Here is a 907,485-nt window from a genome sequence, read left to right on the forward strand (position 1 = left end):
AAGGCGCCGCCGCTCAGCGGCGTGTGGCCCAGCAGCGGCAGCAGCAGGACGGCGAGCGCCAGCCCGAGGGCGATCAGCGCCAGGGTGCGGCGCAGTCGTTTGGCGGCGGCCTGGCCGGCGATAAAATTCCCGACGAGGCCGGCGATGCCGTAGGCGAACAGCAGCGGCCCCACCCAGCGGCTCTCGATGCCGGAGACCGTCTGCAGCAGCGGACGGACAAAGGTGTAAGCCATAAAGTGACCGGCGACCAGCAGAAACGTCAGCAGCAGCCCGGTCAGCAGCTGGCGATTCGCGCGTTGCGCGGTGAACGACCGCCAGCCGATCGCCTGCGTGACCGGCAGCGGCGGCAGCACGCATACCAGCAGGAGCAGGGCCAGCGCCGCCAGAACGGCGACCGCCAGAAACGCCATGCGCCAGCCCAGCGCTTCGCCGAGGAATACCCCGAGCGGCACCCCGAACACCGAGGCCGCCGCTACGCCGCCGAAGATGATGGACAGCGCCAATCCGACGGAGGCCGGCGGCACCAGGCGTTCCGCCAGCCCGCCGGCGATGGCCCAGATACCGCCGATGCAAAAACCCAGCAGGATGCGCGCAGCGAACAGCAGGGCCAGGGAGGTGGCGGCGGCGGCCAGCAGGTTAGCGGCGATCAGCAGCAGCAGAAAGCCCGCCAGCAGGTTGCGGCGGTCCGTGCGCCGGGCGCCCAGCACCACCAGCGGGGCGAACAGCGCGGCGAACAGGGCCGGCAGGGAAATCAGCAGCCCGGAGCGGCCGATCGATGCGTTCAGGGTGCTGACGATCGGGGTCAGCAGCCCGACGGGCAGCATTTCTGCGGTGACGACGGTAAAGGTGGACAGGCCGACCGCGAAGGTCGCCAGCCACGCTTTTGCGCCGCCGTCGGCGTGTAAGGCACTCATAATGACTCTCCCAACAGATGAAGAACCTCAGTGTATCCGCGCCAAAATGGCTGATAAACTGGCCTGAATGCGCAACATTGGGGACAAAGCGTGGCTAATTTACCGTCTATGCCGTTGGATAACCTGACCGACCTGCTGGTATTCATTCGCGTCGCCGACGCCTGCAGCTTCACGCTGGCGGCCGAGAGACTGGGCATCTCCCGATCGGCGGCGGGCAAATGCGTGAACCGATTGGAGGCGCGATTGGCGACCCGGCTGCTGCAACGCACCACGCGCAGCGTCAGCCTGACCGAAGACGGCGCGGTGTTTTACGAATATGCGCAGCGCATCCTGTCGCAGGCCGAAGAGGCGGAAACGGCGCTCAATACGCGGCGGCAAACCCCGCGCGGGCGGCTGCGGCTGGATGTGCCGGTCTCGTTGGGGCGGTTGCATATTTTGCCGATTCTGCGGGAATTTTTGGCGCAGTGGCCGGAGGTGGACGCCGACGTCAGCTTCTCCGACGATTACAGCGATTTGGTGCGCGACGGTATCGATGTGGCGATCCGCGTCGGCGGCAGCGACGACAGTCGGCTGGTGCGGCGGGTGCTCGCGCCGCACCGCCTGATCACCTGCGCGGCGCCGGACTATCTGGCGCGCTACGGCACGCCTGCGACACCGGAGGCGCTGGGCGATCACGAGACGCTGGTCTTCAGCCACCAGGGATTGCCGGCGCCCTGGCGCTATCGGGTTAACGGCCAACTGCACGAACAGCCGGTGCGCGGCCGGATGCGTTTCAACAACGTCGAGGCATTGCGGGATGCAGCCGTCGCCGGGGCCGGTCTGTGTCAGGTAGGGGCGTTTCTGGTCGGTGAACAGATGGCGGCCGGCACGCTGGTGCCGGTGCTGGAACGCTATTGTCGCCCGGGGCCGCCGATCTGCGCCGTCTATCCCAGCCGACGCCATCTCTCCCCCAAAGTGAAACTGTTTCTGGCGGCGATCGAACGGCGCTGGCAGGGCAAGGCGATTTGGGAAACCGTTTAGCGCAGGCGGTTCACGCCGCTTTCAAGGCCAGCGTTCGCCGCATTAGGCGATAGCCGCCGGCCGCCACCAGCAGTACGACCAGGCCGGCCGTGAGCGTGACGCCAAAGCCGGCCGTTATCCCCGCAGCGTCGATCGCCAGGCCCGCCAGGGCTGCGCCGAACGCCACGCCTATCCCCAGACCGGTGACCATCCAGGTCAATCCCTCCGTCAGCCTGGCGGGGGGCACGATGTTTTCAACCAGCCCCATGGCAATGATCATGGTCGGCGCGAAAAACAGTCCGGCGACAAACATCGCCGCCGCCAGCGTCAAGACATTGTGCACCCACAGCAGCGGCAGGGTAGTGAATGCGGTGGCGAACGCCGCGTATAAGAACAGGCGGGGCAAGGGGACGGGGATCTTCATTGCGCCGAAAATCAGCCCGGCGAGGCAGGAGCCAAACGCGTAAACCGACAGCACGATGCTGGCGGCGGCCGGCTGGCCTTGCTGCTCGGCGAAGGCCACGCTGATGACGTCCACGGTGCCGACAATGGTGCCCAGGGCGATCAGCGCCAGCACCAGAATTTGCATTGACGGCATAGCCAGAATGGCGCGCTGCCGCTCGCTGTTGCGGGTGTAAACCGGGGGCTGTGTGCTTTTTTGCAAGGCGAATGCCGTGACGCCCGCCACCAGAAGCAGCGCGGCCACCAGAGGGCCGGCTTCTGGGAAAAGTGAAACGCTGAGCCCCACGGCGATCGGCGGGCCGATGATAAAGGCGACTTCGTCCAACACCGACTCGAATGAAAATGCCGTGTGCAGCTGCGGCGTGCCGCGATAAATTTCGCTCCAGCGAGCTCTGACCATCGCGGAGATGCTGGGCATGCCGCCCGCGAGCGCGGCGAAGACGAACAGCGCCCAATCCGGTGCCTGGTAGCGAGTGCAAATCAGCAGCAGCAAGAGGGCGATCGCGCTGGTCCCGGTGGCATACGGCAGCACTCGGCGTTGGCCGAAGCGATCCGCTGCGCGCGCGATCTGCGGCGCGAGCAGCGCCATGGAAAAGGCGAACGTCGCCGCCACCGCGCCCGCTAACCAATAGGAGCCGCGTACCTGCGAGAGCATGGTAATGATGCCGATGCCGGTCATCGAGACCGGCAGGCGCGCGATTAGCCCGGCAGAGGAAAACGCCTTGCTGCCCGGGGCGGTGAACAGTTTGAAATAAGGATTTGCCATAAAATGGGCTCCGGAATGTTGCGGCTCGGTATTCGCTCAATGTCCATCATTGACATACGCCACGTATGTTACGTTAATTGACATACATGGCGTATGTCAATTATAACGTCATCAATAACGAGGCGGGAGTGAACCCATGGCACGTAAAGCGCGTACCGAAATGATTGAAGAAACCCGACAAAAGCTGGTGGCGGCGGCCCGTCTGCAATTCGGCAACGTGGGGTATGCCGAAACGGTGATGGATGATCTCACCGCCCAGGCCGGCCTGACGCGCGGCGCGCTCTATCACCATTTTGGCGATAAAAAGGGGCTGTTCCTGGCGGTGGTGCAGGCGATAGACGCGGAGATGGATGCGCATCTGGCTGAGATAACCGCGAGTACTGCGGATGACTGGGAGGCTTTTGCGGCGCGTTGCCGCAGTTATCTGATCATGATGACGGAGCCGCAAGCGCAACGCATTCTGTTGCGTGATTCACCTTCGGTGCTGGGAGCTGAATATCTGCGGGCCAGCAAGCTGGCGTGCATCAGCTGGATGACGGGCGCATTGGAGGTATTGATGGCGCAGCGGCGTATCGCTATCGCCGAGCCGGAAGCGCTGGCGCATTTAATCAACGGCGGCCTGATGGATGCCGCGCTGTGGGTCGCCCATCATCCGGAAAAAGACGTGGGGCTGGAACAAGCCTTGGCCAGTTTGAACCTGTTGCTGAACGGGCTGCGTTCCACCGCCGTATAGCCGTATAAGTGTTGATGTCAGCCGCCGCGCCGTTACCACGGCGGCTTAAGAGTGAACGGCAGCGGGCTCGACGTTTTGCGCCAGCTGAATATTGTTGCGGCCGCTGTGCTTCGCCAGATAGAGCGCGGCGTCGGCCGCGCCTATCGCCGATTCGATGTCCAGTTTTTCCAACGCGGAGATGCCGGCGCTGAGCGTCAGCGTGTCGCTGTGCTGCGGACTGGCGCCGTGCGGGATGTTCAGCTCCGCCACCCGCTGGCGCACCCGTTCGGCCAGTTGCGCCGCGTAGCCTTCGTGCACGTTGGTCAGCAGCACCAAAAATTCTTCCCCGCCGTAACGCACCACGATGTCGCGCGAACGCACCGCATCGCGGATGGCGACCGCCACCTGCACCAACGCCCGATCGCCCATGGCGTGGCCGTAGCTGTCGTTATAGACCTTGAAGTGGTCGATATCCAGCAACAGCACGTAATGGTGGCCGGTTTGCGGTTCCAGCAGCATCGTGATCTTATTCTCCAGCCCACGCCGGTTATAAAGGCCGGTCAGAGGATCGATCATGCTCAAATTATTGAATTTATCTCGCTCGTTATACAGGTTGGCCACCAGCGCGTGAGTAAAGATTTCACTGCGTTTCAACATCAGGTGGTGGATGGAGAAAGCGATAATAGGTAATAGCGTGGTGAATAATATCCGCAGGGTATTATGCATGCCGTCTAAAGCCAGGATCACCATTGCGGAAGGCACGGCGTGTAAACAAAAGGCGGTAAAGTTGTCCGTCAGGGAAATAGCGCTGATAAAAAAGATGCTAAACAAACTAATTAATAAAAAATCTTGGTTATTCGGTAGGCAATATTGACTTTTAACGTAAATATGTGCGGCCCAGAGCAGGCCGAGCACGCCGGCGAACAGGTTGAGTTTGCACAAGTATTTGCGTGGCGTTTGCAGGGACAATAGCGCGGCTACCAGACAAAATAGCGGTATACATAATAAAGGTAGGGTAAATGCGGGCGTATCCCTAAAAGGGAACAATAATGTAAATACGGAAGAGGCGGCATTCATTATCAGAAAAAGAAATAATGCCAGGCGCTGCTTGCTGTTCAGTAATTCCTGATAAGAACGGGCGTTCATACGGAGGTCACTCTTTGCAAAGTCGTTCTGTCGAATAATTAAGGTTGAGAAGCATTCCTTTGGCGCGAATATCCACTTGAATTGCATGGTTGAGGATTGTGATTATTATCATGCAAACAGGACTAGGAATTTTCTTATGTCAAATTATCATTTTTTCATGCTGGTGTCATCTGGGTTTGGTCAGCGCAGTGAAAATGATGCGGCGGCCAAAAAAGTGTTATATGATATTGGTTATCATTATCACTTGAAGGGGGTTGTCATGCTCACCGCCATGATTGCCGCGTGCGGGCTGTGGGGCGTCAGTTGGTGCCTCGGGGATCGCCTGGCCAGCGCCTGGGGCGTTTTGCTGCCTTGTGCGCTGATGCCGCTGCTGGCCTTGATCGACCTGGATATGGTGCAGTTGCGCACCCTGATCGTGATAGCGATGTTGGCCACGCTGGTCATGTTGTTCAACAGCCGGCTGCGCCACTATCTGCTGCTGCCTTCCTGTATGGCGCTGGCGGGCGGCCTGGCGGCTGTCAGCCTGAACTTCAGCTTCGGGTGAAACGCCGGAAACGGCAAAACCACGCTTAAGCGTGTGATTCATCAATGCGTTGGGATTTTTTCGAGGATACTGCCGGGGAGATCATCAATTGGTGCGAAGAGAGGGACTTGAACCCTCACGTCCGTAAGGACACTAACACCTGAAGCTAGCGCGTCTACCAATTCCGCCACCTTCGCACAGTCGATGTTGTTGCTTTGATTTATATTACGTCGCCAGCGTGGTGCGAAGAGAGGGACTTGAACCCTCACGTCCGTAAGAACACTAACACCTGAAGCTAGCGCGTCTACCAATTCCGCCACCTTCGCATCGATGCTGAGTGCAATATAAATCATGTGGTTATTTGGTGCGAAGAGAGGGACTTGAACCCTCACGTCCGTAAGGACACTAACACCTGAAGCTAGCGCGTCTACCAATTCCGCCACCTTCGCGTACCAGAAACATTACCGGAGTAACGTTACCACGGAGGCGAATTCTAGAGATTTTGGCGGACACGTCAACAGTTATTTCCCCGCTTTGCGGGCGTTTGCTGGAAAAACAGCCATATCGCCGCTTTTCTGCTGGTCAAACAGCCAAATCAGCCAATCAATCAACACTCTGACCCGCGGCGCCAGGAAACGGCCGGGCGGATACATGATGTAAATCGGCATCGGCGGAGGCGGCGTTTCCGCCAGCACTTCCACCAGTTCGCCCTGTTCCAGCCAAGGGGCAAGCGAATAGCGCGCCGCCTGTATCAATCCCATGCCGGCGCGCGCGCCGGCGATATAGGCGTCGGCGCCGCTGACGCTCAGCCGGGCGGGCAGTTCGCGCAGTTCCAGCTTGCCGCCGCGGCAAAACTCCAGCGGGTAATCGCGGTTGCTGGCCAGCGAAAAATACCCCACCGCGCGGTGCGGCGTCAGGCTATCGATGTCGAGCGGCGTACCGTGGGCCTGTAGGTAAGCGGGAGAAGCGCAGGTGACCTGCGGCAACTGGGCGATGCGCCGCGCCACCAGGCTGTCGTCTTCGGTTTCCCAGGCGCGCAGCACGCAGTCCACGCCTTCGCGCAGCAGATCGACGTGGGTGTCGTTGGCGCCCAGCGCCAGCGTGATGTCGGGATAGCGCCGGTAGAAGTCGTCCAGCGCCGGAATGACGACCTCGCGCGCCAGCGAATGGGGCATATCGATGCGCACTTTGCCGGACGGCTGCAGCTTATGGTGGCTGAACAGCGTGTCCGCCTCCTCCAGCGCGCCCAGCAACTGCACGCAGCGTTGATAGTAGAGACTGCCTTCGCTGGTCACCTGCACCTGGCGGGTGGTGCGGATCAGCAGGCGCACGCCCAGCCGCTGTTCCAGCCGTTTCAGCGCGTTGCTGACCGTGGCGCGCGGCAGCTGCAGGCGTTCGGCCGCCCGGCTGAAGCTGCCCAGTTCGACGATGCGGGTAAAAATGCGCATGGCTTGAACCTGATCCATTACCACTCCGTATTGTTGGTGATTTTTGAACAGTGATGTGCAATCTGCATTATTTATCTTTGTCGCGTAAACAACCAGACTTTGCTGCGTTATCCATTCACCGCATGAGGGCAGCACAATGCAACAACGTAAACTCGGTTCCCACGGTCCCGTCGTCTCCACCCTGGGGTTGGGATGCATGGGCATGAGCGACTTCTACTCCACCGGCGCCGATCGGCAGGAAGCCATCGCCACGCTGCACCGGGCGCTGGAGCTGGGCGTCACGCTGCTCGACACCGCCGACATGTATGGCCCGCACACCAACGAAGAGCTGGTGGGGGAAGCGATCAAAGGCAAGCGGCAACAGGTGTTCCTGGCCACCAAGTTCGGCATTCTGCGCGATCCGGCGGATCCTTCGGCGCGCGGCGTCAGCAGCCGGCCCGAGTATATCCGGCGCTCCGTCGAGGGCAGCCTGCGGCGCTTGGGCGTGGAGGAGATCGATCTTTATTATCAGCACCGGGTCGATCCGCAGGTGCCGATCGAGGACGTCGTGGGCACGATGGCGGATCTGATCCGCGAAGGCAAGATCCGCCACATCGGCCTGAGCGAGGCGTCGGTCGCCACGCTGGAGCGGGCGCACAAGGTGCATCCGATCACCGCGCTGCAGACCGAATATTCGCTGTGGACGCGCGACGCCGAGCAGGGCGTGCTGGCGGCCTGCGAGCGCCTGGGCATCGGCTTTGTGCCCTACAGCCCGTTAGGGCGCGGTTTCCTCACCGGCGCTATCCAGCGGCCGGAGGATCTGGCCGAGGACGATTTCCGCCGCAGCAACCCGCGCTTCCAGGGGGAAAACTTCAGTCGCAATCTGGCGCTGGTGGAGAAGGTGAGCGAGCTGGCGGCGCAGAAGGGCGTTAAACCTTCGCAGCTGGCGCTGGCCTGGGTGTTGGCGCAGGGGGAACACATCGTGCCGATCCCCGGCACCAAACGCCGTCGTTACCTGGAAGAGAACGTCGCGGCGGCGGAGATAACGCTGAGCGCGGCTGAGCTGGCGGCGATTGAAGCGGTGTTCCCGCTGAGCGCGGCGGCCGGCGATCGCTACGGCGCGGAGTCGATGACCTACATCAACGGTTAAAAAAAAGCGCGGCCTGCAGGCTGCGCTCTGTCGTTTTCCGCCAACGGCGAATTATTTCTTCTTCGGTGCGCGCGGCGGACGGCCGACGGTCGCCTGGTACACCTTGAAGCGGCCGTTCTGCGCCAGCACTTCGTGGCTGCCGAAGGTGGCGTCCAGAATGTCCGGGTATGGCAGGAAGGCGTTGGCGACAATGCGCAGTTGGCCGCCGATCGGCAGGTGCTTCACCGCGCCGCGGATCAGGGTTTCGGCGGCGGTCAGGCTGGTCTGCAGCCCGTCGTGGAACGGCGGGTTGGAGATGATCATGTCGAAACGGCCGGTGATGTCGGAGTAAACGTTGCTGACGATCACTTCCCCTTCGATGCCGTTGGCGGCCAGCGTCGCGCGGCTGGATTCCACCGCGGCGGCGTTGACGTCGCTGAGGGTCAATTTGACTTTCGGCGACAGCTTGGACATTACCGAGGCCATGACGCCGGCGCCGCAGCCGATGTCCAGCACCTTGCCTTTCATGTGTTTTTCCAGCGTCGACAGCAGCAGCGAGCTGCCGACGTCCAGACCGTCGCGGCTGAACACGCCCGGCAGCGTTTTCACTTCCAGATCGTGCAGCTGATAGCTGTCCCACCAGTCGTTCAGGTCGAACTCGGTCTGCGCGTCCAGGCGGCCGTGATACAGGCCGCAGCGGCGCGCGCTGTCGATTTTCACCAGCGTGACGTGGCCTTCCAGCGTTGGCTCGGCGCTGCGCACGCCGCTGCGGTTTTCACCGACCACGAACACGTCCGCGCCCACCGGCAGCAGCGCCAGGATGTTGCACAGCTGGAATTGCGCTTCCTGCTTGCTCTTCGGCCAGTAGTAAACCAGCGTGTCGCAGTCGGCGACGAAAGCGGGATCGACGGTCAAACCGAACTGCACGTTATCGCCCATCGTCCGGTTCAGTAACTGCCAGTGATGGTATTGCTGAGTGTGGACGCGCACGTCCGCGGCCTCGAATTGGGCCGGCAGGCTGTCCTGCAGGTCGCCGGCAAACAGCACGCGGCGTTCGATAAATTCATCACTGTGGCGCAGCATGACTTCACTGGCGGGGGTTAATGCAGACATCAGATATTGGCTCCTGGAAATGAGACCGGGGATTATAGAGCTTTGTGGCGATATGTTCGACGGGTTTGTTGGCGCGGGCTGCGCGGGTTTGTTAGCATAGCGCGGCGCATGGCAGGCATGGCGCACCACAACGGGTAGGAATCGGCATGGCATCAAAACGCGACTGGCTGTTACAACAACTGGGTATTACGCAGTGGACATTGCGCCGCCCGGGCGTGTTGCAGGGCGAAGTGGCGGTCAGTCTGCCGCCCGAGACGCGCCTGCTGGTGGTGGCGCAGACGCTGCCGGCGCCCGACGATCCGCTGTTTTGCGACGTGCTGCGCAGCCTGGGGCTGACGCCGGCGCAAACCTACAGCCTGACGCCGGAACAGGTGGCGATGCTGCCTGAAGAGACCGCATGCAACAGTTGGCGGCTGGGCGTGACGGAACCGCTCGCGGTCGCCGGCGCGCAGCTACACAGCCCGGCGCTGGCCGAGCTTTCCCAAGACGCGGGGGCCAAACGCGCCCTCTGGCAGCAGATTTGTCATCATGAACACGATTTCTACCCTGACGGCGGCCGACCTGGCCACGGCCTTCAACATTGAGCAAGCCAGCCACGCTTTCCCCTGGACGGAAACCACCTTTGCCAGCAATCAGGGCGATCGCTACCTTAACCTGAAGCTGAGCGCCGATGGGGAGATGGCGGGGTTCGCCATCACGCAGATCGTGCTGGACGAAGCCACGCTGTTCAACATCGCCATTCATCCGCAGCACCAGCGCCGGGGCTTTGGCCGCCTGCTGCTCAACGCGTTGATCGAACAGCTGGAGAGCCGCGGCGTGGTTACGCTGTGGCTGGAAGTCCGTGCCTCCAACCAGGCGGCGATCGCGCTGTATGAAGATCTCGGTTTCAACGAAGTCACCGTGCGTCGTAATTATTACCCGAGCGCCCACGGCCGCGAAGACGCGATCGTGATGGCGTTGCCGCTGGGGTAATCAGCCCGGCCGGAAAAAGCATTGATTGTCACCGGTTGGCAAATCGGCGAAAATGCCCGGCTGTTATCTTTTATTCACCGCTTTGCCCGGCGCCGCGATCGGCGCGTTCTGATGATGTCGCAGGGCGGACTAACCGTAGAACCTGAAAACCATGTCTCCTAGTGAATTTGCCCGCGAAGTCTCCAAAAGAAGAACTTTCGCCATCATCTCGCACCCCGATGCCGGTAAAACCACCATTACCGAAAAAGTGCTGCTGTTCGGACAGGCGATCCAGACCGCCGGTACGGTAAAAGGCCGCGGCTCCAGCCAGCACGCCAAATCCGACTGGATGGAAATGGAAAAGCAGCGTGGGATCTCGATCACCACCTCGGTGATGCAGTTCCCGTATCGCGACAGCCTGGTCAACCTGCTGGATACCCCGGGGCACGAGGACTTCTCCGAAGATACGTATCGCACCCTGACCGCCGTGGACTGCTGTCTGATGGTGATCGACGCCGCCAAGGGCGTTGAGGATCGCACCCGCAAGCTGATGGAAGTCACCCGTCTGCGCGACACGCCGATCCTGACCTTCATGAACAAGCTGGACCGCGACATCCGCGATCCGATGGAAGTGATGGACGAAGTCGAGCGCGAACTGAAAATCGCCTGTTCGCCTATCACCTGGCCGATCGGCTGCGGCAAGCTGTTTAAAGGCGTTTACCACCTGTACAAGGATGAAACCTACCTGTACCAGACCGGTAAAGGCCACACCATTCAGGAAGTGCGCATCGTCAAAGGCCTGAACAACCCGGAGCTGGATGTCGCCGTAGGCGAAGATCTGGCGGCGCAGCTGCGCGATGAGCTGGAGCTGGTGCAGGGCGCTTCCCACGAGTTCGATCAGGCGGCGTTCCTGAGCGGCGAGCTGACCCCGGTGTTCTTCGGTACCGCACTCGGCAACTTCGGCGTGGATCATATGCTGGACGGCCTGGTGGCCTGGGCGCCGGCGCCGATGCCGCGCAAAACCGACACCCGTGAAGTGACGGCGGCGGAAGAGAAATTCACCGGCTTTGTGTTCAAGATCCAGGCCAACATGGATCCGAAGCACCGCGACCGCGTGGCCTTTATGCGCGTGGTGTCCGGCCGTTACGAGAAGGGCATGAAGCTGCGTCAGGTGCGCACCGGCAAAGACGTGGTGATCTCCGACGCGCTGACCTTTATGGCCGGCGACCGTTCGCACGTGGAAGAAGCCTATCCGGGCGACATCATCGGTCTGCACAACCATGGCACCATCCAGATCGGCGATACCTTCACTCAGGGTGAAGACATGAAGTTCACCGGCATCCCGAACTTCGCGCCTGAACTGTTCCGCCGCATTCGCCTGCGCGATCCGCTGAAGCAGAAACAGCTGCTGAAGGGGCTGGTGCAGCTGTCGGAAGAGGGCGCGGTGCAGGTGTTCCGCCCGATCGCCAACAACGATTTGATCGTCGGCGCGGTCGGCGTGCTGCAGTTCGACGTGGTGGTGGCGCGTTTGAAGAGCGAGTACAACGTGGAAGCGCTGTATGAGTCGGTCAACGTGTCGACGGCGCGCTGGGTCGAGTGCGACGACGTGAAGAAGTTCGAAGAGTTCAAGCGCAAGAACGAGATCAACCTGGCGTTGGACGGTGGGGACAACCTGTCCTACATCGCGCCGACCATGGTGAACCTCAACCTGACGCAGGAACGCTATCCTGACGTGACCTTCCGCAAGACCCGCGAACACTGATACATCGGCAGGGCGCCCGGTGCGCCCTGCCAATTCCCCGTATTCTCACTCCGCTAATTAATAAATCTTCCTCATATTTTATCCTGCGAATCGATGTAGCCCAGGCGAGATGCGATTGGCCTGCGTTTTCCGCCGCATGGTCTATCTTTAACGAGATGTCCGCACATTGCTTGAGAGTAAATCACTGTAATACGCTGATTGTTTGGTGAGTTATTCTGATGTGTTGCCGATAGGAGACAGTCTGTTTCCTTAAATATCAATGAGATGACTGTTTTACCGTTTCGTGACACTTAGTCTGTCGTCAATAGGCGACAGTTTTTTGATTAAAAATCCGACTCAACGCTTTTTTTGTTTGATTTTTAAGGCGTTTATGGAGTTGGCACGGCGGTTGCAATATTCCTGTCGTGAACGCTTAATCGTATAGCGATGATGAAGTATTTACCGAGAGTCCGCGTGAAGGCGGCTGAAGGGTTCCGGCGCTCTGGCGCTGGGGCCCCCAACAAAAGGAAGAGATCGATGAAAAAGACCAAATTTGCACACTCGCTGATGGCTGTTGTTTTGGGTTCTGCTTTGGTGAGCGGCACTGCGCTGGCCGAAGACAGTCTGCTCAACAAGGCGTCTAACGCCGCGGACAGTGCCGGTGCCAAAATCGATAGCTCCATGAAAAAAGTTGACGGTTACATGGATGACAGCGCGATAACGGCTAAAGTTAAAAGTGCATTGGTGGACGATAAGAGCATCAAAAGCACTGACATTTCGGTGAAAACCGAAAAAGGCACCGTGATCCTGAGCGGGTTTGTCGGCAGCCAGGCGCAGGCAGAGCATGCGGTTGCGGTTGCAGGCAAGGTGGAAGGCGTCAAAACCGTCAGCGACAAGCTGCACGTGAAAGATGAAGCCAACCAGTCGATCAAATCGTATGCCGGCGACACCGCCACCACCAGCGAGCTGAAAGCCAAGCTGCTGGCCGATGACATCGTGCCGTCGCGCAACGTGAAAGTGGAAACCACCGATGGCGTGGTGCAGCTTTCCGGTGAAGTGAAAACGCAGGCGCAGTCTGAGCGTGCCGAAAGCATCGCCAAGGCTATCGACGGCGTGAAAAGCGTGAAAAACGACCTGGTGGTCAAGCAGTAATCCCGCCAGGCGCCCGTAACAAGTAACAACAAGCCGCATCTGTCGGGCCGTCAAGGCGGCCCGACGTGTACCACCAAAAAAAGAAACTGATTTGCCGTCGATGTCCCGTTGTCGGGGCGGTAGACGGCAGCGAATTTTTTCACAATGGTAAGGAGAAGCTTATGTTTCGTTGGGGCATTATCTTTTTAGTCATCGCGCTTATCGCTGCGGCACTGGGGTTCGGTTCGCTGGCGGGCACCGCCGCCTGGGCCGCCAAAGTCGTGTTCGTTGTCGGCATCATCCTGTTCCTGGTCAGTCTGTTCACCGGCCGTCGGCGCCCTTAGCCGGCCGGCATTTTCCTGCAAACTGTAACAAAGCTTAATTCCTTTTCTCACGTCGGGGAGGGCCGGCCATGAACAGCGACATCATCGTCGGGCGCTGGAAACAGCTGAAAGGTCAGGTATGGCAGGCTTGGGCCGAATGGTCCGGCAGCGATGGTGCCTGGTTGGCTGGCAGCAATGATTTCCTCGTCGGCGTGCTGCAAGAGGATTACGGAAGAGAGCGAGACGCGGTATCCTCGGAGAAAACGTCTCACTGAGGATGCCAAGTTGGGATACAGAATACCCATCACGCTCGGCAATATAGAACCGCTGGCGTCTAAACCTTTTCGACCAGGAAAAATGGCGTTGGTCTGCGAAGGCGGCGGCCAGCGCGGCATTTTCACCGCCGGCGTGCTGGACGAGTTTCAGCGCGCGGGCTTTAACCCTTTCGATCTGCTGATCGGCACATCGGCCGGCGCTCAGAATCTGTCTGCCTATATCTGCGGGCAGATGGGCTACGCGCGCCGGGTGATCACCCGTTACACCACTTCGGCACAGTTCTTCAATCCGCTGCGCTTCGTGCGCGGCGGGCATCTGATCGATCTCGATTGGCTGGTTGATACGGCGGCGGCGCAGATGCCGCTGGCGATGGACGTGGCGGAACAGCATTTTACCGACGGGCGCGAATTCCTGCTGTGCGCCTGCCGCAGCGACGATTTCGAGCCGACCTATCTGCCGGCGCAGCGCGAACGCTGGCTGCCGGCCATCAAGGCGTCCAGCGCCATTCCCGGCTTCTACCGTCAGGGCGTGGAGTTGGACGGCGTCAGCTATCAGGACGGCGGCATCAGCGATGCGATCCCGGTGGAAGAGGCCTATCGCCGCGGCGCCGACACCATCGTGGTGATCCGCACCGTGCCTTCGCAAATGTACTACACCCCACAGTGGATGAAGCGCATGGAGCATTGGCTGAGCGACAGCAGCCTGCAGCAGATGGTGCGCATCCTGCAGCATCACGAGCAAAGCTATCACCGCATCCAGCGCTTTATCGAAAAGCCGCCGGGCAAGCTGCGCATCTTCGAGATCTTCCCGCCGAAGCCGCTGGCCAGCAATGCGCTGGGCAGCCGATTGGGGGCGCTCAATCAGGATTATCACCTGGGGCGCCGCTGCGGCCGCTACTTCCTGGCCACCGTCGGCCAGTGGATGGCGCAGCAGGAGCCCGACGGCATGAAGGTGCGAAAAGCGTTGTCGCGCCGCCTGATCCAGCCGGAGAACGTCAGAATGCCTTCGCCGATCGTGACCGACATCGCCATGCCCACCGAGCGGGCGGCGCAGCCGGAGGCCGCGGTGGCGGCGCCGAAAATCATCCTGCCGGGCGATCTGCCGCCGGGTGAAGGGGGCGCGCTGTGAGTTACGCCTTTACCGACACCCACTGCCATTTCGATTTCCCGCCCTTTACCGGGCATGAGGCCGAGAGCCTGGCGCGGGCGGCAAGCGCCGGCGTAAAGCGCATCATCGTCCCGACGGTCACCGCCGATCGCTTCGCGCGGGTGTTGCGGCTGGCGCAGGAGCATGCGCCGTTGTTCGCCGCACTGGGGCTGCACCCGCTGTATATCGCGCAGCATCATGAGCCGCAGTTGGAACAGTTGGCGGCGCTGCTGGCCGAACGGCCGCACAAGCTGGTGGCGGTGGGGGAGATCGGGCTCGATCTGTATATGGATAACCCACAGTTCGAGCGGCAGCAAAGCGTGCTGCTGGCCCAACTGAAGCTGGCGAAACAGCATGACCTGCCGGTGATCCTGCATTCGCGCCGCACCCACGACCAGCTGGCCGCCGCGCTGCGGCGCATGCAGCTGCCGCGCCGCGGCGTGGTGCACGGCTTTGCCGGCAGCTTGTCGCAGGCGCAGGCGTTTATCCGCCTCGGCTATTACATCGGCGTGGGCGGCACCATCACCTATGAGCGGGCGCAGAAAACGCGCGCCGTGATGGCGCAACTGCCGCTTGAGGCGCTGCTGCTGGAGACCGATGCGCCGGACATGCCGCTGGCCGGCTATCAGGGGCAGCCGAACCGCCCCGAGCGCGCCGCCGAGGTGTTTCACGCGCTGTGCGAACTGCGGCCGGAACCGTCCGACGTGATAGCCGCCCACCTGCAACGCAATACCCAAGCGCTGTTCGCCATGCCGAATTGAGGTCTGCATAACGTGACTTGTGTCACGTTATAAGATTTTCATTTGCGTCTCGTTGTATACATTTGTGACATAAATCGGTGCGAGGGTGACCTCGCTCAGTATAATCCCCCCCGAAACTCTCCAATAGCAGACCTCTCTTCATGAGCAGGGATGTATTTTATTTTTTGCAACAGGGAAACTTTGCATGCAACTCATCATGAGTCTGGTCGGGATGGCGGTGCTGATCGCCATTGCGGTGCTGCTCTCCAGCAACCGTCGGGCCATCAAACTGCGCACCGTGGTGTGGGCGTTCATCATTCAGGTCGGTATCGGCGCGCTGGTGCTGTACGTGCCGCTGGGCCGCAGCATCCTCGGCAGTATGTCTAACGGCGTGGCAAACGTTATCGCTTACGGCAATCAGGGCATTTCGTTCATCTTCGGCGGGCTGGTGTCCGACAAGATGTTCGAGGTGTTCGGCGGCGGCGGCTTCGTGTTCGCGCTGCGCGTCCTGCCGGTGATCGTGTTCTTCTCCTCGCTGATTGCGGTGCTGTACTACCTCGGCATCATGCAGTTGGTGATCCGCGTGCTGGGCGGCGGCCTGCACAAGCTGCTGGGCACCTCGCGCACCGAATCGCTGTCGGCGACCGCCAACATTTTCGTCGGCCAGACCGAAGCGCCGCTGGTGGTGCGTCCGTATATCGCCACCATGAGCCAGTCAGAACTGTTCGCCGTGATGTGCGGCGGCCTGGCTTCGGTGGCCGGTTCGGTGCTGGCGGGATACGCGCAGATGGGCGTGCCGCTGGAATACCTGATCGCCGCGTCCTTCATGGCCGCGCCGGGCGGGCTGCTGTTCGCCAAGCTGATGGTGCCTGAAACCGAGCAGACCCACGATAAAGACGATGCGATGAAACTGATCGCCGAAGAGGATCGTCCTGCCAACGTGATCGATGCGGCGGCTTCCGGCGCGGCTTCCGGCATGCAGCTGGCGCTGAACGTCGGCGCGATGCTGCTGGCGTTTATCGCGCTGATCGCCTTGCTCAACGGCATTCTCGGCGGCATCGGCGGCTGGTTCGATTACCCGCAGCTGTCGCTCGAGCTGATCCTCGGCTGGGTGTTCTCGCCGATCGCCTTCCTGATTGGCGTGCCGTGGAGTGAAGCGATGACCGCCGGTTCGTTTATCGGCCAGAAGATCATCGTCAACGAGTTTGTCGCCTATATGAACTTCGGCGCCTATCTGCGCCCGGACGATGTGGTGGCGGCGGAAGGCCTGCAGGTGCTGTCAACGCACACCAAGGCGATCATCTCCTTTGCGCTGTGCGGTTTCGCCAACCTCTCCTCGGTGGCGATCCTGCTGGGCGGTTTGGGCAGCATGGCGCCCAACCGCCGCCATGACATCGCGCGTTTCGGTCTGAAGGCCGTGGCGGCGGGCACGCTGTCCAACCTGATGAGTGCCACCATCGCCGGCTTCTTCCTGGCGCTGTAAGCCCTCGCTGAGCCCGCGTCGGCGCGACCGATCGCGGGACTCCGCCTATACTCTAAGCAACGCGGGTGCTTGCCGCATCCGCGATCTTCAGCCGCTTCTTTAGCGAATTTGTGAACGATATCGCGTTATTTTGTGATGTTCTTCACATATAATTCCGGTCTGTTACAGTGCTATTTCATATAGTGTGACGATGAACGCGAATCGCCCCCGGCATTCGTGTTCAAATAGCTATTACTGGCCGGCCGCAAGGCGGGTGGCCATGTGCGGTGAGAAGGATCTCAGTTGCCGCCGCGGGAACGCCGTTCCCCTGCGCTATCTTCATGGAACCAAGTCCGCTCGCCAACACCCAGGTACTCAGTTGGAGAGTTTTATGACCGAATTAACCGCAGCAGCGCAACGTGCGCTGAACTTGATGGATTTAACCACGCTGAACGATGATGACACCGACGAGAAAGTGATCGCCCTCTGTCGTCAGGCCAACAGCCCGGCCGGCCACACGGCGGCCATCTGCATCTACCCGCGTTTTATCCCGGTGGCGCGTAAGGCGCTGCGCGAGCAAGGCACGCCGGACATCCGTATCGCCACCGTGACCAACTTCCCGCATGGCAACGACGATATCGACATCGCGCTGGCGGAAACCCGCGCGGCCATCGCCTATGGGGCGGATGAAGTGGACGTGGTGTTCCCTTACCGCGCGCTGATCGCCGGCAACGAACAGGTCGGTTTCGAGCTGGTGAAACAGTGCAAACAGGCTTGCCAGGCGGCCAACGTGCTGCTGAAAGTGATCATCGAAACCGGTGAGCTGAAGCAGGCCGATCTGATCCGCAAGGCGTCCGAGATCGCCATCAAGGCCGGCGCCGACTTTATCAAGACCTCCACCGGCAAGGTGCCGGTCAACGCCACCCTGGAGAGCGCCGAGCTGATGATGTCAGTGATCCGCGATATGGGCGTGGCGAAGACGGTGGGCTTCAAGCCGGCCGGCGGCGTGCGCACCGCGGAAGACGCGCTGCATTATCTGCAACTTGCCGATCGTATTCTGGGCGAAGGGTGGGCCGACGCGCGGCATTTCCGCTTTGGCGCTTCCAGCCTGCTGGCCAGCTTGCTGGCCGCGCTGGGCCACCAAACCCAGACCGCCGGCGGCGGCTACTGATCGATATCGTTGGCGGGCGCCAGGCGCGCCCGTCTGCACCGACTCTCGGCGACACAGGGGGATGCCTTGTTCCTGGCTCAAGAAATTATTCGTAAAAAACGCGACGGCCAGCCGTTAAGCGAAGCGGAAATCCGCTTTTTCATCAACGGCATTCGCGACAATGTGGTGTCGGAAGGGCAGATCGCCGCGCTGGCGATGACCATTTATTTCCATGACATGAGCATGCCGGAGCGCGTGGCGCTCACCATGGCGATGCGCGATTCCGGCACCGTGCTGGACTGGAAGAGTTTGGCGCTGAACGGCCCGATCGTCGACAAGCACTCGACCGGCGGCGTGGGCGACGTGACTTCGCTGATGCTGGGCCCGATGGTGGCGGCCTGCGGCGGCTATGTGCCGATGATCTCCGGCCGCGGCCTGGGGCATACCGGCGGCACGCTGGACAAACTGGAAGCCATTCCGGGCTTCAATATTTTCCCGGACGATAACGCCTTCCGCAAAATCATTCAGGACGTCGGCGTGGCGATCATCGGCCAGACCAGCTCGCTGGCGCCGGCGGACAAGCGTTTTTACGCCACCCGCGATATCACCGCCACCGTGGATTCTATCCCGCTGATCACCGCCTCCATTCTGGCCAAGAAGCTGGCGGAAGGGTTGGATGCGCTGGTGATGGACGTGAAGGTCGGCTCCGGCGCCTTTATGCCGACCTATGCCCTGTCGCAAGATTTGGCGCAGGCGATCGTCGGCGTGGCCAACGGCGCGGGCTGCAAGACCACCGCGCTGCTGACCGACATGAATCAGGTGCTGGCTTCCAGCGCCGGCAACGCGGTGGAAGTGCGCGAAGCGGTGCGCTTCCTGACCGGCGAATACCGCAACCCGCGCCTGCTGGAAGTGACGCTGGCGCTGAGCGTAGAGATGCTGTTGTCCGGCGGCCTGGCGCAAGATGAGGCCGACGCGCGCGCCAAGCTGCAGGCGGTGCTGGATAACGGCAAGGCGGCGGAGGTGTTTGGCCGCATGGTGGCGGCGCAGCAGGGTCCGATAGACTTCGTCGAACGCTACGATAGCTATCTGCCGGCGGCAACGCTGAGCAAGCCGGTGTATGCTGAAAAGCCGGGCATCATCAGCGCCATGGATACCCGTGCGCTGGGCATGGCGGTGGTGTCGTTGGGCGGCGGCCGCCGTCGGGCGAGCGACGCCATCGATTACAGCGTCGGCCTGACCGAGATGGCGCGCCTGGGCGATACGGCGGATTCCCAGCAGCCGCTGGCGATGATCCACGCCAACGATGAAGAGAGCTGGCAGCAGGCGGCCGATGCGGTGCGCAGCGCAATGACGCTGAGCGATAAGGCGCCGGAAGCGACGCCGGTGGTGTATAAGCGCATCACTCAAGCGTGATGACCCTCGTCTTTCAAGCCGTAGCGTTGTTGGCTGCACGCGTGCACCCCAGTCACTTACTTGAGTAAGCTCCTGGGATACACGCGCTAGCCGCCTAGCTACAACTTGAAATCCATTGGGTATAAATTTAGAGAATAAGGGCGATTGCAGTTTTGCGGTCGCAATAGCGTGAGAACACGCAGGAGAGCACAGATGAAACGCACATTTATTATGGTATTGGACTCCTTCGGCATCGGCGCCAGCGAAGACGCCGAACGTTTTGGCGATCAGGGTTCCGACACCCTGGGCCACATCGCCGAGGTTTGCGCGCGCGGTGAGGCCAACGTTGGCCGTCAGGGCCCGCTGACGCTGCCTAACCTGAGCCGTCTGGGCCTCGGCAAAGCGGCGGAAGAGTCGACCGGCAACTTCCCGCAGGGGCTGGATCGCAACGCCGACATCATCGGCGCCTACGGCTACGCCAGCGAGCTCTCTTCCGGTAAAGACACGCCGTCTGGCCACTGGGAAATCGCCGGCGTGCCGGTGCTGTTCGACTGGGGCTACTTCAAGGACGAGCACAACAGCTTCCCGCAGGCGCTGCTGGATAAGCTGGTGGAGCGCGCCAATCTGCCGGGCTACCTGGGCAACTGCCACTCATCCGGCACCGTGATCCTCGATCAGTTGGGTGAAGAGCATATGAAAACCGGCAAGCCGATTTTCTACACCTCCGCCGACTCGGTATTCCAGATCGCCTGTCACGAAGAGACCTTCGGCCTGGAGCGCCTGTATGAGCTGTGCGAAATCGCGCGTGAAGAGCTGACCGAAGGCGGTTACAACATCGGTCGCGTGATCGCGCGTCCGTTCGTCGGCGACAAGCCGGGCCACTTCCAGCGCACCGGCAATCGCCACGATCTGGCGGTAGAGCCGCCGGCGCCGACCGTGCTGAAAAAGCTGGTGGACGAGAAGGGCGGCGAAGTGGTGTCGATCGGTAAAATCGCCGACATCTATGCCAACGTCGGCATCACCAAGAAGGTGAAGGCGACCGGCATCGACGCGCTGTTCGACGCGACCCTGATCGAAATGGAAAAGGCCGGCGACAACACCATCGTGTTCACCAACTTCGTGGACTTCGACTCCTCCTACGGTCACCGTCGCGACGTGGCGGGCTACGCCGCCGCGCTGGAGCTGTTCGACCGCCGCCTGCCGGAACTGCTGAAGCTGGTGAAAGACGAAGACATCATCATCTTCACCGCCGACCACGGCTGCGATCCGACCTGGAGCGGCACCGACCACACCCGCGAGCACATCCCGGTGCTGGTTTACGGCCCGAAAGTGAAACCGGGTTCGCTGGGCCACCGCGAGACCTTCGCCGACATCGGCCAGACCGTCGCCAATTACTTTGGCCTGTCGCCGATGGATTACGGTAAGACCCTGTTCTAAGCCCTGTCTTTCAAGCCGCAGCGTTGTTAGCTTCACGCGTGAACCCCAGCCGCTTACTCAAGTAAGCGACTGGGGATTCACCCGCCAGCTGCCTGGTTGCAACTCGAAATTCAAGGCTTGGACGTTTGACGTTTTTATTAAATAAGATTTCTAAAGGAAGAAAATTATGGCTACGCCGCACATTAATGCTGAGATGGGTGACTTCGCTGACGTAGTACTGATGCCGGGCGACCCGCTTCGCGCAAAATACATCGCCGAAACCTTCCTGGAAGGCGCGGTGGAAGTGAACAACGTGCGCGGCATGTTGGGCTTCACCGGCACCTACAAAGGCCGCCGCATCTCCGTAATGGGCCACGGCATGGGCATTCCGTCCTGCTCCATCTACGCGCGCGAGCTGATCGCCGAATTCGGCGTGAAGAAGATCATTCGCGTGGGGTCCTGCGGCGCGGTGCGTGACGATATCAAACTGCGCGACGTGGTGATCGGCATGGGCGCGTGCACCGACTCCAAGGTGAACCGTCTGCGCTTCAAGGACAACGACTACGCGGCGATCGCCGACTTCGACATGGTGCGCAACGCGGTCGACGCGGCGGCGGCGCAGGGCATCCCGGCGCGCGTGGGCAACATCTTCTCCGCCGATCTGTTCTACACCCCGGATCCGGATATGTTCCAGGTGATGAAGAAGTACGGGATCCTGGGCGTGGAAATGGAAGCGGCCGGCATCTACGGCGTGGCGGCGGAGCTGTACGAAGAGTTCGGCTGTAAGGCGCTGACCATCTGCACCGTGTCCGACCACATCCTGCGTCACGAAGCGACCACGGCGGCGGAACGCCAGACCACCTTTAACGAAATGATCGTTATCGCGCTGGAATCCGTGCTGCTGGGCGACAAAGCGTAATACCGCGGCGGGCGTCGTCATGGCGCCCGCCCGTCAATCTATTCACTCCGCACGGCCGTTTTTGGCTAACGCTTTACCTTTCAATTGGATGTGGATCCCGTTGTTACGGACAATCTATTCAGCGAAAGGACAAGAAAACGGCACGAACGCATTCAACGCCTGGCCTGAATTACCCCTGCTTAGGCGCTTCCTGTTTTTTCTCCGGCGCATCGTCTTCCACCGTATTGCCTTCTTCCAGTGGTGTGTTGGCGGTCAACAGGTAGGGCGACTGCTGCCAGCGGCTGCGGCGGTGTTGCAGCAGGGTACGCGCCAGAATGATGCCGATCGCCAGCGCCAGCAGGATCATCAGGCGCAGCAGGTTGGTGGTGTTGTCCACCTGTTTGGATTCGGTCGCCAGCACGTGGGTGTCGAGGGTGATGCGGATAAAGCCGATCGGGCCGTCTTTGCCCTGAATGGATTCGACCAACTGGTGGTTGAAGTAGCTGCCGGCGCGTTTGCCGTCGAGCGACAGGCGATCGCGTATACTTATCTGTTCCCCGGCGTGGGAGACCAGCGTGCCGTCCAACTGATACACGCTGACGTCGAGAATGCGGCTGTGATCGGTGAGCTGCTTGAGGATGGCGTCGATGCGCGGATTGTTGCCGTCGTCGTCCAGCAGCGGCGCCAGGCTGTAGGCGACCTGTTTGGTCAGCGTTTGCGCCAGCTCTTCCACCTGCTCGGATCGCGCCATTTGGTGACTCAGGCTAAAATAAGAGGCGCCCTGCATCAGCAGCACCAGCAAAGCCAGGCAAATCAGGATAATAGCGGTGCGGTGCAGGCGAAATTTCAGTTTAGCGCGAGCCATGCAGGTTCCTTGGGCATCGGGGACACTTTATGTTGCCAGAACCGCTGGCGATAGGATAGCTTGATGCGTCGTTTTATCATGCAGCGTTTTTGTCCATTCAGGAGTCAATGATGTCAAACAGTCTGACCTATTGCGATCTTCCGGCGGAGATCTCTCAATGGCCGGGTCTTCCCCTTTCGCTCAGCGGCGACGAAGTGATGCCGCTGGACTACCGGGCGGGCAATACCGGGTGGCTGTTATATGGCAGGGCGCTGGACAAGGCGCGCATTACCCAATTCCAACGCAAGCTGGGCGCGGCGATGGTGATCGTCACCGCCTGGGGCGTGGACGACTATCAGGTGGTGCGGCTGGCGGGCACCTTGACGCCGCGCGCCAAGCTGCTGGCGGCGGAGAGCGGGCTGGATGTGGCGCCGCTCGGCAAAATCCCGCACCTGCGCACGCCGGGGCTGCTGGTGATGGACATGGATTCAACGGCGATCGAGATCGAGTGCATCGATGAGATCGCCAAGCTGGCGGGCGTCGGGGAGCAGGTGGCGGAAGTGACCGAACGCGCGATGCGCGGCGAGCTGGACTTTACCGCCAGCCTGCGCCAGCGCGTCGGTACGCTGAAAGGGGCCGACGCCAACATCCTTAAGCAGGTGCGCGACGAGCTGCCGCTGATGCCGGGGCTGACCAGCCTGGTGGGCAAGCTGCAGGCGATGGGCTGGCATGTGGCGATCGCCTCCGGCGGCTTCACCTACTACGCCGAATACCTGCGCAACCGGCTGCGGCTGGTGGCGGCGGCGGCCAACGAGCTGGAGATCCGCGACGGCAAGCTGACCGGCGAAGTGCTGGGGCCGGTGGTGGACGCGCAGTTCAAAGCCGATACGCTGCTGCGGCTGGCGGAGAAGCTGGAGATCCCGCTGGCGCAAACCGTGGCCATCGGCGACGGCGCCAACGATTTGAAAATGATGCAGGCGGCGGGGCTGGGCATCGCCTACCACGCCAAACCGAAAGTGTATGAAAAAGCGCAGGTGGCGATCCGGCATGCGGATTTGATGGGCGTGCTGTGTATTCTCACCGGCAGCCTGAAACACGAAGTGCGATAACGAAAGATTGAGGTAAGACGTGGCAAAAGCGGCAAAACGGGCATTTGTGTGCAATGAGTGCGGGGCGGACTATCCGCGTTGGCAGGGGCAGTGCAGCGCCTGCCATGCCTGGAACACCATCACGGAAGTGCGTTTGGCCGCGTCGCCCGCTGCGGCGCGCAACGATCGCCTCAGCGGCTATGCCGGCGACGCCGGCGTCAGCAAAGTGCAGAAGCTGTCGGAAATCAGCCTTGAGGCGCTGCCGCGCTTCACCACCGGCTTTCTCGAGTTCGATCGCGTGCTGGGCGGCGGCGTGGTGCCCGGCAGCGCCATTCTGATCGGCGGCAACCCCGGCGCCGGCAAGAGCACCCTGTTGCTGCAGGTGCTGTGCAAACTGTCCGAACAGATGAAAACCCTGTACGTCACCGGCGAGGAATCGCTGCAGCAGGTGGCGATGCGCGCCCACCGTCTGGGGCTGCCGACCGGCGGCCTGAACATGCTGTCGGAAACCAGCATCGAGCAGATCTGCCTGATCGCCGAGCAGGAACAGCCGAAGCTGATGGTGATCGACTCGATTCAGGTGATGCACATGGCGGACATTCAGTCTTCGCCGGGCAGCGTGGCGCAGGTGCGGGAAACCGCCGCCTACCTGACGCGCTTCGCCAAGACGCGCGGCGTGGCGATCGTGATGGTCGGCCACGTCACCAAAGACGGCTCGCTGGCCGGGCCGAAAGTGCTGGAACACTGCATCGACTGTTCGGTGCTGCTGGACGGCGACGCCGATTCCCGCTTCCGCACCCTGCGCAGCCACAAGAACCGCTTCGGCGCGGTCAACGAGCTGGGGGTGTTCGCCATGACCGAACAGGGGCTGCGCGAAGTGAGCAACCCTTCGGCTATCTTCCTCAGCCGCGGCGACGAAGTTACCTCCGGCAGTTCTGTGATGGTGGTGTGGGAAGGCACCCGGCCGCTGCTGGTGGAGATCCAGGCGCTGGTGGATCATTCGATGATGTCCAACCCGCGCCGCGTGGCGGTGGGCCTGGAGCAGAACCGGTTGGCGATCCTGCTGGCGGTGCTGCACCGGCACGGCGGGCTGCAGATGTCGGATCAGGACGTGTTCGTCAACGTGGTCGGCGGGGTGAAGGTCAGCGAGACCAGCGCCGATCTGGCGCTGCTGATGTCGCTGGTCTCAAGCCTGCGCGATCGGCCGTTGCCGAACGATTTGGTGGTGTTCGGCGAAGTGGGGCTGGCGGGGGAGATCCGTCCGGTGCCGAGCGGCCAGGAGCGGATCGCCGAAGCGGCCAAGCACGGTTTCAAACGCGCCATCGTGCCGCACGGCAATATGCCGAAAAAGCCGCCGGCCAATATGCAGGTGTTCGGGGTCAAGAAGCTGGCGGACGCGCTGGACGTGCTGGAAGGGTTTTATTAATGTCGCCGACGGCGAGAAAGATATGCTATTTTGTTTAGCATACTAAACGGAGGTGGCCATGCCGCAATTTGATTACCTGAAGACGTCCATCAAGCAAAAGGGCTGCACGTTGCAGCAGGTGGCGGATGCCAGCGGCATGACCAAAGGCTATCTCAGCCAGCTGTTGAACGACAAGATCAAAAGCCCGAGCGCGCAAAAGCTCGAGGCGCTGCACCGTTTTCTCGGGCTGGAGTTCCCGCGCAAAGAAGTCAAAGTCGGCGTGGTGTTTGGTAAATTTTACCCGCTGCATACCGGCCACATCTATCTGATCCAGCGCGCCTGCAGCCAGGTGGATGAGCTGCACGTTATCTTGTGCCACGACGAGCCGCGCGACCGTGAGCTGTTCGAGAACAGTTCGATGTCGCAACAGCCGACGGTCAGCGATCGCCTGCGCTGGCTGCTGCAGACCTTCAAGTACCAGAAAAACATCCATATCCACTCGTTCGACGAGCAGGGCATCGAACCGTACCCGCACGGCTGGAACGTGTGGAGCGACGGCATGAAGGCCTTTATGGAACAGAAAGGCATCGTGCCGAGCTTCATCTATTCCAGCGAAGCGCAGGATGCACCGCGCTACCGCGAGCATCTGGGCATCGAAACCATTTTGGTCGATCCCGAACGGTCGTTCATGAACATCAGCGGCAATCAGATCCGTCAGGATCCGTTCCGTTATTGGGATTACATCCCGACCGAGGTGAAACCGTTCTTCGTGCGCACCGTGGCGATCCTCGGCGGCGAGTCGAGCGGCAAATCGACGCTGGTCAACAAGCTGGCCAACATCTTCAACACCACCAGCGCCTGGGAATATGGCCGCGATTACGTGTTCTCGCACCTGGGCGGCGACGAGATGGCGTTGCAGTACTCCGACTACGACAAAATTGCCCTCGGGCAGGCGCAATACGTAGATTTCGCGGTCAAGTACGCCAACAAGGTGGCGTTTATCGATACCGATTTCGTCACCACCCAGGCGTTTTGCAAAAAGTACGAAGGGCGTGAGCATCCCTTCGTGCAGGCGCTGATCGACGAATACCGCTTCGATCTGGTGATCCTGCTGGAAAACAACACGCCGTGGGTGGCGGACGGCCTGCGCAGTCTTGGCAGCACCGCCGATCGCCTGGCGTTCCAGCGCCTGCTGGAGGAGATGCTGCGCGCCAACAACATCGAGTACGTGCACGTTGAGTCCAGCGATTACGAAGAGCGCTTCCTGCGCTGTGTCGAGCTGGTGCAACAGCTGCTGGCGGCGGACGCCGGTCGGCTGGCGAATGCGCCCGCCCAGCGCCACGCCGCAGGCTGAGAAAAATTAGCGTAATGTGCGATCGCGCGGCAGAAACGGCCGCACGGACGCACATTTAAAGGCCTGTTTAAACATGGTTCATTCGGTAGCGACTACGTTAAGGTTTTCTTTACAATAACGCTCAGAAGAAGACATGTCTTATCGCTTACTCGCTCTCTGGTTGATCTGCTATGCCGCAGCCTGGACGCTGCTGACCGTTCATCTCGATCCTACCCTGCCTTACGACGCCGTCGAGGCGCTCAATTGGGGCCTCAACGGCGAGTGGGGCTCACCGAAAAATCCTTGGTTGGTCGGTGCGGCGATGCAGCCGGCGATCTGGCTGTCGTGGCTGCCGCTGAACGTTTACTGGTACGGCGGGCACTTCATCGCCATCGCCATCGGCATGTTGGGCGTCTGGCTGCTGGCGCGACGCCTGAGCGGCAGCACTTCGCTGGCCTGGATGGCGCTGCTGACGCTCAACCTGTCCGGCATCATCAATTTCGACATCATTCCCTACAACGACAACTACCTGTTGGTGATGCTGTGGCCGTGGATGGCGCTGTTCTTCCACATGGCGATTTCCCGTTCGGCCAACTGGTGGCCGGCCTTCGCGTTGGCCGCCGGTCTGGCGATGATGGCGAAGTATTCGACCTTCGCCTTCGTCTATTTCGCGGCGCTGTCGACGCTGTTCGTGCCGCAGATCCGTCGCTGCTATCGCCAACCGCAGTTCTATCTGGCGGTGGCGATCTGGCTGGCGCTGGTGTTGCCGAACGTATTCTGGCTGTGGAACCACGACTTCGCCGCCTTTAAGTGGGTGGATTCGCAGATCAAGATGCAGCTCAATCTCGACATGCTGCAGTCGCTGCTGCTGGTGTTCTATCCGTCGCTGGTGCTGTGGTGGATCCTACGCCGCAGCGGGGCGGTGCTGGCCTGGCCGAAAGCGTTGCCGATGCGGGTGCTGCTGTGGATCTACCTGCTGCCGCTCGGCATCATCACCTTTTGGTTCTCCTTCAACGTCGGCGGCCGCTTGACCGAGTGGCTGCAGCCGTTCTTCATGCTGGCACCCGCGCTGCTGGTCGGCTGCGTGCGTCAGCCGCCGGTGCGTTCGCTGCGGGCGGCGACTATTGGGCTGATGTGCGCGGCGCTGGCGGTCTATCTGGGGTATGCCGCGGTGATGCTGGGCAACGTGCGCAATGCCGGTCAGAAAATGGTGGGCATCAAGGCGTTCAGCGCCGGAGTGGAGCAGCTGTGGCAGGAGCGGTATGGCGTCAGTCTGCGTTATGTCGGCGGCGAATACCTGTCGCAGTGGATGACGGTGTATGCCGGTTCCCGGCCGCAGACCATTACGCGCTGGTCCAATCATACGCGGCCGAACATCTACAACGTCAACATCAGCTATCCGCAGATTGCGCAGCATGGCGTCGCCTTGTTCGGTCGGTTGGGTGAAGACTGCGCGCACAGCGACTTCGGCGGCGAACTGGCCCACTGGCCGAAGATGCGCCTCGACTGGCAGCAGACGCTGACGTTCCGCGCCGATCCGCAGAGCGACGAGCAGGTGCTGTGCGTCGGCTTCGTTCGCCCGCAGTAACGGCGGCGCAGAACGCCGCCGCGATGCGAACTCAGTAAGCGATAACCAGCTTGCCTTGCATATGGCCGCCGAGCAGCTGTTGGTGCGCGGCGGTCAGCGTGTCTACCGACAGCCCGTGCAGGGTTTCGCTCAGCGTGGTGCTCAGCTTGCCGTCGTCCAGCAGTTGCGCCACCTGCTGCAGGATCCGGCCTTGCTGCGCGATGTCCGGGGTGGTGAACATGCTGCGGGTGAACATGAATTCCCAGTGCAGCGCGGCGCTTTTCAGCTTCAGCGCGTTTTGATCCAACGGCTGCGCGTTCTCGACGATGGTGCAGATATGGCCGAGCGGCGCGATCAGTTCGGCCATCGCCGGCCAGTGGCCGTCGGTATCGTTCAGACAGAGGATGTAATCCACCTGCTCGATGCCGTGTTGCGCCAGGTTGCCCTTCAAATCGCGGTAGTCCACCACCAGGTCGGCGCCCCGCTCGCGGCACCAGGCGGCGGATTCCGGCCTGGACGCGGTGGCGATCACTTTCACCTTGCTGCGCAGCGCGGCCAGCGGAATGGCCAGCGAGCCGACCCCGCCGGCGCCGCCGATGATCAGCAGCGTCTTGTGCTCGGGTGCATCCTGAATGTTCAGGTGCTCGAACAGCGCCTCCCAGGCGGTGAGGGCGGTGAGCGGCATGGCGGCGGACTCCGCCCAGTTCAGGCTGCGCGGTTTGTGCGCGGCGATGCGAGAGTCGATCAGTTGGTGGCTGCTGTTGCTGCCGGGCCGGGTGATGTCGCCGGCGTACCACACTTCATCGCCGGGCTTGAAGCCGCTGACGCCGCTGCCCACGTCCAGCACGACGCCGCTGGCGTCCCAGCCGAGGACGCGCGGCTGCTGCAGGCCGCTTTTCTGCAGACCGGCGTGTACTTTGGTATCCACCGGGTTGACCGAGGCCGCTTTCACTTCCACCAGCAGATCGTACTGGCCGGGCACCGGCATCTCCGGTGAGATTTCGATGAAACCGGCGGGGTTCTGCGGGTCTACGGCAATGGCTTTTATCGACATGATTGTGCTCCTTTCAAATGATGTCCCCAGTGTAGACCCGCAGCAGTGGGGTGATAAGATGGACAATATCTAACTGAGTGTTCGTCAGAGGTGAACAATGGAGTTCAAACAGCTGCAGGACATGGCGCTGTTCGCGCTGGTGGCGGAGTGCGGCAGTTTCACCGCCGCCGCGCAGCGTGTCGGGTTGCCGAAGTCCAGCGTCAGTCAGCGCATCAGCCAGCTCGAACAGACGCTGGGGCTGCGTTTGCTCAACCGCACCACGCGCCAGCTGAACCTGACCTTCGCCGGCGAGCGCTATCTGGAACACTGCCAGGCGATGATGTCCGCCGCCGAGCGGGCCGATCTGGCGCTGCAGCGGCTGCGCGACAACCCGAGCGGCCGCCTGCGCATCTCGACGCCGGCCGGGTTGGGGGCAACCCTGGTGGCGCGGCTGGCGGCGGATTTTCAGCGCCAGTACCCGGACGTATCGCTGGAGGTGTCGGTATCCGACGCCATGGTGGATCTGGTGCAGGAAGGCTTCGACGCCGCGCTGCGCACCGGCAAGCCGCAGGATTCTTCGCTGATCGGCCGCCGCCTCGGGTATGCGCCGCGCTATCTGCTGGCTGCGCCGTCCTATCTGGCGCAGCACTCGCCGATCGAGCACCCGCAGCAGCTGCAGCAGCATCGCTGCATTGCCCACCGCGCCTGGACGGCCTGGAACCTGCGCTGCGGCGACGATTATTACCGCTGGCAGCTGCCGCTGGCGCACACCACCGACAATCTGCTGTATGCGCGCGAATGCGCTATCGCCGGCGCGGGGATCACGCTGCTGCCGGCGTTTCTCAGCCGCGAGGTGGTGGCGCAGAAGCTGTTGGTGGAGGTGTTGCCGGCCTGGCGCGCAGAAGGGAATGAACTGTATCTGGTCTACCCGAGCCGCAAGCTGAATTCCCCGGCGCTGGCCTGTTTCATCGATGTGGTATTGCAGCACCCGGCGTTTGACGACTACGCGCGCGAGCTGACGCGGGAGTAGGCCTGGCAGATGACGCCGACGCCTAATTTCTGTCGCCATCGTCCTAAAACCTTTGGCTGGAGCATGGCGCGGGCTATGCTCATGAAAGGGGCTTAGGGGGAGAGGGTATGGATCCGTTATCGGAAGTGCTTGCGCCATTGAACAGCCAGAATGCGTTTTTCGGCGGCCTGAAGGCCGGCGGCGACTGGGCCGTTCATTTTCCTGCGCCGCAGAGCGGGAAATTCAACGCGGTGGTGCGCGGCGGCTGTTGGCTGGCGGCGGAAGGGTTGGCCGAACCGCTGCGGCTGGCGGCCGGCGACTGCTTGCTGCTGACCCGCAGCCTGCCGGTCACTGTCGGCAGCGATCTGTCGCTGCCGGCGCTCGATGCTGACGTACTTTATCTGCAGGCGAAAAATGGTGTGGCGAGCTGCGGCGAGGCGGAGGATTGCCTGTTTATCGGCGGGAGTTTTACCTTCGGTGAGGAAGTGGAGCGGTTGTTGGGGAGTTTACCGGCGTTGATGGTGATCCGAGGCGGCACCGAAGAGGCCGCCGTGTTGCAATGGGCGTTGCAGCGGCTGGCGGACGAGCTGTTAAAGCCTTCGCCGGGTAGCGCGCTGATGACGCATCACCTGGGGCAAATCATGTTGACCCAGGCGCTGCGGATTTACCTGACGGGGGAGGAGGGCGCGGCCTCCGGCTGGCTGCCCGCCTTGTTCGATCCGCGCATCGGCGCCGCGATGCAGGCAGTACACGCCGATCCAGCCCGTCGCTGGACGGTGGCGTCATTGGCCGATGCGGCGAGCGTTTCCCGTTCGACGTTGGCGCTGCGCTTCAAGCAGAAGGCGGGAATGGCGCCGCTTGAGTATGTGTCGCGTTGGCGCATGTTGCTGGCTGCGCGGGCGCTGCGTACCGGTGTTGAACCGGTATCCATCATCGCGCAACGTTTGGGGTACGATTCCGACAGCGCGTTCAGCCATGCTTTCAAGCGCGTGATGGCGTGCTCACCGCGCGATTATCGCCGGGCGCGGGCATAAAAAAGGCGCCGCATGCGGCGCCTTGGGGATTACTTGGCGATCTTTTTGTACTTGATGCGGTGCGGCTCGAGCGCATCGGCGCCCAGCGTACGCTTCTTGTACTCTTCGTACTCGGTGAAGTTGCCTTCGAAGAATTCCACCTTGCCCTCGTCCTGGTAGTCCAGAATGTGGGTGGCGATACGGTCGAGGAACCAACGGTCGTGCGAGATCACCATGGCGCAGCCAGGGAATTCCAGCAGGGCGTTTTCCAGCGCGCGCAGGGTTTCGATATCCAGGTCGTTGGTCGGTTCATCGAGCAGCAGCACGTTGCCGCCAACCTGCAGCAGCTTGGCCAGGTGCAGACGGCCACGCTCACCGCCGGACAGCTCGCCCACGCGTTTACCCTGATCGACGCCCTTGAAGTTGAAGCGGCCGACATAGGCGCGGCTCGGCATCTCGGTGTTGCCGATGCGCATGATGTCCTGCCCGCCGGAGACCTCTTCCCACACGGTTTTCGAACCGTCCATGCTGTCGCGGAACTGATCGACGGACGCCAGCTTGACGGTATCGCCCAGCACGATGCTGCCGGAATCAGGCTGCTCCTGACCGGACATCATGCGGAACAGCGTGGATTTACCCGCGCCGTTCGGGCCGATGATGCCGACGATCGCCCCTTTCGGCACCGAGAACGACAGGTCGTCGATCAGCAGGCGGTCGCCGTAAGACTTGCGCAGGTTGCTGACTTCGACCACTTTATCGCCCAGGCGCGCGCCAGGTGGAATGAACAGTTCGTTGGTTTCGTTACGTTTTTGGTATTCGGTGTTGTTCAGCTCTTCAAAGCGGGCCAGACGGGCCTTGCCTTTGGACTGGCGGCCTTTGGCGCCCTGGCGCACCCACTCCAGCTCTTTCTCGATCGACTTGCGACGAGCGGCTTCGGCGGACGCTTCCTGCGCCAGACGCGCGTCTTTCTGCTCCAGCCAGGACGAGTAGTTGCCTTCCCACGGAATGCCTTCGCCGCGGTCCAGTTCGAGGATCCAGCCGGCCACGTTATCCAGGAAGTAGCGGTCGTGGGTGATCGCCACGACGGTGCCTTCGAAGTCGTGCAGGAAGCGTTCCAGCCAGGCCACGGACTCGGCGTCCAGGTGGTTGGTCGGTTCGTCCAGCAGCAGCATGTCCGGCTTTTCGAGCAGCAGGCGGCACAGCGCGACGCGGCGGCGTTCACCCCCGGACAGATGGGCGATTTTGGCGTCCCAGTCCGGCAGGCGCAGCGCATCGGCAGCGCGTTCCAGCTGCGCGTTGAGGTTGTGACCGTCGTGCGCCTGAATGATCTCTTCCAGGCGGCCCTGTTCGGCGGCCAGCTTGTCGAAGTCTGCGCCTTCTTCCGCGTACAGCGCGTACACTTCGTCCAGGCGTTTTAGCGCGCCGACCACTTCCGCCAGCGCTTCTTCCACCGACTCACGCACGGTGTGTTCGAGGTTAAGTTGCGGCTCCTGCGGCAGATAACCGATCTTGATGCCCGGCTGCGGGCGCGCTTCCCCTTCGATATCGGTATCGATGCCGGCCATAATGCGCAGCAGGGTGGACTTACCGGCGCCGTTCAGGCCCAGTACGCCGATTTTTGCCCCAGGGAAGAAGCTCAGGGAGATGTTTTTCAAAATATGACGCTTCGGCGGTACCACTTTGCCGACGCGGTGCATGGTATAGACGTATTGAGCCACGTTGCTCTAAGCCTCTCTATATCAGTATTTATAGGATGTCTGGCGGCATGAGTGTAGCCCGTTTCGATCTTGGATCCCAGACATCGCTCAGCGATCGCTAAGTATAACCGTTTATGCGCCGATAAAGGCGCATATTGGTGGCTTATGGCGTGACGACGATCGCGACGCGGCGGTTTTCCGCGCGGCCGCTGGAGGTGCGGTTGTCGGCGACGGGATCGCGCTTGCCCATGCCGCGGGTTTCGATGTTGGCGCGCGGAATACCGACGCTGGCCAGCAGGTCGGCGACCGCATCGGCGCGGCGCAGGGAGAGCTGATCGTTATAGCTGTCTTCGCCGTAGTTGTCGGTATGGCCGTCCAGACGGAACTTGGTGATGCCGACGCTCAGCAGCGCGCGGCCCATCTTCTGCACCGTCTCGGTGCTTTCCGGGTTCAGCTTGCCGATGTTGTTGCCGAACAGCACTTTATCCGACAGGCCGAATTCCCAACCGTTGTCGGTCAGTTTGAAGCCCTGCGATTGCAGCAGCGCAACCTGCTCGGGCGTCAGGCCTTGCGGCTTGCTCTGGCAACCGGCGAGCGCCAGCAGGGCGACGAACGCCATCGTCAGCAGTGAAAAACGACCTTTAAACAGTTGCTGTATCATAGTCAAAATCCCTAGTTCAAGTGTTATAGCCGGGGCTCTTATTTATGTATAGCCAGCCGCCAGCCTCCGTTATAACGATGCTTTGCCTGATACATCGCATCGTCAGCTTCGTGCAAAAGACCCTGAGGCGTCGACGCGTGATCAGGGTACAGCGCAATGCCGATACTCAGAGAGGTAATGATCGTCTCGTCGTTCGGTAAAATAACCGGTTGCGTCATGCAATCGATGATGTTGTCGGCGATCTGCAAGACATCTTCCGTGCTGTGCACCGGCGCCAGCAGCACGGCGAATTCATCTCCTCCCAGGCGTGCGACCAGATCGGATTCGCGCAGCTGCGCGCGAATGCGTCCGGCAATGGTGGTCAGCACCGCATCGCCCGCGGCATGACCGTAACTGTCGTTCACTTCCTTGAAGCGATCGCCGTCGATAAACAGCACCGCCAATTTCGCCGGCGGCGCGATATCGCCCAGGGCGCGGCTCAGCCGGCCTTCGAAGAAGGCGCGGTTCGGCAAGCCGGTCAGGCTGTCGTGCGTCGCCCGGTGGGCCAGCGAGTCGTTTTCCTGCTTCAGATGGGCCTGCCAGGCCTCCAGTTCATCGAGCAAGCCATTGAAATCATTGCTGAGCTCATGCAGCTCGGCGATCGGCGCCGAGGGCACCCGCAGGCCGAAGGTGCGATCTCGCCGCACCGCATGCGCCACGTTGGCGATGTCGTCCAACGAACTGACGATGCCGACCAGCATGCGGCGCGACAACACCAGGGCGCACAGGGTACTGAGCACCATGCAGGCGATCATGCCGACCAGCCCGCGCAACAGGAAACGCAATAGGCTGCCGCCGTTGCCGCTCAGCCAGACCTGGCCGACCTGTTTGCCCTCGTGGGAGATAGGCAGGATGACCGGCTCGGGCAGTGCCCAGTGGGCGATAACCTGCTCCATGCCGTGCAGCGGGCCATCTTTGGGACGATGCCAACTGACCAGCACGTCACCGGCGTTGTTCAGAATTTTGGCCTCCGACACCTCTTCTTTGGCGGCGATCAGCACCATCGCCTCGCGAATGTAGGGGCGATCGCCAAACACGACTGCCGCTTCAACCGTATAGCTGATGGAGCGCGCGATCAGGTGCAGGTTGTGGTTGGCATAGGCGCGCAGCGCGAACAGCGCCACCAGCGTCAGAAAGATGCCGGCGGTGCCGACGGCGATCAACGCCAGCCCAAGATGCACCCGCTGCAGCACCCGGCCCAACGTCGGGCGCGCATTGCCGGAACGGTTTCTACGCAATAGCCTCATAGCGGCGGCGCCTGTTTGCGCGCCAGCTGCAGCACGTTGGGGTGAACGCGCACGCCGCTGCGCGCCAGGGCGTCCAGGTTGACCTTGAAGCCGGCCTGGTCGCCGTTGATCTGCAGGCAAAATGCGCTGCCGGCGGAGCATTCGCTATCGTTCTCGCTGATGCTGAGAATGGAGTTGCCGGAAATGCGCTGCATGAAATTTTGTCTCTGCGCGGCGTTGATGTTCCCTAAATAGATGACATCGCAGCCGGTACTCAGCGTCGGGCTGTCGAACGGCACGCGTTCGGTTTTAATCGGACGCGGCGCGCTGAGCAGGATCGGATCGAACAGCCCCTCGGCATACTGGGTGGGTGCGGTCACGCACAACCGGATCGGATTGGGTTCACGTGACCAGCGGGCGTAGCTGATGATGCCTACCACCACGGTCGTCACGGCGTGCGTGCGCTGTTGATAGGGATCATTGGCGGCGCGCGCAGGCCCGGGCAACGTCAGCAGCGCCAACAAAACGATCAGCAACAGGCGGCCGATATTCAGGCGTGCGGCAAGGAAGCCCGGCACGGGGCTTTTTGCGCAACGCATCGTTATCGCGGTATTACTCGCCATCTTCACCCGCCATTCCGGCCTGATCCACCGCCCGCAGGCCGTGGCCCGACAAGTAAAAATCCGGCCCGCTTGAAGGGACAATCGTTTTGCTGAAAGCTGTCAGTCGCACTGCCTAATGAACACTATCTACCCATAATTGGCGCGGATTGTATTATAAGATGTCTTCGTTGGGCGCTTTATGTGCTGTTTTCTCGGAATTATCCTACTTATTTTTGATAGTATAAAAATGCCCTCTCGGGTTTGCCACCGCTTTTCTGCAAAGTTGGCGCGTTTGGCCAGCTGTCAGGCGATTTGCGCAACGTCGGCGTTATCTCTTAAATGCAATAATGTGATAACTAATAATTAGAAAGTATTTTACTTTTCCAATAAATGCCGTTGCGGCTAATAAAAATCCGGCCGGCGATAATATCCCGCCGCCCTGATTTGTCAGCCAAAGTAAACGTTTTTTACCTGGCTCCGATCATGGCGATACACTTCTTCTTCTACAGTATTGAATGGATGAGCGATTGCGCTGTCTATGGTAGATATCTGCGTCCGGGCCGTGCGCCCGGTTTTATTTTGTTCTGCGGCGCCGTGGCGCGGCGGTCACCGGGGAGCTGGGCGGCTCCCGCGGCACAATCAGTGAGGAAAGAGCGAGGATGGTCAAGGTGGACAAGCGACGGCTGTTGGCGATGGGGCTGTGCCTGACGGCGTTTTCGGGCGCGGCGCTGGCGGATTCTCTGGATGCGCAACGTCAGCGCTACCAGCAGATCAAGCAGGCGTGGGACGGCAATCAGATGGACGTGGTGGCGCAGCTGATGCCGACGCTGCGCGATTACCCGCTTTATCCTTATCTGGAATACCGCGAGCTGACTCAGGATCTGAGTCAGGCGGGGTTCTCCGAAGTGAACGACTTTATCAAACGCAACCCGACGCTGCCGCCGGCGAAATCGCTGGCGCCTCGCTTCGTCAATGAACTGGCGCGGCGCGAAGATTGGCGCACCCTGCTGGCCTTCAGCCCGCAGCCGCCCAAACCGGTGGCGGCGCGCTGCAACTATTACTACGCCAAATGGGCCACCGGCGACCAGCAGGCGGCCTGGAGCGGCGCCGACGAGCTGTGGCTGAACGGCAAAACGCTGCCGGGCGCCTGCGATCGGCTGTTCAGCGTCTGGCGCGGCGCAGGCAAGCAGACGCCGCTCGATATTCTGGCGCGCATGAAGCTGGCGCTGAAAGAGGGCAACAGCTCGCTGGTCAGCAACCTCTACAGCCAACTGCCGGCCGACTATCAAACCATGGGCAACGCTCTGGTGCGCTTGCAAAACGATCCGACCACCGTGGAAGCCTTCGCCCGCAGCGTAGGGCCGACCGACTTTACCCGTGCCGCCACCGGCATCGCCTTTGAGCGCCTGGCGCGGCAGGATGTGGAAAACGCGCGGGCGATGATCCCGACGCTCGCGCGGCTGCAGAAAATGAGCGACGAGGAGCGGCTGGGGCTGGAAGAGGCGGTGGCCTGGCGCCTGATGGGCAGCGACGCCACCCTGGAACAGGCGCAGTGGCGCGATCAGGTGATTCTGCGCAGCCGTTCGCCTTCGCTGCTGGAGCGTCGGGTGCGCATGGCGCTGGGCAACGGCGATCGGCAGGGCGTCGCGACCTGGCTGGCTCGCTTGCCGGAAGAGTCGCGCAACAAGGATGAGTGGCGCTACTGGCGCGCCAGTCAGCTGATGGACGAAGGCAAACGCGCCGAAGGCGAGGAGATGTTGCGCAATCTGATGACCGAACGCGGCTTCTATCCGATGGTGGCGGCGCAGAAGCTGAACGCAACCTATCCGGTGATGGTGGCGGTGGCGGCCAAGCCGCGCGCGTCGCTGACCGACGGGCCGGAAGTGGCCCGAGTGCGCGAGCTGATGTACTGGAATATGGACAACCTGGCCCGCAGCGAGTGGGGTTCCTATGTCGCCAGCCGCAGCCGGCCTGAACAAGAGGCGCTGGCGCGTTACGCCTTTGAGCAAAAATGGGCCGATCTGAGCGTGCAGGCGACCATCGTCGGCAAGCTGTGGGATCATCTGGAAGAGCGTTTCCCGGTCGCCTGGCCGCAGGAGTTCCGCCGCGCCACCGATGACAAGGGGATCACCAGCAGCTATGCGATGGCGATCGCGCGTCAGGAGAGCGCCTGGAATCCGAAGGCGCAGTCGCCGGTCGGCGCCTCCGGCCTGATGCAGGTCATGCCGCGCACCGCGCAGCATACGGTGCAGATGTACAACATTCCCGGCTATGTCGGGCCGAGCCAATTGTTCGATCCGCAGACCAACATCACCATCGGCACCAGCTATCTGGAATCGGTCTATCAGCAGTTCGGCCGCAACCGCATTCTGTCGAGCGCCGCTTATAACGCCGGCCCGTCGCGAGTGAACACCTGGCTGGGCAACAGCGCGGGGCGGATCGATCCGGTAGCGTTCATCGAAAGCATTCCGTTCTCGGAAACCCGCGGCTACGTCAAGAACGTGCTGGCTTACGATGCGTTTTACCGCTATCTGACGCACCGGCCGGCCAAGGTGCTGACCGACGCCGAGTGGCAGAGACGTTATTGATTTTGACGGCCCTATGGTATGCTGCTGTACTAGTTAAATAGTATGGTGGCTGCCATGACGCAATTATCGTTAAACGACCCCGCTCTTTCAGAACAAGGCAATGAGGATTGGCTGCGCTTCGTCGCGCTGCTGCAGAATTCGTTTGCGCACGAACTGCATCAACCGCTGTTGCAATTGATGCTGACGCCGGACGAGCGCACCGCGCTGGGCACCCGGGTGCGGATCATTCAGGAATTGATGCGCGGCGAGATGAGCCAGCGCGAGCTGAAAAATGAACTGGGCGCGGGGATCGCCACCATCACCCGCGGTTCTAACAGCCTGAAAGCGGCTTCACCCGCGCTGAAACAGTGGCTTGAGCAGCAGTTGCTGCACGACGCGCCCTAGCAGACTCTGCGTTATTGCTGATAGATGGCGTTGTGGAACGGCACCAGCGCCAGCAGCAGCGCCTGATGATAAACGCTGGTGCGGCTCAGCCGGCCGTCGGTGAAGACGCCGATGGCGCCGCCCTGGCGCTTCACCTCGGCGTTGCCGGTGATCGTCGCCATTTCGCTGCCCAATTCGCGGCCTTCGCGAATACCTTGTAAGATGACTTCCGGCAGCATCAGGCTCGCCGAGCGGGATTCGCCGCGGATGGACGGGTTCTCGATGGTCATCCAGGCGAAGGTCATATTCTCTTCAATCCCGGCTTCCACGCCGACCCAAAAATCGGCCTCGGGCCTGACCTGGCGCGCTTCCATCACGCGTTGACGCGCACCGGTGCGCGTTTCGTGATTGCCTATCGGCTGCAGCGAAACGCCGCTGGCGACGTCGACGGGTTCAATGCGGTATTGGCCTGCGCCGAAGACGTCATCGAAGGCCAATTGAATAGCCTTGATCTTTGCCGGGTTGGTAGTTGCAGCGACAACATGGTACATAACGGGTTTGATATCCTTCTGGCCGATACGCCGGGCAGCGGCAAAAGCGCCGCCGGGCCGGGGATAAACGCAAATTTCACGCAGTATAACGGAAAACAAAAATGTTACAGGTATACCTCGTTCGCCACGGTGAAACGGAATGGAATGCGGCTCGCCGCATCCAGGGTCAGTCCGACAGCCCGTTAACCGCCATGGGGGAACACCAGGCCCGTCTGGTCGCCAGGCGCGTCAGCAAAGAAGGCATTACGCATATCATTACCAGCGACCTGGGGCGCACGCGCCGCACCGCGCAGATCATCGCCGAAGCCTGTGGCTGCGAAGTGATTGGCGATCCGCGTTTGCGTGAGCTGCACATGGGGGTTCTGGAAGAACGCCTGATCGACAGTTTGACGCCGCAGGAAGAACAGTGGCGCAAACAGATGGTCGATGGTACTCCTGACGGCCGTATCCCTCAAGGCGAATCCATGGAGGAGCTGGGCGAGCGCATGCGCGCCGCGCTGGAGAGCTGCCTGATGCTGCCGGAGGGCAGCAAGCCGCTGCTCGTCAGCCATGGCATCGCGTTGGGGTGTTTGATCAGTACGGTGCTCGGGCTGCCGGCCTATGCGGAACGCCGCCTGCGCTTGCGCAACTGCTCACTGTCGCGCGTCGATCACCAGCAGAGCCCGTGGCTGGCTTCCGGCTGGATCGTCGAAACGGCGGGCGATGTCACGCATCTGGACATGCCCGCGTTGGACGAACTGCAGCGTTAACGTCGAATCGGGATCAGGTAATCGCACTTGATCTCGGTAGGCGCCTGATGCGGACGGCGCTCGCCTTTCGGGTAGAAGCGCTCGATGTCGTGCCCTTTGCGGCGCGTCAGTTTGAGCTCCGGCAGGCAAGTGCCGTAGACCGTCAGGATAAAGTCCTGCAGGCCTCCGATGGGCCCTTCATAGCTGAACATTGCAAATTCGCCGCCCGGCAGCACCAGCGGTTGAACTTCCTGCACTTTATCAGGCACCTGATCCGGCTCCAGCGCCGTGGTGTACAGCACTTCCTGTTCGTCGTCCTTCTCCTGGCTCGGACGCGAGTGGTGCAACCCGTATAGCACCGGCGGCAAGGTTTCGACTTCGCCGAGGAACTGGCGCCAGAACTGCGAGCGCAGCTCGGTGCGCACGGTGGTGATCTGTTCCAGCGTGCAGGAGTAGCTTTGGGTCAGGCCGACCAGATGCTTATCCGGCAACGAGAGGAACTCGGGCTGCGGCAGAGTGAAGGCCCCCAGACGGATCGGCGGGCAGATGCCGAACGCGTTCCAGTCTTCGGCGCGGCGGTACAGCGCCGGCGTTTGCGCAAACTGTTTCTTGAAGGCGCGCGTGAAGGTCTGCTGCGAGTCGAAGCGATATTGCAGAGCGATATCCAAAATCGGCCGGCTGGTCAGGCGCAGCGCGACGGCGGCCTTGGACAGCCTTCTTGCCCGGATGTAAGCACCGATGGCATTACCGGTAATATCTTTGAACATCCGTTGCAGGTGCCATTTGGAGTAGCCGGCCTTGGCCGCCACGTTATCCAGCGACAAGGGTTGGTCCAAATGGCTTTCCAGCCAGCTAAGCAGATCACGAATGATACCGGCTTGATCCATAGATCTTCCTCGTAAAGCTTGGGGGTAGGAACCCGAACTGTTGATTCGTCACGCTGGTGCTGCGCTATCAGACCGATCCATGAGCCATTATGCGTTGCACTCTTTGCCTCTGCTGCGCATGCCGCGCCAGAGTTGGATTGGGGTACACCGTAGTGGGCGCAAAGAAATAACGACGCCGCATCATAGCAATTTTTTTCCTCCGCGACTCTCAAAGATTTTTGTCACGCTCTGTGCTAAAACGGACGGTGCGGACCCGTAAAAACCCGATTCCGTGAGCTTAGACATAAATAATGGTGATCGCCGAGCCCATTTTCGCGGCAAGGTTATATCGGAGTTAAGTAAATGAAAAAAAGCTGGATATTTTTATTCGGTTTGGTTTGCGCAACCGTGGGAAGCGCACAGGCGGAGCAAGTGGGTTCCGTTGATACGGTGTTTAAATTGTTAGGGCCGGACCACAAAATCGTGGTCGAAGCGTTCGACGATCCGGATGTTAAAAATGTAACTTGTTATATCAGCCGCGCCAAAACCGGCGGCATCAAAGGCGGGCTGGGCCTGGCGGAAGATACCGCCGACGCGGCCATTTCCTGCCAGCAGGTCGGGCCTATCGAGCTGAGCGACAAGATCAAAAACGGCAAGGCGGAAGGCGATGTGGTGTTCCAGAAACGCACGTCGCTGGTGTTCAAGAAGCTGCAGGTGGTGCGCTTCTACGACGCCAAACGCAATTCGCTGATCTACCTGAGCTACTCCGACAAGGTGATCGACGGCTCGCCGAAGAATGCGCTGAGCGCGGTGCCGATCATGCCGTGGGCTGAGGCAAAATAAAAAAACGGGGTTCAGCATGCTGAACCCCGTTTTCATGACGGCAGGCTGGAATTACTCTTCCAGATCGCCGCAGAAGCGGTAGCCTTCGCCGTGGATGGTGGCGATGATTTCCGGCGTGTCCGGCGTCGATTCGAAGTGCTTGCGAATGCGACGGATGGTGACGTCCACGGTGCGGTCATGCGGCTTCAGCTCGCGGCCGGTCATCTTCTTCAGCAGTTCGCCGCGGGACTGGATCTTGCCCGGGTTTTCGCAGAAGTGCAGCATGGCGCGGAATTCGCTGCGCGGCAGCTTGTACTGTTCGCCGGCCGGGCTGATCAAAGAGCGGCTGTTGATGTCCAGCTCCCACCCGTTGAACTTGTAGCTCTCGACCAGGCGGCGCTCTTCGCCGAGGCTGCCCAGATTCATGGTGCGCGACAGCAGGTTGCGCGCGCGGATGGTCAGCTCACGCGGGTTGAACGGTTTGGTGATGTAATCGTCGGCGCCGATTTCCAGGCCGAGGATCTTATCCACCTCGTTATCGCGGCCGGTCAGGAACATCAAGGCGACGCTGGCCTGTTCACGCAGTTCGCGCGCCAACAGCAGGCCGTTTTTGCCTGGCAGATTGATGTCCATGATGACCAGATTGATATCATTTTCAGACAGGATATTGTGCATCTCTGCACCATCATTGGCTTCATGAACAATGTAGCCTTCCGCCTCGAAAATGCTCTTCAGGGTGTTACGAGTGACTAACTCGTCTTCGACAATCAGAATGTGCGGGGTCTGCATATTTGCTACCTAAAATTGCCAACAAAATAGAAAATAGGAAGTACAGAAGTCTCTGTTTTCTTAGAGGAGGGCAGAGATAGCGCCACGTTCCCTCTCAGCAAATGACTAAAGTACGTAAACTCGTTCTTGATGCACTTTCCATCTCATGTCAACAAGATCGCTAGCCTGGTGGGGATGCCGTTCCCTACAACCCCTTGGGTGCCAAAACGGCGCATATCCTAACCCCATTAACAGCAATATAACAGCGCGTGCCGAATTCATCACCCAACAAAACTACGCTTTGTTGACATATATCAAATTCAATTGTAGCACGTTAACAGATTTGTGAAAAACACTTACAGAAATGCCAGTTTAAGTCACAGAACCTCAAATTCTGTGAACGATTCAGCATTATCCGGCCTGATAGGATACAATTATTCGCTTATTGATCATCGCGTTGTTTTAACTCATTGATAAATAAATGCAGTAAAACATAAGCATGAATAATGACTATTACGACAGGTTTATTAGCTCAACGAGCCGTTTAATCTTGTTTGTTGCTATTAACGCGTTTATTGTTACGCAATTGTAAATACATGCGGGCGCTGCGCTATCGTCAAAAATGCAGGCCCGCCTTCGGTGGAAGAGTGATGCAGCTTCATATTGTTCTAGTGGCTCCGGCGCGGCCGGAAAACGTCGGCGCGGCGGCGCGCGCGATGAAAACCATGGGTTTCGCTTCGTTGCGCATCGTCGACAGCGAGGCGCATCTGCAGCCGGCGGCGCGCTGGGTGGCACATGGGGCCGGCGAGATCCTCGACGGCGTGCAAACGTTCGCCACGCTGGAACAGGCGCTGGCGGATGTGGATTTTACCGTCGCCACCACCGCCCGCAGTCGCGCGCGTTTTCACTACTACTGCACGCCGCCTGAGCTGCTGGAACAGCTGAGTGAGCGTAAGCAGTGGGTCGGCCAGGCCGCGCTGGTATTCGGCCGCGAGGATTCCGGCCTGACCAACGAAGAGCTGGCGCTGGCGGATTTGCTGACCGGCGTGCCGATGCAGGCGGACTATCCGTCGCTCAACCTGGGTCAGGCGGTGATGGTGTACTGCTACCAGTTGGCGAGCCTGATGGGCGTCAACGCCGCGCCGCAGGAGGCTGCGGCGCCTGAAGGGCAACTCAGGGCGTTGCGCCGCCGCGCCGATGCTTTGTTGGATGCCCTGGAGGTCGGCGATGACCAAAAATTGCGCGACTGGCTGCACCAGCGCCTCGGTGCGTTGCCGCAGCGAGATACGGCGATGCTGCATACGCTGCTGCACGACATCGAAAAAAAACTCGCCAAGTGATAGCGGCTCCAGCAGGCGGTTACTCAGTGTGATCCACTATTAAACCGGCTTTAGGTTGTTTTTTTGTTCTGTCATTTTGCTTTTCACCTGTTGCATCGCGCATTACCGCCGCTGAACGGAAAATAAGCAAAAAAAAGAAATCGTTTGACTTGGGATAGCGATTGCTTTAACCAATAGAGGGGACAGAGTATTTCATGAGACAGACAGACAACATGCGCAATATCAGCCTGACTACCACAATTATTACCACCACCGATACCACAGGTAACGGGGCGGGCTGACGCGCACAGGAAACACAGAAAAAAGCCCGCACCTAATCAGTGCGGGCTTTTTTTTCGGCTTAAATTCGGAGAGATCACAAATGCGAGTGCTGAAATTTGGCGGAACCTCGGTAGCGAATGCGGAACGTTTTCTGCGCGTCGCCGACATCATGGAGAGTAACGCGCGTCAGGGACAGGTAGCCACGGTCTTGTCCGCCCCCGCAAAGATCACCAACCATCTGGTGGCGATGATCGACAAAACGGTGGCGGGCCAGGACATTCTGCCGAATATGAGCGACGCCGAGCGGATCTTTGCCGACCTGCTGAGCGGGCTGGCGCAGGCGCTGCCGGGCTTTGAATACGATCGTTTGAAAGGCGTGGTCGATCAGGAATTCGCGCAGCTCAAACAGGTGCTGCATGGCGTCTCGCTGCTGGGGCAGTGCCCGGACAGCGTGAACGCGGCGATCATCTGCCGTGGCGAAAAGCTCTCCATCGCCATCATGGAAGGGGTGTTCCGCGCCAAAGGCTATCCGGTCACGGTGATTAACCCGGTGGAGAAACTGCTGGCGCAGGGCCACTACCTGGAGTCCACCGTGGACATCGCCGAGTCTACGCTGCGCATCGCCGCCGCGGCGATCCCGGCCGATCACATCGTGCTGATGGCCGGTTTCACCGCCGGTAACGACAAGGGCGAGCTGGTGGTGCTGGGCCGCAACGGCTCCGACTATTCCGCCGCGGTGCTGGCCGCCTGCCTGCGCGCTGACTGTTGCGAGATCTGGACCGACGTCGACGGCGTTTATACCTGCGATCCGCGCACCGTGCCGGACGCCAGGTTACTGAAATCGATGTCGTACCAGGAAGCGATGGAGCTTTCCTATTTCGGCGCCAAAGTGTTACACCCCCGCACCATCACTCCGATTGCCCAGTTCCAAATCCCTTGCCTGATTAAAAACACCTCCAACCCGCAGGCCCCCGGCACGCTGATCGGCAAAGACAGCACCGATGCCGATATGCCGGTGAAGGGCATCACCAACCTGAACAACATGGCGATGATCAACGTCTCCGGCCCGGGCATGAAAGGCATGGTCGGCATGGCCGCACGGGTGTTCGCCGTGATGTCGCGCGCCGGCATTTCGGTGGTGCTGATCACCCAATCCTCTTCCGAATACAGCATCAGCTTCTGCGTGCCGCAGGGTGAACTGCAGCGCGCTCGTCGCGCGCTGGAAGAGGAGTTCTATCTGGAGCTGAAAGACGGCGTGCTGGATCCGCTGGACGTGATGGAACGCCTGGCGATCATCTCGGTGGTCGGCGACGGCATGCGCACCCTGCGCGGCATTTCGGCACGCTTCTTCTCCGCGCTGGCGCGCGCCAACATCAATATCGTCGCCATCGCCCAAGGGTCTTCGGAGCGTTCCATTTCGGTGGTGGTCAGCAATGATTCCGCCACCACCGGCGTGCGCGTCAGCCACCAGATGCTGTTCAACACCGATCAGGTGATCGAAGTGTTCGTCATCGGCGTCGGCGGCGTTGGCGGGGCGTTGATCGAGCAGATCTATCGTCAGCAGCCGTGGCTGAAGCAAAAACATATCGATCTGCGGGTGTGCGGCATCGCCAACTCGCGCGTGATGCTGACCAACGTGCACGGCATCGCGCTCGACAGCTGGCGCGACGCGCTGGCCGGCGCGCAGGAGCCGTTCAATCTCGGCCGTCTGATCCGGCTGGTGAAGGAATATCACCTGCTGAACCCGGTGATCGTCGACTGTACCTCCAGTCAGGCGGTGGCCGATCAGTACGTGGACTTCCTGGCGGACGGTTTCCACGTGGTGACGCCGAACAAAAAGGCCAACACCTCGTCGATGAACTATTATCAGCAGCTGCGCGCGGCCGCCGCCGGTTCGCACCGCAAGTTCCTGTACGACACCAACGTCGGCGCCGGTCTGCCGGTGATTGAGAACCTGCAAAACCTGCTGAACGCCGGCGATGAACTGGTGCGTTTCTCCGGCATCCTGTCCGGCTCGCTGTCCTTTATCTTCGGCAAGCTGGACGAAGGGCTGTCGCTGTCGGCGGCGACCCTGCAGGCTCGGGCCAACGGCTACACCGAGCCGGATCCCCGCGACGATCTGTCCGGGATGGACGTGGCGCGCAAGCTGCTGATCCTGGCGCGCGAGGCCGGTTATAAACTGGAACTGAGCGATATCGAGGTCGAGCCGGTGCTGCCGCCATCCTTCGACGCGTCGGGCGACGTGGACACCTTCCTGGCGCGGTTGCCGGAGCTGGATAAAGAGTTCGCGCGCAACGTGGCCAACGCCGCCGAGCAAGGCAAGGTGCTGCGCTATGTCGGCCTGATCGACGAAGGGCGCTGCAAGGTGCGCATTGAGGCGGTGGACGGCAACGATCCGTTGTATAAAGTGAAGAACGGCGAGAACGCGCTGGCCTTCTACAGCCGCTACTATCAGCCGTTGCCGCTGGTGCTGCGCGGCTACGGCGCCGGTAACGATGTGACCGCAGCGGGCGTATTCGCCGATCTGCTGCGCACACTGTCATGGAAGTTGGGAGTTTAATATGGTTAAGGTGTATGCACCGGCCTCGATCGGCAACGTCAGCGTCGGTTTCGACGTGCTGGGCGCGGCGGTTTCGCCGATCGACGGCACGCTGCTGGGCGACTGCGTCAGCGTCGAAGCCGCCGAGACGTTCAGTTTGCAGAATGCCGGGCGCTTCGTCAGCAAGCTGCCGGCCGAGCCGAAAGAGAACATCGTTTATCAATGCTGGGAGCGCTTCTGCCAGGAGATCGGCCGCGAAGTGCCGGTGGCGATGCGTTTGGAAAAGAACATGCCGATCGGATCGGGGCTGGGTTCCAGCGCCTGTTCGGTGGTCGCCGGGCTGATGGCGATGAACGAATTCTGCGATCGCCCGTTGGATAAGACGACGCTGCTCGGCCTGATGGGCGAGCTGGAAGGGCGCATTTCCGGCAGCGTGCATTACGACAACGTGGCGCCTTGCTATCTGGGCGGCCTGCAGCTGATGCTGGAAGAAGAAGGCATTATCAGCCAGGAGGTGCCGTGCTTTGACGATTGGCTGTGGGTTATGGCCTATCCGGGCATCAAAGTGTCCACCGCCGAAGCGCGCGCCATTTTACCCGCGCAATACCGTCGTCAGGATTGCATCAGCCATGGCCGCTATCTGGCCGGCTTTATTCACGCCTGCCATACCCGGCAGCCGCAGCTGGCCGCCAAATTGATGCAGGACGTGATCGCCGAACCGTACCGCACCCGGCTGCTGCCGGGCTTCGCCGAAGCGCGCAAGGCGGCGCAGGAGATCGGCGCGTTGGCCTGCGGCATCTCCGGCTCTGGCCCGACGCTGTTCGCCGTCTGCAATGACGGCGCCACCGCGCAACGCATGGCCGCCTGGCTGCAACAACACTATCTGCAAAACGACGAAGGTTTTGTTCATATTTGCCGTCTGGATACCGCAGGCGCTCGACTACTGGGATAACGCATGAAACTGTACAACCTTAAGGATCACAACGAGCAGGTCAGCTTCGCGCAGGCGATCAAACAAGGCCTGGGCAAGCAACAGGGGCTGTTCTTCCCGCTGGATCTGCCGGAGTTCGAACTGACCGAAATCGACCACCTGCTGGAGCAGGATTTTGTCACCCGCAGCAGCCGCATTTTGTCGGCCTTTATCGGCGAAGAGGTGCCGGAAACGGCGCTGAAGAAACGCGTGCAGGCCGCCTTTGAGTTCCCGGCGCCGGTGGCGAAAGTGACCGATGACGTCTCCTGCCTGGAGCTGTTCCACGGCCCGACGCTGGCGTTCAAAGACTTCGGCGGCCGCTTTATGGCGCAGATGCTGGCGGAAGTGGCCGGCGAGCAGCCGGTGACCATTCTGACCGCCACCTCCGGCGACACCGGCGCCGCCGTGGCGCACGCCTTCTACGGCCTGAAAAACGTGCGGGTGGTGATCCTGTATCCGCAGGGCAAAATCAGCCCGCTGCAGGAAAAGCTGTTCTGTACCCTGGGCGGCAACATTCACACCGTGGCGATCGACGGTGACTTCGATGCTTGTCAGGCGCTGGTGAAGCAGGCGTTCGACGATCAGGAATTGAAAGACGCGCTGCACCTGAACTCGGCCAACTCGATTAACATCAGCCGTTTGCTGGCGCAGATTTGCTACTACTTCGAAGCGGTGGCGCAGCTGCCGCAGGAAGCGCGCAATCAACTGGTGATTTCGGTGCCGAGCGGCAACTTCGGCGATCTGACCGCCGGGCTGCTGGCCAAATCGCTGGGCCTGCCGGTGAAGCGCTTCATCGCCGCCACCAACGCCAACGACACCGTGCCGCGCTTCCTGACCAGCGGCCAGTGGCAGCCGCACGCTACGGTCGCGACGCTGTCCAACGCCATGGACGTCAGCCAGCCGAACAACTGGCCGCGCGTGGAAGAGCTGTTCCGTCGCAAGGTCTGGCAGTTGAAGGAGCTGGGTCACGCGGCGGTCAGCGACGAGACCACCAAAGACACGATGCGTGAGCTGGCCGAGCTGGGCTATATCTCCGAACCGCACGCGGCCATCGCCTACCGTGCGCTGCGTGACCAATTGCAGGAAGGGGAGTTCGGCCTGTTCCTCGGCACCGCGCATCCGGCCAAGTTTAAAGAGAGTGTGGAAGCGATACTCGGCCAGGAACTGCCGTTGCCGAAAGCGCTGGCGCTGCGGGCTGAGCTGCCGCTGCTGTCGCACACGCTGCCGGCCAACTTCGGCGAGCTGCGCAAGTTCCTGATGGGGCTGCCGGCCTGAAGTTCGGCAGGGTAAAATGCGAAAAGCCGTCTTGCGACGGCTTTTTTTATGCCTGCTCCGGGCGTTTGAACACCAGTTCATTGCCTTGCGAGGCGGCTTCGTCGAAGGCGTAGCCTTCCAGGTTGAAGTCCGCCAACTGCTCGCTGCGCGTCAGGCGGTTTTTGATGATAAAGCGGCTCATCAACCCGCGCGCTTTCTTGGCGTAGAAGCTGATGACCTTGAACTTGCCGTTCTTCTCGTCGAGGAACACCGGTTTGATCAGCGAACCGTGCAGCTTGGCCGGCTTCACGGCTTTGAAATACTCGTCTGACGCCAGGTTGACCACCACGTCGTCGCCCTGTTGCTCCAGCGCTTCGTTGAGCTTTTTGGTGATCTGATCGCCCCAGAAGCTGTACAGATCTTTGCCCTTCGGGTTTTCCAGCTTGATGCCCATCTCCAGCCGGTACGGCATCATCAGATCGAGCGGGCGCAGTACGCCATACAGGCCGGACAGCATGCGCAGATGCTGCTGGGTGAAGTCGAAATCGGCTTCGTTGAAGTCCTGCGCCTGCAGGCCGGTATATACGTCGCCCTTGAACGCCAGCAGCGCCTGACGGGCGTTGTCCGGGGTAAATGTCGGTTGCCATTCGCTAAAGCGCGCGGCGTTCAGCCCGGCCAGCTTGTCGCTGATGCTCATCAGGCTGGCGATTTGCGCCGGCGTCAGCTCGCGGCAAATGTTGATAAGCTGCTTAGACTTGTTCAGCAGTTCGGGCTGCGTGAAGCGTTTTGTCGCCAGCGGGCTGTCGTAATCGAGCGTTTTTGCAGGTGAAATAATAACGAGCATGGCCAGATCCTGTTTATCCAAGTGCGCATACTGTAGCAAAAAGCGCGGGAAAAAGGGGCTATCGGTCCAATAGGCGGGGCGCGCATCGCACGCGCCCCGGAATACTCAGCGCGGCGGCTGCTTGTCGTCCCACACGCCCGGCTCCAGCTGTGATTTCAGCTCCGGGTAACGGTTGGCGTCGAAGGTCGGCAGCTTGCCCAGGCGGCGCTGGCGATGGTAGTCGTCGGCCAGCTTCAGCGCGACCCGCGACAGCAGCAAGATAGCTGTCAGGTTGGTGATCGCCATCAGCGCCATGGAGGTATCCGCCATTTTCCACACCAGCGGCAGCTCCGCCAGCGCGCCGAACATCACCATGCCCAGCGCCACGCAGCGGAAAATCAACAGGCCGCCTGGGTGGTTGTGCTCGAGGAACACCAGATTGCTCTCGGCATAGGCGTAGTTGGCGATGATCGACGTAAAGGCGAAGAAGAAGATGGCGATGGCGACGAACGGAGTCCCCCAACTGCCGACGGCGGTCGACAGCGCGCGCTGGGTCAGATCGATGCCGCTGATGCTGTCAGTCGGCTGATCGAGAATGCCGGAAGAGAGGATGATCGCCGCGGTGGCGCTGCAGATGACGATGGTGTCGATAAATACCCCGAGCATCTGCACGTAGCCCTGTGAAGCGGGATGCGGCGGATAAGGCGAGGCGGACGCCGCCGCGTTGGGCGCCGATCCCATGCCGGCTTCATTGGAGAACAGGCCGCGCTGCACGCCCTGGGTCATCGCCTGGGAGATACCGTAACCGACGGCGCCGGCCGCGGCTTCCTGCAGGCCGAAGGCGCTTTTGAAGATCAGCGTCAGGATCGCCGGCATGTGCTCGATGTTATGGCCAATCACCCAGAGAGCCAGCAGCAGGTAGGCGCCGGCCATCAGCGGCACCACCAGCTCGGCCACTTTGGCGATGGAGCGGATGCCGCCGAAGATCACCACGCCGCTCAGCAGCACCAGGCCAATACCGACGTGCAGCGGCTGTAAATGGAAGGCGACGGCGGAGGCCTGCGCGATGGAGTTGGCCTGTACGGCGTTGAACACCAGGCCGAAAGCGATGATCAGGAAAATGGAGAACAGCACGCCCATCCAGCGCATGCCGAGTCCCTTTTCCATGTAATAGGCCGGGCCGCCGCGGTAGTTACCGTTGTCGTCTTTGGTTTTGTAGAGCTGAGCCAGCGAGCTTTCCACAAATGACGTGGCCATGCCGATAAACGCCACCACCCACATCCAGAAGATGGCGCCGGGGCCGCCGGCGGTCAGGGCGATGGCGACGCCGGTCAGGTTGCCGGTGCCGACGCGCGCCGCCAGCGTGGTGCACAGCGCCTGGAAAGAGGAGATGCCGGCGCTGTCGCTTTTATTGCTGTTTTTCAACACCGAGAACATGTGGCTGAAGTGGCGGAGCTGGATAAAACGGGTGCGCAGCGTGAAGTAAATGCCGGTGCCGAGCAGCAGATAAATCAGCACCGACCCCCACAAAATGTTGTTTATAAAATTCATCAGGTCCGTCAAGGGATCCCTCCTCCTTATCGAAATGTCATGCGCACCTGGCAGCATCCACCGCAGGTGAGAAATATTGGCCTATTTTTTACAAGAGCTTAGCTGGAATCGGTCCGGCGTCAGGCGATTAAGATTTTTCGCAGATTGGCGGACGAATTGCATCAATTTTTTCGAATTTAACATAATTTATTCGGGCGATAGCACGTTATTGCCTTTCCATCCGCTCGGTAATGGCGAAAGATATCGGCGTAAACGGTTGCTCGCCCAAGGATAAAACAGATGCTTGCGCGCCGCGGTTTTCCAGCCTTGCGCCGGGCTTGGCGCATGTTATTATCAGGGCAGGGCATGGTTGAACAATGCCAAAAGTTCATGCACAAACGATGAGATAATGCCAACATGACCGACAAATTAACTTCCCTGCGCCAGCTGACTACAGTGGTTGCAGATACGGGTGATATCGCGGCAATGAAGCTGTATCAACCGCAGGACGCCACAACCAACCCTTCGCTGATCCTCAATGCAGCCCAAATTCCTGAATACCGCAAACTGATTGACGAAGCCATCGCCTGGGCGCGCGGCCAGAGCAGCGATCGCGAGCAGCAGATCGCCGACGCCGCCGACAAGCTGGCGGTCAACATCGGTCTGGAGATCCTCAAACTGGTTCCGGGCCGCATCTCCACCGAGGTTGACGCGCGTCTGTCTTACGACACCGTCGCCAGCGTGGCCAAGGCCAAGCGCCTGATCAAGCTGTACAACGAAGCCGGCATCAGCAACGATCGCATTCTGATCAAACTGGCCTCGACCTGGCAGGGCATCCGCGCGGCGGAGCAGCTGGAGAAAGAAGGCATCAACTGTAACCTGACGCTGCTGTTCTCCTTCGCTCAGGCTCGCGCCTGCGCCGAAGCCGGCGTTTACCTGATTTCGCCGTTCGTCGGCCGTATCCTCGATTGGTACAAAGCCAACGGCGACAAGAAAGAGTTCGCACCGCACGAAGATCCGGGCGTGATCTCCGTGACCGAGATTTACCAGTACTACAAACAACACGGTTACAACACCGTGGTGATGGGCGCCAGCTTCCGCAACGTCGGCGAAATCATCGAGCTGGCCGGCTGCGACCGCCTGACCATCGCCCCTGCGCTGCTGAAAGAGCTGGCGGAGAGCGAAGGCGCGCTGGAGCGCAAACTGTCTTACACCGGTGAAGTGAAGGCGCGTCCTGCCGCACTGACCGAACCTGAGTTCTACTGGCAGCACAACCAGGATCCGATGGCGGTCGAGAAACTGACCGACGGCATCCGCAAGTTCGCCGTAGACCAGGGCAAACTGGAAAAAATGATCGCCGACCTGCTGTAATTCCCGCAGATCGCGCAGTAAAAAGGTGGCTCAGGCCACCTTTTTTTATGCCCGACGCTCCCGCCGGCGGGGGAAGCCCTTATACTCTCGGCAATGACAACAGAACGGGAGACGAACCCGTTCGGACCCCATCAGGCTGTAGAGGTTACGCATGGATATTTTACGTATTGGTTTGGTTTCCGTTTCTGACCGCGCTTCCGGCGGCGTTTACCAGGATAAAGGCATTCCGGCGCTGGAGGAGTGGCTGGCCGGTGCGCTGGCGACGCCGTTCAAGCTGGAAACCCGGCTGATCCCCGATGAGCAGACGCAAATTGAACAAACGCTGTGTGAGCTGGTGGACGAAATGGGCTGCCATCTGGTGCTGACCACCGGCGGCACCGGGCCGGCGCGTCGCGACGTCACCCCCGACGCCACGCTGGCGATCGCCGATCGCGTGATGCCCGGTTTCGGCGAGCAAATGCGTCAGATCAGCCTACACTATGTGCCAACGGCAATTCTTTCTCGCCAGGTGGGGGCGATCCGCAAGCAGGCGCTGATCATCAATCTGCCCGGCCAGCCAAAGTCGATCAAGGAAACGCTGGAAGGGGTGAAGGACGAGCAGGGCAATGCGGTGGTGCACGGCATCTTCGCCAGCGTGCCTTATTGCATTCAGCTGCTCGACGGGCCTTATGTCGAAACGCATGCCGCAGTGGTAGCAGCATTTCGGCCAAAGAGCGCGCGTCGCGAGATAAACCTCTAAATTTCAGCAATCTGCGAGATCGGCTTCAGCCCGTTTGGTGTGAAAATAATTTGCCGCTATAGTAAGGATTCTTTTACAGAAAGCCTGCGGCTTTTATTTTTACAGCCTTTACCGACGGTGCCCTATGCCTCACGACACTAATCGCCGGCTGAACCGGCAAGACTACAAAACGCTGACGTTGGCCGCGTTGGGCGGCGCGTTGGAGTTTTACGACTTCATTATCTTCGTATTCTTCGCCGCCGTGGTCGGCGACCTGTTCTTCCCGGCGGACATGCCGGAATGGCTGCGGCTGGTGCAAACCTTCGGCATTTTCGCCGCCGGCTATCTGGCCCGCCCGCTGGGCGGCATCGTGATGGCGCACTTCGGCGATCTGGTCGGCCGCAAAAAGATGTTTACCCTGAGCATTCTGCTGATGGCGTTGCCGACGCTGGCGATGGGCCTGCTGCCGACCTACGCCAGCATCGGCATCGCCGCGCCGCTGTTGCTGCTGCTGATGCGCGTGCTGCAGGGGGCGGCGATCGGCGGTGAGGTGCCGGGCGCCTGGGTCTTCGTCGCCGAACACGTGCCGCGCCGGCGCATCGGTTTCGCCTGCGGCACGCTGACCGCCGGGCTGACGGTGGGCATCCTGCTGGGATCGGTGGTGGCGACGGTGATCAACACCACGCTTAGCCCGCAGAGCATTGCCGGCGGCGGCTGGCGCATTCCATTCCTGCTGGGCGGCATGTTCGGCCTGGTGGCGATGTACCTGCGCCGCTGGCTGCAGGAAACGCCGATCTTCATCGAGATGCAGGCGCGCAAAGCGCTGGCCGAGGAGCTGCCGCTGAAATCGGTGGTGCTCAACCACAAACGGGAAGTGGCGGTGTCGATGCTGCTGACCTGGCTGCTCTCCGCCGGTATCGTGGTGGTGATCCTGATGACCCCGACCTATCTGCAAAAACAGTTCGGCATTGCGCCGGCCCTGACGCTGCAGGCCAACAGCATCGCCACCATCATGCTGATCGCCGGCTGCATCGTCGCCGGTTTGTCGGCCGATCGCTTCGGCGCCAGCAAAACGCTGGTGGTCGGCAGTTTGCTGCTGGCCGGCTGCAGCTGGCTGTTCTATCAGACGGTGGGCGTGCGCCCGGAAATGCTGTTCGCCTGCTATGCGTTGGTGGGTTTCAGCGTAGGCGTGGTGGGGGCTGTGCCGTACGTGATGGTGCGGGCTTTCCCGGCGGAAGTGCGGTTTACCGGCATCTCGTTCTCATATAACGTCTCGTACGCTATTTTTGGCGGTTTAACCCCTATTTTTGTGACGCTGATCATGAAATTAACCCCGTTAGCGCCCGCTTACTATGTGCTGGCGCTGTCGCTTATCGGGCTGCTGCTCGGTGTCTACCTGCATCGCGACCTGAACAGCGAAGCCGGCGAGCGGCGAGCCGGTTCCTACAGCTAAAAAAAAGCCCTGCATTGCAGGGCTTTTTCGTCAGGGGCGGGCGATTACGCCGTGACCGGCGATGCCGCGACGCGGGCCGAGGCCGGTTCGCCAATCGGCAGCACGGTGCGGCCGTATTGCTCGTTGAGCACTTCGGCCATCGCCAGGTAGATGGCGCTGGCGCCGCAGATGATGCCCTCATAACCGGCGAAGGTCAGCAGCGCGTGGTTGCCGGTGATGTTGCCGACGGCCAGCAGGGCGAACAGCAGCGTCAGGCTGGCGAACACGAACTGCAGCACGCGGTTGGCGCCGAGGGTGCCGAAGAACATGAACAGGGTGAAGACGCCCCACAGCGCCAGGTAGATGCCCAACACGTGCGCCTCGGTGGCTTCCGCCAGGCCCAAACGCGGCAGCAGCAGCAGGCCGACCAGGCTCAGCCAGAAGCTGCCGTAGGCGGTGAATGCGGTCATGCCGAAGGTGTTGCCCTTCTTGTACTCCAGCAGACCGGCCAGGATCTGGGCCAGGCCACCGAAGAAAATCCCCATGCTGATGATGGCGGAGTTCAGTGGGAAAAAGCCCGCGTTGTGCAGGTTCAGCAAGACGGTGGTCATCCCGAAGCCCATCAGGCCGAGAGGGCCGGGATTCGCCAACTTGTTGGTGTGCATAAGTCCTCTGCGATAACAGAAAATTAACGGAAACAGCGAAGTAAAATCATAAATGGTCTGAATGGCCAAAAAATCGAAGTTTTCCATCAGAGCGCGCGCATCATAATGATCCCCGCAGCCGGAAACAATGATCTGAATGACGATAAAAAAAGAAATTTTTTTGCCTTGCCCCTTGATGCCGAGCTGGATGGCCCCATCTTATTTGCAACCGCAGCTGCTAACCGCGGGTCGCACTGAGATATCGGGCAGTTGAAAAGCAAAAAATCGCCCGCATATAGGTTAGCAACCTGACTGACTTATGAATTTTTTAGTGGAGACGTTTAGATGGGCAAAATTATTGGTATCGACCTGGGTACTACCAACTCTTGCGTAGCAATTATGGATGGTGCCAAGGCACGCGTGCTGGAAAACGCCGAGGGCGACCGCACCACTCCTTCTATTATCGCATATACCCAGGACGGTGAAACTCTGGTTGGCCAGCCGGCTAAGCGTCAGGCAGTGACCAACCCTGAAAACACCCTGTTCGCCATCAAGCGCCTGATCGGCCGCCGCTTCCAGGATGAAGAAGCGCAGCGCGACAAAGCGATCATGCCTTACAAAATCATCGAAGCCGACAACGGCGACGCCTGGCTGGAAGTGAAAGGCCAGAAAATGGCTCCGCCGCAGATCTCTGCGGAAGTGCTGAAGAAAATGAAGAAAACGGCGGAAGATTACCTGGGCGAACCGGTAACTGAAGCGGTTATCACCGTACCGGCTTACTTCAACGACGCCCAGCGTCAGGCGACTAAAGACGCCGGCCGCATCGCGGGTCTGGAAGTCAAGCGCATCATCAACGAACCGACCGCGGCGGCTCTGGCCTACGGCCTGGACAAAGAAGTCGGCAACCGCACCATCGCGGTTTATGACCTGGGCGGCGGTACTTTCGATATCTCCATCATCGAAATCGACGACGTTGACGGCGAAAAAACCTTCGAAGTGCTGGCGACCAACGGTGACACCCACCTGGGCGGCGAAGATTTCGACAGCCGTCTGATCAACTACCTGGTGGAAGAGTTCAAGAAAGATCAGGGCATCGATCTGCGCAACGATCCGCTGGCGATGCAGCGTCTGAAAGAAGCCGCCGAGAAAGCGAAGATTGAACTGTCTTCCGCTCAGCAGACCGACGTTAACCTGCCGTACATCACTGCAGATGCGACCGGTCCAAAACACATGAACATCAAAGTGACTCGCGCCAAACTCGAGTCGCTGGTTGAAGATTTGGTGGCGCGCTCCATCGAGCCGCTGAAAGTGGCGCTGAAAGACGCAGGCCTGTCGGTTTCCGACATCCAGGACGTGATCCTGGTGGGCGGCCAGACCCGTATGCCAATGGTGCAGAAGAAAGTCGCAGACTTCTTCGGCAAAGAGCCGCGTAAAGACGTGAACCCGGACGAAGCGGTTGCCGTGGGCGCTGCGGTACAGGGCGGCGTGTTGGCCGGTGATGTGAAAGACGTTCTGCTGCTGGACGTTACCCCGCTGTCGCTGGGTATCGAAACCATGGGCAGCGTGATGACGCCGCTGATCACCAAAAACACCACGATCCCGACCAAGCACAGCCAGGTGTTCTCTACTGCGGAAGACAACCAGTCTGCGGTCACCATCCACGTGCTGCAGGGGGAGCGTAAGCGCGCCAGCGATAACAAATCTCTGGGCCAGTTCAACCTGGACGGCATCCAGGCGGCACCGCGCGGCATGGCGCAGATCGAAGTCACCTTCGACATCGATGCCGACGGCATTCTGCACGTGTCAGCCAAAGACAAGAACACCGGTCGTGAGCAGAAGATCACCATCAAGGCGTCTTCTGGCCTGAACGAGGACGAAATCCAGAAAATGGTGCGCGACGCCGAGCTGAACGCTGAAGCTGACCGCAAGTTCGAAGAGCTGGTACAGACTCGCAACCAGGCGGATCACCTGATCCACGGCACGCGCAAACAGCTGGAAGAAGCGGGCGACAAACTGCCGGCGGAAGACAAAACGGCGATCGAAGCGGCGCTGAAAGATCTGGAAGCGGCGGTGAAAGGCGAAGACAAAGCCGAGATCGAAGCGAAGACCCAGGCGTTGGTGCAGGTTTCCGGCAAGCTGCTGGAAATGGCTCAGGCGCAGCAGGCTCAGCAGGGTGCTGACGCCGGCGCGGACAACGCGGCGCAGAAAGAAGACGACGTGGTTGACGCCGAGTTCGAAGAAGTTAAAGACAAAAAATAATCGCCCTTAAGCGGGCACGGGGCGGCCGAGATGCCGCTCCCGGAAACCAGCACGGGCGTCGAGGCAACTCTGCGCCCGTGCACGCATGTTAAGGGTAAGCGAAAGAATGGCGAAGAAAGACTATTACGAGATTCTCGGCGTCAGCAAGACGGCGGATGAACGTGAGATCAAAAAGGCGTACAAACGCCTGGCGATGAAATACCATCCTGACCGCAACCAGGAGCAAGACGCCGAAACCAAGTTTAAAGAAGTTAAAGAAGCTTACGAAGTCCTGACCGACGACCAGAAACGCGCGGCTTACGATCAGTACGGGCACGCGGCCTTTGAACAGGGCGGCATGGGCGGCGGCGGCTTTGGCGGCGGCGCCGACTTCAGCGATATCTTTGGCGACGTGTTTGGCGACATCTTCGGCGGAGGCCGCCGTCAGCGCGCCAGCCGCGGTTCCGATCTGCGCTATAACATGGAGCTGACCCTCGAGGAAGCGGTACGTGGCGTCACCAAAGAGATCCGCATCCCGACGCTGGAAGAGTGCGACGTCTGCCACGGCAGCGGCGCCAAGCCGGGCAGTTCGCCGGTCACCTGCCCAACCTGTCATGGTCAGGGCCAGGTGCAGATGCGTCAGGGCTTCTTCACCGTGCAGCAGGCGTGTCCGCATTGCCATGGCCGCGGTCAGATCATCAAAGATCCGTGCAACAAATGCCATGGCCACGGCCGGGTAGAAAAATCCAAAACGCTGTCGGTGAAAATTCCGGCCGGCGTGGATACCGGCGATCGCATCCGCCTGGCGGGTGAAGGCGAAGCCGGCGAGCACGGCGCACCGGCGGGCGATCTGTACGTTCAGGTGCAGGTGAAGGCGCACCCGATCTTCGAGCGTGAAGGCAACAACCTGTACTGCGAAGTGCCGATCAACTTTGCCATGGCGGCGCTGGGCGGCGAGATTGAAGTGCCGACGCTGGATGGCCGGGTGAAACTGAAGGTGCCTTCGGAGACCCAAACCGGCAAGCTGTTCCGCATGCGCGGCAAGGGCGTGAAATCGGTGCGCGGCGGCAGCCAGGGCGACCTGCTGTGCCGCGTGGTGGTGGAAACCCCGGTCAATCTGAACGACAAGCAGAAGCAGCTGTTGCGTGAGCTGGAAGAGAGCCTGGGCGGCCCGTCCGGCGACAAGAACAGCCCGCGTTCGAAGAGCTTCTTCGACGGGGTGAAAAAGTTCTTTGACGATCTGACTCGCTAACCTTCTGTTTCTGTTAGCTTATGCGCGAACCCCGGGCTTCTGTCCCGGGGTTTTTATTTGCGCGCCAAACCGCTAATCCCTTATATAAATGTGACTTATTCGTGCTTTTAATCGGTTTTTTCGAGCTGTTTAGCATTTATAAACTTATTTTTTCGAACTAAAACGCCCTCTATACTCACTTCATGACTGTGCTTCGCAGGGCGCTACGCCTTGCTCAGATTTGGAGAGACGTATTGTGACCAACATCATTCGTCAATTTTTACGTCAGGAAGCCGCGGGCGGCATCATCCTGATCGCGGCGGCGATCGTCGCTTTGATCATGGCCAACAGCCCGGCGCAGGGGATCTACCAGGCATTCCTTAACCTGCCGGTGATGGTGAAGGTAGCTTCGCTGGAGATCGCCAAGCCGCTGCTGCTGTGGATCAACGACGGGCTGATGGCCATCTTCTTCCTGGTGGTGGGGCTCGAGGTCAAGCGCGAGCTGATGCAAGGCTCGCTGTCCGGGCGTGACAAGGCGGTGTTTCCGGCGATCGCCGCACTGGGCGGCATGCTGGCGCCGGCGCTGATTTACCTGTTGTTCAACGGCGCGGATGAAGTTACCCGCCAGGGTTGGGCGATCCCGGCCGCGACCGATATCGCCTTCGCGCTGGGCGTCATGGCCTTGCTGGGCAACCGCGTGCCGACCAGCCTGAAAGTGTTCCTGTTGGCGCTGGCGATCATCGACGACCTGGGCGTGATCATCATCATCGCGCTGTTCTACACCCACGAAGTGTCGATGATAGCGCTGGGCGTGGCGGCCGCGGCGACGGTGCTGCTGGCGGTGATGAACTGGCGCGGCGTGGGCAAAACCTCGTTGTATATGATGGTCGGCCTGGTGTTGTGGGTGGCGATCCTCAAGTCCGGGGTGCACGCGACGCTGGCCGGGGTGATCGTCGGCTTTATGATCCCGCTGAACGTCAAGAAGGGGCCATCGCCGTCGGAAACGCTGGAGCATGAGCTGCACCCGTGGGTCGCGTTTATGATCCTGCCGCTGTTCGCTTTCGCCAACGCCGGGGTCTCTCTGCAGGGCGTATCGCTGGAAGGATTGACGTCGCTGCTGCCGGTTGGGATTGCGGCCGGTCTGTTTATCGGCAAGCCGCTGGGGATTTTCCTCTTCAGCCTGCTGGCGGTGAAAATGGGCATCGCCCGCTTGCCTGAAGGGATCGGCTTCAAACAGGTGTTTGCCGTTTCGGTGCTCTGTGGTATTGGTTTCACCATGTCGATTTTCATCGCCTCGCTGGCGTTCGGCGAGGCCGATGCGGCGCTCAGCACCTATTCCCGTCTGGGGATCCTGTTGGGCTCCACCGCCGCGGCGGTGGCGGGGTACGGATTACTGCGTCTGGCGTTGCCGCGCGTGCGTTAATCCTGCCGGTGCCCGGCAGGGGCGCACAATAAAATGGCTGGTCGGAGCTGTGCGGTATAAAATATGTGCAGCTTCGGCCGTTCTTCGTTGGGACTAATGGGGCTATACGTTGTCTGAAGCAGGGAAAGGAAGTTTGTCGCTCGTCACGGCACACCGTTTGCCGCTGCGAAACGTTGTTAAGGAGAGCCGCTCGTGAGGATGTCGCATATCAACTTTAATCACCTTTACTATTTCTGGCAGGTCTGCAAGGCCGGTTCCGTGGTCGGCGCCGCTGAAGCGTTGTTTCTGACGCCGCAGACCATCACCGGCCAGATCAAGGCGCTGGAAGAGCGGTTGGACGGCAAGCTGTTCAAACGCCAGGGGCGCGGGTTGGTGCCTTCGGAGCTGGGGCAGCTGGTGTTCCGCTATGCCGACAAGATGTTCATGCTCAGCCAGGAAATGCTGGATATCGTCAACTACCGCAAAGAGTCGAACCTGCTGTTCGACGTCGGCGTGGCGGATGCGCTGTCGAAGCGGCTGGTCAGCCAGGTATTGGAAACGGCGGTGGTGGTGGACAACGAGCAGATCCACCTGCGTTGTTTTGAATCGACGCACGAGATGCTGCTGGAGCAGCTCAGCCAGCACAAGCTGGATATGATCCTGTCGGATTGCCCGGTGGACTCCAGCCAGCAGGAAGGGCTGTTCTCGCTGAAGCTGGGCGAGTGCGGCATCAGCTTCTTCTGCCGCCAGCCGGCGCCGGAGTTGCCGTTCCCGGCCTGCCTGGAGCAACGTAAGTTGCTGATCCCCGGCCGCCGCTCGATGCTGGGGCGCAAGCTGCTTAACTGGTTCAATACGCAGGGCATTCAGGTGGAGATCCTGGGCGAGTTCGACGATGCGGCGCTGATGAAGGCCTTCGGCATGTACCACAACGCGATTTTCGTGGCGCCGACGCTGTATGCGCAGGATACCTACAACGATGACAACGTGGTGGAGATTGGGCGCATCGACAGCGTGCAGGAGGAGTATTACATTATTTTCGCCGAGCGCATGATCCAGCATCCGGCGGTGCAGCGGGTGTGCAACAAAGACTTCTCGGCGCTGTTTTCCTGCTAGCGGTTCACTGAACGCAGGGCGTAAAAAAACCGGCCTGAGCCGGTTTTTTTATCAAGCAGATAACGAAATGCTTATTGCATTGCGTTGATGCGTGCAGTCAGGTTTGACTTATGACGCGCTGCTTTGTTTTTGTGGATCAGGCCTTTAGCTGCCTGACGGTCCACCAGTGGCTGCATTACCAGGAATGCATTTTGTGCTGCTTCTTTGTCGCCAGCTGCGATAGCTGCGTCTACCTTCTTGATGAAGGTACGCACCATTGAGCGACGGCTTGCGTTATGCTTGCGGCGTTTCTCAGACTGTACGGCGCGTTTCTTAGCTGATTTGATATTAGCCAAGGTCCAACTCCCAAATATATTCTATTGAGGACAATTCAAAGGCCGAGGAATATGCCCTTTTAGCCTTCGTTTGTCAATGGATTTGTGCAAATAAGCGCCGTTTGTACAGGCGGCACTCGCTACGTTGTGATGGCGCAGGATTTTACCAGCTTCGCTCTTGGGAATACAGTGTTTCGCGAGAAAATTCGCCAATGATTTGCCGCGGCGGGCGCAAGCCGTTGGCCGCGGTCGAGAATCGGCCCGGCGGCGCGGGATAAACTGCGGTGAAGCCGTTTCACGCGCAGATTATCTCCGGTATGGTATGTCTATTACATAAAGGCACCAATCGCGGGTTAACCTTACCGGCTGTACAAGGTATAATCCGCCGATTTCCACTGTTTTGAGCCAGCTATGGAGCTAATTCGCGGCATTCACAATATCCGGGCGCGCCACCATGGTTGCGTGCTCACCATCGGCAACTTTGACGGCGTACACCGCGGTCATCAGGCGCTGCTGGAGCAGTTGAAGCAACAAGGGCAACGCCTCGGGCTGCCGGTGATGGTCATGATCTTTGAGCCGCAGCCGCTGGAGATGTTCGCCGCAGACAAGGCGCCGGCCCGTTTGACGCGCTTGCGCGATAAGGCCAACTATCTGGCGCAGGCGGGCGTTGATTACCTGCTGTGCGTCAAGTTCGATCCGCGTTTTGCCGCCAACACCGCGCAGGCGTTCGTCGCCGAGCTGCTGGTGGAGAAGCTCGGCGTCAAATTCCTGATGGTGGGGGATGATTTTCGCTTTGGCGCCGGGCGTCAGGGCGATTTTCCGCTATTGCAGCAGGCCGGAAAAGAGTACGGTTTCGACGTGGTCAGCACCCCGACCTTCCGCGAAGGCGACCGGCGCATCAGCAGTACGGCGATCCGCACTGCGCTGAGCGAGGACGATCTGCCGCTGGCGGAGACCCTGTTGGGCCACCCGTACAGCATCTCCGGGCGCGTGGTGCACGGCGATGAGCTGGGCCGCACCATCGGCTTCCCGACCGCCAACCTGCCGCTCAAGCGCCTGGTGGCGCCGGTGAAAGGGGTGTATGCGGTGGAGGTGTACGGCCTGGGGCCGCAGCCGCTGCCGGGCGTGGCCAACATCGGCACGCGCCCGACCGTCGCCGGCGTGCGCCAGCAGCTGGAAGTGCATCTGCTGGATGTCACAATGGATCTTTACGGGCGCCATATTGAGGTGGTGCTCCGCGCAAAATTGCGCAACGAACAACGGTTTGCTTCGCTCGATGCCCTGAAGCAGCAAATCGCCAATGATGTGGTGACGGCCCGGAAGTTCTTCGGGTTAAAAACACTGGTTTAATCGTTTACCCTAAACAATTCGAGTTGCATCGCGGCGGCAACCGCGCGAACCCCGATGAGCTTGCACAGGCAAGTGATTCGGGTGAGAAAGGGCGGCCGACAAAGATGCAGCTTGAAGTGTGACGGGTAAATAGCCGAAAACGGAAACGAGAATCTCATGAGTGACTACAAGAATACCCTGAACTTGCCGGAAACAGGGTTCCCGATGCGCGGCGATCTCGCCAAGCGCGAGCCTGGCATGCTGCAACGTTGGTATGAACAGGATCTGTACGGGATTATTCGTACTGCCAAAAAGGGCAAAAAAACCTTCATTTTGCATGACGGCCCTCCGTATGCGAACGGCAGCATTCACATTGGTCACTCGGTTAACAAGATTCTCAAAGACATTATCATCAAGTCGAAAGGGATGGCCGGCTTCGACTCGCCTTATGTGCCGGGTTGGGATTGCCACGGCCTGCCTATCGAACTGAAGGTTGAGCAGCTGTACGGCAAACCGGGCGAGAAGCTGACGGCGGCCGAGTTCCGCCAGAAGTGCCGCGAATACGCGGCCGAGCAGGTTGAAGGCCAGAAGAAGGACTTCATCCGCCTGGGCGTGCTGGGCGACTGGGATCGTCCATACCTGACCATGGACTTCAAAACCGAAGCCAACATCATCCGCGCGCTGGGCAAGATCATCAGCAACGGCCACCTGCTGAAAGGCGCCAAGCCGGTTCACTGGTGCACCGACTGCGGCTCGTCGCTGGCGGAAGCGGAAGTGGAGTATTACGACAAGACTTCGCCGTCGATCGACGTGTCCTTCCATGCGGCCGACGCGGCTGCCGTGGCGGCCAAGTTCGGCGTGAGCCACTTCAACGGCGCCATCTCGCTGGTTATCTGGACCACCACGCCGTGGACCTTGCCGGCCAACCGCGCGATCTCGCTGCACCCGGACTTCACCTATCAACTGGTGCAGGTTGACGGCCAGTGCCTGATCCTGGCGGCCGAACTGGTGGAAAGCGTGATGAAACGCGCCGGCATCACCGAGTGGACGGTGCTGGGCAGCTGCAAAGGCGCCGATCTGGAGCTGCTGCGCTTCAAACACCCGTTCATGGACTTCGACGTGCCGGCAATCCTCGGCGAGCATGTGACCCTGGACGCCGGTACCGGTGCGGTACACACAGCGCCGGGTCACGGCCCGGATGACTTCGTGATCGGCCAGAAATACGGCCTGGAAGTGGCCAACCCGGTAGGGCCGAACGGCTGCTACCTGACCGGCACCTACCCGCTGCTGGACGGCAAGTTCGTCTTCAAGGCCAACGATCTGATCGTCGATCTGCTGCGCGAGAAAGGCGCGCTGCTGCACGTCGAGAAGTTCCTGCACAGCTATCCGTGCTGCTGGCGCCACAAGACGCCAATCATCTTCCGCGCCACGCCGCAATGGTTCATCAGCATGGATCAGAAAGGCCTGCGTCAGCAGTCGCTGGAAGAGATTAAGGGCGTGCAGTGGATCCCGGATTGGGGCCAGGCGCGCATCGAAATGATGGTGGCCAACCGCCCGGACTGGTGCATCTCGCGTCAGCGCACCTGGGGCGTGCCGATGTCGCTGTTCGTGCACAAAGAGACCGAGCAGCTGCACCCGCGTACCGTTGAGCTGATGGAAGAAGTGGCCAAGCGCGTCGAGCAAGACGGCATTCAGGCCTGGTGGGATCTGGACGCGGCCGACATCCTCGGCGCGGAAGCCGCCGACTACGTGAAAGTGCCGGATACGCTGGACGTGTGGTTCGATTCCGGTTCTACCCACGCCTCCGTTGTCGACGTGCGTCCTGAATTCAACGGCCACGGCGCCGACATGTATCTGGAAGGCTCCGACCAACACCGTGGCTGGTTCATGTCATCGCTGATGATTTCCACCGCGATGAAGGGCAAGGCGCCGTACAAGGAAGTGCTGACCCACGGCTTCACCGTCGACGGCCAGGGCCGCAAGATGTCCAAGTCGATCGGCAACACCGTCAGCCCGCAGGACGTGATGAACAAGCTGGGCGGCGACATTCTGCGTCTGTGGGTGGCGTCGACCGATTACACCGGCGAGATCGCGGTGTCCGACGAGATCCTCAAGCGTTCCGCCGACTCTTACCGCCGCATCCGCAACACCGCGCGCTTCCTGCTGGCCAACCTGAACGGGTTCGAGCCAAGCACCGATTGCGTGGCGCCGGAAGACATGGTGGTGCTGGATCGCTGGGCGGTCGGCCGCGCGCTGGCGGCGCAGCAGGATATCGAGCAGGCTTATGCCAACTATGATTTCCACGAAGTGGTGCAGCGCCTGATGCAGTTCTGTTCGGTCGAGATGGGCTCCTTCTACCTGGATATCATCAAGGATCGTCAGTACACCGCCAAGAGCGACAGCGTCGCCCGCCGCAGCTGCCAGACCGCGCTGTATCACATCGTCGAAGCGCTGGTGCGCTGGATGGCGCCGATCATGTCGTTCACCGCAGACGAGATCTGGGGCTTCATGCCGGGCAAACGCGCGCAGTACGTGTTCACCGAAGAGTGGTACGACGGCCTGTTCGGGCTGGCGGAAGGCGAGCCGATGAACGACGCTTTCTGGGCTGAGCTGCTGAAAGTGCGCGGCGAAGTGAACAAGGTGCTGGAGCAGGCGCGTGCGGACAAACGCCTCGGCGGTTCGCTGGAAGCGGCGGTGACGCTGTATGCCGACAGCGAGTTGGCGGCGCGTCTGAACAGCCTGCAGGATGAGCTGCGCTTTGTGCTGCTGACCTCTGCGGCAAGCGTTGCGCCATTGGCGGAGGCGCCGGCCGACGCGCAGGCCTCCGAGCTGCTGAAAGGGCTGAAGATCGCCTTCAGCACGGCGCCAGGTGAGAAGTGCCCGCGCTGCTGGCATTACACCACCGATATCGGCCTGGTAGCGGAGCATGCAGACATCTGCGGCCGCTGTGTGAGCAACGTCGCCGGTGACGGCGAGAAGCGTAACTTTGCCTGAGAACTTGCGCCTGATGAGTAAACCAATTTGTTCGACCGGCCTGCGTTGGCTGTGGGTTGTAGTGGCGGTGCTGGCGCTGGATTTCGGCAGCAAACAGTGGATCCTCGCTAACTTTACGCTGGGCCAGTCCCAGCCGTTGATCCCGTCGTTCAACCTGTTTTACGCGCGCAACTACGGCGCCGCGTTCAGCTTCCTGGCCGATCATGGCGGTTGGCAACGCTGGTTCTTCGCCGGCATCGCCATCGCCATCGTCGCGGTGCTGCTGGTGATGATGTACCGCAGCGCGGCGCAGCAGAAGCTGAACAACATCGCCTACGCCTTTATCATCGGCGGGGCGTTGGGCAACCTGTTCGATCGCCTGTGGCACGGTTTCGTGGTCGATTTCATCGACTTTTACGTCGGTGACTGGCACTACCCGACCTTCAATCTGGCGGACAGCTTTATCTGCGTGGGCGCGGCGATGATCGTGCTGGAAGGTTTCCTGTCGCCAGCGAACAAAGGCGCAAAGAGCAAAGGTGAGTAATATGACGGCTCAGGTTATCAGTGACAGTGCGGTGCTGGTTCACTTTACGCTGAAACTGGAAGACGGTTCGACCGCCGAATCCACCCGCAGCAGCGGCAAACCGGCGCTGTTCCGCCTGGGTGACGGCAGCCTGTCGGCGCCGCTGGAAGAGCAGCTGCTCGGCCTGCGCGCGGGCGACAAGCGCGCCTTTACCCTGCAGCCGGAAGCGGCGTTCGGCGCGGAGAACCCGGATCTGGTCCAGTTCTTCTCGCGCCGCGACTTCGCGGAAACCGGCGTGCCGGACGTGGGCACCATCATGCTGTTTACCGCGATTGACGGCAGCGAAATGCCGGGCGTGGTTCGCGCGGTGGCGGAAGATTCGATCACCGTCGATTTCAACCATCCGCTGGCGGGCCATCCGGTGACCTTCGACATCGAAGTGCTGGAGATCGATCCGCAGCAGGAGGAGACGCATGCAAATATTGCTGGCTAACCCGCGCGGCTTCTGCGCCGGGGTTGATCGTGCGATCAGCATCGTGGAACGCGCGCTGGAGCTGTATGGCGCGCCGATCTACGTACGGCATGAAGTGGTGCACAACCGCTACGTGGTCGACAGCCTGCGTGAGCGTGGCGCCGTGTTTATCGAAGAGATCGCCGAAGTGCCGGACGGCTCTATCCTGATCTTCTCGGCGCACGGCGTGTCTCAAGCCGTGCGCGCCGAAGCCAAGGCGCGCGATCTGACCATGCTGTTCGACGCCACCTGTCCGCTGGTGACCAAGGTGCATATGGAAGTGGCGCGCGCCAGCCGCCGCGGCACCGAAGCGATTCTGATCGGCCATGCCGGGCACCCGGAGGTGGAAGGCACCATGGGCCAGTACAGCAACCCGCAGGGCGGCATGTACCTGGTCGAATCGCCGGAAGACGTGTGGAAGCTGCAGGTGAAAGACGAAAATAACCTGTGCTTCATGACGCAGACCACGCTGTCGGTTGATGATACCTCGGACGTGATCGATGCGCTGCGTCAGCGCTTCCCGAGCATTATCGGTCCGCGCAAGGATGACATTTGCTACGCCACCACCAACCGTCAGGAAGCGGTGCGTAACCTGGCCGGCGATGCGGACGTGGTGCTGGTGGTGGGGTCGAAGAACTCTTCCAACTCTAACCGTCTGGCCGAACTGGCGCAGCGCGTGGGCAAACCGGCTTATCTGATCGATTCGGCGGCGGATATTCAGGAAAGTTGGCTGAGCGAAGCGCGCAACATCGGCGTCACCGCCGGCGCTTCGGCGCCGGACGTGCTGGTGCAGGAGGTGATCTCTCGCCTGAAAGCGCTGGGCGGCGTCGACGTGCATGAAATCAGCGGGCGTGAAGAGAACATCGTGTTCGAAGTGCCGAAAGAGCTGCGCGTGGACGTCCGGCAGATTGACTGAGGGGCGTGAGCGAATGACAACGGGGAGCTTAGGCTTCCCGTTTTTTTTGGAATGCCAACGGCATTAAAAATAAAATGCTGAGCATATTCAAATTTTCTGCTAACTAAAGCCAAATTTATTCTGAGTATTTGAAATAGCGGTGGCGTCATTAATTATATAGGCTGAATGAAGTCATTAAATAGAATATCATTAGGCTGCAATCTAAATAGGGCCTGGTGTCGTCAACGTGATTACAATAATTACAATAGTGGTCTTGCAGATGTTTCTTATTTTATTCTTGTCGAATCTGTTCTAGGTCGTTTAATCCTTTCTCCTTTAAATAGAGCTTCATATGCTCCAGCAATCGCCGGACTTTTAATGGCTGGATCTCCCGTCGCGGCATAATGGCATAGCAATTAATTTCCGGTAATCGCCAGTCGGGCAATATTTCAATCAGCTCGCCGCTGCGCAACTCTCGCTCGACGTTGGCGAAGAAATTGCGAATGATGCCTTTGCCGGTCAGCGCCAGCTCCTTCATCGCCATGCCGCTGTTGGTGAACAGTCGCCCGGTCATGCGCATGCGGTGCTCGCCGCCGTCGCGATGGATCAGGCGAACAAACTGCGGATTGCCGAGCGGCGTAAAGGTGACCCAGTGATGTTGCGTCAGCGCCTGCGGCGAATCCGGCACCCCGTAGTTCGCCAGGTAGGCCGGGGAGGCGCACAGCACTTCGCGGCAGCGCGCCAGCCGCGTGGAGACGTAGCTGGAGTCAGCCAGCGCGCCGCCGCGTATCGCCAGATCGATGCGTTGCGCGATGAGGTCTATTCTCTCATCGTGGATTTCCAACCGCAGCGTGATGCGCGGGTGTTCGTCGAGGAAGCTCTGCAGCGCCGGCACCAGATAATGGGTGGCGAATTCGGTCGAGGTGGCGACGCGCAGTTCACCAACCAGCTCGCCGCGCAGCGCGGCGATCCGCTGTTGCCCGCGCTCGGCGGCGTGGATCATCAGCAGACAATCTTCATAAAAGCACAATCCGGCTTCGGTCAGGCTCAATGAGCGCGTCGATCGCAACAGTAATTGAATACCCAGATGTTCCTCCAGCTGGCGAATATGCTGGCTGACGGCCGATGTCGTCATGCCCAATTCTTTTGCCGCCATGCTGAATGCGCCACAATCGACCACTTTTGAGAAAATGGCCATGCGTTTTAAAATATTGCTCATAGTTTGTTAAGCACAACTTAACCTAGATTGTGAGTTATACGGGCTAATAATATAGCACCATCTTTCCTATATTGCCTGAAGCATATAAACGCCGGGCTGATTATTATTTTGCATGCGCTTTATCTCTTTTTGATAAATCTTATTGCGCTTGCCAATAATACACCCGCGCCACATCGCAACAGGAGCTCATTGTGGATAGCGCACAGAAAAAAGAAGAGATAGCATTAAAAATCCTACGTGAATTATTGCAATATCGACGTCGCCTCATCGCCGACGATGCTTCTCTGGCTGAAGAGGAGCGGCAGGTCACTCAGGTGCAATTGCCACGCATTCGGGCATTCATTGAAAACGACCAGCGCATCGAATTCGTGTTGCCGGCTTTTCCGACCAAGTCACCCAACGCCAATAAAGTGATAGGCGCGGTGCCGGACATGGCGGAGCGGCTGTCGCTGATCTTCCTCAACTCGCTGTGCCAGCGCATTCAACTCTATTACCCGCCGGGCGCGCATATCGTTATCTGTTCCGACGGCCACGTGTTCGGCGATCTGATCCGCGTCAGCGACGAAGCGATCAACCATTATCAACGTGAGATTGAAAGCCTGCTGCATGAAGTGGGCGCAACCCACCTGAGCGTGTTCAACCTTGGCGATGTCAAAGGCCTGGCGGAGCATACCGATGACTACGATCTGCTGCGCCGGCTGTTGGTGGACGGTTATGCCGAATCGGAAGAGGCGATCAAGCGCCAGCTGATGCAGGACGAGCAGGGATTAATGCTGTATCGCGCCATCACGCGCTTCTTGTATGAAGACAGCCTCCTGCCGGGCTACAGCGGTTCCAACGCCGCGCTGCAAAAAGACGCCAAACGGCGCGCCTGCGGCGTTATCCAGCGCAGCTGGGCCTGGGGCAACCTGCTGGCCCAGCATTTCCCGGCGGCGATCCGCCTGTCGATTCACCCGCAGCCGGCCGACAGCCTGAAGATAGGCATCCACATGATGCCGACCAAAGACGACTGGCTGACGCCGTGGCATGGCGTGGCGGCCAACGTGAACGGCCAGTTCGTGCTGATGAAGCGTAAAGACGCGCAGAGCCTGGACGGCGAGTTGGTTGAGATCCGCGGCACGCCGAGCCATTACCTGATCGAACAACCGCAGATGGCCTGAGGCCGCTGCATGCTTTTGCGCCCGAAATCCTGACGGGCGCCTTTTTGACGGCACGTTGCCGTGTGAGCAGCACATTCGATGCAAGGAGAATCACCATGAACAACCAACCACTTAATTGCCACATTCAACCGAACACCCCGTTCGGCGCGATCCTGACGCCGCAGCATCCGGGGCAAAAGGTCAGCGAGCTGCCGGTGGCGGCGCTGCGAGCGCTGGCGCAGGAGCACCACTTGCTGGTGCTGCGCGGATTCGACTCCGGTTTCAGCGAGCCGGAAGTCCTGACTCGCTATGCCGAACAGTGGGGCGAGATCATGATGTGGCCGTTCGGTGCGGTGCTGGACGTGAAGGAACATCCGGACGCCAAGGATCATATCTTCGACAGCAGCTACGTCCCGCTGCATTGGGATGGCATGTATAAGCCGACCATCCCCGAGTTCCAGTTATTCCACTGCGTGGCGGCGCCGTCGCCGGACGAAGGCGGATGTACCACCTTCGTCGACACCACGCGCTTGCTGGCCAATGCGGACGAAGCGTTGCTGGAGCAGTGGTTGTCGGTGTCTATCACCTACCGCATCAAGCAGGTGGTGCATTACGGCGGCGAAGTCTGTTCGCCGCTGGTGGTGCAGCACCCGAACGGCAGAGGATTGATCATGCGCTACAATGAACCGCCGACGGAGGGAAAAAAATTCCTCAACCAGCACGCGCTGGAATATCACGGCGTGCCGGCGCAGCAGCAGGAACAGTTCCACCGTACTCTGCAGCAGCACCTGTACGATCCGCGTCACTATTATGCCCACCAGTGGCAACAGGGTGACGTGGTGGTCGCGGACAACTTCTCGCTGCTGCACGGCCGCGAGGGCTTTACCGCCCGTTCCGCGCGTCATTTGCAGCGCGTGCATATTCAAAGCAATCCGGTGTGCGCCAATCTGGCGCTGAAGCCGGCCAACGCAGAAGCTTAAAAGGAGCATTATGGCAAGGATACTGATGGCGGCGGTCGCCACTCCGGGGCACGTCTACCCGATGTTAGCCATCGCTCGCCACCTGATCGCCCAAGGGCATCAGGTGCGGGTGATGACCGGCGCGCTGTTCCGCGAACGCGCCGAAGCGGCTGGGGCGAGCTTCGTGCCGTTCGACGCGCAGGTGGACTTCGACTATCGCCACCTGGAGGCGCATTTCCCCGAGCGCGCCGCGCTGCCGCCGGGCAATGCGCAGATGGCGCTGGCGCTGAAAGATTTCTTCGCCGCGCCGATCCCACTGTTGGATCGTCAGCTGCGTGCGGCCATCGCCGCCGAAAAGACCGATCTGCTGATGGTGGAGAACTGCTTCTACGGCGTGCTGCCGCTGCTGCAGTCCGCCGAACGGCCGCCGGTCTTCGGGATCGGCGTCACGCCGCTGTCGTATTCTTCGCGCGACGCCATTTTCTATGGCCCGCGCATCCCGCCGGCGCTGCTGCCGCGGGCGCTGACCCGCGAGCAATTGGTGGATGAAGCGACGCGGGTGTTGCTTGATGAGGTGCAGCAAAGCTTTGATACCGCGTTGGTGCAAGCGGGCGGGCGGCCGCTGAATCGCCCGTTTACCGATACGCTGATCGGCGGCTGCGAGCGTTTCCTGCAGTTGGCCACCACGGCGCTGGAATATGAGCGCGACGACCTGCCGAGCGGCGTGCGCTTCGTCGGGCCGCTGCGCAGCGGTGGTCAACCGGCCGCGGAAGAGGCGCTGTGGGAGGAGGACGATCGTCGGCCGCTGGTGATCGTGTCTCAGGGCACGCTGGCCAATGTCGATCTGCATCAGCTGATCGTGCCGACGCTGCAAGCGCTGGCGCATCTGCCGGTGCGGGTGTTGGCCACCACCGGCGGGCGGGCGACGGAAGGCCTGATGGACGCGCTGCCGGGCAACGCCCGAGTGCGGGCGTTCATCTCCTTCGAACACTGGTTGCCGCAGGCGGCGCTGCTGATCACCAACGGCGGTTACGGCTCGATCAACTATGCGCTGGACAGCGGCGTGCCGCTGATTGTCGCCGGCACCGGTGAGGACAAGCTGGAGGCGGCCGCGCGCGTGGTGGCCGCCGGTTGCGGCATCAGCCTGCATACCAGCACGCCAAGCGCGGAACAAATACTGGCGGCAGCGACGCGCATTCTGCAACAGCCGATCTATCGCCGGCGCGCGGCGCTGGTGCAGGAGGACTATGCTCGCCACGATGCGCTGACGGCGATAGCCAACGAAGTGGCCGCCATTACCGCTTGACCCCGCCGCACTCCGTTCCTCAGGCGCCGTTTTCGGCGCCTTTTTTCTGCATTTTTTTGCAATGAAAACTGCATGATTATGTACAATCGTCGCAGGCCGCCAAATCGGTTGAATGTTAATCTCACGACAGCGCCGCTGATGAAAGAAGCGCAATATCATAATTTTCTAATTATGAAATGAATCCTCTGGCGGCGCCGCAGCGGGGCAGTTACCCTGAATCGATAGGTTAATGGGATACGCGTTACATCAAGAAGAGAGCAAGCATGAAAGATTCACAAATCCGCATTGCGATTGCGGGCGCCGGCGGCCGGATGGGCCGTCAATTGATCCAGGCGGTGCAGCAGGCGGAAGGCGTGGTGTTGGGGGCGGCGCTGTCGCGCCCGGGATCGAGCCTGGTCGGCGTTGATGCCGGCGAGCTGGCGGGCATCGGCGCGCTGGGCGTCAAGGTGAGTGACAGTCTGGATAAAGTGGCGAGCGAGTTCGATATTTTGATCGACTTCACCCGTCCTGAAAGCACCCTGGGTTACCTGGAATTTTGCGTGGCGCACCATAAGGCGATGGTGATCGGCACCACCGGCTTCGATGACGCCGGCAAACAGGCGATCCGCGATGCGGCGCAGCATATCGGCATCGTGTTCGCCGCTAACTTCAGCGTCGGCGTCAATCTGGTGCTGAAACTGCTGGAGAAGGCCGCGCAGGTCATGGGCGACTATACCGATATCGAAATCGTTGAGGCGCACCACCGGCACAAAGTGGATGCGCCGTCGGGCACGGCGTTGGCCATGGGCGAAGCGATCGCCGGCGCGCTGGGGCGCGATCTGAAAAGCTGCGCGGTCTATGCGCGCGAAGGCCATACCGGCGAGCGCGATCCGAAGAGCATCGGCTTCGCCACCATTCGCGCCGGCGACATCGTCGGCGAGCACACCGCGATGTTCGCCGACATCGGCGAGCGGGTGGAAATCACCCACAAGGCCTCCAGCCGCATGACTTTCGCCAGCGGCGCGGTGCGCGCGGCTTCCTGGCTTCAGAGTCGGGATAAAGGTCTATTTGATATGCGTGACGTGCTGAGTTTGGACCGGATATAACTAAACTGAATACCATCGTGATGTGGTTGTGTTGATCATAATGCTATGATAATAGGGCAATAATTTTATTGTCCTTTTTTTTAACATGATAAATATCGTTTTGATGTTGTTTCCTTGTCAAGGCTGGTATTTGTTTATGTTTACCTTGCTAATTATCTGCTTTTTTTCCACCGTCGGCTTTTTTAGCGTCTTTTTTGGTCCATTCCGACGCCGTTTTCCGTCATTCCTCCCCGCAACCGTTTTCCAGCCCCGGTTTTCTGTGTTTTTATGGCAGCTCAAGCCGCTTGGGCATCGAGAACTGCAAAAATAAAACAAAAAATGGCGGTTTGGGTAGACAAGCGGAACACTCATCATTAAAATGCGCCCAATTTGCCAAAAATTGGCCTCGCGGACGGTTTTTGCATTGATTTAGATCGCGATATCTGAATTAATATGCAAATATTGTGATTGATTATTCCTCGGAGGGTGTTTTGATAAAGTCAGCGCTATTGGTTCTGGAAGACGGAACCCAATTCCACGGTCGGGCCATCGGGGCAGAGGGAACGGCAGTGGGGGAAGTGGTCTTCAATACGTCGATGACCGGTTATCAAGAAATCCTCACTGATCCTTCCTATTCCCGCCAGATCGTTACTCTTACTTATCCTCATATCGGCAATGTCGGCACCAATGCTTCCGACGAAGAATCCTCCGCAGTACACGCCCAAGGCCTCGTCATTCGTGACCTCCCGCTGATCGCCAGCAACTACCGCAGTGAAGAAAGCCTGTCCGACTACCTCAAGCGTCACAACATCGTGGCGATCGCCGATATCGATACCCGTAAGTTGACTCGCCTGCTGCGCGAAAAAGGCGCCCAGAACGGCTGCATCGTCGCCGCCGATTCGCCGGATGCCGCGCTGGCTCTGGCCAAGGCGCAAGGCTTCCCGGGGTTGAAGGGCATGGATTTGGCGAAAGAGGTCACCACTCAAGAGGCCTACAGCTGGCAGCAAGGCAGCTGGACGCTTGAAGGCGACCTGCCGGAAGCCAAAACCACCGCGGAACTGCCGTTCCACGTGGTGGCTTACGACTACGGCGCCAAGCGCAACATCCTGCGCATGCTGGTGGATCGCGGCTGCCGCCTGACCGTGGTGCCGGCGCAGACCCCGGCCGACGAGGTGCTGAAAATGAATCCGGACGGCATCTTCCTGTCCAACGGCCCGGGCGACCCGGAGCCGTGCGACTACGCCATCGCCGCCATCAAGCAGTTCCTGGAAACCGACATTCCGGTGTTCGGCATCTGTCTGGGTCACCAGCTGCTGGCGCTGGCCAGCGGGGCGAAAACCATGAAGATGAAGCTCGGCCACCACGGCGGCAACCACCCGGTGAAGGATCTGGACAACAACACGGTGATGATCACCGCGCAGAACCACGGCTTCGCCGTCGATGAAAACGACCTGCCGGCGAATCTGCGCGTGACGCACAAATCGCTGTTCGACCACACGGTGCAGGGCATTCACCGCACCGACAAGGCGGCGTTCAGCTTCCAGGGGCACCCGGAAGCCAGCCCAGGCCCGCACGACGCCGCGCCGCTGTTCGATCACTTTATCGAACTGATTGAGACTTACCGTTCTAACGCCAAATAATCAGGAGCAGTAAAAAATGCCAAAACGTACAGACATAAAAAGCATCCTGATCCTCGGCGCTGGCCCGATTGTTATCGGCCAGGCGTGTGAGTTCGACTACTCGGGCGCCCAGGCGTGTAAAGCGCTGCGCGAAGAGGGCTACCGCGTCATTCTGGTCAACTCAAACCCGGCGACCATCATGACCGACCCGGAAATGGCCGATGCGACCTACATTGAGCCTATCCACTGGGAAGTGGTGCGCAAGATCATCGAAAAAGAGCGTCCGGATGCGGTTCTGCCGACCATGGGCGGCCAGACGGCGCTGAACTGCGCGCTGGAGCTGGAGCGTCAGGGCGTGCTGGCCGAGTTCGGCGTCACCATGATCGGCGCAACTGCCGATGCCATCGACAAGGCCGAAGACCGCCGCCGTTTCGACGTGGCGATGAAGAAAATCGGTTTGGATACCGCGCGTTCCGGCATCGCGCACACCATGGAAGAAGCGCTGGCGGTAGCCGCTGACGTCGGCTTCCCGTGCATCATCCGTCCTTCCTTTACCATGGGCGGCACCGGCGGCGGCATCGCCTACAACCGCGAAGAGTTCGAAGAGATCTGCGAACGCGGTCTGGACCTGTCGCCGACCAACGAGCTGCTGATCGACGAATCGCTGATCGGTTGGAAAGAGTACGAGATGGAAGTGGTGCGTGATAAGAACGACAACTGCATCATCGTTTGCTCCATCGAAAACTTCGACGCCATGGGCATCCACACCGGCGACTCGATCACCGTTGCGCCGGCCCAGACCCTGACCGATAAGGAATACCAAATCATGCGCAACGCCTCGATGGCGGTGCTGCGTGAGATCGGTGTTGAAACCGGCGGCTCCAACGTGCAGTTCTCGGTTAACCCGAAAACCGGCCGCCTGATCGTCATCGAGATGAACCCGCGCGTGTCGCGCTCTTCGGCGCTGGCGTCGAAAGCCACCGGCTTCCCGATCGCCAAGATCGCCGCCAAACTGGCGGTGGGCTATACCCTCGATGAGCTGATGAACGACATCACCGGCGGCCGCACCCCGGCGTCGTTCGAGCCGTCCATCGACTACGTCGTGACCAAGATCCCGCGCTTCAACTTCGAGAAGTTCGCTGGCGCCAACGATCGCCTGACTACCCAGATGAAGTCGGTCGGCGAAGTGATGGCCATCGGCCGCACTCAGCAGGAGTCGCTGCAGAAAGCGCTGCGCGGTCTGGAAGTGGGCGCCACCGGCTTCGATCCGAAAGTGAGCTTGGACGATCCGGAAGCGCTGACCAAAATCCGCCGCGAGCTGAAAGACGCCGGTTCCGACCGCATCTGGTACATCGCCGACGCCTTCCGCGCCGGTCTGTCGGTCGACGGCGTCTTCAACCTGACCAACGTCGATCGCTGGTTCCTGGTGCAGATTGAAGAGCTGGTGCGCCTGGAAGAGCAGGTAGCCGAAGCGGGCATCAACGGCCTGGACAAAGACTTCCTGCGCACGTTGAAGCGCAAGGGCTTCGCCGATGCGCGTCTGGCCAAGCTGGCCGGCGTCGCCGAGAGCGAAATTCGCAAGCTGCGCCACAGCCACGGCCTGCACCCGGTGTACAAGCGCGTGGATACCTGCGCGGCGGAATTCGCTACCGATACCGCCTACATGTACTCCACCTATGAAGAAGAGTGCGAGTCCAACCCGACCAACGACCGGCCGAAAGTGATGGTGCTGGGCGGCGGGCCGAACCGTATCGGCCAGGGCATCGAGTTCGACTACTGCTGCGTGCACGCTTCGCTGGCGCTGCGTGAAGACGGCTACGAGACCATCATGGTCAACTGCAACCCGGAAACCGTCTCCACCGACTACGACACCTCGGACCGCCTGTACTTTGAGCCGGTGACCCTGGAAGACGTGCTGGAAATCGTGCGCATCGAGAAACCGAAAGGCGTTATCGTGCAGTACGGCGGCCAGACCCCGCTGAAGCTGGCGCGTGAGCTGGAAGCCGCAGGCGTGCCGATCATCGGCACCAGCCCGGACGCCATCGACCGTGCCGAAGACCGCGAACGCTTCCAGCAGGCGGTCAACCGCCTGGGCCTGAAGCAGCCGGCCAACGCCACCGTCACCGCCATCGAGCAGGCGGTCGAGAAGGCGGCGGGCATCGGTTATCCGCTGGTAGTGCGTCCTTCCTACGTGCTGGGCGGCCGGGCGATGGAAATCGTCTATGACGAAACCGACCTGCGCCGCTACTTCCAGACCGCGGTCAGCGTGTCCAACGATGCGCCGGTGTTGCTGGACCGCTTCCTGGACGATGCGGTGGAAGTGGATGTCGATGCTATCTGCGACGGCGAGCGCGTGCTGATTGGCGGCATCATGGAGCACATCGAGCAGGCGGGCGTGCACTCCGGCGACTCCGCGTGTTCGCTGCCGGCGTACACCCTGAGCCAGGAAATTCAGGACGTGATGCGTCGCCAGGTGGAGAAACTGGCGTTCGAGCTGCAGGTGCGCGGCCTGATGAACGTGCAGTTCGCGGTGAAGGATAACGAAGTTTACCTGATTGAAGTCAACCCGCGCGCCGCGCGTACCGTGCCGTTCGTCTCCAAAGCGACCGGCGTGCCGCTGGCCAAAGTGGCCGCGCGCGTGATGGCGGGCAAAACGCTGGTTGAACAGGGCGTGACCGAAGAGATCATCCCGCCGTACTACTCGGTGAAAGAAGTGGTGCTGCCGTTCAACAAATTCCCGGGCGTCGACCCGATTTTGGGGCCGGAAATGCGCTCTACCGGGGAAGTGATGGGCGTGGGCCGCACCTTCGCGGAAGCTTTCTCCAAAGCGATGCTGGGCAGCAACTCGGGCATGAAGAAACAGGGCCGCGCGCTGCTGTCGGTGCGCGAAGGCGACAAGGCTCGCGTGGTCGATTTGGCCGCCAGCCTGCTGAAGCAGGGCTTTGAGCTGGACGCGACCCACGGCACCGCGGTGGTGCTGGGCGAGGCGGGCATCAACCCGCGCCTGGTCAACAAGGTGCACGAAGGGCGTCCGCACATTCAGGACCGTATCAAGAACGGCGAGTACACCTACATCGTCAACACCACGGCAGGCCGTCAGGCGATTGAGGACTCCAAGCTGATTCGCCGCAGCGCCCTGCAGTACAAGGTGCACTACGACACCACGCTGAACGGCGGCTTCGCCACCGCGATGGCGCTGAAAGCGGATCCGACCGAGCAGGTTACATCGGTGCAGGAAATGCACGCGCGTATTGGTAAGTAACCGCGCGAGAACGCTACGCCAGGGCGCTGCAGATGCAGCGCCCTTTTTTATTCAGTGAATTTGTAGGCTGGCGTTAAAAATTTCCGCTATCAATCAGTGGGCAAACTGTCACTCTGTGTGATTGGTATATGCTTGGTGTATTGGCAAGGAACGAAGGAACGACGATAACAATGATTCTGATAATTTATGCTCACCCGTATCCCCGGCATTCGCATGCCAATCACCGCCTGCTGCAGGCGGTGAGGGATCTTCCCGAGGTGGAGGTGCGCTCGCTGTATGAGCTGTACCCCGATTTCAATATCGATATCAACGCCGAGCAACAGGCGCTGGAGCGCGCCGACATGGTGGTGCTGCAGCATCCGATGCAGTGGTACAGCTTCCCGCCGCTGTTGAAGCTGTGGATCGACAAAGTGCTGGAGCACGGCTGGGCCTATGGCCACGACGGCAACGCGCTGGTGGGCAAAGACTGCCTGTGGGCGGTGACCAGCGGCGGTGACGAGCACCATTTCGAACTGGGCGATTTTCCCAACTTCGCCGCGCTGGCGCAGCCGCTGCAGGCCACGGCGATTTATTGCGGCATGAACTGGCAGCCGTACTTCGCCCTGCACAACACCTTTACCTGCAACGAACCGGCGCTGATCGCCGCCGGCGAAGCCTACCGGCAGCGGTTGGTCGACTACCTGATGGAACATGCTGAAGCGGAAACCCGGGAGGCCAGCCATGGATAACCACCACATGATGATCGAGGGGCTGATCTATCTCGGTTCCGCCGCGCTGTTCGTGCCGATTGCGGTGCGTCTGGGGCTGGGTTCGGTGCTCGGTTACCTGATCGCCGGCTGCATTATCGGCCCCTGGGGGCTGAAGCTGGTGTCGGATGCCGAGTCTATCCTGACCTTCGCCGAGATCGGCGTGGTACTGATGCTGTTTATCATCGGCCTGGAGCTGGATCCCAAGCGGCTGTGGACGCTGCGCGCCTCGGTGTTCGGCGGCGGCAGCATTCAGATGGTGGGCTGCGGCCTGGCGCTGAGCGCCTTCTGCTACTTCCTCGGCCTCAACTGGAAGGTGGCGCTGCTGATCGGTTTGACGCTGGCGCTCTCATCCACCGCCATCGCCATGCAGGCGATGAGCGAACGCAATTTGACGCCGTCGCCGATCGGCCGCAGCGCGTTTGCGGTGTTGCTGTTCCAGGATATCGCGGCGATCCCGCTGGTGGCGATGATTCCGCTGCTGGCCAGCAGCGGCGCCACCACGACGCTGGGCGCTTTCGTACTGTCGGCGGCCAAAGTGGTGGGCGCGTTGACGATGGTGGTGCTGCTTGGCCGCTACGTCACCCGCCCGCTGCTGCACTTCGTCGCCCGTTCGGGCATGCGCGAGGTGTTCAGCGCCGTGGCGCTATTCCTGGTGTTCGGCTTTGGCATCCTGCTGGAGATGGCCGGGTTGTCGATGGCGATGGGGGCGTTCCTCGCCGGGGTGCTGTTGGCGAGCTCGGAATACCGCCACGCGCTGGAGAGCGATATTCAGCCGTTCAAAGGGTTGCTGCTGGGGCTGTTTTTCATCGGCGTCGGCATGTCGATCGACTTCGGCACGCTGTTCCATCATCCGTTGCTGATCGCCTCGTTGCTGCTGGGCTTTATGCTGATCAAGGCGGCGTTGCTGTGGCTGATCGGCCCGCTGCTCGGGGTGCCGAAGCGCCAGCGCGGCCTGTTCGCCATTCTGCTGGGGCAGGGCAGTGAGTTCGCCTTCGTGATCTTCAGCGCCGCGCAGCTGGCCGGCGTCTTGCCGGTTGAATGGGCCAAGTCGCTGACGCTGGCGGTGGCGCTGTCGATGGCGGCCACCCCGCTGCTGTTGGTGATCGCCGCGCAGCTGGAGAAAAATGCGCCGAAAGAGGATCGCCCGGCTGATGTCATTGATGACGAGAACGCCAGCGTGATCATCGCCGGCTTCGGCCGTTTCGGCCAGATCGCCGGTCGTTTACTGTTGGCCAACGGCGTGCACACCGTGGTACTGGATCACGATCCGGACCATATCGAAACGCTGCGTAAATTCGACACCAAGGTGTTCTACGGCGACGCCACGCGCGCCGATCTGCTGGAGGCGGCCGGCGCCGCTCACGCCAAGGTGCTGATCAACGCCATCGACGATGTGGAGGACAGCCTGGCATTAACCGAGCTGGCCAGGCAGCACTTCCCGCATCTGAAAGTGGTGGCGCGGGCGCGCGACGTCGATCATTGGTATCAGTTGCGGCAGTTGGGGGTGGAAAAACCGGAGCGCGAAACCTTCGAAAGCTCGCTGCGCGTCGGCCGTGAAACGCTGGAGCTGCTGGGGCTGGACGCCTATGAGGCGCGCGAGAAAGCGGACACTTTCCGTCGCTATAACCTGAAGATGCTGGAAGATACGCTGGATAATTACCAGGATACTGAATTCCGTATCGCCAGCCTGCAGCGGGCCAAGGAGATGCTCAGCGCGGCCATCGAGCAGGATCAGAATCGGCTGGCGCGGGTGCAGCAGACCGGCTGGCGCGGCAGTATCGACGGCAAGGCGCCGGAAGACGAAGTGGTGGAAGCCAAAGGATAAGGGGAGGGGCGCCGTGATGGCGCCCCTTTTTTGCTTAGCTCAGCGCGACCTTGATGCCTAAGGCGATCAACATGCCGCCCAGCAATTTGTCGACGATCTTCTGCGTCTTTTCCAGCCCGCGGCGCACCGGCCCGCTCTGGATCAAAAACACCAGCAGCGGCCACCAGATGACCGACAGGCCGAGAATAATCCCCGCGTACCACAGCTTGTCACCCAGACCGGAATCGATCTGCAACACCTGGGTGAAGACCGCCAGGAAGAACAGGGTGGCTTTCGGGTTCAGCAGGTTGCACAGGTAGCCTTGCGCAAAGGCGCTCTTCAGGCTGACCTGTAGCTGCGGCAGATTGCTGACGTTCATTTTGCCGCCGCCGCGCGACAGCAGCGCCTGGATGCCGATCCACACCAGATAGACCGCCCCGGCGTATTTCAGCAGGTTGAACAGCCACGGCGTGGTGGTGATCACCACCGCCAGCCCGGCGACGCAGTAGGACATGTGGGTGGCGACGCCGCAGATCACGCCGAAGGCGGTCATCATGGCGGCCAGACGCGGGTAGCGGGCGGCGTTTTTGATCACCAGGAAAAAATCCGGGCCGGGGAAAGCATGCCGAGGGCGGCAATGCCGGCGACAAACAGTGAAGTTTCAAGCATGGGAGGCGTCTCGCGCAAAAGGCAGCATGTTGGCGATAATAACGCCGCTTCCTCTGATGCGCATCAACCCAATGAGGTATTGTTAGGCTCTATGATAATAATTCATCTATCGCCAGCGACGGAGCACCATGCAGCAGACTACCGCCACAGACAGGCCGGAACCGCACCGGCAACAGCGTGAAATCACCCGCTTGTGCATTCAATGCGCGCTGCTGCTGTTGCAGCACGGCGCCGAGAGCACGGTGGTGGAGCAGTTGTCCACCCGCCTGGGGTTGGCGCTGGGGATGGATAGCGTGGAAAGTTCAATCTCCGCCAATGCGGTGGTGTTGACCACCCTCAGCCACGGCGCCTGCCTGACCACGACCCGCAAGAATGTCGATCGCGGCATCAATATGCAGGTGGTGACGGAAGTGCAGCATATCGTGATCCTCGCCGAGCATCACCTGGCGGATACGCACGACGTGGCGCGGCGCTTCGAAAAGATCCGGCCGCTGCGCTATCCGCGCTGGCTGGTGGTGCTGATGGTGGGGTTGTCCTGCGGGTGTTTCAGCATGCTCAACGGCGGCGGCGGCGACGCCTTCCTGGTGACCTTTATCGCCAGCGGCGCGGCGATGCTGGTGCGCCAGATCCTCACCGCCCGCCATATGAATCCGCTGATCAATTTTTGCCTGACGGCGTTTGTCGCGACGTCGATATCCGGGCTGCTGCTGCGCCTGCCGGTGTTTAAAGAGACTTCGAGCGTGGCGATGGCCGCCAGCGTGCTGCTGCTGGTGCCGGGCTTCCCGCTGATCAACGCGGTGGCCGACATGTTCAAGGGGCACGTCAACACCGGGCTGGCGCGCTGGGCGATGGCCAGCCTGTTGACGCTGGCGACCTGTATCGGCGTGGTGATGGCGATGTCGCTGTGGGATCTACGGGGGTGGTCATGAGTCTGCTGTGGGCATTGTTGCAGGAGATGCTGTTGGCGGCGGTGCCGGCGCTGGGCTTCGCCATGGTGTTCAACGTGCCGCTGCGCGCGCTGCGCTATTGCGCGTTGCTCGGGGCAATCGGGCGCGGCTCGCGCATGCTGATGATGCACGTGGGCATGAACATCGAGTGGGCTTCGCTGCTGGCGGCGATCCTGATCGGCATCATCGGTATCTATTGGTCGCGCTGGCTGTTGGCGCATCCGAAGGTGTTCACCGTGGCGGCGGTGATCCCGATGTTCCCCGGCATTTCCGCCTATACCGCGATGATAACTGTGGTGGAGATCTCGCATCTGGGCTACAGCGAGGCTTTGATGGAGACCATGATCACCAACTTCCTCAAGGCCAGTTTCATCGTCGGCGCGTTGTCGATCGGCCTGTCGTTACCGGGTCTGTGGTTGTACCGCAAACGCCCCGGCGTGTGAAATTCCCCGGCAAAAGCACGTTGGTTATTAGATATGCTGATAAGAGCTATCTTATATATTCATCTTGCTTGATTAGCCTATCGACGGCACTCAGGCCTTTACGTATAGTGTCACCAATTTTGCTGCCTACACAGGGTTAAACAATGATTATCAGCCTGATCGCTGCCTTGGCGGCGGATCGCGTTATTGGCATGGAAAACGCCATGCCGTGGCACCTGCCGGCGGACCTTGCGTGGTTTAAACGCAACACGTTGAATAAGCCGGTTATTATGGGCCGCAAGACCTTCGAGTCCATCGGCCGCCCGCTGCCGGGCCGTCACAATATCGTTTTGAGCAGCCGCCCGGGCAATGCCGCCGGGGTGACCTGGGTGACCTCGCTGGATGAGGCGCTGGCCGCCGCGGGTGAGGTGGAAGAAGTGATGGTGATCGGCGGTGGGCGCATCTATACCCAGTTGCTGCCGCGCGCCGATCGCCTGTACCTGACACACATCGACGCCGAAGTCGGCGGCGATACTCACTTCCCGGATTACGAGCCGGACGAGTGGGAAACCACGTTCAGCGAATTCCACGACGCCGACGATCTGAACTCGCACAGCTACTGCTTCGAAATCCTGCAGCGCCGCTGATCTCAGCGCGTTAGCCAGTCATCCCCGGGGGCGCAAGCAATTGCGCCCCCGGTCTTTTTGCGCCGGTCATTCGTAACCTTTCCGTCACATTACCTGATTAGTATGAAGCCCAACTCCGAGCGCCACGGCAACTCTGGTGAATCTTGACCGCGGCGCCATAACTAAAAAGGTAACCACGTTATGACCAAGCAAATTGAGCAATTAGACGCCGACCGCCTGATCGATCCCACTCGCCGCAAGCTGCTGCTTGGCAGCGCCGGCGCCGTCGGCCTGGCCGGTTTTCTCGGCGGCGGCATCTGGTCGGTCTCCACCGAGGCGTTAGCCGAGGATCTGCCGCCGAACACGCTGCTGGGCTTCCGGGGCATCGCCGCGTCTACCGCCGATGAAGTGGCGATAGCGCCGGGCTACCGCGCCGAGGTACTGATCTCCTGGGGCGAGCCGCTGGTGGACGGCGCGCCGGCCTTCGATCCGCAGGGCAACAACAGCGCCGCCGATCAGGAAAAACAGTTTGGCGACAACAACGATGGCATGAGCTTCTTCCCTATCGATGACAATCACGGCGTGATGGCCATCAATAACGAATACGTTAACGAGCAGTACCTGTTCGCCCACGGCGGCGCCAAGGCCACCAGCCTGGAAGAGGTGCGCAAATCGCAGGCGGCGCACGGCGTCTCCATTGTCGCGGTCAAGCGGGTCGGCGACGGCCAGCGCTGGGAGGTGGAGCGCCCGTCGCGCTATAACCGCCGCATCACCGCCAACAGCGAGATGCAATTCAGCGGCCCGGCCGCCGGACATCCGCTGTTGCAGACCGCCGCCGATCCGAGCGGCCGCAAGGTGCTGGGCACCTTCGGCAACTGCGCCAACGGCAAGACGCCGTGGGGCACCTACCTGACCTGCGAGGAAAACTTCGACACCTATTTCGGCACCCGTCAGGCCGATTATCGCACCACGCCGGAACAGAAGCGCTACACGCTGAAGGTCAGCGAACCGGAACGCAACTGGCCGGACTATGATGAGCGTTTTGATGTGGCGAAGAATCCCAACGAATTCAACCGCCACGGCTGGATTGTCGAGATCGATCCGTTGAATCCGACCTCGACGCCCATCAAGCACACCGCGCTCGGCCGTTTCAAACATGAAAACGCGGCGGTGACCGTGGCCAAAGACGGCCGTCTGGTGGTGTATATGGGCGACGACGAGCGCGGCGAACATATCTATAAGTACGTCTCCAAAGGCGTGGTCGACGCCGCCAATCCGGCCAACAATCGTACGCTGCTGGATGAGGGGACGCTGTACGTGGCGCAGTTCGACGGCGATGAAGCCGGCACGCCGCTGAAGGGCAAAGGGCGCTGGATTGCGCTTGAGTTCGGCAAGAACGGCCTGACGCCGGAGAACGGTTTCCGCGATGAGGCCGAAGTGCTGATCTTCGCCCGCAAGGCGGCGCAGCAGGTCGGCGCCACCAAAATGGATCGCCCGGAGTGGATCGCGGTGAACCCGCATGACGGGCGCGCGTACTGCACGCTGACCAACAACAGCAAGCGCGGCGAGGAAGGGATGCCGTTGAACGCCGCCAACCCGCGACCGAACAATATCTACGGCCAAATCATTCGCTGGGACGAGGGCGGCGACGCCACCGCCGACGTCTTCGCCTGGGACATCTATGCGCTGTGCGGCAACCCGATTGCCCACCCCGAAGGCGTCAACCGCGGCACGCCGAACATCACGGCGGAAAACACCTTCAACAGCCCGGACGGGCTGGGCTTCGATCGCGCCGGCCGTCTGTGGATCCTCACCGACGGCAAGTACAGCAACAAGGGCGATTACGTCGGGCAGGGCAACAACCAGATGCTGGTGGGCGATCCGGTCAGCGGCGAGATCCGCCGTTTCATGGTGGGGCCGAAGTCCTGCGAACTGACCGGCATCACCTTCACCCCGGACTACAAGACGATGTTCGTCAACGTACAGCATCCCGGAGAAGAAGGCGATTCGCACTTCCCGAACAACAGCCCGCGCCCGCGTTCATCGGTGTTGATGATCACGCGTGAAGATGGCGGAGTGATTGGGGCGTAAGGCGGCAATACAGAACAAAGGCGGCCACCGGGCCGCCTTTATCGTTTCAGGATGCGGCTAATCTGCCGGCGTGGTCAGGCGCTTCGCCGCGATTGGCGGGCTGCGTGAAGTAACGGCGGTCTTCCCAGCGCAGCATCGTCAGATCGCCGCCCCAGCAGCAGCCGGTATCCAGCCCGATCACGCCCTCCGGCGTACCCTTGCCTTCCAGCGAGGCCCAGTGGCCGAAGATGATGGTGTATTCCGGGTCCACCAGGCGCGGCAGCTCGAACCACGGCTTCAGCGGCGCCGGCGCGCTGCCCGGCGCATCTTTGCAGATCATGTCAAGCTGACCGTTGGGGAAGCAGTAGCGCATGCGCGTCAGCGCATTGGTGCTGAAACGCAGACGCGCCAGGCCGCTCAGCTCCGGCGCCCAGTTGTTCGGCATGTCGCCGTACATGGCGTCGAGGAACAGCGGATAGCTGTCGCTGCTCAATACCGCCTCCACTTCGCGCGCGCACATTTTCGCGGTGTCGATGTCCCACTGCGGGGTGATGCCGGCGTGGGCCATCACCAGTTTTTGCTCATCATCCACCTGCAGCACCGGTTGGCGGCGCAGCCAGTTGATCAGCTCGTCGGCGTCCGGCGCTTCCAGCAGCGGCGTGATGCGATCTTTGGGTTTGTTGCGGCTGATGCCGGCGTAAACCGCCAGCAGGTGCAGATCGTGGTTGCCCAGCACCATGCGCACCGCCGGGCCGAGCGAGCGCACATAGCGCAGCACGTCCAGCGAGGCGGGGCCGCGCGCCACCAGATCGCCGGTCAGCCACAGTTGATCGCGCTCGGGATCGAACGCAACCTGAGCCAGCAGCGACTTCAGTTCATCGAAACAGCCGTGAACGTCGCCGATAAGGTATGTCGACATAATTAATGGATCAGCGTTGGAATGGCTAAGCGGAACACGGGAATAGCGGTGCGGAACGGCTGACCCTGATGGTCAACCATTTCGTAATGGCCTTCCATGGTGCCCAGCGGCGTTTCCAGAATGGCGCCGCTGGTGTACTGAAACTCTCCACCGGGCGGAATGACGGGCTGTTCGCCGATCACGCCTTCGCCCTGGACTTCGGTTTGGCGGCCGTTGCTGTTGGTGATCAGCCAGTAACGGCCCAGCAGTTGCACGTTGGTCCGCCCCAGATTGCGGATGGTAATGGTATAGGCGAAGACGTAACGCTCTTCTTCAGGGATCGACTGTGATTCCACATAGATGCTCTGAACCTGAATACACACGCGGGGCGAATCAATCATGACAACAACTCCTTATTGCTGCGGCGCCGGATTGGCTGACAGCCAGTTCGCCAGCTTGCAGTACTGCGCCACAGAAATATTCTCTGCTCTGAGCGAAGGATCGACGCCCAGCTCCGTCAGCTGCTCCGGCGTGAACAGATCGCCCAGGCTATTGCGGATGGTTTTCCGCCGCTGGTTGAACGCCTGCGTGGTGATGCGGCTCAGCATGCGCACGTCGCCCACCGGGTTCGGCAGCTCGGTGTGCGGGACCAGGCGCACCACGGCGGAATCGACCTTCGGCGGCGGCGCGAACGCGGTCGGCGGCACTTCCAGCACCGGGATGACGTTGCAGTAGTACTGCGCCATCACGGTCAAACGCCCGTAGGCCTTGCTGTTCGGGCCGGCCACCAGACGGTTGACCACCTCTTTCTGCAACATAAAGTGCATGTCGCGGATTGCCTGAGTATAGCTGAAAAGGTGGAACATCAGCGGCGTCGAAATATTGTACGGCAGGTTACCAAATACGCGCAGCGGTTGGCCAGCCTCCTCGGCCAGTTCGGCGAAATTCACCGTCATGGCGTCCTGCTGGCGGATGGTCAGCTTGTCTTTCAGCTGCGGGTGATTCTCCAGCCGAGTGGCCAGATCGCGGTCCAGTTCGATCACCGTCATGCGGTCCATGCGCGCGCCGACCGGTTCGGTCAAGGCGCCGAGGCCGGGGCCGATCTCGACCACCGCTTCGCCCGGCTGCGGGTGAATGGCGGAGACAATGCTATCGATGACAAACTGATCGGTTAAAAAGTTTTGTCCAAAGCGTTTGCGGGCAAAGTGCCCTTGGTGGACTCTGTTATTCATTACAATTAATTATCATTTTAATGGCGAGATTCAGGGCCGTTTGGAAACTGCCGACATCGGCGGTGCCGGTGCCGGCCAGTTCCAGAGCGGTACCGTGGTCGACCGAGGTGCGTATGAAAGGCAAACCGAGGGTGATATTCACCGCGCGGCCGAACCCTTGGTATTTTAGCACCGGCAGCCCCTGATCGTGATACATCGCCAGCACCGCATCGGCATCTTGCAGATATTTGGGCTGGAACAGGGTGTCCGCCGGCAGCGGGCCGACAAGATGGATACCGTCAGCGCGCAGCGCGTCGAGCGCCGGGATGATGGTGTCTATCTCTTCGCGCCCCATATGGCCGCCTTCCCCGGCGTGGGGATTCAGACCGCAGACGTAAATGTGCGGCTGGGCGATGCCAAATTTGGTTTTCAGATCGTGGTCGAGGATGCGAATGACTTCGAACAGGCTCTGCTGCGTGATGGCGCCCGGCACCGCCAGCAGCGGCAGGTGGGTGGTCGCCAGCGCCACGCGCAGCTCTTCGGTCGCGAGCATCATCACCACGCGATCGCAGCGGCTGCGATCGGCAAAGAATTCGGTATGGCCGATAAACGGCACGCCGGCGTCGTTGATCACGCCCTTGTTCACCGGGCCGGTGATCAAGGCGGCAAACTCGCCGTTCAGGCAGCCGTCACAGGCGCGCGCCAGGGTTTCCACCACGTAGGCACTGTTGCCGACGTTCAGTTCACCGGCGGTGACCGGCTGAGCGAGCGACACCGGCAGCACGGTCAGTGTGCCGGCGCGTTGCGCCTCGGCCGGCTGCTGCGGCTGGTAGTCGCGCAGCGTCAGCGGCAGGCCCAAACATTGGGCGCGTTCAAGCAACAGGGCCGGATCGGCGCACACCACCAGCTCAACAGGCCAATCCTGTTGCGCCAGGGCGGCTACCAAATCCGGCCCCACCCCGGCGGGTTCGCCGGGGGTAATGACGACGCGTTTATTGCTGCGCATCGCTGCCATCGAGGATCTTCACGTAAGCCTGGGCGCGCTGTTCCTGCATCCAGGTCTGCGCCTCTTCGGCGAACTTACGGTTGAACAGCATGCGGTAAGCGCGATCTTTCTGCGCGGCGTCTGTCTTATCCACCTGACGGGTATCCAGCAGCTGAATCAGGTGCCAACCGAAGGAAGAGTGCACCGGCGCGCTGATCTCACCTTTGCTCAGCTTGAGCAACGCATCGCGGAAGGCGGGATCGTAGATGTCCGGAGAAGCCCAGCCCAGATCGCCGCCCTGCATCGCAGAACCCGGATCTTGCGACAGCTGTTTGGCTTCGTCGGCAAACTTGGCGCGACCGCTCTTGATCGCTTCCGCCACGGATTGCAGTTTGGCGCGCGCCTGGTCGTCGGTCAGCACCACCGAAGGTTTCAGCAGGATGTGACGGGCATGCACTTCGGTGACCGACACCGACTGGCTGGCGCCGCGGATGTCGTTGACTTTCAGGATATGGAAGCCGACACCGGAACGGATTGGGCCGACGACGTCGCCTTTCTTGGCGCTGACCAGGCGTTCAGCGAACAGGGTCGGGATCTCTTGCAGCTTGCCCCAGCCCATGTTGCCGCCTTTCAGCGCTTGAGAGTCGGCGGAGTAAGTGATCGCCAGCTTGCCGAAGTCGGCGCCGCTGTTGATCTCGCCCACCAGGCGTTTGGCCAGCTCTTCGGCTTTGTCGACCTGCTGCTGCGACGGGTTCTCCGGCAGCGGGATCAGGATGTGGCTGATGTTCATTTCGGTGTCGCTGCCGTTCTGCGCGCCCACCTGTTTGGCCAGCGCGTCCACTTCCTGCGGCAGGATGGTGACGCGGCGGCGCACTTCGTTGTTGCGCACTTCGGAGATCAGCATCTCTTTGCGGATCTGCGCGCGGTAGGTGTTGTAGTTCAGCCCTTCGTACGACAGGCGGCTGCGCAGCTGATCGACGCTCATGCGGTTCTGCGCGGCGATGTTGGCGATCGCTTTGTCCAGATCGGCGTCGGAGACGGTGATGCCCATTTTCTTGGCCATCTGCAGCTGGATGTTATCCATGATCAGACGTTCGATGATCTGATGGCGCAGCGTCTTGTCGTCCGGCAGTTGCTGACCGGCCTGCTGGGCGTTGAGCTTCACCGACTGCAACAGTCCGTTGACGTCGCTTTCGAGTACCACGCCGTTATCCACGACGGCGGCGACTTTATCCACTTCTTGGGGTGCTGCGAACGCGGCATTGGCGCAAACCACCAATCCGAGAATAAGCGTTCTCCAGTTCTTCATACATTTCCCATTATGTAATCCGCAAATGCGGGTGAAAGTTCTCGTTTTCAAAGTGTTGCAAAGCGTCAGAATGCGCGCTGATACGGCAGAATGCCGGAGCGCAGCATTTCTGCGGAGCCGAGACTATGATCGCTGCTCAGGCCGCGCAGTTCGACGTTGAACGAAACTCTGTTGTCGTAAACGCTGGTATTGTTGCTGTTGTTCCAGTCGGTGATCTTGCGCTCATAGCCCAGCGTCACCGCCCAGCAGCAGGTGTTGTACTTCAGCCCCACCAGCTGATCGGCGGATTGTTTGGCGCGGGTGTCGTAGTAGTACGCCCCGACCACCGCCCAACGATCGGCGATCGGCCAACTGCCGGTGATGCCCACCTGCGAGATGCCGTCCTGGAAGGCCGGAACCGTTTTGGTGTTCAACGCCGTCTGGATATATTCCGGCGTGGCGTAACGGTAGTTCAGCTGCACTACGCGCTCGGCATCCTGGCGGTATTCCACCACGCCGTTGCCCAGCGAGACGCTGTTCAGGCGGGTGTCGTACTGCAGGCCGCCGCGCAGGCCCCAACGATCGTCGATTTTCCAATAGGTATCGCCGGCCCAGGCCACGCTGCCGGTATCGTCGTTGTTGTCGTACCCGGTTACCCGATCGCCGGTGCGCGAACGGCTGAAGTAGTAGATTTGACCCACGGAAGCGTTAAAACGTTCAACCAGCGCGTCATCATAAATGCGCGTGGTCAAACCGGTAGACACGCGGTTCTGCGAAGCGATGCGATCCAGGCCGCTGTAGGTGCGATCGCGGAACAGGCCGGAGTAGTCGGTCTGCAGCAGCGTGGTGTCGTAGGTGTAGATGTTGCTCTGGTCGCGGTACGGCACGTACAGGTACTGCACGCGCGGCTCCAGCGTCTGGGTGGCGCCTTCGGCCCAGATCATCGGCCGCTCGAACACCAGCTTGCCGTCGACCTTGAACTGCGGCAGTACGCGGTTGACCGAATCATCGAGCTCCGGCGCGGCAGCGTTTTTGCGGCTCTGGTAGTTGGCGGCGAAACCGTCAGGAATATTCTGCTGGTAATGGGTCGCCATCACCTTGGCTTCGGTGTTCAGGCTGGCCCAGCCGTTGGTGAGCGGCAGACTCAGCGTCGGCTCCATATGCAGACGGGTGGCGTCAGGGCTGTATGGGTTAACGCTGGTGAACTTGGCCGCCTGGCCGTAAATATGGAAATCGAACGGGCCGAGATCGTTCTTGTAGTAATTCAGATCCAACTGCGGCTGGACTTTATACGAGTCCGACTGTGAGCGATCGGTATCGTCGTAAATCTGGAACTGCTTGGAGCTCAGCGTGGCGTTCCAGTTTTCGTTGGCGTAGCCGAGGCTGAATTTCTGCGTGGCGTAGCCGTCGGTGGTGGAGCCGTATTTGGAGTCCAGATCGGTGAAGTACTTGGAATCGCTGACCTTGGTGTAATCGACGTTGAAGCGCCACACCTGATCCATAACGCCGTTGTGGTTCCAGTAGAACAGCCAGCGTTTGTTGTCGTCATGATCTTTGCCGTATTCCTTGTCGTCCGGCAACCAGTCGAACTCCATCAGGCCGAGGCCCGGCTGCACCAGATAACGGAACTCGGTCTGCCACTGCAGGCCGCGCTTGGACATATAGTGCGGGGTAATGGTGGCGTCGTAGTTCGGCGCGATGTTCCAGTAATACGGCAACATGAACTCGAAGCCGTTGTTGCTGCCGTACTTGGCGTTCGGGATCAGGAAGCCGGAACGGCGCTTGTCGCCGACCGGCAGCTGCAGGTACGGGCTGTAGAACACCGGCACGCCGCCGATGCGGAAGCGGGCGTTCCATATTTCCGCCACCTGCTCTTCGCGATCGTGGATCACTTCGGAACCGACCACGCTCCAGCTGTCGTCGCCTGGCAGACAGGAGGTAAAGGTGCCGTTTTCCAGGATGGTGTAACGGTTGGCGCCGCGCATTTTCATCTTGTCGGCGTCGCCGCGCCCCTGACGGCCTACCATCTGGTAGTCGCCTTCATAGACGTCGGTATCTTTGGTATTCAGGTTAGACCAGGCCTTTGGGCCTTTCAGTTTGATCTGATTGTCGCTGTAGTGCACGTCGCCGGTGGCGGTGACGGTACGCACCGGTTCCGTCTGGCCGGGGTTTTGCGTCTGATTCAGCTCAACTTCTTTGGCGGTCAGGGTGCTGTTGCCCTGCTCGATATGCACGTTGCCGCTGAACAGGGCGCTTTTCGGGTAGTCGGCGCGCGAGTCATCGGCATTGATGGTCACCGGCTGGCTGTTCGGATCGCCGCTGACCAAAGGCTTGTCGTAAACAGGAACGCCAAGCATGCATTGCTCGGCCAGATCAGCCAGCGCATGCTGACTGTAGAGTGCCGTCCAAATCATCGTGGCCAGCAGTGTTGGGAAACTTTTTTTCATACGCGGTTTTGGTGTTCCGTCATCAGAGGCGTCGTGTCCGGCAAACGGTCAGAGACTATATTACTCATCTGCGTTGCGCTAGTGCTAAATCCAGCCGTTTACTTGCGTCGTCGTTAGGCGCAAAGATAAATGACAGGTATGATAATCCAAATTCTAGGAAAAATCGCCTGCGCCCTTTCCTGAAACGGAGGAGAGCGGGCGGCTTTCGGCATGATAATTGAGGAGTATATGCAGTATTGGGGAAAACTGCTCGGCGTCATCGTCGCCATCTGGTCTGGCGCGGGATTCTGGGGTGTAGTTCTGGGGCTGATTATCGGTCATATGATCGATACGGCGCGCAGCAACAAGCGCAGCCGGGGGTTTTTCACCGACCAGCAAACGCGGCAAACGCTGTTTTTCCGCACCACTTTTCAGGTTATGGGCCACCTGACCAAATCCAAAGGGCGTGTCACCGAGGCGGATATCCAGATCGCCAGTCTGTTCATGGATCGCCTGCAGCTGCACGGCGAAGCCCGCACTGCGGCGCAGCAGGCGTTCCGCGAGGGCAAACAGAGCCAGTTCCCGCTGCGTGAGACGCTGCAGCAGTTCCGCAGCATCTGTTTCGGCCGCTTCGATCTGATTCGGATGTTTCTGGAAATTCAGATTCAGGCGGCGTTCGCCGACGGCTCGCTGCACCCGAACGAACGTCAGGTGCTGTATGTCATCGCCGAAGAGCTGGGCATTTCGCGCGCGCAGTTCGATCAGTTCCTCAGCATGATGGAGGGCGGGCGTCAGTTCGGCGGTGGTCAGCAGGGCGGGTATTCGCAGGGCGGCTATCAGCAGGCTCAGCGCGGCCCGACGCTCGACGATGCGTGCAAGGTGCTCGGCGTGCGCAGCAGCGACGATGCCGCCACCATCAAACGCGCCTACCGCAAGCTGATGAGCGAACACCATCCGGATAAGCTGGTGGCGAAAGGCTTGCCGCCGGAGATGATGGAAATGGCCAAGCAGAAAGCGCAGGAGATCCAGGCGGCGTACGACCTGATCAAACGCGAGAAAGGTTTTAAATAAGCGATGAAAGCGGGCCCGGCATGCCGGGCCCGTTTAATATGTGGTTCAGAAATCCGGCTCGGCGCGAAAGTGCATCGGCGTCTGGAAGGCGGGGTGGGTGATGCGCAGCTCTTGCGCATGCAGCTGCAGCCGCGGCGCCATCGCTTTGGCCTCCGGTGGGGCGTAGAAACCGTCACCGAGGATCGGGTGTCCCAGCGCCAGCATGTGCACCCGCAGCTGATGCGAGCGGCCGGTGATCGGCGTCAGCTTCACGCGGGTGCTGCCGTCGGCGTCGCGCGACAGCACCAGATATTCCGTCTGCGCCGCTTTGCCGGTGTCAAAACACACCTTTTGCAGCGGCCGGTTCGGCCAGTCGCAGATCAGCGGCAAATCCACCAACCCTTCGTCATGCGCCATATGCCCCCAAACGCGGGCGATATAGGATTTCTTCGGTTCGCGTTCGCGGAACTGACGCTTCAGCTCACGCTCGGCGGCCTTGTTGAGCGCCACCACGATCACCCCGCTGGTGGCCATATCCAGCCGGTGCACCGATTCGGCGGCCGGATGATCGGCCTGAATGCGGGTCATCAGGCTGTCTTTGTTTTCCGGCGCGCGGCCGGGCACCGACAGCAAGCCGCTGGGCTTGTTGACCACCATGATGTGTTCATCCTGATACAGGATGTGCAGCGGGTCCTGCGGGGGATTGTAGGGTTCCATCTTGGCTCCGCGAAAAGGGCCGAACGGGGAGGCAACCACCTCCCCGCGTCGCGCCGGTTACTGGTGGGTGACCACCACCAGACGAATGGCGTCGAGACGCCAGCCGGCTTCATTGAGGTTGGCCAGCACCTGACGGCGGTTGAACTCCAGCGTCTCGACTTCGTCGTCGCGGATGTTCGGGTTGACCGCCTTCAGCGCTTCCAGACGCGCCAGCTCGGCGCTCAGCTTGTCGTCCGCCTCTTGCTTCGCCTGTTCGATAAGCGTGCGAGCCTGCGCTTCCACTAGGCTTTCCGCCTGCTGCAGCATGGCGTGCACGTCTTGCTGCACGGCGTTGACCAGCTTGCTGGAAGTGTGGCGGTTGACCGCGTTCAACTGGCGGTTGAAGCTTTCGAACTCGACCTGCGCCGCCAGGTTGGTGCCCTTGCGGTCCATCAGCATGCGGATCGGCGTCGGCGGCAGGAAGCGGGTCAGCTGCAGATGCTTCGGCGCCTGGGCTTCCACCACGTACACCAGCTCAACCAGCAAGGTGCCGACCGGCAACGCTTTGTTTTTCAACAGGGACACCGCACAACTGCCGGTATCGCCGGACAGGATAAGATCCAGACCGTTGCGGATGATCGGGTGTTCCCAGCTGACGAACTGCGCGTCTTCGCGCGACAGTGCCTGATCGCGATCGAAGGTGACGGTGCAGCCGTCCTGCGGCAGGCCCGGGAAGTCCGGCACCAGCATATGGTCGGACGGCGTGAGCACGATCAGGTTGTCGCTGCGATCTTCCTGATTGATGCCGACGATGTCGAACAGGTTGAGCGCGAAGCCCACCAGGTTAACGTCGTTATCTTGCTCGGCGATGGCGGCGGCCAGCGCCTGGGCTTTGTCGCCGCCGTTGGAGTGCATCTCCAGCAGGCGGTCGCGGCCTTGTTCCAGCTGCGCTTTCAACTGGTCATGTTGTTGGCGGCAGGCGTGGATGAATTCGTCCAGGCCCTCCTGCTCGGTCGGCGCGGCCAGATAGCCGATCAACTGCTCGTAGCAGCTGTCGTAGATGGTGCGGCCGGTCGGGCAGGTGTGTTCGAAGGCGTCGAGCCCTTCGTGGAACCAGCGGCCCAGCACCGCCTGTGCGGTGTGCTCCAGGTAAGGCACCATGATTTGGATATCGTGCATCTGGCCGATACGGTCCAGACGGCCGATGCGCTGTTCCAGCAGATCCGGATTGAACGGCAGATCGAACATCACCAGTTGGCTGGCGAACTGGAAGTTGCGGCCTTCGGAACCGATCTCGGAACACAGCAGCACCTGCGCGCCTTCCTCTTCGGAGGCGAAGTAGGCGGCGGCGCGGTCGCGCTCGATGATCGACAGCCCTTCGTGGAACACCGCGGCGCGGATCGCTTCACGCTCGCGCAGCACCTGCTCCAGCTGCAGCGCGGTATCGGCTTTGGCGCAGATCACCAGCACTTTTTCGTTGCGGTTGGCCAGCAGGTAATCCAGCAACCATTCGACGCGCGGGTCGAAGTTCCACCAAGTGGCGTTTTCGCCTTCGAATTCCTGGTAGATCTGCTCCGGATATAGCATGTCGCGCGCGCGCGCTTCGACGGATTTCTTGGCGCCCATGATGCCGGACACTTTGATCGCGGTCTGATACTGGGTCGGCAACGGCAGCTTGATCTGGTGCAGGTTGCGGTGCGGGAAGCCCTTCACGCCGTTGCGGGTGTTGCGGAACAGCACGCGGCTGGTGCCGTGGCGATCCATCAGCATGGCCACCAGCTCCTGGCGCGCCTGCTCGGCGTTGTCGCCTTCGCTGTTGGCCGCTTTGAGCAGCGGTTCGATGTCCTGCTCGTCGATCAGCTCGCCCAGCAGGTTCAGCTTGTCGTCGGCCAGGCGTTCACCGCTCAGCAATAGGGTGACGGCGTCGGCCACCGGACGGTATTTATGCTGTTCGGCGACGAACTCGCCGTAGTCGTGGAAACGGTTCGGATCGAGCAGGCGCAGGCGCGCAAAGTGGCTCTGTTGGCCCAGCTGTTCCGGGGTGGCGGTCAGCAGCAGCACGCCGGGGATATGCTCGGCCAGCTGTTCGATCACCTGATATTCGCGGCTCGGCGCTTCTTCGCTCCAGGCCAGGTGGTGCGCTTCATCGACCACCAGCAGATCCCACTGGGCGTCCGCCAGCTCTTCCAGGCGCTGCTTGTTGCGGCGCACGAAGTCCAGCGAGCAGATCACCAGCTGTTCGGTCTCGAACGGGTTGCTGCTGTCGAGCTTGGCTTCGGCGTAGCGGCTGTCGTCGAACAGCGAGAAGTAGAGGTTGAAGCGGCGCATCATCTCCACCAGCCACTGGTGCTGCAGCGTTTCCGGCACCACGATCAGCACGCGCTCGGCGCGGCCCGCCAGCAGTTGCTGGTGGATGATCATGCCGGCTTCGATGGTTTTGCCGAGGCCGACTTCGTCCGCCAGCAGAACGCGCGGCGCATGGCGCTGGCCGACTTCATGAGCGATGTGCAGCTGGTGCGGGATCAGGCTGGCGCGCATGCCGCGCAGGCCGGCGAACGGCAGGCGATACTGCTCGCTCTGGTATTTGCGGGCGCGAAAACGCAGCGCGAAACGATCCATGCGGTCGATTTGGCCGGCGAACAGGCGATCCTGCGGCTTGCTGAAGGTCAGTTTGCTGTCCAGCAGCACTTCGCGCATCGCCACGCCGCTTTCCTGGGTGTCCAGGCGGGTGCCGATATAGGTCAACAGACCGTTTTCCTCTTTCACCTCTTCCACCTGCAGCTGCCATCCCTCGTGGCTGCTGACGGTATCGCCCGGGTTGAACATCACGCGGGTGATCGGCGAATCGTTTCTGGCATAGAGGCGGTTTTCACCGGTGGCGGGGAAAAGCAGGGTAATCATGCGCGCATCCAGCGCCACGACGGTGCCCAGTCCTAATTCGCTTTCCGTGTCGCTGATCCAGCGTTGACCAAGAGTAAAAGGCATATATTGTCGGCTCGATTCTTTGTAAGTAAGTCTTGTTACCGGGCGGGAAGGGCCGCGGCACCTGTACTGAACATCGGTTAATCCCGGTTTGTTTTAAATTTGACGGGCAATAGCCGTTCACGCCATGCAGACGTCGCGAGACGGCAGGGCTAAGCGTGGTTCAGTTTTGGGAAGGGCGCTATGGTAATGGAAGGCGGCGCGTTCGTCACCTGCAAAACCGGATGATTTTTCTTAACCTGGCGCAATCTCAAAACAGCCCCATCTGCCCGGTGACCAGCGTGGTGAAGTCGTCGTGCAAGAAAGGGAGTATAGCGTCTGCCACCGGTTGCAGCTGACGTTCGAGGTAGTGCTGATAATCGATGGGCGAATGGCGGGTTTCCAGCGGTTCCGGCCCGGCGACGGTCATCACGTAGCTGATCCAGCCGCCGTTCTGATACTGCAGCGGCCGCCCCTGACTGCGGTTGTAGTCGTCGGCGATGCGCGCGGCGCGGGCGTGCGGCGGCACGTTGCGCTGATAGTCGTCGAGCTTTCTGCGCAGCCGTTTGCGGTACACCAATTGATCGTCGAAGTCGCCGTTCAGAGTTTTGCCGACGTAGTCGCGCACATAGTCCTGGTAGGGCTGTTGTTTGAAGATGCGCTGATAGAGCTGCTGCTGGAACTGCTGCGCCAGCGGCGTCCAGTCGGTGCGCACCGTTTCCAGGCCTTTGTACACCATCTCTTCCTGGCCGTCGGCGCGCGCGATCAGACCGGCGTAGCGTTTCTTGCTGCCCTGCTCGGCGCCGCGAATGGTCGGCATCAGGAAGCGGGAATAGTGGGTTTCGAACTCCAGCTCCAACGCGTTCTCCAGCCCGAACTGCTGCTGCAGATGCTGTTGCCACCAGGCGTTGACCCGTTGCACCAGCGCCCGGCCGATCTGCGCCGCCTGTTGCTCGTCATGCGGCTGTTTCAGCCAGACGAAGGTGGAGTCGGTGTCGCCGTAAATCACCTGATAGCCTTCGGCTTCGATCAGCTCGCGGGTTTGGCGCATGATCTCGTGGCCGCGCAGGGTGATCGACGACGCCAGCCGCGGATCGAAGAAGCGGCAGCCGCTCGATCCCAGCACGCCATACAGCGCGTTCATGATGATCTTCAGCGCCTGTGACAGGGGCTTGTTGTGCTGGCGTTTTGCGGCCTCGCGCCCTTGCCAGATCTGCTCGACGATCGCCGGCAGGCAGTGTTTGCTGCGCGAGAAGCGGGCGTTGCGAAAGCCGGGCACCGAGTTGGCGTCGTTTGGGTGGCGCATGCCTTCCACCAACCCGACCGGATCGATCAGGAAGGTGCGGATGATCGACGGGTACAGGCTTTTATAGTCCAGTACCAACACTGAATCGTACAGGCCGGGCCGGGAATCCATCACGAAGCCGCCGGGGCTGTGCTCTTCCGGCTGTTCGCCGAGGTTGGGGGCGACAAAGCCCAGGCGATGCATGCGCGGCATATAGAGGTGGCTGAAGGCCGCCACCGATCCGCCGCTGCGATCGGCCGCCAGCCCGGTGACGGTGGCGCGCTCCAGCAGGAAGTTGAGCAGATCGGCCTTGGCGAAGATGCGCGTCACCAGTTCACAGTCCTTCAGGTTGTAGCGGGCCAGCGCCGGCTTGTCTTCGGCGAAGCGCCGGTCGATCTCCGCCATGCGTTGATAAGGATTGTCGATCGCCTTGCCTTCGCCCAGCAGTTCCTGCGAAACGTACTCCAGGCTGAAGGAGGGAAAGTTCCAGGTGGCGGATTTCAGCGCCTCGATGCCGTCGATGATCAGGCGGCCGGCGGCGGCGGCGAAAAAGTGATTCTGCTTGAAGCCATTCTCGCGCCATTCCAGCAGGTTGCCGCCGCGCCCCAGCCGCAGCGGGATTTGGTAGCGTTCGGCGTGCTTTTGCAGCACCCGCAGATCGAACTGTACCAGGTTCCAGCCGATGATGGCGTCGGGATCGTGACGCTCCAGCCACGCGTTCAGCCGTTCCAGCAACTGAGGGCGGCTGGCGCAGTATTCCAGATCGAAATCCAGCGGCTCATCGCCGCCGTTGGCCGGCCCCAGCATGTAGACCTGCCGCTGGCCGCAGCCTTCCAGCGCGATGGAGTAAAGCTCGCCGTGGGCGGTGGTTTCGATATCCAGCGACACCAGTTTTAGCGTTGGGCGGTACTCCGGCGCCGGCTTCATCTGGCCGCTGAGCAACGGCCCATTGCCGTCGCCCTGGCCGTTGAACCATACCGGCGCGGTAATGAAGCGTTCCATCAGGTAGCGCTCGGGCGGGCGAATGTCGGCTTCATAGACCGCAACGCCGCCTTCCCGCAGCAGTTTTTCCAGCTTGATGAGCTGACGGTGCTGGCGGCAGTACAGCCCCAGCATCGGGCGGTGATGAAAATCCGTCAGCGCCAGCGGTTTCAGTTCGACTTGCCGCTCTTCGCGCAGCAGCAGTTCCGCGCGCTGCCTTTGTTCGGCGGGGATAAACGCCACCGAGGTTTGCGGCGGCAGACGCAGCTGGCGCGGGCCCGCGTCGGTCGCCAGCCAAAATTCGACCTCGGTGCCGGCGGGCGTGTCGCGCCAGTGGCGAGTGAGCAGGAACCCCTGTTGCAGTGCTGTCATAACCCCTTCGTTTTTCGCCGGGCGGCGTGTGCGACGTTCAGCGTGATGTCGGTTTTGGCGCTAATATAGATAAATTACAGTATGGGTTTTTATACAGTTATTGTCCATTGCCGCGCGGCGTTGCCAAATACGCATACAATTCATCGATTGACTCACCAGCGGCGGCGCTGGAAAATCCTCGGCCCCGTTTGGCACGAATAATCCACAGAGGTGTAATGGAAGCCTATTTACAAGATTTGATCACCCAGTCACTGGCTTTCACTCTGATGGTCGTTCTGCTGGTCGCTTTTCTGGAGTCGTTGGCGCTGGTGGGGCTGCTGTTGCCCGGCACGGTGATGATGGCTAGCATCGGCGCGCTGATCGGCAGCGGCAAGGTGGATTTTTACTACGCCTGGGCGGCGGGCATCGTCGGCTGCCTGCTCGGCGATTGGATCTCCTATTTCGTCGGTCGCGCCTTTAAGGGGCCTTTGCACCGCTGGTCGTTCCTGAAGAAGAACAAAGCGCTGCTCGACAAAACCGAACATGCCTTGCACCAGCACAGCATGGCGACCATTTTGATCGGCCGCTTCGTTGGCCCGACGCGCCCGCTGGTACCGATGGTGGCCGGCATGCTCGATTTGCCGCCGTACAAGTTTGCGTTGCCGAACATCATCGGTTGCCTGACCTGGCCGCCGGTCTATTTCTTCCCCGGCATTCTGGCGGGGGTGGCGATCGATATCCCCGCCGACGCCAACAGCGCGACGTTCAAGTGGCTGTTGCTCGCGGCGGCGCTGCTGGTCTGGCTGGCGGTGTGGCTGAGCTGGCGCTGGTGGCGCGAGGGCAAGCGCAGCGCCGATCGGCTGAGCCGTTGGCTGACGCCGCTGCGGCTGCGCGTGGTGTGCGGATTGAGTTGGCTGGCGGCGTTGGCGGTCGGCTATTTGCTGAGCCAACAGCCGCTGATGCCGGTGTACCGGCATCTGTTGTGGCAGGTGCTGTCCGGGCAATGATTGCGGGGGCATTAGCCCCCGTTCGCCTTACTGGAAGAACGCTTCCAGCTGTTCAAATACCCGCACGTCTTCGCTGTGGCGCTTCACCCGCAGCACGTCTTCCAGCTTTTCCACCTGGCTTATCATTTGTTCCAGCCGCTGATCGTCGGCGACCAATAGCCAAATGCGGCTCTGTTGGCCGTCTTTCAACGGCAGACACAGAATGCCTTCGACGTTGAACGCGCGGCGGGCGAACAGCCCGCAAACGTGCGACATCACGCCGGGATGGTTGCGCACCGCCAGCTCCAGGATCACCTGTGGTTTATCTTGTGGTTGCAGCATGGCTTATTCTCCAATCATGTCGATGTTGGCGGCGCCCGGCGGCACCATCGGGAACACTTTTTCGTTGATATCGATCAGCGCGTGGATCAGGCAGGGACCCGGGCGCTGGATCGCCTCAGCCAGTGCCGCCTGAGGATCTTCCGCGGCGTTCAGATCGCAGGTATCCAGCCCGAATCCGGCGGCGATTTTCAGGAAGTCGGTACGCTTCGGATAGGCGGCGGCGAAGATGCGCTGTTGGTAGAACAGGGTTTGCTGTTGGTGCACCAGCCCCAGCGCCTGGTTGTTCATCAAAATGATTTTCACGTCCAGATCGTGCTCGACCGCGGTGGCCATTTCCTGAATGTTCATCATCAGGCTGCCGTCGCCGGAGAAGCACAGCACTTTACGTTCGGGCTCCGCCAACGCCGCGCCGATCGCCGCCGGCAGACCGAAGCCCATGGTGCCCAGGCCGCCCGACGTCAGCCACTGGCGCGGCCGGCTCAGCGGATAGGCCTGCGCTACCCACATCTGATGCTGACCCACGTCGGTGGTGATGATGGCGCTGTCGTCCACGCAGCGCGCGGCGGCCAGCACCAGGCCGTAATGGCTCAGCGGATCGTCGGCGTTCGGCATGTTGAACGGGAATTCGCGCTTCAGATCGTTGACGGTGTTCAGCCACGCGCTGCGCGGCTGCGTGTCGATCTGCGGCAGCAGCTGTTGCAGCACCTGGCCGACGTCGGCATGGATCGCCACGTTGGCCTGTTTGACCTTGCCCAGCTCGGCGCGGTCGATATCCACGTGAATGATGGCGGCGTTAGGGCAGAACTGCTCGGTTTTGCCGATCGCCCGATCGTCGAAGCGCGCGCCCAGCACGATCAGCAGATCGGCCTCCTGCAGAATGAAGTTGGTGCTGCGCGCGGCGTGCATGCCCAGCATGCCCAGCGACAGCGGGTGTTCCACCGGCATCGCGCCCAGCGCCATCAGCGTCATGGTGGTGGGCAGACCGGCGCGCTCGGCCAGCTCCAGCGCCTGCCGGTGAGCGTCGGCGCAGATGATGCCGCCGCCCAGGTAGAGGATGGGGCGTTTCGCCTGATTGATCATCGCGGCGGCCTGCGAAACCAGCGCCGGATCGAAGCTCGGGGCGGCGTCCGGCACGGCGATTGGCGGCAACTCTTCCAGGGTGATGGTGGCGGTCTGCACGTCTTTCGGCACATCGATCCAGACCGGGCCGGGGCGGCCGGACTCGGCGATGCGGAACGCGTCGCCAATCACCTGCGGCAGCTCGCGGATATCGCGCACCAGATGGTTGTGCTTGGTGATCGGGATGGAAATGCCGTAGGTGTCCACTTCCTGGAAGGCGTCGGTGCCGATCATCGAGGAAGGCACCTGCCCGGTGATGCACACCAGCGGAATGGAGTCGAGCTTGGCGTCGGCGATGGCGGTGACCAGGTTGGTGGCGCCCGGCCCGCTGGAGGCGATGCACACCGCCGCTTTGCCGTTGGCGCGCGCCATGCCTTGCGCCATAAAGCCCGCGCCCTGTTCGTGGCGCGCCAGCACGTGGTGAATGCGGGTGCTTTGGCTCAGCGCGTCATACAGCGGCAGCGCGGCGCCGCCGGGAATGCCGGCGACGGTGGTGATGCCCTGACGCTCCAGCAGATGAACGATCAATTGTGCGCCGGTGAAACTGGTGCCCGGTTGAGGCGTGCCCGAAGTTGCCATGTTCCTGTCCTTTCTCAAGGCCGGTGAGCTTTTCTGGGCAGGGTGCTAAAACAAGAAACCCCGCCCGGTTTGCGCCGGCGGGGTTTTGGAATCGATGCGTTGATTCGGACCCTACGGCGCATTGCCGACGACCACCACCACACGCACGACGACCACCGCGGCTGGTAGCGCGGTAACTAGTAGGGTCGAAGTCAGCGAGGATGCGATCACAGGGAACCTTATCATCAGTAAAAAAAGTCAGGTTTTTATAAAAACACAGGCGCAAAATTCGCACAACAGGTTTATTGGCGCAGCATAAAAAACGCGCGTCAGATCACGCTTTACCCGAAATGCCCAGCACGCGCGCTTCGGGGGCGCTGCCGTCCAGCAGGGCCTGCGTCGGGCCGTCGTAGTAGATGCGGCCGTCGACCACCAACAGCGTGCGCGGCGCGATGCGCGCGGCGTCGTCGAGGTTGTGCGACACCATCAGCAGCGTCAGGTCGCGCTGTTCGCACACCGTCTGCAGCAGTTGCAGCATCTCGTTGCGCAGCGCCGGGTCGAGCGCCGAGAAGGGTTCGTCGAGCAGCAGGATCGGCCGCCGGCGAATCAAACAGCGCGCCAGCGCGGCGCGCTGACGCTGACCGCCGGAAAGCTGCGACGGCAGGCGATCCAGGTGTTCTTCCAGGCCGACCTGACGGGCGATGTGTTCTCGCTGTTGACGTTGCTGCGCAGTCAAGCGCAGACCGGGATCCAACCCCAACCCGATGTTCTGCGCCACCGTCAGGTGAGCGAACAGGTTGTTTTCCTGAAACAGCATCGACACCGGCCGTTTGGCCGGCGGCGTGGCGGTGTGGTCTTCGCCGTTCAGCAGCAGCCGGCCGCTGGCCGCCGGCAGAAAACCGGCGATCAGGCTCAGCAGGGTGCTTTTACCGGCGCCGCTGGGGCCGAGCACCGCGACGCGCTCGCCCGGCTGGATGCGCAGATCAAAGCGCATCGGCAGGTGTTCATACAGATAGGTCAGTTTTTCAAGCGTCAGCATGGCGGCCCGGTAAGCGTTCAATCAGGGTAAACAGCAGGAAGCACAGCAGCAGCAACAGCAGCGCGGTCACCGCTCCGTCTTGGCTGCGGTAGGCGCCAATCTGCTGATACAGGTAAAAAGGCAGGGTACGGAAATGCTCGTTGCCAAACAAGGCGACCACGCCGAAATCGCCGATCGACAGCACGCAGGCGAAGGCCAGCGCCTGCGCCAGCGGGCGGCGCAGGGCGCGCAGTTCAATCAGCCGCAGCCGTCGCCAGCCGCGGATATCCAGCGACAGGCACAGCGGGTTGTAACGTTCGGCGAGGTCGCGCATCGGGTTCTCCAACACCTTCAGCGCATAGGGCACCGCCATCAGCGCATTGGTGAGGATCACCAGCGCATAGGGCGACTGTGGCAACCCGATCGTATCGTTCAGCAGCAGGAAGAACCCGGTGGCCAGCACGATGCCCGGCATCGCCAGGATCACCATGCCGCTCAGCTCCAGCGCTTGGCCGCCGCGCAGCTGCTGCCGCAGTTTCAGCTCGCGGCTGCTCCACAGCAGCATCATCGTGAGCGCCACGCACAGCGCTCCGGCGCCAAGGGCGATGCGCAGCGACGTGAACAGCGCCTGCCACAGCACCGGCTGGCGCAGCACGCTGATGATAGCCTGATTGGCGCCGTCGGCGATCACCGCCAGCAGAGGCGGCAGCAGCAGCAACAGCGCGGCGGCGATCAGCAGAAAATCGCTGATGCGCCGCCACAGGCTGTCTTCCGGGTTGCGCCAGCGCTGGGCGTGGGTATGCCCTACCGGCAATGCCTGGCTCAGGCGTTGGCTGATCAGCACCAGCCCCAGACAACAGCCCAGTTGGATCAGCGCCAGCAGGGCGGCGCGGCCCAGATCGTAGTCGTAACTCAACGCCTGGTAGATCGCCAGCTCGATGGTGGTGGCCTGAGGCCCGCCGCCCAGTGACAGCACGGTGGCGAAGCTGGCGAAGCACAGCATGAAGATCAGCGCGCCGCTCGGCAGGATTTGGCGGCGCAGCGCCGGCCATTCGACGAAGCGGAACTGCTGCCAGCCGTTCATGCCCAGCTGGGCGGCCAGCTGGCGCTGTTCCACCGGAATATTCTCCAGCGACTGCAGCAACAGGCGGGTAGCCAGCGGCAGGTTAAAGAACAGGTGCGCCAGCAGAATGCCCTGCAGCCCGTAGGGCGAGAAATCATACTCGACGCCCAGCCAGCCGCACAGCGTCGCCAGCCAGCCCTGGCGCCCATAGACGCTGAGCAGGCCGAACACCGCCACCAGCACCGGCAGCACCAGCGTCATGGCGCACAGTCGCAGCAGCAACTGCCGGCCGGGGAAACGACGCCGGTAGAGCGCGCGCGCCAGCAGAATGGCGGGCAGCACCGAAATCAGCGCCGACAGCAGCGCCTGCAGGAAAGTGAAGCGCACCACGTGCCACAGGTAGCTGTCCTGCCACAGGCCGCGCCAGTCGCTGTCCGGCGCGTGACGCCACAGCGAGCCCATCGCCAGCGCGGCGACCAGCAAGATCATGCCGGCGGCCAGCAGCCCCGGCCAGAGCCCGCGGGGGATCAGCGGCTGACGGCGGTTTGCCATGCCCGGATCCAGCCGCCGCGTTGTGTGGCCACCTCTTCGGCGCTGTATTGCAGCGCGGTATGCGGCACGTTCATCTGTTCAAAGCCGACGGGCAGCGGGGTATTGATCACCGGGTACATCCAGTTGCCGGTCGGGATGGTGTTCTGGAACGCCGGCGTCACCATGAACTGCATGAAACGCTCCGCCAGCTCAGGCTGTTTGGCGGCCTTCAGTTTGCCGGCCACTTCCACCTGCAGGTAGTGGCCTTCGCTGAACGTGGCGGCGGCGTAGCGGTCTTTTTTCTCGGCGATCAGATGATAGGCGGGGGAGGTGGTGTAGCTGAGCACCAGATCGCCTTCGCCTTTCAGGAACAGGCCGTAGGCTTCGCTCCAGCCTTTGGTGACGGTCACGGTCTTTTTCGCCAACTGCTGCCAGGCGGCCGGCGCCTTGTCGCCATACACTTTTTGCATCCACAGCAGCAGGCCGAGGCCCGGCGTGCTGGTGCGCGGATCTTCGTAGATCACCTTCCAGTCACGATCGCTGCTGACCAGCTCCTGCAGGCTTTTCGGCGGGTTCTTCAGTTTTTCCTTGTCGTAGACGAAGGCGAAATACCCGTAGTCGTAAGGCATGAAGGTCGCGTCATGCCAGCCGCCCGGCACCGTCAGTTTGGCGGTGTCCACGCCGCTCGGCGCGAACAGGCCGGTTTGCTGCGCCGCCTGCAGCAGGTTGTTGTCCAGCCCCAGCACCACGTCGGCGGCGCTGTTCTTGCCTTCCATGCGCAGGCGGTTCAGCAGTGAGACGCCGTCTTCCAGCGCCACGAACTTCAGCTCACAGTCGCACTCGGCTTCGAAGGCTTTTTTCACCGCCGGGCCTGGGCCCCAGTCGGCGGCGAAGGAATCGTAGGTGTAAACCGTCAGCGTCGGCTTGGCGAACACCGGCGCGGCGCACAGCAGCAATAAGCAGGGCAGATATTTTTTGACCACGTTGCACTCCTGAAAAATAAGGGGGCAAGGGCATCTGAGGGGGCGAGGCGGCGTCGCCGGTTCGCTGGGCTCAAATCCCTCCGCCGGTATTGACCGGATCAGGTTCGACGGGTGTGCTCTCAGCGGAAAATCGGGCTTATCACGCGGCCCGACTCTCCGCACCCCGTTGAGACGGCGCTATTGTAAAGATTAACCGACCCGGGCGAAAGGCGCTTATGCCTCCGGCGGGGCAAACCAGGCTGACTTGAAGTCGAACCAGCCGAGGGTGTTCATTCGCACGCCGCGCATGCTGCGCTGGCCGTGCAACTGCAGCCAGTGGTGGAACAGCGGATGCAGTTGGTGATTGCTGACCAGGCGCTGGCAGAACTCTGCCAGCGGCAGACGGTTGGCGCGCCACAGCGCCGCATCCTGCGCCAGGTCCTCGCTCATGCAATGCTGCATCAGCGGCAGCTCGTACAGCGTGGCGAACAGCGAAAACTCCAGCGGTAGATAGAAGTTGGCGCTGCCGAGCCACAGATCGCTGCGCGCGTCGCCCTGGTGCCAGGTCGCGTAATCCACGCTTTGCACGATCAGGCGGATGCCGTGCTGCGCCAGCAGCGGCTCGATCGCCTGGCGGATGGCGTGGAACTCCGAATGCTCATTGAAGTGAGTCAGCGTCAGTTCGGTCAGCCCCGCCGGTTTGGGCTGCTGCGCCAGCGCGCGGTTGTGGTGCCAGCGCGGCAGCAGGCCGTACGCCGGCGACCAATAGCGCTGGTAGAGCGGCCCGGCGTGGCTCAGCAGCGAAATGGGGTTGATCAATTCGCACAGCCAGCTGCGCATGGCGGGATCGGCCGCCAAGGGAGAGCGCTGATCGAACAGCAGGAAGTAGCAGCCTTCTTCCAGCCGGCTTTCCAGCTCGCTGTTGCCGGTTTCATCGCCCTGCAGCTGTACGCCGGAGTGCACCAGTTCTTCGGAGAACTCCGGCAGCACCCAGATGTTGACCTCATCGATCAGCGCCCGGTAGCCGAAATAGTCGTCGAAGGCGTGGATCTTCATCTGGCTGGGAAGGTTGCGCACCACGCGGTAGGGGCCGGTGCCGATCGGATGGCGGGTGAAGTCCGGCAGATCGCGCCATTCGCGCGGCAGGATCATGGCGTGCACGCTGCCCAGCAGCCAGGGCAGCCAGTGGTCGGGGCTGTGCAGATGCACGTCGACAACGAACGGCGTCGGCGAGGTGACGCTTTCGATATGCGAGAACAGCGGTTGTGAGGTCAGACGCGAAAGCGAGCTGATGACGTCCGCCATCTCCAGCTCGCGGCCATGATGAAAATGGATCGCCGGGCGCAGGTAAAACCGCCAGTGCAGCGGCGTCAGCGCCTGCCAATGGTGGGACAGATCGGATTCGAGTTCCCCGTTTTCCTCATTTATGCGCGTCAGGCCGTTGAAGATCTGACGCGCCAAATGGGTCTCGGAACGCCGCAGCGCCGAGCCGGGCAGCAGGTTGTACAACTGCCGATAGTAGAGCACCCGCAGGATATGTTTCCCCTGACGGAAGCTGCGCCCCAGCTGCGACAGCAGCATTTGGCGCACCACGTTTTTGTCGCCCACCAGCTGCACCAACTGATCGATGCGATCCTGCTCCAGCAGCTCCTCGGCCCGCTGTTGCTGCAGCGCCAGGCCGGTGTAATGAAAGGTTAGCCGCGAACGCTTGCCGCGTCCCGACTCCGCCTGCCAGGTGAGCCAGCCCTCCCGCTGCATGGCGCTCAACAGGGAGCGCACGTGGCGCCGCGAGCAGCTCAGCGCCTCCGCCAGTGCCTGCAGCGTGGTGTCGGTGGTTTCACCGTGGCAGCGTTGCCACAGACGGATGAACTGCTGCTGCAATCTGGACGTGGACATAAAAGAGGAACACTCCTGTCTCAACTCGTCAATTTTTCTTTCCCTATATTACGCCGATAATTTTCATCGATGAAAGGGGAGGGCGCAATCATGAAAGCTTTCTTATCCAAATCGTTCTATCAGCGCTATTTCAGCGCGGTGCGTCGGCAGCACGCCGACTGGCTGAGCGTGGTGCCCGAGCAGGCGCGGCTGGCAATATTGGCGCACCTGACGCAATGGGATATCAAAGAGATGAGCGACAAGCAGTATCGCGAGCACCTGTAAGGCGCTGCGGCATAAAAGTTTCTGAGTAATGGTGCTGTTTCACCAGCCAGTGGGTCGCCCCACTGGTTTTTTTATTTGCGGTTAGGGCGATGGACTTGCATTTTCCTCGCCGTGACCTAAGGTTTTTGCTTCTGCTTTGGGATCAGGGAAGAGGATATGGAACGCCTGAGACGGTTATCACTGCGCATCAACCCCATCTTTGCCGCCTTCCTGCTGATCGCTTTTCTCTCCGGCATCGCCGGCGCGTTGCTGACGCCGACGCTCAGCCTGTTTCTGACCACCGAAGTTAAGGTGCGGCCGCTGTGGGTCGGGTTGTTTTACACCGCCAACGCGGTGGCCGGCATCGTCGTCAGCTTCCTGCTGGCCAAACGTTCCGACACCCGCGGCGATCGGCGCAGGCTGATCCTGCTGTGCTGCCTGATGGCGGTCGGCAACTGCCTGCTGTTCGCTTTCAACCGCGACTACCTGACGCTGATCACCGCCGGGGTGTTGATGTCCGCCGTTGCCAACACCGCCATGCCGCAGATCTTCGCGCTGGCGCGGGAATACGCCGACAGCGAGGCGCGTGAAGTGGTGATGTTCAGTTCGGTGATGCGCGCCCAGCTTTCGCTGGCGTGGGTGATAGGCCCGCCGCTGTCGTTTGCGCTGGCGCTGAATTACGGCTTTACCGTGATGTTCCTGATCGCCGCCGCCACCTTCGCCATCTGCGTGCTGCTGGTCGGGTTCATGCTGCCTTCGGTGCCGCGCGCGGCGGACGGCGACGGGCTGCGGGACGGCGCATCCGCGCCGATTGCGCCCGCCAGCGCCTGGCGCAATCGCGACGTGCGTCTGCTGTTTATCGCCTCGATGCTGATGTGGACCTGCAACACCATGTATATCATCGACATGCCGCTGTATATTACCGCCGATCTCGGCCTGCCTGAGGGGCTGGCCGGGGTGCTGATGGGCACCGCCGCCGGGCTGGAGATCCCGGCGATGCTGCTGGCCGGTTACTACGTCAAACGTTTCGGCAAGCGCAACATGATGCTGCTGGCGGTGGCGGCGGGCGTGCTGTTTTACCTCGGGCTGACGGTGCTGGCGACCAAGCCGACCCTGATCGCGTTGCAACTGCTCAACGCGGTGTTTATCGGCATCGTCGCCGGTATCGGCATGCTCTATTTTCAAGATTTGATGCCGGGCCGACCGGGAGCCGCCACCACGCTGTTCACCAACAGCATCTCGACCGGGGTGATCCTGGCCGGGGTGCTGCAGGGCGCGCTGGTGGAGAACCTCGGTCATGGCTCGGTGTATTGGATGGCGGCGCTGCTGGCGCTGGCGGCGCTCTGGATGAGCGCCAAAGTGCGTGAAGTGTGAGGTCAAACGACGGCATTCTTGATGCAAGTCATTGAGAAGGCTGAAGCGGACGCCCAAGCTGAAGGCATATGGAGCGCGATCGTTGCGTCCACGCCCGTCTCGCTATTGAGATGCCGCCTTGTTGTTTAGAACAGTGGGAACGTTATGGATAAACTCACACCGCTCAAACCGCTTCCTTCCCTGTGCGCCCTTGCCGCCACGCTGATCATCTGGTTCCTCATTCCCGTGCCGGAGGGCGTTGCGCCCAACGCCTGGCAGCTGCTGGCGCTGTTTATCGGCACTATCATCGCCATCATCGGCAAGGCGATGCCGATCGGCGCAGTCTCGGTGATTGCCATCGCCCTGGTGGCGGTGACCGGCGTCACCAATCCCGGCAAGCCGGGCGCCGCGCTGGACGACGCGCTCAGCGGTTTTTCCAACCAGCTGATCTGGCTGATCGGCTTTTCTATCATGATCTCCCTCAGCCTGAACAAAACCGGGCTGGGCGCGCGCATCGGTTACTACTTTATCTCGCTGTTCGGTAAAAAAACGCTCGGCATCGCCTATGCATTGACGTTGGCGGAAACCACCCTGGCGCCGGTGACGCCGAGCAACACCGCGCGCGGCGGCGGCATCATTCACCCGATCATGAAATCGATCGCCGACAGCTTTGGTTCCAAACCCGAGCTCAATACCTCCGGCAAGATCGGCCGCTATCTGTCGCTGGTGAACTACAACATTAACCCGGTCACCTCGGCGATGTTTATCACCGCCACGGCGCCTAACCCGCTGATTGTCAGCCTGATCGCCAAAGGCACCCACGGCAGCTTCGAACTGTCCTGGTCGATGTGGGCGATTGCCGCCCTGGTGCCGGGGCTGTGTTCGCTGATCGTGATGCCGCTGGTCATTTATCTGCTGTACCCGCCGGAGGTGAAAAGCACCCCGGACGCGCCGCGTTTTGCCTGCGAAAAGCTGCAGGCGCTGGGGCCGGTGACGCTGCCGGAGAAAATTACTCTCGCGGTGTTCGCGCTGCTGTTGGTACTGTGGGCCGGCATTCCGGCGATGATTTTCGGCCCGGCGCTGGCGGTCAATCCTACCACCGCGGCGCTGATCGGCCTGGCGGTGCTGCTGGCTACCGGGGTGCTGAGCTGGGAGGATGTGCTGAAGCATAAAGGGGCCTGGGATACCGTCGTGTGGTTCTCGGCGCTGGTGATGATGGCCAGTTTCCTCGGCAAGCTGGGGCTGATCGGCTGGCTGTCGCAGACCGTCGGCAACGGCATCGACCATATGGGCATGAGTTGGGTGGGCGGCACGATCTTGCTGACCATCATTTATCTGTATTCTCACTATTTCTTCGCCAGCACCACTGCGCACGTAACGGCGATGTTCGCCGCCTTCTTCGCTGCCGGTATCGCGCTCGGCGCGCCGCCGGCGCTGCTGGGCCTGATCCTGGCGTTCTCTTCTTCGCTGATGATGTCGCTGACGCATTACGGGACCGGCACCGCGCCGATCATCTTTGGCTCCGGCTATGTGACGTTGGGGGAGTGGTGGAAAGCGGGATGGGTGATGAGCGTGGTTAACCTACTGATCTGGATAGTGATCGGCGGCGCATGGTGGAAGCTGCTGGGCTACTGGTGAGGAAAAAATTCACCCGCCGGGCGGCGGGTGAAGGGGATTAATTCAGAAACGCCGGTTGCTGCGCTTCGTAGCGGGAGATGTCCGCTTCATGCTGCAGCGTCAGGCCGATGCTGTCCAGCCCGTTGATCATGCAGTGGCGGCGGAAGCTGTCTATTTCGAACGGATAGCTTTTGCCACCGGCGTTGACCGTCTGGTTCTCCAGATCCACCACGAACTCCGTACCCTCGTTGGCGTCAACCAGTTTGAACAGCTCATCCACCTGCTGCTCGCTCAGCGTGACCGGCAACAGCTGGTTGTTAAACGAGTTGCCGTAGAAGATATCGGCGAAGCTCGGCGCGATCACCACTTTGAAACCGTAGTCGGTCAGCGCCCAAGGGGCGTGTTCGCGCGAGGAGCCGCAGCCGAAGTTCTCCCGCGCCAACAGGATGCTGGCGCCTTTATAGCGCGGTTTGTTCAGCACGAACTCCGGGTTGGGTTGCTGGCCGGCATCGTCGAGGAAGCGCCAGTCGTTGAACAGGTGCTGGCCGAAACCGGTACGGGTCACCTTCTGTAAAAACTGCTTGGGAATAATGGCGTCGGTGTCGACGTTGGCCGCATCCAAAGGCACCACTAAGCCGGTATGTTGAGTAAATTTAGCCACGTTAGCCCCTTAGTGAATATCACGGATGTCAGCGAAGTGACCGGCGACGGCGGCCGCGGCGGCCATTGCCGGGCTGACCAGGTGGGTGCGCCCACCGCGGCCCTGGCGCCCTTCGAAGTTACGGTTGCTGGTGGACGCGCAGCGCTCGCCCGGATTCAGACGGTCGTTGTTCATCGCCAGGCACATCGAGCAACCAGGCAAGCGCCATTCGAAACCGGCTTCAATAAAGATTTTGTCCAACCCTTCGGCTTCCGCCTGGGCCTTCACCGGGCCGGAGCCCGGCACCACGATGGCCTGCACGCCGTTGGCGACCTTGCGCCCCTTGGCGATCGCCGCCGCCGCGCGCAGATCTTCGATGCGCGAGTTGGTGCAGGAACCGATGAACACTTTGTCGATCGGCACTTCGGTCAATTTGATGCCCGGCTTCAAATCCATGTAGGCCAGCGCTTTCTCGGCGGAGGCGCGCTCAACCGGATCGTTAAACGATTCCGGCGCCGGGATCGCCTGATTGACGGCGATCACCTGGCCAGGGTTGGTGCCCCAGGTGACTTGCGGCGCGATCTCTTCGGCGCGCAGCGTCACCACGGTATCGAACTGGGCGTCGGCGTCGGACTTCAGCGTGCGCCAGTAAGCGACCGCCTGCTCCCAGTTTTCACCGGTCGGCGCGAACTGACGCCCCTTCAGGTAGGCGAAGGTGGTGTCGTCCGGCGCGACCAACCCGGCTTTGGCGCCCATTTCGATCGCCATGTTGCACAGGGTCATGCGGCCTTCCATGCTCAATGCCTCGATCGCCTTGCCGCAGAACTCCACCACGTGGCCGGTGCCACCGGCGCTGCCGGTTTTGCCGATTACCGCCAGCACGATGTCTTTGGCGGTAATGCCCTCGGCGGCATCGCCGGTGACCTCAATCTTCATGGTTTTGGCCCGGCCCTGCTTCAGGGTCTGGGTCGCCAGCACGTGCTCCACTTCGGAGGTGCCGATGCCGAACGCCAGCGAGCCGAAGGCGCCGTGGGTCGCGGTGTGTGAATCGCCGCAGACGATGGTCATGCCCGGCAGCGTCATGCCTTGCTCCGGCCCGATCACGTGCACGATGCCCTGGAACGGGTGGTTCAGGTCATACAGCGAAACGCCGAATTCCGCGCAGTTCTTGATCAGCTCCTGCATCTGGATGCGCGCCATCTCACCGCTGGCGTTGATGTCTTTGGTCTGGGTCGACACGTTGTGATCCATGGTGGCGAAGGTTTTGCCGGGCTGGCGCACCTTCCGGCCCATGGCGCGCAGGCCGTCGAACGCCTGCGGCGACGTGACTTCGTGCACCAGGTGACGGTCGATATACAGCAGCGGCGTCTCGTTCGGCGCTTCGTGCACCACGTGGGCATCATACAATTTCTGGTATAAGGTCTTGGCCATGTTATGCCCCCTGAGCTACAAAGCGAGCGATGATGTCGCCCATTTCATCGGTGCTGACGGCTTTGCCGTCACCGGCCAGATCGGCGGTGCGGTAGCCCTGTTCCAACGCCTGGTTGATGGCGCGCTCTACGGCGTCGGCCGCTTCATCGGCGCCCAGGCTATAACGCAGCAGCAGGGTGGCGGACAGGATCTGCGCAATCGGGTTGGCGATGCCTTTGCCGGCGATATCCGGCGCGGAACCGCCCGCAGGTTCGTACAGGCCGAAGCCTTGCTCGTTCAGGCTGGCGGACGGCAGCATGCCCATCGAGCCGGTGATCATCGCGCACTCGTCGGACAGGATGTCGCCGAACAGGTTGGAACACAGCAGCACGTCGAACTGGGACGGATCCTTGATCAGCTGCATGGTGGCGTTGTCGATATACATGTGCGACAGCGACACGTCCGGGTAATCCTTGGCGACCTGATTGACCACTTCACGCCACAAGATGGAGCTTTGCAGCACGTTGGCCTTGTCGATCGACGTCACCTTGTGGCGGCGCTTGCGGGCGGATTCGAAGGCGATGCGCGCGATGCGTTCAATCTCGAAACGGTGATACACCTCGGTGTCGAAGGCGCGCTCCTGCATGCCCTGGCCTTCGCGGCCCTTCGGCTGGCCGAAATAGATGCCGCCGGTCAGTTCGCGCACGCACAGAATGTCGAAGCCGCGGGCGGCGATATCGGCGCGCAGCGGGCAGAACGCCTCCAACCCTTGATACAGGCGGGCCGGGCGCAGGTTGCTGAACAGTTTGAAGTGCTTGCGCAGTGGCAACAGCGCGCCGCGTTCCGGCTGCTCGGCCGGCGGCAGGTGTTCCCATTTCGGGCCGCCCACCGAACCGAACAGGATGGCGTCGGCCTGCTCGCAGCCGGCGACGGTCGCCGCCGGCAACGGGCTGCCGTGGCGATCGATGGCGATGCCGCCGACGTCGTACTCGGCGGTGGTGATGCGAATGTCAAAGCGTTGACGCACCGCGTCCAACACTTTGCGCGCCTGAGCCATTACTTCCGGGCCGATACCGTCTCCGGGCAAGACGGCAATGTGATAAGTCTTCGTCATGTTCACACCGTTTCCTGATTATTTTGATGTTTGTTTTGCTGCAGACGCTGTTTTTCTTTTTCTACCTGCTGTGAGCGCCAAATATTGTTCAACACGTGCACCATCGCCTTGGCGGAGGATTCGACGATGTCGGTCGCCAGACCCACGCCATGGAAACGACGGCCGTTATAAGAGACGACGATATCCACCTGGCCCAGCGCATCGCGCCCATGGCCTTTGGCGGTCAACTGGTACTTCACCAGTTCGATCGGGTAATCGGTGATGCGATTGATCGCCTGATAGACCGCATCGACCGGGCCGTTGCCGGTGGCGGCTTCGGCTTTCTCTTCGCCGCCGCAGATCAGTTTCACCGAGGCGGTGGCCATGATGCTGCTGCCGGACTGCACGCTGAAGTAACCCAGGCTGAAGTGTTCCGGTTCTTCCTGTTGTTTGTTGATGAAGGCCAGCGCCTCCAGGTCATAGTCGAACACCTGACCTTTTTTGTCGGCCAGCTTCAGGAAGGCGGCGTACAGGGTATCCAGGTTGTAGTCCTGCTCCTGGTAGCCCATCTCTTCCATGCGGTGTTTCACCGCCGCGCGGCCGGAGCGGGAAGTCAGGTTCAACTGCACGTCTTTCAGGCCGATCGACTGCGGGGTCATGATTTCGTAGTTTTCGCGGTTCTTCAGCACGCCGTCCTGGTGAATGCCGGAGGAGTGGGCGAAGGCGTTGGCGCCGACGATCGCCTTGTTGGCCGGGATCGGCATGTTGCACAGCTGGCTGACGATCTGGCTGGTGCGGAAGATTTCCTGATGATTGATGTTGGTGTGCACGTTCATGATGTCCTGGCGCACCTTAATCGCCATGATCACCTCTTCCAGCGAACAGTTGCCGGCGCGCTCACCGATGCCGTTCAGGGTGCCTTCCACCTGACGGGCGCCGGCCTGGACCGCGGCAATGGAGTTGCCGACTGCCATGCCCAAATCGTCGTGGCAGTGTACGGAAATGATGGCTTTGTCGATGTTCGGCACGCGGTCATACAAGGTGGTGATGATGCCGCCGAACTGGTTTGGCGTGGTGTAGCCGACGGTGTCCGGAATATTGATGGTGGTGGCGCCGGCGTTGATGGCGGCTTCGACCACGCGGCACAGGTTGTCGATCGGCGTGCGGCCGGCGTCTTCGCAGGAGAATTCCACGTCGTCGGTATAGTTGCGGGCGCGTTTGACCGAGCGTACTGCCATTTCCAACACTTCGTCGAACGAGCGCTTCAGCTTCGATTCGATGTGCAGGGTGGAGGTGGCCAGGAACACGTGGATACGGAACGCTTCAGCGACGCGCAACGCTTCGGCGGCCACGTCGATGTCTTTGTCCACGCAGCGGGCCAGGCCGCAGACGCGACTGTTCTTGATCTGGCGAGCGATGGTTTGCACCGATTCGAAATCGCCCGGCGAAGAGACCGGGAAGCCGACTTCCATCACGTCAACGCCCATTCTTTCCAGCGCCAGCGCAATCTGAATCTTCTCTTTTACGCTCAGGCTGGCCTGCAATGCCTGTTCGCCATCACGCAGCGTGGTATCGAAAATAATGACTTGTTGGCTCATCGGTGCATTCCTTATCGTGTTGATTTCACGCTAAGCGGGCAAAAAAAAACCCGCGCAGTAGCGCGGGTTTCTTATGGGTGATCGGCTGAGTCAGCTCCGAACTTCGTCCACAGGCATACCGCGCAAACAAGATGCGTTGAGTAGTAGGCCTAGTAGACGGTGAGTACGGATCATAATGGTTCAGCTTCTCTTAAATTGGGTGTCTGCCTAATTTGATACGTGATTGGCCTGGCGATGTCAACACCTGATTGAATGCGGGGACAATGCACCGGCTATGCGTCCAAACAGAGGATCATTCGGTAAAAAGGCGGCGCCATAGAGAAAAAATGGGAGCAGTTTGCGCGCTGCTTAGCATAAACGAATCGAATATATACTGCGCTAATTGCTTCTGGATTTTGTTGGGTTAAGATTTGTGATGAAAAAATAAGGAGGATTAATCACGGGAGGAAACAAAATAATATTTTTAATACGAATGATTTAAATTGAATTCATATGATTAATTGATTGTTTTAGTCATAATATAACAAAATAATGCGATTTTACACAAAGCGATTGATGTTTTTAGATGGTTTGATTGCTTATGATGTGTTTTTATAGTTTGTCTCATACAATGGGGTTACGTTGTTTAATTGTATTAATCATTGTTAATACCTAATTATTAGTACCACCCAGGTGGCATTCTTCCTGCTGACGGTAGAAGTGACTGATATGCATTCCATATACGACTTAAATCGTGTCGATAACACGAGGTTTTTTATCGGCTGATGACGGTAATGGCAGGATTTGTCGTGCAAAGATAAGACAATGCGGCGTTTCATTGTTTGTCGAGCATAAGGATTAGATTATCTACACAGGATTTAGTGGAGTGAAATATGGCTGAATATGATTCAGAAATCGCCATGGTCAAAGAGCCGGCGGACATCCATTTGCGCAGCGTCGATCTTAATTTGCTGACGGTGTTTGACGCCGTGATGCAAATGCAAAATATTACGCGAGCCGCTAATTCGTTAGGGATGTCGCAGCCGGCGGTGAGCAACGCGGTAGCGCGTCTGAAGGTGATGTTCAACGACGAGCTGTTCGTGCGCTGCGGGCGCGGGATCCAGCCCACCATGCGGGCCAGGCAGCTGTTCGGGCCGGTGCGGCAAGCGCTGCAGCTGGTGCAAAATGAGTTGCCGGGATCTGAGTTTGAGCCGCTGACCAGCACGCGAGCGTTCTCCCTGTCGCTGTGCAGCCCGCTCGATTTGCGTCTGGGCGCCGGGATAATCAATCACGTCAAACAGATAGCGCCGCAGCTTAACCTGCAAATAAAGTCATACATTAACAATAATATTGAACATCAATTACGTTATCAGGACGTCGAATTTGTCATCGGCTACAGCCGTTTCGAGTCGGCGGAGTTTCGCAGCCTGGCGATGTTCGACGACGAATTAGTGCTGGCGGTTGCGCAGGCGCACCCGCGAATAGGGGAGGAGGTGACGCCGGAACACATGTTGGCCGAACAGCACGCGGCGGTTTCCCTGGAAAGTTTTGGATCGTTCAGTAAACCTTTCTATTTAGAGGAGCCGATGCTGCGCGCCGTGACACAACAGTGCACGGACCTCTACAGCGTGTTGAATATGGTGTCGCAAACGGAAATGGTGGCGATTGCGCCCGCCTGGTTGGTGCGGCAACAGACGGAGGCGTTGAAAATAAAGGCGGTTCCTTTGTGCGCCAATCACAATAAAGCGACCTGCTATCTTTCCTGGCATGAATCCTCCGAACGGGATAAAGGGCACCAGTGGATGAAGTCCGTCCTGATTGAGGCGGGTAACCCAAAGTAAAGCGATAAAAAATGGGGATATATAAAGATAATATTCAACTGAGCGTTTTTTTCTCATGATAAAAACTAAGAACTATCTGGGTTTTTATTAAGATGTTTCTTGGTTTTGCGGCGATTAAATAACTTATTTTCAGGGTGAGTTGGTTCGTTTACCAAAAATAATTAATATAAATTAATATTCTGATTTTTACTTTACGACTGGTATTTTTAACTAACTCGATGCGGCGGCCCGGATGGGCCGCGTTTTATTGCCGCCAGCAAACCTTTTCCTTCCCGTTCTGTCCAACCCATGAAAGCGCGAAAGCCGGCCTGAGTTTTGGCTCACACTTCTACGCTGAAATCGCTTTTCCCCCTGCCTGAGAGTAGGTAGACTGCGCGGAAAAAAGTAAACACGTGTAAGCTGAGATGAGGGCCGTAAGGCGTCGTTCAGGCTTAACTGTATGATTCATTTCAGGCTTAGAGCACTATGATCACTAATCTGCTGCAATACCATTTGATCCATCGTATACAGCATCAAATCACCCACCGAGCCGATCGCACAGCTTTTCGCCAATGGTCGCCCAACGGCGAGTTTCAACTGACCTGGGAAGAGGCCGCCGTTCGCATCGATCGCATTGCCGCCGGGCTGTTGGCCCTGGGGGCCGAAGTGCAAGAGCGCATCGGCATTTTCGCCAATAACGGCATGGCCTGGTCGCTGGCCGATCTCGCGATTCTCCACCTGCGCGGCGTCAGCGTGCCGCTCTATTCCACCAATACGCCGGCGCAGGCGGCCTTCGTCATCAACGACGCCGACATTCGCATACTGTTCGTCGGCGAACAGGCGCAGTTGGACGCGGCCATCGCGCTGCGCGGCGTTTGCCCACAGCTGCGCCATATTATCGTGTTTGACCAAGATGCCGACCTGCGCGGCTGCGAGATAGCGCGACACCTGAGCGCCTTCGAGCATGCCGCCGATCCGACGGCTTTTATCGCTCAACGTCGGCAGCGCATTGAAGAGTGCGACCTGCAGGACCTCTTCACCCTGATCTATACCTCGGGCACCACCGGCGAGCCCAAAGGGGTGATGCTGGATTACCGCAACCTGGCGGCGCAGCTCTACCTGCATGATGAGAGACTGACGGTCGGCGAAGAGGATGTGTCGCTCAGTTTCCTGCCGCTGTCGCATGTGTTCGAGCGTGCCTGGAGCTTCTTTGTCATGCATTCCGGCGCGCAGAACGTCTTCCTGCCGAACACTGACTGGGTACGGGAAGCGATGGGGCAGGTCCGCCCGACGCTGATGTGCGCGGTACCGCGTTTCTACGAGAAGATTTTCAGCGCGGTGCATGAAAAAGTGGCGCGCGCGCCTTGGCTGCGCCGCGCGCTGTTCCACTGGGCGATCGTCTGCGGGGAGCGCAAGTTCCTTCAGGAGCGGGCCGGCAAACCGTTGGGTAAACTGTTCGAACTCTCTCATCGCTGGGCCGACAAGCTGGTATTGAGCAAGCTGCGCGGCATCCTCGGCGGCCGGGTGCGCTTCCTGCCGGCGGCGGGCGCCAAGCTGGATGACAATGTGATCCTGTTTTTCCAGGCGATGGGCGTCAATATCAAGTACGGCTATGGCATGACCGAAACCTGTGCGACCGTGTCCTGCTGGGAAGAAGGGCATTTCCGCTTCGGCTCTATCGGCAAACCGCTGCCGGAGGTCGAGGTGCGCATCGGTGAAGAAAATGAAATCCAGGTGCGCGGGCCGATCGTGATGCGCGGCTATTTCAACAAACCGTTGGAAACCGCCGCGACCTTTACCGCAGACGGCTGGCTGAAAACCGGCGATGCCGGGGCGATCGATGAAGAGGGCAATCTGTTCATCACCGAGCGCCTTAAGGATTTGATGAAAACCTCCGGCGGCAAATACATCGCGCCGCAGATGCTGGAAGGCACGCTGGCGCAGGACCGCTTTATCGAGCAGGTGGCGATCATCGCCGATGCGCGCAAGTTCGTTTCCGCGCTGATCGTGCCGTGCTTTGAGTCGCTGGAAGAGTACGCGAAGTCAGTCAACCTGAAGTATCAGGATCGCCTGGAGCTGCTGCGCAACGGTGAAATCCTCGAGATGTTCGAAAAGCGTCTGCGCGAGATGCAAAAGGAGCTGGCGCGCTTCGAGCAGGTGAAGAAGTTCACGCTGCTGCCGGCGGCCTTTTCCATGGAGCTGGGGGAGCTGACGCCAACGCTGAAGCTGCGCCGCAAAGTGATCCTGCAGCGCTATCAGCGTGAAATCGACTCCATGTACCAGGAACAGGGCTGAGGCCGCCGGCGGACCGCGCGTTCGGCGAAAAAAACGGCATATTCTTCGCCTGATTTAGTTCTGTAATTTCCCCTCTGTTCGAAACAATGCCTAGCCTGACGCCCCTGGGGCTAGCGCATTGTTTTTATAAAGTCGCGATCTCCAGCCGCTTGGCAATAACCCCGCCGCCGTTAAGCCATTTTGCCGTTTGCCTGCCCCATATTCTGACGTTATGTTAATTCGATAGCGACAACCCATAAAAATTTAGGGGCATTGCCCCGCAGCAGGCGCTACGTTCCGGCGCCAGAGAAGAATAAGCAAGCCTGGAGGCAAACCCATGGAGATGTTGTCAGGAGCCGAGATGGTCGTCCGATCGTTGATCGATCAGGGCGTTAAACATGTATTCGGCTACCCCGGCGGGGCGGTGCTCGATATCTACGACGCCCTGCATACGGTTGGAGGGATCGATCATATTCTGGTGCGCCACGAGCAAGGTGCGGTGCACATGGCCGACGGTTACGCGCGCGCCACCGGCGAAGTGGGCGTGGTGCTGGTGACCTCCGGCCCCGGCGCCACCAACGCCATTACCGGTATCGCTACCGCTTATATGGACTCGATCCCGATGGTCGTCCTGTCGGGGCAGGTGCCCAGCTCGCTGATCGGCTACGACGCCTTCCAGGAGTGCGATATGGTGGGGATTTCTCGGCCGGTGGTGAAACACAGCTTCCTGGTGAAACGCACCGAAGACATCCCGGCGGTGTTGAAGAAGGCCTTTTACCTGGCCTCCAGCGGCCGCCCCGGCCCGGTGGTGATCGATCTGCCGAAAGACATCGTCGGCCCGGCGGTGCGGATGCCTTATGCCTATCCGCAGGACGTGAGCATGCGTTCTTACAACCCGACGGTGCAGGGCCACCGCGGGCAAATCAAACGCGCGCTGCAAACCATTCTGGCGGCCAAAAAGCCGGTGATGTACGTCGGCGGCGGCGCGATCAACGCCGGCTGCGAAGCCGAACTGTTGGCGTTGGCGGAGCAGTTGAACCTGCCGGTGACCAGCAGCCTGATGGGGTTGGGGGCCTTCCCCGGCACTCATCGCCAGAGCGTTGGCATGCTCGGCATGCACGGCACCTATGAAGCCAATAAAACCATGCACCATGCCGACGTGATCTTCGCCGTCGGCGTGCGTTTCGACGATCGTACGACCAACAATCTGGCCAAATACTGTCCGGATGCCACCGTGCTGCACATCGATATCGATCCGACCTCGATCTCCAAAACGGTGGACGCCGATATCCCGATCGTCGGCGATGCCAAGCAGGTGCTGGTGCAGATGCTGGAGCTGCTGGCGCAGGACGAGAAAGCGCAGGATCACGATGCGCTGCGCGATTGGTGGCAGTCTATCGAGCAGTGGCGCGCCCGCGACTGCCTGGGCTACGACAAAAACAGCGGCACCATCAAGCCGCAGGCGGTGATCGAAACTCTGCATCGCCTGACCAAGGGCGACGCCTATGTCACCTCGGACGTCGGCCAACATCAGATGTTCGCCGCACTCTATTATCCGTTCGACAAACCGCGCCGTTGGATCAACTCCGGCGGCCTCGGCACCATGGGCTTCGGCCTGCCGGCGGCATTGGGCGTCAAACTGGCGCTGCCGGAGGAAACCGTGGTGTGCGTGACCGGCGACGGCAGTATTCAGATGAATATTCAGGAGCTGTCCACCGCGCTGCAATATAACCTGCCGGTGGTGGTGGTGAACCTCAACAACCGCTATCTGGGCATGGTCAAGCAGTGGCAGGACATGATTTATTCCGGCCGTCATTCGCAGTCTTACATGGATTCACTGCCGGACTTCGTCAAGCTGGCCGAGGCTTACGGCCATGTCGGCATCGCCATCCGCACGCCGGATGAGCTGGAAAGCAAGCTGGCGCAGGCGCTGGCGGAAAAAGAGCGGCTGGTGTTCGTCGACGTGACCGTCGATGAAACCGAACATGTCTACCCGATGCAGATCCGCGGCGGAAGCATGGACGAAATGTGGCTTAGCAAAACGGAGAGGACCTGATCATGCGCCGTATTTTATCTGTCTTGCTGGAAAACGAATCCGGCGCCCTGTCGCGCGTGGTGGGGTTGTTCTCCCAGCGCGGTTACAACATCGAGAGCCTGACGGTGGCGCCGACCGACGATCCGACGCTGTCGCGCATGACTATCCAGACCGTCGGCGACGAGAAAGTGCTGGAGCAGATTGAGAAGCAGTTGCACAAGCTGGTGGACGTGTTGCGCGTCAGCGAGCTGGTGCAGGGCGCTCACGTTGAACGCGAGATCATGCTGGTGAAGCTGCAGGCCAGCGGCTACGGCCGTGAAGAGGTGAAACGCTGCGCCGATATTTTCCGTGGCCAGATCGTCGATGTGACGGCGACGCTGTATACGGTGCAGCTGGCCGGCACCAGCGACAAGCTGGACGCCTTCCTGAGCGCGGTGCGTGAAGTGGCGGAGATTGTGGAAGTGGCGCGTTCCGGCGTGGTCGGCGTGTCGCGCGGCGACAAAATCATGCGCTGAGCGCGGTCTGGCGGCGAATAATCGGGGGCGCGGCGTGGCTGCGCCCTTTGTTTTTCGGCCTTTTTTGCCCGATTGCCGGCACCTTTCGGCAAAAGCGGTTGCTAGGTAGTGTTTTCTGCTGTTAGATCGCAGAGGCTGGATTGAATAACCGCACGGGATGCCATGGTTAATCCGAGCACAGCCTTCACTTCTATTTTCAGCGTCATTAAGGGGTTAATGTGAAACTGGATGAAATCGCGCGTCTCGCGGGCGTTTCGCGCACGACGGCCAGTTATGTCATCAACGGCAAGGCGAAGCAGTATCGTGTCAGCGATAAAACCGTCGAGAAAGTGATGGCCGTGGTCAGGGAGCATAACTATCACCCGAATGCCGTCGCGGCGGGGCTGCGCGCCGGGCGTACCCGTTCTATCGGCCTGGTGATCCCGGATCTGGAAAATACCAGCTATACCCGCATCGCCAACTACCTGGAGCGCCAGGCGCGCCAGCGTGGCTACCAATTGCTGATCGCCTGTTCCGAAGATCAGCCGGACAACGAAATGCGCTGCATTGAGCACCTGCTGCAGCGTCAGGTGGACGCCATCATCGTCTCCACCGCCTTGCCGCCGGAGCATCCTTTCTATCAACGCTGGGCCAACGATCCGCTGCCGATCATCGCGCTGGACCGCGCGCTGGATCGCGAGCATTTCATCAGCGTTGTGGGCGCCGATCAGGAAGACGCTTTTGCGTTGGCGCAGGAGCTGCGCACCTTCCCGGCGGAGTCGGTGCTGTACCTGGGCGCCTTGCCGGAGCTTTCGGTCAGCTTCCTGCGTGAGCAGGGCTTCCGCCAGGCCTGGCAAGAGGATCCCCGCCACGTCGATTACCTGTACGCCAACAGCTACGAACGCGAAGCCGCCGGTGCGCTGTTTGCCGAATGGTTGAAAACGCACCCGATGCCGCAGGCGCTGTTTACCACGTCGTTCTCTTTATTGCAGGGCGTGATGGACGTGACGCTGAAGCAACGCGGCCGCTTGCCGACCGATCTGGCGATCGCCACCTTCGGCGATCATGAACTGTTGGATTTCCTTGAGTGCCCGGTATTGGCGGTAGCGCAGCGCCATCGCGACGTGGCCGAGCGCGTGCTGGAACTGGTGCTGGCCAGCCTGGACGAACCGCGTAAACCCAAGCCGGGGCTGACGCGCATTCGCCGCAATCTGTTCCGCCGCGGCAGTCTGAGCCGCAAGTAGTTTGCCTGACAGGGGCCCGCGTTGGCGGGCTCCTTTAGACGTAACCTGCCACCCGAAACAGCCGCCGGCAGTATTCCAGGAAGTAACCATACACCACGCCCATCGCCATGGAGACCAGCGCATTGCTGGTTACCGCCGCCAGCATTTGTTGGCCGTCGGCGCCCACGCTCCATAAAATTGCAGCATAAACCGGCGACTGGAAGCTGACATAGGCCAGCAGATCGGCGAGATTGCGCAGTAGGAACTGGCCGTGCGGGCAACGGCGCGCCGTGCGGATAAACAGATCGCGATAGCGGCCATAAGGCCAGGCGATCAGAATGTTGACCGGGATCGACAACAGGCGTGAAGAGAGGGATTGCTGGAAGCTCATGCCGGAGATTAACACTTCAATCGCCATACCGGCGATAAAGCAGTACACCACCAGTGCAAACGTATCGGCAGCGGCGCTGCGCCAGCGTGCGGCGGGCGAAAGCATGTATCTCTCCTTTTGTGTTAATGTGCTGTTAATTTTATAATTTGTGGTTGTTAATTCTGGTTTTTTGCTTTTTATATAGTTTACTGATCTGGTTTGTGTTTTTTAACTAGGTTTATATTTTTATTTTTAACATTTGTTCGGTTTTTGTCCCGCAGGGCCGGGGCGCAGGAAGGGATGGAGAGATTAAAATCGGTGTTTTTAAATAAACCTATTAAAAACATGCTGTTGCGATTTTTTGTGTCCGCGGGGGGATTTTTCCGGCAAAAATTGTGGAAATAAGGTGTAAGAAAATGAAACCATAATTGTAAACAGGTGTTTTGGGAATAATCTTACCAAATTGATTTAAATCGAAATTACTTCTGCTCGTAATATCCGAGCCATTTATTTTCGCCGTGCTCTCATCATGGCGGTGCAAATTGAAGTAAAATAGCGCGCAGTTTCACGGTGAATAACGATTGAGCGTTATTAACTCAAGGAGTTATAGCCTTATTCTGCGGTCGACTCGTCAGGCGCCGAGCCTTGGCGCGCGCGGGGCGGCAGCGGTTACAGCCCTGAGATTGCCGAGCTGAAAAATGAGACATGGCTTGCAGAAGGAAGTAATGAGTTAATTAATCGCCAGTTCGTCAGGTTTTTAATCAGATTCTTTCCGCCTAGAAAATTCTCTCCGTTTATCATGGTGTTAATTTTTAATCGTCGAATAATCAGAGTTTCTTTCGCGAGTCAGCTCCCAAAATGACCAGAGAAATATTGCCAAAGCGCTGGCGCTCTGGCTTGACAAGGTTTTCATACCCTCCGTAAACTCCATTGTGTGGGAATTTGTGGGGTAAAGTGGTGAAAACGGTCACTAAGGGGTAGCTCAGGAATGTTCCGTGGAGCGACGATGGTCAACCTCGACAGCAAAGGGCGGCTCGCCGTACCTACCCGATATCGGGAATTGCTCAACGAGGAATCGCAAGGCCAAATGGTCTGTACCATTGACCTCCATCAGCCCTGCCTGCTGCTTTATCCTTTGCCCGAATGGGAAATTATTGAACAAAAATTATCACGTCTGTCGAGCATGAATCCCGCCGAGCGCCGCGTTCAGCGCCTGCTGTTGGGACATGCCAGTGAGTGTCAGATGGATAGTGCCGGTCGTTTGCTGTTAGCCAGTACGCTGCGGCAACACGCCGGGCTCACGAAAGAAGTGATGCTGGTCGGTCAGTTCAACAAGTTTGAACTGTGGGATGAACAGACCTGGTATCAACAAGTCAAGGATGATATTGACGCTGAACAGTCGACTCAGGAACCGTTGTCTGAGCGGCTACAGGACTTGTCGCTATAAGCATGTTGGAAAACTATAAACACACCACCGTCCTGCTGGACGAAGCCGTCAACGGCCTCAATATCCGCAGCAACGGCATATATATCGACGGTACTTTTGGTCGCGGTGGCCATTCTCGTCTGATTCTGTCCCAACTGGGGCCGGAAGGGCGCTTGCTGGCAATTGACCGTGACCCTCAGGCGATTGCAGCCGCCAAATCTATTGAAGATCCTCGTTTTACCATCGTACACGGCCCATTTTCCGAGTTATCGCACTATGTGCGGGAGCGCGAGCTGGTGGGCAAGATCGACGGCGTTCTGCTCGATCTGGGCGTTTCCTCGCCGCAGCTTGACGACGCGGAGCGCGGGTTCTCCTTTATGCGCGACGGTCCGCTGGACATGCGCATGGATCCGTCCACCGGCCTGTCTGCCGCAGAGTGGCTGATGAAGGCCGAAGCGGACGACATCGCCTGGGTGCTGAAAACCTTCGGCGAAGAGCGTTTCGCCAAGCGCATCGCGCGCGCCATCGTCGAAAGAAACCGCGTGGAGCCGATGACGCGCACCAAAGAGCTGGCGGATCTGATCGCCGATGCCAGCCCGTTCCGTGAAAAGCACAAGCATCCGGCGACGCGCAGCTTCCAGGCGATCCGCATTTATATCAACAGCGAGCTGGAAGAGATCGAGCGTGCGCTCGACGGCGCGCTGGAAGTGCTGGCCCCGCAGGGCCGTTTGTCGATCATCAGCTTCCATTCGCTGGAAGACCGCATCGTCAAACGCTTTATGCGACACCACAGCCGCGGCGCCCAGGTGCCGGCGGGCATTCCGTTGACCGAGGAGCAACTGCGCGGCATGGGCGGGCGAACGCTGAAAGCGCTGGGCAAAATGATGCCGTCGGAAGCGGAAGTGGCGGACAACCCGCGTGCGCGCAGCTCGGTGCTGCGCATTGCTGAGAGGATGCCCGCGTGATTGGCAACGAACGTCACGGCCTGGTCGGGGTGATTGGCGGCGATCTGCTGCGCAACGCCAAGATCCCCATGATTTTACTGATTGCGTCACTGGTCTCCGCGATTTTCGTGGTGACCACCGCGCACCGCACCCGCCTGCTGACCGCCGAACGCGAGCAGCTGGTTCTGGAGCGCGATGCGCTGGATATCGAGTGGCGCAACCTGATTTTAGAAGAGAACGCCCTCGGCGATCACAGCCGGGTTGAACGTATCGCGACAGAAAAACTGCAGATGCAACACGTTGATCCATCTCAGGAAAATATCATCGTTAAACAATGAATGGTTTAACCGGAATAATGACACGGAGTAGAAAGGAAACGCATGAAAGCAGCGCGCCCCGGTAAGTTGAGACGCCAGGAAGATCAGGCCAGCTTTGTCAGCTGGCGTTTTGCGTTGCTGTGCGGCTGCATTTTGCTGGCGATGGTTGGCCTGATGCTGCGCGTCGCGTACCTGCAGGTCATCAACCCCGATCGTCTGGTGAAAGAAGGCGACATGCGTTCGCTGCGCGTGCAGGAAGTGCCGACCGCGCGCGGCATGATCAGCGATCGCGCCGGCCGTCCGTTGGCGGTCAGCGTGCCGGTGAATGCGGTGTGGGCCGATCCGAAAGAGCTGAACGAACGCGGCGGCATCACGCTGGACAGCCGTTGGAAAGCGCTTTCCGATGCGCTCAACATCCCGCTGGACCAGCTTTCCAACCGCATCAACGCCAACCCGAAAGGGCGCTTCGTTTATCTGGCGCGCCAGGTTAACCCGGCGATCGGCGACTACATCCACAAACTCAAGCTGCCGGGGATCTACCTGCGGCAGGAGTCGCGCCGTTACTACCCGGCGGGGCAGGTGACGTCGCACATCATCGGCGTGACCAACATCGACGGGCAAGGCATCGAAGGCGTCGAGAAGAGCTTCGATCGCTGGCTGACCGGGCAACCGGGCGAGAGAACGGTGCGCAAGGACCGCTTCGGCCGAGTGATTGAAGATATCTCCTCCGTCGATAGCCAGGCGGCGCATAACCTGGTGCTGAGCGTCGATGAGCGCCTGCAGGCGCTGGTGTATCGCGAGCTGAACAACGCCGTGGCGTTCAACAAGGCCGAATCGGGCACTGCGGTGCTGATCGACGTGAACACCGGCGAAGTGCTGGCGATGGCCAACAGCCCGTCTTACAACCCGAACAACATGGCCGGTACGCCGAAAGAAACCATGCGTAACCGCGCTATCACCGATATTTTTGAACCCGGTTCAACCGTGAAGCCAATGGTGGTGATGACCGCGCTGCAAAACGGCGTGGTGAGAGAAAACAGCGTGCTGAACACCATCCCGTACCGCATTCAGGGCCACGAGATCAAAGACGTGGCGCGGTACTCGGAGCTGTCATTGACCGGGATCTTGCAGAAGTCGAGTAACGTCGGTGTTTCAAAGCTGGCGTTAGCGATGCCGTCCTCAGCGTTAGTAGATACTTACTCTCGTTTTGGGCTGGGAAAAGCGACCAATTTGGGGCTGGTCGGAGAAAGCAGTGGCATATACCCAAAAAAACAACGGTGGTCTGACATAGAGAGGGCCACCTTCTCTTTCGGCTACGGGCTGATGGTAACTCCGTTACAGTTGGCGCGAGTCTATGCAACGATCGGCAGTCTGGGCGTGTATCGCCCATTGTCGATCACCAAGGTTGACCCTCCGGTCGCCGGCGAACGCGTTTTCCCTGAACCTCTGGTGCGCACCGTGGTGCACATGATGGAAAGCGTGGCCTTGCCGGGCGGCGGCGGCGTGAAAGCCGCCATCAAGGGATACCGTATCGCCATCAAAACCGGTACCGCGAAAAAAGTGGGCCCGGACGGCAAATACGTCAACCGATACATCGCTTATACCGCCGGCGTCGCGCCGGCAAGTAACCCCCGTTTTGCCCTGGTGGTCGTCATCAACGACCCGCAGGGTGGGAAATACTATGGTGGCGCAATCTCCGCGCCGGTGTTCGGCGCCATCATGGGCGGCGTATTGCGGACCATGAACGTCGAGCCTGACGCGTTGCCCACCGGTGACAAAAGCGAATTAGTGATTAACAAGAAAGAGGGTTCAGGTGGCAGATCGTAATTTGCGCGACTTACTCGCCCCATGGGTGCCGACGGCGCCCGGGCGCGCGCTGCGGGAAATGACATTAGACAGCCGTGTGGCGGCTGCCGGGGATCTGTTTGTCGCCGTGGTCGGCCATCAAACGGATGGACGCCGCTATATTCCGCAGGCCATCGCGCAGGGCGTCGCCGCCGTGATCGCCGAAGCTGACGGTCAGGCCGAAGACGGCGCCATCGTTGAGATGCACGGCGTGCCGGTGATCTACCTGAGTCAACTGAACCAGCGCCTTTCCGCGCTGGCCGGGCGTTTTTACCATCAGCCGGGCGAGCGTCTGCGCCTGGTCGGCGTGACCGGCACCAACGGCAAAACCACCACCACGCAGTTGTTGGCGCAGTGGAGCCAACTGCTGGGCGAAACCAGCGCGGTGATGGGCACCGTCGGCAACGGTCTGCTGGGCCAGGTCTGCCCGACCGAGAATACCACCGGTTCTGCGGTGGATGTTCAACACGTATTAAACGACTTGGCGGAACAGGGCGCGACCTTCGCCGCGATGGAAGTCTCATCCCACGGTTTGGTGCAACACCGGGTGGCGGCGCTGCCGTTCGCTGCCGCGGTCTTCACCAACCTGAGCCGCGATCACCTGGATTACCACGGTGACATGGCCAATTACGAAGCGGCCAAATGGTCGCTGTTCGCCGCCCACAATGTGGGGCAGGCGATCATCAACGCCGACGATGAAGTCGGCCAGCGCTGGCTGAGCAAGCTGCCGGATGCGGTGGCGGTGACGATGCAGGACAACCTGCAGCCGGGCTGCCACGGCCGCTGGCTGAAAACCACGGCGGTCGATTATCACGACAACGGCGCCACGGTTCGGTTCAGCTCCAGCTGGGGCGACGGCGAGATCGAAAGCCGCCTGATGGGCGCTTTCAACGTCAGCAATCTGCTGTTGGCATTGGCGACGCTGCTGTCGCTGGGCTACCCGCTGGAGGCGCTGGTGGAAACCGGCAACCGTCTGCAGCCGGTCTGCGGCCGCATGGAAGTGTTTAACGCGCCGGGCAAACCGACGGTCGTGGTGGATTACGCCCACACGCCGGATGCGCTGGAGAAAGCGCTGGAAGCGGCGCGCCTGCACTGCCAGGGGCAGCTGTGGTGCGTCTTCGGCTGCGGCGGCGATCGCGACAAGGGCAAGCGTCCGCTGATGGGCGGCATCGCCGAGCAGTTCGCCGATCGCGTGGTGATCACCGATGACAACCCGCGTACCGAAGAGCCGCGCGCGATTATCAACGATATCCTGACCGGATTACTGGATGCCGGGCAGGCGCTGGTGATCCACGGCCGCGCCGAAGCGGTGACCAGCGCCATCATGCAGGCGCAGGAGCAGGATGTGGTGTTGGTGGCGGGCAAAGGCCACGAAGATTATCAGCTGGTGGGCAACCGCCGCCTGGATTACTCCGACCGCACGACGGTCGCCCGACTGCTGGGGGTGCTGGCATGATCCCTGTCTCTCTTCAGACACTGGCTGAGGTATTGAGCGCTGAACCGATCGGCGCCGATTGCCAAATTGTCGAGGTGACGACAGACACCCGCAAGGTGACCGCCGGTTGCCTGTTTGTGGCGCTGAAAGGCGAGCGTTTCGACGCTCACGACTTTGCGGCGGATGCCGTAGCCGCAGGCGCCGGGGCGTTGCTGGTCAGTAAGCGCTTATTGGTGGACGTGCCGCAGCTGGTGGTGAAAGACACCCGTCTGGCGCTGGGGCAGCTTGGCGCCTGGGTGCGTCAGCAGGTGCCGGCGCGCGTGGTGGCGCTGACCGGCTCCTCGGGCAAGACATCGGTGAAAGAAATGACCGCCGCCATTCTGCGTGAATGCGGCGAAGTGCTGTATACCGCCGGCAACTTCAATAACGACATCGGCGTGCCGTTGACGCTGTTGCGTCTGGAGCCGCAGCATGATTTTGCCGTGATAGAGCTGGGCGCTAACCACATTGGCGAAATTGCTTACACCACCGCATTGACGCGTCCGCAGACCGCTTTGGTGAACAACCTGGCGGCGGCGCACCTGGAAGGCTTCGGCTCGCTGGCCGGCGTCGCCCAGGCGAAAGGTGAAATCTTTACCGGCCTGCCGGCCGACGGCGTGGCGATCATCAACGCCGATAACAACGACTGGCCGCACTGGCAGAGCATGCTGGGCGGCAAAACCGTCTGGCGCTTCTCGCCGCAGGCGGCCGAAGGCGTGGACTTCTTCGCGGACGACGTGCGGGTGAACGGCGCAGGCACGCAGTTTACGCTGCACAGCCCGTTCGGCACCGCCGAGATCGCGCTGCCGCTGCCGGGGCGCCACAACGTGGCCAACGCGTTGGCGGCCACGGCGCTGGCGATGTCGGTGGGCGCCACCCTCGAAGCGGTGCGTCAGGGGTTGAAACAATTGCAGGCGGTGCCGGGGCGTTTGTTCCCGGTGGCGCTGGCCGAAGGCAAGCTGCTGCTGGACGACAGCTACAACGCCAACGTCGGGTCGATGACTGCGGCGGCGCAGGTGCTGGCGGAGATGCCGGGCTACCGCGTGATGGTGGTCGGCGATATGGCCGAGCTGGGCGCAGAAGCGGAAGAGTGCCACCGTCAGGTGGGTGAAGCCGCCCGCCAGGCCGGGGTCGATAAAGTGATCAGCGTCGGCGGGTTGAGCCGCGTGCTGAGCGAGGCTTCCGGCAACGGCGAACATTATCAGGACAAGACAGCAGTGATCGCGCGCGTGGCGGAATTACTGTCGGAACATGCGGTCATCACCGTGTTAATCAAAGGTTCACGTAGTGCCGCAATGGAGCAGGTAGTACGCGCGTTACAGGAGAAAGCACCATGTTAGTTTGGCTGGCCGAGCATTTGGTCAAGTATTACTCAGGCTTCAACGTCTTTTCTTATCTGACGTTCCGAGCCATTGTCAGCCTGCTGACCGCGCTGTTCCTGTCGCTGTGGATGGGCCCGCGGGTGATCAAGCGTCTGCAAGAAATGTCCTTCGGCCAGGTGGTGCGTAACGACGGCCCCGAGTCGCACTTCAGCAAGCGCGGCACGCCGACCATGGGCGGCATCATGATCCTGACCTCCATCACCATTTCGGTGCTGATGTGGGCCTACCCGTCCAACCCGTATGTCTGGTGCGTGCTGTTTGTGCTGGTGGGTTACGGCATCGTCGGTTTCGTCGACGACTACCGCAAGGTGGTGCGTAAGGACACCAAAGGGCTGATCGCCCGCTGGAAGTATTTCTGGCAGTCGGTGATTGCGCTGATTGTCGCATTCGCCATGTACGCCGTAGGAAAAGACACGCCAGCCACCGAGCTGGTTGTGCCGTTCTTTAAGGACGTGATGCCGCAGTTGGGCTTGCTGTACATCCTGCTGGCCTATTTCGTCATCGTCGGCACCAGCAACGCGGTCAATCTGACCGACGGTCTGGACGGCCTGGCGATTATGCCGACGGTATTCGTGGCGGCCGGTTTCGCGCTGGTGGCCTGGGCGACCGGTAACATGAACTTCGCCAACTACCTGCATATTCCGTATCTGCGTCATGCCGGTGAGTTGGTGATCGTCTGCACCGCCATCGTCGGCGCCGGCCTCGGCTTCCTGTGGTTCAACACCTACCCGGCTCAGGTGTTTATGGGCGACGTCGGTTCGCTGGCGCTGGGCGGCGCGCTGGGCACCATCGCGGTGCTGCTGCGCCAGGAGTTTTTGTTGGTGATCATGGGCGGCGTGTTCGTGGTAGAGACGCTGTCGGTGATCCTGCAGGTGGGATCGTTCAAGCTGCGCGGACAACGCATTTTCCGCATGGCGCCGATTCACCACCACTATGAATTGAAAGGCTGGCCGGAGCCGCGCGTGATCGTGCGCTTCTGGATCATTTCGCTGATGCTGGTGCTGATTGGCCTGGCAACGCTGAAGGTGCGTTAATCATGGCAGACTATCAGGGTAGAAAAGTCGTCATCATCGGGTTGGGCCTCACCGGCCTGTCCTGTGTCGATTTCTTCATGGCGCGCGGCGTGACGCCGCGCGTGATGGATACCCGTATCGCGCCGCCAGGGTTGGACAAACTGCCTGAAAGCGTGGAGCGCCATCTGGGCGATCTGAACCAGGACTGGCTGCTGGCGGCGGATCTCATCGTCGCCAGCCCGGGCGTCGCGCTGGCGACCCCGGCATTGAGCGCCGCGGCTGACGCCGGCGTGGAAATCGTCGGCGACGTCGAACTGTTCTGCCGCGAGGCGCAGGCGCCGATCGTGGCGATTACCGGCTCCAACGGCAAGAGCACCGTCACCACCCTGGTGGGCGAGATGGCGAAAGCCGCCGGTTGGGCGGTGGGCGTGGGCGGCAATATCGGCCTGCCGGCGCTGAGCCTGTTGCGCCAGGAATGTCAGCTTTACGTGCTGGAGCTGTCCAGCTTCCAGCTGGAAACGACGTATAGCCTGCGGGCGGCGGCGGCGACCATCCTGAACGTGACCGAAGATCATATGGACCGCTATCCGTTTGGCCTGCAGCAGTATCGCGGCGCCAAGCTGCGCGTGTATGAAAACGCCGCGGTGTGCGTGGTGAACGCGGACGATGCGCTGACCATGCCGGTGCGCGGCGCCGACGAACGTTGCGTCAGCTTCGGGGCGGACGTGGGCGACTATCACCTGAACCGTCAGCAGGGCGAAACCTGGCTGCGGGTGCGCGGTGAGAAGGTGCTGAACACGCGCGAGATGAAGCTGACCGGCCGCCACAACTACACCAACGCCCTGGCGGCGCTGGCGTTGGCGGATGCGGTCAATATCCCGCGAGCCTCCAGCCTGAAGGCGTTGACCACCTTCACCGGCCTGGCGCACCGCTTCCAGCTGGCCTGGGAGAACAACGGCGTGCGTTGGATCAACGATTCCAAAGCCACCAACGTCGGCAGCACCGAAGCGGCACTGAACGGCCTGCAGGTGGACGGCACGCTGCATCTGCTGCTGGGCGGCGACGGCAAGTCCGCCGATTTCTCGCCGCTGGCGCGCTATCTGCAGGGCGACAACGTGCGGCTGTATTGCTTTGGCCGCGACGGTGCCCAGCTGGCGCAGCTGCGGCCGGAAGTGGCGACGCTGACCGAGACCATGGAGCAGGCGATGCGCACCATCGCCGGCCGCGTACAGCCCGGCGATATGGTGCTGTTGTCGCCGGCCTGCGCCAGTCTCGATCAGTTCCGTAATTTTGAAGTGCGCGGCGATGAGTTCGCCCGCCTGGCGCAGGAGCTTGGCGGATGAAACTACGCTTGCCGAACTTCGGGCTGACAGAACGGCTGAAAGACTGGGTGACCGGCGCGCGCGACAACGACGCGGTCAACATGGTGCTGTACGATCGCACCCTGCTGTGGCTGACCTTCGGGTTGGCGATCATCGGCTTCGTGATGGTGACCTCGGCGTCGATGCCGATCGGCCAACGCCTGGCGGACGATCCGTTCTTGTTCGCCAAACGCGATGCGCTGTACCTCGGCCTGGCGTTCGGCCTGTCGCTGGTGACGCTGCGCATCCCGATGGAAGTTTGGCAGCGCTACAGCAACGTGATGCTGCTGATGTCGATCGTGATGCTGCTGATCGTCCTGGTGGTGGGGAGCTCGGTGAACGGGGCCTCGCGCTGGATCGCGCTCGGCCCGCTGCGTATTCAGCCAGCGGAGCTGTCCAAGCTATCGCTGTTCTGCTACCTGGCGAGCTATCTGGTGCGCAAGGTGGAAGAGGTGCGCAGCAACTTCTGGGGCTTCTGTAAGCCGATGGGCGTCATGGTGGTGCTGGCGGTGCTGCTGCTGGCGCAGCCGGATCTCGGCACCGTGGTGGTGCTGTTCATCACCACGCTGGCGATGCTGTTCCTGGCCGGCGCGAAAATGTGGCAGTTCCTGGCGATCATCGGCTCCGGCGTGTTCGCCGTGGTGCTGCTGATTATCGCGGAACCGTACCGTATGCGCCGCGTGACCTCGTTCTGGAACCCGTGGGCCGACCCGTTCGGCAGCGGCTACCAGTTGACCCAGTCGCTGATGGCGTTCGGCCGCGGCGAGTTCTGGGGGCAGGGGCTCGGCAACTCGGTGCAGAAACTGGAGTATTTGCCGGAAGCGCACACCGACTTCATCTTCTCCATTTTGGGTGAAGAACTGGGCTATATCGGTGTGGTTTTAGCCCTGTTAATGGTATTCTTCGTCGCTTTTCGCGCGATGTCCATCGGGCGCCGTGCGCTGGAGATCGACCAACGCTTCTCCGGCTTCCTGGCCTGCGCGATCGGCGTGTGGTTCAGCTTCCAGGCGCTGGTTAACGTCGGCGCCGCCGCGGGCATGCTGCCGACCAAAGGTCTGACGCTGCCGCTGATCAGTTACGGCGGCTCGAGCTTGCTGATTATGTCGACGGCGATTGTGCTGTTGCTGCGAATTGATTATGAAACGCGCCTGACCAAGGCTCAGGCGTTTGTGAAGAGGTAAGGGATGAGCGGGAAACCTAAGCGTTTAATGGTGATGGCAGGCGGTACCGGCGGGCACGTGTTCCCGGGGCTGGCGGTCGCGCATCATCTGATGGCGCAGGGCTGGCAGGTGCGCTGGCTCGGAACCGCAGACCGAATGGAAGCCGATCTGGTGCCGAAGCACGGGATCGAGATTGATTTTATCCGCATCTCCGGCCTGCGCGGCAAGGGCCTGAAGGCCCAGTTGACGGCGCCGCTGCGGATCTGGCAGGCGGTGCGGCAGGCGAAAGCCATCATGCGCAGTTATCAGCCGGATGTGGTGCTGGGGATGGGCGGTTACGTTTCCGGCCCCGGCGGCCTGGCGGCCTGGCAGTGCGGCATCCCGGTGGTGCTGCACGAGCAGAACGGCATCGCCGGCTTGACCAACCGCTGGCTGGCGCGCATCGCCGCCAAAGTGATGCAGGCCTTCCCCGGCGCGTTCCCGAACGCCGAGGTGGTGGGCAACCCGGTGCGCACCGACGTGTTGGCGCTGCCGTTGCCGGCGGAGCGGTTGCAAGGGCGCGAAGGCCCGATCCGCGTGCTGGTGATTGGCGGAAGTCAGGGCGCCCGCGTGCTGAATCAGACAGTTCCTGAAGTCGCGGCGCGTTTGGGCGATAGAATTACGCTCTGGCATCAGGTTGGCAAGGGCGCGCTGGAAACGGTGCTGCGCGACTACGAGAGGGTAGGGCAGACGCAGCACAAGGTGACCGAGTTCATCGACGACATGGCCGCCGCCTATGCCTGGGCCGACGTGGTGGTCTGCCGCTCCGGCGCGTTGACCGTCAGCGAAATCGCGGCGGCGGGGCTGCCGGCGATCTTCGTGCCGTTCATGCACAAGGATCGTCAACAGTACTGGAACGCACGCCCGCTGGAAGAAGCCGGCGCGGCGAAGATTATCGAACAGCCGCAGTTCAACGCCGATGTGGTGGCCGAACTGCTGGCGAGCTGGGATCGCAAGACGCTGCTGGCCATGGCCGAGAAAGCGCGCGCGGTCGCCATTCCGGACGCCACCGAGCGCGTGGCGGCAGAGCTGGTGCGGCTCGCCAAGTAACGAGTGCAGGGGTTCGGCGCGCCGAACCTGAATAAAAGCAATGTGATGTAGGGCCGGGGTACCGGATCCGGATTAGAGAGAGTGATGAATACACAACAACTGGCGAAACTACGTACTATCGTGCCCGAGATGCGTCGCGTCCGGCACATTCACTTTGTCGGCATCGGTGGCGCCGGCATGGGTGGTATCGCCGAAGTGTTGGCAAACGAAGGGTATCAGATCAGCGGCTCCGACCTGGCGCCGAATCCGGTGACCCAGCAGTTGAGCGCGCTCGGGGCGACGATTTATTTCAATCACCGTCCGGAAAACGTGCTGGATGCGAGCGTGGTGGTGGTGTCTACCGCCATCTCCGCCGACAACCCGGAGATCGTCGCCGCCCGTGAAGCGCGCATCCCGGTGATCCGCCGCGCTGAAATGCTGGCGGAGCTGATGCGTTTTCGCCACGGCATCGCTATCGCCGGCACGCACGGCAAAACCACCACCACGGCGATGGTCTCGAGCATTTACGCCGAAGCCCGCCTGGACCCGACCTTCGTTAACGGCGGGCTGGTGAAGGCGGCGGGCACCCACGCACGACTGGGGTCCAGCCGTTATCTGATCGCGGAAGCGGATGAGAGCGATGCGTCGTTCCTGCATCTGCAGCCGATGGTGGCCGTGGTCACCAACATCGAAGCCGACCATATGGACACCTACCAGGGCGACTTCGAGAACCTGAAGCAGACGTTTATCAATTTCTTGCACAACCTGCCGTTCTACGGTCGCGCGGTGATGTGCATCGACGATCCGGTGGTGCGTGAGCTGCTGCCGCGCGTGGGTCGCCATATCACCACCTACGGCTTCAGTGAAGATGCCGACGTGCGCATCGAAGACTACCGGCAGATTGGGCCGCAGGGGCACTTTACCCTGAGCCGTCAGGACAAACCGTTGCTGACGGTGACGCTGAACGCGCCGGGCCGCCACAATGCGTTGAACGCAGCGGCGGCGGTGGCGGTAGCGACCGAAGAAGGCATCGACGACGAAGATATCCTGCGCGCGCTGGCGGGCTTCCAGGGCACCGGGCGCCGCTTCGATTTCCTCGGCGAGTTTCCGCTGGAGCCGGTCAACGGCAAAGCGGGCAGCGCGATGCTGGTGGACGATTACGGCCACCATCCGACCGAAGTGGATGCCACGCTGAAGGCGGCGCGCGCCGGTTGGCCGGACAAGCGTCTGGTGATGATCTTCCAGCCGCACCGCTACACGCGCACCCGCGATCTGTACGACGATTTCGCCAACGTGCTGTCGCAGGTGGATGTGCTGCTGATGCTCGACGTGTACGCCGCCGGCGAAGCGCCGATCCCGGGCGCGGACAGCCGCTCGCTGTGCCGCACCATCCGCAGCCGCGGCAAGTTGGATCCGATCCTGGTTTCCGATGCCGATACCGTGCCGGAAACCCTGGCGCAGCTGCTGCAGGATGAAGACCTGGTGCTGGTGCAAGGCGCCGGCAACGTGGGCAAAATCGCCCGTAAACTGGCCGAGCTGAAGCTGCAGCCGCCGAAGAAAGAGGAGGAGCACCATGGCTGATAAAGTTGCAGTTCTGCTGGGCGGCACCTCCGCTGAACGTGACGTTTCTCTGCAGTCCGGCGCCGCGGTGCTGGCCGGGTTGCGCGAAGCCGGTATCGATGCGCACGGCGTCGATACCCGCGATTTCCCGGTGACCCAGCTGAAAGAGCAGGGGTTCACCAAAGTGTTTATCGCGCTGCACGGCCGCGGCGGCGAGGACGGCACCCTGCAGGGGCTGCTGGAGTTCCTCGAGTTGCCTTATACCGGCAGCGGCGTGATGGCCTCGGCGCTGACCATGGACAAATGGCGCACCAAGATGGTGTGGCAGTCGATGGGCTTGCCGGTGGCGCCTTACGTGGCGCTGAATCGCCTGCTGTATCTCGGCGCCGAAAAAGCGGCGCTGCTGGCGCGCGTGGCGGATCTCGGTCTGCCGGTGATCGTCAAGCCGAGCCGTGAAGGCTCCAGCGTCGGCATGAGCAAGGTCACCGAAAGCGCGGCGTTGGCAGCGGCGTTGGAAGAAGCCTTCCGCCATGACGACGATGTGCTGGTGGAGAAGTGGTTGAGCGGCCCGGAATACACCGTGGCGATGCTGGGCGATCAAGTGTTGCCGTCGATCCGTATCCAGCCGGCCGGCGTGTTTTACGACTATCAGGCCAAGTACATTTCGGACGACACGCAGTACTTCTGCCCGAGCGGTTTGAGCGCCGAGCAGGAAGCCGAGATGGCGGCGTTGGCGCTGCGCGCCTACCGCGGTCTGGACTGCAGCGGCTGGGGCCGCGTCGATGTGATGCAAGACAGCGATGGCAGCTTCTATCTGCTTGAGGTGAACACCTCTCCGGGCATGACCAGTCATAGCCTGGTGCCGATGGCGGCGCGCCAGTTTGGATTAAGCTTCTCGCAGCTAGTGGCGAGAATTTTGGAGTTGGCCGACTGATATGTCGCAAGCTGCCCTGAATGCGCGCGATCGCGAGGTGGATAACGGCCCGCGCCGCAGCAATGGAACCCAGTTGGCGGGAATGATTTTCCTGCTGATGGTGTTGGGAACGGTCGTGTGGAGCGGTTGGGCGGTGCTTGGCTGGATGAAAGACGCCAGTCGCCTGCCGCTCTCAAGGCTGGTGGTGACCGGCGAACGCCATTACACCACCAACGATGATATTCGTCAGGCGATCCTGGCGCTGGGCGCGCCCGGCACCTTTATGACGCAGGATGTGGACGTCATCCAGCAGCAGATCGAACGTCTGCCGTGGATCAAGCAGGCCAGCGTGCGCAAACAATGGCCGGATGAGCTGAAGATCCATCTGGTGGAGTATGTCCCGGTGGCGCGCTGGAACGATTTGCACATGGTGGACGCCGAGGGCAAAGCGTTCAGCGTGCCGGCGGAGCGGGCGGGCAAGCAGAAGTTGCCGCTGCTCTATGGGCCGGAAGGGAGCGAGCAGGATGTGCTGGAAGGCTATCGGGCGATGAGCGCCACGTTGGCGGCCAGCAAATATACGCTGAAAATGGCGGCGATGACCGCGCGCCATTCCTGGCAGCTGGCGCTGGACAACGATGTCCGGCTTGAGCTGGGGCGCGATGACCGCAACGGGCGTTTGCAGCGGTTTATCGAGCTTTACCCGGTATTGCAGCAGCAGGGCCAGGCGGAGAGCAAGCGTGTCAGCTATGTCGATCTGCGCTACGAGTCCGGCGCTTCGGTAGGGTGGGCTCCGGTGTTGGTCGATCCGCAGGCGCTTGGCGGTCAGCAAAACAGTAATCAGCAACAGAATCAGGCACAGGCAAAACAACAATGATCAAGTCGACGGACAGAAAACTGGTAGTTGGACTGGAGATCGGTACTGCAAAAGTCTCCGCGTTGGTAGGGGAAGTTCTGCCCGATGGCATGGTCAACATTATCGGGGTGGGCAGCTGCCCGTCTCGCGGCATGGATAAGGGCGGCGTAAACGACCTGGAGTCGGTGGTGAAGTGCGTACAGCGCGCCATCGATCAGGCCGAGCTGATGGCGGACTGCCAGATCTCGTCGGTGTACCTGGCGCTGTCGGGCAAACACATCAGCTGCCAGAACGAAATCGGCATGGTGCCTATCTCGGAAGAGGAAGTGACGCAGGACGACGTGGAGAACGTGGTGCACACCGCCAAATCGGTGCGCGTGCGTGACGAACACCGCATCCTGCACGTGATTCCTCAGGAATACGCCATCGATTATCAGGAAGGCATCAAAAACCCGGTTGGGCTGTCCGGCGTGCGCATGCAGGCCAAGGTGCATCTGATTACCTGCCATAACGATATGGCGAAGAACATCGTCAAGGCCGTGGAACGTTGCGGCCTGAAAGTTGACCAACTTATTTTCGCCGGTCTGGCCGCGAGCTACGCGGTGCTGACCGAAGATGAACGCGAACTCGGCGTTTGCGTGGTGGATATCGGCGGCGGCACCATGGATATGGCGGTGTACACCGGCGGTGCGCTGCGCCACACCAAAGTGATCCCTTACGCCGGGAACGTGGTCACCAGCGATATCGCTTACGCCTTCGGCACGCCGCCGACCGACGCGGAAGCGATTAAAGTTCGACACGGTTGTGCGCTTGGGTCGATTGTTAGCAAGGATGAGAATGTAGAGGTGCCTAGCGTCGGGGGACGTCCTCCGCGCAGTCTGCAAAGACAGACGCTGGCTGAAGTCATTGAGCCACGCTACACCGAACTGTTGAATCTGGTTAACGATGAAATTTTGCAATTGCAGGAGCAACTGCGTCAGCAAGGGGTGAAGCATCATCTGGCGGCCGGTATCGTGCTGACCGGTGGCGCCGCCCAGATTGATGGCCTGGCAGCCTGTGCGCAACGGGTGTTCCACACCCAGGTACGCATCGGCCAACCCTTGAACATCACGGGTCTGACGGATTATGCGCAGGAGCCTTACTACTCGACGGCGGTAGGTCTGCTGCACTATGGAAAAGAGTCTCACCTGAGCGGTGAGACAGAAGTAGAAAAACGCGCCTCGGTGGGCAATTGGTTTAAACGCATCAATAGCTGGCTGAGAAAAGAGTTTTAATGTTTCAACAAAGAGATCATGCTGAGTAATCTTTTTATGATCTCGCAGCGACAGGCACAAAACGGAGAGAAACTATGTTTGAACCAATGGAACTAACCAATGACGCGGTGATTAAAGTCATCGGCGTCGGCGGCGGCGGTGGCAACGCCGTTGAACACATGGTGCGCGAGCGCATCGAAGGTGTTGAATTCTTCGCTGTGAACACGGACGCCCAGGCGCTCCGCAAAACGGCGGTTGGCCAAACCATCCAGATTGGTAGCGGTATTACCAAAGGTCTGGGTGCGGGCGCGAACCCGGAAGTGGGTCGCAATTCAGCGGAAGAAGACCGCGAAGCCCTGCGCGCAGCGCTGGACGGCGCAGACATGGTCTTCATCGCAGCCGGCATGGGCGGCGGCACCGGTACCGGTGCGGCGCCAGTGGTGGCTGAAGTGGCTAAAGATTTGGGTATTCTGACCGTGGCCGTGGTGACCAAGCCTTTCAACTTCGAAGGCAAAAAGCGCATGGCATTCGCGGAGCAGGGTATCGCTGAACTGTCCAAACACGTGGACTCACTGATCACCATCCCGAACGACAAGCTGTTGAAAGTTCTGGGTCGCGGCATCTCCCTGCTGGACGCGTTCGGCGCGGCCAACGACGTGCTGAAAGGCGCGGTGCAGGGTATCGCCGAGCTGATCACCCGTCCGGGCCTGATGAACGTCGACTTCGCCGACGTGCGCACCGTGATGTCCGAAATGGGCTACGCGATGATGGGTTCTGGCGTGGCTTGCGGTGAAGACCGCGCCGAAGAAGCGGCCGAAATGGCGATCTCCAGCCCACTGCTGGAAGACATCGACCTGTCCGGCGCGCGCGGCGTACTGGTCAACATCACCGCCGGCTTCGACCTGCGTCTGGATGAGTTCGAAACCGTGGGTAACACCATCCGTGCGTTCGCTTCCGACAACGCCACCGTGGTTATCGGTACCTCGCTGGATCCGGAAATGAACGACGAACTGCGCGTAACCGTGGTTGCAACCGGTATCGGTATGGACAAGCGTCCTGAAATCACCCTGGTGACCAATAAGCAGGCCAGCCAGCCGGTGATGGATCACCGTTATCAGCAGCACGGCATGTCGCCTCTGCCGCAGGAAGTGAAACCTGCCGCGAAGGTGGTCAACGACCAAGCTGCGCAGCCGAATAAAGAGCCCGACTATCTTGATATTCCAGCCTTCCTGCGTAAACAGGCAGACTAAGAATATCCTGAGAATTTGGAATCTCCGCTCTTTGTGCTAAACTGTCCCGCCAGCCATGCTGTATGCTTGGCTGGTAGGATGGATAACATTGCGAGATAAAACGATGATCAAACAAAGGACATTAAAACGTATTGTTCAGGCGACTGGCGTCGGTTTGCATACCGGCAAGAAAGTCACGCTGACAATGCGCCCAGCGCCGGCTAATACCGGGGTCATCTATCGTCGCACTGACTTGAATCCACCGGTTGATTTTCCGGCTGATGCAAAATCCGTGCGTGATACCATGCTCTGTACTTGCCTGGTGAATGAGCATGACGTGCGTATTTCGACCGTTGAGCATCTTAACGCCGCGCTGGCTGGGCTGGGCATCGACAACATCGTCATCGAAGTCGACGCCGCTGAAATCCCAATCATGGACGGCAGCGCCAGTCCGTTCGTGTTCTTGCTGCTGGATGCCGGCATCGAAGAACTGAACTCGGCGAAGAAATTCCTGCGTCTGAAAGAGACCGTACGCGTTGAAGATGGCGACAAGTGGGCCGAGCTGTCCCCGCATAACGGGTTCCGCCTGGACTTCACCATCGACTTCAACCACCCGGCCATCGACGCCAGCTCTCAGCGCTATCGTCTTGATTTCTCGGCTGAGTCGTTCGTGCGTCAAATCAGCCGCGCGCGCACCTTCGGGTTCATGCGTGATATCGAATACCTGCAGTCCCGCGGCCTGGCCCTGGGCGGCAGCTTCGACTGCGCCATCGTGGTAGACGACTACCGCGTGCTGAACGAAGACGGTCTGCGTTTCGAAGACGAATTCGTACGTCACAAAATGCTGGACGCCATCGGCGACCTGTTCATGTGCGGCCACAACATCATTGGCGCGTTCACCGCGTTCAAGTCTGGCCACGCGCTGAACAACAAACTGCTGCAGGCCGTGCTGGCCAAGCAGGAAGCGTGGGAATACGTGACCTTCCAGGACGAAGCCGAAATGCCATTGGCATTCAAGGCACCGTCTACCGTATTGGCGTAAGGTCTGCATTCCTCGCCTGCGAATAACGGCAGGCGCATCCCCTCAGAGCCTGAGAATTCAGGCTCACGATGGTGTGGTGCCGGCTGTCCGGTATTTTGCAGTCCGTGTCGCTGATTACTTATCACGACTGGTTGTGTTGGTACCCTCTCCGGCCAATGCAGCCAGCCGTTCCAATATCTTGCGCAGTTTCTCCGGGCTACGGCTCGCCAATCCCCTCAGCTCTTCCGCACTCTCCAGACTCAAATGCCGCATCGGCACGGGTTTTTCCGGCGCTTTTTCGGCGTTTTGCACCTGGTTGCTGCCTTTCGCCATCAAGGCCGGATTAATCCTGATGTCGATCGACGACAATGATGGTAGAATTTGCGCTCGTAGTGCAGACAGCAAAGCGGGTTGTTCGTAGCGCAAGCGCATCATCCAACTGGCATTTGCCGTTTCGAGCACTAAAATACCCTGTCGGAAATTCGCGACGCGGCACCAGGGATGCAGGGGTGCGGGCAACAGGCCCTTCACTGCACGGTTAAGCTTGAGCAGCGCCACCGCGCGTTGCTGGACGTTATGCAGCGGCCCTTTGCTGCCGGCAGACGCGTCGTCGAACAGGACATCTAATAATTGTGGACGGCTATCGCGCATAATGGGCTCCGGCGGATTATAAACTCGTGATCGGTATTCTAAATCGTTGGCGACAATTTGGCAGACGTTATTTCTGGCCCCATCTCCTGTTAGGGATGGTTGCGGCCACGCTTGGCGCGCCTTCCAATTTGTCCGGCGCACCCGATCAGGCCGCATTGCCGAGCACATCGTCCAGCCTTAACCGGCAAAATTCGGCCAACGGCACCTTCAACAGCCTGGCCCTGCTGCAGGACGCGCATCGCCGTCCTACCTTCAGCGTAGATTATTGGCAGCAACATGCGCTGCGCACCGTCATTCGTCACCTCTCTTTCGCGCTGGCGCCGCAGGCGGTTTATGCGCGGGTGCAGGAGAGCGAAGCCGAAGCGGAACCCCCTTTGCAGGTAGCGCAACTGGCGCTGCTTTCTACTCTCAACGCGCTGCTGACGCACGAGCCGAAGCCGCCGACCATCATTCGCCACACCCACCTTGAGGTGTTGCCAACGCTGGCGCGGCACCAGACCGGCCTGTGGGTGGCGCAGGTGCAGGGCATTCGCGCCGGGCCCGTCGCCCTCGTCTGATCTCGCCCTTTGGGCACAAAAACCATAAATAATAGCAAGTTGACTGCCGTGTTCGGCGGTCATGACAGAGATATCAAACATCATGTTAGTGAAATTATTAACCAAAGTTTTTGGCAGCCGTAACGATCGTACCCTGCGCCGCATGCGCAAAGTGGTTGAGCAGATCAACCGCATGGAACCGGACATGGAAAAGCTGTCCGATGACGAGTTGAAAGCGAAAACCAACGAATTCCGCGCGCGCCTGGAGAAGGGCGAATCGCTGGAAAGCCTGATCCCGGAAGCCTTCGCCGTGGTGCGTGAGGCGAGCAAGCGCGTGTTCGGCATGCGTCACTTCGACGTGCAGCTGCTGGGCGGCATGGTACTGAACGACCGCTGCATCGCCGAGATGCGCACCGGTGAAGGTAAAACCCTGACCGCGACGCTGCCGGCCTACCTGAACGCCCTGAGCGGCCGCGGCGTACACGTCGTGACCGTCAACGACTATCTGGCGCAGCGCGACGCCGAAAACAACCGTCCGCTGTTCGAGTTCCTCGGTCTGAGCATCGGCATCAACCTGCCGGGCATGCCGGCGCCGGCCAAGCGCGAAGCTTACGCCGCCGACATCACCTACGGCACCAACAACGAGTACGGCTTCGACTACCTGCGCGACAACATGGCGTTCAGCCCGGAAGAGCGCGTGCAGCGCAAACTGCACTATGCGCTGGTGGATGAGGTGGACTCCATCCTGATCGATGAAGCGCGTACGCCGCTGATCATCTCCGGCCCGGCAGAAGACAGCTCCGAGATGTACATCAAGGTCAACAAGCTGATCCCTAAACTGATCCGCCAGGAAAAAGAAGACTCCGACACCTTCAAAGGTGAAGGGCACTTCTCGGTGGACGAGAAGGCGCGTCAGGTCCACCTGACTGAACGCGGTCTGATCCTGATTGAAGAGATGCTGGTGGAAGCCGGCATCATGGATGAAGGCGAATCGCTGTACTCGCCGACCAACATCATGCTGATGCACCACGTTACCGCCGCGTTGCGTGCCCACGTGCTGTTCACCCGCGACGTGGACTACATCGTGAAAGACGGCGAAGTGATCATCGTCGATGAGCACACCGGCCGTACCATGCAGGGCCGCCGCTGGTCCGACGGTTTGCACCAGGCGGTGGAAGCCAAAGAAGGCGTGGAGATCCAGAACGAGAACCAGACGCTGGCTTCGATCACCTTCCAGAACTACTTCCGTCTGTACGAGAAGCTGGCCGGGATGACCGGTACCGCCGATACCGAAGCCTTCGAATTCAGCTCGATCTACAAGCTGGACACCATCGTGGTGCCAACCAACCGTCCGATGATCCGTAAGGACATGCCGGATCTGGTGTACATGACCGAGAAAGAGAAGATCGGCGCCATCATTGAAGACATCCGCGAGCGTACCGCCAAAGGCCAGCCGGTGCTGGTGGGTACCATCTCAATCGAGAAATCCGAAGTGGTTTCCCATGAACTGACCAAAGCGGGCATCGAGCACAAGGTGCTGAACGCCAAATTCCACGCCATGGAAGCGGACATCGTCGCCCAGGCCGGCCAAAGCGGCGCGGTGACCATCGCCACCAACATGGCGGGCCGTGGTACCGACATCGTGCTGGGCGGCAGCTGGCAGGCCGAAGTGGCGCTGCTGGAAGAACCGACCGAAGAGCAGATCGAAGCCATCAAAGCCGCCTGGAAAGTGCGCCACGACGCGGTGCTGGCGGCTGGCGGCCTGCATATCATCGGCACCGAGCGCCATGAATCGCGCCGTATCGATAACCAGCTGCGCGGCCGTTCCGGTCGTCAGGGCGACGCCGGTTCATCCCGCTTCTACCTGTCGATGGAAGATGCCCTGATGCGTATCTTCGCCTCGGATCGCGTGTCCGGCATGATGCGTAAACTGGGCATGAAAGAAGGCGAAGCGATTGAGCATCCGTGGGTGACCAAGGCGATTGCCAACGCCCAGCGCAAGGTCGAGAGCCGCAACTTCGACATCCGTAAGCAGCTGCTGGAATACGACGACGTCGCCAACGATCAGCGCCGCGCCATCTACAGCCAGCGTAACGAATTGCTGGACGTGTCCGACGTGAGCGAAACCATCGCCAGCATCCGCGAGGACGTGTTCAAGAGCACCATCGACAACTACATCACGCCGCAGTCGCTGGAAGAAGAGTGGGACATTCAGGGGTTGGAAGAGCGCCTGAAGAACGACTTCGATCTGGAGATGCCGATCGCACAATGGCTGGACAAAGAGCCGGAGCTGCACGAAGAGACGCTGCGCGAACGCATTCTGGAGAACGCCAAAGAGCAGTACCAGCGTAAGGAAGAAGTGGTCGGCAGCGAAATGATGCGCAACTTCGAGAAGGGCGTGATGCTGCAGACGCTGGATTCCCTGTGGAAAGAGCACCTGGCGGCGATGGACTACCTGCGTCAGGGTATCCACCTGCGCGGCTATGCGCAGAAGGATCCGAAGCAGGAGTACAAGCGCGAATCCTTCAACATGTTCGCCACCATGCTGGAATCGCTGAAATATGAAGTGATCAGCGTGCTGAGCAAGGTGCAGGTGCGGATGCCGGAAGAGGTGGAAGCGCTGGAACAGCAGCGCCGTGAAGAGGCCGAGCGCCTGGCGCAGCACCAACAGCTGAGCCACCACGACGAGAACGCGTTGGTGACCGAAGATCCGAACGCGCCGGCGACCGCCGAGCGTAAAGTGGGCCGCAACGATCCTTGCCCATGCGGCTCCGGCAAGAAATACAAGCAGTGCCACGGTCGTCTGCAGTAATGCCGGCTGCGGTTAACCGATAACACCCAGGGGTTCAGCTTGCTGAGCCCCTGTTTTTTGGCACCCATCAGGAGGGTGAGATGAAACATTTGAATATCGCCGTGGGCATCATCCGCAATGCTCAACGGGAGATCTTTATTACCCGCCGCGCCGCCGACGCGCACATGGCCGGATTTTGGGAGTTTCCCGGCGGCAAGATCGAACCGGGTGAGACGCCGGAACAGGCGCTGAACCGCGAGCTGCGTGAAGAGACCGGTATCGAAGCCGAGCGGGCCGAACTGCTGGAGGTGGTGGAACATCGCTTCAGCGATCGCATCGTGACGCTGAATTTTTATCTGGTGGAGCATTGGGCGGGCGAGCCGTTTGGCCGTGAGGGGCAGCCGATGCGCTGGGTAAAACAGGCGGAGCTGCGTGAAGACGAGTTCCCGGAAGCCAACGCCGGCATTATCCAACTGCTGGTGGCGCAGGCTGGCGCCGCGCAATAACACTATCGGCCTGGCGTGCGCCAGGCCTTCAATCGGCGATTAGCGGTCGTCGAGTTCGCTCCAGTCCTCACTTTCCGACAGATCGCTGTTGCTCGGAATGCGCTTCTCTTCATCGGCCCACTCGCCAAGATCGATCAGCTGGCAGCGCTTGCTGCAAAACGGCCGGAACGGGCTGACTTCGCCCCAAACCACGCCGGTGCCACAGGTTGGGCATTTCACTACGGTCGTCATAACGGTTCCTTACGCCTTCTGGCGGTGCTGAGAAGGCTTGCTTTCATGAGTTCAACAACAGGCCAGTTCGAACGTCAGGCGTTCAGGCACCATGCCATGTTCGCTGTCCAACGGCAGGAAACGAATGGCATAACGCGTCTTGTGGCCGGAAATTTGCGGATAAAGCTGCGGCGCCAGATGGAGGCGCAGGCGCAGCAGGTCCGCCCCTTCGGCGTTGTCCTGGAAAAAGCCGTTCAGACTGATTTGATTGCGGAACGGCCCCGACTGACGGATCAGATCCAGCACCATGATCAGCGCCTGGTTCAGCGGATCCAGCGACTGCAGCCAGGCGGCGACGTCGGCATCGCGATCCTGCTGCGGCGCATGCATCCACATGTGCAGGGTCGGCAAATCGAAGCTGCAGCAGCCGCCGGGAATGTTCAGACGCTGGCGCACCAGGCCGATCAGCCGGTCTTCACGCAGTGCCTGACCGAGGCGCGGTGCCGCCATCAGCGCCGATGAACGCGACTTCAACTGGCCGCGCAACTGCTCGATCAGCGCCATATCCACGCCCGGCACATCGGCCCAGGCCAACAGTTTTTGCTGCTGACGCTCCAGCTCTTTGAGCAGTTCGGTGCGTACCTCGCCGCGCTCCAGTACGTCAAGCAAATCGGAGACGGTGCGGAAAAAGGTAAGGGCGATGGCGGTTTCGCTCAGGGCGCGCTGGCCGTGCAGCTGTTGCAGTAAAAACTCGATGCGCAGCCAGGTACGCATTTTTTCGTTCAGCGGGTGTTCAAAGAGAACGGTTGGGGAAACATCACTCATGCAGTTTAATCCTGTTGGGGCGCTGTTGCCGCCAGTTCAAGGTAGCGACGATGCAGTGCGGCGACCCGTGGCTCTATCCCCTGAGCGGCGCCGCTGTTGTCAATAATGTCATCCGCCACGGCGAGGCGCTGCTGGCGCGTGGCCTGGGCGGCGAGAATGCTCTGCGCTTGCTCGCGGCTGATGCCGTCGCGCGCGATGGTGCGAGCCAACTGGGTTTCGGTGTCGACGTCGATCACCAGCACCCGATCGGCGCGATCCTGCAGGCCGTTTTCCACCAGCAGCGGCACGACCCACAGCGCGTACGGGCTGGCCGCCTGCGCCAGTTGGCGTTGGGTCTCGCGGTGTATCAGCGGATGCAGCAGTTGGTTCAGCCAGGTTTTATCATCGGGGCGGCTGAAGATGCGCTGACGCAGCGCAGCGCGGTTGAGCGCGCCGTCCGGCAGCAACATTTCATTACCAAATCGCTCGGCGATCGCGGCCAGAGCAGGGGTGCCCGGCTCAACGACCTGACGGGCGATCACGTCGGCATCGACAATGGCTGCGCCGTGGCGCGCAAAGGCGTTCGCAACGGTCGTTTTGCCGCTGCCTATGCCCCCGGTCAACGCAACAATGTAGGCCATGGTGTTAGGTGCATCCGATGTTCATAAAAAAATAATAGACGAATCATAAAGCGATCGCGCAGAAGTGCAAGTCGGCAGGCGGCGCTTGCGCCTCGGCCCCGTTTGGGCGGCGAGAAAAAGCGCAGCGGCACGGCAGAAATGAGCGGGCAATCACACTGCGATTATGCAGGTAAATTTGTCGGATTGTAGCGTAAATAAAGGCGAATTCGCAGTCTTGTTCGGCGATTATTAGCGCGTATTATAACGTCACTGGAACTGGCATTAATCTCGCCGTCATCTTTCCGCGCCACGGGAAAGCGGTCGGGCAGAGGTTCGAATATCCTCCTTGCGATCCGTCGCCATTAACCAGGAAATCATAAGTCATGCGTATTGAAGAAGATTTGAAGTTAGGCTTTAAAGACGTGTTGATCCGCCCTAAGCGTTCCACGTTGAAAAGCCGTTCCGAGGTTGAACTGGAACGTCAGTTTACCTTCAAGCATTCAGGTTGCAGCTGGTCCGGCGTGCCGATTATCGCCGCCAACATGGACACGGTGGGCACCTTCCGCATGGCTGAGGCCCTGGCTTCTTTCGACGTTCTCACCGCCGTACACAAACATTACAGCGTCGAGCAATGGGCTGACTTCGTGCAGCGCATGCCGGAATCGGTGCTGCGCCACGTGATGGTGTCCACCGGCACCTCAGAAGCCGACTTCGCCAAAATGCAGCAGATCCTGGCCCTGTCTCCGGCGCTGAAATTCATCTGTATCGACGTGGCCAACGGCTACTCTGAACACTTCGTCGCCTTCCTGCAGAAAGCGCGCGAAGCCTGCCCGAATCACGTCATCTGCGCCGGCAACGTAGTGACCGGCGAGATGGTGGAAGAGTTGATCCTCTCCGGCGCCGACATCGTTAAAGTCGGCATCGGGCCGGGATCGGTATGCACCACCCGCGTGAAGACCGGCGTGGGCTATCCGCAGCTGTCGGCGGTGATCGAATGCGCCGATGCGGCCCACGGGCTGGGCGGCCAAATCGTCAGCGACGGCGGCTGCTCGGTGCCGGGCGATGTCGCCAAAGCCTTCGGCGGCGGTGCGGACTTCGTGATGCTGGGCGGTATGCTGGCCGGCCACGACGAGTGCGAAGGCACCGTGGTGGAAGAGAACGGCGAGAAATTCATGCTGTTCTACGGCATGAGCTCCGAGTCAGCGATGAAGCGCCACGTCGGCGGCGTGGCGGAGTATCGCGCGGCCGAAGGCAAAACCGTCAAGCTGCCGCTGCGAGGCGAGGTGGAGTTCACCGTGCGCGATATCCTCGGCGGCCTGCGTTCCGCCTGCACCTACGTCGGCGCCGAGCGTTTGAAAGAGCTGACCAAGCGCACCACCTTTATCCGTGTGGCGGAGCAGGAAAACCGCGTCTTCGGCAGCAAATAAGCCGCACCTTGCATTCGGGCGCAGCGCACCGCGGCGCCCGCTATCCTTTTTCCCTTATCCCAATACGCTGCCCAGTTGAAAGATAGGCAGATACATGGCGATCACCAAAGCGCCGACAATCCCACCTACCACCAGCATCAGCAGCGGCTCCAGCGTTTGCGCCAGCGTATCGGCCAGCTCGTGCGTTTGCCGTTCATACCACTGCGCCAATTTATCCAGCAAGGCGTCCAGTGAACCGGACTCTTCGCCCACCCGCACCAGCTGCCGGCACAGCGGCGGAAACAGCGGTTGCAGGCCCAGGGCATGATGAAAGGCTTCGCCTTCGGCGATCTGCCGTTGCATCTGCTCCAGCGCCTGTTTGTACAGCAGATGGTCAGCCGCCAACGCCGCCGCGTTCAACCCTTCCATCAGCGTCAGCCCGGCGCGTTGGGTCATGGTCAGGATGCGAAATGTTTGGCTCAGCGCGCCGCCGCTCACCAGCCGGGCGATCAGCGGCAGGCGCAGCAAGAGTGCCTGTTCACGTCTGCGCCACGGCGGGCGCGGGTGCAGCCAGCGGCCATAGCCGAACAGCGACGCGCCCAGCAGCAGCGCCAGATAGGGGCCGGTGGCGATCAACTGCGCAGACAACGCCAGCAACCCTTGGGTAAACCAGGGCAGCGGCGCATCGAACGATTGATAAACCTTAGCGAATTCCGGCAGCACCATCACCAGCATCAACACGCTGACCATCAGCGCCACCGCGCAGATGAAGAGGGGATAACGCAGCGCTTTGGTCACCTTGCGGCGCAGCAGCAACTGGGCCTCCTGTTGTTGCGCCAGCTGCAGGCAGCAGCGATCGAGGTTGCCGGTCAGTTCACCTATGGCGATCAGCTGGCGATAGATCAGGGGAAAAATCCCCGGTTGTTCGGCGAGGGTTTCGGAAAGCGGTTGCCCTTCGCGCACCTGGTCGGCCAGCTGGCGCAGCAGGCAGCGCCAGGCTGCCGAAGGATGCTCTGCTGCCAGCAACTGCAGCGCATTGACCAGCGGCAACCCCGCCTGCAGCAGAGTGGCGAGCTGGCGGGTGAAGTGGATTAACGGTTCTCCACGCCATTGGCCGGGCGTAACGCGTTTGCCGTGCCCGATTCGGCACGGTTGCAGGCCTTGTTCGATCAGCAACCGGCTCACCTGCCGTTTTTCCTCGCTCATCAGTTCGCCGCGGCGTAAGGCGCCCTGTGCGTCGAAAGCCTGCCAAAGAAACAGCCGGCGCGCTTTCATGGCGCGGCTATGCCAGGCTGGACGACGTCGATCACGCGATACAGTTCTTCCAGCGAGGTCGTGCCTTCGGCGGCCAGCGCCAGGCCCGCTTGCAGCAGCGAAAGCTGCCCCTGTTCGCGGGCGATATCCGCCAGCAGACTGGGAGCGGCGTTCGCCAGCAATGCCGCCTGTATTTCCGGCGTAATGGCCAACAGTTCATACACGCCGATGCGCCCATAGTAACCGCCGAAGCAATGCTCGCAGCCATCGGCGCGCCAGACAGTGAGCGGTTCCGGCCAGATCGCGCTGGGAAAATGCGTCGGCTGGCTGTGCGGATAGCGGCAGTGGCGGCACAGTCTGCGCACCAACCGCTGCGCGACGATCAGCTTCAGACAGCCGGCGAGCAGGTAGCCGGGGATCCCCATGTGCATCAGCCGCGTCAGGGTTTCGCCGGTGGAGTTGGTATGCAGCGTCGACAGCACCAGGTGGCCGGTTTGCGCGGCCTTGACCGCGATCTCGGCGGTTTCCGCATCGCGGATCTCGCCGACCATGATGACGTCCGGATCCTGGCGCAGCAGGGCGCGCAGCACCCGGGCGAAGCTCAGCTCGGTTTTGGCGTTGATCTGGGTCTGATTAACGCCGAACAGCGGGATCTCGACCGGATCCTCGACGCTGCACAGGTTGCTCTGCGCATCGTTCAACTGGCGCAGACCGCTGTACAGCGTCACCGTTTTGCCGCTGCCGGTCGGGCCGGTCACCAGGATCAACCCTTGCGGGCAGGCCAGCGCCGTCGCGTAGCGCGCCAGATCCGCCCGGCTCATGCCTAACTGCTCCAGCGGCAGTTCTTGTTGCTCGCCCTGCTGAACGCGCAGCACCACCTTTTCGCCGTGTAGCGTCGGCAGAGTGGCGATACGCATGGCATAGCGCGCGCTGTCCAGCGTCAGGCTGAGCTGCCCGTCCTGAGGCTGACGGCGCTCGGCGATATCCAGCTGGCCGAGGATCTTCAGCCGGGCGATGAGGCGCGCGGTCAGTTGCGGCGGCGGTGAGGCGAGGGTTTGCAGCACGCCGTCGATACGCAGACGAATGCGAAAATGCTGCCGAAAGGGCTCGAAGTGGATGTCCGAGGCGCGGCGCTGGATGGCCAGGCGCAGCGTCTGGTTGATGAATTGCACCACCGGCGCATCGCCGTCGTCGGGGTAGGCGATGTCGGTTGTGTCCTCTTCGGCCGCCAGCGGCGCCGAGAGCGGTTCGTGGCGCTGGTTAAGCGCCAGCTCCAACCTGGCCGCCGGCCATTGTTCCAGATGGATGCGTTTGCCGGTGGCGAAACGCAGCGCCGCCAGCAGCCCCTGCGGCGCTTCTTCGCTGAGCGCGACCGTCAGGGTGGTCGGGTCCTCGCTCAACGCCAGCGCCTGATAGCGCCGACACAGGGTGTGAACCTCTTCGCTGATTTGCGCGTTCATCGCCGTTACTCCGCCGCGTCGTCGAAGCGGAAGACTTCCCGGCACACCTCAACCAGCGTCGCGTTTTCGCTGCTGCACAGCCGGGTCCAGCGGGTCAGCCCATCGGCGTTCGACTTGGGGGTTAACGCCACCGCCAGCCCCTGCAGCGTTTGGGTGCCGGTCAGCGTGATTACGCCTTTAACGACTTTCACCCCGCTGACGTAACGCGACGCGCCGCCGCTGGGAATGCCTTTGCTGCCGGCTTCACAGCCGGCGGGCGCGCCTTCATCCAGCACGCACAACTCGACCGCCAGCTTATATGGCGCCATGGTTTGCAGCATGTCGGTCATCGCCGCTTTCTGGATGTAGCGCTGGTAGGCGGGAATGCCGATGGCGCTGAGGATGGCGATGATGGCGATCACCACCATCAGTTCGATCAGGCTAAAGCCGCGTTGCGTTTCCATGCGTTGTTTCCTCCATAAGGGTGTGGAAAACAACGGTAGCGGTTTGCGTGGGGGAACGGCGAGCGGGTTTTACGCGTTTCTCGGCGTGCTTCCATCAGTATTGATGTCGTTTGCAGCGGAGGGAAAAACGGTGCGAGGGGCTTCGCAAATCTGCGGTAACGCCCCCGGCGGCGGCCGGGAGCGAGGGGATCATTTGAAGCGCATCGACAGATCGAGCGCGGTCACATGTTTGGTCAGCGCGCCGACCGAAATGTAATCCACGCCGGTCTCGGCGAAGGTGCGCAGCGTCTCGCTGGTGACGTTGCCGGACACCTCCAGCTGGGCGCGGCCCTGGGTTTGGGCGACCGCCTGACGCATCATCTCGACGCTGAAGTTGTCCAGCATGATGATGTCGGCGCCGGCGTCCAGCGCCTGCTGCAGCTCATCGAGCGACTCGACTTCCACTTCCACCGGCACGTCGGCGTGCAGCCAGAAGGCTTTTTCCACCGCGTTTTTGATCGAGCCGGAGGCGATGATGTGGTTTTCCTTGATCAGGAAGGCATCGGACAGCCCCAGCCGGTGGTTGCTGCCGCCCCCGCACAGCACGGCGTATTTCAGCGCGGTGCGCAGGCCGGGCAAGGTCTTGCGGGTATCGAGCAGGCGAGTCTGGGTGCCTTCCAGCAGAGCCACGTAGCGGCTGACCTCGGTCGCCACGCCGGAGAGCATCTGCACGAAGTTCAGCGCGGTGCGCTCGCCGGTCAACAGAACCCGCGCAGGGCCGCGCAGCCGGCAAAGCGGTTGGTTCGGTATCAGACGGTCGCCGTCTGCCACCAGCCACTCCACCTGCACCTGGTTGCCCAACTGAATAAAGACTTCGTTCAGCCAGCGGCGGCCGCAGAACACGCCGGCTTCGCGGGTAATGACGGTGGCTTCGGCCTGCTTGTCCGCCGGTAACAATTGCGCGGTAATATCGCGCCCGGCGTCAACTTCACCTCCCAGGTCTTCGCGCAGCGCCTGGGCGACGGAATAGGGAATATCACTTTCAATACGTTCAAGAAGCTCGGTGCGGCGACGGTCGGCACTGTAGCGGCGTGTCGGCATGGAAAACTCCGAAATGGACGGTTAGTTCGTAGGGGAACATGCTACTCTGTTGCAGGAATAAGTACCACCGCAGAGAGGTGTCTGATGCAGTTGGAAAATGGCTGGATTGTCGGGGTGACGCGAGTGGTTTCGCCGCACTGCGATCGGCGCCCGGATGACGAGCCGCCCTCGCTGCTGGTCATCCATAACATCAGCCTGCCGCCCGGCGAATTCGGTGGCCCCTATATCGACCAGCTGTTCACCGGCACGCTCGATCCCGCGCAGCACCCTTATTTCGCCGAGATCCATCAGCTGCGAGTGTCTGCGCACTGTCTGATCCGCCGCGACGGGGAGATCGTGCAGTATGTGCCCTTCGACCAGCGCGCGTGGCACGCGGGCGTTTCTCTGTATCAGGGGCGCGAACGGTGCAACGATTTCTCCATCGGCATCGAGCTGGAAGGCACCGACCAGTTAGCCTACACCGAGGCGCAATATCGCACGCTGCAGGCGGTCACCGCGCTGCTGGCCGAACATTATCCGCCGTTGGCGGCGCATATCGCCGGGCATTGCGATATCGCCCCCGGCCGCAAAACCGATCCCGGGCCGGCGTTCGATTGGGATCGCTATCTGGCATCTCTGGAACAACGCGGCGCGCCCGCCGACGCTATGCTTGAGACAAGAAAAAGGGAGAGGAATCGCTAATGACGCTGTTTACGCTGTTGCTGGTTTTGGCCTGGGAGCGCCTGTTCAAGCTGGGGGAACACTGGCAGCTGGATCATCGCCTCGAAGTGGTATTTCAGCGGCTGCATCGGGTTTCGCTGGCGCAGACGCTGGCGATGACCGCCGCCTGGATGGTGATCGTCTGGGGCGTTCTGTGGTTGTCGCACGGGTTATTCTTCGGCGTGGTGACGCTGCTGCTGTGGATCGTCATCGATCTGCTGTGCGTCGGCGCCGGCATCAAGCGCAAACACTATCGCGCCTACCTGAAAGCGGCGCGGCAGGGGGATACCCATGCCAGCGATCAGATGGCGGAAGAGCTGGCGTTGATCCACGGTTTGCCGGTGGACTGCAGTGAAGAGCTGCGTCTGCGCGAGCTGCAAAACGCGCTGCTGTGGATCAACTTCCGTTATTACCTGGCGCCGCTGTTCTGGTTCGTGGTCTTTGGGCCGTACGGGCCGATCGCGCTGGCGGGATATGCCTTCCTGCGCGCCTATCAAACCTGGCTGGCGCGCCACAATACGCCGCTGGAGCGTTCGCAGTCGGGCATCGATCATCTGCTGAACTGGCTGGACTGGATCCCGGTGCGTTTGGCCGGGGTGGCCTATGCGTTGTTCGGCCACGGCGAGCGCGCGTTGCCGGCCTGGTTCGCCTCACTCGGCGATCGGCATTCGTCGTCGTATCAGGTGTTGACGCGGCTGGCGCAGTTCTCGCTGGCGCGCGATCCGCATATGGACCCGGTGCAAACGCCGCGGGCGGCGGTGACGCTGGCGCGCAAGGTGACGATGATCATCGTGGTGGTGGTGGCGCTGTTGACCATTTACGGCACGCTGCTGTAAACCGCCGTGAAAAACAAAACGGGCGCCTCGGCGCCCGTTTCTTTTTGGCCATCCGGCCGGGATTACAGCTTGGCGAAGCAGCGACGCGCGGCGTCGATGGTGCGCTGGATGTCTTCCTTGCTGTGCGCCACGGACATGAAACCCGCTTCGAAGGCGGACGGCGCGAGATACACCCCCTCTTCCAGCATCAGGTGGAAGAAGCGCTTGAAGCGTTCCACGTCGCACTGCATCACGTCCTGGTAGCAGGTGACCGCCGGCGCGTCGGTGAAGAACAGGCCGAACATGCCGCCGACGTTGTTGACCACCAACGGAATATTCTCTTCCTGCGCCGCGTGCAGCAGGCCAGCGGCCAGCATCTCGGTCAGTTCGGTCAGCGTCTGATGCACGCCGACCTGCGACACTTCGGTCAGGCAAGCGTAGCCCGCCGCCATGGCGATCGGGTTGCCGGACAGGGTGCCCGCCTGGTAGACCGGGCCGGTCGGCGCCAGCGCGTCCATCACCTCGCGACGGCCGCCGAAGGCGCCCACCGGCATGCCGCCGCCGATGATTTTGCCGAGGCAGGTCAGATCCGGCTCGACGCCGTAATAGGATTGTGCGCCGGCCAGCGCGACGCGGAAGCCGGTCATCACTTCGTCGATGATCAAGAGCGCGCCGTACTTGTCGCACAGGGCGCGCAGGCCCGGCAGGAATTCCGGCAGCGGCGGCACGCAGTTCATGTTGCCGGCGACCGGCTCGACGATGATACAGGCGATCTCGGACGGGTACTGTTCGAAGGCGGCGCGCACCGAATCCAGATCGTTATAGGTGCAGGTCAGGGTGTGTTTGGCGAAGTCGGCCGGCACGCCCGGTGAGTTCGGCTGGCCGAGGGTCAGCGCGCCGGAGCCGGCTTTCACCAGCAGGCAGTCGGCGTGGCCGTGGTAGCAGCCTTCGAACTTGATGATTTTATCGCGGTTGGTGTAGCCGCGCGCCAGGCGGATAGCGCTCATGGTGGCTTCGGTGCCCGAGTTCACCATGCGCACCATATCCATCGTCGGCACCAGTTCGGTGACCAGCTGCGCCATTTTGACTTCCATCTCGGTCGGCGCGCCGAAGCTCAGGCCGCGCTGCGCCGCTTCAATCACCGCGTCGCGGATCGCCGGGTGGTTATGCCCCAGCACCATCGGCCCCCAGGAACCGACATAGTCGATATAGGCCTTGCCGTCGGCATCGAACAGGTAAGCCCCGTCTGCGCGCTCGATAAACAGCGGCACACCGCCCACGCCGGTGAATGCACGCACCGGAGAGTTTACCCCGCCGGGGATCAACTGTTGCGCCTGGGCGTACAGACTTTCGGACTTGCTGTGTAGGCTCATAAATCGGCTCCTGGATTCTCTTTTGAATGATTTGACCGCGCTATTCTAGAGGAGAGCGCCGCGTTATGAAACGATCACAGTCAGATACCATTAACGGCAGCGCCCGCCGCCGGGTTGGGGTAGAATTATCGCCCTGCCTATTTGTATTACAAATTACCTGACGAATCACTCGCGATGACAGAATCACAATCACAGCCAGTCGGGACGTTGAGCCCGCGTCTTAGCCGCAGCGATGCGGTGCGCCAGTTTATCCGCCGCGATAAAACGCCGGTGGCGATCCTGTTGATGGCCGCGCTGGTGGGGACGCTGGCCGGTTTGCTCGGCGTGGCCTTCGATAAAGCGGTGGAGTGGGTGCAGCAGCAGCGGCTGGCTTCGCTGGCGCAGGTCGCCGACTTCTGGATCCTGGTGTGGCCGCTGGCGTTTATCTTGTCCGCCGCGCTGGCGGCGCTGGGTTATTACCTGGTGCGGCGCTTTGCGCCTGAGGCTGGCGGTTCGGGCATTCCGGAGATCGAAGGCGCGCTGGAGGAGCTGCGGCCGGTGCGCTGGTGGCGCGTGATACCGGTGAAATTCATCGGCGGCATGGGAACGCTGGGGGCGGGCATGGTGCTGGGGCGCGAAGGGCCTACGGTACAGATGGGCGGCAACGTCGGGCGCATGGTATTGGACGTGCTGCGCATTCGCGGCGCCGAGGCGCGCCATTCGCTGCTGGCGACCGGGGCCGCCGCCGGGCTGTCCGCCGCGTTCAACGCGCCGCTGGCCGGCATTCTGTTTATCATCGAAGAGATGCGGCCGCAGTTTCGCTACAACCTGATCTCGATTAAAGCAGTGTTTATCGGCGTTATCATGTCGAGCGTGGTGTTCCAGCTGTTCAACGGCCAAGGCTCGGTGATCGCGGTCGGCAAACTCGCCTCGGCGCCCATCAACACCTTGTGGCTCTATCTGGTGCTGGGGGCGATATTCGGCGCGGTGGGCGTGGGATTCAACGCGCTTATCTTCCGCACCCAGGACATGTTCGCGCGCCTGCACGGCGGCCGAATGCGCAATGTGCTGCTGATGGGCGGGCTGCTCGGCGGCGTGTGCGGCATTCTGGGGCTGATTCAGCCAGAGGCGGCGGGCGGCGGCTTTGGGCTGATCCCGATCGCCGCGGCGGGCAATTACAGCGTCGGCATGTTGATGTTTATCTTCATTACCCGCATCTTCACCACGCTGCTGTGCTTCGGTTCCGGCGCGCCGGGCGGTATCTTTGCGCCGATGCTGGCGCTGGGCACGCTGTTCGGCACCGCCTTCGGGCTGGCGGGGGCGCATCTTTTCCCGCAATACGGCATCGAGGCGGGCACTTTCGCCATCGCCGGTATGGGGGCGCTGTTCGCCGCCACCGTGCGCGCCCCGCTGACCGGCATCGTGCTGGTGCTGGAAATGACCGACAACTACCAGCTGATTTTACCGATGATCATCACCTGCCTCGGTGCTACGGTGGTGGCGCAACTGCTCGGCGGCAAGCCGCTGTATTCGTCGATCCTGGCGCGCACCCTGCAACGGCAGGAGGCGCAGTTGGCGCGGGAAGCGGCGGAGAAAACAAGTAAAGAAAATACAACAAATGCGGTGAATACTTGAACGCAACACTCAGGTATCGGATAATCGTTAATATTAATCAGGCAGCCCTGGTCGCGATCTGATGCTGAACAATGTTGGGAGTAAAGAGTATGAGTGATGAAACGGCACTGCCCCTGCAATTTACCGAGGCAGCAGCAAACAAGGTCAAGTACCTGATTGCTGACGAAGAAAATCCGAACCTGAAGTTGCGGGTTTACATTACCGGCGGCGGCTGCAGCGGATTCCAGTACGGTTTCACTTTTGACGACAAGGTCAACGATGGTGACATGACCATCGAGAAGCAGGGCGTGGCGCTGGTGGTCGATCCGATGAGCCTGCAGTATCTGGTTGGCGGTTCGGTGGACTACACCGAAGGGCTGGAAGGATCGCGCTTCGTGGTGACCAACCCTAATGCCAAAACCACCTGCGGTTGCGGTTCGTCGTTCAGCATCTGAGTTTGCCTGTCAGAATATCAACCCGCTTGCTTTCCAGCCGGCGGGTTTTTTTATGCCTACCACTCCACGAGGATCACTGCCACGCCGTTCTCCTGGGCCGGTGGGTTGTGGATGATATTCGGCTGTGCCGTCGCGTGGCTGCATTCGTCCCGCAGGGCGGCGGCTCAGCGTTCGAGAATAAAGGCGGGCAGCTTGAGGTGCCAGCGGATGGCCGCCAGCCGAATGGCCAGCGTGATGACCATGCCCAGCATCATGGCTTGTTGCAGCGGCATGTTGAAGGTGTAAAACGCCGTGGCGTGCGCGATGCCACCGATGATGCAGGCAGTGGCGTAAATTTCGGTGCGCAGGATCATCGGGATCTCGCGCGCCAGCACGTCGCGGATAATGCCGCCGCCGACGCCGGTGATCACCCCCATGCAGATCGCCACCAGCGGGCCGGTACCGGCCGCGAAAGCCTTGTTGACGCCGATGCCGACGAACACCGCCAGCCCGACGGCGTCGAGCACCGGCAGCACCCATTTCGGCAGGCGGCGCGGCTGGCGCACCAGCAGCAGCGTCAATACGCAGGTGATCATCGCCACCACCAGATCGGTGGGATCCTTGACCCAGAACACCGGGCCGTTGGCCAGCGCCATATCGCGGATGGTGCCGCCGCCGACCGCGGTAACCACGCCCAACACCAACACGCCGAACGGATCCATGCGCAGTTTGCCGGCCAGCAGTACGCCGGAGACGGCGAACACCGCCGTACCGAGAATATCCAACCAGAACACCAGCATCAGCGGATCTCCGCCAGCTGGCGGCACAGTTGCTGCGCCGCCAACAGCAGCCGCGGCCCGCCGCGATTGAACCAGTCTTCGTTCAGCGCGATCACCGGCACCTGCAGCTGCGGCGCCCAGAAGGCTTTCACATTGGCGGCCTCTTTCGCGCCGCCGGTGATGACGATGGCCTGGGGTTGGCGCGCCAGCACCTGCTCGCGGCTGATCTGCGGCCAAGGCGTGCGGCTGTCGGCGAAGACGTTCTGCGCGCCGCACAGCGCCAACACCTGGCTCTGCAGCGTGGCGCCGGAGCTGGTGAACAGCGGCTGGGTGCCGAACTGCAGCAACACGCGTCGCGGAGGATTATCGGCGTACTGTTGCCTGAGAGCGGCGAACTGGCGGCGAAGGCCGGCGGCCGCCTGATGCGCCTGGTCCGGGTGCGGGCTGTATTGCGCCAGCTTATCCAGCAAGCCGGCGATCCCTTCGAGATTATCGGCGTCCGCATAGAAGATCGGGATGCCGAATGCGGCGAGCTGATCCAGCATGCGCTGCGGATTGCCGCCGCGCCAGGCGAGGATCAGATCCGGCTTGAGCGCCAGCACCCGCTCCAGGTTGATGCCCTGCCAGGAGGCCACCTGCTCCAGCCTGGCGGCCTGCGGCGGATAATCGGAATAGGCGCTCGCCGCCACCAGCACCTCGCCCATGCCGGCGGCATAGGCGAGTTCGGTGGCGTTGGGCGCCAGGCTGATCACTCGCTGGGCGGCCCCGGCCGGCAGGGCCAGCCAGAACGCCAGCAGCCAGAGCGCCGAGGTGAAGCGCAGCCTCACATCAACCGCGCTTGGCCAGGGTTTGCAGCATGGCGTTGACCATCAGCGTAGATTGCTCGGCCGCTACCACCAGGAACTCGTCAAAGCTCATGTGCGACTCGCTGTCGGCGACGTCGGAAATGGCGCGCACCACCACGAACGGCGTGCCGAACAGATGGCAGACGTGGGCGATCGCCGCGGCTTCCATTTCCACGGCGGCGACGCGCGGGAAGGTGGCGCGGATGCGCGCCAGCGGCTCGGCGCCGTTGATGAAGGCGTCACCGCTGCAGATCAGGCCGCGCACCGCGTGCAGATCCAGCTGTTTGATGCAGCTTTCCGCCAGCGCGATCAGTGCGTCGTCGGCGACGAACGCCGCCGGGCAGCCGGCCATCTGGCCCGGCTCGTAGCCGAAGGCGGTGACGTCGGCGTCGTGGTAGCGCACTTCTTCCGACACCACGATGTCGCCCACGCGCAGCGTGCTGGCCAGGCCGCCGGCGGAGCCGGTATTGATCACCACGTCCGGGCTGCAGTGCTCCAGCAGCAGGGTGGTGCCCATGGCTGCGGAGACTTTGCCGATGCCGGATTTCAGCAGGGCCACTTCAACGCCGCCGATCTGGCCGGTGTAGATTTCGCAGCCCGCGCGCTGGATGGTTTGACGGTTTTCGATTTGATCGCGCAGCAGGGTGACTTCCTGCTCCATTGCGCCGATGATGCCTACTTTCATAAATAACACTCGCTGATTGGCCGTGAGAATTGCGGCATAGTCTATCATGGCTGTGTATCAGAGATAATGCGTTGCATCCGCCGCCGGGAATTGTTATCACGGGGGCAGGGCGCAACGGCGGAGAAACAGATGTCCGGGATCGACTTCAAGCAAAAAATCAGCTTCCAACGGCCTTTCAGCAAACCGATCGAGGCCGAGGAAGAGTACGACATCGTGCGGCAGTTCGAGAGCGATCGCGGGCGCATCGTCAACTCGGCCGCCATTCGCCGTTTGCAGCAAAAAACCCAGGTGTTTCCGCTGGAGCGCAACGCGGCGGTGCGCAGCCGCCTGACGCACTCGATGGAGGTGCAGCAGGTCGGGCGCCATATCGCCAAAGAGATCCTCAACCGCTTCAAACAGGCGGGTAAGATCGATGAATTCGGCCTGACCCGGCTACTCGATCCGTTTGAGAGCATCGTGGAAATGGCCTGTCTGATGCACGATATCGGCAATCCGCCGTTCGGTCACTTCGGCGAGTCGGCGATCAACGACTGGTTCGCCCAGCGGCTCGATCCTGCCAGCTGCGGCAGCGAGCCGGGCAGTCACGATCGCTGCCAGGTCGCGTCGCTGCGGCTGCATGAAGGGGAGAGCGATCTGAACCGGCTGCGCAGCCGGATCCGTCAGGATCTCAGCCATTTCGAGGGCAACGCCCAGGCGATCCGCATGGTGTACAGCCTGCTGAAACTCAATCTGACCTACGCGCAGGTCGGCTGCATTTTGAAATACACCCGCCCGGCTTATTGGGCGGGCGACATCCCCGCCAGCCACAGCTATTTGATGAAAAAGCCCGGCTATTATCTGGCGGAAGAAGCCTTTGTCGATCGGCTGCGGCGCGAGCTGCACATGGGCGAGTTCGATCGTTTTCCGCTGACCTACATCATGGAGGCCGCCGACGATATCTCGTACTGCGTGGCCGATCTGGAAGACGCGGTGGAGAAGAGCATTTTCACCGTCGAGCAGCTGTATCAGCACCTGATTCAGGAGTGGGGCGAGGTGGCGCCGGGCGATCTGTTCGACAAGACCGTCGCCAGCGCGTTTCGCAAGATCGACCGCGGCGGCGCGCGGCGCAGCGCGGAAGATCAGTTCTTCATGTATCTGCGGGTGTTTACCGTGGCGCGGCTGGTGCCGCACGCGGCGCAGCGCTTTATCGACAATCTTGACGCGGTTTATCAGGGCAGTTTCAATCAGGCGCTGCTGGAAGATTCCAGCCCGGCCTATCAGCTACTGAAAATATTTAAAAATGTGGCGTTCAAGCACGTGTTCAACCACCCGGAGGTCGAGCAGCTCGAGCTGCAAGGCTACCGGGTGATCAGCGGCCTGCTGGACATTTACAGCCCGCTGCTGGCGATGTCGCTGGCGGACTTCAGCCGGTTGGTGCGCGAGGACAGCCATCGCGCTTACCCGATCGAAACGCGCCTGTTCCACAAGCTGTCCACCAAGCATCGGCTGGCTTATGTGGAAGCGGTAGAAGGGCTGCAGCATTTATCGCCGGAGCAGCAAACCATTCGGGAATATTATTTCCGCGCGCGTTTATTGCAGGACTATATCAGCGGAATGACCGACCTTTATGCCTATGATGAATATCGTCGATTAATGGCGGCGGAATAATTAAGCGGAGGAATAATTATCAGCAATTCCAACCGGTTGGCTGTCTCGAGTTTTGTAAAGACGAACAATATTTGTTTACTATTGCCAATCATCTGTGCCGGAACTTCGGGCTATTAATTAACTCTGAATAAGCACGCAAGACAGCCATTCTTTTTTGAACGACTTTATAAGAGACACACAGATGAAAAAAACCGCATTAGTTCTGAGCGCACTGGCATTCAGCATCGGTATGGCGATGGGCCCGGTTACGGCCAGCGCCGCTGAAACCGCGTCTTCCAGCACCCAGCAGTTGCCGAGCCTGGCGCCGATGCTGGAGAAGGTGATGCCTTCCGTCGTGAGCATTAACGTTGAGGGCAGCACCACGGTCAATACGCCGCGCATGCCGCAACAGTTCCAACAGTTCTTCGGTGAAGATTCGCCGTTCTGCCAGGACGGTTCACCGTTCCAGGGCTCGCCGATGTGTCAGGGCGCTGAACAGCCCGGACCGGATGGCCAGCAGCCGCAGGGCACGCAGCAGAAATTCCAGGCGCTGGGCGCTGGGGTGGTTATCGATGCCGCCAAGGGCTATGTGGTGACCAACAATCACGTGGTGGACAACGCCAACAAGATCCAGGTGCAGCTGAGCGACGGCCGCCGTTTCGACGCCAAAGTGATCGGCAAGGATCCGCGTTCCGACATCGCCCTGATCCAGCTGAAAGACTTCAAGAACCTGACGGCGATCAAGATGGCGGACTCCGATCAGCTGCGCGTCGGCGATTACACCGTGGCGATCGGCAACCCGTACGGGCTGGGTGAAACCGCCACCTCGGGCATCGTGTCCGCCCTGGGGCGCAGCGGCCTGAACATCGAAAACTACGAAAACTTTATCCAGACCGATGCGGCAATCAACCGCGGCAACTCCGGCGGCGCGCTGGTTAACCTGAACGGCGAGCTGATCGGCATCAACACCGCGATCCTGGCGCCGGACGGCGGCAACATCGGCATCGGCTTCGCCATTCCGAGCAATATGGTGAAAAACCTGACGGCGCAAATGGTCGAGTATGGCCAGGTGAAACGCGGCGAGCTGGGCATCATGGGCACCGAGCTGAACTCTGAGCTGGCCAAGGCGATGAAGGTCGACGCGCAGCGCGGCGCCTTCGTCAGCCAGGTAATGCCGAAATCTTCCGCCGCGAAGGCGGGCATCAAGGCCGGTGACGTGATCGTCACTATGAACGGCAAGGCCATCTCCAGCTTCGCCTCGTTCCGGGCAGAGATCGGCACGTTGCCGGTCGGCAGCAAGATGTCGCTGGGCATTATTCGCGACGGCAAGCCGATAACGATTGACGTCACGCTGGAGCAAAGCGCGCAGACCCAGGTGGCCTCGGGCAATATCTACACCGGCATTGAAGGCGCCGAGCTGAGCAATACCCAGGTCGGCAACGTGAAAGGCGTCAAGGTCGACAGCGTGAAAGCCGGCAGCGCCGCCGCACGCATCGGCCTGAAAAAGGGCGACGTGATCCTGGGCGTGAACCAACAGCCGATCCAGAACCTGGGCGAGCTGCGTAAAATCCTCGACAGCAAACCGTCGGTGCTGGCGTTGAATATTCAGCGCGGCGATAGCCAGCTGTACCTGCTGGCGCAGTGATAAACGTCAGGCGCTAAAAGCAACAAAGGCACGCTACGGCGTGCCTTTTTGCATTATGGCAATGGCATGAGGATTCAGGCCGGTTGCGCCAGATGCGCGCGCGCCGCGTGGATCACCAGTTCAATCTCATCCAACAGCTCCAGCCACTCCGGCTCCAGCTCGTCGTTGGTGATGCCCTGGCGCAGCTGCCGCTCGAGGTAGAAACACAGCTGCTTGAGGCGCGGCACGCCGCTGTAGCTGCAACTGCCGTGCAGCTTATGGACCAGGTCGAGGATCTCGTCGTCGTGTTGCCCCTCGAGCAGCGCCTGCACCCGTTCGCGCACCTGCGGCAGGAAATCGAGCAGCATTTGCAGCAGATCGCGCGCCAGATCCGGTTTATTGGCCGCCTGGCGTAGCGCCAGCGGCCAGTCGAGCGACAGCGGGGCATCGTCGGCGACGGCGCTTTCCACGTCGCCGCTGTGGTAGCGCGACAGCACGCGGGTCAGCATTTTCTCGTCGATCGGCTTGGCCAGGTAGTCGTCCATCCCCGCCTGCAGCAGATGCTCGCGTTCGCCGCTGGCGGCATGGGCAGTGACGGCGACGATCGGCGTGGAGTTGTGGTGCGGCAGTTGGCGGATCAGTTCGCTGGCGTGAATGCCGTCCATCTTCGGCATTTGAATGTCCATCAGGATCAGATCCAGCACGTTGTTGCGCGCCAGCGCCAGCGCTTCCTCACCGCTCTCGCACAGCAGCGTTTTTTCCACCTGTTCGCCCAGCAGCGTGCCGATCAGCTTCAGGTTGGCCGGGTTGTCGTCGACCGCCATCACCGTCAGCGGCAGACGTTTGCGCTCAGGCGGGGCGGCGAGCCGATCGGGCGTTTCCATTCTCAGCAGCGGGAACAGACGCGTGCTGGTGATAGGCTTGATCAGGCAGCCGAGCGCGCCTTGTTGCTTAAGCAGCTCGGCGTCGATCTGCGCCTGGCACGGCAGCGCCAGAATGACCCGATCGGCCAGCTTCAGCGAGGCCAACAATTTGTCCTGATGCTGCGCCATGTTGTCGCGGAACGGGATCGGCACGCCGGCCAGCAGGAAATCGTAATGGCCTGACGGCAGTTGGCCCAGCGTCGGCGAGTGGGTGATCACCAGCTGCGTGACGCTGAGCATGTTGAGCGTCGCCTGTGCCGCCGTCGGGTTAGACTCGATGTAGGCGAGCGTTTTGCCGTTCAGATCCGGCAGGTTCGGCGCCAGCGACAGCATGCCCTCGTTCAGATCCAGCGTGATGTGGAACCAGAAGGTCGAGCCGCGATTCAGCTGGCTGTGGAAGCAGATGTCGCCGCCCATCTCCTTCACCAGCTTTTGCGTGATCACCAACCCCAGCCCGGTGCCGCCGTGGCGGCGGGAGATGCTGGCGTCCGCCTGACGGAACGCCTGGAACAGCTGCGACTGCTGGCGTTCGGAGATGCCGATGCCGGTGTCGTGGATCTGCACTTCCACTTCCACCCGGCGCTCCAGCTGTTTGCGCAGCTCGACGCGAATATCGATATTGCCGGTTTCGGTGAACTTGATGGCGTTGCCCAGCAGGTTGGTGATGATTTGCTGCAGGCGCAGCGAGTCGCCGATCACCTGCTCCGGCACGTCGTTGTGCACATCCAGCGTCAGCTCCAACCCTTTGTCATGTGCGCTGGGGGCCAGCAGCACCACCACTTCGTCCAGCGTTTCGCGCAGGGCGAACGGAATATGCTCCAGCACCAGTTTGCCGGCCTCCAGCTTGGAGAAGTCCAGCACGTCATTGATGATGGTCAGCAGGTTGTTGGCCGAGCGCTCGATGGTCTGCAAATAGTCGGTTTGGGTCGCGCTCAGATCGGTTTTCAGCATCTGGCGGGTAAAACCGATCACGCCGTTGAGCGGGGTACGCAGCTCGTGCGACATGTTGGCCAGGAATTCGGACTTGATGCGCGCCGCCTCCTGCGCGCGTTTTTTCGCCAGATCCAGTTCGACGTTCTGGATCTCCATCTGCTCCAGCGTTTCACGCAGGTCAGACGTGGCTTGATCGATGTTCTGTTGCATCTCTTCGTGATAGGCGGTGAGCGACATCGCCATCGAGTTGATGCCGTTCTTCAGCATGTGCAGCTCGCCGAGCATGTAGCCCTCCACGCGGCTGTCGAGCTGGCCGCGGCGGATGCGATCGACGGTGTTCACCATGTTGCGGATCGGACCGGTCACGTCGCGCATCAGGCGGTAAGCGAACAGGATGGCGATGCACATGCACAGCAGCAGCAGCAGGGTGGAGACGAACACCTCTTTATACTGCTGCAGCCGCACCGACTGCAGATCCAGCTCGATCGCCACATAGCCCAGGTTGTTGTCGGGGTGGCTGCCGCCGTCGGCGGTTTCATCCGGATACTGATTTTCCGACAGGATCGGCGTGCGCAGGATCAGCGAATCGCCGCGCCGGGTGAGCATCAGTTCGGTGGGCAACGGCACGCCTTTCGGCAACTGCAGCTGGGCGAAGTTGTGGTGATAATTGGAGGTGACGAACAGGTTGTTCTGCGCATCGAACACGGTGATCGACCGCACGATGTCCGAATGGCGGCGGTGCAGCAGGCTGACCAGTTGCCTGACCGATTCGCGGCTGCGGAACGTCATGCCGTACTCGCTGGCTACCGCCAGCGGCTCGATGATGCTGGCGCCGGCGTCGACCAATTGCTCCTGCAGCTCGTTATAGCGGTGCACCACGAAGAAGGTGCTGAGCAGCAAACCAATCAGCAAGGTCGGGGCCAGAATCAGGATCATCATGCGCGCACGCAGGCTGTATTTGGTCATGGGATTCCAATGTGGGAGAATTGACAGCTGACACTAGCTTAATGAACCAGCACACAATCGACAAATATGGCGCAATTCTACTCTCCCAAACGCCGCGTGACGACCCGGCAGAGCTCACAAATCTTCACCGTGACGGTGAGCGATCTCGATCCTTTCGGCCAGGGCGTGGCGCGCCACGACGGCAAAGCGGTGTTCGTGCCGGGCGTATTGCCGGGCGAGCAGGCGGAAATCCAGCTGACCGAAGACAAGCGCCAGTTCGCCAAAGGCAAGCTCAAGCGCCTGCTGAGCCGCAGCCCGCAGCGGGTGGAGCCGCGCTGCCCGCATTTCGGCGTGTGCGGCGGCTGCCAGCAGCAACATGCGGATGAGGCGCTGCAACAGCAGAGCAAGGCGGCGGCGCTGGTGCGCATGATCGCCCGCGAAACCGGGGTGACCCCGCAACAGGAACCGGTGATCGCCGGCCCGGAATACGGCTATCGCCGCCGCGCCCGCCTGAGCCTGGCGTGGCAGCCGAAGCTGCAGCGCCTGATGATGGGGTTTCGACAGGCGGCCTCCAGCGAGCTGGTGGCGGTGGAGCACTGCCCGGTGCTGCGCCCGGAGCTGGAACAGCTGCTGGCGCCGGTGCGCGCCTGCCTGAGCGGGCTGCAGGCGGTGCGGCGGCTGGGGCATGTGGAGCTGGTGCTGGCGGATAACGGCCCGCTGCTGGTGCTGCGCCATCTCGATGCCCTGAAAGAGGCGGATCGCCAGGCGCTGTTGGCGTTTGGCGAGCGGGAAAAGGTCGCCGTTTATCTGGCGCCGGACAGCGATCGGGTGGAAAAACTGTGCGGTGAAACGCCGTATTATCAGGTTGACGGGCTACGCTTAGACTTCAGTCCGCGCGACTTTATTCAGGTCAATGACGCCGTAAACCAACAAATGGTGGCGCAGGCCCTTGAATGGCTCGACATTCAACCCAATGATCGGGTGCTGGACCTGTTCTGCGGCATGGGGAATTTCACCCTGCCGCTGGCGCGCCGCGCCGCTGCGGTGGTGGGCATCGAAGGTGTTGCCACGCTGATAGCGAATGGGCAATATAATGCACATAAGAATAAGCTGAATAATGCGTCGTTCTTCCATGAGAATCTGGAGGACGACGTTGAGCGGCAACCTTGGGCAGCACAAGGGTTTGATAAGGTGATGCTGGATCCCGCCCGCGCCGGTGCGGCCGGGGTGATGTCACACATTGTAAAACTGGCGCCGGCGCGGGTGGTGTATGTTTCCTGTAACCCCACCACGCTGGCTCGCGACAGCAAAGTGCTGTTGAACGCCGGTTATCGTCTTGCGCGCGTGCGGATGTTGGATATGTTTCCGCACACGGGGCATCTTGAATCAATGGCGCTGTTTATCAACGAGCGCGCGCCAGAGGTCGCTGCAAAGTAGGGAGAAGTTATGGTTGCGGTAAGAAGTGCACATCTGAATACGGCGGGTGAGTTCGCTCTCGATGAGTGGATCGCCGGCTTGGGGCTACCCAACCCGCAGTCATGTGAGCGATTGGCCGCAACCTGGTGTTATTGTGAGCAGCAGACCCAAAACCATCCCGACGCCTCGCTGCTGTTGTGGCGCGGCCTGGAGATGGTGGAAATCCTCTCGACGCTGAGCATGGACAACGACAGCATGCGCGCCGCGCTGCTGTTCCCGCTGGTGGATGCCGGCATCGTGCAGGAAGAGGTCCTGACGGAAACGTTCGGCAAGGGCATCGTCGCCCTGGTGCATGGCGTGCGGGACATGGACGCCATTCGCCAACTGAAAGCCACCCAAAACGATTCGATGGCCTCCGAACAGGTCGATAACGTGCGCCGCATGCTGCTGGCGATGGTGGAGGATTTCCGCTGCGTCGTCATCAAGCTGGCGGAGCGCATCGCTCACCTGCGCGAGGTGAAAGACGCGCCGGAAGACGAACGCGTGCTGGCGGCGAAAGAATGTTCCAACATCTATGCGCCGTTGGCTAACCGGCTCGGCATCGGCCAACTGAAGTGGGAGCTGGAGGATTTCTGCTTCCGCTACCTGCACCCGGAAGAATACAAGCGCATCGCCAAGCTGCTGCATGAGCGCCGCATCGATCGCGAACAGTTCATCGACGATTTCGTCGCCGGGCTGCGCGCCGAGATGGCCAAAGAAGGCATTCGGGTGGAGATCTACGGCCGGCCGAAACACATCTACAGCATCTGGCGCAAGATGCAGAAAAAGCACCTGGCGTTCGACGAACTGTTCGACGTGCGCGCGGTGCGCATCGTGGCGGAGCGTCTGCAGGATTGCTATGCGGCATTGGGCATCGTGCATACCCACTTCCGCCATCTGCCGGATGAGTTCGACGACTACGTCGCCAACCCCAAACCCAACGGCTACCAGTCGATCCACACCGTGGTGCTGGGGCCGCGCGGCAAAACCGTCGAGATTCAGATCCGCACCCGGCAAATGCACGAAGACGCCGAACTGGGGGTGGCCGCGCACTGGAAGTACAAAGAGGGCGCGGGGGTTACCGTGCGCTCCGGCTATGAAGAACGCATCGCCTGGCTGCGTAAGCTGATCGCCTGGCAGGAAGAGATGGCGGACTCCGGCGAGATGCTCGACGAAGTGCGCAGTCAGGTGTTCGACGATCGGGTCTATGTCTTTACCCCGAAAGGCGACGTGGTCGATCTGCCGGCCGGCTCCACGCCGCTCGATTTCGCCTACCACATTCACAGCGACGTTGGTCACCGCTGCATCGGCGCCAAGATCGGCGGCCGCATCGTGCCGTTTACCTATCAGCTGAAGATGGGCGATCAGATTGAGATCATCACCCAGAAACAGCCGAACCCGAGCCGCGACTGGCTGAACCCGAACCTGGGCTACGTGACCACCAGCCGCGGGCGCTCGAAGATCCACAACTGGTTCCGCAAGCAGGATCGCGACAAGAACATTCTTGCCGGCCGCCAGATGCTGGACAACGAGCTGGAACACCTCGGCATCAGTCTGAAAGAGGCCGAGAAGCTGCTGATCCCGCGCTACAACATGAACTCGCTGGATGAGGTGCTGGCGGCGATCGGCGGCGGGGACATTCGCCTGAACCAGATGGTGAATTACCTGCAGGGCAAGTTCAACAAGCCGAGCGCCGAAGAGCAGGATCGCGAGGCGCTGCGCCAGCTGGTGCAGCAGAAAGCGCCGCCGCCGGCCCGCAACAAGGATAACGGCCGCGTGGTGGTGGAGGGCGTGGGCAACCTGATGCACCACATCGCCCGCTGCTGCCAACCGATCCCGGGCGACGACATCGTCGGCTTTATCACCCAGGGGCGCGGCATCTCGATCCACCGTGCGGACTGCGATCAGCTGGCCGATTTGCAATCGCATGCGCCGGAGCGCATCGTCGATGCGGTGTGGGGCGAAAGCTACTCCAGCGGTTATTCGCTGGTGGTGCGCGTGATGGCCAACGATCGCAGCGGGCTGCTGCGCGATATCACCACCATTCTGGCCAACGAAAAGGTCAACGTGCTGGGCGTCGCCAGCCGCAGCGATACCAAGAAGCAGTTGGCCACCATCGATATGGACATCGAAATTTATAACCAGCAGGTGCTGGGCCGGGTGCTGGCGAAGCTGAACCAGCTGCCGGACGTGATAGACGCCAAGCGTCTGCACGGCAACTAACTCCTGCGCCTTTCGGGCCGCATCCGAGGTCGATGCGGCCCGAACTCCATCAGTTCCGGCGGACATGTCCGTGCGCCCCCATTTTCTCAGAGATTTTTTATGACCCAATCCACTCCGCTGCAGCGCCTGCTGAACATCATGAAAACGCTGCGCGACCCTCAGAACGGTTGCTCATGGGACCGTAAGCAAACCTTCGCCACCATCGCGCCCTACACGCTGGAAGAGACTTACGAAGTGCTGGACGCCATCGAACGGCGGGACTACGCCGATCTGCGCGACGAACTGGGCGACTTGCTGTTCCAGGTGGTGTTCTACGCTCAGATGGGGCAGGAACAGGGGCTGTTCGATTTTGATGAGGTGTGCACCGCCATCAGCGACAAGCTGGAGCGCCGTCATCCGCACATCTTCGGCGACGCCGAGGGCGGAGACAGCGAAGCCGTGGCGGCGCGCTGGGAGCAGCTCAAGGCCGGCGAGCGCGCCGAAAAAGCGTTGCACTCGGTGCTGGACGACATTCCGCAGGCGTTGCCGGCGTTGATGAAGGCGCACAAGATCCAAAAACGCTGCGCCTCGGTCGGCTTCGACTGGAACACGCTGGGCCCGGTGCTGGACAAAGTGTATGAAGAGATCGACGAAGTGATGCACGAAGCCCGCCAGGCGGTGGTCGATGAGAGCAAGCTGGAAGAGGAGATCGGCGATCTGCTGTTCGCCACGGTGAACCTCTCGCGCCATTTGGGCCACAAGGCCGAGAACGCATTGCAGGCGGCCAACCGCAAGTTCGAACGCCGCTTCCGCGAGGTGGAGGCGATCGTCAAGCAACGCGGGCTACGCTTGGAAGACGCCACGCTGGAGCAGATGGAAGATGCCTGGCAGCAGGTGAAGAAATCTGAAATCTGATGCGCTTCCGGCGTTCATGGCGCCGGGGTGAACATGAAGGACGTTCCGCGCAGACAAAGGAAGGTGGCGTCATGATCAAGAGGCTAATGCTTTTAGCATGTTTTTTCCCCGGTTTCAGCATGGCGTCTCCTCCTGCTGATGTTGGGCGGCTGCGGTATGATGAACGCAGGCTGCCATTAGTCGATGTGCAGATCGATAACCGGTTACACACGCTCATGCTGGATACCGGCAGCTCAGAAGGGATACACCTTTATCAACACGATCTGGAGCGTCTGGTCGAGCAACCGAGTCTGAAGGCGGTGCGGCTGGCGCCTCGGCGGTTGAGAGATCTCTCTGGCGGTGAAAATCAGGTGTCTGCCTGGCGGATTAGTCGGCTGTTCATTGGCAATATCCCGTTTAACGACGTCGAAGCGGTGAGTTTTAAGCCCTGGGGACTCAGCCTGGGAAACGAGCTGCCGGTAAGTGAAGTGATGGGGCTTGGGTTGTTCCGCGATCGAAAGGTGCTGATGGATTTCGAAAACGACCGCTTGCAAATGTTGACTCATCTGCCTTCAGACATTGCAATATGGGCTTCATATCCATTCGAACAGACCGATGAGGGGCTGAGCGTGACGGCCTTCGTTGGCAATAAACCGTTGCGCCTGATTGTTGATACCGGCGCCAGCCATTCTCTTTTGTTTGCCGCAGGCCTGCCGGCTGGCCTCTTGTTTTCCGGCTGTCGTTCCATTGAGCCTGAGGCCGAGAACCTGGATTGCCGAGTGACCAGATTCACCTTGACCGATCGCCGGGGCCGGCATCACAACGATTTGGCCATCGTTACCGAAGGCCCAACGTCTGAGGCGCTGGGTTTTGATGGTCTGCTGGGGATGGGCTTTATGCGGGGTCATCGTGTGATTATTGATATGCCTGAACGCAGGCTCTACATCAGTCGTTAACCCGATGCGCCTCGATCCCAGGCTAATCGGGTTTAGGGAAGCTGAACCGCCGCTACAATGTTGATCGACGACAAGGTTCACTCGAGCTGAAACGGTTAAGCTTACGGTCAGGTCACAGGCGCAGGGCTGCCGTCGGCAGCAAAAGGCCAACAAACTGAAATCTAAGGTGTTTTATCGTTCGAGAGGGGCGGTAAAAAGAAATTTTCTCCGCTAACTCTTTGTATTTCCTGGAGGGTTTTGGGCGCGCCGGCGGAGTAAACCCTGATGAACACGGGAGGGCGGCCGAGATGATGGACAGCAAAACGATCGTTTGTAGGTCAGGAGAGGTTCGGGTATACTACTTTCCCGTCCTGGTTCTTCCATCGTCTTTAAACCTAAACTCTCAGGTTCAGCATGACAACTAATTATATTTTTGTGACCGGCGGGGTCGTATCCTCTCTGGGTAAAGGCATTGCCGCAGCCTCTCTGGCGGCTATTCTTGAAGCCCGTGGCCTCAACGTTACCATCATGAAACTGGACCCGTACATCAACGTGGATCCGGGCACCATGAGCCCGATTCAGCATGGGGAAGTTTTCGTCACCGAAGACGGCGCAGAAACCGATCTGGATTTGGGTCACTACGAGCGCTTCATCCGCACCAAAATGTCGCGTCGCAACAACTTCACCACCGGCCGCATCTACTCCGACGTGCTGCGTAAAGAACGCCGCGGCGACTATCTGGGCGCGACCGTGCAGGTCATTCCGCACATCACCAACGCGATCAAAGAACGCATCATCGAAGGCGGCGAAGGCCACGATGTGGTGCTGGTGGAAATCGGCGGCACCGTCGGCGATATCGAATCGCTGCCGTTCCTCGAAGCCATCCGTCAGATGGCGGTGGAAGTGGGCCGCGAGCACACCCTGTACATGCACCTGACGCTGGTGCCGTACATGGCGGCGGCGGGCGAAGTGAAAACCAAGCCGACCCAGCATTCCGTAAAAGAGCTGCTTTCCATCGGTATTCAGCCTGATGTGCTGATTTGCCGTTCCGACCGCGCGGTTCCTGCTAACGAACGCGCGAAAATCGCGCTTTTCTGCAACGTGCCGGAAAAAGCGGTTATCTCTCTGAAAGACGTTGATTCTATTTATAAAATCCCAGGCCTATTGAAATCTCAGGGGCTGGACGATTATATTTGTAAACGATTCAGCCTGAACGCGCCGGAAGCCAACCTGGCCGAATGGGAACAGGTGATCTACGAAGAAGCCAATCCGGGCGGCGAAGTGACCATCGGTATGGTCGGCAAATACGTTGAGTTGCCGGACGCCTACAAGTCGGTGATCGAAGCGCTGAAGCACGGCGGGCTGAAAAACCGTCTGACCGTGAACATCAAGCTGATCGACTCGCAGGACGTGGAAACCCGCGGCGTGGAAGTGCTGAAAGGGCTGGACGCGATCCTGATCCCGGGCGGCTTCGGCTACCGCGGCGTGGAAGGCAAAGTGATGACCGCACGCTATGCGCGCGAGAACAACATTCCTTACCTGGGCATTTGCCTGGGCATGCAGGTGGCGTTGATGGAGTTCGCTCGCAACGTGGCGGGGATGGAGAACGCCAACTCCACCGAGTTTATGCCAGACTGTAAGTACCCGGTGGTGGCGTTGATCACCGAATGGCGCGATGAAGACGGCAACGTCGAAGTGCGCAGCGAAGAAAGCGATTTGGGCGGCACGATGCGCGTAGGTGGCCAACAGTGCAACCTGAGCGACAACAGCCTGGTGCGTCAGCTGTACGGCGAACCGACCATTGTCGAGCGTCATCGTCACCGTTACGAAGTTAACAACATGCTGTTGAAGCAGATCGAAGCCGCAGGGCTGCGTGTCGCCGGTCGTTCCGCCGACAACAAGCTGGTCGAGATCATTGAACTGCCGAATCACCCGTGGTTTGTGGCCTGTCAATTCCACCCGGAATTTACATCGACGCCGCGTGATGGGCATCCGCTGTTCGCCGGCTTCGTGAAAGCCGCAGGCGAGCATCAGAAGCGCCAGGTGAAATAAAATATTTGGTAGGCGGCGCGCGGTGAGAACCGCGCGCTGTTTGTCTGGAGTTTTAGTTTAACTTGTACTGAGGAAAACCTAATGTCCAAAATCGTTAAAGTCATCGGTCGTGAAATCATCGACTCCCGCGGTAACCCGACTGTTGAAGCCGAAGTTCATCTGGAAGGCGGTTTCGTCGGCCTGGCTGCTGCGCCGTCAGGTGCTTCTACCGGTTCCCGCGAAGCGCTGGAACTGCGTGACGGTGACAAGTCTCGTTTCCTGGGTAAAGGCGTACTGAAAGCCGTTGCTGCAGTAAACGGTCCGATTGCTCAGGCAGTACTGGGTAAAGATGCCAAAGACCAGGCGAACATCGACAAGATCATGATCGAGCTGGACGGCACCGAAAACAAATCCAACTTCGGCGCCAACGCCATTCTGGCGGTTTCCCTGGCAGCAGCGAAAGCGGCCGCAGCCTCTAAAGGCATGCCGCTGTACGAGCACATCGCTGAACTGAACGGCACCCCAGGCAAATTCTCCATGCCACTGCCGATGATGAACATCATCAACGGCGGCGAGCACGCTGACAACAACGTCGACATTCAGGAATTCATGATTCAGCCGGTTGGCGCGAAGACCCTGAAAGAAGCGGTGCGCATCGGTTCCGAAGTGTTCCACCACCTGGCGAAAGTTCTGAAAGCCAAAGGCATGAACACCGCCGTGGGCGACGAAGGCGGCTACGCGCCAAACCTGGGTTCCAACGCCGAAGCGCTGGCGGTTATCGCTGAAGCGGTAAAAGCGGCGGGCTACGAGCTGGGCAAAGACGTCACTCTGGCGATGGACTGCGCGGCTTCCGAATTCTACAAAGACGGTAAATACGTGCTGGCCGGCGAAGGCAACAAAGCCTTCACTTCCGAAGAGTTCACTCACTTCCTGGAAGAGCTGACCAAACAGTACCCAATCGTGTCTATCGAAGACGGCCTGGATGAATCCGACTGGGCGGGCTTCGCTTACCAGACCAAAGTGCTGGGCGACAAAATTCAGCTGGTGGGCGACGACCTGTTCGTGACCAACACCAAGATCCTGAAAGAAGGCATCGAGAAAGGCATCGCTAACTCCATCCTGATCAAGTTCAACCAGATCGGTTCTCTGACCGAAACGCTGGCGGCTATCAAGATGGCGAAAGACGCCGGCTACACTGCGGTGATCTCTCACCGTTCCGGTGAAACCGAAGACGCAACCATCGCCGACCTGGCGGTAGGGACTGCAGCTGGCCAGATCAAAACCGGTTCCATGAGCCGTTCTGACCGCGTTGCCAAGTACAACCAACTGATCCGCATCGAAGAAGCGCTGGGTGACCGTGCGCCGTTCAACGGCCTGAAAGAAGTTAAAGGCCAGTAAGTTCGACCGATTCGGTTGCTAAATAAAAACCCGCCGCGGCGGGTTTTTTTATGGCTGACGTCCCGATGTTAAGCCTGCTTTATTTATTAACAATCGCTGCGTTTACCCTAATAAATTTATTGTGCAGTTTTCTTGCCGGTTTTTATATTCCGTTTTTATTTGCTTTATAATTATTCGTTACTAGACTGCCAATAAGGCGGCGTTATTTTTTTCTTGCCGTTAAATATCGCCATCATCGTAATGCGTTCTTTCATACTGCCGGGGTTCGGCTGGGGGAGGGCCAGATGCGACAGCGAGTCGTCATTGTCGGCGGTGGAACCGGCGGCACCATGCTAGCCAATCTGCTGGCCGTGAAATTGCACAGGGAAATTCTCAATAATAAAGTTGAGTTATTAATGATTTCGGATTCGCCGCTGCATTATTACAAGCCGGCGTTTATGTATGTTGCATTCAATAATTTTTTCAAGCAGGAGCTCACGCGTTCACAGCGGAGTTTATTGCGGCCGGAAATACAGTTTGTCGTCGATAAAGCGGAATCTTTTGATTTAAAACAGCGGTATATCATTACGCAAAGCGGCAAGCATTATCCGTATGACTTCCTGGTTTTCGCCACCGGCTGCGTGCCCTGGCCGGAGCGCATCGAAGGGTTGGCGCAGGCGGGCGATCATTTCTACCAGTATCAGGCCGCGCGGCGGTTGGCGCATAAGCTGGCGACGATCGAGAAAGGCCGCATTTTCATCACCGTGTCCTTCCCTGAAACGCCTAATGTGCCCCATCAGTGCGGCATCGCGCCGATTGAAACCACCCTGATGCTGGACGACTACCTGCGGCGGCGCGGCGTGCGCAAGGCGGTGGAGATCGTTTATACCTACCCAACCATTTCTCAACTGCTGCGCAACTGTCTGTTTTTACAGCGCCCGACCGGCGAAGCGCTACCCGCTATTTTTGCCGCGCGCGACATTCGCCACCAGCGTGGGTTTACCCTCAGCCGGGTGGACGCTCAGCGCAACATCGCCTATTCCGCCGAGGGGGAAGAACAGCCGTTCGACATTCTGATGGCGACGCCGCCCATCCGTGCAGTGGAGGCGGTGCGCAATACCGGGTTGAGCGAGAGCCAAAACGGCGAAGGCTGGCTGCCGACCGATCATCAAACGCTGCAGGTCTACGGCCAGCAGGGGGTGTATGTCATAGGCGATACCGTGGATTTGCCGGTCAGCAAGGCCGGCGGCTCTTGCCATAATCAGGCGCCGGTCATTGCCGACAACATCGTGGCGGAAATGCGGCTGGGCCAAACCGTGAGCCATTATGACGGCAAGGTGCAGGCGGTCGCGCAAATGGGGCTGAATGCCGGCATGCCGCTGGTGTACGACTACCGTCACGACGTGCTGCCGACGCCCGCCACCAAGGCGGGCGGCATGCTGCGCAACGGGTTCAACCGCGGCCTTTACTGGGCCACGGTAAGGGGGCTGATATGACGGAAAGCACGGTGCACGCGGCTGACCTGCAATCATTGGCGGCGTTGCTCGAGAAACTGCAGCCGCTGCTGGCGGGCGGCCGTTTGGATAACGTGGTCGATCTGTTGTCGCTGCTGTCGGACGCGGTGGACATCGCCGACAACGCGCTGGTGGAGAAACTGGCCGGCGTCTTTGAAGGTTTGGTGACCATCGGTTGGGAAGGCGGAACGGCGCTGCAGATGGCGCACAGCGAGCTGCAATTGAATCCTCCGCCGGCCAGTTTTCGCGCGCTGTACGCCTTGCTGAAGCAGCCGGATACCCTGCTGGGGTTGACGCTGCTGCTGCGTACTTTACAAATCATCGGCCAGCGCACGCGAGACAGCGCATTGCCGCCGGCCCTTTCGGATGAATCAAAAAATTAAGCTTCACCCACTCAGGTAAGGAGTTGTGTTATGTCCGCTACAGCAGTTGGCCACGACTTTGCCACCCGGGCTATTCATTACGGCTACGATCCGCAGCGGTATCAGGGGGCACTGTCTCCGCCGGTGTTTATGAGCTCTACGTTTGCTTTTCCCACTGCGGAATACGGCGGCGCCTGCTTTGCCGGCACCGAGCCGGGGTACTTTTACTCGCGCATCGCCAATCCGACGTTAAACCTGCTCGAGCAACGCATCGCCAACCTGGAGGAGGGGGAGGCGGCGGTGGCGTTCGCTTCCGGCATGGGGGCGATCACCGCCTGTTGCTGGACGCTGCTCAGACCGGGCGATGAGCTGATTGTCGACGAAACCGTGTATGGTTGCACCTTCAGCTACTTTCATCATGGCCTGGCGCACTTTGGCGTCAAGATAACCCACGTTGATCTGACCCGGCCGGAGCGGCTGGCGGCGGCCATTGGACCGCGTACCCGCCTGGTGTATTGCGAAACGCCGGCCAATCCCAATATGCGTTTGATCGATATCGCCGCCGTGGCGGAGATTGCCCATCGGCATCAGGCGCTGTTGCTGGTGGACAACACCTATTGCACGCCCTATCTGCAGCGGCCTTTGGCGCTAGGCGCCGATATCGTGGTGCACTCGGCGGCCAAGTACCTCGGCGGACACGGCGATCTCCTGGCCGGAATAGCGGTGACGCGTCAGGCGTTGGCCGAAGCGATCCGTCTGGAGGGGCTAAAGGACATGACCGGGGCGGTACTGTCGGCGCAGGATGCCGCGCTGGTGCTGCGCGGGATGAAAACCCTGCCGCTGCGCATGGATCGTCATTGCGATAACGCGCAGCGCCTGGCGGAGATGTTGGCGGAGCATCCGGCGGTCGAGCGGGTATATTACCCCGGCCTGGCGAACTTCCCGCAGCATGCGTTGGCGCAGCGGCAAATGGCGCGCCCCGGCGGCATGCTGGCGTTTGAGCTACGGGGCGGCTTGCGTGCGGGCATTCGTTTCCTCAACGCGCTGCAGCTCATCTTGCGCGCGGTCAGCCTGGGCGATTGCGAAAGCCTGGCGCAGCACCCGGCCAGCATGACGCACTCGGCCTACACGCCGGAAGAGCGAAAACGGCACCACATCAGCGAGGGGCTGGTGCGGTTGTCCGCCGGGCTGGAGGCGTTTGACGATCTGCAGGCGGATATCCTGCAGGCGTTGGCGCAGGCGCAATAAAAAACCCGCCGCAGCGGGTTTTAGCAGAAGCGAGCGTTACATCTGTTGCGTCGCCGCGGTCACCGGCGAACCGCCGCCTTTCTTGCGCACCCACAGCCAGTAAGCCACGGTGAGTAAAGCGATCCACACCAGCCCGACGTACAGCGCGATGCGGCTCTCTTCGAAATAGCCGAGCAGGCCGATGACGAACGCCATAAAGGCGGTCGCCAATGCCGGCGCCACCGGCCACCACGGCACCGGGAAGCTCAACTGGCGCGTTTCTTCCGGCGACAGCGTGCGGCGCATGACGATCTGCGACAGCAGGATCATCAGCCACACCCAGACGGTGGCGAAGGTGGCGATCGAAGCGATGATCATGAAGACCTTCTCCGGGATCAGGTAGTTGAGCACCACCGCCAACAGCAGGGCGACCGACATCACCAGCACCGTCATCCACGGCACGCCGCTGGCGGTCAGTTTGGTGAAGCTGCGCGGCGCCTGGCCGTCCTGCGCCATGCCGTACATCATGCGGCCGGCGCCGAAGATATCGCTGTTGATGGCCGAAATGGCGGCGGTGATCACTACCACGTTCAGCACGTTGGCGGCGGAGCTGATGCCGAGGTTGCTGAAGATCTCAACGAACGGGCTGCCGTTCTGGCCGATGCTGTTCCACGGATAGATCGCCATCAGCACCGTCAGCGTCAGCACGTAAAACAGCAGGATGCGCACCGGCACGGCGTTGATCGCCTTCGGCAGCACTTTGGCGGGGTCTTTCGCCTCGCTGGCGGTAATGCCGATGATCTCGATGCCGCCGAAGGCGAACATCACCACCGCCAATGACGCGACCACGCCGCCGATGCCGTTAGGCATAAAGCCGCCGTGTTGCCACAGGTTGCTGATGCCGGTGGCGTGCTGGGTTTGCCCGAAACCGAACAGCATCACCGCTGCACCGCCGACGATCATCGCCACGATGGCGGCGACCTTGACCAGCGACAGCCAGAACTCCAGCTCGCCGAAGACCTTGACGCTGCACAGGTTGAGCGCGCCGATAAACAGGATGATGCTGAGCACCCAAACCCACTGAGCGACGTCCGGGAACCACAGCCCCATATAGATGCCGAAGGCGGTGACGTCCGCCAGGGCGACGATCACCATTTCGAAGGTGTAGGTCCAGCCGGTGAGGAACCCGGCCAGCGGGCCGAGATAGTGGCTGGCGTAGTGGCCGAACGAGCCGGAAACCGGCTGATGCACCGCCATTTCACCCAGCGCGCGCATCACCATGAATACCGCCGCGCCGCCCACCAGATAGGCCAGCAGCACCGCCGGGCCAGCCAGTTGGATGGCGCCGGCGGAGCCGTAGAACAGGCCGGTGCCGATCGCCGAGCCGAGAGCCATGAAACGGATATGCCGCGCGTTTAGTCCGCGTCTGAGTTGTGTCGTTTCGTTACGCATGTTGTTTCCCGTTAAGTGTTTGCCGAACAGGCACGCGCTGCCCGCACCGGGTGGAACGCACCCGGCGTGGCAGAACAAACTGCGTGATTCAGTGTGTGATGATTATGCCTGGCTAGGCAGCAGCGCCGCAGGCAGCAGCGATGTCAGGTGACCGGCCGCCAAGAGTTGGCTGGCGGCTTCAATGTCGGGGGCGAAGAAACGATCCTTGTCGTAGAAACTGACATGCTCGCGCAGCAGACGGCGCGCCTGCTCCAGACCTTCCGAGGTCTTCAGGCCGTTGCGGAAATCCAGGCCCTGGCAGGCGGCCAGCCATTCGACCGCCAGAATGCCGCGCACGTTGTCCGCCATGCTCCACAGACGGCGACCGGCGGCCGGCGCCATGGAGACGTGGTCTTCCTGGTTGGCGGAGGTCGGGATGCTGTCGACGCTCGACGGATGCGCCAGCGCTTTGTTTTCGCTGGCCAGCGCCGCGGCGGTGACCTGAGCGATCATGAAGCCGGAGTTCACGCCGCCGTTTTCCACCAGGAACGGCGGCAGTTGCGACATGTGTTTGTCCATCATCAGCGAGATGCGGCGTTCGGACAGCGAACCGATTTCGGCAAACGCCAGCGCCAGGTTATCGGCGGCCATCGCTACCGGTTCGGCGTGGAAGTTGCCGCCGGACAGCACGTCGCCCTGTTCGGCGAACACCAGCGGGTTATCGGAGACGGCGTTGGCTTCGATTTCCAGCACCTCGGCGGCCTGGCGGATCTGCGTCAGGCAGGCGCCCATTACCTGCGGCTGGCAGCGCAGGGAGTAAGGATCCTGCACTTTTTCGCAGTTGCGGTGCGAGTCGGAGACTTCGCTGCGCGCGCCGAGCAGGTGGCGGTAGGCGAGGGCGGCGTCGATCTGGCCGCGCTGGCCGCGCACCTCATGGATACGCGCATCGAACGGGCTGCGGGAGCCCAGCGCCGCTTCCACCGTCAGGCTGCCCGCCACGGTCGCGGCGGCGAACAGGTCTTCCGCGTCGAACAGGCCGCGCAGCGCGAAGGCGGCGGAGACCTGAGTGCCGTTCAGCAGCGCCAGGCCCTCTTTCGCCGCCAGCGTCAGCGGTTTCAGACCGGCCTTGGCCAGCGCTTCGGTCGCCGGCAGCCATTGGCCCTGATGACGCGCCTGGCCTTCGCCCAGCAGCACCAGGCTCATGTGCGCCAGCGGCGCCAGGTCGCCGGAGGCGCCGACCGAGCCCTTCAGCGGGATATGCGGATAAACTTCGGCGTTGACCAGCGCGATCAGCGCCTGGATGACTTCCAGACGAATGCCGGAGAAGCCGCGCGACAGGCTGTTGATTTTCAGCACCATGATCAGGCGCACCAGATTGTCGTCGGTGGGCTCGCCCACGCCGGCGGCGTGTGACAGCACGATCGAACGCTGCAGGTTTTCCAAATCGTCGCGGGCGATGCGGGTCGAAGCCAGCAGGCCAAACCCGGTGTTGATGCCGTAAGTGGTGCGGTTTTCTTCAACGATGCGTTCCACGCAGGCCACGCTCTGCTGGATAGGGCCGTAGGCGTTGTCGTCCAGCGTCAGCGTCACCGGGTGTTGATACACGTCGCGTAGCTGGGCCAGCGTCAGTTTGCCAGGGCGAATAGTCAGCGCTTTCATGCTTTTTCTCCTTGGGTCGCGGCAACCATCGGCAGGTTCAGGCCTTGCTCGCGGGCGCAGTCGATAGCGATATCGTAACCGGCGTCGGCGTGACGCATGACCCCGGTAGCCGGGTCATTGTGCAGGACGCGGGCGATGCGCTCGGCGGCTTCGTCGGTGCCGTCGCAGACGATAACCATGCCGGAGTGTTGGGAGAAGCCCATGCCGACGCCGCCGCCGTGGTGCAGGGAAACCCAGGTGGCGCCGCTGGCGGTATTCAGCAGCGCGTTCAGCAGCGGCCAGTCGGAAACGGCATCGGAGCCGTCTTTCATCGCTTCGGTTTCACGGTTCGGGCTGGAAACGGAGCCGGAATCCAGGTGGTCGCGGCCGATGACGATCGGAGCGGACAGTTCGCCGCGGCGCACCATCTCGTTGAACGCCAGGCCCAGCTTGGCGCGCTGGCCGAGGCCAACCCAGCAGATGCGCGCCGGCAGGCCCTGGAAGCTGATGCGCTCGCGCGCCATGTCCAGCCAGCGGTGCAGGTGCTCGTCATCCGGGATCAGCTCTTTCACCATGGCGTCGGTTTTGTAGATGTCCTGCGGATCGCCGGACAGCGCCGCCCAGCGGAACGGCCCGATGCCGCGGCAGAACAGCGGACGGATGTAGGCCGGCACGAAGCCCGGGAAGTCGAAGGCGTTGTCGACGCCGGTTTCTTTCGCCATCTGGCGAATGTTGTTGCCGTAGTCGAAGGTCGGCACGCCCATCTGCTGGAACGCCAGCATGGCTTTGACGTGATCGGCCATCGATTGCTTGGCGGCGGCGACCACTTTGGCCGGCTCGGTTTGCGCGCGCTGGCGATACTCTTCCCAGCTCCAGCCCTTCGGCAGGTAGCCGTTCAGCGGATCGTGGGCGCTGGTCTGGTCGGTGACCATGTCCGGGCGCACGCCGCGGCGCACCAGCTCAGGCAGGATTTCCGCCGCGTTGCCGCACAGAGCGATGGAGATGGCTTTGCCTTCTGAGGTGTATTTCTTGATGCGGGCCAGCGCGTCGTCCAGATCTTTGGCCTGCTCATCGACGTAGCGGGTTTTCAGACGGAAATCGATGCGGCTCTGCTGACATTCGATGTTCAGCGAGCAGGCGCCCGCCAGCGTCGCGGCCAGCGGCTGCGCGCCGCCCATGCCGCCCAGACCGGCGGTCAGCACCCAGCGCCCCTGCAGGCTGCCGTCGTAGTGCTGGCGGCCCGCTTCGACGAAGGTTTCATAGGTGCCCTGAACGATGCCCTGGCTGCCGATGTAGATCCAGCTGCCGGCGGTCATCTGGCCGTACATCGCCAGGCCTTTGGCGTCCAGCTCGTTGAAGTGTTCCCAGGTTGCCCAGTGCGGCACCAGGTTGGAGTTGGCGATCAGCACGCGCGGCGCGTTGCTGTGGGTTTTGAAGACGCCGACCGGTTTGCCGGACTGCACCAGCAGGGTTTCGTCTTCTTCCAGCGTTTTCAGGGTTTCGACGATCTTGTCGTAGCAATCCCAGTCGCGCGCGGCGCGGCCGATGCCGCCGTACACCACCAGCTCGTGTGGGTTCTCCGCAACTTCAGGATCGAGGTTGTTCATCAGCATGCGTAACGGCGCTTCGGTCAGCCAGCTTTTTGCGTTTAATTGTGTGCCGCGTGGCGCGCGTACATCGACATTGCGAACTTTGTTATTTGTAGTCACAGCAGTTTCCTCAAACAGTATCGGTGCAGATTCCATGCCGCGGTGGGGATGAGTACCACGGCATAACAATGCGTAGGGCTTATTAACATATACTTGTATGTACAAGCATATGCAACACTGACCAGTTGCCGCTGAAAAGTGGCATAAGAAAAAGTTATTTTCTTTTTATATCAGGTTGATATGCGATTTTTTATCGCCGGTCTCAGGTACGGAAAGCCGGAGAAAAGTGAGCTGTTCGGCAAAAATGAATTAAAGTTGACTCATTTTTGGGCGGCTAGTCACAATATTTTTACAGTCTGATTACAGTTGACGGCGGAGGATAAAAAAGCCCTATCACCGCAGGAAGAAAGCCCGCCTTGGGCGGGCTTGCAAGGGTCAGGCGGCCGGCTGCAGCGTCGGTTTGCGGCTCATCTTGCACACCGTGGCGATGGCGGCGATCAGCGCCGGCACGCACAGGAACATCAGGATGCTCTGCACTTCCCACTGCATAGCCAGCAGTTGGGCACCCATCATGGTGCCGGCGACGCCGCCGAAGCGGCCGATGCCCTGCATCCAGGCGATGCCGGTGGCGCGGCTGTGGGTCGGGTAGAAGGTCGCCGCCAGCGTTTGCAGCCCGGACTGCGCGCCGTTCATGGTGACGCCCATCAGGAAGATGAAGGCGCCCAGCAGCACGATCTGTTTATCCTCGGTGGCCATCGCCACGATCAGCAGGGCGGTGACGACAAAGCCGCTCGAGACCACTTTGTGCGCATTCCAGCGGTCCATCAACCAGCCGGCCACCAGGATGCCCAGCGTGCCGCCGAAGGTGAACAGCGAGGTGAGCATCGCCGATTGCTCCAACTGATAGCCCAATCCCTGCATCAGGATTGGCATCCAGCTCAGCAACACGTAGTAGATCACCAGCCCCATAAAGTATGTCAGCCACAGCATCAGCGTGCCGAGCAGGTAAGGGCGGCTGAACAGCAGGCCGACGCTGGTCTTGGTCTGCGCCAGCTTCTCTTCGTACAGATAAAAACGCGTCACGCCGTCGAGGCTCCGGCTAACGAAGCGCTGCGCGATGCGCTTGATCTTCGCCGCATCCTGGCCGCGGTTAACCATATATTTAACCGACTCCGGCAGCAGCAGGATCAGCAGGACAGTCAATACCAGCGGCGCGATGGCGCCGAGCAGCAGCACGCTGTGCCAGCCGTAGTTCGGGATCAGCCACGATGAAATGGCGCCGCCGCCGGCCGCGCCCAGCGGAAAACCGCAGTACATGGTGTTGATCGCCAGCGAACGGCAGCGCTGCGGCGCGTATTCGGAGATCAAGGTAATGGCGTTGGGCATCGCCGCCCCCAGCCCGAGACCGGTGAGGAAGCGCCACAGCGTAAGGCTGTTGAGCGAACCGGCGTAGGCGGTGGCCAGGCTCGACAGGCCGAAGAACAGGCAGGAAAACACCAGCACGCGCTTGCGGCCGATGCGGTCGGAGATCGGCCCGGCGATCAGCGCGCCGAGCGACAGCCCCAGCAGCGCAGCGCTCAGCACCGGCCCCAGATCCTGCTTCACGATGCCCCAGTCTTTGGCGACCGAGGGGGCGATATAGCCCATGGCGGCGGTATCGAAACCGTCGATGGCGAGGATCAGAAATCCGAGAATGATCAGTGTCCAGTGAAACAGCGAAAACTTGCTGTCGTCGATGGCCTGTTGAATGTTTAACTCGCTGGTGGAATGAGTCATGGCACCCTCTAAACGCAGATGTAGTCGTGATGGATGGAACGTGGCCGAAACTGGCGCTCGGCTTGTGTTTGCTTGTATATACATCTGCGCGTCGGCGCTTTATGTCAAATATAATTATCTTATTTGTTAACTGTGTGTTGTTTTCTGTGGAGCAGGTTGCACCGCCGATGAAAGGCCAAAGACCGGTTAACAAATTAAATGAACGCCATTGGCGGTGAGATATGCTGACGGCGGCGCGGAGGATAAAATTTAATACAATTTTGGCCGTTTGGTCGCCGGGCCGGAATCTGCGATAATCGCTTTTTACTTTTCCAGATTGAGAAACCGATGCAGTACCCGATCAACGAGATGTTCCAAACCTTGCAGGGCGAAGGCTTTTTCACCGGCGTTCCGGCCATTTTCATCCGCCTGCAGGGCTGCCCGGTAGGGTGCAGCTGGTGCGACACCAAACATACCTGGGAAAAGGAAGCCCATCGGGAAGTCGACCTGCAACGGATCCTGGTCAAAACAGAAGAGAGCGACGCCTGGGGCAATGCCGGCGCCGAGCAGCTGTTGGCGGTGATGCGCCAACAAGGTTACACCGCGCGCCATGTGGTGATCACCGGCGGTGAACCCTGCATCTACGATCTGGCGCCGTTGACCGAGCTGTTCGAACAGCACGGCTACCGTTGCCAGATTGAAACCAGCGGCACCCACGAAATTCGCTGCTCCGCCAACACCTGGGTGACGGTTTCGCCCAAGGTGAATATGCGCGGCGGCATGAAGGTGCTGGATCAGGCGCTGCGGCGCGCCGACGAGGTGAAGCATCCGGTGGCGCGCGAGCGCGATATCGAGGCGCTGGATGCGCTGCTGGCGACGCTGCAGGACGATAAGGCGCGCATTATCGCGCTGCAGCCGATCAGCCAGAAAGAAGAGGCGACCCGCCTGTGCATCGAAACCTGCATTGCGCGCAATTGGCGGCTGTCGATGCAGACCCACAAATATCTGAATATCGCCTGAGTTTTTTATTGGCCGCAGGCCTTCGAACGGGACGGGAGTTACGGTGAAAATTGTATCGCGTGCATTCGAGGCGGTGACGGAAGCGGAATTGCGGTCGATTCGCTCGCTGTTGTCCGACGCTTTCCCCGAGATAACCGACGGATTTTATCGGCGGCAGGTGCCGGCTTGCCTGGTGACCGCCACGGAAGGCGAGGCGATCGTCGGCCAACTGGCGGTGCATGAGCGGCCGGTGTTGATTGACGGTGAGGCCGAGGTGATCGGCATCATCGGGCTGGTGGCCGTGGCACACACGCATCGGCGCCGCGGCGTGGCCGCAAACATGCTGGTGAAGGCGCATGACTATTTGCGCAGTAAAGGGATCGCGTATTCCATACTGTTTGCGGTAAGCGAAAAGTACTATACCGGCGCCGGCTATCGGGCGATGGAAAACGAGACGGCGTTCATTGAGGATGGCGAGAGCAAAACGTTTGTCTATCGCGGGGGAATGGCGCTGAGCCTGTCGGAAAGGCCCTGGACGGCGCGGCGCTTGGATCTGCAAGGCGAGGTAGTGTGAGGGTATCTGCACATACCCTCACGGCATCAACCTTTATATACGCATCCCGCTGTACAGGTCTCTTTCACCATCACCGCAGTCAGTTCCGGTAACTGGGGCTTGAGCTGCTGCCAAATCCAGGCGGCGAGCACTTCGCTGGTGGGATTTTCCAATCCTGGAATATCGTTCAGATAATGGTGATCCAGCCGCTCCCAGATCGGGGAAAACACAGCCTTGAGCTCGGCGAAATCCATCACCCAACCGGTGTGGGGATCCACTTCACCGGTCACTTCCAGACGCACCATAAACGAATGCCCATGCAGACGGCCGCATTTGTGGCCCTCCGGCACATGCGGCAAACGGTGTGCGGCTTCAAACTGAAAATCTTTAAACAGCGTGGTTGCCATTATTACGGCCTCATTGACTCAAAAACCGCCGCATAGTACCGGAAAGCGCGTCTGCTTGCCATTTATACCGTTATGGTCTACCGCCACGGCAAACGCATCCGGTTAACACTTTTTTTGTTTGGTGTCTGCGGCACCTATCGGCTGGGGTTATGAGCCGAAATGTTGAACGGTGAAAAAATGATGAAAAAAAGTGCTTTATTTTCATCTGGATAAAAAACTTTGTTTAACGGTTTAAGCGTTATCCCTTACCAGAAAAACAGCTTAGTCATTTTGGTTATGATTTATTGCTATCCCTTATTTAATCGTTGCTATTCTGCTCGGTAACCTTACAAACTCTCTTGATCTTTTCCGCACACCCGACGCAGCGAAGAGACAGCGACTGACACTGGCGCGCGCCTGGCAGGAAAGGCGCTAAGTATAGGAAATAAGTACAGCAATGACGACTCAGGCTCCTCCAACATCTTTGCTCCCGCTGACGCCCGAACAGCTGGCACGCCTGCAGGCGACGATCGGCGACTATTCGCCGACGCAGCTGGCGTGGCTGTCCGGTTATTTTTGGGGCATGGTCAATCAACAGCCAGGAGCCGTGGCCATTGCGCCCGCCGCCCCTGCCGCCGCCGGCATCACCATCATTTCCGCTTCGCAGACCGGCAATGCGCGCCGCCTGGCGGAGCAGCTGCGCGACGATTTGCTGGCCGCCAATCTGAACGCCACGCTGATCAGCGCCGGCGACTACAAATTCAAACAGATAGCGCAAGAGCGCCTGCTGGTGATCGTCGCCTCCACGCAAGGGGAAGGCGAGCCGGCGGAAGAAGCGGTGGCGCTGCATAAATACCTGTTCTCGAAAAAGGCGCCGAAGCTGAGTGACACCGCGTTTGCGGTGTTCGGGCTGGGCGACACCTCTTATGAGAATTTCTGTCAGTCCGGTAAAGATTTCGACGCCAAGTTGGCCGAACTGGGCGCCGAGCGCCTGGTGGAGCGCGTGGATGCCGACGTGGAGTATCAGGAACTGGCCGCCGCCTGGCGCAAACAGGTGGTGTCGGTGCTGAAGGCGCGCGCGCCGGCGGAAAGCGCCGCGCCGGGCGCGTTGGCCAGCGGCGCGGTCGACCTGATCGACAGCAGCCCGTACAGCAAGGAACAACCGCTCACCGCCCAACTGGCGGTCAAGCAGAAAATTACCGGCCGCGCGTCCGATAAAGACGTGCGCCATATCGAGATCGATTTGGGCGATTCGGGCCTGCGCTACCAGCCTGGCGATGCGCTCGGCGTATGGTTCGACAACGATCCGGCGCTGGTGGACGAATTGGTGCAGCTATTGTGGCTGAAAGGCGACGAACCGGTCGAGGTGGAAGGGCAAACCCTGCCGCTGGCGCAGGCGCTGCGCAGCCATTTCGAACTGACGCAGAACACCACGCCGATCGTCGATAAATACGCCGCGCTGTCGCGCGACGAAAAGCTGATCGGTCTGTTGGTGGATAAAGCCGCGCTGCAGCAGTATGCGCACAACACGCCGATCGTCGACATGGTGCGCCAGGCGCCGGCGGATCTGAGCGCCGAACAGCTGGTCGGGCTGCTGCGTCCGCTGACGCCGCGCCTGTACTCCATCGCCTCTTCACAGGCGGAAAATGAGAACGAAGTGCACATCACCGTGGGCGTCGTGCGTTACGACATCGACGGGCGCGCTCGCAGCGGCGGCGCCTCCGGTTTCCTGGCGGACCGCCTGGAGGAGGACGGCGACGTGCGGGTGTTTATCGAGCACAACGACAACTTCCGTCTGCCGGCCAACCCGGAAACGCCGGTGATCATGATCGGCCCGGGCACCGGCATCGCGCCGTTCCGCGCCTTTATGCAGCAGCGCGACGCTGACGGCGCCGGTGGCAAAAACTGGCTGTTCTTCGGCAACCCGCACTTTACCGAAGATTTCCTGTACCAGGTTGAATGGCAGCGCTACGTGAAAGACGGCCTGCTCACCCGCATCGATCTGGCCTGGTCCCGCGACCAGCAACATAAAATATACGTACAAGACAAACTGCGCGAACAGGGCGCGGAAGTGTGGCGCTGGATTCAGGAAGGCGCGCACATTTACGTCTGCGGCGATGCCAATCGCATGGCGAAAGACGTGGAACACACATTACTGGAACTGGTGGCCGAGCACGGTGGCATGGATACCGAGCAGGCGGATGAATTTTTAAGTGAGCTGCGCCTTGAGCGCCGTTATCAGCGAGATGTTTACTGATGAGTGATAAACACCCCGGGCCTTTGGTAGTCGAAGGCAAACTGGCCGATGCGGAGCGCATGAAGAAGGAGAGTAACTTCCTGCGCGGCACCATCGCCGAAGATTTGAACGACGGCCTGACCGGCGGCTTCAACGGCGACAACTTCCTGCTGATCCGTTTTCACGGCATGTACCAGCAGGATGATCGTGACATTCGCGCCGAACGCGCCGAGCAGAAGCTGGAGCCGCGCCACGCCATGATGCTGCGTTGCCGCCTGCCGGGCGGCGTCATCAGCCCGCAGCAGTGGCTGGGCATCGACAAGTTCGCGCAGGAGAGCACGCTGTACGGCAGCATTCGCATCACCAACCGCCAGACGTTCCAGTTTCACGGCATCCTGAAAGGCAACGTCAAACCGGTGCACCAGTTGCTGAATCGCCTGGGGCTGGACGCGCTGGCGACCGCCAACGACGTGAACCGCAACGTGCTGTGCACCTCCAACCCGGTGGAGTCCGAGCTGCATCAGGAAGCCTACGAGTGGGCGAAGAAGATCTCTGAACACCTGCTGCCGCGCACCCGCGCCTACGCAGAGGTGTGGCTGGATCAGGAAAAGGTGGCCACCACCGACGAAGAGCCGATTCTGGGGCCGACCTACCTGCCGCGCAAATTCAAAACCACGGTGGTGATCCCGCCGCAGAATGACGTCGATCTGCACGCCAACGACATGAACTTCGTGGCGATCGCCGAAAACGGCAAGCTGGTGGGCTTCAACCTGCTGGTGGGCGGCGGGCTGTCCATTGAGCACGGCAACAAGAAAACCTACGCGCGGCAGGCCAGCGAGTTCGGCTACATTCCGCTCGAGCATACGCTGGCGGTGGCGGAAGCGGTGGTCACCACGCAGCGCGACTGGGGCAACCGCACCGACCGCAAGAACGCCAAGACCAAATACACGCTGGAGCGCGTTGGCGTGGACGTTTTCCGCGCCGAAGTGGAAAAGCGCGCCGGCATCACCTTCGCGCCGATCCGTCCGTATGAATTCACCGGCCGCGGCGATCGCATCGGTTGGGTGAAGGGCATCGACGATCAGTGGCATCTGACGCTGTTTATCGAGAACGGCCGCCTGCTGGACTATCCGGGGCGCCCGCTGAAGACCGGCATGGCGGAGATCGCCAAGATCCATAAAGGCGACTTCCGTCTGACGGCGAACCAAAACGTGATCATCGCCGGCGTGCCGGAAAGCGAGAAGGCCAAGATCGACGCCTTGGCGCGCGATCATGGCCTGATCGACGACCAGATCAGCGAGCAACGCAAGAACTCGATGGCCTGTGTGTCGTTCCCGACCTGCCCGCTGGCGATGGCGGAGGCCGAGCGCTTCCTGCCGCAGTTCGTCACCAAGGTTGAGGAGATCATGCATCGGCACGGGATGGGCGACGAGCATATCGTGCTGCGCATCACCGGCTGCCCGAACGGCTGCGGCCGCGCGCTGCTGGCGGAGCTGGGGCTGGTGGGCAAGGCGGTCGGCCGCTATAACCTGCATTTGGGCGGCAACCGCGAAGGCACGCGCATTCCGCGCATGTACCGCGAAAACATCAACGAAGACGAGATCCTGAGCGAGACCGACCTGCTGGTGGGGCGCTGGGCGAAGGAGCGCAACGCCGGCGAAGGCTTCGGCGACTTCACCGTTCGCGCGGGCATCGTCAAACCGGTGCTGGATCCGGCGCGAGATTTCTGGGAGTGAGGCCGGGCGGCCCCTGGGCAGAGGGGCCGCACAGGTAATTTCAAGTATCAGGAGAGACAACATGGCTGAATTCGATCTGGCGGCGCTGAACGCGTTGCCCAAATCCGGGCAGGCGCTGGCATTGGCGGTGGTCAACGGCCAGCTGGAGAGCCTCAGCGCCGAACAGCGCGTCGAATGGGCGCTGGAGCATCTGCCCGGCGAGTTCGTACTCTCATCCAGTTTCGGCATTCAGGCGGCGGTATGTCTGCACCTGGTGACGCGCATCCGGCCGGATATCCCGGTGATCCTGACCGACACCGGTTACCTGTTCCCGGAAACCTACCGCTTTATCGATCAACTGACCGACCAGCTGAAGCTGAATCTGCAGGTGTTCCGCGCCGAACAGTCTCCCGCCTGGCAAGAGGCGCGCTACGGCAAACTGTGGGAGCAGGGCGTGGAAGGCATTGAAAAGTATAACCAGATCAATAAGGTCGAGCCGATGAACCGCGCGCTGGAGACGCTGGGCGCGCAGAGCTGGTTCGCCGGCCTGCGGCGCGAACAGTCCGGCAGCCGCGCCAATCTGCCGGTGCTGGCGGTGCAGCGTGGGGTGTTCAAGATCCTGCCGATCATCGACTGGGACAACCGCAAGATTTACCAGTATTTGACCGAACACGGGCTGAGCTACCACCCGTTGTGGGAGCAGGGCTACCTGTCGGTAGGCGATACCCACACCACCCAAAAGTGGGAGCCGGGCATGAGCGAGGAAGAGACGCGCTTCTTTGGCCTGAAGCGCGAGTGCGGTCTGCACGAAGGCTAAACGACGCGAATGACATCACAGGGCTCAGCAATGCTGGGCCCTGTTTTTTTACGGGCTACTTTTTCTTCTGCGCTTTCGGCGGGTGCGCCTGCGCCAGCTCTTTGATCAAGGGCAGCAGGATCTGCACGCTGTCGCGGCTGCGTTTGTCGATCCGCCCCGGCAGGTAGCGATCCAGATACTGCAGGTTGTCGTACTGCGGGCGGTGCCAGGTGATGCCCTGCGGGAAGTGCGGGCTGACGGCACGCTGCTGGTAACCGTCCTTGTCGCCCAGCGACCAGTTGGTGGCCTCCACTGACAATACCGGGATGCCTGCGGCGTCGAACACCTCTTGATCGGAACAGCAGCCGGTGCCTTGCGGATGCTGCGTATTGCCTGGGTTGGTGGCGGCGGCGATGCCGTAGCGGTGGGCGATATCCAGTGCGCGATCGCGGGAGCGCTTCGCCATCTGCGGCGGCGTGTTGCGCCCGGCGTTGAAGTACAGACGATCGCCGGTGATCAGGCTGTCGAGGTTGATCACCAGCACGGTGTTGCTTTTCTCTTCCGCGCTCATGCGCTGCAGGTAGTTCTGCGCGCCCAGCGAACCGATCTCTTCAGCGCTGGTGGCGACGAAGCGCAGGCCGTAGGCGGTGGGGATATCCTTCAGGCGTTCCGCCAGCTCCAGCATTACGCCGATGCCGGAGGCGTTGTCGTCGACGCCCTGCAGCGTCAGGCCGCCGAGATTGTTATCCAGATCCTCGTCGCTCTGCGGCGTATAGGTGTCGAAGTGGGCGACGATCACGACCTGTTTCGGGCTGCTGCCGTTGCGGGCGGCGATCACCGAGCTGGCGGTGACGTTATTCCAGTTCTTCTTGCCGTCTTTGCTGGTGTAGAGATAGCGCGTATTGACGCTGCGAATGTCGCTTTGGTAACCCATCTTGCCGAACTGCTGCTTGAGATAGTCGGCGGTGAGCAATTCTGCCGGGCTGCCCGCCATGCGGCCGGGGAAGTAAGTGGCGATGTGGCGGGTCTGTTCGGCGGCGAAACGGCCCATTGGCGCGTCTTTTACGGGCTGTGCGGCACAAACGCTGAAGACGCCGCCGAGTGCGAGGGCCAGCAGGCTGGTCTTCAGGTAAAAACGGGAAAACATACCGAAAAATCCTTCTTTGCTATCGGCGCTGCCGATCATTTTTCTTCGGCGCCCAGTATGAGACGACGGGCGGCATTACACAATTTCCCTGTCTCTTAATTTTCGCGCGAACGCGCAAATCGCCGTCGCGATGAGCATGGTTTGCCTCCTGCGCTGCGGCCTATATTCCATAAAGGAACTAATCATTCCTTTTCGTCATTTCAGAGGCTAAATCTCAGCCCGTATAGTCACACTATCTTTCTGTTATATGAAAAGGCTGTTGTGGACTATCTACCAATATTCGCCGACCTGAAACAACGTCCGGTGCTGGTCGTTGGCGGTGGGGACGTGGCGGCGCGCAAAGTCTCCCTGCTTCAGCGCGCCGGGGCTGAAATACGGATAGTTGCGCAGTCGCTCTCACCGGAACTGGAACAACAACGTCAGCAAGGGCGGGTGCTCTGGCTGGGGAAAACCTTTGATCCGCAGCAGCTGGACGACGTGTTTCTGGCGATCGCCGCCACGGACGACAATGCGCTGAACGCCGCGGTGTTCGCCGAGGCGGATAAACGCCGGGTGCTGGCCAACGTGGTGGACGATCAGCCGCGCTGTTCGTTCATCTTCCCGTCGATCATCGATCGCTCGCCGCTGGTGGTCGCCGTATCGTCCAGCGGCCAGGCGCCGGTGCTGGCGCGGTTGCTGCGCGAAAAGCTGGAGGCGTTGCTGCCCGCCAGTTTGGGGCAGATGGCGCAGGTGGCGGGCCGCTGGCGCGGCCAGGTCAAACAGCGGTTGGCTTCGATCGGCGAACGTCGCCGTTTCTGGGAAAACACCTTCGGCGGCCGTTTCGCCACGCTGGTGGCCAACGGCCAGACGGCGCAGGCGGAACGCCAGCTGGAGCAGGATTTACACCGCTTCGCCGCAGGCGATGAGGGCGCCCAGGGCGAGATAGCGCTGGTGGGCGCCGGGCCGGGCGACGTGGGGCTGTTGACCCTGCGCGGGCTGCAGGTGATGCAGCAGGCGGACGTGGTGCTGTATGACCATCTGGTCAGCGGCGAAATCCTCGATCTGGTGCGCCGCGACGCCGAGCGCATCTGCGTGGGCAAGCGCGCCGGCGCGCACTCGGTGATCCAGGAAGAGACCAATAGGCTGCTGGTGGAACTGGCGCAGCAGGGCAAGCGCGTGGTGCGCCTCAAGGGGGGCGATCCGTTCATCTTCGGCCGCGGCGGCGAAGAGCTGCAGGTGGCCGCCGCCGCCGGCATTCCGTTCCAGGTGGTGCCGGGCGTCACGGCCGCCGCGGGGGCGACCGCCTACGCCGGCATTCCGCTGACGCACCGCGACCACGCGCAGAGCGTGACCTTTATCACCGGCCACTGCCGCCCCGACGGCGATGGCCTGGACTGGGCCGATCTGGCGCGGGCGCGGCAGACGCTGGCTATCTACATGGGCACCATGAAGGCGGCGGACATCAGCCAGCGCCTGATCGCCCACGGTCGCGACGCCGCGACGCCGGTGGCGGTGATCAGCCGCGGCACGCGCGCCGATCAGCAGGTGCAGATCGGCACGCTGGAACAACTGGAATATCTGGCCCAACGGGCGCCGTTGCCGGCGCTGCTGGTGATCGGCGAAGTGGTGGAACTGCACCACCAAATCGCCTGGTTCGGGCATCAATCGCAGACGGAAGGGGCCGCGCGCCCGGCCGTCGTGAATTTGGCATAGGCAAGGCTTTTAAGGACCTGTTATGGACGAAAAACGACTCACTCATTTGCGGCAATTGGAGGCGGAGAGTATCCATATCATCCGTGAAGTCGCCGCTGAATTCGCCAACCCGGTGATGCTGTATTCCATCGGCAAAGACTCTTCCGTGATGCTGCACCTGGCGCGTAAGGCGTTCTTCCCCGGCACGCTGCCATTCCCGCTGCTGCACGTCGATACCGGCTGGAAATTCCGCGAAATGTACGAATTCCGCGATCGCACCGCGAAGGAGTACGGCTTCGAGCTGCTGGTGCATAAAAACCCGGAAGGGGTGGCGATGGGCATCAACCCGTTCGTGCACGGCAGCGCCAAGCATACCGACATCATGAAAACCGAGGGCCTGAAGCAGGCGTTGAACAAGTACGGTTTCGACGCCGCCTTCGGCGGTGCGCGGCGCGACGAGGAGAAATCGCGCGCCAAAGAGCGCATCTATTCGTTCCGCGATCGCTTCCACCGCTGGGATCCGAAAAACCAGCGGCCGGAGCTGTGGCACAACTACAACGGCCAGATCAACAAAGGGGAGAGCATCCGCGTCTTCCCGCTGTCGAACTGGACCGAGCTGGATATCTGGCAGTATATCTTCCTGGAAAACATCGACATCGTGCCGCTGTATCTGGCGAAACCGCGCCCGGTGGTGGAGCGCGACGGCATGCTGATGATGGTGGACGACGATCGCATCGATCTGCAGCCGGGTGAAGTGATCAGCCAGCGCATGGTGCGTTTCCGCACCCTGGGGTGCTGGCCGCTGACCGGCGCGGTGGACTCGCAGGCGCAAACCCTGCCGGAGATCATCGAAGAAATGCTGGTCTCCACCACCAGTGAACGCCAGGGGCGGATGATCGATCGCGATCAGTCTGGCTCGATGGAGCTGAAAAAGCGTCAAGGGTATTTCTAAGGAGCCGCCGGATGAATAACGCAATTGCACAACAAATCGCTGACCAGGGCGGCGTCGAGTCTTATCTGCACGCGCAGCAGCACAAGAGCCTGCTGCGCTTTCTGACCTGCGGCAGCGTCGACGACGGCAAAAGCACCCTGATCGGTCGCCTGCTGCACGATACCCGCCAGATCTACGAGGATCAGCTATCGACGCTGCACAGCGACAGCAAACGCATCGGCACCCAGGGCGAGAAGCTCGATCTGGCGCTGCTGGTGGACGGTCTGCAGGCCGAGCGCGAGCAGGGCATCACCATCGATGTGGCCTATCGCTACTTCTCGACCGAAAAACGCAAGTTTATCATCGCCGATACCCCGGGGCATGAGCAGTACACCCGCAACATGGCCACCGGTGCCTCTACCTGCGATCTGGCGATCCTGCTGATCGACGCGCGTAAAGGGGTGCTGGATCAGACTCGCCGCCACAGCTTTATCGCTACCTTGCTGGGCATTCGCCATCTGGTGGTCGCGGTAAACAAAATGGATCTGGTGGACTATCAGGAAGCGGTGTTCGAGCAGTTCAAACAGGATTACCTGACCTTCGCCCAGCAGCTGCCAGGCGATCTGGACATCAAGTTCGTGCCGCTGTCGGCGTTGGACGGCGACAACGTGGCGAGCGAAAGCGCCCATATGCCGTGGTACAGCGGCCCGACGCTGCTGGAAGTGCTGGAGAGCGTTGACGTGGTCAGCGAGCGAGAAAACCAGGCGCTGCGCTTCCCGGTGCAGTACGTCAACCGCCCGAACCTCGATTTTCGCGGCTATGCCGGCACGCTGTCCGCCGGCGTGGTGCGGGTGGGGCAACGCATCAAAGTGCTGCCTTCCGGCGTGGAGTCCAGCGTGGCGCGCATCGTGACCTTCGACGGCGATCTGCCAGAGGCAGTGCCGGGCGAAGCGATTACGCTGGTGCTGAAGGATGAAGTGGACATCAGCCGGGGCGATCTGCTGGTCGACGCCGGCGAAAGTCTGCAGGCGGCGCAGAGCGCGCTGGTAGACGTGGTATGGATGGCCGAGCAGCCGCTGGTGCCGGGCCAGAGCTACGACATCAAGATCGCCGGTAAAAAGACCCGCGCGCGCGTGGAGAGCATCCGTCATCAGGTGGAGATCAATACGCTGGCGCAGCATCCGGCCGACACGTTGCCGCTCAACGGCATCGGATTGGTGGAGCTGACCTTCGACGAACCGCTGGTGCTGGACAGCTACCAGAGCAATCACGACACCGGCGGGCTGATCTTCATCGATCGCATGAGCAACGTCACGGTGGGTGCCGGGCTGGTGCGTGAAACGCTGCAGGCCGCATCGGCGGCGCGCGGCGAATTCAGCGCCTTCGAGCTGGAGCTGAATGCGCTGGTGCGCAAGCACTTCCCGCACTGGGGCGCGCGCGATCTGCTCGGTGGCCGATAAGGTGGCCGCTGAACTGAGGGCGACCGGGCCGGACGATGAGAACGTGGTTTGGCATCCGCACGCGGTGACGCGCGCGGATCGCGAAGCGCGCAACGGCCATCGCGGCGCGGTGCTGTGGTTTACCGGGCTGTCCGGTTCGGGCAAATCCACCGTCGCCGGCGCGCTGGAGCAGGCGCTGCATGGGCTCGGCGTCAGCACCTACCTGCTGGACGGCGATAATGTGCGCCACGGCCTGTGCCGCGATCTCGGCTTCTCCGACGAGGATCGGCGCGAGAACATTCGCCGGGTGGGGGAAGTGGCCAAGCTGATGGTGGACGCCGGGCTGGTGGTGCTGACCGCATTCATTTCGCCGCACCGCGCCGAACGGCAGATGGTGCGTGAGATGCTCGGCGACGATCGCTTTATCGAGGTGTTTGTCGATACGCCGTTGGCGATCTGCGAGGCGCGCGATCCGAAGGGATTGTATAAGAAAGCGCGCGCCGGCGAGCTGCGCAATTTCACCGGTATCGACGCGGTTTACGAGGCGCCGCAGCAGCCGGAAATCCACCTTGATGGCCAACAATTGGTAACAAATTTGATTGCGCAATTGTTAGACGTGTTGCGTGGTCAGGCTATTATCAAACCCTGAATTCAAAAAAAGCGTGTGGCGTTTTTCGCCATGCGCTTTTTACTCTAAGCCGCCGCAGAGCGAGCCGAATAACCAGGGATCACTATGCAAAATGTCACGCCTATCTTGATCGACTCCAAGCAGTCAAAACAGGAGAAAGAGGAGCCTTCTTATTCTTTCCTGGGCGGCGTCAGCGGCTTTGTTTTCTACTGGCTGGCGTTCGCGTTGCCGTTTTTGGTTTACGGTTCCAATACGCTGTTTTTCCTGCTTTATACCTGGCCATTCTTCCTGGCGCTAATGCCGCTGTCGGTGCTGATCGGCATCACTCTCAGCATGCTGCTGCGCGGCCGTTTGATCTTGACGCTGCTGCTGACCGGCGCCGTTGTGCTGTGCCTGTTCTGGCTGGTGTTCAGCTTCCTGACCGGGTGGTGAGAGAGTGGGCGCCGAGGCCGGCGCCCGCAGGATTGCAAAGCCGTGCCGAAGGTTACAAAACTTTGCTCAAAAATGCCTGAGTGCGCGGATTGGACGGGTGACTGAAGATCTGCTGCGGCTGCCCCTCTTCCTGAATGATCCCCTGATCGATAAACAGTACCCGGTCGGCCACCTCGCGGGCAAAGCCCATCTCATGCGTGACGACCACCATGGTCATGCCCTCATGGGCCAGCGATTTCATCACCGCCAACACTTCGCCCACCAGCTCCGGATCGAGCGCTGAGGTCGGTTCGTCGAACAGCATGATTTTCGGCTCCATCGCCAGCGCGCGGGCGATCGCTACCCGCTGCTGCTGGCCGCCGGACAGGCTGTTGGGATAGGTGTCGATTTTGTCGAGCAGGCCGACCTTGCGCAGCAGCTGTTCCGCTTGCGCGATGGCTTCGGCGCGCGGCAGTTTTTTCACGCTGACCGGCGCCATGATGATGTTTTCCAACACCGTCATGTGCGGGAACAGGTTAAAGCGCTGGAACACCATGCCCACGCTTTCACGCATCTTGTTCAGGTCGGTTTTCTGATCGTGGACGGCGAAGCCATTCACCTCTATCTCGCCGCCGGAGAGCGTTTCCAGCGCGTTGATGCAGCGCAGGAAGGTGCTTTTACCGGAGCCGGAGGGGCCGATGACGCACACCACTTCGTTGGCGGCGATCCGGCAGGAAATGCCGCGCAGCACGTGGCTTTCACCGAACTGTTTTTGCAGGTTATGTACGCGAATCACTTTTACCGAACCTCTTTTCCATGTGTTGCACCAGCAGCGATAGCAGGAAGGTGATGACCCAATAGACCAGCGAAATGGTCAGGTAGGGCTCCCAATAGGTGGCGTAGGCGCCGGAGACGGTGCGGGCGGCATAGGCCAGATCCGCCAGGCCGATGGCGGAGGCCAGCGACGAATCCTTGACGATGGCGATGGCGTTGTTGCCCAGCGGCGGCAGCATGCGCCGGAAGGCTTGCGGCAAGATAACCTGTCGCATGGTCTTGCCGTAGCTCATGCCCAACGAGCGGGATGCTTCCATCTGGCCGCGGTCGATCGATTGGATCCCGGCGCGGAAGATCTCCGACACATAGGCGCCGGCGTTGAGTGTGATCGCCACCACGCAGGAGAGAAAGGCGCCGTAGTCGGCGCGCAGCGCGCGGGCGAAGTCGACGCTCATCAGGCCGCTGGTGACCAGCAGGCCGTCGCGCGGGTTGATGAACAGCGGCACCAGCGCAAAGTGCACCACCATGATCTGCACGAACAGCGGGGTGCCGCGAAAGGCGCTGATGTAGATACGTACCGGCCACTGAACGCCGTAATGCAGGATGGGTTTCCAGATGCCGTGCGGCGCCTGCGCCAAGCGCCCCAGACCGAGGATCAATCCCCAGGTGGTGCCCAGCAGCACGCAGATAATGGTGCATTTGATGGTCATCCAGGCGCCTTCCATAAACAGCGGCGCGTATTCCTGGATGATCTCCCAGCGGAAGTTCAAAGGGTATTCCTTCTTGGTATGCTGAAACGGTGGCGCGCCGACGGCCTTGCGGGCGCCGGCGGCAGGGCATTATTCCGCCGGCAGCGTCGGTACGTTGCTGTCGAACCAGGCTTGGTAGATCTTGGCGTAGGTGCCGTCGGCGATGATTTTCTTCAGGCCGGCGTTGATTTTGTTGCGCAGCTCATCGTTGCCTTTGGCGACGGCGATGCCGAAATACTGACGTTCGAACTTGGCGTCGGGCACCAGCTTGAAGGCTTTCTCAGGGTGGGTTTTGATATAGAACTTGGCCACGCCGACGTCGCCGACCGCCGCGCCGATGCCGTCTTCATACAGCTCTTGCAGCATCAGCGGGGTATTGTCGAAGCGTTTGATGGCGGTGCTGTTTTTGCCCAGCGCGTCGGACACCACGATGTCGCCGGTGCTGGAGTTCACCACGCCGACCTTCAGCGCTTTCAACGCGGCAATGGAGTCTACCTTCGAGTCTTGCGGCACCACGATGGCCTGCTCTGCCGGGAAGTAAGGCGCAGAGAAATCAACCATTTGTTTGCGTTTATCGGTGATGGTGATGCCGGAGATGATGATATCGCGATCGCCGGAATTCAGCGTGGCGAAGATCCCTTCCCACGGCGTATTGATCAGTTTTATCTGGAAACCTTCGGCCTTGGCTACCGCTTTGATAATGTCGATGTCGAAACCTTCCAGCTGTTTTTGGCTGTTTTCAAACTCGAACGGCCGATAGGTGCCGCCGGAGCCGACGACGTAGGTAGGTTCAGCCGCCAGCGCGGCGGTGGAGAAGGTGGCGGCCAGGCAGGCGCCGATCAGAACTAAACGTTTTAACATCGCGATCCCCGATAATGAATGGTTATATATTGGAATTATTTATGCACTATGAGTGCATAAAAATAAGCTTCAATGAATGAAAGTGCAACCACTGCATGAGGATTATTCTTTCTATGGTGTTAAATATTCACTTCTTGCTTTGCCTTGGCGTAAGCGACGGGTCAGGATGCGATGGTGCAGTGATTCTTGCTGCATAATGGAGGTGGGGCAGCGTGTGTCTCATTGGAAAACGCGGCGCGCGCGCCGGACTAAAGCGGCTTTTTTTGCCGCTTTCGCAGTGGAATTAGGCGATAAACACGGGAATCCTTCATCCGTATTCTGAATTTGGCGTTGAAATGCCGCTCTCAGTGTGGAGTCCAACGAGAAGTTGTGGGATGATTGGTCGGTTTTTCAGGGGGCGGAGATGGGAAAACTTACGCTGCTATTGCTGGCATTGCTCGGTTGGTTACAGTATTCACTGTGGCTGGGCAAAAATGGTATTCACGATTACGTGCGGGTCAATGAAGACGTTGCGGTCCAACAGGGCAACAACGCGAAGTTGAAAGCGCGTAACGATCAGCTGTTTGCCGAAATCGATGATTTGAACGGCGGTCAGGAAGCGATCGAAGAGCGAGCGCGTAATGAGCTGGGCATGATCAAGCCCGGTGAGACTTTCTATCGTCTGGTTCCTGACCAATCCAGACGCAACGCGGCGTCTTCCTCGCAAAATAACGCACAAAAATAACGCATGAATCACTCCGCAGGCACCTTTCCCTCGGTGATTGCCGTCCTGCCCGCTGCCGGTATCGGCAGCCGCATGCAGGCGGAATGCCCGAAGCAATATTTAACCATCGGCCGGCACAGCATCGTCGAACACGCTATCCATGCCCTGTTGCGCCACCCGCGCATTGAACGGGTGATCGTGGCTATCGGCCCGGAAGATCGTCAGTTCGAACGGCTGCCCATCGCTCAGGATCCGCGGGTGACCGTCACCGAGGGCGGCAAACAGCGCGCCGATTCGGTGATGGCCGGGCTGAAGCTCGCGGGTGATGCGGACTGGGTGCTGGTACACGACGCTGCGCGCCCCTGTCTGCACGCCGACGATCTCGAGCGCCTGTTGGCGATCACCGCACACAGCAAGGTGGGCGGCATTCTCGCTGCGCCGGTGCGCGACACCATGAAGCGCGCCGAACCCGGCCGCGACACCATCGCCCACACCGTTGAACGGCAGGATCTGTGGCATGCGCTGACGCCGCAGCTGTTTCCGCTGCCGCTGCTCAAGCAGTGCCTGCAGCGCGCGCTGGATGAAGGCGCAAACGTCACCGACGAAGCCTCGGCGCTGGAGCATTGCGGTTATCATCCGCTGCTGATCGCTGGCCGGGCGGATAACATTAAAGTAACGCGGCCGGAGGATTTGGCGCTGGCGGCGTTCTATTTGACTCAGTTGGACAATTAAGGAGCGCACCATGCGTATCGGTCACGGTTTTGACGTACATAAATTCGGCGGCGAAGGCCCGTTGGTGATCGGCGGTGTTCGCATCCCTTACGACAAAGGCTTGTTGGCCCACTCCGACGGCGACGTTGCGCTGCACGCCGCGACCGACGCCTTGCTGGGCGCGGCGGCGCTGGGCGATATCGGCAAGCTGTTCCCCGATACCGATCCGGCCTTCAAGGGCGCGGACAGCCGCGAGCTGCTGCGCGAAGCCTGGAAGCGCATCCGCGCCAAAGGGTACCGCCTCGGCAACCTCGACATCACGATTATTGCCCAGGCGCCGAAAATGGCGCCGCACATCCCGCAGATGCGCGTCTTCCTGGCGGAAGATCTGCAGTGCCATATGGATGACGTCAACGTGAAGGCCACGACCACCGAGCAGCTCGGCTTCACCGGGCGCGGCGAGGGCATCGCCTGCGAAGCGGTCGCCTTGCTGATCAAGGAATAACCGCATGGATATGGCGAATCTGACCTGGCTGCATGGCCAGCCGCAGAGCACCGGGGTGTTGAAAGCCAATCCGGAAGACTTCGTGGTGGTGGAAGACCTGGGCTTTGCGCCGGACGGCGAAGGCGAGCATGTGCTGGTGAACATCCGTAAAAACGGCTGCAATACCCAGTTCGTGGCCGACTATCTGGCGCGCTTCGCCGGTATTCACGCCCGTTCCGTCAGCTATGCGGGCTTGAAGGATCGCCACGCGGTGACCGAACAGTGGTTCTGCCTGCATATGCCGGGCAAAGACACGCCGGATTTCTCACAGTTTGCGCTGGAAGGCTGCGAGGTGCTCTCGTTCGCCCGCCACCTGCGCAAAATGCGCATCGGCAATCTGAAGGGCAACCACTTTACGCTGGTGCTGCGCCAGATTTCCGATCGTCAGGACGTTGAGCGCCGCCTGCAGGCTATCGCCGCGCAGGGCGTGCCAAACTATTTCGGCAGCCAACGCTTCGGCCGCGGCGGCAACAATCTGGTGATGGCGCGCCGCTGGGCGAACGACGAAATCCGCGTTAAAGAGCGCAGCAAGCGCAGCTTCTACCTTTCCGCCAGCCGCAGTGCGCTGTTCAATCTGATAGCCGGCCGGCGCCTGGCCGACGGCCTGCAGTGCACCGTGCTGGAAGGGGATGCCCTGCAGTTGAGCGGCCGCGGTAGCTGGTTCGTCGCCAAAGCCGATGAGCTGGAGACGTTGCAACAGCGGCTGGATGCCGGCGAGCTGGCGATCACGGCCTCCTTGCCGGGCGACGGAGAGCCAGGCACCGCCGGCCAAGCCTTGGCTTTTGAACAACAATGCTTGGCGGAACAACCGGAATTGCTTACGCTTTTAAAGCGCGAGCGTGTCGAACCCGCTCGCCGGGCCCTGCTGTTGCAGCCGCAAAATTTGCAGTGGAACTGGTGGGATGACGTTACCGTGGAACTGCGCTTCTGGCTGCCGGCAGGCAGCTTTGCTACCAGCGTGGTTCGCGAAATCATGCAGCAGGATAACAGTGATGCGGATATTGCTGAGTAACGATGACGGCGTCAGCGCCCCAGGCATTCAGGTGCTGGCGGCGGCGCTGCGGGAGTTTGCCGAGGTGCAGGTCGTGGCGCCGGATCGTAACCGCAGCGGTTCTTCCAATGCCCTGACGCTGGAGTCGCCGCTGCGCACGCAGACGCTGGCCAACGGCGATATCGCGGTGCTGCAGGGGACGCCGACCGACTGCGTTTATCTTGGCGTCAACGCATTGATGCGCCCTGCGCCGGATATCGTGGTCTCCGGCATTAACGCCGGACCGAATTTAGGCGATGACGTCATCTATTCCGGCACCGTCGCGGCGGCGATGGAGGGCCGGCACCTGGGGCTGCCCGCGCTGGCGGTGTCGCTGAACGGTCACCAACACTACGCGACCGCAGCGGCCATTACCTGCCGCATCTTGCGTGCGCTGCAGCGTGAACCGTTACGCACCGGAAAAATCCTGAATATCAACGTGCCGGATTTGCCGCTGGCGGAGATCAAAGGCCTGCGCGTCACTCGCTGTGGCAGCCGCCATCCCGCCGATAAGGTCTTCTGCCAGCAGGATCCGCGTGGACAAAATCTCTACTGGATCGGGCCGCCTGGTGATAAATTTGATGTCGGGCCGGATACCGACTTTGCGGCGGTGGAACAAGGCTATGTGGCGATCACGCCGCTACAGGTGGATCTGACCGCCTACGCGGCGCAGGAAGTCGTGAAAACATGGTTAACCAAGGCAGAGGTTAGCGGGGAATGGTGAACAAGCGTATGCAAACATTGCTGACGCAGCTGCGTCAGCAAGGGATCCGGGACGAAAAGCTGCTGCGAGCGATCGAAGCGGTGCCGCGCGAGCGTTTTGTCGACGAAGCGCTGGATCATAAAGCCTACGAAAACACTGCATTACCGATCGGTTCCGGCCAGACTATTTCTCAGCCTTATATGGTGGCGCGGATGACCGAGCTGCTGAATCTGAAGCCTACTTCACGGGTGCTTGAGATCGGCACCGGTTCCGGTTATCAAACCGCCATCCTGGCGCATCTGGTGCAACACGTTTGTTCCGTCGAGCGCATCAAGGGGCTGCAGTGGCAGGCCAAGCGCCGCCTGAAGCAGCTCGACCTTCATAATGTTTCCACTCGCCACGGCGACGGCTGGCAGGGCTGGGCGTCGCGCGGCCCGTTCGATGCGATCATCGTCACTGCCGCGCCGCCGGAGATCCCGCAGGCGCTGGTTGAGCAGTTGGACGACGGCGGCATTTTGGTGTTGCCGGTGGGCGAGCAGGCCCAAACCCTCAAACGCATTCAGCGCCATGGCAACGATTTCGTGGTCGACGCGGTAGAGGCGGTGCGCTTTGTGCCGCTGGTGAAAGGCGAATTGGCCTAGCGATTGTCTGATTTTTCGACCGTCTGAAAAATCTGTTGCACTTTCATCACGTGCGGATAAGGTTTTCTCGTTCCAATCAGGCTAATTTTCACTAGAATTGGCCTTTCTACGTAGTTGTCTTATGGTGCGGTGACGCCAATGTGGTTAGCATTGGCGCGCGTTTTGATGCTCCGGCGGGAGATGACCTGGCGTTCAGGGATCGGCCGGCGGCGCCTTTACATCGCAGAAACTGGGAAGTGGCAAAAGCTCGGCTACGATGTAAAGGGTATTTTGGATATATCACTGATATTGCTGTCATGGGGGAAGCATGAGCACGGGAAGCCCAATGATTACGTTACGCCGGGTTGCGGTGTGTACGATGGTAAGTTTGTGGTTGGCGGGTTGTACAAACACGGCCTCGACGTCAGCCCCTATCAGCAGCGTGGGCGGCGGCGGCGCCGTTCCATCCGGCAATAATAATGGCGGAGCGCAGCAGGCCAGCCCAGAGGGCCGCATTGTCTATAACCGCAGTTATAACGCTATCCCTAAAGGGAGCTACAGCGGCGGCGACACCTATACGGTCAAGCGCGGTGATACGCTGTTTTACATCGCCTGGATCACCGGCAACGATTTCCGCGACCTGGCGCAGCGCAACAATATTCCCGAGCCTTACAGCCTGAATGTTGGCCAAACCATTCAACTTGGTAATGGTTCTGCCAATGGCGGCGGCGGTATGCTGGCGACGACTGACGCGACCAAAGGCGGTGTTCCGAAGCCACCTTCCAGCACCCAGATCCAGACGGCAACGGTTGATTCTCAATCAACTAACGCGTATTCTGAAAACTCGGGTAAACAGAATGTAGGTAAGATGTTACCTGCAGCGGGCGCCGCAGCGGTTGGGACCGCGACTGCGCCTGTTACCGCACCGGAAGCCGCTCCACCAGTGAGCAGCACCGTCAGCAACAGCGCTCCGGTCAGTACCTGGAGATGGCCGACTGACGGCAAGATTATTGATAACTTTTCCTCATCAGAAGGTGGGAATAAGGGCGTCGATATCGCCGGTTCCCGTGGGCAGCCTATCTTCGCTACCGCCGATGGTCGCGTAGTGTATGCAGGCAACGCTTTACGGGGTTACGGTAATCTAATCATCATCAAACATAATGATGATTACCTGAGCGCCTACGCTCATAACGACACAATGCTGGTCCGGGAACAACAAGAAGTGAAGGCGGGTCAAAAAATAGCCACCATGGGTAGCTCCGGTACCAGTTCAGTACGTTTGCATTTTGAAATTCGTTACAAGGGGAAATCCGTAAACCCGCTGCGTTATCTTCCGCAGCGATAGATTGGGCAGAATACGCTGAGATTCTGCTCGCGGTATCACGGGTAGGAGCAGCATATGAGCCAAAATACGCTGAAAGTTAACGAGTTACATGATGATGCGGATTTCGACGAGAATGGAGCTGAGGCTGAGTCGTTTGATGAAAAAGCGCTGGTAGAAGAAGAGGCCAGCGAGAACGATTTAGCGGAAGAAGAGCTGTTGTCTCAAGGCGTTACGCAACGCGTATTGGATGCGACGCAGCTCTATCTGGGTGAGATCGGTTATTCACCTCTGTTGACCGCAGAGGAAGAGGTCTATTTTGCGCGGCGTGCTCTGCGCGGTGACGTGCCGTCCCGCCGTCGCATGATTGAAAGCAACCTGCGGCTGGTGGTGAAAATCGCCCGCCGCTACAGCAACCGCGGTCTGGCGCTGCTGGATCTGATCGAAGAGGGTAACCTCGGTCTGATCCGCGCGGTGGAAAAATTCGACCCGGAACGCGGTTTCCGTTTCTCCACTTACGCAACCTGGTGGATCCGTCAGACGATTGAACGGGCGATCATGAACCAAACCCGCACCATTCGTTTGCCTATCCATATCGTCAAAGAACTGAATGTTTATCTGCGCACCGCGCGCGAGCTTTCCCATAAACTGGATCATGAACCGAGCGCTGAAGAGATTGCCGAGCAACTCGACAAGCCGGTGGATGACGTCAGCCGCATGCTGCGCCTGAATGAGCGCATCACCTCGGTGGATACGCCGCTGGGCGGGGATTCGGAGAAAGCGCTGCTGGACATTCTGGCCGACGAGAAGGACAACGGGCCTGAAGACACCACGCAAGACGACGATATGAAGCAAAGCATCGTCAAATGGCTGTTCGAACTGAACGCCAAACAGCGTGAAGTGTTGGCGCGTCGTTTCGGCCTGCTGGGCTATGAAGCGGCGACGCTGGAAGACGTGGGCCGGGAGATTGGCCTGACGCGTGAACGCGTCCGTCAGATTCAGGTTGAAGGTCTGCGTCGCCTGCGTGAGATTCTGCAGATGCAGGGCCTGAGCATTGAGGCGCTGTTCCGCGAATAACGCCGGTTGTTGAACCGCATCAAATAAAAACGGTGAGCATGATGCTCACCGTTTTTTATGCCCGCGTTTGGCGTCTGACTACACCATATTTTTCAGCCGGTAGATCCATTCCAGCGCCTGGCGCGGCGACAGGGAATCCGGATCCAGCGCCTCCAGGGCTTCTACCGCCGGCGAAGTCTCTTCCTGCAACAGCGTCATCTGGGTGGCATCAACGCTGCCCGACGCGGTGTGGCTGGAGATGGATTCCAGCTCGCGCAGCTTTTGGCGGGCGCGCTTGATGACGTCGCGCGGCACGCCGGCCAGCGCGGCGACCGCCAGGCCATAGCTTTTGCTGGCTGCACCGTCCTGCACGCTGTGCATAAAAGCGATGGTGTCGCCGTGCTCAAGCGCGTCCAGATGCACGTTGACCACGCCTTCCATTTTTTCCGGCAGCGTCGTCAGCTCGAAGTAGTGGGTGGCGAACAGCGTCATCGCTTTGATGCGGTTGGCCAGGTTCTCGGCGCAGGCCCAGGCCAGCGACAGGCCGTCGTAGGTGGAGGTGCCACGGCCGATTTCATCCATCAACACCAGGCTGTGCTCGGTGGCGTTGTGAAGAATATTGGCGGTTTCGGTCATCTCCACCATGAAGGTGGAACGGCCGGAAGCCAGATCGTCCGCCGCGCCGACGCGGGTGAAGATGCGATCCACCGGGCCGATGGTGGCTTTGGCAGCCGGAACGTAGCTGCCGATGTGCGCCATCAGCACAATCAGCGCCGTTTGCCGCATATAGGTACTTTTACCGCCCATGTTCGGGCCGGTGATGATCAGCATGCGGCGCTGTGGCGACAGGGAGAGCGGGTTGGAGATAAACGGTTCGCTCAGCACCTGTTCCACCACCGGGTGGCGGCCTTCGGTAATGCGGATCCCCGGCTGGTCGCTCATGACCGGGCAGGCGTAGTTCAGGGTGTCGGCGCGCTCGGCCAGGTTGGCCAGCACGTCCAGCTCGGCCAGCGCGGCGGCGCTTTGCTGCAGTTCCGCCAGGTGCGGCAGCAGCAGATCGAACAGCTCGTCGTACAGGTTTTTCTCGATCGCCAGCGCTTTGCCCTTGGAGGTGAGTACCTTGTCTTCGTACTCTTTCAATTCCGGGATGATGTAGCGCTCGGCGTTTTTCAGCGTCTGGCGACGTACATAGTGGATCGGCACCAGGTGGCTCTGGCCGCGGCTCACCTGAATGTAGTAGCCGTGTACGCCGTTGAAGCCGACTTTGAGCGTATCCAGCCCCAGCTTTTCACGCTCGCGGATCTCCAGCCGATCGAGGTAGTCGCTGGCGCCGTCGGCCAGCGCGCGCCACTCGTCCAGCTCGCTGTTGTAACCGGGGGCGATCACGCCGCCGTCGCGCACCAGCACCGGCGGCGATTCAACGATCGCGCGTTCCAGCAGTTCGCGCAGCTCGTCGAACTGGCCTACCTGAGATAGCAGTTGCTGCACATGCGGCGTATCCACATCTTGCAGCACCGCGCGGATGTCCGGCAGTTGCTGGAAAGCATGACGCATGCGGGCCAGATCGCGTGGCCGCGCGGTGCGCAGCGCCAGGCGCGCCAAAATTCGCTCCTGATCGCCCACCTGGCGCAGCGAAGGCTGCAGATCGGCGAACCGTTCCTGCAATGCGCCGATCGCCTGCTGGCGGGCGGTCAGCACCTTGATGTCTCGGGTCGGCATGTGCAGCCAGCGTTTCAGCATGCGGCTGCCCATCGGCGTGACTGTGCGATCGAGGATCGCCGCCAGCGTGTTGTCGCTGCCGCCGGACAGGCTCTGCGTCAGCTCCAGGTTGCGGCGGGTGGCGGCGTCCATGATGATGCCGTCCTGCTGACGCTCCATGGTGATGCCGCGAATGTGCGGTAGCGAAGTGCGCTGGGTATCTTTCACGTACTGCAACAGACAGCCGGCAGCGCGCAGCGCCTGATGCGCCTGCTCGACGCCGAAGCCGGTCAAATCGCGGGTGCCGAACTGCAGGTTGAGTTGTTGGCGTGCGGTCTCCAGTTCGAATTCCCACAGCGGACGGCGGCGCAGGCCGTGGCGCTGCTCGATCAGCGCCATTTGTTCGAAGGCTTCCGGGTAGAGCAGCTCGGCCGGATTGGTGCGCTGCAGCTCGGCGGCCATGGTCTCTAGATCCTGCGGCTCGGCGACGCGGAAGCGGCCGGAGCTCACGTCCAGCGTGGCGTAACCGAAGCCGCGCGCATCCTGCCAGATCGCCGCCAGCAGGTTGTCCTGGCGCTCTTGCAGCAGCGCTTCGTCGGTGATGGTGCCGGGGGTGACGATGCGTACCACTTTGCGCTCGACCGGCCCTTTACTGGTGGCCGGATCGCCGATCTGTTCACAGATGGCGACGGATTCGCCGAGTTGAACCAGCTTGGCCAGGTAGTTCTCCACCGCGTGGTGCGGCACGCCGGCCATCGGGATCGGCTCGCCCGCCGAGGCGCCGCGTTTGGTCAGCGAGATATCCAGCAGTTGGGAAGCGCGCTTGGCGTCGTCGTAAAACAGCTCGTAGAAGTCGCCCATGCGGTAGAACAGCAGGATTTCAGGATGCTGGGCCTTGAGGCGCAGGTACTGCTGCATCATCGGCGTGTGCGAATCGAGTTTATCGGTGCTATTCATGCGATTATTTTTCCAATCCATTGAATGTAAAGGGAACTGTGATTTTCATTGTCGTCATTCGCTATCACATTGTTTCAGCAGGCGTCGCCCCACTCAGCGTTTGGCGGGCGGCGCAAATCAAATCATCAAAACGCCAAACGGCGCACTCAAACCTGAGGTTTGCACAGACGCTTATACTAGCCCAGCGGGCAATCGGCTGTCACAGGTAAAAATGGGAAGCGCTGCGCAAGGCGGGTTTGTAACGCGGTGAGATTGTTGTTCGCCTGCGGGCAACAACGCAAGTGGCCGCCCGGAGTGGTGGTGAAGCTATTGCTCGGGAGTGAGAGGCAAGGGAATGAAGTCCTGTACATTCCTTGATATAATGTCTTCAGCAAATTTGCGAACAGAGGTTGTCATGAGTAACAGCAAAAAAGTGCAGGTGGGTTATGCTAAGCCGTCCCGTACGGACATTGCGCGTTCCGTGGCGACATCAACGGCGGTTGAAACAGGTCAACCCTCAGCCAGAGTTGAAGCTTCTTTAGAAGAAGCGCGTAAAAAATTTGCTCATTTACGCCTTGCCTAATACCTTCTTAGTGCTTGACTGACCCAGTGTTTCATCGGTTCGTAGTTCATGTTCATACCTGAGTGAATCGCTGAGATATATTGGGCTCTGTTTTGTTCCCAGCTTTGATAATCCAACGGTTTATGCCCGCCCTGAACCGCCATCACATCGGCCAACAGCCGTGACAAACGGCCATTCCCTTCTCTGAAGGGATGTATGAGTATCAGTTCAACATGGATTATTGCAATCGCTTCTATCAGCTGTTCTTCGCTCATGGCTGAGCAAGGTGTGTAACGAGCCAGGTATTCCACCTCGAAATCGTCCAGTAGTTTGGGCAATCGCGTCGAAGGGGCAAACATAAAGCCCCCTTTGCTGATATTGACAGTTCTTGCTTGTCCAGCCCATGCATAGATATTGCCTAACCAGCGGCGATGCCAGCCCTTGATCATCTCGACGGTGATTTTCCCTAACGGAAAATGCTGTTCGAAAACGGAATGGTAGAGCTGTTCCAGCAATACCAATTCGGCATCGTCGAGTTCATTGCTATCGGCAATACCCAGCTTGTTGGCTAGAACTTGCTCGCCGGATTCTTTCTCATATTAGCCTTCGCTGCTGGAAACATGGTATCGGCTCATGCTTACGCTCGGTAAATGAGGCGGGAGATAAGGCAAGTATAATCAGCGATACGCGGCGGAACAATTTAATTAAAATCAGGTTGTTAAGTTAGGATTAATCATAAGTATGATTAATGGCATCGAAGTAAATAGTTTCAATTTATTGGATGTTAACGATACAACGCGAGTGGCCGCCCGCTGAGGCGGCGTAGAGGTTATTGCGCGGCGGTGAGAGGCAAGGGCAGTTGATAGATGCGGAAGCTGTCGGGCACTTCGGTTTCATGGCCGGGCAGCAGGCGGTGGCGGATGCGCGACTCGCTGACGAAGGCGCAGCCTTGTGGGGTGATAGTCAGGTTGACCGGCGACTCCATGCCTTCGCGCAAAACCTCAATCCGATGCATGCCGGTCGCTTTTGGCAACGCGATCCGCAGGATCCGCCCTTGGCCGCTCTGGATCCCGTTCTCCAGCACGATCAATGCGCCGTCCGGCGCCAATCCCATTCCGTCCGGGTTTTCAATCAGGCGCGGCAGCTGCATTTCCGTCAGCTGCGGCTTTGGATCGTGATAGCTGAGAGTGTAAAGCTTACCGGTGCCGAAATTGGCGACAGCCATCAGCCGATCGTCGAGCAGCACGATCCCGGCCGCGCCCAGCCCGCTCGGAGCCGCCAACCGCGCATCCTGAAACAGCGTACTAAATGCCGCTTCGCCCGGCCGCAAGCGCAGGATGCCGCCGCCTCGGGTTTCTGTCACGTACACCGTACCGTCTGTGCCGAGCACGATATCGTTGCCCATTTCCCCCGTCGGCAGCGCCAGGCTGAGGTTGAGCGTGCCATCGGCGACGTTCAGCGCATAGATGCGGTTGGCGCGCGATTTGCCGCCGGAAAGGAAGTCCGGCGAATTGCCCCACAGCAACCCGCGCCGTTCGTCCAGCCGCAGCGCGTTTGAGGCGAACACCGTGTCAGCGCCAGGGAAAAAGGTTTCCCACGCTTTACCCGGCCGCTTGCGCAGCACGTTGCCGCTGGTGATCAGGCCGACATACAGCGTGCCGTCCGCCGCGCGGGCGATGCCGTTGGGATAAAGCGCGCCGAGCGGCAGCGTCATGCTGCTTTCGGCGCAGTGGGTATTGGCGGCGGCCTGCGCCGGAGTGGTCAGGGGGAGTGCGGCGGCGAGGGTGAACAACGCTGCTCGCGCGGTAAGCACATATGACATGTCTTCTCTCCTGGAATGACGGAAAAGGGGCTACCAGCGATCGGGGCGGGCAGCGTGCGCCATCGGCGCCTCCAGCGCGGCCACGTCTTGCGGCGATAAGCTGAGATTAAGCGCCGCCAGCGCATCCTGCAGATGGTGCGGCTTGGACATGCCCACCAGCGGCGACGCCACGCCGGGTTTGGCCAGCAGCCAGGCCAGCGCGATCTGCGCCGGTGGAACGCCGCGCGCGGCCGCCACCTCCGCTACCGCCGCGACGGTGCGTTCCACTTCGTTTCTGCCGCCGTACCAACGGGGCGCCTGTTCGTCGGTGGCGGCGCGCAGCGTGCCGGCGTTGCCGGAACCGGCCAGCACGCCGCGGGCCAGCGGCGACCAGGGCGTCAGGCTGAGCCCCTCCTCCAGACACAGCGGGATCAGCTCCTCTTCATCTTCACGCGTCACCAGGTTGTATTGGCTTTGCAGCGAAATAAACGGCGCCAGGCGGTGCTGACGCTGAAAGGCCAGCATTTTCATCAGGCGCCAGGCGTGCAGCGAGGAGGCGCCGAGATAGCGGATCTTGCCCGCCCGTACCAGGCCGTCGAGGGTGTCGGCGGTTTCTTCGATCGGCGTTTCGGTGTCGAAGCGGTGCAGCACAAACAGATCGAGGTAATCCGTCCCCAACCGCTGCAAAGAGGCGTCGACGCTGTGCAGCAGGTGCTTGCGCGACAGCCCTCGGCTGTTCGGCTGCGCGTCCATCGGAAAGTAGGCCTTGGTGGCGATCACCACGTCTTCGCGGCGGGCGAACGCCTTCAGGGCGCGGCCGAGAATGCGCTCGCTTTCTCCGCCGGAGTAAATGTTGGCGGTATCGAAAAAATTGATGCCCGCTTCCAGCGCTTCGCGGATAAAGGGGCGCGCTTCATCTTCCTTCAGCACCCAGGGGCGCCAGGCCGGATCGCCATAGGTCATGCAGCCCAGGCAGAGACGAGACACTTTCAGGCCGCTGTCGCCAAGCCGAACGTAGTTCATGGCATCGTCTCCTCAGCGCATGCCGGCGATGGTGTAACCGCCGTCCACCAGCAGGCTTTGGCCGGTGATGAAGCGGGCCTCGTCCGTCGCCAACCACAGCGCCACATCGCCGATGTCTTCCGATTCGCCCAAGCGGCCGGCGGGCGTATGGGCGATAAAGGGCGCGAACGCCGCGCTGTCGGCTACGCTGCCGCGCGCCATCGGCGTGTCGATGATGCCGGGGTTGATGTTGTTGACGCGGATGCCCTGGCCGCTGTATTCGAGCGCCACCGCGCGGATCATCGCATCGAGCGCCCCTTTGCTGGCGGAGTAGCTGGATGAGCCGGCCAGCGCGCCGTGGGTCAGCCAGGAGGAGGTGTTGATGATCACGCCGCCCGACCGCTGAGCCAGGAAGGTTTCAATCTCGTATTTCATCGCCAGCCAGACGCCTCTGAGGTTAATGGCAATCACCCGGTCAAAATCCTCGCTGCTCTGTTCGGCGATGGGGGCGAAGTTGCCGATGATGCCGGCGTTGTTGAAAGCGACGTCGAGCCGGCCGTAGTGGGCGGTCACCGCGGCGAGTAGCCGGCGGATATCGTCTTCTTGGGAGACGTCGGTCACGATGGGCAGGGCATCGCCGCCAGCCAGCGCGATATCGCGCGCCGTGGCTTCGATCTCCGCCGCGCGCCGGCCGGCCAGCGCCACGTTGGCGCCTTCGCGGGCATAGGCCAGCGCGGCGGCGCGGCCGATGCCGGTGCCGCCGCCGCTCACCAGTACGACTTTGCCCGCCAGACGGCGCGGCGTTTCATGGGTTGGAGCTGTAGCATTAATCATCGCATCGATACCTGGTAATGGGTTCGATCGCAATGCTATGTTGTTAGATGACGGATAACTATCCGCTAAAAATTCATCTCACTATTAGATAATTTATATCAATAGCATGAAGAAACCCGAACTGTCCGGCCTGGCGGCCTTCGTGGCTATCGCCAGTGAACGCAGCTTCCGCCGCGCCGCCGCCCGATTGGGCGTGACGCCGCCGACGCTGACCCACACCCTGCGCGAACTTGAAGCGCAGGTGGGCATTCGCCTGCTGAACCGCACCACCCGCAACGTCTCGCCGACGGAGGCCGGAGAGCATCTGCTGGCGCAGTTGGTACCGGCTTTTACCGACATCGACGCCGCGCTGGAGAGCCTGAATGCGTTTCGCGAAGGGCCACGCGGCCTGGTGCGTATCAACGCGCCGCGTTCGGCGATCGATCTCGCCATCGTGCCGCATCTGGGACGGCTGGCCAGCGAATACCCCGGCATTACGCTGGAAGTGGTGGCGGACGAGGGGTTCGCCAACATCGTCGAGCAGGGCTTTGACGCCGGCATCCGGCTCGGCGAGGATCTGCACAACGATATGCGCGCGGTGCGCCTGACGCCGGATCTGCGTTTTGCCATCGTCGCCACGCCGGATTACTTTCAACGGCACGGTGAACCGACGCACCCGCAGGATTTACTGCAGCATCGCTGCATCGGTTGGCGCAAAGCTTCTTCAGGCGAGCGCTACAAATGGGCTTTTCAGCAGGGGGAGCAGCGATTTTCCGTGGCGGTCAACAGCCCGTTGATACTCGATGACGGCAGGATGATGGTGCAGGCGGCGCTGGCGAACGTCGGCATCGCTTTCGCCATCGAGCAGGAGGTGGAAGAATATCTGGCGAGCGGGCGGCTGCGGCGGGTGCTGGCCGATTGGTGCGCGCCGTTTCCCGGTTTTTACCTCTATTACCCCAACCGCAGAAACCATTCCGTGGCGTTGGCCACGGTGATTGAGTTGCTGCGTCTGCCCACGTAATCCTCTTCACCTGCCATCGCGTTCGGATGGCAGCAGGCGAATCAAGCTTGAACTATTTTTATTCCCTCGCCGTTTGTTCAGACGCAAATAAACCCTTAAATTCCCAGCGAGTTTATAACTTGCTGTTTATAATTGCTATTTGATTATTTATTACGAATATTCTGAGTTTTTATCGGTTATTTGAGAGCCCGGTCACACTATTTTTTTGTGCGAAATGTGAAGAGGGTCAATCCATCAGGTCAATGAGAGACGGTTCTGTCTCCTTCTGGCTTACCGATCCGTTTTTCATGCTCCGTATACTGTCTGTAACCAGGGCAACGTGACGGAAATTTTCATAAGGAATGTGCGTGAAGCAATCGTGATTGCATCTGGCATACAAATAACACCGGGTTTTTTTGATTATCTGAGGTGCTTGGTATGGAAAAGAAAAAAATCTATCTGTTTTGTTCTGCCGGTATGTCCACTTCCCTGTTGGTATCAAAAATGAAGGCGCAGGCCGAAAAATATGAAGTGCCGGTGATCATCGCCGCCTATCCGGAAGCGCTGGCCGCGGAGAAGGGGGTTGAAGCGGATCTGATCCTGCTGGGGCCGCAGATCGCCTACACCCTGCCGGAAGTGCAGAAACAGTTGCCCAATAAACCTGTTGAAGTCATCGATCCGCTGCTGTACGGCAAGGTCGATGGGCTGGGCGTGCTGAAGGCCGCGGTGGCCGCCATCAAGAAAGCCAATCAATAACAGGAGGCCGCCGTGAATACCCTCATTGCCTCGCTCGAGAAGGTTATCCTGCCTTTCGCCGTAAAAATCGGTAAGCAGCCCCACGTCAACGCCATCAAAAACGGCTTTATCCGCCTGATGCCGCTGACCTTGACCGGGGCGATGTTCGTGTTGATCAACAACGTGTTCCTGAGCTTTGGCGAGGGATCGTTCTTCTATTCGCTGGGCGTGCGATTGGACGCCTCCACCATCGAGACGCTCAATAGCCTGAAGAGTATTGGCGGCAGCGTTTACAACGGTACGTTGGGGATCATGTCCCTGATGACGCCGTTCTTTATCAGCATGGCGCTGGCCGAAGAGCGCAAAGTCGATCCCCTGGCCTCGGCGTTGCTGGCGGTGGCGGCCTTCATGACCGTCACGCCGTTCAACGTCGGCGAGGCCTATGCGGTGGGCGCCAATTGGCTGGGCGGCGCCAACATCATTTCCGGTATGGTGATCGGGCTGGCGGTGGCTGAGATGTTTGCCTTCATCGTGCGGCGCAACTGGGTGATCAGCCTGCCGGACAGCGTGCCGGCTTCGGTGTCGCGCTCCTTCTCGGCGCTGATCCCCGGCTTCATCATCCTCTCCATCATGGGGCTGGTGGCGTTCGCGCTGGCGCACTGGGGCACTAACTTCCACCAGATCATCATGGACGGCATTTCGGCGCCGCTGGCCAAGATGGGCAGCGTGGTGGGCTGGGTATACGTGCTTTTCTCTTCGCTGCTGTGGTTCTTTGGGGTACACGGTTCCATGGCGCTGGCGGCGCTGGACAGCGGCATCATGACGCCTTTCGCGCTGGAAAACGTGGAGCTGTACAATAAATACGGTTCGGTCGAGGCGGCGGTGGCCGCCGGCAAAGAGTTCCACATGTGGGCGAAACCGTTCGTCGACTCTTATATTTACCTCGGCGGCACCGGTTCGACGCTGGGCCTGATCATCGCCATCTTCATCGCCTCGCGCCGCGAAGATTACCGCCAGGTCGCCAAACTGGCGACGCCATCCGGCATTTTCCAGATCAACGAACCTATCCTATTCGGTTTGCCGGTGATCATGAACCCGGTGATGTTTATTCCGTTCATCCTGGTGCAGCCGGTGCTGACCCTCATCACCTCGCTGGCTTACTACTCCGGGCTGATCCCGCCGATCACCAACATCGCGCCCTGGACCATGCCGGTCGGCCTGGGAGCGTTCTTCAACACCAACGGCAGCATCATGGCCCTGTTGCTGAGCTTGTTCAACCTGGCGGTCGCCACCGTGATTTATCTGCCGTTCGTGGCGATTTCCAACAAGGCGCAAAGCCAGATCGACGCGGCGACGGAAAGCGAAGAAGACATCGCCAAGGCGCTGAAATTCTAACTGTGGAACGGGGCGGCGCGGCCGCCCCGCGAGGGACGCGAGTATGGAATATCAATTTGCCGACGGGTTCTGGTGGGGCAGCGCCACCTCCGCGCCGCAGTCTGAAGGGGCGGCTGCGCGGGACGGCAAGAGCCGCAACATCTTCGACTATTGGTACGAGATCGCGCCCGAGCGCTTTCACGATCGGGTGGGGCCGGCCGAGGCCTCGACCTTTTATGACCATTTCCGCACCGATATCGGGCTGCTCAAAACGCTGGGCCACAATACCTTCAGAACCTCGATCTCGTGGTCACGGCTGATCCCGGACGGCGACGGCGAGGTGAACCCGCAGGCGGCGGCATTCTACAACGCGATGATCGACGAGCTGTTGGCGCAGGGCATCACCCCGTTTATCAATCTCTACCACTTCGATATGCCGCTGTGCATGCAGCAGCGCGGCGGCTGGGAAAGCCGGGCGGTGATCGACGCCTATGCGCGTTACGCCGACATCTGCTTCGGCCTGTTTGGCGATCGGGTCACCCACTGGTTCACCTTCAACGAGCCGATCGTGCCGGTAGAGGCCGGTTACCTGAATGACTTGCATTACCCTTGCGTGGTGGACTTCAAACGGGCGGTCACCGTGGCGTATCACAGCGTGCTGGCGCACGCCATGGCGGTGCAACGTTTCAGAGCGCGGGGGCTGCCGGGGAGCATCGGCATCATTTTGAACCTGAGCCCAACCTATCCGCGCTCCGACGCGCCGGAGGATCTACAGGCGGCACACGACGCCGATCTGCTGCTCAATCGCAGCTTTCTCGACCCGGTCGCCAAAGGGCGCTATCCGGCGGCGTTGCTGCATCTGTTGGCGCAGCATGGGCTGATGCCTTACTGCGAACCGCAGGACGCGCAGCTGATCGAAGGCGGCGTGGTCGATATCCTCGGCGTCAACTACTACCAGCCGCGCAGGGTACAGGCGAAAGCAGGGCGCCGCGCCGGGGAGCCGATCGCGCTGCCGGAGGACTTGTTCAGTTACTATGCAATGCCGGGTCGCAAAATCAATCCGCATCGCGGCTGGGAGATCTATGAAAAGGGGCTGTACGACATTCTGATGGATCTGAAAGAGAACTACGGCAATCTGCCTTGTTATATTTCCGAAAACGGCATGGGCGTTGAGGGCGAAGAGGCGTTTATCGGCGCCGATGGGCGGGTGGAGGACGATTACCGCATCGAGTTTATTCGCGATCACCTGAAGTGGCTGCACCGCGCGCTGGCGGAAGGCTCGCAGTGCAAGGGCTATCATCTGTGGACCTTTATCGACTGCTGGTCCTGGCTGAACGCCTACAAGAATCGTTATGGGCTGGTGCGGCTGGATCGGGCGGAGCAGCGGCGCACCATCAAAAAAAGCGGCTACTGGTTTGCCGAGGCGGCCAGACGCAACGGATTTGACTAACGGGAGGCCGGCGCCGTGTCCGATAACCGAATTTCGCTGAGTGCGAACGACGTGAAGCTGATTCGCGAGCAGGATTTCTTTAACTGCAAAGACTTTCACCTGTTCATCTACAACAAGGTGGAAAGCGCCACCGGGCTGCATCAGCACGACTATTACGAATTCACCATCGTGCTGAGCGGCAAATGCTATCAGGAGATCAACGGCAAGCGGGTGCTGCTGGAACGCGGGGATTTCGTTTTTATCCCCATCGGCTCTTACCACCAGAGCTTTTACGAGTTCGGCGCGACGAAAATCTTCAACGTGGCGGTCAGCAAAGCGTTCTTTGAAGAGCACTATTTGCAGCAACTGCCGCGCTGCTTTGTCGCCTCGCAGGCCTACAGCCTGAGAAGCGAGTTTTTGGCCTATATCGAATCGGTGGTGAGTTCGCCGCAGTTTCGCGAGGACGATTTCGCCGAATTTCTCGAAACGCTGACCTTCTACGTGATCAGCCGTATTCGTCACTATAAAGAAGACAATGACGGCGGCGATGATATCCCGCAGTGGCTGAAGAACACCCTCGCCGGCATGCATGACAAGGCGATGTTCGGCGAGCGGGCGTTGGCGAACATGGTGGCGCTGTCGGGGAAAACTCAGGAGTACCTGACCCGGGCGATGCGGCGCTACTACCAGAAGACGCCGATGCAGGTGATCAACGAGATCCGCATCAACTTCGCCAAGACGCAGCTGGAGGTCACCAACTATTCGGTTTCCGATATCGCCTTTGATTCCGGCTATGGCGACGTCAGTCTGTTCATTAAAAACTTCAAGCGGCTCACCGACGTGACCCCGGGCAACTACCGAAAAAAGTGTTACGGCCCTCTTTAGGGCCGCTCCCGATCAGTATCAACGCCGATATGCCGATGAGCTTCAGGGCGCCGGTCGGTTAATCATTTGATTTATATCTTAGCGAAGGGGAATGCCGCACCGGTCGGTCGGCCCTCCCTTGCCAAAAATTCATCCCGCGGGAGCCACAATGGAAAAACTACTGATCGTGAATGCCGACGATTTCGGTCTGAGCAAAGGGCAGAACTATGGCGTTATCGAGGCGTATCAGCATGGCGTCGTTTCCTCCACCACGGCGATGGTGAACGGCGGCGGCGCGGAGCATGCTGCAGCGCTCAGCCGACAATATCCCGGATTGCCGATCGGGCTGCACTTCGTTTTGACCCATGGCAGGCCGCTGGGCGCCATGCCTGCGCTGGTCAACGAGCGCGGCGAACTGGGTAAATGGCTGTGGCGCCGCGCCGAGGCCGGCGAGCTGCAGTTGGACGAGATTCAGGAAGAGCTGCAGCGCCAGTTCGCGCGGTTCGTGACGCTGTTCGGCAGGCCGCCGACGCACATTGACAGCCACCACCATGTGCATATGCAGCCGCAGATTTACCCGCTGGTGGAGGCGTTCGCGCTGGCGCATGATCTGCCGCTGCGCATCGATCGCGAAGAGGCGAAGCGGCGCGACATTGCGTTGCAGACTCCCTGCAGCACCGACGCGTTTGACGCGGGATTCTACGGTGAAATGATTTCCGAAGCCTTGTTCTTGCAGCGGTTGGCGCGCGCCGACGAGCAGGGCGCCGAGTCATTGGAAATGATGTGCCACCCGGCCTTCCTCGACGCGACGATCCTGCAGAGCCAATATTGCCATCCGCGCCTCGCCGAGCTGGATGTGTTGACCGCGCCGACGCTGAAAGCGGCGATCGCCGAACGCGGTTTTCTGCTGGGCTCTTTCCGGGATCTGTAACGCAGCCATTTACAGCATGGCGTGCGCCTTTTTCAGACCGGTGTCTTCTTCCGGATCCGCCCCCTGAGCTGAGGGTTCCGCTTCCTGTTCTTCGGGCTGCGGCTCCTCGACATCGGGCGCCGCTTCCGGCGGCGGCATGGTGTCGTGAATGATCTGCTCATCGAAGGTTGGATTGAGCGCCGGTGACAGCGGCGAGCTGGCGAGGCTGTCCGGCAGTGCAATATGCGGCACCGGCGCGTCCTGCGCCAGCTGCGGTTCCTCTGCTTTGGCCGTCCGGCTCAGGGCTGCCAGCAGCACGCCGCACAGGGCGAAGAAGGCGTACAGAATATTGCCGCCAAGCGGCTCGATCAGCGCGCCGACCGCCAACGGCCCGATGCTGGCGCCGACGCCGAACGCCATCAGCAGACAGGCGGCCAGCGAGACGCGGCGCTCCGGCTCGATCAGATCGTTGGCCAGCGCCACCGCCAGCGGGTAGAGCGTAAACTGCAGCATGCTGACGACGAATCCTACCGCCAGCAGCAGCGGAAAATCGATGTGCGGCAGCAGCGCCAGCGGCAGCGCCGCCACGATCAGCAGAATGGCGTTGAGGCGCATCAGCAAGGGGCGGTTATAGCGATCCGACAGCCAACTGAGCGGGAATTGCGCCACCAGCCCGGCGAAGATGGAGAGCGCCATGAACAGGCCGGTTTGCTGAGTGGTTAAGGACTGCAGGCTGGCGTAGACCGGCGCCAGCCCGTAAAACGAGCCCACGACCATGCCGATCACCAGCGTGGTGGCCAGCACCTTGGGAATGGCGCCGACAAAATAACGCAGTTCCATCGGCGCCGGCGACATGTGGCGCGCATTGGTGCGGGTAGTCAGAGCGATCGGCACCAGACAGAGCGCGAAGCACAGCGCGATCACCAGCAGCGTGGCGATGCCCAGATTGCTTTGCAGCATCAGCACGATCTGGCCCAGCGACATGCCGAGATAGGTCGCCGCCATATAGAAGCCGAACACCATGCCGCGCTGGTTGGATTCCGCCTGGTCGTTCAACCAGCTCTCCAGCACCATGTACTGACACATCATGCATAGGCCGATCACCAGGCGCAGCGCGACCCAGGCGGGAATGAACTCCGTCAGGCCGTGGCCCAGCACCGCGGCGGTGATGATGCCGGCGCAGGCCACGTAGGCGCGGATATGCCCGACGCGGGCGATGAGAAAGTGGCCGACCTTGCCGCCGATCACCAGCCCGATGTAGTTGGCGGCGATGATGGCGCCGATCAGCGCGCTGCTGACGTGAATGGAGGTCAGCCGCAGCGAGACGTAGGTAGTGAGCAGGCCTGAGCCCAACAGCAGCAGCAGGGTGGTGGTGTACAACGGCAAAAATACGCCCAACGTTTTTTTCACTCTATCATCCTAATCTCTTCTGGTGCGCCCTGAGGCCGCCGCCGCAGCGTGCCGCCTCCGTGATGTTCCTTGTGCTGGTGCGCCGCCGCTCGATGGGGCGCTTCTTTTGATACTAGCAGCTTGGCCGGGCGCTTAAAACCGCACCTCCTGCGAGGCGCTGCGCATTTCTGCGCGCCAGCCGCCGCGCCGCCTTGATAAATGTTACTATCGGGCGCATATACCTGAATTCGCGAGGGAGGGGTTATGAGTCAAAACCAACTGCGCCGGCTCAGCGTGCTGGCAGGGGAAAAACTGAAGGCGCAGGGCCGCTGGATCACCTGCGCGGAATCCTGCACCGGCGGCGGCATCGCCAAGGCCATTACCGATGTCGCGGGCAGCTCCGCCTATTTCGATCGCGGATTCGTGACCTACAGCAATGCGGCGAAGCATGACCTGTTGGGGGTGAGCGAAGCGACGTTGGCGGCGCATGGCGCGGTCAGCGAAGAGGTGGTGCGCGAGATGGCCATAGGGGCGCTGCGGGCGGCGCAGGCCGATCTGGCGCTGTCGGTGAGCGGCATCGCCGGCCCGGACGGCGGCAGCGCGGAAAAGCCGGTCGGCACCGTGTGGTTCGGCTTCGCCAGCAGCGATGGCCGGGGGCTGTCGCGCAAGATGCAATTCGAGGGCGACCGCGATGCGGTGCGGCTGCAGGCGACGATTTTCGCGCTGCAAACCGCCATCGACGAATTTTTGTAAATTAGGCTTGATACTGTATGACCATACAGTATAATTAGTGACATTTCCTGCACAACATACATTCAGTGGCAGTGTGGGGTAACACCGGCATTGCGAAACGAAGGAGCAAAAATGGCTATTGATGAGAACAAGCAAAAGGCGTTAGCTGCGGCACTGGGCCAGATTGAGAAACAGTTCGGCAAAGGCTCCATCATGCGCCTGGGTGAAGACCGCTCCATGGACGTGGAAACCATCTCCACCGGCTCACTGTCACTCGATATCGCTCTGGGCGCCGGCGGCCTGCCGATGGGCCGCATCGTCGAAATCTACGGCCCGGAATCGTCCGGTAAAACCACCCTGACGCTGCAGGTGATCGCCGCCGCGCAGCGCGAAGGCAAAACCTGTGCGTTCATCGATGCCGAGCACGCGCTGGATCCTATCTATGCGAAGAAGCTGGGCGTCGATATCGACAACCTGCTGTGCTCTCAGCCGGACACCGGCGAGCAGGCTCTGGAAATCTGTGATGCGCTGACCCGCTCCGGCGCGGTTGACGTCATCATCGTCGATTCCGTGGCGGCGTTGACGCCGAAGGCGGAAATCGAAGGTGAAATCGGCGATTCGCACATGGGGTTGGCGGCGCGCATGATGAGCCAGGCGATGCGTAAGCTGGCCGGCAACCTGAAAAATGCCAATACCCTGCTGATCTTCATCAACCAGATCCGTATGAAAATTGGTGTGATGTTCGGCAACCCGGAAACCACTACCGGTGGTAACGCTCTGAAGTTCTATGCTTCGGTGCGTCTGGATATCCGTCGTATCGGTGCCATCAAAGAGGGCGACGAAGTGGTGGGCAGCGAAACCCGCGTGAAAGTGGTGAAGAACAAAATCGCTGCGCCGTTCAAACAGGCTGAGTTCCAAATCATGTACGGCGAAGGCATCAACAGCCGTGGCGAGCTGGTCGATCTGGGCGTGAAGCACAAGATGATCGAAAAAGCCGGCGCCTGGTACAGCTATAACGGCGAGAAGATCGGTCAGGGCAAGGCGAACGCCTGTAACTTCCTGAAAGAAAACCCGGCTATCGCCGCCGAGCTGGATAAGAAACTGCGCGACCTGCTGCTGCACAGCGGCGGTGAGCTGGTGGCTGCCTCCGGTGACGACTTCGAAGATGACGAAGCGGAAACCAGCGAGCAGTTTTAATCGCTGAAGATGTGCGCCGCCGTTTATGTGGCGCACATCCCCTGAATTCAGGCTTGAATGATGAATGACTTGCTAAGCCGCGCCATGCGCCTGCTGTCGCAACGCGATCATAGTGAAGCTGAACTGCGCCGCAAACTTGCGGCGCAGCCGTTTGTGGCGAAAGCCCGGTTTGGCGGCAAGGGGCCGCATGCGCCGACATCGCCGCCGCCGGTAGCCGAAGAGCCGGTAGATCCCGCGCTGATCGATCAGGTTATCGTCTACTGTTACCAGCACAACTGGCTGGACGATAAGCGTTTCGCTCACAGCTACATCGGCAGCCGCAGCCGCAAAGGTTATGGCGCGCAGCGCATCCGCAGCGAACTGATGCAAAAGGGCGTGGATAAAGCGCTGGTGCAGGACGCGTTGGCGGAATGCGATATCGACTGGTGCGAACAGGCGAAACAGGTGGCGCAGCGAAAATTTGGCGATGCGTTGCCAACCGACTGGAAAGAGAAAGCCAAAGTGCAGCGTTATCTGCTCTATCGCGGCTTCTTCCAAGAAGAAATTCAGTCAATTTACCGTGATTTTGCGCAATGAGTGCACACGGGGTTTTACTTCCCTCTGAAGAAAATTTATCTTATCCCCACTTTTTGTTCGTGAGCTGGTTGTCATCGTCGGGATGACGCGCCACCGGCTCACGTGTCGTTATTCTAGCCTTTCCAGGAAAATTATGAGCAAGAGCACCGCTGAGATCCGTCAAGCGTTTCTCGATTTCTTTCATAGTAAGGGTCATCAGGTTGTAGCAAGCAGCTCCCTGGTGCCTAACAATGATCCGACATTGCTGTTTACCAATGCCGGCATGAACCAATTTAAGGATGTTTTCCTGGGGCTCGACAAACGCGCCTATTCCCGCGCCACCACCTCGCAGCGCTGCGTGCGCGCAGGCGGCAAGCATAACGACCTGGAAAACGTCGGTTATACCGCTCGTCACCACACCTTCTTTGAAATGCTGGGCAACTTCAGCTTCGGCGATTACTTCAAGCACGACGCTATCAGCTACGCGTGGGAACTGCTGACCGGTGAAAACTGGTTCAACCTGCCGAAAGAGAGACTGTGGGTCACCGTGTATGAAACCGATGACGAAGCATTCGACATCTGGCAGAAGCAAATCGGCGTACCGGCCGAGCGCATTATCCGCATCGGCGATAACAAGGGCGCGCCTTTCGCTTCAGATAACTTCTGGCAGATGGGTGATACCGGCCCATGCGGCCCGTGCACCGAGATTTTCTACGATCACGGCGATCACATCTGGGGCGGCCCTCCGGGCAGCCCGGAAGAAGACGGCGACCGCTATATCGAGATCTGGAACATCGTTTTCATGCAGTTCAACCGTCAGTCCGACGGCACCATGCTGCCGCTGCCGAAACCTTCGGTGGATACCGGTATGGGTCTGGAGCGTATTGCGGCGGTGTTGCAGCATGTGAACTCCAACTATGAGATCGACCTGTTCCGCACCCTGATCGCCGCCGTGGCGAAAGTGACCGGCGCGACCGATCTGGATAACAAATCCCTGCGCGTTATCGCCGACCACATTCGTTCCTGTGCCTTCCTGGTGTCGGACGGCGTGATCCCGTCTAACGAAAACCGCGGCTACGTGCTGCGCCGCATCATTCGTCGCGCGATCCGCCATGGCAACATGCTGGGCGCGAAAGACACCTTCTTCTACAAGCTGGTGGCGCCGCTGATCGAAGTGATGGGCCCGGCGGCCGACGAGCTGAAACGCCAGCAATCGCTGGTGGAGCAGGTGCTGAAAACCGAAGAAGAACAGTTTGCCCGCACGCTGGAGCGTGGCCTGGCGCTGTTGGACGAAGAGCTGGCCAAGCTGCAGGGCGATACCCTGGACGGCGAGACCGCTTTCCGTCTGTACGATACCTACGGCTTCCCGGTGGATCTGACCGCAGACGTCTGCCGCGAGCGCGGTCTGAAAGTCGACGAAGCGGGCTTTGAAGAAGCGATGGAAGCGCAGCGCCGCCGCGCGCGCGAATCCAGCGGTTTCGGCGCCGACTACAACAGCCTGATCCGCGTGGACGGCAGCAGCCAGTTCAGCGGCTATGATCATGACGAGCAGCAGGCGACGGTGATCGCGCTGTTCCGTGACGGCCAGCCGGTCGAGCAGATCAACGCCGGCGAAGAGGCGGTGGTGGTGCTGGACGAGACGCCGTTCTACGGTGAATCCGGCGGCCAGGTCGGCGATAAAGGGGTGCTGAAAGCCGCCGGCGCCGAGTTTGTGGTCAACGACACCCAGAAATACGGTCAGGCTATCGGCCATCAAGGCAAGCTGGCGCAAGGTTCGCTGAAGCTGAACGATCGCGTGGACGCGCAGATCGACACTGAGCGCCGCAACAGCATCCGTCTGAACCACTCCGCGACCCACCTGCTACACGCCGCGCTGCGCCAAACGTTGGGCGAGCACGTTGCGCAGAAAGGCTCTCTGGTTAACGACAAATACCTGCGCTTCGACTTCTCGCATTTTGAAGCGATGAAGCCGGAACAAATTCGCGCGGTGGAAGATCTGGTTAACCAGCAGGTGCGTCGTAACCTGCCGGTGCAGACCGAGCTGATGGCGTTGGAAGACGCGAAAGAGAAGGGCGCAATGGCGCTGTTCGGTGAGAAGTACGACGACAACGTGCGCGTGCTGACCATGGGCGACTTCTCCACCGAGCTGTGCGGCGGCACCCACGCCAGCCGCACCGGTGATATCGGCCTGTTCCGCATTCTGAGCGAATCGGGCACTGCGGCGGGCATCCGCCGTATTGAAGCGGTGACCGGCGCTGGCGCTATCGCTACGCTGCATCAGCAAAGCGATTTGTTGCAAGACGTTGCTCAGTTGGTGAAGGGCGACAGCAACAACCTGACCGATAAAGTGCGCTCGGTGCTTGATCGCACGCGCGTGCTGGAAAAAGAACTGCAGCAACTGAAAGATCAGCAGGCGGCGCAGGAAAGCGCGTCGCTGTCCAGCCAGGCGAAAGTGGTTAACGGCGTGAAGCTGTTGGTCAGCCAGTTGGACAATGTCGAAGCCAAAATGCTGCGCACCATGGTGGATGACCTGAAAAATCAATTGGGTTCGGCCATTATCGTGTTGGCGACGACGGCTGATGACAAAGTCAGCCTGGTCGCGGGCGTGACCAAGGATCTGACTGACCGCGTGAAAGCCGGCGAGTTGATCGGCAACGTGGCGCAGCAGGTCGGCGGCAAGGGCGGTGGTCGCCCTGATATGGCGATGGCGGGGGGGACGGATATCAACGCCCTGCCAGCGGCGTTAAACAGCGTAGAAGCCTGGGTGGCCTCAAAGCTGTGAACATAAATAAATAGCACGGACAAACGCCATAATACTTTGTTGATTATGGCGTTTTCATACTGTGCTAACACAATTTAGTTACAATTGCGGGAACAAAGTTTTTCTGGTCGGCTAAACTTACCATTATCTGAGGTGGGACCAAGTCTGCTTACACTTATTGTGGATTGCGCGGCTTACGTTTTCACCACATATGATGGATAATGACGGGGAAACTGAGAGACCCGACTCTTTTAATCTTTCAAGGAGCAAAGAATGTTAATTCTGACTCGTCGAGTTGGTGAAACCCTCATGATTGGCGATGAGGTTACGGTCACTGTGCTAGGGGTAAAAGGCAACCAGGTGCGTATTGGTGTGAACGCCCCCAAAGAGGTTTCAGTTCACCGTGAAGAAATCTATCAGCGCATTCAGGCAGAGAAGTCTCAGCAGACGACTTACTGATTCCGAAGCAGCGTCTCGTTGGCCAGACGAGACGCTACTGCATCGTTTTACCCACTTCTTTCGTTCTCCCCTCTCTTTTTCGTGATCATTTTCCCGGTTAGTTTCCTGCTTTATTGCTGCAGACGTTGCGGTTGCCTGTTGATAAAACGCCCTTTTTGCCGTGAAATCGCCCATGTTGGGTGCGAATTGTGCAAACGCGCATGAGTTGGGAAAAATTGTTTGACTTAAAAGTCGGAGAAAGTAATATGTGCGCCACGCAGTGCCGATGAGCTTCTCCAAAGCAAGTTAGGCACAATTCGAAAGAAGCGTATGGTGAGGTGGCCGAGAGGCTGAAGGCGCTCCCCTGCTAAGGGAGTATGCGGTCAAAAGCTGCATCCGGGGTTCGAATCCCCGCCTCACCGCCATTTGCATCCGTAGCTCAGCTGGATAGAGTACTCGGCTACGAACCGAGCGGTCGGAGGTTCGAATCCTCCCGGATGCACCATATTTTGCAGTATGGTGGGGTAGTAACAACGTACCATACGGTATCAAAAAAGAATTCCTGTGCATCCGTAGCTCAGCTGGATAGAGTACTCGGCTACGAACCGAGCGGTCGGAGGTTCGAATCCTCCCGGATGCACCATTCTTAATCTCACTCGTCGCGAAGAGAAATCTTCAAGCGGGTGGAAGAAAAGAAAGTGTTACCAGGGAGGATAACGTTGCTTAAGCAACGACCCGCAGGGTGAGGCGCTAGCGCCGAATCATCCTCCCGGATGCACCATTCTTCAAGTCTGGTTTTATTAGCAAAGCCGGCACGCGGTAAAAATAGTAATGCATCCGTAGCTCAGCTGGATAGAGTACTCGGCTACGAACCGAGCGGTCGGAGGTTCGAATCCTCCCGGATGCACCATCTAAGAGAAGCCCGCCTTAGCGGGTTTTTGCTTTTCTGTTATTCGTGAAACAGGCAAGCGGCAAAAACAGTTATGCATCCGTAGCTCAGCTGGATAGAGTACTCGGCTACGAACCGAGCGGTCGGAGGTTCGAATCCTCCCGGATGCACCATGTTTAACCTCCCGTATCGCGAAGAGAAATCGTCATGCGGGTGGTAAAAAGAAAGTGTCCTTGGGGAGGATAACGTTGCTTTAGCAACGGCCCGCAGGGTGAGGCGTTGGCGCCGAATCATCCTCCCGGATGCACCATCTAAGAGAAACCCGCTTTGGCGGGTTTTTCGCTTTTCAGCATTTAGCCATTCTCTCTTCACCCCTTTCCTTCTTTGCATCCGGTCGATCACAGCACATTCCGCTATGACGCAGTCAGCGACAACCCAACGGCTTTACGCTAAAGTAGTTTTCTTTCCTCAACGATCATGGAGTAACGATGTACGACCGCTACCAGGGTCTTATTTTCGACATGGACGGCACGATTCTGGACACTGAGCCAACGCACCGTAAAGCGTGGCGCGAAGTGCTGTCCCGTTATGGCATGACGTTTGATGAAGCGGCCATGGTGGCGCTGAGCGGTTCACCGACCTGGCGCATCGCTCAGGCGATTATCGCCAGCCATCAGGCCGATCTCGATCCCCATCACCTGGCGGCGGAGAAAACGCGCGCGGTGGAAGCGATGCTGCTGGATAGCGTGCGTCCATTGCCATTGATCGAGGTGGTGAAGTCCTATCACGGCCGCCGTCCGATGGCGGTCGGCACCGGCAGCGAGCACCGCATGGCGGAAATGCTGCTGCGTCATCTCGGCCTGTTCAACTGCTTCGACGCGATCGTCGGTGCGGACGACGTACAGCGCCATAAACCGGAGCCGGATACCTTCTTGCGCTGTGCCGAACTGATCGGCGTGCCGCCGGAAAAATGCGTGGTGTTTGAAGACGCCGAGTTTGGCATTCAGGCGGCGAAAAATGCCGGCATGGCTGTGGTAGACGTTCGTACGCTGTGAGTAGTACGCTAGCCGTAATATCGTTATTTGGCAGCAGCTTCCTCAGTGCGACGCTGCTGCCGGGAAATTCAGAAATCGTTCTGGTCGCCTTGCTGACCCAGAGTCGCGTCTCGCCGGAGTTGCTGGTGCTGGCCGCGACCCTGGGCAACACTCTTGGCGGGTTGACCAATGTCATTATCGGGCGCCTGTTACCGGCGTTGAAACCACAGCGGGGGCTGGCAACGGCGCTCGGGTGGCTGCAACGCTTTGGCCCGGCTGCGCTGTTGCTCAGCTGGGTGCCGGTGGTGGGCGATTTGTTGTGCGTGTTGGCAGGTTGGCTGCGCATGCCCTGGGGCTCTGTCGCGCTGTTTCTGTGTATCGGAAAGGCGCTGCGTTACATCGTTTTGGCTATGATAACGGTACAGGGCATCGCCTGGTGGCAGTAACCAAGTGAATATAACTCAATATTCTCTCGGATGCGGATTCAGTATGCTTACGAGTTATTGTTTTTAGAAGCGGGAGGTCAATTTGATCCCGGACGTATCACAGGCGCTTTCTTGGTTGGAAGCCCATCCCCAGGCATTAAAAGGCATTCGTCGCGGCATCGAGCGTGAAACGCTGCGAGTCACGCCGAACGGCACCTTGGCGACCACCGGGCATCCGGAAAAGCTGGGGGCGGCATTGACGCACCATTGGATCACCACGGATTTCGCCGAGGCGCTGTTAGAGTTCATTACGCCGGTTGATGACAATATCGATCACTTGCTGACGTTCCTGCGCGATATTCATCGCTACGTGGCGCGCAACATTGGCGATGAGCGCATGTGGCCGCTCAGCATGCCGTGCTTTATCGAAGCCGAGCAGGACATCGAGCTGGCGCAGTTCGGTTCGTCGAACATTGGCCGCATGAAGACGCTGTACCGTGAAGGGCTGAAGAATCGCTATGGCGCGCTGATGCAGACCATTTCCGGCGTGCACTACAACTTTTCGCTGCCGCTGGAATTTTGGCAGGCCTGGGCCGGCGTGCAGGACGCAGAAAGCGGTAAAGAGCAGATCTCGGCCGGTTATTTCCGCCTGATCCGCAACTATTACCGTTTCGGCTGGGTGATCCCGTATCTGTTCGGCGCATCGCCGGCCATTTGTTCTTCGTTCCTCAAAGGGCGCGAGACCAATCTGCCGTTCGAGCGCACCGAGCAGGGGATGTGCTACCTGCCGTACGCCACTTCGCTGCGCCTGAGCGACTTGGGTTATACCAATAAATCGCAGAGTAATCTGGGCATCACCTTCAACGATCTGCACAGCTATGTGGCCGGTTTGAAGCGGGCGATCGCCACGCCTTCCGAAGAGTTCGCCAAGCTGGGCGTGAAAGAGGGCGATCGCTACCTGCAGCTGAACAGCAACGTTCTGCAAATCGAGAACGAGCTGTATGCGCCGATCCGGCCAAAGCGCGTGACCCAAAGCGGCGAAACGCCGTCGGACGCGCTGCTGCGCGGCGGTATCGAATACATTGAAGTGCGTTCGCTGGACATCAACCCATTCTCGCCGATCGGCGTGGATGCGGTGCAGGCGCGTTTCCTGGATCTGTTCCTGGTGTGGTGCGCGCTGGCAGATGCGCCGGAGATGAGCAGCGATGAGCTGCTGTGCACGCGCAAGAACTGGAACCGGGTGATCCTCGAAGGGCGCAAGCCGGGCCAGACCATCGGCATCGGCTGTGGCGCCAGCCATGAGCCGCTGGAGAAAGTCGGCAAGGCGCTGTTCGCCGATCTGCGCCGGGTGGCGGAAGTGCTGGACGGCGAAGCCGGCGATCGTCAATACCAGCAGGTGTGCGATGAGCTGGTCGCCGCGTTTGACGATCCCGAGTTGACCTTCTCCGCGCGCATTCTCAAGGCCATGAAGGCGGAAGGCACCGGGCGCGTCGGTTTGCAGCTGGCGGAGCAGTATCGCCAGACATTGCTGGAAGAACCGTTGGAAATCCTGAACGAAGCCGAGCTGGATAAAGAGCGAGAAGCCTCGTGGCAGCGTCAACGCGACATAGAAGCCAATGATACGCTAAGCTTTGAAGCGTTCCTGAAGCAAAACGGCGGAAGCTGAAAAAGAAAAAGGCCACATCAATGTGGCCAAATATGCATCTCTGATGACAGGGATGATGATAACAAATGCGCGTCTTTCACATACTCAGACTCGCAGGGTTGGAAAAGGTTTCCCGGTTAGGAAAAAAAGTTTCGAAATAAATGCTCTTTTACGAGGAGGTAGCGAAATGCCATTGCTGGATAGCTTTACCGTCGATCATACCCGTATGGCAGCTCCGGCTGTCCGCGTTGCAAAAACCATGAAAACGCCTCATGGCGATACCATCACGGTGTTTGATCTGCGCTTTTGCCGCCCGAACCTGGAAGTGATGCCCGAGCGCGGCATTCACACGCTGGAGCACTTGTTCGCCGGCTTTATGCGTGACCACCTGAACGGCCAGGGCGTGGAAATTATCGACATCTCCCCGATGGGCTGTCGCACCGGTTTCTACATGAGCCTGATCGGCGTGCCGGAAGAGCAGCGCGTTGCCGATGCCTGGAAAGCGGCGATGGCCGACGTGCTGAAAGTGACCGACCAGCGCAAGATCCCTGAGCTTAACGAGTACCAGTGCGGCACCTACCATATGCACTCGCTGGAAGAAGCGCAGGAAATCGCCAAGCACATTCTGGATCACGGCGTGGTGGTGAACCACAACGACGAGCTGGCGCTGCCGAAAGAGAAGCTGCAGGAACTGCATATCTAGTCGTGCGTGGCCCGCAAAATAAAAAAAGACGCGATTTCGCGTCTTTTTTACGTTCTGGCCGAGGGATAATTAATGATGGCCGACGCTGGACTGCAGCGAGGTGATCGGCGTGACCCGCACCTGTTTAATCATGTTGCCCTGCACGTCGAGGATGTCGATATCGTAATGACCGATGCGCACCCGGGTGCCGATTTCGGGGATCTCTTCCAGCTCTTCCAGCAGCATGCCGTTGACGGTGCGAGCCTCGTTGGCCGGCAATGTCCAGTTGAAGGCCTTGTTCAGCTCGCGCACGTTGGCGGTGCCGTCGATCAAGACCGAACCGTCGCTCTGCGGCGTGACTTCTTCCGCCAGCGTGGGTGACATCGAGGTGGTGAAGTCGCCCACGATCTCCTCGAGGATGTCTTCCACCGTGACCAGGCCCTGAATGTCGCCGTACTCGTCGACCACGATGCCGACCTTCTCTTTGTTGCGCTGGAATTTCACCAACTGCACGTTGAGCGGCGTGCCTTCCGGAACGAAATAGATCTCATCGGCGGCGCGCAGCAGGTTCTCTTTGTTGAACTCTTTTTTCTCGGTCATCAGGCGGTAGGCTTCGCGCACGCGCAGCATGCCGATCGCATCGTCCAGCGAGCTGCGATACAGCACGATGCGGCCGTGCGGCGAGTGGGTCAGCTGGCGCATGATCGACTTCCAGTCGTCGTTGACGTCGATGCCGACGATCTCGGTGCGCGGCACCATGATGTCGTTGACCGTCACCTTTTCCAGATCCAGCACCGAGATCAGCATGTCCTGATTGCGGCGGGAGATCTGCGACTGGGATTCGCGCACGATGGTGCGCAGCTCATCCTTGCTGACGGCGTCGCTGATGCGCACGTTGGTGCGAATGCCGAACAGGCGCAAGGTCAGGCTGGTGATGCCGTTGAGCAGCCAGACCAGCGGGAACATCACCTTTTGCAACGGGGCCAGCAGGACGCTGCTGGGGAAGGCGATGCGTTCCGGATAGAGTGCGGCGAAGGTCTTCGGCAGCACTTCGGCGAACAGCAGCACGGCGAAAGTCAGTATGCCGGTCGCAATCGCCACGCCGAGATCGCCATACAGCCGCATGCCGACGATGGTCGCCAGCGCCGAAGCGAGGATGTTGACCAGGTTGTTGCCGATCAGCACCAGGCCGATCAGCCGATCCGGTTTTTGCAGCAGCTTCTCGACCCGACGCGCCGAGCGGTTGCCCTGTTTGGACAGGTGACGCAGGCGATAACGGTTGAGCGTCATCATGCCGGTTTCGGAGGCGGAGAAGTAAGCGGAGACCACGATCATGATCACCAGGATAATGATGAGGGTCCCCGTCGACACATGCTCCAATGCAGTATTCCTTATAGAGAGGGAGAATTGAGCCAGGCTGGCCTAGCGCACCATCACCTGCTGAATCAGACGGCTGCCGAAGTAGGCGAGCGTCAGCAGGAAGGCGCCGGCGAAGCTGAACCAGACGACGCGGCGGCCGCGCCAGCCCTCATGGTAGTGGCCCCACAACAGCACGATATACACGAACCAGGCCATGATCGACAGCACGGCTTTATGCACGTTCTCTTTGCTGAACAGATTATCCATGTACAGCAGGCCGGTGCACAGGGTGAGCGTCAGCAGCACCACGCCGATCTGGGTGATATGGAACATCTTGCGCTCAATGCTCATCAGCGGCGGCATGTCGGCGCTGAAGGTCAGCTTCTTGTTTTTCAACAGGTAGTCGAGCCAGGCGAGCTGCAAGGCATAGAGCGCGGCGATGATCAGGGTGGCGTAAGAGAACAGCGCCAGGCCGATATGCACCATCAGTTCCGGGCTGGCCTCCAGGTGAGTGATGAACTCGCCGGGCATAAAGCTGGCGAAGGCCAGGTTGATCATCGCGAAGCTGTAGACGATTGGCAGCAGGAACCAGCCGCGATCGCGCGAAGCGACGAAGGTCATCACCGAGCAGATGATCAGGCTGACGATGGAACCAATGTTCAGCAGGCTGAGATTCTGCCCGGCGCTGACGTCAAAGATGCGCTGCTGCAGCGCGATGGCGTGGCAAATCAGCGCCACCACCGCCGAGACGAGGGCAAGCCGACGGTATGCGCTATTCTTCCGCAACAAACTGGGAATGATCAGTCCAAGGCTGAGCAGGTAGGCCATCAAAGCCACAATGGAGAAAACTGGCATAGCGTTTAATTTTGCTTCGGCGTGGTTAATTGGAGTGTCAGTATAACGTTGCGCGCGTTTCACTCCAACCTATCTCCAACGCTGAGGCAGAGATCCTGCTCGCTTCGTGTTATCATCGGCGCAATTGTGTCGCCGGAGCGGCCTGTCATTACACGTTGAGCATGAGACGATGTTTGAAAATTTAACCGATCGATTGTCGCGCACGTTGCGCAATATCAGCGGCCGCGGGCGGCTGACCGAAGAAAATATCAAGGAAACCCTGCGTGAAGTGCGTATGGCATTGCTGGAAGCGGACGTTGCGCTGCCGGTGGTGCGCGACTTCATCAACCGCGTCAAAGAGAGCGCGGTTGGCCATGAAGTCAACAAGAGCCTGACGCCGGGGCAGGAATTCGTCAAGATCGTCAAGGGCGAGCTGATCGCCGCGATGGGCGAAGTCAACACCGAGCTGAATCTGGCGGCTCAGCCGCCGGCGGTGGTGCTGATGGCGGGCCTGCAGGGCGCCGGTAAAACCACCAGCGTCGGTAAGCTCGGCAAGTTCCTGAAAGAAAAACAGAAGAAGAAAGTGTTGGTGGTTTCCGCGGACGTTTATCGCCCGGCGGCGATCAAACAGCTGGAAACGCTGGCGGAAGGTGTCGGCATCGATTTCTTCCCGTCCGACGTCAAAGAAAAACCGATCGACATCGTCAACCGCGCGTTGCAGCAGGCCAAGCTGAAGTTCTATGACGTACTGATCGTCGATACCGCCGGCCGTCTGCACGTTGACGAAGCGATGATGGACGAGATCAAACAGGTGCACGCGGCCATCAAGCCGGTGGAAACCCTGTTCGTGGTCGACGCCATGACCGGCCAGGACGCCGCCAATACCGCCAAGGCGTTTAACGAAGCGCTGCCGCTGACCGGCGTGGTGCTGACCAAGGTCGACGGCGATGCGCGCGGCGGTGCGGCGTTGTCCATCCGCCACATCACCGGCAAGCCGATCAAGTTCCTCGGCGTCGGCGAGAGGACCGAAGCGCTGGAGCCGTTCTATCCGGATCGCGTGGCGTCACGCATCCTGGGCATGGGCGACGTGCTGTCGCTGATCGAAGATATCGAAAGCAAGGTCGACCGCGAGCAGGCGGAGAAACTGGCCAACAAGCTGAAGAAGGGCGACGGTTTCGATCTGACCGACTTCCTGGAGCAGCTCAAGCAGATGCGCAACATGGGCGGCATGGCCAATATGCTGAGCAAGCTGCCGGGCGCGGGCCAGCTGCCGGATAACGTCAAGTCGCAGATGGACGACAAAGTGTTGGTGCGCATGGAGGCGATCATCAACTCGATGACGCTGAAAGAGCGCGCCAAACCGGAAATCATCAAGGGCTCGCGCAAGCGCCGCATCGCGATGGGGGCCGGCATGCAGGTGCAGGACGTCAACCGCTTGCTGAAGCAGTTCGACGAAATGCAGCGTATGATGAAGAAGATGAAGAAAGGCGGTATGGCGAAGATGATGCGCGGCATGAAAGGTATGATGCCGCCGGGCTTCCCAGGCCGATGACGGGCCTCCGCACGCCGAGTGCGGGCGCTTTCAGCATTCGCCGTTCGCGGTGAAAACCGCCCGAAATTTGACAGGCTGCAAAAGTTGTCCCCTGCGATCGACGCTTTAGATTGCTTTTTGCGCCAAAATGAGTAAAATTTTCGGGCTTTTTATATTGCAACCGGGCCCCGTCCCTCAATGGGGCCCGGCTGTTTTATTAACTAAAGAGGATGTTATGGTAACAATTCGTTTGGCACGTGGCGGCGCTAAAAAGCGTCCGTTCTATCAAGTAGTAGTGACCGACAGCCGCAACGCTCGTGATGGTCGTTTCATCGAGCGCGTAGGCTTCTTCAACCCGATCGCTTCCGGTCAGGCTGAAGCACTGCGTCTGGACCTGGACCGCATCGAGCACTGGGTTGGTCTGGGTGCAACCGTTTCTGATCGCGTTCACGCGCTGATCAAAGACGCTAAGAAAGCAGCTTAATCTGTCGCGGTGGTGGCAATGAGCAAGCAACTCAAACCGGTAGCGCCTAAGCAGCCGATTGTACTCGGTAAAATGGGGTCCGCTTACGGCATTCGTGGTTGGCTCAGAGTGTTTTCATCCACCGAGAACGCCGAAAGCATTTTTGACTATCAGCCGTGGTTTATCCAGCAGGCGGGTCAGTGGCAGCATATCGAGTTGGAAGACTGGAAGCGCCACAGTCAGGATCTGATCATCAAAGTCAAAGGCATTGACGATCGGGACGCGGCGAATCTGCTGACCAATCGCGAGATTATGGTGGATTCTGAGCAACTTCCTCCGCTGGAGGGTGACGATTACTACTGGAAAGACCTGATGGGCTGCCAGGTAGTCACCACCGCCGGCTACGAGCTGGGTAAAGTCATCGATATGATGGAAACCGGCTCGAACGATGTGATGGTTGTGAAAGCGAACCTGAAAGATGCGTTCGGCATGAAGGAGCGGTTGATTCCGTTTCTTCATGGGCAGGTTATCAAGAAAGTCGATCTCACTGCCCGCGTGATTGAGGCAGATTGGGATCCTGGTTTTTGACCCCCGGATCAAACGGTCGAAGCAAGTGGAATAACGGTAAGGGGATTGGCTTGTGTTCATCGGTATTGTAAGCCTGTTTCCTGAGATGTTCCGCGCTATCACCGATTACGGGGTGACTGGCCGGGCAGTAAAAAATGGCCTGCTGAGCGTGCAGTGTTGGAGTCCACGCGACTTCACCTACGACCGGCATCGTACCGTGGACGATCGCCCTTACGGCGGCGGCCCGGGAATGCTGATGATGGTGCAACCTTTACGGGAAGCCATTCATGCGGCGAAAGCAGCGGCAGGCGAGGGAGCAAAGGTGATTTATCTGTCACCTCAGGGGCGCAAGCTGGATCAAACCGGCGTGTGCGAACTGGCGGCCAATCAGAAGATGATTCTGGTGTGCGGCCGTTACGAAGGGATAGACGAGCGCGTAATCCAAACCGAAATTGACGAAGAATGGTCAATCGGCGATTACGTTCTCAGCGGCGGGGAACTGCCGGCGATGACCCTGATTGATTCAGTCGCCCGTTTCATACCGGGTGTGCTGGGCCATCAGGCCTCAGCGGAGGAAGACTCTTTCGCCGACGGATTGCTGGACTGCCCGCACTATACCCGCCCCGAGGTGTTGGAAGGAATGGAAGTACCGCCGGTTCTGCTGTCGGGCAACCATGCCGAGATACGTCGCTGGCGCTTAAAGCAGTCGCTGGGCCGAACCTGGCTTAGAAGACCTGAACTTCTAGAAAGCCTAGCTCTGACTGACGAGCAAGCGGTGTTGCTGGCTGAGTTCCAACGGGAATATCAGACCAGGCAACAGGACTATGAAGGAAACGTCTGACATCAGACGGGACCGATATATCAGTTTACCTAGGGTAAGAGACATATTATGAGCAACATTATTAAGCAACTTGAACAAGAGCAGATGAAACAAGACGTACCTGCATTCCGTCCGGGTGATTCCGTGGAAGTGAAGGTATGGGTCGTTGAAGGTAGCAAAAAACGTCTGCAGGCATTCGAGGGCGTGGTTATCGCTATCCGTAACCGCGGTCTGCACTCTGCATTCACTGTTCGTAAGATTTCCAACGGCGAAGGTGTTGAGCGCGTATTCCAGACTCACTCCCCAGTAATCGACAGCATTACTGTTAAACGTCGTGGTGCCGTTCGTAAAGCTAAACTGTACTACCTGCGTGAACGTACTGGTAAGGCTGCTCGTATCAAAGAGCGTCTGAACCGCGTTAACTAACGCTGCATCCAAAAGTTAATAGTTATCAGGGGTTGGCCTATGCCAACCCCTTTTTTTATCTTAAAACCTCGACAGGTTGCATTTGCGAGATTTCGTCTGCGCACCGCCAACATAATAAAGCCTGCATAAGCAGGCTTTTTGCATTACAGCGCTGCGGCGCTGTGCTTCTGCTGACTCTCCGGCGGGTGAGGCTGCGCCGGGATAATGTCATCGCCAGGTTTGACGATCACCCGCGCGACGGATTCGTGCGTGGCGAACGTGCAGCTGCAATTGATGTTGCGGCATTGATGGTAACGCTCTTTGGTCGACTCGCTCAGATAGCGGCTGGAGCGAGTGTGGGCCACGTGACCGCATAATGGACAGTGCATCATAAGAACCCCCTTGAACAAAATTAAGTGAAATTGTTGTGGCATCACCACTTAGGCGAGCGAGCCCGTCATGATGAGGCAATACCTTGCAAGCACAGTGCGCGTTCCATGGCGCGTCGCTGTTCCAGCCCCTTGTTTTTCTTTCCATTTACATAAACCCAGCGTGGCAACTGATCGCAGGCCTGCTGCCACTGACCCTGCTGCAGCAGCGCGACCAGCGTGGAATGGCAGGCGGCGCTGATACCCACGTTGAAGGCGAAGGCGATCACCGCATCATAGGTTTCTTGCGAGAGCGTTTGCGGTAGACAGGCGGCCATGCCGCGCTCGGTGCGGCGAACATCGTCTACCAAATCCGCAGCGGCTTTCCGTTCATCTATCGCCTTGCCAGGGATGACGCCGGCGGTGTGCCCAATGCCCTGTGTCCATACCCCGGCGTTGCACTGGTAAGGAGATAGTCGACAACCTTCGAGATCGGCGATCAGCCTGAGGCCGGTTGCTGAGGTTTGCAGCTCGCCGAACGACGGCAACAACACGGCGATGGCTAAAACGGCGGCGACGCTGCAGCGTTTAACGATTGCACTCATCGAAAATTTTCCTCCGTGATGCCGCATTGCGCTCAATAGCCTTCAAGATCTGCAGGCTTTTACGTCGGTAATACCAGTTCACCAGGAAAGTGCCGATGCCTACTGCGGCGCCGACTAAAAAGGCAATGTCCTGCGGAGACAGTTTGCCCAGCCAGGCGAGGAACAGCGCCATGGCATAGGTGATGAATGAGGTGATTTTCTCCATAGCTTATGCTCGCTTCGTTTACAGAACCTCGGGATCCGAAGGCATCGATGCTTGGCAGCTCGCTATCGATATCCGTCATGCTCCTAGCCTGTATAATAATTACTGTATATGCATACAGTATTAAGCTATTTGCTAAAGTCGTCAATGGGTGGGGTGAATATTTTTAGCAGATTGTGCAAAAGGTGACTGCGCGCATAAAAAAAGCCCATCGATGATGGGCTTCGAGAAATAATGGGCGGGCAGGTTACAGGCCGTAGACCAGCGTGACCGAGGTTGTCGTGTCGGTGTTCTTCGGCGCGGAGGCCGGTGGCTTGCTGTTGTAGGTCACGGTGTAAGCTACGCGCAGTGAAAAGCGATCGTTGATCGCCACGTTCAACGCGCTTTCCGAGTTCAGCGTGGTTTCTTCGTTCGCCAGTGCGGAGACGCCCTGAATGAACTTGGTGTTGTCGGTGAGCTGATAGGAATAGTTGGCCGCGCCATAGGCCAGTCCTTTGGTCGAGCGGCCGCCGCCATGGTATTCGTCATGGCGCACGCCGGGACCGAATTCCACCCGCAGGTCGCTGAGCGGCCCGTTGAGGATTTGACGGCCATAGCCGCTGGTCAGCGTGGAGCGTGAGTCGTAACCGTTAAAACGGTCGCTCAGCCAGCTGGCCTGGCCGAACAGGTAGTTGCGATCGGTCAGGTTATAGCGCGTACGGCCGCCGGCCTGATACTTTTCGGACGAGCGCACGTTGGAAGAGGTGGTGTTGTTGGCCGCCCCCCACAGGCTGTACGCCGCGTCGGTGTTGAACCAGGTCATGTTGGTGTTGGCCAACAGAGTGGAACTCTGCGAGTTGCCGGACTGGGCGTTGTAGCCCGCCTGCACGTTGCCTTCGAACGGTTTCTTGGCGGTGGCCGGATCGTCCATCGCGGTGAAAAGCGTATTGTCGGCAAGGGCTGAAACACTGGTGAAAGTCGTTAAGCAGCAAATATACAGCGGAAAAGCGCGACGAGCGCGGGAAGAGAGCATCTTGGATCCAGTTGTTAAGGGTGATTATTGTTGATGACGGTCACATTATATCGGTTCATTTCGGCGACAAAAATAGCCGCCATTAGCTTAAGTTTTTAATTTTTATCCCTCATTTATTCGCTTTTCTTCTACTTAAATTCATCGCTTTCGACGGCATTTCGTGCTGATCCTGCTTCGCCCGCCCGCCGGTGCCGAGATGGGCCGTGCATCCTCGCTGTAAAATTTAATGTACAAATACGTTTACACTCATTGGCTTTGTTAGGCATGAGGGGTTATAGCGTGGTGATGGGTTTATTATTTGTTTAATTGGTTGTATTTGTTGTACTTAAACCAATTTTTGCAACCCTGACTCAAAGGTGGTTTAAGCAAGATAATGACGGTAATCTTTTATTTACGGAAAATGGATTGAAAACTTTACATATCGTGATAGGGTAGACCCCTGAAACGCTCAATGTTCCATTTCAACGCATAACGCCAAACGACAGGAATAGCATCATGCAAAAAGACGCGCTCAATAACGTACACATCAGTGCAGAACAGGTTCTCATCACGCCGGAGGAGCTGAAGAACCAGTTCCCGCTCAGCGCCGACGACGAAAATGAAATCGCCACTGCGCGTAACATCATCGCCAACATTTTGCAGGGGCGCGATCATCGCCTGTTGGTGGTGTGTGGGCCTTGTTCGATCCACGATCCGGATGCGGCGCTGGACTACGCCCGTCGTTTGAAAACCCTGGCGGCTGACTTGAGCGATCAGCTGTATATCGTTATGCGCGTCTACTTTGAAAAACCCAGAACCACTGTCGGCTGGAAAGGTTTGATCAACGATCCGTACATGGACGGTTCGTTTGACGTTGAAGCAGGCTTGCATATCGCGCGTCGCCTGTTGCTGGATCTGGTGGGCATGGGCTTGCCGTTGGCTACCGAAGCGTTGGATCCGAACAGCCCGCAGTACCTGGGCGATTTGTTCAGCTGGTCGGCGATCGGCGCGCGTACCACCGAATCTCAGACCCACCGAGAAATGGCATCCGGCCTGTCGATGCCGGTCGGGTTCAAAAACGGCACCGACGGCAGCCTGGGCACCGCCATCAACGCCATGCGCGCCGCTGCCATGCCGCATCGCTTCGTCGGCATTAACCAGGCAGGCCAGGTTTGCCTGCTGCAGACTCAGGGCAACCCGGATGGGCACGTGATCCTGCGCGGCGGCAAAACTCCGAACTACAGCGCTGAGCACGTTGCGGCCTGTGAAAAACAGATGCTTGAGGCGGGACTCCACCCGTCCTTGATGATAGATTGCAGCCATGGCAACTCGAATAAAGACTATCGCCGTCAGCCGGCGGTTGCCGAGTCCGTGGTGGAGCAGATCAAGGCGGGTAACCGCTCAATCACCGGCATTATGCTGGAGAGCCATCTGCATGAGGGCAATCAGTCTTCCGAACAGCCGCGTGCAGACATGCGTTACGGTGTGTCCGTCACCGACGCCTGCATCAACTGGGAGAGTACGGAAACCCTGTTGCGCCATATGCATCAGGAACTCGGCGCTGCGCTGACGGCCCGCACGGGAGAAAAGTAAGTTATGGTGGCAGAACTGACCGCGCTGCGCGATCAAATCGATGAGGTGGATAAAGCGCTGCTGGATCTGCTGGCGAAACGCCTGCATCTGGTAGCGGAAGTGGGCGAAGTCAAAAGCCGTCATGGCCTGCCGGTTTACGTACCGGAGCGCGAAGCCGCGATGCTGGCCTCGCGCCGCCGGGAGGCGGAAAATCTCGGCGTGCCGCCGGATCTGATCGAAGATGTGTTGCGCCGCGTGATGCGCGAGTCATACGTCAGCGAGAACGATAAGGGCTTTAAAACCCTGTGCCCGCAGCTGCGGCCGATCGTCATTATCGGCGGCAACGGTCAAATGGGCAGGTTGTTCAATCGCTTGCTGACGTTGTCGGGTTATCAGGTCAGGGTGTTGGATCAGGAAGATTGGCCGCAGGCGGAGCAGCTGTTGGCGGATGCCGGCATGGTGATCGTCAGCGTGCCGATCCACGTGACCGAGCAGGTGATAAGCCGCCTGCCGACGCTGCCTGCCGATTGTATTCTGGTGGATCTGGCGTCGGTGAAGAACCGGCCTTTGCACGCGATGTTGGCGGCGCACAGCGGCCCGGTGGTCGGTCTGCATCCGATGTTCGGCCCGGACGTGGGCAGCGTGGCCAAGCAGGTGGTGGTCTACTGCGACGGCCGCCAGCCGGAGGCGTATCAGTGGCTGCTTGAACAGTTGCAGGTGTGGGGGGCGCGGCTGCATCGCATCAGCGCGGCCGAGCACGATCAGAATATGGCGTTTATTCAGGCGCTGCGGCACTTCGCTACCTTCGCCTACGGGCTGCACCTGGCGGAAGAGAACGTGCAACTGGAGCAGCTGCTGGCGCTCTCTTCGCCAATCTACCGGTTGGAGCTGGCGATGGTTGGCCGCCTGTTCGCACAGGATCCGCAGCTGTACGCCGATATCATTATGTCGTCGGAAGAAAATGTGGCGCTGATTAAGCGTTACTACCAGCGCTTCGGCGAGGCGATAAAGCTGTTGGAGCATGGTGACAAACAGGCGTTTATCGAGAGCTTCCGCAAGGTAGAGCATTGGTTCGGCGATTACGCCCAGCGCTTCCTGGTGGAGAGCCGTACGTTGTTGCGGCAGGCTAACGACAGCCGGCAGTAAAACGCGGGCAGTAAACATAAAGGGTTCGGCTTGGCCGAACCCTTTTTTACGGTTTCAGGATGGGTTGACCGGCACCACGGTGTCGCTTGGGTAACAGCCCAGCACCTTCAGCGAGCGGGTGATCGGCGCCAGATCGCGCAGCGCTTTTTGCATCGCCTCGGCGCGCAGGTTGGCCTGCACATCGATATAGAACATCTCCTCCCACGGATTGCCGTTGATCGGACGTGATTCCAGCTTGGTCATGATGATGCCGTTATCGCGCAATACCAGCAGCGCTTCGACCAGCGCGCCGGATTGTTGGCCGGTCGCCATGATCAGCGTGGTTTTTGCCGGCACCTGTTCGGAGACATCGATCGCTTTGCGCGCCAGCACGATGAAGCGAGTGATGTTTTGCTGCTGGTTGGCGAGATTGTGTTCCAGCACCTGCAGCCCGTACAGCGCGCCGCCGGCCTCGCTGCCCAGTGCAGCCACCTTCGGTGAATTCAGCTTGGCGACTTTCTCCATCGCGGCCGCCGTGCTTTCGGTGTATTCGATTTTCCAGTGCGGGAAGCGGTTAAGGAACTGGCTGCACTGTTGGAACGGCTGCGGATGGCTGTAGACGGTTTCTATCTGGCTCAGATCGCTGTCGCCGGCGATCAGAACGCAGTGGTTGATAGGGTTAGTCAGTTCGCCGACGATCGACAGGCTGGTGTGTTGCAGCAGATCGTAGACCTCGTTTATCGAACCGGAGCTGGTGTTCTCGATCGGCAAAATCGCGTAGTCCGCCTGGCCGGTTTCCACCTGGGCGAAAATATCCTGAAACTTCTGGCAGCCGCATTCGATCAGCCGATCGAAGTGGCGGGCAGCGTATTGGCGCGCCGCCAGATGTGAATAAGAGCCTTTCGGGCCGAGGAAAGCGATGCGGGCGGAATGCTGGCTGACGGGGTTGAGCTGGTGCTGCAACAGCGCCTGCTGGGTCAGAACGGAGTCTTCAATGATCAGTTGGAACAGGCGGGTGACGTAGAAACCGTCCAGGTCGTAAGGCTTGGCGGCGGCGATCAGCGCATCCAGCAGATCGCGTTCGCGCTCTTTGTCACGGATCGGGCGGTGAGAGTGCAGCTTGGTCTTGCCGACTTCGATCGCCAGCTCACGGCGTTCCGCCAGCAAGGCCAACAGTTTCAAGTCCAGTGCGCTGATGCGCTCGCGCAGCACCAATAACGGGTTGTCAGTCATAATCAGCTTCCGCCTTCAGTTCTTATTCGATGTAAAACAGCCATAAAAAAAGCCCCCTGTTTCCAGGAGGCCTTGTTGTTCGTCTTCGCATTCTTTCTCACACGACGAAACGCCTCCCAGTCAGGGGAAGGTAAAAAAGAATGCGAAGAAAAACGGTGTGCGTGGCATGGTCTACCTAAGGTTAATGCGAACAGGTTTTAAAGTAACCGCTGGCTTTTACCCCGTCAACAAAAATACCCGACAAAAAACGCGCCCTCGGGCGCGTTTGATGCGGCAATCGCTGTCGGACGGTTATTCCTGCTCTTGCGTGACTTCCGGCACGATGTCTTTCACGCTGGCATTGCAGCGGCGCGCTTCGCCTTTGTGCTGCACCTTGTTCAACTGGCGCTCCAGTTTGGCGATCAGCTCGTTAACGGCGGTATACATGTCATCATGTTTGGCGCTGGCGACCAGCGGGCCGTTAGGCGTGGTAATGGTAGCGTCGGCGACAAACCCTTGCGGCTCTTTGGATAAGACGATATGCGGGTTAATCAGCTGGGTCTGCCATTTTTCCAGTTTGGTGAGACGGTCTTCGACGTGATTGCGGATTGCGGGAGTGATATCCATTTGTTTGCTGGTAATGTTCAATGTCATATAACTTACCTCTCTGTCTTTCCGTCTTGGTGAATCCAGCATACCCCGCTTTTTGTTTAAATGCGTGATGTAAATCACGATTTTTTGTCACTTTTTGCAAAGTTAGTTCAATCTGTGATTCAGCATCTGAATTGGCTATCTAATGCTTGAGAGTTGCCGCCGGATGGCGCATTATCGATGAGTTGACCGGTGAGGAGCGCTAGCTAACACCGTGTTTTTACTTGTGTATTTTTCCAGTAAAAACCAGGTCGACGCCAATGAAAACGGCAGCCTTGGCTGCCGTTTGGTTTTTCTGCCGGTGCCGACGCGCGCTTATTGCGGGTTGGCGGCGATCACTTTGGCCACTTTGTCAGCCTGGCCGTTCAGCTGCAGCTGCTTGTAGGCATTTTCCATCAGCGGCAACACGTCATGCGTCGCTTTGGTATCCGGGAATTCACGCAACATCTGCTCGGCGCGATTAACGACCGCGACGTAAGCACCACGTTTAGTGTAGTATTCCGCCACCGAAAGCTCATACTTGGCCAAACGATCTTTCAGATACACCAAACGCTTGTTGGCGTCGGTCGCGTATTGGCTGTTCGGGTATTGCTGAATCAACTGGCTGAAGTCGCGGAACGCAGCGCGAGCGTGCTGAGGATCGCGGTCCGAACGGTCAACCCCGAAGAAGCCCTGCAGCGCGCTGTCATCAAGCGCCATGTCGGTCAGGCCGCGCATGTACATCACGTAATCGATGTTCGGGTGCGTCGGATTCAGGCGCATGAAGCGATCGATGGATGCCTGAGCCATTGGCAAGTCGGCAGCCTTATAATAGGCGTAAATCAAATCCAGCTGGACCTGCTGGGAATACGGCCCGAAAGGATAGCGGTTATCTAACGCTTCGAGTTGCGTAATCGCGCCCTTGAAGTTACCGTCCTGCAGTTTTTGCTGCGCGGTAGCATAGATTTCCGAAGGCGGGTTGTCGGGAACCGCATCCTTGGATGTGGAGCAACCTGCCAGCGCCAGGCTCAACGTGGCTGCCGCCACCAGATATTTCATACGCGTCATGACGTTTTGATTATCCTCAGGGTGTTATTCCGGGAGACTGTCCGTTAAGCTCCCGACAAAGACCAGGTACAATAGCACATTATATTAAACGGCATCGCCGTGAAAACCCAACGTTAACGAAGAAGCTGCATATGGCACAACAAGTACAACTCACCGCAACGGTGGCCGAATCTCAACTCGGACAACGTTTAGATCAGGCTTTGGCCGAATTGTTCCCTGATTATTCACGATCTCGCATAAAAGAGTGGATCCTGGGCGATCGGGTGAAGGTCAATGGCAAAACGTCAAACAAACCGAAAGAGAAGGTGCTGGGCGGAGAGACAGTCGCCATCGATGCACAGATAGAAGAAGAAGCGCGTTGGGAGCCGCAGGACATCGCGCTGGATATCGTCTATGAAGACAGCGATATCCTGGTGATCAACAAGCCGCGCGATTTGGTGGTGCACCCTGGCGCCGGTAACCCGGACGGCACGGTGCTCAATGCGCTGCTGCATCACTACCCGGAAATCGCCGACGTGCCGCGTGCCGGCATCGTGCACCGTCTGGATAAAGACACCACCGGCCTGATGGTGGTGGCGAAAACCGTGCCGGCGCAAACCCGGCTGGTGGAGGCGCTGCAGGCGCGCGAAATCACCCGTGAATACGAAGCGGTGGCTATCGGCACCATGACGGCAGGCGGTACGGTAGAAGAACCCATCGCGCGCCATTCCACCAAGCGCACTCACATGGCGGTGCACCCGATGGGTAAGCCGGCGGTGACGCACTATCGCATTATGGAGCACTTCCGCGCGCACACTCGTCTGCGCCTGCGCCTGGAAACCGGCCGTACTCACCAGATCCGCGTGCACATGGCTTACATTAGCCATCCGCTGGTGGGCGATCCGCTGTACGGCGGCCGTCCGCGTCCGCCGAAAGGCGCTTCGGAGGCCTTCATCAACACGCTGCGCGGCTTTGACCGCCAGGCGCTGCACGCTACCATGCTGCGTTTGTATCACCCGATCAGCGGCATCCAGATGGAGTGGCATGCGCCGCTGCCGCAGGACATGGTTGATCTGATCAACGCGCTGAAGGCGGACACCGAAGAATTCAAAGATCAGATGGACTGGTAATGCGCTCGCTCATTCTGCCCGACTGGCCGTTGCCTCCCGGCGTTAAAGCTTGCAGCACCACGCGCGATGGTGGCGTCAGCTTGCCACCTTATGACTCGCTGAACCTCGGCGTTCACGTGGGTGACGAGGCGCAAGCGGTGAAGCGCAATCGGGAACGGTTGGTTACCGCCGCCGGCTTGCCGCAGATGCCGGTATGGCTCGAGCAGGTGCACGGCACCCGCGTGGTGACGTTGACGGGACAAGCGCCCGCCGATCTGCGGGCGGATGCGGTGTACAGTAACGTGCCGGGTCAGGTGTGCGCAGTGATGACGGCGGATTGTCTGCCGGTGCTGTTCTGCTCGCAGCAAGGCGACGAAGTGGCAGCCGCTCACGCCGGTTGGCGTGGGCTATGCCACGGCGTGCTGGAGCAAACCGTGGCGGCGTTCAGCGCCGCACCGGGCCAAATCAGCGCCTGGCTGGGGCCGGCGATCGGCCCGCAGCAGTTCGAGGTCGGGCCGGAGGTGCGCGCCGCTTTCATGGCGGAAGACGCTGAGGCCGCAGCGGCATTTACCCCGCATGGCGATAAGTTTTTGGCTAATATCTACTTGCTGGCTCGCCAACGCTTGTTGCGTGCGGGCGTTCAGGCCATTTATGGCGGCGACCGCTGTACGGTTAACGAAATGAGCCATTTTTTCTCCTATCGACGCGATGGAATAACCGGACGTCTGGCAAGTTTAATCTGGCTGATATAACCTATTGAATTAGGACGATCCAACGACGCATGGCGTTGTACCGAAAATTTAGCGTCGAGATAACCTTGAAAATTTGAGGGATGACCTCATTTAATCTCCAGTAGCAATTTCGACCCATCTTGGAGGTGTTATGCGTCTGGATCGTCTTACCAACAAATTCCAGCTTGCCCTCGCCGATGCCCAGTCACTAGCCCTTGGGCACGACAACCAGTTTATTGAACCGCTACATCTGATGAGCGCCCTGCTCAGTCAGGAAGGGGGCACGGTTCGTCCACTATTAACTTCCGCAGGTATCGATGCCGGGCGTGTGCGCACCGAGATCGAAAAGGCGCTGTCCCGTTTACCGCAGGTAGAAGGCACCGGTGGCGACGTTCAACCGTCCCACGAGTTGGTGCGCGTTCTGAACCTGTGCGACAAGCTGGCGCAAAAGCGTGCGGACAAATTCATTTCTTCCGAGCTGTTTGTGCTTGCGGTGCTGGAAGACCGCGGCTCGTTGACCGACTTGTTGAAAGCGGCCGGCGCGACGGCCGACAAAATCAGCAAAGCCATTGAACAAATGAGAGGCGGTGACAGCGTGGAAGACCAAGGCGCCGAAGACCAACGGCAGGCATTGAAGAAATACACTATCGATCTGACCGAACGTGCTGAGCAGGGCAAACTTGACCCGGTGATCGGTCGTGACGAAGAGATCCGTCGCACCATTCAGGTGCTGCAACGCCGTACCAAAAACAACCCGGTGTTGATCGGCGAGCCTGGCGTAGGTAAAACCGCCATCGTCGAAGGCCTGGCGCAGCGCATCATTAACGGCGAAGTGCCGGAAGGACTGAAGCACAAGCGCGTATTGTCCCTCGATATGGGCGCCTTGATCGCCGGCGCCAAATATCGCGGCGAGTTTGAAGAGCGTCTGAAAGGCGTGCTCAACGATCTGGCCAAGCAGGAAGGCAGCGTTATCCTGTTTATCGACGAACTGCACACTATGGTCGGCGCCGGTAAGGCGGATGGCGCGATGGACGCAGGCAACATGCTGAAGCCGGCGCTGGCGCGCGGCGAGCTGCACTGCGTCGGTGCCACCACGCTGGATGAATACCGTCAATATATAGAGAAGGATGCGGCGCTCGAACGTCGTTTCCAGAAAGTGTATGTGGCTGAGCCGAGCGTGGAAGACACCATTGCTATTCTGCGCGGCCTGAAAGAGCGTTACGAACTGCACCACCACGTGCAGATAACCGACCCGGCCATTGTGGCGGCGGCAACGCTTTCGCACCGCTATATCGCCGATCGTCAATTGCCGGACAAGGCTATTGACCTTATCGATGAAGCGGCGTCCAGCATTCGCATGCAGATGGACTCCAAGCCGGAGTCGCTCGACAGGCTTGAGCGTCGCATCATCCAATTGAAACTGGAACAGCAGGCGCTGAATAAAGAGTCTGACGACGCCAGCAAGAAACGCCTGGACATGCTGAGCGATGAGCTGGGGCAGAAAGAGCGCGAATACTCGGAGCTGGAAGAAGAGTGGAAAGCGGAAAAAGCGTCGCTCTCCGGCACCCAGAATATCAAGGCTGAACTCGAGCAGGCCAAAATCACCCTGGAGCAGGCGCGTCGCGTCGGCGATCTGGGGCGGATGTCGGAACTGCAGTACGGCAAAATCCCTGAGCTGGAAAAACAGCTCGCCGCCGCCACGCAGGCCGAAGGCAAGAGCATGAAGCTGCTGCGCAACCGGGTGACCGATGCGGAGATTGCCGAAGTGCTGGCGCGTGCGACCGGGATCCCGGTCGCAAGAATGCTGGAAGGCGAGCGCGACAAGCTGCTGCGCCTGGAACAAGAACTGCATTCGCGAGTGATTGGCCAGGACGAAGCGGTCAGCGCAGTCTCCAATGCGATACGCCGCAGCCGTGCGGGGCTGTCCGATCCTAACCGACCGATCGGTTCGTTCCTGTTCCTCGGTCCGACCGGGGTAGGGAAAACCGAGCTTTGCAAGGCGCTGGCTTCGTTCCTGTTCGACAGCGACGACGCCATGGTGCGTATCGATATGTCCGAGTTTATGGAGAAACACTCCGTTTCGCGTCTGGTCGGCGCGCCTCCGGGCTATGTCGGTTATGAAGAAGGCGGCTACCTGACGGAAGCCGTACGTCGCCGGCCTTATTCGGTGATTCTGCTGGATGAAGTCGAGAAAGCGCACCCGGACGTGTTCAATATTCTGTTGCAGGTGTTGGATGACGGCCGCCTGACCGATGGTCAAGGCCGCACCGTCGATTTCCGTAATACCGTGGTGATCATGACGTCCAACCTGGGTTCAGATCTGATCCAGGAACATTTCGGTCAGATGAACTACGCGCAGATGAAAGAGTCGGTGATGGAGATGGTGAGTCACCACTTCCGTCCAGAGTTCATCAACCGTATCGACGAAGTGGTGGTGTTCCACCCGTTGGGCGAGAAACACATCGCCGCGATCGCCAAGATTCAGTTGTCGCGTCTGTACAAGCGTTTGGAAGAGCGCGGTTACGAAGTGACCATGACCGAACCGGCTCTGGCGCTGTTAAGCAAAACCGGCTACGACCCTGTATATGGCGCGCGCCCGTTGAAACGCGCTATTCAGCAGGAAATCGAGAACCCGCTGGCGCAACAAATCCTGTCCGGCAAGCTGATACCTGGCAAGCTGGTGACGTTGGATGTGGAAAACGACCATATTGTTGCCCGCCAATAACGGCGATTAAGGATAATAAAGATGAAAGGGAGCGGGGGACCGCTCCCTTTTCTTTATCTTCATCTTCGTTTGTCCCTATTTACAGGGGTTGCCGCTATTACTGCCCTAAAACCGGTATTTTTTGACTAATAAATATCCTAAAAAGTCGTTTTTGGTGATTATTTGAACGCTTGAAAAGTTTTTTGCATTTAGGGGTTGCGGCCTGCCGAGAACTCCCTATAATGCGCCTCCACTGACCGGGAACAACGACTGACAAGCCGCCGGGTCAGCGAGAGGAAAGCGAAATAAACGCTTGACTCTCCGGGTGAAAAGCGTAATATACGCCACCTCGAGTTAGCAAGCGAAAGCGCCTAACTCACTGCTCTTTAACAATTTATCAGACAATCTGTGTGGGCACTCCACAAGACGATATCCAGCATCTTCGGATGCAAAAAAATATCAAGTCTTGAAGAGTGACTAACTGAAGTAAAATTCATGCAGTAAATCTTTGAGCACCGCTTCTCGAGTGGAAGCACATCAAGCTTTTAATTGAAGAGTTTGATCATGGCTCAGATTGAACGCTGGCGGCAGGCTTAACACATGCAAGTCGAGCGGTAGCACAGGGGAGCTTGCTCCCCGGGTGACGAGCGGCGGACGGGTGAGTAATGTCTGGGAAACTGCCTGATGGAGGGGGATAACTACTGGAAACGGTAGCTAATACCGCATAACGTCGCAAGACCAAAGAGGGGGACCTTCGGGCCTCTTGCCATCAGATGTGCCCAGATGGGATTAGCTAGTAGGTGGGGTAATGGCTCACCTAGGCGACGATCCCTAGCTGGTCTGAGAGGATGACCAGCCACACTGGAACTGAGACACGGTCCAGACTCCTACGGGAGGCAGCAGTGGGGAATATTGCACAATGGGCGCAAGCCTGATGCAGCCATGCCGCGTGTGTGAAGAAGGCCTTCGGGTTGTAAAGCACTTTCAGCGAGGAGGAAGGTGGTGAGCTTAATACGCTCATCAATTGACGTTACTCGCAGAAGAAGCACCGGCTAACTCCGTGCCAGCAGCCGCGGTAATACGGAGGGTGCAAGCGTTAATCGGAATTACTGGGCGTAAAGCGCACGCAGGCGGTTTGTTAAGTCAGATGTGAAATCCCCGGGCTCAACCTGGGAACTGCATTTGAAACTGGCAAGCTAGAGTCTCGTAGAGGGGGGTAGAATTCCAGGTGTAGCGGTGAAATGCGTAGAGATCTGGAGGAATACCGGTGGCGAAGGCGGCCCCCTGGACGAAGACTGACGCTCAGGTGCGAAAGCGTGGGGAGCAAACAGGATTAGATACCCTGGTAGTCCACGCTGTAAACGATGTCGATTTGGAGGTTGTGCCCTTGAGGCGTGGCTTCCGGAGCTAACGCGTTAAATCGACCGCCTGGGGAGTACGGCCGCAAGGTTAAAACTCAAATGAATTGACGGGGGCCCGCACAAGCGGTGGAGCATGTGGTTTAATTCGATGCAACGCGAAGAACCTTACCTACTCTTGACATCCAGAGAACTTAGCAGAGATGCTTTGGTGCCTTCGGGAACTCTGAGACAGGTGCTGCATGGCTGTCGTCAGCTCGTGTTGTGAAATGTTGGGTTAAGTCCCGCAACGAGCGCAACCCTTATCCTTTGTTGCCAGCGGTTCGGCCGGGAACTCAAAGGAGACTGCCAGTGATAAACTGGAGGAAGGTGGGGATGACGTCAAGTCATCATGGCCCTTACGAGTAGGGCTACACACGTGCTACAATGGCGTATACAAAGAGAAGCGACCTCGCGAGAGCAAGCGGACCTCATAAAGTACGTCGTAGTCCGGATTGGAGTCTGCAACTCGACTCCATGAAGTCGGAATCGCTAGTAATCGTAGATCAGAATGCTACGGTGAATACGTTCCCGGGCCTTGTACACACCGCCCGTCACACCATGGGAGTGGGTTGCAAAAGAAGTAGGTAGCTTAACCTTCGGGAGGGCGCTTACCACTTTGTGATTCATGACTGGGGTGAAGTCGTAACAAGGTAACCGTAGGGGAACCTGCGGTTGGATCACCTCCTTACCTAAAGATATTGCTTCGAGTGGCGTGCTCACACAGATTGTCTGATGAAAAAGTAACGAGCAAAAGCGTCATAAAAGTACGGTGTCGTGTCCCCTTCGTCTAGAGGCCTAGGACACCGCCCTTTCACGGCGGTAACAGGGGTTCGAATCCCCTAGGGGACGCCAAGCTTCCGACCCACCCGGTGAAAGCGGCGGTCTCAAGTATCTGACGATACACCATATCTTAAAGATGACTTCCGAGTCATGTTTAAGATATTGCTCTTTAACAATCTGGAACAAGCTGAAAATTGAAACATGACGGCTGAAATTTATCCCTCCGTAGATGTACTGGGATAAAGAGTAACCTGTCATAGAGTCTCTCAAATGTTTGCAGCGCGAACGATGGAAACATCTTCGGGTTGTGAGGTTAAGTGACTAAGCGTACACGGTGGATGCCTAGGCAGTCAGAGGCGATGAAGGGCGTGCTAATCTGCGAAAAGCGTCGGTAAGGTGATATGAACCGTTACAACCGGCGATACCCGAATGGGGAAACCCAGTGTGTTTCGACACACTATCATGTCATGAATACATAGTGGCATGAGGCGAACCGGGGGAACTGAAACATCTAAGTACCCCGAGGAAAAGAAATCAACCGAGATTCCCCCAGTAGCGGCGAGCGAACGGGGAGGAGCCCAGAACCTGAATCGGCTTGTGTGTTAGTGGAAGCGTCTGGAAAGTCGCGCAGCAAAGGGTGATAGCCCCGTACACTAAAATGCACAGGTCGTGAGTTCGATGAGTAGGGCGGGACACGTGACATCCTGTCTGAATATGGGGGGACCATCCTCCAAGGCTAAATACTCCTGACTGACCGATAGTGAACCAGTACCGTGAGGGAAAGGCGAAAAGAACCCCGGCGAGGGGAGTGAAATAGAACCTGAAACCGTGTACGTACAAGCAGTGGGAGCACCTTCGTGGTGTGACTGCGTACCTTTTGTATAATGGGTCAGCGACTTATATTTTGTAGCAAGGTTAACCGTATAGGGGAGCCGTAGGGAAACCGAGTCTTAACTGGGCGATTAGTTGCAAGGTATAGACCCGAAACCCGGTGATCTAGCCATGGGCAGGTTGAAGGTTGGGTAACACTAACTGGAGGACCGAACCGACTAATGTTGAAAAATTAGCGGATGACTTGTGGCTGGGGGTGAAAGGCCAATCAAACCGGGAGATAGCTGGTTCTCCCCGAAAGCTATTTAGGTAGCGCCTCGTGAACTCATCTTCGGGGGTAGAGCACTGTTTCGGCTAGGGGGCCATCCCGGCTTACCAAACCGATGCAAACTCCGAATACCGAAGAATGTTATCACGGGAGACACACGGCGGGTGCTAACGTCCGTCGTGAAGAGGGAAACAACCCAGACCGCCAGCTAAGGTCCCAAAGTCATGGTTAAGTGGGAAACGATGTGGGAAGGCATAGACAGCCAGGATGTTGGCTTAGAAGCAGCCATCATTTAAAGAAAGCGTAATAGCTCACTGGTCGAGTCGGCCTGCGCGGAAGATGTAACGGGGCTAAACCATGCACCGAAGCTGCGGCAGCGACGCTTAGGCGTTGTTGGGTAGGGGAGCGTTCTGTAAGCCGTTGAAGGTGGCCTGTGAGGGTTGCTGGAGGTATCAGAAGTGCGAATGCTGACATAAGTAACGATAAAGCGGGTGAAAAGCCCGCTCGCCGGAAGACCAAGGGTTCCTGTCCAACGTTAATCGGGGCAGGGTGAGTCGACCCCTAAGGCGAGGCTGAAAAGCGTAGTCGATGGGAAACAGGTTAATATTCCTGTACTTGGTGTTACTGCGAAGGGGGGACGGAGAAGGCTAGGCTGGCCGGGCGACGGTTGTCCCGGTTTAAGCGTGTAGGGGGTGTGACCTGGTAAATCCGGTTGCATATCAACCCTGAGGCGTGATGACGATGCACTACGGTGCAGAAGTAGTTGATGCCCTGCTTCCAGGAAAATCCTCTAAGCTCCAGGTAACATTAAATCGTACCCCAAACCGACACAGGTGGTCAGGTAGAGAATACCAAGGCGCTTGAGAGAACTCGGGTGAAGGAACTAGGCAAAATGGTGCCGTAACTTCGGGAGAAGGCACGCTGGCATGTAGGTGAAGTCCCTTGCGGATGGAGCTGAAGCCAGTCGAAGATACCAGCTGGCTGCAACTGTTTAATAAAAACACAGCACTGTGCAAACACGAAAGTGGACGTATACGGTGTGACGCCTGCCCGGTGCTGGAAGGTTAATTGATGGGGTCAGCCGCAAGGCGAAGCTCTTGATCGAAGCCCCAGTAAACGGCGGCCGTAACTATAACGGTCCTAAGGTAGCGAAATTCCTTGTCGGGTAAGTTCCGACCTGCACGAATGGCGTAATGATGGCCAGGCTGTCTCCACCCGAGACTCAGTGAAATTGAACTCGCTGTGAAGATGCAGTGTACCCGCGGCAAGACGGAAAGACCCCGTGAACCTTTACTATAGCTTGACACTGAACATTGAGCCTTGATGTGTAGGATAGGTGGGAGGCTTTGAAGCGTGGACGCCAGTCTGCGTGGAGCCATCCTTGAAATACCACCCTTTAATGTTTGATGTTCTAACTCGGCCCCGTGATCCGGGGTGAGGACAGTGTCTGGTGGGTAGTTTGACTGGGGCGGTCTCCTCCCAAAGAGTAACGGAGGAGCACGAAGGTTAGCTAATCACGGTCGGACATCGTGAGGTTAGTGCAAAGGCATAAGCTAGCTTGACTGCGAGAGTGACGGCTCGAGCAGGTACGAAAGTAGGTCTTAGTGATCCGGTGGTTCTGAATGGAAGGGCCATCGCTCAACGGATAAAAGGTACTCCGGGGATAACAGGCTGATACCGCCCAAGAGTTCATATCGACGGCGGTGTTTGGCACCTCGATGTCGGCTCATCACATCCTGGGGCTGAAGTAGGTCCCAAGGGTATGGCTGTTCGCCATTTAAAGTGGTACGCGAGCTGGGTTTAGAACGTCGTGAGACAGTTCGGTCCCTATCTGCCGTGGGCGTTGGAAGATTGAGAGGGGTTGCTCCTAGTACGAGAGGACCGGAGTGAACGCACCACTGGTGTTCGGGTTGTCATGCCAATGGCATTGCCCGGTAGCTAAGTGCGGAAAAGATAAGCGCTGAAAGCATCTAAGCGCGAAACTTGCCTCAAGATGAGTCTTCCCTGGGCCTTCAAGGCCCCTGAAGGAACGTTTAAGACTAAGACGTTGATAGGCTGGGTGTGTAAGTGCAGCGATGCATTGAGCTAACCAGTACTAATGATCCGTGAGGCTTAACCTTACAACACCGAAGGTGTTTTTAGAGAGATTTTCAGCGACGTTCCAAGATTGGTTCTGATGGCTTCATGGAAGTGAGGCGGTTGGAATGAAACAGAATTTGCCTGGCGGCAATAGCGCGGTGGTCCCACCTGACCCCATGCCGAACTCAGAAGTGAAACGCCGTAGCGCCGATGGTAGTGTGGGGTCTCCCCATGCGAGAGTAGGACACTGCCAGGCATCAAATAAACGTTATCAGTGTGACGACTGGTAATGCGCAAGTCGCAGAGCGCGATATTGCCGGTATCGAAAGATACAACGTAAAAGAATCGGTGGAGCGGTAGTTCAGTTGGTTAGAATACCTGCCTGTCACGCAGGGGGTCGCGGGTTCGAGCCCCGTCCGTTCCGCCACTTAATTGATAAGCCCTGAGTCTCTGACTCAGGGCTTTTTCATATCTATATTTTGCGCTTTCAAGGCCGGAATTGTCCTTCCTTACAGCCTTATCTCCCGATATTGTTGCCTTTAGATCAAAAGTCTTATGCCGAACCAGGCGTTTTTGATCAATAAAAAAGTTGCCATAATCTTCCTCATACCACATTTACCCGTTAATGAGAGAAAACATTATGAGCATCCCTGCATTTGGTTTAGGTACTTTCCGCCTTCAGGATCAGGTTGTTATCGATTCTGTCAGCACCGCACTTGAGCTGGGCTACCGTACTATCGATACCGCACAGATCTATGAAAACGAAGCGGCTGTTGGCCAGGCTATCGCTGCCAGCGGCGTGAAACGTGAAGATCTGTTCATCACCACCAAGATTTGGATCGCGAACCTGGCGAAAGGCGCGCTGATCCCAAGCCTGCAAGAAAGCCTGAAAAAACTGCAAACGTCCTACGTTGATCTGACGCTGATCCACTGGCCGTCACCCCACGACGAAGTGCCGGTTGCCGAATTTATGGCTGAGCTGCTGGAAGCGAAAAAGCTGGGGCTGACCCGTCAAATTGGCGTATCTAACTTCACCATCGATTTGATGCAGCAAGCGATTGACGCGATTGGCGCCGATGAAATCGCCACCAACCAAATCGAGCTGTCACCGTTCTTGCAGAACCGCAAGGTGGTCGAATTTGCACAGCAGCACGGCATCGCCATCACCTCTTACATGACGTTGGCCTACGGCAAAGCGCTGCAGGATGAAACGATCAAAAGCATCGCTGCTCGTCACAATGCGACCCCAGCACAGGTGGTTCTGGCTTGGGCATTGAAGCTGGGTTATGCGGTGATCCCTTCCTCGACCAAGCGTGAAAATCTGGCGAGCAACCTATTGGCACAGCAACTGACGCTGACCGACGAAGATATGGCGCAGATCGCCGCACTGGAGTGCAACGGCCGTCTGGTTAGTCCGGAAGGCCTGGCGCCAAACTGGGATTAATCATTCCTCGCAGTAGTCAGCATAAGGCGTCCATCGGGGCGCCTTTTTTATCGTTTCAGGTATTCACTCACAAAATCAATAAAGCTGCGCAGACGGTTGCTGACGGCGCTGTCGCTGTAGTAAACCGCGTTGATCGGCATGGCGACCGGCAGTGTCGCTTCCACCAGAATCGGGACCAAATCTCCACGTTTGATATCTTCGTCGCTCATAAAGTCGGACAGGCAGGCGATACCGTTGCCATGCAGACAGAGATGGCGCTGGGTTTCTCCACTATTGGTGGTCAAACCGGGGGTGATTTCCAACTGGCTGCCATCTGAACAAGCCAGTGGCCAGCGGTTCAAGCTGGGCAGGTCGTTGAAACCGATACAGCAGTGATGTGCAAGATCTTCTACCGTTAGCGGCGTGCCGTGCTGAGCCAGATAAGCGGGGGAGGCGAGCACATGTCGGTAGCTGGTCATCAGTTTGCGTGCTTTCAGCGTAGAATCGGTCAGCTCGCCTACGCGGATCGCGATATCTACTTTTCGCTCGATCAGATTGATAAAGTTTTCCGAAGACACCAGCGATAACGACATTTCTGGATAACGTTCGCGGAACTCGGCCACTAAAGGCGTCAGCATATGCAGCACCACCGGCGTTGCCGCATCGACGCGCAGCAGGCCTTGCGGGCGCTGGCGGCTTTCCATCAGCGCATTTTCCGCCGCGGCCATGTCGTTCAGTACCTTCTGCACCTGGCGAAAGTAATTCTCTCCTTCCTGAGTCAGGCTGATTTGGCGCGTGGTGCGGTTGAGCAACGTTACGCCCAGTTTGCTTTCCAGTTTTTTCACCGTTCGGCTGACTACGGAGTTCGCTTGTTCCAGGCGTTCGGCCGCCCGGCTGAAGCTGCCGCTTTCTACGACGGTGACAAAGGTGATCAACTCGTCAGAGTTTGCTTTCATTTTTGCTCCGATAGCAAAGTTAATTTGAAATTTTGAGCATTTTTATCATTTAAGCATAGGCCGATAATAGCCGTCATCAACTTGAATGCTATTTCGGAGTAAAAAATGCCACTCGCATTACTTGCCTTAACCATCAGCGCTTTTGCTATCGGCACGACCGAGTTCGTGATTGTCGGGTTGATCCCGACTATCGCGGAGCAGCTTGGGGTGACCGTACCGTCCGCTGGATTGCTGGTGACTATCTATGCCCTCGGCGTGGCCATTGGCGCGCCGGTGCTGACGGCCCTGACCAGCCGCATACCGCGCAAACTGCTGCTGGTTGGCCTGATGGTGCTGTTCACTCTCGGCAACCTGCTGGCCTGGCAGTCACCCAGCTATGAATCGCTGGTAGTGGCTCGGTTGTTGACCGGCCTGGCTCACGGCGTGTTCTTCTCTATCGGTTCCACTATCGCCACTAGCCTGGTGGCGAAAGAGAAGGCGGCCTCCGCCATCGCCATCATGTTTGGTGGCCTGACGGTGGCGTTGGTGACCGGCGTACCGCTGGGGACGTTCATCGGCCAGCAGTTTGGCTGGCGTGAGACCTTCCTGGCCGTTTCTCTGATTGGCGCTGTCGCTACGCTGGCCAGCGTTATTCTGGTACCGAGCAATATCAAGAACCAGGGCAGCGCCGGCGTGCGGGAACAGCTGAAAGTGCTGACTCATCCTCGTCTGCTGCTGATTTACGCGATTACCGCATTGGGGTACGGCGGGGTCTTCACGACCTTTACCTTCCTTGCGCCGATGATGCAGGAACTGGCCGGCTTCTCTGCTCCGACCGTGAGCTGGATACTGTTGGCTTATGGCGTCGCGGTGGCTGTGGGTAACATCTGGGGAGGCAAGCTGGCCGATCGTCATGGGGCGGTGCGTGCGTTGAGCTTTATCTTTGCCGCGCTGGCCGTTTTGTTGCTGGTGTTCCAGTTTACCGCCAGCCACAGTATTGCCGCGTTGCTGACGGTGATTGTGATGGGCGTGTTCGCTTTCGGCAACGTGCCGGGGCTACAGGTGTATGTGGTGCAGAAAGCCGCGCAATACACGCCAAATGCGGTGGATGTGGCGTCCGGTCTCAACATCGCGGCGTTCAACATCGGCATTGCGCTCGGCTCGGTGATTGGCGGCCAGACCGTTGCCTCACTGGGGCTGGCGCAGACCCCCTGGATTGGCGCGTTGATCGTGGTGGTTGCATTGTTGCTGGTTAGCTTCAGTGGTCGCCTGGATAAAAAGTCTCAGCTGCAAACGGCTTAATACGTAAAACCCTTGCTGCCTGGCCCGCATTTTGCGGGCCTTTTCGCATTTTTCACCTATTACCCCTCACCTTTACACAGCTATACCGTCAGAAGATTGAAATCGCTGCAGGCGGCCCCTATAACTGAAAAGGTGATGCCCGCAAAAGCCATGCCCTCTATGCAGGGTAGGCGTATAATCAATTCATCGTTGGCGAGTGTTCATCGCCAGTTTTCATGTTAATGGGTAATAGGCGAATCGCGTGCCGAAACGAACTTATGCAATGAGGTATGTTGCAGGTCAGCCAGTTGAGCGAATCTTTCCTGGTGCCGTTAACCAGCCGTTGCCGCCAGGGGCGGCGCTGCCGACGACCGGCGCCCTGCGCGTCATGGTATGGAATATTTTCAAACAGCAGCGAGCCGACTGGCTTTCGGTGCTGAAAAACCATGGTAAAGACGCGCAGCTGGTATTATTGCAAGAGGCGCAAACCACGCCAGAGTTGGTGAGCTACGCTACCGCCAACTATCTGGCGGCCGATCAGGTGCCGGCCTTTGTGCTGCCGCAGCACCCTTCCGGCGTGATGACGCTGGCTGCCGCTCATCCTGTTTACTGTTGCCCGCTGCGCGAGCGGGAGCCGCTGCTGCGGCTTTCCAAGTCGGCCCTGATCACCGTTTATCCGCTATACAACGGCGAGCTGTTGATGGTGGTGAACATCCATGCGGTGAACTTTAGCCTGGGCGTCGACGTCTACAGCAAGCAGTTGGGGCCGATAGGCGAACAGATCGCCAGTCACCGGGGGCCGGTGATTATGGCGGGGGATTTCAACGCCTGGAGCCGCAAGCGCATCAATGCGCTGTATGACTTTGCCGGAGAGATGGCGCTGCGCGAGGTGAGTTTCACCGACGACCATCGCCGCAAGGCCTTCGGTCGTCCACTGGATTTCGTATTTTACCGCAATCTGGGAGTGGTGGAGGCGTCGGTGCTGGTGACCAGCGCGTCGGATCACAACCCGCTGTTGGTGGAGTTTCATCCGGAGAAAGACTCGCCGGTATGGTGAATCGCAGCTAATAAAAAAGCACCCCGAAGGGTGCTTTTTTTGTGCCGAACATTTAAGTATCCGGCGTCATCTTGTTGCCGACAAACAGGGTCAGCTTCAGACCTGGCTGCAGGTTGCCTTTGGCGAGCGTTGAATTCCAACGCATCACGTCGTTAATATCGACGCCGTGACGACGTGCGATACTGGCGAGCGAATCACCTTTACGAACCTGGTAGGTGATACTGCTGTTACTGCCAGTATTGCTGGCCACTTGCAGGGTTTGCCCAACTTTTAAGGCGCTCTTGGCGCGTAAGTTGTTCCAACTCTGCAAATCGCTGGTCTTAACGTTCAGCCGCTTGGCTATGGCCGATAAGGTGTCGCCGGAGCGCACTTTATACGAACTGCCACCGGACAAACCGCTGTTCTTCGCCAACTGCGTCGTTGGCTGAGTCACGGCGATCTGGCCATCGGCCAGCGAGTCTTTCAGCTGATCGGCATGCCCTTTGGGAACCATGATGTAATGGGGCCCGTTGGGTGCCGTAACGCCTTTTTTGTAGCCTGGGTTATACGCTTTCATCTTGGTGACTGAAAGCCCAGCCATCTCAGCCGCCTGAGTCAGCTGGATCTGCTGCCCGACATCGATACGAGCCAGCGCACGGGTTTCATCCGTTTTCGGGAGTTTCACGCCGTACTTCTTGCTGTTCTTGATGATGTCGCTCAGCGCCAGCATTTTCGGGACATAGATTGACGTTTCACGCGGAAGCGACAATGCCCAGAAATTGGTTGGCTTACCCTGGCGTTTGTTTGCCTTCACCGCTTGCATCACGCGGCCTTCACCACTGTTATAGGCGGCTACGGTCAGTAACCAGTCGCCGTTAAACATGCGGTTCAAGCGCTGCATCATGTTAAGCGCAGCGGTTGTCGAGGCGACGACATCGCGTCGACCGTCATACCACTGATTGTTTTTCAAACCATAATTGCGACCCGTTTGCGGCACGATTTGCCATAGCCCTGCGGCGTTGGCACTTGACGTGGCGTGTGGGTCAAAAGCGCTCTCCACTATGGGTAGCAGTACCAGTTCCATCGGCATATTACGTTTCTTAATCTGCCCGACTATCCAGTACATGTACGGCTCTGCCCGTAATGTTACATCGTGGAGATAGCTCTTACTTTTTAAGTACTTTCTTTTCTGATCACGGATCCGGGAATTTTCCGGAACCTCCATCTTCAGCTCGTCGCTAATGAAGTTCCACAGGTCCTGTTGCGCGGCGGGACTGTTGTTATCCAACCACCGCGCCGAGCTCGCTCGGCCATTACCTGTGTACTCTCCTGCTTCACCATCTTGACCAGCCGAAGACAAACTCTGTGCATGCTGTTCTGGCGCCGGTGCGTCCTGCCTGGACGACTGGCAACCCACTAGCAAGACCGAGGCGAGAAATATCGCTTTAGCCTTCATGTGTGTGTCAATGTAGTTGCTTAAAAGACGAGCAATAATACTTTGCTTCGCCAAATAACACAACTAAAAGCTTAGAAGTTATCTTTCCGCAGGCGTAATTCGGAAAAAACTGAATGAAGGCTTTCCGGTGGTGAATTAAAGCCTAATTTCTTTTGTAAATCAGCGTCATGGCAACGTAAAAACAGGTTAATTTTGCGCTCTAATTGCAACGTGGTCGGCACGCTAGCTTGGCCTTTTGCCCTTAACGCTTCAACATGTTGTTGATATGTTTCAATCTCTCGATCTTCCGGCAAAATAGCCCGCGCAAACTTAAGATTTGAAAGAGTATATTCATGCGCGCAGCAAATTAAGGTGTTATCGGGAAGTTGCGCGAGTTGTTGAAATGAGTCGTACATTTGTTTTGCGGTGCCTTCAAACAGCCTGCCGCAGCCGGCGGAGAAAATGGTGTCGCCGCAGAACAGATAAGGGGCACTATAGAATGCCACATGGCCCAGCGTATGGCCGGGAACGGCGATAGTCCTGTATTGGCGGCCATCGATATCAAAGGTATCGCCGTCATGGACGATGTGGTTGGCGCCTTTGCCAGCGGTTTCCTGCGGCCCGTAGACCGCCAGGCCCGGGTATTGTGCGACAATCTGCGCCACGCCACCGACGTGATCGTGGTGGTGGTGGGTCAGCAGGATCGCCGACGGCGCCAGCTGCAGGCGCTGCAGCGCCTCGAGCACCGGCCGCGCTTCACCCGGATCGACGATAATGCAGCGCCCCTGCCGGTCATCCAATAACCAAATGTAATTGTCCTGGAAGGCGGGAATGCTGATAAGATTCATGGTGTACCTCTCGTTGGCAACGGCTTGAAAGAAGATAATAAATCATGAAACCAGCCCATACTCTACAAAAGCTCACCGGCCCGCAGTCCTGGGCTGAGCTGCCGTGGGGGGAGTACTATCGTGAAGCGCTCGAGCGGCAGTTGCAACCCTGGTGGCCCAAGCTGTTCGGCTTCCATCTGCTGAAGATGGGCATGCTCAGCGCCGAGTTGGCCACGGATAAATGCGCAATCTCCCACCAGGTCAACGTAGGGCTGGAGGGGGAAGGGCTGCAGGTGATCGCCGACGCCTATCAACTGCCGTTCGCCGCCAAATCGGTGGATGCCTGCCTGTTGGCGCATACGCTGTCCTACGCGGACGATCCGCATCGGATGCTGCGTGAGGTGGATAGGGTGTTGATCGACGACGGCTGGCTGGTTGTCAGCAGCTTCAATCCGTTCAGCCTGCTGGGATTGGGCAAGCTGGTGCCCGGATTGCGTCATCGTCAGCCCTATGTCAGCCGCATGTTTACCCAGATGCGGTTGTTGGATTGGCTCAGCCTGCTGAATTACGAGGTGTTGCACCAGGCGCGTTTTCACGTGCTGCCGTGGCACCGCAAGGGCGGCAAGTTTTTATGCACCCATTTGCCGGCGCTGGGCTGCATGAGCGTGATTGTGGCGCGCAAGCGCACCTTGCCGCTGACGCCCACGCCGATGAAACTGGGGGCGAGAAAGCCGTCTCTCAGCCGCGCGGTGGGCGCGACCAAGAGTTATCGCAAGCTGCCTTAGGCTTCCGGTTGGTAGCCGACGTCATCCTGCGTCGGTTTACCCGCCGCCTCGCGCGCCAGCTCGTCGCAGCGTTCGTTCTCCGGGTGGCCGGCGTGGCCCTTGACCCATTCCCATTTAACGGTGTGTCGCTGAATGGCCTGATCCAGCCGCTGCCACAGATCGACATTCTTGACCGGTTTTTTGTCGGCGGTTTTCCAACCGCGTTTCTTCCAGTTATGGATCCAGCTGGTAATGCCCTGGCGCACGTACTGGCTGTCGGTGCTGAGCGTCACGGCGCAAGGCACCGTCAGCGCTTCCAGCGCCACGATCGCCGCCATCATTTCCATGCGGTTATTGGTGGTCAGACGAAATCCTTCGCTGAAGGTTTTTTCCGTCTGCTTATAGCGCAGTATCGCGCCGTAGCCACCGGGGCCAGGGTTGCCAAGGCAGGAGCCGTCGGTGAAAATTTCTACCTGTTTGAGCATCTCTGGTAGACTCTTCCTATCAGTTTTATAAAAGCCAAGTCTGACATAAACGAGCGCTGTGAGCACTGCAATATGATCTCTACAACCACCAGACAGATTGTCCTCGATACCGAAACCACCGGTATGAACAAGCTTGGGGTGCACTACGAAGGGCACCGCATTATCGAAATCGGTGCGGTGGAAGTGATTAACCGCCGCCTGACCGGGCGCAACTTCCACGTATACATCAAGCCGGATCGGCTGGTGGATCCGGAAGCGTACGGCGTACACGGCATCAGCGACGACTTCCTGGCCGACAAACCGACCTTCGATCAGGTTGCCGACGAATTCCTCGACTTTATCCGCGGCGGCGAGCTGGTGATCCATAACGCGGCGTTCGATATCGGCTTTATGGATCACGAATTCCGCATGCTGCAGCAGGGGATCCCGAAGACCGAGACCTTCTGCACCATCACCGACAGCCTGATGATGGCGCGCCGCCTGTTCCCGGGCAAGCGCAACAACCTCGATGCCTTGTGCAGCCGCTATGAGATAGACAACAGCAAGCGTACGCTGCACGGCGCATTGCTCGATGCCGAGATCCTGGCGGAAGTCTATCTGGCGATGACCGGCGGTCAGACTTCGATAGCGTTCCAAATGGAAGGCGACACCCAGCAAAACGATGCCGCGCAAGAAATACAGCGTATCGTCCGCCCGGCTACGGCGATGAAAGTGGTCTACGCCAGCGACGAAGAAATAAAGGCGCACGAGGCGCGTCTGGATCTGGTGGCGAAGAAGGGCGGCAGCTGCCTGTGGCGTGGGGCGCCGGCGGAATAACGGCGTTTTTGCACGAAAAAAACGCACCGGGCGACCCTTCGTTGAAAAACTGTGCAAACGGTTCATTTGCGGAGAAAAAGGCGTTGACGGAACCGAGAGGCGTCCGTAATATGCGCCTCGTTCCCCCGCAAGAGGGAATGGCGCGGAGCGGTAGTTCAGTTGGTTAGAATACCTGCCTGTCACGCAGGGGGTCGCGGGTTCGAGCCCCGTCCGTTCCGCCACTATTCAGAAGCCCTGAGTTAGCGATAACTCAGGGCTTCGTCGTTTCCGCTCTCGGCAAAACGGTGCGGCCCAGGGAACGGGGCCGGCAGACCGGCCCCTTATCCTCAGAACAACACCGAGTAATTCAAACCGAAGGTGCGTCCGCGGCCTTTATAGCTGTACAGCTCAGGCGAGCCGTAGGTCGGGCTGTACAGGATCGGCGCGCGTTGGCCCCAAACGGTGGTGTACTCCTTGTCCAACAGGTTTTCCACGCTGAAGCTGACTTTCCCCACCGGCAGGGCATAGCTGCCGAGGAAGTCGAGGGTGTTGTAGCCATCTATTTTGCGGCCTTGGGTGGAGTTGGCCTTGGTGTAATCGCCGTCGTCCGACACGTCGAAGGTTTGCTGCGACTGCAAGCGCAGATTCCAGTCGCCCGGCGCCCAGCCGACGTAAGCGGTGACTTTCGATGGGCTGGCGGTATCGACCACCAGCTTCTTCCATTCGCCGTTGACCTTGGTTTCAGAACGGATGAAGTTGAAGTTGGTGCCGGCGCTCCAGTCGCTGTCTTCGAAGAAGTAGTCCACCGCACCTTCCAGCCCATAGATGCGCCGCTTGTCCGCATTGACGTTAATGGTCATGTCGGTTTTGTTGATGGCGATGCTCTTGTCGGACAACGAGTAGTAGGCGGCGATTTGCGTGCGCAGGTTATCGCCGGTATAGCGCCAGCCCAGCTCGTAGGCGTTGACCTTGATGCCTTCCAGCTTGGAATCGCCGACGTTGACGCTCTTCAGCAACTGGTAATGGCCGCCGTTCAACGCGTAGGTGCCGTTGCCGTAATACTTGCCCGGATCCGGGATCTCGAAGCCCTGAGAGAAGTTGAACCAGGTTTGCTGACGCTCGGTCAAGTGCGCCAACAGACCGGCGTTGAACAGCGCATTGTTGTAGTCGGTTTTCCCTCCCGGGATGGCGTCGGCGGAGGCGGCGGCGCCGGTGGCGATCGCCTGCTGCTGGTTATAGCCGACGAAGTCGTCGATCTTGTTTTCGGTGTACTGGTAACGCACGCCGCCGCTCAGGGTGAAGATGGGATTGATGTCGTAACTGGCCTGCAGGAACGACGCCAGGTTGCTGGTGGTATAGCTCGGGTAGCGGCCGGTGCCGTAAGCGTTCTCCAGCGTCATGCCGCCGGACTGTTGGGCCTTCGCCAGGTTGAAGAACTGCTGGTTGGCGTTGAAGCTTTCATGCTCGGCGTCGATGCCGTAAGTCAGCGTCAGCGCGTCGACAGGTTTGCTATTTAACGTCAGTTTGCCGCCGTAAAAATCGGTTTTTTGCTGCGAAGCGCCAATGCTGCTGACGTAATAGTTCGGCGCTTTGCCCGCCAGCGTTGGGAAGGGGTAGAAGGTCAACGTTTCGTCGCGGTAGTAGACCTGCGCCACCAGATCCTGGCCGAGGAAATCGGTGTTGGAATATTGCAGGTTGATCAGGTGGCGCTCGGTGCCGGGGATGCGATCGGAGTTTAAGTTACCGCTGTTGTACGCCTTGGCGTTGCCGGTCACCGCCGCGAAGTTTTCCCCCAGAAACAGGCCGTGATCGCCGTCGGACTGGCTTTTGTAGTATTGGGTGGTCAGCTGCAGCTGTTGATGATCGTCGATGTTGAGGGTGCCGGTGCCCATCACATCGAGGCGATTGGAATACTGCAGGCCGGTTTGAGTATTGTCGATCAGCACCTCGTTGCCTTTGCCGTCGTACCAGCCGCCGTAACGCTGGTAAGAAACGGACAGCCGCCCCGAGGCGTTGTCGTTGCCGCCGCTGACCGCCGCCGCCACGTTCTCGTCGTGATCGTTATGGCCGCCGAAACCGGTTTTGCCGCCGACCTGCAATTCGACCTGCTGCTCTTTCTGTCCTTTCTTGGTCACGATATTGATCAGGCCGCCGGTGCTGCCGCCGCCGTACAGTGCGGTCGCGCCGGAAATCACCTCAATATGGTCGATATTGAACGGGTCGATCGAATCCAACTGGCGGCTGTCGCTGCGCGACGAGTTCAGGCGTACGCCGTCGATCATCACCATCATCGAACGGCCGCGCATATTCATGCCGTAGTTGGTGCGGCCCTGACCGCTGACGTCCATGCCGGGGATCAGCTGCGCCAACATGTCCTTGATCTCTTTGCCGCCCTGGACCTGCTGTTCGATCTCCTGACTTTCGATCACCCATGTCGTCTGCGCCATTTCCGCCGCGCTGCGGTGCGAACGGCTGGCGGAGACGACCACCTGCTCTTCGCTGCCGTTTTTCTGATCTTCTGCCCAGGCCGCCGGCGCAAGCAACGCCAGCAGACATGGGTTTAATACCCAAAGAGGTTTGCGTTTCATCGTTATTTCCCAGGTGATATTGTCGTTACGTTGTTTTTTGAGAATGCTTCTTTTATCAATAACGTTTCTTGTTATCAATAAAATCATGATATGATTTTTTGCGATGCATTAACGTAATTAATTAGTTTTATTAACATTTATCCGCTGCGCGATCGCGCGGCCACGCCGCCAACACGGCAGCCGATCGGTCATACGTCAAAGCGACAGCCGTTGCCGGAGAGTCGAGAACATGTCCGCCAGCTACAGAATTTTTGATATCACCCTGAAAAGCAAAACGCTGATTTCGCCCTCGCTGCTGCGCTGCGTGTTTGAAGGTGCGGATGTTCATCGCATGAAGCTGGAAGCGCCTGACCAGCGCATCAAACTGCTGTTCCCGGCGGCGGACGGCAAGATCACGCCGTTGGCCAACGGCCCGGACTGGTACGGCGATTACATGGCGCTCCCCAAAGAACAGCGTCCGGTAATGCGCACCTATACGCTGCGTGCGCTGCGCCGCGAGCAGAATCAGATGGACGTCGAGTTCGTGCTGCATGGCGTGAACGGCCCGGCTTCAGCCTGGGCGACCCATGCCGAACCCGGAGACACGATTCAAACAGTCGCCCCCAACGGTGACTTCGACGGCGACAGCGGCGGTTACGAATGGGCGCCGCCGGCGCAGTTGCAACAGGCGTTGCTGATCGCCGATGAGACGGCGGTGCCGGCGGCGATGGCGATTCTGGAACAGCTGGCGCAGCAGGCCAATCCGCCGCGGGTGCAGGCGTTTTTCGAGGTGCCGGTGGCGGCGGATTGCCTGGATTTGGCGCATTTCCCGTTCGCCGACGTTTATTGGCTGCCGCGCGACGTCGGCCGCCAGCTGGCGCACGGCACGCTGCTGGTGGAAGCGGTGCGCCAGCGGGTGGATATCCCCGCATCGGCCTGTGCGCAAGCGCAGTCCCTGGCGGAAAGCAGCCTGAGCGATGAGGTGTTGTGGGAGCGGGCGGCAGGCAGCAATGCTTTCTATGCCTGGGTGGCGGCCGAGTCTTCCGCGGTGAAAACGCTGCGGCGTTACCTGATTGGCGAACGCGATCTGGATCGCTCCACCGTTAACTTCATGGCCTATTGGTGCTGAGTCGGCCGCCGCCGTGCGCCTTCATCATGGGCTCTACCGCCTGGAGGCCTAAGGCGCGTCGAGCAGGCTGACGTGCGCCGCTACGATGCGCCAGCCACAGGGCAGCTTGACCCAGGTTTGCATTTGCCGCCCCCTGCGGTTGCTGCCCGGCCGATGAAATTCCGTGCTGGCCACCGCCATATCTTCACCAAAAGTCGTGATTTGGGTGTTTTCCAACAGCCGCTCCAGTCCGTTGGCCGGGCGCCGTTGACGAAAATCGCGGATCTCGTCGATACCGTAGAGGCTTTCTGTGGCGCCATAGCGCACCGTGCGCGCGTCGTGCCAGAACAACTCGTCCAGCACATCGATGTCATTGCTGATTAACGCCTGCTCATAGCGGTAAAAGGCGGCGTTGACCTCCGCCAGCACCGCCGGCCGATCGATATGTTCACTGTTCATTGATTACTCCTGTTTGCAGACGCAAGTGGCGATGCCGGCGCATTCCAGCGCATAGGCGGCGCGCAGCGCCAAATCTTCGCGCCACGGCGGGGCGATCAGTTGCAGGCCGATCGGCAGACCGGATGCGCTTTTCAAAGGAACTGTCACGACCGGCAGGCCAAGAAAGGAAATCGGCTGCGTCAGCATGCCCATACTGGCGCGGATCGGCAGATCGACGCCGTTGATGCGCATCGTTTCCTGGCCGATCGGCGTGGCGCTGCATGGCGTCGCCGGGGCGATCAAAATGTCCCAGTGCTTGAACAGCGGCGCGGCTTGCCGGCGAAACGCGTGACGAAAGCGCTGTGCCTGCAAATACCAGGTGGCGGGGAGCATGGCGCCGGCCAGCAGTCGTTCTCGCGACAGTGGCTCGAAGCGTTCGGGTTGGCTGCGCAACTGCGGCAGATAGCGATGGCCGCCCTCTGAGGCGCTGAGGATAAAGGCCGCCGATCGGGCCAGCTCGGCCTGCGGCAGCTCGACTTCGGCGCTGGCTGCCAGCGCTTGCGCCACCTGGTTGACTGCGGCTTTGGCGTCATCATTGCACCATTGCAGGAAATAGCCGCCTAACACGGCGCAGCGCAGGTTTTGGCTGCCCTGTGCCAGCAACGCTTCGGTGCGGGAAATCGGCCGATCGCTCTGGAACGGATCCTCGGCGTCGATGCCCTGCATCGCGTCATACACCGTCGCGAGATCGTGCACCCGGCGGGCGAACGGGCCGATGTGATCCAGGCTGTCGACAAACGGCTGGCTGCCGCTGCGCGAAAGACGGCCGAAGGTCGGTTTCAGACCATAAATGCCGCACAGTGAGGCGGGCACGCGTATTGAGCCATTGGTGTCGCTGCCGAGCGAAAAGGTCACCAGGCCGGCCGCCACCGCTGCGGCCGAGCCGCCCGAAGAGCCGCCGGCGATGCGCCCGAGGTCATGCGGGTTTCGGGTGGCGCCGTAATGGCTGTTCTCGGTGGTGAAACCGTAGGCATAGGCGTCCATGTTCAACATGCCGCAAAGCAACGCGCCTTGATCCGCCAGCCGGGAGACGCCCCAGGCGTCGCGGTCGGCCGGTGGCCGATCGCTGAACAGGCGGGCGCCGGCCAGCGTGGTTTCACCGGCGACGTCGAACAGATTTTTTACCGCATAGGGAATGCCGGCCAAAGCGGGCAGCGTTTGCCCAAGCGCGCGCGAACGGTCAAGGCGATCGGCTTCTTTTTGCATGCGTTCCCGGGTGATGTGCGTAAAGGCGTTCAGCGCGGGATTCTGACGGTCGATGTGATCGAGCGTATGCCGGACGATCTCGCGCGCCGAGAGCGCGCCGCGTTCAAGGGCCGTACGGATCTCGGCGAGCGACAGGGCGCTTAAGGGATTCATGGGCGATATACCCCCGCGATTTCCTGGCGCGGATCCAGCGGGAAGGCCATCAGCGGTTCGGCCAGCGCGGCGATGCGTTCGATCTGTTTCAACAGTTCCCGGCGGCGGACATCGTCCAGTTCCACGGCCAGCACGGTTTCCATCTGGTGGATATAGGCCGCCCAATCGGCGGCGTGTTGATTGTTCATAAACGATCCCGATAAATAAGAGAGTCAGAAGCCGGCGGCGCTGCCGTTGCTTCGCGGATCGAAAGCGCCTTCGAACATGCCGTTGGTGTGGCGTACGACGGCGCCGGCATGGCCGACCGTTTCGCTGAACGCCGGCAGCAGTTCAACGGCGTGGCCGCGCTGTCGCAGATAGTCGAGGGTCGCCGCGTTAAAGCGCCCCTCAAGCTTCAACGAGTCCGAACTTTCGCCCCAGGTTCTCCCCAGCAGCCAGCGCGGCGCGCTGATCGCCTGCTGCAGCGGCAGCCCTTGCACCACGTGCCGCACGAACAACGCCGCTTGAGTCTGCGGCTGGCCGTCACCGCCCATTGAGCCGTAGATCAGCGTGCGTCCGTCATACAGCCGGGCGGCGGCCGGGTTCAGCGTATGGAACGGCTGCTTGCCCGGCGCCAGCGCCAGCAGATGATCGGCGTCCAGGCTGAAAGAGGCGCCGCGGTTTTGCCACAGGACGCCGCTGTTCGGCAGTACCACGCCGCTGCCGAATTCGTGGTAGATGCTCTGAATGAAGGAGACCGCCAGCCCGCTGCTGTCCATCACCCCCATCCAGACCGTATCGCCGGGTCCTTTGCCCTGGCCCCAGTCGGCCGCTTTTTGGCCGTCGATGCGCCCGGCCAGCCTATCCAAATGGTCGGCCGCCAGCAGCGCCTGCGGATCCTGCGTCATGTGGCGCGGATCGGTGATGAAACGGTCGCGCAGATCGAACGCCAGCTTGGTGGCCTCGACCACGGCGTGTACCACGGCGCCTTCGCTCTGTCCGACCAGCGGCAGACGGTCGGTCAGCCCGAGGATGGCAAGCGACACCAGCCCTTGGGTCGGGGGAGCCAGATTGAATATTTCACCTTTTTGGTGTTCCAGGCGCAGCGGAGGACGGCGGCATGGCCGATAACTCGCCAGATCATGAGCGGTGAGCGGCATGCCCAACATCGCCATGTCCGCCGCCATGCTCTCAGCCAGCGGCCCGCGATAAAAACTGTCGAGCCCGTCCTCACTCAGTGCGATCAGCGTATCGGCCAGCTGCGGTTGGCAGAATCGTTGGCCGGCAAGCGGGATCTTTCCCTGCGGCAGGTAAATGCGGGCGAAGGGGGCGAACTCCTCCAGCTCGTGGCGTTTGCTGCGCGTCGCCGCCTCTTGGGAGGCGGTGACCGGAATGCCGTCGGCGGCGTAGCGTATGGCGTCGGCGAGCAACCGCGACAGCGGCAGCGGCGTTTCGCCCAGTTCGGCCGAATAGGCCAACGCCTCCTGCCAGCCGCCGACGGTGCCGGCCACGGTCAACGCCGCTTTTGGGCCGCGCTGCGGGATGCGGCTTTCTCCGGCGTACAGCGCCGGCGTCGCCAGCGAGCCGGCGGCGCCGCTGGCGTCGATGGTCAGCGGCTCGCCCTGCGGCGGCACGATCAGCCAGAAACCGTCACCGCCGATGCCGTTCATGTGCGGATAGACCACGGCGATGGTCGCGGCGGCGGCCACCATCGCCTCAATGGCGTTGCCGCCTTCGCGCAGCACCGCCAGCGCGCTTTCGCTGGCGAGATGGTGTGGCGTGACCGCCATGCCCTGTGGCGCGGTATTGCTGTTAATCATGTTTCTGCCCTTGTCTGAGGTGAGCGTTCGGGTAACAGAAGCAAGAGGCGTTCCACTTTTAATCAGGAGGATTAATTGCTTGTCAGAGAGGGGCCGGGGCGTGCTATGTTCCGGTGAAACAAAAGTTACAGCGAGAGTGATGATGCAGCCCTTCGATGAACGCCTGCGCAACGAATATCCGCAATTGGCGCCGCAGGAACAGCGCGTCGCCGACTTTATCCTCGATCATTTCGATGACCTGATCAGTTACAACAGTGCCGAGCTGGCGCGCTTGAGCGGGGTTTCTAAAGCCACGGTCAGCAGGTTGTTCAAGCGGTTGGGGTATCGCAGCTACAAGGACATGCGCGCTGAGCTGCGCACCCTGCGCCAGAGCGGCATGCCGGTGACCGACGAGAGGCATGCGGTGCAGGGCAATACGCTGCTGGCGCGGCATTACAAGCAGGAAATGGCTAACCTCTCGCACTGGGTGAGCCATCTCGATGTGGAGCAATTCGGCGCGGTGATCGCCGCGCTGGCGCGGGCGCGGCGGGTCGCGCTGCTGGGATTTCGCAACAGCTATCCGATAGCCATGCATCTGCGTCAGCAGCTGATGCAGGTGCGGGAGCGGGTGCTGCTGATGCCGCAGCCCGGCCAGACGCTGGCGGAGGAGCTGGTCGAGCTCGCGCCGCAGGATATGGCGGTGGTGGTGGCGTTTCGGCGCCGGCCGCGTCAGCTCAAGGCGATACTGACGCAGCTGCAAACTCGCCGGGTGCCGACGCTGTTGATCTGTGAACCGCAGGCGCAGTCGCTGATCCCGCTGGCGGACTGGCATTTGGCCGCTTCGCTGGACAGCGTCTCCGCCTTCGACAGCTATTCAGCCGCCATGAGCTTATGTAACCTGCTCAGTAACGCCCTGCTGCATGAGATGTTGGAGCAGGGGCGATCGCGTATTCATCATATTGCCGGTCTGTATCAGGATTTGGACGAACTGGAACCGCGCTAACCGGCGCTTTTTTGGTGCTGATGCACATTTTTAGTGCATCTCTGGCCTGCCTGCTTTCCCTTTCTCCGTCGCCGGCCCGCTGAGGCCGGCAGGTTTTTTCTCGTTAATCAGCGCCAGTTAAGGCATGGGTTCGACGTATCTTCGATTGGCACATTAGTTGCAGAGTCTGCGGTGTAAGAATCTTTTGTTTCATCTTTTCACCATCGGGGATACGCTATGAACATCAAAAAAACGCTGTGGACGGTTTTCACTGGGATCGCCTTGCTGGCGCAGGCCGCGCCGACCATGGCGGATCAATTGCAAGAGATCCGGCAGCGCGGCGTCCTGCGCGTGGCGGTGCCGCAGGATTTCCCGCCATTCGGCTCGGTGGGCACCGATCTGCAGCCCCAGGGTTATGACATCGATATGGCGCGTTATCTGGCCGATAAGATGAAACTTAAGTTGCAGTTGGTGCCGGTCACCAGCGCCAACCGGGTGCCTTATCTGCAGACCAATAAAGTGGATCTGGTGATCTCCAGCCTGGGCAAAAATCCGGAGCGTGAAAAGACCATCGCTTTCAGCCGCGCCTATGCGCCGTTCTTCCTGGGGGTCTTTGGTCCTACAGACGGCGCGTTGGCGGACATGGCGCAGCTCGATGGCAAGACCGTCGGCGTCACGCGCGGTGCGGTGGAGGATATGGTTCTGAGCGACGGCGCGCCTAAAGGGGCGCAGATCAAGCGTTATGAGGATAACAACACGACGCTGTCGGCCTATCTCTCCGGGCAGGTGCAGTACATCGCCACCGGTAACATGGTGGTGAGCGCCCTGGCGCGCCAGAATCCGGGCAAGGCGCCGGCCGCCAAGTTCATGTTGAAAGATTCGCCGTGTTTCGTGGGGTTGCGCCAGGGAGAACCGGCCTTGAAAGCGGCGGTGGATGCGCTGATTGGACAGGCGCTGGCGGACAAGACGCTGAATGGCCTGTCGGAGAAATGGTTGAAGGCGCCGCTGCCCGATGGTTTTGGCGCATAACGGGAGCGGCGGATGACCTATCAGCTGAATTTCTCCGCGCTCTGGCTCTACATGCCTGAGCTGTTGGCGGGGTTACTGACGACGATGGCGCTGACGGCGCTGGCGACGTTGATGGGGGTTGCGCTGGGCATTTGCGGCGCGGCGATCCGCAGCGGCCGGGCCGGCGCGCTGAGCCGCCTCTGGGGCGTTTACGTCGAAGTGGTGCGCAACACGCCGTTCGTTGTGCAGTTGTTCTTCATCGTGTTCGGCCTGCCGAGCCTGGGCTGGAAACTGACGGCCGGGCAGGCGGCGCTGCTGGCGATGGTGATCAACCTTGGCGCCTACAGCACCGAAATTATTCGTGCCGGCATTCAGGTCACTCCGAAGGGGCAGTGGGAAGCGGGGCGCGTGTTGGGGTTCAGCCGCAGCCAGACCTTTTTACGCATCGTACTGCCGCCGTCGCTGCAGCGTATTTATCCGGCGTTGGTGAGCCAGTGCATCATCGTGATGCTGGGATCCTCGGTGGTGTCGCAGGTCTCGTTCGAAGAGCTGACCTTCGCCGCCAACCTGATCCAGTCGCGCACCTTCCTCAGCTTTGAAGTCTATCTGGTGACGGCGCTGCTTTATCTGTTGTTGTCGCTGTTGATGCGTCAACTGTTGCTGGCCGCCGGGCGGCGTTTTTTAGGGAGCCGGAACTGATGCTGACGTTTACCGATTGGGACATCGTGCGCAATCTGCTGTTGGCGGCTCGCTGGACGCTGCTGCTGTCGTTGACGGCGTTCTTCGGCGGCACGCTGGTGGCGCTGCCGCTGGTGTTGATGCGCCTGAGCAAGCGCCGCTGGGCAATGCGTTTTGTCCGCGTTTACGCTGAACTGTTTCAGGGCACGCCGCTGCTGATGCAGCTGTTTTTGGCGTTTTTCGGTCTGGCGCTGTTTGGCGTCGACGTCAGCCCATGGACCGCGGCCGCGCTGGCGCTGACGCTATTCACCAGCGCTTTTCTGGTGGATATCTGGTCCGGCAGCATCGGCGCCTTGCCGAAAGGTCAGTGGGAGGCAGCCCGTTGTCTCGGGCTGAGTTTCACGCAGACGCTGATGCGCGTCATCACGCCGCAGGCGGTGCGTATCGCCATTGCGCCGACCGTCGGTTTCTCGGTTCAGGTGATCAAGGGCACCGCCTTGGCGTCGATCATTGGCTTCGTCGAGCTGACCAAGGCCGGCACCATGCTGAACAATGTGACTTATCAGCCCTTCAAGGTGTTTGGTCTGGTCGCATTGGGCTATTTCCTGATGTGCTATCCCTTGTCGCGTTACAGCCATTATCTGGAGAAGAAATGCCATGCCGATCATCACCATTAATCAGGTTCAAAAATATTACGGTCAGAATCATGTGTTGAAGGGCGTGGATCTGGATATCGACATGGGGCAGGTGGTGTCGATCATCGGCCGCAGCGGGTCTGGTAAAAGCACGCTATTGCGCTGCATCAACGGGCTGGAAGGGTATCAGGAAGGGAGCATCAAACTGGGCGGCATGACCATCACCGATCGCGATTCGCAGGCGCGTGAAATCAGCCGCTCGATTGGCATGGTGTTTCAGAACTTCAACCTGTTCCCGCATATGACGGCGCTGGAAAACGTGATGCTGGCGCCGCGCCGGGTGCTGAAAAAAAGCGCTGCCGAGTGCCGCGAGTTGGCCGAACAGATGCTGAACAAGGTGGGATTGGGTGAGCGCATGCATTACGCGCCGGCCAACCTTTCCGGCGGGCAACAGCAGCGGGTGGCGATCGCCCGGGCGCTGGCGATGAAACCGAAGGTGTTGCTGTGCGATGAGATCACCTCGGCGCTGGATCCCGAGCTGGTGGGTGAAGTCCTGAAGGTGCTGGAACAGTTAGCGCGAGAGGGCATGACGCTGATTCTGGTCACTCATGAAATGAGCTTCGCCCGCGAGGTGGGCGACCGGGTGGTATTCATGCACCAGGGCAAGGTGTGGGAGCAGGGAAATAGCCGCACGCTGTTCGCCAATCCGCAAACGCAGGAATTGAAACAGTTTATCGCTTCTGTGCGCGGGTTGTCAGAAGCCTGATTTCGGCAAATAAAATGACAAGTTATTAAGCTGGTAAGGAAATAACATGCTAACTACTCCGCAGTTCGAACAGATTAACCCGCCGGCGCGCCTGTTGATGGGGCCGGGGCCGATCAACGCCGATCCGCGCGTGCTGCGCGCCATGTCGAGCCAACTGATCGGCCAGTACGATCCGGCAATGACCGGTTACATGAATCAGGTCATGGCGCTGTATCGCGCGCTGTTCCGCACCGAAAACCGCTGGACGATGCTGGTGGACGGCACCTCGCGCGCCGGCATCGAGGCGCTGCTGGTTTCCGCCATTCGTCCGGGCGATAAGGTGCTGGTGCCGGTATTCGGCCGCTTCGGACATCTGCTGTGCGAAATTGCCCGCCGTTGTCGCGCCGAGGTACACACGATCGACGCGCCGTGGGGCGAGGTGTTCAGCGCCGATCGCATCGAAGACGCGATTAAGCGGGTGCGCCCGCGCCTGCTGCTGACGGTGCAGGGCGACACGTCCACCACCATGCTGCAGCCGCTGCATGAGCTGGGTGATATCTGCCGCCGCCACGGCGTGCTGTTCTATACCGATGCGACGGCGTCTTTTGGCGGCAACCCGCTGGAGACCGACGCCTGGGGGCTGGATGCGGTCTCCGCTGGGCTGCAGAAGTGCCTGGGCGGCCCTTCAGGCAGTTCGCCGATCACCCTCAGCCCGCAGTTTGAAGAGATCGTACGCCGTCGCAAATGCGTGGAGGAGGGGATCCGCACCGCCGAACATGCCGACGGCGACGACGAGATGATCTATTCCAACTATTTCGACCTCGGCATGATCATGGATTATTGGGGGCCGGAACGCCTGAATCACCATACCGAAGCCACCAGCATGTTGTTCGCGGCGCGAGAATGCGCGCGGGTGATCCTCGAGGAAGGGCTGGATCAGGCCATTGCCCGCCACCGGCTGCACGGCGCGGCGATGCTGGCGGGCATCCAAGGCATGGGGCTGGCGGTGTTCGGCGATCTCGAGCACCGCATGAATAACGTGCTCGGCGTGATGATCCCGCCGCAGGTGCACGGCGAGCAGGTGCGGCAGATGATGCTGAACGATTTCGCTATCGAAATCGGCACCTCGTTCGGCCCGCTGCAGGGCAAGATCTGGCGCATCGGCACCATGGGCTACAACGCGCGCAAAGATTGCGTGCTGCAAACGCTGGCGGCGCTGGAGGCGGTGTTGAACCGGTTGGGCTTCGCCACGCAACAGGGGGAGGCCCTCCAGGCGGCCTGGAACCTGTACGATGCAGGACGGCCAGAATGACGCCGCTGGAGGCGCAGCAGGCCGCCGCGCGGGTGATGGCGCGCTGTGACGAGCTGGCGGCGATCAGCGCGGAGCCCGGTAAACTGACGCGTCTTTATCTGTCTGTGGAACATCGGCGCGCCAACGTTCTGGTGGGAGAATGGATGCGCGAGAGCGGCATGCGGGTGTGGCAAGACAGCGTCGGCAATATCTGTGGCCGTTATGAAGGGCTAACGCCCGGCGCCCCCGCGCTGCTGCTCGGTTCGCATCTGGACACGGTGCGCAACGCCGGGCGTTATGACGGCATGCTCGGCGTGCTCACGGCGCTGGAAACGGTGGCGCAATACCATCGCCAGGGGCGCCGTTTGCCGCTGGCGCTGGAGGTGATCGGCTTTGCCGACGAAGAGGGCGCTCGCTTCGGCGTGACGTTGCTGGGCAGCCGCGGCTTGACCGGCCAATGGCCGCAGGAATGGCTGGCGCAGACTGACGCGGACGGGGTGAGCATCGCGCAGGCCATGCGCGACTTTGGGCTGGAGCCGACGGCGATCGCGCAGGCGCGCCGCGCGCCGCAGGAAATCCGCGCTTATCTGGAATTGCATATCGAACAGGGCCCATGTCTGGAGGCGGCCGACCTGGCGCTGGGGGTGGTGACGGCGATCAACGGCGCGCGTCGGCTTAACTGCGTCTTTAGCGGGGAGGCGGGCCATGCCGGTACGGTGCCGATGGGGCAGCGCAAAGACGCGCTGGCGGCCGCGGCGGAATGGATAACGGCGGTTGAAACGTTGACCCTCACCGCCGATCCGCATCTGGTGGCCACCGTCGGCTGCATCGAGAGCCTGCCGGGCGCGGCCAACGTGATCCCGGGCGAAGTGCGATTGACGCTCGACGTGCGCGGCCCGCAGGATGCGCCGCTGGCGGCGCTGTTGGCGACGTTGCTGGCGCAGGCGCAGACGATCTGTGCACGCCGCGGAGCGCGCTTCGCCAGCGAGGAGTTTTACCGCATTGACGCCACCGCCTGCGATGGCGATCTGCAGCGCCGCTGGCAGGCGGCCGTCGAGCAGGTACAGGGGCAGAGTCTGGCGCTGCCGAGCGGCGCCGGTCATGACGCCATCGCCGTGGCGGCGCAATGGCCGGTCGGCATGCTGTTCGTGCGTTGCGCCGGCGGCGTCAGCCATCATCCGGCTGAAGCGGTGCGGCAGGCTGACGTAGCGCTGGCGATCCAGGCCTATTGCCTGACGATCGCCGGCTGGGATCGCGTTTAATCAGTCAAGACGCAGAAAGCTGTCGGCATCGCGCCAGGCCGGGAAGGCGCTGCGGTAACTCTGCAGGGTTTCCAGCGACAGCTCGGCGTCCAGCCGCGCGGCTGCGCCGGGCTCGGCATCTGCCAGGATCTCGCCCTGCGGGCTGATGATCAGGCTGTCTCCGCTGTAGTTCAGGCCGTTCGGATCGTCGCCCACCCGGTTGCAGCCCGCCACATACACCTGATTTTCAATTGCCCGCGCCGCCAGCAGCGTTTGCCAATGGCGGCTGCGCGGCGCCGGCCAGTTGGCGACGTACAGCGCCAGATCGTAATCCTGCTGATAGCGCGCCCAGACCGGGAAACGCAGGTCGTAGCAGATCTGCGGCAGGATGCGCCAGCCGCGCCATTCGACGATTTCGCGCCGGTTGCCGGCCTGATAGTGCAGGTGTTCGCCGGCCATGCGGAACAGATGGCGTTTATCATAGGCATGCACCTGGCCGCCCGGCTCCACCAGCAGGAAGCGATTGACCGCGCCTTCGGCGGTTTTCAGCGCCACGCTGCCGCCGATCAACGCGTGGCTTTTCACCGCCCAACCGTGCAGCCAGTCGATCACCTGCTGTTCGGGCAGGGCGCTCTCGCCGGCATCCATGGCAAAACCGGTGGTGAACATTTCCGGCAAGACGATGAGATCGCGCCCGACGATCGGCGCCAGCAACGCGTCGAAGGCGGCCAGGTTAGCGAGGCCGTCGCGCCAGACCAGAGGTTGCTGCAACAGGGTAATTTTTAAAGTCGACATAACCGCTCCGCAGCTGCATCCAGCGTGGCGTCCTGTTTAGCGAAGCACAGCCGGATCAATTTATGGGGGAAAGGATCGGCACAGAAGACCGACAGCGGAATGGCCGCCACGCCCACGTGCTCGGTTAACCAATGGCAGAACGCCACATCGTCCAGATCGGAGATGGCGCTGTAGTCCGCCAGCAAGAAGTATGTACCGGCGCAGGGTAAAATTTCCAGTCGGCTGCTCGCCAGCGCTTGCACGAAGCGGTCGCGCTTGGCGCGGTAGAATGCCGGCAGCTGTCGCCAGTGCTCCGGCTCGGCGCGCAGGCTATCCGCCAGCGCCAGCTGCGCCGGGGTGTTGACCGAAAAGGTCAGGTATTGATGCACCTTGCGCACCTCGGAGCTCAGCGCGGCGGGCGCCACGCAGTAACCCACTTTCCAGCCGGTCATGTGGAAGGTTTTGCCGAAAGAGGACACCGCGATCGCCCGTTGGCGCAATTGTGGGTGGGCCAATACGCTGGCGTGCCCGCCTTTGGCGAAGCAGATGTGTTCGTAGACCTCGTCGCTGAGCACGTAGATCTCGCGTTCGGCGATGGCGTGCCACAGCTGCTGCATGTCTTCCGCCTGCCAGGCGGTGGCGGACGGGTTGTGCGGCGTATTGACGATCACCAGACGGGTGCGCGGCGACAGCGCGGCGGCGAACCGGTGCCAATCCACGGCAAATGCGGGCGGCTGCAGGGCGAGGCGTTTGAGTACGCCGCCGGCCAGCGTCACCGCCGGCGCGTAGCTGTCGTAGCTCGGATCGAAACAGACCACCTCATCGCCGGGGCGCACCAGCGCGGTGATGGCGGCGAACAGCGCTTCGGTGGCACCGGCGGTGACGGTCACTTCGCTGCCGGCATCCGGCTGCCAGCCATACAGCTCGGCGGTTTTGTCGGCGATGGCTTCGCGCAGCGCCGCCACGCCGGTCATTGGCGCATATTGGTTGGCGCCCTGGGCGACGTGCCAGGCCAGGCGTGCTTTCAGATAGTCCGGCCCGTCAAAATCAGGGAAGCCCTGCGACAGGTTGATCGCCTGATGCTGCTGCGCCAGCGCGCTCATTTGGGTGAAGATGGTGGTGCCCAGGGCAGGCAGTTTACTGTCGGGAATCAATGCGGAAGTGCTCATAGCAGGTGAATACTCCAGGCGCTTATATTGCCGTCAATATAACACGATGCTAGTATTTGGCAATCAAGACGCTTAGATGGCTAAATGCGAAAAAGTGCTTAGCCTGTCGCGCAGCCGGCTAAGCCTCACCTGCTGACCGCTATACCGAACGGGAAACGATAACAATGACGGAGAATCCGCAACTTAACGCATTACTGGCGGCCTGCCACTGGATTGGTGACAAAGGCTGGTGTCCGGCGACCGGCGGCAACATGTCGCTGCGCCTCGACGAACGCCAGTGCCTGATCACCGAGTCCGGCAAAGACAAAGGCAGTCTGAGCGCCGCCGATTTTCTGCGGGTGGATATCGCTGACAATCACGTGCCGAGCGGCCGTACGCCGTCGGCGGAAACCGGGCTGCATACGCTGCTCTATCGTTTGTACCCGCACCTTGGCGCGGTGTTGCATACCCATTCCGTCAACGCCACCGTGTTGTCGCGGGTGGAACGCGGCGATGCGTTGGTGCTGCAGGGGTACGAAATGCAAAAGTCGCTCGCCGGTCAGCGCAGCCATCTGGACAGCGTGGCGATCCCTATTTTCGATAACGATCAGGACATTCCCCGGCTGGCGTCGCGCGTCGCGGCCTATGCCGAGGTCACGCCGCTGCAGTACGGTTTTCTGGTGCGCGGCCACGGTCTCTATTGCTGGGGAAGTCAGGTGGCGGAAGCCCGCCGCCATCTCGAAGGGCTGGAATTCCTGTTCCAGTGTGAACTGCAACGTCGCTTGCTGGAGGCGAAATGATCCGCGCTATCGTGACCGATATTGAAGGCACCACCAGCGATATTCGCTTCGTGCATCAGGTGCTGTTTCCCTATGCCCGCGAGCGGCTGGCGGATTTTGTACGCCGTCACGCCACGGAGAGCGAAGTCGCCGCGCCGTTGGCGGCGCTGCGCGCTGAAATTGACCAGCCGCAGGCGGATCTCGACGCGCTGATCGCCGCGCTGTATCGCTTTATGGATGAAGATCGCAAATCCACCGCGCTCAAGGCGCTGCAGGGCATCATCTGGCGCAGCGGCTATCGCGAGGGCGACTTCCGCGGACATCTTTATCCGGAGGTCGCCGGGCAGTTGGCCGCCTGGCAGCGCCAGGGGCTGAAGCTTTACGTTTATTCCTCCGGTTCGGTGGAGGCGCAGAAGCTGCTGTTCGGCCACAGCGACGCCGGCGATCTGCAGCCGCTGTTCAGCGGCTATTTCGACACCCGCGTCGGCGCCAAGCGTGAAACCGCGTCGTACCGCAACATCGCGCAGGCTATCGGCATCGCGCCCGACGAACTGCTGTTCCTGTCCGATATTCACCAGGAGCTGGACGCCGCGCAGGCCGCCGGCTGGCATACCTGCCAGCTGATCCGCGATGAGGCGGACGCACAGAGCCGGCATCCGCAGGTCAGCCGTTTTGATCACATCGATTTAGGGGAGTTTGTCTCATGAGTGGATCTGACCATTTTCAGTGATACAGCACCGCAGCAGCCGCTGTGGCAGAGCCGCGACGCGCAGGAAATCCAGCGCCAGCTGGCGCAGATCGGCGTGCGCTTTGAGCGTTGGCAGGCGGATCGCGAGTTGGGCGACAACCCGCAGCCGGAGGCGGTGATCGCCGCCTACCAGCATGAGATCGACCGGCTGGTGGCGGAAAAGGGCTACCAGAGTTGGGACGTGATCAGCATGCGGCCGGACCACGAGCAGCGTCAGGCGCTGCGCGAAAAATTCCTGTCCGAACATACGCACGGCGAGGATGAAGTGCGCTTTTTCGTTGAAGGGGCGGGGCTGTTTTGCCTGCATCTGGACGGCAAGATCTTCCAGATCCTGTGCGAAAAGAACGATCTGATCTCGGTGCCGGCCAACACCCGTCACTGGTTCGATATGGGCTCGGCGCCGCACTTTACCGCGATCCGGGTATTTGACAACCCGGAAGGCTGGGTGGCGCATTTCACCGGCGACACGATCGCCGATGCCTATCCGCGTCTGGACTGATCGTCAACCGGCGGGCGTTAACCCAGCGCCCGCTGGAAAATCCCCGCTTCAACCTGCTGCGGCGTGATCACGCCGCTGTCGAACACCCACCCGCTGATAAGCTTGGCCGGCGTGACGTCGAACGCCGGATTGCAGACCGGCGCATCGGCCGGCGCCCACTGGCAGGCGCCGAAGCTGCCTGAAACGCCGGTGACTTCGGCCGCCGCGCGTTGCTCGATCGGGATGGCGGCGCCGTCCGGACAGTGCGGATCGTGGGTGGTATGCGGGGCAGCCACGTAGAATGGAATGCCATGGTAGTGCGCCAGCACCGCCAGGCTGTAGGTGCCAATCTTGTTGGCGACGTCGCCGTTGGCGGCGATGCGATCCGCGCCGACCCACACCGCATCGACCTGGCCCTGCGCCATCAGGCTGGCGGCCATCGAATCGCAGATCAGGCGATAGGGAATGCCCAGCTCGCCCAGTTCCCAGGCGGTCAGACGGCCGCCCTGCAGCAACGGCCGGGTTTCATCAACCCATACCTGTTGCACTTTGCCCTGCTGGTGGGCGCGCAGCAGCACGCCGATGGCGGTGCCGACGCCGGCGGTGGCCAACCCGCCGGTATTGCAGTGGGTCAGCAGGCGGCTGCCGGGCTTGACCAGCCCAGCGCCGTGATCGGCGATGCGATCGCACAGCCGGCGATCTTCCTCCACCAGCCGCAGCGCTTCGTTCACCATCGCCGGCGCCCAGTCCGGCTCCGCCAGCGCCAGCTTCATGCGATCCAGATTGTTCATCAGGTTAACCGCCGTCGGGCGGGCGGCGCGTAGCGTGTGCAGCGCCTGTTCCAGCTCGGCGCGTGGCACACCGCGTTCCGCCAGCAGCGCCAACAGCAGGCTGGCGGACAGCCCGATCAGCGGCGCGCCGCGCACCCGCAGGCTGTGAATGTGCCCGACCAATTCCTCCACGCTGTCGCAGGCGCGCCACCGCTTTTCCTGCGGCAGGGCTTGCTGATCGAGGATCCAAAGGCGGTTGTCCCGCAGGGTCAAACTGGTGGTGTTAAGCGCTTGCATCGGCGGTTAATTCCTTGTTGCGAGGTTATTGCATCTGAAACGCTATTCTGCCAACATGACTTCCAGATGTATAGACGTCCAAATGCTTTTACGTCTAAATAAACAGAATCGCTGGGGGCAGCGAGAGAGAACAGAGGGGTTGGGGAATGTCGCTTTATCGTACGTTTACGGCTGCCGATGCCGTTGAATACGCCCGCCAATACGGGCAGGTGGCCGATCCGCAGGCGCTGGTCAGCGCCGACGAGATCGGCGACGGCAACCTGAACCTGGTGTTCAAGATCCGCGATCGCGAAGGCGTGAGCCGGGTGATCGTCAAACAGGCGTTGCCGTACGTGCGCTGCGTGGGCGAATCCTGGCCGCTGACGCTGGATCGGGCGCGCATCGAAGCGGAAACGCTGTTGATCCACGGCGGTTTCTGCCCGCGACATACGGTAAAAGTCCTGCACCACGATCCCGAGTTGGCGGTGATGGTGCAAGAAGATCTCTCCGATCATCGCATCTGGCGCAGCGAACTGGTGCAGGGGAACTATCATCCGCTGGCGGCCGGTCAGCTGGCGGAATACCTGGCGCAGACGCTGTTCCACACCTCCGATTTTTATCAGTCGGCGCAGCAGAAAAAAGCGGAAGTCAGCCGCTTCACCAACCCCGAGCTGTGCCAGATCACCGAAGATCTGTTCTTTACCGATCCCTATATCGACCATGAGCGCAATCAGTTCGAGGCGGCGCTGTTGCCGCAGGTGCAGGCGCTGCGTGAGGATGCGCCGCTGAAGCTGGCGGTCGCCGGCCTGAAACACCGCTTTCTCAGCAAGGCGGAGGCGTTGTTGCACGGGGATATCCACAGCGGTTCAATTTTCGTGGCGGAAGGGCGATTGAAAGCGATCGACGCTGAATTCGGTTTCTACGGCCCGATCGGTTTCGATGTCGGCACTGCGTTAGGCAATCTGCTGCTCAACTATTGCGGCCAGCCTGGGCTGTTCGGGCCGCGCGACGCCGCCGCCGGGCGCGAGCAGCGTCTGCAGGATGTGCGGGAGCTGTGGCTGATCTTTGCCGATCGTTTCCTGGCGCTGTGCCATCAGCAAAGCCGCGATGTGGCGCTGGCGACGCCGGGTTACGCCGAGCAGTTCCTGCAGCAGGTCTGGACTGATGCGGTAGGGTACTGCGGCACCGAGCTGATTCGGCGCACTATCGGCCTGGCGCACGTCGCCGATCTGGACAGCATCGCCGACGCCGACATGCGCCTCGACTGTCAGCGTCATGCGCTGGGTTTGGGGCGCACGCTGATCGTCAATGCGCCGCAAATCGAGCATATCGACGCGCTGTTGGCGCGCATTCGTCAGCAAGGCTGAAGAGCCCGACAGTAATGAGGCAAACCCGGCTGCGGCCGGGTTTTTTTTAATAACTTATTGGCATCAGTAACAGAATAGATAAATTGTTTTTAACTAAAAAGGTATTTTCACTCGCGTCTTATTTGTAAATTTAATTATATTTTCTGACCGTTGGTTACATGTCTTTAATATTAATGCCATCCATAAGGACAGTGCTTATTTATCTGGCTTTCATGACGGTAATTAAAATAAAAAAACGCCATCCGTTCTTTTTTTGATCGTTTTATTGTGGGAGTGGGAAGATGAAAAAAGACTTTTTATCGATAAAAACTATCACGTCGCCGTTACTTTTTTAGGGAATGGGATAGCTCATGCTCGGGTTTGAATAAAGCAGCGGGTTGATTATCTCAATATTACCCCCTAGATTATTCAAGTGTCGGACAATCGTAAATAAATAACGCAAGGTTATTAACTATAAGTAACCTTTGGCCTCACTTTGTCTGATTATTTCTATCGAGATCGGAGTGCTCCATGCAATTAACGCCAAGAGAAATCGAAAAGCTGATGGTCTATACCCTGGCTGACGTCGCATTAAAACGAAAATCCAGAGGGATAAAGCTTAATTATCCCGAGGCGGTGGCCATTATTACCACCGCGGCGCTGGAGGGCGCCCGCGAGGGAAAAACGCTGGAAGAAGTCATGAACGACACGCGGCAGGTTTTGAGCCGCGATGACGTCATGGACGGCGTGGCGGACTTGATCCCGCATGTGCAGGTCGAGGCGATATTCAGCGACGGCAGCCGCCTGGTGACGGTGCACGATCCTATTCAATAAGCGCCGATGGCCTTCCTGAATCCCATGGACGAATCTTATCAGCACAGGTATTCCGATGAAAAAGCATGACAAAGAAAAGCACGTGCCGCCAGGCGGCTATATCCTGTCCGAAAGTCCCATCACCTTCAATGAAGATCGCGAGACGGTTATTTTAACGGTGCGCAATACCGGCGACAGGCCTATTCAGGTCGGCTCACACTTTCATTTCTTCGAAGCCAACAAAGCGCTGCAGTTCGATCGCGCCGCCGCCTTTGGCAAACGGTTAAATATCACCGCCACGACGGCGATCCGTTTTGAACCCGGCGATGAAATCGAGGTAGCGCTTATTGCCATCGGCGGCAAGCAAACGGTTTATGGTTTTAATAATCTGGTGGACGGTTGGGCGGGCGACAGCCCGGTAGCCGCCGGTGAAAGAGTAAAGAAAACTATAGATGTAAAGCGAGCTATTGAGCTGGGTTATAAAAACCGCGATCAGGCGCCCATCAAGACGGACGAGGAATAAAGCATGCCAACGATCTCCAGGCAGGAATATGCCGGGCTGTTCGGCCCGACCACCGGCGATAAAATTCGCTTGGGCGATACGCAACTGTTTATTGAAATAGAAAAAGATCTGCGCGGTTACGGTGAGGAATCGGTCTACGGCGGCGGTAAGTCGCTGCGCGACGGCATGGGCGCCGATAACCGATTAACCAGCGACAATGTGTTGGATCTGGTCATTACCAATGTGACCATTCTGGACGCCCGGCAAGGGGTGATCAAGGCGGACGTCGGCATTAAAAACGGCCTGATCGCCGGCATTGGCAAAAGCGGCAACCCGGCGATGATGAACGGCGTCACGCCCGGCATGGTGGTGGGGGTCAGCACCGACGCCATCTCGGGCGAACACCTGATCCTGACCGCCGCCGGCATCGATACGCACATTCATTTCATTTCGCCGCAGCAGGCCGCACATGCGCTCTCCAACGGCGTGACGACCTTCTTCGGCGGCGGCGTCGGGCCGACCGACGGTTCCAACGGCACCACGGTGACCGCCGGGCCTTGGCATATCCACCGCATGCTGCGCGGCTTTGAGAGCATGCCGGTCAACGTGGGGATGCTCGGCAAGGGGCACGCTTCGCACGCTGCGCCGCTGGTCGAACAGATCGCCGCCGGCGTGGCCGGGTTGAAGGTGCATGAGGACTGGGGCGCCACCAACTCCGCGCTGCGCCACGCGCTGCGGGTGGCCGACGACATGGATATTCAGGTGGCGGTGCATACCGACAGCCTGAATGAGGGCGGCTACGTCGAGGACACCATCGACGCCTTCGAAGGGCGCACTATCCACACCTTCCACACCGAAGGCGCCGGCGGCGGGCACTCGCCGGATATCATCAAGGTTGCCGCGCAGATGAACGTCTTGCCGAGCTCCACCAACCCCACGCTGCCGTTCGGCATCAACAGTCAGGCCGAACTGTTCGACATGATCATGGTGTGCCACAACCTCAACCCCAATGTGCCGGCCGACGTGGCGTTTTCCGAAAGCCGGGTGCGGCCGGAAACCATCGCCGCGGAAAACGTGCTGCACGACATGGGCGTGCTGTCGATGTTTTCCAGCGACTCCCAGGCGATGGGGCGGGTTGGCGAAAACTGGCTGCGGGTGATGCAGACGGCGCACGCGATGAAAGCCGCGCGCGGCAAGCTGCCGGAAGATGCGGCGGAACACGATAACTTCCGCGTGCTGCGCTACGTGGCGAAGATCACCATCAACCCGGCGATCGCGCAGGGCATCAGCCACGTGCTGGGTTCGGTCGAGGTCGGCAAGATGGCCGATCTGGTGTTGTGGGAGCCGCGCTTCTTCGGCGCCAAGCCGAAGCTGGTGATCAAGGGCGGGATGATTAACTGGGCGGTGATGGGCGATCCCAACGCGTCGTTGCCGACGCCGCAGCCCACGTTCTACCGACCGATGTTCGGCACCATGGGCAAATCGCTGCAGGAAACCTGCGTCACCTTCGTCTCCGGCGCGGCGTTGCACGACGGCATCAAAGAGAAACTGGGGCTGGAGCGGCAGGTGATGGCAGTGCATAACTGCCGCGCGATCTCCAAGCAGGACATGGTGCGCAATGCGGAAACGCCGCACATCGAGGTGGACCCCGAAACCTTCGCCGTCAAGGTCAACGGCGAACACGCCACGGTGAAACCGATCGCCACCGCCGTGCTTAATCAACGCTACTTCTTCAGCTAGGAACCGCCGCTCATGATCGTGATTGAAAAGATACTCGGCAATATCAAACGGGATGCCGACTGGCGTGAGCGCTTGCAACACGCCTCGCTGGACGTGCTGGCGCTTTCGCAGTGGGAGGCGCAGAAAAGCCGGTGCCGCAAAACCACCCGCGATGGTCAGGATCTCGGCATTTCCCTCGATCGTCACCAGGTGCTGGCCGACGGCGATGTGCTGCTTTGGGACGAAGCGAACCGCAGCGCGGTGGTGGTGCAGATGAACCTGCGCGATGTGATGGTAATCCATCTTGAGTCGCTGCTGGCGACCGATATAGCGACGGTGCTGAAGACCGCGTTCGAACTGGGGCATGCCCTGGGCAATCAGCACTGGAAATCGGTCATCAAAGGGAATCGCATCTTTATTCCGCTGACGGTGGCGACCAAGGTGATGGATTCGGTGATGAAAACCCACGGCTTTCATGCGCTGCCTTATTCGTTCGTGAAGGGCGAAAGCATTTTGCCGCATCTGACCCAGCCCGAAGCGCGCCTGCTGTTCGGCGGCGCGGAGGATTCCGCCACCCATGTGCATGTTGACAGCCCATTCCTCGGTCAGCATGTGATCAAATTGAAATGAACGCCGTTCAGCTGATTCGCATCCTGCAGTTTGCCGACTCGGTGCTGCCGGTGGGGGCGTTTGCCTTTTCCAATGGCGTCGAGTCGGCGATCCAGGCCGGCATCGTGCGCGATGTCGACACGCTGAAATCGTTCACCCGCACCGCTTTGCAACAGGCGGCGGGCGGCGACGGCCGGGCGGTCGCGGCGGCCTGCCGGGCGCTGCAGGGGGGCGATCGCGAGGCGGTTATCGGGCACGACTGGGCGCTGTTCAACCGCAAGCTGAATGAAGAAGGCCGCAGCATGGTGGTGAGGATGGGAAAGAAGCTGGCGGAAATGACGGCGGCCATCTGTGATGAGCCCCAGGTGGTCTGGTGGCTTGAGCAGATCAAAACCGGCCGCGCCGCCGGCACCTATCCGGTGACGCAGGCGGTAGTGATGACGGCGCTGGGCGCGGGGCCGCGCGAGGTGGCGGTGATGCATCAGTACGGCGTGGCGATGACCATTCTCAGCGCCGCCATGCGCCTGATGCGCGTCACCCATATCGACACCCAACGCATCCTGTTTCAACTCAACCGGGACATCGACGTTTTTTGTGACGAAGCCGAACGCGGCGGCGTTGAACAAATGGCCTCTTACGCGCCGGTGACCGACGTCCTGGCCGCGCTGCACGTCGGCGCATTTACCCGACTGTTCAGCAACTAATGATAAAGGAACGAGCAGAGTGAAGAAAATTACCCGCATTGGCATCGGCGGCCCGGTAGGCTCGGGCAAGACCGCGATTATCGAAGTCATTACGCCGCGTCTGATCGAACGGGGCATCAGCCCGTTAATCATCACCAACGACATCGTCACTACCGAAGACGCCAAACAGGTCAAGCGCACGCTCAAGGGGATCCTCGACGAGGAGAAAATTCTGGGCGTGGAAACCGGCGCCTGCCCGCATACCGCGGTGCGCGAGGATCCGAGCATGAATATCGCCGCGGTGGAGGAGATGGAGGCCCGTTTCCCGGACAGCGACGTGGTGATGATCGAGAGCGGCGGCGATAACCTGACGTTGACCTTCAGCCCGGCGCTGGCGGACTTTTACATCTACGTTATCGACGTCGCCGAAGGGGAAAAGATCCCGCGCAAAAACGGCCCGGGCCTGGTGCAGGCCGACATCCTGGTGATCAACAAAATCGATTTGGCGCCGTACGTCGGCGCCAGCCTGGCGGTGATGGAGCACGATACGCGCGTGGTGCGCGGCGAGCGGCCTTATATCCTCACCAACTGCAAAACCGGCGAAGGCATCGACGAACTGGTGGATATGATCATGCGTGATTTCCTGTTCACCCACGCGCCGTCGGCGGCGGTATGACGGCCGTCAGCGAAGCGGCGAGGCGCGTGGCGCAACTCGGCGCCGACGCGCCGGAGTTGGCCGCCTACCAGGACGAACCGCCGCAGATGGCCAGCGGCGGCGTGGGCAAAACCGGCTATCTGCGGCTGGGGTTCGCGCTGAACGGGCATCGCAGCGTGCTGCGGCAAATGGAGCGGCGCGTGCCGTTTCTGGTGCAGCGGGCGCTGTATTGGGACGAGGCGCTGCCGCAGATGCCGTGCGTATTCGTCATCTCCACCTCGGGCTGCATCTTGCAGGGCGATCGCCTGACGCTCGAGGTGCAGGTCGCCCCCCGGGCCTGCGGGCATGTCACCACTCAATCGGCGACCAAGATCCACGCCATGGAAAATAACTACGCGGCGCAGATGCAGACGCTGACGCTCGAAGAGGGCAGCTATCTGGAGATGATGCCCGATCCGGTGATCCCTCACTGCGGCTCGCGCTTCATTACCGATACCCGCATTACGCTGCACCCCACGGCGACGCTGCTCTATGGCGAGATCCTGATGTCGGGACGCAAACACCATCAGGCGGATCGCGGTTTCAGATTCGACGTTTACTCTTCGCGCATTAGCGCCTGTCGCCCCGAGGGCAACACGCTGTTTGTCGAGCGCTATGTGCTGGAACCGCATAAACACCCGCTGAATGGGGTCGGCGTGATGGGGCCGTTCGATGTGTTCGGCAATGTGATCCTGCTGACGCCGCCCGAGCATCATCAGCGGATCCTCGATCGCATCGCGCCCCGCTATGACGAGGCTGAGGGGATCGCCAGCGGCGTCAGCCGGTTGCCCAATGAGTGCGGGCTGATCTTTAAGGCTTTGGGCAAAGAGGCGCGCCAGGTGAAGGCGGCGATTCGCGCTTTCTGGCGCATCGCCCGGGAGGAAATCCTGGGCGTGACGCTGCCCGAGCCTTTTATCTGGCGCTAGTCTGCAGCGGGAAGCGGTCATGACCACAAAGTGGAGTTGGGCGGCGTTGTGCGCCCGCAGCCGAATAGCGGCGGTGACGGATGCGGTGCTGCGCGGCTGTTCGCAGGTGATGTTTCAAAATAACCCGTTGACCGGATTATTGTTTTTCATCGCCATTTTCGTGGGCGCCTGGGAAGAGGGGCTGCCGCAGGTGGCCTTCGGCTGCCTGCTGGGCACGGTGGCGGCGACGCTCAGCGCGGCGTGGTTGGTGGACGATCGCACAGCGTTGCGCACCGGTCTCTATGGCTACAACGGCTGCCTGGTCGGCGCCGCGCTGCCGACCTTTTTGCTGCCCTCAGTCTGGCTGTGGATCGGCGTGATCTTCAGCAGCGCGATCTCGGTGATCGTCACCGTCGGCCTCAATCGGCTGCTGCGTACCTGGAAGATCGCGGCGCTGACCGCGCCTTTCGTGCTGACCACCTGGACGGTGCTGCTGGCCAGCTACCCGTTCAGCCATCTGCGGCATGTGCGGTTGCCGCCGGCGGCCATCCCGGCCGACGGCGCGGTGTTCAACCCGCATCCCGACCTGGCGGAGGTGTTGAGCGGTGCGTTGCACGGCGTCTCCCAGGTCTTTTTGTGCAGCAGCGTGAGCGGCGGCGTGCTGCTGTTGCTCGGGCTGGCGGTTTCGTCGCCGCGCGCGATGGCGCTGGGCTTCTTCGGCGCCTTGCTGGCGGTGATCACCGCGCTGGCGATTGGCGCCGATCCGCAGGCGGTCTTCGCCGGGCTGTATGCTTTCAGTGCGGTGCTGACGGCGGTGGCGCTGGGTTCCGTCTTCAACCCGCCCGGCCGGCGGGTGCTTATCTATACGCTGCTCGGCGTGATTTTCACGGTGCTGGTGCAGGGGGCTTTCAATACCTTGCTGGCTCCGCTGGGGATGCCGTCGCTGACCATGCCGTTCGTGATCGCGTCCTGGCTGTTTTTGAGCGCCAATCCGGCGGTGATCGCGGCGCGGCGCTAATCCATTGATTTCAACATAACGAGAAAACGGGAGTGTGGGTATGGCGGTAATTTCCGAAGGATTGCATGGCGCAGCCCGGCGGCGGGCGGTATCCCTGCTGCTGGGGCTGGTGGCGGTCAACGTCGTTGTCTGGCTGCTGGCGCTGGCGGTGTTCAAAGACAATGCGGCGCTGATGGGCACCGCCTTGCTGGCCTACAGTTTTGGTCTGCGCCATGCGGTGGATGCCGATCACATCGCCGCGATCGACAACGTGACCCGCAAGCTGATGCAACAGGGCAAAACGCCGGTGGCGGTCGGCACCTTCTTCTCGCTCGGCCACTCGACCATCGTGGTGCTGGCCTCGGCCGCCATTGCCGCCACGGCGATGATGTTCAGCCGACAGATGGGCTGGTTTCACGAAACCGGCGGTTTGATCGGCACGCTGGTGTCCGCGCTGTTTCTGCTGACGGTGGCCTTTATCAACCTGCTGGTGCTGATCTCCGTGTGGCGCGCTTTCCGGCAGGTGAAGGCGGGCGAGCTGCCTGCGCATCAATCGCTGGATCTGTTGATGAGCGGCGGCGGTGCGCTGGCGCGCTGCTTCCGCCCGCTGTTCAGGCTGGTGAATCAGAGCTGGCACATGTACCTGGTGGGCTTCTTGTTTGGCCTGGGCTTCGACACCGCCACCGAGGTCGGGTTGTTGGGGATTTCGGCTGCCGGCGCCGGCCACGGCATGAACCTGTGGAGCATCATGCTGTTCCCGGCGCTGTTCGCCGCCGGCATGGCGCTGATCGACTCCATCGACAACTTCGTGATGATTGGCGCTTACGGCTGGGCGTTCTCCAAACCGATCCGCAAACTGTACTACAACATGACCATCACGGCGGCGTCGGTGATCATCGCGGTGTTTATCGGCGGCATCGAAGCGCTCGGACTTATCGCCGACAAGCTGGCGCTGTCCGGCCCGCTGTGGGACGCCGTGGCGCGGCTCAACGATCATCTGGGGGAGATGGGCTATTGGGTGATCGCCGTGTTCATTTTCTGCTGGCTGGTGTCGGTGGTGAATTACCGCCTGCGCGGTTATGACAAGCTGACGGTCAGCGGCTGAAAAGGCGGGTGCTCGTGGATCCTGCCTGACACCATCAGCCAACGGGCGGGGCGAACCCCGCCGTTGGGTTGCCTTACCGTTCGGATTCGTAAGCCAAAGTGGCCGCAACCTCCGAGTCTCCCAACCTGATGCGCAGTTCGCACAGCGAACCGCGGGTTAGCCAGATGAACGCTATCAGCGTCATACAGACGATCACCAGCTTAAGCACGACCCGTTTTTGCTGCATTTTTGACCTCCCTATCCTTGCCTTGCGGCGGGTAAGAGGCTAACCTGATGTTGCTAGGCATCAGAGTGGCCTCGGGTTGATAATATCGACTCGGGGCCTTTCTCTTTCTCTCCTTTGCCAAGGCGCCGGACAGAAAGATCCAGAGCACCCGCTGCGCAGTCTACCCGAACTTCCTTCCCGTGAAATCCGCCGTTGCGCCAACCTGCGGCGCGGTGCGCAGTTCGTGATGCAAGAAAAGAAAAAGGGGCGATGATGATCGCCCCTTGGATGCGTGGAGTAGGAATTGGCGTTAAGCCGCTTCGGTCTGCTGTTGGCGCTTAGACTGCGCCGCCGGCTTTTCCTGCTTGGCGGCCGCCAGCGCATCCGGCGCAAAGTCGTCCACGTTGATGGAGCGCAGGCGGCTCTCTTCGGCTTTCACCAGGATCTTCGCTTCGTCGGCGCTGATCTTGCCTTCTTCCAGCGCGCGCTCCGCCAAACGATCCAGACGGGTGAACGGCAGGTTTTTGCCGGCGGCCTTGCACAGGCGTTCGTGAATCGGCTCGGCGGCCATCACGTCGGCCAGCGCCGCTTCCAGCAGGCCGATTGGGTTATGCTCGCTCGGCGTCAGGTACTGGCCGCGCCCCAGACGGCTGCGGGTGGCGGAAGGCACCTGCAGGATCTTGGCCAACTGATGATCCAGGCGATCGGACGGAGCGGTATGCACGCGGCCGAACGGGAAGACCACGAAGCGCAGCGCGCCGGCGATAAAGCGGTTCGGGAAGTTGCGCAGCAGATCATCCAGCGCCTGTTCGGCTTTATGCAGGCTGTCTTGCACGCCCCAATGCACCAGCGGCAGATCTTCTTTCTGACGGCCTTCGTCGTCAAAGCGTTTCAGCACGGCGGAAGCCAGGTACATCTGGCTGAGGATATCCCCCAGGCGAGCGGAGATGCGCTCGCGGCGCTTCAGGCTGCCGCCCAGCACGCCCATGGAAACGTCCGACAGCAACGCCAGGTTGGCGCTCAGGCGGTTCAACTGCTGATAGTAACGACGGGTCGCGTCCTTGGTCGGCGTGGCGCTGGTGCGGCCGTTGGTCAGGCCCAGCCAGAAGCTGCGTACCTTGTTGCTGCCGACGTGGCCCAGGTGGCCGAACAGCGATTTATCGAAGGCGTTCAGATCGTTGTTCTGCGCCGCCGCCATTTCATCCAGCACATAAGGATGGCAGCGGATCGCGCCCTGACCGAAGATCATCATGGTGCGGGTCAGGATGTTCGCGCCTTCCACCGTGATGGCGATCGGTGCGCCCTGATAAGCGCGAGCCAGGAAGTTGGATTCGCCCAGCATAATGCCTTTACCGCCGGCGATGTCCATGGCGTCAACGATCGACTGCTGGCCGCGGTGCGTACAGTGGTATTTGACGATGGCCGACAGCACGGCCGGTTTCTCGCCCTGCACCAGCGCGTAGGTGATCAGCGAAGCGGCGGCGTCCATCACATAGGTGTTGCCGGCGATGCGCGCCAACGGCTCTTCGATCCCTTCCATCTTGCCGATGGAGATCTTGAACTGACGGCGAATGTGCGCGTAGGCGCCGGTCGCCAGGGCGATGGATTTCAGGCTGCCGGTGGAGTTGGACGGCAGGGTGATGCCGCGACCGACCGACAGGCATTCAACCAGCATGCGCCAGCCCTGGCCGGCCATTTTCGGGCCGCCGATGATGTAATCGATCGGCACGAACACGTCGGTGCCGCGGGTCGGGCCGTTCTGGAACGGCACGTTCAGCGGGAAGTGGCGGTTGCCGATTTCCACGCCCGGCGTGCTGGTCGGGATCAGCGCACAGGTGATGCCCGGGGATTCGTTGTCGCTCAGCAGGCGGTTCGGGTCATGCAGTTTGAATGCCAAACCCAGTACGGTGGCGACCGGCGCCAGCGTGATGTAGCGCTTGTTCCAGGTCAGGCGCATGCCCAGCACCTGCTTGCCTTGCCATTCACCCATGCACACGGTGCCGACGTCTGGAATGGCACCGGCATCGGAGCCCGCTTCCGGGCTGGTCAGCGCGAAGCAAGGGATCTCGTCGCCGCGCGCCAGGCCCGGCAGATAGTGGTTTTTCTGTTCTTCGGTACCGTAATGCTGCAGCAGTTCGCCCGGGCCGAGGGAGTTCGGCACGCCGACGGTGATCGCCAGGATGCCGGAAACGCCGGCCAGTTTTTGCAGCACCATCGCCTGAGCGTATGGGGAGAATTCCAGACCGCCGTACTCTTTCTTGATGATCATCGCGAAGAAACGGTGTTCTTTCAGGTACGCCCAGAGTTCAGGCGGCAGATCGGCCAGTTCGTGAGTGATCTGGAAGTCGTTGGCCATGCGGCAGGCTTCTTCCACCGGGCCGTCGATAAACGCCTGCTCTTCTTCCGTCAGGCGCGGTTTCGGGTAGCTGTGCAGCTTGTTCCAGTCCGGCGCGCCGCGGAACAGATCGCCTTCCCACCAGGTGGTGCCCGCGTCGATCGCTTCCTTCTCGGTGGTGGACATCGGCGGCATCACCTTGCGGAAGGCGCGCAGCGCCGGCGCGGAGAGCAGAGAGCGACGCACAGAGGAAAGGTTCAGCGGCAGCAGCACGATCGCCAGCGGCAGCAACAGCCAGAAGCTCCACAGGCCGATCGCGCCCATGGCGGCGGTGTACGCTACCAGGATCAGGCTGCTGAGGGTAAGGTTCACTCGGTGGTAGAACACCACGCCGAGGAGAGCCAGTAAAACGACAATACTAAGAACCATCATAAGAAGCTCCGAAGTAGTAAGAGGTCTGACCTGTTGTGTGTATGTAATAGGTTTTAGTACAAGGCAGAATTTTTATCAATGCGTTTACAGTTTAATTACAACTCAGGTCACAAACTGACAGCACCAATCATCAAAAACCTCTCCGCTTCCTTAACCGGCGCGCTGTTTGGCTGAGAATGCTTCTCGCTGTTTCCGCGATCCGGTACACTGCGGAGCGGAAGATTTGACGATAACAAGAGGTTCCTCATGTACCACGACCTTATTCGCAGTGAACTGAACGAAGCGGCTGATACCCTGGCGAAATTTATCAATGACGACGCCAACATCGACGCCATCCAACGCGCGGCGGTGCTGCTGGCGGACTCCTTCAAAGCCGGCGGTAAAGTGATCTCCTGCGGCAACGGCGGTTCCCATTGCGACGCGATGCACTTCGCCGAAGAGCTGACCGGCCGCTACCGTGAAAACCGCCCGGGCTACCCGGCGATTGCCATCTCGGACGTGAGCCATCTGTCCTGCGTCAGCAACGACTTCGGCTATGAGTATGTGTTCTCCCGCTATGTGGAAGCGGTGGGCCGCGAAGGCGACGTGCTGCTGGGCATTTCCACCTCCGGCAACTCCGGCAACATCATCAAGGCCATCGACGCGGCGCGCGCCAAGGGGATGAAAGTGATCACCCTGACCGGCAAGGACGGCGGCAAAATGGCGGGTTCCGCCGATGTGGAAATCCGTGTGCCGCACTTCGGCTACGCCGATCGCATTCAGGAAATCCACATCAAAGCGATTCACATCTTGATTCAGCTGATCGAAAAAGAGATGGTTAAGGCTTGATAGCCTTCGGGGGGCTCCGGCTCCCCCAGGAATAAGACAGCGGGCGCCGCATGCATGCCGCGCCCGCACAGCGTATGTCAGTGTGGTTAAGGAGTGCTGGCGATGTGTGAACTGCTCGGGATGAGCGCAAACGTACCGACCGATATCTGCTTCAGCTTTACCGGCCTGGTACAGCGCGGCGGCCGCACCGGGCCGCATAAGGATGGCTGGGGCATTACCTTCTATGAAGGGAACGGCTGCCGCACATTCAAGGATCCGCAGCCGAGCTTCAACTCGCCGATCGCCCGCCTGGTGCAGGACTATCCGATCAAGTCTTGCGCGGTGGTGTCCCATATTCGCCAGGCCAACCGCGGCGAAGTGGCGCTGGAAAACACCCATCCGTTCACCCGCGAACTGTGGGGCCGCAACTGGACCTACGCGCACAACGGCCAATTGAAAGGCTATCGCCAGCTGGATACCGGCACGTTTCGCCCGGTCGGCCAGACCGACAGCGAATACGCGTTTTGCTGGCTGCTGCATCAGCTGGCGTTGAAATACCCGCGCACCCCGAGCCAGTGGCCGGCGGTGTTCCGCTATATCGGCCTGTTGGCGAGCCAGCTGCGCAAGAAAGGGGTGTTCAACATGCTGTTGTCGGACGGGCGCTTCGTGATGGCCTATTGCTCCACCAACCTGTATTGGATCACGCGCCGCGCGCCGTTCGGCAAGGCGACGCTACTGGATCAGGACGTGGAGATCGATTTTCAGCAGCAGACCACACCGAACGATGTGGTCACGGTGATCGCCACCCAACCGCTGACCGCCAACGAAACCTGGCACAAGATTGAGCCAGGCGAGTTCGCGTTATTTCACTTCGGTGAGCGGCTTGTTCTGAGCGAAGGGATTGGTGTTGGGCGTCGGGCTGGTTGACGCGTACTGCGTCATCTGGCCGCTGCTCATCAACGGTTGACCCAGCACATACTGGCCGTTGTCCACGGTCATCATCGGCGGCTGGTGGTTCTTCGCGAAGTAATCATAGCCCGGCTTCAGCTGGCGCCAGAAGGCGATATAGCTGGATGACGCATGGCGCTTCAGGTTCTGTTCGGTCATGCGGAACGGGTAGATGCTGATGTCTACGCGGCTTTGGCCATAGGCGAAGGCGGCTTCGACGTAGCGATAGATCTCATCCATATATGTGTTGGTCATCGCGTAACAGCCGATCGATTTACATTCGCCGTGGATCATCAGATAAGCGCCGGAATAGCCCTGCGACTTATCGTAATCATTAGGGAAACCGATATTGATCGCCCGATAATACTTGCTGTCGGGTTTCAGATGGCGCGCGTCAACGCTATAAAAGCCTTCCGGACTTTTAAAGTCGCCTTCACGACGTTTAGGACCCAGCCCGCCGGAGAAATTACAGATCGGGAACGTATTGACCAAGCGGAATTCATTGCCCATTTTGGCATACAATTCCAGCTTACGTTCCTCTTTGAAGATCTGAATATAGACCGGCGACCCCAATAATTGCTGTTTAACTACCGGCGCTTCGGGTACCTGCTCGCTGGCGCTGCAGGCCGTGATCATCGGCATAGAAACAAGCATCGCAAACAACAGCGCGATTTTGCTCATTATTATTCCTGCTTATATTTATCTGCCGGCGCAATGAGATTGGCCAGCGTGCCACTGATTATTGTTTTTACTGCTGCAAAACACCGCCAGATTACCAGCGCGTTTATTTTTAGCAATACGTGATATGTATAAAAAAACGACAAAGCTCGATAAAAGTGAAATGACCGGCAGATTTTAACGATAAGTAGTGAAAAACAGGCGAAATTTAATTGCGTTTGCTTGACACAAGTCACGACGGAACGCAGAACAATGTTGCGAACAATGTTAATATTCTCTCTTCAATTTAACGCGCTGTGGCGATTGAAGCGGCAAGAGTTATTGCATATAACCCTGCCGTTTTGATGGTTATTTGGCTACATGCCGTTAACACATCGACTGTCGCGCAAACAACGGAAGGGGGATTCAAGGGAATGCGCGTTACCCCAGTTTTTCACTGCGAGAAAGTTCATGTTGGGCGTGCCGTTGTGCGCACTGCCCGGCAATCCTGGCATCGTCAGCACCCGCCTCTGGGGCCGGTCAGACGTGTAAACCAAACTACATCGTATAAATCCTATGATTAAGATCAGAAAAGGGTTAGATCTGCCGATAGCCGGAGCCCCGGTTCAGGCGATCCAAGATGGCCCGAACATTCAGCATGTCGCCCTGCTTGGGGAAGAGTATGTCGGAATGCGTCCCTCCATGCTGGTGCAGGAAGGCGATACCGTTAAGAAAGGCCAGGCGTTGTTCGAAGATAAGAAAAACCCCGGGGTTTTCTTCACGGCTCCCGCCAGCGGCCGCATCGTCGCGATTAACCGCGGCGAGCGGCGCGTCTTGCAATCGGTGGTGATTGCGCTGGAAAACGGCGGCGACGATCAGCTTGAGTTTGCGCATTATCCGTTGGGTGAACTCAGCCAACTGCCGCGCGAACAGGTCGAAAGCGAACTGATCGCCAGCGGCCTGTGGACCGCGCTGCGCACCCGCCCGTTCAGCAAAACGCCAAGCCCCGGCAGCGAACCGCGCGCCATTTTCGTCACCGCGATGGATACCCAACCGTTGGCCGCCGATCCGCAGGTGATCATCGCCGAACAGCAGGCGGCGTTCAACGCCGGGCTGGTGGTCTTGGCGCGTCTGACGGCGGGTAAGGTACACGTATGCCACGCCGCCGGCGCCTCGGTTGGCCAGCAGAGCGGCCCGCAGATCGCCTACAGCGAATTTGCCGGCCCGCATCCCGCCGGGCTGGTGGGCACCCACATTCACTTCCTTGAACCGGTCAGCCTGAAGAAAACCGTTTGGCACATCGGTTACCAGGACGCGATCGCCATCGGCACCCTGTTCACCACCGGTAAGCTCGATACCCGCCGGGTCGTGGCGCTGGCCGGGCCGCAGGTGGCGCAGCCGACGCTGCTGCGCACCCGCCTGGGAGCCAGCCTCGATGAGCTGACCGCCGGCCGCCTGAAAGAGGGCGAGAACCGGGTGATCTCCGGTTCGGTGCTGAACGGTATGCAGGCCGCCGGGCCGAACGCCTGGCTGGGCCGTTTCCACTCGCAGGTGTCGGTGCTGGAAGAAGGGCGCGACAAAGAGCTGTTCGGCTGGATCGTGCCGTCGCCGAACAAGTTCTCTATTACCCGCACCACGCTGGGCCACTTCCTGAAAAACAAACTGTTCGCCTTCTCGACCACCACTAACGGCGGCGAACGCGCCATGGTGCCGATCGGCAACTATGAGCGGGTGATGCCGCTGGATATTTTGCCGACGCTGCTGCTGCGCGATTTGCTGGCGGGCGACAGCGACAGTGCGCAGGCGCTGGGCTGCCTGGAGCTGGACGAGGAAGATCTGGCGTTGTGCACCTTCGTTTGCCCCGGCAAGTATGAGTACGCGCCGGTGCTGCGCGAGGTGCTGACCAAGATTGAGCAGGAAGGATAACCAATGGGCCTGAAGAATTATTTTGAGAAGATAGAGCATCACTTCACGCCGGGCGGCAAACTGGAAAAGTGGTACCCGCTGTATGAAGCGACCACCACGGTGTTTTATACCCCCGGCACGGTGACGCGCGGCGCTTCGCACGTGCGCGACGCCATCGATTTGAAACGCATGATGATCCTGGTGTGGCTGGCGGTGTTCCCGGCGATGTTCTGGGGCATGTACAACGTCGGCCAGCAGGCGATCCCGGCGCTGCACCATCTGTACAGCGGCGACGCGCTGCAACAGGTGCTGGCGGGCGACTGGCATTATCGCCTGGCGCAGTGGCTCGGCGCCTCGCTGGCAGCCGACGCCGGCTGGGTCAGCAAGATGGTGCTGGGCGCCTGTTACTTCCTGCCGATCTACGCCGTGGTGTTCGTCGTCGGCGGCTTCTGGGAAGTGTTGTTCGCCATTATCCGCAAGCATGAGGTCAACGAAGGCTTCTTCGTCACTTCTATCCTGTTCGCGCTGATCGTGCCGCCGACCCTGCCACTGTGGCAGGCCGCGCTGGGCATCACCTTCGGCGTGGTGGTGGCCAAAGAGATCTTCGGCGGCACCGGGCGCAACTTCCTCAACCCGGCGCTGGCCGGCCGCGCCTTCCTGTTCTTCGCCTATCCGGCGCAGATCTCCGGTGACTTGGTGTGGACCTCCGCGGACGGTTTCTCCGGCGCGACGCCGCTGGCGCAGTGGAGCGCTGGCGGGGCGCACAGCCTGAGCAACGTGGCCACCGGCCAGTCCATCAGTTGGCTGGACGCCTTCCTCGGCAACATTCCCGGCTCCATCGGTGAAGTCTCCACGCTGATGATCCTGATCGGCGGGGCGATTATCCTGTTCGGCCGCGTGGCCTCCTGGCGCATCGTCGCCGGCGTGATGCTCGGCATGGTGGCTTCCGCCCTGTTGTTCAACGCCATCGGTTCGGACACCAACCCGATGTTCGCCATGCCGTGGTACTGGCATCTGGTGCTGGGCGGCTTCGCCTTCGGCATGATCTTTATGGCGACCGACCCGGTTTCCGCCTCCTTCACCAACAAGGGGAAATGGTGGTACGGCATTCTGATCGGCGTGATGTGCGTGCTGATCCGGGTGGTCAACCCCGCCTATCCGGAAGGCATGATGCTGGCGATCCTGTTCGCCAACCTGTTCGCGCCGCTGTTCGATTATCTGGTGGTGCAGGCCAACATCAAGCGGAGAAAAGCCCGTGGCGAATGAAGCGAAAAACGACGGCATCGGTAAAACGCTGCTGGTAGTGCTGCTGCTGTGTCTGGTGTGTTCAGTGGTGGTGGCGGGCTCCGCCGTCGGCCTGAAGTCCAAACAGCAGGAGCAAAAGCTGCTCGACAAGCAGCGCAATATTCTCGACGTAGCCGGCCTGTTGCAGCCGAAAATGGAGAGCGAGCAGGTCAAGCGCCTGTATAGCGAGCGCATCGAACCGCGCCTGGTGGATCTGAACAGCGGCGAATTTGTCGCCGGCAAGGCGGCGGCGTTCGATCTGGGCGCCGCGCTGCGCGACGACGCCAAAAGCGTGGCGTTGCCCGCGGGCGACGATCCGGCCGGCATCAAGCGCCGCAGCAACCAGGCGGAAATCTACCTGGTGCGCGATGAAAGCGGCCAGGTGAACAAGATTGTGTTGCCGGTATACGGCACCGGTCTGTGGTCGATGATGTACGCCTTCGTGGCATTGGATAACGACGGCAACACGGTCAAGGGCATCACCTACTACGACCAGGGGGAAACGCCGGGGCTGGGCGGTGAGGTCGAGAACCCGTCCTGGCGCCAGCAGTGGGTCGGCAAGCAGCTGTTCGATGACAATGGCCAGCCGGCGATCCGCGTGGTGAAAGGCGGCGCGCGTCAGGGGGACGTACACGGGGTGGATGGCCTGTCCGGCGCCACGCTGACCTCCAACGGCGTGCAGCATACGTTTGATTTCTGGTTGGGCGAGCACGGCTTCGGCCCGTTCCTGAAAAAAGTTCGTGAAGGAGCGTTGAAAAATGGCTGATTCCAAAGAGATAAAGCGGGTCCTGCTGGGGCCGCTGTTCGACAATAACCCGATCGCCCTGCAGGTTCTGGGCGTCTGTTCGGCGCTGGCGGTGACCACCAAGCTGGAAACGGCGGTGGTGATGACCATTGCGGTGACGCTGGTGACCGCGTTCTCCAGCTTCTTCATCTCGCTGATCCGTCATCATATTCCCAACAGCGTGCGCATCATCGTGCAGATGGCGATCATCGCCTCGCTGGTGATCGTGGTCGATCAGCTGTTGCGCGCCTATGCGTTCGAGATCTCCAAGCAGCTGTCTGTGTTCGTCGGCCTTATCATCACCAACTGCATCGTGATGGGGCGCGCCGAGGCCTACGCCATGAAGTCGCCGCCGATCGAGAGCTTTATGGACGGCATCGGCAACGGGCTGGGTTACGGGGGGATCCTGGTGCTGGTCGGTTTCCTGCGCGAGCTGATTGGCTCCGGCAAGCTGTTCGGCGTTCCGGTGCTGGAAACGGTGCAGAACGGCGGCTGGTATCAGCCGAACGGCCTGTTCCTGCTGGCGCCGAGCGCGTTCTTCATCATCGGCCTGCTGATCTGGGTGCTGCGCACCCTGAAGCCGGCGCAGATCGAAAAGGAGTAAAGGCCGATGGAACACTATATCAGCCTGTTTGTGCGCGCGGTGTTCGTCGAGAACATGGCGCTGGCGTTCTTCCTCGGGATGTGTACTTTCCTGGCGGTGTCGAAGAAGGTGTCGACCGCCTTTGGCCTGGGCATCGCGGTGACCATCGTGCTCGGCATTTCGGTGCCGGTGAATAACCTGGTCTACAACCTGATCCTGCGCGACGGCGCGCTGGTGGAGGGCGTCGATCTGAGCTTCCTCAACTTCATCACCTTCATCGGCGTGATTGCGGCGCTGGTGCAGATTTTGGAGATGATCCTCGATCGCTTCTTCCCATCGCTGTATAACGCGCTCGGCATCTTCCTGCCGCTCATTACCGTGAACTGCGCCATCTTCGGCGGCGTGTCCTTCATGGTGCAGCGCGACTACAACTTCGCCGAATCGGTGGTGTACGGCTTTGGTTCCGGCACCGGCTGGATGCTGGCGATCGTCGCCATGGCGGGGATCCGCGAAAAACTCAAGTATGCCAACGTGCCGGCAGGGCTGCGCGGTCTGGGCATTACCTTTATCACCACCGGACTGATGGCGCTGGGCTTCATGTCCTTCTCCGGTGTTCAGTTGTAAAGGCGGGAAGAATTTATGGAAATTATTTTAGGCGTAGCGATGTTCACCGCCATCGTGATGGTGCTGGTGTTGCTGATCCTGTTCGCCAAATCGAAGCTGGTGAACACCGGCGACATCGCGGTGGAAATCAATGGCGATCTGGATAAAAGCTTCCATGCGCCTGCGGGCGACAAGCTGCTCAACGTGCTCTCCAGCCAGGGGATCTTCGTCTCCTCGGCTTGCGGCGGCGGCGGCTCCTGCGGCCAGTGCCGGGTGGTGATCAAAGAGGGCGGCGGCGATATCCTGCCGACCGAGCTCTCGCACATCAACAAGCGCGAAGCGAAAGAAGGGTGCCGCCTGGCGTGCCAGGTGAACGTGAAGCAGAACCTGAAGATCGAGCTGCCGGAAGAGATCTTCGGCGTGAAGAAATGGGAGTGCGAGGTTATCTCCAACGATAACAAAGCCACCTTTATCAAAGAGCTGAAGCTGAAGATCCCCGATGGCGAAGACGTGCCGTTCCGCGCGGGCGGTTTCATCCAGATCGAAGCGCCGGCGCACGACATCAGTTACGCCGACTTCGACGTGCCGCAGGAGTATCGCGGCGACTGGGACAAGTTCAACCTGTTCCGCTACCGTTCGACGGTGAACGACACCACGGTGCGCGCCTACTCGATGGCCAACTACCCGGAAGAGAAGGGCATCATCATGCTCAACGTGCGTATCGCCACACCGCCGCCGAACAATCCGGACGTGCCGCCGGGCATCATGTCTTCCTATATCTGGTCGCTGAAGCCGGGCGACAAGGTGACCATCTCCGGGCCGTTCGGCGAGTTCTTCGCCAAGGACACCGACGCCGAAATGATCTTTATCGGCGGCGGCGCGGGCATGGCGCCGATGCGTTCGCACATCTTCGATCAGCTCAAGCGTTTGAACTCGAAACGCAAGATCACCTTCTGGTACGGCGCGCGTTCGCTGCGCGAGATGTTCTATGAAGACGACTTCAACCAGCTGCAGGCGGAGAACGAAAACTTCACCTGGCACGTGGCGCTGTCGGATCCGCAGCCGGAAGATAACTGGACCGGCTACACCGGCTTTATCCATAATGTTCTGCTGGAGAACTACCTGAAGAACCACCCGGCGCCGGAGGACTGCGAGTTTTACATGTGCGGGCCGCCGATGATGAACGCCGCGGTGATCAAGATGCTCAAAGATCTGGGCGTCGAAGACGAAAACATCATGCTGGATGACTTTGGTGGCTAAATGCGCGCATTGGCGATGAAGAACTGGCTGACGGGCGTGGCGCTGAGCGCCACCCTGCTGCTGACCGGCTGCGGGCCGGAACAGGTGGACCTGACGGGTAAAACCATGGGCACCTCGTATTCGATCCGTTACGTGACCGGCGAAGATACGCCGTCGGCGCGCGAGATGCAGGCGGAGATCGACAAACGGCTGGAGCAGGTGAACGATCAGATGTCCACCTACCGACCGGATTCCGAGCTAAGCCGCTTCAACGCCAGCCGCGACATTGACCGGCCGTTCCCGGTTTCGCCGGCCACCGCCGAAGTGGTGCGCGAAGCGCTGCGCATCAACCGCGTCACCGATGGCGCGCTGGACGTGACCGTCGGGCCGCTGGTCAACCTGTGGGGCTTCGGCCCGGAAGGGCGGCCGGACAAAGTGCCGAGCGAGGCGGAGCTGGAGCATCGCCGCGCCTGGACCGGCGCCGACAAACTGTCGGTGCAGGGCAGCGCGCTGGTGAAAAGCATCCCTGAGCTGTACGTCGATCTGTCGTCGATCGCCAAAGGGTATGGCGTGGACGTGGTGGCGGAATATCTGCAGTCCCGGCATGTGAAGAACTACATGGTGGATATCGGCGGCGAGGTGCGCACGCGCGGGCATAACGGCGAACAAAAGCCGTGGCGCATTGCCATCGAGCGCCCGACCGCCGGTACGCAGCAGCAGGCGCAGCTGGTGATCCAACCCGGGGAGATGTCGATCGCCACCTCGGGTGACTATCGCAACTACTTCGAGCAAGACGGGGTGCGCTATTCGCACACCATCGATCCGATCACCGGGCGCCCAATCCATCATCGGTTGGTGTCGATCACCGTGCTGAGCCCGACCTGCATGACCGCCGACGGCCTGTCCACCGGCCTGAACGTGATGGGGCCGGAGCGCGGCATGGCGCTGGCCAACCTGCTCGGCATCCCGGTGTTCATGATCGTGAAAACCGCCGACGGCTTTGAGGAGCGTTATTCAGACGCGTTCAAGCCCTATCTGAAAAAGCGTTCGTGAGGTTGCTATGTTGACGGTATTCGCCGCTACCTTCGTGTTGTTTCTGCTGATCGTCGGCGGCATGTCGCTGGGCTATGTGTTCAAACGCAAAAGCCTGCAGGGCAGCTGCGGCGGCATCACCGCGCTGGGCATGGAGAAAGTCTGCGACTGCCCGGAGCCGTGCGATGCGCGCAAAAAACGCGAAGCCAAAGCGGCGCAGAGGCGCAAGCAGTTGGAAAAGCACCGCATTCTGTAGCTGTAGCGAAAACCCGGCCTTGGCCGGGTTTTTTATTTGAGGCCTTGCCGAAAGGCGCATGAACGTTTGGCTGGGTGCGATTAACAATGGCGTGAATTTTCAGGGCGTAACGGATAAAACGATCGCCAGAAAATACGAATATACGCTTTCTCAGTTTCTTAAGCAGAGGTAACAGGATGAACCGCATTATTTTGGTTGGAACGCTAACTTTGCTGCTCGCCGGCTGCATGCACATGAACGATCCGAGGCCAAAAAACTACGCGGCCAACGTCACTGTCGTTGATAACCACGTTTGTGTGCGGGTTCAACCTGAAGGGGACGAGCGGTTGGCCGGCGTTATTATCGAAGAAATCGGCAACGCTATCTTCGGCAAGCACTTCACGGATAACGAGATGCCTGCGGTCACCGCGGCTACGTGCATTCCCGGCGATAATTATAAATTCGAAGACGGGAAGTCTTACGGGGTATCGGTGACGCTGTTGTCGCCGGATAAACGAAATAAAGGCCTTGAGCCTGCCGCCCGGCTATTCGGCGTTGGGTTTAGTGTTCGCAATGAAAATGGCTTCATCCAGGTAGTTCCTGCTCGCTAACGGATGTTGAAAGCCATACGGGCATAAGGTGGGATGTCGAACCGCCTTATGCCGTAGCCGGTTACTTATTTCGCCTTGCGGAAGCTTTTCGTATCGATGTAAGGCATCAGCGTTCAACGCATTCATTTATGAGGGGTTATTTACTTTTGGAATAGGCCAGGTTGCCGAGTGAACCTCCCACGAAACAGCACAACACCAGGCCAATCGCCAGCAACTCGAAGTTAGCCGACATCTGATCCTCGCCCTCAACGTGGCCAATAATCCAGTCTGAGAGAAAGGGAAAAGCCAGGAGCATGAGGCCGATACCTATTATCGCACCGGCAATAATTGCTGCTATCCGTTTCATATCACCTGCCAGAACCAGACTTCTTTTGATTTAAAAAAATCGCTAAAACGCCCATCCCAAGAAAGCCCCCATTGAATACGAAAATAGCTCGATAGTGTGGTTAAACGAGAACCGTTCCACAGATCTATATGATCTCCCGAGCGATTGCGAAAGTTTTCATTCCCTCGCTGCCAGTAATCTTTAAAAAAGATAATGCCGGTTTTGCCTTTCAGCACCCGCTCAAACTGGTTGGGTGTGACTTTTACCATGCGTCCTAGCCCCGGTATCGGTGTTCGTGCTAAAGCATTTGCCAGTTCTTCAGCACGCAAAATATGGCCCTCACTTTTCTTGTGTAACCAACAAAAGTTCACGCCTGATAATTTACTGACATCATACCCACAATGAACCAAAGCTGCACCGATGCGTATAGCACACTGATCATCAAAGGCTTTATCACCATGGACAGTGCGGCATGGATACTCATCCCCATTGATTTGAGGATGTTTTCCCCAAAGTTTGTTAAAAGTTATCGACATATAATTCCTTTTAAATCATTCCATTATTCTCTAGCCCTCCGATGCCATAGCATATGTTGATACCCGTAGAGCTATTTAGATGAGTGGAGGTGCTATTTAGAAAAGTCTAAGAAAGACTGATTGTTGGCGTCTTTCCAAAGATGGCCAGATCCTAGAGTATTGCCGTCACTAATGGTGATGTTTTGTTCGAAAAATAGACGTTGATCGCATTATGAGAAGAGGATATTTATGCACCGAATATTATGTGGCTATACGTTTTATTTTTAATATATTTAATTGATAATAAATAAAATATTAATATTGATTGATTGTGAAATCCCGGAGAAATTCCCTTCATTGGGGAGCATGAGTATCCCCATTTCCTCAGATTTTCTCCGGTGTTCTATTGTTATTTCGCCTTGCGGAAGCTTTTCGCCTCGGCCGGGGAGTTAACCATCACGCCGTCAGCGCCCAGCGCCAGCGCCTGCTGATATTCCTGCGGCGAGTTGACCCCGAACAGGATGATGTGCGCCGGGCCCTGCGAGCGGAAACAGTCCATCGACTCTTTATCCCAGGTCAGAAACGCCTTCGAACGCCCTTCGCCGAGGGTATATTTCTCTACCACCTCCACCTCGCGTTTCAGCTCCAGCCCGTACCAGCGCGGCTGCCGGTTGTCCGGTTTGACGTCGCACTGGTGCGCCATGGTGACGTTGGCCAGCAGCGTGCGGGTCTCGTCGCGGCTTTCAAAGCGCGGGATGGCCGGCGGCAGCGCCTGCAGGTATTTGGCGTCGGTAGAGTAGACGCGGGTGCGGTTCAGGCTGTCAGTGCTTTGCAACGTCGCCAGCAGCGCCTGGCCAAACTGCGCCGGATCGGCGTCCGGGGATTTGATGTCCAGATAGAAAGTGACGTGCGGAAACGCTTTAAGCACGTCGTCGAGGCGCGGTATGCCGATGCCCTGGCCGCGGAACGGGTGGGCGTCACCCTTGGCGAAGGCCCAGCCGGCATCGGTCTCGGCCAACTGCGCGGCGGTATAGGCAGAGACCGGACCCTGCCGGTTGGTCAACGCTTTCAGATCCGAGGGGCGATACAGCACGATGACGCCGTCTTTGGATTCTTGCAGGGTGATCCAAATGGCGTCGGCGCCGTTTTTCAATGCCGTTTCGATAGCGATGCGGGTGTTTTCCGGCGCATCGGCGGTGCCGCCGCGGTGGGCGACGATCGCCGGCGCATGACCGGCGGCGGCGCTGGCCGCCAGCGCGCTCAGCGACAGCGCGGAAGCCAGCAGCAAATGAGAAAATCTGATCATGTAGGGTACCTTGTCGTTATCGTTGTGGAGAGCCGCACGGGATGGCGGAAATCATACTATTGAAAAATTAAGCTTTTTTAACAACGCGGAAATATCTGGCGGAAACGCCGCTTTCCTCGAGCTCCGCGGCCTTGAGCTTTCGGTATCTGACTGTATACTTATACAGTATTACTGGAGGGTGCGATGCGTAAAATCATTCATGTCGATATGGACTGCTTCTTCGCGGCGGTGGAAATGCGCGACGATCCCAGCCTGCGCGATATTCCGCTGGCGATTGGCGGCAGCGCCGATCGGCGCGGGGTGATCAGCACCGCCAACTACCCGGCGCGGCGCTATGGCGTACACAGCGCCATGTCCACGGCGATGGCGCTCAAGCTGTGCCCGCATCTCACCCTGCTGCCGGGGCGCATGGCGGCCTATAAAGAGGCTTCGCTGCACATCCGTGAAATCTTCGCCCGCTATACCCCGTTGATCGAGCCGCTGTCGCTTGATGAAGCCTATCTCGACGTGACCGACAGCCCGCAATGCAACGGTTCGGCGACGCTGATCGCCCAGGAAATCCGTCAGGCGATTGCCGACGAGCTGAACCTGACCGCGTCGGCCGGCGTCGCGCCGATCAAGTTTCTCGCCAAAATCGCCTCCGAGATGAACAAGCCGAACGGGCAATACGTGATCACGCCGGCGCAGGTGCCGGCGTTTTTGCAGCAGCTGCCGCTCAGCAAGATCCCCGGCGTCGGCAAGGTGACCGCCAAACGGCTGGAGGAAGTGGGGCTCATCACCTGCGCCGACGTGCAGCAATACGATTTGGCGCAGTTGCTCAAGCGCTTCGGCAAGTTTGGCCGGGTGTTGTGGGAGCGGTGTCAGGGCATCGATCGGCGCGAAATCTCGGCGGAGCGGCTGCGCAAATCGGTGGGGGTGGAGCGCACGCTGGCGGAAGACATTCACGACTGGGAAGACTGCGAAACGCTGATTATCGACAAACTCTATCCCGAGCTGGAGATGCGGCTGCGCAAGGTAAAGCCGGATCTGCACATCGCCCGGCAGGGCGTGAAGCTGAAGTTTCAGGATTTTCAGCAAACCACCCAGGAGCACGTCTTCCCGGTGTTGAACCGGCAGGATTTGCTGGAGGTGGCGCGGCAGGCGTGGCGCGAGCGGCGCGAAGGGCGCGGCGTGCGGCTGGTGGGGTTGCATGTGACACTGCTCGATCCGCAGTTGGAGCGGCAGCTGGCGCTGCCTTGGGAATAAAAAAGCCGGCGAGTCGCCGGCTTTTTGCGTTAAGCGCGCAGATTACACGCGCTCAGGGATCGCTTTCAGCAGCGAGGTCAGCAGCTTCCAGTACAGACCGACGCTTTCGATATGCACTTGCTCATCCGGCGAGTGCGGGCCGGTGATGGTTGGCCCGATCGATACCATATCCATGTTTGGATACGGCTTTTTGAACAGACCGCATTCCAGACCGGCGTGGATCACCATGATGTTCGGCGTCTTGTTGAACAGCTCCTGATACAGCTCGCGCACCAGGTGCATCACCGGCGAGTCGGCGTCCGGCTGCCAGCCCGGGTAGCCACCCTTCGGCGCCACGTTAGCGCCGGCCAGCTGGCCCAGCGCGGTCAGCATCTCGACAACGTAATCTTTGCCGCTGTCGATCAGGGAGCGGATCAGGCAGATGATTTCCGCTTCGTTTTCGCTGGTGGTGACTACGCCGACGTTCAGCGAGGTTTCCACCACGCCTTTCACCGCGTCGCTCATGCGGATCACGCCGTTCGGCGTGCCGTTCAGCAGCGCCAGGAAGCGTTGCTGGCTGTCGGCGCTCAGCGCCTGCGAAGCGCTGGTGGTCGGCTCCAGCAGCACGGTGATGTTCTTCTCTTTGGCGGAGAGTTCGTTCTGCAGCACGGCCAGGAACTCTTGGCTCAGCGCTTTCAGCGCGTCGGCTTTTTCTGCCGGCACCGCTACCACCGCGGAGGCTTCACGCGGGATGGCGTTGCGCAGGGTGCCGCCGTTCAGGTCCAGCACGCGCAGGTTCAGCGCCTCCGCATGGGCGAACAGGAAGCGCGCCAGCAGTTTGTTGGCGTTGCCCAGCCCGACGTGGATCTCGGCGCCGGAATGGCCGCCTTTCAGGCCCTTGAGAGTCAGCTTCAGGGTTTGGTAACCGGCCGGCACCGCTTCGCGCTGCAGCGGCAGGGTAGTGATGAAGTCGATACCGCCGGCGCAACCCATGTAGATTTCGCCTTCTTCTTCGGAATCGGTATTGATCAGGATGTCCGCCTGCAGCCAGTTCGGCTGCAGCCCGAAGGCGCCGTCCATCCCCGCTTCTTCGGTCATGGTCAGCAGGACTTCCAGCGGGCCGTGCTCAACGCTGTCGTCGGCCAGCACCGCCAGGGCGGAGGCCATGCCGATGCCGTTATCGGCGCCCAGCGTGGTGCCGCGCGCTTTCACCCACTCGCCGGCGATATAAGGCTGGATCGGATCCTTGGCGAAGTCGTGCACGGTGTCGTTATTCTTTTGCGGCACCATGTCCAGGTGCGCTTGCAGCGCCACCGGCTTGCGATTTTCCATGCCTTTGGTGGCCGGTTTGCGCAGCAGAATATTGCCGACCTGATCGCGCTCGGCGTGCAGGTTCTTTTCTTTGGCCCAGGTGAGGATGTGCTGCGCCAGCGCTTCTTCATGATAAGAAGGGTGCGGGATAGAACAGATCTTGGCGAAAATATCCCACAGCGGCTGTGGCGAAAGCTGAGACAATTCAGACACTATAAGTCTCCTGTGACGGCAAGCTCCGACAGGACGGGCGTGCCGCGCGGTTAAGGTGAGCGGGTATCTGTGCGTCGTGGCACGATCGTCAGAGAATATCACTTTATTTCCGGCGGTGCGCGCCCCGTATTGTGCGGTTTAAGCGCTTGATCACACGGCTTCGCTGCGGGAACGCTCGTTTTTTCAGCATCAATCACCGAAAAGCCGCCCGGCGGAAATCGCGAGGTTTTCCTCGGTACAGCTGGAATTCAACGCGGCCAGTCTCTATAATCTCGCGCAACCTTTTTTCCCCTGAACTATAAAGTAAGCCGCTTCACCAGCCGGCTGGGACACGATTCTATGAGCGAAAAATACGTTGTTACCTGGGATATGCTGCAAATACACGCACGCAAGCTGGCGCACCGCCTGCTGCCTGCCGACAAATGGACGGGCATCATTGCCGTCAGCCGCGGCGGCCTGGTGCCGGCGGGCCTGCTGGCGCGCGAGCTGGGCATCCGCTATGTGGATACCGTCTGCATTTCCAGCTATGACCATGACAACCAGCGCGAAATGAAAGTGCTCAAGCGCGCCGAAGGCGACGGTGAAGGCTTCATCGTGGTGGACGATCTGGTGGATACCGGCGGCACCGCGAAAGCGATCCGCGACATGTATCCGAAAGCGCATTTCGTCACCATCTTCGCCAAGCCGGCGGGCCGTCCGCTGGTGGACGACTACGAAGTCGACATCCCGCAGGATACCTGGATCGAACAGCCGTGGGACATGGGCGTCAGCTTCGTTCCCCCTATCGGCGGTCGCTAAGTCCAGCCAGTTCCAGCCCAACGCCCGGTTATGCCGGGCGTTTGTTTAATGATAAACGTGATGGCGTTGTCAGGCTTACCGAAGGCAAGATATAAAAAATAAGGAAAATCAATTTATTGATTTTCGGCCGTTGACCACAAAGGAGGAAAAACCACGCTTTTTCCTCCTTTGTCAGCCGCCTGACGCCCGGTTATGCCGGGCGTTTGCGTTATCTTGGTTTATCCCGCCAGAGTTAGGTACACTACCTCCAGTTAAGTAGGCCTTTTGCGGCCTATCGCCAGATTTACGGAGGCTGTTGTTACCATGGCACAGGCCAACCTTTCTGAAATTCTTTTCAAGCCCAAATTCAAACACCCTGAAACCTCGACGCTGGTGCTGCGCGCGCGCAACAAAGTGAGCGCCGCCATGCATTCTGCATTGGAAGGCGACACTACCGGCAGCTGGTACCGCATGTTGAACCCGCTGCTGTGGGCCTGGCGCGGCGTCAGCCCGATCGAAATCCACGAAGTGCTGGCGCGTATCGCCGCCTCGGACGCCGAGCGCAGCAATCCGCAGCGGCTGGATACCGTGGTGGGCTACCGCAACGGCAACTGGATCTACGAGTGGATCCATCAGGGCATGCAGTGGCAGCAGCGGGCGACGGAGCAGCAGGATCCGCTGGTCGGCGGCGAGTACTGGCTGAAGGCCGCGAGCCTGTACAGCATCGCCGGTTACCCGCACCTGAAGGGCGACGAGCTGGCTGAACAGGCGGAGATGCTCGCCAACCGCGCTTACGAAGAGGCGGCGCTGCTGTTGCCGTATCAGCTGAAAGAGCTGGAGTTCCGCATCGAAGGCGGCGGCTGCGTCACCGGTTTCCTGCACATGCCCGAGAAGGGCGAAGCGCCGTTCCCGACGGTGCTGATGTGCGGCAGCCTCGATACGCTGCAGACCGACTATCACCGTCTGTTCCGCGACTACCTGGCGCCGCACGGCATCGCCATGCTGACGCTCGACATGCCGTCGATCGGCTCCTCCTGCAAGTGGAAGCTGACGCAGGACTCCAGCTACCTGCACCAGCAGGTGCTGATCCAGCTGGCCTCAGTGCCGTGGGTGGATCATCAGCGGGTGAGCGCCTTCGGCTTCCGTTTCGGCGCCAACGTGGCGGTGCGATTGGCCTACCTGGAGCCGCAGCGGCTGCGCGGCGTGGCCTGCCTGGGGCCGGTGGTGCATCGCCTGCTGTGTGACAGCAGCACCCAGCTGAACGTGCCGGACATGTATATGGACGTGCTGGCCAGCCGCATGGGCATGGCTAACGCCTCGGACAACGTGCTGAAGGTGGAACTGAACAGCTACTCGCTGAAAATGCAGGGGCTGCTGGGGCGCCGCTGCCCGACGCCGATGATCTCCGGCTACTGGGAGCGCGATACGCTCAGCCCGAAAGAGGAGTCGCAGCTGATCGTCACCTCTTCGGTGAGCGGCAAGCTGATCGCCATCCCGCGCACCCCGGTTTACGATAGCTTCCATCGGGCGCTGCTGCAGATGTCCGGCTGGCTGAAGGACAAAATGCGTTAATTAGTTGCTAAATTTTAACAGTTTGTTAAAAAGAGTGGTCTACATTGAGGAGGTTAGAGAATGACGTTACCGAGTGGTCACCCTAAAAGCCGACTAATGAAACGTTTTGCCAGCTTGGGGCCGTACCTGCGTGAAGGGCAATGTGAAAACGACCGGTTTTTCTTTGATTGTTTGGCCGTCTGCGTCAATGTAAAGCCCGCTCCGGAGAAGCGTGAGTTCTGGGGCTGGTGGATGGAGCTGCAGGCGGAAGAGGCGCGCTTCACCTATTCGTACCAATTCGGCCTGTTCGACAAAGAAGGCGACTGGACGGCGCAAAACATTAAGGATGATGAAGTGAGCGCCAAACTGGAAGACACCCTGCGCGACTTCCATCGCCGCCTGGGCGAGCTGCTGGCGACCATGGAACTGGGGCTGGAACCCGCCGACGATTTCAAAGAAAAACTGATCAAACTCTCCGCCTGACCCCGTTTGACCACGTATTGTGCTGATTTCGCGTTGTGCCTGTTGGCATAACGCGTCTCTCCTGTTACAAAGACCTTTGCACTCTTCTTCTCATCATTACACACGGCAGAAATACTATGAACGGCAGCCAGACATTGGTTGTGAAATTGGGCACCAGCGTGTTGACCGGCGGCTCGCTGCGTCTTAACCGCGCCCACATCGTCGAATTGGTGCGCCAGTGCGCGCAGCAACACGCCGCGGGCCACCGCATTGTCATCGTCACCTCCGGCGCCATCGCCGCCGGGCGCGAGCACCTGGGCTATCCCGAGCTGCCCGCCACCATCGCCTCCAAGCAGCTGCTGGCGGCGGTGGGGCAGAGCCGGCTGATCCAGCTGTGGGAACAGCTGTTCTCCATTTACGGCATCCACGTCGGGCAGATGCTGCTGACGCGCGCCGATCTGGAAGACCGCGAGCGCTTCCTCAACGCGCGCGACACCATGACGGCGCTGCTGGACAACCGCATCGTGCCGGTAATCAATGAGAACGACGCCGTCGCCACCGCCGAAATCAAGGTGGGCGACAACGATAACCTGTCGGCGCTGGCGGCCATTCTGGCCGGGGCCGACAAACTGCTGCTGCTGACCGATCAGCAGGGCCTCTACACCGCCGATCCGCGCAACAACCCGCAGGCCGAACTGATCCGTGAAGTGCACGGCATTGACGACGCGCTGCGCGCCATCGCCGGCGACAGCGTCTCCGGTCTGGGCACCGGCGGCATGGGCACCAAGCTGCAGGCGGCCGACGTGGCCTGCCGCGCCGGCATCGACGTAGTGATCGCCGCGGGCAGCAAGCCGGGCGTGGTGGCGGACGTGATCGAAGGCAAACCGGTGGGCACCCGTTTCCACGCGCTGGAAACCCCGCTGGAAAACCGCAAGCGCTGGATCTTCGGCGCGCCGCCGGCCGGTGAAATCACCGTCGACGACGGTGCGGTAGAAGCGATGATGGCGCGCGGCAGCTCGCTGCTGCCGAAAGGCATCCGCGAAGTGAAGGGCGACTTCTCGCGCGGCGAAGTAATCCGCATCCGCAACCAGGCGGGGCGCGATCTGGCGCACGGCGTCAGCCGCTACAACAGCGACGCGATGCGCATGATCGCCGGGCACCACTCGCAGGAAATCAGCGAAATCCTCGGTTATGAATACGGTCCGGTGGCAGTGCACCGCGACGATATGATTGTCAGTTAAGGAGTGAGCATGCTGGAGCAGATGGGGAAGGCCGCCAAGCAGGCCTCCTGGCAGCTGGCGGTGCTGAGCACGGCGAAGAAGAATCAGGTGCTGTCGGTGATGGCCGACAGGTTGGAAGCCAACAGTGAAGCGATCCTGCTGGCGAACGAACAAGACATGGTGCAGGCGCGCGCCACCGGCATGAGCGAAGCGCTGCTCGATCGCCTGTTGCTGACCCCGGCGCGGCTGGCGGCGATCGCCAACGACGTGCGCCAGGTATGCCGCCTGAACGATCCGGTCGGCCACGTGCTGGACGGCAACCTGCTGGACAGCGGGCTGAAGCTGGAGCGCCGCCGGGTGCCGCTCGGCGTGATCGGCGTGATTTACGAGGCGCGGCCGAACGTCACCATCGACGTCGCCAGCCTGTGCCTGAAAACCGGCAACGCGGTGATCCTGCGCGGCGGTAAAGAGACGCACAACACCAACCAGGCGACGGTGAAAGTGATCCAGCAGGCGCTGGAACAGTGCGGCCTGCCGGCGGCGGCGGTGCAGGCGATCGACAGCCCGGATCGCGCGCTGGTGAACGAACTGCTGCGCCTGGATCGCTATGTCGACATGCTGATCCCGCGCGGCGGCGCCGGCCTGCACAAGCTGTGCCGCGAGCAATCGACCATCCCGGTGATCACCGGCGGCATCGGCGTGTGCCACACCTACGTGGATGCCGACGTTGATTTCGACAAGGCGCTGACGGTGATTGAAAACGCCAAGATCCAGCGCCCGAGCGCCTGTAACTCGTTGGAGACGCTGCTGGTGAACCGCAGCATTGCCACCGAGTTCCTGCCGGCGCTGAGCGCCAAAATGGCGGTGGCGGGCGTGACGCTGCACGCGGCGGAAAACGCGCTGCCGCTGCTGCAGGGCGGCCCGGCGACGGTGGTGCCGGTGAACGCGGAGGATTACGACGACGAATGGTTGTCTCTGGATCTGAACGTGTTGCTGGTGGACGATATCGATCAGGCCATCGACCACATCCGCACCCACGGCACCAACCACTCCGACGCGATCCTCACCCGTTCGCTGAGCAGCGCCGAGCACTTCGTGCGCGCGGTGGACTCCTCGGCGGTGTACGTCAACGCCAGCACCCGCTTCACCGACGGCGGCCAGTTCGGCTTGGGCGCGGAAGTGGCGGTGAGCACCCAGAAACTGCACGCCCGCGGCCCGATGGGCCTGGACGCGCTGACCACCTACAAATGGATCGGCTACGGCGACGATCTGGTGCGCAGCTAAGGCCGCATTGCGGTCATAAAGAGGCCAGGGCGCAGCATGCTGCGCCCTGATTGTATTTGGAAAAGGGAGACTGCACGACAGTCTGGTTGCTTGCAAAACAACCAAACGCCCCGGCGGCTATTGACTCATTTCGCGCGCAGGTCTACCTTGTTCAACGCACTTCCGGCTTGCCCCGCAGGCCCGGCTCGATGCCGATATAGCTCAGTTGGTAGAGCAGCGCATTCGTAATGCGAAGGTCGTAGGTTCGACTCCTATTATCGGCACCATCCTCTCTTCCTGTATCGTCCGTAATCATCCAAAAATACATTAAATAACAATGCATTGATTGGGTTTCATGTCCGTGACTGTCCGGCGTCGTCCTGTGGAATCCAATATCAGGTGTGTGTAGAATTGCGTGTACTTCTGTTCGGTCTTGAATTTCTATACACATGCGACTTAATAACTTACAAATCCGGAATGCTAAACCCACCCCTAAACCTTACACGTTGAGTGATGGGTTGGGCTTATCCCTTTTGGTTGAACCCAATGGTAGCAAGAGCTGGCGCTTTCGTTATCGCTTTGCCGGTAAACCCAAGATGATTTCATTCGGCGTCTATCCTGCCGTTTCGTTGGCCGATGCTCGGTCAAAGCGCGATGAATCCAGAAAGTTAGTTGCTGAGGGGCAGAACCCCAGCACAGTTCGTAAAGAGAAAAAGCTGGCGCAGCTATACGGGAATGCAAACACCTTTGAAGCGATCGCGAAGGAGTGGCATCAGTCCAAATTGTCGACGTGGTCAGCAGGGTATGCGGCCGATATCATGGACGCATTCAACATTGATATTTTCCCCTATCTGGGACAGCATCCCATTTCGGCGATAAAGCCGCTTGAGCTACTTACAGTGCTTCGCAAAATTGAGGCGCGTGGGGCGCTTGAGAAAATGCGTAAGGTCAGACAGCGCTGCGGTGAGGTCTTCCGATATGCCACGGCAACCGGGCGGGCGGAGTTCAACCCAGCCGCCGATCTCTCCAGCGTTTTGATTAGCCCAAAATCTACTCATTATCCTTTTTTATCCGTTGACGAAATCCCCGATTTTCTTGCGGCGCTGGAGATGCACTCCGGCAGTCGGTTGGTACAGCTGGCGACGAAGTTACTGATGTTGACCGGAGTCAGGGGGATTGAGCTGCGCATGGCGCAATGGCATGAGTTTGATCTGGATAACGCGCTTTGGGAAATTCCGCAGGAGCGCATGAAAATGCGCCGGGATCATCTCGTGCCGTTATCGACGCAGGCGGTGGCCATCCTGAATGAACTGAGAACCTATACGGGCAACTATCGCTATGTTTTCCCGGGCCGTAATGACGTCAACAAGCCGATGAGCGAAGCGAGTATCAACCAGCTCCTTAAGCGTATCGGCTATCACGGTCGACTCACCGGCCACGGCTTCAGGCACATGATGTCCACGATTTTGCATGAGCAGGACTTCAATACCGCCTGGATAGAGATGCAGCTCGCCCACGTGGACAAGAACGCCATTCGCGGCACTTACAACCACGCGCAGTACCTTGAGAAACGCCGTGAGATGCTGCAATGGTACGCCGATTTTATCGCGGGCCTTGCTCGCTAGAAAATGCCGCCAATAAATTGTTAAAACCCCCTGGCGCGCAATGCTACCCCCGCCACGCCTGCGCGCTTTATGTGTCGCTTTTCATGCAAGTGCATGAGAGGCCGCAGGCCGCGCTGCTACTGGCGTGGCAGGGGATAAAAAATGCATTTTCTTGCATGCGAAATCATGCACTCTATGCATGCGCGCGTTATTTGACACCTGCTAGCCAGGAAAAAGGCTGTTTTCGGGGGAAGGATAGGGGGCATGCGATGGACGCGGGCGTGATCATCCCATCATCGCGAGGCCTGTGATGGAGTCTTACGCCGCCTTTCTTCCCGCCTGCGTTTTTGTTATGCGGCCGCCTCAGATATTGATTGCAAAATCACCTTTGCAGTTTTAGTTCTTCTTTAAACTCTTCACTACTGTTCACTTAGATAAAAAAGTAGTTAAATCAATAAATAAACTGTGATGAGTTATTTCTTCACTCATCACCCGGTGTTCACTGCTGTTCACTCGGCTAAGAAGGGTCTTTTCTCTGGCTAGCCTGGGGTTGCACCTGTGAGCCTGTTTCTGCCTATTAATAAACGGCTATTCATGGCTCGTTTATTCCTTTGGGTTTGCCAGGGTTTGCCAATAAAGGTCAATATTAACCTATATGTCCATTTGGTTGAAAAACAGGCATAAAAGCTGTCCCACCACACAACAACACCTTGTTGCCACCCCGATAAATATTCACATAATAGGGCGCTACCGAAGTTCACACAGTCCCGGCCAGCGTTGGCCGGACACCAAGAGGTAGCGTTTTTATGTTGACCGTTTCCACCCCCGCCCCATCCACTCTGTCGCCGGTGCTTCCTGGTGGTTACACCCCGCGCGAGCGCTTTATCCGCCTGCCGGAAGTGCTCTACACCACCGGCCTGTCCCGCTCCACCGTGTACGAGATGATGAGCCGCAAGCAGTTCCCGGCTCAGGTCTCCCTCGGCGGTAAAAACGTCGCCTGGCTGGCCTCCGAGGTCGAGCAGTGGATGGACGAACGCATCGCCAACCGTCACCAGGAGGCAGTTGCATGATGCAGTTAACCTTTGGTCGCCAGCACTTTACCCTGAGCGACAACGACGCACTGTTTATCGCGGAAGCCATCCTGTTGCAGCGTAAAGAGCCTGGCGTCGTTTTGCCGGAGCACCGCAGCGAAAAACACGGCGTTATTCGTCTGTCGAGTCGCCAGGCTGAGCCGCGCCTGTTTCGCGCCGGGCCGGTGCCGCTGACCTGCGCGGCTGCCGATACCCGCAACGACCCGCTTACCGACTGTTGATCACTATGCGATCGATTGAACGTCCGGGGGCGTCTTACGGCTTGCCCCCACGTCCGGCCCTGCGCTATAGTCCTCCCGCTGCCGCAAAATCGGCAGTCGGGCGTGGAAACCCGTGTAACTCAATGGCGACACAACACGCGCCTGGCGTGTTTTTTTATGTCGCAGCCTTTGCTTGCTCATTTTTTGCGCGGTGGATGTTATGCTATCGCAGCAGTCAATCAATGGTGGCTCAGGCGGGGCTGACTTCGGTCAGGCCGGTATCCATTGAGGCCGGTATTTCCACCCCCGTCTGGGCTACCACCCATAAGCGTGGAAACTTCGGTGGTAGCAATAACCATGACTCAATGGAGGCTGCCACCATGGCGACGACCCTCACCCCGACTCACCCTACATTCTGCTTTTTGTTTGCGGCCGTGCGCCGTTCCGCGCTGACGGCTTCACCGCGTATGGTGCGCACCGTGGCAGATACCGAACGCAACGCCCGCCGCGTGCTGGCCCGTGATTATGTGTTGTCCTTTGCCGGTCGTCTGCCGGTTAAGGTGGTGGCATGAACACCCTGGCCGACCGCTATTACCGCGACACCCATTACCCTATCCCGCACGCCGATTTTCTGCGTCTCCAGCATGCGCACGCCACCGGCGTGCTGTTCCTCGACCTGCTGGACACCCTTGACCTCAGCGGGCAGCGCCCCGATGCCACGCAACAGGCGTCGTTTGCCTCGGTCATTGCCCTGCTGACCGACCAGCTCGGCCACGTCGTCAACACCTGTGAATCCCAAATTCTTGCCCGCATGGAGGCCACCGCCGCATGAACACCTCATCCTGTTTACCGATTGAAGTCCGTACCGCCGTTTTCCGTCGCGCCGTGGCGCAAGCCTATCTGGATACCTGCGCCTTTTACCGGGTGAGCCTGGGTTACACGCTGGACGAGCTGCAGATGACGATTGCCCTGCGTCTGGAAGGGCACTTTGTGCGTCAGTATGGCGCAGAAGACGGCATGGACATGGCGTGCACCATGCTGAGCGACATGGTGCAGCCGGACGTTCTGGTGGCCGCGCCGCGCCTGACCGCGCTGGGGCAAAAGATGATGGACGAGCTGTGCTGCGAGCGCCTGTCGGCGGCACAGCACGCGACCGTACACTGAGGAGAAGACCATGAGCGCCCAGTTCGTTTCCCAGACCGTACGTACCGCCACCGGCCACTGGCCGGTGATACTCCCGGCGCTCGGCATCGCCTTGCAGCCCAACGGCAAGCCGCAGCCGTGCCCGACCTGCGGCGGCAAAGACCGCTTCCGTTTCGACAACCAGGAGGGGCGCGGCACTTGGTTCTGCAATCAGTGCGGGGCCGGTGACGGCCTCAACCTGGTGGAAAAGGCCCTGTCGCTGTCAGCAAAGGCCGCCGCCGAACAGGTGGCCGCCGTGATGGGGAATAACGCCAGCGCCTTGCCTCCGGCCGCTGAGACCGGCCATGCCTCACAGAAGACCGGCGGGCAAGACAAGGCCGAGGCTCAGCGCAAGGCCGCGCGACAGGCACAGGCTCTGGTAGCTGCTGCTCAACGTCAGACCGGCAACGCCTATCTGAGCGCCAAAGGCTGGCCAGAGGTGGACACCCTGACCTTGCAGGGCCAGTCGCTGCGCGTTGGCGGTATCACCTTCCAGCCCGGTGACCTGTTGTTGCCGCTGCACAATGCCGGGGTAGAAGTGGTTAACGTGCAGCTGATTAACGCCAATGGTGACAAGCGCATGCTGGCAGGCGGGCAGGTAAAAGCCGCCTGCCACACCCTCTGCGGCCCGGACAACGCGGTTATCTGGCTCACTGAAGGCTACGCCACCGGCCTCACCGTGCACCGCCTGACCGGTGAAACGGTATGCGTGGCGCTCAGCGCCAACAACCTGGCGATGGTGGCGGAGCAGCTGCGCAGCCACTACCCGGATGCGCGGCTGCTGCTGGCGGCTGATAATGACCGCAGCGGCACCGGGCAGACCCGCGCCGCCGAGGCGGCAGCACTCACCGGCGGCACTCCGGCACTGCCGCCCACAGAGGGCGACTGGAACGACGTCTACTGTAATCAGGGAATTGAGGCCACGCGCGCGCAGCTCCGGGCGTTCAGCCAGCCGCTGCAACCCAGCCCGTTCGACACGCTGAGCGATGCCGATTTAAAAGCCATGAGTGCCAGCGAGAAAGCTGAGCTGCTGGCCGAGCACTACGGCAACACCCTGGCGGTGCCGCCGGTGGGGGAAGAGCTGTGCCGCTACACGCGTGGCGCCTGGCAGGTGCTGCCGCACCGGCAGCTGAGCCGGGAGATTGCCGCGCTGTTCCAGAAGGTGCGCGCACCGTTCTCTGCCGCCGGTATCAACAGCATTTTGGACACCCTCAAGCTGATGGTGCCGCAGATGGGCGACCCGGCCCGCCGGTTGATTGGTTTTCGTAACGGGGTATTCGATACCGTCAGCGGCCAGTTCGGCGCCCACCGGCAAGAACACTGGCTGCGCACCGTCAACAGCGTGGACTACACCCCGCCGCGCGCCGGGGAGAACCTGGCCGACCATGCGCCGCACTTCTGGCAGTGGCTGACGCGGGCTGCCGGGGGCAATCACGACAAGCAGGAGCGCATTCTCGCGGCACTCTTTATGGTGCTGGCCAACCGCTACGACTGGCAGCTGTTCCTCGAAGTGACCGGCCCCGGCGGCAGTGGCAAGAGCGTAATGGCGGCCATCGCCCGGCTGTTGGCAGGAAGTGATAACACCACCTCCGCCACCATCGATAACCTGGAGTCGGCGCGCGAGCGTGCCAGCGTGGTCGGTTACTCGCTGATACTCCTGCCCGACCAGGAAAAGTGGAGCGGTGACGGTGCGGGCATCAAGGCCATCACCGGCGGCGATGCGGTCGCCATCGACCCCAAATACCGCGACGCCTACGCGGCGCACATCCCGGCGGTGATACTGGCGGTGAACAACAACCCGATGCAGTTCAGCGACCGCAGTGGCGGCGTCTCCCGGCGGCGGGTAATTATTACCTTCCCGGACGCAATACCGCTGGCCGAGCGCGACCCGCAGCTGCTGGACAAAATCACCCAGGAGCTGGCGGTGATTGTGCGTCACCTGATGCAGCGCTTTGCCAACCCGAACGAGGCCCGCACCCTGCTCCAGGCGCAGCAAAGCTCGGACGAGGCGCTGACCATCAAACGCCAGGCCGACCCGCTGGTTGATTTTTGTGGCTACCTGACGGTGCTCGGCACCGCAGAAGGGATGATGATAGGCAATGCCAACATCACACCGGCCAATCCGCGTCGCTACCTGTATCACGCCTACCTGTCGTTTATGGCGGCACGGGGCTATCAGCACGTGATGAACCTGACGGCCTTTGGCCTGGCGGTACCGCAGACGCTGAGAGAGTATGAGAAAACCCTGCTCAAGCGTAAAACCCGGCTGGGGATGCAAACCAATGTGGTATTGAGCGAAGAGTGCGAAGCGGACTGGCTGCCGAAATGCGGGGCGGTGTGACGATGAGCAGGACGATCGGCCGGGCCGATCAATCGCCCCTTATTGATCTGCCGAACCCATTGGACGCTCAATCATCGCACCGCCTATAGTGACAGTGAAAATACGCAGCAACACCAGGGCATTACCCCGACCGTTCTACGGCCGACCTAATAATGACAAGCGCTCCCAAACCGGCTCAGGCCGGTTTTTTATATCCTTGTTTCGCCCCAGTCCGACAGTCAGTCGGATGAGGGAACGGTGGGAGGCTTAACCACCGCGCCTCGCCGTTGCCCCTGTGTCGGCATCACCACCCCCCAGGGGTAGGCCGGCTGCTGTTCTTTCTCGTATTGATAAACAATGAGCTGCGCCAGATTGCGATTGTCATAACGGCGGCCGAAATTGAGCGCAATGCTGCTGGGAGCGGCCAAAATCACGTGGATGCGTTCGGCGCCGCACGCCGTCAGCATTTTGACCTGTTCGATAAATTGCAGCGCCAGCCGGGTTTGTTTGGACAGCGACCAGTGATTACCGAGCGTTGTGGCGTTCAGCGAGAGATGCGACAGCGGGTAGGCGGGGAAGGTTTGACGTATGGCCATAATGTCGGCCTGGTAGGACACCGAGACCGCCAGCACCACATCTTTGGCCGCTGAGGTGACGAGGCTTTCCATCAGGGTAAAATCGTCGCCGTCGTCGTCGGCCTTGTTGTCAATCAACCGCCAGGCCTCTTGCGCTCTGTCCCAGTCATAGACGCAGACCGGGCCATTGTCATCGAGGATGGCGCCAATGTAGAAGGTGAACGGAACCGGCAATTGCCCGCCATATACCAGCGTCAGGTCCTGATGGTCGATACCGTCAATCCGGGTGGCGATATTGCTGGCCAGCGTGCTGATATTGTCGTCAAAGGCCTCTTCCGGGTGACTGATTGCGCCATCCCGCATCCGCTGCGTCATATCGAGGGTTAATGCGTCTATCTTTCCGTTGAAATGACGCGAGACCGTTTTGTGCAGCGGCGTTGTCGCGACTTTCCGCAGCGCTCTCCCTTCGATGACCACCCCCTTTTTGCGCACCGTGATTTTAGCCTCCCGGTAGGCGTCGACCAGCAGCCAGACAAATCCCCCCAGAATGATAAACGCCGCCACAAACGTGACGGCAGAGTCCGAGATGGCATTCCCCTCGGACACGGTCAGCGAGAAGCGAGCATCGCCTTTCTCCAGCGTTAACGCCTGCCCCAGCAAGTTGTTCCCCCCAGGAGCCCGGCACCCAGCAGCATGATGAGGTATTGGATTTTCCGCTGGCGCGTTTTCCAGTCGACCAGCTTTATCAGAATGTATTTTACCGTTTCCATGTCAGTGCTTTTCCCTCATGTATGCGTTGATTTTCACAAACATCTCAGCCTGATACAGCGCGTCATCCAGCGCGTTGTGGCTGCCGTGGTTTTTGAGATTAAATCGGGCGTCGATACGGCTGGAGCGGGTGTCCTGCCAGTCGCAGCCGGTGGCGCCCATGTACAGAGCCTTGATATCGAGGGCGGCAAAGCCAAACGGGTTATGGCCGAGATAAACGTGAAAGTAGTAATTGATGAATGACCAGTCGAACGCCGCATTGAAACCGACAAAAATCGGTTTGCTCCTGGCGTTGGTGACGGAAGTTACCCAGTGGGCAAATTGTTGCATGGCCTCTTTTGGGTCGATGCCGCGCGCTATTTGGGTCTGCAGATTGAAACCGGTGACGACCAGCGCCTCAGGCTCGTAATGCAGATTCAGCGGCTGCACTTCAATGTAAAAGCGTTCCGCCGGGCGGTCGATGACGCAGGCGCCAATAGAGAGCAGGCTGCACACGCCGGGGATGGGCCCGGCGGTTTCAATATCGACCGAGATAAAGCCTTCATGTTCAACGCTCATTTTTAACCTCGCAGGTGCGTGGGTGCTTACCGCCGCCTTCCCAGTGGCCGGTGTGCAGCCACTGTTCAAAATAAAACAACCAGAGCGACGCCCAGGGAATGAGGGTGTCGCTGATTTTTAACTGGGCGCGCCATTCGCTGAGCCCGTCGTCGGCCTGTGAAAGGGGCAAAAACAGGCACAGCCTGGCGCCGGGAATATGCTTGTCGGCGGGATACAGGTGCGGGATGGCCCGTGTGCCAGCCAGCGTGAAGAGATCCGGTTCTGTCACCACGCAAATCGGTGGGGTGCCGAGGCTGTACCGGATCACGACCTTGTAGCGGCGGCTAAACAGCGAGGGTTGCAACCACCCTTCCCACAGCAGGGTGCGGTCGTGATGGATAATGCGCAACCGTTCATACGGACCACCGGCTTTCAACGCGCGATATTGCTGAGCGATGGTCAGCGGTTTGCAGTGATGCCTGATAACCACGTTATTCACCGTAGAAGGTGTTTTTAGGCACGCCGGCCTGGGCTGCCGTACCGGCGAGGCCGGTGGCAATCAGCCCGCCGGTTTTCTTATCCAAATGCAGGCTGCCTTGTTCTCTGGCTGACTGCATATGCTCCATCAGACGTTGCCTGACGACATCGACCGGGTCTTTGCCGAAGCTGTCTTCGAGGCTCAGGAACAGGTTATCTTCCCCCACGCTGGCGGCGATGGTGTTAAACGTCGCTTGGGCCGTGGCATGCCACTGGTAAAAGGCTTCGCTGCGCTGAGGGCCTTCATCCTGCTCTGAACGGTTCCACTTCTCGGCGAAGTTTTCCTCCGGCATGTGCGGGTTGCTGACCTGTATTTCTCCCTGTGCCGACACGATGAAATCCGGCATCAGTTCCAGCACGTCTAACAGGATATCCAGGTCGTTGTCGTAGGCGCGCCTGTCAGCAATGATGTGGTTGTAGGCATGGCACGCCAGCGTGGTGATGATGACCGAAATTGGGCGGCAGCGCTGCTGGACCTCATCCTGTTCTGCGGCCCATTCGTCACGGTGGCGTTTGAGAATTTGCACGATGCGATTAAGCAATTTCTTGTCGGTGCTGTCCGGCAACGGGAGTAACGCCTCGGTGCCGACGCGGCTGGCGGAATCCATGACCAGAATGGAGCGCAGGGGCTGCGCGCTGGCGCTGCTCTCGAACCACTCGGCGTAGCCGCTGGGGTTGGACTCCTTCCAGGCGGTTTGTGCATCCACGACCCATAGCGGCTGGCCTAAACGTTCTGCTGCACTGGTGTGATCGCGGCCTGGCGTGATATCCAGATGGTAATCCCCGGCGTAATTGATGCGAAACCCGCGCGGTAACTCGCTTAATAGCGTTTTGTAGGTTTTATGCGATTCCAGCCGCTGGCGAATGGCCGATATCACGCCGGTATAATCCGCCTGGGTGGCATGGGGCAGATAACAAATCAGGTCAATATCGTACTGCTCTTCGTTTTTGGGTTTTACGGTAGTGTTGAGCCGCACGCTGCCCTGCGGGTAAATAACGGCGTCTTGCAATAGCGGGTCGTTGCCTTCAGACAGAAAGGTGCCGACGCCGTTATAGGCGCTTTCGATGTTGGCGTATTGGGTTTTGGTGAGATCCAGCGTTTCAATAATTTGCGATAATAAATCGGCGATACGCTGTTTTTTCCCTGAAGGCAGGTTTCTGGCGGTCGCGGAACCGTACATAGTATTTCCTTATGCTATGGGGCCGCTGTACTGCGGGCGTGAGAACGCCACAGCGGCCAATAATAAAAAGGGGTGAAGCGATGGGCCGCAAGCGGCCCCACAAACCGTATCAATCATGAAACTCGGGGGGCATCAGGGGCATTCCGGCAGGCTCAGCAGGTTATTGGGTTGTTCGCCGTCATTTTGCGTCTTGAGGTATTTATTCCCCGCCGCGCTGGTTGAGACAATCACCCAGACGGAATGGCCATTGGCAGTGACCCAAAAACGCCAGGTGCCTGCCTCGATACCGGCAATGGCGTCTGCCTGGGGCAGTGACCAGCGTGTGCCATCGGCATTGACGCCGCCGATAGCCTGAATGCGCTCATGCACATTTTGACGGTCGGATTTTTTGATACAGGTGACCTGATAGTCTGACATAACAACTCCTTGGTTAGGGGAAACGCTACGCGTGAGCGTAATTAGAAGGTATAAACAATGGAACTGAGATGTTTTGTATATATCCTATGCGGAAACCGTGTTTGCAAATATGTAGCTTGTTAATGACGATGCGTTAAATAACTGGTTTTATTTGCTGGTGCTCGCCATAAGTGTTCTTATTACCTGTGGCATTAATCATGTTTTTTGCTTTAGCTAAAGTCAATATGAAGAAAGTGTTTTTTTAAATCATGGTTGTTTGATTTTTATAATTTTAATAAATAATATAATTAAGTTATTTATTGCTGGAGGTGGTCGGGCGGTGTTTGTGGTGTTTTTTAATGCTATAATTATCAATGTGTTATGTTTTTTTGTGGGGTTGTTTTTTATAACTGCTTCTACGTGTGGGCAGGGTACTGTTACTTATTTTCCGATATGAGTAGCTTTTATCAGAAATGAGTACATTAGATACGGATAGGAAGCTAACTTTCACTTGGCATTTTGTCACCGGTTTTTCACAGAACAAGATGCAGGGGGGATTCAAGTAACAACCACGTGACGACTTCAGGCGGCGGATATCTATATAAAGATATGGCTACTCAGCAAAGTGAGTACGATAAAGATGAATTGCCGCGATGTGCCGGTTACCAAGGTAGATAACCGGCAATAATTTCGCTATCTGAGATAAATTAGCGCTCTGCGGCGCAGATAAGATATCCGCTGTTCAGGGATTTAATCAAGATCAGATTATTTCTCAAGTGCCATATTTCGATCTGAAAATCGATACCAGGCATTTCCGGCAAGATGTCTGCCAGCCAGATATCCTCTGGAGTCGTATCGCTGGGGTGTTTAATCACTTTAGTAATGTTTGCCTGTTTGACAGGGTTGATCTCTTGCGGAACCAGAGAGAAATGGCTGGTGCGGAAAAGCAGGTAGCTACTTTTGCTGGTTTTTACTTTACCCGTTAACGAAAAAAAACCTTCCTTCTCATTTTTTAAAAATAAGGTTAGGCGGCCATCGAACTGAACGGGGCCCCTGTCATTTTCTATCATTATTTTGTAATGTGATGTGCATTTGAACGGTTCTTCCGCAAGCGTGTTGAATGAAAAAAAAAGCAAGAAGAGTGGAGTTAAGAGCCCTGGCAGCAGTTTTTTCATATTGAAGTATTTCTCTGGTTTTTGATATTGAAGCAGGTGTCGTACCGGTTGTTATCCGCTTTGCTGCAAACGGAGATTAAATCTGTTCGCACGTTTTTTTTACTAATACGATCCTCTAGGTAAAAAACATCGCTCGGTATGTTTTTACAATCCACTCCTTCTCTTTTTAGTGCGAAGTTTATTTTTTCTGCTGGATCTACAAGCAGTGGTGTTTTGTTCAGTACATAAATGTCGCAGCGATCAATGCTGATAATTTTATGATAATCATAGTTTTTGTGATGCGTATTATTTAAAACTATAGCGCTAAGAAGCCCAAGAAATAGCGCGGAGCTGGCTAAAACAATAAAATTCCGATTGCGCTTCGAAGGCGCCTCATTTTTTGAAGTCGGTGGTTTTGTCAGCACTGCTTCTTCAATTTCGTCAGGGCTGGTTAGCACCTCATTTTCTTCATCGTTCTGGTTTTGTTCTGGCGCGGCGGTGCCTGCATCGGAAAGATCGACCTCAGCTTCAAATCTGAAGCCCAGTTTAGGGATGGTGATGATCAGCTCATGATGACAACCTAACGACGCAAATGCTTTACGCAACTCACTGATGTAATTATTTAATCCTGCATTGGAAGCTGTAAAGCCATAGGTAAGCCATACATTGTCCAATAATGTCTCCCGGGTAACACTGATCCCATTATTTTGTATTAATGCCAGTAGTAAACGTGTGGCAGGTTTGGTTAGTCTAGCCACGATCTGCGTATTTTCATACAGGCACAATGTCAGTTCGTTTGAATCGAAAACAACAGTTTTTTTGATTATATATTTCATTTTTATAAGTTTTATATTTGATTTCAGGTGAGTGTGTCTATCGTTATCCTATCTGCCGGATTGGAATTTTCAAGAAAAATCTTATCTTTTCTGATGCTCACGATATCGATTGGAAATTTATGTTTATTATCATGAATTAAAAATCTTCAGCATGTTGTTTTTTCAATAAATATCAGAATTTAAAAATAATAAACAAATTATTTTTGGTTGTTTATGTTGTATAAGTCAATTTATTTAGTTTATTTTGCTGTTGAGGTTTGTTGGTGGGTATCATTCTCACATCGCCGAAACAGGGGGAGCTTAGCTCTCTGTGCTGGCGAGAGTGAAAGTATAAAAAGAGTAGGGCGTTATCGCAGGGCTCTTTCCTTAATTAATTACTTGTATATATGGAATTAACACAATGAAACTGAACAAAATCATGCTGGCAGCGCTAATGACTCTGGGCACTATTTCTATGGCTAACGCAGCTAACCAGGGTGGCGGTTCTGTTACCTTTAAAGGTTCTATCGTTGATGCACCGTGCTCAATCGAGCCAGGTACTCTGGATCAGACCGTGAAGCTGGGTGACATTACTTCTGCTCAGTTGAAAAACGGCGGCAAGTCTACCCCACAGGATATTCTGATCAAACTGGTTGGTTGCGATGTGCAAACGGCTAAAAGCGTAACCACCACTTTCAGCGGCACAGAGTCTGAAGCGGCGCCTGGCCTGCTGGCAATGAAAGGCAGCGCGCGCGGTGCCAGCATCGCAATCAACGATGTTGACGGTAAACTGCTGCCGCTGACCAAAACCAGCAAGGCGCAAAAAATTGAAGACGGTCAGGCGACCCTGCGCTTCAGCGCTCACCTGCAGGGCGACGGCGCATCTGCTGCCATTACCCCGGGTGAATTCAACTCTGTTGCTGACTTTACCCTGGCGTACCAATAAGCCCACGGCGATTAATTCGCACAGTTAATTGCATGCGGGGCAACCCGCATGCTGCTGATTAACGCGTTATGTGGGGGAGTAGGTATGTATTCACAGTGTGGCAAATGGATATTGCACAGTGCGGTGTTTATCAATCTGTTGCTGTGTTCTTCTTTGGCGCAATCCGCCAATCAGGGGCGTGGCGAAGTGACCGTAAACGGCCGGATTATCGCCTCGGCCTGCGCCATTGATACCGAAAGCCTCGATCAAACCATTACGATGGCAACAGTGCCCGTCAGCCAAATTATTCGCGACGGTCACGGTGAATTGCACGAGTTTACCATTAAGTTGGTGAACTGTGCGTTGGAGAAATTTAACCCTGCGCTGGATGACTGGCGATATTTTGCCGTGACCTTTGATGGTAAAGCGGATGCCGATCTTTTTGGCATTGACGGTAACGCGAAAGGTATTGCCTTACAAATAACCGATAGGCAGGGGAATGTCGCTGCGCCTGGTGTTCCTATGAGTAAAAATGAGATTCAACCCGGGACGTTGGAGTTTAATTACGGGTTGAGGTTGATTGGCAATAACCAGGTAATGAAAGCCGGGAGCTATTACTCCACGGTGCGCTTTAAAATGGATTACTACTAAACCTGTCTGAATGCCAAAGCTGTGAATTAAATAATTTTTGATAAGGGTCTGCGGATGTCAATTGTTCCGTCATATGGTTGTGCAGGGAAATTACGACCGAGAATATTGGGGCGGCTGATTGCCTTTGTTTTGGCGGGAAATGCGGCTTGCTCCGTGGCTGCTGATATTGAATTCAATACCGACGTACTGGATGTGACGGATCGCGCCAATATTGACCTGGAACAGTTTTCTCGCGGCAATTTTATCATGCCCGGTGATTATTTGTTTACCGTGCATATCAATAAACAAAACCTGCCGGACCAGCCGGTGATGTATTACCCGCCGGATGACGACGCCAAAGGCAGTGAAGCCTGCATTACGCCGCAGCTGGTTGAACAGCTGGGGCTGAAAGAGAGTGCCCTGCAAAAAATCACCTGGTGGCACCAGAACCAGTGCATGAACCCTGAGAGCCTGGAAGGGATGGAGGTGCGGGGTGATTTGGGGGCGGCGGCCTTATACCTGAGCATTCCGCAGGCGTACCTGGAGTACACCGCCGAGAACTGGGACCCGCCGTCGCGCTGGGACGAGGGGATTCCCGGCCTGCTGTTCGACTACAACCTGAACGGGCAGGCCCAGCGCCAGCAAAAGCAGAACACGCAGAGTTATAACCTCAGCGGCAACGGCACGCTGGGTGGCAACCTGGGGGCCTGGCGGCTGCGGGCCGACTGGCAATCGCGGCTGGACCGCCAGAGTGGCGTCGTAAAATCGACCCGCTCCAGTTGGGACTGGAGCCGTTACTACGCCTATCGCGCACTGCCGAAACTGGGCGCCCGGCTGACGATGGGAGAGGACTATTTAAACTCCGACATCTTTGACAGCTTCCGCTTTGCCGGCGCCAGCCTGGTGACTGACGACAACATGCTGCCGCCCAACCTGCGCGGCTATGCGCCGGAGGTGACCGGCGTGGCGCGTACCAATGCCAAGGTGGTTATCCGCCAGCAGGGGCGCGTGCTGTACGAGACCCAGGTGGCGGCGGGGCCGTTCCGTATTCAGGACATCAACGACGCGGTCAGCGGCCAGCTGGACGTGCGGGTGGAAGAGCAGGACGGCAGCGTGCAGGAGTTCAAGATGGACACCGCCAGCATCCCGTACCTGACCCGTCCCGGGTCGGTGCGTTACAAGCTGGCGGCCGGCCGGCCGGCGGACTGGGAGCACCACAGCAACGGGCCGATGTTTGGCACCGGCGAGTTCTCCTGGGGCGTGAGTAACGGCTGGTCGCTGTACGGCGGCGGCGTGGCGGGCGGCGATTACAACGCGCTGGCGCTGGGGGTGGGGCGCGACCTGATGATGTTCGGCGCGCTCTCCTTCGATGTCACCCAGTCGCGCGCCACCCTGCCGGAAGAAGGCACGCTGCGCGGCGGCTCGTACCGACTGAGCTACTCCAAGCGCTTCGACGACTACGACAGCCAGGTGACCTTCGCCGGCTACCGCTTCTCGGAGCGCAATTACATGTCGATGAGCGAGTACCTCGATGCTCGTACGTACGGCACGCGCCATAACAGCAGCAAGGAGATGTACACCATCACCTTTAACCAGCAGTTCCGGGACCTGGGGTTGAGTGCCTATCTCAACTACAACCACCAGACCTACTGGGACCGGCCGGCGAACGACCGTTACAACCTGACGCTGTCGCGTTATTTCGACCTGGGGCGTTTCAGGAACATCAGCCTGTCGCTGACCGGTTACCGCAACAAGTACAACGGCACCAACGACGACGGCATGTACCTGTCACTGTCGCTGCCGTGGGGCCGCAGCGGCTCGCTGAGCTACAGCGGCAGCCACAACCGCAACGATACCACCCAGCAGGTGGGGTACTACGACCGGCTGAATGAGCGCGATACCTACCAGGTGAGCGCCGGCAGCGCGCGCAGCGGCGCCACCGCCAGCGGCTACTACAGCCACAGCGGCGATATCAGCCAGATGAACGCCAGCGCCAGCTACCAGGCCGGCCAGTACAGTTCGTTCGGGTTGTCGCTGCAGGGCGGTGCGACCGCCACCCTGAAAGGGGCGGCCCTGCACCGCAGCAGCATCAGTGGCGGCACCCGCATGCTGCTGGATACCGACGGCGTGCCGGGCATTCCTGTGCGCGGCTACAGCACGCCGACCCTGAGCAACGCTTTTGGCAAGGCGGTGGTGGTGGATGTGGGCAGCTATTACCGCAACCAGTTCAGCATCGACCTGAACACGCTGCCGGAGAACGCCGAAGTCAGCCAGAGCGTCGCGCAGGCCACCCTGACCGAAGGCGCCATCGGCTACCGCCACTTTGATGTGATAGCCGGCGAGAAGGCGATGGCGGTAGTGCGGCTCGCAGACGGCAGCGCGCCGCCGTTTGGCGCCACGGTGCGCAACGGCAAGGGACAAGAGGTGGGCATCGTCAACGATAACGGCGAAGTGTACCTGAGCGGCATTAATGCCGGTGAAGCGATGAGCGTGAGCTGGGGCGGCGCCGAGCAGTGCGGCCTTACCCTGCCGCAGACGCTCTCGCTGAGCGAATTAACCAACCTGTTACTGCCTTGCGGCCCGATGGCCGACGGCAAGGCGTTAACCACTTTTGAAGAGTAGAGATCAATGAAAACCAACCATCTAGTGACATTAATTGCCGGCGGCCTGGCGGGGCTGCTGGGCACCCAACAGGCGACGGCCGCCATCTCACTGGACCGCACCCGGGTAATCTTCAGCGGCGGCGACAAGTCGGTGAGCATGAGCATCAGCAACGAGAACAAGCAACTGCCTTACCTGGCGCAGGGCTGGATTGAAGATGCTGACGGCAAAAAAATCAGCAGCCCGCTGACGGTGCTGCCGCCGGTGCAGCGGCTGGAGCCGGGCGCCAAAAGCCAGGTGAAGGTGCAGGGGCTGCCGGCGACCAATACGCTGGCGCAGGACCGGGAAACCCTGTTCTATTTCAACCTGCGTGAAATTCCGCCGAAGAGCAACAAGCCCAATACGCTGCAACTGGCGCTGCAAACGCGCATCAAGCTGTTCTACCGGCCGACGGCGATTGCGGTGACCAACCCGGAATCCGCCGCGCCGTGGCAGGAAAAGCTGACGCTGACCAAACAGGGCGATGGCTATCAGGTGAACAACCCGACGCCGTACTACGTGACGCTGGTTGACGCCAGCAGTAAAAAGGGCGGCGCCAGCGCGCCGGGCTTCGAGCCGCTGATGGTACCGCCGAAGGGCAGTGCGCCGCTGAAGGTGTCCGCCTCTGCGCTGGGGAGTGCGCCGGTGCTGACCTATGTCAACGACTACGGCGGCCGTCCGCAATTGACGTTTAGCTGTAACGCTGCGAGCTGCCAGGCGGTGGCAGGCAGCAAATAAGGTTCACGGAACTCACAGGTGGGGAAGCGATGCGAACAAGAACCCGGCGATGGAACGGTGGTTATCACCGTCATGAATGGTTGTATGCCTTGGTGGTGACGCTGGCGGCGCTGATGGTGCCGCTGTGCCTGACGGTGATGCTGTGGCTGCTGCCGTCTACGCAGGCGGCGGACAACTGGCAGGTGGACGGTGCTCACGGCGTGCTGCATGTGCGCGGTGAGCTGACCGAAAGCGCCTGCCGGCTGGAGATGGCCTCTGCGTACCAGGCTGTCTCACTGGGGAATACCGCCACGGCGCAGCTGGCACAGGCCGGTGACCGTGGCGTGCCGGTGAACGTGCAGTTGCACCTGCGCGACTGCCTGCGCACCGCGTCGAACAACCGCGATGTGCGTTCGGGTAATCTGGTGTGGAACCCGCAGCAGCCGGCGGTGTCGGTCAGTTTTATCGCCCCGGCGGATGCTGACAACCCGGCACTGGTGAAGGTGCGCGGCGCCGCCGGTCTGGCGCTGCGCATCACCGACGCGCACGGTCAAGACGTCCGCCTTGGCAGCCGAGGTGCGCCGCTGGCGCTGGCGGTAGGGCAACAGGCGCTGAACTATACCGTGACGCCGGAGCGTACCCGTGCACCGCTGGTGCCCGGCGCCTATGCGGCGGTGGTGGATTTTCAGCTCAGCTATGACTAAGGGAATGGGCATGAAGGCAAGGTTTAGACAGTGTTATCCCGGCTGCGGACTGGCGGTGTTGGTGTTGGTGTTGGTGTTGGTGTTCGCTCCGCAGGTACAGGCGTTCACCGGTACCATCCACGTAACGGTGACCATCATCGCGCCCCCATCGTGCGTGATTAACAACAACAACCTGATTGAAGTGAATTTTGGCAACGATGTCATGACCACCCGCATCGACGGCAGCTACAAGAAGCAGCCGGTGGTGTACTCGGTAGAGTGTAAAAATGCGCCGAACAACGCGATGAAACTGCAAATCCAGGGCACCGGCGCCGGCTTTGACGGCGAGGTGCTGCAAACCAACAAGGACGGCCTGGGGGTGGCGCTGCTGCGCAATGGCAGCCGGCTGCCCATCAACAGTTGGATTAACTTTACCTACCCGACGAAGCCGACGCTGGAAGCGGTGCCGGTGAAACAGGCCGGGGCGACCCTGCGCGGCGGCGAGTTTTCTGCCGGGGCGACCATGAAGGTGGAATACCAGTGAAAGGAGGGGCGGCAATGGCGCGCTATGGCTGCATTTTACTGCTGATGGCCCTCGGCGGCCCGGCGACGGCGGCGGACAACATGCGGTTCTCCGGCGTCCTTATCGAACCGCCGCCGTGCACCATCAACGACGGCGGTGAGGTGGATGTTGACTTCGGCAACCGTGTGGGAGTTAGCAAGGTGGACGGCGTTAACTACCAGCAACCGGTGAACTACCGGATAAGCTGCACCCCAGGAGCCGGAACCTGGAACATGACGCTGGCAGTGGTCGGTACGGCGGCGGATTACGATACGGCGGCCGTGGCGAGTAACATGGATGACCTGGCGGTGCGCCTGCTGCAAAACGGCAAGCGGTTCATCCTCAATCAGCCGATACCCATCAACCCGAACGCGAAACCGGTGCTTGAGGCGGTGCCGGTGAAGCGGCTGGGGGCCACGCTGAAGGAAGGGGCGTTTGAGGCGACGGCGACGCTGCTGGCGGTGTACCAATGAGGCGGAGAACGGGCATGGTGAACAGGATGGTCTGCTGCGCCTCGGCGTTGCTGCTGTGCAGTATGCCGGCCGGCGCGGCGGAGAATATGCGGCTGCATGGGGCGCTGGTCGCGGAGCCCTGCGTGATACCGCCGGGGGACGAGACGGTGGTGCTGGATTTTGACACGGTGATTGACAAGTACCTGTACCTGAACATCCGCACCCCCGGGCAGACATTTGAGCTGCGCCTGGCGCAGTGCGACCTGAGCCTGGGCAAGACGGTGAGAGTGACGTTCAGCGGCGCGGAAAGCGCGGGGCTACCGGGGCTGCTGGCGCTGAGCGGGGCCAGCCAGGCGAGTGGCATCGCCATCGGGATGGAAACCCCGCAGGGCGAGCCGTTGCCGGTGAACCAGCAAGGCAAGGCGCAGACGCTGGTGAGCGGCGCCAACACCCTGACGGCGCGGGCCTATGTACAGGGCGAGCCGGAGGCGCTGAAGCACAAAACCATCGAGCGCGGGCCGTTCAGTGCGGTGGCGACCTTTAGCCTGGAGTATGAATAACAGCACTGAGGCATGGCAGGCCGCGTATCGCTGGCTGTGCCAACGCCGCCGCCATGCGCCGCCCAATGCCGACATTTGGCATCTGCGCTTTCACTGGGCGCAGCAAGAGAAGCAACTCTGGCAGCAACTGCAAAACGGGCATTACCGCCTGGCGCCGATGCAGGTATTGCGGCGTGGTGCTCGCAGTTGGGTGCAGTGGTGTGCGCAGGATGCGCTGATATTGAAATGGGCCGCGCTGCTGGCGGAACCGCTGTTGCCAAAACCGGCTCGTTGCCTGCATTTGCGCGGGCATGGCGGTAGCGCGGCGTCGGTGGCGGAAGTGCGGGAAGCTCTAGCCGGTGGAGAATACACCTTTGTCTACCGAACGGATATTCGCGGCTATTACCGGCACATCCGTAAACAGCAAGTGATTAATCAACTGAAATGGCATGTGACAGACCCGGTGCTGTTTGAGGTGATGCATCAGTACGTGCATTACAGCGTCGAAGACGGCGGTGAGTTTTATACCCCGCCAAACGGCATCTGCCGGGGCTGCGCGCTGAGTCCGCTGGTTGGCGGCAGCTTATTGCACCATGTGGACAGTTTTTTTAACGCTCAGGAGGGCGTGTGGTATGCGCGCTATATGGATGACTTTTTGTTGTTTACCCGCACCCGCTGGCAACTGCGGCGCAGCGTTAAGCGGCTGCATGAATTTTTTGACCTGGGCGGGTTTGAAACTCACCCGGATAAGACCCAACTGGGCAGGATTGAGCATGGCTTTGACTGGCTGGGGGTATGGTTTACCCCCACGGGGGCCGCCATAGCGCCCAGAGCGCAGGAAAACCACCGTGCACGACGCGCGCGGCTTTACGAGCAGGCTCGCCGACAGGGGCTGTCACCGACAGAGACTGAATTGCGGGTGCGAACGTACGAAGCACGGTGGATGTTATGGGTACGAAGGATGTTGGGGAATAATTTCGATTGTCTATGACATGCGAATTTATTAATCAACTCCAGTACCCACTGTTTTGTGGGCGATTCTGCCTGACATTTCTACTTCTCAAGGGGGGGGCATGCTTCGAAACTTAAAACTACGATCTCTCATATCCATACCCGTACTGGCGTGTGCTTTCTGGATCCAAACCGTGGTGGCTGGTGCAACGCACGGCGCAGACTGGTTGCAAGGAGAGATACAATACATCCTGTCGTGCACGGACTCTCCGTATGATTGCTCCCGGGGTGTTATGTACCAGGCTAATATACAGGCTTCCATGTACAATGCACCTGTTGAAATAGTACGTCCGCTTGGGGGGCCACGCGCGTACTCGGTTACATGCCGTAGTGGGAACCAGTGGGCTGGGTTCAACGGGTGTGATTGGACAGCGCGCGCGCCGACGCACCCGAATTGTAGGTTCAAGCGATACGGGACCGATATGGTCGATGCATACGACTGGGATCTCGGGCCGGAGTGCAACTCTGGGTGGTCCACTACCTTTGGGCCTCATTCAGGCGCTGGGCCCGGCTTCGAATGTCTGGTGGTAGGCATCTTGCAAGGTCAGGGCTTACATACACCGTGGGGGGTGCTGTCAGCTCAACAAATGGCGAACAGCAACAGCCATTTCTGTATGCGGCCCAAGAGTTGGCCGATGGACAAATGCACCATGAAGCCGCTCCAGGATTTCACGTTCACCCTTGGCACAACGGGCGCTGACCGCGCTGGTTACACTGTGGGGGTTGATTGCAAAAGCAGTTTTATAGCGCACGTGGAGGGCGGGGACACCTTTACGTTGGGGCCGGGTGTGACTGGGACCCTGACTTTTCAAAACATGTGGGACCGGATGTATGTCAGTGCTCGGCTGGAAGCGGAAAATGCTAAACCGGGAACGTATCGAGCCAGCAAGGTGATCGTACTGGAGCCATACTGACATTCAGAGCATCGACCAAGGGGTGGATTGCTCTGTGCGCTCGCAATGTGGCGCCCTCTGGGCCTGCCCGTCATCCAACGGGGCAATACCCGGGGGAAAGCCCCAGATGGCGAGCCGGATGGAGAAACAACGTGCAGCATATCGGCGAGTTCATGATGACCGACGATCTTCGCCATTATCTGCAAAGCCAGCTTTAAATAAGAACCGTTCGCGCATGAAATTTGATCGTATCTCTTTCTTATTAACGTTATTGTTTTTTATTCCACTGATAATTTATATCTCAAATCCTGGAGGCACAGGGTTCACGCTGCCGTTCAATCTATTGATCTCGGGGGGAGCTGCCATATTCATAGGTGCATCATGGCGACCGGCCGCCCTGAGCCGAGTCGTGATAACACCTACTTGCCGCGCAATACTGATTGCCATGGTGATACTGGTTGTGCCGGTTATATACACGCGTGCGGAATGGCAAAACGCCGGTCTATGGCGGCTGGGGGGGCTATTTGCCGGAGCGGTGTTTTATTTCACTTGGCTGCAGGTACGTACGACCGCGCGCCAGCGCCATGCGGTGCTGTACTTGATTCTGGCTGCGGCGGCGGTGCAAGCGTTTGTGGTGTTGTTGCAACTGTTTGCACCACCGCTTGCCGAATTCTGGGTGCCCGCAAACGGTGGGCGCGCTCTTGGCATTTTTCAGCAGCCCAACGTTACCGCCAGTTTTATCGCAACCGGGCTCGCGCTGGCGTTGGCGGCGTTTGTGCTGCCGGGCTTCCATCTCTCAGTGCTGGGCGGGGAACGCTGGCGCCGTCGTGCGTTGGCTGCAGCGCTGATGCTCCTGTCGATGGTGCTGGTGTGGTTACAATCCCGCACCGGTTGGCTGGCTGGCGTTTTAGTGTCAGGCGCAGTTCTATTCTGCTTTTGCCGCCGTTATCCGCGGGCTGTAACGATTGCTTCAGTGCTGGTTGTGGGCGGTGTCACTGTCGCGGTCATGGTGATGTGGTTGGGTAGCGATATGTGCTACGCCAGCCACGCCAGCTCTAATCAGGCGCGCTACGCAATGCTGAGTTCTACGTTGGCGATGATTGCCGAGAAACCGGTGCTTGGCTGGGGGTACGGCGGCTTCGAATACAGCTTTCAGCACTTTCGCCTGGCGCAAGGTTTATCTACTCACGGCGTGGGGATTGCCCGACATCCGCATAACGAGCTGTTGCTGTGGTGGGTTGAGGGCGGGATTGTCGCTCTGCTGGGCATGTTGTTGCTGATGTGGGCGGGGCTGAAATTGGTTGCGCGCGCCCACTGGCGCGACAAACGGGCTTTCTCCTGCGGCAAAACCACTGCCGGAGAAGCGTTGGGGCTGTTTATCGCTCTGTTGCCGATAGTGTTGCACTGCCAGACGGAATACCCTTTCTACCTATCTGCGCTGCATTGGCTGGTATTTTTGATGCTGCTGGCGATGCTCGATCGTCTGGTCAGCCCACGTTTAGGCAAAGGTGGAACGCTGAAACGATGGAAGTACCCAATGCTGTTGATGTCGCTGTCGGGCCTGGCCGTTGCTGCTGCGGGATTGTACTGCGGCCAGATACTCACCCAGGCGGAGCGTACTGGGTTGCAGGAGATGCGCAACGTAGAGGCGTTGCCGGCGTGGGTAAGCTGGACACAGGCAGAAAGAGTGCAGTTTGATCGGCAACTGGTCACGTTGATGACTTTCAATTTTTCACAGGAAGAGCAGTTGTTAGAGAGCTATGCGCAGTGGGCTCAAGCGTATTTGAATCGCCGTATAGACAAGAACGTTTATGCGAACCTGCTGGTTATCTTGTACCGGCAGCAACAATACGTGCGTGCCGACGAATTGAGACGCGAGGCGGCGCTATTATTTCCCTTTGACAGGCGTTTTGAGCGGCGCGGTTTCTAATCGATGGGGGAGTTAATAAACACCATTCCACATTCAAGAGCTGTATTTTACTGATTAGCGTATTAATCGATATGAAAAAGATCTTTTTGCTCAGTCAATGTCAGTACATGTATCTGGCATTAAAGACTGTTTTTGAGAATAAAGCAGACTATACAATAGAACATCTCAGTTCTGGTTATAAAGTTGATAAGGAATGTGCCAATGCAACTATTTTGATTCATGTAACAGATGAGAATTATTCCGAGTTGTTGGTATTAATGAGAAGTAGGCAGTTTTTCTGGTTAAGAAAAGCAATATTCATTACGCAAAAGCGTCTGGCGGCACTCATGAATTATTTATCAATGAAAACACTGAGGTTTATTGACGAGAGCGCAAGCGTTGAGGCATTTGAACGAGAAATTGTCGAGGGGAGCGGGTCGGAGTCTGATGCAGCAAAAGGTGATCTGTTATCGCAAGCTGAATATACCGTGTTGCGGTTCGCAGCATCAGGAATGAGTTTAACGGCAATCGCTTTCAGAACCCGAAAAAGTATCAAAACAATCAGCAGTCAAAAGATCAGTGGTTTGAGGAAACTGGGGTTAGAGAATACGCCTCACTCACTGCTTAATCTGTTTAATTTATTTTACTAAAAATTTAACTGTGAGCGATTGCTGCATACGCGGCATCTCGCATCATTTTGATATGAGAGAGGTTACTATTATGTTAAGACATCAATGGGTGGCGCAAAAAGCGCGTGAAATGGCATTGCACTATGTTGTTCATGCCGGAGTGGTGTATTCACCGGACGTGTTTATAAAAAAAGTGCGCGAAATGGAGGGGGTATTTAGCCGTATTCTACTTGCGGAACAGGAGGGTAAACATAATTCTTAACGTGGGCGCGGGAGCGCTTCTCATTGGTGGATTCGTGCGGCGTTCGTCGGCAGTGTTTTTCAGCGTTCAAAATCGATGTTGGAGCGCTTATAGCGTCGGGTAAAAATCATAACGGTATTTGTTACCAAGCCTGCTCGGATCTGGGTTGTTAACTCTAAGGTGAACAGCGATGTTCAGTGATATTATAGCTAATAACGTGGTAATTCATTGAAATTAAAATATAAATTAAGGGTTGTGAACAGGGTGTGCAGTTTTCCCGGGAATCTTTTTTGCGACGATACCTGGCTCGCTGCGCCGTTTGCAATCTAAACGGTGGGTTCACCCTGTGTTTGCTGTGTATATTTATAGGTATAGAGGTTATATTCGTATCTTTAAATTCATTTAAAATCATAGTGATAATGTGTTATTGTCGTTCCTATTATCGGCACCATTTCAAGTTTCACTGCCTTCCTTGTAAAAATACGCAGCACTGGCGTCTGCAACGCTTGCGGTTGATATTTCTGCTTATCGCGACGTGGCAATGCGCTGCAAGGTATAATACAAACGTGTTTGTTTAATCACTCACACAACCAGCAAGCGTCGTAAGCAGAATAATACGTTGCTACGGTTGAACCTCACCGTCTTTTTTTATCTGGGAAAAGACATTATCGCCAATGTTAAATCACTGGCTTATTTATAAAGTGAGGTTGTTATGTGTGGATGTTTGATTTCAAGAACGAAGGACTTTAACTTTAATGGTCAACGTTATAGGGTTTTTATTGCTCATGACAAGCAAGCGCATGGAGATTTAAACGCGCTTTACTTTCTCGATGCCAATACTCAATTCACCAAGCTGACCGAACGCCATCAGAGTAGAAACAACGACAATATTCTTTATGTGGGCATCGGCTATCAGGATGGGGTGGATATACTAAAAGCAAGAACCCGCGACTATACGGTTCCCTCTGATGATAAAGAGTTTATTGACGGTGGCGGAGCGCCGGCGTTTTATCAGTTTATCATCACATGCGTTAAGCCCTGGATTGAGTCACGCTACCCAATCAATACAGACAAACAAACGCTGGCAGGTCATTCACATGGCGGGCATTTTGTACTTTATACGCTGTTGAACCATCCTGACGCGTTTCAAAATTATCTGGCGGCCAGTCCATCGATCTGGTGGGGGAATGGGGCGTTGCTTCCTGATGGTAAGTTAACAATCGCTGAAAGCGTTAATAAAATAACCCTGATGATTGGCGAGTATGAAGAAAAGGTTCATCCGCAAAGTAATGAAACTGAAAGAGGGCGGGTGACCAGAATTAATGCAACACCCAAATTGCGAGTCAGGCATCTGGCAAAAAAACTGATCGAAGATGAGCAACGCTGTGATTTTATTTTCTGCTCAGGGCGTCGTCACCCGGGTGTCATCAAGGATTATGCACTGATGGCGAACGCGATCGCGGCGCATAATATTCAACGTGATGGGCTTTAGCGTCGTGATAGAATCATTTTTCGAACACCTGCAAGTTGAGCTGCTTTTAGCCGTCTGCAGGCATTCACCAGGGAAACTAAAAATTAGAACGGTATGCCAATATCAGGCAATGAAAATCTGTTTTAACCTTATCTCTTACAATGACCGCTATGCCGACGAGATCCTGGCTGCGTGCGTGTTTTTTTGAGCCGAAACCGAGTATCTGTAGCCTCGCTTCCCATGCATCCCCCTGCTTATCCTTTCGCCGGTTAAACAACCGTTTAATCATCCGCTGTTATAATTACCCCTGTTGAGCCTTGATGGATGAATGTTTTCCTCCTCAAGCATTGCGATGCGGCGCTCTGTGGAGCGGCATCCGTTTTTGGACATGCCGGTGGTTCGGTGAGAAGTTAGGAGAAGTGCACTATGAGCAGAAAAGACAAGCTCGCGGCGGCCCTGTTGGCCATCTTTCTGGGCGGACTGGGCATTCACAAGTTTTACCTGGGGATGAAGTGGTGGGGGCTGTTCTACCTGCTGTTCTGCTGGACGGGGATCCCATCGATTGTCGGCTTTATCGAAGGCATTATTTATCTGTTCCAATCGGAAGAGAAGTTCAACCAGAAATACAATCCTGGTCTGATTTAAGGCTTTGCTGACGGCGCTTCCTGTTGCGGGAAGCGCCGTTTTTCATTCCGTTACTGTTTCTTCATCATCATCTTGCCGCGCATCTCTTTGCTCATCATTTTATTCGAGCTGGAGATCACGCAGTTATATTGCTTGCCTTGGTTAATGATCATAAAGGTGCTGACCGGATTTTTAAAATCCTTGTCGATGGTGAAATAAATATAGGCCTGCGGCAATGCGGCCGGTTTAAAGGCGCCGAAGGCATACACATCCGCCAGGCCCAGCGCGGAGAGATCGACCGTCAGCTCCATGGGTTTCATGGAATCCGGCGATGGGAACATCGACTTGGCCGACATCATCATGGTGCTGCTGTTGATGGTGTAATCGGTTTTGACCTTCATGCCGATATATTTCGATTCCGGCATGGAAAGTTCTTTTTGGCAGGCGGCGTCGTGCTGCGGCGCCGGGCTGCCGTTTTCCATCACGGCGTGCACGTGTTCCAGCATCACTTCCGCGTTGCCGGTGGTAGGTTGTGCATCGGCCGCGTAAGCCGCGCCGCTGAAGGCGGCTACAGAGGTAAGGATAATGCCCGTAACGATTTTCATTGTCGGTCTCCGGAATGCTAATAATGATATTAATTGCGGTGTGTAGCCTATTGGCCTGATAAAACGCAAAGTGACCCGTTCCGTGGAGATAAAATATCCTCGGAATATTGCTGGAAAAGAGTTTTTCTTCCTCGCGGTAAGCAAGGTTGTGTTAATTTTTTAAGCGCCTTTCTGATTTTTTATTCGGTATTTTTTCCTGCATATAAATAGTATGTCTAAACATAGTCAATGTTTAGAATATGTACAAATTATTGCGATTTTTTCTCTTTACGCTTTCTGTTTTTTTAATCGAGCAATAAATATTTATTGAGATACAGAGAGTTATGTTTTTACGCTGGGACCACTCGGTGAAGCGTTACTTATGTGATCTTCATAGTCACAGAAATAACGCTGAAATTATTACCTTTCTATTTAACGGCTAATTATTCATGGCATAGGCTTCAACCCCACTAACCGCCTGAGCTAGAATCAGGCGGTTTTCTCTTCGAAAAGGATATCGCCATGGCCGCCTGGGCGCTTTTGATCGTCGGTTGGTTATTGATTTGGCAGGATCACCCGGTTTGGGGTGTGCTGTGCATCGCGCTGTTTGCCGCGCTGCAATGGGCGAAGCACGCCGCTAAAAGCGGGCAAGAACCTGAAGAAGCGGCAGAGTGGCGCAAGACCGACTGGCGTTCGCAGCCGATTGAGATGGCGCACGCCGGCGACAGCGACCGGCAGATTGGCGGCGTGGGGGAACTGGGCATGGGCGGCCCCAGCTTTTGGACGCTGCTGCTGCGCGACGGGGCGATTGTGCATGGCGCCTGCGCCGCGCCGCAGGACGTGGACGATGGCAAGCTGCGCCTGATACCGACCCGCAGCCGCGAGGGAGAGGAGCTGACGGTATACGAGCCCGCCGCCCGGGCGATGTATGCGCTGCCTGCGTTGACCGATCGCGAGCTGGGAGCCTTGGCCGCCGGTTCCGCTGAGGCGCTGGTGCGGCTGCGGGCGACGTGTCGGCAGGTGGAGGCCACGCCGTTGCACCTTGTGCGCGGTCTGTGGGTGCCGCAGTGGGTAGCGGATCCGGCGGATCGGCTGGAGATCACGTTGCCCAGCGGCCGCGTGCTGGCGGCGCGCGCGATGTTGCCGGCGGATCTGCGCCAGGCGGCCGATCCTGCCGCGCTGCTGCACACGCCGCCTTATGAACTGTTGCTGGATAACAGGCCGACCGATCGCTTCGTGTGCGATCTCGAACGCGTGGCGGGATCCCCGTCGGGTGACGGTTTGAGCGTCGGCGGCTGCCAGTTCCGCGGCGAGCATATCGTCGATGGCCTATACCATCTCTACTTCGCCGGCGAGTGGTTCAGCCTGCTCTCGTATGCGCATAAACCGGCGGGCGGGCGCGGTTCGGACACCACCTTTTTCGTCGAGCGGGTCGAGCCGCAAGACGGCGGGGTGTTTGTGATTGAATGGGATGCCTACAGCGTGGGGCCAGGCGGGCGTGAGCCGCGCGTGCCGGCCCCGCCGGTATTGGTTATCGCGGTAAGTTGGCAGGAAACGCCGCTGCAGTTGCCAACGGCCAACAACCGCGTGACCGTGCGCTTGCCCAACGCCACGGCGTAAGGCTTAAGGCAGCACCCTGACTTCGCCGTTGTGCAAGGTCAGCACCGCGATCGGGCTGCCGGAGAAGCACTCCCTAAAGATCCAGTCGCTGGGCCGAAACGCCGCCGCAGGCAGCCCGGCCTGCCACTCCTCCCACTGCGGGGTCGGCTTATCCGGCGGTAAAGAGAAAGAGACCAGCCAACCGGCTTCGCAGTGCACCGTTTGGCCGGTTGGACGGGTGAAGGTATGCGCACCTGCCAGCTCCATCACCGGCGGTAAAACCTCGAAGGCGATGATCGGCACGCCGGCCACGCTCTGCGGCTGAGGAAAACGCACGGCAGTCACGCCGTCCATCGTGATGGGGCTGTCTTCGGTGCCGGGCTGGCGCGGCTCCTGCCGGTTTACCCAGCTGCCTTTCGGCAGCGTGATTTCACCGAACGGTTTTGCCTCGTCGAGCGTCAGGTAGCTGCGCCGATTCCAGTGTTCTTCCGCCCGCTGGCTCTTGATATCCTGGATGGCGATGCCGATAAGCATCAGCACGCACGCCACCGGATAGACCGCCAGCGCCGAGGCCAGCAGAAAGCCGAGCCAGGAGAGCGGCGGCCGCGGGCGGCCGCAGCGGGCGGCGGCGTAGCGCCAGCCCCACCAGGCGAGCAGGATGCCGGTGGGCAGCAGCGCCAACAACAGCGCCACCAGCCCCGCGGCGCCGGCGCCATAGCCTAACAGCATGGCAGATTCCTCATGTTCATGGCGTGGTGGATCGATAGCGAACGAAGTAGGGCAGCGCCGGGGTCTCCCCGTCATCGCCATAGTGGCTTTCCGGTTCGATCACGGTTTGGCGTGCGTCGTCGCGCCCGTTGTAGCGGTACTCCAACGGCTGTCGGTAGCGCACTTCGGATGAACGCAGATCGAAAATCAGCGAAAGGCGCGCATCGCCGTTATCCGTTTGGGCGACCAGCTTGTCGTTGCCCGCCCACAGCTGATACAGCGATTTATCGCCGTTTTCCAACAGCACCGCCAACTGCCCGTCGGATTGATGGCGCAGAAGCTGATACAGTCCTCTGTCCAGCGTTTGGGCGATCAGGTAGATGCCGCCATCCGGGGCCTGCGCGCTTTCCTTGACGCGCACCGTTAGCCAATGCAGTTCGGCCACCTCGCCGGTTTTGCCGTTAACGGCAATGTGCAAGGCGCCGGAACCGAGCACCGGGTTCATCCAAAACAGCACGCGATCGCCATCAACGGCGGTAAAGATCTCGGGCATGGATTTGCGCTTACCGGAGGCGTAAGCCGTCGGTGACTCCTCCTCGCCGCGCTCAAAGCCCAGCAGCTGTCGCTCATCCAACAGCGCCGGCAGATCCAGCGTCTGCCGCCAATGGGCGCCAAGGTCCGGGCTGTAGAATACGCCTTCGGTGCTGATGAAATACAGCGCGCGCTTTCCCGACAGCGCCACCAGTTTGCCGCCGATAAAGGAAGGCAGATTGTCGTCGCCCTCCGGCCAGGGGATCAGCGCCCCGATGGTGCCCCGTTGCACATCGACCAGCCGGCGCCCTTTGGACAGAAAAAGCATGCACTCCTGCTCGACGCAAACCGCATCGTAGATTGATTCGTCGAGTTGCCCCAGCATCTGCAACCCCTTCGGGCCGGTGAATAACACCTGGCTGAGGTAGTTGGCCGCCCAGCCGTAGAAGCTGTTGTAGGCGCTGGTCTCACTTCTTTTACTGATGAGCAGCAGAGCGCCGTTCTGCGCCGGGTAGCTGTGGATGAGATCGTAACGGGCTATTGTCGGCAACGCCTCGTCGCTCTGGGTCCATTGCCACTGCGCATAGCGTTGTTCAGGGGCGAGGAAATAGACGCCCAGCGCGCTGGCCAAAAACAGCGTCAGGATAATCAGGGGTCTTTTATAAAGCGCTAGCGTCATCATTTCAGCTCCGTCACCTGTTCCTGCCGCCATAGCCTGCGGCGCAGATGGCGCAGGTATTTGAACGTCTTAAACGTGCGGTGCTGCTCAAAAGCGTAGAGGCGGCAGATCTGGGCGAAGCCCTCGATCAGCAGCGCCAGGCCGCTGACCATCAGCATCATCAGCAGCAGAATCGGCGGCAACTCACTGCCGAGGCGCTTCAGGGTCCAGGCATCCAGGTAAAAGCCCGCTGGGGTATCGGCGTTATCCCACACGATCAGACCGAGCATCAAACACATCATGATCGCGCCCAGGATGAAAACGACACGCGCGCTCAGGTTAAGGCCGGCTTCGGTGAAGTAGCGATTGCCGCCGATGAGATAGGTTTGGTGGTCGCGATGATTGATGATCCCACGCACCGTAGGCAACTCGGGGACGGTGTCGTTCTCGCAGTACAACACCTGCAGCGGATCGCCCTTAGCGATGAAAAGCGGATGCTGCCGACGAAATACCGGATGCAGTTTGGTCGTGGGGACGTTGAGCGCGCGGGTCGTCACCGCGAAGTGCGTCTCGTTCTGACGCCACGCGTAAGTGTCCAAATACTGCACCTGCCGCGGGATCTCATAGTGGCGAAGTTCGTAGCTCAGGGCGTTGACCGTCTCGATGCCGGAGGCCTCGACGCCGTCCGGAAGGGGAAGTGCGGTCTGCAGCGGTGCGGTCGTCGGCACGGCGTCTTTGCGGACGGCTCGGTATCTGATGCCGGGGATTTTCAGGCTGAGCGAATCGGGCGGCGTGACGTCTTGCCCCAGCAGCACGCGATCCAGCGCCCTGAGCAGGCGCCTGCGGCCGCGATGCCCGATCAGCAAGAGCTCTGAACCGACGAACAGCACCATGCCGATGCCGATGAGGCCGGCGATGATGGCGATAAAGAACAGGACAATGGTCAGCCAGGAATCTTCCCGGTCCATGATGAAAAAGGCAGCCGGGAAGCCACCGGCCAACGCGGCGCCCAGCACCAGCAGGGCGAAGTATTTCAGCTTGTATTTCAGCGTTCTGTCGGGTTCCAGCCGGCCTTTCGTGCCGTGCAGCAGCCAGTGCAGCCAGTAGCTGCCGTCACGCAGGCGGTGAGCGCCGATCTTCACCCGATCGCCGGCGGCGAGCGTGGCCAGCAGATTTTCGCTGTCGCTGAAGTCGTCACGGTAAAAAAAGAACGTCTGGCCGGAGGCGATGATCCTCACCAGGTTGTCGGGCGCCGTCTGCTGGCAGGCGCATTGTTCGACGGTCACATTAAAAAATTGGGTTTGCATGTCATTCCCTGTCAGCGGGCGTGGCCCGAAAAGTCATCCCTGGCGCCGGGTATTCAGCGTTTTTTCATCAATGGCAGCATGCGCACCAGCGCATTGTCCTTGACGATGTAGTGATGGAACAGCGCGGCGGCGGCATGCAGGCCGATCAGCCAGTAGCCGAATGAGGCCAGCGTTTTATGCCAGCCGATAATCATCCGCGCCTGCGGCCGATCGGCCACGTCGGTGAACGGCATCGACAGGCCGAACAGATACCACTCCTTGCCGCCCAGATAGCGCGAATACACCCCCAGCACCGGCAGCGTCAGCAGCAGCAGATAAATCAGGGTATGCGTCAGGTGCGCCATGCCGGTTTGCCACTTCGGCGGTTTGGGCGCGATGGCGGGCGAGGCGTGGCGCCGGCGCAGGAGCAGGCGAGCTAGCATCAGCGCAAACACCGTCACGCCGCTGCTGAAGTGGGTGACAACCAGCGCGTACCACGGTGCGCTGCCCGGTTCGGCAAAGCCCCGCAGCTCGATGGTGACGCAGGTGATGACCAGCAGGATCGCCACCAGCCAGTGCAGGCGAATTTGCCACGGCATATAGGTGTTCTGCACCGGGTTACCTTTTGATGTTAAAGGGTCTGTGCGCCGATGGTAACGAAATGTTACATCGGAGGAAAGCGCGTGCGCGCAATTTAGGCAAAACGCCAGGCTCAACTCACTTATTAAGCTATTGGTTTAGTGGGTTATGCGCCTGACGGCAGGGGAGGCCGTGAGCGTCGTAAGGTATGAAGTTAACAGGCGGTAGATTCCGAGGCCGGCAGCTTATTAAGCGATGACGCGGGTTGCGCCGCAGCCCTCGCTGCGGCGCCTGGGATCAGTTCAATTTGGCCTTGGCGAAATCGCTGCCGTTCACGTCCACCACGTAGCCGCTCAGGTTGCTGCGGGTGGCGTAGAATACTTTGCCGGTGGCCAGCGGCAGCCACGGCGCCTGTTTGGCGAAGATCACCTGCGCCTGTTGGTACAGCTTGGCGCGCGCCTGCGGCTGGTTCTCCTGGATCGCCTGCTGGATCAGCCGGTCGTAATCCTTATCGCACCAGCGCGCCACGTTGGCGCCGCTCTGTACCCCGGCGCAGCCGAGCAGGGTGGCGAAGTTGTCCGGATCGCCGTTGTCCGATACCCAGCCGTACAGCGCGCTCTGCTGCTCGCCTTTGCGCAGCCCGGCCAGATACTGGCCCCACTCCCAGGTGACGATCTTGGCCTTCACGCCCACCTTCGCCCAGTCGCTCTGGATCATCTCGGCGATGCGCTTCGAGTTCGGGTTGTAAGGGCGCTGTACCGGCATCGACCAGATGTCGGTCTCAAAGCCCTGCTCCAGCCCGGCCTGCTTCAGCAGCTCGCGCGCCTTCTGCGGATCGTAGGCGTACTCCGGCAGTTTATCGTTGTAGCCCAGCATGCCCGGCGGCAGCAGCGAATTGGCCGGCGTGCCGCTGTCTTTGAACACCGCGGCGACGATCGCTTTCTTGTCCACCGCGTAGCTCAGCGCCTGACGCACCAGCAGGTTGTCGAACGGTTTTTTCTGGGTGTTGAACGCCAGATAGCCGACGTTCAGCCCGGTAATGTCGTGCAGCTGCAGGTTGCCGTCGGCCTTGATGGCGGCGAACTGTTCCGGCAGCGGCGCGGGGATGATCTGGCATTCGTTGGTTTTCAGCTTGGCCAGCCGGGTCTGCGGATCCGGCGTGATGGAGAAGATGAGGTGCTTGCTGGCCACTTCGCCCTGCCAGTAGTGCGGGTTGGCGATGTAGCGGATTAGCGAATCCTGCTTGTACTGCTGCAGCGCAAACGGGCCGGTGCCGATCGGCCAGTTGTCGACGTATTCCGGCGTGCCCTTTTTCAGCATCGCGTCGGCGTACTCGGCGGACAGGATCGAGGCGAAATCCATCGCCCAGTCGGCGACGAAGGCGGCGTTGGGCTGGCTCAGCGTGAAGCGCACGTGGTGTTCGTCCACCGCTTCCACCTTGGTGATCAGCTTATCCAGACCCATGTCGGTGAAGTATTCATAGTTGCCGCCGGAGACCTTGTGATACGGGTTGGCCGGATCCTTCTGCCGCATCACGGTGAACACCACGTCTTCGGCGTTGAAGTCGCGCGTTGGGGTGAAGTATTTGTTGCTGTTGAATTTTACCCCCTGGCGCAGGGTAAAGGTGTAGGTCTTGCCGTCCGGGCTGACGCTCCACTCGGTGGCCAGCGACGGGGCGGGCGTTTTATCGCTTTCGCGCAGCGTCACCAAGCGGTTGTACAGCACCTGCGAGGTGGCGATAAAGGTCGGCCCGGAGCTGGAGAGCTGCGGGTTGAACGATTCCGGCGAGGCAACGGTGCAGTACACCAGCGCATCGGAAGCGGCCAGCGCGCCGCCCGCCGACAGCAGGCCGCAGCCAGCCAGCACCAGCGCGGCGATTGGGTGTTTTAAAAACGTCAAGGCAAGATCCTCAGGTGGAGTGGGCCGTTACCGGCGAATTGAATTAACTATAGATAACGGATGGCGAGACCGGGAACAAGCGTCTCACCTGCGCATTCTGTGCGCCGGGCGTTGCTTGCCAAACCGCTTTACTCGCTCTCGCGCTTGTGGTCGGCATCATAGCGCTCGCGAGCGGCGTCCAGCTCGGGGAAATGGTATTCCGCCCAGCGGTCCAGCGCCGTCAGCGTCTCGACCAGCGAGCAGGCGACGGCGCTGAGCCGATATTCCACATGCGCCTGATTTTTTTCACTGAAATCCAGCCGTTCAAGCAGCCCGTTGCGTTCCAGCTGGCGCAGCGTTTGCGTCAGCACCTTCTGCGAAATGCCGTCGATGCGGCGCAGCAGTTCGCCGTTGCGCATCGGGCGCTGCGCCAGCGCAGGCAGGATCAACATCACCCACTTGCCGGAGATCAGCGCCAGCGCATCGCGCGCGGAGCACTTGCTCGAATAGACGTCGCCGGGATAAGCCATTGGGGGTTACCTTCAGGTGCGTAATTGCCAAGGGTGCGATAAAGCCACAGCATAGCAGCACCACCTTACAACGGGAGAAACAGGATGAACGTGCTGATTGTGCTGGCTCACCCCGAGCCGCATTCCTTCAATGCTCATTTGGCCGAACAGGCGCGGCAGGCCTGCCTGGCGCAGGGGCATCAGGTGAAGACGGTCGATCTGTATCAGGAGGGATTTGATCCGCGCGAGGGCGCCGGCCATTACCCCAGCAGAAAGCAGGCGGACAGATTTGATGCGATGCAGGAGCAGCGCCATCACTGGACGACTCAGGCGCTGCCGGCGGAGATCCGGCGGCATATCGAGCTGCTGCACTGGGCGGATACGCTGGTGCTGCAGTTTCCTTTCTGGTGGTTCGGCGCGCCGGCTATCATCAAGGGCTGGATGGATCGGGTGTTCGTTTACGGCGGGATCTACGATAGCCGCCACCGCCATGAGAACGGCGTAATGCGCGGCAAACGGGCGCTGCTGACCGTCACCGCCGGCGCTTCCGCACAGGCCTGCGCGCCGAACGGGCGCGACGGCGATATGCGGCTGATGCTGTGGCCCATCATGCATGCGTTGCACTATATCGGCTTTAGCGTGCTGGAGCCGTTCCTGGTCTATGGCGTGCGCGGCGGGTTGGCGGGCGAGGCTCTGCAGGCGCAAAACGCCGCTTTGGCGCAGGTGACGCAGGCGTACCGGGACGGTTTGAACGCGTTTTCCGCCTGGCCGGCGGTGCCCTTCAACCGCAATGAAGATTTTGACGCCGATCTGGCGCTGAAGCCCGGCGCGCCGGTGTACAGCCCGTTCGTGCGGCATTGCGATCCGGATTAGAATCCGGCCTTTAGCAGTTCCTCGCGCAAATCGTCGATAATCGCCGGTTCGATGTCGGGGAACTGCTGCTGAATATCGGCGATGGCTTCGGCCACGCTCGGGCCGGCGAAGGTGCCGGAGAAGGGCAGCAGCGGCAGGTTGGCGTCGCTGTCCGGCAGTTCGCCGCGGATGGTGCCGGTGATCATGCCCGCTTTTTTTTCCGCCGTGAGGTCGTACTCTCCCACGCTTTTGTCGATCGGTTTCATTGGCCGCCTCGCTGTCGGTGAGTGTTTATCCTGTCTGTTAAAGCATAGTGTTTCAGGCAATGAATACCAATCAATGTATATAATATTAATATAAAACAAGGTGATGCGCGTTTTGTCGTTTGACGTTCGCCGGGGGCCGGCGCTATGCTCTAGGCGCTAAAGGAACCTTCCTCACTGACAGGGACAGACGACATGAAAAGACTGAAAAGCGCGGCGCTGTTGTTGCCGCTGTTGGCGCTCAGCGCCTGCACCCATCACCTCAGCAGCGCCGAGCTGCATGCCAAGCACTACATTTATCAAACCCGCGACGATTTCGATCCGCAATTCCGCACCGATGTGAACGGCAGTATTAAGAACGCCGTGCCGATGTTCGAACAGTTCTACCAGCTGGGGAAAAAGGATCGCGCGGCAGGCGTGGCGCGCAGCGAGGCGCAGAAAAAGGCTGACTATCTGGCCAGCCCGGAATTCCAGCAGAACATGGAACACAAAACCATTTTCATCAACCGCACTTACAGCGGCTCCGACAACCCTAAACGCCGCCAGGTGTTCTCGCAGGAAGCGGTAGGTGCGTACTGGGACGGTTACGAAGGGCGCTGAACATAATCCCTCACAAATATACCCGTCATACTTGAAGCTGCATCTGTGTTGACTGCGAGCGCTCACCCCAGTCACTTACTTGAGTAAGCTCCTGGGGATTCCCGCTCTTGCCGCCGTGATGCAACTCCAATTATTTAGGGTATAGAAGGTAATAAAAACTGGTCTTCTGGCGGTTATTTGATTATAAAAACCGCCGCTAAGGACGATGTTCATAGATGAAACCAGGAGTGTTTATGTTGGCAAAAGTTAAGCGTTCGTTCGCCGTCGCCGTCGTATTGATGTTGGCGCTGCCCGCGGTTCAGGCCGCGGATTACCGCGCGGGCGAGCAATACACCCGGCTGGATAAGCCGGTGGCCGCCGCGCCGGCGGTGGTGGAGTTCTTCTCCTTCTACTGCGGCCCTTGTTATCAGTTCGCCGAAACTTACCGCGTGGGCAGCACCGTGGCGCAGGCGCTGCCCGCGGGCGAGAAAGTCACCAAATATCACGTCAGCCTGATGGGCAAACTGGGCAATGCGCTGACCGAAGCCTGGGCGGTGGCGACGGTGCTGGGCGTGGAAGACAAGATTGAAGGGGCGATGTTCGACGCGGTGCAAAAACAGCGCGCCGTCAACAGCGCCGACGATATTCAGCGGGTGTTCACGGCGGCCGGTATCGATGCTGCCACCTATGAAAACGCGCGCCACAGCCTGCTGGTCAAAGGGTTGATCGCCAAGCAGAATGAAGCGGTGAAAGCGTTTGACGTGCGCGGCACCCCGTCGTTCTACGTGGCTGGCCAATACAAGATAGACAATGCCGGCATGGCCGCCACCAGTGTTGAAGGCTACGCCAAAGAGTACGCGGCGGTGGTGCGTTACCTGTTGGACAAACAGCCGTAAACCGGGCCGTTAGGGCCCGGTGTCAGCCGCCGGGTCTATTTCGCCGCGGGTAAATCCAGCGCCTGACGCAGCTCATCACGGGCTTGCCGATACTGCTGCTGGAAATCCTGCTGTTGCGAAAGCTGCTGGCTGATCACGCTGCCGGCGATGCGGCCCATCTCGATATCGGAAGGGTAGTGGATCCCCGCCACCACCCGGTTGTCGCCATATTGCCAGGCGCGCGTCATGATGGCGGCGCGCTTCTCCGGCACCATGTTGGCCAGGGTGATGCCCATCAGCGTGCCCAGCGTGGTGTGGCCGGAAGGCCAGGAGCCGGAGCTGGAGCGCTTGACGATCGGCTCGATGCGGCTGTCCAGCATATGCGGGCGCGGGCGCTTCCAGAAATCTTTCGCCGGATCGACCACCGCCGCTTCGGTCGCTACGATGCGATCGAAGAAAGCGCTCACGGCCGGCAACGCTTTGGCGTTGAACTTCGGCCCCATCACATTGCTGTACACCCAGACGTTCTCTTCCGCATCCGCCTTGGCCTGGCTGGCCATTTCCGGCGTGCGTTTTTGCTGCATGTCGAGGACTTCCCGCAGTTCGCGCTGGGTCTGCGCCGAGTCGTTGGCCGGCGGCGGCGGCAGGATGTGGGTCAGATCCACCTGCTGCGCGGTGGTGAACGGTTGGGCTTCCTCTGCCGCCTGCGCATGGAACGCGGCCAGGGCGCTGGTGGTAAACAAACACAGCGCTAAAACAGATTTTTGCAATGATTTCATCGGGTCATGTCCAGGGTGTCAACGTGAAGGGGGAGCAGCCTGTATCTTTGGCGAGGCCTGTGAAGATGAGATGACGATTTCGTGACGGATTGATGACGACGCGCCGGGCGAACTGTGATCGCGGCGCCAAATCCCCCGCTCGCCATTGATTGTGTGTTAACGGATTGTTATGGTGATTTTCTGTTCAACGGCGCAGCGCCGCCGGCGTTTGAAGGGAGAGATCATGACGGCATTGGCAACGCTCCGCGACGCCGGCTTCGAAGAGTGGCTGGGCAAAATCAACACCGCCTGTGGCAGGTTCTGCGCGAAAACGCTGGGGCCGGGTTTCAGCGGGGCGATGCAGGAGTTCCGCGCCCATGCGCTGCGTCTGAGCGTGGTCGACGTGGCCCAGGCCCGGCTGTATCGCACGCCGCGTGAAATCGCCCGCAGCGACGGCGCGCACTTTTTTACCGTCTTCCAGCTGCGCGGCAGCGCGTTGATGGAGCAGGGCGATCGCCAAACGATGCTCTCTCCCGGCGACATGACGCTGATCGACGCCTCACAGCCCAGCAGCTTCACCTTCCAGCGCGATTCGCGCCAAATCTCTTTGCTACTGCCGCGCGGCTGCCTGCCGCTGCCGCCGCCTTGCGCGCAGCGTCTGGGGGCGGAGCTGAGCGCGGTGCGCCTCAGCCGCCAGCTGGTGCTGAGCAGCATGCAGGATCCTCAGCTCGCCGCGGCGGAAAGCGAGGCGGTGCTGAATGCGCTGGCGGCGCTGCTGCGCCCGGCTCTGGCGCTCGAACAGGCGCGGCCGGAAGGGCAGCACCCGGTCTTTGACAAGGCGCTGGCGCTGATCGACAGGCATATTCAGTCGGCGCAGTTGCGTCCTGAGTGGGTGGCAACCGAGCTGGGGGTATCGTTACGCAGCCTGTATCGGCTGTTCGCCCGTCAAGGGCTGGTGGTGGCGCAGTACATCAGAAACCGCAGGTTGGATCTGTGCGCGCAGGCGCTGCGCAGCGCCGCCGGGCAGGAAAAGCTGGCCGGCATTGGCCTTGACTGGGGCTTCGCCGATCACAGCCATTTCTCGACCGCTTTCAAGCAGCGTTTCGGTATGTCGCCGAGCGAGTACCGTCGGCAGTATCAATAAGTCAGGGCGCGGGCCAGGCCCGCGCCGCTGCACTCAATAGCGGATGCAGACCGATTTCGACTCGGTGTAGGCATCCAGCCAATCCGGGCCGAAATCACGGCCGCTGCCCGACTGTTTGAACCCGCCGAACGGCATGTTCGGGTCGATCAACGTATGGGTGTTGACCCACACGGTGCCGGCCTGAATGCGCGGCGTAAACGCCATCGCCTTTTGCAAGCTGGTGGTCCACAGGCTGGCGGTCAGCCCGAAGTCGGTGTCGTTGGCTTTGCTCAGCGCCTCTTCGGCGCTCGCCACCCGGATCAGGTTGACCACCGGGCCGAACACTTCTTCGCGCGTCAGGTTCAGCCGGTCATCCGGGTTGATCACCAGCGTCGGCGGAATGTAGAAGCCGTTGGCGTCCGGTCCGGCCGCGCCGCCGATAAGCTCGGCGTTTTTCGCCCGGGCGTCGTCCAGGTAGGCCGCCACCTTGTTGCGGTGCGCGAGCGACACCAGCGGGTTGATTTGCGCCCCGGTATCCATCCCCGGCCCGACCGATAGCGATTTCACCGCCTGTTCGAATCCGGCCACCAACCGATCGTAAATCGGCGCTTCGATATAAATTCGCGAGCTGGCGGCACACACCTGCCCCTGGTTGAGGAAGCTGCCGAGCATCAGGCCTTCGATCACCTGCTGCGGATCGGCATCTTGCAGCACGATGGCCGGGTTTTTACCGCCCAGCTCCAGCGTCACGCGGGTCAGGCGATCCGCCGCCGCGCGCGCGATGCTTTTGCCCACCGGCGTGGAGCCGGTAAAGCTGACTTTGGCGATCAGCGGATGTTCGGTCAGTGCCTTGCCGCACACGGTGCCGCGGCCGGTGACCACGTTGAACACGCCCGGCGGTACGCCGGCTTCGCTCGCCAGTTCGGCGATGCGCAGCAGGGTGAGCGGGGTGGTTTCCGACGGCTTGATGACGATGGAGCAGCCCGCCGCCAGCGCCGGCATGACTTTCCACATGCCGATCATCAGCGGGAAGTTCCAGGGCACGATGCCAGCGACGACGCCGATCGGCTCTTTGCGGGTATAAACCTGATATTTGGCGCCCGGCGGCATCGGAATGGACACGTCCAGCGTCTGACCGGTGATTTTGGTCGCCAGCCCGGCGGTGTAACGCATCCAGTTCAGGGTACTGCCGACTTCGAAAGCGCGGGCGATGTTGATGGATTTACCCTGCTCCAGGGTTTCGAGCTGCGCCAGCTCTTCGGCGTGCTGCTCCACCAGATCGGCGAAGCGCAGCAGGATGCGTTCGCGCTCGACCGGCAGACGCTGCGCCCAGACGCCTTCGCTGAAGGCTTTGTGGGCGGACTCCACCGCCTGCGCCACGTCGTGTTCGTTGGCGTCGGCGGTGGTGGCGATTTGCTGCCCATTGGCGGGGTTATACACCGCCAGGCGGCCTTCCGCGGCGGACGCGCGCCACTGGCCGTCGATATACAGCTCATGCTGACGATCGAGAAAACGCGACACGCTATCCAGCACGGCTACGGTATTGTCAGACATACATCCTCCGATCAGATTCATCAGGTTATCGTTAACCCTGAGAGTCTAGATCAGCGGTAAAGCGGCGGCTTTGCTCTGCCTGACATTCGATTTGTCCTGCGTGTCATTTTGCCGTGACGGAACAGTAAACTGCGGCCGGCGGGCGCCGGCCGGGAAGGATTACGAACTCAGGGTCGCCAGACGGGTGGCGAAACCGAGGAACAGCAGGCCGATCAGGCCGTTGCCGAGCTTTGCCAGGCCTTTCTTGTGGTTGAAGAAATGCGCCAGCATCGCGCCGGAGAAGATCAGCGTGCTCATGTAGATAAAGCTGACGGCTTCGAGGATCAGCGCCAGAATGGTGAACGACAGCCCGGTGTGCGCGTAGTTGAAATCGATGAACTGCACGAAGAACGACACGTAAAACAGAATAGCTTTCGGGTTGGTCAGGCTCAGCGTCAGCGATTTGCGCAGAATGCTGTGGCCGCCTTCAATTTGCTGCTGTTGCGCCTGCGCCTTCTGCACGAAGGTGGCGTAGAGGATTTTTGCGCCAAGGAACAGCAGGTAAATCGCGCCGAGAAAACGCACCAGGGTAAACAGGAACGGCGTGGTGCGGATCAGCGAAGCCACGCCGATATAGGCGCAAAAGATCAGGATCGCATCGCCGATAAACACGCCCAGCGCCGCGGTATAGCCGGCGCGCACGCCGCGCGATATGCCGGTTTTCAGCACGTACAGCGTATTCGGCCCCGGCAGAATGATGATGAAGACCACCCCGGCCAAATAGGTCCATAAATTCAGGACGCCAAAACTCTCTAACACAATAACCTCTCCATGCGCGCAACTAACAGGCAGAAACACTGGCCACGCCCGTGGCCGGCCGCGATCCTAACGCCGTGCAACCGGGTTGGCAACGTAATAAACTTCATGTTGTTGGTTAAAAATTGTCGAAAGATTGTTGAAAACGTCGGCGACGAATTAAAAAGCAAGAGTCGGCGTGTTTCGCCAACGGCCCGTCACTATGCTGGTTAACATCGAAACCGCAGTGAGGAACGGATGATGAAAAACGTAATCGACAGCGCCGATCCGCGCTGGCTGGCGATTGTCAGCCGCGACAAGCACGCCGACGGCCGCTTTATCTACGCGGTGAAAACCACCGGCGTGTATTGCTCGCCTTCCTGCCCGTCACGCCAACCGAATCGGCAAAACGTGGAGCTGTTTGACGACGCGGAGCAGGCGGAGGCGGCGGGCTATCGGCCCTGCAAACGCTGCCGGCAGGGGCTGACGCCGCTGACGGAACAGCATGCGCGGCAGATAGCTGAGGCCTGCCGCTATATCGAGCAGGCGGAAAAAGCGCCGTCGCTGCAGACGCTGGCGCGCCACGTCGGGTTGAGCCAATACCATTTCCACCGGCTGTTCAAAGCGATCACCGGCCTGACGCCGAAAGGCTACGCCGACGCGCAGCGCAGCCAACGCTTACGCGCCGGTCTTACGCAGCGGGAAACGGTGACCGACGCGATCTTCGACGCCGGTTATGGCGCCAACGGCCGCTTCTACCAGCAGGCCAACGCCGCGCTGGGCATGACGCCGAAGGCCTATCGGGCGGGCGGCAAAGGCATGCGCATCCATTTCGCCGTCGGGCGCTGTTCGCTGGGCGAGATCCTGGCGGCCCAGAGCGAGGTGGGCATCTGCGCCATTCTGCTGGGGGACGATGCGCAGCAGCTGGTGCAGGATCTGCAGGACAAATTCCCCAACGCCGAGCTGATCGGCGGCGACGCGCAGTATGAAGCGCTGATGGCGCAGGTGGTGGGCCTGATTGAAGCGCCGGAGAACGGGTTGGCGCTGCCGCTGGATATTCGTGGCACCGCGTTTCAACAGCGGGTCTGGCGGGCGCTGCAGGCGATACCGGTCGGCGAAACCGTCAGCTATGCCGATATCGCTTGGCGCATTGGGGCGCCCAAAGCGGTGCGCGCGGTAGCCGGCGCCTGCGCCGCCAACATGCTGGCGGTGGCGATCCCCTGCCACCGGGTGGTGCGCAACGACGGCACGTTGTCCGGCTACCGCTGGGGCGTCGATCGCAAGAAAGCGTTGCTGGAAAAAGAGGCGCAGCGATGAGCGGCTCGCTGGCGACCCGGCTGGCCGAATTGGACTGGGCGGCAATTGAACGTGAACTCGATGCGCAGGGCTGCGCGCGTCTGCCGGGCGTGCTCAGCCAAGAGCTGTGCCGCGAGCTTTCGGCGCTTTACCCGCAGGATGCGCATTTTCGCAGCCGCATCGTGATGGCGAAGCACGGTTTTGGCCGCGGCGAGTACCGCTATTTCGCCTATCCGCTGCCGCCGCCGGTGGCCGAAGCGCGCAGCCTGATGTATGCGCGGCTGGCGCCGGTGGCCAACCGTTGGAACGCCTTGTTGGGGCTGGCGGCGTGCTATCCCGCCGCACATGAAACCTACCTGGCGGAATGCCACCGGGCCGGCCAGCGGCGGCCGACGCCGCTGCTGTTGCGCTACGAAACGGGGGATTACAACTGTCTGCATCAGGACCTGTACGGCGAGCGGGTGTTTCCGCTGCAGGTGGCGTTTCTGCTCTCCGCCCCCGAGCAGGACTTCACCGGCGGCGAATTTGTGCTGACCGAACAGCGGCCGCGGATGCAGAGCCGGGCAGAGGTGGTGCCATTGCAGCAGGGCGACGCGGTGGTGTTCGCCGTGCATCACCGGCCGGTGGCGGGGGCGAAAGGCTGTTATCGGGTCAATCTGCGCCACGGCGTCAGCCGAATACGCGCCGGCCAACGCCACACGCTGGGGATTATCTTTCACGACGCGCTATAGCTTGCGCGCCAGCAGGGTGGCGAAGCGCAGCGAGATGCGGTTGCCGGCGGCGTCGGTCTTGTGCAGTTGGCCGACGTCTTCGTTGTATTTGAGGATCTCCCAGCCGCGATAATAATGCTTCAGCTCACCCGGCCGGAAGGTAAACGGGAACGGCAGCGGGCAGGGATAATCCTCGGTATCCATCGCCGCCACGATCAGGTTATGGCCGCCGCGCACGGTGCTGTCCTGCATGTCTTGCACGATATGCGGGATCTGCTGCCGTTCGAGGAACATCAAGACCACGGTGGACAGGATAAAGTCGTATTCGCCGCTGAAGCGGTGGGTGTTGAGATCCTGCACCCCGGCGCTCAGGCGGGTTAATTGCTCGGCGTCGACGATCTGGTTGAGGCGGGCTATCGACGGCGCATGCTTGTCCCAGGCGGTGACATCGAAACCTTTCAGATTGAGGTAGAGCGAATTGCGCCCGCCGCCGCAGCCCAGATCCAGCGCCTTGCCCGGCGCGATGCGCGCCGCCGCCTCAACCACTTCCGAGTGAGTGCGCGTCAGTTCGTATTTCTTGTGGTAGTAATCTTCCGGCGTGCAGTAAAACGCCAGCCGGCAGGTCATGTCGCCCGAAAAGGAAACGATGCGATGCCACTGTTGGGGGGCGATAAACGGCGGCTGGCTTTCAGGGCTAAACTGCCAGGTCTCGGTGGTGGCGCCGTCTTCGGTCATCATGGCGAACGTCAGGCTGCCGCTCAGCACGGTGAGCTTCGCCCAGGTGCCGCTCTGGGTGTTGTGGCGCTGACGAAAGGCTTCCGGCAGCGTTTCGCTGTTCCATTCCGGCAGGGTTTTATAGCAAAGCAACTGCTGCTCCATAGGGGGCTCCTCTGGCTGGGCAAGCAAAGTGATTTATATGATGCATGTAAAATACATTTTTATCGATCGTTTGAACATAGCAGCCTGAAGGAAAGGCGCGGCGAGATCTTTATACTGGATTGTGCGCGGCGGCTGGGCTAATTTCAGTGCTGTTCATGTCATCACGTTCAGGGAAAAGATGTCGATACGCCGTTTATGCCACCCGAAGCCCCTCCGTTTGCTGAGCCTGGCCGCGCTGCTGGCGCTGGCGGGCTGTACCAGCAAAACCACCACCACCTCGCCGGCGGCGCGCCCCGCCGACGTCAAAGCGCGACTGATGACGCTGATCCCGGCCAATGCCGGCGATCGTCAGGGTTGGGCCACCGATATCACCGCCGCGTTCGCCGCGCAGGGCATTGAGCCGAGCGATGAGAACCTGTGCTCGGTGCTGGCGGTCACCGAACAGGAGTCGACGTTCCAGGCTAACCCGCAGGTGCCGGGGCTGCCGAAGATCGCCTGGAAGGAGATCGACCGCCGTGCCGATCAGATGCATATCCCTAACTTTTTGGTGCATACCGCGTTGAAGATCTCGTCGTCGAACGGCCAGAGCTACAGCGAGCGCCTGGATAAGGTGCGCACCGAAAAGGATCTGAGCGATATCTTCGATGACATGATCGACCGCGTGCCGATGGGGCAGAAGCTGTTCGGTCATTTGAACCCGGTTCATACCGGAGGCCCGATGCAGGTGAGCGTCGCCTTCGCCGAGGCGCATGCCAAAGGGTATCCTTATCCGGTTGACGGTTCGATTCGGCGCGAAGTCTTCAGCCGACGTGGCGGCATGTACTTCGGCATTATGCATTTGCTGGGGTACCCGGCCGACTATAGCCGGCCAATCTACCGCTTCGCCGACTTCAACGCCGGCTGGTATGCCAGCCGCAACGCGGCGTTCCAAAACGCGGTCAGCCGGGCGAGCGCCATTCCGCTGGCGCTGGACGGCGATCTGATCGACTTTGGCAGCGACAAGCCCGGCTCCACCGAGCTGGCGGTGCGCACGCTCGGCAAGCGCCTGAACATGAGCGACAGCGCCATTCGCCGGGCGCTGGAGAAAGGCGACACGGCCGACTTTGCCGATACCGACCTGTATAAGAAGGTCTATGCGCTGGCGGGCGGCAAGCTGCCGCGCGAGATGCTGCCGGGCATCCAACTGGAAAGCCCGAAAATCACCCGTAAGTTGACTACCGCCTGGTTCGCCAAGCGGGTGGATGAACGCCGCCAGCGCTGCATGGCGCGCGCCGGCGGTTAACCCTAAAGAAAACGCCGCCGGTGGCCTGAGTCACCGGCGGCGCGATCGCGCATCAGGCGCTGCGGCGCGGGTTGGTCAGGCCGAAGTTAAAGCTGTTGCAACGGTTGCAGAACTCTTTCATCACCGGCGGCGTGTCCATCATCGGCACTTTCACCTCGATAAACGCCAGCCTATCCTGCCGCGAGGCGTGTTCCAGGGCCATTTCCAGCTGTTGCGTGGTTTCCACCGCCACGCTGAACGGCTGCGATCGAGTATTCAGCACCGCCGGCAGTTTGGCGTAGTCCCACGGGCTGATGTCGTTGTAGGACGAGCTTTCGCCGAGGATATAGCGTTCGATGGTGTAGCCGTCGTTATTGATCAGGAAGATGATCGGCTTTTGCTCGCAGCGCAGCAGGGTGGACACTTCCTGCGCGGTCAACTGGAAAGAGCCGTCGCCGATGAACAGCAGGTGGCGGCGTTCAGGGGCCGCCATCAGGGTGCCGAGCAGCGCCGGCAGGGTATAGCCGATTGAGCCCCAAATCGGTTGGTTGACCACCTTGACGCCGTCCGGCATGCGCATGCCGCCGATGGCCGCGCCGGAGGTGCCGTTTTCCACCACCACCACGTCATCCGCCCGGATGAAGCGTTGGATGCGCCGCCACAGATAGGCCTGGTCGATAGGCGCGTCGCTCGGCGTCGCCAGCTTCTCATGCGGGCTGGCCAACGGCGCCAGGGGCTGCGCCGGCGCGTCTTCGCTCAGATCCAACAGCGCCTGCAGCAGATCCGCCGTCGACACCGCCGGGTAGGAGGTGTTGTCCAGCTTCATTGAGAACGGTTGGATGTCCACCTGAGCGGCGGCGGGAATGTGTTGGGAGAAATAGCCGGTGGTGGAATCCACCAAACGCACGCCGAAGCTCAGCACGCAGTCCGAGTGGGCCATGTGTTCATACAGTTCGGGGCGCGACAGATTGCCGCTGTAGCCGCCCATCCAACCGGCGGTGTTTTCCGGGATAATGCATTTGGCGGTGGGCATATTGGTCAGCGGAATGGCGAAGCGGTGAGCGACCGCGATGACCAACTGCTGCAACTGGTAGCGATCCACCATTTGATCGACCAACATGATTGGGCGCTGTGCGCGTTTGATTTTGGTTAACAGCGCCATCGCCGCTAATTGCACATTGTATTTATCGCTGGCCGGTAATTGCGGTGCCGTCGCCGCCGCGGCGATTTCAATTTCCACATCGCAAATATCCGACGGCAGCTGTAAATACACCGGTTTCTTCTCTATCCAGGCGCGGGAAATAACGCGTGGGATTTCTTGTGCGGCATTTTCCGGTGTAATCAAGGCTTGCGCAACGGTGAATTGTTTAAAGCAGTTCATGACGTTGTCGAAATTGCCATCGCCCAGGGTATGGTGCAAGAGCTGGTGATTTTTCATCGCATGCAGCGGCGGCGTGCCGGCGATGCAGATAACCGGCGAAGATTCGGCATAGGCCCCGGCGATGCCGGACAGCGCGGCCAGATCGCCGACGCCGTAGGTGACGATCAGCGCGCCGGCGCCTTTCATGCGGGCGTAACCGTCGGCGGCGTAGGAGGCGTTCAATTCATTGCAGTTGCCGACAAACGCCAGCCGCTCGTCGTTTTCCAGCAGCTCCAGCAGGCTGAGGTTATAGTCGCCGGGCACGCCATAAATACGATCGACGTTCAGGGCGTGAAGCTGTTGCAGAATGAATGACCCGATAGTTATTTTCATTGATTGCTCCGAATTATTTATCTTTATTTTGTCAGGCGAAAATCAGCAAAAATAAATTGCTGGCGATGTTGTGTCGTTAGCATTAACAGTTATTTAAAGTGTCGGCTTGTTCAAGACAGGCGTGGCAGCCGATGAATAGGCGGTTTGTATTCGGCGCTTTACGCGATTGAATAATGTATAAATAGTGTGGTTATTATGCAGGTGGACAGTGCGGTATTTTTCCCTGGCGGTATATCGACAGAAAAATGGCGGCGTATTGGCATTTATCATGATGCAGGGCGAAGCATCCGGTACTTTTGACGCCGCGTTAAATCCCATCGGGTGGCGTAACGCTACTTTGCTGGTAAATAAAGGCAGAAGCCGGCGCAAAGGGGCATTTTGGTGATCCGCCGCACGCTTATTTCATGAAACCATCGCGCAACCAATCAAAAACAAAAAATTAACAATGTCGCTTTTTTATTCGCGTCGTGTTGTCAGTTTTACTTTACGGGGCTGCAATGCGCGCCGCCTCGGGCCGGCGTAAAAAAGCGTCGTTACGGGCGCTAATATAACGTGGCGACCATCACATTCCGTGGAGCCGATACGTAAACTTTTCTCTACGTGCGCCTGGATGGCGTATACCTACCAAAGGGCCTGCGTCCCAGCGGGGCTCGTCTGAGGGGGAAATAGCCATGAAAAGCTATCGACGTGTGCTGGTGCTGATCCACGACGAGCGTGATGGGTTGCCGTTGCTGCGCCAAACGGCGGCGATGGTGCATGGGCTGCCTGTCGCCATCACCGTCGGCCACCTGAACGCCGACTATGCCGAGTTGGAGTACGGCAGCGATGCGTTAATCAAGGATCGCCAGGCGCAGGAGGTGATCGCCGCCAAGGCGATGCTGAGCCGGCTGGTGCGCGCCGTCGATGCGCCGGTGGCGGTGAAGCAGATCGTTACCATTCGCCGCTTTAAGGACGTGAGCGATTTTATTCACCAGGCCGGCATCGATTTGGTGGTGGTCGGGCACCAAAACCGCCTGTTCGGCCTTTATTCCTCGTATTCTCTGGCGTTCGTGAACCGCCTCGATGTCGATGTGTTGGTCAAGCACCTGGCCCGCGAGTAGCGAACGACAAAGCGGACTTTTCCCACGGTTTTGCCGTCCGAAAGGCGCTAACATGCAGATGTCGGTGCAACCCGTTATAAACCAATGCGAATTTTCCGATGCTAAGCTTAACCAAGGCGAAACGGGCGTTGGATAAATTGGATACAGCTTGATCTTGCCTGGGCTATCGGTAAAAATCTTCGGCCGTATTTTTACAGGAGCTTTACCATGTTTCTCAAACGGACTCTGTTGGCATGTTCTCTGGCGTTGATATTTCCTGCACTGCCTTCTTACGCTGAGGTTAGTACAGAAAGTGGCAATACCGCGCAGGCCGAAAAACCGGGTCTATGGCAGCGCTTTACCCATAACGTGTCGGAGACCTGGAACAATTCGCCGAACCACGATCTCTATATTCCGGCCATCACCTGGCATAACCGTTGGACTTACGATGACGAACATATCGATAAGTACAACGAGCGCCCGTGGGGCGCCGGTTACGGCATCTCCCGCTACGACAGCGACGGTGACTGGCACGGCATCTACATCATGGCGTTCAAGGATTCCTTCAACAAGTGGGAGCCGATCGGCGGCTACGCCTACGAGAAGATCTGGCGTCCGTTGGATGACAAGGATTTCCGCCTGGGGCTAGGTTTCACCGCCAGCGTCACCGCGCGCGATAACTGGAAATATATCCCTATCCCGGCGCCGCTGCCGCTGGCTTCTATCGGCTATCAGCGGCTGACGTTCCAGGCGACCTACATTCCCGGCACCTATAACAACGGCAACGTGTTCTTCGCCTGGCTGCGCTGGCAGTTCTAAACTTCCTGAATTCCGAAAAACGGCGCGGCGGCGAGATAAAAGGAACTTGTCGCCGCAGGCGGCGTCGGAGAGGTATCCCGGCGCGCTGCGCCGATTGCATGCCGTTCTTACAGGAGTTTTATCACTATGATCACCAAACATCGTTTACTGCTGGCTTTGGCGCTGTCCGCGACCCTGGCCAGCGGCGCCACCCAGGCCGCCGGTCTGATGGATTCTCTCAGCAGCGCGGCGGGCGAACTGAGCAAGTCTGGCGGCGAAAGCGGCGGCGGCATGTCGCTCTCCTCGTTGACCGGCCTGCTGAACGGCGGCGACAAGGCGTTAAGCTCCAGCAGCATGACCAACGCCGCCGGCATCCTGCAATACTGTGTGAAAAACAATGTGCTGTCGGCTAACGGCGCCGAAGGGGTGAAAGATCAGTTGCTCAGCAAACTGGGCATCACCAGCACTGAAAACGCCAAGAGCCAGGATTATCAGCAGGGCCTGGGTGGCTTGCTGCAGACCGGTGAAGGCAAGAGCCTGGATCTCAACAGCCTGGGCACCTCGCAGATCACCGAGAAGGTGAAGCAAAAAGCCTGCGATCTGGTGCTGAAACAGGGCAAATCCTTTATTTCATGATCAACCCACGGCGGAGCGTTCCGCCGTGGGTATTTTGCATAAGCTGGAAAAATGAAAAAAACGTTGATGCTTTCCCTGCTGGCAGGGATGACGATGTTGCAGGGGTGTTCCGTGAAATCCAACGATGCGCCGCCACCGCCGCAGGTGAAACCGATCGGCATGGCGAACCCGGCCGACGTGTATTGCACCAAAATCGGCGGCAAGCTGAACGCCAAAGAAAACGCGGCGGGCCAGTATTCGACCTGTACGCTGCCGAATGGGCAGGAAATTGAAAGTTGGGAGCTGTTCCGCCGCGATCACCCGGTGAAAAAGTAACCTCTGCGGCGCCGGCGACTCTGCCCGGCGCCCGATCAGAATTGCCGATCGCCTATCGACTGCAGCTGCAGGCTGCCGTCCTTTTGCAGCGATAACGGTATGCGCCAATCGCTCCGTTTATCCAGGTTGAACGGCCTGGAGCGGAACATGCAGCCGGTCTTGATGTTCTTGATTTTCATCACGTGTTCCGCATCCGCATTCATTTTAACCTCGAAGCTGCCGGCGGCCGGAATAAAGACTTCCGCCAGCTGCTGCGGCGCGGCGGGCGTTTCCATTTTGACCAACACCGCGAAATCGTTGCCTTGATTGTCCAGCGTCAGCCGATGCAGGCCGGTTGCGGGCAGGCCGGTCGGCTGATGCAGATAGCCGGCTGACGCGGGCCAGGGTTGCCCGGCATTATCGTGCAGCGGCCCGCCGCATTGCTCACGTGCTTCGCGCTGCGGCATTTCGCGCTTGATGGCGCGGTTGTAATCGGTGGGGGCGGCGAGGCTGAATTCGTCGTCATACTGGTGGGTGAGCAGATAGCGCTTGACGCCGAGCACCCCGAGGGCGACCAGCATGAAGAACAGAAATACCCTCAGGCGATTTTTAAAAATCAGCCCAAACAGCTTCCCGGGTAATTGAAACAGCCACCTTGCGATCGTCAATAACATCGTTTTCCCTTTACGCCCAAGCCGTTACGTCTGCGGTAACTTCGCTTGCCTCAGTATAGCCAAAGCGTTGCCACCGGGCGGCATGCGCCATGAAATTCCTGTTTTTTTTATCCTAAACCTTCTTCCAACAGCAACAGCAGCAGGAAGCCGGCAAAGAACATCGCGGCGGCGAACGGGGTTTCCTTTCCGCCTTCATGCGCTTCGACCAGCAGCTCTTCGGTCACCAGGTAGAGCAGGGCGATCAGGCCAAAGGCCAGAAAGGCGGTCAGCCAAAATGCGCCCAGCATGGCCACCGGCGCCCCCAGCAGGCCGCCGATGGGCAACAGCAGCGCCAGGCCAACTATCGCCGCCATGACGCGCAGCCGCCTGCCGAGAAAGTCTTGCAAATCGCCGACGATCGACAATCCCAGGAACAGCACTTCCAGCGTTAACGCCAGCGTCAACAGCAGGCCGGCTTTGGCGCCGGCCGCGAAGGCAATGCCCAGCACCAGCCCATCGATAAAGATATCGACGCCGACCGCGGCGATAAAACCGACCGGCCCCTGCGCTTTTTCGCCCAGCCGCCGAACCAGCAACATTAACAGCACCCCCACAGCGCCGCCCAGCAACACCGCCAAAGGCGACTGCTGTTTGAGATCGGGCAAGATTTCGGTGGCGGCGGCGGCGAACACGATGCCGGCGGTAAAGTGATGGATGACGCGCATCGCGGCGTCGCCGGGGCGGCGATAGAGCGCCATCGCTGCGCCGACGACGGTGGCTGCGGCGGGAAACAGCGTATAAAGCACGGCGGAGGTCATCGCGTCATAATCCCTTATCTGTGATGTCACTTTCAGTCTAGACGAGCGCCGCCGCTTGAGTGTTGCCAAAAAAGTGTTTGTTCGATTGTGTGCGTTTGTGTACATTCATGATCACTTTAGCATCACCGGATTGATATGATGTCCAAACTGTTACCGAATGAGCGCCATCAGGCCATTCTCGACACGCTCCGCCAACAGGGGCGAGTGCTGGCTCTGGAGATGGCGCAGCGGCTGAATACCACCGAAGCGACCATCCGCCGCGACCTGCGTCAGCTGGCGGCACAGAATCTGTGCAAACGCATCTATGGCGGTGCGCTGGCGCCGACGCCGGCCGAAGGCCCCGTTGCGGCGCGCATTGCCCTCAGCGGTGATGAGAAGCTGGCGCTGGCACAGACCGCACTGGGGGTGATCGGCGAAGAACAGCTGATCTTCCTCGATGCCGGCAGCACCCACCTGTATCTGGCGGATCTGTTGCCGCGCGATCGGCGTTTGACGGTGGTAACCAATGCGTTGAGCATCGCCGGCAAAATGCTGGAACGGCCGGGGATCCGCACCATCCTGATCGGCGGCGAACTGGATGCGCAGGTCGGCGGCTGCGTGGACGCCAAGGCGGCGGAAGAGATCGACGGATTTCATTTCGATCTGGTGTTCACCGGCATTTGCGCCTACGACCCAGCCGGGGGCTTCTCCGCGTTGAGTTACCAGGACGCCACGTTCAAAAAGCGGTTGCTGACGCGCGCCGGCAGCGTGGCGGTGCTGTGCACCCGCGACAAACTCAATACCTACGCCCCCTACCCCTTCCTGCCCGCCGGGCGGGTGGATCATCTGGTGACGGCGCGCGGCGCGCACCCGCAGCTTGAGCAGCAGGTGGCGCAGGGCGGCGGCCAGATCTGGCACAGCGATTTATCGACCGGAGAATGATGATGAAAATAGCCCATGTTGCCCTGTGGACCCGTGACATCGACGCGCAGCTGGCGTTCTGGCAGCGCTATTTCAACGGTGAAGCGGGAGAGGAGTACGTCAGCCGCAATCGGCCGGGGTTCGTTTCCCGCTTCGTCAGCCTGGCGGCCGGGCCGACGCTGGAGATCATGCGCGTGCCGACGTTGCTGCCGGCGCAGGCGCAGGAGGAGCGGGTGGGCTGGGCGCACATCGCGCTGTCGCTGGGGGATGAGCGGCAGGTCGATCGGTTGGCGCAGCGCGCACGGCAGGAGGGCATCTTGCTGTCCGCGCCACGCTGGACCGGCGACGGCTTCTACGAGGCCGTCATTCGCGATCCGGACGGCAACGCGATCGAAATCACCGCCTGATTACTCTTCTTCAATGCTGGCGAACTGCTCACCCAGATAGTCGAGCAGCAGCCGCACCGCCGGCAGCAGGCCGCGGCGCGATGGGTAGACCGCGTGCACCACGCCGCCCTGTGGCTGCCAGCCCGGCAACAGTTGCACCAGCTCGCCGCGCAGCATGTCGTCGCGCATCATCATCGCCGGCAGTTGTACGATGCCGGCGCCGGCGATGGCGGCGGTGCGCAGCATCAGCATGTCGTCGGTGACCAGTCGCGGCGTGTGCTCCCACTCCACCCGTTCACCCTGTGGGCCGGTCAGCCGCCATTGGTGCTGAGCGCGCGCCGGGCCGAGATCGAGCGTCGGGTATTTACGCAGGTCTTCCGGCGTTTGCGCCGGCCCGAGGGTGCGCACCAGCGCCGGGCTGGCGGCGACGCACCAGGTGCGCTGCGCGAGGATCTTCAGCACCAGATCGCTGTCCTCGAGCGGCGGCGGCCGCACGCGGATCGCCAGATCCAACCCTTCCCCCACCACGTCCACCCGGCGGTTGGTGGCCTCCAGATGCACCGTCACCTTGGGATAATCGGCCATAAAGGCTGCCACCATGCTGCCGACGCGAGTGTGCAGGATCGCCACCGGGCAGGACATGCGCACCGTGCCGCAGGGCTCGGCGCGCGTCTGTTCGATCGCCTGCTGCGCGGCTTCCGCTTCCACCAGCATCGCCTTGCAGTGCGCGTAATAGGTTTGGCCGAGTTCGGTCACCGAGAAGCGCCGCGTCGAGCGCTGGATCAGGCGCACGCCCAGCCGCTCTTCCAGCAGCGCTACGCGGCGGCTGAGTTTGGATTTGGGAATGCCCAGCGCCCGGCCGGCGGGGGCGAATCCCTGGTGATCGACCACGCTGGCGAAGAAAAACAGGTCGTTCAGATCGGTTAGCATCGCATCCCTTATCGTTCTACCAGTAGAACGCTGAGTGTACATCTTGCCTACTACTGCAGCAAACCCCGGCGGATTAAACTTCTGACATCAACTTAAGGCCGTGAGGTCTGAAACGGGAGTTCAAGATGAAAAAAATCCTCGGTATTCACAACAGCCCGGAAGCACATTGGGTCGGTAACGGTTTCCTGGTGAATTCGCTGTTCTCTTATAACGATTTGGGAGCGGAAATGAGCCCGTTCCTGCTGCTGGATCACGCAGCGCCAACCAAATTCCGCTCCGCCTCCGGCACCCGTGGCGTGGGTCAGCACCCGCATCGCGGGTTTGAAACGGTGACCATCGTCTATCAGGGCGAAGTGGAACACCGCGACTCGACCGGCAGCGGCGGGGTGATTGGCCCCGGCGACGTCCAGTGGATGACCGCCGCCTCCGGCATTCTGCACGAAGAGTTCCATTCGCGGGACTTCTCGCGCAAGGGCGGCACCATGGAAATGGTGCAGCTGTGGGTCAACCTGCCGGCTAAGGACAAAATGGCCGAGCCGGGCTATCAGACGCTGCTTAACGCCGATATTCCGGTGGTTCCTCTGGCGGACGGCGCAGGGCAGGTGCGGGTGATCGCCGGTGACTTTGGCGGCCACGCCGGCCCGGCGCGCACCTTCAGCCCGCTTAACGTGTGGGACATGAAGCTGAATGCCGGCCATACCACCACGCTGACGGTGAAAGAAGGCCATACGCTGGCGCTGGTGATGCTGCACGGCGCGATCCTGGTTAACGGCGAAGACGTGGTGCGCGAAACCCAAATGGTGCGTTTCGACCGGGCTGGGGATTCGATCACCATCGAAGCCAACAACGACGTCGCGCTGTTGGTGCTGAGCGGCGAACCGATCGATGAGCCTATCGTCGGCTACGGCCCGTTCGTCATGAACAGCGACGCGGAAATCCAGCAGGCGTTCCGCGATTTCAACAGCGGCAAGTTCGGCAGCATGAACGCCGAAGCGAGCGCCGGTTGAACCTTGGCGCCTGGGGTGGACAGTGTTCCCCGGCTCAGGCGCTACACTTAAACCTCAACGCCCCGCCCTGCGGCGGGGCGTTTCATCCGCAATATCAACCCCACAGGAGTAAAACCATGACTGCAAATTACAAGCGCCTCGACAAAGACCAGGCCGCCGTATTGCTGGTGGATCATCAGGCAGGGCTGCTTTCGCTGGTGCGTGATATCGATCCCGATCGGTTTAAAAACAACGTGCTGGCGCTGGGTGATTTAGCGAAGTACTTCAACCTGCCGACCATTCTTACCACCAGTTTCGAAAACGGCCCCAATGGTCCGCTGGTGCCCGAACTGAAAGCCCAATTCCCCGATGCTCCCTTCATTCCTCGCCCTGGCCAGATCAACGCCTGGGACAACGACGATTTCGTCAAGGCGGTAAAAGCCACCGGCCGCAAGCAGCTGATCATCGCCGGCGTAGTGACCGAAGTGTGCGTGGCATTCCCGGCGCTGTCGGCGCTCAATGAAGGTTTCGAGGTCTTTGTGGTGACCGACGCCTCTGGCACCTTCAATGAGCTGACGCGTCAGTCGGCCTGGAGCCGCATGGAGGCCGCCGGCGCGCAGCTGATGACCTGGTTCGGCGTCGCCTGCGAGCTGCACCGCGACTGGCGCAACGACATCGAAGGCCTGGGCACGCTGTTCTCCAACCATATCCCGGACTACCGCAATCTGATGACCAGCTACAACACGCTGACGAACGGCAAGTAACGCGATAGATGGGCAGTATTTGCTGCCCATCATTTGTATTTGGATTCTGTATAAATACCAGTACCAGCAATGGTTCACTCGCTATAAATTCCCATCTGTTAATACTTCTCTCTTTTTTTATTGTGATCGACTTTAGGTCTTTTTGTTCCCATTTTGATTAAGGCTATTTGTTCTGCTATATAACTAATAATTAATGCTAATTCTATTAAATATTGACGGAGTTCTATTTAAGAGCCCCGCTTTGTTGCAAGAAAAGCGCTTTTGAACGTGTAATTTAAGACTACAGCGATTTAACACAGCAGAGGGATGGTTGATGAATGCATTCAGAGATAAGCTTAAGGCCCATGTTCTTCATGTGGCCTCGGTAGGTCAGCATTGCAATACTGAGGAAACGACTAAGCAGGCATTAATTTTGCCGTTATTAGAAACCCTAGGCTTTCATCCATATGATCCTACTAAGGTGAAGGCAGAGTATGGTGCTGATTTTCCAGGTGTTAAGGTGGGTGAGCGCGTTGATTACGCCCTTTTTTGCCATGCGGTTCCCGTCATGTTCATCGAGGCGAAGTCTTTCAATCAAAATTTGTCAAATCATAGCCCCCAGCTATCTCGCTATTTTAATGCGACACCGGAGGTTACGGTTTCTGCAATAACCAATGGGAAAGAATGGCGATTTTTCACCGATCTGAAAGATAAAAACATCATGGATGATACACCATTCTTGAAGATAGATTTTAATAATCTAAACGATTCTGATATTGATCAGCTCTATCGATTTAGGCACGACCAATTTCAGCCGGAAGCGCTGCGGACACTAGCTGAAGAAAGCATCTATCTGACTTCATTTACAAAAACTATCAGTGCCAGTCTTCGAGATGTTGATTCTGATTTTGTTCGCTATGTAGCAAGTCGCTCTAACGTTCAGCGTCAGCTAAACCAACGATTTTTGGACACAATAACGCCATTGGTTCGTTTGGCTGTTGAAAAAGCGGTGAGTGCGATGGTCGTTTCTGGTCTGTCAGTGACGTCGGAAAATGTTGTAGCGTCTGAGTCACCAGATGAAGGTGAAGCGCAAAACAGACCGGATCCGCTCGCCCCGATCGTTGATCCCGATAATAGTAAAATAGTGACGACCTTTGCAGAAAGGTGCTTGTTTGACAATGTGGCGATGATCTTGGGCACTGAGGCAGAGCTGATTGCGAAAGACACGGAAAGCTATTACAGCATCCTCTTTCAAGGGAAGACGACGCGATGGGTTCTGCGCTATTTCGACAATAAGCAACGTCCAACCATTTTGCTTCCGCTTGAGATAGACGAGGCCAGACAGGCTGAGATAACTCGCGCCGGCCTGGAGTTGGCTGCAGGGGGGCATATCATTATCGACCGTCCGGAAAATATTTTGCGGCTAACGGGTTTGATCGTTGATTCTTACCAATATTGTATTAATGACGAAAACTTTAGGCAGAAGAGAAAAGATAAGCAGGAAAGTTAGTCCATACCCACTTTAAGCCGTTGATTGGCAAAAGAACATGAAGAGCTTTCCACGTAGGGCGGCATGTGCCGTGCGGAAAGTGGGAAAGATCGGAATGCTTACCAAATCTTCTGTTTTCATCACGTTAGACGCGGGATGTAAGCAAAGCGCAGCGGGGCGAAAAGGTAGCGAAAAGCGGCTTTCTCATGTGCCGGGGGCGGGGTAGCGTAATCCCGAACCCGGCAAATGAGGCTAACTCAATGAAACAAGCAATCAAGATCCTGGCGCTGCCCTGCATGGGCATGGCGCTGTTGTTCAGCGCGAGCGCGATGTCTGCCCCCGAGGCGCCTGCGGCCAAAGCGTTGCCGCCTGTGGCGGATGAACCGATGCGCATGCCGCCTTTCCCGGGCGGGCACCCGCCCAAGCCGGGGTTCTGCCGCGGCGGCGAGCTGTTCTGCGCCACCTCGGCCAGCGACAATCCGGTGGAAACCATCAACAAACTGACGGCGGTGATCCCGGCGGGCAGCGCCAAACATTACGAAGTGCGCGTCGCGGTGGTGGCGGTGCCTGACGCACCGCCCGCGCCTTAACACGCCCCGTCATCCCGCTCTGGCCTGGGCGCACCAGGCGCGTTAGGCTAAGGCGAGCATTTTTCGGGAGGCGGGATGACCCCTTTATCACAGCTGCCTTATCTGCAGCCCGGCGATCGCGCGTTGTTGTTCGACGGCGAATGCAACCTGTGTCATGGGCTGGTGAGATACCTTGTTCGCGCCGATCGGCAGCGGCGCATTCTGTTGGCGACGGTGCAATCCGTCGAAGGACAGGCGATCCTACAGGCGCTGGGATTGCCGACCGACCGTTTCGATTCCGTGGTCTATGTGGAACAGGGGCGCTGTTGGCTGCGTTCGGCGGCGTTGTTTCGGGCGCTGCGCCAAGTGGGATGGCCGTACCGCGCGCTGGCGCTGGCGCGTTGCTTGCCGCCGCGACTGGCGGACAAGATCTACGATGCGGTCGCCGGCAATCGCTACCGGCTGTTTGGCCGCAACGACGGCAGCGGCCTGCCGGGTGCCGACCAGCCCGGGCGCTATCTGCCTCGGCGGCGGGAGCCGCCGGCCTGAGCTTTACGCTTCTTTACCATCCAACCGCTTGAAATATCAGCACTCCAGCTCCATATAATGGGTCATTCAGCCAACAAGGAGCGCGTATGGGAATCAGTGAAGAAGAGCACATCCGCCGTTTGACCCAAGAGAAAAACGACATGGGCAATACGGCGAAATGGGTGGCGATCGTTTCCGCCGTCTACTTTGCCTTGATGGTGTTTTATGGCCATCCAACCGGCGTATTGGCGATGTCGGGCGCGGTATTCATTGTCTCTACCGCCACCTGGTTGAAAAAGCGCCAGAAGGTCAAATCTTACCGCATGGCGTTGGCCAAAATCAGCGACGATCAGCCCTGATAGTCGCAGCGCTTTAGCGTATACACCAGGCTCGGCGCCGCGCCGGGCACGTCATCCAGCGTATCCACCTGCTGCATGCCGATCTTTTCCAGCACTCGCCACGAAGCCTGATTCTCCGCACGCACAATGGCGGAAATCTCCTCCAGCGCCAATCCGGCAAAACCGTATTGCAGCGACGCCCGCGCCATCTCGGTGGCCAATCCCATGCCCCAAACGCGAGTATCGAAGCGATAGCCGAGGTTCACGGTGCGCTGCGCCCCGAGCGGTTTCCGGGACAATCCGCCAAAGCCGATAATCCAATCCGGCCGTTCGCGCAGAGCGATCGCCCAGGAACCGTAACCGTGTTGTTGCCACCCGGAAATCCTATCTTGCAGCGCCGCTGCGGCCTGCGCTTCGCTGGTGAGTGGGCCGGCGGGATTGAAACGCTGCGTTTGCGGATCGCCGAAGATGGCGTAGAAACGCGCGAGATCCCCCATCACCGGTGGGCGCATCTGCAGGCGTTCGCTGAAGAAAGGAGTGGAAGGATTAAAGCTTGTCATCGTTTCTCTCTGCTGGATAAATGAACAGTGTTCACTGTAGACCAGAATGGCGAAACGGGAAATCCCCCTCTGCGGGTGAGAGGGGGCGAAGGGAATTACAGGAAGGAGTCGTCGTCGTCGCTGTAATCGTCGTCGGCGTAGTCCGTGTCGTCCTGATAGTTGGCGTTCTGGAAGCCGTTGTCCTGGTTGAGGAAGCTACCGCCATCGCCGTTGTTGAAGGTATCCAGGTTGTTGGAGGCGTCGAAATTGCGCATTGCGCTGTCGTCCAGCTGCGCCGGGGTTTCCTCGATAATATTTACGATTTCCTGTGGTTGCGAATGGCGGAACATGCCGGTCAGCATGTCGGCCAATACCACGCCACCGGCGACGCCCGCCGCCGTTTGCAAGGCGCCTCCCAGGAAGCCGCCGGCGCGTGAAGGCGCCGCCTGCTGCGGTGGGGCATAGGCCGGTTGCTGCGGCTGCTGTGGCTGCTGCGCGTTGTTCCAGGCCGCCGTATTTTGCTGCTGCGCCTGATACTGTTCGCGCGGGCTTGGCGTACTGCGGCTGCCGCCGCCGAACAGGCCGGCCAGGAAGCCGCCGCTGCTCTGCTGGCCGTTGGCGGTTTGCTGCAGCTGCGCCACCTGGGCCTCCAGCTCTTTGACCCGCTGATCCATCTGCTTGAGCGCCGCTTCCTGAATAATCATCGCCTGCGCCATGTAATAAGGGGCGGAAGGCTGCTCGCGAATATGCTGGTTGATTTGCTGCTCTGCCTGGAGATCCCGTGGGCCCGTCTTGGTCTCGGCTTCTTTCAGGCGGCCAAACAGACCATCGATAAGGCGTTGTTCTTCGGATTGCATAGGAGTACCTCAGGAGATAAATAACGGTGCTGGATGATCACTATCATCGGTATCAATTACCCTAGCGCGTTTACATGAACCAATAAATAAATGGCGGGTAAACCTGCCTATGAATTTGTTACCAATTGCGGCAGCGGGATCAGCATCACCAGCTTCAGACCGGCGTGCTCCGCCGGATGGAAGGTGAGTTGGCGATAGCGCAGCGCGCCTCGCTGAGGATGCTCGAACGCTCTTTCGCCGCCTTCGCGCGCCATGACGTCATGTTGCTTCCACCAGTGATTAAAGTCCGCGCTGTTGTGCGTCATGTTGCGCACGAAGGCGCGCATCTCTTCGGTATTTTGATGATGGCTGGTCTCGGCGCGAAATTCGGCCACCACGCGGCGCGCGCGCTCTTCCCAATCGCTGACCAGCGTTTTCGCCAACGGGTGGAAGAACATGAAGTGCAGCAGGTTGGGGCTGTTGGCCACATCCAGCCAGCCGCTGAACAGCGCCGCCGCCTGCGGGTTCCAGGCGACGACGTTCCAGCTCACGTCCAGCAGATAGCAGGGCACCGTCATCTGATGCACGCTTTGCAGCACCGCGTCATTGGCGGTTTCTCGGTGCGCTTCCTGCTCGGGGTCGGCGATACGCGCCAGGGTAAACAGGTAGTGGCGTTCGGCCGGGCCGAGCCGCAGCGCTTTGGCGATGCGCGCCAGCGTGAAAGGGGAAATGGACACCTCGCGGCCCTGTTCGATCCAGGTATACCAGGTGGCGCTGATGCCGCTGATTTGCGCCAACTCTTCGCGGCGCAGGCCGCTGGTGCGGCGGCGCGAAGAGCTGGGCAGGCCGATCATTTCCGGCGTGATGCGTTCGCGGTGCGCGCGCAGAAACGCGCCGAGGGCTTTTGGCCCGGATAAGGCTTCTGATGACATAGCATGGTACCTATTTATACCAGGATAACTGCTCATATTGTACCCGTATAGTAGCCTGATTATAGTAGCCGAAAGCCTTCAGGCACAGGCGCAAGCCGGATAATAACAGGAGCAAACATGAGCAACAGCAACAGCCATAACAATGCGGTAGACCGGCAGTTCGGCGAGCAGGCCAACGCCTATTTAACCAGCGCGGTGCATGCGCAGGGCAAGGATTTGCAACGTCTGGCGCAGTTACTGGCGCCGCACGCCGAAGCGCGCCTGCTCGATTTGGGCTGCGGCGCGGGGCATGCCAGCTTCACCGCGGCGGCCAGCGTAGCGCAGGTGGTGGCCTACGATCTGTCGGCGCAAATGTTGGCGGTGGTGAAGCAGGCGGCGGCGGAAAAAGGCCTGAACAACATTCAGCAGCAGCAGGGCGTGGCGGAGTCTTTGCCGTTTGAGGACGCCAGTTTCGATCTGGTCATCAGCCGCTATTCGGCGCACCACTGGCGCGATGTCGGCCAGGCGCTGCGCGAGGTCAGGCGGGTACTCAAACCGGGCGGCAGCGCGATCTTTATGGACGTGGTCTCGCCAGGGCACCCGCTGCTGGATATCTACCTGCAAACCGTGGAAGTGCTGCGCGACACCTCGCACGTGCGCAACTATGCGCCGGGCGAGTGGCTGACGTTGCTGACCGAGGCCGGGCTGGTGGTACGCGAGGTGACGGCGGATCGATTGACGCTGGAGTTCGGCAGTTGGGTGGCGCGTATGCGCACGCAGGCGCATTTCGTTACCGCGATCCGCGCGCTGCAGCAAAGCGTGTCGCAGGAGGTGGCGGAGCATTTCGCCATCCAGCCGGACGGCTCCTTCACCAGTGATATCATGATGTTTGAAGTGACGAAGGGCTGAAAGCAACGGGGCAGCCGATGAAGGCTGCCCCGTGAAACGCGATCGACTGCGATACGCTTATTTTTTGTCTTCCAGCAGGCAGCGGTAGATCAGGCCGCCGATAATGCCGCCGACCAGCGGCACCAGCCAGAACACCCACAGCTGCTGCAGCGCCCAGGTGCCCTGGAAGATCGCTACGCCGGTGCTGCGCGCCGGGTTGACGGAGGTGTTGGTCACCGGGATGCTGATCAGGTGGATCAGCGTCAGCGTCAGGCCGATAGCCAGCGGGGCAAAGCCTGCCGGCGCGCGCTTGTCGGTCACGCCATGAATAACGATCAGGAAGAAGGCGGTCAGCACCAGCTCAATCACGATTGCGGCTTGCAGAGAGTAACCGCCCGGTGAGTGTTCGCCGTAACCGTTGGAGGCGAAACCGCCTGCCGTGGCGTCGAAACCGGCTTTGCCGCTGGCGATCAAATACAGCACCGACGCTGCGGCGATACCGCCGATCACCTGTGCGATAACGTAAGGGATCACGTCTTTCGCCGCGAAACGGCCGCCGGCGAATAAGCCGACGGTGACCGCCGGGTTAAAATGCCCGCCGGAAATATGGCCGACGGCATAGGCCATCGTCACTACGGTCAGACCGAAAGCGAGCGCGACGCCGAGGAAACCAATACCCAGCTGTGGGAATGCCGCTGCCAATACTGCGCTACCACAACCACCAAACACCAACCAAAATGTGCCAAAAAATTCAGCAAAAAGTCGCTTTGACATAGATTCCATCCTGCGGAATAGACTAACGGGCGTTAGCACTAAAAACTATAGAACAGCTTTTTAAGTTCATGCAGATATTCTATAGAATTTTCTTAATGCACCTTGAATAACGGCGGTATTAAATCCCTGACATTTTATTTTGTCTATGAGAAAAACACCGTTTTTCGCCGTGTTGACGCGCGTTTGCCGATTTTTTTATCTTTGTTATAAGAATTTACCCTAAGCAAAACGGCGGGCTATTTCCGGGCGGTTTTTTCCAGCGGTTTTCTCCATTCAATACGCTCAGGTTAATTGCTCATTTCTATTTGCCAGCCAACCTTATTGCCTGATGTGCATTTGACGAATTGCCTATTGTCATCTAAGTGTCATGCTAAATTAATATCGTCTTCTGCCTGACAACGCTTCATTTAACCTCGGGTAAAAAATATGAAAATAAAATCGCTCTCCCTGCTGTTGGCTTCACTGTTTCCGGTATTGGCTCACGCTGCCGACATTGAGGTGGCGCGTTATGTGGTCGGCTTCCCCGGCGGGGAACGCGTCGCCTATCAGGGGGCGTTCGCCAAGCATTTCCCGCAGGGATTGCCGGTAGGGATCGGCTCCGGATTGATGTTCAACAAGAAGCAGGGCGACGATTTGGTGCTGACGACGCTGACCGATCGCGGCCCGAATGCCGATGCTCCTGCGGTAGGCAAGCAAGAGGCCAAGATTTTCGCCAATCCGCAATTCACGCCTCTGTTGATGGACATTCGTATCGGCGGCGGCAAGGCCGTAGCCGAGAATGCGCGGCCCTTGTACGACGAAAAAGGGCCGATCGGCGGGCTGCCGTTGCCGGGCGAGCTGATTGGTTCTACAAACGAAGTGGCGTTGAACGACGCGTTGCAGCCGCTGTCCGGCGATCGCCGCGGGTTGGATACCGAAGGGGTGACCGGTGACGGCAACGGCGGCTATTGGCTGTGTGATGAGTACGGCCCGTTTCTGATCCATATCGACGGCAAAGGTAAAATCCTCGCCAAATATGGCCCAACGCCGCAGGCCGGCGAACAAGCGGTAGCGGGCGGTTTGCCGAACATCCTGAAATGGCGTCAGCCCAACCGCGGTTTTGAAGGATTGACCCGGATGCCGGACGGGCGAATTCTGGCGGCGGTGCAGAGCACGTTGGATGTCGATGGCAAAAGCAAAAACAAGGCGCAGTTTACCCGGCTGGTGAGCTTCGATCCGCGCAGTGGCAAAACCGCCATGTACGGCTATCCCATCGATATCGACAGCTATAAAAAAGCCAAAGACGCCAAAATTGGCGATGTCGTGGCGTTGGACAACCAGCGCATCCTGTTGATTGAACAGGGAACCGGTAAAGATAAGTCAATGATCAACAAGATCTATCTGGTGGATCTCGCGCAGGCCAGCGATCTGAGCGCGTTTGACGGCCAGGGTAAAGCGCTGGAGTTCGACGATGCGAAAGATCTGGCTAAACGCGGCGTGAAGCTGGCGCAGAAACGGGAAGTGGCGGATCTGCGTCAGTTGGGCTGGCGCCAGGAGAAAGCGGAAGGGTTGGCGCTGATCGACGATCGCACGCTGGCGGTGATCAATGACAACGATTTCGGCTTGCAGGCCACGCTGGTGGATGCGTCACCAAAGAGCAAGAAAATCGGCGACTATCAGTTGGAGAAAGGAGGGCGGTTGAGCCTCGACGGTGACAAAACCGACGCCCGCATCGAATTGCGCCCTCTGGAGCAGCCGGAATCGCTGAGTGAGCTCTGGGTGCTCACCTTGCCGCAATCCTTGAAGTGACCGACATCGGGGGCGATGCGCCCCCGTCAGACCGTTGACAAAGGAGGAAAAAACGTGGTTTTTCCTCCTTTGTGGCCATCAGCCGAAAATCAATAAATTGATTTTCCTTGTTTTTTTATCCGCTGCTCTCTGCAAACCCGGTAATGGCATGAGGTTTGTCATCAATCTCACAGCGGGGGCGGTGACGCCCCCGTTTGCTTCAGGCTTGCGCGTGCCGCTGCGGCGCTTTGCCGCGCGAGATGCTCTCCCACGCCGCCACCACCACCATGATCAGCGTCGTCAGGCCATTGACCATCAGCAGGTCGGTTAAATAGGCGATCGGGGCCAATACCGCCAGCGCCAGCAGCCCAACCAGATGCGACAGCGGGAAGCGGCGATACACCAGCCGTTTGTACAGCGCGTTGGCGAACAGGTAAATCGCCGGTCCGAGCAGCAGCACCGCCGCCGTGGCGTGTTGGATGCGGCCGTCGGGATGGGCGATCACCAGCTCGTTGGCCACGGCGCAGACGATGATCGCCCCCACCAGCGCGACGTGCACATAATGGAAATAAGCGCCCAGCTGGCCGGGATTTTCCGCCTGGCTGATGGCGTGGCTGCCGGCTTTGCTGCTGGTGTCGAAGTAAACCCACCACATCGCCAGGCTGCCGAGAAAGGCCACCAGCGAAGCGATGAGTACCGGCAGGCTCCAGCTTTCCATTTCGCTCAGGGTGGCGCCGGTGATCAGAATGGTTTCCCCCAGCGCCACGATCACGAACAGCTGGCAGCGCTCCGCCAGATGGTGGCCTTCGATGGTCCATTCGCTGCTGCTGTCCGAGCGCCCCAGCACCGGCAGGCGAAAACCGAACATCGGCGAGACGTACTCGCACAAGACGGCGATCGCCCACAGCGCCAGGCGAACATGGCCTTCCGCCAGCCCGCCGGCGATCCAGAAGATGGCGGAGATGCACAGCCAGCCGAGAATGCGGCGAAAGTTTTGTTTTAACGGATGATCGGGCGCCAGCAGGCGCAATACCGTGGCGGAGCGCCCGACCTGAATGGCGACGTAGAACAGGGCGAAGATCAGACCGCGTTCGCCAAACGCCTGCGGCAACGCGGCGGCGGCGAACAGCCCCAGCAGCATGATCGCGAACAGCAACAGGCGGATCTGGCGGGTATCCGGATTGAACCAGTTGGTGACCCAGGCGGTGTATTGCCAGGCCAGCCAGACGGCGAACCACAGCAGCAGGGTTTCCAGCGCGCCGGTCAGCGTCAGGTGATGCAACAGATAGTGGGAAAGTTGGGTCACGGCGAAAACGTAGATCAGATCGAACAGCAGCTCGGAAAATGAGACCGACGCGCCCTGACCGTCACGCACGCGCAGCAGGTTTTGCGACATAAGCGTTCTTCCTTAAAAGGGTAAGCCACAAAATTCAGCGTAGCTCAGCGCGCTCCGGCGGGTAAAAAATCTTAAATAGACGCGGCGCGCATTCTTTATCACGCGCCGTCTTTAATTGTTCATCAAATAGGGGTAAGGTGAAGCCTATAAAGTCATTCTCGCCTGAAAATACACACCCGCTCTCACTTCCTCCTTATTCTCCTCACAATGATTGATGTTCTTTACGTTGCATGACGTCCGTTTTCATTGGCTAGCGGATAATTAACATCACTGACAACGAGCGAATAAACAAGAACACCTGGAGTCAATCATGAAACTTATCCCAAGCATCGCAGCCGTATTGATCGCCGCCGCTTCATTTTCCACTTTCGCCGCGCCGCTGTCGTCGGTAAAACAGGTCAACAGCGAGCAGGCCGCCAATCTGCAAAGCCTCGGCGTCGTGTCGGTTTCCGGCGTTAGCGGCTCACCGCATGACGCCATCACCGCCCTGAAAGAAAAAGCCGCGGCGGACGGCGCCAGTCATTATCGCATTATCGGTCTGGACACCCCCGGGGACTCCAGCAACTGGCGCGGCAATGCGGAAATTTATCGCTAAGCGTTAGCTTTTTACCCTCTGGCCGCGGCAACGCGGCCAAAAAAATAAACGGTCGCAATAATTATCTGAACGGTCGGCGCATAAACCGCTTATTCTCAGATCATTATTGCGACCGTTTTTCTTTGCGCGCCGCTGACAAGGTTGCATTTTATTACAACTGTGTCCGCCGCTTTCGGAATCATGTTAATGATTACTTAAGAAATTCGGCTCACATTGAGGGCTTAACCCAAGGAGGCCTCAATGTTAAATGCGACCCGACTGCAACTGATGAATCACTTCGCTTACCTGCAGCAATTTATGGCTTCACCGCGCACCGTCGGTACGCTGGCGCCTTCTTCCCCGTGGCTGTGTCAGGCGATGCTCAATCAGGTTGAATGGACCCGGGCGCTGTCGATCGCGGAACTGGGCGCGGCGGACGGCGTGCTGACCAAACGCATTCTGGGGCGGATGCGCGCCGATGCGGCGCTGGAGGCCTTCGAGATCCAACCCCATTTCGTGCATCGGCTGCGCGGGATTGACGATCGGCGGCTGCAGGTGATGGGCCATTCGGCGACCCGGATGGCCACGGATTACGACGTGGTGTTTTCCTGCCTGCCGCTGCTGTCGATCCCGGTCAGGATCAGCGTACGCATTCTTCAGCAGGCCCGGCAGCGGCTGCTGGCGCGCAACGGCACGCTGGTGCTGTTCCAATACAGCCACCTATCGGAAAAATTGCTGTCGCGCTATTTTCACTGGAAGCGCCTGCGGGTAGTGCGCAACTTCCCGCCGGCGCTGGTGTATGTCTGTACGCCGCGTTAGCTACAGTTTTTTCTCCATCACCACCACCTCTTCGTCATGCTGCCGCCGGCGCTCCAGAGGTTGCCAACCCCAGCCGGCGTACAGCGCTTCCGATTTGTCGGTAATGAGATGCAGAACCGAGTGATGGCGCTGCCGCGCCGCCTCGACGATGGCCATTTCAAGGCGGTGGGCGATGCCCTTGCGGCGGTGATCGGGATGCACGAAGACGCCGGCCAGCCACGGGGTGAGATCCTGGCGCTGATGGTCGTCGCTGGGCCACAGGCTGGCCATGCCCACCGGACGATCGCCGTCGATCATCATCAGCGTCAGGTGGTCGTCGCCCGGTCGGCTGCATTGGGCGAAACGCAGCTGGGTGCGCTCCAGCGAGCCGCCGCGCTGTGAACCCCACTGGCCGAATGCCCAGGCGGCGCACACATCGGCAAACTGCGGGCAATCCGACAGCGGAATGATGCGTTGAGTCATGGAGGTCTCCCGGTTTTTAGCTGTTTCCCCGTTCTATTTAACCGATTTCCCCGCCATTTTTTTAACTTTTTAAAGCCGTTATTTTAGCGGTTTCGCCGTGTTTGCCGCGCGCCCGGCGCCGTTTCCCGGATTTCTTTTGGCAATGGCGGCGCGGGATTGCAAGTGCTAATGAGAGTGATTATCATGCGCACACTATTTCCCCCTTTCGGCTCAATCATGCGCAATTTCCTCATTTTACTGCTGCTTTCTCTGTGGTTCGGCGTGTTCTCCGCCCAGGCGAAGACGGTGACCGATATCACCGGCCGTCAGGTTGTGGTGCCGGACAATCCGCAGCGCATCGTGGTGGGGGAGAGCCGCATGTTGTATACGCTGGCGCTGCTGGAGCCGGGCAACCCGGCGCAGCGCATCGTCGGCTGGCCGGCGGATCTGGCGCGTTTCGATGCGCAAAGCTGGCAGCTTTATACGCAGCAGTTTCCGCAGATAGCCCAGATCCCCGTCATCAGCGGCAATAACTTTCGCCAGGTCAATGTCGAAAGCCTGCTGCAGCTGAAACCGGATCTGGTGATCCTGGCGCGCTATGCGCGTGAAGACGGCGACAACGATCGGTTGGTTTCTGCGTTGAACAAGGCCGGCGTGGCGGTGATCTACGTCGATCTGCGCATCGATCTGCTGAACAACACCGTGCCGAGCGTGCGGCTGCTGGGCGACGTGCTCAATCGCCGGCAGCGCGCCGAGCAGTTCATCCAGTTTTATCAGCAGCACATGGCGGTGATTCAGCAACGCCTGGCGGGCTATCAGGGGCCGAAGCCCAAAGTGATGCTGCACCTGCATCTGGGGCGGCGCGAGACCTGTTGCACCACCGCCGCGCACGGCAACCTTGGCGATCTGCTGACCTTCGCCGGCGGCGACAACATCGCCAACGCCAGCGTCAAAGGGGTGTATGGCGAGCTGAACCCGGAAACCATTCTGAGCGCCAATCCCGACGTGTACCTCGCCACCGGCATGGCCGGGCCGCAGGGCAAACGGCTGTCCGATCTGCGCCTCGGGCCGCAGGTCAGCCGCCAAGAGGCCGCCGACAGCTTCCGCCGGCTGATCGCCAAACAGCCGATGCTGACCAACCTGCAGGCGGTGAAAAACCACCGCGCCTGGAGCGTCTGGCACAACTTTTACCTCAGCCCGTACCACGTGGTGCTGGTCGAGGTGTTAGCCAAAGCGTTTTACCCGGATCTGTTCGCCGACATCAACCCGCAGCAGACCTTCCAACAGCTTTATCAGCAGTTTTTGCCGTTACCTTTTTCAGGGACCTATTGGAGTCAGTTAGATAATGAATAACAACAAACGCGGCTGGTGGTGCGCATTGCCGTTGGCGGCCTGCGCGACATCGCCGACGTGGGCGGCGGAAAAAACCGCGTCGCAGGAAGAAAGCCTGGTGGTGATCGGCCGCAAAGACGCCGACGGCGTGCAGAGCTATCAGCCGTTGACCAGCGTCACCGGCACCCGCAGCGAAACCAACCTGCTGAACGTGCCGCAGGCGATCGACGTGGTGCCGCAGCAGGTGATTGCCGATCAGGCGGTCAGCAGCCTGGATGAAGCGCTGTACAACGTCAGCGGCATTACCCAGGCCAACACGCTGGGCGGCACCCAGGACGCGGTAATGAAACGCGGTTTCGGCGACAACCGCGACGGCTCCATTCTGCGCGACGGCGTGCGCTCGGTGCAGGCTCGCAACTTCACGCCGACCACCGAGCGGGTAGAGGTGCTCAAGGGGCCGGCTTCGATGCTGTACGGCATGGGGGAACCGGGCGGCATGATCAACATGATCACCAAAAAACCCCAGCTGCAGCAGCGCACTCATGTGGAAGGCTGGGGCAGCAGCTTCAACGGCGGCGGCGGCCAGCTCGACGTCACCGGGCCGCTCGGCACGTCGGGATTCGCCTATCGCATGATCGTCGATCACGATGAAACCGACTACTGGCGCAACTTCGGCCGCAACCGCCAGACGGTGATCGCGCCCTCGTTGATGTGGTATGGCGAGAACACCACCGTGCGGCTGGCCTACGAGCATATGGAATATCGGGTGCCGTTCGATCGCGGCACCATTATCGATTCGCGCACCGGCAAACCGGTGAATACGCCGCGCGATCGCCGTTTCGACGAGGCCTATAACGCCACCCGCGGCGATCAGGACAGCATTACCCTGCAGATCGATCAAACGCTCAACGAACGCTGGAAAAGCTCGCTGACCTACGCCTACAGCCGCAACAGCTACAGCGACAACCAGGCGCGCGCCACGGCGCTGAATCCGGTGACCGGCGTGTTGACTCGCCAGGCCGACTCGACCGCCCATGCCGTCAGCCACGCCAACGCGGTGCAGTTGACGCTCAATGGCGACGTGGACTGGGGGCGTATCAACCACCAGATGCTGTTCGGCTTCGATTTTGAAGATAACCGCACCTACCGCGGCGACATGATCCGCGGCAAAAAGAACAGCGATTTCAATATCTACCATCCGGTATACGGCCTGATGCCGCCCTCGACCGCGGTCAGCGCCAAAGACAGCGATCAGCGGGAAAATCTCACCAGCTACGGCTGGTTTATGCAGGATTCCATCCAACTGACCGATAATTGGCTGGTGATGGGCGGGCTGCGCTACGACGCTTTCGACGTCTATGCCGGCAAGGGGCGGCCGTTCCAGACCAACACCGACAGTTCGGACGGCAAGCTGGTGCCGCGCGCCGGGGTGGTGTACAAGCTGACGCCTTACGTGTCGCTGTACAGCAGCTATACCGAGTCGTTCAAGCCCAACTCCTCCATCGCCACCCAAATTGGTTCGCTGCCGCCGGAGCAGGGCAAGTCGTGGGAAGTCGGCGGCAAGCTGGCGCTGCCGAACGGCGTCACCGGCACGTTGGCGCTGTTCGACATCACCAAGCGCAACGTCATGGTCAATGAGCTGGTGGAGGGCGAAACCGTAACGCGCACCGCCGGGCGCGTACGTTCGCAGGGCGTGGAGCTGGACGTGGCCGGTAACCTCACCGACTCGCTGAGCCTGATCGGTTCCTATGCGTATACCGACGCGCGCGTGGTGGACGATCCGGACAACAAGGGCAAAGAGATGACCAACGTGGCGCGCCATACCGCCTCGCTGTTCCTGACCCAGAACCTGGGCAGCCCCGGCCTGTACAGCGGTGATGAGATGCGTATCGGCGCCGGCGCGCGCTACGTGGGCCGCCGCCCGGGCGATGCCGCCAACAGCTTCAATCTGGATAATTACACCGTTGCCGATGCGTTCGCCGCTTACACCATGCCGATCAACGGCTATCGGGTGAAATGGCAGCTGAACGTGAAGAACCTGTTCGATAAAACCTATTACCCGTCCAGCGGCGGCAATTTGCGCGTGGCGGTGGGGGAACCGCGTGAGGTGGTGCTGCGCGGCAGTATCGATTTCTGAGCCGCGGGCGGTGAAATTTGCTTAAATAACCGCCCCAACGTTAAGGAGAACCCATGAGCCTGCAAATTCGTTTGGCGCAGCAGCGGGATATCGCGCATCTGATGGCGGTTGAACGCTCGGCGGCGCAGCTGTTTCGCCAGCAGCCGGCGTGGCGCTTTATCGCCGAAGGCGAGGTGATGAGCCTGCAACAGCACGCCGCGTTTATCGCCGAACGCCGTGAATGGCTGGCCGAAAGCGACAACGGCGAGTGCGCCGGTTTTATCGCCGTGCAGGCTCAGGGGAAAGACTGGCATATCGCCGAATTGTCGGTCGCCGGCGCCTGGCAACGGCAGGGCGTCGGCCGCCGCCTGATAGGGGCAGTGGCGGAAGAAGCCAAACGCCAGGGCGCCGCTCGCCTGACGCTCACCACCTTCATTGACGTGCCGTGGAATGCGCCTTATTACCGGCGGCTGGGGTTCCGGCCGCTCGACGACGCGCGGCTCACGGCCGCCTTGCGGCAGCATCTGGATGAGGATCTGGCGCACGGCTTTGCCGCTGGCAGTCGCTGTGCCATGGAATTTACACTATCGTAAATATTGAAATACAGAGCGGGCGGGGTATGATGCTGCCACCACGCCATCGCACCCGCTCGGTATTTTGGTATGCAATGCACTCAAGTCACCGCATAAGGGACAACCCGTAATGACACAAACCCTGTTCATGATAGGCGCTCGCGGAGCCGGCAAGACCACGGTAGGCAGCGCATTGGCGCTGGCGTTGGGCTATCAGTTCGTCGATACCGATCTGTTTATGCAGCAGGCGGCGCAGATGAGCGTGGCGGAAATGGTCGAGCGCGAGGGCTGGCTGGGGTTTCGTCGCCGCGAGACCATCGCGTTGCAAACCGTGACCAAACCGTCAACTATAGTTGCCACCGGCGGCGGGGCGATCCTGGCGGAGGAAAACCGTCAGTTTATGCGCCAGCATGGCACCGTTATCTACCTGCGCGCGCCGGCCAGCGTGTTGGCGCAGCGGTTGGAAGAGTACCCGGAAGATGCGCAGCGCCCGACGCTCACCGGCAGGCCGATCGCCGAAGAGATGCTCGAGGTGCTGGCCGCGCGTGAAGCGCTGTATCAGGATGCCGCGCATTACGTGATGGACGGCGCCGCCGATCCTCAGCGGGTGGTGGAACAAATCCTCGCGGTGCTGCCGCGCGAGACGGTGAAATAACCTTTTCTTCTCTTCGGGCGCTGTGCGCCCGTTTTCCTATTCCCTTTGCCGAGCGGCTGCAAAGTACGCGCCGGGCGTGACGCCGAAGCGGCGGCGAAAGGCGGCGATGTAGGCGCTGACGTTGTCGTAGCCGCAGGCGTCGGCCACCTCGCTGACCGCTTCGCCGCGTGATAATCCCTCCAGTGAACGCAATACCCGCGCCTGTTGGCGCCACAGCGCGAAGCTGATGCCGGTTTCCTGCAGAAAGCGGCGGCTCAGGGTGCGCGGGCTGAGCCCGGCCCAGGCGGCCCAGTCGCGCTGGCTGTGCTGGCTGGCGGGATCGTTCAGCAGCGCCCGGGCGATGTTCAGCAACCGGGCGTCCTGCGGCAGCGGCAATTGCAACGGCGCGCGGCTTGCCGTGTGCATTTCATCCAGCAGCACCTGCAGCAGCCGCCGTTGCGGCGCGCTCATCGGGCCGGCGGAGAACTGCGCGATGCGTTCCACCAGAGCCTGCAACAGCGCTGAGGCGGTGAACAGCTGCGGCTGCGGCGGCATCTCCGGCGCGCTTTCCACCGGCAGATACAGACTCCAGCCCGCCACATCGCCACAGGCCAGCGCCTGATGGGGGCACCCCGGCGGCAGCCAGCCCAGCGCACCGCCGGTGATCGCCCATTGCCGGCCAGGCAGTTCCAGCGCCAGCATGCCGCGCGTCAAGAGATAGATCTGGCCGCCGTCGTGCCGGTGCCAGGGCGTCAGGTGCTTTCTTTCATGCTGAAGGCGTTGGCTGCGGATCTGCGTCATATTGGCCGTTTAACGTTATTTAAAGTCTTGATGCGGTTATTATGCCATCGCCTGGCCGGGATAGGATCGCCATTCCCCCCATTTCGGAGAAACGTGATGACTCAACTTACCCCGCTGAACCTGGTGCTCGATACGCTGCAGCAGGTGGTCGCCAGCCCGGAGCATCGGCCGACGCAGCTCGCCGCCCGTTTCAGCGCAGGCTACCGCCAGCAGGTGGATGGCAAGGTGCTGAACTTCGAGCAGTTTGAGCAACATATGGCGCTGCTGAAACGGCAAACCCGCCGCATGACGCTGAAGGTGCTCGCGGCGGCGGCGCAGGATGAGTCGGTGCTGACCCACCATCTGGTCGAGGTAGAAAAGCGTGACGGCACCTGCAGCCGCGTGCGGGTGCTGGCGCACTTCACCGTGCGTGAAGGCCGCATTTGCGCCTGCGACGAACTGACCGAGCTGTTGACGGGCGCCCCCGGCGATCGCGATCTCGGCTCGCGCGTGCCGGAATGAGGGCGGCTGCTATACTTGCTACTGTGTGAAACACACGGGAGAACGGCATGCGCGAAAATGATCAACCTGCTTATCCACGGAGCGCCCGCGTCGTAGAGGTGTTTCGAGGCGACCCGAACCTGCATCTGCGCCGTTTTGAGGTGCGCACCGACGACATTGAGCCGAATACGTTGCTCAGTGAACATGAAACCGAGCAGGAAGCGCTCGACGCCAAGCACCGCTATGAGGACGAGGCGTTAGAGCATTGACCTGCAGCCCAGCGGAAACCGGCGTCAGGCCGGTTTCCTGTTTATGGTTTGGAAATCGACGCCCTTGCTCTCTTTCCCGCGCGGATCGCACCGCTTGTCCCGCCAGACGCTGCGCACCGACTCTATTATGCTGTCCGCCCATTTGCCGGTAAGCGTCCCGGCAGCAGTTTGCTCTGCGCCGCGATCGCATTTCGCGTGAAAAACCAGTGACAGATCAACCGCAATCCCCCAATATGGATTTTCCATACAAGATGATGACGCGGGTGCCAGTCTATGCTGAAAGTGAATGAGTATTTTGCCGGAAAAGTGAAGTCTATCGGTTTTGACAGTAGCAGCATCGGTCTTACCAGCGTGGGTGTGATGGAAGAGGGCGAATACACCTTCTCCACCGCGCAGCCGGAAGAAATGACGGTGATCACCGGGGCGCTGAAAGTGCTGCTGCCGGGCGCGCCGGACTGGCAGGTGTTTACGCCGGGCGAGAAATTCTTCGTGCCGGGGCACAGCGAGTTCAACCTGCAGGTGGCCGACGCGACCGCCTATCTGTGCCGCTACCTGAGCAAATAAGGTTGCTCGTTAGGGGAATGCAGGGCTCAGCGAACGCTGGGCCCTGGTCGTTTCTGAGGCGGGATTAACGCTGGGCTTCGCCGCCGAGCGCTTCGATGGTGTTTTTGATCAACGCCGCCAGCTCGCTGGTCATCAGGATAAAGTCGGCGTCAAAGCGCTGGGCGAAGTCGTCGCGATCGATGTCGTCGTTCTGCTCGCGCAGCGTGTCGGCAAACTTCAGACGTTTTAATGAACCGTCGTCCGACAGCATCAGCTGAATGCGCTCCTGCCAATCCACCGCCAGCTTGGTCACCAGTTTGCCGGCTTCGATGTGCACCGCGATTTCGTCGCTGATCAGATTCTGTTTTTTGCAGCGGATCACGCCGCCTTCTTCCAGAATCGCTTTCAATTCCGCTTCATCCTGAATGGCGAAGCCGGCCGGCATCTCGCCGGAACGCACCCATTCGGTCAGCGTCAGTTCGATCGGGCTTTCCATCGTCAGCGGCACCACCGGCAGCGAACCGAGGCTTTTGCGCAGCAGCGCCAGCGTATCTTCGGCGCGTTTGGCGCTGGCGGCATCGACCATGATCAGATCGTTGACGGTGTCGATCCACATGAAAGTCTGGTTGAAGCGGCTGAATGCGCGCGGCAGCAGGCTGTGCAGCACTTCATCCTTCAGCGCGTCCTTCTCGGTTTTCTTCAGTTTGCGGTGTTGTTCCGCCTCCAGGCGCTCAATCTTGGCCTGCAGCTCTTGCTTGATGACCGGCGACGGCAGGATTTTCTCTTCCTTGCGCGCGCAGATGACGATTTGGCCGTTGACCGCGTGCGTCAATGCATCGCTGTGCGAACCCATCGGGGAGACCCAGCCGGTCTTCGCCATGTCCTGGCTGCCGCACGGCGTGAAGGCGAACGCGCTGAGTTGTTTTTCCATTTCATCCGCGTTTAGCGCCACTTCGCGGCTCAAACGGTAAACCATCAAATTCTTAAACCACAGCATAATGTTATCCCAGGCTGGGCGTGCGTTCGGCACGCTGATTCGTCAAAAGCAGGGCGGCATGATAACGAATTGACGCTGAAAAATCGCCCCATTCTCTCTGAATTGCGTCGCTTTACGCAGCGAGAAAGGACGGGACGGAGGGTGGGAAACAGGTGATTCATTCGCGCGCTTACATTAGGCTGTGGCAACGCTGCGCGGCATCGAGGAGAAAAATACGTGCGCATTGGCATCGATTTGGGTGGAACGAAAATTGAAGTGATTGCGTTGGCGGACGACGGGCGGGAGCTGTTTCGCCATCGTATCGCCACGCCGCGCCATGACTACCTGCAAACTCTGGCGGCGATCGCCGGGCTGGTGAAACTGGCCGAGGATCATACCGGCGAACGGGGATCGGTCGGGATCGGCATTCCTGGCACGCTGTCGCCGTTTACCGGGCGGGTGAAAAACGCCAACTCGGTGTGGCTCAACGGCCAACCGCTGGACGAAGATCTTTCTGCGCTGCTGACGCGAGAGGTGCGCATCGCCAACGACGCCAACTGTCTGGCGGTGTCGGAAGCCACCGATGGCGCCGGCGCCGGCGCGAAAACCGTGTTTGCGGTCATCATCGGCACCGGCTGCGGCGCCGGCGTGGCGCTGAACGGCCAGGCGCATGCCGGCGGCAACGGCATCGCCGGTGAATGGGGGCACAATCCGCTGCCGTGGCAGGATGACGATGAGCTGCGTTACGCCCGCGAAGTGCCGTGTTACTGCGGCAAGCCGGGTTGCATCGAAACCTTTGTTTCCGGCACCGGTTTTGCCACCGACTATGCGCGCCTGAGCGGTAATGCGCTGCAAGGGCATGAGATCATGGCGCTGAGCGAGCGGGGCGATGCGTTGGCGGAGCAGGCGATTGGCCGCTACGAAATGCGGCTGGCGAAATCGCTGGCGCACGTGATCAACATGCTGGATCCGGATGTGGTGGTGCTCGGCGGCGGTATGAGCAACGTGGATCGTCTGTATCGCACGGTGCCGCAACTGGTGAAAGGCTGGGTGTTCGGCGGCGAGTGTGAAACGCCGATCCGCAAGGCCGTTCACGGCGATTCCAGCGGCGTGCGCGGTGCGGCCTGGCTGTGGCCGCAACAGCAGCGCTAAGCGTTGCAACAAAGCGCGAGGCTGCTCGCGCTTTAAACCCTTCACTGTACAAAAACTGGACGGCGCTTTATGCTTTAGCTAACTTAGCTAAGGAGGACGCGTATGCCGATTCAGGCCAATATGCACGAAGCCAAATCCAATCTGAGCCAGTTGGCGGACAGAGCCGCGGAGGGAGAAACCGTGATTATTGCAAAAGCAGGGAAGCCGTACGTACAGCTGGTCGCCATCAAGGGGGAAGCGCGCCGCCCTGGCGCCGCCAAGGGCAGGTTCACCGTGCCGGCGGATTTCAACGCCGGGGATGCGGCCATTGCGGCGTTGTTTGAGGGCGATGAATGAAGCGCCTGTTGCTGGATACCCACGCGCTGCTGTGGTGGCTGATCGACGACGCCTGCCTGGGCGTGAACGCCAAAAGGCAGATCGCCGATCCGGGCAATGCGGTGTACGTCAGCGCGGCCAGCATTTGGGAGATCTCGCTCAAGCAGGCGCTGGGCAAACTGGCGCTGCCGGAAGACATCTTTGCGATCATCGAGGCCGAGGATTTTCTGTCGTTGCCGATGGACGCCTTTCACTGCCAACAGGCCGGGCAGCTGCCGCCCCATCATCAAGATCCTTTCGATCGCATGCTGATCGCACAGGCGCAGGCCGAGGGGCTGACGCTGATCTCCGCCGACGCGGTGTTTCCGCAGTACGGCGTGCGGGTGGCGGACGCCCGCCGTTAAGCCGGCTTTTCCTCGCTTTCGCTGCGCACCCGTTCGATATGAATGGTCAGAAACATCATCTCTTCCGTGGTGAGCTGATGCTGATAGTGCTTTTCGATGTGGCGGTTGATCTTACCGGCGCAGGCGAATGACTCGCGGTACTTCTCTTTCACCACCTGATACAGCGAATCGTCGTCGCTGTCGACGTAGTTTTTCCCCAGCAGCCGTTGGGCGAAGAACTTCAAATGGGTGACGAACCGGTGGTAGCTCAGGGATTCCTCGTTGTAATCAAAGCGGAAATGGTACTTGACCAGGTTGAGGATCTCTTGCATCACGCGGGTAATGTGCAGCGTGTTGTGCATCTCGTCGTTAAGCTGGGCGTTGACCAGGTGCAGGGCGATAAATCCGGCTTCGTCCTCCGGCAACGCGATATCCAGCCGCTGTGCGATCAGGGCCAGCGCCTCCAGCCCGACGGCGAATTCGGCCGGATAGAGTTTTTTAATCTCCCACAGCAGCGCATTTTTGATATCCAGCCCTTGCGCATGGCGCTGCAGGGCGAAGTGGATGTGATCGGTCAGCGTGATGTAGACGATGTTATGCAGCTTGCCCGGCAGGCGTTCGCGGGCGAGGGTGATGATTCTGTCGGCGGTGGTGACGCAGGCCAATGGGATCTCGGCGAGCAGCTCTTTATAGCGCTCGGCGATTTCTCCGCCGTTATGGGTGAAGACCTTTTCGATCAGGCTTTCGTCCAGCGTATCGCCGGGTTTCTTTTTAAAGCCGATTCCTTTTCCCATCACCACCGTCTCTGCCTGACGGTCGTCCAGCGTAATCACCACGTTATTATTGAGTATTTTAGCGATTTTCATGGTTTTTCCCGGTGTTTCAGTATCCTGAAAACGAAAAAACCTGACGCCCGGAAGCGATCCCGGGCGTCAGGTTTTGCCTGTATTTTATCTTTCTGCCCTGCGGCCTGAGCGGCGGAGGGGATACAGTAACAATCCTGTTATGCTGGCATAATAACCCGTGCCCGCCGCGGCTCAACGCTTTTCACCGCGGAGTGCCGCCGCGGTCACACTTCTGCGCCGCGAGCCGCGGGATCATTCCAGCCTGAAGTGCGCCTCCAGCCGGCTGACGCCGAGCCCGTTGACCTTTTTCACCTTGATCTGCACCGGAATGCGCTCTTTCATCGCCTCGACGTGGCTGATCACGCCGATGGTTTTGCCGGAGGCGTTCAGGCTGTCCAGCGCATCCAGCGCGGTGTCGAGAGTTTCGGCGTCCAGCGTGCCGAAGCCTTCGTCGAGGAACAGCGAGTCGATGCTGGTTTTATGGCTGACCAGATCGGACAACGCCAGCGCCAACGCCAGGCTGACCAGGAAGCTCTCGCCGCCGGACAGGGTGCGGGTATCGCGCAGCGCGTCCGCCTGCCAGGTGTCCACCACCTGCAGCTCCAGCGCATCGCTGGTCTTGCGCTGCAGCAGGTAGCGCCCGTGCAGCCGGCCGAGCTGCCGGTTGGCCAGATAGACCAGATGATCGAGCGTCAGCCCTTGGGCGAAACGGCGGAACTTGTCGCCTTCTTTCGAGCCGATCAGCTGGTTGAGGTAGCTCCAGTCGTCGTAGTCTTGCTGGCTGCGGGCGATTTGCTCGAACAGCGCCTGCTGATTGAGGCGACGAGCGGCATCGCTTTCCAGCTGATTGCGCAGTTCGCCCTGACGCAGCTGCAACGTTTTCAACTGCTGTGCCAGCTCGGCCAGCGATTGGGTGAGCGCATCGATATCCGCATTGGCCTCATCCAGCCCTTCAGGGCGGCACTGCCGATGCTGCTCCAGCGTTTGCGTCGCCTGTGTCAGCAGGGCGGCGGCCTCCACCTGTCGCTGTTGCAGCCGCTCTTTGCGCTGCTGCAATTCGCGACGCAGGGCGTCGTCCAGCAGCGCGGCGGCGAAGGCGGTTTCATCGGCGAACTCGCTGTCGGCCAGCGCCTGCTGCCACTGCTGCTGCGCCTGCTGCAGCCGCTCCTGCATCTGGGTGAGCTGTTGTTGCAGCCCGGCCTGCTGGCCGGCCAGGCGTTCGCGCAGTTCCTGCGCCTTTTGCCACTGCTCGGCGGCCTGAACGCTGGCCTGTTCGCAGGCGATTTGTTTGGCGCGCAGCTGTTCGCGCACCAGGGCCACCTGCTGTTCGCCGAACAGCGCCAGCCGCTGCGCACGTCGTTCAGCGAGGGTTTTCTCGCCTTCTTGCCAGCGTTGTTGCAGCTCTTGCTGCTGTTGCAGGCTGTCGGCGTGGGCTTTCTGCAGCAGCGTAAAGCGTTCTTCGAGCAACGCCAGCTGTTGCTGCGTCTGCTGCTGCTGCGTTTGCAGAGCGATGAGCGCGTCTTTCGCCTGCTGTACCGCCTGCGCCGCCTGTTCATGCTGCTGCAGCGCCTGTTGCCCGCGCCGTTCTTCGTCGTCGCAGCCGTTCAGCCAGGCGCTGAGTTGCTCGCCATCCGCCAGCGTAAAGTCGAACGCCAGCGGTGCGCTGAGCTGCCGCCACTGCTGCTGTTGGGCAGCCAGCTGCTGTTCATCCTGCGCGATGGTTTGCTGTTGGCGCTGTTGTTGTTCCTGCAGGCCTTCGCAGCGTGTACGCAGCTCGGTGCCCTGGGTTTGCAGTTTCTCGGCGAGGGTGCGCATCTCGACCAAACGCTGTTCCGTGGCCGAAGGCTGCACCGCCTGATACTGCTCTACCGCCGGATGGCTGATGGAACCGCACAGCGGGCAGGGGGCACCGTTCTGCAGCAGGGCGCGCTCCGCTTCCAGACTGACGATGCGTTTCTCCAGTTCGTGGATCCGCTCCACTTCCTGCAGCTGCGCCTTGTGCTGTTTGAATTGCTGACGTGCGCTCTCCAGCTGTTGTTGCAACCCGGCGAGCTGCGTTTGCCGCTCGGCATGCTCCGCCTGTTGCCGGGCCAGACGCTCGCGAGTCTGACGGTGAAGGGACGTCAGAGTAAACAGCTGCTGGCGCGTTGGGCGCAGATCCGCCAGGGCGCTCAGGCGCTGGCGCAGCGGGGCCAGCGGCGTTTTCGCCTCCAGTGCCTGCTGCTGTTGCTGTTGAGCGGCCAGCGCTTCACTCAGCGCATTCAACTGCTGCTGAAACTGTGCGGCCTGCGTCGTCAGCTGGCTGCGCTGAGCGGTGAGCTGCTCCAGCGTAGTTTGCTGCTGGGCGCACTGCTGCGCGGCGGCATCGCCGGCCTGTCGCCGCTCGACCTGGGTCGATAGCAGTTGGGCTATCTGGTGATCGAGCGGGGCGACCTGCTCGTCGATCAGCTGTTGCTGTTGCCGCATATGCTCGGCATGGGTTTGCTGCGCCTGGCGGGTTTTCTCCACCGCCTGCTGCAGCGGGGTCAACTGCGCTGACTGCTGTTCCTGCTGTTGCGCCAACAGAGTCGCTTGCTGCTGTATCGTCTGCAGCTCGGCGCGGCAGCGATCGCGTTCACCGCGCAGCGGCCGCAATTTCTCGGCCGGCTCGCTGAGCGTCAGCCGCTGCAGCTGTGGGGCGGCCTCTGTCTGCTCGCGCTGGGCGGTGTCCAGCCGCAATTGCCCCTCGTTTTGCTGTTGCCGGAGGCGTTGCCATTGTTGCAGCCAGCTCAGCGCCTGTTGCTGCCGCTGGGTTTGCTCGCCGAGGGTGCTTTCCTGCGTGCTCAGCGCCGCCAGCTGTTCGGTCAGAGACTGGCGCTGCTCGTCGTTCAGCAGTTCGATGCCGCTGGCGCGTTGGTGCAACGCATCCAGGTCAGTTTTGGCCTGCTTGTGCGACTCGAACACCTGCTCGGACAGCCGCCCATAGATTTCGGTGCCGGTCAGCTCTTCCAACAGCTCGGCGCGATCGTTGGCGTCGGCGTTGAGGAAGGCGGCGAACTGCCCCTGAGACAGCATCATCGATTTGGTGAAGCGGCCGAAGTCCAGTCCGGTGATGGCGGCGGTGAGCTCCAGCTTGTCGCGCACTTTGTCCGCCAGGATCTTGCCGTCCTCGCGGCGCGCCAGTTCGACCTTCGGCGCCTGCAGGTTGCCGTCCGGCGCATTTTTGGCGCGGCGCTGGCTCCAGAAGGCGCGATAGCCGACGCCCTTGACCTCGAACTCGACCTCCGCCAGCGACTCGGCGGTGTGGCGGGTCATCAGCTCATTCTGGCTCGGCGTGACGTTGAGGCGCGGCGTTTGGTGATACAGCGCCAGGCAAATGGCGTCCAGCAGGGTGGTTTTGCCCGCGCCGGTCGGGCCGGTAATGGCGAACAGGCCGTTGCTGGCGAAAGGCTCGGCGGTGAAGTCAATTTTCCATTCGCCCTGCAGCGAGTTGAGGTTTTTTAACCGCAGGCTGAGGATCTTCATGAATTCGTCTCCTCGGCGTTGTGCTGCACCGCCTCGACCACCTGGCGGAACATCTGGCGCATCCGCTGTTGACGCGTTTCGGGCATCTCAGCCTCCTGCGCCAACCTGCGCTCGAAAACCTCGTTGACGCTCAGCTCGTTCAGCGTTTCCTTATCCTGCTGCGCAATCGCCTGGCGGCGCTGCTCTTTGCTGCGCCGCAGCAGCACCACTTCCACCGGCAGCTCATCTGCCAGCAGCTGGATGCGGCGCTGGATGTCGCTGAGGTAGTCCTGCGTCGCCACTTCGATATCCAGCCACACCGGCCGCTCGCCGGCATAGTCGGCAAATTGCCGCAGCTGCCGTTCGATCTCGGCCAGATCGCCTTTGATCAGCTGCATGGGCTGGAACTGCGGGATCGTTAACGCGTCAACCCGCTGCAGGGCGCCGTCGGCGAAATCCACCAGGAAGACGCTTTTGGCTTTGCCCAGCTCATCGAAGCTGAGCGGGATCGGCGAACCGCTATAGCGAATATGCTCCGATTTGGCGACGTTCTGCGCGCGGTGAATGTGGCCCAGCGCGATATAGTCGGCGGGCGGGAAGGCCTGCGCCGGGAAGGCGTCGAGGGTGCCGATATAGATGTCGCGCACCGAGTCGGAGGTGGTGACGCCGACGGTGGTCAGGTGGCCGGTGGCGACGATCGGCAGCGGCAAGCCCAGCTGGTCGCGGCGCTCGCAGGCCGCCTGATACAGCGTCTGATAATGTTCGGCGATGGCTTCCTGCAGCGCCTGCTGTTTCTGTGCGCCGGATTCGCCGGCGCGGCTGGTGAGCAGATCGCGCGGCCGCAGGAACGGAATGGCGCACAGCACCGCGCCCGGCTGGCCGTCGCGCCGGTTCAGCACCACGATTTGCTGTTCCGGGGCGCCTTGCGCGCTGGCGATCACCGTGGTGTTCAGGCAGGAGAGCAGCTCCCGCGATTCGTTCAGCGTCGCCACCGAGTCGTGGTTGCCGCCCAGCACCACCAACTGGCAGCCGGTGCGCTGCAGTTCCACCACGAAGCGGTTGTACAGCTCGCGGGCATAGCTGGGCGGTGAGCCGGTATCGAACAGATCCCCGGCGACGATCAGCGCATCCACCTGTTGCTGTTCGATCTCTTCGATCAGCCAGTTCAGAAAAGCCTGGTGCTCGGCGGCGCGGCTTTTGGTGAAAAAGTACTGGCCAAGGTGCCAGTCAGAGGTGTGGATCAGGCGCATGACACTCCCGGATGCAAAGATAATGGCGATGATTATAAAGGCCGCGGCGGCGGCTGTCCCGGCGCAATGATGATGACAACCGGATGATTTTTCTTTACCGCAGGAAATAATCGCTATGCTTACTGCCTATAACAGCCGGTTTTTTTCATAAAAGTGTCACAAAACTGACGCATAATGGCGCCCGAAAAGTCGCTAACACATTGGCAGGATTGACGATGGCAAGACGCATACTGGTGGTGGAAGACGAAGCGCCGATCCGTGAGATGGTGTGCTTTGTGTTGGAACAAAATGGTTACCAACCGTTGGAAGCCGAGGATTATGACAGCGCCGTGACGCGTCTGTCTGAGCCGTTCCCTGATTTGGTGTTGCTTGACTGGATGTTGCCCGGCGGTTCCGGCATTCAGTTTATCAAACATATGAAGCGCGAAGCGCTGACCCGCGATATCCCGGTGATGATGTTGACCGCGCGCGGCGAAGAAGAAGACCGGGTGCGCGGCCTGGAAGTGGGGGCGGATGATTACATCACCAAGCCGTTCTCGCCCAAGGAGCTGGTGGCGCGCATCAAGGCGGTCATGCGCCGCATTTCACCGATGGCGGTGGAAGAGGTGATTGAAATGCAAGGGCTGAGCCTGGACCCGTCCTCCCACCGCGTGATGGCGAACGATCAGGCGCTGGACATGGGGCCGACCGAGTTCAAGCTGCTGCACTTCTTTATGACCCACCCGGAGCGGGTTTATAGCCGTGAGCAGTTGCTTAATCACGTCTGGGGCACTAACGTTTATGTGGAAGACCGTACCGTTGACGTGCATATCCGTCGGCTCCGCAAGGCGTTAGAAACCAGTGGGCATGATAAAATGGTTCAAACCGTTCGGGGCACCGGCTACCGGTTCTCAACGCGCTACTGATCGCGCCGCGCTGGAGAATATGCCGTGTTAGAACGTCTGTCGTGGAAGAGGCTGGCTCTGGAGCTGGCTCTTTTTTGTTTGCCCGCCTTACTGCTGGGGCTGATTTTCGGTTATCTGCCCTGGTTCCTGCTGGCCTCCGCGCTGGCTGCGCTGGTGTGGAATTTCTACAACCAGCTCAAACTCTCCCATTGGCTGTGGATCGACCGCAGCATGACGCCGCCGCCCGGCCGCTGGAGCTGGGAGCCGCTGTTTTATGGCCTGTATCAGATGCAGCAGCGCAACCGCCGCCGCCGGCGCGAGCTGGCGCTGCTTATCAAGCGCTTTCGCAGCGGAGCCGAATCGCTGCCTGACGCGGTGGTGATGACCACCGTCGAGGGCAACATCTTCTGGTGCAACGGGCTGGCGCAGCATCTGCTCGGCTTCCGCTGGCCGGAAGACAACGGCCAGCACATCCTTAACCTGCTGCGTTATCCGGAATTCAGCCACTATCTGCAACAGCAGGAGTTTTCGCGTCCGCTGACGCTGCAGTTGAACAACGAACACTACGTCGAATTCCGCGTGATGCCGTATTCCGAAGGGCAGTTGCTGATGGTGGCGCGCGACGTCACCCAGATGCGCCAGCTGGAGGGCGCGCGGCGCAACTTCTTCGCCAACGTCAGCCATGAGCTGCGCACGCCGCTGACGGTGCTGCAGGGCTACCTGGAGATGATGGGCGACGAAGAGCAGGACGGTTCGCTGCGCAGCAAGGCGCTCAGCACCATGCAAGAGCAGACCCGCCGGATGGACGGGCTGGTCAAGCAACTGCTGACGCTGTCGCGCATCGAGGCGGCGCCCAATGTCGACATGAACGAGCGGGTGGATATCCCGCTGATGCTGCGGGTGTTGCAGCGCGAGGCGCAATCGCTGAGCGGCGGCAATCATGAGATCACCTTCCGGGTGAACGAACAGCTCAACGTGTTCGGCAATGAAGACCAGTTGCGCAGCGCGGTGTCTAACCTGGTGTACAACGCGGTCAACCACACGCCGAAGGGCACCCATATCGAAGTGAGCTGGCAACAGACGGCGCAGGGCGCGCAGTTCCAGGTCAGCGACAACGGGCCGGGCATCGCCGCCGAACACCTTCCGCGCCTGACCGAGCGTTTTTACCGCGTCGACAAGGCCCGCTCGCGCCAGACCGGCGGCAGCGGGCTGGGGCTGGCGATCGTCAAGCACGCGCTCAGCCATCACGACGCGCGGCTGGAGATCCTCAGCGAACCGGGGATCGGCACCCGCTTTATCTTTACCTTGCCCAATCGGTTGATTGTTCCCGCCGCTTTATCAGAGAATGCGGTGAAAAATTAACGCGAGACACCGGTATGACCCGAATAACCCGAGGGCTGTTGCTTTGCCTGGCGCTGCTGGCCGGACGCGGCGCGCTGGCGCAGCCTGACGGCATGTTGGCGGGCAACCTGTCCAGCGTCGGTTCCGACACGCTGGCGAATCTGATGGCGCTGTGGGCGCAGGATTTCAGCCAGCATTATCCCAACGTCAACCTGCAGATCCAGGCCGCCGGCTCCTCGACCGCGCCGACCGCGTTGGCCGCGGGCGCCGCGCAGCTCGGCCCGATGAGCCGGCCGATGAAGGCGGCCGAGATCTCGGCATTCGAACACCGTTACGGCTATGCGCCGCTGGCGGTGCCGGTAGCGGTGGATGCGCTGGTGGTATTGGTGCATCAGGATAATCCGCTGCGCGGCCTCAACCTGCAGCAGCTCGATCGCATTTTCTCCGCCACCCGGCGCTGCGGCGAAAGCCAGCCGCTGACGCGTTGGGGCGAGCTGGGTCTGCGCGGCGACTGGGCGTCGCGTTCGCTGCAGCGCTTTGGCCGCAACTCGGCGTCCGGCACCTATGGCTACTTCAAACTGCGCGCGCTGTGCGGCGGCGATTTTATGCCGCGCGTCAATGAGCTGCCCGGCTCGGCCTCGGTGGTGCAGGCGGTGGCCGGTTCGCTCAACGGCATCGGCTACGCCAGCATTGGCTTTCGCGCCAGCGGCGTGCGGCTGCTGCCATTGGCGGAGTCGGGAGAGGACTATGTCGCGCCTACCGCCGCCAACGTGCGCAACGATCGCTACCCGCTGTCGCGCTATCTGTATATCTACATCAACAAAGCCCCCCATCAACCGCTGGAGCCGCTGACCGCCGCGTTCCTCGATCGCGTGCTGTCGACACCAGGCCAAAGCCTGGTCAACCACGACGGCTATCTGCCGCTGCCGCCGGCCACCCTGCAGAAGACCCGTCAGGCGCTGGGGCTGCCACCGCTCGCGCCGGCCATGGCGCAATAAGCGACAAAAAACGGCGTAATTTTCACCTTTTTTTATGGCGAAACGAAGCTCATACCACGCGAAAATCGGCTTTTTATTGGCGATTTCGAGCGGTAAAGCGATATATGCTTCACGTTTTGTGAATTCATTGTTCAAAAATGATACAAATCATGTAGTGTATATTTATTGATAACCAATATGATCGACTGGTGGCTAAAGTTTATATGGTCGATAGCTCTGCTTTTCGCCGTGCGTCTTGCCTTGAAGCGCTATAAACGTTTACCTTAGCCTTCGTTGTCGGATTAAACCTCCATTTTTATAACTCCTAAAATTTTGCCCATCTTTATGAGCGGCCACTTTCGAATAGGGACATAAACGCCGGATCGACTGCGTTTAGGGTGCTTATTTGGCGCGGCGACGATCGGGCATGCCGGCAACCGGGTGGGGCGTCACGCCACCACGCTATCGGACCCTTTTTTTATTTGAACAGGCAACACGACATCGTATGAGTCATCGTTTAACGTCAAAAGATATCCTGGCACTGGGCTTTATGACCTTTGCCTTATTCGTCGGGGCCGGGAACATCATCTTCCCGCCGATGGTCGGTTTGCAGTCCGGTGAACACGTCTGGACTGCGGCGCTGGGCTTCCTGATCACCGCCGTGGGCCTGCCGGTCATCACCGTTATCGCGCTGGCGCGCGTCGGCGGCGGCATCGACGCCCTCAGTTCGCCAATCGGCCGCGGCGCCGGCTTGCTGCTGGCGACCGTCTGCTACCTGGCCGTCGGCCCGTTGTTCGCGACGCCGCGTACCGCCACCGTGTCCTTCGAAGTGGGCATCGCCCCGCTGACCGGCGACGGCGCCATGCCGCTGTTCATCTACAGCCTGGTGTACTTCGCGCTGGTGATCGGCATCTCTCTGTATCCGGGCCGCCTGCTCGATACCGTCGGCCATGTGCTGGCGCCGCTGAAGATCGTCGCGCTGGCCGTACTGGGCATCGCCGCGCTGCTGTGGCCTGCCGGTGCGCCGATTCCGGCGACGACGGCTTATCAGAGCGTGCCTTTCTCCTCCGGCTTCGTTAACGGCTATCTGACCATGGATACGCTGGGCGCGCTGGTGTTCGGCATCGTTATCGTCAACGCGGCGCGTTCGCGCGGCGTGAAAGACGCCGGTTTGTTGACCCGCTACACCATTCTGGCCGGTTTGATCGCCGGCGTGGGCCTGACGCTGGTGTACCTGAGCCTGTTCAAACTGGGTTCCGGCAGCGGCGCGCTGGTGCCGGACGCCACCAACGGCGCGGTGATCCTGCACGCTTACGTTCAGAACACCTTTGGCGGCCTCGGCAGCTTCTTCCTGGCGGCGCTGATCTTCATCGCCTGCATGGTGACCGCGGTGGGCCTGACCTGTGCCTGCGCCGAGTTCTTCGCGCAATATCTGCCGTTCTCTTACAAGACGCTGGTGTTTATTCTGGGCCTGTTCTCGATGGTGGTGTCCAACCTCGGCCTGAGCCACCTGATCCAGATCTCCATTCCGGTGCTGACCGCGATTTACCCGCCGTGCATCGTGCTGGTGGTGCTGAGCTTCACCCTGCGTTGGTGGCACAGCGCGCCGCGCATCATCGCGCCGGTGATGCTTGTCAGCCTGTTGTTTGGTATCCTTGACGCGGTGAAAGCGTCCAGCTTCCAGCAGCTGCTGCCGACCTGGACCACTCACCTGCCGCTGGCGGAGCAGGGGTTGGCATGGTTGCCGCCTTCGCTGCTGATGCTGGCGCTGGTCGCGATTTATGATCGGGTGTGCACGCGTTCCCAAGTGACCGCGCACTGATAATCCCCCGGCTTAATCTAGGGCCACGGACATGTCCGTGGCTTTTTTACGTTTAAAACTATGGGTCATTTTCATGCAACAACAGTCACCCACCACTGTCCCCGACAATAAGCTGAAACGCGGCCTCAGCACGCGTCATATCCGCTTTATGGCGTTGGGGTCGGCCATCGGCACCGGCTTGTTCTACGGCTCGGCGGACGCCATCAAAATGGCCGGCCCGAGCGTGCTGCTGGCTTACCTGATCGGCGGCATCGTGGCCTTCATCATCATGCGCGCACTGGGGGAGATGTCGGTCAACAACCCACAGGCCAGCTCGTTTTCCCGCTACGCGCAGGACTACCTCGGCCCGATGGCGGGTTACATCACCGGCTGGACCTACTGCTTTGAGATCCTGATCGTCGCCATCGCCGACGTGACCGCCTTCGGCATTTATATGGGGGTCTGGTTCCCGGAAGTGCCGCATTGGATCTGGGTGCTGAGCGTGGTGCTGATCATCGGCGCCATCAACCTGATGAGCGTCAAGGTGTTCGGCGAGCTCGAGTTCTGGTTCTCGTTCTTCAAGGTCGCCACCATCATCATCATGATCGCGGCCGGCATCGGCATCATCATCTGGGGCATCGGCAACGGCGGGCAACCGACCGGCATTCATAACCTGTGGTCGAACGGCGGCTTCTTCAGCAACGGCTTTATCGGCATGATCCTGTCGCTGCAGCTGGTGATGTTCGCTTACGGCGGCATTGAAATCATCGGCATCACCGCCGGCGAAGCCAAGGATCCGAAAAAATCGATTCCGAAAGCCATCAACTCGGTGCCGTGGCGCATTCTGGTGTTCTACGTCGGCACGCTATTCGTCATCATGTCTATCTACCCGTGGAACCAGGTGGGCACCAACGGCAGCCCGTTCGTGCTGACTTTCCAGCATATGGGCATCACCGTGGCGGCGGGCATCCTCAACTTCGTGGTGATTACCGCTTCGCTGTCGGCGATCAACAGCGACGTGTTCGGCGTCGGCCGCATGCTGCACGGCATGGCCGAGCAGGGCCATGCGCCGAAGATGTTCAGCAAGGTGTCGAAACGCGGCATTCCCTGGGTGACGGTGGTGGTGATGATGCTGGCGCTGCTGCTGGCGGTATACCTCAACTACATCATGCCGGAGAGCGTGTTCCTGGTGATCGCCTCCCTGGCGACCTTCGCCACTGTGTGGGTGTGGATCATGATCCTGTTCTCGCAAATCGCCTTCCGCCGCAGCCTGAGCAAAGAGCAGGTGAAGCAGCTGGCGTTCCCGCTGCGCGGCGGGGTGTTCACCTCGGTGGTGGCGATCGTGTTCCTGGTGTTCATCATCGGCCTGATCGGCTACTTCCCGACGACGCGCGTCTCGCTGTACGCCGGCCTGGTCTGGGTGGTGTTGCTGCTGGCGGGTTACTGGTTCAAGGTCAACCGCCAGAAAAAACGCGCGCTGCTGGCGACGCAGCAAGACTAAATGGAAAAACACCGGCTGAGGCCGGTGTTTTTTTAGGGGCAGGCGTCAAGCAAAGTCCAGCTTGCGCAGTTTGGAAACGTCGATGGACTGCCTGGCCTGCCACAGATCGTAAGCATCTTGCATTCCCATCCAGACCTGTTCGGAACTGCCTATTACGATGGACAGGCGGATGGCCATTTCCGGCGAGATATCGGATTTACCGCTGATCAGGCGTTGAACCGTAGACGGCGCGACGTCCAATGCTTTGGCCAGCGCGCGCGCGCTGAGATTCAGCGTTTCCATGGTTTCTTTGATCAACTCGCCAGGATGAGGAGGATTATGCATGCGGTTCATTAGTGATAGTCCTCATAATTCACGATATAAACATCACCCTCGACCAGTTCAAACGTGATGCGCCAGTTACCGGTCACGGTGACGGACCATTGCCCATTGCGAGCGCCCGTTAGCGGATGCAAGAAGAAGCCGGGTAAATCCACGTCATCAATCACTTTCGCTAAATCCAGCACGCTCAGCCGCAGCGCGATTTTTTTCGCCTGTTTGGCGTCGATACCTGCTGTTGAACCGGTTTCGAAAAACTTTTTGAGTCCCTTATGCTTGAAGCTTCTTATCATCCTGATGGCTCCATGAGTGTTGCGCTATACGCATCATAGTAGGGCGTTGCGTATCACGCAACAAATTGGGGCGTTTTTTAATCCACTATGTCTGGCGTTTGTCTTCCGATTCATCATCCCCGGCGGCGTGGGCTTCGATGCGTATGCCGCCGTCGTTCAGGCGTTCCTCCTCTTCCTCGCCGGCGCAGCGCGCCAGCACTTCGCGAATGTCTTGCAGGTTGCTGCTGAGGGCGCTCAGCGAAGGTTGCAGATTGCGGGGCATTCGGCTTTCATCCAGCAAAGCGTTATGCAGGCAGCCGATAAACAGCAGGGTGGCCATCAGGGTAAACAGCCGATGACGTATCCGTTTCAGCAAGGGCTTTCCCTCTCGGTGGTGAAGGTGAGGGCGCATTAACGCCGTTTTCGCCGGGGAAAAGAAGGGGATGGAGATATCTGCTGGCAATTGAAAGCGAATAATTACCAGCAGACACAGTTACGTCAGCCGACGTCAGGAAGCGTTCGCGCTTTGTCGCAGCATGCCGCGCATGTCGTTGCCGGTCGGCGTCTGATGCACGCGCAGGCCGAACTCGTCGATCACCGCCAGGATATGGTCGAAAATATCCGCCTGAATGCTTTCGTACTCCGCCCAGACCGTGGTGTTGGTGAAGGCGTAGATTTCCAGCGGCAGGCCTTCCGGCGTCGGCGCCAGCTGGCGCACCATCAGCGTCATGTTTTGGTGAATGCGCGGGTGAGCGCGCAGATAGGCTTCCAGATAGGCGCGCAGCGTGCCGAGGTTGGTCAGGCGGCGGCCGTTGAGCGGCGAGGCCAGATCGACGGCGATCTCCTGGTTGTGCTGGCTCAGCTCCTGGGTCTTAACGTTCAGGTAGCTGTGCAGCAGCGGGTTGCGCTGCAGGCGGCGCTGTTCCTCTTCCGACAGGAAGTGCACGCTGCCGGTGTCGATATTCAAACTGCGCTTGATGCGGCGCCCGCCGGATTCCGACATCGAACGCCAGTTTTTGAACGAGTCGGAGATCAGCGCGTAGGTCGGTATGGTGGTGACGGTGTTGTCCCAGTTACGCACTTTGACCGTGGTCAGGCCGATGTCGGTGACCGCGCCATCGGCGCCGTATTTCGGCATTTCCAGCCAGTCGCCGATCTTCAGCATGTCGTTGGCGGAGAGCTGAATGCCGGCCACCAGCCCGAGGATCGGATCCTTGAACACCAACATCAGGACCGCTGTCATGGCGCCCAGGCCGCTGAGCAGCAACAGCGGCGATTTGCCCATCAGCAGCGAGACGATCATGATGCCGATCAGGATCGCCGCCACCAGTTTCAGGCCCTGGAAAATGCCGCGCAGCGGCAGCTGATTGGAAATCGGGCTTTGGCGCAGCAGCGCCAGCAGCGTATCCAGCAGCGAGAACAGCGACAGCAGGGTGAAGGCGAGTATCCACACCTGTGCGGCGGTGACGATCACCGCCTGAGTCTGGCTGCCGCTCTGCAGCCACAGCGTCGCCTGGATGCTGATGATCACCCCTTGCAGCAGCAGCGCCACGCGCTGGAACAGTTTGTATTGGGTGATGGCCTGTTGCCAGACGCGTTGCGACTGCTGGCCGCGGCGCTGAAGGGCGGCCAACACCACCCGGTGCAGCACCAGGTGGATCACCACCGAGATCAGGACGATCAACCCCAAGACCATCAACAGCGACATCACTCCGCCGAATTCCAACCCAAATTGTTCCAGCCAGCGCGTTATCTGTTGTTGCATTACCGCTCCTTAAAAAATGCGCAAAAAATATCCTGTATGCTCAAAACGCGTTAGCCTAAGGGGTAACGTGCAGGATTTGTGCCTGTTTACCTTTTTTTACATCGAGTTAGCGTTATTTTTCGGTCTCCGCCCCCCGGCTCATCCCTGGGTTTTGCGGTCAGAGAGGAGGGGGAGTTGCACTTAACGTGGCATTGTTCGCTTCTTGAAGAATGCCGTCGATTTCGTTTGGTACAGCAGGAGAACAGTATGCTTAACGCCTGGCATCAACCGGTTCCGCCTTTTGTGGTGAAGCAAGGGCAACGTTTGGATATCACGCTGTGGTTACAAGGGGATGAACTGCCGGAACGGGTGTTTTTGCGCGCCGAACCGGACAACGAAGAGTGGCTGCTGGTGATGAAAGCGCAGCGTCACGAGGGGGTGCGGCGCTACCAGGCCAGCCTGACGCTGAATGAGGGCGAGCCGACGCGGCGATACTGCTTCAAGCTGCTGTGGGCCGATCGCCAGCAGTGGTTCGGGCCGCAGGGCTGGTCGCTAACGCCGCCGGGCCAGCTGGCGCAATTCGCCGTCGACGAGCCTGACAACGGCCCCGAGTGGGTGGCAGATCAGCTGTTCTACCAGATTTTCCCCGATCGCTTCGCCAGCAGCGGCGGCGAGCACGGCATCCAAAGCGGCAGCTATCGCCATCACGCGGCCGGCGCCGAGGTGATCCGGCGCGACTGGCAGCATCCGCTGGAGGACAGCCACGCCGCTTCGACCTTTTACGGCGGCGATCTGGACGGCATCTGCGCCAAACTGCCGTACCTGCAGCAGCTGGGCGTGACGGCGCTATACCTGAACCCGATTTTTACCGCGCCGAGCGTGCATAAGTACGATACCGAGGATTATTACCAGGTCGATCCGCACTTCGGCGGCAACGCGGCGCTGGCGCGTTTGCGAGTGAGCACTCACAAGGTAGGCATGAAACTGGTGCTGGACGGGGTGTTCAACCACACCGGCGACTCGCATCCGTGGTTCGACCGCCATCGCCAAGGGCAAAACGGCGCCTGCCACCATCCCGATTCGCCGTATCGCGGCTGGTTCAACTTCTACCCGGACGGCCGCGCGCTCGACTGGAAGGGCAACGCCAGCCTGCCGAAGCTCAACTTCGCCGAGCCGCAGGTGGCGGAAGCGATCTATCGCGGGGAAGGCAGCGTGGTGCGTCACTGGCTGCGCCCGCCGTACAGCATCGACGGTTGGCGGCTGGACGTGGTGCATATGCTGGGGGAGAACGGCGGCGCTGCCGGCAACCTGCGTCACCTGGCGGGCATCTATCAGGCGGTGAAGCAGGAGAATCCTCAGGCCTACGTAGTGGGCGAGCACTTTGGCGACGCGCGTCGCTGGCTGCACGCCGGCGTGGAGGATGCGGCGATGAACTACATGGGATTCGCGCTGCCGGTGCGGGCGTTTTTGGCGGGGCTGGACGTGGCTTATCACCCGGTGCGGCTGGACGCCGCCGGGTGCGCGCAGTGGATGGACGGCTACCGCGCCGGGTTGCCGCACGGCCGCCAGCTGATCCAGTTCAACCAGCTGGACAGCCACGATACCGCGCGTTTCCTCACGCTGTTGCAGGGGAACGCGGCGCGCATGCAGGTGGCGGCGGTGTGGTTGCTGAGCTGGATCGGCGTGCCTTGCCTCTATTACGGTGATGAGATTGGCCTGGACGGCGGCAACGATCCGTTCTGCCGCAAGCCGTTCCCGTGGGACGTCGGCGACTGGGATCGGCCGCTGCTGGCGCTGTTCCAGCGCATGGCGGCGCTGCGTAAACAGAGCCTGGCGCTGCGTCGCGGCGGCTGTCAGGTGCTGTACGCCAGCGGAGAAACGCTGGTGTTCGTGCGCCTGTATCAGCAGGAGCAGGTGCTGGTGGCGCTGCAGCGTGACGGCAGCGGCCAGGCGCAGCTGCCGCACAACCCGCTGTTGGCCCGCGGCCCGTGGCGGCGTGTGGAAGGGCGGGGAGAGTTGAGCGAAACGGCCGGCGGGCTGCGCCTGCAGCTGGCGGAAGAATCGGCCACCGTGTGGCGCTGTGAAGGCTAAGGGAACTGCGGGGGCCGAAGGGCCCCCGCGATTAAGGTGAGTGGGCGTTTACATCAGTAACCGACCGCGGAGCCTGCCGGGCGACGCACGTCGTTGGCGCCGTACAGGTAACCTTCGCGCACTTTGCCGGAAACCGCCGAATCGTTGCCGGAGTTGGCCGGGCTGACGCCCGCCGCGCCCGGCAAACCGACCAGAATCAGTTCGGCGGCGCCCCACGGCGTTTGTTCGACCATCTTATAGCCCATGCCGCTCAGCAGTTTCAGCGTATCGGCGGAAACGCCGCGCTGTTCGTAGTACACCTCATCCGGCAGCCATTGGTGATGGATGCGCGGCGCGTCCACCGCTTCCTGCGGCGCCATGCCGTGGTCGATCACGTTCAACGCAGTCTGCAGGGTGATGGTGATGATGCGCGAACCGCCAGGCGAGCCCAGCACCATAAAGATCTTGTTGTCCTTGGTTACCAGCGTCGGGCTCATTGACGATAGTGGGCGCTTACCGGGGGCAATGCTGTTGGCGGTGCCCTGCACCAGCCCGTACAGGTTTTTCTCGCCCACTTTGACCGTAAAATCGTCCATCTCGTCGTTGAGGAAGAAGCCGGTGCCCGGTGCGATCACCACGGCGCCGAAGCGGCCGTTGACGGTATAGGTGGTGGAGACCGCGTTGCCGTCATGGTCGACGATCGAATAGTGGGTGGTTTCCGGCTTCTCATGCGGTTCCATGCCGGGCTGCACGTTTTCCGACGGCGTGGCCTTGTCCGCGACGATTTTCTTGCGGATCTGCTCGGCGTAGCTCTTGCTCACCAGCCGGTCGATCGGGTTCTTGATGAATTCCGGGTCGCCGAGGTAGGTGTTGCGGTCCATGTAGGCATGGCGCATCGCCTCGGTCATGGTATGAATGGCCGCCGCCGAGTTGAAGCCCATGCTTTTCAGGTCATAGCCTTCCACCACGTTGAGGATTTCGCACAGCGTCACGCCGCCGGAGCTGGGAGGCGGCGCCGACACGAACTTGTAGCCGCGATAGCTGCAGGTGATCGGTGGGGTTTCGGTGACTTTATAGTTGGCGAAGTCGGCCGCCGTCAAAATGCCGCCGCCCTGTTTGGCCGCCGCCTCTACCGCCTGCGGGATCTTGCCTTTGTAGAAGGCGTCGGTCCCCCCTTTGGCGATGGCTTCCAGCGTATTGGCCAGATCGGTTTGCACCAGTTTGTCCCCCGGCTGCAGCGGGCTGCCGTCCGGGCGCAGGAAGATTTTGGCCGACTCGGGATCCTGTTTGAAACGTGCAACGGTGGTGTCGAGAATATCGGTATCAGCGCGGGTCAGCACAAAGCCTTCGCGCGCCAGCTTGATCGCCGGCGCCAGCACCTGTTCGCGGCTCAGTTTGCCGTACTTCTCACGCGCGGTTTCCATTCCCAGCACGGTGCCCGGCACGCCCGCCGCCAGATAGCCGTACAGGCTGGCGTCTTTCTTCACCTTGCCGTCGGCGTCCAGATACATGTTGGCGCTGGCCGCCGCCGGCGCGGTTTCGCGGAAGTTGATGAAGGTGTCGGTGCCGTCCGCCAGGTGGACGGTCATAAAGCCACCGCCGCCGATGTTGCCGCAGCAGGGATTCACCACCGCCTGCGCGTAGCCGACCGCCACGGCGGCGTCGATGGCGTTGCCGCCCATTTTCAGGATATCCACCCCGACCTGCGAAGCCAGATGCTGCGAGGTGACCACCATGCCGTTTTTGGCCTCCACCGCCGGATTGGACGCCGCATGCAGGCTGCCGCTGACCAGCAGCGCCGCCATGGTCAGGGGTTTGCTCCATTTCTGTAAAAACATAGTTATTCCTACCCTGTCAGTTTTTTATTGTGTTGTGTTTGCTTGGCTGTTGTTCACTTGCAAAGCGCGAGCCAGCGTTATTGATAGTAGCCGCAGATGGGCGCACGCGCGGCGAGCAGGGTGGGAAATGTGAGCGGAAACAGGGAAATAAAGCACTGAAGGCGGGCGTGTTGCCCCAAAAAGGGGCATAAAAAAACCGGCCGCGGAGGCCGGTTGATTCACTATCAGGCTGAAATTACAGCTTGGCAGCGTTTTCAGACAGGTATTTTGCCACGCCGTCTGGGGAAGCGCCCATACCTGCTTTGCCTTTTTCCCACTGAGCCGGGCACACTTCACCGTGCTCTTCGTGGAATTGCAGCGCGTCAACGGTACGGATCATTTCGTCGATGTTACGGCCGATTGGCAGGTCGTTAACAACCTGAGCACGCACGATGCCGTCTTTGTCGATCAGGAAGGAGCCGCGCAGCGCAACGCCGGCTTCCGGGTGTTCGATGCCGTAAGCTTTCTGGATTTCACGCTTAACGTCAGCAACCATTGCGTATTTCACTTCACCGATGCCGCCTTTGTCGACAGGGGTTTTACGCCATGCGTTGTGAACGAATTCTGAGTCGAAGGAAACGCCAACCACTTCAACGCCACGCTTCTGGAACTCTTCATAGCGGTGATCGAAAGCGATCAGCTCGGAAGGGCATACGAAGGTGAAGTCCATTGGCCAGAAGAACAGGACGGCCGGTTTGCCGTTCAGGTGCTTCTTCAGGTTGAAGTTTTCAACGATTTCGCCGCTACCCAGTACGGCAGCTGCAGTGAAGTCAGGGGCTTGACGAGTTACCAGGACCATAATTACTCCTGTAATAGGTGTTAAAGGGTGGATGTAAAAACAAGGGCCAGTATAGGGGCCGCGACGTGGTGAATAAAGGGCAAAAGACCAATCGCTGAGATAGCTTTTACCTATTAAATTCACTAATTAAATTTGACAGGCTTTAAAAATAACCTTTTCCCACAAAAGGGCAAGCGGCAAAACGTAAATTCTTGCAAGGCGCTGCAATTTCAAACGCTTGGGCTTGACCTCACAGCGTTTTTTCCTTCGCCTGCTGCATCATTTGCGGATAAAACTGCCAGAATTGTGTTTCAAGCTGATGATAATGCCGCTCGACGTCGGCGAACGAGCCGGCCAGGGCATCGAGGCGCGGACGGCGGCTGGCCATGCCCTGCAATACCCGGGCGATGAACGGCAATTCGGCGTAGCGTTCCAGCCAGCGTTCCGGCCACAGATAGCCGTTCAGGTTCTGAAAACGCGGCGGCGTGAGCGGCAGGTAAGGTTCGATCTGGCTGCGGGCTTCCTGGGTAAACTGGTGCAGGTCGCGTGAAGGCTCCAGCTGCTGCCAGTGGCGCGCCAGAAAATGGTCCCACACCACGTCGAGGGTGATCGGCGCTACGCGGCGGTAGGGGGCGCTGAAATAGTCGCGGCAGGCTTTCACCTGCGGCAGGCTGTCGGTCAGCACGTCGACGCGGCGGTGCATCATGATGCCGGCTACGACCTCGGGCTGATAGTCGGCGGCGGGGTTGCCGCGCACGAAATCGGCCAGCAGGTTGCCCAGCAGCGAGCTGTCCGCCAGCATGGCCAGGTGAAGATGAGCGAGAAAATTCATCCCTCAACTATACCCGAAGTCAGGCAAATCCTCCTTATTTCTTGCCGCTGACCGCCCCCGGCTTTAGACTAGGCCGCCTGTTTTTTACCAACCAGCCTTAAATTGAAGAAGTGAATACCCATGCGCGTCGCTGATTTTTCGTTTGAACTTCCCGAATCCCTGATTGCCCACTATCCCCAGGCCGAGCGCAGCGCATGCCGCCTGCTGCAGCTGGACGGGCCGAGCGGGGCGCTGACGCACGGCGTATTCACCGATCTGCTGGACAAGCTGGAAGCCGGCGACCTGCTGGTGTTCAACAATACCCGCGTGATCCCGGCGCGCATGTTCGGCCGCAAGGTCAGCGGCGGCAAGATTGAAGTGCTGGTGGAGCGCGTGCTGGACGACCATCGCGTGCTGGCGCACGTGCGCGCGTCGAAAGCGCCCAAGCCGGGCGCCGAGCTGCTGCTGGGGGATGACGAGAGCATCGCCGCCACCATGGTGGCGCGCCACGAGACGCTGTTCGAGCTGCGCTTCAACGACGAACGCGATGTCTTCACCCTTCTCAACGCGGCCGGCCATATGCCGCTGCCGCCTTATATCGCTCGCCCGGATGAGGACGCCGACCGCGAACTGTATCAGACGGTCTACAGCGAGAAGCCGGGCGCGGTCGCCGCGCCGACCGCCGGTCTGCACTTCGACGAACCGCTGCTGGCGGCGCTGCGCGCCAAGGGCGTTGAAATGGCGTTCGTAACGCTGCACGTCGGCGCCGGCACCTTCCAGCCGGTGCGCGTGGAAACCATCGAAGATCACGTGATGCACGCCGAATACGCCGAAGTGCCGCAGGAGGTCGTGGATGCGGTGCTGGCCTGTAAAGCGCGCGGCAAGCGCGTGGTGGCGGTGGGCACCACCTCGGTGCGTTCGCTGGAAAGCGCCGCGGCGGCCAGCAAAGAGGCGCTGATTGCGCCGTTCTTCGGCGACACCAGCATCTTTATCTATCCGGGTTACCACTATCAGGTGATCGACGCGCTGGTGACCAACTTCCACCTGCCGGAGTCTACCCTGATCATGCTGGTGTCGGCTTTCGCCGGCTACAAAAATACCATGAACGCCTATCAGCAGGCGGTGGCCGAGCAGTATCGCTTTTTCAGCTACGGCGATGCGATGTTCATCAGCCGTAATCCGCAGGCGGAAAACGAGTCCGTCGGCGGTTAATTTCCCGGGCTGCGCCCACGGCGCGGCCCCGTTTCAACGACATCAGACTGTTTCTCTGATGCTGGAGGCTTTGTGAAGTACGAACTACAAACTACCGATGGCCGCGCACGCCGCGGCCGCCTGATTTTTGACCGCGGCGTAGTGGAAACCCCGGCCTTTATGCCGGTCGGTACCTACGGCACGGTCAAGGGCATGACGCCGGAAGAAGTGAAAGAGACCGGCGCGCAGATCCTGCTGGGCAACACCTTCCACCTGTGGCTGCGCCCTGGCCAGGAGATCATGAAGCTGCACGGCGATCTGCACGATTTCATGCAGTGGCCGGGCCCGATCCTCACCGACTCCGGCGGTTTCCAGGTGTTCAGCCTGGGGGCGATGCGCAAGATCAAAGAGGAAGGCGTGTACTTCCGCAACCCGATCAACGGCGACAAGGTGTTCCTGAGCCCGGAAAAATCGATGGAAATCCAGTATGACCTGGGTTCCGACATCGTGATGATCTTCGATGAATGTACGCCGTACCCGGCCGACTGGGACTACGCCAAGCGTTCGATGGAAATGTCGCTGCGTTGGGCGCAGCGCAGCCGCCAGCGTTTCGACGAGCTGGAAAATAAAAATGCGCTGTTCGGCATCATTCAGGGCGGCGTTTACGAAGATTTACGTGATGTTTCAGTAAAAGGGCTGGTGGATATCGGCTTTGATGGGTACGCTGTGGGCGGCTTGGCTGTAGGCGAGCCGAAAGAGGATATGCATCGCATTCTTGAACACGTTTGCCCGCAAATTCCGGAAGATAAGCCACGCTATTTGATGGGCGTCGGCAAGCCGGAAGATTTGGTGGAAGGCGTGCGCCGCGGCATCGACATGTTCGACTGCGTCATGCCGACCCGCAACGCCCGCAACGGCCATTTGTTCGTGACTGACGGTGTGGTAAAAATCCGTAATGCCAAGCACAAGGATGATACTTCTCCGCTGGATAAAGACTGTGATTGCTACACGTGTCGCCATTACAGCCGCGCCTACTTGCACCATCTCGACCGTTGCAACGAAATATTGGGTGCTCGACTGAACACAATTCATAACCTGCGTCACTACCAGCGCCTGATGGCGGGTTTACGCCAGGCTATCGAAGAGGGTAAATTAGAGCAGTTTGTTGCGGATTTCTATGGTCGGATCGGCAAGCCGATTCCGCCTTTAAACGCTTGATCTAATAATTGATAACTTAATGAGGGAATTTCAATGAGCTTTTTCATTTCTGACGCCGTCGCATCCGCAGGGGCTCCGGCTCAGGGAAGCCCGTACTCTCTGATCATTATGCTGGTGGTGTTCGGCCTGATCTTCTACTTCATGATCCTGCGCCCACAGCAGAAGCGCGCGAAAGATCACAAGAAGCTGATGGACTCCATCGGTAAAGGCGACGAAGTGCTGACCACCGGCGGCCTGATCGGTCGCGTGACCAAAGTGGCCGACACCGGCATCATCGCCATCGCGCTGAACGACACCACGGAAGTGATGATCAAGCGTGACTTCGTGGCGGCCGTTCTGCCGAAAGGTACCATGAAGGCCCTGTAATCTTTTTTCCCGAAGGGAATTGCCGTGCTAAACCGTTATCCTTTGTGGAAGTATCTGATGTTGATCGTCGTGATCCTCGTCGGTCTGCTTTATGCGCTTCCCAACATCTACGGTGAGGATCCGGCCGTACAAATCACTGGCGCGCGCGGCGTCGCCGCCAGTGAAACTACGCTGGACCAGGTCCGTACCGTATTAGAAAAAGACAACATCGCGAGCAAGTCGATTGCGCTGGAAAATGGCGCCATCCTGGCTCGCTTTAAAGATCCTGACGTTCAGCTGCGAGCCCGCGAAGCGCTGGTGACCGAGCTGGGTGACAAATTCGTCGTGGCGCTGAACCTGGCGCCGGCCACGCCGACCTGGCTGGCCATGCTGGGCGCAGAGCCGATGAAACTTGGTCTGGACCTGCGCGGCGGCGTGCACTTCCTGATGGAAGTGGACATGGACACCGCGTTGAGCAAGCTGCAGGAACAGACCATGGATACCCTGCGCAGCGAGCTGCGCGAGAAGGGCATTCCTTACGCGTCTATCCGCAAGCTGGACAACAACGGCGTGGAAGTTCGCTTCCGCGACGATGCGGCCCGTGACCAGGCCATCAGCTACATCGGCCCGCGTCAGCGCGATCTGGTGCTGTCCGCCAATGGTGCCAACACCATGAAAGCCAGCCTGACGGACGCCCGTCTGAGCGAAGCGCGCGAATACGCCGTACAGCAGAACATCACTATCCTGCGTAACCGCGTCAACCAGCTCGGCGTCGCCGAACCGCTGGTGCAGCGCCAGGGATCCGACCGCATCGTGGTTGAGTTGCCGGGCATTCAGGACACCGCACGCGCCAAAGAAATTCTGGGCGCCACCGCGACGCTGGAATTCCGTCTGGTGAACACCAATGCGGACGCCACTGCGGCGGCCAACGGCCGCGTGCCGGGCGATTCCGAGGTGAAATACACCCGCGACGGCCAGCCGATCGTGCTGTACAAGCGCGTGATCCTGACCGGTGACCACATCACCGACTCTACCTCGAGCACCGACGAATACAACCAGCCGCAGGTTAACATCTCGCTGGACAGCGCCGGCGGCACGTCCATGTCCAACTTCACCAAGGACAACATCGGCAAACCGATGGCGACCCTGTTCGTGGAGTACAAGGACAGCGGCAAGAAAGACGCCAACGGCCGTGCGGTGCTGGTGAAACAGGAAGAAGTGATCAACGTGGCGAACATTCAGTCGCGTCTGGGCAACAGCTTCCGCATCACCGGCATCGGCAACCCGAACGAAGCGCGTCAGCTTTCGCTGCTGCTGCGTGCGGGGGCGCTGATTGCGCCGATTCAGATCGTTGAAGAGCGCACCATCGGTCCAACTCTGGGTCAGCAGAACATCACCCAAGGTCTGGAAGCCTGTCTGTGGGGCCTGGTGGCGTCCATCGTCTTCATGGTGGTCTGGTACCGTAAGTTCGGCGTGATCGCCACCACGGCGCTGGTCGCCAACCTGGTGTTGATCGTCGGCGTGATGTCCCTGTTGCCGGGGGCGACGCTGACCATGCCGGGCATTGCCGGGATCGTGTTGACCCTGGCGGTGGCGGTCGACGCCAACGTACTGATTAACGAACGTATCAAGGAAGAGCTGAAGAACGGCCGGTCCGTTCAGCAGGCGATCCATGAGGGCTATAAAGGCGCGTTCTCCAGTATCGTCGACGCCAACATCACCACCCTGATCACCGCGGTCATCCTGTACGCAGTCGGCACCGGTTCGATCAAGGGCTTTGCGATCACCACCGCTATCGGTGTGGCGACGTCCATGTTCACCGCGATTGTCGGTACCCGTGCCATCGTCAACCTGCTTTACGGCGGCAAACGCATTAACAAGCTGTCTATCTGAGGAGTGCGTTGTGGCACAGGATTATACTGTTGAGCAACTCAACTACGGCCGTAAAGTCTACGACTTTATGCGCTGGGACTACGTGGCTTTCGGCATCTCGTTGGTGCTGTTGGTCGCGTCGATCGCCACCATGTCGGTGCGCGGCTTTAACTGGGGTCTGGATTTCACCGGCGGTACGGTGATTGAAATCAACCTAGAGAAGCCGGCTAACCTCGACCTGATGCGCGATACGCTGGAGAAGGCCGGGTTCCAGGATCCGATTATCCAGAACTTCGGCAGCAGCCGCGACGTGATGGTGCGCATGCCACCGGCGACCGGCACCGCAGGCCAGGAACTGGGCAATAAGGTGATCGGCGTGATCAACGACTCGGTGGATAAAAACGCCACCGTGAAGCGCATTGAGTTCGTCGGCCCGAGCGTGGGCAGCGAGCTGGCGCAAACCGGCGGCATGGCGCTGCTGGTGGCGTTGATCTGTATCCTGATCTACGTCGGCTTCCGCTTCGAATGGCGCCTGGCGCTGGGGGCGGTTATCGCGCTGGCGCACGACGTGATCATCACGCTGGGCGTGCTGTCGCTGTTCCACATCGAGATTGACCTGACCATCGTCGCGTCCCTGATGTCGGTTATCGGTTACTCGCTGAACGACAGCATCGTGGTCTCCGACCGTATTCGTGAGAACTTCCGCAAGATCCGCCGCGGCACGCCTTACGAGATCATGAACGTGTCGTTGACCCAGACGCTGAGCCGTACGCTGATGACCTCCGGGACCACCCTGATGGTGGTGCTGATGCTGTACATCTTCGGTGGCGCGATGCTGCAAGGCTTCTCGCTGGCGATGCTGATCGGCGTGTCGATCGGTACCGTTTCCTCTATCTACGTCGCGTCCGCGCTGGCGTTGAAGCTGGGGATGAAACGCGAACACATGCTGCAGCAAAAAGTGGAAAAAGAGGGCGCGGATCAGCCTTCGATTCTGCCTTAACCGCCGCAGTATTCAGCGAAATGAGAAGGAGCGCCCATCGGCGCTCCTTTTTTTTGCCTCGGATTTCAGTGTTGCTGCACCACCGCCGGCTGGGCGGTGGCTACCAGGCTGTGCAGACGGATATAGCCCAGCTGTTCCGGCGTCAGGCCGCTGAAGCGCAGCTCGAAGTCCTGCCCGGGTTTCGGCAGCAGCGAGTCGGCGCTGGCGATCGGTTGCGACAGCGCCTCGGCGGTCAGCGGCCGGCCGGTGGCCGCGTCCAGTTGGCCCCATTCCACCACCGCTTTAAACGGCGGCAGCGTGGCCTGTGAGAGAATGCGCACATGCAGCTGCGCCTGGGCACCGTTGGCTTCGCTCTTGATGTGGCTCAGCGAAACGCTCAGTTCGCCGATACCGCTTTGCAAACGGGCGGCGCTCCGCGCCGCCGGCAGCAGGTAGACGCCGTTGTCGGAGTGCTGATTGAGCTGGTTTTGCCGATCCAGCGCGGTGGCCTGATCGGTCAATACGCTCACTTTTTGGTTCAGCGCGGCGACCTGATGGCGCAGCTGAGGCACGGCGGCGTTGTGCGCGCAGCCAGTGAGCAACACGGCGGCGGCGAGCAGGGCGATTTTGGGGTAACGGGTTGTCATGACGGCGATTTCCTATGCTGAATCTCCTGCTATCAAGCTTAGCCCGCATGACGGTGAAAGTCATATCGGCGCCGCCTGCCCGCCGCTTATCGCAACAAATGGCCGACGCCCTTTGTTGTGGCTTCACTTCGGGTTAAACTGCATTTATCTATAAAAAACGTTTATCAGGACGTGTTATGCATTGCCCTTTCTGCGCCGCCGTTGATACCAAAGTCATTGATTCCCGCCTGGTGGGGGACGGTTCGCAAGTACGCCGTCGTCGCCAGTGTCTGGTATGCAATGAACGCTTCACCACCTTCGAGGTGGCCGAGCTGGTGATGCCGCGAGTGATTAAAAGCGATGAGGTGCGCGAGCCGTTCAACGAAGACAAACTGCGTCGCGGCATGCTGAAAGCGCTGGAAAAGCGCCCGGTTAGCTCGGACGACGTGGAAAACGCCCTTAACCATATCAAATCCCAACTGCGCGCCACCGGCGAACGCGAAGTGCCGACCAAGTTAGTCGGCAATCTGGTGATGGACGCGCTGAAAAAGCTGGATAAGGTCGCCTACATTCGCTTCGCGTCGGTGTACCGCAGCTTCGAAGACGTGCGCGAGTTCGGCGAAGAGATTGCCCGCCTGCAAGACTAAAGGATCTTTCATGCATCACGACGAATTTTACATGGCGCGCGCCTTCGAGCTGGCGCGGCTGGGGCGTTTCACCACCGCGCCCAATCCGAACGTCGGCTGCGTTATCGTGCGCGACGGCGAAATTGTCGGTGAAGGCTATCATCTGCGCGCCGGCGAGCCGCACGCGGAAGTGCACGCGCTGCGCATGGCGGGCGACAAGGCGCGCGGCGCCACCGCCTATGTGACGCTCGAGCCGTGCAGCCATCACGGCCGCACGCCGCCCTGCGCCGATGCGCTGGTGGCCGCCGGCGTGACGCGGGTGGTCGCGGCGATGCAAGATCCCAATCCTCAGGTGGCGGGGCGCGGCTTGTACAAGCTGCAGCAAGCCGGCGTCGAAGTACGTCATGGCCTGATGCTGGCCGAGGCCGAAGCGGTCAACCTGGGCTTCCTCAAACGCATGCGCACCGGTTTTCCCTATGTGCAACTGAAGCTGGGCGCGTCGCTGGACGGCCGCACGGCGATGGCCTCCGGCGAAAGCCAATGGATCACCTCACCCGAAGCGCGTCAGGACGTGCAGCGGCTGCGTGCGCAGAGCGCCGCCATTCTCAGCACCAGCGCCACCGTGCTGGCGGACGATCCGTCGCTGACGGTGCGTTGGGATGAACTGGATGCCGAGACCCAGCGCCTCTATCCGCGCGAAAATCTGCGTCAGCCGCTGCGCATCCTGCTCGACAGCCAAAATCGCATTACCCCGCAGCACCGCGTGGTGCAGCAGCCGGGCGCCACCTGGCTGGCGCGGCTGCAGGCGGATGAACAGGTCTGGCCGCAAGACGTTGAGCAGTTTATCTGCCCGGCGCACGGCGGCGGCGTCGATCTGGTGGTGATGATGATGCTGTTGGCCAAGCGCCAGGTGAATTCAATCTGGGTAGAGGCGGGCGCAACGCTGGCCGGCGCGCTGCTGCAGGCCGGCCTGGTGGATGAGCTCATTTTGTACATCGCGCCAAAACTGTTGGGCGATAATGGCCGCGGCCTGTGTCATTTGCCGGGCCTTGAGCGTCTGGCCGACGCACCGGACTTCGTCTTTAGCGACGTGCGCCAGGTTGGCCCCGATCTGCGTTTGCGCCTGCGGGCGAAACACTGAATCTCGCGCCCGCGCGCCGGTTTTACAAAAGCGCCGCGCAGGCGATGAAAGAATATGATAGAATCCGCCCCCCTGCGGGGTATTGAACCCATTTTTAAGGAAAGCCCATGAAAGTTATCGAAGGTGTTGTTGCTACTCCAAATGCCCGTGTGGCGATCGCAATTGCACGTTTTAACAATTTCATCAACGACAGCCTGCTGGAAGGCGCCATCGACGCGCTGAAACGCATTGGTCAGGTTGCTGACGACAACATCACCGTTGTCTGGGTCCCGGGCGCTTACGAGCTGCCGCTGACGGCGAGCGTATTGGCCAAAACCGGCAAATACGACGCGGTTATCGCGCTGGGCACCGTTATCCGTGGGGGCACCGCGCACTTCGAATATGTGGCGGGCGAAGCCAGCTCCGGCATCGGCAACGTTGCGATGAATGCCGAAATCCCGGTTGCCTTTGGCGTGCTGACCACCGAAAGCATCGAACAAGCGATCGAACGCGCCGGCACCAAAGCGGGCAACAAGGGCGCTGAAGCCGCGTTGACCGCACTTGAAATGATTAATGTTATCAAAGCTATTAAAGCCTGAATTTAGTTAAGGGGAATTCCGTGAAACCTGCTGCTCGTCGCCGCGCTCGTGAGTGCGCTGTTCAAGCGCTTTACTCTTGGCAGTTGTCTAAAAACGACCTTGCCGATGTTGAACACCAGTTCCTGACGGAGCAGGATGTCAAAGATGTTGACGTCGCCTATTTTCGCGAGTTGCTGTCCGGCGCGGCAGTGAATGCAGGTATGCTGGACGAACTGATGGCGCCTTACCTGTCGCGTCAGCTCGAAGAGCTGGGCCAGGTGGAACGCGCGGTGCTGCGCGTCGCGCTGTTTGAACTGAAAATGCGCGAGGATGTCCCTTACAAGGTGGCGATCAACGAAGCGATCGAGCTGGCGAAAACCTTCGGCGCGGAAGACAGCCACAAGTTTGTGAACGGGGTGCTGGATAAAGTGGCGCCAACCCTTCGCAAGAAAAAGTAAAAACATTAAGGCCGGCATTCCCGGCCTTAATTTCTTCTAGTGGAATATCGATATGGCATGCGGCGAATTTGACCTCATTGCCCGCTATTTTGACCGGTTTAAGCGCGTGCGCCGGGATGTACAGTTGGGCATTGGAGATGACTGCGCACTGCTGGCAGTGCCGGAAAAACAGCTGGTGGCCGTCAGTACCGATACGTTGGTCGCGGGCATTCACTTCCTGCCGGACATCGATCCGGCCGATCTCGGGTATAAAGCGCTGGCGGTCAATCTGAGCGATCTGGCGGCGATGGGCGCCGATCCGGCGTGGCTCTCGCTGGCCCTGACGCTGCCGGAGGTGAACGAACCCTGGCTGAAGGCGTTCAGCGACAGCCTGTTCGATCAACTCAATTATTACGGCATGCAGCTGATCGGCGGCGATACCACGCGCGGCCCGCTGAGCATGACCTTGACCATTCAGGGGCTGATCCCGGCCGGCCGGGCGTTGAGCCGCAGCGGCGCGCGCATCGGCGACTGGATCTATGTGACCGGCACGCTGGGCGACAGCGCCGCTGGTTTGGCGATCCTGCAGGATCGCCTGGCGGTGACGGATAGCGCGGCGCGCGATTATCTGGTCGCTCGCCATCTGCGTCCGCAGCCGCGGGTGCTGCAGGGGCAGGCGCTGCGCGATCTGGCCAGCTCGGCAATCGATCTTTCCGACGGCCTGATTTCCGATCTGAAGCACATCCTGAAGGCCAGCGACTGCGGCGCGCGCATCGTGCTGGACGAGCTGCCGATGTCGCAGGCGCTGAGCAGCCATGCTGATGCCGAACAGGCGCTGCGTTGGGCGCTGGCGGGCGGCGAAGACTACGAGCTGTGCTTCACCGTGCCGGAGATCAACCGCGGCGCGCTGGACGTGGCGCTGAGCCACCTCGGGGCCGATTACACCTGTATCGGCCAGATTGGCCCGCTGTCTGAAGGCATTCGCTATTACCGCAACGACGAGGCGGTGGTGCTGGACTGGGCCGGGTTCGATCATTTCAACGCGGAGCCGGGCACCCATGGATGAAGCCAAGCGTCGGCTGCGGATGAGCAATCCGTGGCACCTGCTGGCCACCGGGTTCGGCAGCGGTTTGTCGCCGGTGATGCCGGGCACCATGGGATCGCTGGCGGCGATCCCGTTCTGGCTGCTGCTGATCCAACTGCCGTGGCAGCTCTACTCGCTGACGGTGATGTTCAGCATTTGCATCGGCGTCTATATTTGCCACCGCACGGCAAAAGACATGAAGGTGCACGATCACGGCAGCATCGTCTGGGATGAGTTCGTCGGCATGTGGATCACGCTGATGGCGCTGCCGGTCAACGATTGGCGCTGGGTCGCCGCCGGTTTCGTCATCTTTCGCATTCTGGATATGTGGAAGCCGTGGCCGATCCGCTGGTTCGACCGCAACGTGCATGGCGGCATGGGCATCATGGTCGACGATATCATCGCCGGCGTGCTGTCTGCGGGCATCATCTACCTGATTGGGCACCACTGGCCGATCGGGCTGTTCTGACAGCCGGGCGCGGTTCTTCGCGCCCGCTTTTCTTATTCAAATCCCGTCACCCGATGCGGCACGTAAGCCGTTTCCAACTCCGCCACCTCTTGCGGCGACAAACTCAAATCGACCGCGGCAATGGCGTCGTCCAACTGCTCGCTGCGTGACGCGCCAACGATCGGCGCGCTGACCGCCGGCTTGTTCAGCAGCCAGGCCAGCGCGATCTGCGCGCGTGGCACGCCGCGTTCCTCCGCCAGGCTGGCGACGCGCTCGGCGATAATGGCGTCGATGCCTTCGGTTTCATCGTACAGGCTCTTGCCGAACTGGTCCGAGACCAGGCGGGCGGTGGTTTCGCCCCAGGGGCGGGTCAGGCGGCCGCGCGCAAGCGGGCTCCACGGCAGTACGGCGATGCCTTCGGCGGCGCACAGCGGGTGCATCTCACGCTCTTCTTCGCGCTGGATCAGGTTGTATTGATCCTGCATGCTGACGAAGCGCGTCCAGCCGTGCAGATCGGCGGTATACAGCGCCTTGGCGAACTGCCAGGCGTACATGGAAGAGGCGCCGATGTAACGCGCCTTACCGGCTTTCACCACGTCGTGCAGCGCTTCCAGCGTCTCTTCCAGTGGCGTTTCGTAATCCCAGCGATGGATTTGCAGCAAATCGACATAGTCGGTGCCGAGACGGCGCAGGCTGTCGTCGATGGACTGCATGATCTTGGCGCGCGACAAACCGCGCTCCAGGTTGCTCAGCGGGAAATAAACCTTGGTGGCGATCACCACCTCCTCGCGGCGTGCATAGTCGCGCAGCGCCCGGCCGAGGATCTCCTCGCTGCTGCCGTCGGAATAGCTGTTGGCGGTGTCGAAAAAGTTGATGCCGGCTTCCAGCGCCTGTTTCAACAGTGGGCGGCTGCTTTCTTCCGGCAGCGTCCAGGCGTGATTGCCGCGGCTCGGTTCGCCGTAGGTCATGCAACCCAGGCAGATGCGCGAGACGTTCAGATCGGTGTTGCCCAGTTTGAGATATTTCATGCTTGCCTCCCATTCACAGCTCAGACAGTAACTGTAGCGCGGATCCCGGAGGGCGGAAATGAAAACGCCCCCGAAGGCGGAGGCGTTTTATCAGGCGCGAGTGGCGAATTACTGCGCCAGCCAGGTTTCGATTTGACGCTGAATGCCGGCGGCGTCCAGCCCCAGATCGGCGCGCAGTTCTTCCTGGGTGCCCTGTGAGACGAAGCTGTCCGGAAGGCCGAGGTTCAGCACCGGCACCGGACGGCGTTTGGCCATCAGCAGTTCGTTGACGCCGCTGCCGGCGCCGCCCATGATGGCGTTCTCTTCCAGCGTGACCAGCGTTTCATGGCTGGCGGCCAGTTCGAGCACCAGCTGCTCATCCAGCGGTTTGACGAAGCGCATGTCGACCAGCGTGGCGTTGAGCGCTTCCGCCGCCGCAGCGGCCTCCGGCAGCAGGGTGCCGAAGTTGAGAATGGCGATCTTTTCCCCCTGGCGGCGCACCACGCCTTTGCCGATCGGCAGCAGGCTGAGCGGCTCCAGCACAGCGCCGGTGCCGGTGCCGCGCGGATAGCGCACGGCGCTCGGGCCGTCGTTGTAGTGATAGCCGGTATACAGCATCTGGCGGCATTCGTTTTCGTCGCTCGGCGTCATGATCACCATGGTCGGGATGCAGCGCATGAACGACAGATCGAACGCCCCCTGGTGGGTCTGGCCGTCGGCGCCGACGATGCCGCCGCGATCGATGGCGAACATCACCGGCAGGTTTTGGATCGCCACGTCATGGATCAGCTGATCGTAGGCGCGTTGCAGGAAGGTGGAATAGATCGCCACCACCGGCTTGTAGCCGCCGATCGCCAGCCCGGCGGCGAAGGTGACCGCGTGCTGCTCGGCGATCGCCACATCGAAATATTGCTGCGGATAGTCGCGCGAGAACTGCACCATGCCGGAACCTTCGCGCATCGCCGGCGTGATCGCCATCAGTGAGCTGTCTTTGGCGGCGGTTTCACACAGCCAGTCGCCGAAGATTTTCGAATAGGTCGGCAGACCGCCGGCGCTTTTCGGCAGCGTGCCGCTGGCGGGATCGAACTTCGGCACCGCGTGGAAGCTGATCGGATCCTTCTCCGCCGGCGCGTAACCGCGGCCTTTCTTGGTCATGATGTGCAACAGCTGCGGGCCTTTCAGATCGCGCATGTTTTTCAACGTGGCGACCAGGCCCTGTACGTCGTGCCCGTCTACCGGGCCGATGTAGTTGAAGCCCAGCTCTTCGAACAGCGTACCCGGCACCACCATGCCTTTCAGGTGCTCTTCGGTGCGTTTCACCAGCTCCTTGATCGGCGGCACGCCGGCCAGCACTTTTTTGCCGCCTTCGCGCAGGGTGGAGTAAAGCTTGCCGGACAGCAGCTGTGCCAGATGGTTGTTCAGCGCGCCGACGTTTTCCGAGATCGACATCTCGTTGTCGTTCAGCACCACCAGCATGTCCGGATTGATGTCGCCGGCGTGGTTCATCGCTTCGAACGCCATGCCGGCGGTGATGGCGCCATCGCCGATCACGCACACTGTACGGCGGCCTTTGCCTTCACGCTCTGCCGCCACCGCCATGCCGAGGCCGGCGCTGATCGAGGTTGACGAATGGCCGACCGACAGCACGTCGTATTCGCTTTCGGCGCGCCACGGGAAGGGGTGCAACCCGTTCTTTTGCCGGATAGTGGCGATCCGGTCGCGGCGGCCGGTCAGGATTTTGTGCGGGTAGGCCTGGTGGCCGACGTCCCACACCAGATGATCGAACGGCGTGTTGTAGACGAAATGCAACGCCACCGTCAGTTCGACGGTACCCAGCCCGGAGGCAAAGTGGCCGCTGGAGCGACTGACGCTGTTCAGCAGATATTGCCGCAGCTCATCGCACAGCTTCGGCAAGCTCTCTTTGGGCAGTGAGCGGAGTTCCTCGGGGTTTTCCGCTAGCGCCAGGGTTGGGTATTTGGCTATATCAAGACTCATTCGATACTCATATCAGAGGAGTTAACGTCACACGTTAATTGTCGCGTTCAATAATGAAGCTGGCTAACGCTCGCAATGGCGCTGTGTTATAAGATTGCGCTGCCAAAGTGTCTAATGCAGCTAATGCTTCCTGATAGAGATCCCACGCTTTTGCTTTCGCGCTGTCAAGCCCGAGTAACGCCGGGTAGGTACTCTTTCCGTGTTGTTGGTCCGCTCCCTGGCGCTTGCCGATCTTTTCAGTCTCGCCGACAACGTCCAAAATGTCATCCTGCACCTGGAACGCCAGGCCGACCGCAGCGGCGTAACGATCCAGCTGCGGCAGCGCCGCTCGTCCTGCTTCGCCGGCGCTCAGCGCGCCCAGACGCACCGCGGCGCGGATCAGCGCACCGGTTTTGTGGCGGTGGATCTGCTCCAGCGCCTGCAGATCGACGCGCTTGCCTTCGGCCTCCAGATCCAGCGATTGGCCGCCGCACATGCCGGCGACGCCGCTGGCTGCCGCCAGTTCGGAGACCATCGCCAGCCGATCGCGCAGCGCCACGTCGGGCATTTCGGCATCGGCCAGGATCGAAAACGCCAGCGTTTGCAGCGCATCGCCGGCCAGGATCGCGTTGGCTTCGCCGAATTTAATGTGGCAGGTCGGCTGGCCGCGGCGCAGATCGTCGTCGTCCATCGCCGGCAGATCGTCGTGGATCAGCGAGTAGGCGTGAATGCATTCCACCGCCGCCGCCGGCGCGTCCAGATTGGTCAGCGATACGCCGAACATCTGGCCGGTGGTGTACACCAGGAACGGGCGCAGGCGCTTGCCGCCCAGTAAGGCGCCATGACGCATCGCCGCCACCATGTTGCCGTCGTTGAACGGCAGCGGGGCGATGAAATCCAGCAGCGCGCGATCGGCGCGCCGGCGGAAAATCTGCAGTTGATCGGCAAAAGCGGCCGATGGGACGATCTCAGACATGTCGGTTACTCGGTATCCGGTGTGAAAGGCGCCAACGCCGCGTCGTCGGCGCTGTCGTTAAGGAGGATCTGCACACGCTGTTCCGCCTGTTGCAGTTTCTGCTGGCCTTGACGCGCCAGCTGCACGCCGCGTTCGAATTCGTTCAGCGCGTCTTCCAGCGGCAGTTCGCCCGACTCCAGACGCGTCACGATGCTTTCCAGCTCGCCGAGGGCGCTTTCAAAGCTGGCTGTTTGCTCTGTACTGGCTGATTGTGCTGGTTTTTTCGGCATAATTTTCTTTTTACGTCATCATGTGAACCGTGGCGCCAGAGCCTATCCTAGCGGATCTTGATTAGCAAATCATGGCGCTCATGTGTGGTTTTGTGCGCAGAGCACGGCGATATGGTGATATACTCCGCGCCGTAATTCTTATCTGACAACAAAGACCGCCATGAAGTTTATCATTAAATTGTTCCCGGAAATCACCATCAAGAGCCAATCTGTGCGCTTGCGCTTTATCAAGATTCTCTCGACCAATATTCGCAACGTCCTGAAGCAGTATGATGAAACGCTGGCGGTCGTCCGTCACTGGGATCATATCGAAGTTCGCGCCAAAGATGAAAACCAGCGGCCGGTCATCGCCGACGCGCTGACGCGCATTCCCGGCATCCACCATATTCTGGAAGTGGAAGATCGCGCTTATACCGATATCCACCACATCTTCGAGCAGACGCTGGAAGCCTACCGCGCCCAGCTGGAAGGCAAAACCTTCTGCGTGCGCGTCAAGCGCCGCGGCAAGCAGGCGTTCAACTCGCAGGACGTGGAGCGCTACGTCGGCGGCGGTCTGAACCAGCATATCGACAGCGCGCGCGTTAACCTGACCCGCCCGCAGGTCACGGTAAACCTCGAGATCGAAGACGACAAGCTGATGCTGGTTAAACGCCGCCTCGAAGGCATCGGCGGTTACCCGGTCGGCACTCAGGAAGACGTAATGTCGCTGATTTCCGGCGGTTTCGACTCGGGCGTGTCCAGCTATATGCTGATGCGTCGCGGCTGCCGCGTGCACTTCTGCTTCTTTAACCTGGGCGGCGCCGCGCATGAGATTGGCGTGAAACAGGTGGCGCACTATCTGTGGAACCGTTTCGCCAGTTCGCACAAGGTGCGCTTCGTCGCCATCGACTTCGAACCGGTGGTGGGCGAGATCCTGGAGAAAGTCGACGACGGCCAGATGGGCGTGGTGCTCAAGCGCATGATGGTGCGCGCCGCTTCGCAAGTGGCCGAACGCTACGGCGTGCAGGCGCTGGTAACCGGTGAGGCGCTGGGGCAGGTGTCCAGCCAGACGCTGACCAACCTGCGCTTGATCGACAATGCGTCCGATACGCTGATCCTGCGTCCGCTGATCTCGCACGATAAAGAGCACATCATCAAACTGGCGCGTGAAATCGGCACCGAGGACTTCGCCAAAACCATGCCGGAATACTGCGGCGTGATTTCGAAGAGCCCGACGGTAAAAGCCGTCAAGGCCAAGATTGAAGAGGAAGAAAGCCACTTCGATTTCAGCATTCTCGATCGGGTGGTGAGCGAGGCGAAGAACGTCGATATTCGCTCCATCGCCGAGCAGGCGCAGGAGCAGGTGACCGAAGTGGAAACCGTCGCGGCCTTCGGCGCCGACGAGGTGATCCTGGATATCCGTTCCAACGACGAGCAGGAAGAGAAACCGTTGCAGCTGGAACAGGTTGAAGTGAAAGCGCTGCCGTTCTACAAGCTGAGCACCCAGTTCGGCGATCTGGATCAGAGCAAAACCTATCTGCTGTACTGCGAGCGCGGCGTAATGAGCCGCCTGCAGGCGCTGTACCTGCTGGAGCAGGGCTTCAGCAACGTGAAGGTTTATCGCCCGTAACGCGGGCAGCGGCGTAAACGAGAGGGGCTGAACCGGTGTTCAGCCCTTTTTTTATCGGCAAGCCGCTCAGTCGCGGAAATCGTACATCCCAGGGATCAGCACCAGCTGCGCGGCGATCTCCGCCGCTTTGGCCTTGCCGAGCAGCAGGTCTATCAGCTTCAGCGCAAACTCCATCGCGGTGCCCGGCCCCTGGCTGGTGAGCAGGTTGACGCGCGCGTCGTACACCACGCGGCGCTCCATCCATTTATCCGCCGGTATCCGATCTTTCAAACCCGGAAAACCGGTCATGTTGCCGATCGGGAACAGATCGTGGTGCTGCAGCACCAGCGCCGGGGCCGCGCAGATGGCGGCGACGATGTGGCCCTGCAGATGCATCTGCCGCACTTTTTCCACCAGCAGCGGACTGTCGCGGAAGCATTCCGCCCCCTGCAGGCCGCCGGGCAGCACGATGGCGTCGAAAGGCTCATCGACGATCGCCACCAGCGGCGCGTCGGCCAGCAGCTTGACGCCGCGCGAACAAACGATAGTCAGCTCGCCGTCGCCGGCGACGCTGGCGGTAGTGACTTTAACGCCCGCCCGCACCAGCAGATCGATGGTGGTGACGGCTTCGGTTTCTTCGCTACCAGGTGCCAGGCAGACCAGCGCCGATACGCTCATATTCATTTTCCTTTCGTTTAATCAATTCAAACAGCCGCGCATTCTCCGGCAGCGTGAGGCCGTGGCTGCGCGCGCGGCGCAGCAGGTAGCCGGTGATGTAGTCGATCTCGGTATGCCGCTGGCTGCGGATATCCTGCAGCATCGACGAAACGTTGTCGGCGGTGCTGTGGATCACGTCCATCACGTATTGCATCAGGCCTTCGCAGGAGGTGTGGTAACCCTCCATGGCCATCACGCTGGCGACTTCACGACACAGCGCTTCGATCTGCTCCGGGTAGCGCTGCAGATCGCCGTTGCGGCAGCCGTACAGCGCCGTCAGCGGGTTGATCACGCAGTTGACCGCCAGCTTGCGCCAGTTGGCCGAGGCGATGTTGTTGTGCCAGGCGACGTCGGGCAGCGCCTGATGCAGCACTTCCGCCAGGTGGCTGAGGTGCTGGGCGGCCGGTGAGGTGGGGCCGATGTGGGTGATGCCGGTGGCGACGTGGATAATGGTGCTGCCTTCGTGGCGCGCGGCGTGGGTGGTGGTGCCCTGCAAGATGGGCTGGCCGTTCGGCGGCAGCTCCTCCTGAGTGCCCATGCCGTTGTGCAGCAGCAAGATGGCGCAGCGGGGGCTCAGCTTCGGCAACAGCACGCTGACCGCGCTGGATACCTGCCAGGCTTTCAGCGTCACCAGCAGCAGCTCGCTTTGCGCGAGGTGCTCCGGATCGTTGGTGGGCAAATTGCGATTAAACGAGACGCCTTCCGGCTCTATCACGTTCACGGCGCAAAAAGGCTGCGGCACTCTTAGCCATCCCTGTACATCGTGGCCCTGCTGATACAGCCGGGAGAGCCACAGTTGTCCGAGCGCGCCGCAACCAAGAATGGTTATTTTCATTCAGTCTCCTTGGAAACACGGGAATACCGCTCAATTACCGTGATCTAACTATAGGCTTTATGGCAGCCTGAAGCGCTATCCCTGCGTGCGTTCAGCAGATTTTGTCTGAGGCGGCAAAGCGGTTATCATGCTCGGCATCAAAATCGCCTAAGCTATTAGGCACTCATTCAGGAGGAAGAAGTATGCCATCTTTCGACATCGTTTCCGAAATTGATATGCAGGAAGTGCGTAACGCCGTTGAGAACGCCACCCGCGATCTCGGCACCCGCTGGGATTTTCGCAACGTGCCGGCCAGCTTTGAGCTAAACGAGAAGAATCAAAGCATCAAGGTTGCCACCGAGTCTGATTTCCAGGTGCAGCAGCTGCTCGACATTCTGCGCGAAAAGCTGAGCAAGCGCAGCATCGACGGCGCCGCGCTGGAGATCCCGGAAGAGTTTACCCACAGCGGTAAAACCTACAGCGTGGAAGCCAAGCTGAAGCAGGGGATTGAAACCAGCGTGGCGAAGAAAATCGTCAAGCTGATCAAAGACAGCAAGCTGAAGGTGCAGGCGCAGATCCAGGGCGAAGAAGTGCGGGTGACCGGCAAGTCACGCGACGACTTGCAGAGCGTGATGGCGCTGGTGCGCGGCGGCGATCTGGGCCAGCCGTTCCAGTTCAAGAACTTCCGCGATTAATCTCGACGGGGCCGGCATTGCCGGCCCTGATTTTTTACAGCGAATTGACCAGCGCTTCCAACTGACCGCGATTGGTCTGCTTGGTATCCACCTTGACGTAGGCGCTGCGCTCTTCCGGCACGACGATCGCCTCGGCCACGCCGGGCTGCGCCTTCAGGCGGCTTTCCAGCGCTGAATCCTTCACCGCCAGTTCCGACAGCGTAATGCGCAGGCTGCTGACATACGGCGGTTCTTTCATGGTGCTGCTGACCAGGAACCAGACGGCGGCCAATACTGCGCCGGCGATAAACACCAAGCCTGCCCCCTGCAAACCGTACAGCCAGCCGCCGAGGCTGCCGCCGATCGCCACGCCGATAAACTGGCTGGTGGAGTACACCCCCATCGCGGTGCCCTTGTAGCCGGCCGGCGATTCTTTGCTGATCAGCGAAGGCAGGATGGCTTCCATCACGTTGAAGGCCATAAAGAACAGCTGCACGCCGGCGATGATGCCCCATAGATGAGAGCCGGAGAGCCACAGCAGCACTTCGGCGCAGAACAGCACCGCCACGCAGCCCATAAACACCTGCTTCATGCGGCGATATTTCTCGGCATAGATAATGAACGGCACCACGGCGGCGAACGACACCAGCATGGTCACCAGGTAGACGATCCAGTGTTCGCTGGCCGCCAGCCCGGCTTTTTCCATCGCCAGCGGCAGCGCCACGAAGCTCGACATCAGCAGAATGTGCAGACACATGATGCCGAAGTTGAGTTTCAACAGGCGCGAGTTGCTCAGCACTTTGCGGAAGCTGCCGCGCACGATGCTGGACTCGCGGTTCAGCAGATGGGTGTCGGCGGAAGGCACCACCGCCAGGGTGATGACGATGCCGGCCAGCGCCAGCACGGCGATCATCCAGAACAGCGCGTGCAAGCCCAAGGCGTGAGTGATGATAGGGCCCAGAACCATGGCGATGGCGAAGGTGATGCCGAAACTGACGCCGATAAACGCCATCGCTTTGGTGCGGTTCTGCTCGCGGGTCAGATCGGAGAGCAGCGCCATTACCGCGGCGGCGATGGCGCCGGAGCCTTGCAACGCGCGGCCGAGGATCACGCCCCAGATAGAGTCAGTGACGGCGGCGATCACGCTGCCGAGGGCAAAGATCAGCAGGCCGCCGACGATCAGCGGCTTGCGGCCGATGCGATCGGACACCAGGCCGAACGGGATCTGAAACACCGCCTGCGCCAGGCCGTAAATGCCGATGGCGATGCCGATCAGCGCTTCGCTGGCGCCGTTGAGCGCCATGCCGTAGGTGGTCAACACAGGCAATACCATAAACATGCCGAGCATGCGCAGGGAGAATACGGTGCCCAATCCCCAGGTGGCGCGGCGCTCCTGCGGGGTCATTGAATTATCGTTCACATCAAACCTCGGTAAAAACCATGCCATCAGACGTTGAGACAGCGCCTGATGGCATGATTTCTGTAAAGCTGCGTCATTTTAGTGTGCAGGGCAGGGGGGGTAAATCGAATGTTGTTTAACAGATATTACAGTTTGGCCGCTTTTCGGCGTGACAAATAAAATGGGCCGCATACGCGGCCCATTGACAGATGATTTGGCTTACCAAACGTAGGTCACCAGCGCTTCAGGCGCCGCCGTGGCGCTGAAGTCGATCGACATCATCACGCTCAGCGAGGTGATGGCGACGATGGAGAACACGAACAGTTTACGCGCCCAGACGCTGTCGTTTTCGGTTTTGTAACCGCGCAGCGCCATGCCCAGCCACCATACGCTCACCGCCGCAGCGACGATCAGGTATTTGTAGCCGGCGTAGCCCACCAGGGTCAGCATCAGCGTGGCGATCATAAACGCCAGGATGTAGACCGTGATGTGGTTCTTGGCGACGGAAATGCCTTTCACCACCGGCAGCACCGGAATGTTGGCCGCCTGGTAATCTTTAAAGCGGAAGATAGCGATCGCATAAGAATGCGGCATCTGCCACAGGCTAAAGATAGCCAGCAGTATCAACGCGCCGGCGTCGAACTCGTTGGTGACCGCGCAGTAACCGATAACCGGCGGCGCGGCACCCGACAAGCTGCCGATCAGCGTGCCGTAGACCGAGTGGCGCTTCATGTACAGGCTGTAAACGCCGACATAAACCACGAAGCCCATCACCGCCAGCCACATGGCCAGCGGGTTGGCCGCGATATACAGCAACGCGAAGCCCACAATACCCAACGCGGTCGCATAAACCAGGGTGACACTCGGCGCGATCAGGCCTTTTACCAGCACCCGATTCTTCGTTCTCTCCATCTTCTTGTCGATGTCGCGGTCGATGTAGTTGTTAAACACACAGCCCGACGCGACCACCAACGAGACACCCACCAGGGTGGCGAGAAACAGGGGATAGTCGATGCTCCCTTTGGAAGCGAGCAGGAATCCCCCAACGACAGAAATTAAATTGCCGAAAATAATTCCTGGTTTAGTGACTTGCAGGTATTGCTTAATCATCACGTGCAGCTCAGCTCTTAATCGACCATCATATTGATGTTGAGGTTGTACATAATCCAGAGTGAACCTACAACAACGATACCGATGATCATAGCGGTGAACAGCAATGCCACCAGGTTCCAGCGCTCTTCCGATGAGGTGTTCATGTGCAGGAAGTAAACCAGGTGAACAATCACCTGGATAACCGCCATACCGACAACAACCGCCAGGATGGTGGAATGAGAGGCAGTGCCGTTCATTACCATCGCAAATGGAATTACCGTCAGGATGATCGACAGGATAAAGCCGATCAGGTATGACTTCACGCTGCCGTGGCTTGCGCCGCCGTGAGAGGTTTCATGGGATGAATGGCTCATTACATAACCCCCAGCAGGTAGACAACGGTAAATACGCAGATCCAGACCACGTCCAGGAAGTGCCAGAACAGGCTCAGGCACATCAGGCGGGTTTTGTTGGTCGCGGTCAGGCCGAACTTGCTCACCTGAATCATCAGCACGATGATCCAAATCAGGCCGGAAGTCACGTGCAGACCGTGGGTGCCGACCAGCGCGAAGAAGCTGGACAGGAACGCGCTGCGATCCGGACCGAAGCCTTCGGCGATCAGGTGATGGAATTCATAGATTTCCATCGCCACGAAGCCCAGACCGAACAGGAAGGTCAGGAACAGCCAGGTGTTTACACCGCCAACTTTACCCTTGTTCATGGCGATCATCGCCATGCCGTAGGTGATGGAGCTGAATAACAGCAGGAAAGTTTCGACCAAGACAAACTTCAGGTCGAAGATGTCTTTGCCAGAGGGACCGCCGGCGGTCCCGTTCACCAGGACTGCATAAGTCGCGAACAAGCTCGCAAACAAAATACAGTCGCTCATCAGGTAGATCCAGAATCCGAAGACCTTGGTCTCACCCGCATCGTGGTGCCCATGCTCTGCATGGGCTGCGTTATGATTGGTCAGAGTTTCAGTTGACATGGTTCACGCCTGCTTTACGGATTTGTTCGTAGTGTTGGTTCTCAATGCGCTCGATTTCATCAACCTGCACATAGTAGTCAACATCGTGATCGAAGCTCTTGCCGATCCAGACGACGATCATACCGATGAAACCGGCCAGAGCCATCCACCAGATTTCCCAAATCATTGCGAAACCGAATACCAGGCTGAAGAAGGCGATGATAACGCCGGCGCCGGTGTTCTTAGGCATATGAATCGGTTCGTACTTAGCCGGTTTCTTATAGGCTTCGCCTTTTTCTTTCATGTCCCAGAATTCATCACGGTCATGAATCTGCGGCACTACGGCAAAGTTATAGAACGGCGGTGGAGAAGACGTTGACCACTCCAGAGTACGAGCGCCCCATGGGTCACCGGTCAGATCGCGGTTCTGTTCGCGGTCACGGATACTGACGAAGATCTGGGTCAGCTGGCACAGGATGCCGCAGGCGATCAGCGCCGCACCGCCGGCTGCAACCAGCAGCAGAGGGTGGAACTCAGGGTTGATGTTCTGGCTGATACGACGGGTCATGCCCATAAAGCCCAATGCGTACAGCGGCATGAAGGCGGTGAAGAAGCCGATGATCCAGAACCAGAACGCGCGGATGCCCCATTTTTCGTTCAGCGTGAAGCCGAAGGATTTCGGGAACCAGTAGGTCAGGCCCGCGAAGCAACCGAACACCACGCCGCCGATGATGACGTTGTGGAAGTGCGCGATCAGGAACAGGCTGTTGTGCAGCACGAAGTTCGCGCCCGGCACCGCCAGCAGAACGCCGGTCATACCACCCACGGAGAAGGTGATGATGAAGCCAACGGTCCACAGCATTGCGGAGTTGAGCTTGATGCGGCCCTGATACATGGTGAACAGCCAGTTGAAGATTTTCACCCCGGTCGGGATGGAAATGATCATGGTGGCGATACCGAAGAAGGCGTTAACGTTCGCGCCGGACCCCATGGTGAAGAAGTGGTGCAGCCAGACGATGAACGACAGAACGGTGATCGCGATGGTTGCCCATACCAGTGAGGTATAGCCGAACAGGCGTTTTCTGGAGAAGGTCGCGGTGACTTCGGAGAATACGCCGAACACCGGCAGAACCAGAATGTACACCTCTGGGTGACCCCAGGCCCAAATCAGGTTGATGTACATCATCATGTTGCCGCCCATATCATTGGTGAAGAAATGGGTGCCCAGATAGCGATCCAGGGTCAGCAGCGCGATGGTGACGGTCAGAATTGGGAAAGAAACGATGATCAGGACGTTGGTACACAGCGCCGCCCAGGTGAACACCGGCATCTTCATCATAGGCATGCCAGGGGCACGCATCTTCAGAATGGTGGCGAAGAAGTTCACGCCGGTCAGCAGGGTACCCAGACCGGAAATCTGCAGACTCCAGATCCAGTAATCGACCCCGACGCCAGGACTGTACTCTTTACCCGACAGCGGCGGATACGCCAGCCAACCGGTCTGAGCGAATTCACCGACCCCCAGGGAGATGTTGATCAGCACAACGCCCACCACGAAGAACCAGAAGCTCAGGGAGTTCAGGAACGGGAAGGCGACGTCGCGCGCGCCGATTTGCAGCGGCACCACGACGTTCATCAGGCCGACCACGAAAGGCATCGCCATGAAGAAGATCATGATGACGCCGTGCGCGGTGAAGATCTGGTCGTAGTGGTGCGGCGGCAGGAATCCGGCTTCGCCGGCGGACGCCAACGCCTGCTGGCTACGCATCATGATGGCGTCGGCGAAGCCGCGCAGCAGCATGACCATCGCCACGACGATATACATGATACCAATTTTTTTATGGTCGACCGAAGTCAGCCATTCGCTCCACAGCCACTTCCATTTGCCGAAATAGGTCAGCAGCGCCAGCACTGCCAGGCCCCCGACGATAATTGCGGCTACGGTGACCATGATGATCGGTTCGTGGTACGGAACCGCATCAAGTGTTAATTTTCCCAACATCAGTTATTCCTCGGCTCCGGCGTGAGCAGCATGTTCACCCATGTCCATACCTTGGCTCATGTCCATGCCTTCGTGCGCGCCAGCGCCCTTGTGCATATCCATGTCGCCCATGAATTTGGCAATTGTTTCTTTGAACAAATTCGGTTTGACAGCGGCAAAGTACTCGACCGGGTTGTTTTCACTCGGCTCTGCCAGTTTGTTAAAGTCGTCGGTGGTGTTCAGGTTTTTAGGCGATGCCTTCACCTTGGCCACCCACTGATCGAAGTCGCCTTCGGTCGGGGTAACGATCGCGGTGAATTTCATACCGGAGAAGCCTGCGCCGCTGTAGCTGCTGGAGATGCCCTTGTAGGCACCGGCTTCGTTGCCGATCAGGTGCAGTTTGGTCTGCATGCCGGCCATCGCATAAATCTGTCCACCCAACTGCGGGATAAAGAACGAGTTCATTACCGAGTTAGAGGTGATCTTGAATTCGACTGGAACATCTTTCGGGAAAGCCAGCTCATTAACGGTCGCAATGCCTTGTTCCGGATAGATGAACAGCCATTTCCAGTCGAGCGACACCACTTCGATCGTCATCGGCTTCTTGTCGGTGACAATCGGCTTGAACGGATCGAGTTCGTGAGTAGTCTTCCAGGTAATGGTGCCAAGGATGGCGATGATAATGATAGGAATGGTCCAGACGACCGCTTCGATCTTGTTGGAGTGGGCCCAGTTCGGACTGTACTTGGCGTCTTTGTTGGAAGCGCGATACTTCCAGGCAAAGGCGAACGCCATGAAGATAACTGGCACCACCACGATCAACATCAACGCGATTGCAGTGATAATCAGTGTCCGTTGCTCAACACCAATTGCTCCTTTGGGATTCATCAAAACCATATCGCAGCCACTGAGCAATACAGTGCCTGCAATTAATGACAGCATCCCAATACTTTTATTGTATTTCTTAAGTCTCATCTAACGACCTCAATAACAAAGGCTCAATTGTCGTTTCATGTGTGCGGGCATTTTACGGGAAGGTTGCAGTACTGTAAACATGCTTAAGGGAGTGTCAGCGGCTTGTTGACACTTTCTGTTAAGGGGGTCACAGATGTAACCCTGCGTGACAATTTACCAATGACAACAACGCGTTGGCACGCTGAATCGTGACGAGCAGTCCGTATGTTAAGGAAAACTAAAGGTATGATGAATCTGGCGAAGAAATGCGCGGCGGGGAAATACGCAGAAAAGGTTTATTTAATGTAAAATAATTGTGTCTTAAAGGTGAATTTAATTTTATTTCCGAGCGCCGCAGTCGGATAAAAAAATAATTTTCTCGCTGATTATCTTTTTTTAACGAAATAAATACACCCCCGGATCGCTTTTTTTTCGGCCGGCAAAATCGCCGGCCGGTCGGGTTACGCCAAACGAGCGCGGCGCAGCGCCAGATAATCCAGCATGCTGCCCATCGCGACGCCGAGCAGGCTCAATGCGGCGCCGATCTGCAGCAGCCGGTCGGCCAACAGCGGCGCCTGCGTCCAGTCGAGCGCATTGGCGATCAGCAGCAGCAACCACAACCCCAGCAGCGAGCAGCCCAGCGTCAGCAGGCGCAGCGCCCAGCGGTAAGCCTGGGTAAACGCGGTGCGCGGCATAAAGTCGCCATGCTGCTGGGTGTGTTCCAGCGTCTGGCGGCAGACGCCGAGCAACAGCAAGCCCGGCAGCGCGGCGGCGATCGAGAACAGATAGAACAGCGGCCAGCCATGGGCTTCGACGAACCAGCCGGCGATCGGCCCGACATAAACGCGGCCCACGGCGGACAGCGCCGACAGCAGCGCGAACTGGGTGGCGGAGAACGAACGGTTGCACAGCGTCATCAGCAGCGCGACGAAGGCCGCGGTGCCCATGCCGCCGCACAGGTTTTCAAGGAAGATGGCGCTGCCCATGGTGAGCAGGTTCTTGTCGGTCACCGCCAGGATCCAATAGCCGAGATTGGAGACCGCCTGGAGGACGCCGAACAGCATCAGGGCGCGGAACAGGGTGAGACGCTGCATCAGCACGCCGCCGAACAGAGCGCCGACGATGGTGGCGAACAGCCCGAGGGTTTTGTTCACCAGCCCCACTTCACCGGCGTCGAATCCCACGCCGCGGATCAGGAAGGTGGTGCTCAGGCTGCCGGCGAAGGCGTCACCCATTTTGTACATCACGATCAGCAGCAGAATCAGCCAGGCGTTGTTGCGGCCGAAGAAATCGCGCAGCGGCGCGACGACCGCCTGTTCCATGGTGCGCGGCGCCGGGATGCTTTCATCCGGCTCCGGCGCCATCAGCGTGGCGGCCACGCCGATCAGCATCAATCCGGCCATCAGCCAGTAGGTGGCTTGCCAGCCGAAATAGCGATCCGCCAGCCACAGCGCCAGGCCGCCGGAAACCAGCATCGCCAGCCGATAACCCAGCACCGATATCGCCGCGCCCGCGCCGCGTTCTTCGGCTTTCAGCAGGTCGGTTTTATAGGCGTCGAACACGATATCTTGCGAGGCGGAGCAGAACGCCACCAGCACCGCCAACGCCGCCAGCCACCACAGGTGCTGTGCGGGTTGCATAAAGCCCATCGCTACTATCGCCGCCACTAGCAGCAGCTGGCTGATCAGCAGCCAACCGCGCCGCCGCCCGAGGAACGGCGGGGTATAGCGGTCCATGAAGGGCGACCAGAGGAATTTGAAGACGTAGGCCTGACCCACCAGCGAGAAGATGCCGATGGTTTTCAGATCGATGTTTTCGACGGTCATCCAGGCTTGCAGCGTGCCGGAGGTCAATGCCAGCGGCAGACCCGACGCGAAGCCCAGCAGCAGCAGAATGGCGGAGTTACGCTGGGTGAAGATGTTCAGATAGTGTTTCGACATGAGTTCCCTGTCTGCGCCGCCCGATCCGCCGGGCGGCGCCAGGCGCGCCGATTAGCGCGCGTTTTGCTTGATAAAGTCGTTGACGCTGGTGTCCTGCGCCATGTCGGCGATCACGTCGCCCAGCACGGAGTTGACGGCGTCGGTGATCTTGTCGTTGGTCGCCGTGAAGGCGCCCTGCACGTTATAGGTCGAGCGGTAGTTTTTCACCTGCTTGTTGCCGTTCTTCGCCTGGGCGATGATCGAGATGTCGGCTTTGGTGGTGATGTTGTAGCGCAGGTTGCCTTCGGATACGTCCGCGTACAGATTATTGACGACCACCTGCAGCGCGACCGGGCCGTCGGCGCCAATCATGTAACCGCGGGCGCCCATTTGTTTCTCCAGCACTTCCTGCAGCAGGAAACGCAGATCGCGCGACGGCGTCAGCGTGACCAGTTGGCCGTCGCGGTTTACCTTGGCCAGCGCCTGATCGGTGCGCTGATCCGCGCCGTTGATGCTGATGGTGATGCCCTGCAGGGTCGGATCCTGCTGCGGCAGAACGATTTTCGGCGTGACGTTCAGGGTGTTGCTGCTGGTCGCGCAGCCGGCCAGCAGCAGGGCGGTCAGCAAAGGAAGACAAAGTTTCTTTAACATGTTTTCTGTCTCATTCTCGATGGATTTAGCAATAATCAGAGCGGGATAGCCGACAACGAATTGCCGACATCATAGCATCGCCGCCGTGCGGTGGAAGCGCGGAAGGCGCCTGAGTGACAAATTTTTACCTGCCGTTGATAAAAACACGCTTTTTTGGCCCGCTCAATCGGATAATCCCCCAAGCGGCGGGGATGACGCCCATCCTCTGACCGCAGAAAAGAGAAATTTGTCCAGGCGATGGTCTAAACGGGGGAAAACCGGCTAATATTGAACTAGATGGGCACGGTCCTCTGCCGGTGTTGTAAGGAGATCCTATGATTCGCGAGCAAATAGAAGCAAAGTTAAGGGCGGCGTTTGAGCCCGCGTATCTGGAAGTCGTTGATGAAAGCTATCGTCATAACGTTCCGGCGGGTTCAGAAAGTCATTTCAAAGTGGTATTGGTCAGCGATCGCTTCGTCGGCGAACGGTTTTTGACGCGTCACCGCTCCATCTACGGGGTATTGTCGGAAGAGTTGGCCGATGGCGTACACGCGCTGGCGCTGCACACCTATACGCTCAAAGAGTGGGAAGGGTTGCAGGATACCGTGCCGGCCTCGCCGCCGTGCCGCGGCGCCGGGACGCTGGCCTGAGGGGGAAATTTTCAGGTATCAGTGGAACTTTGCCCTCGAATTAGGGTATTACTACTGACGAATTTTGAAACGGCCTGCGGGCCGTTTCTGTTTTTGACGACGACACGGCCGATGCGCAATATGGCCAACGTTCGGTCTGTTTTGGCGGCCTTTTGGCGATCGAATCGACAAAAGTGTGATTTTTAGCGCGCCTGCGCCGCCTAGCTTTCCTCGACTCGCCATGCATGCGCCGCTATAATGTCGCGTCTTATTTTTCCGGAATGGTTTCGGGACGCTTCTGTCATCAGGGAACTCGGTTCTTATTTGTAGCCGTCCTGGTTCTTGGAACGGAGTTGACCGAGCACTGTGATTTTTTTGAGGTAACAAGATGCAAGTTTCAGTAGAAACCACTCAAGGCCTTGGGCGCCGTCTCTCTATTACTGTACCGGCTGATACTATCAAGCAGGCGGTGAAGAAAGAGCTGATCAACGCAGCGAAAAGCGTGCGTATCGACGGCTTCCGCAAAGGCAAAGTGCCGATGAACATCGTGGAACAGCGTTACGGCGCCTCTGTTCGTCAGGACGTGCTGGGCGAAGCGATGCAGCGCAGCTTCGTTGACGCGATCATCAAAGAAAAGATTAATCCGGCCGGCGCACCAAACTACGTGCCGGGCGAGTACAAAGAAGGTGAAGACTTCACTTTCGCCGTTGAATTCGAAGTGTATCCAGAAGTTGAGCTGAAAGGCCTGGAAAACATCGAAGTTGAAAAACCAGTAGTGGAAGTGAACGACGAAGACGTCGACGCGATGCTGGACACTCTGCGCAAGCAGCAGGCGACCTGGAAAGAAACCGATCGCGCGGCGGAAGCTGAAGATCGCGTGACCGTTGACTTCACCGGTTCTATCGACGGTGAAGAGTTCGAAGGCGGCAAAGCGTCCGACTTCGTGCTGGCAATGGGCCAGGGCCGCATGATCCCAGGCTTCGAAGAAGGTCTGGTCGGTCACAAAGCGGGCGAAGAGTTCTCCATCGACGTGAACTTCCCGGAAGACTACCACGCGGAAAACCTGAAGGGCAAAGCGGCCAAATTCGCTATCGTGCTGAAGAAAGTTGAAGAGCGCGAGCTGCCGGAACTGACCGAAGAGTTCATCAAGCGTTTCGGCGTGGCGGACGGTTCCGTTGCCGGCCTGCGCACCGAAGTTCGCAAGAACATGGAGCGCGAGCTGAAAGGCGCCGTGCGTAACCGCATCAAGTCTCAGGCGATCGAAGGCCTGGTGAGCGCGAACGAAATCGACGTGCCTGCTGCGCTGATCGACGGCGAAATCGACGTGCTGCGTCGTCAGGCTGCACAGCGTTTCGGCGGCAACGAGAAGCAAGCGCTGGAACTGCCACGCGAGCTGTTCGAAGAGCAAGCCAAACGCCGCGTAGTGGTTGGCCTGCTGCTGGGCGAAGTGATCAGCACCAACGATCTGAAAGCTGACGAAGACCGCGTGAAGACGCTGATCGAAGAAATGGCCTCCGCCTACGAAGATCCGAGCGAAGTCATTGAGTTCTACAGCAAAAACAAAGAGCTGATGAACAACATGCGCAACGTGGCTCTGGAAGAGCAAGCGGTTGAAGCCCTGCTGGCAAAAGCGAAAGTGACTGAAAAAGCCACTACCTTCAGCGAGCTGATGAACCAAACTCAACAGGCGTAATGCCTGCGTGCCGGGCGCGATGAACGGCGCCCCCGGTTTCGCCTGGCGAACTGGCGCACGATGAAAAAGCCCGCAACCTCAGGTTGCGGGCTTTTCTTTTTGCCACGTTGCTGATTAATCTCAGGTTAAGCGGGGCAATATGCACTATATTTACCCTGTTGCCTGGGGAACTGGCTGGCATGATAACGGTCAGAATAACGGCATCGTTTCCGGCGCGCGGAGAAAATCGGCCTCTGGGCTTGAAATCGCGCCGGGCTCCCCCAATCTGTAAAGAATAATTCTGGGGCTGTTTGCCAAAGTGCGCGGGATGAAATAACCGTCGGGTACGTGTGGCGCGGGTCGAATGCTTGAGCATAGTCATCATGGCCGTTCTCAAGTAGAATCGGCGTATTAGGGTGACACCCTGGCCGCCAAGGCAATTTCTATTAGGAGACGGTAATGTCATACAGTGGCGAACGAGATCAATTTGCACCGAACATGGCGCTGGTGCCGATGGTGGTAGAGCAGACTTCACGCGGGGAGCGTTCTTACGACATCTATTCCCGCCTGCTGAAAGAGCGCATCATTTTCCTGACCGGCCAGGTGGAAGATCACATGGCCAACCTGATCGTGGCGCAAATGCTGTTCCTCGAAGCGGAAAGCCCGGAAAAAGACATTTTCCTCTACATCAACTCGCCGGGCGGGGTGATCACCGCGGGCATGTCGATTTACGACACCATGAAGTTCATCAAGCCGGACGTCAGCACCATCTGTATGGGGCAGGCGTGCTCGATGGGCTCCTTCCTGCTGACCGCGGGCGCCAAAGGCAAACGTTTCTGCCTGCCGAACTCGCGCGTGATGATTCACCAGCCGCTGGGCGGCTACCAGGGCCAGGCGACGGACATCGAAATCCACGCGCGTGAAATCCTCAAGGTGAAAGCGCGCATGAATGAACTGATGGCCGAGCATACCGGCCAGCCGCTGGAGCAGATCGAGCGCGATACCGAGCGCGATCGCTTTATGACCGCGGAAGAAGCCGTGGAATACGGCCTGGTTGACGGCATTCTGACACACCGCAGCTAGAACCACGCGGCGCCGATGGACTATAGTAATCAGAGTGGGCAGGGGCTCGCTCTGTTGTAGCCCCCCGGCGTTCCCGATATGAGTTTGGGCGCACTGCCGCCGTGATTTTCCTGCGGGACAAGACTAAAGAAGAGGTTTGACTGATGACAGATAAGCGCAAAGACGGTTCAGGAAAGCTGCTGTACTGCTCTTTTTGCGGCAAAAGCCAGCATGAAGTGCGTAAGCTGATTGCCGGGCCGTCAGTGTATATCTGCGATGAATGTGTCGATCTGTGTAACGACATTATTCGCGAAGAGATTAAAGAAGTTGCCCCGCATCGTGAGCGCAGTGCGCTGCCGACGCCGCACGAAATCCGCCACCACCTGGATGACTATGTCATCGGTCAGGAGCAGGCGAAGAAAGTGCTGGCGGTTGCGGTGTACAACCACTACAAACGCCTGCGCAACGGCGATACCAGCAACGGTATCGAGTTGGGCAAGAGCAACATCTTGCTGATTGGCCCGACCGGCAGCGGCAAGACTCTGCTGGCGGAAACGCTGGCGCGCTTCCTGGACGTGCCGTTCACCATGGCCGACGCCACCACGCTGACCGAAGCCGGTTACGTGGGCGAGGACGTGGAAAATATTATCCAGAAGCTGTTGCAAAAATGTGACTATGACGTGCAGAAAGCGCAGCGCGGCATCGTTTATATCGATGAAATCGATAAGATTTCCCGCAAGTCCGACAACCCGTCTATCACGCGTGACGTTTCGGGTGAAGGCGTGCAGCAGGCGCTGCTGAAGCTGATTGAAGGCACCATCGCCGCGGTTCCGCCGCAGGGCGGGCGCAAGCATCCGCAGCAGGAGTTCCTGCAGGTCGATACCTCCAAGATCCTGTTTATCTGCGGCGGCGCATTTGCCGGCCTGGATAAGGTGATCGGTCAGCGCGTCAACACCGGCTCCGGCATCGGCTTCGGCGCGACCGTCAAGGGCGAGTCCGAGAAGGCCACCGAAGGCGAACTGTTGCTGCAGGCCGAACCGGAAGACCTGATCAAGTTCGGTCTGATCCCTGAGTTCATCGGCCGTCTGCCGGTGGTGGCGACCCTGAGCGAGCTGAGCGAAGACGCGCTGATTCAGATCCTGAAAGAGCCGAAGAACGCTCTGACCAAGCAGTATCAGGCGCTGTTCAACCTGGAAGGCGTGGAGCTGGAGTTCCGTGACGAAGCGCTGAACGCCATCGCCAAGAAAGCTATGGCGCGCAAAACCGGCGCCCGCGGCCTGCGTTCCATCGTGGAAGGCGCGCTGCTCGATACCATGTACGATCTGCCGTCGATGGACAGCGTGGATAAAGTGGTGATCGACGAGTCGGTGATCGCCGGTCAATCCAAACCGCTGCTGATTTACGGCAAGCCGGAAGCCCAGGCATCTGGCGAATAATTAGCCAGTTAAACCAGCGCGTTATCAGCAAAATGGGGGATTTCATCCCCCATTTCTTTTTCCTGCATTCTTGCCGTTGAATGTAAGAGATTCATCCCCATATACTCATTAACCAGATTTTATGAAACGTTAGATGCTTGCGTCTCATGAGATTCCCCCTCAACCTGGCGGAAATTAAACTAAGAGAGAGCTCTATGAACCCTGAGCGTTCCGAACGCATTGAAATCCCCGTTTTGCCATTGCGCGACGTGGTGGTTTATCCGCACATGGTGATCCCGTTATTTGTTGGCCGGGAAAAATCGATTCGGTGCCTCGAAGCCGCAATGGATCACGATAAGAAGATCATGCTGGTGGCACAGAAAGAGGCCTCAACGGATGAACCTGGCATTAACGACTTGTTCTCGGTTGGCACCGTAGCGTCGATCCTGCAGATGCTGAAGCTGCCGGACGGCACGGTAAAAGTGCTGGTCGAGGGGCTGCAGCGCGCACGCATCACTACGCTGTCCGACAGCGGTGAGCATTTTGCCGCGCAGGCGGAATACCTTGAATCGCCGGCTATCGACGAGCGCGAGCAAGAAGTGCTGGTGCGCACCGCGATCAATCAGTTTGAAGGCTATATCAAACTGAACAAAAAAATCCCGCCGGAGGTGCTGACGTCACTGAACAGCATCGACGACGCCGCGCGCCTGGCGGACACCATCGCCGCCCACATGCCGCTGAAACTCAGCGACAAACAGTCGGTGCTCGAGATGTCCGACATCACCGAGCGTCTGGAATACCTGATGGCGATGATGGAGTCGGAGATCGACCTGCTGCAGGTTGAGAAACGCATCCGCAACCGCGTCAAGAAGCAGATGGAGAAGAGCCAGCGCGAGTACTATCTGAATGAGCAGATGAAGGCGATTCAGAAAGAACTGGGCGAGATGGACGACGCGCCGGACGAGCACGAAGCGCTGAAGCGCAAGATCGATGCGGCGAAAATGCCGAAAGAGGCGCGCGAGAAAACCGAAGCGGAACTGCAAAAGCTGAAGATGATGTCGCCGATGTCGGCGGAAGCGACCGTGGTACGCGGCTACATCGACTGGATGCTTCAGGTGCCGTGGAACGCGCGCAGCAAGGTGAAAAAAGACCTGGTCAAGGCGCAGGAAGTGCTCGATACCGATCACTACGGCCTGGAGCGCGTCAAGGATCGCATCCTCGAGTACCTCGCAGTGCAGAGCCGCGTCAGCAAAATCAAAGGGCCTATCCTGTGTCTGGTTGGGCCGCCGGGCGTGGGTAAAACCTCGCTGGGGCAGTCGATCGCCAAAGCGACCGGGCGCCAGTACGTGCGCATGGCGTTGGGCGGCGTGCGTGACGAAGCGGAAATCCGCGGTCACCGCCGTACCTACATCGGATCGATGCCGGGCAAACTGATCCAGAAAATGGCCAAGGTTGGGGTGAAGAACCCGCTGTTCCTGCTGGATGAGATCGACAAGATGTCTTCCGACATGCGCGGCGATCCGGCTTCCGCTCTGCTGGAGGTGCTGGATCCGGAACAGAACGTGGCGTTCAACGACCACTACCTGGAAGTGGATTACGATCTGTCCGACGTGATGTTCGTCGCCACCTCCAACTCGATGAACATCCCTGCGCCGCTGCTGGACCGTATGGAAGTGATCCGTCTGTCGGGTTATACCGAGGACGAAAAGCTCAACATTGCCAAACAGCACCTGCTGCCGAAGCAGCTTGAGCGCAACGCGCTGAAAAAAGGCGAGCTGACGGTCGACGACAGCGCCATCATCGGCATCATTCGCTTCTACACCCGCGAAGCCGGGGTGCGCAGCCTGGAGCGTGAAATCTCCAAACTGTGCCGTAAAGCGGTGAAAACGCTGCTGATGGACAAGAAGCGCAAGCACATTGAGATCAACGGCGACAACCTGAAGGACTACCTGGGCGTGCAGCGCGTCGATTACGGCCGTGCGGATACCGAAAACCGCGTGGGCGAAGTCACCGGGCTGGCGTGGACGGAAGTGGGCGGCGATCTGCTGACCATCGAAACCGCCTGCGTGCCGGGCAAAGGCAAGCTGACTTACACCGGCTCTCTGGGTGAAGTGATGCAGGAATCGATTCAGGCGGCGCTGACCGTGGTGCGCGCGCGCGCGGAGAAATTGGGCATCAACGCCGATTTCTACGAGAAGCGCGACATCCACGTGCACGTGCCGGAAGGGGCGACGCCGAAAGACGGCCCAAGCGCCGGTATCGCGATGTGCACCGCGCTGGTCTCCTGCCTGACCGGCAACCCGGTACGCGCCGATGTGGCGATGACCGGCGAGATCACGCTGCGCGGCCAGGTATTGCCGATCGGCGGCCTGAAAGAGAAACTGTTGGCGGCGCATCGCGGCGGCATCAAAACCGTGCTGATCCCTTACGAGAACAAGCGCGATCTGGAAGAGATCCCGGACAATGTCATCGCCGATCTGGAGATTCATCCGGTTCAGCGAATCGATGAGGTTTTGAACATTGCGTTGCAAAACCCGGCCTTCGGCGCACTGCCGGTAGCGGCAAAATAGTGACGAATCGCAAAAACCATTGATAAAACTTATACTGGCAAGCCATTTCGGACTTGCCAGTATTTTTTTGTACCGCTAAGTTAGATCTCTGTCGGCCCACGTTTTGCCACGCAGTCGGTGGCTTGCCAAGGTTCGATGGGATTGATATAACAGCTGCGCTGTCGCAACCGTAGGGATTTTTCGGTGCGACGATAGAATTCTAGAGGGGATGATAGAGTGAATAAGTCACAACTGATCGACAAGATTGCCGCAGGTGCTGATATTTCCAAAGCGGCAGCTGGACGTGCTTTAGACGCAGTAATCGCTTCCGTTACCGACTCTCTGAAAGCTGGGGATGACGTGGCTCTGGTTGGTTTCGGTTCCTTCACCGTGCGTGAACGTTCGGCTCGTACCGGCCGTAACCCGCAAACCGGTAAAGAAATCAAGATCGCGGCAGCCAAAGTGCCGGCCTTCCGTGCAGGGAAAGCGCTGAAAGACGCTGTAAACTGATTTGGCGTCTAACCGTTTAGCGTAACAGGGTTTTGTAATAAACAATCACCTGACGCAGCGGTGCTGGTAAGGTAAGATACAAGGCGCATCGGACTGATGCGCTTTTTTTATTTTTGTCGCAGGGAACGCGCCTGCACAAGGGTTGTTAATCCACATCACAGCGGAGTGTTGTCACACTATGATGGACAATTTACGCGCGGCTGCCAATCACGTCGTGCTCAAAATCATCCTGGCCCTGATCATCCTGTCATTCGTCCTGACCGGGGTGGGTAACTACCTGATCGGCGGCTCCGGCGATTATGCTGCGAAAGTAAATGGTCAGACGATCGAACGCGCTCAGCTGGAACAGGCTTTCCAAAGCGAGCGTAGCCGCATGCAGCAGCAGCTGGGTGACCAGTTCTCTGCGCTGGCCGGCAACGAAGGCTACATGCAGCAGATGCGCCGTCAGGTGTTGTCCCAGTTGATCGACAACATGCTGCTCGACCAATACGCCAAGAAGCTGGGCCTGGCGGTCAGCGACGATCAGATCAAGGACGCCATCCGCAAGGCGCCTTATTTCCAAACCAACGGCCAGTTCGATAACGCCAAGTACCTCGACCTGATCGGCCGTATGGGCTACACCGCCGACAACTTCGCGCAGTCGATGCGTCAGCAGCTGGTCAATCAGCAGCTGATCCAGGCCTTCGGCGAATCCGGCTTCGTGCTGCCGTCCGAATCGCAAGCCATGGCGGCGTTGGTGCTGCAGGAGCGCGACGTGCGTCTGGCGACTATCGATCTGAAGGCGCTGCAGGCGAAACAGAGCGCCGGCGACGACGAACTGAAGGCGTATTACGATCAGAACAAGAACAGCTTCATCGCCCCGGAGCAGGTGAAGGTGAGCTATATCCCGCTGGACGCCGCGTCCATGCAGGACAAGGTGAAAGTGAGCGAAGAGGATATCAGCGCTTACTACGACCAGCACAAGAGCAGCTACGGCCAGCCGGAGCGTAAAAACTACAGCGTGATCCAGCTGAAAACCGAGGCGGAAGCCAATGCGGCGCTGGACGAGCTGAAGAAGGGCGCCGATTTCGCCACGCTGGCGAAAGAAAAATCCACCGACATCATCTCACGCCGTACCGGCGGTGAACTGGGTTGGCTGGAGCCGGAAACCACCGCCGACGAGCTGAAGCAGGCTAACCTGACTGAAAAAGGGCAGCTGTCCGGCGTGGTGAAATCTTCCGTCGGCTACCTGATCGTGCGTTTGAACGACATCGAACCAGAGAAACTGAAGCCGCTGAGCGAAGTGCATGACGCTATCGCCAAGCAGGTGAAGCAGGAGAAAGCGGTAGATGCGTATTACGCGCTGCAGCAGAAGGTGAGCGAAGCGGCGACCAGCGACAACGAATCCCTGGCCTCGGCTGAAGAAGCGGCCGGCGTGAAAGCGGCGCAAACCGACTGGTTCACCCGCGACAACATCCCTGCGGCGCTGAACTTCAAGCCGGTGGTGCAGGCGATCTTCGACGGTTCGCTGATCGGCGAGAACGGCGCGCCGGGCAGTAACTCCGACGTGATCACCGTAGACGGCGACCGCGCCTTCGTGGTTCGCGTGAGTGGCCACAAGCCGGAAGGCATCGAGCCGTTCGACCAGGTAAAAGACCGCGTGGCGGATCTGGTGAAACGCAACAAGGCGGTGCAGGAAGCGAAACTGCAGGGTGAGAAGCTGCTGGTTGAGCTGAAGCAGGGCAAGGGCGACGAGGCGATGAAAGCCGCCGGCCTGAGCTTTGGTGCCGTGCAGAAGATGGCGCGCGCGCCGGAAGACAGCCAGCTGGTGGAGAGCGTGTTCGCGCTGCCGCACCCGCAGGACGGCAAACCGGTGTACGGCATGTCGCAGGATCGCCAAGACAACGTGGTGCTGATCGCACTCGATGCGGTGAAGCCAGGCACGCTGCCGGAAGACGAAATGAAAACCTTCGTCGGCAAGATGGAAGAGGGCGCGACCGGCGTTTCCTTCGATTCGCTGCTGGCGAGCCTGCGTAAAGAAGCCAAAATTAAAATGGGCGCCGCTGAGCAACAGCCGCAGTAATCGCCGCATTTTTCTGCAACGCAGTGCAACAAACAAAGGCCGCTTTCGCGGCCTTTTCCACATCTGATATCCGCCGATTGCTGAATATCTGCCGCCGCGGCAAGGTAGCCGTGCTGTCACACACAAGGAGGATACAGCATGCAACATACAGAGAAAAAAACGTTATCAGGTTACCGTCATCACGTTAAAGCCGCGCTGGCCGCGCTGTTGTTATGCCTGGCGGTGCCGGCCGCCGCGGCGGATAAAGCCGATGCGCCGGCGCCGATGCTCTCAACCCCGACGAGCAATGGCGGGCAACAGACGATGACCAAGGCGGCCGAAGAGACGGCGGTCAGCATCAATCAGGCCACCGCCGAACAGCTCGCAGCGGCTTTGAGCGGTGTCGGTCTGAAGAAGGCGGAAGGCATTGTGCGCTATCGCGAACAGAACGGGCCATTCACCCAGGTTGAGCAACTGCAGGAGGTGCCGGGCATCGGGCCGGCGCTGTTCGAGAAGAACCGCACTCGGCTGAAAATGTGATCCCGGTCGCGGCTGCGCGGCAAAATGCCGCTGAGGCAATGGCGACTCTGCTACATTTTACAGGTCTTACCAGTTTGGCGCGTTGACCAAACGGGCGAGGGAGCCCACGCGGCTCCCTCTTTCTGTAATCACCAGGCAGGAGCGATCGTTCCCTATGCAAACCTTTATCAAAGTTCGCGGTTATCACCTTGATGTCTACCAGCACGTTAACAATGCCCGCTATCTGGAGTTTCTGGAGGAGGCGCGCTGGGAGTGGCTGGAAAACGAGGCAGGGTTCCGCTGGATGACGGAAAACAACATCGCTTTCATCGTGGTGAACATCAATATCAATTACCGCAGCCCGGCGGTATTGGGGGATAAACTGCGCATCGACAGCCAGATGGTGCAGCTCAACGGCAAAAGCGGGGTGCTGAGCCAGAAGGTGACGCAGGATCCGGCGGGGACGCCGGTGGCCGACGCGCTGCTGACTTTCGTGTGCGTCGATCTGAAAACGCAGCGGGCGCTGCCGATTGAAGGGGAATTGCGCGAGCACCTGGAAGCGCTCACGCCCAAATAACATTCGCAGTCAGCTCACCGGCGGCGGCTGCCGCCGTCGCTGCCTCAGGCCAGACCGGCCTTCTGTTTCAACGCCGCCATCACTTCCGCCTGGTTGGCGCGATATTGCGTCAGGCCATTGGCGCGCAGGTTGCAGGCGGCGCATTCGCCGCAGCCGTCACCCTTGATGCCGTTGTAGCAGGTCAGCGTATCCTGACGCACCCGATCCAGCTGCTGGTAATAGTCCGCCAGCGCCCAGGTTTCGGCCTTGTTCAGCCACATCAACGGCGTTTCGAAGCGGATATCGCGGGCGATGCCCAACACCACCGCCTGGTTCAGCGCTTTGACGAACTCGTCGCGGCAATCCGGGTAGCCGGAGAAGTCGGTTTCACACACGCCGGTGATCACCGCCTCCGCTTCCACCTGGTAGGCGTAGATCGCCGCCAGCGTCAGGAACAGGATGTTGCGGCCCGGCACGAAGGTGCTCGGCAGCGCGTTTTTCTGGTTGGGATCGTAGGCGGGAACCGGAATATTGTCGCGAGTCAGGCTGCTGATGGCCAGCTCATTGAGCAACGTCACGTCCAGCACCTTGTGCGCCTTGGCGCCGAGGGCCTCCGACAGCTCCTGAGCCACTTCAATTTCGGCGCGATGGCGCTGGCCGTAATCGAACGTGACGCAGTGAACTTCGTCATACTGTTGCAATGCCTGGATCAAGCAGGTCGTGGAGTCTTGTCCACCGCTGAAAACGACAACCGCGCGCTTCATAAAATCACCTTTTTGGGCTTTGGCCATTCCCGATACACATTCGGGCGGCAGGATAAAAATTGCGTTGCGGCGACAATAGTAGCAGAAAGGGCCGTCAGGCGCAGGGCGGTTCGGCTCCGGTCGGTGCGTCATCCACCGGCGGCGGCAGCCACGCCTGGCAAAAATCGAACCAGCCATGGGCGGTCAGCGTCACGCCATGCATACGCGGCGGCGCGCTGATCTGATACTGGTAGTGGAACAGCGGCGTGATGATGGCGGCGGCCATCAGCTGTTGATAATAGGCCTGCAGCCGTTCGAAGCGCAGTGGCTGCGCCTGCAGCTGTTGGATCTCCCGCAGCGTCTCCTGCTGCTGCTGCCAGCGGCTTGCCGTCAGGATACCGCGCCACAGCGAATCCTGCCGCAGCCAGCTCTCCAGCGTCGCCTCAGGCGCCTCGCCGATCAGGTTGTCTGCCAGCAGCAGGTCGGCCTGGGCGATTTGCGCCTCGCTTTGCCAGCGCTTGCCGGCGTAGTAACGCACTTCCAGCTCGCAGCCGTGCTGCGCGAGCAGCCGCTGTAGCGCGACCGTCACCGTTTCCAGCTCGACCGGCGGCCGATACAGCAATGTTAGCCGAGCGGGCAGCGGGACATCTTCTTCAATCCGTTGGCTGGGGATGCGCCAGCCGGGCAGCATTTCATGGCTGGGGGTGATCACGCTGTTGGGGATCGGCAGATGGCTGAGCAGGCCGGACTGCTGGATCAGCATCAGCAGCTTTTGCCCCTGGGCTTCGCTCAGCACGCCGTGGCGCAGGTTCAGCGCCAGATAACACCAGCCCAGGCTCATGCTGCGCTGCACCGGCCGGGCCTGCGCCAAATCGTCTTGCTGACCGATGGTGATGCGCACCGGATGCCGGCAGCTGGCGTCGGCGCCGGTGATGGGCAGATCGGGCGTGATCCAGTATTCGATGGTGTCCAGATACGGATGCTGCAGATGGTAACCGGCATGCTGTTCCAGCCTCACCAACTGCGGTTCATTCAACGCCAGTTTAAATGGGCCGGCGCCGATGGCCGGCAGTTCGGGGTGCGTCATCAGACAAGGCAGCTCCGCCAGCCGGTGTGCCAGCCAATAGTCCGGCAGGTGCAGGTCGAACTGAATGCACAGCGGATGAGGCAGGCTGACGTTCGCGACGCTGCTCAGGCTGGGTTGGCTGCGTGGATGGCCCAGCAGTTTTTCCAGCGTTTGCAGCAGTTGCTGGCCGGTCAACGGTTCGCCGTTGTGCCAGCGCAGCTGGCTACGCAAAAAGAACCGCCAGCGCAGGCCGCCATCGCTTATCTGCCAGTGGTGCGCCAGATCGGGCTGCGGCTCCGGGTTACCGGTCATCAGGCGCGTCAGCCCGGCGTGCAGGGTCGACACCAGATGTTGCTCGGCGCGGCCGGTCAGCGTGAGCGGATCGAGCGCCTCCAGCGTACGGTAATAGGGAATGCGCAGCGTCGGGCTGCCGGCTTGCCATTGCCCGCCGAGGTGCGGGCTGAGCAGATCCTGCAGGTGTTGCGGATCGAGCTGCGCCATCTCCAGCGCCCCCTGATGATTGCCCTGTTGCAACAGCTGCTGCAACAGCTGCGCGCGCAGCTCATCCGGTGTTTTCAGGCAGTGCAGGCTGGCGCGTTTGCCGCGGCCGGGCTGAGAATGCCAGCTCAGCCAGCCCTGATCCTGCAGCTGCTGCACCAGCGTGCGGGCATGGCGTTCGCTGCAGTAGAACATTGCCGCCAGCTCGCCGATGGTCACGGCGACCGGCGCGTTGCCGAGCTGTTGATACAGGCGTTGATATTGGCTGAGACGGTGAACCAGGCGCATGAGCAGAAATCCGGAACAGTTTTCCCAAATTGTTCACTATTACTTCCGCAAATACCATCCCATACTGCACTGATTGTAATCGCGTTCACATTCATGAGGTCTTTATGTATCGCCTGGCGGCTTTCGATATGGACGGCACGCTGTTGATGCCGGATCACCGGGTTGGCCCGGAAACGCTGGCGGTGCTGAACCAGCTGGTGGAGCGGGAGATGGTGGTGACGTTCGCCACCGGGCGGCACTACCTTGATGCGCAGCCGATCATGGCGCAGCTGGGGCTGCAGGGCTATCTGATCACCGGCAACGGCACGCGGGTGTATGACAACCGTGGCCAACAGCTGCACGCCACCGATCTGCCGGCGGAGATCGCCGAAGAGGTGCTGCATCATCATTGGCGCACCCGCGCCAGCATGCACGTGTTCCGCGACGAAGGTTGGCTGACCGAGTTCCCCGCGCCGGAAGAGATGCTGCAGGCGCACCACCTGAGCGGCTTTCGTTTCCAACTGGCTGACGTGCGCCGCTTACCGGCGTTCGGCAACAGCAAGGTGTGCTTTGTCGCACCGCATGAGGCGTTGCTGGAATTGCAGGTGCAGCTGCGGGCGCAGCTGGGCGGCGAGGCCGATCTGTGTTTCTCCGCTTACGATTGCCTGGAGGTGCTGCCGCTCGGTTGCAACAAGGGCGCGGCGCTGGACCGGCTGAGCCGTCACCTGGGATTGACGATGGCCGACTGCATGGCGTTCGGCGATGCGATGAACGACAAAGAGATGCTGGGCGCGGTGGGACACGGCGTGGTGATGGGGAACGCCCTGCCGCAGCTGAAATCCCTGCTGCCGCAGCTGCCGGTTATCGGCCACTGCCAACAACAGGCGGTGGCTCATTATTTACAACATTGGCTGCGTTCACCTTGCCTCACCTATTCCCCCGAATAATGAGGTTCTCCTTACAGCCGGCCGGGTATGACTACCCGGCTTTTTTTTACGTTGCGCCCGGCGTTACAAATCCGCCAGCTGCGCCAGATACGGTTGCAGATCGCCAATGTTGTTGCTGACCCACTCCGGGTTGTAATAGGTATCGAGGTAGCGCTCGCCGCTGTCGCACAGCAGGGTGACGATCGCCCCTTGCTCGCCGTTTTCCCGCATCTGCTTCGCCAATTGCAGCGCGCCCCAGACGTTGGTACCGGTGGAGGCACCGACCTTGCGGCCGAGCACGGCCTCCAGCCAGTGAATGGTGGCGACGCTGGCGGCGTCCGGCACCCGCAACATGTTATCGACCACCGAAGGGATGAACGACGGCTCGGCGCGTGGGCGGCCGATGCCTTCGATACGGCTGCCGCAGCTGCCGATCAGGGTGCGATCACCGTGGTGGAAGCAGTCATAGAACACCGAGTTTTCCGGATCGACCACCGTCAACCGGGTGTCGTGCCCCTGATAACGGATATAGCGCCCCAGCGTGGCGGAGGTGCCGCCGGTGCCGGCGCTCATCACGATGTGTTTCGGCACCGGGAAGGGTTCGCGCGCCATCTGGCGGAAGATGCTGTCGGCGATATTGTTGTTGCCGCGCCAGTCAGTGGCGCGCTCGGCGTAGGTGAACTGATCCATATAGTGGCCGTTCAGCTCTTTCGCCAGCTGTTCGGAAGCGGCGTAGATCTGGGCGGCGTGATCGACGAAGTGACAGCGGCCGCCGTAAAAGGCGATCTGTTCTACCTTGCGGCGTGCGGTGCAGGACGGCATCACCGCGATGAACGGCAGACCGATCAGCCGCGCGAAGTAGGCTTCGGACACCGCCGTGCTGCCGGAAGAGGCCTCGATGATGGTGGTGTTCTCGGTGATCCAGCCGTTGCACAGGCCGTAAAGGAACAGCGAGCGCGCCAGGCGGTGTTTCAGGCTGCCGGTCGGGTGGGTGCTCTCATCTTTCAGGTACAGGCAGATGCCGGGAAACGCCGGCAGGTTCAGGCGAATCAGGTGCGTATCGGCGGAGCGTTGAAAATCCGCTTCTATTTCACCGATAGCATATTTTACCCAAGAGTTTGTCATGATTTGGCCTCAGAATAGGGGGCTGATTTATGGCGTAGCATAGCCTGTCGGCAGGAAAAAAGGATTGCCATTTTCCCTGTTTAATCGCCTAATGGGAGAAAATTTTTCTCCAGGTGGCCGCCATGTTAGATAAAACAGACCGTAAGCTGCTGTGCATGCTGCAGCAAGATTGCACCCAGTCGCTGCAGGCGCTGGCCGATGCGGTTAATTTGACCTCTACGCCGTGCTGGAAGCGCCTGAAGCGTCTGGAAGACGAAGGCTATATCCGCGGCCGGGTGGCCTTGTTGGATAACGAAAAGCTTGGCCTGGGGCTGACGGCGTTCGTACTGATCAAGACCCAACAGCACAGCAGCGAGTGGTATCAGGCGTTTGTGCAGCTGACCAGCCAGATGCCCGAGGTGCTGGCGTTCTACCGTATGGCGGGAGAGTACGACTACCTGATGCAGGTCGAAGTGGCGGACATGAAAAGTTACGACGGTTTTTACAAGCGCCTGGTGAACGGCGTGCCGGGCCTTATCGACGTCACCTCGAGCTTTGCCATGGAAAAAATCAAATACACCACCGCGCTGCCGGTGCCGGAGTGAAAAGTTCACCGGACGGGCGGCTCAACGGTGGTATCCTGCTCCGTTGAAGCGGAAAAAGAGACAAACCTCATAAAACCCTGGAATCAAACTGCGTGAGATTATTTGCACAAATCGGCTGGTACTTCCGCCGGGAGTGGCGCCGCTACCTGGGCGCGGTGGTATTGCTGATCGTCATCGCCATCCTGCAACTGCTGCCGCCTAAACTGGTCGGCATCATCGTGGACGGCGTCACCGAAAAACAGATGTCCACCGGCGTGCTGTTGGCCTGGCTCGGGCTGATGATCGGCACCGCGATCGTCGTTTACCTGCTGCGCTATGTGTGGCGGGTGCTGCTGTTCGGCGCTTCCTACCAGCTGGCGGTCGAGCTGCGCGAAAACTTTTACCGTCAGCTCAGTCGGCAGAACCCGGCGTTCTACCTGCGCCACCGCACCGGCGATCTGATGGCGCGCGCCACCAACGACGTGGATCGCGTGGTGTTCGCCGCCGGTGAAGGCGTGCTGACGCTGGTGGATTCGCTGGTGATGGGGTTGGTGGTGCTGGTGGTCATGAGCACCCAAATCAGCTGGCAGCTGACGGTGTTGGCGTTAATCCCGATGCCGCTGATGGCGATCGCCATCAAATATTATGGCGATCAGCTGCACCAGCGCTTTAAATCGGCGCAGGCGGCGTTTTCCAGCCTCAACGATCAGGCGCAGGAAAGCATGACCAGCATCCGCATGATCAAGGCCTTCGGGCTGGAAGATCACCAATCCAACCGCTTCGCCGACGTCGCGGCGCAGACCGGCGCCAAGAACATGCACGTGGCGCGGGTGGATGCGCGCTTCGATCCGACCATTTATATCGCCATCGGCGCCTCTAACCTGCTGGCCATCGGCGGCGGCAGCTGGATGGTGGTGAACGGTTCGCTGACGCTCGGGCAACTGACCAGCTTTGTGATGTACCTCGGCCTGATGATCTGGCCGATGCTGGCGCTGGCCTGGATGTTCAACATCGTCGAGCGCGGCAGCGCGGCCTACAGCCGTATCCGCAGCCTGCTCGACGAGGCGCCGGCGGTGCAGGACGGCCCGCAGGCGTTGCCGGCCGGGCGCGGCGTGCTGGAGGTGGATATCCGCGCGTTCCACTACCCGGAAAACCCGCACCCGGCGCTGCATGATGTGGCGCTGACGTTGAAGCCGGGGCAGATGCTGGGGCTGTGCGGGCCGACCGGGGCCGGTAAGTCGACATTACTGTCGCTGATCCAGCGGCAGTTCGACGTCGACCAAGGGCAGATCCGCTATCACGGCCTGCCGCTTCCGCAGGTCAGGCTCGACGACTGGCGTTCGCGGCTGTCGGTGGTGAGCCAGACGCCGTTCCTGTTCTCCGATACCGTGGCGAACAACATCGCGCTGGGCCAGCCGGGGGCGACGCAGGCGCAGATTGAACAGGCGGCGCGGCTGGCCAGCGTCCATGAGGACATTCTGCGGCTGCCGCAGGGCTATGACACCGAAGTGGGCGAACGCGGCGTGATGCTGTCGGGCGGCCAGAAACAGCGCATCTCCATCGCGCGCGCGTTGCTGCTGGATGCGGAGATCCTGATCCTCGACGATGCGTTGTCGGCGGTGGACGGCCGTACCGAGCACCAGATCCTGCACAACCTGCGCAGCTGGGGGCAAGATCGCACGGTGATCATCAGCGCGCACCGGCTGTCGGCATTGACCGAGGCCAGCGAAATCCTGGTGATGCAGCACGGCGGCGTGGCGCAGCGCGGCGATCCGGCGGCGCTGGCGGCGCAGCCGGGCTGGTATCGCGATATGTACCGTTATCAGCAGCTGGAAGCGGCGCTGGACGAAGCACCGGAAAACGGCGAGGAGGCGTTGGCCGATGAATAAAGTGCAAAAGCTGTGGCCGACGCTGAAGCGGCTGCTGGCCTACGGCTCGCCGTACCGCAAACCGCTGGGGGTGGCGGTGCTGATGCTGTGGGTGGCGGCGGCGGCGGAAGTCGCCGGGCCGATCCTGGTCAGCTATTTTATCGATAATTACGTCGCCAAAGGGCAACTGCCGCTGATGATTGTCGGCGGGCTGGCGGCGGCCTACATTCTGCTGGAGCTGCTGGCGGCGGCGCTGCACTACTTCCAGGCGCTGCTGTTCAACCAGGCGGCGGTAGGCGTGGTGCAGCGGCTGCGTACCGACGTGATGGACGCCGCGCTGCGCCAGCCGCTCAGCGCCTTCGACACGCAACCGGTCGGGCAATTGATCTCGCGCGTCACCAACGACACCGAAGTGATCAAGGATCTGTACGTGATGGTGGTCTCCACGGTGCTGAAAAGCGCCGCGCTGATCGGCGCTATGCTGGTGGCGATGTTCAGCCTCGACTGGCGCATGGCGTTAGTGGCTATCTGCATCTTCCCGGCGGTGTTCGTGGTGATGGGCATCTATCAATATTACAGCACGCCGATTGTGCGCCGGGTGCGCAGTTATCTGGCGGACATCAACGACGGTTTCAACGAAGTGATCAACGGCATGGGCGTGATCCAGCAATTCCGCCAGCAGGTGCGCTTCGGCGAGCGCATGAGCGCCGCCAGCCAGTCGCACTATCTCGCGCGCATGCAGACGCTGCGGCTCGATGGTTTTCTTCTGCGGCCGCTGCTCAGTCTGTTTTCGGCGCTGGTGCTGTGCGGTTTGCTGATGTTGTTCGGCTTCAGCGGCGAAGGCGTGATTGGCGTCGGCGTGCTCTATGCCTTCATCAACTACCTGGGGCGTTTGAACGAACCGCTGATCGAGTTGACGTCACAACAGTCGATCCTGCAGCAGGCGGTGGTGGCCGGCGAACGTATTTTCGAACTGATGGATCGCAGCCAGCAAAGCTACGGCGCAGACGATCGTCCGTTGGCCAGCGGCAGCATCGACATCACCGATCTGAGCTTCGCCTACCGTGCGGATAAAAAGGTGCTGCAGCATATTTCGCTGGCGGTGCCCTCACGCGGCTTCGTGGCGCTGGTCGGCCACACCGGCAGCGGCAAGAGCACGCTGGCTAACCTGCTGATGGGCTATTACCCGGTCAGCGAAGGGGAAGTGCGTCTCGACGGCCGTCCGCTCTCCAGCCTGTCGCACCGCACGCTGCGCCAGGGCGTGGCGATGGTGCAACAGGATCCGGTGGTGATCGCCGATTCGGTGCTGGCCAACGTGACGCTGGGGCGCAACATCGATGAAGAAGCCGTCTGGCGGGCGCTGGAAACGGTGCAGCTGGCGAGTCTGGTGCGCGGCTTCCCGCAGGGTATCCATACCCGGCTGGGGGAGCAGGGCAATAACCTGTCGGTCGGGCAGAAACAGCTGCTGGCGATGGCGCGGGTATTGGTGCAGGCGCCGCAGATCCTGATCCTCGATGAGGCGACCGCCAACATCGACTCGGGCACCGAGCAGGCTATCCAGCGGGCGCTGCGCGTGATCCGCGAGCACACCACGCTGGTGGTGATCGCTCACCGCCTCTCGACGATCGTCGATGCCGATTCCATTCTGGTGCTGCATCGCGGCCAGGCGGTGGAGCAGGGCAACCATCAACAGCTGCTGGCGCAGCAGGGGCGCTACTACCAGATGTATCAGCTGCAGCTGGCGGGCGAGCAGTTGGCGGAAGCGGTGCGCGACGAGAGCCAACCCGCCTGATCCCACGGGCCGCGATCGCGGCCCTTATTTTTCCCAACGCACCACAAGCAGGCAACTCCGCCAGGCTACTCCCCCTTTCTGCACTTTTTCGACGCGACGCGCACCAAATCAGTGCGCATTATTTAACCCATTCAAGGTATCGGTACTGCACCGCGCCGCGGCGGCGCCCGCGTGCCCGCTAATCCGCTGAATCGCCATGCAAAATAAAATTTGGCACAGCCCTTGCTACATATGAGGCGTACCGGGGGTGAGTTTGGGCTTAATTCGTGGAGAGGCAATATGAAGCTGGTGACCGTGGTAATCAAACCGTTCAAGCTGGAGGACGTGCGCGAGGCCTTGTCCTCCGTGGGCATTCAGGGGTTGACCGTAACCGAAGTGAAGGGCTTTGGCCGCCAGAAAGGGCACGCCGAGCTGTATCGCGGCGCCGAATATAACGTCAACTTCCTGCCCAAGGTCAAAATCGATATCGCCATCGCCGACGATCAGTTGGATGAAGTGGTTGATGTCATTAGCAAAGCCGCTTACACCGGCAAAATCGGCGACGGCAAAATTTTCGTTGCCGAATTGCAACGCGTGATCCGTATTCGCACCGGCGAAACCGACGAATCGGCACTGTAACCGCGAACTCAGTTAAGTGATGGGGATGATTGATAATGAAAAGACTGTTATCCATGTTGGGCCTGAGTTCGGTAACAATGGTTCCTTCTTTGGCCCTGGCCGCCCCGGCGGTCGCCGATAAGGCCGACAACGCCTTTATGATGATCTGCACCGCGTTGGTGCTGTTCATGACGCTGCCCGGCATTGCGCTGTTTTACGGCGGCCTGTTGCGCGGCAAAAACGTGCTGTCGATGCTGACGCAGGTCACCGTCACCTTCGCGCTGGTCTGCGTGCTGTGGGTGCTGTATGGCTACAGCCTGGCGTTCAGCGAAGGCAATGCGGTGTTCGGCGGATTCCAGACGGCGATGCTGAAAGGCATCGGCATCGACAGCGTCACCGGCAGCATCAGCCAGATGATCCACGTCGCTTTCCAGGCCTCCTTCGCCTGCATTACCGTGGCGCTGGTGGTGGGGGGCTTCGCCGAACGCATTCGCTTCTCGGCGGTGCTGATCTTCGCGATCCTGTGGTTCACCCTGTCTTACCTGCCGATCGCGCACATGGTGTGGGGCGGTGGCTATCTGGCTACCGACGGCGCGCTGGACTTCGCCGGCGGCACCGTGGTGCACATCAACGCCGCCAGCGCCGGGCTGATCGGCGCCTATCTGCTCGGCAAACGCGCCGGCTTCGGTAAAGAGGCGTTCAAACCGCATAACCTGCCGATGGTGTTTACCGGCGCGTCCATCTTGTATATCGGCTGGTTCGGCTTTAACGCCGGTTCCGCCAGCGCGGCTAACGGCATCGCGGCCTTGGCATTCCTGAACACTGTGGTGGCTACTGCGGGCGCCATTCTGTCCTGGACCTTCGCCGAGTGGGTGCTGCGCGGTAAGCCTTCGCTGTTGGGCGCCTGCTCCGGCATGATCGCCGGGCTGGTTGCCGTTACGCCGGCGGCGGGCACCGTGGGCGTGGGCGGCGCGTTGATCATCGGCCTGGTGGGCGGCGTCGCCGGCCTGTGGGGCGTAGTGACGTTGAAAAAATGGCTGAAAGTGGACGACACCTGCGACGTGTTCGGCGTGCACGGCGTGTGCGGCATCGTCGGCTGTCTGCTGACCGGCGTGTTCACCGCTTCTTCCCTCGGCGGCACCGGCTATGCCGAAGGGGTGACGATGGGGCATCAGGTGTGGATCCAACTGCTGAGCGTCGTGATTACGCTGGTGTGGTCAAGCGTCGCTGCCTTTATCGCCTTCAAGATCGCGGGCGCGATGGTGGGGCTGAGAGTGCCGGAAGAGCAGGAGCGCGAAGGGTTGGACGTCAACAGCCACGGCGAGAGCGCCTACAACCAGTAAGACTCGAAGCAGGGCAGTGCGCTAAATACGAAAATAATGATGAAGCAAAAAGGGGCGATGGAAACATCGCCCCTTTCTTTATGCCGCAAATCAGGCGTCGCGTTGGCGAATCACCCCTTCCTGTACGGTGGTGGCGACCAGCACGCCGTCGCGGGTGTAGATCTGGCCGCGCACAAAGCCGCGTGCGCCGGAGGCGGAGGAGCTTTCCACCGCGTACAGCAGCCAATCATCCATGCGGAACGGGCGGTGGAACCACATCGAATGGTCGATGGTGGCCACCTGCATGCCCGGCTCGAGGAAGCCGACGCCGTGCGGCTGCAGCGCCGTCGGCAGGAAGTTAAAGTCCGACGCGTAGCCCAGCAGATATTGGTGGATGCGCGCATCGTCCGGCATGCTGCCGTTGGCGCGGAACCACACGTAGCGATGCGGTTCTTCCACGCTGCCCTTCAACGGGTTGTGGAATTTCACCGGGCGCATTTCGATCGGCTTCTGACCGATAAATTTTTCGCGTACTTTGGTCGGCAGCATCGGCGCCAGCTTCTGAGCAATCTCTGATTCGGACAGCAGCCCTTCCGGCGGCGGCACGTCCGGCATCTGGTTCTGGTGCTCGAAACCTTCTTCCGGGCTCTGGAAGGAGGCGGTCATATAGAAGATAGGTTTGCCGTGCTGGATGGCGCTGACGCGACGGGCGCTGAAGCTGTTGCCGTCGCGCAGGGTTTCCACGTCGTAAACGATCGGCTTGCTGCTGTCGCCCGGGCGCAGGAAGTAGCTGTGGAACGAGTGCACGCTGCGCTCGTCCGGCACCGTCTGTTTGGCGGCGTACAGCGCCTGGCCGACCACTTGCCCGCCGAACACCTGACGCAGCCCCAGATCTTCGCTTTGGCCGCGGAACAGCCCTTCTTCGATTTTCTCCAGATCCAACAGATCGAGGAGGTTTTGCAATGCCTGGCTCATAAAATTGTTACCTTTCTAATAATCATTTTGCGCAGTGTGCGGAATATCACGGCGCGGCGTCAATATCTTGCGTTAAAGGGCCGATGAGAATGCTCTTAATAGTGAGCGCATTGGGCTGGCTAAGTGATTAATAGGCGGGGCAAAGTGGATTTATCAGTGTTTTGTGCTAAGTTTAATCAGTGAGGTGGTGAAAGCCACCAACGTGTTGATAATAAAAAAGGAGACCGATCCATGAAACTCTGGCAAATCGTAGGCGGTGCCGCAGCACTGACGATCACGCTGGCAGGATGCGCGCAAAAGAGTGCTGATGTGCCTACACCGGCGGCCGGCAACCCGGCGGCTGCGCAAACGCAGATTCAGGGGCCGGCGGTGACAGGTTCGGTTAATATACGTCAGCGCATTGCGCTGCCGCCGGACGCCGTACTGACTGTCACCCTCTCTGATGCCTCGCTGGCGGATGCGCCGTCCAAAGTGATTGCACAGCGCGCGATACGTACCGAAGGGCAACAAGCGCCGTTCAACTTTACGCTGCCGTACAACCCGTCTGATATCCAACCGAATGCGCGCATCATTCTGAGCGCGGCGGTGACGGTCAACGGGCGACTGATGTTCATTACCGACACGATCCAGGAAGTGGTTAACCGCAACGGCACCCGCGCCGATCTGCTGCTGGTTCCGGTGCAGGGCGTGCCGATGCAGGCTGCGCCAAGCGCGATGCAGTAATTCTGCTGCGGTACGGCAAGACCCAATCAACAGCCTTTGCGCTTCGGCCAAAGGCTGTTTTGTTTTACCAGCGCCAGCCGTAGCGATCGAAATCGACCGTGCTGTGCGGGCCGAAAATAATCCCCTCCGCCAGCAATGCCTGCCGTTGCCGTTGAAAATCCTCCCCCTGTTGCGAGATTTGCCCGTGCCGGTTGATTACGCGGTGCCACGGCAGCGTGCTGCCTTCCGGCAAACGCCGCAGCACGCCGCCGACCTGACGCGCGGCGCGCGGCGAACCGGCCAGACGGGCGACTTCACCGTAGGTGGTGACTTTGCCGTACGGAATAGCGGCCACGATATGGAATACCCGCTGGCTGAAAGAGGCGTCTTCTGGTTGCATGTTGCAGTTCCTGCGCGAGTCAAAACCCAGGCGGAGAGTGTGCCACAATGCAGGTGGGCAAGAAAACAGCGGTTGGCCCGGGTTGGCTTGCTATTTGATGGGGCATCGCCGATAATGCCCACCGCTTCGGAGTACAGAAGCCGTCAATGGGGGCCCTGTTGGTTCTCCCGCAACACTAACTTGTGAACTCGGTCAGGTCCGGAAGGAAGCAGCCGCAGCAGGTGACGTGTGTGCCGGGATGTAGCTGGCAGGGTCCCCACCCATTTGCGTCCCGCAAAACGCTCTTCCCCGTTATTCATCAAGTCGATACGCTGAACAGGCGTTACTTTCACCTCGCGATCGCGAAGCGTGCCCTCTGCACCGTTTTAGCCTTTATCCCCCTGATAGAAATGTATTGTTGCCAACAGATCCGATGACGGCGAAAAAATAACGCGTATACCGCCATTTGTGGGACAAATAAGGATGGAGAGATGGGGAAAATTCTTAAAGTTGCGCACCTGTTGGGATGACGTTAGTATTGTTTTTTCTCTGTGCGAAAAAACTATCCGCGCTTAGCGGCGGTCGTCGAACTGGCTCAATAAGTTTAAATAATAACCCGTGTGCGCTGTCAGGCTAAACATGATTTATATCATTGATAAAGATATTACATTTAATACTGAAAACGGTTCATTGAAAAGTTTAAAGAAGGGGCGGGAAGTTTTCTTATCCAGCGTCAATGCCAGAGTATTCAAATGCTTGCTTGAACACGGCCATGAGACGGTGAGCCGCGAGACGCTGTTGCAGCAGGTTTGGACCGATCACGGCTTGAGCGCCTCTTCCGCGACGTTAAATCAATATATCAGCCTGACCCGACGCGCATTGACGTCTGTCGGTTTCAACGAGCGCCTCATCGTTACCCTATCCAAAAAGGGGTATAGACTTAATCGAATAATACCTGTCGACCGACTGCGGATTGATTTACCCGAGCCCCCTCAGCTTGCCGATGCCGCGGTGACGTTGGCGTCACCTGCCGCAACGACAAAAAACACCCATCACTATTTTTTTATTCTGCTGCGCAGTTTATCGATCGTCGTACCCTTATCTTTTCTGGCGCTGTGCTTCATCTATTACAAGCACCATCGCGACAGTGAAAAGAAGCAGGTATTGTCCTACGTCGGCACGGTGAACGGTTGCCCGATCTACTATGCCGGCCATTTTTTGGCGAATCACCAGGACGGCTACTTGCAGTTTCTGGTCAGGAAAGATTTGTATGGCCGGCATTGCCGATCCGGCGAGGTCGTCATTACCAAGGTTAACCGTTCTCAAAATGCCAATGAAGACAGCGGACGCCAGTTTATCGCCAAATGCACGAAGGACAGTGCGGCTGTTTTGCATAACTGTGAGAGCGAGTACATTCGGGCATGGAAAAAAAGTTAAATATTCTGTCAGCCACGCTGGTCGGCCTGTGCGTGTTGACCGGCAGCGTGATGTATTCCCTGATACGCAGCCATCATGACTTCAGTGATTTTTCCTGTGAAGCGAACGCCACGTTCAATTATTTCAATTCACTGGACGCGCAGGCGGCTCATAACGACATTCAGCTGTCGCTGAAAATAAACTACATCTTTTTGTCCGGCGATAAGGGCGTGATGGTCCTGTCGGGGTTAGCCAACGACGGTGAAAAGAAATACTTCGTCAATCGGCGGGTTAACTTCAGCTATGTTTCGCAGGGGAGTTTTTATCGCTTTCAGTATGGCGAGGTCAACTATTCGCCGCGTGATACCTTGCCGGAAGAGATTTATACCTACTTTTTCAGCAATGAGTCGACGTTTTATCATATTCGCAGCATTGACAAAAACACGTTGATGTTTAGCAATGCCTATTCGCCGATGTTCTTATGCAATATTGAATCCTGACGTTTACTTTATTGCCCCTCCGATAAAGATGTATTTTATTTGCCGTTTATAGCGTTCCGCCGTCTTTTTAGCGCACAACTAATAACATGAGTTATTATCGGTCATTGTCTATTTTTCGCATCACTAATCGAATTTAATGGCGGTTCACTTATTTTATAAATTCTTCTATCACTATGTTTTTAAATGACTTAATGGCTTTAGGTTTGTGTTGTTTTGTTAGATTAATTTTATATTGTTTATTTTAAATAAATAAGTTGCATGAATATTTTTAACATGATTAATTGAGCCGGCTCTTAACACGGCGAATCACTTATTTGCGTTGAAAATGCATCTGCCGCATGCGTGCAAAGGTAATGGCACAGGGAGCCTTTGGACTTCATTAAACTGATAGGCGAGAGATGGACATACATAGCATTGCCCTGAACGAGACTCTGTTGGAAAATGAGTTGGTGATCTTAAACAACAATGAAAAGACGCTGTTATTTAAAAAAGAGAATGTGCTCATCGAAATGACCGAATTGCAGCGGCGTTTCATGCTGTGCCTGTTGAGTGGCATCTATAAGAAAAATGACATTATTCGCGCAGTCTGGTTCTGCAACCATGAGACCATCAGCGACAATAACTATTATCAAATGATATTCCAATGCCGCGCTTTGCTCTCCCGCCACGGTATTCCGGGCGAGGTGATCAAAACCATTCCCCGATTTGGCGTGATGCTGAGTTTCCAGGCCTGCGAACGCGCGAATACGCGGGAGCAATGCTTGGCGCCGGCGGCTAATAAACAGCGGCGAACGTGGCTGGACGCCGTAAATTATAAAGTGGCGCTGGCCATCACGCTGCTGTTTTCCGTGGCGATGGTGTTGGGCATTTCCGCTTAGCGTTGGCGCCGTTGAATAACCGGGGGGCCAGTGAGCAAGCGGTTAATAGACTTTTTTATTCTACTTTTCTTCCTGGCTAATTTGACGTTCATGCTTTCTCAGGTGTGGCGAATGATAACCGTGAATAACGAACCCGTTGAGCCGCACCTTGAAAGTGGGCGTGAGCAAGTGCGCCATGGCGTCTTTCCCCAGGAAGATGACATCGAGAAAATTAACGACGCACACTGGTTTGGCCGCTATCAGGCGGCGAAAATCGGCGAAAAGGCGCGCGGGTATAAGGTCGGCGAGTGGGCGATCGGCGCCGAGCTGCTGGCTAACGCGCCGGAGGCCGCGGCGCTCGGCAAGATAACCGGTCTGCTGTTCAGTGATAACGCCGAAAAAAGCCTGGTTATCGTGGAACATGGCGGTAAGCAAACCGGGTATGGCGTTGGCGATCGGCTGGTCGGCAGCAATGCCGTTATCGTGCGGATATTAAAAAACAAAATACTGCTCGATGAAAACGGTTATTACGCCGCGCTGACGTTTAAAGAGTAGCCGGCGCGCCGCTTCGGCGTGGGGTGTTTTACAGCATAAGGCAACACTGTGATGACGCATTTTATTTTTCGTTCCCGCGCAGGCTGGAGCGCCGGTTTATGGCGCGCGTTAGCGGCGGTGGCCGTCATGGTTGCCCTGGGGGGCCTGGCGCGTGCGGAGCAATTCTCCGCCAATTTCAAAGGCACGGACATTCAGGAATTTATCAATACGGTCAGTAAAAACCTGAGCAAGACCATCATTATCGATCCGGCGGTGAAAGGTAAGGTTACGGTGCGCAGCTACGAACAGCTCGACGAGAAGCAATATTACCAGTTCTTTCTCAATGTGCTGGACGTCTACGGCTATACGGTCATCGGCATGCCCAACAATGTCCTGAAGGTGATCGCCGCCAAAGAGGGAAAAAGAGCCGCGCTGTCGCAAAGCGGCGGCGAGGCGATCGCTGAAGGGGATGAAGTGGTGATGCGCGTGGTGCCGCTGCGCAATATCGCGGCCAAAGACGTTTCGCCGATCTTGCGCCAGCTTAACGACAGCATCGGCGTGGGCAGCGTGGCGCATTACGAGCAGGGCAATGCGCTGTTGATCACCGGCCGAGCCGGGGTGGTCAACGGCCTGCTCGACCTTGTCAGGGAGATGGATCAGGACGACGGTAATCAGGTCGAGACCTTCGCGCTGAAGCATGCGGCGGCGCCGGAGATTGCGCGGATGGTGAACGAACTGTTTCGCGAAGAGGGTAAACGGCGTATGGCCGGGGCAGGCTCGCTGCGGCTGGTGGCGGATGAGCGCACCAACAGCGTGATGATCGCCGGGGACGATCGGGCCCGCGAACACGCCAAAGAACTGATTGAGCAGTTGGATAACAAGAGTGTCACCCAAGGCAATACCCAGGTCATTCCGCTCAAATACGCCAAGGCGCAGAGCCTGGTCGAGGTGCTGACCGGCGTGAGCGCGGGCCTGCAAAACGAGAAAGAGAGCGCCGCCGCCAACGTGGCGCTGTTGAAAAATGTGGTGATCAAGGCCGATGAGCAGACCAATGCGCTGATCATCACCGCCGCGCCGGACGTGATGCGCGATCTGGAGGCGGTGGTCGCCAAGCTGGATGTACGGCGCGCGCAGGTGCTGGTCGAAGCGGTGATCGTCGAAGTGCAGGATGGGCAGGGGCTGAACATCGGCGTGCAGTGGGCCAACAAATACGGCGGCGGCACGCAGTTCGCCGGCCAGGCGCCCGGCATCTCGGCGGGGTTCGAAAACGGCATGAGCGATGTGTTCGGCAAGGCCAACGGCCTGATGACCGGTTTCTACAGCGGCAACTGGGGCGTATTGCTGTCCGCCATCGCCAGCAACAACCAAAACAATATCCTGGCTACGCCGAGCATCGTTACGCTCGATAACGCCGAGGCGGAGTTCAGCGTCGGGCAGGATGTGCCGATCCTCACCGGTTCGCAAACCACCAACAGCGATAACGTCTTCAATACCGTGTCGCGCAAAACGGTGGGCATCAAGCTCAAGGTCAAACCGCAGATCAATCAGGGCCAGTCCGTGCTGATGCAGATCGAGCAGGAGGTCTCCAGCGTTGCCGACAGCGCCGGCGCCACGCCGGATTCGCTGGGGGCGACCTTCAATATCCGCACGGTCAACAACACGGTACTGGTGGACAGCGGTGAGACCGTGGTGGTGGGCGGGCTGCTGGACAAGTCCAACTCGGAGCTGGAGAGCAGCGTGCCGATCCTGGGCAAGATCCCGCTGGTGGGGGCGCTGTTTCGCTCGAACGCCACCAAAGCGAGCAAGCGTAATTTGATGCTGTTTATCCGCCCGACCATCATTCGCAGCACCGAGGGGTATGCCCGGCAGAGCCAGCGCAAGTTAGGCAAGTTCGACGCCGAGCAGCAGGACGATCGTGAGCTGAATAACGCACTGCGCAGCGAGATCGCCGGCGATAAGAAGGTGGTCGACAATCGGGCGTTCCTCGCCACCGTCGCGCGTATCGAGGCGTTTTATTCGCGCGGAGCGCGCCCGTGAAGCCCCGTTCTGCGGGGCCGCGGCTGCCTTTTGGCTGGGCGCGGCAGCATGGCGTGCTGGCCGTCGACGGGCAGAGCGGCATTCAACTGTATTGTCACCCCGAGACCCGCCACGCCGCGTTGATGGAGGCGTACCGCTGCCTGCCCGGTGAGCCGACGCTGGCCCGGCTGGACACGGAGGCCTTTGAACAACGGCTGGTGGCGCACTATCAGCGGGAAAGCGGCCAGGCACAGAAAATGATCGACGATCTGGGCGGCGAACTGGATTTCTACGCGTTGGCGGAAGAGTTGCCGCAGCAGCAGGACCTGTTGGACGAACAGGACGATGCGCCGATTATCCGCCTGATTAACGCCTTGCTGAGTGAGGCGATCAAAGAGCGCGCCTCCGATATTCACATCGAAACCTACGAGAGCGAGCTGGTGATTCGTTTTCGCATCGACGGCGCGCTGCGCCGCATTCTGGCGCCGCAGCGCAAGCTGGCGGCGCTGCTGGTGTCGCGCATCAAGGTCATGTCGAAGCTGGATATCGCCGAAAAGCGAGTGCCGCAGGATGGGCGCATGGCGCTGAAGGTTGGCGGGCGGGCGATCGACGTGCGGGTGTCGGTGATGCCGGCCAGCCACGGCGAGCGCGTGGTCATGCGCCTGTTGGATAAACAGGGCGTGCGGCTCGAACTGCCCAGCCTGGGCATGGCGGCGGCGCACCAACAGGCGTTGCTGCGCCTGATCCGCCAGCCGCACGGCATTATTCTGGTCACCGGCCCGACCGGTTCGGGCAAGAGCACCACGCTCTATACCTTGCTGAACCAGATCAATGACGAACAGCGCAACATCATGACGATCGAAGATCCCGTCGAGTATGAACTGGCCGGCATCGCGCAGACGCAGGTGAACCCCAAGGTGGACATGACCTTCGCGCGCGGGCTGCGCGCGCTGCTGCGTCAGGATCCCGATGTGGTGTTGATCGGCGAGATCCGCGACGGTGAAACGGCGCAGATCGCGGTGCAGGCCTCATTGACCGGGCATCTGGTGCTGTCGACCCTGCATACCAACACGGCGATCGGCGCCGTGACCCGGCTGCGGGACATGGGCGTTGAACCGTTTTTGCTTTCCAGCTCGCTGAGCGGCGTGTTGGCGCAGCGCCTGGTGCGCCGGCTTTGCCCGCACTGTCGCGAGCCTTATGCGCTGCCTGACGCGCAGCGGCGCCAACTGGGGCTGGCGTCGACGCGGGCGCTGACCTGTTGGCGCCCGATAGGATGCGAGGCCTGCGGCGGGCAGGGCTATCGCGGCCGAATCGGTTTGCATGAACTGTTGGTGCTGGATGAACCGATGCGCAGGGCAATCCACCGTAGCGACGGTGAGCTGGACATCGCCAGGCTGGCCGGGGAGCGCTATCAGCCGCTGCGCCAGGATGGGATCGCCAAAATGTGCGCCGGAGAGACCAGCCTGGAAGAAGTGTTGCGGGTGACGCGCGAAGGGGATGGCGATGAAGTTTGATTATCGCGCCTGCGATCGTGAGGGGCGCGCCCGGCGTGGCGTGTTGGAGGCGGATTCTCTGCGCCAGGCCCGCGATCGGTTGCGTGAGAAGGGGTGGCAGGTGCTGGCGGTGCAGGCGCGCAGGCGATCCGCTCTTGCCGGCCTGCTCGCCGGCCGTTGGGTGGGCGGCGTGAGCAGCGGCGATCTGGCGCTGCTCACCCGGCAACTGGCGACGCTGCTGTCTGCCGCGCTGCCGCTGGAAGAGGCGCTGATGGCGGTGGCGCGGCAAACGGAGAAAAAAGGCCTGCAGGCGGCGTTGACTCAGGTGAGGCAGCGCATTCTGGAGGGTTTCCCGCTGGCGCAGGCGCTGGGGCAGTATCCGCAGATTTTTGACCGTCTCTATTGCGCCATGGTGGCGGCCGGTGAGATTGCCGGCCATCTGGGGCCGGTGCTGGAACGGCTGGCTGACTATGTCGAACAGCGTCAGCACATGAAGAACAAGATCGTGCAGGCGTTGGTGTACCCGATGGTGCTGACGGCGGTGGCGATTGGCGTGGTGGCTATCTTGCTGACGGCAGTGGTGCCGAAGGTGATCGAACAGTTTGTGCATATGAAGCAGACCTTGCCGCTGTCGACTCGGATGCTGCTTGGCGCCAGCGACGGATTGCGCCAATGGGGGGCGGCGGTGTTGATGGCGGCGCTGGCGGGCCTTGGCGCTTTCCGTTATCGCCTGCGGGATCCGGCGCGGCGCGCACGCTGGCATGCGTTCATCCTGCGGCTGCCGGTGGTCGGCAAGCTGTCGCTGGCGGTGAATACCGCGCGCTACGCCAAAACGCTGAGCATTTTGAACGCCAGCGCCGTGCCGTTGCTGGAGGCGATGCGCATCAGCGCCGGCGTGTTGGGTAACGAGGCTGCCCGTGAGCGTCTGCTCGCGGCGATGGAGCGGGTGCGAGAGGGGAAGGATTGTCGCCGTCGCTTGAAGGCACCGCGCTGTTCTCGCCGATGATGCGACACATGATCATGTCCGGCGAGCGCAGCGGCGAACTGGACATGATGCTCGAACGGGCGGCGGCGATGCAGCAGGAGGCCTTCAGCCGGCAAATCACGCTGGCGCTGGGGCTGTTTGAGCCTTTATTGGTGATCGCGATGGCCGGTTCGGTGCTGTTTATCATTCTGGCCATCCTGCAGCCGATATTGCAGCTCAATAATATGGTCGGCTAATCATGCCGTTAATGGAGAGTAAAGTGAGTCATATCAGCAATATGCGCAGGTCCCGGCAGCGTGGGTTCACGCTGCTGGAAATCATGGTGGTGATCGTCATTCTGGGGCTGTTGGCCAGCCTGACCATCCCAAGCCTGATGGGTAACAAGGAGAAGGCCGATCGGCAAAAGGCCGCCAGCGATATCGTCGCGCTGGAGAACGCGCTGGATATGTACAAGCTGGATAACGGCCGTTATCCCAGCGCGGAGCAGGGGCTGGCGGCGCTGGTGACCCGGCCGACGCTGGCGCCGATCCCAAGGAATTATCCCGAAGACGGTTATATCCGCCGCTTGCCGCAAGACCCCTGGGGGCAAACGTATCGTCTGCGCAACCCGGGGCGCCATGGCAAGCTGGACGTGTTTTCTCTGGGGCCGGACGGCGTCGCCGATACCGATGATGACATCGGTAACTGGGTGGCCGACGCGCCATGAGGCGCATACGCGGTTTTACGCTGCTGGAGACCATGTTGGTATTGCTGCTGCTGGGGGTGACCAGCGGCCTGGTGATGCTGAGTTTTCCGGCGGATGAGAAGCCGTTGGCGCAGCAGGGGGAGCGATTGAGCCATTGGCTGAATGCTCTCGCCGAGCGGGCCGAGCGCGAAGGGGTGAGATATGGCGTGGCGTTCGATGACGGCGGTTGGCGCAGCGTCGCCGAAGCGGGGCGGGAGAGCCGGGAGCAGTACGCTCTGCCGGGCGGCGTCGCGCTGCGGCTGAGCGTTGAAGGACAAACCGTCGCGCTCGCCGCAGAGGCGGCGTTGCCGCAGGTGTGGCTGTATCCGGGGGGCGAAACCACGGCATTCAGCGTGGAGCTATCCCAGGGCAAGTGTCTGTGGCGATTGCAGGCGCCCGGTTACTTTGTATTTGAAACGACGGACATTCGTTGCGATGACGCGGAAAATGAGACGCCAGCAGGGCATGACGCTGCTGGAAGTGATGGTGGCCATGATGATCTTCGCCATCGGCTGTCTGGCGCTGATCAACAGCACCGGCGGCCAGGTGCGTAGCCTGAGCGCGATCGAAGCCAAGACCGTGGCGCTGTGGGTGGCGGACAACCAGCTGACGCTGCTGCAGCTCGAGCCCCGCCCACCGACGCTCGCCTGGCATTCGGGCACCACGGTAATGGCCGGTGAAACCTGGCACTGGCGCTATCGCGGGCGGGAGACCAGCGACGCCGGGATGCGGGCGATCGCGATTGAAGTCAGGCGCGACCCGCAGGATCGCAATGCGCTGGTGGAGATGCTCACCTACAGGGCGTTGTTGTGAAGCGCGCTTTGCAACGGGGTTTTACGCTGGTGGAAATGCTGTTGGCCATCGCCCTGTTCGCCATGCTGTCGCTCACCGCATTGACGGTCTTCAGAGGCGTGCTGAAAAACGACGAAATCACCCAGCGCAAATCGACGCAGTTGACCCAGCTGCAACGGGCGCTGGCGATCGTCGAGCGCGATTTGACGCAGGCGCAGGCGCGCGCGCCGACCGGCGATAAACGCTGGCCGGCGGCGCCGGAGTTTGCGGTGCTGCAGACGGCGGGAGAGGAAAGCGGCGATTTTCAGCTGTTGCTGATCCGAAACGGCTGGCCGAACCCCCAGGCCCGATTGCCGCGCGCCACGCAGGAGCGGGTGGCGTATCGCTACCGGCAGGGGCGGCTCGAACGCCTCAGTTACCCGAATTTGAGCAGCCCGCAGGCGGCGGCGCGCAGCGTGCTGCTGCTGTCTGAGGTGACGCGGTTCCAATTGCGTTTTTACCGGCAGGGCGAATGGTTGACGGCCTGGCGCGCCGGCGGGCTGCTGCCGCAGGCGGTGGAAATCGCCATCGACACCCCCGCGCTGGGGGAAGTCCGGCGCATCGTCACGTTGCCTGCCGCGAGGCCATTATGAATAAACAACGCGGTATGGCGCTGTTGATGGTGTTGCTGATGATGTCGCTGATGGCGATCGTGGCGGTCAATATCAACGATAACTGGCAGCGTTCGCTGGCGCGCACCCAGTCTCAGCAGGATCGGTTGCGGGCGAAATGGTTGCTGCTGGGCGGCGAGAGCTACGCCCGGCAGCGGCTGCAGCAGGCGGGAGAGCAGCGGAAGGCGTGGGGGGCATCAGGGGTGACCTTCAGCATGCGCACCGAAGAGGGGGAAGTGGCGATACGTCTGCGCCGCGTTGACGCCTGTTTCAACCTCAACGCCCTGATCCGCGCCGCCGGCCCGGCGGATGTCGGCGATAGCGAGGGGGGAACCCCCAATAAGGAGAGGCGAATATTCATGCTGCTATTGAACAATCAGGGGATCGCCGCTGCCCAGGCGGGCGCGATTGCCGATGCGATCGTCGCCAGAGCCTATGGCGAAGGGTATCTGATGGGGGATGTCAGCGAGCTGCGGGAGCTGGCCGGCATCGACCGCGAGCTTTATCTGCGTCTTGCGCCGCTGCTTTGTGCGGCGCCGGATGCCGAGCTGCGCCTCAATCCGGACGCCGTGAACGAAGCTCAGCTGCCGCTGCTGCGGGCGATGTTGATGAACGCGCTGAGCGATGAGCGGCTGCGGGGGCTGCTGGCGGCCCGCCCGCCGCAGGGCTGGCAGACGCTGGCGTTTTTGTCGCAGGAAAAAGCGCTGCAGGCGCTGGGCGAGGATGGCCTTGGCGAGCGACTTATTTTCGACGATAACCGCTGGATTGCGCAGCTGCAGCTTAGGCTGAACGACGGACGCTATCGGCTGGTCAGCGCGTTGCAGCCGGGCCCGTCAGGCGTCACGGTCAGCGGACGTCGGTTCGACAGAGGGGAAGGGTAAACGATGGCGAACACCATCCTGCTTATCGCGCTGGACGAGGATGCGATGGCCGATGTGCGCTGGGGCCGCGTCGGCGAGACGCGCTGCCGCTTTGCCGCCCGCCTCGATCTGGCCGAAGGCGGTAGTGAGTTGGCGGCCATGGCGCAGGGCAGCCGGGTCGTGGTGCTGGTGCCTGCCCGTCATGTGGTGCTGAGACAAACGACATTCCAGGGCAAGGCCCGGCAGGCGACGCCGCTGGCGCTGGCGTACTCCCATGAGAGCGGGTTGTTGACCGATGTCGAGCAGATGCATTGGGCGGTGCTGGGCAAGGTGCAGCGCGATTTCACTATCGCCGGCGTTGCGCTGGCGCAGATGCAAGGGTGGGTTGATAGCCTCAACGCCTGCGGCATTCGCGTCGATGCCCTGCTGCCCGACGTGCTGGCGTTGCCGTTGCCGAACCAATGCAGCGCACTGCGCTGGCGCGGACACTGGCTGCTCCGAACGGGGGGCATGCAGGGCATGCAGTTGCCCGATGCCTGGGGGGACAGCGTCCCGTGGCCGACGCCGGATTGGTGTCTGCACAGTGGCGGAGAGGTGCCGGCGGGCTGGGAAACGGCGCGTATCGATGAGGATCCGCTGTGGCGATTGGCGGAAGAGGCCTGGAACAGCACATCCACGCTGTTGCAGGGGTGTTTCAAACCGGGCGTGCGCTGGCCGCGCCGTCTGCCCGATAAGACCGCCTGCGCGATGCTGCTGCTCAGCGGTTCGCTGCTGGTGGGGGGCTTGCATCACCAATTGAAGGCCAGACAGAGCGAAAGCCAGATAACGGCGCTGACTCAGCGCCTGCTGCCGAGTGGCGAGACCGCGCCGGCGTTCGCCGAACGGGCGGCGCAAACGTGGGCACGGCGTATGCAAGACACCCTGAATGCGCCGCAGCTGTTCAGGCTGTTGCCCTACGCGGCCGAGGCGCTTGCTGTCTGGGAACCTCCGCAGTTGCAGGCGCTGGCTTTCGACGCTGCCGACGATCGTTTGGTGGTGACGGTAAACAGAAACGACGCGCCGCTGCCGGCGCCGGTCAACGACGGTGGCGTCATCATGACGTTCAGCGAGGGAAGCGCGCCTAACCAGGCGATCCTGACGGTGAGAGGTGAGCGATGAACATCGGTTGGCGCGATAAGGCGCTGCGGCGGGCAGTGCTGTTAAGCCTGTTGATGCTGATGGCCTGCGGCTACTGCCTGTATCAATTTTCACAGGCGCAAAAAAACGCACAACGGCTGGCGGCGCTGCGGGAGCAGGCGCGCGTCATCCAACAATTGCAGGCGCGTTTGCCGCAGAGCGCCGCCGCGCGCGAGCAACTGCCGGAGCGACTGCGACAGAGTGCGCTGGCATATCGCATCGCCATCGCCGAACTGACGGAAAGTGAAGCGGATGTGCGGGTCACGCTGCCGCCCGTGCCATTTGAACGCCTGTTGCCGTGGCTGGCCGCCCTGCAACGCGAGCACGGGATCCGCGTGCTCTCACTCGCCGCAGAACGTGCGGGGCAGGCGCCGGGCGTGGTGCAAATCAGCCAACTGCGGGTAACGGCGCAACCGGGATGTCACCCACGCGACGACAATAGAGGATCCAGAGAGCCATGCTATCCGCAATAAACGCAGTGGCCGATGAACACTGGCTGCTATTTAGCGCCGTGTTGAGCCTGTGCATCGGCAGTTTTATCAATGTGGTCGTTTATCGGCTGCCTGTCATGCTTGAGCGCGAAATGGAAATGGCGCAGGCCGAACGATTTAATCTCTTTTTGCCGCGTTCATTCTGCCCGTGTTGCACAATGAAAATATCGGCGCTCGATAATATTCCTTTATTAAGTTGGCTGCTGTTGCACGGTCGCTGTCGTTATTGTCGCAAGCCTATTTCCATCCGTTATCCACTGGTGGAGCTATTGCTGATGCTAATGGGAATAACGCTGGCCTGGCGCGTCGGCATCGGTGTGGATTGGTTTTTCATGTTGGCGTTTGCTGCATTGCTGCTGGCCTTGGCGGCGATCGACAGCGAGCGTCAGCTGTTGCCGGATTGCCTGACGCTGTCGCTGCTGTGGGCCGGGCTGTTGTGGCATTGCCTGGCGCACCCGGCATTTTTGCCGACGGCGGTCATCGGCGCGCTGGCGGGGTATTTGACGCTGTGGCTGCTGTATTGGGGATTTCGTCTCGCGACCGGCCGCGAGGGGCTGGGATACGGCGATTTTAAACTGCTGGCGGCGCTCGGCGCCTGGGGCGGCTATGCCGTTTTGCCGTCGATTCTGCTGTTTGCTGCCACCGGCAGCCTGCTGTGGCTACTGCTGCGGGTGTGGCGCGGCGGCGATGGGGCACAGCCCCTGCCTTTCGGCCCGGGGTTGGCGGTGGCGGGCGCCGGCGCGGTAGCCTGCCAGTGGCTTGCGCTACCGCTGGCGGGTTAACGGAGCTGGGCTAAAAACGGCGCCAGCGTTCGGTTGAGTCCGCTGCACTTCTCTTGCAACGGCGTGGCGTCGGCCTCCAGCTGCGCGGCGACGTTTTTGCCTGCATCAAGCAACTGGGTGCGATTAAGCGCCGGCGCCCAGCCTTTTCTCTCCGCCGCCTGCAACGCCGCCGCCGCGAGTGGGTCGTTGGCCGGGATATCGGCGCGGTTGCAGCGTTCTCTCAGAAACTGGCCGGCGCCGACCAGCGATGACAGCTGGTCGCGCTGGATGGCGGCGTCAGGGGCCGATTTGGCGGCGTGCTGACAGCCGGATAACAGCAGGCATGCCATGAACGCCGTGGCGATGTTTTTCAATGTCACGTTATTTTCCCTGTGGAATTAATTGGCGCGGTGTCGGTATTTTCTTGCGCCGCATGGCGGCGCTTTACGAGGTCAGGAATATTTTAACCCTTTATCATGCGGTTTAATATTCTGACGGCATTAGGTTTTATTATTTTAATGCATTCTAAGTGCCGGGCGTTCAGGGCTTCTACTTATTATTCCTCTCGCGGTATCGCCGCATCTCTTTGAGTTTCTTCTCACTCAGTTGGAATCCAATAAATTTAACTGGAGTCGTAATGAAATTATCCAAAATCGCCCTGATGATGACAGCGCTCACTGCCTCCTCGGCCGCCTGGTCGCACGGTTATATCGAAGTGCCCGAGAGCCGCGCCTACAAGTGCAAGCTGGGCAGCAACACCGACTGCGGCCGAGCGCAGTGGGAACCGCAGAGCGTCGAGCAGGTTTCCGGCTTCCCTGGCGGCGCGACGCCGCGCGACGGCCAGCTGGCCAGCGGCGGGGTGGGCGGGTTCGAGCCGCTGGATCGTCAGGGCGTCAACGTCTGGGCGTTGAACACCATGAAGCCGGGACCGCAGACGTTCACCTGGTACCACACCGCCAAGCACAAAACCAATAACTGGCGTTATTACATCACCAAACAAGACTGGGACGTGAATAAGCCGCTGTCGCGCGAGGCTTTCGAAAAAGAGCCGTTCTGTGAAGTCGATGGCCATGCTCAGGCGCCAAAAGATCGCGAAGTGCACCAGTGCGTGGTACCGGAGAGAACCGGCTATCAGGTGATTTATGGCGTGTGGGAAATCAATGACACGGTGAACAGCTTCTATCAGGTGGTTGACGTCAACTTCGAGGACGACGGCGTCGTGTCCGAATGGCGCAAGCAGCTGCAAGGCTCTCTCACCGGCAAAAACCTGCAGGTTGGCGACAAGGTGATCGCCCGCTTCTTCGATGCGGACGGTGAAGTGCTGACGATGAAAACCGAGCTGGCGATCGACAGTGAGGCGCTGACCGACAAAAACCGCTGGAGCCACGCGTTGGCCAGCAAGATCAACGCCGAACAGAAAGCGGTGCGTGCCGGGGTGAAAGACGGTAAAGGCAACGTCAATCCGGTGTTTGGCAATAATGCGGTCTTCGCCAAACAAGGCAGCACGATGAAGAGCGTGGTGATCTCCTATGAGGAAGAAACGCCGGCTATCACCGAAGAGATCCGCATCGGCAACCTGTCCAGCACCAAGATCAAGGACGGTAAAGCTCAGCTGACCTTCAATGCCGAGGTTAAAGGCAAATTGACCGTTGAAGCGCGCGTTTACGATCACGGCCAGACGGAAAAAGGCTACGTGAAAGAGACGCTGGAAGACGCCAGCCAGCCGCTGACCATCGCGCTGAACAACGTCAGCGAGGGCCACCACATGCTGAAAGTGATCGCCAGCAACGACAATGGGCAGAGCATTCAGCCGGATATCGAAAACTTCAATCTGGAAGCTGAATCCACCGGCGGTGGCGGCAATGGCGACTACAACTTCGTCTTCCCGAATGCGCTGAGTAAATACACCGCCGGCACCACGGTGCTGCAACCGAAAGACGGCAAGGTTTATCAGTGCAAACCTTTCCCTTACAGCGGTTACTGCATGCAGTGGAACAGCGGCGCGACTCAGTTTGAGCCGGGCGTGGGATCCAACTGGCAGGACGCCTGGGTCGTGAAAAAGTAAGTGCGAATCGGATAGTCAAGCGGCCAATGATGGCCGCTTTTAAAGGAGCTTTATGTCACACGAACCTGCCCGTTACGATCTTTTCAGTCGGTTACTGCATTGGGGCATTGCCGCCGTGATGCTCTACGTCATGATCGTGGGTTATTCACTGCATTTTATGACGGATGCGCGCATCTTCGCCTTTTTCTCCGTGACCAATATGTCGTTGGCCTTGGTGCTGACACCGCTGATGGCGGCGCGCTTTATCTGGCGTTTTTTCCGGCCTAAAGTGCCTTATGGCGATATGCTGCAAGGGCGCGAGAAGGGGTTGGTGCATTTGCTGCACGAAATATTCTACCTGCTGATTTTCGTGGTGTTGCTGAGCGGATTTCTCATGCTGGAGCACGGCTTTGCGGTTTTCGGCGCGATCGATTTTCCCCGTCCGATTGCGAATCTTGAGGTTAATCGTTTCTTTTTCGCCGTGCACCGTTATTCATGCATCGCGCTGTCGGCCATGATTGTGCTGCACATCGCGGCGGTGATTAAGCATCACTGTTTCGCCCGGCGGGCGATTTTGCGCCGCATGCTCTGAGCCTGGCGGTGATGGATCACGCCGCCCGGCGCGGCGGCGTGGCAGCGATGGCCTCAGGGATATTCGCCGCGATGTGCACCACACAGGCAATGTGAGGCGAGCGTCTTCACGCGTGAATAGCGTTAAGGCGTAATACCCCGGGCATTAACCGAGAATTGTTGCTATTTATTATTAACGGCAAAGATGAGTGTAATTAACATTTCGTTGTCAATAGGAAAATGACCTATTCAACTTGAACATTGAAGCCGATAAAAGCATCGGCTCAACGCGTTGGGGGCTGATTATCTGACATATTTCCAAACGGAGGTGGGGATTTTGTCATACAGCTTGTTCATGGTCAGCTCCGCCAAACGATGATCGGCGGCTGAGTAAAACAGCTCCAGTTCATCATCGGAAAGCTCGTACTTATTTTTTTCAATAACACGTTCGAGAGTATCAATCGTGGTGCATTTACGTAAACGCATCAGATAGTCGGTTTTAGTCATGGTGGCCTTTTAGTTTAATAACCGTAAAATAGCTCGGGAATAATTATCCCCTAAGTTTTCATTGTCGTACAGATGTCCTCTCCTGAGAACATTCTGAATAATCTCGCCTTGGTTTTTTGCCAGCGGCGCAGGTCGGAATCATTGATACCGTAGCTGCTGAACAGCGTATAGGTATCGTCGAGATATTCCTCGACTAACTCCGACAAATCGGATTCGTCCATGTATTTAATTTTATAACTCATCACAAACGAAGCGATATGTTCGATCAACTCATTAAGCTGAAGGTTGACGGAGGATGTCGGATCGTTGACCCACCCGTGGTGGCTGTCTCCCAGGGTGGCGATACCTTCATCATACAAATTTTCGCACAAGAATTTGAGTTGAGCAATGTCGTGTCGCTTAGGCGAATACTCATCCATATCATCCCCTCCGTAAGTCTTAATGGCGGTGTTGATAACACTATGTGAGTAAGCTGATTTACATCATGAACGGAGGCAGCTTAACGGTGGTTAAATAAACTTCCCGTAAAATGAATATAAATCATTTTTTCGCGTTTGGCCTGCAGTTATTACGTAAACTTACAATTCATCCGCGGTTGATGGGCGTGAGTTATCAATGATGTCGAAGATTAAACCCCGTTGCGCCACACGGAACCGGACGCTATCGCTGATCGTGTCTTCGCTGTTGATATCCAGGCAAGCATTAAAAATGCCCCACTTATAGCGATAACTCATTGAATAATCGCTGTCACCTTGTTGCACTATATCAAGTATTTCTAATGAATCTTCGGCATAGCGTGCGCTTTCAGAATAAAAACTGAGTCCGCTGGTCAGCGCCGGCACTAACTCCGCAATATTGTCATTAATCACTTTCTTTAATTTTTTAACAGAAAGTGCGTTGACGTCCAGGTTACAGGCAAGGGTAACAAGCATTAATCTCGGCCAACAACAATGTTATCTGCTCATCTTACTCCTTTTCCACTCGCGCCGGTAAATTTTTCGATTTACCGCTGTTTTTTTACCTTCCGCCAACATTTGCGTCGAACGGGAATATCCCTGAGTTTGATAAGGGGGAGAGGGGGGGACCTGCTGCGCGACGAGCTGTTACGTTCCGTTGCATTAATGAGTCCGGCAACGCTTGAGACATACCATTTATTGTGATGTTATATTGTAACTATAAATCTGCTGCTTTGGTTATTCCCTTGATTCCCACTTCGCAAAATGACGCCGCGTCGTCACTGAATTCGTTGTTCACCACCTCCGCGGCCGTGCGCTGTGCGGGCGCTATCGTTTTGTTGACTCTGCTGTGGCTCGGCATTTTTTGGGCGGTGTCTCTGCCATGATTTCATTACGTCAGCTGGCGATAGGCTATGGCGCCACGCCGCTTTTCCCGCCGCTGAGCGGGCAGTTTAGCGCCGGTTCGTTAACCGCGGTGGTGGGCGTCAACGGGGCAGGGAAATCGACGTTGCTGAAAACGCTCGCCGGTTTGTTGCCGCCTGTGGCGGGTCGCCTGGACTTTAGCGGTGAAAAGCCGCCGCGCAAGGCTTATTTACCGCAGCAGGCGGATCTGGATCGGCAATTCCCGATCGCGGTGAGCGATCTGGTGGCGATGGGATGTTGGCCGCAAAGCGGCATGTTCGGCGGTATGAACCAGCGTGTGGCGAGCCAGGTTAATGAGGCGCTGGCGAGCGTCGGCATGAGCGCGCTGGCGCACAGTCCGGTGGGTGAGCTCTCCGGCGGCCAGCTGCAGCGGGTGCTGTTTGCGCGCCTGCTGGTCCAACAGGCGCCGTTGATCCTGCTGGATGAACCCTTCACCGGCATCGACAGCGCCACTACGCAGATCCTGCTGCAGGTGATCGCGCAGCTGCACCAGCAGGGGAGAACGGTGATCGCCGTCCTGCATGACATGTCGATGGTCGCCGAGCATTTTCGGCAGGTGCTGTTGCTGACCCCGCAGGCGTGTCATTGGGGCGCGGCCGAGCGCGTGCTGGAACAGGTGCCGCGGTATCTCGCCGTCGAACGGCAGCCGGGCCTGCGGGTGGTGGCGCCATGATGCTGTTGCATGGGTTTATCGACCCTTTTCTCTCTTTCGGTTTTATGCGCCGCGCATTGATGGCGTGTCTGGCGCTGTCGCTCAGCGCCGCCCCGCTGGGGGTGTTTCTGTTGCTGCGCCGCATGAGCCTGGTGGGGGATGCGTTGTCCCACGCGGTGTTGCCCGGCGCGGCAATCGGTTATCTGATTTCCGGCATGTCGCTGGTGGCCATGGGCGTGGGCGGCTTTATCGCCGGGCTGGCGGTGGCGATGTTGTCCGGCATGGTGAGCCGCCGCACGCCGCTGAAAGAGGACGCCAGCTTCGCCGGATTCTATCTGGGGTCGCTGGCGCTCGGGGTCACGTTGGTCTCGCTGCGCGGTTCCAGCGTGGATCTGCTGCACGTGCTGTTCGGTTCGATTCTGGCGGTGGATGCGCAGGCGATGCTGATGGTCGGTGCGATCGCCACGGTGTCGCTGCTGGCGCTGGCGGCGCTGTACCGCGCGTTGGTGATCGAGTCCTTCGACGTCACTTTCCTGCGCGTTAACGCGCCGCGCCGGTTGGCGCTGATCCACGGCCTGTTTTTGGCGCTGGTGGTGGTCAATCTGGTGGCGGGGTTCCAGATCCTCGGCACCCTGATGTCGGTGGGGCTGATGATGCTGCCCGCCGCCAGCGCACGCTTCTGGGCGCGCAATCTGCCGCAGACGCTGGCGGTGGCGATGGGCATCGGCGCGCTGTCCAGCCTGACTGGGCTGGTGTGGTCCTACTACGCTTCGCTGCCTGCCGGTCCGGCGATCGTGCTCAGCGCCAGCGTCATCTTCTTTGTCTCGATCCTGTTTGGAACGCGTGGAGGCATTTACGCCTTTGCGCGCCGTTGAGAAGTGCCATTTGCAAGGAGAAAATATGAAACGTTTACCTATATCGCTGGCGGTCGCTGCTCTGCTGGCCAGCCCATTGGCGATGGCGAAGACCGTCGACGCCGTCGCCAGCTTTTCCATTCTGGGAGATATCGTTAAACAGGTGGGGGGCGATCACGTCAAGGTCAGCACGCTGGTGGGGCCGGATGGCGATCCGCACAGCTTCGAGCCTTCACCGCAGGACGGCAAGACATTGGCGCAGGCCGACGTGGTGTTCGTTAGCGGCCTGGGGCTGGAAGGGTGGATCGATCGCCTGGTCAGCGCTTCGGGTTATAAAGGACAGGTGATTACCGCGTCACAGGGCATCAACACCCGCCAAATGGAGGAGGACGGCAAACCGATTACCGATCCCCACGCCTGGAACAGCATGAAAAACGGCGTGCAGTACGCCACCAATGTGATGAACGCCCTGATCGCCGCCGATCCCGAGGATGCCAACTATTTTCGCCAGCGCGGCGCCGAATACATTCAGCAGTTGCAAAAGCTGGATCTGTGGGCCAAAACCCAGTTCGCCGCTGTGCCGCCGCAGAAACGTAAGGTGCTCACCAGCCATGATGCCTTTGGTTACTTTGGGCAAGAGTATGGCGTCACCTTCCTTGCGCCGGTCGGATTTTCCACCGAGGCCGAAGCCAGCGCCAGCGATGTGGCCGGCCTGATCAAGCAGATCAAACAGGAAAAAGTTAACGCTTACTTTATCGAAAACCAGACCGATCCGCGGCTGGTGAAACAGATTGCCGCCGCCACCGGCGCCAAGGCGGGCGGCGAGCTGTACCCTGAAGCGCTCTCGCGCGTGGGCGGCCCGGCGGCCACCTATGAGCAGGCGTTCAAGCACAATGTCGACGCGTTGCTGAGCAGCATGAAGTAATCTCCGCCCCCGCTTGCCGGCGGGGGCAGCTTGCAGGTACTTTCTCGCCATAAAAAAAGCCCCGTTGAGCAGCAACGGGGCTTTGCGACAGATGACACTTTGGAGTTAACGCTTTTTCTTACGTCCCTGTACCGCTTTGAATCGCGGATTGCTTTTACAGATCACATAGATGCGGCCACGACGACGCACGACTTTGCAATCCGGGTGGCGATTTTTCGCCGAACGCAATGAACTCAATACCTGCATGGGGGTTCCTTGTTACTTATTGCCGATAAAGCGGCCAAAGCGCTGCTGGAAGCGCGCCGTGCTGCCTTCTTTGGAATAGTCTTTCTGCTTGCCGGTGTAATACGGATGCGAAGCGGAAGAGACGTCGAGGGTGACATACGGCCAGCTTTCGCCGTCCAGCTCGATGGTGCGATCGGTTTTGATGGTCGATCCCACTTTGAAGTAGGCGTTGGCACTGACGTCGTGGAACACCACGGTGCGATAATCGGGATGGATGCCGGGTTTCATAATGGCTCTCTCATGTAATGTTATACTATAACAATAATTATGCGCCGACCGGGCATCACGATCAAGCGTAAATTGCACACACGAGTGAATTAATGAGAACGGTTTGCATTAAGCAACTGAAGCAAAAGAAAAAGGCCGCATGCGCGGCCTTTTCGATTATCGGGTAGAAATCTCTTCACTGAACGATCAGTGATGCTCTACCGGGTGGCTGTGTTCCAGGTCTTCGTTCTTCTTGCTGAAGCGGCGGCGAACCACCACGAAGAACACCGGTACGAAGAAGATCGCCAATACGGTCGCGGTGATCATCCCGCCCATTACGCCGGTACCTACCGCGTTCTGTGCGCCGGAGCCTGCGCCGCTGCTGATAACCAGCGGCAGAACCCCGAGGATGAAGGCCAGGGACGTCATCAGAATTGGACGCAGACGCATACGCACCGCTTCCAACGTCGCTTCGATCAGACCTTTGCCTTCTTTCTCCATCAGATCCTTGGCGAATTCCACGATCAGGATGGCGTTCTTCGCCGATAGACCGATGGTGGTCAACAGCCCCACCTGGAAGTACACGTCGTTATTCATGCCGCGCATCGTCGCGGCCAACAACGCACCGATAACCCCCAGCGGCAATACCAGCATGACCGAGAACGGCACGGACCAGCTTTCATACAGCGCCGCCAGACACAGGAACACCACCAGAATCGAGATGGCGTACAGCGCCGGCGCCTGGTTGCCCGACAGACGTTCCTGATAGGACATGCCGGTCCAGTCGTAACCGATGCCGCTTGGCAGTTTGGACGCCAGCTGTTCCATCAGGTTCATCGCTTCACCGGTACTCTTGCCCGGTGCAGCCTGGCCCAGAATTTCCATCGACGGCAAGCCGTTATAGCGTTCCAGACGCGGTGAGCCGTATTCCCATTTCGCCGAAGAGAAGGCGGAGAATGGCACCATCTGGCCGCTGGTACCGCGCACGTACCACTTGTTGATGTCTTCCGGCAGCATGCGGAACGGCGCTTCGGCCTGTACGTACACCTTCTTCACACGACCGCGGTCGATGAAGTCGTTGACGTACGAACCGCCCAGTGCGGTGCTCAGCGTGCTGTTGATGGTGGTGATGCTCACGCCCAGCGCCTTGGCTTTCTCCTGATCGACGATCAGTTTGAACTGCGGCGTATCTTCCAGGCCGTTCGGGCGCACGCCCACCAGCACGTCCGGATGCTGAGCAACCATGCCCAACAGCTGGTTACGCGCTTCGGTCAGTTTCTCGTGCCCCAGGCCGCCCTGGTCAATCAGCTCGAAGTCGAAGCCGGTTGCGGTACCGAGTTCGATGATCGCCGGCAGGTTGAACGGGAACACCAGGCCTTCTTTAATCTGCGAGAAGGCGCCCATGGCGCGACCCGCGATCGCTTCCACCTTGTTCCCGGCCCCTGGACGCTCACCCCAGTCTTTCAGGCTGACGAATGCCAGGCCGTTGTTCTGGCCGTTACCGTTGAAGCCGAAGCCCGCGACGGTAAACACCGAAACCACGTTGTCCTTTTCCTTGTTCAGGAAGTAGTCGGAGACTTCTTCCAACACCTTGTTGGTGCGGGATTCGGTGGCGCCGGCAGGCAACTGCACCATGGTCAACAGGATGCCCTGATCTTCGTCCGGCAGGAACGAAGAAGGCAGGCGCAGGAACAGCAGGCCCATGCCAACCACGATCAGCAGGTAGATGATCAGGTAGCGGCCGGTGCTGCGCAGGATGTTGCCCACGCTGTCGGTATAGTGATGCGTGCTCTTCTCGAACATGCGGTTAAACCAGCCGAAGAAGCCCGTTTTAACCCCGTGATCGCCTTTCGGGATCGGTTTGAGCAGGGTGGCGCACAGCGCCGGCGTCAGGATCAAGGCCACCAGCACCGACAGCGCCATCGCGGACACGATGGTGATCGAGAACTGACGATAGATGGCGCCGGTTGAACCGCCGAAGAACGCCATCGGCACGAATACCGCCGACAGCACCATGGCGATACCCACCAGCGCGCCCTGGATCTGGCCCATCGATTTACGGGTAGCTTCTTTCGGCGGCAGCCCCTCTTCGGACATGACGCGCTCGACGTTTTCCACCACCACGATGGCGTCATCCACCAGCAGGCCGATCGCCAACACCATGCCGAACATCGTCAGGGTGTTTATCGAGAAGCCGAACGCCGCGAGTATCGCAAAGGTCCCCAGCAACACCACCGGCACCGCGATGGTTGGGATCAGCGTCGCGCGGAAGTTCTGCAGGAACAGATACATCACCAGGAATACCAGGATGATGGCTTCGATCAGCGTTTTCACCACTTCGTTGATGGAGATCTTAACGAATGGGGTGGTGTCGTACGGATAAACCACTTTCATCCCTTGCGGGAAGAAGGGCGCCATCTTGGCCAGCTCGTCTTTCACACCTTTGGCGGTGTTCAAGGCGTTGGCGCCGGTCGCCAGTTTGATACCCAGGCCGGCGGCAGGCTTGCCGTTATAACGCGCGGTAACGGCATAGCTTTCCGCGCCGCGCTCGATGTGAGCGACGTCGCGCAGGCGCACCTGGGAACCGTCGGTATTGACCTTCAGCAGGATCTTGCCGAACTCTTCCGGCGAAGTCAGACGGGTCTGCGCGATGATCGAGGCGTTCAACTGCTGCCCCGGCACCGGCGGCAGGCCGCCCAGCTGGCCTGCGGCGATCTGGTTGTTCTGCTCGGTGATGGCGGAGGTCACGTCCGTGGTCGTCAGCTGGTAGTTGTTCAGCTTGTTCGGATCCAGCCAGATACGCATCGCGTACTGGGCACCGAACAGCTGCACTTCACCCACGCCGGACGAACGGCTGATCGGGTCCTTGATGTTGGACGCCACGTAGTCCGCAATATCGTCCTGAGTCATGTTCGGATCGTCGGAAACGAAGCCGGCCACCATCAGGAAGCTGCTGCTGGATTTTTCTACTTTCAGGCCCTGCTGCTGAACTTCTTGCGGCAGCAGCGGGGTGGCCAACGACAGTTTGTTCTGGACCTGAACCTGCGCGATGTCAGGATCGGTGCCGGACTCAAACGTCAGGGTAATGGTGACGCTACCAGAGGAATCACTGGTGGAGGACATGTACATCAGGTTATCGATACCGTTCATGTTCTGTTCGATAATCTGTGTGACGGTATCCTGCACCGTTTTGGCATCTGCACCCGGGTAGTTGGCGGAAATACTCACCGCCGGCGGTGCAATAGTGGGATACTGCGCGATTGGCAGTTTCATTATTGCAAGCACCCCCGCCAACATGACGATGATGGCGATTACCCAGGCGAAAATTGGGCGGTCTATAAAGAACTTAGCCATGTATTACAGGCTCCTTTTTATGACTTCTGCGCTTCAGACTGCGGCTGTTTTTGCGCCTGAGTGTCAACTTCCTGCACTTTTACCTGCGCGCCCGGATGCACTTTCATCAGGCCGGTGACGATGACGCGATCGCCGGCTTTCAGGCCATCGGTAACCAGCCATTTGTCGCCAATCGCCTGGTCCGCCTTCAGCGTGCGCAGCTCAACTTTGTTGTCTGCCCCTACCACCAACGCCGTCGCGTCGCCGCGCGGGTTGCGGGTGACGCCCTGTTGAGGCACCAGCAACGCATCGCTGCGTACGCCTTCGTCCAGACGGGCGCGCACGAACATGCCAGGCAACAGCGTATCGTTCGGGTTAGGGAACAGGGCGCGAATGGTGATGGAGCCGGTGGTCTCATCGACGGTGACGTCGGAGAACTCCAGCGTGCCTTCCTGCGCGTATTCGGTGCCGTTTTCCAGCATCAGTTTCACTTTGGCCTTGCCGTTTTCCTGCTTTAGCGCGCCGCTGGCCAGTTCTTGCTTCAGGCGCAGGAAGTCGGTGCTCGACTGGGTGACGTCGACATACATCGGATCCAGCTGCTGCACGGTGGACAGGGCGGTTGCCTGGCCGTTGCTGACCAGCGCGCCTTCGGTCACGGCGGATTTGCCGATGCGGCCGGAGATCGGAGAGGTCACCTTGGTGTACGCCAGGTTGATGCGCGCGGTTTCCACGGCGGCCTTGGCGGCCACCACGGCGGCATCCGCTTGCTGCAGCGTGGACACGGCGTTGTCATAGTCCTGCTTGCTGATGTAGCTGGTGCCCAGCAATGGCTTGTAGCGGTTTACCGTCACGCGCGCGATGGAAGCGCTGGCCTGCGCTTTGGCCAAATCGCCTTTCGCGCTGTCGTAGCTGGCCTGATAGGTCGCGGGATCGATTTGGTACAGAGACGTCCCGGCCTTGATATCGCTGCCTTCAACGAAGTTACGCTTCAGGATGATGCCGCTGACCTGAGGGCGAACTTCGGCGATGCGATACGCAGCGGTGCGGCCAGGAAGATCGGTAGTGATATTGAGAGGCTCGGCCTTCAAAGTGACTACGCCCACTTCAGGAGCCTGCTGTTGGGCGCCTTGCTGTTGGGTTTCTTTATCGTTACATCCTGTTAGCACTAAGCTGCCTGAAAGCATCAGAACGGCCGCCAGAGGCGTTAACCCTCTGTTTTTGTTCATAGAAAAACCTCAAGTGTCCGATTTCAAAATGATCAATGGATCACAAGCTTTAAAACCCATTGCTGCGTTAATTATATGTGCGTGCTATGGTACATACATTCGCGAATGTATGTAAATCACACTCCCCCTAAATAACAATGCCATGGCACGAAAAACCAAACAGCAGGCGCAAGAAACCCGACAGCAAATCCTCGATGCTGCGGTGAGAGAGTTCTCTGAACGTGGCGTTGCTGCAACGTCACTGACAGATATTGCCACCGCTGCCGGGGTTACGCGTGGAGCCATTTACTGGCACTTCAAAAATAAGGTAGACCTGTTTAATGAAGTTTGGGAATCTACCGAGCCGAAAATTGACCAGCTCGAAACAGAGTATCAGGCAAAGTTTCCCGATAATCCACTGCGGGTTATCCGGGAAATTCTGATTTACATTCTGACGTCTACGGTTGAAGACGGCCGCAGGCGGGCGTTGATGGAGATTATATTCCACAAATGCGAGTTTGTCGGTGAAATGATGCCGCTGCTGGATTCGCGCAAGGTGTTGTACCTCGCCGGCTACGAACGCATCGAAGCGGTGCTGTATAACTGCATTCACCACGAGCAATTGCCCGCCGATTTGCATACCCGCCGTGCGGCGATCATCCTGCGCGGTTATATCACCGGCCTGATGGAAAACTGGCTGTTTATGCCGGAAAGTTTCGATCTGCGGGCCGAAGCCGAAGCGCTGGTCGATGCGTTTTTGGAGATGCTGCAGTTTTGCCCCACCTTGCGCCTCAACCCCGACGTCGACCGCCTTCCTTTATAAGGAGAGATTTCATGTCATCAGTTGTTCTCATCGCCAACGGCGCCGCCTATGGCCATGAATCCTTGTTCAATGCGCTGCGGTTGGCCATCGCGCTGAAAGAGCAGCAAAGCAGTCTCGACCTGCGGCTGTTTCTGATGTCCGACGCGGTGGTGGCCGGGCTGGCAGGACAGCAGCCGCACGAAGGATACCATCTGCAGCAGATGCTGGAGATCCTCACCGCGCAGCAGGTGCCGGTCAAGCTGTGCAAGACCTGCGCCGACGCGCGCGGCGTCAGCCGCTTGCCGCTGGCGGACGGCGTGGAGATCGGCACGCTGGTCGAACTGGCGCAGTGGACGCTGGCGGCGGAGAAAGTGCTCACTTTCTGATTTCGCGACAACGGGACATCATCGGCAACGTTTTTGTTGTTCGTTGCCCGCCGGCGATCGTGATAATCTTCAGGCTTCTTAACCGATCCGAAGCTAAATCATGCATCGCTGGTTGACTCTGCCCTCTCTGACGCCGCGCTCGTTTGTCGGCGCATGCCGGCGGCGCATCGCCGCCGCGACACTCCTTTTCCTGATTTGCGCGCTGAGCTCGCCGGTGCAGGCGGCGCTGAACGGCGATTTGCCGCAGCGCAGCGAAGTGCAAAGCCAGCTGGAAGCGCTGAACAAGCAAAAAGCCCTGACGCCGGTCGAAAAGCTGTCCCAACAGGATTTAACCCGCACGCTGGAGCTGCTGGACGCCATCGAGCGCAATCGGCAGGACGCCGCACAGCTTAAACAGCAGGTGCAGCAGGCGCCGGCGAAACTCAATCAGGTGACCGCCGAACTGGATGCGCTGAAGCGGCCGGTAGACAATGCGGCGGCGCGCGCCGCGCTGTTGCCGCTGTCGCTGCGCCAATTGGAAAGCCGGCTGTATCAAACGCTCGACGAGCTGCAAAGCGCGCAGGAGAGCCTCTCTACTTACAACAGCCAACTGGTGTCGCTGCAAACCCAGCCTGAACGAGTACAAAGCACCATGTACGCCGCTTCGCAGCGCCTGCAGGAAATCCGCAGCCAGCTCAGCGGCCAGACGCCGGGACAAGATTCGCTGCGCAACAGCCAGCAGGTGATGCTGACCACCGAGCAGGCGTTGCTCAACGCACAGCTGGAGCTGCAGCGCAAAAGTCTGGAAGCCAATACCACGCTGCAGGATCTGCTGCAAAAACAGCGTGATTACACCACGGCGCATATCGACGCGCTGGATCGCTCGGTGCAGTTGCTGCAGGAGATCGTCAACAGCAAACGTTTGACGCTGTCTGAAAAGACCGCCAAAGAGGCGCAGAACCCGGAAGACGCCACCGATATTCAGCGCGATCAGCTGGTCAGCAAGCAGCTGGACGTCAACCGCCAGCTGAGCCAGCGGCTGATCGCTGCCACCGAAGAGAGCAACACCCTGTTCCAGCAGAATATTCGGGTCAAAAACTGGCTCGATCGCGGGCTGCAGGCGGAGCGTAACCTTAAAGAACAGATCCAGGTGCTGAAGGGCAGCCTGGTGCTGTCGCGCATCCTGTATCAGCAGCAGCAGAGCCTGCCGCAGGGCACGCTGTTGGCGGATATGGACACGCGCATCGCCGATTTGCGGCTGGAGCAGTTCGATATCAATCAGCAACGCGACGATCTGTTCAAGGGAGAGGATTACATCAACCAGCTGGTGGCCGAAAGCAAGGAAAAGGCCGGCCCGGAGGTGATCGACGCGTTAAACGAGATCGTCGATATGCGCCGCGAACTGCTGGATCAGCTGAACAAGCAGCTCAGCAACCAGCTGTCGCTGTCGATCAACCTGCAGATCAATCAGCAGCAGCTGACCAGCGTTTACGGTTCTCTGCAAGATACGCTGACCCAGCAGATTTTCTGGGTCAACAGCAACAAGCCGGTCGATCTGGCGTGGCTGAAGGCGATGCCGGAGGCGGTGCGCGATCAGATTGCCGGGCTCGATCTCAAATTCGACGGCGGCAAGCTGGTGCAGGGCGGGTTGAATGCGCTGGTGTTCCTGATCCCGATGCTGTTGGCGATCGGGGTATTGCGCTGGCGCTACCGGCTGATCGACGGTCATTTGCAAAAGCTGGCCAACGACGTGGGGCAACTTAAGCGCGACGGCCAACTGCACACGCCGAAGGCCATCGCGCTGACCTTGCTGAAAGTGTTGCCCGGCGCCGCGTTACTCCTCGGCGTCGGTTTCTGGATGTATCGCGCGGATTTCGGCATCAGTGACTTTATATGGGCATTGTCGCAGCAGCTGGCGCTGTCGTGGCTGGTGTTCGGCTTCAGCTATCGCATGCTGAAACCGGGCGGCATCGCCGAGCGGCATTTCAACTTCGGCGCCAACCTGTGCGCGCATTACCGCCGTCAGACGCTGCGGCTGGGGTTGGCGCTGCAGCCGTTGATCTTCTGGTCGGTATTGGGCGAGAAAGCGCCGCTACGTCTGGTGGAAGACGTGATCGGCCAGATCGTGGTGATGTTGACGCTGGCGCTGCTCACGGTGCTGGTGTTCCCGCTGTGCCGCGACAGCTGGCGTGAAAAGGGCTCGCATGCCGTGCGGCTGGTGGTGGTCACCGCGCTGGCCGCCACGCCGCTGATCCTGCTGGGGCTGATGTTCGCCGGCTACTTCTATACCACGCTGCGGCTGGCCAGCCGCTGGATAGACAGCCTGTATCTGTTTTTCCTGTGGAATATCGTATACCTGACCGCGCTGCGCGGCCTGAGCGTGGCGGCGCGGCGTCTGGCTTACCGGCGCGCGTTGGCGCGGCGGCAAAACGTGGCGAAAGAAGGAGCCGAAGGCGGCGAACCGGTGGTGGAAGAGCCGCCGCTGGCGCTCGATCAGATCAACCAGCAGTCGCTGCGCCTGACCACCCTGGTGCTGTTCGCCATCTTCGCCAGCGCCTTCTACGCCATTTGGTCGGATCTGGTGACGGTCATCGCTTATCTGGACAGCATCACGCTGTGGCATTACACCAGCACCGTGGCGGGCAGCAGCGTGTCGCAGGCGGTGACGCTGGGCAACATGATGGTGGCGATCGCCGCAGTGATTGTCGCCTACGTGCTCACCCGCAACTTGCCCGGTTTGCTGGAGGTGGTGGTGCTGTCGCGGCTGCAACTGCGGCAGGGGGCGTCTTACGCCATCACCACCGTGCTCACTTACCTGATTACCGCCGTGGGTGCCGTGGTTGCGCTGGGATCGCTCGGCGTATCTTGGGACAAACTGCAATGGCTGGCCGCCGGTCTGACGGTCGGGCTGGGCTTCGGCCTGCAAGAGATCTTCGCCAACTTCGTCTCCGGCCTGATCATTCTGTTCGAACGCCCGATCCGCATCGGCGATACCATCACCATCGGCACCTTCTCCGGTTCGGTCAGCAAGATCCGCATTCGCGCCACCACCATTACCGACTTCGATCGCAAAGAGGTGATCATTCCGAACAAGGCGTTCGTCACCGAGCGTCTGATCAACTGGTCGCTGTCCGATACCATCACCCGCGTGCTGATCAAGGTCGGCGTGGCCTACGGCTCCGATCTCGACAAGGTGAAAAAGGTGCTGCTGCAGGCGGCGCACGACAACCCGCGGGTGATGACCGATCCCGAACCGCAGGTGTTCTTCCTCAACTTCGGCGCCAGCACGCTGGATCACGAACTGCGGCTCTATGTGCGGGAACTGCGCGATCGCAGCTACACGGTGGACGAACTGAATCGCTCAATCGACCGCTTGTGCCGGGAAAACGGCATCGACATCGCCTTCAACCAGCTGGAGGTGTATCTGCATAACCAGCAGGGCAATGAAGTGCAGGAAGTGAAAAGAACGCTGTCGCCGGACGACGGCGGCCAGACGGCGGCGGATAAGCAATGAGAGGCGAAAGGGACAGCGGCGCTGTCCCCGGTTACTGTCCGGCAGGCAGATAGGGAGAGGTGACGCCGGCGCGCTGCAGCTTTTCCTGATAATCCCGTTTGACGATATCCAGCGCCGCCAGCGCGGTGGCCGGATCGATCTCGTTGCATTCCAGCAGGTAAATCAAGTCTACCGCCAGCTGCAGTTCGGGTGAGGCGTTTTCCAGAGACATAGCACCTGCGCTTATTTAATTAATGGGATGAATAACTCGGGTATCGGCAGAGTATAGTGAACCCGGCGCGCAACCGGGGAATAATCATTAAAATATTGTGATAAATCTTCAAAAACCGTTTTCTTTGCGCTCGATATTGCGCTCGATGCGCGCCAACGCCTGACGACAGCGCATCAGCCGCCCCTCCAGCGCCGCCAGCTCGTGCTGCAGCTTTTGCTGCGCCGCCAGTGTGGTCTGGCGCCCCAGCAGGCTTTCCCGATCCTGAATCATGGCGATCAGCCGGCGTTCGTAATCCTGATGCTCGGCCAGCTTGTGGTAGAGATCGACCTCGGGGGCTTCCTTCGGCTGATTCTTGCGCCGCAGCGCCTGGGTCGCCAGCTCGCGCTGCAGGGCGGCGATCTGAGCCACCAGTTTTTCGGCCAGAAAAGCCACCTGGCTGGCGCGGCTGTCGTTAGCGGCGTTTTGCAGCTGGGCGAAGTTTTTCTCCACTTCGGCCAGGTAGTCGCGCAGCCGCGTGCCGCGGTTGGCGAACAGGGCGGCGTCGAACCGCGCCTGCGGGATCGGGGCGTCGCCGCGCGGGCTGACTTCGGCCGCCAGCGCCGCGATCTGCTGTGCCAACACCTGTAATAGACGCTGAGTGCTCACATAAGCTCCCTCTTGATTTCAACAGGCGTAAGCTTGCCCGCGATGCCGTCCTGAAACAAGCGCCGCATGCATATTCCGCCGGCGCGGCGCCGATGCTACAGTAAGCCGCAACCGATTGAGGAGCGAAGAACCGCATGACGCGTGGGTTATTGATCATTTTGGGCTGGTTGGCGGTGGCGCTGGCAACGTTGGGCGTGGTGTTGCCGCTGTTGCCGACCACGCCGTTCCTGCTGTTGGCCGCCTGGTGCTTCGCCCGCTCTTCGCCGCGCTTTCATCACTGGCTGCTGTACCGTTCCTGGTTTGGCCCTTATCTGCGCCATTGGCAGCAGCATCGCGCGCTGCCGCCGGGGGCGAAGTGGAAAGCGGTGCTGGTGATCGTGCTGACCTTCGCCTGTTCGCTGTGGCTGGTGAAAATCTGGTGGGTGCGCGGGCTGTTGCTGCTGATGTTGGCCATTTTGCTGACCTTTATGCTGCGCCTGCCGGTTATTGATCTGCCGCAACAAAAACAGCGCTGATTGTACCTTAAACTCCTCAATAGCTTTCAAGCCGCAGCCAGGCGACAAACGCAGGCATCCCCGGGAGCTTACTTAGGTAAGTAATGCGTGCGGTCAACAACGCTGCGGGTTGAAAGATGCAGGGGAGAGTTGCATTTGTCCGCCAGTTTGCATAGATTTGGGCGTTTTCGTGCGCGGATCGCCTGCCATTTTTTCTCCGGTGTGTTTCACCCGGGGGCGGCGGGTGAGCGGCGCGCCGGTTTTCAGGCAGTTTTATCAGGCAACAATTATGACCGCTACTGCGCAGCAGCTTCAGTTTATTAAAGACAGTATCAAAACCATCCCGGATTATCCGAAGCCGGGCATCCTGTTCCGCGACGTGACCAGCCTGCTGGAAAACCCGTTGGCCTACGCCGCCAGCATCGAGCTGCTGGTTGAGCGCTATCGCGAAGCGGGCGTGACCAAGGTGGTGGGTACCGAAGCGCGTGGTTTCCTGTTCGGCGCGCCCGTCGCGTTAGCGTTGGGCGTCGGTTTCGTGCCGGTGCGCAAACCGGGCAAACTGCCGCGCGCCACGCTCAGCGAAAGCTATGAGCTGGAGTACGGCACCGACAAGCTGGAGATCCACACCGACGCCATCACCGCGGGCGACAAAGTGCTGGTGGTGGACGATCTGCTGGCGACCGGCGGCACCATTGAAGCGACCACCAAACTGATCCGCCGTCTGGGCGGTGAAGTGAAAGACGCCGCGTTCATCATCAACCTGCCGGATCTGGGCGGAGAAGCGCGTCTGAACAAGCTGGGCATCGACTGCTACTGCCTGGTGGACTTCGCCGGTCATTGATGCGGCATCGCCCCTTGGGCACAACGGCCTCGCGGATTGCCGCGGGGCTGTGTTAGCATGACCCTCCAGATTACTCGACTTCTCCGGTATTAATGAGCTATCAGGTTCTCGCCCGTAAGTGGCGCCCTCAAACGTTCGCAGACGTGGTCGGCCAGGAACATGTCCTGACCGCGCTGGCCAACGGCCTCTCGCTGGGGCGGATCCATCACGCCTATCTGTTCTCGGGCACGCGCGGCGTGGGGAAAACCACCATCGCCCGCTTGCTGGCCAAAGGCCTGAACTGTGAAACCGGCATCACCGCCACGCCTTGCGGCCAATGCGACAACTGCCGCGAGATCGAGCAGGGGCGTTTCGTCGATCTGATCGAGATCGACGCCGCTTCCCGAACCAAGGTGGAAGATACCCGCGATCTGCTGGACAACGTTCAGTACGCGCCGGCGCGCGGCCGCTTCAAGGTCTACCTGATCGATGAAGTGCACATGCTCTCGCGCCACAGCTTCAACGCGTTGCTGAAGACGCTGGAAGAGCCGCCGCCGCACGTCAAATTCCTGTTGGCCACCACCGATCCGCAAAAATTGCCGGTGACCATTCTTTCCCGCTGCCTGCAGTTTCACCTCAAAGCGCTGGACGTCGATCAGATCCGCCAGCAGCTGGAGACTGTGCTGACGGCGGAGCAGATCACCAGCGACGCCCGCGCGCTGCAGCTGCTGGCGCGCGCCGCCGACGGCAGCATGCGCGATGCGCTGAGCCTGACCGATCAGGCGATCGCCATGGGGCAGGGGCAGGTGACCGCCGCCACCGTCAGCCAGATGCTCGGCACGCTCGATGACGAGCAGCCGCTGGCGATCCTCGAAGCGCTGGTCAGCGCCGACGGTGAAAAGGTGATGGCGCAGGTCGCGCAGGCCGCTTCGCGCGGCGTGGATTGGGAAAACCTGCTGGTGGAGACGCTGGCGTTGCTGCACCGCATTGCGATGGTGCAACTGCTGCCTTCGATGCTCGACAACCACTACGCCGCCGTGGAACAACGGCTGCGTGAGCTGGCGCGCACCCTGCCGCCGGCCGATGTGCAACTCTATTACCAGACGCTGTTGGTGGGCCGCAAAGAGCTGGCCTATGCGCCGGATCGCCGCATGGGGGTTGAGATGACCCTGCTGCGCGCGCTGGCGTTTCACCCGAAAGCGGTGATCCCGGAGCCGGTGGCGTTGGTGCAGACCGCGCCGGCGCCGATGGCGCAGCCGCAGCAGGCCGCATCGCCACAGCCGCCGCAGTTTCAGGACGCGCCGCCGCCGCTAGGGCAGCCGGCCGCGCCGCAGCGACAATCATCGACCCCTTTACCGGATGCCACCGCCCAGCTGTTGAAAGCGCGGTCCCAGCTGCAACGGCAGCAGGGAGCATCCACACCAAAAAAGAATGAGCCGGCGGCGCCAGGAATAGCGCGGCCGGCAAACTCGGCGCTGGGGCGTTTGGCTTCCGTGACCGAGCGCAGCCAGCAGCGCCTGGCGGAGAAGAAGGTGCCGGAAAAACCGGCGAAACCGGAAGCCTATCGTTGGCGCGCGCAGACCGAGCCCGAGGCGGCGCCGGAACCGCTGGCGACGCCGAAAGCGCTGCGCACGGCGTTGGAGCACGAGAAAACGCCGGAGCTGGCCGCCAAGCTGGTGGTGGAGTCGCTGGAGCGCGACGCCTGGGCGGCGGAAATCGATAAGCTGAAGATCCCGAAACTGGTGCAGCAGCTGGCGTTGAACGCCTTCAAGCAGCAGCCGGAGCCGGGCAAGATTAGCCTCCATCTGCGGTCTTCGCAGCGCCATCTGAATTCGCCTTCGGCGCAGAAGACGCTGGCCGACGCGCTCGGTGAGCTGTACGGCAGCCCGATCGAGCTGACCGTGGTGGAGGACGATAATCCGGCGGAGCGCACCCCGCTGGAATGGCGACAAGCCATCTATGAGGAAAAGCTGGCGCAGGCGCGCCAGTCCATCGAAGCGGATACCAACATTCAGACGCTGCGCCGATTCTTCGACGCGGATCTGGATGAAGAGAGTATTCGCCCCCTTTAAACGCTGCGCGATGTGCGCGGCCCTAGCGACGAGAGACGACTATGTTTGGTAAAGGCGGTCTGGGCAACCTGATGAAGCAAGCCCAGCAAATGCAAGAAAAAATGCAGCAGATGCAGGAAGAAGTCGCCAAATTGGAAGTGACCGGCGAATCTGGCGCCGGCCTGGTGAAAGTCACCATCAATGGCGCGCACAACTGCCGCCGCGTGGAAATCGATCCAAGCCTGATGGAAGACGACAAAGAGATGCTGGAAGATCTGATCGCCGCTGCGTTTAACGACGCCGCGCGCCGCATCGAAGAGACCCAGAAAGAGAAAATGGCCTCCGTCTCCAGCGGCATGCAGTTGCCGCCTGGCTTCAAGATGCCGTTCTGATGCAAACCAGCCCGCTCCTTGAATCCCTGATGGAGGCGCTGCGCTGCCTGCCGGGCGTCGGCCCGAAATCGGCTCAGCGCATGGCGTTTCAGCTGCTGCAGCGCGATCGCAGCGGCGGCATGCGCCTGGCGCAGGCGTTGACGCGCGCGATGTCGGAGATCGGCCACTGCGCCGACTGCCGCACCTTCACCGAGCAGGACGTCTGCACCATCTGCGCCAATCCGCGCCGCCAGCAAAACGGCCAGATTTGCGTGGTGGAAAGCCCGGCGGATATCCACGCCATTGAGCAGACCGGCCAGTTCGCCGGGCGCTACTTTGTGCTGATGGGGCATCTGTCGCCGCTGGACGGCATCGGGCCGGGCGATATCGGTCTGGATCGCCTGGAGCAACGGCTGGAAAAGGAAAGCATCACCGAAGTGATCCTCGCCACCAACCCGACGGTGGAAGGGGAGGCGACCGCCAACTATATCGCCGAGATGTGTGGCCAGTATGGCGTGCTCGCCAGCCGCATCGCCCACGGCGTGCCGGTGGGCGGCGAGCTGGAGATGGTCGACGGCACCACGCTGTCGCATTCGCTGGCGGGGCGCCACGCCATCAAGTTCTGATGTTTTCCCGGATGGGGCCGCCCGGCCCCATTGTTTTTTGCCAAAAATTTCCCGCCGTCCGCTTGAAAAACAAGACCCTGACCCTCATCTGATCTTCATTGTTCGATTTTGGTAGCCATTGTCTTTGAGGTAATCAATGAGTATGAAAGGTCAAGAAACCCGCGGGTTCCAGTCTGAAGTAAAACAGCTGCTTCATTTGATGATCCATTCGCTGTACTCCAACAAAGAAATTTTTCTGCGCGAGCTGATCTCCAACGCCTCTGACGCCGCCGACAAGCTGCGCTTCCGCGCTCTGTCCGCGCCGGAGCTGTATGCCGGCGACGGCGAGCTGCGCGTGCGTTTGTCCTTCGATAAAGAGCAGCGCACCCTGACCATTGCCGACAACGGCATCGGTATGCGCCGCGAAGAAGTGATCGAAAACCTCGGCACCATCGCCAAATCGGGCACCAAAGCGTTCCTGGAATCCATCGGTTCCGACCAGGCGAAAGACAGCCAACTGATCGGCCAATTCGGCGTCGGTTTCTACTCGGCGTTCATCGTGGCGGACAAAGTGACCGTGCGCACCCGCGCGGCCGGCGCCGCCGATGACGAGGGCGTGTTCTGGGAGTCCGCCGGTGAAGGCGACTACACCATCGCCGACATCACCAAAGAGACCCGCGGCACCGAAATCACCCTGCATCTGCGCGAAGGCGAAGATGAGTACCTCGACGCCTGGCGCCTGCGCTCGGTGATCGGCAAATATTCCGATCACATCGCCTTGCCGGTAGAGATCGAAAGCAAGAACGAAGAAGACGGCACCGTCACCTGGGAGAAGATCAACAAGGCGCAGGCCCTGTGGACCCGCAGCAAGGCTGACGTGACCGACGAAGAGTACAAAGAGTTCTACAAGCACATCGCCCACGATTTCACCGATCCGCTGAGCTGGAGCCACAACCGGGTAGAAGGCAAGCAGGAATACACCAGCCTGCTGTATATCCCGGCGCAGGCGCCGTGGGACATGTGGAACCGCGATCACAAGCACGGCCTGAAGCTGTACGTGCAGCGCGTGTTCATCATGGACGACGCCGAGCAGTTCATGCCGAACTACCTGCGCTTCGTGCGCGGCCTGATCGATTCCAACGATCTGCCGCTGAACGTATCGCGCGAGATCCTGCAAGACAGCCGCGTGACGCAGAACCTGCGCGGCGCGCTGACCAAGCGCGTGCTGCAGATGCTGGATAAGCTGGCCAAAGACGACGCCGAAGGCTACCAGAAATTCTGGCAGCAGTTCGGTCTGGTGCTGAAAGAAGGCCCGGCGGAAGATAACGGCAACCAGGAAGCGATCGCCAAACTGCTGCGCTTCGCGACCACCCACGGCGACAGCTCGGCGCAGACCGTGTCGCTGGAAGAGTACGTCGGCCGCATGGCGGAAGGGCAGGAAAAGATTTACTACATCACCGCCGACAGCTACGCCGCCGCCAAGAGCAGCCCGCATCTGGAGCTGTTCCGCAAGAAGGGCATCGAAGTGCTGCTGTTGTCCGATCGCATCGACGAGTGGATGATGAGCTACCTGACCGAGTTCGACGGCAAGCCGTTCCAGTCGGTCAGCAAGGCGGATGAAACGCTGGATAAACTGGCGGATGAAACCGAAGAGCAGAAGGCGGCCGAGAAGCAGCTGGAACCGTTCATCGAACGCGTGAAAACCCTGCTGGGCGACCGCGTGAAGGATGTGCGTCTGACGCACCGCCTGACCGATACGCCGGCGATCGTGGTGACCGACGCCGACGAGATGAGCACCCAGATGGCCAAGCTGTTCGCCGCTGCGGGCCAGCAGGCGCCGGAAGTGAAGTACATTTTCGAGCTTAATCCTGAGCATGCGTTGGTCAAACGCGCATCCGACGTGGGCGATAACGAACATTTCGCCGAGTGGATCGACCTGCTTTTGGATCAGGCGCTGTTGGCTGAACGCGGCACGCTGGAGGATCCGAACCTGTTCATCCGCCGCATGAACAAGTTGCTGTCCGCCTGAAGTTGATTATATGCGCCCTTAACGGCACCGTTAGGGGCGCATTTCCGGTTTTTCCCCGCATTTTCCCCTCTTTTGTTCGCTTGAGTTTTTGCATGTTCCGCAATCGATTTCCTTCGCGCGCCTTGAGCCTGCCCCCCCTGAAATGGTATCGTTGAGCGTTTTCGCAATTTTATAAAAACTACATAGCAAGGGGATTTACGCAATGCGTATCATTCTGCTGGGCGCTCCGGGCGCTGGTAAAGGTACTCAGGCTCAATTCATCATGGAGAAATACGGCATTCCGCAAATCTCCACCGGTGATATGTTGCGCGCAGCCGTGAAGGCCGGCAGTGAACTGGGCAAGCAGGCGAAAGAGATCATGGACGCCGGCAAGCTGGTGACCGATGAGCTGGTGATCGCGCTGGTCAAAGAGCGCATCGCTCAGGAAGATTGCCGCAAGGGCTTCCTGTTGGACGGCTTCCCGCGCACCATTCCGCAGGCTGACGCGATGAAAGAAGCCGGCATCAACGTGGACTTCGTGCTGGAGTTCGACGTGCCGGACGAGCTGATCGTTGACCGCATCGTTGGCCGCCGCGTGCACGCGCCGTCCGGCCGCGTATACCACGTGAAGTTCAATCCGCCGCAGGTGGAAGGCAAAGACGACGTGACCGGCGAAGAGCTGACCACGCGCAAGGACGATCAGGAAGAGACCGTGCGCAAGCGCCTGGTGGAATACCATCAGATGACCGCGCCGCTGATCTCTTACTACAGCAAAGAAGCGGCAGCGGGCAACACCCAATACCGCAAAATCGACGGCACCCGCAAGGTGGCCGAAGTGAGCGCAGAGCTGGCGACTATCCTCGGTTGATAGCAAGCTGGCTGTGCATGACGCCGGGCCTGTGGCCCGGCGTTTTTTTGCCGTTTTCCCGTTAAATTGTGATCGCGGCGGCTTGTTGCGGCCGTGACCGTTAATCGCCCGCGCCAAATGACGTATAACAAGCCTGCATTTTCATCCTCAGCAGGGAGCCGGCATGCTCAGACAGACCAAACTTCTGGCGGAAGCCACCGCGCGCCAGATCGTCCAGCGGGCGATGGGCATCATCAGCCATTCCGTCAACGTGATGGACAGCAACGGCGTGATCATCGCTTCCGGCAACCCACAGCGCCTGTTCCAGCGTCATGAAGGCGCGGTGCTGGCGCTGGCGGAGAATCGGGTGGTGGAAATCGACCGCGCCACCGCCGAACACTTGAAGGGCGTGCGGCCCGGCATCAACCTGCCGTTCAGCTTTCGCAATCAGCGGGTGGGAGTGATCGGCATTTCCGGCGAGCCGGCCGAGGTGCGCGCCTACGCCGAGTTGGTCAAAATGGCGGCGGAGATGATGGTGGAACAGGCGGCGCTGCTGGATCAGCACCAGTGGGAAAAACGCTACCGGGAAGAGCTGGCGAACCAGCTGTTGCAGCCGCAGCCGAACACGGCGTCGCTGGAAGCGATGGCGGCGTATCTGGGATTGGATCTGCGCCAGGCGCGCATCGTCTGGATCGTCGAGCTGCAAGAGGCGCAGCCGCACCTGCTGCGCGAACTGCTGGCTGAGCTGGAGGCCACCCAGCGCGATGCGTTGATCGCCATTACCGGCTTCAATGAAATGACCCTGCTGCGCCCGGCCAGCATGGCGCAAGGCGAGTGGAGCCTGAAGCTGGAGCGCCAACAGGCGCAGCGTTTGCAAAACCAGCTAAAGCATCGCTTTCGGGTGCGGCTGATCGTCGGCGGTTTCTACGACGATCCGCAAAGCGCCTACCGCTCCAGCCTGACCGCGCGCGCCACCCAGGCGATGGCGCAGCGCCTGAAATTGCGCCACGCCACGCTGTTCTACCACGACTATCCGCTGCCGTCGCTGCTGTGCGATCTCGGGGAGGACTGGCGAGCGCAAGAGCTGGGGCGTCCCTGGCGGACGCTGGGCGAACAGGATGAAAAAGGCGTGCTGCGCGCCACGCTGCGCCACTATTTTTCGCAGAATTGTGATCAGACGCAGGCCGCCGCGCAGCTGCATATTCACGTCAATACCCTGCGCTATCGCCTGCAGCGCATCGAAGCCATAACCGGCATGAAAATCAATCAATTAACTGACTCTCTGCGGTTGTATATCGGCATGCTGATGCACGACTGAGTTGTGCCAACCCACAAATTCCGCGCCGTTCCTTCGGCGATTTTTTGTTGTTTCCCCTCAGGCCAACGCCGGGCGCGCGGGATATGTTGGCCTGCACATCAACCACGGAGAAAACAACAATGACAACCGTATCCACTCTGGGGGCGCTGGTGGCGTTAGCCGTCGCCATCGTCCTGATTCTACGCAAGGTTCCACCGGCTTACGGCATGATTGCCGGCGCGCTGGCGGGCGGGCTGTGCGGCGGCGCCGATCTGGTGCAGACCGTGACGCTGATGATCGGCGGGGCGCAGGGCATCACCAACGCCGTGATGCGCATTCTGGCGGCGGGGGTATTGGCCGGGGTGCTGATCGAATCCGGCGCGGCGCACACCATCGCCGAAACTATCGTACGCAAGGTGGGCGAAACCCGCGCGCTGCTGGCGCTGGCGGTGGCTACACTGATCCTGACGGCGGTGGGGGTGTTTATCGACGTGGCGGTGATCACCGTCGCGCCGATCGCGCTGTCGATCGCCCAAAAGGCCGGCATTTCTCGTGCGGCGATCCTGCTGGCGATGATCGGCGGCGGCAAGGCCGGCAACGTGATGTCGCCCAACCCGAACACCATCGCGGCGGCGGACAACTTCCACGTGCCGCTCACCTCGGTGATGATGGCCGGCATCGTGCCGGGGCTGTGCGGCCTGGTGGTGGCCTATCTGCTGGCGCGTCGCCTGAGCGATAAAGGTAGCAGGGTGATGGCTGAAGAGCTGACTCAGCATGCCGAAGGGGCGCGGCCGGGCTTCGCTGCGGCGATCAGCGCGCCGCTGGTGGCGATCCTGCTGCTGTCGCTGCGGCCGATCGCCGGTATCGCCGTTGATCCGCTGATCGCGCTGCCGGCCGGCGGTTTGGCGGGCGCGCTGCTGATGGGGCGCATTCGTCAGTGCAATCAGTTTATGGTCTCCGGCCTGTCGCGCATGGCGCCGGTGGCGATCATGCTGCTCGGCACCGGCACGCTGGCGGGCATTATCGCCAACTCGGCGCTGAAGGATGTCTTGATTACAGGTTTGACGCACACCGGGCTGCCGGCCTGGCTGCTGGCGCCGCTGTCCGGCGCGCTGATGTCGATGGCGACCGCCTCGACCACCGCCGGCACCGCCGTCGCCTCCGGGGTGTTCAGCTCCACGCTGCTTGAGCTGGGGGTGAGCGGATTGGCCGGCGCGGCGATGATCCATGCGGGCGCCACGGTGCTGGATCACCTGCCGCACGGCAGCTTCTTCCACGCCACCGGCGGCAGCGTCAATATGGCGGTGCACGAGCGGCTCAAACTGTTGCCGTATGAAACGCTGGTGGGGTTCACCATCGCGGCAATCTCGGCGCTGATGTTTGGCGTATTTAACCTGGCGGGATAAGGAACAGTGATGAAAACGCTGAAAAAAGTGGTTATTGCCCCGGATTCTTTCAAAGAGAGCCTGAGCGCGCTCGGCGTCGCCGACGCCATCGAGCGGGGATTCCGTCAGATTTACCCGCAGGCGCACTACGTGAAGCTGCCGATGGCGGACGGCGGTGAAGGGACGGTGGAGTCGATGGTGGCGGCCACCGGCGGTGAAATCGTTCAGGTGACGGTCACCGGCCCGCTGGGGGATCCGGTGCAGGGGTTCTATGGCTTGTTGGGCGACGGCGAAACCGCGGTGATTGAAATGGCCGCCGCCTCCGGGCTGCATCTGGCGCCGCCCAACCGGCGCGATCCGCGCATTACCACCAGTTACGGCACCGGCGAACTGATGTTGGCGGCACTGGATCGCGGCGTGAAGGCGATCGTTCTCGGTATCGGCGGCAGCGCCACCAACGACGGCGGCGCCGGAATGATGCAGGCGCTGGGCGTTAAATTGCTGGATAAGGATCGTCGCCCGCTGCCAATGGGCGGCGCGGCGCTGGCGCACCTGGCGCACCTCGATCTCGCCGGGCTGGACGCGCGTTGGCAGCGGGTGAGCGTAACCGCCGCCTGCGACGTGGATAACCCGCTGTGCGGTGCAAAGGGCGCGTCGGCGGTATTCGGGCCGCAGAAAGGGGCGACGCCGGAGATGGTGGCGCAGCTCGATGCGGCGCTGCATCACTACGGCGAGCTGCTGGAACGGGAAACCGGCCGCGCCGTGCTGACCCAGCCAGGGTCGGGCGCGGCGGGCGGCATGGGGGCGGCGCTGCTAGGCATGCTCAACGCGCGCTTGCGGCCGGGCATCGAGATTGTCACTGAAACCCTGTGCCTGGATGAAGCGGTGCGCGATGCCGATTTGGTGATCACCGGCGAAGGGCGGCTAGACAGCCAGTCTGTCCACGGTAAAACGCCGATCGGCGTGGCGCGGGTGGCCAAGCGTCACGGCGTGCCGGTGATCGCCATTGCCGGCAGCCTGGCGCCGGATTATCCGGTGGTGCATCAGCACGGCATCGATGCGGCGTTTTCGGTGCTCGATCGCATCGTGACGCTGGAAGAAGCGCTGGCGGGCGCCGATCGCAATCTGCAGGTGACGGCGCGCAACGTGGCGGCGGTATGGCAGCTGGCGCAAGGAAGAAGCCCACAGGCATAGCCTGTTGCTGTTATCGGTTTCGACGCAGGACTTTTCCGTTACAATAGCCGGCATTAATGGCTGCTGACATCCCGACCCAGAACGGAATGCCGGCCGGAAAGGAAATGAGGGGAACTGAGATGAAGCAAGAGAAACACGGCGTATTGCTGGTGAACCTGGGCACGCCAGATGCGCCGACCTCGTCGGCGGTCAAACGCTATCTGAAGGAATTCCTCAGTGACGAACGCGTGGTCGATACGGCGCCGCTGATCTGGTGGCCGATCCTCAACGGTGCGATCCTGCCGATCCGCTCGCCGCGCGTGGCGAAACTCTATCAGTCGGTGTGGATGGAAGAGGGTTCGCCGCTGCTGGTGTACAGCCGCCGCCAACAGCGGGCGCTGGCGGCGCGCATGCCGAATACGCCGGTGGAGCTGGGGATGAGCTACGGCTCGCCGAGCCTGGCGGAAGCCATCGACAAGCTGCTGGCGCAGGGCGTGACCAACCTGGTGGTGCTGCCGCTCTATCCGCAATATTCCTGTTCCACCAGCGCGGCGGTATGGGACGGCGTAGCCCGGGTGCTGAAAGGCTATCGCCGCTTGCCTTCTGTGGCCTTCATTCGCGATTACGCCGAACACCCGGCCTATATCGCCGCGCTGCAGCAAAGCGTGGAGCGTTCGTTCGCCGAACACGGCCAGCCGGATCGGCTGGTGCTGTCGTTCCACGGCATCCCCAAGCGCTATGCGCGGCTCGGCGACGACTACCCGCAGCGCTGCGAGGATACGCTGCGAGCGCTGAGCGCCGCGTTGCCGCTGGCGCCGGAGCGAGTGATGATGACGTACCAATCGCGCTTCGGCCGCGAGCCTTGGCTGACGCCGTATACCGATGAGACCCTAAAAGGGCTGCCGGCGCAGGGCGTGAAGCACATTCAGCTGATCTGCCCCGGTTTCTCGGCGGACTGCCTGGAAACGCTGGAAGAGATTAAAGAGCAGAACCGCGAGATCTTCCTTAAGGCCGGCGGCGAGAAGTTTGAATACATCTCAGCGTTGAACGACGAGCCGGCGCATATCGATATGATGCAGCAGTTGGTGGCGCAGCGTCTGTAATCATCCATAATCTGTCTATTAGGTGCATCGTGATCGGGCGGGGATGTGTTAACATTCTCCGCTTGTTAAACCGCCACCACCACCAATCACATGAAATTTCCTGGTAAACGCAAGTCCAAACACTATTTCCCGGTGAGCGCCCGCGATCCGCTTCTGCAGCAGGCCCAGCCCGAAAGTGAAATCAGCACCTCGTATATCGTCGGCATCGACCAGACGCTGGTGGATATCGAGGCGAAAGTGGACGACGCTTTTGTCCAGCGCTACGGCCTGAGCCTGGGCCACTCTCTGGTGATCGAAGATGACGTCGCCGAGGCGCTGTATCAGGAATTGAATGAAAACAACCTGGTCACCCATCAGTTCGCCGGCGGCACCATCGGCAACACCATGCACAACTATTCGGTGCTGGCGGACGACCGCTCGGTGCTGCTCGGCGTGATGTGCAGCAACGTGAAAATCGGCAGCTACGCCTACCGTTATCTGTGCAATACCTCCAGCCGCACCGATCTTAACTATCTGCAGGGCGTTGACGGCGCCATCGGCCGCTGTTTCACGCTGATCGGCGAAAGCGGCGAGCGCACCTTCGCCATCAACCCCGGCCAGATGAACCAGCTGCGCCCGGAAAGCATCCCTGAAGAGGTGATCGCCGGCGCGTCGGCGCTGGTGCTGAGCTCTTATCTGGTGCGCTGCAAGGAAGGGGAGCCGATAAAGGAGGCTACCCTGCAGGCGATCGAGTATGCCAAAAAGTACGATGTGCCGGTGGTGCTAACCCTGGGCACCAAGTACGTGATCGCCGACAACCCGCAGTGGTGGCGCGACTTCCTGAAGGAAAATGTGACCATTCTGGCGATGAACGAAGACGAAGCGCTGGAGCTGACCGGGCTGAGCGATCCGTTGACCGCCTCGGACATGGCGCTGGAGTGGGTGGATCTGGTGCTGTGCACCGCCGGGCCGAACGGCCTGTATATGGCGGGCTACACCGAAGAGGCCAACAAGCGTCAGACCCAGCACCCGCTGTTGCCGGGGCATATCGCCGAGTTCAACCGCTACGAGTTCAGCCGCGCCATGCGCCGCGAACACTGTGAGCATCCGCTGCGCGTTTACTCGCACATCGCGCCGTATATGGGCGGGCCGGAGAAGATCATGAACACCAACGGCGCCGGCGACGGCGCGCTGTCGGCGTTGCTGCACGATATCGCCGCCAACGGTTATCACCGCCACAACGTGCCGAACTCGAGCAAGCACGTGCGCAGTTACCTGACATACTCCTCATTGGCGCAGGTGTGCAAATACGCCAACCGCGTCAGCTACCAGGTGTTGAACCAGCATTCGCCGCGTCTTACTCGTGGCCTGCCGGAGCGCGAAGACAGCCTGGAAGAGTCCTATTGGGAGCGTTAACCCGCTGAAAAAGAAAAGGTCCGGCATGCCGGACCTTTTTTTGTGCGCGGTGCCTCAGATCGGGCAGCCCCCCATTTTTTCTTCTTCGCTCAGGGTATCCAGCTGCAGGATGTTCAGCATGCTGTTGGCGATCTCCCGTTCACCCATCACCACCTGATTGGCGCCGCGATCGGTGATGTAGGCCACCTCGTCGTCGTAGTGGGCGCGGGCGATGATCTCGATGTTCGGCCGCTTGGCGCGCGCCGAGGCGACGATCTCGCCGGCCTCATAGCCGTTCGGGATGGTCAGCAGCAGCCAGCGCGCGCAGTCGAGCCGCGCCAGATCCATCACTTCCGGATTGGCGGCGTTGCCCAGCACCGTCTTGATGCCCTGTTCGCGCAGCGCTTCCACCCGCGGGCGGGAGTTCTCGATCACCACCAGCGGAATGCCCGCCTCGGCCAGTTTGCCGCCCAGCAGGCTGCCGACGCGGCCGTAGCCGACCACCAGCGCATGGTTGCACATGTCCACCGGGATCTGCTTCTCTTCTTCCACCGCCTCTTCGAGGATTTGCTCTTCGATGGTTTCGGTTTTGGCCAGATAGCGCTCCAGCAGGGTGAACAGCAGCGGGTTGAGCATGATGGACAGAATGGCGCCGGCCAGCACCAGATTGCGCCCGTGTTCCGACATCATGCCGAGCGCGATGCCGAGGCCCGCCAGAATAAAGGCGAACTCGCCGATCTGCGCCAGGCTGGCGGAGATGGTCAGCGCGGTGCGCTTGGAGTGGCCGAACATTTTCACCAGCAGGAACGCGGCGGCGGATTTGCCGAACACGATGATCGCCAGCGTCGCCAGCACCGCCAGCGGTTCGTTAATCACGATCATCGGATCGAACAGCATGCCAACCGAGACGAAGAACAGCACCGCGAACGCGTCGCGCAGCGGCAGGGTGTCGTGCGCCGCGCGGTGGCTCAGCTCGGATTCGTTCAGCACCATGCCGGCGAAGAAGGCGCCCAGCGCGAAGGAGACGTCGAACAGCTTCACCGCGCCGTAGGCGATGCCAAGCGCCAGCGCCAATACCGCCAGGGTGAATAGCTCGCGCGAGCCGGTGCTGGCGGTTTTCGACAGGATCCACGGCACCAGGCGGCGGCCGACCACGATCATCAACGCAATGAAGGCGATGACCTTACCGATGGTCAGCGCCAGCTCCATCAGCAGCTGGCTGCTGCTGGCGTTGTCGTTGCCCAGCATATTGCCGAAGGCGGGCAGTAATACCAGCGTCAGCACCATCGCCAAATCTTCGACGATCAGCCAGCCGATGGCGATTTGCCCGCGCTGGCTGTCGATCAATTGCCTCTCCTCCAGCGCGCGCAGCAGCACCACGGTGCTGGCGGTGGAGAGACAGAGGCCGAACACCAGGCCGGAGATCAGATCCCAGCCGAGCAGCTTGGACAGCCCCATGCCGAGCAGGGTAGCGACGGCTATCTGCGCCACGGCGCCGGGTATGGCGATAGATTTTACTGCGAGGAGGTCTTTCAAAGAGAAGTGCAGGCCAACACCGAACATCAACAGGATAACGCCGATTTCCGCCAGTTCCGGCGCCAGTGAGGTATCGGCGACGAAACCGGGGGTGAACGGGCCGGCGAGCACCCCTGCGGCCAGATATCCCACCAGGGGTGAGATGCGCAGGCGGTTCGCCAGCATACCGAGGAGGAAGGCGAGTACTAACCCTCCGACGATGGTGGTGATGAGCGGTGTTGAATTATGCATCCATACTCCTTCTGGCTATGCATCGCGGCACGGGAGAAACGCAACAAAGTTACGAAAAGATACATTTAGTTTATTGCATTTGTTCGCGGCTTGCTTGGCTAATTTGGCCTTTTTTGTAAAAAAGCAGAGGATTTCGCTTAAGGCGCGGCAATGAGGGGGTTTTGTGCCAGATAAACCAAATAACATTGATTTATCCGTAGGATAACCCGGATGAATAAATACTTTCATCCGGGCAGTTCGCGGGGTTATTGCGGTTTATGCTCCATATTGGGCAGTAGCGCGGTAATAATGCCGATCAGCGGCAGGAAAGCACAGATTTGGTAGACCAGCTCGATACTGGTCAAATCCGCGACATAGCCAAGAACTGCCGCGCCTAACCCGCCCATACCGAAAGCAAAACCGAAGAATAAACCGGAAACCATGCCGACTTTACCGGGGATCAGCTCCTGTGCGTAGACCAGGATGGCGGAGAACGCTGAGGCGAGAATAACCCCGATGATCACCGTCAAAATGCCGGTCCAGTACAGGGATGCATGGGGTAAAATAAGCGTAAATGGCGCTGCACCAAGGATTGAGCCCCAAATAACGTATTTTCTCCCTATCTTGTCGCCAAGGGGCCCGCCGATGATGGTTCCAGCGGCCACCGCAAACAGGAAGGCGAACAGGTGAATTTGCGCATTCTGCACCGAAACGCCGAACTTATGTATCAGATAAAAGGTGTAATAGCTGCTGATACTGGCCAGATAGAAGTATTTAGAGAAAATCAGCACCAGCAGAATGCCCAGCGAGTAGGCGACGGTACGTTTTGGCAGCGGTTTCAGCATTGCGGGGCTTTTCGGCTGCCCTTTCGCCGCCCGATGCTGATGTTGGTACCACTTGCTGACCTGCAGCAATACCACGATCGCCAGCAGCGCCGCCAGCGTGAACCAGGCGACGTTGCCTTTGCCGTAAGGCGCGATGATCAGCGCGGCCAGCAGCGGGCCGAGCGAGCTGCCGAAGTTGCCGCCGACCTGGAACAGCGACTGCGCCAGGCCGTGTCGTCCGCCGGAGGCCATGCGCGCCACGCGCGAGGATTCCGGGTGGAATACCGATGAGCCGGTGCCCACCAGCGCCGCTGCCAGCAGCACCAGCGGGAAGGTGTTCGCCACCGACAGCAGCAGCAGGCCGGACAGGGTAAAGCCCATGCCGATAGGCAGTGAGTAAGGCTGCGGGTGTTTATCGGTGTAATAGCCGATCAGCGGTTGCAGCAGGGAAGCCGTTAGCTGATAGGTCAGGGTGATCATACCGATCTGCACGAAGCTGAGGTGAAAATCGGCTTGCAGGATCGGGTAAATCGCCAAGATCAGCGACTGGATCATATCGTTGAGCAGGTGAGACACGCTGATGGCGCCGAGGATGGAGAAAGCGGTCCTCTTTACCGTACTGCCCTTGGCGGGCGGCATCGCGCTTTGGCTACTGTCGGTCATATTATTATTAGCCTGATAAGTTGTTGAGCACAGAGATGACATCTTAGGCAGGGCGTTCAATTTTTACCATATCTGAAATAATCAGACTCACATCGCAAAAAATTGAAATCAGCTGTCATTAATTCGCGCTACAATTTCGCCCTCATCATAAAAGCCATTTAATACACGGAGATCCGCCATGCGTTTTTCGCTGAAAACCACCGCATGCGCGTTGGCCGTATCCCTGACGCTGCTGTCGGGGGCCGCCAGTGCCTGGGAAAAGGATAAGACCTACGCCATCACCATTCTGCATACCAACGATCATCACGGTCACTTCTGGCAGAACGATCACGGTGAATACGGTCTGGGCGCGCAGAAAACCCTGGTGGACGGCATTCGCCGCGAAGTGGCGGCGCAGGGCGGCAGCGTGCTGTTGCTGTCCGGCGGCGATATCAACACCGGCGTGCCGGAATCGGATCTGCAGGACGCCGAGCCGGACTTTCGCGGCATGAACCTGGTGGGTTACGACGCGATGGCGATCGGCAACCACGAATTCGACAACCCGCTGAGCGTGCTGCGCCAGCAGGAGAAGTGGGCGACCTTCCCGCTCTTGTCCGCCAACATCTACCAGAAAAGCACAGGCCAGCGCCTGTTCAAGCCTTACGCCTTGTTCGACAAACAGGGTATCAAGATTGCCGTGATCGGCCTGACGACCGACGACACCGCCAAGATAGGCAATCCGGAGTACTTCACCGACATGGAGTTCCGCGTGCCGGCGCAGGAAGCGAAGCAGGTGGTGGAGCAACTGCGCAAGGACGAGAAGCCGGACGTGATCATCGCCGCCACCCATATGGGGCACTACGACAACGGCGAGCATGGCTCTAACGCGCCGGGCGACGTGGAGATGGCGCGCAGCCTGCCGGCGGGATATCTCGACATGATCGTCGGCGGCCACTCGCAGGATCCGGTGTGCATGGCCGGCGACAACCGCAAACAGGCGGATTATGTGCCGGGCACGCCATGCTCGCCGGATCGTCAGAACGGCACCTGGATCGTGCAGGCGCACGAGTGGGGCAAATACGTCGGGCGCGCCGATTTCGAATTCCGCAACGGCGAGCTGAAGCTGGTGCATTATCAGCTGATCCCGGTGAACCTGAAGAAGAAGGTGGAGAAAGCCGACGGCACCAGCGAGCGCGTGTACTACACCCAGCAGATTGCGGAAGATCCGACCATGATGAAGCTGCTGACGCCGTTCCAGGATAAGGGCAAGGCGCAGCTGGGCGTGAAGATCGGTAGCGTCAACGGCAAGCTTGAAGGCGATCGCAGCAAGGTGCGCTTCGTGCAGACCAACCTGGCGCGGGTGATGCTGGCGGCGCAGAGGGAGCGCGCCGACGCCGACTTCGCCGTGATGAGCGGTGGCGGGGTGCGCGATTCGATTGAAAGCGGCGATATCACCTACAAGAACGTGCTCAAGGTGCAGCCGTTCGGCAACACGCTGGTGCATGTCGATATGAAAGGGCGCGAGGTTGAACAGTATCTGGCGGTGGTGGCCAACATGAAGCCGGATTCCGGCGCCTATGCCCAGTTCGCCAACGTCAGCCTGGTGGCGGACGGCAAGGGCGTCAGCGAGGTGAAGATCAACGGCCAGCCGCTGCAGGCGGATAAAACTTACCGCATGGCGACGCTGAACTTCAACGCGCTGGGCGGCGACGGCTATCCGAAGCTGGACGGGCTGCCGAGCTACGTCAACACCGGCTTTATCGATGCCGAAGTGCTGAAGCAGTACATCGAGAAACACTCGCCGCTGGATGCGGCGGCCTACGAGCCGAAGGGCGAAATCGTCTATCGCTAGAGGCGTCGCGGAACGGCGCTCTCGCTTGTCGCGGGGGCGCCGTTCCCCCCTCGCTTTTCTCCTCTGCATCAACGCCTTTTGTCAGCGTTGCCGTTTTAAACGGCGTCTTACTTTCTTCTCTCCATATACGCCCTCGGCGGGCAGCCCGCCATATTCTTGAAAAAAGTGGCGAAGGCGCTGTCGCTGGAAAACGCCAGCCGACCGGCGACGTCGGATTGGCTCATCCCTGCGGCCAGCATCTCTATCGCTTTGATCAGGCGCCATTGCTGACGCCATTGTTGATAACCGAGCCCGGTTTCACGGCGGAAAATCCGGCTGATGGTTTTCTCGGAAGCGCCGCTATAGCGCGATAGCTCGTGCAGCGGCGGAAGCATGTCCAGATTGGCCAGATGGCGCAGGCGGCGGTCGCTGGGCAGCGGCAGCAGCGTCAGTTCGCGCGGCGCGGCGGCGATCTCGTCCAGGCAGACCGCCAGAATATTGGCGTAAGGCCCATGCTGCCAGTCGGTGTCGAAGGCGGCGAACGCGATGCGTTCCAACACCTCGCGCAGCAGCGGCGAGGCTGTCAGTACGGCAAGCTGCGCAGGCAGACAGGCATAGCGATCGGCGTCGAGATAAAGCGAACGGTAACCGACGACGCCGTTGACCTGAACGCGGTGAGCCACCTGCGGCGGGATCCAGGCGACTCTGCCCGGCGGCAGCATGCAGATGCTTTGGTTGAGCGTGATGCGCATGCTGCCTTGCTGACAGAACAGCAACTGCCCCCTGTCATGCCAATGCGTGCCCGAGTCGTGCTGCGCCAGTTCGGCGGCGATCCCGAGCACCCCGTTGTCGAGCGTATCCGGATTAAAACTGTCCTGCGCCTGAAGCCACGCCATAGTCTGTCCGATTTTGTAAATTTATTGTCTTTTATATTGTAATCGGCGCTGGGACCAGATGCTACCTTGTGCAGCCTATTCTTGGCTACAGGATCTGTTATGCAACGTAAACTGACGCTGACGTTGGCGACGTCGATGATGATGTTTCCCCAGGTGGTGGAGACCATCTACAGCCCTGCATTGACGCATATTGCGCACGGTTTCCGGGTCAGTGCGGAAATGGCGGCGCAAACGCTCTCTTGTTACTTTTTCGCCTTTGCGCTGGGCGTGGTGGTATGGGGACGGATGTGCGACGTCATCGGACGCCGTCCCACCATTTTGGCCGGGCTGACGCTCTATCTGCTGGCTTCTCTCGTTGCGCTGTTCAGCGGCAGCTTCAGCGTACTGCTGGCCGCGCGGGTGCTGGCCGCCTTTGGCGCGGCGGTCGGTTCGGTCGGGACGCAAACGGCGATTCGCGATCGCTTCGACGGTTATGAATTGGCGCGGGTGTTCTCGGTGATGGGGATCGCCATGGCGATCAGCCCGGCGGTTGGCGTGTTGAGCGGCGCAGTGCTGACTCACTATTGGGGCTATCAGGGGGTGTTCGGCGGTTTGGCGCTGTTGGCGGCGCTGTTGCTGGGCTATGCCGGTTGGCAACTGCCGGAGACGCGTCCGCAGCAGGTGGTGAAGAATTCATTTTTCGGCACGCTGGGACGGATGGTCAAGGACGGGGATATTTGGCTCAGCGCGCTGTTGGTGGCGTTGTTCAATATTTGCATGTTCAGCTATTACCAGCTGGCGCCATTCCACTTCTCGGCGTTGGCGCTGCCGGCACAGTGGTTCGGTTATACCGGTTTGGTGTTGGCGGCCGGGGTGGGCATCGGCGCGGCGATCAACAAGTTTTTGATCGGCAAGCACTGGCTGTTCCCTGCATTGTTGATGCTGGCCTGCGGATTATCGCTGACCGGCGGCCTGCTGGTACTGCTGCTGGAAGGGAGCTTGTGGTTCGTTCTGCCGATGATGCTGGTGGTGATGGCGTACGGCATCGCCATTCCCAATATTCTGGCGCGCGCGCTGCGCCATTATAAAGACTGCATGGGCACCGCCGGCGCCATCCTTGGCCTGATGTATTACCTGATGCTCGGCGGTGGCTTGGTGTTGGCGGGGCTGTCGCAGCACCTGGGCGCCGTGCTGTCGCTCTGCAGCCTCTGCGTGCTGCTGTTGGCGTGGCGGGTGGTGCACAACGAGCGTCGTTTGGCGATGCCTGAGCGTATCTGAATGATAAGCGGACCGGACATTCTCGCCACCGCCGCCTTCCAATGATAGCCTGAGCGACAATTTGGTTTTGATAACGCAAACAGGAAGATGACATGTTGAAAACCGCAGGCTGGCTGCTGCCCGCCATCGTGGCGCTGGCGGGGTGTTCGTCATCCGGCGAACGTCATGGACAAACCCTCAGCCAGGCGCTGGCGGCCCTCGGCCAGGACAAGGCGTTGGCCGGGGCGTCGAACGGCGTGATGGTGCGCGATGCCGACAGCGGCAAGGTGCTGTATCAGGCGCACGCGGAGCAGCGTTTGGCGCCGGCTTCCAACATGAAGATCTTCACTTCTCTGGCGGCGTTCGGCGTGCTGGGGGCTGATTACCGGTTTGAAACCCGGCTGCTGACCGCCGGCGAGCAGCGCGGCGACACGTTGCGGGGAGATCTCTATCTGCAGGGCAGCGGCGATCCGACGCTGCATCCGGACGATCTCGACACCTTCGCCGCGGCGCTGGCGCAGCGCGGCATCCGTCATATACAGGGGCGGTTGTTGCTGGACGCCGGCGCCTTCGATCAAACGCCATTCGGCGCCGGCTGGAGCTGGGACGATGAACCCTTCGCCTTCGCTGCGCCGATCTCGGCGCTGAACTACGCCTTTACCCCCGGCGGCGATATCAACGTGGTGCAGGTGGATGTGCGGCCGGGCGCTCGCGCCGGCGCGCCGGGACGGGCGAGCTTCTATCCCGCCAATGACGCGGTGACGCTGGTCAATCGCACCACCACCGGCAGTGACACCGCGCTGACGTACGAGCGCCGGCCGGGCAGCAACCGGATCGTGGTCAGCGGCACCATCGCCGCACAGGCGGAGGCCAGCTCGCGATTGATTACCGTCGATCAACCGGCCCTCGTCGTCGGCGCTTTATTGCAACATGCTCTGCGCGCGCACGGCATCACCCTGCGCGGCAACGCTGAAGAGGGCGTGACACCGGCCGGCGCACAGCTACTGGCGCAAAAAACCTCGCCGCCGCTCTCCCGCCTGGTCGTCACATTCCTGAAAGTGTCCAATAACGGCTACGGCGAGATATTGACCAAGGCGATGGGCCGCAAGACGCAGGGCAAAGGGGATTGGGCCGCCGGCCTTCAGGCGATAAACGGATTTGTGCAAAGCCAGGGCATCGCGGCCGACGCGTATCGCCAGGTGGACGGTTCAGGGCTGTCGCGCATGAACCAGATCACGCCGCAACAGCTGACGACGCTGCTGCTGGCGGCCAGAAAACAGCCGTGGTTCGCCGACTGGTATCGCGCCTTGCCCGTCGCGGGCGAGCCGGGGTTGCTGGTGGGCGGCACGCTGCGTAACCGCATGGTGAAAAGTGCGGCGGCGGGGCGCGCTCACGCCAAGAGCGGTTCCATGACCGGCGTATCGTCGCTCAGCGGCTATGTTGATTCGGCGACCGGGCGGCCGCTGGCGTTCGCCATCATCAGCAATAACTATCTGGTGCCCGGCGCGCAGGTGAAGGCGCTGGAGGACCGCCTGGTGGAAACGCTGGCGGCCTGTGACGCCACGGTGGTGTGCCGCTGAGTACGCGGCGTCAGTCGCGTTTGGCGATGTCGGCGAAGCTGCCGGCCAGCAGGCGGCACAGATCGGCGGCGGCCAGCTCGATATCCAGCCCGCGTTTGCCGCCGGAAACGTAAATGGTGGCGAACGCTTGCGCCGGGCTGTCGATCACCGTCGGCAGCCGTTTTTTCTGCCCCAGCGGGCTGATGCCGCCCACCAGATACCCGGTGACGCGCTGCGCCAGCTGCGGATCGGCCATCTCGGCCTTTTTGGCGCCGAGGGCGCGGGCAACCTTTTTCAGATCCAACTGGGTTGCGACCGGCGTGACCGCCACCGCCAGGTGTTTGGCGTCGCCGTTCAGCGCCACCAGCAAGGTTTTGTAAACCCGATCGGCATCCAGCCCCAGCTTTCTCACCGCTTCGTCACCGAAGTTGGTTTCGTCGCTGTCGTGGTGATAAGGATGAAGGGTGAAGGCGACCTTTTGTTTCTCAAGCAGAACGACTGCGGGCGTCATGATGTGTTGTCCAAAATGTCCCCGGCGGGGAAGGGGTGATAACCAGTCTTAAAAATACAAAAATCCAACCTGCCCGGCAACCTGAGCGGCTGTTACATAAAGCGGGTTGCCAAGATATTCACCGGGTTGCTACCCTGTTTACTGTAACCGTTAACACGGTTGCTATGCGTATAACTAGAATACAAGAAATTCCTCTTTGACTGGCCAATAGCGATATTGGCCACTTTTTTACCCCTGCGGCTGCAGCATCGCCGGCAGGTTATCCTCGCCATACAGGTGCAATGCGCCAACCGCCACCACATAGTCTCCGGCCGGCAGCGCCTCCAGCTGACGCCGCCAGTCGCGATTGCGTTGATGCATCAGCACGTCGTAAAGCCCGGCGCTGAAGGTGGCCGGCAGCGTGTCCAACGTACCGCGCGGTTTGGCGTCCAGCCACCAGCTCACCATGGTTTGCAGCAGCCGCGCGTTGGTATGCCAGTGCTCCAGCGTATCGCGCAGCAGCGCGATGCCGCCTTCCGGCAGCTGTTCCAGCATCGCCAACTGCTGCTGCGCCCCCTCGAGTTCGATCACCGGTTTGTCCTGCGCTCTGGCGGCCTGCAGCAGCTGATAATCTACGCCGTACTCTGCGCGCAGACCCAGACGCTGGGCCTGCCGCGCCTGCATCATCAGCGCCACCTGCCAGCCGGGCAGGGTGGCGAAGGCGTGCGGATCGGCGCCCAGTTCGTGGCACAGCGCCAGCAGCTGTTGATATTCTTCGGCGGACAGGCGCTGTTCCAGTTCGGGCTGTTGCTCTGCGTGGTCGAAAGGGGAGGCGGTGCCGGTGATATCGGCTTCGACGATCAGCGCGTCGGCCTGTTGCAGCCGGGCGGCCAGCCGGGGCGGCAGCGGCGCCATATCGACGGTGCCCATATGGATGCTGCCCACCAGATGGAGCCGACGCTCGCCCGGCAGAGTGATGTCCAGCGCCGGATAAGCGTAACTTTTGGGCGAGATCAGGCCGAGAAAGGCGGCGAGGCGGCGTAACAGTTGACCCATACGGCGTGGCTCCTGAATAACGGGTGCGCGTTTTCGCGTGCAAGGCGAGGGAAAATCGTCATTCATGCTAAACGCTATCCGCCGCGCAGGGAAGCCCGGAAAACAGCGGGGCGCCTTGACGGCGCCCCGGAGCTTACTTCCTGGGTTTAAAACGCAGCAGCCGGTTGGCGTTGCTGACCACGGTAATGGACGACAGCGCCATCGCCGCGCCCGCCACCACCGGGCTGAGCAGCGTGCCGGTCAGCGGGTAGAGCACGCCGGCGGCGATCGGAATGCCCAGCGTATTGTAGATAAAGGCGCCGAACAGGTTCTGCTTCATGTTGCGCAGCGTGGCCTTCGACAGTTCCACCGCATCCGCCACGCCGTGCAGGCTGTGACGCATCAGGGTGATGGCGGCGGTCTCGATGGCGATGTCGCTGCCGCCGCCCATCGCGATGCCCACGTCGGCCTGCGCCAGCGCCGGGGCGTCGTTGATGCCGTCGCCGACCATCGCCACGCGTTGGCCCTGCGCCTGCAGCTGTTTGATCGCCGCCGCTTTGCCGTCCGGCAGCACGCCGGCAATCACCCGTTCGATACCGGCCTCTTTGGCGATGGCGTTGGCGGTCACCGGGTTGTCGCCGGTCAGCATCACCAGCTGATATCCCTGCTGGTGCAGGCGCTGCAGCGCCGCTACGCTGTCCTCGCGCAGCGGATCGCGAATGGCGAACAGCGCAGCCGGTTTACCGTCAACGGCCAGCAGCACCGGCGTCACGCCGCGTTCGGCCTGGGCGCGCATCGGCGCCTCCAGTTCGTCGGCCGCGACCTGATGTTGTTTCAGCAGCGCGGCGTTGCCCAGCAGCACCTGCACGCCATCGATCTCCCCGCTGACGCCGGCGCCGCGCAGGGTGCGGAACTGCGCCACCTGCGGCAGCGTTTGCCCGGCGGCGCGTTCCATGATGGCGCGCGCCAGCGGGTGATTGGAGCCTTGTTCCAGCGCGGCGGCCCAGCCGAGCGCCTGCTGTTCGCTGACCTGATTGAAGGTCAGGATCTCCACCACCTGCGGTTTCCCTTCCGTCAGGGTGCCGGTTTTATCGAACACCAGGGTATCCAACTGGCTGGCCTGCTGCAGGGCGTCGGCGTCGCGCACCAGCACGCCGAATTCCGCCGCGCGGCCCACGCCGGAGATGATCGACATCGGCGTCGCCAATCCTAACGCACATGGGCAGGCGATGATCAGCACCGTGGTGGCGATCACCAGCGTATAGACCAGTTGCGGCTGCGGACCAAAGAAGTACCACACCGCCGCGCTGAACAGGGCGATCGCCACCACCGCCGGCACGAACACCGCCGAGACGCGGTCGGCCAGTTGGCCAATCGCCGGCTTACTGCTCTGCGCTTGACGCACCAGTTTGATGATGCGCGCCAGCGTGGTTTGGCTGCCGATGGCGGCGGCGCGGAACAGCACGCTGCCGTCGTCGACTACCGTCCCGGCATGCACCGTGTCGCCAGGGCCTTTTTGCTGCGGCACCGCTTCGCCGGTCAGCATTGCTTCATCGAGCCAGACTTCGCCCTGCACGATTTCACCGTCGACCGGTACGCGATCGCCGGTGGTCAGCCGCAGCGTCATGCCGAGCTGCACCTCCGCCAGCGGAATATCGCGCTCGCCGTCGTCAGTCACCAGCCGCGCGGTGGGCGGCGTCAGATCGAGCAGCCGCTCCAGCGCCTGCGAAGAACGCTGGCGGGCGCGCTGTTCCAGCGCATGGCCGAGGTTGATCAAACCGATGATCATCGCGCTGGCCTCGTAATAGAGGTGACGCGCCTCCATCGGGAAGAAATCGGGCCAAATGTTGACGGCGATCGAATAGAGCCAGGCGGCGCCGGTGCCGAGCGCCACCAGGGTATCCATGGTGGCGCTGCCGTTCATCAATGCGCGCCAGGCGTTGCGGTAGAAGTGCCCGCCGGCAAACACCATCACCGCCAGGGTAATGACGCCGACCAGCAGCCAGGGGCGCTGGGTTTCCGGCGTCAGCGTCATGCTGCCGCCGAACAGCCCCCAGGCCATCAGTGGGATACCCAACGCCAGCCCCAGCGCCGCCTGCCAGCTAAAGCGCTTCATGTTGGCGCGTGCGGTCTGTTGCTGACGTTCGCGGCGTTCGGTTTCGTCCTGAATCATCTCGGCGCCGTAGCCGGCTTTTTCCACCGCCGCCACCAGCGCCTGCGCATCGGCGGCGCCGGTCACCAGCGCGCTGCGCTCCGCCAGGTTGACGCGCGCGTGCTCCACGCCGGGAACGCTTTGCAGCGCCTGCTGCACCTTATTGACGCAGCTGGCACAGGTCATGCCGCTGAGCAGCAGCTGTACGCTGTCGTCCGCGCTGTCGGTTGCCGGAAGAGAAGGCTGCGCCGCTGGCTGAACGTCCGGCAACGAAGGTGTTGCGTCAGTCAACGGCTCAGTTTTTGGGACGACGGCGCCCGCTACGCTGGCGTGATAACCGGCATGTTCCACCGCGGCGATCAGCGCCTGCGGATCGGCATCGCCGTACACTTTCGCGTTGTCGATCTCGACGTCGGCGGCGAACACGCCCGGCACCGCTTCCAGCGCCTTGCGGGTGCTGCCGACGCAGTGCATGCAGCTCAGGCCGCTCAGCTGTAATTCGGTGTCGGCGCGCGGCGCGACTTCTGCCTGATAGCCGGCGGCGATCACGCTGTCGATCAATGCGCTGTCCGGCGCTTCGCCGGTCACTTTGGCGTAATGGACGTTAACCTCCGCCTGTTCGACATCGCTGCGGCTTTCCAGGGCTTTTTTCACCCGCTGCGCGCAGTTCATGCAGGACAACCCCTGCAATGCCAGCATAGTGGTGTGTGACATGATTGAACTCCTTGCGTAGAGGCGGTGTTTAAAGGTTGACCGCCTGACCTGTTTTCACTAAGAATGGAGCTTAAACCTTCCAGCAAGGGTAAGGTCAAGGAGGGAAAATGAATATTAGCGACGTCGCGAAAAAAACCGGTTTAACCAGCAAGACGATTCGTTTTTACGAAGAGAAAGCGTTGATTACCGCCCCGATTCGCAGCGACAACGGTTACCGCCACTATTCCGCCAAGCATGTCGAAGAGTTGACGCTGCTGCGCCAGGCGCGGCAGGTGGGCTTCAACCTGGACGAGTGCCGCGAACTGGTAGCGTTGTTCAACGATCCGGCCCGCCACAGCGCCGACGTGAAGGCGCGCACGCTGCAGAAGGTGGCGGAGATCGAAAAGCACATCAGCGAGCTGGGTAACATGCGCCAGCGCCTGTTGACGCTGGCGGAACAATGCCCGGGCGACGAGGGGGCGGAGTGCCCCATCATCAATAACCTGGCGGGGTGTTGTCGTTCTAATTAACGGCTGATGGCACGGATCACCAGCGTGACCCCTTCCACCGCCACCACTTCCACTTCGGTGCCGGCGGGCAGATCTTCCGCCGCCTGCGCGCGCCAGCTGCTGTCGCCGATATTGATGCGCCCCATGCCGTTGTGCATCGGCTCCGTCAGCGTGGCGCGGGTGCCGATCAGCTGACGGTTGCGCTGGTTGAGCACCGGCGAACCGCCGGATGCGGCCGCCGGGCGGCGACGCAGCCAGTACCACCACAGATAGGCGACGACGACGGTCAGGACGGCGAAGATCACGCCTTGCCATTCCCAGGAAAGCGGTGGCAGCAGCCAGATCAAGGCGCCGACCAACAGCGCCGCCACGCCGCTCCACAGCAGGTAGCCGCCGGCGCCGAGCATTTCCGCCGCCAGCAGCACGCCCCCGAGGGAGAGCCAGAACCACAGCGGATTCGCCGCGATCAGTTCGAGCATGATTATTTGCCTTTGCTTTCTTTCAGCAGTTCGGTAATGCCGCCGATCGAGCCGAGCAGGCTGCTGGCGTCCAGCGGCATCATCACCACTTTGCTGTTGTTGGAGGAACCGATCTTCTGCAGCGCATCGGTGTATTTCTGCGCCACGAAGTAGTTCACCGCCTGAATGTTGCCGCTGGCGATGGCGTCGGACACCAGCTGGGTGGCGCGCGCCTCGGCCTCGGCGGCGCGCTCACGCGCTTCCGCCTGCAGGAACGCCGACTGACGTTCGCCCTCGGCCTTCAGGATCTGCGATTGCTTCTCCCCTTCGGCGCGCAGAATGGCCGCCTGACGCACCCCCTCCGCCTCCAGGATGTCGGCGCGCTTGGTGCGCTCGGCCTTCATCTGGGCGTTCATCGAGGCGATCAGTTCTGCCGGCGGCCGCACGTCGCGGATCTCGATACGGGTGATTTTCACCCCCCAAGGGTTGGTCGCTTCATCGACGATGTGCAGCAGGCGGCTGTTGATGCTGTCGCGCTGCGACAGCATTTCGTCCAGCTCCATCGAGCCGAGCACGGTGCGGAAGTTGGTCATGGTCAGGTTGACGATCGCCTGTTCGAGGTTGCTGACCTCGTAGGCGGCGCGCGCCGGATCGACCACCTGGATAAAGCACACCGCGTCGATGGCGACGTTGGCGTTATCGCGGGAAATCACCTCTTGGGAAGGGATGTCCAGCACCTGCTCCATCATGTTGATTTTGCGGCCGATGCGGTCCATGAACGGCACCACCAGGTTCAGGCCCGGCATCAGCGTTTTGGTGTAGCGGCCGAAGCGTTCTACCGTCCATTGGAACCCCTGCGGCACAATTTTGACGCCGGCGAACACCACAATCAGTGCGACGACGATCACGATGGGAATAAAAGTAAGCATGCAAACCTCCTGTCAGACATATGTAAACAGATATTACGACAGCGCCGGAAAAATGCCTACTGATACCGCGACTTAATCCAGGGCGCTGACGCAACCCGCGAGCGGTGGATCCCGCGTCTGGAACAGAGTGTTGTCACGACAAGTGTGGCACAGCTGAAAAATAAGTATGCCTAAATGGCATGATTTTAATAATTTTTATTCATTTCATGATGTTGCTCGCCTTGGCTAGAGTAAAAACACCCCCGTGTTTACCGTCAAAAATTTGTCATTTTCATTTGCGACTATGCTTTTTGAAATGACATTTCGGCCAAGGATTGTTATGGATTCGCTCAGTGTTGATGAACTCGCCCAGAAGAACGATCGCTGGTATCGCATTGTGGAGGAGATGTTGGCGGAAGCCGGCGTCGCCATCAACGGCCCGCGTGCCTGGGATATCCGGGTGCATAACCCGGCGCTGTTCAAACGCATTTTGCAGGAAGGCTCGCTCGGCTTCGGCGAAAGCTATATGGACGGCTGGTGGGAGTGCGAACGGCTGGACATGCTGTTCACCCGCATTCTGCAGGCCGGCGTCGATGAACGGCTGCCGAAAAGCCTGAGCGACATCGCGCGCATCGCCTATGCCCGGCTGTTCAATCGCCAATCGCGCAAGCGTGCCTGGCAGGTGGGCAAAGAGCACTACGACATCGGCAACGACCTGTTCCGGGCGATGCTCGATCCTTATATGCAATACTCCTGCGGCTACTGGAAAGAGGCGCAGACGCTGGAGCAGGCGCAGCAGGCCAAGCTCAGGATGATCTGCGAAAAACTGCAGTTGAAACCGGGCATGACGCTGCTGGATATCGGCTGCGGCTGGGGCGGATTGGCGCAGTTTGCGGCGCAAAACTACGGCGTCTCGGTGCACGGCGTGACCATTTCGGCCGAGCAGCAGAAGCTGGCGCAGGAACGCTGCGCCGGGCTGGACGTCGAGATCTTGCTGCAGGATTACCGCGATCTGGATCGCCAGTTCGATCGCATCGTGTCGGTCGGCATGTTCGAGCACGTCGGGCCGAAAAACTATGAGACCTATTTTAGCGTCGCGGCGCGCAACCTGAAGCCCGACGGTCTGTTCCTGCTGCACACCATCGGTTCCAATCAGACCGATCTCAACGTTGACGCCTGGATAGACAAATACATCTTCCCCAACGGCTGCCTGCCTTCGGTGCGGCATATCGCCGAGGCCAGCGAAGGGCGTTTCGTGATGGAGGATTGGCACAACTTTGGCGCTGATTACGATCGCACGCTGATGGCCTGGCTGGAGAATTTCAAACGGGCGTGGCCGGATCTGATGGGCGGTTATTCCGAGCGCTTCGAACGCATGTTCACCTATTACCTGAACGCCTGCGCCGGCGCGTTCCGTTCGCGCAACATTCAGCTGTGGCAGGTGTTGTTCAGCCCGGCGGGCGTGGAGGGCGGGGTGCGGGTCTATCGCTAATCCCCGTCATATTTCAAGCTGGCTGCACGTTCGAGCCCTGGTCGCTTAGTTATCTAAGCGCCCAGGGCTTCTCACATTTGCCGCCTGGATGCAGCTTCAAGTATGACGGATATCAGTACAGCAGGGAGTACAGCTGGCGGCGATATTTAGCGGCCAGCGCGTCTGCGGTGCCGAGCGCGGCCAGAATGTCCATCAGGGTTTTGCGCGCGCTGCCGTTGGCGGCGGCCAGATCTTTCTTCAGATGCCCCATCAGCAGTTCCAGCGCTTCTTCGTTACGCCCGACCTGATGCAGTTGCAGCGCCAGCTGCACCGCCAGTTCGACGTTGTCCGGCTGCTGCTGCACCTGCTGTTGCAGCTGTTGGATTTCCGGCGTGTCCGCCGCCTGCTTCAACAATTCAATCTGCGCCACCAGACCTTGATAGCGGGTATCGCGATCCTGCAGCGGGATGGTCGCCAGCACCGCTTCAGCGTCTTCGCTGCGGCTGAGCGCGATCTGAGTTTCGGCCAGCGTCAGGCCGATGTCGCTGCGCTGTTGGCTGCTCTGCCAGGCGTCTTTCAGCAGCGGCAGCGCTTCGGCGGCGTTGCCGGCGGCCAGCAGCTCCTGCGCCTGTGCCAGTTTCAGATCTTCTTCCTTCGGCAGGAAACGCTGCAGCAAATCGCGGATCGCTTCTTCCGGCTGCGGGCCCTGGAAGCCGTCGACCGGCTGACCGTCTTTGAACAGGTAGACCGTCGGAATGGAACGCAGCCCGAATTGCGAGGCGATCATCTGTTCGGCGTCGCAGTCCACCTTGGCCAGAATGAACTGACCGGCGTATTCCGCCGCCAGCTTGTCCAGCACCGGCGTGAGCTGCAGGCAGTGTTGGCTGCGCTCGGACCAGAAGTAGAACAGCACCGGTGTGGACATCGATTGTTCCAGCGTCTGGTGCAGGTTAGTTTCGTTAATATCAACAACAGCTTGAGCTAGCATCTTTTTTCTCTCTGATCGTGCGGAGCCATGGGGTGTAGATGGGGGCGCGCCGCCATTCTTCAACCCCGTCGGGCGAATTAAGCGTTGCTGCGCAGCAGCCAATCCAGACAGCGGCCTGGCAAAATGCGGCGCAGCACGCTCATCGCGTGCGCCAGCAGGGTGACCGGATAGCGCAGTTTGGCGCGCGGGCTTTCCAGCGCGTGGCGCAGTTTGGGCAGAATGGCCTCCGGCGGCAGCGTCAGGCGCTTGGCGATGCCGGGATTGTGCACCGGTTTGTCGCTCTGCGCCTGGTTGACGTTCTGGCTAAAGTGGGTGGCGATCGGCCCCGGTTCGATCAGGCTGACCTGAATGCCGCTGCCGTGCAGCTCCATGCGCAGCGCGTCCGACCAGGCTTCCAGCGCGAACTTGCTGGCGGCGTAGGCGCCGCGCCCGGCGCTGGAGACCAGGCCCATCACCGAACTGGTCTGAATGATCCGCCCTTCGCCGTGCGGCAGCATCGCCGGCAACAGCAGCTGGGTCAGTTGGTGGGTGCCGAACAGGTTGGTGGCAAACTGCCGTTCCAGCTGGCTGCGCGAAATGCGGCTGAGCGGGCCGTAAACGCCGAAACCGCCGTTATTGAACAGACCGTACAGTCGGCCGTCGGTCAGCGCGATCACCTCGGCGGCGGCGCGCTCGACGCTGGCGCTGTCGTCCAGATCCAGCTCGATGCCTTCCAGCCCGAGCTGGCGCATGTTTTCCACGTCCTGCGGCTTGCGGCAGGCGGCCAGCACCCGGTAGCCGCGGTTGCGCAGATCCTGCGCCGCAATCAAGCCAATCCCGCTGGAACAGCCGGTTATCAATACCGCTTTTTGCATAACTTTACCTAGTGTACGACCCTAATTTAGTGAGACTCATGCTTTACTAGAGGCTCCAGGCGCTCCGCCATCCAGGTGGCGATAAACGGCTGGGCGTCCCCATTGGGGTGCAATCCGTCATCCTGCATCCATTCCGGCTTCACCACCACCTGTTCCATATAGAACGGCAGCAGCGGAATGTTGAACTGCTTGGCCAGTGCCGGGTAGACGGCGCCGAACGCTTCAGTATAGCGGCGGCCGTAGTTCGGCGGGATGCGGATCTGCATCAGCAGCGGCTGCGCGCCGGCCTGCTGCACCAACGTGATGATTTGGCCGAGATCGCGCTGTACGTCCTGCGCCGGGAAGCCGCGCAGGCCGTCGTTGGCGCCCAGCTCGATCAGCACCCAGCGCGGCTGATGCTGTTTCAGCAGCGCGGGCAGACGCGCCAGCCCCTGCGCGGCGGTGTCGCCGCTGATGCTGGCGTTGACCAGCTGCGGCGCACCCGGTTTTTTCTGCCACTGTTCGGCCAACAGCGTCGGCCACGCCCGCTCGATCGGCAGGCGGTAACCGGCGCTTAAACTGTCGCCTAAAATCAACAAGGTATCGGCGGCGGCAGCGCGTAAACTGAATAATCCCAACAGCAAAAGGAAGGGAAGATGCCAGCGGAAAACGTTCTTGAAGTTCATCATCTTAGTAAACACGTTGGTCAGGGTGAGCATCAGCTCACCATCCTTACCGGAGTCGAGCTGCTTGTCAAACCCGCGCAGACGATCGCCCTGATCGGCGAATCCGGATCGGGGAAATCGACCTTGCTGGGCATTTTGGCCGGGCTGGATGACGGCAGCGAAGGCGAGGTACGCTTGCTCGGCGAGTCGCTGACCGCGCTGGACGAAGAGGGGCGCGCCGCGCTGCGCGCCAGGGACGTCGGTTTCGTGTTTCAGTCGTTCATGCTGGTGCCGACGCTGAACGCGCTGGAGAATGTGCAGCTGCCGGCGCTGTTGCGCGGCGAGAGCGACAGACAGAGCCGCGAGCAGGCGGTGCAGCTGCTCGAGCAGTTGGGGCTGGGGAAACGGCTCGATCACCTGCCGGCGCAGCTGTCCGGCGGCGAGCAGCAGCGCGTGGCGCTGGCGCGCGCCTTCAGCGGCCGACCGCGGGTGCTGTTCGCCGATGAACCGACCGGCAACCTCGATCGTCAGACCGGCGATCGCATCGCCGACCTGCTGTTTTCCCTCAACCGCGATTTTGACACCACCCTGATCCTGGTGACCCATGACGAAACCCTGGCGGCGCGCTGCCAGCGGCGGCTGCGGCTGCGCGAAGGCAAGCTGTGGGAGGAAGCATGATCTGGCGCTGGTTCTGGCGCGAATGGCGTTCGCCGTCGCTGCTGATCGTGTGGCTGGCACTGACGCTCTCCGTCGCCTGCGTGCTGGCGCTGGGCAGCATCAGCGATCGCATGGACAAAGGGCTCAGCCAGCAGAGCCGCGATTTTATCGCCGGCGATCGGGTGCTGCGCAGCGCGCATCCGGTGCCGGAAGGCTGGCTGCTGGACGCGCAGCAACAAGGGCTGAAGGTGAGCCGTCAGCTGTCGTTCACCACCATGACCTATGCCGGCGATCGGCCGCAGCTGGCGGACGTGAAAGCCACCGATTTGGCCTATCCGCTGTACGGCAAGCTGGAAACGCGCCCGGCCAACATCCAGCCCGAACCGGGCAGCGTGCTGGTGGCGCCGCGTTTGCTGGCGCTGCTGAACGTGAAAGTGGGGGATTCGCTGGAGGTCGGCGACACCACGCTGCGCATCGCCGGTGAAATCATTCAGGAGCCGGACGCCGGTTTCAATCCATTCCAGACCGCGCCGCGCATCATGATCAACCTGGCGGACGTCGATAAGACCGGCGCAGTGCAGCCGGGCAGCCGCCTGACCTATCGTTACATGTTCGCCGGCGCCGAGCCGGATATTCAGCGTTACGAAGAACGGCTGACGCCGCAGTTGACGCCGGATCAGCGCTGGTTCGGGCTGCAGGAATCCGGCAGCGCGCTGGGCAAGTCGCTGCAGCGCTCCCAACAGTTCCTGCTGTTGTCGGCCCTGCTGACGCTGCTGTTGTCGATCGCCGCCGTGGCGGTGGCGATGAGCCACTATTGCCGCAGCCGCTACGATCTGATCGCGGTGCTGAAAACCCTTGGCGCCGGGCGCGGCGCGCTGCGCAAATTGATCGTCGGCCAGTGGCTGGCGGTGATGGCGCTGGCGGCGGTGTGCGGCGGGGCGATCGGGCTGGCGTTCGAGGCGCTGTTGATTCGCCTGCTGAAGCCGGTGTTGCCGGCCGCGTTGCCCGCCGCCGGCGTCTGGCCGTGGCTGTGGGCGCTCGGTGCGCTGGTGCTGATTTCGCTGCTGGTCGGGTTGCGGCCGTATCGCCAGTTGCTGGCCACCCAGCCGCTGCGGGTGCTGCGTCGCGATGTGGCGGCCAACGTCTGGCCGCTGCGCTATTTCCTGCCGGTGACGGCGGCGATCGTGGTCGCGTTGTTGGTGTTGCTGATGGGAGCCAGCACGTTGCTGTGGGCGATCCTGGCGGGCATGGCGGTGCTGGCGCTGCTGCTGGGCGGTATAGGGTGGGGCAGCCTGCTGCTGTTGCGCCGCATCACGCTCAAGAGTCTGGCGCTGCGGCTGGCGGTCAACCGCCTGATGCATCAGCCATGGGTGACCATCAGCCAGTTGGCGGCGTTCTCGCTGTCGTTCATGCTGTTGGCGCTGCTGTTGGTGCTGCGCGGCGATCTGCTCGAACGCTGGCAGCAACAGCTGCCGCCGGACAGCCCGAACTATTTCCTGCTCAACATGACCGAGGCGCAGGTGCCGCAGGTGAAAACTTTCCTGCAGCAGCACCAGATCAAACCGGAAACCTATTACCCGATCGTCCGGGTGCGCCTGACCGAGATAAACCAGCAGGTGGCGACCGAACGGGTGCATGAAGACGATCCGGGCGGCGAGGCGGTGAACCGTGAGCTGAACCTGACCTGGCTGGCCGAGCTGCCGGATCACAATCCGCTGGTGGCGGGCAATTGGCCGCCGAAAAGCGGCGAAGTCTCGATGGATGAAGGCATCGCCGGGCGGCTGAAGATCAAGCTGGGCGACACGCTGACCTTCAGCGGCGATACCCAGGCGTTCAGCGCCAAAGTCACCAGCCTGCGTCAGGTGGATTGGGAAAGCCTGAAGCCGAACTTTTACTTTATCTTCCCGCCGGGCGCGCTGGGCGGCCAGCCGCAGACCTGGCTCACCAGCTTCCGCTACGACGGCGACGGCCGGATGTTGACCCAGCTCAACCGCCAGTTCCCAACGCTCAGCCTGCTGGACATCGGCGCGATCCTGAAACAGGTTGGCGGCGTGCTGCAACAGGTCAGCCGCGCGCTGGAGGTGATGGTGGTGCTGGTGGTGCTGTGCGGCGGCCTGCTGCTGCTGGCGCAGGTGCAGGTCGGCATGCGTCAGCGGCGGCAGGAGTTGGTGGTCTATCGCACGCTGGGCGCCGGTAAACGGCTGCTGCGCCGCACGCTGTGGTGTGAGTTTGCCCTGCTGGGGCTGGTGGCGGGCATCGCGGCGGCGGTGGGGGCCGAGGCGGCGCTGTGGCTGCTGCAAAGCCGGGTGTTCGACTTCCCGTGGACGCCGACGCCGGTGCTGTGGTGGGCGCTGCCGCTGGCCAGCGCGCTGCTGCTGTCGCTGTGCGGCGGCTGGCTGGGCGTGCGCTTGCTGCGCGGCCGGGCGCTGTTCCGCAGTTATGATGGCTGATCTGGCGATCGCAGGCCCGTTGCCGCCAAGCGTGGCCGGGCCTGCCGATTTTCTTTCGCGCGTCACTGGCGCAATTCCTCTTCATGCCCATTCATTGTGAAATCGATTACATTTATGTCATATCGATACGTTTGCCACTGGTCATCGGTGTAGCGGATAGTTGGCTGACTTCGCCTGTTTTACGCATTGATTTAGAGGGTTACGCATGTATTAAGTGAATTCATCCGCCATAAAAAACGGCCTAAAAAGATTTAATGGAATGTAACCGTTTTCACTAATGTGATCGCACTCACTTATCTCCGACGCATTGCCTCCTATCATGTCGCACACTGATGACCGTTTTCTCCTGGAGGCTGTATGAGCGATACCGTCAAAGTGACACCGGCGGAGAAAAGCCCGACTCATGTCGGCATGACTTTTTTCGTCTGTTTTTTAGCCGCCTTGGCCGGCCTGCTGTTCGGTCTTGATATCGGCGTGATCGCCGGCGCCCTGCCGTTTATTACCGACACTTTTCAGATCACCAGCTCTCAGCAGGAGTGGGTGGTCAGCTCAATGATGTTTGGCGCCGCCGTCGGCGCCATCGGCAGCGGCTGGATGAACTTCCGGCTGGGGCGCAAATACAGTTTGATGATCGGCGCAATCCTCTTCGTGGCGGGATCGCTGTGTTCTGCGTTCGCTCCCAACGTGGAGGTGTTGATCGTTTCACGTATTCTGCTGGGATTGGCGGTGGGGATCGCTTCTTATACCGCGCCGATTTATCTTTCTGAAATCGCGCCGGAGAAAATCCGCGGCAGCATGATCTCGATGTATCAATTGATGATCACCATCGGCATTCTGGCCGCTTACCTGTCTGATACGGCATTCAGCTATACCGGCGCCTGGCGCTGGATGTTGGGCGTCATCACCATCCCGGCCGGGCTGTTGTTGGTCGGCGTGTTCTTTTTGCCTGACAGCCCGCGGTGGTTGGCCTCGCGTAATCGCCATGAGCAAGCGCGTCAGGTGTTGGAGAAGCTGCGCGACAGCAGTGCCCAGGCGCAGTATGAGCTGAATGAAATTCGTGAAAGCCTCAAACTGAAGCAAAGCGGTTGGGCGTTGTTCAAAGGCAATAAAAATTTCCGCCGCGCGGTTTTCCTTGGCATTCTTCTCCAGGTGATGCAGCAGTTCACCGGGATGAACGTCACCATGTATTACGCGCCGAAGATTTTCGGTCTGGCGGGCTTCGCCAGTACGGAACAGCAGATGTGGGGCACGGTGATCGTCGGTCTGGTCAACGTGCTGGCCACCTTTATCGCTATTGGGCTGGTTGACCGCTGGGGCCGCAAGCCCACTTTGATCCTTGGGTTTATCGTGATGGCCGTTGGCATGGGGGCGCTGGGCACCATGATGAATATCGGCATGAACTCGGCGGCGGAGCAATATTTCGCCATCGTCATGCTGCTGATGTTTATCGTCGGTTTTGCCATGAGCGCCGGCCCGCTGATTTGGGTGCTGTGCTCAGAGATCCAGCCATTGAAAGGCCGCGATTTCGGCATCACCTGTTCCACCGCCACTAACTGGATAGCCAATATGATCGTGGGGGCGACGTTCCTGACCATGCTGAATTCGTTGGGCAGCGCTCATACCTTTTGGGTCTACGCGGGGCTTAACGTGCTGTTTGTTTTCATCACGCTGGCGCTGATCCCGGAAACCAAAAATATTTCACTGGAACACATTGAGCGCAATCTGATGGCCGGCAAACCGTTGCGTAATATCGGCTCGCGTTGATCTTTGCGGCAATAAAAAAGGTTCAGCCTGGGCTGAACCTTCTTCTTTTCGGCGGTGTAAACCGTTAAGCCAGCTTCTGCTGTGCCCAGGCCAGCCCGCTTTGGTATTCGCCCGGCAGCAGCGGCGCCAGCGCCTGCAGCGCCTGATGCAGATCGGCGGCGCTCGGGTCGTTCAGATTGAGGTGGCCGACCTTGCGGCCCGGGCGCACCTCTTTCTCATACCAGTGCAGATGCACCAGCGGCAGCGACAGCCACTGTTCGTTGACGGCGGTGCCGATCAGGTTGACCATCACCGACGGTGTGCTCACCACCGGCTGCGGCAGCGGCAGGCCGAGGATGGCGCGCAGGTGCAGCTCGAACTGGCTGATGGATGCACCGTTTTGCGTCCAGTGGCCGCTGTTGTGCACGCGCGGCGCCAGTTCGTTGATCAACAGCCGATCGCCGACGATAAAGCACTCCATCGCCATCACGCCGACGTAGTTCAGCTCGTTCAGGATCGCCGCCAGCATCTGCTCGGCCTGTTGCTGCAGCGCCGGATTGGGCTGCGGCAGCGCCACGCTGGCGCGCAGGATGCCGTCTTCATGCAGGTTGTGGGTCAGCGGGTAGAAGACCGAACGGCCGTCGTGGCCGCGCGCGCCCACCAGCGACACTTCGCCGGAGAAATTGATGCCTTGCTCGACGATGCACTCGCCATAGGCATCGGCCGGCAGTTCGGCTTCCTGCCCCGGACGCAAGCGCCACTGGCCGCGGCCGTCATAGCCGCCGACCCGGCGTTTGACGATCGCCAGCTCGCCCAGCGCAGCGAACACCTGCGGCCATTCGGCGGCGCTCGCCAGCAGCTGCCACGGCGCGGTCGCCAGGCCGAGTTGATCGAGCAGCTGCTTTTGCGTCAGGCGATCCGCCAAACGCGGGAAGATGTCACGGTTGACGAAGGCGCTGTGAGTCGCCAGTTCGCGCGTCAGCGCGGTTTCCGGCCAGCGTTCAATCTCGGCGGTAATGACGCTGTTCTGATACGGCACCGCCTCGGGTTCGGCATCGATGCCGACAGGGTAGACGGCGATGCCCAGCGGTTCGCCGGCCTGGCGCAGCATGCGCCCCAGCTGACCGTTGCCCAATACGCAAACCGGCTTCATGCGTCCTCCCGCGGATCGGGGTGGTTCAAAACGTCTTCAGTCTGCGCCTGACGCCAGTCCGCCAAACGCTGCGCCAGCGCGGCGTCGTGCAGCGCCAGGATCTGCATCGCCAGCAGCCCGGCGTTGGCGGCGCCGGCTTTGCCGATCGCCAGCGTCCCCACCGGAATGCCGCGCGGCATCTGCACGATGGAGTAGAGGCTGTCCACGCCGCTCAGCGCGGCGCTTTGCACCGGTACACCCAGCACCGGCACCAGCGTTTTCGCCGCCAGCATGCCCGGCAGATGCGCGGCACCGCCGGCGCCGGCGATGATCACGTCAAAGCCGTTGGCGGCAGCCTGCTCGGCGAAGCTGAACAGCTTGTCCGGCGTGCGGTGAGCGGAAACGACTTCGACATGGAAGGGGACATCGAGCTGGGTCAGGACTTCGGCGGCGAACTGCATGGTGGCCCAGTCACTTTTCGATCCCATTACAATTGCGATTTTAGCCCCGGCATTGGCGGCTGAAGCGGCGTTGGCTCCCATGGGTGTAAGGCTCCTGTGATTTGTCTGGCGTCGGCTGAGGGCCGAATGAGGGCGTAGAGCATACCATGAGCGCACGGCGAGGAAAACGGTTGCGTCGCCGGTTTTCACCGGCGAAAGCGCGAATTTTCACCCGCGCGCCAGTGCGGAACTCAGAACGGGAATTGGATCAGCTCGACGGCGTCGGCGCTGACTTTGATCATCGATCCTTCGACGTGCCAGGCGCCCAGCACCGCGCGATGGGCTTCGCCGTTGCTCAACGCCAGCCGATGCACCGCCGGGCGATGGGTATGGCCGTGGATCATCCAGTGCACATGGTGGCGCAGCATCGTTTGCTCGACCGCCTGCGGGTTGACGTCCATGATGGCGTCCGACTTGTACTGGTTGGATTGCTGGCTGCGGGCGCGCATCTTGGCGGCGATCTTCAGTCGCCAGCGCAGCGGCAGCGCGAGGAACAGTTTTTGAATCAGCGGGTTGTGCACTTTACGGCGGAATTGCTGATAGGCTTGATCGTCGGTGCACAGGGTGTCGCCGTGCAGGATCAGGATCCTGCGGCCGTACAGCTCCAGCACTTTTTCTTCCGGCAGCAGCTGCATGCCGCTGGCGCGGGCGAAGCGCTTGCCGAGCAGAAAATCGCGGTTGCCGTGGATGAAATAGCAGGGCACGCCGGCCTGTTGCAGCGCTTTCAGCGCCGCGGCGATCTCCGCGTGCAGCGGCTCGGGATCGTCGTCGCCGATCCAGGCTTCAAACAGGTCGCCGAGGATGTACAGCGCGTCGGCGTGCACCGCTTCGCGCCGTAAAAAACGCAGAAAACCGGCAGTGATTGCCGGTTCCTGTGCGCACAAGTGCAGATCTGCGATGAACAGCGTACTCATGCAGCCGCGATTACTCGCTGACGGTCACGCTGTTGATCACCACGTCTTCTACCGGTACGTCCTGGTGCATGCCGCTGCGGCCGGTTTTCACGCCTTTGATCTTGTTGACCACGTCCATGCCTTCAACCACTTCAGCAAACACGCAGTAGCCCCAGCCCTGCACGTTTTCGCCGCGGAAGTTCAGGAAGTCGTTGTCAGCCACGTTGATGAAGAACTGTGCGGTGGCGGAGTGCGGATCGTTGGTGCGCGCCATTGCCAGGGTGCCGATGGTGTTTTTCAAACCGTTGTTGGCTTCGTTCTTGATGGCCGCGTTGGTCGCTTTCTGGTTCATGCCCGGCTCGAAACCGCCGCCCTGGATCATGAAGCCGTTGATCACACGGTGGAAGATGGTGTTGTCGTAGAAACCGGCGCGGCAGTAGTTCAGGAAGTTTTCAACGGTAACCGGCGCTTTGTCAGCAAAGGTCTTGATAACGATATCGCCGTGATTGGTGTGGAAAGTAACCATAGTTTTAATCCTAACAAGGTGAAGTGAGACGTCACGTAAAGCGAGTGAACATTCAGACCGCCCTTATAACATATCCGCCCCAGCGAGTCAGCAGCGGCTCAACCGCGCACTGTCTGTGGTAATTGTATTTATGTTATATTATAACAATTGCGCCGGCCGGCGAATTTTGCGCTTTTTCTTCGCGTGAAGTCAGCAAAGCATGGCCTTAACCTTGCAATAGATCAGGCTTCAGGTTTCAATACGCTACCGGGCGTTAAACCTGAAGCCCGGTTATCTTTTTTGTTATCACGCACACCACGGAATCTCCCGATGCTAAAGATTTTTAATACCCTGAGTCGTCAAAAAGAGGAATTCAAACCCATTCATGCCGGGAAAGTGGGCATGTACGTGTGCGGGGTAACCATCTATGACCTGTGTCACATCGGCCACGGTCGTACCTTTGTCGCTTTCGACGTGGTGGCGCGTTACCTGCGCTATCTCGGCTATTCGCTGAACTACGTGCGCAACGTCACCGACGTGGACGACAAAATTATCCGCCGCGCGGCGGAAAATCATGAGACCTGCGACCAGTTGACCGAACGCATGCTGGCGGAAATGCATGCTGACTTCGACGCGTTGCTGATCGATCGCCCGGACAGCGAACCGCGCGCGACCCAACACATCGCCGAGATCATCGAGATCACCCAGCGCCTGATCGATCGCGATCACGCCTATGTGGCCAGCAACGGCGACGTGATGTTCTCCATCGACAGCGATCCGCAGTACGGGCTGCTGTCGCGCCAGGATCTGGAGCAGCTGCAGGCCGGCGCGCGCGTGGAGATCGACGACGTGAAGCGCAACCCGATGGACTTCGTGCTGTGGAAGATGTCCAAACCGGGCGAGCCGAGCTGGCAGTCGCCGTGGGGGCCGGGCCGTCCGGGCTGGCACATCGAATGCTCCGCCATGAACTGCAAGCAGCTGGGCACCCACTTTGACATTCACGGCGGCGGTTCCGATCTGATGTTCCCGCACCACGAGAACGAGATCGCACAGTCGAGCTGCGCCCACGACGGCCCGTACGTCAATTACTGGATGCACTCCGGCATGGTGATGATCGATAAAGAGAAGATGTCCAAATCGCTGGATAACTTCTTCACCATTCGCGACGTGCTCGGCCATTACGATGCGGAGACGGTGCGTTACTTCCTGATGTCCGGCCACTATCGCAGCCAGCTGAACTACAGTGAAGAGAATCTCAAGCAGGCGCGCACCGCGCTGGAGCGCCTCTATACCGCGCTGCGCGGCACCGACGCCAATGCCGCGCCGGCCGGCGGCGAGGCGTTCGAAGCCCGCTTCCGCGAAGCGATGGACGACGACTTCAACACCCCGGAAGCCTACTCGGCGCTGTTCGATCTGGCGCGCGAGGTTAACCGCCTGAAGGGGGAAGACATGGCGGCGGCCAGCGGCATGGCGGCGGAACTGCGCAAGCTGGCGAACGTGCTTGGCCTGCTGCAGCAGGAGCCGGAGCAGTTCCTGCAAGGGGGCGCACAGGTTGACGACGGTGAAGTGGCGGAGATCGAAGCGCTGATCAAACAGCGTAACGAAGCGCGCGCCGCCAAGGACTGGGCGCTGGCGGATGCCGCGCGTGATCGCTTGAACGAGATGAACATCGTGCTGGAAGACGGCCCGCAGGGCACCACCTGGCGCCGTAAGTAATCCGGCAGAAGGAAACAAAAAAGGCGCTTAATTCAGCGCCTTTTTCTATGGCTGCGGGTTAGGGTTTAACCATGACCTTGCCGCCGCCGAACTCCACCACCTGATCGGCGACGATCTTGCAGCGCTTGCGGGTTTCGACCTTACCGTCGACTTTCACCTGCCCTTCGGCGATGACTTCTTTGGCGGCGCCGCCGCTTTCACACCAGCCCTGGAACTTCAGCAGATCGCACAGTTCGACATGGGGATGATTGTCCAGATTGAAAATTTCCATACTGCCTTACTTATTTAGGTTGAACGTCGTGATATTCCTCGCAGGCCTGCAAGGTATTTTGGATCAGTGTAGCCACGGTCATCGGGCCAACGCCACCCGGCACCGGGGTGATGTAGGCGGCGCGCTCGCTGGCGGCGTCGAAATCGACATCGCCCACCACTTTACCGCTTTCCAGGCGGTTGATGCCGACGTCAACCACGATGGCGCCCGGTTTGATCCAGTCGCCCGGGATGAAGCCCGGTTTGCCGACCGCCACCACCAGCAGATCGGCGTTCTCGACGTGGTGGCGCAGATTCTTGGTGAAGCGGTGGGTGACGGTGGTGGTGCAGCCGGCCAGCAGCAGCTCCATGCTCATCGGGCGGCCGACGATGTTGGACGCGCCGACCACCACGGCGTTCAGGCCGTAGGTATCGATGTTATAACGCTCCAGCAGGGTGACGATGCCGCGCGGCGTGCATGGGCGCAGCTTGGGCGCGCGCTGGCACAGGCGGCCGACGTTGTACGGGTGGAAGCCGTCGACGTCTTTGTCCGGATGGATGCGTTCCAGCACTTTGACGTTATCGATGCCGGCCGGCAACGGCAGCTGCACCAGAATGCCGTCGATTTCCTCATCGGCGTTCAGTTGGTCGATCAACGCCAGCAGCTCGGCTTCACTGGTGGCAGCGGGCAGGTCGTAGGAGCGGGAGAGGAAGCCGACTTCATCGCAGGCGCGGCGCTTGCTGGCGACGTAAATTTGCGAAGCCGGATTCTCGCCGACCAGCACAACCGCCAGCCCTGGCGCGCGCTTGCCGGCCGCCAGACGTTGTTTCACTTGCTCAGCCACTTCGTTTCTAACCTGCTGCGCAATCGTTTTACCATCAATAATCTTTGCTGACATCAGTGTGGAAATCCATCAATTAAGAAAAGCGGGGATGCCGCTATTCTGTCAGAAGCTGAGCGCGCTGTCAGGCGCAGAATCACCCTCGCCGCCGTTGGCGAGGCCGATTTACGCTTTTTTTATGCCGGCTTCAGGAACCTCTACGCCATTTTTACCGGCATTTGCATACGCTGGGGCCATACACAGGGCGAAAGAGGGCAGGATCATGAGAGCGATAACCCGGCTTTATCCGTTGCATCATCAGCCTGATCAGCAACCGGCGCAGCCTAAGCACGTTGGCGAGACGGTGTTCGATTCTTCGCTGCATCCGGCGGACAGTGAGCAACTCACCGCGCTGCATCAGCTTTGTCAGCACCAGGCGACGCCGTCGTGGCGGGCGCGCCTGAGCGCCCTGTGGCGGAAGCTGTGCGCATGAACGGCAGCGCATGGGTAGGGTGCGCGCTATTGCTGGCTTGGGCGCCGTGGAGCCAGGCTTCTTTAAACAGCGCACGCCCTGACTCCGCTCTGGGGAAAAGAGGGGAGGCGACCTGCAACATGCAGGTGGTTGAGCATGCCGATTGGGGCGACATTACGGCGGTCGTTCAGTCCGTGCGCCTTTGCCTGCGGCGGGGTGATGGGCGGCAAGGGGCCGAACGCACGCCAGGCGATACCGCTGTCGGCCTGGCGCAACGCAGCATAGCGCGGGCCGCCGCACGGGTGCTGGCGGAAAAAACGCCATAAAGCACCGTCGCCGCCGTAACGTCATGAAAAGGCATTGACTCGCTAACCTCTGACCGTATAATCGCAACCCGCAACCACAGGTTGCCGCATCTCAATGCGCCCTTAGCTCAGTTGGATAGAGCAACGGCCTTCTAAGCCGTAGGTCATAGGTTCGAATCCTATAGGGCGTGCCATTAAGTATCAATGAGTTACGCCTTTCATCCCGTCTTTCCAATTTCATCATGGGACAGATTTGGGGCTAAACCTCCGAAAATCGCATCAATTTGCCTCGCATGCTCAGTGAGATGGTTCGGTGTAAGGTGAGCGTATCGCTGTACCATTTCTATGCTCACCCAGCCGGTCTATTCTCCAAAGCTCAGCTTTTCGACGGTCGTGCAATTTCTGCGCTTGGCGAGTGATTAGGTATCCGGTCGCGGCGCCGCTGTTCCACCGGTGAAAACTCCTATTTCTCCCTCCCACGTTTATTCGCTAACGATGGTTCACTTCCCGCACCGGGCTCTCCGGTCGGGGAGTGAGTTCAGCACGCGCCGCACGGTGCAGCAATAAAAGACATTAATAACCTCAATAGGTTAGGAATTTTCTCGGTAACCCTGCAATTTGTAAAGGATTGATCGTTTTCAACGATCGGTAGGATCTTATTGATCTGCATAACCAATTATCTTTGCTGCACGGTCGCCGTTAAGATCGGGCAGGATATTATTCGGCGGTAACTCTTTATTCATCCGGTGAATACCACGTAGCGCTCGACAATTTATCAGGATAAAACCCCCGTACTCAGCCATGACGAGAACGTCTGCTAATCGCCCGCTTTCCCGCGATAACGAGATTGACGGTTCAGGGAGCACGGCAGAGAGAACGGCGTTTTCTCCCTGCAGCCTTCTCGGGTTATCGAACCGTGGCGCAGCGCTATTTTTATCCTCACGGACTCTTTCGGCCCTGCAGCGGCCTTTTGTATTTTTCTGAGGCGACGAACCATGAATGCCCATCGCACCACCGGCAAACGCCCCGTATCCCCTCTGGCCACACTTCCCGATCGCCGGGTGCCCAATGCGCTTTTGCACCGGGATAGCGTGCAACGCATTCTCGTCATCAAGCTGCGCCACTTTGGCGACGTCCTGCTGATGACGCCGGTGCTCAGCACATTGCGCGTCAACTACCCCAATGCGCTGATCGATGTGCTGGTCTATGACGGCACCGAGGCGATGCTGGCCGGCAATCAGGATGTTTATCTGGCCTTTACCGTGGATCGAGAGCTCAAGCGCCAAGGGCTGAAAGCGCAATACCGCGGCGAATATGCGTTATGGAACAGCCTGCGGACCGGCCATTACGATCTGGTGATCAACCTCTCCGATCAGTGGCGGGCGGCGTTGTATTGCCGTTTTCTCAAACCGACCTTCAGTCTGGGGTTTCGCTACCCCAAACGCGACAATCGACTCTGGCGGGCCTGCCATTCGCTACTGGTCGACGTTGCCGGCCCGGCGCAGCACACCGTGCTGAATAATCTCAGCATTCTGGCGCCACTGGCCTTGCCCACGACAATCACGCAGGTGACGCAAGCCTGGCGGCAATCTGATGTGGATGACGTTGACCGGCTCAGTCGACGCCATCACCTGACCGATTTTGTGCTGATACAGCCGACCGCACGCTGGGCTTTCAAGACCTGGACGGTGGACGGATTCAGCGCCGTGATTAACCACCTGACCGCCCAGGGCAGAACGGTGGTGCTCACCGGCGGACGCACGCAAGATGAAGCCGCCATGATAAGCGCCATTATGGCCCGCTGCCTGTTACCGCGGCGGGTGATTAATCTGGCCGGGCGTCTGGAGCTGCCGGAGCTCGCGGTGTTGATTGACCGGGCGCGGCTGTTTATCGGGGTCGATTCGGTGCCGATGCACATGGCCGCTGCGCTGAATACGCCCTCGGTGGTGCTGTTCGGGCCCAGCGACCTCGCGCGATGGTCCCCGTGGCAGGCGCCCCACACGTTGCTGTGGGCCGGAGACTATCGTCCGCTGCCCGCCCCGGACGCCGTTGACACCAATACCCGCGAGCGTTACCTCGCGGCCATCCCGGCCGGCGATGTGATACAGGCGGTTAACAGGCAACTGGCATCCCTCGTCGGGTCTGCGCAGCGTTAACCCTGCGCGGCCTTCCACCGTGTTTTTTCTCTTATCAATGAGTACGCCACGATGCTATTCAACTCAGCAGTTTCCTCGTCGATACAGACGCCCCTTCAGCAACGGTTGTTTGCGTTTACCGCCTTTTTGCTGGGAGCCTCCCTCCCGACCTCCAATCCCCTGATGAATATCTCACTGGGGCTGGTTGTCGTCTGTCTGCTCTGGCTGCGCGATATCCGGCAGTGGGCTGCACTGGCTTGTCATCCCCTGGTCTGGTTGCCAGCGCTGATGTTTGCGCTGCTGGCGTTGTCATTGCTGACGCATGCTCACGCCTACGGCCCCAAAATGGTCGGCAAATACCAAAAATTGCTGTATGTCCTGCCGCTGGCGCTGTTCTTTCTGGCCGACTCGCGGCTGATGACGCAATTTGTCCGCGGCTTTTTGTGGGCCAATGCCGCGATATTGGCCATCAGCTTCATGAGCGGGCTTGGCCATGTCACATTGGGCGGGCTGAACCCCGACAACCCTACGGTGTTTAAGCTGCAAATCACCCAAAACGTGTTTATGGCGCTGGCGGCGCTGGTCTGGTTGTCGCGTGCTTTTGCCTGTAGCGGAAAACGGCGCTGGGGGTATGCGGGACTGGTGTTGTTGGCGACGGTTAATGTTCTGCTGATGGTGCAGGGGCGTACCGGGTATGTGGCATTGGCCGTTGGCATGGGTATCTGGTTATTGCTTACCCTCCGGCGCAAGCAGCAAGTGGCCGTGCTCGCCTGCGGCATACTGGCTGTCGTGATGCTGGTCATGACCCCCAATCGCGCCATGGAGCGCCTGACGCTGGGCGTCCAGCAAATTCAGGGGTGCGTTTTCGCCCCGGCCCAAACGGCTTATGCGGCCTGCGACAACTCCATGGGGCAACGCACCGCCTTCGCCCGCGAAGCCCTGCGACTGATAAAGCAATCCCCGCTGCTGGGCAACGGTGCCGGCAGCTTTTGGTACGGCAATCCATCCACCGGCTATGGCGTGCATAATCCGCACAATGAATACCTGTTGGAAACGGTGCAGAGCGGTTTGCTGGGATTGATGGTATTCCTCACCTGGATGTGGAGTTGCTACCGTGCAGCCTGGCGCTTGCCACCGGCGCGCCGAAATCTGTTCGTTGCGGTGCTCAGCAGCTACATGGCCTGCCATCTGTTCAATTCATTCCTGCTGGACTCGTCCGAAGGGCACCTGTTTGTCATTATCGCCGCCTTGCTGGCCGGGCTTTCCCTCAACACTCCGCCGTCTCTTCATGCAGACTTGCCTCAACCCCAGATGCGATAGGGGGTTGAAGTGCTTCGAAAATACGCGCTTGATCGCGGCGCTCAGCGCTCCTCCGCGCATCGGTGAAAAGCCAGCGGCCGCCTGGTTCGCTCACAACGGCCGCCCCGGCGTTAACGCCGGGGCGGCACGGTTGCGGATGGCTTTTTTCCCTTCCGACGCAGTTTGCTGTGGGCGGAATTACTCTTTTTGCGCCATCACCTTCGCCCGGAACGCCGGACCGGCCACGGCGGCGCGCTCATCGCGGGCCAGCCAGCGGTAGGCGGTCGCGCCGAGGAAGACGCCGATAAACCAGCTGAAGTTGGCCACTTGGTGCAGAGCCGGAATAAAGCTGATGATCAGGCCAATGGCCACCGACGGCAGCAGCGCGGCAATGGCTTTCGGGTTAAAACCGTTGCGGTACCAGTATTTGCCTTTCGGGGTGTCATCAAACAGATCGTCCACGGATACCTGGCCGCGTTTGATCAGATAAAAATCGGCGATCAGGATGCCGAACAACGGGCCAATAAAGGCGCCCAGCACGTCGAGGGTGTAGTGGATAAGCTCCGGCGAATTAAACAAATTCCACGGCGTCAGCAGAATCGACCCAACGGCGGCAATCATCCCGCCGGTGCGGAAGCTGATTTTCTGCGGCGAACAGTTCGAAAAGTCAAAGGCTGGCGAGACGAAGTTGGCCACGATATTGATGCCAATGGTGGCGGTGATCATCGTCAGCAGGCCAATGGCGACCGCCAGATCGTTTCCAATGCGGCTGACGGTTTCAATCGGGTCGGTGATCATGTGGCCAAACAGCGATTGTGTGCCGGAAACAATCACTACGGTGACGATGGAGAACAGCAGGAAGTTGAACGGCAGGCCCCAGCGGTTGCCGCGGCGGATCTCGCCCATGTTTTTGCCGTAGCGGGAGAAATCGCCGAAGTTGAGCAGCGGCCCGGAAAAGTAGGAGACCACCAGCGCGGTGGCGGTGATCATTTGCCAGGTCTGCTCCCCGGCGGTCAGCGATTTGCTGGCTAGGGTAAAGGAAATCCCGTCAAAACCGGTTTTGTATACAATCCAGCCCGCCAGCGCCAGCATCACCACGTAGACTGCCGGCCCGGCGATATCGATGAAGCGCTTAATGGCGTTCATGCCGTGCCAAAAGACCATCGCCTGCAGCAGCCACATGGTGGCGAAGCATAGCCAGCCCAGGAGCGACAGGCCGAGGAAGCCGGTTCCGGTGAGCGTGGACAGCGACGGCCAGAACTTGAGCAGCACCAGCATCAGGGCGTTGGCCGCAAGGTAGGTCTGGATCCCATACCAGGCGAAAGCGATAAGCCCGCGGATCACCGCCGGGATATTGGCGCCAAAGACGCCAAATGCCTGGCGGCAGATGACCGCATAGGGCACGCCGGCCATTTGGCTTGGCTTCGCCACCAGGTTGGCGCACAGCTGTACGATGCAAATGCCGATCAGCAGGCAGAGCAGCACCTGCCAACTGGCCAACCCGAGCGTGAAAAAGCTCGCCGCGACCACATAGCCCCCCATGCTGTGCACGTCCGACATCCAGAATGAAAAAATGTTGTACCAGCTCCAGTTTTGGTCGCGCGTCGGCGCGAGATCTTCATTACATAGTCGCGGGCTGTAGCCGGCGGTCGCGTCTTTGGCCGAAACCTGATGCATGTGTGTTGAATGTGGCATGAAACCTGCTCCTCTTGTTATGTGGATTGCTGAGGCTATTGCAGGATTCAGGCCACAATGGCTGATTTTGCATACAGAAACCGAGCGTTATGTATACGATTTTGCTATCGATAGGTGAAACCGGAGTGGGTGAATGAATACTGAACATTGTCTCCAGGCCGCGCCAGCGCTGCAGGACAAAGATGAAACCATTTATCAGGCGTTGATGACGGCGATTGTCGAGCATCAGCTGCCGCCGGGCAGCAAATTGCCGGAGGAGGCGTTGTCCGACGTGTTTGCCGTGAGCCGCACCGGCATCCGTAAGGTGCTGCAACGACTCGCCGCTGTGCAAATGGTTAGCCTGAAGCCCAAACGTGGTGCATATGTCGCCAGCCCGACGGTGGAAGAGGCGCAGGCTATCTTCCGCACGCGCGCGCTGCTGGAGGTCGCCAACCTTCCCGATATTATCGCCCGCTGTCGAGCGCCCCATCTGGCGGCACTGGAGCGCATTATTCAGCTGGAACAGCAGGTGCATGAGGCTTACGACGGCCCGGCGGCGATTCGCTATTCCGCCGATTTTCATATTCAGCTGCAGGCGATCTCGGGCAATTCGGTTATCACCGACATGGTGACGCGTCTTTGCCAGCGTTCTTCCCTGGTCATCGCCACCTGGGGCGCGCCGTGGCGGCAGGGGTGCCGTTGCGACGATCATCAGCAGTTGGTCGGTTTGTTGCGGGATAAAGCGCTGCAGCCTCTGAGCGACGCCCTGATGCGCCATTTTGATCATATTGTCGCCAGCCTGCGCTTTGAGCGCGATGGCGTCAGCCTGCCCGATTTTTCCCGGCTGTTCGCCGGTTACAAGGAGCCGTGATGTCTTCTATTTGCATACAGGTTATCAACCCCAATACCAGTCAGGCGATGACCGACACCATCGCCGCCGCCGCGCGCACCGCTGCCGCGCCGGGCACCGAGATCCTGGCGGTGTGCCCGCGCGACGGGGTGCCGTCCATTGAAGGGCACTTTGACGAAGCCATCGCGGCGATCGGCGTGCTGGAACAGGTGAGGGCGGGGCGACGGCAGGGCGTTGACGGTCATGTGATCGCCTGTTTCGGCGATCCGGGATTGCTGGCCGCGCGCGAGCTGGCGCAGGGGCCGGTGATCGGCATTGCGGAAGCGGCGATGCATATGGCGTCGATGGTGGCGACCCGTTTCTCTATCGTCACCACGTTACCGCGCACGCTGATTATCGCCCGCCACCTGCTGCATCAGTACGGTTTTCATCAGCATTGCGCGGCGCTGCATGCCATTGACTTGCCGGTGCTGGCGCTGGAGGACGGCAGCGGGCTGGCGCAGGAGAAAGTGCGCGAGCGCTGCATCCGCGCTCTGAAAGAGGATGGCTGCGGGGCGATTGTGCTCGGCTGCGGCGGAATGGCGACGCTGGCGCAGGAACTGACCCGCGAGCTGCGGGCGCCGGTGATTGATGGCGTCAGCGCGGCGGTAAAAATGGTGGAGTCGCTGGTGGCGTTGGGGTTATCGACCAGCAAACAAGGGGACTTGGCCTATCCCGAAACCAAAGCGTTAAGCGGTCAATTTCAGTCGTTAAATCTATTTTAAAGGGATGAAGAATGGTCATTGTCGATGAGAATTACCCCCGTGACCTGCGAGGCTACGCCGGAGATCCGCCGCACGCGCGCTGGCCGGGCAACGCGCGGATTGCCGTGCAGTTTGTGCTCAATTACGAGGAGGGTGCGGAGAATCATGTGCTGCATGGCGATGCGGGATCGGAACAGTTTCTCTCCGATATTATCGGCGCCGCCAGCTATCCGGCGCGCCATATGTCGATGGATTCGCTGTACGAATACGGCAGCCGGGCGGGCTTTTGGCGGATCCACCGCGAGTTCAGCCGGCGTGGCCTGCCGTTGACGGTCTTCGGCGTGGCGATGGCGCTGGCGCGCCAGCCGGAGATTGTCGCGGCGATCAAAGCGGCGAAATACGATGTGGTCAGCCATGGTTGGCGCTGGATCCATTATCAACATATGGATATCGCTGAGGAGCGTGAGCATATGCAAAAAGCGGTGCAAGTGCTGGCCGACCTGTTCGGCAAAGCGCCTACCGGCTGGTATACCGGGCGCGACAGCCCCAACACTCGGCAACTGGTCGTGGAGCAGGGCGGTTTTGATTATGACAGCGATTATTACGGCGATGATTTGCCGTTCTGGAGCGAAGTGGCGTGCGGCGACGGCAGCCGTCGGCCGCACCTGATCGTTCCTTACACGCTGGACGCCAACGACATGCGTTTCGCCACCGCTCAGGGGTTTAATACCGCCGAGCAATTTTACACCTATCTGAAAGACAGCTTCGACGTGCTGTACGCTGAGGGCGAGGAGGCGCCGAAGATGATGTCGGTGGGGATGCACTGTCGTCTGCTGGGCAGGCCGGGGCGTTTTCGCGCGCTGCAGCGTTTTCTCGATTATATCCAGCAACACGAACGGGTGTGGGTCTGTACGCGGCAGCAGATAGCGGACCACTGGCGCGAGACCCATCCGTACCCGGGAACATGACGCATGCCTGGCGGCGCTGTGTCGGTTCCACTGCGCAGCGTGTTTTCATATGGCCAATAACGCTGCCGCTCAGCTCGCTCCAGTGCTTTGATGGATCGACAGAGCGGCCGTAGGGCAAACGACCCGCCGCCAATTGAACCTTCGTTTATTTTGCCGCGTTACAATAGGTGAAAATTTCCCCATGGAGCCTATCGTGCGCAAATCCAGATTCTTTCTCGTGACCTTGCTGTGCCTGTGCGGCGCCGCCGTGCTGTACGTCATGGCTTACCGGGCATTGGGGCATTACCTCAGCGACGGGGAGAAGGCCTACCCGGACATCACCGTTGAAATCCGCTGAGGGCCGTGCGCCGCCGCGGTGATTGCGCCGATTTTTTCGCACTGATTTACCCGCCATTTACCCGCCGTCGGCAATGATGACGCTGCGTCTCCACACTGTGTGATTCTCTTGGGCGGAATGCGGTTATGTCACTGCAACAGGTATCGAATGTTTCTTTGAGCAATAACGGCTTAAAAGGCATCGGTTACAAACATTACGCGTTGGCGATCGTGGCGTTTTCGGCGATCGTGCGGTTTATTTCCTTAACGGATCGGTATTTTTGGTGCGACGAGGCCTCCAGCGTGCTGACCAGCCGCTATGATGTGGGCGCTTTGCTGTACCATGCTTCCTTCGATGTTCACCCGCCGCTTTATTACCTGCTGCTGCATGGCTGGATGGTGCTGTTTGGCGACGGCATTATGGCGGCCCGCGCGCTGAGCCTGGTGTTCGGCGTGATGACGGTGGCGCTGGCGATGCGTTTTACCCGTTGGTTGGCCAACGAGCGGGCGGCGCTGACCGCGGGATGGCTGATGGCGATCATGCCGATGGCGGTGCGTTACAGCCAGGAGGCGCGCATGTATGCGCTGATGGGGCTGTTGGCGATCGCCGCCGCCATGGCGCTGGCGAAGTGGCTGAAAACGCCGGATAACCGCCGCTATCTGGCGCTGTATGCGCTGTTGATGACGCTGAGCTTTTATACTCACTACTTCACGATTTTCACGCTGATCGCGCACTGGCTGGTGGTGTTGGCACTGTCGTGCCGCCGCGAAGGCGAGTGTTACATCAGGCAGCCGGCGTGGTGGGTGGCCAATGCGGCGATTGGAGTGGCCTATATTCCCTGGCTGCTGGTGCTGCTCAATCTGCTGGCGCATATTGCCGAACTGCGGGTCGGCGGCGACGTCGGTTGGATCCCTCAGGTTGCCTGGGGCGATCTGCCGGCGATGTATTGGCGTTTTCTCACCGGGCATGATGGCAGCAACTATCCCACGATCATTCTCTGGCTGCTGCCGGCGATGTTTGTCGCCTTATGTTCACTGCTGCTGTGGCGGCGCCAGATGCCGAGAAAATATGCGCTGCTGCTGCTCGGCGGCATGCTGATCCCGGTGACGTTGGTATTCGCCATTTCCTGGCGTTCGCCGCTGTTTGTCGATCGCTACCTTTATTCCGCCGCGCTCGGCATTCCGCTGGTATTGGGCGTGCTGATCGCCGGTACGAAAAGCCGGGTGCGCGGGATCTCTTTGCTGCTGTTCTTCAGCCTGCTGTTCGGCTGCGGCGTGCGCAACGACTATCCGGTCGAGAAAGATGAATTCAAGGTGATGGTGCACTACATCAACAGTAACTATCAGCCCAACGATGCGGTGGTGGTCAGCAACATGTTCAACTACCTGAGCTATGTGTATTACAACAAGAAGGGCTATCGCGCCTTGCTGTATACCCCCGCCAGGCCCAACGGCATTTCGGGCAAGCCCAATGCCTATGGTTTCGGCACTTTTTTCCACGATCGGGCGGCGCAGACCTACGTCGATAACCTCAGCGCGTTAGCGAAAGGCCATCGCCGGGTCTGGCTGGTCAGCGGCGGGGATTTCAATCAGGACTTTGGCCGTTCGCCGCCGGGGTGGGTCAATACCGGCACCTTCAAAAGCGGCGGTTTCGAGTCGAGGCTATTCGTGGTGCGCGACGCCAGATAGCCGGATAAATGCCCCAAATCTCGGAAGCCCCCACACACCGAAACTTTTTCACCGCTACCGGTGTGTGGGAGGCGCTTAGAGGCCGACAATCCGGGCGGGAACGCCCACTGCCGTGGCCGATGGCGGAATGTCCTTGAGCACAACGGCGCCGGCGGCAACACAGCAACTGTCGCCGATTCGCACATTACCCAATATTTTGGCTCCGGCGCCGATAACGACGCTATTACCCACCTTGGGATGGCGATCGCCGCCGGCTTTTCCTGTTCCTCCCAGCGTCACCGAATGCAGCAGGGAGACGTTGTCGCCCACCGTTGCCGTTTCACCGATGACAATCGCGTGAGCATGGTCGAGCATGATGCCTTTGCCCAGCTTGGCGGCCGGATGGATATCGATACAGAAGAGTTCTGATACCCGACTTTGGATGTGATAGGCCATTTCACGTTGCTGATGCCGATACAGCGCATGTGAGATGCGATAGGCTTGCAATGCGATAAACCCCTTGAAGAAAAAAAATATCTGTACCGTACTGTGGCAGGCGGGATCGCGTTCGTAAACCGCGCGCATGTCCGCCAGCGCGGCGTCGACAATGTCGGGCGCACGTTGCAGCGTTTGTTCAACAACGTTTCTCAGGCTCGTCGCATCGATATCGTCATTGGCCAGTTTCAAGGCCAGGCGGTTTGCGAGCGCCTCGTTGAAGGTGGCATGCTGCAATACTCCTTGCTGCAGGAGTTTGCTCATCGCCCCTTCTCTTTCGGCCAAGGCTTTTGCCTCTTGCCGGAGCTGTACCCAAAAGGGGTCGGAGACCGTCAGGTTCGGGAAAATGGCATAGTTCATCAATCGCATCTTTTTTCCTCGTCGCGTTATAGCGATAAAACGCCCGGCAAACGCCGGGCGTTTTTCATCAGTTTACCGTGGGCAGCCCCATGCACTCCGCCAGGTCATCAAGGGCCTGATACAGGGCATCGATATCAGCCGTCGTGTTGTATAGATAGGCGGATGCTCGCAGGATCTCTCCACCGGCCAGGGTGCTAACGAAAGGTTGCGCGCACAGATAACCGCTGCGGCACATGATGCCGTAGGCGTCGCTGAGCAAGCGGGCGATTTCTCCGACCGAAACGCAGTCCGAGAACTTGAAGGCGCCTATGGCATGGCGGTTTTCACCGTCGGCGGGGCCGATAAGTTTGAGGTAAGGGCGAGAGGCCGCCCCGGAAAGCAGCGCGTTGACCAAACCTTTGTCGTGTTCACGCCGCGCCGTCTCATCGAAGCCGGCTAACAGACGAAAAGTCGCGCCGGCGCCGATGACGGAAGCAATCGCCGGCGTGCCGGCCTCGAGATGATAGGGCGCCCGACGATTGACCTGGCCATCGGCATCCACCCAGTCAACCGTACCGCCACCGAATTGCAGCGGTTTAAGTGCATCGAGGCGATGTTGGTTCGCGTACAAAAAGCCCAACCCGGTTGGGCCCAGCATTTTGTGTGCGGAGAAGGCGACAAAGTCGGCGCCCAGCGTGTGGAGGTTGAGACGGCCGTGCGGGAGAGACTGTGCGGCGTCCAGCACAATAACGGCATCGCTTTGTGTGCGGATCATCGCGATCATCTGCTCAATGGGATGCACAACGCCGGTGACATTGGAGCAGTGCGTCAGGGCGACCACTTTCGGCCGTTGCGCGAGCAGCGTCTGGAAATGATCCAAATCGATCCTGCCCTGATCATCGGTTTGGATGAACCTCAGGGTGGCTACTTGTCGCCAAGGCAATAGTTGGGAATGATGTGAATCGACACCAGCGATAACCAGATCCGATTTTCTCAGCGCCAATCCTTGCGCCACGATGTTCAGCGCATGGGTCGTATTGTGGGTAAACACGACTTCGTTAGCCTGTGCGCTGACGTAGTCCGCTACTGCGAGGCGCGCGGCTTCATAGGCATTGGAGGCTTCATCGGAGAGACGGTGTTTGCCGCGATGGATATTGGCGCCGTTCTGGCTGTAATACTCCGTTACGGCGTCAATCATGACGCGCGGCTTTAGGGTAGTCGCGGCGCTGTCGAGATAGTTGAGAGGCCGTCCGTCTATTTCCTGCATCAGCGCAGGGAACTGACTGCGGTCAATAAAATGATTCGTCATGGATGAGATGCCCCGTTATATCTTGAAATGCAGGATTGGAATTTTCCGCTGCGTTCGCAAGCGATGTAATCCACGGCTTCGAAAATGATGTCGCGGGTTTGGCAAAGTGCGCTGATGCGCTGTTGCAATGCGAGTAGCTCAGACGATGATGCTTGATTGAGGATATAGCGAAAACGAAGATTCCCGAGCTCGTCTTGTTCCAACTTATATAAATCGATCGCTGGGCAATCGGCCACCGCCAGATCGACCTCGGCAGGCGTCACTATCGCCCCGTTTTTACCGATGACGTTGTGGGTGGCGCGCCCTTCGATGTTGACCACCGGCAAAGTGGCGCCACAGGTGCAGGGTTCCGACGATAGACGGTACAGGTCGCCGGTGGCGTAACGAATGCGCGGTAGCAAGCTGTCATCAATGGTGGAAATGACCAACTCGCCGACTTCATCCAAGGCCGATTCCTGCTCCCCGCTTAAAAACTCCAGGAAAAAATCTTGGTTGTTGATGTGCAAACAACCGTGGTGGCATTCGAAACCGAGGTAACCCAGTTCCGACATGCCCAGCATGTTGCCGATTGGCGTTTCGTCACCGAAGAAGCGCCGAATTTGACGTCGTGCAACCTGCGTCAAATGGGTATAGCCACAAACGATATGCAGCTTGTTGGTGGTGACGATAGTGCGTCCCAACTTGTCGGCCTCTCGAGTTAAAAAAGCTAAATGCGTCGGGTCCACCACCAAAATTTCCGGATCGTAGGCGGCGATTTCGTCCAGCGCCTGCTTGATCATCCTGGCGGGGGTCGCCAATAAGTCGTGAGCGACAGGCAAGACCAGCGTGCCGTCGGCCAGCGTGCGTTCCGCCATGGTTGTCAGGCCGATGCCGCACTCTACGTCAGAGCAGTTAGGTGGGGCATAGCGGCAAATGCGCGGCCGGGCACCAGGGCGCCACAGTGCGTTGAAGTTTGCATTGACGCCCATACTGGTGGCCTGTCGTCGCGCCAGGTCATAGGAAAGGATCGCGCTGTTCAAACGCTCTCCTGAGGTCCCAGAACTTTGAAAGCGCATCACATGCGGCCCGGTCAGTGTAAATCCGGCAGCTAGCACCCCTGACGGATAGTTGCGTCGATAGTGCATTTTGCGTGTGACGGGGATGCGTTTAAAGTCCGCCAGGGTTTTAATGTCGTCGGGCCGTAGGCCCGACGCTGCCATGTGAGCTTTAAAAAATTTCACATTTTCATAAGCGTACGCCACTTCACGACGTACATCTTTAAATGAACCTGATTCGCTCATGTCATTGCCACCATGATGTTGCGCGGCGGCGTAAATGGTCGCCGGCCGTGGGAAATGGTTTCGTTATCCAAAATCAGAATGTCGCCCTGTTCCCAGTCGAACAGGATTTCTTCTTGTTGATAGGCTTGTCGAATCAGCGTCAGGTCGGTTGACGGGATAGGACTGCCGTCGCCAAACAGGGCATTGCGCGGCAGCTCATGCTCGGCGAATTCGCGTCTTAACTCACGTTCCGCCTCCACCGGCAGATTGCTGATATGGAACAGATGCGCCTGATTAAACCAGATCCCCGCCCCCGTTCGCGGGTGGGCAAGGGTCGCCTGACAAATTTGGCGTGTGCGCAGGCGTCCTTCCCCCAACCATTGGCATTGGATGTCGTTCGCTTGGCAATACGCCTCAACCTCCGCCTGATTTTCCGTTTGGAATACCTGCTGCCAGCTGAGATCCAAACCTTGTCCAAAATTGCGCACGTACATCACGCCATGGGCTTCAAAACGCGCGCGCAGGTCTTCCGGCAGGCGTTCATAGACCCCCTGACTGTCGGCAAGCGGAGTCTGCCCTTGATCGCCTGGTTTGACGGCGCAGTGGAAGAACAGCCGCTTGGGCCAACTGCGGGTGTAGGACATCTCATTGTGTTGGGGAATATGCTGGTCGGCCGGATACTCGGTCGAGGTGTATATCCCTTCGCTGATATTGCTGCGCGGCGTAGAGCGGTGGGTGTATCCCAACAATGCGCCTGCCGACGTTTGCACAAAGGCGCGAAAAGCCGCGACATCCGCGACCTTGAAGCCACGCAGCAAAACGGCGCCAGATTCGGCTAACAGACTGGCGATATAATCCCAGCTGTTTTGCCCCCACTCAGGGGCGGATAGGTTGGCTAGCGCCGGGCGCAGCATGACACCTTTAGCGCCGGCATGGGTCAGTGGTGACGCGGTGACCAGACTGGTGACGGATACGCCTTGGCTCTGGCGCCGTCGGGCGAATAAACCGCTTGCTGTTTCGTTCATTTTGCCAGTTCCTGAGAGTGTCGTTGTTCATCAATGTTGCGGCTGAGGCCGGCTACGGTCGCATCCATAAAAACGCTGCGCAGATTGAACGGAATATCGAAGGTGGAACGGATTTGAGCGACCAACTTTGTGGCGATTAGCGAATGCCCACCGATATCAAAGAAGTCGTCGTGTATGCCTACACGGTTGGCCAGCAGCAACTCCTGGAAAATGGCCGCGACACTTTTTTCCGTTTCGCTTTGCGGCGCGACATAGTCATCGGCGTTGGCGGCGATAAGCGTATCCGGCGCCGGTAGCATGCGGTGATCGACTTTGCCGTTGTGGTTTAACGGGAAGCGGGAGAGCGACACGATTTGAGAGGGGATCATGAAATCCGGCAGGTAAGCGGCGAGATGCTCACGCAGCCAATCGGCATTGCCGTTGTCGCCGCTTTGCAGAACCACGTAAGCCAACAGATGTGCACTGCCGGATTCGCCTTGTTCAACGACGCAGCTGTCCAAAACCTCCGCATGTTTGCGCAGCGTGCTTTCTATTTCGGCCGGTTCTACCCGGAATCCGCGGATTTTCAACTGACGGTCGATACGGCCAAGAAACTCCAGGCTGCCATCGGGAAGCCTGCGAACTTTATCCCCTGAACGGTAAAGCCGGGCATTGGATCGCGGGCTCCAGGGATCGGCGATAAAGCGGGGACGCTGATCTTCAGCGCTTTGCACATAGCCGCAAGCGACCGTCTCGCCGCCAATATATAACTCACCCGCGACGCCCACGGGAAGCAATGCACCATGCGGGTCGACGACATAGCAGCGGGCATGCGGCAAGGGGGTACCGAGGGGAACGGTGGAAGCCAGCCTGGCGTATTTATCCGACGCTACCTGCTGCGCAATTGCGCCCACGCAGGTTTCGGTTGGCCCATAATGATTGTAGATGCGACAACCGTTCGCAAAATCGTTGAACAGGCGCCACATCCCCCAACTTAACACCTCACCCCCCAGCAATAAGGCCTTGCCAGGCATCAGGCGCGCCGGCGCGTCCGCCAGCGCGAATAAAGATGCCATATGAGAAGGGGTCAATTTGAGGACGTCATACTCGCTTTGCTCCATATAGCGAATTTGCTCCTGAATATCCTCGGCGTGCGTGAAAGGTGAGATGTCGATGCAGCCACCGGTGACCAGTGCGGGGAACAGGGTGGTATTACCCAAGTCGGTGGTGATGGGGCCAATGGAGAGATAGGTGAGCGCTGCGCCCAGTTCCGCACGCTCAATAATGCCGGACACATAGTTCTGCAATTGATGATGAGCGATCTTGACGCCTTTCGGCTCTCCGGTAGAGCCGGAGGTGTAGAGCACATAAGCGAGGCTGTCGGCAGACGCGGTGAATGGCAGCGCGGAGTCATCCAGCACGCTAATGTCATTCCACTGCTCATCCAGCGCCATCACGGGGAGGGTGAGCTGCGCCTGGCGGTGTTGCGCTTGAGCGACAAGCATCAGTGCCGGCCTGGTTTGCTTCAGGATGATCTCCACCCGCTGCTGGGGCAGTTGAGGGTCGAGAGGGACATAACAGGCTCCGGCTTTGTGGATGGCGATGATAGCCGCCAGCGCCAGATCGCTGCGCTCAAGCATCAGGCCGACCGCTGCGCCCTGTTCCACCCCATTGTTCAGCAAATGGCGAGCCAACTGATTGGTGAAGGCATCCAGCTCGGCATAGCGCCAAATTCGCGAGTTGTACTTTAACGCCGGCGCATCGGGAGTCTGCGACGCCTGGCGGCTGAAAGTATGGTACCAACAACCGAGGGCCGGCGATGACGACAACGCGTTATGGGTGTTTTCAATCAGAATGCGTGTTTCATCGTCAGTCATAAGCGGAAAGCGATCGAGCATGGCCTGTGGTGTCTTGAGCAGCGCCTGCAGCGTGGCGCGGAACGCCTGCTCAATCGTTGCGATCCCTGCCGTATCGAAGACGCCTTGCTGTATCTGCAACACAAGGTGGAGGCGTTCACCGGCATTCACCTGCAGAGATAATCTGCAGTGTTCCGGTACAGGGATGGCGGTACGGTTTTCCCAATGTAGCAGGGGTGTTTCGATTGCCGACGCCGCATTGAAGAATTGATAGCCGATCTCGCTGGCTGAATGAACATCACCCGGCTGGCGGCCGTCTTGCTGCTCGCTCAGTCGCAGTGCTTGCTGACAATGTTCAGCGAACTGCAGCAACGTCATGTCAGCGTTGGGCTGCGCGATCGTATGCACTGCATATTCGAACCGACCCAGAGCCTGTTGAAGTTCCGCAAAAGGGCGGCCGGCCAGGTTCGTGCTGAGCACAAAGCGGTCGGGATATTCCGCTATGCGCCATAACGCAGCACTCCAACAAGCGTAAAGCAGAGCGCGCAGAGACAAGGCGTTTTCTGTTGCCAGCGCTTGTAGCTGAGATTGTGTTTCCATCGTCAGCGTTATGGGGCGGCATTGCCAATCCTGGCTGTCGGACTTGAATTCGAGAGGCAGACGCAAAGAAGGGATGGGCTCGACATGAGTAACGGTAGTTTGCGGGGGGAAATCCTCGCGCTGCCATTGGGCAAAGTCGACGTATTGTACAATGGGGGACGACGTACCAGCCTCACCGGCATAGAGGCGACTCAGCGCCACCATCATCGCGTCGGCGGAGGCATAGTCCAGGCTGGCGGTGGGCAGTGAAATCACCAGCGTATGCCGGTCGGCTGTTATGCGGTAAAGCGCGGCTTTGAGAGGCCGTTCTCTGGCCGTGAGACTTGCGCATGCCGATGCCGCTTCTTCCTCGTTGAACGGGTTAACGTCCGAAGGCTCACCGTCAGCCATAATCAGCTCGGGCTGATAGGGATCATTGATGACCATCAGCACATCGCTGTTTTCTCCCAATACGTTTCTGAACGACGTTCGCAAAATCTCATGTTCATTAATCAGCGTGGACAAGGCCGCGATTAAACGGTTGGGGTCCAAAGCTCCTGACAGAGAATACGTTGCGCTGAAATATTGCGGGCTATTTCGGGTAGTTTGCTTAATCAGCTGTTGCTGCTGAAAAGACAGGGGAAACCCTTCCCAGTTATTCTCTGGTAATGCCATGTTTTCTGCAGTTTTCATGTTTTTTATTACCCGTTAATGGTTTTGTTCCAAATGGACAAGTGTTTTTCACCCAGATATTCCGCGACTAACTCCCAAAACATGCCGTATTCCGCCGGCAGATTTAGGCAGGTGTGATATTTCTGCGTAGGGGTGTGCGCCAATACGTCCGCCAGCTTTAAAGCTAACAATGCTTGGAAATGACTTACTGAAACGTTGAGCGTTTGGCCGTTCCTGCGATCCTTCAAACAAGGTTGCCCTTCCGGTTTGAGGATATTACGGAAACTTTTACTCAATGATTCGTAACTCATGACGGAGAAGTGATAAACCAGCTGCTCGGCGTTTTCACCGATACTGGCTCTGACAATTTCCCTTTGAGATGACGGAATGTCACCAATCTCATCGGTATGTAATCCCTGTGTGCCATATGCACCGTGAAATAATCCGGATAAGCATATCGTCTCGTCACATTCCATTTCCCTGAGAAGATGGTGTGTTCGTATTAAATGATTCATTAGTGGCTCATCTAAATGAGCCACTTTATGTGCGCCCAACTTCACCAGCTGCGGCTGGTATTGCGCGATAAGCTTGGCATCTGCATCCATCATTTTTTCCTGTCAATAAGATCAGTCGTTGGCGGTGATTCGTTGTTTTCTTTGTTGCATTAGGCGTTGTCGGCCAGAGAGCCGCTGTTCGGTTGCCTGAGATGCGCCCGCTGCATCGTTCTCTATGTTGCCGGCCAGCCATTCGGCGAGGCTGCGCAAAGTGGTGTACTGAAAGAGCGTGACGATGGGGATCGTGCGGTTCAACGCGTTCTCCAGCGTTCTGTGTGTCCTTATCAAGCTGGCGGAGTTGCCGCCGAGATCAAAAAAGTTATCCGTAGCGTTCAGGGCCTCGCAGTTAAGTTCGTGCTTCCAGATATCGGCGATCGTCGTCTCAAAGTGCCCTGTCGGGGGGGCGTGCCGATCGCCGCCGCCGTTCAGCGTTATTGGCTCCGGAAGCCGCTGCTTATCCAGTTTGCCGTTGGCGGTTAAAGGAAATGCTGACAGACAGGTGAATACGGCGGGGATCATGTATTCGGGTAATTTGGTGCGCAGATTGGCGCGCAGCCGTGCAATGGCCTCCTGATTGTGTTCCTCGCTGACGATATAGGCGCACAGCCAGAGGCGATGACGTTCACCTTTAACCACGACGCAAGCGCCGTTTATTCCGGGTTGCGTGAGTAGCGCAGCTTCGATTTCGCCCGTTTCAATGCGGTATCCATTGATTTTTATCTGCGTATCTTGCCGTCCCAGGAATTCGATGGTGCCATCCGGAAAGAATCGTGCTCTATCGCCGGTTCGATACATTCTGGCGGTTGGCGTCAGGCCATATGGATCGGGCAGATAACTGCGCGCCGTTTTCTCTTGATCGCCGAAGTAACCTTCGGCCAATACCTCGCCGCCGATAAACAGATCGCCCTCGACCGCGATGGGAACGGGCTGCAGTTGCTTATCCAGTATGTAGTAGCGAGCATTTTGAATCGGTTTGCCGTAAGGGATGCTGCTTTGCTCCGGCGCTACCCGCTCGATGATAAAGAAGTTGGACCAAATGACGGCTTCAGTGGCGCCGCCCAAGCCAACCAACTGCAGGTTGGGGAACGTCTTACGCAGCTTGTCCGGCAGCGATACGGGGATCCAGTCGCCGGACAAGAAGGCCAGGCGTAATGATGGAATCGGGTACGGCGGGAAATAGGGTTCGCATTGATCGAGCGCGATGGGCGCTGAGTTCCAGAAGGTGATGCCCTCTGCACAGACGATGTTGGCCAGTGTACTCGGATCCTTGGTTTCGTCTCGGCCGGCGAGGCGAATCGTTCCGCCTGCCGCAAGCATTCCCAGCAGATCGTAGACGGACAGGTCGAAGGCCAGTGACGTGACGAACAGCGACTTGTCGCTGGCGTTCACGGTGAAGGTCTTGTTTACCCACTCGATCAGATTGATTACCGGTTTATGCCTGACGGCGACCGCCTTGGGATCGCCGGTCGTTCCTGATGTAAAGATGATGTAAGCCAGTGCGTCCGATGTGATGCGGCTCTCCACGGGAGTCGAAGGCCAGGAGAGGTCCTCGCTTATCGCGACGTGCACGTGCGCCAACGAGGTGGGCGCTTGTGCGATCAAGGCGGCGGCGGTATCGGCAAACAGCGCGTCAGTTGCGATACCGGTGATGCCGGCGATACGGATCATCGCTTGAAAACGAGCTGGAGGGCTGGCGGGATCGAAGGGCACATAAACACAGCCCGCTTTCAGAATAGCCAACATGGCGATGACCATCGCCGGGCTGCGATCGCACAGGATAGCGATGCGTGCGCCGGCGTCGAATCCCTGGGCCAGCAAATAATGGGCCAAACGATTGGCACGCGTATCCAATTCAGCGTAACTCATCGCGTTCTGCGCATTGCATAGCGCGATGTGGTGAGGTGCCTGACTGGCTTGTGCTTCGAACAGCTGATGCACCAGCCGATCGCCGGCATAATCGCATTGCGTGGCGTTCCAGCCGTCGAGCATGTTGTGGCGCTCATCGTCAGAGAGCAAAGGCAGGGTAGTGACGACGGCCTCATCGTTTGCGAGCGCTGCACTCATCAGCGTGAACCAATGGCCGATCAGGCGCTGAACCGCGGCATCGGTAAAGCGTTCCGTGTCGTATTCGAGATTCAGCTCAAGGCCGCCGTTGCTGAGACGGAAAAAGAAGCCCAGGCTGAAACGGCTGGTCAACAAGTCGATGGGCAGGTGGCTGGAGCCGGTATCCCTCATCGTCCACAGCGGCTGTTCTTGCTGCAGCGATAGCATGACGTTGAGCGCCGGCGTGCCATTGGCGGTGCGTAGCCCTTTGACGTTATCGAGCACCGTTTCATAAGGAACCTGGCCGAACTGCATGGCTTCCTGGGTACGTTGCCTGGCCTGACGCAATAATTCACCGACGCGCGGCTGGTGCCGCATATCGCCGCGCAAAATAACCGTATTGACGAAATTACCGATGGTTGCGGCAAAATCGTGGTTGTTTCGCGTTTGCAGTGGTGCGGTCAGCAGGACATCGTCGGTATCCGCCAGGCGTCCCAAATAAGCCCAAGTCAGCGCCAGCAACCCGTGGAACACAGAGACTTCGTGTCGGCGGCAAAGTTGAGAAAGCGCGATGAATTTATCTTCTGGAATGGGGACGCTTAACTGGCGACCTTGCCCCCGTTCCTGGCGCGGCAGCGGCCGATCGCAGGGAAGTTGCGGGGCGGCCGGTGGCTCGGCCAGCTGTCGTTGCCAATAAGCCAGAGCCTCGGTTTGCCGGCTTTCACATTGCGTCAGCCAGTGGCAATAGTCCTGGTAACTGAGGGGGGCAGGAGATGCATCCGAAGCCGTATTCTCATAGGCCGCGGAGAGTTCGGACAGCAAGATGTCCATGGAGCCGTCAACGGCGATGTGGTGCGTCAGCAGCACCACCAGATGCAGGTCTTGCTTGATCTTGAGGGCCAGCACCTTGAACGGGATTTCTTCGGTCAGATCGAACGCCGTGCGAGCGAAGGCGTTCGCGCGGTTCCAGGCCTGTTCCCAGGCTGCTTTTTCATCCCATTCACACAGGTTTTCATGATGAACCACTGGCGGGTAGGTTTGGGCGACGCATTGCTGCAGACCCTGCGCGCCTTCGGCATAGCGCGTACGCAAGATGGTATGTTGCATCACGACTTGTTCCGCTGCGTTGGAAAGACGGCTTATATCCAGTGGCCCCACGATTTGAAAAGCGGCGGGAATGTTGTAACGAGGCGAGCCCGGCAACAGTTTTTCCAGCATCCACATTCTCGATTGCGAGGGCGAACAGGGGGCTTCGAGAGTGGTTTGTCGCGTATGGCCGACGCACGGCGGCGCATCGGCGTTTTTCGTCCATTGTTCAATAAGTCGTGCCTGACGCGAGAGCGTATCGGCAGCCAGGAGCCGTTCTAGCGCAAGGTCAGCAGAAAACTGCTTTTTGATCTCATGAGCCAGTCGGGCGAGCAGTAAAGAATGCCCGCCGAGACCGAAGAACGTATCGGTGCGATAGACGTCAGCACAGTCCAGCAGCTGGCGCCAAAGTCCAGCCAACGATAGCTCTGTGGCGCCTTCAGGCGCTTGGCCCGCACGATTTTCATGTTGCGTTCGGCAGTGTCTTAAGGCACCTCTGTCAATTTTTCCGTTAGGCAAACGGGGAAGTTCATCGAAGGCCATCCACTCCGCCGGCAGCATGTAGACCGGCAGTTGGGTTGCCGCCCAGGCGATAATGGCATGACGATCCGCCGGAGAGTGCAGCTCCAGCGCGCAGCGTAAAGATTTGCCCTTGTTCGCTGATTCGACCACCACCACCGCCACTTCTCGCACACCGGGATGCCGACGGAGCACGGCGTCAATCTCACCGATTTCGATACGATGGCCGCGGATCTTGACCTGGTCGTCGCGACGCCCGAGGTAGAGCAGGCGTCCATCTTCAAGCTGCTTGCCATAATCGCCGGTGCGGTACATGCGCGCCCCTTTGGGGCCGGCGGGGTCGGGCAGGAAGGCGTCGTTGAGTTCTGGACGATGGTAGTAACCGCGAGCGACGCCCGGACCGGCCACGTAGATTTCCCCCGTTTCTCCCGGCGCTACGGCGTTGCCTTCTGCGTCAAGCAGATAACAGCGTCGGCCCGTCAGTGGTGTGCCGATGGTGGGATGCGGGTCTGAGGCCAAGACTTCACCGCCGGTGGAGTAGGTCGTATCTTCCGAGGGACCATAGAGATTAAAGATTTTTGCCGTCGGGCATTGCCGCCTGAGCGTATGCACCAGGTGCATCGGCAGCGGTTCCCCGGCTAAGTTGATAATCGGCAAATGGGATGGCAACTCGCCGATTTTAACCATCTCGTTGATGACCGAAGGTACGGTATTGAACAGCGTAATATCGTCACGCTTGTGCCACTGTAATAACGCCAGGGGATCTGCCAGCATATGCACGCATCCGCCCTGAGTAAGCGGAGCAAAGATTTCAAAGACGGAGAGATCGAAGGTGATCGACGTGCCACAAGCGACCTGCGACAGCTGTTCGTCAGTATAGGTTTGGTGGGCCCAATCGATAAGCGACAGGGCGTTGCCGTGTTCGATCATCACCCCTTTGGGAACGCCGGTGGAACCGGAAGTAAAGATAAAGTAAGCCAGTTGAGTGGCGCAGGTGTTGCGCTGCAGTATGGCTTCGTTGGGGCGTCCGTTTTCGTCGATGAAAACGGGCGTAATGGTGTCGGGCAGCCTGCTCGCTAGCGCCGTTGTTGTAATGACGTATTTGGCCTGGGCGATCTCCAGCAACAGTTCGGTGCGCGCCTGGGGATGCTTGGGGTCGAGCGGCAGATAAGCGCAATCCGCCGCCATGATGCCCAATAAGCTGGCGGGGATATGGCGATCGCGCGGAAGATAGACGCCGACGGCCGTCTCTTTCGCCAGATTAAGCGCGGACAATTGCTGTGCGATGCTCAACGCGGCATGCCGTAAGCATTGATAGTCCATGATGCCGCTTTCGTCGATCACGGCCGGGCGTAGTGGCGTTGCCATCGCCTGATTAAAGACGGCTGCGTGCAGCGTATGGGATTGCGTCTGGTTTTCCGGTCCAATACCTTTCATGCTTTGCATTGTTAACCCTTATTTATTTGCGGCGATTAACCGAAAAGTCCCAAGAGGGCAATTCGTCTGAACAGGCTGATGTTTCATCGACTTTGGGTTGTTGTGCATCGAGATAGCCTTTTATTTCCGGCAAGGTGAGCGTCATGTCCTCAGAAACCTTCTCGATTAACTGCGTAAAGGCGACGGCAACATTTGCGATTACGTCGGGTGTAAACAAGGCGGTGCGGTAATCCAGCCCGCCTTCCATTGCGCCCTGTCTGGTAACCAGCGACAGTTTTATGTCGTGCACGTCCAGCAGAAATTCCGCATCGAGCAAGGTGGCCTTAATGCCTGATAACGTCCATGGCGGGGTCGCTACGTCATGCAAGACGAACCACGAGCGGTAAATCGGCGCCGACTGCGACATTTTTCGCTTCGGTCGCAGCGCGTTGACGATTTGATCGAACGGCAGATCCTGATGCCGGTAGGCATCCAGACAGGTTTGTTTGACGCGCAGGCACAGATCTGCAAAGGCGTCATGGCGTTGGAAGCGAGTGCGGATGGCGAGGCTGTTCACCATAAATCCGATGACGCCGGCGAGTTCGGGACGAGAACGATGGCCTGCTGCCGTTCCCACGACGATGTCGTCTTGTTGACACCACCAATGCAGCAGCAACTGCCAGGCGGTCATATACCCCATGAAAGGCGTGATACCCAGTTTGGCGCAGAGTGCATCGAAGCGTGCAGTGAGCGGCGCGCTTAAATGGAAAGGATGACGCGCGCCGGTAGCGGTCAGACGGTCGGTATCGACAGGCGTCGTCGGCAAAGCCAGCACCGGCAGGTTATCGCCGAGCTGATTTACCCAGTAATCCAATTGAGTGTTAAAGGTCCGGGATGCGCGTTGCGTTTGCTCCCATTGCGCGACGTCAAGGAAATTAAGCCTGTCTGACGATTCGGCTGGCGTCCTCCCTGCGACGAGAGCGTTATATATCTCGCTGATCTCACCCGCCATAATGGCAGTGGACCAGCCATCCCATACGATGTGATGCACGGCGATGATCAGGAGGTGACACTGCGCGGAGAATGCGATGAGGCTGGCTCTGAACATATCGCCGCAACGGGTATCGAACGGGCGCGTCGCCGCGGCAGCAAGTGCGCGCTGCATGTAGCCCTCTCTCTCGTGAGAGGGGATGTCGAACGCCTCTTCCAACTGCAACTGAAATGAGGTCTCCAGCGACGGGGACATATAAGCGTCGGCCCGATCGTCGAGAATGCGGCATGTCAGCACCGAATGTCTGGCGACAAAGATCCGCAGAGCCTGGGACAAGGCATCCACATTGAGCAAGCCGTTCAGTTCGAAAGGTTCCACCAGGTTGTAGGTGCAGTTTCCCGGATGAAGCTGATCATGGAACCACAGCCGCTGTTGGGCGGAAGAAAGCGGCCAGCGGGACATGGCCGGTACCTTGACGATAGGGGGCAGTTCGTCCTCGGTGCGCTCAGCATCCAGCGCATTCCTGACCGCCTCTGCAATGCCCCGTATGTTGGGCGTTTCAAAGGCGGCGCGAAGCGGGAATGCCGGGGTAAATTCTCGGCGAATTTGGGTCACCAAATCGGTGAGACGGCGTGAGTCAATCCCGGATTTAAACAGATCCTGGGTAACGCTCAGCGCCTCGCCACCCAAAATCTTCTGGCCAAGCCGGCAGAGACGATGCTCGATATCGTCCGCCGGAGCGATAAATTCACCGCTATGGCGTGACAGTTGCGGCGTCGGCAGCTGTGAAATATCGACTTTGCCATTGGCTGACAGCGGCAACGTCGGTAGGATCATAATGACGCTTGGCACCATGTAGTCCGGCAGCTGTTCGGCAAAATGGCGATGGAGCTGCATTTCATCGAGCGTGGCGTCTTGCCTCGGGCAAAGATAGGCGAGCAGCAGTGCTGAGCCGTCCTGGCGGTGAAGGCGAACCACACAGCGATCGACTCCCGGGTGTTTACCGGCGGCGCGCTCTATTTCACCGGTTTCAATACGGAATCCATTGATCTTCAGTTGATTGTCTCTGCGCCCCAAAAACTCGATGGTGCCGTCAGGCAACCAGCGTCCCAGATCGCCGGTTTTGTATAATCGCTCGCCGCTTTGCGGGTGGGTGATAAAGCGCGCTGCGGTTTCTGCGGGATTGTTCAGGTAGCCGGCGGCCAGCCCTTTGCCGGCGATATAAAGTTCGCCCGCAACGCCTTCGGGCCGGTGGCGAAGATGGGTGTCCAAAACATAGAAGCGTTGGTTTGCCAAAGCCTTGCCATAAGGAATGCTGGTCATCGTCGGATCGATATCCTGGATGAGGTGGAAAATGGACCAGATGGCGGCTTCGGTGGCGCCGCCAAGACTGACGCTCAGGGCGTTTGGCATTGCGCGGTGGATTTTCTCCGGTAAAGCAACGTTGATCCAATCGCCGCTCATCATGACCAGCCTGATGCTCGTCAGCGTTGCGTTTTGATTGGCGGACAGATGATTGACCAAGAGTTCAACCAAGGCCGGCACCGAGTTCCAGACGGTGACCCGGTATTTCTGCACGCAGGTTTCCCAGTGCGCAGGATCTTTGGCAAGCTCATCTTTCGGCATCACGATGGCCGCGCCGCGCGCCAGTGGCCCGAAAATGTCGTAAACCGACAGATCGAAAGAGAGTGAGGAAAGCGCCAACACACGGTCGTTCTCGCCGATAGCGAAACGCGAATTGATATCGGTAACGGTGTTAGCGGCGGCGGCATGGGTGACAATGACCCCTTTGGGCTTACCGGTCGTGCCTGAAGTAAAGATAATGTAAGCCGGCGACGCCGCCTCGATCTCGGCATCGCGCCATTCGTCCGTGAATGCGTTCATCGCTTCAGTGATGGGCAGATGCGCGATGGTTGCCGGCCACTCAACGCGCCCGTCGCTGGCGGGCGTCGTCAGTGCGACTCGAATTTCGGCCTCGCTCAAAAGTGCCTGCATGCGCCCCTTCGGTAGCGTCGGGTCGAGTGGAACATAGACGCAACCGGCGCGCAAAATACCCAACACAGCGGCGACTTGTTGCCAGCCTTTTTCTGCGACTACGGCTACGCGTGCACCGGGCTGGAGCGCCTGCTTGGTCAGCGACAGCGCCACATTGGCGGAGATATTCGCCAAATCCGCATAGGTGAGGACGGTTTCCCCCAGGATAGCGGGAGCCGACGGCTTCTTGTTTGCATACGCCAAGAACCCCTGATGCAAGCAACTTTCGTCAAAGGCGACGGCCGTACGATTGGCTTCGGCGATGGCGCCGCTGTTGACGCGTTGAGCCAGAGCGTCGCGCCAATGATTTTCATGCCAGATGGCTTCTTCTTTGGGCAAACGCATAAGCAATGCGCGATAGTCCATAAACATCGCATCAAGCATGTCAGGATCGAAAAGGCCGTCGACCGCATCCCAGTTGATGAGGAGATTGCCTTTTTCTTCGTAAACCTGGCAGTCGAGCCATACGTGTGGCGTTTGCGATATCCCTTCCACCAATTTACCGAGCCGGCTCACAATCGGTTTATCATCGGCGGACGGGAAGATCAGGCTGGTAAAGACATAGGGCATGGTTGGCCGTTCGGCGCTTTTTTCCGCAATGTCTCGCAGCATTTTTACGCCGCTGTACTGCAAGGCAGAAAGATCGTCCCAAAGGCGTTTTTGCGTTTTTTTAGCGCGTTGAGTAAAGGTCTCCTCCTGCCGCAGGTCGGCTTCGAACAGCAGAACCGAGGTGAAATCCCCCATCACCTGATCGATTTGTGGATGCACCTCCAGACGATTGAAAGCCGGCAGGTTCAGGCAAAAATGGGGTGTTTCGCTCCAGTTCGCCAATATCTCCGTATAGGCGGTGAGCAATATGGTGGACGGCGTGAGGCCCTGGTGTGCGGCGGCGTCTTTCAGCTTGCGCCAGACGGCGTGGGGTATCGTCGTTTCCCGGCGAATGAAGCGGCGATGCTCCAGGCTTTGCGGAGCGATTCGCTGCGGCAGGGACGGGGCAGAAGGGAAGGCGTCGGCGCGTTTAAGCCAATAGTCGCGAGCGCGCTGATAGGCGGCGCTGTGTTCCAGGCGCTGTTCGGCCAGCACGTAATCTCTGAACGTGATGGCCACCGGTTCAGGCTGGTAATCGGCGTGGTAATAACGTTCCTCCAGCTCGCGCCAGAATAACGTAATGCTCCAGGCGTCCATAATCAGCAGATCGAAGCTGACGTGCAGCCGTACGGTGCCATCGGGCAATCGCGAGGCGGAAATATCAAACAGCGGCCATTGATCACAGGGCATCAGCTGATGAGATTTCCGCTCCCTGAGCGCCGTTAACTGCGCCACGGCGTCCTTAGGTTTCAACTGACTAAAATCGTTAGTGTCAATGATATATCGGGGGACGTGGGGGAGAACGCGCTGCATGCCGTCGTGCGTCATGACGGCTCTCAGCATATCGTGTTGAGCGATCAAGGCATTGAGTGCCTGTTCTAGACGCGCAAGATCCAGATCGGCGCATTCAAACTCTTCATAGGCATGCGCTGCAACATTGCCCGAGTTATTGCCCGCGTTACGTCCAACCCAATATGCGTGCTGAATATCGGTAAGCGGGAACGGCAAGAATGCCTCGTCCGGACGGATTTCCAAGGCGCTTGCATAAATGCTGGCCAGATCTTCTTCGGGTTGTGCCGCTGCGTCGCGTTGCCCTGCACGGTTCTCCAAAGCGGCGAGCAAGCTTTCCACCGTCGGAAACTCGAGGATGTCACCAGGGCCAAAATGCAACCCCAGCGTACGCGCGCGGTTAGCAATCTGGATGCTGAGAATGGAGTCGCCACCGAGATCGAAGAAATTTTCTTTCGGCTCAATTTGCGCGACTCCCAGCGCTTCGCTCCACAGCAACGTCAGTTTTTCCGCCAGCGTGTTCGCCGGCTTCGCCTGTTCAGGCGCATTTTTGTTGTCGACGGCGCTGATGGCCGGCACCACGTCAGCGGTTTGCGGTTCAGGATCGACCCAGTGACGGGCGCGATCAAAGCGGTAAGTCGGCAGCGGAATTTTGTTGCCCCGCGATGAGTGGGGTATTGCCTGGCCGTAACACCAGCGCTGCTCCTGGATGCGCAGAAGTGACGCCGGGCCACTCAATCCCGTGTGCTCGGGCGAGAGCAACGGGATGGCGTTGACATCTTTGCGGCCGGCGCCAATAGCGCGTGCAGCCTGGCTCAATGAGGTGCCTGGCCCGCACTCGAACAACAGGAAGGCGTGTTGATCGATAAGCGTTGCCAACCCATCGGCAAAACGCACGGTACCACGTAGATGACGCACCCAATAATCCGGGGCCGTCGCCTCTTCATCAGTGATCCATGTTCCGCTGAGATTGGAGATAAAGCGCTGACGCGGCGGTGTCAGGGTGACCTGAGCCAGCACCTCACCAAAAGCCTGCAAGCAAGGTTCCATCATGGCCGAATGGAAAGCATGGGAGGTTTCAAGGGCTCGGCAGCTGATGCCATCGCGCTCCAATGACCGGCGAAACGCGTCCATATCATGGGCGGGGCCGGAGATGACGGTCAATGCCGGCCGATTGACGGCCGCGATGGAGAGGGCGGAGGGTAGCCGAGAGTGCAGGCTTGCCTCATCAGACATGACGGCCAACATCTCGCCGTGATCCATGCTTTGCATCAAGCGACCGCGTGCCGAAACGACCTTGACGGCATCTTCAAGCGTAAAAACACCGGCGAGGCAGGCTGCGACATATTCGCCGATGCTGTGTCCTATCATGCCTTCGGGGGTCAGGCCGGAAGCCAGCCAATGTTTCGCCAGCGCATATTCGACGGCGAAAATCGCCGGTTGCGAAAGCCAGGTTTGCGCCAGCAATTCGCCAGTGTCCTGCGCCTTGTTGAACAACAGCGAGCGTAAGTCGTGGTCGATAAACGGTTGGAACAGCTGCGCCAGCCGATCGAACTCTTGGGTGAAGATGCCGCCGGTGTGATACAGGTTGGCTCCCATACCCTGATATTGTGTTCCCTGGCCAGGAAACATAAACGCTGTTTTCATCGGCGCGTCGCAGGCTTCTCCGAAGCACGTGGTTTTAGCTCGCTCGGTTTCCAGCTGCGCGATGGCCTCTTCCACACTGTCGGCTGTTATGGCGGCGCGCACGGGAAACGCTTTCCGACCTGTCGCCAACGAATGGGCGACATCGGCGAGAGATACCTCGGTATGGTTGCGCAAATAATGGGCTAGTTGCTGCATTGTCGCGCGCAAGGCGACCTGGCTTTTGGCCGAGAAGCGTAATGCGCAGGTGGCGGGTTCTGCGGCAGGGGAGACGGCGGAAACCGGGGGTTGCTCCATGACGACATGGACATTAGAGCCGCCGATGCCGAAGGCGCTGACTCCCGCTCTGCGTGGCGAGCCTTCTTCCCAGGGCGTTCCTTTACTCGTCACGGTAAATGGGGTACCGGCGAAATGGATGGCGGGGTTTGGCGTCCGGTAATGCAGCGTAGCGGGAATATAACCGTGATAAAGGCTTAGCGCGGTCTTGATAAATCCGGCAATACCGGCACCGGCGTCAAGATGGCCTATGTTGGATTTGACCGAACCTATCTTACAGCTTGCGGCTGGACAATCGTCGCCAAAAGCGGCCGCCAGCGCGGCGATTTCTATCGGATCGCCCAAGCTGGTGGCCGTGCCATGAGTTTCAACGTATCCGATAGTGTCGGGCGTCACGTTGGCAACGGCGTGCGCCATTTGGATAACGCGGGTTTGGCCTTCGACGCTGGGTGCGGCATATCCCACTTTTTGTGCGCCGTCATTGTTGGTCGCAGAGCCGCGGACGATGGCATAAATATGATCCCGATCGTTGATCGCATCATCCAGACGTTTTAACACCACGATCCCGCCGCCATTCCCGCGCACTGTGCCGCTGGCATGTTCACTGAACGGTTTGCAATGCCCGTCCTGTGAAAGAATGCTGCCCGGTTCATACCGATAGCCTTCTTCAGCCGGGTATTCCAGCGAGATACCACCGGCCAGGGCGATATCACACTCTCCTGCCAGCAGGGACTGGCTTGCAGTGTGTACGGCCAACAACGAACTGGAACAGGCCGATTGAACGACGATGCTTGGGCCTTTCAAATCCAGTTTGTAGGAGATGCGGTTGGCTGCGTAATCCTTGTCATTGCCAATCAGCAATTGCATTTTGCTGGTGGTGGCGCAAAGCTGCCTATTGTTCGCGAGATTATGCAACCAATACCCACTGGGACCGCTGCTGACATAGACGCCGACGTTTTGTTGGTGGCATGTGGCGGCATAGCCGGCGTTTTCCAACGCTTCCCACGCGCACTCAAGTAGCAGGCGTTGCTGCGGGTCGGTGATCGCCGCTTCTTTTGGCGACATAGCGAAAAATTTTGCGTCGAATTGATCGACATCGGTTAGCAGGTAGCCTGCAGGGACGTGCCAGGAACCGTCCGTGGAGGCTTGCGGCGCAAAATCAGCATGCCAGGTAACGGAATCGATCTCCTGACAGAGATTATTCCAGTAAGCGTCAATGTCTCCTGCTCCGGGAAAACGCCCGGCCATTCCTATGACGGCCAGTTCGATGCCGGTAAATTCATTATCGAGAGTTTTTTCTAATTCAGACATGAGTATGATTCCCCTGGGATGTCGGCGGCATGTGCAGCGATAATGTGGCGAGCACTTTTTTCACGTCTTGCAGCCAAATATCTTTTTGTTCGTCAAATAAGAAATGGCCTGCATTAAATTCGCGCCATTCGACGGTATTGGCGGTAACGTCTATCCAGCCGCGAGTCGCCTGGCGATCGATCACCTGGTCTTGCAAGCCGTGGCAAACGTGTATTGGGCATGTCAACGGGGCTTTACCTGTTGGTGCATAGCCGTCACTCGCCTCCAAATCTGCGCGGATGGTTGACAGAAAAAGCTCATAGAATTCCGGTGTCGCGGCATCCTGTGCGTTGATGCCACCTAGTTTGACCAGGCAATCGATCAGCTTTTCCGCCGACATCTGATGCCAGTTTTGTCGTGTTTTGTGATAGTGGGGAGACCTCTGGCTGGCGATCAATAGCGCGTGAACGCAGGCACCATGCTGTTCCAGCCGCGTTGCCATCTCATAGGCCAGCAGGCCGCCGTAGCTGATGCCTGCCAACACCAGCGGCGTATCGAGATAGGGTTTTATACGAGCGAATACGTCATCGGCCACTTGTTCCAGCGTGGAAAAGGCAGGTTCAATAAAACGTTCTTCTCTGCCGGGAATAACAGGAATAAGAATATTGGCATATTCCTGTAATTCGGCATGCCAGGTACGATATCGGCTGGTGCCACCACCGGCATGAGCAAAGCAAATTAAATTTATGGCCGACGGGCGTGATGCAGACAGCTCACGGATAAAATGATTACCCATGCTAGGTCCTTAATTATTTATGTAAAAAGGGTATGTAGCTGGCGGGCTTTATTCCCGCCGTGATGCTATTTTCCGATTTTTATTCAGATTTTTTTAGCGTGACAATTGCGGAAATTAACGAGAGCAACGCCAATAAGGCCAGGCTAAAAGTAATAACCAGGGGGGTTCCGCTATTGAACTCGGCAATAAACTGCGTGGCAACGCTCGCGAGAAGCATGCTGATGAACATGCTCAATCCTGCCGCGGTGCCCGCCAGAGGCTTGATCGCACCAATGGCGCCGGCCTGCGCTGCCGGGCTGGTGATACCGTAGAAAATACTGAATACCATCGTTGGGATGACCAGTGCGGGAATCGACCAGATGTTTATCAGGCTTAGCGTCAGAGCGAGCAAGCTGAAAATAAAGCCGATGATGCTGCCCAACAGCAAACGGCGCCGTAGCGACAGACTTTGCGGTAAACGGCTGGCCGACAAGTTACCGATAATGGCGCTGCCAGACACCATCAATAGCAACAAACTGGCGCCAGAGGCGGAAAGTTGGAAGGTCTGCGTCAGCACGATGGGGGCGGCGGCCATAAAGGCCATAAAGGCCGACTGAGCGAAACCAAATTGAAAGGCGTTGCCGAGAAAGGTGGCGTTTTTCGCCAACTGCCCATAGTCATGGAACAGATTGCTTTTGCCTGCTTCTACGCCAGTTTGCGCTTTGCGGGTTTCGGGGAGACTGAACAAGATGATAACAAACACGATGGCTGCAATAGCGCCGATCAGAATGAAATTTGAACGCCAACCAAAGTTATCCGTTAATAAACCACCCAATGGCACGCCCAGTAGCGGCGATATCATCATAGAAGCGACCAGTTTCGACATGACATTTGCCGCCTTTTCGCTGTGATAGGTATCCATGACGATAATTCGCGCCGCAATAACGCCGGCCGCCCCGCCCGCCGGTTGAATAATACGGCCCACAATTACGGCTTCAATGGACTGCGCCGATAAACAAATGAAACTACCAATAATCAGGATCGCCATGCCTAACAGTAATATGGTTCTGCGTCCCAGTCGATCAGCCAATCTTCCATATACCAGACAAGCAAGGGCAAAACTGATCATCGATAGAGAGACTGTCAGGTTGGCGGTCGCAGGTGTTGTTTCAAAGTATTTAACCAGGCTAGGCACTGAAGGCAGGAAAATTTGGAATGAGGTTGGTCCCAAACCTGACAATAGAATGAGAATGAATTGCAATAGGGCGTGATTGACGTGCGTTTGCTCGCTGGCGTTATCAGAGGACATTTGTCTTCCGTTCATTGCTTCTTCCTGTATTGAGTGTAAGAGACAGCTAAATACCCTCGACATACCGCAATGGGCATTCACCGCAAAAAAACAAATTATTCGCATCCATTTAATTGCCTTGCTAACCATTTGTGCCTGTGGTTGGCAAGGTGATTGGGTTTTTTGTTGTTTTTAAAAGACTTTTATCATCACGATGCTGCTGGTAGGGATTGTGATGTTATGTAAAGTTAAGTCCTTTTTTGTTAATCAAAGGTAAACATATGCAAATATTATTTATCTATAAGCTATATCCAAGTCAATCAGTAAGGTTAATTTATTTTAATGATTTCCCTGCTCCTGTAAGCCGAGTGTCGCTGCAGGCCTTGATAAGGCTGCAATCAGGCAGTCGTTGAGTATTCCTTGATTTTTTAATAATGAGTGGGAGGTCACAGAATAAAAATGATAAAAAACAGAACTATTTTTATAGCTTATGAAAATAGAAAAAATTGATATTTTGGTTTTTTGTATTGTTAATTTCGCAGGATGTTGGTTTTAAAAACTGCCTTGTTGTTGCTATTTGGCGATTTTAATCGACAAAGATAATGGGGTTTCTCTCCCGAGCCCTTCCTGTCGTCCATGTTTCAGAGCACGAAAGAAAAATGACGCTCTGATAGGACGGAACCTGGATCGCGAATGGGGTGATTAATACTTAATGTTATTATTGTATTTGTTAATTATTTGTGCTGATGTTTAATGCTGTTTTTTGTGCAAGGATGAATGATTGAACAACGAATTCAGTAAATGTTTGCATGGGATGACGAGGGCGTAGTGACATCTTCATATTCAAACGGGTTTAAGGGGGGACGTCGCTCTCGGCTATATGGCCGTGGATGAGTTTATCGGTTGTTTCATCTCCCCATTCGGCGTTACATCTGGCCGAGCAAACTTACGCGGGGATGACAGTTCTATACATTGGGATTGGTACTGTAGCTCTACCCGATGATGTTGTGTGTTATCCATTCCCTGTAGTGTATTACCCCATCCCTGTTAAGTTTATCCCGCCTTGTGCGGGATTTTTTTTATCTGCGCATACCCGGCGGCGCGTAGCGCGATTTTTTTGAATAACACCGTCAGTTTTATTCAGTATTCAGCCGTTGCGCGCTTGATTAGATTGAACGCGAGATGGGCGTCGTTGGCGCCTCTGTGCAATGAGTGGAGAATTTCTATGGCGAAGACAGTAGTGGTGTTTCATTCCGGCTACGGCCATACCGAGCGTTTGGCGAAAGTGGTGGCGGAAGGCGCAGGGGCCGAACTGATCGCCATCGATCAGGAAGGCGATATCAGCGATGAAGCGTGGCAGAAGCTGGATGAGGCGGACGCCATCATCTTTGGCTCACCGACCTATATGGGCGGCCCGTCCTGGCAGTTCAAGAAATTCGCCGACGCCAGCTCCAAAGCCTGGTTCGGCCGCAAGTGGCAGGACAAAGTGTTCGGCGGCTTTACCAACAGCGCCAGCCTGAACGGCGACAAGCAGGTTACGCTGATTGCGCTGCAAACGCTGGCTTCGCAACATGGCGGCCTGTGGGTCAGTCTGGGGCTGCTGCCGGCCAACACCAAATCGGCGCAGCGTACCGATGTCAACAACCTGGGCGGTTCGGTGGGGCTGTTGGTACAGACGCCGTCGGATGCCGGCGTGGACGAGATGCTGTCGGGCGATCTGGCGACCGCCAAGCTCTATGGCCAGCGCGTGGCGGGCTTTGCCGCCAAACTGGCGTAAGGCCTTGCCGCGTGCAGCGTTCATTTTCTCTGCACATTTGGTATGTAAGCTGCGAAATGTTATTAGCCTGCTTGGGCTAACGCTGCATTTCGTACAAATATTCCCGGTTCCTAGGCCGGGTTTTTTGTTGCTAAGGTCTGCTTAAGCTTTCGCCGCTACACTGCATGGCAGCACAGGCATGCAATGAATGGCTGTGTCGTAACTGTCGATTTGCTGTTGTTCAAGCAAGCCCGCTTTAGGCGGGCTTTTTTTGGGTTGTTATTGCACGGGCGGCCCAGTTGCAGGAAAATAATCACGTAGTTATTCAAATATCATTCAACGAGTAATAACCACAATCTTATTAATGTAATTAACGTCGTCGGCGGCCTATTACGCTTTGCGCTATGCTGTCAGCAGAGCTGAGCATTATTTTCCGACGGTATGCGGGGGAGTCCACCGCCGCCACATTAGGTTAAGAAAAGTCTGTTAATTAATTGTTAATGCTTTTTATTATTGATTTGTCTGGCTTTTTTGGTTGAAATCCGGGTTGATTATCCCTCACTGGCCGGGCGAGAGAGTATGCACATTATTATTCTGGTTATTAGCAAAATATGGGCGAGGCGATGAACGCCAGAATAAACGCCAGGCATGGCCTGCCGCTTACGGTTCAGCTTATCAATCTTTTCATGCTGGCCTTTTTACTTTCCCTGGTGGGCATTCTTAGCCGGCCGATTGGCTCGCTTTCTTTATTTTGGCCGGTGAATGCGATTCTGCTCGGCCTGCTGCTGCGCAAACCCGCTTACGCCACGCCGCTCGGCTGGCTCACGACCTACCTGGGCATGGTTGCCGCCGATCTCAGCACTGGCGAGGGCTGGTCTTTGGCGCTGTGGCTTAACGCCTGCAACATGTCGCTGATCGTCGTCGGTTACGGCATCATGCTGATGCTGCCGCAATCTCAACGGCGCATGGGTAAACCCCAGGCGATACTCTATATGTTCAGCGCCAGCCTGGCCGGTGCGGCGGTGGCGTCGACGCTGTCCGTGCTGCGCAACGATAGCCTGTACAACAACACGGTGGTGGTCGCCTGGCTGGCCTGGTTCAGCGAACAGTTTTCGACGACCCTGCTGCTGCTGCCGGTGCTGATGGCGGCGCCGCGGTTGAAACAGCTGTTGCGCATGCAGGTGCGTTGGCGCTTGAAAGGCTGCCTGCCGCTGCTGGCGCTGCTGCTGTCGCTGGCGTTCAGCGTCTATATCGGCGGGCCGGGCGCGATCGCCTTCCCGATCCCGGCGCTGCTGTGGTGCGCGGTGCGCTACCAGCTGTTCCCCGTGACGTTGCTGACGCTGTTGACCGGTATGTCCGAGATCAGCAGCATCTCCGCCAACCTGGTGCTGTATGAAACGCCGAACAACCATAATGCCTTCCTCGACACGCTGATGTCCGCCCGATTGGGTATCGCCATGCTGGTGATGGGGCCGCTGATCCTCGCCAGTTCCATCGCGGCCAACCGTAAGCTTATGCGGCGTCTGGAGCACAGCGCCAACCACGATTTCCTGACCGGCGTGCTGGCGCGCAGCGCGATGACGCGCAAAGCGGGCGAGCTGTTGGAGCACAAGCACCGTTCCAAAGAAGCGGTGTCGTTACTGCTGATCGATATCGATCATTTCAAGCAGATCAACGATACGCACGGCCACAGCGCCGGCGATCAGGTGCTGGCGTCGTTCGCGCACATCGTGCGGCGCGAACTGCGGCACGATCAGCTATTCGGCCGCTTGGGCGGGGAAGAGTTCGCCATCATGCTGCCGCGCGCGTTGGCGGCGCAGGGCGTGGCGCTGGGGGAGCATCTGCGCCGGCTGGTGGAGCAGACGGAGCTGCAGGCGGAAGGCAAGCAGACGTTGAAAATCACCATCAGCGTCGGCGTCGCCAGTTTGGCGATGAACGAGGTGAAATCGCTGGAGCAGTTGATGAACATGGCGGATATCGCGCTGTATCGTGCCAAATCGCAGGGGCGTAATCGGGTGGAGTCGTTCAACGTGGTGAACGGCAACAGCGTCGAGCATATCCTGTTCCGCTAACCGTTTTCAGCCTTGCCTGGGCTCGAAGCGGGTTTCGCAATTAGGGCAAATCAATATCACGTCTTGCAGCATTGCCGCGCATTTTTGCCGGGTAACATAGCCGCATTTAGGGCAGACGATTTGGGTGGAGCGGTTGATAAAACCTTTGACGCTGCTGGAATCGGACATATCAATAGCCTGTGTCAGGTGAAAACTCACGCTAACACAGGCGACGACACATTTCGTTGGTTATTTTCTGTACGCAGAGGCTTACAGGCTTTTCAGCGCCTTGATGGTCTCATCCATGTCGATCTCGTGCTCGGAGAAGGTATGGGTGGTGTTCTGGAAGGTGGTGATGGTCAGCATGCGCAGCGTTTGCATGGCCTGCGCCTGGTCTTCGGACTGCGGGCGAATGCGGTTCATCAGCAGGCCGACTGACAGCACGGTGTTCTCTTTATCCACGTCGGCTTTGACCGGCACTTCCTTGGTGAAGGTATTGAAAGACTTGATGCTGGTGATCTTGATTCTTTCATTGGCGATGATGATGTATTTGCTGGGCGCCAACACTTTGACCGCATAAGCCGACGGGCCTTTGGTGTTGTTGGTCGGTTCGAAGGTCACCGCCGCGTTTTTCTTAATCAGCTCCGGGTTTTGCACTTTAATCACGTGAAAATAACGATTTTCTCCGTTCTCGTCGGTAATAAAGCCGAAGCCTTTGTCTTCAAAAAAAGTCGTTATCTTGCCGTTCATCGCTATTCTCACAAAAAGGTTCAATACAGCGCTTATGATAGCGCGGAATGCCTTGCAGCGACAGATTGCGCGGGCGGCATTTAGTCATGCGATAACGGCATTTAGCGGCTTCCCGGCGACATGCTATGTTCATGCTGACTTTATTCAATGCGCAAAAAGGAATAGCGATGGGCATCAAACGTCTCAATCACGCCGTGCTGTACGTCAGTGACGTGCGGCAGAGCGCCGACTTTTATCATCAGGTATTGGGCTTCAAGCTGAAGCCGTCCGACAGCCCCGATCGGGCGGTATTTACCCAGGCCGCCGACTCGGACAACGATCACGATTTGGCGTTGTTCAGCAAGAACCTGGGCCAGCAGCGCGCCGGGGTGTTTCGCGCCAACGGCGAGCCGTCGGCGGAGCATGAGCCGCCGGCCGGGCTGTACCATCTGGCCTGGGAAGTGGACAGCCTGGAAGAGCTGGAGCGCATTCGCCATCAGCTGGTCGAACGCGGCATTCTCGGGTTGGAAGAGGATCACGGCGTGCACAAAAGCATTTATGGTCACGATCCGGACGGGCTGCTGTTCGAGGTGACCTGGTTTATTCCCCCGGCGTTGCTGACCGAAGAGGACAAAAACCAGCAGGGGATCCGCCCGCTGGATTTCGCCGCCGAAAAGCGGCGTTTCGCCGGCCTCTAACCTGCTCCTGCGCGGGGCGCATCGGCGCCCCGCGACGCTCACAGCACTTTGTTGAGGAAGTTGACGGTGCGCGGGTGCTGCGGCTGAGCCAGCACCTGTCTGGCATCGCCCTGCTCGACGATCTGCCCGTCGACCATAAACACCACCCGATCCGCCGCTTCGCGCGCAAAGCCGATTTCATGCGTCACCACTACCAGCGTGACGCCCAGATCCGCCAACCCTTTAATCACGTCCAGCACTTCGCCGACCAGCTCGGGATCGAGCGCGGAGGTCGGCTCATCGAACAGGATCACCTTTGGGTTCAGCGCCAGCGCGCGCGCGATGGCGATGCGCTGCTGTTGGCCGCCGGAGAGGTGGCGCGGGTAGGCGTCCGCCTTGTGGCGCAGCCCGACCGTATCCAGCAGCTCATAGGCTACCGCTTTCGCCCGTTCGCGGGAGTGGATCTTGTGCACCACCGGCGCTTCGATGATGTTTTCCAGCACCGTCAGATGCGGGAACAGGTTGAAGTTTTGGAACACGTAGCCGACGTTGATGCGCTGCCGGAGGATGGCCTTTTCCTTCAGCTCGTACAGCCGGTTGCCCTTGCGGCGGTAGCCGACGTAGTCGCCGTCAATGCGGATAAAGCCCTCGTCGACGCGCTCCAGATGGTTGATCGCCCGCAGCAGCGTCGATTTTCCGGAGCCGGAAGGCCCGAGGATCACGGTTACGGTGCCCGGCTGCAGCGTCAGGCTGACGTCGTCCAACGCCTTGTGTTTGCCGAAGAACTTGCTGACGTTGCTGATTTCGATCAGGCCGCGCGCCGGCACCGGGGTGAGATTGCGTGCCGGCTGTTCGGGCAAGGCGTAATAATCAATGGCTTCAGACATGCGGGTCTCCTAACGTTTTAGCCAGCCGGCCAGTTTCTGCCAGGGCGTCGGCGGCAGTTCGCGCACCGCGCCCCGGGCGAAATAGCGTTCGATGTAGTATTGGATCACCGACAGGGCGGTGGTGATGAACAGATACCAGACGGTGGCCACCATCAGCAGCGGTATCACCTGCTGGGTGCGGTTATAGATCACCTGGATGGTGTAAAACAGCTCCGGCAGCGCCAGCACATAAACGATTGAGGTGCCTTTCGCCAGACTGATGATCTCGTTGAATCCGGTCGGAATAATGGATCGCAGCGCCTGCGGCAGAATGATGCGGAAGGTGCGGCGATAGCCCGGCAGGCCCAGCGCCGCCGCAGCTTCGTGCTGGCCGTAATCCACGCCCAGGATGCCGCCGCGGATGATCTCGGCGGTATAGGCGGACTGCACCAGCGTCAGGCCCAGCACCGCCACGGCGAACTGGCCGAGGATATCGATGGTCGGGTAGCTGGCGAACACCACCGAGGTAAAGGGAATGCCCAGCGAGATGGCGTCGTACAGATAGGAAAAGTTATACAGGATGATCAGCACCAGGATCAGCGGCAGCGAGCGAAACAGCCAGATATATCCCCAGGCCAGCGACGCCAGCAGGTAAGAGCGCGACAGCCGCGCCAGCGCCAGCAGGGTGCCGAACAGGATGCTGAACAGCGTACCGAGCAGCGTCAGCAGCAGGGTCTGTCCCAGCCCTGCCAGCACCGCCGGGGCGAAGAACCACTCGGCGAACACGCCCCATTCCCAGCGCGCGTTGCCCGCCACCGATTGCACGATGGCGGCCAGAATAAACAGCGAAAACAGCGCGCCGATCAGCCGCAGCGGATAGCGGGCGGGCACTACTTTCAAGACTTCTTGTTTGGACATGTCATGTCTCCTGATACAGATAAAGGGGCCTTAGGCGATTTTCCTTTCCGACGCGCAACAACAGGCGTCTTCTGCAATCAGGCTTTTGCGGAACGGCAGGCGGCCATCGTAGGGCGGGCGGCTGTAAACCTCGCTGTCGACGGTGGGATCGAACTGCGGCTGATAACCGTTGCTCAGGTACAGGCCCACCGCTTCGGGCTGGCGAAAGCCGGTGGTCAGATAGAGCCGGCGATAACCCTGCGCCAGCGCCAGCGTTTCCAACTGCTGCAACACCCGTTGCGCCAGGCCCTGTCGGCGCAGATCGCCCCGCGTCCAGATACGCTTCAGCTCGGCGGTTTGCCCGTCATAGCGCTTGAAGGCGCCCATGGCGATCGGCGTATCGGCGCGCAGCAGCACGATGAAGGCGCCCTGCGGCGGCGCGTACAGGTCCAGCGGTTCCGGTTCCTGGTCACCAAAATAGTCGCCGTAGCGCTGACGATATTCGCCGAACAGCCCCTCGATCACCGGGGCGATCAGCGGATCGGTCGGCAGCGTTTGAATGAAAGTGTCTTGCGTCATCGCGCGCTCCTAATCGCCCAGACCGGGCGGGTTGATTTCCGACTGCGCAAGGCGTTCGACGCTCTCGCCCCAGCGGTTGAGCACCTGATCGTACTGCCCGCCGCGGATCGCGCCGTTCAGCGCTTCATTCACCGCCTGCACCAGCCCGTTGCCTTTACGGGTGGTGACGGCGATGTGCGCCGCCTTGGGCCACCCGCCTTGCACCGTGCCCGCCAGCCGGGTACGGCCATTCAGCGCCGCTTTATAGGCGCCCAGCACGTTGGGCCCGAAATAGGCGTCGGCCCGGCCGGATTGGATCGCCAGCGTGGCGGCCGCATCGTCGGTCACGTAGATCGGCTGGAAGGGTTTGAGCCCCTGCTGCCGATTCTGCTTGTCCCATGCCAGCAAGATAGCTTCCTGGTTGGTGCCGGAGCCGACGATGATCTTTAATCCGGCGATATCGGCAGGCTGTTTGATCGTCGCTATCTTGCCGCCGGTTTTGACATAAAAGCCGAGCGAGTCGATGCGATAGGTAGCGAAGTCGAAGCGGGTTTTGCGCTCTTTGGTGACGGTGACGTTGGTGATGGCCGCGTCATACTTGCCGGAAACCACCCCCAGCGGCCAGTCTTCCCACGAGGTTTGCACCACGTTCAGTTCCAGGCCCAGGCTGTCGGCCACCAACTGCGCGATATCCACTTCGCTGCCGATAAGCCGCCGGTTGTCGGCGGCGAACAGCGCCAGCGGCGGCGTGTTGAGCGCGGCGATCGCGACGGTGAACCGGCCCGGCTTCACGAAGCGGAAGTCGGCCGGCAGCTTGGCGATCGCCTGCGGGTTTTTCGGCGCATGGATAGGGGTTTCATTGGCCTGCAAATCGATGCCGGTGCCCGCCTGCGCGGCGCCGGTCAGGCTCAGCAAGGCCGCCACGAGAGCGGCGGTAACGGTTTTCTGCATAGCGGGTATCCCTGAAAACGATCTTATTATTGGGTGAATCTGTTCAACGGACGCTTCAGGCCCAGGTGCTCGCGCAGCGTATCGCCGTGGTACGCCTGGCGGAACAGGCCGCGCCGTTGCAGGACGGGCACCACCCGATCGACGAAGTGCCCGAAGGCGTTGGGCGTACCGCCGCTGATGATGAAGCCGTCGGCGGCTTCGCCGTCGAACCAGCGTTGCAGGCCGTCCGCCACCGCTTCCGGCGTGCCGCTGAACACCGGGCGCGGCGAGGCGGCTTCCAGCGCCACCTGGCGCAGCGTGAGGTTACGCTCGCGGGCGTTGCGCTTGATGGCGTCGGTGGTGCTGCGGAAGCTGTTTTGCCCCAGATCGCCGATGTCCGGGAAGGGGGCGTCCAACGGATGGCGGGAAAAGTCGTAATGTTCGAAGTAGCGGCCCAGGTAGTTGAGGGCGTTCTCGATGCTGACCAGACGGGCGGTTTCCTGGTACTGGCGCTCGACGTCCGCATCGTCGTCGCCGACGATCACGCTCACGCCCTGGAAGATGCGCAGGTCGTCCGGTTCGCGCCCCTGTTCCACCAGCTGCCGCTTCACGTCTTGGTAGAAATCCTGCGCCTGCTCCAGCGTGTCGTGATGGGTGAAGATCGCATCGGCGTGCTTGGCCGCCAGCCGTTTGCCGTCTTCGGAGGCGCCGGCCTGGAACAGGATCGGGCGGCCCTGCGGCGTGCGGCCGATGTTCAACGGCCCCTGCACCGAGAAGAACTCCCCCTGATGATTGAGGGTGTGCAGTTTCCCGGCGCGGAAAAATTCGCCGCTGGCCTTATTGCGCACGAAGGCATCGTCTTCCCAGGAGTCCCACAGTCCTTTGGCGACGTCGAGAAACTCGCCGGCGATGCGGTAACGCAGGCTGTGCTCCGGGTGCTCGGCGCGCGAGAAGTTTTTGGCCGAACCTTCCAGCGGCGACGTCACCACGTTCCAGCCCGCGCGGCCGTTGCTCAGGTGATCGAGGCTGGCGAACTGGCGGGCGACGGTGAACGGATCGCTGTAGGACGTGGAGAGCGTGCCCACCAGGCCAATTTTGTCGGTAGCGGCGGACAGCGCGGCCAATAAGGTCAACGGCTCGAAACGGTTAAGAAAATGCGGAATGGACTTTTCGTTGATATATAAGCCATCGGCGACGAAGACGAAATCGAATTTCCCTTGTTCGGCTTTTTTCGCCGAGGCGATATTAAATTCGAGGTTGATGCTGGCGTCGGCGGTGGCGTCCGGGTGGCGCCAGGCGGACATATTTCCCGAGGCGCCGTGCAGAATGGCGCCCAGCCGTAATTGCCGTTGATTATTCGCGTTGTCGCTCATCGTGATTATCCTGTCATGCGCCGAAAGGCGTGCGGTGTCTGATGCGTCCACTATTGATGAGCGCTGGCGGGATGTAAAACAACAAAACAGCATATTCAAATGTTGAAAACTGCAAATATCACGGCGAGCGAAAATAATAATCCCCGGCGCGGCATCAGCGGCGTCGGGGAAATACTATTTCACGTTATTCAGGCGTTGCTGAGGGCTTTTTTCGCTGCGGGGGTTAATTGCTGCAGCGTGCGCTCCGCCAGCAGCGAAAAATAGTGGGCGGCAGGAAAGAGGGCGCGCTCATCGGGATTGAAACGCGGATGGTGCAGGCCGAATTCGCTGGCGGAGCCGATGCTGACGAACGCGCCCGGCACGTGATGCAGATACAGCGCGAAATCCTCGCCGCCCATCTGCAGCTCCGCCTCTTCGACCCGGTAGCCGGCCTCGGCGGCGACGGTTTTGCTGAACGCCGCCCAATGGGCGTCGTTGATCACCGCCGGCGGCCCCGGCTGCCAGTGGAGTTCGGCCTGCGCGCCGAGCGCGGCGGCAACGCCGTCGATCACCTGGCGAATTTTATCCGGCACCTGGCGGCGCACCGCATCGCTGTGGGTGCGCACCGTGCCTTCCAGCTCGACGGTTTGCGGCAGCACGTTCCAGGTATTGCCGCCTTCGATGCGCGTCACGCTCACCACCAGCGATTCCAGCGAGCTGAAGCTGCGGCTGGGCAGCGTTTGCAGCGCGCCGACGATCTGGCTGGCGGTGACGATGGTATCGACACCCTGTTCCGGTTTGGCGGCGTGGGCGCCTTTGCCGGTGATGCGGATCTGGAAGCGATCGACGTTGGCGTAGAACGGCCCGGCGCGGGTGGCGAAGGTGCCGGTGGGCAGCTCCGGCGCATTGTGCAGGCCAAATATCGCCGCGACGTTATCCAGCGCGCCGGCGTCGATCAGGTGCCGGGCGCCGTTGAAGGTCTCTTCCGCCGGCTGGAAGAAGATGCGCACCGTGCCCGCCAGTTCGGCTTCACGCGCTTTGAGCAGGTGTGCGGCGCCGAGCATCACCGAGGTGTGAAAGTCGTGCCCGCAGGCGTGCATCACGCCGCTGTTTTGCGAACTGAAGGGCACGTCGGCGATTTCGTCGATCGGCAGAGCGTCGATGTCGCCGCGCAGCGCGATGATCGGCCCCTGGCCGCTGCCGATCTCCGCCACGACGCCGGTTTTCAGCGCCAACGGCAGAAGGCGAATGCCCGCCTCTTGCAGCCAGCGGGTCAGGCGGGCGGTGGTGGCGAATTCGTGATTGGAAAGCTCAGGGTTTTGGTGCAGTTCACGCCGATAGGCGATGATCTTGTCTGCCAACTGGCTGGTCATAGGCTTGGCTCACAGTGGGAAATAAACCCTAACCCTAGTGCAGGGGCCGCCGAAGCAAAAAGACCATCTGGTTATATTTCATAGCGATTGTGTTTGCACGGCGCGTCAACGATGGGGGAAAGGGGCAGGTTTAGGCGTTCGCGCGTTGTTCGCTGGCGCAGGGAGAGGATTGACCTGGAACGGTAACTTACTGCAACCGGTGTCATTCATTTACACCGGACAACACGGATTTTTTCACTCTTTATCGGATTTCTGTGATCGCGGTGGTGGACAAAATCCTGCCTGCTTGCTGTACTGTAATCGACACAGGTTTTGTGTCTTTCATTCACGTTAAAGGTAAGTTTGATGTCTAAGATTAAAGGTAGCGTTAAGTGGTTTAATGAATCCAAGGGCTTCGGTTTCATTACTCCGGAAGATGGTAGCAAGGACGTTTTCGTTCACTTCTCTGCCATCGTTAGCAACGGTTTCAAAACGCTTGCTGAAGGCCAGCGTGTAGAATTTGAAATCACGAACGGTGCCAAAGGCCCATCTGCCGCTAACGTTACTGCTATCTAAGCTGCGTAGCTGAATTTCTTAAAACCCGCTCATTGAGCGGGTTTTTTATTGGGCGCGTTATGCGTCGCTGCGGCGGGCCAACAGGCTGAACAGCAGGATGGCGATGGCGTAACAGCCGACGATGGTCAGCGCCATCGACAGGCCCGAGGTGCCGCCCAGCCCGGTGAGCGGCACGGCGCAGGCGCCGAGCGCGAACATGCACACGCCGATCAAGGCCGACGCGCTGCCGGCTTTGTCCCCCTGGCTTTGCATCGCCAGCGACGAGGCGGTCGGGCCGACGATGCCGATCACCGCCACCGAGAAGAACAGCGGCACCAGCAACACGACCAGCGGCGCATGCAGCGCGGCGGCCAACAGCAGCAACAGCGATGCGACGGCCGCCAGCGTTAATCCGCCCCTCAACACCCGGCGTTCCCCCCAACGTGAACTGAGACGGCTGGCCAGCTGCGCCGCAATGATCAGCCCGACGCCGTTCATGGCGAAGCACAGGCTGAACATCTGCGGGCTGAGGCCGTAGATCTGCTGCAAGACGAAAGGCGAAGCGCCGATATAGGCGAACATGCCGGCCATTACGAAGCCCTGCGTCAGGCACAGGCCCATGAAATAGCGCTGGGTCAGCAACCCGCCGAGCGACATCAGCATCGCCAGAATGCCGCCCTGGCTGCGGCGCTCGACCGGCAGGGATTCGCGCAGCTTCAGCGCCGACAGGCTGAACAGCAGCACGGCGATGGCCGCCAGCACGCCGAAGATGCCGCGCCAGTTCATCACCTGCAGCATGACGCCGCCCAGCACCGGCGCGACGATCGGCGCCAGGCCGTTAACCAGCATCAGCAGGGCGAAGAAACGGGTCAGCTCGTGGCCGGCGTACAGATCGCGAGCAATGGCGCGGGAAATCACCGCCCCGCCGGCGCCGGCGATGCCCTGGAGCAGGCGGGCGATCAGCAGTTGGTCAATGGTGGGCGCCAGCGCGCACCACAGCGAAGCGCCGAGCAGCAGGATCAGCGACAGCAGCAGCGGGCGCATACGGCCCAGTTTGTCGCTGTAAGGGCCAAAAATCAGCTGGCCGACGCCCAGGCCGAGCAGCCCGGCGGTCAGGCTGAGCTGCGCGGCGGCGGTGGAGGTATTCAGCTCGCCCGCCATTTCCGGCAGGGCGGGCAGATAGAGATCGGTGCACAGCGGCCCCAGCGCGGCCAACAGGCCAAGCACGACGGCGTACACCAGACGTTGTCTGGCTAAGTGTTTGGTCATGGGAGATTAAGATTTCCTGAACAGGTGAGAAATGGCCTGCTGATACAGATCGCGCAGCAGGGACGCATCGGCTTTTTGCGTGGTAAGGATACGGTAACCGGTGCCTTCGCTCATGACGGCGATAAACTCCACCCGCGCGGCGATCTCTTCCGCGCTGAAATCGGGATACAGCCGCTGCAGGTTGTGGCACACGTGGCGAAACAGCCGCGCCTCCGCATCGCTGAGCAGTTTGGCCACCACCGGGTTGCGCGTGGCCTCGGCGGTCACTTCCAGCATCAGCATGTGATCGGTTTCGCTCTCGCCCGGTTGCTGAAACAGCGTGCGCGCCGCCAGCGTGCCGGCGATCAGGTTGATGTGATCGCCAAGGTTTTCTAGGCGCTGCATCTTGCTGGTGATGATGCGATTGACGATCTCTTCGATAATCGCGTCTTTATTGGCGAAATAGCGATAGATTTGCCCGACGCTGAGCTGCGAGCCCTGGGCAATCTCCGCCATGCTGGCGGCATGGAAGCCGTGGCGGCGGAAGCTGGTTTTCGCCGCTTCGACGATCTGATCGCGGCGCGCCTGCACTTTGGCCTGTTTACTGTCGTTGGGGGAGAGCATCTGCCCGATCCTTTGCTGCGCGTGAGCCGGGTTCACAATTTTGGGTGTGAACGTTCATTCTCAATTGTAGTGTAACGGATGGGGAGGACGCAAGATGAACGCGCGTTGCGGGGAAAAGGTGTTTAGGCGAACAGGTAGGCGTTGATAAAGGCGGCGACGATCAGCACGCACAGCGCAACGGCGATCGCTTCGGCGGTGGTTTTCGGCAGGCTAAACATAGCGATTTCTCATCCAGTCAGGAGTTCTGGATGAGATTATGCGCATGCAAGATTAAGGAAACATTAAGGGCTTAGCGCCCGTTGACCCACATCACCAGCATGAAGGCCAGCAGCGTCATCGCCAGCGAGCCGGCCAGGTTAAGCAGCATGTTGGCCAATGCCCATCCGAAGCGGCCGTCCTGCATCAGATACACCACCTCCAGCGAAAAGGTGGAGAAGGTGGTCAGGCCGCCGCAGAAGCCGGTGGTGATCAGCAGTTTCCAGGTGGGATCCAGGTGTGTCATGCGGGTGAAAATCGCCATCGCCAGACCGATGATAAAACCGCCGATCAGATTGACCATCAGCGTCCCTAGCGGAATGTGGGCGTTCAGCGGATTCATTTTCATGCTTACCGCCCAGCGCAAAACGCTGCCGACGCCGCCGCCGATAAAGACGGCCAGTAAAGAACTCAACATGGGGCAACTCCCTTTCAAACAGAGAAATTCACGGGCTCGGAAAGGGACAGGCGTAACGCTACGCGCCTCTCTCCGAGAGGTTACGTAGACATCATCAGCCTGTGAAGGCGGTTAGGGAGGAATGTCATCTCCAGCGTGCCGCACGGCCTTTTTCACCGTACCCGATGGATGTTACACCTAACGCCGTCTATTTTGTAGTATCGACCCCCTGCGAGGTAAAACCGATGGAAATCAGAGCGGCGCGTCTGGGCGACCGGCACGCTATCGCCGAATTGATGACGGTGTTGGGCTATCCTGGCACCGAGGCGTTTCTGACGCAGCGCATGCAGCAACTGTTGGCGCACCCGGACGAGGCGCTGCTGGTGGCGGCGGACGGGGCGCAGGTGCTGGGCGTGTTGTCGCTGCATTTCCTGCCGCAGCTGGCGTTGGCCGGCGACATTGGCCGCATCAGCTATTTTTGCGTCGACGATCGGGCGCGCGGCGCGGGCGTGGGGCGGCGGTTGTTGGCGGAGGGAGAGGCGCTGGCGCACCGTCGCGGCTGCGATCGGTTGGAGGTTCATTGCCACAGTCGCCGCGAGCGGGCCCATGCGTTTTACCTGCGTGAAGGCTTTGTTGAAGCGCCGAAGTATTTTGCCAAGTTATTAAGTCAGTAAGTTACTCCCCTGGCGGCACTGCCGTTTCCAGCCGGTTGCGGCCGTTTTGCTTCGCCCGATAGAGCGCGCTGTCGGCCGCTTTCAGCCAGTCCAGATAGCCGCCCAACGCGGGGTGGTAGTTGGCGATGCCGGCGCTGATCTGCAGCCGCAGTTGCGGCGCCTCCTTGAAGCTGACCGCGTCCAGCCGCTGCTGGATGCGTCGCAGGACGATTTCCGCCTGCTCGGCGTTGGTGTTCGGCAGCACCGCGCCAAACTCGTCGCCGCCGTAGCGCCCGACGATATCCACGTTACGCAAGCCGATCAGCAGCTCTTCCGCCAGCGCCGCCAGGGCCTCATCCCCCAAAGCATGGCCGAAGGTGTCGTTGATGGTTTTGAAGCGGTCGATATCCATCAGGATCAGCGTGGCGTTATCCTGGTAGCGACGGCAGCTGTCGAACTGGCGATGCAGCAGATGCTCCCAGTGGCGACGGTTGTATAAGCCGGTCAGCCCATCGCGGGTGCTGATGCGCTGCAGCTCCTGTTTCTTTTCCGCCAGCCGCTTGGCGGTGCGGTAAGTCACCAGCCCGAGCAGCGTCGGGTAAAGGTAGATCATCGGCAGGCACAGATAGACCTGCAACGGCGTGCTGTAGGGGTGAAACGGGAAGCCGAGCAGCGAGGCGGTGAACGCCGCAGTGGCCAGTTGCATGGCCAATCCTTTTACAAACAGCGCTTTGCCGGCTGAAGCGATGTTATTCATGCTCATCATCGACAGGATGACGATGGCGGGCAGCGCGTTGAACGCCATCATCGCCGCCCAGAAGCCGCCGAAAGCGGAGTCGATCAGCAGGTTGCGAATTTCGGCTTTGAACGGATCTTGGGCGCGGCAGGCCAGGCGGTACGCGAGATGCGGCCAGAGAAAGCCGTGAAAGGCCAGCAATAGCCAGACCGCCGCGGGCGGAGCCAGGGGATAGAGCGCGGCGCAGACGCAGATAAAGCCGAGCCCCAGACCGACGGCGCGGGGCAGGTAGGTGCGTTTGGCGAAGCTGAGGCCGGATTTTCGGGCATCGAAAATGGGTGGGGCAATATACATCCGGCATCTCCCTGATGAGTATCATGGCAGCGTATCATGCGGGTGATAAACTAAGAATAGTCTGGGATTCACGTCCAGAGGCCCTGTGGCATTACTGCGACCGATCTCACTCTGTTACATGTTGCGGTTGTGCGAGCCGAAGGAAAGTCGCTAAATATTCGCAGGCAAGGTCAGTTTTTCTCGCTGTTCACGCAGCGCTCTATGATAAGAAGGTGAGTATGGAAGGTATCAGCATTACCAAACTTCTGGTGATTGCGGTGTTGGTGATTTTACTGTTCGGCACCAGCAAACTGCGTACGCTCGGCGCCGATCTTGGCGCGGCGCTGAAAGGCTTTAAAAAAGCCGTGGGCGATGACAGCACGCCGCCGGCCGCCGGCAACAACGCCGCCGAAAGCCAGTCCGCTCAGCAGAGCGTCGAAAAGAAAGACGTTTAACCCCGTCTGACTGCGCGCAATAAAAAACGGATGCCTTGCGGACATCCGTTTTTTGGCGTTTCCGCCGTCTATAGCGTAACAAACTATTACGCGTTATTTCACTTCCATCCCTTTGGCCTGCAGATCGGCGTGGTAAGACGAACGCACGAACGGGCCGCAGGCGGCGTGGGTGAAGCCCATCGCCATCGCTTCTTCTTTCATCTCGTCAAACTCGGCAGGGCTGACGTAGCGCTGCACCGGCAGGTGGTGGCGGCTCGGCTGCAGGTACTGACCCAGCGTCAGCATGGTCACGCCGTGGCGACGCAGATCGCGCATCACTTCAATGATTTCCGCGTTGGATTCGCCCAGGCCGACCATCAGGCCGGATTTGGTCGGGATATCCGGGTGCGCTTCTTTAAAGCGCTCCAGCAGCTTCAGCGACCATTCGTAGTTGGCGCCCGGACGCACCTGGCGGTAGACGCGCGGCACGTTTTCCAGGTTGTGGTTGAATACGTCCGGCGGCGTGGCGGTGAGGATCTCCAGCGCGCGGTCCATACGGCCGCGGAAGTCCGGCACCAGCGTTTCAATTTTGATGTTCGGGCTTTTGGCGCGGATGGCGGAGATGCAGTCGGCAAAGTGCTGAGCGCCGCCGTCGCGCAGATCGTCGCGGTCAACCGAGGTGATCACCACGTAACGCAGCGCCATGTCGGCGATGGTTTGCGCCAGCTTTTCCGGCTCGTTGGCGTCCGGCGCGATCGGGCGGCCGTGGGCCACGTCGCAGAACGGGCAGCGGCGGGTGCAGATGGCGCCGAGGATCATAAAGGTGGCGGTACCGTGGTTGAAACACTCGGACAGGTTAGGGCACGAGGCTTCCTCACAGACGGAGTGCAGGCCGTTCTTGCGCATCGCGGCTTTGATGCCCTGAATGCGCGTTGAGTCGGCAGGCAGTTTGATCTTCATCCACTCGGGTTTACGCAACAGCTCCTGCCGTTCGGTGACCACCGTTTTGACCGGGATCAGCGCCATTTTGTCAGCATCGCGGTATTTGACGCCGCGTTCCATCTGAATTGGTTTACTCATAATCGTGCAGGTTCCAGTTACGAAGCTCGACCGTCTGGTAGCCGAGTAAATGAACAAATTCCTGTACCAGGATTGGGTGTATGTCTTCAATGCCAACGCCGGGCGCCAGCGCGCTGACCTGCGTCATCTGCATACCGGCGTAACCGCAAGGGTTGATGCGTTGGAAGGGGCTGAGATCCATCGCCACATTCAGGGCCAGGCCGTGGAATGAGCTGCCTTTGCGGATCCGCAAACCCAACGAACAGATTTTCTGCTCCCCCACGTACACGCCGGGCGCATCCGGACGGGCGCGCGATGTGAGGCGGAAGTGGGCGAGGGTGTTGATAACCGTATCTTCTATCGCCGTGACCAATTGACGTACGCCGACCTTGTTGCGTTTCAGATCGACCATCACGTACATCACCTGCTGACCCGGCCCGTGGTAGGTCACCTGGCCGCCGCGATCGCTCTGGACAACCGGGATATCGCCGGGCATCAGCACGTGTTCGGCTTTGCCGGCCTGACCCTGGGTGAACACCGGGTGATGCTGCACCAGCCACAGCTCGTCCGGCGTGGTCTCGGTACGACTGTCGGTGAAGTTATGCATGGCTTGGGATACAGGCGCGTAGGGCTGCAACCCCAGCTGACGCAAAATGATCTTGTCTGGTTGCAAAAGAGTCATCGTCAGGTTACAGAAGTGGTAAAGCCATTATACCGGGCGCTCCGGCCTGCGACCAGCCTTTCGCTGACCAAAAATGCGCAACCCGGGAAGACGCTGCGCCATCCCGGGTTGATAAGCAGGGGTTTATGCTGGAATTACAGCACCATGCGAACAATTTCAATGTTGCCCAACTCTTCGTACAGGGTTTCGACCTGCTCGATGTGAGTGGCATTGATGGTGATGGAGACGGAGTGGTAGTTGCCTTTGCTGCTTGGCTTGACCTGCGGGTTGTAATCGCCCGGCGCATGGCGCTGCACCACTTCAACCACCTGGTCAACCAGCTCAGGCTGCGCCAGGCCCATTACCTTGTAGGTAAACGAGCAAGGGAATTCGAGCAGTTCGTTCAGTTTAGTTTTTTGCATGTGCGTGCGCTCCAGAGTGCTAGCTAATCTATAAAGTATAACTCCCGCCGGGGCGGGAGTTAGTGTTATTCACTATATGGGGACGATTTCGCCCGTTTCAACCGTTAACCGAACCAGTGGTGGAACATCAGTTTGATGTAGTCCACGATGCGGCTGAAGAAGCCGCCTTCTTTCACTTCGTTCATCACCACCAGCGGACGCTGGTCGATGGTCTTGCCGTCCAGCTGGAAGTTGATGCTGCCCACCACCTGATTTTTCGCCAGCGGCGCGTGAATTTCCGGCGTGTTCAGCACGTAGCTGGCCTTCAGGTCTTTCATGCGGCCGCGCGGAATGGTCAGGTAGACGTCTTTGTCCACGCCCAGCTCAACGCGGTCGGCATCGCCGAACCAGACCGGCTCGGAGGCGAACTCTTTACCGACTTTCAGCGGCGCCACGGTTTCGAAGAAGCGGAAGCCCCAGGTCAGCAGTTTCTTGCTTTCGGCTTCACGGCCTTTGTAGGTGCGGCCGCCCATCACGGCGGAGATCAGGCGCATTTGGCCTTCGGTCGCCGAAGCCACCAGGTTGTAGCCCGCCGCGTCGGTATGGCCGGTTTTGATGCCGTCGACGTTCAGGCTGTTATCCCACAGCAGACCGTTGCGGTTCATCTGGCGGATATTGTTGAAGGTGAACTCTTTTTCTTTGTAGATCGCGTATTCTTCCGGCACGTCGCGGATCAGCGCCTGGCCGATCAGCGCCATGTCGCGCGCCGAGCTGTATTGGCCCTGCGCATCCAGGCCGTGCACCGTCTGGAAGTGGGTATTCTGCAGGCCCAGCTTGCTGACGTAGGTGTTCATCAGGTTGACGAACGCGTCCTGGCTGCCGGCGACGTAGTCGGCCATCGCCACGCAGGCGTCGTTACCGGACTGCAGGTTGATGCCGCGGGTCAGTTTAGAGACCGGCACGCGATCGCCCGGCTTCAGGAACATCAGCGAGGAGCCTTTGAACACCGGGTTGCCGGTCGCCCAGGCGTCCTGGCCGACGGTCACCAGATCGTCCTGGCCGATTTTGCCCGCTTTCAGCGCCTGGCCGATGACGTAGCTGGTCATCATTTTGGTCAGGCTGGCCGGATCGCGACGCGCATCGGCGTTCATCTCGGCCAGCACCTTGCCGGAGTTGTAATCAATCAGGATGTACGATTCCGCATCGATCTGCGGGACACCTGGGATCATGGTTTTGATGTTAACGTCATCGGCGTGCGCAACGGAGGCTGCGCTCATTGCGATAACGGTGCCGAGGGCGATGCTTTTGATTAAGCGAAAAGAAGTTACTTGTTTCATGATCGGGACTACAACATCCGTGAAAGTAAAGTTAAAAAACGAGCCACACTATAGCAGATGCGATCCCGGCAGGCATTACCCATTCATCTGACTAATTGCGGTTAGTGCCCTTTTAGCTGCAAGAAAATGTTTCAGCTAAATAACCGCTTATCGGCCGTGAATGCCCGCCGGGCTTAACGCTCAGGGTGCAGCAGTAACGAAAGACTGTTGTTGCGCTTCGCTCGCCAGGCGTTGCTGCAGCTGGGCCGCCTGTTGACGGCTGCTGAACGGGCCAAGTTGGACGCGGTAAACGTTGCCGTTGGCCGCCACTTTGCCCGGGACGCCAAACTGTTGGCTCAGGCTCTGTTGCCAGCTCTGGGCGCGTTCGGCGCTGCTCAGCGCGCCGACCTGCACTACGTAGCCGCCGGAAGAGGCGGCAGCAGCCGTGCCGACAGCCGCAGCGCCGGCCGCGACCGGTGCGGCCACCGCGGCGGCTTCAGGTTCGGAACCTTCCAGCACCCCGGCCGGCACCGCGCTCGGCGCGCCGAGGAAACCGCTGCGGCCGTTGGCGGCATTGCCGCCAGCTGCAGGGGCGCTGTTGTCGTCGGTGCGCAGGGTGCTGTTATCGATCGGGCGCACCGCCGCGCCGCTGGCGATCGGCGCCTCCTGTTGAATAGGGGTGCCCATGCCGCTGGAGCCGAGATCCGGGCGTGCCGGCAGGGCGTAGCTCTGTTTCGCCACGATGGTGCCGATGGTGCCGGGGCCGCTCAGCGTGCCGTCCGGCGCCACGTTGATGAAATCTACCTTGACCTTGGTGTTGTTGGACAGGTTGAGGCGGTCGGCGGCGGCTTTCGACAGATCGATGATGCGGCCCTTGGTGTATGGCCCGCGATCGTTGACGCGCACCACCAGCTGACGGCCGTTGGCCAGGTTAGTGACGCGCACATAGCTTGGGATTGGCAGGGTCGGATGCGCCGCCGTCAGGCCGTTGGGGTCAAACTGCTCGCCCAGCGCCGTGGTGTTGCCGTTGGCCTCTTCGCCATACCAGGCCGCCAGGCCGGTCTGCGAGAAGTTCTGCGGATCTTTTACGATGCGGTAAGTATCGCCATTAACCTTATAATCCTGCATGTTATTAGGGTTATAGGGTTCATATTGAGGCTCGACGCCGCCGATTTCCACCACCGGGCCGTTGTACGGCTGCGGAGGGGCTTGCTGTTCCGTGGTCGGGGCGGTACAGGCGGAGAGCAACACCGCCGCGACGCCGATCCAAAGCCATTCCTTACGCATTACTCACCTCTTATAAACTTTTAGACAGCATTTTCCGATGCGTGTGGATCGACATGATGATGCCGAAACCGGCCATCAACACTATCAGCGCCGAACCCCCGTAACTGACCAGAGGCAAAGGTACGCCAACTACCGGCAAAATGCCACTGACCATACCGATGTTAACAAAGACATAAACGAACAAAATCAGCATCAAGCCGCCGACCATGACGCGGCCAAAGGTGGTTTGCGCCTTGGCGGCGATCATCAGCCCGCGGATGATCACCAGCAGGTAAAGCGCCAGCAGCACCAGCACCCCGATCAGCCCCAGCTCTTCGGCCAGGACGGCGAAGATAAAGTCGGTATGGCGCTCCGGCAGAAACTCCAGCTGTGACTGGGTGCCGTGCAGCCAGCCCTTGCCGGACAGGCCGCCGGAGCCGATGGCGATCTTGGATTGAATGATGTGATAACCGGCGCCGAGCGGGTCGCTCTCCGGATCGAGCAGCATCATGACGCGGTCGCGCTGATAGCCGTGCATCAGGAAGAACCACAGCACCGGGATGAAGGCCGCCAGCGCGACGGCGGCGACGGCGATCAGCTTCCAGCTCATGCCGGACAGGAACAGTACGAACAGGCCGGAAGCGGCGATCAGGATCGAGGTGCCCAGATCCGGCTGCGCGGCCACCAGCAGCGTCGGCAGGAAGATCAGCACCAGCGCGATGGCGGTGTTTTTCAGCGAAGGCGGGCAGACGTCGCGGTTCATAAAGCGCGCCACCATCAGCGGCACGGCGATCTTGGCGATTTCCGACGGCTGGAAGCGCACTACGCCGAGATCCAACCAGCGCTGCGCGCCTTTACTGATCTGCCCGAAGGCGTCCACCAGGATCAGCAAAATCACGCAGAAGATATACAGATAGGGCGCCCAGCTTTCGTACACGCGCGGCGGGATCTGCGCCATGACGGCCATCACGATCAGCCCCATGACGATCTGCCCGATCTTGCGCTCCATCATGCCGATGTCCTGGCCGCTGGCGCTCCACATCACGAAGGCGCTGTAGACCAACAGGGCCAGGATCAGCAGCAGGAACGTCGGGTCGATGTGGATTTTGGTCCAGATCGAGCCTTTTTGTTGGCTTTCAGTCATGTTCTACCTTAGTCACCTTCTACGCCAGGCGGCAGCGGGGCCTCGCTTGGCAATTGCGTATTGTTGTCGCCCAGCAGAATGTGGTCGAGGATCTGGCGGGTGATGGTCCCCACCGCCGGACCGGAGCCGCCGTTTTCCAGAATGATGGCGACCGACACCGTCGGGTTGTTGAACGGTGCGAAGGCGGTCATCAGTTTGTGATCGCGCAGGTGCTCCGCCAGTTTGTGGGCGTTGTAGGTTTCATAGCCGAATACCTGTGCGGTACCCGATTTCGCCGCGGCTTTATAAGGTGCGTCCGCAAAGTATTTGCGCGCCGTCCCGTTCGGACGGTTGGCCACACCGTACATGCCGTCTTTGGCAATTTCCCAGAAGCCGGAGTGAATATCGCCGATCTGCGTGTTTTCTTCCTGTTTGAACGGCACCAGCGCGCCGTTGATGCGGGTGCTCTGCAGCAGGTGCGGCGTTTTGACGGTGCCGTCGTTGATCAGGGTGTTCAGCGCCTTGGCCATCTGGATCGGCGTCGCGGTCCAGTAACCCTGGCCGATGCCTACCGGAATGGTGTCGCCCTGATACCACGGTTTTTTATAGCGTTTCTGCTTCCATTCGCGCGTCGGCATCAGGCCGGAGCGCTCTTCGGACAGATCGATGCCGGTGTACTGGCCGTAACCGAATTTGGTCAGCCAGGTCGACAGCCGATCGATCCCCATGTCATAAGCGACCTGGTAGAAATAGGTATCTGCGGACTCTTCCAGCGCCTTGGTGACGTTCAGGCGGCCGTGGCCCCATTTCTTCCAGTCGCGAAAGCGTTTTTCCGAGCCGGGCAATTGCCACCAGCCGGGATCGAACACCACGGTGTTTTTGGTGATCACCCCGGCGCTCAGCGCCGACACCGCGATATAAGGCTTCACCGTCGAGGCGGGCGGGTAGACCCCCTGGGTGGCGCGGTTGATCAGCGGGCGATTCGGATCGTTCAGCAACCCCTGATAGTCCTTGCTGGAAATGCCGTCGACGAACAGGTTCGGATCGTAGCTCGGGTTGGAGACCATCGCCAGGATGGCGCCGGTGCGCGGATCGCTCACCACCACCGCGGCGCGGCTGCCGACCAACAGCTGTTCGATATAGCGCTGCAGGTTAAGATCGAGCGTCAGGTAGACGTCCTGACCGGCGGAAGGCGGCTGTTCGTGCAATTGGCGGATCACCCGGCCGCGGTTGTTGACCTCGACCTCTTCATAGCCGGTTTTGCCGTGCAGCGTGTCTTCGTAATAGCGTTCGATGCCCAGCTTGCCGATATCGTGGGTGGCGGCGTAGTTGGCCAGTTTACCGTCTTTGTCCAGCCGCTCGACGTCGCGGTCGTTGATCTTCGACACGTAGCCGGTGACGTGGGTGAGGGCGGAGCCGTAGGGGTAGTAGCGGCGCTGGTAGCCTTTCACTTCCACGCCCGGGAAGCGGAACTGATTGACCGCAAAACGGGCGACTTGCACCTCGGTCAGCGCGGTTTTCACCGGAATGGAGACGAAACGGCGCGAGCGCTTGCGCTCTTTTTCGAAATTGGTGATGTCGTCATCGGTCAAGTCGACCACCGGGCGCAGCGCCTGCAGCGTGGCTTTGAGATCGTCGACCTTTTCCGGCATCAGTTCCAGCTGATAAATGGTGCGGTTGAGCGCCAGCGGAGTGCCGTTGCGATCGTAGATAATGCCGCGGCTGGGCGCGATGGGCACCAGCTTGATGCGGTTTTCGTTGGAGCGGGTGCGGTAATCCTCGACGCGGACCACTTGCAGATTATACAGGTTGGCGATCAGGATGCCGGACAGCACCAGGATGACCAAGAACGCCACCAGGGCGCGGCGTACAAACAGGGCGGATTCAGCCGTATAGTCGCGAAAAGGGTTACGTTCTATTTTCATCCCGCTGCTTTATTTCACTCTGTCACGGTCACCACCGGCTATTCCCGGTGGTAAGGATGATTTGTAGTAATACTCCAGGCGCGGTAGAGGCTTTCGGCCACCAGGACGCGCACCAAAGGATGCGGCAGTGTCAACGGAGAAAGCGACCAACTCTGCTCGGCAGCGGCTTTGCAGGCGGGCGCCAGCCCTTCCGGGCCGCCGATCAGCAAGCTGACGTTGCGGCCATCCTGCTTCCAGCGCTCAAGCTGCTGCGCCAGCTGCGGCGTTTCCCACGGCGTGCCTGGGATATCCAGCGTAACGATGCGGTTGCCTTTGCCCACCGCCGCCAGCATTTGTTCGCCTTCCTTGTCCAGAATGCGTTTGATGTCGGCGTTTTTGCCGCGTTTGCCGGCCGGGATCTCGGTCAGCTCAAACGGCATATCTTTGGGAAAGCGGTGCAGGTAATCCATAAAGCCGGTTTGCACCCAGTCTGGCATTTTGGTGCCGACCGCCACCAATTGCAGTTTCACCGCTTAGCTCCAGAGTTTTTCCAGCTCGTACAGGCGACGGCTTTCTTCCTGCATCACGTGCACGATCACTTCGCCCAGATCGACCACGATCCAGTCGGAGGCTTCCTGGCCTTTCATGCCAAACAGCTCCATGCCCGCGGCGCGGGATTCCTGCACCACGTGGCTGGCGATCGACATCACGTGGCGAGTCGACGTGCCGGTGCAGATGATCATGCAATCGGTGATGCTGGATTTGCCCTGTACGTCCAGAGCGACAATGTCTTGGCCTTTGAGGTCATCGATTTTATCGATGACGAAATCTTGGAGCGCTTTACCTTGCAAAGGTTCCCCCTCGGGTGTGTTCTGTTCAGTCGGCTGCGGCGAGCAACATACGCGCGCCGCGGCGTAACCGGATAAAGGTTTCGGCAGGCTGCCGCTGAAAGCCAGCTAACTGGTGACTGCCCGGCCAGCTAAGGTTTCCGGGGTTTTCAGCGGATACCTGAAAAATAGCGGCGCAGTATATCACGCACCTTTCGCTAGCGATATAAACCCTGCAACTCGATATAGCGCTGCACCGGGCGCGGCAGCAGATCGTCGCAGTTGAGGCCCTGATGGCGGCGCTGGCGGATCTCGGTGGCGGAAATTTCCAGCTCCGGCGTATCGGCCAGATAGATATGGCCGTGCGGGCGGCGGCTGAGCAGTGCCGGGTCGGCGGTGCGATGACGTTCCAGCCACTGCTGCAGTTCCGGCGTGTCCATGCGATCGTTATAGCCCGGGCGCGCCAACACCAGCAGATGGCAGACGTCCAACAGCGCCTGCCAGCGATGCCATTTATGCAGCGTCAGCAGCGAGTCCTGGCCAATAATAAACGCCAGCGGCTGGGCGGCGCCACGCTCTTTACGAATCGTTTCCAACGTCTCGATGGTGTAGGAGGGGGTGGTGCGATGCAGTTCGCGATCGTCGACCGCGAACAGCGGATTGCCGGCGATCGCCAGCTCGACCATCTTCAAGCGCTGCTGTGCGTTGGCCTCGGGCTGCGGGCGGTGCGGCGGCACGTGGTTAGGCAGCAGCGTGACGCGATTCAGGCCCACTTCGGCGGCCAGCGCCTCCACCGGCCGCAGATGGCCGTAGTGGATCGGATCAAAGGTGCCGCCAAACAGCGCGTGCAATACGGTGGGGTGTTCCGGATTAGTGGGCATCGGTAAAACTCGTGGCCAGGGGTTTGCCGCACAGCAGCATCGACAGGGTTTCCAGTTCCGGCCAGACCGACTGGCCATAGTCCTGCTTGAGGGTCAGCTCGATTTGCGTCAGCAGCTGTACCGCTTGCTGCAGCTGGGCGCCGGACAGGCGTTGCAGCGCCTGGGTGACCAGCGGGCGGCGGTTCTGCCAGACCTTGTGCTGATCGAACAGCGTGCGCAGCGGCGCGGACGCCATGCGGCGCTGCAGTGTCAGCAACAGCAGCAGTTCGCGCTGCAGGGTGCGCAACAGGATCACCGGCTCGACATCCTCTTGCTGCAGCTGCTGCAAAATATGCCAGGCGCGCTTGCTCTTGCCGGCCAGCAAGGCGTCCAGCCAGTGGAACGGCGTGAAGTGGGCGGCGTCGTTCACCGCCTGCTCGACGCGCGGCAGGGTGAGCTTGCCGTCCGGGTGCAGCAGCGACAGCCGCTCCAGCGCCTGCGACAGCGCCAGCAGGTTGCCTTCGTAGCAGTAGCACAACAGCTGATTGGCCGCGTCGTCCAACTCCAGCTTCATCGCCTTGGCGCGCGCGGCGACCCAGCGCGGCAGCTGTGCCTGCTCCGGCGTCTGGCAACTGACGAGGGCGCCGTGCGGGCTGAGCGCCTTGAACCAGGCGCTGTTTTCCTGCGCTTTGGTGAGGCGCGGGCCGCGCAGGATCAGCAGAATATCCTCGTGCAGCAGGGTGGCGAGCTTGGTCAGCTGTTCGCCGATCGGCGCCGTTGGGCCGTTTTCCGGGAAAATCAGCAGCAGCGTCTGGCGGCTGGCGAACAGGCTCATCGCCTGGCAGATGCCGAAGATGGCGTCCCAGTCGGTGTGGGCGTCGAGGGAAATGCTGTAGTGCTCGCTGAACTGCTGCTGTTGCGCGGCCTGCCGGAGCAGATCCTGGCTTTCCTGCAGAAGCAGCGGTTCATTGCCGCTCAATAAATAACAAGCGCGCAGCCCCTCTCGGAGCTGCGCGGCAAGTTGTTCCGGATAAATGCGGATCATTGTGCGGTTTGGCTTGCCGCTCGTTCGCCGACGGCAGCGGCTTTCTGCCGGTTTTCTTCTTCCGCCGCGTGCACGGTCAGCAGTTTGCGCACCAGCTGCTGCGCCGCCTGCTCACGCATTTCCTGGCGAATGATCTCCTGCTCGGAGTCTTTGGCCAGCGCGGTCAGCGGGTTGTCGAAGAACGAACGGAACACTTTCACCGACAGCGGATACAGGTCGTGCCCCGGGATCAGCACCTGGGCCTGCACGGTCAGCACCAGCTGATACTCGGCGGTTTTACCGTCCTGGAAGATCGAGGCGGTATCCTGGCTTTCCGTCGCGCCGACGATGCGCAGAGAAGGCACGTCTTTACGCTTCGGATCGCTGACGATGGTCACGGCGTTCAAACGCAGTTGCTCACGCACCGCGCGCGTCAATGGTCCGTAAGGATCCGAACTGTCCAGGATCAGCGTTTTCATTTCATTAGGCACCTGCGTGGTGCCACGCAGGTGAAAACCGCAGCCGGCGGTGACCAGCACCGCCAACCCCAGCAACAGCGTCAGAATACGTTGTCGCACAACTCCTCCTTGTGTTAACCCACAACCAGGTTAAGCAGTTTGCCCGGAACGTAGATCACTTTGCGAATCGTGACGCCGTCCAGATATTTAGCCACCAGATGCTCTTCGGCAGCGCGCGCGCGCACTTGCTCTTCGGTCGCATCGGCAGATACGGTGATTTTAGCGCGAACCTTGCCGTTCACCTGCACCACCACCAGCTTGGAGTCTTCGACCATCGCCTGCTCGTCGGCAACCGGCCATGGCGCGGTGTCCACGTCGCCTTCGCCGCCCAGCGCCTGCCACAGGGCGAAGCACACGTGCGGGGTGAACGGATACAGCATGCGAACCACGGCCAGCAGCGCTTCCTGCAGCAGCGCGCGATCCTGCTCGCTCTCCTGCGGCGCGCGGGCCAGTTTGTTCATCAGCTCCATCACGGCGGCGATCGCGGTGTTGAAGGTCTGGCGGCGGCCGATATCGTCGGTCACTTTGGCGATGGTTTTATGCAGATCGCGGCGCAGCGCTTTCTGCTCTTCGTTCAGCGACGCCACGTCCAGCGGCTGCACCGCGCCTTTTTCCACGTGATCGTAGGCCAGTTTCCATACGCGTTTCAGGAAGCGGTTAGCCCCTTCCACGCCGGATTCCTGCCACTCCAGCGTCATTTCTGCCGGTGAAGCGAACATCATGAACAGACGCACGGTGTCCGCGCCGTATTTTTCCACCATCTCCTGCGGGTCGATGCCGTTGTTCTTCGACTTCGACATTTTGCTCATGCCAGCATAGACCAGTTCACGGCCTTGCGGATCGGTGGCCTTGATGATGCGGCCTTTGTCGTCGCGCTCGACGGTGGCGTCAACCGGGGATACCCAGACGCGCTCGCCGCTGTTGCCGGTGTAGTAGAAGGCGTCGGCCAGCACCATGCCCTGACACAGCAGGCGCTTGGCCGGCTCATCGGAATCCACCAGGCCCGCATCGCGCATCAGCTTGTGGAAGAAGCGGAAGTACATCAGGTGCATGATGGCGTGTTCGATACCGCCGATATATTGATCGACCGGCAGCCAGTAGTTAGCGGCGGCCGGATCCAGCATGCCTTGGTCATACTGCGGGCAGGTGTAGCGCGCGTAGTACCAGGAGGACTCCATAAAGGTGTCGAAGGTGTCGGTTTCGCGCAGCGCAGGCTGGCCGTTGACGGTGGTCTTCGCCCACTCAGGGTCGGCCTTGATCGGGCTGGTGATGCCGTCCATGACCACGTCTTCCGGCAGGATCACCGGCAGTTGGTCTTCCGGCGTCGGCATCACGGTGCCGTCTTCCAGCGTCACCATCGGGATTGGCGCGCCCCAGTAACGCTGACGGGAAACGCCCCAGTCGCGCAGACGGTAGTTGACCTTGCGCTGGCCGACGCCTTTGGCGACCAGTTTGTCGGCGATGGCGTTAAAGCCCGCTTCGTTGTCCAGACCGTCAAACTCGCCGGAGTTGAACAGCACGCCTTTGTCGGTCATCGCTTCGGCGCTCACGTCAGGCTGGCTGCCGTCGAGGTTCAGGATCACCGGTTTGATCGGCAAATCATATTTGGTGGCGAATTCCCAGTCGCGCTGGTCGTGTGCCGGCACCGCCATCACGGCGCCGGTGCCGTATTCCATCAGCACGAAGTTGGCGACCCACACCGGCAGCTTCTCGCCGCTCAGCGGATGGACAACGAACAGGCCGGTCGGCATGCCTTTCTTCTCCATCGTCGCCATTTCGGCTTCGGCCACTTTGGTGTTGCGGCATTCGTCGATGAAGTCGGTCAGCGCCGGGTTGTTGCGCGCGCCCTGTTGCGCCAGCGGGTGGCCCGCGGCGACCGCCACGTAGGTGGCGCCCATGAAGGTGTCGGGACGGGTGGTGTAAACCGTCAGCTTCTCTTCGCTGCCAGCCACGTCGAAGGTGATTTCCACGCCTTCGGAGCGGCCAATCCAGTTGCGCTGCATGGTTTTCACCTGCTCCGGCCAGCTTTCCAGCGTGTCCAGATCGTTCAGCAGCTGATCGGCGTAGGCGGTGATTTTGATGAACCACTGCGGGATCTCTTTACGCTCGACCTTGGTGTCGCAGCGCCAGCAGCAGCCGTCGATAACCTGTTCGTTGGCCAGCACGGTCAGATCGTGCGGACACCAGTTCACCGCCGAGGTCTTCTTGTAGACCAGGCCTTTTTCATACAGCTTGGTGAAGAACCACTGTTCCCAGCGGTAGTATTCCGGCTGGCAGGTGGCGATTTCGCGATCCCAGTCGTAGCCGAAGCCCAGCAGTTTCAGCTGGTTCTTCATGTATTCGATGTTGTCGTAGGTCCACGGGGCCGGCGCGGTGTTGTTTTTCACCGCCGCGCCTTCCGCCGGCAGGCCGAACGCATCCCAGCCGATCGGCTGCAGTACGTTTTTGCCCAGCATGCGCTGATAGCGCGAGATCACGTCGCCGATAGTGTAGTTACGAACGTGGCCCATGTGCAGTCGGCCGGACGGGTAAGGCAGCATGGATAGGCAGTAGTACTTTTCCTTGCTGTCGTCTTCGGTAACTTTGAAAGTCTGCTTCTCTTGCCAGTGAAGCTGTACGTTCGATTCTATGTCTTCTGGACGGTATTGCTCTTGCATGGCGGCCGGTGGTCCTGTAGGTGTAAACCGTTGCCCCGGTCAGAGGCAACGCAATGAACATTTAGTATTCGTAGATCCGCATAGCATAGCTGATAAGACCTCCCGGCAACAACTCCAAGCGCCTGACTCGGCGCATTTAAAAAAAACGCCGCCATGACGCGGCTCACAACCTGCGGATCCCGCGTCTTGCCAAGTGACATCAGTCATTTACGGCTAAAATAAGAACAAGTAGCTTAAGGGTATCCCCATGGCCAAGTCCGGCGCAGCGTTTATCGAGGAGAGTCTATGAACAAGGTTGCTCAGTATTACCGCGAATTGGTGGCATCGCTGACCGAACGTCTGAAAAACGGCGAACGCGATATCGACGAACTGGTGGCCAGCGCGGAGCGGCGGTTGAACGAGGCCGAAGATCTGACGCGCGACGAGGTGCGGCAGGTGACGCAGGCGGTGCGGCGCGATCTGGAAGAGTTCGCCCGCAGCTATCAGGAAAGCCGGGACGAGTTTACCGACAGCGTGTTTATGCGGGTGATTAAGGAGAGCCTGTGGCAGGAACTGGCGGATATCACCGATAAAACCCAGTTGGAGTGGCGCGAGGTGTTCAAGGATGTCAGCCACCACGGCGTGTATCACAGCGGTGAAGTGGTGGGGCTGGGCAATCTGGTCTGCGAGCAGTGCCATTACCACCTGGCGTTCTACACGCCGGAGGTGCTGCCGCTCTGCCCGAAATGCGGTCACGACCAGTTCCAGCGTCGGCCATTTGAACCCTGATGACGTCCCCCGCCGCGGCGGGGAACGCTGACGTTTACCGTTAACGGAACAGTTTCTTCAGCAGGTTGCTCAGGAAACCGCCGCTGACGGCTTCTTGGGCGACGTTTGCCGGCGCCGGTGCGCTGGCCGGGACGGCGACGCCGGCCGGGATTTTCTGCGCGACCGCGATGCGGCTGTCCTGGGCGGCTTTCTCCGCCGCTTCCGGGCCGTAGGCGAAGCCTTCCGCCAGCACGAATTCAACGTCGGTGATGCCGATAAAGCCCAGGAACAGCTTCACGTACGGGGTGATCAGATCCGTCGGCGTGTCGGCGTGGATGCCGCCGCGGCTGGAGATGACGATCGCTTTTTTGCCCGTCACCAGCCCTTCGGCGCCGGCGGAGGTGTAGCGGAACGTCTGACCGGCGCGGGCGATCAGATCAAAGTAGATCTTCAGCTGCGTCGGGATGTTGAAATTGTACATCGGGGCGCTGATGATCAGCGTGTCGTGCGACTTCAGCTCGGCAATCAGCTCATCGGACAGCGCCAGGGTGCTTTGCTGATGCGGCGTCAACGGCTTGTCGCCGGCGGTAAAGCCGGCCATCACTTCGCCATCCAGCTCCGGCAGCGTTGGGTTAGCCAAGTCGCGCACGGTGAAGGTGTCTTCCGGGTGAGCTTCTCGCCATTGTTCAACAAAAAAATCGACTAATTTTCCAGACTGGGAATATTCACCCAGAATACTTGATTTCAGGACCAGTACGCGGCTCATTGGCTTATCTCCAGGCGAAGTGTAATCGGTAACGATGTCAATCGGTGTAAACGCATGGTAGAGGCAAGCCATCAACAGTGATAGCGCAAAAATTCGCTGAGTTAAATCAAAAAAGTTGAATGAGGGCGCGAGCGCGCCCCGAGAGGATCAATAACGCGTGACGCGCTCGGCCAGCAGATCGATAAAGCCTGCGCGATCGATGCCGGTCAGCACTTCCACGTTGGCCGCGTTGCCGGTTTGCTGGAAATAGTCCACCACCGTCATGCCGACGGTGTATTCCCCTTTAGTCTCCACGCCGACCCAGCGTTCTACGCCGGTGAACAGCTGCGGCGCCAGCAGCCAGGCGATGGTGCAGGGATCGTGCATCGCTGCCCCGGGCAGGCCGCGCGGATGGCTGAGGTAGAGCGGCAGGTAAAAATCGAGCATCTCCGCGACCGCCTGCGCGACCGGATTGTCTATCTGGCGAATGCGCTCGATATCCTGCGGCAACACCAGCGCCTGATGGGTGACGTTCAGCCCGGCCATGGTCAGCGGCACGCCGGATTTCAACACCATCTCGGCGGCTTCGGGATCGACGAAGATATTGAATTCCGCCACCGGCGTGGTATTGCCGGCATTCATGCCGCCGCCCATAAATACGATGCGCTCGATACGGCTTTTCAGCTCGGCGTGCTGGGCCAACAGCAGGGCGATGTTGGTCATCGGGCCGGTCACCACGAGGGTGATTGGCTGCGGGCTGGCGCGCAGCAGGTCGGCGATCAGCTCGACGGCGCCGCGGGGATCGGGTTTGAGGGTCGGCGTCGGCAGGTGGGTGTTGCCCATGCCGGTTTTGCCGTGGACATAGTCGGCGATCACCAGCTCGCGCATCAGCGGGCGAGCGGCGCCGGCGGCGACAGGGATGTCCTCGCGCTGCATCAGGGTCAACAGACCCAGCGCGTTATGCAGGGTTTTCTCCGGCGTCTGGTTGCCGGCGGAGGTGGTGATGGCTTTGACGTCCAGCTCCGGCGAGCGCAGCGCCATAGCCAGCGCGATGGCGTCGTCGAGGCCGGGATCGCAATCGATGATAATAGGGCGGGGCATGTTCTTTCTCCTCTGTTTGTTATCCGGCGAGCATCGGATCAAAAACGAGGAGATACAAGCGCTTTTCGTGCCGGGAGAAAAGATGCGCCCCAGGCGGGGCGCATAGCGAGAACTTAGTGCAGGATCTTGGCGAGGAAGTCCTTGGCGCGATCGGACTCGGGGTTGTTGAAGAAATCGTCTTTGTTGCGGTCTTCGACGATTTTGCCTTCGTCCATAAAGATCACGCGGTTCGCCACCTTGCGGGCGAAGCCCATTTCGTGGGTCACCACCATCATGGTCATGCCTTCGTTCGCCAGCTCGACCATCACGTCCAGCACTTCGTTGATCATTTCCGGATCGAGCGCCGAGGTCGGTTCATCGAACAGCATGGCGATCGGATCCATGCACAGCGCGCGGGCGATGGCGACGCGCTGTTGCTGACCGCCGGAGAGCTGACCGGGGAACTTGTTGGCATGGGCGGACAGGCCGACGCGTTCCAGCAGCTTCAGGCCCTTCTCGCGTGAGGCGGTCTTGTCGCGCTTGAGCACTTTTACCTGCGCCAGCGTCAGGTTGTCGATAATGGACAGGTGCGGGAACAGTTCAAAGTGTTGGAACACCATGCCGACCTTGGCGCGCAGCTGCGCCAGGTTGGTTTTCTTGTCGTTGACGGGCGTGCCGTTCACCAGGATGCTTCCCTGCTGGATCGGCTCCAGGCCGTTGACGGTTTTGATCAGGGTGGACTTGCCGGAGCCTGAAGGACCGCAGACGACGACCACTTCGCCTTTTTTCACTTCGGTGGTGCAATCGGTCAACACTTGAAAGTGACCGTACCACTTGGAAACATTTTTCAGGGATATCATCAAACAGTCCTTTTCTTCAAATAGCTTACCAGCGCCGAGGCTGCGAGGCTGATAACAAAATAGACAAAGCCGGCGAACAGGATCATTTCAACCTGGGTGCCGTCGCGTTCGCCGATGGTCGATGCGGTGCGGAAGAAGTCGGCCAGGCTCAGTACGTAAACCAGCGAGGTATCCTGGAACATGACGATGCCCTGGGTCAGCAGCAGTGGCACCATGGCGCGGAACGCCTGCGGCAGGATCACCAGCCGCATGGATTGCCAATGCGTCATGCCCAGCGCCAACGCGGCGGAGGATTGGCCGCGCGAGATGCTGATGATACCGGCGCGGATGATTTCCGAGTAATAGGCCGCTTCAAACAGGGAAAAGGCTACCATAGCCGAGATCAGGCGAATATCGGTTTTCGGCGACAGGCCTAGAACTTGTTGTAATAAGCTTGGAACCACCAGATAGAACCACAGCAGCACCATCACCAGCGGCACCGAGCGGAACAGGTTGACATACAGGGTGGCGAACCAGCTGATGGGCTTGAACGGCGACAGACGCATCACCGCCAGCACGGTGCCCCACAGAATGCCGACCACGATGGCGGTCACGGTGATCTTCAGCGTGATCGCCATGCCCTGCAGCAGATAAGGGAAGCTTGGGACGATCGACGCCCAGTCAAATTCGTACATTATTTACTCCCCAGGTTGCCAGGCAACTGCACTTTCTTTTCGACCAGACGCATAAACAGCATGATCACGGCGTTGATGCCGATATAAGCCAGCGTAATGGCGGTAAAGGATTCATAGGCGTGTGCGGAGTAATCCAACAGCTTGCCGGCCTGTGCGGCCATGTCCACCAGGCCGATGGTGGAGGCGATGGCGGAGTTTTTGACCAGGTTGAGCATCTCCGAGGTCATCGGCGGCACGATAACCCGGTAGGCGTTCGGCAACAGCACGTAGCGGTAGGTTTGCGGCAGCGTCAGGCCCATCGCCAACCCGGCGGCTTTCTGGCCGCGCGGCAGGGATTGAATGGCGGCGCGCACTTGCTCGCAAACGCGGGCGGCGGTAAACAGCCCCAGACAGAGCATGGAAGAGACGAAGAACTGCACGTTGGGATCCAGCTCGGTCTTGAACCAGGTGCCGATATTGGCCGGCAGCAGCTCGGGGATCACCAGATACCAGGTAAAGAATTGCACGATCAGCGGCACGTTACGGAACAGTTCGACGTAACAGGTGCCGAGAGTGGAAAGAAAGCGGTTGGGCACGGTACGCAAGATACCGAACAGCGAACCGACGAAGAAAGCGATAATCCATGCACAGACGGAGAGGGCCACCGTGACCTGAAAGCCGGACCAGATCCAGCCGAGGTAAGTGGTGTTCCCAAACGGGGCCTGCTGCAGGAAGATACCCCAGTTCCAATCTATTGACATAACAAACTCCGATAAACGGGCGCAGGGCGCCGAAAAGTGATGACTTGATAGGCGCCGATCGCCGCACGGCCAGTCGGGCTGGCTTGTTGTGTGCGGAGATCGGTGACGCGCCTTGGGGAAAATGAGGGAGGGGAACGGCCCCCCTCATTCCTGTCTGTCCCAGTCATCAACTGGGCCGGTTTGGCTTGGCGGCCACCCCGGCTTTATTCTATTGAGTCAGTTCAACGCTTTGTCGTTAGGCGCTTTGAACAGTTGCTTCATGTCGTCCGACAGCTCGAAGTTCATGTTGAGGTTTTTCGGTGGGATAGGCTGCTTGAACCATTTATCAAACCACTTGGCCGCTTCACCGGAGGTTTGCGCCTGGGCGATAGTGTCATCGACCAGTTTCTTGAACTCAGGATCGTCTTTACGCAGCATGCAACCGTAGGCTTCTTTCGACTGCGGCGTGCCGATGATTTCCCATTGGTCCGGCTTCTTGGCTTTGGCGCGCTCGCCCGCCAGCAGGGCGTCATCCATCATGAAGGCCACCGCGCGGCCGCTTTCCAGGGTGCGGAAGGAGTCGCCGTGGTCTTTGGCGCTGATGATGCGCATGTTCATTTTGTCGCTGTCGTTCAGTTTGTTCAGCAACACTTCGGACGTGGTGCCGGAGGTGACCACCACCGGTTTGCCGGCCAGGTCTTTAAAGTCTTTGATGTCGGAGCCTTTCTTCACCAGCAGGCGGGTGCCGACCACAAAGATGGTGTCGGAGAAGGCGGCCTGTTTCTGGCGCTCTACGTTATTGGTGGTAGAGCCGCATTCGAAGTCATAGGTGCCGTTTTGCAGCAGCGGGATGCGGTTCTGCGAGGTAATCGGCAGCATTTTCACCTGCAGATTCGGTGCATTCAGCTTTTTCTTAACGGCTTCAACGATTTGGTTGGAGTAGTCCTGAGAGTAGCCCACAACTTTTTGCTGGTTGTCGTAGTAGGAAAAGGGCACAGACGATTCGCGGTGGCCGACAACGATAACGCCGTTGTCTTTGATTTTCTTCAGCGTACCGGTCAGGTCTTCCGCGTGCGCCACGCTACCTGCCATACCGAGCAGCAGTAACGATAACGCCAATTTACGCATTTGCATGGTCCAACTCCTTTGCTGTTGTGGTGGCTCTGACTAAAGAGCGTCAGGTTTAAATCGACTATTTATTGCTCAGGTTATAAAGATAGTCTTAGAACGGATAGCCGTTAAAAAATAACCGATTGTGAATATCTTGAAACTAAAATGTTTCATTTTTTGAGACGCCGCGCGCACCAAATCAATGCAACCAAACCCAGACGCACCTGCATGGTGCGTTCGGCGCCTCCAAAATGTGCACGGGTGCGACAAAACGTCAGCAAAAGTTAACCGACGTGCGATGTCACCTTAGATAAAGCAAGGAGTGTGCCAGCCGCGTTGATTTAACGACGTTTTCTGACCGAGGTGGGGGAACGTTTACGGAAACGCGGGGCGCGGCGGGCGCGCCCCGGCGAAGAGGACTATTTGCGGCGCAGGCCCAACATCAGCGCCCAACCGCCCAGCAACAGGGTGATCACCCACAGCGGCGTGGCGCCGAAACGCGCGTAAGGCGTGACGCCGGTGGTCGGTGTGACCTTCACTTCAAGCACCTGACGAGTGAACTGCGGGATCTCGGCGATCACGTCGCCGTTCGCGTCCACTGCGGCGGTGACGCCGTTGTTGGTGCTGCGCAGCAGCGGCCGGCCCAGTTCCAGCGCCCGCATGCGCGCCATCTGGAAGTGCTGCCATGGGCCGATGGAGTGGCCGAACCAGGCGTCGTTGGAGATGGTCAGCAGGAAGTTGGTGTCCGGGCGGAAGTTATCGCGCACCTGCTGGCCCAACACGATTTCGTAGCAAATGGCCGCCGTCAGGTTGTAGCCGCGTACGCTGAGCTGCGGTTGTACGTAGTCGCCGCGGCTGAAGGAGGACATCGGCAGGTCGAAGAACGGCGCCAGCGGCCGCAGCAGCGTCTCCAGCGGCACAAACTCGCCGAACGGCACCAGGTGGTGCTTGTTGTAGCGATCGTTGGCGGGGTACCTGTACGGCGTCGGTTCACCGAGCACGATGGCGCTGTTGTAGATTTGCTGGCCCTGCGGCGTGGCGCGCACGTCGACGATGCCGGTGATGAGGCTGCTGTTCTTCGCCCGCATCAGGTCGTCCATCATCGTCAGGAAGCCGTTCTGATTGGCTTCATAATCCGGGATGGCGGATTCCGGCCAGATAACGATCGGTGCCTTGCCCATGTAGGGACGGGTTTCGTCCAGATAGGTTTGCAGCGTGCTGACCAGCGCTTTCGGATCCCATTTCATCGATTGAGCGATGTTGCCTTGCACCATGGCGACATTCACCGCTTTATCCGTCTGCGGAGTAAACCACTGCAGCTGGCGCAGCGGCCATGGCAACAACAGCAGCGCGGCGGCGATCACCGCCGCCGAGAGGCGGCGCTGATTGACGGCGTACACCAGCAGGCCGGCGATGGCCATCAGCACAAAGGTGATGGCGTCGACGCCCAGCAGCGGCGCGATGCCTTTCAGCGGGCCGTTGATCTGGCTATAGCCGAACTGCAGCCATGGGAAGCCGGTCAGCACCCAGCCGCGCAGGAATTCCGTGACCTGCCACAGCGCCGGCGCGGCGATGGCCAGCCGCCACCAGCGGGTGGCCGGCCACAAGCGCGTCAGCAGCCCGGCGAACAGCCCGGTATACAGCGACAGGTAAGCAGCGAGCAGCGCCACCAGGAAGACGTTGACGGCGAAGGGCATGCCGCCGAAATCGGCGATGCTGACATACACCCAGTTGATCCCGCTGCCGAACAACCCGAAGCCCCAGACAAAGCCGAGCAGGGCGGACTGTTTGGTGGTGCGATTGAGGGTAACGGCCAGCAGGCCGAACAGGGAGACGATGGCCGCGGGCCAGAAATCGTAGGGCGAGAACGCCAGCGTCCCGCCGGCACCTGACAACAGCGCCAGCAGGGCGCGAACCCACTGGCGTTCAAGTAATGAGGCTTTAGCCATGTTGGATTTAATCTTCCAGTTTCGGTGGTGGAGAGTCGTCCGGAATTTTTACATGAACCTGGATGATACGTCGACTGTCTGCCATGGCAACTTTAAATAGGTAACCTTCGATTTCAATGGTTTCCCCGCGCGCAGGCAGATGGCCGAAGGCCTGCATCACCAAACCGCCGATGGTATCGACCTCGTCGTCGCTGAAATGGGTGCCGAAGGCTTCGTTGAAGTCTTCGATCGGCGCCAGCGCGCGTACGGTGTACATGTGGCGGCTGAGCTGGCGGATATCCAGATCGTCTTCGTCGTCGTATTCGTCTTCGATCTCGCCGACGATCAGTTCCAGAATGTCTTCGATGGTGACCAGGCCGGACACGCCGCCGAATTCGTCAATGACAATCGCCATGTGGTAGCGCTGGGAGCGGAACTCTTTCAACATCCGGTCGACGCGCTTGCTTTCCGGCACCACCACCGCGGTGCGCAGCACTTTGTCGATGCTGAACGGCTCAGAGTCTGCGCGCATGAACGGCAGCAGATCCTTGGCCATCAGGATGCCTTCGATGTGATCTTTGTCTTCGCTGATCACCGGGAAGCGCGAGTGGGCGGAGTCGATAATCACGTCCAGGCACTCTTCCAGCGTCTGGTTGCGCTTGAGCGTCACCATCTGGGAGCGGGGGATCATGATGTCGCGCACGCGCTGTTCGGCGATATCCATCACGCCTTCCAGCATGTCGCGGGTATCGGGATCGATCAGGTCGTTTTGTTCGGAATCACGGATCAGCTCGACCAGATCGCCACGGTTTTTGGGCTCGCCGTGGAACAGCTGGTTAAGGATAAGAGTAAAGAACCCCTTCTTGGGACTGGGGCTGTCATTGCTTTGTGAATGGTCGTCGCTCATGGCGTTTTCGTTACTGTCACTCATGTCAGAGTTAAGGGGCGTCAGCGACAGCCCCGTTAGGGGCTGTAAGGTAAACGGCTGACGTCAGACGGGGTCTTTTTCCGCCAGGTACGGATCAGGGTAGCCCAGTCCGTGCATGATTTCGGTTTCCAAAGACTCCATTTCTTCGGCTTCATCGTCTTCGATGTGGTCATACCCTAGCAGATGAAGGCTGCCGTGGACAACCATATGCGCCCAGTGGGCCTCCAGCGCCTTGCCTTGCTCAATCGCTTCCTGTTCAACCACCTGGCGGCAGATGATCAGATCGCCGAGCAGCGGCAGCTCGATGCCCGGCGGGGCTTCGAACGGGAAAGAGAGCACGTTGGTCGGCTTGTCTTTGCCGCGATAGGTCAGGTTCAGCTCGTGGCTTTCCGCTTCGTCCACCAGACGCACGGTGACCTCGGCCTCTTCCTGAAATTGCGGCAGCACGCCTTCCAGCCAGCGCTGGAACGTGGCTTCATCCGGCAGGCCGTCGCTGCTTTCACAGGCAATCTGCAGATCCAAAATCACCTGACTCATGGTGTCTCCTGCTCGGAGGCGGCGAGCGCCTCGCGCTTACGTTGTTCGGCAATTGCGTCTTTGCGTTTCTGTTCGGCCGCTTCCCAGGCCTCATAAGCGATGACCACGCGGGCCACCACCGGGTGGCGCACCACGTCTTCGCTGTGGAAGAAGTTGAAGCTCAGTTCTTCCACGTCCGACAGCACTTCCACCGCGTGGCGCAGGCCGGATTTCTGGTTGCGCGGCAGGTCGATCTGGGTGACGTCGCCGGTGATGACCGCCTTCGAGTTGAAACCGATGCGCGTCAGGAACATCTTCATCTGCTCGATGGTGGTGTTCTGGCTCTCATCCAGAATGATAAAGGCGTCGTTCAGCGTACGGCCGCGCATATAGGCCAGCGGCGCGACTTCGATCACGTTGCGCTCAATGAGCTTCTCCACGCGCTCGAAGCCCAGCATTTCGAACAGGGCGTCGTACAGCGGGCGCAGATAAGGATCAACCTTCTGGCTCAGATCGCCCGGCAGGAAGCCCAGCTTTTCGCCGGCTTCGACCGCGGGACGGGTCAGCAGAATGCGGCGAATTTCCTGGCGTTCCAGCGCATCCACCGCGGCGGCGACCGCCAGGTAAGTTTTGCCGGTACCGGCCGGGCCGATGCCGAAGGTGATGTCGTGATCGAGAATGTTGGCGATGTACTGCGCCTGGTTAGGCGTGCGCGGTTTCACCATGCCGCGCTTGGTTTTGATGGTGACCGCCTTGCCGTAATCCGGCACGCTGTCCGCCACCTGTTCCAGCACCCGGCTCTCTTTGATAGCCAGATGGATTTGCTCCGGATCGATATCCGGGATCACGCCGCGAATCGGCGCGGTATCCACGTACAGATGGCGCAGGATATCGGCGGCGGCGACCACGCACAGGTTTTTGCCGACCAGCTTGAAGCGGTTGTCGCGACGATTGATTTCGATGCCCAATCGGCGCTCGAGTTGCTTGATGTTGTCATCAAACGGGCCGCACAGGCTGAGCAAACGCTGGTTGTCTGCGGGCTCCAACATAATTTCTTGTGTTGCGACGTTCAAACTATTCCTCTAGGTCACATCGGGCCTGGTTGATGTCACATAGCGCGTCCGGGACGCGCGCGTTCAGGGCGAGCCTGAATACTCTCTTTCTTGAATTATTCATGGTGCGCCGCAACGGCGCAAGTTTACCGCTGATCTATCTGTGCGCCGTCGGCGGAATTCAAGGGAAGATAAGGAAAAAACGCGGCGGGGCGCAAAGCCCGCCGCGTCATCACAGGACAAGGCCGCCGAGAATCAGTTCTTTTTCACGAACTCGGATTTCAGTTTCATCGGGCCGAAGCCGTCGATTTTGCAGTCTATGTTGTGATCGCCTTCCACCAGACGAATGTTTTTCACCTTGGTGCCGATCTTCAGCATCGAGGAGCTGCCTTTAACCTTCAGGTCCTTGATCACGGTGACCGCGTCGCCGTCCGCCAGCAGGTTGCCGTTGGCGTCTTTGACGATCAGCGCGTCCTGATCTTCCGCCGGGGCGCTGTCGCTCCACTCGTGGGCGCACTCAGGGCAGATGAACAGGGCATTGTCCTGGTAGGTGTATTCTGAGTTGCACTTCGGGCAGTGTGGGAGTTGCATGTTATGTCGCCTCTTCAACAATAAAAAATAAAAAAAAGAACATCACCGGGCGCGGACGCCCGGCGGAGAAACGGTAAGGAGTAGCGCGAACGGGCGGCGATAAGGCGGGCCGCCGCGGCGTCAGGGCTGGTAAATGCCGACGCCCAGCGCGTTTTCTTTGCGGGTACGGGCGATCACCGACTGCGGGGATTCATGTACGCGCAGATCCATCTGCTGTTCGGTGCGCACCACTGCGCCACGCAGGGTGTTGGTCAGCACCTCGGTAATTTCCACGTCGACAAACTGGCCGATCATGTCGGGCGTGCCTTCGAAGTTTACCACACGGTTGCACTCCGTGCGCCCGGCCAGCTCCATCACGCTTCTGCGCGAGGTGCCTTCCACCAGAATGCGCTGGACGGTGCCGAGCATGCGGCGGCTGAACTGCAGCGCCTGCTGGTTGATGCGATCCTGCAGAATATACAGCCGCTGTTTTTTCTCTTCTTCACTGACGTCGTCAACCATGTCCGCCGCCGGCGTACCGGGGCGCGACGAATAGATGAAGCTGAAGCTGACGTCGAAGTTGACGTCGGCGATCAGGTTCATGGTTTGTTCGAAGTCGGCCTGGCTCTCGCCCGGGAAACCGACGATGAAGTCGGAGCTGAGCTGGATGTTCGGGCGCGCCTTGCGCAGCTTGCGGATAATCGCCTTATACTCCAGCGCGGTATGGGCGCGTTTCATCATGGTCAGGATGCGATCCGAACCGCTCTGCACCGGCAGGTGCAGGAAGCTGACCAGCTCCGGCGTGTCTTCGTACACCGCGATGATGTCATCGGTGAACTCGATAGGGTGGCTGGTGGTGAAGCGAATGCGATCGATGCCGTCGATGGCGGCCACCAGGCGCAGAAGTTCGGCGAACGAGCAGATATCGCCGTCATGCGTGGCGCCGCGGTACGCGTTGACGTTTTGGCCGAGCAGGTTGACTTCGCGCACGCCCTGCGCCGCCAGTTGGGCGATTTCGAACAGCACGTCGTCGCTCGGGCGGCTCACTTCCTCGCCGCGGGTGTATGGCACCACGCAGAAAGTGCAGTATTTGTTGCAGCCTTCCATGATCGACACGAACGCGGTCGGGCCTTCGGCGCGCGGCTCCGGCAGGCGGTCGAACTTTTCGATCTCCGGGAAACTGATATCGACCACCGGGCTGCGGGTGCCCTGAACGTGGTTGATCATTTCCGGCAGGCGGTGCAGGGTCTGCGGGCCGAATACCACGTCGACGCAAGGCGCGCGGCTGCGGATCAGTTCGCCTTCTTGCGAGGCCACGCAACCGCCGACGCCGATGATGACAGACGGGTTCTTCTCTTTCAGCAAGCGCCAGCGCCCCAGCATGGCGAAAACTTTTTCCTGCGCTTTTTCACGGATCGAGCAGGTGTTCAGCAACAGCACGTCCGCTTCCTCGGCGTTGTCGGTCCACTCGAAGCCGTGCGTGCTGTTCAACAGGTCGGCCATTTTCGATGAATCGTACTCATTCATCTGGCAGCCCCAGGTTTTGATATGTAGTTTTTTCGTCATTGACTTGCCATTACTCAGTGCGGAGCGAAAGTTGCGTTACGCGACATGCAGGGCGCGTATTGTAATCATTTGCCGCCGTTGTGACCAGCGCGGGGGAAAATGGCACGCAACCTGAAGCCGAAGCGAAAATCCGGTACACTGCGCAAAACGCCATGTCGGGTGGGATGGCGAGCATTCACATAGAAAACATAGCCAATATGAAGACATCTCAAAATCGGTACGACGCGGTGGTGGTGGGCGGCGGCATGGTCGGCGCGGCGGCGGCTCTGGGCCTGGCGCAGGCGGGCTGGTCGGTGGCGTTGCTGGAACATCAGGCGCCGCAGGCGTTCGAGGCGCAAAGCCCGCCGGACCTGCGCATTTCCGCTATCGGCTGCACCTCGGTGGGGCTGCTGAAACAGCTCGGCGCCTGGCCCGCCGTGAGGGCGATGCGCACGGCGCCATATCGCCGGCTGGAGACCTGGGAATGGGCGTCGTCGCGCGTGGCGTTCGATGCGCTATCGCTGGGGCTGCCGGAGTTGGGCTTTATGGTGGAAAACCGCATTTTGCAGCTGGCGCTGTGGCAGCAGTTCGCACAGTGCGCCAATTTGACGCTGCTGTGCCCCGCCAGGCTGCAATCGCTGCAGCGGGCGGACAAGGCCTGGCAACTGACGCTGGACAGCGGTGAAACGCTGCAGGCGCGGCTGGTTGTCGGCGCCGACGGCGCCAACTCGCAGGTGCGCAAGCTGGCGGCGATCGGCACCAACGGCTGGCAGTATCGTCAGGCGTGCATGTTGATCACCGTCGATACCGGCGCGCCGCAGCAGGATGTGACCTGGCAGCGCTTCTTCCCGTCAGGGCCGCGCGCTTTCCTGCCGCTGTACGACAGCTGGGCGTCGCTGGTGTGGTATGACAGCCCGCAGCGCATTCGCCAACTGCAGGCGATGCCGCCGGCGCAGCTGGAGCGCGAGATCGCCGCCGCTTTTCCGGCGCGACTGGGCCCGGTCAAGGTGCACGCCGCCGGATCGTTCCCGTTGACGCGCCGTCATGCGCAGCGCTACGTGCTGCCGGGCCTGGCGCTGCTGGGCGATGCGGCGCATACCATCAACCCGCTGGCCGGGCAGGGCGTCAATCTGGGGTATCGCGATGTGGATGCCTTGCTGAACGTGCTGAGCGAGGCGCGGGAGCAGGGAGAAGACTGGAGCGGCGAGGCGGTGCTGCTGCGCTATCAACGCCGCCGCCGTACCGACAATCTGTTGATGCAGAGCGGCATGGATCTGTTCTATACCGCCTTCAGCAATAACCTGGCGCCGCTGACCGTGGCGCGCAATCTGGCGCTGATGGCCGCGCAGCGGGCGGGCAAGCTGAAAGAGCATGCGTTGAAGTACGCCTTGGGATTGTAACCGACAGGGCTCAGCGGTGGCTGGGCCTATTTAAGATTGGCTGAACGGCAGACAGCAAAAAGCCCGCCGAAGCGGGCTTTTCTAAATATGGCTGGGGTGCCAGGATTCGAACCTGGGTATGCTGGTATCAGAAACCAGAGCCTTACCGCTTGGCGACACCCCAATTATGGTGGCTACGACGGGATTTGAACCTGTGACCCCATCATTATGAGTGATGTGCTCTAACCAGCTGAGCTACGTAGCCGATGTTACTTTTTACTTCTTTGATTTGCAAGCAGTTTGTTATGGCTGGGGTACCTGGATTCGAACCAGGGAATGCCGGTATCAAAAACCGGTGCCTTACCGCTTGGCGATACCCCACCTGCAAACAAATCTTATGTTGAAACCCCGTTCCCGAAAGAATATGGCTGGGGTACCTGGATTCGAACCAGGGAATGCCGGTATCAAAAACCGGTGCCTTACCGCTTGGCGATACCCCATCAACATACTGCGCCGACGATGAAGAGAAATGGTGCGGGAGGCGAGACTTGAACTCGCACACCTTGCGGCGCCAGAACCTAAATCTGGTGCGTCTACCAATTTCGCCACTCCCGCAAATACAAAAAAGAGATGGTGGCTACGACGGGATTCGAACCTGTGACCCCATCATTATGAGTGATGTGCTCTAACCAGCTGAGCTACGTAGCCCTCTTTTTTTTTGCTTTGCCTTCATCGGCGTTGCGGGGCGCATTATGCGTATATGACCGATTTGCGTCAACAAGTTTTTTCCCGAAAAAGCGCCCGGAAGCGCCGTTTGTCTGGGTTGTGAACATTATGGCGATAAAATCGGCAATTCAGGCAGTTGGCGGGCGGAAAAGGCAACAAAAAGGCGGGCCAAAAGGCCCGCCCGGGGGAAAATGCCGCGCGATTATTTATAGGCGGCCTGGTGCACGCCGACGGCGCGGCCGGAAGGATCGTCCATCTTCTTGAACGATTCATCCCACTCGATGGCCTTGGCGGACGAGCAGGCGACGGATGGGCCGCCCGGCACGCATTCGGCGGCGCTCGGCAGCGGGAACAGCTCCTCGAAGATTTCGCGGTACAGGTAGCCTTCTTTCGACGTCGGCGTGTTGTACGGGAAGCGGAAACGCGCGGTTTCGAGCTGTTGATCGCTAATTTGCTGCGCAGCCACCTCTTTTAGCGTGTCGATCCAGCTGTAGCCGACGCCGTCGGAGAACTGCTCTTTCTGGCGCCAGGCCACGCTGGCGGGCAAATAGGACTCGAAACATTCGCGAACGATGTGTTTTTCCATTTTGCCGTTGCCGCACATTTTATCTTTCGGGTTGATGCGCATCGCCACGTCGAGGAATTTCTTGTCCAGGAACGGCACGCGGGCTTCGACGCCCCAGGCGGACATCGCCTTGTTGGCGCGCGCGCAGTCGAACATGTGCAGCGCCAGCAGTTTGCGTACGGTCTCTTCGTGGAATTCGCGGGCGTCCGGCGCCTTATGGAAGTACAGGTAGCCACCGAACACTTCGTCCGCGCCTTCGCCGGAAAGCACCATCTTGATGCCCATCGCCTTGATTTTGCGTGACATCAGGTACATCGGCGTCGACGCGCGGATGGTGGTGACGTCATAGGTTTCGATGTGGTAAATCACGTCGCGGATGGCGTCCAGCCCTTCCTGCACGGTGAAGTGGATCTCATGGTGCACGGTGCCCAGATGGTTGGCCACCTCCTGCGCGGCGCGCAGATCCGGCGAGCCTTCCAGCCCGACGGCGAAGGAGTGCAGCTGCGGCCACCAGGCTTCGCTGCGTTCCTGATCTTCCACGCGGCGCGCGGCGTACTTCTTGGTGATCGCCGAAATGACCGAAGAATCCAGCCCGCCCGACAGCAGCACGCCGTAAGGCACGTCGGACATCAGGTGGCTTTTCACCGACTCTTCCAGCGCGGTGCGCAGGGCGGCGGCGTCGGTCACGTTGTCCTTGACGCTGTCGTAATCGAACCAGTCGCGGCGATAGTATTCTCGGATCTGGCCGTCCTGGCTCCACAGGTAGCTGCCGGCCGGGAATTCCTTGATGGTGCGGCACACCGGCACCAGCGCTTTCATTTCCGAGGCAACGTACAGGTTGCCGTGTTCGTCATGGCCCATGTACAGCGGGATGATGCCCAGGTGATCGCGGCCGATCAGGTAGGCGTCTTTTTCGGTGTCATACAGGGCAAAGGCGAACATGCCTTGCAGATCGTCGAGGAACTCCGGGCCTTTCTCCTGATACAGCGCCAGGATCACTTCACAGTCGGAGCCGGTCTGGAAGGCATAGCGGTCGCTCAGCTGTTGGCGCAGCGCCTGGTGGTTGTAAATTTCGCCGTTGACCGCCAGAACGTGGGTGTGCGCAGCGTTGTACAGCGGTTGAGCGCCGTTGTTGACGTCGACGATCGACAGGCGTTCGTGAGCCAGAATGGCTTTGTCGCTGGCGTAAACGCCGGACCAATCCGGGCCGCGGTGGCGCATCAGACGTGACAGCTCCAGCGCTTTCTTACGCAGTTCAACGGGATCGGACTTCAGATCGAGCACACCGAAAATAGAACACATACAACTCTCCTAACGGGCTTTTATGACTGTGATGTTGTTTTTACTGTTATGGGCAGCATTGCCGATTTATCAGCGATAACGCGGTTTTGCTGCGCTGTGGTTATGAAAATGCGCCAAAAGCTGCAGAGGATGCAAGCGTTTTAGCCATGCGCTGAGAAATAGTTGTTTGCGTAGCTGAGGTTTTTAACGGATTTGCAGTTATCGGCGTGAAAAATTATCGATTATGCAATTTTTAGCGTGATGGCGGGATTGCCGGCCAGTTTGACCGGCAATCGATTAGCGATTAGGCGATGAGCTGCCAGAGGGTGAACGCGGCATCCGGCGTCCAGCCGGCATTGGAGGTGTGCGCCTGAATACAGGTGTATTTCTTGCCTTTATAACTCACGACGTCGCCGGCTTTGTAGCTGTGGTTGTTCTGCCACTCGGGCGCGCCCGGATCGGGCGGCGTACCGTCATTGGCGGTTTTGACCGCCAGCGCGCTGCTCGGCAGGGAGGTATTGCCCAGGGTGTCGGTCGCGGTAACGAAGTAGCTGTACTGGGTTGCCGGCGTCAGACCGCTGTCGGCCAGCGACAGACCGGCGGTTTGGCCGATCGGGTTGCCGTTGCGGTAGACGGTGTAGCTGGCGATCGGTGAGGCGCCGGTGGCGGCGGCCCAGCTCAGTTTCAGCGAGGTGGCGCCCAGCTCGGCGACCGTCAGCGCCGTCGGCGCATTAGGCTTTCCCGGCGGCGGGGTGACGCCGCCCTGAATCAGCGGCGCATAGCGGGTTTTGAACTCCCAATTGTAGGCGACGCCGGCTTTGCTCTTGCCGTTATCCCAGTTGATTGACCAGGTCATCAGGCCCTTGATCGACAGGTTTTTGGCGTCGAGACGCGAGAAAGCGTTATACACCGCCTGTTTGTTGACCACGTAGCCGGTGGCGGCGGCATCGTTGTTGCTCGGCAGGCCGATGACGAATTTCGCCGCCGGGATCTTCGCATAGCCGCGGGTGCCGGTAACCAGGCTTTCCGTCAGGTAGTAGAGGAAGTCTTCTTTCATGGCGTCGTTATTCTGCGTGATCCAGGCATTGAGTTCATCCACCCAAATACCGTCGCCGCCCTGGTTATAATATTGCGGCGCGATAAAGTCGTAATAGCCTTCGAGGGCGTTAATATAATCCAGGTAGGTGCCGTTGGTGCGTAAATACGGGAATTCCGGCGCCATGCTGATAATAAAGTTTTTCCCCTGGGCGGCGTAATGGTCTTTTACTTTTTTCAGCGCCGCAGGCAAGACGGTTTTATTATTGGCGGCGCCGATCGCCGCCTGTTCCAGATCGATATCCAGGCCGTCGAAGCCATAGACTTCCACCAGGCGAATAATCTCGTCTTTCAGCTTGTCTTCGTCGCCGGTTTTCAGCTCGATATGCGCGTCTGCGCCGCCGAGGGAGATCAGCACCGCGCGGCCCTGGCTGTTCAGCACGCCCACCTGGCGGCGGAACTCGGCATCGGACAGGTTGTAAGGCTTGAAGGTCGGGATGCCCTGGCCTTTCATAAAGGCGACGGCCACCACGTTGTACTCGGCGGGAATGTCGGTCAGGTTCATATTGGTGAACTGGCCCTGCTGATAGCCGTCACTGGCGCCGGCGGCCCAGTTGTGCCAGAAACCCATCAGGATCTTTTTATTGGCGATAGACGGCATAATGGCCGCGTCATCGGCGGCGACGGCATTAATCGTGTTATTTGTGCTCATGGTAGCCTCATTCATTAGGGGTAAGAGTTTTTCGCTCGCCGGCAATATCAGCTATTGGCGGGGCGTAACGTTATAATGAGGATTTTTAACGCAGGCAGGCTGAAACCTTTTACGGCCATGAACGAATTAAATTCAAACTGACGCTGAGGGAGAAGGAAATAATGGCGGCCGGGCGGCCGCCATGGCCGCATCAGAAGATGGTGATATCGGCGACGGAAGGGTAGACGTAGCTCGGGCGGAACGGCATGGTTTCGATGTCGCTCAGCGTGGAGACGCCGGACAGCACCAGCACGGTTTCCAGGCCGGCCTGGAAGCCCGCCAGAATGTCGGTGCGCAGGTTATCGCCGACGATCACCGTCTCTTCCGAGTGCGCCTGCATTTTGTTCAGTGCGGCGCGAATGATCCACGGGCTGGGCTTGCCGACGTAAAACGGCTTGCGGCCGGTGATCTTCTCAATGGGGGCGCACAGCGCGCCACAGGCCGGCGAGAAGCCGTGGCCGTGACTATCCGGGTTGGTGGCGATAAAGCGCGCGCCGTTGCTCACGAAGTAGGCGGCTTTATGCATCATGTCCCAGTTGTAAGAGCGGGTTTCACCGACGATCACGAAGTCGGGGTTGATGTCGGTGATGGTAAAACCGGCTTTGTACAGCTCATGGATCAGGGCGCCTTCGCCGACCACATAGGCTTTTTTGCCTTCCTGACGGCGCAGGAAATCGGCGGTGGCCATCGCCGAGGTGTAGAACGCGCTCTCCGGCACTTCCAGCCCGGCGGCGGCGAAGCGGTTCGCCAGATCCTGCGCGGTCTGTGACGGGTAGTTGGTCAGCACCACCAGCGGCATGCCTTGTTCCTGGATGCGCGCCAGGAACAGGTCGGCGCCGGGCACCGGCGTATTGTCATGCAGCAGCACGCCGTCGATATCGCATATAACGTTTTTGATTTTCATTTGTCGCTGTTTCTCATGATTACGGCAGGCGAAGGGTGAAGATAACACGCCTGCCAGAAGCGGCGGATCAGCTTTCCAGCAATCGCTGCAAGAGCACGCCGTTGAGCATCGCGCGTTTGGCCAGGGCGAAAGCGCCGATCGCCGAGCGATGATTGAGTTCGGAGGTCACCACCGGCAGATTTTTGCGGAAGTCCTTCAGCACCTGGGTATTGATGCAGCTCTGGATCGCCGGCAGCAGCACCTTGTCCGCTTCGGTGATCTCACCGGCGATCACCACCTTCTGCGGATTGAACAGGTTGATGGCGATGGCCACCGCTTTGCCCAGATAGCGGCCTACGTGTTCGATCACTTCGCTGGCCAGCAGATCGCCGCGGTTGGCGGCCTTGCAGATGGCGTTGATGCCGCAGTCTTCCAGCGTCAGTTTGCTCGGATAGCCCTGGCTCAGCAGCTGGCGCACGCGCTGTTCGATCGCGGCGTTGGCGGCCACGGTTTCCAGGCAGCCGAAGTTGCCGCAGTGGCAGCGTTCACCCAGCGGATCGATCTGGATATGGCCGATCTCGCCGACGTTGCCGTTGTTGCCGAGAAAAATCTGCCCGTTGACGATGATGCCGGCGCCGGTGCCGCGGTGCAGGCGCACCAGAATCGAGTCTTCGCAGTCGCGGGTGGCGCCGAAGTAGTGCTCCGCCAGCGCCAGGCTGCGGATGTCGTGGCCGACGAAGCTGGTGACGTTAAAGCGCTGCTGCAGGTTGTCCACCAGCGCCCAATTGCTGACGCTGATGTGCGGCATGTAGCGCACCACGCCCAGCGCCGGATCCACCAGGCCGGGCAGGATCACCGCGATGGCGATCAGCTCGCGCAGGCGGCGCTGGTTAGCGTCGATGAATTGGGCGATGGCGGCGAACAGCGCATTCTCCAGCGTTTCTTGAGTGCGTTCCGGCAGCGGATAGTGTTCTTCGCTGAGCGACTTGCCGCTCATGTCATACAGGGTTATGGTGGCGTCGTGGCGGCCGAGACGCACCGCGACGGTATGGAAATGACGGGTTTCCGACACGATGGAGATCGCGCGGCGGCCGCCGGTGGAGGCCTGCTGATCGACTTCTTTGATCAGCCCGCGCTCCAGCAGCTGGCGAGTAATTTTGGTGACGCTGGCGGGGGCGAGCTGGCTGAGTTCGGCAATCTGAATGCGCGAGATCGGGCCCTGCTGGTCGATCAGGCGGTAAACTGCCGCGCCGTTAAGTTGTTTGACTAAGTCAACGTTCCCTATTTGTGCTTGTCCGCCAGTGCTCATCAATAATTTTACTCGCTGTTCATTGAATTAAACCTCGTTACCGTTAACGAGCGTTTTGGTGATCTTGAAATCACGGGTGAAGGCGGTCAGGTTAGCCACCTTGCCGGCTTCGAGGGTGCCCAGACGGTGATCGACGCCGATGGCGCGCGCCGGATACAGCGTCGCCATGCGCAGCGCTTCGTCCAGCGCGATACCGATATGCTCGACGCTGTTTCGCACCGCTTCGATCATGGTCAGCGCGGAACCGCTCAGGGTGCCGTTCTCATCCACGCACAGCCCATCCCGATAGTATATTGTTTTACCGGCGAAAATAAATTGGTCAATATCTGCACCCGCCGGTGCGGTGGCATCGGTGACCAAGACCAATTTATCACCTTTCAGGCGTTTGGCGTTACGGATACTCGCCCAGGCCACGTGATGGCCGTCGGCGATGATGCCGGTATAGACCTCCGGCGTATCGAAGATCGCCCCCATCAGCCCCGGTTCGCGGCCGGTGATATAAGGCATGGCGTTGTACAGGTGGGTGGCGAAGCTGATGCCGGCGGCGAAACCGGTGCGAGCCTGATCGTAGGTGGCGTTCGAGTGGCCGGCGGAGACTACGATGCCGGCCTCGGTCAGCTGCTTGATAAAGTGCGGTTCAACCATTTCCGGCGCCAGCGTCACCTTGGTGATCACGTCGGCGTTGGCGCACAGGTAATCGATCATTTCCTGGGTCGGCTTGCGAATGAACGCCGGATTGTGGGTGCCTTTTTTCACCGGGCTGAGGTATGGCCCTTCCAGGTGCAGGCCCAATGCCTGGTTTTGGTGCTTTTTCAGATAAGCGCGCATCACGTCGACGCTGTGCTTCATGAATTCGTCGCTGCTGGTGATCAGCGTCGGCAGATAGCTGGTGCAGCCGGATTTCTCGTTGGCGCGCTGCATGATCTCCAGCGTTTCTTCCGAGATCGCTTCCAGCGAATCGTTGAACTGTACGCCGCCGCAGCCGTTCAGCTGCACGTCGATAAGCCCGGGGGCCAGGATGGCGCCACCCAGGTCGCGCGTTTCGATGCCGGCGGGCAATTCAGCCGCCGGGCAGACTTTCTCGATCAGCCCATCAGCGATAATGACTGCATGGTCATCAAGTACGTCGTGGCCGGTATAGATTCGGCCGTGGGTTAAAGCGAACATCGTAGCCCCCTGCAAAGATTAAAGACTTTTAACGCTTTCCGCTTCTAACTCGCGGAAATATTTGACGGTTTTGACTTTCAGCTCCATGGTGGCCGGTTCGTCGCACACCACTACCGCTTTGGCGTGCAGCTGCAGACAGCTGATGGTCCACATGTGGTTGATATTGCCTTCCACTGCGGCTTCCAGCGCCTGCGCCTTGGCGTGGCCGGTGACCAGGATCATTACTTCTTCCGCGTCCAGCAGCGTGCCCACGCCGACGGTCAGCGCATATTTCGGCACCAGGCTGACGTCGCCGCCGAAGAAGCGCGAGTTGGCGATGCGGGTGTCTTCGGTCAGCGTTTTGATGCGGGTGCGCGAAGCCAGGGACGAAGCCGGCTCGTTGAACGCGATATGGCCGTCGATGCCCACGCCGCCCATGAACAGGTTAATTTTGCCGTAAGACTTGATCTTCTCTTCGTACTGGCGGCACTCGGCGTCGACATCCGCGGCGTTGCCGTTCAGCAGGTTGATATTTTCGCGAGGGATATCAACGTGATCAAAGAAGTTGCGGTACATGAAGGTGTGATAGCTTTCCGGGTGTTCCTGCGGCAGGCCAACGTACTCGTCCATGTTGAAAGTCACAACATGCTTAAAGCTTACTTCACCTGCTTTGTGCATCGCAATCAGATGTTTGTAGGCTTCCAGCGGCGTGCCGCCGGTGGGCAGGCCGAGAACAAACGGGCGCTCTGCGGTTGGCTTGAATGCGTTGATGCGTTGAACGATATGACGCGCGGCCCATTTGCCGACTTGTGCGGTATCTTTCAGTGGGATAAGTCTCATCTAACACCTCTTGGGATAAGTAAACTAAAGCTATACTGTACGGGCCTGCGGGAGTCGTAAGCGTAACCCAGCTTTATGATTCTCGCGTGAATCGTCCGTCCGGTTGATTTTTTGAATGATAAAATAAGTTTTGTGTGATGGCCAGCAATCTGGGAGGTAAAGACTACTTTTTGGTGATATTTATCACAAAAAGGGAGGTTTTAATTTGCGATACAAAATAAATTTTTTACACTCGGCATGAGTGATACGTGCCAAGCGCTGTTTCTAAAAAGGTAGTGAGAGCTCCAAATAAACTACTAATAGGGTCCGTCCGCGGACAACATAGGGGGAAAAGGTGAACATTCTTAGTTATTTGCAAAAGGTGGGACGGGCGCTGATGGTGCCGGTCGCCACGCTGCCCGCCGCCGCCATCTTGATGGGCGTCGGGTACTGGATTGACCCTGTTGGTTGGGGCGGCGACAACGCGCTCGCCGCTTTCTTCATTAAATCCGGCTCCGCTATCATCGACAACATGTCGGTGCTGTTCGCTATCGGCGTGGCCTACGGCATGTCCAAAGACAAGGACGGCGCCGCCGCGTTGACCGGCTTCGTCGGCTTCCTGGTGCTGACCACTCTCTGTTCGCCGGCCGCCGTGTCGATGATTCAGAAGATCCCGCTCGATCAGGTGCCCGCCGCGTTCGGCAAGATCCAGAACCAGTTCGTCGGTATTCTGGTGGGCATCATCTCCGCCGAAGTGTACAACCGCTTCAGCGGCGTCGAGCTGCCCAAGGCGCTGTCGTTCTTCAGCGGCCGCCGTTTGGTGCCGATCCTCATTTCCTTCCTGATGATCCTGGTGGCTTTCATCCTGATGTACATTTGGCCGGTGATCTTCAACGGTCTGGTGAACTTCGGTGAACACATTCAGAAAATGGGCTCGGTCGGCGCGGGCATTTACGCCTTCTTCAACCGCCTGCTGATCCCGGTCGGCCTGCACCACGCGCTGAACTCGGTGTTCTGGTTCGACGTGGCCGGCATCAACGATATTCCGAATTTCCTTGGCGGCCAGCAGTCGATCGAAGCCGGTAAAGCGGTTGTCGGCATCACCGGCCGTTATCAGGCGGGCTTCTTCCCGATCATGATGTTCGGTCTGCCGGGGGCGGCGCTGGCCATTTACCACTGCGCGCGTCCTGAGAACAAAGCCAAAGTGGCGGGCATCATGCTGGCGGCCGCTTTCGCCGCCTTCTTTACCGGTATTACCGAACCGCTGGAATTCTCCTTCATGTTCGTGGCGCCGGTGCTGTACGTGATCCACGCCGTGCTGACCGGTATCTCGGTGTTCATCGCCGCCAGCATGCATTGGATCGCCGGTTTCGGCTTCAGCGCCGGCCTGGTGGATATGGTGCTGTCGTCTCGCAACCCGCTGGCGACCCACTGGTACATGCTGATCCCGCAAGGCCTGGTGTTCTTCGTCATCTACTACGTGGTGTTCCGCTTCACCATCAAAAAATTCAACCTGATGACCCCGGGCCGCGAGCTGGCGGTTGCCGGTGACGAAACCGACGGCTACGACGTCAACGTCGACAGCAACGCCGGTAAAGACGAGAGCGAAACCACCACCCTGGCTCGTCGTTACGTCGGCGCGATCGGCGGTTCCGACAACCTGACCGGCATCGACGCCTGCATCACCCGCCTGCGTTTGAACGTGAAAGACTCCGCGCTGGTGAACGACGCATTGGCGAAACGCCTCGGCGCGTCGGGCGTTATCCGCCTGAACAAGCAGAGCGTGCAAGTGATCGTCGGCACCCGTGCCGAACTTATCGCCAGCGCAATGCGCAACGTGATTGCGGCCGGCCCGGTAGCGGCAGCGGCGGCCCCGGCGGCGGCGCCTGCCGCGGAAGCCAAACCGCAGGCGGTGCCGAACGCGCCGAAAGCCGCGTTTGAAACGCTGCTGGCGCCGGTGACCGGCGAAGTGGTGGCGCTCGAACAGGTGCCGGACGAAGCTTTCGCCAGCAAGGCGGTAGGCGATGGCCTGGCGATTCGCCCGACCGACAAGATCGTGGTGGCGCCGGCTGACGGCACCGTGGTGAAAATCTTCAATACCAACCACGCATTCTGCCTGGAAACCGACAAGGGCGCCGAGATCGTGGTGCACATGGGGATCGACACCGTCGCGCTGGAAGGCCAGGGCTTCAAACGCCTGGTGGAAGAGGGCGCGGAAGTGAAAGCCGGTCAACCGATTCTGGAACTGGATCTGGATTACCTGAATGCCAATGCGCGTTCGATGATAAGCCCGGTGGTAGTCAGCAACTCTGACGAGTACGCCGGCCTGGCGGCGCTGGCCAGCGGCTCTGTGGTCGCCGGTCAGACCAAGCTGTATGAGATCCAGAAATAAGGCTGTTTTTACCTGAGTAGTGCCTGGGGCCGAGCACGCATCATGGCGGAGTTTGCCCCGACTTGGCGGGAAGAGAGCGATCTCTTCCCGCTTTTTTTATCCCGTTTCGCCCCACGGCGGTGCGCCGCGCGCCGATGGTGCAACGCGCCGCATTTTTCATGAAACAAACGGTTGTTTCCAGACGTGGCTTGTTGGATCATAGGCGGTTATGTGTAGCGCTTTGCATTGAGGAACAGTGAAATGAGTGAGGCTGAAGCCCGCCCAACCAATTTTATCCGTCAGATCGTCGATGAAGATCTGGCGTCGGGGAAACACACGTCGGTACATACCCGTTTCCCGCCGGAGCCTAACGGCTATCTGCATATCGGCCACGCCAAGTCCATCTGCCTGAACTTCGGCATCGCCAAGGACTATCAGGGCCAGTGCAACCTGCGTTTCGACGACACCAACCCGGTGAAAGAAGACATCGAGTTCGTCGAGTCTATCAAGCACGACGTGGAGTGGCTGGGCTTTGAGTGGAGCGGCAACGTTCGTTACTCCTCAGACTATTTCGATCAGCTGCACCAGTATGCGGTGGAGCTTATCAGCAAAGGGCTGGCCTACGTCGACGAACTGTCGCCGGAGCAGATTCGTGAATACCGCGGCACCCTGACTGCGCCGGGCAAAGACAGCCCGTACCGCGGTCGCAGCGTGGAAGAGAACCTGGCGCTGTTCGAGAAGATGCGCAACGGCGAATTCGCCGAAGGCGCCGCCTGCCTGCGCGCCAAGATCGATATGGCTTCGCCGTTTATCGTGATGCGCGATCCGGTGCTGTACCGCATCAAGTTCGCCGAACACCACCAGACCGGCAATAAATGGTGCATCTACCCGATGTACGATTTCACCCACTGCATTTCCGATGCGCTGGAAGGGATCACCCATTCGCTGTGCACCCTGGAATTCCAGGATAACCGCCGTTTGTATGATTGGGTGCTGGATAACATCACCATTCCTTGCCACCCGCGCCAGTACGAGTTTTCGCGTCTCAACCTCGAATACGCCATCATGTCGAAGCGCAAGCTGCATCAGCTGGTGGCCGAGAAGATCGTCGAAGGTTGGGATGATCCGCGCATGCCGACCGTCTCCGGTCTGCGCCGCCGCGGTTATACTGCCGCCTCGATCCGCGAGTTCTGCCTGCGCATCGGCGTAACCAAGCAAGACAACAACGTCGAAATGGTGGCGCTGGAATCCTGCATCCGCGACGATCTGAACGAGAACGCGCCGCGCGCCATGGCGGTGCTGGATCCGGTGAAAATCGTCATCGAGAACATGGGCGATGCGGTGGAAATGGTCAGCATGCCTAACCACCCGAACAAGCCGGAAATGGGCAACCGCGATGTGCCGTTCAGCCGTGAGATCTATATCGATCGCGCCGACTTCCGCGAAGAAGCCAACAAGCAGTACAAGCGTCTGGTGTTGGGTAAGGAAGTGCGTCTGCGCAACGCGTACGTGATCAAGGCCGAGCGCGTCGAGAAAGATGAAGCCGGCGAGATCACCACCATCTTCTGCAGCTACGATGCGGAAACGCTGAGCAAAGATCCTGCCGACGGCCGCAAGGTGAAGGGCGTGATCCACTGGGTGTCTGCGGCGCACGCGCTGCCGGCGGAAATTCGCCTGTACGATCGCCTGTTCAGCGTGCCTAACCCGGGCGCGGCGGAGGACTTCCTCTCCACCATTAACCCGGAATCGCTGGTGATCAAGCACGGTTTCGTTGAGCCGAGTCTGGCGGCTGCACAGCCGGAGAAAGCCTATCAGTTCGAGCGTGAAGGCTACTTCTGCGCCGACAGCCATTACTCTTCGGCTGAGCACCTGGTGTTTAACCGCACCGTCGGTCTGCGTGACACCTGGGCAAAAATCGAAGGCTAATCTTAATCGCCTCGAAAATTAATGTATCAGCGCGGCTCAGGCCGCGCTTTTTTATGCCTGCTATTGAGTAAATCATCTATTCTCGCCACGTTTTTCCGGGCTGCGTTTAATTAACTGCGGTGCGTTAATCAATAAGTTTTCTTATATTGGGCTTAGTAGTCTTAATCTTTACTTATATATTCGTGATGCGAATTAATTTCATTTAGAGAGCGCTCTCAAATTTTATCTCCTGACTGACGGATTTAGTCAGGCTGAAACCATTAATCGTCTCTGGTTGACCTGGTATCCGTATTTATTCTGATTTAATTGAATTTTTTATTCGACACCTTCCATGAATGCCAGCGTAACAAATTATCACCGATATGTGCTCCTTGTCATACTTTGACAAATCTTCCGCATTTTTCATTTGATAATTCGCGTCGCGAAAAATAGTCTGTCTGTAGCAATTAGTGCTGTGGGAATAACATCTCGTCGGCAATATTTTTTACCCGTTCGGGTTTTTTATTGGCAGTCGTGCAGGGCAGTGGTGAACACAGGCGGCTGCAACTTTTAAGTTAAGTCAAAGAGGAATTTCAATATGGGTACGCACGGTGCTCAGCGTAAAACGCTGGCGCTCGCAGTCGCGGGCGCGCTGTTGGGAACAGGGTTTGCCATGGCGCCTGAGGCGAAAGCCGCAGGGTTTATCGAGGATTCCACGCTGACCGGCGGCATTTATTACTGGCAACGTGAGCGTGACCGTAAAGATCTCAATCCGGACAGCAAGGATTACAATCAATACACCACCAACCTGTCCCACTCTACCGCCAACCTGAGCCTGGATTTCGCGTCGGGCTACGCCTGGGACATGTTCGGTCTGGATGTCGGCACTTTTACCGCCATCGAACTGGCTGAATCCAGCGCCAGCGGTCACCCGAACGAAATCGCGTTCTCCTCGAAGAACCGTACCTACGACGAAGACTACTCCGGTGATAAGGGCGGTATCAGCCTGTACAAAGCCGCCGCCAAATTCAAATACGGCCCGGTCTGGGCGCGCGCCGGCTATATTCAGCCGAGCGGCCAAACCCTGCTGGCGCCGCACTGGAGCTTCATGCCGGGCACTTATCAGGGGGCTGAAGCCGGCGCCAAGTTCGACTACGGCGATGCCGGCGCGTTGAGCTTCTCCTACATGTGGGCCGACAAATACAAAGCGCCGTGGCATATCGAGATGGACGACTTCCGCCAGAACGATAAGAAAACCCGTGTCTCCTACCTGCACTCGCTGGGCGCCAAGTACGATTTCAAAAACGATCTGGTGCTGGAAGCCGCTTACGGCCAGGCCCAGGGGTACGTGAATCAGTACTTCACCAAGGCGTCTTACAAATTCGATCTGCTGGGCAACCCGCTGACCACCAGTTACCAGTTCTATGGCGCGGAAGACCGCATCAGCAACAAGAACGATCCGAACAGCATTTATGACGGCCTGGCCTGGCTGCAGGCGTTGACCTTCGGTTACACCACCGGCCAGTTCAACTGGCGTCTGGAAGGCACCATGGTCAAGGCGGAAGGCAATCAGGGCTTCTTCCTGCAACGTATGACCCCGACCTACGCCTCGTCAAACGGTCGCCTGGACGTGTGGTGGGATAACCGCTCCGACTTTAACGCCAACGGCGAGAAAGCGGTGTATGCCGGCGTGATGTATGACCTCAGCAACTGGAACCTGCCGGGCATGGCGGTCGGCGGCTCTTACGTTTACGCCTGGGACGCCAAGCCGAGCACCAACCCGATCTACGATCAGAGCCAGCGCCTGAAAGAGAGCGCCTGGAGTCTGGACGCGATGTACACCATCCAGGAAGGGCGAGCCAAGGGCACGCTGCTCAAGCTGCATTACACCCAGTATGACAACCACACCAACATTCCGAGCTGGGGCGGCGGTTACGGCAACATCTTCCAGGACGAGAAAGACGTCAAGTTCATGGTCATCGCGCCATTCACCATCTTCTGATGCGTTCCCCGGCCTTGCCGCCGGGGCAGTTAAGGGAATTCAACGATGAAAAAAATCATGCTGATGTTGGCGGCCGCTGCGGCGCTGAGCGCCTGTGCGCAACCCGCCGCGCCGTCGGAAGACGCCAAGTTGAAACAGGCTTACAGCGCCTGCATCAATACCGCGGAAGGCTCGCCGGAGCGTCTGCAGCCGTGCAAGGCGGTGCTGAACGTGCTGAAACAAGAGAAACAGCACCAGCAGTTCGCCGCGCAGGAAACGGTACGGGTGATGGATTATCAGAACTGCATTATGGCGGTTCACAGCGGTAACGGTCAGGCTTACGACGCCAAGTGCGGCAAGCTGTGGCAAGAAATTCGCGATAACAATAATTAAGAAGGACGAGAAGATGAACGCATTCAAACTGAGCGCACTGGCCGCCTTGACGGCAACGATGGGATTCCTGGGCGGCATGGGGAGCGCCATGGCCGATCAACAGCTGGTGGATCAGCTGAGCCAACTGAAGCTGAACGTGAAAATGCTGGATAACCGCGCCGGGGAAAACGGCGTGGATTGCGCGGCGCTGGGCGCAGACTGGGCCTCATGCAACCGGGTGTTGTTCACCCTGAGCAACGACGGGCAGGCGATCGACGGCAAAGACTGGATCATTTATTTCCACAGCCCGCGCCAGACTCTGCGGGTAGACAACGATCAGTTCAAGATCGCTCACCTCACCGGCGATCTGTACAAGCTGGAGCCGACCGCCAAATTCAGCGGTTTCCCGGCCGGTAAGGCGGTGGAAATCCCGGTGGTCGCCGAATACTGGCAGCTGTTCAGAAACGACTTCCTGCCCCGCTGGTATGCCACGTCCGGCGACGCCAAGCCGAAAATGCTGGCGAATACCGACACCGAAAATCTGGATCAGTTTGTGGCGCCGTTTACCGGCGATCAGTGGAAGCGCACCAAGGACGACAAAAATATTTTGATGACGCCGGCTTCGCGTTTTGTCAGCAACGCCGATCTGCAGACGCTGCCCGCCGGCGCGCTGCGCGGCCAGATCGTGCCGACGCCGATGCAGGTGAAAGTGCACGCGCAGGACGCCGATCTGCGCAAAGGGGTATCGCCGGATCTGAGCACGTTGGTCAAGCCGGCGGCGGATGTCGTCAACCAGCGTTTCGCGCTGCTGGGCGTGCCGGTTCAGGCCAACGGTTACCCGATCAAGACCGACATCCAGCCGGGCAAGTTTAAAGGCGCGATGGCGGTGCCGGGCGCTTATGAGCTGAAGATCGGCAAGAAAGAGGCGCGGGTGATCGGCTTCGATCAGGCCGGGGTGTTCTACGGGTTGCAGTCTATCCTGTCGTTAGTGCCGACCGACGGCAGCGGCAAGATCGCCACGCTCGACGCCAGCGATGCGCCGCGCTTCCAGTATCGCGGCATTTTCCTCGACGTGGCGCGCAACTTCCATAAGAAGGATGCGGTGCTGCGCCTGCTGGATCAGATGGCGGCTTACAAGCTCAACAAATTCCACTTCCACCTGAGCGATGACGAAGGTTGGCGTATCGAAATTCCCGGCTTGCCTGAGTTGACGGAAGTCGGCGGCCAGCGCTGCCACGATCTGAGCGAAACCACCTGCCTGCTGCCGCAGTACGGCCAGGGGCCGGATGTCTACGGCGGTTTCTTCACTCGTCAGGACTACATCGACATCATCAAATACGCCCAGGCGCGCCAGATTGAGGTGATCCCGGAGATTGACATGCCGGCGCACGCCCGCGCGGCGGTGGTCTCGATGGAAGCGCGCTACAAGAAACTGCATGCCGCCGGCAAAGAGCAGGAGGCCAACGAGTTCCGCCTGGTGGATCCGACCGATACCTCCAATACCACCTCGGTGCAGTTCTTTAACCGTCAGAGTTACCTGAACCCGTGCCTGGATTCCTCCCAGCGCTTTGTCGACAAGGTGATTGGCGAGATTGCCCAGATGCATAAAGAAGCCGGCCAGCCGATTAAGACCTGGCACTTTGGCGGCGACGAAGCGAAAAACATCCGCCTGGGCGCCGGCTACACCGACAAGGCGAAACCGGAACCGGGTAAAGGCATCATTGACCAGAGCAATGAAGACAAGCCGTGGGCCAAGTCTCAGGTGTGCCAGGTGATGATCAAAGAGGGCAAAGTGGCCGACATGGAGCACCTGCCGAGCTACTTCGGCCAAGAGGTCAGCAAGCTGGTGAAGGCGCACGGCATCGACAGAATGCAGGCCTGGCAAGACGGCCTGAAGGACGCCGAGAGTTCGAAGGCGTTCGCCACCTCGCGCGTGGGGGTCAACTTCTGGGACACCCTGTACTGGGGCGGTTTCGACAGCGTCAACGATTGGGCCAACAAAGGGTATGAAGTGGTGGTCTCCAACCCGGACTACGTCTATATGGACTTCCCTTACGAGGTGAACCCGGACGAGCGCGGTTACTACTGGGGCACCCGCTTCAGCGACGAGCGCAAGGTGTTCAGCTTCGCGCCGGACAACATGCCACAGAACGCGGAAACCTCGGTTGACCGAGACGGCAACCACTTCAACGCCAAGAGCGACAAGCCGTGGCCGGGGGCATATGGACTTTCCGCTCAGCTGTGGAGCGAAACCCAGCGCACCGACCCGCAGATGGAATACATGATCTTCCCACGCGCGCTGTCGGTGGCGGAGCGCGCCTGGCATCGCGCCGGTTGGGAGCAGGACTATCGCGCTGGCCGCGAATACAAAGGCGGGGAAACCCACTTTGTCGATACCAAGACGCTGGAGAAAGATTGGCTGCGCTTCGCCAATATTCTGGGCCAGCGTGAACTGGCCAAGCTGGACAAAGGCGGCGTGGCTTATCGTCTGCCGGTGCCGGGCGCTCGCGTGGCGGGCGGCAAGCTGGAGGCGAATATCGCGCTGCCGGGGTTGGGCATCGAGTACTCCACCGACGGCGGTAAGCAGTGGCAGCGCTATGATGCCAAGGCTAAACCTGCGGTCTCCGGCGAAGTACAGGTGCGCTCGGTCAGCCCGGACGGCAAACGCTACAGCCGTGCCGAAAAGGTCTAAGAAGGGCGGTGCGGCTCGCAGTTTTGGCGGCGGGCCGCATCATAACGAAGGGGGAATGCGTTCGCCCGCGCGTGTCGGCGCGGGGCGGACGTTGTAGTGAGAGTAGTGCGTGGAGTCGCTGTGCCGCTGCAATTGTGGTATTTCATGACATGATTTTCCCCGGCTGGTCCGGGGATTTTTTTTCCCGTTGTACGGCGGGCATAAAAAAACCGCCTCAAGGTGAGGCGGTTTTTCTTAGCCGGTCAGGGCTTATTTCTTGTCGTGCAGCGTTTCGTCTTCGCGACAGTCACCGGTTTCACAGTGGCCGTACAGGTACAGACTGTGGTTGGTGAGCTTGATGCCGTGCTGCTTGGCGATGTCACGCTGGCGCACTTCGATGGATTCGTCGCTGAATTCGATCACTTTGCCGCAATCCAGGCAAATCAGGTGATCGTGGTGATGCTGTTGGGTCAGCTCGAACACGGACTTGCCGCCTTCGAAATTGTGACGTGTCACAATGCCCGCATCGTCAAACTGGTTCAGTACGCGATAAACCGTCGCCAGCCCGATCTCTTCGCCCATATCAATCAGTTTTTTGTACAAATCTTCCGCACTGACGTGATGGCATTCCGGATTTTGCAGTACTTCCAGGATTTTGAGTCGCGGAAGCGTGACTTTTAAGCCGGCCTTCTTCAATGCGATGTTGTTGTCGGTCATGCGAATTCAGTCCTGTTACTATGCTAATCAAGTTGAGGCGTACTCGCCTGTGGCATCGGTCGGCACAAAGAGTTAATGCGTCTCATTATAGAACCGGTTGTACTAAATGGAAACCGCCGGTTGTTAACAAAGATATAATTGCACTATTGCATGTTTTGCATGCAACGCCTTGATGGATGGGATAAACCGATATCTCAGTCTACCGTGACGGGGTGGGAAGTTACAAATCTGTAGCTTCTATCGCAGCAATCCCTGTTGCCGATGACGGCCCTGTCGGCACACTATGCACTTTACAGGGCCTTTGTTCAACCTTTCGCCAGTCCCGGCGTTTAGCCGACGATATCGGCCAGGCTCAGCTCTTCGACGATCTGTTTGACCCAGGCGTCGACACGCTCGTTGGTCAGCTCCGGCTGACGGTCTTCGTCGATCGCCAGACCGATGAAGTGGTTGTCGTCGGCCAGGCCTTTGGAAGCTTCGAAGTGGTAGCCTTTGGTCGGCCAGTGGCCCACGATGGCCGCGCCGCGCGGTTCGATGATGTCGCGGATGGTGCCCATCGCGTCACAGAAATATTCCGCGTAGTCTTCCTGGTCGCCGCAACCGAACAGCGCCACCAGTTTGCCGTTGAAATCGACTTCTTCCAGCGTCGGGAAGAAATCGTCCCAGTCACACTGCGCTTCACCGTAGTACCAGGTCGGGATGCCCAGCAGCAGGATATCGAACCCTTCCAGGTCTTCTTTGCTGCTTTTAGCGATGTCATGCACTTCAGAGACGTCGTCGCCAAACTGTTTCTGGAGAATTTTCTGGATCATTTTGGCAATGTTTTCGGTATTGCCAGTGTCGCTGCCAAAGAAAATGCCTACAGTAGCCATATCGCGTATAACCTTTAAATTCAAGTAATTGCATTACTCGATGCCAGCACTGCCGCCGCTGACGCCGATTAAAATGATGCCATGGCAAGAGCCGTTCGCCGCGGGGGGCGGGGCGCCGACAGGCGCAGTCTCTTACCGGTAAATGCGTATCATGCCAGAAAGTGGCGCCGGGGTTTTATCGCATTTATGCGATGCCGGAGATGAAGAAAAGCGTGCCGATCCGGCGTTGTCCTTAACGCCGCGCCGCGCGTGCGGCCGAAGAGATCAATGTTCCGGCTGTTCTTCCGCCAGTTGCGCCAACAGCATCTGCTCGATGAGCTCGCTGCGGCTGATGTTGCGCTGTTCCGCCAGTTTGTTCAGGGCGTCCACCGCATCCGCGTTGATTTTCAGCTCTACGCGCCGCAATCCACGCACTTTATCGCGCCGTAACTGATTGCGCTTATTGATTCTAAGCTGTTCATCGCGGGAAAGCGGGTTGGTTTTTGGGCGCCCCGGACGGCGTTCATCTGCGAACAGATCCAGCGTCGTGCGATCCGTTTGTTCTTTTGCCATAGGTAGCGGTACTGCAAGGGAGTTTGCATCAAAAAGCGCTCGCACGCTTCCGGAGGCATCGGTTAACACACTTCGGGCCAATAAACCCTAACCCAAATTCACCCCCGACCCGGCGTTCGCGAACGCGCTGGCGCGGCGGCAAAATTATAGCGCGCCATATTACCCCAGCAGATGGAGCGGCGACAATGCCTAACTGCGGGCTAAACGCGCTAAGCCGTTATCTTTAGCGCGTTTTTTCACCAGGTGAGCGTATTTTTCAGGCTTCGTCGAGGAAACGGTGGATGGCGCGCAGCACCGCCTCCGGTTTTTCGGCGTGCACCCAATGGCCGGTGCCGGCAACGACGTGCGCGCGGGCCTGCGGGAACTGGCGGGCGATGTCCGCACGGTAGCTGTCCTGCACGTACGGCGACAGGCCGCCGCGAATGAACAGGGTCGGGTGCGGCCAGGCCGGCACGTCCTGCCAGCCGGTGATGTCATCATAGCGTTCAATCAGCACCGGCAGGTTGAAGCGCCATTCGCCGTTATGGAAGGATTTCAGCAGGAACTGGATGACGCCTTCTTCCTGCAGGTAATCACGCATCAGCTGGGCGGCGGCCTGGCGCTGGGTGATGCCGGCGGCGCTGACGGCCTTCAGGGCGGCGAAAATCTCGTCGTGACGTCGGGTCTGGTAATTCACCGGCGCGACGTCGATGACGATCAGCTTGGCGACGCGCTCGGGCGCGATGGCGGTCAGCGCCATCGCCGCTTTGCCGCCCATCGAATGGCCGATGACGATCGCTTTCTCAAGCCGCAGTTCGTCGAGCAGCTCCAGCAGATCCTGCGCCATCGCGGGGTAGTTCATCTCGTCGGCGCGCGGGGAGAGGCCGTGGTTGCGCAGATCGACCTTAATTACGCTGTGACGCTGATGCAGATCGCGCGCCAGCACGCCCAGGTTGTCCAGATTGCCGAACAGCCCGTGGATCAGCAGCACCGGCAGCGCGTCTGACTCGGCGGCCAGCAGTTGATAATGTAATTTCATGGCGAAGTTCATACTGAGAGAGATTCAGATTAGGGTATCATGATTGAATCGCACGATGAATCATGCGGAATTTTCGCGGCGCGGGCTTGGCAGTGCCGGCTATAGGTATTAGTCTGCATTTGCCGTCCGGAGGCACATTGTTGTGTTCGCCCCAGCGCTTTTAACCTTATAATCCCATGGCTTGAATGCAGGATCTGGCTTCAGGTTCTAAGTAGAAAAAACAGTATTGGATAAAGATGAAAACTATTGAAGTCGACGAAGAGCTTTACCGTTATATTGCCAGCCACACGCAACACATCGGTGAAAGCGCGTCCGATATTTTACGCCGCATGTTGAAATTCACCGCCGGTCAGCCGATGCGCGCGTTGCCTGCCGCCAGTGCGTCGCCGTCCGTCGAACCGGAAAAAGCGGCGCCGGTTCAGCGCCCGCGCGATCGCGTACGCGCCGTGCGTGAACTGCTGCTGTCGGATGAATACGCCGAGCAGAACAAAGCGGTCAACCGTTTCATGCTGGTGCTGTCCACGCTGTATACCCTCGATGCCGCCGGTTTTGCCGCCGCCACCGAGGCGTTGACCGGCCGTACCCGCACCTATTTCGCCGGCGATCAGCAGACCCTGCTGGCCAACGGCACGCATACCAAGCCGAAGCATGTGCCGGGCACCCCTTACTGGGTGATCACCAATACCAATACCGGCCGCAAACGCAGCATGATCGAACACATCATGCAGGCGATGCAGTTCCCGGCGGAACTGATCGAGAAAGTTTGCGGTACCGTCTAATTTAGCGAACAGCCCGTCATGATGGCCGTGCGCGACGTATTTGCCCGGTCACCGACAGGGATGAGGGAGATATGTCGATGGCGAATAATCCACGTGCCGGGCAGCCCGCCCGTCAAAGCGATCTGATCAACGTAGCCCAGCTGACGTCGCAGTACTATGTGCTGCAACCGGAAGCCGGCAATGCCGCACATGCGGTGAAGTTTGGCACCTCCGGCCACCGCGGCAGCGCGCAGCGCCACAGCTTCAACGAAGCGCACATCCTCGCCATCGCTCAGGCGATCGCCGAAGTTCGTCATCAGCAGGGCACCACCGGCCCGTGCTACGTGGGCAAAGACACCCATGCGCTGTCCGAGCCGGCCTTTATTTCCGTGCTGGAAGTGCTGACCGCCAACGGCGTTGATGTGATCGTGCAGGAAAACAACGGCTTCACGCCAACGCCGGCGGTATCGCACGCCATTTTGTGCCACAACCGCCGCGGCGGCGCGCAGGCCGACGGCATCGTCATTACGCCGTCCCACAATCCGCCGGAAGACGGCGGCATCAAATACAATCCGCCGAACGGCGGCCCGGCTGACACCAACCTGACGTCGGTGATCGAAAAGCGCGCCAACGAACTGCTGGCGCAGCAGCTGAAAGGCGTGCAGCGTCAGTCGCTGGACAAGGCCTGGAACAGTGGCCACCTGCACGCCAAAGATCTGGTGCAGCCTTACGTCGAAGGGCTGGTGGAGGTGGTCGACATGCCGGCCATCCAACGCGCCGGCCTGAAGCTGGGCGTGGATCCGCTCGGCGGTTCCGGCATCGCCTATTGGCAGCGGGTGGCGGAACACTACAAGCTGGATTTGACGCTGGTGAACGATTCCATCGATCAGACGTTCCGCTTTATGCACCTGGATCACGACGGCATCATCCGCATGGACTGCTCGTCGGAGTCGGCGATGGCCGGCCTGCTGGCGCTGCGCGACAAATTCGATTTGGCGTTCGCCAACGATCCGGATTACGACCGCCACGGCATCGTCACGCCGAAGGGGCTGATGAACCCGAACCACTATCTGGCGGTAGCCATCAACTACCTGTTCCAGCATCGCCCGCAGTGGGGCGCCGATGTTGCGGTAGGTAAAACGCTGGTGTCCAGCGCGATGATCGATCGCGTGGTGGCCGATCTGGGCCGCAAGCTGGTGGAAGTGCCGGTCGGCTTCAAGTGGTTCGTGGACGGTCTGTTCGACGGCAGCCTGGGCTTTGGCGGCGAAGAGAGCGCCGGGGCTTCGTTCCTGCGCTTCAACGGCCAGCCGTGGTCGACCGACAAAGACGGCATCATCATGTGCCTGCTGGCGGCTGAAATCACCGCGGTAACCGGTGAGAACCCGCAGCATCACTATGACGATCTGGCCAAGCGCTTCGGCGCGCCAAGCTACAACCGCATCCAGGCGCCGGCAACCCATGCACAGAAAGCGGCGCTGTCCAAGCTGTCGCCGGAGATGGTCAAGGCCAGTACGCTGGGCGGGGACCCGATCACCGCACGTCTGACCGCAGCGCCGGGCAACGGCGCGTCGATCGGCGGCCTGAAAGTGATGACCGACAACGGTTGGTTCGCGGCTCGTCCTTCCGGCACCGAAGAGGCTTACAAGATCTACTGCGAGAGCTTCCTCGGGGCGGAGCACCGCGAGAAGATTGAGCACGAAGCGGTCGAGATCGTCAGCGAAGTGCTGGCTTCCGCCAAGTAATCACTTTTCTTGATTGATAAAAAGCGCTGTTTTTACAGCGCTTTTTTTATGGGCGCTATTTAGATATATCTTTTTCACGGCACGCGCTTGCGCATTTAGATATATCGATCTAGATTAGCGCTATCGATGCTGTTTAGATATATCTAAACAACCTCGTATTGATGTTCCCTACTAAAGCGAGGTCTCACCTTATGTTTCATCGATTAGGCTTACACCGGCATCATCATCACCATGAATGCGAAGAGGGTCGTCGTCATCGCGGCGGGCGCCATCACTTCGGCGGCGAAGGCGAAGAGCACGGCCGGGGTGGGCGCGGCGGCCGGGGCGGGCGTCATCGTCTGTTCGAACACGGCGATCTGCGCCTGGTGCTGCTGGCGCTGGTGGCGCGCAAGTCCAGCCACGGGTACGAATTGATCAAGGCGATCGAGGAAGCGTCATCCGGCCTGTACGTGCCGAGCCCGGGGGTGATTTACCCCACGCTGACGCTGCTGGAAGAGCAGGATTTCCTCGAACCGCTCACCACCGGCAACGGCCGCAAAAGCTACCGCATCACCGCGGCGGGCGAGGGCGAGCTGCAAAAGCATCAACAGGTGGTTGAGGTCATTCTGGCGCGTCTGGCGGGCGCCGGCCGCGAGCGTCATCGGCACGGCAACCTGGCGGAAGGCATCTACGACGCCATGAACCGTCTGCGCAGCCTGCTGCGCGGCAACGTGATGCGCGCCGATCTTACGCCGCAGCAGGTGGAGCGCATCAACGCCGCGTTGCTGACCGCCGTGGCGGCGATCGAAAGCGAAATGCAGATTCAACCTTCGCAACAGGAGAAGAACTGATGCCCGGCCACCGTTTTAACATTACCGTTGAAGCCCTGAGCGATCGCCAGGGCAATCCCGTCGAGAAAGCGCCGCTGAGTTTTGAAGTGAGCAACCACGACGATATTCTCGAGATCGTCGAGCGCATTCGGGCGCGTGACGATCTGAACTTCGGCCCCGAGCAGAGCGCGGCCTTCGCCGTGGGGTTGAAGCTGTTCTCCGAAGTGATGATCGAAAACCGCAAACACCCGGTGTTCGCTCCGCTGCGCGAGGCGTTTAAGGAATTTATGGTCGGATTGAAGAAGGGCCCGGCGGCGTAAAGGCGCGGCAAACCGCGCCCTCCGGGGTTAAGGCATGAAGCGATAGCCGACGCCGGTTTCGGTCAGCAGGTGTTTGGGCCGGGCCGGATCGGCTTCGAGCTTCTGCCGCAAATGGCCCATGTAGATGCGCAGATAGTGGCTGTGCTCCACGTAGTTCGGCCCCCAGACGTGGCTCAACAGCTGGCGTTGGGTGATCACCTTGCCGGCGTTGGCCAGCAGCTCCGCCAACAGGCGAAACTCGATCGGCGTCAGATGCAGATCTTCGTCGTTGCGCAGCACCCGGCGATTCACCAGATCGACGGTAATCGCCGAAAAGCTCACCAGCGGGCTTTCCTGTTGGTTAGCTGAGTGGCGGCGCAGCGCGACCCGCACCCGCGCCAGCAACTCACCGATGCCGAACGGCTTGCTGAGGTAGTCGTCGGCGCCGGCGTCCAGCGCGGCGATCTTGTCCTCTTCGGCGTTGCGCGCCGACAGCACGATCACCGGAATGGCGCTCCACTGCCGCAGATCGCGGATGTAGCTCAGCCCGTCGCCATCCGGCAACCCCAAATCCAGGATGATCAGATCCGGTTTGCGCGTGCCGGCCTCAATCAGCCCCCGCTGCAGCGTTTCACTTTCAAACACTCGCAGGCCTTCGCTCTCCAGCGCGGTGCGCACGAAGCGGCGGATCTCTTTTTCATCTTCAACAATCAGAATGTTGGTTGGCGTTATGCTCACGTTTCCCCTACGTTGATTACAGATCGAAGGCGTCGCCGTCGATCTCGGGCGGTTTTTCCAGCGGCAGCACGAAGTGGAAGCTGGCGCCGCCGTTGGCGCCGTTTTCCGCCCAGATGCGGCCGTCATGCACTTCAATAATGGCACGACAAATCGCTAACCCCAAGCCGACGCCGGGGATCGCCGACTCTTTATTGCCGCGTGAAAACTTGTCGAAAATCAGCTGCAGCTGATCGGCGGGGATGCCGGGACCGTTATCCCAGACCTCGACTTCCAGCCACTCGGGCAGCGTGCGGGCGCGAATGCCGATGGTGGCCTCGGCGCCGGCGTATTTATTGGCGTTTTCCAACAGGTTGGTGAACACCCGTTCCAGCAGGCTGCCGTCGCAGTTGACCAGGATCTGTTCCGGCGGCAGATCGACCTCGATCGGATGCTGGCTGAGCAGCGGCTCCAGCATGTGCAGCGAAGCGCCGACGATCTCTTCCAGCGACTGCCACTCTTTACGCAGGCTGAAACCGCCGGACTGGATGCGCGCCATATCCAGCAGGTTGTTCACCAGCCGGGTGGTGCTCAGCACCTGCTGGCGGATCTGGCTGGCCTGGGTGGCGTGATTGGAGCCTTCGGCCGCCAGGTCCAGCGTGAGAATTTCCGCCTGGCCGAACAACACGGTCAGCGGGGTGCGCAGATCGTGCGACAGCGCCGCCAGCAGCGAGTTGCGCAGCTGTTCGCGTTCGGCGTCCAGCTTGGCTTCTTCGGCGCTGCGCGCCAGGTGCAGACGTTCCAGCGCGCTGGCGATCAGCACTGCGAAGGTTTGCAGCAGCCGCTGTTGTTCCGGCACCATCAGCTGGCGCAGGTTGTTGGGTTCGATCGCCAACAGGCCGAAGGTCTGTTTGGGGGTATTGAGCGGCAGCAGTTGGTAAGGCACGCCGGGCAGGGTGTCGGTGCCGGCGCCGGCCGGCAAGCCTTTATCGAAACTCCAGCGCGCGATGGCTTCGTCTACCGACAGCAGCCCGCCTTCCTCGCCGATCATTTGCTGCAGCCGGCCGTCTTCCTGCGGCAGCAGCAGCACGGTTTTCGCCTGGAAGCTGCTGGAGAGGAAATGACGGCTGGTGTTGGCGATGTCGGCCACGGTCAGCGCGCGGCTCAGCCCGCGTGACATTTCGTACAGATGGCGCGCCCGCTGCTCGCGATAGCGCGCCACCCGGGCCTGATAACGCACCCCGGCGGTCAGGTTGCCGATGATGATGCCGACGGCGAGCATCACGCCGAAGGTCAGCAGATACTGCATATCGCTGACGGCGAACGACCATTCGGGCTGAACGAAGAACAGATCGAAACTGGCGACGTTGATCACCGCCGCCAGCACCGATGGCCAGCGGCCGAAGAACAGCGCGACGATCGCCACGCCGAGCAGGTAGACCATCACCAGGTTGGCCTGATCGAAGCCCGGCAGCAGCCACTGCGAGAGCAGGGTGATCAGCGCGCACAGCGCCACCGCCACCGCGCAGCCGCGCAGCTGCATGCGCCATTTCTCATTGAAGCTGCGGCCGTCGTGCTCCTTGCCCGGCGGCGGCTGTGCGGCGTCGCTGTCCAGCGCGACGATCACCAGATCGAGATCCGGGCCCAGCCGGCCGAGGCGATCGGCGAAACTGCCGCGCAGCTTCCAGCGCTGCTCGCTGCGGCGGCCGATGATGATTTTGCCGAGGTTATGCTCGCGGGCGTAGCGCAGCACTGCGCGCTCTTCGGACGGATCGGCCAGGGTGGCGGTTTCGGCGCCCAGCTCCTGCGCCAGCCGCAGCGCGCGCAGAATGGCGCGGCGCTGGTTTTCCGGCAGCCGGTGCAGCTTGGGGGTTTCCACGTAGACCGCATGCCAGTGGCAGCCGAGCCGCGCCGCCAGCCGGGCGGCGATGCGCACCAGCTTTTCGTTGCCGCTGTTGTGGCCGACGCATAGCAGAATGCTGTCGCGGGTGTGCCACACTTTCTCGCGTCCCTGGGTGTCGCGAAACTCGCGCATCTGGTCATCGACCCGATCGGCGGTGCGGCGCAGCGCCAACTCGCGCAGGGCGATCAGGTTGCCTTTACGGAAAAAATGCTCGATGGCGCGCTCGGCCTGACCGGGAATATACACTTTGCCTTCGTGCAGCCGTCGGCGCAGATCGTCCGGCGGCAGATCGACCAGCACCACTTCGCTGGCCTCGTCAAACACGTGGTCGGGCACCGTTTCGCGCACCCGCACGCCGGTCACGCCGCCCACCACGTCGTTCAGACTTTCCAAATGTTGTACGTTGACGGTAGTCAGCACGTCGATGCCGGCGTCCAGCAGCTCTTCCACATCCTGCCAGCGTTTGGGGTGGCGCGAACCGTGGGCGTTGCTGTGCGCCAGTTCGTCCATCAGGATCAGCGCCGGATGGCGCGCCAACGCGGCGTCGAGGTCGAATTCATGCACCAGTCGCCCGCGATGCTGGATGCGCTTTTGCGGCAACAGCGCCAGGCCGTCGAGCAGGGCGGCTGTCTCGCTGCGGCCGTGGGTTTCCACCACGCCGACCAGCACGTCCAGCCCCTGGGCGCGCAAACGCTGGGCCTCCTGCAGCATGGCGTAGGTTTTGCCTACGCCGGCGCAGGCGCCGAAGAATACCTTCAACCGGCCGCGCGGTTTTTCATTGGCCAGCGCCAGCAGGCTATCGGGATCGGGACGCTGCTGTTCTTCTTCGACCATGACAATTCCTTGTGTTACCAAGCAAAAAGGGGTTCGGCATGCCGAACCCTATCACTATGCTGAATACGGCGCGTTACTTCAACGCATCCAGCGCCAGGTTCAGCTTCAGCACGTTGACCACCGATTCGCCCATGAAGTTGGGCGTGGCCCGATCGGTGTTGTCTTCGATCAGTTTGGCGACCTGTTCCGGCGGCAGATGACGCGCCGCCGCGACCCGCGCCAGCTGATAACGCGCCGCAGCGGTCGAGATCTGCGGATCCAGCCCGCTGCCGGAGGCGGTCAGCAGATCCACCGGGATCGGGCCGCTCATGGCTGGATTGGCCTGGCGCAGCTGCGCCGCGCGTTCGGCGATAGCCTTATCCAGCGCCGGGTTGGTGGCCGCCAGGTTGCTGCCGGCGGAGGCCAGTGGATTATAGGCTGAATCGCCGGTCGCCGACGGGCGGCCCCAGAAATAGTCGGCGCGCGTGAAGTTCTGGCCGATCAGCGCGGAGCCGACCGCTTTGTCGCCCTGGTACAGCAGCGAACCGTTGGCCGCGCCCGAAAACAGCAGCTGCGCCAGCCCGGTGGTCAGCAGCGGATAGGCGATGCCGGTGATCAGCGTCAGCAGGATCAACATCACCAGCGCAGGTCGTAAATACGTCATGTTCATTTCCCTCAATGGTTAACCGGCGACGTGCAGCGCGACCAGGATCAGGTCGATCAGTTTGATGCCGACGAACGGCACCAGCAGACCGCCGACCCCGTACAGCCACAGGTTGCGGCGCAGCAGAGCCGCGGCGCTCATCGGTTTGTAGCTCACCCCTTTCAGCGCCAGCGGGATCAGAAACACGATCACCAGGGCGTTGAAGATCACCGCCGACATGATGGCGGAGGCGGGGGAGTGCAGGTGCATCACGTTCAGCGCGTTCAGCTGCGGATAGGTGGCCGCGAACGCCGCCGGAATGATGGCGAAGTACTTGGCCACGTCGTTGGCGATGCTGAAGGTGGTCAGCGAGCCGCGCGTCATCAGCATCTGTTTGCCGATATGCACCACTTCGATCAGCTTGGTCGGGTTGGAATCCAGATCGACCATGTTGCCCGCCTCTTTGGCGGCCTGGGTGCCTGAGTTCATCGCCACCGCCACATCGGCCTGCGCCAACGCCGGGGCGTCGTTGGTGCCGTCGCCGGTCATCGCCACCAGACGGCCTTCCGCCTGATACTGGCGGATCAGCGCCAGTTTGGCTTCCGGCGTGGCTTCCGACAGGAAGTCGTCCACCCCGGCTTCGGCGGCGATCGCCGCCGCGGTCAGCGGGTTATCGCCGGTGATCATCACCGTTTTGATGCCCATCTTGCGCAGCTCATTGAAGCGCTCTTTGATGCCGCCCTTGACGATATCCTTCAACGCCACCACGCCCAGCACCCGGGCGCCTTCCGCCACCACCAGCGGCGTGCCGCCGGTGCGCGCCACGCTTTCCACCAGATCGTCCACCGCCCGCGGGAAGTGCCCCTGATTGGTTTCGACGTGACGGCGAATGGCGTCCACCGCGCCTTTGCGGATCATGCGCTCCTGCACGTTGACGCCGCTCATGCGAGTCTGGGCGGAGAAGGGCACGAAGGTGGCGTTCAGCGCCTGCAGATCGCGCTCGCGCAGGTTAAAGCGCTGTTTGGCCAGCACCACGATGCTGCGGCCTTCCGGCGTTTCGTCCGCCAGCGAAGCCAGCTGCGCGGCGTCCGCCAGCTCTTGTTCTTTCACGCCCGGCGCCGGCAGGAACTCCGACGCCTGACGGTTGCCCAGCGTAATGGTGCCGGTTTTATCCAGCAGCAGCACGTCCACGTCGCCGGCGGCTTCCACCGCGCGGCCGCTGGTGGCGATCACGTTGGCGCCGAGCATGCGGCTCATCCCGGCCACGCCGATGGCGGACAGCAGACCGCCGATGGTGGTGGGGATCAGGCAAACCAGCAGCGCGACCAGCACGGTGATGGTGACCACGCTGCCGCTGCCGGCCGCCTCGACGCTGTATTGCGAGAACGGGAACAGGGTGGCGGTGGCCAACACGAACACGATGGTCAGCGCCACCAGCAGGATGGTCAGCGCGATTTCGTTCGGCGTTTTGCGGCGTTTGGCGCCTTCCACCATGGCGATCATGCGATCGAGGAAGGTTTCCCCCGGGTTGACGCTGCACTGCACCACCAGCCAGTCGGACAGCACGCGGGTGCCGCCGGTGACCGAGGAGAAGTCCCCGCCGGATTCGCGGATCACCGGGGCGGATTCCCCGGTGATGGCGCTTTCATCCACCGAGGCGCCGCCCTCCAGCACTTCGCCGTCGCACGGAATGGTGTCGCCGGCTTCCACCAGCACGATATCGCCTTTGCGCAGGCTCTCGGCGGCCACTTTCTCCGTGGCGCCGTCGCGGCGCGGGCCGGCCAGTTTTTTCGCCCAGCTGGTTTTCTTGGTGCCTTTCAGGCTTTCCGCCTGGGCCTTGCTGCGGCCTTCGGCCAGCGCCTCGGCGAAGTTGGCGAACAGCACGGTGAACCACAACCACAGGGCGACGCTGCCGGTAAAGGCGGCGGCGCCGTCGGTTTGGCCGGCGAGGATCGCCAGCCAGATGGCGGTGGTCAGCAGGCTGCCGATATACACCACGAACATCACCGGGTTGCGCCATTGAACGCGAGGATCCAGTTTTTTCACCGCATCGATCAGCGCGGTGCGCACCAGAGCCGGTTCAAACAGCGCGCGTTGTTTGCGAGTCATCTCTTATTCTCTCTCTGTGACGTCTGTTAGTTTGCCAACCAAAGTTGCAAATGCTCGGCCACCGGGCCCAGCGCCAGCGCCGGCACGAAGGTCAGCGCGCCCACCAGCAATACGGTGCCGATCAGCAGGCCGATAAACAGCGGCCCATAGGTCGGCAGGGTGCCGTTGCCCGCCGGCTGGCGTGGCTTGGCGCTCAGCGAACCGGCGATCGCCAGCACCGGCAGGATCACCCCGAAGCGGCCGACGAACATGGCGAAGGCCAGCAGCAGGTTGTAGAACGGCGTATTGACGCTCAAGCCGGCGAAGGCGCTGCCGTTGTTGTTGGCGGCGGAGGACAGGGCATACAGCACTTCGCTGAAGCCGTGGGCGCCCGGATTGAGGATGCCGGCGCGGCCCGCGTCGGTGCCGATGGCCAGCGCGCTGCCCAGCAACACCAGCGCCGGCGTGACCAGGATCGCCAGCGCGGTCATCTTCATGTCATAGACGTCTATCTTCTTGCCCAGGTATTCCGGGGTGCGGCCGATCATCAGGCCGGCGATAAACACCGTCAGCAGCACGAACAGCAGCATGCCGTACAGGCCGGAGCCGACGCCGCCGAACACCACTTCACCGATCTGCATCAGCCACATCGGCACCATGCCGCCCAGCGCGGTAAAGGAGTCGTGCATGGCGTTGACCGCCCCGCAGGACGCTGCGGTGGTCACCACCGAGAACAGGCTGGTGGCGAGAATGCCGAAGCGCGACTCTTTGCCTTCCATATTGATGTTGCTGTCGGCGCCCAGCGCGCTCAGGTGCGGGTTGCCCGCCAGCTCGGCGTACATCACCACCACCACCGCCACCACGAAGATCAGCGCCATCGCCCAGATCAGCGCGTGGCCCTGACGGTTTTCACCGGCCAGTTGTCCGAAAGAGAAGCACAGCGCGCAAGGGATCAGGAAGATGGCCAGCATCTGCACGAAGTTGGTCAACACGGTCGGGTTTTCGAACGGGTGCGCCGAGTTGGCACCGAAGAACCCCCCGCCGTTGGTGCCGAGCATCTTGATCGCTTCCTGCGAGGCGACCGGCCCCATCGGCAGCGTCTGCTGCGCGCCTTCGAGCGTGGTGACGTGCAGGTAAGGCAGGAAGTTTTGCAGCGTGCCCTGGCTGACGAAGAACAGGGCGATCAGCAGCGCGATCGGCAGCAGCACATACAGCGTGATGCGGAACAGATCGGCCCAGGCGTTGCCGACGGTCTTGCCGGCGCGGCGGGTAAAGGCGCGGATCAGCGCAAAGGCCACGGCGATGCCGGTGGAGGCGGAAACGAAGTTCTGCACCGCCAGCCCGGCCATCTGGCTGAAATAGCTGAGGGCGCTTTCACCGCTGTAGGCTTGCCAGTTGGTGTTGGTGACGAAGCTGACGGCGGTGTTGAGCGCCAGATCCCAGGAGAGGCCAGGGAAGCCTTGCGGGTTGAGCGGCAGCGAGCCCTGCGCCATCAGCAGGGTGAACAGCAGCGCCAGGCCGAGCAGGTTAAACGCCAGGATCGCCAGCGCGTACTGCCACCAATTCATCTCGGTGGGGCGGATGCCGCAGGCGCGCCAGACGCCGGCTTCCACTGAGCGCAGCGCAGGCAGCGGCTCACCTTCGATCAGGCGCGCCATAAAACCGCCCAGCGGCCGGGCCAGCAGCAGAAGCACCAGCAGGAAACTGGCGATCAGTAAAAAGGCTGAAGCCGCCATCAGAAATCCTCCGCGTTAAACAGGGCGTAGACCAGATAGGCCAACAGCAGCAGAACCAACAGCGCACCACCAATAACGCTGAAACTCACGGGACACCTCCAGAGGTGTTGTTTTTGATAGAGGCAGTGTAGGGAGAGGGGTAGAAAGAAGATGAAAAAATCGCGCGGGCGGGTGTAAAAAAAGTATAAAAATGGCTGAAATTTCAGCGAAAATTGAGCATTTCAACCAGCAGGTTGGCGGCGAGATTGCGCCTGATGAGTGAATAAGCAAGGGCAGAGGCGTGGCAGCAGGAACCGGATAATAACCACAACGTAACCAATGTTAAGTTAAAAATTAACTTGGCTGTAACAAAGTTACGAATCGCCGCGGTGATTAGCGATTTTTTGTGCGATTTAGTGGTCGGATGAGTAGTAAACTTTCATCAAGTGCGCTAAAATTTTGTCCAGTTACCAAATTACCGATTGTTCATTTGATACGCCCACGCCGTTTTCCCTGACAAATCAACGGCAGGCGTTTTTAAGGAGGTTCGCATGTCTACGACCTATCACGCTTATTCACTGCATCGGATTCTCCTGCGCCGCAGCGCAGTGGTGATCGCGGGCATTTTGGCCCTGCCGGTGATGCTGTTCCGCAGCGATCGCGGGCGTTTTTACAGCTACCTGCACCGCGTCTGGTCAAAAACCAGCGATAAGCCGGTCTGGCTGCAGCAGGCGGAACTGGCGTCCTGCGACTTCTACTGAGTCACTGCCGACTCACGAACAACCCTCGCCCTGCGGCGGGGGTTTTTTTATGCCCCAAGCCCGCTGCCGTCAAGCGCAAGGTCGTATTTGGCAAGCCATTCTTCTACACTTTCCCCATCGACCAACACCACGAGAGAACGGTATGAGTGACAAGATCCCTATCGGCATCAGCGCCTGTTTACTGGGCGACGCGGTGCGTTTCGACGGGGGCCACAAGCGGCTGGCCTTCGCGGTGGAACAGTTGGCGCCCTATGTGCGCTTTGAGCCCGTTTGCCCGGAAATGGCGATCGGCCTGCCCACGCCGCGCCCGGCGCTGCGCCTGGTGAAACAGGCGCAGCCGTGGCCGGCGATGCGCTACAGCAACGACGCCGGCGTGGATCTGACCGAGGAGATGCGCAGTTTCTCCGCGCAGCGCGTGGCCGCGTTGCAGCACCTGTGCGGCTATATCGTCTGCGCCAAGTCGCCGAGCTGCGGCTTGGAGCGGGTGCGGGTCTACAGCGAGAACGGCAAGGACTCGCGTAAAAACGGCGTCGGGCTGTTTACCGCCGAGCTGCTGCGCCAGATGCCGTGGCTGCCGGTGGAAGAGGATGGGCGTTTGCAGGATGCGGCGCTGCGGGAAAACTTTATCGAGCGAGTGTACGCGCTGTATGAGTTGAACATGCTGTGGCGTCAGGGGCTGACCCGCGGCGGGCTGATCGCGTTTCACAGCCGCTACAAGCTGTCGTTGCTGGCGCATTCGCAGCCGGCGTACCGCGAACTGGGGCGTTTCGTCGCCGACATTCATCGCTGGGACTCGCTGGAAGACTTCGCCGTGGAGTACCGCAGCCGCCTGATGGCGTTGTTGGCGCACAAGGCGACGCGCCGCAACCATACCAACGTGCTGATGCACGTGCAGGGTTACTTCCGCCGCCAGCTCAGCGCGGCGCAGCGCCAAGAGCTGGCGCACCTGATCGACCGCTACCGGCAGGGCATGCAGCCGCTGCTGGCGCCGATCGCCTTGCTTAAGCATTACATGGCGGAATACCCCGACAGTTATTTGGCGGAACAACGCTATTTCGAACCTTATCCGGAGGCGCTGCGTTTGCGTTACGGCCATTGATTGACAAGGGAATTTTATGACCACGCATCTGGTCTGGTTGCGTAACGATCTGCGTATCACCGACAACAAAGCGCTGCACGCTGCCTGCAGCGATCCTAAAGCCCGGGTGCTGGCGGTGTTTATCGCCACCCCGCAGCAGTGGCGGGAACATGAGATGGCGCCGCGGCAGGCGGCGCTGATCCACGCCAGTCTGCGGGCGGTACAGCAGGCGCTGGCGCAAAAGGGCATTGCGCTGCATTGCCATGCCGGCACGGACTTTGCCGCGTCGATCGACTGGCTGGCGGAGTATTGCCGGCGAGAGCAGGTGGACGCGCTATTTTACAACCGCCAGTACGAACTGAATGAACGGCGACGCGATGCGCGGCTGGAGCAGCAGTTGAATGGACGGGTAACGTGCCACGGTTTTGATGACAGCCTGCTGTTGCCGCCGGGCAGCGTGCTAACCGGCGGCGGCGAGATGTACAAGGTTTATACGCCGTTTCGCAACGCCTTCATTCAGCGCCTGACTGAGTCCGACGTGAGCTGCCTGCCGGCGCCGAAGATCCGTGCCGATGGCGCGTTGCCTGCGCCTGAAGCGCCGGCGGCGTTCGATTATCCCGCGGCGGACATCGGGGGTGATTATCCCGCCGGCGAGGAGGCCGCGCTGCAGCGGCTGCGCGCCTTTTGTCGTGAGCAGGTGCAAGATTACCTTCGGCAGCGCGATCTGCCCGCCATCGCCGGCACCAGCAGCCTGTCACCCTATCTGGCGATCGGCGCGCTGTCGCCGCGCCAGTGTTTTAACCGCCTGCGCGCCGAATGCCCGCAGCTGCTGGAAGATCGCGAGAGCGGCGCTTTCGCCTGGCTGAACGAGCTGATTTGGCGCGAGTTCTATCGCCACCTGCTGGTGGCCTACCCCGAGCTGTGCCGCCATCGTCCCTTTATCGCCTGGACGGACAAGGTGCGCTGGAGCGCTGACGCGGCGAAGCTGCAGGCCTGGCAGCGGGGCGAAACCGGCTATCCGATCGTCGATGCCGCCATGCGCCAACTGAACGCTACCGGCTGGATGCACAACCGGCTGCGCATGATCAGCGCCAGTTTTCTGGTGAAGGATCTGCTGATCGACTGGCGCGCCGGGGAGCGCTATTTCATGTCGCAACTGCTGGACGGGGATCTGGCGGCCAATAACGGCGGCTGGCAGTGGGCGGCCTCCACCGGCACCGACGCCGCGCCGTATTTCCGCATCTTTAACCCGACCACCCAGGGTGAACGTTTTGATCCACAAGGCACTTTCATCCGTAAATGGTTGCCGGAACTGGCGGATGTGCCCGACAATGACATCCATTACCCCCACCGCTGGGCGGAAAAGCAGCGCCATACGCTGAACTACCCGCTGCCGATCGTCGATCACAAACAAGCCCGCGTGGAGACGTTGGCGGCGTTCGAGGCGGCGAAACGGGGAGAGTCTTGAGGCAACTGCAAGGAGCGACGTAATGATGAAAAAGGTGCTGGCCCTGTGCCTGAGCGGCTATTCCGCGCTGGCGATCGCCGGCTTTGACGTGGTGGCGCTGGGCGTCGACGGCGGCGTCAGCGACGGCAACCTGACCTCTTATCTGATCCGCAGCGATAATCAGCCGCAGTATGTGGCGCTGGACGCCGGCTCGCTGCTGCCGGGCATCGCCAAAGGGCTGGAGAAGGGCAGTTTCCCGCAGGTGACCCCCGAGCTGGCCGCGCCTTACACGCCGCAGGGCTATGTGTTCCGGCAGTTGATCGGCGGCTATTTCATCAGCCACGGCCATCTGGACCACGTGGCGGGGCTGATCGTCGGCTCGCCCGAAGATAATAAAAAAACCGTTTACGCCCAGGCGGACACCGTGCTGACCCTGCGCAACCATTACTTCAACTGGAAGGCCTGGCCGAACTTTACCGACGCCGGCAACGGTTCGCGGCTGGGCACCTACCGGCTGCAAACGGTGCGGCCGCAGCAGCGCTTTACCCTCGGCCTGACCGGGTTGACCGGCGTGATGTACCCGCTCAGCCACGATCGCTACCCGTCGTCAATGCTGCTGATTTCCAACGGCAACGAGTTCTTCGCCTACTTCGGCGATACCGGGCCGGACAAGGTGGAGCAGTCGCGCGATCTCGATACCGTGTGGCGCGTGCTGGGGCCGCTTGTCGAGCAGAAAAAGCTCAAGGGCATGATTATCGAAACCTCTTACCCTAACGGGGTGGAGGACAAACATCTGTACGGCCATCTGACGCCGGCCTGGCTGCTGAAGGAGCTGAAGAACCTGACGCAGTACAGCGGCGGCGAAGGCTCGCTGAACGGTCTGCCGGTGGTGATCAGCCACATCAAACCGAGCCTGAAGCAGGGCGAAGACGCGCGCGCCGCCATTGCGCAGCAGCTGGCGCAGGGCAACGATCTGGGGGTGAAATTCATCCTGATGGCGCAGGGCGACCGGCAGACATTTTGACTATGAAGAGAGAAGAGAATGCGTAACCTCGATCTGGAACAACTGATCAACACGGAACTGAACGCCGCGGCGTTTCAGGACTATGCCCCCAATGGATTGCAGGTGGAAGGGCGCCCGCACGTGCAGCGCATCGTGACCGGCGTCACCGCCTGTCAGGCGCTGTTGGACGCCGCGGTGGCGCATCAGGCCGACGCGATCATCGTGCATCACGGCTATTTCTGGAAAAACGAGGCGCCGGCGGTGCGCGGCATGAAGCGCAACCGCCTGAAAACGCTGTTGACCCACGACATCAATCTGTACGGCTACCACTTGCCGCTGGACGCGCATCCGGTGCTGGGCAACAACGCGCAGCTGGCGCAGGCGCTGGGCATTCGGGTGATTGGCGACGTCGAGCCGCTGGTGCCGCACGGGGAATTCGAACAGCCGCTGACCGGCGAAGCGCTGCAACAGCGCATCGAAAGCCGACTGGGGCGCGCGGTGCTGCACTGCGGCGATAACGCGCCTGAGCATATTCGCCGAGTGGCCTGGTGCACCGGCGGCGGCCAGGGCTTTATCGACAGCGCGGCGCGCTTCGGCGTCGATGCTTTCATCAGCGGTGAAGTGTCTGAGCAGACCATTCACAGCGCGCGCGAAATGGGCGTGCATTTCTTTGCCGCCGGCCACCACGCGACCGAGCGCGGCGGCGTGAAAGCGCTGGGGGAATGGCTGGCTCAGCACCACGGTTTTGATGTGACCTTTATCGATATCCCGAATCCCGCCTGATTTTTTTCTGCGTCGGATCCAGCCCGGCCTGCGCGCCGGCTGAATCCTTTTACCGCGCTATTTCCTTATTTTCCTTATGGTTGCGTTCTATTGACAGCCGGGGCTGCGTCACGCATAACTGGTGTGTTTTTCAGCGCGATAATAATAAGGAGAATAAGGGTGCAACAAGCGCGTTATTACCTTTTAGGTGAAAGAGCGGTAGTGCTTGAACTGTCACCGCCGGTGACGTTGCCGAGCCAGCAGCGCATCTGGGCGCTGGCGGAAAAGCTGAATCATCATCCTGACGTGCGGGAAGTGGTGCCGGGAATGAACAACCTGACGCTGCTGTTGCATACGCCGCAGGCCGACGCCGAAGCGATGCTCGCGTTACTGCAGCAGGGGTGGGAAAGCAAAGAGCGCCTGACGCCGGAGTCGCGTCAGGTGGAGATCCCGGTTGTCTACGGCGGGGAACAGGGCCCTGATCTGGATGAGGTGGCGCGCCATACCGGCATGACGCCGCGACAGGTGGTGGAATGCCATGCGGCGGCGGCTTACGTGGTCTATTTTCTCGGCTTTCAGCCGGGCTTCTCCTATTTGGGCGGCATGCCGGAAAAACTGGCGACGCCGCGCCGCGCCGAACCGCGTCTGGCGGTGGCGGCCGGCTCCGTCGGTATCGGCGGCGGCCAGACCGGCATCTATCCGCTGGCGACGCCAGGCGGCTGGCAGCTGATCGGCCGCACGCCGCTGGCGTTGTTCAATCCCCATGAAATGCCGCCGACGCTGCTGCGCCCGGGCGATAGCGTACGCTTTGTGCCGCAGAAGGAGGGCGTATGCTGATTATTCTGCGCGCCGGCATCTATACCACGGTGCAGGATTTGGGCCGTGAAGGATTTCGCCGTCTGGGCATCAGTACCGGCGGCGCGTTGGATCAACCGGCGCTGAAGATCGCCAACCTGCTGGTGGGCAACGCGCCGGAGGCCGCCGGGCTGGAGATCACGCTCGGCCAGTTCAGCGCCGAGTTTACCCGTCCCGGCTGGATCGCCCTGACCGGCGCCGGCTGCGACGCGCAGCTGGACGGTAAGCCGCTGTGGACCGGCTGGCGCTACCCGGTGAAAAAGGGGCAGCGGCTGGTGCTGGGCACGCCGAAGCGCGGCATGCGCAGTTATCTCGCGATCGCCGGCGGTATCGCCGTGCCGGAAATGCTGGGCTCGCGCAGCACCGACATGAAAGCCGCTTTTGGCGGGTGCGAGGGGCGTAATCTGAAGGACGGCGATCGGTTGCCGCTGGGCAAATCCGCCGCTGAACCGCAAACCCGCTGTGGCGTGAAGCAGTTACTGTTCACCAATCGCATCCGTGCGTTGCCGGGGCCGGAGTACGCCGAATTCAGCGAAGAGGCGCAAGATACGTTTTGGCGCGCCGCCTGGCAGCTCAGCCCGCAGAGCAATCGCATGGGCTACCGTTTGCACGGCGGCACGCCGCTGGCACGCACCACCGACAGAGAGATGCTGTCGCACGGCCTGATGCCCGGCGTGGTGCAGGTGCCGCACAACGGCCAGCCGATCGTGTTGATGGCCGATGCGCAAACCACCGGCGGTTACCCGCGCATCGCCTGCGTGATCGAAGCCGATCTTTACCATTTGGCGCAGATCCGTCTCGGCGAACCGATCCATTTCGTTCTCTGTTCACTGGCCGAGGCGCAGCGCGCCAAGGCCGAGCAGGATCTTTTCCTTCGACAGATTGCCTGGGGGTTACATGATCGTTGATTTGAACGCCGATCTCGGCGAAGGCTGCGCCAACGACCAGGCGCTGTTGCAATTGGTGAGCTCGGCCAACATCGCCTGCGGCTTCCACGCCGGCGATGCGCAGACCATGCGTCAGTCGGTGCGCTGGGCATTGCAGTACGGCGTGGCGATCGGCGCCCACCCGAGTTTTCCCGATCGGGAGAATTTCGGCCGCACTCGCATGCAGCTGCCGCCGGAAACGGTGTACGCGCAGGTGGTGTATCAGCTCGGGGCGCTGGCGGCCATCGCCCGCGCCGAGGGCGGGGTGATGGTGCACGTTAAGCCGCACGGCATGCTGTACAACCAGGCGGCGGTTGAGCCGGCACTGGCAGAAGCCATCGCCCGGGCGGTGCAGGCGGTCGATCCGGCGCTGCGGCTGGTGGGGCTGGCCGGCAGCGAGCTGATCCGCGCCGGGCAACGGCTCGGTCTGACCACCCGGCAGGAGGTGTTCGCCGATCGCGGTTATCAGGCCGACGGCACGCTGGTGCCGCGTGGTTTGCCGGGGGCATTGATCGAGGATGACGAACAAGCGCTGGCGCAAACCCTGGAGATGGTGCGCCATCACCGGGTGCGCAGCGTCGATGGCGTTTGGACCGCCGTACAGGCGGAGACCGTCTGCCTGCACGGGGACGGCGAGCATGCGCTGGCGTATGCGCGCAAGCTGCGGGACAGTTTTGTTCAACAGGGCATCCGCGTCAGCGCAGAGCAGTAAAGCAAGACACAACATCACAAACAAAAAATTATTAGAAAATATCGAGGGAAGACTATGGAACAGGCCGTGAATCTCTGGCCACTGATCGGCATTGCCGCGATCGTGGTCGGGTTTATATTGCGTTTCAATCCGGTGCTGGTGGTGATCGCCGCCGGCATCATCACCGGTCTGGCGGCGCTGATGCCGCTGGACGTCATTCTGGAAAAGCTCGGCGAGGGCTTTCTCAATACCCGAAACCTGCCGCTGATCCTGCTGCTGCCGCTGGCGGTGATCGGCCTGCTGGAACGTCACGGGCTGAAAGAGCGGGCGCAGGCGTGGATCGCCAAGATCAAAAGCGCCACCGCCGGCCGTTTGCTGATCGTGTACCTGTTCGTGCGTGAGATCACCGCGGCGATGGGGCTGACCAGCCTGGGCGGGCATCCGCAGATGGTGCGGCCGCTGCTGGCGCCGATGGCGGAAGGGGCGACGGAAAACCGCTACGGCGAGCTGCCGGAGCGCACCCGCCACCGCCTGCGCGCCATGTCGGCCGCTACCGACAACGTCGGGCTGTTCTTCGGCGAGGATATCTTCGTGGCCTTCGGTGCGATCATCTTCATGCATAACTTTATGCTGGAGTCCGGCGGCATTCAGACCGAGCCGCTGCATATCGCGCTGTGGGGCATTCCGACCGCCATTTTCGCTTTCCTGATCCACGCGTTCCGGCTGTATCGGATGGATAAACAGCTGAGCGCCGAGCTGGCGCAGCTGAATCAGGCGGCGCTGCAGGCGAAGGGGGAAGCGCGATGAACTTCCAGCAACAATACCTTTACTGGCTGGCCGGCGCGGTGCTGCTGATTGTGGCGGTGATGTCCTTGCGCGATCGCGCCAACCCGCGCCGCATCACCACCGGGCTGTTTTGGGGGCTGTACGGCCTGGTATTCCTGGTCGGCGACTGGACTTATCGCCTGCTGGGCGATGTACTGGGCGAGGGCAGCAACGAAAAACGCATGCTGCATATCATCGTTGGCGCGGTGGTGGTGGTGATGGCCCTGATTGCCGGCTTCGGCGGCGTGCGCCTCGGCAGCTATCACCAGCGGACGCCGCAGGAGCGCGAGGCGAGCGCCAAGCGCCTGGGCAACAAGCTGTTCATTCCCGCGCTGGCGATCCCGGTGGTGACGGTGGTCGGCGTGCTGCTGTTCAACAACGTGCCGGCGTTGCAAAACGCGGTATTCGGCAGCGGTAACCACGCGACGCTGATCACCCTGTTCTCGATGACCGTCGGCTGCCTGATCGGGTTGGCGATCGCGGTGAAAATGACCCATGAGAAGGCGCTGCAGCCGATACAGGAAGCGCGGCGCCTGCTGGATTCGATCGGCTGGGCGTTCATTCTGCCGCAGATCCTCGCCACGCTGGGGCTGCTGTTTACCGTCGCCGGCGTTGGCACTGCGATCTCGCATTTGACCCAGGAATATCTGGCGGTCGATAACCGTTTTATCGCCGTGGCGGTCTACGCTATCGGTATGGCGGTGCTGACCATGGTGATGGGCAACGCCTTCGCCGCTTTCCCGATCGTTACCGCCGGCATCGGCATTCCGATCCTGGTGTTGCAGCATGGCGGCAACCCGGCGGTGATGGCGGCGATCGGCATGTTCTCCGGCTATTGCGGCACCCTGATGACGCCGATGGCGGCGAACTTCAACATTGTGCCGGCGGCGCTGCTGGAGTTGCCGGACAAGAATGCGGTGATCAAGGCGCAGGTGCCGACCGGCGTGCTGCTGCTGTTGGTTAACGTGTTCCTGCTGTATTTCCTGATGTTCCTGTAGGAGTAAGGATGCAAAAAGTATTGATTACCGGCTTCGAGCCGTTTGGCGGCGAGCGCCTCAATCCCTCCTGGGAAGTGGTGAAGCAGCTCAACGATATGGAACTGGTGGGCACGCGTATCGTGGCGCGCCAGTTGCCGTGCGTGTTCGGCGCCGCGCTGGAGGCGCTCAATGCGGCGATCGACGAGGTGCAGCCGGTGATGGTGCTGGCTATCGGCCAGGCCGGCGGCCGCACCGACATCACGATTGAACGGGTGGCGATCAACGTCGACGATGCGCGTATTCCTGACAATCAGGGGCAGCAGCCGGTGGATGAGCCGATCGTCGCCGGCGGTCCGGCGGCCTATTTCAGCACTTTGCCGATCAAAGCGATGGTGAGTTCGATGCGCGAGGCCGGCATTCCGGCCGCCGTTTCGCAGACTGCCGGCACCTACGTGTGCAACCATGTGATGTATGGGCTGCTGCACCGTTTGAGCGGCCAACGCGAGGTGAAGGGCGGTTTTATCCATATCCCGTATCTGCCTGAGCAGGCGGCGGCGCACCCCGGCGCGCCGAGCATGGCGGCTTCGACGGTGCTGTTTGCGCTGGAGCTGGCCGTTTCCATCGCTTTGCAGGTGGAACACGATCTGAAAGTGGTGGGCGGCGCGACGCATTAATCAAGAGAATCCCCGGCGCATCGGGCTGCGCCGGGTCTACGCAAGGAGTGGTCTATGCCGGAAGGACCGGAGATCCGCCGGGCGGCGGACAAACTGGCGGCGGCGGTGATCGATCAGCCGCTGACCGCCGTCGATTTCGCTTTTCCCCAGTTGAAGCACTACCGCCAGCGTTTGCTCGGCGAGCGCATCGTCGCCATCGAGCCGCGCGGCAAGGCGCTGTTGACCCACTTTTCCAATGGGCTGACGATGTACAGCCATAACCAGCTGTACGGCGTATGGAAAGTGGCGGCGGCGGGAGAGACGCCGGAGACCAAGCGCGATCTGCGGGTGCGCCTGGAAACCGCTCGCAGCGCAATATTGCTCTACAGCGCGTCCGACATCACCGTCGGGCCGCGCGAGGAGATAGAACAGCACCCGTTCCTGCAACGCATCGGCCCCGACGTGCTGGACATGACGTTGACGGTGGATGAGGTGCAGGAGCGTTTGCTGACGCCGCGTTTTCGCCGCAGGCAGCTGGGCGGCATGCTGCTCGACCAGGCGTTTCTCGCCGGATTGGGCAATTATCTGCGCGCCGAAATTCTGTGGCAGGCCGAACTGGCGCCGCAGCACAAACCGCAGGATCTGGCGCCGGAAGCGCTTTGGCGTCTGGCGGAGGCGCTGCTGGCGGTGCCGCGTCTTTCCTATCAGACGCGTGGGCAGGCGGATGAGAACCGCCATCACGGCGCGCTGTTTCGCTTCAAGGTGTTTCATCGCAGCGGCGAGCCCTGTGAGCGCTGCGGTGGGATGATCGTGCGCACCGAGCTGTCGTCGCGGCCGTTTTATTGGTGCCCGGGCTGCCAGAAATAGCTAAAAAAAACGCCGCCCGAAGGGGCGGCGCTGTGCGGTTTCAGCCGGATAAACGGCTTACTTGTTTTTCAGCTGGGATTTGAAATCACGCTCGGCATAGCCGGTGTACAGCTGGCGCGGACGGGCAATTTTGATGCCTTCGTCGTGCATTTCGTTCCAGTGGGCGATCCAGCCGATGGTGCGCGCGATGGCGAAGATCACGGTGAACATGGAAGAAGGAATGCCCATCGCCTTCAGGATGATGCCTGAGTAAAAGTCGACGTTCGGGTACAGTTTCTTCTCGATGAAGTACGGGTCGTTCAGCGCGATGTGCTCCAGCTCCATCGCCACCTGCAGCAGGTTGTCGTCCTTCTTGTTCAGCTCTTTCAGCACTTCGTGACAGGTCTCGCGCATCACGGTGGCGCGCGGATCGTAGTTCTTGTACACGCGGTGGCCGAAGCCCATCAGGCGGAAGGAGTCGTTCTTGTCCTTGGCGCGCTTGATGAATTCCGGAATGTGATCGACGGTCTTGATCTCTTCCAGCATTTTCAGCGCCGCTTCGTTGGCGCCGCCGTGCGCCGGCCCCCACAGGGAGGCGATGCCGGCCGCGATGCAGGCGAACGGGTTGGCACCGGAAGAGCCGGCGGTGCGCACGGTCGAGGTAGAGGCGTTCTGCTCATGGTCGGCGTGCAGGATCAGGATGCGATCCATGGCGCGTTCCAATACCGGGTTCACCACGTACTCTTCGCACGGGGTGGCGAACATCATGTGCAGGAAGTTGCCGGCATAGGACAGATCGTTGCGCGGATAAACGAACGGCTGGCCCAGGGAGTATTTGTAGCACATCGCGGCTACGGTCGGCATTTTGGACAGCAGACGGAACGCGGTGATTTCACGGTGACGCTCGTTGTTGACGTCCAGCGCATCGTGGTAGAACGCCGCCAGCGCGCCGGTCACGCCGCACAGCACCGCCATCGGGTGCGAGTCGCGACGGAAGCCACGGAACAGATGGGTGATCTGGTCGTGGATCATGGTGTGGCGGGTAACGGTTGTTTTGAAGGTCTCGAACTCTTCCGGCGTCGGGGTCTCGCCGTACAGCAGGATGTAGCACACTTCCAGGTAGGAAGATTCTTTCGCCAGCTGTTCGATAGGGAAGCCGCGGTGCAGCAGCACGCCTTTGTCGCCGTCGATGAAGGTAATCTTGGATTCGCAAGAAGCGGTGGAGGTAAAGCCGGGATCAAATGTGAAATAACCTTTGGAACCCAGAGCGCGGACATCGAGGACATCAGGGCCCAGTGTCGGTGTCAATACGCCCAGTTCGATCGGAGCTTCGCTGTCGTTAATGGTTAGCGTCGCTTTCTTATCAGTCATTTACTGTCTCCTTAGCGCCTTATTTTAAAAACCACTAACAACTGAAATACCTTAAATCTCTGCAGGTTGCCCGCAAAAAATGGTGCGGACGCTAACTCTGTGAGCGACTGCGCAACTGTGCGCGGGTAGGGTACAGAGTGCTGACCAGGCGAACGAGACGGGTGACCAGTTGTTAACGATTCAGAGTAATTCGTTATAGTCTGTTAATCTTACCTATGAGCTGTTCGAAGAGATGTGAACCTATCCCAATAAACTGTTTTTATTTGCTTTATTTGCTTTTTGACGCCGGCAAAATCGAGCGGGAAACAACGGCTATTGGGATAGGTTCGCCAAATACACTGTTGCATAACTCGAACCCGGGGGGAAGTGTATCTGCTGACCCGTAGCGCATCATAGGACCGTTTGTGCCCCTATATGTAATGGAAATGTTGATCTCTTGTCAAATCAGATAATTAATTTTGCACTAATTGTGAAATCCGTGATCTGAATCACTGTTCGGGGGAAATGTTATCAAAGCGGTTGTATGAGAATTGTAATCAGAATGTGATCCTCCTATACTGCCGCCAGGTCTCCGGATTACCCTGAAGTAGGAGCACCCAGCGTTATAAATGCGCGCCGTTTGAGCACAGAGGATGTTGATGTTTGAGCGCGTGACGTGTAAGGGTTTTAGGCTCTTAACGCTGTCTGATCCCCGCCCAGGCCCGGAGGAAGGAAAATAATAAGAGCTGTGTGGGCAAATACGTGAAAAAACAACGACCTGTCAACTTGGATCTGCAAACGATCCGGTTCCCCGTAACTGCGATAGCGTCTATCTTACACCGAGTCTCTGGCGTAATTACCTTCGTTGCCGTGGGTATCCTCCTCTGGCTGCTGGGCCTGTCACTCTCTTCCCAAGAGGGGTTCCTGCAGGCGGCCGCCATCATGAATAGCTTCATCGTCAAATTCATATTCTGGGGCATCCTCACGGCGCTGGCCTATCACATTTGCGGTGGCATCCGTCACTTGTTAATGGATTTTGGCTACATCGAAGAGAGTTTGGCCGCCGGCACCCGTTCCGCCCAGGTGGCGATCGGTCTGACCGTCGTGCTGTCAGTTCTGGCTGGAGTCCTCGTATGGTAAACAACGTTTCTGCATTAGGGCGCAACGGCGTGCACGATTGGCTGCTGCTGCGTGCTTCCGCTATCATCATCACCCTGTACGTCCTGTATATCCTGGGCTTTTTCGTCACGGCTCCGGAACTCACTTATGACATCTGGCGCGGTTTCTTCGCCACTTCCATTACGAAAGTGTTCACTCTGCTGACCTTGCTGTCGATTCTGGTTCACGCCTGGATCGGGCTGTGGCAGGTGCTGACGGACTACGTCAAGCCGCTGGCGGTTCGCCTGGTGTTGCAGCTGGCTGTCGTGGTCGCGTTGCTGGTCTATTTACTGTACGGAACAATCGTAGTGTGGGGTGCTTAAATGAAACTGCCAGTCAGAGAGTTTGATGCCGTCGTAATCGGCGCCGGCGGTGCGGGCATGCGTGCCGCGCTGCAAATTTCCCAAGCGGGCTCGACCTGTGCCCTGCTGTCCAAAGTTTTCCCGACCCGTTCCCATACCGTGTCCGCCCAGGGCGGCATTACCGTCGCGCTCGGCAACAGCCACGAGGACAACTGGGAATGGCATATGTACGACACGGTGAAAGGTTCCGACTATATCGGTGACCAGGACGCCATCGAATATATGTGTAAAACCGGCCCGGAAGCGATTCTGGAACTGGAACACATGGGCCTGCCGTTCTCTCGCCTGGACGACGGCCGCATCTATCAGCGTCCGTTCGGCGGTCAGTCGCTGAACTTCGGCGGCGAGCAGGCGGCGCGTACCGCCGCCGCCGCCGACCGTACCGGCCACGCGCTCCTGCACACCCTGTACCAACAGAACCTGAAAAACCACACCACCATTTTCTCTGAGTGGTATGCGCTCGATCTGGTGAAAAACCAGGACGGCGCGGTGGTCGGCACCACGGCTATCTGCATCGAAACCGGTGAAGTGGTTTACTTCAAAGCCAAGGCCACCGTGCTGGCGACCGGCGGCGCAGGCCGTATTTACCAGTCCACCACCAACGCCCACATCAACACCGGCGACGGTGTCGGCATGGCGCTGCGCGCCGGCGTGCCGGTGCAGGACATGGAAATGTGGCAGTTCCACCCGACCGGCATCGCCGGCGCGGGCGTGCTGGTGACCGAAGGCTGCCGCGGCGAAGGCGGTTACCTGTTGAACAAACACGGCGAGCGCTTCATGGAGCGTTATGCGCCGAACGCCAAAGATCTGGCGGGGCGCGACGTGGTTGCCCGTTCGATCATGATCGAAATCCGCGAAGGCCGCGGCTGCGACGGTCCTTGGGGCCCGCACGCCAAGCTGAAGCTGGATCACCTGGGCAAAGAGGTGCTGGAATCCCGTCTGCCGGGCATTCTGGAGCTGTCCCGCACCTTCGCGCACGTCGATCCGGTGAAAGAGCCGATCCCGGTTATCCCAACTTGTCACTATATGATGGGCGGCATTCCGACCAAGGTGACCGGTCAGGCGCTGACCGTAAACGAGAAAGGCGAAGACGTGGTGATCCCTGGGCTGTTCGCCGTGGGCGAAATCGCCTGCGTATCGGTGCACGGCGCCAACCGTCTGGGTGGCAACTCGCTGCTGGACCTGGTGGTGTTCGGCCGTTCCGCCGGCATGCACCTGCAGGAATCGTTGGAAGAGCAGGGCGTGAGCCGTGACGCCAGCGACTCCGACGTGGAAGCTTCGCTTGATCGTCTGAACCGTTGGAACAATACCCGTTCCGGCGAGGACCCGGTCGAAATTCGCAAAGCGCTGCAGTCTTGCATGCAGCACAACTTCTCGGTATTCCGCGAAGGCGATGCGATGGCCAAGGGCCTGGAAGAACTGAAAGTGATCCGTGAACGTCTGAAGAACGCACGCCTGGACGATACCTCCAGCGAGTTCAACACCCAGCGCATCGAGTGCCTGGAGTTGGATAACCTGATGGAGACCGCGTATTCCACCGCCGTGTCGGCCAACTTCCGTACCGAGAGCCGTGGCGCACACAGCCGCTTCGACTATCCGGAACGCGATGACGCCAACTGGCTGTGCCATTCGCTGTATCTGCCGCAATCGGAAAGCATGACGCGTCGTGAAGTGAACATGCAACCGAAGCTGCGCCCGGCATTCCCGCCGAAAGTGCGTTCTTACTAATTGCGGAGATCGACAGATGAAACTCGAATTTTCCATTTATCGCTACAATCCGGATGTCGACGACGCGCCGCACATGCAGGACTACACCCTGGAAGCGGAAGAAGGCCGTGACATGATGCTGCTGGATGCGTTGATCCAGCTGAAAGAAAAAGATCCGACTCTGTCGTTCCGTCGCTCATGCCGCGAAGGCGTGTGCGGTTCCGACGGCCTGAACATGAACGGTAAAAACGGCCTGGCGTGCATCACTCCGGTTTCGTCGCTGCGCAAAGGCAACGGCAAGATCGTGATCCGTCCGCTGCCGGGGCTGCCGGTGGTGCGCGATCTGGTGGTGGATATGGGGCAGTTCTACACCCAGTATGAAAAGATCAAGCCATACCTGCTGAACGACGGCAAGAATCCGCCGGCGCGTGAGCACCTGCAGTCGCCGGAACAGCGCGCCAAGCTGGACGGTCTGTACGAGTGCATCCTGTGCGCCTGCTGCTCGACTTCGTGCCCATCGTTCTGGTGGAACCCGGACAAGTTCATCGGGCCTGCCGGTCTGTTGGCGGCGTATCGCTTCCTGATCGACAGCCGTGACACGGAAACGCAAGAACGTTTAGATGATCTGGACGATGCTTTTAGTGTTTTCCGCTGCCATAGCATTATGAATTGTGTCAGTGTATGTCCTAAAGGCTTGAACCCGACGCGTGCGATCGGGCATATCAAGTCCATGCTGCTGCAACGCGGCGCATAAACGGAATGAGATGCTGCGCCGGGCTCTTTTCCGGCGCACATCCCATAGGGGAGGGAACCTCTAAAAACTGACCCGCGGCTGCGGCGCTATGCAGCCTGGTTCTTCCGCCGGTTTTTAGAGGTTCCTTGTAAGGGACCGCAAGGTCCATAACAGAACGTATCGGGCCGTCATGGCCGCAAGTACGTCGAGTGAACCGTTTTACGGCAAACCGTATTCATCACGGTAATTATGTTAACCACGGCGAAAACTAAAGCTTCAAAGCTTAAGGGATCATGATGCAGAACGGCGCAATGAAGGCCTGGCTGGATTCCTCCTATCTGGCGGGCGCGAACCAGTCTTACATAGAGCAGCTCTATGAAGATTTCTTAACCGATCCGGGTTCCGTTGAAGATAGCTGGCGTTCCATTTTTCAACAGCTACCAACCGCGGGTGTCAAACCCGATCAGCTCCACTCTCAAACGCGCGACTACTTCCGCCGCCTGGCGAAAGACTCCGCGCGCTACAACACCACCATCACCGATCCGGCAACCGACGCCAAACAGGTCAAGGTACTGCAGCTGATCAACGCCTTCCGCTTCCGCGGACATCAGCATGCCAACCTCGATCCGCTCGGCCTGTGGCAGCGTGAGCAAGTTCCTGACCTTGAGCCCGCTTACCACAACCTGACCGAAGCCGATTTCCAGGAAACCTTCAACGTGGGCTCTTTCGCCATCGGCAAAGAAACCATGAAGCTGGGCGATCTGTACGCCGCGCTGAAGCAGACCTACTGCGGTTCGATCGGCGCTGAATACATGCACATCACCAACACCGAAGAGAAACGCTGGATCCAGCAGCGCATCGAGTCGGTAGTGGGGCGCGCCAGCTTTACCGCCGACGAAAAACGCCGTTTCCTGAACGAGCTGACCGCTGCGGAAGGCCTGGAACGCTACCTGGGCGCCAAATTCCCGGGCGCCAAACGCTTCTCGCTGGAAGGCGGCGACGCGCTGGTGCCGATGCTGAAAGAGATGGTGCGCCACGCCGGCAAGAACGGCACGCGTGAAGTGGTGTTGGGCATGGCCCACCGCGGCCGTCTGAACGTGCTGATCAACGTGCTGGGCAAAAAGCCGGCCGACCTGTTCGACGAATTCGCCGGCAAGCATAAAGAACACCTCGGCACCGGTGACGTGAAATATCACCAGGGCTTCTCCTCCGATGTGGAAACCGAAGGCGGCATGGTTCACCTGGCGCTGGCGTTCAACCCGTCGCACCTGGAGATCGTCAGCCCGGTGGTCATGGGGTCGGTTCGCGCCCGTCGCGATCGTCTGGACGAAGCGCGCAGCAACATGGTGCTGCCGATCACCATCCACGGCGACGCCGCCATTACCGGCCAGGGCGTGGTTCAGGAAACCCTGAACATGTCTCAGGCTCGCGGCTACGAAGTGGGCGGCACCGTGCGCATCGTCATCAACAACCAGGTTGGCTTCACCACCTCCAACCCGCTGGATGCGCGCTCTACCGAATATTGCACCGATATCGCCAAAATGGTTCAGGCGCCGATCTTCCACGTTAACGCGGACGATCCGGAAGCCGTGGCCTTCGTCACTCGCCTGGCGTTGGATTTCCGTAACACCTTTAAGCGTGACGTGATGATCGATCTGGTCTGCTACCGTCGCCATGGGCACAACGAGGCCGATGAGCCGAGCGCCACCCAGCCGGTGATGTATCAGAAGATCAAGAAACACCCTACGCCGCGCAAAATCTACGCTGACATTCTGACCGAACAGAAAGTGGCCAGCCTGGAAGATGCCACGGAAATGGTCAACCTGTATCGTGATGCGCTCGACCGCGGCGATTGTGTGGTTGAAGAATGGCGTCCGATGAATCTGCACTCCTTCACCTGGTCGCCGTACCTGAACCACGAGTGGGACGAAGAGTACCCGAGCAAGGTTGAGATGAAGCGTCTGCAGGAACTGGGCCGCCGCATCAGCACCGTGCCGGAAGCGATCGAAATGCAGTCACGCGTGGCGAAAATCTACGCTGACCGCGCCGAGATGGCGGCGGGCAACAAGCCGTTCGACTGGGGCGCCGCCGAAACGCTGGCCTACGCCACCATGGCGGATGAAGGCATTCCAATCCGCATCTCCGGCGAAGACGCCGGCCGCGGCACCTTCTTCCACCGTCACGCGGTGGTGCACAACCAGAAAAACGGTTCGGTCTATGTTCCGCTGGCGAATATCCACAGCGGCCAGGGCGAATTCAAGGTCTGGGACTCCGTGCTGTCTGAAGAGGCGGTGCTGGCGTTCGAATACGGCTACGCCACGGCGGAACCGCGCACGCTGACCATCTGGGAAGCGCAGTTCGGCGACTTCGCCAACGGCGCGCAGGTTGTTATCGACCAGTTCATCAGCTCCGGCGAGCAAAAATGGGGCCGTATGTGCGGCCTGGTGATGCTGCTGCCGCACGGCTATGAAGGCCAGGGCCCAGAGCACTCCTCCGCGCGTCTGGAACGTTATCTGCAGCTGTGCGCTGAGCAGAACATGCAGGTGTGCGTCCCGTCCACGCCGGCGCAGGTTTACCACATGCTGCGTCGTCAGGCGCTGCGCGGTATGCGTCGTCCGCTGGTGGTGATGTCGCCGAAGTCGCTGCTGCGTCACCCGCTGGCGGTCTCTTCGCTGGACGAGCTGGCCAATGGCACCTTCCTGCCGGCGATCGGCGAGATCGACGATTTGGATCCGAAAGCGGTCAAGCGCGTCGTGCTGTGCTCCGGTAAGGTTTACTACGACCTGCTGGAACAGCGTCGCAAGAACGAGCAGAAAGACGTGGCCATCGTGCGCATCGAGCAGCTGTATCCGTTCCCGCATCAGGCCGTGCAGGCCGTGCTGGAGCAATACTCGCACGTGCATGACTTCGTCTGGTGTCAGGAAGAGCCGCTGAACCAGGGCGCCTGGTACTGCAGCCAACACAACTTCCGTGAAGTGGTGCCGTTCGGGGCTTCTTTACGTTACGCAGGACGTCCGGCCTCCGCCTCTCCGGCGGTGGGTTATATGTCCGTACACCAGAAGCAGCAGCAGGCTCTGGTGAATGATGCGCTGAATATTGACTAATGTTCGCTCGCTTGCCGGCCGAGGGGCCGGCAAGCAGATGATAAAAAACTTAAGGGAAAGCTAAATGAGTAGCGTAGATATTCTGGTTCCTGACCTTCCTGAATCGGTTGCCGATGCGACCGTAGCCACCTGGCACAAGAAACCGGGCGACAGCGTTCAGCGTGACGAAGTCCTGGTTGAAATCGAAACCGACAAAGTGGTGTTGGAAGTGCCGGCCAGTGAAGCGGGTATTCTCGATGCTATCGTGGAAGAAGAGGGCGCGACCGTACTGTCTCGCCAGCTGCTCGGCCGCATCCGTCCGGGCGACAGCTCCGGCAAGCCGACCGCTGAGAAGAGCCAGGAGAAAGAAGCCACGCCTGCACAGCGCGCGACCGCGAGCCTGGAAGAAGAAAGCAATGACGCGCTCAGCCCGGCGATTCGCCGCCTGATTGCTGAACACGATCTCGATGCCGGCGCCATCAAAGGCACCGGCGTGGGTGGCCGCATTACGCGTGAAGACGTGGAAGCGCACCTGGCCAAAGGCGGCGCCGCTGCCAAACCAGCCGCCGCTGAAGCCGCGCCGCAGCCTGCTCTGGCCGGCCGCAGCGAAAAACGCGTGCCGATGACCCGCCTGCGCAAACGCGTCGCCGAGCGTCTGCTGGAAGCGAAAAACAGCACCGCGATGTTGACCACCTTCAACGAAATCAACATGCAGCCGATCATGGATCTGCGCAAGCAGTACGGCGAAGCCTTCGAGAAACGCCACGGCGTGCGTCTGGGCTTCATGTCCTTCTACATCAAGGCGGTGGTTGAAGCGCTGAAGCGTTTCCCGGAAGTGAACGCGTCGATCGACGGTTCCGACGTGGTTTACCACAACTACTTCGACATCAGCATCGCGGTTTCTACTCCGCGCGGCCTGGTGACGCCGGTACTGCGCGATGTGGACGCCATGAGCATGGCTGACATCGAGAAGAAAATCAAAGAGCTGGCCGTTAAGGGCCGCGACGGCAAACTGACCGTGGAAGAGCTGACCGGCGGTAACTTCACCATTACCAACGGCGGCGTATTCGGCTCCCTGATGTCCACCCCGATCATCAACCCGCCGCAGAGCGCCATCCTGGGCATGCACGCCATCAAAGATCGCCCAATGGCGGTCAATGGTCAGGTGGTGATCCAGCCGATGATGTATCTGGCGCTGTCTTATGACCACCGCCTGATCGACGGTAAAGAATCCGTCGGTTATCTGGTGACGGTCAAAGAGATGCTGGAAGATCCGGCTCGTCTGCTGCTGGACGTCTAGTAACCCTTGCCGGGCGCGGCATGCCGCGCCCGCACTCTGTGCTATGTGGCCGGAAAACCATGCGGTTTACCGCGTAATAATGGTCCGGCTAAAAACCTTCAGAACTGAATGGATAGAACATCATGAATTTACACGAATATCAGGCAAAACAGCTGTTTGCTCGGTATGGCATGCCGGCACCAACCGGTTACGCCTGTACCACTCCGCGTGAAGCAGAAGAAGCCGCATCCAAAATCGGCTCCGGCCCGTGGGTGGTGAAATGTCAGGTTCATGCTGGCGGCCGCGGTAAAGCGGGCGGCGTTAAAGTCGTCAACAGCAAAGAAGATATCCGTGCCTTCGCGGAAGCCTGGTTGGGCAAACGTCTGGTGACTTACCAGACTGACGCGCTGGGCCAGCCGGTTAACCAGATCCTGGTAGAAGCGGCGACCGACATCGATAAAGAGCTGTACCTGGGCGCCGTTGTAGACCGCGCGACCCGTCGCATCGTATTCATGGCGTCTACCGAAGGCGGCGTGGAAATCGAGAAAGTGGCGGAAGAAACCCCGGAACTGATCCACAAAATGACCATCGATCCGCTGGCGGGTCCACAGCCTTATCAGGGCCGTGAGCTGGCCTTCAAACTGGGCCTGACCGGCAAGCAAGTCAGCCAGTTCGCCAAGATCTTCATGGGTCTGGCGACGCTGTTCCTGGAGCGCGACCTGGCGATGGTTGAGATCAACCCGCTGGTGATCACCAAGCAGGGCGATCTGGTGTGCCTGGACGGCAAACTGGGCGCCGACGGCAACGCCCTGTTCCGTCAGCCTGAACTGCGTGAAATGCGTGACCCTTCGCAGGAAGACGAGCGTGAATCCCGTGCGGCTCAGTGGGAGCTGAACTACGTTGCCCTCGACGGCAACATCGGCTGCATGGTGAACGGCGCCGGTCTGGCGATGGGCACCATGGACATCGTTAAACTGCACGGCGGCGAACCGGCCAACTTCCTGGACGTTGGCGGCGGCGCGACCAAAGAGCGCGTGACCGAAGCGTTCAAAATCATCCTGTCCGACGACAAGGTGAAAGCGGTTCTGGTTAACATCTTCGGTGGTATCGTACGTTGCGATCTGATCGCTGACGGCATCATCGGCGCAGTGGCTGAAGTGGGCGTTAACGTCCCGGTCGTGGTGCGCCTGGAAGGGAACAACGCCGAACTGGGCGCCAAGAAACTGGCGGACAGCGGCCTGAATATCATTGCTGCGACCAGCCTGACTGATGCGGCTCAGCAAGTTGTTGCAGCAGTGGAGGGTAAATAATGTCCATCTTAATCGATAAAAACACCAAAGTAATTTGCCAGGGCTTCACCGGTAGCCAGGGGACTTTCCACTCCGAACAAGCTATCGCTTACGGCACCAAAATGGTTGGCGGCGTCACCCCGGGCAAAGGCGGCACTCAGCACCTGGGTCTGCCGGTGTTCAACACCGTGCGCGAAGCGGTTGAAGCGACCGGCGCGACGGCCTCTGTCATCTACGTTCCAGCGCCGTTCTGCAAAGACTCCATTCTGGAAGCGATCGATGCCGGCATCAAATTGATCATCACCATCACCGAAGGCATCCCGACTCTGGACATGCTGACCGTGAAAGTGAAACTGGACGAAGCCGGCGTGCGCATGATCGGGCCGAACTGCCCAGGCGTGATCACCCCGGGCGAGTGCAAAATCGGCATCATGCCTGGCCACATCCACCTGCCGGGCAAAGTGGGCATCGTTTCCCGCTCCGGCACCCTGACCTATGAAGCGGTGAAACAAACCACCGATGCCGGTCTGGGCCAGTCCACCTGCGTGGGCATCGGCGGCGACCCGATCCCGGGCTCCAACTTCATCGATATCCTGAAGATGTTCCAGCAGGATCCGCAGACCGAAGCGATCGTGATGATCGGTGAGATCGGCGGCAGCGCTGAAGAAGAAGCGGCAGCTTACATCAAAGAACACGTCACCAAACCGGTCGTGGGTTACATCGCCGGCGTGACTGCGCCGAAAGGCAAGCGTATGGGCCACGCGGGCGCCATCATCGCAGGCGGCAAGGGCACGGCGGACGAGAAGTTTGCTGCGCTGGAAGCGGCGGGCGTGAAAACCGTTCGCAGCCTGGCGGACATCGGCGACGCGGTAAAAGCGGTGCTGAAGCGCTAAGCATTGAGTACGAAATAACACTATCTCGACATGTTTGGCCACCCATTGGGTGGCCTTTTTTATGGGTGAAGATCAGAAATCGTTGAGCGCCTTGATCAGCGCGATCCGATCTTGCAGGCGGCGCTGCCGCACCGGATCCGCGGCGGTTTGCCGCTGTTGCTCCAGCGAGGTGAGGGCGGTGCGGTAATCGTCGGCATTGTTGAACAGCGCGTCTTTGACGTTGATCGAGGCGACGTTGGTGTAGCGCCCGTCGTCGGTGGTCGGCACCTGGATAACGCCTTCATTGAGCAGCCGTTTGACGATCGCCCGCTGCGGTTCGTATCCTTCCATGCCGGCCAGCTTCCAGCGCTGCGGCGGCACGCTCTGATACTGGCCGTGTTTCACTTCCGTCAGGTAGCGCAGAGTCAGGTTGCGAATGGTGCCTTCTTCTTCACCGTATTGCGCTTTGCTGTCGAACAGCACCGGGAAGGATTGCCCCTCCAGCGCGCCGCCCTTCTGCGTCAGGTGGCCCATACGGTAACTGTTCATGCCCAGGCGGATCGGCATGTCGTCGGTGACCGGCGTGCCGTCTGCCAGGCGCAGACTGACGATGCGTGAACCGGCCGGTTGACGCAGATCGATGGTGTAAGTGACGCCGTCGAAGAAATCGTTGGTGGAGTATTTGGACGAGCGCCGCGCCGGGTTAAAGCTGTAGGTGACGTCGCCCGGCTGCAACTGATTGAAATAATCGGCAGACCACTCCATGTAGCGTTTAAGCGCTTTGCCGTTGAGCTGATAAACGGTGATCTCGCCGCCGGCGTATTGGTAGTTAAAGGCGATATCCTTGGCCTTAATGTCGCCGACATCCAGTTTGGCGCGATCGTTGTCGATCTGCAGGGCGATCACCTGCGCCAGCGGTGCATAGTGACGGGCGGCCTGCTGGAATAACTCACTGATGCCGGTATCCTGAACGTGTACCTGAGGAATGCCGCGGAACTCGTCGGCAGGCACCAGATCGCTGCCGCTCAGCTTCGCCACGACTCGGTTGGCGTTGGCGCGCAAAATGTCATGATACGGCTGGTAGAGAGCCTGCATGGCGCTGTCCGGCGCCAGCCCCTTGATGGAATAGGTGTAGCTGTTTTTGTCGATCAGCGTGAATTTGCCATCGCGGCGTTCAAATTGCAGGTCAATGCGTGACAGCGCGCGACCGTACTTATCCGGCTCCGTGATGATGACGCCGTTCACCACCGCTTTGTCGATCTTCACATGCATGTGGCCGGCGACGATCGCCGCCAGCTCCGGGTTGGCGTTGGCGATGTCCGCCACGCCGGTGCCGGGGCGCTGGTTCTCGTTGTCGATGCCCATATGCGCGACCAGCACGATCGCGTCGACCTGGCCGTCGATCTGCCTGATGACCTGTTTCACCGCCTGTACCGGATCGGTGAAGTTCAGCCCTTTGATGCGATCGGTGCCCTTGGCGAATTCCGCAGTCATCGGCGTGTCCATGCCGATAATGCCGATCTTCACGCCCTGGCGTTCGAGGATGGTATAGGCCGGCAGATAAGGTTTGCCGCTGTCCCAGACGATGTTGCCCGCCAGCGCCGCGCCTTTAAACTGTTTGAGCGGCGTGGCCAGCGCCGGCAGACCGAAGTCAAATTCGTGGTTGCCCATCACCCAAACGTCGTAGTCAAGCGCGTTGAGGCCCAGCATCATCGGGCTGACGGCCTCCTGTTTGAAGGTTTCGACGAAGTTGCCCTGGATGGTGTCGCCGGCGTCCACCAGAATCAGGTTGGGCTGTTCGGCGCGCACCTTTTTGACCTGGGTGGCTATCTGGCTCAGGCTGCCCGCCAGGTTTTCCGTGTCGCTGGCGTAGTCCCAGGGCACGAAAGTGCCGTGCAGATCGGAGGTGCCCAACAGGGTGATATTTACCGTTTCGGCGGCCATGGCGTTTCCCGAGAGTCCCAAGACAGAGGCAAAGATGATTTTTTTCATAAGTTATTGTCACTCAATGCAATTTTAACATAAGTGGTCATTTTGCTACAAAATCGCAACCTTTACGATCCCATTGCGAGAAATAGACTAATATTGGAGAGAGATTTGTTGTTTTGTGACTGCTATCACTGTCACGGCTTATTGGAAATAAAAGGTTAATTATGTCGCATAATAAGTGCGTAATAATACAATGGCGGCTCTTTTGAATTACATTTATTTAACACAAAAATATCATTAAAAAACAATTAAACCATTGCGCAACATGACCCTAAGAAAATTATGCGAAATGTGCTGATGAATATGGAAATAATATGCGGATAGGCTTAAATTGTCTCAGATCAAATTAGGCCGAAGTACCTCTTTCGGCTAAGATTTGACCTGTAACCAAAAGTCCAACCCACGTCACGTAAAAACCTATTTATTGTGTGGGATTGGGCGAGTATCATCCATGTTGTGATTATGGATGGTTGATCTTGTTGCATTTGTTACCCGTTGTCGGTTTTCAGTGGCGTGCTTGTCGACGGCCCGTGCGGGCTATTGGCCGAGTGTGCGGTTGAAAGCGGAGAAGCTGGATCAAATTTGTTGTGTTTAAGGGCATTCACTGCGGGGCGTTACTGGCGGCTTTGAAAGAAGCGTGCCGATAACCGCGTGTCGGAGTCTTCCTGCGAGGAGCAAGGAGTCAAGATGTTTGATATTGTCGAACTGTCGCGCTTACAGTTTGCTTTAACGGCGATGTACCATTTCTTATTTGTCCCATTAACGCTCGGTATGGCGTTCTTGCTGGCAATTATGGAAACGGTATATGTCCTGTCTGGCAAACAAATCTATAAAGACATGACCAAATTCTGGGGAAAGTTATTTGCGATTAACTTTGCTCTGGGTGTGGCCACCGGTTTGACCATGGAGTTCCAGTTCGGGACTAACTGGTCATATTTCTCTCATTACGTCGGCGATATCTTCGGGGCCCCACTGGCTATCGAAGGTCTGATGGCGTTCTTCCTTGAATCGACGCTGGTCGGCCTGTTCTTCTTCGGCTGGGATCGTCTGAGCAAGGTGCAGCACATGGCGGTAACCTGGTTCGTGGCCCTCGGCTCCAACCTGTCCGCGCTGTGGATCCTGGTCGCCAACGGCTGGATGCAGAACCCGATCGCGTCGGATTTCAACTTCGAAACCATGCGCATGGAGATGGTCAGCTTCTCCGAGTTGGTGCTTAACCCGGTTGCGCAGGTGAAATTCGTTCACACCGTGGCTGCAGGCTACACCACCGGCGCCATGTTCGTGCTGGGCATCAGCGCTTACTACCTGCTGAAGGGCCGCGACATCGCTTTCGCCAAACGCTCCTTCGCCATCGCCGCCAGCTTCGGCATGGCTGCGGTGCTGTCGGTGATCGTGCTGGGTGACGAATCCGGTTACGAAATGGGTGACGTACAGAAAACCAAACTGGCCGCCATCGAAGCGGAGTGGGATACCCAGCCGGCGCCGGCGTCCTTCACCCTGTTCGGCATTCCCGATCAGGACAAGATGGAAAACTCCTTCTCTATTCAGATCCCGTATGCGCTTGGCCTGATCGCCACGCGTTCCACCGACACTCAGGTCACCGGCCTGAAAGATCTGCTGGCGCAACATGAAGTGCGCATCCGCAACGGCATGAAAGCCTACCAGCTGCTGGAAGAGCTGCGCGGCGGCAATACCGATCCTGCGGTGCGTGCGGAATTCAACAAAACCAAGCAAGACCTGGGCTACGGCATGCTGCTGAAGCGTTATACCCCGAACGTCAGCGACGCGACGGAAGCGCAGATCCAGCAGGCGACCAAGGACTCCATTCCACGCGTGGCGCCGCTGTACTTCGCCTTCCGCATCATGGTGGCCTGTGGCGTGCTGATGCTGCTGATTATCGGTCTGTCCTTCCTGAGCGTGGTGCGCGGCCGCATCGGCCAGAAAAAATGGCTGTTGCGTGCGGCGCTGTATGGCTTGCCGCTGCCGTGGATCGCGGTGGAAGCCGGCTGGTTCGTGGCGGAATACGGCCGTCAACCGTGGGCGATTGGTGAGGTGCTGCCGACCGCAGTCGCCAACTCTTCGCTGACCGCGGGCGACATTCTGTTCTCGATGGGGCTGATTTGCGGCTTGTACACCCTGTTCCTGGTGGCTGAAATGTACCTGATGTTCAAGTTTGCGCGTCTGGGTCCAAGCAGCCTGAAAACCGGCCGCTACCACTTTGAACAACCGACTGCCGCCGTGCAGGAAGCGCGCTAAACAGGAGTCCACGTATGTTTGACTATGAAGTACTGCGATTTATCTGGTGGGTGCTGGTTGGCGTACTGCTGATCGGCTTCGCCGTCACCGACGGTTTCGACATGGGCGTCGGCATCCTGGTGCGCATCATCGGTAAAACCGATACCGAGCGCCGGGTGATGATCAACTCCATCGCCCCTCACTGGGACGGTAACCAGGTGTGGCTGATCACCGCCGGCGGCGCGCTGTTCGCCGCCTGGCCGATGGTCTACGCAGCGGCCTTCTCGGGCTTCTACGTCGCCATGATCCTGGTGCTGGCGGCGTTGTTCTTCCGCCCGGTCGGTTTTGACTACCGTTCCAAGCTGGAGAGCAGCCGCTGGCGCAACATGTGGGACTGGGGCATCTTCATCGGTTCCTTCGTGCCTGCGTTGGTGTTCGGCGTGGCGTTCGGCAACCTGCTGCAGGGCGTGCCGTTCCATGTGGACGAGTACCTGCGTCTGTTTTACACCGGCAACTTCTTCCAGCTGCTGAATCCGTTCGGTCTGTTGGCGGGCGTGGTCAGTCTGACCATGCTGGTCACTCAGGGCGCGACCTACCTGCAGATGCGCACCACCGGCGAGATCCACCTGCGGTCACGCGCCGCAGCGCAGATCGCGACGCTGATCATGGCGGTATGCTTCCTGCTGGCGGGGGTGTGGCTGGTTAAAGGCATCGACGGCTACGTGATCACTTCGGCGCTGGACACCATGGCGGAATCCAACCCGCTGCGTAAAGAAGTGGCGCATCAGGCCGGCGCATGGCTGATCAACTTCAACAAGTATCCGCTGCTGTGGGCCTTGCCTGCACTGGGCGTAGTGCTGCCGTTGTTCACCATCCTGTTCTCGCGTCTGGAGAAAGGCGCGCTGGCGTTCGTCACCTCGTCGCTGACCATCGCCTGCGTCATCCTCACCGCCGGGGTCACCATGTTCCCGTTCGTGATGCCGTCCAGCACCGTGCCTAACGTCAGCCTGACCATGTGGGACGCGACGTCGAGCCTGTTGACGCTGAAAGTGATGACCGTCGTGGCGGCGATCTTCGTGCCTATCGTTTTGGCGTACACCAGCTGGTCGTACTACAAAATGTTCGGTCGTCTCGACAAGAACTACATCGAAAACAACAAGCATTCGCTGTACTAAGGATAAGGAGCTAAACCATGTGGTATTTTGCCTGGATTCTCGGAACGCTTCTTGCCTGCGCCTTCGGCATCATCACGGCGCTGGCGCTTGAGCAGAGCGAAGCGACCAAAGCTCAGCAAGACGGTAAGTAATGAGCTCGTCCGTGATTGACAAGCTGTACGCTGTCACCGACAAGGGCCCGGTTCGGGCCCTTTCCCTGGTGCTGGCGTTGATTTTGGCGGGGTGCGTGTTCTGGGATCCGACGCGTTTCGCCGCCAAAACCAGCTCGCTGGAGATTTGGGAAGGGCTGTTGCTGATTTGGGCCGTATGCGCCGGAGTGATCCACGGCTTCGGATTCCGCCCGCAGCGCAGCGTCTGGCGCGCTTTTTTCGCGCCGCTTCCTGCAATTGTGATCTTGTGCGCAGGATTACTTTACGTTTCTTTATAATCTCCCCGATGTCCCCACGTTATGGGCCCTCACGGCCCATAATTATTTTCATTCCCATCTTGTAACCCATTCCCAACCCGATCCGTCTTGCGTATAGTAGCAGCGTTAAATTGCATTGCTGGGAAGTAGAGTGAGTAATACGTTGTTTCGATGGCCGGTTCGCGTTTACTACGAGGATACCGATGCCAGTGGTGTGGTCTATCACGCCCGCTACGTCGCCTTTTTTGAAAGAGCGCGCACAGAGATGCTGCGTCAGCACAACTTTCATCAACAGCAGCTGCTCAGTGAACAAGTCGCTTTTGTCGTCCGGCGCATGACGGTGGATTATCTGGCTCCGGCTCGTCTCGACGAGCAACTGGAGGTCCAGAGTGAAATCACCTCTCTGCGCGGGGCTTCTCTCACGTTTGCTCAACGCATTGTCAATTCTGACGGGGCCCTACTGAGCCAGGCAGATGTCCTGATTGCCTGTATTGATCCACACCAAATGAAGCCAAGAGCGCTTCCTAAGTCTATTGTCGCGGAGTTTAAGCAGTGACTGACATGAACATCCTAGATTTATTCTTGAAGGCGAGCCTGCTGGTTAAGCTTATCATGTTGATTTTGATATGCTTCTCAGTAGCCTCTTGGGCGATCATCATTCAGCGCACCCGCATCCTCAATGCGGCGACGCGTGACGCCGAAGCCTTTGAAGACAAATTCTGGTCCGGTATCGAGCTTTCCCGTCTGTACCAGGAAAGTCAGGCGCGTCGCGATAGCCTGACCGGTTCCGAGCAGATCTTCCATTCCGGCTTCAAAGAGTTCGCCCGCCTGCACCGCGCCAACAACCATGCGCCGGAGTCGGTGATCGAAGGGGCGTCGCGTGCGATGCGCATTTCGATGAACCGCGAGCTGGAAACGCTGGAAACCCATATTCCGTTCCTCGGCACCGTCGGTTCGATCAGTCCGTACATCGGTCTGTTCGGCACCGTGTGGGGGATCATGCACGCCTTTATCGCGCTGGGCGCGGTGAAGCAAGCCACGCTGCAGATGGTGGCGCCGGGTATCGCCGAAGCGCTGATCGCCACCGCGATCGGTCTGTTCGCCGCCATCCCGGCGGTAATGGCCTATAACCGTCTCAACCAGCGCGTCAACAAGCTTGAGCAGAATTACGACAACTTTATGGAAGAGTTCACCGCTATTCTGCATCGTCAGGCCTTCTCCAGCGACAGCAAATAAGTAGGAGGTAGCATGGCGAGAGTACGTGGACGTAGTCGGCGCGAGCTGAAGTCCGAAATTAACATCGTTCCGCTGCTCGACGTGTTGCTGGTGCTGCTGCTGATCTTTATGGCAACCGCGCCAATCATCACGCAGAGCGTGGAGGTTGACCTGCCGGACGCCACCGATTCCAAAACGGTGTCCAGCGATGACAATCCGCCGGTGATCCTCGAGGTTTCCGGCGTAGGTCAATACACCCTGGTGGTGGATCACAACCGTATGGAGCTGCTGCCGCCTGAACAAGTCGCGGCCGAAGCCAAGTCGCGTTTGGCGGCTAACCCGAAAACGGTCTTTTTGATCGGCGGTGCGAAGGAAGTCCCTTACGATGAGATTATCAAGGCATTGAATATTCTCCATCAGGCGGGCGTAGCTTCCGTGGGGCTGATGACCCAGCCGATCTGACCGTAAGGCGAACGGCAACCCGGTTCCTGCGCTGCGGCCCAGGAACCCCGTATAAGCAACACCAGTTTTTGGGAATCTATTTTGGTAAAGGCAACTGAGCAAAACGATAAGCTGAACCGCGCCGTTATTGTTTCGGTCGTTCTGCACTTCATACTGATTGCCCTGCTGATTTGGGGATCGCTGCAGGAAAAGGTCGACATGAGCGCCGGCGGCGGCGGCGATGGTTCTGTAGTGGGCGCGGTAATGGTCGATCCCGGTGCGGTGGTGGAGCAGTACAACCGCCAGCAGCAGCAGAGCAACGATGCGCAGCGTGCCGAGAAGCAGCGCCAGAAAAAAGCGGAGCAGCAGGCCGAAGAGCTTCAGCAGAAGCAGGCGGAGCAACAGCAGCGCCTGAAAGAGCTGGAGAAAGAGCGTTTGGCGGCGCAGGAGAAAGCCGCGCAGAACGCCAAGGCGCAGGCGGAGCAACAGCAGAAGGCGGCGGAGCAGCAGAAGCAGGCCGCCGAGCAGCAAAAAGCGGCGGAAGCCGCCGCAGCGAAAGCCAAAGAGCAACAGAAGGTCGCCGAAGCCGCCGCCGCCAAGGCGAAGGCCGAAGCGGACAAGGTCGCCAAGGCGCAGGCGGACGCGCAGAAGAAAGCCGAAGCGGAAGCCAAGAAAGAAGCGGCCGCTGCCGCCGCCGCCAAGAAACAGGCGGAAGAGGCGAAGAAAGCCGCCGCCGCTGCCGCAGAGCAAAAAGCTGCAGAGGCCGCGGAGAAGAAAGCGGCTGCTGAAGCCGAGAAAAAAGCCGCAGCGGAAGCCGAGAAGAAGGCTGCCGCCGAGGCAGAGAAGAAAGCGGCCGCCGCTGAGAAAGCTGCGGCAGCCAAGAAAGCGGCTGCAGAGAAGAAAAAAGCCGCCGCCGAGGCTGCGAAACAATCGGAGGAAGTTAGCGATCTGTTTGGCGGCCTGGCGGACGGCAAGAACGCGCCGAAAGGTGGCGGCAAGCAGAAGGGTGATGGTAAACCGGCTGGCCAGGGCAATGCCAAGACGGCTGGCGCCAGCGGGGCGGAAATCAATGGTTATCTTGGCCAGATTACCGCTGCGATTCAAAGCAAGTTCTACGATGCGGATCTGTACAAAGGCCGTAAATGTGACCTGCGAATCAAGCTGGCGCCGGACGGTTTTCTGGTAGACGTAAAATCTGAAGGGGGCGATCCGGCCCTGTGTCAGGCGGCGATAGCCGCGGCGAAACAGGCGAAGATCCCTAAACCGCCAAGCCAGGCGGTGTATGAGGTGTTTAAGAATGCTCCCCTTACGTTCAAGCCGCAATAATGGTTGTTTGAGCTGAGTAATATCACAGGGATGTACTAAGGTAACCAACAGGGATTATGTAGTTTTACGTGAGTTGGTTTGTTAAAATTCTGCTAATTTATCGCAGGCATCCCGCCTGGATAAGGGAGATGAGATGAAGCAGGCATTTCGAGTAGCGCTAGGTTTTTTAATTCTGTGGGCGTCCGTGTTGCACGCGGAAGTTCGCATTGAAATCACCCAAGGGGTCGACTCCGCTCGTCCGATTGGCGTGGTGCCGTTTAAATGGGCGGGCCCAGGCACGCCGCCGGAAGATATCGGCAAGATTGTCGGCGCGGATCTGCGCAACAGCGGCAAATTCAACCCTATCGACGTGGCGCGCATGCCGCAGCAACCGACCTCCGCGTCTGAAGTGACGCCGGCGGCCTGGACTGCATTGGGCATCGACGCCGTAGTGGTCGGTCAGGTTCAACCTGGCGCCGACGGCAGCTACCTGATCTCCTACCAGTTGGTGGATACTTCGGGTTCGCCGGGCACCGTATTGGCGCAGAACCAGTATAAAGTGACCAAACAGTGGTTGCGTTATTCCGCCCATACCGCCAGCGACGAAGTGTTCGAGAAGCTGACCGGCATCAAGGGCGCGTTCCGCACCCGTATCGCCTACGTGGTGCAGACCAACGGCGGGAAATTCCCGTACGAGCTGCGCGTAGCGGATTACGACGGTTACAACCAGTTCACGGTGCACCGTTCGCCTGAGCCGCTGATGTCGCCGGCCTGGTCGCCGGACGGCAGCAAACTGGCTTACGTGACCTTCGAGAGCGGCCGTTCCGCGCTGGTGGTGCAAACCCTGGCTAACGGCGCCATCCGCCAGATCGCTTCGTTCCCGCGCCACAACGGTGCGCCGGCGTTCTCGCCGGACGGCAGCAAGCTGGCCTTCGCGCTGTCCAAGAGCGGCAGCCTGAACCTGTACGTGATGAACCTCGGCTCCGGCCAGATCACGCAACTGACCGATGGCCGCAACAACAACACCGAACCGACCTGGTTCCCGGATGGCCAGTCTCTGGCGTTTACCTCCGACCAGGGCGGGCGTCCGCAGATTTATAAAATCAGCGCCAGCGGCGGTGCCGCACAGCGTCTGACGTGGGAAGGCTCTCAGAACCAGGATTCTGAAGTCAGCTCCGATGGTAAATTCCTGGTGATGGTCAGCACCAACAGTGGTGCACAACACATCGCCAAACAAGATCTTGGATCAGGCGCCGTTCAGGTTTTGACCGGCACCTTCCTGGATGAAACGCCTAGTATTGCGCCAAACGGCACCATGGTGATCTATAGCTCCACGCAAGGTATGGGCTCCGTGCTGCAGTTGGTGTCAACTGATGGGCGTTTCAAAGCGCGTCTTCCGGCAACTGATGGACAGGTCAAATTCCCTGCCTGGTCGCCGTATCTGTGATGCATGTGTAAATATGTATGGCAAACTATAAAAGGATCAAAGAAATGCAACTGAACAAAGTGCTGAAAGGGCTTCTGCTGGCACTGCCAGTTCTGGCTGTAGCAGCTTGTAGTTCTAACAAAAGCGCGAACAACGACCAATCTGGTATGGGCGCTGGCGCCGGCACTGGTATGGAAAACGGCAGCAGCAACCTGTCTTCCGAAGAACAAGCTCGTCTGCAGATGCAAGAACTGCAGAAGAACAACATCGTTTACTTCGGCCTGGACAAGTATGACGTAAGCTCCGAATTCGCTCAGATGCTGGACGCGCACGCTGCATTCCTGCGTAACAACCCGTCTTACAAAGTGACCGTTGAAGGCCACGCTGACGAACGCGGCACGCCGGAATACAACATCGCTCTGGGTGAGCGTCGTGCTAACGCCGTTAAAATGTACCTGCAGGGTAAAGGCGTTTCCGCTGACCAGATCTCTATCGTTTCTTACGGTAAAGAAAAACCAGCAGTACTGGGCCACGACGAAGCGGCTTATGCTAAAAACCGTCGTGCCGTTCTGGTTTACTAAGAGAATCGCATGAACAGTAACTTCAGACGTCACCTGTTGAGTCTGTCGTTACTGGTTGGCGTAGCGGCCCCTTGGGCCGCTACTGCCCAAGCGCCAATCAGTAATGTCGGCTCCGGCTCGGTCGAAGACCGCGTCACCTCGCTTGAGCGCATCAGCAATGCTCAAGGCCAGCTTTTAAACCAACTCCAGCAACAACTCTCTGACAATCAACGCGACATTGATTCTCTCCGTGGGCAAATCCAGGAAAGCCAGTATCAGTTGAATCAGGTCGTTGAACGCCAGAAGCAAATCTATCAACAGATGGATAGCCTCAGCCAGGGCGGCGCTCAGAGCGCCTCTGCGGCAGCGGGCGCTGCCGGCGGGGCAGCCGCAGGCGCATCTTCCGATGCGGGCAGCAGCGCGCCTGCAGCCGCTTCTGCAACGCCGAGCGGCGGTGATGAGAACAGCGACTACAACGCCGCTGTTTCTCTGGCGCTGGAAAAAAAACAGTATGACCAGGCGATTTCCGCCTTTCAGTCCTTCGTAAAACAGTACCCGAAGTCTACTTACCAGCCCAACGCCAACTATTGGCTGGGCCAGTTGTTCTACAACAAGGGTAAAAAAGACGATGCGGCCTATTATTTTGCGGTGGTGGTGAAGAATTACGCTAAATCACCGAAGGCGCCGGACGCCATGTACAAGGTGGGTATCATCATGCAGGAAAAAGGGCAGGCCGATAAAGCCAAGGCCGTGTTCCAGCAGGTGATTAAACAATACCCAACCAGTGCGGCGGCCAAGCAGGCGAAAAGTCGCGTAGGCGGTTAACGGTTAGAAAAATGAGCCCAGAAGTTAGTCGATTTGACCGATTTCTGGGCTCATTCGCGTGAAGAACAAGCAGTTGAACGCATCGGTAAAAAATTTAGGTTGCGCTGCCAAGATAAATTAGTAATATATGCCGCCGTTGCCAAGACATCTTGCAAGATGTTAAAGCGGCAGGGAAATTGGGTCGTTAGCTCAGTTGGTAGAGCAGTTGACTTTTAATCAATTGGTCGCAGGTTCGAATCCTGCACGACCCACCAATTTCTGAAGTAGCAGTAACCACAACAGTGGGTGATTAGCTCAGTTGGTAGAGCATCTCCTTTACACGGAGGGGGTCGGCGGTTCGAGCCCGTCATCACCCACCACTGTTATGGGTCGTTAGCTCAGTTGGTAGAGCAGTTGACTTTTAATCAATTGGTCGCAGGTTCGAATCCTGCACGACCCACCATTCTTCGAGAATGGCTGCGATAGAGAATCGTAAAGGATGAGAACCGTAAAGGTTCGAGTCTCGCGAAGCGAGACAACATCACTCCGGTGATGGCCCGCAAGGGCGAGGCCAAAGGCCGAGTTATCCTGCACGACCCACCATTCTTCGAGAATGGCAGCTTCAGAATCGGTTTGATGTGGCAAAGTAAAGGTCCGAGTCGAGTACCCGTCGAGTTGTCCTGAACATCCCCATCCTTGTTTTCCGCGAGTCGGTTTTTGTAGCCTATTCGCCATCAGCAGTAAACCACATCAGTGGGTCGTTAGCTCAGTTGGTAGAGCAGTTGACTTTTAATCAATTGGTCGCAGGTTCGAATCCTGCACGACCCACCACTCTTTGATAGAGCAAGGTGTTAAATCGTCAGGATGAGAACCGTAGAGGTTCGAGTCTCGCGAAGCGAGACAACATCACCCCGGTGATGGCCCGCAAGGGCGAGGCCAAAGGCCGAGTTATCCTGCACGACCCACCACTCTTTGATAGAGCAGGATGTGAAAAATAGCAGTACCACAGCAGTGGGTGATTAGCTCAGTTGGTAGAGCATCTCCTTTACACGGAGGGGGTCGGCGGTTCGAGCCCGTCATCACCCACCACACTGCGGGTCGTTAGCTCAGTTGGTAGAGCAGTTGACTTTTAATCAATTGGTCGCAGGTTCGAATCCTGCACGACCCACCAATTCAGAAAAAAGCGCCTTTTGGCGCTTTTTTCGTTTCTGTAACACCCAAACCTGACTTATCCTCTTGCCAACAGAGTTTACCGAGTTGTGCAGGATGAGAACCGTAGAGGTTCGAGCATCGCGCAGCGATACGACAACGCGCAGCGTTGCCCACAGGGTGAGGCCACAGGCCGAATCAATCCTGCACGACCCACCAATTCAGAAAAAAGCGCCTTTTGGCGCTTTTTTCGCCTCTGCAGCACCCCAACCTGAATCCCTGCTTTCTCGTTTCAACTCTGCGCTAATCGGCATCCGGGTCTTCCCTGGGCGTTATGCGTCTTCGCCAGGCCATTATCCGCAGTGTTCTGCGCGGCTCATTCCAGTATTTTTAATCCATTAAACACTAAGTGCGCAAATTTGAAAATATCAGCGGACTTTTCGCGCAATTTTAGGTATTTTGTTTAGTATATAAAACCAAGGGCGTTGCGGCAGGCGATATTCAAATGGCAGGCGCCCAGCCTAGCATGAGATTGCAGCGATGAGTGAAATGTTTGATGTCAACGCGGCGGTGTATCCTTTCCCGCCCAAACCGGTACCGCTGGACGTAGCGGAAAAAGCCTTTTATCGCGAAAAGATCAAAACCTTGCTCAAGCAGCGCAATGCGGTGATGGTCGCCCACTACTATACCGATCCGGAAATCCAGGCGCTGGCGGAAGAAACCGGTGGCTGCGTGGCGGATTCGCTGGAAATGGCGCGCTTCGGCAGCGCCCATCCGGCTTCCACGTTGTTGGTGGCCGGCGTGCGCTTCATGGGGGAGACCGCCAAGATCCTCAGCCCGGAAAAACAGGTGCTGATGCCGACCCTGTTTGCCGAATGTTCGCTTGACCTGGGTTGCCCGGAAGAGGAGTTCCATGCGTTTTGCGATAGCCATCCCGATCGCACCGTGGTGGTCTATGCGAACACCTCGGCGGCGGTCAAAGCGCGCGCCGACTGGGTGGTGACCTCCAGCATCGCCGTCGAACTGATCGAGCATCTGGATAGTCTGGGCGAGAAAATTATCTGGGCGCCGGATCGCCATCTCGGCAGCTACGTGCAGAAGCAGACCGGCGCTGACGTGCTGTGCTGGCAAGGCGCCTGCATTGTCCATGACGAGTTCAAGACCCAGGCGCTGCGGCGCATGAAGGCGCTCTATCCGCAGGCGGCTATCCTGGTGCATCCCGAATCGCCTCAGGCGGTGGTCGAGCTGGCGGATGCGGTGGGGTCTACCAGCCAGTTGATTCAGGCGGCGAAAACATTGCCGCATCAACAGCTGATCGTCGCTACCGATCGCGGTATCTTTTACAAGATGCAGCAGGCCTGTCCGGACAAGGAGCTGTTCGAAGCGCCGACCGCCGGAGAAGGCGCGACCTGCCGCAGCTGCGCGCATTGCCCGTGGATGGCGATGAATGGCCTGAAGGCGATTGCCGAAGGTCTGGAGCAGGGGGGCGCACAGCATGAGATCCACGTGGACGCCGCGCTGCGTGAAAAGGCGCTGGTGCCGCTGAACCGCATGCTGGATTTCGCCGCTCAGCTTAAGATGCAGGTTAAAGGCAACGCTTAACCGTTTAAAAGGATGACCTCATGAGCTTCTTCAGTACCAGCAATATTCTGGTGCACATTCCGCTTGGCGCGGGCGGTTACGATCTGTCGTGGATCGAAGCCATCGGCACGCTGTTCGGATTGCTGTGCATCTGGTACGCCAGCAAGGAAAAAATCGTCAACTACCTGTTCGGCCTGATCAACGTCACGCTGTTCGCGGTGATTTTCTTCCAGATCCAGCTGTACGCCAGCCTGCTGCTGCAGCTGTTTTTCTTCGGCGCCAATATTTACGGTTGGTATGCCTGGAGCCGCCAGACGCAGGATAATCAGGCTGAGCTGCAGATCCGCTGGCTGCCGCTGCCGAAAGCGCTGGCTTGGGCGGCGGTGTGCGTCATCGGCATTGGCCTGATGACCTTTAACATCGACCGCGTGTTCGCCTGGCTGACGCAGATTGCGGTGGCGGTGATGCAAGGGCTGGGGCTGAACGTACAGATGCCGACGCTGCAGCCGGACGCCTTACCGTTCTGGGATTCGGCGATGATGGTGCTGTCCATCGTGGCGATGATCCTGATGACGCGCAAGTACGTGGAAAACTGGCTGCTGTGGGTGGTGATCGATGTCATCAGCGTGGCGATCTTCGCTTACCAGGGCGTTTACGCGATGGCGCTGGAGTACGTCATTCTGACGTTGATCGCGCTGAACGGCTCCTGGCTGTGGATCAAGAGCGCCGGGCGCAACCATTCCAATCCGTTATCTTCCGCTCCGTAACAACGCAGAGGGCGCCGTGATGGCGCCCTCTTGGCTTAGTGGCGATGCCCCAGGTGCGAATGCGCCTCGGCATGTGAGTGTTCACTCGGCTCCGGCGCCCGATTGATACCGCAGTCCGGCGTCTCGCAGTGCCGGTACTCCATCTGAATGGTCACGTGGCCGATCTTGTAGTGTTGCAACAGATAAGCCTGGATGCGTTGCAACAGCCCATCGTGGTCATGTGGCGGGATCACCTGCGCATGCAGCGTCATCAGCTTCTGTTCGCCGATCTGCCAGACGTGTACGTGGTGGATATTGCGCACTTCCGGGATGTTCAGGCACAGGTCTTTTTGCAGCTTGGCGATATCGACCTCCTGCGGCGTGCCTTCCAGCAGCTCGTGGAAGCTCTCCTTCAGCAGCCGCCAGGCGCTGCGCAGCACCAGACAGGAGACCAACACCGACAGGATCGGGTCAATCGGCGTCCAGCCGGTGGCGAGAATAACGATGGCCGCGACGATAGCGCCCACCGAGCCGAGCAGGTCGCCCAGCACATGCAGCGCGGCGGCGCGCACGTTGATATTTTTCTCTTCGCTGCCGCGATGCAGCAGCCAGAAGGCGAACAGGTTCGCCAGCAGCCCCGCTATGGCGATGATCAGCATCGGGGTACCCATCACCGGCTGCGGTTCGAAGAAACGCCGTATCGCCTCCCACAGGATGAATACCACGATCACCAGCAGCGCCGCGGCGTTGAGGAAGGCCGCCAGCGTGGTCAGGCGCAGGTAGCCGAAGGTGTGGCGCGCGTTGGGTTTGCGCTGGGAGAAGTGCACCGCCATCAGCGCCACCAGCAGCGCGGCGGCGTCGGTCAACATATGGCCGGCGTCGGCCAACAGCGCCAGCGAGCCGGACAACAGGCCGCCGACCACCTCGGCCACCATAAAGACGGCGGTGACTAAAAAAGCGGTCAGTAGGCGTTTACTATTACTGTTACTGTCTTTCGGCAGGTGTACGTGTGGAGTGTCCGACATTATTCATCCTTATGCATAGCGAAAGAGGGGGCGGCGGCGAGCAGAGCGTCCAGCTCCGGTTCTATCTGCGCCACTAACGCCTTTAATTTAGTATAAGCGGCGGCGGCAAGCTCGCCCCGACGTGCGGTATCCACCAGCTGTTGGCACAGCTGCGCGGCTTCCGGCAGCTGCAGCATCAGCAGGCTGCCCTTGATGCGGTGTGCCGCCTGCTCCAGGCGAGGCCAGTCGTTCGCGGCGACGGCGTCCGCCAGCCGCTGCCGGTCTTGCCGCAGCGTATCGCCGAGCGTCTGCGCCAGCCGCTGCAGCATGGCGCGATCGCCGCCCGCCATTTCGGCCAGCGTTTGCCGTAGGTCAGTAAGGACTGACTTTTCTTCCTGAGCCTGCGGTTGCTGAGCCAATACCTGGCCGATCGCCGTCAGCGAAATCGGCTTGGTCAGGAAGTGATCGATCGCCACCAGCCCCGGCGGGATGCGGGTAAACTCCTGCACGTCCGCCGAACAGAGCACGATGCGGCAAGGCGGGCGCTGCAGCCGCTGTTCGTCGCGCCGGATCAGCCTGGCCAGCGTCAGGCCGTCCGGGCGCGGCATGTTATAGTCGATAAACAGCAGGTCAAACGGCTGCCGGCGCTGGGCCTTCAGCAGCGCATAGCCTTGTTCGAAGCGGGCGGGTTGCTGCCCGAAGTGGCGCAGTTGGCGTTCCAGCAGCAACAAATTGGTGGGATGATCGTCGATCAGCGCGGTACGCAAGGCGGAAGACGGCAGAGCAAAGGTGTGCTCCTCCTGAACGCCAGCCGGCGCGTCGCCGCTCAGCTCGACCGGTATCACTACCTCGACGCGGGTGCCGACGCCCGGCTGCGAGTGCAGCTCTATGCGGCCGCCCATCTGTTCGACGATTTCTTTGCAGATAGACAGGCCCAAACCGGTGCCTTGCACCGAGATGCGTTGCGCGCCGCGCGCGCGGTAAAACGGTTGAAACAGCTTGCCTACCTCATCGGCGGCGATGCCGCAGCCGCTGTCGTTCACCGTTAACTGCAACTCTCCCCGTCGTTTATCCTGCGCGCGCCAGCCGACCTCGACCTGAATGGTTCCGCGCGTCGTGAACTTTATCGCATTGTTTATCAGGTTGTTAGCCACCTGAAGTAAACGCTCACCATCAATGACCACCGCCTCCGGCAGCGCCGGATCCGCCGTCACCTTCAACGTCAACGGCCGTTCGCCGATAAGCGGCCGGTAAAGGGCGTCAATGCGAGCGACCCAGGGGCGCAGCGCCACCGGTTTTGGCGCCAACGTCAACGACCCGGTTTCCAGTCGGGCGTGATCCTGCAGGTCGTTGAGCAGGTTGAGCAGCGATGAGGCCGAACTGTAAATCACCGGCAGGCCTTCCGGCGCAGGTTGGCGTTTGAGTTCCAGTTCCAGCAGGCCAAGGATGGCGTGCATCGGCGTGCGCAGTTCATGGCTGACGGTGGCGAGGAATTTGCTCTTCATGCGGTTTTCCGCTTCGGCGCGGCGGCGCGCCTGCTCGAGCTCCTCGCGTTCGCGTTTTTCACGGCGCTGCAGCATGAAACGGCGCAGCGTCAGCGCCAACAGCAACACGGTGGCGGCGGCCAACAGCGCCAGCAGCCAGGTGGTCTGCGGCGGCATGCGGTTGTCGTTCACCGCGTCGATAAGGTTGCTGCGGTCGACGATCCACTCGTCGCGCAGCGATTGCAGGGTATCCGCCGGGATCTGCATCAGGTTTTTATCGAGGATCGCCAGCAGCAGCGGCTGATCGCGGCGTACGCCGAACGCTACCGGATAGGGGATGTTGTTGGCGGCGAAGGCCAGTTTGATCGCGCCGGAATAGCGCGACAGCGCCAAAAAGTTGGCGGAAATGACGTTATCCACCAGCGCATCCAACTGGCCGTTGGCCAGCGCGTCGTACATCGACTTGCTGTCGGCGAAGCTGACGGTCTGTTCCTGATCCGGCACCAGCCCCTGAGCCAAATCGCCCTGCAGCACGCCGATGCGCTTGCCGGCCAGATCGCTCCAGGTCGAGACGCCGTTGGCATACTGGCCGACATAAACGCCCCACAGCGAACGGTGGATCGGCATGCTGGCGCCATAGCGCGCCTTGACGCCGCGCGCCAGCGGCAGGGCGGCGCGGAAGCTGGCCTGGCCGGATTGCACCAGCTGATCGGCCTGCTCGGCGTTGCGCGCCCACAGCGGCGCGAAACGCAGCCCGGTGTTTTGCGCGATGATGTTGAGAATATCGATGGCGTAGCCGCGCGGCTGGCCGTCGGAACCGCGGTAGGCGAACGGGAAGTTGTTCTCGATGGCGGCGTAGTAAACCACGCGGTGGCTCGCCACCCAATTCTTCTCCATCGTCGTCAGATCGGCATTGCCGGTATCGAGGTAGCTGGGGATCTTTTTGCTCCAGCGGCTCTGCAGGGCATTCATCAGTTCCATCGGCGCGTCGGCGATGGCGGTGTCCAGCGTGTCTATCAGGCGCGGGTCGGCGGCGGCGAACACGAAGGAGAGGTTGCCCAGGTTCTCGTTGCTTTCAATTTGATAGAGCTGGCCGAGCTGCAGCTGGTCGATGATAAAGCTGGCGCTGGCCTCGTCGGCGATAAAGTAGTCGCTGCTGCCGTTGAGCAGCGAATAGACCGCCTGCAGGTTGTTGTCGTAGCGCTGGATCTGCGACGCCACCGCCTGCAGGGCGCCGCCGGACTGCATGTCGGTCAGCGCGCCGATCGCGACGCGGGCGTTGGCGGAATTGAGCATCACCGGCCTATCGTTGCTGCGATCGCGCAATACGCGCAGGTTGCTGATGTAGTAAGGCTGGGAGATCTCCAGCCCGTGCAGCGCTTCGCTCTGCGGGATGCCGTACAGCAGATCGACCTTGCCGTCGTGCAGCGCCTGTTCCAGCTGGGTCAGATCGGCGAAGCCGTAAATGGCGAAGCGGATGCCGGTCACCTGCTGAATATAGCCGAGGTAGTCGGCGTTCAGCCCATACAGATCGTCGTCCACGATGATGTTGTACGGGCTGGTGTTCTCACTGATGATGCCGACGCGCAGCGTGCGATCGCGCCAGGGATTTTTCTCGCCGACGATCAGCATATTCTCGGGGGTATTCAGGTTGCTGACCAGCTGATAGCGCACCGGCTCCGCCGCCTGCGCCAGGCCGCACCACAGGATCAGCAGCAGCAGGGCGCGGCGCATCATGGCGCCAGCTCTTTAAACACCGCCACCAGTTCCAGCAGGTTGCCGGCGCCGGTTTTGCGCTGGATGTTTTTTTTGTGCGTGCTGACAGTCTTGTTGCTGATGTGCAGCCGGTCGGCGATCTGCAGGTTGGACAGCCCCTGGCTCAGCAAGCCCAGCACCTCGAGCTCCTTAGGGGTGAGCAGCCCGCCGTCCGCCGTCGGCGCCTCTTCGGCCAGCGCGGCGGCGGGGAAGCTGATTTCACCGTCCAGCACCTGTTCGATCGCCTGCACCAACTCCGCCAGCGAGCTGCCTTTATTGACGAAACCGTCGGCGCCGGCGGCATGCGCCATGCGCGCATAGACATCGGCTTCCTGCGCGGTGTAGATCAGGATCTTTTGTTGCGGATAGCGTCGGCGGATTTTTTTCAACAGCTGCAGCCCGTCGACCTGCGGCAGGCCGATATCCAGGATCACCAGGCCGAAAGCGGCCTCGGCCAGCAGGGCCAGCGCCTGTACGTCATCCTGCGCCGCCTGCAGGCGGTAGGGGCGGGATGATTTCATTAGCGCCGCTTCCAGTGCGACATGAACCACCGGGTGGTCATCAACTAATAGCAGAGAGGGCATGTTCAACTCGGGTCACTTTATATTCTGATCGCTAGCATAGCGAAAAAGGAGGCTCTGCGCTCGCCAGATGAAACAGCACAATCTGCTGTTAATTTGGCGGTTCCAGCGGCGGGGGGCAAAGGTGATTTACAGCGCCATTCTCACAGGCTAGATTGTTGGGATCTACACCGTTACGCACTGCGAAATACCCCACGATACCGAATGGAAAAGCTATGAATTACCAAAACGACGATTTACGCATTAATGATATTAAGGAACTCCTGCCGCCGGTGGCTTTGCTGGAGAAATTCCCGGCCACTGAACGCGCGGCAAAGACGGTGTCCCAGGCCCGCAGCGCAATTCACAATATCCTCCGCGGCAGCGACGATCGCCTGCTGGTGGTAATTGGCCCTTGCTCCATCCATGATACCCAAGCCGCCAAAGAGTACGCGGGGCGCCTGCTGGCGCTGCGTGAAGAACTGAGCGGCGAGCTGGAAGTGGTGATGCGCGTGTACTTCGAAAAACCGCGCACCACCGTGGGCTGGAAAGGCCTGATCAACGATCCGCAAATGGACAACAGCTTCAACATCAACGACGGCCTGCGCCTGGCGCGCAAGCTGCTGGTGGAGATCAACGACAGCGGGTTGCCGGCCGCCGGCGAATTCCTCGACATGATCACGCCGCAGTACCTGGCGGATCTGATGAGCTGGGGCGCCATCGGCGCGCGCACCACGGAATCGCAGGTGCACCGTGAACTGGCCTCCGGTCTCTCTTGCCCGGTCGGCTTCAAGAACGGCACCGACGGCACCATCAAGGTGGCGATCGACGCCATCAACGCCGCCGGCGCGCCGCACTGCTTCCTGTCGGTGACCAAATGGGGCCACTCGGCGATCGTTAACACCAGCGGCAACGGTGACTGCCACATTATCCTGCGCGGCGGCAAGGAGCCAAACTACAGCGCGGCGCATGTGAAGGACGTCAAAGCCGGTTTGAGCAAAGCGGGGCTGCCGGCGCAGGTGATGATCGACTTCAGCCATGCCAACAGCAGTAAACAGTTCAAAAAACAGATGGACGTGAGTGCCGATGTTTGCGGGCAAATTGGCGGCGGTGAAAAAGCGATTATCGGTGTAATGATCGAAAGCCACCTGGTGGAAGGCAACCAGAGCCTCGAAAGCGGCGAGCCGCTGGTTTACGGCAAGAGCGTCACCGACGGCTGCATCGGCTGGCAGGATACCGAAACCGTGCTGCGCGATCTGGCGGCGGCGGTGAAAGCGCGCCGCGGTTAATCGCGTAAAGAGGGGCTCGCCAGCGGGCCCTTTTTCTATTTACCTTAAAATTTTATATCTCCTGTCAATTTAAGGCCTACAGTCAATAGGCTTATTAAATCTTTAAGCGGCCGTATTCGCATTATTCCTATTTAATAAAAGAATAATTGTCACCGCTCTCGGCATTGTGCTTATATAAGACGCTTTTTTATTCCATAAACCCCGCAGGCCTAATAAGTGGGGAGTGGTATGACCTTATTCCTTTCAGGATGAAAGAATTATGACAAACAATACCTCGCAGCCGCTGGGGCTGCACCGGATTAAATTCCATGGGAAAGGTGGTGAGTACTTCGCTATTTGGTTAGTCAACGCGTTATTGACCGCTCTGACCCTGGGCATCTATTCCGCCTGGGCGACGGTGCGTCGTCGTCGCTATTTTTACGGCAACACGGAATTGGACGGCGATCGTTTCGATTATCATGCGCAGCCGCTGCAAATTCTGAAAGGACGGCTGTTGGTGATCGGCGGCATCATCGTATTTTATTTCCTGCTGGCGGTGACGCCATTGCTGGGGCTGTTGGCGCTGCTGGTATTGCTTGCCCTGTTGCCGTGGATTGTTATCCGCAGCTGGCGCTACAATGCGATTATGTCGAGCTATCGCGGCGTGCGCTTTAATTATGTCTGCCGCACCGGGCGCGCCTATTGGGCTTTGCTGTTCTGCCCGTTATTGCTGATTATCGGACTGTATGTCGGTCTGATCGTCTTGCTCGGCATTGGCAGCGGTCTTGGCAGCATCAACGCCATCGCATTTATGCTGGTGCTGACGCTGATTTTGGCCGTGCCGGCATTTGCGGCGGTAAACGGCATTATTAGCGCACTGCAGCATGATTTGTACGTTAATAACCTGTTTTTCGGGAACACGCCGTTTATTGCCGAACTGAAGAAATCGGCCTTTATCAAATTTGCCTTGATCGGCCTGCTCATATTCCTGCCGTTCATGTTGGTCGCGCTGGTGTGCATCGGTTCGTTCTTCTTTACCCTCTATCAGATGGTGTTGATGGGCATGTTGACCAACGAAGCCATCGATGTGCTGGTGCTGGACAATATCAGCAGCCTTCTGCTGATGATGGTGGTGCTGCTGATCGGCGCCCTGGTGGCCAGCAGCTACCAGGTTGTCGCCCAACGCAACTACCTGTTTAACCAGGCAAGGCTGAACGGCGACATCAAGCTGCATTCCTCAATGAAAACGCTGCCGTACATGGGATTGTTGATCACCAATACCCTGATTACCCTGTTCTCGCTCGGTTTGGCGGCGCCGGTGGCGGAAGTGCGTCATGCCCGTTATCTGGCGGCGTGCACGGCGGTTGAAGGCGATCTGGCGCTGCTGGACATTACGGCGCATCAGGAAACCGCCAACAGCGCGGTGGCCGAAGAAGCGGTGCAGGCGCTGGATCTGGGCGGCAGCTTCTGAGGCGCCGATGATCCTTGAAGGCGCTTATCAGTTGCCGGGGCGGGCCGCACGTGAGGCGGCTCGTCTGCTGGTGAACGAAAGCGGCGAAGGCGTGACGTTGCAGCGGCAGGATGAACAGCGTTACATCCCGCTGACGGACATCACCGTTTCTGCCGCGCTGGGCAATATTCCGCTGACGCTTACCTTCAAGGGCGGCGGGCGTTTTGTGCCCGACGACGACGCGGCCTTTCGCCGCTGGTTCTATCAGCGCCGTTCGCCGGGGTGGGTGCATCGCCTGGAACGCCATAAACGCGGCGTCGCCCTGGCGCTGCTGATGACGCTGCTGGCGGTAGTGACTTACGTTTACGTGGTGCTGCCGTGGGCGAGCAGCGAGATCGCCATGCGCATTCCCACCTCGGTGGAACAGAAGCTGGGCGAACATACGCAGACGTTCTTGGAGCAGAGTGGCTTCGCGCCCTCGGCACTGCCGGCCGAACGGCAACGGGCGCTGCAGCAGCTGTTCCGGCAGGTGATGCCGGCCGACATGCGCCAAGAGCGCACGCCGCTCTCGCTGAAGTTGATGGCGGCGCCCGGCGCGCCGAACGCCTTTATGTTGCCGGACGGCACGCTGGTGCTCAGCGATAGCCTGGTCACCTTGTCGAAAAACGACGATGGCTTGGCGGCGGTGATGCTGCACGAAATGGGGCATCACGCTTATCGCCATCCGATGCGCATGTTGGTGCGTTCGTCACTGGTGGCGTTGACGCTGATGTGGATGACGGGTGACGTCAGCGGCATCGGCGACACGTTGCTGCAGTCCGCATCCTTCGTAAATGAGATGCAGTTTTCTCGCGGGATGGAGCGTGAGGCGGATGCGTTTGCGATAGCGGAAATGCAGCGCCAGGGGCGTTCGCTGGCGGAAATGGCGGCGATCTACCGCGCGTTGGCACAGGCGCCTGAACGAGAAAAGACCGATGACTGGGCGCTGCCTGCCTGGCTCAGCACTCATCCGGCGATGCAGGAACGGCTGGATGCGGTGAATGAGGCGATGGCGCAGCAGAAATAAAAAAGCCCCCGGTAAAAACCGGGGGCTTTTTCGTGAACCGGCGAAATTACTTCGCTTTACCCTGGTTCGCCACGGCCGCCGCTTTTGCAGCGATCTCATCGGCGTTACCCAGGTAGTAACGTTTGGTTGGTTTGAAGTTCTCGTCGAACTCATACACCAACGGCACGCCGGTTGGGATGTTCAGCTCGAGGATTTCGTCTTCGCTCAGGTTATCCAGGTATTTCACCAGCGCGCGCAGCGAGTTGCCGTGCGCCGCAACGATCACGCGTTCGCCGCTCTTGATGCGTGGCAGGATCTCTTCGTCCCAGTAAGGGATAACGCGATCGATGGTCAGCGCCAGGCTTTCGGTCAGCGGCAGCTCTTGCTCGCTCAGCGAGGCGTAGCGCGGATCGTGGCCAGGGTAACGTTCGTCTTCTTTGGTCAGCTCCGGCGGGGTCACCGCGAAGCCGCGACGCCATTGTTTCACTTGCTCGTCGCCGTATTTTTCAGCGGTTTCGGCTTTGTTCAGACCCTGCAGCGCGCCGTAGTGACGTTCGTTCAGCTTCCAGGATTTTTCGGTTGGCAACCAGGCCTGATCCAGCTCGTCGAGGATGTTCCACAGGGTGTGGATCGCGCGCTTCAGTACGGAGGTGTAAGCGAAGTCGAAAGTGAAACCTTCTTCTTTCAACAGCTTGCCTGCTGCTTTCGCTTCGGTGCGGCCCTTGTCGGACAGATCAACATCATACCAACCGGTGAAGCGGTTTTCTTGGTTCCACTGGCTTTCGCCGTGACGCACCAGAACCAGCTTAGTTACAGCCATAGCTTAACTCCTTAATAATCTGACATTTCAATGATAACGAAAATCATTATATTGCCGCGGGCCGGGGCTCGGCAATCGATAGTGTCTAACCATAGCCAATTTCTTGCCGCAAAGTAAGGGCTGGAGAAAGGAAAAAGCTGAATCGTTCAGCCTGAGGCGGAAGGGGGAGAAACGGCGCGTCGGAATCGCTTCGGACGCGCCGTGGCAGAGGGAAAATCAGGCCGATTTTTTCAGGCAGTTGCTCATGAAGGTTTTACGCGCGTCGCCCTTCAGATCCTTGGTCTTGGCGTCGGCGTTGCAGGTTTTCATCTTCTGCTGCTGCGGCGTCAGGGTTTTGCCCGTCGCAGCGGCGCCTTCGGATTTCAGACAGGTGCTCATAAAGGTGGAGCGATCCGCGCCTTTCAGCGACTTGGTGGATGCCTGCTGGTTGCAATCGGTCATGCGTTTCTGTTGGGCCGCCTGCGCCGGCGAAGGCGTTTTCGTCGCCGTCGTCGCGTCGGCCGCCATCAGATTGGTGCTCAGCATTAAGCCCGCCAGCAATGGAAGTGCAGTAATCAGACGCATAGGTGTTCCTTCAGCTATTGATTGGCCGCCATCGGCCGAAAATTGTGACGTTGCACAAGGCGTTGTGCTTATCACGGTAGCCTGAGTGTAGTGCGCGCTTTGGAATAAGGGAAGGTGGGCGCCGGCGGGGGGATAGGGCTAAAAGGTAAGCATTTATAACAAATCGCCCCCGGCCGCACGGCGAGGGGCATGGCGGGTCAGATAGGATAAAACTGATAATGCGTGGCGCTGCGGTAGCGGCTCCCCGGCTGCAGCCAGCAATCCGGCTGCGGCCACTCGGGATGGTGCGGGCTGTCCGGCAAAAACTCGCTTTCCAGCGCCACGCCGGCATGGTTGGCATAGCTGCCGCCGTCGCGCGCCGGCGTGCCGGCCAGAAAATTGCCGCTGTAGAGTTGCAGCGCAGGTGCGTCGGTGAACACGCTCATTTGCACCTGCCCGTCGGCGGACCATAAATGGGCCGCCGGGCTTTCCAGCGCGCCGCAGATGCGGTGCAACAGAAAGGCGTGATCGTAGCCGTTGACCCGCTGTTGGTCGCGATCGCGCAGGAAATCCTGCAGCAGCGTTTTCGGTTGACGAAAATCCATGCCGCTGCCGTCCACCGGCGTCAGCTCGGCGCAGGGAATGCCCTCGGCGTCGACGGGCAGATAGCGATCGGCGAACAGCTGCAGCCGTTGGGCGCGGGCGTCGGTGCCGGGGCCGTCCAGATTGAAATAGGCGTGGTTGGTCAGGTTGACCGGGCAGGGGCGATCGACCTGCGCCAGATAGCTGATTTCCAGACGATTATCGGGGGTCAGGCGGTAGCAAACCTGCACGTTGAGATTGCCGGGGAAGCCCTGATCGCCATCCGCTGAATGCAGCGTATAGCAGACCTGTTGCGCATCCTGCTGTACCCGGCGCCAGCGGCGGGCATGAAAACCGTCGGGGCCGCCGTGCAACTGGTGCGCGCCCTGATTGGCGAGCAGCGCATGGGATTTACCGTCGATGGGCAGGCTGGCATTGGCGATGCGGTTGGCGTAACGGCCAACGGTGGCGCCCAGATAGGCGCCCTGACGTTGATAGTCCGCGGCGCTGCGGCAGCCGAGCAGCAGCTCGCGTTTTTCGCCGGATGTGAGCGGCAGTACCGCGGACAACCAGGTGGCGCCCCAGTCCATCAGGGTGACGGTCATGCCGCCGGCGTTTTGCAGCCGCGTCAGCTGGTAAGGCTGCCCATCGGGCGCCGCTTCCGTGCTCACCGTCAGCATGTGCCGGCCCCCTGCGAAGCCTGGCAGACGTAAAACGTTTCCCGCAATCCGCCGGTTTGCAGCGGATACTCGTGCGCCACGGCGGCGCGCACCGTTTCCACGAGGTCCTGCGGCATCAGCGCGACGATGCAGCCGCCAAAGCCGCCTCCGGTCATGCGCACGCCGCCGCGCGGGCCGAGGATCGCTTTGACAATCTCGACCAACCGATCGATTGGCGGCACGGTGATTTCGAAGTCGTCACGCATCGAGGCGTGGGACTCCGCCATCAGCCGGCCCATGCGTTGCAGCTCGCCGGCCGCCAGCGCATCGGCCGCCGCCAGCGTGCGGGCATTCTCGCTGATGACATGGCGCGCGCGTTTGGCCACCAACGGATCCAACTCATGTTGACGCGCTGCAAACTGTTCGGGGCTGACGTCGCGCAGCGCCTTGACGCCGAAGAAATGCGCCGCTTCTTCGCACTGTTTGCGGCGGGTGTTGTATTCGCTGTCCACCAGCCCGCGTTGCACATTGGAGTTGATGATCACCACCGCCACGCTGTCCGGCATCGGCACCGCGCGGGTCTCCAGCGAGCGGCAGTCGATCAGCAGAGCGCTGTCGCGCCGGCCGAGTGCGGAGATCAACTGGTCCATGATGCCGCAGTTGCAACCGACGAATTGGTTCTCCGCCTCCTGGCCGTTCAGCGCCAGCGCCACGCCGTCCAGCGGCAGCTGATAGAGCGCCTGCAGCGCCTGGCCCACCGCCACTTCCAGCGCGGCGGAGGAGCTGAGCCCCGCGCCCTGCGGCACATTGCCGGCGATCACCAGATCCGCGCCGCCGAAATCGGCGTTACGGCGCTGAAGGTGCTTCACCACGCCGCGGACATAGTCGGACCAGCGCTGGTCGGGATGGCTGACGATCGGATCGTCGAGCGAGAATTGATCCTGCTGATTCTGATAATCGGCGGCCAGCACGCGGATCTGACGGTCGTCGCGCTTGGCGCAGGCGATAACGGTTTGGTAATCAATGGCGCAGGGCAGCACGAAGCCGTCATTGTAATCGGTATGCTCGCCGATCAGGTTCACCCGCCCCGGCGCCTGGATGGTCAACGCCGGCGCATAGCCGAAGTGTTCGGTAAACAGGGAATGGGTAAGCGGTTTCAGGCTCATGCTTGGGCTCCGGCTTCACGGTAATGAATATCGCTGACGACGCGCAGACGCTCTGCGGCCTGTTCGGCGGTCAGGTCACGCTGGGTTTCCGCCAGCATCTCGTAACCGACCATAAATTTGCGCACGCTGGCTGAACGCAGCAGCGGCGGATAGAAATGGGCGTGCAGCTGCCAGTGCCGGTTGTCGGCGCCGTTGAACGGCGCGCCGTGCCATCCCATCGAATAGGGGAACGAGCACTGGAACAGGTTGTCGTAGCGGCTGGTCAACTTCTTCAGCGCCAGCGCCAGATCGCGGCTCTGCGCCGCGCTGAGATCGGTGATGCGCTGCACCGCCGTTTTCGGCAGCAGCAGCGTTTCAAACGGCCAGGCGGCCCAGTAGGGCACCACCGCCAGCCAGTGTTCGGTGTTCACCACGATGCGTTCGCCTGCGGCCAGCTCGCGCTGCGCATAGTCCTGCAGCAGCGGGGAGGCATGTTCCCGGAAATAGTCGTGTTGCAGGCGATCTTCGCGTTCGGCCTCGTTCGGCAGAAAACTGTTGGCCCAGACCTGCCCGTGCGGGTGCGGGTTGGAGCAGCCCATCGCCGCGCCTTTGTTTTCGAACAGTTGCACCCAGGGGTAGTGCTTGCCCAGCTCCTCGGTTTGCGCCTGCCAGGCGGCGATCACCTGCTCCAGCGCCGGCAGCGTCAGTTCGGGCAGGGTCTTGCTGTGATCGGGAGAGAAGCAGATAACCCGGCTGACGCCGCGCGCGCTCTGGCTGCGCATCAGCGGATCGTGGCTGTCGGGCGCCGGCGGCGTATCGCTCATCAGCGCGGCGAAATCGTTGGTAAAGACATAGGTGCCGCGATATTCCGGATTGCGATCGCCGGTGACGCGCGCGTTGCCCGGGCACAGGAAACAGTCAGGATCGTGCGTCGGCAGCGTTGCCGTGGGAACGCTCTCCTGTTGGCCCTGCCAGGGGCGCTTGGCGCGGTGCGGTGAGACCAGCACCCACTGGCCGCTCAGCGGGTTAAAGCGGCGGTGCGGATGGTCGATAGGGTTAAATTCCGTCATACGGTTCCTTTCTTGGCGTCGACGAGGGTGTAATCGCTTCCAATTACCGTCTTGATACGCCCATTGCTGAACAGGGAATGGTCAATGCGCAAAAAGATAGCATGGCTACAGCGATAAAAAGGTGATCTAACGCGAAAAATGGAATCGTTTACACTTCGGTGAAAAGCGCCGGACAGGCGGCGTAAAGCAGCATGCAAAGCGGTTGATGGCGGGGCGGTGAGGCGCTTGTGATAGCGTTTTCATCCAGCCACCGGCAGAGAAGCGCTCTCTGCCGGCGTCAGACGTTAGGGATGCTGATACAGCGGGTAGGTGAAGAACAGCAGATGGGTCAGGTTCAGTCCGAAATGGAACAGAATCGGTACCCACAGACGGCCGCTCCACATCCACGCCAGGCCGTAGATCAACCCGGCGAGGGTCGCGAAGATCACCATCAGCGTACCGCCCGCCAGATGCGCGGCGCCGAACACCAGGGAGGCGACAATCAGCGCCGGCCAGGCCCCCAGCCACTGGCTGAGGCGCTGCTGCAGGTAGCCGCGAAACAGCGCTTCTTCGGCCATGCAGACGAAGAACAGGTTCGCCATGACGAAGGGCAGGATCCAGGCAGGCGCATGCAGCTCGATTTTTAAGCCGCCCAGCGCTACCGCCAGCAGCAACAGCGCCGGCACGGCCAGCAGCAGCGCAATCCAGCCCGCCTTGCCGCCGTTGCCGCCGCGTTCGGCGGAAAACAATGTGGGCAAGCAGGCGAACAGCAGGAACGGCACCATCGCCTTGTCGAAGTTGTAATACATGGTGAACGGCGCGCTGAGCGGGCCGGCTTTTTCGCCGTCGATCATCAGCTGGTTGTGGATGCCCGGCACCAGATGCAAGAACAGCGCCACGCAGCCGGCGATCACCAACCCTTCGAGCGCGATCGCCAGATTACGCTGCGCGCGAAAATGATGACGCAGCCCCGCCAGCGCCACGATGGCCAACAGGCAACCCAGGCTGAGTGGCGTCAGCACCCCATGATAAAGCCCCATGCCCGCCGAGGCGGCCAGGATCACCCAGGCTATCAGCCGGTTAAACGGCAAGAAAAATAACGAAGCAGCCAGTACGCCCCACATAATATATCCCTTAAATATGTACACGGCGCTCAGCGCCTTTGCGGCGTGCGATGATGGCGAAATTGAGCGCTAAAGCGGATAGTAGCACACCAGAATGACGCTAAAGGTCGGGGCAGTGATGCATTCGTGCATTATGCCGGCTGACACAACCGGCGGCGATGCGGGTTAGCCTCTCATCCAGGCCTGCGAACGGGTGATTTCGGCCAGATTTTGCAGGGTATCCAGACTCTGCTGGTGGATCTCCTGCGTAGGGGCTGCGCACAGATCGTGCAATACGGTCACCTGAAAGCCGGCGTCGTGCGCCTGACGCGCGGTGCTTTCGATGGCGAGCGGCGTGCTGATGCCCGCCAGCAGCAAATGGTGGCACCGATGTTGCCGCAGCCAGGCTAACAAATTGTTACCGGAGAAGGCGCTAACCGCCGTTTTTTCAAACTGCAGATCGGTCTCTTCCCGGTGCAGTTCGGGCACCCAGCGGCATCCCGGGCCGTTTAGCCGCAGCGCGCCGATCTGCTTGAGATGGTTGAACAGCGGCGAGTGAGGCGGGATGTCATGATAATCGTCGGCGAATCCCACCCGCACCCAAATTACCGGGATTTTTCGCACCCGCGCATAGGCCGCGGCGGCATTGACGTTGGCGAGCAGGTGGGTCGCCGCCACCTGTTCACGGCAGTGGTTGGCGCGGCCTTTGGGCCCGATAAGATCCTCGATCAGGTCGATGATAATCAACGCAGCGGACATGGCGTCTCCAGAAAATGGCCTTCTTTCTTTCTATGATAAAAGGCCAAATGTGATGTGCTGCGGTGAAGTGTTGCCGGATATGTTTACGCCGCGTTTCAGACGGAGGCCGCCTCCAGCCGCTGGTGTTGATAGCCGTAGCCGCCCTCGCCGTCGGGCACGAAGCTGAGGCGGTGGGTGATGCACTGCGGCGCATCTTCGGCATGGTGCGAAACGAACAGCAGCTGCGTGGCGCCCTGGCCGATCAGCACGTCGATGAAGCGGCGCACCAGCTGGCGATTGAGCGGATCCAACCCTTGCAGCGGCTCGTCGAGGATCAGCAGCGCCGGGTGCTTCACCAGCGCGCGGGCGATCAGCGCCAATCGCTGTTGGCCCCAGGAAAGGCTGTGGAACGGGGCGTCACCGCGCGCGCCGTCGAGCCCGAGCAGCGCCAGCCATTGCTCGGTCAGCTGCCGCTGGCGATCCGAGACCGCCTGATAAATGCCGATCGAATCGAAGAACCCCGACAGCACCACGTTGCGCACGCTGGTGTTGACGCGATAATCCAGATGTAGGCTGCTGCTGACGTAGCCGATATGGCGTTTGATTTCCCAGATGGTTTCCCCGCTGCCGCGGCGGCGGCCGAACAGCGTCAGATCGTTGCTGTAGCCCTGCGGGTGATCGCCGGTGATTAAACTGAGCAGGGTGGATTTGCCGGCGCCGTTCGGGCCGACGATCTGCCAGTGTTCACCAGGGTTAACCTGCCAGTCGAGATGATTGAGGATCGGCCGATCGTTATAGCTGACCACGCCGTCACGCAGGACGATCAGCGGACGATCCGCCGGCAGGGCCTCTTTTTGCGTCGGGTCCTCCGTTTCCGGCAGCGCCAGCCCGCTGAGATTTTCGCTGTGCGCCAGCTGCGCCACCAGCGCGTCCGCCATCACCTGGCTGCGCGGTCCACGGTTGGTCAGGGTGCAGTCCGCCAGCACGCCCACCTGCCGGACAAAATCCGGTATTTCGTCGAAACGGTTGAGCACCAGCACCACGGTCTGCCCCTGGGCGGAAAGCTCGCTCAGCAGCGCGGCGAGCTGCGCGCGCGAGTGGACGTCCAGCCCGTCGAAAGGTTCATCGAGGATCAGCAGGTCGGGCTGCGGCATCAGCGCGCGGCACAGCAGGGTTTTGCGCGTTTCGCCGGTGGAGAGGTATTTGAAGCGGCGCGTCAGCAGGGCGGTAATGCCGAACTGCGCGGCCAGTCGCTCACAGCGCGCGGCGTCTTTCACCTCTTCCTGAATGATCTCCGCCGCGGTACGGCCGGTGTCGTCTTCGTCCGCGCTGAGCAGATCGGTATTGTTGCGTTGCCACTCGTCGCTGACCATCTTTTGCAACTGTTCGAAGGAGATGCGCACCGCATGCTGAAAATCGCTGCGGCGTTCGCCGCGCAGCAGAACCAGTTCGTCGGCCAGCGCGCGCGCCAGGGCGGATTTGCCGCTGCCGTTGGCGCCGACGAAGGCCCAGCTTTCACCGGCCTGGATCGCCAGCGCTTCCAGCGTCAGGGTGCGGGTATCGCTCAAGCGGAATGAACCTTGCGAAATGTGCAACGACGACATCACCTGTTCCTTTTTTTGCAATTATTTGCCTTAGAAATAGGCGCATTGCCGGGTGATGTCAATCAACAAAAACGCAACATCACGTTGCGCTTAACACAACGTGGCGACAATCACCCGATCGGCGTTGAACAGGGCGTGTACGGCGTCGCCGACGCTCAGCTGCAGGCGCTGCAGCTCCGCCGTCGTCAGGGTGGCGCACAGGGTTTCGCCGCCCGCCAGCGTCACCAGCACCTCGCTGTGTTCGGCGCCTGGCTGAATGCCAGCCACCACGCCCGCCAGCGCATTATCCGCGTCGGCGTTATCGGCCGCATCGACGCTCAGACGCACCCAGGGCGCCTTGATCAGCGCCAGCACCTCTTTGCCGGGCGTCAGCTGCAGCCGATCGGCGCTTTGCTGGGTAATGGCCGCCGTCAGGCGAGTGCTGCCGTCGTTCAGCAGGATCGCCAGATGCTGCTGTACCTGCTGGTGGTCGCGTTCGATCACGGTGCCGAAAAACTGATTGCGCGCGCTGGTTTGCAGCGAGAAGCGCGAGATGGCCGCCAGCAGGCTGTCGAGCGGCAGATCGTCCTGCTGCAGCACGTCGAAGGCTTTTTGCTGCACCTGGCCCAGCAGATCGTACAGCTGGATCAGCCGTTGGCCGTAGTGCGTCAGATGCGCGCCGCCGCCGCCTTTGCCGCCGGTGGCGCGTTCCACCACCGTTTGTTCCGCCAGTTGGTTCATCTCATTGATGGCGTCCCAGGCGCTTTTGTAGCTGATGCCCGCCAGTTTGGCGCCCTGGCTGATGGAGCCGGTGTGCTGCACCTGTTTCAGCAGCGCGATGCGGCGCGGATCGGCGAACAGCTTTTGCTGGAGTTTGAGAGTCAGAAGAATTTCGGCCTGCATAGCGCATCCTGTCGGCGGCAAAAATCGTATTGTCGCCGATTTGGCGGCAAAGCGCCAAAGGGCACGTTTGGCCGATCACAATTTCGCCTCGCTGGCTAAAATAACTCCGGTTTTAGCGATTTTTTGGGTTAGAATAACCCGATATGCGGTGAAAGGCATTTGCCGCTCAATGGGCAGTTAAGCGAGGCTATCATGTTGGAATTATTGAAAAGTCTGTTATTCGCCGTGGTGATGGTGCCGGTGGTCATGGCGCTCATTCTCGGCTTGATCTACGGTTTTGGCGAAGTGTTCAACGTCTTCTCCAAAGTGGGCCGTTCGAAAGAAAACCGCACCCAGCACTGACCGTTCCCCATCCCGATACCCGTCGGCATCGCCCGGCGGGCATTCCTCAAGTTATCTCACGCTTTGCCGATAAACCGCATGACAAGCTTTCGCGCAACGTTATATTATTTTTTATATAACGAAGAGTGATAATGCACGTTAACTTGCGGAGAAAAACAATGAAACAGCAATGGACCCAATGGGTTGGCGGGATCGTGTTGGCATCGGGCCTGGTGACTCAGGCCTCGGCGGCGGAAAAGATCACCGTGTTCGCCGCCGCGTCGCTGACCAACGCGCTGCAGGACATCGCCACCCAGTATCAAAAAGGCAAGGACGTGCAGGTGGTTTCCTCCTTCGCGTCGTCCTCGACGCTGGCGCGCCAAATTGAGCAGGGCGCCCCGGCCGATCTGTTTATCTCCGCCGATCAACAGTGGATGGATTACGCCATCGACAAGCAGCAGATGGTGAAAGACACCCGCTATACGCTGCTGGGCAACGAACTGGTGCTGATCGCCGCCAAGAACGATAAACAACACAAGATCGCCATCGACAAGCAGACCGATTGGGCCACGCTGCTGAACGGCGGCCGCCTGGCGGTGGGCGATCCGGATCACGTGCCGGCCGGCATCTACGCCAAAGAGGCGCTGGAGCATCTGGGCGCCTGGCGCACGCTGGAGCCTAAACTGGCGCGCGCCAACAACGTGCGCAGCGCGATGGCGTTGGTGGAGCGCGGTGAGGCGCCGCTCGGCATCGTTTACGGTTCCGACGCGGTCGCCAGCGACAAGGTGAAAGTGGTGGGCGTGTTCCCGGAAGACAGCCACAAACCGGTTGAATATCCGATGGCGATTGTGAAAGATCGTCAAAATCCGACGGTCAGCGCTTTCTATACCTATTTGAAGAGCCCGGAAGCGGCCGCTATTTTCGAACATTATGGATTCACCCCGCGTAAATGATTCTGAGCGAGTACGAGTGGCAGGCGGTTGAGCTGAGCCTGAAAGTTTCCGGTTTGGCGGTAGTCTGCAGCCTGCCGTTCGGCATTCTGATGGCCTGGGTGCTGGTGCGCTGCCGTTTTCCCGGCAAGGCGCTGCTCGATGGCGTCATTCACCTGCCGCTGGTGCTGCCGCCGGTGGTGGTCGGTTATTTGCTGCTGATCGCCATGGGGCGGCGCGGCGTCATCGGCGAGCGGTTGTACGATTGGTTCGGCTTCAGCTTCAGCTTTAGTTGGCGCGGTGCCGCGCTGGCGTCGGCGGTGGTGGCGTTTCCGCTGATGGTGCGCGCCATTCGGCTGGCGCTGGAGGCAGTGGATACCCGGCTGGAACAGGCGGCGCGCACGCTGGGCGCCAATCCGTGGCGGGTATTTTTCACCATCACGCTGCCGCTGTCGCTGCCCGGCGTCATTGTCGGCGTGGTGCTGGCCTTCGCCCGTTCGCTGGGGGAGTTTGGCGCCACCATTACCTTCGTCTCCAACATTCCCGGTGAAACCCGCACCATTCCGCTGGCGATGTATACGCTGATTGAAACGCCGGGGGCGGAGGCCGCCGCCGCGCGTCTGTGCGTGATCGCCATCGTGCTGTCGCTGGCTTCGCTGATGGTGTCCGAATGGCTGGCCCGCTGGGGCCGCAAACGGATGGGGGTGTAAATGCTGGAGCTGGATTTCTCGCAGCAGCTGGGCGACCTCAATCTCAACGTCCGCGCCGATTTGCCGGCGCAGGGCATCACCGCGATTTTCGGCCTGTCCGGCGCAGGCAAAACTTCATTGATCAACGCCATCGGCGGCCTGACCCGCCTGCAGCAGGGGCGCATCGCGCTTAATGGCCGCACGCTGGTGGATACCGCCGCGGGCCTCTGCCTGCCGCCGGAAAAGCGCCGTATCGGCTATGTATTTCAGGATGCGCGCCTGTTCCCGCACTATCGGGTGCGCGGCAACCTGCAGTACGGCATGGCGGCCGGCATGCGCGCGCAGTTCAACACCATCGTCGAGCTGTTGGGCATCGGGCCGCTGCTCAATCGGCTGCCGCTGACGCTCTCCGGCGGTGAAAAACAGCGGGTGGCGATCGGCCGCGCGCTGCTGACGGCGCCGGAACTGCTGCTGATGGACGAACCGCTGGCCTCGCTCGATCTGCCGCGCAAACGCGAGCTGCTGCCGTATCTGGAGAGGCTGGCGCAGGACGTCAACATCCCTATCCTCTACGTCAGCCACAGCCTGGACGAGATCCTGCGTCTGGCCGAGCAGGTGATGGTGCTGGATCGCGGCGAGGTGCGCGCGTTCGGCGGGCTGGAAGCCGTCTGGGCCAGCAGCGCGCTGCGGCCGTGGCTGCAGCGTGAAGATCAGAGCAGCGTGCTGCGCGTCAGCGTGATTGAGCATCATCAACGCTATGCTATGACCGCGCTGGCGCTCGGCGATCAGCGGCTGTGGGTCAGCGGCATCGACGCCGAATTGGGCACCCAACTGCGCATTCGTATCAACGCCGCCGACGTCTCGCTGGTGCTGCAACCGCCGGTCAACAGCAGCATTCGCAACGTGTTGCCGGCCAAGGTCAGCGAGTGTCTGGACGTGGGCGGGCAGGTGGAAGTGAAGCTGGCGGTCGGGGAACACGTGCTGTGGGCGCGCATCACGCCGTGGGCGCGAGACGAACTGGCGATCCGCCCCGGGCAGTGGCTGTACGCGCAGGTGAAGAGCGTGTCGATCAGCCGCGAGAGCCGCTAAGACAGGCCCTCCCGGCGGGAGGGCGAAAAGACTAGAGTACGCGGGTGCGGATCACCTCGGCGATGCCCGGCTGCAGGTTATCGGCGATCACCAGATCGGCGCGTTCCTTGATCGCGTCATCGGCGTTGCCCATCGCCACGCCCAAACCGACCGCTTCCAGCATGCTGATGTCGTTGTAGTTGTCGCCGAACGCCACCACCTGATCCATGCTCAGTCCCTGCGATTCCACCCATTGGCGCAGGCGCTTGCCTTTGCTGTTGCCGCCTTTGGCGATATCCACCTGATCGTGCCAGGACCATTCGCACGCCAACCCCAGCTCTTTTTCCACCGTGTCGGCAAACTCGCGCAGCGCCGGAATATCGGCGTGCGAGGTGGCGAATTTCCAGATCGCCTGCGCGTCGTCGGCCGCCTGCGCCAGGCTGCTGACCTGCAGCAGCGTCGGGCGCTGCGCCGCAGGCAGGGTTTCGGCCCAGGCCAGCGAGCGAGTCACGTGGCCGCTCGGTTCCTGATACAGCATGGCGTCGTCAACGTACATCAGCCCGTGAATGTCGGTCTGTTTGAGCATCTGCAGCACCTGTTTGGCCTGCTCCTTCGCCAAGGGATCGGCGGCCAGCACCTTTTTCTGCTGAAAATCATACAGGTAAGTGCCGTTGCAACAGATGGCCGGCGTGTCAATCTGCAGCGCCTGGTAGAACGGATGGATGGCGACGTGATGGCGGCCGGTGACCACCACCACCTGGACGCCGGCGGCGCGCGCCTGCGCCAGCGCTTCCAGCGACTGCGGTAAGATGCGTTTTTGATTGTCCAGCAGGGTGCCGTCAAGATCGAGGGCGATGACGCGGTAGCTCATAGGGTTCTCGTTATCGTTAGCCATAAAATTAATCCGATGGTACACCGGATAGCCAATGGAGAAAACCGCGTGAGCTTCCGGTGCTAAGCAGGGTTGCCATGCGACGGATGTGCGGTAAGCTAGGGACAATCGAACGGCCTGAAACCGGTTCCTCTTTTACCCTTTGCAAGGAGAACACATGAAGCAAATCGTTTATGTCGCCAGCCCGGAGAGCCAGCAGATCCACGTCTGGCAGTTGGACGACGCCGGCGCGCTGACGCTGCTGCAAACCGTTGATGTGCCGGGCCAGGTGCAGCCGATGACCCTTCATCCGGACAAGACTCACCTGTACGTCGGCGTGCGTCCGGCGTTCGGCATCGTCAGTTACCGCATCGAGGCGGACGGCACGCTGCAGCAGGCCGGCATGGCGCCGCTGCCGGGCAGCCCGACCCATATCTCCACCGATTTGCAGGGGCGTTACCTGTTCTCCGCTTCCTACAGCGGCAACTGCGCCAGCATCAGCCCGATCGGCCACGACGGCGTGGTCACGGCGCCGATCCAACAGATCGACGGCCTGAGCGCGCCGCACTCCGCCAACATCGATCCGACCAACCAGCTGGTGCTGGTACCGTGTCTGAAAGAAGACCGCATCCGTCTGTTCAACCTGAGCCTGGCGGGCCAGCTGACGCCGCACGCGCAGGACGCGGTGGATATCGCCGCCGGCGCCGGTCCGCGCCATATGGCGTTCCACCACAACGACAAGTTCGCTTATTGCGTCAACGAGCTGAACGGCACGGTGGACGTGCTGGCCATTTCGGAAAACGGCGGCAAATACACCATGACGCAAACGCTGGATATCATGCCGGACGATTTCGACGGCACCCGCTGGGCGGCGGACATTCATATCACGCCGAACGGCCGCTTCCTGTACACCAGCGATCGCACCGCCAGCATTCTGACCCTCTTCAGCGTCTCCGAAGACGGCGGCACGTTGAGCGTGGTCGGCTATTATCCGACCGAAGCGCAACCGCGCGGTTTCAATATCGATCACAGCGGCCGCTTCGTGATTTCGTCCGGCCAGAAGTCCGATCACATCGCGGTGCATGAAATTGATCAGGCCAGCGGTCAGCTGACTATGTTGGCGCGTTATCCGGTGGGCAAAGGCCCGATGTGGGTAAGCGTGCTGGCGAAGTAATTCGGCGGGCAGAGCAGAAAAGCGCGGTTCGGTTGAGCCGCGCTTTTTTATGGGCGGAGATCAATCAGTTGAACATCACCGTCAGCGTGGCGCTGCCGAGGCTGTGGAAATGCACGTTAAAGCCCACCAACGCGCCGCTGGAACTTTCATCCACCTCAATGCTTTCCACGTCCAGCGCATGCACGGTGAACTGATAGCGGTGGCGTTCGCCATTCGGCGGCGCGGCGCCGCCGTAACCGGCCGAGCCGAAGTCGGTACGGGTTTGCAGCGCGGCGCTCGGCAGCGGCGCTTTGCCGGAGCCTGCGCCCTGCGGCAGCTCGCGCACGTCGGCCGGAATATTGGCCACCACCCAGTGCCACCAGCCGGAGCCGGTCGGGGCATCGGGATCGTACAGGGTGACGACGAAGCTTTTGGTGCCGGCGGGCACGCCGTCCCAGGCCAGGTGCGGCGACAGGTTATCGCCGCGGTAGCCCATGCCGTTGAAGACCTGCGTCTGCGGCATTGTGCCGCCGTCCTGCAGATCGTTGCTGTACAAACGAAAAGCCATAATGACTCCCAGTTGTCGATAAACGCGGACCCTTAAGCTAGATCTTTTCGGTGGAACAATACAACCCCTTGCGCCAGCGGCGGACGGTTGATCTCGACGGTGACATGCACCAGTTCGGGATGCGCGGCCAACAGTTGGCGCACCCGATCGGCGGTGAGGGTACGATCGGCGCTGCTCAGGGCGAGGACGCAATGATATTTTCCTTTGCCGATGCGGCCTACATGCAAATCGGTCAGCGTGAGCGCGTGGCCGGAAGCGGCCAGGGCTTGGCGGATCTCTTGCGCCACCGGGGCGTCCATTTCGGCATCCAGCAAAATCTTTCCGCTATCGCGCATCAGGCTATAGGCCCAGGCGGCCACCATCACCGCGCCGACGATGCCCATCAGCGGATCGAGCCAGGCGGCGCCCCAAAGCTTGCCGCCGAACAGCGCGACGAGCGCCAGCACCGAGGTGGCGGCGTCGGCGAGCACGTGAACATAGGCGGAACGCAGGTTGAGGTCATGATGAGTGTCGTCGTGGTCATCCCCGTGATGATGATGGTGGCCGCCACCGCGCAACAGCCAGGCGCAGAGCAGGTTGACGGCCAGCCCGATCGCGCCGATGGCGATGGCTTCGTTGTAATGAATCGGGCTGGGATTCAGCAGCCGCTGCCCAGACTGAAACAGCATCAGCGCCGCCACCAGCACCAACAACACCGCGCTGGTGTAACCGGCCAGCACTTCGATCTTCCAGGTGCCGAGGCTAAAGCGGCGATCCTTGGCCAGCCGGCGTGCGGCGCCGTAAGCCAGCATCGACAGGCCCAGGGCCAGCGCGTGCGAACTCATGTGCCAGCCGTCGGCCAGCAATGCCATCGAGTTAAACAGCCAGCCGCCGGCGATCTCGATAGCCATCATACTGGCGGTGAGTATCACCGCCCATCTGGTGTTTCTTTCGGCCAATGGGTTACCATCGTCAAAAACGTGGCTGTGCTCGCGGTGCAAAACGGGCGCGTAAGACGTCATGGTGAAGTTCCTCAGCAAAAGATAGTGTGCTGAAATATACTATACCCCAGTATAGTAAATAACAATCAGGCGGAAATGATGAGCCATACCCACAGAGATCAAAAGAAGCTGTTGGCGCGGGTGCGCCGCATTAAAGGGCAGGCCGAAGCGCTGGAACGCGCGCTGGAGAGCGGCGGCGAATGTTCGGCTGTTCTGCAGCAGATCGCGGCGGTGCGCGGCGCGGTCAACGGTCTGATGGCGCAGGTGCTGGAAGGGCATGTGCGCGAACATCTGGCTGCCGCGGACGCTACGCCGCAGCAGCGCGAGCAGGACATCGAGCAATTGATGACCGTTTTACGTTCTTATATGAAGTAATCATGATTTCACTGAAAAAACGCACGCCGTGGTTCGGCTGGCTGCGCCGTTGGGCCAAAGGCATCAAGCGCGATATCTACGCGCTGTGGCTGGCCGCCCGTGATAAGCGCACCCCGTGGTACGCCAAGCTGATCGCGCTGCTGGTCGCCGGCTATGCGATCTCACCGATCGATCTGATCCCGGATTTTATTCCGGTGCTGGGCTATCTGGACGATGTGATCATCGTGCCGTTGGGCATCATGTTGGCGGTGCGGCTGATCCCCAAACCGCTGATGGCCGAGCTGCGCGAGAAGGCGCAAAAGCGCGTCGATAATCCCACCGGCCGCATGGCGGCGGCGATGATCATTTTACTGTGGCTGCTGTGTTTGGGATTGCTGGCCCGCTATCTGGACCAGCATTGGTAAGGCATTAACGCGCGACGGCGGCGACGGCGGCGGTCAGGCGGCTGAGCTGGTCCGCTTCGATGATGTAAGGCGGCATCAGGTAAATCAGCTTGCCGAACGGCCGGATCCATACCCCGCGCTCGACGAACCCGCGCTGCAGCTCGGCGACATCCACCGGTTCGCGCATCTCCACCACCCCAATCGCGCCCAGCACCCGCACGTCGGCCACCTTCGGCAGCGCCGCCAACGGCAACAGTTCCCGCTTCAACTGGGTTTCGATGGCGCTCACCTGCGCCTGCCAGCGATTTTCCGCCAGCAGCGCCAGACTGGCGTCCGCCACGGCGCAGGCCAGCGGATTGCCCATAAAGGTCGGCCCGTGCATAAAGCAGCCGGCCGCGCCGTTGCTGATGGTCTCCGCCACATGGCGGGTAGTCAAGGTGGCGGAAAGGGTCATATAGCCGCCGGTCAGCGCCTTGCCCAGACAGAGAATGTCCGGCACCACCTGCGCGTGCTCGCAGGCGAACAGCTTGCCGGTGCGGCCGAAACCGGTGGCGATCTCGTCGGCGATCAGCAGCACCTGATGGCGATCGCACAGCTCGCGCACCCGCTTGAGATAGGTCGGATGGTAGATGCGCATGCCGCCGGCGCCTTGCACCACCGGTTCCAGGATCACCGCCGCCACTTCACCGGCGTGCTGCTCCAGCAGCGCGGCGAACGGCGCGATATCCTCTTCACGCCATTCCTCGTCGAAGCGGCACTGCGGCGCGGTGGCGAACAGGTGCGGCGCCAAATACCCCTGATAAAGGCTGTGCATCGAGTTGTCCGGATCGCAGACCGACATCGCGCCGAAGGTATCGCCGTGATAGCCGTGGCGCAGCGTCAGGATGCGCTGCCGGCGCTCGCCGCGCGCCTGCCAGTACTGCAGCGCCATTTTCAGCGACACTTCTACCGCCACCGAACCAGAGTCCGCCAGGAACACGCACTGCAGCGCTTCCGGCGTCATTTCCACCAGCCGACGGCACAACGAGATAGCGGCCGGATGGGTAATGCCGCCGAACATCACGTGCGACATCTTCTCCAACTGCTGGCTGGCGGCCTGATTCAGGCGCGGATGGTTGTAACCGTGGATCGCCGCCCACCAGGAGGACATGCCGTCCACCAGACTCCGGCCGTCCGCCAGCTGCAGTTCGACGCCGCTGGCCGATTCGATCGGGTAACAGGGTAACGGGCGGCTCATGGAGGTGTAGGGGTGCCAGATATGGCGTTGGTCAAACGCCAGGTCGGAAGCGGTGACAGACATTATTGTAAACCAAATTGGATTAAGATTGGTTGACAGTATATCCACAATATTTAAACTGGCGACACTTTTTCGTTTTGGAGACGCCATGATGGCCGACCGCATTCACTGGACAGTAGGGCAAGCCCAGGCCCTGTTTGATAAACCGCTGCTGGAACTGCTGTTCGAAGCGCAAACCGTACACCGCCAGCACTTCGACCCGCGTCAGGTGCAGGTCAGCACGCTGCTGTCGATCAAGACCGGCGCTTGCCCGGAAGACTGCAAATACTGCCCGCAGAGCTCACGCTACAAGACCGGCCTGGAGTCGGAGCGGCTGATGCAGGTCGAGCAGGTGCTGGAATCGGCGCGCAAGGCCAAGGCGAACGGTTCGACCCGTTTTTGCATGGGCGCGGCGTGGAAGAACCCGCACGAGCGCGATATGCCTTATCTGCAGCAAATGGTGCAGGGCGTGAAAGCGATGGGCATGGAAACCTGCATGACGCTGGGCACATTGGATGGCACCCAGGCCGAGCGGCTGGCGGAGGCCGGGCTGGATTACTACAACCATAACCTCGACACCTCGCCGGAGTTCTACGGCAACATCATCACCACCCGCAGCTATCAGGAGCGCCTGGATACGCTCGACAAGGTGCGCGACGCCGGCATCAAAGTGTGCTCCGGCGGCATCGTCGGGCTGGGTGAAACGGTGCGCGATCGCGCCGGGCTGCTGGTGCAGCTGGCCAACCTGCCAAAACCACCGGAGAGCGTGCCGATCAACATGTTGGTGAAGGTGAAAGGCACGCCGCTGGCGGATAACGATGACGTCGATCCGTTTGATTTCATCCGCACCATCGCGGTGGCGCGCATCATGATGCCATCTTCTTATGTCCGTCTCTCAGCAGGCCGCGAACAGATGAACGAACAGACGCAGGCGATGTGCTTCATGGCCGGCGCCAACTCGATCTTCTACGGTTGCAAGCTGCTGACCACGCCGAATCCGGAAGAAGACAAAGACCTGCAGCTGTTCCGCAAGCTGGGGCTCAACCCGCAGCAGACCGCCACCGAACACGGCGACAACCAGCAACAGCAGGTGCTGGCCAAGCAACTGCTGAACGCCGATACCGCCGAGTTTTACAACGCGGCGCCGTGATGAACTGGCAGCAACGCATCGAGCAGGCGCTGACTGAGCGGCGCCTGAACGCCGCCTATCGCCGGCGACAAACCACCGAGGGCGGCAACGGCCGCCAGATCCGGCTCGGCGATCGTCTCTATCTGAACTTCTCGGGCAACGACTACCTGGGGCTGAGCCAGGATACGCGGGTGATCGCCGCCTGGCAGCAGGGCGCGCAGCGTTACGGCGTCGGCAGCGGCGGTTCGGGTCACGTGACCGGTTTTAGCGCGGCGCATCAGGTGCTGGAAGAGCAACTGGCGGCGTGGCTCGGCTATCCGCGCGCGCTGCTGTTCATCTCCGGCTACGCCGCCAACCAGGCGGTGCTGGCGGCGTTGATGCAAAAGGGCGATCGCATTTTGGCCGATCGTCTCAGCCATGCCTCGCTGCTGGAGGCGGCGGCGCAGTCGCCGGCCGAGCTGCGCCGGTTCCAGCACAATCAACCGCAGGCCTTGGCGGATCTGCTGGCCAAACCCTGCGACGGGCAGCGGCTGGCGGTGACCGAAGGGGTGTTCAGCATGGATGGCGACGGCGCGCCGTTGGCGGAGCTGCATCGCTTAACCCGTGCGGCGGGCGCCTGGCTGATGGTGGATGACGCCCACGGCATCGGCGTGCGCGGTGAGCAAGGCCGCGGCAGCTGCTGGCAGCAGGGCGTGCGGCCTGAACTGCTGGTGGCGACCTTCGGCAAGGCGTTCGGCGTCAGCGGCGCGGCGGTGCTGTGCGATGAGGTGACCGCCGAGTATCTGCTGCAGTTCGCCCGCCATCTGATCTACAGCACCGCGATGCCGCCGGCGCAGGCCTGCGCGCTGCAGGCGGCGCTGGTCTGCATTCGCGAGGGCGATGATCTGCGCGCCCGGCTGCAGGACAACATTCGGCGTTTCCGCCAGGGCGCGGCGCCGCTGGCGCTGACCCTGACGGATTCCGACACCGCCATCCAGCCGCTGCTGGTGGGGGATAATCAGCGCGCGCTCGATCTGGCGACCCGCCTGCGCGAGTGCGGCCTGTGGGTGAGCGCCATCCGTCCGCCGACGGTGCCCCCGGGCGGCGCGCGGCTGCGCATTACCCTGACGGCGGCGCATCAGCCGCAGGATATCGATCGCCTGCTGGAGGTGCTGAATGACGTCAGCCAATGACACAGTGAACAAACAGGCGGTCGCCTCGGCCTTCAGCCGCGCGGCCGGCAGCTACGATGCCGCCGCCGAGCTGCAGCGTGACGTTGGCGAGCGCTTACTGGGGATGGGGAGTTCCCACCCGGGCGAACAGCTGCTGGACGCCGGCTGCGGCACCGGCTATTTCAGCCGTATGTGGCGTGAGCGCGGCAAACAGGTGACCGCGCTCGATTTGGCGCCGGGCATGCTGGACGTCGCCCGCCAACGGCAGGCGGCGCATCATTATCTGCTGGGTGATATCGAACAGGTGCCGCTGCCCGATGCGGCGATGGACATCTGTTTCAGCAGCCTGGTGGTGCAGTGGTGCAGCGATCTGCCTGCCGCGCTGGCGGAGCTGTATCGCGTGACCCGTCCCGGCGGCGTGATCCTGTTTTCCACGCTGGCGGCGGGCTCGCTGCAGGAATTGGGGGACGCCTGGCAACAGGTGGACGGCGAACGTCACGTGAACGCCTTTTTGCCGTTGACGCAGATCCGCACCGCCTGCGCCGCCTATCGACACGAGCTGGTGACGGAGTTGCGCATCCTGAACTACCCGGACGTGATGACGCTGATGCGTTCGCTCAAGGGCATCGGGGCGACGCATTTGCATCAGGGGCGCGAGGGCGGCCTGATGTCGCGTGGCCGCCTCGCCGCGCTGCAGGCGGCTTACCCGTGCCGGCAGGGGCAGTTCCCGCTCAGCTATCATCTGGCTTATGGAGTGATTTATCGTGAGTAAACGTTGGTTCGTGACCGGCACCGACACCGAAGTGGGGAAAACCGTCGCCAGCAGCGCCTTGCTGCAGGCCGCCAACCGGGCGGGCTACCGCAGCGCCGGCTATAAGCCGGTGGCCTCCGGCAGCGAGATGACCGCCGAGGGGCTGCGCAACGGCGACGCGCTGGCGCTGCAGGCCAACAGCGGCGTGGCGCTCCGTTACGACGAAGTGAACCCTTACGTATTTGCCGAACCGACCTCGCCGCATATCGTCAGCGCCGATGAAGGCCGGCCGATCGACGCGGCGCGGCTGTCCGACGGCCTGCGCCGGCTGGAGCAGCGCGCCGACTGGGTGCTGGTCGAGGGGGCCGGCGGGTGGTTTACCCCGTTGTCGGCGGAGTACACCTTCGCCGACTGGGTGCGGCAAGAGCAACTGCCGGTGATCCTGGTGGTGGGCATCAAGCTGGGCTGCATCAACCACGCGGTGCTGACGGCCCAGGCGGTGCAACAGGCCGGGCTGACGCTGGCCGGTTGGATCGCCAACGACGTGGCGCCGCCGGGGCGGCGGCATCAGGAATACCTGGCTACGCTGCGCCGTATGCTGCCCGCGCCGCTGCTGGGCGAAATCCCGCACCTGCCGCAGGCCGAACGGGCGCCGCTGGGGCAGTATCTGGATATCAGTCTGCTATAAATTTCCATGAGGGGGTTCTCTCCCTCATTCTCCTTCCGATCCCGCCAGCCCGGCGCCGATCAGCGCCTCATCCAGCTGCGCCAGCGCGCCGTGCGCCACGGTGCGCCCGCTATCGAGCAGACAAAAACGATCCGCCACCCGGCGCACGAACGGCAGCTGATGCTCTACCAGCAAAATGGTCATGCCCAACTCATAGTTGAGCCTGCGGATCACGTTGCCGATGTCGGCGGCGATCGAGGGCGGTACGCCCGTCGTCGGTTCGTCGAGGATCAGCAGTGCCGGCTCCTGCGCCAGCGCACGACCAATCGCCAACTGGCGTTGAGCGCCTTCGCACAGATCGCCGGCGCGGCGGGTGCGCATCTGGCGCAAATTGGGAAACAGGCTGTAGATCAGCGGCGGAATGCGGTAAGGGGCGCCGCGCACGGCCATCTGCGCCACTTGCAGATTCTCTTCCACGCTCAGCTGCGAGAAGAGTTGCCGCCCTTGCGGGACGTGGCTGATGCCGAGTGCGGCGCGGCGCTCCATCGGTTGCAGCAGCAGGTTTTGCGGCGGCTGATCCGCCGGCTGCCAGGTCATGCTGCCGCTCACCACCGGCAAATGCCCCATGATGCAGTTGACCAGCGTGGTCTTGCCCACGCCGTTGCGCCCGAGCAGCACGGTGCACTGGCCGCGCGGCAGCTCCAGGTTGATGTCCCACAGGGTATGATTTTGCCCGTAAAATTGATTGACCGATCTCAGACTCAGCATGTGGCATTCTCCTCATAGACATAGGCGCCCGTTCCACTCGTTGGTGGGGTGCTGCAAAGGCCGCATTGGCGGTTGATTTCCCGAGTGTGGCAATGTCCGGAACAAAATGCCGTCCCTCCGATTCACCTGAGCAATGTCTGCGGTGGACGGAAAGACAGTCAATATGTCGTGAAAAACGACGTTTATGACGACTTGGTGTCGTTCTCGCGCTTTTACGAGGCATAGCCAGGCGGCGGTTGCACGCCGCATTCGGCAGCGCATTATGCTGTCGCGCCTCGTTCGCACGTGGGAAGATAAAGCAACTCCCAGGCCAGTTTTGCCACTGGCCGAAAAGGGGGAGTGTTATCGCTTTGTTAACCGCCTGTCAGGCCCGACGCGCTCTGCCACGGCGGCCTGAAAATACGCCGGGAAGTTAACCCGGACGTTTTTTGCACTCTTGTGGTGCTCTCCGGCGTGGGCGTGGTGCAAGGCGTTGCGCCGCCGTCAAGCGCGATCGGCGTGAAAGGGGGCAATGCGATTTTGGCAATGGGGATTTTTAGTATTAATCGGCATAAACAAAGCGATATTTTTATGAAAAAATAACTAAAAAAGCCATTTTGGCGAGTGTAAAGGGCGAAAAGCTTTCTTTCTGTAACTCCCGCCACGGGCGGGGCGGTGAGAGTTATCCACTATTCCTGTGGATAACCTTGTGCATTAGATTTAGAAAAACGCTGTAAAGCGAGAGCCGACGCGGGTTCTGTTCGCTTTGTCCGCAATCTCGTCTTTTTATTAAAACTATTAATTATCAATAAATTAACTAAAATCAAGACACCAGGGCATTGATCGGGTTTCTATGTGTGATTTTTCGCCGCGGTGCTATCAATAAGTTAATTTTCGGCAAGTTCTGGGGATAAATCTGTTATTGACAATAAAAATGTCACCCCGCTGTAACCTCACGGTGCAACGGCGTTGCCGCGCTGCCGGGCGCAGCGACGAATCCGCTTGAAGCTGGTTTTATATCCAGTATCATGGACACTGGCGCAAATCGCCGACACTTTCCATAATTAGGGGCCACGTCCGGCGTAGAGCCGGCTGGCCGCCTGAGCGCGCGCATCTCCACAGGGTAGCCGAGCAATGAGTAAACTTTTCAAACTGCATTCTGATTTCAAACCGGCCGGCGATCAGCCGGAAGCCATCCGCAAACTGGAAGAGGGGTTGGAAGACGGCCTGGCGCACCAGACGCTGCTGGGGGTAACCGGCTCGGGAAAAACGTTCACCATCGCCAACGTGATAGCCGATCTGAATCGGCCGACCATGGTGCTGGCGCCGAACAAGACGTTGGCGGCGCAGCTGTACGGCGAGATGAAAGAGTTTTTCCCGGAGAATGCGGTGGAGTACTTCGTCTCCTACTACGACTACTACCAGCCGGAGGCCTACGTGCCCAGCTCCGACACCTTCATTGAAAAAGACGCTTCGGTGAATGAGCACATCGAGCAGATGCGCCTTTCCGCCACCAAGGCGCTGCTCGAGCGGCGCGACGTGGTGGTGGTGGCGTCGGTGTCGGCGATCTACGGCCTGGGCGATCCGGATCTTTACCTGAAGATGATGCTGCACCTGACCAAGGGCATGATCATCGATCAGCGCTCCATTTTGCGCCGGCTGGCGGAGCTGCAGTATTCCCGCAACGATCAGGCTTTCCAGCGCGCCACCTTCCGCGTGCGCGGCGAGGTGATCGACATCTTCCCGGCAGAGTCGGACGAGCTGGCGCTGCGCGTCGAGCTGTTCGACGACGAAGTGGAGCGGCTGTCGCTGTTCGATCCGCTGACCGGGCAGATTGAGCAGGTGGTACCGCGTTTTACCATCTACCCGAAGTCGCACTACGTGACGCCGCGCGAGCGGATCATTCAGGCGATGGAAGAGATCAAGGTCGATCTGGCGGACCGCCGCAAGGTGCTGTTGGCCAACAACAAGCTGCTGGAAGAGCAGCGCCTGACGCAGCGCACCCAGTTCGATCTGGAGATGATGAACGAGCTGGGTTACTGCTCGGGCATCGAAAACTACTCGCGCTACCTTTCCGGGCGCGCCGAGGGCGAGCCGCCGCCGACGCTGTTCGATTACCTGCCGGCGGACGGCCTGCTGGTGGTCGACGAATCCCACGTCACCATTCCGCAAATCGGCGCGATGTTCAAGGGCGACCGCGCGCGCAAGGAAACGCTGGTGGAGTACGGTTTCCGCCTGCCGTCGGCGCTGGACAACCGCCCGCTGCGCTTCGAGGAGTTCGAGGCGCTGGCGCCGCAGACCATCTATGTCTCCGCCACGCCGGGCAAATATGAGCTGGAGAAATCCGGCGGCGATCTGATCGACCAGGTGGTGCGCCCGACCGGGCTGCTGGATCCGATCGTGGAAGTGCGGCCGGTCGCCACTCAGGTGGACGATTTGCTCTCCGAGATCCGCAAGCGTGCGGCGATCAACGAGCGCGTGCTGGTGACCACCCTGACCAAACGCATGGCGGAAGACCTGACCGAATACCTGGAAGAGCATGGCGAGCGCGTGCGCTACCTGCACTCGGATATCGACACCGTGGAACGCGTCGAAATCATTCGTGACCTGCGTCTGGGCGAGTTTGACGTGCTGGTGGGCATCAACCTGCTGCGTGAGGGGCTCGACATGCCTGAGGTGTCGCTGGTGGCGATTCTGGACGCCGACAAGGAAGGTTTCCTGCGTTCCGAACGTTCGCTGATCCAGACCATCGGCCGCGCGGCGCGTAACCTGAACGGCAAGGCGATCCTGTATGGCGATCGCATCACCGATTCGATGGCCAAAGCGATCGGTGAAACCGAGCGGCGGCGCGCCAAGCAGCAGGCTTACAACGAAGCCAACGGCATCGTGCCGCAGGGGCTGAACAAGAAGATCGGCGACATTCTGCAGATTGGCCAGCCGGTCAACCGCGCCAAGGGTAAAGGCAGGGGCAAGGCGGCGGACAGCGACGCTCAGCTGCAGAACCTCACGCCGAAAGCGCTGGATCAGAAAATCCGCGATCTGGAAGCGCAGATGTATACCCATGCGCAAAATCTGGAGTTCGAGCAGGCGGCTGCGCTGCGCGACGAGATCCACCAGCTGCGCGAGCAGTTCATCGCGATTTCCTGACCGTTGGACGGCGCCCGCGCTGTGGGCGTCAAAATTCCTTGTCGGCCGCGTCAAAGCTGTTATGGTGTGCGGCCCGATTTGACCACGAAGAGTACCGAACATGAGCCAACACCAGTCTAAAGACCCGCTGCACGGCGTGACGCTGGAGCAACTGCTGAATAAACTGGTGGATCACTACGGTTGGTCCGAGCTGGGTGCGCGCATTCGCATCAACTGCTTCCGCAGCGATCCGAGCATCAAGTCCAGTCTGAAATTTTTGCGTCGCACGCCCTGGGCGCGTAAAGAGGTGGAAGATCTGTATATCGATATGGTCAGCCATCCCGCCCCAGCCAGCGATAATCCCTGGCTGCGCGGGCGAGACGGTTAAATTCGGTCAGCGGCGGTCGGCCAGCTCCACCAGCGCTTGATCCAGCGCCTGGCGCAGCAGCTGGCGATCGTGGCGATAAGGGATGTCGCTCGCTTCCAGCGGTTGCTGAATCACCACCCGATCCTGCACTTCACTGGCGTCCACCGCCGGGCCGACGATCAGCGCATCGATCATCCGGCGGCCGATCTTCTCTTCCATCAGCGTCAGCTTATCCTTTAACGACAGCGCCGCGGCGGCCACGCTCAGCTCGCGGCCGAGGTTGCCGATATAGATCATGCTGGCGCTGCTGCGGCGCAGCGCCTGGGTGAGATCGTCGAGCAGCAGCAGCGGCATCAGGCTGGTGAGAAAACTGCCCGGCCCAATCAGGATCACGTCGGCCTGCGCGATGGCGTCCAGCGCTTCGCGCGTGGCGTTGACCGGGGGAGACAGCATCAGCTCCTGCGGCATATGAGTCAGTTGGTCAACATTCACTTCACCGTAAACATGGTTGCCTTCGTGATCGTGCGCCATCAAATCCACCGGCTGTTCCGACATCGGGATCAACGCCGCGTCCACCTTCAACAGGCTGCGCACCAGGTTGATCGCTTCCAGCGGGCGCACGCTCAGATGATCCAGCGCTTTCAACATCAGGTTGCCGAGGTTATGGCCGGCCAGTTCGCCGTTGCCGCTGAAGCGGTATTCGAACATCGCCGAGGCGACGCTCGGCTCGGTGATCAGCTGGTTGAGACAGTTGCGGGTATCGCCCCAGGCTATACCGCCTTCCGAACGGCGGATGCGGCCGGTGGAACCGCCGTTGTCGGTGGTGGTAACGATGCCGGTCAGGCGGGAGCCTAAGGACGACAGGGCCGACATCACACGGCCCAGGCCGTGTCCGCCGCCCAACGCCACCACGCGGTCGAGATCGGCCAGGGTACGATTACGCATAAATTTCCTTACAAAGGGGCTGAACTGCCCGCATAAGGTAGCGGATCCGGCGTAAAAACGCGATATACCCGTTATCCTTGACGTTGCCTCTGGGGTGAGCGCGCTTGCCGTCGGGAGGCGACGCCCATTATTTAGGGGATAAAGAGTGCCATTTGCGTGATTCTGGTCAATTCGCCCTCGTAAGCGATGTTTATCATGGTTTACCCGATTACGCGGCGTCTAAAAACGCTGTATAGACAGTTATATAGCGAATTAACGCGTTGGCTATCGTTGCCGATTAGCGCTAGAATTCTGCTGAAAACCACGGTTTCATTCCGGCTACTCAAGGTAGCGGGAAGAGAAATCAAACTCCTAGCCCCTGTGCCTACGTTGTTCATCCGGAACGATATGGCGCCTGGGCCGTGGCGAAGTCAGCCACCAGGGTGCAGAGGGGAAACGCTCGCATCTCCCGACTTTGGAAAGGTGTTATGGTACCGCAACTCATTGATGCTTATGAGCGCAAGTTCTATTACCTGCGCTTGTCGATCACCGACGTGTGCAACTTTCGTTGCACCTACTGTCTGCCCGACGGCTACAAGCCGAGCGGCAGCCCGAAAAGCTTCCTGTCGCTGGATGAAATCCGCCGCGTCAGCCGCGCGTTCGCCGAACTGGGCACCGAAAAGGTGCGCCTGACCGGCGGCGAGCCTTCGCTGCGCCGCGACTTTACCGAGATCATCGCCGCCGTGCGGGAAAATCCGGCCATCCGCACGTTGGCGGTCACCACCAACGGCTACCGTCTGGCGCGCGACGTCGCCGCCTGGCGTGACGCCGGTCTGACGGCGATCAATGTCAGCATCGACAGTCTGGATCCCCGCCAGTTTCACGCCATTACCGGTCAGGACAAGTTCCGCCAGGTGATGGACGGCATCGACGCTGCCTTCAGCGCCGGTTTCAGCAAGGTCAAGGTCAACGCCGTGCTGATGCGCGACGTCAATCACCAGCAACTCGGCGCGTTTCTCGCCTGGATCAAGGATCGGCCGATCCAGCTGCGCTTTATCGAACTGATGGAAACCGGCGAGGGGGGCGAACTGTTTCGCAAACACCACGTTTCTGGCGAAGTGATTCGCCTGCAGCTGGAGCAGCAGGGTTGGCAGCGCCAGGCGCGCGGCCGCAGCGACGGCCCGGCGCAGGTGTTCAGCCACCCGGACTACCAGGGTGAGGTGGGTCTTATCATGCCGTATGAAAAAGACTTCTGTGCCAGCTGCAACCGGCTGCGCGTTTCTTCCATCGGCAATCTGCATCTGTGCCTGTTCGGCGAGCAGGGGGTGCCCCTGCGCGATCTGCTGGCGGACGACGGCCAGCTCGACGCGCTGAAGGCGCGCATTCAGAGCGGGCTGCTGAGCAAGAAGCAGACCCATTTCCTGCATCAGGGTAACAGTGGGATCACCCAGAACCTGTCGTTTATCGGCGGCTGACAGCCAATAGGAGCTTATTGAACCATGAGCCATGCGAGCAGCGAGTTTATTCCGGCGCATATCGCCATCCTGACCGTGTCCGACAGCCGCGGCGCGGCGGAAGACACCTCCGGCCAATATCTGCAGGAAGCGGCGCAGGAAGCCGGCCATCAGGTGGTGGATCGCGCCATCGTCAAAGATGACATTTACCAGATCCGCGCACGGGTTTCCGCGTGGATCGCCGATGACAACGTGCAGGCGGTGCTGATCACCGGCGGCACCGGTTTTACCGCGCGCGACAACACGCCGGAAGCGCTGTTGCCACTGTTCGACAGAGAGGTGGAAGGGTTCGGCGAACTGTTCCGCATGGTGTCGTACGAAGAGATCGGTACCGCGACGATCCAGTCGCGCGCGCTGGCCGGCCTGGCCAACCGCACGGTGATTTTCGCCATGCCGGGCTCCACCCGCGCCTGCCGCACCGCCTGGGAGCGGATTATCGAAGAGCAGTTGGACGCGCGCCATCGCCCGTGCAACTTCCAGCCCCATTTGAAGAAGCCCTGAGTCATGACACAGCTAACCCACATTAACGCCGCCGGCGAAGCCCATATGGTCGACGTTTCCGCCAAGGCCGAAACGGTGCGCGAGGCGCGCGCCGAAGCCTTCGTCGACATGTTGCCCGCCACGCTGGCGATGATCGTCGACGGCAGCCATCACAAGGGCGACGTGTTCGCCACGGCGCGCATCGCCGGCATTCAGGCGGCCAAACGCACCTGGGAACTGATCCCGCTGTGCCACCCGCTGATGTTGAGCAAGGTCGAAGTGCAGCTGGAGGCGCAAACGGAGCACAGCCGGGTGCGTATTGAAACCTGCTGCCGGCTGACCGGCAAAACCGGCGTCGAGATGGAAGCGCTGACCGCCGCCTCGGTGGCGGCATTGACCATCTATGACATGTGCAAAGCGGTACAGAAAGACATGGTGATCGGCCCGGTGCGCCTGCTGGCGAAAAGCGGCGGCAAATCCGGCGATTTTAAGGTGAACGCATGATCGATATTCTTTTCTTCGCGCAGGTGCGCGAACTGGTGGGCACCGGCGCGCTGTCGATGCCGGCGGATTACCCGACCGTCGAGGCGCTGCGCCAGGCGCTGTGCGCGCGCGGCGATCGCTGGGCGCTGGCGCTGGAGTCCGGCAAACTGCTGGCGGCGGTCAATCAGTCGCTGGTGGCGGCGGATCACCCGCTGCGCGCCGGCGATGAAGTGGCCTTCTTCCCGCCGGTTACCGGGGGGTAAGCATGGAAAACACCCGCATTCGCGTGGGCGAAGCGCCGTTCAACGTCGGCGACGAGTATCAGTGGCTGGCGCAGTGCGACGCCGACGGCGCGGTGGTGACCTTCACCGGCAAGGTGCGCAACCATAACCTCGGGGACGACGTCAGCGCGCTGACGCTGGAACACTACCCCGGCATGACCGAGAAGGCGCTGGCGGAGATCGTGGCCGAGGCGCGCAGCCGTTGGCCGCTGGAGCGCGTGACGGTGATCCACCGCGTCGGCGCGCTGTATCCCGGCGACGAGATCGTGTTCGTCGGCGTGACCGGCGCGCACCGCGGCATGGCGTTCGCCGCCAGCGAGTTCATCATGGACTACCTGAAGACCCGCGCGCCGTTCTGGAAGCGCGAAGCGACCGGCCAGGGCGATCGTTGGGTGGACGCTCGCGACAGCGATCGTCAGGCCGCGCAGCGCTGGCATGACGCGGCTAAATAACGCCTCAACAGCGGAAACAAATCAAGACCTTTGCCGCTTTCGCGCGGCCTATTCTGTGGTACGCTTATAGCAGGCGAAGCCCCGTTTACGGGGCTTCGGAATCTTGTTTACAACGCAAAAGGTAACCGTCATGGACCGATATCCACGCTCTAATGGTTCAATCGTCGAACGTGCCAACAGCGGCATTCAGGCCTACATGGCGCAGGTTTACGGCTGGATGACCTGCGGTCTGCTGCTGACGGCGTTCGTTTCCTGGTATGCGGCCAATACGCCCGCGATCCTCAACTTCATCTTCTCCAGCCAGATCACCTTCTTCGGTCTGATCATCGCCCAGTTGGCGCTGGTGTTCGTGATTTCCGGCATGGTCAACCGCCTGAGCGGCGCGGTGGCCACCTCGCTGTTCATGCTGTACTCGGCGCTGACCGGGCTGACGCTGTCGAGCATCTTCATCGCGTACACCTACAGCTCGATCGCCAGCACTTTCGTAGTCACCGCCGGCATGTTCGGTGCCATGAGCCTGTACGGCTACACCACCAAACGCGATCTGAGCGGCTTCGGCAGCATGTTGTTCATGGCGCTGATCGGCATCGTGCTGGCTTCGCTGGTGAACATCTGGCTGAAAAGCACCGCGCTGATGTGGGCGATTACCTACATCGGGGTGGTGGTGTTCGTCGGCCTGACCGCGTACGACACGCAGAAACTCAAGGCGATGGGCGAGCAGCTGAACGCCGATGATAAAGACGGCTTCCGCAAGTACGCCATCGTCGGCGCGCTGACGCTGTATCTCGACTTCATCAACCTGTTCCTGATGTTGCTGCGCATCTTCGGCAACCGCCGCTAAATCCGTCGTCTTTCATGCCTTAGGGTATCTGGCGATCAAAAAGCTCTGCATGTGACATGCAGAGCTTTTTTTATGCGATCTTGCGGCGGAACAGCGCGTAGGCAGCGCTGCCGGTGGTGGCGGTGATCACCAGCAGCGGCCACAGGCTGCGCCAGATAATGCTGAAGCTGGCGTCCTTCAGGTAGATCTGCTTGGTGATGTCGGTGAAGTGGCGTATCGGATTCACCCAGGTCAGATCCTGCAGCCACACCGGCATATTCTCCACCGGCGAGACATACCCCGAGAGCAGGATCGCCGGCATCATGAACACGAACACGCCGATAAACGCCTGCTGCTGAGTGGCGCACAGCGACGAGATCAGCAGGCCGAAACCGACCAGCGACAGCCCGTAGATCAACATGGTGGCGTAGAACAGCAGCAGCGATCCGGCGAACGGGATCTGATACAGGAAGATGCCGATCAACAGCACGATGCTGGCCTGGAAGCTGGCGACGATCAGCGCCGGCACCGCCTTGCCGATAAAGATCTGCCAGGTGGTGAGCGGCGAGACCAGCAGCTGTTCCAGCGTGCCCTGTTCACGTTCGCGCGCCACCGACAGCGAGGTGACGATCAGCACGCCGATGGTGGTGATCATGGCGATCAGCGACGGTACCACGAACCATTTGTAGTCCAGATTCGGGTTATACCAGTTGCGTACCACCAGTTCGCTGTTGTTGGGTTTCGCGCGCTTGCCGAGCAGCTCGTTCTGATATTCCTGCACGATCTGCTGCACGTAGTTGGCGGCGATCTGCGCGCTGTTGGAGTTGCGCCCGTCGAGCAGCAGCTGCAGCGGCGCGGTGTTGCCGGTGGCGATATCGCGCGAGAACTGCGCCGGGAAGCGGATCAGCAGCAGCGCCTGCTGGTTGTCGATGGTGGTCTTTATCTCCTGCGGATTGCGCAGCAGCAGGACATGGGAGAAGGCTTTGGCCTTGGCGAAGCGTTGGGTCAGCTCTACCGAGGCCTGGCCGCTGTCCTCGCTGTAGACCGCGATGGTGGCGTTGGTGACTTCCAGCGTCGCGGCGAACGGGAACAGCAGCACCTGCAGGATCACTGGCATGATTAAAATGGCGCGGGTTTGCGGATCGCGCAGCAGCGCCTGCATTTCCTTGATGATGAGCGTCAACAGACGATGAAACATCGCTCTTTCTCCTCAATCCAGCCGGCGCTGGGTTTTCCAGGCCGTCAGGCCGATGAACACCACGGCGGAAGCGATCAGGAACAACAGATTGATCAGCAGCACGGTGCCGACGTTGCCCGCCAGGAACAGCGTTTGCAGCGTGCTGACGAAGTAACGCGCGGGAATGATGTAGGTCACCGCGCGTACGATGGCCGGCATGCTGTCGATCTGGAAGATGAAGCCGGACAGCATGATCGACGGCAGGAAGGCGGCGTTCAGCGCCACCATCGCCGCATTGAACTGGTTGCGGGTGAGGGTGGAGATCAGCAGGCCCATGCCGAGGGTGCTGGCGAGGAACAGGCTGCTGATCAGCAGCAGGATCGGCAGCGAACCGCGATAGGGCACGCCGAGCACCCAGACCGCCACCGCCATGCACAGCGCCATGGCGATCATGCCGAGGAAGTAATACGGGATCAGCTTGGAGAGCAGCAGCTCGCTGCGCGTCACCTGGGTGGAGAGCAGGGCTTCCATGGTGCCGCGCTCCCATTCGCGGGCGATCACCAGCGAGGTGAGAATGGCGCCGATCACCGTCATGATGATGGTGATGGCGCCGGGAATGATGTAGTGCCGGCTGATGGCCGCCGGGTTGAACCAGTAGCGCATCTGTACGTCAATCAGCGGCTTGTCGTTGCTTCCACGATCGGCGGCGCGCTGCTGCTGCCAAACTTGCCATACGCCCTGGGCATAGCCCTGCACGAAGTTGGCGGTATTCGGCTCGCTGCCGTCGGTGATCACCTGGATGGGGGCGCTGTCGTGCGGGCGCGCCATGCGCTGGTCGAAATCCACCGGGATCACCACCAGGCCGCGGATCGTGCCGGCCTGCATCTGCTGGATCAGCTGCTGGCGGTTGTCGCTGATGGTCGGTTCGATATAGGGCGAACCGGCGAACGCCTGGGCCAGATCGCGCGCGTCTTCGCTCTGTTGCTCCATCAGAATGCCCAGATGCAGCTTGCTGGAGTCCAGGTTGATGCCGTAGCCGAAGATAAACAACAGCATCAGCGGGATGACGAAGGCGATCAGGCCGCTGCTGGGATCGCGCAGTATTTGCCGCGTCTCCTTCAGGCACAGCGCGCGCAGTCGGCGCCAGGAGAAGCCGCCGTCGTCGATTGGGGCTCGGTTGTCGCTCACCGCGGTTCCTCCTCGTCGTAGCCCTGCACCAGTTCGATAAACGCCTGTTCCATCGAGGGGTTGGGGTTGTCGTCGCGCGCTACCTGTTGTTTGAGATCGTCCGGCGTGCCGGCGGCGATGATCTTGCCGCGATACACCAGGCCGATGCGGTCGCAGTATTCCGCCTCGTCCATAAAGTGGGTGGTCACCATCACCGTGACGCCCTTGTCGACCATGCCGTTGATGTGCAGCCAGAACTCGCGCCGCGTCAGCGGATCGACACCGGAGGTCGGTTCGTCGAGGAACAGAATATCCGGTTCGTGCATCAGCGCGCAGGCCAGCGCCAGGCGTTGCTTGAAGCCGAGCGGCAGGGCATCCGGCGTCTGATCGAGGATCGGCGCGAAGTTGAAGGCGCGGGACATCTCGTCGATTTTGTCGCGCTGCGCCTTGCCGCTCAGGCCGTAGACGCCGGAGAAGAACTTCAGGTTCTGCGCCACCGTCAGGTTGCCGTACAGCGAGAATTTTTGCGCCATGTAGCCGAGGCGTTGGCGCGCCTTGCCGGAACTGGTCTTCAGATCCATCCCCAGCACCAGCGCCTTGCCGCCGGACGGCACCAGCAGGCCGCACATCATTTTGAAGGTGGTGGACTTGCCGGCGCCGTTCGGGCCGAGCAGGCCGAAGATTTCGCCGCGCCGTACCTGAAAATCGACGTGATCGGTGGCGGCGAAATCGCCGAATTTCTTGGTCAACTGCACCGCTTCGATCACCGTTTCACCGCTTTTGCCGTCAACGGTCGGCATGATCTCCGCCAGCGCCGAGCGATGGTTGGGGCCGCCGCCGAGCAGATCGATAAACGCATCCTCGAAGCGCGGATCCGCTTCGCCCAGTTCGGCGTCCGGCAGATCCAGCGTCTGCAGCAGCTGCCGATGATCTTCGCCTTCTTTCAGGATCAGGCGCAGGTACTTGCCCTGGATCACGCCGTCGGTGACCGCCGGCAGGCAGATCGCCCGCTGCAGCAACGATCGATGGCTGCCGGGCGGCGCGGCGATCAATACCGTGCGTCCGGCCATGCGCTGGGTCAGATCCTGCGGCGCGCCGCTGAACAGCAGCTCGCCCTCGTTGAGCAGCAGCACTTCGCGACACTGCTCGGCCTCGTCGAGATAAGAGGTGCTCCACAGGATCAACATGCCGTCATTGGCAAGCTCGTGCACCATGCGCCACAGCTCGCGGCGCGAGATCGGATCGACGCCGACGCCCGGTTCGTCCAGCAGCAGCACCTGGGGTTCGCCCACCAGCGTGCAGGCCAGTCCCAGTTTTTGCTTCATGCCGCCGGACAGCTTGCCCGCCAGACGCTCGGTGAAGCGGGTCAGATCGGTGAATTTCAGCAGCCGTTCGAAGGTCTGGCGGCGAAGATCGCCGGTGACGCCGCGCAGATCGGCGTACAGCGTCAGGTTCTCCATCACCGTCAGATCCTCATACAGCCCGAACTTCTGCGGCATGTAGCCGAGGATCGCATGCAGTTGGCGATCCTGGCCGATCGGATCCAGCCCGGCGACCCGCAGTTTGCCGCTGCTTGGCTTCAGCAGCCCGGCCAGCATGCGCAGCAGGGTGGTTTTGCCGGCGCCGTCCGGGCCGACCAGCCCGATGACCGCGCCGCTGCGCAGGGTGGTGGTCAGGCTGGCGACCGCCGGTTTCTCAAGCGACGGGAAGCGCTTTTCCAGCCCTTCCAACTCGATGGTGTGCGCCTGTTCCATGGCCAGCCTCAGGGTTTGGCGAAGCGCAGGGTGACCGGCATGCCCTGACGCAGCGCATCGTCGGCGTCGGTGACGATCACCCGCAGGCGATACACCAGATCGGTGCGCAGATCCGGCGTTTCAACGCTTTTCGGCGTGAATTCCGCGGTCGGCGAGACGAAACCGATCTTGCCGTGGTAAGGCTTGCCGGGGCGGCCGTCGGTGTAGATCTCCAGCTCGGTGCCGGGCACCGCCTGGTTCAGGCTGGTTTCGTTGACGTAGGCGCGCACCCACACCGGCCGGGTCAACGACAGGGTGAACACCGTGCCGCCGGCGCCGAGCATGGTGCCCGGCTCTACCGCACGGGTCAGCACCGTGCCGGCGGAAGGGGAGAGCAGCGTGGCGTCTTGCAGGTTCAATTGCGCCTGCGCCAACGCCGCTTCGCTTTGCGCCACCTCGGCCTTGGCCTGTTCAATTTCTTGCGGGCGGTTGCCGCTGCGGTATTGCGACAGTTTGTCTTTCGCCGCTTGCAGGTTGGCCCGCGCCTGGTTGCGGGCGGTGCGCGCATCCTCCAGCGCGTCGGCGGAGGTGGCGTTTTTCGCCCACAGCCCTTGCTGGCGCTTCAGGAAACTGTCGGCGTAGGCGAAAGCGGACTGGCGCTGCGCCATTTCTGACTGCACCTGGGCTATCTCTTCGCTGCGATAGCCGGCCTGCAGCAGCGACAGTTTGGCGCGCGCGCTGCCGACGTTGGCTTCGGCCTGTTGCAGCGCGTTGCGGTAGGGAGCATCGTCCAGCTTGCCGAGCAGCTGGCCCGGCTGAACGGTATCGCCTTCATCCACCTTCAGCGACGCCAGGCGGCCGTCGACGCGAAAGCCGAGGTTGACCGTGCGGATATCGACGTTGCCGTACAGCGTCAGCGGCTGCTCTTGCTGCTGTTGGTAATGCCATACCCCGTAAGCGACGGCCGCGATCAGCAGAATCAACAACACGATCAAGGCACTGCGTTTTTTGTTCATAACACTCCCTGCCTGAATTTACGCGCCGTGACGTTGGCGCAGCCCAATAACTAAAATCTCGATATGCTCGCTCAGCACCGCCGCGATTTGCGCCGCTTCGCCCTCACCAATCTCTTGCCAGCCGGCCTGACGGCGGATGGTCTCCCGCGCTACGCGGAACGACAGCACCTCGCCGATCAGCGCATGGGTATGCAACACGAGGCGGGCAGCACGTTCGTCGATGCCGGTGGCGGCCGACAGCAGGCGGCACAGCCGTTCGTGCATCGGCGCGATCACCTGGCGGTGGATCAGCGGGTAGGCGTCGGTTGGGGCAAGCTGTTCGCGCGACATGATTTTGCTCAGATTCAGCGTGTGCGGCTGGGTCATCAGCTCGCTGAAGGCCAGCAGGCCACGCTGCAGCAAACGCAGCGCCGCGTCGGGCGATCGCTGTGCGGCAGGCTGCTGCCCAAAGCGATCGACCTCTTCGGCCAGCGGGGCGAATGCCTGCTGGATGAAATCGGCGAGCGACTGCGCCACGGCCAGATACAGCCCCTCTTTGGAGCTGAAGTAGTAGGTGATGGCGGCGATATTCTGGCCGGCGCGCTGGGCGATATCGCGGGTGGTGGCGCCCTGCAGGCCATATTCACCGAACAGGTCGGTCGCCGCGGCGAGCAGTTGCCGGCGCGTTTGCTCGCCGCGCGCCCGGCCGGCGGCCTGATGAGGGACGGAAGCTGGCATAGGTCACGCTCAAAGTTAATCAATCATATGATTAACTTTATGCCAGATTGTTTAAAACGCAACCGCTAACCACAATGAGTTATGTGACCGACTTCAGATAATGCTGAATTTACGGCAGATTGTGCTCTCTGCACGTAAAAGTGCTTTTTATTGCGCGACTTCTGTTACAATCGCCGCCTGGTGCACTGCAGTTTGTGCCAATCCCTCGTGGTCATGCTTAATGCCCCGTCTGATCATCCTCCCAGGAAACTGCACCGAACACTGTTAGGTTAGGGGGGATCTGGAGTTTTTCTCTTTATGTCATTTGAAACCCTCGGCTTAAGTGCTGAAATTGTGCGCGCTGTTGAAGAACAGGGCTATCGCGAACCGACGCCAATTCAGCGTCAGGCTATCCCTGTCGTGCTGGAAGGTCGTGACCTGATGGCCAGCGCCCAGACCGGCACCGGTAAAACCGCCGGTTTTACCCTGCCGCTGTTGCAGCTGCTGAGCAAGCATGACCATCCGGTCAAAGGCCGTCGCCCGGTGCGCGCGCTGATCCTGACGCCAACCCGTGAGCTGGCGGCGCAGATCGGCGAAAACGTCGATGCCTACAGCAAACACCTGCGCCTGCGTTCGCTGGTGGTGTTTGGCGGCGTGAGCATCAACCCGCAGATGATGAAGCTGCGCGGCGGCGTCGATATCCTGGTGGCGACGCCGGGTCGTCTGCTGGATCTGGAACATCAGAACGCGGTTGACCTGTCCAAAATCGAAATTCTGGTGCTGGACGAAGCGGACCGCATGTTGGACATGGGCTTTATCCACGACATCCGCCGCGTGCTGGCCAAGCTGCCGGCCAAGCGCCAGAACCTGCTGTTCTCCGCCACCTTCTCCGACGACATCAAGGCGCTGGCCAACAAACTGCTGCATAACCCGGCCTCGGTGGAAGTGGCTCGCCGCAATACCGCGTCCGAGCAGATCGAGCAGAGCGTGCACTTCGTCGACAAGAAGCGTAAGCGGGAACTGCTGTCGCAGATGATCGGCGAAGGCGACTGGAAACAGGTGCTGGTCTTTACCCGCACCAAGCACGGCGCCAACCACCTGGCGGAACAGCTGAACAAAGACGGCATCACCGCCGCGGCGATCCACGGCAACAAGAGCCAGGGTGCCCGTACCCGTGCGCTGGCCGATTTTAAAGACGGCCGCATCCGCGTGCTGGTGGCGACCGACATCGCGGCGCGCGGCCTGGATATCGACCAGCTGCCGCACGTGGTGAACTACGAGCTGCCTAACGTGCCGGAAGACTACGTGCACCGCATCGGCCGTACCGGCCGCGCGGAGCGTACCGGCGAAGCCATCTCGCTGGTGTGCGTGGATGAACACAAGCTGCTGCGCGACATCGAGCGTCTGCTGAAGCGTGAAATTCCGCGCATTGCACTGCCGGGCTACGAGCCGGATCCGACCATCAAGGCCGAGCCGATCATCAACGGCCGCCAGGGCGGCGGACGCGGCGCGCCGCGCGGCAACGGCGGTGGCCAGCGTTCCGGTAACGGCGGCGGTCAGCGCAGCGGTAACGCCAACGGCGGCCAGCGTGAAAACCGTGGCAACGGTAACGGCAACGCTCGCCCGCAGGGTGACGGCCAGCGCCGTTCCGGCGCGCCGGCCTCGCGTCGCCCGCGCAACCGCAAACCGGCCGAATAAGCCCGATTGCGCAAAAGCAAGCCGCCTGTATGGGCGGCTTTTTTTTTGCCTGGCGGAACGGCATTTTCGTACTAGGCTGGACGGTGGCTATCCCTACATTCCAGGAGACGGAGATGAAATTGAAGTGCGCAATTCTTGATGATTACCAGCAGGTGGCGCTCAACATGGCGGATTGGTCGGCGCTGGCCGATCGGGTGGAGGTGTCCGCCATCAGCGCGCACTTTGCCGATGAGGCGGAGCTGGCGGTGCATCTGCAGGAATGCGACATTCTGGTCATCATGCGCGAGCGCACGCCGATAACCGCCTCGCTGCTGGCGAGGCTGCCGCAGCTGAAGCTGCTGATCACCTCCGGCATGCGCAATGCCGCTATCGATTTGGCCGCCGCCGCCGAGCGCGGCGTGGTGGTGTGCGGCACCAGCAGCGGGTCGGCGGCGCCGATGGAGTTGACCTGGGCGCTGCTGCTCGGGCTGGCCAAGCATATCGTGCCGGAAAGTGCCGGGCTGCGGAACAACGGCCCGTGGCAGCTGGGCTTGGGCGTCACGCTGCAGGGGAAGACGCTGGGGCTGCTGGGGCTGGGCAAGATCGGCGGCCAAATGGCCAAGGTGGCACAGGCGTTCGGCATGCGGGTGCTGGCCTGGAGCCAGAACCTGACGGCGGAACGGGCAGCGCAGGAGGGCGCCCTGCTGGCACCGTCCAAACGGGCGCTGTTCGAGCAGAGCGATTTTGTCTCCATTCACCTGGTGCTGAGCGATCGCAGCCGCGGGCTGGTAGGGCGGGACGAATTGACGGCGATGAAACCCACCGCTTACCTGATCAACACCTCGCGCGCGGGGATCGTCGATCGGGCGGCGCTGGTGGACGTGCTGCAACAGCGGAAGATTGCCGGCGCCGGGCTGGACGTGTTCGAGACGGAGCCGCTGCCGGCCGACGATGTGTTTCGTCAACTGCCCAACGTGCTGGCGACGCCGCATGTGGGTTACGTGGCGGACGACAACTACCGCGCCTACTTCACCGAGGCGGTCGAGGACATTGCGGCGTTTCTCGCCGGTCAACCGATCCGTCGGCTGGGCTGATGGCGTTTTTAATGCCCGCAGAGGCTTGTCTGGCGCGGGCATTCACCCGTATCATTGCGGGTCTTTTTTTAGCTGGGATTGGTCATGCGCGTATTATTGGCTCCGATGGAGGGCGTTCTCGACTCTTTGGTGCGTGAGTTACTCACCGAAGTGAACGACTACGATCTGTGCATCACCGAATTTTTGCGCGTGGTCGATCAGCTACTGCCGGCCAAGTCGTTCTACCGGCTGTGCCCGGAGCTGCGTCACGCCAGCCGCACGCCGTCGGGCACGCTGGTGCGGGTACAGCTGCTGGGGCAGTACCCGCAGTGGCTGGCGGAGAACGCCGCGCGCGCGGTGGAATTGGGCTCTTACGGCGTCGATCTCAACTGCGGCTGCCCGTCCAAGCTGGTGAACGGCAGCGGCGGCGGGGCGACGCTGCTCAAAGATCCGGAATTGATCTACCAGGGCGCCAAAGCGATGCGCGCGGCGGTGCCGGCCCATCTGCCGGTCACGGTGAAGGTGCGCCTGGGCTGGGACTCTTCCAATCGCAGCTTTGAAATCGCCGATGCGGTGCAGCAGGCGGGCGCCAGCGAACTGACGGTGCACGGCCGCACCAAAGAGGACGGCTATAAGGCGGATCGCATCAACTGGGCGGCGATCGGCGAGATCCGTCAGCGGCTGAGCATCCCGGTTGTCGCCAACGGCGAGATTTGGGATTACCAGAGCGCGCAGGATTGCCTGCAGACGACCGGCTGCGACGCCATCATGCTGGGGCGCGGCGCGCTCAACGTGCCGAACCTGAGCCGGGTGGTGAAATATAACGAACCGCGCATGCCCTGGCCGCAGGTGGTTGAGCTGCTGCAAAAATACGTCCATCTGGAAAAGCAGGGCGACACCGGCCTGTATCACGTGGCGCGCATTAAACAGTGGCTGGGTTATTTGCGTAAAGAATATGATGAAGCAACTGAACTGTTCAGCGAAATACGCGCGCTGACGACGTCCGGGGATATTGCGCGCGTCATCTGCCGCAGCTGAAAATAAACCCGCGCGTGGCGGGTTTATTTAAATTGGCATTATCAGGCGGCTTTATCAAGACGGTTTAATTCTATCTCGATATCCTGAATGGTTTTTTCCAGTCCTTCCAGACAGGCGCCCTGTTTATTCAATAGGTCGTTAATGGCTTCGGCGAATGCCTTATTTTTGCATTCCCCCTGATCGAAGGCCAGCCAGTGTGCGGAGAGCGTCTCGATATTCGACTGCGCGTAGTGGCGCATTTCCTTCAGCTGGGAAGCGACATTGCGTAAATTATCCAGCTGCGCCTGTGCATTGTTGCTCATGAATTTCTCCTTGAGTTGGCCGTTAAATAATTTCGACTGCGGGATCAAGCTTACCCTATTTAAATAAAAATATCACCCTGAGTGGTCTGGGTGGTTATTTTTGGGTGGGTGTGGCTATATTTATTTTTCGGCTGAACAAGGACTTGGGTGGAATTGTAAAAATAGATAAATACGGTGTTTTTGGCGATTATTTTCGGCCATCCCGTTCGGGATGGCCGTTATTCTACCCCTTAAGCGTGAGGCCGACTATGCCGCGTCCGCCAGCATAAACATGCCGTAGGGGTGAATTTCCAGATAATACTGCTCGCCGACGTTCGGTTGCAGGCGGGTGGCGTTAACCTGCAGCAAAATCTGTTGCCCGTGCCACGCCACCGTCACCTCATACTGCGGCCCCATGTAGGCGACATGCTGGATCTCGCAGCGCTGGCTTTCATCGCCATGCTCGCTCAGCGTGATCGCTTCCGGCCGCACGCCCACCGTGCCGGCGCCCTGGGCGGCAAAGTGCGCGGGGCGCGGCAGACGATAGCCGCTGATATCGACATGATCGGCGCTGAAGCTGGCCGGGAACAGGTTGGCGTCCCCCATAAAGCTCGCCATAAAGCGCGAGGCGGGCTGCCGATAGAGATCCTGCGGCGAGCCCATCTGCATGATATGCCCCTTGTTCATTACCAGTACGGTGTCGGAGACCGCAAAAGCCTCGCTCTGATCGTGGGTGACGTACAGCGACGTGATATCAAACTGCTTTTGCAGCTCGCGGATCTTTTCGCGCATGCTGCGGCGCAGGTTGGCGTCGAGGTTGCTCAACGGCTCGTCGAACAGCAGCACTTTCGGCTTGAGGATCAGCGCGCGCGCCAGCGCCACGCGCTGCTGTTGGCCGCCGGAGATCTGATCGACATAGCGATCGTCGAACCCCGCCAAGTCCACCATCGCCAGCGCTTCCTGCACGCGCGCTTTCACTTCGGCGCGCGGAATGCCGAGCATCTTCAGGCCATAGCCGACGTTCTCCCCCAGCGACATGTGCGGGAACAGGGCATAAGACTGGAATACCATGCAGATGTCACGCTGCTGGATGGAACGATGGGTGACGTCTTCACCATCAATGAATATCTGCCCGTCGCTCGGTTTTTCCAGCCCGGCGACCAGGCGCAAAATGGTGGTCTTGCCGCAGCCGGAAGGGCCGAGCAGCGTCACCATTTGCCCCCGTGGGATGGTGAGCGTGATGTTATCGATTACCGTGTTGCTGCCGAACCGTTTGGAGACGTTACGCAATTCAACGAAATTTTTCTGGCTCATCATGGGCTCCATTACGCCTGGTTTTTGGCTTTTGAACGGGAGATGCGTGCCTCGCCGATCAGCCAGTCAAAGAGGAAAATAATCGCCAGCATCACCACGATCAGAATTGAACCGTAGGCGATCGCCACGCCGTATTCGCCGTCTTCCACGCGGTTGAGGATGTAGGCGGTGGCCACGCGGGTATCGGGGGTGACCAGGAAGACGATGGCGCTGACGGTGGTGATGGCGCGCACGAAGCTGTAGATCAGCGCCGACAGGATAGCCGGGCGCAGCAGCGGCAGCAGGATGTGCGTGATGGTGCGCAGCGAGCCGGCGCGCAGGCTGAGCGAGGCTTCGTCCAGCGATTTGTCTATCTGGCCCAGCCCGGCGATCCCGGCGCGAATGCCCACCGGCACGTTGCGCATCACCATCGAAATAATCACGATGGCGGCCGTCCCGGTGAGGTACACCGGCGCGCCGTTAAAGGCGAGAATGTAAGAGACGCCGGCCACGGTACCCGGCACCGCAAAGCACAGCATGGTGGTGAACTCGATGGTCTTTTTGCCCTTGAACTGTTGGCGCACCACGATCCAGGCGATCAGCAGGCCGAACGCGGCGGTGATCGGCGCGGCGATCCCGGCGTACAGCAGCGTGTCGAGCAGCGAAGGCCACGCGCCGTCGCTCATGCCCTGGCCGAACAGTTTGATGAAGTTATCCAGCGTCAGCGTGTAATCCACTCCCCAGTTGACGGTGAAGCTGCCGTAGAAAATGCTGCCGTAAAGCAGGGCGTTAAAGGCTACCCACACCGCCAGCAGCGCGATCACGCCCCACACCAGCGTGACCGGCAGCGGCTGCACGTCGCCGCGATACGATTTGCCGGACACGGTGACGTAGGAACGTTTGCCGATCCACATATACTGGATGCAGAACACCAGCAGTGAGAACAGCAGCAGGAAGGCGCCGAGGGTGCTGGCGGCCTGATAATCGAGCTGCGAACCGGTGATGTAAAAATAGATTTGCGTCGCCAGCACGTCGAAGTTGCCGCCGAGCACCAGCGGGTTGCTGAAATCAGCCAGCGATTGCACCACCACGATCAAAAACGCGTTGGCCAGCGCCGGTTTCAGCAGCGGCACGAACACGCCGTTAAAGGTTTGCCAGCGGCTGGCGCGCAGGGTGTAGGAGGCCTCTTCCAGCGAAGGATGAATGGTCTTGATCGCGCCGTCGAGGATCATGAACGCCATCGGGGTGAACGCCAGCACCTGCGCCAGCCAGATGCCGGTAAAGCCGTACAGCCAGTTGGTATTGGTCAAACCGAACCAGGCCACCATCCACTCGGTGACGTAGCCGGAGCGCCCCATCATCAGCGTGACGCCCAGGCCGACGACGAACGGCGGCGTGACGATGGGCAAGATGGAGAAGATGCGGCCGATAATGGCGCTGCGCTTGGCGATGCGGGTAGTGTAAATCGCCAGCACCAGGCCGAAAAAGGTGCAGCCGGCGCCCACCGCGATCGACAGGGCGATGGAGTTGAGGATCACCTGAATGATATGCGCCTGCGACAGCACGTTCATAAAGGCCAGCGGCGCGAACGCGCCCGTCTGGTCGGTGAACATCGGAATGAAAATCGCGATGCTCGGCCAGACGATGAAGACGCCGATCAGCGCCACGATGGTGACCAGTGCGCCGATAACGAAACGGTCGCCGCCCAGCCAGTCGAGGCGGGTCAGCGCCAGCGTCATGATGGCGCCCAGCGCGGTCAACTGCACCAGGGTGGCGTAGCCTAAACCGCGTCCCGCCACCGTGGCGCTGACAACGATAAAGGCCATGCACAGCAGCGCCCAGCCGGCATCGAACGCGTGGCGGCGCCGCTGCTCACGGCCCGCCGCAGCGTAAGGGCGCAGCAGCAGGCTCGGCAGCAGGCACCAAAGCCAGCTGATATTGCGGTGTGACCAGCCGTAGGCCGCGAGGATCTCTTCGCCGGTGGACTCCAGCAGGCCGTAATCCAGGCTCCAGCTCGGCAGCAGGGCGAACGCCAGCCAGCCAAGCAAAACCCAAAGGGATATCGCATCTCGTTTTTTCACGAGATGGAGTGCATGTGTATGTGACATAAGTTTCCCGGATGTTCAGGCCGGGCAAGCCGTGAGGCTTACCCGGCAACAGGCGCAGAATGTGGGCTTATTTACCCATCTTGACTTCGCTGACCCATTTATTGATCAGCGCCTTGCGGACGTCGGTCGAACCGTACTTGTCCATGTCGTAGTTGATCAGCTTCAGGTCGTCGAGCTTCAGCGAGTTCGGCGAGGTATCGGCGGTGGTGTTGGTCAGGATCTGATAGGACTTGCCTTGCTTCCACGCCAGCTCCTGCGCCTCTTTCGACAACACCCAATCCACGAACAATTTGGCGTTGTCGAGGTTGCGCGCGCCTTTGAGGATGCTGACGCCGCCGATTTCGTAGCCGGTGCCTTCACACGGCGAGATAAGCTCAAGCGGCGCGCCCTGTTCCTTTTCGAGCGAGTAGTCATGCAGGAAACCGATGCCGATCGCCGTTTCGCCGCGGGCGGCGTTGCGCGCCGGGGCTATGCCGGATTTGGTGTACTGCGAGACGTTGGCGTTCAGCTGTTTGAGGTAAGCGAACGCCTGATCGTCTCCCCACAGCTGGGCAAAGGTCGCCAGCGCGGTGTAGGCGGTGCCGGAGCTTTGCGGATCGGCGATTTGAATCTCGCCTTTGTATTCCGGCTTGGTCAGGTCTTTCCAGCACTTGGGCACCGGCAGATTTTTCTCTTTCAGGCGCTGGGTATTGACGCCAAAGCCGAGAATGCCGACGTAGACCGCCGAGGAGTAGTTGCCTTTCAGCTTGGCCGGATCGCGGAATTGCGTCATGACCTGGTCGAGATTCGGCGATTTGTACGGCTGCAGCAGCCCCATTTCACCGGCCTGGGATTGCGGATCGAGCGTACCGCCGTACCAGACGTCCGCCTGCGGGTTCTTCTTCTCGGCGTCCACTTTCGCCAGCGTGCTGCCGGAACCGTTGCGGATGAACGCGGTTTTCACGTCATATTTCTCGCCGAAGGCTTTGGTTTCCGCTTCGCACATTTCATTGGTGGCGCTGCAGTAGACCACCAGGCGGCCCTTGGCGTGCGCGGCGCCGCTCAGGGTCGCCAGCGCGATGCCGGACGCTATCAGGGTAGTGACCCACGTTTTTTTCATTGTTTTATCCTTCTCTCGGTAGAGGTGGTAACGCTCGCCATCAGCAGCGGCATCAGCAATAAACCCATAAGAACGGCGGCGATCGACAGCAAACTGAACATGCCTGACCAGCCGTAGCCTTCGATGACCCGCGACAGCGGCCAGCCCGCCAGCGCCGCCCCCAGATAGGCGAACAGGCCGAGAAAGCCGGTGATGGAGCCCGCGGCGCCTTTGTGCCCGCATTCCACGGCGGCGAGGCCAATCAGCATCTGTGGGCCGAAGACAAAAAAGCCCACCGCAAAGAAACAGCCCGCCAGCAGCGCGTAGTGGTGCACCGGCGCCAGCCACAGCGCGGCGACGGACACCATCAGCCCGAGCGTGAACAGCAAAATCATCGGCGCGCGCTGCCCGCCGAACAGCACATCCGAGCCCCAGCCGGCGAACAGCGCGCCGAGCAGGCCGCCTATCTCGAACAGCATCACCGTCGCGTTGGCGCTGAGCAGGTTGACGCCGTGGCTTTCCGTCAGCCACAGGTTGCCCCAGTCGTTCAACGCGATGCGGATCAGGTAGACCAGCACGTAAGAGACGCCGAGCAACCAGATCATCGGGTTCTTCAGCATCGTGGTGCGCAACATTCGCCACAGCCCCATCGGCGGGCTTTGCTGTTCCTGGCGCAGCTCCAGCGGATCGTGGCGCCACTGGCCGACCGACGGCAGGCCTTCTTCCTGCGGCGTGCCTGTCAGCTGCCGCGTGAGCCAGATGCCCAGCACCATGCTGACGGCCCCCGGGATCAACATCGCCGCCTGCCAGCCCCAGCGCTGGGCGGCGAAGGCGCTGATCAGCGGCACAATCGCGCCGCCGAGGTTGATCGACATATTCCAGCAGCCCCACCAGAACCCGCGCTCGTTGCGCGAATACCAGTGGGTCAGCAGCCGCGCGCAGGGCGGCCAGCCCCAGCCCTGAAAGAAGCCGTTCAGCGCCCAGACCGCCAGCAGCAGCGTCAGCGATTCACCGAAGGCGAACGCCACGTTCAGCAAACCGGTGGCGAACAGGCCGATCCCCATAAACCCGCGCTGCCCATGGCCGTCGTGCCACAACCCGGCGACGAATTTCGACAGGCCGTAGCTCAGATAAAACAGCGAGCCGAGCAGGCCGATGTCTCCTTTATCCAGCCCCAAATCCGTTTGCAGCGCCGGCAGCACGTAATTCACGCTTTTGCGCGTCAGGTAAAAGGCGGCGTACCCGATGACCATGTACAGCAGCAGCCGCGGGCGCAGCGCGCGGTAACGATGATCGATTTCAGATGCCGAGCGTGCTTGCATAGCCGCCTCCCTGGTGCTGACTATAAGAAGGTGAAAAGGAAAGGGGATGAGATAAAGTCCGGAGTGGCTAAGACTTTTTCCTAGTTAGTCGGCGGTTTGTTGCAAATTTGTGGGCAGGTTAACAATTACCCGGGTGCCGCGCTGCGTTTCCAGCGTCAGTTCGCCGCCGAGCGCGCTGACCCGTTCGCGCATTCCCTGAATGCCGAAGCCCGGCGCGTTGCCCGCATGGATGCCGACGCCGTTGTCCCGTACCTCGAGGTGCAACATGGCGCCTTGCTGATACAAAACGATGGCGACTTCGCTGGCCTCGGCGTGTTTGCACACGTTGTTGAGCAGCTCTTGCAGCAGCCGGTAGAGGGTGAAGCGCACCGTCTCGCCGGCGGGCGTGTCGGTCAGGCGGTAGTCGAAACGGCAACGGATGCCCCGTTCGCTAAAGGCGAATTCGCTCAGCAGGTGGTGAAGCGCGTCTTTGAACGTCAGCTCGTCCAGCGCGGGCGGGCGAAGTTGGCGCAGCAGCTGGCGCGTGGAGTGATGAATGCGCCGGGCGAGATCGCCTATCTGGTTCGCGGCGGCCTGGGTTTGCGCCGGATCGCGCGCCCGCTTGACCAGCTGCGACTGAATTTGAATGGCGGTGATGTTCTGGCCGATTTCATCGTGCAGCTCGCGCGCCAGGTTCTTTCGCGTGTCTTCTTCGGTGTGGATCAGTTTTTCGGTCAACGCCCGCCGCGCCGCCAACTCTTCTTCCAGGCGTCGGCGATAGTGGTGCAGGTTTTGCGCCAGGTGCTGCTGACGGCTGATGGCGATGCCCAGACCGATGCCGAGCAGCGCCTGGGTCGCCAGAAAGATTTCCAGCTCGACCAGATTGCCGAACCCCACGCCGACCTGCCGGGCGAGGGTGATCATCATGCTGCCGAGCAGGCCGGACAGCACGCCGCCCTGCCAACCGAACTTCCACGCCATCACCACGTTCGGCAAAAACACCACGATCAGCAGCAGGCGCTCGATTTCCGGCGACAGCACCATCTGCGTACCGATACCGATAACGAAAAACAGGCTGCACCAGATGATTAAGGACGCGCGCAGCGGCGGGTTGGCGGTGTCCAGCCCGAGCAGATGGTAGCGGTGCTGCTGGCGCAGAAATTCAAAGATCAGGTAGACGAACGGGGTCAACAAAACACCGCCGGTAAACGACGCCAGGCCGAGCAGCATCGCCGGGCTCTGCGCGAAAGGCGACAGCAGGGCGGTATTGAGCAGCGAGGCGGCGGTCACTGCGGCCAGCAGTAGCGTCAGTCGTTGCCAGTAGAGCGGAAAACGGCGCCAGACCCGTTGCGCGAGAAGAGCCGGGATCAGGGTGATGAACGGGGCGGCCAGCAGGCCGTAGCCGCTCAGCAGGCGTTCGCCGTGCAGCCAGAACAGCAGCAGCGCCGGCGGCGCTATCAGGGCGGGCCAATAGCGCCGCCCCAGCAAGATCAGCAGCGCGAGATAGACGCCGTGGGGCAGAAACAGCGCCGCCTGATTGCCGTTGTGGGTCAGATAGAAACCGAGCGTCCACAGCATCAGCCAGCCGCTGCCCCAGGCCAACAGGATAAACAGCGAGATAACCCAGCGCCGTGAACGGAGTGACATCAATGCCCCGCCAGCAGCTGATGATCGAGGGCGAAATGCACCAGCTCGATGGTGCTGTTGCACTGCAGCTTGCCCAGGACGTTGGCGCGATGTACGTGTACCGTTTTATGGCTGAGATCGAGCTTGAAAGCGATCTCCTTTACGCTGTCGCCTTTGACCAGCAGCTCGAAGATTTCGCGCTCGCGCGGGGTCAGCACTTCCAGCGCCGTGGCCGGCTGCTCGCCGCCGCGCAGCGCCCGCAGCGCGTCGGCGCACAGGTAATGGCCGCCCATATCGACGGAGCGCACCGCCTGCACCAGCTCTTCCGGCCCGCAGCGTTTGGTCAGATAACCGCTGGCGCCGGCATCCAGCGCGCTCTGCACGAAGGTGGGGGAGTCATAAATGCTGAGTATGATCGCGCGAAACTGCGGCTTCTGCGCCCGCAGGCGTTTCAACAGGCTCAGGCCGTTTTCATCCGGCATGGCGATGTCCATCACCGCGACGCTGACGTCGTCGCGCAGCAGCGCCGGCCAGGCCGCCGCCGCGCTGCTGTATTGCCCTGCCACGTCGATGTCTGCTTCGAGGCTGAGCAATTGCGCAAAGCCGGAGCGCACCACCACATGGTCATCCACCAGTATCACACGGATCATTTTCGCACTCTGTTGCCGAATTATGATCCTATGATGCCTGCCGCCGCGATGCTGGCAATCAGCCAAGCGCGGTTATGCAATCGATGTAACAGAATCGTAATAAAAGGACGCCGCCCGCGCCGTCAACGATCCACATCGATGGCGAAATGCCGCCACAGCGCGGCTCGCCGTTCCTCTTCCGAATGCAGCGTCGTTTCGTGGCGTTGATGATCTTCGGTCACGATCAGCTTCATGTCGCTGAGGGTCACTCGGCCCAGTTCGGTCGGCCGTGAACACACCAGGCGCTGGGTGAAGTGCGACTGCGGCGAGGTGCTGTGGAAGTGGCACATCTCATCGAATTCATGCGGTTCGCGCGGCTGAACGGTAAAGCGATACAGGGTTTTGGCATGCGAGCGCTGGTCGCCGTTGCGGCGTTCCAGCAGGTAATATTCGCCTTCCCGCTCCAGGTGGAAGGTGCCGCTGGCCTGCGGTTGCGGCTCGGCAACGACGATTTTGAGCGGCGTCAGGAAGGAATCGCCGAAACCGACGTCCACCAGCCAGGCCTGGCCCGCCAGATCCACCCGCAGCGCCAGATGGTCGTAAGGAGGGCCGAAATGGCCGTCGCGCGCGCGGATCTCGCCGGAGATAAAGCTCACCCTGAAACCGATCTCCCGCAGCAGCAGGGCGAACAGCGTATTCAGCTCATAACAGAAACCGCCGCGGTTACGCTCGATCACTTTGCTGAACAGCGCTTCGGGCGCCAGCTGAATACCCTGATGATAAATAATGCTCAGGTTCTCGAACGGCACGCTCAGCATGTGGCGATGGTGCAGCTGTTGCAACGTGGGGAGATCGGGGCGGGCGACGCCGGTAAAGCCGATATGCTGCAGGTAGCGTTGGGTGTCCACAGGGTGTCTCGCATGAGAAAAAGTAGGCTTAAAATAGCGGGCTTTGCGGCGTTTGTGAGCGCATTACGTGCTGCGCCACGGCAGCCGGATTACTTTCCCGACGGGCGTCTTAGGTAAAGCGCCGGGTTCAGTGAGCGCAGATGCATTTTCAGTACGGCACCCCGTTGAAAGAGATAGTTGAGTACGGTCAATGACAGCAGTTCGGTCAGCAAGGTGCTGTAAGCGGCGCCCATCATGCCGTATTGCCGAATCAGGCCGTATGACAGGGGAATGTTAATGATAAACACCAACAACATTTTGCGGGAAAGGAAGCCGTAACCGGAAAACAGCACGATGTATTTATAGGCCACGGTCCCCAGGGCGGAGAGCAGGGTGGCGACGGCCAACACCCCCATGGCGGCATAGGCCGCCAGGTATTGCTCGCCGTACAACAGTGCGATGACCGGTTTGCCCAGCCAAACGATCCCGGCGACGATGGCTAAGGCGATGGCCAGCACCAACCCATTCAGTTTGGCCGCGGCGCGCATCGCGTCTTCGCGCCGATAGGCGAATATTTTCGCGAAGAACGAGGTGATGACGGCATCGGTAACGAACATCCAGGCGGTCGCCAGGGTAATGGCGACCGAGTAAATGCCCAGTACCGCGGCGGAAACGAACCACATCAAAAACAGCTGCGCCAGCCGGGTATAGATGGCGATGGAAACATTGGATACCGCCAACGGCAGGCCGCTGGCGAGCAGATAGCGCACATATTTGCGCCGAATACGGCCGGGGGCCGAAAAGCCCGGATGGCGGCGATGATAAAGGTGATGACGGATCAGATAGGGGATGAGGTACACCATCACGATAGGGATGGCCAGAAAGTACAGGTGCAGATCAAAAAACACGATCAGCCAGCGAGCCAACAATGCGCTGGCTAAGCCGGCCACGTTGGCCAGGGTATTGAAACGCGATTCCAGCCGGGCGTCATGGTAAATGGCGAAGACGTCTTTGAGTGAAAAAAACGAGGCCAGGAATGTGGCGGCGCAAAAGTAAAAGGTCGTGAAGTCTTCCCGCAGCCCGGTATAAAGCAAGATGATCGCAGAAAAGGCCAGGAAACAGGCTTGCCTCAGCCGGTTGGTGGAGAACATCAGCGCTGCGCCGGAGCGCGGATTACGGCTAATGCGTTTGAAGAGGATGGTGTCCGACCCCAGCAGCGCCAACGTTTGGGTAATGGCGAAAATCGCCGTGGCAAAGGTAATCTTTCCGAAGCTTTCCGGCCCAATATATTTGGCCATGTAGGCGGTGATGAATATAACGCCGAGGATTGATACCGTCTTTTCCGCTATCATCCAGGAAGCGTTTCTTATTATGCTGAAGTCTATGATCTTTAGTTTCACTGACGCTTCCCTGAATACCTTATGATATAGGATTATTCCGTTTTTTATCCTTTAATAATCACCAAGGCTTTTTTTATATTTTACAATTGAAGTCAATTGCATTTAAACTTTAGCTGGGTCTTTTGTTATGTTGGATTAATGGATGAATCAACGGAATGAGAAAATTCGTAAAATACCTCTATAAGGTTTCGCCTGACTTTATTTATTATCAGCTGTCGCATTATTTTGCTCACGGAAGCTTTGTCAACTTTTTGAATCCTAAAAGTTTTTCCGAAAGGATTTACCACAGAATGCGCTACCCGCGCGAAGAGTTCAACCTGTTGGCGGACAAGGTGGCGGTGAGGGATTATATATCCAGTCGCGTTTCGGAAAAATACCTAACGCCGGTCATCATGATAACGGAGAACTTCACTGAGCAAGACTATTTGTCGTTGCCTCAATCTTTTGTTATCAAAACAAATAATGCCTCGCAGCAAGTTAAGATTGTCAGAGATAAAGCGCGAGTGAGTTATGATGAGATTGCAAGCACTCTCAAGAAATGGTCAAAAATAACGTATTGGAAGCGCTTTCGTGAGAAGCACTATGCGAAGATCCCACTGCAAATTGTGGTTGAAAACCTGTTGGACATCGAACGCGACGGTGAATTGATCGACTATAAAGTGCATGTTTTTAACGGCAGCCAGCCTTATCTGTTCGTGGAGTTGCTGCGGGGCGGCCCGGAGCCGACGTCGCTGGAGTTCTTGGACCGCCATGCGCATCACTGCTTTTTTACCCAGAAAGATATTCCCCAGATCAACACGTTGCACGCGAAGCCTGACTTTTGGGATGAGATGATTGAGGTCGCCCAAGCCGTTGCCGCCGATCTGGACTACTGCCGGGTCGATTTCTACCTGACGCAAGACAGGCTCTATATCGGCGAGCTGACGCTCACCCCCGGTGCAGGCAATGAAGTGTACCAACCGCGCGCCACGAACCTGCTGCTGGGCGAGCTGATGGCCAAAACCTGAACGCTATGCCGAGCGTTGAGCCAGTTCCCGCAGCCAGCCCAAAAACGCCGCGGCGCCGGGTTTTTCCAGCGTGCGCGGCGGGTAAACCACGTAGTAGGGCTTGCTAAGCGGCAGCGCCGGTTCGGCCAGGGTGACCAGACGGCCCTCCGCCAGTTCACGGGCGATCAGCCGCCGCTGGCCGAGCAGCACCCCGCGTCCTTGCACGGCGGCGTCGATGGCCAGCGAAGTCAGGTTATAGGTCAGCCCGCGGCGCGGCGGCGGCGACCGATCGGCGGCGGTGAACCATTCGTGCCAGCCCGGCAGAAACTGGCTCTCCTTGCCCCAGTCGACGTGGAGCAGCGGCAGTTGCGTCCAGTCGCCACGATCGCGCAGCGCCGGGCTGCATACCGGCTGCACCCGATCCTGAAACAGCTGCACCTTTTCCAGCAGCGGGTAATCCTGATCGCCGAAGCACAGTGCGAAATCCGCCGCCGAATGGGCGAAATCGACCGCCGCATGGGTCGCGTGCAGCCGCAGATCGCCGTCGGGGCACTGCGCCAGCCAGTCGCCCAGCGCCGGATTCAGCCATTTAGACGCCAGCGCCGGCAGGGCGAACACCGTCAGCGCCTGTTTGCCGCGCTGGCGTTCGACGTGTTGCTGCGCCACGCGCAGCGTTTCAAACGCCTCCTGCACGTAGGCCAGGTAGTCCGCGCCCTGTTCGGTCAGCGTGACGCCGCTTTTAGCGCGAATGAACAGCGTGATGCCCAGATGTTGTTCGAGCTGGCGGATCTGTTGGCTGACGGCGGCGGCGGTCAGCGCCAGCGCATCCGCCGCACGGGCCAGGCTGCCGGTGCGAGCGGCGGTTTCGAACGCCAGAATGGCGCTCAGCTTGGGCAAGCGCGCACGGGACGGTGAGTGCATGAGCAGGGCTTATCGCTAAGAATTCGTTAGCTTATCCATAACGTATTTTTGTTATGGCGGCAATGCGGCATTCGCTACAGTGGGAGGCATCCGGCTTTCGCACACGAGGGGAACGTCATGCCGCAACTTGCCGATATTATCGATCTGTCCGCCCATCCCATCGACGACGCCGCGTTCCGCGTCCGCTGCCGGCAAACGCTGGCGCGCGCCGGCGCGCTGGTGCTGCCGGGATTTCTGCGCGAAGCCGCGCTGGCGACGGTGCGGCTGGAAGGCGCCGAACAGCACCATGCGGCGTTTTACGCCACCAGCAAACACAACGTGTATCTACGGCCACAGGACGACGCGCTGCCGGCCGACCATGCGCGCAACCGGCTGGTGGTGTCGTCCAAGGGCTGCATTACCGACGAAGATATTCCGCCGCAGTCGCCGCTGCGTGCGCTGTACGACGCTCCGGCGTTTCGCGCGTTCCTGTGCGCGGTGCTTGACGAGGCGCAGCTGTATCCCTACGCCGATCGTCTGTCGTCGATCAACCTGCATTACGCCCACACCGGCCAGGAGCTGGGCTGGCATTTTGACAACTCCTCGTTCGCCATCACGCTCCTGATCCAGAAACCGCAGGCGGGTGGGCGCTTCGAATACGTGGAGAACCTGCGCGACGCCGATCGCGGCGAGATGAACTATGCCGGGGTCACGCAGGTGCTGGACGGCGAGCGGGCGGTCAAACAGCTGGCGATGGAGGAGGGGGATTTGGTGCTGTTTCGCGGGCGCAACGCCATGCACCGGGTGACGCCGACCGAAGGCGACACCACGCGCATGCTGGTGGTGCTGGCCTACAATGCGCAGCCGGACGTGATGCTGTCGGAAAGCGCCAGAATGACGTTCTACGGGCGGTTATAGCGGATAAAAAAAACCGCCCCGGAGGGCGGTTTGTCGATTCAGTGCGGGTTCTGCTCTTCGTGAGCCTGCTGTTCCAGCTTCACTTCCTGCGCGCGTTTGCGCAGGCCGAACCAGCCCAGCGTCAGCAGCACCGCCAACACCGGAATGGTGGCGATGGTCCAGGTGCCGTTCGGGTAGTCGAAGGCCATCATTACCACCACGATCAGCAGGAACGCCAGCGTCAGCCACGAAGTGAACGGCGCGCCCGGCATTCTGAACGACACCGGCTGAGCGCGGCCTTCGCGCACGGCTTTGCGCAGGCGCATCTGGCAAACGATGATAAACGCCCAGGAGGCGATGATGCCCAGCGAGGCGATGTTCAGCACGATCTCGAACACCTGCGACGGCACCAGGTAGTTGAGCACCACGCCGATCACGTAGATGCCGCAGGTGACCAGGATGCCGGCGTAAGGCACCTGCTGGCTGCTCATTTTGGCCATCAGCTTCGGCGCGGAGCCGCCCATCGCCAGCGAACGCAGGATGCGGCCGGTGGAGTAGAGGCCGGAGTTGAGGCTGGACAGCGCGGCGGTCAACACCACGATGTTCATGATGGTGCCGATGTAAGGCACGCCCAGCTTGCTGAAGAAGGTGACGAACGGGCTTTGGCCGGCCTGATAGGCGTTCCACGGCAGCAGCAGCACCAGCAGCACCACGGAGCCGACGTAGAACAGACCGATACGCCAGATCACGCTATTGATCGCTTTAGGCATCATTTTGGCCGGATCTTTACACTCGCCGGCGGCGGTGCCGATAAGCTCGATGCCGGCGAAGGCGAAGATCACCCCTTGCACCAGCACCAGCGCAGGCAGCAGGCCGTGCGGGAACATGCCGCCGTTTTCGGTGATCAGGTGCATGCCGGTGGTGTGGCCGGCCACCGGCGTGCCGGTACCGAGGAAGACGACGCCGACAATCAGGAACAGCGCGATGGCGGCGACCTTGATCAGCGCGAACCAGAACTCCATCTCGGCGAACCACTTCACGCCGATCATGTTCATGGTGGCGACGATGCCGAGCGCGCCGAGGGCGAACAGCCACTGCGGCACGTCGGCGAAGGTGCCCCAATAGTGCATGTACAGCGCCACGGCGGTGATGTCGACGATGCCGGTCATCGCCCAGTTGAGGAAATACATCCAACCGGCGACGTAAGAGGCTTTTTCACCGAGGAACTCGCGAGCGTAAGAAACGAAGCTGCCGCTGGAAGGGCGATGCAGCACCAGTTCGCCCAGCGCGCGCAGGATGAAGAAAGAGAAGATCCCGCACACCAGATAGACCAGCGCCAGCGCCGGCCCGGCCAGTTCGAGACGGCCGCCGGTACCGAGGAACAAGCCGGTGCCGATGGAGCCGCCGATGGCGATCATTTGGATTTGCCGGTTGCCCATGCTTTTGTGATAACCGGATTCATGAGAGTCTAGCCAGCGTCTTCTGGCGGCGTGTTTTTCATCCGCAGACTGTTTTTGTGAGTGCATTATCTGTCCTGTTTACCTGTCTATGTTAACCCTGCTCTTACCGAGAGCAAACGATTGCTATGACCAATCGTCATGAGAATGAGGTCGTGGCATCATTCCGCTGTTTATTGTGTATACAGCCATCATTAAAATAACGGCGAAGCATGCTACCTTTTCTCCGTAATGGTGGCAAAAAATACTGCGCATAAAACGTGAACAAGTGTGTTTATTTTTTAATCCAAATATAAAAGGATATATTATTCAAAAAGATGTGATGTTTTATCAAGACGGAAATATCGAGGAATAAAAAGTGATTAAAATCACAAAATAATAATTACCGTGCAAATTACAGGGTGTTGTTCTTATATTTCGCGGTGAGAAATAAGGGGAAAGGAAATGGCGACCCGCGCAGAAAATGGCATCAGCAGCGGGTCGGTTGGCGCGTAACGAGTCTTAGGCCGATTCACCGGCCGGCAGGGCCGATGCGGGCAGGCCGAACAGCTTGTCGAATGCCCAATTGAACACGAAGGTATAACAAGGAATGATGACGATCAACGCCATATCCAGCAGCAGCGCCTGCCACAGCGTGATGCCCATCCACCAGGCGATCAGCGGGATCAGATACACTACCAGCGTCAACTGAAAGCCGACGGCGTGCAAAATGCGGCGTTTGAGCGTGCGGGCGCGCGACGCCTGGCGGCTTTCCCACCACTCGAATACATAGTTGTAAATAAAGTTCCAGCTTACCGCGATGGTGGTGATCACCACCGCCAGCGGCCCGGTGGTGCTTGGCGCGTGGCCCGACAGCAGCGCCAGCCCCAACGCCGAGATCGCCATGCCGATGATTTCATAAGCGGTGACATACACCAGTTTGCGTTTGACGCCTTGCATCGTTTTCTCCCGATCTGTTTTTAGTTGCCTCTGTGGCGACGGCGGCTAAGATAACGTCAATCACATTGATAGAAAAAGTCAGGAGTTGTCAGTTAATCTGACAGGTTGAACAATGAATTTTTCCAGCGACAACATCGAACTGTTTTTGGCGGTGCTCGATCGCGGCTCGTTTTCCGCCGCCGCCCGCGCGCTGCGGCGCGTGCCCTCCGCCGTCAGCATGGCCATCGCCAACATGGAGGCGGAACTCGGTTTCGCCTTGTTCGACCGTTCTCACCGTGAACCGACGCCGACCGCGCTGGCGTTGGCCCTGGCGCCGCACGCCCGCCTGATCGCCGGGCAGCTCAAGCAGCTGCAGGTGCACGCCATCGAACTGTCCCAGGGGCTGGAGAGCCGGCTTTCGATCGGCGTGGCGTCGGATATCAACGGCGCCGGCCTGCTGGCAGCGGTGAAAACGCTGTCGCAACGTTATCCGCTGCTGAACATCGAAGTGCTCAGCGCGCCGCAGGACGACGTGTTGCACATGCTGCACGAGGGGCGCATCGGCGTTTGTCTTGCGTTCGGCGGGCTGAACGTCAACAGCGCGGAACAGTTCCACTTCGTGGGCGCGGAGTCACTGGTGGCGATGCTGTCACCGCAGCACCCGGCGCTGGACGGCGCGGCGGGCGAGCTGTTTCTCGAGGATCTGGTCAACGTGCGGCAGATCATGGTAGCCAGCCGCGATCTGCCGATCGGCGATCTGCGTCCCCAGGTGGCGAAGGCTTACTGGCGCACCGACAGCCTGCCGATGGCGCTGAACATGGTGGAAGCGGGTCTGGGGTGGGGCAATTTTCCGCTGTCGTTGGCCGAGCCGCTGCTGGCGCAGGGGCGGTTGGTGCGGCTGAAGTTCAAAAACACCAAGAACGAGCTGCGCTTGCCGATGCATTTGATCTGGCTTAAGAATCGCCCATTGGACAAAGCGGCGCGCGAACTGGTCGCGCTGATGCGCGAGGCGCCGCAGGAAAGCTGACGCCCGCTGCGTTTGCTTACTCCGGGTGGCGTTTACGCCACCAGAAACGCACCAGCAGGATGGCGGCGATCGCCAGCGCGACAAACAGCAGGCTGGAGAGCTTTTTGTCGAAGCCGGTAACGAAGCGTTCGATCGCCTGGCCGCCAAAATAACCGAGCATGACGAAGATCGTCGCCCATAAAATGGCGCCGAGGATGTTCAACGGCACGAAGCGCGACGGCGGCAGGCGGCTGGCGCCGATCAACACCGGGCCGATGATGCGGAAACCGTACATGAAACGCACCCCGATAACGAACAGCATCGGGTGGCGGGCGATCAGCCTTCTGGCGCGCGCGATGCGCTTTTCCTGTCCCTTGAGCCGCGAGATGACGCGGCCTTCAAACCGGCGGCCGGCGAAGTACAGCAGCTGGTCTCCCATCATGCCGCCCAGCGCCACCACTGCGATCACCCACGGCCAGTGCAACAGCCCTTCATGAGCGGCGATGCCGCCCAGCAGCGTGATGGTTTCCCCTTCCGCCAGGCAGCCGATAAACAACGCCCAGTAACCGTAGTCCGTAATATAGTGGGCTAAATCGGTCATTCCTTACTCCTTATGTGGCTGACGCATAAGGGCAAGTATACGCCCGATTGCTAACCTTGGGCGATCTGGGCCACCAACGCTCTGCGCCGCTGCAGGCTCTCCGCCATCTGCGCCTGTACCCTGGCGTAAATGTGCGGCGGGGCCAATTCCGGCGTGCCGCCCTCGAACGGCGGCGCCGGGGCGTATTCCAGATAGAGCTGGATCATTTGGGCGGTCTCTTCGCCGTGCAGTTCGGCGATCAGCGCCAGCGCGAAATCGATGCCGGCGGTGACGCCGCCGCCGCTGATCACATTGCCGTCGCGCTCCACGCGCGCTGAGCTCGGCACGGCGCCGAACAGCTTCAGGCTGTCGCGCATCGACCAGTGACAGGCGGCGCGTTTGCCTTGCAGCAGACCGGCGGCGGCCAGGATCAGCGAACCGGTGCACACCGAGGTCAGGTAGCGGGCATCGGCGCCCAGCCGACGGATCTGCTGCATGAAGGCCTCATCTTGCAGCGCCTGGGTGCAGCCGCTGCCGCCCGGCACGCACAGCACGTCGCAGCGCGCGATCTCCGGCAGCGGGCGCAGCTGGGTGAAGTGCAAGCCTTCCGACTCGACATCCGCGCCGTCTGCCGAGGCGACGACGATTTCCACGCCCGGCATGCGGCGCAGGAACTGCAAGGGGCCCGTGAAGTCGAGCTGGGTGACGCCTTGATAGATGGGAAATACAATCACGAGTGATTCAGACATGATATTCGCCTCATTTTTATCGTTGGACCTGGGTCATAATAGCCGCCCTGTTTTTGGCTGATATGACAGATAACCCTCAAAAAGCGCCATCATGAAAACGATCGGTTTTGTGGTTTTTTCCCGGTTTTAACCTGCTGGACTTTGCCGGGCCGCTGGCGGCGTTCGATAACGTCAGCCAGTTCACCGACCCGCCGGCCTACCGCTGTGTGGCGATCTCGCCGCAGGGCGGCATGGTCGCCAGCTCGGCCGGGGTGGAAATCGCCACGCAGCCGTGCGGCGACGAGCGTTTCGATACGTTGGTGGTGGCCGGCGGCAGCGGTAATGTGATGGCGGCGCAGTCACCGGCGCTGGCGGCGTTCCTGGCCAACCAAAGCCGACGAACGCGGCGCATCGCCAGCGTATGTACCGGCGCGTTTATTCTGGCGGCCTGCGGGCTGCTGGACGGCAAGCGCGCCACCACTCACTGGTATCACGCGGCGCGGCTGCAGCAGAACTACCCGCGCATTCGCGTCGATAGCAACCGCATCTTCATTCGCGACGGGGATATCTGGACCTCGGCCGGCATCAGCGCCGGCATCGATCTGGCGTTGGCGCTGATCGAAGACGATCTGGGCACCACCCTGGCGGCGGCCGTGGCGCGGCAGCTGGTGGTCTATCACCGCCGCCCCGGCGGGCAGTCGCAATACTCGCTGCTGCTGGCGCTGAATCCGTCGTCGGATCGCATGCGCACCGCGCTGTCGTACGCACGCGAGCATTTGCATCTGCCGCTGTCGGTGGCGGATCTGGCCGACGCCGCCTGCCTGAGCGAGCGGCAATTCGGCCGGCTGTTCCGCGCCGAAACCGGGCAGACGCCGGCCAAGGTGATCGAGCAGCTGCGGGTAGAGGCGGCCAGAGGGCGTATTGAAGAGAGCGCCGAACCGCTGGAGGCGATCGCCCGCTCGGTGGGGTTCAGCGATCCGGAGCGTATGAGGCGGGCGTTTATCCGCGTATTTGGCCTGTCGCCGCAGGCGATCCGCCGGCTTGGCCGCGCGGGATAACTTTTTTGCCACGCCTGGCGGCGGGGCGCATCAGAGGAGCAACGGATGTATCAGGATTTTGAGAGCGAATTGAGCTGGGCGATGCGTCATATGCCGCGCACCCGGGCGGCGGTGGCGGCATTGCCGGACCTGCACGGGGTGCGGTTGGCGTGCAATATGCACCTGGATCTGAAAATGGCGCCGCTGGTGGCCGGCCTGCTGGACAAGGGCGCGGCGATCTTTCTGACCACCTGCAATCCCACCACGGTACAGAACGACGTGGTGGCCTGGCTGGAACGGCGGGGCGCGCAGGCTTACGCCTGGCGCGATATGAGCGCCGGCGAATGGTCGGAATCTTTCGATCGCGCGCTGGCCTGGCGGCCGACTCACCTGTGCGAAATGGGAGCGGATCTGACCACCCGTCTGCACCAATCGCCGAACGGCCCGCAGATCGTCGCCGGGCTGGAGGCCACCGGATCAGGCATCAGCCGGTTGAACGGCGTGGCGCCGCGCTACCCGATCTTCAACTGGGACGATCTGCCGGTGAAAGAAGGGCTGCATAACCGGCACATGGTTGGGCTGACCGCCTGGCATACCTTCTTCCAGACCACCCATTTGACGCTGCACGAGAAGCGCGTGCTGGTGATCGGTTACGGCCTGGTCGGGCAGGGCACGGCGGCCGCGGCCAGAGCCTACGGCGGCCAGGTGATGGTGGCGGAAATCGATCCGGCGCGTGCGCTGCAGGCGCGTTATGACGGCTGGCAGGTGGTGGATCTGGCGAGCGCGGTCGCGCAGGCGGACGTTATCGCCACCGCGACCGGCGCGAAAAACGTGCTCTCGGCGCAGCATCTGCAACAGGCGCAGGACGGCGTATTTATCCTCAACGTCGGCCACGTGGCCGAAGAGATCGATGTCGGCTTCCTCAAGAGCCTGCCGCACCACGAGCCGATGCCTTATGTGAATGCTTACCAACTGAATGAAAAGACGGTCTATTTGCTGGCCAACGGCTCGATGTTCAACCTGACCGCCGGCTATGGCGACAGCCTTAACGCCTTCGACGTCACGCTGGCGGTGATGGCGGCCGGCATCGGCCATATCGTTGGCGCGGGAGCGCGGCAAACGCCGGGGCTGTACCTGTTGCCGCAGTCGGCGTGGCAGCCGGCACTGTAACTTTTTCCCCGCGGGCGTTCATCCCAGAGCGCCCGCGGGCTGTACCGATTTTCGGCCGACAGAATTTGTCACAAATCCGCCATACAATCCCAGTGCCAAGCGCTGAACCCTCACATATAATTCGCTGAGTTCAAGCCCCCATTTCAGAGTAATGCCTGTGAAAATACGTGTTTTGGTTCTGACTCTGCTCGCTTTACAGACGGGCGCGGGCTTTGCGCCGCGCGCGCTGGCCAGCGATAACGCCGCCGCCCTGCACGCCGCCCAGCCGGAGCTGGCTTCCGGCAGCGCGATGGTCGTCGATATGCAAACCCATAAGGTGATGTACGCGCGCAACCCGGATGAGGTGGTGCCGATCGCCTCGATCACCAAGCTGATGACCGCCATGGTCACGCTGGACGCGCACCTGCCGCTCGACGAGATGCTGTCGGTGGACATCCACCAGACGCCGGAGATGAAAGGGGTGTATTCGCGGGTGCGGTTGAACAGCGAAATCAGCCGCAAGGATATGCTGCTGCTCGCGCTGATGTCGTCGGAAAACCGCGCGGCCGCCAGCCTGGCGCACCACTATCCGGGCGGCTACAACGCCTTCATCAAAGCGATGAACGCCAAGGCCAGGGCGCTCGGCATGACCAATACCCATTATGTGGAACCGACCGGGCTCTCTATTCATAACGTGTCGACGGCGCGCGATTTGACCAAACTGCTGATCGCCACCAAGCAATATCCGTTGATCGGCCAGCTCAGCACCACCACCGAACGCATGGCCAGCTTCAAGGATCCCAACTACACGCTGCCGTTCCGCAACACCAACCACCTGGTGTACAACCCGAAATGGAACATTCAGCTGACCAAGACCGGCTTCACCAACCAGGCGGGGCACTGCCTGGCGATGCGCACCGTGATCGGCAACCGCTCGGTGTCGCTGGTGGTGCTGGACGCTTTCGGCAAATACACCCACTTCGCTGACGCCAACCGGCTGCGCAGCTGGATTGAAACCGGCAAGGTGACGCCGATCCCGGCCGCCGCGCGTGACTATCGCCGCCAAAAAGACGCCCGTCTGGCGAAGAACGACAGCGAATAACCCGCCTGGCGGTCCGCCCGTTTGCGGCGGGCCGCTATCGGCCCTCGGGCCGTCTGATGACAAATCCCCGCTCGCGATCGCCGTCGAAGCCCGCTTTCAGGTAGAGCTGGTGCGCGCCGGTGCGTTGCTGCCCCGACAACAGCATCACCTTGTAACAGCCTTTGCGCCAGGCCAGCTGCAGCGCGTATTCGATCATGGCGAGCGCCACGCCGTGGCCGCGGTAGGGCTCCGCTGTCACCACGTGTTCAATGACGCCGAACGGCTGCGCCTGATGCGCCAGCCCCGGGATCAGCGCCAGCATGCAGGTGGCGATCGGGTATTCTTCTTTCGCCGCCACCACCAGACGGATCGCCGGATCGTCCAACAGGCGTTGCAGGGTACGGCGCGCATCGTCGGCGCGCAGCGGCGCGTCCTGCGGGCGCAGCTCGCGATACAAGGCTAACAGGCCGTTGAGATCGTCCGGCTGCGCCAGGCGATGAATGATGCTCATGGTTGCTCCTTTCCGCCGCTTCAACGGTAATCCGCTATCCTCCATTAATACCACAACGTTTGCCGGAGGGGATGTTATGAGTCAGGTTTCGACCTTTGTCATGTTCCAGGGAGAGGCGCAGCGGGCGATCGATCTCTACAGCCAGGTGTTCGAGCGTTTTCGGCTCATGCAGGTGCAGCATTACGATCCGACGCCGGACGGCCGGCGGTTGATCAAGCATGCGTCCATCGATTTTGATCGGCAGAACCTGGTGTTTACCGATAGCCCGATCAGCCATGACTTCAGCTTTACCCCGGCGGTGTCGCTGTTCATCAACCTGCCTAATGAAGAAGCGTTGGAGCGGGCGTTCCACCGGCTGGCGGAGGGCGGCAAGGTGCTGATGCCGCTCGATGACTACGGCTTCAGCGCCCGTTTCGGTTGGCTCAATGATCGTTTCGGCCTTTCCTGGCAGCTCAATGTGCCGGCGGGCGATCTGCCCTGAGCTCAGCGCGCGGCGTGCAAAAGGGATGGTAGCGCCTACTGTTGTTTCATATGCTTATCGGCATGGCGGCAGGGCTCTCTGCCGTAGGAAATACCGACAACATCATGGAAAGGTGCGCTTTGATTGATTTTGACCGCTATGTTGAGCAAGCGAAGTCTTACGGCGAGTGGCCGGGCGGGCATGTGGACATGTCGTCCGGTTGCGTCGAGGGGTTGAGCTATCGCCTGTATCGGCACGCTGCCGCGAGTGAAGACGCGATCGTGGTTTATCACGGCGGCGGGGTGAACAGCGCCGCCGGGTATGACGTTCTTGCGCGCCAGTTGGTCGCCGAGCCAACGCTCGCGGTGTGTCTGGTGGATATCCGCGGACATGGCGATTCCACGGGAGAGCGGGGGACGGTTGAGCGGCCTGAGCGTATTTGGCGCGATGTCGATGTCATCCTGGCGGAAATGCGCCGCCGGTTTCCGTTGGCGCGCAGGCACCTGCTGGGCCATTCGAGCGGCGCCGGCATGTTGCTCAACTACCTGACCCGTTACCCTGGCGAACAGCAGGCGGACAGCCTGATCATGCTGGCGCCCGAGCTGGGGCCATTTTCCGGGATGGCCCGCGATCTGGCGGCGACGGCCCGTTTTGCGCAGGTGCGACAATGGCCGTTTGTCGCCAATGCGCTCAGCGGCGGGCGCTGGTTTGGGCACGTTCGGGCGGTCAGCCTGAATTTTCCCCCGGCTGTGCTGGCCGCCGCCCCCGATTTTGTCTGCCAATACAGCGTCAATATGGCTAACGCGTTGACGCCTCGCACCCCGGCCAGGCAACTGGCGGCGCTGCGGTTACCGACCTTGCTGCTGGCGGCAGCGCAGGATGAGTTGTTCAATGCGCAAGCGATGCAGCGCTTCGTCGAACAGCATGGCAACGCCCAAACCGCCTTTGGTTTGCTTGAAGGCAGCACGCATTTATCGTGCGTATTTGATGCCCATCGCCTTGTCCTTCAACATATCTCGCGTGCGGCCGCTACCGGATCCGATGAGGGACTGGCGGGAGGGGGGGCTTAACGTCGGCGCGGGGCGGCCATTGCTGGCCTGGCGTTTTCCTCTCTCATCCTATATCCCTGCATGGCGCTTAACCGCTATGCTAAACAAATAATAAATGTGAATGTAAAAGGATGAATCATTTTGGCAGGAAGTAGCTTACTCACTCTCATCGACGATATCGCCTCATTGCTGGACGATGTCTCTTTAATGAGCAAGATGGCGGCGAAAAAAACCGCCGGGGTGCTGGGGGACGATCTGGCGCTCAACGCGCAGCAGGTCACCGGCGTTAAAGCCGACCGCGAGCTGCCGGTGGTGTGGAGCGTCGCCAAAGGCTCGCTGATCAACAAGGCGATCCTGGTGCCGTTGGCGCTGCTGATCAGCGCCTTCGCGCCCTGGGCGATTACGCCGCTGCTGATGGTGGGCGGCGCCTACCTGTGTTACGAAGGGTTCGAAAAGGTGTTCCACAGCCTGAGCCCCGGCAAGGCGGCGCAGGAGGAGGCATCGGACGGGCCCGGCGCCAATGAGGACGCCGCGGCCTATGAAAAACGCAAGGTGAAGGGGGCGATACGCACCGATTTTGTGCTGTCCGCCGAGATTATCGCCATCACCTTGGGCACGGTCGCCGGCGCCACCTTCAGCCAGCAGGTGATCGTCTTGTGCGGCATCGCCGTCGTGATGACGCTCGGTGTGTACGGCATTGTCGCCGGCATCGTCCGCCTGGACGATCTGGGGCTGTATCTGAGCCGCAAACGCAGCGCGGTGGCGCGCTCCCTCGGCGGCGGCATCGTGCGCGCCGCGCCTTATTTGATGAAAACGCTGTCGATCGTCGGCACTGTCGCCATGTTTATGGTCGGTGGCGGTATTCTGACCCACGGTTTGCCGCCGGTGCATCATCTGTTCGAAGACTGGGCCTCGTACACCACTGTGGTGCCGACGTTTGGCCATCTTTTGCAGGGGGCGATCCCGGCGCTGTTGAACGTGGCGTTCGGGCTGGTGGCCGGCGGTGTCGTGCTGGCGGTGGTGTCGGCGCTGGGTGCCGTGCGCGCGCGTTTCAAGGCTTGATGAAAAGTCTCGCCCCGGGAGGGGCGGGACGTATCAGACGAATTAAAAGATCAGTTTGAGAACGCCGGTAATCGTCAACAAACCCACGATGAAGATGATGGCGACAATCCACAGAATAATTTTCATTGGCTTCTTCCTTACCGGTTAAAGGTGGGGCGCGATTGGCGCTAACTTAATGAAATCATTCTTCACTATAGACGCTATCTCTCTATCGTGCGTCGTCATGCCTTCACGGGCGCCGCTTGTCGCCCGCGCCCAGCGCGCGCTGCATAATCTGCGTGTCGCGCCATTCCCCCAGCTTGAATCCCACCGCTTTTAACGTTCCTGCACTGGTGAAGCCGAGTGACTGATGCAAGGCCAATGAGCCGCGGTTGGCGGCGGAATCGCCGACGATCGCCAGCATCTGGCGCCAGGGGCCTTGTTCGCAGCGGGCGATCAAGGCGCTCAGAAGCGCGCTGCCGATGCCTTTACCCTGTTGCCCTTCGGCGATGTACACCGAGTCTTCCACGGTAAAGCGGTAAGCCGGCCGGGGGCGATAAGGCGTGGCATAACAGTAACCCACAATGACGCCTGCGCTTTTCGCCACCAGCCAGGGCAGGCCGGCCTCCCGCACCTTGCTCAGGCGCAACTGCATTTCCGCCAGCGTCGGCGGCTGCTCTTCAAATGAGGCCGCGCCGTACAGCACGTGCTGGGTGTAAATACGCAGCACGGCGGCCATATCGTCCGGTGTGGCGTCAAGAAGGCTGAGTACGGGGGCGGAGAGCGTTGTCACGTGTCTGTTTACCTTGAAAATCAGCGGATAAACGCCATTATGCGCGCTGCTCGTCGCCGGGATAAATCGGGTTTTCTTATGGTGAGATAAGAAAAGGCGATGATGAGCGGGAAGGGGCTCTTTGGGGAGAGCCCCTGAGGCGGTTTGCCTGGCATTACCAGCCTTTCACCGCGCCGCCGTTGAAGATTTTTTCGGCGGCTTTGGCCACTTCATCCGATTCATAGGCCTTGATGAAGTTCTGCACGTTCGGCGCGTCCTTGTTGTCTTCGCGCGTGACGATGATGTTGGTGTACGGCGAGTCTTTATCTTCGATGAAGATGCCGTCTTTGGTCGGCGACAGGCCGGTTTGGTTGATGTAGGTGGTGCTGATGACGGCGACGGTGACCTTCGGATCGTCCAGCACATGCGGCAACTGCGCGCCTTCCAGCTCCATGATCTGGTAATGATGTGGGTTGGCGCTGATGTCCAGCGCGGTAGGCAGCAACCCTTTGCCAGGTTTCAGGCTAATCAGCCCGGTTTTTTCCAGCAGCAGCAGGGCGCGTCCCAGGTTGGTCGGATCGAGCGGAATGGCGATCACCGCCCCGTCCGGCAGCTCTTTCAGCGATTTTATCTTTTTGGAGTAGCCGGCCATCGGGAAGACGAAGGTATTGCCGACCGCCACCAGCTTATAGCCGTGATCTTTGTTTTGCTGTTCGAGGAACGGGCGGTGCTGGAACACATTGGCGTCCAGTTCGCCTTTGTCGGTGGCGTCGTTCGGCAGCAGCGAACCGCTGAAACCGACCAGCTCGACGTCCAGCCCGTATTTCTCTTTCGCCACCTGCCTGGCGACTTCCGCCACGTCTTGTTCCGCGCCGTTGATGACGCCGACTTTGATATGGTTTTGGTCGGTTTTTTGATCGCAGCCCTGAAGCGCCAATACGGCGGCGAAGGCCGCCGCCAGAGGGGTGATACGCCAGCGTAAGGTCATCGAACTCTCCCTGAAAAGAACAATAAAATCAGTTGGTTTTTGTTCTTACAGCTAAGCCTGAACCGCCGATGAAGTCAAACGCTCGTTCAGCATAAACGGCTATAGCTTATAGCCGTTATGCGATGGGGGATTATCGGCTGAGCGAACGCAGCACCACGATGCCCGGCGTGGCCATCACGTAATCCATAAAGGGCGAATCGACGACCTGCATGTTGGCCTTGCGCGATGAGGCGTTGCGCAGCACCGGGCCGTTGTCGGTCATGACGAAGATGCCGGTATGGGTCACGTCCAGCCCGGCGAGGTTGGTGTAAATGCCGATGTAGTCGCCGGTGCGCAGCTGGGCCAGCACCTTGTCGTCGACGCGGTCGCTGGGAATGTAGGTCACGCTGCGCTGCACGACGGGCAAGCCGGGCAGGTAGCTGCCGCCGTCAGCTTTCTGATTGAGGTTTTTCACGAGGCTGACGGCGTGCGGGCTGAGCTGGGCGGTGATGTCTTCGGCCACTTTTTTCGGCCGCTGCGCCCAGTCGGTGAAGAAGTGTTTGCGCTGCGGGAAGGCGATTTTGCCGTCGACATAGCGGATGTCCACCAGGCGCTGAACGAACTCGGCTTCGCTGCGGGCGGTGCTGAGCGCTTCGACATAATCGATGTAGGTGAAGCAATCCAGCCCGCGGAAGTCGATCACCAACTGCTCGGGCGCGCTCTGCGAACCGATCAGGCGGTTGGCGAGATAGGGCGTGCCGAGGAATTCGCGCGAAATCAAATCGACGGTGCGCCCATGCGGCTGCGCGGCGGGCCAACCGGCGCGCAGTGCGAGGATCTCACGCAGCTTGCTGCGGGTGCTGTCATCCATCTGCGGTTGCAGGTTCGGCGGCGAAACGGCGGCGTCGGTCGGCGGCGTTGCGGGGGTGACGGCGGTGGGGCGATCGGCGCATCCGCTCATGGCGATAGCTAACATCAGTAAAACAGCCTTGTTCTTGTTCATACGGCCCTCCATGGGTGTCGCTGGTTTATCAGAGTAAGTGATAACAGTTCTCATCCGATGGTAGGGGTTAAAAAGTAAACATAACCTCAATGGCAATCGATAAATCAGTAACCGATTTCGCTATTGAACGGCAAATACCAGAACAGCGCGATTTCGTGATCGGCGATCTCCGGTTCGGCGCGGTACAGCAAGCGATCGATGCCGCCGAGGATAAACCCATAGTGCTGGTAGCAGCGGCAGGCCGCCAGGTTGTTGTTCTGCGTTTCGAGCATCATACCTGAGGTTTCCTGCTGCCGCGCCCACTGTTTGGCGCAGTCAAGCAGCGCCCCGGCGATGCCTTGGCGGCGCGCGTCAGCGCTGACGGCGATCTCGTCGATCAGGGTGTAGCCGTTCCAGTTTTTGCTCAGCGTGATGTGGCCAACGGCATCGTTCTGGCGATAAGCCAGGAAGGTCACGCTGTCTTCGTTGGCGAACGGCGCCAGGGGATAGCGTTTGCGAAACGGCGCCACCGGGCGGGTTGGCCAGCTGTCCACCGGGCTGTCGAACTGCGGCAGGGCGTAACAGGCGATGGTGAAGCTGAAATCGCCGCGGGCCAGATAATCGTCGGGCAACGTCTCAATGGCCGCGATGCGGATGGCCGGGTTCATTACGGCAGCTCCCGCAGCAGACGCGCCGGGTTGCCGGCGTAGATCCCCTTGCGGGTGATGTCGCGGGTCACGACCGCCCCGGCGCCGATCACCGCGTCGCTACAGATCGTCACCGCCAGGATCGTGGCGCCGGAACCGATGGACACCCGATCGCCGATGCAGGTGCGCCCCCAGCTGGCCGGATCGGCGTTGGGCGCGCCGTCTTTGAACAGATCGTTGGCGAAGGTGACGCCGTGGCCGACAAAGCACGCTTCGCCGAGGGTAACGTATTCGCAGATAAAGCTGTGCGACTGAATTTTACTGCGCGCGCCGATGCTGACGTGGCGCTGGATCTCGACGAACGGGCCGACGAAGACATCGTCGCCGAGCCGGCAGCCGTAAAGATTGCAGGGTTCTACCACGGTGACGTTGCGCCCGGCGTCGACGTCGACGATCCCCGCCTGGCGGGTGATGATAGCGGATGACATAACCTTCCTCACAGCCTGGGTTTAATGGGGGGAGTATAAGACAAAGCGCCGCGCCTTTCGCTTTCCGCACGTTTTTTCGCCAAAAGACTATAATTAGTACAGGGGAGAGAGCCCCGTGGCCGCAATCCTCGCACGGGTAGCTGTCCGTCAGAGGTGTGAAATTCGTTCGCCGATCGCGGCCTACGGCGAGATAGGAGGTGTCTCATGGTCAGTCATGTTTGGGGACTTCTGGCGCATCCCAGCGCCGAGTTCGAACAGATCAAAAGCGAGAATGAAAGCGTCTCGCACCTATACACCCATCACGTGTTGCTCTTGGCAGCAATCCCGGTGGTCTGCGCCTTTATCGGCACCACCCAGTTGGGCTGGCTCTCCGGCGAGGGACATGCCATCAGGCTCGACATGTTTACCGCGTTTTATACCGCCGTGGCGTTCTACCTGCTGATGCTGGCAGGCGTAGCGGCCATGGGGAAAGTCATTCACTGGATGGCGCGGCGTTATGAATCGCGCCCAAGCCTGCACCGCTGCATGGTGTTCGCCGGCTACGTGGCGACCCCGATGTTCCTCAGCGGGGTAGTGGCGCTTTATCCGGTCGTCTGGCTGTGTCTGTTTGTCGGCATTATCGGCCTGTGCTATTCGGGCTATCTGCTGAATCTGGGGATCCCGCACTTCCTGAATATCGACAGTAAGGAAGGGTTCATCTTCTCCAGCTCGACCTTCGCCATCGGCATTCTGTTGCTCGAGCTGCTGCTTGGGGTGACGGTGCTGCTGTGGGGGTACGGTTCCTGGTTGTTCTGAGTTAACGGTTGTTGTTATCGCCCCCGCGCCGGTGGAACGGCGCGGGGGCTTTTGTTTTTAGGCTATGCGCGACGGAAAACCAGCATCACGCCGAGCACGATGCCCACCATGCCCAGCAGGCTCAGCGCGGCCAGCGCGTGGCCGAGCAGCAGATAATCCAGCAGGGCGGTGACCGCCGGGATCAGGTAGAACAGGCTGGTCACCTGCACCAGGTTGCCGCGCTGGATCAGCCGATACAGCAAGAACGTCGCCAGCACCGAGATCACCACCGCCATCCACAGCAGCGGCAGCACGAACTCAGGCTTCCATTCGACCCGCAGCGGCTCAAACGGCAGCGCCAACGCACACATCAACAGCCCGACGGCATACTGCAGCGGCAACACCGCCAGCGGCGGCTGCGTCATGCCCTTTTGCAGCAGGGTGCCGGCGGTCATGCAGCCCAAGGCGATAAAGGCGAACAGCATGCCGCTCAGCGAGAAATGGGCCACCATCAGGCTTTGGTACACCACCAGCGTCAGCCCCGCCAACGCCAGCGCCAACCCGAGCGCGCGCAGCCCGGCGCAGCGCCGTTCGGTAATGAACTGGGTCAGGATCGGCTGTACGCCAAGCAGCGTGGCCAGCACGCCGGGGGTAATGCCCCGTTCGAGGGCCAGCAGATAGCAGATCTGATAGCTGCCGATCATCAGCACGCCGATCAACGCGACGCGCCGACGGGTGCCGGCGGCGGGCAGGCACTGGCGCTGCCACAGGCCGATGGCCAACAGCACCGCCAGCGCGATGGCGCAGCGGAAGAACAGAAAAGCGAAGGCGGAGGCGTGCTCCAACCCCCAACGGGAGAAGATCGCGCCGCTGCTCCAAAGCAGGACGAACAGCGTAGCCAGGCCGGCATTGGCCCAGAGAGAAGGTAATCGCATATCAATTTCACCTGTCGTGAAAATTACAGGCTCCGGCGCGCGCGGCGGTCTACGCCTGAACGCAACAAATCAACATAAGCCGGAGGTAAAAAGTCGGTGTGGCTTAGCGCACGACCACAAGGCGTGGCGGGTAAGCGGCAACCGCAGAAACGACAGAGAAAACGGCGGGTGGAGCGGAGGAAGCACACAGCAAAACGACGGCCGGAACGGTCGCGTTTGTCGGATCTGTGCTGTGCGCCAGGTAGGTCATGTGAGTTCCTGAAAACCGTGAATGAAACCAATCGCTTCAAACATAGCCAAGTTCAGCGGGGCGCGCAACCGAAAATCACAGAAGCATAAATGATAATGAAAATCATTATCATTAATTTAAAGGTGTGCTATGTTGCTGCAAAAACGCAGTTTTAACGCCAGCGCGAGGCGCAAGGGGGTAGGCTCCCCGCCGCCGTTTCCCGTCATGCGTGCGGTGAGAGACTTTACGATTCGTTTTTGCAGAGGGCGCGCAATCGTGATAAAAATATTGAAATGTTATAATATAACAATTAATGCATGATGAATTCAGCTCACGACATCCTCCATGTTGATGGGGTTAGCCTGACCGGCCACGGCGGGGCCTCGATACTCGACAACATCCATTTCACGCTGCGCGCCGGTGAGAAGCTGGCGGTGATCGGCCCTAACGGCAGCGGCAAATCCAGCCTGTTGCGCACGCTGATCGGCGAAACGCGGCCGGACAGCGGCGAGATTTACTGGCGAGGGCGCGCTTTGTCCGCGTGGTCGGCGGCGGAACGCGCCAGAAGCATCGCCTTTCTGGCGCAAAACGATCTGCCGGATTTGCGGCTGTCGCTGGAGGACTATGTGGCGTTAGGGCGTTTGCCGCATGGCGAACGGCCCGCGGCGGGAAAACGCATCGTTGACGAGATCATCGGGGAAACCGGTCTGGCGCCGCTCAGGCACCACCCGTTGGGGCGGCTCTCGGGCGGCCAGCGTCAGCGCGCTGCGTTGGCCCGGGCGTTGGCGCAGTCTCCCGACCTGTTGTTGTTGGATGAGCCGACCAATCACCTCGATCCCCCCGGGCGTTCGGCGCTGCTGTCGTTAGTAAAACATAAAGCCATCGCCGTGATTGCGGTGCTGCATGACCTGCCCGTGGCGGAGGCGTTCGCCGATCGGATCCTGGTGCTCAACGAAAGCCGCCAGGTGGCCTGCGGTTCGCCCGCGGCGGTGTTGCAAACCCCGGTAATTCTGCCGGTGTTCGGCATGCACAGTTTCAGCGTGGCGCATCCCGTCAGCGGGAAAACGCTGCGTATTTTTGAAGTTCCCCATTGCGCTTGATAAACCAGAGAGAAACATGAACATACGCGTATTCCCCTTGCTCCTGCTGTTGGCCGGCGGAGCGGCAGCGGCCGAAAAATTTCCCGTCACCGTAGAAAGCTGCGGGAAGCCGATCACCTTCAATCAGGCGCCGCAGCGCGCCGTCATCAACGACATCAATATGGCCGAGATGGCCTTTGCGCTTCATCTGCAGGATCGGATCGTCGGGCTGACCGGCATCACCGGCTGGTACAAATTGACGCCTGATTTCAAGGCGGCGATGGGCGCCATTCCCGAACTGGCGCCGAAGTATCCCGCTCTGGAAACGTTGCTGGCGGCGCAGCCGGACTTTTTCTTCGCCGGCTGGAATTACGGCATGAAGATCGGCGGCGACGTCACGCCGGAGACGCTCGCGCCGTTCGGCATCAAAACGCTGGTGCTGAGCGAGAGCTGCGTACAGGCCGGCGGCCGGCCGCAGAAGGCCGATATGAACCTGCTGTATGACGATGAGCTGAAGCTCGGCAAGATTTTTGGCAAGCAGCGAGAGGCCGCCGCGCTGGTTGAGGGCTGGCGCCGCCGGTTAGCCGCGCTGCCCGCCAGACCGGCGGGTCAGGCGCCGCTCAAGGTGTTCGTGTATGACTCGGGAGAAGAGAAGCCTTTTACCAGCGGTAAATACGCCATGCCGACGGCGATTGTCGAAGCGGCGGGCGGCCGCAACGTGATGGACGGTTTGGCGGCGAGCTGGACGACGGCATCCTGGGAGGCGGTGGCGGCGGCGGAACCCGACTTCATCATTCTGCTGGATTACCAGACCGGGTCAGGCGCCGAGGCGCTGCGGCGTTTCCTCGAGTCTCATCCGTTGATGAAGTTGACGCCTGCGGTACGGCACCATCGTTATCTGAAACTGCAGTATGCGGAGCTGACGCCGGGGCCGGCCAATATCGGCGCGGTGGAAAAGCTGGCGCGGGCGCTGTACGCGCCGGAGGCTGAATGAACTCGCTGACACGGCGGTTTATGGTGCTCGCGCCGCTGGCGCTGTTGACGTTGTGCGGATTAATGGTCTGGAGCCTGCAATTGGGCAGCGTCGCGCTGTCATGGCGGCAGGCGTTGGCGGCGTTAGGGATAGGTTCGGCACCGCTTTCCGGCATGCTGGACACTATCGTCGTGCAACTGCGCGTACCTCGGGCCTTGTTGGCGGCGTTGACCGGCGCCGGGCTGGCGATGACCGGCGCGCTGCTGCAGACCACCACCCGCAATGAGCTGGCCGATCCTTTTTTGTTTGGGCTCTCCTCCGGCGCCGCCGCCGGCGCGGTGCTGGTCATCACGCGCTTCGGCGATGCGCTGGGGGCGCTGACGTTGCCGCTGTCCGCTTTCGTCGGCGGCATTCTGTCCGCGTTGGCGGTGATGATCCTGTTTCGCGTCAGCCGGGTCAGGCGCGCCGAGCAGCTTATCGTCTGCGGCCTGGCGGTCTCATTTTTGTTCAGCGCGCTCACCAGCTATCTGGTCTTTTCCGGCGATCAGCGGGCGGCCGGTTCAGTGTTGTTCTGGTCGCTGGGCGGCTTGGGGTTGGCGCGTTGGGATAATCTGTTCATTCCGCTGGTGAGTTTCGCGCTGCTGGCCGGATTTACGGCGCTGCGTTGGCGGGCGCTGGACGCGCTGCTGGCGGGCGAGCAAACCGCCCATTCGATGGGCGTCAACGTGGCGCGCCTGCGCACCGAGACCTTTCTGTGCTGCGCATTGTCTACGGCGTTTCTCGTTTCGCTGACGGGCGTGATCGGTTTTGTCGGGCTGATGGTGCCTTATCTGGCCCGGCGCCTGGTAGGTGTGCGCCACCGCTTGTCCGTGCCGATGTGCGGCCTGCTGGGGGCGATGCTGCTGACCGGCGGCGACATGCTCAGCCGCAGCCTGATCCCCAATCAGGAGCTGCCCATCGGCATCATTACGGCGGGGCTGGGGGGCGCGTTCATCGTCTCCTTGCTGTTGCGCGCGGAGCGGTGAACGCCGCCCTGTCTCAATAGAGTTCCAGGTGCAGCCGCTGCTGCTCAATCAGCGTCTGCCACAGGTTTTCCGCCCCGCAGGCTTGCTCCAGCGCCGTCGCCACGGCATGTTCCAGATACTGACGATTGCCGCACAGGTAGACATGCGCGCCCCGTTGCAGCAGGCCGCTGACGGCATCGGCGTGATCGTCGATGGCGTGTTGCACGTAATACTTGTCGGCGGCGTCGCGCGAGAATGCCGTGATGAGCCGTGTGAGTACGCCCGTCGCGTTCAGCGTGACCAACTCCTCGCCATACAGGAAGTCTTCATCGCGCCTTTTCTCACCGAAGATCAGGACGGTTTCACGCCGTTCGCCCTGGGCGGCCATTTCGCGCAGTAAGCCAATCAACGGTGCGATGCCGGTACCGGTACCGATAAGCAGCACCGGCAAGGCGGTGTCGCGCGGCAGGTAAAAGCCGGGGTTGGCGCGGCAGAAGAGGCGGAAAGGGCCGGGGTGCTTGAGCAGCCAGCCGGTCGCCGTGCCGCGCCGCGTGCGGCCGCCGCGTTCATAACGCACGTCGCGCACGCACAGATCAAGGCTCTCTTCCCGCGTTGCCGAAGCGATGGAGTAGGCGCGCGGCAGGCAAATGGGCAGCAGCGCCAACAGGTTCTCCAGCGTGATCGCGTGCGGCGGGCAAAAATCGTGCAGCACGTCCAGCAGATCGGCGCCGTACAGATAACTCTCCAGGGATTTGCGCTGACGGATCTTGAGCAGGCTTTTGAGCTCTTCGCTGTCGGCCAACTGCGCCAGTTCGCGCAGCGTCGTTTTGCTGATCTGGCGCAGCTCCCGGCGCCGCAGCGCGTCGATGGCCTCCGTCCTGCCGAGCCACTCTGCCAGCCGGATCAATAATCCTTCGTCGTTCTCCGGCAACAGATAGACGGTATCCCCTGCCCGGTAAACGATGCCGCTGCCGGCGATATTCAGCCGCAGATGCCAGGCTTGCGGCGTGCGTGCGCTAAGCGGCCGCCGTTCGAGGAGGGCGGCGTTGAACGCATGGTCTTCACCGTAGGCGGTCACGCGCAGATGCAAATCGCGGCCCGCCTGGGCATCGCCGGCCAGCACCTTATCCAGCGTCGTTAGCCAGGTGGTGAAGAACCGTTCGACGTTAACGTCGGCGTCAACGCGATTGATGATGGCACGGGCGCCGTATTGCGTCAGGCGCGCATCCAGCGCCTGGGTAAACCCGCAGAAATGCGGGTAAGCGGTGTCGCCGAGACCGAAGATGGCGTAGCGCAACCGGTGGCGATCCGGCCATTGCGCCAGCGCGTCGGGAAAACGTTCGGCGTTGGCGGGCGGTTCGCCGTCGCCAAATGAGCTCGAGACAATCAACAGGGCGTCGCGTTCGCCCACATCGGCGGGCTGGATGGCGTTGAGTTCTTTAACGACGGGGCGGTAGGGTTGCAGGCTGCTTTGCTCGCCCAGGCGCATCGCCAGCGCCCGGGCGTTGCCCGACTCCGAACCGTAACCAATCAGGATGCGTTCGATAATGTCGGCCATAGCGGTTACTTGTCGTAGTGGTTGTCGAACTGTTCTTTGGCGAATTCCACCGATTCGAAGTCGGTCATCAGATCGTTAATTACGCGGCGGATGCTGATATAAGCCTCGATATTGCCTTGGGCGTCATACAGCGGTTGCACCGTGGTGTCGACCACGTACAGCACGCCGCCCTTGCCGACGTTCGGGATGATGCCGGTCCAGATGCCGCCCGCCTTGATGGTGTCCCACATTGCTTTGTAAACGGCTTTCGGCACGGAAGGGTGACGCACGATGCTGTGGGGCTGGCCCACCAGCTCTTCCCGGGAAAAGCCGGTCAGTTGGCAGAACAGGTCGTTGACGTAGGTGATGGTGCCCTGCAGATCGGTGGTGGAGATCACCATCACTTTATCGAGCGCGGCCAACAGCTGGGCGGAATCGAGGGTCTGACTCATGGTAGGTTCCTTCTCATTAAGTTCGCGGTGAATGCCATGGCGGATGTCATGTATCCGTCACGACAGCTTTGTAATTAATTCTCATTTGCGATGAATGGTAATCGGGAGTTTTATAAGTTGCAATAAAAATGCATCTTTATAAGCGGAAAGGTCATGACGAGGCGGGCAGGGGCGGTGAGGCCCGCGCCGGGTGGGCGGCGGGCCGATCGTGCGGCGTTTAGCGGGGGGCTTCGGCCCAGCCTTTGCGTTTGCTGGTTTTGCCGATGCCGGGGTTGAAGCTGTTGGTCGGATCGGCGGTGCGGTAGAACGCTTGCAGATCCGGTTTGGCGTGGTACAGGTGGCCGACGTTATGCTCCGCCGGGTACTCGGCGCCGCGCCGGTTGAGGATCTCGAGCATCTTTTCTTTCAGTGCATGGCTGTCTACGCCTTTTTTCACCACGTAGTCCTGGTGGAAGACGTGGCACATAAAGTGGCCGTAGTACAGCTTATGCACCAACTGACTGTCGATTTCCGGCGGCAGCGTTTCGAACCAGTCGGTGTCGTTGCGGCGCAGGGCGATGTCCAGCGCCAGAATATCCTCCACCTTGTCGGCGTGCACCGCGTGGTAGCGCACGGCGGCGCCGGCGGCGGCGAAGCGGTGCAGGAAAGCCTTTTTGCCCTCGTCAGGCGTGCAGGCGAAGAAGGCACCTTCGGCCTGGGCGAAATAGTCGGTCAGGTAGCGCTGGGCCTCTTCCACGCCGGGGCCGGCCATCTTCAGCAGCAGATGGTGTTCGAAACGTTCGCGGTATTCCTTCATGCGTTTCGGCAGGTGGCTCGGCGCCAGATGGCTCAGGCTCTGCATCAGCCGATCGGTCAGGTTGTGCGGCAGCAGCGGCAGCTTGTTGAGGCTGGCGTCCATGCGGCCTTTCAGGGTGAAGAAGCGCGGCATCTGATCGGTGCCGAGCTTGTCGATCATCATGAAGGTGTCTTTGCCGTACACCTCGGCGATGTCGAAGATATCACGGTGCATGTATTCACCGGCCACCGGCAGGTTTTCGAACTGGCTCAGCATGTGGCGGCGCAGTTCGGTCAGCACCGCGGTGTCGTTGGTGCCGATATAGAACACCTGCTCTTTGCCCTCTTTCTCGAAGGTGTCGAGCCGCACCGCGAACACCGCCAGTTTGCCGGCGCAGCCGGAGGCTTCGTACAGGCGGCGTTTGTCGGCGTTGAAGCGGGAAGGGGTGTCGGCGTCGACGTCGCGCACCCGGCTGGCGTACTCGTTATCCGAGGCGCGCAGCTCGCCGTATTCGACGTCGCTCGGGCGATAGTCGCCTTTTTCCAGCCGGGTGAGGATCTCTTCCGGCGTGTCGCCAAGCCGGATGCCCAGATGGTTCACCAGGCGCAGCTGGCCGTCTTCCCCTAACTGGGCGTACAGCGCCATTTCGGTATAGGCCGGGCCGCGTTTCACCAGCGAGCCGCCGGAGTTGTTGCACACGCCGCCGATAACAGAGGCGCCGATGCAGGAAGAGCCGATCACCGAATGCGGTTCACGGCCGTAGGGCTTGAGCAATTTCTCGAGGTGGTGCAGGGTGCTGCCGGGGAAGCCGACCACCTGCTTGCCGTTGTCCAGCACCTGAATATGGTCGAGACGCAGGGTGCTGACGATGACGATATCGCGATCATAGTCGTTGCCGCTGGGGGTTGAGCCCTCGGTCAGGCCGGTGTTGGCGGCCTGCATGATGACGATTTTATCGGCGGCCACGCAGGCCTGCAGAATGCGCCACAGCTGCAGCAGGCTAGTGGGAAACACCACCGCCAGCGCCTGGCCTTCGCCGGAGCGGAACCCTTTGCGATACCGTTCGGTGTTGCGATCGCCGGTCAACAACTGCGGGCCGCCGACGATGTCCTTAAGCTGGTTGAGAAACGCCTGATTGCCTGACTGCATGCTGCCTGTCTCCCTGTCATCCCCGTCGCTTTAACCGCGGCGCCGGAGTGCCGCGCAGTCAGCTAAGAGGCTATCAATTAAATAACTTATCAAGCCATTAGCTTATTAAGCTAATGGCTTGCGGATTTAGTAGCGTTCGGCGTAACCGGCCCGACGCTCTTCGTCGCGCAGCGTCAGGATTTCCACGCCGTCGGCGGTGACCGCTACGGTGTGTTCCCACTGCGCCGACAGTTTTTTGTCGCGTGTCACCACCGTCCAGCCGTCCTTCTTCTGCTTGATGCGGCGGTCGCCCTGGTTGATCATCGGCTCGATGGTGAACACCATGCCTTCCTGCAGCGCCATGCCGCTGCCGGGTTGGCCGTAGTGCAGCACCGCCGGCTCTTCGTGCATGTCGCGGCCGATGCCGTGGCCGCAATACTCCCGCACGATGCTGTAGCCGGCCTGCTCAGCGTGGCGCTGGATGGCGTGGCCGATATCGCCCAGGGTGGCGCCCGGTTTCACCGCGCGAATGCCCTGCCACATCGATTCATAGACGTTGTTCACCAGCCGTTTGGCCAGCGGCGTCACCTGGCCGATGCAGTACATCTTGCTGGAGTCGGCGATGTAGCCGCCGTTTTCCAGCGTGATGTCCACGTTGACAATCATGCCGGAACGCAGGATTTTGCTGGCCGACGGCACCCCGTGGCATACCACGTCGTCTACGGAGGTGTTGAGTACATAGGGGAAATCATACTGCCCCTTGCTGGCCGGGCGCGACTTCAGTTCTTCGACGATAAACGCCTCGGCGCGGTCGTTGATCTCCATGGTGGAGATGCCTTCGACGATGACCTCATCGAGCATAGCAAACACTTTAGCCAGCAGAGCGCCGGAATGGCGCATTTTGGCAATCTCTTCCGGCGTTTTAATCACAATCTGTTTCACCCGACAATCTCCTTCAGCGTCAGCGCATTATCTTTCATCATTTTTTTTACCAGTTGCGGGTAGGTCAGTTCCGGATGGAACTCCGCCAGCATGCCGATCTTGATCCAGTACTCGGCCTGCGCGTTGATCGAACGCGTCATGGTCAGGCTGGCGAGGCGCAGATCGTCATGCAGCGCGTCCGAAATTTTTACGATGCCCATCGGCGTCTCCATAAATGAACGATATACGAAGTGTATACGCTTTGGATGGTCGCGATGTGGCATTCTGTGGCGTAAGAAGATTCTGGCAACAACGATTGCCGCCGCCAGGCAATGCGTTTATTGTGATGAACGACTTTTTTGCCATGATTTTTCAGAAGGATTTAAGGCGTGACTAAACTACGTGTTGGGGTGATTTTTGGCGGTAAATCGGCGGAGCATGAGGTGTCGCTGCAGTCGGCCAAAAACATTGTGGATGCAATCGACAAAGAGAAGTTTGACGTCACGCTGCTGGGGATCGACAAACAGGGGCAGTGGCACATCAACGACGCCTCCAACTACCTGCTCAACGCCGAGAACCCGGCGCTGATCGCGCTGAACCGCTCGAACAAGAACGTGGCGCTGATCCCGGGCCAGGAAAAACAGCAACTGATCGAAGCGGGCAGCGCCGGCGCGCTGGGCCAGCTCGACGTCATCTTCCCGATCGTGCACGGCACGCTGGGGGAAGACGGCTCGCTGCAGGGGCTGCTGCGCATGGCCAATATGCCGTTCGTCGGCGCCGGCGTGCTCGGCTCGGCGGTCAGCATGGATAAAGACGTGACCAAGCGCCTGCTGCGCGACGCCGGGCTGGCGGTGGCGCCGTTCGTCACCCTGACGCGCGCCAACCGCGCCGGGTTCACGTTTGAGCAACTGAGCGAGCGCCTCGGCCTGCCGCTGTTCGTCAAGCCGGCCAACCAGGGCTCGTCGGTCGGGGTCAGCAAGGTGGAGAACCGCGCCGAGTTTGACGCGGCGGTGGCACTGGCCTTCAGTTTCGATCATAAAGTGCTGGTGGAGTCGGCGATCGTCGGCCGCGAGATCGAGTGCGCGGTGCTGGGGAACGACGATCCGCAGGCCAGCGTGTGCGGCGAGATCGTGCTGAGCGACGCTTTCTACTCCTACGACACCAAATACATCAATGAGCAGGGCGCTCAGGTGGTGGTGCCGGCGGCGATCGCGCCGGAAGTGAGCGACCACATCCGTGAGGTGGCGCTGAAGGCGTTCCGCGCGCTGGAGTGCTTCGGGTTGGCGCGGGTGGATGTGTTCCTGACGCCGGATAACCAGGTGGTGATCAACGAGATTAACACGCTGCCGGGCTTCACCAACATCAGCATGTATCCCAAGCTGTGGGCTGCCAGCGGCGTCAGCTACCAGGCGCTGATCACGCGCCTGATCGAATTGGCGCTGGAGCGCCACCAGCAGGATCGCGCGCTGAACAGTTCGGTGTTCGATCGCTAAACGCGGCAGGGGGCGGCGGTGCCGCCCCCGTCCATCACTTCACCGTCACGTCGATATCGCCGAAATACTTCTTCGACAGCGCCGTCACCGTGCCTTGTTGTTTCACTTTGGCGATGGCGGCATCCAGTTTCTTCTTCAGCGCCTCATCCCCTTTACGCAGGCCGAAGGCGATGCCTTCACCGAGGATCTTGTCGTCGCGCACCGCCTCGCCGACGAAGGCGAAGCCTTTGCCGTCCGGCTGTGACAGGAAGCCGCTTTGCCCCGAGGGCGCCATCACCAGCGTGGCGTCGAGCCGACCGGCCGCCAGATCGAGATACACCTGATTCTGATCCTGGTAAGACACCACATCCACGCCCGCCGGCGCCCAATGGGTTTTGGCGTAAATCTCCTGAATCGAGCCTTGCAGCACGCCCACGTGTTTGCCCGCCAGCACTTTGGCGTCCGGCAGCAGGCCGCTGTCGGCCTTGGCGATCAGGCGGTTCGGCACTTGATAGATGGCGTCGGTAAAGGCGATCGCCTGGCGCCGCTGTTCGGTCACGTTCATCGCCGAGTTGATGGCGTCGAACTTGCGCGCCTGCAGCGCCGGGATCAGGCTGTCGAACGAGGTTTCCACCCAGCTGCATTGCAACTGCGCGGCGGCGCACACCGCGTCGCCCAGTTCAATGTCGAACCCTTCCAGTTTGCCGCTGGCGGATTTGGATTCGAACGGCGGATACAGCGCTTCCAGACCGAAGCGCAGGCTGTTTTCCGCCGCCAGAGAAGAGCCGGCGGCCAGCAGGCATCCGGCGGCGAACAGCGTTTTCAAAGCTTTCATAGGCAGTGCCCCTTTTCCATGGTCGGACAAAAAATTACACCTGGCTCAGGCGGCGCGCGCCTTCCAGCAGGGTCTCGTTATCTTTGGAAAAACTCAGCCGAATAAGGCCGGTATCGGTGCCGTCGCTGTAGAACGCCGACAGCGGGATCGTCGCCACCTTCGCTTCGCGGATCAAGCGCACGGCGAAATCATTGTCGCTTTCGTGACTGAAGCCGCTAAAGCGGGCCAGCATGAAGAAGCTGCCGCGGCTGGGCAGCAGCTCAAAGCGCGAATCCTGCAGGGCGCTGGCCAGCAGATCGCGCTTTTGTTGGTAAAACGCCGCCAGCCCCAGGTAACTCTGCGGGTTGGCGAGCGCGGCGGCGAAGGCGTGCTGCATTGGCGTATCGGCGGAGAACACCATGAACTGGTGCACCTTGCGGATCTCGTCCATCAACGCCGCCGGCGCCAGGCAATAGCCGACGCGCCAGCCGGTGACGTGGTAGGTTTTACCGAACGACGACACGATCACGCTGCGTTCCGCCAACTGCGGGTAGCGCGCCATGCTGTGGTGAATATCGCCGTCGAATACCACATGCTCGTAGACCTCGTCGGACAGGATCACGATGTCGGTGTCGCGGGTCAGGGCGGTCAGGCGGTCGATATCCTGCGCGTCGAACACCGCGCCGGTCGGGTTGTGCGGCGTGTTGACGATGATCATGCGCGTTTTGCCGTTGATGGCGGCGGCCACTTCATCCCAGTCGACGCGAAAGTCCTGCAGCGACAGTTTGATCGCCACCGGCGTGGCGCCCTGCAGGCGCACGATCGGCGCATAGCTGTCGAACGCCGGTTCGAAATAGATCACCTCGTCGCCGGGATGCACCAGCGCGCTGATCGCCGAGTACAGCCCTTCGCTGGCGCTGGCGATCACCGTGATTTCTTCGTCGGCGTCATAGCGCGCGCCATACAATCGTTCAGCTTTTTCCGCCAGAGCAGCACGTAACGCCGCCACGCCGCTCATCGGCGCGTATTGGTTATGACCTGCGCGCATGGCTTGCGCCGTTGCCTCGATCAGCTGCGGGTCACCGGCGAAGTTGGGCGCGCCCTGCGACAGGTTGAGGGCCTGATGTTCGGCGCTGAGTTGGCCAATGACGGTGAAGATGGTGGTGCCGACGTCCGGCAGCTTCGAGCGGGATGAGCAGGCGCTCTGCATGATGGGCTCCAGGCAAACAGGGAAGTGTTGAGCGATTAAGCATCAGGCGGCGTAGGCGGACAAGGGAAAGTTTGTCATACTTGCCATGCACTACGATCATACCTAATCGAGGCACGCTATGCCGATATCCCTGCCGTCGCTCGACGTATTGAAAACCTTTGTGGTGGTGGCGCAACGCCTCAACTTTACCCATGCCGCCCGGCAGCTGCACCTGACGCAGGGGGCGGTCAGCCGGCAAATTCTCGGGCTGGAACAGCGTCTGGGCTATCCGCTGTTCAGCCGTCAGGCGCGCGGTTTGGCGTTGACGCCGCAGGGCGCGCAGCTGCTGGCGCCGGTACAGCAGGCGCTGGGGCACTTGGATGAAGCCCTGACGCGGGCCGCCGCTCCGCCGGGGGCGCTGCGCATCAAATGCCCGACCTGCGCCATGCGCTGGGTGCTGCCGCGCATCATTCGCCTGCAAAATGAACGGCCGGACATGCATATCGAGCTGACCGCCTCGGTGTCGCACGGCCTGGATTTCAGTACCGAGCAGTTTGACGCCGCGGTGGTATTCGGCCGGCCGCCGGGTAAAAAGCTGACCGCGCACTTGCTGTTCGACGAAATCCTCACGCCGGTCTGCACGCCGACGTTCCTGCCGCCGGCAGCCCGGTTGACGGACTTGACGGACAAAACCCTGCTGCACCCGACGCGCGATCGGCGCGACTGGCTGCGCTGGCTGAAGGCGGCGGGCGCCGATGCGTTGCCGTCCGGCAAGGCCCAGCATTTCGATACCCTCGATCTGGCGATGAGCGCCGCGCTGCAGGGATTCGGCATCGCCATCGGCGATCTGTGCCTGCTGGAGGAGGATATTCAGGCGCAGCGCATCGTAACGCCGTTCCCGCTCTGCGTCAGCAGCGGCGCGGCCTATTATTTGGTCTATCCTGAACGCACGGTGGCGCCGCCGACGTTAACCGCGCTGATCGATTTTCTGGCGACGGAGGCCGCCGACAGCCGCGCCCGGCTGCAGAATTACCTGCCGATAACCTGTAATGCTTTGTAAACATTAGCGATGCGAATTCCCTTGGCGATGAAACAGAGTGTGGCAAACTGTTTCTTCACTCCGATTAAACTCCGCGGCGTTGGCGGCGGAAACACGCCTGAGATAAAACAAGATGAAATGGCTTTGTGTGGTGAGTATGTTGTCCGGTCTGGCCCTCAGCCCGGCTTTTGCGCAGGAAACGCCGATAACGCAGGGCATTCACGCCCAGCAGCGCGACGCCTTCGTGTCCAATTTGATGAAGCAGATGACGCTGGAAGAGAAGATTGGCCAGCTGCGGCTGATCAGCGTCGGGCCGGATAACCCGAAAGAAGCGATCCGCGAGGGGATCCGCAAAGGGCAGATCGGCGCCATCTTCAATACCGTTACCCGGCCGGATATCCGGGTGATGCAAGATCAGGCGATGCAGCTCAGCCGCCTGAAAATCCCATTGTTCTTCGCCTATGACGTGGTGCACGGCCAGCGCACCGTGTTCCCGATCAGCCTGGGGCTGGCGGCCAGCTTCGATCTGGAAGCCATCGCGCTCAGCGCCCGGGTCGCGGCGCAAGAGGCCAGCGACGACGGCCTGAACATGACCTTCGCGCCGATGGTCGATATCACCCGAGATCCGCGCTGGGGCCGGGTCTCCGAAGGCTTCGGCGAAGACACTTGGCTGGTCTCGAAAATCGCCAAGGTGATGGTCGACGGTTTCCAGAACGGCGATCCGGCCAAACCCGGTTCGGTGATGGCCAGCGTCAAGCACTTTGCATTGTACGGCGCCGTCGAAGGCGGCCGCGATTACAACACCGTCGACATGAGCCCGCTGCGCATGCATCAGGACTATCTGCCGCCTTACAAAGCGGCGGTGGACGCCGGCAGCGGTGGAGTGATGGTGTCGCTCAACTCGGTGAACGGCGTGCCGGCCACCGCCAACCCGTGGCTGCTGAAAGATCTGCTGCGCGAGCAGTGGGGCTTTAAAGGCATCACCATCAGCGACCACGGCGCGATTAAGGAACTGATTAAGCACGGCGTGGCCGCCGACGCGCGCGACGCGGTGCGCCTGGCGATCACCTCCGGCGTCGACATGAGCATGAGCGACGAGTTCTACGACAAATACCTGCCGGGTCTGGTGAAGGACGGACTGGTGTCTGAAAGCGATATCGACCGCGCCTGCCGCGACGTGCTGAACACCAAATACGACATGGGGCTGTTCACCAATCCTTACGTGCATCTGGGCCCGGCGGGTTCCGATCCGCAGGACACCAACGCCGAAAGCCGTCTGCACCGCGCCGAAGCGCGAGTGGTGGCGCGCAAGACGATGGTGCTGCTGAAGAACGATAAGCAGACGCTGCCGCTGAGCAAGCAGGCGACCATTGCGCTGGTCGGGCCGATGGCCGACAGCCAGCGCGACGTGATGGGCAGTTGGTCAGCCGCCGGGGTGGTCAAGCAGTCGGTCACCCTGCGCGAGGGGCTGGAGCGGGCGGTGGGCGACAAGGCGCGCATTCTGTACGCCAAGGGCGCCAACGTTACGCAGGATAAAGGCATCATCGATTATCTTAACGAGTATGAGCCGGCGGTGGCGTTCGATACCCGTTCGCCGCAGCAGATGATCGACGAAGCGGTGCAGGCGGCGAACAAGGCCGATGTGGTGGTGGCGGTGGTGGGGGAATCGCAGGGCATGGCGCACGAGGCCTCCAGCCGCGCCGACATCACGATCCCGCAGAGCCAACGCGATCTGATCGCCGCGCTGAAAGCCACCGGCAAGCCGCTGGTGCTGGTGCTGATGAACGGCCGCCCGCTGGCATTGAGCTGGGAGAGCGAGCAGGCGGACGCGATGCTGGAAACCTGGTACAGCGGCACCGAGGGCGGCAACGCGGTGGCGGACGTGCTGTTCGGCGATTACAACCCGTCGGGCAAACTGCCGATGACCTTCCCGCGCTCGGTCGGCCAGATCCCGATGTACTACAACCACCTGAACACCGGCCGGCCGTTCGGCAAGGAGAACCCGGGTAAGTACACCTCGCGCTACTTCGATTCGCCGAACGGCCCGCTGTATCCGTTTGGTTACGGCTTGAGCTACACCACCTTCAGCCTGTCGGATCTGAAGTTATCCAGCCCGACGATGGCGCGCAACGGCAAGTTAACCGCCAGCGTCACGCTGAAGAATACCGGCAAGTACGACGGCGCCACGGTGGTGCAGCTGTATCTGCAGGACGTCACCGCGTCGGTCAGCCGCCCGGTGAAAGAGCTGCGCAACTTCAAGAAAGTGACGCTGAAGGCCGGTCAGTCGCAGCAGGTTGAGCTGCCGATTAGCGAAGACGATCTGAAGTTCTACAACGCCAGCCTGAAATGGGGGGCGGAGCCGGGCAAATTCAACGTGTTCGTCGGCCTGGACTCCGACAACGTGCAGGCGCAAAGTTTTACGCTGAAGTAACCTTTTCCCCCTCTTTCACGGCGGTGGGAGAGGGGGCATCCATTCCCGCTAACGTCATCGGAGCTTGCCTCATGAAACGCTATCTGGACTGCAGCGCCAGCGATCTGGCCGATATCGGCAAAGCCGACCTGCTCTATGCCATCCGCGCCAGCGAAGGGCGCATCTTGGTCAGCGAAACCATCGCGGTCACTCAGCCGCTGCTCAATAACGTCACCAACGCCGAACTGGCGGCCAGCCAGGGCGCCGACCTGCTGCTGTTGAACCTGTTCGACGTCGATCGTCCACATATCGCGGGCCTGCCCGCCGACGTGCCGCCGCAGGAGGCGCTGCGCACGCTGCAGCGCCTGACCGGGCGGGTGATCGGGGTGAACCTGGAGGCCGTCGATCCGGCTTTCGCCAGCGAACATAACGACTTTTGGCAGATGACGGCGGGTCGCGCCGCCACCGCCGAGAATGCGCGCAAGCTGTATCAGCTTGGCGCGCGCATGCTGGTGTTGACCGGCAACCCGAACAACGGCGTCAGCAATCAGGCGATCGCCGCCGCGCTGAAAGCGATACGCGATGAAGTGGGCGACGAGATGGTGCTGGTGACCGGCAAAATGCACGGCGCCGGCATTGTGCGCGAAAGCGGCAGCCAACTGATCGGCGAGCAGGACATCGCGCTGTTCGTGGAGAACGGTGCGGACATCGTGCTGCTGCCGGCGCCGGGCACCATTCCCGGCATGTCGCAGGAGAAAGTGGCGGCGCTGATCGCCTTTGCCCAGCGGCAGGGGGCGCTGGCGATGACGGCGATCGGCACCTCGCAAGAGGGGGCCGACGTGCAGACCGTGCGGCAGATTGCGCTGATGAGCAAAATGGCCGGCGCGGATCTGCACCATATCGGCGATACCGGCTATTTGGGGCTGGCGCTGCCGGAAAACATCTTCGCCTACAGCGTGGCGATTCGCGGCGTGCGCCACACCTACAGCCGCATGGCGCGTTCAATTAACCGCTGAAATGGCTGCCGCTTGCGGGCTTTTCTTCCGATAGGCAACACTCGCAACGCATAGCCTAATAACGCCGGCAGACAAAGGTCGGGCTTTGAAGCGTACTGACCACATACAGGTTGCCGAGTACGTGTTCGACGGCGACATGGTAGGAGATTCGGGGATCTTCCGACTGCAAAAAGGTCGCCCAAAGGGGGGCGGGAACCGTATCTCCGGCATGTTTACGGTCGGCGGCGAATCGCAGCGTGTACCCATCGCCGCCGTCATCCTCTTCAGCCGCCTCATCGCCGGGGGTGTCATACACATAGTGAAGTTCGCGGTTCAGCACATAGGTCTTTTCTTGTCGCTCGATAAAGCCATTGAGCCTGATAAAGCCAGTGCCGTTGTGGTAGAGGAAAAAATACATCTTTGCTTTTAAAACCGCGGCGGGCTCCATGGCTGGGCCATAGCGGTTGCGCGCGGTGATCTCCGCTTCGCAACGCAGTAAGGTTTTAGGATGGTGCGACAGCTGGGAGACCTGGCTTGCCAGGGGCGCCATCAGCAATAACAAGCCGACGATAAAGCGTGTTTTTTTGTTCATGGCGTCATACCGTCGGTGTTTTTGATCGTGCGGCACCGGCCATATTGACCGGGTTGCGCCAGATTGCAGATGGCGATGAAGGTGACCTGAAAAGGAAGATTGGGGTTGGCGATTTTGGTGTAGAACAGATCGGCGGGCGTTGTGCCGCAGTCGGTCGCTTCAGCTTTCAATGCAGCGGCAATTTGCGCTTGCGTTTCACGCCGGTCGTTCAGCGCGGCGGTTTTCAACGTAAAAACGTTGCACTGCTCATGGCGATAAAAAAAATCGACCCTGGCGTTTTTGAACGCGTGAACCGGCCGGTTGAACCACAATAAAGCGCAGACGAGGCTAAAGCACGCAATCATCATCAATGCTGCGGCAAGGGGCGCTTTATTTGCCTGGCAGATATTCCCACGCCGTTTTAACAGTGCGCCGGCCCGGGTCAACAGGGTGGGAATAACCGCTTTTTGGTTGTCCGGTGAGCGCATGTTTTCGCATGAGGTAATTTCCGCTTCAAGAATGAACCCCAGTTTGGGGATGGTAATAATGATTTGCGGATCCAGCGCCAACGACTCAAGTGCTTTTCTTATCTCACTGATGCAACCATTCAGATTATTGTTTGAACCCACAAAACCATTATCTTCCCAGACCCGCTGCATCAAATGCCTGCGGGTGAGCATCTCTTTATGATGGGTAACCAACTCTAACAACAAGCGGGTGGCAGGATTAGATAACGGCATAAAAGATTCCCGTTCATTGATGATGAACAATGCGCGTTCGGCAGGTGAGAAAATAATCATCTGATTAATGACGTATTCCATAATGTGCTGCTTGCCCTTATAGCGACGGCGAAATTTAGCGAGGACAGAGTTATCTATTATTTTTCACCCGTCAAGATGATGGCGATTTTTTCATGTTGTGAAATTTTTGGCGAAAGTTCAAACGTACGGGTGTCGCCAGTTTTATAATATTAGGTTTTCTTTGTTTTGGTTTTTAATTCCTTATTTTTATTATTTATAGGAATTAAAAGCTGTTTTTATGGTTAAATTTAATACATATATCTTGATTTTGGCTGCGGCGATACTATGGAACTCGCTGGGGAATGCGACAGGGTTTTGCCGGTAATCCACGTTTAAATTGCGGGCTTTCTTTGCTTGAAGCCTGAATGGCCAAGAGGAAAAGGTATGTTTAAAAGAAACTGGACGCTTTTACGCTACAGGCGAAAGCTTTTTGAAGCTATTCAATCTGTCGGGATTGTGATGGCGATAGTTACCGGGCTGGTGTTGCTGACAGGCATTTCTTTTATTGCAATTGAAAAATGGCTAAGCCTTTTCTGATGGTTTTTCAGATAGATATTTTGGGATGAAATTATTATGTCTATTCCATGTTTAAAGTTCATGGTGATGGTCTATGTCAGCGTATTGCTTTTGTTGGGTGGCTATATTTATCACTATGATGTGAACTATTTCTCGCTGACGTTTCCATATTCTCTTGTGATTGGGATTGTCCTGTTTGCTTTATTGGGCGTCGGCGGCGCGCTCCTTTTTTTGCGAAAAGCGTGGGGGATGACCCCCGCGTGTTTTTTCTTTGCGCTGGGCGCGGTGATATTGCTGCTGCCCCTTTTTTATTCTCGTGCCGAGTGGGGCGTGCTTACCGTCGGGCGAATGGCCTGCCTGTTTGGCAGTTGGATTATTTACTTTATCCTATTGCAATATCGGGTCATGCAGCACGTGCGTATTGCGTTTATCTATACGCTGGTATTAGCCGCTGCCGTGGGAGGCATTTGGCTTTTTTCCTTCCCGGCCGAGGCGGCGGCGGGCTATGCCGGCAGCGGGGGGCGTTGGCCGGATGCCGCGAGCAGTTTATTGGCGAGCGGATTATTGGCGGGATGGGGTCTGACGGTGTTGCCTCGGTTCCGCATGTTGCGCCGAGATAACGAGCGATGGCGTATTTTACTCTTGCTGCCGCTCTTGATCGGTTTATCCGCCGCGCTGGGCTGGGGGGCATCGCAGACCGTTTGTCTCAGCGTGTTATTGGGTGCCGCGCTGTTGACCGTGATGTTTGTGCGCAGATACCCGCTGCATTGCGTGCTCGCGCTGCTGATGACGGCATTGGGATTCTGCCTGGCGATATTGGCGGATGAATTGAACGCCGGCGTTCGTTTGTCGAATGCCGCGCCGTGCTGCGATACGCTGCTTGATTCGCTGGCGCTGGTGGTAGAGCGGCCCTGGTTGGGATGGGGTTATGGCCGATTCGAGCATGGCTTTGAGCATTTACAGGCCCATGCGCTGCCCGCGGTGGCGCGGGCAGGCGCAGCGCGGCAACCCTATAATGAGCTCCTGCTGTGGTGGATAGAAGGCGGCGTCGTTGCGTTGGCGGGCATGCTGTGCCTGCTGGCGGGCGTGGCGGCGCTGGTGCGCCAAACATGGCGACGGGAGCGCATCGCCGCCCGCTTGCACAGCCCGGCCGCCGGGGAAGAGGCCGCGTTGGCGGCGAGCGGCATTCCCTTGCTGCTGTGCGCGCAGTTTTCCTACCCGTTCGGGCTGTCGCTCATCCAATGGGCGGTTTTGACGCTGCTGCTCGTTACGTTGGATGGGCGCAGCAGGCTCAATGCCGGCCGGTTTTGCCGGTTTGTTTTCGCGCGGAGGGAAACGGCGTGAACACGGTCATCAATATCGCCTTCCTGGATATCGACCGCTTTTTTGTCGCCGGGGCGTATCGGGCGTTGAGCGACTATTTTAGTGAACGTGGCATCGAGGCGCGCTGCAGCGAGCCGATGAATGCCGACCTTGTGTTCCAGGCGATCGCCAAAGGCGACATGGCGCGTTTTTGCCATCCTCCCCATGCTCCTCACGCCCTTTATCTCGCCGTTTACGATCTCAGAGAAGCCCGCATTCGCGCCATTTCGGGGTGCCTGAGGGAAGCGGGCAGGGTGTACCGCAATGAAGGCGTCGCAAAGCTGTTGCACACGGTAGCGCGGGTGATAAAAGGCCGAACCGGCGGCGCCTGCGGTTTTTCTTGTTGCGCCTGGTGCCAGCCGTTGCCATTGACGCCGCAGGAAAAACAAGTGATGCGTTACCTGAGTTGGGAAATGACGCCGACCGCCATTGCCCGTCGGCTTCGGGTCAGCATCAAGACGGTGAGCACGCATAAACGGGCGGTGATGAGAAAGATGCATTTTCAGCGCGATGCGGAGCTTTACCGCTGGTTGCGTCTGGGGGAGTTCGGTCAGGGAAATGGCGATAGCCACGTCGTCTGAGCGATGGCATGGCAGGTCCGGGCCTGGCGGCCCGGAGCGACTTACCAAAACAGCGGCGTGGTGCTTTCGGCCAGAAACGCCAGCAGCGTTTCATTGACCGCCGCCGGATTTTCCTTGTTGCTGATATGCCCGGCGTTGGGGATCAGCACATGTCGGCAGCCGAGAAGATCCGCCATGCGCTGGCCTTCCGCCGGCGGGCGCGGCTTATCCTGCGCGCCGGTGATGACGATGCTGGCGGCGGTGATGTGTTCCAGCAGCGCCAGCTTGTCGGGGCGGCCGAAGATCATCCGGCCCAGCGGCACGATGCTTTCGCGCAGGCGCTCGGCGGGCAGGCTTTGCAGATGGGCCAGCAACGGCTGCGACAGCGCAGCGGGCACTTCGTCGGAATAGAACTGCGCGGCGATATATTCCAGCAGCGGCGGCGTGATGGCGCCGGCCTGTTCCACGGCGGCCAGCATGCCCATATAGCGCTGCCGCGCCTCTGGAGTTTCGTCGCCCAGGTAGCTGTCCAGCAGCGCCAGCACTTTCACCCGCTCCGGCGCCAGCGCCGCCAGTTCGGCGCCCCACATGCCGCCGACGGACAGGCCGACGATGCCGAACTCTTCAATATCCAAATGATCCATCAGCGCCAAATGATCGGCGGCGATATCCGACAGGCTGTTTCGCCCGGGTGGCAGTGCCGGTGAATCGCCGTGGCCCCAGAGATCCGGTACGATCAGGCGGTAGCGTTTAGCCAGCGCTTCGAACTGCGGCGCCCACATATTCAGATCGAACAGATAGCTGTGGCCCAGCAGCAATGGAAAGCCTGAACCTACGTCGAGATAATGCAGGGATTTGCCCATCGTTGGCATCTTATCGGTTCCTTATATAAAAAGAGTCCCGGCTGCTTATATCACACTCATATTCAACCCACGGTATTAATTTACCTTAAATTACTCAGGTGGAGGCTTATTTTTAATTATCCATTGCTAACAAGACGTCAATAAAAGGTGACATTAAGGATAATATTCTGGTCGATGCCGGAGCCTTGGTTTATGCTGGCGCTCCTTTCGGTATGGAATAGATAAACAGGGAGTCGCGATGAAAAGACTTTTCAGACTATTAATTATTTTGCTTGTCATTTTGCTGCTGGCGGCGGTGCTGTGGTGGTTCTTCGGGCGCGGCAATCCGAATGCGCTGTGGCAGATAGTCAGCCAACAGTGCGTGCCCAATCAGCAGCAGAACCACGATCCTGCACCCTGCTTAAAGGTGGATTTAACCGAGGGATATGTCCTGTTTAAGGACAGCAAGGGCCCTTACCACGATCTGGTGATGCCGACCGAAAAGGTCAGCGGCATCGAGAGCCCGATATTGCAAGCGGATCGAACGCCGCCTTATTTCGCCCAGGCCTGGAATAACCGCGAACATATATCCAGCGAGCTGGGTAAACCGTTAAAAGACGCATGGGTTTCTCTGGCGGTCAATTCGAAATATGGCCGCTCTCAAAATCAGCTGCATATTCACGTTGCCTGCTTGCGCCAGGATGTCTATAACGCGCTGGGGGAACAGGCTGAGCAATTAGATCAACAGTGGCGGCCGCTGGCGGTGAAATTGGTCGGCCATCAATATCTGGCCAGAAAATTGGCGGGCACCGATTTAACCCAGGAAGATCCTTTCCGCTTGTTGCAAAACTACGTGGTCGAACAGGGCGACAGCATCGGCAATTACGGTCTGGCGCTGGCGGTCAGCCCGCAGGGCGAGATGCTGCTGTTGGCAAACCGTTTGAAGTTGACCGATCTCAACCTGGGGTCGGCCGGTGAAATTCAGGACTACCGGTGCGAGGTCGCGGGGAACTCTAGATGATAACGGCCCGCCGGCTCGATCAGCCGGCGGCTGCCGTGCGGTCAGAGTTTTTTCAGCAGCGCCAGCAGTTGCGCTTCGCTTTTCTCCGCCAATCCGTCGATCGCCAGTTTGATGATGTCGGAACGGGTGATACGCACGATTCCGTTGCGCGCCGCCTGCACGATCACTTCATCGATAGCCTCAATGTGGTTGTCCGTCAGGCTGACGGAGATCGCCTTATAAGTACGCTTGCGGCCGGCCGGCTTGGCTTCCGGCGCGGGCGCCGCAACCGGCAACGTATGCGAGGTGGCGCTGTTGATGAATTCGTCTTCCGACATGCGGTGGGTGGGGGTGCGTTTCTTCACAGGATCACCTCTTTCACCAGGCATTCAATTTCGGTCTGCGCCTTTTCATTGTTCGCTTCGTGCACGGTGATGGCTTCACCCCAGGCGTCGCGGTAAATCTTGCGGTCGCACAGGCGATTGCTCACCAGGGTGAACTCCGGGTATTCACTCAGCACCTGCGCCGCTTCGTTGGCTTCATTAATGAAGATATTGGTCGGGCACATGTTCAATACGATGTAGCCTTTGACCTTCTCGTTGTATTCCTGCGCGGTGGAGAACATCTCCGACAGATAGCCGATGGTGTCGAGATCCATCTGCGAAGGGCGCAGCGGCGAGAGGAACAGATCGGCGGCCAGCAGGCCGGAGCGCAGTTCGGCGCTGTCGCGGCCGGCGGTATCGACGATCACGTAGTCGTAATGGCGATCGAGCTCCAGCAGCGTTTCCTTGATTTTACCCGACGCGGCCACCACCGGAATGTGCGGCAGCCCCTCGACGTTCTGACGGTCGTTGTACCAGGTCATGATCGATTTCTGGTCATCGGCATCGACGATGATCGCCGTCTTGCCTTGCTTAAGAATCAGATACCCGGCGATATTCACTGCTTTCGTCGATTTGCCGACGCCGCCTTTTTGCGAGCCAATCAGAACAATCATGCTGCCATCTCTCAAGTTATTAAGCGGGTAACTTATTAAGTTAATGTGCTTATTAGGTTGATAATCAAACAGGTTAACAAGAACAACTCGCGAACAATATGCACCAACTGCGGCGGCTTGCCAAGCCAGTATGTTGTTAACTGCGCAGCTTATTTTGCGGTGAATGGACCGGATGGGTAAGTAGGAATTCTCTGGGAAGTGGCGGAACGGAAGAGTCTTTTGTTAATTTAACAGCTTAATAAGTTAGTGGCTCATTAAGCTGTCGATGGCGTTACTTCTTCATCATCGCCTTCAGGTTGGCGAACGGGTTGTGGGTGGCGACGCCGATATCTTTTTGCGCATCTTCACCGGCCACCACCGTCGAACCGTATTGATCGGCCTCGGTGTATTTCGAGTGTTCGTGGTCGTGGCAATACAGACACAACATTTCCCAGTTGCTGCCGTCTTCCGGGTTGTTGCTGTGATCGTGATCGATGTGGTGCACCGTCAGCTCGCGCAGGTTGGAATAAACGAATTCGCGCGAGCAGCGCCCGCATACCCAGGGGAACAGTTTCAGCGCTTTTTCGCGGTAGCCGGTTTCCAGCTTCGCATAGTTTTTGGGGATATAGGCCATGGTGGTCGTCCGTCGTGAATCACTATGCGGTAAATAATACCACAGTGCGTGCGGCTACAACGTGCGGCTCATCACCGTGACGGTTTCACCGGCGACCTGGCGTTGCTCCAGAGGGCGCCAGCCGAGTTTCTGATACAGCGTCTGCTGGTCGGGCGTATACAGATACAGTTCGCTGATGCCCTGGATTCGGCCGTGCTCGATGCAGCGCGCGATCAGGTTGCGGGCAATGCCTTGGCCGCGGTGCTGCGGGTGGGTAAAGACTTCGCTCAGCCAGTATTGGCGCTCCGGTTTATCTGTCAATTCATATAGCGTCAAACTGGCGGTGCCGACGATCTGTTGCTGTGGCGACAGCGCCAGCAACACGACGCCTTGGCTCTCGGGTGCGCAGCGTTCAGCCAGCCGCCGGCTGATGGTATCGCGGCTGCTCCACTGCGCAAAGGCGCCCCATTCCTGGTGCAGCAACGCGGCCAGTTCCTCAATGCGCCGGCGATGGGCGAGCAGCGGTTCGATATGCATGATGTGCCTATTTTTTTAAAGTCGGGAAAAAAGCCGCTCCTGCCTAAGCGGCCGGTTAATGAAACGTCTCCACCGCCCAGTCGATGAACGCCCGCAGCTTGCCGCTGAGGTGGCGATTGGACGGGTAGACCACGTACATCTGCTCCGGCGGCGGCTGCCAGTCGTGCAGCAGGCTGACCAGTTCGCCGCGCTCGAGGTGCGGCTGCGCCATAAACCGATAGATCTGGATGATGCCCAAGCCGGCCAGGCTCGCCGCCAGCAGCGCGTTGCCTTCATTGATGCTGACCGGGTAACGCTGTTGGATGGCGATCTCTTTGCCGCGCTCGACATAGCGTTGCGGATGGATGCGGTCGTTGACCGGATGCCGGTAGTGCACCATCGGAAAACCCTGTTCCAGATCGCATGGGTGGCGCGGGGTGCCGTGGCGCGCCAGATAGGCCGGGGTGGCGCAGCTGACCCAGTCCAGATCGAACAGACGCCGGGCGATCAGGCTGGAATCGGCCAACGGACCGCTGCGGATCACGCAGTCGGCGCTGTCGCTGATCAAATCGATAACGCGATCGCCGATGCTGAGATCGATCTGGATTTGCGGATAGCGTTCCAAAAAGCCGGGCAGCGCCGGCAACAGCAGTTGGCGGGCGGTGCCGCTGCCGGTATCGATGCGCAGCACGCCCTGCGGAGAATTCTGCGACTCGGTCAGACAGCCCTCCATCTGCTCCAAATCCGCCAGCCATTTCACCGTATTCTGGTAATAGCATTCGCCCTCGCGGGTGACCGACACGCTGCGGGTGGTGCGCTGGAACAGTTTGGTCTGCAGGTGATCCTCCAGATTTTGGATCAGCTTGGTGACCGTCGCTTTCGGCATGCCCAGCGAATCGGCGGCGCGGGTAAAGCCGCCGGTTTCCACGACGCGGTTAAATACCCGGATAGCGAGCAAATGATGGTCCATAGGTTCTCAACGCCATGCCCCGGCGGTGGCCGGGGCATGTTTCTGCAGATAGATAATGATTAACACTGTTTAGCGCCAATCGCGCCGGAGCGCAAGCTGAGGCCGAATACCAGCGTGGCGGAGAGGATCAGCGCGCCGCCGAACAGCATGGCGCTGCTGACGCCCTGCCAGTCCACCACCTCGCCGCCCAGCAGTGCGCCGGAGGCCAGCGCGATCTGGATGACGCACACCAACAGCGCCTGACCGGCTTCCGGCGCCTGCGGCACGGCGGCGAACATCCAGTTGGTGGCGCAGACCGGCACGGCGCCAAAGGCCAGCCCCCATACCAGCACCATCAGCGTGGCGCCGGCGAGGCCGCTGAGCAGCGGCGAAACGATCAAAATGCCCGCCAGCATGGCGGCGATCAGTATGAAGGTGGCGCGCAGGCTGTGTTCCGCCAGACGCTCGCCGAGAAAGGTGCCCAGCAGACCGATGGCGCCATAGGCCAACAGCTGCAGCGAGATCGCCGATGGGCTGAGCACGAACACCTGCTGCAGCAGGGGCCGCAGATAGGTATAGGCGGCGAAGTGGCCGATGAACAACAGCACGATGGCGATCAGGCCGATGCGCGCCATCGGTAGGCGCAGCGGCAGCACCAGATCGCGCGGCGTGACCGGTCGGGAAGGCGGTACCGACGTGAGCAAACGCAGCTGCGCCAACAGGACGCCGACTGCCAGCGCCGCACCGCCGAAGAAGGCGGCGCGCCAGCCGAACAGATCGCCGATCAGGGCCCCGGCCGGCACGCCGCATACCGCGCCGACCGAGATGCCGCTGAGGATCAGCGCAGTGGCGCGGCCCTGGCTGGCTTCCGGCACCAGATGGCGGCCGTAGTTGGCGGCGAATGACCAGAAGCCGCCGACGCAGATGCCCAGCAGCACGCGGCCCAGCAGCATCATCGGGAAGTTGACGGCCAGCGCCGCCACCAGGTTGGACACCATCAGCAGCAACGACAGCCCCAGCATCAGCAGGCGTCTGTCCAGCCGGCCGGAAGCCAGACTCAATACCGGCGCGGCCACCGCCGCCACGATGCCGGGCATGGTCACCATCAGCCCGGCGGTGCCGGTGCTGACGCCGAGCGAAGGGGCGATGTTGGTCAGCAGGCCGATCGGCAAAAACTCGGTGGTGACCATGACAAAACAGGCGACCGTCAGCGAGAAGATCGCCGGCCACGGGGATGATGCAGGGTTATCTTTATTATTCAGCATAATGCCGCTCTTCTCAGGTGAATGCGCAGGCCGCGCTCGGGGCGCGGCGTGATCAAAGTCACAATCTACGGCAGGCTGAAGGCGCAGATAAATCCATCTGCGGTGGTTACACTGTTTCTGAGGGGGAACAATGACGGCAGCGAGTTAAAACGCGGCTTGCGCCGCGCCGAGGGGAAAGGAATAAAACGGTATAAGGTTATGACCGGGCCGCGCGCGGCGCTAGAGCCCCGGCGCTTTCCACAATGAGGTGGTCAGGCCGCTATCCACCAGCGTCAGCTGATCGGCGTAGACTCGCCGCCAGTTTTCTTTCTGTTCCTGATACCGCGCATGGTTGGTGAGATCCGGCTGATGCTCGCGCTCCCAGCGCACCAGCTGCTCGCCGGTTTCGGCCAGCGACGCGTAAAGCCCGGCTCCGACCCCGGCGGCGATCGCGCAGCCCAGCGCGGTGGCTTCTTTCACCACTGGCACCCGCACCGTCAGGCCGGTGACGTCGCTGAGGATCTGGCTCCACAGTTTGCCCTTCGCACCGCCGCCGGCGAACACCAGCGAGCGAGCCTGCACGCCGGAGAAGGCGGCGATCTGCTCCAGATTACAGGCTGAGACGATGGCGGCATTCTCCTCCAGCGCGCGGAACAGCGTCTGTTTGTTGCAGCGTTCAGGATCGATAGACATGTTGATGAACGACGGCGCCGCGTGATACCAGGTTTTGAAATGCATGGCGTCGGAAAAGATCGGCATCACGCCGTAGGCGCCCGGCGGCACCCTGGCCGCCATCTCTTCCAGCAGGCTGTAAGCGTCGATCCCCAGTCGCTCCGCCAGCAGTTTCTCTTCGGCGCAGAAAGCGTCGCGGAACCAGCGCATGGTCAGGCCGGTAAAGAAGCTGATGGATTCCGCCTGCGCCATGCCGGGAATGACGTGAGGGTTAATGCGGATGTTCATTTCCGGATCGATGGCCGGTTCCGGCAGGTTGACGATTTGCTGCCAGAAGGTGCCGCCGAGCACCGCCGTCTGCCCGGCGCGCACGATGCCGAGCCCCAGGCTGCCGAGCTGCACGTCGCCGCCGCCCATCACCACTGGGGTGCCGCGCAGCAGCCCGCTCTCCTGGGCCGCCTGCTCGGTGACGCGCCCCAGCACGACGCCGGTCTCTTTCACCGGCGACAGAATATCGGCGCGCAGCCCGGCCATATCGAGCAGCGCCGGCCGCCAGTCGCGGCTGGTCAGATCCAGCATGCCGGTAGTGCCGGCGTTGGAAGGATCGACCGCCAGCTCGCCGCTCAGCATGTAGGCCAGCCAGTCGCTGATCATGGTCAGCGTCGCCGCCTGGCGATAGATGTCCGGCCGGTGGTGCGCCAGCCACAGCAGGCGCGGCATGGCGCTCAGCGCCAGCGTCTGGCCGGAGTACTGGTAGACCTCACGTTCGAAGCCGTGGTTGTGCAACTCTTTCAGTTCGCTGACTTCATGGCTGGCGCGCGCATCGACATTGGCGCAGGCCCAGATCGGCACGCCGTTGCGATCGTACAGAACGATGCCTTCACGCATCGAGCAGCAGGCTACCGCACGGATCGCCTGCGCGCTCAGCCCCGCGCGCTGCAACGCCTGGCGGATGCACTGGCAGGCCAACTGCCAGTTGCGGTTGAGATCGAATTCCATCGAGCCGGGTACGCCCGGCACCGCGAGGTGTTGCCACTCGGCCTGGCCGTGCGCGATCTGATTGCCCGCCAGATCGAAGATCACCGCGCGGATGCTGCCTGTTCCTGCGTCCAGCGCCATCAAGTAGTTATCCATAGCCTATGCTCTCAGGGGGAGGAATAGTAACTATAGATGCCGCCGTCTTCCCTCGCCGGGGGCGGGGTGGGCATCGCCGGTGCGATTTGTGAGCCAGGCGGCAAAATTGCCGTTGCGGCAGGGCAATCGACGGGAATAAACCTATGGTTGGAAAGCGCCATGCTGCGGCGCGCCGTTTAAACAAGGAGCTGTCATGCACGTCACATTGGTAGAGATCAACGTTAAACAGGATAAGATCGACGAATTTATCGACGTTTTCCGCGCCAATCATCTGGGGGCGATCGAAGAGCCGGGCAATCTGCGTTTCGACGTGTTGCAGGATGAGCATATTCCGACGCGGTTTTATATCTACGAAGCCTATCGCGACGAGCAGGCGGTGGCGGCGCATAAGCAGACCCCGCACTATCTGCAGTGCGTGGAGAAGCTGGAAGCGCTGATGACCGGCCCGCGCAAGAAAACCACCTTCATCGGCCTGATGCCGGAATAAACGCCGGCGTTTGCCGGTGTCCATGCGCCCGGTTTGGTTGTAACCTGCAAGGCAAAGCGAATTTTCAATGGGATAAGCGGGGCGAGGATGACATTGCGCGATCGGCTGTTGGCGCTGTTGGTGGTGGTGATCTGGGGCGTGAATTTCGTGGTAATCAAGTTCGGCCTGCAGGGGATGCCGCCGTTCCTGTTGGCCGGGATGCGTTTTTTACTGGTGGCGTTGCCGGCGATCTTCTTTATCCCGCGCCCGACCATCCCGTGGAAATGGCTGTTGCTCTACGGCATGACCATGAGCTTCGCGCAGTTTGCCTTTCTGTTTGTCGCCATCAAGGTGGGCATGCCGGCGGGGCTGGCCTCGCTGGTGTTGCAGGCGCAGGTGTTCTTCACCCTGCTGTTGGGTGTCGTGCTGATGGGCGAAAAGCTGCGCGTCAATCATTTCGTCGGCATCGCCATCGCCAGCGGCGGCATGCTGGCGCTGGCGCAGGCCAGCCTGCATAAACCGGGCAGCGGCGCGGTCCCCCTGGCGGGCCTGTTGCTGACCCTGGCGGCGGCGTTCTCCTGGGCGCTGGGCAACCTGACCAACAAGAAGATCCTGGCCGGTTTCCCGCAGCGCAACATTTTGTCGCTGGTGGTGTGGAGCGCGCCGATCCCGGTACTGCCGTTCCTGATTTGCAGCTGGCTGTTCGACGGCCCGCAGGCGGTGCTGGCCAGCCTGAGCCATGTGCAGGTCGGCACCTGGCTGGCGGTTGCCTATCTGGCGTTCGCCGCCACGCTGTTCGGTTATTCGGTGTGGGGCAGCCTGCTGGGGCGCTACGAAACCTGGCGCGTCGCGCCGCTGACGCTGCTGGTGCCGCTGATCGGGCTGTTCGCCGCCTGGCTGCTGCTGGACGAAGCGCTGTCGCCGGCACAGTTCGGCGGCGCGTTGCTGGTGCTGGCTGGCATGGCGGTCAATACCTTCGGGTTGCCGCGCCGACGGGCCGTCGCGGTGCGCTAAACCTAACAGGGCAATTCTGTTCAATACGTTGTCGGCGCGGCCCGGCATTCTGGCGCCTGTGAATTTTTCCTCAGGTGCCCTCATGAATAATATCTACCTTTCCATGGCCGCATTTGCGCTGGCGGCCTCCATCACGCCCGGCCCGGTCAACATCGTCGCATTGAGCGCCGGGGCGCAGTTCGGCTTTGGCGCGACCCAGCGTCACGTGTTCGGCGCCACGCTGGGGTTTACCCTGTTGCTGGTGCTGCTGGGTTTGGGCATGCACCAACTGCTGATCCTGTGGCCGGCGTTGACCCGCTTGATCCAATGGGCCGGCGTGGCCTTCCTGCTGTTTATGGCCTACCGGCTGGCGTTTGACGACGGCAGGCTGGGCAACGGCGAGGCGCAGGCGCCTTCCTGTTGGTACGGCGCGCTGATGCAATGGCTGAACCCCAAGGCATGGCTGGCGTCGGTGGCCAGTCTCGGGGCGTTTGTCGGCGACGGCGACATCCGGTTGCTGTGGCAGTTCGCCGGGCTCTACTTCGTGATTTGCTATGCTTCGGTGGCCTGCTGGGCTTACGTTGGCGCGATGTTGCGCGGCCTGCTCAGGCAGGCGCGCAACGTACAACGCTTCAATCGCGCGATGGCGGCGTTGCTGGCGGCCAGCGCCTGCTATCTGTTGGCGGAGGGTTTTTGATACTGGCCGGGTGTCGCGGCCAGCAGCTGTTTGAAGGTGCGCTGGAAGTGCGCCTGATCGGCAAAGCCGCTTTCGCTGGCGGCTGCGGCGATCGGCAGGCCGCTTTTCAATAGCCGATGGCCGTGCTGCACGCGGCGATTGACCAGATAGGCGTGCGGCGTCATGCCGTAGCGCTGGCGGAAGGCGCGGATCAGGTAGGAGGGCGAGAGCGCGGCGGCGTGGCAAATGTCTTCCAGCGTCAGCGACTGAGTGCAGTGCGCGTCGATAAACGCCGCCGCCGCTTCCAGTCGGGGGTGCGGCGGCGTCTCCGGCTGGCGGCCGCTGCCCAGCGCGAGCTGCAGGGCGCTGAAATACTCCACCAGGGCGATCTGTTTTTCCAGCGCGCCGCACTGCGCGTTCGTCAGCAGCGCGTACAGTTGGTTCAGCCCGTTGAACAGCGCCGGATCGCGGCTGAGCGGCCGGCTGAAGGGGACAAAGCGGTCGCCGTCGCCGCCCATCATTTCCTGCTGCAGCGCGCCGAGCCAGGCGAGATCGAGATAGAACATGATGTATGACCAACGGCGGTCGGCGATCGGGTTGCAGGCATGCGCCTGCTGCGGATTGATGATCACCACATCGCCGGCGCCGACCTGCATGCGCCGCTCGCCGTTGACATAGGTGCTGACGCCGCCGGTGATGGCGCCGATGGAAAAGAATTCGTGGCTGTGCAGGCTGTAGCACACTTTGCGGCCATCATTGATGGCGCGCGCTTCGACAAAAGGCAACTGCGGGTCGCGCCAGAACTGGGGCGTTTTTTCACTCATGCGCTTTCCTTTTCACTGCGGCGGCATCACAGTGTTATAGCCTGAAAGCGACGAAAAGGGGAATGGCGGATGATGATTTTTAACGTGTTCGGCCGCCTGGTAGGCGTGAAGCGTATCGGGGACGAATGGCGGCTGTTCCGCGTGACGCTGCCGGAGCGCAAATATGCCCCCAGCTACGATATCGTGTTGCCGGCGGATCTGCGCGAAGAGGAGATCGCCGGCTATCTGGGGGATATCTATCACGAAGCCGCGACCCCGCAGCGGCCGGACGTGTTTCGCGTCGAGTAGCGCGGGCGTTACTCTTCCGCGTTGCGCGCCATGAGGCGGCGCTGATGTTCCTCGCTGGCGGCCTGGATCTCTTCCAGCACCGAGCCGACGTCGGCGCGCTTCTGAATTTCGCTGAATCGGCCGCTGAGGACGCTGTCCGGCGTCAGCGTGCCTTCCTGATACAGCGCCCAGATCTCTTTGGCATATTGGCTGTCGCGCAGCTCCGGCGCAAATTGGCCGTAATATTCCGCCAGATTGTCGATATCGCGCTCGAACATGCTTTTGGCGTGGTTGTTGGCGGCGGCGTCCACCACCTGCGGCAGATCGATGATCACCGGCCCGTCTTTATCCATCAGCACGTTGAATTCCGACAGATCGCCGTGCACCAAGCCGGCGCACAGCATGCGCACCGCGTAGTTCATCATCAGAGCATGATCGGCGCGCGCCTGTTCCGGCGTCAGGATGACATCGCTCAGACGCGGCGCCACCAGGCCTTCCTCGTCGGTGATCAGCTCCATCAGCAGCACGCCGTCCAGGCAGATGTCCGGCTGCGGCACCCGCACCCCGGCCCTGGCCAGCAGATACAGCGCGTCCACTTCGGTGTTCTGCCAGGCTTCTTCCTGTTGCTGACGGCCGAATTTGGAGCCTTTGCTCATGGCGCGCGCGTCGCGGCTGTTGCGCACCTTGCGCCCTTCCTGGTAGTGCACGGCCTGCTTGAAGTTGCGCTTCTCGGCTTCTTTGTACACTTTGGCGCAGCGGATCTCATCGCCGCAGCGCACGATAAACACGTCGGCTTCTTTGCCGCTTTTCAAACGGCGGATGACTTCGTCGATTAATCCGTCATCCACCAGCGGCTGGAGTCGTTTTGGAATTTTCATGCAGCCTTGTACCCTATTTAGGCTCCGGTGTGAATGGCTTGCGCAGTTGATAGCGTAAGTTAGACCCGAAAGGCAAACATTAGTTTTGCCGCCGCGGCATCATTGCGCGGCGGCGGGCGTTCACAGGCTGCCTGTCGGCACCCAGACGCTGACGCTGCCGGCGTTGACCGGGAAATGGGCGCTGCCCTGGTCGTCGGTGGTGATTTCCTCCTGGCGGTTACCGAGGAAATCGCGCCAGGCGGTGCGCGCCAGATCGGCGCCGAGCGCGACCGTCTTGCCGCTTTCGCCGCCGTTGGTCAACACCACCACGCAGCCGGGGGCGTCGGCGGTGCCGGCGCGGCTGAAGGCCACGCAGTGGCTGTCGTCGAAGTAGTCGGTTTGCGGGCCGTTGGCGAAGCGCTGGCGGGCGGCAATCAGCTTCTCCAGCTCTGGGATCGCCGGCATGTCAATCTGGTACTCGCCGCCGTCACGCCCTTTATCGCGGTAACTGGCGCCATAAAGGTCGGGGTAAAACACGCAGGGCACGCCCTGTTCGCGCAGCAGGATCAGCGCGTAGGCCAGCGGTTTGAACCAGGGTTCCACCGGCGCCTCCAGCGATTGCAGCGGCTGGGTATCGTGGTTGGCGACCAGCGTCACCGCGTGGGCCGGATCGGCGGCGGTCAGGGTATCGGTGAAGATCTGCGCCATGTCGAAGCCGTCGCCCTGTTTTGACGCCTGATGAAACTTCAGGTGCAGCGCCACGTCGAACAGCATTACTTTGCCGTCCACCAACTCGATGTATTGTTGCAGCGCGCTGAGATCGTGCGACCAGTATTCGGCGACGATAAACAGATCGCGCTGCGCGCTGTCGCGCACGTGATCCGCCCACTCTTTGAAGAACCAGGCGGGAATGTGTTTGGCGGCGTCGAGGCGGAAGCCGTCGCACGGCAGCGTGTCCAGCAGCCAGCGCGCCCAGTATTTGAGCTCCTCCGTCACGGCGGTATTGCGGAACTCCACGTCGGCGCCCATCAGGTAGTCGTAGTTGCCTTTTTCGTCGTCGACCTGATCGTTCCAGCCGTCGTCGCCGTAGTCGTTGGCGATTTTAAACACCCCTTTATCGTCCGGCTGCTCAACGTAATCGACGCCGCTGAAGCATTTGTAATCCCAGATAAACTCGGAATGCGCGCCCTGGCGGCCGGGGAAGGTAAAGCGGGTATAGGCCAGCGCGTCGAAGCCCTGGTCGTCAATGTCGTTGCGGTTGTTGGCGTCCACCTTGAACACGTGCACCCGTTCTTTCTCGTCCGCGCCGAGCTTGTGGTTGAACACCACGTCGTAGAGCACCCCCACGCCGTGTTCGCGCAGCGCAGCGGCGGCGTGTTCGAGCGCCGCCTTGTCGCCGTATTTGGTGGCCACGCTGCCTTTCTGGTCAAACTCGCCCAGATCGAACAGATCGTAGGTGTCGTAACCGACGGAGTAACCGCCGGAAGCGCCTTTGTAGGCGGGCGGCAGCCACAGATCGGTAATGCCCAGTTCGGCGAGGTGCGGGGCTCGTTCGGCGGCCTCCTGCCACAGTTTGCCGCCGTCGGGGTAGTACCAGTGGAAGAATTGCAGCAGGGTGGTTTTTTTCGTCATGAGCCAGCGTCCCGGTTAGCCAGAAGGAGAGGTGCAGTTAAAGCATGGGCTACTTTTGGCAAAAGGGACAATGGCGCAGGCAGGCGCGTGAAGGCAGGCGTAAATATGTAACCGACGTTGACGAGATAACGGTTAAGTTGTTTATATCAAGTTTTCACGTTTTTATTTTTATTGTTTATTTTTCATGTGGATATTTTCTTTGTTTTTTTATTTATGAGTTTTTGATGTTTTTATGCTCATTTTACCTGGGTTTTTATTTTAATTTTAAATACTAATTTGGTTTTTAATTTTAAAAATAATTATTTTGTTGGGTTTAAATTCTTTTAATTGAAATGTTTTGACATATTCGGGTGCCCTGTTGGTTATTCATTCGCAATTGTTTATGCGTTATCGTTATGTTCGAAATTAGGTAACACTATCAACCAATAATCCATCCAACGTAGCGTGAAGGTGGGAGAAAAGGAGAACATAACGTCGTGAACATCAGGGATTTCAGAGCATTGGCGCGCAATTTGGTCAGAGAATTCGGCATGTTGAACAAGCAGAGCAACGGCTCGCGCTTTTCGCCGCTGCAGATCCATCTGATGATCGAAGTTAGCGAGCAGCCGCTGGGCGTCACCGAGCTGGCGGCCCGGCTGTGCATCGACAAAGCCAGCGCCAGCCGGGCGCTGCGCAGCCTGGTGGCCGCCGGCGTGATAGAAACGGTGGATCATCCGGATGACAGGCGGCACAACCTGCATCGGCTGAGTAAACAGGGCGTCAAGGCGCTGGCCGGCATCGAGAGCGACGCCGACGGCTTTATGCAGGCGGCGCTGGCGCAGTTGGATGACGATGAGCTGGCGAGCACCACTGCGGCGATGAAAAAGATGACCGCGGCGCTGCGCAGCGCGCGCAAACAGCGCGACGCCAATCTGCGGGTGCGGCCGATCGCCGAGCGCGATGATGCGGTGATGGCGGCGATCATTCGCGAGGTGTTTCGCGAGTACGGCATGGACAAGATGGAAGGCGTCAGCCTGCACGATCCCGATCTCGATCGGCTGACCGGCCTGTATCGCGACAACGGCGGCCGCTACTGGGTGCTGGAGCGGGACGGGCAGGTGGTGGGGGGCGTCGGCATGGCGCCGCTGGTCGGCGAAGAGCCCGGCTATTGCGAACTGCAAAAACTGTTCTTCAAACCCGGCGCGCGCGGGTTGGGCATGGCGCGCTATATGGTGGTGCAGGCGCTGAAGGCGGCCCGGGCGGCGGGGTATCGCTATTGCTATCTGGAAACCACCGAACAATTGAAAGAGGCGATCGGGTTGTATTACGCGCTGGGTTTCACGCTGCTGACGGAACGGCGCGGCAATACCGGCCACCACGGCTGCAATGTGTGCATGCTGAAAAATCTGCAGAACGACGATATGTGAGCGGTTTCAAGGTTAACGCCCGCGCCTTGTGTCACCCTGTTAACCGTTTGATAACAATCACAACGTTTTATCAGGGAGGAGAATTATGTTGGGGGATCCCATGGCGCTGTCTGCGCTGGTCACGCTGGTGGTCATCGCGCTATGGGCCAGCGCCCGTTTGCCGGAGTATTTGGTCGCGTTGCTGTTCTTTGCGGCGGTGATGGTATTGCAGCTGGCGCCCGCCGCGGTGACCTTTTCCGGTTTCGCGTCTTCCGCATTCTGGCTGGTGCTCAGCGGTTTCGTGTTGGGCACCGCCATCCGCAGCACCGGCTTGGCGGATCGCCTGGCCAACCGACTCTTGCCGCATCTGGCCGGTTCCTGGCCGCGCCTGGTGGGCGGCGTGGTGGCGATAAGCTACGCGTTGGCGTTTGTCATGCCCTCCAACATGGGGCGGATTACGCTGCTGATGCCGATCGTCATGGCGTTGGCCGAGCGCGCCGGCCTGGCGGAAGGCTCGCGCGGCCGCATCGGTTTGGCGCTGGCGGTGGGGTTCGGCACCTTCCAGCTTTCCGCCAGCATCCTGCCGGCCAACGTGCCTAACCTGGTGATGAGCGGTGCGGCGGAAAGCGCCTACGGCAGCCACTTCGCTTATCTCTCTTATCTGCTGTTGCACGCTCCGGTGCTCGGGTTGGCCAAAGGCGCGCTGCTGACGCTGTGCATCTGCGGCCTGTTCCGTGCCCGGCCGCAGCCAGTGGCGGCCGAGGCGGGGCAAACGCCGCTCAGTGCCGCCGAGTGGCGGCTGATCGCGCTGTTGGGCATTACGGTGCTGCTGTGGATGACCGACAGCTGGCACGGCATCGCCCCCGCCTGGATAGGGTTGGCGGCGGCCTGCTTCTGCCTGTTGCCGCGCATCGGTTTTCTCAACGGCGAGCAGTTCGCCGCCGGGGTCAACGTGCGCACCTGTATTTACGTGGCGGGGATCCTGGGGCTGACCGCATTGGTCAGCCACTCGGGGCTCGGCGATCGGTTGGGCGGCGCGCTGCTGGCGATGATGCCGGATCTGCACGGCAAGCCGTTTACCGCATTCGGTTCGCTGGTGGGGATCACCGCGCTGTTGAATTTCGTGGTGACCGCCAACGGCGTGCCGGCGCTGTTTACCCCGCTGGCGCAGGCGTTGTCCGCAGGCAGCGGCTTGCCGCTGCTGACGGTGCTGATGACCCAGGTGATCGGTTACGCCACGCCGCTGTTGCCGTATCAGGCCTCGCCGATCGTGGTGGCGATGGGGATGGGCAAAGTGCCGGCGCGCGAAGGGCTAAAGCTGTGCCTGCTGTTGGCCGCGCTCAGCTTCGCACTGCTGGTGCCGTTGGACTATCTGTGGTTCAGGCTGCTGGGGTGGATCCCGTAAACAGCCCCGCGCCGCCGGCAAAGCAGTCTTCGTCCAGCGTCAGGGTGGCGATTTTATGCACCGGTCCGCGCATGCTGACCTGAAAATCGCCGCTGAAGGCGATCTGCAGTTCGCCACCCGGCATCCGCACACTAACCCGATCGCCGACTCGTCCCAACTTGCGCATCACGCTGGCGGCGGCGCAGCTGCTGCTGCCGGAGGCGAGGGTAAAGCCGGCGCCGCGCTCCCAGATGCCGATGCGCAGCGTCTGGCGATCGACCACTTCCACCAGTTGTACATTGGTGCGTTTCGGGAACAGCGGATGGCGCTCAATCTGCGGTCCGAGCCGATGCACCTGCGCCAGATCCAGTTTTTCCACCGGCACCACGCAGTGCGGGTTGCCCATCGACACCAGCGAAACGCTTAACGTCTCCTCCTTCAGGGGCAGCGGATAGTTCAGCGCCTCCGGCAGATCGATCAAGGCCGGCAGCGCCGCCGGGCTGAAATTGGCGCGCCCCATCTCCACGGTTATCTGATGCGCGTCTTCCGCCACCTGGCAACGCACGTCGCCGCCGGCGGTGTGCACCAGAAACGGCTGATGCGCCACGCGCTTGCTGTCGAACAGATACCGCGCGTAGATACGCAAGCCGTTGCCGCTTTTCTCCGCTTCGGAGCCGTCCGGGTTGATGATGCGCAGGGTGGGATTGACGGTGTCGCCGCTGTCGATCAGCAGGCCGTCGGAACCGATGCCGTAATGCGGGTGGCACAGCAGGCGGATCTGTTCCAGGCTCAGGTGATCGGCGACCGAACGATGGCATACCAGGTAGTCGTTGCCCAGACCGTGATATTTGTGAAACAGCAGGGGAGTCATGGCGTTGCTCGGCTCAGCGGGAAGAGGTCGCTACAGCTTACAACAGAACGTTGGCGTTAAAGCAAACAAAAGGCGGCCTGAGCCGCCCTTTTGCACGATTGCCGGTCCGGCCATTAATTGTAGATGATCGCGGTGCCGTGCAGTTTGTTGTCACCGGTAGTGGCGATGATCTGGAAGGATTTGGCGCCCGCCGCGTCGGCTTTGGCCGCCAGTTTGTTTTCCAGGCTGCTCAGGTCGGACGCGCCGCTGACGGTAACGACGCCGGCTTTTTGCAGGTCGGCGGGTTGCGCGTTAACCAGTTCGGCGGCGAAGCTGCCGAAGGAGGCGGAAGCCAGTGCGATGGCTGCGATGGTCATTTTCAGGTTTTTCATGGTCTTATTTCCTATCAGTGTTCTTTACGATGTTTGTTTTGTAAGGTCGTTAAATTAATTAACGATCGATAATTTAATGTTAGATGCCGGTTTGACGGATTGCAAGTATTTTTTTAATGCTCGTTAATTAATTTTTTTTACGCCCTGGCGTTGTGAGCAATAAGGGTATGCAGTCCACAGGCTTAATGCTTTGTTATTGATAGATTTCTGCAGTGCCATGCAGCTGGTTGTTGCCGCCGGCGCTGGTGATGCGGAAGGATTTGGCGCCGGCCTGATCGGCTTTGGCGGCCAGGCTGTTTTCCAGCGAGGTCAAATCGGACGCGCCGCTGACGGTGATGACGCCCACTTTTTGCTGGTCGGCCGGTTGGCTAGTGACCAAATCGGCGGCGAAGCTGCCGAAGGAAACGCTGGCCAGAGTGAGGGCAGCTAAGGTTAGTTTTAAGCTTTTCATGATGTTAATTCCTTTTCGATAACGGTCTATAGAGGGTTTTAATCCGGTTCGCTAATTTTTATTAACGATCGATAACTAAATGCTAATCGGTTCTCGACGAGGGCGCAATATTTTTTTATAATGATCGTTAAGTTATTTGTGCTAAGCCTGCTGTGGAGCGGGATAGGAGAGGAACGATGAGCATCAATGAAGCGGTCTGCGGCAAGAAAAGCCGTGGCAGACCCAAACAATTTGATCGCGACCGGGCGTTGGAAAGCGCACTCGATCTGTTCTGGCGGCACGGGTATGAAGCCACCTCGCTGGCCGATCTGGTGGAAGTGACCGGCGCCAAGGCGCCGACGCTGTATGCCGAGTTCGGCAACAAAGAAGGGATGTTCCGCGCGGCGGTGGAGCGCTATCTGCAAAAATACACCACCTGCACCAACCAGCTGTTGGAACAGGATGTGCCGGTGGCCGAGATCGTCGAGGCTTACGTGCGTTCTTCGGTTCAGGTCTTCACCGATCCCGATACCCCCTCCGGCTGCTTTATGGTGTGTGCCTCCGCTGCGCTGTCGTCCGCTTCCGACGACGTCGCCCAGATGCTGCGCAAAAAGCATCATGCGCAGGAAGCGGCGCTGAAGGCCTGCTTCGATCGCAAGGTGCAACAGGGCGAGCTGCTGGCGAAAACCGATACCGCGCTGCTGGCGAAATACGTGATTTGCACCATTGAAGGCATGTCGGTGCAGGCGCGAGAAGGGGCAAGCCGGGACGATCTGTTGCGGTTGCTGGAGGCGCTGATGCTGGTGTGGCCGCGTCTCAGCCAGATTGGCAATAAGGTGTAGAAACAGGCCCGGTTTTTACCGCAATGCTGATCAGTTAGCGTTTTTCTGCAGGCGTTCGTGACATTTTCGGTCGATAAAAGTGAGATGCCCCATGTGGCTCAGGCACCTCGACCGAGCCAGGGGCCGAAGGCGCGGCCCCTGGCAACCCGCGCCTTTGCCCTATCAGACGGTTGGCTTTGCCAACTCCCTCTCTCCGCCATACCGCATTGAGGCCGGTTGCGACAGGCGTCCCTGCCTGTCTCACCTGAAACCGCCGTCCATGGCGGTTTCGCCTAATGCGCTATGCCTGCGTTCGGCGTCTTCAAGGGCGCCCAACACCGCGCTCATCTCCAACTTCTCTACCAGAACCTCATAAGCGACAGATTTCCCGGTAGCAGCCAGCTCAGGTGTTGACCTTGAGCGCGCATCACCGGGTGCCGAGCAAGACGGCGTTGTCAGGGTCAACCGGCCAGGGAAGGCCGGTTGAGGCGAGACTAACAGGGATGTTTGTCGCAGCCGACCCGCCCGACAACGCAGACGCGGCGAGGGTATCCGCGTAGCGGACAGACGGTGTTAAGCGAAGGCGCGGGTGGAGGGGCCGCGCCATCGGCCCCTCCAATTGCCGTTCATATTGGCCACAGAGAAATGCGGACATTTACGGCAATTCCCCTGCACAGAACGCCCAGAGGCTGGATAAAAAAATGCCACTCAGGCTTAAGTGAGCGGCATTGCGGCTTTTACCGGGCCATTTAACCCACTACTGATTGACCGGGATCACCGCGCCCTGGTACTTCTCGCGGATAAAGTCTTGAATCGGCTTGGAGTGCAGCACTTTCACCAGCGCCACGATCTCCGGCTTGTTCACGTCGGCTTTGTGCACGGTGATGATGTTGGCGTACGGGTTGTTTTCGCCGCTTTCGACCGCGATCGGATCCTTGGTCGGATTCAGCCCGGCGTCGATGGCGTAGTTGGCGTTGATCACCACGGCGTCACCTTCGTTGTTGTTGTACATCTGCGGCAGCAGCGCGCCTTCAACGTTAGCCTGGAACTTCAGGTGTTTCGGGTTTTCCACCACGTCGGCGATGCGTGCATCCACCTTGCTCACCCCTGGCTTCAGCTTGATCACGCCTTCCCGTTCAAAGATTGACAGAATGCGGCCTTCTTCCGCCACCGCGTCGCGCATGATGATTTTGCCGTTTTCCGGCAGATCTTTCAGGCTCTTGTACTTCTTCGAGTAGATGCCGATAGGCTCAATATGGATCGCGCCGGCGCTGACGAAGTCGTAGCTCTTGTCGTCGGCGTGGTCTTTCAGCACCGAGTTCAGGTAAGGCACGTGCTGGAAGTAGTTGGCGTCGATGTCGTGGCTGGCCAGCGCGGTGTTCGGCAGGATGTAGTCCTGGAAGCGCTTGATCTGCAGATCGATGCCTTCCTTCGCCAGTATCGGTTTGGCCTGTTCGAGGATCTCGGCGTGCGGCACGTTGGAGGCGCCGACCACCAGCTTGGTCGCCGCGGCGGCGCCGTAAGAGGCGAGGGTGGCGACAGAGGCGAAAGCCAACATCAGTAGGTGCTTTTTCATCATCGTTTTCCTTGGTTAATTAACGTTTATCGAGCGTTCTTGTCAGGGTGTCGCCAATGAACTGAATGACGAAAACGATCAGCAGGATCGTCAGCGTCGCCACCAGCGTCACGTCACTGTGGTTGCGTTGGAAGCCTTCCAGATAGGCCAGGTTGCCCAGGCCGCCGGCGCCGATCACCCCGGCCATCGCGGTGTAGCTCACCAGCGCGATCAGGGTAACGGTGATGCCGGAAACCAGCGCCGGCGAGCTCTCCGGCAGCAAGACGCGGAAAATCAGTGTGCGGTTTTTGGCGCCCATCGAGCGCGCCGCTTCGATTACCCCTTTGTCGACCTCGCGCAGCGCGATCTCCACCAGCCGGGCGTAGAACGGCGCGGCGCCGACGATCAGCGCCGGCAGGGCGGCGTCCGCGCCGAGAATGGTGCCGATCAGCGACTTGGTGAACGGGATCAGCAGCACGATCAGAATGATGAACGGAATGGAGCGGAAGACGTTGACCAGCAAGGAGATCAGGGTGTAGACCGTGCGGTTTTGCAGCAACTGCCCCTTCGAGGTTAAAAACAGCAGCACGCCGAGCACGATGCCCAGCACCAGCGTGGCCAAACCGGCGATGCCGGTCATGTACAGCGTTTCCCAGGTGGCGTCCCACAGTTGGTCCAGACGCAGGTGGGGGAACAGGGATTCAATCATGTTGGATAACCTCGACGGCGATGTCTCTTTCGTTCAGCAGGCTGAGCATGTCGGCGACGTGTTGTTCGTTGCCTTCGGCGTGGATGTACAGTTCGCCGAACGAACCGTTGAGGGTGTGGCTGATCTTGCCGTGCAGAATGTTGACGGTGAGCGGGTAGCGCCGAATTACCTCGGCGATCACCGCCTGATGAGTTTGTTCGCCGACGAAAGTCAGCTTGAAGATCGCCCCCGGCAGGTGGGCGGTGAGCTGTGGGTTGAAGCTCTCAGCCGTGTCCGCATACTGCGACACCTGTTTGACGAACTGCCGGGTGATCGGCTGCTGTGGCCGGGTGAACACCTCGAGCACCGGCCCCTCTTCGACGATGCGGCCGTTTTCCATTACCGCCACGCGGTGGCAGATTTTGCGCACCACGTGCATTTCGTGGGTGATCAGCACGATGGTCAATTTCAGCTGGCGATTGATGGCCAGCAGCAGGTCGAGAATGGCGTCGGTGGTTTGCGGATCGAGCGCCGAGGTGGCCTCGTCGCACAGCAGCACGCTCGGGTTATTGGCCAGCGCGCGGGCGATGCCGACGCGCTGTTTCTGGCCGCCGCTGAGCTGCGACGGGTAGGCGTTTTCGCGCCCCTGCAGGCCAACCAGCGCGATCAGTTCCGCCACGCGCGGGGCAATCTGCGCCTTGGGGACGCCGGCTATCTGCATGGAAAAAGCGATGTTTTGGCTGACGGTGCGCGACCACAGCAGGTTGAAGTGCTGAAACACCATGCTGATTTTCAGCCGCGCCTGGCGCAGGTGGCTGCCTTTGGCGCGGGCGATATCGAATCCACCCACGTCAATGCGGCCGCTGGTGGGCTTTTCCAGGCCGTTGAGCAGGCGGATCAGCGTGCTTTTGCCGGCGCCGCTGTAGCCGATGATGCCGTAAATTTGCCCGGCTTCTATCGCCAGGCTGACGTCGTCAACCGCCACGACGCGGCCCTGTGCGCTGTCAAAAGTTTTGCAAACGTTCGAAAGAACGATCATAGCGAAGCGGATCCTTATTGATACATCACAGCATTCCGTCCGGGGCGCGTCGCGCCGGACAAGGATCGTTCGGCTTTTCGGCGGGGCACAACCCGGCGGGAAGTGACGGACGGAACCTCTGTTGCGGGTGAATACCGGGCAATCCTACCGAGGGTTGATAGTGACAGGAAGAATGTAAAATCTATTACTTATTCTGATTTGATATATTAGGTAGCGGGCGAGAGAAGGGGGAGAAAACCGGCCGCAGGGCGGCCGGCGGGGGCGGACTAGCGTTTTTCCAGCTTCATGTGCAGCAGCGGGAACGGGTTGCCCTGGCCGTCGAGCGGTGAGCGGCCGGTGATGACAAAACCGTAGTGGCGGTAGAAGCCGCTGGCCTGCGGGTTTTGCTCGTTCACGTCCAGCTGCAGCTCATCGTGCAGCGTTTCCGCGTGGGTCAGCAGCGCTTTGCCCACGCCTTTGCCGCGCTGATCGGCATCGATAAACAGCATCTCCACCTTGTTGCCGTTCAGACCAATAAAGCCGCAGGGATGCCCCGGCTGCTCTTCGGCCACCCAAACGTTGACCGCCGGCAGGTAGTCGTTCAGCACCAGCGGGAACAGCTGTGCGATGTTGTCTTCGGTTAAAAAGTGGTGAGTGGCGCGCACCGAACGCAGCCAGATATCTGCCAATTGCGCGTTGTCTTCCGCCGCGCGTGCTCTGATGGTAATCATCGAACTCTCTGCTATCTAAGTTGAAGGAAAAGAAACTAGATAGAGGTTTTGTGGGGTTAGTGCCGAATTAACGTGGGTTAACGCCCTGCAAAGCGCCTCTGCAGTGGATCGAATAGGCCCGCCTGGTTGCAAGCGGTATAACAACTGTAATTCAGTAAGTTAAAGCTTTCAACCGCCGCAGGGCGCAATGTGGCGCTCGCCGCGTGATACACTGGCCGCTGAATGAGCAAGAGGGCGGCAGGATGGAAGCGGTACGCGCAGCGATAGAAAAACAGGTGCTCAGCCTGACCGGGTTGGCGCTCGGCGGCGTCGATTTTGAGAATCCGCCCGGCGATCCGGGGCTGTTCGGCCCGCAGTCGATCATCTGGCAGGTACACCGCGATTTCACCCCGATGCTGTGCGGCGGCGTCAGCGCCTTGCTGTTGCAAATGCTGCACCCGTTGGCGCTGGCCGGCGTATGGGATCACTCCAACTTCCGCGACGATATGATTGGCCGCCTGCGCCGCACCAGCCAGTTCGTGTCGGTCACCACCTTCGGCCCGACCGCCGAGGCGGAGCGGCTGATCGCCAAAGTCAAAGCCATCCACCTGCGGGTGACCGGCGTCGGCAGCGACGGCACGCCCTATGCCGCCAGCGATCCGGCGCTGCTGACCTGGGTGCACGTGGCGGAGAGCAGCCGTTTTCTGGCCAGCCACCTGCGCTACCGCAACCCGCATCTTTCCCGCGATTTGCAGGATCAATACTATCGCGAAGCGGCGCGCGTGGCCGCCGCGCTGGGAGCCACTGCAATACCTCAGTCCTGCGCGGAGGTCGAAGAATACCTGCAGGCGATGCGGCCGCAGCTGGTGTGCGATGAACGCACCCAAGAGGTGGCGCGCATTCTGCTGAAGGCGCCGGCGCCGAGCGCGTTGGCGCGCCCGCTCGGCGGGGTGGTGATGCAGGCGGGCATCGATCTGTTGCCCGACTGGGCGCAGCGGCAGTTCGGTTTTCATCCGGGTGCATTGCGGCGGCGGTTGGTGCGAACGGGGGCTGCAGGCCTCGGCAAAGTGCTGGGCGCGTCGATGCGCAACGGTTCCTATCAGCGCGCGGTGCGGCGCATCACTCAGCCGTCATGAGCCGCAGCCGCTATAATTAACCTTTGTTTATCTTCGTTTACGGCCGTTTTTGAGACTTTTACGGGTGATCCGGCCAGTAATGCGTTTTACACTTGAGGGCAAAGCCACATTCTATTTTTTGCGCGCAGCCGATTCTGCCGCGCCCTGACCCTATTGAGGTGATATGAACGAGTCATACGTACTTGCTGAAGTCAGCAATGAGAACCAGACGCTGGTCGCGGTGGTTCAGCAAGATCACCGGGCAGCCTATTTTTACATCTATCCCGCCGAAGCCTACAGCGATCGCTATCAGGTGCGCGCCTGCTGGCTGCGCAATCTGGCCGCCGCGCCGTTGCAGGAAGATCGCGCCGCGCTGGAGCAGGGGCAACCGCCGATGCTGGCGGCGGAATTTTGCCGCAACCTGGAAGGGGAAGCGCCGCTGAACCCGGAAGGGCTGATGGTGGTGTGGAGCGAAAGCGACGACGGCGCGGCCCTGTGGTATTACGGTCAACTGCTGGCGGTGATCCCCGGCTGGAGCCTGTATATCGACCATTCGGTGTGCTATTCGGCCAGCTGCATCAAGGAGAGCCCGTTGGCCTATCCGCTCGGCTCGGCCTCGACCAACACGCAATATGCGCAGGCGGAAAGCACCCGCCAGTTTTGGCGCAGCTGGCAGCGTGAAGAGGGCAATCCGTGGCCGAAGATGCAGCGCGATTTTCAGGCGCGCTATGAGCAGCATTTCGGCCCTTCGGTAAAATACTACGCCATCGATCAGGGCAAGTGGCCGCCGATGGCCATCACTCAGCACGAGCGCGACGGCATCTATTACTTCCTCACCATGGGCGTCAGCATTCGGCCGATGCCGTGGGTGGAGATCCTGTTCAACGATGAGGCTTCGCGCTATCGCCGCATGGAGATGGCGATCGCCATCGACAGCCAATACATGACCGAAGACAACGCGGTGCAGATGGCCAGCGCGCTGGCCGGTTTCGCTCACGCGCCTTGGGCGCGGCTGACCTGGATCGGCGAAGGTCATACGCTGGAGTCCGACGTGGCGCCGTTGGGCTATGAAGGCTATATTTTATCGTCGTCCTTCTACCCGCATCACGCGCACCTGACGTTGCCTCAGCAGTATGGCGACCCGGTGAACCTGTTCTGGGCCAGCCCGGTGTTTACCGCCGAGCGGCAGCTGGCGCACGCCACGCCGAACGGCGGGCACGATCTGGTGCACAGGTTGCGCGAGCAGGGCGTCGACCATATTTTCCGCCCGCGCCAGCCGGTGTGCTGACGCGACTTGTCTTGTCTTCTCTTCGGGAGCCGCCATGACCAGCGCGCTGTTGATTATCGATGTGCAGGAAGGGTTGTTTACGCCGCCGCCGGCGGATGCCGCGGGCACCGTTGCGCGCATCAACCAACTGAGCGAGCGCGCCCGCCGGGCGGGCGTGCCGGTGATCGTGATTCAGCACCATACGCCGGACGACGAACTGCCGCACGGCAGCGCCGCCTGGCAAGTGCTTGCGGCGCTGAAGGTGGCGCCAGGCGACCATCGGGTGGATAAAACCACGCCGGACTCGTTCCTGCGCACTTCGCTCGGCGCGTTACTGATCGCCAACGGCGTATCGCAGCTGGTGGTTTGCGGCTATTCCACGCCGTTTTGCATCGATACCACGGTGCGCAGCGCGGCGGCGCACGGCTATCCGGTGACGCTGGCGGCGGATGCGCATACCTGCCACGACAAATCCTATGCCGACGGTTTGCTGATCCGTACCCACCATAACGAGACGTTATCGAATATCGACAGCTTCGGCGTGCCGATCCGCGCCGTGCCCGCGGCGGACATCGTGTTCTGAGTACGGAAAACGGGGGCCAACGCCCCCGTTCGTTATTTCAGGCCCGCTCGTCGCGCCGCTACCTTGGCCAGCGCCGCCCAGTCCAGATCCGCATCCCCCTGCGCCATCGCGTCGAGGAAATTGTCTTTCAGCACCCCGGCGAACGGCATCGGCGTATGGCTGTCGGCGCCGGCGGCCAGCGCCAGCCCGACGTCCTTCAGCCCCAGCGCCAAGCGGAATCCGGCGGGTGAATACTTCTCGGCGGCGATCAGCGCGCCATAGCCCTGATAGGCCGGGGCGGCGAAGACGGTGCCGCTCAGCATCTGCAGGTAGTCGGCGCCGGAAACGCCGTAGTTGCGCACCAGCGCGCTGCCTTCCGCCATCGCTTCAATGGCGCTGGCCAGCGTAAAGTTGGTGGCGATTTTGACCACGTTGGCCTGCGCCGGATCGGCGCCGAAGTGCCAGGTTTTCTGGCCGAGGGCATCGAACAGCGGCTGCGCTTGCTTCAGCCGCTCGCTATCGCCGGCCGCCAGAATATTCAGCTTGCCGGCGGCGGCCACGTCGACCCGGCCCAGCACCGGCGCGGCGAGATAACCGATGCCGTGTTCCGCATGCAGCATCGTCAGGCGTTTGGCGAGTTCGACCGAGATAGTCGCCATATTGATATGCAGCGCGCCCGGTTTCATCCGCTGCAGCAATCCGCTGTCCACCACCACCTGTTGCGTCGCGGCATCGTCGGCCAGCATGGTGATCAGCACGTCGGCATCGGCCAACTGTTCCGGCCGTTCGGCCTGCCGCGCGCCGGCGCTCACCAGCGGCTGCGCCGCCTGCGGCGAACGGTTCCATACCGTCAACGCAAATCCCGCCTTCACCAGGTTAGCCGCCATGGCGCTGCCCATCCCGCCCAGTCCGACAAATCCGATCTTCATCATGCGCTCCTTTTTCAGGTTGAAGGTTTTACCCTAGCGCGCCGGGCCAGGAACGCAAATGCCGGAGTGTAACGCCGTCTTACGCGCCGGCGGCGGGCTATTGACGCATTGCCGCTACGGGTATACCTTGATGGCATGAATATATCGATGCACTCCACCCACAATCAGTCATGGTGGCGCCTCTTCTGAGGCGGCACGGGTATTCACATCTCTTTTTAATGCCGCCGGTTTGGCGGCATTATCTTTTGTGGCGTTGATCCGGCGGTCTACAGACCTTCAGGAGCACTGTCATGAGTTACACCATTCTTACCGGCGATCGCGCCACCGGCCCACTGCATTTAGGGCACTTCGTCGGCTCGCTGCGCCAGCGCGTCGAACTGCAGCACCAGCATAACCAAACGGTGATGGTGGCGGATCTGCAGGGCCTGACCGACAACGGCAACAACCCGCAAAAAATCAGCGCCAACGTGCTCAACGTGGTGGCCGACTATCTGGCGGTCGGCATCGATCCGCACAAGACCACCATTTGCCTGCAGTCGGCGCTGCCGGCGTTGGCCGAGCTGACGATGTACTACCTCAACCTGGTCAGCGTGGCGCGGCTGGAACGCAACCCGACGGTGAAAAGCGAGATCGCCGAGAAGGATTTCGCCCGCAGCCTGCCGGCCGGTTTTCTGATCTATCCGGTCAGCCAGGCGGCGGACATCACCGCCTTCGGCGCCACCCACGTGCCGGTCGGCGAGGATCAGCTGCCGATGCTGGAGCAAACCAACGAGATCGCGCGGCGCTTCAACCACATCGTCGGCCAACCGGTGCTGACGGAGTGCCAGCCGTTGTTAAGCAACGTCGGGCGTCTGCCGGGGCTGGACGGGCAGGGCAAGATGTCGAAATCGCGCGGCAATGCCATTCAGCTTGGCGCCGGCGCCGACGAGGTGCACAAGGCGGTGATGAGCATGTTCACCGATCCCGGCCATCTCAACGTCAGCGATCCCGGCCGGGTGGAGGGCAACATGGTGTTCACCTATCTGGACGCCTTCTGCGAAGACGCTGCGCTGTTGGCGGAGCTGAAGGCGCACTACCGGCGCGGCGGGTTGGGGGACGTGAAAATCAAACGGCTGCTGGAGGATTGCCTGCAGAGCCTGCTCGAACCGATCCGCACCCGCCGCGCCGAATTCATCGCCGATAAAGGCGAGCTGACGCGCATCCTGCAGCATGGCACCCGCCGCGCGCATCAGGTCAGCCAGCAGACGCTGCAGCAGGTCAAGGCGGCGCTGGGGCTGGACTTCTTTAGCCTGGAATGATGCGCACGCCGGGGCGGCACGCGTCACGCCCCGGCCATAAAACCATCATCCCACTGTCATAAACTTATCCGTTAATAGGTGCCCATAATGATTAGCCACTGAAACCAGAGAAATCATATGGCTCAGGCACTGTTAAAATTGGCGCAGCACGACTTTCCAGGGCAGCACGCCGCCGCATCCCGCAAAGTTTTATCGGTAAAGGGACTCGGCAAGGCCTACAAAGCGCAGCAGCGCGTGCTGGATGACATCAATTTCGATCTGCACGCCGGCGAATTCGTGGCGGTGATCGGCCGTTCCGGCGCGGGCAAGTCCACGCTGCTGCACACCCTGAACGGCACCATTCCTTCCAGCTGCGGCGAGATGCTGCACTTCGAAGACGATGGTGCGGCGCAGGATATCGCTCAGCTGGCCGGCCGCCAGATGCGCCAGTGGCGCGCGCGCTGCGGCATGATCTTCCAGGACTTCTGCCTGGTGCCGCGGCTGGACGTGATGACCAACGTGCTGCTGGGCCGTCTGAGCCATACGTCCACTCTGAAATCCTTCTTCAAACTGTTCGATGACGCCGACCGCGCTCGCGCCATCGAGCTGTTGCAGTGGCTCAATATGCTGCCGCACGCGCTGCAGCGCGCCGAGCACCTCTCCGGCGGCCAAATGCAGCGCGTCGCCATCTGCCGCGCGCTGATGCAAAACCCGCAAATCCTGCTGGCCGATGAGCCGGTGGCGTCGCTCGATCCGAAAAACACCCGCCGCATCATGGACGCGCTGCAGAAAATCAGCGAAGACGGCATCGCGGTGATGGTGAACCTGCACTCGGTCGAACTGGTGAAAGAGTATTGCTCGCGGGTGATCGGCATCGCCCACGGGAAGATCGTGTTTGACGGGCATCCTTCGCAACTGAACGAACGGATCCTGCACCAGCTGTATGGCGAGGAAGCCAATCAGATCCATTGAAGCACTTTTGACCTTTACCCTTTACACACAAGGCACACCTAATGAAAAAAGTATTGAGTCTGACCACCCTGATGGCCGGCGCGATGATGGTATTTAATGCTGCCGCAGCGGATGCGCCGAAAGAGCTGAACCTGGGCATTCTCGGCGGCCAGAACGCCACCCAGCAGATCGGCGATAACCAGTGCGTGAAGCAGTTCCTGGATAAAGAGTTGAACGTCGATACCAAGCTGCGCAATTCGTCCGACTATTCCGGCGTGATCCAGGGCCTGCTGGGCGGCAAGATTGACCTGGTGCTGAGCATGTCGCCGTCGTCGTTCGCTTCGGTTTACATCAAGGATCCGAAAGCGGTGGACATCGTCGGCATCGCGGTTGACGACGTCGACCAGTCGCGCGGCTACCACTCGGTGGTGGTAGTGAAGGCCGGCAGCCCGTACCAGAAACTGGAAGACCTGAAGGGCAAGGCCATCGGCTTCGCCGATCCGGATTCCACCTCCGGCTTCCTGATCCCGAACCAGGCGTTTAAAAAGCTGTTCGGCGGCACGGTCGACAACAAATACAACAACACCTTCTCCAGCGTCACCTTCTCCGGCGGCCACGAGCAGGACATCCTCGGCGTGCTGAACGGCCAGTTCGAAGGCGCGGTGACCTGGGCGTCGATGATCGGCGACTACAACACCGGCTACACCAGCGGCGCGTTCACCCGCATGATCCGCATGGATCATCCGGACCTGATGAAACAGATCCGCATCATCTGGCAGTCGCCGCTGATCCCGAACGGCCCGATCCTGGTGAGCAACTCGCTGCCGGCCGACTTCAAGGCCAAAGTGGTCACCGCCATCAAGAAGCTGGATAAAGACGATCACGCGTGCTTTATCAAAGCGATGGGCGGCAAACAGCACATCGGCGACACCACCCTGGCGGAATACCAGACCATCATCGATATGAAGCGCGAGCTGACCAAAGGCGACCGTTGATTCCCGGCTGCCTCGGCCGCCCGAATGAAGGGGTTCAGCATGCTGAACCCCTTGTTCCATAACGATGGAAGACCTGTTTTGAATACCGATTTCGCACACTATTACCAACGGATCCGCAGCAAGCAAAAGCGCGAAGCGCTGCTGTGGTCGCTCGGGCTGGTGGTGCTGTACCTGGGCGCCGGCAACCTCGCCGAGTTCAACCTGCACACCGTCTGGGTGTCTATTCCGCACTTCTTCGACTACCTGGCCGAAACCGTGCCGACGCTGCACTGGAACCTGCTGTTCGCCGATGGGCGTACCGAAGGCTCGCTGGCCTACTGGGGCTATCGCCTGAACATTCAGCTGCCGCTGATCTGGGAGACCCTGCAGCTGGCGCTGGCGGCGACCATTTTCTCGGTGCTGGTGGCGACCGTGCTGGCATTTCTGGCGGCCGGCAATACCTATACTCCGGCCTCGGTGCGGCTCGCGATCCGCACGCTGGTGGCGTTCTTGCGCACCATGCCGGAGCTGGCGTGGGCGGTGATGTTCGTGATGGCGTTCGGCATCGGCGCCATTCCCGGCTTCCTGGCGCTGGCGCTGCACACCATCGGCAGCCTGACCAAGCTGTTCTACGAATCGATCGAAACCGCCTCCAACAAACCGGTGCGCGGGCTGGCGGCCTGCGGCGCCACGCCGCTGCAGCGCATGCGCTTCGGCCTGTGGCCGCAGGTGAAGCCGGTGTTTCTCTCCTACAGCTTCATGCGGCTGGAGATCAACTTCCGTCAGTCGACCATTTTGGGGCTGGTGGGGGCGGGCGGCATCGGCCAGGAGCTGATGACCAACATTAAACTCGACCGTTACGATCAGGTCAGCATGACGCTGCTGCTGATCATCGTGGTGGTTTCTGTGCTCGACTACGTGTCGGGCGAGCTGCGCAAGCGCGTGGTGGAGGGGGCAAAATGACAGCGGGCATTCCGGCATCGGCGGAAACGCTTCGCCAGTTGAAACAGCAGCATCCGGCGATCTTCGCGCAGCAGGGGCGCTACCTGCGCACCGTCGGCCTGATCGCCTTGGCGATCGTGCTGTACTACGTGTTCTTCTTCCTGGTCTTCGGCATTAGCTGGCCGCAGTTTATCAACGGCTGCCAGCAGCTGGGGCGCTATTTCCTGCGCATGTTCGTCTGGCATGACTTCGCCAACTGGCCGTTCATGTACTACTTCCAGCAGATCGGCATCACCATCGCCATCGTGTTCGCCGGCACCATCACCGCGTCGCTGATCGCGCTGCCGCTGTCGTTCTTCGCCGCGCGCAACGTGATGTCGACGCCGCTGCTGCGGCCGATTTCGGTGCTGGTGCGCCGCTTGCTGGACGTGCTGCGCGGCATCGACATGGCGATCTGGGGGCTGATCTTCGTGCGCGCCGTCGGCATGGGGCCGCTTGCCGGGGTGTTGGCTATCGTGATGCAGGACGTCGGGCTGCTGGGCAAACTGTACGCCGAAGGCCATGAGGCGGTGGACAAGTCCCCCAGCCGCGGCCTGACGGCGGTGGGCGCCAACGGGTTGCAGAAGCACCGCTACGGCATTTTCACCCAGTCGTTCCCCACTTTCCTGGCGCTCAGCCTGTACCAGATCGAATCCAACACCCGCTCTGCGGCGGTGCTGGGCTTCGTCGGCGCCGGCGGCATCGGCCTGGTGTACGCGGAGAACATGCGGCTGTGGAACTGGGACGTAGTGATGTTCATCACCCTGATCCTGGTGGTGGTAGTGATGATCATGGACAAGGTCTCGTCGCTGCTGCGCAACAAGTACATCATCGGCGAAGACATCCCGCTGTATCAGCAAAAAAGCCAAATCGATTGAGAAACCCCTTGCCGATCCCTATACTGCCGCACATTCAAGGTGTGCGGCCATACCCGTCATACTTGGAGCTGCCTCTTTGTTGGCTGCATTTGCGCGCCCCGGTCACGTAGTTAACTATGCTCCGGGGGCTTACAAATTTGCCGCCGCGATGCAACTCCAATTATTTTGGGTATGGGGCATTTTTTTACAATGCGCACGTCCCCGTTAGACAAGTAAAGGCAATGCAATCCCATGATGAACAACGACGTGCTGCGCAGCGTGCGCTATATGCTGAGCATTAACAACGCCAAAATGGTCGAGATTATCAAACTGGACGATTTCGAGGTGGCGGTGTCGGCGATGGACGCTTACGTGATCAAAGAAGGCGAGCCGGGCTACGAGAAGTGCCCTGACGAAGTGATGGCGCACTTCCTCAACGGCCTGGTGTTCTTCAAGCGCGGCAAGGACGACAAGTTCCCGGCGCCGGCGGTTGAACTGCCGATCACCAATAACCTGGTGCTGAAAAAGCTGCGCGTGGCGTTCGAGCTGAAAGACACCGACATGCACCAGATTTTCACCGCGGTTGACTTCCGCATCTCCAAGCCGGAGCTGAGCGCGCTGTTCCGCAAAGAGGGCACCAAGAACTACCGCCCGTGCGGCGATCAGATGCTGCGCTACTTCCTCAAAGGGTTGGCGCAGCGCGTTCGCGGCGAGTAACGCGCAGCGTTCACCGAACATCAGGCGCAATCGCAAGGTTGCGCCTTTTTTATTGCCGCTCTTCCGCCCGCCATTGTTGTACTGGCCCTCAGCCACCCGCCATCGATGGAGGGCGAGCCGCCCATCCGGTTACTTTTTCATGGTCAATTCAATCACCCAAACCATGAGGAAAGCAGGATGCCAACCATCACGAAAACCCAATCACTTTACACGTTGACCCGGCCGGTCTGGCTGGATGCGGCAGGCATGAGCAAAGGCATCGATCACGATCGCCAGCACCTGGGCGTCATTCTCGCCGCCGGGCAGGTGCTGCGAGTGCGCCAGACCAACGCGGCGTTTACCGGCAAGCTCACGCTGCGCTTGCTGAATGACGACAGCAAAACGGAGGCGGAATTCAGCGTCGGCGCGAGCTGGGTCGAGGCCCAGGTCAATGCCGTCTCGGTGCCGTTCATCGATACGCCGTACGGGCAGGGCGAGCCGGCGCTGGAGTTCGAGTACCCGGACACGGCGAAAGCGCTGCCGGTTTATCGCCGTGGCGAAAACGAAGCCGCATTCTTTGCCCGCTGGGACGATCGGGACGCCGAGTTTGCCTTGGTCGATGCGGAGTACGCAGTGTTGCTGGTGCCGAAAATCAGTAAACCGGCGCTGAAGTCGCTGGGCGACGCGAAAAACATCGACGGGCTGATCGCCTACTACGATCGCATTTTCACTTTCTACAATGCGCTGACCGGCGTCTCGTTCGAGGCTGAACACGAATCCGATCGCAATATTCGCAACCGCTACTTTATGAAGGCCGATAAGCACGGCGCCGGCGCCGCGTATTACGGCGGCCGCTGGACGGCGGAAACCAGCAACTCGGTCAGCAGCTTCTGGCTGACGCCGAAAGACAGCAACTGGGGCAGCCTGCATGAGATCGCGCACGGCTATCAGGGGCACTTTATGGGCGACAAATATTTCTCCACCGGTGAGATGTGGAACAATATTTATGCCGCTTGCTATCAAGACGTGATGCTGGGGGAACGCAAATACCAGGAGGGGTGGCTGTATAACTACGGCAACGCGGCCGGCGTCGAGAAGAAAATCATCGATTTGATCGCTCAGGGCACGCCGCTCAACCAGTGGGATCTGCGCTCCAAGCTGTTCTTCGCGATGCTGATGGTCGACAAGGCAGGCAAGAACGCCTTCACGCACTTTAATCAGCAATATCGTCAAAGCTGCAACACGCCGGGCTTCGTGCCGTCGGAACATGCCTTGCTGGATCTGCTGTCGGCAAGCTTCGCCGCGGCTGGTGAGCAGATCGACGTGACGCCGTTCGTCGAGCTGACCGGCGGCGTGATCACCCAAGCGCAGCGCGATCGCAACGCGTTCAGCCACGCCAAGGCGGTGTATCCGCTGTATCAACTGGTGGACGCGCAGCGTCTGCCGGCGGTGCAGGCGCAGCTGAAACTGGATTCCTCGCTGCGGCTGGTCGACTCCTGCCAGCTCAAGGCCAGCGGGCTGAAAGGCGACGTCACCCTGAGTCTGGATATCGATGACTTTGCGCAGATCTACGGTGAGGATCTTGTCCTGATGGAAGGGGCGCGCTATGCCCACAAAATCCGTATCGACGCGCCGACCCTGGCCCTGACTGCGCTGCCGATCGGCGTGTATACCTTGCGGTTGCCGACCGGCAAAGATCGTAAATATCGGCCGACGGCGGGTTACCTGACGGTGAAGCAGGGGAAAAACGCGGTGACGCTTCGCTTCGAGCGCAAAGCCGCTTCGCCGATCGTTTCGCAGGAGATCAATCTGTTGGGCCTGAGCGATGCGGTCTTCGCCACCGTGGTCGTCGATCGCGCCAAAGGAGCGGTGGTGGTTGACGTGACCAGCACCACGCCGCACGCCTACTTCCCCGGTGAAACCTATGCCCGGGTGACGCTGCGCGATCGGCGGGGCGCGGTGCGCTTCAGCAAGGAGATTCAGGGCACTCAGGCTACGTTAAGTCATGACGAGCTGCCGTTTGCCGAGGGCGATGACATCGAGATTTACCATGTGGAGCCGAGCCGGGTGCGTTTGAATCCGGCGGCGGCCGACGTCATCGATAACAAAAACAAAACCAACGTACTGCGCATCGAAACCAGCGGGCTGAAAAACCCGGCGTTGCCCGGCGCTCCCGAGCAGGCGCTGCTGGCGCGCCTGGAACAGGCGGCGCAGCGTTTGCGTCGCCTGTTGCCGGCTTACTATGCGCCATCGTCGTCGTTCAAGGACGATATTTATCTGGCGATCGGCGCCTTTGCCGAGCCGCAGCGCGAGTCACTGTTGGCGACCTATCGGGATTGCCTGCCGGCCGACAATACGCCGCCGGGCGCCAACGTCGGCAATGCGTTTACCGTGGCGTGCAAAGGGATTGGCGATCGCCAGTTCCTGACCGGCGCCATCGATCTGGTGAAGAAAACCGTTACCGTCACGCTGGCGGCGGGGATTGCTCACCACTACTTTGCCGACAGCTACGCCTTCCTCAGCGTGACGGATGCGGACGGCAACGTCTTGCTCAGCTACGACGTCATCGGCAGCCAGAATCAACCGGCCAAAACCTGGGTGTTGCCGCTGTCGGGTTACGGCGGTGAAGTGATTCATCTGCGGCATGAAGAGCCGGACAACCGCCTGGCGATCGTCAACGAAATGCAGCACTTGCGGCTGGCGGAGAAAGGCAAGCAACAGACCTACTGCATTACGCCGGTCGGTTTGAAACGCATCAACGACTGATCCCCATCGGCCTGCGGGGCGGCGAGTGTCGTCGCCCCGGTTTTTCCTCTGCGTCATCCCGCCATTGCACTCTTTTTGTTCTCCCGCTGCGCGCCGCTGGTGCAGCCCGTTTGCCGCCGCCGTCATAAGTTTTAATTATAATTTATTGAAATCATGAGATTAAAAATTGGCACGCCGGTTGCTCTGTTGAATCCCATCTTGTGTACCAGATGGAATTCAGTCGATGAGCGAACCTGTTGTAGCGTGCGGTTTTACCCTCAGTGAATGGCAACACCATTACCAAACCCGCCCGGCGGGCGAGCGCCTTGCCTGCGTCAGTGCGACGATCGAAACGCTGGTCGCCGGGCTGAACCCAGACGATAACGCCTGGCTGTATCTCGCCACGTCGGCGCAGCGCGAGCAGCAGTATCGGCAGCTGGCACAGAGGCTCGAGGCAGTCGCCGGCGATCTCAGCCGCCTGCCGCTGTTCGGCGTGCCCTTCGCCATCAAAGACAATATCGACGTTGGCGGCTGGCCGACCAGCGCCGCCTGTCCGGCGTTCACCTATCAGGCCGCGGCGGACGCCACCTTGGTCGCCCACCTGCGCGCCGCCGGGGCGATCGCCCTTGGTAAAACCAACCTCGACCAGTTCGCTACCGGGTTGGTAGGCACTCGCTCACCGTATGGCGCAGTGGTCAACAGCTTCGACAGCCGCTACGTCAGCGGCGGTTCCAGCTCCGGCTCCGCCTCGGTGGTGGCGCGCGGCCTGGTGCCGTTCGCGCTCGGCACCGACACCGCCGGTTCGGGGCGTGTGCCCGCCGGGTTCAACAACATCGTCGGGCTGAAGCCGACCAAGGGGCGGTTGTCTAACCGCGGCGTGGTGCCGGCCTGCCGGTTGAACGATACGGTGTCGGTTTTCGCGCTGACGGTGGCCGATGCCGCGCTGGTGGCGGAACTGGCGAGCGGCTTTGACGCGGCAGACCCGTATTCCCGCCCCGATCCGCATACCGCGCCGGCGGATATCCCCGCCGCGCCGCGTTTCGCCGTTCCCGCCCAGCTGGAGTTTTTCGGCGATGTTCAGGCCGAGCGGGCGTTTCACCGAGCGCTGGCGCAGCTGCAGGCGGGCGGCGCCACGCTGGAACCCCTCGATTTCGCGCCGTTTCGCACTCTGGCGGAACAGCTGTATTACGGCCCCTGGGTGGCGGAGCGCACGGTGGCCATTGAGCAGGTGCTGGAAGCGAGCCCGCAGGCCATCGATCCGGTGGTGCGCGGCATCGTCGGCAACGGCCTCGGCTACAGCGCCTGCGACGCCTACAAGGCGGAATACCTGCGTGCCGAGCTGGCGCGGCAAATCGCCCAGCGGCTGGCGCCGTTCGACGCGCTGGTGGTGCCGACCGCGCCCACTATCCGCACCCTGGCGGAGATGGCGCAGGAGCCGGTGCTGTTCAATTCGCAATTCGGCACTTACACCAATTTCACCAACCTGGCCGATCTGAGCGCGCTGGCGCTGCCGGGGCCGCTGCGCGAAGACGGCCTGCCGGCGGGCATCACCCTGATTGCGCCCGCCTGGCATGACCGGGCGCTGGCGGCGTTTGGCCTGCGTTGGCAACGGCAAAGCGCCTTGCCGCTCGGCGCTATCGGTCGGGCATTGCCGCCGCAGCCGGCGCCGGCCTCGTCTTCGGGACACGTGCGTTTGGCGGTAGTGGGCGCTCACCTTAGCGGCATGCCGCTCAACGTCCAGCTGACACAGCGCGACGCGGTGCAGGTGGAACAAACCGCTACCGCCCCCTGCTATCGCCTGTATGCGCTGGCCGATACCGAGCCGCCGAAGCCGGGGCTGGCGCGCGCGGCGCAGGGGGCGGCGATCCGCGTTGAGCTGTGGGACATCCCGCTGGCCCGTTTCGGCGAGTTTGTGGCGGAAATCCCGGCGCCATTGGGCATCGGCACGCTGCTGCTGGCGGACGGCCGGCGGGTGAAGGGGTTTATCTGCGAAGCCTGGGCGCTGGAAGACGCGACGGATATCACTGAGTTTGGCGGCTGGCGCGACTATCTCGCCAGCGTTAAGGGGGCATGAACATGTTTACTACCGTACTGATCGCTAACCGCGGCGAAATCGCCTGCCGCGCCATTCGCACCCTGAAACGCCTGGGCGTAACCAGCGTGGCGGTCTATTCCGACGCCGACCGCAATGCGCCGCACGTCGCCGAGGCCGACAGGGCGGTGGCGCTCGGCGGCGACAAGGCCGCCGACAGCTACCTGCGCATCGACAAGATCCTCGCGGCGGCAGCGGCCACCGGCGCGCAGGCGATCTACCCCGGCTACGGCTTTTTGTCCGAGAGCGCCGAGTTTGCCGACGCCTGCGAAGCGGCGGGCATCGCCTTTATCGGCCCGACGGCGGCGCAGATGCGCGAGTTCGGCCTCAAGCACCGGGCGCGCGAGCTGGCGGCGTTGGCTGGGGTGCCGATGACACCGGGCACCGGCTTGCTGGAGAGCGTTGAGCAGGCGGTCTCGGCCGCCGCGCGCATCGGCTACCCGGTGATGCTGAAAAGCACCGGCGGCGGCGGCGGCATCGGCCTGACGCGCTGTGACGACGAGGCGGCGCTGCGCGACGCCTACGACAGCGTCAAACGGCTGGGAGAGCAGTTCTTCCGCGACGCCGGCGCCTTTATCGAACGTTTCGTCGATCGGGCGCGCCACGTCGAGGTGCAGATTTTCGGCGACGGCCAGGGGCGGGTGGCGGCGCTCGGCGAGCGCGACTGTTCGCTGCAGCGGCGCAACCAAAAGGTGGTGGAGGAAACCCCGGCGCCGCATCTGCCGGCGGCGACCCGCCAGGCGCTGCACCGGGCGGCGGTGGCGCTGGGCGAGTCGGTGAATTACCGCAGCGCCGGCACCGTAGAGTTTATCTATGACGCCGCGCGCGACGAGTTTTATTTCCTGGAGGTGAACACCCGCTTACAGGTCGAGCACCCGGTCACCGAAATGGTCACCGGCCTGGATCTGATCGCATGCATGCTGCAGGTGGCGGCGGGCGATGCGCTGGATTGGGCGGCGTTGCAACGCGCGCCGCAGGGCGCGGCGATCGAGGTGCGCCTCTACGCCGAAGATCCGCTGAAAAACTTCCAGCCCAGCCCCGGTGTGCTGACCGAGGTGTATTTCCCTGACGACGTGCGCCTCGACGGTTGGGTGGCGACCGGCAGCGAAGTGTCGGCGTTTTACGACCCGATGATCGCCAAGCTGATCGTGCACGGCGCCGATCGGGCACAGGCGCTGGAAAAATTGCGCGCGGCGCTGGCGGCGACCCGTTTGCACGGCATCGCCACCAATCTCGACTATCTGCGGCAGGTGATCGCCACGCCGCAATTTCAGCGCGGCGATGTCTGGACACGCCTGCTGGACGATGTGCGTTTCCAGCCGCACTGCCTCGAAGTGCTGCAACCCGGCACCTACAGCAGCGTGCAGGATTATCCCGGCCGCCTCGGCTATTGGGACATCGGCGTGCCGCCGTCCGGCCCGATGGACGACTTCGCGTTTCGGCTGGCCAACCGCATCGTCGGTAACCACCCGGCGGCCGCCGGGTTGGAGTTTACCCTGCAGGGGCCGACGCTGCGCTTTCATTGCGACGCCACCATCGCGCTGACGGGCGCGAGCTGCCCGGCCGATCTGGATGGCGAGGCGGTCGCCTACTGGCGGCCGATCGCGGTGCGGGCCGGGCAGGTATTGACGCTGGGGCGCGCCACGCAAGGCTGCCGCACCTATCTGGCGGTACGCAACGGCTTTGACGTGCCGGTGTATCTCGGCAGCCGCTCCACCTTCGCGCTGGGCCAGTTCGGCGGCCACGCCGGGCGCACCTTGCGCGTGGCGGACATGTTGGCGATCGCCCAACCGGCGCTGGCGGCCAGCACCACGCCGGCGCCGATCGCCGCGCCGCAGGCGATGGACGACAGCCTGATCCCGCACTACGGCGACCAGTGGCACATCGGCGTGCTGTACGGGCCGCACGGCGCGCCGGACTTTTTCACCGCTGAATCGATAGAGGCCTTCTTCGCCACCGACTGGCAGGTGCATTACAACTCCAACCGCCTCGGGGTGCGCCTGTCGGGGCCGAAGCCCGAGTGGGCGCGGGAGGACGGCGGCGAGGCCGGTTTGCATCCTTCCAACGTGCACGACTGCGAGTACGCCATCGGCGCCATCAACTTCACCGGCGATTTCCCGGTGATCCTGACCCGCGACGGGCCCAGCCTCGGCGGCTTCGTCTGCCCGGTGACCATCGCCAAGGCCGAACTGTGGAAAGTGGGGCAGGTGAAGCCGGGCGACCGCATCCGTTTCCATCCGATCGGCTTCCGGCAGGCGCAGTCGCTGGAGCAGGCGCAGCTCGGCAGCATCGAAGCGCTGGCGGCGGTGAAGGCCATCACCCTACCGCCGCCGGATCTGGCCCCGGCGGAGACCGTTTCCGCCGCGGTGCTGGCGGCGCTGCCGGCGGCGGAAGGGCGCCCGGCGGTGGCGTATCGCCAGGCGGGGGACGGCTACATCTTGATGGAGTACGGCGACAATGTGCTCGATCTGGCGCTGCGGCTGCGCATTCATCTGCTGATGCAGTCGCTGCGGCAGGAGGCGATGCCGGGCGTGGTGGAGCTGGCGCCGGGCGTGCGTTCGCTGCAGATCCGCTACGACAGCCGGCAGATTAGCCAGGCCGACCTGCTGCAGCGCCTGCTGGCGCGCGAACGGGCGCTGGGGGACGTCAGCCGCCTGAAGGTGCCGACGCGCACCGTGTGGCTGCCGATGGCGTTTGAGGATTCGGCCACGCTGGGGGCGGTGGATCGCTATCAACAGACGGTGCGCGCCTCGGCGCCCTGGCTGCCGAACAACGTCGATTTCATTCAGCGCATCAATGGCCTGAGCCGACGCGAGCAGGTGCGCGACATTCTGTTCGACGCCAGCTACCTGATCCTCGGGCTGGGCGACGTTTACCTCGGCGCGCCCTGCGCGGTGCCGCTCGATCCGCGCCATCGCCTGCTGAGCTCCAAATACAATCCGGCGCGCACCCACACCGCCGAAGGGACGGTCGGCATCGGCGGCATGTACATGTGCATCTACGGCATGGACTCGCCGGGCGGTTACCAGCTGGTGGGGCGCACGCTGCCGATCTGGAACAAGTTTCTCAAAAACCCGCAGTTCACCGCCGGTGAGCCCTGGCTGCTGCGCTTCTTCGATCAGGTGCGCTTCTACCCGGTCAGCGAGCAAGAGCTGGACGAGCAGCGCGAAGCGTTCCGTGAAGGGCGCATGCAGGTGCGCATCGAAGAGAGCGAGTTCGACTTCGCCGCCTACACCCGTTTCCTGGCCGACAACGCCGAGGCGATCGCCGACTTCCAGCATCGCCAGCAGCAGGCGTTCAGCGCCGAAGTGGCGCGCTGGCGCAGCGATGACGACGAGGCCGAGGCGCAGCTGTTGCCGCCGGAGGAAGAAGACGCCATCGACGGCGATCTGGTCAGCGCCGATCTGAACGGCAGCGTGTGGAAGATCCTGGTGGAACCGGGGCAAGCGGTGGCGGCCGGGCAGCCGCTGATCGTGGTCGAGGCGATGAAAATGGAGCTGGCGGTCACCGCGCCGCGCGCCGGGATCGTTAAACGCATCAGCTGCCGGCAGGGGCGGCCGGTCGGGCCGGGCGACGCTCTGCTGTGGTTGGAAAAGGCGGTCTGAACGGAGGAGCGATGATGCAAATCACCAACGGAGAGCACAAGGCGCGCCCGGAAGGGCTGGCGGAGCGTATTTATCTGCAGCTCAAGGCCGACATCTTCGAGTTTCGCCTGCTGCCGGGCGATCGCTTCAGCGAAAGCGACGTGGCGCAGCGCATGGCGGCCAGCCGCACGCCGGTGCGTCAGGCGCTGTTTCGGCTGGAGCGCGAAGGCTATGTCGAGGTGTTGTTTCGCAGCGGTTGGCAGGTGCGGCCGTTCGACTTCGCCTACTTCGAAGAGCTGTACGACCTGCGCATCGTGCTGGAGCAAGAGGCGGTGAAACGGCTGTGCGAACGCCCGGCCGGGGAAACGCCGGACGCGCTGGCGGCGCTGAGCCGTTTTTGGACCGAAGCGCCGCGCCTGGCGGACGGCAAGGCGGTGTCGCAGCACGATGAGCAGTTTCATCAGGCGTTGGTGGCCGCGGCGGGCAACGGCGAAATGGCGCGCATCCACCGCGAGCTGACCGAAAAGATCCGCATCATTCGCCGGCTGGATTTCACCCAGCAGACGCGGGTGGACGCCACCTACCGCGAGCACGCCGCCATTTTGCAGGCGATCCTGCAGCGGCAAAGCGGGGAGGCGCAAACGCTGCTCGGCGAGCACATCGCCGTCAGCAAGGCAGAAGTGCGAAAAATAACGCTGCACATGTTGCATCAGGCGCGGGCTCAGCAGCCTGCGCGCTCGGCGTAACGATTTTGATTTCACACACATCAGGAGTTTGAACTATGCAACGTCGTCGTTTTATCAAAGCTTTTGCGCTGTCCGCCGCCGCTGTCGGCCTGGGCCTGGCCTGGAGCGCGCAGGCCGCCGACACCATCAAGGTCGGTATTCTGAGTTCGCTCTCCGGCACCATGGCGATTTCCGAGACGCCGCTGAAGGATGTGGCGCTGATGACCATCGACGAGATCAACGCCAAAGGCGGGGTGCTCGGCAAAAAGCTGGAGCCGGTGGTGGTGGATCCGGCCTCCAACTGGCCGCTGTTCGCCGAAAAGGCGCGCCAGCTGCTGAGCCAGGACAAGGTGGCGGCGGTGTTTGGCTGCTGGACTTCGGTGTCGCGCAAGTCGGTGCTGCCGGTGTTTGAGGAGCTGAACGGCCTGCTGTTCTATCCGGTGCAATACGAAGGCGAAGAGATGTCGCCGAACGTGTTCTACACCGGTGCGGCGCCGAACCAGCAGGCGATCCCGGCGGTGGAATACCTGCTGAGCGAGGACGGCGGCGGCGCCAAGCGCTTCTTCCTGTTGGGCACCGATTACGTCTATCCGCGCACCACCAACAAGATCCTGCGCGCCTTCCTGCACAGCAAAGGCGTGCAGGACAAGGATATCGAAGAGGTCTATACGCCGTTCGGCTACAGCGATTACCAGACCATCGTCGCCAACATCAAGAAGTTCGCCGCCGGCGGCAACACCGCGGTGATCTCCACCATCAACGGCGATTCCAACGTGCCGTTCTACAAAGAACTCGCCAACCAGGGCGTCAAGGCCACCGACGTGCCGGTGATCGCCTTCTCGGTCGGCGAGGAGGAGCTGCGCGGCATCGACACCAAACCGCTGGTGGGCAACCTGGCGGCCTGGAACTACTTCGAATCGCTGGATAACCCGACCAACAAACAGTTTGTCAGCCAGTGGAAAGCCTACGCCAAGGCGCACAATCTGCCGAATTACGCCACTGCGGTCACCAACGATCCGATGGAGGCCACCTACGTCGGCCTCCATATGTGGGCGCAGGCGGTGGAAAAGGCCGGCACCACCGACGTCGATAAGGTGCGCGCGGCGATGGCTGGGCAAACCTTCGCCGCGCCGTCGGGCTTCACGCTGACCATGGACAAGACCAATCACCACCTGCACAAGCCGGTGATGATCGGCGAGATCGAGGGCAACGGCCAGTTCAACGTGGTGTGGCAGACCGAGGCGCCGGTGCGCGCGCAGCCGTGGAGTCCGTATATTGCCGGCAACGACAAAAAACCGGATTACCCGGTGAAAGGCGGCAAGTAACGTCACTCAGCGCCGGCGCGGCCCGACGCGCGCCGGCCCAACAGAAGAGGCAGCTGATGCAATCTCCGTTTTTATCCTCTCTGCGCGCCGGGCTGTGGCTGTTGTGCGCCTGGCCCCTGCTGGCGCAGGCCGGGCCGGCCGATGAGTTCGCGGCGGCCACTCGCGCGCAGCAGGCCAAACTGCTGCAGGCGTGGGCGGCCGAGCCGGACGCCGCGCGCCTGCCGTTGCTGCAGGGGCTGCAGCAGGAAACCGTGGCGATCGACGAGGCGAAGCGCGCCTTTATCCGCCAGGGCGACCGCTATCTGCCGCTTGAAGGTGAGGCGGCCCCGGTTGGCGAGCCGAAGAAAGTGTGGCTGAACAACCGGCTGCGCATTCTGATCGCCAACGCGTTGTCGGCGCAGCGGTTGGTCAGCGCGGACGCGGCGGTGCGGCTGCAGGCGGCGACCGCGCTGCAGCGCGAGGCGCAGGGCGAGCAGTTGCCGCTGTTGACCCGGCGGCTGGCGCAGGAGAAAGACCCGCAGGTACGCGACGCGCTGAGCATTGCGCTGGCGAACCTGCAATTGGCCGACGCCAGCCCGCAGGTGCGCTTCAATGCGGTGCGGCTGCTGGGGGAATCGGGCAAGCCGGAAACCCGCGCGCGGCTGCAAGCCTTGACCGACGCGGCCATTGAGCCGGACGCCGCGGTGCGCGCCGAGGCGCAGCGCAGCCTGCAGCGCGTGCAGCACCGCCTGATGATCGGCGATCTGCTCGGCCAGGCGTTCAGCGGCCTGTCGCTCGGTTCGATCCTGCTGCTGGCGGCGCTTGGCCTGGCGATCACCTACGGCCTGCTCGGCGTCATCAATATGGCGCACGGCGAAATGCTGATGCTCGGCGCCTATTCCGCCTATCTGGTGCAGGGGGTGTTTCAGCAATTTGCGCCGCAGTGGCTGGCGCTCTACCCGCTGGCGGCGCTGCCGGTGGCGTTCGCCATCACCGCCGGGATCGGTATGCTGCTGGAGCGCACGGTGATCCGCCACCTGTACGGCCGGCCGCTGGAAACCCTGCTGGCCACCTGGGGCATCAGCCTGGTGCTGATCCAACTGGTGCGGGTGCTGTTCGGTGCGCAGAACGTCGAGGTCGCCAACCCGGCGTGGCTGTCGGGCGGCGTGCAGCTGTTGCCGAACCTGGTGTTGCCGTGGAACCGCATCGCGGTGATCGCGTTCGTGCTGCTGGTGCTGGCGTTGACCTGGCTGCTGCTGAACAAAACCCGGCTCGGCATGAACGTGCGCGCGGTGACGCAAAACCGCGCGATGGCGGCCTGCTGCGGCGTGCCCACCGGGCGGGTGGACATGCTGGCCTTCGGGTTGGGATCCGGCATCGCCGGGCTTGGCGGGGTGGCGCTGTCGCAGTTGGGCAACGTCGGGCCGGAGCTGGGGCAAGGTTACATCATCGATTCGTTCCTGGTGGTGGTGCTCGGCGGCGTCGGCCAGCTGGCGGGGACGGTGGCGGCGGCCTTCGGCCTCGGCATCGTCAACAAGATCCTCGAGCCGCAGATCGGCGCCGTGTTGGGCAAGATCCTGATCCTGGTGCTGATCGTTCTGTTTATTCAAAAGCGTCCGCAGGGGCTGTTCGCCCTTAAGGGCAGGGTGATTGACTGATGAGCCAACCATTGACCGTAACCGGCGTGCAGAAAGCGCCCCGGCTGGCGTTGAGCATCGGCGGGCTGGCGTTGCTGGCGCTGCTGGTCATGCCGTTCATGACGTTGTTGCCGGCGGGTCATCCGCTGGCGGTGTCCACCTATACCCTGACGCTGGCGGGCAAGATCCTGTGCTACGCGGTGGTGGCGGTGGCGCTCGATCTGGTGTGGGGCTATGCCGGGCTGCTGTCGCTCGGCCACGGGCTGTTCTTCGCGCTCGGCGGCTACGCCATGGGCATGTACCTGATGCGGCAGGCGGCGGGTGACGGGCTGCCGGCGTTTATGGCGTTCCTCTCCTGGAACGAGCTGCCGTGGTTCTGGAGCGGCACCCAGCATTTCGCCTGGGCGCTGTGCCTGATCGTGCTGGTGCCGGGCCTGTTGGCTTTCCTGTTCGGCTACTTCGCCTTTCGCTCGAAAATCAAAGGGGTGTACTTCTCGATCATGACCCAGGCGCTGACCTATGCCGGCATGCTGCTGTTCTTTCGCAACGAGACCGGTTTCGGCGGCAATAACGGCTTTACCGGTTTCACCACGCTGCTCGGCTTTCCCATCACCGCCGCCGGCACGCGGGTGGCGCTGTTCCTGGCGACGGTGCTGCTGCTGGCCGCCAGCCTGGCCATCGGCTTTGCGCTGGCGCGCAGCAAGTTCGGCCGGGTGCTGACCGCGGTGCGCGATGCGGAAAACCGCCTGACCTTCTGCGGCTACGATCCGAAGGGCTTCAAGCTGTTCGTCTGGACGCTGTCGGCGGTGCTGTGCGGGCTGGCCGGCGCGCTCTATGTGCCGCAGGTCGGCATCATCAACCCCGGCGAAATGTCGCCGACCAACTCGATCGAGGCCGCCATTTGGGTCGCCCTTGGCGGGCGAGGCACCCTGGTGGGGCCGCTGCTCGGCGCCGGCATCGTCAACGGCGCCAAGAGCTGGTTCACCATGGCCATTCCCGAATACTGGCAGTTTTTCCTCGGCCTGATGTTTATCGTCGTCACGTTGTTTCTGCCCAAAGGGGTGATTGGCCTGCTGCGTCGGAGGAAATCCTCATGAAGGCGATGCAAGTGACCGACGAACTGTTTACCCATCCGCTGCCGGCGGACAAATACCGGCAGCAAACCGATCCGGTGTTGCAGCTCGACAACGTCAACGTCAGCTTCGACGGTTTTCGCGCGCTGACCGATCTGTCGCTGCGCATTGGCGTCGGCGAACTGCGCTGCGTGATCGGCCCCAACGGCGCCGGCAAGACCACGCTGATGGATGTGATCACCGGCAAAACCCGGCCGGACAGCGGCAGGGTGTTTTACGACCAGACCGTCGATCTGACCCGGCTGGCGCCGATGCAGATCGCCCATGCCGGCATCGGCCGCAAGTTTCAAAAACCGACGGTGTTCGAGGCGCTGACGGTGTTCGAAAATCTGGAGATCGCCCAGAAAACCCGCAAGTCGGTATGGACCTGCCTGCGCGCCCGTTTAAGCAGCGAACAGCGCGACCGCATCGACGAGATGCTGAAGACCCTGCGGCTGGGGCACGAGCGCCACCGGCCCGCCGGGCTGCTGTCCCACGGGCAGAAACAGTTTCTCGAGATCGGCATGCTGCTGGTGCAGGAACCGCACCTGCTGTTGCTCGACGAGCCGGCGGCCGGCATGACCGACGCTGAAACCGACTACACCGCCGAACTGTTCCGCGAGCTGGCGGGCAAGCATTCGCTGATGGTGGTGGAGCACGACATGGGGTTTGTGGAAACCATTGCCGATCGCGTGACGGTGCTGCATCAGGGACAGGTGCTGGCGGAAGGATCGCTGGCGCAGGTGCAGGCCGATGAACGGGTGATTGAGGTATATCTGGGGCGCTGAGGAGGCGTAATCATGCTGCAGGTAGAGGAATTGAATCAGTATTACGGCGGCAGCCACATTCTGCGCGGCCTGTCGTTCGAGGCGCGCATCGGCGAGGTGACCTGCCTGCTGGGGCGCAATGGCGTGGGCAAGACCACGCTGCTGAAATGCCTGATGGGGCTGATCCCGGCGCGCAGCGGCAGCGTCCGTTGGCGGGGCGAAACCATCACCGGTAAAAAGCCGCATCAGCGGGTGCAGGCGGGCATCGCCTATGTGCCGCAGGGGCGGGAGATTTTTCCGCGCCTGACGGTGGAGGAAAATCTGCTGATGGGGCTGGCGCGTTTTTCCGGCGCCGACGCGCGCGCGGTGCCGGATCCGATCTATGAACTGTTTCCGGTGCTGCGGCAAATGAAGGATCGGCGCGGCGGCGATCTTTCCGGCGGGCAGCAACAGCAGCTGGCGATCGGCCGGGCGCTGGCCTGCCGACCGCAGCTGTTGATCCTCGACGAACCGACGGAAGGGATCCAGCCTTCGGTGATCAAGGAGATCGGCGCGGTGATCAAACAGCTGGCGGCGCGGGGCGATATGGCGATCCTGCTGGTGGAGCAGTTCTATGACTTCGCCGCCGACCTGGCGGACAGCTATCTGGTGATGTCGCGCGGCAGCATCGTGCAGCGCGGCGCCGGCAGCGCTATGGAACAGGACGGCGTCCGCGCGCTGGTGGCGATTTAACGTTGGGTCAGCTGAAAAAGGATTGGCTGAGCGGATCGCGGGAATGATGCAGCACTCTGATGATATTCACCTCCCGCCTGTGCTGTCGAAAATAAATCAGGTGGTTGGCGACGGGCAATACCCATAGGCCGGGGCCGATTGCATCGATGTTTTTGCCGAGTTGGTGGTGGCTAAGGTTATCGAAAGCCTGATGCAGGCGGCGCAGATAATCTTCGGCCACCTGCAAGCCAAAGTGCGCCAACCCGTAAAAATAGATCTCTTCCATATCGTCCAACGCTTTTGGACGAACGGTTACTCTCCTGCGCATCCTTTTGCTTTGCTCCGTATTCTTTCCATGAACACATCACGATCCCATTCGACGGCTTCGCCGCTGTTCTCTCCTTCGGCGATCAAGCGCCTAAGCTCTTCCAGTTTTGAGGCGGCGGTACGTTCGCGCAAAGTGCGCACGGATTCGCGGATGACTTCGCTGGGCGTTCGGTAATCGCCGCTGGCCACCAGGTCTTCGACGAAGCTACGCAGTTCGTCACCCAGATCTACCGTTAGTGTTCTGCCCATTGTTCCTCCTCACTTTCGGCTATGCTGCGTCATTGTAAGATTAGTTCTTACATTGTGCACGTCAAACTATCAGGATCTCAATAGCGGTCCCGTCATGAGGACGGGAGCCACCCGTTTATTCATTAAGGATAACCATGAACGAAATCACTGTGTCACGCCTCGGTTGCATCGTCCTGTCCCTGTTTCCGGCCCTGTGGGGGCTGTTTAGCCTGTTGAACAATACGGCGGATTTCGCCGGCACCGCGCGCAATGCGGTGGGGCCGCTGCTCGCCATGCAGGATACTTATCAAACGCCGGGGCTGATGTGGCGCGCGATCAGCGCCGACTGGGCCTGCATGTTGGGGTTGGCGGTCATCACCGCGCTGGAAACGCTGGCCGGCCTATTCGCGACGGCGGGCGTGGCGTTGATGATCGGGCGATTGAAAGGCCCTTACGCCGCTTTCGCCAAGGGCAAAGCCTGGGCGATGCTGGGGGCGCTTTGCGCGATAACGGTGTGGGGCGTCGGCTTTATGGTGGTCGCCGGCGACTGGTTTATGGCCTGGCAGGCCAAGAAGGATCCGCTGGCGGTGCAGCTGGGGGCGCTGATCTACCTGGCGCCCAATGCGTTTGCCTTGCTGTTCCTGATGCTGCAGCGGGAGCCGCGCTAAACGACGGCGGAGTGGGGCGCGGTTACAGCGCCTTGCTCATATACCAAATGCCTATCGAGCCCTGGGCGCTGGTGTAGCAGGTCTCGCCACAAATGCTCAATCCTTGACGCTGATAAAAACGTTGGGCGCGGGTGTTGCGTTGCAGCACTTCCAGCCACAGCGTTTTTTGCCGACGGTCGATAGCCCGCTGCTGTACCTGTTCGTACAGGCGCTGGCCATAGCCGTTGCCGGCATGGTCCGGCAGAAAATAGATTTTCTGCAGCTCTGCGCCGATGTGCTCGGTTGGTGCCAGCAGGCTGTCGAAATTCACCCGCGCATAGCCGACGAGGGCGTCATCCTCATGGGCCAACAGCCAGCACACGTCGGGATCGCGCAGCGTCCGTTCCAACGCGGAGACGGAAAAATTCTCCGCCAGAAAGACCTCCAGCTCGTGCGGGTAGCGCCACAGCTCACCGAAGTGGGCGCGGTAGGTGCGGATGCCGATATCGCGCACTTGCGTTAAATCTTCCAGCAATGCCTGACGAACGGTGAACATCAGTGCCCCTTTGAGTAAGAAAAATTACAGCCGTTGTTCCAGATGGCGGTGAGGCACCATCGCCTGATGCAGAATGGCGAGAACGGTGATGCCGGCAGGGCGGTTGCGGTAGTAGATCCTATGGCTGGCGTAAGGAAAACTGCGTATATCTTCGCCCAGATCGTGGAAGTGAGCTTTACCCGCTTCCGGCATATCTGCCAAATGATGCATGACCTCTCTCAACTGCTCAAGATAGCGGCGAGATTGCGCTTGGCCCCAGTGCTCGATGGTGAAATGACGAATAGCCAGCAGATCTTGTTGGGCCTGCGGGGTGAGGCGAAACGCGGGTATCTCAGTCTGTTTCATCGGTGAGCAGACGGTTGAAGAAGGCATCGCCGTCTACCGCCTTACCGGCGTCTTCCTCGGCGGTAGCCTGCGCGATTTTTTGCTGCAGTGCGCTTAATTTGAGATCTTCCAGCGCCTGGTAATCTTCTACAGACATGACGACGGCGACCGGTTTGCCGTTGCGATTGATTTGCACCGGTTCACGCTGCGCCTTGAGCAGCAAATCGCCGAATTGGGTTTTGGCCTCGTTCGCGGTGAGTGCGTACATTTAATCGCTCCAGTTAATTAAATCGTTCGATTTAACCATTATACGACGCGATGAAAAAATCACCAATGCTATTCCGGCGGGCAGGTTTCGTTGGACAGATGCCGCGGTGTTTCACGGCGAAAACCCAGGCCGATGATGCGGCCGAACAGGCGCGGCAGCCAGCGGCTGTTACCGACGCGGGCGATCAAGCGCGAGCCGCCCGCCGCGCGGCGTTCGCCCGGCTTGCGCTGGCTCATTTTGATCTGCAAAAACTGGATGGCGCGAGTGGGGAGTTCGCGCCGGCGCTGCACGCTCAGCAGATGCTTCAGCTGCAGCCGATGCTGGCGCAGCGGCGGGATCAGGGCGTTGGCGGCGGCCACCGCGTCCTGAATCGCCAGGTTGACGCCCACGCCGCCGATCGGCGACATGGCGTGCGCGGCGTCGCCGATGCACAGCACTCCCGGTTTGGCCCAGCGATCCAGACGATCGATGCGAATGCTCAGCAGTTTGACCTGATCCCACTCGACGATCTCCTGCAGGCGATCGTCCTGGAACGGCGCCACCTCAGCGAGGTGCAGTAAAAATTTCTCCAGCCCGCTGTGGCGGATCGCATCGAAGCTGCCTTTGTCGATCGAGTAACCGCACTGCCAGTAGTCGCCGCGATCGATCATGATGAAGTTCTGTTTCGGCCCGGTGTGGCCCATCGACCAGGCCGGATCGCCCGGCTGCTTGCTGAGCTTCATCCACAATACGTCGCGCGGCGCGCCGAAGGATCGGCTGCTGAGCGCCGCCTGTTCGCGCACCACCGAGTTGCGGCCGTCGGTGCCGACCACCAACTGGCTGCGCACGCGGATCGGGCCTTCTGGCGTGTCGGCCAGCACGCCGCACACCTGGCCGCGGTCGTACAGCAGCTGGTGAACCTGCGTTGAGGTCAGCAGCCTGAAGTTGGGGAAGGCGGCGGCCTGCTGGGCCAAAAAGTTGAGGAACTCCCACTGCGGCATAAAGGCGATAAATTTGCAGCGCGTCGGCAGGCGGGTGAAATCCGCCAGCTTGATGTCGCGTCCGGCGACTTCGGCGTGCAGAGATTCCGCGCGCTGATGCGGCAGCGTCAGCAGTTCGTCGAGCAGGCCCAGTTGATGCATGACTTCCAGCGTCGACGGGTGAATGGTGTCACCGCGAAAATCGCGCAGGAAATCGGCGTGCTTCTCCAGCACCGTCACGTCGATCCCCGCCCGCGCCAGCAGATAGCCGAGCATCAGCCCGGCGGGGCCGCCTCCCACGATGCAGCAGGTGGTGGCGTAAGGTGTGATTGGTGATGACGACATGACGGTTGACCCCGGAGAGCGACCCGCATCCCGCGAGCCGCAAATGAATATGCAATATTGATAATGATTATCAATATCACATTGAGCTGTCAACCCGCAGCGCAGTGTGGTCAAAGGGAGCGGACAGAGGGGGCGGAACCGGCGGGCAGGGTAAAACGGTATTGCATCGCGAGTATAAGGATTCTCCGGAAAGACATTGACCCGGAGCGCGTGACACGCCATTTTTATCAGTAAAATCGGTATTATTTTGATTGATGGTTCAGAAAATCAGGATGGTCAGCATGGGGCGGATAACGTTCGATCTCGAGGATTTGCGCAGCTTCGTCACCGGCGTCGAGCTGGGCAGCTTCGCCAAGGCGGCTGAACGGCTGGGGCGTTCGACGTCGGCGGTCAGCGCCCACCTGAAAAAACTGGAACAGCAGGTTGGCGCGCCGATCCTGCGCAAGGCCGGGCGCGGCATGGTGATGACCGAGACGGGGGAAACTCTGCTTGGCTACGCGCGCCGTCTGCTGGAGCTTAATGACGAAGCCGCCGCCGCGGTGCGTGGGCTGGATCTGCAGGGCACGGTGCGGTTGGGGCTGCAGGAGGATTTCGGCGAGACGTTTCTGCCGCAGGTGTTGGGCAGCTTCGCGCGCGCCAATCCAAAGGTGAGGATCGAGGCGCGCATCGCGCGTAATGCCGAGCTGATCGACTGGGTGCTGAAAGGCCAGCTGGATCTGTCGCTGGCGTGGGATGGCGGTCTGAGCACGCCGTTTCATCAGGCGCTGGGGCAGCGGCAGTTGCACTGGATTGCATCGCCCGGCTTCGCGCTGGCGCCCTGGCGAGAAGGGGATGAGCCGCTGCCGTTGGTGATGTTTGACGCGCCCTGTCTGATGCGCAGCGCGGCGACGCAGGCGCTGGATCGCGCCGGCATACCCTGGCGCATCGCCTTTAGCAGCCGCAGCCTGAACGGCGTGTGGGCGGCGGTGAGCGCCGGGTTGGGCGTTACGGTGCGCACGGCGGCGGGCTTGCCGCCCGGCCTGTCGCCGCTGGCCCCCGATCTGCTGCCCGCTCTCGGCCAACTCGGCGTGGTGCTGCACCGCGCCGAGGATCAGCCTTCGGCCGCCGTGCAGCGGCTGGCGCAGATCGTGGTCGAGCGGATCGAAACTTAATCTTGGGCGATAGGCTGCTTGCCACTCAGCTGGCCCCATTCGCTCCAGGCGCCGTCATACAGCTTGACCTGCGGCGCGCCGAGCGACAGAAGGCCAAACGCCAGCACCGCCGCCGTCACGCCGGAGCCGCAGCTGGTGATGATTGGGCCGTTGATGTCCACCCCCTTGTCGCTGAAGGTTTGGCGCAGCGCCTCCAATGATTTGAAGCGGCCGTTTTCCAGCAGCTCGCCGTACGGAATGTTGATGCTGCCGGGAATATGGCCGCGATGCAGCCCGGGGCGCGGCTCTGGCGCTTCGGCATAAAAGCGCGGCGCGGCGCGCGCGTCGAGAATTTGCACCGGCGTGCCTAACGCTTGCTCCACTTGCCGCATATCCACCACCGCGTCGGCGTTGAACCGGGCGTTGAACGTCTGCGGGGCAGGCTGCGCCGGGCCGGTTTCCAACGCTTGCCCCAGCGCGGTCCAGCCGTTCAGCCCTTCGTCCAGCACATAAACGCGCTCGGCGCCGAAATTGCGGAAAGTCCACCAGCCGCGCGGTGCGGAGAACTGGTTGCCCTCGTCGTAAATCACCAGGGTATCGCGCTCGCTGATGCCCAATTGGCCCGCCGCCGCGGCGAATTCCGCCGCCGTCGGCAACATGTGCGGCAGCGCGGTGTTTTTGTCCGCCACGTCGTCGATATCAAAATAGACCGCGCCGGGGATATGGCCGCGTTCGAACTCGGCAAGCATATCTTTTTTCGGCGTCAGCCCGACCGGCGACATCCGAACGTCGATCACCACCAGATTTTCATCGTTGATATGTTGCGCAAGCCATTGGGGAGTCACCAGAAACGGAGAGTTCATCGTCATTGTTCGCCTGTTGTGAAAACGGATTTTCACTATACACCAGGCCGCGCGGGGATGAAGTATGATGTTCAGTCAAAGGCGATGGGGCCGGGAGCGGAGAAATCATGACGGACGAGGCGTTTGGCGGGGCCAAGATCGCGCTGCTGTGCGACGGTCTCTTGCTGGTTTACCAACGGGACGACAAGCCGGGCATTCCGTGGCCCGGTCAGTGGGATCTGCCCGGCGGCGGGCGGGAAAACGGCGAAACGCCGCTGCAGTGCGTGCAGCGGGAAACGCGGGAAGAGTTCGGCGTGACGATCGCCGAACACCAGGTTGTCTGGCGCCGGCGCTACGCCGGCATTTTGCCCGGCTCCCCGCCGACCTGGTTTATGGCCGGCGAGATCGCCCCGGCGCAGATCGCCGCCATTCGCTTCGGCGACGAAGGCCAGCGCTGGCGGATGATGCCGGTGGCGCAGTTTATTGAGCATCCGCAGGGCATCGAGCATCTGCGCCGCCGGGTGGCGGAGTATTGGCGGCGGCGCGGTTGATGACGGTATTTCAGCGCGTCGCCAGTTGATTGATCTGCGGCGGCTCCAGGATGCGCAAGGCCGTTTCCCGGCGCGCCACCGCCAGCATCGCCAGCCCGATTCGTTCGGTGCTGCTCACCTGCGCGGGAAACAGTCGCAATGCGCCGAGCCACAGCGGCTTGAACAGCCGATAAATCAGATCGTATGCGCGGACTTTGGAGCGAATGCCGTGCAGCGGCACAATGGCGCCGGGGCGGAACATCACCGCGTGGAACGGCAGCGCCAGCAGCGCGTTTTCGGTGGCGCCCTTGACCCTGGCCCACATGCTGCGGCCGCGTTCGCTGCTGTCGGTGCCGACGCCGGAAACGTAGAGGAAGACCATCGTCGGATTCAGCCTCGCCAGCGGGCGGGCGGCGGCCAGCGTCAGATCGTAAGTCACCGCGCGATACTCGGCTTCGCTCAGGCCGGCGGACGAAATCCCCAGGCAGAAGAAACAGGCGTCATAGCCGGCGAGCTGCGGCTCCAGCGCCGACAGATCATGCAGATCGGGCACAGAAAGCTGGCGCAGTTTGGCGTGGCTTTGCGCCACCGGGCGACGGCCGATGCTGAGCACCTCGCTGACGCGCGGATCGCGCAGGCATTCCCGCAACGCGCCCTGGCCCACCATGCCGCTGGCGCCGAAGATAATCACTTTCATGCTCTGTTCTCCCACTGGCCGGCGGTGCGCTGCATGCGCCAGCGGCTGGGCGTCAGCGCTTCCCACTGAATAAAGGCGCGGCTGAACGAATTCAGCTCTTCGAATCCCAGCACAAAGGCGATTTCCCCTGGCTCAAGATCGGTCTCCGCCAACAAGCGGCAGGCGGTGCGGTGGCGGGTTTTGTCCAACAACTGCTGGTAGCTGTAGCCGTGCCGTTGCAGACGGCGCTGCAGCGTGCGTGGGCTGAGATAGAGCTCCGCGGCCACGCTGTTGACGCTGGGGCGCTGGCCGCGCATGCTGCGGCCGAGGATCGTCATCACCTGTGTGGGCAAGTCTTGCTCGGCGCGCGCTTCGGCCAACTCGGCTTCCAGCTCCGGCAGCAGCAGCGCCAGCATGTCCTGGTCGTGGGTGATGAGCGGCTGCTGCATCAGCGCACGGTCAAATACCAGCACGTCCAGCGGCGCGTCGAATCGCACCGGGCAGCCGAAGTGGCGCAGCAGCGGTGAGTGGGGATCGCGACGGCGGGTCACTTCAAGCGCCTTGGGCTGCAGCGGTAAACCGGTGCCACGGCGGCACAGGGTGGTGATAGAGGCGAACATGGTGTCTATCAGCAATTCCGGCGTATGGTCCTCAATCATCGTCCAACGCGTATGCAGCCGAACGCTGTCGCCATCTTCCTCCAGCATCAGTTCTTCCGGGCACACCAACCGTTTGTAGCGCGCGACTTTACGCAGGGCCTCGCCCATCGTGGCGGAGTGCAGTGCGGCGACCGACGCGATATCGTAATGCTCTGGCGCGACGTCGCCGCCCAGCCGCAGACCAAAGGCGGGATCGTCGCTCAGTTGGGCGAGGGCGCGCCAGACGGCGAAGAACTGCTGGGTGGTCAACCGCACTTTTACGCGCCGCTCGCTGAGCAGCCCGGCGGGCAAGCCGGCCAACTGACCGACCCGTTCGAGATCGACGCCTTGCGCCGCGAGGCGCACCGCCAACGCGTTGGAAACCGGAATTTGATCGCTGCTCATGGTTGTTGCCTGCCAGTGGTAAGAGAAGGCATTACTCTAAAACAACCTGTCCGTGTGCCGATAATCCGATCGCGTCAAGATTTAATCCGATTGCGCCAAACTGTCGCTCGGCATCAGCGCCTGGATGGTGGCGCCGACCCGTTGTACCGCCTGTTCGATCTCCGTCGTCAGCGTCGGCGCATAGTTGATGCGCAGACAGTTGCGGTACTTGCCGGCGGCGGAAAAAATGCTGCCGACGGCGATTTGCACGCCTTGCTGTTCAAGATGGCGGTTCAGCCGCAGGGTGTCGAACGCCTCGTCCAGTTCGATCCACAGCATAAAACCGCCGCGCGGCCGGCTGACGCGGGTGCCGGCCGGGAAGTATTTCAGGATCAGATCGGTCATGCGGTCGCGGTTTTGCTGGTAGCGGGCGCGCATGCGCCGCAGGTGCTTCAGATAGTGCCCGCCGCGGATGAAGTCGGCGATCGCCAGCTGCGGCTGCGTGGCGGTGGCGCCGGAGCCGATGAACTTCATGTGCAGCACCCGCTCCAGATAACGGCCGGGCGCGATCCAGCCCACGCGCAGCCCCGGCGCCAACGTTTTGGAAAACGAGCTGCACAGCAGCACGCGGCCATCTTCGTCGAACGATTTGATGGTGCGCGGCCGCGGGTAGTGATAGGCGATGTCGCCGTAAACGTCATCCTCGATGATCGCCGCGTCGTGGCGCTGCGCCAGCGTCAGCAGCCGCTGTTTATGGGCGTCGGGCATGATGTAGCCCAGCGGGTTGTTGCAGTTGGGCGTCAGCAGGACGGCCTTGACCGGCCACTGTTCCAGCGCCATCTCCAGCGCCGCCAGGCTCACGCCGGTCAGCGGATCGGTGGGGATTTCCAGCGCTTTGATGCCCAATCCCTTCAGCGTTTGCATGGTGCCGTGGAAACAGGGGGAATCGACCGCCACGATGTCGCCGGGTTGGCAAACGGCGCGCAGCCCGGCGGAGATCGCTTCCTGACAGCCGGTGGTGATCAGCAACTGATCGGCGCCGATTTGGCAGCCGGAATCCAGCAGCAGGCGAGCGACCTGTTCGCGCAGCGCGGTCACGCCCTGGATGCTGTCGTAATACAGGCTGCGTAAGTCGCCGTGACGGGCGGCGTTGCGCAGGGCGACGATCAGCGGTTTCATCGTCGGCTCGGCGATGTCCGGCATGCCGCGCCCCAGTTGGATCAGGCCCTCGCGCGGCCGGGTGCGCACCAGTTCCAGCACCTGTTCCCATTGCGAAATGTCCACCGGCCGCTGCGTCGGTGCCGTCATGGCGGGTAGCTCGGCCTGCGTGCGCTGCGCATGCACGAAGTAGCCCGATTTCGGTCGCGCTTCCACCAGGCGCCGTTCTTCCAGCAGGCGGTAGGCTTGTTGCACCGTGCTGATGCTGACGCCGTGTTCCAGGCTCAGCGCGCGCACCGAAGGCAAGCGGTGGCCGACCGGATACAGCCCTTGCTGAATGCGTTGGCTGAGAATGGCGGCCAGCGTGGCGTAGCGTGTCATACAGATATCCCTCATCAGGAAAAGTAACTGAAAAACCGGTACAGATGCCTCAAAAGTAAACCATTCAGCGCATTTTGGCATGCAGCTGTATGAAAAAAATAGCGCTAACGTGCATCTGTATTGTTTTTTGCCCGGCGCGCATCATCACAACAAGGCGAAAACATCAGGGGGAATAATAAGATGGCTCTGTTTGATGGCATGACGCCGTGGCGACGGGTAGGCTGGTCACGCTGGCGTTGGTATTTGTTGCGTCGCAGAACGCGCAGAGAGTTACTGCTGCTGAACGACAGGCAACTGGCGGATATCGGCCTGACGCGGGCGGATGCCTGGCGAGAAGGGTATAAACCGTTCTGGAGAGAATAAGGAAAGCGGATGCTGAAATTATTGGGCAAAGCCTCATCGATCAACGTGCGTAAAGTGCTGTGGACCAGCCATGAGCTGGGGCTGACGCTGGAACGGGAAGACTGGGGCAGCGGCTTTCGCTCCACGCAGGAACCCGAGTTTTTGGCGCTCAATCCCAACGGCCTGGTGCCGGTGCTGATCGACGGCGCACGGGTGCTGTGGGAGTCGAACACCATTTGCCGCTATCTGGCGGGGCGGGAAGGGCGCCGCGATCTGCTGCCGCAGGAACCCGGCGCGCGCGCGGCGGTGGAGATGTGGATGGACTGGCAGGCCACCGATCTGAATGGCGCCTGGCGCTATGTGTTCATGTCGCGCGTACGCGGGCATGCGGATTACCAGGATGCCGCCAGCCTGGCCGCCGCCGAGCGCGAGTGGAATCGGCTGATGGGCTTGCTGGATGCGCATTTGGCGCAGCACGGCCCTTACGCCGCCGGCGCCGCCTTCACGCTGGCGGACGTGGTGCTGGGGCTGTCGCTCAACCGCTGGCTGATGACGCCGTTCGAGCGGCCGGAGTATGCGGCGCTGGCGGCCTATCAGCAGCGCCTGCTGCAACGCCCTGGCTACGTTCAGCACGGTGCCAACGGTTTACCGTAATATGAAATAAATGATTCATTTTAACTTATCCGGATACGGCAACGCCGCGTTCGGATTTTCCTTTTTGCATCATCCTGTCAACGTTTCATGAACGACATCACGAATCCGAACTTTCTTTTTCCGTGCGCTTGTTATTGAAATTTATATTCCATATAAAACCGTTATCAGCTGGCGCGTTTCACTCAGGGCGCCGGGTTTCAGGCAAGATTTCGGTCACGGGAGAGGATGATGAAACAGGTACGCGTTGGGTTAATCGGCACCGGCTATATCGGGCGTTGTCACGCTATCGCTTATGCGCAGGCCCCCACGGTATTTCCCCTTAAAGGGGATCTGGTGCTGGAGATGCTGGCGGAGGTGACGCCCGAGCTGGCGGCGCAGCGCGCGGCCGAGTTCGGCTTTGCGCGTTCGACCGGCGACTGGCGGCAGCTGGTGGCCGATCCGGCGATCGACGTGGTGGACATCTGCGCCCCCAACTTCTTGCACAAAGAGATGGCGCTGGCGGCGATCCGCCACGGCAAGCACGTGTATTCGGAAAAACCGCTGGCGCTGGATGCCGCCGACGCGGCGGAGATGGTGCAGGCCGCCCGCGCCAAGGGGGTGAAAACGCTGGTCGGTTTCAACTACATGAAAAACCCCACCAGCCAGCTGGCGCGCGAGATCATCGCCAACGGCGAAATCGGCGAGGTGGTGCATTTTTACGGCACCCACAATGAGGATTACCTGGCCGACCCGCGCACGCCGATCGACTGGCACTGCCGCCGCGCCAGCGCCGGGCTGGGCGCGTTGGGGGATCTGGCGGCGCACATCGTCAATATGGCGCACTACCTGGTGGGCGATATCGTGGCGGTCTCTGGCGATATGCAGACCGTGATCAAACAGCGGCCGGATCCGCAAGACCCGTCGCGTATGCATCCGGTGGAAAACGAAGATCAGGCCAGTGCGCTGCTGCGTTTCGCCGGCGGGGCGATGGGCACTATCGAAACGTCGCGCATCGCCTGCGGGCGCAAGATGGGGCTGACCTATGTGGTTACCGGCACCAAAGGCACGCTGAGTTATACCCAGGAACGGATGGCCGAACTGAAGCTGTATCGACACGATGAACCGGCGGAGCGGCAGGGGTTCAAGACGTTGCTGGTGGGGCCGAAGCACCCGGACTATGCGGCGTTTTGCATCAGCGCCGGGCACGGCATTGGTTTTAACGATCAGAAGACGGTGGAGATCCGCGATCTGGTCAACGGCATCGCCGCGGGCGATCGCATGTGGCCGGACTTTGAAGAGGGCTGGAAGGTGTCGTGCGTGCTGGACGCGATAGCCGCCTCCGCCGAGCAGCGGCGCTGGCTGGAGATCAACCGCGATTGAAAAGGAAATGGCGCTCTCCGCGGACAGCGCCATTAATTTATTATGTTGCTAGCTTAATGGCTTATTAAATTAATTTTATAATAAGTTATTGGCTTGATAACTTAGAACGAGAAACACGAACAGCCGAAAGCGCCCCAGAAGGCATTCTCGTCCGACACCGGGATGCTGGAGCGGCGCGCGATGTCATGCTGGTGCGCGTGCACGCCGCACGGGCCGCAGCATTGGTGCGCCTGGCTCACTACCCCGACGCGGGCCGCCGCCGACGGCGGCGCGGAGCGGTAATGGCCCGGCACCTGGGTGACCGGCGACCACTCCGGCAGCACCGGCAGCGGCGGCGGCGCCAGCGGCGAGAAGCTGCCGGCGGCGTAGACTACTTTGCCGTCCACCACCGTCATTACCGACTCGATGCCTTTGATCTGCTCTTCCGGCACGCTGAAGTAGTCCTGCGACAGCACCGCCAAATCCGCCAGTTGGCCGACCTTGATCTGGCCTTTCTTGCCCTGTTCGGTGGAGAACCAGGCGCTGCCCTGGGTCCACAGCATCAGCGCCGTTTCGCGATCCAGCCGGGCGCTGTCGTCGTACATCGCCATGCCGCCGACGGTGCGGCCGGAGACCAGCCAGTACAGCGCCGTCCACGGGTTGTAGCTGGCGACGCGGGTGGCGTCGGTGCCCAGCCCGACCGGCAGCTCGGCCGCCAACATTTTCGCTACCGGCGGCGTATGTTTGGTGGCTTCGATGCCGTAGCGGTCGGCGAAATATTCCCCCTGGAACGCCATGCGGTGCTGGACCGCAATGCCGCCGCCCAGCGCCTTGACGCGCTCGATATTGCGTTCGGTAATGGTTTCGGCGTGGTCGAACAGCCAGTGCAGGCCGTTGAACGGAATATCGCGGTTCACCTTCTCGAACACGTCCAGCATGCGGCTGATGGATTCGTCATAGGTGGCGTGCAGGCGGAACGGCCAGCGGTGCTCGACCAGATGGCGCACCACCCGCTCCAGCTCGTCTTCGGTGCCCGGTGGCAGATCCGGGCGCGGCTGCAGGAAGTCTTCGAAGTCGGCGGCGGAAAACACCAGCATCTCGCCGGCGCCGTTGTGGCGATAGAAGTCGGTGCCCTGGCCCGGCTTGAGCATGTCGGTCCACAGCTCGAAGTCTTCCAGTTCCTGCTTCGGCCGCTGGGTGAACAGGTTATAGGCGATGCGGATGGTCAGCTGCTTTTTCTCGTGCAGCTCGGCGATCACCTGATAATCCTCCGGGTAGTTCTGGAAACCGCCGCCGGCGTCGATGGCGCTGGTGAGGCCGAGGCGGTTCAGCTCACGCATAAACTGGCGGGTGGAGTTGACCTGCTGTTCCAGCGGCAGCTTCGGCCCTTTCGCCAGCGTGGCGTACAGGATCATGGCGTTGGGTTTGGCGATCAGCATGCCGGTCGGGTTGCCGTTGGCGTCGCGCTGGATCTCCCCGCCCGGCGGATTCGGCGTGTCTTTGGTGTAGCCGACCACTTTCAGCGCCGCGCGGTTGAGCAGCGCGCGATCGTATAAATGCAGAATAAATACCGGCGTGTCCGGCGCCGCCTGGTTGATTTCGTCCAGCGTCGGCATGCGGCGTTCGGCAAACTGGAACTCGGTCCAGCCGCCGACTACCCGCACCCATTGCGGGCTCGGCGTGCGCAGCGCCTGCTCTTTCAACATGCGCAGCGCGTCGGCCAGCGAAGGCACGCCTTCCCAGCGCAGCTCCAGGTTGTAGTTCAGGCCGCCGCGGATCAGGTGCAGGTGCGAGTCGTTCAGGCCCGGAATGGCGGTGTGGCCGTGCAGATCGATCACTTGGGTTTCCGGCCCGGCGTGTTGCATGACTTCGGCTTCGCTGCCGACCGCCAGAAACTTGCCGTCGCGAATGGCGACCGCCTGCGCGGTGAGGTTTTGGCGGTCAACGGTGTGAAATTTGCCGTTGGTGAGGATCAATGAAGCGTGGTGGTTCATAACATTCTCCCGGCGAACCGCCTAGCGGCGGATCAACCATTGATGAAAAACGCGAGTCACGATGGGCATCCACAGGTACACCACCAGAGCGACCACGGTGGCGTCATTGAGAAAATGGCCGAGCAGCGTGCCGTTCAATTGCGGCAGCGCCAGCCCCCAAAACCAGGGCACCAGATTGGTGGAAGGGAAGATCACCAGCAGGGTGATGATGAACTGCTTCCACTGGGGCGGTTGGCGCACGCCGGGGTTGGGCGGGGTAAACCAGAACTCCGCGCCGGGGCGGATCTCGATATGGTCATTCTCCAGCAACAGCGGAGTGACTTCTTCGATGTATTGCTTGCGCAGCGGCGAGTTGAGCCAGCGGTAGAGATTGTCGAGATTGTCGAAGCGGACCAGCACCGTATAGGCTTGTTCGCTGTCGGATGGGCGGATGACGTTGACGCCCAGATGGCCGGTGAAGCCCGCGGCGTCCGGCATGATGCGGTTCAGCCAGGCCTCATAGGCCTGCTCGTTCCCCGGCGCCAAACGGTGGGTGATCACCAGCGTGACATGCTGCGGATGGGCCATAAAACCGACTCCTGAAAATACCCCGGCGCAGGGCCGGGGCAGGGGGAATTATTTCACCGTGCGGGCCGGTGCGTGGTGCACCATGGTGTAAGCGTAGTCGACGCCCATGCCGTACGCGCCGCTGTGTTCGCGCACCAGCGCCATCACCGCGTCGTAGGTGTCTTTGCGCGCCCAGTCGCGTTGGTACTCCAGCAGCACCTGCTGCCAGGTCACCGGTACGGCGCCGGCCTGCACCATGCGATCGATCGAGCGCTCGTGCGCATCGACGGAGGTGCCGCCGGAGGTGTCGGTCACCACATACACTTCATAGCCGGCTTCCAGCGCCATCAGCGCCGGGAAGGTCAGGCACACTTCGGTCCACAGCGCGGAGATCACCAGCTTTTTGCGGCCGGTGGCTTCCACGGCTTTGACGAAGGCCGCGTCTTCCCAGGAGTTCATCGAGGTGCGTTCAATCGGGGTGATTTCAGGGTGTACCGCCAGCAGCTCCGGCCAGATATAGCCGCTGAAGCTTTCGGTTTCGACCGAGGTGAAAAGGGTAGGAACGTTGAAAATCTTGCCTGCCTTCGCCAAACCAACAACGTTGTTTTTCAGTTGCTGACGATCAATATTAGCCACGCCGAAGGCCATTTGCGGTTGATGATCGATAAAAATCAGTGCGGAGTTGTCTTTATCAAGCAGTTGAAACTTGGACATAATTTACCTTCCCAGTGATATTTCGGTTGAACATCTGATGAGTGTAACGCCGATAAAACCCATGGTAGGCAGAGGGCGATTTCAAAGATACCGCAGAATTTTTGCCGACTTGTTGAGTTTTTTTATACACGGGAGAAAACATGAGATTAAACCTGGAAGCGCTGCTGATTTTGGACGCGCTGGACCGGCACGGATCTTTCGCCGCCGCGGCCGCCGCACTGTTTAAAACCCCTTCGGCACTGAGCTATATGGTGCAAAAGCTCGAGAACGATCTCGACATCACCCTGCTCGATCGCTCCGGCCATCGGGCGAAGTTCACCGATACCGGCAAGCTGATGCTGGAAAAAGGGCGGGTGCTGCTGCGCGCGGCGCAGGATCTGGAACAGCAGGCGCGCTATGTCGAAAACGGCTGGGAAAGCGAGATCACGCTCGGGATCGACGCCTCCTTCCCGTTTGCCCGCCTGTTGCCGCTGATAGAAGAGTTCTACCGGCAGCATCACCATACCCGGCTGCGTTTCAGCCACGAGGTGCTGGCCGGCTCCTGGGAGTCGCTGGTTTACGGCTGCGCCGACATTATCATCGGCGCCATCTGCGAGCCGCCGTCGCGGGTGGGCTATGCGTTCAGCCGCCTGGGGCAGCTGGATTACGTGTTCGCCGTCGCGCCGCAGCATCCGCTGGCCGCGCTGCCGGAACCGTTGCCGAAGGATGAGATCCGTCAGCACCGGGCGGTGGTGGTGCGCGATACCTCGCGCGTCAACGCGCCGCAGAGCCTGAACCTGCTGGAAGAGCAAGACACGCTGACGGTCTTCGGCTTCGACGCCAAGCTGCAGGCGCAGTTGGCCGGGCTGGGCTGCGGCTATCTGCCGCGCGCCTTGGCGGAACCTTACCTGAACAGCGGCGAACTGGTGGCGAAACGCGTCGAATCGGAACGTTGCAGCGACATCGCCTACTTCGGCTGGCGGGAAAGCGCCAGCGGCCTGGCGGCCAAGTGGTGGCGCGAGCGGCTGCAGCGTTACGCAGATGACGGTGAGGCTTACCCAGCGGCGCAGTAAGGGCGCTCGATAAAGATTAATCCCCAATAAGGACATAGGGAATGAAAAAGACACTAAGCCTGTTGGCGCTGTTACTGTTGAGCGGCTGCGGCGCGGGCGCCGGGCGTCAGGCCGGCACCCCCTTGCCGTCGCCGCAGGCCGAGGCGCCGGTTGCGGCGCCGCTCAGCTATCCGGTGCGGGTGCATAACTCGGTGAGCCGCGAGCTGCGTTTGCCGGAGCATGCGCGCGGCCAACGCTGCACCATCAGCATCCGTCTGCGGCCGGACGGGAAACTGGCGAGCAGCAAGATCGTAAGAGGCGATGCGCCGCTGTGCGCGGCGGCCAACGCGGCGGTGCAGCGCGCGCAGTTTCCGCCGATGGCCAGCGCCACTGAATACGCGTTGTTCAACGCCGTGGTGCTCGATTTCGTTCCCTGAAGGGATGTGACCGACGGGCTGCCTGCGCGGCCCGTTTTTTCTCGTTTCGCCGTTTGCGTATTCACGCTTTTCCGCCAATAGTGTTCTCCGGGCATGCACCCAGATAATTTTTCATTGGCCGGCCAACGGGAGCAAAAGACATGAAAGGCGAGCATCATTATCAGGTCTCGGTGACCTGGCAGGGAAATCTGGGCGCAGGCACGGAAGATTATCGCGCTTATGGACGCGATCACCTGATCGGCGCCGTGGGCAAGGCAGATATCGCCGGCTCAGCCGATCCGGCCTTCCGCGGTGACGCGACGCGCTGGAATCCGGAGGATTTGCTGGTAGCATCGCTCAGCGCTTGCCACAAATTATGGTACCTGCATCTGTGCGCCACCTCGGGGATTTCGGTGCTGGCCTATCAGGACGATGCCGTGGGCGTGATGCGCGAAGACGCCGCGCGCGGCGGCTTTTTCACCTCGGTGACGCTGCGGCCGCAGGTCACGGTGCGCGACGGCGACGATCTGCAACTGGCGCAACAGCTGCATGAGAAGGCGCATCACCTGTGCTTTATCGCCAATTCGGTGAATTTCCCGGTGGCGTGCGAACCGCAGGCCGCGTACGCAACCCGCTGAATTTTCACTTAGCTTTGCCATTTTCGTTATTTTGAACGTCACTGCGGCTCACGGATACTGGGGGAAAATCCCCAACCGCGAGCCGCAGCATGCCCCACGCCCACTATTTGCACCCCGAACAACGCGACCGGATCCGGCGGCTTTATCAGCGTTGGCACTGGCGGCTAGAACTGCCCACCTGGGGGATCATGGCGGCGGTGTACGGTGGCTGGTTTGGCGTGGCGCATTATTGGCAGGCGCTGGGCCCGTGGCTTGGCACGCCGCTGCTGATCCTGCTGACCACCGGGTATATGTCGCTGCAGCATGAGCTGATCCACGGCCATCCGACGCGCCGGCCGCGCGTCAATCAGCTGTTCGGCCTGTTGCCGCTGGCGGTGTGGTATCCCTATGGGCTGTATCGCGATTCGCATCTGCGCCACCATCGCAATGAACACCTGACCGATCCGCACGAAGATCCCGAAAGCTACTACTTCAGCGCCGCGCAGTGGCGGCGTTATCCCCGCCTGTTGCCGCTGCTGGCCGCGGTGCGCAATACGCTGATCGGCCGGGTGCTCCTCGGCCCGGCGCTGGATATCGCCGCGACCCTGGCCGCGGCGGTGAAGGCGCTTGCCGGTGGCGCATGGCGCGTATGGGCGATGTGGCTGGTGCACCTGTCGTTGTTGGCGGCGCTGCTGCACTGGCTGCAGGCGCAGGGTATCGGTACGGCGTTTTACCTGTTGGCCATCAGCTATCCGGCGCTGGCGCTGACCAAGGTAAGATCGTTTTTTGAGCATCGCGCCGTGGACGCACCGCAGGCACGTTCTATTATTAATGAGGCGGGCTGGCCGTGGCGGCTGTTGTTTCTCAATCTGAACTACCATTTAGTGCATCACGATCTGCCCGGCCTGCCCTGGTATGGCCTGCGCGAAGTCTATCTGGCGGAACGCGAAGCGTATCAGCGCCGCAGCCAGGGATTTGTCGCGCAAGGCTACGGCGAGTGGCTGCGCGATTACGCGCTGACGCCGATCGACGTCTGCGTGCATCCGCTGAGCGCCGGCGAACGGCGGGAGGAACGCGGTGCCCGGCCGAAGAAAAACTTTATTGCGCGCTGGAAGCGCGTTTCTCAGGATTTTCCAACCGAACTGGCCCATGAGCCAGAAAACATATAACCAGAGGAAAAGTATGGCAATCACCTTATCACGCGGACGTTCCTTTGCCATCGCGCTGGCTCTGCTGGCCACCGGCGGCCTGGCGCAGGCGGCCGACTCGGTACGCGTCGGCTCCAAGATCGATACCGAAGGTTCGCTGCTCGGCAACATCATCGTGCAGGTGCTGGAAGCCAACGGCATCAAAACCACCAACAAACTGCAGCTCGGCACTACCAAGGTGCTGCGCGGCGCCATTACCTCCGGCGAGATCGACATTTACCCGGAGTACACCGGCAACGGCGCGTTTTTCTTCTCCGATGAGAAAGATCCGGCATGGAAGAACGCCCAGGCTGGCTTCGAGAAGGTGAAGCAGCTCGACTACGACAAAAACAAAATCGTCTGGTTGGACGCGGCGCCGGCCAACAATACCTGGACTATCGCCATTCGGCAGGACGTGGCGGACGCCAACCATCTCAAAACGCTGGCGGATCTCGGCAAGTGGATCAACGGCGGGGGCAAGTTCAAGCTGGCGGCCTCGGCGGAGTTTATCGAGCGGCCGGATGCGCTGCCGGCGTTCCAGAACGCCTACGGTTTCAAGCTGAATCAGGATCAGCTGCTGTCATTGGCCGGCGGCGACACGGCGGTGACCATCAAGGCGGCGGCGGAGCAGACCTCCGGCGTCAACGCGGCGATGGCCTACGGCACCGATGGCCCGGTGGCGGCGCTGGGGTTGCAGACGCTGGCGGACCCGAAAGGCGTACAACCCATCTACGCGCCGGCGCCGATCGTGCGCGAAGCGGCGCTGAAAGCGCACGCCAATCTGCCTGAACTGCTGAAGCCGGTGTTCGCCTCGCTGGACGGGCCGACGCTGCAAAAGCTCAACGCGCAGATCGCAGTGGAAGGCCAGGACGCCAAACAGGTGGCGGCCGCTTACCTGAAAGAGAAAGGATTTGTTAAGGGATAACGCCGAGGTGCCCCCTCTTGCTACGGGAGAGGGGGAAAACCGATGGCGCCGGAGAGTTTCTTTGACTATTGCCGTAAAACATCGCGTGTTGTTAACGCTGTTCGTGCTGTTGCTGCTGGCCGCCTTCGGCCTGCCGTTCCTCAGTTATGCCCCCAATCGTCTGCTGTCGGGTAAAAGCCTGTCCTTATTCTCCCTGTTGCACGGCCCGGCGCTGTGGCTGCTGTTGCCGCTGGCGGCGTTGGCGATCCTCAGCCTGTTGCCGCCGACGCGGGGGCGTGCGCTGTTGACGGCGCTGGCCGCCTGCGGGGTGCTGACGCTGGTCTTTTGGATCGGCGGACAGGCCGCCGAACGCCTGGCGCAGGAGGGATCGCGCCTGGCGCGCACCTCTTGGGGCAGCGGTGCCTGGCTGACGATGGCGCTGAGCCTGCTGATCGCCGCCGACGCCATGACGCGCCTCACCGCGTCGCATCTGCGGCGAATGCTCGGCAACGCGCTGGTGCTGGTGCCGCCGGCGCTGCTGCTGTTCGGCCATCAGCTCGATCAGCTGTCGCTGCTGAAGGAGTATCACAATCGCCAGGAGGTGTTTGACGCCGCGCTGCTGCAGCACCTGACCATTCTGCTGGCGACGATGGCGCCGGCGCTGGCGATCGGCGTGCCGCTCGGGGTGCTGTGTTTTCGCTCCGAGCGCTGGCAGAGGCCGATCTTCTCCGCGCTGAACATTATCCAGACCGTGCCTTCCATCGCGCTGTTCGGCCTGCTGATCGCGCCGCTGGCGGGGCTGGCGGCGGCGGTGCCCTGGCTGGCGGAACACGGCGTCAGCGGCATCGGCATGGCGCCGGCGATCGTGGCGCTGGTGCTGTACGCGCTGTTGCCGTTGGTGCGCAGCGTGGTGGCGGGGCTGCAGAGCGTGCCGGCCGGGGTGATTGAATCCGCCACCGGCATGGGGCTGACGCGCGGGCAGATCTTCCTGCGCGTGCAACTGCCGTTGGCGTTGCCGCTGTTCCTGACCGGCGTGCGCATCCTGGCGGTGCAAACCGTCGGCATGGCGGTGGTGGCGGCGCTGATCGGCGCCGGCGGCTTTGGCGCCATCGTGTTTCAGGGGCTGCTCAGCAGCGCGCTGGATCTGGTTCTGCTGGGGGTGATCCCGGTGGTCATGATGGCGGTCATCGTCGATTCGCTATTTAAATTTTGGGTTTCAATCCTGGACGTATCGCGCCGATGATTCACTTTGAGCAAGTCAGCAAAATTTTTCAGGGCAAGCCGGCGGTGGACGATCTCACGCTGCACATCGCCGAGGGTGAATTCACCGTGTTGATCGGCACCTCGGGTTCCGGCAAGTCCACGACATTAAAAATGATCAACCGCCTGATCGAGCACGATCGGGGCAAGATTCTCTTTGCCGGCGAAGAGATCCAGTCGTTTAAACCGCAGGATCTGCGGCGGCGCATGGGCTATGCGATCCAATCGATCGGCCTGTTTCCACATTGGACGGTGGAGGAGAACATCGCCACCGTGCCGCAGCTGCTGAAATGGCCGCGCGCGCGCATTCGCGATCGGGTTACCGAGTTGCTGGAGCTGCTGCACCTGGAACCGGATCTGTTTCGTCGCCGCTATCCGCACCAGCTTTCCGGCGGGCAGCAGCAGCGGGTCGGAGTGGCGCGCGCGCTCGCCGCCGATCCCGAGGTGTTGTTGATGGACGAACCGTTCGGCGCGTTGGATCCGGTCACCCGCGCGGCGCTGCAGGCGGAAATCGCGCGCATTCATCAGATCTCGGGCCGTACCATTGTGCTGGTGACGCACGACATCGACGAGGCGTTGAGCCTGGCGGATCGTCTGGTGCTGCTCGATCAGGGGCGGGTGGTGCAACAAGGCACGCCGCTGACGCTGTTGACCGCCCCGGCCAACGACTTCGTGCGTGACTTCTTCGGGCGCAGCGATCGCGGCATCAAGCTGCTGTCGCTGGGGACGGTGGCGGAGCGGGTGCGGCCCGGTGTCGCCGGGGGCGAACCGATCGCCGCTGCCATGAGCCTGCGCGAGGCGCTGTCGGTGTTCGTGGCGCGGGGCAGCGACTGCCTGCCGGTGGTGGATGAACGGGGCGAAGCGTTGGGGGTTCTGCACTTCCACGATTTGATCGCCGGGCAGGCGCTGTCATGAGCGGGCGTCTCTGGCGCCTGCTGCGCGATCCGCTGCCCTGGACGCTGGCGCTGCTGTTGGCGCTGGTGTTCGGTATGGATCATCTGCGCGGTCTGTTTGCCGCCTGGTTCCCCGATCTGGACCGGCCCATTTATCAGCAGGACAGCTTTATCGCGCTGGTGGGGGCGCACCTGTCGCTGGTGGCGATCTCCAGCCTGATTGCGGTGGCTCTCGGCGTGGCGGCGGGCGTCGCCGTGACCCGACGCGGCGGCCGGGAGTTTCGTTCGCTGCTGGAAACGGTGGTGGCGGTGGGGCAGACCTTCCCGCCGGTGGCGGTGTTGGCGGTGGCGGTGCCGGTGATGGGCTTCAGCGAGCAGCCGGCGATCATCGCGCTGGTGCTGTACGGCTTGCTGCCGATCCTGCAGGGCACGCTGGCGGGCATCGAATCGGTGCCGCCCGCCACGCGCGAGATCGCCCGCGGCGTGGGGATGAGCGCCTGGCAAATACTGTGGCGGGTTGAACTGCCGCTGGCGGCGCCGGTGATTGTCGCCGGGATCCGCACGTCGGTGATCATCAACATCGGCACGGCGGCCATCGCTTCCACCGTCGGTACCAAAACGCTCGGTTCGCCGATCATCATCGGCCTAACCGGGTTTAACACCGCCTATGTGATCCAGGGCGCGGCGGTTGTGGCGTTGTTGGCTATTATCACCGATATGCTGTTCGAACGTTGGGTGCGTTATCTCACCGCCTGGCGTCAGCAGACGCTGGCGGCCACTCCGGTGGGGTAAGGGGGAAATGATGCAGGTGTCTCTACCGATGTACGGCGTTGGCCGGGAGCAGGCCGACGCTTTCTGGCAGGTCTTGCGCGGCAAGCTGCTGCGGCTGGGGCTGCCGGCGGCGCCGGAACGGCTCAGTTGGCCGGACGATTTGGCGCAGCATTGGCGGCGCGAGGATCTCTTGCTCAGCCAAACCTGTGGTTATCCGTTGGTCAGCAGCCTGCCGCAGGTGCAGCTGATCGGAACCTATCATTATCGGGTGGAAGGGTGCGACGGGCCTAATTACCGCAGCTGGCTGGTGGTGCGCGCAGGCGACTCCGGCGAACGGCTGGCGGATTTTCGCGGCCGGACGGCGGCGTATAACAGCACCGATTCCCAGTCCGGCTACAACGGCTTGCGCGCGCTGATCGCGCCGCTGGCGCAGGACGGGAAATTCTTCGGTGCGGCTATCGCCTCCGGGGCGCATTATCAGTCGCTGAAACTGATCCGCAGCGGGCAGGCGGATATCGCCGCCATCGATTCCATCAGCATGGAACTGCTGCGCCGCGCGCAGCCGCAGGCGCTGGAGGGGCTGAAAATCATTGGCCGCACGGCGGCGGTGCCGGGTTTGCCGCTGATCACCGCAGCCGGCACGCCGCCGGAACAGGTGGACATCCTGCGCGCCGGCGCCCGAGCGATGCTGGATGAGGCGGTCAGCGACCGCCTGCTGATCGGCGATTTCAGCCTGGTGCCGCGCTCGGCTTATCAGATTATCACCGTGCTGGAGCAGCAGGCAGCCGCACAGGGCGTAACGGCGCTCTAGCCGCCGTTACAGCAGGCCGCCGCCGTCGATATCGATCACGCTGCCGGTGACGAAACCGTTCTCCATCGCCAGCAGGTAACCCGCTGCGACGTCGGCCGCCTGGCCGATCCGGCCGACCGGCAGACTGACGCTCACGCGCTCGAACAGCGCCTGACGCTGCGCGGCGCCCATGCCGTCGTAGGCTTCGGTGGCGGTGATGCCGGGGCTGACCACGTTCACCCGCCGCGGCGCCAGTTCCTTCGCCAGCTGTTTACCGACCGCTTCCAGCGCGGCGTTGATGCCGGTTTTGATCAACTGACCGCCGAGGTATTTGCGCGACAGCTGGCCGGAGGTCAGGGTGATGGAGCCCTGCGGCGCCAGCGTCGGCAGCGCGGCCTGCACCGCGCGCAAGCTGCCCCAGAATTTGACGTTGAAGTCGGCCTGCGCCTGCTCAAAAGCAGTCTCCGCCAGCGGTTTCGCCTGCACCAGCGGCCCGGCGGTGATCACCAGATGGTCGAAAGCGCCGACGGCGGCAAACAGCGCATGCAGCGACGCTTCATCGGTCAGATCGGCCTGCATCAGATGCAGCGCGTCGTTTTTCTCCCCGGCGTGGGGAAGGCGGCGCGAAGCCAGCACCACTTCAGCGCCGCGTGCCGCCGCTGCGTAGGCCACCGCGGCGCCAATGCCGCTGGTGCCGCCCAGGATCACCAGCTTTTGTCGTTTCAGGGGGGAGTCAGGAATTGTCATGTTAAGGCCTCTTTTTAGGTAAGTTTCAACGGGATCTATCTTTCCTGATTGAAAATCACCTAACAATCGGCCTTGCTGACAAACTCTTATTAATATTTTTTAAAGATCATGCGGCGCTAAAGCGGGCGTTTAGCTTCTGATCCACGATGATTTCGAAATCGGTAAACAGCGCTCGGGGTTTCACTGAACGCCCCTGTTTTTCCAGTGCCACCAGGCCGTGCCCGCTCAGCGTTTTCAGCGTGGTGGACAGATTGCTGACCTGGCGCCCCGACAGTTCGGCCAACTGGCTGATGGTCTCGGGGCGGGCAGTGTCGATCAGACGCAGCAGGGCAATATTCTCGTTGCTGAGCACCTGGGCCAGCGCAATCATTGACGTAAACCACACTTTGGGCTCACGTTCCTGTGGCTGGTATTCCCCTTTTGCGATCGCCAGTGTGCGCTTGCGAATCAGTTCTTCAGGCATCACGCCAATCAGTGCTTTCATCATCAACCTCGGTTTTCTCTCTTGCGTATGACTTCGTCTATCCGGGTAAAAAAATCTTCCACCAACTGATAGGCGGAATGAAACTCGTAGGGTGAGCCTTTGTCCTCGGGGAGTCATGTTGGTGATCGTAAACGACGCGGCCCGAAAATTTACCTTTGCGGGGTGTTTTAATGGCATGCGCGTTGTCTATGCCAAAAACCCGGGAATTGTGGTTATCATGCAAGGTCAAATTGTAACGGATGCCGTGAGGGATAAAGGCCGTTTGGGTCACCGTCCAAGCCTCGATTTTCCACCAATAGCCATCCTCACGATTGACCCGCGTGCCATGCAGACTAAGGATGTAGTCCAGTCCGTTGTGTTCATCCATTGATCAAAGCTCCATTTATTATGATTTAATCATAACTGTTGGGCGTTTTATCGTCAATCCGATACGCCGTGAATCCGGCTCTCTAAGAAGGGAAATACATGACCTCATTTGTCGATCTCGAGGTGTTTGTCCGCACGGTGGACGGCGGCAGTTTTTCCGCCGCGGCGCGCGCGCTGGACATGACGCCGGCGGCGGCCAGCATTGCGGTGAAAAGGCTGGAGCAGCAGTTGGGCGCGCGGCTGCTGGTGCGCTCCACCCGCAGCCTGAGGTTAACGGAGGAGGGGGCTCGCTATCTCGACAGCGCGCGCCTGGCGCTGGGCGCGTTAGCCGAAGGAGAGCAGGCGATCCGCGAGAAGCATCAGGGGCTGTCCGGGGTGCTGCAGATTTCCGCGCCGTCGGATTTTGGCCGCAATTTGCTGCTCTGCTGGCTGGATGAGTTCCGCCTGCAGCATCCGCATATCCAGCTGCAGCTTCTGATCAACGATCGGCAGGCCGACCTGTTCCGCGAACCGGTGGACGTGGCATTGCGCTTCGGGCCGCTGGCCGACTCTTCGCTGGTGGCGCTGCCGATCTTGCCGCAGCATCGGCGGTTGATCTGCGCCAGCCCGGATTACCTGCGGCGTCACGGCGCGCCGCAAACGCCGGCCGATCTGGTTCGGCACAGCATTCTGGTGTATCAGCCCAGCGGCAAACGGCAGGTGGAATGGCGGCTGTGGCGCGGTGAGGAGGGGGTCGAAGTGCCGCTGAACGGCAGCTATTTTACCGATGACGGCGAGGTGGCGCGGCGCTGGGCGCTGGCGGGGCACGGCGTGGTGCGCAAGTCGGCGATCGACGTGGCGGCCGACATTCACGCCGGGCGGCTGGTGCAACTGTTGCCGGAATGGCGCAGCGACGCGGTGCCGATCAATCTGGTCTGCCCGCATCGTTCGCAGGTGTCGGAACGCGTCAGGCAGCTGCAGCGCTTTTTACAGCAGCGCTGCCGGCGTTGGATGGACGATCACTTGGCCTGAAGGGTTTCGGTTTGCGCCGGCGTGGCGGCGGTATCCCCGGCAGGCGCGCTTTCTTCGTGCGGGGTGGTGGAACGGGTGTAGATGTTCAGCCCGGCGAGGAATACGCCGCCCAGAGAACCGAAGGCGCACAGGGCGATGACGATGACGAACGCTTTTTTCAGCATAGGAATAATTTCGCAGGTTGCTTGGAACAGCGGGAATTATAGCCCCTTCGCCGGGTGAAACAAGAATCGTTTTTAACGGCGGCCCGCAGACCGCCCTTTGTGATCATCGCCGTTCGCAGTCGATGGCCTGTACGTTGGCCGGGCGGGCGAACAGGTATTTTCCCAGCGTCACCAGCACCACCGCCGCAACGATGATCACCAGCGCCAGCCACTCGCGCGGCGCCAGCGATTCACCGGCAAAACCGATGCCGAGCAGCACCGCCACTACCGGGTTGACGTAGGCATAGCTGGTGGCGACCGCCGGGCGCACGTTCTTCAACAAGAACATATAGGCGCTGATCGCCAGCATCGAACCGAAGACGATCAGATAGCCCAGCGCCAGAAAGCCGCCGGTGCTCGGCATCTGAACGAGGCGCTCGCCGCTCAGCTGGCTGGCTGCCAATAACACCACGCCGGCGACCAGCATCTCCGCTGCGCCGGCCATCGGCCCGGCTGGCAGCGAGATGCGCGATCCCAACACCGATCCGAAGGCCCAGCTGGCCGACGCCAGCAAAATCAGCAGCGCGCCGGTCGGATTGCCCACCAGGTTGTTGCCGGTATTAAGCAGCACGATGCCCACCAACCCGAGCGCGATGCCGGCCCATTCCAGCTTGGTGTTGCGCATGCCCCACAGCAGGCTGAAGCAGAGGGTAAACAGCGGCACCGTCGCCACCATCACCGCCGCGATGCCGGACGGCACGTGTTGGTGTTCCGCCACCGTCACCAGGCCGTTGCCCACCGCCAGCAGCAGAATGCCGATGGCGCCGGCGGCCAGCCACTGCTTCGGCGTCGGCAGCGCGTGGCCGCGCCAGGCCAGGAAACTGAACAGCACGATGCCGGCTAGCAGAAAGCGAATCCCGGCCATCATCAGCGGCGGCCACTGTTCGACGCCCAGACGAATGACGAAATAGGTGGAACCCCAAACGATATATAACGTGAACAACGCCCCGATCAACGGCAGGACGCTACGGCTTTGTTGGCTAAGCATAGGATTGTATTCTGTGGGAATGATTATTATTAGAACGCTCAGTAAACCCGATCGGGCAACCGATAAGCAATGGCCTGCGGCATTATTTTTCCGGCGGCCGAAAGCCGTTCAATGGCCTTGCTGTTTCCACTGCAGCCAACTGACGGCTGGCAGATAAATCGACCAGCCGATGGCCAGCAGCAGCAGCATGAACTCCGGCGGCATGCCGGGCAGCAGGGCGTCCAGTTTCCAGGACACGGCGTAGGCGAAGGGGCCGAGGGCGGCGCCCAATACCGCCAGCGGCCAGGGCGCCGCTCTGACCACGTCCAATAGCCAATACCACCAGCAGCCGAAGCCGATCCACAGCGCGATGGTCCAGAGCGGCAGGCCGTGTTGCCCGCTGTAATGCAGCACGCCGCTGTAGCTCCACAGACCATCCATGCCGATGCCGCCCAAGGCGGCCAGGGCGGCGCCCTTGCGGCGGGCGGCGGGGGTAAAGATCAGCGCCAGCGCCGCACCGGCCAGCAGTATGCCGTTGAGCCGATCGCGAGTCAGCAGCGCCAGCAGCCAGCAGACGCCCAGCCCCAGCGTCGCCAGCCAGAATCCGGCATGCGGCTTCTTCATCGTTCAACTCCCGTGGGGTTACTCTGCCGCCGTGCGCAGCGCGCCGACGGAGGTGTCAGAACGGGCGCGGGGCCCGTTGTTTGCCTGAATATTCGATAATTCAACCTTAGAAGGGAAGGTGCGGGGTGCACAAGCAGAATAATCTGTACCGGTTGAAAACGCGGGCAAAAACCGGTGTTACAAGAGAGAAATCCGGTAGGCGCAGCGGCGAGAGCCGGCCAGAATGTGTTCGGCGCGCTCCACCTGCGCCTGCAGCACTTCGGTGAAGATGCTCAGCTCAGCGCGGCAGAAGCCCTGGCAGACGGTGGCGGCGGCGCAGATCGGGCAGTGGTTTTCCACCAGCAGATAGGCGCCGTCTTCCTCCTGACGCCATTCGGCCATATACCCTTCGCGGCAGCGGATCTCGGTGAGGCGCGCCACGCGTTCGCGCAGATCGGTGGCGCCGATCATCGCCTGCTTGTAGTTGATGCGGTTTTCCTGCTCACGGGTCTCGATCAGCAGGTCGATCGCCTGTTCACCCAGCTTGTCACGCACGGTGCGCAGCAGCTGCACCGTCAGATCCGCATGGGTGTCCGGAAAGCGTGCGTTACCGGCGGCAGTCAAATGCCACAGCTGCACCGGGCGGCCCACGCCGCGCGTTTCCGCGATCGCTTCGACCAGCCCCTCTTTCGCCAGCTTGACGAACTGCTGGCGGGCCGCTTCACCGGTGGTGCCGAGCACTTTTCCTGCGTCTGAGGCTTGCTGCGGGCCGCGGGTCTTCAATAGCGTCAGCAAACGGTCACTGACCGATTGTGCGGTGCTGCCGCCATTTTCCAAGTTTATTCTTGACATATTTCTCCGCCTCGCCCTAACTTATTCCAAGATAACTCTTGTTAAATTTAACGCAATCTCATGACCAACTCAATGCCATTCCTCTGAAAACAGGACAACAACCGTGATAACCCATGATGATAGCCGCTGGAGCGACCTTTTCTCCGGCAAAAATGCGGCCAGTGCGATCGCGCTCTCGCTTGGCGTGGCGCTGCATGCCATCAATATTCTGGTCGCCACCACCATTCTGCCCTCGGTGGTGCAGGATATCGGCGGTCTGGATCTCTATGCCTGGAACACCACGCTGTTCGTGGTGGCGTCGATCCTCGGCTCCGCGCTGTCGGCCCGCTTGCTCAGCGGCTACGGCGCGCGCAACGCCTATCTGGTCGCTTCGCTGTTTTTCATCGCCGGAGCGGGGCTGTGCGCGCTGGCGCCGAGCATGCCGGTGATGTTGATCGGCCGCACGGTGCAGGGGTTCGGCGGCGGGCTGATCTTTGCGCTCTCCTACGCGATGATCAATCTGGTGTTCGAGCAGCGATTGTGGCCGCGCGCCATGGCGCTTATCTCGGCGATGTGGGGCATCGCCACGCTGGTTGGCCCGGCGGTAGGCGGCATTTTCGCCGAGTTGCACGCCTGGCGTTGGGCCTTCGGCATTCTGCTGCCGATCATGGCGCTGTACGCCGCGTTTACCTTCCTGATCCTGCCCAAGGGCCAGGCGCAGCAGGCAGCCGCGCCGCTGCCGACCGCGCAGCTGCTGTTGCTGACCGTGGCGGTGCTGGTGGTGTCCGCCGGCAGCCTGGCGCACAGCGTCTGGATCAACCTGGCGGGCATCGCGCTTTCGCTGGCGCTGATGGCCTGGCTGATGAAGCGCGAGGCGCGCTCGCGCGCGCGCCTGTTGCCGCACGGTGCGCTGCGGCGCGGCTCATCGTTGGCGGCGCTCTATATTACGGTGTCGTTGCTGGTGATCGGCATGACCAGCGAAATCTTCGTGCCCTATTTCCTGCAGTTGCTGCACGGCCAGTCGCCGCTGATCTCCGGCTATATCGCCGCGACCATGGCCGCCGGCTGGACGTTGTCCGAAATCCTCAGCTCCGGCTGGCGCGGGGCGGGCATTCGCCGGGCGATCGTCAGCGGGCCGCTGTTCGTGCTGGTGGGCCTGCTGGCGCTGGCGATCCTGATGCCGACGCCCTCCGGCGGTCACTGGCAGGCGCTGACCCCGATCGTCATCGCGTTATCGCTGGTGGGATTCGGCATCGGCTTCGGCTGGCCGCATCTGCTGACGCGCATTTTGCAGGTGGCGCCTGAAGCGGACAAAGACATCGCCGGCGCCTCGATCACCACGGTGCAGCTGTTCGCCACCGCATTCGGCGCGGCGCTGGCGGGGATGATCGCCAACCTGGCGGGGCTGAACGATCCGGGCGGCGCGGCGGGCGCGGCATCGGCGGCGCGTTGGCTGTTCCTGGCGTTCGCGCTGGCGCCGCTGCTGGCGGTATTCAGCGCCTGGCGCTGCGCCGCGATCGCGCCGCCGGCCGCCGAGACGGGCAATTTTGTACCCAACCCGTCCTCGCGCGAGTGCTAGAACGCTTCTCCTCATTCGGCGATGTTTGCGGTGATCCTGGCGTTATTCCTGCGCGACATTGTTAAAATTTGCTTGCTATATCTCTAATTTGAGATTATTTCTCTTATATGGGATTTTCAAGCGGAGTGTGAACGATGGATAACGGTCTGGACAATGCCGACCTGAGGTTGGCGCAGCGGCTGGCGGATTTGCGCCAGCAACGGGCGTGGTCGCTGGAGGAGCTGGCGCAGCGCACTGGCCTCAGCCGGGCGACGCTCTCGCGGGTGGAGCGCGCCGAGACCAGCCCGACGGCGTCGTTGCTGAACCGGCTGTGCGCCGCCTATGGGTTGACCATGTCGCGCCTGCTGAGCGAGATCGAAGACGAGCCGCCGGAGCTGTTGCGGCCGCAGCAGCAACCGGTGCGGGTCGATCGCGCCAGCGGTTTTCACCGTCGCTCTGTTTCTCCCCCCGCTGCGTTGTATAAGGCTGAATTTATCGAAGCCCGGCTTGATGCCGGCGCGCAGATCGATTACGACCTGCCGTCGATTCCGGCGCTGGAGCACCATCTCTGGCTGCTGTCCGGACAGCTGGAGTTGACGCTGGAAGGGCGTGTTTTCCGGTTATCATCCGGCGACTGCCTGCGCTACCGCCTGTTCGGCGCCTCCCGTTTCCATGTCCCCGGCGATGAGCCGGCCCATTACACCCTCGTTATTTGCAGGCCATAGCCATGATTGAATTGCAACAGTGGGACGCCGGCGCGGCGCAAAGCGCCATTGCCGAATTGGCCGAAATGCTGCACGCCAGCGTGGCGCACGGCGCCAGCATCGGTTTTGTCATGCCTTTCACGCTGACGCAGGCGCAGGCGTTTTGGCAGGGGTTGCTGCCGGCCATCGCGCGGGGAGAGCGTGCGATGCTGGTGGCGCTCGCGAACGGCCGGCCGGTCGGCACCGTGCAGCTGTTACTGGCGATGCCGGACAACGGCCGTCACCGGGCGGAAGTGGTCAAGCTGATGGTGCACCCGCAGGCGCGGCGGCAGGGCGTCGCCCGGCTGTTGATGCAGGAAGTGCAGGCGCTGGCGGCGCGTCATCACCGCAGCCTGTTGGTGCTGGATACCCTGAGCGGCAGCGCGGCGCAGGGGCTGTACCGTCAATTGGGGTTCGAGGCGGCGGGCGACATCCCGCAATACGCCCGCGCCAGCGACGGCGGGGCGTTGGAGGCCACCTGCTATATGTACAAACTGCTGTGAGGGTTAGCGCCCGCGCCAGGCTTTGATCGCCTGCTGGCGCACCTGCAGCTTTTGCTGCGGCGTCAGCTTGTTGTAGTCGCGAGCCAGGCCGCTTTCCCAGTCGCCGTACATCGGGTTGGGCAGCACGATGAATTCGGTGCCGAACTTGGCCTGGTTCTCGCTGACGAACGCCCGGCGCTGCGCATTGTCCTGGTGGTAAGTCGCGGCGCCGAAGTCGTTCAGGTTGTCGCCCGCGTACACCACGATGTCATAGCCGGCTTGTTTGATGGCGTCGAAGCGCGCCTGTTTATTGGCGGTGTCGGTGCTGAGCAGCACGGTTTTTGCCGACAGGCCGGTGAAACCGAGCTTCTGCATGTTGGCCACCGTGGCGGCGTAGTCGCTCTGTTTACGGTTCGACACGTAGAACATGGTCCCCTGATGGGCGTTAACATAGCGGGCGAACGCCACTGCGCCCGGCACCGCGGCGGCCTGTTCGGCCTGCGTCCATTTGGCCCAAGTCGCGCCGTCGTACGGTCTGCCCTGCTGCGCCTGCCAGCCGGAGTAGGCGCTGTTATCCAGCATGGTTTCATCCAGATCGACCACCACCGCCTTTTTACGGCCTGGCGCGGCCCTGGCCTGATCGAAGGCGCGCTGCGCGCTGTTGAACGCCTGATGCGCCAGCGCCTGGTATTCGCCGGACTGTTGGAACCAGTTGACCGCCAGCACCGATTGATCCGCCAACCGCTGCTGGGCCTGCGCGTCGGCGTGCGGCGGCTGCGCGCAACCGGTCAAGGCCAGCAGCGTGACGCCCATCGCCGCGCCGAGGGTGAGTGTGCGTACCTGTTTTCCTGCCATTGTTATCTCTCTTTTTTATTGTGGACTGTCCAGCAGCATATCCATCTCGAACTGACGCAGGGGATCCTGCCGCCAGCCAAGATGCGTAAAGAAGGGGGCGGCCACCTCGGGCACAAAAACGTTGGCGGTCAGCGGCAAAGGGGCGAACTGCGCTTGCAGAGCGGCCAGCAAGGCGCGGGCATGCCCCTGGCCGCGATGCTGCGGCGGCACGTAGATCAGGCGCAGCCAGCAGTGCTCGGCGCCGGGCATCACCACGGCATAGGCTTGGCGTTCGAGGGTATAAGCGCGCGGTTTTCCCGGCAGTTTGAACAGCGATTCGGGGGCGATCAGCCAGGGCAGGTCGGTGGCGCCTTCCGCCGTCAGGCGATGGCTGACGGTCAGCGGATCGACCGCCTGCAGCGCCGCCGTGCCTGGCGGCACTTCCGCCGGCGCCTGATGGCCGGTCAGGGTGCGCACGATGCGCAGCCCGGCGCGATGGTACAGCGCCAGCGCGGCGTCGTTGCCTTCGATCACTTCCAGCGACAGCCGATGGTCGCCGCGTTGGCGGGCATCCGCCACCAGCCGCTGCATCAGCGCCTTGCCCAGCCCCTGGCCGCGCATCTCCGGGCGCACGGAAAAGGCCGCGATCCGGCTGTGCCGGCCGCGGCGGGCGATCAGCGCCACCGCCACCGGTTCATTGCGATGGGTGACGATCAGGCTGTCGTTCAGGCTGAGATCTTCGGCGCCGAAGCGGGCGGCGAAGGTCGGCCCGTCGAGGACGAAACGCACGATGTAGTTTTCAAAACAGTGGTTGAGGATGTTCGCCAGTTCGTCGCTGCTGTAGCGCACGGCGTTGTGATAGTTAAACCGACCGTCGTTATGCATGGCTGATTCCGCTCGGGGGAAAGCTATACATGTAGACCCGTTTGTTTGGCAAGGCAAGCGGGGGCATTCGCCGGCGGGGAAAATAAAAACAAAAAAGCCGGACGCAGCCGCCCGGCGAAATAAAACTCTGGGTATCAAGTGACGCTAAAGTTTGCAGTGGTGGTTATTCATTCATCACATCAGAACTGATAGGTCAGGGCGACGGCAATCACGTTGTCGTCTTTCAGACCCAGCTTATTATTGCTGTCGAGCTGGTTGATTTTATAATCCACATAGGTCGACATGTTCTTGTTGAAATAGTAGTACGCGCCGACGTCGATATATTTCACCAGGTCGGTATCGCCGATGCCTTCAATATCTTTACCCTTCTGCTGAACGTAGCCCAGCGATGGACGCAGACCGAAGTCGAACTGATATTGCGCAACCAGTTCCAGGCCTTCGGCTTTATTGGCGAAGCCGCTGACGGAAGTGGAGCGGTTATTGATGGTGGCGGTGCCGGAAATTGGCGCGATGTTGCGGCTTTCCGAGTAGGTCGCGGCCAGGTAGACATCGTTGTTGTCATACTTCAGACCGGCGGCCCAGATATCGGCCTTGTCGCCTTTACCGAAGGTGCCCGCTTTCTGACTGGCGGTGCGGTTGGAAGAGGCATAGGCGGCGCCCACGCTCAGGCCGTCGATGATTTCATAGCTGGAGGAAAGACCCCAGCCGTCGCCGTTAGCCTTGCTGGCGGAGCGGCCGTCGTTTTCGTTCTTGCCCTGATACTGGACGGCGAATTTCAGGCCGTCGACCAGACCGAAGAAGTTGTTATTGCGGTAGGTGGCGACGCCGTTGGTGCGGCCGTTCATGAAGTTGTCGGTTTTGACGTACGCGTCGTCGCCGAATTCAGGCAGCATATCCGTCCAGGCGCCGACGTCGTAAATAATGCCGTAGTTGCGACCGTAGTCGAAAGAACCGAGGTCTTTATATTTCAGACCGGCGAAGCCCAAACGCGTTTTAGTGTCTTTGGTGCCGTCGGATTCAGAATGGTTAGCGGCGATCTGATATTCCCACTGGCCGTAACCGGTCAGCATGTCATTAATCTGGGTGGCGCCTTTAAAGCCGATACGGACGTAGGTTTTATCGCCATCGTTGCCGGCATCATCGGAGAAATAATGCAGGGCTTTCACACGACCGTAAAAATCGAGTTTGTTGCCGTCTTTATTGTAGATTTCTGCTGCCTGTGCCGCTTGCGCAAGTAAAAGTGCCGGAATAATAACGGCCAGAAGATTACGTTTCATGGGTTACCCTGCTTTATTCGATTAAAAGACGCTATCATCAGTTGCATTGCTGCTTTACTGTGCCGTCCGGTTGTTGGCGGCGGAGAATTTTTACCGTAGTAATGTGATCTATTTATGACAAAAAATTCATTTTCATGTCGAACGATTAAAAAAGTCGCGCAAAGGGTGAATTTTTTCTGCAACCGACGGTCGGCGGCTGGTCTACAGTTACCGATAGCCTGATCGGTTTCCGGAGGAATCATGCACGATACTTATACATTGTTCGGTACGCAGGGGTGTGGCTCGACCATCGTGGCCGCCGCGTTGGTGCTGACCGCGTTCCCCTGGGGCTACGAGGAAGTGGATTACACCCAGGACGGCCCGGAGCGGGATCGCCTGTTGGCGTTGAACCCGCTCGGTCAGGTCCCCACTCTGGTGCTGCCTGATGACGAAGTGATGACGGAGAGCGCGGCGATTATCCTGCTGCTGCACGATCGCGCGCCGCACGCCGAATTGGCGCCGCCCGGCGGCTCGCCGCTGTTGCCGCGCTTTTTGCGCTGGCTGTTGTTCATCAACGCGGAGATTTATCCCACTTTCACCTATGCCGATCATCCGCAGCGCTGGCAGCCGAAAACGGAAGGGGCGGAACAGCTGAAAAACGCAGTGATGAGCTATCGCGAGCGTTTATTGCGGCAGTTGAACGCCGCCGCCGGCGCCGCCGGCCCGTGGTTTCTCGGCAAGAGCTTCAGCGCGCTGGATCTGTACGTGGCGGTGATGTGCAACTGGCGGCCGGGGCGCGCGTGGTTCCGGCAACACTGCCCGCGGCTTTACGCCATCGCCGAACGGGTGGAGCAGCGGCCGGAGCTGAATGCGCTGCTGAGCGCCCATTTCGACGGCGTTGCGCCGCTGGAATCGTAATATCTCCCCGCCGTCGGCGGGGAACCCTCCCGTTTTTCTGAACCGAGACTGCCGAAAATCCCGATTTTCACTCGCCTCGTCGGCGGGTAGCGTAAGGCTATCCGCAACTGACAGGAGAGTGTGATGCAATCAGAATCCCGGGCCGGACAACAGGCGTTCGGCGATATCGCCCCCAAGCTGGCACAGCTCAGCGACAGCGTCTTGTTTGACGATGTCTGGCAGCGGCCAGAGCTGAGCCCGCGCGAGCGCAGCTTGATCACCGTCGCCGCGCTGGTGGCGCTCAACCGCCTGGAGCAACTGCCGTTTCATCTGCAGCTGGCGCAGCGCAACGGCGTGGCGCATCAGCAGCTGGCTGAGCTCATAACCCACCTGGCGTTTTACGCCGGCTGGCCCGCGGCGGCGTCGGCCGTGGCGCGCTTGCGCGAGCTGGAACCGGAGGCGCCCCATGCCGTTTAGCCGCATCGCCCTGCATCAGGGCAAATCCGCCGACTACCTGCAAACCTTGTCCGACAGCCTGCATCAGGCGCTGGTGGAGGCCTTCGAGGTGCCGCCGGCGGACAAATTTCAGGCGATCGATCAATACCGCCCCGGTGAGCTTATCTACGATCGCGATTATCTCGGCGGGCCGCGCAGCGCGGATTTCGTGCTGTTTTACATCACCGCCGGGCGGCCGCGCGACAGCGACACCAAGCGGCGTTTCTACCGACGGCTGGCGGCGCTGCTGATGGAAAAGCTGCGGCTGAACCCCGAGGATGTGATGGTGGTGATCGCCACCACCCAGTTGGACGAGTGGTCGTTCGGCGGCGGTCGCGCCTCGATGATCGATCCGCAGGCGTAACTCGGGCTGACGTCGCCGGCGGTCTGTGGGACAATAGCGCCATCATTTCGTTTAGATAAGAGTTGAATGGCGCTCTCCTCCGCAGTTAAAGATCAGATTGGCCAGTGGTACAAAGCCCTGCAGCAGCAAATACCGGATTTCATTTCCCGCGCGCCCCAGCGTCAGATGATCGCCGAGGTGGCGAAGACGCTGGCCGGCGACTACCCGCGCCATCTGGCGATCGAGGCGCCGACCGGCGTCGGCAAAACGCTGTCTTACCTGATACCGGGCATCGCCGTCGGGCGGGCGGAGAGCAAACCGCTGGTGGTCAGCACCGCCAACGTGGCGCTGCAGGATCAGATCTACAGCAAGGATTTGCCGCTGCTGAAGAAGATTATTCCCGATCTGAAATTTACCGGCGCCTTTGGCCGCGGGCGTTACGTCTGCCCGCGCAATCTGGCGGCGATGAGCACCGACGTTAGCCAACAGGGCGATCTGACGCTGTTTCTCGACGACGAGCTGGCGCCGTCCAGCGGTGAAGAGCAGGCGCTGTGTCAGAAGCTGACCAAGGCGCTGGCCCGCTTTGAGTGGGACGGGCTGCGCGATCACTATCAGCAGAGCATCGACGATCCGCTGTGGGCCAAGCTGAGCACCGACAAGGCCAACTGCCTGGGGCGCAACTGTCACTACATTCGCGAATGCCCGTTCTATATCGCCCGCAAAGAGATCGAGAGCGCCGACGTGGTGGTGGCCAATCACGCGCTGGTGATGGCGGCGCTGGAGACGGAATCGGTGCTGCCGAACCCGAAAGAGCTGCTGCTGGTGCTGGACGAAGGCCACCATTTGCCGGAGGTGGCGCGCGACGCGCTGGAGATCGACGGGGAAATCACCGCGCTGTCGACCAACCTGCAGCTGGACATGATCGTGCGCCAGGTCGAACAGTGCATGACGCAGTACCGGCCGAAGAATCCGCCGGGGCTGGCCAACAGCGAACGGCTGAAAAACCATTGCGAGGAGCTGCGCGAGCTGGTGCAGATCTTCGAGCATCAGGTCAGCGCCTATCTGCCCGGCGACAGCGTGGCGGCCGAGCACCGTTTTGAAATGGGCGAGCTGCCCGGGGAGATGGTGGAGAGCTGCGCGCGGCTGTTCAAACTGACCGATGCGCTGCGCGGGCTGGCGGAGTTCGTGCTTAACGATCTTACCGAACAGACCGGCAAGCACGACATCATGCGTCTGCACCGCTCGATCATTCAGATGAGCCGCACGCTGGGCTATCTGGAGGCGATGAGCAAGCTGTGGCGGCTAGCGGCGCTCGACAAGTCGTCCAACGCGCCGATCTCCAAATGGGTCACGCGCGAACTGCGCGATAACGTCACCCATCTGTATTTGCACTGCGTCGGCATTCGCGTCAGCGATCAGCTGGAAAAGCTGCTGTGGCGCAAGGTGCCGCACGTGGTGGTCACCTCGGCCACGCTGCGTTCACTGAACAGCTTCGCGCGTTTGCAAGAGATGAGCGGGTTGAGCGAGAAGGCCGGCGATCGCTTCGAAACGCTCTCATCGCCGTTCAATCACGTCGAACAGGGCAAGATTGTCATTCCGCAGATGCGCTACGAACCGGCGCTCGCCAATGAGGCGGAGCACCTTGAGGAAATGGCGCGGTTTTTCCGCGCCGAGCAGGCGAGCGGCAAGCACAAAGGCATGCTGATCCTGTTCAGCAGCCACCGGGCGATGCAGACTTTCCTCAGCTACGTGACCGATCTGCGGCTGATGCTGCTGGTGCAGGGCGACCAGCCGCGCTACCGGCTGGTGGAAGAGCACCGCAAGCGGGTGGAGAAGGGCGTCGCCAGCGTGCTGGTGGGGCTGCAATCGTTCGCCGAAGGGCTGGATCTGAAAGGCGAACTGCTGACCCAGGTGCATATTCACAAAATCGCGTTCCCGCCGATCGACAGCCCGGTGATCATCACCGAAGGCGAGTGGCTGAAATCGCTGAAGCGTTATCCGTTCGAAGTGCAGAGCCTGCCGAGCGCCTCGTTCAACCTGATCCAGCAGGTCGGCCGCCTGATCCGCAGCAACCAATGTTACGGCGAGATCGTGATCTACGATCGCCGGCTGTTGACCAAAAACTACGGTTCGCGGCTGTTGGCGTCGTTGCCGGTGTTCCCGATTGAGCAGCGCGCGGTGCCGGAGGCCGACAAGGCGCATCTGGCGGCGCTGAAATCCGCCGCCGACGCGGCTAAAAAAGAGAAGAAGCGCGGCAACTCGTTCGCCCGCAAACGGCGGCGTTGATCAGAGCAGCGGCGGCAGGCGGCGCTTGACCGGCGTGGTTTTCACGATCGAGGTGTTGCTCTGCGCGTGTTCGGCCAGCCGATCGAGGGTGTGGTCGAGCTGTTCCATCGAGTGCGCCACCAGCCGCACGATAAAGCAGTCTTCGCCGGTCACCTTATCGCATTCGACCACTTCCGGGATCGCCTGAATCAGCTGTTCGACCTTCTTCAGCATGCCCGGCAGCGGCTTGATGCGCACCAGCGACTGAAAGGCGTAACCCACCGCCTGTAGATTGACGTTCAGGGTATAGCCCTGGATCACGCCGCTTTCCTCCAGCCGCCGCAGTCTTTCCGACGTGCTCGGCGACGACAGGCCCACCTGCGCGCTCAGCGTCTTCAACGATGCGCGCGCATCTTCCGCCAGAATGGTCAGGATTTGGCGATCGATATCATCCATAACGCCTCCGTTAGGTGTTTTCTTGATTGTAGCTGCGAGAAAAAGGCAGTTAAGCATATCTGCCTTTTTTATGCTATGGAAAGCCGCCCTGCGAAGCCGCAAGCTATGTCTCTGGGCAAGCTTTGAGGAACGCAGAATGAATGCAGAGATAAAACACGGCTCGCTGGAGATGGCGGCGGCGATGCTGATTTCCGGCTCCATCGGCTGGTTTGTGCTGATGTCCGGCCAGCCGGTTATCAACGTGGTGTTTTGGCGCTGCGCGGTGGGGGCGCTGGTGCTGCTGGCAGTGTGCGGCGCGCTGGGCCAGCTGCGCCGCGATGCGCTGACGCGTGCCACGCTGCTGCTGGCGATCGCCGGCGGCGTCGCGCTGGTGATCAACTGGCTGCTGCTGTTCGCCGCCTATTCCTATGCCTCTATCTCCATCGCCACCGCGGTGTACAACACCCAGCCGTTTATGCTGGTGGGGCTGGGGGCGCTGTTTCTGGGGGAACGGCTGACCGCCCACAAGTTGCTGTGGTTGGGGCTGGCGTTCGGCGGCATGATGCTGGTGGTGCTGGCTCAGCCGCGGCAGGCGGGGGAGCAGAGTCATTATCTGGCGGGCATCGCGCTGGCGCTCGGCGCGGCGTTTTTCTACGCCCTGATGGCGCTGGCGGCCAAGCGGCTGAAGGGCACGCCGCCGCATCTTATTGCGCTGATCCAGGTAACGGTAGGGGCGGTGATGCTGCTGCCGCTGGTGGATTTTCATGCGTCGGCCAGCGTGGGCCAGTGGGGGATGCTGGCGACGCTCGGCGTGTTGCATACCGGCCTGATGTACGTGCTGATGTACGGCGCGTTGCAGAAGCTGCCGACCCACCTGATCGGCTCGCTGTCGTTCATCTACCCGATCGCCGCCATGCTGGTGGATCGCCTGGCGTTTGGCCACCGGCTGTCGGCATGGCAACTGCTGGGGACGGCGATCATCCTGCTGGCGGCGGCGGGCATGAACCTGCTGGGCGATCGGCGAGCGCGACTGCTGCCGGCCTCGGATGGCCGGCGCGCCGGCTGATGCTCAGTTCGGTTTTTTCAGCCGGCGCCATAAAGTGGTGCGGCTGATCCCAAGCAACCGGGCGGCCGCGGCGTGGTCGCCTCCGCACCGCGCCAGGGCTTCGTGGGCGGAGATGGGCGCCGCCTGCGTCTCGGGCGGCGGGGCCACCGCCAGCTCCGGCAGCAGCCACTGCAGGGTCTCGCCGCTCGGCGCGACGCCGGTGCTCAGCATCAGCGCCACCCGCTCCATCATGTTGCGCAGCTCGCGCAGGTTGCCGGGCCAGGCGTAATGACCCAGCGCGGCGTAACACCCGGCCAGGGCGGCGCGCAGCGGCTCCGTCAGCGGCACGTCGAGCGCCGCCAGCGACTGTTTCAGAAAGTGTTCCGCCAGCATCGCGATATCGTTGCCGCGCGCCCGCAATGGCGGCAGCTGCAGCCGCAGGGCGCTCAGGCGGTAAAACAGATCGGCGCGAAAATCGCCCTGTTGAATCGCCTGCTCCAGGCGGGTGTGGGTGGCGCTGATGACGCGAAAGTCGACCTTTACCGGCTGTTGCCCGCCGACCCGGGTGATGGTTTTTTCTTCCAGCGCCCGCAGCAGCCGGGTTTGCAGGTGCAGCGGCATTTCGCCGATCTCATCCAGAAACAGGGTGCCGCCGTTGGCGGTTTCCAGCAGCCCGCGTCGGCCGCCGCGCCGTGAACCGGTGAAGGCGCCTTCTTCATAGCCGAACAGCTCCGCCTCCAGCAGCGATTCGGCGATGGCGCCGCAGTTGATGGCGACGAACGGCGGCGTCGCGCCCCTGGACGGCGCGCCGCGCCGGGAAAAGTATTCGCGGTGGACCGCCTGCGCCGCCAGCTCTTTGCCAGTGCCGGTTTCGCCTTCAATCAACACCGCCGCCGGCGAGCGGGCGTACAGCATGATGGTGCGCCGGGTCTGCTCCATCTGCGGGGAGTCGCCCTGTAAATCGCTCAGCCCATAGCGCGGCTGCAGGGTATCGCGCGCGGCGTAGTCGCCGCCGCGTTTGGCGCCGCCCAGCATCAGGCGCGTCACGTCCAGCGCGTCGCTGAAGGCGGCGCGCAGGGTGGCGGCGGAATAGAGAAAAATGGCGGTGAGCCCGGCCTCTTCCGCCAGATCGCTGATGAGGCCGGCGCCGACCACCGCCTGAATGCCGGCGGCTTTCAGCTCGGCGATCTGGCCGCGCGCGTCCTCTTCGGTGACGTAACTGCGCTGCTCCAGCGGCAGATCGAAGGTTTGCTGGAACTCCATCAGCGCGGGCAGGGGCGTTTTATAGGTGATGACGCCGATCCGATCGGCGGTTCTGCGCGCCTGGCTCAGCGCCTGCAGCAGGTCGAAGCCGCCGGGCTTGACCAAAATGACCGGCACCGACAGGCGGCTTTTCAGGTAGGCGCCGTTGGAGCCGGCGGCGATGATGGCGTCGCAAGGCTCGCTAGCCAGGCGAGAGCGGATATGCTGCACCGCCTCCTCAAAGCCGAGGCGGATCGGGGTGATGGTCGCCAGATGGTCGAACTCGAGACTGATATCCCGGAACAGATCGAACAGGCGGGTGATGGAGACGGTCCAGATCACCGGTTTGTCCGGCGTGCGGGGCGGCGTGATGTGATCGCTCATGGTGGGTTACCGAATGAAAGTGGCTGCATTAGGTGTAGCCTTGTTTCAGTCATGTTTCAAATATGCCGACTGAAACCGAGATTGAAACGTTAACTGAAACGTTTTTTATCGCTTGGTATGCCCAATGGCGATGCGAATTTTATAACTCACTTATTTTTATCGCTTTTAATTTTTTCCTCGCCAAAGTGCAACCTGGCCCGCCCCTTGCTCTGTCTGTTCCATCTAGCTAATTGGAGAGAACGTCATGACGCTGCGCTCACCCGGGCTCGCCTTTCGTCAGGCCCTGAGTAAAGAAAAACCCTTGCAAATCGCCGGCGCGATCAACGCCAACCATGCCCTGCTGGCCCAGCGGGCGGGGTTCCAGGCCATCTATCTTTCCGGCGGCGGCGTGGCGGCCGGTTCGCTGGGGCTGCCGGACCTGGGTATTTCGACGCTGGACGATGTGTTGACCGATATTCGCCGCATCACCGATGTCTGCCCGCTGCCGCTGCTGGTGGATGTCGACAGCGGTTTCGGCGCATCGGCGTTCAACGTCGCCCGCACGGTGCGCTCGGTGAGCAAGGCCGGGGCGGCGGCGCTGCATATCGAAGATCAGGTCGGCGCCAAGCGCTGCGGCCATCGGCCCAATAAGGCCATCGTCTCCACCGAAGAGATGGTGGATCGCATCAAGGCGGCGGTAGATGCGCGCAGCGATCCGGACTTCGTGATCATGGCGCGCACCGATGCGCTGGCGGTGGAGGGGCTGGAGGCGGCCATCGAGCGCGCTCAGGCTTACGTGGCGGCCGGGGCCGACATGCTGTTCCCGGAAGCGATCACCGAGCTGGGCATGTACCGCCGCTTCGCCGAAGCGACGCAGGTGCCGATCCTCGCCAACATCACCGAATTCGGCGCGACGCCGCTGTTCACTACCGAGGAGCTGCGCAGCGCCCGGGTGGATATGGCGCTGTATCCGCTGTCGGCCTTCCGGGCGATGAATCGGGCGGCGGAGCGGGTGTACCGCGCTCTGCGCGAGGAGGGCACGCAGAAAAACGTCATCGACACCATGCAGACCCGCAACGAGCTGTATGAAAGCATCAACTACTATTTGTTCGAAGAGAAACTCGACGCTCTGTTCGCTCGCCAACGCGACGAATAAGCGCCATTCACGCAGAAGCTAAATGAGGACAGTATGAGCCAAGCGATCCCCCCGCAAAGCCCGACTGGCGTTAAGCCGAAAAAATCCGTGGCGTTATCCGGCGTGCCCGCCGGGAATACCGCGCTGTGTTCCGTAGGGCGCAGCGGCAACGATCTGCACTACCGCGGTTACGACATTCTCGACCTCGCGCGCCACTGCGAGTTTGAAGAGGTCGCCCATCTGCTGATCCACGGCAAGTTGCCCAACCGCGACGAACTACATGCCTACAAGCAGCGGCTCAAGGCGCTGCGCGGCCTGCCCGCCAGCGTGCGCACGGTGCTGGAGGCGCTGCCGGCGGCATCTCACCCGATGGACGTGATGCGCACCGGCGTTTCGGCCCTCGGCTGCACGCTGCCGGAAAAAGAGCAGCACGGCGCGGCCGGCGCGCGCGACATCGCCGATCGGCTGCTGGCGTCGTTGGGATCGATGCTGCTCTACTGGTATCACTACAGCCACAACGGCGAGCGCATTCAGCCGGAGACCGACGACGATTCCATCGGCGGCCACTTCCTGCACCTGCTGCACGGCGCAACGCCTTCCGCCTGCTGGGAGCAGGCGATGCACGCGTCATTGATCCTGTACGCCGAGCATGAGTTCAACGCCTCGACCTTCGCCGGCCGGGTGATCGCCGGCACCGGATCCGATGTCTATTCGGCGATCGTCGGCGCCATTGGCGCGCTGCGCGGGCCGAAGCACGGCGGCGCCAACGAGGTGTCGCTGGAGATCCAGCAACGCTATGAAACGCCGGACGAAGCGGAAGCCGACATTCGCCGCCGCATCGACAACAAAGAGGTGGTGATCGGCTTCGGGCACCCGGTGTATACCGTCTCCGATCCGCGCCATCAGGTGATCAAAGAGATCGCGCTGCGCCTGTCGCAGGACGCGGGCGCGATGAAGCTGTATGACATCGCCGACCGGCTGGAAAGCGTGATGCGCGACACCAAAAACATGTTCCCCAACCTCGACTGGTTCTCGGCGGTGTCTTACCACCAGCTGGGGGTGCCCACCGAAATGTTCACGCCGCTGTTCGTCATGGCGCGCGTCAGCGGCTGGTCGGCGCACATCATTGAGCAACGGCAGGACAACAAAATCATTCGCCCGTCCGCCAACTATACCGGGCCGGAAGCGCGAGCCTTCGTACCGCTGGATCAGCGCTGAGCGCCGGTCGTTATCGTGTCGTTTTCACTCTGGAGCCTTTGGGAATCATGATGCTTGAGTCTGCCAATACCCGCCGTCCGCCGTTCGATCGCGAAATGGTCGATATCGTCGATTATGTGATGAAAGAGGCCGTCGATACCCCGGCGGCGTACCGCACCGCCCATTATTGCCTGCTCGATACCCTCGGCTGCGGGCTGGAGGCGCTGAGCTACCCGGCCTGCAAGAAACTGATGGGGCCGGTGGTGCCGGGCGCCGAGGTGCTGAACGGCAGTCGGGTGCCCGGCACCCGTTTCCAGCTGGATCCGGTGCAGGCGGCGTTCAATATCGGCGCCATGATCCGCTGGCTCGACTTCAACGACACCTGGCTGGCGGCGGAGTGGGGCCACCCGTCGGACAACCTGGGCGGGATCCTGGCGGTGGCCGATTGGCTCTCTCGCCAGGCGGTGGCGGCGGGCAAAGCGCCGCTGACCATGCGGCAGGTGCTGATCGCCATGATCAAGGCGCATGAGATCCAGGGCTGCCTGGCGCTGGAAAACGCCTTCAACCGGGTAGGGTTGGATCACGTGCTGCTGGTGAAGGTGGCGTCCACCGCGGTGGTGGCGCAGCTGCTCTGCCTGAGCCGCGAGGCGATCCTGAACGCGGTGTCGCTGGCGTGGGTGGACGGGCAGTCGCTGCGCACCTACCGCCACGCGCCGAACGCCGGCACCCGCAAATCCTGGGCGGCGGGGGATGCGACCGCTCGCGCGGTGCGGCTGGCGCTGATGGCCGCCACCGGTGAGATGGGCTATCCCTCGGCGCTCACGGCGCCGACCTGGGGATTCTACGATGTCTCGTTCAACGGCAAACCTTTCCGCTTCCAGCGGCCGTACGGCGCGTATGTGATGGAGAACGTGCTGTTTAAAATTTCGTTCCCGGCGGAGTTCCATGCCCAGACCGCCGTGGAGGCGGCCATGACGCTGCACCGCCAGATGCAGGCCGCCGGCAAAACCGCCGCCGACATCGCCGCAGTGAGCATCCGCACTCACGAGGCCTGCCTGCGCATTATCGACAAGCAGGGGCCGCTGGATAACCCGGCGGATCGCGATCACTGCATTCAGTATATGGTGGCGATCCCGCTGCTGTTCGGCCGGCTGACGGCGGCGGATTACGAGGACCGGGTGGCCGAAGATCCGCGCATCGACGTATTGCGTAGCAAGATACATTGCCATGAAGATCCCGCCTTCACGCGCGATTATCACGATCCGGAAAAACGCTCGATAGCCAATGCGCTGACGGTGGAGTTCGCCGACGGCAGCCGTCTGGATGAGGTGGCGGTGGAGTATCCTATCGGCCATGCGCGGCGGCGCGAAGAGGGCATCCCGCTGCTGATCGAGAAGTTCAAAACCAACCTGGCGCGCCAGTTCCCGGCCCTGCAGCAGCAGCGCATTCTTGAGGTGTCGCTGGACCGGCAGCGGCTGGCGCAGATGCCGGTCAACGAGTATCTCGATTTGTGGGTGATCTGAGGTGAGCGGCGCTGACAAGCCACGTCGGCGTCGCTATGATGGACGCTCCATCCCCGTCCGTCTTCTTATCAGGTGATTCATGATTGATGCTGCAACGCTGTTGTTGTTTTCCGGTGCCTGCGTGGCGCTGGCGCTGACCCCCGGCCCGGATATGCTGCTGATCGCTTCGCGCAGCGTCAGCCAGGGGCGGCGGGCCGGTTTCGCTTCGCTGGCGGGCATTCAACTCGGCACTTACTGCCACGCGCTGGCGGCGGCGCTGGGGCTGTCGCAACTGTTCGTCGCGGTGCCGCTGGCTTACGACGCGGTGAGAATGTTGGGCGCGGCCTATCTACTCTATCTGGCGTGGAAAACGTTGCGATCCGGCAGCAGTCTGCAGGCTTCCGCCGGGTTGCAGGCGGTGCCGACGGCGCGCATTTTCCGACAGGGGCTGCTGACCAACATCCTCAACCCGAAGATGGCGCTGTTCGTGCTGGCGCTGTTCCCGCAGTTTATCGATCCGCGCGCCGGCTCGGTGGTGGTGCAGATGCTGGCGCTGGCGACGGTGCTGAATCTGGTCGGCTTGCTGATTAACGGCGGGGTGATCCTGGCGGTCAGCGGCATGAAAAGCCGTTTCGTCGGCCGCCGTTTCAGCGCCCGCTGGCCGAACTACCTGCTGAGCGGCGTGTTCGCCGGGCTGGCCTGCAAACTCATTTTCGACAGCCGTCGTTAATCCTCGCGCAGCAGCGCTTCAAACGCCGCGCTGGCCGGTTCGTCCGGCAGCGCGCTGTACATCACCAGCCGCAGATGGTTCTCTTCGTCGACGATGAAAGAGGCATGGTCAAAGGTGACCGGGCCGATCTCCGGGACGACGAAGCTGCGCCGTCCCTGACAGCGTCCGTGAATGTCATGCTGCCGCCAGAGCCGGCGGAACGGCGGCGACACCCGCTCCAGCGCCTGCACCCGTTGGCGCATCACCTCATCCTCCGGCGCGCGGGCGTAGTCGCGGCGGAAGCTGGCCAGGATTTGCGGCGCCTGCGCTTGCCACTCCAGCAGGCGCTCATTGAGCTGCGGATCGGCAAACAGCATCCACAACATGTTGCGCTCTTGCGCCGGGCGCTCGCCGATGGCGAACAGCCGCTGCGCCGCCGGATTCCAGGCGATGATGTCCCAACTCAGGTTCATGACGTAGGCCGGACGCAGCGCCAAATCGTCCAGCAGACGCCGCACCAACGGCGAGACCTGGCACCACTGATGCCCAACCGGCACCGGCGGGCGCTGATGCGCCAATAAGAACAGGTGGTAGCGGCCGGCGGCGTCGAGCTGCAGCACCCGCGCCAGATTTTCCAAAAACGTCACCGACGCATTGATTTCCCTGCCTTGCTCCAGCCAGGTGTACCAGGTGAGGCCGACGCCGGCCAGCGCCGCCACCTCCTCGCGCCGCAAGCCCGGCGTGCGGCGGCGGCTGCCGCTCGGCAAGCCGACCGCCTCTGGCGACAGTTGTTCTCGCTTTTGCCGCAGAAAATCCCCCAGTTCGTGGCGGGTGCGTTCGAGGGTGCGTGGGGGCATGTCGGCCGTCCTGTTGCTGTCAGTAATAGTATAAATGGCTATATAGTAACAGTTTAAACCTTGTTCCATACTGCGGCCATCATAATCTCTGGAGGTGGTATGGAACATTCATTATCTGGTGAGCGGCGAGGGCTGCCCGGCCTGCCGGTGCTGCTGTTGGGCGGTTTTGTCACGGTGTTCGATCTGTTCGTGGTCAACGTGGCGGCGCCGGTGATCCAGCGGCAGTTCGCCGCCGATTTCGCCGGGGTCGGTTTGATCGTCGCCGGTTACGAGCTGGCGTTTGGGGTGCTGTTGATCGCCGGTGGGCGCCTGGGCGATCGCTTCGGGCGTCGGCGCTTGTTCAGCCTCGGCATGCTGGGATTCACGTTGAGCTCCCTGCTGTGCGGGCTGGCGGGATCGCTCGGCCTGCTGATCGCCGCGCGTATTCTGCAGGGGGCGACGGCGGCGCTGTTGTTCCCGCAAATTTACGCCTTGATGCGGGTGCTGTACGCGCCGCAACAGCGGCGACGCGCCTTCGCCTGGCTGGGCATGACGTTGGGATTGGCGGCGATCTTCGGCCAGATCCTCGGCGGATTTATCATCGAGGCCAACCTGTTCGGCAGCGGCTGGCGCATGATCTTTTTGATCAATTTGCCGATCGGCGCACTGGCGCTGTGGGCGGTGCGGCGCATTCCCGAATCGCGGGTGGCGCAGGCGCAGCGGCTGGACGGCGTTGGCCTGTGGCTGGCGGCGACCGGCCTGTCGCTGTTGCTGCTGCCGCTGCTGGAGGGGCCGGCGCGCGGCTGGCCGTGGTGGATAGCGCCGATGTTGGCGTTGGCGATGCTGACGCTGTGGGGCTTCCTGCGTTGGGAGCGGCGTCTGGCGCAGCACGGTGACGATGCGGTGCTCGATCCGGCGCTGTTCCGCCAGGCGGGTTTCGCGCCGGGTATGGCGGTGGTGCTGGCGATTTATGCCACCGCCTCCTCGTTTTTCTTGTGTTTCGCACTGCTGCTGCAGGCGGGGGCGGGGCTGACGCCTTTTCAGGCGGGCAGTCTGTTCGCCCCGGCCAGCGCGGCCTTTATGTTGGCCTCGATGCTGGCGCCCCGGTTGGCGCAGCGGTGGGGCAACGGCGTGCTGAGCGTGGGCGTGGCGATTTACGCCGCCGGGTTGGCGCTATTGATGGCGCAGGCGCTGTGGGGTGAGGCGCTGGCGCATCCGCTGCGGTTGCTGCCGGGGTTGGTGGTGCTGGGGTTCGGTCAGGCGCTGAGCATGACGCCGCTGCTGAATCTGGTGCTGGGTTTGGCGCAGGAGCGGCAGGCGGGGATGGCGGCGGGTCTGGTCGCCACCGTGCAGCAGGTGGGAGGCGCGTTGGGCATCGTGGTCAGCGGCGTCGGTTTTGTGCCGCTGTTGGCGAGCGGCGGCGCGGCGGAGCGCTATGCCCAGGCCTTTGCCGGCGCCATGGTATTTAATCTGTTGGCTATGGGCGTGGCCCTGTTGTTGTTAAACCGGATCACTCGAAATACTCAGAAAGCGGATCTTAAGTAGGCCGCTGGCGGGTGCTTTACTGTTGTCATCATGAGAGCGCGATAAGGAGCCCCATTGATGTTTCAACCCGCCGCATTTCGCGAAGACGATCTGGATGCCCAACTGGCGTTGATCCGCGCCCACCCGCTGGGGCTGTTGGTCAGCCACGGCGAGCACGGATTGACGGCCGACCCGCTGCCGTTTGTGGCTGATGTCGAGCAGGGGCAGCTGCGGCTGCGGGCGCACCTGTCGCGCGCCAACGAGCACTGGCGGCGGTTGCGGCACGCCGCGGAATGCCTGGTGATCTTTCAAGGCCTGGAAGGTTATGTGTCGCCAGGCTGGTACCCGAGCAAACGCCAGACCGGCAAGGTGGTGCCGACCTGGAATTACAGCGTGGTGCAGCTGTATGGCGTGCCGACGGTGACGGACGATCCGGCCTGGCTGCGCCGCCAACTGATCGCTCTTACCGCGCAGCAGGAAGGGCGACGCCCGGAACCCTGGCGGCTCGATGATGCGCCGGCCAACTACATCGCCGCGCAGCTTAAAGGCATCGTCGGCATCGAGATCGCCGTCACCCGGCGTGAAGGCAAATGGAAGATGAGCCAAAACCGCAGCGCCGACGACGCCGGCGGGGTCATCGCCGGGCTGCGTGAGGGCGATGACGCTCAGCGGCGACTGGCGCAGGAGGTTGAGCGGCGGCGCGGATAGGGTATGCTAACTGAAGGGCAGCCAGGGGAACCTTCGGATGGATTACACCAAAATTATCAAAGAAATAGGCCGCGGCAAAAATCATGCGCGCGACCTGGATCAACAGACCGCTTTTCAACTGTATCAGGCGATGCTGGCCGGGGAGGTCCCCGAACTTGAGCTGGGCGGCATTCTGATCGCGCTGCGCATCAAGGGCGAAGCCGAAGAGGAGATGCTGGGGTTCTACCAGGCGATGCAGCAGCAGGTATTGTCGCTGCAGGCGCCGCAAGGGCGCCCGCTGCCGGTAGTGCTGCCGAGCTACAACGGTGCGCGCAAGCAGGCCAACCTGACACCGCTGCTGGCGCTGCTGCTGGCGAAAGTGGGCCTGCCGGTGGTGGTGCACGGCGTCCTGGACGACAGCACCCGCGTGACCAGCGCCGAGATTTTCCGCGCTCTGGGGCTGCCGTGGTCGGAACAGGCCGCTCACGCCCAGCGGCGTCTCGATAACGGCGAGGCGTTATTCATGCCGGTTTCCACGCTGTCGGCGCCGTTGGCGCGGCAGCTCGGATTGCGTTGGCGCATGGGGGTGCGCAACAGCGCCCATACGCTGGCCAAGCTGGCGACGCCGTTTGGCGAACAGGATGCGTTGCGCCTCGCCAGCGTCTCACATCCGGAGTATGTTGGCCGGGTAGCGTCGTTTTTCCGCCAGATCGGCGCCCGCGGGTTGCTGATGCACGGCACGGAAGGCGAGGCCTACGCCAACCCGCTGCGCTGTCCGCAGATTCACCACATCGTCGGCGGCGAACAGCAGGTGCTGCTGGAGCGCATCTTGCCGGATGAAACACCGGCATTGCCGGCGGCGAAAGACGCGGAAACCACCGCGCGCTGGACTGAACGCTGTCTGGCGGGCGAGGTGGCGATCCCGCAGGCCATCCAGCAGCAGGTCGCCTGTTGCCTGGTGGCCGCCGGCGAGAGCGAGACACTGGAGCAGGGGCTGCAGCGCCTGCGTCAGGCCTAAGCGCGACTATACTGGGATATTTCCTCATTGGCTGAGAAGGACGGTTATGCAACAGGCTCTCGATTACTTCAATCAATTGAACCAGGATTACCTCTACGTTCACCGCGCCAAAGAAGAGCTGTTCTGGCAAAACTACATGGGCACCGGCGATGAAGACGTCTCGGCGCGCTTTTCCGCCGCGGAAAGCGCCTATAAGCGCTTCGTCGCCGAACCGCGCCGGCTGGCCGAGATCCGCAGTCTGCTTGCCGGGCTGGAAGCGCTGCCGCAGGAGGCGCAGCGCGATGCGCTGATCCATGGCCTGCAAGGTTGGCTGCGTTTCTTCGACTGCAACGCCATTGAAGACTCGCAGGCGCAGGCGCTGTTGGATCAAATCATCCACGCCGAGTCCGATCTCTACTCGCGCCGCAAGGGCTATCAGGTCACGCACCTGAACGCCGACGGGCGGCGGGTGGCGGCCTCGCTCGGCGAGCTGTTGACCAACCAGGCGACCAACCCGAACGAAGACTCTCGCCGCAGCTCGCAGCAGGCGCTGCGCGATCTGGAGCAATGGCTGCTGCATAACGGCCTGCCGGAGCTGATCGGCCTGCGCAACCGCTTTGCGCGCCAGATGGGCTATCGCAACTACTTCGATTACAAGGTGAACAAAACCGAGCGCATGACGCCTGAGCAGCTGTTCGCCATTCTGGATCGCTTCGAGCGGGAAACCCGCGAGGCCAACGCGCGCAGCCTGCGGCAGCTGGCGGCCGACAAGGGCGACCAGGCGCTGGAGCCGTGGAACGTACGCTTCGCCAGCGCCGGCGACGTTACCCGTCAACTGGATCCTTACTTCCCGTTTTCTCGTTCGCTGGAACGCTGGGTCGACAGCTTCAAACGTCTGCACATCGGTTTTGGCGGCGCCGAGATGAATCTCGATCTGCTGGTGCGCAAAGGCAAGTTTGAGAACGGCTTCATGCACGGCCCGGTGCCGCCGTTTGTGCGCCAGGGGGAATGGGTGCCGGCGCGCATCAACTTCACCAGCCTGGCGCAGCCGGGGCAGGTGGGCAGCGGCGCTTCCGGGCTCAACACCCTGTTCCACGAGGGCGGCCACGCGGCGCACTTCGCCAACATCCGCCAGAATGCGCCGTGCTTCTCGCAGGAGTTCCCGCCGACCTCGATGGCCTATGCCGAAACCCAGTCGATGTTCTGCGACAGCCTGCTGGACGACGCCGACTGGCTGAAACGCTATGCGAAAAACGCCGCCGGCGAAGCGGTGCCCGATGCGCTGATTGAGGCCGGCATCGCGGCGCGCCAGCCGATGCGCGCGTTCAACGAACGCCATATCCTGCTGGTGCCGTACTTCGAGTGGGCGTTGTATCAGTGGGATGACGAGCAGCGCACGCCGGAAGCCATCACCGCGCTGGCGCGCGAGGTCGAGCAAAAGATCCTCGGCATCAGCGGCAGCCCGCGCCCGACGTTGGCGATCCCGCACCTGCTGTCGCTGGAGTCCGCCTGTTCCTATCAGGGTTATCTGCTGGCGATGATGGCGGTGGAGCAAACCCGTCACTTCTTCCTGCAGCGCGACGGTTACCTGACGGACAACCCGGCCATCGGCCCGGATCTGGCGCGCCATTACTGGCTGCCAGGCAACAGCGTCAGCCATGACGACACGCTGCGCAGCCTGACCGGCGAAGGGTTTAATCCGGACTATCTGGCGCAGGCCTGCAACCAGACGGTGGCGCAGGCGTGGCATGAGGCGCAGCAGACGATGGCCGCCGCGGCCAAGCGCCCGCAGCCGCCGGCAGATTTCGATTTGCAGGCGCACATCCGGGTGGTGGATGGCGAGACGATATTGGCGGACAACGCTGAGGGTGACGAACGGATGTGCCGCGACTTCGCTGCGGCGATAGAGGCGCGCTTGGCTTAAGGCGGATAATAAAATCCACGCCGCGGCGTGGATTTTATTTAATGGCTAAACCGGACGCTATTTTATTCGAAATAGACGTCGGGATTATCGGCCAAAGACACGAAGCTCTTGGTGTTTCTATCCAGCGTGCGAATTTCGCCGCTTTCGATGTCGTACACCCAGCCGTGCAAGCGCAGCCCGCTGTTGCGCAGACCCACCGCCACAGAAGGGTGCGTTTTGATATTATTTAGCTGAGCAATAACGTTCTCTTCGACCATAGCGTTAACTTTGTCTGTTTCGCTATTCCACGTTTTCTTCTCGACCACCGCTTTGGCCGCATCCGCGTAGTGCAGCCAGTGAGCTACCGCAGGCATGGGGTCGAGGCACTGGCAGGACGCGATAGCCTTCATGGCGCCGCAGTTCGAGTGGCCACAAATCACGATATCGGTAACCCCCAACGCCACCACTGCATACTCGATGGTGGCAGAGACGCCGCCCGGCTCCGGGCCGAAGGAAGGGACGATGTTGCCGGCGTTACGGATAACGAAAAGCTGCCCAGGTTCTTGCTGTGTGACCAGCTCGGGCACTAAACGGCTGTCAGAGCATGAGATAAACAGCGCTTTGGGATTTTGGCTGGAGGCAAGGCTGCGGAACAGTTCCTTGCGCTGCGGGAAAATCTCTTTCTGGAAACTGAGGAAACCTTCAATGATATGTTGCATACAACGCTCTCTGCATCTGTAGTCTGCGTAACATGATAATCATCCTCTCCCGTTAGTCCAGCTATGGGCAGGTAAAAAAATGTGTGTGCAAGCCGCCTGCAAACCCCATTGAATACAGGGTTTCTGCCTGTTGGCGACACAATTTTCCGGCTCGTTTACGCGTGGGGGGATAATGCGGAAGGCAAAAAACTCTTTGTTTTAGTTATTTAAAGAATAAATAGATTTTAGTGAGTCCATCATAAATCAGAATTGGTATCGCAATAACGAGAGGATATCATCAATTTTTCCGGGAGAATTATCCCAAACTATCAGGGCATTCCCGCACAAGGTGGCTATTTATGCTAGGGTATTCTTTCACTTGTCAATGGAACTGACGATATGACTACGGCTAAAGGAATGGCGCGAAAGCTCACCGTCGGTGAGATAGGAATAGCCCAGATCATTTTTAAGAATGCTATCGATTATTCGAGAGTGAGTGTGCATAACGCGGGTTATTTCCCTTTAGGTTTGCAAAATGATAATACGGCCGTTACACCGAACGGCGAAATTTATTTCACTCCAAAGAATTTTCGTGAGGATTATTCAAGAGAGGGCGCGGGTTTTCAACATTGGTTTATCCATGAAATGGCGCATGTTTGGCAGTATCAAATGAAAATGAATGTGTTGCTCAGAGGTACCATGAGCTGGGCGGCAACTTATGAATACTCTCTTCCCAACTATAACACTCTCGCTGATTACGGAATGGAGCAGCAGGCTTCCATCCTTGCTGATTACTTTTTACTTATTCGTTTTAGTCGAGAAGAGTGGCGTCGTAACAAACGGATGACTGGCTTGGAAGGGCCAGATCTTAAAACTCGCTATGAAACCGTGTTACGGTTGTTCCTTCGAGAGCCGCGTAATCCTAAGGCGATGAAATGAAAAAACTGACTTTTTTATTGGCGCTGGCATTGCTGAGCGGCTGTGTGCAGGAACGTCCCTGGTTCTATCCGGCAAACGTCAGCGTTAAAAACAATCGCGTATGCATTAGTGTGCCGGACGATATTGACGGAAAACGCGAGCTGGTGGGCATCGGAATTTATCAACCGGGGGCCGGAGGGAAGGCGGAATGGTCCACGTCGGTTGCGCCGGGCCAGCAGCCGATAGCGGTCATGCCTGGCGAATGCCTGACGGAGGCTTTCGACGGGTTCAAGATTGGGCATAGCTATTCGGTTGAGATTGCGACGGTCGGCAATGCGTCAAATGAGGCACCGCGCAAATATTGGACTGAATTTACATTGGTTGCTGACAAAGCGGACGGCAAAAAACTCGCTGTCTTACCCATCCAGCGCTAATGCACTTGAACATAAAAAAAGCCCGCCGGGGTGATAGCCGGCGGGCTTTTTGACGTCTGGGGCGGCGATTATTTGTAGATAACCGCGGTGGCGTGCATCAGGTTATTGCCGCTGGTGGAGGTGATGGTGAAAGCCTTGGCGCCCGCCGCATCGGCTTTGGCGGCCAACTGGGATTTCAGGCTGCTCAGGTCGGTCGCGCCGCTGGCGACGATCACGCCGGCTTTTTCGAATTGGGCGGCATCCTGCGCGCTGACGTGTTCAGCGGCGAAAGTGGTGAAAGAAACGGTAGCCAGAGCGATAGCAGCAGCAAAAGTTTTGATGGTTTTCATGTTCGTCATTCCTGTCAAAGCGGATTAGGGAGAAAGGGAGTGCCTTTCGATGGGAAGATTATTGCGCAGGATAAGACGTGATGAAATCGGAGAGTGTTGACGGTTTTATTCAGATTTTTTGATTGTTAATTCCCCCGTTCATCTTCTGTATAAACGGGGGAGACGATCAGCGCGTCGGGCGCGTCAGATCGAAACGGTGCTGCTCGGAAATGCCGTAGTAGGCGCTCGGGCCGCCGGCGCGCAGGATCGGTTCGGCGGCGGCGGTCTGGTAAACGCCGTGTTCATCCAGCAGCGCCGGATCGAGATGCACCGCCACCACTTCGCCCAACACCAGCCAGGTCTCCACCTGTTCCCCGGCGGCGGTTTGCAACTGAATGCATTGGGTCAGGCGGCATTCGAAGTTCACCGGGCTTTCGGCCACGCGCTCGGCTTTGACCCGGCGCCCGGGCAGCGGCGTGACGCCGGCGAAGGCGAATTCGTCCTCACCGCGCGGCAGGTTGATGGAACTGTTGTTCATCGCTTCCGCCAACGGGCGCGTCGCCAGGTTCCAGACGAACTCGCCGGTTTCAACGATATTCGCCACGCTGTCTTTCCAGCCGGTGCTGGCGAAACCGATGATGGGCGGGCGGTAGTTGAAGCAGTTGAAAAAGCTGTAGGGCGCCAGATTACGCAAGCCGGCGGCGCTGCGGGAAGAGATCCAGCCGATGGGGCGCGGGCCGACGATGGCGTTCAGCGGATCGTGCGGCAGGCCGTGGCCGGCGGCGGGTTCATAATAATAACGAGATTCACGGCTCATGGGGGCCCCTGTGGCAAGCGATGAAGCTTTCATTGTGCCGGGTTTCCCGCCGCTGCGCCATTCCGGGCCGGATGTGTTATCTTACGCGCCGGAAATACCTTCAAGAGAGCCCGTCACGGTGGAAAAAAAGAAAACCTTCCCGCAGCAGAAAAGCGGCCTGCATCCGCGCAACCGTCATCGTTCGCGCTACGACTTCCCGGCGCTGATCGCCAGCTGCCCGGCGCTGGCGCCGTTCGTAAAACCGAACGCCTGGGGCGATGTCTCGGTGGACTTCGCCGATCCGGCGGCGGTGAAAATGCTCAACCGTGCGTTGCTGCAACACTTTTACGGCATCGAACACTGGGATATTCCGGCTGATTACCTGTGCCCGCCGATCCCCGGCCGCGCCGACTATCTGCACCACCTGGCGGATCTGCTGGCGACCAGCAACGGCGGCGAGATCCCGCGCGGCAAGGGCGTGGCGATCCTCGACGTCGGCGTCGGTGCCAACTGCATTTACCCGATCGTCGGCCTGCGCGAATACGGCTGGCGTTTCACCGGCTCCGAAATCGATCCGGTGTCGCTGAACGCAGCCAAAATGATCGTCGAGATGAACCCGACGCTGCGCAACAGCGTGCGTCTGCGGCTGCAAAAACAGCCTGAACTGATTTTTAGCGGCATCATCGGCGCGGCCGAGAAATTCGACGCCACTCTGTGCAACCCGCCGTTCCACGCGTCCGAGCAGGAAGCGCGCGCCAGCACCCGCCGCAAGCTGCATAAATTGGGCAAAGGGGAAGTGGCCGACAAGCCGGTGCAAAACTTCGGCGGCAAGAACAACGAGCTGTGGTGCGAAGGCGGCGAAGAAGCCTTTGTGCGCAAGATGGTGGAAGAGAGCGTCAGCAAGGCCAATAACTGCCTGTGGTTCACCTCGCTTATCTCGAAAAACACCACGTTGCCGGCCATCTACCATGCGCTGAAAGTGGCGGGGGCGGCCGAGGTGCGCACCATCGAGATGGCGCAAGGGCAGAAGATCAGCCGCTTCGTCGCCTGGACTTTCCATGACGCCGAGCAACAGGCCGCCTGGGCAGCCGAACGCTGGCGTTAAGTCTTCAGGTGCCTCGGTATGGGAGCAAAGTCCCATACCGAGGACCGGTTTTCCCCGTTTTATTGACTTATCGCATCAGCATTTCTTAACTGTAGTCATACCTATAAGAACCCCTCCAGGCAGTGTGCAATGTCTCTCTTCACGATGTAGGAGACAGGCCGCGGCGCAGCCATGCCGCGAACTTAGTCCATCACACTGACGGGATTTATTATGATTCCTTTAGCTACGCAACAAGAGGTCGGCGCCTTAATCATCGGCATTTTCGGGCGTTTGCCGACGGCGGCGGAAATCGATTACTACGACAGCGCATTTGATATCGGCAGCCAGCCGCCCGCCTATATGGCCAGCATTTTAATGAGCCAACCCGATGCCGGTTGGATGAGCGGCCAAAGCGAATACGACATTCTCAGCCAGGTTTATTTCTCCGTTTACAATACCGCTCCCGATCCGGATTACATCAATGCCTTACTGCAACTGGGGCATTTCAACAGCGCTGTCGCCAGCGTCGTCATCGATCTCTTTAACTATCTGGGGGACGATCCGGTGATGCTGGCGCAGCGTGATGCGCTCGATCAGCGCATTGCAGAAGGTTTGTATCCCGGCACGGCCGCTGATGCCGCCGGCGGGAGCGGCGACGCGCAGGCGATGTTTTATCTGCTGCGAGCGCCCTGGCAGACCGATGAAATTGCGCATGACGGCAAGCTGCTCAATCAGGGGGGCGATCTGGCTGCGTTGGCGCAGAGCAAGATTGCCACCCTGCCACTCAACGATCTTTCCGATCATGACTTCATTTTGCATCTGTTCGCACAGGGATTCGAACGGCCGCCGACGGCGCCAGAGTTGGCTGCTTACCAGCAACGGCTGGCGGAAGGCGCGACGCGTGGCGATCTGCTGGTGGATATGATCGCGCAGTTGCGCGGGGTGGTGGCGCCGGAAGATGCGGCGGCTCAACAGCATTTCAATGCGGCGGGCCAGGAATATTCGCCGGGCGAACTGCCGGCGACCGAGTATCTGGAGCAGATAGCGGCGCTGTTCCGTGCATTGCCTGAGCGGGCGGTGGACAGCGTCTCGCTGGACAATTGGAGCAAGACGCTGGCCTCCGGCACCTTGAGCTATACCGAATTGGTCACGGCCCTTCTGGCGACGCCGGAATTTCAGGCGCAGATCGGTGGTTTACAGGGGGACGACTTTATTCAGCACGTCTATCAGGCGGTGCATGGCCGGGCGGCGAATGAACAGCAGTTGGACCACTACCGGGCGTTGGGCGGCGACAAGGCACTGGTCACGCAGGCGGTGATTGCCGATCTGATCAATGCGCCGCCGGCAGGTGACGTTCAGTATGAACAGTGGATGTTTGCGCGCGATGTCGGCGCCAGCCTGGCATATAAAACGACCGCTTTTCTCGCCACCAGCGAGGGCGGCGGCAACGCGTCGAGTACGGTGAATACGCATGCTCACCATACGCTGAGCAATGCGGAAACCGCCGTGCTGTTCAGGGTGTTCCTGGATGCTGACGCGGACGTCACGGTTGACCTGAGCTATGCCTCGCAGCTTTCTTACCTGATCGTCAATGGCGACGCTGCGGCGGATATCTGGCTGCATAATAACCCTGCGGCTCGGTATGGGGTGGACATGACGGTAAACAATGCCAATGTGACAGTGCATGGCACCTATGGCGACGATCGGGTGCAGCTCACCTCGCAGGCCGATCTCGCCACCGCCCAAGGGCACTTTTATCTGAACAACGGCAATGACAGCCTGCTATGGGGAGGCAATGCCGATGGCGGCGCCAATCGTGTGGGGTGGATGTTCAGCGCCGATGGTGGTGCCGGGCGCGATATTTTGTCCGCTAATCTGATCGTCAAAATGACCTCGACGCTCGACCTTTTTGGCGTGCGCATCAGTACGGTGAGCAGCAATGCCGCCCATTTCAGTCATTTCGAACAGATAGATATGGCGGGTTACATCGGCCAGGCGGAAGCTACGCTGACGCAAATCGGTTGGAACGGTTACAGCACAAAAGCGCTGGCGACGAGTGCTCATGTGTTTGACTACGGGGTGTTGAGCGGCAACGCCACCGTAGAGGGAACGGACGGTGGGAAGATCGTGCAGAGTTGGGCGGCGCAGGCGCTTGGCCGTGAGGGATTGCTGTTGTCCGGCCGGGCGGACAACGTCAAGGTGATCAACGCCAATGCCGATGCGGCACGCCTTGAAATCAGCGGCATCGGCGATCATGCGGACAGCAGGCTGGAGATTGCCTTCCTGGAGAATGCCACCGATCGTTTCGATCTGCTTTTCTCCGGGCGCGGCAACGCCGGCTCGTTGGCGCTTGACTCGCATGGGGATGAAAAGCCATTGACGTTGATCGCCATCAGCACCGGCGCTTGGGGAAATGGCGCGCTGACGTTGACGGGGCAAAATGCTCAGGTGCAAGACATTACGCTGCTCGGCGGCGCGAATTTCAATCTGACGCTAACCGAAGGGTATACCCAGGTTCGCCACATTGACGCTTCGGCCTTCACCGGAAATGGGTTCACCCTCACGTCGTCTCATGGCGGCAGCGGTGACGGCACGATCGTTCAAATGCTGGATTTACTGCCCTTGAGTGGCGACGCGCAGGCCAAATTGGCGCCGCTGCTGCAAGATCTCGGGCTACGGGGCGAACAGCTGTTGGTCAAAGGCGGGGGAGGCAGCGATCAATTTAACGTTATGGGGGACACGACGATCGTCGCCGGCGCAGGGAAAAGCCACGTTACGCTGCAGAGCAGCAAGGCAGCATCAGGCGTGACGTTAAAAGACTTTTCGCTGACACAGGGAAGTATCGACGATGTGCTTTCGGGTCTGCGGATTGTCCATGGCGCCGGCGGTAAGCTGGCGGATTATGGGGTCAGCGATGCGCAAAGCATGGAGGCGAGAATCAGCGCCCTGACGGCCGAGCAGGGCGGCAGTGCCAGTCAGTTGTTGGCCGCGTTGCTCGATCTCGGTCAGCCCGGAGCATTGAGCGCCAAGGTCGGGATCAGCAGCGTTATCGGTGGGCAAAGCGGCAGCTATCTTATCGTCGATAACAATGATGACCACCGTCTGGATGAGGCCGACAGCGTGATCCTGCTCCTGGGGCAGAATCATCAAAGTTTGCTCAACGAACTGCGATATGTTCCGGAAATCATGCTCAATGGCATCGTGGTTGAGCCAGAAGCGCTGGTCGCGTAACTGGCGATATTTTCGCTTAACGGCGCCGGTTATCCTGCCGGCGCCGACAAAAATCCGCATTTTACCTTTCAATTTTCATCACTTACGTTATTCTCAATACAGTTATTCATAATAAAAATCTTAGGTTGTTGGTTTATTTAAATTCGAATAATTACTTTACTGAATAAATAAATTTAATCCGGTTAAGAGCAATAACCAGAAGGATCGGCGCTGCCCGCTCCTTCCGCGATGGCACGTCTGCGTGTGGGCGCGGCATGTGGCCAGACAAAATAAGAAAAGCGCGATCATCTGCCACAAGGACTACACCCTATGCTGTTACGATTCAGTCAGTTAACTACCCACAAAGGCGCCGAACTGAGCGCGATAGAACACGCCGTTCCCATGATTGTATTCTCGCCTGACGGCACGGTATTGCGCGCCAACGATCTCTTTCTCAGCACGCTCGGATTTCAACGCGATGATGTGATAGGCCGGCATCATCGTATTTTCTGCGATCCCAACTATGTCGCCAGCCCGTTATATCGCAAGCATTGGGAGACGCTGAATAAAGGGCAACCCATCACGGACACGATAAAGCGCATCGCGAAAAACGGCGAGGCGGTGTGGCTGCAGGGCACCTATGCGCCGGTGCTGAATAAACAGGGTAAGGTGGTGGAAATCGTCAAGATCGCCAGCGAAGTGACCGAGCGAGTGACCCAGGCGCAGGAACACCGCAGCCTGCTGGCGGCGCTGAATCGCTCGATGGCGATGATTTCTTTCACGCCGCAGGGCGACATTGTCAGCGCCAATGACAATATGCTGGCGCTGATGGGCTATCGGCTGGATGAGGCGTGCGGGCAGTCGCATGCGGTGCTGTGCCCACCGGCGTTCGCCGCTTCCGACGATTATCGGCGGCACTGGCAGCGCCTGGCGCGCGGCGAGTTCATCACCGGGCGTTTTGAGCGCGTCAACCGGCGCGGCGAACGGGTATGGCTGGAGGCCAGCTATAACCCGATCCTCGACAACGACGGCCAGGTGGTGAAAGTGGTGAAGATCGCCCAGGACATCACCCGGCTGATGCAACAGCAGCAGCATGAAGAAGAGATGGTGCGCAACGCGCATCATCTGTCGCTCGATACCGACCGGCAGGCGGCGCAGGGCGCGGTCATCGTGCAGCAGGCGGTGAAGGGCATGCAGCAGGTCGAAGCGGCGGCGCGCGAAACGTCGGACGTGGTCACCGAGCTTGGCAAGTGCTCTCAGCAGATCGGCACCATCGTCGAAGCCATTCGTAAAATTGCCTCGCAAACCAATCTGCTGGCGATTAACGCCTCCATCGAAGCCGCCCACGCCGGTGAGCACGGGCGCGGTTTTGCGGTGGTGGCCAACGAGGTGCGCACGCTGGCGGAACAGTCGCGCAAGGCGGCGACCGAGATCGAACGCATGACCAAGTCTATCCAGCAAGGCGTGGCGGCGGCGATCGCCGGCATGGCGACCTGCGTGGAACAGGCCGGCGGCGGTGTGGCATTGACCCATGACGCCGGAGAAGTGATCAATCACGTCAACATCGGCATGCATGACGTCGTGAAACTGATGCAGGCGTTTACGTCGGTGAAGCAGGGCGACGCGCTGCACTGAGTTTGCCGGGCGCCGCCCCTGAAAGCGGGGCGGCGCTTGTCTCTTCCCACCGATCTCTGCGCCGTTGAGCCGCGGTTCAATTTTACCGGTCTATGCTAGACTTGAAAATGAACGAACGTTCGTTCATTTGTTTGTATCAATTTACGGCGCCCAGCGCCCCTTCACCGTTTCGGGAGCTGCCGATGGGAAACCGAGAAAAGATTGTCGACGCTGCGCTGCACAGCTTTACCCATAAGGGATTTCACCAGACCAGCATGCGGGATATCGCCCAGGCGGCGGGCGTCAGCGTGGGCAACCTCTATAACCATTTTTCCGGCAAGGAGGCGCTGATCGGCGAGATCGCGCTGCTGGAAAACGGCGTATTCGCCGAGTTCGCCGCCGCATTGCGGGCCGAGAAAAAGCGGCCGAAACAGGCGCTGTCGGCCTTTTTCACCGCCTATCACGCTTTTGTCGCCGAACCGGACAATGTGCAACTGTCGGCGGAGATTGTGGCTGAAGTGGCGCGTAACCCGGCATTGGCCGAGCCGTTCAGCGCCAACCAGCGGCAGTTGATTGAGGCGCTGGCGACGACGATCGCCGAGGCTCAGCAAATCGGCGAGATCGCGCCGGCGATAGCGCCCTTGCCGCTCGCGCAGCTGGTGCTGGACGTGATCGAAAGCCAGGCCTGGCGGCAGGCGATCTTCGCGTCGCCTTCGCCGGAGGCGATCACGCCGGTGCGGCTGTTGGAGCAACTGCTCTACCGCCAACCCTAGTCGAGGTTGATATGTTGCACATTGAGCCTTATCGCGATGCTGACCGCCTGCAAACGGCGGCGTTGATCTACGCCGCGTTCTGCGACAAATTCCAGCGCGCGCGCCGTCTGAGCACCCACCTTCAGTGGCGTCTGTTCTATCGGCTGTGGCGTTGGCGGCAAAGCGGCAGCCGGGAGCGCAGCTTCGTGGTGAAACAGGATGAACAGGTGGTGGCGGTCTTTGCCCTGAATGCCATCGATGGCGAGAACCGCGCTGGGCCACGTCCGCGCGCCTTGCCGATTTGGCGGCTGTGTCGCCGCTATGGCTGGCTAAACGTTTGGCGTATGTATCTGCAAATTGCGGTGTTGCAGCACACCCCGGCGGCCGATGAGCTGTATCTTTCCTACCTGGCGGTGGCCGAGAGTCAGCGCGGCAAAGGGGTGGGCAGGCGACTGCTGCAGTGGATGAACGACTACGCCGCCGAACAAGGCGCAGGCCGGCGCCTGAGCCTGCACGTCAGCCGGCGCAACGTCGATGCGCAGCGTCTGTATCAGCGCTGCGGTTTTCAGGTGCGGCGCAAAGAACATTACGCCTCGCTGGGCTTGCTGTTCGGCCAGGCCGATTGGGTGTTGATGGAGAAACGCAGCGGGGAGGCGACGTGCGCAGAATAGGGCTGTGTCTCGTGGCGCTGCTCTTGCCGGTGCTCGGCTGGGTGATTTACGTCAACGACTTTCGCTTTGTCACCGAACCGGTCGTGGTGACCGCCGGTGGCAATCGGCTGACCGGCACGCTGGTGCTGCCGGAGCATGCGCCGGTGAAGCCCGGCGTCGTGGTGTTCGTGCACGGCGATGGGCCGGCCAACGCCAGCCGCGACGAAGGCTATTACGGCATTTGGGAGACGATGGCGCAGCAGGGCTATGCGGTTTTATCCTTCGATAAGCCGGGCGTGGGCGGCTCCGGCGGCAACTGGCTGCATCAGACCATGGCGGATCGCGCGCGGGAAACCGCCGATATCATCGACTGGGCCCGGTGGGACGGGCGCTTCGATGCGCGCTGCGTGGGGCTGTGGGGCACCAGCCAGGCGGGGTGGGTAATGCCGGAGGTGGCGCGTTTGCGCCCCGACATCGCGTTTACGCTGGCGGTGGCGCCGGCGATCAACTGGCTGCGGCAGGGGCGCTACAACACCCGGGCGGCGATGGCGGCGGCAGGGGACGATGAAGCGTCGATCGCCGCGCGCGAGGCGCACTGGCGCCACATCCAAACGCTGCTCGAACAGCCGGACGGCTACGAACAGTACCGCCGTGAGTCTGGCGCCGCCGCTGCATTGAGCGCCGACCGCTGGCGCTTTATTCGCGCCAACATGGCCAGCGACGCGACGGCGGGATTGCGGCATTTCGCCACGCCGGTGCACCTGATCCTGGGCGGGCGCGACGTCAACGTGGACGCGGACGAAACCGAGCGTGTGTATCGGCAAACGATCCCGGCCTCGCTGCTGACGGTGACGCGCATCGACGAGGCCGATCATGTGATGGTCAAGCCGCTGTTCGCGCGCCATCCGTGGCTGATCAACGTGGTGGGCCTGTTTGCCCCGCGCTCGGTGCAATACGACGCCTACCGGCAGGACGTGGCGGCCTTCCTGGCCGCTCAGCCCTGCGGGCGTGGGCGCTAACCTCAGATCGCCGCGGGCGGCGCCTGCTCGTCATGCGGCTGTGGCGCGCGGGAAATCTGCATCGCCTGCTGCGGCATGCCGATGCCGGCCCGATCGAAATGGATTTTCACCAGCCGGTCGAGGGCGTATTGCACCACCCACTGTTTCAGCGCCTGCGTGCGCACCGTCACGCGGGTGGTGAACGAACGATCGCCCAGCGCCACCACGCCGTTGAAGACCGGCTCGCCAATCAGGAAATGCTTCACCTGTTCATCCTGCTTCAGCGCCTCGATGGCCTGATGCAGCACCGCATTGACCCGATCGATGTCCTCGTCGCGGCTGACGGTGTAATTGGCGCGGTATACCCCGAACTCACGCGCGTAGTTGGCCAGCGTGGTGATCGAAGAGTACGGCACGATGTGATAGACGCCGTAGTCGTCGCGCAGGCCGATCGAGCGGATGGTCATGCGCTCCACGGTGCCGGTGATGCCGCTGACGGTCACGTATTCGCCGGTGTTCATGCCGTTTTCAAACTGGATGAACACGCCGGTGATCACGTCTTTCACCAGCGTCTGGGCGCCGAAGCTGATGGCCAGCCCCAGCGCGCCGGCGCCCGCCAGCAGCGGCGCGATGTTCAGTCCGACCTGCGACAGCACGATCATCACGGTGATGGTACTGATAACGATAGCCAACACGTTGCGAAACAGCGTCAGCAGCGTGCGTTCGCGCGCGCTCGGCCGCACGCCGTTGCTCAGCTCCAGCGCCAGGCGGTGCTCGATGATGCTGGCCATCAGCGTCCAGCTGAACACGGCGATCAACAGGATCAGCAGAATATGCACCAGTCCGCCGAGCGTCCGCTGGCCATTTTCGCTGCCCGCCCATTGATACAGGTTGATCAGATGCCAGGCATCGAGCAGAAACAGCGTCACTGCCAGCACCACCATCACCCGCAGTATCTTCAACCCGTTGGGGATGTAAGAGTTGATGCGCCGCTCGAGCATCGGATAGCGCAAATTGACGTCGGTCGGCAGCGAAATGCGGCGGAAAATCCAGCGGGTCAGCATGCCGGACAGCAGGGCGCCGACGCCGACCACCAGCAGGCTTTTTACCGTAGCGCTCATCATAAAGCGCAGGCTGTTGCCGATGTCGAACTGGGACAGCACGAACAGCACCAGAAAATAGGCGATCGCCAGCAGGTGCCAGACATGCCCCAGCCCGCGCAGGATCACGCTGAAAAACGCCATCGACCGTTCGGCCAGCAGGTTGATCTGTTGCTGTATCGGTTTGCGGTTGTGCAGGATCAGCCAAATGGCGTACAGCGTCAGCGCCAGCATCACCACCAGGTTGACGGCGGCGGCGGCCGAATAGCTGATCTGCACCGCCACCACCGGCACCACCACCATCAGGCCATAGCCGATCAGGCCGCTGAGCCAGGCGAGGCGGGTGTTCCAATAGCGCGCGCTCCGATCGCTGAAGGGGAACGGGCGCAGATAGTCGAAGCTGGGGGCGAAAATCAGCCGCAGCACCGCCTTGAAAAATTCAATTACCGCGAAGGCGCTGAGAAACAGGGTCTGCAGCCGCAGGATGGTGGCGCTGTCGGCGTGGACGTGGCGGGCGAACAGGTTGCCTGCCGCCAGCGCCAGCAGCAGCACCAGCAGATCGATGGCGAAAGCGCCGAGAATGGCGGCGGGGCGCTTATACCACGGGCCGCGCTGCAGCCTGGCGTTGTGCCCCCAACTGCCCATGCGCTTGTACAGCGGCGCGATCAGCCGGCGGATCAGGTGGAACAGCGCAAAGGTGACCGCCACCGTCAGCAGAAAGTAGCCCAGCGCGCGGAAAAAGCCGGCGGGATTGAAAACGCGCTTCGGGCCGGAATCGATCAGCTTTTGCAGCGCGCCGAGCTTCTGGTTAAAGGTGCCGATGCCTTCCTGCGCCAGCGAGTTCAGGCTGTCGCTCAGCGTAGCGGGCGTCGATTCCTCCGGCGTTGCCGGCGCGGCGGCCGCAGCGTCGCCGGCGGTCTGTTTCAGGTGGTCGATGAGTTCCGCGCGCGCTTGGTCGTCTTGCAGCAGATCGGCCAGCGCGGCGTAGGCGGCTTTCTGCTGCTCGCTCTTGTCGGCGGGCGCAGGCGGCGCGTTTTGCGCCAGCGCCGGTGGTGCGAAGACGCTCAGGGTCAACAGCAGCAGGGAAAGCAGGTGTTCTCGCAGATGAGAACCTCGTCGGGAGTCTGCATTTGGCGGCATGGTTCCTCTCTTTGGCGTTCTGTGATCGGCGGATGTCAGAGCAATACGATGAAAAACAATCAATATAGTAGGAAAGGAAGCGCGATGGGGCGTGGGAGAGCGTGCGGAATGAAAGCGGCGGGCGTGTGCAACGCCCGCCGTGGAACCGTCAGGATCAGGACACGTGCTGCAGAAACTCCTGCAGACGCGGGCTCGGCGGATGGTTGATCAGATCGTGCGGGTTGCCGTCTTCGGCAATCCGGCCCTTGTCGATAAAGATCAGGCGCGACGCCACTTTTTCGGCAAAGCCGACTTCGTGGGTGACGATGACCATCGTCATGCCTTCCTCGGCCAGATCCTGCATCACCTTAAGCACTTCGTGGCGCAGCTCCGGATCGAGCGCGGAGGTCGGCTCGTCGAACAGCATCATTTTCGGCTTCACCGCCAGCGCGCGCGCGATCGCCACGCGCTGCTGCTGGCCGCCCGACAGTTCGGACGGGTAGTGGTGGGCGCGCTCAGCCAGACCGACCTTGGCCAGCAGCTCGCGCGCCAGCTTTTCCGCATCGGACTTCTTCGCGCCGCGCACGCGGATCGGGCCGAAGGCGACGTTTTCCAGCGCCGTCAGGTGCGGGAACAGGTAGAACTGCTGGAATACCATGCCGGCTTCCTGGCGGATCAACCGATCGTCCACTTTCGGATCGTTGGCTTTCAGGCCATCGACGATCAGATCGCCGCTGGTCACCTCTTCCAGCTTGTTGATGCAGCGCAGCAGGGTGGATTTGCCGGAGCCGGACGGCCCGATGATCACCACCACTTCGCCTTTGTCGATCTTCAAATCGATGTTGTGCAGCACCTGGGTTTGGCCAAAATGCTTGGAGACGTTTTTAAATTCAATCACAGGATTTTCATCCTTCTTTCCAGACGACGCAGCACGAAGCTCAGCACCAGAGTAATAATCAGGTAGATAACCGCCACGGCGCTCCAGATTTCCAGCGCGCGGAAGTTACCGGCAATAATTTCCTGACCCTGACGGGTCAGCTCCGCCACGCCGATCACGATGAACAGCGAGGTGTCTTTGATGCTGATGATCCACTGGTTGCCCAGCGGCGGCAGCATGCGGCGCAGCGCCAGCGGCATAATGACGTAGCGGATGGTTTCGCGGCGCGACAGGCCGAGCGCCAGCCCGGCTTCGCGGAAACCGTTATGGATAGACAGCACCGCGCCGCGGGTGATTTCCGCGATGTAGGCGCCGGAGTTGATCATGATGGTCACCACCGCCGCGGTGAACGGATCGATGCGCAAATCGGTGAACGCCATCGGCAGGGCGAAGTAGATGAACATCACCTGCACCACGATCGGCGTGCCGCGGATCACTTCGATAAACACCAACGCGATGTGGTTGGCGATCCATCCGCCGTAGGTGCGGGCAAAGCCGGCGACGAGGCCGATGATCAGGCCGCCAATCAGACCGAGGACCGAAATCCACAGGGTCATTTTGGCGCCCTCTAACAAGATAGGAATGGCGGGCCAGATGGCGCTCCAGTCGAACTGCATGATATTTCTCCCGGTGATCCCAAACGTGGGTATCAGATACAACGAAGCGCAGGGGGTTAAGCGACCCCCTGTGCTTAAGTTAATAGCGTGCCAAGTTCACCGCTTACTTAGGTTCGGTGCCGAACCACTTCTTGTAGATTTCGTTATAGGTGCCGTTCTCGCGCAGGGTTTTCAGCGCGCCGTTCACCTTCTCGCGCAGCGCATCGCTGCCTTTAGGGAAGGCGATGCCATACTGCTGCGCTTCCAGCGAATCGCCGACGGTTTTGAACTTGCCGGCGCCGGCCGTCTTGATGAAGTATAAGATGTTTGGCGTGTCGTGCAGCACCGCGTCGGCGCGCTTGGTGCCCAGTTCCATATAGGCGTTGTCAATGTTCGGGAACTGACGCAGATCCTTGGTTTTGATGTGCTGCTTGGCGTAATCCACCGAGCCGGTGCCGCTCTTCACCGCCACCACTTTACCGTTCAGATCGTCGATGCCTTTCACGCTGTTGTTGTCGGCATTGACCATGACCAGCAGGCCGCTTTTGTAGTAACCGTCTGAGAAGTCGATGGCTTTCTTGCGCTCATCGGTGATGGTGATGCCGGCCAGCGCCAGATCGACGTTTTTGGTCTGCAGCGCCGGAATGATGCCGCCGAAGTCCATCGGTTTCAGGGTGTAGTCCAGCTTCAGCTCTTTGGCGACGGCGGCCCACAGGTCGATGTCGAAGCCGACGTATTTGTCGCCTTGCTTGAACTCAAAAGGAACGAAAGCGGTGTCGGTGGCGACCACCAGTTTGTCTGCTGCGTGGGAACTTACGGCAAAGGCCAGGGAGAGTGCGGCCAGGGAGACTTTAAAAATCGACTTCATGAGAGGAATTCCTGTACAGGTTGCGGATTACCCATTTTTTATATTGCAGTTGGTGCCATGAAAAAATCGTGCCATGTTTTCAACTAATATAAAAACAAAGAGTTACTGCGTGACGTTGTGCCGTGACGGCGAATAGTTATGGTTATGCACCACAATGAGGCACCGAAATGGTGCGTAAGAATTATCTTGGTGCACGGGGCTATCATTAACCAAATTTTGGCTGTGAAACAACCGTTCTTTAACGTTTTTGCTTCAATATTGATAACTAACTCTAACTTTCATGATCCATTGACGGTGCAAGCGTGACTGCGAGAGGGGGAAAAAGGGGAGCAGATAATGCTAGCGCAACTGGCTGTCTTTGCTGCCGCGCCGGTTGTACAGGCTGCTGGCCGCGTGTTTTTTGTCTTGTTCGGCCTGGCAGGCGACACAAAAACGCACCCCCTTCAGCGCCTTGCGGCGCGCCTCGGGGATCGGTTCTCCGCATTCCTGGCAATAGCGTTCGCTCTCGCCATGCCCGAGTGCATCACGCGCGCGCTGCACCGCATCGTCGACGGTCGAATCAATTTGATCTTGTACGGCGCCGTCCGCCGCCCAGCCGCTGGCCATCATGACCTCCTGACAAGGGAAACCTACCGTTTAATATGGGCCGTTTTTTGCACAATTCAACGGCCGCGCAAAAGAAAACAGGCCGGGCTAAGCCCAGCCTGTTCTGCCCGGCACGACGGGCGGTCTGCAACGCGCTGCGGCGTTATTCGATGTTGGATTCGATGAACCACAGGAACTTGTCCAGATCGCGCGAGGCGGCGGTGAACATGTCGGCGGTGTCTTCGTCTTCCACTTCGGTAATGGCCTTACGGATGTCATTCGCCACCGCGCCGTAGCGATCGGCCAGCGCTTTCAGGTGTTCTTGCACGCTGTGGATATTGGTCGGATAGCTTTTCAGCGGCGTGCGATCGTTCACCACCTGTACGGTGCCCAGCGCCACGCCGCCCAGCTGCACCACGCGTTCGGCGAAGGTGTCCTGGTGCTCGATGATGGCGGTGCGGAAGCCGTCCAGCATTTCATGAACCGCGATAAAGTTCGCGCCACGCATGTTCCAGTGCGCCTGTTTGGTGATCAACGAAAGATCGATGAATTGCACGACCTGATGGTTCAGCGCCTTGATGGCGGCCAGTTTGATTTTTTCGTCCAGATCGTTACGGGTATACAGCAGATCAGAAGATTTCGTTTTCACCAGTTTAGCGGTACTCATATCAGATATCCTCTTGATTAGTCGTTGTCCTATTTCGTTACGGGATCAATTATAGCAGGGCTGTTTATTTTTGCCGGACGAAAATGGCTATTGCACAAATAGGGTTAGCCTACGAATAATGGATCTGGTTGAATTTTTAATTAATGCAACACCATGAAAAATATAGTTATTTATCATTCGCTGATTTATTGTTTATGGCTGTGAAAATTTACCTTGGTTATTTTATTTTTTCGCCTGCGGGCTTCGGCTAAATATCCGCTTTGTTATCGTGGTGTTAATTTCTCATCCATTCATATTGATAGCGGTAATTGATGCCGCTACAGTAGGGCAATTATCCTCTCTCTTTATAGGCGAATAATGAAAATTAACGTCGTCGGCACCAGCGGCAGCGGTAAAAGCACCCTGGCGCGTCAACTGGCGGAACGGCTTGGTGTGCCCTATATCGAGATGGACAGGCTGTATTGGCGGCCCGAATGGCAGGGAACGCCCGATGACGCGTTCCTGGCGCGGCTTGAACAGACGCTGGCCGAAGCGGGGGAGGGCTGGGTGCTGGACGGCAATTACAGCCGCACGCAGCCGATCAAGTGGCGCGAGGTCGATTATATTCTGTGGCTGGACTACGGTTTCGGCCGCACGCTGTGGCAGGCCGTGCGCCGCGCGTGCCGACGCGCGGCCGGCAAAAGCGAGCTGTGGCCGGGCACCGGCAATCGGGAAAGCTTCCGCCGTTCTTTCTTCAGCCGCGAGTCGATCGTGCTCTGGACGATCCGCACTTACTCGAAGAACCGGCGAAAATACCTGGCGGAGATGGCTCGTCCCGACGCCGGACGCCGTTTCGTGCGCCTGCGTTCTCCCCGCCAGGCCGCCGATTTTCTACGGGCGCTGCCGCAGGTTCACAGCAGCAGACGGTGATGGATCCTCACCACCGCTTTCTTGATTTGCTGTGGCCGCTGCCACACGCAGCCGGTCTTGTGCGGCTCCATCTGGAAAAAGAGGGCGAACATGCCGTGCGTCATGTGCAGCGTTTGCGGGTGGCGTTTGATGTCCAGCAGCAGCAGATCGCTATTTTCCGCGTGGGGTTGTTCGCGATGTCCGTTGCCCGCCAGACCGTATTCGATGCGCTCTTCACCGCTGATCAGCAGATGCAGCGCAATGTATTCCTGATGCATTTCGGCGCGCTTTTCCGCCGCCGGCGCGGTGGTCAGCGTCATCACGTCCATAAAGATGTTGTCGCCGTCGATCGGGTGATGCCCCAGCGCCAGTTCTGGCAGGTCGCATCGGCGCAATTCGGTCAGGGTTGAAACCAGCGCCGGCGCGAGTCCGCGGCCGAAGCGTGGGTTGAACAGGCTGTTGTGAATCACTGTTATTCTCCATGTGAGCGAAAGTCCAAAGAGCCTGCGATACAGGCTAAGGGGAAGTATGCCGACTTGTCACGAGGAAAACAGTTAACCCGCCTGCATTCCGACGTTGCGGTCTGCAGGCGAGTCGGGTCATCAGGAAAGGCTTTCGAGGCGAGGTTTGGGGCGAATGGTGAGGGCGGAGCCCATGGAGGCGGCGATGATCGCCGCCAGCGCCAGCCATTGCACGCCGCTCAGGTGTTCGCCGAGGAACAGCATGCCGGATAACGCCGCCATCGCCGGTTCCAGGCTCATCAAGGTGCCGAAGGTGCGCGCCGGAATTTTGGGCAGCGCGATGATCTCCAGCGAATAAGGCAGCGCGGTGGAGAGGATCGCCACCGCCAGCGCTATCGGCAGAATCTCAACGTTGAACAGCACGCTGCCGGTTTGCCAGGCGCCGATCGGGCAGAACACCAACGCGGCGATCAGCGAGCCGAGCGCCACCGTGCCGGGGCCGTGATCGCCGCCGGCCTTCTGGCCGAAGATGATATAGACCGCCCAGCAGGCGCCGGCGCCGAGCGCGCAGGCGGCACCGAACGGGTCGATTCCGCCTACGCCGTGGCCAAGCGGCAGCAGGAACCACAGCCCGGCGATCGCCAACGCCACCCAAAGGAAGTCGATCGGCCGCCGCGACGAGAACATGGCCACCGCCAGCGGGCCGGTAAACTCCAGCGCCACGGCGATGCCGAGCGGCACGGTGCGCAACGACAGGTAGAACAGGTAGTTCATCGCGCCGAGCGACAGGCCGTAAATCAACAGCGGCAAGCGGCTGCCGGCGGCGATGCGCATGCGCCACGGGCGGAAGATGATGAACAGAATCAGGGTGCCAATGAAAAGACGCAGCGTCGTGATGCCTTCCGCGCCCACGATCGGGAACAGGCTTTTGGCCAACGAAGCGCCGCTCTGGATCGACACCATGGCGATGATTAACAGACAAATGGGCAGCAACGCGGAGGGCGCTCTGCCGGCAGTAGATAACGACATCCTTAACGGGCCTTTTATGCGCCGTTCCTCAGCCTTGAGAAAACGGTCGAAACGGGGATGCGAGCAGTGTAAATGAAATGGCGAAAGTCTGTCTGAGAAAAGCGCGCATCGCGGTGAAATCCGCCGATCCTCGGATGAGATGTGGCGGATTTGGTCAAAAAATGCGCTTTTTCTTAAGAATTATCTGGATATTAAATAGGTGATTTTTGTCACAGAAAGTCGTAGAATACGGCCGAAAATAGAGCGAAAAGAAGAAGATACACTGTTCTTGAAATCTTCTGTTACACGATATAAAGCATTAGACACTCATTTCAAGGCAGAGTTTCACGCTAATTTTTGTTATATTTTCAAAGCATGAACAAATGGATGTACTTAATAATAAAACGCGTTTGAGGTGGTTATGAAAAAAATTGCATGTCTTTCCGCAGTAGCAGCTTGCGTATTAGCAGTTAGCGCAGGTACCGCATTCGCTGGTCAGAGCACCGTATCCGCTGGCTATGCGCAGGGTGATTTCCAAGGCGTTGCTAACAAAGCCGACGGTTTCAACCTGAAATACCGTTACGAGTTCGACAACAACCCACTGGGCGTAATCGGTTCCTTTACCCACCTGGAAAAGGACGGTTCTCAGGACGGTTTCTATAACAAAGCTCAGTACAACTCTATCTCTGCCGGTCCAGCATACCGCATCAATGACTGGGCGAGCATCTACGGTCTGGTTGGCCTGGGTTACGGTAAATTCACTACCAACGCTCAGAACGGCACTTCTCGTCACGACACCGCTGACTACGGCTTCACCTACGGCGCCGGTCTGCAGTTCAACCCAATCGAGAACGTTGCCCTGGATGTCGGTTACGAGCAGAACCGCATTCGCAGCGTTGACGTTGGCACCTGGAACGTTGGCGTAGGCTACCGCTTCTAAGTGTGTTCGTGCCTGCGGGCATGAACCTGCGGCCTTGTTTGCCGCACCCATAAAAAATCCGCCTCCGGGCGGATTTTTTTTATCTGTCATTCACCGCCGCGCCCCGTCGGCTGCGTCGAAAAGCGTGCGCTGCGGGCATCGCGCTCGTAGCCTTGCGGCTCGGTCAACAACCCGTACAGCTCGGGGCGCCGCCCGTAGATCCAGCGGCGACCGGTGCTGAGCGGGATCAGCGTCAGATCGAGCTCGGCGCTGACCATCCGGTCTTCCGCCACCCAGGTCTCCGCCACGATCCGGCCGTAAGGATCGAGGATCATCGCGTTGCCGGTGCGTATTTCATCGTCATCTCGGCCCACGCCGTTGCTGAACAGCAAGAACAGCCCGTTGTCGTGAGCGCGCGACGGCAGCCAGCGCATCAGCCAGCCGCGGCCGTGTTCGCCGCGAAAGGCGGCTTCTATCGCCTGCGGATCTTCCACGCGCCGCTGCCACAGCGCCTGCGGGATCGGCTTCATGCCGTGCGGGCTGCGCGAATGGGTGCCGCCGGTCTGGTGCGGGGCGATCAGCACCTCCGCGCCCAGCAGCGCCGTTGCGCGCACATTCTCCACCAGATTATTGTCCCAGCAGATCAATACGCCCACGCGTACGCCCCAGGGGGTATCGAACACCGTATAGCGGTCGCCGCTGGCGATAGCCGGGTGCTCGAAGGCGTGCAGTTTGCGGTGCACATGCAGTTCGCCGTCCGGCAGACAAACGGCATAGGCGTTGTAACACCGGCCGTTATCGCCCAGCTCGATCAGCCCGACGCCAATCGCCATGTTGTAACGCTCAGCCAGCGGGCGAATGCGCGCCAGCGAAGGGCTGCTCACGATCGGTTCCGCCAGCGCCCGCACTTCGGCGTCGGACAGATGGCGCACGTGCCAATAGCCGGTGACGCACATTTCCGGGAAGGCCAACAGCTGTATCTGTTGTTCGGCCGCTTCCGCGATAAAGCGTTCCATGGTCGACAGGTTGTAATTCTTGTCATTGGCGCGATGCTGGAATTGCACCGTGGCGGCGCGTAATGAGGTGGTCATGGGATCTCTCCGGTTGGGGTCTGCATTGATTACAGCAGGCGAATTGATTACTGTATAATCAATTAAATTCCTTATTTGATAACCTAATGGAATGGATATAAAACAACTGCGCGCCCTGGTGGCGCTGGCGGAGCAGGGCAACTATCGGCAGGCGGCGAGCCTGCTGTGCATCAGCCAACCGGCGCTGAGCAAGCAAATTCAGGCGCTGGAAGCCCAGCTTGACGTTCGGCTGTTCGAGCGCGGCCGACAAGGGGCGGTGCTCACTGCCGGCGGGCGGCGGCTTTACCCGGAGGCGCAGGCGCTGGTGGAGCAGTATCAGCAGTTTCAGCGGCGCGCGCGGCGGGTGGCGCTCGGGGAAGCGGGGCGGCTGGCGCTGGGGTTTGGCCTGTCCAGTTTTCATCTGGCGCCGCAGCTGGTGGCCGCCTTTCGCCAACGGTTTCCCGAGGTGGCGATTGGCCTCGAAGATCTGCCGTCGGAGCGGCAGTATCAGCTGTTGCTGCAGGGAGAGTTGCAGGCGGGGTTCGTGCGCTTGCCGGTCAATACGCCGCTGCACGGCGTCGCGTTGTTGAGTGATCGGTTGGTGCTGGCCGCGCCGGGCGCGCTGGCGCTGCGCGCCGACGAGCTGATGACGCGTTTCAATCAGCTGCCGCTGTTGCAATTGACCCCTAAACGCGGGCGCGGGCTGAGCGATCAGTCGCTGCGGTTTATCGCCGCTCACCGCCTGACGCCGAACGTGGTGCAGCAGGCCGGCGACATCCAGACGCTGTTGGCGTTGGTTGCCGCCGGCGTCGGCGTCGCGCTGCTGCCGCACAGCATCACGCATATCGCGCCGGCCGGCATCGACATTTTACCGCTGAGCGGCGAGGAGACGGAGTGGCAGGTCGGTATCGCCTGGGATCCGCAGCGCACCGACGCGCTGCGGGACAACTTCATTCAGACGGCGTTGGCGGTGCAACGCGCTTAGGCATTCAAAGCGGGCAGTGCATCACCACGATCGGGTTTTGATGGTACTCGCTGCGGTGGCTTTCGCTGAAGCCGACCTTTTTCGCCAACGCCAGCGAAGCCTGGTTTTCAGGCGAGATGATGCAGACGGTTTTTTCCCCCGGCAGGTGCGTTTTCCCCCAGGCCAGCGCCGCCCGCAGCGCCTCGGTGGCATAGCCTTTGCCGTGCGCCGAACTCACCAGCGTCCAGCCCATCTCCGGCGCATCGAGCGCCGGGGTGATGTCGCGCAGGAAGTTGGAGAAGCCGATGCTGCCGAGGTACTCGCCGCTCTGCTTGTCACGCACCGCCCAATACCCGTATCCCAACAGCGCCCAGTGGCCAACGTAGCGCATCAGGCGCCCCCAGGAGTCTTCCCGGTCGCGCGGGGTGCCGCCGATATAGCGCACCACCAGCGGGTCGGCCCACAGCGCGGCCAGCGAGTCGAAGTCGTCCAGC

The 907,485-nt window shown here is 60.2% G+C and carries 855 protein-coding genes, 25 tRNA genes, 3 rRNA genes, 4 other RNA genes, 8 pseudogenes, 3 riboswitches and 3 other annotated features (2 of these 901 cut by a window edge); of the genes and pseudogenes, 521 read left to right on the top strand and 374 right to left on the bottom strand.

Annotation, left to right across the window (positions count from 1 at the left end; all coding sequences use genetic code 11):
- Positions 1-914, bottom strand: the 5' portion of a protein-coding gene (locus tag ACMGG9_RS01635) for an MFS transporter (RefSeq protein ID WP_414161874.1). 289 nt of this gene lie to the left of the window's left edge; the window shows 914 of its 1,203 coding nt (coding positions 1-914); its start codon is at positions 912-914; the stop codon falls past the left edge of the window.
- Positions 915-1,022: 108 nt separating this feature from the next.
- On the opposite strand from ACMGG9_RS01635, the gene ACMGG9_RS01640 reads away from it, so the two are divergent.
- Complete coding sequence (locus tag ACMGG9_RS01640) at positions 1,023-1,934, top strand: LysR family transcriptional regulator (RefSeq protein ID WP_033651358.1); 912 nt, start codon at positions 1,023-1,025, stop codon at positions 1,932-1,934.
- A 10-nt stretch (positions 1,935-1,944) separates the two neighbouring features.
- On the opposite strand, the gene ACMGG9_RS01645 is transcribed toward ACMGG9_RS01640, so the two are convergent.
- Positions 1,945-3,141, bottom strand: coding sequence for an MFS transporter (locus ACMGG9_RS01645; RefSeq protein WP_033641780.1), 1,197 nt, complete (start codon positions 3,139-3,141; stop codon positions 1,945-1,947).
- Positions 3,142-3,277: 136 nt separating this feature from the next.
- Between ACMGG9_RS01645 and ACMGG9_RS01650 the strand changes: the two genes are divergently transcribed.
- Positions 3,278-3,874, top strand: a complete 597-nt coding sequence (locus tag ACMGG9_RS01650) for a TetR/AcrR family transcriptional regulator (RefSeq protein WP_033641781.1) — start codon at positions 3,278-3,280, stop codon at positions 3,872-3,874.
- Between the two features lie 45 nt (positions 3,875-3,919).
- On the opposite strand, the gene ACMGG9_RS01655 is transcribed toward ACMGG9_RS01650, so the two are convergent.
- Positions 3,920-4,999, bottom strand: a complete 1,080-nt coding sequence (locus ACMGG9_RS01655) for a GGDEF domain-containing protein (protein WP_414162259.1) — start codon at positions 4,997-4,999, stop codon at positions 3,920-3,922.
- A gap of 259 nt (positions 5,000-5,258) precedes the next feature.
- Between ACMGG9_RS01655 and ACMGG9_RS01660 the strand changes: the two genes are divergently transcribed.
- Positions 5,259-5,543 carry a DUF1435 domain-containing protein gene (locus ACMGG9_RS01660; RefSeq protein WP_033641783.1) on the top strand — a complete coding sequence of 95 codons (285 nt, stop codon included), beginning with the start codon at positions 5,259-5,261 and terminating at the stop codon, positions 5,541-5,543.
- Positions 5,544-5,632: 89 nt separating this feature from the next.
- Here the strand turns inward: ACMGG9_RS01660 and ACMGG9_RS01665 are convergent.
- The 4 genes from ACMGG9_RS01665 to ACMGG9_RS01680 form a co-directional block, all read right to left on the bottom strand.
- Positions 5,633-5,719: transfer RNA gene (locus ACMGG9_RS01665), tRNA-Leu, on the bottom strand.
- A gap of 42 nt (positions 5,720-5,761) precedes the next feature.
- A tRNA-Leu gene (locus tag ACMGG9_RS01670) sits at positions 5,762-5,848 on the bottom strand.
- A 36-nt stretch (positions 5,849-5,884) separates the two neighbouring features.
- Positions 5,885-5,971, bottom strand: a tRNA-Leu gene (locus ACMGG9_RS01675).
- A gap of 72 nt (positions 5,972-6,043) precedes the next feature.
- Complete coding sequence (locus tag ACMGG9_RS01680) at positions 6,044-6,988, bottom strand: LysR family transcriptional regulator (RefSeq protein ID WP_033651709.1); 945 nt, start codon at positions 6,986-6,988, stop codon at positions 6,044-6,046.
- A 118-nt stretch (positions 6,989-7,106) separates the two neighbouring features.
- On the opposite strand from ACMGG9_RS01680, the gene ACMGG9_RS01685 reads away from it, so the two are divergent.
- Positions 7,107-8,099 (top strand): aldo/keto reductase, encoded by a 993-nt coding sequence (locus tag ACMGG9_RS01685; protein ID WP_164106951.1) that lies wholly within the window; start codon positions 7,107-7,109, stop codon positions 8,097-8,099.
- 51 nt (positions 8,100-8,150) lie between these two features.
- Here the strand turns inward: ACMGG9_RS01685 and rsmC are convergent, their stop codons facing one another.
- The gene (rsmC, locus tag ACMGG9_RS01690) at positions 8,151-9,191 is read right to left on the bottom strand and encodes a 16S rRNA (guanine(1207)-N(2))-methyltransferase RsmC (RefSeq protein WP_033641786.1); all 1,041 of its coding nucleotides are present in this window, start codon (positions 9,189-9,191) and stop codon (positions 8,151-8,153) included.
- A 146-nt stretch (positions 9,192-9,337) separates the two neighbouring features.
- Here rsmC and ACMGG9_RS01695 point away from each other — a divergent pair, with 146 nt between their 5' ends.
- The 13 genes from ACMGG9_RS01695 (at position 9,338) to deoD (ending at position 21,838) form a co-directional block, all read left to right on the top strand.
- Positions 9,338-9,775, top strand: a complete 438-nt coding sequence (locus tag ACMGG9_RS01695) for a DNA polymerase III subunit psi (RefSeq protein WP_046688207.1) — start codon at positions 9,338-9,340, stop codon at positions 9,773-9,775.
- Positions 9,720-10,163 carry a ribosomal protein S18-alanine N-acetyltransferase gene (rimI, locus tag ACMGG9_RS01700; protein WP_033641788.1) on the top strand — a complete coding sequence of 148 codons (444 nt, stop codon included), beginning with the start codon at positions 9,720-9,722 and terminating at the stop codon, positions 10,161-10,163. The genes ACMGG9_RS01695 and rimI overlap by 56 nt, the downstream gene beginning before the upstream one ends.
- A 151-nt stretch (positions 10,164-10,314) precedes the next feature.
- A complete protein-coding gene (gene prfC / locus ACMGG9_RS01705) occupies positions 10,315-11,904 on the top strand; it encodes a peptide chain release factor 3 (protein WP_033641789.1) in 1,590 nt (529 codons plus the stop codon).
- Between the two features lie 516 nt (positions 11,905-12,420).
- Positions 12,421-13,035 (top strand): molecular chaperone OsmY, encoded by a 615-nt coding sequence (gene osmY / locus ACMGG9_RS01710; protein WP_033641790.1) that lies wholly within the window; start codon positions 12,421-12,423, stop codon positions 13,033-13,035.
- 161 nt (positions 13,036-13,196) lie between these two features.
- Entirely contained in the window at positions 13,197-13,358 is a 162-nt protein-coding gene (locus ACMGG9_RS01715) for a DUF1328 domain-containing protein (protein ID WP_004933089.1), read from the top strand.
- A 68-nt stretch (positions 13,359-13,426) separates the two neighbouring features.
- Entirely contained in the window at positions 13,427-13,612 is a 186-nt protein-coding gene (locus ACMGG9_RS01720) for a CsbD family protein (protein ID WP_004933086.1), read from the top strand.
- 10 nt (positions 13,613-13,622) lie between these two features.
- Positions 13,623-14,741, top strand: a complete 1,119-nt coding sequence (locus tag ACMGG9_RS01725) for a patatin family protein (protein ID WP_033651706.1) — start codon at positions 13,623-13,625, stop codon at positions 14,739-14,741.
- Positions 14,738-15,520: a TatD family hydrolase gene (locus ACMGG9_RS01730; protein ID WP_042783655.1), complete on the top strand. Its 783-nt coding sequence runs from the start codon at positions 14,738-14,740 to the stop codon at positions 15,518-15,520. The genes ACMGG9_RS01725 and ACMGG9_RS01730 overlap by 4 nt, the downstream gene beginning before the upstream one ends.
- Before the next feature lie 184 nt (positions 15,521-15,704).
- Complete coding sequence (locus ACMGG9_RS01735; RefSeq protein WP_004933076.1) at positions 15,705-16,982, top strand: NupC/NupG family nucleoside CNT transporter; 1,278 nt, start codon at positions 15,705-15,707, stop codon at positions 16,980-16,982.
- 370 nt (positions 16,983-17,352) lie between these two features.
- Entirely contained in the window at positions 17,353-18,132 is a 780-nt protein-coding gene (gene deoC / locus ACMGG9_RS01740) for a deoxyribose-phosphate aldolase (RefSeq protein WP_033641793.1), read from the top strand.
- Positions 18,133-18,198: 66 nt separating this feature from the next.
- Positions 18,199-19,524, top strand: a complete 1,326-nt coding sequence (deoA, locus tag ACMGG9_RS01745) for a thymidine phosphorylase (protein WP_033641794.1) — start codon at positions 18,199-18,201, stop codon at positions 19,522-19,524.
- A gap of 192 nt (positions 19,525-19,716) precedes the next feature.
- Positions 19,717-20,940, top strand: coding sequence for a phosphopentomutase (gene deoB / locus ACMGG9_RS01750; protein ID WP_033641795.1), 1,224 nt, complete (start codon positions 19,717-19,719; stop codon positions 20,938-20,940).
- Positions 20,941-21,106: 166 nt separating this feature from the next.
- Positions 21,107-21,838 carry a purine-nucleoside phosphorylase gene (gene deoD, locus ACMGG9_RS01755; protein WP_004933059.1) on the top strand — a complete coding sequence of 244 codons (732 nt, stop codon included), beginning with the start codon at positions 21,107-21,109 and terminating at the stop codon, positions 21,836-21,838.
- A 169-nt stretch (positions 21,839-22,007) separates the two neighbouring features.
- Here deoD and ACMGG9_RS01760 read toward each other — a convergent pair whose 3' ends face one another.
- Positions 22,008-22,682, bottom strand: coding sequence for a YtjB family periplasmic protein (locus ACMGG9_RS01760; protein WP_033651703.1), 675 nt, complete (start codon positions 22,680-22,682; stop codon positions 22,008-22,010).
- A 110-nt stretch (positions 22,683-22,792) separates the two neighbouring features.
- On the opposite strand from ACMGG9_RS01760, the gene serB reads away from it, so the two are divergent.
- From serB to ACMGG9_RS01780, 4 genes are all read left to right on the top strand, one after another.
- Positions 22,793-23,770 carry a phosphoserine phosphatase gene (gene serB, locus ACMGG9_RS01765; protein WP_042783658.1) on the top strand — a complete coding sequence of 326 codons (978 nt, stop codon included), beginning with the start codon at positions 22,793-22,795 and terminating at the stop codon, positions 23,768-23,770.
- Between the two features lie 19 nt (positions 23,771-23,789).
- Positions 23,790-25,175, top strand: a complete 1,386-nt coding sequence (gene radA / locus ACMGG9_RS01770; protein WP_004933048.1) for a DNA repair protein RadA — start codon at positions 23,790-23,792, stop codon at positions 25,173-25,175.
- A gap of 58 nt (positions 25,176-25,233) precedes the next feature.
- Positions 25,234-26,508 (top strand): multifunctional transcriptional regulator/nicotinamide-nucleotide adenylyltransferase/ribosylnicotinamide kinase NadR, encoded by a 1,275-nt coding sequence (gene nadR / locus ACMGG9_RS01775; protein WP_033641798.1) that lies wholly within the window; start codon positions 25,234-25,236, stop codon positions 26,506-26,508.
- 133 nt (positions 26,509-26,641) lie between these two features.
- A complete protein-coding gene (locus ACMGG9_RS01780; RefSeq protein ID WP_033641799.1) occupies positions 26,642-28,075 on the top strand; it encodes a glycosyltransferase family 39 protein in 1,434 nt (477 codons plus the stop codon).
- A 31-nt stretch (positions 28,076-28,106) separates the two neighbouring features.
- Here ACMGG9_RS01780 and ACMGG9_RS01785 read toward each other — a convergent pair whose 3' ends face one another.
- Positions 28,107-29,108, bottom strand: coding sequence for a zinc-binding alcohol dehydrogenase family protein (locus ACMGG9_RS01785; RefSeq protein ID WP_033641800.1), 1,002 nt, complete (start codon positions 29,106-29,108; stop codon positions 28,107-28,109).
- 97 nt (positions 29,109-29,205) lie between these two features.
- On the opposite strand from ACMGG9_RS01785, the gene ACMGG9_RS01790 reads away from it, so the two are divergent.
- Both ACMGG9_RS01790 and ACMGG9_RS01795 read left to right on the top strand, forming a co-directional pair.
- Positions 29,206-30,117, top strand: a complete 912-nt coding sequence (locus tag ACMGG9_RS01790) for a LysR family transcriptional regulator (RefSeq protein ID WP_033641801.1) — start codon at positions 29,206-29,208, stop codon at positions 30,115-30,117.
- 107 nt (positions 30,118-30,224) lie between these two features.
- Positions 30,225-31,130: an AraC family transcriptional regulator gene (locus tag ACMGG9_RS01795; RefSeq protein WP_060659968.1), complete on the top strand. Its 906-nt coding sequence runs from the start codon at positions 30,225-30,227 to the stop codon at positions 31,128-31,130.
- 29 nt (positions 31,131-31,159) lie between these two features.
- Here ACMGG9_RS01795 and ettA read toward each other — a convergent pair whose 3' ends face one another.
- From ettA to ACMGG9_RS01815, 4 genes are all read right to left on the bottom strand, one after another.
- Positions 31,160-32,827, bottom strand: coding sequence for an energy-dependent translational throttle protein EttA (gene ettA / locus ACMGG9_RS01800; protein ID WP_025159620.1), 1,668 nt, complete (start codon positions 32,825-32,827; stop codon positions 31,160-31,162).
- Between the two features lie 142 nt (positions 32,828-32,969).
- Complete coding sequence (locus tag ACMGG9_RS01805) at positions 32,970-33,467, bottom strand: OmpA family protein (RefSeq protein WP_033641803.1); 498 nt, start codon at positions 33,465-33,467, stop codon at positions 32,970-32,972.
- A gap of 38 nt (positions 33,468-33,505) precedes the next feature.
- The gene (locus ACMGG9_RS01810; RefSeq protein ID WP_033651699.1) at positions 33,506-34,753 is read right to left on the bottom strand and encodes a diguanylate cyclase domain-containing protein; all 1,248 of its coding nucleotides are present in this window, start codon (positions 34,751-34,753) and stop codon (positions 33,506-33,508) included.
- A complete protein-coding gene (locus ACMGG9_RS01815; RefSeq protein ID WP_033641805.1) occupies positions 34,750-35,361 on the bottom strand; it encodes a YfiR family protein in 612 nt (203 codons plus the stop codon). Before ACMGG9_RS01815 ends, ACMGG9_RS01810 begins: the two co-directional genes overlap by 4 nt.
- Before the next feature lie 632 nt (positions 35,362-35,993).
- On the opposite strand from ACMGG9_RS01815, the gene sltY reads away from it, so the two are divergent.
- Both sltY and trpR read left to right on the top strand, forming a co-directional pair.
- Positions 35,994-37,922: a murein transglycosylase gene (gene sltY / locus ACMGG9_RS01820; RefSeq protein ID WP_046898094.1), complete on the top strand. Its 1,929-nt coding sequence runs from the start codon at positions 35,994-35,996 to the stop codon at positions 37,920-37,922.
- Between the two features lie 54 nt (positions 37,923-37,976).
- Positions 37,977-38,306: a trp operon repressor gene (gene trpR / locus ACMGG9_RS01825; RefSeq protein WP_033651718.1), complete on the top strand. Its 330-nt coding sequence runs from the start codon at positions 37,977-37,979 to the stop codon at positions 38,304-38,306.
- Between the two features lie 11 nt (positions 38,307-38,317).
- Here the strand turns inward: trpR and yjjX are convergent, their stop codons facing one another.
- Positions 38,318-38,836, bottom strand: coding sequence for an inosine/xanthosine triphosphatase (gene yjjX, locus ACMGG9_RS01830; RefSeq protein ID WP_033641807.1), 519 nt, complete (start codon positions 38,834-38,836; stop codon positions 38,318-38,320).
- Between the two features lie 101 nt (positions 38,837-38,937).
- Between yjjX and gpmB the strand changes: the two genes are divergently transcribed.
- Complete coding sequence (gene gpmB / locus ACMGG9_RS01835; protein ID WP_025305227.1) at positions 38,938-39,585, top strand: 2,3-diphosphoglycerate-dependent phosphoglycerate mutase GpmB; 648 nt, start codon at positions 38,938-38,940, stop codon at positions 39,583-39,585.
- On the opposite strand, the gene robA is transcribed toward gpmB, so the two are convergent.
- Positions 39,582-40,451 (bottom strand): MDR efflux pump AcrAB transcriptional activator RobA, encoded by an 870-nt coding sequence (gene robA, locus ACMGG9_RS01840; RefSeq protein WP_033641808.1) that lies wholly within the window; start codon positions 40,449-40,451, stop codon positions 39,582-39,584. The two genes, gpmB and robA, sit on opposite strands and share 4 nt — an antisense overlap.
- Before the next feature lie 342 nt (positions 40,452-40,793).
- Between robA and creA the strand changes: the two genes are divergently transcribed.
- Positions 40,794-41,273: a protein CreA gene (creA, locus tag ACMGG9_RS01845; RefSeq protein ID WP_033641809.1), complete on the top strand. Its 480-nt coding sequence runs from the start codon at positions 40,794-40,796 to the stop codon at positions 41,271-41,273.
- 51 nt (positions 41,274-41,324) lie between these two features.
- Here creA and arcA read toward each other — a convergent pair whose 3' ends face one another.
- Complete coding sequence (gene arcA / locus ACMGG9_RS01850; protein WP_004933003.1) at positions 41,325-42,041, bottom strand: two-component system response regulator ArcA; 717 nt, start codon at positions 42,039-42,041, stop codon at positions 41,325-41,327.
- Between the two features lie 629 nt (positions 42,042-42,670).
- Between arcA and ACMGG9_RS01855 the strand changes: the two genes are divergently transcribed.
- The 5 genes from ACMGG9_RS01855 (at position 42,671) to thrC (ending at position 48,405) form a co-directional block, all read left to right on the top strand.
- Entirely contained in the window at positions 42,671-43,360 is a 690-nt protein-coding gene (locus ACMGG9_RS01855; protein WP_033641810.1) for a tRNA/rRNA methyltransferase, read from the top strand.
- A 212-nt stretch (positions 43,361-43,572) separates the two neighbouring features.
- A complete protein-coding gene (gene thrL / locus ACMGG9_RS01860; RefSeq protein ID WP_099785730.1) occupies positions 43,573-43,641 on the top strand; it encodes a thr operon leader peptide in 69 nt (22 codons plus the stop codon).
- Positions 43,580-43,697, top strand: a sequence feature (Thr leader region). (Overlaps the previous gene by 62 nt.)
- Positions 43,698-43,721: 24 nt before the next feature.
- Positions 43,722-46,181: a bifunctional aspartate kinase/homoserine dehydrogenase I gene (gene thrA / locus ACMGG9_RS01865; RefSeq protein WP_033641811.1), complete on the top strand. Its 2,460-nt coding sequence runs from the start codon at positions 43,722-43,724 to the stop codon at positions 46,179-46,181.
- 1 nt (position 46,182) lies between these two features.
- A complete protein-coding gene (gene thrB / locus ACMGG9_RS01870; protein WP_004932993.1) occupies positions 46,183-47,112 on the top strand; it encodes a homoserine kinase in 930 nt (309 codons plus the stop codon).
- A 3-nt stretch (positions 47,113-47,115) separates the two neighbouring features.
- On the top strand, positions 47,116-48,405 hold the full coding sequence (thrC, locus tag ACMGG9_RS01875; RefSeq protein WP_047572712.1) for a threonine synthase: 1,290 nt from the start codon (positions 47,116-47,118) through the stop codon (positions 48,403-48,405).
- 46 nt (positions 48,406-48,451) lie between these two features.
- On the opposite strand, the gene yaaA is transcribed toward thrC, so the two are convergent.
- Positions 48,452-49,228, bottom strand: a complete 777-nt coding sequence (gene yaaA, locus ACMGG9_RS01880) for a peroxide stress protein YaaA (RefSeq protein WP_414161875.1) — start codon at positions 49,226-49,228, stop codon at positions 48,452-48,454.
- Between the two features lie 105 nt (positions 49,229-49,333).
- The gene (locus tag ACMGG9_RS01885; protein WP_004932985.1) at positions 49,334-50,770 is read right to left on the bottom strand and encodes an alanine/glycine:cation symporter family protein; all 1,437 of its coding nucleotides are present in this window, start codon (positions 50,768-50,770) and stop codon (positions 49,334-49,336) included.
- A 384-nt stretch (positions 50,771-51,154) separates the two neighbouring features.
- Between ACMGG9_RS01885 and tal the strand changes: the two genes are divergently transcribed.
- From tal to ACMGG9_RS01900, 3 genes are all read left to right on the top strand, one after another.
- The gene (gene tal / locus ACMGG9_RS01890) at positions 51,155-52,108 is read left to right on the top strand and encodes a transaldolase (RefSeq protein WP_004932982.1); all 954 of its coding nucleotides are present in this window, start codon (positions 51,155-51,157) and stop codon (positions 52,106-52,108) included.
- A gap of 151 nt (positions 52,109-52,259) precedes the next feature.
- Entirely contained in the window at positions 52,260-52,847 is a 588-nt protein-coding gene (gene mog, locus ACMGG9_RS01895; protein WP_015376607.1) for a molybdopterin adenylyltransferase, read from the top strand.
- 124 nt (positions 52,848-52,971) lie between these two features.
- A complete protein-coding gene (locus ACMGG9_RS01900) occupies positions 52,972-54,279 on the top strand; it encodes an MFS transporter (protein ID WP_033641814.1) in 1,308 nt (435 codons plus the stop codon).
- A 44-nt stretch (positions 54,280-54,323) separates the two neighbouring features.
- Here the strand turns inward: ACMGG9_RS01900 and satP are convergent, their stop codons facing one another.
- Entirely contained in the window at positions 54,324-54,923 is a 600-nt protein-coding gene (gene satP / locus ACMGG9_RS01905; RefSeq protein WP_033644189.1) for an acetate uptake transporter, read from the bottom strand.
- 324 nt (positions 54,924-55,247) lie between these two features.
- Here satP and dnaK point away from each other — a divergent pair, with 324 nt between their 5' ends.
- The 4 genes from dnaK (at position 55,248) to nhaR (ending at position 60,886) form a co-directional block, all read left to right on the top strand.
- A complete protein-coding gene (gene dnaK, locus ACMGG9_RS01910) occupies positions 55,248-57,161 on the top strand; it encodes a molecular chaperone DnaK (protein WP_033641815.1) in 1,914 nt (637 codons plus the stop codon).
- Positions 57,162-57,267: 106 nt separating this feature from the next.
- Complete coding sequence (dnaJ, locus tag ACMGG9_RS01915) at positions 57,268-58,392, top strand: molecular chaperone DnaJ (protein ID WP_004932969.1); 1,125 nt, start codon at positions 57,268-57,270, stop codon at positions 58,390-58,392.
- Between the two features lie 235 nt (positions 58,393-58,627).
- Positions 58,628-59,794, top strand: a complete 1,167-nt coding sequence (nhaA, locus tag ACMGG9_RS01920; RefSeq protein ID WP_033651695.1) for a Na+/H+ antiporter NhaA — start codon at positions 58,628-58,630, stop codon at positions 59,792-59,794.
- Between the two features lie 192 nt (positions 59,795-59,986).
- Positions 59,987-60,886 (top strand): transcriptional activator NhaR, encoded by a 900-nt coding sequence (gene nhaR, locus ACMGG9_RS01925; protein WP_004932962.1) that lies wholly within the window; start codon positions 59,987-59,989, stop codon positions 60,884-60,886.
- Between the two features lie 71 nt (positions 60,887-60,957).
- Here nhaR and rpsT read toward each other — a convergent pair whose 3' ends face one another.
- On the bottom strand, positions 60,958-61,221 hold the full coding sequence (rpsT, locus tag ACMGG9_RS01930) for a 30S ribosomal protein S20 (RefSeq protein WP_004932960.1): 264 nt from the start codon (positions 61,219-61,221) through the stop codon (positions 60,958-60,960).
- Positions 61,222-61,611: 390 nt separating this feature from the next.
- On the opposite strand from rpsT, the gene ribF reads away from it, so the two are divergent.
- The 5 genes from ribF to ispH all read left to right on the top strand — a co-directional run bounded on the left by ribF (position 61,612) and on the right by ispH (position 67,452).
- Positions 61,612-62,550, top strand: coding sequence for a bifunctional riboflavin kinase/FAD synthetase (gene ribF / locus ACMGG9_RS01935; RefSeq protein WP_033641817.1), 939 nt, complete (start codon positions 61,612-61,614; stop codon positions 62,548-62,550).
- A gap of 156 nt (positions 62,551-62,706) precedes the next feature.
- Positions 62,707-65,523, top strand: coding sequence for an isoleucine--tRNA ligase (ileS, locus tag ACMGG9_RS01940; protein ID WP_033641818.1), 2,817 nt, complete (start codon positions 62,707-62,709; stop codon positions 65,521-65,523).
- Positions 65,524-65,536: 13 nt separating this feature from the next.
- A complete protein-coding gene (lspA, locus tag ACMGG9_RS01945) occupies positions 65,537-66,046 on the top strand; it encodes a signal peptidase II (protein ID WP_025301524.1) in 510 nt (169 codons plus the stop codon).
- Between the two features lies 1 nt (position 66,047).
- On the top strand, positions 66,048-66,518 hold the full coding sequence (gene fkpB / locus ACMGG9_RS01950) for an FKBP-type peptidyl-prolyl cis-trans isomerase (RefSeq protein ID WP_016929135.1): 471 nt from the start codon (positions 66,048-66,050) through the stop codon (positions 66,516-66,518).
- Entirely contained in the window at positions 66,499-67,452 is a 954-nt protein-coding gene (ispH, locus tag ACMGG9_RS01955) for a 4-hydroxy-3-methylbut-2-enyl diphosphate reductase (protein WP_033641819.1), read from the top strand. The genes fkpB and ispH overlap by 20 nt, the downstream gene beginning before the upstream one ends.
- Before the next feature lie 271 nt (positions 67,453-67,723).
- On the opposite strand, the gene ACMGG9_RS01960 is transcribed toward ispH, so the two are convergent.
- A complete protein-coding gene (locus ACMGG9_RS01960; protein WP_033641820.1) occupies positions 67,724-68,650 on the bottom strand; it encodes a LysR family transcriptional regulator in 927 nt (308 codons plus the stop codon).
- 191 nt (positions 68,651-68,841) lie between these two features.
- On the opposite strand from ACMGG9_RS01960, the gene pvcA reads away from it, so the two are divergent.
- The 8 genes from pvcA to kefC all read left to right on the top strand — a co-directional run bounded on the left by pvcA (position 68,842) and on the right by kefC (position 80,573).
- Complete coding sequence (pvcA, locus tag ACMGG9_RS01965) at positions 68,842-69,810, top strand: L-tyrosine isonitrile synthase (protein WP_004932937.1); 969 nt, start codon at positions 68,842-68,844, stop codon at positions 69,808-69,810.
- Positions 69,811-69,905: 95 nt separating this feature from the next.
- Positions 69,906-70,769, top strand: coding sequence for a TauD/TfdA dioxygenase family protein (locus ACMGG9_RS01970; protein ID WP_033651693.1), 864 nt, complete (start codon positions 69,906-69,908; stop codon positions 70,767-70,769).
- Between the two features lie 25 nt (positions 70,770-70,794).
- The gene (locus tag ACMGG9_RS01975; RefSeq protein WP_033651692.1) at positions 70,795-72,054 is read left to right on the top strand and encodes a glycosyltransferase; all 1,260 of its coding nucleotides are present in this window, start codon (positions 70,795-70,797) and stop codon (positions 72,052-72,054) included.
- 263 nt (positions 72,055-72,317) lie between these two features.
- Complete coding sequence (dapB, locus tag ACMGG9_RS01980) at positions 72,318-73,139, top strand: 4-hydroxy-tetrahydrodipicolinate reductase (RefSeq protein ID WP_033651691.1); 822 nt, start codon at positions 72,318-72,320, stop codon at positions 73,137-73,139.
- Between the two features lie 470 nt (positions 73,140-73,609).
- Positions 73,610-74,758, top strand: coding sequence for a glutamine-hydrolyzing carbamoyl-phosphate synthase small subunit (carA, locus tag ACMGG9_RS01985; protein ID WP_071845094.1), 1,149 nt, complete (start codon positions 73,610-73,612; stop codon positions 74,756-74,758).
- Between the two features lie 16 nt (positions 74,759-74,774).
- Positions 74,775-77,999, top strand: coding sequence for a carbamoyl-phosphate synthase large subunit (carB, locus tag ACMGG9_RS01990; RefSeq protein WP_025301533.1), 3,225 nt, complete (start codon positions 74,775-74,777; stop codon positions 77,997-77,999).
- Positions 78,000-78,169: 170 nt separating this feature from the next.
- The gene (kefF, locus tag ACMGG9_RS01995) at positions 78,170-78,727 is read left to right on the top strand and encodes a glutathione-regulated potassium-efflux system oxidoreductase KefF (RefSeq protein WP_033641826.1); all 558 of its coding nucleotides are present in this window, start codon (positions 78,170-78,172) and stop codon (positions 78,725-78,727) included.
- On the top strand, positions 78,720-80,573 hold the full coding sequence (gene kefC, locus ACMGG9_RS02000; protein ID WP_033651689.1) for a glutathione-regulated potassium-efflux system protein KefC: 1,854 nt from the start codon (positions 78,720-78,722) through the stop codon (positions 80,571-80,573). The genes kefF and kefC overlap by 8 nt, the downstream gene beginning before the upstream one ends.
- A gap of 34 nt (positions 80,574-80,607) precedes the next feature.
- Here the strand turns inward: kefC and ACMGG9_RS02005 are convergent.
- Positions 80,608-81,221, bottom strand: a pseudogene (locus ACMGG9_RS02005) (LysE family translocator).
- Positions 81,222-81,349: 128 nt separating this feature from the next.
- Here ACMGG9_RS02005 and ACMGG9_RS02010 point away from each other — a divergent pair.
- The 4 genes from ACMGG9_RS02010 to ACMGG9_RS02025 all read left to right on the top strand — a co-directional run bounded on the left by ACMGG9_RS02010 (position 81,350) and on the right by ACMGG9_RS02025 (position 85,307).
- Positions 81,350-82,150 (top strand): threonine/serine ThrE exporter family protein, encoded by an 801-nt coding sequence (locus ACMGG9_RS02010; protein ID WP_033641829.1) that lies wholly within the window; start codon positions 81,350-81,352, stop codon positions 82,148-82,150.
- Positions 82,147-82,611, top strand: coding sequence for a threonine/serine exporter (locus ACMGG9_RS02015; RefSeq protein ID WP_033651687.1), 465 nt, complete (start codon positions 82,147-82,149; stop codon positions 82,609-82,611). The genes ACMGG9_RS02010 and ACMGG9_RS02015 overlap by 4 nt, the downstream gene beginning before the upstream one ends.
- A gap of 143 nt (positions 82,612-82,754) precedes the next feature.
- A complete protein-coding gene (folA, locus tag ACMGG9_RS02020) occupies positions 82,755-83,237 on the top strand; it encodes a type 3 dihydrofolate reductase (RefSeq protein WP_033637073.1) in 483 nt (160 codons plus the stop codon).
- A 180-nt stretch (positions 83,238-83,417) separates the two neighbouring features.
- Positions 83,418-85,307: a PhoX family protein gene (locus ACMGG9_RS02025; RefSeq protein ID WP_147880098.1), complete on the top strand. Its 1,890-nt coding sequence runs from the start codon at positions 83,418-83,420 to the stop codon at positions 85,305-85,307.
- A 46-nt stretch (positions 85,308-85,353) separates the two neighbouring features.
- On the opposite strand, the gene apaH is transcribed toward ACMGG9_RS02025, so the two are convergent.
- The 6 genes from apaH to lptD form a co-directional block, all read right to left on the bottom strand.
- Positions 85,354-86,205 carry a bis(5'-nucleosyl)-tetraphosphatase (symmetrical) ApaH gene (apaH, locus tag ACMGG9_RS02030; protein ID WP_033641832.1) on the bottom strand — a complete coding sequence of 284 codons (852 nt, stop codon included), beginning with the start codon at positions 86,203-86,205 and terminating at the stop codon, positions 85,354-85,356.
- A gap of 2 nt (positions 86,206-86,207) precedes the next feature.
- Positions 86,208-86,585: a Co2+/Mg2+ efflux protein ApaG gene (gene apaG / locus ACMGG9_RS02035; protein ID WP_015376624.1), complete on the bottom strand. Its 378-nt coding sequence runs from the start codon at positions 86,583-86,585 to the stop codon at positions 86,208-86,210.
- Between the two features lie 12 nt (positions 86,586-86,597).
- Positions 86,598-87,416 carry a 16S rRNA (adenine(1518)-N(6)/adenine(1519)-N(6))-dimethyltransferase RsmA gene (gene rsmA / locus ACMGG9_RS02040; protein WP_033641833.1) on the bottom strand — a complete coding sequence of 273 codons (819 nt, stop codon included), beginning with the start codon at positions 87,414-87,416 and terminating at the stop codon, positions 86,598-86,600.
- Positions 87,409-88,410, bottom strand: coding sequence for a 4-hydroxythreonine-4-phosphate dehydrogenase PdxA (pdxA, locus tag ACMGG9_RS02045; protein ID WP_370530061.1), 1,002 nt, complete (start codon positions 88,408-88,410; stop codon positions 87,409-87,411). Before pdxA ends, rsmA begins: the two co-directional genes overlap by 8 nt.
- Positions 88,388-89,689 (bottom strand): peptidylprolyl isomerase SurA, encoded by a 1,302-nt coding sequence (surA, locus tag ACMGG9_RS02050; protein WP_033641834.1) that lies wholly within the window; start codon positions 89,687-89,689, stop codon positions 88,388-88,390. Before surA ends, pdxA begins: the two co-directional genes overlap by 23 nt.
- Positions 89,690-89,754: 65 nt before the next feature.
- Positions 89,755-92,115, bottom strand: coding sequence for an LPS assembly protein LptD (lptD, locus tag ACMGG9_RS02055; protein WP_414161876.1), 2,361 nt, complete (start codon positions 92,113-92,115; stop codon positions 89,755-89,757).
- Positions 92,116-92,343: 228 nt separating this feature from the next.
- Between lptD and djlA the strand changes: the two genes are divergently transcribed.
- A complete protein-coding gene (djlA, locus tag ACMGG9_RS02060; protein ID WP_025301546.1) occupies positions 92,344-93,165 on the top strand; it encodes a co-chaperone DjlA in 822 nt (273 codons plus the stop codon).
- Between the two features lie 45 nt (positions 93,166-93,210).
- On the opposite strand, the gene rluA is transcribed toward djlA, so the two are convergent.
- The 3 genes from rluA to ACMGG9_RS02075 all read right to left on the bottom strand — a co-directional run bounded on the left by rluA (position 93,211) and on the right by ACMGG9_RS02075 (position 99,439).
- Positions 93,211-93,861 carry a bifunctional tRNA pseudouridine(32) synthase/23S rRNA pseudouridine(746) synthase RluA gene (gene rluA, locus ACMGG9_RS02065; RefSeq protein ID WP_033641835.1) on the bottom strand — a complete coding sequence of 217 codons (651 nt, stop codon included), beginning with the start codon at positions 93,859-93,861 and terminating at the stop codon, positions 93,211-93,213.
- A gap of 57 nt (positions 93,862-93,918) precedes the next feature.
- Positions 93,919-96,825 carry an RNA polymerase-associated protein RapA gene (gene rapA / locus ACMGG9_RS02070; protein ID WP_414161877.1) on the bottom strand — a complete coding sequence of 969 codons (2,907 nt, stop codon included), beginning with the start codon at positions 96,823-96,825 and terminating at the stop codon, positions 93,919-93,921.
- A gap of 247 nt (positions 96,826-97,072) precedes the next feature.
- On the bottom strand, positions 97,073-99,439 hold the full coding sequence (locus tag ACMGG9_RS02075; protein ID WP_414161878.1) for a DNA polymerase II: 2,367 nt from the start codon (positions 99,437-99,439) through the stop codon (positions 97,073-97,075).
- A 215-nt stretch (positions 99,440-99,654) separates the two neighbouring features.
- Between ACMGG9_RS02075 and ACMGG9_RS02080 the strand changes: the two genes are divergently transcribed.
- Positions 99,655-100,425: a DedA family protein gene (locus tag ACMGG9_RS02080; protein WP_099785577.1), complete on the top strand. Its 771-nt coding sequence runs from the start codon at positions 99,655-99,657 to the stop codon at positions 100,423-100,425.
- 27 nt (positions 100,426-100,452) lie between these two features.
- On the opposite strand, the gene ilvN (ACMGG9_RS02085) is transcribed toward ACMGG9_RS02080, so the two are convergent.
- The 7 genes from ilvN (ACMGG9_RS02085) to sgrR all read right to left on the bottom strand — a co-directional run bounded on the left by ilvN (ACMGG9_RS02085) (position 100,453) and on the right by sgrR (position 107,893).
- Positions 100,453-100,746 (bottom strand): acetolactate synthase small subunit, encoded by a 294-nt coding sequence (gene ilvN, locus ACMGG9_RS02085; protein WP_033641839.1) that lies wholly within the window; start codon positions 100,744-100,746, stop codon positions 100,453-100,455.
- A gap of 3 nt (positions 100,747-100,749) precedes the next feature.
- On the bottom strand, positions 100,750-102,444 hold the full coding sequence (ilvB, locus tag ACMGG9_RS02090) for an acetolactate synthase large subunit (protein WP_033641840.1): 1,695 nt from the start codon (positions 102,442-102,444) through the stop codon (positions 100,750-100,752).
- Between the two features lie 111 nt (positions 102,445-102,555).
- Complete coding sequence (gene ivbL, locus ACMGG9_RS02095; RefSeq protein ID WP_154747116.1) at positions 102,556-102,669, bottom strand: ilvB operon leader peptide IvbL; 114 nt, start codon at positions 102,667-102,669, stop codon at positions 102,556-102,558.
- An 88-nt stretch (positions 102,670-102,757) separates the two neighbouring features.
- Positions 102,758-103,462 (bottom strand): thiamine ABC transporter ATP-binding protein ThiQ, encoded by a 705-nt coding sequence (thiQ, locus tag ACMGG9_RS02100; protein WP_047025195.1) that lies wholly within the window; start codon positions 103,460-103,462, stop codon positions 102,758-102,760.
- Positions 103,449-105,056 (bottom strand): thiamine/thiamine pyrophosphate ABC transporter permease ThiP, encoded by a 1,608-nt coding sequence (gene thiP, locus ACMGG9_RS02105; protein WP_414161879.1) that lies wholly within the window; start codon positions 105,054-105,056, stop codon positions 103,449-103,451. Before thiP ends, thiQ begins: the two co-directional genes overlap by 14 nt.
- Positions 105,032-106,018 (bottom strand): thiamine ABC transporter substrate binding subunit, encoded by a 987-nt coding sequence (gene thiB, locus ACMGG9_RS02110; RefSeq protein WP_414161880.1) that lies wholly within the window; start codon positions 106,016-106,018, stop codon positions 105,032-105,034. Before thiB ends, thiP begins: the two co-directional genes overlap by 25 nt.
- Before the next feature lie 57 nt (positions 106,019-106,075).
- Positions 106,076-106,194, bottom strand: a riboswitch (TPP riboswitch).
- 37 nt (positions 106,195-106,231) lie between these two features.
- Complete coding sequence (gene sgrR / locus ACMGG9_RS02115) at positions 106,232-107,893, bottom strand: HTH-type transcriptional regulator SgrR (RefSeq protein WP_047025197.1); 1,662 nt, start codon at positions 107,891-107,893, stop codon at positions 106,232-106,234.
- Positions 107,894-107,983: 90 nt separating this feature from the next.
- Here sgrR and sgrT point away from each other — a divergent pair, with 90 nt between their 5' ends.
- The 3 genes from sgrT (at position 107,984) to ACMGG9_RS02130 (ending at position 111,127) form a co-directional block, all read left to right on the top strand.
- Positions 107,984-108,157 (top strand): glucose uptake inhibitor SgrT, encoded by a 174-nt coding sequence (sgrT, locus tag ACMGG9_RS02120; protein ID WP_071883530.1) that lies wholly within the window; start codon positions 107,984-107,986, stop codon positions 108,155-108,157.
- Between the two features lie 156 nt (positions 108,158-108,313).
- Complete coding sequence (locus tag ACMGG9_RS02125) at positions 108,314-109,510, top strand: sugar efflux transporter (protein ID WP_033641845.1); 1,197 nt, start codon at positions 108,314-108,316, stop codon at positions 109,508-109,510.
- A 144-nt stretch (positions 109,511-109,654) separates the two neighbouring features.
- Positions 109,655-111,127: a DASS family sodium-coupled anion symporter gene (locus ACMGG9_RS02130; protein ID WP_047572680.1), complete on the top strand. Its 1,473-nt coding sequence runs from the start codon at positions 109,655-109,657 to the stop codon at positions 111,125-111,127.
- A gap of 37 nt (positions 111,128-111,164) precedes the next feature.
- Here ACMGG9_RS02130 and leuD read toward each other — a convergent pair whose 3' ends face one another.
- The 4 genes from leuD to leuA are packed head-to-tail and all read right to left on the bottom strand — an operon-like array spanning position 111,165 to position 115,847.
- Entirely contained in the window at positions 111,165-111,767 is a 603-nt protein-coding gene (leuD, locus tag ACMGG9_RS02135; protein ID WP_025159634.1) for a 3-isopropylmalate dehydratase small subunit, read from the bottom strand.
- Between the two features lie 9 nt (positions 111,768-111,776).
- The gene (gene leuC / locus ACMGG9_RS02140) at positions 111,777-113,177 is read right to left on the bottom strand and encodes a 3-isopropylmalate dehydratase large subunit (RefSeq protein ID WP_033651676.1); all 1,401 of its coding nucleotides are present in this window, start codon (positions 113,175-113,177) and stop codon (positions 111,777-111,779) included.
- Between the two features lies 1 nt (position 113,178).
- On the bottom strand, positions 113,179-114,270 hold the full coding sequence (leuB, locus tag ACMGG9_RS02145; protein ID WP_025159635.1) for a 3-isopropylmalate dehydrogenase: 1,092 nt from the start codon (positions 114,268-114,270) through the stop codon (positions 113,179-113,181).
- A 2-nt stretch (positions 114,271-114,272) separates the two neighbouring features.
- Positions 114,273-115,847: a 2-isopropylmalate synthase gene (leuA, locus tag ACMGG9_RS02150; protein ID WP_033641848.1), complete on the bottom strand. Its 1,575-nt coding sequence runs from the start codon at positions 115,845-115,847 to the stop codon at positions 114,273-114,275.
- Positions 115,848-116,719: 872 nt separating this feature from the next.
- On the opposite strand from leuA, the gene leuO reads away from it, so the two are divergent.
- The 5 genes from leuO to cra all read left to right on the top strand — a co-directional run bounded on the left by leuO (position 116,720) and on the right by cra (position 123,693).
- Positions 116,720-117,667, top strand: coding sequence for a transcriptional regulator LeuO (leuO, locus tag ACMGG9_RS02155; protein WP_033641849.1), 948 nt, complete (start codon positions 116,720-116,722; stop codon positions 117,665-117,667).
- Between the two features lie 465 nt (positions 117,668-118,132).
- A complete protein-coding gene (locus ACMGG9_RS02160) occupies positions 118,133-119,941 on the top strand; it encodes an AMP-dependent synthetase/ligase (RefSeq protein WP_047025199.1) in 1,809 nt (602 codons plus the stop codon).
- 316 nt (positions 119,942-120,257) lie between these two features.
- A complete protein-coding gene (ilvI, locus tag ACMGG9_RS02165; protein WP_028127857.1) occupies positions 120,258-121,976 on the top strand; it encodes an acetolactate synthase 3 large subunit in 1,719 nt (572 codons plus the stop codon).
- Positions 121,977-121,978: 2 nt separating this feature from the next.
- Complete coding sequence (ilvN, locus tag ACMGG9_RS02170) at positions 121,979-122,470, top strand: acetolactate synthase small subunit (protein ID WP_004932806.1); 492 nt, start codon at positions 121,979-121,981, stop codon at positions 122,468-122,470.
- Between the two features lie 218 nt (positions 122,471-122,688).
- Positions 122,689-123,693: a catabolite repressor/activator gene (gene cra, locus ACMGG9_RS02175; protein ID WP_004932801.1), complete on the top strand. Its 1,005-nt coding sequence runs from the start codon at positions 122,689-122,691 to the stop codon at positions 123,691-123,693.
- A 34-nt stretch (positions 123,694-123,727) separates the two neighbouring features.
- Here cra and ACMGG9_RS02180 read toward each other — a convergent pair whose 3' ends face one another.
- Positions 123,728-124,168 (bottom strand): L-alanine exporter AlaE, encoded by a 441-nt coding sequence (locus ACMGG9_RS02180; RefSeq protein WP_414161881.1) that lies wholly within the window; start codon positions 124,166-124,168, stop codon positions 123,728-123,730.
- Between the two features lie 862 nt (positions 124,169-125,030).
- On the opposite strand from ACMGG9_RS02180, the gene mraZ reads away from it, so the two are divergent.
- The 16 genes from mraZ to lpxC all read left to right on the top strand — a co-directional run bounded on the left by mraZ (position 125,031) and on the right by lpxC (position 142,882).
- On the top strand, positions 125,031-125,489 hold the full coding sequence (mraZ, locus tag ACMGG9_RS02185; RefSeq protein WP_004932796.1) for a division/cell wall cluster transcriptional repressor MraZ: 459 nt from the start codon (positions 125,031-125,033) through the stop codon (positions 125,487-125,489).
- A 2-nt stretch (positions 125,490-125,491) separates the two neighbouring features.
- Entirely contained in the window at positions 125,492-126,433 is a 942-nt protein-coding gene (gene rsmH / locus ACMGG9_RS02190) for a 16S rRNA (cytosine(1402)-N(4))-methyltransferase RsmH (RefSeq protein ID WP_004932794.1), read from the top strand.
- Positions 126,430-126,750: a cell division protein FtsL gene (gene ftsL / locus ACMGG9_RS02195; RefSeq protein WP_033651674.1), complete on the top strand. Its 321-nt coding sequence runs from the start codon at positions 126,430-126,432 to the stop codon at positions 126,748-126,750. The genes rsmH and ftsL overlap by 4 nt, the downstream gene beginning before the upstream one ends.
- A gap of 42 nt (positions 126,751-126,792) precedes the next feature.
- Positions 126,793-128,556 (top strand): peptidoglycan glycosyltransferase FtsI, encoded by a 1,764-nt coding sequence (locus tag ACMGG9_RS02200; protein ID WP_004932790.1) that lies wholly within the window; start codon positions 126,793-126,795, stop codon positions 128,554-128,556.
- Positions 128,543-130,030 carry a UDP-N-acetylmuramoyl-L-alanyl-D-glutamate--2,6-diaminopimelate ligase gene (gene murE / locus ACMGG9_RS02205; protein ID WP_033651673.1) on the top strand — a complete coding sequence of 496 codons (1,488 nt, stop codon included), beginning with the start codon at positions 128,543-128,545 and terminating at the stop codon, positions 130,028-130,030. Before ACMGG9_RS02200 ends, murE begins: the two co-directional genes overlap by 14 nt.
- The gene (gene murF, locus ACMGG9_RS02210; RefSeq protein WP_033651672.1) at positions 130,027-131,388 is read left to right on the top strand and encodes a UDP-N-acetylmuramoyl-tripeptide--D-alanyl-D-alanine ligase; all 1,362 of its coding nucleotides are present in this window, start codon (positions 130,027-130,029) and stop codon (positions 131,386-131,388) included. The genes murE and murF overlap by 4 nt, the downstream gene beginning before the upstream one ends.
- Complete coding sequence (gene mraY / locus ACMGG9_RS02215; RefSeq protein WP_004932782.1) at positions 131,382-132,464, top strand: phospho-N-acetylmuramoyl-pentapeptide-transferase; 1,083 nt, start codon at positions 131,382-131,384, stop codon at positions 132,462-132,464. Before murF ends, mraY begins: the two co-directional genes overlap by 7 nt.
- A gap of 2 nt (positions 132,465-132,466) precedes the next feature.
- Positions 132,467-133,786 carry a UDP-N-acetylmuramoyl-L-alanine--D-glutamate ligase gene (murD, locus tag ACMGG9_RS02220; protein WP_033641855.1) on the top strand — a complete coding sequence of 440 codons (1,320 nt, stop codon included), beginning with the start codon at positions 132,467-132,469 and terminating at the stop codon, positions 133,784-133,786.
- Complete coding sequence (gene ftsW, locus ACMGG9_RS02225) at positions 133,783-134,985, top strand: cell division protein FtsW (protein ID WP_015376649.1); 1,203 nt, start codon at positions 133,783-133,785, stop codon at positions 134,983-134,985. Before murD ends, ftsW begins: the two co-directional genes overlap by 4 nt.
- 3 nt (positions 134,986-134,988) lie before the next feature.
- Positions 134,989-136,053 carry an undecaprenyldiphospho-muramoylpentapeptide beta-N-acetylglucosaminyltransferase gene (gene murG / locus ACMGG9_RS02230; RefSeq protein ID WP_004932773.1) on the top strand — a complete coding sequence of 355 codons (1,065 nt, stop codon included), beginning with the start codon at positions 134,989-134,991 and terminating at the stop codon, positions 136,051-136,053.
- 84 nt (positions 136,054-136,137) lie between these two features.
- Positions 136,138-137,613 carry a UDP-N-acetylmuramate--L-alanine ligase gene (murC, locus tag ACMGG9_RS02235; protein ID WP_025301571.1) on the top strand — a complete coding sequence of 492 codons (1,476 nt, stop codon included), beginning with the start codon at positions 136,138-136,140 and terminating at the stop codon, positions 137,611-137,613.
- The gene (locus ACMGG9_RS02240; protein ID WP_414161882.1) at positions 137,606-138,526 is read left to right on the top strand and encodes a D-alanine--D-alanine ligase; all 921 of its coding nucleotides are present in this window, start codon (positions 137,606-137,608) and stop codon (positions 138,524-138,526) included. The genes murC and ACMGG9_RS02240 overlap by 8 nt, the downstream gene beginning before the upstream one ends.
- A 1-nt stretch (position 138,527) precedes the next feature.
- Positions 138,528-139,379 (top strand): cell division protein FtsQ, encoded by an 852-nt coding sequence (gene ftsQ, locus ACMGG9_RS02245; protein ID WP_004932761.1) that lies wholly within the window; start codon positions 138,528-138,530, stop codon positions 139,377-139,379.
- Positions 139,376-140,632 carry a cell division protein FtsA gene (gene ftsA, locus ACMGG9_RS02250; protein ID WP_004932758.1) on the top strand — a complete coding sequence of 419 codons (1,257 nt, stop codon included), beginning with the start codon at positions 139,376-139,378 and terminating at the stop codon, positions 140,630-140,632. Before ftsQ ends, ftsA begins: the two co-directional genes overlap by 4 nt.
- 74 nt (positions 140,633-140,706) lie before the next feature.
- On the top strand, positions 140,707-141,861 hold the full coding sequence (ftsZ, locus tag ACMGG9_RS02255; RefSeq protein WP_004932757.1) for a cell division protein FtsZ: 1,155 nt from the start codon (positions 140,707-140,709) through the stop codon (positions 141,859-141,861).
- Between the two features lie 103 nt (positions 141,862-141,964).
- Entirely contained in the window at positions 141,965-142,882 is a 918-nt protein-coding gene (lpxC, locus tag ACMGG9_RS02260; protein WP_004932754.1) for a UDP-3-O-acyl-N-acetylglucosamine deacetylase, read from the top strand.
- Positions 142,883-142,996: 114 nt separating this feature from the next.
- Here lpxC and ACMGG9_RS02265 read toward each other — a convergent pair whose 3' ends face one another.
- Positions 142,997-143,512, bottom strand: a complete 516-nt coding sequence (locus ACMGG9_RS02265) for a DUF721 domain-containing protein (protein WP_004932751.1) — start codon at positions 143,510-143,512, stop codon at positions 142,997-142,999.
- A gap of 26 nt (positions 143,513-143,538) precedes the next feature.
- On the opposite strand from ACMGG9_RS02265, the gene secM reads away from it, so the two are divergent.
- From secM to mutT, 3 genes are all read left to right on the top strand, one after another.
- The gene (gene secM, locus ACMGG9_RS02270) at positions 143,539-144,069 is read left to right on the top strand and encodes a secA translation cis-regulator SecM (protein WP_033641856.1); all 531 of its coding nucleotides are present in this window, start codon (positions 143,539-143,541) and stop codon (positions 144,067-144,069) included.
- Positions 144,070-144,151: 82 nt separating this feature from the next.
- Entirely contained in the window at positions 144,152-146,860 is a 2,709-nt protein-coding gene (gene secA / locus ACMGG9_RS02275; RefSeq protein ID WP_038873493.1) for a preprotein translocase subunit SecA, read from the top strand.
- Positions 146,861-146,940: 80 nt separating this feature from the next.
- Positions 146,941-147,345 (top strand): 8-oxo-dGTP diphosphatase MutT, encoded by a 405-nt coding sequence (mutT, locus tag ACMGG9_RS02280; RefSeq protein WP_033651668.1) that lies wholly within the window; start codon positions 146,941-146,943, stop codon positions 147,343-147,345.
- 39 nt (positions 147,346-147,384) lie between these two features.
- Here the strand turns inward: mutT and yacG are convergent, their stop codons facing one another.
- Both yacG and zapD read right to left on the bottom strand, forming a co-directional pair.
- Entirely contained in the window at positions 147,385-147,576 is a 192-nt protein-coding gene (yacG, locus tag ACMGG9_RS02285; protein ID WP_025301578.1) for a DNA gyrase inhibitor YacG, read from the bottom strand.
- 51 nt (positions 147,577-147,627) lie between these two features.
- A complete protein-coding gene (gene zapD, locus ACMGG9_RS02290; RefSeq protein WP_372507295.1) occupies positions 147,628-148,329 on the bottom strand; it encodes a cell division protein ZapD in 702 nt (233 codons plus the stop codon).
- Here zapD and ACMGG9_RS02295 point away from each other — a divergent pair.
- Positions 148,256-148,486 (top strand): hypothetical protein, encoded by a 231-nt coding sequence (locus tag ACMGG9_RS02295; RefSeq protein WP_227414610.1) that lies wholly within the window; start codon positions 148,256-148,258, stop codon positions 148,484-148,486. The two genes, zapD and ACMGG9_RS02295, sit on opposite strands and share 74 nt — an antisense overlap.
- Here ACMGG9_RS02295 and coaE read toward each other — a convergent pair.
- A complete protein-coding gene (gene coaE, locus ACMGG9_RS02300; protein WP_047025205.1) occupies positions 148,386-149,000 on the bottom strand; it encodes a dephospho-CoA kinase in 615 nt (204 codons plus the stop codon). The two genes, ACMGG9_RS02295 and coaE, sit on opposite strands and share 101 nt — an antisense overlap.
- Positions 149,001-149,362: 362 nt before the next feature.
- Between coaE and ACMGG9_RS02305 the strand changes: the two genes are divergently transcribed.
- Entirely contained in the window at positions 149,363-150,406 is a 1,044-nt protein-coding gene (locus ACMGG9_RS02305; RefSeq protein WP_015376656.1) for a GMP reductase, read from the top strand.
- Positions 150,407-150,460: 54 nt separating this feature from the next.
- On the opposite strand, the gene hofC is transcribed toward ACMGG9_RS02305, so the two are convergent.
- The 4 genes from hofC to nadC form a co-directional block, all read right to left on the bottom strand.
- The gene (gene hofC, locus ACMGG9_RS02310) at positions 150,461-151,660 is read right to left on the bottom strand and encodes a protein transport protein HofC (RefSeq protein ID WP_213587859.1); all 1,200 of its coding nucleotides are present in this window, start codon (positions 151,658-151,660) and stop codon (positions 150,461-150,463) included.
- Entirely contained in the window at positions 151,657-153,099 is a 1,443-nt protein-coding gene (gene gspE, locus ACMGG9_RS02315) for a type II secretion system protein GspE (RefSeq protein WP_414161883.1), read from the bottom strand. Before gspE (ACMGG9_RS02315) ends, hofC begins: the two co-directional genes overlap by 4 nt.
- A 5-nt stretch (positions 153,100-153,104) precedes the next feature.
- Complete coding sequence (ppdD, locus tag ACMGG9_RS02320) at positions 153,105-153,542, bottom strand: prepilin peptidase-dependent pilin (protein WP_033651664.1); 438 nt, start codon at positions 153,540-153,542, stop codon at positions 153,105-153,107.
- 189 nt (positions 153,543-153,731) lie between these two features.
- The gene (nadC, locus tag ACMGG9_RS02325; protein ID WP_025301584.1) at positions 153,732-154,622 is read right to left on the bottom strand and encodes a carboxylating nicotinate-nucleotide diphosphorylase; all 891 of its coding nucleotides are present in this window, start codon (positions 154,620-154,622) and stop codon (positions 153,732-153,734) included.
- Positions 154,623-154,706: 84 nt separating this feature from the next.
- On the opposite strand from nadC, the gene ampD reads away from it, so the two are divergent.
- Together ampD and ampE are read left to right on the top strand one after the other, a co-directional pair.
- Positions 154,707-155,303 (top strand): 1,6-anhydro-N-acetylmuramyl-L-alanine amidase AmpD, encoded by a 597-nt coding sequence (ampD, locus tag ACMGG9_RS02330; protein ID WP_025301585.1) that lies wholly within the window; start codon positions 154,707-154,709, stop codon positions 155,301-155,303.
- A complete protein-coding gene (ampE, locus tag ACMGG9_RS02335) occupies positions 155,303-156,157 on the top strand; it encodes a beta-lactamase regulator AmpE (protein WP_033631795.1) in 855 nt (284 codons plus the stop codon). The genes ampD and ampE overlap by 1 nt, the downstream gene beginning before the upstream one ends.
- A gap of 62 nt (positions 156,158-156,219) precedes the next feature.
- Here the strand turns inward: ampE and hemL are convergent, their stop codons facing one another.
- Positions 156,220-157,509 carry a glutamate-1-semialdehyde 2,1-aminomutase gene (gene hemL, locus ACMGG9_RS02340; RefSeq protein WP_015376661.1) on the bottom strand — a complete coding sequence of 430 codons (1,290 nt, stop codon included), beginning with the start codon at positions 157,507-157,509 and terminating at the stop codon, positions 156,220-156,222.
- A 174-nt stretch (positions 157,510-157,683) separates the two neighbouring features.
- On the opposite strand from hemL, the gene clcA reads away from it, so the two are divergent.
- Positions 157,684-159,123 carry a H(+)/Cl(-) exchange transporter ClcA gene (clcA, locus tag ACMGG9_RS02345; protein WP_033641864.1) on the top strand — a complete coding sequence of 480 codons (1,440 nt, stop codon included), beginning with the start codon at positions 157,684-157,686 and terminating at the stop codon, positions 159,121-159,123.
- An 89-nt stretch (positions 159,124-159,212) separates the two neighbouring features.
- The gene (gene erpA, locus ACMGG9_RS02350; protein ID WP_033641865.1) at positions 159,213-159,557 is read left to right on the top strand and encodes an iron-sulfur cluster insertion protein ErpA; all 345 of its coding nucleotides are present in this window, start codon (positions 159,213-159,215) and stop codon (positions 159,555-159,557) included.
- A 164-nt stretch (positions 159,558-159,721) separates the two neighbouring features.
- Here the strand turns inward: erpA and ACMGG9_RS02355 are convergent, their stop codons facing one another.
- Genes ACMGG9_RS02355 through mtnN form a run of 3 tightly spaced genes read right to left on the bottom strand, consistent with a single transcriptional unit; the run spans position 159,722 to position 161,845 of the window.
- On the bottom strand, positions 159,722-160,336 hold the full coding sequence (locus ACMGG9_RS02355; RefSeq protein ID WP_033641866.1) for a TRIC cation channel family protein: 615 nt from the start codon (positions 160,334-160,336) through the stop codon (positions 159,722-159,724).
- Positions 160,336-161,142, bottom strand: coding sequence for a vitamin B12 ABC transporter substrate-binding protein BtuF (btuF, locus tag ACMGG9_RS02360; RefSeq protein ID WP_414161884.1), 807 nt, complete (start codon positions 161,140-161,142; stop codon positions 160,336-160,338). The genes ACMGG9_RS02355 and btuF overlap by 1 nt, the downstream gene beginning before the upstream one ends.
- A gap of 1 nt (position 161,143) precedes the next feature.
- Positions 161,144-161,845 (bottom strand): 5'-methylthioadenosine/S-adenosylhomocysteine nucleosidase, encoded by a 702-nt coding sequence (gene mtnN, locus ACMGG9_RS02365; RefSeq protein ID WP_160203968.1) that lies wholly within the window; start codon positions 161,843-161,845, stop codon positions 161,144-161,146.
- 129 nt (positions 161,846-161,974) lie between these two features.
- Between mtnN and dgt the strand changes: the two genes are divergently transcribed.
- Both dgt and degP read left to right on the top strand, forming a co-directional pair.
- Positions 161,975-163,492: a dGTPase gene (dgt, locus tag ACMGG9_RS02370; RefSeq protein ID WP_033651661.1), complete on the top strand. Its 1,518-nt coding sequence runs from the start codon at positions 161,975-161,977 to the stop codon at positions 163,490-163,492.
- A gap of 181 nt (positions 163,493-163,673) precedes the next feature.
- Complete coding sequence (degP, locus tag ACMGG9_RS02375) at positions 163,674-165,116, top strand: serine endoprotease DegP (RefSeq protein ID WP_033641869.1); 1,443 nt, start codon at positions 163,674-163,676, stop codon at positions 165,114-165,116.
- 74 nt (positions 165,117-165,190) lie between these two features.
- Here the strand turns inward: degP and barA are convergent, their stop codons facing one another.
- Entirely contained in the window at positions 165,191-167,917 is a 2,727-nt protein-coding gene (gene barA / locus ACMGG9_RS02380) for a two-component sensor histidine kinase BarA (RefSeq protein ID WP_033641870.1), read from the bottom strand.
- Between the two features lie 66 nt (positions 167,918-167,983).
- Here barA and rlmD point away from each other — a divergent pair, with 66 nt between their 5' ends.
- The 9 genes from rlmD (at position 167,984) to ACMGG9_RS02425 (ending at position 179,914) form a co-directional block, all read left to right on the top strand.
- Entirely contained in the window at positions 167,984-169,333 is a 1,350-nt protein-coding gene (gene rlmD / locus ACMGG9_RS02385; protein ID WP_042783696.1) for a 23S rRNA (uracil(1939)-C(5))-methyltransferase RlmD, read from the top strand.
- A 9-nt stretch (positions 169,334-169,342) separates the two neighbouring features.
- Positions 169,343-171,574: a GTP diphosphokinase gene (gene relA, locus ACMGG9_RS02390; protein WP_414161885.1), complete on the top strand. Its 2,232-nt coding sequence runs from the start codon at positions 169,343-169,345 to the stop codon at positions 171,572-171,574.
- A 99-nt stretch (positions 171,575-171,673) separates the two neighbouring features.
- Positions 171,674-172,468 (top strand): nucleoside triphosphate pyrophosphohydrolase, encoded by a 795-nt coding sequence (mazG, locus tag ACMGG9_RS02395; RefSeq protein ID WP_414161886.1) that lies wholly within the window; start codon positions 171,674-171,676, stop codon positions 172,466-172,468.
- Between the two features lie 71 nt (positions 172,469-172,539).
- Complete coding sequence (locus ACMGG9_RS02400) at positions 172,540-173,403, top strand: hypothetical protein (protein ID WP_033651656.1); 864 nt, start codon at positions 172,540-172,542, stop codon at positions 173,401-173,403.
- A 393-nt stretch (positions 173,404-173,796) separates the two neighbouring features.
- A complete protein-coding gene (gene pyrG / locus ACMGG9_RS02405; RefSeq protein ID WP_004932674.1) occupies positions 173,797-175,434 on the top strand; it encodes a glutamine hydrolyzing CTP synthase in 1,638 nt (545 codons plus the stop codon).
- A gap of 81 nt (positions 175,435-175,515) precedes the next feature.
- Positions 175,516-176,811, top strand: a complete 1,296-nt coding sequence (eno, locus tag ACMGG9_RS02410; protein WP_004932670.1) for a phosphopyruvate hydratase — start codon at positions 175,516-175,518, stop codon at positions 176,809-176,811.
- Between the two features lie 284 nt (positions 176,812-177,095).
- A complete protein-coding gene (locus ACMGG9_RS02415; protein WP_096241898.1) occupies positions 177,096-178,286 on the top strand; it encodes an FAD/NAD(P)-binding oxidoreductase in 1,191 nt (396 codons plus the stop codon).
- Positions 178,283-178,687 carry a hypothetical protein gene (locus ACMGG9_RS02420; protein ID WP_080280870.1) on the top strand — a complete coding sequence of 135 codons (405 nt, stop codon included), beginning with the start codon at positions 178,283-178,285 and terminating at the stop codon, positions 178,685-178,687. The genes ACMGG9_RS02415 and ACMGG9_RS02420 overlap by 4 nt, the downstream gene beginning before the upstream one ends.
- Before the next feature lie 30 nt (positions 178,688-178,717).
- A complete protein-coding gene (locus ACMGG9_RS02425; RefSeq protein ID WP_414161887.1) occupies positions 178,718-179,914 on the top strand; it encodes a methionine gamma-lyase in 1,197 nt (398 codons plus the stop codon).
- A gap of 36 nt (positions 179,915-179,950) precedes the next feature.
- Here ACMGG9_RS02425 and ACMGG9_RS02430 read toward each other — a convergent pair whose 3' ends face one another.
- The 4 genes from ACMGG9_RS02430 to ACMGG9_RS02445 form a co-directional block, all read right to left on the bottom strand.
- Positions 179,951-181,345, bottom strand: a complete 1,395-nt coding sequence (locus ACMGG9_RS02430; protein WP_033651653.1) for an amino acid permease — start codon at positions 181,343-181,345, stop codon at positions 179,951-179,953.
- A 102-nt stretch (positions 181,346-181,447) separates the two neighbouring features.
- Positions 181,448-182,983, bottom strand: coding sequence for a histidine ammonia-lyase (gene hutH, locus ACMGG9_RS02435; protein WP_025301604.1), 1,536 nt, complete (start codon positions 182,981-182,983; stop codon positions 181,448-181,450).
- A complete protein-coding gene (hutU, locus tag ACMGG9_RS02440) occupies positions 182,980-184,671 on the bottom strand; it encodes a urocanate hydratase (RefSeq protein WP_025159649.1) in 1,692 nt (563 codons plus the stop codon). The genes hutH and hutU overlap by 4 nt, the downstream gene beginning before the upstream one ends.
- Positions 184,672-185,046: 375 nt before the next feature.
- Positions 185,047-186,387 (bottom strand): MFS transporter, encoded by a 1,341-nt coding sequence (locus ACMGG9_RS02445; protein ID WP_033641877.1) that lies wholly within the window; start codon positions 186,385-186,387, stop codon positions 185,047-185,049.
- Between the two features lie 327 nt (positions 186,388-186,714).
- On the opposite strand from ACMGG9_RS02445, the gene queE reads away from it, so the two are divergent.
- Entirely contained in the window at positions 186,715-187,386 is a 672-nt protein-coding gene (queE, locus tag ACMGG9_RS02450; protein WP_033641878.1) for a 7-carboxy-7-deazaguanine synthase QueE, read from the top strand.
- A gap of 43 nt (positions 187,387-187,429) precedes the next feature.
- Positions 187,430-187,939, top strand: coding sequence for a GNAT family N-acetyltransferase (locus ACMGG9_RS02455; protein ID WP_049866645.1), 510 nt, complete (start codon positions 187,430-187,432; stop codon positions 187,937-187,939).
- 26 nt (positions 187,940-187,965) lie between these two features.
- Here ACMGG9_RS02455 and queD read toward each other — a convergent pair whose 3' ends face one another.
- Positions 187,966-188,325 carry a 6-carboxytetrahydropterin synthase QueD gene (gene queD / locus ACMGG9_RS02460; RefSeq protein ID WP_004932638.1) on the bottom strand — a complete coding sequence of 120 codons (360 nt, stop codon included), beginning with the start codon at positions 188,323-188,325 and terminating at the stop codon, positions 187,966-187,968.
- 436 nt (positions 188,326-188,761) lie between these two features.
- On the opposite strand from queD, the gene cysJ reads away from it, so the two are divergent.
- The 3 genes from cysJ to ACMGG9_RS02475 all read left to right on the top strand — a co-directional run bounded on the left by cysJ (position 188,762) and on the right by ACMGG9_RS02475 (position 193,072).
- Complete coding sequence (gene cysJ / locus ACMGG9_RS02465) at positions 188,762-190,561, top strand: NADPH-dependent assimilatory sulfite reductase flavoprotein subunit (RefSeq protein WP_414161888.1); 1,800 nt, start codon at positions 188,762-188,764, stop codon at positions 190,559-190,561.
- A complete protein-coding gene (gene cysI, locus ACMGG9_RS02470; protein ID WP_197752279.1) occupies positions 190,561-192,276 on the top strand; it encodes an assimilatory sulfite reductase (NADPH) hemoprotein subunit in 1,716 nt (571 codons plus the stop codon). Before cysJ ends, cysI begins: the two co-directional genes overlap by 1 nt.
- Positions 192,277-192,337: 61 nt before the next feature.
- Positions 192,338-193,072 (top strand): phosphoadenylyl-sulfate reductase, encoded by a 735-nt coding sequence (locus ACMGG9_RS02475; RefSeq protein WP_033641881.1) that lies wholly within the window; start codon positions 192,338-192,340, stop codon positions 193,070-193,072.
- A 55-nt stretch (positions 193,073-193,127) separates the two neighbouring features.
- Here the strand turns inward: ACMGG9_RS02475 and ACMGG9_RS02480 are convergent, their stop codons facing one another.
- Positions 193,128-194,198: an aminopeptidase gene (locus ACMGG9_RS02480; RefSeq protein ID WP_414161889.1), complete on the bottom strand. Its 1,071-nt coding sequence runs from the start codon at positions 194,196-194,198 to the stop codon at positions 193,128-193,130.
- Between the two features lie 261 nt (positions 194,199-194,459).
- On the opposite strand from ACMGG9_RS02480, the gene cysG reads away from it, so the two are divergent.
- From cysG to ACMGG9_RS02505, 5 genes are all read left to right on the top strand, one after another.
- Entirely contained in the window at positions 194,460-195,890 is a 1,431-nt protein-coding gene (gene cysG, locus ACMGG9_RS02485) for a siroheme synthase CysG (protein WP_108680188.1), read from the top strand.
- 22 nt (positions 195,891-195,912) lie between these two features.
- Positions 195,913-196,821: a sulfate adenylyltransferase subunit CysD gene (cysD, locus tag ACMGG9_RS02490; RefSeq protein ID WP_033641883.1), complete on the top strand. Its 909-nt coding sequence runs from the start codon at positions 195,913-195,915 to the stop codon at positions 196,819-196,821.
- Between the two features lie 11 nt (positions 196,822-196,832).
- Entirely contained in the window at positions 196,833-198,260 is a 1,428-nt protein-coding gene (gene cysN, locus ACMGG9_RS02495; protein WP_414161890.1) for a sulfate adenylyltransferase subunit CysN, read from the top strand.
- Positions 198,199-198,888, top strand: a complete 690-nt coding sequence (cysC, locus tag ACMGG9_RS02500) for an adenylyl-sulfate kinase (RefSeq protein ID WP_079656228.1) — start codon at positions 198,199-198,201, stop codon at positions 198,886-198,888. The genes cysN and cysC overlap by 62 nt, the downstream gene beginning before the upstream one ends.
- A gap of 84 nt (positions 198,889-198,972) precedes the next feature.
- Positions 198,973-199,299, top strand: a complete 327-nt coding sequence (locus ACMGG9_RS02505) for a DUF3561 family protein (protein WP_033641885.1) — start codon at positions 198,973-198,975, stop codon at positions 199,297-199,299.
- Positions 199,300-199,351: 52 nt separating this feature from the next.
- Here ACMGG9_RS02505 and ACMGG9_RS02510 read toward each other — a convergent pair whose 3' ends face one another.
- From ACMGG9_RS02510 to ACMGG9_RS02520, 3 genes are all read right to left on the bottom strand, one after another.
- On the bottom strand, positions 199,352-200,074 hold the full coding sequence (locus tag ACMGG9_RS02510; RefSeq protein WP_089196591.1) for an amino acid ABC transporter ATP-binding protein: 723 nt from the start codon (positions 200,072-200,074) through the stop codon (positions 199,352-199,354).
- A complete protein-coding gene (locus tag ACMGG9_RS02515) occupies positions 200,058-200,777 on the bottom strand; it encodes an amino acid ABC transporter permease (protein ID WP_042706788.1) in 720 nt (239 codons plus the stop codon). The genes ACMGG9_RS02510 and ACMGG9_RS02515 overlap by 17 nt, the downstream gene beginning before the upstream one ends.
- A gap of 114 nt (positions 200,778-200,891) precedes the next feature.
- Entirely contained in the window at positions 200,892-201,662 is a 771-nt protein-coding gene (locus ACMGG9_RS02520; protein ID WP_033651644.1) for a basic amino acid ABC transporter substrate-binding protein, read from the bottom strand.
- 403 nt (positions 201,663-202,065) lie between these two features.
- Here ACMGG9_RS02520 and ftsB point away from each other — a divergent pair, with 403 nt between their 5' ends.
- From ftsB to rpoS, 8 genes are all read left to right on the top strand, one after another.
- Positions 202,066-202,386, top strand: a complete 321-nt coding sequence (gene ftsB, locus ACMGG9_RS02525; RefSeq protein ID WP_016929043.1) for a cell division protein FtsB — start codon at positions 202,066-202,068, stop codon at positions 202,384-202,386.
- Positions 202,387-202,389: 3 nt separating this feature from the next.
- Positions 202,390-203,097: a 2-C-methyl-D-erythritol 4-phosphate cytidylyltransferase gene (gene ispD, locus ACMGG9_RS02530; RefSeq protein ID WP_004932598.1), complete on the top strand. Its 708-nt coding sequence runs from the start codon at positions 202,390-202,392 to the stop codon at positions 203,095-203,097.
- 10 nt (positions 203,098-203,107) lie between these two features.
- Complete coding sequence (gene ispF, locus ACMGG9_RS02535; RefSeq protein ID WP_004932594.1) at positions 203,108-203,581, top strand: 2-C-methyl-D-erythritol 2,4-cyclodiphosphate synthase; 474 nt, start codon at positions 203,108-203,110, stop codon at positions 203,579-203,581.
- A gap of 4 nt (positions 203,582-203,585) precedes the next feature.
- Positions 203,586-204,632 carry a tRNA pseudouridine(13) synthase TruD gene (truD, locus tag ACMGG9_RS02540; protein WP_033651643.1) on the top strand — a complete coding sequence of 349 codons (1,047 nt, stop codon included), beginning with the start codon at positions 203,586-203,588 and terminating at the stop codon, positions 204,630-204,632.
- Positions 204,613-205,374, top strand: coding sequence for a 5'/3'-nucleotidase SurE (gene surE / locus ACMGG9_RS02545; protein WP_033641889.1), 762 nt, complete (start codon positions 204,613-204,615; stop codon positions 205,372-205,374). The genes truD and surE overlap by 20 nt, the downstream gene beginning before the upstream one ends.
- A complete protein-coding gene (locus ACMGG9_RS02550; RefSeq protein WP_004932585.1) occupies positions 205,368-205,994 on the top strand; it encodes a protein-L-isoaspartate(D-aspartate) O-methyltransferase in 627 nt (208 codons plus the stop codon). The genes surE and ACMGG9_RS02550 overlap by 7 nt, the downstream gene beginning before the upstream one ends.
- Positions 205,995-206,319: 325 nt before the next feature.
- On the top strand, positions 206,320-207,318 hold the full coding sequence (gene nlpD / locus ACMGG9_RS02555; protein ID WP_033641891.1) for a murein hydrolase activator NlpD: 999 nt from the start codon (positions 206,320-206,322) through the stop codon (positions 207,316-207,318).
- 54 nt (positions 207,319-207,372) lie between these two features.
- The gene (gene rpoS / locus ACMGG9_RS02560; protein ID WP_019455119.1) at positions 207,373-208,371 is read left to right on the top strand and encodes an RNA polymerase sigma factor RpoS; all 999 of its coding nucleotides are present in this window, start codon (positions 207,373-207,375) and stop codon (positions 208,369-208,371) included.
- A gap of 78 nt (positions 208,372-208,449) precedes the next feature.
- On the opposite strand, the gene mutS is transcribed toward rpoS, so the two are convergent.
- Positions 208,450-211,005, bottom strand: a complete 2,556-nt coding sequence (gene mutS / locus ACMGG9_RS02565; protein ID WP_033651712.1) for a DNA mismatch repair protein MutS — start codon at positions 211,003-211,005, stop codon at positions 208,450-208,452.
- A 394-nt stretch (positions 211,006-211,399) separates the two neighbouring features.
- On the opposite strand from mutS, the gene ACMGG9_RS02570 reads away from it, so the two are divergent.
- Positions 211,400-211,567 (top strand): hypothetical protein, encoded by a 168-nt coding sequence (locus ACMGG9_RS02570; RefSeq protein ID WP_162882342.1) that lies wholly within the window; start codon positions 211,400-211,402, stop codon positions 211,565-211,567.
- Here ACMGG9_RS02570 and ACMGG9_RS02575 read toward each other — a convergent pair.
- From ACMGG9_RS02575 to ACMGG9_RS02590, 4 genes and pseudogenes are all read right to left on the bottom strand, one after another.
- Positions 211,564-212,181 (bottom strand): annotated as a pseudogene (locus ACMGG9_RS02575) (Fic/DOC family protein). The gene ACMGG9_RS02570 and the pseudogene ACMGG9_RS02575 sit on opposite strands and share 4 nt — an antisense overlap.
- A gap of 194 nt (positions 212,182-212,375) precedes the next feature.
- On the bottom strand, positions 212,376-213,368 hold the full coding sequence (locus ACMGG9_RS02580; protein WP_414161891.1) for a hypothetical protein: 993 nt from the start codon (positions 213,366-213,368) through the stop codon (positions 212,376-212,378).
- A gap of 30 nt (positions 213,369-213,398) precedes the next feature.
- Entirely contained in the window at positions 213,399-214,370 is a 972-nt protein-coding gene (locus ACMGG9_RS02585) for an aldo/keto reductase (protein WP_033651640.1), read from the bottom strand.
- Positions 214,371-214,382: 12 nt separating this feature from the next.
- Positions 214,383-215,120: an SDR family NAD(P)-dependent oxidoreductase gene (locus tag ACMGG9_RS02590; RefSeq protein WP_413715107.1), complete on the bottom strand. Its 738-nt coding sequence runs from the start codon at positions 215,118-215,120 to the stop codon at positions 214,383-214,385.
- A 169-nt stretch (positions 215,121-215,289) separates the two neighbouring features.
- On the opposite strand from ACMGG9_RS02590, the gene ACMGG9_RS02595 reads away from it, so the two are divergent.
- From ACMGG9_RS02595 to chbG, 6 genes are all read left to right on the top strand, one after another.
- Complete coding sequence (locus ACMGG9_RS02595) at positions 215,290-216,183, top strand: LysR family transcriptional regulator (RefSeq protein ID WP_042783708.1); 894 nt, start codon at positions 215,290-215,292, stop codon at positions 216,181-216,183.
- A 417-nt stretch (positions 216,184-216,600) separates the two neighbouring features.
- Entirely contained in the window at positions 216,601-216,918 is a 318-nt protein-coding gene (locus ACMGG9_RS02600; protein WP_004932561.1) for a PTS sugar transporter subunit IIB, read from the top strand.
- Positions 216,919-216,930: 12 nt separating this feature from the next.
- Complete coding sequence (gene chbC / locus ACMGG9_RS02605; protein WP_033641899.1) at positions 216,931-218,292, top strand: PTS N,N'-diacetylchitobiose transporter subunit IIC; 1,362 nt, start codon at positions 216,931-216,933, stop codon at positions 218,290-218,292.
- Positions 218,293-218,335: 43 nt separating this feature from the next.
- Positions 218,336-219,721 carry a glycoside hydrolase family 1 protein gene (locus ACMGG9_RS02610; protein WP_060659937.1) on the top strand — a complete coding sequence of 462 codons (1,386 nt, stop codon included), beginning with the start codon at positions 218,336-218,338 and terminating at the stop codon, positions 219,719-219,721.
- A 15-nt stretch (positions 219,722-219,736) separates the two neighbouring features.
- Positions 219,737-220,585: a transcriptional regulator ChbR gene (chbR, locus tag ACMGG9_RS02615; RefSeq protein WP_043135810.1), complete on the top strand. Its 849-nt coding sequence runs from the start codon at positions 219,737-219,739 to the stop codon at positions 220,583-220,585.
- 148 nt (positions 220,586-220,733) lie between these two features.
- Positions 220,734-221,495 carry a chitin disaccharide deacetylase gene (gene chbG, locus ACMGG9_RS02620; protein WP_033651637.1) on the top strand — a complete coding sequence of 254 codons (762 nt, stop codon included), beginning with the start codon at positions 220,734-220,736 and terminating at the stop codon, positions 221,493-221,495.
- A 9-nt stretch (positions 221,496-221,504) separates the two neighbouring features.
- Here the strand turns inward: chbG and ACMGG9_RS02625 are convergent, their stop codons facing one another.
- On the bottom strand, positions 221,505-222,884 hold the full coding sequence (locus ACMGG9_RS02625) for an MFS transporter (RefSeq protein ID WP_033641904.1): 1,380 nt from the start codon (positions 222,882-222,884) through the stop codon (positions 221,505-221,507).
- A gap of 243 nt (positions 222,885-223,127) precedes the next feature.
- Here ACMGG9_RS02625 and pncC point away from each other — a divergent pair, with 243 nt between their 5' ends.
- From pncC to recX, 3 genes are all read left to right on the top strand, one after another.
- Entirely contained in the window at positions 223,128-223,616 is a 489-nt protein-coding gene (gene pncC, locus ACMGG9_RS02630; RefSeq protein WP_033641905.1) for a nicotinamide-nucleotide amidase, read from the top strand.
- A 111-nt stretch (positions 223,617-223,727) separates the two neighbouring features.
- Positions 223,728-224,792 carry a recombinase RecA gene (recA, locus tag ACMGG9_RS02635; RefSeq protein WP_004932541.1) on the top strand — a complete coding sequence of 355 codons (1,065 nt, stop codon included), beginning with the start codon at positions 223,728-223,730 and terminating at the stop codon, positions 224,790-224,792.
- Between the two features lie 60 nt (positions 224,793-224,852).
- Positions 224,853-225,368, top strand: coding sequence for a recombination regulator RecX (gene recX, locus ACMGG9_RS02640; protein ID WP_033651636.1), 516 nt, complete (start codon positions 224,853-224,855; stop codon positions 225,366-225,368).
- A gap of 40 nt (positions 225,369-225,408) precedes the next feature.
- Here recX and ACMGG9_RS02645 read toward each other — a convergent pair whose 3' ends face one another.
- On the bottom strand, positions 225,409-225,552 hold the full coding sequence (locus tag ACMGG9_RS02645) for a hypothetical protein (RefSeq protein WP_162180460.1): 144 nt from the start codon (positions 225,550-225,552) through the stop codon (positions 225,409-225,411).
- On the opposite strand from ACMGG9_RS02645, the gene alaS reads away from it, so the two are divergent.
- From alaS to luxS, 11 genes are all read left to right on the top strand, one after another.
- Positions 225,502-228,129 (top strand): alanine--tRNA ligase, encoded by a 2,628-nt coding sequence (alaS, locus tag ACMGG9_RS02650; RefSeq protein ID WP_033641907.1) that lies wholly within the window; start codon positions 225,502-225,504, stop codon positions 228,127-228,129. The two genes, ACMGG9_RS02645 and alaS, sit on opposite strands and share 51 nt — an antisense overlap.
- Positions 228,130-228,381: 252 nt before the next feature.
- Entirely contained in the window at positions 228,382-228,567 is a 186-nt protein-coding gene (gene csrA, locus ACMGG9_RS02655) for a carbon storage regulator CsrA (RefSeq protein WP_004091602.1), read from the top strand.
- Between the two features lie 311 nt (positions 228,568-228,878).
- Positions 228,879-228,971: transfer RNA gene (locus ACMGG9_RS02660), tRNA-Ser, on the top strand.
- Between the two features lie 3 nt (positions 228,972-228,974).
- Positions 228,975-229,051: transfer RNA gene (locus tag ACMGG9_RS02665), tRNA-Arg, on the top strand.
- A gap of 61 nt (positions 229,052-229,112) precedes the next feature.
- Positions 229,113-229,189 (top strand) — tRNA-Arg (locus ACMGG9_RS02670).
- A 190-nt stretch (positions 229,190-229,379) separates the two neighbouring features.
- Positions 229,380-229,456 (top strand) — tRNA-Arg (locus ACMGG9_RS02675).
- A gap of 75 nt (positions 229,457-229,531) precedes the next feature.
- A tRNA-Arg gene (locus tag ACMGG9_RS02680) sits at positions 229,532-229,608 on the top strand.
- A gap of 315 nt (positions 229,609-229,923) precedes the next feature.
- Positions 229,924-230,490, top strand: coding sequence for a fructose-1-phosphate/6-phosphogluconate phosphatase (gene yqaB, locus ACMGG9_RS02685; RefSeq protein ID WP_033641908.1), 567 nt, complete (start codon positions 229,924-229,926; stop codon positions 230,488-230,490).
- The gene (locus tag ACMGG9_RS02690) at positions 230,487-230,915 is read left to right on the top strand and encodes a YqaA family protein (RefSeq protein WP_004932520.1); all 429 of its coding nucleotides are present in this window, start codon (positions 230,487-230,489) and stop codon (positions 230,913-230,915) included. Before yqaB ends, ACMGG9_RS02690 begins: the two co-directional genes overlap by 4 nt.
- An 82-nt stretch (positions 230,916-230,997) precedes the next feature.
- On the top strand, positions 230,998-232,560 hold the full coding sequence (gene gshA, locus ACMGG9_RS02695; RefSeq protein WP_033641909.1) for a glutamate--cysteine ligase: 1,563 nt from the start codon (positions 230,998-231,000) through the stop codon (positions 232,558-232,560).
- A gap of 166 nt (positions 232,561-232,726) precedes the next feature.
- On the top strand, positions 232,727-233,242 hold the full coding sequence (gene luxS, locus ACMGG9_RS02700) for an S-ribosylhomocysteine lyase (RefSeq protein ID WP_033641910.1): 516 nt from the start codon (positions 232,727-232,729) through the stop codon (positions 233,240-233,242).
- A 69-nt stretch (positions 233,243-233,311) separates the two neighbouring features.
- On the opposite strand, the gene ACMGG9_RS02705 is transcribed toward luxS, so the two are convergent.
- Together ACMGG9_RS02705 and ACMGG9_RS02710 are read right to left on the bottom strand one after the other, a co-directional pair.
- Entirely contained in the window at positions 233,312-234,601 is a 1,290-nt protein-coding gene (locus ACMGG9_RS02705; protein ID WP_016929024.1) for an HlyC/CorC family transporter, read from the bottom strand.
- A gap of 42 nt (positions 234,602-234,643) precedes the next feature.
- Positions 234,644-235,435, bottom strand: a complete 792-nt coding sequence (locus ACMGG9_RS02710) for an inner membrane protein YpjD (protein WP_004932506.1) — start codon at positions 235,433-235,435, stop codon at positions 234,644-234,646.
- Positions 235,436-235,604: 169 nt separating this feature from the next.
- Between ACMGG9_RS02710 and ffh the strand changes: the two genes are divergently transcribed.
- The 5 genes from ffh (at position 235,605) to rplS (ending at position 239,221) form a co-directional block, all read left to right on the top strand.
- Entirely contained in the window at positions 235,605-236,966 is a 1,362-nt protein-coding gene (gene ffh / locus ACMGG9_RS02715; RefSeq protein ID WP_414161892.1) for a signal recognition particle protein, read from the top strand.
- 214 nt (positions 236,967-237,180) lie between these two features.
- Positions 237,181-237,429, top strand: coding sequence for a 30S ribosomal protein S16 (rpsP, locus tag ACMGG9_RS02720; protein ID WP_004932501.1), 249 nt, complete (start codon positions 237,181-237,183; stop codon positions 237,427-237,429).
- Between the two features lie 18 nt (positions 237,430-237,447).
- Positions 237,448-237,996, top strand: a complete 549-nt coding sequence (rimM, locus tag ACMGG9_RS02725) for a ribosome maturation factor RimM (protein ID WP_019455135.1) — start codon at positions 237,448-237,450, stop codon at positions 237,994-237,996.
- Between the two features lie 52 nt (positions 237,997-238,048).
- Positions 238,049-238,816: a tRNA (guanosine(37)-N1)-methyltransferase TrmD gene (trmD, locus tag ACMGG9_RS02730; RefSeq protein ID WP_213587872.1), complete on the top strand. Its 768-nt coding sequence runs from the start codon at positions 238,049-238,051 to the stop codon at positions 238,814-238,816.
- A gap of 48 nt (positions 238,817-238,864) precedes the next feature.
- A complete protein-coding gene (gene rplS, locus ACMGG9_RS02735) occupies positions 238,865-239,221 on the top strand; it encodes a 50S ribosomal protein L19 (protein ID WP_015376707.1) in 357 nt (118 codons plus the stop codon).
- 143 nt (positions 239,222-239,364) lie between these two features.
- Here rplS and ACMGG9_RS02740 read toward each other — a convergent pair whose 3' ends face one another.
- From ACMGG9_RS02740 to ACMGG9_RS02755, 4 genes are all read right to left on the bottom strand, one after another.
- Entirely contained in the window at positions 239,365-239,592 is a 228-nt protein-coding gene (locus ACMGG9_RS02740; protein ID WP_021505301.1) for an ogr/Delta-like zinc finger family protein, read from the bottom strand.
- A gap of 65 nt (positions 239,593-239,657) precedes the next feature.
- A complete protein-coding gene (locus ACMGG9_RS02745) occupies positions 239,658-240,173 on the bottom strand; it encodes a lysozyme (RefSeq protein ID WP_414161893.1) in 516 nt (171 codons plus the stop codon).
- On the bottom strand, positions 240,157-240,378 hold the full coding sequence (locus ACMGG9_RS02750; RefSeq protein WP_033652732.1) for an HP1 family phage holin: 222 nt from the start codon (positions 240,376-240,378) through the stop codon (positions 240,157-240,159). The genes ACMGG9_RS02745 and ACMGG9_RS02750 overlap by 17 nt, the downstream gene beginning before the upstream one ends.
- A 244-nt stretch (positions 240,379-240,622) precedes the next feature.
- Entirely contained in the window at positions 240,623-241,387 is a 765-nt protein-coding gene (locus ACMGG9_RS02755) for a YdiY family protein (protein ID WP_033641933.1), read from the bottom strand.
- Between the two features lie 495 nt (positions 241,388-241,882).
- Between ACMGG9_RS02755 and ACMGG9_RS02760 the strand changes: the two genes are divergently transcribed.
- On the top strand, positions 241,883-242,959 hold the full coding sequence (locus tag ACMGG9_RS02760) for a 3-deoxy-7-phosphoheptulonate synthase (RefSeq protein ID WP_033652731.1): 1,077 nt from the start codon (positions 241,883-241,885) through the stop codon (positions 242,957-242,959).
- Between the two features lie 3 nt (positions 242,960-242,962).
- Positions 242,963-244,084, top strand: coding sequence for a bifunctional chorismate mutase/prephenate dehydrogenase (tyrA, locus tag ACMGG9_RS02765; RefSeq protein ID WP_033641935.1), 1,122 nt, complete (start codon positions 242,963-242,965; stop codon positions 244,082-244,084).
- Positions 244,085-244,138: 54 nt separating this feature from the next.
- Here the strand turns inward: tyrA and pheA are convergent, their stop codons facing one another.
- From pheA to bamD, 4 genes are all read right to left on the bottom strand, one after another.
- Positions 244,139-245,296 carry a bifunctional chorismate mutase/prephenate dehydratase gene (gene pheA, locus ACMGG9_RS02770; protein WP_033641936.1) on the bottom strand — a complete coding sequence of 386 codons (1,158 nt, stop codon included), beginning with the start codon at positions 245,294-245,296 and terminating at the stop codon, positions 244,139-244,141.
- A gap of 42 nt (positions 245,297-245,338) precedes the next feature.
- Positions 245,339-245,465 (bottom strand) — a sequence feature (Phe leader region).
- On the bottom strand, positions 245,417-245,464 hold the full coding sequence (locus ACMGG9_RS02775) for a hypothetical protein (protein WP_101428074.1): 48 nt from the start codon (positions 245,462-245,464) through the stop codon (positions 245,417-245,419). It overlaps the preceding feature by 48 nt.
- A 122-nt stretch (positions 245,466-245,587) precedes the next feature.
- Entirely contained in the window at positions 245,588-245,929 is a 342-nt protein-coding gene (raiA, locus tag ACMGG9_RS02780) for a ribosome-associated translation inhibitor RaiA (RefSeq protein ID WP_004932457.1), read from the bottom strand.
- A 312-nt stretch (positions 245,930-246,241) separates the two neighbouring features.
- The gene (bamD, locus tag ACMGG9_RS02785) at positions 246,242-246,973 is read right to left on the bottom strand and encodes an outer membrane protein assembly factor BamD (protein WP_004932456.1); all 732 of its coding nucleotides are present in this window, start codon (positions 246,971-246,973) and stop codon (positions 246,242-246,244) included.
- Positions 246,974-247,104: 131 nt separating this feature from the next.
- Between bamD and rluD the strand changes: the two genes are divergently transcribed.
- From rluD to dkgB, 9 genes are all read left to right on the top strand, one after another.
- Positions 247,105-248,082 (top strand): 23S rRNA pseudouridine(1911/1915/1917) synthase RluD, encoded by a 978-nt coding sequence (gene rluD / locus ACMGG9_RS02790; protein ID WP_004932452.1) that lies wholly within the window; start codon positions 247,105-247,107, stop codon positions 248,080-248,082.
- On the top strand, positions 248,082-248,813 hold the full coding sequence (yfiH, locus tag ACMGG9_RS02795) for a purine nucleoside phosphorylase YfiH (RefSeq protein WP_414161894.1): 732 nt from the start codon (positions 248,082-248,084) through the stop codon (positions 248,811-248,813). The genes rluD and yfiH overlap by 1 nt, the downstream gene beginning before the upstream one ends.
- A 130-nt stretch (positions 248,814-248,943) precedes the next feature.
- Complete coding sequence (gene clpB / locus ACMGG9_RS02800; protein WP_147839173.1) at positions 248,944-251,517, top strand: ATP-dependent chaperone ClpB; 2,574 nt, start codon at positions 248,944-248,946, stop codon at positions 251,515-251,517.
- Positions 251,518-252,042: 525 nt separating this feature from the next.
- Positions 252,043-253,584 (top strand): 16S ribosomal RNA (locus ACMGG9_RS02805).
- Between the two features lie 88 nt (positions 253,585-253,672).
- Positions 253,673-253,748 (top strand) — tRNA-Glu (locus ACMGG9_RS02810).
- A gap of 239 nt (positions 253,749-253,987) precedes the next feature.
- Positions 253,988-256,895: ribosomal RNA gene (locus ACMGG9_RS02815) — 23S ribosomal RNA — on the top strand.
- A gap of 99 nt (positions 256,896-256,994) precedes the next feature.
- Positions 256,995-257,110: ribosomal RNA gene (rrf, locus tag ACMGG9_RS02820) — 5S ribosomal RNA — on the top strand.
- The 16S, 23S and 5S rRNA genes sit together here with 2 tRNA genes alongside, the layout of an rRNA operon.
- A 94-nt stretch (positions 257,111-257,204) precedes the next feature.
- Positions 257,205-257,281 (top strand) — tRNA-Asp (locus ACMGG9_RS02825).
- A 213-nt stretch (positions 257,282-257,494) separates the two neighbouring features.
- Entirely contained in the window at positions 257,495-258,298 is an 804-nt protein-coding gene (dkgB, locus tag ACMGG9_RS02830) for a 2,5-didehydrogluconate reductase DkgB (RefSeq protein ID WP_033650993.1), read from the top strand.
- A 47-nt stretch (positions 258,299-258,345) separates the two neighbouring features.
- Here dkgB and yafC read toward each other — a convergent pair whose 3' ends face one another.
- The gene (gene yafC / locus ACMGG9_RS02835; RefSeq protein WP_004930183.1) at positions 258,346-259,233 is read right to left on the bottom strand and encodes a DNA-binding transcriptional regulator YafC; all 888 of its coding nucleotides are present in this window, start codon (positions 259,231-259,233) and stop codon (positions 258,346-258,348) included.
- Between the two features lie 105 nt (positions 259,234-259,338).
- Here yafC and ACMGG9_RS02840 point away from each other — a divergent pair, with 105 nt between their 5' ends.
- Together ACMGG9_RS02840 and ACMGG9_RS02845 are read left to right on the top strand one after the other, a co-directional pair.
- Entirely contained in the window at positions 259,339-260,514 is a 1,176-nt protein-coding gene (locus tag ACMGG9_RS02840; RefSeq protein WP_033650994.1) for an MFS transporter, read from the top strand.
- 262 nt (positions 260,515-260,776) lie between these two features.
- The gene (locus ACMGG9_RS02845) at positions 260,777-261,550 is read left to right on the top strand and encodes an endonuclease/exonuclease/phosphatase family protein (protein ID WP_033634121.1); all 774 of its coding nucleotides are present in this window, start codon (positions 260,777-260,779) and stop codon (positions 261,548-261,550) included.
- Between the two features lie 52 nt (positions 261,551-261,602).
- Here the strand turns inward: ACMGG9_RS02845 and mltD are convergent, their stop codons facing one another.
- Together mltD and gloB are read right to left on the bottom strand one after the other, a co-directional pair.
- Positions 261,603-262,985, bottom strand: a complete 1,383-nt coding sequence (mltD, locus tag ACMGG9_RS02850) for a murein transglycosylase D (protein ID WP_033650995.1) — start codon at positions 262,983-262,985, stop codon at positions 261,603-261,605.
- Between the two features lie 71 nt (positions 262,986-263,056).
- On the bottom strand, positions 263,057-263,812 hold the full coding sequence (gloB, locus tag ACMGG9_RS02855) for a hydroxyacylglutathione hydrolase (RefSeq protein ID WP_071997792.1): 756 nt from the start codon (positions 263,810-263,812) through the stop codon (positions 263,057-263,059).
- A 44-nt stretch (positions 263,813-263,856) separates the two neighbouring features.
- On the opposite strand from gloB, the gene ACMGG9_RS02860 reads away from it, so the two are divergent.
- Positions 263,857-264,576, top strand: a complete 720-nt coding sequence (locus ACMGG9_RS02860) for a class I SAM-dependent methyltransferase (RefSeq protein WP_033641943.1) — start codon at positions 263,857-263,859, stop codon at positions 264,574-264,576.
- Here ACMGG9_RS02860 and rnhA read toward each other — a convergent pair.
- Positions 264,573-265,040 carry a ribonuclease HI gene (rnhA, locus tag ACMGG9_RS02865; RefSeq protein WP_033641944.1) on the bottom strand — a complete coding sequence of 156 codons (468 nt, stop codon included), beginning with the start codon at positions 265,038-265,040 and terminating at the stop codon, positions 264,573-264,575. The two genes, ACMGG9_RS02860 and rnhA, sit on opposite strands and share 4 nt — an antisense overlap.
- A 72-nt stretch (positions 265,041-265,112) precedes the next feature.
- On the opposite strand from rnhA, the gene dnaQ reads away from it, so the two are divergent.
- Both dnaQ and ACMGG9_RS02875 read left to right on the top strand, forming a co-directional pair.
- Entirely contained in the window at positions 265,113-265,856 is a 744-nt protein-coding gene (gene dnaQ / locus ACMGG9_RS02870; protein ID WP_033641945.1) for a DNA polymerase III subunit epsilon, read from the top strand.
- Positions 265,857-266,000: 144 nt separating this feature from the next.
- A tRNA-Asp gene (locus ACMGG9_RS02875) sits at positions 266,001-266,077 on the top strand.
- A 105-nt stretch (positions 266,078-266,182) separates the two neighbouring features.
- Here the strand turns inward: ACMGG9_RS02875 and ACMGG9_RS02880 are convergent.
- Entirely contained in the window at positions 266,183-268,423 is a 2,241-nt protein-coding gene (locus ACMGG9_RS02880) for a TonB-dependent siderophore receptor (RefSeq protein ID WP_042785643.1), read from the bottom strand.
- A gap of 229 nt (positions 268,424-268,652) precedes the next feature.
- On the opposite strand from ACMGG9_RS02880, the gene ACMGG9_RS02885 reads away from it, so the two are divergent.
- Complete coding sequence (locus ACMGG9_RS02885; RefSeq protein WP_042783720.1) at positions 268,653-269,531, top strand: siderophore-interacting protein; 879 nt, start codon at positions 268,653-268,655, stop codon at positions 269,529-269,531.
- Between the two features lie 48 nt (positions 269,532-269,579).
- On the opposite strand, the gene hpxZ is transcribed toward ACMGG9_RS02885, so the two are convergent.
- The 4 genes from hpxZ to ACMGG9_RS02905 are packed head-to-tail and all read right to left on the bottom strand — an operon-like array spanning position 269,580 to position 273,166.
- Entirely contained in the window at positions 269,580-269,969 is a 390-nt protein-coding gene (gene hpxZ, locus ACMGG9_RS02890; RefSeq protein WP_033641948.1) for an oxalurate catabolism protein HpxZ, read from the bottom strand.
- A gap of 3 nt (positions 269,970-269,972) precedes the next feature.
- The gene (locus ACMGG9_RS02895) at positions 269,973-271,367 is read right to left on the bottom strand and encodes an AtzE family amidohydrolase (protein WP_072628343.1); all 1,395 of its coding nucleotides are present in this window, start codon (positions 271,365-271,367) and stop codon (positions 269,973-269,975) included.
- Positions 271,364-271,555: an oxalurate catabolism protein HpxX gene (hpxX, locus tag ACMGG9_RS02900; protein ID WP_033651000.1), complete on the bottom strand. Its 192-nt coding sequence runs from the start codon at positions 271,553-271,555 to the stop codon at positions 271,364-271,366. Before hpxX ends, ACMGG9_RS02895 begins: the two co-directional genes overlap by 4 nt.
- Before the next feature lie 24 nt (positions 271,556-271,579).
- The gene (locus ACMGG9_RS02905) at positions 271,580-273,166 is read right to left on the bottom strand and encodes a gamma-glutamyltransferase family protein (RefSeq protein WP_047572590.1); all 1,587 of its coding nucleotides are present in this window, start codon (positions 273,164-273,166) and stop codon (positions 271,580-271,582) included.
- Positions 273,167-273,308: 142 nt separating this feature from the next.
- On the opposite strand from ACMGG9_RS02905, the gene ACMGG9_RS02910 reads away from it, so the two are divergent.
- The 7 genes from ACMGG9_RS02910 to hpxK all read left to right on the top strand — a co-directional run bounded on the left by ACMGG9_RS02910 (position 273,309) and on the right by hpxK (position 279,746).
- On the top strand, positions 273,309-274,148 hold the full coding sequence (locus tag ACMGG9_RS02910; RefSeq protein WP_033651179.1) for a MurR/RpiR family transcriptional regulator: 840 nt from the start codon (positions 273,309-273,311) through the stop codon (positions 274,146-274,148).
- A gap of 216 nt (positions 274,149-274,364) precedes the next feature.
- Positions 274,365-275,156 (top strand): transporter substrate-binding domain-containing protein, encoded by a 792-nt coding sequence (locus ACMGG9_RS02915; RefSeq protein ID WP_046688274.1) that lies wholly within the window; start codon positions 274,365-274,367, stop codon positions 275,154-275,156.
- Positions 275,157-275,168: 12 nt separating this feature from the next.
- Positions 275,169-275,834 carry an amino acid ABC transporter permease gene (locus ACMGG9_RS02920; RefSeq protein ID WP_414161895.1) on the top strand — a complete coding sequence of 222 codons (666 nt, stop codon included), beginning with the start codon at positions 275,169-275,171 and terminating at the stop codon, positions 275,832-275,834.
- Positions 275,834-276,490, top strand: a complete 657-nt coding sequence (locus ACMGG9_RS02925; protein WP_147839037.1) for an amino acid ABC transporter permease — start codon at positions 275,834-275,836, stop codon at positions 276,488-276,490. Before ACMGG9_RS02920 ends, ACMGG9_RS02925 begins: the two co-directional genes overlap by 1 nt.
- A complete protein-coding gene (locus ACMGG9_RS02930) occupies positions 276,471-277,214 on the top strand; it encodes an amino acid ABC transporter ATP-binding protein (RefSeq protein ID WP_033641954.1) in 744 nt (247 codons plus the stop codon). The genes ACMGG9_RS02925 and ACMGG9_RS02930 overlap by 20 nt, the downstream gene beginning before the upstream one ends.
- A gap of 46 nt (positions 277,215-277,260) precedes the next feature.
- A complete protein-coding gene (locus tag ACMGG9_RS02935; protein ID WP_197776039.1) occupies positions 277,261-278,505 on the top strand; it encodes a pyridoxal-phosphate-dependent aminotransferase family protein in 1,245 nt (414 codons plus the stop codon).
- A complete protein-coding gene (hpxK, locus tag ACMGG9_RS02940) occupies positions 278,502-279,746 on the top strand; it encodes an allantoate amidohydrolase (RefSeq protein ID WP_414161896.1) in 1,245 nt (414 codons plus the stop codon). Before ACMGG9_RS02935 ends, hpxK begins: the two co-directional genes overlap by 4 nt.
- Here hpxK and ACMGG9_RS02945 read toward each other — a convergent pair whose 3' ends face one another.
- Together ACMGG9_RS02945 and ACMGG9_RS02950 are read right to left on the bottom strand one after the other, a co-directional pair.
- Positions 279,747-280,520 (bottom strand): amidohydrolase, encoded by a 774-nt coding sequence (locus ACMGG9_RS02945; protein WP_033641957.1) that lies wholly within the window; start codon positions 280,518-280,520, stop codon positions 279,747-279,749.
- Positions 280,508-281,668, bottom strand: coding sequence for a pyridoxal phosphate-dependent aminotransferase (locus ACMGG9_RS02950; RefSeq protein ID WP_414161897.1), 1,161 nt, complete (start codon positions 281,666-281,668; stop codon positions 280,508-280,510). The genes ACMGG9_RS02945 and ACMGG9_RS02950 overlap by 13 nt, the downstream gene beginning before the upstream one ends.
- A gap of 164 nt (positions 281,669-281,832) precedes the next feature.
- On the opposite strand from ACMGG9_RS02950, the gene ACMGG9_RS02955 reads away from it, so the two are divergent.
- From ACMGG9_RS02955 to ACMGG9_RS02965, 3 genes are read left to right on the top strand one after another with little or no spacing between them, the layout of a single operon-like run.
- On the top strand, positions 281,833-282,447 hold the full coding sequence (locus tag ACMGG9_RS02955; RefSeq protein WP_147839035.1) for a methylthioribulose 1-phosphate dehydratase: 615 nt from the start codon (positions 281,833-281,835) through the stop codon (positions 282,445-282,447).
- Positions 282,444-283,133 (top strand): acireductone synthase, encoded by a 690-nt coding sequence (mtnC, locus tag ACMGG9_RS02960; RefSeq protein WP_046688277.1) that lies wholly within the window; start codon positions 282,444-282,446, stop codon positions 283,131-283,133. The genes ACMGG9_RS02955 and mtnC overlap by 4 nt, the downstream gene beginning before the upstream one ends.
- Before the next feature lie 6 nt (positions 283,134-283,139).
- Positions 283,140-283,673: a 1,2-dihydroxy-3-keto-5-methylthiopentene dioxygenase gene (locus ACMGG9_RS02965; protein WP_414162260.1), complete on the top strand. Its 534-nt coding sequence runs from the start codon at positions 283,140-283,142 to the stop codon at positions 283,671-283,673.
- A gap of 17 nt (positions 283,674-283,690) precedes the next feature.
- On the opposite strand, the gene mtnA is transcribed toward ACMGG9_RS02965, so the two are convergent.
- Positions 283,691-284,719, bottom strand: a complete 1,029-nt coding sequence (gene mtnA / locus ACMGG9_RS02970) for an S-methyl-5-thioribose-1-phosphate isomerase (protein ID WP_069099966.1) — start codon at positions 284,717-284,719, stop codon at positions 283,691-283,693.
- Positions 284,720-284,865: 146 nt separating this feature from the next.
- Between mtnA and mtnK the strand changes: the two genes are divergently transcribed.
- The 10 genes from mtnK to ACMGG9_RS03020 all read left to right on the top strand — a co-directional run bounded on the left by mtnK (position 284,866) and on the right by ACMGG9_RS03020 (position 294,071).
- Positions 284,866-286,065: an S-methyl-5-thioribose kinase gene (gene mtnK, locus ACMGG9_RS02975; protein WP_033651009.1), complete on the top strand. Its 1,200-nt coding sequence runs from the start codon at positions 284,866-284,868 to the stop codon at positions 286,063-286,065.
- Positions 286,066-286,575: 510 nt separating this feature from the next.
- Positions 286,576-286,878 carry an urease subunit gamma gene (locus tag ACMGG9_RS02980; protein WP_025160087.1) on the top strand — a complete coding sequence of 101 codons (303 nt, stop codon included), beginning with the start codon at positions 286,576-286,578 and terminating at the stop codon, positions 286,876-286,878.
- 55 nt (positions 286,879-286,933) lie between these two features.
- Positions 286,934-287,380: an urease subunit beta gene (locus ACMGG9_RS02985; protein ID WP_033641965.1), complete on the top strand. Its 447-nt coding sequence runs from the start codon at positions 286,934-286,936 to the stop codon at positions 287,378-287,380.
- A 3-nt stretch (positions 287,381-287,383) separates the two neighbouring features.
- Positions 287,384-289,099 (top strand): urease subunit alpha, encoded by a 1,716-nt coding sequence (locus ACMGG9_RS02990; RefSeq protein ID WP_414161898.1) that lies wholly within the window; start codon positions 287,384-287,386, stop codon positions 289,097-289,099.
- Between the two features lie 12 nt (positions 289,100-289,111).
- The gene (ureE, locus tag ACMGG9_RS02995; RefSeq protein ID WP_047025806.1) at positions 289,112-289,708 is read left to right on the top strand and encodes an urease accessory protein UreE; all 597 of its coding nucleotides are present in this window, start codon (positions 289,112-289,114) and stop codon (positions 289,706-289,708) included.
- Positions 289,705-290,391, top strand: a complete 687-nt coding sequence (locus tag ACMGG9_RS03000) for an urease accessory protein UreF (RefSeq protein ID WP_042783734.1) — start codon at positions 289,705-289,707, stop codon at positions 290,389-290,391. The genes ureE and ACMGG9_RS03000 overlap by 4 nt, the downstream gene beginning before the upstream one ends.
- 19 nt (positions 290,392-290,410) lie before the next feature.
- A complete protein-coding gene (ureG, locus tag ACMGG9_RS03005; RefSeq protein ID WP_033641969.1) occupies positions 290,411-291,046 on the top strand; it encodes an urease accessory protein UreG in 636 nt (211 codons plus the stop codon).
- Positions 291,043-291,990, top strand: a complete 948-nt coding sequence (locus ACMGG9_RS03010; RefSeq protein ID WP_047025805.1) for an urease accessory protein UreD — start codon at positions 291,043-291,045, stop codon at positions 291,988-291,990. Before ureG ends, ACMGG9_RS03010 begins: the two co-directional genes overlap by 4 nt.
- 19 nt (positions 291,991-292,009) lie before the next feature.
- Entirely contained in the window at positions 292,010-292,987 is a 978-nt protein-coding gene (gene yut, locus ACMGG9_RS03015; RefSeq protein ID WP_149542537.1) for an urea transporter, read from the top strand.
- 40 nt (positions 292,988-293,027) lie between these two features.
- Positions 293,028-294,071 (top strand): HoxN/HupN/NixA family nickel/cobalt transporter, encoded by a 1,044-nt coding sequence (locus tag ACMGG9_RS03020; RefSeq protein ID WP_046688284.1) that lies wholly within the window; start codon positions 293,028-293,030, stop codon positions 294,069-294,071.
- Between the two features lie 73 nt (positions 294,072-294,144).
- On the opposite strand, the gene ACMGG9_RS03025 is transcribed toward ACMGG9_RS03020, so the two are convergent.
- The gene (locus ACMGG9_RS03025) at positions 294,145-294,297 is read right to left on the bottom strand and encodes a Hok/Gef family protein (RefSeq protein WP_004930217.1); all 153 of its coding nucleotides are present in this window, start codon (positions 294,295-294,297) and stop codon (positions 294,145-294,147) included.
- Between the two features lie 289 nt (positions 294,298-294,586).
- Positions 294,587-297,043 (bottom strand): acyl-CoA dehydrogenase FadE, encoded by a 2,457-nt coding sequence (fadE, locus tag ACMGG9_RS03030; RefSeq protein ID WP_060659917.1) that lies wholly within the window; start codon positions 297,041-297,043, stop codon positions 294,587-294,589.
- A gap of 246 nt (positions 297,044-297,289) precedes the next feature.
- Between fadE and lpcA the strand changes: the two genes are divergently transcribed.
- Both lpcA and ACMGG9_RS03040 read left to right on the top strand, forming a co-directional pair.
- Positions 297,290-297,871, top strand: a complete 582-nt coding sequence (gene lpcA / locus ACMGG9_RS03035; RefSeq protein WP_004930220.1) for a D-sedoheptulose 7-phosphate isomerase — start codon at positions 297,290-297,292, stop codon at positions 297,869-297,871.
- 102 nt (positions 297,872-297,973) lie between these two features.
- The gene (locus ACMGG9_RS03040; RefSeq protein WP_019454310.1) at positions 297,974-298,777 is read left to right on the top strand and encodes a class II glutamine amidotransferase; all 804 of its coding nucleotides are present in this window, start codon (positions 297,974-297,976) and stop codon (positions 298,775-298,777) included.
- Here ACMGG9_RS03040 and dpaA read toward each other — a convergent pair.
- Positions 298,712-299,479, bottom strand: coding sequence for a peptidoglycan meso-diaminopimelic acid protein amidase (dpaA, locus tag ACMGG9_RS03045; protein ID WP_033641973.1), 768 nt, complete (start codon positions 299,477-299,479; stop codon positions 298,712-298,714). The genes ACMGG9_RS03040 and dpaA overlap by 66 nt on opposite strands.
- Positions 299,480-300,031: 552 nt before the next feature.
- On the opposite strand from dpaA, the gene ACMGG9_RS03050 reads away from it, so the two are divergent.
- From ACMGG9_RS03050 to ACMGG9_RS03090, 9 genes are all read left to right on the top strand, one after another.
- Positions 300,032-301,381: a Na(+)-translocating NADH-quinone reductase subunit A gene (locus ACMGG9_RS03050; protein ID WP_042783737.1), complete on the top strand. Its 1,350-nt coding sequence runs from the start codon at positions 300,032-300,034 to the stop codon at positions 301,379-301,381.
- A 3-nt stretch (positions 301,382-301,384) separates the two neighbouring features.
- Positions 301,385-302,626 carry an NADH:ubiquinone reductase (Na(+)-transporting) subunit B gene (locus tag ACMGG9_RS03055; protein ID WP_016928991.1) on the top strand — a complete coding sequence of 414 codons (1,242 nt, stop codon included), beginning with the start codon at positions 301,385-301,387 and terminating at the stop codon, positions 302,624-302,626.
- On the top strand, positions 302,616-303,410 hold the full coding sequence (locus ACMGG9_RS03060; protein ID WP_033641975.1) for a Na(+)-translocating NADH-quinone reductase subunit C: 795 nt from the start codon (positions 302,616-302,618) through the stop codon (positions 303,408-303,410). The genes ACMGG9_RS03055 and ACMGG9_RS03060 overlap by 11 nt, the downstream gene beginning before the upstream one ends.
- Positions 303,403-304,032, top strand: coding sequence for an NADH:ubiquinone reductase (Na(+)-transporting) subunit D (locus ACMGG9_RS03065; protein WP_369401875.1), 630 nt, complete (start codon positions 303,403-303,405; stop codon positions 304,030-304,032). Before ACMGG9_RS03060 ends, ACMGG9_RS03065 begins: the two co-directional genes overlap by 8 nt.
- A 6-nt stretch (positions 304,033-304,038) precedes the next feature.
- Positions 304,039-304,635, top strand: coding sequence for an NADH:ubiquinone reductase (Na(+)-transporting) subunit E (nqrE, locus tag ACMGG9_RS03070; protein ID WP_004930235.1), 597 nt, complete (start codon positions 304,039-304,041; stop codon positions 304,633-304,635).
- A gap of 15 nt (positions 304,636-304,650) precedes the next feature.
- A complete protein-coding gene (nqrF, locus tag ACMGG9_RS03075) occupies positions 304,651-305,874 on the top strand; it encodes an NADH:ubiquinone reductase (Na(+)-transporting) subunit F (RefSeq protein WP_033634097.1) in 1,224 nt (407 codons plus the stop codon).
- The gene (locus tag ACMGG9_RS03080) at positions 305,875-306,906 is read left to right on the top strand and encodes an FAD:protein FMN transferase (protein WP_033651019.1); all 1,032 of its coding nucleotides are present in this window, start codon (positions 305,875-305,877) and stop codon (positions 306,904-306,906) included.
- 7 nt (positions 306,907-306,913) lie between these two features.
- Complete coding sequence (gene nqrM / locus ACMGG9_RS03085) at positions 306,914-307,141, top strand: (Na+)-NQR maturation NqrM (RefSeq protein WP_033651020.1); 228 nt, start codon at positions 306,914-306,916, stop codon at positions 307,139-307,141.
- Positions 307,142-307,317: 176 nt separating this feature from the next.
- Complete coding sequence (locus ACMGG9_RS03090; RefSeq protein ID WP_033651021.1) at positions 307,318-307,731, top strand: putative T6SS immunity periplasmic lipoprotein; 414 nt, start codon at positions 307,318-307,320, stop codon at positions 307,729-307,731.
- A 136-nt stretch (positions 307,732-307,867) separates the two neighbouring features.
- Here the strand turns inward: ACMGG9_RS03090 and ACMGG9_RS03095 are convergent, their stop codons facing one another.
- From ACMGG9_RS03095 to ACMGG9_RS03105, 3 genes are all read right to left on the bottom strand, one after another.
- The gene (locus tag ACMGG9_RS03095; RefSeq protein WP_033651022.1) at positions 307,868-308,077 is read right to left on the bottom strand and encodes a hypothetical protein; all 210 of its coding nucleotides are present in this window, start codon (positions 308,075-308,077) and stop codon (positions 307,868-307,870) included.
- A complete protein-coding gene (locus ACMGG9_RS03100; protein ID WP_071997793.1) occupies positions 308,074-308,592 on the bottom strand; it encodes a type VI secretion system amidase effector protein Tae4 in 519 nt (172 codons plus the stop codon). Before ACMGG9_RS03100 ends, ACMGG9_RS03095 begins: the two co-directional genes overlap by 4 nt.
- A 388-nt stretch (positions 308,593-308,980) precedes the next feature.
- Entirely contained in the window at positions 308,981-309,877 is an 897-nt protein-coding gene (locus ACMGG9_RS03105; protein ID WP_033651023.1) for a glycerophosphodiester phosphodiesterase family protein, read from the bottom strand.
- Between the two features lie 183 nt (positions 309,878-310,060).
- Between ACMGG9_RS03105 and dinB the strand changes: the two genes are divergently transcribed.
- Entirely contained in the window at positions 310,061-311,122 is a 1,062-nt protein-coding gene (gene dinB / locus ACMGG9_RS03110; protein WP_033641978.1) for a DNA polymerase IV, read from the top strand.
- A gap of 42 nt (positions 311,123-311,164) precedes the next feature.
- Here dinB and pepD read toward each other — a convergent pair whose 3' ends face one another.
- On the bottom strand, positions 311,165-312,625 hold the full coding sequence (gene pepD / locus ACMGG9_RS03115) for a beta-Ala-His dipeptidase (RefSeq protein ID WP_346423656.1): 1,461 nt from the start codon (positions 312,623-312,625) through the stop codon (positions 311,165-311,167).
- Between the two features lie 339 nt (positions 312,626-312,964).
- Here pepD and gpt point away from each other — a divergent pair, with 339 nt between their 5' ends.
- The 13 genes from gpt (at position 312,965) to ACMGG9_RS03180 (ending at position 324,316) form a co-directional block, all read left to right on the top strand.
- A complete protein-coding gene (gene gpt, locus ACMGG9_RS03120) occupies positions 312,965-313,423 on the top strand; it encodes a xanthine phosphoribosyltransferase (protein ID WP_033651025.1) in 459 nt (152 codons plus the stop codon).
- 303 nt (positions 313,424-313,726) lie between these two features.
- Complete coding sequence (gene frsA, locus ACMGG9_RS03125; RefSeq protein ID WP_033651026.1) at positions 313,727-314,974, top strand: esterase FrsA; 1,248 nt, start codon at positions 313,727-313,729, stop codon at positions 314,972-314,974.
- Between the two features lie 60 nt (positions 314,975-315,034).
- Positions 315,035-315,436: a sigma factor-binding protein Crl gene (gene crl, locus ACMGG9_RS03130; protein ID WP_033641981.1), complete on the top strand. Its 402-nt coding sequence runs from the start codon at positions 315,035-315,037 to the stop codon at positions 315,434-315,436.
- Positions 315,437-315,552: 116 nt separating this feature from the next.
- Positions 315,553-316,656 carry a glutamate 5-kinase gene (gene proB, locus ACMGG9_RS03135; protein ID WP_033651028.1) on the top strand — a complete coding sequence of 368 codons (1,104 nt, stop codon included), beginning with the start codon at positions 315,553-315,555 and terminating at the stop codon, positions 316,654-316,656.
- Positions 316,657-316,665: 9 nt separating this feature from the next.
- Positions 316,666-317,919, top strand: a complete 1,254-nt coding sequence (proA, locus tag ACMGG9_RS03140; protein WP_033651029.1) for a glutamate-5-semialdehyde dehydrogenase — start codon at positions 316,666-316,668, stop codon at positions 317,917-317,919.
- A 190-nt stretch (positions 317,920-318,109) separates the two neighbouring features.
- A tRNA-Thr gene (locus ACMGG9_RS03145) sits at positions 318,110-318,185 on the top strand.
- A 162-nt stretch (positions 318,186-318,347) separates the two neighbouring features.
- A complete protein-coding gene (locus ACMGG9_RS03150; protein ID WP_265526705.1) occupies positions 318,348-319,523 on the top strand; it encodes a tyrosine-type recombinase/integrase in 1,176 nt (391 codons plus the stop codon).
- Positions 319,524-320,308: 785 nt separating this feature from the next.
- Positions 320,309-320,572 carry a helix-turn-helix transcriptional regulator gene (locus ACMGG9_RS03155; RefSeq protein WP_414161899.1) on the top strand — a complete coding sequence of 88 codons (264 nt, stop codon included), beginning with the start codon at positions 320,309-320,311 and terminating at the stop codon, positions 320,570-320,572.
- Positions 320,569-320,814 (top strand): hypothetical protein, encoded by a 246-nt coding sequence (locus ACMGG9_RS03160; protein ID WP_414161900.1) that lies wholly within the window; start codon positions 320,569-320,571, stop codon positions 320,812-320,814. Before ACMGG9_RS03155 ends, ACMGG9_RS03160 begins: the two co-directional genes overlap by 4 nt.
- 122 nt (positions 320,815-320,936) lie before the next feature.
- Positions 320,937-321,365 (top strand): host cell division inhibitor Icd-like protein, encoded by a 429-nt coding sequence (locus ACMGG9_RS03165; RefSeq protein WP_414161901.1) that lies wholly within the window; start codon positions 320,937-320,939, stop codon positions 321,363-321,365.
- A complete protein-coding gene (locus tag ACMGG9_RS03170) occupies positions 321,362-321,625 on the top strand; it encodes a hypothetical protein (RefSeq protein WP_033639063.1) in 264 nt (87 codons plus the stop codon). The genes ACMGG9_RS03165 and ACMGG9_RS03170 overlap by 4 nt, the downstream gene beginning before the upstream one ends.
- Positions 321,622-321,957 carry a DUF5375 family protein gene (locus ACMGG9_RS03175; protein WP_089187448.1) on the top strand — a complete coding sequence of 112 codons (336 nt, stop codon included), beginning with the start codon at positions 321,622-321,624 and terminating at the stop codon, positions 321,955-321,957. Before ACMGG9_RS03170 ends, ACMGG9_RS03175 begins: the two co-directional genes overlap by 4 nt.
- A gap of 10 nt (positions 321,958-321,967) precedes the next feature.
- Positions 321,968-324,316: a primase-helicase zinc-binding domain-containing protein gene (locus ACMGG9_RS03180; RefSeq protein ID WP_414161902.1), complete on the top strand. Its 2,349-nt coding sequence runs from the start codon at positions 321,968-321,970 to the stop codon at positions 324,314-324,316.
- Between the two features lie 218 nt (positions 324,317-324,534).
- On the opposite strand, the gene ACMGG9_RS03185 is transcribed toward ACMGG9_RS03180, so the two are convergent.
- The 7 genes from ACMGG9_RS03185 to ACMGG9_RS03215 all read right to left on the bottom strand — a co-directional run bounded on the left by ACMGG9_RS03185 (position 324,535) and on the right by ACMGG9_RS03215 (position 330,279).
- Positions 324,535-325,530 (bottom strand): SAVED domain-containing protein, encoded by a 996-nt coding sequence (locus tag ACMGG9_RS03185; RefSeq protein WP_414161903.1) that lies wholly within the window; start codon positions 325,528-325,530, stop codon positions 324,535-324,537.
- A 111-nt stretch (positions 325,531-325,641) separates the two neighbouring features.
- The gene (locus ACMGG9_RS03190; RefSeq protein ID WP_033631434.1) at positions 325,642-326,196 is read right to left on the bottom strand and encodes a 3'-5' exonuclease; all 555 of its coding nucleotides are present in this window, start codon (positions 326,194-326,196) and stop codon (positions 325,642-325,644) included.
- A complete protein-coding gene (locus ACMGG9_RS03195) occupies positions 326,186-326,665 on the bottom strand; it encodes a hypothetical protein (protein WP_414161904.1) in 480 nt (159 codons plus the stop codon). The genes ACMGG9_RS03190 and ACMGG9_RS03195 overlap by 11 nt, the downstream gene beginning before the upstream one ends.
- Before the next feature lies 1 nt (position 326,666).
- Positions 326,667-327,893: an SMODS domain-containing nucleotidyltransferase gene (locus ACMGG9_RS03200; RefSeq protein WP_414161905.1), complete on the bottom strand. Its 1,227-nt coding sequence runs from the start codon at positions 327,891-327,893 to the stop codon at positions 326,667-326,669.
- A 132-nt stretch (positions 327,894-328,025) separates the two neighbouring features.
- Positions 328,026-328,310, bottom strand: coding sequence for a DUF3892 domain-containing protein (locus tag ACMGG9_RS03205; protein ID WP_414161906.1), 285 nt, complete (start codon positions 328,308-328,310; stop codon positions 328,026-328,028).
- Positions 328,311-328,996: 686 nt separating this feature from the next.
- A complete protein-coding gene (locus tag ACMGG9_RS03210) occupies positions 328,997-329,464 on the bottom strand; it encodes a hypothetical protein (protein ID WP_265526723.1) in 468 nt (155 codons plus the stop codon).
- Entirely contained in the window at positions 329,461-330,279 is an 819-nt protein-coding gene (locus ACMGG9_RS03215; RefSeq protein WP_414161907.1) for a winged helix-turn-helix domain-containing protein, read from the bottom strand. The genes ACMGG9_RS03210 and ACMGG9_RS03215 overlap by 4 nt, the downstream gene beginning before the upstream one ends.
- Before the next feature lie 400 nt (positions 330,280-330,679).
- Between ACMGG9_RS03215 and ACMGG9_RS03220 the strand changes: the two genes are divergently transcribed.
- From ACMGG9_RS03220 to ACMGG9_RS03285, 14 genes are all read left to right on the top strand, one after another.
- Positions 330,680-331,204, top strand: coding sequence for a fimbrial protein (locus ACMGG9_RS03220; RefSeq protein ID WP_265526725.1), 525 nt, complete (start codon positions 330,680-330,682; stop codon positions 331,202-331,204).
- Between the two features lie 84 nt (positions 331,205-331,288).
- Positions 331,289-331,834, top strand: coding sequence for a fimbrial protein (locus tag ACMGG9_RS03225; protein ID WP_265527265.1), 546 nt, complete (start codon positions 331,289-331,291; stop codon positions 331,832-331,834).
- Between the two features lie 54 nt (positions 331,835-331,888).
- Positions 331,889-334,435 carry an outer membrane usher protein gene (locus ACMGG9_RS03230; RefSeq protein WP_414161908.1) on the top strand — a complete coding sequence of 849 codons (2,547 nt, stop codon included), beginning with the start codon at positions 331,889-331,891 and terminating at the stop codon, positions 334,433-334,435.
- A 6-nt stretch (positions 334,436-334,441) separates the two neighbouring features.
- Positions 334,442-335,191, top strand: coding sequence for a fimbria/pilus periplasmic chaperone (locus ACMGG9_RS03235; RefSeq protein WP_414161909.1), 750 nt, complete (start codon positions 334,442-334,444; stop codon positions 335,189-335,191).
- A gap of 29 nt (positions 335,192-335,220) precedes the next feature.
- Positions 335,221-335,874 (top strand): fimbrial protein, encoded by a 654-nt coding sequence (locus ACMGG9_RS03240; RefSeq protein ID WP_414161910.1) that lies wholly within the window; start codon positions 335,221-335,223, stop codon positions 335,872-335,874.
- Between the two features lie 10 nt (positions 335,875-335,884).
- On the top strand, positions 335,885-336,397 hold the full coding sequence (locus ACMGG9_RS03245; protein ID WP_414161911.1) for a fimbrial protein: 513 nt from the start codon (positions 335,885-335,887) through the stop codon (positions 336,395-336,397).
- A gap of 14 nt (positions 336,398-336,411) precedes the next feature.
- Positions 336,412-336,888 (top strand): fimbrial protein, encoded by a 477-nt coding sequence (locus ACMGG9_RS03250; RefSeq protein WP_414161912.1) that lies wholly within the window; start codon positions 336,412-336,414, stop codon positions 336,886-336,888.
- A 14-nt stretch (positions 336,889-336,902) separates the two neighbouring features.
- A complete protein-coding gene (locus tag ACMGG9_RS03255) occupies positions 336,903-337,427 on the top strand; it encodes a fimbrial protein (protein ID WP_414161913.1) in 525 nt (174 codons plus the stop codon).
- A complete protein-coding gene (locus ACMGG9_RS03260) occupies positions 337,420-338,397 on the top strand; it encodes a reverse transcriptase domain-containing protein (RefSeq protein ID WP_414161914.1) in 978 nt (325 codons plus the stop codon). The genes ACMGG9_RS03255 and ACMGG9_RS03260 overlap by 8 nt, the downstream gene beginning before the upstream one ends.
- A 1,052-nt stretch (positions 338,398-339,449) precedes the next feature.
- The gene (locus ACMGG9_RS03265) at positions 339,450-341,240 is read left to right on the top strand and encodes a Wzy polymerase domain-containing protein (RefSeq protein ID WP_414161915.1); all 1,791 of its coding nucleotides are present in this window, start codon (positions 339,450-339,452) and stop codon (positions 341,238-341,240) included.
- A 71-nt stretch (positions 341,241-341,311) separates the two neighbouring features.
- A complete protein-coding gene (locus tag ACMGG9_RS03270; protein ID WP_414161916.1) occupies positions 341,312-341,869 on the top strand; it encodes a LuxR family transcriptional regulator in 558 nt (185 codons plus the stop codon).
- Positions 341,870-341,939: 70 nt separating this feature from the next.
- Positions 341,940-342,110: a hypothetical protein gene (locus tag ACMGG9_RS03275; protein ID WP_265526735.1), complete on the top strand. Its 171-nt coding sequence runs from the start codon at positions 341,940-341,942 to the stop codon at positions 342,108-342,110.
- Positions 342,111-342,813: 703 nt separating this feature from the next.
- Positions 342,814-343,581: an alpha/beta hydrolase gene (locus tag ACMGG9_RS03280; RefSeq protein ID WP_414161917.1), complete on the top strand. Its 768-nt coding sequence runs from the start codon at positions 342,814-342,816 to the stop codon at positions 343,579-343,581.
- A 405-nt stretch (positions 343,582-343,986) separates the two neighbouring features.
- The gene (locus ACMGG9_RS03285; RefSeq protein ID WP_033641985.1) at positions 343,987-344,205 is read left to right on the top strand and encodes a TM2 domain-containing protein; all 219 of its coding nucleotides are present in this window, start codon (positions 343,987-343,989) and stop codon (positions 344,203-344,205) included.
- A gap of 50 nt (positions 344,206-344,255) precedes the next feature.
- Here ACMGG9_RS03285 and ACMGG9_RS03290 read toward each other — a convergent pair whose 3' ends face one another.
- On the bottom strand, positions 344,256-344,789 hold the full coding sequence (locus tag ACMGG9_RS03290) for a hypothetical protein (RefSeq protein ID WP_033651031.1): 534 nt from the start codon (positions 344,787-344,789) through the stop codon (positions 344,256-344,258).
- Between the two features lie 501 nt (positions 344,790-345,290).
- Here ACMGG9_RS03290 and ACMGG9_RS03295 point away from each other — a divergent pair.
- Positions 345,291-346,388: a hypothetical protein gene (locus ACMGG9_RS03295; protein WP_147880950.1), complete on the top strand. Its 1,098-nt coding sequence runs from the start codon at positions 345,291-345,293 to the stop codon at positions 346,386-346,388.
- 3 nt (positions 346,389-346,391) lie between these two features.
- On the opposite strand, the gene ACMGG9_RS03300 is transcribed toward ACMGG9_RS03295, so the two are convergent.
- The 6 genes from ACMGG9_RS03300 to ACMGG9_RS03325 form a co-directional block, all read right to left on the bottom strand.
- Positions 346,392-347,096, bottom strand: coding sequence for a hypothetical protein (locus ACMGG9_RS03300; protein ID WP_147880949.1), 705 nt, complete (start codon positions 347,094-347,096; stop codon positions 346,392-346,394).
- Positions 347,097-347,112: 16 nt separating this feature from the next.
- Positions 347,113-348,288: a hypothetical protein gene (locus ACMGG9_RS03305; protein ID WP_147880948.1), complete on the bottom strand. Its 1,176-nt coding sequence runs from the start codon at positions 348,286-348,288 to the stop codon at positions 347,113-347,115.
- Positions 348,285-349,571, bottom strand: coding sequence for a hypothetical protein (locus ACMGG9_RS03310; RefSeq protein WP_147880947.1), 1,287 nt, complete (start codon positions 349,569-349,571; stop codon positions 348,285-348,287). The genes ACMGG9_RS03305 and ACMGG9_RS03310 overlap by 4 nt, the downstream gene beginning before the upstream one ends.
- 53 nt (positions 349,572-349,624) lie before the next feature.
- Positions 349,625-350,149 carry a cytochrome b561 gene (gene cybB / locus ACMGG9_RS03315; protein ID WP_094141578.1) on the bottom strand — a complete coding sequence of 175 codons (525 nt, stop codon included), beginning with the start codon at positions 350,147-350,149 and terminating at the stop codon, positions 349,625-349,627.
- A gap of 277 nt (positions 350,150-350,426) precedes the next feature.
- Positions 350,427-352,028 carry an ABC transporter substrate-binding protein gene (locus ACMGG9_RS03320; protein WP_033641991.1) on the bottom strand — a complete coding sequence of 534 codons (1,602 nt, stop codon included), beginning with the start codon at positions 352,026-352,028 and terminating at the stop codon, positions 350,427-350,429.
- Between the two features lie 128 nt (positions 352,029-352,156).
- A complete protein-coding gene (locus ACMGG9_RS03325; RefSeq protein ID WP_042783750.1) occupies positions 352,157-352,537 on the bottom strand; it encodes a winged helix-turn-helix transcriptional regulator in 381 nt (126 codons plus the stop codon).
- An 84-nt stretch (positions 352,538-352,621) separates the two neighbouring features.
- Between ACMGG9_RS03325 and ACMGG9_RS03330 the strand changes: the two genes are divergently transcribed.
- Entirely contained in the window at positions 352,622-353,389 is a 768-nt protein-coding gene (locus tag ACMGG9_RS03330; RefSeq protein ID WP_033651038.1) for an NAD(P)H-dependent oxidoreductase, read from the top strand.
- Here the strand turns inward: ACMGG9_RS03330 and ACMGG9_RS03335 are convergent.
- On the bottom strand, positions 353,386-353,634 hold the full coding sequence (locus tag ACMGG9_RS03335) for a hypothetical protein (protein WP_004940639.1): 249 nt from the start codon (positions 353,632-353,634) through the stop codon (positions 353,386-353,388). The genes ACMGG9_RS03330 and ACMGG9_RS03335 overlap by 4 nt on opposite strands.
- 192 nt (positions 353,635-353,826) lie before the next feature.
- Between ACMGG9_RS03335 and ACMGG9_RS03340 the strand changes: the two genes are divergently transcribed.
- A complete protein-coding gene (locus tag ACMGG9_RS03340) occupies positions 353,827-354,231 on the top strand; it encodes an Exc2 family lipoprotein (protein WP_033651039.1) in 405 nt (134 codons plus the stop codon).
- A gap of 233 nt (positions 354,232-354,464) precedes the next feature.
- Positions 354,465-355,106, top strand: coding sequence for a DsbA family protein (locus tag ACMGG9_RS03345; protein WP_182074091.1), 642 nt, complete (start codon positions 354,465-354,467; stop codon positions 355,104-355,106).
- A 35-nt stretch (positions 355,107-355,141) separates the two neighbouring features.
- Here the strand turns inward: ACMGG9_RS03345 and ACMGG9_RS03350 are convergent, their stop codons facing one another.
- A complete protein-coding gene (locus ACMGG9_RS03350) occupies positions 355,142-355,864 on the bottom strand; it encodes an acid phosphatase (RefSeq protein WP_033641998.1) in 723 nt (240 codons plus the stop codon).
- Positions 355,865-356,087: 223 nt separating this feature from the next.
- On the opposite strand from ACMGG9_RS03350, the gene feaR reads away from it, so the two are divergent.
- Positions 356,088-356,987 carry a transcriptional regulator FeaR gene (gene feaR / locus ACMGG9_RS03355; protein ID WP_197752380.1) on the top strand — a complete coding sequence of 300 codons (900 nt, stop codon included), beginning with the start codon at positions 356,088-356,090 and terminating at the stop codon, positions 356,985-356,987.
- A gap of 33 nt (positions 356,988-357,020) precedes the next feature.
- Here the strand turns inward: feaR and ACMGG9_RS03360 are convergent, their stop codons facing one another.
- Both ACMGG9_RS03360 and leuE read right to left on the bottom strand, forming a co-directional pair.
- On the bottom strand, positions 357,021-358,520 hold the full coding sequence (locus ACMGG9_RS03360) for an aldehyde dehydrogenase family protein (protein ID WP_033651041.1): 1,500 nt from the start codon (positions 358,518-358,520) through the stop codon (positions 357,021-357,023).
- A gap of 159 nt (positions 358,521-358,679) precedes the next feature.
- Positions 358,680-359,318, bottom strand: coding sequence for a leucine efflux protein LeuE (gene leuE, locus ACMGG9_RS03365; RefSeq protein ID WP_004940625.1), 639 nt, complete (start codon positions 359,316-359,318; stop codon positions 358,680-358,682).
- Between the two features lie 237 nt (positions 359,319-359,555).
- Between leuE and ada the strand changes: the two genes are divergently transcribed.
- Together ada and ACMGG9_RS03375 are read left to right on the top strand one after the other, a co-directional pair.
- The gene (gene ada / locus ACMGG9_RS03370) at positions 359,556-360,611 is read left to right on the top strand and encodes a bifunctional DNA-binding transcriptional regulator/O6-methylguanine-DNA methyltransferase Ada (RefSeq protein ID WP_033651042.1); all 1,056 of its coding nucleotides are present in this window, start codon (positions 359,556-359,558) and stop codon (positions 360,609-360,611) included.
- Positions 360,608-361,321 carry a 2OG-Fe(II) oxygenase gene (locus ACMGG9_RS03375; RefSeq protein ID WP_033651043.1) on the top strand — a complete coding sequence of 238 codons (714 nt, stop codon included), beginning with the start codon at positions 360,608-360,610 and terminating at the stop codon, positions 361,319-361,321. Before ada ends, ACMGG9_RS03375 begins: the two co-directional genes overlap by 4 nt.
- Here the strand turns inward: ACMGG9_RS03375 and tehB are convergent.
- The gene (tehB, locus tag ACMGG9_RS03380; RefSeq protein WP_033651044.1) at positions 361,316-362,179 is read right to left on the bottom strand and encodes an SAM-dependent methyltransferase TehB; all 864 of its coding nucleotides are present in this window, start codon (positions 362,177-362,179) and stop codon (positions 361,316-361,318) included. The two genes, ACMGG9_RS03375 and tehB, sit on opposite strands and share 6 nt — an antisense overlap.
- Before the next feature lie 178 nt (positions 362,180-362,357).
- Between tehB and ACMGG9_RS03385 the strand changes: the two genes are divergently transcribed.
- Positions 362,358-363,461, top strand: a complete 1,104-nt coding sequence (locus ACMGG9_RS03385) for a DUF1615 domain-containing protein (protein WP_033651045.1) — start codon at positions 362,358-362,360, stop codon at positions 363,459-363,461.
- Positions 363,462-363,513: 52 nt separating this feature from the next.
- On the opposite strand, the gene ACMGG9_RS03390 is transcribed toward ACMGG9_RS03385, so the two are convergent.
- Complete coding sequence (locus ACMGG9_RS03390) at positions 363,514-365,193, bottom strand: alpha-keto acid decarboxylase family protein (RefSeq protein WP_033642005.1); 1,680 nt, start codon at positions 365,191-365,193, stop codon at positions 363,514-363,516.
- Between the two features lie 671 nt (positions 365,194-365,864).
- Here ACMGG9_RS03390 and ACMGG9_RS03395 point away from each other — a divergent pair.
- The 4 genes from ACMGG9_RS03395 (at position 365,865) to ACMGG9_RS03410 (ending at position 368,021) form a co-directional block, all read left to right on the top strand.
- Positions 365,865-366,293: a hypothetical protein gene (locus ACMGG9_RS03395; protein ID WP_033642006.1), complete on the top strand. Its 429-nt coding sequence runs from the start codon at positions 365,865-365,867 to the stop codon at positions 366,291-366,293.
- Positions 366,294-366,500: 207 nt separating this feature from the next.
- The gene (gene pagP / locus ACMGG9_RS03400; RefSeq protein ID WP_033642007.1) at positions 366,501-367,091 is read left to right on the top strand and encodes a lipid IV(A) palmitoyltransferase PagP; all 591 of its coding nucleotides are present in this window, start codon (positions 366,501-366,503) and stop codon (positions 367,089-367,091) included.
- A 126-nt stretch (positions 367,092-367,217) separates the two neighbouring features.
- Complete coding sequence (locus tag ACMGG9_RS03405) at positions 367,218-367,706, top strand: DUF2501 domain-containing protein (protein WP_033642008.1); 489 nt, start codon at positions 367,218-367,220, stop codon at positions 367,704-367,706.
- Between the two features lie 51 nt (positions 367,707-367,757).
- Positions 367,758-368,021 (top strand): DUF333 domain-containing protein, encoded by a 264-nt coding sequence (locus ACMGG9_RS03410; protein ID WP_019454261.1) that lies wholly within the window; start codon positions 367,758-367,760, stop codon positions 368,019-368,021.
- A gap of 35 nt (positions 368,022-368,056) precedes the next feature.
- On the opposite strand, the gene ACMGG9_RS03415 is transcribed toward ACMGG9_RS03410, so the two are convergent.
- Positions 368,057-368,674: a hypothetical protein gene (locus tag ACMGG9_RS03415; RefSeq protein ID WP_033642009.1), complete on the bottom strand. Its 618-nt coding sequence runs from the start codon at positions 368,672-368,674 to the stop codon at positions 368,057-368,059.
- A 107-nt stretch (positions 368,675-368,781) separates the two neighbouring features.
- Positions 368,782-369,471: a transporter gene (locus tag ACMGG9_RS03420; protein ID WP_164107212.1), complete on the bottom strand. Its 690-nt coding sequence runs from the start codon at positions 369,469-369,471 to the stop codon at positions 368,782-368,784.
- 138 nt (positions 369,472-369,609) lie between these two features.
- On the opposite strand from ACMGG9_RS03420, the gene ACMGG9_RS03425 reads away from it, so the two are divergent.
- Positions 369,610-370,392 (top strand): DeoR/GlpR family DNA-binding transcription regulator, encoded by a 783-nt coding sequence (locus tag ACMGG9_RS03425; protein WP_033642011.1) that lies wholly within the window; start codon positions 369,610-369,612, stop codon positions 370,390-370,392.
- Positions 370,393-370,394: 2 nt separating this feature from the next.
- The gene (locus ACMGG9_RS03430) at positions 370,395-370,778 is read left to right on the top strand and encodes a VOC family protein (RefSeq protein ID WP_033642012.1); all 384 of its coding nucleotides are present in this window, start codon (positions 370,395-370,397) and stop codon (positions 370,776-370,778) included.
- Here the strand turns inward: ACMGG9_RS03430 and ACMGG9_RS03435 are convergent, their stop codons facing one another.
- Entirely contained in the window at positions 370,779-371,687 is a 909-nt protein-coding gene (locus ACMGG9_RS03435; protein WP_043135578.1) for a LysR family transcriptional regulator, read from the bottom strand.
- Between the two features lie 125 nt (positions 371,688-371,812).
- On the opposite strand from ACMGG9_RS03435, the gene ACMGG9_RS03440 reads away from it, so the two are divergent.
- From ACMGG9_RS03440 to ACMGG9_RS03465, 6 genes are all read left to right on the top strand, one after another.
- A complete protein-coding gene (locus tag ACMGG9_RS03440; protein WP_016928920.1) occupies positions 371,813-372,694 on the top strand; it encodes a pirin family protein in 882 nt (293 codons plus the stop codon).
- Between the two features lie 116 nt (positions 372,695-372,810).
- Positions 372,811-373,437: an isochorismate family cysteine hydrolase YcaC gene (ycaC, locus tag ACMGG9_RS03445; protein ID WP_004928476.1), complete on the top strand. Its 627-nt coding sequence runs from the start codon at positions 372,811-372,813 to the stop codon at positions 373,435-373,437.
- Between the two features lie 313 nt (positions 373,438-373,750).
- Positions 373,751-374,926, top strand: a complete 1,176-nt coding sequence (locus ACMGG9_RS03450) for a type I restriction endonuclease (protein WP_033651051.1) — start codon at positions 373,751-373,753, stop codon at positions 374,924-374,926.
- Between the two features lie 239 nt (positions 374,927-375,165).
- Positions 375,166-375,495 carry a hypothetical protein gene (locus ACMGG9_RS03455; RefSeq protein WP_033651052.1) on the top strand — a complete coding sequence of 110 codons (330 nt, stop codon included), beginning with the start codon at positions 375,166-375,168 and terminating at the stop codon, positions 375,493-375,495.
- Positions 375,496-375,570: 75 nt separating this feature from the next.
- Positions 375,571-376,023 carry a thiol-disulfide oxidoreductase DCC family protein gene (locus ACMGG9_RS03460; RefSeq protein WP_033642016.1) on the top strand — a complete coding sequence of 151 codons (453 nt, stop codon included), beginning with the start codon at positions 375,571-375,573 and terminating at the stop codon, positions 376,021-376,023.
- 86 nt (positions 376,024-376,109) lie between these two features.
- The gene (locus ACMGG9_RS03465; RefSeq protein ID WP_033642017.1) at positions 376,110-376,361 is read left to right on the top strand and encodes a hypothetical protein; all 252 of its coding nucleotides are present in this window, start codon (positions 376,110-376,112) and stop codon (positions 376,359-376,361) included.
- On the opposite strand, the gene ACMGG9_RS03470 is transcribed toward ACMGG9_RS03465, so the two are convergent.
- The 3 genes from ACMGG9_RS03470 to ACMGG9_RS03480 form a co-directional block, all read right to left on the bottom strand.
- Entirely contained in the window at positions 376,352-376,900 is a 549-nt protein-coding gene (locus tag ACMGG9_RS03470) for a GNAT family N-acetyltransferase (protein ID WP_033651053.1), read from the bottom strand. The two genes, ACMGG9_RS03465 and ACMGG9_RS03470, sit on opposite strands and share 10 nt — an antisense overlap.
- A 95-nt stretch (positions 376,901-376,995) precedes the next feature.
- Complete coding sequence (locus tag ACMGG9_RS03475; RefSeq protein WP_033651054.1) at positions 376,996-377,736, bottom strand: DUF2076 domain-containing protein; 741 nt, start codon at positions 377,734-377,736, stop codon at positions 376,996-376,998.
- A gap of 107 nt (positions 377,737-377,843) precedes the next feature.
- Positions 377,844-378,647: a helix-turn-helix transcriptional regulator gene (locus ACMGG9_RS03480; protein WP_033642020.1), complete on the bottom strand. Its 804-nt coding sequence runs from the start codon at positions 378,645-378,647 to the stop codon at positions 377,844-377,846.
- Positions 378,648-378,764: 117 nt separating this feature from the next.
- Between ACMGG9_RS03480 and ACMGG9_RS03485 the strand changes: the two genes are divergently transcribed.
- Positions 378,765-379,535, top strand: a complete 771-nt coding sequence (locus tag ACMGG9_RS03485) for a class I SAM-dependent methyltransferase (RefSeq protein ID WP_414161918.1) — start codon at positions 378,765-378,767, stop codon at positions 379,533-379,535.
- A 57-nt stretch (positions 379,536-379,592) separates the two neighbouring features.
- On the opposite strand, the gene aqpZ is transcribed toward ACMGG9_RS03485, so the two are convergent.
- Entirely contained in the window at positions 379,593-380,288 is a 696-nt protein-coding gene (aqpZ, locus tag ACMGG9_RS03490; protein WP_033642023.1) for an aquaporin Z, read from the bottom strand.
- Positions 380,289-380,714: 426 nt separating this feature from the next.
- On the opposite strand from aqpZ, the gene ACMGG9_RS03495 reads away from it, so the two are divergent.
- Positions 380,715-382,076 (top strand): esterase-like activity of phytase family protein, encoded by a 1,362-nt coding sequence (locus tag ACMGG9_RS03495; protein WP_033651056.1) that lies wholly within the window; start codon positions 380,715-380,717, stop codon positions 382,074-382,076.
- A gap of 199 nt (positions 382,077-382,275) precedes the next feature.
- Here the strand turns inward: ACMGG9_RS03495 and ACMGG9_RS03500 are convergent, their stop codons facing one another.
- Entirely contained in the window at positions 382,276-383,451 is a 1,176-nt protein-coding gene (locus ACMGG9_RS03500; RefSeq protein ID WP_033651057.1) for a low temperature requirement protein A, read from the bottom strand.
- Between the two features lie 310 nt (positions 383,452-383,761).
- Here ACMGG9_RS03500 and ACMGG9_RS03505 point away from each other — a divergent pair, with 310 nt between their 5' ends.
- Together ACMGG9_RS03505 and ACMGG9_RS03510 are read left to right on the top strand one after the other, a co-directional pair.
- Entirely contained in the window at positions 383,762-384,046 is a 285-nt protein-coding gene (locus tag ACMGG9_RS03505) for a YdgH/BhsA/McbA-like domain containing protein (protein ID WP_033634035.1), read from the top strand.
- Between the two features lie 240 nt (positions 384,047-384,286).
- Positions 384,287-384,844 (top strand): class I SAM-dependent methyltransferase, encoded by a 558-nt coding sequence (locus ACMGG9_RS03510; protein ID WP_033642027.1) that lies wholly within the window; start codon positions 384,287-384,289, stop codon positions 384,842-384,844.
- On the opposite strand, the gene ACMGG9_RS03515 is transcribed toward ACMGG9_RS03510, so the two are convergent.
- Positions 384,845-385,306 carry a GNAT family N-acetyltransferase gene (locus ACMGG9_RS03515; RefSeq protein ID WP_033651058.1) on the bottom strand — a complete coding sequence of 154 codons (462 nt, stop codon included), beginning with the start codon at positions 385,304-385,306 and terminating at the stop codon, positions 384,845-384,847.
- A 216-nt stretch (positions 385,307-385,522) separates the two neighbouring features.
- Between ACMGG9_RS03515 and ACMGG9_RS03520 the strand changes: the two genes are divergently transcribed.
- The 4 genes from ACMGG9_RS03520 to aroL all read left to right on the top strand — a co-directional run bounded on the left by ACMGG9_RS03520 (position 385,523) and on the right by aroL (position 389,960).
- Entirely contained in the window at positions 385,523-386,638 is a 1,116-nt protein-coding gene (locus ACMGG9_RS03520) for an ABC transporter substrate-binding protein (protein ID WP_213587517.1), read from the top strand.
- Complete coding sequence (locus tag ACMGG9_RS03525) at positions 386,631-388,754, top strand: TonB-dependent siderophore receptor (protein WP_147880938.1); 2,124 nt, start codon at positions 386,631-386,633, stop codon at positions 388,752-388,754. The genes ACMGG9_RS03520 and ACMGG9_RS03525 overlap by 8 nt, the downstream gene beginning before the upstream one ends.
- 53 nt (positions 388,755-388,807) lie before the next feature.
- Entirely contained in the window at positions 388,808-389,326 is a 519-nt protein-coding gene (locus ACMGG9_RS03530) for a GNAT family N-acetyltransferase (protein WP_213587513.1), read from the top strand.
- A 109-nt stretch (positions 389,327-389,435) separates the two neighbouring features.
- Complete coding sequence (gene aroL, locus ACMGG9_RS03535) at positions 389,436-389,960, top strand: shikimate kinase AroL (protein ID WP_033642032.1); 525 nt, start codon at positions 389,436-389,438, stop codon at positions 389,958-389,960.
- Positions 389,961-389,996: 36 nt separating this feature from the next.
- Here the strand turns inward: aroL and ACMGG9_RS03540 are convergent, their stop codons facing one another.
- Complete coding sequence (locus ACMGG9_RS03540) at positions 389,997-390,740, bottom strand: helix-turn-helix domain-containing protein (protein WP_033651062.1); 744 nt, start codon at positions 390,738-390,740, stop codon at positions 389,997-389,999.
- Between the two features lie 96 nt (positions 390,741-390,836).
- On the opposite strand from ACMGG9_RS03540, the gene ACMGG9_RS03545 reads away from it, so the two are divergent.
- The 3 genes from ACMGG9_RS03545 (at position 390,837) to ppnP (ending at position 392,053) form a co-directional block, all read left to right on the top strand.
- A complete protein-coding gene (locus ACMGG9_RS03545) occupies positions 390,837-391,241 on the top strand; it encodes a nuclear transport factor 2 family protein (RefSeq protein ID WP_033651063.1) in 405 nt (134 codons plus the stop codon).
- 47 nt (positions 391,242-391,288) lie between these two features.
- On the top strand, positions 391,289-391,489 hold the full coding sequence (locus ACMGG9_RS03550) for a YaiA family protein (RefSeq protein ID WP_015376810.1): 201 nt from the start codon (positions 391,289-391,291) through the stop codon (positions 391,487-391,489).
- A 273-nt stretch (positions 391,490-391,762) separates the two neighbouring features.
- On the top strand, positions 391,763-392,053 hold the full coding sequence (ppnP, locus tag ACMGG9_RS03555) for a pyrimidine/purine nucleoside phosphorylase (RefSeq protein ID WP_004940463.1): 291 nt from the start codon (positions 391,763-391,765) through the stop codon (positions 392,051-392,053).
- 64 nt (positions 392,054-392,117) lie between these two features.
- Here the strand turns inward: ppnP and rdgC are convergent, their stop codons facing one another.
- On the bottom strand, positions 392,118-393,029 hold the full coding sequence (gene rdgC / locus ACMGG9_RS03560; RefSeq protein WP_004940461.1) for a recombination-associated protein RdgC: 912 nt from the start codon (positions 393,027-393,029) through the stop codon (positions 392,118-392,120).
- A 216-nt stretch (positions 393,030-393,245) separates the two neighbouring features.
- Between rdgC and mak the strand changes: the two genes are divergently transcribed.
- The 3 genes from mak (at position 393,246) to ACMGG9_RS03575 (ending at position 394,879) form a co-directional block, all read left to right on the top strand.
- Positions 393,246-394,160 carry a fructokinase gene (gene mak / locus ACMGG9_RS03565; protein ID WP_213587509.1) on the top strand — a complete coding sequence of 305 codons (915 nt, stop codon included), beginning with the start codon at positions 393,246-393,248 and terminating at the stop codon, positions 394,158-394,160.
- A gap of 102 nt (positions 394,161-394,262) precedes the next feature.
- Entirely contained in the window at positions 394,263-394,496 is a 234-nt protein-coding gene (locus tag ACMGG9_RS03570; RefSeq protein WP_004940455.1) for a type II toxin-antitoxin system Phd/YefM family antitoxin, read from the top strand.
- Positions 394,493-394,879 carry a type II toxin-antitoxin system VapC family toxin gene (locus tag ACMGG9_RS03575; RefSeq protein ID WP_414161919.1) on the top strand — a complete coding sequence of 129 codons (387 nt, stop codon included), beginning with the start codon at positions 394,493-394,495 and terminating at the stop codon, positions 394,877-394,879. Before ACMGG9_RS03570 ends, ACMGG9_RS03575 begins: the two co-directional genes overlap by 4 nt.
- Here the strand turns inward: ACMGG9_RS03575 and licT are convergent.
- From licT to sbcD, 3 genes are all read right to left on the bottom strand, one after another.
- Positions 394,876-395,724: a BglG family transcription antiterminator LicT gene (licT, locus tag ACMGG9_RS03580; RefSeq protein ID WP_414161920.1), complete on the bottom strand. Its 849-nt coding sequence runs from the start codon at positions 395,722-395,724 to the stop codon at positions 394,876-394,878. The two genes, ACMGG9_RS03575 and licT, sit on opposite strands and share 4 nt — an antisense overlap.
- A 231-nt stretch (positions 395,725-395,955) precedes the next feature.
- Positions 395,956-399,207, bottom strand: coding sequence for an exonuclease subunit SbcC (gene sbcC, locus ACMGG9_RS03585; RefSeq protein WP_414161921.1), 3,252 nt, complete (start codon positions 399,205-399,207; stop codon positions 395,956-395,958).
- On the bottom strand, positions 399,204-400,436 hold the full coding sequence (gene sbcD, locus ACMGG9_RS03590; protein ID WP_149542563.1) for an exonuclease subunit SbcD: 1,233 nt from the start codon (positions 400,434-400,436) through the stop codon (positions 399,204-399,206). The genes sbcC and sbcD overlap by 4 nt, the downstream gene beginning before the upstream one ends.
- Before the next feature lie 215 nt (positions 400,437-400,651).
- Between sbcD and phoB the strand changes: the two genes are divergently transcribed.
- The 5 genes from phoB (at position 400,652) to proY (ending at position 406,940) form a co-directional block, all read left to right on the top strand.
- A complete protein-coding gene (phoB, locus tag ACMGG9_RS03595; protein ID WP_004940438.1) occupies positions 400,652-401,341 on the top strand; it encodes a phosphate response regulator transcription factor PhoB in 690 nt (229 codons plus the stop codon).
- A gap of 24 nt (positions 401,342-401,365) precedes the next feature.
- Complete coding sequence (phoR, locus tag ACMGG9_RS03600; RefSeq protein ID WP_033642047.1) at positions 401,366-402,682, top strand: phosphate regulon sensor histidine kinase PhoR; 1,317 nt, start codon at positions 401,366-401,368, stop codon at positions 402,680-402,682.
- A 14-nt stretch (positions 402,683-402,696) separates the two neighbouring features.
- Positions 402,697-403,659, top strand: a complete 963-nt coding sequence (locus ACMGG9_RS03605; RefSeq protein ID WP_042783778.1) for a PstS family phosphate ABC transporter substrate-binding protein — start codon at positions 402,697-402,699, stop codon at positions 403,657-403,659.
- Positions 403,660-404,143: 484 nt separating this feature from the next.
- Positions 404,144-405,460: a branched-chain amino acid transport system II carrier protein gene (gene brnQ / locus ACMGG9_RS03610; RefSeq protein WP_122016467.1), complete on the top strand. Its 1,317-nt coding sequence runs from the start codon at positions 404,144-404,146 to the stop codon at positions 405,458-405,460.
- 73 nt (positions 405,461-405,533) lie between these two features.
- Positions 405,534-406,940: a proline-specific permease ProY gene (gene proY / locus ACMGG9_RS03615; RefSeq protein ID WP_033651183.1), complete on the top strand. Its 1,407-nt coding sequence runs from the start codon at positions 405,534-405,536 to the stop codon at positions 406,938-406,940.
- A 45-nt stretch (positions 406,941-406,985) separates the two neighbouring features.
- On the opposite strand, the gene ACMGG9_RS03620 is transcribed toward proY, so the two are convergent.
- From ACMGG9_RS03620 to ACMGG9_RS03635, 4 genes are all read right to left on the bottom strand, one after another.
- Complete coding sequence (locus ACMGG9_RS03620) at positions 406,986-407,273, bottom strand: HigA family addiction module antitoxin (RefSeq protein ID WP_025160069.1); 288 nt, start codon at positions 407,271-407,273, stop codon at positions 406,986-406,988.
- The gene (locus ACMGG9_RS03625) at positions 407,273-407,551 is read right to left on the bottom strand and encodes a type II toxin-antitoxin system RelE/ParE family toxin (RefSeq protein WP_033651073.1); all 279 of its coding nucleotides are present in this window, start codon (positions 407,549-407,551) and stop codon (positions 407,273-407,275) included. The genes ACMGG9_RS03620 and ACMGG9_RS03625 overlap by 1 nt, the downstream gene beginning before the upstream one ends.
- 85 nt (positions 407,552-407,636) lie before the next feature.
- Positions 407,637-407,906 carry a hypothetical protein gene (locus ACMGG9_RS03630; RefSeq protein WP_414161922.1) on the bottom strand — a complete coding sequence of 90 codons (270 nt, stop codon included), beginning with the start codon at positions 407,904-407,906 and terminating at the stop codon, positions 407,637-407,639.
- 132 nt (positions 407,907-408,038) lie between these two features.
- Positions 408,039-409,295 (bottom strand): mechanosensitive ion channel family protein, encoded by a 1,257-nt coding sequence (locus ACMGG9_RS03635; protein ID WP_033651075.1) that lies wholly within the window; start codon positions 409,293-409,295, stop codon positions 408,039-408,041.
- 246 nt (positions 409,296-409,541) lie between these two features.
- Between ACMGG9_RS03635 and malZ the strand changes: the two genes are divergently transcribed.
- Positions 409,542-411,365: a maltodextrin glucosidase gene (malZ, locus tag ACMGG9_RS03640; protein WP_108680234.1), complete on the top strand. Its 1,824-nt coding sequence runs from the start codon at positions 409,542-409,544 to the stop codon at positions 411,363-411,365.
- Between the two features lie 53 nt (positions 411,366-411,418).
- Here malZ and ggt read toward each other — a convergent pair whose 3' ends face one another.
- The 3 genes from ggt to ACMGG9_RS03655 form a co-directional block, all read right to left on the bottom strand.
- Positions 411,419-413,182, bottom strand: a complete 1,764-nt coding sequence (gene ggt / locus ACMGG9_RS03645) for a gamma-glutamyltransferase (RefSeq protein WP_072628292.1) — start codon at positions 413,180-413,182, stop codon at positions 411,419-411,421.
- Positions 413,183-413,417: 235 nt separating this feature from the next.
- Positions 413,418-414,020, bottom strand: coding sequence for a peroxiredoxin C (locus ACMGG9_RS03650; RefSeq protein ID WP_004940403.1), 603 nt, complete (start codon positions 414,018-414,020; stop codon positions 413,418-413,420).
- Positions 414,021-414,249: 229 nt separating this feature from the next.
- Positions 414,250-414,831, bottom strand: a complete 582-nt coding sequence (locus ACMGG9_RS03655; protein ID WP_033651078.1) for an ACP phosphodiesterase — start codon at positions 414,829-414,831, stop codon at positions 414,250-414,252.
- Between the two features lie 120 nt (positions 414,832-414,951).
- Here ACMGG9_RS03655 and queA point away from each other — a divergent pair, with 120 nt between their 5' ends.
- The 5 genes from queA to secF all read left to right on the top strand — a co-directional run bounded on the left by queA (position 414,952) and on the right by secF (position 420,436).
- Positions 414,952-416,022, top strand: coding sequence for a tRNA preQ1(34) S-adenosylmethionine ribosyltransferase-isomerase QueA (gene queA, locus ACMGG9_RS03660; protein WP_033651079.1), 1,071 nt, complete (start codon positions 414,952-414,954; stop codon positions 416,020-416,022).
- Positions 416,023-416,094: 72 nt separating this feature from the next.
- A complete protein-coding gene (gene tgt, locus ACMGG9_RS03665) occupies positions 416,095-417,219 on the top strand; it encodes a tRNA guanosine(34) transglycosylase Tgt (protein ID WP_016928877.1) in 1,125 nt (374 codons plus the stop codon).
- Positions 417,220-417,252: 33 nt separating this feature from the next.
- Entirely contained in the window at positions 417,253-417,585 is a 333-nt protein-coding gene (gene yajC / locus ACMGG9_RS03670; RefSeq protein WP_004940391.1) for a preprotein translocase subunit YajC, read from the top strand.
- A 24-nt stretch (positions 417,586-417,609) separates the two neighbouring features.
- Positions 417,610-419,457 (top strand): protein translocase subunit SecD, encoded by a 1,848-nt coding sequence (gene secD, locus ACMGG9_RS03675; protein WP_071845087.1) that lies wholly within the window; start codon positions 417,610-417,612, stop codon positions 419,455-419,457.
- A gap of 10 nt (positions 419,458-419,467) precedes the next feature.
- Entirely contained in the window at positions 419,468-420,436 is a 969-nt protein-coding gene (gene secF, locus ACMGG9_RS03680) for a protein translocase subunit SecF (RefSeq protein WP_019454209.1), read from the top strand.
- Between the two features lie 65 nt (positions 420,437-420,501).
- Here the strand turns inward: secF and ACMGG9_RS03685 are convergent, their stop codons facing one another.
- Entirely contained in the window at positions 420,502-421,062 is a 561-nt protein-coding gene (locus tag ACMGG9_RS03685) for a DUF3251 domain-containing protein (RefSeq protein WP_414161923.1), read from the bottom strand.
- A gap of 176 nt (positions 421,063-421,238) precedes the next feature.
- Here ACMGG9_RS03685 and nrdR point away from each other — a divergent pair, with 176 nt between their 5' ends.
- The 6 genes from nrdR (at position 421,239) to pgpA (ending at position 425,355) form a co-directional block, all read left to right on the top strand.
- Positions 421,239-421,688, top strand: coding sequence for a transcriptional regulator NrdR (gene nrdR / locus ACMGG9_RS03690; protein WP_004940387.1), 450 nt, complete (start codon positions 421,239-421,241; stop codon positions 421,686-421,688).
- Positions 421,689-421,698: 10 nt separating this feature from the next.
- Positions 421,699-422,808, top strand: a complete 1,110-nt coding sequence (gene ribD, locus ACMGG9_RS03695; RefSeq protein ID WP_414161924.1) for a bifunctional diaminohydroxyphosphoribosylaminopyrimidine deaminase/5-amino-6-(5-phosphoribosylamino)uracil reductase RibD — start codon at positions 421,699-421,701, stop codon at positions 422,806-422,808.
- Positions 422,809-422,915: 107 nt separating this feature from the next.
- On the top strand, positions 422,916-423,386 hold the full coding sequence (gene ribE / locus ACMGG9_RS03700) for a 6,7-dimethyl-8-ribityllumazine synthase (protein ID WP_004940385.1): 471 nt from the start codon (positions 422,916-422,918) through the stop codon (positions 423,384-423,386).
- A 20-nt stretch (positions 423,387-423,406) separates the two neighbouring features.
- The gene (gene nusB, locus ACMGG9_RS03705) at positions 423,407-423,823 is read left to right on the top strand and encodes a transcription antitermination factor NusB (protein ID WP_004940384.1); all 417 of its coding nucleotides are present in this window, start codon (positions 423,407-423,409) and stop codon (positions 423,821-423,823) included.
- A gap of 52 nt (positions 423,824-423,875) precedes the next feature.
- Positions 423,876-424,868 (top strand): thiamine-phosphate kinase, encoded by a 993-nt coding sequence (gene thiL, locus ACMGG9_RS03710; protein ID WP_033642058.1) that lies wholly within the window; start codon positions 423,876-423,878, stop codon positions 424,866-424,868.
- Positions 424,861-425,355, top strand: a complete 495-nt coding sequence (pgpA, locus tag ACMGG9_RS03715; protein ID WP_033634010.1) for a phosphatidylglycerophosphatase A — start codon at positions 424,861-424,863, stop codon at positions 425,353-425,355. The genes thiL and pgpA overlap by 8 nt, the downstream gene beginning before the upstream one ends.
- 32 nt (positions 425,356-425,387) lie before the next feature.
- On the opposite strand, the gene ACMGG9_RS03720 is transcribed toward pgpA, so the two are convergent.
- The 4 genes from ACMGG9_RS03720 to xseB all read right to left on the bottom strand — a co-directional run bounded on the left by ACMGG9_RS03720 (position 425,388) and on the right by xseB (position 429,560).
- Positions 425,388-426,362: an aldo/keto reductase gene (locus ACMGG9_RS03720; RefSeq protein ID WP_033642059.1), complete on the bottom strand. Its 975-nt coding sequence runs from the start codon at positions 426,360-426,362 to the stop codon at positions 425,388-425,390.
- 108 nt (positions 426,363-426,470) lie between these two features.
- Positions 426,471-428,336 (bottom strand): 1-deoxy-D-xylulose-5-phosphate synthase, encoded by a 1,866-nt coding sequence (dxs, locus tag ACMGG9_RS03725; RefSeq protein ID WP_033651082.1) that lies wholly within the window; start codon positions 428,334-428,336, stop codon positions 426,471-426,473.
- Between the two features lie 34 nt (positions 428,337-428,370).
- Complete coding sequence (ispA, locus tag ACMGG9_RS03730; protein ID WP_033651083.1) at positions 428,371-429,291, bottom strand: (2E,6E)-farnesyl diphosphate synthase; 921 nt, start codon at positions 429,289-429,291, stop codon at positions 428,371-428,373.
- A gap of 5 nt (positions 429,292-429,296) precedes the next feature.
- Positions 429,297-429,560, bottom strand: a complete 264-nt coding sequence (gene xseB / locus ACMGG9_RS03735) for an exodeoxyribonuclease VII small subunit (protein WP_033642062.1) — start codon at positions 429,558-429,560, stop codon at positions 429,297-429,299.
- A gap of 160 nt (positions 429,561-429,720) precedes the next feature.
- On the opposite strand from xseB, the gene thiI reads away from it, so the two are divergent.
- Complete coding sequence (gene thiI / locus ACMGG9_RS03740) at positions 429,721-431,169, top strand: tRNA uracil 4-sulfurtransferase ThiI (protein ID WP_033642063.1); 1,449 nt, start codon at positions 429,721-429,723, stop codon at positions 431,167-431,169.
- 66 nt (positions 431,170-431,235) lie between these two features.
- Here thiI and yajL read toward each other — a convergent pair whose 3' ends face one another.
- Positions 431,236-431,826: a protein deglycase YajL gene (gene yajL / locus ACMGG9_RS03745; RefSeq protein ID WP_033642064.1), complete on the bottom strand. Its 591-nt coding sequence runs from the start codon at positions 431,824-431,826 to the stop codon at positions 431,236-431,238.
- Positions 431,789-432,700 carry a 2-dehydropantoate 2-reductase gene (panE, locus tag ACMGG9_RS03750; protein ID WP_033651084.1) on the bottom strand — a complete coding sequence of 304 codons (912 nt, stop codon included), beginning with the start codon at positions 432,698-432,700 and terminating at the stop codon, positions 431,789-431,791. The genes yajL and panE overlap by 38 nt, the downstream gene beginning before the upstream one ends.
- Before the next feature lie 182 nt (positions 432,701-432,882).
- Between panE and ACMGG9_RS03755 the strand changes: the two genes are divergently transcribed.
- The gene (locus tag ACMGG9_RS03755; protein ID WP_004940373.1) at positions 432,883-433,374 is read left to right on the top strand and encodes a YajQ family cyclic di-GMP-binding protein; all 492 of its coding nucleotides are present in this window, start codon (positions 432,883-432,885) and stop codon (positions 433,372-433,374) included.
- Between the two features lie 34 nt (positions 433,375-433,408).
- Here ACMGG9_RS03755 and ACMGG9_RS03760 read toward each other — a convergent pair whose 3' ends face one another.
- The 8 genes from ACMGG9_RS03760 to ACMGG9_RS03795 all read right to left on the bottom strand — a co-directional run bounded on the left by ACMGG9_RS03760 (position 433,409) and on the right by ACMGG9_RS03795 (position 442,316).
- Positions 433,409-434,773, bottom strand: a complete 1,365-nt coding sequence (locus ACMGG9_RS03760; protein ID WP_033651085.1) for an MFS transporter — start codon at positions 434,771-434,773, stop codon at positions 433,409-433,411.
- A gap of 198 nt (positions 434,774-434,971) precedes the next feature.
- Entirely contained in the window at positions 434,972-435,862 is an 891-nt protein-coding gene (gene cyoE, locus ACMGG9_RS03765) for a heme o synthase (protein WP_025301761.1), read from the bottom strand.
- Positions 435,863-435,879: 17 nt separating this feature from the next.
- A complete protein-coding gene (locus ACMGG9_RS03770; RefSeq protein WP_004940369.1) occupies positions 435,880-436,218 on the bottom strand; it encodes a cytochrome o ubiquinol oxidase subunit IV in 339 nt (112 codons plus the stop codon).
- Positions 436,218-436,832 carry a cytochrome o ubiquinol oxidase subunit III gene (locus ACMGG9_RS03775; protein WP_004940367.1) on the bottom strand — a complete coding sequence of 205 codons (615 nt, stop codon included), beginning with the start codon at positions 436,830-436,832 and terminating at the stop codon, positions 436,218-436,220. The genes ACMGG9_RS03770 and ACMGG9_RS03775 overlap by 1 nt, the downstream gene beginning before the upstream one ends.
- Positions 436,822-438,813, bottom strand: coding sequence for a cytochrome o ubiquinol oxidase subunit I (cyoB, locus tag ACMGG9_RS03780; protein ID WP_033642067.1), 1,992 nt, complete (start codon positions 438,811-438,813; stop codon positions 436,822-436,824). Before cyoB ends, ACMGG9_RS03775 begins: the two co-directional genes overlap by 11 nt.
- A 3-nt stretch (positions 438,814-438,816) precedes the next feature.
- A complete protein-coding gene (gene cyoA, locus ACMGG9_RS03785) occupies positions 438,817-439,767 on the bottom strand; it encodes a cytochrome o ubiquinol oxidase subunit II (protein WP_033642069.1) in 951 nt (316 codons plus the stop codon).
- A 440-nt stretch (positions 439,768-440,207) separates the two neighbouring features.
- Positions 440,208-441,686, bottom strand: coding sequence for a muropeptide MFS transporter AmpG (gene ampG / locus ACMGG9_RS03790; RefSeq protein ID WP_033642070.1), 1,479 nt, complete (start codon positions 441,684-441,686; stop codon positions 440,208-440,210).
- Between the two features lie 51 nt (positions 441,687-441,737).
- Positions 441,738-442,316, bottom strand: a complete 579-nt coding sequence (locus ACMGG9_RS03795; protein ID WP_033642071.1) for a lipoprotein — start codon at positions 442,314-442,316, stop codon at positions 441,738-441,740.
- A 314-nt stretch (positions 442,317-442,630) separates the two neighbouring features.
- Here ACMGG9_RS03795 and bolA point away from each other — a divergent pair, with 314 nt between their 5' ends.
- The 9 genes from bolA (at position 442,631) to ACMGG9_RS03840 (ending at position 453,269) form a co-directional block, all read left to right on the top strand.
- Complete coding sequence (gene bolA / locus ACMGG9_RS03800; RefSeq protein ID WP_004940361.1) at positions 442,631-442,945, top strand: transcriptional regulator BolA; 315 nt, start codon at positions 442,631-442,633, stop codon at positions 442,943-442,945.
- A gap of 367 nt (positions 442,946-443,312) precedes the next feature.
- A complete protein-coding gene (gene tig / locus ACMGG9_RS03805; protein WP_031300019.1) occupies positions 443,313-444,617 on the top strand; it encodes a trigger factor in 1,305 nt (434 codons plus the stop codon).
- 438 nt (positions 444,618-445,055) lie between these two features.
- Positions 445,056-445,679 (top strand): ATP-dependent Clp endopeptidase proteolytic subunit ClpP, encoded by a 624-nt coding sequence (gene clpP / locus ACMGG9_RS03810; RefSeq protein WP_016928858.1) that lies wholly within the window; start codon positions 445,056-445,058, stop codon positions 445,677-445,679.
- Positions 445,680-445,822: 143 nt separating this feature from the next.
- Positions 445,823-447,094, top strand: a complete 1,272-nt coding sequence (clpX, locus tag ACMGG9_RS03815; RefSeq protein ID WP_004940354.1) for an ATP-dependent protease ATP-binding subunit ClpX — start codon at positions 445,823-445,825, stop codon at positions 447,092-447,094.
- Between the two features lie 194 nt (positions 447,095-447,288).
- Positions 447,289-449,643 (top strand): endopeptidase La, encoded by a 2,355-nt coding sequence (gene lon, locus ACMGG9_RS03820; RefSeq protein ID WP_019454189.1) that lies wholly within the window; start codon positions 447,289-447,291, stop codon positions 449,641-449,643.
- Positions 449,644-449,859: 216 nt separating this feature from the next.
- Positions 449,860-450,132, top strand: a complete 273-nt coding sequence (gene hupB / locus ACMGG9_RS03825; RefSeq protein ID WP_004940351.1) for a nucleoid-associated protein HU-beta — start codon at positions 449,860-449,862, stop codon at positions 450,130-450,132.
- A gap of 178 nt (positions 450,133-450,310) precedes the next feature.
- Positions 450,311-452,194 carry a peptidylprolyl isomerase gene (gene ppiD / locus ACMGG9_RS03830; RefSeq protein ID WP_033642073.1) on the top strand — a complete coding sequence of 628 codons (1,884 nt, stop codon included), beginning with the start codon at positions 450,311-450,313 and terminating at the stop codon, positions 452,192-452,194.
- Between the two features lie 138 nt (positions 452,195-452,332).
- The gene (locus ACMGG9_RS03835; protein ID WP_033651087.1) at positions 452,333-452,713 is read left to right on the top strand and encodes a ComEA family DNA-binding protein; all 381 of its coding nucleotides are present in this window, start codon (positions 452,333-452,335) and stop codon (positions 452,711-452,713) included.
- A 154-nt stretch (positions 452,714-452,867) separates the two neighbouring features.
- A complete protein-coding gene (locus ACMGG9_RS03840; protein WP_033642075.1) occupies positions 452,868-453,269 on the top strand; it encodes an acyl-CoA thioesterase in 402 nt (133 codons plus the stop codon).
- Between the two features lie 44 nt (positions 453,270-453,313).
- Here ACMGG9_RS03840 and queC read toward each other — a convergent pair whose 3' ends face one another.
- The gene (gene queC / locus ACMGG9_RS03845) at positions 453,314-454,012 is read right to left on the bottom strand and encodes a 7-cyano-7-deazaguanine synthase QueC (RefSeq protein WP_033644204.1); all 699 of its coding nucleotides are present in this window, start codon (positions 454,010-454,012) and stop codon (positions 453,314-453,316) included.
- Between the two features lie 94 nt (positions 454,013-454,106).
- Positions 454,107-455,843, bottom strand: a complete 1,737-nt coding sequence (locus tag ACMGG9_RS03850; RefSeq protein ID WP_047025762.1) for an SgrR family transcriptional regulator — start codon at positions 455,841-455,843, stop codon at positions 454,107-454,109.
- A 104-nt stretch (positions 455,844-455,947) separates the two neighbouring features.
- Between ACMGG9_RS03850 and cof the strand changes: the two genes are divergently transcribed.
- Entirely contained in the window at positions 455,948-456,769 is an 822-nt protein-coding gene (gene cof, locus ACMGG9_RS03855) for an HMP-PP phosphatase (protein WP_094142063.1), read from the top strand.
- Positions 456,770-456,832: 63 nt separating this feature from the next.
- Here cof and ACMGG9_RS03860 read toward each other — a convergent pair whose 3' ends face one another.
- Positions 456,833-457,873: a PLP-dependent cysteine synthase family protein gene (locus ACMGG9_RS03860; RefSeq protein ID WP_033642080.1), complete on the bottom strand. Its 1,041-nt coding sequence runs from the start codon at positions 457,871-457,873 to the stop codon at positions 456,833-456,835.
- A 122-nt stretch (positions 457,874-457,995) separates the two neighbouring features.
- On the opposite strand from ACMGG9_RS03860, the gene ACMGG9_RS03865 reads away from it, so the two are divergent.
- From ACMGG9_RS03865 to amtB, 5 genes are all read left to right on the top strand, one after another.
- The gene (locus tag ACMGG9_RS03865) at positions 457,996-458,457 is read left to right on the top strand and encodes an Lrp/AsnC family transcriptional regulator (protein ID WP_004940330.1); all 462 of its coding nucleotides are present in this window, start codon (positions 457,996-457,998) and stop codon (positions 458,455-458,457) included.
- Between the two features lie 92 nt (positions 458,458-458,549).
- Complete coding sequence (smdA, locus tag ACMGG9_RS03870) at positions 458,550-460,325, top strand: multidrug efflux ABC transporter permease/ATP-binding subunit SmdA (RefSeq protein WP_033642081.1); 1,776 nt, start codon at positions 458,550-458,552, stop codon at positions 460,323-460,325.
- Complete coding sequence (gene smdB / locus ACMGG9_RS03875; protein ID WP_033651091.1) at positions 460,318-462,096, top strand: multidrug efflux ABC transporter permease/ATP-binding subunit SmdB; 1,779 nt, start codon at positions 460,318-460,320, stop codon at positions 462,094-462,096. The genes smdA and smdB overlap by 8 nt, the downstream gene beginning before the upstream one ends.
- Before the next feature lie 279 nt (positions 462,097-462,375).
- Positions 462,376-462,714: a P-II family nitrogen regulator gene (glnK, locus tag ACMGG9_RS03880; RefSeq protein WP_004940327.1), complete on the top strand. Its 339-nt coding sequence runs from the start codon at positions 462,376-462,378 to the stop codon at positions 462,712-462,714.
- A gap of 35 nt (positions 462,715-462,749) precedes the next feature.
- Positions 462,750-464,036 (top strand): ammonium transporter AmtB, encoded by a 1,287-nt coding sequence (gene amtB / locus ACMGG9_RS03885; protein ID WP_033642085.1) that lies wholly within the window; start codon positions 462,750-462,752, stop codon positions 464,034-464,036.
- Between the two features lie 90 nt (positions 464,037-464,126).
- On the opposite strand, the gene tesB is transcribed toward amtB, so the two are convergent.
- Positions 464,127-464,990 carry an acyl-CoA thioesterase II gene (gene tesB / locus ACMGG9_RS03890; RefSeq protein ID WP_033642086.1) on the bottom strand — a complete coding sequence of 288 codons (864 nt, stop codon included), beginning with the start codon at positions 464,988-464,990 and terminating at the stop codon, positions 464,127-464,129.
- Positions 464,991-465,221: 231 nt separating this feature from the next.
- On the opposite strand from tesB, the gene ACMGG9_RS03895 reads away from it, so the two are divergent.
- On the top strand, positions 465,222-465,713 hold the full coding sequence (locus ACMGG9_RS03895; protein WP_033642087.1) for a YbaY family lipoprotein: 492 nt from the start codon (positions 465,222-465,224) through the stop codon (positions 465,711-465,713).
- 64 nt (positions 465,714-465,777) lie between these two features.
- On the opposite strand, the gene ACMGG9_RS03900 is transcribed toward ACMGG9_RS03895, so the two are convergent.
- Positions 465,778-466,092 (bottom strand): MGMT family protein, encoded by a 315-nt coding sequence (locus ACMGG9_RS03900; RefSeq protein ID WP_033642088.1) that lies wholly within the window; start codon positions 466,090-466,092, stop codon positions 465,778-465,780.
- A 156-nt stretch (positions 466,093-466,248) separates the two neighbouring features.
- On the opposite strand from ACMGG9_RS03900, the gene ffs reads away from it, so the two are divergent.
- The 17 genes and pseudogenes from ffs (at position 466,249) to ACMGG9_RS03985 (ending at position 479,347) form a co-directional block, all read left to right on the top strand.
- An RNA gene (gene ffs, locus ACMGG9_RS03905) (signal recognition particle sRNA small type) lies at positions 466,249-466,345 on the top strand.
- A gap of 365 nt (positions 466,346-466,710) precedes the next feature.
- Positions 466,711-467,508, top strand: a complete 798-nt coding sequence (locus ACMGG9_RS03910) for a winged helix-turn-helix domain-containing protein (RefSeq protein ID WP_033642089.1) — start codon at positions 466,711-466,713, stop codon at positions 467,506-467,508.
- Complete coding sequence (locus ACMGG9_RS03915) at positions 467,493-467,987, top strand: FidL-like protein (RefSeq protein ID WP_033642090.1); 495 nt, start codon at positions 467,493-467,495, stop codon at positions 467,985-467,987. The genes ACMGG9_RS03910 and ACMGG9_RS03915 overlap by 16 nt, the downstream gene beginning before the upstream one ends.
- 434 nt (positions 467,988-468,421) lie before the next feature.
- The gene (locus ACMGG9_RS03920) at positions 468,422-468,865 is read left to right on the top strand and encodes a winged helix-turn-helix domain-containing protein (protein ID WP_226772955.1); all 444 of its coding nucleotides are present in this window, start codon (positions 468,422-468,424) and stop codon (positions 468,863-468,865) included.
- Between the two features lie 111 nt (positions 468,866-468,976).
- Positions 468,977-469,399, top strand: coding sequence for a type II secretion system protein N (locus ACMGG9_RS03925; protein ID WP_253271437.1), 423 nt, complete (start codon positions 468,977-468,979; stop codon positions 469,397-469,399).
- Positions 469,400-469,450: 51 nt separating this feature from the next.
- Positions 469,451-471,415 carry a type II secretion system secretin GspD gene (gene gspD, locus ACMGG9_RS03930; protein ID WP_414161925.1) on the top strand — a complete coding sequence of 655 codons (1,965 nt, stop codon included), beginning with the start codon at positions 469,451-469,453 and terminating at the stop codon, positions 471,413-471,415.
- The gene (gene gspE, locus ACMGG9_RS03935) at positions 471,412-472,908 is read left to right on the top strand and encodes a type II secretion system ATPase GspE (RefSeq protein WP_060659865.1); all 1,497 of its coding nucleotides are present in this window, start codon (positions 471,412-471,414) and stop codon (positions 472,906-472,908) included. Before gspD ends, gspE (ACMGG9_RS03935) begins: the two co-directional genes overlap by 4 nt.
- Positions 472,898-474,108, top strand: a pseudogene (gene gspF, locus ACMGG9_RS03940) (type II secretion system inner membrane protein GspF). The gene gspE (ACMGG9_RS03935) and the pseudogene gspF overlap by 11 nt, the downstream one beginning before the upstream one ends.
- Before the next feature lie 41 nt (positions 474,109-474,149).
- Positions 474,150-474,578, top strand: a complete 429-nt coding sequence (gene gspG, locus ACMGG9_RS03945; RefSeq protein WP_414162261.1) for a type II secretion system major pseudopilin GspG — start codon at positions 474,150-474,152, stop codon at positions 474,576-474,578.
- Positions 474,575-475,150 (top strand): prepilin-type N-terminal cleavage/methylation domain-containing protein, encoded by a 576-nt coding sequence (locus ACMGG9_RS03950; protein ID WP_414161926.1) that lies wholly within the window; start codon positions 474,575-474,577, stop codon positions 475,148-475,150. The genes gspG and ACMGG9_RS03950 overlap by 4 nt, the downstream gene beginning before the upstream one ends.
- Positions 475,044-475,409, top strand: coding sequence for a type II secretion system minor pseudopilin GspI (gene gspI, locus ACMGG9_RS03955; RefSeq protein ID WP_072022489.1), 366 nt, complete (start codon positions 475,044-475,046; stop codon positions 475,407-475,409). The genes ACMGG9_RS03950 and gspI overlap by 107 nt, the downstream gene beginning before the upstream one ends.
- Positions 475,406-476,020, top strand: a complete 615-nt coding sequence (gspJ, locus tag ACMGG9_RS03960) for a type II secretion system minor pseudopilin GspJ (RefSeq protein WP_414161927.1) — start codon at positions 475,406-475,408, stop codon at positions 476,018-476,020. Before gspI ends, gspJ begins: the two co-directional genes overlap by 4 nt.
- Positions 476,017-476,919 (top strand): type II secretion system minor pseudopilin GspK, encoded by a 903-nt coding sequence (gene gspK, locus ACMGG9_RS03965; RefSeq protein ID WP_414161928.1) that lies wholly within the window; start codon positions 476,017-476,019, stop codon positions 476,917-476,919. The genes gspJ and gspK overlap by 4 nt, the downstream gene beginning before the upstream one ends.
- Before the next feature lie 3 nt (positions 476,920-476,922).
- Positions 476,923-478,056: a type II secretion system protein GspL gene (gene gspL / locus ACMGG9_RS03970; protein WP_414161929.1), complete on the top strand. Its 1,134-nt coding sequence runs from the start codon at positions 476,923-476,925 to the stop codon at positions 478,054-478,056.
- Positions 478,053-478,547 carry a type II secretion system protein GspM gene (gene gspM, locus ACMGG9_RS03975; protein ID WP_046688369.1) on the top strand — a complete coding sequence of 165 codons (495 nt, stop codon included), beginning with the start codon at positions 478,053-478,055 and terminating at the stop codon, positions 478,545-478,547. The genes gspL and gspM overlap by 4 nt, the downstream gene beginning before the upstream one ends.
- 95 nt (positions 478,548-478,642) lie before the next feature.
- Positions 478,643-478,810 (top strand): annotated as a pseudogene (locus tag ACMGG9_RS03980) (prepilin peptidase); the annotation flags it as partial.
- Positions 478,811-478,840: 30 nt separating this feature from the next.
- The gene (locus ACMGG9_RS03985) at positions 478,841-479,347 is read left to right on the top strand and encodes a prepilin peptidase (protein WP_245398312.1); all 507 of its coding nucleotides are present in this window, start codon (positions 478,841-478,843) and stop codon (positions 479,345-479,347) included.
- Here ACMGG9_RS03985 and gspS read toward each other — a convergent pair.
- Complete coding sequence (gene gspS, locus ACMGG9_RS03990; RefSeq protein ID WP_033642100.1) at positions 479,344-479,706, bottom strand: type II secretion system pilot lipoprotein GspS; 363 nt, start codon at positions 479,704-479,706, stop codon at positions 479,344-479,346. The two genes, ACMGG9_RS03985 and gspS, sit on opposite strands and share 4 nt — an antisense overlap.
- A gap of 257 nt (positions 479,707-479,963) precedes the next feature.
- Here gspS and gbpA point away from each other — a divergent pair, with 257 nt between their 5' ends.
- Positions 479,964-481,391, top strand: coding sequence for an N-acetylglucosamine-binding protein GbpA (gene gbpA, locus ACMGG9_RS03995; RefSeq protein WP_108680244.1), 1,428 nt, complete (start codon positions 479,964-479,966; stop codon positions 481,389-481,391).
- Between the two features lie 52 nt (positions 481,392-481,443).
- The gene (locus ACMGG9_RS04000; RefSeq protein WP_047025752.1) at positions 481,444-481,962 is read left to right on the top strand and encodes a cytochrome b; all 519 of its coding nucleotides are present in this window, start codon (positions 481,444-481,446) and stop codon (positions 481,960-481,962) included.
- Between the two features lie 281 nt (positions 481,963-482,243).
- Here the strand turns inward: ACMGG9_RS04000 and ACMGG9_RS04005 are convergent, their stop codons facing one another.
- From ACMGG9_RS04005 to ACMGG9_RS04015, 3 genes are all read right to left on the bottom strand, one after another.
- Positions 482,244-482,447, bottom strand: coding sequence for an HHA domain-containing protein (locus ACMGG9_RS04005; RefSeq protein WP_004940313.1), 204 nt, complete (start codon positions 482,445-482,447; stop codon positions 482,244-482,246).
- A gap of 50 nt (positions 482,448-482,497) precedes the next feature.
- Positions 482,498-482,866 carry an Hha toxicity modulator TomB gene (gene tomB, locus ACMGG9_RS04010; RefSeq protein WP_004940312.1) on the bottom strand — a complete coding sequence of 123 codons (369 nt, stop codon included), beginning with the start codon at positions 482,864-482,866 and terminating at the stop codon, positions 482,498-482,500.
- 159 nt (positions 482,867-483,025) lie between these two features.
- Positions 483,026-483,379: a hypothetical protein gene (locus ACMGG9_RS04015; protein WP_047572432.1), complete on the bottom strand. Its 354-nt coding sequence runs from the start codon at positions 483,377-483,379 to the stop codon at positions 483,026-483,028.
- A gap of 406 nt (positions 483,380-483,785) precedes the next feature.
- On the opposite strand from ACMGG9_RS04015, the gene ACMGG9_RS04020 reads away from it, so the two are divergent.
- The 3 genes from ACMGG9_RS04020 to ACMGG9_RS04030 are packed head-to-tail and all read left to right on the top strand — an operon-like array spanning position 483,786 to position 486,257.
- On the top strand, positions 483,786-484,499 hold the full coding sequence (locus ACMGG9_RS04020; protein ID WP_414161930.1) for a metal ABC transporter ATP-binding protein: 714 nt from the start codon (positions 483,786-483,788) through the stop codon (positions 484,497-484,499).
- The gene (locus tag ACMGG9_RS04025; RefSeq protein ID WP_414161931.1) at positions 484,496-485,353 is read left to right on the top strand and encodes a metal ABC transporter permease; all 858 of its coding nucleotides are present in this window, start codon (positions 484,496-484,498) and stop codon (positions 485,351-485,353) included. Before ACMGG9_RS04020 ends, ACMGG9_RS04025 begins: the two co-directional genes overlap by 4 nt.
- Positions 485,354-485,378: 25 nt before the next feature.
- A complete protein-coding gene (locus tag ACMGG9_RS04030; protein ID WP_042783804.1) occupies positions 485,379-486,257 on the top strand; it encodes a metal ABC transporter solute-binding protein, Zn/Mn family in 879 nt (292 codons plus the stop codon).
- Between the two features lie 105 nt (positions 486,258-486,362).
- On the opposite strand, the gene ykgO is transcribed toward ACMGG9_RS04030, so the two are convergent.
- The 4 genes from ykgO to sdeX all read right to left on the bottom strand — a co-directional run bounded on the left by ykgO (position 486,363) and on the right by sdeX (position 491,308).
- Positions 486,363-486,503, bottom strand: coding sequence for a type B 50S ribosomal protein L36 (ykgO, locus tag ACMGG9_RS04035; protein ID WP_004940304.1), 141 nt, complete (start codon positions 486,501-486,503; stop codon positions 486,363-486,365).
- 12 nt (positions 486,504-486,515) lie between these two features.
- Positions 486,516-486,770, bottom strand: coding sequence for a type B 50S ribosomal protein L31 (locus ACMGG9_RS04040; RefSeq protein ID WP_004940303.1), 255 nt, complete (start codon positions 486,768-486,770; stop codon positions 486,516-486,518).
- 186 nt (positions 486,771-486,956) lie between these two features.
- Positions 486,957-490,103: a multidrug efflux RND transporter permease subunit SdeY gene (gene sdeY, locus ACMGG9_RS04045; protein ID WP_033651107.1), complete on the bottom strand. Its 3,147-nt coding sequence runs from the start codon at positions 490,101-490,103 to the stop codon at positions 486,957-486,959.
- A 17-nt stretch (positions 490,104-490,120) separates the two neighbouring features.
- Positions 490,121-491,308 carry a multidrug efflux RND transporter periplasmic adaptor subunit SdeX gene (sdeX, locus tag ACMGG9_RS04050; RefSeq protein WP_033642108.1) on the bottom strand — a complete coding sequence of 396 codons (1,188 nt, stop codon included), beginning with the start codon at positions 491,306-491,308 and terminating at the stop codon, positions 490,121-490,123.
- A 142-nt stretch (positions 491,309-491,450) separates the two neighbouring features.
- Here sdeX and acrR point away from each other — a divergent pair, with 142 nt between their 5' ends.
- The 3 genes from acrR to mscK all read left to right on the top strand — a co-directional run bounded on the left by acrR (position 491,451) and on the right by mscK (position 495,968).
- Positions 491,451-492,110 (top strand): multidrug efflux transporter transcriptional repressor AcrR, encoded by a 660-nt coding sequence (gene acrR, locus ACMGG9_RS04055; RefSeq protein ID WP_033642109.1) that lies wholly within the window; start codon positions 491,451-491,453, stop codon positions 492,108-492,110.
- An 11-nt stretch (positions 492,111-492,121) separates the two neighbouring features.
- On the top strand, positions 492,122-492,475 hold the full coding sequence (locus tag ACMGG9_RS04060) for a DsrE/DsrF/TusD sulfur relay family protein (RefSeq protein ID WP_042783805.1): 354 nt from the start codon (positions 492,122-492,124) through the stop codon (positions 492,473-492,475).
- Positions 492,476-492,575: 100 nt separating this feature from the next.
- Positions 492,576-495,968 carry a mechanosensitive channel MscK gene (gene mscK, locus ACMGG9_RS04065; RefSeq protein ID WP_414161932.1) on the top strand — a complete coding sequence of 1,131 codons (3,393 nt, stop codon included), beginning with the start codon at positions 492,576-492,578 and terminating at the stop codon, positions 495,966-495,968.
- A 31-nt stretch (positions 495,969-495,999) separates the two neighbouring features.
- Here the strand turns inward: mscK and rsmS are convergent, their stop codons facing one another.
- Entirely contained in the window at positions 496,000-496,179 is a 180-nt protein-coding gene (gene rsmS, locus ACMGG9_RS04070; protein WP_016928837.1) for a pleiotropic regulatory protein RsmS, read from the bottom strand.
- A 108-nt stretch (positions 496,180-496,287) separates the two neighbouring features.
- Positions 496,288-496,824 (bottom strand): primosomal replication protein PriC, encoded by a 537-nt coding sequence (gene priC, locus ACMGG9_RS04075; RefSeq protein WP_033642112.1) that lies wholly within the window; start codon positions 496,822-496,824, stop codon positions 496,288-496,290.
- Between the two features lie 134 nt (positions 496,825-496,958).
- Here priC and ACMGG9_RS04080 point away from each other — a divergent pair, with 134 nt between their 5' ends.
- The 12 genes from ACMGG9_RS04080 to ACMGG9_RS04135 all read left to right on the top strand — a co-directional run bounded on the left by ACMGG9_RS04080 (position 496,959) and on the right by ACMGG9_RS04135 (position 510,373).
- A complete protein-coding gene (locus ACMGG9_RS04080; protein WP_069100196.1) occupies positions 496,959-497,339 on the top strand; it encodes a DUF454 family protein in 381 nt (126 codons plus the stop codon).
- A 268-nt stretch (positions 497,340-497,607) separates the two neighbouring features.
- Positions 497,608-498,159 carry an adenine phosphoribosyltransferase gene (apt, locus tag ACMGG9_RS04085; protein WP_019454166.1) on the top strand — a complete coding sequence of 184 codons (552 nt, stop codon included), beginning with the start codon at positions 497,608-497,610 and terminating at the stop codon, positions 498,157-498,159.
- A 92-nt stretch (positions 498,160-498,251) separates the two neighbouring features.
- Positions 498,252-500,210: a DNA polymerase III subunit gamma/tau gene (gene dnaX / locus ACMGG9_RS04090; RefSeq protein ID WP_042783807.1), complete on the top strand. Its 1,959-nt coding sequence runs from the start codon at positions 498,252-498,254 to the stop codon at positions 500,208-500,210.
- Positions 499,543-499,607, top strand: a sequence feature (DnaX frameshifting element). Its footprint overlaps the gene before it by 65 nt.
- Before the next feature lie 41 nt (positions 500,211-500,251).
- Positions 500,252-500,581, top strand: a complete 330-nt coding sequence (locus tag ACMGG9_RS04095; RefSeq protein WP_004940264.1) for a YbaB/EbfC family nucleoid-associated protein — start codon at positions 500,252-500,254, stop codon at positions 500,579-500,581.
- Positions 500,581-501,186 carry a recombination mediator RecR gene (gene recR, locus ACMGG9_RS04100; protein WP_004940263.1) on the top strand — a complete coding sequence of 202 codons (606 nt, stop codon included), beginning with the start codon at positions 500,581-500,583 and terminating at the stop codon, positions 501,184-501,186. Before ACMGG9_RS04095 ends, recR begins: the two co-directional genes overlap by 1 nt.
- A 142-nt stretch (positions 501,187-501,328) precedes the next feature.
- Positions 501,329-503,194 carry a molecular chaperone HtpG gene (gene htpG, locus ACMGG9_RS04105; RefSeq protein ID WP_033651110.1) on the top strand — a complete coding sequence of 622 codons (1,866 nt, stop codon included), beginning with the start codon at positions 501,329-501,331 and terminating at the stop codon, positions 503,192-503,194.
- A gap of 202 nt (positions 503,195-503,396) precedes the next feature.
- On the top strand, positions 503,397-504,041 hold the full coding sequence (gene adk, locus ACMGG9_RS04110; protein WP_004940261.1) for an adenylate kinase: 645 nt from the start codon (positions 503,397-503,399) through the stop codon (positions 504,039-504,041).
- Between the two features lie 163 nt (positions 504,042-504,204).
- A complete protein-coding gene (locus ACMGG9_RS04115) occupies positions 504,205-505,338 on the top strand; it encodes a sugar diacid recognition domain-containing protein (protein ID WP_089191266.1) in 1,134 nt (377 codons plus the stop codon).
- A 119-nt stretch (positions 505,339-505,457) separates the two neighbouring features.
- Complete coding sequence (locus tag ACMGG9_RS04120; protein ID WP_042783808.1) at positions 505,458-506,723, top strand: GntP family permease; 1,266 nt, start codon at positions 505,458-505,460, stop codon at positions 506,721-506,723.
- Between the two features lie 9 nt (positions 506,724-506,732).
- On the top strand, positions 506,733-507,896 hold the full coding sequence (locus ACMGG9_RS04125; RefSeq protein WP_414161933.1) for a glycerate kinase: 1,164 nt from the start codon (positions 506,733-506,735) through the stop codon (positions 507,894-507,896).
- 119 nt (positions 507,897-508,015) lie between these two features.
- A complete protein-coding gene (gene hemH, locus ACMGG9_RS04130; protein ID WP_414161934.1) occupies positions 508,016-508,978 on the top strand; it encodes a ferrochelatase in 963 nt (320 codons plus the stop codon).
- A 90-nt stretch (positions 508,979-509,068) separates the two neighbouring features.
- Entirely contained in the window at positions 509,069-510,373 is a 1,305-nt protein-coding gene (locus ACMGG9_RS04135) for an inosine/guanosine kinase (protein WP_213587468.1), read from the top strand.
- Positions 510,374-510,427: 54 nt separating this feature from the next.
- On the opposite strand, the gene ybaL is transcribed toward ACMGG9_RS04135, so the two are convergent.
- Together ybaL and ACMGG9_RS04145 are read right to left on the bottom strand one after the other, a co-directional pair.
- Positions 510,428-512,119, bottom strand: coding sequence for a YbaL family putative K(+) efflux transporter (gene ybaL, locus ACMGG9_RS04140; RefSeq protein ID WP_004940247.1), 1,692 nt, complete (start codon positions 512,117-512,119; stop codon positions 510,428-510,430).
- A gap of 245 nt (positions 512,120-512,364) precedes the next feature.
- Entirely contained in the window at positions 512,365-513,585 is a 1,221-nt protein-coding gene (locus ACMGG9_RS04145; RefSeq protein WP_033651115.1) for an MFS transporter, read from the bottom strand.
- A gap of 178 nt (positions 513,586-513,763) precedes the next feature.
- Between ACMGG9_RS04145 and ushA the strand changes: the two genes are divergently transcribed.
- Positions 513,764-515,416 carry a bifunctional UDP-sugar hydrolase/5'-nucleotidase UshA gene (gene ushA / locus ACMGG9_RS04150; protein WP_033651116.1) on the top strand — a complete coding sequence of 551 codons (1,653 nt, stop codon included), beginning with the start codon at positions 513,764-513,766 and terminating at the stop codon, positions 515,414-515,416.
- A gap of 107 nt (positions 515,417-515,523) precedes the next feature.
- Here ushA and ACMGG9_RS04155 read toward each other — a convergent pair whose 3' ends face one another.
- On the bottom strand, positions 515,524-516,291 hold the full coding sequence (locus tag ACMGG9_RS04155; RefSeq protein WP_033642122.1) for an AraC family transcriptional regulator: 768 nt from the start codon (positions 516,289-516,291) through the stop codon (positions 515,524-515,526).
- 99 nt (positions 516,292-516,390) lie between these two features.
- Here ACMGG9_RS04155 and ACMGG9_RS04160 point away from each other — a divergent pair, with 99 nt between their 5' ends.
- Together ACMGG9_RS04160 and dacB are read left to right on the top strand one after the other, a co-directional pair.
- Entirely contained in the window at positions 516,391-517,548 is a 1,158-nt protein-coding gene (locus ACMGG9_RS04160) for a multidrug effflux MFS transporter (protein WP_116286611.1), read from the top strand.
- 92 nt (positions 517,549-517,640) lie between these two features.
- Positions 517,641-519,107: a D-alanyl-D-alanine carboxypeptidase/D-alanyl-D-alanine-endopeptidase gene (gene dacB / locus ACMGG9_RS04165; RefSeq protein WP_147880904.1), complete on the top strand. Its 1,467-nt coding sequence runs from the start codon at positions 517,641-517,643 to the stop codon at positions 519,105-519,107.
- A 10-nt stretch (positions 519,108-519,117) separates the two neighbouring features.
- On the opposite strand, the gene ybaK is transcribed toward dacB, so the two are convergent.
- The 3 genes from ybaK to copA form a co-directional block, all read right to left on the bottom strand.
- The gene (ybaK, locus tag ACMGG9_RS04170; RefSeq protein ID WP_004940240.1) at positions 519,118-519,597 is read right to left on the bottom strand and encodes a Cys-tRNA(Pro)/Cys-tRNA(Cys) deacylase YbaK; all 480 of its coding nucleotides are present in this window, start codon (positions 519,595-519,597) and stop codon (positions 519,118-519,120) included.
- A 228-nt stretch (positions 519,598-519,825) separates the two neighbouring features.
- Entirely contained in the window at positions 519,826-520,632 is an 807-nt protein-coding gene (locus ACMGG9_RS04175) for a TraB/GumN family protein (RefSeq protein WP_033651122.1), read from the bottom strand.
- Between the two features lie 133 nt (positions 520,633-520,765).
- Entirely contained in the window at positions 520,766-523,477 is a 2,712-nt protein-coding gene (gene copA, locus ACMGG9_RS04180; RefSeq protein ID WP_414161935.1) for a copper-exporting P-type ATPase CopA, read from the bottom strand.
- A gap of 107 nt (positions 523,478-523,584) precedes the next feature.
- On the opposite strand from copA, the gene cueR reads away from it, so the two are divergent.
- On the top strand, positions 523,585-523,986 hold the full coding sequence (gene cueR, locus ACMGG9_RS04185; RefSeq protein WP_025301807.1) for a Cu(I)-responsive transcriptional regulator: 402 nt from the start codon (positions 523,585-523,587) through the stop codon (positions 523,984-523,986).
- On the opposite strand, the gene ACMGG9_RS04190 is transcribed toward cueR, so the two are convergent.
- The gene (locus ACMGG9_RS04190; protein WP_033642133.1) at positions 523,983-524,444 is read right to left on the bottom strand and encodes an NfeD family protein; all 462 of its coding nucleotides are present in this window, start codon (positions 524,442-524,444) and stop codon (positions 523,983-523,985) included. The two genes, cueR and ACMGG9_RS04190, sit on opposite strands and share 4 nt — an antisense overlap.
- A gap of 2 nt (positions 524,445-524,446) precedes the next feature.
- Positions 524,447-525,352: an SPFH domain-containing protein gene (locus ACMGG9_RS04195; protein ID WP_004940203.1), complete on the bottom strand. Its 906-nt coding sequence runs from the start codon at positions 525,350-525,352 to the stop codon at positions 524,447-524,449.
- 319 nt (positions 525,353-525,671) lie between these two features.
- On the opposite strand from ACMGG9_RS04195, the gene cfa reads away from it, so the two are divergent.
- Entirely contained in the window at positions 525,672-526,823 is a 1,152-nt protein-coding gene (gene cfa / locus ACMGG9_RS04200; protein WP_033642134.1) for a cyclopropane fatty acyl phospholipid synthase, read from the top strand.
- Positions 526,824-526,935: 112 nt separating this feature from the next.
- Here cfa and ACMGG9_RS04205 read toward each other — a convergent pair whose 3' ends face one another.
- From ACMGG9_RS04205 to tesA, 3 genes are all read right to left on the bottom strand, one after another.
- On the bottom strand, positions 526,936-527,790 hold the full coding sequence (locus tag ACMGG9_RS04205) for a co-chaperone YbbN (RefSeq protein WP_342174025.1): 855 nt from the start codon (positions 527,788-527,790) through the stop codon (positions 526,936-526,938).
- Between the two features lie 77 nt (positions 527,791-527,867).
- Entirely contained in the window at positions 527,868-528,644 is a 777-nt protein-coding gene (locus ACMGG9_RS04210) for an SDR family oxidoreductase (protein ID WP_016928808.1), read from the bottom strand.
- Between the two features lie 26 nt (positions 528,645-528,670).
- A complete protein-coding gene (gene tesA, locus ACMGG9_RS04215; protein ID WP_162472522.1) occupies positions 528,671-529,309 on the bottom strand; it encodes a multifunctional acyl-CoA thioesterase I/protease I/lysophospholipase L1 in 639 nt (212 codons plus the stop codon).
- Between tesA and ybbA the strand changes: the two genes are divergently transcribed.
- The 3 genes from ybbA to ACMGG9_RS04230 all read left to right on the top strand — a co-directional run bounded on the left by ybbA (position 529,280) and on the right by ACMGG9_RS04230 (position 534,159).
- On the top strand, positions 529,280-529,966 hold the full coding sequence (gene ybbA, locus ACMGG9_RS04220; protein WP_046897614.1) for a putative ABC transporter ATP-binding protein YbbA: 687 nt from the start codon (positions 529,280-529,282) through the stop codon (positions 529,964-529,966). The two genes, tesA and ybbA, sit on opposite strands and share 30 nt — an antisense overlap.
- A complete protein-coding gene (gene ybbP, locus ACMGG9_RS04225) occupies positions 529,963-532,395 on the top strand; it encodes a putative ABC transporter permease subunit YbbP (protein WP_342174023.1) in 2,433 nt (810 codons plus the stop codon). The genes ybbA and ybbP overlap by 4 nt, the downstream gene beginning before the upstream one ends.
- Positions 532,396-532,752: 357 nt before the next feature.
- Positions 532,753-534,159: a sugar porter family MFS transporter gene (locus tag ACMGG9_RS04230; protein ID WP_033642138.1), complete on the top strand. Its 1,407-nt coding sequence runs from the start codon at positions 532,753-532,755 to the stop codon at positions 534,157-534,159.
- Between the two features lie 64 nt (positions 534,160-534,223).
- Here the strand turns inward: ACMGG9_RS04230 and purK are convergent, their stop codons facing one another.
- The 4 genes from purK to ppiB all read right to left on the bottom strand — a co-directional run bounded on the left by purK (position 534,224) and on the right by ppiB (position 537,189).
- Positions 534,224-535,291 carry a 5-(carboxyamino)imidazole ribonucleotide synthase gene (purK, locus tag ACMGG9_RS04235; RefSeq protein ID WP_069100256.1) on the bottom strand — a complete coding sequence of 356 codons (1,068 nt, stop codon included), beginning with the start codon at positions 535,289-535,291 and terminating at the stop codon, positions 534,224-534,226.
- A complete protein-coding gene (purE, locus tag ACMGG9_RS04240) occupies positions 535,288-535,812 on the bottom strand; it encodes a 5-(carboxyamino)imidazole ribonucleotide mutase (protein ID WP_004940188.1) in 525 nt (174 codons plus the stop codon). Before purE ends, purK begins: the two co-directional genes overlap by 4 nt.
- A gap of 149 nt (positions 535,813-535,961) precedes the next feature.
- Positions 535,962-536,684, bottom strand: a complete 723-nt coding sequence (locus ACMGG9_RS04245) for a UDP-2,3-diacylglucosamine diphosphatase (protein ID WP_047572401.1) — start codon at positions 536,682-536,684, stop codon at positions 535,962-535,964.
- 10 nt (positions 536,685-536,694) lie between these two features.
- Positions 536,695-537,189, bottom strand: coding sequence for a peptidylprolyl isomerase B (gene ppiB / locus ACMGG9_RS04250; RefSeq protein WP_016928800.1), 495 nt, complete (start codon positions 537,187-537,189; stop codon positions 536,695-536,697).
- 309 nt (positions 537,190-537,498) lie between these two features.
- On the opposite strand from ppiB, the gene cysS reads away from it, so the two are divergent.
- Positions 537,499-538,884: a cysteine--tRNA ligase gene (cysS, locus tag ACMGG9_RS04255; RefSeq protein ID WP_033642140.1), complete on the top strand. Its 1,386-nt coding sequence runs from the start codon at positions 537,499-537,501 to the stop codon at positions 538,882-538,884.
- Positions 538,885-538,942: 58 nt separating this feature from the next.
- Here cysS and ybcJ read toward each other — a convergent pair whose 3' ends face one another.
- Positions 538,943-539,155 (bottom strand): ribosome-associated protein YbcJ, encoded by a 213-nt coding sequence (gene ybcJ / locus ACMGG9_RS04260; protein WP_033642141.1) that lies wholly within the window; start codon positions 539,153-539,155, stop codon positions 538,943-538,945.
- Positions 539,156-539,165: 10 nt separating this feature from the next.
- Positions 539,166-540,032 (bottom strand): bifunctional methylenetetrahydrofolate dehydrogenase/methenyltetrahydrofolate cyclohydrolase FolD, encoded by an 867-nt coding sequence (folD, locus tag ACMGG9_RS04265; protein WP_004940177.1) that lies wholly within the window; start codon positions 540,030-540,032, stop codon positions 539,166-539,168.
- Between the two features lie 205 nt (positions 540,033-540,237).
- Between folD and ACMGG9_RS04270 the strand changes: the two genes are divergently transcribed.
- The 3 genes from ACMGG9_RS04270 (at position 540,238) to ACMGG9_RS04280 (ending at position 540,925) form a co-directional block, all read left to right on the top strand.
- A complete protein-coding gene (locus tag ACMGG9_RS04270; RefSeq protein ID WP_042783825.1) occupies positions 540,238-540,447 on the top strand; it encodes a hypothetical protein in 210 nt (69 codons plus the stop codon).
- Positions 540,444-540,752 (top strand): hypothetical protein, encoded by a 309-nt coding sequence (locus ACMGG9_RS04275; RefSeq protein ID WP_049866652.1) that lies wholly within the window; start codon positions 540,444-540,446, stop codon positions 540,750-540,752. The genes ACMGG9_RS04270 and ACMGG9_RS04275 overlap by 4 nt, the downstream gene beginning before the upstream one ends.
- A 96-nt stretch (positions 540,753-540,848) precedes the next feature.
- Positions 540,849-540,925 (top strand) — tRNA-Arg (locus ACMGG9_RS04280).
- Between the two features lie 24 nt (positions 540,926-540,949).
- Here the strand turns inward: ACMGG9_RS04280 and ACMGG9_RS04285 are convergent.
- A pseudogene (locus ACMGG9_RS04285) lies at positions 540,950-541,090 on the bottom strand (integrase); the annotation flags it as partial.
- 636 nt (positions 541,091-541,726) lie between these two features.
- Between ACMGG9_RS04285 and rfaQ the strand changes: the two are divergent.
- Entirely contained in the window at positions 541,727-542,887 is a 1,161-nt protein-coding gene (rfaQ, locus tag ACMGG9_RS04290) for a putative lipopolysaccharide heptosyltransferase III (RefSeq protein ID WP_049866653.1), read from the top strand.
- 51 nt (positions 542,888-542,938) lie between these two features.
- Positions 542,939-544,186, top strand: a complete 1,248-nt coding sequence (locus tag ACMGG9_RS04295) for an O-antigen ligase family protein (RefSeq protein WP_049866654.1) — start codon at positions 542,939-542,941, stop codon at positions 544,184-544,186.
- A gap of 177 nt (positions 544,187-544,363) precedes the next feature.
- On the opposite strand, the gene ACMGG9_RS04300 is transcribed toward ACMGG9_RS04295, so the two are convergent.
- Entirely contained in the window at positions 544,364-545,860 is a 1,497-nt protein-coding gene (locus ACMGG9_RS04300) for an NCS1 family nucleobase:cation symporter-1 (RefSeq protein WP_042783826.1), read from the bottom strand.
- A gap of 133 nt (positions 545,861-545,993) precedes the next feature.
- On the opposite strand from ACMGG9_RS04300, the gene ACMGG9_RS04305 reads away from it, so the two are divergent.
- The 5 genes and pseudogenes from ACMGG9_RS04305 (at position 545,994) to ACMGG9_RS04325 (ending at position 550,404) form a co-directional block, all read left to right on the top strand.
- Entirely contained in the window at positions 545,994-546,710 is a 717-nt protein-coding gene (locus ACMGG9_RS04305) for a GntR family transcriptional regulator (RefSeq protein ID WP_033651130.1), read from the top strand.
- Positions 546,710-547,577, top strand: a pseudogene (locus tag ACMGG9_RS04310) (aspartate/glutamate racemase family protein); the annotation flags it as partial. The gene ACMGG9_RS04305 and the pseudogene ACMGG9_RS04310, both read left to right, overlap by 1 nt.
- Positions 547,546-548,400 (top strand): annotated as a pseudogene (gene puuE, locus ACMGG9_RS04315) (allantoinase PuuE); the annotation flags it as partial. The pseudogenes ACMGG9_RS04310 and puuE, both read left to right, overlap by 32 nt.
- A gap of 193 nt (positions 548,401-548,593) precedes the next feature.
- Positions 548,594-548,737, top strand: a complete 144-nt coding sequence (locus ACMGG9_RS04320; RefSeq protein ID WP_162837200.1) for a hypothetical protein — start codon at positions 548,594-548,596, stop codon at positions 548,735-548,737.
- Between the two features lie 125 nt (positions 548,738-548,862).
- Positions 548,863-550,404: a glycosyltransferase family 39 protein gene (locus ACMGG9_RS04325; protein ID WP_033651133.1), complete on the top strand. Its 1,542-nt coding sequence runs from the start codon at positions 548,863-548,865 to the stop codon at positions 550,402-550,404.
- Positions 550,405-550,479: 75 nt separating this feature from the next.
- Here the strand turns inward: ACMGG9_RS04325 and cysE are convergent, their stop codons facing one another.
- From cysE to ACMGG9_RS04375, 10 genes are all read right to left on the bottom strand, one after another.
- Positions 550,480-551,247, bottom strand: coding sequence for a serine O-acetyltransferase (cysE, locus tag ACMGG9_RS04330; RefSeq protein ID WP_049866655.1), 768 nt, complete (start codon positions 551,245-551,247; stop codon positions 550,480-550,482).
- 58 nt (positions 551,248-551,305) lie between these two features.
- A complete protein-coding gene (locus ACMGG9_RS04335; protein ID WP_042783829.1) occupies positions 551,306-552,526 on the bottom strand; it encodes an aminotransferase class V-fold PLP-dependent enzyme in 1,221 nt (406 codons plus the stop codon).
- Positions 552,523-553,806 carry a phenylacetate--CoA ligase family protein gene (locus ACMGG9_RS04340; protein ID WP_042783830.1) on the bottom strand — a complete coding sequence of 428 codons (1,284 nt, stop codon included), beginning with the start codon at positions 553,804-553,806 and terminating at the stop codon, positions 552,523-552,525. The genes ACMGG9_RS04335 and ACMGG9_RS04340 overlap by 4 nt, the downstream gene beginning before the upstream one ends.
- Positions 553,803-554,810: a TauD/TfdA family dioxygenase gene (locus ACMGG9_RS04345; protein WP_042783831.1), complete on the bottom strand. Its 1,008-nt coding sequence runs from the start codon at positions 554,808-554,810 to the stop codon at positions 553,803-553,805. Before ACMGG9_RS04345 ends, ACMGG9_RS04340 begins: the two co-directional genes overlap by 4 nt.
- Complete coding sequence (locus ACMGG9_RS04350) at positions 554,807-557,917, bottom strand: non-ribosomal peptide synthetase (RefSeq protein ID WP_414161936.1); 3,111 nt, start codon at positions 557,915-557,917, stop codon at positions 554,807-554,809. The genes ACMGG9_RS04345 and ACMGG9_RS04350 overlap by 4 nt, the downstream gene beginning before the upstream one ends.
- Before the next feature lie 8 nt (positions 557,918-557,925).
- Positions 557,926-558,504, bottom strand: a complete 579-nt coding sequence (locus tag ACMGG9_RS04355) for a DUF6817 domain-containing protein (RefSeq protein ID WP_049866656.1) — start codon at positions 558,502-558,504, stop codon at positions 557,926-557,928.
- Between the two features lie 18 nt (positions 558,505-558,522).
- A complete protein-coding gene (locus tag ACMGG9_RS04360; RefSeq protein WP_414161937.1) occupies positions 558,523-563,544 on the bottom strand; it encodes an amino acid adenylation domain-containing protein in 5,022 nt (1,673 codons plus the stop codon).
- 13 nt (positions 563,545-563,557) lie between these two features.
- Positions 563,558-571,147, bottom strand: coding sequence for an amino acid adenylation domain-containing protein (locus ACMGG9_RS04365; RefSeq protein WP_414161938.1), 7,590 nt, complete (start codon positions 571,145-571,147; stop codon positions 563,558-563,560).
- Complete coding sequence (locus ACMGG9_RS04370; RefSeq protein ID WP_071997795.1) at positions 571,140-571,922, bottom strand: thioesterase II family protein; 783 nt, start codon at positions 571,920-571,922, stop codon at positions 571,140-571,142. The genes ACMGG9_RS04365 and ACMGG9_RS04370 overlap by 8 nt, the downstream gene beginning before the upstream one ends.
- Positions 571,923-572,001: 79 nt before the next feature.
- Complete coding sequence (locus ACMGG9_RS04375; protein ID WP_414161939.1) at positions 572,002-573,225, bottom strand: MFS transporter; 1,224 nt, start codon at positions 573,223-573,225, stop codon at positions 572,002-572,004.
- Between the two features lie 1,189 nt (positions 573,226-574,414).
- On the opposite strand from ACMGG9_RS04375, the gene ACMGG9_RS04380 reads away from it, so the two are divergent.
- The gene (locus ACMGG9_RS04380; protein WP_033642149.1) at positions 574,415-574,966 is read left to right on the top strand and encodes a flavodoxin family protein; all 552 of its coding nucleotides are present in this window, start codon (positions 574,415-574,417) and stop codon (positions 574,964-574,966) included.
- Between the two features lie 602 nt (positions 574,967-575,568).
- Positions 575,569-577,017: a GGDEF domain-containing protein gene (locus ACMGG9_RS04385; RefSeq protein ID WP_033644213.1), complete on the top strand. Its 1,449-nt coding sequence runs from the start codon at positions 575,569-575,571 to the stop codon at positions 577,015-577,017.
- 6 nt (positions 577,018-577,023) lie between these two features.
- Here ACMGG9_RS04385 and ACMGG9_RS04390 read toward each other — a convergent pair whose 3' ends face one another.
- Together ACMGG9_RS04390 and ACMGG9_RS04395 are read right to left on the bottom strand one after the other, a co-directional pair.
- Positions 577,024-577,185 (bottom strand): YnfU family zinc-binding protein, encoded by a 162-nt coding sequence (locus ACMGG9_RS04390; protein ID WP_015376921.1) that lies wholly within the window; start codon positions 577,183-577,185, stop codon positions 577,024-577,026.
- A gap of 81 nt (positions 577,186-577,266) precedes the next feature.
- Positions 577,267-577,746 carry a cold-shock protein gene (locus tag ACMGG9_RS04395; RefSeq protein WP_004940042.1) on the bottom strand — a complete coding sequence of 160 codons (480 nt, stop codon included), beginning with the start codon at positions 577,744-577,746 and terminating at the stop codon, positions 577,267-577,269.
- 167 nt (positions 577,747-577,913) lie between these two features.
- Between ACMGG9_RS04395 and ACMGG9_RS04400 the strand changes: the two genes are divergently transcribed.
- On the top strand, positions 577,914-578,423 hold the full coding sequence (locus ACMGG9_RS04400) for a VOC family protein (protein ID WP_089196711.1): 510 nt from the start codon (positions 577,914-577,916) through the stop codon (positions 578,421-578,423).
- A 38-nt stretch (positions 578,424-578,461) separates the two neighbouring features.
- On the opposite strand, the gene ACMGG9_RS04405 is transcribed toward ACMGG9_RS04400, so the two are convergent.
- From ACMGG9_RS04405 to ACMGG9_RS04430, 6 genes are all read right to left on the bottom strand, one after another.
- Positions 578,462-579,289 carry an amino acid ABC transporter ATP-binding protein gene (locus ACMGG9_RS04405; protein WP_015376924.1) on the bottom strand — a complete coding sequence of 276 codons (828 nt, stop codon included), beginning with the start codon at positions 579,287-579,289 and terminating at the stop codon, positions 578,462-578,464.
- 9 nt (positions 579,290-579,298) lie between these two features.
- On the bottom strand, positions 579,299-580,186 hold the full coding sequence (locus ACMGG9_RS04410) for an amino acid ABC transporter permease (protein ID WP_004940038.1): 888 nt from the start codon (positions 580,184-580,186) through the stop codon (positions 579,299-579,301).
- Positions 580,187-580,216: 30 nt separating this feature from the next.
- Entirely contained in the window at positions 580,217-580,744 is a 528-nt protein-coding gene (locus tag ACMGG9_RS04415) for a GNAT family N-acetyltransferase (protein WP_033651141.1), read from the bottom strand.
- Positions 580,745-580,753: 9 nt separating this feature from the next.
- On the bottom strand, positions 580,754-581,674 hold the full coding sequence (locus tag ACMGG9_RS04420) for an ABC transporter substrate-binding protein (RefSeq protein ID WP_089196712.1): 921 nt from the start codon (positions 581,672-581,674) through the stop codon (positions 580,754-580,756).
- 26 nt (positions 581,675-581,700) lie between these two features.
- Positions 581,701-583,026, bottom strand: a complete 1,326-nt coding sequence (locus tag ACMGG9_RS04425) for an LLM class flavin-dependent oxidoreductase (RefSeq protein ID WP_042783837.1) — start codon at positions 583,024-583,026, stop codon at positions 581,701-581,703.
- Between the two features lie 188 nt (positions 583,027-583,214).
- Positions 583,215-584,378: a M20 peptidase aminoacylase family protein gene (locus ACMGG9_RS04430; RefSeq protein ID WP_033651144.1), complete on the bottom strand. Its 1,164-nt coding sequence runs from the start codon at positions 584,376-584,378 to the stop codon at positions 583,215-583,217.
- A gap of 345 nt (positions 584,379-584,723) precedes the next feature.
- Between ACMGG9_RS04430 and cspE the strand changes: the two genes are divergently transcribed.
- The gene (gene cspE, locus ACMGG9_RS04435) at positions 584,724-584,933 is read left to right on the top strand and encodes a transcription antiterminator/RNA stability regulator CspE (protein WP_004940030.1); all 210 of its coding nucleotides are present in this window, start codon (positions 584,724-584,726) and stop codon (positions 584,931-584,933) included.
- A gap of 57 nt (positions 584,934-584,990) precedes the next feature.
- On the opposite strand, the gene ACMGG9_RS04440 is transcribed toward cspE, so the two are convergent.
- The 3 genes from ACMGG9_RS04440 to crcB form a co-directional block, all read right to left on the bottom strand.
- Positions 584,991-586,181 carry a multidrug effflux MFS transporter gene (locus ACMGG9_RS04440; protein WP_047025713.1) on the bottom strand — a complete coding sequence of 397 codons (1,191 nt, stop codon included), beginning with the start codon at positions 586,179-586,181 and terminating at the stop codon, positions 584,991-584,993.
- A gap of 6 nt (positions 586,182-586,187) precedes the next feature.
- Complete coding sequence (locus ACMGG9_RS04445; RefSeq protein WP_033642155.1) at positions 586,188-586,784, bottom strand: TetR/AcrR family transcriptional regulator; 597 nt, start codon at positions 586,782-586,784, stop codon at positions 586,188-586,190.
- Positions 586,785-587,073: 289 nt separating this feature from the next.
- Positions 587,074-587,457: a fluoride efflux transporter CrcB gene (gene crcB / locus ACMGG9_RS04450; RefSeq protein WP_004940022.1), complete on the bottom strand. Its 384-nt coding sequence runs from the start codon at positions 587,455-587,457 to the stop codon at positions 587,074-587,076.
- Positions 587,458-587,535: 78 nt separating this feature from the next.
- Positions 587,536-587,598, bottom strand: a riboswitch (Fluoride riboswitch).
- Between the two features lie 83 nt (positions 587,599-587,681).
- On the opposite strand from crcB, the gene ACMGG9_RS04455 reads away from it, so the two are divergent.
- The gene (locus tag ACMGG9_RS04455; RefSeq protein ID WP_033642156.1) at positions 587,682-588,110 is read left to right on the top strand and encodes a GNAT family N-acetyltransferase; all 429 of its coding nucleotides are present in this window, start codon (positions 587,682-587,684) and stop codon (positions 588,108-588,110) included.
- Position 588,111: 1 nt separating this feature from the next.
- Here ACMGG9_RS04455 and ACMGG9_RS04460 read toward each other — a convergent pair whose 3' ends face one another.
- Positions 588,112-589,179: a diguanylate cyclase gene (locus ACMGG9_RS04460; RefSeq protein WP_213587432.1), complete on the bottom strand. Its 1,068-nt coding sequence runs from the start codon at positions 589,177-589,179 to the stop codon at positions 588,112-588,114.
- 218 nt (positions 589,180-589,397) lie between these two features.
- On the opposite strand from ACMGG9_RS04460, the gene tatA reads away from it, so the two are divergent.
- Positions 589,398-589,613 (top strand): Sec-independent protein translocase subunit TatA, encoded by a 216-nt coding sequence (gene tatA / locus ACMGG9_RS04465; RefSeq protein ID WP_004940019.1) that lies wholly within the window; start codon positions 589,398-589,400, stop codon positions 589,611-589,613.
- Positions 589,614-589,706: 93 nt separating this feature from the next.
- Here tatA and lipA read toward each other — a convergent pair whose 3' ends face one another.
- The 13 genes from lipA to leuS form a co-directional block, all read right to left on the bottom strand.
- Positions 589,707-590,672 (bottom strand): lipoyl synthase, encoded by a 966-nt coding sequence (gene lipA, locus ACMGG9_RS04470; RefSeq protein WP_414161940.1) that lies wholly within the window; start codon positions 590,670-590,672, stop codon positions 589,707-589,709.
- Entirely contained in the window at positions 590,665-591,333 is a 669-nt protein-coding gene (gene lipB / locus ACMGG9_RS04475) for a lipoyl(octanoyl) transferase LipB (RefSeq protein ID WP_033651147.1), read from the bottom strand. The genes lipA and lipB overlap by 8 nt, the downstream gene beginning before the upstream one ends.
- A gap of 134 nt (positions 591,334-591,467) precedes the next feature.
- On the bottom strand, positions 591,468-591,734 hold the full coding sequence (ybeD, locus tag ACMGG9_RS04480) for a DUF493 family protein YbeD (protein WP_004940012.1): 267 nt from the start codon (positions 591,732-591,734) through the stop codon (positions 591,468-591,470).
- 104 nt (positions 591,735-591,838) lie between these two features.
- Entirely contained in the window at positions 591,839-593,050 is a 1,212-nt protein-coding gene (dacA, locus tag ACMGG9_RS04485; RefSeq protein WP_094143965.1) for a D-alanyl-D-alanine carboxypeptidase DacA, read from the bottom strand.
- A gap of 180 nt (positions 593,051-593,230) precedes the next feature.
- Positions 593,231-594,316, bottom strand: coding sequence for an endolytic peptidoglycan transglycosylase RlpA (rlpA, locus tag ACMGG9_RS04490; protein WP_033642159.1), 1,086 nt, complete (start codon positions 594,314-594,316; stop codon positions 593,231-593,233).
- Positions 594,317-594,326: 10 nt separating this feature from the next.
- Positions 594,327-595,439 carry a peptidoglycan glycosyltransferase MrdB gene (gene mrdB, locus ACMGG9_RS04495; RefSeq protein WP_004940006.1) on the bottom strand — a complete coding sequence of 371 codons (1,113 nt, stop codon included), beginning with the start codon at positions 595,437-595,439 and terminating at the stop codon, positions 594,327-594,329.
- An 8-nt stretch (positions 595,440-595,447) separates the two neighbouring features.
- On the bottom strand, positions 595,448-597,343 hold the full coding sequence (gene mrdA / locus ACMGG9_RS04500) for a peptidoglycan DD-transpeptidase MrdA (protein ID WP_033642160.1): 1,896 nt from the start codon (positions 597,341-597,343) through the stop codon (positions 595,448-595,450).
- Positions 597,344-597,381: 38 nt separating this feature from the next.
- Positions 597,382-597,852 carry a 23S rRNA (pseudouridine(1915)-N(3))-methyltransferase RlmH gene (rlmH, locus tag ACMGG9_RS04505; protein WP_004940002.1) on the bottom strand — a complete coding sequence of 157 codons (471 nt, stop codon included), beginning with the start codon at positions 597,850-597,852 and terminating at the stop codon, positions 597,382-597,384.
- Positions 597,853-597,855: 3 nt separating this feature from the next.
- On the bottom strand, positions 597,856-598,173 hold the full coding sequence (gene rsfS / locus ACMGG9_RS04510) for a ribosome silencing factor (protein WP_004940001.1): 318 nt from the start codon (positions 598,171-598,173) through the stop codon (positions 597,856-597,858).
- A gap of 194 nt (positions 598,174-598,367) precedes the next feature.
- Positions 598,368-599,030 carry a nicotinate-nucleotide adenylyltransferase gene (gene nadD / locus ACMGG9_RS04515; RefSeq protein WP_015376938.1) on the bottom strand — a complete coding sequence of 221 codons (663 nt, stop codon included), beginning with the start codon at positions 599,028-599,030 and terminating at the stop codon, positions 598,368-598,370.
- On the bottom strand, positions 599,020-600,054 hold the full coding sequence (holA, locus tag ACMGG9_RS04520; RefSeq protein ID WP_004939997.1) for a DNA polymerase III subunit delta: 1,035 nt from the start codon (positions 600,052-600,054) through the stop codon (positions 599,020-599,022). Before holA ends, nadD begins: the two co-directional genes overlap by 11 nt.
- Positions 600,051-600,611: an LPS assembly lipoprotein LptE gene (gene lptE, locus ACMGG9_RS04525; RefSeq protein ID WP_033633932.1), complete on the bottom strand. Its 561-nt coding sequence runs from the start codon at positions 600,609-600,611 to the stop codon at positions 600,051-600,053. Before lptE ends, holA begins: the two co-directional genes overlap by 4 nt.
- A gap of 14 nt (positions 600,612-600,625) precedes the next feature.
- Positions 600,626-603,208 (bottom strand): leucine--tRNA ligase, encoded by a 2,583-nt coding sequence (gene leuS, locus ACMGG9_RS04530; protein WP_033651151.1) that lies wholly within the window; start codon positions 603,206-603,208, stop codon positions 600,626-600,628.
- Between the two features lie 285 nt (positions 603,209-603,493).
- Between leuS and ACMGG9_RS04535 the strand changes: the two genes are divergently transcribed.
- Positions 603,494-603,976 carry a zinc ribbon-containing protein gene (locus ACMGG9_RS04535; RefSeq protein WP_025301844.1) on the top strand — a complete coding sequence of 161 codons (483 nt, stop codon included), beginning with the start codon at positions 603,494-603,496 and terminating at the stop codon, positions 603,974-603,976.
- A gap of 40 nt (positions 603,977-604,016) precedes the next feature.
- On the opposite strand, the gene ACMGG9_RS04540 is transcribed toward ACMGG9_RS04535, so the two are convergent.
- The 12 genes from ACMGG9_RS04540 to miaB form a co-directional block, all read right to left on the bottom strand.
- Positions 604,017-604,721: an FMN-dependent NADH-azoreductase gene (locus tag ACMGG9_RS04540; protein ID WP_033642164.1), complete on the bottom strand. Its 705-nt coding sequence runs from the start codon at positions 604,719-604,721 to the stop codon at positions 604,017-604,019.
- Positions 604,722-604,868: 147 nt separating this feature from the next.
- The gene (gene rihA / locus ACMGG9_RS04545) at positions 604,869-605,801 is read right to left on the bottom strand and encodes a pyrimidine-specific ribonucleoside hydrolase RihA (protein WP_197782174.1); all 933 of its coding nucleotides are present in this window, start codon (positions 605,799-605,801) and stop codon (positions 604,869-604,871) included.
- A gap of 113 nt (positions 605,802-605,914) precedes the next feature.
- Positions 605,915-606,640, bottom strand: a complete 726-nt coding sequence (locus ACMGG9_RS04550) for an amino acid ABC transporter ATP-binding protein (protein WP_004939983.1) — start codon at positions 606,638-606,640, stop codon at positions 605,915-605,917.
- Positions 606,640-607,314: a glutamate/aspartate ABC transporter permease GltK gene (gene gltK, locus ACMGG9_RS04555; RefSeq protein WP_414161941.1), complete on the bottom strand. Its 675-nt coding sequence runs from the start codon at positions 607,312-607,314 to the stop codon at positions 606,640-606,642. The genes ACMGG9_RS04550 and gltK overlap by 1 nt, the downstream gene beginning before the upstream one ends.
- Entirely contained in the window at positions 607,314-608,054 is a 741-nt protein-coding gene (locus tag ACMGG9_RS04560; protein WP_004939979.1) for an amino acid ABC transporter permease, read from the bottom strand. The genes gltK and ACMGG9_RS04560 overlap by 1 nt, the downstream gene beginning before the upstream one ends.
- A 216-nt stretch (positions 608,055-608,270) precedes the next feature.
- Positions 608,271-609,167: an amino acid ABC transporter substrate-binding protein gene (locus ACMGG9_RS04565; protein WP_033642166.1), complete on the bottom strand. Its 897-nt coding sequence runs from the start codon at positions 609,165-609,167 to the stop codon at positions 608,271-608,273.
- Positions 609,168-609,562: 395 nt separating this feature from the next.
- Positions 609,563-611,092, bottom strand: coding sequence for an apolipoprotein N-acyltransferase (gene lnt, locus ACMGG9_RS04570; protein ID WP_047572360.1), 1,530 nt, complete (start codon positions 611,090-611,092; stop codon positions 609,563-609,565).
- Between the two features lie 7 nt (positions 611,093-611,099).
- Positions 611,100-611,978 carry a CNNM family magnesium/cobalt transport protein CorC gene (gene corC, locus ACMGG9_RS04575; protein WP_004939973.1) on the bottom strand — a complete coding sequence of 293 codons (879 nt, stop codon included), beginning with the start codon at positions 611,976-611,978 and terminating at the stop codon, positions 611,100-611,102.
- Positions 611,979-612,062: 84 nt separating this feature from the next.
- Positions 612,063-612,536 carry an rRNA maturation RNase YbeY gene (gene ybeY / locus ACMGG9_RS04580; RefSeq protein ID WP_004939970.1) on the bottom strand — a complete coding sequence of 158 codons (474 nt, stop codon included), beginning with the start codon at positions 612,534-612,536 and terminating at the stop codon, positions 612,063-612,065.
- Positions 612,533-613,564, bottom strand: coding sequence for a PhoH family protein (locus ACMGG9_RS04585; protein WP_019454071.1), 1,032 nt, complete (start codon positions 613,562-613,564; stop codon positions 612,533-612,535). Before ACMGG9_RS04585 ends, ybeY begins: the two co-directional genes overlap by 4 nt.
- A gap of 258 nt (positions 613,565-613,822) precedes the next feature.
- On the bottom strand, positions 613,823-614,158 hold the full coding sequence (locus ACMGG9_RS04590; protein ID WP_004939967.1) for a zinc ribbon domain-containing protein YjdM: 336 nt from the start codon (positions 614,156-614,158) through the stop codon (positions 613,823-613,825).
- A gap of 120 nt (positions 614,159-614,278) precedes the next feature.
- Positions 614,279-615,703 (bottom strand): tRNA (N6-isopentenyl adenosine(37)-C2)-methylthiotransferase MiaB, encoded by a 1,425-nt coding sequence (miaB, locus tag ACMGG9_RS04595; protein ID WP_033642169.1) that lies wholly within the window; start codon positions 615,701-615,703, stop codon positions 614,279-614,281.
- Positions 615,704-615,900: 197 nt separating this feature from the next.
- On the opposite strand from miaB, the gene ubiF reads away from it, so the two are divergent.
- A complete protein-coding gene (gene ubiF / locus ACMGG9_RS04600; RefSeq protein ID WP_414161942.1) occupies positions 615,901-617,082 on the top strand; it encodes a 3-demethoxyubiquinol 3-hydroxylase in 1,182 nt (393 codons plus the stop codon).
- Positions 617,083-617,170: 88 nt separating this feature from the next.
- Here the strand turns inward: ubiF and ACMGG9_RS04605 are convergent.
- The 12 genes from ACMGG9_RS04605 to nagB all read right to left on the bottom strand — a co-directional run bounded on the left by ACMGG9_RS04605 (position 617,171) and on the right by nagB (position 625,597).
- Positions 617,171-617,245: transfer RNA gene (locus ACMGG9_RS04605), tRNA-Gln, on the bottom strand.
- Positions 617,246-617,249: 4 nt separating this feature from the next.
- Positions 617,250-617,326: transfer RNA gene (locus tag ACMGG9_RS04610), tRNA-Met, on the bottom strand.
- 41 nt (positions 617,327-617,367) lie between these two features.
- A tRNA-Gln gene (locus ACMGG9_RS04615) sits at positions 617,368-617,442 on the bottom strand.
- Between the two features lie 44 nt (positions 617,443-617,486).
- Positions 617,487-617,561 (bottom strand) — tRNA-Gln (locus ACMGG9_RS04620).
- Between the two features lie 30 nt (positions 617,562-617,591).
- Positions 617,592-617,676: transfer RNA gene (locus ACMGG9_RS04625), tRNA-Leu, on the bottom strand.
- Between the two features lie 16 nt (positions 617,677-617,692).
- Positions 617,693-617,769: transfer RNA gene (locus ACMGG9_RS04630), tRNA-Met, on the bottom strand.
- A gap of 220 nt (positions 617,770-617,989) precedes the next feature.
- A complete protein-coding gene (asnB, locus tag ACMGG9_RS04635) occupies positions 617,990-619,654 on the bottom strand; it encodes an asparagine synthase B (protein WP_033642171.1) in 1,665 nt (554 codons plus the stop codon).
- Positions 619,655-619,937: 283 nt separating this feature from the next.
- Positions 619,938-621,380 carry a carbohydrate-binding protein gene (locus ACMGG9_RS04640; RefSeq protein ID WP_046686571.1) on the bottom strand — a complete coding sequence of 481 codons (1,443 nt, stop codon included), beginning with the start codon at positions 621,378-621,380 and terminating at the stop codon, positions 619,938-619,940.
- A gap of 190 nt (positions 621,381-621,570) precedes the next feature.
- On the bottom strand, positions 621,571-622,323 hold the full coding sequence (locus ACMGG9_RS04645; RefSeq protein ID WP_004939957.1) for an HAD-IIA family hydrolase: 753 nt from the start codon (positions 622,321-622,323) through the stop codon (positions 621,571-621,573).
- A gap of 67 nt (positions 622,324-622,390) precedes the next feature.
- Entirely contained in the window at positions 622,391-623,611 is a 1,221-nt protein-coding gene (gene nagC / locus ACMGG9_RS04650; protein WP_019454064.1) for a DNA-binding transcriptional regulator NagC, read from the bottom strand.
- Positions 623,612-623,638: 27 nt separating this feature from the next.
- Positions 623,639-624,778: an N-acetylglucosamine-6-phosphate deacetylase gene (gene nagA / locus ACMGG9_RS04655; protein ID WP_033642173.1), complete on the bottom strand. Its 1,140-nt coding sequence runs from the start codon at positions 624,776-624,778 to the stop codon at positions 623,639-623,641.
- 18 nt (positions 624,779-624,796) lie between these two features.
- Entirely contained in the window at positions 624,797-625,597 is an 801-nt protein-coding gene (nagB, locus tag ACMGG9_RS04660) for a glucosamine-6-phosphate deaminase (RefSeq protein WP_004939952.1), read from the bottom strand.
- A gap of 334 nt (positions 625,598-625,931) precedes the next feature.
- Here nagB and nagE point away from each other — a divergent pair, with 334 nt between their 5' ends.
- The 5 genes from nagE (at position 625,932) to ACMGG9_RS04685 (ending at position 634,897) form a co-directional block, all read left to right on the top strand.
- On the top strand, positions 625,932-627,968 hold the full coding sequence (gene nagE, locus ACMGG9_RS04665) for an N-acetylglucosamine-specific PTS transporter subunit IIBC (protein ID WP_164057453.1): 2,037 nt from the start codon (positions 625,932-625,934) through the stop codon (positions 627,966-627,968).
- Between the two features lie 240 nt (positions 627,969-628,208).
- Complete coding sequence (gene glnS, locus ACMGG9_RS04670; RefSeq protein ID WP_033642175.1) at positions 628,209-629,873, top strand: glutamine--tRNA ligase; 1,665 nt, start codon at positions 628,209-628,211, stop codon at positions 629,871-629,873.
- Between the two features lie 577 nt (positions 629,874-630,450).
- Positions 630,451-631,854 (top strand): chitoporin ChiP, encoded by a 1,404-nt coding sequence (gene chiP, locus ACMGG9_RS04675; protein WP_033642176.1) that lies wholly within the window; start codon positions 630,451-630,453, stop codon positions 631,852-631,854.
- A 45-nt stretch (positions 631,855-631,899) separates the two neighbouring features.
- Positions 631,900-632,226, top strand: coding sequence for a ChiQ/YbfN family lipoprotein (gene chiQ / locus ACMGG9_RS04680; RefSeq protein ID WP_164057452.1), 327 nt, complete (start codon positions 631,900-631,902; stop codon positions 632,224-632,226).
- Positions 632,227-632,239: 13 nt separating this feature from the next.
- Positions 632,240-634,897, top strand: coding sequence for a beta-N-acetylhexosaminidase (locus ACMGG9_RS04685; RefSeq protein WP_047572350.1), 2,658 nt, complete (start codon positions 632,240-632,242; stop codon positions 634,895-634,897).
- A gap of 249 nt (positions 634,898-635,146) precedes the next feature.
- Here ACMGG9_RS04685 and fur read toward each other — a convergent pair whose 3' ends face one another.
- The 4 genes from fur to ybfF form a co-directional block, all read right to left on the bottom strand.
- The gene (gene fur, locus ACMGG9_RS04690) at positions 635,147-635,593 is read right to left on the bottom strand and encodes a ferric iron uptake transcriptional regulator (RefSeq protein WP_019454058.1); all 447 of its coding nucleotides are present in this window, start codon (positions 635,591-635,593) and stop codon (positions 635,147-635,149) included.
- 329 nt (positions 635,594-635,922) lie between these two features.
- On the bottom strand, positions 635,923-636,462 hold the full coding sequence (gene fldA / locus ACMGG9_RS04695; protein WP_004939938.1) for a flavodoxin FldA: 540 nt from the start codon (positions 636,460-636,462) through the stop codon (positions 635,923-635,925).
- Positions 636,463-636,726: 264 nt separating this feature from the next.
- Positions 636,727-637,014 (bottom strand): LexA regulated protein, encoded by a 288-nt coding sequence (gene ybfE / locus ACMGG9_RS04700; RefSeq protein ID WP_004939936.1) that lies wholly within the window; start codon positions 637,012-637,014, stop codon positions 636,727-636,729.
- Positions 637,015-637,270: 256 nt separating this feature from the next.
- A complete protein-coding gene (ybfF, locus tag ACMGG9_RS04705; protein ID WP_080273370.1) occupies positions 637,271-638,044 on the bottom strand; it encodes an esterase in 774 nt (257 codons plus the stop codon).
- 224 nt (positions 638,045-638,268) lie between these two features.
- Here ybfF and seqA point away from each other — a divergent pair, with 224 nt between their 5' ends.
- From seqA to ACMGG9_RS04725, 4 genes are all read left to right on the top strand, one after another.
- Positions 638,269-638,811, top strand: a complete 543-nt coding sequence (gene seqA, locus ACMGG9_RS04710) for a replication initiation negative regulator SeqA (protein ID WP_047025699.1) — start codon at positions 638,269-638,271, stop codon at positions 638,809-638,811.
- Between the two features lie 77 nt (positions 638,812-638,888).
- Positions 638,889-640,532 carry a phosphoglucomutase (alpha-D-glucose-1,6-bisphosphate-dependent) gene (gene pgm, locus ACMGG9_RS04715; RefSeq protein WP_033638690.1) on the top strand — a complete coding sequence of 548 codons (1,644 nt, stop codon included), beginning with the start codon at positions 638,889-638,891 and terminating at the stop codon, positions 640,530-640,532.
- A gap of 191 nt (positions 640,533-640,723) precedes the next feature.
- The gene (locus ACMGG9_RS04720) at positions 640,724-641,362 is read left to right on the top strand and encodes a PadR family transcriptional regulator (RefSeq protein ID WP_197849823.1); all 639 of its coding nucleotides are present in this window, start codon (positions 640,724-640,726) and stop codon (positions 641,360-641,362) included.
- Entirely contained in the window at positions 641,362-641,661 is a 300-nt protein-coding gene (locus ACMGG9_RS04725; RefSeq protein WP_033642181.1) for a DUF3861 domain-containing protein, read from the top strand. The genes ACMGG9_RS04720 and ACMGG9_RS04725 overlap by 1 nt, the downstream gene beginning before the upstream one ends.
- A 27-nt stretch (positions 641,662-641,688) precedes the next feature.
- Here ACMGG9_RS04725 and kdpE read toward each other — a convergent pair whose 3' ends face one another.
- From kdpE to ACMGG9_RS04755, 6 genes are all read right to left on the bottom strand, one after another.
- Positions 641,689-642,378 carry a two-component system response regulator KdpE gene (gene kdpE, locus ACMGG9_RS04730; protein WP_016928747.1) on the bottom strand — a complete coding sequence of 230 codons (690 nt, stop codon included), beginning with the start codon at positions 642,376-642,378 and terminating at the stop codon, positions 641,689-641,691.
- A 16-nt stretch (positions 642,379-642,394) separates the two neighbouring features.
- A complete protein-coding gene (kdpD, locus tag ACMGG9_RS04735) occupies positions 642,395-645,091 on the bottom strand; it encodes a two-component system sensor histidine kinase KdpD (RefSeq protein WP_342175450.1) in 2,697 nt (898 codons plus the stop codon).
- A gap of 73 nt (positions 645,092-645,164) precedes the next feature.
- Positions 645,165-645,734, bottom strand: coding sequence for a potassium-transporting ATPase subunit KdpC (gene kdpC, locus ACMGG9_RS04740; protein WP_414161943.1), 570 nt, complete (start codon positions 645,732-645,734; stop codon positions 645,165-645,167).
- An 18-nt stretch (positions 645,735-645,752) separates the two neighbouring features.
- The gene (kdpB, locus tag ACMGG9_RS04745; RefSeq protein ID WP_094143978.1) at positions 645,753-647,822 is read right to left on the bottom strand and encodes a potassium-transporting ATPase subunit KdpB; all 2,070 of its coding nucleotides are present in this window, start codon (positions 647,820-647,822) and stop codon (positions 645,753-645,755) included.
- Positions 647,823-647,848: 26 nt separating this feature from the next.
- Positions 647,849-649,537, bottom strand: a complete 1,689-nt coding sequence (gene kdpA / locus ACMGG9_RS04750; RefSeq protein ID WP_142002052.1) for a potassium-transporting ATPase subunit KdpA — start codon at positions 649,535-649,537, stop codon at positions 647,849-647,851.
- Entirely contained in the window at positions 649,537-649,626 is a 90-nt protein-coding gene (locus tag ACMGG9_RS04755) for a K(+)-transporting ATPase subunit F (RefSeq protein WP_016928742.1), read from the bottom strand. The genes kdpA and ACMGG9_RS04755 overlap by 1 nt, the downstream gene beginning before the upstream one ends.
- Before the next feature lie 441 nt (positions 649,627-650,067).
- On the opposite strand from ACMGG9_RS04755, the gene ACMGG9_RS04760 reads away from it, so the two are divergent.
- From ACMGG9_RS04760 to nei, 12 genes are all read left to right on the top strand, one after another.
- Complete coding sequence (locus ACMGG9_RS04760; protein WP_004939916.1) at positions 650,068-650,277, top strand: YbfA family protein; 210 nt, start codon at positions 650,068-650,070, stop codon at positions 650,275-650,277.
- Between the two features lie 142 nt (positions 650,278-650,419).
- The gene (locus tag ACMGG9_RS04765) at positions 650,420-651,376 is read left to right on the top strand and encodes a YbgA family protein (protein ID WP_033651168.1); all 957 of its coding nucleotides are present in this window, start codon (positions 650,420-650,422) and stop codon (positions 651,374-651,376) included.
- Positions 651,377-651,392: 16 nt separating this feature from the next.
- Positions 651,393-652,823 carry a deoxyribodipyrimidine photo-lyase gene (phrB, locus tag ACMGG9_RS04770; RefSeq protein ID WP_147880885.1) on the top strand — a complete coding sequence of 477 codons (1,431 nt, stop codon included), beginning with the start codon at positions 651,393-651,395 and terminating at the stop codon, positions 652,821-652,823.
- A 22-nt stretch (positions 652,824-652,845) separates the two neighbouring features.
- Positions 652,846-653,826: an MBL fold metallo-hydrolase gene (locus ACMGG9_RS04775; protein WP_033642189.1), complete on the top strand. Its 981-nt coding sequence runs from the start codon at positions 652,846-652,848 to the stop codon at positions 653,824-653,826.
- Positions 653,827-653,844: 18 nt separating this feature from the next.
- Positions 653,845-654,588 (top strand): type 2 GTP cyclohydrolase I, encoded by a 744-nt coding sequence (locus ACMGG9_RS04780; RefSeq protein ID WP_016928738.1) that lies wholly within the window; start codon positions 653,845-653,847, stop codon positions 654,586-654,588.
- 159 nt (positions 654,589-654,747) lie between these two features.
- Positions 654,748-655,404 carry a 5-oxoprolinase subunit PxpB gene (gene pxpB / locus ACMGG9_RS04785; protein WP_071997796.1) on the top strand — a complete coding sequence of 219 codons (657 nt, stop codon included), beginning with the start codon at positions 654,748-654,750 and terminating at the stop codon, positions 655,402-655,404.
- Complete coding sequence (gene pxpC, locus ACMGG9_RS04790) at positions 655,398-656,330, top strand: 5-oxoprolinase subunit PxpC (protein WP_015376969.1); 933 nt, start codon at positions 655,398-655,400, stop codon at positions 656,328-656,330. Before pxpB ends, pxpC begins: the two co-directional genes overlap by 7 nt.
- Complete coding sequence (pxpA, locus tag ACMGG9_RS04795; protein ID WP_004939906.1) at positions 656,320-657,060, top strand: 5-oxoprolinase subunit PxpA; 741 nt, start codon at positions 656,320-656,322, stop codon at positions 657,058-657,060. The genes pxpC and pxpA overlap by 11 nt, the downstream gene beginning before the upstream one ends.
- Positions 657,061-657,114: 54 nt before the next feature.
- On the top strand, positions 657,115-657,846 hold the full coding sequence (locus ACMGG9_RS04800) for a DUF969 domain-containing protein (protein WP_147880883.1): 732 nt from the start codon (positions 657,115-657,117) through the stop codon (positions 657,844-657,846).
- The gene (locus ACMGG9_RS04805) at positions 657,843-658,862 is read left to right on the top strand and encodes a DUF979 domain-containing protein (RefSeq protein WP_042783862.1); all 1,020 of its coding nucleotides are present in this window, start codon (positions 657,843-657,845) and stop codon (positions 658,860-658,862) included. The genes ACMGG9_RS04800 and ACMGG9_RS04805 overlap by 4 nt, the downstream gene beginning before the upstream one ends.
- Before the next feature lie 8 nt (positions 658,863-658,870).
- Complete coding sequence (gene pcp / locus ACMGG9_RS04810; protein ID WP_016928732.1) at positions 658,871-659,515, top strand: pyroglutamyl-peptidase I; 645 nt, start codon at positions 658,871-658,873, stop codon at positions 659,513-659,515.
- A 54-nt stretch (positions 659,516-659,569) separates the two neighbouring features.
- Positions 659,570-660,361: an endonuclease VIII gene (nei, locus tag ACMGG9_RS04815; RefSeq protein WP_414161944.1), complete on the top strand. Its 792-nt coding sequence runs from the start codon at positions 659,570-659,572 to the stop codon at positions 660,359-660,361.
- Between the two features lie 57 nt (positions 660,362-660,418).
- Here the strand turns inward: nei and ACMGG9_RS04820 are convergent, their stop codons facing one another.
- Positions 660,419-661,711 (bottom strand): citrate synthase, encoded by a 1,293-nt coding sequence (locus ACMGG9_RS04820; protein ID WP_126191823.1) that lies wholly within the window; start codon positions 661,709-661,711, stop codon positions 660,419-660,421.
- A gap of 729 nt (positions 661,712-662,440) precedes the next feature.
- On the opposite strand from ACMGG9_RS04820, the gene sdhC reads away from it, so the two are divergent.
- The 8 genes from sdhC to sucD all read left to right on the top strand — a co-directional run bounded on the left by sdhC (position 662,441) and on the right by sucD (position 672,194).
- Positions 662,441-662,830: a succinate dehydrogenase cytochrome b556 subunit gene (gene sdhC, locus ACMGG9_RS04825; RefSeq protein WP_004939893.1), complete on the top strand. Its 390-nt coding sequence runs from the start codon at positions 662,441-662,443 to the stop codon at positions 662,828-662,830.
- Complete coding sequence (sdhD, locus tag ACMGG9_RS04830; RefSeq protein ID WP_004939891.1) at positions 662,824-663,171, top strand: succinate dehydrogenase membrane anchor subunit; 348 nt, start codon at positions 662,824-662,826, stop codon at positions 663,169-663,171. Before sdhC ends, sdhD begins: the two co-directional genes overlap by 7 nt.
- Positions 663,172-664,938 (top strand): succinate dehydrogenase flavoprotein subunit, encoded by a 1,767-nt coding sequence (gene sdhA, locus ACMGG9_RS04835; protein WP_015376974.1) that lies wholly within the window; start codon positions 663,172-663,174, stop codon positions 664,936-664,938. It begins immediately after the preceding gene.
- A gap of 16 nt (positions 664,939-664,954) precedes the next feature.
- Positions 664,955-665,671: a succinate dehydrogenase iron-sulfur subunit gene (locus tag ACMGG9_RS04840; protein WP_015376975.1), complete on the top strand. Its 717-nt coding sequence runs from the start codon at positions 664,955-664,957 to the stop codon at positions 665,669-665,671.
- Between the two features lie 275 nt (positions 665,672-665,946).
- Positions 665,947-668,754: a 2-oxoglutarate dehydrogenase E1 component gene (gene sucA, locus ACMGG9_RS04845; RefSeq protein ID WP_033644215.1), complete on the top strand. Its 2,808-nt coding sequence runs from the start codon at positions 665,947-665,949 to the stop codon at positions 668,752-668,754.
- 64 nt (positions 668,755-668,818) lie between these two features.
- Positions 668,819-670,033 carry a 2-oxoglutarate dehydrogenase complex dihydrolipoyllysine-residue succinyltransferase gene (gene odhB / locus ACMGG9_RS04850; protein ID WP_033642197.1) on the top strand — a complete coding sequence of 405 codons (1,215 nt, stop codon included), beginning with the start codon at positions 668,819-668,821 and terminating at the stop codon, positions 670,031-670,033.
- A gap of 122 nt (positions 670,034-670,155) precedes the next feature.
- Positions 670,156-671,322 carry an ADP-forming succinate--CoA ligase subunit beta gene (sucC, locus tag ACMGG9_RS04855; protein WP_015376978.1) on the top strand — a complete coding sequence of 389 codons (1,167 nt, stop codon included), beginning with the start codon at positions 670,156-670,158 and terminating at the stop codon, positions 671,320-671,322.
- On the top strand, positions 671,322-672,194 hold the full coding sequence (gene sucD, locus ACMGG9_RS04860) for a succinate--CoA ligase subunit alpha (protein ID WP_004939878.1): 873 nt from the start codon (positions 671,322-671,324) through the stop codon (positions 672,192-672,194). The genes sucC and sucD overlap by 1 nt, the downstream gene beginning before the upstream one ends.
- Before the next feature lie 72 nt (positions 672,195-672,266).
- Here the strand turns inward: sucD and ACMGG9_RS04865 are convergent, their stop codons facing one another.
- Positions 672,267-674,165: a bifunctional metallophosphatase/5'-nucleotidase gene (locus ACMGG9_RS04865; RefSeq protein WP_108680286.1), complete on the bottom strand. Its 1,899-nt coding sequence runs from the start codon at positions 674,163-674,165 to the stop codon at positions 672,267-672,269.
- 684 nt (positions 674,166-674,849) lie between these two features.
- Between ACMGG9_RS04865 and cydA the strand changes: the two genes are divergently transcribed.
- The 22 genes from cydA (at position 674,850) to pnuC (ending at position 687,226) form a co-directional block, all read left to right on the top strand.
- A complete protein-coding gene (gene cydA, locus ACMGG9_RS04870) occupies positions 674,850-676,418 on the top strand; it encodes a cytochrome ubiquinol oxidase subunit I (protein WP_004939873.1) in 1,569 nt (522 codons plus the stop codon).
- A 14-nt stretch (positions 676,419-676,432) separates the two neighbouring features.
- Positions 676,433-677,572, top strand: coding sequence for a cytochrome d ubiquinol oxidase subunit II (gene cydB, locus ACMGG9_RS04875; protein WP_015376980.1), 1,140 nt, complete (start codon positions 676,433-676,435; stop codon positions 677,570-677,572).
- A gap of 17 nt (positions 677,573-677,589) precedes the next feature.
- On the top strand, positions 677,590-677,703 hold the full coding sequence (gene cydX, locus ACMGG9_RS04880) for a cytochrome bd-I oxidase subunit CydX (RefSeq protein ID WP_004939868.1): 114 nt from the start codon (positions 677,590-677,592) through the stop codon (positions 677,701-677,703).
- Positions 677,703-677,999 carry a cyd operon protein YbgE gene (ybgE, locus tag ACMGG9_RS04885; protein WP_004939866.1) on the top strand — a complete coding sequence of 99 codons (297 nt, stop codon included), beginning with the start codon at positions 677,703-677,705 and terminating at the stop codon, positions 677,997-677,999. The genes cydX and ybgE overlap by 1 nt, the downstream gene beginning before the upstream one ends.
- 130 nt (positions 678,000-678,129) lie before the next feature.
- A complete protein-coding gene (gene ybgC, locus ACMGG9_RS04890) occupies positions 678,130-678,534 on the top strand; it encodes a tol-pal system-associated acyl-CoA thioesterase (protein ID WP_004939863.1) in 405 nt (134 codons plus the stop codon).
- A complete protein-coding gene (gene tolQ, locus ACMGG9_RS04895) occupies positions 678,531-679,214 on the top strand; it encodes a Tol-Pal system protein TolQ (RefSeq protein ID WP_004939862.1) in 684 nt (227 codons plus the stop codon). The genes ybgC and tolQ overlap by 4 nt, the downstream gene beginning before the upstream one ends.
- Positions 679,215-679,226: 12 nt before the next feature.
- Positions 679,227-679,655, top strand: a complete 429-nt coding sequence (gene tolR / locus ACMGG9_RS04900; protein WP_004939859.1) for a colicin uptake protein TolR — start codon at positions 679,227-679,229, stop codon at positions 679,653-679,655.
- 81 nt (positions 679,656-679,736) lie between these two features.
- A complete protein-coding gene (tolA, locus tag ACMGG9_RS04905) occupies positions 679,737-680,960 on the top strand; it encodes a cell envelope integrity protein TolA (RefSeq protein WP_108680287.1) in 1,224 nt (407 codons plus the stop codon).
- Positions 680,961-681,093: 133 nt separating this feature from the next.
- Positions 681,094-682,386, top strand: a complete 1,293-nt coding sequence (tolB, locus tag ACMGG9_RS04910; RefSeq protein ID WP_004939856.1) for a Tol-Pal system beta propeller repeat protein TolB — start codon at positions 681,094-681,096, stop codon at positions 682,384-682,386.
- Positions 682,387-682,430: 44 nt separating this feature from the next.
- The gene (pal, locus tag ACMGG9_RS04915) at positions 682,431-682,946 is read left to right on the top strand and encodes a peptidoglycan-associated lipoprotein Pal (protein WP_004939853.1); all 516 of its coding nucleotides are present in this window, start codon (positions 682,431-682,433) and stop codon (positions 682,944-682,946) included.
- Positions 682,947-682,955: 9 nt separating this feature from the next.
- Positions 682,956-683,750, top strand: a complete 795-nt coding sequence (gene cpoB / locus ACMGG9_RS04920; RefSeq protein ID WP_004939852.1) for a cell division protein CpoB — start codon at positions 682,956-682,958, stop codon at positions 683,748-683,750.
- Between the two features lie 178 nt (positions 683,751-683,928).
- Positions 683,929-684,004: transfer RNA gene (locus ACMGG9_RS04925), tRNA-Lys, on the top strand.
- Between the two features lie 29 nt (positions 684,005-684,033).
- Positions 684,034-684,109 (top strand) — tRNA-Val (locus tag ACMGG9_RS04930).
- A gap of 7 nt (positions 684,110-684,116) precedes the next feature.
- Positions 684,117-684,192, top strand: a tRNA-Lys gene (locus ACMGG9_RS04935).
- A gap of 15 nt (positions 684,193-684,207) precedes the next feature.
- Positions 684,208-684,332, top strand: a non-coding RNA gene (locus ACMGG9_RS04940) — RtT sRNA.
- 152 nt (positions 684,333-684,484) lie between these two features.
- Positions 684,485-684,560 (top strand) — tRNA-Lys (locus tag ACMGG9_RS04945).
- A 13-nt stretch (positions 684,561-684,573) separates the two neighbouring features.
- Positions 684,574-684,697, top strand: a non-coding RNA gene (locus tag ACMGG9_RS04950) — RtT sRNA.
- Between the two features lie 45 nt (positions 684,698-684,742).
- Positions 684,743-684,818 (top strand) — tRNA-Val (locus tag ACMGG9_RS04955).
- A 6-nt stretch (positions 684,819-684,824) separates the two neighbouring features.
- Positions 684,825-684,900, top strand: a tRNA-Lys gene (locus ACMGG9_RS04960).
- A gap of 74 nt (positions 684,901-684,974) precedes the next feature.
- A non-coding RNA gene (locus ACMGG9_RS04965) (RtT sRNA) lies at positions 684,975-685,097 on the top strand.
- A 321-nt stretch (positions 685,098-685,418) separates the two neighbouring features.
- Positions 685,419-686,480: a quinolinate synthase NadA gene (gene nadA, locus ACMGG9_RS04970; protein WP_015376982.1), complete on the top strand. Its 1,062-nt coding sequence runs from the start codon at positions 685,419-685,421 to the stop codon at positions 686,478-686,480.
- A gap of 20 nt (positions 686,481-686,500) precedes the next feature.
- Entirely contained in the window at positions 686,501-687,226 is a 726-nt protein-coding gene (gene pnuC, locus ACMGG9_RS04975; RefSeq protein ID WP_414161945.1) for a nicotinamide riboside transporter PnuC, read from the top strand.
- A gap of 35 nt (positions 687,227-687,261) precedes the next feature.
- On the opposite strand, the gene zitB is transcribed toward pnuC, so the two are convergent.
- Genes zitB through ACMGG9_RS04990 form a run of 3 tightly spaced genes read right to left on the bottom strand, consistent with a single transcriptional unit; the run spans position 687,262 to position 692,032 of the window.
- On the bottom strand, positions 687,262-688,230 hold the full coding sequence (gene zitB / locus ACMGG9_RS04980) for a CDF family zinc transporter ZitB (RefSeq protein WP_047025689.1): 969 nt from the start codon (positions 688,228-688,230) through the stop codon (positions 687,262-687,264).
- The gene (locus ACMGG9_RS04985) at positions 688,230-691,430 is read right to left on the bottom strand and encodes an ATP-binding protein (RefSeq protein ID WP_414161946.1); all 3,201 of its coding nucleotides are present in this window, start codon (positions 691,428-691,430) and stop codon (positions 688,230-688,232) included. The genes zitB and ACMGG9_RS04985 overlap by 1 nt, the downstream gene beginning before the upstream one ends.
- The gene (locus ACMGG9_RS04990) at positions 691,427-692,032 is read right to left on the bottom strand and encodes a response regulator (protein WP_033642206.1); all 606 of its coding nucleotides are present in this window, start codon (positions 692,030-692,032) and stop codon (positions 691,427-691,429) included. The genes ACMGG9_RS04985 and ACMGG9_RS04990 overlap by 4 nt, the downstream gene beginning before the upstream one ends.
- A 212-nt stretch (positions 692,033-692,244) precedes the next feature.
- On the opposite strand from ACMGG9_RS04990, the gene aroG reads away from it, so the two are divergent.
- From aroG to ACMGG9_RS05005, 3 genes are all read left to right on the top strand, one after another.
- Complete coding sequence (gene aroG / locus ACMGG9_RS04995; RefSeq protein WP_025301893.1) at positions 692,245-693,297, top strand: 3-deoxy-7-phosphoheptulonate synthase AroG; 1,053 nt, start codon at positions 692,245-692,247, stop codon at positions 693,295-693,297.
- 259 nt (positions 693,298-693,556) lie between these two features.
- Positions 693,557-694,747 carry a YjgN family protein gene (locus ACMGG9_RS05000; protein WP_033642207.1) on the top strand — a complete coding sequence of 397 codons (1,191 nt, stop codon included), beginning with the start codon at positions 693,557-693,559 and terminating at the stop codon, positions 694,745-694,747.
- A gap of 7 nt (positions 694,748-694,754) precedes the next feature.
- Positions 694,755-695,792 (top strand): M48 family metallopeptidase, encoded by a 1,038-nt coding sequence (locus tag ACMGG9_RS05005; protein ID WP_046686585.1) that lies wholly within the window; start codon positions 694,755-694,757, stop codon positions 695,790-695,792.
- A gap of 46 nt (positions 695,793-695,838) precedes the next feature.
- Here ACMGG9_RS05005 and gpmA read toward each other — a convergent pair whose 3' ends face one another.
- The 9 genes from gpmA to modE all read right to left on the bottom strand — a co-directional run bounded on the left by gpmA (position 695,839) and on the right by modE (position 704,896).
- Entirely contained in the window at positions 695,839-696,591 is a 753-nt protein-coding gene (gene gpmA, locus ACMGG9_RS05010; protein ID WP_016928714.1) for a 2,3-diphosphoglycerate-dependent phosphoglycerate mutase, read from the bottom strand.
- A 216-nt stretch (positions 696,592-696,807) separates the two neighbouring features.
- On the bottom strand, positions 696,808-697,155 hold the full coding sequence (locus tag ACMGG9_RS05015; RefSeq protein WP_033652343.1) for a PsiF family protein: 348 nt from the start codon (positions 697,153-697,155) through the stop codon (positions 696,808-696,810).
- A 197-nt stretch (positions 697,156-697,352) separates the two neighbouring features.
- On the bottom strand, positions 697,353-698,396 hold the full coding sequence (gene galM, locus ACMGG9_RS05020; protein ID WP_164107181.1) for a galactose-1-epimerase: 1,044 nt from the start codon (positions 698,394-698,396) through the stop codon (positions 697,353-697,355).
- Positions 698,390-699,541: a galactokinase gene (gene galK, locus ACMGG9_RS05025; protein ID WP_182074690.1), complete on the bottom strand. Its 1,152-nt coding sequence runs from the start codon at positions 699,539-699,541 to the stop codon at positions 698,390-698,392. Before galK ends, galM begins: the two co-directional genes overlap by 7 nt.
- Complete coding sequence (gene galT, locus ACMGG9_RS05030) at positions 699,538-700,590, bottom strand: galactose-1-phosphate uridylyltransferase (RefSeq protein WP_414161947.1); 1,053 nt, start codon at positions 700,588-700,590, stop codon at positions 699,538-699,540. The genes galK and galT overlap by 4 nt, the downstream gene beginning before the upstream one ends.
- Positions 700,591-700,874: 284 nt before the next feature.
- Entirely contained in the window at positions 700,875-701,693 is an 819-nt protein-coding gene (locus tag ACMGG9_RS05035; protein WP_147880393.1) for a CPBP family intramembrane glutamic endopeptidase, read from the bottom strand.
- 165 nt (positions 701,694-701,858) lie between these two features.
- Positions 701,859-702,431: a cysteine hydrolase family protein gene (locus ACMGG9_RS05040; RefSeq protein WP_033642216.1), complete on the bottom strand. Its 573-nt coding sequence runs from the start codon at positions 702,429-702,431 to the stop codon at positions 701,859-701,861.
- A gap of 95 nt (positions 702,432-702,526) precedes the next feature.
- Positions 702,527-704,014, bottom strand: a complete 1,488-nt coding sequence (gene modF, locus ACMGG9_RS05045; RefSeq protein ID WP_096242819.1) for a molybdate ABC transporter ATP-binding protein ModF — start codon at positions 704,012-704,014, stop codon at positions 702,527-702,529.
- A 90-nt stretch (positions 704,015-704,104) separates the two neighbouring features.
- Entirely contained in the window at positions 704,105-704,896 is a 792-nt protein-coding gene (gene modE / locus ACMGG9_RS05050; protein ID WP_033652348.1) for a molybdenum-dependent transcriptional regulator, read from the bottom strand.
- A gap of 192 nt (positions 704,897-705,088) precedes the next feature.
- Between modE and ACMGG9_RS05055 the strand changes: the two genes are divergently transcribed.
- The 4 genes from ACMGG9_RS05055 to modC all read left to right on the top strand — a co-directional run bounded on the left by ACMGG9_RS05055 (position 705,089) and on the right by modC (position 707,924).
- Positions 705,089-705,238, top strand: a complete 150-nt coding sequence (locus ACMGG9_RS05055; protein WP_004939813.1) for an AcrZ family multidrug efflux pump-associated protein — start codon at positions 705,089-705,091, stop codon at positions 705,236-705,238.
- A gap of 158 nt (positions 705,239-705,396) precedes the next feature.
- On the top strand, positions 705,397-706,170 hold the full coding sequence (gene modA, locus ACMGG9_RS05060; protein WP_047025683.1) for a molybdate ABC transporter substrate-binding protein: 774 nt from the start codon (positions 705,397-705,399) through the stop codon (positions 706,168-706,170).
- Positions 706,167-706,856, top strand: a complete 690-nt coding sequence (gene modB / locus ACMGG9_RS05065) for a molybdate ABC transporter permease subunit (RefSeq protein ID WP_033642225.1) — start codon at positions 706,167-706,169, stop codon at positions 706,854-706,856. Before modA ends, modB begins: the two co-directional genes overlap by 4 nt.
- Positions 706,857-707,924 (top strand): molybdenum ABC transporter ATP-binding protein ModC, encoded by a 1,068-nt coding sequence (modC, locus tag ACMGG9_RS05070; RefSeq protein WP_043136662.1) that lies wholly within the window; start codon positions 706,857-706,859, stop codon positions 707,922-707,924.
- A 31-nt stretch (positions 707,925-707,955) separates the two neighbouring features.
- Here the strand turns inward: modC and ACMGG9_RS05075 are convergent, their stop codons facing one another.
- The gene (locus tag ACMGG9_RS05075) at positions 707,956-708,774 is read right to left on the bottom strand and encodes a pyridoxal phosphatase (protein ID WP_414162262.1); all 819 of its coding nucleotides are present in this window, start codon (positions 708,772-708,774) and stop codon (positions 707,956-707,958) included.
- A gap of 178 nt (positions 708,775-708,952) precedes the next feature.
- Here ACMGG9_RS05075 and pgl point away from each other — a divergent pair, with 178 nt between their 5' ends.
- Entirely contained in the window at positions 708,953-709,948 is a 996-nt protein-coding gene (gene pgl, locus ACMGG9_RS05080) for a 6-phosphogluconolactonase (protein ID WP_170853364.1), read from the top strand.
- 64 nt (positions 709,949-710,012) lie between these two features.
- On the opposite strand, the gene ACMGG9_RS05085 is transcribed toward pgl, so the two are convergent.
- Together ACMGG9_RS05085 and dmeF are read right to left on the bottom strand one after the other, a co-directional pair.
- Entirely contained in the window at positions 710,013-710,495 is a 483-nt protein-coding gene (locus tag ACMGG9_RS05085; RefSeq protein ID WP_213587407.1) for a kinase inhibitor, read from the bottom strand.
- Between the two features lie 32 nt (positions 710,496-710,527).
- Positions 710,528-711,496: a CDF family Co(II)/Ni(II) efflux transporter DmeF gene (gene dmeF / locus ACMGG9_RS05090; RefSeq protein ID WP_414161948.1), complete on the bottom strand. Its 969-nt coding sequence runs from the start codon at positions 711,494-711,496 to the stop codon at positions 710,528-710,530.
- 78 nt (positions 711,497-711,574) lie between these two features.
- Here dmeF and ACMGG9_RS05095 point away from each other — a divergent pair, with 78 nt between their 5' ends.
- Positions 711,575-711,850, top strand: a complete 276-nt coding sequence (locus ACMGG9_RS05095) for a metal/formaldehyde-sensitive transcriptional repressor (RefSeq protein WP_025301915.1) — start codon at positions 711,575-711,577, stop codon at positions 711,848-711,850.
- Between the two features lie 2 nt (positions 711,851-711,852).
- On the top strand, positions 711,853-712,254 hold the full coding sequence (locus ACMGG9_RS05100; protein ID WP_025301916.1) for a YkvA family protein: 402 nt from the start codon (positions 711,853-711,855) through the stop codon (positions 712,252-712,254).
- Positions 712,255-712,258: 4 nt separating this feature from the next.
- Here the strand turns inward: ACMGG9_RS05100 and bioA are convergent, their stop codons facing one another.
- Positions 712,259-713,533 carry an adenosylmethionine--8-amino-7-oxononanoate transaminase gene (gene bioA / locus ACMGG9_RS05105; RefSeq protein ID WP_033652355.1) on the bottom strand — a complete coding sequence of 425 codons (1,275 nt, stop codon included), beginning with the start codon at positions 713,531-713,533 and terminating at the stop codon, positions 712,259-712,261.
- 88 nt (positions 713,534-713,621) lie between these two features.
- Between bioA and bioB the strand changes: the two genes are divergently transcribed.
- Genes bioB through bioD form a run of 4 tightly spaced genes read left to right on the top strand, consistent with a single transcriptional unit; the run spans position 713,622 to position 717,228 of the window.
- Positions 713,622-714,659: a biotin synthase BioB gene (bioB, locus tag ACMGG9_RS05110; RefSeq protein ID WP_033652413.1), complete on the top strand. Its 1,038-nt coding sequence runs from the start codon at positions 713,622-713,624 to the stop codon at positions 714,657-714,659.
- The gene (gene bioF, locus ACMGG9_RS05115) at positions 714,659-715,810 is read left to right on the top strand and encodes an 8-amino-7-oxononanoate synthase (protein WP_414161949.1); all 1,152 of its coding nucleotides are present in this window, start codon (positions 714,659-714,661) and stop codon (positions 715,808-715,810) included. Before bioB ends, bioF begins: the two co-directional genes overlap by 1 nt.
- Complete coding sequence (bioC, locus tag ACMGG9_RS05120) at positions 715,794-716,561, top strand: malonyl-ACP O-methyltransferase BioC (protein WP_208061220.1); 768 nt, start codon at positions 715,794-715,796, stop codon at positions 716,559-716,561. Before bioF ends, bioC begins: the two co-directional genes overlap by 17 nt.
- Positions 716,554-717,228, top strand: a complete 675-nt coding sequence (gene bioD, locus ACMGG9_RS05125; protein WP_033652358.1) for a dethiobiotin synthase — start codon at positions 716,554-716,556, stop codon at positions 717,226-717,228. Before bioC ends, bioD begins: the two co-directional genes overlap by 8 nt.
- A 24-nt stretch (positions 717,229-717,252) precedes the next feature.
- On the opposite strand, the gene ACMGG9_RS05130 is transcribed toward bioD, so the two are convergent.
- Positions 717,253-717,975 (bottom strand): ATP-binding cassette domain-containing protein, encoded by a 723-nt coding sequence (locus ACMGG9_RS05130; protein WP_033652359.1) that lies wholly within the window; start codon positions 717,973-717,975, stop codon positions 717,253-717,255.
- 453 nt (positions 717,976-718,428) lie between these two features.
- On the opposite strand from ACMGG9_RS05130, the gene ACMGG9_RS05135 reads away from it, so the two are divergent.
- The 3 genes from ACMGG9_RS05135 to ACMGG9_RS05145 all read left to right on the top strand — a co-directional run bounded on the left by ACMGG9_RS05135 (position 718,429) and on the right by ACMGG9_RS05145 (position 721,468).
- Complete coding sequence (locus tag ACMGG9_RS05135; RefSeq protein WP_255326645.1) at positions 718,429-718,557, top strand: hypothetical protein; 129 nt, start codon at positions 718,429-718,431, stop codon at positions 718,555-718,557.
- A 531-nt stretch (positions 718,558-719,088) separates the two neighbouring features.
- Complete coding sequence (gene uvrB / locus ACMGG9_RS05140) at positions 719,089-721,101, top strand: excinuclease ABC subunit UvrB (protein ID WP_047025674.1); 2,013 nt, start codon at positions 719,089-719,091, stop codon at positions 721,099-721,101.
- A gap of 100 nt (positions 721,102-721,201) precedes the next feature.
- Complete coding sequence (locus ACMGG9_RS05145) at positions 721,202-721,468, top strand: VF530 family DNA-binding protein (protein ID WP_004939783.1); 267 nt, start codon at positions 721,202-721,204, stop codon at positions 721,466-721,468.
- 6 nt (positions 721,469-721,474) lie between these two features.
- Here the strand turns inward: ACMGG9_RS05145 and yvcK are convergent, their stop codons facing one another.
- Positions 721,475-722,392 (bottom strand): uridine diphosphate-N-acetylglucosamine-binding protein YvcK, encoded by a 918-nt coding sequence (yvcK, locus tag ACMGG9_RS05150; protein WP_033642237.1) that lies wholly within the window; start codon positions 722,390-722,392, stop codon positions 721,475-721,477.
- Positions 722,393-722,728: 336 nt separating this feature from the next.
- Positions 722,729-722,873, top strand: a riboswitch (molybdenum cofactor riboswitch).
- Between yvcK and moaA the strand changes: the two genes are divergently transcribed.
- The 6 genes from moaA (at position 722,860) to ACMGG9_RS05180 (ending at position 726,422) form a co-directional block, all read left to right on the top strand.
- Positions 722,860-723,846: a GTP 3',8-cyclase MoaA gene (gene moaA, locus ACMGG9_RS05155; protein ID WP_016928681.1), complete on the top strand. Its 987-nt coding sequence runs from the start codon at positions 722,860-722,862 to the stop codon at positions 723,844-723,846. (Overlaps the previous riboswitch by 14 nt.)
- 24 nt (positions 723,847-723,870) lie before the next feature.
- Entirely contained in the window at positions 723,871-724,386 is a 516-nt protein-coding gene (gene moaB / locus ACMGG9_RS05160; protein ID WP_033642238.1) for a molybdenum cofactor biosynthesis protein B, read from the top strand.
- Positions 724,387-724,389: 3 nt separating this feature from the next.
- Positions 724,390-724,869, top strand: a complete 480-nt coding sequence (gene moaC, locus ACMGG9_RS05165) for a cyclic pyranopterin monophosphate synthase MoaC (RefSeq protein WP_025301929.1) — start codon at positions 724,390-724,392, stop codon at positions 724,867-724,869.
- Complete coding sequence (moaD, locus tag ACMGG9_RS05170) at positions 724,866-725,111, top strand: molybdopterin synthase sulfur carrier subunit (protein ID WP_004939768.1); 246 nt, start codon at positions 724,866-724,868, stop codon at positions 725,109-725,111. The genes moaC and moaD overlap by 4 nt, the downstream gene beginning before the upstream one ends.
- Positions 725,112-725,113: 2 nt before the next feature.
- Positions 725,114-725,581, top strand: a complete 468-nt coding sequence (gene moaE / locus ACMGG9_RS05175) for a molybdopterin synthase catalytic subunit MoaE (protein WP_072628147.1) — start codon at positions 725,114-725,116, stop codon at positions 725,579-725,581.
- Positions 725,582-725,711: 130 nt separating this feature from the next.
- Positions 725,712-726,422, top strand: a complete 711-nt coding sequence (locus ACMGG9_RS05180; RefSeq protein WP_004939761.1) for a Bax inhibitor-1 family protein — start codon at positions 725,712-725,714, stop codon at positions 726,420-726,422.
- A gap of 70 nt (positions 726,423-726,492) precedes the next feature.
- On the opposite strand, the gene ACMGG9_RS05185 is transcribed toward ACMGG9_RS05180, so the two are convergent.
- From ACMGG9_RS05185 to cecR, 5 genes are read right to left on the bottom strand one after another with little or no spacing between them, the layout of a single operon-like run.
- A complete protein-coding gene (locus ACMGG9_RS05185; protein WP_414161950.1) occupies positions 726,493-727,599 on the bottom strand; it encodes an ABC transporter permease in 1,107 nt (368 codons plus the stop codon).
- Between the two features lie 12 nt (positions 727,600-727,611).
- Positions 727,612-728,766, bottom strand: coding sequence for an ABC transporter permease (locus tag ACMGG9_RS05190; protein WP_047025670.1), 1,155 nt, complete (start codon positions 728,764-728,766; stop codon positions 727,612-727,614).
- Positions 728,763-730,499: an ATP-binding cassette domain-containing protein gene (locus tag ACMGG9_RS05195; RefSeq protein WP_414161951.1), complete on the bottom strand. Its 1,737-nt coding sequence runs from the start codon at positions 730,497-730,499 to the stop codon at positions 728,763-728,765. Before ACMGG9_RS05195 ends, ACMGG9_RS05190 begins: the two co-directional genes overlap by 4 nt.
- An 8-nt stretch (positions 730,500-730,507) precedes the next feature.
- A complete protein-coding gene (gene hlyD, locus ACMGG9_RS05200) occupies positions 730,508-731,494 on the bottom strand; it encodes a secretion protein HlyD (RefSeq protein ID WP_414161952.1) in 987 nt (328 codons plus the stop codon).
- Between the two features lie 18 nt (positions 731,495-731,512).
- Positions 731,513-732,211, bottom strand: coding sequence for a transcriptional regulator CecR (cecR, locus tag ACMGG9_RS05205; protein ID WP_033642245.1), 699 nt, complete (start codon positions 732,209-732,211; stop codon positions 731,513-731,515).
- A gap of 297 nt (positions 732,212-732,508) precedes the next feature.
- On the opposite strand from cecR, the gene rhlE reads away from it, so the two are divergent.
- The 3 genes from rhlE (at position 732,509) to dusC (ending at position 735,978) form a co-directional block, all read left to right on the top strand.
- Positions 732,509-733,888: an ATP-dependent RNA helicase RhlE gene (rhlE, locus tag ACMGG9_RS05210; RefSeq protein ID WP_042783890.1), complete on the top strand. Its 1,380-nt coding sequence runs from the start codon at positions 732,509-732,511 to the stop codon at positions 733,886-733,888.
- A gap of 113 nt (positions 733,889-734,001) precedes the next feature.
- Positions 734,002-734,961 (top strand): D-2-hydroxyacid dehydrogenase family protein, encoded by a 960-nt coding sequence (locus ACMGG9_RS05215; RefSeq protein ID WP_197754287.1) that lies wholly within the window; start codon positions 734,002-734,004, stop codon positions 734,959-734,961.
- 84 nt (positions 734,962-735,045) lie between these two features.
- Positions 735,046-735,978 (top strand): tRNA dihydrouridine(16) synthase DusC, encoded by a 933-nt coding sequence (dusC, locus tag ACMGG9_RS05220; RefSeq protein ID WP_033652368.1) that lies wholly within the window; start codon positions 735,046-735,048, stop codon positions 735,976-735,978.
- Positions 735,979-736,019: 41 nt separating this feature from the next.
- On the opposite strand, the gene ACMGG9_RS05225 is transcribed toward dusC, so the two are convergent.
- The 9 genes from ACMGG9_RS05225 to ACMGG9_RS05265 form a co-directional block, all read right to left on the bottom strand.
- Complete coding sequence (locus ACMGG9_RS05225; protein WP_049187167.1) at positions 736,020-736,280, bottom strand: hypothetical protein; 261 nt, start codon at positions 736,278-736,280, stop codon at positions 736,020-736,022.
- A gap of 246 nt (positions 736,281-736,526) precedes the next feature.
- The gene (gene fbpC, locus ACMGG9_RS05230; RefSeq protein ID WP_033642250.1) at positions 736,527-737,573 is read right to left on the bottom strand and encodes a ferric ABC transporter ATP-binding protein; all 1,047 of its coding nucleotides are present in this window, start codon (positions 737,571-737,573) and stop codon (positions 736,527-736,529) included.
- Between the two features lie 11 nt (positions 737,574-737,584).
- Positions 737,585-739,660 carry an ABC transporter permease gene (locus ACMGG9_RS05235; protein ID WP_392587163.1) on the bottom strand — a complete coding sequence of 692 codons (2,076 nt, stop codon included), beginning with the start codon at positions 739,658-739,660 and terminating at the stop codon, positions 737,585-737,587.
- Between the two features lie 67 nt (positions 739,661-739,727).
- A complete protein-coding gene (locus ACMGG9_RS05240; protein WP_046686604.1) occupies positions 739,728-740,759 on the bottom strand; it encodes an ABC transporter substrate-binding protein in 1,032 nt (343 codons plus the stop codon).
- Entirely contained in the window at positions 740,756-742,060 is a 1,305-nt protein-coding gene (uhpC, locus tag ACMGG9_RS05245) for an MFS transporter family glucose-6-phosphate receptor UhpC (RefSeq protein ID WP_033642253.1), read from the bottom strand. The genes ACMGG9_RS05240 and uhpC overlap by 4 nt, the downstream gene beginning before the upstream one ends.
- An 84-nt stretch (positions 742,061-742,144) precedes the next feature.
- A complete protein-coding gene (locus ACMGG9_RS05250; protein WP_213587397.1) occupies positions 742,145-743,686 on the bottom strand; it encodes an MASE1 domain-containing protein in 1,542 nt (513 codons plus the stop codon).
- The gene (locus ACMGG9_RS05255; protein ID WP_033642255.1) at positions 743,686-744,315 is read right to left on the bottom strand and encodes a response regulator transcription factor; all 630 of its coding nucleotides are present in this window, start codon (positions 744,313-744,315) and stop codon (positions 743,686-743,688) included. The genes ACMGG9_RS05250 and ACMGG9_RS05255 overlap by 1 nt, the downstream gene beginning before the upstream one ends.
- A 122-nt stretch (positions 744,316-744,437) precedes the next feature.
- Positions 744,438-745,202, bottom strand: coding sequence for an arylamine N-acetyltransferase family protein (locus tag ACMGG9_RS05260; RefSeq protein ID WP_414161953.1), 765 nt, complete (start codon positions 745,200-745,202; stop codon positions 744,438-744,440).
- Positions 745,203-745,291: 89 nt separating this feature from the next.
- Entirely contained in the window at positions 745,292-746,533 is a 1,242-nt protein-coding gene (locus ACMGG9_RS05265; protein ID WP_206191897.1) for an oligosaccharide flippase family protein, read from the bottom strand.
- Between the two features lie 203 nt (positions 746,534-746,736).
- Between ACMGG9_RS05265 and ACMGG9_RS05270 the strand changes: the two genes are divergently transcribed.
- Complete coding sequence (locus tag ACMGG9_RS05270) at positions 746,737-747,588, top strand: ATP-grasp fold amidoligase family protein (protein ID WP_414161954.1); 852 nt, start codon at positions 746,737-746,739, stop codon at positions 747,586-747,588.
- A 3-nt stretch (positions 747,589-747,591) separates the two neighbouring features.
- Here the strand turns inward: ACMGG9_RS05270 and ACMGG9_RS05275 are convergent, their stop codons facing one another.
- Positions 747,592-748,488: a LysR substrate-binding domain-containing protein gene (locus ACMGG9_RS05275; protein WP_033652376.1), complete on the bottom strand. Its 897-nt coding sequence runs from the start codon at positions 748,486-748,488 to the stop codon at positions 747,592-747,594.
- 117 nt (positions 748,489-748,605) lie between these two features.
- Between ACMGG9_RS05275 and ACMGG9_RS05280 the strand changes: the two genes are divergently transcribed.
- Entirely contained in the window at positions 748,606-749,385 is a 780-nt protein-coding gene (locus ACMGG9_RS05280) for a 2OG-Fe(II) oxygenase (protein WP_046686611.1), read from the top strand.
- Between the two features lie 38 nt (positions 749,386-749,423).
- Here the strand turns inward: ACMGG9_RS05280 and ansP are convergent, their stop codons facing one another.
- Both ansP and ACMGG9_RS05290 read right to left on the bottom strand, forming a co-directional pair.
- The gene (gene ansP, locus ACMGG9_RS05285; protein ID WP_033642262.1) at positions 749,424-750,890 is read right to left on the bottom strand and encodes an L-asparagine permease; all 1,467 of its coding nucleotides are present in this window, start codon (positions 750,888-750,890) and stop codon (positions 749,424-749,426) included.
- A 432-nt stretch (positions 750,891-751,322) separates the two neighbouring features.
- Entirely contained in the window at positions 751,323-751,760 is a 438-nt protein-coding gene (locus tag ACMGG9_RS05290; RefSeq protein WP_033652378.1) for a PACE efflux transporter, read from the bottom strand.
- Positions 751,761-751,872: 112 nt separating this feature from the next.
- Here ACMGG9_RS05290 and ACMGG9_RS05295 point away from each other — a divergent pair, with 112 nt between their 5' ends.
- Positions 751,873-752,766, top strand: coding sequence for a LysR family transcriptional regulator (locus ACMGG9_RS05295; protein ID WP_414161955.1), 894 nt, complete (start codon positions 751,873-751,875; stop codon positions 752,764-752,766).
- A 16-nt stretch (positions 752,767-752,782) separates the two neighbouring features.
- Here the strand turns inward: ACMGG9_RS05295 and ACMGG9_RS05300 are convergent, their stop codons facing one another.
- Together ACMGG9_RS05300 and ACMGG9_RS05305 are read right to left on the bottom strand one after the other, a co-directional pair.
- Positions 752,783-753,346, bottom strand: coding sequence for a DedA family protein (locus ACMGG9_RS05300; protein ID WP_015377041.1), 564 nt, complete (start codon positions 753,344-753,346; stop codon positions 752,783-752,785).
- A 50-nt stretch (positions 753,347-753,396) separates the two neighbouring features.
- Positions 753,397-754,074, bottom strand: a complete 678-nt coding sequence (locus ACMGG9_RS05305; RefSeq protein ID WP_414161956.1) for a DJ-1/PfpI family protein — start codon at positions 754,072-754,074, stop codon at positions 753,397-753,399.
- A 91-nt stretch (positions 754,075-754,165) separates the two neighbouring features.
- Here ACMGG9_RS05305 and ACMGG9_RS05310 point away from each other — a divergent pair.
- From ACMGG9_RS05310 to pbpG, 3 genes and pseudogenes are all read left to right on the top strand, one after another.
- Positions 754,166-755,111, top strand: a pseudogene (locus ACMGG9_RS05310) (GlxA family transcriptional regulator).
- Positions 755,112-755,156: 45 nt separating this feature from the next.
- Positions 755,157-756,260: an adenosylhomocysteinase gene (locus tag ACMGG9_RS05315; protein ID WP_072628133.1), complete on the top strand. Its 1,104-nt coding sequence runs from the start codon at positions 755,157-755,159 to the stop codon at positions 756,258-756,260.
- A 151-nt stretch (positions 756,261-756,411) separates the two neighbouring features.
- Positions 756,412-757,341: a D-alanyl-D-alanine endopeptidase gene (pbpG, locus tag ACMGG9_RS05320; RefSeq protein ID WP_033652380.1), complete on the top strand. Its 930-nt coding sequence runs from the start codon at positions 756,412-756,414 to the stop codon at positions 757,339-757,341.
- A 34-nt stretch (positions 757,342-757,375) separates the two neighbouring features.
- Here the strand turns inward: pbpG and ACMGG9_RS05325 are convergent, their stop codons facing one another.
- Complete coding sequence (locus ACMGG9_RS05325) at positions 757,376-757,831, bottom strand: GNAT family N-acetyltransferase (RefSeq protein WP_033652381.1); 456 nt, start codon at positions 757,829-757,831, stop codon at positions 757,376-757,378.
- Between the two features lie 76 nt (positions 757,832-757,907).
- On the opposite strand from ACMGG9_RS05325, the gene ACMGG9_RS05330 reads away from it, so the two are divergent.
- The 3 genes from ACMGG9_RS05330 to ACMGG9_RS05340 all read left to right on the top strand — a co-directional run bounded on the left by ACMGG9_RS05330 (position 757,908) and on the right by ACMGG9_RS05340 (position 760,402).
- Positions 757,908-758,312 (top strand): VOC family protein, encoded by a 405-nt coding sequence (locus ACMGG9_RS05330; RefSeq protein WP_033652382.1) that lies wholly within the window; start codon positions 757,908-757,910, stop codon positions 758,310-758,312.
- 119 nt (positions 758,313-758,431) lie between these two features.
- Positions 758,432-759,361, top strand: a complete 930-nt coding sequence (locus ACMGG9_RS05335; protein ID WP_342174386.1) for an alpha/beta fold hydrolase — start codon at positions 758,432-758,434, stop codon at positions 759,359-759,361.
- A gap of 120 nt (positions 759,362-759,481) precedes the next feature.
- On the top strand, positions 759,482-760,402 hold the full coding sequence (locus ACMGG9_RS05340; RefSeq protein WP_072628130.1) for a DUF808 domain-containing protein: 921 nt from the start codon (positions 759,482-759,484) through the stop codon (positions 760,400-760,402).
- A gap of 229 nt (positions 760,403-760,631) precedes the next feature.
- Here the strand turns inward: ACMGG9_RS05340 and ACMGG9_RS05345 are convergent, their stop codons facing one another.
- The 5 genes from ACMGG9_RS05345 to ACMGG9_RS05365 all read right to left on the bottom strand — a co-directional run bounded on the left by ACMGG9_RS05345 (position 760,632) and on the right by ACMGG9_RS05365 (position 764,237).
- Complete coding sequence (locus tag ACMGG9_RS05345) at positions 760,632-761,120, bottom strand: GNAT family N-acetyltransferase (protein WP_047025654.1); 489 nt, start codon at positions 761,118-761,120, stop codon at positions 760,632-760,634.
- 208 nt (positions 761,121-761,328) lie between these two features.
- A complete protein-coding gene (locus ACMGG9_RS05350; protein WP_033642272.1) occupies positions 761,329-762,141 on the bottom strand; it encodes a MetQ/NlpA family lipoprotein in 813 nt (270 codons plus the stop codon).
- A gap of 130 nt (positions 762,142-762,271) precedes the next feature.
- A complete protein-coding gene (locus ACMGG9_RS05355) occupies positions 762,272-763,123 on the bottom strand; it encodes a DUF1460 domain-containing protein (RefSeq protein WP_047572265.1) in 852 nt (283 codons plus the stop codon).
- Positions 763,124-763,227: 104 nt separating this feature from the next.
- Positions 763,228-763,770, bottom strand: a complete 543-nt coding sequence (locus ACMGG9_RS05360) for a GNAT family N-acetyltransferase (protein ID WP_033652386.1) — start codon at positions 763,768-763,770, stop codon at positions 763,228-763,230.
- Positions 763,770-764,237 (bottom strand): acyltransferase, encoded by a 468-nt coding sequence (locus ACMGG9_RS05365; RefSeq protein WP_033642275.1) that lies wholly within the window; start codon positions 764,235-764,237, stop codon positions 763,770-763,772. Before ACMGG9_RS05365 ends, ACMGG9_RS05360 begins: the two co-directional genes overlap by 1 nt.
- Before the next feature lie 204 nt (positions 764,238-764,441).
- Here ACMGG9_RS05365 and ACMGG9_RS05370 point away from each other — a divergent pair, with 204 nt between their 5' ends.
- Complete coding sequence (locus ACMGG9_RS05370) at positions 764,442-765,032, top strand: Yip1 family protein (RefSeq protein ID WP_019453944.1); 591 nt, start codon at positions 764,442-764,444, stop codon at positions 765,030-765,032.
- Between the two features lie 62 nt (positions 765,033-765,094).
- Here ACMGG9_RS05370 and ACMGG9_RS05375 read toward each other — a convergent pair whose 3' ends face one another.
- Entirely contained in the window at positions 765,095-765,946 is an 852-nt protein-coding gene (locus ACMGG9_RS05375) for a DMT family transporter (protein WP_072628124.1), read from the bottom strand.
- 546 nt (positions 765,947-766,492) lie between these two features.
- Here ACMGG9_RS05375 and ACMGG9_RS05380 point away from each other — a divergent pair.
- The 3 genes from ACMGG9_RS05380 to ACMGG9_RS05390 are packed head-to-tail and all read left to right on the top strand — an operon-like array spanning position 766,493 to position 769,252.
- The gene (locus ACMGG9_RS05380) at positions 766,493-767,275 is read left to right on the top strand and encodes an ABC transporter ATP-binding protein (protein ID WP_232230745.1); all 783 of its coding nucleotides are present in this window, start codon (positions 766,493-766,495) and stop codon (positions 767,273-767,275) included.
- A gap of 16 nt (positions 767,276-767,291) precedes the next feature.
- Positions 767,292-768,248: an ABC transporter substrate-binding protein gene (locus tag ACMGG9_RS05385; protein WP_042783910.1), complete on the top strand. Its 957-nt coding sequence runs from the start codon at positions 767,292-767,294 to the stop codon at positions 768,246-768,248.
- Positions 768,245-769,252: a FecCD family ABC transporter permease gene (locus ACMGG9_RS05390; protein ID WP_089191330.1), complete on the top strand. Its 1,008-nt coding sequence runs from the start codon at positions 768,245-768,247 to the stop codon at positions 769,250-769,252. The genes ACMGG9_RS05385 and ACMGG9_RS05390 overlap by 4 nt, the downstream gene beginning before the upstream one ends.
- A 13-nt stretch (positions 769,253-769,265) precedes the next feature.
- Here ACMGG9_RS05390 and ACMGG9_RS05395 read toward each other — a convergent pair whose 3' ends face one another.
- The 5 genes from ACMGG9_RS05395 to ACMGG9_RS05415 all read right to left on the bottom strand — a co-directional run bounded on the left by ACMGG9_RS05395 (position 769,266) and on the right by ACMGG9_RS05415 (position 774,265).
- On the bottom strand, positions 769,266-770,789 hold the full coding sequence (locus tag ACMGG9_RS05395; RefSeq protein WP_164057421.1) for a flavodoxin domain-containing protein: 1,524 nt from the start codon (positions 770,787-770,789) through the stop codon (positions 769,266-769,268).
- 5 nt (positions 770,790-770,794) lie between these two features.
- On the bottom strand, positions 770,795-771,220 hold the full coding sequence (locus tag ACMGG9_RS05400) for a PAS domain-containing protein (RefSeq protein ID WP_023447580.1): 426 nt from the start codon (positions 771,218-771,220) through the stop codon (positions 770,795-770,797).
- A gap of 217 nt (positions 771,221-771,437) precedes the next feature.
- Positions 771,438-773,144, bottom strand: a complete 1,707-nt coding sequence (gene dld, locus ACMGG9_RS05405; protein ID WP_164057420.1) for a D-lactate dehydrogenase — start codon at positions 773,142-773,144, stop codon at positions 771,438-771,440.
- A gap of 126 nt (positions 773,145-773,270) precedes the next feature.
- Entirely contained in the window at positions 773,271-774,065 is a 795-nt protein-coding gene (map, locus tag ACMGG9_RS05410; RefSeq protein WP_033642282.1) for a type I methionyl aminopeptidase, read from the bottom strand.
- Positions 774,062-774,265 carry a ParD-like family protein gene (locus ACMGG9_RS05415; protein ID WP_006324220.1) on the bottom strand — a complete coding sequence of 68 codons (204 nt, stop codon included), beginning with the start codon at positions 774,263-774,265 and terminating at the stop codon, positions 774,062-774,064. Before ACMGG9_RS05415 ends, map begins: the two co-directional genes overlap by 4 nt.
- 168 nt (positions 774,266-774,433) lie before the next feature.
- Here ACMGG9_RS05415 and ddlA point away from each other — a divergent pair, with 168 nt between their 5' ends.
- Positions 774,434-775,537, top strand: coding sequence for a D-alanine--D-alanine ligase (ddlA, locus tag ACMGG9_RS05420; RefSeq protein ID WP_015377061.1), 1,104 nt, complete (start codon positions 774,434-774,436; stop codon positions 775,535-775,537).
- A gap of 34 nt (positions 775,538-775,571) precedes the next feature.
- On the opposite strand, the gene ACMGG9_RS05425 is transcribed toward ddlA, so the two are convergent.
- Positions 775,572-776,351, bottom strand: a complete 780-nt coding sequence (locus tag ACMGG9_RS05425; RefSeq protein ID WP_129993261.1) for an ABC transporter substrate-binding protein — start codon at positions 776,349-776,351, stop codon at positions 775,572-775,574.
- A 34-nt stretch (positions 776,352-776,385) separates the two neighbouring features.
- A complete protein-coding gene (locus ACMGG9_RS05430) occupies positions 776,386-777,540 on the bottom strand; it encodes a methionine aminotransferase (RefSeq protein ID WP_021503974.1) in 1,155 nt (384 codons plus the stop codon).
- A gap of 118 nt (positions 777,541-777,658) precedes the next feature.
- On the opposite strand from ACMGG9_RS05430, the gene ACMGG9_RS05435 reads away from it, so the two are divergent.
- The 3 genes from ACMGG9_RS05435 (at position 777,659) to ACMGG9_RS05445 (ending at position 781,984) form a co-directional block, all read left to right on the top strand.
- A complete protein-coding gene (locus ACMGG9_RS05435; protein WP_414161957.1) occupies positions 777,659-778,579 on the top strand; it encodes a LysR substrate-binding domain-containing protein in 921 nt (306 codons plus the stop codon).
- Between the two features lie 112 nt (positions 778,580-778,691).
- Positions 778,692-780,989, top strand: a complete 2,298-nt coding sequence (gene bglX, locus ACMGG9_RS05440) for a beta-glucosidase BglX (RefSeq protein ID WP_004939605.1) — start codon at positions 778,692-778,694, stop codon at positions 780,987-780,989.
- 71 nt (positions 780,990-781,060) lie between these two features.
- Positions 781,061-781,984, top strand: coding sequence for a PEP phosphonomutase (locus ACMGG9_RS05445; protein WP_042783918.1), 924 nt, complete (start codon positions 781,061-781,063; stop codon positions 781,982-781,984).
- 55 nt (positions 781,985-782,039) lie between these two features.
- Here the strand turns inward: ACMGG9_RS05445 and ACMGG9_RS05450 are convergent, their stop codons facing one another.
- Together ACMGG9_RS05450 and ACMGG9_RS05455 are read right to left on the bottom strand one after the other, a co-directional pair.
- Entirely contained in the window at positions 782,040-782,555 is a 516-nt protein-coding gene (locus ACMGG9_RS05450) for a hypothetical protein (protein ID WP_213587383.1), read from the bottom strand.
- Positions 782,552-783,355: a winged helix-turn-helix domain-containing protein gene (locus ACMGG9_RS05455; RefSeq protein WP_050440168.1), complete on the bottom strand. Its 804-nt coding sequence runs from the start codon at positions 783,353-783,355 to the stop codon at positions 782,552-782,554. Before ACMGG9_RS05455 ends, ACMGG9_RS05450 begins: the two co-directional genes overlap by 4 nt.
- A gap of 363 nt (positions 783,356-783,718) precedes the next feature.
- On the opposite strand from ACMGG9_RS05455, the gene ACMGG9_RS05460 reads away from it, so the two are divergent.
- The 3 genes from ACMGG9_RS05460 to ACMGG9_RS05470 are packed head-to-tail and all read left to right on the top strand — an operon-like array spanning position 783,719 to position 785,793.
- Positions 783,719-783,871 (top strand): hypothetical protein, encoded by a 153-nt coding sequence (locus tag ACMGG9_RS05460; RefSeq protein WP_154219866.1) that lies wholly within the window; start codon positions 783,719-783,721, stop codon positions 783,869-783,871.
- A 36-nt stretch (positions 783,872-783,907) separates the two neighbouring features.
- Positions 783,908-785,194, top strand: a complete 1,287-nt coding sequence (locus tag ACMGG9_RS05465; RefSeq protein ID WP_172644566.1) for an O-antigen ligase family protein — start codon at positions 783,908-783,910, stop codon at positions 785,192-785,194.
- On the top strand, positions 785,191-785,793 hold the full coding sequence (locus ACMGG9_RS05470; RefSeq protein ID WP_050440169.1) for a helix-turn-helix transcriptional regulator: 603 nt from the start codon (positions 785,191-785,193) through the stop codon (positions 785,791-785,793). Before ACMGG9_RS05465 ends, ACMGG9_RS05470 begins: the two co-directional genes overlap by 4 nt.
- A gap of 41 nt (positions 785,794-785,834) precedes the next feature.
- Here the strand turns inward: ACMGG9_RS05470 and ACMGG9_RS05475 are convergent, their stop codons facing one another.
- Positions 785,835-786,635, bottom strand: a complete 801-nt coding sequence (locus tag ACMGG9_RS05475; RefSeq protein WP_080280887.1) for an alpha/beta fold hydrolase — start codon at positions 786,633-786,635, stop codon at positions 785,835-785,837.
- Positions 786,636-786,873: 238 nt separating this feature from the next.
- Here ACMGG9_RS05475 and ACMGG9_RS05480 point away from each other — a divergent pair, with 238 nt between their 5' ends.
- The gene (locus tag ACMGG9_RS05480; protein WP_033652399.1) at positions 786,874-787,635 is read left to right on the top strand and encodes a CDP-diacylglycerol diphosphatase; all 762 of its coding nucleotides are present in this window, start codon (positions 786,874-786,876) and stop codon (positions 787,633-787,635) included.
- 41 nt (positions 787,636-787,676) lie between these two features.
- Here ACMGG9_RS05480 and ACMGG9_RS05485 read toward each other — a convergent pair whose 3' ends face one another.
- From ACMGG9_RS05485 to lsrK, 7 genes are all read right to left on the bottom strand, one after another.
- The gene (locus ACMGG9_RS05485; protein WP_033642294.1) at positions 787,677-787,979 is read right to left on the bottom strand and encodes a hypothetical protein; all 303 of its coding nucleotides are present in this window, start codon (positions 787,977-787,979) and stop codon (positions 787,677-787,679) included.
- Positions 787,976-788,611: an AAA family ATPase gene (locus ACMGG9_RS05490; protein WP_016928620.1), complete on the bottom strand. Its 636-nt coding sequence runs from the start codon at positions 788,609-788,611 to the stop codon at positions 787,976-787,978. The genes ACMGG9_RS05485 and ACMGG9_RS05490 overlap by 4 nt, the downstream gene beginning before the upstream one ends.
- A gap of 271 nt (positions 788,612-788,882) precedes the next feature.
- Positions 788,883-789,224 carry an HNH nuclease YajD gene (gene yajD, locus ACMGG9_RS05495; protein WP_004939576.1) on the bottom strand — a complete coding sequence of 114 codons (342 nt, stop codon included), beginning with the start codon at positions 789,222-789,224 and terminating at the stop codon, positions 788,883-788,885.
- 54 nt (positions 789,225-789,278) lie between these two features.
- On the bottom strand, positions 789,279-789,740 hold the full coding sequence (locus tag ACMGG9_RS05500; RefSeq protein ID WP_033652401.1) for a GNAT family N-acetyltransferase: 462 nt from the start codon (positions 789,738-789,740) through the stop codon (positions 789,279-789,281).
- A gap of 55 nt (positions 789,741-789,795) precedes the next feature.
- A complete protein-coding gene (locus ACMGG9_RS05505) occupies positions 789,796-790,689 on the bottom strand; it encodes a LysR family transcriptional regulator (protein ID WP_033652403.1) in 894 nt (297 codons plus the stop codon).
- A 59-nt stretch (positions 790,690-790,748) separates the two neighbouring features.
- Entirely contained in the window at positions 790,749-791,933 is a 1,185-nt protein-coding gene (locus tag ACMGG9_RS05510; protein WP_033652404.1) for an MFS transporter, read from the bottom strand.
- A 219-nt stretch (positions 791,934-792,152) separates the two neighbouring features.
- On the bottom strand, positions 792,153-793,718 hold the full coding sequence (gene lsrK, locus ACMGG9_RS05515) for an autoinducer-2 kinase (protein WP_042783922.1): 1,566 nt from the start codon (positions 793,716-793,718) through the stop codon (positions 792,153-792,155).
- Positions 793,719-793,911: 193 nt separating this feature from the next.
- Between lsrK and lsrG the strand changes: the two genes are divergently transcribed.
- From lsrG to ACMGG9_RS05530, 3 genes are all read left to right on the top strand, one after another.
- Entirely contained in the window at positions 793,912-794,205 is a 294-nt protein-coding gene (gene lsrG / locus ACMGG9_RS05520; protein WP_033642299.1) for a (4S)-4-hydroxy-5-phosphonooxypentane-2,3-dione isomerase, read from the top strand.
- A gap of 87 nt (positions 794,206-794,292) precedes the next feature.
- Entirely contained in the window at positions 794,293-795,198 is a 906-nt protein-coding gene (locus ACMGG9_RS05525) for an EamA family transporter (RefSeq protein ID WP_108680316.1), read from the top strand.
- Between the two features lie 82 nt (positions 795,199-795,280).
- Positions 795,281-795,874, top strand: coding sequence for a LysE family translocator (locus ACMGG9_RS05530; protein WP_033642301.1), 594 nt, complete (start codon positions 795,281-795,283; stop codon positions 795,872-795,874).
- Here the strand turns inward: ACMGG9_RS05530 and ACMGG9_RS05535 are convergent.
- Positions 795,850-796,677: an AraC family transcriptional regulator gene (locus ACMGG9_RS05535; protein WP_033642302.1), complete on the bottom strand. Its 828-nt coding sequence runs from the start codon at positions 796,675-796,677 to the stop codon at positions 795,850-795,852. The two genes, ACMGG9_RS05530 and ACMGG9_RS05535, sit on opposite strands and share 25 nt — an antisense overlap.
- A gap of 69 nt (positions 796,678-796,746) precedes the next feature.
- Between ACMGG9_RS05535 and ACMGG9_RS05540 the strand changes: the two genes are divergently transcribed.
- Entirely contained in the window at positions 796,747-796,965 is a 219-nt protein-coding gene (locus ACMGG9_RS05540; protein ID WP_033642303.1) for a hypothetical protein, read from the top strand.
- 8 nt (positions 796,966-796,973) lie between these two features.
- Here the strand turns inward: ACMGG9_RS05540 and ACMGG9_RS05545 are convergent, their stop codons facing one another.
- Positions 796,974-797,822: a PA4780 family RIO1-like protein kinase gene (locus ACMGG9_RS05545; protein WP_033642304.1), complete on the bottom strand. Its 849-nt coding sequence runs from the start codon at positions 797,820-797,822 to the stop codon at positions 796,974-796,976.
- 120 nt (positions 797,823-797,942) lie between these two features.
- Entirely contained in the window at positions 797,943-799,433 is a 1,491-nt protein-coding gene (gene amyA, locus ACMGG9_RS05550; RefSeq protein WP_089191339.1) for an alpha-amylase, read from the bottom strand.
- A 500-nt stretch (positions 799,434-799,933) separates the two neighbouring features.
- On the opposite strand from amyA, the gene ACMGG9_RS05555 reads away from it, so the two are divergent.
- Positions 799,934-800,839, top strand: a complete 906-nt coding sequence (locus tag ACMGG9_RS05555; protein ID WP_414162263.1) for a GNAT family N-acetyltransferase — start codon at positions 799,934-799,936, stop codon at positions 800,837-800,839.
- Positions 800,840-800,924: 85 nt separating this feature from the next.
- A complete protein-coding gene (locus tag ACMGG9_RS05560) occupies positions 800,925-802,223 on the top strand; it encodes an SLC13 family permease (protein ID WP_182074543.1) in 1,299 nt (432 codons plus the stop codon).
- On the opposite strand, the gene dapF is transcribed toward ACMGG9_RS05560, so the two are convergent.
- The 3 genes from dapF to bhsA (ACMGG9_RS05575) all read right to left on the bottom strand — a co-directional run bounded on the left by dapF (position 802,198) and on the right by bhsA (ACMGG9_RS05575) (position 803,895).
- On the bottom strand, positions 802,198-803,073 hold the full coding sequence (gene dapF, locus ACMGG9_RS05565) for a diaminopimelate epimerase (RefSeq protein ID WP_414161958.1): 876 nt from the start codon (positions 803,071-803,073) through the stop codon (positions 802,198-802,200). The genes ACMGG9_RS05560 and dapF overlap by 26 nt on opposite strands.
- 113 nt (positions 803,074-803,186) lie before the next feature.
- Entirely contained in the window at positions 803,187-803,444 is a 258-nt protein-coding gene (gene bhsA, locus ACMGG9_RS05570; RefSeq protein WP_042783929.1) for a multiple stress resistance protein BhsA, read from the bottom strand.
- A gap of 193 nt (positions 803,445-803,637) precedes the next feature.
- Positions 803,638-803,895: a multiple stress resistance protein BhsA gene (gene bhsA, locus ACMGG9_RS05575; RefSeq protein ID WP_033642312.1), complete on the bottom strand. Its 258-nt coding sequence runs from the start codon at positions 803,893-803,895 to the stop codon at positions 803,638-803,640.
- Positions 803,896-804,071: 176 nt separating this feature from the next.
- On the opposite strand from bhsA (ACMGG9_RS05575), the gene ACMGG9_RS05580 reads away from it, so the two are divergent.
- Positions 804,072-804,716 (top strand): TetR/AcrR family transcriptional regulator, encoded by a 645-nt coding sequence (locus ACMGG9_RS05580; protein ID WP_033642313.1) that lies wholly within the window; start codon positions 804,072-804,074, stop codon positions 804,714-804,716.
- Between the two features lie 736 nt (positions 804,717-805,452).
- Here ACMGG9_RS05580 and ACMGG9_RS05585 read toward each other — a convergent pair.
- The 4 genes from ACMGG9_RS05585 to ACMGG9_RS05600 all read right to left on the bottom strand — a co-directional run bounded on the left by ACMGG9_RS05585 (position 805,453) and on the right by ACMGG9_RS05600 (position 808,687).
- Positions 805,453-806,271 carry a MetQ/NlpA family ABC transporter substrate-binding protein gene (locus ACMGG9_RS05585; RefSeq protein WP_033652662.1) on the bottom strand — a complete coding sequence of 273 codons (819 nt, stop codon included), beginning with the start codon at positions 806,269-806,271 and terminating at the stop codon, positions 805,453-805,455.
- 19 nt (positions 806,272-806,290) lie between these two features.
- The gene (locus ACMGG9_RS05590; protein WP_414161959.1) at positions 806,291-806,959 is read right to left on the bottom strand and encodes a methionine ABC transporter permease; all 669 of its coding nucleotides are present in this window, start codon (positions 806,957-806,959) and stop codon (positions 806,291-806,293) included.
- Positions 806,952-807,977 (bottom strand): methionine ABC transporter ATP-binding protein, encoded by a 1,026-nt coding sequence (locus ACMGG9_RS05595; protein WP_033642317.1) that lies wholly within the window; start codon positions 807,975-807,977, stop codon positions 806,952-806,954. Before ACMGG9_RS05595 ends, ACMGG9_RS05590 begins: the two co-directional genes overlap by 8 nt.
- Positions 807,978-808,243: 266 nt before the next feature.
- Entirely contained in the window at positions 808,244-808,687 is a 444-nt protein-coding gene (locus ACMGG9_RS05600; RefSeq protein ID WP_033642318.1) for an acetyltransferase, read from the bottom strand.
- Positions 808,688-808,929: 242 nt separating this feature from the next.
- Between ACMGG9_RS05600 and ACMGG9_RS05605 the strand changes: the two genes are divergently transcribed.
- The 3 genes from ACMGG9_RS05605 (at position 808,930) to ACMGG9_RS05615 (ending at position 811,631) form a co-directional block, all read left to right on the top strand.
- Positions 808,930-809,802: an oxygenase MpaB family protein gene (locus ACMGG9_RS05605; protein WP_147837917.1), complete on the top strand. Its 873-nt coding sequence runs from the start codon at positions 808,930-808,932 to the stop codon at positions 809,800-809,802.
- Positions 809,803-809,965: 163 nt separating this feature from the next.
- Positions 809,966-811,069 (top strand): suppressor of fused domain protein, encoded by a 1,104-nt coding sequence (locus ACMGG9_RS05610; RefSeq protein WP_033642320.1) that lies wholly within the window; start codon positions 809,966-809,968, stop codon positions 811,067-811,069.
- A gap of 34 nt (positions 811,070-811,103) precedes the next feature.
- Entirely contained in the window at positions 811,104-811,631 is a 528-nt protein-coding gene (locus ACMGG9_RS05615) for a cysteine hydrolase family protein (protein ID WP_042783932.1), read from the top strand.
- 32 nt (positions 811,632-811,663) lie between these two features.
- On the opposite strand, the gene ACMGG9_RS05620 is transcribed toward ACMGG9_RS05615, so the two are convergent.
- Positions 811,664-812,539 carry an NAD(P)-dependent oxidoreductase gene (locus ACMGG9_RS05620; RefSeq protein ID WP_108680321.1) on the bottom strand — a complete coding sequence of 292 codons (876 nt, stop codon included), beginning with the start codon at positions 812,537-812,539 and terminating at the stop codon, positions 811,664-811,666.
- Positions 812,540-812,829: 290 nt separating this feature from the next.
- On the opposite strand from ACMGG9_RS05620, the gene trpS reads away from it, so the two are divergent.
- The 15 genes from trpS to urtE all read left to right on the top strand — a co-directional run bounded on the left by trpS (position 812,830) and on the right by urtE (position 832,973).
- Positions 812,830-813,837: a tryptophan--tRNA ligase gene (gene trpS / locus ACMGG9_RS05625; protein WP_414161960.1), complete on the top strand. Its 1,008-nt coding sequence runs from the start codon at positions 812,830-812,832 to the stop codon at positions 813,835-813,837.
- A gap of 117 nt (positions 813,838-813,954) precedes the next feature.
- Positions 813,955-814,788: a phosphonate ABC transporter ATP-binding protein gene (gene phnC, locus ACMGG9_RS05630; RefSeq protein WP_033642325.1), complete on the top strand. Its 834-nt coding sequence runs from the start codon at positions 813,955-813,957 to the stop codon at positions 814,786-814,788.
- A gap of 41 nt (positions 814,789-814,829) precedes the next feature.
- Positions 814,830-815,762, top strand: coding sequence for a phosphonate ABC transporter substrate-binding protein (phnD, locus tag ACMGG9_RS05635; protein ID WP_004939482.1), 933 nt, complete (start codon positions 814,830-814,832; stop codon positions 815,760-815,762).
- 78 nt (positions 815,763-815,840) lie between these two features.
- A complete protein-coding gene (gene phnE, locus ACMGG9_RS05640; RefSeq protein ID WP_016928590.1) occupies positions 815,841-816,704 on the top strand; it encodes a phosphonate ABC transporter, permease protein PhnE in 864 nt (287 codons plus the stop codon).
- Positions 816,701-817,600, top strand: a complete 900-nt coding sequence (gene phnE, locus ACMGG9_RS05645) for a phosphonate ABC transporter, permease protein PhnE (protein WP_147837745.1) — start codon at positions 816,701-816,703, stop codon at positions 817,598-817,600. The genes phnE (ACMGG9_RS05640) and phnE (ACMGG9_RS05645) overlap by 4 nt, the downstream gene beginning before the upstream one ends.
- Positions 817,601-817,831: 231 nt before the next feature.
- Positions 817,832-818,296, top strand: coding sequence for a DUF1456 family protein (locus tag ACMGG9_RS05650; protein ID WP_004939471.1), 465 nt, complete (start codon positions 817,832-817,834; stop codon positions 818,294-818,296).
- Positions 818,297-818,473: 177 nt separating this feature from the next.
- Entirely contained in the window at positions 818,474-821,041 is a 2,568-nt protein-coding gene (locus ACMGG9_RS05655) for a putative mucin/carbohydrate-binding domain-containing protein (RefSeq protein WP_414161961.1), read from the top strand.
- A gap of 223 nt (positions 821,042-821,264) precedes the next feature.
- Positions 821,265-823,094: an allophanate hydrolase gene (gene atzF, locus ACMGG9_RS05660; RefSeq protein ID WP_414161962.1), complete on the top strand. Its 1,830-nt coding sequence runs from the start codon at positions 821,265-821,267 to the stop codon at positions 823,092-823,094.
- Positions 823,095-823,096: 2 nt separating this feature from the next.
- The gene (gene uca, locus ACMGG9_RS05665) at positions 823,097-826,717 is read left to right on the top strand and encodes an urea carboxylase (protein WP_414161963.1); all 3,621 of its coding nucleotides are present in this window, start codon (positions 823,097-823,099) and stop codon (positions 826,715-826,717) included.
- Positions 826,718-826,731: 14 nt separating this feature from the next.
- Positions 826,732-827,442, top strand: a complete 711-nt coding sequence (locus ACMGG9_RS05670) for a GntR family transcriptional regulator (protein WP_042785662.1) — start codon at positions 826,732-826,734, stop codon at positions 827,440-827,442.
- A gap of 35 nt (positions 827,443-827,477) precedes the next feature.
- Entirely contained in the window at positions 827,478-828,746 is a 1,269-nt protein-coding gene (gene urtA / locus ACMGG9_RS05675) for an urea ABC transporter substrate-binding protein (protein ID WP_025302020.1), read from the top strand.
- 56 nt (positions 828,747-828,802) lie between these two features.
- Positions 828,803-830,383 carry an urea ABC transporter permease subunit UrtB gene (urtB, locus tag ACMGG9_RS05680; protein WP_414161964.1) on the top strand — a complete coding sequence of 527 codons (1,581 nt, stop codon included), beginning with the start codon at positions 828,803-828,805 and terminating at the stop codon, positions 830,381-830,383.
- Positions 830,383-831,459 carry an urea ABC transporter permease subunit UrtC gene (gene urtC / locus ACMGG9_RS05685; protein ID WP_033642333.1) on the top strand — a complete coding sequence of 359 codons (1,077 nt, stop codon included), beginning with the start codon at positions 830,383-830,385 and terminating at the stop codon, positions 831,457-831,459. Before urtB ends, urtC begins: the two co-directional genes overlap by 1 nt.
- Positions 831,456-832,262, top strand: coding sequence for an urea ABC transporter ATP-binding protein UrtD (urtD, locus tag ACMGG9_RS05690; RefSeq protein WP_164057406.1), 807 nt, complete (start codon positions 831,456-831,458; stop codon positions 832,260-832,262). Before urtC ends, urtD begins: the two co-directional genes overlap by 4 nt.
- Before the next feature lie 12 nt (positions 832,263-832,274).
- Positions 832,275-832,973, top strand: coding sequence for an urea ABC transporter ATP-binding subunit UrtE (gene urtE, locus ACMGG9_RS05695; protein WP_046686646.1), 699 nt, complete (start codon positions 832,275-832,277; stop codon positions 832,971-832,973).
- A 7-nt stretch (positions 832,974-832,980) separates the two neighbouring features.
- Here urtE and ACMGG9_RS05700 read toward each other — a convergent pair whose 3' ends face one another.
- Complete coding sequence (locus ACMGG9_RS05700) at positions 832,981-833,280, bottom strand: type II toxin-antitoxin system RelE/ParE family toxin (RefSeq protein WP_042783942.1); 300 nt, start codon at positions 833,278-833,280, stop codon at positions 832,981-832,983.
- Positions 833,265-833,528, bottom strand: a complete 264-nt coding sequence (locus tag ACMGG9_RS05705) for a type II toxin-antitoxin system ParD family antitoxin (protein WP_004939442.1) — start codon at positions 833,526-833,528, stop codon at positions 833,265-833,267. Before ACMGG9_RS05705 ends, ACMGG9_RS05700 begins: the two co-directional genes overlap by 16 nt.
- Before the next feature lie 134 nt (positions 833,529-833,662).
- Between ACMGG9_RS05705 and ACMGG9_RS05710 the strand changes: the two genes are divergently transcribed.
- A complete protein-coding gene (locus tag ACMGG9_RS05710; RefSeq protein ID WP_033652676.1) occupies positions 833,663-834,175 on the top strand; it encodes a DUF2165 family protein in 513 nt (170 codons plus the stop codon).
- Positions 834,176-834,197: 22 nt separating this feature from the next.
- Here ACMGG9_RS05710 and ACMGG9_RS05715 read toward each other — a convergent pair whose 3' ends face one another.
- From ACMGG9_RS05715 to ACMGG9_RS05730, 4 genes are all read right to left on the bottom strand, one after another.
- Positions 834,198-834,710, bottom strand: coding sequence for an N-acetyltransferase family protein (locus tag ACMGG9_RS05715; protein WP_414161965.1), 513 nt, complete (start codon positions 834,708-834,710; stop codon positions 834,198-834,200).
- A gap of 24 nt (positions 834,711-834,734) precedes the next feature.
- Positions 834,735-835,082: a type II toxin-antitoxin system RelE/ParE family toxin gene (locus tag ACMGG9_RS05720; protein WP_108680328.1), complete on the bottom strand. Its 348-nt coding sequence runs from the start codon at positions 835,080-835,082 to the stop codon at positions 834,735-834,737.
- Positions 835,042-835,302, bottom strand: a complete 261-nt coding sequence (locus ACMGG9_RS05725) for a type II toxin-antitoxin system Phd/YefM family antitoxin (protein ID WP_016928576.1) — start codon at positions 835,300-835,302, stop codon at positions 835,042-835,044. Before ACMGG9_RS05725 ends, ACMGG9_RS05720 begins: the two co-directional genes overlap by 41 nt.
- 68 nt (positions 835,303-835,370) lie before the next feature.
- Positions 835,371-836,606: an FAD-dependent oxidoreductase gene (locus tag ACMGG9_RS05730; protein ID WP_042783945.1), complete on the bottom strand. Its 1,236-nt coding sequence runs from the start codon at positions 836,604-836,606 to the stop codon at positions 835,371-835,373.
- A 281-nt stretch (positions 836,607-836,887) separates the two neighbouring features.
- Between ACMGG9_RS05730 and ACMGG9_RS05735 the strand changes: the two genes are divergently transcribed.
- The gene (locus ACMGG9_RS05735) at positions 836,888-837,757 is read left to right on the top strand and encodes a LysR substrate-binding domain-containing protein (RefSeq protein ID WP_033642340.1); all 870 of its coding nucleotides are present in this window, start codon (positions 836,888-836,890) and stop codon (positions 837,755-837,757) included.
- Here ACMGG9_RS05735 and sseA read toward each other — a convergent pair.
- Positions 837,754-838,599: a 3-mercaptopyruvate sulfurtransferase gene (gene sseA / locus ACMGG9_RS05740; protein WP_033652690.1), complete on the bottom strand. Its 846-nt coding sequence runs from the start codon at positions 838,597-838,599 to the stop codon at positions 837,754-837,756. The two genes, ACMGG9_RS05735 and sseA, sit on opposite strands and share 4 nt — an antisense overlap.
- Before the next feature lie 107 nt (positions 838,600-838,706).
- Between sseA and ACMGG9_RS05745 the strand changes: the two genes are divergently transcribed.
- A complete protein-coding gene (locus tag ACMGG9_RS05745) occupies positions 838,707-839,129 on the top strand; it encodes an NUDIX hydrolase (protein ID WP_033652679.1) in 423 nt (140 codons plus the stop codon).
- Between the two features lie 10 nt (positions 839,130-839,139).
- Here the strand turns inward: ACMGG9_RS05745 and ACMGG9_RS05750 are convergent, their stop codons facing one another.
- The 3 genes from ACMGG9_RS05750 to ACMGG9_RS05760 all read right to left on the bottom strand — a co-directional run bounded on the left by ACMGG9_RS05750 (position 839,140) and on the right by ACMGG9_RS05760 (position 842,345).
- The gene (locus ACMGG9_RS05750; protein WP_033652680.1) at positions 839,140-839,805 is read right to left on the bottom strand and encodes an epimerase; all 666 of its coding nucleotides are present in this window, start codon (positions 839,803-839,805) and stop codon (positions 839,140-839,142) included.
- A complete protein-coding gene (locus ACMGG9_RS05755; protein WP_033652681.1) occupies positions 839,802-840,827 on the bottom strand; it encodes an AraC family transcriptional regulator in 1,026 nt (341 codons plus the stop codon). Before ACMGG9_RS05755 ends, ACMGG9_RS05750 begins: the two co-directional genes overlap by 4 nt.
- Before the next feature lie 81 nt (positions 840,828-840,908).
- A complete protein-coding gene (locus ACMGG9_RS05760) occupies positions 840,909-842,345 on the bottom strand; it encodes a PLP-dependent aminotransferase family protein (protein WP_089191352.1) in 1,437 nt (478 codons plus the stop codon).
- Positions 842,346-842,525: 180 nt separating this feature from the next.
- Between ACMGG9_RS05760 and ACMGG9_RS05765 the strand changes: the two genes are divergently transcribed.
- The 3 genes from ACMGG9_RS05765 to ACMGG9_RS05775 all read left to right on the top strand — a co-directional run bounded on the left by ACMGG9_RS05765 (position 842,526) and on the right by ACMGG9_RS05775 (position 844,700).
- Complete coding sequence (locus tag ACMGG9_RS05765) at positions 842,526-842,708, top strand: DUF1127 domain-containing protein (protein ID WP_071997827.1); 183 nt, start codon at positions 842,526-842,528, stop codon at positions 842,706-842,708.
- A gap of 9 nt (positions 842,709-842,717) precedes the next feature.
- Positions 842,718-843,341 carry a glutathione S-transferase family protein gene (locus ACMGG9_RS05770; protein ID WP_033642346.1) on the top strand — a complete coding sequence of 208 codons (624 nt, stop codon included), beginning with the start codon at positions 842,718-842,720 and terminating at the stop codon, positions 843,339-843,341.
- A gap of 228 nt (positions 843,342-843,569) precedes the next feature.
- Positions 843,570-844,700 (top strand): Gfo/Idh/MocA family protein, encoded by a 1,131-nt coding sequence (locus tag ACMGG9_RS05775; protein WP_033642347.1) that lies wholly within the window; start codon positions 843,570-843,572, stop codon positions 844,698-844,700.
- A 101-nt stretch (positions 844,701-844,801) separates the two neighbouring features.
- On the opposite strand, the gene ACMGG9_RS05780 is transcribed toward ACMGG9_RS05775, so the two are convergent.
- The 3 genes from ACMGG9_RS05780 to ACMGG9_RS05790 are packed head-to-tail and all read right to left on the bottom strand — an operon-like array spanning position 844,802 to position 847,933.
- The gene (locus ACMGG9_RS05780; protein ID WP_033652684.1) at positions 844,802-846,673 is read right to left on the bottom strand and encodes an amidohydrolase; all 1,872 of its coding nucleotides are present in this window, start codon (positions 846,671-846,673) and stop codon (positions 844,802-844,804) included.
- Between the two features lie 21 nt (positions 846,674-846,694).
- A complete protein-coding gene (locus ACMGG9_RS05785; protein ID WP_228205889.1) occupies positions 846,695-847,240 on the bottom strand; it encodes an antibiotic biosynthesis monooxygenase in 546 nt (181 codons plus the stop codon).
- Positions 847,241-847,288: 48 nt separating this feature from the next.
- A complete protein-coding gene (locus ACMGG9_RS05790) occupies positions 847,289-847,933 on the bottom strand; it encodes a hydrolase (RefSeq protein WP_004939390.1) in 645 nt (214 codons plus the stop codon).
- A gap of 140 nt (positions 847,934-848,073) precedes the next feature.
- On the opposite strand from ACMGG9_RS05790, the gene ACMGG9_RS05795 reads away from it, so the two are divergent.
- The 9 genes from ACMGG9_RS05795 (at position 848,074) to ACMGG9_RS05835 (ending at position 855,823) form a co-directional block, all read left to right on the top strand.
- A complete protein-coding gene (locus ACMGG9_RS05795) occupies positions 848,074-848,985 on the top strand; it encodes a LysR substrate-binding domain-containing protein (protein WP_042783950.1) in 912 nt (303 codons plus the stop codon).
- Positions 848,986-849,026: 41 nt separating this feature from the next.
- Positions 849,027-849,401 (top strand): cell envelope integrity TolA C-terminal domain-containing protein, encoded by a 375-nt coding sequence (locus ACMGG9_RS05800; protein ID WP_147837760.1) that lies wholly within the window; start codon positions 849,027-849,029, stop codon positions 849,399-849,401.
- A 140-nt stretch (positions 849,402-849,541) separates the two neighbouring features.
- Positions 849,542-850,018: an OsmC family protein gene (locus tag ACMGG9_RS05805; RefSeq protein ID WP_033642352.1), complete on the top strand. Its 477-nt coding sequence runs from the start codon at positions 849,542-849,544 to the stop codon at positions 850,016-850,018.
- 89 nt (positions 850,019-850,107) lie between these two features.
- Positions 850,108-851,166, top strand: coding sequence for a fatty acid desaturase (locus ACMGG9_RS05810; protein ID WP_147880348.1), 1,059 nt, complete (start codon positions 850,108-850,110; stop codon positions 851,164-851,166).
- 13 nt (positions 851,167-851,179) lie between these two features.
- On the top strand, positions 851,180-852,109 hold the full coding sequence (locus ACMGG9_RS05815) for an ABC transporter substrate-binding protein (protein ID WP_033650522.1): 930 nt from the start codon (positions 851,180-851,182) through the stop codon (positions 852,107-852,109).
- A 61-nt stretch (positions 852,110-852,170) separates the two neighbouring features.
- Positions 852,171-853,331, top strand: a complete 1,161-nt coding sequence (locus tag ACMGG9_RS05820; protein WP_072628081.1) for an ABC transporter permease — start codon at positions 852,171-852,173, stop codon at positions 853,329-853,331.
- A complete protein-coding gene (locus tag ACMGG9_RS05825; RefSeq protein WP_047572208.1) occupies positions 853,328-854,263 on the top strand; it encodes an ABC transporter ATP-binding protein in 936 nt (311 codons plus the stop codon). The genes ACMGG9_RS05820 and ACMGG9_RS05825 overlap by 4 nt, the downstream gene beginning before the upstream one ends.
- On the top strand, positions 854,260-855,033 hold the full coding sequence (locus tag ACMGG9_RS05830) for an ABC transporter permease (protein ID WP_414161966.1): 774 nt from the start codon (positions 854,260-854,262) through the stop codon (positions 855,031-855,033). Before ACMGG9_RS05825 ends, ACMGG9_RS05830 begins: the two co-directional genes overlap by 4 nt.
- Before the next feature lie 28 nt (positions 855,034-855,061).
- A complete protein-coding gene (locus ACMGG9_RS05835; protein WP_089191356.1) occupies positions 855,062-855,823 on the top strand; it encodes a phosphate/phosphite/phosphonate ABC transporter substrate-binding protein in 762 nt (253 codons plus the stop codon).
- Between the two features lie 6 nt (positions 855,824-855,829).
- Here ACMGG9_RS05835 and ACMGG9_RS05840 read toward each other — a convergent pair whose 3' ends face one another.
- From ACMGG9_RS05840 to ACMGG9_RS05850, 3 genes are all read right to left on the bottom strand, one after another.
- A complete protein-coding gene (locus ACMGG9_RS05840; RefSeq protein ID WP_116286529.1) occupies positions 855,830-856,549 on the bottom strand; it encodes an SDR family oxidoreductase in 720 nt (239 codons plus the stop codon).
- Between the two features lie 106 nt (positions 856,550-856,655).
- A complete protein-coding gene (locus tag ACMGG9_RS05845) occupies positions 856,656-857,036 on the bottom strand; it encodes a MarR family transcriptional regulator (protein WP_004939357.1) in 381 nt (126 codons plus the stop codon).
- Positions 857,037-857,070: 34 nt separating this feature from the next.
- The gene (locus ACMGG9_RS05850; protein WP_414161967.1) at positions 857,071-857,400 is read right to left on the bottom strand and encodes a hypothetical protein; all 330 of its coding nucleotides are present in this window, start codon (positions 857,398-857,400) and stop codon (positions 857,071-857,073) included.
- Between the two features lie 98 nt (positions 857,401-857,498).
- Here ACMGG9_RS05850 and ACMGG9_RS05855 point away from each other — a divergent pair, with 98 nt between their 5' ends.
- Complete coding sequence (locus tag ACMGG9_RS05855) at positions 857,499-858,410, top strand: LysR family transcriptional regulator (RefSeq protein WP_198808992.1); 912 nt, start codon at positions 857,499-857,501, stop codon at positions 858,408-858,410.
- Here ACMGG9_RS05855 and ACMGG9_RS05860 read toward each other — a convergent pair.
- From ACMGG9_RS05860 to ACMGG9_RS05875, 4 genes are all read right to left on the bottom strand, one after another.
- Positions 858,398-858,574, bottom strand: a complete 177-nt coding sequence (locus ACMGG9_RS05860; protein WP_004939348.1) for a hypothetical protein — start codon at positions 858,572-858,574, stop codon at positions 858,398-858,400. The two genes, ACMGG9_RS05855 and ACMGG9_RS05860, sit on opposite strands and share 13 nt — an antisense overlap.
- A 103-nt stretch (positions 858,575-858,677) precedes the next feature.
- Positions 858,678-859,601 (bottom strand): drug/metabolite exporter YedA, encoded by a 924-nt coding sequence (gene yedA, locus ACMGG9_RS05865; RefSeq protein ID WP_033650530.1) that lies wholly within the window; start codon positions 859,599-859,601, stop codon positions 858,678-858,680.
- A gap of 108 nt (positions 859,602-859,709) precedes the next feature.
- Positions 859,710-860,204, bottom strand: a complete 495-nt coding sequence (locus ACMGG9_RS05870) for a DUF2878 domain-containing protein (RefSeq protein WP_033642363.1) — start codon at positions 860,202-860,204, stop codon at positions 859,710-859,712.
- 177 nt (positions 860,205-860,381) lie between these two features.
- On the bottom strand, positions 860,382-861,035 hold the full coding sequence (locus tag ACMGG9_RS05875) for a helix-turn-helix transcriptional regulator (RefSeq protein WP_033642364.1): 654 nt from the start codon (positions 861,033-861,035) through the stop codon (positions 860,382-860,384).
- A 103-nt stretch (positions 861,036-861,138) separates the two neighbouring features.
- On the opposite strand from ACMGG9_RS05875, the gene ACMGG9_RS05880 reads away from it, so the two are divergent.
- The 3 genes from ACMGG9_RS05880 to ACMGG9_RS05890 all read left to right on the top strand — a co-directional run bounded on the left by ACMGG9_RS05880 (position 861,139) and on the right by ACMGG9_RS05890 (position 863,818).
- Complete coding sequence (locus tag ACMGG9_RS05880; RefSeq protein WP_089194438.1) at positions 861,139-862,593, top strand: MFS transporter; 1,455 nt, start codon at positions 861,139-861,141, stop codon at positions 862,591-862,593.
- Between the two features lie 134 nt (positions 862,594-862,727).
- On the top strand, positions 862,728-863,297 hold the full coding sequence (locus ACMGG9_RS05885; protein ID WP_414161968.1) for a helix-turn-helix domain-containing protein: 570 nt from the start codon (positions 862,728-862,730) through the stop codon (positions 863,295-863,297).
- 2 nt (positions 863,298-863,299) lie between these two features.
- The gene (locus ACMGG9_RS05890) at positions 863,300-863,818 is read left to right on the top strand and encodes a GNAT family N-acetyltransferase (RefSeq protein ID WP_172756124.1); all 519 of its coding nucleotides are present in this window, start codon (positions 863,300-863,302) and stop codon (positions 863,816-863,818) included.
- 3 nt (positions 863,819-863,821) lie between these two features.
- Here the strand turns inward: ACMGG9_RS05890 and ACMGG9_RS05895 are convergent, their stop codons facing one another.
- The 3 genes from ACMGG9_RS05895 to ompC form a co-directional block, all read right to left on the bottom strand.
- Positions 863,822-864,652 carry a 5'-nucleotidase, lipoprotein e(P4) family gene (locus ACMGG9_RS05895; RefSeq protein ID WP_197751784.1) on the bottom strand — a complete coding sequence of 277 codons (831 nt, stop codon included), beginning with the start codon at positions 864,650-864,652 and terminating at the stop codon, positions 863,822-863,824.
- Between the two features lie 15 nt (positions 864,653-864,667).
- Positions 864,668-865,516, bottom strand: coding sequence for an N-acetyltransferase family protein (locus ACMGG9_RS05900; protein WP_414161969.1), 849 nt, complete (start codon positions 865,514-865,516; stop codon positions 864,668-864,670).
- A gap of 179 nt (positions 865,517-865,695) precedes the next feature.
- Complete coding sequence (ompC, locus tag ACMGG9_RS05905; RefSeq protein WP_033637639.1) at positions 865,696-866,793, bottom strand: porin OmpC; 1,098 nt, start codon at positions 866,791-866,793, stop codon at positions 865,696-865,698.
- Positions 866,794-867,033: 240 nt separating this feature from the next.
- Here ompC and ACMGG9_RS05910 point away from each other — a divergent pair, with 240 nt between their 5' ends.
- The 4 genes from ACMGG9_RS05910 (at position 867,034) to dinG (ending at position 870,793) form a co-directional block, all read left to right on the top strand.
- On the top strand, positions 867,034-867,690 hold the full coding sequence (locus ACMGG9_RS05910) for a glutathione S-transferase family protein (protein WP_094144109.1): 657 nt from the start codon (positions 867,034-867,036) through the stop codon (positions 867,688-867,690).
- Between the two features lie 123 nt (positions 867,691-867,813).
- Positions 867,814-868,146 (top strand): carboxymuconolactone decarboxylase family protein, encoded by a 333-nt coding sequence (locus ACMGG9_RS05915; protein WP_042783964.1) that lies wholly within the window; start codon positions 867,814-867,816, stop codon positions 868,144-868,146.
- The gene (locus tag ACMGG9_RS05920; protein WP_147880343.1) at positions 868,136-868,528 is read left to right on the top strand and encodes a tautomerase family protein; all 393 of its coding nucleotides are present in this window, start codon (positions 868,136-868,138) and stop codon (positions 868,526-868,528) included. Before ACMGG9_RS05915 ends, ACMGG9_RS05920 begins: the two co-directional genes overlap by 11 nt.
- 66 nt (positions 868,529-868,594) lie before the next feature.
- Complete coding sequence (gene dinG, locus ACMGG9_RS05925; protein ID WP_213587346.1) at positions 868,595-870,793, top strand: ATP-dependent DNA helicase DinG; 2,199 nt, start codon at positions 868,595-868,597, stop codon at positions 870,791-870,793.
- On the opposite strand, the gene ACMGG9_RS05930 is transcribed toward dinG, so the two are convergent.
- Entirely contained in the window at positions 870,794-871,228 is a 435-nt protein-coding gene (locus ACMGG9_RS05930; RefSeq protein WP_042783967.1) for an Lrp/AsnC family transcriptional regulator, read from the bottom strand.
- A 136-nt stretch (positions 871,229-871,364) separates the two neighbouring features.
- Here ACMGG9_RS05930 and ACMGG9_RS05935 point away from each other — a divergent pair, with 136 nt between their 5' ends.
- Positions 871,365-872,273 (top strand): DMT family transporter, encoded by a 909-nt coding sequence (locus ACMGG9_RS05935; RefSeq protein ID WP_414161970.1) that lies wholly within the window; start codon positions 871,365-871,367, stop codon positions 872,271-872,273.
- A gap of 3 nt (positions 872,274-872,276) precedes the next feature.
- Here ACMGG9_RS05935 and prpR read toward each other — a convergent pair whose 3' ends face one another.
- The gene (gene prpR, locus ACMGG9_RS05940; protein ID WP_164107247.1) at positions 872,277-873,878 is read right to left on the bottom strand and encodes a propionate catabolism operon regulatory protein PrpR; all 1,602 of its coding nucleotides are present in this window, start codon (positions 873,876-873,878) and stop codon (positions 872,277-872,279) included.
- A 244-nt stretch (positions 873,879-874,122) separates the two neighbouring features.
- Here prpR and prpB point away from each other — a divergent pair, with 244 nt between their 5' ends.
- The 4 genes from prpB (at position 874,123) to ACMGG9_RS05960 (ending at position 878,421) form a co-directional block, all read left to right on the top strand.
- Positions 874,123-875,013: a methylisocitrate lyase gene (gene prpB / locus ACMGG9_RS05945; protein WP_043137053.1), complete on the top strand. Its 891-nt coding sequence runs from the start codon at positions 874,123-874,125 to the stop codon at positions 875,011-875,013.
- 33 nt (positions 875,014-875,046) lie between these two features.
- Positions 875,047-876,210 (top strand): 2-methylcitrate synthase, encoded by a 1,164-nt coding sequence (prpC, locus tag ACMGG9_RS05950; RefSeq protein WP_164107248.1) that lies wholly within the window; start codon positions 875,047-875,049, stop codon positions 876,208-876,210.
- Between the two features lie 50 nt (positions 876,211-876,260).
- Positions 876,261-877,712: a bifunctional 2-methylcitrate dehydratase/aconitate hydratase gene (locus tag ACMGG9_RS05955; protein WP_164107266.1), complete on the top strand. Its 1,452-nt coding sequence runs from the start codon at positions 876,261-876,263 to the stop codon at positions 877,710-877,712.
- 79 nt (positions 877,713-877,791) lie between these two features.
- A complete protein-coding gene (locus tag ACMGG9_RS05960; RefSeq protein ID WP_060444218.1) occupies positions 877,792-878,421 on the top strand; it encodes a LysE family translocator in 630 nt (209 codons plus the stop codon).
- Here the strand turns inward: ACMGG9_RS05960 and ACMGG9_RS05965 are convergent.
- Positions 878,418-879,257 carry a helix-turn-helix transcriptional regulator gene (locus tag ACMGG9_RS05965; protein WP_046686666.1) on the bottom strand — a complete coding sequence of 280 codons (840 nt, stop codon included), beginning with the start codon at positions 879,255-879,257 and terminating at the stop codon, positions 878,418-878,420. The two genes, ACMGG9_RS05960 and ACMGG9_RS05965, sit on opposite strands and share 4 nt — an antisense overlap.
- A 99-nt stretch (positions 879,258-879,356) precedes the next feature.
- Here ACMGG9_RS05965 and ACMGG9_RS05970 point away from each other — a divergent pair, with 99 nt between their 5' ends.
- Genes ACMGG9_RS05970 through ACMGG9_RS05985 form a run of 4 tightly spaced genes read left to right on the top strand, consistent with a single transcriptional unit; the run spans position 879,357 to position 884,368 of the window.
- Positions 879,357-880,781: an MFS transporter gene (locus ACMGG9_RS05970; RefSeq protein ID WP_414161971.1), complete on the top strand. Its 1,425-nt coding sequence runs from the start codon at positions 879,357-879,359 to the stop codon at positions 880,779-880,781.
- A gap of 57 nt (positions 880,782-880,838) precedes the next feature.
- Positions 880,839-881,468, top strand: a complete 630-nt coding sequence (locus ACMGG9_RS05975; protein WP_033650546.1) for an FMN-binding negative transcriptional regulator — start codon at positions 880,839-880,841, stop codon at positions 881,466-881,468.
- A gap of 37 nt (positions 881,469-881,505) precedes the next feature.
- A complete protein-coding gene (gene ybiB / locus ACMGG9_RS05980; RefSeq protein ID WP_414161972.1) occupies positions 881,506-882,465 on the top strand; it encodes a DNA-binding protein YbiB in 960 nt (319 codons plus the stop codon).
- A 46-nt stretch (positions 882,466-882,511) separates the two neighbouring features.
- On the top strand, positions 882,512-884,368 hold the full coding sequence (locus ACMGG9_RS05985; protein ID WP_414161973.1) for a M3 family metallopeptidase: 1,857 nt from the start codon (positions 882,512-882,514) through the stop codon (positions 884,366-884,368).
- A 62-nt stretch (positions 884,369-884,430) separates the two neighbouring features.
- Here ACMGG9_RS05985 and ACMGG9_RS05990 read toward each other — a convergent pair whose 3' ends face one another.
- Positions 884,431-885,066: a carbonic anhydrase gene (locus tag ACMGG9_RS05990; protein WP_004939270.1), complete on the bottom strand. Its 636-nt coding sequence runs from the start codon at positions 885,064-885,066 to the stop codon at positions 884,431-884,433.
- A gap of 378 nt (positions 885,067-885,444) precedes the next feature.
- On the opposite strand from ACMGG9_RS05990, the gene ACMGG9_RS05995 reads away from it, so the two are divergent.
- Positions 885,445-885,984: a hypothetical protein gene (locus ACMGG9_RS05995; RefSeq protein ID WP_044031650.1), complete on the top strand. Its 540-nt coding sequence runs from the start codon at positions 885,445-885,447 to the stop codon at positions 885,982-885,984.
- Complete coding sequence (locus tag ACMGG9_RS06000) at positions 885,981-886,397, top strand: putative T6SS immunity periplasmic lipoprotein (protein WP_047572179.1); 417 nt, start codon at positions 885,981-885,983, stop codon at positions 886,395-886,397. The genes ACMGG9_RS05995 and ACMGG9_RS06000 overlap by 4 nt, the downstream gene beginning before the upstream one ends.
- Before the next feature lie 68 nt (positions 886,398-886,465).
- Here the strand turns inward: ACMGG9_RS06000 and bhsA (ACMGG9_RS06005) are convergent, their stop codons facing one another.
- Positions 886,466-886,726: a multiple stress resistance protein BhsA gene (gene bhsA / locus ACMGG9_RS06005; RefSeq protein WP_015377148.1), complete on the bottom strand. Its 261-nt coding sequence runs from the start codon at positions 886,724-886,726 to the stop codon at positions 886,466-886,468.
- A gap of 166 nt (positions 886,727-886,892) precedes the next feature.
- Positions 886,893-887,522: a flavin reductase family protein gene (locus ACMGG9_RS06010; RefSeq protein WP_033642382.1), complete on the bottom strand. Its 630-nt coding sequence runs from the start codon at positions 887,520-887,522 to the stop codon at positions 886,893-886,895.
- Positions 887,523-887,640: 118 nt separating this feature from the next.
- Here ACMGG9_RS06010 and rlmF point away from each other — a divergent pair, with 118 nt between their 5' ends.
- From rlmF to ACMGG9_RS06040, 6 genes are all read left to right on the top strand, one after another.
- Positions 887,641-888,606: a 23S rRNA (adenine(1618)-N(6))-methyltransferase RlmF gene (gene rlmF / locus ACMGG9_RS06015; protein ID WP_167325058.1), complete on the top strand. Its 966-nt coding sequence runs from the start codon at positions 887,641-887,643 to the stop codon at positions 888,604-888,606.
- Positions 888,607-888,816: 210 nt separating this feature from the next.
- The gene (locus ACMGG9_RS06020) at positions 888,817-891,816 is read left to right on the top strand and encodes a DUF4214 domain-containing protein (RefSeq protein WP_033650550.1); all 3,000 of its coding nucleotides are present in this window, start codon (positions 888,817-888,819) and stop codon (positions 891,814-891,816) included.
- Between the two features lie 309 nt (positions 891,817-892,125).
- On the top strand, positions 892,126-893,430 hold the full coding sequence (locus tag ACMGG9_RS06025; protein ID WP_033650551.1) for a methyl-accepting chemotaxis protein: 1,305 nt from the start codon (positions 892,126-892,128) through the stop codon (positions 893,428-893,430).
- A 182-nt stretch (positions 893,431-893,612) separates the two neighbouring features.
- Entirely contained in the window at positions 893,613-894,182 is a 570-nt protein-coding gene (locus ACMGG9_RS06030) for a TetR/AcrR family transcriptional regulator (protein ID WP_033642384.1), read from the top strand.
- A gap of 11 nt (positions 894,183-894,193) precedes the next feature.
- On the top strand, positions 894,194-894,832 hold the full coding sequence (locus ACMGG9_RS06035) for a GNAT family N-acetyltransferase (RefSeq protein WP_033650552.1): 639 nt from the start codon (positions 894,194-894,196) through the stop codon (positions 894,830-894,832).
- Positions 894,820-895,830, top strand: a complete 1,011-nt coding sequence (locus ACMGG9_RS06040) for an alpha/beta hydrolase family protein (protein ID WP_033650553.1) — start codon at positions 894,820-894,822, stop codon at positions 895,828-895,830. The genes ACMGG9_RS06035 and ACMGG9_RS06040 overlap by 13 nt, the downstream gene beginning before the upstream one ends.
- 2 nt (positions 895,831-895,832) lie before the next feature.
- Here the strand turns inward: ACMGG9_RS06040 and ybiO are convergent, their stop codons facing one another.
- From ybiO to dps, 6 genes are all read right to left on the bottom strand, one after another.
- A complete protein-coding gene (gene ybiO / locus ACMGG9_RS06045; RefSeq protein ID WP_033650554.1) occupies positions 895,833-898,049 on the bottom strand; it encodes a mechanosensitive channel protein in 2,217 nt (738 codons plus the stop codon).
- A 154-nt stretch (positions 898,050-898,203) separates the two neighbouring features.
- Positions 898,204-898,926 carry a glutamine ABC transporter ATP-binding protein GlnQ gene (gene glnQ, locus ACMGG9_RS06050; protein WP_004939230.1) on the bottom strand — a complete coding sequence of 241 codons (723 nt, stop codon included), beginning with the start codon at positions 898,924-898,926 and terminating at the stop codon, positions 898,204-898,206.
- Positions 898,923-899,582, bottom strand: coding sequence for a glutamine ABC transporter permease GlnP (gene glnP, locus ACMGG9_RS06055; protein WP_004939229.1), 660 nt, complete (start codon positions 899,580-899,582; stop codon positions 898,923-898,925). Before glnP ends, glnQ begins: the two co-directional genes overlap by 4 nt.
- Positions 899,583-899,685: 103 nt before the next feature.
- A complete protein-coding gene (gene glnH, locus ACMGG9_RS06060; protein ID WP_016928516.1) occupies positions 899,686-900,429 on the bottom strand; it encodes a glutamine ABC transporter substrate-binding protein GlnH in 744 nt (247 codons plus the stop codon).
- A 339-nt stretch (positions 900,430-900,768) separates the two neighbouring features.
- On the bottom strand, positions 900,769-901,035 hold the full coding sequence (locus ACMGG9_RS06065) for a DksA/TraR family C4-type zinc finger protein (protein WP_033650555.1): 267 nt from the start codon (positions 901,033-901,035) through the stop codon (positions 900,769-900,771).
- 142 nt (positions 901,036-901,177) lie between these two features.
- Entirely contained in the window at positions 901,178-901,681 is a 504-nt protein-coding gene (gene dps, locus ACMGG9_RS06070) for a DNA starvation/stationary phase protection protein Dps (RefSeq protein WP_016928514.1), read from the bottom strand.
- 357 nt (positions 901,682-902,038) lie between these two features.
- On the opposite strand from dps, the gene ACMGG9_RS06075 reads away from it, so the two are divergent.
- Positions 902,039-902,590 (top strand): shikimate kinase, encoded by a 552-nt coding sequence (locus tag ACMGG9_RS06075; protein ID WP_047025035.1) that lies wholly within the window; start codon positions 902,039-902,041, stop codon positions 902,588-902,590.
- Here the strand turns inward: ACMGG9_RS06075 and nanQ are convergent.
- Together nanQ and rhtA are read right to left on the bottom strand one after the other, a co-directional pair.
- The gene (nanQ, locus tag ACMGG9_RS06080) at positions 902,572-903,039 is read right to left on the bottom strand and encodes an N-acetylneuraminate anomerase (protein WP_033642391.1); all 468 of its coding nucleotides are present in this window, start codon (positions 903,037-903,039) and stop codon (positions 902,572-902,574) included. The genes ACMGG9_RS06075 and nanQ overlap by 19 nt on opposite strands.
- Before the next feature lie 132 nt (positions 903,040-903,171).
- Positions 903,172-904,059: a threonine/homoserine exporter RhtA gene (rhtA, locus tag ACMGG9_RS06085; protein WP_033650558.1), complete on the bottom strand. Its 888-nt coding sequence runs from the start codon at positions 904,057-904,059 to the stop codon at positions 903,172-903,174.
- Positions 904,060-904,459: 400 nt separating this feature from the next.
- Here rhtA and ompX point away from each other — a divergent pair, with 400 nt between their 5' ends.
- Complete coding sequence (gene ompX, locus ACMGG9_RS06090) at positions 904,460-904,978, top strand: outer membrane protein OmpX (RefSeq protein WP_019454480.1); 519 nt, start codon at positions 904,460-904,462, stop codon at positions 904,976-904,978.
- An 86-nt stretch (positions 904,979-905,064) separates the two neighbouring features.
- Here ompX and ACMGG9_RS06095 read toward each other — a convergent pair whose 3' ends face one another.
- Positions 905,065-906,048 carry a nitrilase family protein gene (locus ACMGG9_RS06095; RefSeq protein ID WP_414161974.1) on the bottom strand — a complete coding sequence of 328 codons (984 nt, stop codon included), beginning with the start codon at positions 906,046-906,048 and terminating at the stop codon, positions 905,065-905,067.
- A 91-nt stretch (positions 906,049-906,139) separates the two neighbouring features.
- Between ACMGG9_RS06095 and ACMGG9_RS06100 the strand changes: the two genes are divergently transcribed.
- Positions 906,140-907,012: a LysR family transcriptional regulator gene (locus ACMGG9_RS06100; RefSeq protein ID WP_197756027.1), complete on the top strand. Its 873-nt coding sequence runs from the start codon at positions 906,140-906,142 to the stop codon at positions 907,010-907,012.
- A 4-nt stretch (positions 907,013-907,016) separates the two neighbouring features.
- Here ACMGG9_RS06100 and ACMGG9_RS06105 read toward each other — a convergent pair whose 3' ends face one another.
- Positions 907,017-907,485 carry the 3' portion of a GNAT family N-acetyltransferase gene (locus tag ACMGG9_RS06105; protein WP_033650561.1) on the bottom strand. Its footprint extends 62 nt past the window's final position, so 469 of the gene's 531 nt are visible here — the last part of the coding sequence; the start codon falls outside the window, past its right edge — the gene reads right to left on this strand; the stop codon is at positions 907,017-907,019.

Origin of the sequence: Serratia sp. BNK-10 (assembly GCF_047456065.1) — a bacterium.
Lineage (GTDB): Bacteria > Pseudomonadota > Gammaproteobacteria > Enterobacterales > Enterobacteriaceae > Serratia > Serratia ureilytica.

Bases quoted from the DNA above. Each gene is read 5' to 3' on its own strand.
- ACMGG9_RS05810 (WP_147880348.1), top strand. From the start codon at position 850,108: ATGCCCCACGCCCACTATTTGCACCCCGAACAACGCGACCGGATCCGG.
- alaS (WP_033641907.1), top strand. From the start codon at position 225,502: ATGAGCAAGAGCACCGCTGAGATCCGTCAAGCGTTTCTCGATTTCTTT.
- ACMGG9_RS05365 (WP_033642275.1), bottom strand. From the start codon at position 764,237: ATGTCATCCGCTATCATCACCCGCCAGGCGGGGATCGTCGACGTCGAC.
- deoD (WP_004933059.1), top strand. From the start codon at position 21,107: ATGGCTACGCCGCACATTAATGCTGAGATGGGTGACTTCGCTGACGTA.
- ACMGG9_RS04775 (WP_033642189.1), top strand. From the start codon at position 652,846: ATGATGAAAAAGGTGCTGGCCCTGTGCCTGAGCGGCTATTCCGCGCTG.
- arcA (WP_004933003.1), bottom strand. From the start codon at position 42,041: ATGCAGACCCCGCACATTCTGATTGTCGAAGACGAGTTAGTCACTCGT.
- ftsZ (WP_004932757.1), top strand. From the start codon at position 140,707: ATGTTTGAACCAATGGAACTAACCAATGACGCGGTGATTAAAGTCATC.
- ybcJ (WP_033642141.1), bottom strand. From the start codon at position 539,155: ATGGAAATTTTCAATCTGGACAATCATCCCCATGTCGAACTGTGCGAT.
- amyA (WP_089191339.1), bottom strand. From the start codon at position 799,433: ATGACGAAAAAAACCACCCTGCTGCAATTCTTCCACTGGTACTACCCC.
- ACMGG9_RS05915 (WP_042783964.1), top strand. From the start codon at position 867,814: ATGCAATCAGAATCCCGGGCCGGACAACAGGCGTTCGGCGATATCGCC.
- ACMGG9_RS06020 (WP_033650550.1), top strand. From the start codon at position 888,817: ATGATTCCTTTAGCTACGCAACAAGAGGTCGGCGCCTTAATCATCGGC.
- ACMGG9_RS02075 (WP_414161878.1), bottom strand. From the start codon at position 99,439: ATGACAGCACTGCAACAGGGGTTCCTGCTCACTCGCCACTGGCGCGAC.
- coaE (WP_047025205.1), bottom strand. From the start codon at position 149,000: ATGGCCTACATTGTTGCGTTGACCGGGGGCATAGGCAGCGGCAAAACG.
- ACMGG9_RS02570 (WP_162882342.1), top strand. From the start codon at position 211,400: ATGAGTAACAGCAAAAAAGTGCAGGTGGGTTATGCTAAGCCGTCCCGT.
- ACMGG9_RS03155 (WP_414161899.1), top strand. From the start codon at position 320,309: ATGTTGACCGTTTCCACCCCCGCCCCATCCACTCTGTCGCCGGTGCTT.
- ACMGG9_RS03300 (WP_147880949.1), bottom strand. From the start codon at position 347,096: ATGCTGTTAGGCTATGGCGCCGGCGCCGCGGGGCTGGTGGCGCTGTTG.
- relA (WP_414161885.1), top strand. From the start codon at position 169,343: ATGGTTGCGGTAAGAAGTGCACATCTGAATACGGCGGGTGAGTTCGCT.
- sucD (WP_004939878.1), top strand. From the start codon at position 671,322: ATGTCCATCTTAATCGATAAAAACACCAAAGTAATTTGCCAGGGCTTC.
- galK (WP_182074690.1), bottom strand. From the start codon at position 699,541: ATGAGCCTGAAACCGCTTACCCATTCCCTGTTTACCGAACACTTCGGC.
- asnB (WP_033642171.1), bottom strand. From the start codon at position 619,654: ATGTGTTCTATTTTCGGTGTGCTCGATCTGAAGTCCGATCCCGTTGAA.
- mltD (WP_033650995.1), bottom strand. From the start codon at position 262,985: ATGAAGGCTAAAGCGATATTTCTCGCCTCGGTCTTGCTAGTGGGTTGC.
- ACMGG9_RS02355 (WP_033641866.1), bottom strand. From the start codon at position 160,336: ATGCTGGTGTTCTGGTTGGATATTCTCGGTACGGCGGTGTTCGCCGTC.
- brnQ (WP_122016467.1), top strand. From the start codon at position 404,144: ATGAGTCATCGTTTAACGTCAAAAGATATCCTGGCACTGGGCTTTATG.
- proY (WP_033651183.1), top strand. From the start codon at position 405,534: ATGCAACAACAGTCACCCACCACTGTCCCCGACAATAAGCTGAAACGC.
- ACMGG9_RS01655 (WP_414162259.1), bottom strand. From the start codon at position 4,999: ATGAACGCCCGTTCTTATCAGGAATTACTGAACAGCAAGCAGCGCCTG.
- ACMGG9_RS01715 (WP_004933089.1), top strand. From the start codon at position 13,197: ATGTTTCGTTGGGGCATTATCTTTTTAGTCATCGCGCTTATCGCTGCG.
- ACMGG9_RS03550 (WP_015376810.1), top strand. From the start codon at position 391,289: ATGCGCGAAAATGATCAACCTGCTTATCCACGGAGCGCCCGCGTCGTA.
- lsrK (WP_042783922.1), bottom strand. From the start codon at position 793,718: ATGGATAACTACTTGATGGCGCTGGACGCAGGAACAGGCAGCATCCGC.
- ACMGG9_RS05965 (WP_046686666.1), bottom strand. From the start codon at position 879,257: ATGCCCCCACGCACCCTCGAACGCACCCGCCACGAACTGGGGGATTTT.
- ACMGG9_RS05295 (WP_414161955.1), top strand. From the start codon at position 751,873: ATGAATTTTTCCAGCGACAACATCGAACTGTTTTTGGCGGTGCTCGAT.
- ACMGG9_RS05615 (WP_042783932.1), top strand. From the start codon at position 811,104: ATGACCAGCGCGCTGTTGATTATCGATGTGCAGGAAGGGTTGTTTACG.
- ACMGG9_RS06030 (WP_033642384.1), top strand. From the start codon at position 893,613: ATGGGAAACCGAGAAAAGATTGTCGACGCTGCGCTGCACAGCTTTACC.
- ACMGG9_RS02130 (WP_047572680.1), top strand. From the start codon at position 109,655: ATGGATAAACTCACACCGCTCAAACCGCTTCCTTCCCTGTGCGCCCTT.
- leuA (WP_033641848.1), bottom strand. From the start codon at position 115,847: ATGAGCCAACAAGTCATTATTTTCGATACCACGCTGCGTGATGGCGAA.
- ACMGG9_RS03055 (WP_016928991.1), top strand. From the start codon at position 301,385: ATGGGCCTGAAGAATTATTTTGAGAAGATAGAGCATCACTTCACGCCG.
- ACMGG9_RS03755 (WP_004940373.1), top strand. From the start codon at position 432,883: ATGCCATCTTTCGACATCGTTTCCGAAATTGATATGCAGGAAGTGCGT.
- ACMGG9_RS05130 (WP_033652359.1), bottom strand. From the start codon at position 717,975: ATGCTGAGTCTGAGATCGGTCAATCAATTTTACGGGCAAAATCATACC.
- ACMGG9_RS04360 (WP_414161937.1), bottom strand. From the start codon at position 563,544: ATGCAAAGCATGAAAGGTATTGGACCGGAAAACCAGACGCAATCCCAT.
- ACMGG9_RS05730 (WP_042783945.1), bottom strand. From the start codon at position 836,606: ATGTCGTCATCACCAATCACACCTTACGCCACCACCTGCTGCATCGTG.
- ispA (WP_033651083.1), bottom strand. From the start codon at position 429,291: ATGTCTGAGATCGTCCCATCGGCCGCTTTTGCCGATCAACTGCAGATT.
- ACMGG9_RS04145 (WP_033651115.1), bottom strand. From the start codon at position 513,585: ATGACCGACAGTAGCCAAAGCGCGATGCCGCCCGCCAAGGGCAGTACG.
- ACMGG9_RS02990 (WP_414161898.1), top strand. From the start codon at position 287,384: ATGCCAACGATCTCCAGGCAGGAATATGCCGGGCTGTTCGGCCCGACC.
- ybgE (WP_004939866.1), top strand. From the start codon at position 677,703: ATGAGCTCGTCCGTGATTGACAAGCTGTACGCTGTCACCGACAAGGGC.
- apaG (WP_015376624.1), bottom strand. From the start codon at position 86,585: ATGATTGATTCGCCCCGCGTGTGTATTCAGGTTCAGAGCATCTATGTG.
- ycaC (WP_004928476.1), top strand. From the start codon at position 372,811: ATGACTGCAAATTACAAGCGCCTCGACAAAGACCAGGCCGCCGTATTG.
- ACMGG9_RS03925 (WP_253271437.1), top strand. From the start codon at position 468,977: ATGATAACCGTGAATAACGAACCCGTTGAGCCGCACCTTGAAAGTGGG.
- ACMGG9_RS03290 (WP_033651031.1), bottom strand. From the start codon at position 344,789: ATGAAAATCGTTACGGGCATTATCCTTACCTCTGTAGCCGCCTTCAGC.
- apt (WP_019454166.1), top strand. From the start codon at position 497,608: ATGACCGCTACTGCGCAGCAGCTTCAGTTTATTAAAGACAGTATCAAA.
- cueR (WP_025301807.1), top strand. From the start codon at position 523,585: ATGAATATTAGCGACGTCGCGAAAAAAACCGGTTTAACCAGCAAGACG.
- ACMGG9_RS04195 (WP_004940203.1), bottom strand. From the start codon at position 525,352: ATGCTTACTTTTATTCCCATCGTGATCGTCGTCGCACTGATTGTGGTG.
- ACMGG9_RS02755 (WP_033641933.1), bottom strand. From the start codon at position 241,387: ATGCTCTCTTCCCGCGCTCGTCGCGCTTTTCCGCTGTATATTTGCTGC.
- ACMGG9_RS03100 (WP_071997793.1), bottom strand. From the start codon at position 308,592: ATGTCGATAACTTTTAACAAACTTTGGGGAAAACATCCTCAAATCAAT.
- ACMGG9_RS05195 (WP_414161951.1), bottom strand. From the start codon at position 730,499: ATGGAACAGGCGCACACCATCGAGTTGGAAGGGCTGGAAAAGCGCTTC.
- ACMGG9_RS05805 (WP_033642352.1), top strand. From the start codon at position 849,542: ATGAAAGGCGAGCATCATTATCAGGTCTCGGTGACCTGGCAGGGAAAT.
- ppiD (WP_033642073.1), top strand. From the start codon at position 450,311: ATGATGGACAATTTACGCGCGGCTGCCAATCACGTCGTGCTCAAAATC.
- recA (WP_004932541.1), top strand. From the start codon at position 223,728: ATGGCTATTGATGAGAACAAGCAAAAGGCGTTAGCTGCGGCACTGGGC.
- ACMGG9_RS04990 (WP_033642206.1), bottom strand. From the start codon at position 692,032: ATGCCCTCTCTGCTATTAGTTGATGACCACCCGGTGGTTCATGTCGCA.
- ACMGG9_RS01735 (WP_004933076.1), top strand. From the start codon at position 15,705: ATGCAACTCATCATGAGTCTGGTCGGGATGGCGGTGCTGATCGCCATT.
- ACMGG9_RS04420 (WP_089196712.1), bottom strand. From the start codon at position 581,674: ATGCAGAAAACCGTTACCGCCGCTCTCGTGGCGGCCTTGCTGAGCCTG.
- ribF (WP_033641817.1), top strand. From the start codon at position 61,612: ATGGAGCTAATTCGCGGCATTCACAATATCCGGGCGCGCCACCATGGT.
- ACMGG9_RS03105 (WP_033651023.1), bottom strand. From the start codon at position 309,877: ATGATCAGATTTTCTCATTTGCTGCTGGCTTCCGCGCTGTCGCTGAGC.
- rsmH (WP_004932794.1), top strand. From the start codon at position 125,492: ATGTTGGAAAACTATAAACACACCACCGTCCTGCTGGACGAAGCCGTC.
- ACMGG9_RS05930 (WP_042783967.1), bottom strand. From the start codon at position 871,228: ATGGATGATATCGATCGCCAAATCCTGACCATTCTGGCGGAAGATGCG.
- ACMGG9_RS05290 (WP_033652378.1), bottom strand. From the start codon at position 751,760: ATGCAAGGCGTCAAACGCAAACTGGTGTATGTCACCGCTTATGAAATC.
- ACMGG9_RS05395 (WP_164057421.1), bottom strand. From the start codon at position 770,789: ATGGCCGACATTATCGAACGCATCCTGATTGGTTACGGTTCGGAGTCG.
- ACMGG9_RS03650 (WP_004940403.1), bottom strand. From the start codon at position 414,020: ATGGTCCTGGTAACTCGTCAAGCCCCTGACTTCACTGCAGCTGCCGTA.
- ACMGG9_RS03460 (WP_033642016.1), top strand. From the start codon at position 375,571: ATGACCCCTTTATCACAGCTGCCTTATCTGCAGCCCGGCGATCGCGCG.
- mtnC (WP_046688277.1), top strand. From the start codon at position 282,444: ATGATCCGCGCTATCGTGACCGATATTGAAGGCACCACCAGCGATATT.
- htpG (WP_033651110.1), top strand. From the start codon at position 501,329: ATGAAAGGTCAAGAAACCCGCGGGTTCCAGTCTGAAGTAAAACAGCTG.
- gltK (WP_414161941.1), bottom strand. From the start codon at position 607,314: ATGTACGAATTTGACTGGGCGTCGATCGTCCCAAGCTTCCCTTATCTG.
- aroG (WP_025301893.1), top strand. From the start codon at position 692,245: ATGAATTACCAAAACGACGATTTACGCATTAATGATATTAAGGAACTC.
- ACMGG9_RS02550 (WP_004932585.1), top strand. From the start codon at position 205,368: ATGGTGAACAAGCGTATGCAAACATTGCTGACGCAGCTGCGTCAGCAA.
- murF (WP_033651672.1), top strand. From the start codon at position 130,027: ATGATCCCTGTCTCTCTTCAGACACTGGCTGAGGTATTGAGCGCTGAA.
- ACMGG9_RS05475 (WP_080280887.1), bottom strand. From the start codon at position 786,635: ATGGGCAAATCCCTGCATTATCTCGACGTAGGTTCAGGCTTTCCATTG.
- ACMGG9_RS05670 (WP_042785662.1), top strand. From the start codon at position 826,732: ATGCAAATCACCAACGGAGAGCACAAGGCGCGCCCGGAAGGGCTGGCG.
- ACMGG9_RS05955 (WP_164107266.1), top strand. From the start codon at position 876,261: ATGCTTGAGTCTGCCAATACCCGCCGTCCGCCGTTCGATCGCGAAATG.
- ACMGG9_RS03985 (WP_245398312.1), top strand. From the start codon at position 478,841: ATGCTAATGGGAATAACGCTGGCCTGGCGCGTCGGCATCGGTGTGGAT.
- ACMGG9_RS05585 (WP_033652662.1), bottom strand. From the start codon at position 806,271: ATGAAAAAGCACCTACTGATGTTGGCTTTCGCCTCTGTCGCCACCCTC.
- ACMGG9_RS05720 (WP_108680328.1), bottom strand. From the start codon at position 835,082: ATGCCTTCTTCAACCGTCTGCTCACCGATGAAACAGACTGAGATACCC.
- lnt (WP_047572360.1), bottom strand. From the start codon at position 611,092: ATGGCTAAAGCCTCATTACTTGAACGCCAGTGGGTTCGCGCCCTGCTG.
- ACMGG9_RS03345 (WP_182074091.1), top strand. From the start codon at position 354,465: ATGTTGGCAAAAGTTAAGCGTTCGTTCGCCGTCGCCGTCGTATTGATG.
- eno (WP_004932670.1), top strand. From the start codon at position 175,516: ATGTCCAAAATCGTTAAAGTCATCGGTCGTGAAATCATCGACTCCCGC.
- ACMGG9_RS03265 (WP_414161915.1), top strand. From the start codon at position 339,450: ATGGAGAAACAACGTGCAGCATATCGGCGAGTTCATGATGACCGACGA.
- lptD (WP_414161876.1), bottom strand. From the start codon at position 92,115: ATGAAAAAAAGTTTCCCAACACTGCTGGCCACGATGATTTGGACGGCA.
- csrA (WP_004091602.1), top strand. From the start codon at position 228,382: ATGTTAATTCTGACTCGTCGAGTTGGTGAAACCCTCATGATTGGCGAT.
- ACMGG9_RS05705 (WP_004939442.1), bottom strand. From the start codon at position 833,528: ATGGGCAGAACACTAACGGTAGATCTGGGTGACGAACTGCGTAGCTTC.
- crl (WP_033641981.1), top strand. From the start codon at position 315,035: ATGACGTTACCGAGTGGTCACCCTAAAAGCCGACTAATGAAACGTTTT.
- kdpA (WP_142002052.1), bottom strand. From the start codon at position 649,537: ATGGCGGCTTCAGCCTTTTTACTGATCGCCAGTTTCCTGCTGGTGCTT.
- ACMGG9_RS05650 (WP_004939471.1), top strand. From the start codon at position 817,832: ATGATGAACAACGACGTGCTGCGCAGCGTGCGCTATATGCTGAGCATT.
- zapD (WP_372507295.1), bottom strand. From the start codon at position 148,329: ATGCGTACCTGGCTGCGCATCGAGTTTTTACTGCAACAGCTGCACGGC.
- prpB (WP_043137053.1), top strand. From the start codon at position 874,123: ATGACGCTGCGCTCACCCGGGCTCGCCTTTCGTCAGGCCCTGAGTAAA.
- ACMGG9_RS04585 (WP_019454071.1), bottom strand. From the start codon at position 613,564: ATGTTGGAGCCCGCAGACAACCAGCGTTTGCTCAGCCTGTGCGGCCCG.
- ACMGG9_RS05605 (WP_147837917.1), top strand. From the start codon at position 808,930: ATGGAAGCGGTACGCGCAGCGATAGAAAAACAGGTGCTCAGCCTGACC.
- nqrM (WP_033651020.1), top strand. From the start codon at position 306,914: ATGTTGACGGTATTCGCCGCTACCTTCGTGTTGTTTCTGCTGATCGTC.
- rnhA (WP_033641944.1), bottom strand. From the start codon at position 265,040: ATGCTCAAACAGGTAGAAATTTTCACCGACGGCTCCTGCCTTGGCAAC.
- ACMGG9_RS02860 (WP_033641943.1), top strand. From the start codon at position 263,857: ATGAAACCAGCCCATACTCTACAAAAGCTCACCGGCCCGCAGTCCTGG.
- frsA (WP_033651026.1), top strand. From the start codon at position 313,727: ATGGCACAGGCCAACCTTTCTGAAATTCTTTTCAAGCCCAAATTCAAA.
- ACMGG9_RS05280 (WP_046686611.1), top strand. From the start codon at position 748,606: ATGCCGCAACTTGCCGATATTATCGATCTGTCCGCCCATCCCATCGAC.
- pgpA (WP_033634010.1), top strand. From the start codon at position 424,861: ATGGATGAAGCCAAGCGTCGGCTGCGGATGAGCAATCCGTGGCACCTG.
- ACMGG9_RS05275 (WP_033652376.1), bottom strand. From the start codon at position 748,488: ATGCACTCACCGTCCCGTGCGCGCTTGCCCAAGCTGAGCGCCATTCTG.
- ACMGG9_RS04840 (WP_015376975.1), top strand. From the start codon at position 664,955: ATGAAACTCGAATTTTCCATTTATCGCTACAATCCGGATGTCGACGAC.
- ACMGG9_RS03230 (WP_414161908.1), top strand. From the start codon at position 331,889: ATGTCAATTGTTCCGTCATATGGTTGTGCAGGGAAATTACGACCGAGA.
- ACMGG9_RS03245 (WP_414161911.1), top strand. From the start codon at position 335,885: ATGAAGGCAAGGTTTAGACAGTGTTATCCCGGCTGCGGACTGGCGGTG.
- lspA (WP_025301524.1), top strand. From the start codon at position 65,537: ATGAGTAAACCAATTTGTTCGACCGGCCTGCGTTGGCTGTGGGTTGTA.
- ACMGG9_RS05055 (WP_004939813.1), top strand. From the start codon at position 705,089: ATGTTGGAATTATTGAAAAGTCTGTTATTCGCCGTGGTGATGGTGCCG.
- ACMGG9_RS03420 (WP_164107212.1), bottom strand. From the start codon at position 369,471: ATGACCTCCGCCGTGCTTTATACGCTGTTTCCCGCCGCAGCCACCGTC.
- yqaB (WP_033641908.1), top strand. From the start codon at position 229,924: ATGTACGACCGCTACCAGGGTCTTATTTTCGACATGGACGGCACGATT.
- ACMGG9_RS03480 (WP_033642020.1), bottom strand. From the start codon at position 378,647: ATGTCATCAGAAGCCTTATCCGGGCCAAAAGCCCTCGGCGCGTTTCTG.
- ppdD (WP_033651664.1), bottom strand. From the start codon at position 153,542: ATGGAAACGCAACGCGGCTTTAGCCTGATCGAACTGATGGTGGTGATC.
- chiQ (WP_164057452.1), top strand. From the start codon at position 631,900: ATGAAAAAAATCATGCTGATGTTGGCGGCCGCTGCGGCGCTGAGCGCC.
- ACMGG9_RS02025 (WP_147880098.1), top strand. From the start codon at position 83,418: ATGACCAAGCAAATTGAGCAATTAGACGCCGACCGCCTGATCGATCCC.
- ACMGG9_RS03425 (WP_033642011.1), top strand. From the start codon at position 369,610: ATGTCCAAACTGTTACCGAATGAGCGCCATCAGGCCATTCTCGACACG.
- ACMGG9_RS03510 (WP_033642027.1), top strand. From the start codon at position 384,287: ATGTTAAATGCGACCCGACTGCAACTGATGAATCACTTCGCTTACCTG.
- ACMGG9_RS03175 (WP_089187448.1), top strand. From the start codon at position 321,622: ATGAACACCTCATCCTGTTTACCGATTGAAGTCCGTACCGCCGTTTTC.
- leuS (WP_033651151.1), bottom strand. From the start codon at position 603,208: ATGCAAGAGCAATACCGTCCAGAAGACATAGAATCGAACGTACAGCTT.
- yajC (WP_004940391.1), top strand. From the start codon at position 417,253: ATGAGCTTTTTCATTTCTGACGCCGTCGCATCCGCAGGGGCTCCGGCT.
- ACMGG9_RS05385 (WP_042783910.1), top strand. From the start codon at position 767,292: ATGAACATACGCGTATTCCCCTTGCTCCTGCTGTTGGCCGGCGGAGCG.
- uca (WP_414161963.1), top strand. From the start codon at position 823,097: ATGTTTACTACCGTACTGATCGCTAACCGCGGCGAAATCGCCTGCCGC.
- ACMGG9_RS02760 (WP_033652731.1), top strand. From the start codon at position 241,883: ATGCAAAAAGACGCGCTCAATAACGTACACATCAGTGCAGAACAGGTT.
- ybbP (WP_342174023.1), top strand. From the start codon at position 529,963: ATGATCTGGCGCTGGTTCTGGCGCGAATGGCGTTCGCCGTCGCTGCTG.
- ACMGG9_RS03090 (WP_033651021.1), top strand. From the start codon at position 307,318: ATGAACCGCATTATTTTGGTTGGAACGCTAACTTTGCTGCTCGCCGGC.
- ispF (WP_004932594.1), top strand. From the start codon at position 203,108: ATGCGTATCGGTCACGGTTTTGACGTACATAAATTCGGCGGCGAAGGC.
- ACMGG9_RS02480 (WP_414161889.1), bottom strand. From the start codon at position 194,198: ATGTTTTCCCGTTTTTACCTGAAGACCAGCCTGCTGGCCCTCGCACTC.
- ACMGG9_RS05085 (WP_213587407.1), bottom strand. From the start codon at position 710,495: ATGGCTTTTCGTTTGTACAGCAACGATCTGCAGGACGGCGGCACAATG.
- ACMGG9_RS02745 (WP_414161893.1), bottom strand. From the start codon at position 240,173: ATGAGTGCAATCGTTAAACGCTGCAGCGTCGCCGCCGTTTTAGCCATC.
- kefC (WP_033651689.1), top strand. From the start codon at position 78,720: ATGGATAACCACCACATGATGATCGAGGGGCTGATCTATCTCGGTTCC.
- rluD (WP_004932452.1), top strand. From the start codon at position 247,105: ATGGCACAACAAGTACAACTCACCGCAACGGTGGCCGAATCTCAACTC.
- phnC (WP_033642325.1), top strand. From the start codon at position 813,955: ATGGCTCAGGCACTGTTAAAATTGGCGCAGCACGACTTTCCAGGGCAG.
- ACMGG9_RS01650 (WP_033641781.1), top strand. From the start codon at position 3,278: ATGGCACGTAAAGCGCGTACCGAAATGATTGAAGAAACCCGACAAAAG.
- chbG (WP_033651637.1), top strand. From the start codon at position 220,734: ATGGAAAAACTACTGATCGTGAATGCCGACGATTTCGGTCTGAGCAAA.
- yut (WP_149542537.1), top strand. From the start codon at position 292,010: ATGACCACAAAGTGGAGTTGGGCGGCGTTGTGCGCCCGCAGCCGAATA.
- ACMGG9_RS05840 (WP_116286529.1), bottom strand. From the start codon at position 856,549: ATGACAATTCCTGACTCCCCCCTGAAACGACAAAAGCTGGTGATCCTG.
- fldA (WP_004939938.1), bottom strand. From the start codon at position 636,462: ATGGCTACTGTAGGCATTTTCTTTGGCAGCGACACTGGCAATACCGAA.
- ACMGG9_RS03235 (WP_414161909.1), top strand. From the start codon at position 334,442: ATGAAAACCAACCATCTAGTGACATTAATTGCCGGCGGCCTGGCGGGG.
- fadE (WP_060659917.1), bottom strand. From the start codon at position 297,043: ATGATGGTTCTTAGTATTGTCGTTTTACTGGCTCTCCTCGGCGTGGTG.
- ybeY (WP_004939970.1), bottom strand. From the start codon at position 612,536: ATGAGTCAGGTGATTTTGGATCTGCAGATTGCCTGTGAAAGCAGCGAC.
- queE (WP_033641878.1), top strand. From the start codon at position 186,715: ATGCAGTACCCGATCAACGAGATGTTCCAAACCTTGCAGGGCGAAGGC.
- ACMGG9_RS05790 (WP_004939390.1), bottom strand. From the start codon at position 847,933: ATGTCCAAGTTTCAACTGCTTGATAAAGACAACTCCGCACTGATTTTT.
- ACMGG9_RS04640 (WP_046686571.1), bottom strand. From the start codon at position 621,380: ATGAGCACAAATAACACGATTAATGCCGTCGCCGCCGATGACGCGGCC.
- cysD (WP_033641883.1), top strand. From the start codon at position 195,913: ATGGACGAAAAACGACTCACTCATTTGCGGCAATTGGAGGCGGAGAGT.
- sdeX (WP_033642108.1), bottom strand. From the start codon at position 491,308: ATGAACAAAAACAGAGGGTTAACGCCTCTGGCGGCCGTTCTGATGCTT.
- cyoE (WP_025301761.1), bottom strand. From the start codon at position 435,862: ATGATTAAGCAATACCTGCAAGTCACTAAACCAGGAATTATTTTCGGC.
- yacG (WP_025301578.1), bottom strand. From the start codon at position 147,576: ATGACGACCGTAGTGAAATGCCCAACCTGTGGCACCGGCGTGGTTTGG.
- tesB (WP_033642086.1), bottom strand. From the start codon at position 464,990: ATGAGCCAGGCATTGCAAAACCTCCTCGATCTGTTGGATCTGGAGAAA.
- ACMGG9_RS03210 (WP_265526723.1), bottom strand. From the start codon at position 329,464: ATGAAAAAACTGCTGCCAGGGCTCTTAACTCCACTCTTCTTGCTTTTT.
- sucC (WP_015376978.1), top strand. From the start codon at position 670,156: ATGAATTTACACGAATATCAGGCAAAACAGCTGTTTGCTCGGTATGGC.
- ACMGG9_RS04060 (WP_042783805.1), top strand. From the start codon at position 492,122: ATGTCATCAGTTGTTCTCATCGCCAACGGCGCCGCCTATGGCCATGAA.
- ggt (WP_072628292.1), bottom strand. From the start codon at position 413,182: ATGTTTTTACAGAAATGGAGCAAACCCCTGACCATGGCGGCGCTGCTG.
- kdpD (WP_342175450.1), bottom strand. From the start codon at position 645,091: ATGGTCGAAGAAGAACAGCAGCGTCCCGATCCCGATAGCCTGCTGGCG.
- cecR (WP_033642245.1), bottom strand. From the start codon at position 732,211: ATGCCAGCTTCCGTCCCTCATCAGGCCGCCGGCCGGGCGCGCGGCGAG.
- recX (WP_033651636.1), top strand. From the start codon at position 224,853: ATGAATGACTTGCTAAGCCGCGCCATGCGCCTGCTGTCGCAACGCGAT.
- dapB (WP_033651691.1), top strand. From the start codon at position 72,318: ATGAAAGATTCACAAATCCGCATTGCGATTGCGGGCGCCGGCGGCCGG.
- ACMGG9_RS05460 (WP_154219866.1), top strand. From the start codon at position 783,719: ATGTTTAAAAGAAACTGGACGCTTTTACGCTACAGGCGAAAGCTTTTT.
- ACMGG9_RS05445 (WP_042783918.1), top strand. From the start codon at position 781,061: ATGAAACGCTATCTGGACTGCAGCGCCAGCGATCTGGCCGATATCGGC.
- ACMGG9_RS03330 (WP_033651038.1), top strand. From the start codon at position 352,622: ATGAACGTGCTGATTGTGCTGGCTCACCCCGAGCCGCATTCCTTCAAT.
- gspI (WP_072022489.1), top strand. From the start codon at position 475,044: ATGAGACGCCAGCAGGGCATGACGCTGCTGGAAGTGATGGTGGCCATG.
- ispH (WP_033641819.1), top strand. From the start codon at position 66,499: ATGCAAATATTGCTGGCTAACCCGCGCGGCTTCTGCGCCGGGGTTGAT.
- yvcK (WP_033642237.1), bottom strand. From the start codon at position 722,392: ATGCGTAATCGTACCCTGGCCGATCTCGACCGCGTGGTGGCGTTGGGC.
- phnD (WP_004939482.1), top strand. From the start codon at position 814,830: ATGAAAAAAGTATTGAGTCTGACCACCCTGATGGCCGGCGCGATGATG.
- ACMGG9_RS03530 (WP_213587513.1), top strand. From the start codon at position 388,808: ATGAGCCTGCAAATTCGTTTGGCGCAGCAGCGGGATATCGCGCATCTG.
- ACMGG9_RS02400 (WP_033651656.1), top strand. From the start codon at position 172,540: ATGATCAAGAGGCTAATGCTTTTAGCATGTTTTTTCCCCGGTTTCAGC.
- ACMGG9_RS05785 (WP_228205889.1), bottom strand. From the start codon at position 847,240: ATGGCCCATCCGCAGCATGTCACGCTGGTGATCACCCACCGTTTGGCG.
- ACMGG9_RS01640 (WP_033651358.1), top strand. From the start codon at position 1,023: ATGCCGTTGGATAACCTGACCGACCTGCTGGTATTCATTCGCGTCGCC.
- ACMGG9_RS04205 (WP_342174025.1), bottom strand. From the start codon at position 527,790: ATGCTAGCTCAAGCTGTTGTTGATATTAACGAAACTAACCTGCACCAG.
- bioB (WP_033652413.1), top strand. From the start codon at position 713,622: ATGGCCGACCGCATTCACTGGACAGTAGGGCAAGCCCAGGCCCTGTTT.
- mtnK (WP_033651009.1), top strand. From the start codon at position 284,866: ATGTCGCTTTATCGTACGTTTACGGCTGCCGATGCCGTTGAATACGCC.
- ilvN (WP_033641839.1), bottom strand. From the start codon at position 100,746: ATGCTGCAACCACAAGATAAACCACAGGTGATCCTGGAGCTGGCGGTG.
- ACMGG9_RS03285 (WP_033641985.1), top strand. From the start codon at position 343,987: ATGAGCAGAAAAGACAAGCTCGCGGCGGCCCTGTTGGCCATCTTTCTG.
- ACMGG9_RS02930 (WP_033641954.1), top strand. From the start codon at position 276,471: ATGCCGATCATCACCATTAATCAGGTTCAAAAATATTACGGTCAGAAT.
- ACMGG9_RS05450 (WP_213587383.1), bottom strand. From the start codon at position 782,555: ATGAACAAAAAAACACGCTTTATCGTCGGCTTGTTATTGCTGATGGCG.
- dps (WP_016928514.1), bottom strand. From the start codon at position 901,681: ATGAGTACCGCTAAACTGGTGAAAACGAAATCTTCTGATCTGCTGTAT.
- ACMGG9_RS05780 (WP_033652684.1), bottom strand. From the start codon at position 846,673: ATGAACCACCACGCTTCATTGATCCTCACCAACGGCAAATTTCACACC.
- cysC (WP_079656228.1), top strand. From the start codon at position 198,199: ATGCGCTGGTGCGCAAGCACTTCCCGCACTGGGGCGCGCGCGATCTGC.
- pagP (WP_033642007.1), top strand. From the start codon at position 366,501: ATGTTTCTCAAACGGACTCTGTTGGCATGTTCTCTGGCGTTGATATTT.
- ACMGG9_RS04415 (WP_033651141.1), bottom strand. From the start codon at position 580,744: ATGACGCAAGACACTTTCATTCAAACGCTGCCGACCGATCCGCTGATC.
- ACMGG9_RS05610 (WP_033642320.1), top strand. From the start codon at position 809,966: ATGAACGAGTCATACGTACTTGCTGAAGTCAGCAATGAGAACCAGACG.
- pal (WP_004939853.1), top strand. From the start codon at position 682,431: ATGCAACTGAACAAAGTGCTGAAAGGGCTTCTGCTGGCACTGCCAGTT.
- ACMGG9_RS03860 (WP_033642080.1), bottom strand. From the start codon at position 457,873: ATGACAAACTCTTGGGTAAAATATGCTATCGGTGAAATAGAAGCGGAT.
- ACMGG9_RS05620 (WP_108680321.1), bottom strand. From the start codon at position 812,539: ATGAAGATCGGATTTGTCGGACTGGGCGGGATGGGCAGCGCCATGGCG.
- gspM (WP_046688369.1), top strand. From the start codon at position 478,053: ATGAACATCGGTTGGCGCGATAAGGCGCTGCGGCGGGCAGTGCTGTTA.
- lpxC (WP_004932754.1), top strand. From the start codon at position 141,965: ATGATCAAACAAAGGACATTAAAACGTATTGTTCAGGCGACTGGCGTC.
- malZ (WP_108680234.1), top strand. From the start codon at position 409,542: ATGCTTAACGCCTGGCATCAACCGGTTCCGCCTTTTGTGGTGAAGCAA.
- ACMGG9_RS03455 (WP_033651052.1), top strand. From the start codon at position 375,166: ATGAAACAAGCAATCAAGATCCTGGCGCTGCCCTGCATGGGCATGGCG.
- ACMGG9_RS04115 (WP_089191266.1), top strand. From the start codon at position 504,205: ATGCTCAGACAGACCAAACTTCTGGCGGAAGCCACCGCGCGCCAGATC.
- ACMGG9_RS01680 (WP_033651709.1), bottom strand. From the start codon at position 6,988: ATGGATCAGGTTCAAGCCATGCGCATTTTTACCCGCATCGTCGAACTG.
- ACMGG9_RS05235 (WP_392587163.1), bottom strand. From the start codon at position 739,660: ATGTCACATACACATGCACTCCATCTCGTGAAAAAACGAGATGCGATA.
- ureE (WP_047025806.1), top strand. From the start codon at position 289,112: ATGATCGTGATTGAAAAGATACTCGGCAATATCAAACGGGATGCCGAC.
- ACMGG9_RS02895 (WP_072628343.1), bottom strand. From the start codon at position 271,367: ATGAATCCCTTAAGCGCCCTGTCGCTCGCCGAGATCCGTACGGCCCTT.
- lon (WP_019454189.1), top strand. From the start codon at position 447,289: ATGAACCCTGAGCGTTCCGAACGCATTGAAATCCCCGTTTTGCCATTG.
- ACMGG9_RS02125 (WP_033641845.1), top strand. From the start codon at position 108,314: ATGGAACGCCTGAGACGGTTATCACTGCGCATCAACCCCATCTTTGCC.
- ACMGG9_RS03575 (WP_414161919.1), top strand. From the start codon at position 394,493: ATGAAGCGCCTGTTGCTGGATACCCACGCGCTGCTGTGGTGGCTGATC.
- ilvI (WP_028127857.1), top strand. From the start codon at position 120,258: ATGGAGATGTTGTCAGGAGCCGAGATGGTCGTCCGATCGTTGATCGAT.
- ACMGG9_RS02585 (WP_033651640.1), bottom strand. From the start codon at position 214,370: ATGAACTACGTTCGGCTTGGCGACAGCGGCCTGAAAGTGTCTCGTCTC.
- ACMGG9_RS05745 (WP_033652679.1), top strand. From the start codon at position 838,707: ATGACGGACGAGGCGTTTGGCGGGGCCAAGATCGCGCTGCTGTGCGAC.
- luxS (WP_033641910.1), top strand. From the start codon at position 232,727: ATGCCATTGCTGGATAGCTTTACCGTCGATCATACCCGTATGGCAGCT.
- pheA (WP_033641936.1), bottom strand. From the start codon at position 245,296: ATGACTGACAACCCGTTATTGGTGCTGCGCGAGCGCATCAGCGCACTG.
- ACMGG9_RS03200 (WP_414161905.1), bottom strand. From the start codon at position 327,893: ATGTACGGTTCCGCGACCGCCAGAAACCTGCCTTCAGGGAAAAAACAG.
- ACMGG9_RS05985 (WP_414161973.1), top strand. From the start codon at position 882,512: ATGCAACAGGCTCTCGATTACTTCAATCAATTGAACCAGGATTACCTC.
- ACMGG9_RS04425 (WP_042783837.1), bottom strand. From the start codon at position 583,026: ATGAGCGACAACGCGAATAATCAACGGCAATTACGGCTGGGCGCCATT.
- glnS (WP_033642175.1), top strand. From the start codon at position 628,209: ATGAGTGAGGCTGAAGCCCGCCCAACCAATTTTATCCGTCAGATCGTC.
- ACMGG9_RS03275 (WP_265526735.1), top strand. From the start codon at position 341,940: ATGTTAAGACATCAATGGGTGGCGCAAAAAGCGCGTGAAATGGCATTG.
- cydA (WP_004939873.1), top strand. From the start codon at position 674,850: ATGTTTGATATTGTCGAACTGTCGCGCTTACAGTTTGCTTTAACGGCG.
- dacA (WP_094143965.1), bottom strand. From the start codon at position 593,050: ATGAAACAAGTAACTTCTTTTCGCTTAATCAAAAGCATCGCCCTCGGC.
- purK (WP_069100256.1), bottom strand. From the start codon at position 535,291: ATGAAGCCGGTTTGCGTATTGGGCAACGGTCAGCTGGGGCGCATGCTG.
- leuO (WP_033641849.1), top strand. From the start codon at position 116,720: ATGGCTGAATATGATTCAGAAATCGCCATGGTCAAAGAGCCGGCGGAC.
- ybiO (WP_033650554.1), bottom strand. From the start codon at position 898,049: ATGCCGCCAAATGCAGACTCCCGACGAGGTTCTCATCTGCGAGAACAC.
- ACMGG9_RS05145 (WP_004939783.1), top strand. From the start codon at position 721,202: ATGAGCCAACACCAGTCTAAAGACCCGCTGCACGGCGTGACGCTGGAG.
- ACMGG9_RS04275 (WP_049866652.1), top strand. From the start codon at position 540,444: ATGAACGGCAGCGCATGGGTAGGGTGCGCGCTATTGCTGGCTTGGGCG.
- ACMGG9_RS03795 (WP_033642071.1), bottom strand. From the start codon at position 442,316: ATGTTAAAGAAACTTTGTCTTCCTTTGCTGACCGCCCTGCTGCTGGCC.
- cyoA (WP_033642069.1), bottom strand. From the start codon at position 439,767: ATGAGACTTAAGAAATACAATAAAAGTATTGGGATGCTGTCATTAATT.
- mog (WP_015376607.1), top strand. From the start codon at position 52,260: ATGGATATTTTACGTATTGGTTTGGTTTCCGTTTCTGACCGCGCTTCC.
- cybB (WP_094141578.1), bottom strand. From the start codon at position 350,149: ATGCCGTGGCAAATTCGCCTGCACTGGCTGGTGGCGATCCTGCTGGTC.
- cysE (WP_049866655.1), bottom strand. From the start codon at position 551,247: ATGCGATTGATGAACTATGCCATTTTCCCGAACCTGACGGTCTCCGAC.
- rdgC (WP_004940461.1), bottom strand. From the start codon at position 393,029: ATGCTGTGGTTTAAGAATTTGATGGTTTACCGTTTGAGCCGCGAAGTG.
- ACMGG9_RS05345 (WP_047025654.1), bottom strand. From the start codon at position 761,120: ATGGCCGCCGTGCTGCGTATTTACACCCAGCACGTGCTGTACGGCGCG.
- ACMGG9_RS03095 (WP_033651022.1), bottom strand. From the start codon at position 308,077: ATGAAACGGATAGCAGCAATTATTGCCGGTGCGATAATAGGTATCGGC.
- tig (WP_031300019.1), top strand. From the start codon at position 443,313: ATGCAAGTTTCAGTAGAAACCACTCAAGGCCTTGGGCGCCGTCTCTCT.
- ACMGG9_RS03350 (WP_033641998.1), bottom strand. From the start codon at position 355,864: ATGAAATCATTGCAAAAATCTGTTTTAGCGCTGTGTTTGTTTACCACC.
- ACMGG9_RS01795 (WP_060659968.1), top strand. From the start codon at position 30,225: ATGGATCCGTTATCGGAAGTGCTTGCGCCATTGAACAGCCAGAATGCG.
- glnK (WP_004940327.1), top strand. From the start codon at position 462,376: ATGAAGCTGGTGACCGTGGTAATCAAACCGTTCAAGCTGGAGGACGTG.
- surE (WP_033641889.1), top strand. From the start codon at position 204,613: ATGCGGATATTGCTGAGTAACGATGACGGCGTCAGCGCCCCAGGCATT.
- ACMGG9_RS03000 (WP_042783734.1), top strand. From the start codon at position 289,705: ATGAACGCCGTTCAGCTGATTCGCATCCTGCAGTTTGCCGACTCGGTG.
- ACMGG9_RS02845 (WP_033634121.1), top strand. From the start codon at position 260,777: ATGAGGTATGTTGCAGGTCAGCCAGTTGAGCGAATCTTTCCTGGTGCC.
- ACMGG9_RS04985 (WP_414161946.1), bottom strand. From the start codon at position 691,430: ATGATGCGCCGCGCCCTGCTGCTGCTGATCCTGTGGTGCGGCCTGGCG.
- ACMGG9_RS03470 (WP_033651053.1), bottom strand. From the start codon at position 376,900: ATGACAAGCTTTAATCCTTCCACTCCTTTCTTCAGCGAACGCCTGCAG.
- apaH (WP_033641832.1), bottom strand. From the start codon at position 86,205: ATGTCGACATACCTTATCGGCGACGTTCACGGCTGTTTCGATGAACTG.
- pxpC (WP_015376969.1), top strand. From the start codon at position 655,398: ATGCTGATTATTCTGCGCGCCGGCATCTATACCACGGTGCAGGATTTG.
- pnuC (WP_414161945.1), top strand. From the start codon at position 686,501: ATGAGCTTCTTCAGTACCAGCAATATTCTGGTGCACATTCCGCTTGGC.
- ACMGG9_RS03305 (WP_147880948.1), bottom strand. From the start codon at position 348,288: ATGATGACGCTAGCGCTTTATAAAAGACCCCTGATTATCCTGACGCTG.
- ACMGG9_RS05715 (WP_414161965.1), bottom strand. From the start codon at position 834,710: ATGTTCACCGTTCGTCAGGCATTGCTGGAAGATTTAACGCAAGTGCGC.
- ACMGG9_RS02595 (WP_042783708.1), top strand. From the start codon at position 215,290: ATGAAGAAACCCGAACTGTCCGGCCTGGCGGCCTTCGTGGCTATCGCC.
- ACMGG9_RS04230 (WP_033642138.1), top strand. From the start codon at position 532,753: ATGAGCGATACCGTCAAAGTGACACCGGCGGAGAAAAGCCCGACTCAT.
- ACMGG9_RS05545 (WP_033642304.1), bottom strand. From the start codon at position 797,822: ATGAAAATTCCAAAACGACTCCAGCCGCTGGTGGATGACGGATTAATC.
- pdxA (WP_370530061.1), bottom strand. From the start codon at position 88,410: ATGGCAGCGATGCGCAGCAATAAACGCGTCGTCATTACCCCCGGCGAA.
- uhpC (WP_033642253.1), bottom strand. From the start codon at position 742,060: ATGCAAGCACGCTCGGCATCTGAAATCGATCATCGTTACCGCGCGCTG.
- ACMGG9_RS05270 (WP_414161954.1), top strand. From the start codon at position 746,737: ATGAGAAAATTCGTAAAATACCTCTATAAGGTTTCGCCTGACTTTATT.
- ACMGG9_RS03415 (WP_033642009.1), bottom strand. From the start codon at position 368,674: ATGTTATTGACGATCGCAAGGTGGCTGTTTCAATTACCCGGGAAGCTG.
- ileS (WP_033641818.1), top strand. From the start codon at position 62,707: ATGAGTGACTACAAGAATACCCTGAACTTGCCGGAAACAGGGTTCCCG.
- bamD (WP_004932456.1), bottom strand. From the start codon at position 246,973: ATGACGCGTATGAAATATCTGGTGGCGGCAGCCACGTTGAGCCTGGCG.
- ACMGG9_RS04400 (WP_089196711.1), top strand. From the start codon at position 577,914: ATGGGCATCAAACGTCTCAATCACGCCGTGCTGTACGTCAGTGACGTG.
- ACMGG9_RS02885 (WP_042783720.1), top strand. From the start codon at position 268,653: ATGTCCGCCAGCTACAGAATTTTTGATATCACCCTGAAAAGCAAAACG.
- cspE (WP_004940030.1), top strand. From the start codon at position 584,724: ATGTCTAAGATTAAAGGTAGCGTTAAGTGGTTTAATGAATCCAAGGGC.
- ACMGG9_RS02445 (WP_033641877.1), bottom strand. From the start codon at position 186,387: ATGACTCATTCCACCAGCGAGTTAAACATTCAACAGGCCATCGACGAC.
- ACMGG9_RS05960 (WP_060444218.1), top strand. From the start codon at position 877,792: ATGATTGATGCTGCAACGCTGTTGTTGTTTTCCGGTGCCTGCGTGGCG.
- ybfF (WP_080273370.1), bottom strand. From the start codon at position 638,044: ATGAACTTCGCCATGAAATTACATTATCAACTGCTGGCCGCCGAGTCA.
- rhtA (WP_033650558.1), bottom strand. From the start codon at position 904,059: ATGTCGTTATCTACTGCCGGCAGAGCGCCCTCCGCGTTGCTGCCCATT.
- hlyD (WP_414161952.1), bottom strand. From the start codon at position 731,494: ATGAACAAAAAACGCAGTGCCTTGATCGTGTTGTTGATTCTGCTGATC.
- ACMGG9_RS05350 (WP_033642272.1), bottom strand. From the start codon at position 762,141: ATGACCTTACGCTGGCGTATCACCCCTCTGGCGGCGGCCTTCGCCGCC.
- lipA (WP_414161940.1), bottom strand. From the start codon at position 590,672: ATGAGTAAACCAATTCAGATGGAACGCGGCGTCAAATACCGCGATGCT.
- ACMGG9_RS05400 (WP_023447580.1), bottom strand. From the start codon at position 771,220: ATGAGTCAGACCCTCGATTCCGCCCAGCTGTTGGCCGCGCTCGATAAA.
- ACMGG9_RS03180 (WP_414161902.1), top strand. From the start codon at position 321,968: ATGAGCGCCCAGTTCGTTTCCCAGACCGTACGTACCGCCACCGGCCAC.
- ACMGG9_RS04030 (WP_042783804.1), top strand. From the start codon at position 485,379: ATGAAACGTTTACCTATATCGCTGGCGGTCGCTGCTCTGCTGGCCAGC.
- ACMGG9_RS05725 (WP_016928576.1), bottom strand. From the start codon at position 835,302: ATGTACGCACTCACCGCGAACGAGGCCAAAACCCAATTCGGCGATTTG.
- ACMGG9_RS06100 (WP_197756027.1), top strand. From the start codon at position 906,140: ATGGATATAAAACAACTGCGCGCCCTGGTGGCGCTGGCGGAGCAGGGC.
- ykgO (WP_004940304.1), bottom strand. From the start codon at position 486,503: ATGCAGGTATTGAGTTCATTGCGTTCGGCGAAAAATCGCCACCCGGAT.
- dgt (WP_033651661.1), top strand. From the start codon at position 161,975: ATGTCCGGGATCGACTTCAAGCAAAAAATCAGCTTCCAACGGCCTTTC.
- rhlE (WP_042783890.1), top strand. From the start codon at position 732,509: ATGTCATTTGAAACCCTCGGCTTAAGTGCTGAAATTGTGCGCGCTGTT.
- bolA (WP_004940361.1), top strand. From the start codon at position 442,631: ATGATTCGCGAGCAAATAGAAGCAAAGTTAAGGGCGGCGTTTGAGCCC.
- ACMGG9_RS05990 (WP_004939270.1), bottom strand. From the start codon at position 885,066: ATGCAACATATCATTGAAGGTTTCCTCAGTTTCCAGAAAGAGATTTTC.
- truD (WP_033651643.1), top strand. From the start codon at position 203,586: ATGGATATGGCGAATCTGACCTGGCTGCATGGCCAGCCGCAGAGCACC.
- creA (WP_033641809.1), top strand. From the start codon at position 40,794: ATGAAAAAAAGCTGGATATTTTTATTCGGTTTGGTTTGCGCAACCGTG.
- ACMGG9_RS05710 (WP_033652676.1), top strand. From the start codon at position 833,663: ATGAACGAAATCACTGTGTCACGCCTCGGTTGCATCGTCCTGTCCCTG.
- mtnN (WP_160203968.1), bottom strand. From the start codon at position 161,845: ATGAAAGTAGGCATCATCGGCGCAATGGAGCAGGAAGTCACCCTGCTG.
- galT (WP_414161947.1), bottom strand. From the start codon at position 700,590: ATGACGGAATTTAACCCTATCGACCATCCGCACCGCCGCTTTAACCCG.
- ftsA (WP_004932758.1), top strand. From the start codon at position 139,376: ATGATCAAGTCGACGGACAGAAAACTGGTAGTTGGACTGGAGATCGGT.
- ACMGG9_RS05430 (WP_021503974.1), bottom strand. From the start codon at position 777,540: ATGCAGAGCGCCTGCTCATCCCGCTCGAAGCTGCCGGACGTCGGCACC.
- ACMGG9_RS05265 (WP_206191897.1), bottom strand. From the start codon at position 746,533: ATGATAGCGGAAAAGACGGTATCAATCCTCGGCGTTATATTCATCACC.
- sdeY (WP_033651107.1), bottom strand. From the start codon at position 490,103: ATGGCTAAGTTCTTTATAGACCGCCCAATTTTCGCCTGGGTAATCGCC.
- proB (WP_033651028.1), top strand. From the start codon at position 315,553: ATGAACGGCAGCCAGACATTGGTTGTGAAATTGGGCACCAGCGTGTTG.
- ompC (WP_033637639.1), bottom strand. From the start codon at position 866,793: ATGAAACGTAATCTTCTGGCCGTTATTATTCCGGCACTTTTACTTGCG.
- proA (WP_033651029.1), top strand. From the start codon at position 316,666: ATGCTGGAGCAGATGGGGAAGGCCGCCAAGCAGGCCTCCTGGCAGCTG.
- ACMGG9_RS03505 (WP_033634035.1), top strand. From the start codon at position 383,762: ATGAAACTTATCCCAAGCATCGCAGCCGTATTGATCGCCGCCGCTTCA.
- rimM (WP_019455135.1), top strand. From the start codon at position 237,448: ATGAGCAAGCAACTCAAACCGGTAGCGCCTAAGCAGCCGATTGTACTC.
- surA (WP_033641834.1), bottom strand. From the start codon at position 89,689: ATGAAGAACTGGAGAACGCTTATTCTCGGATTGGTGGTTTGCGCCAAT.
- ppnP (WP_004940463.1), top strand. From the start codon at position 391,763: ATGCTGAAAGTGAATGAGTATTTTGCCGGAAAAGTGAAGTCTATCGGT.
- mutT (WP_033651668.1), top strand. From the start codon at position 146,941: ATGAAACATTTGAATATCGCCGTGGGCATCATCCGCAATGCTCAACGG.
- ACMGG9_RS03520 (WP_213587517.1), top strand. From the start codon at position 385,523: ATGCGCAATTTCCTCATTTTACTGCTGCTTTCTCTGTGGTTCGGCGTG.
- ACMGG9_RS04685 (WP_047572350.1), top strand. From the start codon at position 632,240: ATGAACGCATTCAAACTGAGCGCACTGGCCGCCTTGACGGCAACGATG.
- ACMGG9_RS04445 (WP_033642155.1), bottom strand. From the start codon at position 586,784: ATGCTCTCCCCCAACGACAGTAAACAGGCCAAAGTGCAGGCGCGCCGC.
- ACMGG9_RS05240 (WP_046686604.1), bottom strand. From the start codon at position 740,759: ATGAAAAAAACGTGGGTCACTACCCTGATAGCGTCCGGCATCGCGCTG.
- ACMGG9_RS01760 (WP_033651703.1), bottom strand. From the start codon at position 22,682: ATGGCTCGCGCTAAACTGAAATTTCGCCTGCACCGCACCGCTATTATC.
- ACMGG9_RS03900 (WP_033642088.1), bottom strand. From the start codon at position 466,092: ATGCAACCAGAAGACGCCTCTTTCAGCCAGCGGGTATTCCATATCGTG.
- rpoS (WP_019455119.1), top strand. From the start codon at position 207,373: ATGAGCCAAAATACGCTGAAAGTTAACGAGTTACATGATGATGCGGAT.
- ACMGG9_RS04540 (WP_033642164.1), bottom strand. From the start codon at position 604,721: ATGAGCCGCGTACTGGTCCTGAAATCAAGTATTCTGGGTGAATATTCC.
- ACMGG9_RS04370 (WP_071997795.1), bottom strand. From the start codon at position 571,922: ATGGGTAATCATTTTATCCGTGAGCTGTCTGCATCACGCCCGTCGGCC.
- osmY (WP_033641790.1), top strand. From the start codon at position 12,421: ATGAAAAAGACCAAATTTGCACACTCGCTGATGGCTGTTGTTTTGGGT.
- ACMGG9_RS03375 (WP_033651043.1), top strand. From the start codon at position 360,608: ATGAGCGGCTCGCTGGCGACCCGGCTGGCCGAATTGGACTGGGCGGCA.
- ACMGG9_RS03655 (WP_033651078.1), bottom strand. From the start codon at position 414,831: ATGAATTTTCTCGCTCATCTTCACCTGGCCATGCTGGCGGACAGCTCG.
- ACMGG9_RS05510 (WP_033652404.1), bottom strand. From the start codon at position 791,933: ATGCTGAATAATAAAGATAACCCTGCATCATCCCCGTGGCCGGCGATC.
- ACMGG9_RS02985 (WP_033641965.1), top strand. From the start codon at position 286,934: ATGAAAAAGCATGACAAAGAAAAGCACGTGCCGCCAGGCGGCTATATC.
- ACMGG9_RS04765 (WP_033651168.1), top strand. From the start codon at position 650,420: ATGAGTGACAAGATCCCTATCGGCATCAGCGCCTGTTTACTGGGCGAC.
- lpcA (WP_004930220.1), top strand. From the start codon at position 297,290: ATGTACCACGACCTTATTCGCAGTGAACTGAACGAAGCGGCTGATACC.
- ACMGG9_RS05530 (WP_033642301.1), top strand. From the start codon at position 795,281: ATGAATAATATCTACCTTTCCATGGCCGCATTTGCGCTGGCGGCCTCC.
- ACMGG9_RS06095 (WP_414161974.1), bottom strand. From the start codon at position 906,048: ATGACCACCTCATTACGCGCCGCCACGGTGCAATTCCAGCATCGCGCC.
- ybeD (WP_004940012.1), bottom strand. From the start codon at position 591,734: ATGCAAAAAACTAAACTGAACGAACTGCTCGAATTCCCTTGCTCGTTT.
- recR (WP_004940263.1), top strand. From the start codon at position 500,581: ATGCAAACCAGCCCGCTCCTTGAATCCCTGATGGAGGCGCTGCGCTGC.
- gspG (WP_414162261.1), top strand. From the start codon at position 474,150: ATGCGCAGGTCCCGGCAGCGTGGGTTCACGCTGCTGGAAATCATGGTG.
- ffh (WP_414161892.1), top strand. From the start codon at position 235,605: ATGTTTGAAAATTTAACCGATCGATTGTCGCGCACGTTGCGCAATATC.
- fur (WP_019454058.1), bottom strand. From the start codon at position 635,593: ATGACCGACAACAACATCGCATTGAAGAAGGCCGGCTTAAAAGTCACG.
- ACMGG9_RS05455 (WP_050440168.1), bottom strand. From the start codon at position 783,355: ATGGAATACGTCATTAATCAGATGATTATTTTCTCACCTGCCGAACGC.
- gloB (WP_071997792.1), bottom strand. From the start codon at position 263,812: ATGAATCTTATCAGCATTCCCGCCTTCCAGGACAATTACATTTGGTTA.
- glnP (WP_004939229.1), bottom strand. From the start codon at position 899,582: ATGCAGTTCGACTGGAGCGCCATCTGGCCCGCCATTCCTATCTTGTTA.
- purE (WP_004940188.1), bottom strand. From the start codon at position 535,812: ATGGGAGCCAACGCCGCTTCAGCCGCCAATGCCGGGGCTAAAATCGCA.
- lipB (WP_033651147.1), bottom strand. From the start codon at position 591,333: ATGACTCTTTTGCAACCAGACAAGATCATTTTGCGTCAGCTGGGGTTG.
- bhsA (WP_042783929.1), bottom strand. From the start codon at position 803,444: ATGAAAAACCTGAAAATGACCATCGCAGCCATCGCACTGGCTTCCGCC.
- moaD (WP_004939768.1), top strand. From the start codon at position 724,866: ATGATCGATATTCTTTTCTTCGCGCAGGTGCGCGAACTGGTGGGCACC.
- ACMGG9_RS02015 (WP_033651687.1), top strand. From the start codon at position 82,147: ATGAGTCTGCTGTGGGCATTGTTGCAGGAGATGCTGTTGGCGGCGGTG.
- ACMGG9_RS01790 (WP_033641801.1), top strand. From the start codon at position 29,206: ATGGAGTTCAAACAGCTGCAGGACATGGCGCTGTTCGCGCTGGTGGCG.
- phoB (WP_004940438.1), top strand. From the start codon at position 400,652: ATGGCAAGACGCATACTGGTGGTGGAAGACGAAGCGCCGATCCGTGAG.
- ACMGG9_RS02520 (WP_033651644.1), bottom strand. From the start codon at position 201,662: ATGTTAAAACGTTTAGTTCTGATCGGCGCCTGCCTGGCCGCCACCTTC.
- ACMGG9_RS05380 (WP_232230745.1), top strand. From the start codon at position 766,493: ATGATGAATTCAGCTCACGACATCCTCCATGTTGATGGGGTTAGCCTG.
- ACMGG9_RS03410 (WP_019454261.1), top strand. From the start codon at position 367,758: ATGAAAAAAACGTTGATGCTTTCCCTGCTGGCAGGGATGACGATGTTG.
- ACMGG9_RS03360 (WP_033651041.1), bottom strand. From the start codon at position 358,520: ATGTCTGACAATACCGTAGCCGTGCTGGATAGCGTGTCGCGTTTTCTC.
- ACMGG9_RS03160 (WP_414161900.1), top strand. From the start codon at position 320,569: ATGATGCAGTTAACCTTTGGTCGCCAGCACTTTACCCTGAGCGACAAC.
- ACMGG9_RS02010 (WP_033641829.1), top strand. From the start codon at position 81,350: ATGCAGCAGACTACCGCCACAGACAGGCCGGAACCGCACCGGCAACAG.
- ACMGG9_RS03620 (WP_025160069.1), bottom strand. From the start codon at position 407,273: ATGAACCGCATGCATAATCCTCCTCATCCTGGCGAGTTGATCAAAGAA.
- dinB (WP_033641978.1), top strand. From the start codon at position 310,061: ATGCGTAAAATCATTCATGTCGATATGGACTGCTTCTTCGCGGCGGTG.
- gpt (WP_033651025.1), top strand. From the start codon at position 312,965: ATGAGCGAAAAATACGTTGTTACCTGGGATATGCTGCAAATACACGCA.
- ACMGG9_RS04245 (WP_047572401.1), bottom strand. From the start codon at position 536,684: ATGAGTACGCTGTTCATCGCAGATCTGCACTTGTGCGCACAGGAACCG.
- ACMGG9_RS01805 (WP_033641803.1), bottom strand. From the start codon at position 33,467: ATGATACAGCAACTGTTTAAAGGTCGTTTTTCACTGCTGACGATGGCG.
- ACMGG9_RS01785 (WP_033641800.1), bottom strand. From the start codon at position 29,108: ATGTCGATAAAAGCCATTGCCGTAGACCCGCAGAACCCCGCCGGTTTC.
- ACMGG9_RS02925 (WP_147839037.1), top strand. From the start codon at position 275,834: ATGCTGACGTTTACCGATTGGGACATCGTGCGCAATCTGCTGTTGGCG.
- folA (WP_033637073.1), top strand. From the start codon at position 82,755: ATGATTATCAGCCTGATCGCTGCCTTGGCGGCGGATCGCGTTATTGGC.
- ACMGG9_RS02610 (WP_060659937.1), top strand. From the start codon at position 218,336: ATGGAATATCAATTTGCCGACGGGTTCTGGTGGGGCAGCGCCACCTCC.
- ribD (WP_414161924.1), top strand. From the start codon at position 421,699: ATGCATCACGACGAATTTTACATGGCGCGCGCCTTCGAGCTGGCGCGG.
- ACMGG9_RS03255 (WP_414161913.1), top strand. From the start codon at position 336,903: ATGGTGAACAGGATGGTCTGCTGCGCCTCGGCGTTGCTGCTGTGCAGT.
- mutS (WP_033651712.1), bottom strand. From the start codon at position 211,005: ATGAATAGCACCGATAAACTCGATTCGCACACGCCGATGATGCAGCAG.
- crcB (WP_004940022.1), bottom strand. From the start codon at position 587,457: ATGTTGAGTTCTTTACTGGCCGTCTTTATCGGCGGCGGCGTCGGCAGC.
- pbpG (WP_033652380.1), top strand. From the start codon at position 756,412: ATGCCTGTGAAAATACGTGTTTTGGTTCTGACTCTGCTCGCTTTACAG.
- modA (WP_047025683.1), top strand. From the start codon at position 705,397: ATGAAACAGCAATGGACCCAATGGGTTGGCGGGATCGTGTTGGCATCG.
- nadD (WP_015376938.1), bottom strand. From the start codon at position 599,030: ATGCCCACTAATCCGGAACACCCCACCGTATTGCACGCGCTGTTTGGC.
- rsmS (WP_016928837.1), bottom strand. From the start codon at position 496,179: ATGTCTCTGGAAAACGCCTCACCCGAACTGCAGCTGGCGGTAGACTTG.
- serB (WP_042783658.1), top strand. From the start codon at position 22,793: ATGTCAAACAGTCTGACCTATTGCGATCTTCCGGCGGAGATCTCTCAA.
- ACMGG9_RS05770 (WP_033642346.1), top strand. From the start codon at position 842,718: ATGCTGAAATTATTGGGCAAAGCCTCATCGATCAACGTGCGTAAAGTG.
- hpxX (WP_033651000.1), bottom strand. From the start codon at position 271,555: ATGAACAATCAACACGCCGCCGATTGGGCGGCCTATATCCACCAGATG.
- ACMGG9_RS05500 (WP_033652401.1), bottom strand. From the start codon at position 789,740: ATGCATATCGAACCGCTGCTCGCCCATCGCCGGCGCATTGAGGAACTG.
- mazG (WP_414161886.1), top strand. From the start codon at position 171,674: ATGACCCAATCCACTCCGCTGCAGCGCCTGCTGAACATCATGAAAACG.
- ACMGG9_RS05775 (WP_033642347.1), top strand. From the start codon at position 843,570: ATGAAACAGGTACGCGTTGGGTTAATCGGCACCGGCTATATCGGGCGT.
- ACMGG9_RS04385 (WP_033644213.1), top strand. From the start codon at position 575,569: ATGAACGCCAGAATAAACGCCAGGCATGGCCTGCCGCTTACGGTTCAG.
- ftsQ (WP_004932761.1), top strand. From the start codon at position 138,528: ATGTCGCAAGCTGCCCTGAATGCGCGCGATCGCGAGGTGGATAACGGC.
- ACMGG9_RS02710 (WP_004932506.1), bottom strand. From the start codon at position 235,435: ATGCCAGTTTTCTCCATTGTGGCTTTGATGGCCTACCTGCTCAGCCTT.
- ampD (WP_025301585.1), top strand. From the start codon at position 154,707: ATGCAGTTGGAAAATGGCTGGATTGTCGGGGTGACGCGAGTGGTTTCG.
- ACMGG9_RS03495 (WP_033651056.1), top strand. From the start codon at position 380,715: ATGAAAATAAAATCGCTCTCCCTGCTGTTGGCTTCACTGTTTCCGGTA.
- moaE (WP_072628147.1), top strand. From the start codon at position 725,114: ATGGAAAACACCCGCATTCGCGTGGGCGAAGCGCCGTTCAACGTCGGC.
- ilvN (WP_004932806.1), top strand. From the start codon at position 121,979: ATGCGCCGTATTTTATCTGTCTTGCTGGAAAACGAATCCGGCGCCCTG.
- modF (WP_096242819.1), bottom strand. From the start codon at position 704,014: ATGTCGTCGTTGCACATTTCGCAAGGTTCATTCCGCTTGAGCGATACC.
- ACMGG9_RS05000 (WP_033642207.1), top strand. From the start codon at position 693,557: ATGACAAACAATACCTCGCAGCCGCTGGGGCTGCACCGGATTAAATTC.
- ACMGG9_RS03915 (WP_033642090.1), top strand. From the start codon at position 467,493: ATGGAAAAAAAGTTAAATATTCTGTCAGCCACGCTGGTCGGCCTGTGC.
- ACMGG9_RS05315 (WP_072628133.1), top strand. From the start codon at position 755,157: ATGTATCAGGATTTTGAGAGCGAATTGAGCTGGGCGATGCGTCATATG.
- ACMGG9_RS03010 (WP_047025805.1), top strand. From the start codon at position 291,043: ATGACGGCCGTCAGCGAAGCGGCGAGGCGCGTGGCGCAACTCGGCGCC.
- ACMGG9_RS04560 (WP_004939979.1), bottom strand. From the start codon at position 608,054: ATGTCAATAGATTGGAACTGGGGTATCTTCCTGCAGCAGGCCCCGTTT.
- ACMGG9_RS04350 (WP_414161936.1), bottom strand. From the start codon at position 557,917: ATGAAAACTGCAGAAAACATGGCATTACCAGAGAATAACTGGGAAGGG.
- bioC (WP_208061220.1), top strand. From the start codon at position 715,794: ATGACGTCAGCCAATGACACAGTGAACAAACAGGCGGTCGCCTCGGCC.
- ACMGG9_RS04325 (WP_033651133.1), top strand. From the start codon at position 548,863: ATGTCACTGCAACAGGTATCGAATGTTTCTTTGAGCAATAACGGCTTA.
- ACMGG9_RS03950 (WP_414161926.1), top strand. From the start codon at position 474,575: ATGAGGCGCATACGCGGTTTTACGCTGCTGGAGACCATGTTGGTATTG.
- ACMGG9_RS03475 (WP_033651054.1), bottom strand. From the start codon at position 377,736: ATGCAATCCGAAGAACAACGCCTTATCGATGGTCTGTTTGGCCGCCTG.
- ACMGG9_RS05845 (WP_004939357.1), bottom strand. From the start codon at position 857,036: ATGATGAAAGCACTGATTGGCGTGATGCCTGAAGAACTGATTCGCAAG.
- thiI (WP_033642063.1), top strand. From the start codon at position 429,721: ATGAAGTTTATCATTAAATTGTTCCCGGAAATCACCATCAAGAGCCAA.
- urtC (WP_033642333.1), top strand. From the start codon at position 830,383: ATGAGCCAACCATTGACCGTAACCGGCGTGCAGAAAGCGCCCCGGCTG.
- rpsP (WP_004932501.1), top strand. From the start codon at position 237,181: ATGGTAACAATTCGTTTGGCACGTGGCGGCGCTAAAAAGCGTCCGTTC.
- zitB (WP_047025689.1), bottom strand. From the start codon at position 688,230: ATGTCGGACACTCCACACGTACACCTGCCGAAAGACAGTAACAGTAAT.
- urtE (WP_046686646.1), top strand. From the start codon at position 832,275: ATGCTGCAGGTAGAGGAATTGAATCAGTATTACGGCGGCAGCCACATT.
- ACMGG9_RS05325 (WP_033652381.1), bottom strand. From the start codon at position 757,831: ATGAGCATCATTCATCGCCTGGCGCAGCCGGACGATCTCAACGGCCTG.
- ACMGG9_RS03395 (WP_033642006.1), top strand. From the start codon at position 365,865: ATGAAAAGCTATCGACGTGTGCTGGTGCTGATCCACGACGAGCGTGAT.
- pxpA (WP_004939906.1), top strand. From the start codon at position 656,320: ATGATCGTTGATTTGAACGCCGATCTCGGCGAAGGCTGCGCCAACGAC.
- prpR (WP_164107247.1), bottom strand. From the start codon at position 873,878: ATGAGCGATCACATCACGCCGCCCCGCACGCCGGACAAACCGGTGATC.
- urtD (WP_164057406.1), top strand. From the start codon at position 831,456: ATGAAGGCGATGCAAGTGACCGACGAACTGTTTACCCATCCGCTGCCG.
- ACMGG9_RS05215 (WP_197754287.1), top strand. From the start codon at position 734,002: ATGAAATTGAAGTGCGCAATTCTTGATGATTACCAGCAGGTGGCGCTC.
- carB (WP_025301533.1), top strand. From the start codon at position 74,775: ATGCCAAAACGTACAGACATAAAAAGCATCCTGATCCTCGGCGCTGGC.
- nadR (WP_033641798.1), top strand. From the start codon at position 25,234: ATGCCGCAATTTGATTACCTGAAGACGTCCATCAAGCAAAAGGGCTGC.
- ACMGG9_RS03050 (WP_042783737.1), top strand. From the start codon at position 300,032: ATGATTAAGATCAGAAAAGGGTTAGATCTGCCGATAGCCGGAGCCCCG.
- ACMGG9_RS05560 (WP_182074543.1), top strand. From the start codon at position 800,925: ATGTTGGGGGATCCCATGGCGCTGTCTGCGCTGGTCACGCTGGTGGTC.
- ACMGG9_RS04725 (WP_033642181.1), top strand. From the start codon at position 641,362: ATGCCCGGCCACCGTTTTAACATTACCGTTGAAGCCCTGAGCGATCGC.
- murC (WP_025301571.1), top strand. From the start codon at position 136,138: ATGAATACACAACAACTGGCGAAACTACGTACTATCGTGCCCGAGATG.
- dnaQ (WP_033641945.1), top strand. From the start codon at position 265,113: ATGATCTCTACAACCACCAGACAGATTGTCCTCGATACCGAAACCACC.
- ACMGG9_RS04455 (WP_033642156.1), top strand. From the start codon at position 587,682: ATGGAAATCAGAGCGGCGCGTCTGGGCGACCGGCACGCTATCGCCGAA.
- yaaA (WP_414161875.1), bottom strand. From the start codon at position 49,228: ATGCTCGTTATTATTTCACCTGCAAAAACGCTCGATTACGACAGCCCG.
- ACMGG9_RS05890 (WP_172756124.1), top strand. From the start codon at position 863,300: ATGATTGAATTGCAACAGTGGGACGCCGGCGCGGCGCAAAGCGCCATT.
- ACMGG9_RS02905 (WP_047572590.1), bottom strand. From the start codon at position 273,166: ATGATTAACAGCAATACCGCGCCACAGGGCATGGCGGTCACGCCACAC.
- ACMGG9_RS04780 (WP_016928738.1), top strand. From the start codon at position 653,845: ATGCGTAACCTCGATCTGGAACAACTGATCAACACGGAACTGAACGCC.
- sucA (WP_033644215.1), top strand. From the start codon at position 665,947: ATGCAGAACGGCGCAATGAAGGCCTGGCTGGATTCCTCCTATCTGGCG.
- pncC (WP_033641905.1), top strand. From the start codon at position 223,128: ATGAGTCAAAACCAACTGCGCCGGCTCAGCGTGCTGGCAGGGGAAAAA.
- rlpA (WP_033642159.1), bottom strand. From the start codon at position 594,316: ATGCGTAAGGAATGGCTTTGGATCGGCGTCGCGGCGGTGTTGCTCTCC.
- ACMGG9_RS03020 (WP_046688284.1), top strand. From the start codon at position 293,028: ATGGCGGTAATTTCCGAAGGATTGCATGGCGCAGCCCGGCGGCGGGCG.
- ACMGG9_RS05040 (WP_033642216.1), bottom strand. From the start codon at position 702,431: ATGTCCGCTGCGTTGATTATCATCGACCTGATCGAGGATCTTATCGGG.
- modC (WP_043136662.1), top strand. From the start codon at position 706,857: ATGCTGGAGCTGGATTTCTCGCAGCAGCTGGGCGACCTCAATCTCAAC.
- tesA (WP_162472522.1), bottom strand. From the start codon at position 529,309: ATGAACTTCAAGAACGTTTTCCGCTGGCATCTTCCCTTCCTTTTGCTG.
- nei (WP_414161944.1), top strand. From the start codon at position 659,570: ATGCCGGAAGGACCGGAGATCCGCCGGGCGGCGGACAAACTGGCGGCG.
- ACMGG9_RS02740 (WP_021505301.1), bottom strand. From the start codon at position 239,592: ATGATGCACTGTCCATTATGCGGTCACGTGGCCCACACTCGCTCCAGC.
- gspE (WP_414161883.1), bottom strand. From the start codon at position 153,099: ATGAACGCGCAAATCAGCGAAGAGGTTCACACCCTGTGTCGGCGCTAT.
- nrdR (WP_004940387.1), top strand. From the start codon at position 421,239: ATGCATTGCCCTTTCTGCGCCGCCGTTGATACCAAAGTCATTGATTCC.
- ACMGG9_RS05370 (WP_019453944.1), top strand. From the start codon at position 764,442: ATGGTCAGTCATGTTTGGGGACTTCTGGCGCATCCCAGCGCCGAGTTC.
- ACMGG9_RS06075 (WP_047025035.1), top strand. From the start codon at position 902,039: ATGAAAATTAACGTCGTCGGCACCAGCGGCAGCGGTAAAAGCACCCTG.
- ACMGG9_RS04590 (WP_004939967.1), bottom strand. From the start codon at position 614,158: ATGCAACTCCCACACTGCCCGAAGTGCAACTCAGAATACACCTACCAG.
- bglX (WP_004939605.1), top strand. From the start codon at position 778,692: ATGAAATGGCTTTGTGTGGTGAGTATGTTGTCCGGTCTGGCCCTCAGC.
- odhB (WP_033642197.1), top strand. From the start codon at position 668,819: ATGAGTAGCGTAGATATTCTGGTTCCTGACCTTCCTGAATCGGTTGCC.
- queA (WP_033651079.1), top strand. From the start codon at position 414,952: ATGCGCGTCGCTGATTTTTCGTTTGAACTTCCCGAATCCCTGATTGCC.
- ACMGG9_RS05920 (WP_147880343.1), top strand. From the start codon at position 868,136: ATGCCGTTTAGCCGCATCGCCCTGCATCAGGGCAAATCCGCCGACTAC.
- gspK (WP_414161928.1), top strand. From the start codon at position 476,017: ATGAATAAACAACGCGGTATGGCGCTGTTGATGGTGTTGCTGATGATG.
- mtnA (WP_069099966.1), bottom strand. From the start codon at position 284,719: ATGCAAGCGCTTAACACCACCAGTTTGACCCTGCGGGACAACCGCCTT.
- ACMGG9_RS02910 (WP_033651179.1), top strand. From the start codon at position 273,309: ATGCAGCCCTTCGATGAACGCCTGCGCAACGAATATCCGCAATTGGCG.
- rihA (WP_197782174.1), bottom strand. From the start codon at position 605,801: ATGCCCCGCCCTATTATCATCGATTGCGATCCCGGCCTCGACGACGCC.
- ftsB (WP_016929043.1), top strand. From the start codon at position 202,066: ATGGGAAAACTTACGCTGCTATTGCTGGCATTGCTCGGTTGGTTACAG.
- ACMGG9_RS04120 (WP_042783808.1), top strand. From the start codon at position 505,458: ATGACAACCGTATCCACTCTGGGGGCGCTGGTGGCGTTAGCCGTCGCC.
- folD (WP_004940177.1), bottom strand. From the start codon at position 540,032: ATGTCAGCAAAGATTATTGATGGTAAAACGATTGCGCAGCAGGTTAGA.
- ACMGG9_RS04805 (WP_042783862.1), top strand. From the start codon at position 657,843: ATGAACTTCCAGCAACAATACCTTTACTGGCTGGCCGGCGCGGTGCTG.
- ACMGG9_RS03895 (WP_033642087.1), top strand. From the start codon at position 465,222: ATGAAACTCTGGCAAATCGTAGGCGGTGCCGCAGCACTGACGATCACG.
- ACMGG9_RS05580 (WP_033642313.1), top strand. From the start codon at position 804,072: ATGAGCATCAATGAAGCGGTCTGCGGCAAGAAAAGCCGTGGCAGACCC.
- ACMGG9_RS03430 (WP_033642012.1), top strand. From the start codon at position 370,395: ATGAAAATAGCCCATGTTGCCCTGTGGACCCGTGACATCGACGCGCAG.
- sbcC (WP_414161921.1), bottom strand. From the start codon at position 399,207: ATGAAGATCCTCAGCCTGCGGTTAAAAAACCTCAACTCGCTGCAGGGC.
- nqrE (WP_004930235.1), top strand. From the start codon at position 304,039: ATGGAACACTATATCAGCCTGTTTGTGCGCGCGGTGTTCGTCGAGAAC.
- thrA (WP_033641811.1), top strand. From the start codon at position 43,722: ATGCGAGTGCTGAAATTTGGCGGAACCTCGGTAGCGAATGCGGAACGT.
- dapF (WP_414161958.1), bottom strand. From the start codon at position 803,073: ATGACTCCCCTGCTGTTTCACAAATATCACGGTCTGGGCAACGACTAC.
- leuB (WP_025159635.1), bottom strand. From the start codon at position 114,270: ATGACGAAGACTTATCACATTGCCGTCTTGCCCGGAGACGGTATCGGC.
- ACMGG9_RS02600 (WP_004932561.1), top strand. From the start codon at position 216,601: ATGGAAAAGAAAAAAATCTATCTGTTTTGTTCTGCCGGTATGTCCACT.
- ACMGG9_RS05505 (WP_033652403.1), bottom strand. From the start codon at position 790,689: ATGGACCATCATTTGCTCGCTATCCGGGTATTTAACCGCGTCGTGGAA.
- trpS (WP_414161960.1), top strand. From the start codon at position 812,830: ATGAGTTACACCATTCTTACCGGCGATCGCGCCACCGGCCCACTGCAT.
- ACMGG9_RS01695 (WP_046688207.1), top strand. From the start codon at position 9,338: ATGGCATCAAAACGCGACTGGCTGTTACAACAACTGGGTATTACGCAG.
- ivbL (WP_154747116.1), bottom strand. From the start codon at position 102,669: ATGATAAGGTTCCCTGTGATCGCATCCTCGCTGACTTCGACCCTACTA.
- ACMGG9_RS06035 (WP_033650552.1), top strand. From the start codon at position 894,194: ATGTTGCACATTGAGCCTTATCGCGATGCTGACCGCCTGCAAACGGCG.
- aroL (WP_033642032.1), top strand. From the start codon at position 389,436: ATGACACAAACCCTGTTCATGATAGGCGCTCGCGGAGCCGGCAAGACC.
- ACMGG9_RS05250 (WP_213587397.1), bottom strand. From the start codon at position 743,686: ATGTCACTCCGTTCACGGCGCTGGGTTATCTCGCTGTTTATCCTGTTG.
- ACMGG9_RS02980 (WP_025160087.1), top strand. From the start codon at position 286,576: ATGCAATTAACGCCAAGAGAAATCGAAAAGCTGATGGTCTATACCCTG.
- bioF (WP_414161949.1), top strand. From the start codon at position 714,659: ATGAACTGGCAGCAACGCATCGAGCAGGCGCTGACTGAGCGGCGCCTG.
- ACMGG9_RS02945 (WP_033641957.1), bottom strand. From the start codon at position 280,520: ATGTCGACTTTAAAAATTACCCTGTTGCAGCAACCTCTGGTCTGGCGC.
- pgl (WP_170853364.1), top strand. From the start codon at position 708,953: ATGAAGCAAATCGTTTATGTCGCCAGCCCGGAGAGCCAGCAGATCCAC.
- cof (WP_094142063.1), top strand. From the start codon at position 455,948: ATGTATCGCCTGGCGGCTTTCGATATGGACGGCACGCTGTTGATGCCG.
- ACMGG9_RS03540 (WP_033651062.1), bottom strand. From the start codon at position 390,740: ATGACGCAGATCCGCAGCCAACGCCTTCAGCATGAAAGAAAGCACCTG.
- ACMGG9_RS05375 (WP_072628124.1), bottom strand. From the start codon at position 765,946: ATGCGATTACCTTCTCTCTGGGCCAATGCCGGCCTGGCTACGCTGTTC.
- ACMGG9_RS05465 (WP_172644566.1), top strand. From the start codon at position 783,908: ATGTCTATTCCATGTTTAAAGTTCATGGTGATGGTCTATGTCAGCGTA.
- hutH (WP_025301604.1), bottom strand. From the start codon at position 182,983: ATGAAAGCGCTGACTATTCGCCCTGGCAAACTGACGCTGGCCCAGCTA.
- ACMGG9_RS03910 (WP_033642089.1), top strand. From the start codon at position 466,711: ATGATTTATATCATTGATAAAGATATTACATTTAATACTGAAAACGGT.
- ACMGG9_RS05830 (WP_414161966.1), top strand. From the start codon at position 854,260: ATGAGCGGGCGTCTCTGGCGCCTGCTGCGCGATCCGCTGCCCTGGACG.
- deoC (WP_033641793.1), top strand. From the start codon at position 17,353: ATGACCGAATTAACCGCAGCAGCGCAACGTGCGCTGAACTTGATGGAT.
- ACMGG9_RS05815 (WP_033650522.1), top strand. From the start codon at position 851,180: ATGGCAATCACCTTATCACGCGGACGTTCCTTTGCCATCGCGCTGGCT.
- degP (WP_033641869.1), top strand. From the start codon at position 163,674: ATGAAAAAAACCGCATTAGTTCTGAGCGCACTGGCATTCAGCATCGGT.
- dld (WP_164057420.1), bottom strand. From the start codon at position 773,144: ATGCAGTCAGGCAATCAGGCGTTTCTCAACCAGCTTAAGGACATCGTC.
- ACMGG9_RS03310 (WP_147880947.1), bottom strand. From the start codon at position 349,571: ATGCAAACCCAATTTTTTAATGTGACCGTCGAACAATGCGCCTGCCAG.
- ACMGG9_RS05795 (WP_042783950.1), top strand. From the start codon at position 848,074: ATGAGATTAAACCTGGAAGCGCTGCTGATTTTGGACGCGCTGGACCGG.
- ACMGG9_RS03080 (WP_033651019.1), top strand. From the start codon at position 305,875: ATGCGCGCATTGGCGATGAAGAACTGGCTGACGGGCGTGGCGCTGAGC.
- ACMGG9_RS02420 (WP_080280870.1), top strand. From the start codon at position 178,283: ATGACGGAAAGCACGGTGCACGCGGCTGACCTGCAATCATTGGCGGCG.
- ACMGG9_RS03570 (WP_004940455.1), top strand. From the start codon at position 394,263: ATGCCGATTCAGGCCAATATGCACGAAGCCAAATCCAATCTGAGCCAG.
- cysJ (WP_414161888.1), top strand. From the start codon at position 188,762: ATGACGACTCAGGCTCCTCCAACATCTTTGCTCCCGCTGACGCCCGAA.
- ushA (WP_033651116.1), top strand. From the start codon at position 513,764: ATGCGTTTTTCGCTGAAAACCACCGCATGCGCGTTGGCCGTATCCCTG.
- ACMGG9_RS03205 (WP_414161906.1), bottom strand. From the start codon at position 328,310: ATGTCAGACTATCAGGTCACCTGTATCAAAAAATCCGACCGTCAAAAT.
- ACMGG9_RS03335 (WP_004940639.1), bottom strand. From the start codon at position 353,634: ATGAAACCGATCGACAAAAGCGTGGGAGAGTACGACCTCACGGCGGAA.
- ubiF (WP_414161942.1), top strand. From the start codon at position 615,901: ATGAAGACATCTCAAAATCGGTACGACGCGGTGGTGGTGGGCGGCGGC.
- ACMGG9_RS05855 (WP_198808992.1), top strand. From the start codon at position 857,499: ATGACCTCATTTGTCGATCTCGAGGTGTTTGTCCGCACGGTGGACGGC.
- ACMGG9_RS04355 (WP_049866656.1), bottom strand. From the start codon at position 558,504: ATGATGGATGCAGATGCCAAGCTTATCGCGCAATACCAGCCGCAGCTG.
- ACMGG9_RS01900 (WP_033641814.1), top strand. From the start codon at position 52,972: ATGCCTCACGACACTAATCGCCGGCTGAACCGGCAAGACTACAAAACG.
- xseB (WP_033642062.1), bottom strand. From the start codon at position 429,560: ATGCCGAAAAAACCAGCACAATCAGCCAGTACAGAGCAAACAGCCAGC.
- licT (WP_414161920.1), bottom strand. From the start codon at position 395,724: ATGAAAATCGCTAAAATACTCAATAATAACGTGGTGATTACGCTGGAC.
- ACMGG9_RS05490 (WP_016928620.1), bottom strand. From the start codon at position 788,611: ATGATTGTTCTGATTGGCTCGCAAAAAGGCGGCGTCGGCAAATCGACG.
- ACMGG9_RS02645 (WP_162180460.1), bottom strand. From the start codon at position 225,552: ATGAAAGAAATCGAGAAACGCTTGACGGATCTCAGCGGTGCTCTTGCT.
- cpoB (WP_004939852.1), top strand. From the start codon at position 682,956: ATGAACAGTAACTTCAGACGTCACCTGTTGAGTCTGTCGTTACTGGTT.
- queD (WP_004932638.1), bottom strand. From the start codon at position 188,325: ATGGCAACCACGCTGTTTAAAGATTTTCAGTTTGAAGCCGCACACCGT.
- dnaX (WP_042783807.1), top strand. From the start codon at position 498,252: ATGAGCTATCAGGTTCTCGCCCGTAAGTGGCGCCCTCAAACGTTCGCA.
- ACMGG9_RS05885 (WP_414161968.1), top strand. From the start codon at position 862,728: ATGGATAACGGTCTGGACAATGCCGACCTGAGGTTGGCGCAGCGGCTG.
- cfa (WP_033642134.1), top strand. From the start codon at position 525,672: ATGGATTCGCTCAGTGTTGATGAACTCGCCCAGAAGAACGATCGCTGG.
- ACMGG9_RS03340 (WP_033651039.1), top strand. From the start codon at position 353,827: ATGAAAAGACTGAAAAGCGCGGCGCTGTTGTTGCCGCTGTTGGCGCTC.
- ACMGG9_RS03635 (WP_033651075.1), bottom strand. From the start codon at position 409,295: ATGCAACAACAGATAACGCGCTGGCTGGAACAATTTGGGTTGGAATTC.
- ACMGG9_RS04300 (WP_042783826.1), bottom strand. From the start codon at position 545,860: ATGCCACATTCAACACACATGCATCAGGTTTCGGCCAAAGACGCGACC.
- ACMGG9_RS03170 (WP_033639063.1), top strand. From the start codon at position 321,362: ATGAACACCCTGGCCGACCGCTATTACCGCGACACCCATTACCCTATC.
- djlA (WP_025301546.1), top strand. From the start codon at position 92,344: ATGCAGTATTGGGGAAAACTGCTCGGCGTCATCGTCGCCATCTGGTCT.
- ACMGG9_RS05180 (WP_004939761.1), top strand. From the start codon at position 725,712: ATGGACCGATATCCACGCTCTAATGGTTCAATCGTCGAACGTGCCAAC.
- sgrR (WP_047025197.1), bottom strand. From the start codon at position 107,893: ATGTCCACGTCCAGATTGCAGCAGCAGTTCATCCGTCTGTGGCAACGC.
- ACMGG9_RS03405 (WP_033642008.1), top strand. From the start codon at position 367,218: ATGATCACCAAACATCGTTTACTGCTGGCTTTGGCGCTGTCCGCGACC.
- moaC (WP_025301929.1), top strand. From the start codon at position 724,390: ATGACACAGCTAACCCACATTAACGCCGCCGGCGAAGCCCATATGGTC.
- ACMGG9_RS05835 (WP_089191356.1), top strand. From the start codon at position 855,062: ATGTACGGCGTTGGCCGGGAGCAGGCCGACGCTTTCTGGCAGGTCTTG.
- ACMGG9_RS05860 (WP_004939348.1), bottom strand. From the start codon at position 858,574: ATGCTGAAAAAAGCGTTCGTCATCGTCATCGCCCTGTGCGCCTTCGGT.
- ACMGG9_RS03440 (WP_016928920.1), top strand. From the start codon at position 371,813: ATGAAAAAAATCCTCGGTATTCACAACAGCCCGGAAGCACATTGGGTC.
- ACMGG9_RS02200 (WP_004932790.1), top strand. From the start codon at position 126,793: ATGAAAGCAGCGCGCCCCGGTAAGTTGAGACGCCAGGAAGATCAGGCC.
- yajL (WP_033642064.1), bottom strand. From the start codon at position 431,826: ATGAGCGTATCGGCGCTGGTCTGCCTGGCACCTGGTAGCGAAGAAACC.
- ACMGG9_RS05415 (WP_006324220.1), bottom strand. From the start codon at position 774,265: ATGGGCATCGTAAAAATTTCGGACGCGCTGCATGACGATCTGCGCCTC.
- ACMGG9_RS04015 (WP_047572432.1), bottom strand. From the start codon at position 483,379: ATGCTTGTTACCCTTGCCTGTAACCTGGACGTCAACGCACTTTCTGTT.
- clpX (WP_004940354.1), top strand. From the start codon at position 445,823: ATGACAGATAAGCGCAAAGACGGTTCAGGAAAGCTGCTGTACTGCTCT.
- gpmA (WP_016928714.1), bottom strand. From the start codon at position 696,591: ATGGCTGTAACTAAGCTGGTTCTGGTGCGTCACGGCGAAAGCCAGTGG.
- phrB (WP_147880885.1), top strand. From the start codon at position 651,393: ATGACCACGCATCTGGTCTGGTTGCGTAACGATCTGCGTATCACCGAC.
- ybfE (WP_004939936.1), bottom strand. From the start codon at position 637,014: ATGGCAAAAGAACAAACGGATCGCACGACGCTGGATCTGTTCGCAGAT.
- ACMGG9_RS03150 (WP_265526705.1), top strand. From the start codon at position 318,348: ATGCGACTTAATAACTTACAAATCCGGAATGCTAAACCCACCCCTAAA.
- ACMGG9_RS05800 (WP_147837760.1), top strand. From the start codon at position 849,027: ATGAAAAAGACACTAAGCCTGTTGGCGCTGTTACTGTTGAGCGGCTGC.
- ACMGG9_RS05300 (WP_015377041.1), bottom strand. From the start codon at position 753,346: ATGACCGATTTAGCCCACTATATTACGGACTACGGTTACTGGGCGTTG.
- ACMGG9_RS01720 (WP_004933086.1), top strand. From the start codon at position 13,427: ATGAACAGCGACATCATCGTCGGGCGCTGGAAACAGCTGAAAGGTCAG.
- ACMGG9_RS03545 (WP_033651063.1), top strand. From the start codon at position 390,837: ATGACTCAACTTACCCCGCTGAACCTGGTGCTCGATACGCTGCAGCAG.
- gbpA (WP_108680244.1), top strand. From the start codon at position 479,964: ATGAAATTATCCAAAATCGCCCTGATGATGACAGCGCTCACTGCCTCC.
- ACMGG9_RS05225 (WP_049187167.1), bottom strand. From the start codon at position 736,280: ATGAGCAACAATGCACAGGCGCAGCTGGATAATTTACGCAATGTCGCT.
- thiL (WP_033642058.1), top strand. From the start codon at position 423,876: ATGGCATGCGGCGAATTTGACCTCATTGCCCGCTATTTTGACCGGTTT.
- ispD (WP_004932598.1), top strand. From the start codon at position 202,390: ATGAATCACTCCGCAGGCACCTTTCCCTCGGTGATTGCCGTCCTGCCC.
- moaA (WP_016928681.1), top strand. From the start codon at position 722,860: ATGGTACCGCAACTCATTGATGCTTATGAGCGCAAGTTCTATTACCTG.
- ACMGG9_RS01855 (WP_033641810.1), top strand. From the start codon at position 42,671: ATGCAGCTTCATATTGTTCTAGTGGCTCCGGCGCGGCCGGAAAACGTC.
- ACMGG9_RS02505 (WP_033641885.1), top strand. From the start codon at position 198,973: ATGCAAAATGTCACGCCTATCTTGATCGACTCCAAGCAGTCAAAACAG.
- ybiB (WP_414161972.1), top strand. From the start codon at position 881,506: ATGGATTACACCAAAATTATCAAAGAAATAGGCCGCGGCAAAAATCAT.
- mscK (WP_414161932.1), top strand. From the start codon at position 492,576: ATGCATCGCTGGTTGACTCTGCCCTCTCTGACGCCGCGCTCGTTTGTC.
- rplS (WP_015376707.1), top strand. From the start codon at position 238,865: ATGAGCAACATTATTAAGCAACTTGAACAAGAGCAGATGAAACAAGAC.
- ACMGG9_RS03485 (WP_414161918.1), top strand. From the start codon at position 378,765: ATGAGCAACAGCAACAGCCATAACAATGCGGTAGACCGGCAGTTCGGC.
- yfiH (WP_414161894.1), top strand. From the start codon at position 248,082: ATGCGCTCGCTCATTCTGCCCGACTGGCCGTTGCCTCCCGGCGTTAAA.
- yafC (WP_004930183.1), bottom strand. From the start codon at position 259,233: ATGAAAGCAAACTCTGACGAGTTGATCACCTTTGTCACCGTCGTAGAA.
- ACMGG9_RS05355 (WP_047572265.1), bottom strand. From the start codon at position 763,123: ATGAACAAGAACAAGGCTGTTTTACTGATGTTAGCTATCGCCATGAGC.
- ACMGG9_RS03840 (WP_033642075.1), top strand. From the start codon at position 452,868: ATGCAAACCTTTATCAAAGTTCGCGGTTATCACCTTGATGTCTACCAG.
- smdB (WP_033651091.1), top strand. From the start codon at position 460,318: ATGAATAAAGTGCAAAAGCTGTGGCCGACGCTGAAGCGGCTGCTGGCC.
- urtA (WP_025302020.1), top strand. From the start codon at position 827,478: ATGCAACGTCGTCGTTTTATCAAAGCTTTTGCGCTGTCCGCCGCCGCT.
- ACMGG9_RS02750 (WP_033652732.1), bottom strand. From the start codon at position 240,378: ATGGAGAAAATCACCTCATTCATCACCTATGCCATGGCGCTGTTCCTC.
- ACMGG9_RS06025 (WP_033650551.1), top strand. From the start codon at position 892,126: ATGCTGTTACGATTCAGTCAGTTAACTACCCACAAAGGCGCCGAACTG.
- dpaA (WP_033641973.1), bottom strand. From the start codon at position 299,479: ATGAGCAAAATCGCGCTGTTGTTTGCGATGCTTGTTTCTATGCCGATG.
- ACMGG9_RS05305 (WP_414161956.1), bottom strand. From the start codon at position 754,074: ATGTCTGAATCACTCGTGATTGTATTTCCCATCTATCAAGGCGTCACC.
- ACMGG9_RS03720 (WP_033642059.1), bottom strand. From the start codon at position 426,362: ATGAAATATCTCAAACTGGGCAACACCGATCTGAACGTCTCGCGCATC.
- bhsA (WP_015377148.1), bottom strand. From the start codon at position 886,726: ATGAAAACCATCAAAACTTTTGCTGCTGCTATCGCTCTGGCTACCGTT.
- ribE (WP_004940385.1), top strand. From the start codon at position 422,916: ATGAAAGTTATCGAAGGTGTTGTTGCTACTCCAAATGCCCGTGTGGCG.
- ACMGG9_RS04760 (WP_004939916.1), top strand. From the start codon at position 650,068: ATGTCTACGACCTATCACGCTTATTCACTGCATCGGATTCTCCTGCGC.
- leuC (WP_033651676.1), bottom strand. From the start codon at position 113,177: ATGGCCAAGACCTTATACCAGAAATTGTATGATGCCCACGTGGTGCAC.
- ACMGG9_RS02265 (WP_004932751.1), bottom strand. From the start codon at position 143,512: ATGCGCGATAGCCGTCCACAATTATTAGATGTCCTGTTCGACGACGCG.
- ACMGG9_RS05825 (WP_047572208.1), top strand. From the start codon at position 853,328: ATGATTCACTTTGAGCAAGTCAGCAAAATTTTTCAGGGCAAGCCGGCG.
- cysS (WP_033642140.1), top strand. From the start codon at position 537,499: ATGCTAAAGATTTTTAATACCCTGAGTCGTCAAAAAGAGGAATTCAAA.
- dinG (WP_213587346.1), top strand. From the start codon at position 868,595: ATGGCGCTCTCCTCCGCAGTTAAAGATCAGATTGGCCAGTGGTACAAA.
- ACMGG9_RS04410 (WP_004940038.1), bottom strand. From the start codon at position 580,186: ATGTCCAAACAAGAAGTCTTGAAAGTAGTGCCCGCCCGCTATCCGCTG.
- ACMGG9_RS03325 (WP_042783750.1), bottom strand. From the start codon at position 352,537: ATGGCTTATCCCGGCGACGTCTATTCGAGCAAGTGCTCCGCGCGCGAT.
- uvrB (WP_047025674.1), top strand. From the start codon at position 719,089: ATGAGTAAACTTTTCAAACTGCATTCTGATTTCAAACCGGCCGGCGAT.
- ACMGG9_RS04375 (WP_414161939.1), bottom strand. From the start codon at position 573,225: ATGAACGGAAGACAAATGTCCTCTGATAACGCCAGCGAGCAAACGCAC.
- ACMGG9_RS02880 (WP_042785643.1), bottom strand. From the start codon at position 268,423: ATGAAACGCAAACCTCTTTGGGTATTAAACCCATGTCTGCTGGCGTTG.
- ACMGG9_RS05480 (WP_033652399.1), top strand. From the start codon at position 786,874: ATGAAAAGACTTTTCAGACTATTAATTATTTTGCTTGTCATTTTGCTG.
- ACMGG9_RS03775 (WP_004940367.1), bottom strand. From the start codon at position 436,832: ATGTCAACTGAAACTCTGACCAATCATAACGCAGCCCATGCAGAGCAT.
- modB (WP_033642225.1), top strand. From the start codon at position 706,167: ATGATTCTGAGCGAGTACGAGTGGCAGGCGGTTGAGCTGAGCCTGAAA.
- ACMGG9_RS04095 (WP_004940264.1), top strand. From the start codon at position 500,252: ATGTTTGGTAAAGGCGGTCTGGGCAACCTGATGAAGCAAGCCCAGCAA.
- ACMGG9_RS04820 (WP_126191823.1), bottom strand. From the start codon at position 661,711: ATGACTGATAAGAAAGCGACGCTAACCATTAACGACAGCGAAGCTCCG.
- ACMGG9_RS04190 (WP_033642133.1), bottom strand. From the start codon at position 524,444: ATGCTCGAACTGATCGCGGCGAATCCGCTGTGGTTCTGGCTCTCCCTC.
- ACMGG9_RS04395 (WP_004940042.1), bottom strand. From the start codon at position 577,746: ATGAACGGCAAGATAACGACTTTTTTTGAAGACAAAGGCTTCGGCTTT.
- barA (WP_033641870.1), bottom strand. From the start codon at position 167,917: ATGACCAAATACAGCCTGCGTGCGCGCATGATGATCCTGATTCTGGCC.
- sltY (WP_046898094.1), top strand. From the start codon at position 35,994: ATGGTCAAGGTGGACAAGCGACGGCTGTTGGCGATGGGGCTGTGCCTG.
- ACMGG9_RS01975 (WP_033651692.1), top strand. From the start codon at position 70,795: ATGGCGGCGGTCGCCACTCCGGGGCACGTCTACCCGATGTTAGCCATC.
- ACMGG9_RS04460 (WP_213587432.1), bottom strand. From the start codon at position 589,179: ATGTATATTGCCCCACCCATTTTCGATGCCCGAAAATCCGGCCTCAGC.
- ACMGG9_RS03865 (WP_004940330.1), top strand. From the start codon at position 457,996: ATGTTAGATAAAACAGACCGTAAGCTGCTGTGCATGCTGCAGCAAGAT.
- ACMGG9_RS05935 (WP_414161970.1), top strand. From the start codon at position 871,365: ATGAATGCAGAGATAAAACACGGCTCGCTGGAGATGGCGGCGGCGATG.
- galM (WP_164107181.1), bottom strand. From the start codon at position 698,396: ATGCTGACGGTGAGCACGGAAGCGGCGCCCGATGGGCAGCCTTACCAG.
- ACMGG9_RS02955 (WP_147839035.1), top strand. From the start codon at position 281,833: ATGACGGAGAATCCGCAACTTAACGCATTACTGGCGGCCTGCCACTGG.
- moaB (WP_033642238.1), top strand. From the start codon at position 723,871: ATGAGCCATGCGAGCAGCGAGTTTATTCCGGCGCATATCGCCATCCTG.
- tehB (WP_033651044.1), bottom strand. From the start codon at position 362,179: ATGGAGCAGCAGTTGCTTTGCTATAAAACCCTGCCGGAATGGAACAGC.
- ACMGG9_RS04040 (WP_004940303.1), bottom strand. From the start codon at position 486,770: ATGAAACCCGGCATCCATCCCGATTATCGCACCGTGGTGTTCCACGAC.
- ACMGG9_RS03435 (WP_043135578.1), bottom strand. From the start codon at position 371,687: ATGCTAACCGATCTGAACGACCTGTTTTTCTTCGCCAGCGTGGTCGAT.
- ACMGG9_RS04720 (WP_197849823.1), top strand. From the start codon at position 640,724: ATGTTTCATCGATTAGGCTTACACCGGCATCATCATCACCATGAATGC.
- dkgB (WP_033650993.1), top strand. From the start codon at position 257,495: ATGAGCATCCCTGCATTTGGTTTAGGTACTTTCCGCCTTCAGGATCAG.
- ACMGG9_RS03625 (WP_033651073.1), bottom strand. From the start codon at position 407,551: ATGATAAGAAGCTTCAAGCATAAGGGACTCAAAAAGTTTTTCGAAACC.
- ACMGG9_RS06000 (WP_047572179.1), top strand. From the start codon at position 885,981: ATGAAAAAACTGACTTTTTTATTGGCGCTGGCATTGCTGAGCGGCTGT.
- murD (WP_033641855.1), top strand. From the start codon at position 132,467: ATGGCAGACTATCAGGGTAGAAAAGTCGTCATCATCGGGTTGGGCCTC.
- rsmC (WP_033641786.1), bottom strand. From the start codon at position 9,191: ATGTCTGCATTAACCCCCGCCAGTGAAGTCATGCTGCGCCACAGTGAT.
- ACMGG9_RS05600 (WP_033642318.1), bottom strand. From the start codon at position 808,687: ATGATTACCATCAGAGCACGCGCGGCGGAAGACAACGCGCAATTGGCA.
- phnE (WP_147837745.1), top strand. From the start codon at position 816,701: ATGACAGCGGGCATTCCGGCATCGGCGGAAACGCTTCGCCAGTTGAAA.
- ACMGG9_RS03390 (WP_033642005.1), bottom strand. From the start codon at position 365,193: ATGAAAATAACTATCGGGTCATTCATTCTGCAACAGCTTCACGCCCTG.
- ACMGG9_RS04365 (WP_414161938.1), bottom strand. From the start codon at position 571,147: ATGTCTGAATTAGAAAAAACTCTCGATAATGAATTTACCGGCATCGAA.
- thrB (WP_004932993.1), top strand. From the start codon at position 46,183: ATGGTTAAGGTGTATGCACCGGCCTCGATCGGCAACGTCAGCGTCGGT.
- glnH (WP_016928516.1), bottom strand. From the start codon at position 900,429: ATGAAGTCGATTTTTAAAGTCTCCCTGGCCGCACTCTCCCTGGCCTTT.
- ACMGG9_RS05975 (WP_033650546.1), top strand. From the start codon at position 880,839: ATGTTTCAACCCGCCGCATTTCGCGAAGACGATCTGGATGCCCAACTG.
- ACMGG9_RS04335 (WP_042783829.1), bottom strand. From the start codon at position 552,526: ATGACGAATCATTTTATTGACCGCAGTCAGTTCCCTGCGCTGATGCAG.
- ACMGG9_RS02240 (WP_414161882.1), top strand. From the start codon at position 137,606: ATGGCTGATAAAGTTGCAGTTCTGCTGGGCGGCACCTCCGCTGAACGT.
- ACMGG9_RS03215 (WP_414161907.1), bottom strand. From the start codon at position 330,279: ATGAAATATATAATCAAAAAAACTGTTGTTTTCGATTCAAACGAACTG.
- sdhD (WP_004939891.1), top strand. From the start codon at position 662,824: ATGGTAAACAACGTTTCTGCATTAGGGCGCAACGGCGTGCACGATTGG.
- trpR (WP_033651718.1), top strand. From the start codon at position 37,977: ATGACGCAATTATCGTTAAACGACCCCGCTCTTTCAGAACAAGGCAAT.
- yajD (WP_004939576.1), bottom strand. From the start codon at position 789,224: ATGGCCTATATCCCCAAAAACTATGCGAAGCTGGAAACCGGCTACCGC.
- mrdA (WP_033642160.1), bottom strand. From the start codon at position 597,343: ATGAAAATAGAACGTAACCCTTTTCGCGACTATACGGCTGAATCCGCC.
- gspL (WP_414161929.1), top strand. From the start codon at position 476,923: ATGGCGAACACCATCCTGCTTATCGCGCTGGACGAGGATGCGATGGCC.
- ACMGG9_RS05540 (WP_033642303.1), top strand. From the start codon at position 796,747: ATGATGATTTTTAACGTGTTCGGCCGCCTGGTAGGCGTGAAGCGTATC.
- tatA (WP_004940019.1), top strand. From the start codon at position 589,398: ATGGAAGGTATCAGCATTACCAAACTTCTGGTGATTGCGGTGTTGGTG.
- ppiB (WP_016928800.1), bottom strand. From the start codon at position 537,189: ATGGTTACTTTCCACACCAATCACGGCGATATCGTTATCAAGACCTTT.
- ACMGG9_RS03295 (WP_147880950.1), top strand. From the start codon at position 345,291: ATGGCCGCCTGGGCGCTTTTGATCGTCGGTTGGTTATTGATTTGGCAG.
- hpxZ (WP_033641948.1), bottom strand. From the start codon at position 269,969: ATGAACAGTGAACATATCGATCGGCCGGCGGTGCTGGCGGAGGTCAAC.
- prpC (WP_164107248.1), top strand. From the start codon at position 875,047: ATGAGCCAAGCGATCCCCCCGCAAAGCCCGACTGGCGTTAAGCCGAAA.
- ACMGG9_RS02430 (WP_033651653.1), bottom strand. From the start codon at position 181,345: ATGCGTAACGAAACGACACAACTCAGACGCGGACTAAACGCGCGGCAT.
- sdhA (WP_015376974.1), top strand. From the start codon at position 663,172: ATGAAACTGCCAGTCAGAGAGTTTGATGCCGTCGTAATCGGCGCCGGC.
- ACMGG9_RS02415 (WP_096241898.1), top strand. From the start codon at position 177,096: ATGCGACAGCGAGTCGTCATTGTCGGCGGTGGAACCGGCGGCACCATG.
- pgm (WP_033638690.1), top strand. From the start codon at position 638,889: ATGGCGAATAATCCACGTGCCGGGCAGCCCGCCCGTCAAAGCGATCTG.
- ACMGG9_RS03190 (WP_033631434.1), bottom strand. From the start codon at position 326,196: ATGAGCGTTGAACATGAAGGCTTTATCTCGGTCGATATTGAAACCGCC.
- ACMGG9_RS05005 (WP_046686585.1), top strand. From the start codon at position 694,755: ATGATCCTTGAAGGCGCTTATCAGTTGCCGGGGCGGGCCGCACGTGAG.
- clpB (WP_147839173.1), top strand. From the start codon at position 248,944: ATGCGTCTGGATCGTCTTACCAACAAATTCCAGCTTGCCCTCGCCGAT.
- hemH (WP_414161934.1), top strand. From the start codon at position 508,016: ATGAAGCAAGAGAAACACGGCGTATTGCTGGTGAACCTGGGCACGCCA.
- ACMGG9_RS04080 (WP_069100196.1), top strand. From the start codon at position 496,959: ATGACGCGTGGGTTATTGATCATTTTGGGCTGGTTGGCGGTGGCGCTG.
- ACMGG9_RS05875 (WP_033642364.1), bottom strand. From the start codon at position 861,035: ATGTCAAGAATAAACTTGGAAAATGGCGGCAGCACCGCACAATCGGTC.
- ACMGG9_RS02935 (WP_197776039.1), top strand. From the start codon at position 277,261: ATGCTAACTACTCCGCAGTTCGAACAGATTAACCCGCCGGCGCGCCTG.
- ACMGG9_RS05760 (WP_089191352.1), bottom strand. From the start codon at position 842,345: ATGACACGCTACGCCACGCTGGCCGCCATTCTCAGCCAACGCATTCAG.
- pcp (WP_016928732.1), top strand. From the start codon at position 658,871: ATGCAAAAAGTATTGATTACCGGCTTCGAGCCGTTTGGCGGCGAGCGC.
- ACMGG9_RS04270 (WP_042783825.1), top strand. From the start codon at position 540,238: ATGAGAGCGATAACCCGGCTTTATCCGTTGCATCATCAGCCTGATCAG.
- ada (WP_033651042.1), top strand. From the start codon at position 359,556: ATGAAAAACGTAATCGACAGCGCCGATCCGCGCTGGCTGGCGATTGTC.
- rluA (WP_033641835.1), bottom strand. From the start codon at position 93,861: ATGGAACCCTACAATCCCCCGCAGGACCCGCTGCACATCCTGTATCAG.
- ybaK (WP_004940240.1), bottom strand. From the start codon at position 519,597: ATGACGCCCGCAGTCGTTCTGCTTGAGAAACAAAAGGTCGCCTTCACC.
- ACMGG9_RS04550 (WP_004939983.1), bottom strand. From the start codon at position 606,640: ATGATATCCCTGAAAAATGTTTCCAAGTGGTACGGTCACTTTCAAGTG.
- ACMGG9_RS05735 (WP_033642340.1), top strand. From the start codon at position 836,888: ATGGGGCGGATAACGTTCGATCTCGAGGATTTGCGCAGCTTCGTCACC.
- holA (WP_004939997.1), bottom strand. From the start codon at position 600,054: ATGATCCGCATTTATCCGGAACAACTTGCCGCGCAGCTCCGAGAGGGG.
- ACMGG9_RS02840 (WP_033650994.1), top strand. From the start codon at position 259,339: ATGCCACTCGCATTACTTGCCTTAACCATCAGCGCTTTTGCTATCGGC.
- ACMGG9_RS04135 (WP_213587468.1), top strand. From the start codon at position 509,069: ATGAAATTTCCTGGTAAACGCAAGTCCAAACACTATTTCCCGGTGAGC.
- ACMGG9_RS05870 (WP_033642363.1), bottom strand. From the start codon at position 860,204: ATGAAGAAGCCGCATGCCGGATTCTGGCTGGCGACGCTGGGGCTGGGC.
- ACMGG9_RS04210 (WP_016928808.1), bottom strand. From the start codon at position 528,644: ATGCAAAAAGCGGTATTGATAACCGGCTGTTCCAGCGGGATTGGCTTG.
- ACMGG9_RS03500 (WP_033651057.1), bottom strand. From the start codon at position 383,451: ATGTCGCAAAACCTGCTGCGCGTGCGTGACGGTCAGGGCGCGTCGGTC.
- ACMGG9_RS05360 (WP_033652386.1), bottom strand. From the start codon at position 763,770: ATGAACCCGGCCATCCGCATCGCGGCCATTGAGACGTTGCCCGACGAT.
- ACMGG9_RS02180 (WP_414161881.1), bottom strand. From the start codon at position 124,168: ATGCTTTCGCCCGCCGCACGCTGGCGCAGCGCCGCTGCCGATACGTTT.
- clpP (WP_016928858.1), top strand. From the start codon at position 445,056: ATGTCATACAGTGGCGAACGAGATCAATTTGCACCGAACATGGCGCTG.
- panE (WP_033651084.1), bottom strand. From the start codon at position 432,700: ATGAAAATAACCATTCTTGGTTGCGGCGCGCTCGGACAACTGTGGCTC.
- bioA (WP_033652355.1), bottom strand. From the start codon at position 713,533: ATGTCTGTCACCGCTTCCGACCTGGCGTTTGACCAACGCCATATCTGG.
- ACMGG9_RS01645 (WP_033641780.1), bottom strand. From the start codon at position 3,141: ATGGCAAATCCTTATTTCAAACTGTTCACCGCCCCGGGCAGCAAGGCG.
- rsmA (WP_033641833.1), bottom strand. From the start codon at position 87,416: ATGAATAACAGAGTCCACCAAGGGCACTTTGCCCGCAAACGCTTTGGA.
- ACMGG9_RS03685 (WP_414161923.1), bottom strand. From the start codon at position 421,062: ATGACAACCCGTTACCCCAAAATCGCCCTGCTCGCCGCCGCCGTGTTG.
- sseA (WP_033652690.1), bottom strand. From the start codon at position 838,599: ATGAACTCTCCGTTTCTGGTGACTCCCCAATGGCTTGCGCAACATATC.
- ACMGG9_RS02425 (WP_414161887.1), top strand. From the start codon at position 178,718: ATGTCCGCTACAGCAGTTGGCCACGACTTTGCCACCCGGGCTATTCAT.
- ACMGG9_RS04430 (WP_033651144.1), bottom strand. From the start codon at position 584,378: ATGACCAGCCAGTTGGCAGACAAGATCATCGCCTATCGGCGTGAACTG.
- ACMGG9_RS02295 (WP_227414610.1), top strand. From the start codon at position 148,256: ATGGCGGTTTCGCTCAGGGCGCGCTGGCCGTGCAGCTGTTGCAGTAAA.
- lsrG (WP_033642299.1), top strand. From the start codon at position 793,912: ATGCACGTCACATTGGTAGAGATCAACGTTAAACAGGATAAGATCGAC.
- ACMGG9_RS04645 (WP_004939957.1), bottom strand. From the start codon at position 622,323: ATGAAAATCAAAAACGTTATATGCGATATCGACGGCGTGCTGCTGCAT.
- mraZ (WP_004932796.1), top strand. From the start codon at position 125,031: ATGTTCCGTGGAGCGACGATGGTCAACCTCGACAGCAAAGGGCGGCTC.
- nagC (WP_019454064.1), bottom strand. From the start codon at position 623,611: ATGAGCACTGGCGGACAAGCACAAATAGGGAACGTTGACTTAGTCAAA.
- ACMGG9_RS04020 (WP_414161930.1), top strand. From the start codon at position 483,786: ATGATTTCATTACGTCAGCTGGCGATAGGCTATGGCGCCACGCCGCTT.
- ACMGG9_RS02950 (WP_414161897.1), bottom strand. From the start codon at position 281,668: ATGAGCACTTCCGCATTGATTCCCGACAGTAAACTGCCTGCCCTGGGC.
- hemL (WP_015376661.1), bottom strand. From the start codon at position 157,509: ATGAGCCTACACAGCAAGTCCGAAAGTCTGTACGCCCAGGCGCAACAG.
- ACMGG9_RS02080 (WP_099785577.1), top strand. From the start codon at position 99,655: ATGGAAGCCTATTTACAAGATTTGATCACCCAGTCACTGGCTTTCACT.
- ACMGG9_RS03065 (WP_369401875.1), top strand. From the start codon at position 303,403: ATGGCTGATTCCAAAGAGATAAAGCGGGTCCTGCTGGGGCCGCTGTTC.
- dacB (WP_147880904.1), top strand. From the start codon at position 517,641: ATGTTGAAAACCGCAGGCTGGCTGCTGCCCGCCATCGTGGCGCTGGCG.
- ACMGG9_RS05700 (WP_042783942.1), bottom strand. From the start codon at position 833,280: ATGCGCAGGAGAGTAACCGTTCGTCCAAAAGCGTTGGACGATATGGAA.
- cydB (WP_015376980.1), top strand. From the start codon at position 676,433: ATGTTTGACTATGAAGTACTGCGATTTATCTGGTGGGTGCTGGTTGGC.
- tolB (WP_004939856.1), top strand. From the start codon at position 681,094: ATGAAGCAGGCATTTCGAGTAGCGCTAGGTTTTTTAATTCTGTGGGCG.
- ACMGG9_RS03835 (WP_033651087.1), top strand. From the start codon at position 452,333: ATGCAACATACAGAGAAAAAAACGTTATCAGGTTACCGTCATCACGTT.
- ACMGG9_RS04295 (WP_049866654.1), top strand. From the start codon at position 542,939: ATGCTATTCAACTCAGCAGTTTCCTCGTCGATACAGACGCCCCTTCAG.
- ACMGG9_RS04405 (WP_015376924.1), bottom strand. From the start codon at position 579,289: ATGTCTGAAGCCATTGATTATTACGCCTTGCCCGAACAGCCGGCACGC.
- erpA (WP_033641865.1), top strand. From the start codon at position 159,213: ATGAGTGATGAAACGGCACTGCCCCTGCAATTTACCGAGGCAGCAGCA.
- nagB (WP_004939952.1), bottom strand. From the start codon at position 625,597: ATGAGACTTATCCCACTGAAAGATACCGCACAAGTCGGCAAATGGGCC.
- ACMGG9_RS01780 (WP_033641799.1), top strand. From the start codon at position 26,642: ATGTCTTATCGCTTACTCGCTCTCTGGTTGATCTGCTATGCCGCAGCC.
- ACMGG9_RS05035 (WP_147880393.1), bottom strand. From the start codon at position 701,693: ATGTGGGGCGTACTGGCTGCTTCGTTATTTTTCTTGCCGTTTAACCGG.
- ACMGG9_RS03465 (WP_033642017.1), top strand. From the start codon at position 376,110: ATGGGAATCAGTGAAGAAGAGCACATCCGCCGTTTGACCCAAGAGAAA.
- ACMGG9_RS05895 (WP_197751784.1), bottom strand. From the start codon at position 864,652: ATGGCAGGAAAACAGGTACGCACACTCACCCTCGGCGCGGCGATGGGC.
- ACMGG9_RS03605 (WP_042783778.1), top strand. From the start codon at position 402,697: ATGACCCGAATAACCCGAGGGCTGTTGCTTTGCCTGGCGCTGCTGGCC.
- ACMGG9_RS01685 (WP_164106951.1), top strand. From the start codon at position 7,107: ATGCAACAACGTAAACTCGGTTCCCACGGTCCCGTCGTCTCCACCCTG.
- tolR (WP_004939859.1), top strand. From the start codon at position 679,227: ATGGCGAGAGTACGTGGACGTAGTCGGCGCGAGCTGAAGTCCGAAATT.
- ACMGG9_RS01970 (WP_033651693.1), top strand. From the start codon at position 69,906: ATGAACAACCAACCACTTAATTGCCACATTCAACCGAACACCCCGTTC.
- modE (WP_033652348.1), bottom strand. From the start codon at position 704,896: ATGCAGGCCGAAATTCTTCTGACTCTCAAACTCCAGCAAAAGCTGTTC.
- hofC (WP_213587859.1), bottom strand. From the start codon at position 151,660: ATGAAAGCGCGCCGGCTGTTTCTTTGGCAGGCTTTCGACGCACAGGGC.
- gpmB (WP_025305227.1), top strand. From the start codon at position 38,938: ATGTTACAGGTATACCTCGTTCGCCACGGTGAAACGGAATGGAATGCG.
- rlmD (WP_042783696.1), top strand. From the start codon at position 167,984: ATGGCGCAATTCTACTCTCCCAAACGCCGCGTGACGACCCGGCAGAGC.
- ampE (WP_033631795.1), top strand. From the start codon at position 155,303: ATGACGCTGTTTACGCTGTTGCTGGTTTTGGCCTGGGAGCGCCTGTTC.
- miaB (WP_033642169.1), bottom strand. From the start codon at position 615,703: ATGACGAAAAAACTACATATCAAAACCTGGGGCTGCCAGATGAATGAG.
- nlpD (WP_033641891.1), top strand. From the start codon at position 206,320: ATGATTACGTTACGCCGGGTTGCGGTGTGTACGATGGTAAGTTTGTGG.
- ACMGG9_RS04160 (WP_116286611.1), top strand. From the start codon at position 516,391: ATGCAACGTAAACTGACGCTGACGTTGGCGACGTCGATGATGATGTTT.
- ACMGG9_RS04005 (WP_004940313.1), bottom strand. From the start codon at position 482,447: ATGACTAAAACCGACTATCTGATGCGTTTACGTAAATGCACCACGATT.
- cydX (WP_004939868.1), top strand. From the start codon at position 677,590: ATGTGGTATTTTGCCTGGATTCTCGGAACGCTTCTTGCCTGCGCCTTC.
- dmeF (WP_414161948.1), bottom strand. From the start codon at position 711,496: ATGACGTCTTACGCGCCCGTTTTGCACCGCGAGCACAGCCACGTTTTT.
- amtB (WP_033642085.1), top strand. From the start codon at position 462,750: ATGAAAAGACTGTTATCCATGTTGGGCCTGAGTTCGGTAACAATGGTT.
- ACMGG9_RS02920 (WP_414161895.1), top strand. From the start codon at position 275,169: ATGACCTATCAGCTGAATTTCTCCGCGCTCTGGCTCTACATGCCTGAG.
- ACMGG9_RS03260 (WP_414161914.1), top strand. From the start codon at position 337,420: ATGAATAACAGCACTGAGGCATGGCAGGCCGCGTATCGCTGGCTGTGC.
- dusC (WP_033652368.1), top strand. From the start codon at position 735,046: ATGCGCGTATTATTGGCTCCGATGGAGGGCGTTCTCGACTCTTTGGTG.
- ompX (WP_019454480.1), top strand. From the start codon at position 904,460: ATGAAAAAAATTGCATGTCTTTCCGCAGTAGCAGCTTGCGTATTAGCA.
- ACMGG9_RS04565 (WP_033642166.1), bottom strand. From the start codon at position 609,167: ATGCAAATGCGTAAATTGGCGTTATCGTTACTGCTGCTCGGTATGGCA.
- nadA (WP_015376982.1), top strand. From the start codon at position 685,419: ATGAGTGAAATGTTTGATGTCAACGCGGCGGTGTATCCTTTCCCGCCC.
- aqpZ (WP_033642023.1), bottom strand. From the start codon at position 380,288: ATGTCAAAGCGACTTTTTGCTGAATTTTTTGGCACATTTTGGTTGGTG.
- prfC (WP_033641789.1), top strand. From the start codon at position 10,315: ATGTCTCCTAGTGAATTTGCCCGCGAAGTCTCCAAAAGAAGAACTTTC.
- bhsA (WP_033642312.1), bottom strand. From the start codon at position 803,895: ATGAAAAGCTTAAAACTAACCTTAGCTGCCCTCACTCTGGCCAGCGTT.
- ACMGG9_RS03770 (WP_004940369.1), bottom strand. From the start codon at position 436,218: ATGAGCCATTCATCCCATGAAACCTCTCACGGCGGCGCAAGCCACGGC.
- secA (WP_038873493.1), top strand. From the start codon at position 144,152: ATGTTAGTGAAATTATTAACCAAAGTTTTTGGCAGCCGTAACGATCGT.
- cysI (WP_197752279.1), top strand. From the start codon at position 190,561: ATGAGTGATAAACACCCCGGGCCTTTGGTAGTCGAAGGCAAACTGGCC.
- ACMGG9_RS04800 (WP_147880883.1), top strand. From the start codon at position 657,115: ATGGAACAGGCCGTGAATCTCTGGCCACTGATCGGCATTGCCGCGATC.
- dnaK (WP_033641815.1), top strand. From the start codon at position 55,248: ATGGGCAAAATTATTGGTATCGACCTGGGTACTACCAACTCTTGCGTA.
- ybbA (WP_046897614.1), top strand. From the start codon at position 529,280: ATGCCAGCGGAAAACGTTCTTGAAGTTCATCATCTTAGTAAACACGTT.
- tyrA (WP_033641935.1), top strand. From the start codon at position 242,963: ATGGTGGCAGAACTGACCGCGCTGCGCGATCAAATCGATGAGGTGGAT.
- tomB (WP_004940312.1), bottom strand. From the start codon at position 482,866: ATGGATGAGTATTCGCCTAAGCGACACGACATTGCTCAACTCAAATTC.
- ACMGG9_RS05330 (WP_033652382.1), top strand. From the start codon at position 757,908: ATGAGTCAGGTTTCGACCTTTGTCATGTTCCAGGGAGAGGCGCAGCGG.
- ACMGG9_RS01960 (WP_033641820.1), bottom strand. From the start codon at position 68,650: ATGAGCAATATTTTAAAACGCATGGCCATTTTCTCAAAAGTGGTCGAT.
- ACMGG9_RS03850 (WP_047025762.1), bottom strand. From the start codon at position 455,843: ATGCGCCTGGTTCACCGTCTCAGCCAATATCAACGCCTGTATCAACAG.
- ACMGG9_RS05390 (WP_089191330.1), top strand. From the start codon at position 768,245: ATGAACTCGCTGACACGGCGGTTTATGGTGCTCGCGCCGCTGGCGCTG.
- robA (WP_033641808.1), bottom strand. From the start codon at position 40,451: ATGGATCAAGCCGGTATCATTCGTGATCTGCTTAGCTGGCTGGAAAGC.
- nagA (WP_033642173.1), bottom strand. From the start codon at position 624,778: ATGTTCGCTTTAACCCACGGCCGAATCTATACCGGCCACGACGTACTT.
- queC (WP_033644204.1), bottom strand. From the start codon at position 454,012: ATGAAGCGCGCGGTTGTCGTTTTCAGCGGTGGACAAGACTCCACGACC.
- ACMGG9_RS03225 (WP_265527265.1), top strand. From the start codon at position 331,289: ATGTATTCACAGTGTGGCAAATGGATATTGCACAGTGCGGTGTTTATC.
- ACMGG9_RS05970 (WP_414161971.1), top strand. From the start codon at position 879,357: ATGGAACATTCATTATCTGGTGAGCGGCGAGGGCTGCCCGGCCTGCCG.
- feaR (WP_197752380.1), top strand. From the start codon at position 356,088: ATGACGGCATTGGCAACGCTCCGCGACGCCGGCTTCGAAGAGTGGCTG.
- ACMGG9_RS06065 (WP_033650555.1), bottom strand. From the start codon at position 901,035: ATGGCCAGCGGCTGGGCGGCGGACGGCGCCGTACAAGATCAAATTGAT.
- acrR (WP_033642109.1), top strand. From the start codon at position 491,451: ATGGCACGAAAAACCAAACAGCAGGCGCAAGAAACCCGACAGCAAATC.
- ACMGG9_RS05435 (WP_414161957.1), top strand. From the start codon at position 777,659: ATGCCGATATCCCTGCCGTCGCTCGACGTATTGAAAACCTTTGTGGTG.
- murG (WP_004932773.1), top strand. From the start codon at position 134,989: ATGAGCGGGAAACCTAAGCGTTTAATGGTGATGGCAGGCGGTACCGGC.
- ACMGG9_RS03270 (WP_414161916.1), top strand. From the start codon at position 341,312: ATGAAAAAGATCTTTTTGCTCAGTCAATGTCAGTACATGTATCTGGCA.
- ACMGG9_RS05015 (WP_033652343.1), bottom strand. From the start codon at position 697,155: ATGCGTCTGATTACTGCACTTCCATTGCTGGCGGGCTTAATGCTGAGC.
- ACMGG9_RS04345 (WP_042783831.1), bottom strand. From the start codon at position 554,810: ATGAACGAAACAGCAAGCGGTTTATTCGCCCGACGGCGCCAGAGCCAA.
- ACMGG9_RS04340 (WP_042783830.1), bottom strand. From the start codon at position 553,806: ATGAGCGAATCAGGTTCATTTAAAGATGTACGTCGTGAAGTGGCGTAC.
- ACMGG9_RS01660 (WP_033641783.1), top strand. From the start codon at position 5,259: ATGCTCACCGCCATGATTGCCGCGTGCGGGCTGTGGGGCGTCAGTTGG.
- kefF (WP_033641826.1), top strand. From the start codon at position 78,170: ATGATTCTGATAATTTATGCTCACCCGTATCCCCGGCATTCGCATGCC.
- ampG (WP_033642070.1), bottom strand. From the start codon at position 441,686: ATGTCGAAACACTATCTGAACATCTTCACCCAGCGTAACTCCGCCATT.
- ACMGG9_RS05910 (WP_094144109.1), top strand. From the start codon at position 867,034: ATGCACGATACTTATACATTGTTCGGTACGCAGGGGTGTGGCTCGACC.
- ACMGG9_RS06010 (WP_033642382.1), bottom strand. From the start codon at position 887,522: ATGAGCCGTGAATCTCGTTATTATTATGAACCCGCCGCCGGCCACGGC.
- ACMGG9_RS03525 (WP_147880938.1), top strand. From the start codon at position 386,631: ATGAATAACAACAAACGCGGCTGGTGGTGCGCATTGCCGTTGGCGGCC.
- urtB (WP_414161964.1), top strand. From the start codon at position 828,803: ATGCAATCTCCGTTTTTATCCTCTCTGCGCGCCGGGCTGTGGCTGTTG.
- gspD (WP_414161925.1), top strand. From the start codon at position 469,451: ATGACGCATTTTATTTTTCGTTCCCGCGCAGGCTGGAGCGCCGGTTTA.
- ACMGG9_RS03025 (WP_004930217.1), bottom strand. From the start codon at position 294,297: ATGCAGCAAAAACGGGTCGTGCTTAAGCTGGTGATCGTCTGTATGACG.
- ACMGG9_RS05595 (WP_033642317.1), bottom strand. From the start codon at position 807,977: ATGATCGTTCTTTCGAACGTTTGCAAAACTTTTGACAGCGCACAGGGC.
- ACMGG9_RS03385 (WP_033651045.1), top strand. From the start codon at position 362,358: ATGTCGATACGCCGTTTATGCCACCCGAAGCCCCTCCGTTTGCTGAGC.
- ACMGG9_RS02915 (WP_046688274.1), top strand. From the start codon at position 274,365: ATGAACATCAAAAAAACGCTGTGGACGGTTTTCACTGGGATCGCCTTG.
- ACMGG9_RS05655 (WP_414161961.1), top strand. From the start codon at position 818,474: ATGCCAACCATCACGAAAACCCAATCACTTTACACGTTGACCCGGCCG.
- sgrT (WP_071883530.1), top strand. From the start codon at position 107,984: ATGAAAGCTTTCTTATCCAAATCGTTCTATCAGCGCTATTTCAGCGCG.
- yjjX (WP_033641807.1), bottom strand. From the start codon at position 38,836: ATGTACCATGTTGTCGCTGCAACTACCAACCCGGCAAAGATCAAGGCT.
- ftsW (WP_015376649.1), top strand. From the start codon at position 133,783: ATGAAACTACGCTTGCCGAACTTCGGGCTGACAGAACGGCTGAAAGAC.
- ACMGG9_RS04025 (WP_414161931.1), top strand. From the start codon at position 484,496: ATGATGCTGTTGCATGGGTTTATCGACCCTTTTCTCTCTTTCGGTTTT.
- ACMGG9_RS02475 (WP_033641881.1), top strand. From the start codon at position 192,338: ATGGCTGAATTCGATCTGGCGGCGCTGAACGCGTTGCCCAAATCCGGG.
- kdpB (WP_094143978.1), bottom strand. From the start codon at position 647,822: ATGACTCGCAAACAACGCGCGCTGTTTGAACCGGCTCTGGTGCGCACC.
- ACMGG9_RS03165 (WP_414161901.1), top strand. From the start codon at position 320,937: ATGGCGACACAACACGCGCCTGGCGTGTTTTTTTATGTCGCAGCCTTT.
- ACMGG9_RS02160 (WP_047025199.1), top strand. From the start codon at position 118,133: ATGATCACTAATCTGCTGCAATACCATTTGATCCATCGTATACAGCAT.
- ACMGG9_RS01810 (WP_033651699.1), bottom strand. From the start codon at position 34,753: ATGAGGCTATTGCGTAGAAACCGTTCCGGCAATGCGCGCCCGACGTTG.
- ACMGG9_RS04155 (WP_033642122.1), bottom strand. From the start codon at position 516,291: ATGGCGTGGCTTCAGGCGCAGGACAGTTTTAATCCGGATACGCTCGAC.
- ansP (WP_033642262.1), bottom strand. From the start codon at position 750,890: ATGCACTCACAAAAACAGTCTGCGGATGAAAAACACGCCGCCAGAAGA.
- ybaL (WP_004940247.1), bottom strand. From the start codon at position 512,119: ATGCATAATTCAACACCGCTCATCACCACCATCGTCGGAGGGTTAGTA.
- fbpC (WP_033642250.1), bottom strand. From the start codon at position 737,573: ATGAGCCAGAAAAATTTCGTTGAATTGCGTAACGTCTCCAAACGGTTC.
- ACMGG9_RS03250 (WP_414161912.1), top strand. From the start codon at position 336,412: ATGGCGCGCTATGGCTGCATTTTACTGCTGATGGCCCTCGGCGGCCCG.
- dxs (WP_033651082.1), bottom strand. From the start codon at position 428,336: ATGAGTCTTGATATAGCCAAATACCCAACCCTGGCGCTAGCGGAAAAC.
- chiP (WP_033642176.1), top strand. From the start codon at position 630,451: ATGGGTACGCACGGTGCTCAGCGTAAAACGCTGGCGCTCGCAGTCGCG.
- ACMGG9_RS05590 (WP_414161959.1), bottom strand. From the start codon at position 806,959: ATGATTGAATCCCTGTTCCCCCACCTGCGTCTGGACCAACTGTGGGAC.
- cysN (WP_414161890.1), top strand. From the start codon at position 196,833: ATGAATAACGCAATTGCACAACAAATCGCTGACCAGGGCGGCGTCGAG.
- ilvB (WP_033641840.1), bottom strand. From the start codon at position 102,444: ATGGCAACTTCGGGCACGCCTCAACCGGGCACCAGTTTCACCGGCGCA.
- seqA (WP_047025699.1), top strand. From the start codon at position 638,269: ATGAAAACTATTGAAGTCGACGAAGAGCTTTACCGTTATATTGCCAGC.
- ACMGG9_RS03450 (WP_033651051.1), top strand. From the start codon at position 373,751: ATGAATGCATTCAGAGATAAGCTTAAGGCCCATGTTCTTCATGTGGCC.
- ACMGG9_RS05750 (WP_033652680.1), bottom strand. From the start codon at position 839,805: ATGAAAGTGATTATCTTCGGCGCCAGCGGCATGGTGGGCCAGGGCGCG.
- deoB (WP_033641795.1), top strand. From the start codon at position 19,717: ATGAAACGCACATTTATTATGGTATTGGACTCCTTCGGCATCGGCGCC.
- pyrG (WP_004932674.1), top strand. From the start codon at position 173,797: ATGACAACTAATTATATTTTTGTGACCGGCGGGGTCGTATCCTCTCTG.
- fkpB (WP_016929135.1), top strand. From the start codon at position 66,048: ATGACGGCTCAGGTTATCAGTGACAGTGCGGTGCTGGTTCACTTTACG.
- dnaJ (WP_004932969.1), top strand. From the start codon at position 57,268: ATGGCGAAGAAAGACTATTACGAGATTCTCGGCGTCAGCAAGACGGCG.
- ACMGG9_RS03040 (WP_019454310.1), top strand. From the start codon at position 297,974: ATGTGTGAACTGCTCGGGATGAGCGCAAACGTACCGACCGATATCTGC.
- ACMGG9_RS05525 (WP_108680316.1), top strand. From the start codon at position 794,293: ATGACATTGCGCGATCGGCTGTTGGCGCTGTTGGTGGTGGTGATCTGG.
- copA (WP_414161935.1), bottom strand. From the start codon at position 523,477: ATGTCACACACCACTATGCTGGCATTGCAGGGGTTGTCCTGCATGAAC.
- clcA (WP_033641864.1), top strand. From the start codon at position 157,684: ATGACAGAATCACAATCACAGCCAGTCGGGACGTTGAGCCCGCGTCTT.
- yedA (WP_033650530.1), bottom strand. From the start codon at position 859,601: ATGCTTAGCCAACAAAGCCGTAGCGTCCTGCCGTTGATCGGGGCGTTG.
- kdpC (WP_414161943.1), bottom strand. From the start codon at position 645,734: ATGACGTATTTACGACCTGCGCTGGTGATGTTGATCCTGCTGACGCTG.
- cyoB (WP_033642067.1), bottom strand. From the start codon at position 438,813: ATGTTGGGAAAATTAACACTTGATGCGGTTCCGTACCACGAACCGATC.
- ACMGG9_RS04865 (WP_108680286.1), bottom strand. From the start codon at position 674,165: ATGAAAAAAATCATCTTTGCCTCTGTCTTGGGACTCTCGGGAAACGCC.
- nqrF (WP_033634097.1), top strand. From the start codon at position 304,651: ATGGAAATTATTTTAGGCGTAGCGATGTTCACCGCCATCGTGATGGTG.
- mraY (WP_004932782.1), top strand. From the start codon at position 131,382: ATGTTAGTTTGGCTGGCCGAGCATTTGGTCAAGTATTACTCAGGCTTC.
- ACMGG9_RS05995 (WP_044031650.1), top strand. From the start codon at position 885,445: ATGACTACGGCTAAAGGAATGGCGCGAAAGCTCACCGTCGGTGAGATA.
- ACMGG9_RS04000 (WP_047025752.1), top strand. From the start codon at position 481,444: ATGTCACACGAACCTGCCCGTTACGATCTTTTCAGTCGGTTACTGCAT.
- tal (WP_004932982.1), top strand. From the start codon at position 51,155: ATGACCGACAAATTAACTTCCCTGCGCCAGCTGACTACAGTGGTTGCA.
- ACMGG9_RS05900 (WP_414161969.1), bottom strand. From the start codon at position 865,516: ATGCATAACGACGGTCGGTTTAACTATCACAACGCCGTGCGCTACAGC.
- thiQ (WP_047025195.1), bottom strand. From the start codon at position 103,462: ATGCTGACGCTTGAAAAACTGACCTATCTGTATGAACACCTGCCGATG.
- ACMGG9_RS05095 (WP_025301915.1), top strand. From the start codon at position 711,575: ATGAGCCATACCCACAGAGATCAAAAGAAGCTGTTGGCGCGGGTGCGC.
- nadC (WP_025301584.1), bottom strand. From the start codon at position 154,622: ATGCCGACACGCCGCTACAGTGCCGACCGTCGCCGCACCGAGCTTCTT.
- hpxK (WP_414161896.1), top strand. From the start codon at position 278,502: ATGACGCCGCTGGAGGCGCAGCAGGCCGCCGCGCGGGTGATGGCGCGC.
- ACMGG9_RS04175 (WP_033651122.1), bottom strand. From the start codon at position 520,632: ATGGGTCAACTGTTACGCCGCCTCGCCGCCTTTCTCGGCCTGATCTCG.
- ACMGG9_RS03515 (WP_033651058.1), bottom strand. From the start codon at position 385,306: ATGACTCAACGCATCATTCCGCTGTCGGATTGCCCGCAGTTTGCCGAT.
- ACMGG9_RS03220 (WP_265526725.1), top strand. From the start codon at position 330,680: ATGAAACTGAACAAAATCATGCTGGCAGCGCTAATGACTCTGGGCACT.
- sbcD (WP_149542563.1), bottom strand. From the start codon at position 400,436: ATGCGCCTGATCCACACCTCTGACTGGCACCTTGGCCAGTACTTTTTC.
- corC (WP_004939973.1), bottom strand. From the start codon at position 611,978: ATGAGCGACGACCATTCACAAAGCAATGACAGCCCCAGTCCCAAGAAG.
- ACMGG9_RS03240 (WP_414161910.1), top strand. From the start codon at position 335,221: ATGCGAACAAGAACCCGGCGATGGAACGGTGGTTATCACCGTCATGAA.
- thrC (WP_047572712.1), top strand. From the start codon at position 47,116: ATGAAACTGTACAACCTTAAGGATCACAACGAGCAGGTCAGCTTCGCG.
- ACMGG9_RS05425 (WP_129993261.1), bottom strand. From the start codon at position 776,351: ATGAAAGCTTTGAAAACGCTGTTCGCCGCCGGATGCCTGCTGGCCGCC.
- rfaQ (WP_049866653.1), top strand. From the start codon at position 541,727: ATGAATGCCCATCGCACCACCGGCAAACGCCCCGTATCCCCTCTGGCC.
- ACMGG9_RS04440 (WP_047025713.1), bottom strand. From the start codon at position 586,181: ATGACCAAACACTTAGCCAGACAACGTCTGGTGTACGCCGTCGTGCTT.
- ACMGG9_RS05255 (WP_033642255.1), bottom strand. From the start codon at position 744,315: ATGATCCGTGTGATACTGGTGGATGACCATGTGGTGGTGCGCTCCGGC.
- ACMGG9_RS04390 (WP_015376921.1), bottom strand. From the start codon at position 577,185: ATGTCCGATTCCAGCAGCGTCAAAGGTTTTATCAACCGCTCCACCCAA.
- ACMGG9_RS02580 (WP_414161891.1), bottom strand. From the start codon at position 213,368: ATGTCATATGTGCTTACCGCGCGAGCAGCGTTGTTCACCCTCGCCGCC.
- ACMGG9_RS04305 (WP_033651130.1), top strand. From the start codon at position 545,994: ATGAATACTGAACATTGTCTCCAGGCCGCGCCAGCGCTGCAGGACAAA.
- ACMGG9_RS02515 (WP_042706788.1), bottom strand. From the start codon at position 200,777: ATGGAAGGCGCCTGGATGACCATCAAATGCACCATTATCTGCGTGCTG.
- rapA (WP_414161877.1), bottom strand. From the start codon at position 96,825: ATGCCTTTTACTCTTGGTCAACGCTGGATCAGCGACACGGAAAGCGAA.
- ACMGG9_RS05755 (WP_033652681.1), bottom strand. From the start codon at position 840,827: ATGAGCAGCGATCAAATTCCGGTTTCCAACGCGTTGGCGGTGCGCCTC.
- rimI (WP_033641788.1), top strand. From the start codon at position 9,720: ATGAACACGATTTCTACCCTGACGGCGGCCGACCTGGCCACGGCCTTC.
- adk (WP_004940261.1), top strand. From the start codon at position 503,397: ATGCGTATCATTCTGCTGGGCGCTCCGGGCGCTGGTAAAGGTACTCAG.
- ACMGG9_RS05100 (WP_025301916.1), top strand. From the start codon at position 711,853: ATGATTTCACTGAAAAAACGCACGCCGTGGTTCGGCTGGCTGCGCCGT.
- ACMGG9_RS05075 (WP_414162262.1), bottom strand. From the start codon at position 708,774: ATGAGCTACCGCGTCATCGCCCTCGATCTTGACGGCACCCTGCTGGAC.
- ACMGG9_RS05850 (WP_414161967.1), bottom strand. From the start codon at position 857,400: ATGGATGAACACAACGGACTGGACTACATCCTTAGTCTGCATGGCACG.
- ACMGG9_RS05535 (WP_033642302.1), bottom strand. From the start codon at position 796,677: ATGAGTGAAAAAACGCCCCAGTTCTGGCGCGACCCGCAGTTGCCTTTT.
- raiA (WP_004932457.1), bottom strand. From the start codon at position 245,929: ATGACATTGAACATTACCAGCAAACAAATGGATATCACTCCCGCAATC.
- ACMGG9_RS04380 (WP_033642149.1), top strand. From the start codon at position 574,415: ATGGCGAAGACAGTAGTGGTGTTTCATTCCGGCTACGGCCATACCGAG.
- atzF (WP_414161962.1), top strand. From the start codon at position 821,265: ATGAGCGAACCTGTTGTAGCGTGCGGTTTTACCCTCAGTGAATGGCAA.
- mrdB (WP_004940006.1), bottom strand. From the start codon at position 595,439: ATGACTGAAAGCCAACAAAAAGGCTCGATCTGGACCAAAATCCACATC.
- ACMGG9_RS05185 (WP_414161950.1), bottom strand. From the start codon at position 727,599: ATGTTTCATCGTCTGTTGACGCTCATCATCAAGGAAATGCAGGCGCTG.
- satP (WP_033644189.1), bottom strand. From the start codon at position 54,923: ATGCACACCAACAAGTTGGCGAATCCCGGCCCTCTCGGCCTGATGGGC.
- thiP (WP_414161879.1), bottom strand. From the start codon at position 105,056: ATGGCAAACCGCCGTCAGCCGCTGATCCCCCGCGGGCTCTGGCCGGGG.
- ACMGG9_RS05765 (WP_071997827.1), top strand. From the start codon at position 842,526: ATGGCTCTGTTTGATGGCATGACGCCGTGGCGACGGGTAGGCTGGTCA.
- ACMGG9_RS02305 (WP_015376656.1), top strand. From the start codon at position 149,363: ATGCGTATTGAAGAAGATTTGAAGTTAGGCTTTAAAGACGTGTTGATC.
- ACMGG9_RS04125 (WP_414161933.1), top strand. From the start codon at position 506,733: ATGAAAACGCTGAAAAAAGTGGTTATTGCCCCGGATTCTTTCAAAGAG.
- ACMGG9_RS04535 (WP_025301844.1), top strand. From the start codon at position 603,494: ATGAACAAGGTTGCTCAGTATTACCGCGAATTGGTGGCATCGCTGACC.